The organism is Bacillus sp. FSL R5-0654 (assembly GCF_038008745.1).
Taxonomy (GTDB): Bacteria; Bacillota; Bacilli; order Bacillales; family Bacillaceae; genus Bacillus; species Bacillus safensis.
The window spans coordinates 2642859-3565604 of the sequence record NZ_JBBOZV010000001.1 but is presented as its reverse complement, the minus strand read 5'-3'; the positions used below and the strand labels follow the sequence as shown (position 1 = coordinate 3565604).

Below are 922746 nucleotides of genomic sequence, written 5' to 3'. Positions count from 1 at the left end.
TATTTGTGAAACATTGAACAAATAGTGAACATTTTGTGAAATGGTGAGCATGAATCGTTCGGCATGTAAAAGTAAGGGAGGATGTAAGGCTGTGAGTGAGCTGTTTTTAGCAAGATTTCAATTTGCTTCAACGACATTATTTCATTTTATTTTTGTTCCTATGTCAATAGGTTTGGTGTTTATCGTCGCATTGATGCAGACCCTTTATGTCGTCAAGAAAAAAGACATCTATAAAAAGATGGCGAAGTTTTGGGGTCACCTGTTCTTACTTAACTTTGCAGTAGGTGTGGTGACAGGGATTCTACAGGAATTCCAGTTTGGGATGAACTGGTCAGATTATTCAAGGTTTGTCGGTGATGTCTTTGGTGCACCGCTTGCCATTGAAGCACTTTTGGCCTTTTTCCTTGAATCTACATTTATTGGACTTTGGATATTCGGCTGGGATCGTCTGCCGAAGAAGATTCATTTATTGTGCATTTGGCTTGTTTCCCTTGGTACGATCTTTTCGGCGTTTTGGATTTTACTCGCTAACTCATTTATGCAGGAGCCAGTTGGATTTGCCATTAAAAATGGCCGTGCAGAAATGAATGATTTTGGCGCTCTTGTGACGAACCCGCAGCTTTGGGTTGAGTTCCCGCACGTTCTGTTTGGTGCGCTGGCAACAGGAGCTTTCTTTATTGCAGGAGTTAGTGCCTATAAAATGATCAAAAAACAAGAAATTGCCTTTTTCGAAAAATCATTCCAGATTGCGATGGTTCTTGCTTTAATTTCTGGCTTAGGTGTAGCGTTTTCTGGACATGATCAAGCGAAGCATTTAATGAAATCACAGCCAATGAAGATGGCAGCAAGTGAAGCCCTTTGGAAGGATAGTGGAGATCCAGCGGCTTGGACACTTTTTGCCAACATTGACACAGATAAAAAAGAAAACTCTGCGGAGATCAATATTCCGTTTGCCTTAAGTTATTTGGCTTATCAGAAGTTCAGTGGAGATGTTCCGGGCATGCTGACACTTCAAAAAGAATATGAAGCCAAGTTTGGCCCTGGAGACTACATTCCACCAGTGAAAACAACATTCTGGAGCTTTAGGATCATGGTCGGTGCCGGCATGCTGATGATTTTTGCTAGTATGATTGGCTTGTACTTAAGCTTTAGAAAGAAACTTGAAACAAACAAATGGTATTTACGCTTCATGGTATGGATGATTGCGTTCCCGTTTATTGCGAACTCAGCCGGCTGGATCATGACTGAGATCGGGCGTCAGCCGTGGACCGTCTTTGGTATGATGACGACGGCTCAATCGATTTCACCGAACGTATCGTATGGCATGCTGTTATTCTCAGTCATTAGCTTTACGGCGATGTATCTGATTCTTGCTATTGTGCTCGCCTACTTATTCATTAGAGAAATTAAAAAAGGTGCACATTCTGAAGAGGATACAGATCAAAAGGATGAAACGGACCTGTCTACGGATCCATTTGATGGAGGGGCATATCATGGCATATCTTAACGAGATTTGGTTTATTCTTGTCGCAGTATTGTTTGTTGGATTTTTCTTCTTAGAAGGATTTGATTTTGGTGTCGGGATGTCCATGCAGCTGCTTGGAAAGGATGCGCACGAGCGCCGCATTTTAATCAATACGATTGGTCCTTTCTGGGATGCGAATGAGGTCTGGCTGATTACAGCTGGCGGTGCTATTTTCGCTGCATTTCCTCACTGGTATGCCACGATGTTCAGCGGATACTATATTCCGTTTGCGGTTCTTCTCTTAGCGCTCATTGGGCGAGGAGTTGCCTTTGAATTCCGAGGGAAGGTTGAGAAAGCCTCTTGGATTAAGGCGTGGGACTGGGTGATCTTCTTTGGCAGTCTGCTTCCGCCGTTTTTGCTCGGTGTGTTATTCACGAGTATTTTACGCGGGATGCCAATTGATCAAGACATGAACATGTACGCTGGATTTACGGACTTTGTGAATCTTTACTCTGTGATCGGCGGGTTAGCTGTGACGGTTCTTTGCCTGCTGCATGGCTTGATTTTTGTCACACTTCGTACAGAAGGTGATCTAAGAGATCGTGCAAGGAAACTAGGCCAGCGTGTCCTGCTCATTGCCCTTCCTGTTCTTGTTATATTTGTCGGTGTTTCCCTCATTGAAACAGACATTTATACCGTACGCCCGATCATCACCATTCCGTTAACTGTGCTGATTGTGGTTTGTTATATAGCTGCCCTTGTTTTGATGAGAAAAGAACGTGATGGCTGGACATTCTTATTCACAGGCGCAGGCATCATGGTGACGGTGGCCATGCTGTTCACTGCATTGTTCCCGCGCGTCATGATTAGTTCAATCAGCCATTCGTTTGATCTCACAATTCAAAACGCTGCATCTGGATCTTATTCACTGACGGTCATGACGATTGTTGCCGTTTCTTTGCTGCCCTTTGTGCTTGGGTATCAAATTTGGAGCTATTATGTCTTCCGTAAACGTGTAAGCGGTAAGGAGCCAATGACCTACTAATGGATAAACGTTTGCTTCAATTAAAAGGAATGAGAGGGCTTCTTGCCCTCTTAGGTATTGTGTCACTCATCCAAGGAGCAAGTATTATTTTCCAAGCACAGTGGCTGGCACATGCCATTACAACGCTGTTTGACGGGAAAAGCCTCTCGCAGGCAACGCCTTATGTCCTGCTGTTTCTTGCTGCCTTTGTTGTGCGGCACGGTCTCACCTTGATTCGGGAGAAGGTCATGTTTACCTACTCTTCCCGAATTGGAGCAGACGTCAGAAAGCAGCTGCTAGACCAACTCTTTCGATTAGGGCCTGCCTTTGCAAAGAAAAAAGGGACAGGAAAGCTTGTCACATTAGCAATGGAAGGAATTGCTCAATACCGTCAGTATTTACAGCTGTTTTTGCCGAAAATGGTGAACATGGCAGTGATTCCGGCGATGGTCCTTATCTACGTGTGGACATTAGATGAAACATCAGCCGTCATTTTAATTGTGACGCTGCCAATTTTAATTATTTTTATGATTTTGCTAGGCCTTGTTGCTCAGCGTAAAGCGGCCAAACAATGGAGATCGTATGAGAAATTATCCAATCATTTTACTGACTCTCTCCGGGGCCTTGAGACGCTTCGTTACTTAGGTATCAGCAAAAAACACTCCCGTAATATTGCGGAGGTGTCAAAGCGATATCGAAAAGCGACCATGAGTACACTGAAGGTCGCCTTTCTGTCATCGTTTGCCCTCGATTTCTTTTCCATGCTATCAATTGCAACCGTCGCTGTTTTTCTTGGCTTACGTTTAATTGAAGGAGAGCTTCTGTTATTGCCGGCTTTGACGGCGCTTATGCTGGCGCCGGAGTATTTCCTGCCGGTACGTGAAGTGGGAAATGATTATCATGCAACGTTAAATGGAAAAGAAGCGAATGAAGCCATGCAGGTCATTTTAGAAGAAAAAGGCTTCCGCGCCCAGGAGACACAATCTGTGCAGCTGAATAAGTGGGATGAACAATCCGTGCTCACCCTGCAGGATGTTTGTGTCCAGCATGACGAACATGCCCCTTATTCCATTCAGGATGTAGATCTCACTGTCAAAGGGAAGAAAAAAATCGGCATCATTGGTGCCAGTGGTTCAGGGAAATCGACGTTAACCGATGTTCTCGGCGGCTTTGTTGAACCGTCTTCAGGTCAAATTACGCTAAACGGCCAGCCGCTTGTTCATTTACAGATGAACGAATGGCAAAAGGAAGTTGTCTATATGCCGCAGCATCCCTATTTATTTCACATGACATTAAGAGAAAACATTCGTTTTTATGAACCGAATGCTACAGACGAAGAAGTGGAAAGAGCTGTGCATGAGGCTGGCTTATCTCAGCTGGTTACGCAGCTGCCAAATGGACTGGATGAGGTCATTGGAGAACAGGGAAGAGAGCTAAGCGGCGGACAGGCGCAAAGAATTGCGCTTGCTCGAACTGTGCTGGGCCAGCGGTCCATTATGCTGTTAGATGAACCAACGGCGCATCTCGATATTGAAACAGAGTATGAACTGAAGAAAACAATGCTTCCACTGTTTGAACATAAACTTTTGTTCTTAGCGACACACAGACTCCATTGGATGCCGGACATGGATGAAATCATTGTCATGGATCAAGGAACCGTCGCAGAAATGGGGACACATGAATCATTAATGCAAAGAAAAGGCGTTTATTATCAATTGGTACAGGAGCAAATGGGGGCGGTCGCACATGGTCAGTAAAGGCTGGTTTATACCTTATATCAAGGAGAATCAAAAGCTGTTTGCCTTGGTTTTATTTTTAGGAGCCATTGCGGTATTCTCTGCTTCTATGCTGATGTACACGTCTGGATTTCTCATTTCAAAAGCTGCGACAAGACCTGAGAATATACTCATGGTCTACGTCCCAATCGTGGCTGTACGTACCTTTGGTATTTCGCGCTCTGCTGCCCGCTACGCAGAAAGGCTGGCAAGCCATCAGCTCATTTTGACAATGATTGAAAAAATGCGTGTACGCCTCTATGACATGGCTGAACGAAGTGCCAAACAGACAAAGCTGGGGACAGGTGAAATGCTTGGTCTCTTGTCAGATGATGTGGAGAGACTGCAGGACGCCTATTTAAAAACCATCTTTCCTTCCATCGGTGCACTGCTTTTATATGCCGCATCCATTGGAGCACTTGGCCTTTTTTCATGGCCTTTTGCTGGACTGATGCTGCTTTATATGGCACTTCTCGTATTCGTTTTCCCATACGTCACAGTGCTTGTGAACCGGGCAAGACAAATTCAAATGAAAAAAGGCAGAAATGAACTGTACAGCCATTTAACAGATGCAGTCATGGGCGTTAGTGACTGGCTGTTCAGCGGCAGGCAGAAAGATTTTGTGGATGGATATGAGCAGAAAGAAGCACAGCTGTTAGCACTTGAAGCAGCGAAACACCGATTTATCCGCGTGCGTCAATTTTTGGCACAGCTCTTGATTGGAGGAGCTGTCGTGCTTGTTGTGTATTGGAGCGGCTCGGTCGTTCAGTCAGGATCCATGTCACACACACTGATTGCAGCCTTTGTGCTTGTGCTGTTTCCGTTAACAGAAGCCTTTCTTCCGCTGTCAGATGCAGCAGGTGATATTCCCGTCTATCAGCATGCCGTCAGCAGATTACATCATTATGAAAAGCAGTCATATGAAGGAGTAACTGAGAACGAGGCAGTGGAACAGTCAGCCATTTCTCACGATGAAGCTGTCTGTTTTGATCAAGTGTCCTTTCGGTATGACACGCATCGATATGTCCTTCAAGACCTGTCCTTTTCTCTGAAGCAAGGGGAATCACTCGCGCTTTTAGGAAAAAGCGGTGCAGGCAAATCGACCATTTTAAAATTGTTAGAAGGGGCAGTCGTTCCAAATCAAGGAGCGGTCAGCATTCAAGGGAAATCGGTTCAAAGCATTCAAGAGAAGGTGTCTGCCTATGTGTCTGTGCTCAATCAACAGCCTTATTTATTTGATACGTCTGTTTTAAACAATATTCGTTTAGGATCTCCAGAGGCGACAGAAGAACAGGTAAAAGAAGCAGCAAGACAAGTGCAGCTGCATGATTACATTGAGTCTTTGCCAGAAGGTTATCATACTGGTGTTCAGGAGACAGGGGTTCGATTTTCAGGTGGAGAAAGACAGCGTATGGCGTTAGCTCGGATATTGCTGCAGGACACGCCGGTTGTTGTTTTAGATGAACCGACCGTCGGGCTTGATCCACGGACAGAGCGTAAATTGCTTGAAACCATCTTCCGTGTGTTAAAAGGGAAAACAGTTATTTGGATTACCCATCACCTGACTGGCTGTGAGGCATGTGACCGCATCATGTTTATTGAAGATGGGCGCATTGAGATGCAGGGTCAGCATCAGGATTTACTAAAAGAAAACACGCGTTATCAAAAGCTGTATAAAATGGATCGTCCATTTTATACAATATAAATGAATGAAATGACAAGAACGTTCGGACAGGAAATCTCTGCCCGAACGTTTTGTGATTTAAGGGTTTACTTTCCCAACACCTGCATTTGATATCACTTCTGATTTCACATTGTTCACGTTAAGCAAAGAGTAGTTATAAGGAGGGTTATACGTACCTGTTGAAGACGTTGGCAGACTGCCTGTGCTGTTAATATACGAGTTGTTGATGACATGCCATGTACCAACTTGACGGCTGTCCCAGCTTCCGATCGCATTTTTGGTGTTTTCAAATACGTTGTGTTCAATTCTCATCTTCGCGCCCATACGCGAGTTAATCGCTGTTGTGAGGATGTCTTTGTAATAGTTGTTATAGACATGTCCTTCCCCGAAGCGCATAGACGGTACACGAGAGTTCAGGTTTTCAAAGCGGTTGTTATGGAATGTAATTTTTCGATTGTAGTTATCGTTATCTGAGCTGCCCATGAGCATTGTTTTCCAGCTGTCATGTACATAGTTCCACGAGAAGGTAATGTAGTCAGAGTCATTTTTTACATCAAATAAACCATCGTAGTCATCCTTCCCGGAATTCAATGTATTGTACAGTTCATTATGATCAACCCATATGTTTTTAGCACCGCCTTCAATCCCGATGGCATCTTTGTCACCGATTTTGCTGTGGTGGATTTTCAAGTTGCGGATGATGATATTATTGGCACGCCATACTTTAATGCCAATCCCATTCAATTCGCCGTTCGTCCCTTTACCGACGATCGAGACATTATTCGTATCTTTCACATCGATTTTATTGGCTGATGTGTTAGAGGGGGTAATCGTCCCGTCTACAACAATTTTTAATTTTTCGTTTGTTCCTTTATTTTTGAGGGCAGCCAATAGTTCATTTCCAGTTTTGACTGTGACGGTTTTACCGCCTTCACCGCCTGTTGTGCCGCCATTTAATGTGGAGAAGCCTTGTTGATTAAAGTTGGCCATAATAGAAGGGCTTTCTGGATATTTGGCTGCTGCCTTTGCCTCCCCGTTTGGTGCAAATAATGAAGTGACGAGACCGACAGCTAATACACTGGCTAACATTGGAACTTTTCTCTTCAAAGTCAACATCTCCATTCTATTTTATTTTAATGAAAACGTTTCCAAAATAAGCTGTGATTCAACCAATCCTCCTTCCTTCACAAGCATTGCTTCTTTCGGAATGTAGGATGAGCATAGCATGCAAAAAGGTATCATCGGCTAAGGATAGGCGCAGCGTATTCCATGATTTTCTAGGAAGCTAAGCCAATGATTATTTCATTTTCATCTTCATGAGATAAGGACCATTGTCGATAGGTATGAGGATGACATCTTGATTATGGAGAGGAGGCTCTCCATTTCGTAGAAAATCAAGATGATTACGAACGCATCATTTTGTTAGAGAAGAAGGAATGCCATAATCATTACATAAGAAAAAATTGGATATAAAACGAGAATCATAGAGGATATGCTAAAAAATAAGGTTCATTTTAAACGATATTGTCATCCGTGTCGTCTCATGAGTAAGAGAAGAAAAGGAAGGAGGGGCGTGTTTGGAGCAGACAGAAGAGACATTATTGATTCAGCGGGCAAAACAGGGAGATGATGCCGCGTTTACAGCCCTTTATCGGCATCATTATTCCTTTCTTTACCGATATATGTTGAAGCTCACCCTTCAACAAGAGCTCGCAGAGGAAATCATGCAAGAAACGATGCTGAAAGCGTATATGAAACTTTCTTCATTTAGAGGAGATGCCTTATTTTCAACCTGGCTCATTTCGATTGCATCTAGGCAATTTTTAGATCACCAGAAGAAAAGAAAACGTGAACAAATGAGAGAAGGTAAAGCGAATCAGGAAGCCATACGCCGCTTTAAATGGGACGTTCAGCAAAAGGGGAACACATGGCATGACATGTGGGATGCTTTAAATGAATTAAATGCTCAGGAGCGAGCACCAATTATTCTGCACTATTATTATGGCTTTACCTACCCAGAAATGGCTTCAATGCTCGGAATGAGAGAAGGTACTGTGAAATCGAGGGTTCATCATGGATTAAAGAAAATTCGAAAGGAGTGGGATTTATGAAGGAAGATCGTATGACCGAACGTTTAAAAGAAGAGCTTAAGCAGCTAGACGAACAAATTGAAGTGGAAAAGCCAAGTGAGCAGGCTGTCATGATGATGCTGAAACAGGCGAAGGAACAAGAGAAAAGGCGTTTAAAACAAGAAGTGCTGGCATACATTCTGATCAGTTTGACCATTCTGGCACTCTTTGCAGCTGCCATTACCCATCTGCCTATCATCTTCATTGTTCTCCAAATAGTGAGCGTCCCCATCTGCTTTGTTGTTGGCTACAAGGAATATCAACATATCAAAGGAGGGTCTTCCTTATGAGTCAGATGGAAATGATCATCTTATTGTGCGTCTTGCCGTTATTGTTTGCACAGGGCTTTCTTTTATTTATGGATGCAAAGAAAAGAGGGCGTTACAAGTGGTTCTGGGGCATTGTCGGTCTCATTAACTTTCCATCGTCTTCTATTTTATATTGGCTTTGTGTCGTGTTACCTGATCGAAAAAGAGGCGGGAAGCCCCGAAAAGATTGAGTGCATCCGATCAAACTTTTGACCCTTTTTTCGTTGGAAAACGAGCTAGAAATTCATCATGATTCATGTATTTGTCAAAGAAAACGGGACGAGAAACATTCGCTTGTTCGTTTCTAGCACATTAGTCATTCCTTGAGCGCTTATTTTTAATGACAATCGCTGCGACTGCTTGATCTATCTCAATTCGGCATCATTTTCATCTGTTATCAATATTGATCAGATTTTACAATTGGTGTTAAATTAGTCTCAATATGCGTTAGAAAATCTAACAATTAAATGTGTGAAGATATCTACAAGGAGGCAGATGCGACATGTTGACCTTAGATCGAGCAGCACAAACAGCACAAAGCTACATCCACCGTGTGTTAGAAGAGGTGGAAAAACGAAATCCCGGAGAAGAGGAATTCCAGCAAGCCGTAAAAGAAATTCTGGAATCACTCGTCCCAGTTTTTGCAAAGCATCCAGAGTATGAAAAACAAGGCATTTTAGAACGGCTCATTGAGCCTGAGCGGCTTGTGGTATTTCGAGTGCCATGGGTAGACGATGAGGGCAAAGTACAAGTCAATCGTGGGTTTAGGGTTCAATTCAATAGTGCCATCGGTCCTTATAAAGGAGGCATTCGTTTTCATCCAACCGTCAATGCAAGCATTATCAAATTTTTAGGGTTTGAACAAATCTTTAAAAACGCACTGACTGGTATGCCGATTGGCGGAGGGAAAGGCGGATCGGATTTTGATCCTAAAGGGAAGACCGATGGAGAAATCATGCGTTTCGTTCAAAGCTTTATGAGTGAACTCGGCCGATATATTGGACCTGATCAAGATGTACCAGCAGGTGATATTGGTGTAGGAGCACGCGAAATTGGCTATATGTTCGGACAGTACAAGAAAATGCGTGGTGCTTATGAAGCGGGTGTACTCACGGGGAAAAGCCCTGGATTCGGAGGCAGCTTAGCGAGAAAAGAGGCAACAGGCTACGGACTGGTGTACTTCATGGAGGAAATGCTGAAAGCACATGGGCTCCAATTTGAAGGGCGTTCAGTTGTTGTGTCGGGCTCAGGAAATGTGTCTATCTATGCAATGGAAAAGGTAATCGAATTAGGCGGTAAGGTTGTGGCTTGCAGTGATTCAAGCGGAGCGATTTATGATCCTCAAGGAATTTCACTTGAGACCATCAAGCAGCTCAAGGAAGTCGAGAATCAGCGGATTGGGGCATACATAGACATTCACCCGCATGCTGAATTAATTGAAGATTGCGAACAAATTTGGTCCGTTCCTTGTGATATTGCGCTGCCATGTGCCACACAAAATGAAATATCAGAGGCGCATGCACAGCAGCTTGTAGAAAATGGTGTCATCGCTGTAGGAGAGGGAGCCAATATGCCATCCACTCTTAAGGCGGTCAAAGTATTTGAAGAGAATCGTATTTTATTTGCGCCAGCAAAAGCGGCCAATGCTGGCGGAGTAGGTGTATCAGCACTGGAAATGGCACAAAACAGTGCAAGAATATCTTGGACATTTGAAGAAGTAGATGCTCAGCTGAAACAAATGATGCAGTCTATTTATCGTCAGTGTACAGAGACAGCAGACGAATATGGACACTCAGGGAACATCATGGTTGGAGCAAATATTGCAGGATTTCGTAAAGTGGCAGATGCCATGATCGCACAAGGCGTGATTTAACTCCTGCTCTCCCGCACCTGTTTATTTCATGACAAGATGGGGAATCGTCTTTTAAGGATGACAATAAGGAGGCGCGGGAGAAATGAAAAAATGGCTGAAACAAATTGTCAAATGGGCACCTGTAATTTATCCATTGGTGAGAAAAATATATAAAGAGCGAAAAGCATCTAAACGTCGTAACGTATCAGCCGGATAATCCGGCTTTTTTTTATGCAAACATACAGAGCCTGTGTTGTAAGAAAAAAATAATAGAATCGAATGATCTATTTTCTCCCTCTCTTCGTTAAGTACATAACAAACGGAAAGAGGAGGAAATAAAAGATGAACATGAAGAAAGCAATGTTAACCATTCCACTGAACGCAGCGTTATTATTCCCAGCGGCTCATATAGCAAGTGCACATGAAGGACATATGCATGGGGGGCGAAGAAGACGTCTTCGTCACAAGAGGTGTCAAATAAAGCAACAGATTTTCGAGCAGCACTAGATCAGCTGTTTTCAGAGCATGCCTATTTAGCAGTGATCACGATGCAAAAAGGAATTGACGGCAGTAAAGACTTCAATCAAGCAGCGGCGGCTTTAAATGAAAACACGAATGACTTATCAGATGCAATTGCCTCTGTGTATGGAAAAAAAGCAGGCAAACAATTCAAGGACATTTGGTCAAGTCATATCGGCTACTTTGTTGACTATGTACAAGCCACAGCGAAAAAAGACGATGCAGGTAAAAAGAAAGCGATGAAGCAGCTTGATCAATATCGAATGAAACAAGCCGATATGCTCGATCAAGCAACAGACGGCAGACTGAAAGCAAGTGAGCTTGAAGAAGGCTTGAAGATGCATGTGAATGAACTGTTAAAAGCGTTTGACAGCTATACTGAAAAGGATTTTGATACGACCTATGAAACGGTTAGAAAATCCATTCATCATATGTTTGAGGTAGGAAAAGGCGTGTCATGGGCCATCACAGATCAATTTCCTGGGAAATTTGATCAAAAGTCAGTGGATACACCAGCAGCGGATCTTCGTGAAGATTTAAACTACTTGTTTTCAGAGCATTTGGCACTCGCGGTAGTTGCCATGCAAAAAGGAAATGATGGCAGCAAGGACTTTGAGCAGGCTGCAGCAGCTTTAAATGAAAACACAAATGATTTATCTGCTGCGATTGCATCTGTTTATGGTAAGGATGCAGGCAAACAATTCAAAGACATTTGGTCAAGCCATATCGGCTATTTAGTTGATTATGTCAAAGCGGATGCATCAGGGGATCAACAAGCAGAAGAAAAGGCTGTCAAAGATTTAGATGCGTATCGAATGAAGCAAGCGAAATTCCTAGATCAAGCGACAGATGGACGTTTAAAGGCAGCTGATCTTGAGGCTGGTTTGAAAACACATATTGATGAGCTGATCAAAACATATACGTCTTACCATAATGGCGAATATGATCAGCTTTATCCGACAGTGAGAGAGGCTTATGGTCATATGTTCATGGTTGGTCAGGATGTCGCAGCAGCGATTGTTGATCAGCATCCTGAGCTGTTCAAATCCAACATGCCTAATGAAATGCCGAAAACAGGCATGGGAGGCACAGCAGGTCCTTTAGGCATGTCCTATGAAGCATTTGCGGGAATGATCGCAAGTTTAATCCTAGCAGGCGGTGCAGCCGGTGCATTTTTCCTCATTCGCCGTAAGGCATCAAATTCTAACTCATAAAGACAGGTGGGAACGTGCATAATCGTGCCGTTCCTTTCTTCAAAAGGAGGCCGGCTTAGATGAAGAATTGGCTGCTCAGTATTCTTTCGCTTCTCATCATCACAGGCTGTTCATCACAGTCAATGAATGAATCGTCATCCTCAAAAAACATATCAGCTTCTAAGGAAATGACCACACATCAAGCTGAGAAAAAGAACCACTCACACGATACATTAAAAGACGAGCCGTCTGGTATTGTACCAGCAGAAATCGCCATTCCCGCGATTGATGTCAAAGCAAAAGTGGAGAAAACAGCTTTATCAAAGGATGGCAGTATGGGTGTCCCTCAGGAAACAGACAACACGGCTTGGTTTGAAGATGGTCCAAAGCCGGGAGATAAAGGGAATGCCGTCATGAACGGCCATGTAGATAATAAATGGGGTCCATCGGTTTTTTATCGATTAAAGGAGCTAAAAAAGGGAGACAAGGTGATCGTCACGTCTTCATCAGGAAAAAAGCGAACCTTTGAAGTCATAAAAGTAAGAGGCTATCCGCGTGAAGAGAAGCCTAATGCGTTTTTTGGATATGCCTTTACACGGAATCTCAATTTAATCACTTGTACAGGGACATTTGATCATGCAGCAGGTACGCATGAAAAAAGATTGGTTGTCTTTACCCAGCTGATTTCTTCATAAAGAAGGCGGGTACACGATGGTGTACGCCTTTTTTTCGTGGTTTTCGCAAGTATCTTTCAAAAAGATTCATAGGACATTAGATATGGTTAGTTGTATAAATAGGGGCATTTGTCATATATATGAGTTGGCAATTTTTATTTCTTTTCAGTAGAATATGAGTAATGAAGAGAACTGCAAGCGTATACAACCTGTCCAGACAAGGCAGATTCTCCACCCCTACATAAGGAGGCCGATCTGATGCTGAGTAAAAGACTGGCGCACATCTTAAGTCAGCTCATGGCAGCTGAGACCCCGCTCACAAGCGCTGCACTTTCTGCCAGTTTACAAGTGACAAGCCGCACCATTCGTACAGACATCAAAGAACTGAACGACCGCCTTGCCCCTTATCAAGCAGCTGTAACAGCTGTTAGAGGAGCCGGCTATGAGCTGTTGATCAACGATGAGAATGCCTTTCGCCGTTTTATGAAGGAGGAGGTCGAGCAGGAAGAGCCGCTTGCTGTGCTGCCAGAGGAGCGTGTTCGGTTTATTTTAAAAAGGCTTCTTTTGGCAGAATCCTATGTGAAGCTGGAGGATTTACAGGAGCAGCTGTTTATTAGTAAATCAACGATGAGCAACGATGTGAAATCGGTCAAACGTAAGCTGGAGCCCTTTGGTCTGAAGCTGGAAGCGAAGCCGGGCAAAGGCTGCCGAATCAAGGGATCAGAGATGAAAATCCGTTATTGTATGTCAGAATATTTATTCAATGAATGTCGTTCTTATCAAACGATGCTGAACACAGCTGTTACCATTTTGCCAAAGCATGAACTCGAATTGATTCAGAAAACAATGATCAATTATATCAATGAGGAAGGTATGAATCTATCAGACATTTGCATGAATAATTTAATCGTTCATGTCGCCATTGCCTGCAAACGAATTAGACACGGAAACTATGTATCTGTTCTTCCAGAGGAAATCAGCGAAATTCCCCGGGCAAAGGAATATAAGGTCGCTAAAAAAATGGTGGAGCGTCTTGAAGGGCTGCTGGATGTCTCATTTCCACAAGAGGAAATTGTCTATATCACCATTCATTTGCTAGGAACAGCCAAAATGGTACAGTCCTTTTCCTCGAGCGGTCAAAAACAAATAGTAGATGATGACACGAGCCGGCTTGTACAGCTCATGCTGAAGGCTATTGATCAAAAACTGCAGCTTGATTTAGCCGGTGATACGGAACTAATGATTGGATTGAGTCTGCACTTAAAGCCTGCCATCAACCGATGTAAATATGGAATGAACTTAAGAAATCCGATGCTTGATGAAATAAAAGCGGGGTATCCCCTTGCTTTTGAAGCGGGGATTATCGCCAGCAGGGTCCTTGAAGAAGAGGAAGGGCTGAGTATTCATGAGAATGAAATCGGATATATGGCGCTTCATTTTGGTGCGGCTTTAGAGCGGAGGAAAATGGAGATCCCGCCGAAGCGGTGTCTCATTGTCTGTGCGTCTGGTGCAGGGAGTGCAAGGCTGCTGCAGGATCGTTTGCGGTCACAATTTGGATCAAAGCTGACCATTTTAGGAACAGCAGAGCTATATTCGCTTCCGCATGTCTCTTTGCATGCCTTGGATTTGATTATTACAACGATCCCAATTCATATGGATTTACCGGTTCCAGTCATTCAAGTGAACACCATTTTGGGAGGCGGTGATTTTTTAAAAATTGAAGAAGCCCTGACGAGTGAAACAAGGGTGACATTGGCCTCTCAATATATGAAAAAGGAATTGGTTTTTACAAAACGCGCCTTTCAAACAAAGGAAGAGGTCATCACCTTTTTAACGCAAAAAGTCATCGATATGGGCTTAGCGCCAGCTGAACTCACACCATCTGTCATGGAAAGAGAAGAGGCTGCCCCTACCTCTTTCGGACATTATACAGCGATTCCGCACCCGATGACGCCGCTGACAGATGAGACGTTTTGGGCGATATGTACATTAGAAAAACCAATCATTTGGGGAGAGAAAAAGGTTCAATTTGTCTGCCTGCTTTGTGTCGAAAAAGAGAATGCCAAAGATTTAAAAGGCATGTACCGCCTGCTGGGGGAGCTTGTGCATAATGTGAAATTCATTCAGCATCTGATCGCCTGTGATACATTTGAAGACATGCTTGATATCATGTATAAAAAGGCTCCATCGTACAAGAACTAACTGTGTGATACTAACTTTTTCCGCTTCCTAAAGGAAAAAGTATGGGTGTTTATGAAAGCGGTTTCATAATATGATGAATGTGTAAAGAATAGCTTCACACTTTGAAAAGGGGGCGTTTACACATGAACATCTTATTGGTTTGCGCAGCAGGTATGTCTACAAGCTTACTTGTCACAAAAATGGAGAAAAGCGCACAAGAACAAGGAAAAGAATATCGTATTTGGGCAGTATCAGGAGATTCTGCGAAAAATCATATTGATCAAGCCGATGTGCTTTTATTAGGACCTCAGGTTCGATATTTATTACCGCAAATGAAAAAGCTCGGAGAAGAAAAAGGAATCCCAGTAGACGTGATTAATACTGTGCATTATGGCGTATGTAATGGCGCTGAGGTTTTAAAATCTGCTGAACAGTTAGTGAACGGATAAAGGGGGCGGAGGGGATGAATGGATTCAACCGATTTCTAGAAGAGAAGGTCATGCCGTTTGCAGGGAAGATTGCCGCTCAAAGACATTTACAAGCATTGCGTGACGGAATTGTTTTAACCATGCCTCTCATTATTGTCGGTTCACTGTTTCTCATTTTAGCCAACCTTCCGATCCCAGGATACAGCGATTTTATGGCAAGTATCTTCGGAGCAGAATGGGCCACGAAACTATCCTATCCTGTGAATGCAACCTTTGACATTATGGCACTTGTTGCGACCTTCGGGATTGCTTACAGGCTTGCTGAAAAGTATGCCGTTGATGCGCTATCATCAGGTGCGATCGCTGTTGCGGCTTTCCTTTTGGCTACACCATATCAAGTACCTTTCACACCTGAAGGCTCAACAGAAGCTATCCTAGTAGGCGGGGGAATTCCTGTCACACTGATGGGCAGTAAAGGTTTATTCGTTGCCATGATTATTGCCATGCTTTCAACCGAAATTTACCGCTTCATTGTACAGCGGAACATTGTGATCAAAATGCCTGATGGTGTACCGCCAGCAGTCAGTAAATCGTTTATTGCACTTATTCCAGGTTTTGTGGTCATCACCCTGATCTGGGTCGCTAGACTTGTGATTGAGATGACACCTTTTGAGAGTATTCATAATATCATCACGGTCTTAATTGGCACACCGCTATCGATTCTTGGTGGCAGCTTAGGCGGCAGTATCGTTGCGATGGGTGTGCAAATGCTCCTCTGGGCATGTGGTATTCACGGAGCAACCATTGTCGGCGGCGTCATGGGGCCAATTTGGCTTGGTGCAATGGATGAAAACCGTCTTGCATTCCAAGCAGGAGAAGTACTGCCGAATATTTTCACAGCGCAGTTCTTTGAAATCTTCATCAACGTCGGCGGAAGCGGCGCAACGCTTGCTTTGGTGCTGACCATGATCTTACGCGCCAGAAGTAAACAAATGAAACAGCTGGGCCGCCTTGCCATTGGGCCAGCCATCTTTAACATCAACGAACCGATCATTTTTGGAATGCCGATTGTCATGAACCCAATGCTCCTCATTCCGTTTATCCTTACGCCAATCATGATGATCATCACCACATATATCGGAATGAGCACAGGGCTTGTGGCAAAACCAGCCGGGATCGCTGTCCCATGGACCATGCCGCCAATCATTTCAGGCTATCTCGCCACAGGAGGCAAAATCTCTGGTGCTGTCATGCAGCTGATTAACCTTGCGCTGTCATTTGCTCTATACTACCCATTCTTTAGAATGTGGGATAAGCAGAAATTGAAAGAAGAAAGTGAGCTAGAAACAAAAGCATCAACTGATGAAAATGTCGTCAGCATGTAATAGAGGGAACAAGGGGGATGCGGCCGATGGAAATGGAACAAATTGTGTTTCAACTCATCCTGCACGGCGGAAATGGCAGAAGCTCCGCGATGGAGGCCATTACATGTGCAAAACAAGGAAACTTTGATGAGGCGAAGCAAAAATTGCAGGACGCACAAGACGCGTTAAATGAGGCGCATCACGCACAGACAGAGCTGATCCAAGGAGAAATCAGGGGCGAAAAGACGGAAATTAGCCTCTTAATGATTCATGCGCAGGATCATCTCATGAACGCAATGACCGTCAAGGAGCTAGCAGCGGAAATCATCGAACTCCATGAAAAAATGAAGCAACTCGGAGGTGTCAATTCATGAAAGAAGGAATCAAAATTGTCACAATAGGCGGTGGATCGAGCTATACGCCTGAGCTCGTCGAAGGGTTTATTAAACGATATCATGAATTACCTGTAAAGGAATTATGGCTTGTGGATATTGAAGCAGGTCAGGAAAAGTTAAACATCGTAGGCGCTCTGGCGAAACGTATGGTTGAAAAAGCGGGTCTGCCGATTGAGGTACACCTGACTCTTGACCGCCGGGAAGCCTTGAAGGATGCAGATTTTGTGACGACACAATTTCGTGTAGGACTGCTGGAAGCACGGGCAAAGGATGAGAGAATACCGCTTAAATACGGCGTCATCGGTCAGGAAACGAACGGACCAGGCGGTTTATTTAAAGGCCTTCGGACCATCCCAGTCATTCTAGACATTGTGAAGGATATGGAAGAGCTTTGCCCAGACGCATGGCTTGTGAACTTTACAAATCCAGCGGGCATGGTCACTGAAGCTGTTTTACGCTACACGAATCTAAAAAAAGTGGTCGGTCTATGCAATGTACCGATTGGGATCAAAATGGGGATTGCCAAAGCGCTTGATGCAGACGTTGAACGCATCGAGGTACAGTTTGCCGGTCTCAACCACATGGTCTATGGATTAGACGTATATTTAGACGGAGTCAGCATTATGGATCAAGTGCTTGATGAACTAGGAAATCCGAACAGCCAGTGGTCCATGAGAAACATTGAAGCGAAAAACTGGGAGCCTTCTTTTGTGAAAGGATTAGGGGTCATCCCATGTCCGTATCACCGCTATTACTATAAAACGAAAGATATGCTGGAAGAAGAGCAAAAGGCGGCTCAAGAGAAAGGAACACGAGCAGAGGTTGTACAGCAGGTCGAGCAGGAATTATTTGAGCTTTATAAAGATCCTGATTTGTCGATTAAACCACCGCAGCTCGAAAAAAGAGGCGGGGCCTATTACAGCGATGCGGCCTGTAACTTAATCAGCTCCATCTATAATGATAAGCACGACGTTCAACCAGTCAATACAGTGAACAGAGGGGCGATTGCCAGCATTCCGGCTGAATCAGCGGTTGAAGTAAACTGTATCATTACGAAGGATGGACCAAAACCAATCGCGATAGGTGATCTGCCTGTAGCTGTAAGAGGACTCGTTCAACAAATCAAATCATTCGAGCGTGTGGCAGCAGAAGCGGCTGTGACAGGAGATTACGAGACAGCTCTTGTGGCGATGACCATCAACCCGCTCGTCCCATCTGACGACATTGCAAAGCAAATTTTAGACGAAATGCTCGAAGCGCATCGTGAACATTTACCGCAATTCTTCAAATCCGTCAATGCTTAACACATAATGGCCCCTTCATGGGGTCATTTTTTATGATTGCCCCATATGGAAACTGGAGAAAGAAGTGTATGATTAGAAAAAACAGCATGTATGGCTTCAAAGAAAGGACTGTTGGAATATGGTTGCAATTGGTTTAATGTTTTACGGGTTTGTCGTACAGCCTGTCATGAGTTATGGTACAGTAATCTTGTTTTTGTATGGTCTTATTGCTTCATTTGTTGGCCTCATTCGGCATAAGGAATATGTGTGGATCTATGTTCTCCGCCTGCTCGTTTGTTTTACCATTCCGGTGACCAATCTGTTGATGTATTTTGCAACGATTGGAGGAGATGCAAGAAAATTTGATTTCCAGCCAATGCCGCTTGTTTATTATCTTGTCTTTATCCTGGAAATCATGATCATCTTTTTGCCAGAGATCTTTTTACTGATCGAAAAAAAGCGGAGCATCAAAAAGAAACAGTGGATATACACAGGGGCGATTGTTGGGGTGTCGGTCTTGTTTTGGTGCACGATTTGATGGGAAGCGGACGGGTCAACTAAGTCTATTCCGCCTTTTTTTCTGAAACTTCTTTCGTCTGACCTTCACAAAAGTAATGGAAAGAGCAAGGATAGAAATCCCAAGCGCCTTAAATAGAAACCGAGTGAGGAACGGTGAATCGTCGAAACCAGTGGCGACGATCATCGATCCGATGCAGATTCCAAAGAACGCTAGTAGATAAGTAAAAAACATACCATCACTCTCCTTATGTATGTGCATTTACCATTATAAGGGATAAAGGAGAGGTGAATAAACAAAAAAGAACCCTTCATGATTGAAAGGTTCTTTTATATGCTTATGCTTGCTTGACGACTGAGTCAACTTCAACTGTCCAGCCGAAGATGTCTGGCTGTGTCCCTTTTTGGATGCCAGTAATGGCTTCGTACAATTTCTTCGATACTTCGCCTGTTTGACCATTTTGGATCACATATGGCTGATCATGATAAATTAATTCTCCTACAGGAGAGATGACAGCTGCCGTTCCAGTCCCGAAAATTTCTTCAAGCTCGCCAGATTGATGTGCTTCAATTAACTCATCAATTGAAATTTTGCGCTCTGTTACTGGAATTCCCCAATGCTTTAACAGCTCAAGTACAGAGTTACGTGTGATGCCTTCTAAAATGCTGCCGTTCAATTCAGGCGTCACGATTTCTCCGTTGATTTTAAAGAAGATATTCATGCTGCCGACTTCTTCAATGTACTTTTTCTCGACCCCATCAAGCCAAAGAACTTGTGAAAATCCTTTCGTTTCAGCAACTTGCTGTGCCTTAAGGCTTGAGGCGTAGTTTCCAGCTGTTTTGGCATTTCCTGTTCCACCCTTAACGGCACGGACAAACTCATTTTCAACGGCAATTTTGACCGGATGAATGCCTTCTTTATAGTATGATCCCACTGGAGATAAGATAATGAGCAGCTTATACGTGCTAGACGGTGCAACGCCTAAATATGGCTCAGTGGAAATAATGAATGGACGAATATACAAGGAAGTGCCCTCTGCATCAGGTACCCAATCCTTATCAATACGGATGAGTTCATTTAAGCCCTCTAATACTGTTTCTGTATCAATTTGCGGAATACACAGGCGGTCATTGGATCTGTTTAAGCGCTCCATGTTTTTTTCCGGACGGAATAAGAGAATTTTTTGATCCTCAGAAACATAAGCCTTCAAGCCTTCAAAAACAGATTGACCATAATGGTAGACCATCGAAGCTGGGTCCATTGGAATGGCCTGATAAGGGATAATTCTTGGATCGTACCAGCCTTTATCAACTGAATAATCCATCACAAACATGTGATCAGTGAAGATTTTTCCGAATTCAAGTTGATCAGATTGAGGTTTTGGTTTTTTTGTTGAACTAAGTTCAACGCGGATGGGTTGTTTTGGCATTGTAAATCTCCTTGCTGTTTGGTTATTTGAAAATTCTAATAATATGAAATAATTATGATTCTATTCTATACCTTCACAAAATATTAGCAATAGGTTTTCTGGAATTCAGACAAGAAAAATCTGTTAAAGCGCTTTCCTTCTCTCTGCTGTCAGTATGACTCCTATCACCCCTTTTTAAAAAAGAAATAAAATCCAAATGCATTATTAACTGATTAATCTGACAATTTAAAAACGAATGGTTTTTCTGTAAGATATTCTTTCAACCATACACCTTTTGACTAGTACATTGCAAGGGACATCGTCATATTTTAATCCTCTTTTTTTTAACCGATAAAGGAAGAAGAGAAGAGAAAGGAGCAATAACAAGATGAAACGAGCGATACCAGGCATTTTACTCATTTTATTCATGACCGTGATCAGCTTTGGCTGTCAGGCGATGACAGATGAGGCTGGCGCTAAGCAAAGCACAGCCTATTACGTAGCGGTAAACGGAAGCGACAAAAACCCGGGCACAAAGCAAAAACCTTTCCGCACGTTGAAAAAAGCAGCAAGTATGGCGAAGGCTGGGGCAACCATTTACATGAGAGGCGGTACATACAAAGAAAAATTGGTTGTCCGCCATTCAGGAACAAAGAAAGCACCTGTTGTCTTTCAAGCTTACGGAAAAGAAAAACCTGTAATTAGCGGGGCTTCCCTTAAAGGAAATCAAGCCGATGGAGGACTTGTCACGATCGATCAAAAAAGCTACATCACCCTCAAAGGCCTGACTGTAGGACATCTTAAGACGAATCAAGAAGATTTGACACCAGTTGGTATTTTCATCAAAGGAAGCGGTAAAGGCGTCAAACTGCTTAATAACCGAGTGTATGACATTCAGACGAAACATAAAAATGGAAATGCACATGGAATTGCTGTCTATGGGACAAAAGCTCCTGCAGCGATTGAAGACATTGAAATCAAAGGAAATACCGTTGAAAAATTAAAGCTGGGCTTCAGTGAAGCGCTTGTGCTAAATGGAAACGTCAAAAAGTTCCGTGTGACACATAACACGGTCCGGCACACTGATAATATTGGCATTGATTTAATTGGTTTTGAGAACGTAGCACCCTCCAAAAAGTATGATCAAGTGAGAAATGGGGTTGTCTCTAGAAACAAAGTATATGAGATTACGAGTGCAGGAAACCCAGCCTATGGCAGCGACATCTCCGCTGGCGGAATTTATGTTGATGGCGGAAAAGACATTGTGATCGATCATAACATCTCACATCACAATGATCTGGGGATTGAAGTCACAAGCGAACATAAAGGAAAAATGGCAGACCGCATCCGCATCGAACACAATCAAGTATATTTAAACCGTTATACAGGCATTTCTATTGGCGGCTATGATAAGAAGCGGGGCGGTACAACCAATACGACGATTTCACATAATATTTTGTACAAAAATGACACAGCCGGCTTAGAAGGCGGTCAATTGCTAATGCAGTATCAAGCAGTGAACAATCGAATCACGAATAATATCATGTCAGCTAGTGCCTCGCATTACTTGGTCGTGAATCTTTATCAAGTGAACCAAAAGAATACCTTCCAGAAGAACGTTTATGATGACCGAAAAGGTGCGAAAGCATCACAGTGGATTTGGCGCGGGAAATGGATGGAAGGCTACAAAACGTATCTCTCTAAAAGCGGTCAAGATAAAGGATCAGCACATCTCAACCCACAATTTGTGAATGAGAAAAAATATGATTTCCGTCTGAAGAAATCATCACCTGCGAAGAAAATCATCGGAAGTTGATGATATTTTAGAAATTTTCAAAAAAGTCATTGACATTGATGTGACATCACATTAAAGTAAAGAAGACATTTCAACGAAAACAAATTTCATAACGGATCTCTTATCAAGAGAGGCAGAGGGACTGGCCCTATGACGCCCAGCAACCGTTTCTATTTTAGAAATTGGTGCTAATTCCTGCAAAGCTGTTACAGCTTTGACAGATAAGAGAGGAAGACTTCCCGATACATGTTTCATGCAACGGTGATCAAGCCTCTCTTTCAAAGAGAGGCTTTTTTTCGTCTCTTTTTCGAATCAAATGCCTGTTTTACAGGCGTATTTCCACTTTTTTACCTAGTTTTCCGATGTGAAAAATAAAAACAACTTGAGGAGGAACAGCAATGAAGCGTAAGCATTTTACATCATTTCTTGTTTTATTAACGGCATTGACCGTCCTATTAACAGGCTGCGGCACCGGATCAAGTGCAGGCTCAAAGGCAAATACGAACGAAAAGGTTTCCTTTGACAATGTACCGAAGCGATTTGCAAAGGGACAGGGGGCAAAAATTAAAGTCATCCGCAAAATTGGAGGAGACGATCATACAGCTCAATTTTTAGCGGGGACCAAGGCAGAAGGTGAGGCACTTGGCTTTAAGGTAGATGTCTACACAGCAAATGGAGATACAGCGAAGTTCCATGATGCCATCTCTCAGGCGCTTGAAGAAAATTATGATGGCTTTATCATCTCTCACGGGGACGACGAGGCAACAGTCGCTGATGTGAAAAAGATCACAGCGAAAGGCATTCCAGTTGTAGCATTTGATTCGAATCCTAAGCTGAAGGACATCAAAGGGGTCACAGTGACGTCTCAAGATGACGAACAATTAGCGAAAAAATCATTAGACGCGCTCGTGTCTGATTTTAAAGGAAAAGCAAATATTGCATACCTGTGGGTAGATGGATTCCCGCCAATGGTGAGACGAAATAAGGTCTATCAAGAAACGCTTAAACAACATTCAGGGATCAAGGAGCTTGACCGCTTTGGTATTGCCTCCTCTGATACGTCTGTTCAAACGCAAAATGCAGTAGCAGCCATGCTGAATAAGTATCCAAAGGGCAAGCTGGACGCTATTTTTGCCACATGGGATGCCTTTGCCATTGGGGCAGCAAGAGCGTTAAAGGAAGCAGGAAGAACAGAAGTAAAGATTTATGGGATTGATGTGTCAAATGCGGATCTTCAAGAAATGACGGCGAAGGACAGTCCGTGGAAGTATACAGCAGCGGTTGATCCGAAGCTCATCGGTGCAGTCGACGTGAGGATTCTTGCGAAGAAAATAGCTGGTGAGAAAACACCATCTTCCTATGACCTTGAGGCCTCTCTCATCTCGCAAAAGCAACTTCAGCAAGCAGGAAAAGCCATTAACATGGTCAATCTTGCAGACGAAGTGAAGGGATTCGGTTCATCGACTGCTTTTGAGGAAGATTGGATGAAGACTTTGAAGAAGCATTATACAAAATAAGCGACGTGCACTCTCTTTTCATAGAGGGTGTTTCGTTTTTCAGATGATATCAAGAGAAGGAGGACACCTATGACAGCGCCGCTTGTTCGTATGAAAAATATTTCAATTGAATTCCCAGGGGTCAAAGCGTTAGATCAAGTGAATTTCACATTAAAAAAAGGGACGGTCCATGCACTGATTGGAGCAAATGGTGCTGGGAAGTCAACGTTAATGAAGGTTCTTTCTGGCGCTCATTCCCACTTCGACGGGACCATCTACATCAATGGCCAGGCGGCATTCATTCAAACCCCAAAGGATGCATCCTCATATGGTGTGCAGACGGTCCACCAAGAAGTGGATACGGCGCTTGTTTCCTACTTAAGTGTTGGTGAGAATATGATGATGCATGAGATTGAGAAAAAAACACTTGTCAGCTGGAAAGAGCTGCATCGCAAGGCGGCTCAGCTATTAAAAGAAATGGACATCGACATTTCCACAAAACGACTTGTCAGCGATCTGACCCTTGCTGAAAAACAGATGGTGCTCATTGCCAAGGCTGTTTCCATTAAATGCAGCATTTTAATCTTAGATGAACCAACGGCTCCGCTTAGTCATGCAGAAACAAGCAAATTATTCTCAATGATTGATCGGTTGAAACAGAATGGGACGGGGATCGTGTTTATTTCTCACCGCATGCCTGAAATTTTCACCATCTGTGATGAACTGACTGTGATGCGAAATGGAACGGATGTCGCAGCTCACCTTGTCAAAGACACAAATCCGCAGCAGGTCATTGAAGAAATGCTAGGCGCACCATTAGAGGAGCAATTCCCGTCTCGCAGGCCACTGAAAGATGCACCTATTGTGCTTGAAGTGAAAGAGCTAAACGATCAACATAAATTAAACAACATTCACTTTTATGTCAAAAAAGGAGAAATTCTCGGGATCGCAGGACTTGTCGGTGCTGGAAAAACAGAATTGTGCAAAGCCCTTTTCGGTGCCTCAGAAAAAAAGACGGGAACCGTGCAGCTTCATGGTCAAACCATTCGCATCACATCGCCTCATCAAGCGGTGAGAGCGGGAATGGCTCTTGTGCCGGAAGAGCGGAGAAAGGAAGGAATTCTGACCGAAGAGAGTGTGGGGTGGAACTTAACGGCTGCAAGTCTTCACTCATTTTCACGGATATTCAGCTTCTTACATCGTTCGAAGGAAAAGCGGGAAGCAGGTGATATCGTCAAACGGCTTGGTGTCAAAACGCCGTCTCTTGAAGCAAAGGTGAAGCATCTATCTGGTGGAAATCAGCAGAAGGTTGCTATCGGAAAATGGCTGCTGGCTGAGGCAGATGTGTATCTCTTTGACGAACCAACCAAAGGTGTAGACGTTGGAGCGAAAAAAGATATTTTCACTTTGATTGCAGAGCTTGCCGCCCGCGGAAAATCTGTCATTTATGCGTCGAGTGAGCTGTCAGAGATTGCAGGTATCGCTGACCGAGTATACGTGCTATATGATGGCAGCATTGCCCGGGAAATGACCGCACCGACGACTGAAGAGGAGCTTTTATATCATTCAACAGGAGGACAATCATGAGCGAACAACAAATTCCGGCCCCTGTGCAGCAAATCAAAAAACAGCGGCCATCCTTTCATCTGTTTGATTTCTTTTATCGATATGGCACAATCTTAACCATTGTCGTGTTGATTGTGGTATTTGCGGCATCGAATCCAGCGTTTTTGCAATCAGGAAATATCATCAATATTCTACGATCTATTTCGATAGTGACCATCATTGCGGTGGGCTTAACTATCTCATTGGCAGTAAACGGCTTTGATTTATCAGTAGGATCAGTCGCTACGCTATCAAATGCGATTGTCATTTCTATGTTCGTATGGTTCTCGCAAAACCCACTAATTGCAATCCTCTCTGCACTAGCGGCATCTATCATTGTTGGTTTGCTAAATGCATGGATGATCGTCAAAATGAAAATTCCAGATATGCTCATGACATTAGCCATGATGTTTATCATTCAAGGGCTGGCTCAAACGTATACGAAAGGGGCGACTATTTCTGAAAATATGGTGCTTCCTGATGGCACGTTCTCAACGGGGACGATTCCTGCCTTTTTCAGCAAAATTGGACAGGTGCCATATATCATTCTGATTATGGCTGCCATTGTACTATTTGCGCATGTTTTCATGTCCTACACAAAGCACGGCCGATTCATGTACATCATCGGTGGGAATAAGGAAGCGGCTCGATTGTCTGGCATACATGTGAACAAATACAAAATTGCGGCCTATCTGCTTTCTGCTTTATTTGCAGCGATCGGCGGTATCGTACTGGCTTCAAGGGTCATGACAGCAGAAATTAATGCGGGTGCACCATATTTAATGGATGGAGTAGCGGCTGCTTTTATCGGATTTTCCGTCATGGGAGCAGGTAAGCCAAACGCATTTGGCACTTTTATCGGAGCTGTACTCATCGGTATTTTACAAAATGGGCTTGTGATGATGTCTGTCCCTTATTATGCAATGGATATTGTGAAAGGTTCTGTGCTTGCCCTTGCACTGGCGCTGACATATTACAAACAACGAGGCTAACTGCGTATTTTTTAAAACCATTCGAGTTCTCTCTCCGTCTAGTAAACGGAAAGCGGTGCAGCTGCCGTTTCCAAAAGGAGATGACAAAAAGAAAATGAATATGTCAGCAACTCATGTAGAAGATTTGAAAAATGTCATGGAAGACTGGAAAAATGAACTATTAGTATATAAATTTGCGTTAGATGAAATGGATACAAAGTTTTCAATTATCAGCCAGGAGTATAATTTAATCCATGGACACAACCCAATAGAGCATACAAAATCACGAATTAAATCCTTTGAAAGCATAGTGAATAAACTAGCAAGAAAAGGATGCGACATCACGACACAATGTGCCAAGGAGCATATCCATGATATCGCAGGTGTCCGCATCATCTGTTCTTTTATTCAAGATATCTATAACATTATGGATGTATTGAGGCAAAGAGAGGATTTAAAGATCCTTGAAGTGAAGGACTATATTCAACATCCGAAACCAAATGGCTACAGAAGCCTTCATTTAATTGTTGAGATACCTGTCTACTTAACAAATCGTGTGGAGCATGTGAAGGTTGAGATTCAGGTGCGGACCATTGCGATGGATTTTTGGGCGAGTCTAGAGCATAAAATCTATTATAAACTGCAAAACGATGTTCCTCATCAGCTGACTGATGAACTGAAGGAAGCCGCAGATATTGCCCATTACTTAGATGAAAAAATGCAGAATATTAAACGAGAAATTGATTAGCACATCAAAAAGCAGCTGTTTTGATCACAGCTGCTTTTTTTCATATTAAGGGTTGGTTCCACGGTCTCTCTTTTGAATAATATCTTGAGATTGTGCTGATTGACTGTCTTTTTGAATGGAAGTACCAACAGAAACATCTGTTATCAAGAGGGTTAAAATCGCACTTGTGATGAGCCATTTCTTCATCATACATCACTCCATTTTCTTAACAAGTTTTCAAGGACAACGCCTTGTTTCTAAAATAAGAGGATTCTTCATGAAGCCCAAGATCCGTTAAGTAAGCTGCTGCATCCTGACAAATAGCTTCAAGGTCAACAAGGAAATTCATTGATTCTAATTGATCGCAATAAGCCTTGATTTGCTCAATCATGTTGTCTGGCTGAATCATAAGTGTTTCTAAAATGGATAATTTAAGTGAAATGTTTCGTTGTTTTAAATTTTCTGCTTTTTGAAGTGAAAGCTGTACATAATAGTGGAACAAACCTGGCTTTTTCAGCTTAAATAGTGCTTTTGTGTAGGCGTACATGGCAAGTAAATAGCCGCCTGGAGAAGAAGTTTCGAATGATTCTATCATTAAAGCCTTTTCTAGGAGTGGCACAGCTTCACTGTATTCATTTCTTAGACTTTTAATAAAGGCTGCATTGCAATAGGCATGTCCAAGTAAATCTGGATCATCCATCTGTTCTAGTGAATGAATGACTTCTTTGAACAGCGATTCTGCCTCATCATATTTCGACTGATCCGCATAATTCAAAGCAAGCATCATTTGACAGCTGATTGATTTTTTCACATAACATGGATCTGCGTCATAAATAGATGAAGCCATCTTTAAGTGGTGGATGGAGAGAAGCGTGGACCTAATATTATAGTAAAGACACCCTGTTTTATAATGAAATTCGGCTTTTTCAATGTCATCGTGCACGAGATCTAATTTATCCTCGGCCAATTTTAAATGGTGAAATGCCGTATCCTGATTGCCTCTGCGCATTTCATACATCCCTTTAAAGAAATAGAAATAATAGCTGAGCATATCATCCGTACGGATGGCATTTTCATCAACAAAAAGACTATGATCTAACGAAGCTGTATCTTCTATTAGATCTTTAAAACGGTACTCTAGCAGTTGATAGTAAAGTAAGACGTCTTGATTTTCTTCCATTCGATCAAACGCTTGAAGAATGTCTTCTTTTAACTGGATAGCACCTTGTATCTCTCTTTTTTTCATCATGACATACCAATCATTGAGCATATTCGCTACATCAACGGACGACAAAACACCTGCTTCTGCCAATTCATATCCTCCTTTCTTCATCTATCAGTAACCGTTCTTCTGAATCAACTTCCCATATTCCAGTATCTTCTTATATTTTAAGCTCTCTCGTGCAGTTTGTAAAACATGTTTTTTGATGTAAATTCAACCAGTAGTGAAAGAAATAGGGAGCCGACGCTCTTTTTGTATACGCTTACATATTTTTAGGTAAAAAGAGGGTTTTGAAAAAAATATATTACAATATCAATAAAGAGAGGAAGCAAGTATTTGAGTTTGCCTTCGTATGCAAGGGAGAAACATCATTTATCAAGGCACTGCCTCGTTTTTTGTGAGATTATCTTACATCATAATTGTGAATGACTCTTCTTTTAGAATAAAATGAGTTATTCGCAAAAAAGTAAAATTTAAAGAGACTATTGATCTAGAATTGTATGGATCTTTGGTATTGATAAAAAATATCACACACTATAGCTTTAGCGTGGTATAGTATTATTGTTATTGCGAATATTTAGACAAAACTGACAATGGGGGTCGTGTTTTATGAAGAAATCGATGTTATTGATCATGGGACTAATTGTTGTGCTTGTCATGGCAGCCTGTGGATCAAAATCAGACAGTGGTTCGGGAGAAGGCAAAGGCACATATAAAATTGGGATAGATACAACTTATCCGCCATTTGAATTTGAAAAGGGCGGTAAATATGAAGGGATAGACGTTGATTTAATTAATGCAATCGCGAAAGACCAAGGTTTCAAAGTGAAGCTTGAAGCTATGGACTTCTCAGGCATCATTCCAGCGATGCAGGCAGGACAGCTTGATGTTGGAATGGGCGGAATGAGTATTACAGATGAGCGTAAGAAGAAAGTAGATTTTTCAGATCCTTACTTCGACGCTGGACTGACAGTTGTTGTGAAAAAGGACAGCAGCATCAAATCTATTAATGATTTAAAGGGGAAAAAGCTAGCTGTTAAAAACGGGACGACTGGTGCAAAATTCGCATCTGATAACGCTGATAAATATGGGTATGAAGTCGTTCAATTTAATGACAGCCCATCTATGTTCCAGGAAGTATCAAACGGAAATGCAGATGCCTTAATTGAGGATTATCCTGTCATTACGTATGCGATCGCACAACAAGATTTAAAATTGAAAACAGTTGGAGACCGCTTGAATGGAGACCAGTATGGTATCTCTGTCATGAAGGGGAAAAACCAAGACCTATTGAAGAAGATCAATAAAGGCCTTGAGAACCTAAAGAAAAACGGTGAATATGACAAAATTATTGATAAATATTTGAAGTCATAACACAAGCGAGGCGCGCTCCGAGCGCGCTTTCTTTATGTGTCAGCCGTATGTGAATTAGGGAGGGAGAAACATGGATACTATTATTAATGCATTTCCGTATTTAATGGATGGTTTGCAAACCACTTTATATATCTTTGTTGTTGCCATCATTTTAGGGTTTATCATCGGTTTAATTGTGGCATTATTCCGTCTGTCACCATTTAAAATCTTAAATTTCATCGCACTCGTTTTTGTGAATGCCATTCGAGGTACACCATTTATCGTACAGCTATTCTTCATTTATTTTGGTTTAAATACACTTGAATTCATTTCACTTGATCGAGTGCCTGCAGGAATTATTACAGTAGCGATTAATGCAGGAGCTTATTTCTCAGAAATTATTCGTGCAGGGATTCAGTCTATTGATAAAGGACAAACAGAAGCTGCGCGCTCTTTAGGCTTTACAGGGGGGCAAAACATGCGCTTTATCGTCCTTCCGCAGGCATTCCGCCGCATGCTTCCAGCGATTACAAACCAAGCCATCATCAGCTTGAAGGATACATCTCTCTTATCTATTATCGGGATTGCCGATATTATGCAGCGAGGACAAGTTCAAGCATCGGCTACATTTGATCCATTGAATGTCTGGCTCATTGTCGGTGTCATTTATTTCGTGATCATTTATTTACTTTCTCTACTGGCTAGCTACGCAGAAAGGAGATTTGATATCAAATGAGTATGATTACGGTGAAAAACTTAAAGAAATCCTTTGGCGATCACGAAGTGTTAAAGGATATTAATGCAGTCATCGAGGAAAAGGAAGTAGTGTGTGTCATTGGTCCTTCTGGATCAGGGAAAAGCACGTTTCTAAGATGCCTCAATAAATTAGAAGATATCACGGCTGGAGAAGTCGTTGTCCACGGACACACGATTACAGACCCAAAAGTGAATATCAATAAAGTACGACAAGAAGTAGGCATGGTGTTTCAGCATTTTAATTTATTCCCTCATAAAACCGTTTTAGAAAATATCACGATTGCACCGATCAAGGTAAAAGGCATCGAGAAGAAGGCAGCAGTCGAAAAAGCGTTAGACTTGCTTGAAAAAGTCGGCTTAAAAGACAAAGCTCAAAGCTTTCCTAATCAATTATCTGGTGGACAAAAACAGCGTGTCGCCATTGCAAGAGCCTTGGCAATGGACCCGAAAGTACTATTATTCGATGAGCCAACATCGGCTCTTGATCCTGAGGTTGTGGGGGATGTATTAGCTGTAATGAAACAATTAGCTGTCGAAGGCATGACAATGATTGTGGTCACACATGAAATGGGCTTTGCAAGAGAAGTAGGAGATCGTGTCATCTTTATGGATGGCGGATATATTGTCGAGGAAGACAAACCGGAAGCTCTCTTTGGGAACCCGCAGCATGAGCGTACAAAATCATTTCTTAGTAAGGTGTTATAAAAAAGAGTAAGGGCATGTATATGGGACTGACCCCATAAGATGAGACAAATAAAAAACACCTTCAAGTTTGAAAACGGATCGTTGTAATCCGAAATAAAACATGGAGGTGTTTTTTCTATGGGGACAAGAGTGAGTTATCCGGTTGAAGTCAAGCAGAAGGCTGTAGACATGAGATTGGCAGGCGTATCTATGAAAGAGATCATGCAGGAATTGAATATCAAAAATAAAACGCAGGTTCAGACATGGGTGAGGTGGCATAAGGCTGGGGATACACACCGGTTCGAACAGCCTGTTGGAAAACAATATACCTATGGAAAGGGTCCCGAGTACTCTTCCGAATTAGAGAGACTGCAGGCAGAAAATCGCTATCTGAGTCAACAGAATGAAGTTTTAAAAAAGTACAACGAATTGGAAAGGAAGTTGATAAGGAAACGTCAATCAAACTAGTAGAAGAATTGTGCAAAATGATGACAGTACAGGACATTTGTGTCCATTTAAGCATCTCTCGCGCTTCGTACTATAGATGGAAAAAAGATCTGACTCAGAATCATTCTAAAAAACAACTAGAGAAGCAAATCGGCACGTTGTGCCGAGAGCACAAGTATCGATATGGATACCGAAAAATCACAGCCTTACTAAAAGTGAGAATGCGTATTAACCATAAAACTGTTCAACGTATCATGCAGAAAAACCAGTGGCAGTGCCGGGTTAAAATGAAAAAGCGTAAGAAGAATGGGCAGCCCTATGCCGTGGCCGGTAATATACTGGATCGGAACTTTCAGTCTGATCGTCCTCTTGAAAAACTAGTAACGGACATCACGTATTTGCCTTATGGACAGAAACAATTGTACCTTTCCAGTATATTGGATTTATATAATGGAGAAGTGATTGCGTTTACGATTGGTGATAAGCAGGACACAGACTTTATTTTAAACACACTTGATCAGCTCCCAGCACTGCCTGAAAACTGTGTGTTACATAGCGACCAAGGTTCTGTGTATACATCTTACGAGTATCAGAAAGCTGTTCATATAAAAGGCATTACCATGAGCATGTCCCGTAAAGGGACGCCCGCTGATAATGCCTCCATCGAATCGTTTCATTCCTCGCTAAAGTCTGAAACGTTCTATCTTAACAGCATTGATCGAACTACGACCACCATCGTAGAACGCACTGTCAAAGAATACATTTATTATTATAACAACATTCGTATTCAAACAAAACTAAACAACCAATCACCGATCAACTATCGGCAATTGGCTGTATAAAGGTGTTTTGATCCCTGTCTCAAAAACGGGGGTCAGTCCCATATGCTCTTACTCTTTTCTTTATGAATAAGTGGAAGATAGATTTAGCGGCCCCATTTCCTAGGAAATATTAGCGCTGGAAGAATTCGATCCATTCTTGGTCTGGACCTCTGAAAAAGAAGTAGCAATATCCATTTGGTAATGTCGTGATTTCTTCATCAATTAATTCAATTTGCAGCTTTTGAATACGATTGAATTCAGCATGAATATTGTCTGTTGTGAAAGCGAGATGATGGACCTTCCCTTCAGATGGCAGGTCACTGCTGTAGCCTTGGATGAGTTCAATTTCCGTTTCGGTTTCATCTTTAAAACCGAGAAAGGCAAGCTCAATCACTCCATTTGTATGAGTGATGCGGTCCTTTAATTTCATGCCCACCACTTTTTCATAAAAATCAATCGACTGATCAATATTTGAAACCATAATACCTGTATGATCTAAGCGTAATGTCGTCAAACGAAGTGCCTCCTCTATGTCATGTTGATATTTTTCTCCTCATCTTATCATAATAGAAGTAACGTATACATTCATATGGTAGGATAGAGAGAGTCAATTTAGGATAAGGATGACACAAATGAAAAAAATCTCATTAAAACAAACATTTGCGGAACAAGTGAAAAAAGGATATCCGCTCATTTCCAAAGATGCAGTATCGCATGTGAACGGTGTACGGGAAGGCGAGCTCATTGAATGGGTAGATGAGCGGGGCGCTTTTTTAGGAAAAGGGTATTATGGTGTACAAAATAAAGGAATCGGCTGGGTACTAACCTTTGATGCGAACGAAAAAATAGATCAAGCTTTCTTTGTCTCTAGGCTTGAGCAGGCAGCGAAAAGCAGAACGCATTTATTTCGTGATGCACAGACGACTGCTTTCCGCGTCTTCAACGGAGAAGGTGATGGAATTGGCGGCGTCACAATTGATCATTATGACGGATTCTATCTCATCCAATGGTATAGCGAAGGAGTCTATACATTAAAGGAAGATGTATTGGCTGCACTTGAGCACGTATATCCAGACTATAAAGGCATTTATGAAAAGAAACGATTTGATACATCTGGACAGTACATAGAAGATGATGATTTTGTGAAGGGAGAGAAAGGTGAATTTCCTCTCATCGTGAAAGAAAACGGCATGAACGTGGCGGTTTACTTAAATGATGGCGCGATGACGGGTATTTTCCTTGATCAGCGTCATGTGAGAAAAGCGATCCGAGACCGTTATGCAAAAGGAAAGACTGTGCTCAATACGTTTTCTTACACAGGCGCTTTCTCAGTAGCAGCTGCGCTTGGCGGAGCGAGCCGTACGACAAGTGTGGATGTTGCAAACCGCAGCTTGAAAAAAACATCTGAGCAGTTTGAAGTCAATGGTATTGATGTGGACGGGCAGGATATCAAAGTCATGGATGTCTTTAAATATTTTCCGTTTGCAGCGAAAAAAGGCTGGACCTATGATCTCGTCATCTTAGACCCGCCTTCCTTTGCACGAACGAAAAAGCACACATTCAGTGCGGTGAAGGATTATAAGAAGCTATTAAAAGAAGCCATCCAAATTACAGCTGAGAACGGCGTCATTGTGGCATCAACGAATAGCAGTGCATTTGGCATGAAGAAATTTAAAGGGTTTATTGCTCAGGCTTTTAAAGAATCAGGGCAAACCTATCGGATACTTGAAGAATATACACTTCCTGAGGATTTCCGTACAACGAAGAATTATCCCGAAGGAAACTATTTAAAGGTTGTCTTCATACAAGCATAAGAAAAAGCCATTTCCGATAAGGAATGGCTTTTTTTATAAGGCAAACGACATAAGGATAGGTGCTGCACATAATGTAATAATGGCTGAAATAATCATCGATACACTTGAGATCGTCCCTGAGACGGAGCTCATTTCAAAGGCCTTCGATGTTCCTGCACCGTGTGCACCTGTTCCAAGCAGGACGCCCATGGCAATGTCATTATCGATGCGGAAGTAACGGATCACCATTGGACCGATAATCGATCCAAACAGTGCGGTTAAAATGACAAACACGGCCGTAACGGACGGCATGCCGCCGATCATTTCTGACACACTCATTGCTACAGGTGTTGTAACCGATCTTGGGACAAGGCTCTCAATAAGGCCTGTATCCAGATGAAACAACTTGGCGATAAATGCCGTTGATAAGATCGCAATGACAGAGCCGCAAGCCACATTCAAAATAATTTCTACTGCATGCTTCTTCAGGATATGAAAATACTTATATAAAGGAATGGCAAAAGCAACAGTCGCAGGCTGCAGCATATTCGTGAGCCATTTCCCGCCTTGATTATAAGCATCGTAAGGAATGTTGACGATTAACAGCAAGACGACAAGGACAAGCGGAGTCACAAGTAATGGGGAGACATAGACCTTCGGATGCCGTTTGTACACCGCTTTTGATCCGAGATATAAAAGAACTGTTAAAATCAGAAATAGTCCGCCAACTAACATAGTTTTTTCCGCTCCTTTCGTTTCGCAATCATTTGCGTCATGATACCAGTTGAGAGCATGACCACAAACGTACTAATTAAGACGACAAGGACAATACTTGTGCCAGATTGAGAAAGCAGTTTTCCATAATCAATGACACCAACTGCTGATGGAATAAAGAAAAGCAGCAGTTCTCCGAGCAGCCATACGGCGCCAAGTTCTATCCATTTTAATTGAATGATCTTAAAATGAAGTAATAAGAAAATGACAAGAATGCCTATGATCGTGCCTGGAATTCTTAAATGCAAAAAGGCCGCCAGCACATTCATGAATTTCGCAAAAATAAACAAGGCCATAATCTGAAGGGCAGCAATCAGCGGCTTTTTGAGCAATTTCATTTTCTGTTCACTCCTTTTTCTATATAAATTGTTCACTATTTCACAAAAACATGACAACGTTCCAAGTGATGAGCTTACTTTAAAGTGTACAGCACGTTCAGTTATAGGTAAAATACATATATCGAATAGTAATTATTCCTTTTGTCTATAGGAAGGATGAATCAGGTGGACATCAGACATTTAACATATTTCTTAGAAGTGGCAAGGTTAAAGAGCTTCACGAAAGCATCGCAGTCCCTTTACGTATCGCAGCCGACCATTTCCAAGATGGTCAAAAACCTGGAGGATGAGCTGGGGGTGCAGTTATTTTACCGCAATGGCCGGCAGGTTGAAATGACAGATGCTGGCCAAACCATGTATACACAAGCGAGTGAAATCGCACAGTCATTTCAGAATTTAACGAACGAATTAAATGATTTAATGAATGTGAAAAAAGGGCATATTCGAATCGGACTGCCGCCGATGATTGGGTCAAGTTTCTTCCCGAATGTCATGGGGGAATTCCGCCAGCAATATCCAGATGTCACATTTCAATTGGTTGAGCACGGCTCCATTAAAGTAGAGGAAGGGGTCGAGGATGGGTCGCTTGATATTGGTGTCATTGTTCTGCCTGCAAATGATAAAATTTTTCATACGTACACCATTATTAAAGAGAACATGAAGCTCGTGACGCATCCATCCCATCCGATGGCTGGTCGTGAGGAGGTACATTTAGCTGATTTAAGGGAAGAGTCTTTTATTTTCTTTAGAGAAGATTTTGTTCTGCACAGCCGGATTTTGAATGAATGTATGAATGCGGGATTCCGGCCAAATGTCATTTATGAAACGTCTCAGTGGGATTTCATTAGTGAAATGGTAGCTGAAAACTTAGGGATTGGACTCCTGCCAGAACGAATCTGCCGTGATCTTGATCCTGAAAAGGTAAAGGTCATTTCCCTAAACCCGTCGATCCCGTGGCATTTAGGTGTCATTTGGCGTAAAGACCGCTATTTGTCGTTTGCGGCAAGAGAATGGTTAAAGCATACGAAGTCCTATGTGTGGGATGCAGAGTAAAAGGGAGGACGATACGGATGAAAACAAGCTGCGCGTCTCATTTATTGGAGAAGGTTCGAGAAAAAAATCCACTCGTTCATAATATCACCAATCAAGTCGTGACGAATTTTACAGCGAATGGACTGCTTGCTTTAGGTGCTTCGCCAGTCATGGCAAACGCCAAAGAAGAAGTGGCTGAAATGGCGCAATTAGCGGATGCACTTGTGCTTAATATTGGCACACTGACTAGAGAGACGGTGGAAGCTATGATACTCGCTGGACAAGCCGCCAATGAAAAAGGTGTACCTGTTTTGTTAGATCCTGTCGGCGTCGGTGCGACAACGTTTCGAGCGAATGCCGCTAAACAGCTGATAGAGAAAGTGAAAATGACCGTTGTCAGAGGAAATGCTGCTGAAGTGGCTCATTTACTTGGAGTGGATGGCTGGGAGTCAAAAGGCGTTGATGCGAAAGCGGCGAATGGAGATGTATCGGCATTAGCCAAACAAGCGTCCATTGCACTTCAGACAATAGTGGCAATCACAGGAAAAGTCGATGTGGTGTCAGATGGAAATGAGGTGCTGTCCATTCATAATGGACATGAATGGCTCACCAAGGTGACGGGAACCGGCTGTTTGCTGACGTCTGTCATCGGGGCATTTTGTGCAGTAGGTGAACAGGCGCTTCATGCGTCGGCCGCTGCATTGCTGTTTTATGGTGTCGCCGCTGAAAGGGCAGCTCTGAGCGCAAAGGATAAAGGACCGGGAACTTTTCAAATGGAATTGTTAAATGCATTATCACACACAACCGGCGAAGATGTGCTGACAATAGGGAAAATAGGGGGAGTTTCACATGACAAAGGCTGAGCACCAGCAAATCAAACAGCAATTATCGGTTTATTTTATTATGGGCACAACGAATACAACGAGGCAGCCGCTTGATGTTGTGAAAGAGGCCATTCAAGGCGGAATCACCATGTTTCAATTTCGTGAAAAGGGTGAAAAAGCCTTGCAGGGTGAAGAGAAGAAACAATTGGCTCGTCAAATTCAAGCGCTTTGCCAAGAAGCAAATGTTCCTTTTATTGTGAATGATGATGTACAACTAGCGATTGATCTTGATGCAGATGGCGTTCATGTTGGACAGGAAGACACAAACGCAAAAGACGTCAGAGAAAGGATCGGGAATAAAATATTAGGCGTGTCGACGCATAACCTAGACGAAGTAAAACAAGCCATGAAGGACGGAGCAGATTATGTCGGTATGGGCCCAGTCTATCCAACGGAAACGAAAAAGGATACACGCAGTGTCCAGGGGGTGTCTTTGATCACTGAAGTCCGGCGTCATGCCCTTCAAATTCCGATTGTAGGTATCGGAGGGATCACATACGAAAACGCTGCACCAGTGATACAAGCTGGGGCAGACGGTATAAGCATCATTAGTGCTATTAGCCAGAGCGCCGATCCAAAAAAAGCAGCAGAAGAGCTGAAATCACTTGTTGAAACAGAAAAAGTATCTCTTTAATCTCAAGGAGACATGGATTGAATCAATTCATGTCTTTTCTTATGTCTGGAAAATTAGACAGGAGAGAAACAATTGTGTACAATCACATTAGTTCGATGATTATCGAAACGACAGGTAAATAAAGGAGAATGAACATAGAAGTGCTCGATACGTATTTTCGCCGGTATGATGAAGCAGGAAAAGGGCAGGAGCAACTGGATGAATTGCTGGCATTGTTTTCTGACGATGTCATGATTGTCTTAAATGGCGCCCAAAAGCCTGGAATCCAAGCATTCACACAGTTTTTGAACACATTTTTCCGCGTGCATGAAGACATTAAGCATATGTGGGATGGGTGGATGAAAAGAGAAGACGGAAAGTATGAAACAAACTGGGTCGTTTGCGGAAAGCTTTCGGATGGCCGTGTCTATACAGCAGAAGGAATTGATATCGCAGAGCTGGACGACCAAGGGAAGATCGTTTATTTAGAAAACGTTCCGAAAAACCCAGAGTTATTCCAGCGCTACTAAAAAGCCGGCTGAGCAGCCGGCTTTTCCTTATGAATCAGTATCCATATGCATGCCTGTATGTGCCTTTACTTGAATTTCTGTAAAGGTGTCTTCATCTGCTTTTTCAGAAGAGAATATCGTGCCTAAGTAGGCGGCAAGGAATCCGAGTGGAATCGAGATAATCCCAGGGTTCGACAGCGGGATGAGCGGCTCTCCTGTGAAGATGGCTGCTCCTGACGGGTCCCAGACGCTTGGGCTTAGCGAGACAATGATCAGTGCGCTCAGAAGGCCTGTTAAGCTTCCTGCGATGGCACCCGTAGAGTTAAATCGTTTCCAAAAAACAGTGAAGATAATCAAAGGTAAGTTCGCACTTGCCGCCACTGCGAAGGCAAGAGACACAAGAAAAGCGACGTTTAAGGACTGGGCAAATAATGCAAGAATGATAGAGAGGATCGCCACGCCGATTGAAGCAAAGCGCGCCGCCTTCACTTGCTCCCGCTCACTCGCTTTTCCTTTGCGGATAATCTGACTATAAAAGTCATGGGCAAAAGCAGATGCGGCGGATAAAACAAGCCCAGTCACCACTGCCAATATGGTCGCAAAGGCGATAGCGGAAACAAAGGCAAATAATAAATCTCCTCCAAGGGCTTGTGCCAGAAGAGGTGCGGCCATATTGCCTGCTGCATCTGCTGCCGTGATCGCTTCTGTTCCAACAAAGGCAGCAGCGCCAAAGCCAAGGAAAACCGTCATTAAATAAAAGATCCCGATGATCCAAGTAGCAGAAAGAACCGATTTTCGCGCAGAAATCGCATCCTTTACTGTATAAAAACGGATCAAAATATGTGGCAAACCTGCTGTCCCAAGCACTAAGGCGAGGTTAAGAGACAAGGTTTCTAAAGGCACATCATATTTATTTCCCGGGTGAAGAAACGATTCACCAAGCGGGGTTGCAGTTTTCATCTGTTCAAACATCTTCAGCAGACTAAAATCAAACTTTGCAAACACAAGCAGAGAAATAATGAGCGTCCCAAGCATGAGAAGCACAGCCTTTGTGATCTGTACCCAGCTGGTCGCAATCATGCCGCCAAACACGACATAAATGGTCATCAGGACACCCACGATCAGCACCGCGATCCAGTAATCAATGCCAAGAAGCAGCTTGATTAATGCACCTGCTCCAACGAGCTGTGCAATCATATAAAAAGTGGAAACTGTAATGGTATTAAAGGCGGCAACCCCTCGGATGGCAGGGCGCTTAAAACGTGCAGCGATCATATCGGCCATCGTATATTTCCCCAGATTTCGAAGCGGTTCAGCCACAACGTAAAGAACGACAAGATACGCTACTAGAAAACCAATGCTATAGAAAAAGCCGTCAAATCCGTTTAACGCGATCATTCCAGCAATCCCTAAAAATGATGCAGCAGACATATAGTCTCCAGCAATGGCAAGGCCGTTTTGAAACCCAGTCAGACCCCCGCCTGCTGTGTAAAAATCACTCGCATTGCTTGTTTTTTTCGCAGCAAAATATGTGATGACCAATGTGAGCCCTACGATCGCTACGAACAAAATAAAAGCGGTCATGCTCATTCGTCATCACCTCTTGATTCAGTTTTTAAAGCGCTTACATAATTGTCGAACTTAGCTGCTTTTTTCGCATAAAGTCCACATAAAACCCAGGTCATGACAAATTGTGTGAGGGCGAATAACCAAGCCCATGAGATCGCGCCAATTGCCGGCGTGTTCAAAAAGGTGAAGTAGGATGTAGCAACCGGAAGTGAAAAGTAAAAGAGAAAAAAGAAAATCGTCATCGGTACGATAAATCTGCGTTTTTCCTCAAGAAGTTTTCGAAAATCCTCTGAAGCGGCAACCTTCTTATAATGAACTTTTTTGTCTGCCATTGTTTCCTCCTTTGTACGAATTAGGGACAAGGTACTCCAATGCATATGAGACGATCTGGCTGTTTATGACAGTATATCATAAAAAAGGCACCCGAAAAGGGTGCTTTCTATCGATAATTTGCAAGAAATGTTTGTCTCGCTTTTTCATATGCTTCTGCGTCAAAATGATCTCCGCATTTATGAATACACCAAGGCTCTTCTTGTCTTGCAATCCCAACTTCATAGCCCTTCTGAGTGAATTCAAAGGACTGCGAGACATCATAAAAATGAAAGCCGTCAAAGAGGTCCTCACGCCACCTCACATCGTATTGTGTTGCCATGAATAGACCATCAATGGCCGCAGCTTTGATATAATCTTGCGCTTTGGGATGCTGACGGTCTCTTTCAAACGAAAGCAGCTGATAGGTGTCGTGACGATATTCAATGACTTTTCCCCTGCAATCAGAACTCTCCCACCAAATTCCATTGTCAGGCATGCTTTCTGCTCCAATCACGCCAACCATGCCAAGTGATGGATGTTGTAAAAAAAGCGGGATGAGCTCAAGCAGCATATGCTGTTTGACAATCAAGGTATCCTGATGGAGATAAATTTTAAACTGAGCTGGATGAGTGATGGCTTCATTGTATGCAGAGGTCATACTTGATGCATGTCTAATTGGTAAGACCTCCACATGGTATCCATGGGGAGCCGGAAGTGAAGCGAGCTGCCGGAAGCAAGCTTGAAACATCGATTCATCATTCACACATAATACAAACAGAATCGTCGGATTACTCATGAAATGGAACCGCCTCGACCACATATTGATAGGCTGTAGCAGACTCGTGAAAATCAGAACGAATGCCGTGTTTCATGAGTAATTCATGTAGATCATTCAACACGCTTGCATAGGAAGGATGCTTTACGCGAATGGCCTCGAATTCACGAATGCGAAAACCCGCTGAATGAAAGAGTGCATGTATTTCGTGAAGGGTGAAGAAACGTAAATGTGTTTGATCCATTAACCCTGCATCTGTATAAGTAAATCTGCCGGCTAGTAATTCTAAAACCGTTGAAATGTGGCCGATATTTGGAATAGATGACAGGATGGCACCCTCTTTTTTAAGGAAGGGCTTCACCTTTTTTAAAACGGCCCAAGGGTCCAATAAATGCTCGAGGACGTCTCCGAAAATAATGCAGTCAAATTGTTCATGTTGATAAGGGAGAGCCATCTGTTCAATATTACCGCAGAGAACATGATCCAGCTCTTGCTTAGCCTCTTTTGCTGCATCTTCAAATGACTCAATACCATAAATGGTCCGGCCCTTTTGTTTCAGGACTTTTCCAAGCTTGCCTGTGCCGCATCCGATATCCAATAAAGACGTCCATTCCGCGCGGATACGGCTGACGATGACCGGGTTTACCCCATGATAATACTGATCCTTTTTTTGGTGATAATACGAAAGGGAATCTGAACTCACGCTCTACCCACCTTTCTGCTTTCTCGTTGTTTTCATGCTTAATATATGGGTGAGCAGCTTGGTTTTATAACGTGAGAAGGACAATTTTCATGAATGGCGGTTAAAAAGGGATCATATAAAGAACAGGAAATGGACTGTCCTCCTAATATAGAAAGACAGAACCCCATTGAGTGAAGGGATTGGTATGGAGAGGTGTTCAATTATTGTAGCGTATCGTCATGAAAGGATTTTCAAAAGGTCAATTGACAGGTCAGAACTTATAGCCAAAGCAGTCTGAAAGACAAAGGATAACGGCGTTGATTTACGGTTTGTTTATCATCTTCTGATCACCGTTGGATGTTAAAAAAGCTTGTATTTCTTCGATGCCTAGTCCAATTTTTTTCGCTTCCTGAATCAAATAAACCCACTCTTCGTCAACTCTTCTTTTCACTTGCGTATCCATAATATCCTCCAGTTCAATAAGACATATTCACTGCAACCAATGACTTGAACAAACCGTCTAGTAACTGTACGTGTGGTTGAAAACAGCGCAAAATAAATTTTTGTCGAAAAATGATGACATTTAACCTATTTTGTAAAATCTATCACCTACCACGTCCCTAAAAAAATGACTAAAAAACCCATAAATATTGAAATCTTACTTCTAATAATAAACAATTGTAAAGTCAGTTGAAAGATTATAAATTAAAATAATGATAAAGACCTAAAACATTTGACTCATATAAACCAATTGCGTTGACATTTGCCATCGAGTAGAACAAATTTCATCTTTACAGGACATACATATTGTTCGTTTGGGAAGTTCTTCTCAAGATGGTATTCTAAAAGAAACAGAAACCACCAAGAAGGAATGAAGAAAGACATGTATAGCCTTTTTCAAAAGTATCAAGAAGTTGTCATGTATCTTGTGATGGGTGTGTGTACAACCATTGTCAATATCGTCAGCTTCTATTTATTCGTTGAGATGTTTTCCATGGATTACAAAACAGCTACGGTTGTTTCATGGGTATTTGCTGTTCTCTTTGCTTATATCACCAATAAGAAGTATGTCTTCAAGCAAAAGGCTCGTGACACAAAAAGCCTCATGCGTGAGCTTTCTTCATTTTTTAGTGTCCGTCTCATGTCTCTAGGTGTAGATCTGGGGCTGATGATTTTATTTGTGAGCCAAATGGCGCTCAATGAAACCGTCGCAAAAATTCTCGTCAACTTTGTGATTGTGGTGGTCAATTATGTCGCCAGTAAGTGGTTCGTCTTCAAAAAAACAAAAGAAGATGCGATTTAACACATAAAAAAAGATAGGTGATGTGAAATGAGCAGCAGGCCAGACGACTTATATGATGCCATATATCAACAAACAGAAAAGCAGCATGAACAAGTGCTGAGGCTAGTCAAAGAAATGACCGCACATCCAGAAGCGTTTTCGGAACAAGAAAAGGAAAAGATCAACCGAATGGACATTGCGCTTCAAACGGCAACGGACATTTTAGAAAATTTAATGACCCCTGATACGCAAATGACCATTGTTTTAAGACAAGGGAGAATTCATGTTGACCTGTCAAAAGCGTAAAAGAAGCAGCCTATGATGCAGCGGCTGCTTTTTATTATGCATCGCTTGTTTCCCGCAGTTGCTTTGGAGACATGCCGATTTTCTTTCGAAAGACTTTATTCAAGTAATTCGCATTTCGGTAGCCGCACTGTATGGCGATTTCTTCAATCGAGTATTTCGTTGTTTTTAGTAATGTTTCCGCCTTTTCTAACCGGATATTGGTTAAGTAGTGAATAGGTGTGAAGCCAGTGGCCTTTTTGAATTCTCTCGTAAAATGACTTTTGGATAAACGTGCCGCAGCTGCCATATCGTCTGGGCCAATTTCCTCGTGAAAATGATGGCTGGCAAACAAGGCCGCTTGGACGATGGGCTCAGGCCATTTCTCCATTTGTCCCTCAAGCTTTGGCAAATATGAATACAGTTCCATGACAAATTGATAAGCAAGGCTAGACCCCTCAAATGGATTGGTAATCCGTCTTTCACTGGCTTCATCATAAATTTTCTTCAGCAGGCGGATCGGTTTGGAATGAGGATGAAAACGCATGACCTGCTTTCCTTGATCTATAAATTGGTCAAAGCAAAGATCACAGGCTTCCCCATAAAGCGTCAAATAGAGAAATTCCCAATGCTCACTGTCCTCTGGAAAATAATATTGATAGGCACTAGGGCTTTTCACAAGAAAGGCCTGCCCCGGCAAGACTTTAAACCGCTTCTGTCCGATTTCAATCATGCCATGTCCAGACAGTGTGAGCTGAAAGATGCACTTGCCCTGATCCTTCCGCTCCACGCCATTCCAGCTGTATAACGAAGATGATTGAACCTCCCAGCCAACAGACCATATTTGTGCCGGCAATGTAACATCAGAATGGTGAAAACGAAATGCAAATGCTTCCTTCTTCAAATTGGAAAACCTCCCTCACAGCAAAAAACAACCTTTTTCTATTTTGAATCATGGTACACCTCATATCACATCGTACCATTCACAGCAAAAAAAGGGTATTTTTTAACGATTTTTTTACCATTGAACTTACGCAGTTCAGGCAACTAAAATAAGAGTATCAGAAGAGAAAAGGGGAATGGATATGATCGATATGTTACGCACGGCATTTCACCAACAATTTGGGGATAGAGAAGAAGAACTTCGCTATTTTTTTGCCCCGGGAAGAGTGAACTTGATTGGTGAACATACAGATTACAATGGAGGTCATGTATTCCCTTGTGCGCTCACTCTCGGTACATATGCAGCATGTGCAAAGCGGACAGATGGCCGCGTGAGAATGTATTCCTTGAACTTTGATGGCGATGGTGTGAAAGAATTCGACCTTTTTGAAATCGCTTACTTAGAATCGGATGGCTGGGCGAATTATCCGAAGGGTGTGTTCCATCAGTTTATCGAAGCAGGGATGAAGATAGAAGAAGGCTTTGACATTGTATACGGCGGCAATATTCCCAATGGTGCAGGCCTGTCTTCCTCTGCCTCGATTGAGCTTGTCACCGCCGTCTTCATCAATGAATGGCATTCATTCGGCGTTTCAAATGCCCGTCTTGCCCTCCTTTCGCAGCGTGCAGAAAATGAATTTATTGGCGTCAATTGCGGCATCATGGATCAGTTTTCAATCGCTCTTGGAAAAGAAGATCACGCCATTTTGCTCAATTGCGATACCCTTGATTTTCAATACAGTCCGTTTCGGCAAGAGGGTCTGGCGCTTGTCATTGCCAATACAAACAAAAAGCGGACACTGGCAGACTCCAAATACAATGAACGCCGGGCAGAGTGTCAATCAGCTTTAAACGATTTACGAAAAGAAATTGATCTTGCCCACTTATGTGAGCTCACGGCAGATGAATTTGCCGAACATGCCCATTTGATTCAGGATGAAACATGCCGCAAACGTGCAAGACACGTAGTGACAGAAAACGAGCGGACCATAAAAGCAGTCAAATTTCTGAAAGATGATAAAATGGATGAAATAGGTGCGCTTATGAAGTCTTCTCATCTTTCTTTAAAGAATGATTATGAAGTGACTGGATTTGAACTAGATACACTTGCAGAAGCCGCTTGGCTCCATCCTGGAACGATTGGCTCTCGTATGACGGGCGCGGGTTTTGGCGGCTGCACGATCAGTATTGTGAAAGAAAAGCAGCTGGCATCATTTATAAAAGAAACGGGTGCGATTTATCAAGAGAAGACAGGCATTCAAGCCTCTTTTTACACAGCTGGAATTGGAGGCGGCGCAAGAGAACTCACGAAGGAGGAAGTGTAATGACAATTTTAGTGTGCGGGGGAGCAGGGTACATTGGCAGCCATGCAGTAGCGGCTCTTTTAGCGAAAGGTGAACAAGTGGTGGTAGTGGATAATTTGCAGACAGGCCACAAAGAAGCTGTTTTGAAGGGAGCTGTTTTAGAAAAGGGAGATTTACGAGATCAAGATTTTTTAAGACAGGTTTTCAAAACACATCAAATAGAAGCGGTGATGCACTTTGCCGCAGATTCACTTGTCGGCGAGAGTGTAACAGACCCGCTAAAGTACTATGACAACAACGTTGGAGGAGCGACAGCCTTACTTCAGGTGATGAATGAATTTGATGTGAAACACATCGTTTTCTCTTCAACCGCTGCCACATATGGTGAACCAAAGCGAGTGCCGATCGTTGAAACGGATGAGACGAATCCAACCAATCCTTATGGAGAAACGAAACTAGCCATTGAAAAAATGCTGAAGTGGTCTGAGCAGGCATATGGAATGAAATACGTTGTGCTTCGCTACTTTAATGTAGCTGGCGCTCATACAGAAGGACTTGCCGGAGAGGATCATCAGCCTGAGACACATCTCATTCCGATTATTCTGCAAGTGGCTTTAGGAAAACGAGATCAGATCATGATTTACGGTGATGATTATGAGACAGAGGATGGCACGTGTATTAGGGATTACATTCATGTCATGGATTTAGTAGACGCGCACATCTTAGCTGTTGATCGTCTGCGCGCTGGAAAAGAAAGTGCAACATATAACTTAGGGAATGGCACTGGTTTCTCCGTGAAGCAGGTAGTAGATGCTGTTAGAAACGTCACGGGGCATGCGATCCCAGCACAGGTGGCTGACAGACGCGCGGGAGATCCAGCAAAGCTGATTGCTTCTTCTGAAAAAGCGCTGCAAGAATTAGGGTGGACACCTCAATATGCTGACCTTCACACCATCATTCAAAGTGCGTGGGATTGGTTTCAGAAGCATCCAGACGGCTACCAGAGTAAATAACGCATAACAGGCAGGCAAGAGAGGGGACAGAGAGAATGGCGGTTGATATTTTTGAAAAACTGGAACAGCTGATTCAATACGGGATCAATCATGAGCTGATCACACGACTAGATATCGATTATACGAGAAATCGGCTGCTAGAGGTGCTTGGGCTGGATGAAGCTGAGCCAAGAACAGTCTCATGGGAGGCGGAGCTTGAAGACATTTTAATGCCGATGCTGGATTGGGCAGTTGAGACTGGCCTTATCCCTGAGGGGACGGATACGTATCGCGATTTACTAGATGCGAAAATCATGGGATGCTTGGTGGCGCCTCCAAGTGTCATCTACGCAAAGTTTGAAGAGAAACGCCAGCATGAAGGGCCAGAGGCGGCTACAAGCTGGTTCTATGAAATGCAGCAGCACGCACACTATATTCATACAGGCAGAATCGCCAAAAATGTGCAGTGGTTTACACCAACAGATGATGGCGTGCTGGAGATCACAATTAATCTATCAAAGCCGGAAAAGGACCCAAAAGCAATCGCTGAAGCCAAAAAGCTTAGTCAAAAGCAATATCCTCTTTGTCTCCTTTGTAAAGAAAACGTTGGGTTTGGGGGGCGGATCAACCATCCAGCGAGACAGAATCACCGGATTATTCCTGTGAAACTCACAGATGAATCTTGGTTTCTACAATTTTCACCTTATGTGTATTACAACGAGCACTGCATTGTGTTCAAAGGCGAACATGAGCCGATGAGCATCACCAAAAAGACCTTTGAACGATTGCTTTCTTTCATATATATATACCCGCACTATTTCATCGGATCGAACGCCGACCTTCCGATTGTCGGGGGCAGTATATTAAGTCATGACCATTTTCAGGGCGGTGCGCATGAATTTCCGATGGCGAAAGCGGAGGTGGAAGATGTCTTTTCTCTGAATGCCTTTCCGAATGTGAGGGCCGGGATTGTGAAATGGCCGATGTCTGTCATCCGGCTTCGAAGCAGCGACCGGCAGACGCTTGCAGACGCCGCAGACTTTATCTTAACCAAGTGGAAAATGTATTCAGATCAAGAAGTGGAGCTGTTAGCTCATACTGGAGAGACGCCGCATAATACCATTACACCCATTGCACGCCGCCATGGCGATGACTATGAATTAGATCTAGTGCTGCGCAATAATCGTACAAACAAGCGGCACCCGGATGGAATTTTCCACCCGCACGAAGAAGTCCATCATATTAAAAAAGAGAATATCGGATTAATTGAAGTGATGGGTCTTGCCGTTCTTCCTGGTAGATTAGCAGAGGAATTAAGCCAATTAAAAGAAGCGCTCTTATCCAAAAACCCCCTTGAAGAAATCAAAGCCCGCCCTGCTATCACGAAACACGAAACATGGGCAAAGCGTCTGCTTGAAGAGAACACCTTTACAGAGGACAATACAGAAGCCATTTTACAAAAAGAAGTCGGTATGATTTTTTCTCGTATTCTCTCACAGGCGGGTGTGTTTAAAAGAACCGAGCAAGGGAAAACAGCTTTTAAACGTTTCATTCATACACTCATATAGGCAGGTGATTAGATGATTGAACAAGTAAGAACATTAATGGAAGAAAAACAGCTCGACGGTGTCTTGATTCAAAAGCGTAATAACTTCTCCTGGCTGACAGGAGGAAGAAGAAATCACATCGTGTTAAATACACCAGAGGGCGTGTGCAAGCTGCTTGTGTTAAAAGACGACATCGTCCTCATTGTAAATCAAATGGAAGAAAAGCGGATCATTGAAGAAGAGATGGCCTATATCGATCACCCATTTCAAGTGGTAACGATGGATTGGTTTGAGGATGATAAGGCACACATTCAAACACTCACAAAAGACAAACGGATCGGGTCAGACATTCAAATGGATGGATTCGAATGGATCGAGCCGGATTTGTCGCAAGTCCGATCCATTCTTTCCGCATCACAGCTCCGCCAATATGAAACGCTTTGTCATGAAACAGCAGTCATTGTAGAGAGTGTCTGTAAAGAAATCGTTCCAGGACAGACGGAGCACGAAATCGCTTCGCTTGCGGCTCAAAAAGCGATCGCGCAGGGAATGACGATAGAAGTACTGCTTGTGGCAACAGATGACCGAATTCATCAATACCGTCATCCAATTCCGACAGATAAAAAACTTCAAAAGCATGCGCTTGTTGTTCTTTGCGCTGAACGGCATGGACTCGTGGCGAATGTCACAAGGTCTGTTTACTTCGGTCAGCTTCCAAAGGAGCTTGAAGAGAACAAAGAGCGGCTTGCACGAATTGACACGGTCATGAATGCCGCCACGCGCCCTGGTAAGACATTGGGAGATGTATTGAAAGCAGGTATTGCTCAGTATGAAAAAGAAGGCTTCCCTGATAGCTGGAAAAAGCTTCATCAAGGGGGAAAAACGGGCTTTGTATCTAGAGAAATCATTGCAGTTCCCTCATCGAAGGGAGAAATTCAGCTGCAACAAGTGTTTACTTGGAATCCTTCATTGCCTGGATTGAAGTCAGAGGATACGATGGTCGTAGAGAAAGAGGGTAACCGCTTTTTAACCTATACAGGCAAGTGGACATACATTGACGTTGAGCATGAAGGGGACATCTATAGACGCCCTGATATTTTAGTGAGAGAAGAATAACTGCAGAATGCCGGCGCTGAGCCGGTTTTTTGCTGGAAGTCATTTAGCGGGATTCCACATATTCATCATGATTGCCAATTCTTACACCGCATAGTCAGCGGATCGATACTTTCTTTTCTTGTCAACTTGCGTTAAAATAAGTAAGGTTTTTGTTAAATGTGGGGATACCTATTTTGAAATTGTTTACCTAGATAAAATTTCATTAAGTTAAATTGAAATTTGACCAAACTTTTTTATTGTGGTAAACCTAAATTTGACAAAGTTCTTGATTGTTTGTCCTTTGCCTTCAACTCTCAACTTTTCAAAATCCTAGAAATTTATTGTTTGTGCAATAATATAAATTTATGTCGAATTTATGACATTTTGAGAGAAATCTGTTGAAAAATAAATGAACTTTTGAAAAAAGGGAAGCTAACTCTAACAGATTTTGATAGCATTACAAAGGGAAGAAAAGTTTTCGAAGGCAGATGGCTTTTCACAATTATTCAGCAATTTATACATTATTTAAGGAAGGATGGTGATCTTCTTGTTCAGAGCCATTAAACCTATGCTTTTATTAGCGATGCTCGTGAGTGTTTTTGTATTAGGAGGTTGCAGCAATATCGCTGTTTTAGATCCTAAAGGACCAGTCGCAGCACAACAAAAAGACTTAATCCTTTTATCTATTGGATTCATGCTCTTTATCGTTGGTGCGGTATTTGTAATGTTTACCATCATTTTGGTTAAATACCGTGAGCGTAAGGACGTTGGAAACGCCTCTTATAACCCAGAAATACACGGGAACACGCTTCTAGAAGTTGTCTGGACAGTGATCCCAATATTAATCGTTGCTGCCCTTTCAGTTCCAACTGTAAAAACAATTTACTCTTTGGAAGAGGCACCTCAAGCAACAAGCCATAAAGATCCACTCGTCGTTTATGCGACAGCTGTTGATTGGAAATGGATCTTTAGTTATCCAGAGGAAAATATTGAGACAGTGAACTACTTAAACATTCCAAAAGATCAGCCGGTTTTATTCAAAATCACTTCCGCTGATACAATGGCATCACTATGGATTCCTCAGCTAGGCGGGGAGAAGTATGCGATGGCTGGAATGGAAATGGAACAATATCTTCAAGCTGATGAAGTAGGCACATACCAAGGAAGAAACGCCAACTTCACAGGCCCGGGCTTTGCTCAGCAAAAATTCAAAGTCAATGCGATGACGCAGTCTGACTATGATAAATGGGTAAACAAAACGAAGAAAGAAGCACCAAAGTTAACGAAGAAAACGTATGACTACTTGATGCTTCCTGATGCTGCAGATGTGCAGACGTTCTCGTCAACACATTTATCCTTTGCGAAGCATGGAGAGGATTCTGAATATGCACTCCAAGCACGCAAACGTTTAGGTTATCAATCAGTTTCTCCGCATTCCAAGACAGATCCTTTCGAGAATGTGAAGAACTATAAAAGTAAACTAGAAAAAGAATAAACTGACTAAGGAAAGGAGGAGGCCGTTATGCATTTAAAATGGGATGAGTTTTTTGTAACTGGAGACCCATTAATTCTTGGTGCGCAAATTTCTATCGCTCTCACTTCCATTGCCATTGTGTTTGTTTTAACCTACTTTAAAAAGTGGAAATGGCTTTGGAAAGAATGGCTGACATCAGTTGATCATAAAAAGCTTGGAATCATGTATATCCTTGCTGCTGTGATTATGTTCTTCCGCGGTGGGGTAGACGGACTGATGATGCGCGCGCAGCTGGCGCTTCCTAATAATACGTTTTTAGATTCAAACCACTATAATGAAATCTTTACAACGCATGGTACGATCATGATTTTGTTCATGGCGATGCCATTTTTAATTGGTTTAATCAACGTCGTTGTTCCTCTTCAAATTGGTGCACGTGACGTTGCATTCCCTTATTTGAACAACCTTAGCTTCTGGACATTCATGGTCGGAGCAATGCTGTTCAACATTTCCTTCGTTATTGGAGGATCACCAAGTGCAGGCTGGACGAGTTACATGCCGCTCGCCGGAAATGATTTCTCACCAGGACCTGGACAGAACTACTACTTGCTCGGGCTCCAAATTGCAGGTATTGGTACACTTATGACAGGTATTAACTTCATGGTGACCATCTTAAAAATGCGTACAAAAGGTATGACACTTATGCGTATGCCAATGTTTACATGGACAACATTGATTACGTCTGTCATCATCGTGTTTGCATTCCCTGTACTAACAGTTGCTTTAGCACTTATGACATTTGATCGTTTATTCGGTTCTGCATTCTTTACACTCGAAGCAGGCGGTATGCCGATGCTTTGGGCGAACCTATTCTGGATTTGGGGACATCCTGAGGTATATATTGTTATCCTGCCGGCTTTCGGTATTTTCTCAGAAATTTTTGCGACGTTCTCAAGAAAGCAGTTGTTTGGTTACAAAGCGATGGTTGTCTCGATTGTGGCAATCTCTGTTCTTAGTTTCCTTGTGTGGGTTCACCACTTCTTTACAATGGGGAACAGTGCAGCGGTTAACTCATTCTTCTCGATTACAACAATGGCGATTTCTGTACCAACAGGTGTAAAAATCTTTAACTGGCTCTTTACGATGTATCGAGGCCGTATCAGCTTTACATCACCAATGCTTTGGGCACTTGGTTTCATCCCGAACTTCGTAATCGGTGGTGTAACTGGGGTTATGCTTGCGATGGCAGCTGCGGATTACCAGTACCATAACACGTACTTCCTTGTATCCCACTTCCACTATGTATTAATCGCAGGTACTGTATTTGCTTGTTTTGCTGGTCTTGTTTTCTGGTATCCAAAAATGTTTGGTTACAAGTTAAACGAAAGAATCGGCAAATGGTTCTTCTGGGTATTCATGATCGGATTTAACATCTGTTTCTTCCCGCAGTACTTCCTAGGACTGCAAGGAATGCCAAGACGTATTTATACGTATGGACCAGAAGATGGCTGGACTGCACTAAACTTTATTTCAACAATTGGTGCATTTATGATGGGTATCGGATTCATCATCCTTTGCTACAACATTTACTACAGCTGGAGACACTCAAAACGTGAAGTGTCTGGAGACAGCTGGGGAGAAGGACGTACACTTGACTGGGCGACATCTTCTGCAATTCCGCCGCATTATAACTTTGCAGCACTTCCAGAAGTGACAACACCAGATGCATTCCATCATTGGAAGCAAAACAATGTGGACGTTCATCCTGAAAAAGAATTTAAGAAAATTCACATGCCGCACAATTCAGGCAGACCGCTGATCATGTCTGCATTCTTTGGACTTGGTGCATTCGGTCTTGTATTTGAATGGTACTGGATTGGCGTTATTGGCTTAATCGGTGTATTCGCAACGATGATTTTACGTTCATTCGAATATGACGATGGCTACTATATTCCTGTTGAAGAAGTAATCGAAACAGAGAAAAAGAATAAGGAGGCGCAGAAGTAATGGGACATAATGATAGCAGCTATGCAAATGCACCGCTTGAATATCGCTCTGAAACCGGACGTTTAAACATCCTTGGTTTCTGGATATTCCTTGGCGCGGAAATCGTGTTATTCTCAACACTTTTTGCGACCTACTTTGTTCTACATGGCAGAACAGCTGGCGGCGTTTTACCAGCTGAGCTGTTTGATATGAAGCTTGTATTGATCATGACATTCCTGCTATTGGTTAGTTCATTTACATGCGGGATTGCCGTTCATGAAATGCGCCGTGGAAGTACAAAAGGGGTTGTCATTTGGACGATTCTCACACTGCTTCTAGGTGCAGGCTTCGTTGGATTTGAGCTTTTCGAGTTCTTCCATTATGTACATGAAGGTGCGAGCATCCATACAAGTGCGTATTGGTCTGCATTCTTTGTACTTTTAGGAACTCACGGACTACACGTATCGATCGGTATCTTCTGGATTACCGGGATCTTGTTCCAAATTAAAAAGCGTGGATTAACTCCACAAACAGCAGCGAAGATTTTCATCTCAAGTCTATACTGGCATTTCCTTGATGTTGTATGGATTTTTATCTTCACAGCTGTTTACTTGATCGGATTAGGGGGGCTTTTGTGATATGGCTGGAAAAACACATTCCTCAGCAGAGCACGAACACTTCCCTTGGAAACACGTAGTTGGCTTTATCCTATCCATTGTGCTGACAGTCTTAGCATTCTGGATTGCGATTGGAGCTGAAATTGGCAGTTCCGCAAAACTATGGATTATCTTTGGTTTTGCGTTCATTCAAGCATTCTTGCAGCTGTTCATGTTTATGCACATGACAGAGAGCGAGAATGGAACTGTTCAAGTCGGAAATACTTTGTTTGGTCTGTTCTGTGCGATTATCTTCGTCATCGGATCTGTTTGGATCTTTGCGGCTCACTACAGCCACGGAGAGAACAGTAAAGACGGGTATTCACCGTCTGCACCAAAGCAGTCTGAGCATTCAGAGAAATAATAAAAAAACCACTCATCTGGGACTGACCCCCGTTTTTGAGACAGGGATCAAAACACCTTTATACAGCCAATTGCCGATAGTTGATCGGTGATTGGTTGTTTAGTTTTGTTTGAATACGAATGTTGTTATAATAATAAATGTATTCTTTGACAGTGCGTTCTACGATGGTGGTCGTAGTTCGATCAATGCTGTTAAGATAGAACGTTTCAGACTTTAGCGAGGAATGAAACGATTCGATGGAGGCATTATCAGCGGGCGTCCCTTTACGGGACATGCTCATGGTAATGCCTTTTATATGAACAGCTTTCTGATACTCGTAAGATGTATACACAGAACCTTGGTCGCTATGTAACACACAGTTTTCAGGCAGTGCTGGGAGCTGATCAAGTGTGTTTAAAATAAAGTCTGTGTCCTGCTTATCACCAATCGTAAACGCAATCACTTCTCCATTATATAAATCCAATATACTGGAAAGGTACAATTGTTTCTGTCCATAAGGCAAATACGTGATGTCCGTTACTAGTTTTTCAAGAGGACGATCAGACTGAAAGTTCCGATCCAGTATATTACCGGCCACGGCATAGGGCTGCCCATTCTTCTTACGCTTTTTCATTTTAACCCGGCACTGCCACTGGTTTTTCTGCATGATACGTTGAACAGTTTTATGGTTAATACGCATTCTCACTTTTAGTAAGGCTGTGATTTTTCGGTATCCATATCGATACTTGTGCTCTCGGCACAACGTGCCGATTTGCTTCTCTAGTTGTTTTTTAGAATGATTCTGAGTCAGATCTTTTTTCCATCTATAGTACGAAGCGCGAGAGATGCTTAAATGGACACAAATGTCCTGTACTGTCATCATTTTGCACAATTCTTCTACTAGTTTGATTGACGTTTCCTTATCAACTTCCTTTCCAATTCGTTGTACTTTTTTAAAACTTCATTCTGTTGACTCAGATAGCGATTTTCTGCCTGCAGTCTCTCTAATTCGGAAGAGTACTCGGGACCCTTTCCATAGGTATATTGTTTTCCAACAGGCTGTTCGAACCGGTGTGTATCCCCAGCCTTATGCCACCTCACCCATGTCTGAACCTGCGTTTTATTTTTGATATTCAATTCCTGCATGATCTCTTTCATAGATACGCCTGCCAATCTCATGTCTACAGCCTTCTGCTTGACTTCAACCGGATAACTCACTCTTGTCCCCATAGAAAAAACACCTCCATGTTTTATTTCGGATTACAACGATCCGTTTTCAAACTTGAAGGTGTTTTTTATTTGTCTCATCTTATGGGGTCAGTCCCTCTCTTGAAGGTGAGTGGTTTTTATCATGATGGTGATAACGCTTCCAATAGTTGGGCGATATCTATCGGCTGCTGAATCTTTTGCGAATGAATGGAAGTCCGTAGATGAGGAACGCTGCAATGTGAGCCAAAATCACGTTAATGGCAAAGAATGCGATCATGAAGGTATGTCCTGCTGGAGATAAACTGCTTGTCATGTAAAGACCGAAGAAAATCCACATAATCATAATGGGTGGAATAGATGCTAATGCAATTTTTCTGTTTTCCAGCCATAAAAACAGGGGTGTAGCCGTTGCAATACATAGGTACGCAAAGAACATATCCATCGTATCCAACTCCTTTGTAAGTTGATATTCAAATCAAATGAGAGGTCAGGATGCAATTGTGTCTGTTTTTAGGATATATTGTGAACATTTTGTTACAAGTATTATACCACAATTGACTTTGAAGTAAACGTAATAATTGGAAAATGGGCCTTATTCCATACAAAATGGTTTTATTCCTCTTTCCTCAGTGCAGCTTATGCTCGTTTGATGTTTACTTGTTATATTGCCACATAGGTCATTGAATTTTCCCCTTAAAATCTGTAAAATAAACTTTTTAAAGGACTTGAGATCGATTGAATGAAAAGTGTATAGAGGGATTTTTTCCTATTGTTAGGATGAAAAGTATTTCATTTTTTGAAAATTGAATGGAACCTTTCGGATGTATCTTCCGTCATATTTAAGGTGAGTTGATTTTGTGAAAATTTCAATCTAATATAAATAAGGGCTTTTATGTTTTGTAATAAGGGTGGTTAGTTCATGAACAAGCAGAATACATCTCCTTACTATCAAGGAGATTTGATTTTTATATTTTTAGCCTTCTTTGCCATCAGTGTCATTGCGATTTATGCTGCGGGTCAATTTGGGCAGTACGGATCTAATGCATGGACCAGACAGATCATATACTATATGGTCGGAGTTATATGTATTGTTGCTATTAATTATTTTGACTTAGAGCAATTAGAGAAACTGAGCTTATATATATTTATAGGCGGCATTATGCTGTTAATTCTTCTAAAAATCGCTCCTGCACAAATCGGAGGTCATGATTTTGCTCCAATCAAAAATGGGGCAAAAAGCTGGTTTGTGTTACCTGGAATAGGGACATTTCAGCCTTCAGAGTTCATGAAAATTGGTTTGATTATGATGCTCGCATCTGTCATTGGAAAGTCTTCACCTAGAGGAAAACGGACATTAGAGGATGATATTTTCCTTCTATTAAAAATTGCCGGCGTGGCAGCTGTACCAGTTGGACTGATCTTCTTGCAGGATGCAGGGACTGCGGCTGTTTGTATGTTTATTGTTGTCGTGATGGTGTTTTTATCAGGGGTCAATTGGAAACTGATCTCTCTCATCGGTTCTGTGGTTGTACTATTGGTTGCCGCTGTGTTAGCCGTCATCATTCTCTTCCCTGATTTTGCGAAAACAATCGGCATTCAGCAGTACCAGATTAACCGGATTACCGCTTGGCTGCCTGATAGTTCTTCGACAGCCAACCAAGCACAGACGCAGGATGCATCTGGATCTGATAAATATCAAGTAGAGCAGGCGATTATGGCCATTGGTGCAGGGCAGATTTTTGGGAATGGCATTAAAAACTTAAAGGTCTATGTCCCTGAAGCACAAACGGATATGATTTTCTCCATTATAGGTGAAGCCTTTGGCTTTATCGGCTGTGCGTTTGTTGTGATCATGTTCTTCTTCTTGATTTACCGGCTTGTCGTACTGATTGACCGTATCCATCCTTATAGCCGATTTGCGTCATTCTTCTGCGTAGGATATACAGCATTGATTGTAATCCATACGTTCCAGAATATTGGGATGAACATAGGCGTGATGCCTGTAACAGGGATTCCACTCTTATTTATCAGCTTTGGAGGAAGCTCTGTCTTGTCCGTTCTCATTGGATTCGGGATCGCCTATAACGCAAGCGTTCAATTAACGAAATATCAAAGTTATTTATTTAAATAAAACGGGTAAGGGCAGTCTAAGTATAGGCTGTCTTTTTTTTATGCGAGTTTTAATTTTTGAAAAGCCCTATGTCTTTGCCTTATGATAGAAGAAGTGAAGGAGGTCTTCGAATTGAACAAAACGATAGAAACCATATTAAATCATCGATCCATCCGTTCGTTTACAGACGAGCGTTTGACAGAAGAAGAGGTGCTGACACTGATCAAAAGTGCACAGGCTGCTTCGACATCAAGCTATGTACAGGCGTATAGTATTATTGGGGTGACAGATCAGGAGAAGAAGGCCAAACTTGCTGAACTGGCTGGGAATCAGCCGTACGTTGAGAAGAACGGGCATTTCTTTGTCTTCTGTGCAGACTTGAAACGCCATGATTATATTGCAAAAAAAGCAGGGAAGAATCATCAGGAGGCGCTTGAGAATACGGAAGCCTTTCTCATTAGCGTCATCGATGCGGCATTGGCTGCACAAAATGTCAGTGTTGCTGCAGAATCAATGGGACTTGGGATCTGCTATATTGGCGGACTGCGTAATCAGCTGAGAGAAGTCTCTGAAGTGCTTGAAACGCCATCTTATGTGCTGCCGTTATTCGGTCTGGCTGTTGGCCATCCAGCTAATCAGTCGTCACAAAAGGAACGGCTGCCAGTTGAACTCATATATCATGAAAATTCATATCAGCAAGATGAAGCGCATGTGGATCGTTATTTAAAAGAATACGACGATCGTATTTCCGCATATTATGAAGCACGAACAAACGGTGAGAGAAAAGATACTTGGTCTGAGCAGATGCTGCGGGGCTTTAGCCAGCCAAAGCGTGCCTTCCTTGGGGAATTTGTGAAAGAGAAGGGCTTTAATCGAAAATAAATAAGAAATCCCCCTTTCCATTAAGAGAGGGGGATTTCTGTAAGAGGTGCAGCATAATGAAATTAAGTATACTGGATCAATCTCCTTTGATAGGAGGCGCTACGCCTGCTGAAGCACTGAGGGAGACGGTTGAACTGGCGAAGCAGGCGGAGAAGTGGGGTTATCACCGTTTTTGGGTATCAGAGCATCATTTTTCAAACCGGCTTGCAGGATCGAGTCCAGAGGTGCTTCTCGGCCATTTATCAGCCGTTACGTCGCACATACGCATTGGCTCTGGCGGCGTTATGCTCCCGCACTACAGTGCCTATAAAGTAGCAGAGAACTTCAGGGTTCTCGAAGCGCTGGCTCCTGGCAGAATTGATCTTGGGATTGGACGTGCCCCTGGTGGTATGCCTATTTCCTCCATTGCCCTTCATCATGGGGAGCGAAAGCGTCTAGGCGACCAGTATCCTGAGCAGGTAGAGGAATTGAAGGTGTATTTACACGATCTAGCGGATGAATTTTACCCGCTGCCTCATTTGACTGCTTCTCCGAAGGTAGAGACCGCGCCAGAAGTATGGATGCTTGGTTCTTCTGGAGGGAGTGCAAGGCTTGCGGCGAAAGCAGGTGCAGGCTACACGTTTGCACTTTTTATTAATGGTGAAGGCGGAGAAGACTCTGTGGAGCAATATATCAACCGATTTGAACCTTCAGTATTCGGTGATCAGCCGCGTGTCAGTCTGGCAGTCTTTGTTTTATGTGCCGAAACAGAGGAGCAGGCAGAAAAACTGGCAGTCAGCTTAGATTTATCTTTACTTGCCAATGAACAGGGGCTGAATCTTGAAGGCTTTCCTTCATATGAAGAGGCACAGTCGTATTCCTACAGTCCTTATGAACAAAAACGAGTGGCTGCCAATCGTCAAAGGATGGTCATTGGAACACCAGCATCTGTGAAAAAGCAGCTGACCACACTCGCGAAGGCTTATCGCACAGATGAATTGATCGCTGTGACCATCACACATCACATGCAAGACAGGCTCACATCGTATCGTTTATTAAAAGAAGCCTTTGATGCATAACGTATGTATATTTATCGCCTGCGGAGCCAGTACAAGGGGAAAAGGAGCATCATGGTGAAGAAGAAGGCGGCTGACACCAGCAGGCTGAGCGGATAGATACAGGAAGCATAAACAGTTAGCTCGCATGCTTGATGAAAAGGACGAGGCTGCTTCGTATGTAAAAAGGTTAGAAGATAAACCAATTGATCGTCAGAAAAAAAGCAGTAAAAAAAGAAACGATCCATAGCCATATCAATTTCTCTTTCCTCCATATATGATCGAAAAGCCTTGATGAGCTTATCCGCTCATACAAGGCTTTTCTTGTGATTCACATTTATTCAGGGTAAATTTCGAAAGGTTCCTTCGTTTGTACGGTATCTGATTTTCCTTTCAAACTTGCATACGCAAGCATTGTATACTCACCAGCTTCAAGCTTCTGGCCTTGATTGATTGTGCCATTCCATTTTACGCGGTGCTCTCCTTTATCAACATGTTGATAAACACCAGCTTCACCTAAAAACTCTCCATCGGTCGAGTAGACAAGGAATGCAAGGTTCTCAGCACCGCCAGGCAGGTAGCTGCTAATGACATAGCTTCCAGCACGATTGTCCGGCTCTACGGAAACAGAAGTGACGCGCGGATAATCAGGCTCTTTCACAATCAATAAAGTAGGGATTTCCGTGACCTTTCTGCCATTTTCGCGAATGGTGATGCTGCCTTGGTACGTCCCTTTTTTGGTTTTTCCGTAATTCACCTGTACTGCGGAAGTAAAGGATCCAGTGGAATTCCCTTTGACGGTGATTTTTTTCGTTCCGTTTGTACTAATGCCGCTGCCATTGAATTTGTAATCAATGGTATACGTTTTCAGTGCTTTTGAAAGGTTTTCTACCTTAAATTTCTTCGTTTTGATTTGAACGCCTTTTTCCTTTAAGAAAGTGCCGTAAGAATAGCTCGCATCAGAAACGATAGAAGACGCTTGAAGTGATTCCATGATTCGAACGCTGCCTGTTCCTTGTGTGTTATGAGGGAATGGGCTGCCATTTGCGTCAAACAGTTTTTCTGCTGTATTCATCAGCAATGCTTTGATTTGTTCAGTTGAGTACGATGGTTTTGCTTGTTTGATGATCGCTGCAACTCCTGCCACATGCGGAGATGCCATACTTGTTCCTTGCTTAGAACCATATCCGTAAGGCTGAGAAGGATCATGCGTTGGGATCGTACTCACAATGCTGACACCGGGTGCTGATAAATCAGGCTTAATCATCCACGTATCCACAACCGGTCCGCGGGATGAGAAGTCAGCGACTTGCTCACTAAGTTCTTTGACAAATTGAATGGAGAAAGCCGTTGTATCGTTTCCAGCCTCAATGGCTTTGATAAGCGCTGTTCCTTCAGCTTTTGACAGCTTAATTGTAGGAAGTGCGAGACCTGGTACGTCGACTGGAATCTCTCCATCGGTATTGTTATACATCACAACGCCGATTGCACCAGCGGCTTTTGCATTGTCGACTTTATCCACAAAAGCAATGGCACCACGTTCAATCACGGTCACCTTTCCTTTAACATCGATGTCTTCAAATGCCTTTTCGTCACCGATTCCTGCTTGGACGAGTGTGACTTGTTTTTGGTCAAGCGCTTTTAAATCACTCTCTTGGTAGTATCCCATGACTTTTGCAGTAGAATAATTCGGGAATTTCACATTGTAAAGGCTGTACGGAAGCTGAGTTGCCCCGACAGAAATGGCCTCTCTTGACGTGCCGGGAGAACCGACAGTCCAGTTATTAGGACCGCTGTTTCCATTCGAAGTAACAGCTACAACGCCTTCAGACATGGCCCAATCAAGTGCAATGCTCGTTGCATAATCAGGGTTATTGACACTGTTTCCAAGAGAGAGGTTCATGACATCTGCTCCGTCAGTAACAGCCCGGTCGATGCCTGCAAGAACGTTCTCAGTTGTTCCAGATCCACCTGGTCCAAGTACACGGTATGCAAGAAGCGTGGCATCCTTTGCGACCCCTTTAATTTGTCCATTTGCCGCAATCGTTCCTGCAACGTGTGTGCCGTGATCTGTGGATTCGCCTCTAGGATCTCCTTTAGGTGTCTCTTGCGGAGAATAATCATTATCAACAAAATCATAGCCTTTGTATAAACCGAAGTTTCCTTTTAAATCAGGGTGGGTATAGTCTACTCCAGTATCAATGACTGCGACTTTGACCCCTTTTCCAGAATAGCCGGCATCCCATGCTTTTGGTGCACCGATAAATGGAGCGCTCTTATCCATAAGCGGGGAGACATCTTCGTTTGGAAGCTGGATGCTTTCCTTTTTCACTTCATCGGTTTTATATGTAACATCCGGATAAACGGCTTTTACTCCATCAACTGCGAGCAGCTTCGGGATTTCGTTTGCAGGAAGTTTCATAGAGAAACCAGAGAAGACTTTTTCATATTCTTGACGAACACTCGCTTTATCTACCTCTTTGAGTGCTGCGTTCTTTACTTTTGTTCGAGATTTTTTGAGGGAGGCTTTTGTTTGTGCTTCGCCTTCTTGCTTGGCTTCAACTAAGGATTTTTCCTTTAATTCAACAATGACAGTGGTTTGTTTTCTCGAGTTGACATTGATTTCACCGAAGATTTCTGCTTTTTCTAGTTCCATCTTTTTGTTAGAGGGAGCAGCCGCCGCCTGTTGACCGGTAAAGAATGTGGATAAAATAAAAATAGTGGAGAACAATAGAACAGAAGAACGAGATATTACTTTTTTCATTAATTTTCCCCTTTCTAGCTGTGTTTTTAGGGAGATAGCCTTTCTTTTTGTGGATAAATAGGAAAGATTCACTGCCCGTTATTAAGTATTCAATACGTTGAAAACAATTCCTTTACTAAAATGGTCTTATTTTACATAGTTACAAAGAACTATTTTGTTTATAAAGTCGCACTTATTCACAAATGTCTGTTGATAACTCGATTATTCAGATGCATATATGGAAAATAAAAAATTTACATACACAAAATCTAGTGAAAGGGTGTTGATATGTGGATAAACCCTGTTGATAAGGTGTGCTTATCTTTGGGATAGCGTGTGTATAAAATTTTCAATGAAACATCCAGGCACATGATGATCTTCTGCACTTTTCAACAAAACTTCTGAAAACTAGTTGGTTTTTTCACCCAGATTGTGACAAACCTCTCTTTTTTCTCGGGATATGATAGGAGCAGTTGTTTTGCTAGAGCTGCTAGATTCTAAGAAAAGCGGAGGGATGTTCAGTGAAGAAATTAAAAAGCTGGTTGAGCGTATGGTTTGGTTTCATGATGAATGTGCTTGTGAACCCTGGTGTGATGATGAAGAATCAAGGGTTTCAGGCGGCCGCGGCGGATGCCGGATTCTTTCAAGTAGTGAAAGAGAGAGAGCTGGAGAAGCTGGCAGAAGAACATAAGAAGAAACGCAGGGCAGAGAAGCGGTTTACACAAAGTCTGATGATGCTTGAAGAGAAGACGATGCGAGAGGCGCGTGCTGGTCCGCTCTTACCTTTACAGAAAAAGTGAAACAGGGTAAAATCCCACTTAAGAAATGTTATCTGCTGGGAGAGGATACCCCTTGAAGATATATAAAATATTGAATAACAACGCAGTGGTTGTGAAGGAGGGCGATCAGGAGAAAATTGTGATGGGACCCGGAATTGCTTTTCAGAAGGGGAAAAATGACGTCGTTCCTCTTCAAAAAATAGAGAAAATCTTTGTTGTGCGTGAAGAAAATGAGAAATTCAAACAAATTCTTGCCACATTGCCAGAAGCGCATATTGAGGTGGCAGAGCATATCATCAGTTATGCAGAGGGGAAACTCATGATGCCGCTCAGTGATCACATTCACATATCACTGACTGATCATTTGTCCTTCGCCATTGAACGCCTTCAAAAAGGCATTGTGCTATATAATAAATTGCTTGGTGAGATCAAAGTCTTATATAAGCAGGAATATGAGATTGGAAAGTATGCCATTCGTTATGTAAAGGAGCGGCTTGGGGTTGAACTGCCGGACGATGAGGCAGGATATGTGGCACTTCATATTCATACGGCCAAAATGAATACGGAGTCCATGAAAAAGACCGTGAAATATACAACGATGATTAAAGAAATGATCGAGCATATTGAAAGCTATTTTCAGCATTCAATTGATGAGGATAGTATTTCCTATCAGCGGCTTGTGACACATTTGAGGTATGCATTAGGCAGGTTGGAATCGAATGAGGCATTTCAAATCATGGACGAAGACATGCTGATTTTTATCCAAACAAAGTATGATACGGCGTACCGGTGTGCACTTGGACTCGCTGATTTGTTAAAAGATGAATATGGACTTCATCTCCCTGAATCGGAGATCGGCTACATCACGCTGCATGTCCAGCGTCTGCAGGAAGCCGAATTGGTTTAAAATGATCGTGCCTGCATGCAGGCTTTTTTTTATGCACACTACTCTTATTAGTGTATATGGGTCATTGGATTTGAAAAAAGAGGTTGACGCATGTCACAGTCTTATACTATGATGAAAGCGTCATCAAAAATTGATATCGCGGGATTGTGACTGTCAGGCAGGCAAGACCTAAAATTTGCGTAACGAGGGGACGTGTATGTCCTTTACTCGTTGGTGAATTTTAGGTCTTTTTTGCTTTAAAAAAGGAGGAGACATCATGGATTATCAAAAAACAGCCAAAGAATTAACGAAACTGTTAGGCGGCAAAGAAAATGTCATTAGTGCTACGCATTGTGCAACAAGACTTAGATTGGTAGTGAAAAATGAGGATTTGATTGACAAAGAGGCCATTGAAGAACTTGAAGGTGTGAAAGGGGCCTTCTCAAGTTCAGGGCAATTTCAAGTCATTTTTGGAACGGGATCTGTCAACAAAGTGTATGAACCATTTGCTCGTGAGACTGGTCTTGAGACAGGCGACGAGAATCAAAAGCCTGTCAGCCATGATGAAGCAGTGAAACAAAAAATGAATCCACTTGCGCGTTTTGCAAAGACGTTATCGAATATTTTTGTACCGATCATTCCAGCAATTGTGGCAAGCGGTTTGTTAATGGGTCTCTTAGGCATGATGAAAGCCTTCAAATGGGCTGATCCAAGCTCAGCGATCTTCCAAATGCTTGATATGTTCTCAAGTGCAGCCTTTATCATTTTACCGATTTTAATTGGGGTCAGTGCAGCGAAAGAGTTTGGCGGAAATCCGTATTTAGGGGCTGTCATTGGGGGAATTATGATTCACCCGAATCTGCTTAATCCGTGGGGATTGACGGAAGCAAAACCAGAGTATATGCATTTATTCAATGTTGATATTGCTCTTCTTGGTTACCAAGGGACGGTCATTCCAGTGTTATTGACCGTATATATCATGTGCCTTGTTGAGAAGAATTTAAGAAAAGTGGTTCCGAACAGTATTGATTTACTTGTGACCCCATTTGTGACCGTGATTGTCACTGGATTTGTGACGTTTATTGCAGTTGGACCGCTTGGAAGAATGCTTGGTACAGGAATTTCGAGTGCACTGACATTTATTTATGACCATGCAGGATTCTTAGCAGGACTCATTTTCGGCGGTGCTTACTCTTTAATTGTGCTCACAGGGGTTCATCATAGCTTCCATGCGATTGAGGCAGGATTGCTGAATGATATTGGGCGTAACTATTTGCTGCCGATCTGGGCAATGTCCAATGTCGCGCAAGGCGGAGCAGGATTGGCTGTCTTTTTCTTAGCCAAGCGTGCAAAGACAAAAGAAATTGCCCTTCCTGCTGCCTTCTCTGCTTTTTTAGGAATTACTGAGCCTGTCATATTTGGTGTAAACCTTCGCTATCGTCAACCATTTATTGCGGCGATGATCGGAGGCGCATTGGGCGGGGCATTTGTCGTTTTCACGAAGGTAGCAGCCAATGCCTATGGTTTAACAGGCATACCGATGATTGCGATTGCAGCACCATTCGGTCTTCAGAATGTGGTCAATTATGTGATTGGTATGTTAATCGCTGTTGCTGTTTCATTTATTCTCACTATCATTTTTAAAGTAAAAGAAGTCGAAAAATAATCAAGGAGTGGTCACAGTCATGACAACAACTGACGCAGCACTTCGTCAAAAGATAGCAGACCGTATTCGAAACTATGAGCATTTGGTCAAAAAGGATGTGTACCGGCAGCATTTTCATTTGATGCCGCCAGTCGGTCTTTTAAATGATCCGAATGGGCTGATTCAGTGGAAAGGAATTTACCACGTTTTTTATCAGTGGCAGCCATTCAAAACGGGGCATGGTGCAAAATTCTGGGGGCATTATACATCGACAGATCTAGTCAATTGGCAGCACGAGGAAGCCGCTCTTGCCCCAAGTGATTGGTTTGATCAAAACGGCTGTTATTCTGGCAGTGCATTTATAGACGATGGGCAGATGCATGTGATGTACACTGGAAACGTTCGGGATGAACAAGGGAACCGTGAGACGTATCAATGTTTAGCTGTTTCGGAAGATGGTATTCACTTTGAGAAAAAAGGTGTCGTGGCAACGCTCCCTGAAGGGTTCACAGCCCATTTTCGAGATCCGAAGGTATGGAAGCGAAATGGCCAGTGGTACATGGTTCTTGGTGCACAAAGCTTAGACCTGAAAGGACACCTTGTCTTATTTACCTCTGATACGTTAGATAATTGGACGTTTCAAGGCACGATTGCAGGCAGCGGAAAGAATGGTTTAGACAATTTCGGCTATATGTGGGAATGTCCAGATCTGTTTGAATTAGACGGCCGGGATGTATTGATCGTGTCACCACAAGGACTAGAGCCAGATGGCTTAAAATATCACAATACACATCAATCAGGCTATTTTGTTGGCACATTGGATGATCACTCGTATCAATATACACACGGAGCGTTTGAGGAACTGGACCGTGGCTTTGACTTCTATGCGCAGCAAACCTTTCTAGACGAATCAGGCAGACGACTTTTAATCGGGTGGATGGGGGTGCCTGATCAAGGAGAAGAGCATCATCCGACAATTTCTTATCAATGGATACACTGCCTCACGATCCCGAGAGAACTCCGTTTAGATGAGGACGGACATCTGATTCAAAAACCAGTAAGTGAACTTCAATCCATGCGGACCAATGAACAAGAGCATGTTTTTCATATTAAACGTTCTGTTCATTCCATCCCTGTAGAGGATATTACGAGCGCAGAGGTATTCATTGATCAAATTGACACACAAAAAGGGTTTGAATGCTGTATCCGTGCAGCTGCACGCATCATCTATGATAAAGAGGAAGGGAAGCTGACATTAGAGCGGGATCGATTTGAAGATCGATCAAAGGAAGTTCGTGAAGCACTTATAGAGGAATTACACGACCTTCATATCTTTATCGACTCATCGTCAATTGAGATTTTTGTAAACGGAGGCCGAGAAGTTTTTACTGCACGTTACTTTCCTTCCCCGGGAAATAAATCGATCTCCATCAGTGGAAGAAATGAAACAAAGCTGAAACTGAAGACTTGGCATTTACAAAGAGAAGCAAATCGTTGATCCTTATCCTACAAGTGATGATCAGTATGACGTGAAATTGAAAGTAACAGAAACAGCAAGGCATATAAAAAAGGGCGCTTCAGCACCGTCTGCACGATTGATAGAGAAGGTGCCGATGTAAAATTACATTTCTCTATCAGATAATCGAGGTGCGGGATATTGGGTACCCCAATACCGCATCCTCGTTTTTTTTGTTAAATACCCCGCCCGTTCCGGCTAAAGTACCTTGTCCAAATTTTTAACTTCAATCATATCAGCCCGTTTAAATAGTTCTGCTTCTGATTGATCAGTTTTAAAAACTAACCCCGCCTTCCTCAAGATTAATCGATGTTTTGACATTATTAGCTGCTTCAGCCAAAGAAAGTCTTGCATCTTATTCCACTGATCATAAGTGGAATTTTTATTTTCATTGGTTTTTTTGCTTTTGGACCAATGGCAACCACGACATCTGCATCCCTCGCCATTAATTCCATTATATTTTCTTGATAACTATCAGTTAAAACGATTTTTTCCATTTGCTTCACTGTTCGTTTTACTTTATCATGCTGTTCTTTATAAAAAAGGTTTACTTTATTAATTATGAGTGATAACATACATTTAAATTATTTGTAATGAATATTACTTTTATATAAAATAAAGTAATTTTTATTACATAGGATAAAACATGTGATGAGGGGTGCTCTGTCTCTAAAATGAAAGTTGTCGTAGATAGGGGTTACGTCATTCATTTCATTTTTGAAAGCGCTGTCTTAATGGTGTATGGCTGGCAGTAAACAGATTAAAAATTCTACTTAGTTGATTGTTTCCACTATCCAAAAAGAAGAGGGATGTATGTTGGTCAGTGATTTAGCAGCAGTGGTTGGATGTTATCAAGGCATGTAAAAAAGTTACTTTTGCAAACAATGATAATCTATTAAATCAATAGTAAGTTAAGGGGTGTATTTGCATGGGAGTATGGAATTTTAAAGGCGGTTCTATTTGGTCAGAAAAGGGGTTCATTCCAAATCAGTCTACAAGCATAACAGTTACTCATGAGGATGATAGGGATATTCATTTATCTGAATCTAGCGTAATTGTACCAGGACTAGTCGATTTTCATTGTCATGTATGGGCACCTGGAGCAGAGATTGGTGTAACAGATAAACAATATCTTTCCTCAGGAGTAACTACAGTTGGGGACGCAGGTACTTTTGGCTATGACGGATGGGAGGAAGCGAATCGTTATTGGGAAAAAAGCCCGTTAACAGTACGTTCTTGGTTATCAGCCTTACCAGAAGGGCTAACCAATCACCCGAACCCTAACCCAACCAAGCCAGAAAGTATTTCGTTGGATCGTATTGTTGAAGTTGCATCTTTAGCTGATGATAGTTTATTAGGAATTAAGATTCGCTTAGGCCAGGTGGACAAAACGACTGACAGGTCTTTATTACGCTTAGCAAGAGAAGCAGCCGATCGAACTGATTTACGAATGATGGTTCATTTAACTGAAACTCAACTAGATATTGAAGAGGTAACACAATATTTTAATAAAGGGGACATTCTCACTCATCCATTTCAAGGAAGGGATGGAAACGTGCTGAATACTGCCGGGAAGGTAAAAAAAGAATTTCTAGCTGCAGTAGAAAGAGGAATAGTATTAGATATCGGTCACGGTAGAAAACACTTTAATTGGAATGTTTTTTATAAATGCTTAGCTGAGGGAATTAAACCAGATACGATCAGTACAGATTTAACAAGCGCGTCATGGAGAAAATACCCTGTTTATAACATGAGCTACATCATTTCTAAAATGATTGTAGGTGGACTGTCTCTTGATGAAGCTTTTAGAGCAGTTCTGGTAACAGCTCCTAAATTGTTAGGAATTGACGATTTTACTTTTACTCCAAATCACCTTGTGGTTCTAAATTCTACTTCTACTGAGACTGCCTTTCCCGATGTAGATGGAGAAACGGTGTTCGGTAACATTCATTATCAACCGAAACATGTAATATTTAACGGTAAACCAGACATTGAGATCAATTTCAGTTAAAAATAAACGTTTTTGACACGATGAAAGAAAGTTTCCATTTTGTTCGCTGTCTTGAGGAAACAACAGAAGAGTAAATGGAGATACTCTTACACATCTTACAGAACCGTAAGAGTATCTCTTTATTTTCAAATGAATGTAAGCGTTATCAAAATTTCTTTTTATTATTTTAAAAGGAGGAATTTGAATGGAGAATTCTCAATTGAATTTCGAAAAGAAGACGATTCGAAAGGTGACACGAAGAATTATCCCGTTACTATTTTTACTCTATATAATTTCTTATCTAGACAGGGCAAATGTGGGATATGCTGCATTGGAAATGAACGAAGCATTAGGACTAACAAGTAAAATGTTTGGTCTTGTGACAGGTATTTTTTTTATTGGTTATTTTCTCTTTGAAGTACCAAGTAATATTTTAATGCAAAAATTTGGGGCAAGAGTTTGGATTACTAGGATTCTCTTTACTTGGGGAATTATTTCTATGGCAACTGGGTTTGCTCAGAATGCTACCCAGCTTTATGTTATTCGATTCCTTCTTGGAATAGCAGAAGCAGGTCTATTTCCTGGCATTATTCTATACCTTACTTATTGGTTCCGAGCTAAAGAAAGAGCAAGTACAATTGCGATGTTTATGACAGCAATCGCAGTTTCTTATATTATTGGAGCTCCCGTTTCTACCTTAATTATTGATCATATTCATTGGATGAATGTACCTGGATGGCGTTGGATGTTTATTATCGAAGGCGCCCCTGCTGTTATTTTAGGGTTTGTTACATATTTCTATTTAACAGATCGGCCAGAACAAGCAAAGTGGTTAACAGCTGAAGAAAAAAATTGGTTGATGTCAGAATTAAGAAAGGACGAGGAGCTAAGAGAAAAGAAAGGCCGACAAGCCTCTAGTCATAAGACGGCCTTGACTGATCCTAAACTGTGGTACCTCGCCTTAATTTACTTTGTATATACTGCAGGTACACTGGGCGTTGGTTATTGGATGCCCCAAATTATTAAAGGATTATCTAGCTATTTATCAAACACCCAGATCGGCTTCATTGCTACAATCCCTTACATTATTGCTTCAATCGTCATGAATTACTGGTCAAGACGCTCAGATCGCACTGGTGAAAGACGTATACACACAGCTTTACCGTTACTCGTAGCTGGTTTAACGTTACTCAGTGTAGGAATGGTGGCCAATCCATTTATTGCAATGATTTTCATCACCATTTCATTGGCAGCCATGTATTGTTTTAAAGGTCCTTTTTGGTCATTACCCACTATGATATTGAGTCCAGCCACAGTAGCTGTTGGAATTGCAGTCATTAATTCAATTGGAAGTCTAGGAGGTTTTGTTGGCCCTTATGCAGTTGGATGGCTAAAAGATGCTACAGGAAAAATGCAGGCCGGTTTGATTTTCTTAAGTATGATTTTAATAATCGCTTTTATTTTAGTATTAGCTATGAAATTTGAGCAAAAAAGAACTATCTTAAAGAGTCAGAAGGAAATAGGGGAAATCCGGCTTGAAAAATAACTTCTCTACAATCTGAGCAGATCAATGATCTGCTTTTTTCTAGTGAGATCAGCCTGTATCTTAAAGCCTATAACGTGTATATACAAGGTTGGCCTAAAGCGGTTTGATGACGTTTTACGCATATGATAACAGGTGGAAATATGGTATCATTTTAAAATATATACAGCTGAGGCTGACGTTTATCCAAATGCGGTAGGACAAAAAAGGGGTTGTTTACTTGAATTCAAAACAGCAGCCGACGACTAGAAAACGCTTGGAGACAATGGCAGATCATGTTGAAGATAAACGTGAAGAATATAAAGAATTGCTCATTCAAGTTCAATCTATTCTCGGTGAACCTTCTTTGGAGCAGGAAGAAGTAAAAGAGAAGCTGTCAGATACGTATAAACAAATGAAAGAATATGCTTTATTTGTTGAATCCATTGAAGCCTTTATTCGAAAAATGGCGAAAGAGTCCGATCAGCAAAAATAGGCATTCATGTATGGATAAAAGAGTGTACCTGCGTGCGGGTACGCTTTTTTATATTCTGACTGATCATTCAGAAATTTAAATGAAAGCGTTGACATTTCTTTTGTCATGATACAAAATAAATAAAAATTCATCTGAGCATATACAGGAGGAACGATATGAACCATACAACCAAGAAATGCTTGATCACCTTTACGATTGTCCTATTTTCTATGAGTTTTCTTTTTCCTTCCGTTTCTTCTGCCCGAAATCATACGTCGTATGCTGCATCAATTGCTTCAGTCCCATCTGGTCAATATTATCGTTCACAAGAGTTAGCTCTGCATTCTCACGTTCAAAAAGCTTCTCTTTATTACACAACAGATGGCAGCCAGCCGACAACTCAAAGTCAGTTATACAAAAAGCCCATTCATATCGAAACTGATACGACTTTAAAAGTAAGCGTTTACAAGAAAAACCGCCGCCTTTCCACGTCTACGTACAATTATCGCTTTGTCACACGAGAAGACATTGCATCATCTTTTTTATCTTTCGAATACCAAGGAATGCCTTATCGGCTGTATATTCCAAAAAACCATAAAAGGGGTAAAGCCTATCCTCTCGTCCTATTCTTACATGGAGGCGGGGAGAGGGGAACAGACAATCAAAAGCAGTTACTTGCGAATGATGGTGCAGCTTTATGGGCTTCCCCTGAAGTCCAAAAGAAACATCCTTCGTACGTACTTGCACCTCAGGCGCGAAATGCTGTCGATGGAGGCTTTGCATTAACAAGAAATTCGCAAAATGAAATCGATCTGACGAACGTGTTTCAATTTTCACCAGATTTACACAAAGCTTATGATGTCCTTCAGCATGTGTTAACTTCTTATCAGATTGATCAGAAAAGAATTTATGCGACGGGTTTATCACAAGGTGGATTTGGCACGTACCAGTTGAACATCACATATCCTCGTTTGTTTGCAGCAATGATTCCTATTGCGGGGGGAGCAGATCCAAGCAAGGCAGGAATTTTAGCAAACAAGCCAATATGGGCATTTCATGCAGAAGATGATTCCATTATCCCTATCAGCTATGCGAGAAATACAATTCAAGCTATTCAAAAAGCTGGCGGCCAGCCGCTTTATACGGAGTATGCAAGTAGGTATGGATATGACCATGCATCATGGACGCCTGCTTATGAGACGCCAGGCTTAACAGATTGGCTGTTTGCACAGAGACGAAGCTTTCGATAAACAAAAACCGATTCACCTCCTAACAAGGCGAATCGGTTTTTTCTGTTTTATTTGTCAAAACGATGAGCAGAATGTTTTGTCGGTCCAATGTATTCGTTTAGCTGGAAAGAGCCTTTAATGGCAGCCGTGATGAATTCTTTTGCTGCATAAATGGCTTCTTTCACGTCTGATCCATTCGCTAGTTCAGCTGTGACTGCTGCTGAGAATGTGCAGCCTGCGCCGTGTGTGTATTCTGTGTCGATTTTATCTGTTTCAAGGCGTTCGAAGGTTTGTCCATCATAAAGTAAATCGATGGCTTTGTCTTCGCTGAGCTTACCGCCTCCAGTGATAACCACATACTTTGCACCAAGTTCGTGAATGCGTTTTGCTGCTTCTTCCATTTGTTCGATCGTTTTGATCTCGCCGATTCCGCTTAATTGACCTGCTTCGAAAAGATTAGGTGTGATAACGGTTGCGAGTGGCGTGAGCTTTTCACGCAGTGCTTCCGCGTGCTCTGGGTAAAGGACTTCGTTTGCACCCTTACAAACCATGACAGGATCAATGACGACATTTTTAAGGTCATATGTTTTGATGGTGTCAGCTGCAAGCTCGATCACGTCGACGGTAGGAAGCATACCCGTTTTCAGTGCATCTACACCAATGCCTTCTACAATAGTAGAGAGCTGCGCGCGAATTGTCGCCGTATCAATTGGAAACACCTGATGATCCCAATGATTATGTGGGTCCATTGCAACGACAACGGTTAAAGCTGTCATCCCGTAGACGTTTTTTTCTTGAAACGTTTTTAAATCTGCTTGGATACCTGCACCGCCGCTTGAATCCGAACCTGCGATGGTGAGTGCTTTATTCATAGACATAGTTGCTGAACCTCCAATGTGATGTGTAACAGTTATTGTTCTATCCCTTATTATAATCAGCTTTTCCATTTATCACAATGAAACGGCATAAAAAAGCGTTCCTCTCTTGGGGAACGCCTCTCTTTCTTACCTTTTACAAATCACCAATTTCCCTTTTTTCAGCTCGTCTAAAAGGGTTAAGGCTAACTCTTGATCGGCCCCAGTTGACATCATTTTGGCCATCAGTTCATCATCCCGGGTGCGAATGACATTGGCGACTTGATCCAAAATTCCTTGATCGACCGCTGTCATGCTTTTGGCGTCTGTATGCTCTGTTACGGTATCAGAGCGTTCTGGGTCGTAGGCAAAAACAAAAACAGCGTCCTTTGATGATCCCGATGAATGAATGTGGTCAATGGTCTGTTTTGCTTCTTTACTATTCTCCACCGTGATATATTCCATCATCATCACTCCTTTTCATCAAAAATTCCCATTTTCCCATCAAATCAAACCGCCTTTTATATCATGAGAAGAAAGTCAATTTATGTTTTAATGGAAAAAGACGAATCTATTAAAGGAGTAAGCTGCATATGAAGATTTCCTTATTAATTGTGACACATAACCGGCTCAGCGCACTGTGTGAGCTGCTTGAATCCATTACAAGACAAACCGTACAGCCTTTTGAAATTGTTGTCGTCAATGATGCAGGAGAGCGAGTCGACATCATTCGGGAACTTTACCCTGAGCTTCCGATCCGCTTGATTCATTTAGATGAGAATGTCCAGCATGTAAATGCCAGAAATGTGGGGGTGCGGGAGCTGACAGGCGACGTCATCATGCTGAGTGACGACGATGATTACTTCACACCCTGTCATATCGAACGCATGAGCAAGGCGCTGGAGGATGCCGATTTTGTCTTTTCTGATGCAGAAATTGTATCGTTTGAAGAAAAAGGCGCGACCCGTTTTCCGCTGTCGAGACGTTTGTTTGCTTATTCAGCAGATATTGAGGATATGCGTGTCTTTTCTACATATGTTCCTTCGGGCAGTATGTACAAACGCTGTATACACGATGAGATTGGCTATTTTGATCCAGCGATGCATCATTATTGGGACTGGGACTTCTTTTTGCGTGTATCACAGCATGCCCGAGTGAAACGAGTGCCAGCTGCGAGCGTGATCTATGCGTTTTTTGACGGCGGTGGAAATCAGTCTAGTGATCTTGGTGAAACAAGGAAAAACTACTTAGATGATTTAAGTGAAAAGCATGAACTGGGCGACCTGCCGACAGCGAACTTTGCGATATTATTAGAAGAACCAGCGATGAAAAAAAGAGAATCAGAGAGTGAGATTGTGTGGGATGGAAAACCGATGATCTCCAGACTAGCGCAGCAAGTAGAAGGAGGAAAACCACAATGAAGCCATTTTTAAATGATAGCTGGTGGGCTGTGATGAAAAGTGAATTTGAACAGCCGTATTATCAGGAATTACGTGAATGGATGAAGGAAGAATATCGCACGCAGACCGTTTTTCCAAAACCAGATGACGTGTATCGTGCTCTTCATTTGACGTCATATGAAAAGGTCAAAGTGGTGATTTTAGGACAAGACCCTTATCATGGCCCAGGGCAGGCACATGGATTAAGCTTTTCTGTTCAGCCGGGCGTCAAACATCCGCCATCTTTGAGAAATATTTTTCAGGAGCTAAAGGATGATCTTGGCTGTCCTGTTCCAAACCACGGCTCACTTGTCAGCTGGGCAGAGCAGGGTGTGCTGCTTTTAAACACTGTGCTGACTGTGAGAAAGGGCGAGGCGAATTCTCATAAAGGCAAGGGCTGGGAACGTGTGACAGACCGCGTGATTGATGTGCTGAATCAGCGTGAACAGCCCGTCGTTTTTGTGTTATGGGGAAGACATGCTCAAAACAAGAAAGAACGCATTGATCAAAACAAGCATTTTATCATTGAGTCACCTCATCCAAGTCCTTTTTCTGCAAGAAACGGCTTTTTTGGCAGCCGGCCGTTTTCAAAGGTAAACGCGTATTTAAAGCAAATGGGGATTGAAGAAATCCATTGGTGTATCAAGGATATTGAATGAAAATAGGACGAGGGGAGAGACCCTTCGTCCTGTTTATTTTAAAAATTTACGAACCAAGTCGAGTCCGTTTTTCGCATTTGGATAACGGAAGGAAAAATCGAAGCGATTGGTTTGCCGCAGGACACTTTTTTCATGCGTAAAAGTAAAGAAGCTGTCCTTCCCGTGATATCGCCCCATGCCGCTTTCGCCGACGCCTCCGAATGGCAGGTAAGGTGTAGCGACATGCATAAGCGTGTCATTGATACATCCTCCGCCAAATGAGAGGTTGTCTAGAATATAGGTTTCTGTTTCTTTATTTGTTGTAAATAAGTAAAGCGCAAGCGGCTTTGGCCTTGCTTTGATCATATGAACTGTCTCATGCAGAGATTCAAAGGTCATGACAGGCAGAATCGGTCCGAAAATTTCCTCCTGCATGACGGGATCTTCCCATGTGATGTGGTCTAAAATGGTCGGAGCGATTTTGAGCTCCTGTTCATTGCGCTGTCCACCTGTGACGATCGTTCCATTTGAGAGAAATTGTGTAAGCCTGTCAAAATGACGCTGGCTGACATTTTTTCCAAAGTGCGGATGCGTTTCGGGATGTTCACCATAAAAGTCACGGATACAGGCCGTCATTTCTCGCAAAAGTTCCTCTTTGATGGATTCATGAACGAGCAAATAGTCTGGTGCAATGCAGGTTTGCCCTGCATTGGTGAATTTTCCAAAGGTGATCCGCTTCGCTGCTAATTTGATGTCGGCATCAGGCATGACGATGCTGGGACTTTTTCCGCCAAGCTCAAGTGTGACAGGGGTCAAATGTTTTGCGGCGGCTTCCATGACGACTTTGCCAACTGCCACACTTCCAGTAAAGAAGATATAATCAAAGGGCAGTTTCAGCAGTTCTGTACTGACTTCAACACCGCCCTCTACGACAGCCGCATGGTCTTCTTGAAATACACGTTTGATGATAGTGCTGATCACTTGTGAGACTGCCGGCGTCAGCTCAGACGGCTTTAAAATCACGGCATTTCCCGCAGAAATCGCACCGACTAATGGAGAAAGGGCCAATTGGAAAGGATAGTTCCAAGGAGCAATGATGAGCACACTTCCATAGGGTTCCTTGATGATCATGCTTTTTGATCCGATATGAGTCAGCGGTGTTTTCACGCGAGTTGGCTTCGCCCATTTGTGAAGGTGCTTGAGGGTATGATTGATTTCTTCATACACTATCCCGACCTCTGTTGTATAGGCTTCCTGTTCGGATTTATGTAAATCATGGGCTAAGGCCTGTAAAATATCCTTTTCATGCTGTTTAATTGCTGCTTTTAAGTCTTGAAGAATGCGGATGCGTTCTTGAACCGCTGGCTTCTGAAAGACTTTTTGTTTCTGAAATAGAGCAGTGAGCTTGTCCATTATTCAATCCTTTCATAGACGATGTTGTTTCTTTTATTATGTGTGAATGAAGATGACGGGTCAAATAAGAGAGTCGTGAGCGCACTGCTTTGAAAAAATGAACCCATTTGGTTTGTTCATTTGGTAAAATAATGTTGAAAAGAGATTTTTTTAGATTGGAGGGTCTACCCTTGAATATTCATATATCAAGCCTGCTTCAAAAAATGGAGGAAGCGGTTCAAAAAGCAAAACAAAGTGGGAATGATGAAGAGGTGAAACGTCAAGTGGCGGCCATTTCTTCACTATGTGATGTCATTCTCGACGCACCATCACAGGTGCAAATGCCGCAGTCGCCGGTCATTTCACCACCTTCATCGATACATACACCATCAGCACCATCTGTGTCTGCAGATCAAGCCATGCTGGAGAAACTCATGGGCACAAGTGGTGCGAAGAAATTTCAGCAAAATGATGAGGGTCAAAAAGAGAAGGACGGGAACGGCGACTCTATTTTTGATTTTTAATGGTCTTGTCACGACAAAGGGAAGGTGATCGGTTTGAAACTATTTTTGGGCGCCATTCAGTGGATGGCATTTTTTATCGCAGCTTCTATTGCCGTACCAATTGCGATTGCACAAGCATTTGAATTGAATCAAGTGCAATCGGCGGAGCTGATTCAAAGTACTTTCTTTTCACTTGGTCTTGTGGCAATGGTGCAGTGTTTATGCGGCCATATGCTGCCGATTAATGAAAGTCCAGCAGGGCTTTGGTGGGGTGTGTATACCCTTTATGCCGGCATGACAGGTACAATCTTTGCGACGTATCCTGAAACCCTGCAAGCATTACAAGGGGCTTTAATTTTTAGTGCTGTTTTCTTTTTTATTTTTAGTCTATTTAAAATCATCAATTGGCTCGCGTCTTTATTTACGCCAGTCGTCACAGGCATTTACCTGCTGCTGCTTGTTGTGCAGCTAAGTCAGCCAATTATGAAAGGGCTGATGGGCATCGGTTATCGGGGAAATCAAGTAGACGGGCTTGTCTTTTGCTTATCGATCTTGATTATTATCCTCACCTTCATGATCAGCCGCTCAAAATGGCATTATTTAAGACAGTTTTCTGTGTTATTCGCACTTGCAGGCGGATGGCTGTTATTCGCTCTACTCGGATTGGCGAAGCCGGTTCGAATTCCAGAACAAATCATCGAGTTTCCGAAGCTGTTTCCATTCGGTATGCCGGTCTTTGACAGTGGATTGCTTGTCACGTCCTTTTTTATAACGATTTTACTCATTGTGAACATGCTGGCAAGTATTCGAATTGTGGAAAGCTCAGTGAAGGCATTTGGTGATCTGCGTGAGCGGAAAAGAGCACGTCCTGCTGGTTTTGTCGCTGCATTTGGTCATTTATTAAGCGGGCTGATCGGGGCGATTGCGCCTGTACCTATTTCGGGGGCAGCCGGATTTATCCAGACAACCAAAATTCCTTCGAGAAAGCCTTTTTTCATAGGAAGTCTGCTTGTTGTTCTCATTAGTTTGTTTCCCCTGCTCATGAGCTTTTTCTCTGCATTGCCATCACCTGTGGGGCTTGCTGTAAACTTTGTGGTCTTCTCTTCTATGATTGGGATTGCGATGTCGGAGTTTGATCAGTATGAGAAAGAAGAAATTCCGCGCATTCGCTTTGTTCTTGGTATTGCTGTTTTAGCAGGCGTAGGGGCGATGTTTGTGCCTCAGGGGGCCTTGAAAGGGATGCATCCTGTGCTCATTTCATTATTAAGCAACGGTCTTGTTCTAGGCACACTCATTGCGATCGTGGTCGACCAAGTCTTGTTACGAAAGAAAAAGAAATCCGACAATCTCGTGTCAACGTAAAGGGAAAGTTGAATGTCGCCCTTCACCCGCGCTATGATAAATATAATTGACGAGATAAGGAGAATGACGAATGAAACTATTTTTCATTTTAGGTGCCATTAACGCCATGCTTGCTGTTGGACTTGGAGCCTTCGGTGCGCACGGTCTAGAAGGGAAAATCCCTGAAAAATATATAGAAATATGGAATAAAGGTGTTCAATATCAGATGTTCCATGCGATAGGACTATTTATTGTCGCCTTTCTTGCAGATAAGCTATCAGGTGTTTCCCTAGTTCCAACCGCTGGCTGGGTGATGCTTGCAGGCATCCTTTTCTTCTCAGGAAGCCTTTATGTGCTGGCATTGACGCAGGTGAAGATTCTAGGTGCCATTACTCCTATTGGGGGAGTAGCATTTATCGCCTCTTGGATCATGCTTGTCATTGCAGCAGCAAAAAATTTATAAGCCAATAAACCGATGCTCTCATAGGGGCATCGGTTTTTTTCTTAACTCCAGTAAGGGGTATAGTTGGGCGGTGCTTGATAATATGGGACGTAGTGAGATGGAGGGACAGGATGCGTTTGAGACTCTTCCTCCCGGTGGCAAAATGGTCCGATAAACACACTTGGTTTCACAGGCTTTATCGCCTGCTTCCACTGTGTTTCGTTCATGCAATAAGTATGGGCCATGATGTGAGAAGGGGTGAGGGTGAGAAGGTCTGAGCCTAGGATCACTTCAGGTGTAGATGCGTTAAAAATAGCTAACAAATGAGTTCTGTCTTGGAGAGCGACTTCATAGTGCCACCAGCCTTGAGGCACGTTTGCCACCTGTCCAGGTGTGATGGTGTAGGTGTGCAGTTTTTTTGTAAATGGATTCAGCATCGATACGGCAGCAGAACCGGCTATACAATAAACAAGCTCTGCGGCATTTTGATGATAATGAGGCTCTACGACTTTGCTTTTACTCAAATATATATCCAGCAGGGACACTTGATCCAACGAGTTTAATTGTTTTTTTCCTAACACATTAATCAGGTTATGCTGATCGAATTTCACAAGGGGGCTTTGATTCAGATCGTATGAAAATTTGACATTTGGTGATGTATAATCCAGCTCAACAGTCATTGATGTCACCTCTAGGCTTTTGATAAAAACTACTAGGCATTTTATGAGCAGCGCCCTAGAGGTGTGACAAAAACCTAGACAAAAGAAAAAAGCAAGGGCACCTGAGCCTTGCTTTTGCCATGCTTGACGTTATCTCGGAGAATATGTTGACATCGAATAAGGATAATCATATTGAATTTCTCCATCAAACGTAATGTAATCAAGATAGATTGTTAATAGTAAGTATCGTGTTCCTGTCTTATTATCACTAATGATAATGTGGTCACGCCCTGCAGCTTCTATGACGCCTCTAAAAATCTTCGAATTCCATTCCTTGCTCGCCTCAAACGTCATATAAATCGTGGCTACCTTGCCGCGGTTCAATCGTAAAATATTTTCAATATAGGACTGCTCAATAGGCAGCTGCCCGGTAACATTCTGCTGATAAACCGGTCCAGAAGGAATTTGATAGGGCTGACCGCCGCCCTGCGTTCCTTGGCCTCCTTGTGAAGTACCGGTAGACGGCATTGGTGAAAACCCCTGCTGCATTTGACCCTGCGTTTGGGGAGGGACTGAATAACCCATCTGCTGCGCAGGATACGGATTTGCTCCAAATTGTTGCTGGCGAAAATCTTGACCTTCGAAACCCGAACCTTGCCCAAATTGATTTTTCAATTTCATAACGTTCCTCCTCTTTCCTCATGGTGTTCTAAACAGAAGGCGCTAAAGCACCTGTTGTTTCCATAGCATTCTTTCTCTCTTTCACACTATGAGACAGGAGGGGAGAATATGTACATTGAACGAAAAAAAGGAACTGCTATGCAATTCCTCAGCGTGAAGACAATCCCTCGTATTCTATCGGTACTCGTCCTGTTTACATGATCCAGTTTATAGCGTGCTGAATATCAAATAAAAGTGTCATGATGAGAAAAAACGCGGCGAGTGGTGTAATCACAATGATGAAGGCTTGCCATAATCTGAGCTTCATCACAGCGACAATGCCTAAAACAGCCATTCCCAATATCCACGTCTTAGCATATGCTTCCGTAAGAGGTAAAAGATCGAGATAATACCATACTTCATAATGCTGATCTAAATATGGTGAGATTTTAACAAACGTATACGGACCTAGCATCCCAACAGTGAAAATCCAAGTAAGTGAAAATAAAGCAGAAGGGAAAAAGACCGTCAGTGTGCAGGCTTTGAGTATATCTCGATACGCCGTTTGACAGCCGAAAAAGAGACGTCCTAACCACTTGATGATGAGGACACCGAAAAATAGAATTATATTGCCTGCCAAAATACCATATCCCGCTCCTTGTAACAGAATAAAAGGGAATGGAATATGATTGCCCATATACTCGCTAAAATACCCTTCATAGATCCAGCCCGTACCGGCGATACTTGCAAGGAGCATCATCAGCCAAATGGGAATATTGGAATGTTGATATGAGCGAATAATCGTTTTTGTCGCGACGAAAATTTTAAAAAATCGAAAAAATCCTTTTACTTCCTCTTCTTGGGAGTGATCATTCTTCATAGCTTCCAATGTTCTTTACCCCTTTAATACACACAAATGATTACTTATATTACCAAAAAGTTCGCATTTTTCAAAGATAGATCAATAAAAAAATACAATTTTATAAAAAATAGGTCACTCTACAGTCTCTTTAAGAGGAGACACATATGATAAACATAGTTTGAAAGAGACCGAGGTGAAAACTTTGACAAAAGTAACTGTCATTATGACGAGCTACAACAAGGCGGCTTACGTCGGCAGATCGATTGAAGCGGTCCTGCAGCAGACGCTGTCAGACTTTGAACTTTTTATCATGGATGATGGATCAAACGAAAAAACCCTTGCTGCTATTGAACCGTTTCGCAAAGATCCCCGCGTTCATTTTATCCAAAGCGGTGTCAAAACGCTGGAAGAGAGAACAGCGAAAACTCGCTACGCCGTGCTGATTAATCAAGCATTAGAACTGGCAAAAGGGGAGTATATTTCCTATGCCACAGATGACAATGTCTACGCCCCGGACCGTTTAGAGAAGCTCACTCATTATCTAGATGCCCATCCAGGTAAGGATATTGTCTATTCTAGTTCTAAAGTGATCTATTTAAATAGCAAAAAAGAGCCAGTGAAGGAAACGATTCGGCCGGCGCAAACAGTGCAATGGAATGCCCCCTGCGCCATAGATCATTGCTCGGTCGTGCATCGTACATCCATTTTATCAAAAATTCATGAGGAATTTGGGTCTTACTGGGACGAGAGTCCGCATTTTTATCGAATAGGGGATGCCCGTTTCTTTTTCCGGTTAAATCATTTTTATCCGTTCTATCCCTTTGATGAAATATTAGATACAAATTACATTACAGAACAGTCCATTCATTATCAGCTGGCAGAAGAAGAGAAAAGTGCCTTTATTCAAGCACTTCCCGAGCAGTCCACCTGCTGGGAGCTTCGCAGTATATTAAAACAAAGACATGGGAGGTGACCTGAAGTGACGCACTATATTCATCATTATTGGCAGGTGTACTTTGAGTATGTGAATCTGATGAAGGATTTGTCCTACAAGCAAATTCCTCTTGGGTTGATCAGTAATTTTTATCAATATATCAGTCCTGAAGTGAGGGAACGCATGGAAGATGAGGCATTCGGTCAAGAACTGACAACCGCTTGTCCATTACCGGAAGAGATTCAGCCATTTTTTGATCAGCATAAACAGCAGATCAAGCGTATTGATTATCGTCCGGCGAATGGAAAGGTATTGCTTCACTTTGAACACCTGCGTTTTACGGAACAAAATTACACGCGGTTCCATCCAAACCAAACGGTGGTGCTCGCTCGCTGGAAGAAGGCGGATTATTACGGATTACCCGTGATCAGTAAGCCGGAATTAGCCGGAGAGGTTAATAAAGAAGCCCACGCTGAATATATTGAAAAAGCAAATGCTCTCCTTAAACCTTACGCTCACCACCCTGTCTTTGGCAATGTCTTTTTTAGAGAAAAACTGCGGAAGGACATTGTGCAATTTATTGATGTCATTGATCAGATAGAAATTCTATTTCAAATGCAGCCGATTGCAGCTGTTATTGTTGGAACGACAGAGGATGTCTACAGCCGCGTACTCGCTTTGCAAACAGTGAAACGCCAGCTTACGAGTATCTGTCTTCAGCATGGCGCGCTTATGGGAGACGAAGCCTTTTTACCTATTTTTACGACTTGCCATGGGGTGTTTGGAAAGTATGAAAAGGATTGGTATGTAGACAAAGGCTGTCAGCCGGAACAGGTGGAAATAACAGGTCATCCGAGGTTTGATTTGGTGAAGGAGCGAACGCCGCTTCAACAGGATCTCATTTTTCGTAAATTGAATTTCAGTCCGGCTAAAAAGACCGTGCTTGTGGCAACGCAGCCGTTTTCTGAAGCCTTTTATGGCGATGTTCTTAAAACGATCGCCAAACGGAAAGACCTTCAGCTGATCATGAAGCCGCATCCTTGGGAAATTGCTCGAAATCGATTAAATGACTATGTGTCTATTGAACGAGCGGGAAATCATGTGAAATTGATTAAAAAAGAAATTGATCTGTATGACCTGCTGCCATATGTGGATATCGTGATTACGCTCACATCCACAGTGGGTCTTGAAGCGATGCTTTTTGAAAAGAGTGTGCTGATCGGGAAAATGACAGAAGGCAGAAGATACCCATATTACGAGTCGCTTGGCAGCTATCATATGGAAAACCCTGTTGAACTAGCTGAGAAAGCCATTCGTATTTTGTCGGATGAACAAGAGATGAAACTGGCAAAGCAGCAAGGAGCACAGTTCATTAAACAACATTATCCGCATGCGCGATCTATCGATGTTCTGCTTTCTCTGCTCAAAACAAAAACTGGTGTGGATTTTCAGAGATGAAGATAGGGGTGTGCAAGCGATATGGGAAAAAAGAGAGCACAATTTCTTCCTTATGCTCTGCCTTTCATTGAGCAGGAGGAAATTGATGAAGTCATTGGAACATTAAAGTCCGGCTGGCTGTCAACTGGACCAAAAGTAAGACAGTTTGAAGAAGAATTTCAGCAGCTGACAGGTGCAAAACATGCGATCGCTGTCAATTCATGTACGGCTGCTTTATTTTTAGCCTTAAAGGCAAGAGGGATTGGGGCTGGGGATGAGGTGATTACAACCCCTCTGACATTCTGCGCTACAGCTAATACGATTATCCATACGGGGGCAGCGCCTGTATTTGTCGATATTGATCCAGCGACCCTCAACATAGATGCAGAGAAAATAGAAGCGGCCATTACACCACATACAAAAGCGATTGTTCCTGTTCACTTTGCCGGTCAATCGTGCGATATGGACCGAATTTTAGCGATTGCCAAAAAGTATGATCTATTTGTACTTGAAGATGCTGCCCACGCTCTTTACACAACGTACCACGGTCAGCCCGTTGGATCCATTGGTGATGCGACTGCTTTTAGCTTTTATGCAACGAAAAACCTAGCGACTGGTGAAGGCGGCATGCTGACAACAAATGATGATGCGCTTGCTGCTCGGATTAGAAGACTAGCGCTCCATGGGATGAGCAAGGGAGCGTGGAATCGTTATGGAGAAAAAGGAACGTGGTATTACGAGGTCGAGGAACCAGGCTATAAAATGAACATGTTTGACGTGCAGGCATCGTTAGGACTTGTTCAGCTAAACCGTCTGGATGACATGCAGGCACGGAGAGAACAGATTGCAAAAGCATACAATCAGGCTTTCCAAAAAGAAGCGGGTCTGATCCTGCCGCCTGTGCATCAAGAAGGAAGACATGCATGGCATTTGTATGTACTGCAAGTGAATCCAAAAGAAGCATTCATCACGCGGGATGAACTGATTGATCAGCTGCAAAAGGAATATAAAATCGGCACGAGTGTTCACTTTATCCCTGTTCACTTGCATCCATACTATCAGGAAACATATCACTATTCACCAGAGGATTTCCCTGAGTCACTCGCATACTACAAGCAGACGCTCTCACTGCCGCTCTATCCAAGTATGACAGATGAAGATGTGCAGGATGTTATCACAGCGGTGTTGTCTATTTTAAAAGAACAGAGGGCATCATCATGAAGGTCGTTCATTCTGTAGATGATCAGGTGCTTGCTACTTGGCTGGAGAAATACGGTCAACAAGCGGAACAAATGAACGGCTTCAAGCAGTTTGCTCTTGTTAATGGCGCCCAGCTCAAAGCAGTCCTGTTATATGAATGGTCTAAATGGGAAAGTGGCATTTTTGATCAGCATATTTTTCATGTGAAGTTTGTAGAAGCGGAGTCAGCGTCTGCTTTTCAAGAATTGATGGAGCGTTTCATCAATTGGATGAGAACTGAAAAATGCGATTTTTTCTTTTTACGTCTTGAAGCGTCTGATCTTGTAAAAAACCGCATCGTTCAAAGACTGTCACATGTGTACTATGTGGGAGGTCTCACTCGTCTTGAGGCGCCGCCTGTTCAAATGGAAATGCCATCAACAGGTGAAGATGTGGTTATCAGTCTGCCAGATGAAAAGGAATACGATGAGGCTGTGTCACTTGCTCATCAGGCATTTGTGAAAAGCCGGTACGCACTTGATCCTTTTTTAGATCAGAATGTCGTCCAGCATTTCTTTCAGGAATGGATGAGAAACAATTTACTCGGACGTGCAGATATCAATCTCGCGGCAAAGGTAAACGATGAAGTCATTGGTTTGATTCAAGGGGTAACAAAGGGCGATGAACTAGTGCTTGATTTATTGTCCATTAGACCGGATGCACAAGGAAAAGGGATCGGAAAAAAGCTCGTGATGGCGATAATAAAAGCCTCTTATGAGAGAGGGCATCGGTTTATGTCTGCCGGAACTCAGATGCATAACACAACCGCAATTCAGCTGTACGAAAAGCTAGGCTTTAGAACAAAAAATGCCTTCTTGTATTACCATGTGTGGCCGAAAAAAGGAGAGAGGTAAGATGGCGCATTTCTATATCGGAGATCGCAAAGTAGGGGATGGTGCGCCTGTCTTTATCATTGCAGAGGCAGGCATTAACCATGATGGAAAGCTGGATCAGGCGCTTGCTTTAATTGATGTGGCTAAAGAAGCAGGTGCCGATGCGGTGAAGTTTCAAATGTTTCAAGCTGATCGGATGTATCAAAAGGAACCGGGTTTGTACGAAACAGCCAAGGGGGAAGAGGTGTCTATTTTTTCTTTAGTGGAACAAATGGAGCTGCCGCCAGAATGGCTCCCGGTGTTATTGTCACGTTGCGCGGAAAAAGGGCTGATATTTTTAAGCACAGTGTGTGACGAAGAATCTGCGAATCTATTGAATCAAACCGATCCGCCGGCTTTCAAGCTGGCATCCTATGAAATCAATCATCTGCCTCTTATGCGTCACACGGCATCTTTTCAAAAGCCCATCATTTTCTCAACAGCTGGGGCAACCATTTCAGATGTCCATGAAGCATATGAGGCGATTACAAGCGCTCAAAATCAACAGGTTGCTATCATGCATTGCGTAGCAAAGTATCCAGCACCTAGAGCTTACACGAATCTGCGCGTGCTTCAAACTTTAGCTGCGGCATTTCCCGACGCAGTCATTGGCTTTTCTGATCATAGTGAGCATCCAACTGAAGCGCCTGTAGCTGCTGTGAAGCTTGGGGCAGCAATCATTGAAAAGCATTTTACAGTCGATAAAACGTTACCTGGGGCTGATCATTCCTTTGCGCTTGATCCTGAAGAATTGAAGGAAATGGTTCAGCATATTCGAGCGGCAGAAAAGCAGCGGAATCAAACAGAAGCTGACACTCATTCAGTGCCAGAGGAGCTACTTGGCAGTTCTTATAAAACGACAACAGCCATTGAAGGCAAGATTCGTGAATTTGCGTATCGAGGCATTTTTACGACAAAAGGCATTGCGAAAGGCGAGACATTGACCGCAGAAAATCTAGCCGTGTTACGTCCAGGACAAAAAAGCCAAGGTCTGCATCCAAGGTATATGGCGGTTTTACTTGGCGCAAAGGCTGTCAGAGATATCCCAGCCCATACAGGGGTTTCGTGGAAAGATGTACTCATGAAGGAGACGCCAAATGATCAATGATGTCCTTTTTGTCATACAGGCGAGAATGGGCTCAACAAGGCTGCCAAAAAAGGTAATGAAACCGATCGGCGGTATGGCGCTGATCGACCTGATTGTTGAACGAGTAAAGCAATCAGATCATTACAATCACAAAACGCAGAATCTCATGATCGCCACAACAGTTGAGGCAGAAGATGATCTGCTGGCTCATTATTGTCTCTCCAAGGGCTATAAAGTATTTCGTGGCAGTGAGACGGATGTACTGCAGCGATTTGCGCAGATTGTCCGTCATTTTGAACCGCAAACCATTGTGCGTTTAACAGGAGATAACCCATTTATAGATCCAGTCCTTTTGTCGAAAATGCTTGAAAAACATAGACAAGAGAAGGCTGATTACACGTATACGGCTGGAACGCCACTGGGTATTTCCGGGGAAATGATCGACGCACAGATTTTAAGTGAAATCGACAATTTTCCCCTTACGCAGCCAGAGCGTGAGCATGTCACGCTCTATATCAGAAAGCATCCTGAGCAATTTCACCTGCAATTATTCACACCGCCCAAAGAACTTGCATATCCTGCTTATCGATTCACGATTGATACAGAAGAAGATTATGTGTTTGCGACCCGTTTACTAGAGAAAGCTGGCGGTTCCATTGCTGTGCCTACGGCTGAACTCATCACCATTTGCGAACAAGACCCTGATATTGTTCGGTTGAATCAATTTGTGAAACAGAAGGATGCTGAATGAACAAGAAAATCATGATTGTTGTGTACGGTGGGTTTTTAAGAGGGATGGGGCATGTCTTCAGAATGAAACGGCTGGCAAATCAACTGCTTCAAGAAGGAAACGACATATCTTTCTATACAAATGAACAGATCTGTTTAGAGATGCTCTCAGGTCCAGATTGGCACGTTCATTTGGTGCAGGAGTCGAAGGCATTCCTTCAGATGAAGCAGGACATAAAAGAGCTGAACCCAGATCTTCTGCTGATTGATGTACTTGATTGTGACCTCCAATTTCTCCGATTGATCAAAGCGTCCTCCGGCTCTGCAAGGCTGGTTTTATTTGAAGAAATAAGAGCAGAAGCCTGTCAGCTTGCCGATGCTGTCGTGAACGGCATTTATGGCGGTCTTGACGAAAAGCACATGCAAGTAGATGGGACAGAATATTTTTATGGAACACCTTATTTATTGTTAGATCAAGAGATAAGTCGATTAAAAGACAAATATGAGGTTCTAAAAGAATGCAAAAAGGTGGTCATCAGCCTTGGGGGCAGTGACCCGCGCGGATTGTTATCAAAGGCTGTATCAGCACTCCTCGAAGCAGACCACTTACACATTTTAGCGGTTACAGGAAAAGCCTCCCGCATTGAAGAACAAATAGAGGCTGAGCATATTCAATTCATTCGTCATACAGATCAATTACTTGCACGCCTTTCGGAAGCTGATCTGGCAATAGTGGCTGGCGGGATGACGTTATACGAGGCAGTTTGTATCGGAGTGCCCAGTATTGTCCTTTCACAAGTCGATCACCAAGCAGTGACAGCCGCTCGTTTTGCACAAAAGGGAGCCTGCCGTCATCTTGGATTAGGTGAACTTGTGGATGAAAAAGATATACGATGTGCTGTGGAAAGGCTGTCCGGCAGCTATTTTCTCCGCAGGAGCATCCATCTCAATGGACGGACACTCATCGATGGAAAAGGAACTGAACGAGTGAAAAACATTCTTATACACCTCATGAATCATCACCAAAAAGAACATAAGGATGTGTAGATGTGAAGGGAGTTATTTTAGCAGGAGGAAAGGGATCACGACTGGCGCCTTTAACGAAGATTTTCAATAAACATTTATTGCCGGTTGGTCCATATCCAATGATTTATTGGTCATTGTTCAAATTGAAGGAAGCAGGGATTTTAGATGTGATGGTCATATCACAAGAAGAACAAATCCCGCTGTTTCAAAAGCTGCTTGAAAGCGATCAGGAACTGGGGATGAACATCGTATATCAGGTACAGCCTGAAGCGTCTGGGATATCAGACGGCTTATCCTATGCAAAGCCCTTTGTTAAAGGGGAGAAGTTTGTGCTGATGCTTGGTGATAATGTATTTGAGGATTCGCTAAACCCTTTTGTTGAAGCCTTTCAGCGGCAAGATAGAGGAGCCAAGGTTTTGTTGAAAGAAGTGGCAGATCCAAACCGGTTTGGCATTGCAGAAATTGATGCCACGCGCCAACGGATTTTATCAATAGAAGAAAAGCCGGAGTATCCGCGCTCATCTTACTGCGTCACGGGCATCTATTTTTATGATCAAGAAGTCTTTCAATATATTGAGAGAATCTTGCCGTCAGATCGAGGCGAATTAGAGATTACAGACGTGAACAATCTCTATATCTCAAATAGCCAGCTGACCTATGATATGTTAAAAGGGTGGTGGATTGATGCAGGAACACATGAATCTCTCCACGAAGCATCTGCGAAAATGTTTGAAACGATGAAGAAAAAAGAGGGATCCGAATGACGAAGTCTTATTTAATTACAGGCGGAGCGGGTTTTATCGGACTGAATTTTGTGAAGCTGCTGCTTCAGGATACAAATATCAGGCTCACCGTTTTTGATAAATTAACATATGCCAGTCATCCAGACGAGATGGATGAATTATTAAAGTTGTCTCATTTTCGGTTTATTCAGGGGGATATTACCCTTCAGCATGAGCTGGATCAAGCATTTGACGAAGTCTATGATGCAATCATTCATTTTGCGGCAGAATCGCATGTTGATCGCAGCATTGAATCGGCAGAGCCTTTTATTCAAACAAATGTCCTCGGAACGTATCGTATGCTTGAAGCAGTCTTAAAAGGAAAGGCGAAAAAGCTCATTCATATTTCAACAGATGAAGTATATGGAGATTTGGAGCCAGATGATCCTGCTTTCACAGAACAAACACCACTTTCACCGAATAATCCTTATTCAGCAAGCAAGGCGAGTTCAGACCTGCTTGTGAAATCCTATATCCACACTCACCAATTACCCGCGATGATTACACGATGCAGCAACAATTACGGACCGTATCAGCATGAGGAAAAATTAATACCGACCATTATTAGAAAAGCAGTCAATGGAGAGAAAATCCCGATTTATGGAGACGGCCGGCAAATTCGCGATTGGCTGTATGTAGAGGACCATGCGAGAGCTGTGAAGAAGGTGCTCGAAAACGGCACAGCCGGGCAGGTATACAATATTGGCGGCGGCAATGAGAAAACAAATCTCGATTTAACCAAAACGATTCTATCGCAGCTCGGAATCAGTCATGATCAAATTGCGTTTATTCAAGACCGAAAAGGACATGACAGACGGTATGCCATTGATGCCAGTAAGCTAAAAGGCGAGCTCGGCTGGACGCAGGAGACGTCATTTGAAGAAGGTATCGAAAAAACGATCAATTGGTATCGAACCAAATACGATCAGAGCGAAGAAGGGTGACGGATGAAAGTTTTAATCACCGGTGCAGGCGGCCAATTAGGGAAAGAATTGAGCAGACAGCTCAAAGAAAAAGACATGACCGTCATTGCCTTAACGAGGAACATGCTCAATATCACAGACCAGCAGGCAGTTAGACATGCGATGAGACACTATCAGCCTGATATTGTTGTCAGTGCAGCAGCCTATACATCTGTTGATCAATGTGAAACAGAAACCGAAAAGGCGTATCTTGTGAATGGCATTGGCGCCTACTATACAGCCCTGGAAGCAAAGCGCGCAGGCGCTGATGTGTTACATGTCAGTACAGATTATGTGTTTGACGGGCAGGCGGACACCCCTTACCAAGTCGATGCACAAGCAGATCCTCAAACCATTTATGGAAAGAGTAAAAAGCTTGGTGAGGAATTGATTCAGCTTGTGTCAGACGAAGTGAAAATCATTCGTACCTCGTGGCTCTACGGACATGAGGGGCATAACTTTGTGAATACCATTCTTCGGCTCGCTGAAACGAAGGATCATTTGCGCATTGTGAACGATCAAATAGGGTCTCCTACTTATACAAAGGATGCAGCCGAGGCCTTGATTCATTTGTTTGATCAGAAGGCAGGCGTGTACCATGTCAGTAATCGAGAAAGCTGTTCCTGGTTTGATTTTGCGTCAGAAATTGTGATGAAAAGCGGCCTGTCCGCTACAATTGAGCCGATTTCCACGGAAGAGTACGGCTTCCAAACGCCACGCCCAGCCTATTCTGTCTTAGATCTTCAAGCGATTGAAGCCACAGGCTGGCAGCCGAGGCATTGGAAGGATGCACTTCACGAATATTTGCAGAAAGAAGGGAGATGGCAACAGTATGATTGATGGTGTTCAAACAAAAAAACTCATGAAACATTGTGATGACCGCGGCTTTTTTGCAGAGCTCATTCGAGATGATGAGCCGATGCTGAAACGCTTTGGTCAGGCGTCATGGTCGAAAAGCTTTCCAGGCGTGATCAAAGCTTTTCATTATCATGAAAAACAAGACGACGTTTGGTTCTTCCCGGCAGGTCATGCACAGGTCGTGTTATACGATTTGCGTGAGGACTCTCCCACAAAGGGGCAAACCGATGTGTATTATATGGGGGAAGACAATCCGATGCTGCTTCTCATCCCAAAGGGTGTCGCGCATGGCTACCGTGTACTAGGTGAGACGCCGCTGCAAATTGTGTATTTCACAACAGAATCGTATGACCCGAAAAACCCAGATGAAAAGAGAATCGCCTGGAATGACGAAACGATCGGGTTTAATTGGGAAACGACATTTAAATAGAGAACGGGGGCCTTTCGCAGGAGAAAGGTCTTTTTTTGTTGAAATACATTCTATATGTGTCATTTTATGTATATGTACGAAGCTGATAAGAAAAGGGATGTGGATGAGTTTGTCTAAAAGAATTGCGTTTGTAACAGGAGCAAGTACAGGGATTGGAAAGGCCATCGCCATAAAGCTTGCCGCTCAAGACAATGTAAAGATCATCATCAATTCTAGAAATCAATCCTCACTAGAAGAAGCGCAGCAGCACATTGGGCGTATGGCAGAAACAAAGGAGCCGGTGGCTCTTTTCTGTGGGGACATGTCAGATGAAGGAGTGAGGGCTGAGGCTTTTACGAAAATAGAAAAAGAGTTTGGCAGACTGGATGTGTTGATTAATAACATTCCAGGGGGGAAGCCAGATACTTTTGATTCATGTGACAGCGAGCAGATGATGGCAGCATTTTCTCAAAAAGCCATTGCGTACATTGATATGATGAAGCGTGCGGCAGCGATGATGAAACGACATGAATATGGCCGGATCATTCAAATTGTCGGGAACCTATGGAAGGAGCCCGGTGACCAAATGTTTACGAACAGTATGATGAATGCAGCGATTATTAATGCTAGTAAAAATGCTGCCACACAGCTTGCACCTTCAGGGATCACAGTGAATTGTTTAAATCCGGGATTTATAGCTACAGATCGGTATGAACAATTTATCGGAAACATGATGCGTAAACAGGCATTATCGAGGGAAGAAGCTGTACAGGCTGTAGCGTCAGGAATTCCAATGAAAAGAGTGGGGTCAGCTAGTGAAATGGCTTCATTGGCCGCTTTTATCGCATCAGAGGAAGCCTCCTATCTTACAGGACAACAAATATCCGTCGATGGTGGTTCGATGAAAAGTATATGACATCAAAAAACCCGCTATATGCGGGTTTTTTGATTAAAGCGAATCGGAAGGATGCGAAGCCGGTCGATAAACAGGGCAAGCTGTTCAATTGGAGCAACCATTGAGATGCGGACATGACGGCTTCCATGTGCTCCAAACACACCCCCAGGCGTGACAACAACATCAGAATGTTCGAGTAAATAGTCTGCAAATGCATGAGAATGTTCAAAATCATCAGGGATGGGAGCCCATAAATAAAAGGCGCCAGCTGGACGTTCGATGGACCATCCTAGCTGCTTTTCGGCCTGACGGATGAAGAAGTGAATTCGTTCAAGGTAGACCTCTTTTAATGATTGTATGTGACAGTCATCACTTTGCAAGGCGACGGTTGCGGCTTGTTGAAATCCGCCATACATACTGACAAACACATGATCTTGGAAGGCGTTAATGGCTTGGATGATGTCCTCATTACCTACAGCAAAAGCGACTCTCCATCCTGCCATATTAAATGTTTTGGATAGAGAATATAATTCCACTCCTACGCTTTTCCCAAGAGGAGCGTTCAGAAAGCTTACTGGTTTTTGCTCATAATGAAATGAACCATAGGCAAAATCATGAATGACATGCAGTCCGTGAGCCGATGCAAAATCAGCAGCCTCTTCAAAAAATGCATCATTTGCCACAGCACCTGTTGGGTTATTCGGATAATTTAAGAAAAGAACCTTTGCCTTTTTAATCACCTCCGGATCAATTGAAGAGAGATTTGGCAAATAGCCATTTTTCGATTCAAGTTTGATGCAGTAGGGCTTAGCGTCTGCCATCAAGATCCCAGAATGATATTCTGGGTATCCTGGATCGGGGATGAGGGCAACGTCCCCAGGGTCAAGCAGACACTGACTCATGACATAAAGGCCTGTTTTCCCTCCATTGAAAAGAGCAACTTCTTTCTGTGGATCTATCTCAGTGCCGAACTCCTTTTTGTAGAAATCTGCAATGGCTTGCTTGAAAAAGTCGAAGCCTCTAAAAGGTGCATATTGCTGAAATTGCAAAGTGGCTGCTGCCTCTTGAAGGGCGCTTACGATATGTGCAGGAGTAGGAAGATCGGGATTTCCCTGACCCAGGTTTATGATGTTCGCTCCGTTTTGTGCTTTTTGCGCAATTTTCTCAAATACGGTTCCAAATTTCTGTTCTGGCAGCCGTTTAATCATGTTAGATGGTAAGATCTCCACCACGTTACCCTCTCTTTCTATCCCTTGACTAATTCATCCATTAAATGAATAGCAGCTTGCTTCTGTAAGTTGCGGATGGATGCAGCAACATCCTGTGAGGATGACCCTTTTAACTCAAGCGACACGATGCCGTTAAAGGCTTCAAATAAAGATAGATCGACAAAGGTGCCTTTGGACGGGACGGATTTATTGACGATCACAGTATCTCCAACTAAAGCATCCTGCGGAATATGGATATGATCAATGGTGATATGTGTGGCCTCTGCCGGTATGTGTCCGCTTTCTTTGAAATGCTGAGGGTATAAATGGCAGTCTGCAATATAATGCGTATGTCCAGAAAGCAGCTCTTTTGGCAGCGCCGCTTTTTTTCCATCGACTAATACATCGATCAGCAGCTTGGCCATATCCACCCCAAACACTTTTTTGATATTCGGAATCATATTCCAGCCAGCAAATCTAGCTGCTGATTCGATCAGTCCCGTTTCTCGATTTTTCATGAGTTTGATCTCTGTATGAGTCGCACAGTTTTCAAGGCCCAGCCCTTCATTTGCCTTCTTTGCTGCCTCAATGATGATTTGCTGGGCTTCATTGTCTAGGATCGAAGGAGTAATATGAGCCGTTTCTGTAAAACCGATTTGAGGGGTCTTGTCATGAATGACAAAAGGGATATATTCCCCCTCCACGACGAACCCTTCTACACTGACATAATCGGAATAGCCATCCTCCTGATACCAATCCTCGTAAGCGCCCTCTAAGTACGTTTCAGCGACAAATGGTGCTTCATATGTCACAGCGTTTGGGACGGGAATTGTTTGCAAGTAGGATTGTACGTTTAAAAAGAGATCATCACTGCCGGTTTTGTCATGAAAAAGGGTCACACCAATGGAGCTTGCTAAATATGTAGGCTTTAAAATAAGTGGTGTCCCGATATGTTCAATAGCTTGCTGGAAATCAGCTAAAGTCGTGACAGGCTGAGTTTTCACCGCTTTGACACCAGCAGCGTTAAATGCAGCCCTCATTTGGCTTTTATCACGTGCCATTTCAGCTGCTTTTACCCCAGCGCCGCGCAGCCCCAGCCGCTCAGCTGCTTTTGCCATTGGTGCAATGAATAATTCATTATTGGTGGTAATGGCATCAGCTTTGAAAAAGGAAGCCACACGGACTAGGTCATCTACCACTTCTTCCTCTGATTTCAAATAATCATCATGTGCCCAGTAAATAGAATCAGGGTGTTCAAAAGAAGGGTGTGTCTCAAAATAATCACGATCTTTGATGACGGCAATGGAGTATTTTTCGATTAGTTCAGCGTGACCCTTTGTAATGGCAAAGGGTCTCGGGATATAAGAAACGATATGATAAGATGCTGCCACGCTTTCATAAAACATATGGGGCGGGCATCCTCCTAAGTCAGCAATGACAAGTACGGTTTTTTTACTCAATGAAAGCACTCCTTTTTATCTAGCGGTGTATCCGCCATCTGCTGTGACAACACTTCCAGTCATATAGCTGGATAGATCAGAGGCGAGAAACAGCATCACGCCCGCAATTTCTTCGGGTTTTCCGAGACGAAGCAAGGGATTCACCTTTGCTTTTTCCTTTTTGACAACCTCAAGACTTTCTGAATGATTGTCTAAAAAGGATTTTTCATTTAATGGCGTATCAATGATGCCTGGGGCGATACAATTCACCCTGATTTGATGAGCGGCATAGTCGATCGCCATCGATTTGGTGAGCTGGATGACGCCGCCCTTCGTTGCGTTGTATGCAGGAATGTCAGGCCAGCCAACGAGGCCTCCGACAGATCCGGTATTAATAATACTTCCGCTTTTCTTCTCAAGCATATGCGGCAATGTATGCTTACTCATGAGAAATACACCAGTCAGGTTGACCTGTAGAATGTGGTTCCAATCCTCCAGAGTCATCTCGTGAATAGGTGAGACAATTTCGATGCCTGCATTGTTAATCAAAACATCAATTGTCCCGAATTGGCTCAGCACGGATTGAACGGTTTTTTGACAGTCAGACTCATTCGTAATATCTGTTTTGAAAAACGCAGCATGTTCATGAGGCAATGATTCAACGAGTTGTTTACCGCTATCTTCATTGATATCAGCCACTGCTACTTTTGCTCCGTGCTCAAGGAAAAGCTTGACGGCGGCAAGCCCAATCCCAGACGCACCTCCTGTAATCAGGACGACTTTTCCGGCAATGTTCATTTCTTCACCTTAGACGCTTTTGGCTTTAAGCGGTTATAGCGTGGAGGGAAGAAGAGATTAATAGACTTTGATGCTTCTGGCTTTGGATTAATGGCGCCGTGATCTTCTTTTGGATCACAGAAGTAAGTCGTGCCAAATTCCATCTTTTCTGTAAAGCCTTCAATCGTCATATCATACCCGCCGCTAATGCAAATCCCGATTTGTTCATTACGGTGCTTATGAAAAGGCATTTCCCCGCCATTTCCCGGAATGTTGGCAATCATAAGCTCCATCCAGTCCTCTACAAAAAAAGTCACTTCCATGCCAGGAAGCAAATCACGCGTTTTGAAAATGTCTAAGAAATAAGTAGGAGGAGCCGTATATTCTTCGCCATCTTTTAATCTCTTAATATCAATGGCGATCACTTCTTCATCTGTCAGATTCGATGCGCCGTGAGGAACGAATGGTGGTGCAATATAGGCTGATTCTAATGGAGTGAGTAATTGGGTCGATTGGCCGACCGTTATTTGAAGCTCGCCTTTTAATACGATGCCGATTTGTGCTTCTGGATGCTCGTGAGGTTCGATGATCGTGTGAGGAGGGACGTATGAAATTAACACTTCCGTATCGCCTCTGACAGTAGAATATTGGATGACACCATTATCCCATTCTCGTTTTTTCGCTTGAGGAAAATATAATTCTTGCACCTTTTGTTCAGTTGTCATGTTACATCTCTCCTTTTCCGAATATAGACCAGCTCATAGGAATGCTTTTAAATGTTCGAATGAAGGTGAGGCCGTATGTAGCTCTAGCCACCTCATTGGTTAAAGCGAAATCAAATTCGCCGTCTCTTACCTTTTGTGCGGCTGTACTTGTAGAATTGACAAGCTCAAATTCAGCATTTTGATGAATAAAATATTGAATCAAATTCACAGGTGCAGGATGAGAAACAATTTTTAAATGGTGAAGCATTTGTTCTTGAAAGGGGAAATCTGGTCTGACAGCCAAACCATACATGGGCGTGTCACATCTGAAAATTTGTAAAAGCTGCAGGTCAGGTCTCATGTAGAAGTGTTTAATTCCTTCGTATGCGTGTGGAACGAGAGTGTATTGGAGTGCGTTAGAGAGAGTATGTTCAATGCAAGTTTCGAATGTGTCATAAAGGGATAGTTTCGTATGAGTGCCGAGTGTAGTGGTGGAATGAGAGATGAAATGTTTTGCTGCATATTCACTGCTTGTCCCCTTAGGGCCTAATGTATTGACTGTAAACATCTTAGGTGAAACGATGGGCTCTTCTTTGAAATGAAAAACATCATTCTTTAAGATCATGTTTACCATCCAATCTTTTTCAAATTTTTACTAGATTATAAAAAATAAAATTGGCAATTGTCAACAAAATTTATAAAAAATGTATTTTATGATGATATTAAAAATTGATCTAAAAAACTGCACATATCAAGATGTGCAGTGAAATGAGCTCACGTTTCAAATGTATTTTTATGTTTCTGCTGTAAAGTTTTTTCGCGTTTATAGCTGACGAAGCTGATGAGAAAACCAACAAGCGTAATGAGTGCACATACAAGCCCTACCGTATGATAGCCGAAATGGACATAAACAGGTCCCATCAGAGCGGAGCCAAGCATAACGGCAAGATTGGAAGCAAGGCTGTAAAAAGCCATCACTTTGCCTCGGTGGGTTTGAGAGCAGTCGCTCAGGACGGTGCTCAAAAGCGTGACGGATAAACTTTGCATGGCACCCCAAATAAATAAAGCGAAAATGAGCAATGTCCATGAGAACGGTGCATAAGGAAGTAAGGCAAGAACGAGCGTAATGCCGCCCAGCACAAAGAAAAGTGAGCGTGTTTTGCCAAACCAATCAGCTAATTTCCCGGTAAATATACTCATGGAAAAACCAACGCCATAAGCCATGATCAGAAGTCCAGCTGTTGATTGACCCCCGGAAAACAGACTTTGCAGGTAAGCCCCTAAAAATGAGTACATGCCATAAAATCCAAGCATGTTACAAAATGTCACGGTCAAATAGGCAGGGACTCGGTCGATTTTTAAAGCCCCCCATATAGAGCCTGATTTCTCCCTAGCTTGAGATGCCTTCGGATCAGCTGCTGCGACTTGTTTACGAGATTCAAGGATGACGAGCAGCAGGACAACGAGACTCATCATGGCGAAAATCCAAAATGTCCAGCGCCAGTTCAAACTTTGACCAATAAAGGCGCCAATGGGCACACCAAGGACAAGAGAAAGAGACCAGCTCGATACAATGAGTCCCATCACTTTGCCGCGATATTCATATGGAACCCGGTCTCCCACAAGAGCATAGGCTGTTGGCACAAATACACCAGTCGCCAGCCCAGAAATAGCACGGCCTGCAAAAAACACGGCCAAATTTGGGGCAGCAGCACACATCACTGTTCCAATCAAAAAGAAAGACAGCCCAATAATCAAACACAGCTCTCTTGAATACCGGTCCCCTAAAGGAACGAGCAGCGGAGCCCCAACCAGCACAGCTAACCCATAAATGCTGATGGAAAGAGCGAGAATATCAAGAGAGTGCTGAAAGGAGTTTGATAAATCAGGCAGCAGTGGTGAAATCACCAGCTCTTCCGATCCCGCCGCAAAAACGCCAAGTGTGAGTGCAATGGCAAGTGTGATGGGAAATGTTTTAGAAGCCTGGCTGTCTAAAGATTCTTTCATCAAGTGATCCCTCCATACTTGCTTTTTCATTCAATTCCGTTAAAATAAATTCTACCATTATTTAGTTTTATTTTACATTTCGCATCATAAGTATTATCATAAAATACTTTTCAAATGGAACGATTTTTGGATAGGAGAGGTACGAATGAAAATCACCGATGTAGATGTGCATATTTTAAATGAATTGAGAGAAGATGCCCGCTTATCCATGAGGGAATTGTCCAAACGAGTGAATTTATCAGCACCTGCGGTAGCAGAAAGAGTACGTAAATTAGAGGATGCAGGGATTATCGAAGGGTATTCTGTTCAGGTCAATTATAAAAAATTAGGGCTTCTGATTGACTGCCTGCTGGAAGTTACGGTGTTAAATGGGGAGTATCAGCGTTTTGTGACTTTTATGAATGAGCATCCACGCGCCTTTTTTGCTTATCGAGTGGCAGGGCAGTCTTGCTTTTTCATTAAGCTGTCAGTTTCTTCTCTTGAAGAAATTGAAGCCTTTATTCAAGAAGTGTCTGGATTTACAAAAACCGTCTCCCATATTGTCTTGTCAGAGCACTCTTTTTCCCATCCAATTCAGGAACGCTTGAAACAAATAGAAGAGCCAGAGATGACCGTGGTGAAATAAAAAGTTTTCAGATTTTTGACAAAGGGCTAAAATGATTTTTATTTTAGCCCTTTGTATTCTTTTCAGCTTTTTATGCTGAAATATTCGTATAGTAATAATTTGAAATTAAAGGAGTTAATTCTTTTGAAGCTTTTAAAAGTAATAGATTACGCAGCATTAATGGATATGCACAGAACAAGAAGCAAAGAAAGTCACTATAAAAATTTGCCTATTGACGTAGGTAACAGGGATTGTTTTTTTAGTGCTCAGCCTATTGATTTACAATTTCACATCAACAACCATACAGTAAACTTAGAAAGTGGAATATTTTCTTTTAATTCAAGCATCAAATCTGGTGAAGATAAGAATGACAAGGTTTCTGGGGAAGTGTTTTTACGAAAAGAGTCAAAGCACAAGCCCAATGTAATCTTTGTACATGGATGGAGAATGGATTCATACGACAGAATCAAGAAGATTTTTCACGATAAAATCGTTAAACATTATGATTGGAATATGTATTACTACACGCTGCCTTATCATTTCGATAGGGAACCACAAAATTCAACATATTCTGGTGAACACATGATTAGCGCCAATATAAGTCGAACAGTGCATTCCTCCCAGCAAGCTATTGTTGAACTTAGAGGGCTGATTAAATGGATCAAGGAAAATGAAGGTGGGGATATAATCGTAGTTGGTATTAGTTTAGGAGGATGGCTAACAAACTTATTAGCAACAGTCGAGAAAGACGTGAATATTGTTGTATCAGCTTTTTATGCGAATAATATTGCGCATTCCATCTGGAACACTCTTCCTGGGAAGTATATACGAAGAGATCTGGAGGAACATGGGACAACGTATGAAGAACTCGACAAAGCTTGGGATATTATGAATCCTAGTAAAGCAAAACTTCTCGTAGACAAAGAAAATGTACTCTTAATATCAGGAAAATATGACATGTATATTGACATAAACGATGCTGATACTCTGTGGAATAGCTGGAATCAACCTAAAAGGTACGTATACAGTTGTGGGCATGCTGGAATTGTACTATCTAGAAATAAAATAGCAGCTGACACACTTCAATTTATTGAAAGCAGGCTAAAGAAATAAAATGATGTTACTCCTCACTGTATTGTTGTGAGCTAGGAGTTTAGTTTTGTTTCTTACTTATCCTGAAAATGAAGATGTGATCACCTTTCTAAACAAATAAATAAAAAAGCTTCGGAGAGATCCGAAGCCTTAAGAGTTTATCATACATGGAAATAAGACGCCAGCTGCTCGTTTGCTAATCGGTTTCCAACAAAGAAGGAACCAAATTCGCCGTAGCGTGCACTGACTTCATCAAAGCGCATTTCATAAACCAATTTTTTAAATTGAAGCACATCATCAGAGAAAAGGGTAACGCCCCACTCATAATCATCAAAACCAACAGAACCTGTAATGATCTGTTTTACTTTCCCAGCATAGCTTCGGCCAATTAAACCGTGGCTTCTCATAAGAGATTTACGCTCATCCATGGAAAGCATGTACCAGTTGTCATTGCCAGAACGTCTTTTATCCATTGGATAGAAGCACACGTATTGAGAAGAAGGAAGCTCTGGATATAAGCGAGCACGTACATGCGGGTTCTCGTAAGGATCTCCGCCATCGCCGCCTCCTGCTAAGTAGTTGCTGAGCTCAACAACTGAAACATACGAATAAGCTGGAATCGTAAACTCTGCTAGTCGTGTCTTGTTGAATTCGAGTTCAATTTCACCAAGTTCTTCCATTGTCGGACGTAAAATCATGAGCATAATATCTGCTTTTTGGCCGACAATACTATAGATTGTTTGGCTTCCAGCTTTATCTTGCTCAGCTGTTTTCCATTTTTCCAATAGACCTGTGAATTCATGAATGATGGCTTGGCGCTCATCACTTGTCAGCAGCTTCCAAGCTGTCCAGTCGATTGTTCTAAAATCATGCAGCGCATACCAGCCATCTAGTGTTTGAGCTGCTTCATTTGTTGTATGTTGTTCGCTCATTTCTTTCACTCCTATTAACAGTTTTCCATCTGTTCCAACTATAACATAGTTTGTCCAAATGGAGATGTGATCAAAACTTGAACGAGGAAAACAGCTTTTTTCAAAATTGATTAAATTAGTTTGAAAAATAAGAATTTAATTTGTAAGCGCTATAATATAAGTTGGTAGTTTGAATTTAGGTAGAAGAAGAGTATGCTTAAAAGAGAACGCTTTTTTTGTAAAATCAAGGAGGGTATTGAAGTGGCAGATATTTTTTCAACAGTTCAGGAAAAGGTTGCAGGTAAAGGAGTAAAGATCGTTTTTCCTGAGGGAATGGACGAACGCATTCTAACAGCCGTTCAAAAACTAGCAGATGGCAAAGTATTGCAGCCAATTGTGGTAGGAAAAAAACAAGAAGTTGAAGCTAAAGCAAAAGAATTAGGTCTTACACTTGATGGTGTTGACGTGTATGATCCTCATACATATGAAGGTTTTGAAGAGCTTGTACAAGCTTTCGTAGAAAGACGTAAAGGCAAAGCAACAGAAGAGCAAGCAAGAAAAGCATTACTGGATGAAAACTACTTCGGTACAATGCTTGTGTATAAAGGTCTTGCAGACGGACTTGTGAGCGGTGCGGCACACTCAACTGCTGACACAGTGCGTCCAGCACTTCAAATCATTAAAACAAAAGAAGGCGTAAAGAAAACATCTGGCGTCTTCATCATGGCTCGCGGCGAAGAGCAATATGTGTTTGCTGATTGCGCAATCAACATTGCACCAGACAGCCAAGATCTAGCTGAAATTGCGATTGAAAGTGCAAACACAGCAAAAATGTTTGATATCGAACCACGTGTGGCAATGCTTAGCTTCTCTACAAAAGGCTCAGCAAAATCAGACGAAACAGAAAAAGTATCTGAAGCAGTTCGCATTGCAAAAGAAAAGGCACCTGAGCTTGTACTTGATGGAGAATTCCAATTCGATGCAGCTTTCGTTCCTTCAGTAGCAGCGAAAAAAGCGCCAGATTCCGTCATCAAAGGCGACGCCAGCGTATTTGTTTTCCCTAGCCTCGAAGCTGGAAACATTGGCTACAAAATTGCACAGCGCTTAGGTAACTTTGAAGCTGTAGGTCCTATCCTTCAAGGTTTAAACCAGCCAGTAAACGATCTATCAAGAGGCTGTAATGCCGAAGACGTTTACAACCTTGCGCTTATCACAGCAGCTCAAGCACTATAATAATCTCAACAAAGGCAGCCAGTACGATAGATTCGTGCTGGCTGTTTTTTTGATGACAAATGTGTACAATATAGGGGGAAAAGAAAAAATTTTGATCGTAGATAAAGCCGATAGAATAGGCAGGTGCTATAATGGACGATTTCATACATAAGCTTCAGCATAAGGTCGCGGGATTAACCGAGGCACAAAGGAGAATTGCAGATTATATCGTGCAAAATCCAATGGAGGTTGCGTTTTTAACTGTAGATAAATTGGCGTCAAAAGTAGGGACGAGTACAGCGACCATCATGAGATTCTCTGCTGCTGTAGGGTATTCCGGTTTCTCCGAGCTTCAAAAAGAGCTTCAATCAAATATGAAGCATAAAGCTGCCCCTCAAACGAGACTTGAAGCGAACCTCAAGCATTCAAATAAAAGTAAGCTTTTGCATAATCATGTCGAGCTGCAATTTCAAAATATCCAGTACGCTTTAGACAATATCACAGAAGAAACCTTTCAGCATATTGTTGAAAAAATAGCCAGCTCCCGCCAGGTTCTGTGTACAAGTGTCCGAAGTGGAAGACCTGTTGGCGAGTATCTGTCACAAGGAATCAATCGCCTACTGGGGAACTGTCAATATATTGATGCAGACAAAAGTGACTGGGTCGACGAACTCGTTCATTTTCAATCTGATGATTTCATTATAGCGGTCAGCTATCCTCGCTATGCAAAGCGTATAAAGGATTTGCTGGAGGCAGCGAAGTCATATGGGGTGGAAGTGCTTTTAATTACAGACAGCTACAGCTCTCCACTAACCAAGTATGCACAATATGTATTACCATGTTCCTCAGCAAGTGCGGGCTCTCATAACTCTGTCGTATCTGCTATCTTTATCGTAGATTACATTTTAAGTGCCTTAGCCATTAATGATCCTGAAAGGACAAAACCTCGTTTAGATCAAATCAATCATATGTTAACGAAAATGAGTTATCACACAACACATTAGTCGTGTGGTGACTCATTTTTTCATTTGATTTTTTTGAAAGCGCTTTACTAAATAAAATCGAGATGGTATGATCGTGTCACAAAAGTAATATATATTACTTTAATAAAATTGAGTGTAACGAATATAACTCAAAGGGGATGATGGAAACAATGGGTACTGTTCAATTCGTGTCAAATGATCTAATAGATCGGGCAAAAAAACTGAACTCGACCTTGCTGGCAGATGTGATGGGAAGCACCGGCGCAATGGATCATCAAATCAAACCAGTTGCAAGAGGCATGGATATAGTAGGTACAGCTTTTACCGTCAGCTTACGGCCAGGGGATAATTTATTTCTTCATCAAGCGATCTATTCTGCGAAAGAAGGAGATGTACTGATTGTTGATGGAAAAGACCATAAGGGTCATGCATATTTAGGGGAATTGATGGCAGGTGTAGCAAAGGCTGTAGGAATAGAAGGAATCGTGATTGACGGGCTTGTTCGTGACAAACTCGCTTTAGAAGAACTGGCTTTTCCGATATACAGTAAGGGGTTTATGCCAAATGGACCTTTTAAAGATGGTCCTGGGGAATTGAATCAAATCATCTCGTGCGGCGGTGTCAAAGTAGCACCAGGTGACTTAGTCATTGCTGACGATGATGGAGTCGTCATCGTTCCAAAGGAAAAGGCGGAACACCTGCTGACACTAGCGGAAGAGAAACAAGCGTATGAAAATCAAAGATTACAAACGATTCAACAGTATATGAACGAAGGAAAGCAAGACATCAGTCTCTTAGCACCGGCATGGCTGGAAGGCAGAATGAAAAAATATCAGGGATAGGGGAATCTGTGATGAAGATAGGCTTTATTGGATATGGAGAAGCTGCATATGAGTTATCAACAGGATTGAAAACAGAAGGATTAGATCAATTTTATGCGTATGATGTACTATTACAAAACGAGAAATTGGCTGGCGCGTTGAAGGAAAAAGCATCGCAGACAGGAGTTCAATTAACCAGCAGTATTAGTGAAGTCATTGAGAAATCTAATATTGTCATTGCTGCTGTGCCAGCGAATAAAACCTTAGAAGTGGCCCAATCCGTATCGGGAAGTTTGAAAGAGAATCAATTATATGTAGATGTATCGGCATCAACACCAGACATCAAAAAACAAGTGGCAAACGAAATTGAAAAGCAAAAAGCTCTATTCGTAGATGCTGCCATGCTAGGGCCTCTTCCAGTTAACAAACACAAGGTTCCGATCACGGCAAGCGGCAGTGGAACTGACCAATTCATGAAAGTAATGAATGCTTATGGCATGAATATTAAAAAAATCAGTGACCAGCCAGGAGATGCTTCGGCCTTGAAGCTGATCAGAAGCGTTTATATGAAGGGGATCGTTGGTCTCTTGGTTGAATTTTTGGAAATTTCAAAAAAGTACAACGTGGAACAACAAGTGATTTCTTCACTAAGCGATACAATGGATAGCAAAAGTTTTGAAGAGACCATGAACCGTCTTGTGACAGGGAGTGCACTTCATGCGAAAAGACGAGCGATCGAGCTTCTTGGCTCTATTGAAATGCTGGATGAAGCAGAGGTTGATGCCAGTATGTCTCGGGCAGCACAACAGAAGCTAGAGAGATTAGCAGACTTTCAATTTGTTGAACGGTTTAATGGGAAAAAGCCGGCCAGCTGGGAAGAAGTCATTGACGTGATGCAGCAGGGGCAATAAATTGTAAGCGTTTTATTGAACAAAGGGGAGGCGAAAAAACGATATGGGTTTTATTGCGTTGATTGTATTCATAGCTGTCATCATTATATGGAATGTCGTCGTGAAGCGGAATATGGGAGAAGCCATGCTATTAGGCTTTATTGCAACCACATTATTTGGCGGATTGGATGCATTGAGACTGTTCTGGGATGGATTAAAATTTGCATCCACATATGAGGTGCTCTATGCAGCTGTTGCATTTGTATTCATGGCCTATTTAATCGAAAAGCTGGAATTAATTCATGCACTCTTGCGAATCTTAAATTCGGTTGTAGGAAAACTTCCCGGTGGAGCGGCTTATATGAGTACGTTAGGTTCAGCAGTCTTAGGTGCTCTTTCAGGTTCAAATTCTGCAAACACAGCGGCCACTGGCTCTATCACAGCCTCTTGGATGATTAAATCAGGCTGGAGCCGAACGCATACAGCGACCATTTTAGCAGGGAATGGCGGACTTGGGGCGGCACTGCCTCCGAACTCTTCCATGTTTATCATGCTGGGGTTTGCACCAATTGCAGCCCTTGTATCTGAGGGAGATTTATATATTGCCCTATTAATAGGAGGACTGTATCAAGTCGTATACCGATTTATTCTTGTGTATATTCTGGTGAAAAAGAATAAAATTCAGGCCATGCCGCCAGATGATATTCTTCCTTTTAGGGAAGCTGTAAAACAAGGGTGGAAGTCGATCTTTATTTTTTTCGGTGCCTTAACTCCTATCATTGTCACGATAGGTCCGCTGGCAAACTACTTGAAAAGTAATCCAAACATTGGACCAGAGGCAATGGATCAAATTTCTTTAATTACGTGGATTCCGATTCTCATGATGTTGATTAGTTTAACAATTGGGAGAAAAAAGGCGTCTGCACTAGATTGGTCTCAGTTTTTCAAGTCGGCTATACCTAAGTTTACAACGATCGGTGCCTTGATGCTGTTTGCTGTTGCTGCTAGTCAGGTGCTTGCTGAATTAGGATTGGCAGAAGATTTGACGCAAATCACATCAGTACTTACCATTCCGAAATGGCTCATGGTGCTCATTGTGGGTATTCTTGTCACACTGGTGGCTGGACCATTATCTTCTACAGCCACATTAACAGCTGTTGGACTTGTCTCATTTTCAGCTTTAGTCTCAGTCGGAGTGGATCCAGTTGTGGCTGTTGTCGCCATTCTTGCTTTTTCATCAACAGAAGGCGCTTCCCCACCGGCATCAGGATCAATTTTCATTGCTTCTGGTCTTGCAGGAGCCAGACCGGAGAAAACGTTTATACCGCTGATTCTCTACTATATGCTGCCGATCGTAGGAATTGGCTGGCTCATCGGAATGGGAATACTTCCAGTATAGAAAGGAGAAACACATGAGAGCATTGATGGAATATTTATTTAAAGTGCTGCTTGTCCTGTTCTTAACGTCAGGAGCCCTGTTGGTATTCGGTCAAATACTAGGGATTCTTTTGCAAAAGGGAGATATGATCATTGCAAGTACAAACCTATTCAAAAACCCAACATTGGTGTTAAGTGCCTTTTTCAGTCTTGTTGGTTTCTCTCTAAATTATATTCCTGAAAAGAAAGACACCTCATTTAGCGATCATCCATCTGCATCAGCAGGTGAATCGCTCAAATAAGCAATAAAAAGCTGGATTCAGTAAATGAATCCAGCTTTTTTGCGCGCGAGAAATAGGTATTAAAACCCAATACGTACGATTCATTTTTTGGTAAATTCACTTTCAATCATATGCCTCTTATGCTAGTAAATGGTAACATAACGGAGGACTATTTAAGGAATAGAGGTGTTTGACCATATCTGGAGCAATCATCGGATATAAAGCAGCCTTGTATTCATTAAAGGCAGATATATCTATCAAAAAAGAACAAATCATCGAACTCAATATGTGCCGAAAAGAAATCAAAGAGGCAAAATGGGCCCTGTCAGATGCCAGCAAAAAAATCACTCATCCAGACCTGACATCACATACATGGTTTGGCCATTTGGCAGACACGTTTGATGACATTCGAGATGAAATGGCTTCCGCCAGTCAGGAAATAAAAGCTGTACAGCTAACCAATCTATTAAATCGAATCAATGAGAAAATCAGTGATTTAACATCGGATATCCATTCGTTAGAACATGAAATTCATTCGGTTGAAAGAAAAATAGAGAAAGAAAAGCAGAAACAACTGGAAGAAAAAAGAGGGTAGTCACATGACGAGAGAAATTAAAATAGATGCCAGTCAGGTCAAACAAGTATTACAGCATGCAAAACAATCAGGCGCTCAAATGAATGCAGCCCTTCCAACCACCATCAAAGGAAGAAATCAGCTCCTGACGGCAGACACATTAGAAAAGATCAATCAGCAGCTGGACGAATTAAGTACATCCTATATAGGTATTCTTCAGAAACAACTTGTACAAACAGAACAAGCGGTGAACACCATGATTGAAACGGACAAGGCGCTTGCTTCCAGCAGTAAAAGGAAATAAAGGAGAACGCAATGAAAACCCTTGACGCCTTTGCGCTAACAAACGGAATAGATCAAACGCTGAATGCGTTAAAGCAGCAGTCACAGCAAATCAGCTCCCTCGAAAAACAAATCAATCACATCATCTCACTCGATGGCGCACTAAAGGGAGAGGCGGGACAAGCCATCCGCGCCTTTTATACAGAATGCCATATTCCCTTTCTGCAATTCTTTCAGGCCGTCATTGAGGAATATAGCGCCGCATTGAAAAACACAAAGCAGGCTCTTAGCGCGCTAGAATCAAATGAGCACGGCTATATATTACAAGCATTTATCGAACATGATCTTGATCAAGGCTTAAAAAAAGCTGAACGAACGATTTCTGAAATTGTATCAGAGGTAAACCATGCCATTGGCAGAGTTGGTCATATTGTTCATTTGCCAAATGTAGACGAATCAGTGTTTCAGCAGAACTATCAAAAGGCATGGCTCGAGACATCAAGAACCATTGGTTTGCTTCATGCATTTGACAGGGAGCAGACAAGTGCTTTACATGAAACCAAAAGCTCTCTTCAAACAATGAAGCAATACATAGATATCTTAAGTACCATGTTCACCAGCCCAAAAATCGACATTACGAGCTATCAAAAGGGATCTATTTTAAAAGATGGAAAAGAAGAAAAAGTAAGCAGCACCATCAGTGGATTGAAGGATAAAATAGACACCCCAAAAGACAATCCATTGATGATCATGCTGAAGAAACTGAAAGAGAAACAACAGGCGAATGTGGAGACGGTTGTTCGGGAAACGCCGTCTAGTAAAATCAATCAAACCACCTTGACCTTAAATGGAAAAGTATACAACATAAATGAGTACAAAAAGATCAACTTCGAACATGCCAAAACGGTTGATGTCATGCGAGACGGAATGCTGTATCGGTTACGAATATCAGAAAAAAACAAAGTAACGATTGAGAGCGTTAAACCGATTTCTGATGTAAAAACAGGCGATCAACCCCAAAATATCTTAAATACAGCGGTTGAATTTACAGGAATAAACGACGCGATTCGGGTTATTACAGGAAGAGATCCGATAACAGGTGATAAAGTCGCGGATATGGATCGTTTGGTATCAGGGGTGTACATGGTTCCAAGCACCAACATTGTTAAAGTGGGGAAATATGTTTTTAAGATTATTAAAGGGGAGAAAGCAGCTAAGAAAGTTGAGAAGAAAGTAAAGGGTATTGGAAGAGGAGAACAATTATTAGATAAAGTTAAAACATATGAGCAAGCTAGAAATAAGACAGTAGACATAGTTGGAGACCTAGGACCCAATTCACAACCATATACAGGTACGCTTAAGTCGAGTGCTGGATATGGTAAAGTCGTTGGTAGACAGTCCGCTGACGGAAAAGTAAGATGGAGATTAGATTATGACCCTAAAAAGGGACCACATATAAATATTGAAGATTTTCGTAATGGTAAAGGGGCGAATGCTCGAAAGATTGCTATTCCATTTGAGGGTAATGAAAGCACTTTTAAATCTTTATTAAAACATTTGAATAGATAAGGAGATTTTAGATGAGTTTATTAGATGAGTGTATTGAGGCACTAGGTGAGGATGTACATATTTTATATGAAGATAATAGAGAGCAAATATTAAATGATTTTGAAAATTCTTTTCCCTTTACTGATTGGGGGCAAATTGAATGGAAGAAGATATCTTCTTATGAGCAAGTGGATACATTCGATGAAATACGATCCTTTTTGAATCAAAAACTGAATGAGTACAGTGATATTGTTTATGTAATTTGGGATGAAGGGGCGTTACCAATTATCCAATCTACTTTAGATAAAGTATTTGAAGCTATAGATGATGTTACAGCTGTCAGTTTTGATACGTGGATTTTTTCACCATCTTCTGGATATGCGATTGAAATTTTTCATGATGGTGAAGTAAAAGTAGGATTGAAATAGAATAGATGAACCATCAAAAAGAATTAATTTGAGTCTCTTTGAGGGTTTTTAAATGTTTATTATTGTTAATAAAAAAGATATTCTTTCTTTTTCTACTTTATTTGATGCAATGTTAAATAATCTTTGAATGTAAGCTTGTGCATTTTTAAAATGTTTCTGTGAAGGTCATTCTAAGTTTGATTGCTATATCTGGTTTTACTTTTTTCTTTGCTATCAATCCGGCCATCACTATTTGACTTACTACAAGCATTTTAACTACTCTGTGCTGAAGAACTTTCTGAAAAGTACCAAGTTTAGGTGTAAAGACAAAGAAGTAAAAAAAGGATGATCGTATTGAAAATAAACTGGATTTCACAAGAAGCTTCAGAAGCTGATGTGATTGTAACAGATGGCGAACTGGAATTAATGTGTTTTGCTCAACCATTAAATTACCTTGAAGAAAGTGAACTATTAGAACCTATTTTTTGTTTAGATGTGTCAGACTTAGTGAAAGCAGAAGTGGCAGAGGTTAGAATTGAAAAATTAGATGATAATTTTAGTTATAGTTTCTTAGGACAATTAATTGATAAGCGTGACGAAAAAGTGAGAGTGGGCGGATTTTTATTAGAATTGGATTACAATATACCAGGAGATATAAATGAAGGCGATTTTATAAGTTTTAATTGTCAACGATTAGATATTTATTAGTAGGAGATTGAAGTCTTAAGGAGCATTAAATGAACAAAAAAGAAGAACTAATAAAACAAATCCAAACAGTCATCAACATCCTAGAAAAAGAATATCCACAAGAAATCAATCAAGGTGTTCTCCAATTAATATACAAAAGATATAAAATTGCTGAAAGGATCATTCAGAACAATGAAGATCTCCAAAAGATTTTGATCATTGGCGGGGTGAGAGCTTATTTGGATAGTTATAATGACTATCTAAACCCCTTACTAGATGAATTACATAAAGCAGAGAGTTTGCTTAAAGAAATGCTGTCATAGATAGGACGGTTGTCTGTAGTACTGGAATCAAGTCTTGTATCGGGCAGCAAAACAGAGAAAGGAATGACTATGGAACATAAACAAAACAAAAAAACATCCAACTGGCTATTAAGTATCAGTGTTCTGATTGTTATAGCAACAGCTTTGCTGAGAGGAGTTTCTTACTCAGATGCTGATTATCGCGGTTTCCCTATTGATTGGCTAGTTCTGCACGGACATCATACTTTTGAATTTCTAGTGTGGGGTTTTATACTTGACGTGGTCATTTTCTATTTTCTTTTAAAAATGCTTCTTCGTTTGTATAAAAGGGTGATGAAAAAATCAGCAACTTAAAATAGAGGAGGCCTTAAAAATGATCAATTTACCCCAAATCCCACATCTGCACGTGAACAAACCAGCAAGTGACATACATATCAAAGAGGCAGAATCCCAGCTAAACATGGTGCTGCCCCATGTTTATAAGGAACTGCTGAAACATACAAATGGATGTTCCATTGGCGGTGAGGTGCTTCTATACGGCACTGAGGACATTGCGGAACGCAATGCAACATGGGAGGTTCAGCAATATGCAAGCGGCTATGTAGCAATTGGCGACGATGGTGGCGGGCGAGTACTTCTCATGCGGCTGGCTGAAGAGGAGAAAAAGGTATGGATCGTGGATGCTGGTGTGATGGACCCTCAGCATGCGGAATTGGTCGCTGAAGACTTGTTGAGCTGGGTAAATGAGGGCTGTTTCATAGAAGTCTAGTCTATTAAGGAGATGATCGATTTGCCGTGGAATACATTGATCGCTGCATGCCTCGTGGTTGGGGTTCCTGGCGTTTTAATTGCAGCTGTTTATTTCATCTCGAAAAGCAAGAACAAGAAAACCAAATCATCCAACTGAAACGCTCTGTGACGCCAAATGTCATAGAGCTTTTTGCATTCTCCCTCCATTCATCACATGTTATAATAAACACAGTTTATGTACGAGAGGATATGCAGGAGATGAAAAATGAACCTATTGAGTTACTGACACAGCCGAAATGGCGGATTATCGATCAGTCGAGTCTTGGTCTTTATGTGGACCCGAAGCAATCCTTTGCGATGGATGATACGCTTTGCGCGTCGGTGGGGAAGGGCCTCTCACCAGCGACAGCCCGTTCTTGGGTGCATCACAATACGATTGTGCTTGGGATTCAGGATACAAGACTTCCATTTCTCCAAGATGGCGTAAAGCTGCTTGAGGAAGAGGGATATCGAGTGATTGTGCGCAACTCAGGCGGTCTTGCTGTGGTGCTGGATGAAGGTGTACTGAATGTGTCTTTAATCTTTGCGGAACAAAAGAAGGGCATTGATATTGACCGCGGATATGATGCGATGGTGGAATTGATTCGCCGGATGCTGTCTATGTATGATGTGGACATTGAAGCCTATGAAATAGTCGGCTCTTATTGTCCAGGCAGCTACGATTTAAGTATCAATGGAAAGAAATTTGCAGGCATTTCTCAGCGTAGATTACGCGGTGGGGTTGCTGTGCAAATTTATTTGTGTGCAGATGGAAGCGGGCGTGAACGTGCCGACTTGATCCGCCGTTTTTATGACGCCGCCTTAAAGGATAAACGGCAAGAAGTGAAGGCAGTATTTCCTGATATACAGCCGGATACGATGGCATCCTTATCAGAATTAATCGGTGAACCAATTGATTGTACGCTTCTCATGCGTTTATTACTAGAGGAGCTTCAAAAGCTTAGTGATCAGCTGACATCCTCGGGCCTGAACGCAGAAGAACAGCTGGAATTTGAGAAAAACATGACGCGGATGATTGAGCGGAATGAAAAGGTGTTTTCATAAATATCAGCCTTTTCATCTTGAAAAGAGTAGAGGTGAAGTGATGGAAACAAAGCTTGAAAAAGCCATTGAACTTCAAAAAAGTGGACATCTTCAAGAATCAAATGAAATGCTGTCTCATCTTGCAGAGGAGTATCCAGACGATGCCTCTATTCATTATCAATGTGCCTGGAGTTATGACCTGTTAGGAGAGGAAAGGCAAGCTGTCTTTTTTTATGAAAGGGCCATTGAGTTAGGATTGTCTTCAGAAGAACTAGAAGACGCTTTACTAGGGTTAGGAAGTACATACAGAAATTTAGGAGAATATGAAAAGTCAAAACAGATATTCCTAAAAGGGATGGAAACTTATCCGGGCAACAAAGCCATTCAAACGTTCTATGCCATGACTTTGTATAATTTAAAGGAACATAGCAAAGCGATGGAAATATTACTGAACTGTTTAACTGAAACGACAAAAGATCCTGCTATTTTAAGTTATCGAAAAGCGATTGATTTTTATTCAAATCAGTTAGATAGGATATGGAAATAATAGTTGATTTGGCTGCTTGAATAGATTTGGAGGGGCAATGTGATGAAAAAATCCCCTCCTTTGTTATGAAATTTTATATGTGATAGTCATTTATGGCGTAAGAAAGAAGGTAAATTTGTTGTCGTTATTCACCACGTATTACCCGCTGTTGATGCTTTGTGTTTTGTCTGTGTTGTATGTGATGTATCGTATTCAGCCGCTGGCCTCTACTGTTAAAAAAATCATCATTGTGCTCTGTGTGTTAACAAATGCTGCCTATATTTGCTGGCGTCTCTTCTTTACACTGCCGCATGAAGGTACATTTAATATGATAATGGGCATCTTGCTTGTAGCCTGTGAATGTATTGGATTTTTACAGCTGCTTGTGTTTTATACACTTGTTTGGAAGCCTTCAAATCGAAAACAAGTCATGATCAGTGATTTGGACAGGCTGCCAACAGTTGATATTTTCATAGCTACATATAATGAACCAATTGAAGTGCTGAAACGCACGGTGGCAGGCTGTTTGAATCTGTCTTATCCAAAAGGCAGCGTCCACATTTATTTATGTGATGATGGCAAGAGGGAGTCTGTGGAGCAGCTTGCATCTGAGTTTGGCGTTCATTATCTGACAAGAACAGATAACAAGTTTGCTAAGGCGGGTAATTTAAACCATGCGATGTCTCAAACGAATGGGGAGCTGATTCTCACACTTGATGCTGATATGGTCCCCCTTTCTGCCTTTTTAGAAAAGACAGTGCCTTACTTTCATGATGGAGCGACTGCGTTTGTTCAAGTTCCACAGGCGTTTTATAACGAAGATCCTTTCCAATATAATATGTTCTCGAAGGATCGAATTCCAAATGAACAGGACTTCTTTATGCAAACCCTCCAAGCTGGTAAGGATCGGTTCAATGCGGTGATGTATGTCGGGAGTAATACTGTATTTAGAAGAACGGCCTTAGAGGAAATTGGCGGATTTGCTACTGGAGTGATTACAGAAGACATGGCGACCGGAATGCTTCTCCAAGGGAAGTTCAAATCTGTGTCTGTCGGAGAAGTATTAGCCGTCGGTCTGGCACCTGAAAGCTGGCTTGATCTGTTAAAGCAGAGAGACCGGTGGTCGAGAGGGAACATTCAGTGCGCCCGTAAGTTTAATCCATTGAAGGTTCGCGGCTTAACGCTTATGCAGCGAGTTCTTTATTTAGATGGCATTGTGTATTGGTTTAACGGTTTGTTTAAAATGATTTACATTCTTACACCAATATTGTTTTTATTATTTGGTATTCAAAGTTTCTGGGCAGATTTCCAGTCCATTTTTATGTTTTGGCTGCCGGCGTTCTTTAGTTCGTATTTAGCGTTTAAACTGGTGTCGAATCAAAAAAGAAGTATGTTTTGGAGTCATATTTACGAAAGCTCTATGGCATTCCATCTGGCTGGTGTAGCTTTAAGTGAGCTGTTTTTGAAGAAGAGGGTTGAATTCCTTGTCACGCCGAAGGGAATTCAAACGGACAAGAGACATTTTCATTTGAAAACGATGATTCCTCATTTGATCTTCTTGCTGCTCTCATTGCTTGTCCTTGTGAAAATAGGATACGATATGAAGGTAAATGGGACGATGAATGCTGATCTCACGTTGATTAATATTTTTTGGGTGCTTTATAACGGTGCAGGTCTATTCATGGCACTGATTGTGGCGTTTGATCGTCCGCGTTATCGAAAATCAGAGCGGTTTGTCATAGAAAAAGAGGGGCAGCTCTGTTCTGATCATCAAGATGAGTCGATTGCTTGTTTTCTACTAGATATGAGTGATTCAGGTGCGCGTCTATCCATTCCATTGGATCAAGCTTCTTCTTTAAATCAAGGACAAATGCAATTGTTCTTTTCAGAGGATCAAAGTGTGGCGTGTGATGTGGTTTGGAGCCATCCAGATGGAGACAAGCTGATGGTTGGTGTTGCTTTTACTGATACAGAAAAATCAGAGTATCTATCACTGATCCGCTTCTTATTCACACGAGAGCATGTATCGATAACGGATCGTGAGAAAAAATCCTATGCTGTTCGGACATTTCTCCGCTTTGTAAGAGAAACGGAGAAAGTACCAAGGGCTATAAGGCGCAAATGGGTGAGAAGACCGTTGCAAAGCGTGACAGGCACGCTGTCCTATGAGGGCCGGTTAGAAGAGAAGGTGCCGGTGAACATACATGATATTAGTTTATCTGGGTGCAAAATCGAGTCTGAAGCTTCAATTGAATTACATGAGAAAGTGCTGATCACCATTGACACAGAATCTCTCACAGATCAGCCGGCGATTGCAGTCTGGACATCACAAAGACGCGGCCGCACAATGGCCGGACTCAAGTTTGTTCAGCCTGAAATCAAGCAGATAGAAGAAAGAGAGGGAGTGGTTTCTTGAAGTCCAAAAACGGCGGTTACCTCTATTTACTATGGCTTCCTGTCATCATGGGAGCCGGCTACGGCATTTCGCTTTTAGTGCCATTTCTTCAGCCTGTCCTGACACTTGGCATTGCAGGTCTTTATATTTTTATGTTTGGTGATTTTCAAGTAAGGCAGGTCAGGTATATTTTTATGTTTGTGTTTTTGATCAATGTCCTTTTTAGTGTGATGCTATTGTTGGGCATTTAAAAAGTGCTTCCCGAGGCGGGGAGCACTTTTTGTTATTCTGCCATTTTTTCAAGGTTGCCGTTCCGGTCCATTTTAAAGGTTGGTGCGGCACTATCGTCCTCTTCAAATAAAACTAGTTTTCTTGCACGGTTCATGATTTTCACGAGTGTTTCATAATCTTCTTGAATCGTGAGCTGATCCTTTTCAAGCTTTTTCACTTCAGCTTCTAGCTGCGAGACTTTATGAGAAAGCTCATTGTTTTCTCGTTTTAAGCGGCTGTTTTCCATACGTAAGGCAGTGGATTGCTGACCATCGCCTTCATAACGGCGTAAGAAATTAATGATATCGTCCATGGTTAATTCTTGATGCTGCCTAAATGGATTTGCTTCCGGCTTTTTCTCTGCCGTATTTGGGGCAGGAGCAGCCTGTGACAATAAATGTGATAAACTAGCTAACTCTTCATTGTAGCTTTGATCCACAAACTGAAGCTGTTCGGCCGTTTCAGCTGCTGGTGCAAATGTTTCTTCCTTTGCTGGCTCCAGTTCCTGTGAGAATTCCTCTTGAGTAACCGTTTCTTCTACTTGCGGCTGATAAAGTAATCGTTTTTTCGCAGGCTGGCCATTGCCAAGTGCGCGCATCCGTTGTTTTCGCTGTTTTTTGGCAAGTGCCAACGCTTTTTCATATTGATGTCTGACGACAGCGTTCCATCTAAATCCGCATGCCGCTGAGGTGCGGTTCAGCTTGTCTCCAACTTCTTCAAACGCATTTAGCTGCGTGCTGCCCTCTCTGACGTGACGTAAGACGGTTTCTGCCAGGAGGAGATCATTTTCCTCTGACCAAGCATCTTGTCTTTGTTTTGACATGTGTTTAAACCCCCATAAGATTTGATGGTATTAGATTAGCCAAGTTCAAGAAGGTTTATACAAGTTTGCTAAAAGGATAGTGGAAAATACTAGCTTTTATGTAAGCTCGGGATTGGGGCGGTAAAGCGTCTTGCAAGTCCAGCCGCTTCGATGTACAATGTTGGGTGGTATATTATTCACGATTGGCTGTCCAACTGTTTCATATAGAATGAAGTATCATCATTGAAAGGAAGCGTAAGACCATGGCTAATGAGTTTCGCGTATGTGACGATTGTGATGCGACGAACCTAAAGACGTTATTGCCTCGACTCAAATCGGTTGACCCTGATGCAAAAATTGAGATCGGCTGTCAATCCTATTGTGGTCCAGGACGAAAAAAGGCTTTTGCGTTTGTGAACAATCGCCCATTATCCGCACCAACAGAAGATGAATTACTTGAAAAGGTTCAAAAAAAAGTCAAATAAATGTCACTGAATGTGTTCAGTCGACCTAAAAAGAGGTCCGTCCCTGTCAGGTCGGGCTTTTTACGTCCGTGCAATCTTTGAGAACACATTCACCAGCAAATTCAAGGATGTTTTCGGGAAAAGTTACCCGATATAATAGAAACACGTCTTAAAAAAAGAGGGACGAAACGATGGCGTATCCAAAAGGGAAATTATCTGAGGAAAAGGTATTTAAAGATCCTGTACACCGTTATGTTCACGTAAGGGATGCATTAATATGGGATTTAATAGGAACAAGAGAGTTTCAGCGCCTGAGACGAATTAAACAGCTAGGAACTACTTATTTGACGTTTCATGGTGCAGAACACAGCCGATTCAATCATTCACTCGGTGTATACGAGATTGTGAGACGAATTGTGGATGATGTGTTTAAAGGGCGGCCTGAATGGGATGAAGGGGAGCGCGAGCTTGTACTTAGTGCAGCCTTGCTTCATGACCTCGGACATGGTCCATTTTCTCATTCCTTTGAAAAGGTCTTCCACTTAGACCATGAATCGTTTACAAGAGATATTATTTTAGGGCAGACGGAAGTCAATGAAGTGCTCTGCCGGGTGAGTGATGATTTCCCGAAGCATGTGGCTGAAGTCATTGCCAAAACGTATCAAAACAAACAGGTGGTCAGTTTGATCTCAAGTCAAATTGATGCCGACCGAATGGACTATTTGCAGCGTGATGCCTACTATACAGGCGTCAGCTACGGTCACTTTGATATGGAACGTATTTTACGTGTGATGCGCCCGAGAGAAGATCAGATTGTGATGAAGCAGAGCGGGATGCATGCGGTTGAAGATTATATTATGAGCCGCTATCAAATGTACTGGCAAGTCTATTTCCACCCAGTGACACGCAGTGCGGAAGTCATTTTAACGAAAATTCTTCACCGTGCAAAAGAGCTGCATGAAACGGGTTATATTTTTACACATGCCCCCGTTCACTTTTATTCAATCTTTGAGGGCAATGTCACCACAGAGGACTATATTAAGCTGGATGAATCCATTGTCTTATTTTATTTTCAGGCGTGGGAAGATGAAGAAGATCACGTGCTGGCTGATTTGTGCCGCCGTTTTATGAACCGCCGATTGTTCCAATATACAGAGTTTAATCCAAATGAAGAAATGACGAAATATTTCAAGCTGACCGCCTTGTTCAAGGAGGCAGGAATTGATCCTGACTATTATTTAGTGGTCGATTCTTCCTCTGACTTGCCCTATGACTTCTACAGACCAGGCGAGGAAGAAGAGAGGCTGCCAATCCACCTTTTGACGCAAAGCGGTCATATTAAAGAACTGTCGAGACAGTCAGATATTGTTGACGCCATTTCCGGTAAACGAAGAACCGATCATAAACTTTATTTCCCGATGGACTTAATTGTAGATATGTCGGAAAAAGCTGAAGAAAAGAAGGCGATCATGAAGCTGCTTGGTTTGGGATAAGGAAGTACTGAAAAAGGAGATGTCGGGAATTTGTTGAAAGAGCATGCAAAGTTGATGAAGGTATTCTCTGAATCAGGGGAAATCGTTGGTCGGAAGAAGCTGCAAAAGATGATTTACATAGCAAAAAAGCTAGATTTGCCTTTTTACGAAAAATACGATTTTCATTTTTATGGCCCCTATTCAGAGGAGTTGACGCTCAGAATTGAAGAGCTGTGCAACCTTGGATTCTTGGACGAAATGAAGGAAAAAAAGGGCGGATACTATCAATATCGCTATTCGCTGACGGACAATGGGAAAGAGTTTCTCGATCAGTGTGAAGTGGACATGCCTGACCTCAAAGCGCTGACGCAGCAGATGAACGAGCAATCATCCCGTTTCCTAGAGCTTGTCTCAACGATTTTATATTTTGATAACCTGCCAGAAGATGAGGTGAAGGAAAAGGTCTTCACCATTAAAAGCAAGCAGCGCTATACGGACGAAGAATTTGAGGCGGCCCTTGCTTATATTGATCAGTTGAAGGAATTGAACTAGTTGAACAAAAGCCCGACTTTTAGGGCTTTTTTTGTTTTGTAAGACCCAGACCAAAAGCGCTATTTTTCGATGAAATGTGTGTCAAAATATCCGAAAAATTAGTGAAAATGACGTAATTCGACTTTCTTCCTGTGCATCTAATTCCCTGTTTTTGACTGAATAGAAGGAAAATGGTGAATTTTCAGTGAATATATAACCTTGTGAAAAACAAAGGAGGGATAGGAATGAAAAAGCGTTCAGTCTTTTTGTCATTTTTATTGGTAGGTAGTTTGTTACCGGGGGTAAGTTCAGCTTCAGCACCAGTAGCGAGTGCAGGTCATGGGCATGATCATGGTCATGCGCCGTTCGAAACCCATATTAGTGATGGGTTGCCAAAAGCAAAAGATTTTAAAGATTTGAAGACAGCACCTCCAATTGAACGAGATGTGACAACAAAGGTATTAGATGAGTCTGGTAAGCAGGTAGGCTCAAGAACCTTTAAGGCCAATACAGGAGATTCAATTTCAACAAAAGCAAGCACAGGCAGTCAGAAGGTCACTGTCTATGCGGTCGCTGATGCGCAGTATCGTGCGAAATATAGTGACTGGCAAACACGGATTGTCAGCATCATCGAGCAAGCAGATGTCACGTTTAACCGTGATCATGATGTGGACTTTGTCGTACAAGCCGTAGGATCATGGACGTCTTCGGGTTCAAATGCAGAGCAAATTTTGTCTAACCTTGCGCGCAGCTTTGATGGCAGAGGATATGACTTTGTCACTGGATTTACAGCAAATCCAAACTTTGATGCTGGCGGAATCGCTTATGTTTACAATAGTGCACCAAGCGGAAGTGCATTCGCCGTTAACCTTGATCAAGGAACAGCGAACACTGCAAAAGCGGCTACGCATGAATACGGTCATAACTTTGGCTTACCTCACGACCCTCAAGGAAGCGGCATTGTCTGCTTAATGAATTATGATTATTCTTACACAGTCGATTTCTTTGATGCGGCTCATAAAAATCAAGTGAACCGTAACAAAGCGTGGTACAGATAAAATAAGAGACAAAAGGACAAACACCTATGTGCTTGTCCTTTTTTTATGCTTACAGGTCGCTGATGCGTTTTCCTGCTACGGCATAGTGTTCTTTTTTCATTTCTTCAATAATAACAGAGACTTTTTCTGCCCCTGCGCCTGTTGTTTCTACAACGGCATCAGTGACTTTCTCCACAAGAGCTCTTTTCTGCTCGTCTGTTCTTCCTTCAAGCATTTGAACGGTGACAATCGGCATGGCGAAAACCTCCTTTTTCCTTTAATGCTACGCTTCCCTTTAGTTTAAGGGACTTCTTATAGTATACTGAATGAAGTAAATCATTGTATAGAAAGAAAGAGGGATTCATGCCTTTGAACCAATTTCTTGTTTATCCATTAGAACTTATTCCATATGTCGCCATTACGCTTGTTGTTGCATTTACGATGCACGAGCTGGCGCATGCATATGTTGCGTACCGATTCGGAGACCCGACGGCTAAGAATCAAGGGAGACTGACGTTAAATCCACTGAAGCATCTCGATGTATTCGGGACGATTTTGATCTTTGTGGCCGGGTTTGGCTGGGCGAGACCTGTACCGGTGAATCGTTACCATTTTAAAAAACCGCGCTTAGCAGGGATTTGTGTCTCCATTGCTGGGCCATTAAGTAACTTGGTGCTGGCGTTTTTGGGCTTTTTTGTGTATGTGCTTCTTCAGAAATTTGGCGGGGAGTGGATCATGCGCTTTGAGCCGGGAGTCGATAATTTCTTTTTAATCTTTATTAACTTAAACGTCATCTTGTTCCTATTTAACTTATTACCACTTCCGCCGCTGGATGGGTATCGAATTATTGAGGACGTCGTCAGCCCCCGTATCCGGGCGAAAATGACGCAATTTGAACAATATGGGATCATTATTTTTCTCATATTCGTGATCACACCGCTGGGACAGTTTGTGTTTGGTCCATTGATCGAAATGCGGAATCAAATCATACAATTGTTTAATCTTATTTTGAAGCCGCTGCTTTAGGAGGTTTAATAAATGGAAGGTAAAAAGAAGAAACCAATTGGTTTTAACATCATTAAAAAAACAGATGCAACCGACGGACATGGAGGCTTTGGGGCAGGTGCACTCAGCCTTGATAATATCTCGCCAGTCATCATTGATGTAGAGGAAAAGGAAGCTGTCATTGATATTGGTGCCATGCATGCAAGAAGTGCCGTCGAAAAAGGAATTAAATTTTTGAAAACAAAAGAAGAGGTGCCGAACGGAAAACCGTATTGGCTTGTATGGGTGACGATTGACCGCAGAGAAGAAGGGCCTTATTATGCAGGTGTGACGGCTTGTGAAATGACCGTTGACCGTTCGATCCGCCGCGGGTATAAGTCACTTCCAGAGCATGTGAATTTAATGGATAAATCGATGAAGCGAAAAATTGTCGTTAGTCATATGGATGACGTTTCCAAAAAGGTGCTGGCTGATTTCTTAAAAGGTCATAATCAAGCGCTATGGGACGCATCAACAGATGAATTAAAAGAAGGATTGGCTGTCCCTGAATAATTGTGAAATTTTTGTGAAGATTGGCGGATGGCTACCAATTCTCTCCGGTTTTTGAGTAAACTGGTGTTAAAGCTAGGACATGGAGAATCCCGAGATGCAGATCTCGGGGTTTTTCATGTCTTTTTTAACGTTTCAGCCACTTTTCCCACCATTTCTTTGGCTTTTGATCTTGAACTGGTTCCTGCTCAGAGGCTTTGTCCTCAGCACCATAGCAGACACCTGTCGGCTCCGTTCCTTCTATAAAATAGGTGAATACCTTTGATTCACATCCTGGACCTGCGAGGTCGCCGGTTTTTGGATTGATATATACCCCTTTGACACCGTCTGGCGGCATGAAGGAGGAGGCTGGCTGCTTCGAGAGAGCTGATTCCATAAAGGAAGCCCATATTTTTTTCGCATAGGCCGTTTCTTCGACTGAGTCAATGGTGCGGCCTTTATCATAGCCAGTCCATACACCTGTGACGAGCTGGGGAGAGAAGCCGATCATCCAGCTGTCGGCGCCTGTAGTCCCAGACTTTCCTCCGTATGTTCTTGTAAGGTCCTTTATAATGGTGCGGCCAGTGACACTTGTATAGCCGTTTAATTGATCATTGAACATGCCTGACATCATATCGGTGGTGACAAATGCTGCTTTTTCATCGAGGATTTGTTCTCGTTTTTGTTTCTCTTCAAAAAGCACATTGCCTTTTGCGTCGGTTACTTTCGTAATAAAGGTTGGTTTGACGCGTTTTCCGCCATTGACCAGCATGGCGTAAGCATTGGTCATTTCAATTGGTTTCACAGGAGACGTGCCCAGGGCAAGAGAGGGTACTTGATCTAGTTTTTCCTTGATTCCAAATGTCTTGCCAGCACGTACAAGCTGCTCCATTCCTAAAAATAGATGGGTCTTTACAGCGTAAATATTATCAGACAATGCTAAAGCTTGAAGCATTGTAATGCCGTCATTGGCGTAATAGCCGTGATAATTGCTTGGTGAATAAGCGGCATCGCTGCCTTGATCATCCAGTTCAAACACCGTTTCCTCACTGCGCATGACAGTTGCGGGTGTAAACCCGTTTTGCAAGGCAATGTAATAAAGAAGGGGTTTCATGGTTGAACCGGGCTGCCTTTTTGCTTGTGTCACCCGATTGAATGGACTTTTCTCATAATCTCTCCCGCCTATGAGGGCAAGTACATGCCCTGTTTGAGGATGGATGGCGGCAAAGCCGATTTGGATTTCTGATTTGGAATTCATCGTATTTTTTAACGTCTTTTCTGCGATTTTCTGTAATTCTGGATTGAGAGTCGTTTGAATATGAAGCCCATAGGTTTCAATCTGTTCCTCTGTTAATCCCAAGCTTTGTTTCAACTCTCGAATCACATCGTCATAAAAATACGGGGCTTGCTTTGCTTGCAGCTGCTTCTTTTGCAAAGGGCGATAGGACAGCTTTTCTTTCGCAGCGTCATCGGCTGCTTTTTTCGTAATCATGCCATCCTCGTGCATTTGTCTCAAAATCATATTCTTTCTTGCGCCGGCTTTCTCCTCATTCACATAAGGGGAATAAAGAGAAGGCCCTTTTGGGATACCGGCAAGAAGGGCAGATTCAGCGAGGGTTAAGTTCTTTGCTTTTTTCCCGAAATACAGACGGGAGGCTGCTTCCACACCGTACGCTCCGTGACCATAATAAATGGTGTTCAAGTATCCTTCTAAAATCTCATCTTTTGTATAGTTTTGTTCTAAACGAATCGTGTAAAAGGCTTCATTCCACTTCCGCTTCCACGTTTTATCATGATCTAAATACAGATTTCGTGCATATTGCTGGGTGATCGTGCTGGCACCTTGCACCTTAGCCATGGCACGAATATCGGCCACCGCAGCACCTGCCATCCGTTTCACATCAAAGCCATGATGCTCATAAAAGGTTTTATCTTCAACAGCGACAACTGCCTGTCTGATATGAGGAGACATCTCCTTTAATGGCACCCAATATCTCTTTTCTCCAAAGCTGGATTCTCCAAGCTTTGAGCCATCGGCTGCATAAATGGTAGTGGATTGGGGAACTTGAACAGAAGGGGCACCTTGCCATTTAGCTATTAATAGAATCGTCAAAAAGACGGTACCTGCAAATAGAAAAGCGAGCAAGCCGATAAAAAAACAGGCTCGAATCGTTTTCACGGTCATGCGGATTTTTTTATTACTCATGATTGTGTCCATGCAAAGCCCCCATTTTGACGGTTTTTTATCAGTATGGAACAAAGAAAACCGTTTTAAACAAGCGATTGCAGGAGCGCTTTAAAAAATGAAGAGAACTCATGCGGTTCTTTACAATTTGATATGAATCCACTATACTTTTTTCTTGGACAATCGATATAGTCAAAGCCGATAAAAGGCGCTAACAATAGATGTTTGTTTATTATTGGATGAGAGGAAGATGAACAATGAGCGAACTTTGGTATACAGAGAAGCAAACGAAGAATTTTGGTATTACATTGAAGGTGAACAAAACCCTTCACACAGAACAAACAGACTTTCAGCATTTAGAAATGGTGGAAACAGAAGAGTTTGGCAATATGCTGTTTTTAGACGGCATGGTGATGACGTCTGAGAAAGATGAGTTTGTATACCACGAAATGGTGGCACATGTTCCTCTTTTCACTCATCCAAACCCGGAAAATGTTCTTGTCGTAGGCGGAGGAGACGGCGGTGTCATTCGTGAGATCCTCAAACACCCAAGTGTGAAAAAAGCGACACTTGTTGATATTGACGGAAAGGTCATCGAATACTCGAAGAAATTCCTTCCTTCTATTGCTGGGAAACTAGACGATCCTCGTGTAGATGTCAAAGTCGGAGACGGTTTTATGCACATTGCTGAAGCTGACAACGAGTATGATGTGATCATGGTTGACTCGACTGAGCCAGTTGGACCAGCTGTGAACCTGTTCTCTAAAGGATTTTACGCAGGAATCGCAAAAGCACTCAAAGAAGACGGTATTTTCGTTGCACAAACGGACAACCCTTGGTTCACACCTGAGCTGATTACAAATGTACAGCGTGATGTAAAAGAAATTTTCCCAATTACAAAGCTTTACACAGCGAATATTCCAACGTATCCAAGCGGTCTTTGGACATTCACCATCGGTTCTAAAAAATATGATCCACTTGCTGTAGAAGACAGCCGTTTCTTTGATATTGAGACGAAATATTACACAAAAGAATTGCACAAAGCGGCATTCGTTCTGCCGAAATTTGTGAGCGACTTAATCAAATAAATCAAGCGAAATGGACATGCGCAAATGACGGTTTGCGCATTTTTTGAAGCGTAAAAGGAGGAATCTTGCATGAGATTCGACGAGGCTTATTCAGGAAAAGTGTTTATTGGAAGTCAACCGACATGGGAAGATGCAAAGGTCATTTTATACGGCATGCCGATGGACTGGACAGTCAGCTACCGCCCAGGTTCACGTTTCGGTCCGAACCGCATTCGTGAAGTATCGATCGGTTTAGAGGAATACAGCCCTTATTTAGATCGTGAACTGCACGAGGTGCCATTCTTCGATGCGGGTGACATCCCACTTCCTTTTGGGAATGCACAAAAGAGCTTAGATTTAATTGAAGAGTATGTCGACAGCATTTTAGAAAAAGGGAAGTTTCCATTAGGAATGGGTGGCGAGCATCTTGTGTCTTGGCCGGTTTTCCGTGCAATGTATAAGAAATACCCTGATTTGGCCATCATCCATATGGACGCACATACAGATCTTCGTGAGGAATATGAGGGTGAGCCGCTCTCACATTCAACACCGATTCGTAAAGTTGCAGGACTGATTGGACCTGAAAATGTATTCTCTTTCGGCATCCGTTCTGGGATGAAAGAAGAATTTGAATGGGCAAAAGAAGCGGGTATGCACATTTCTAAATTTGAAGTACTCGAGCCATTGAAGCAAGTATTGCCAAAGCTAAAAGGGCGTCCAGTATATGTGACGATCGATATTGATGTACTTGACCCAGCACATGCACCTGGTACAGGAACGGTAGATGCTGGCGGTATTACATCAAAAGAGCTGCTTGCATCCATTCATGCGATCGCAGGATCTGACGTCAAAGTCGTTGGGGCAGACCTAGTCGAGGTAGCACCTGTATATGATCACTCTGACCAAACAGCGAATACAGCGAGTAAGCTTTTACGCGAAATGCTGCTTGGATTTGTGAAATAATCAGTTGATAGAGGAGCTTGTCATCTCATGTGGACAAGCTCTTTTTTTTACATTGTCAAAAAATAAAGGAGGCAGCTCATGTTTTCGTCAATATTGATGGTGTTCCTCGCTTTATGTGTGTTAGGGGCAGGCTTTCTCACATTGAAACGAGAGCTCGCAGCTGATCCGCCTGTTTTTGCTTCAAAAAAGGAAGCAAAGGAAGAGATGCTGGGGCTGTTTCACGATCGAGGCTTTTTCTATCTGACGGCCATTGCGTTATTCATGCAGGTGGTTTTTAAAAAGGATCAAATCGCACCATTTGATTTTTTTCAGGCATTTTTGGCAAGTTCAGGCATACAGGCTCTTTTTTACTTAATGAAAAGAAAAGACTTAGGTGTAAAGGCTGGACTTGTCGTAGTGGTCAGTTGTATTTTTCTTTTTTTCTAAAGGGATGGCTGAAGATGAAAAACGAAGTTTAATCGCCATGAAGAAGAGAAATGATGGTATGATAGACGATCGTGATTATGGTATACTATTTTAGTTAAACGGGTCTTAGCAAAGGAAGTGCAAAATGACACAAAACCAAATTTCAATTCATGTAAAGTCAGTGATGAAACCAGAGACGGAGCCGGCTGAAACGATCGAATTCCGCACGACTGGAACGTACCAAGAGAAGAATGACAAAACGTATCTCACTTACCATGAAGAACATGAAATGGGTCAAGTAAAAACCGTTGTGAAAATGAGTGAAAAAGAAATTTTTGTGATGAGATCAGGGGCTATTCAAATGAAGCAGCGCTTTCTTATTGGAGAAACGACCGTCACACATTACACGATGCCATTCGGTACACTTCAGCTAGATGTGCACACACATGGTATTGATCTCGATGTGGACAAGGGGCTGCTGCACATTACGTACGATATGCTGACAGGAGAAGATCAAAAGCATTTACATACATTATCGATTTCGTATAAGGAGGATTTACGTTCATGAATATCGCAGAACAGGTCAAAGATGCGTTAAAAGAAGAAATCATAGCGGCAGTCGTCAAAGCAGGACTTGCCGATGAAAGCCAGGTGCCAGATGTTCTTTTAGAAGTGCCGAAAGACAAAACTCACGGTGATTACTCTACCAACATGGCGATGCAGCTTGCCCGCATTGCAAAAAAAGCACCTCGTCAAATCGCAGAAGACATCGTCAATGCTTTTGATAAAGGGAAAGCTTCCATTGAAAAACTGGATATCGCAGGTCCAGGATTCATTAACTTTTATATGAACAATCAGTATTTAACAAAGCTCATTCCAGCTGTTCTTGAGGCAAAAGAAGCTTATGGCGAAACGAATACAGGCGGCGGTCAAAAGGTGCAAGTCGAATTCGTCTCAGCCAACCCAACAGGTGACCTTCACCTTGGACATGCCCGCGGTGCAGCTGTAGGAGATTCCCTTTGCAACATCCTTGATAAAGCAGGGTTCGATGTGAGTCGTGAATACTATATCAACGATGCAGGGAATCAAATCAATAACCTCGCTTTATCTGTAGAAGTACGTTATTTTGAGGCACTCGGTCTTGAAAAAGAAATGCCTGAAGACGGCTACAGAGGAGAAGACATCAAAGGCATCGGACAAAAGCTTGCGGATGAATTTGGTGACCGTTTCGTTCATGAACCGGAAGAAGAGCGGATGAAGTTCTTCCGTGAATACGGATTGAAATACGAATTAGAGAAATTACGTGTAGATCTTGAGAATTTCCGTGTGCCATTTGATGTATGGTATTCAGAAACCTCTTTATATGAAAACGGAAAAATCGAACCAGCGCTGGAAACACTTCGTGAAAAAGGCTATGTCTTTGAAGAAGACGGCGCAACATGGCTGCGTTCAACTGATTTTGGTGATGACAAGGACCGTGTGCTGATTAAAAAAGACGGCAGCTTCACTTACCTGCTTCCAGATATCGCATATCATAAAGACAAATTGGACAGAGGCTTTGACCAGCTTATTAACATTTGGGGAGCGGACCATCACGGCTATATTCCTCGGATGAAAGCGGCGATCCAAGCACTTGGATATCCAGCTGACAAGCTTGAAGTAGAAATCATTCAGCTTGTGCATCTTTACAAAAACGGCGAAAAGATGAAGATGAGTAAACGTACAGGAAAAGCCGTCACAATGCGTGATCTGATTGAAGAAGTCGGCTTAGATGCGACTCGTTATTTCTTTGCGATGAGAAGTGCGGCGACACATATGGACTTTGACCTAGACTTAGCGATTTCTACGTCTAACGAAAACCCTGTGTACTATGCACAATATGCGCATGCGAGAATTTGCAGCATGCTGCGTCAAGGTGAAGAAAAAGGCTATGAACCGAACCTTGAAAAAGCCGATTTCTCTCACATTCAATCGGAAAAAGAATACGATCTTCTGAAAATCATTGGCAGCTTCCCAGAAGTTGTAGCAGAAGCAGCTGAAAAGCGTATTCCGCACCGCGTGACGAACTATATTTATGACCTGGCATCAGCCCTTCACAGCTTCTACAATGCCGAGAAGGTCATTGACGCAGAAAACGAAACAAAAACAACAGCACGTCTTTCACTCATGAAAGCAACACAAATCACGCTTGCGAATGCATTAAAACTAATTGGTGTATCGGCACCGGAAAAGATGTAATGAAATGAAAGAAAGCCCCACTCTATTGAATGAGTGGGGCTTTTTCGTATAAAAAACCCGCTATCCTCAAGAGACAGCGGGTTTTTTACATTATCCAAGCGTATTAATAATGTTAGAAATAGAATCAAATAATTGGCTAAGTACATCAGAAAACATATTTTTGCCTCCTCTCTTTTCTTTTTACATCTACTTAACGAAGGGAATGAAGGGTTGGATCACTTTTTCTAAAAAAACTTTAAAAAAGATGGTGGCATAGAAAAAAGCACCGCCTATTCGGGTGCTTTTTGGCCTTAAGTTATGAATGAATGTGCAGCTTCACGTCTCCGCCAATTGGGAAGGTGAAGACTGGCTGTGTATGTCCGAAATCGACGTCGTAAATCACTGGGATGTGTTTGAGCATTGGGTGCTTATCTAGGATGAATCTTAAATGTTCCTCTGTCATGTTGGACTTCTTCTGAAAGCGCCCGATGATCAACCCTTTGATTGATTGTGCATGCTGTAAGAGGGAGGTGAGGTCTCTGGCGAACATTTCAGGGAACACCAACTCATCATCCTCCACAAATAAGATCGCATCCTTTACATTCGGCATAAACGATGTCCCTTGCAGTAAGTTCAGTGTACAAAGGTTTCCGCCAAACAAGGTGCCTTCAGCTGTTCCTTCCTGATATATGTTCCATTTCGTCGGATGAAACTGCCTGTTCGCTTGATCGAGATACCACGCGTCATCACTCCATTTTGTTGAAGGAATCACATCAAACGGTTCGCCTCCGTTCATCAAGCAAGCTTGAAACATAGCGGTCTGCTCCTCCTGTCCCTGCTCCATTTGAAAGCTTGAGAAATGGGGGCCAGAATATGTTACCATATCACATTTCGCTGTAATGGCGTTTGCAAGTGCAGTGATATCACTATAACCGCAAAGGACTTTAGGATGCTGTCGGATCAAATCGTAATCAATATAAGGCAAAAGCTCATTGCAGTTGAAGCCTCCGATGGCTGTCAAAATACCATCGACTTCATTATCTCTGAACGCCTCATGCAGATCAGACAAGCGGTGTTCAATAGATGAGGAGGAATGAAGGTCACATTCAAACACATGCTGTCCAAAAGAGACAGTGAAGCCTAAAGACTCTAAACGTTTTTTCGCTTGAGAAATTCCTTCTTTTGATAAAATGCTGGCACTTCGGCTTGGGGCAATAACACGTATATGGCTCCCTTTTTTAAGAGGTGAGGGGGTATGCATAAACAGATCTTCCTTTCCATCACATATTTCTTTATTATATCGGATCAAATAGCGAAAGTCTGTAAAGGCTAGGAGAAAGGATTGGGTCGTGCGTTTCATACAAGCTGTGCAAAGGGTATGGAAGAGAAAAAGACAGAATGAGGGCGGAGAATGTGAAAAAGAGAAGACTGGAATTTTTATTTTTATATTTTATGATATTCGGGGCATATGTGGTGTATTGGTGGACTGTGCCGGCGTGGAGTGTTCAGCTGTACGCAGCGATTTATATCGCCATTATTTTATTTAGTATCATCTCACTCATGCTGGAGAACCGTACATCACAGCACACGTTGTTATGGATATATGTGCTCATTTTTTTCCCAATCATTGGCTATATGTTCTATCTGTTCTCAGGGCAGCTCTATGTAAAGGGTCATTTATTCAAATCAAAGAGAATGTATAACCGCGAGAAATTACGCAGAATCTCTGAGCTTGAGAGTAAGCCGAATGAGTCACGTTTAACCGATAATCAGCGTGCTTTTTTTCATTACACAGAAAAAGCAACAGGTATGCATGTGAACACAAATAGTGATATGGAGATTTTAAAGAATGGGGAGGAGACGTTCCCCAGAATTTTTGAAGAGTTAAAAAAGGCAAAATCGTTCATTCATATTGAATATTACATGTTCAAATCCGATTTCCTCGGCCACCGGATGATGGAGATTTTGATTGAAAAAGTGAAAGAAGGGGTAGAGGTCCGTTTCATATATGATGCGGCAGGCAGCATCCGCTTCTCCCGAAAAGATATTAAACGCTTGAAGCAGGCAGGGGTCAAGGTTGCTCCTTTTCTACCTTTAAAATATGGATTCTTTAATCAAAAATTCAATTTCAGAAATCACCGAAAAATCGTCATTATTGATGGAGAGACAGGGTTTGTCGGGGGGTTAAATGTCGGCAAGGAATACGTAGGACGAGATGAAAAGATCGGCTTTTGGCGTGATACGCATGCCATGTTAAAGGGTGAGGCTGTTCAGACCCTTCACTCCGTTTTTATGCTGGATTGGGAGTATGTATCAGATGAAGTATTAATTGATGATCCAAAGTATCATACGCCGCATTCTGTGACAGGCGATGATGTCATTCAGGTTGTACCAACTGGACCTGATATGAAAGAAAGTATGAGTGATTTATATGATGCTCTTATTTCTAATGCGAAACAATTTGTCTGGATTGCCACACCTTACTTTGTACCAAACGAATCGATTCGCACTGCGCTCAAAATCGCTGCCACAAGAGGAGTGGATGTACGGGTGATGGTACCGGAGATCAATGACGGTTTTCTCACGCAATATGCCACACGATCCTATTTTTCTGAGCTTCTAAAAGAGGGCATCAAGGTGTATCACTATCAAAAAGGGTTTATGCATCAAAAGGTGATGATTGCTGATGGAGAACTCGCCTCCGTCGGTACCGCCAATGTTGATATGAGAAGCTTTCAGCTCAATTTCGAGGTCAATGTCTTTACAGCTGCGAAAAAGCCAATTGAACAATTGATGGCCCACTATGAGGAAGATATGAAGGAATGTGAGCAAATGGGTCCTGTACATTTTTATAAAAGAGGCTTAAAAGAGCGGTTGAAGGAATCATTTGCCCGGTTGTTTTCTGGCGTATTATGAGGATTTCCAGTCAATGAAATCATTTCCTGATCTAGTATTTTGAAGAGGATTCCTCTATAATTGAAAATGATTATCAATTATAGAGGAAATGAGGTTCTTTTACATATGCTAAAACGCTTTTTCGCCTATTACAGGCCCTATCGCGGTCTGTTCTTTTTAGATTTCTTTTGCGCTGTCGCAGTTGGATTGATGGAACTTGGTTTCCCGCTGATTGTGAACTACTTCATTGATACATTATTACCAACAGGGAATTGGACGGTCATTGCCTGGACCGCACTTGCTCTGTTTATCATTTATGCCCTCAGCTCGGTTATGCAATTTATTGTGTCGTACTGGGGGCACATGCTTGGTATCAATATTGAAACAGATATGAGGAAGAAGCTGTTTGATCATTTTCAGCGTCTCTCATTTAAGTTTTTTGATAACAACAAAACGGGTAAGCTTATGTCTCGAATGACAAATGACCTCATGTACATTGGGGAGGTGGCTCATCACGGACCTGAGGATTTGTTTATTGCAATTATGACGATTCTTGGCGCCTTTGCTGTCATGCTGATGATTAACTGGCAGCTTGCTATTTTAACCTTCTTGATCATGCCTGTCATCATCTGGCTTGCCCTTCATTTTAATAAGAAGATGACGCAGGCGATTACACAGCTGAACAATGACATTGGAGACTTTCATGCAAGGGTTGAAAACAATATTGGCGGCATTCGTCTTGTGCAAGCCTTTGCCAACGAACATTTCGAGAAAAAGCGTTTTGCTGAAAACAACAACCGCTTTCGGAAAGCGAAGCTTCTTTCATATAAAATCATGTCGGTCAACGGCTCAATCAGTTACATTCTCACCCGTCTTGTGACACTGTTTGTCCTTCTGGCAGGGACATGGTTTGTTCTGCAGGGTCAATTAACGGCAGGTGGATTTATCGCGTTTGTTCTCATTACAAACGTCTTATTCAGACCGATTGATAAAATCAACACAGTGATTGAAATGTATCCAAAAGGAATTGCGGGCTTTAAAAGCTATGTCGACTTACTTGAAACAGAGCCAGATGTGAAGGATACAGAGGGAGCTCGTGATGTATTCGGGCTGAAAGGTGAAATTGAATATCGAAACGTGACATTCGGCTACGATGAGCACAGCCATGTGTTAAAGGATATCGATTTGAAGATCAAACAAGGAGAAACCGTTGCGTTTGTCGGTCCCTCAGGAGCCGGGAAATCGACGATTTGCAGTTTGCTGCCACGTTTTTATGATGTGGATAAAGGGGAGATTACGATTGATGGTGTAAGTACAAAAGCGATGACCCTGTCTTCTTTAAGACAGCAGATCGGCATTGTGCAGCAGGATGTCTTTTTATTCTCAGGCACCATTCGAGAAAACATCGCGTACGGCAACCTAGAAGCCAGCGATGCAGAGATTTGGGAGGCTGTACGTCGTGCGCATTTAGAGGAACTCGTTCAGCGTTTCCCAGAAGGATTAAATACGGTGATAGGCGAGCGCGGCGTCAAACTGTCAGGCGGTCAAAAGCAGCGCTTGTCAATTGCGCGGATGTTCCTAAAAAATCCTTCGATTCTTATTTTAGATGAAGCCACATCAGCACTTGATACAGAAACAGAAAAAGCTATACAGGATGCACTGAGCGAACTGGCTGTCGGCAGGACAACACTCGTCATTGCCCACCGCCTGGCAACAATTAAACACGCCGACCGTATCATCGTCGTGACAGAGGAAGGCATCCAAGAGCAAGGCCGCCACCAAGAGCTCATCCAAATGGGCGGCGTGTACAGCAGACTGCATGAAGCGCAGTTTGGTCATTGATCAGCGCATAGACAAACCCTCGCATTCGCCCGCAGTTCTGCGTGCCGGTGCTCACGAATGTCAATTCGCTCCGCTCCGGTACTCGTCCTTCCTAGGGCTGCAAAGGTTTTCTATCACGCTGAATAAAAAACAATCTGAGCCCTTTTGATAAAGGGCTTTTTTTGTTAGGATAGAAAAAACGTTTGTAGGAAGGATCTGATGGAATGAAGGGGCTTCGGCGATTACAAAAGGGCGATAAGATCGGTATTTTTTCACCTTCCAGTCCTGCATCAGCGACCTCGCCTCTTAGGTATGAGCGGGCGAAGAAGTGGCTTGAGCAAAAAGGATTCATTGTGGTTCCAGGATCATTAACAGGGAAAGAGGATGACTATCGTTCAGGTACAATTCAAGAACGAGCAGATGAGCTGAATGAGCTGATGGCTAGAGAGGACTTGGCGTGCATCATGTCAATGATTGGCGGGACGAATTCAAATAGTTTGCTGCCTTTTCTTGATTTTGACCTGCTGAAACAACATCCGAAAATCATGATTGGTTATTCAGATGCGACAGCGATTCTTTTAGCGGCGTACGAAAAAACGGGACTGCCTGTTTTCTACGGGCCGGCGCTTGTTCCTTCTTTTGGCGAGTTTGAACCGTTTGTCACTTATACATATCAGTCGTTTGAGGACATCCTGATGTCCCAACAAACCATTCCTTATCAGATTGAAAAACCGCCTTTTTGGACAGATGAACGAATCAATTGGGAAGAAAAGACGCGTGACAAAAAACAGCGTCCGAACGATTGGGTGTGCGTCATAGAGGGACAGGCAGAAGGCAGATTGATCGGCGGGAACTTGAATGCGATGTACGGCATATGGGGAAGTGAGTTCATGCCAGCCATCCAAAACGGAGACATCCTTCTCATTGAAGATTGTATGAAAACCGCGTCAGTTGTAGAAAAGAACTTCTCTTTATTGAAAGTAAATGGAGTGTTTGAACGGGTATCTGGGATTCTCTTAGGAAAACATGAGCTGTTTGATGACGAAGGGACGGGCAAAGAACCTTACGAGATTTTACTTGAGGTGCTCGGGGAGACAAAAAGACCGCTCATCGCTGACTTTGACTGTGCCCATACGCACCCGATGCTTACGATGCCAATCGGGGCACAAGTGAAAATGTATGCATCCTCCAAACAAGTTTGGTTAACAAAAGAGTGGATATAGCAAAAGAGCAGCCCGAGGCTGCTCTCCCAGCATGTAGACAAACCCGCGCATTCGGTGTCAGGTCTGCGTGCCGGTACTCACGAATGTCAAATTCGCTCCGCGCCGGTACTCGTCCTTCCTAGGCTGCAAAGGTTTTCTATCACGCTGAAAAGAAGACAAAGGGCTAAAATCAACATCATTTTAGCCCTTTGTCAACCAATCTGAAAGAGCAGCCCGCTGCTGCTCTTCTTTATGAAACCGTCTCTTTTTCAAACGGCTGAAGGAGGTCTTGCGCTTTTTTCCCCTCTACGACAATTAAGTAGTCAGACTCTAAATGAGTGAGCCTGAAGGTTTCAAGCTCTACGATGTTCTTAATGCTACACATTGTTTTTTTAGAATACACATATATACGATGCTGAGCCTGCTGGCACTTTTCATAAAGAGAAATAAGCTTATGTAAATTCAACGCTTTCGCAGCGATTCGGATTGAATAGATTTGAGACATCTTCATATCCTCCTGTTAATTACTTTCTCACAATAGCTTTGTTACCCCCGTTTGCACAAAGGTAAACCTTTCTTTATGATTTCCACTCAATGGTTCCTCCGCCCGTCCGCCGATTGCCCCTTATCGCAGACAGCTCTTCGACTAGACGGAGCAGAGCCTGATCCTTTAATTTTGCTTCAATCATGAAATCTACATCCCGGCCATACGGTTTTAATGCTTGAAAAAGCGGTAAGACAAAATTCATATCTACTCCATCTGCATGACTGCGTATAGCTTTTTCTGATTTAGGTGAAGACAAATGGATTTTGGGCGGAATGCCAGTGTTTGTCCACGTGACGAACATTCTTGGCAGGATGTCATCGAGTGCGGCATCGTCATCTTTATTTGCCACGTGATGATGGTAATCAAAAACAAACGGAATATCATGCTTTTCACATACACTAAGCGTTTCGAGCGACGTATATGTTTTGTCATCGTTCTCAAGTGTCATTCTCGCTTTGATATGATCTGGAAGCTGTTTGATATTTTCATCAAAGCGTTGAAGAGCCGATTCTTTATCGCCGTACGCCCCGCCTACATGAATGTTCATGTAGCCTTCCTTATCGAGCTTCATCGCCTCAAGCATCTGATAATGGTACGTCATATCGATGACGGCATTTTCTGTAATGGAAGGTTTGGGGCTAGTAAACAAGGTGAATTGATTGGGGTGAAAGCTGACCCGTAAGCCGTGCCGTTTCACCAGCTTGCCGATCTCAAGAAATTCTTCGTGAAAAGGTGTCACAAAGTCCCAGAGCACCTCTGGATGGGTCGCGAGCGGGACGATCGAGCTTGAAAAACGGTAAAGCGGGATATCATGAGCAATGGCGAAATAAAGCGTTCTTAATGTATTCACAAGATTGGCCTTCGTTGTTCGCAATAAAGCCTCTTTTCTTTCTTCCTTAGCGAGCTTGCTGTATCTAGCAAAGGTCAGCGACTTGGCAGGAGAAGCCTCCCACAAGGTGACGGCATTTGATACATAACCAAATCGATAACGCATAGGTCATCTCCTTTATAAAAAATACGAGAACATGGCGGCAACCCACTCAAGCGGCCGAGTGAAAAGCGGACGCTTTGACAATGTTTCTTCTGTCAAGATCTCAGAAACCTCCATATGCTCCCGAATCTTTTCTTCTACGTGTGCAGTAAAAGCGGGATCATCAATGGCCACATCTACTTCTTCGTTTAAAAACAAGCTGCGTTTATCAAAATTTGCAGTACTGATCATACAGCGGCTGTGATCAATCAAAATGGCTTTCGAATGATAAAATCCTTTATAAAAACGATAAACAAGGCATCCAGAGGCAATCAGGTCCTTCAAATAATGAAAGCCAGCCTCTTTGACAAGTGGATGATCCGCTTTCATTGGAATGATGATTTCAACTGTGACGCCCCGCTTTCGTGCATCAAGCAGCGCCTTTAGAAGAGGGGCTGATGGAATAAAATAAGGCGTACAGATGATGATCTGTTTCCTCGCCTGCTGAATATCTTGGAGAAATAGAACTTCTAAAGAAAAACCAGCAGTTGCGCGTGTTGTGCATTGTAATGTTCCCGGTTCCAATGCAGGGAAAACCTCATATTGCAGCTGATGAATGCCAGACGAACGGTACAAATCATTCAGAAACACATGCTGGAGATCTGCGACAACCTGTCCAGTCATCCGCAAATGATAATCCTTCCAAATGCCAAACCGGCCTTTCTTCCCAACATATTCATCACCTATATTAAATCCGCCAATATAGCCAATCTTTCCGTCAATCACTGTGATTTTACGGTGATTTCTCATGTTTAAACGGTAAATCAAAAAAGGAAAACGAGGCTTATTTAAAAAGTAAAATTGAATGCCGCTTCTTTCTAGCATGTCAATCGACTTTTGATCAAACGAGTAGGAGCCTAATCGGTCGGTCAGCAAAAAGACGGAAACTCCTTGCTCCGCTTTGGCTTTCAATGCTTGTAAGACCCTTTGACCAATCTTGTCGTTCTTTACAATAAAGAACATCATATGAATAGAAGAAGAGGCCTGCTGTATATCGGTAAGCAGCTGATCGAAAAATGGTTCCCCATCATGATAAAAGACGGCATCGCCGCTTGTTTGGTCAAAAGACCGTTCAAATGCGTGAGTAGAAAAATATTTCCTTCCCATATAAAGGTCTAACATCACGAGCAAAACGATGGCAATGAGTACGAGTAGGATGATCAATGCGATCATGAAACTTCCTCCTTTTTTGCATATTTCAATAGTGTACCCAAACGCGTAAAAAATATTGACTGAATACTCATTCATTATTTATGATAGAGGTACAACATGGAAACGGAACAAAGAGGGTTTTGGGGAATGAAAGGGGGAGCAAGATGAATAGCCTTTTAATCATCAACTTGATCGCATTTGCGGCGGTGACCGCTTACGCTGTGTATTTGTTTGTTTATCTCATTCGAACACGAGCGGCTTATATTCGTCTTGGTAAAAAAGAAGAGTTTCAACAAGACATGAAGAAACGCTTAGAGCGTGTTTGGGTCAACGTATTTGGGCAAAAGAAGCTGTTAAAGGACAAGAAGAGCGGCATCATTCACGTGCTGTTTTTCTACGGATTTATCCTTGTACAGTTCGGAGCCCTTGATTTTATTCTGAAGGGGCTTATTCCAGACAGCGGGCTTCCTTTAGGTCCGGTGTACGGCGTCTTTACGTTTTTCCAAGAGATTGTCACACTTCTCATTTTAGTGGCCGTTGTATGGGCTTTCCATAGAAGATACGTGGAGAAGCTTGTCCGTTTAAAACGAGGCTTCAAATCGGGTCTAGTGCTTTTATTTATTGGCGGCTTAATGCTGACAGTGTTACTTGGGAACGGCATGAACATCATCTGGCATGGACACTCTCTATCACCAACTGAGCCAATCGCTTCTAGTATTGCTTTCTTGCTGGGCGGAATTTCACCTCTGGCGGCTGCGATTGTTTTTTATGCCGCATGGTGGGTGCATCTTCTTATTTTGCTGACATTCTTAGTATATGTTCCTCAGTCAAAGCACGCTCATCTAATTGCAGGGCCTGTGAACGTATTTGTCAGCAGATTAGACCCGCCAGGCAAGCTGCAAAAAATCGATTTTGAAGATGAGACACAAGAGACCTTCGGTGTGGGAAAAATTGAAGATTTCCGTCAGTCTCAGCTCATCGATCTTTATGCCTGTGTGGAATGCGGGCGCTGCACGAATATGTGCCCGGCAACAGGGACAGGGAAGATGCTGTCTCCGATGGATTTGATTTTAAGGTTAAGAGATCATTTAACCAATAAAGGGGCCGCTATTACATCAAAGACACCTTGGGTCCCGCAGCTTGCCTTCAAGCAGACAACAGGAAACCAGCTGGCACTGCAGGCGAGAGGAGCAGGTGCCGAAGAATCGGCTGCCAGCTCTATATATCATCCTTCTCTTATTGGAGAGGTCATTACAGAAGAAGAAATCTGGGCATGTACGACGTGCCGAAACTGTGAAGACCAATGCCCTGTCATGAATGAACACGTTGATAAGATTATTGATATGCGCAGATATCTTGTCTTGACTGAAGGAAAAATGGACGCAGATGCACAGCGTGCCATGACAAGCATTGAGCGCCAAGGGAACCCGTGGGGGCTGAACCGGAAAGAAAGAGAAAATTGGCGTGAACTGAGAGAAGATGTGCATGTGCCGACAGTGAAAGAGCTGAAAAAAGCAGAGCAAACTTTTGATTATTTATTCTGGGTTGGTTCAATGGGGGCTTATGACAATCGAAGCCAAAAGATTGCGCTTGCCTTTGCGAAGCTACTCAATGAAGCTGGGGTCTCCTTTGCGATCCTAGGCAATAAAGAGAAAAACTCAGGCGATACGCCAAGAAGACTCGGAAACGAATTTTTATTCCAAGAGCTTGCTGCAAAAAACATTGAAGAATTCCAGAAAAACGGCGTTACAAAGATCGTCACGATTGATCCACACGCCTATAACTTATTTAAAAATGAATATCCAGACTTCGGGCTTGAGGCAGAAGTGTATCATCATACAGAATTACTGGCAGAGTTAGTGAAAGAAGGGAAAATAACACCTGTACATGAAGTAAACGAAGTGATTACCTTCCACGACTCTTGCTACTTAGGCAGATATAACGAAGTGTACGACCCGCCAAGAGACATTTTAAAAGCCATTCCAGGTGTGACGCTGAAAGAAATGGAGCGCAACCGTGAAACTGGTATGTGCTGCGGAGCAGGCGGGGGCTTAATGTGGATGGAAGAAGAGACGGGTACCCGGATTAACACTGCACGAACGGAGCAGGCGTTACAGGTCCAGCCGTCCATCATCAGCTCAGGGTGTCCTTATTGCTTAACGATGCTGGGAGATGGGACGAAGGCGAAGGAAGTAGAGGAGCAGGTAGGCACATTTGATGTCGCCGAACTTCTTGAAAAATCAGTGTTTGGTGAGTCTGGAAAGCAGGTGTCGTAAACATGACAGGCCGATGAATAGGATGTTCATCGGCTTATCCATGGCGCTGTTTCATCAGCTGCCTAAATGATATGTAAGCGGTAACAAACGGGGAGGGGCATATATGAGTACGACGGTCATTGTATCTGGAGCAAGAACACCATTTGGAAAACTAGGCGGTGCTCTCAGTGGTTTGACTGCCGCAGAACTAGGCGGTATAGCGATCAAGGCTGCACTGGAAAGAGTTTCGGGTTCTCATGAAATAGATGAGGTCATCATGGGATGTGTTTTACAAGGAGGGCAAGGGCAGATTCCTTCAAGGCAAGCAGCAAGATATGCTGATCTTCCTTGGTCTGTTCCAACACAAACCATCAATAAAGTCTGTGCATCCGGAATGCGCAGTGTGAGCACGGCAGATCAAATCATTCGAGCCGGAGATGCTGAGGTCATCGCAGCGGGCGGTATGGAATCGATGTCTCACGCTCCTTATCTGCTAAAAAAAGCGCGATGGGGCTACAAAATGGGAGATGGTGCAGTACAAGATGCGATGATTTTAGATGGGTTAACCTGTTCGTTTACAGGCGTTCATATGGGTGAGTATGGAAGTACGGCTGCAAAGGAGCTCGGCATTACGCGCGAAGAGCAGGATCTGTGGGCGCTCAGAAGTCATGAACGGGCCATCGAAGCGCAAAAAAACGGCTTTTTTCAACATGAAATCACCCCCGTCACCGTCAAAATAAAAACGGGAGAACGGCTGATCACAGAAGATGAGTCTCCGCGGCGTGATACGTCGTATGAACGGCTGTCAAAGCTCATGCCTGTTTTTGATCAGAAGGGGACCATCACCGCTGGAAATGCACCAGGTGTCAATGATGGTGCAAGTGCGCTCCTTTTAATGAAAGACACGTATGCTGCACGGCATGACGTAAAGCCAATGGCAGTCGTTCTCGGTCATGCTCAGGTTGCTGTAGAGGCGAAGGATTTTCCGAAAACACCAGCCTTTGCTATCGAGAAGCTTTTAAAGAAAACAGGAAAGCGCCTAGAGGATATTGATTTGTTTGAAATCAATGAGGCCTTTTCAGCTGTGGCTTTGGCATGTGAAAAAATAACCGGGATCGACCGGCGGAAAATGAATATTAACGGGGGGGCTGTCGCACTCGGTCATCCGATTGGGGCAAGCGGAACACGCGTGATATTGACATTGATTCATGCATTAAGACAAAGAGGCGGAGGCATTGGCATTGCGGCGATTTGCAGCGGAGGCGGTCAAGGAGACGCCATCATGATAAAGGTAGATGAAAAGGGAGGCGTTTATTGATGAGTATAGAAGAGACCGTTATGGTCGTTGGGGCTGGTCAAATGGGATCAGGCATTGCCCAAGTGTTTGCTCAGTCAGGCTATACAGTCCTGCTCCATGATGTATCAGAAAAGCAGATTCATCGAGCGATTTCCTCCATGACCAAACAACTGACGAAGCGGGCAGAAAAAGGAAAGCTGGCACATCAGGCAGTCCGAGATATTACGCAGCGGCTTGCCGTTTCCACAGATTTAAAAGACATGCAGCAGGCTCATTTAGTCATAGAAGCCGCATCAGAACAAATGAGTGTGAAAAAACAAATCTTTGAAACACTTGATCAATTTGCAGAGGCTGAGGCCATATTTGCGACAAACACGTCTTCCTTGTCGATCACAGAATTAGCAGCTGTGACGAGCAGACCGGAGAAAGTGATTGGCATGCATTTTATGAATCCGGTTCCTGTCATGAAACTGGTTGAAGTCATTCGAGCACTGCAAACGAGTGATGACACATATCAAGTTGTTTATGAAACAGCGAAGACATTAAACAAAACCCCAATTGAAGTGGAAGATTTCCCGGGGTTTGTATCAAATCGCATATTGATGCCAATGATCAATGAAGCCATTTACACCTTGTATGAAGGCGTAGCAGATGCAGAAAGCATTGATGACGTGATGACACTTGGGATGAATCATCCAATGGGGCCGCTTCGTCTAGCTGATTTCATCGGACTGGATACATGTTTATTTATTATGAATACCCTTCACGAGGGACTTGGAGACAGCAAATATCGACCTTGTCCTCTTTTGAAAAAATACGTGAATGCAGGCTGGCTGGGCAAAAAGACAAAGAGAGGTTTTTACACATACCACGACCACTCATAGGGGGAGTCAAGATGGATGTTTTGCTTACGGATAAACAGCGTCTCTGGAGAGAACAGACAGCAGAATTTGCACGCCAGCGTATATTCCCTGAAGTAGAAGCCATGGAACAAGGCCGGTTTCCAAAAAACCTTTTAAGTGAAATGGGACGGCAAGGCTATCTTGGGATTCCAATACCAGCTTCGTATCAAGGCTTAGGAGCAGATTTTACAACGTATATCATCGCAATCCATGAATTATCGAAAGTGAGTGCGACCATCGGTGTCATTGTGTCCGTTCATACATCTGTTGTGACGATGCCTATTTTGACTTTTGGAACGAAGGAACAAAAAGAAACTTATGTGCCGCCGCTTGCATCCGGGAAGAAGCTGGGCGCCTTTTGTTTGACTGAACCAAAGGCTGGATCAGATGCCTCCAGTATTCAGTTAAGAGCAGAGCGTGTGGGCGACGATTATGTATTAAATGGGACGAAAATCTTTATCACAAGCGGCGGAGAAGCAGAGATATATCTTGTCTTTGCGGTGACTGATCCGGCTTCTGCGAGAAAAAATATATCGGCGTTCATTGTCGAGAAAGATACGCCGGGATTTACGATTGGAAAAGATGAGAAAAAGATGGGACTGCACGGTTCAAAAACAGTCACGCTTCATTTTGATGGCGTGCGGATTCCAAAAGATCAGCTGCTCGGTGCAGAAGGAGAGGGCTTTCAAATTGCCATGTCCAGCCTAAATGCAGGGAGAATCGGAATTGCGGCTCAAAGCCTTGGCATTGCAGAAGCCGCTTTAACCGAGGCAGTGACCTATTTAAAGAAGCATCCAGCAGGTCTTGAAACGACCATTCGGCTGGGCGATTTGGCGGCGAAGCTTGAGGCAGCCAAACTGCTCGTCTATCAAGCGGCTTCTTTCAAAGAGGCAAATCGACCGGTCACAAAGGAAGCATCAATGGCAAAGCTATTTGCTTCAAAAACGGCGGTAGAGATCAGTACAGAAGCGATCCATTTGCTAGGCATGGATGGTTATACGAATCGCTATCAAGCAGAACGTTACTTTCGTGATGCGAAAATTTGTGAAATCTATGAAGGAACAAGTGAAATTCAAAGGCTGGTCATCTGTAAACAGCTAATATGAAACGAGGTGGCTCACGATGCAGTTCCAATTAAGTGATGAACATGAAATGATTCAAAAAATGGTGAGAGACTTTGCGAAAAATGAAGTGGAGCCAACAGCAGCAAAGCGAGACGAAACAGAGACATATGATCCATCTATTTTTCGCAAAATGGCGGAGCTCGGTTTGACGGGTATCCCTTGGCCGGAAGACGTGGGCGGAATTGGCAGTGACTATTTAGCCTACGTCATAGCAGTTGAGGAGCTTTCAAGAGTGTGCGCCTCTACAGGCGTCACCCTGTCCGCTCATACATCTCTTGCTTCATGGCCAATCTATACATTTGGAACAAAGGAACAAAAAGAGAACTACTTAAAGCCGCTTGCAGAAGGACAGAAGATAGGAGCATACGCGCTCACTGAGAGCGGTTCTGGTTCAGATGCCGGCGGGATGAAGACAACGGCCGTGAAGGCAGGCAGTGAATATGTCCTGAACGGGGCGAAAATTTTTATTACAAATGGAGGCATTGCAGATTATTATATTGTGTTTGCCGTAACAGACCAAGAAGCTTCATCTCGAAATACAACTGCTTTTATTGTAGAAAAAGAGACACCTGGTTTTTCCGTTGGCAAAAAGGAAAGCAAACTGGGTATACGCTCATCGCCAACAACTGAAATTCGTTTTGAAGATTGCCGAATACATGAAAGGAATCGGCTCGGTCAAGAAGGAGAAGGGTTCAAAATAGCTATGATGACGCTTGATGGCGGCAGAAACGGCATTGCTGCACAGGCGGTTGGGATTGCTCAAGGCGCTCTTGATGCGGCGGTTGATTATGCCAAGGAGCGTAAACAATTTGGCAAACCAATCATTCAGCAGCAAGGGATCGCCTTTAAGCTGGCTGATATGGCAACAGCGATTGAAGCATCAAGGCTGCTTACTTATCAGGCGGCATGGCTTGAAACGAAAGGCCTACCGTATGGAAAGGAATCAGCCATGTCCAAGCTCTTTGCCGGTGATACAGCGATGAAGGTGACGACAGAAGCGGTTCAAATCTTCGGCGGGTACGGCTACACAAAGGATTACCCAGTCGAACGATACATGCGTGATGCGAAAATCACTCAAATTTATGAAGGAACTCAGGAAATCCAGCGTCTGGTCATCTCAAGGAAACTGCTAGATATGTAGAAAACAAGCAAAGACCGCCTGATTGTGAGGTGGTCTGTTTTCGTTCGTCATGCAGTTTTCAAATGTAAGCGCATTGTCAATGTTCATCCATATCATCATCGTGTTATGTTAAAATTAGGGAAAATATCAATATGGAGGTTATGATGATGAACTCAACATTTATGGGCATTTTGGCAATCGTCACGATGGTGATCTGGATCATGGTGTCCGCGGAGCTTTCCAAATCTCCAAAAAAGCAGGAAGAAAAAGAAAACAGCTACAGAAAACTAATCGTACTCATGTCTGCTGGAATGTTATTCACGATTCCTATCGTTGTCTCATTCATTCAGAACATCCCATTTTAAAACAGACGAGAAAAAACTGAACGACAAAAAGCATGCCGTACACACTCTAGGTGCTCCCCGTGAGAAAAATCAAAAATTAACATCAATAAAGGTGGCATAAACTCCCCTAATTTGTTTATAATGAGAGGTATGGTTTGTCGTAAGAATAAGGTATAAATACTTATTATTTCACTGATAAATGGATACATACATGTAATAGAAAGGGAGTGTCTGACCTTGAGTTTGAAAGAATACTCACAGGAACAGCTCAAACAAATGTCTTTAGTTGAACTTGCTTATGAAATTTTCAGAGACAGCAAAACACCAATTACGTTTTCCGAGTTAATAGATGAAATTGTCCGTTTGCAAGGAATACAAAAATCCGATCTTGACGATCGACTTGCTCAATTTTATACAGACTTAAATATAGATGGCCGCTTTATTTCGTTAGGTGATCAGAGATGGGGACTTCGCAGCTGGTATCCAGTTGATCAAATCGAAGAAGAAGTTCAGCCAGCTGTGAAAACAAAAGCGAAAAAGAAAAAATCAAAAGCAGCTGTCGTTGAAGACGACTTCGATGAGATCGAAGAGGAAGAAGAAATCGACGAGCTTGAAGAAGACCTTGATCTTGTTGAAGACGACGATGATCTCGACCTAGACGATGATGAAGAAATTGAAGAAGATCTTGAAGACTTCGACGAAGATGATGATGAAGATGATGACGGCTTAACGGAGATTGATGAAGACGATTTAGACGATGATGAGGAAGACAAATAACCCTCTCAAACCGGTCTTCAAAACAGGACAAAACCGTCTTGACTTTCGAGAGCGAACTATGTAGTATGTATTTTGGGCTCTCTAAAAAAGAGTACGTAAAGATACGTTCATTTACGCTCCCTTTCATTTATTTGAAAGGGAGCTTTCTTATTTTTCAAGAGATTTAGGGATACACTCTAAAAAGGATGAAGCTGTGCATGTGTAGACATGCAAGGGTAAAAAAGAGAGGAGCATACGAAATGACAAAGTATATTTTTGTAACAGGAGGAGTTGTTTCCTCACTTGGAAAAGGAATCACGGCTGCATCGTTAGGCCGCCTTCTGAAAAATAGAGGGATGGATGTTACCATTCAAAAATTCGATCCATACATCAACGTAGACCCAGGGACAATGAGTCCATACCAGCACGGTGAGGTTTTTGTCACAGATGATGGTGCGGAAACAGACCTTGACTTAGGTCACTACGAGCGTTTCATTGATATTAACTTAAACAAGTACAGCAACGTCACAACTGGTAAAATCTATTCTACTGTTCTGAAGAAAGAGCGCCGCGGTGATTACTTAGGTGGAACAGTACAGGTCATTCCCCACATTACAAATGAAATCAAAGACCGCGTGTACCGTGCCGGAAAAGAAACGGGTGCAGATGTGGTCATTACAGAAATCGGCGGAACAGTAGGAGATATCGAATCCCTTCCATTCCTTGAAGCCATTCGTCAAATGAAGAGTGACATCGGCCGTGAAAACGTGATGTACATTCATTGTACCCTTGTTCCTTACATCCGTGCAGCGGGTGAATTGAAAACAAAACCAACACAGCATAGTGTAAAAGAACTTCGCAGTCTTGGTATTCAGCCAAACGTCATCGTGGTCAGAACGGAAATGCCAATGACGCAAGATATGAAGGACAAAATTGCGCTATTCTGTGATATTGATACAAAAGCTGTTATCGAATGTCAGGATGCAGACACGCTATACTCCATTCCGCTTGATTTACAAAAACAAGGGCTGGACAAGCTAGTATGTGAACATATGAAACTTGACTGCCGAGATGCGGACATGACGGAGTGGACAGCGCTTGTTGATAAAGTGCAAAACCTTTCGAAACAAGTCACAATTGGTCTTGTAGGGAAGTATGTTGAGCTGCAAGATGCTTATATTTCAGTCGTTGAATCACTTCGTCATGCTGGTTATGCGTTTGATGCAGATGTTCAAATTAAATGGATCAATGCAGAAGAAGTGACAGCAGAGAATATCGCTGATTTCGTACAAGATGTTGACGGTATTATTGTTCCTGGAGGCTTCGGAGACCGCGGAGTAGAAGGGAAAATCATTGCTACACAATATGCCCGTGAAAACAAAGTGCCATTCTTCGGAATCTGCTTAGGAATGCAAGTGGCATCTATCGAATACGCGAGAAACGTATTAGGCCTTGAGGGAGCTCATTCAGCAGAAATTGATCCTGAAACAGCATTCCCAATCATTGACCTTCTTCCAGAACAGAAGGATGTAGATGATCTAGGCGGAACACTTCGTCTCGGTCTATACCCTTGTAAATTAAATGAAGACTCAAAAGCATTTGCTGCATACAATGACGAAGTGGTCTACGAACGCCACCGTCATCGCTACGAGTTTAATAACGAATACAGACAGCAAATGGAAGCAGCAGGCTTTGTCTTCTCAGGTACAAGTCCAGACGGACGTCTTGTTGAAATTATTGAGCTGAAGGATCACCCTTGGTTCCTTGCTTCTCAGTTCCACCCAGAATTTGTTTCAAGACCGACAAGACCACAGCCGTTATTTAGAGATTTCGTTGGTGCTTCACTTCAAGCATCTGAATCAAAATAAAACAAAAAACTGCCGAGAATATCACTTCTCGGCAGTTTTTTTATTCATATTCCTCAACGATTTCCTTCACAGTAAACGATAGAGCGTGGTAGACGTATAAGCAGGTCATTAAAGCAGGATAACCAAACCTTGTCCCATCTTCAGCGGGCACAAGCGGTTTCTTGAGCTGGAAATCAATGTGGACATCACAATACTCTTCAATCGTGGACGGCTCCTTTTGTGCCGGTCCTACACCAACAACGGGCGTCCCTTGTTCGTGCAGTTCTTTGACAAGAGATTGAATTTCTGGATCTTCTGGGTCTGAATAAAATAGCAGCACCCTGTCACTTGGATGAAGTAAGCTGCGCTCCTTTTGATCGAGGGGCAGTACCTTCGCACCGGGAAATGGCTCCTTGCTTTCAGATGCCTCTAGGGCGACAGCAGCCAGTTCATTCTTTCCATGAAAATAAACGGCATGTCCACTGACCACAGCCTGTGCAAGAAGGCGTGCACCGTCCTCAATCGCTTCACCCTGCTTTTCTCCAATACGTGAAAAAATACCTGATAACTGGGTCGTAAAAATTTTTAACAAGACTCATTTCCTCCTTCGGTCAGATCATTTTATAATAGAATATAAAGAGAATATTAGGAAAAATGCTCAGAAAATGTCGTAAAGTAAACTATTATAATTAAAGGAAATGTGAAAATCAAACAGAATTATTTAACAACAGCTCTTTTTATGGCGAAAAATGAAAGCAATGGGGTGTAACAGATGAATGAGAAAATTTTAATTGTCGATGATCAGTACGGTATTAGAATATTATTGAATGAAGTGTTTCATAAAGAAGGCTATCAAACCTTTCAAGCTGCCAATGGACTTCAGGCATTAGATATTGTGAAAAACCATAGACCGAACCTTGTCCTGCTTGATATGAAAATTCCCGGAATGGATGGTATCGAAATTTTAAAACGAATGAAATTAATTGATGAAGACATTCGTGTCATCATTATGACAGCCTATGGAGAATTAGATATGATCCAAGAATCCAAAGAACTCGGTGCATTGACGCACTTCGCTAAGCCTTTTGATATTGATGAAATCCGAGATGCTGTTAAAGAATACCTGCCGCTTGAAACAAATGGCTAGATGGAAATGATTGAATCGAGTCATTCTGTTGCCGATTTGTCGAATAATTGGTATTCTAGAAAAGAAGAAGAAAGCGATCTGACTTTGAAAGTTTACATATGGCGAGAAATTCTGGTCATGCTAGGGTGGAGAGCTTTTTTTAGCAAGCAAATTAGCTACATAGGGAGGATTTTTCATCATGCCTTTAGTTTCAATGACAGAAATGTTGAAAGACGCAAAGGAAAAAGGTTACGCTGTTGGACAGTTTAACTTAAATAACTTAGAATTCACGCAAGCGATTTTACAAGCTGCTGAAGAAGAGAAATCTCCTGTTATCTTAGGAGTATCTGAAGGAGCAGGACGCTACATGGGCGGCTTCAAAACAGTTGTCGCAATGGTTAAAGCGTTAATCGAAGAATATAATGTAACAGTTCCTGTTGCGATTCATTTAGATCACGGTTCAAGCTTTGAATCTTGTGCAAAAGCGATTCATGCAGGATTTACTTCTGTCATGATCGATGCTTCTCACCATCCATTCGATGAGAATGTGGAAACAACTGCGAAAGTCGTTGAACTTGCACATTTCCATGGTGTGTCTGTAGAAGCTGAACTTGGAACTGTTGGTGGGCAAGAAGATGACGTCATCGCTGAAGGCGTTATTTATGCTGATCCAAAAGAGTGCCAAGAGCTTGTAGAACGCACTGGTATTGACTGCCTTGCACCTGCATTAGGTTCAGTACATGGTCCATACAAAGGTGAACCAAACCTTGGTTTCGCTGAAATGGAAGAAATCGGTAAAACAACTGGTCTTCCACTTGTTCTTCACGGCGGAACAGGTATCCCAACTGCTGACATCAAGCGTGCAATTTCACTTGGTACAGCAAAAATCAATGTAAACACTGAAAACCAAATTGCTTCTGCGAAAGCAGTACGCGAAACACTTGCTGCAAAAACAGAAGAGTATGATCCACGTAAATATCTTGGACCAGCTCGTGACGCAATTAAAGCGACTGTTATCGGCAAAATGCGCGAATTTGGTTCTTCTAACCAAGCATAATTTGATGAGAACCGAAAGCCGCCTGAGTCACAGGCGGTTTTCTCCATATCTTGAGAAAGCGCAATCAAATTTACATTTCAGACAATTTATTGATAGGAGAGTGGCACAGTTATGTTATTTTTCGTAGATACAGCGAATATTGAAGACATCAAAGAGGCGCACGAGCTTGGCATATTAGCAGGCGTCACAACAAACCCTAGTTTAGTAGCGAAAGAAAAGGACGTCTCATTCCACGACCGCCTTCGCGAAATCACTGACGTGGTATCAGGTTCTGTCAGTGCAGAAGTGATTTCCTTAAAAGCAGAGGAAATGATTGAAGAAGGAAAAGAGCTAGCTGCCATCGCACCGAATATCACGGTCAAAATTCCAATGACTACAGATGGCCTTAAAGCTGTCAAAGCATTAACAGACCTTGGAATTAAAACAAACGTCACATTGATTTTTAGTGCAAACCAGGCACTTCTAGCAGCTAGAGCTGGTGCGACGTATGTTTCTCCATTCCTTGGCCGCTTAGATGACATTGGCCAAAATGGTCTTGATCTCATCAGCGAAGTGAAAACTATTTTTGATGTTCATGGATTAGATACACAAATCATTGCTGCATCTATTCGTCATCCGCAGCATGTGACAGAAGCTGCGCTTAGAGGTGCTCATATCGGCACAATGCCGCTGAAAGTCATCAAGCAGCTGACGAAACACCCATTAACGGATGCAGGCATTGAGCAATTTTTAGCAGACTGGAATAAATAAATGATTGTGGCAGGCGGGATCGTCTCTCGTTTGCCGCAGTTTTCCTTATAAACGCTAAGAAATGTTTTGTGCAAAGAAGAGAACATCACAGCCTCGCAAAGCTTCGATTATTTTTCTTCCGACAAATTTCGTTTAACCTGTATTCTTTCTCTTGATATTGGCTAAATTTTGGACAAGACCTTTTAAAGCGCGACATCCACAAACAGTATAACTCCAACAGTGATCTTCTTTAAGAAGGGAGACAAATATGGAAAAGTTAAACATTGCCGGCGGTGATCCCTTGCGCGGGACCGTACATATTAGTGGTGCGAAAAATAGTGCTGTGGCACTGATTCCTGCCACGATTCTTGCTGATTCTCCAGTAACCATTGAAGGCCTTCCGCATATATCAGATATCGACACATTACGAGATCTGTTAGAAGAAATTGGCGGAAAGGTCACTTTTGAAAAAGGTGAAATGGTTGTGAATCCTGTTTCCATGATCAGTATGCCGCTTCCTAATGGAAAAGTGAAGAAACTGCGTGCATCCTATTATTTAATGGGCGCCATGCTGGGCAGATTTAAGCAGGCTGTCATCGGACTGCCAGGAGGATGCCACTTAGGACCTAGGCCGATCGATCAGCATATCAAAGGCTTTGAAGCACTTGGAGCCGAGGTGACAAACGAGCAGGGTGCGATTTATTTGCGTGCTGAAAAATTAGTCGGAGCCCGGATTTATCTTGATGTTGTCAGTGTAGGTGCGACGATCAACATCATGCTGGCAGCCGTACTGGCTGAAGGAAAAACCGTGATTGAAAATGCTGCAAAGGAACCCGAAATTATTGATGTAGCGACACTGCTTGCAAGCATGGGAGCCAAAATCAAAGGTGCGGGTACCGATGTCATTCGAATCGAAGGTGTAGAATCTCTTCATGGCTGTAAGCATTCAATCATCCCTGACCGCATCGAAGCAGGAACATTTTTAATAGCTGGTGCAGCGATGGGAGATGAAGTTGTACTTGATAATGTGATCCCAACTCATTTAGAATCAATTACGGCGAAACTTAGAGAAATGGGGTTCACCATTGAAACGAGCAACGATCAGATGCTGATCGTTGGCAGAAACGAAGGACTCAAGCCTGTCGATATCAAAACCCTTGTGTATCCGGGCTTTCCGACTGACCTTCAGCAGCCGATGACGGCGCTGTTAACAAAAGCGAAAGGTACGAGTGTGGTCACAGATACGATCTACTCAGCCCGCTTTAAGCACATTGACGAATTGCGTCGAATGGGTGCAAACATGAAGGTCGAAGGAAGATCTGCTATTATTACCGGACAAACGCAGCTCCAAGGAGCAAAGGTCAAAGCAAGTGATCTGCGTGCAGGTGCTTGCCTTGTTGTCGCAGGGCTAATGGCAGACGGTGTGACCGAAATCACAGGGCTTGAACATATAGACAGAGGATATAGTTTGCTTGAGAAGAAGCTTGAAGGCTTGGGTGCAACCATCTGGCGTGAAAAGCTGAATGACCAAGAAATAGAAGAACTTCAAAATTCATAAGGCTTTGACTGTGAGAGGAGATTTGGACAAAAATGGAAAGAAGTTTATCGATGGAACTAGTACGGGTGACAGAAGCAGCTGCATTAAAATCTGCCCGTTGGATGGGAAGAGGATTAAAAGACGAAGCGGATGATGCTGCAACAAGTGCAATGCGTGATGTATTTGACACCATTCCGATGAAGGGAACAGTGGTCATTGGCGAAGGAGAAATGGACGAAGCACCAATGCTTTATATTGGGGAAAAGCTTGGGAACGGATATGGACCTCGCGTGGATGTCGCTGTTGATCCATTAGAAGGAACAAACATTGTGGCAAGCGGCGGCTGGAATGCCTTAGCTGTCATTGCAGTTGCAGATCATGGCAACCTGCTGAATGCACCTGATATGTACATGGATAAGATCGCAGTAGGTCCAGAAGCGGTAGGCTGCATCGACATTGAAGCGCCTGTCATTGATAATCTTCGCGCTGTTGCAAAAGCAAAAAACAAAGATATTGAAGATGTGGTTGCAACGATTTTAAACAGAGATCGACATGAGAAAATTATTGCTGAACTGAGAGAAGCAGGAGCAAGAATTAAACTGATCGACGATGGTGACGTTGCAGGAGCCATTAATACAGCATTTGATCACACAGGTGTTGATATTCTATTTGGTTCAGGCGGAGCGCCTGAGGGTGTCCTTTCTGCTGTTGCGTTAAAGGCACTTGGTGGTGAAATTCATGGTAAGCTTCTTCCTCAAAGTGAGGAAGAACTAAGACGCTGTGAGAAAATGGGGCTGGATGTTGGGAAAGTCCTCAGAATGGAAGATCTCGTAAAAGGAGATGACGCCATTTTTGCAGCGACAGGTGTAACGGACGGAGAATTACTTAAAGGTGTTCAATTCAAAGGCTCTGTTGGAACAACACATAGTGTTGTCATGCGTGCGAAATCAGGTACGGTTCGTTTCGTAGACGGCAGACACAGCTTAAAGAAAAAACCGAATCTTGTCATTCGTCCGTAATCTGAAAGCGGGTATTCATTACCCGCTTTTCATATAGGTGTCAAATGTATATCATTTTCTTTTAAAAGTTGAATATTCTCTGCAAATGAGGTAAAACTAAAGAGTGCTGCGAAATTTTCTGCGAATTTACTTCTTTTAAGCTTCAACAAGTTTAAATACTGCCGCATCATGACGATATACTCATTATCCTTCTCTATGTTGACAAAGCTCTATTTCACATTGTTCCTATCTTTCACGATAAAACGAGTGGGAGCGTTACCATCAGAGCGAGGTCATTCCAACAACAACGGAATTAAAAGCTAATCAAATACAATGGTCATGCATTTGTAAAGAAATACATTGACTAGAAAAGTGTGGTGTCCATATTGAAAGATGTATCGATTTCATCTTTGGAAAATATGAAATTAAAAGAGCTGTATGAGTTAGCAAAACGATACAAAATCTCTTATTACAGCAAACTAACAAAAAAAGAATTAATTTTTGCCATCTTAAAGGCGAACGCTGAGCAAGAGGATCTCTTATTTATGGAAGGGGTTCTTGAAATTATTCAGTCTGAGGGATTTGGTTTCTTAAGACCGATTAACTATTCCCCAAGTTCTGAAGACATTTATATTTCAGCTTCACAAATCAGACGCTTTGATTTACGAAATGGAGATAAAGTGTCTGGAAAGGTACGACCTCCAAAAGAGAATGAACGCTACTATGGCCTCCTTCATGTAGAAGCGGTAAATGGGGACGACCCAGAATCAGCAAAGGAACGTGTTCACTTTCCTGCACTCACACCGCTATTTCCTGACCGTCAAATGATTCTTGAAACACAGCCTAATCACCTGTCTACTAGAATTATGGACATGATGGCGCCAGTTGGATTTGGACAGCGTGGTTTAATCGTTGCACCGCCTAAGGCTGGGAAAACCATTTTGCTTAAAGAAATTGCCAACAGCATTTCTGAAAATCACCCAGAGGCAGAGCTGATTGTCCTTTTGATTGACGAACGCCCAGAAGAAGTAACAGATATCGAACGTTCTGTTGCAGGGGATGTTGTTAGTTCAACCTTTGACGAAGTACCGGAAAACCACATTAAAGTAGCAGAGCTTGTCTTAGAGCGTGCGATGCGTCTTGTTGAACATAAAAAGGATGTCATCATCTTAATGGACAGCATCACAAGGCTTGCTCGTGCATACAACCTTGTGATTCCGCCAAGCGGCCGAACGCTTTCAGGCGGTATTGATCCTGCGGCTTTCCATCGCCCAAAACGCTTCTTTGGTGCTGCGCGTAACATTGAAGAAGGCGGAAGCTTGACGATTTTAGCCACTGCACTTGTTGATACAGGATCACGTATGGATGACGTAATTTATGAAGAGTTTAAAGGAACTGGGAACATGGAGCTTCATTTGGACCGTTCTTTGGCCGAAAGAAGAATTTTCCCTGCGATCGACATTCGCCGTTCTGGTACGAGAAAAGAAGAACTGCTTGTGCCAAAAGAGCATCTTGATCGTTTATGGGCGATGAGAAAATCGATGTCAGATACACCTGACTTCGCTGAGAAGTTCATGCGCAAAATGAGAAAAACAAAGACAAACCAAGAATTTTTCGATATTTTAACGCAAGAATGGAAACAAGCCAATATGTCTGCATCAAGAAGATAGCTTCTCTGAAAAAATACATTTGCAATCATAGACTCACACTGTTATAATTTTATCATGTGCGTTTCAGAATTTATTTCTGAGATATTAACTCTGTTTCCGAATTGGATTCAGGGCGGAAGGAGATGACAGTAGATGAAAACAGGAATTCATCCTAACTACAAAAAAGCTACAGTCAAATGCGCTTGTGGAAATGAGTTTGAAACTGGATCAGTAAAAGAAGAGGTACGCATCGAGATTTGCTCTGAGTGCCATCCTTTCTATACAGGCCGTCAAAAATTCGCTTCTGCTGATGGACGTGTTGACCGCTTTAACAAAAAATACGGTCTTAAGTAATAATAGATACAATAAACAGGCAGGAATCCGTTCTTGCCTGTTTTTTTACGTGGATTGATGGAACTTTAAAACGGGGGAGAAGACCTTATGTATGTGATGAAACAAAGCGGTTGGCTTGAAGTCATCTGCGGCAGTATGTTTTCTGGAAAGTCGGAAGAATTGATTCGGAGAGCCAAAAGGGCCACCTTTGCCAAACAAGAAGTAAAAATATTCAAACCAGCGATTGATAACCGATATAGTACAAGCTCAGTTGTGTCACATAACGGTTCATCATTAGATGGGATTGCAGTAGCCTCACCAAAAGACATAATAACGCACATATCAGAAAGAACCGATGTCATTGGCATTGATGAGGTGCAATTTTTTGATGAGACAATCATTGACATTGTCACTCAATTGGCTGACCAAGGCTATCGAGTCATTGTTGCAGGCCTGGATCAAGACTTCAGAGGAGAGCCATTTGGTGTTGTTCCGCATTTAATGGCATGTGCAGAGCTTGTAACAAAACTTCAAGCAGTTTGTTCGGTATGCGGCTCCCCAGCGAGTAGAACACAACGCTTGATCGACGGTAAACCCGCATCCTATGATGATCCTATTATTTTAGTAGGTGCGCAGGAATCATACGAAGCACGATGCAGACATCACCATGAAGTACCAAGACTTGATGTTGGTACAACACTTGACAAATAAAAAAATAGCAAATGCCGCTGTGTTTCGTTTTTCGAGATTTTGGCTGAACACCCATCATTTGTACTTAAATAAATTAAATAACACTACGATTAAATTATCTAATTTTCAACGCTTGCGTTTTGTCATAAGCAGGCATAAAATGACTAACTGTAGTGTAAAGCATTTAAACGAAAAGTTCGATTTCTTGTCATAATTTTTTTGATTAAGGATTTTTCTCCTTAATCGTTCTTTGGATTAATAGTTCACTTTATTTATATTTTAGAAAGAGGGTAGTTTTTGATGAACAACGTGAAGAAAACAAAAGAAGGGTACCTCGAAACCACTTTGACAGGTAAAGATGTATTATCGATTCCAACGTTGAACAAAGGCGTTGCTTTCTCTGAAGAAGAAAGACAAGAGCTTGGACTAGAAGGCTTACTTCCTCCAACGGTTCTAACTTTAGAACAGCAAGCGGAAAGAGCGTACAAGCAGTTTCTAGCTCAGCCGGATCGTCTTCGTCAAAACGTATACTTAAGTGATTTGCAAAACCGTAACGAAGTATTGTTCTACAAGCTTCTAACAGAAAAGCTTCGTGAAATGCTTCCAGTTGTGTACACACCAACTGTTGGTGAAGCGATTCAAGAATACAGCCATGAATACAGAAGACCTCATGGTGTCTATCTTTCAATCGACGACATTGACGGAATCGAGAAAGCATTTGAAAACTTGCACGCAACTGCTGGAGATATTGACCTCATCGTTGCAACTGACTCTGAGAGTATTCTTGGAATTGGTGACTGGGGTGTTGGTGGTATCAACATCGCAATCGGTAAATTAGCTGTTTACACGGCTGCAGCAGGTATTGATCCTAGCCGCGTGATTCCAGTTGTATTAGATGTTGGAACAAACAATGAAAAATTATTGAATGATCCATTATACATTGGGAACCATCATAAACGTGTACAAGGTGAAAAATACGAAGAATTCATTGATGCTTATGTGAAAGCAGCACTTAAATTCTTCCCGAAAGCATTACTTCACTGGGAAGACCTTGGAAACAAAAATGCGCGTAACATCATGAAAAAATACAACGATAACATCTTAACGTTCAACGATGATATTCAAGGTACTGGTGCCATTACTTTAGCGGGTGTTCTTGCAGCTGTCAAGAAAACTGGTACTCAATTGAAAGATCACCGTGTTGTCATCTTCGGAGCTGGATCAGCTGGTATTGGAATCGCAGATCAAATGCGTGACACAATGGTTCTTGAAGGTCTAACAGAAGAAGAAGCAAACAATGCATTCTGGACATTAGACTACAGAGGATTGCTAACAGATCAATTTGAAGATGAAGTGCTTGATTTCCAAAAACCATACCTGCGTACTTCTGATGAAGTAGAAGGTTGGGCACGCGATGAAAAAGGGCAAATCTCATTTGCTGAAACTGTTCGCAGGGTGAAGCCGACCATCCTTATCGGTACATCAGGTCAAGGCGGCGCATTCACTGAAGAAATCATTAAAGAAATGGCAGCTCATACAGAGCGTCCAGTGATCATGCCAATGTCTAACCCAACACCGCTTGCTGAAGCTGTGCCAGAGGATCTATTCAAATGGACTGACGGCCGTGCGCTTGTTGCAACAGGAAGCCCGTTCGAAAACGTTGAGTATAACGGAATTGAACATGAAATCGGACAATCAAACAATGCGTTCGTTTTCCCTGGACTTGGTCTTGGTTCAATCGTAACAGAATCAAAAATCATCACAAAAGGCATGTTCGTTGCTTCTGCGAATGCAATTGCTGAAATGGTTGATCATGAGAAACCAGGTGCTGGTCTTCTTCCAAGTATTGATAAATTGCAAGAAGTGTCAATTCATGTAGCTGTTGAAGTAGCGAAAGCAGCAATTGAAGATGGTGTCGCAAGAAAAACGCCTGACAACATCGAACAAGCTGTGAAAGACGCAATGTGGATTCCTGAATATAAAAAAATTGTAAGAGCATAATAAAATGTGTAACGCGGCATTGCTTCGGGTAATCTAAGCAATGCCGCAATAAATAAGAAACATGTAAAGGATTTAAGGAGGAAGAGTAAGATGGACTTTTTAAATATTTTGATCCTCCTAGCACCGATTTTTTTCGTTATCGCGCTGGGTTGGTTCGCAGGGAACTTCGGCAGCTATGACGCTAAATCTGCAAAAGGTGTAAGTACACTTGTTACAAAGTATGCTTTACCAGCGCACTTTATCGCCAGTATTCTGTCAACACCAAAAGATAAATTCTATAGTCAAATTCCATTTTTCGTTGCATTGATTTTCGGAATCGTTGGTTTTTATATCATTATCCTTTTAGTTACGAAATTTGCTTTTAAATATGATTTAACAGATTCTTCTGTTTTCTCGTTAAACTCAGCACAACCGACCTTTGCATTTATGGGGATTCCGGTCTTGGGCAGTTTATTTGGGGCTCAAGAGGTTGCAATTCCGATTGCGATTACCGGAATAGTTGTAAATGCATTGCTTGATCCAATTGCTATTATTGTGTCAACTGTCGGTGAAAAAACAAAAGGAAAAGCCAAAGAAGGCGAAAGCTTCCTAAAAATGACGACAAAAGCAATTTTGCACGGTTTATCAGAGCCGCTTGCACTTGCACCGTTAGCCAGTATCATTCTTGTTCTTTTAGGATTTAAACTTCCTGCAATCGGACATGAAATGTTAGAGGAAATTGGCAGCGTCACATCAGGGGTTGCGTTATTCGCAGTCGGTGTCACTGTTGGTATCCGCAAAATTAAATTAAGCTTGCCAGCCTTCAGTATTGCATTGCTAAAAGTAGCTGTACAACCATTACTTATGTATTTTATTGCTGTTCTTATGGGTCTTTCGGCTGATGAAATTACAAAAGCTGTATTACTTGTAGCCTTCCCAGGTTCAGCTGTTGCAGCAATGATCGCAACACGATTTGAAAAACAAGAGGCGGAAACTGCATCCGCATTTGTGATCAGTGCCATCATGTCACTCATCACATTACCGATCATTATTGCACTTACCGTATAATATAGTAGAAAGGCTGCCAAACGAGGCAGCCTTTCTTAGCGAAATGAATGAAACAGAGGGAAGAGTACACGCTTTTTTTTGATGTCGGGGTGTGCGGTTTCCTTTTTTTCTTCTACTTGTGACGGTTGTTTCAAGGCTGCGGCGAGGCGGTCAAATTTTGTGGATAAGTCTTCAATTTCTCTGCGGTGCTGAAGCAGCTGATACGATACACCTTCATCTGCCTTTTTAGCCAATTTCCGTTCAAGTTCTTGCAGGCGGTCTTCTACATCAGTGACGTGTAATTGCTGCTGAATAAGCTCTTTCACTTGCTTTTCTAATGCTTCAATCCGCTGTATGGAGACATCAGTTTCGGCAGCAGGTGCTGATTGACGAACGGTTTCCTTATGGATTGGCAGTTGAATGTCTTGGAGGATCACACCTTCACTCATTTGGTGTTTGACCTCTTTGAGCAGCTGTACGATATCTTCATGAAATTCATAATGTCCAAGTTCATTCCGGGCGACAGGGATGTTGAGCTGTTTGACCCAACGCTGAATCGTCTTTGAAGAAACACCAATTTCCTTTGCAACCTCATTTGTATTCAAACCAAATGCCCTCCCTTTTTTCAATTACAAGTACCATTCTCTTTTAAGAGTTCCTGTTCCTTCACGTTAGACAAAACAAGTAACCAATCGCCAAAGATCGTGTTTTCTAGCGAAAAATTGCAGAAAATCAATTGTTTTGGAAATTTTTTTGACTGTCATACCCCGCTATACTATAATTAGACTGTTACGCACAAAACAGAGGTGAAGACCATGTTAGACCGTTTAAAATCAATTGAAGAACGCTATGAAAAGCTAAATGAATATTTAAGTGACCCTGAAGTGGTGAACGACCCTAAGAAGCTTCGTGAATATTCGAAAGAACAATCCGATATTCAAGAAACTGTTGAGGTATATAGACAATATCGTGCGGCATACGATCAGCTGAATGATGCAAAAGCAATGCTCGAAGAGAAGCTGGATGCCGAGATGCGCGACATGGTCAAAGAAGAAATTTCAGAGCTCACAGAAGAAACGGAACGTTTAGAAGACGAGCTGAAAATCTTGCTGATCCCGAAAGATCCGAATGACGATAAGAACGTTATTGTGGAGGTTCGTGGTGCAGCGGGTGGAGAAGAAGCTGCTCTTTTTGCAGGAAACCTTTACCGTATGTACAGCCGTTATGCTGAAATGCAAGGCTGGAAAACGGAAGTGATGGAAGCGAGTGTCACTGGCACAGGCGGTTATAAAGAAATCATCTTTATGATCAGCGGGAAAGGCGCATACTCCAAACTAAAGTTTGAAAATGGTGCACACCGCGTGCAGCGTGTTCCAGAAACAGAATCAGGCGGACGGATCCATACATCTACTGCGACAGTCGCTGTATTACCTGAGGCTGAGGAAGTTGAAATTGATATCCATGAAAAAGATATCCGTGTGGATACATTTGCATCAAGCGGACCTGGCGGACAAAGTGTCAATACGACCATGTCTGCTGTTCGATTAACTCACCTTCCAACAGGTGTTGTTGTGTCCTGTCAGGATGAGAAATCACAAATTAAAAACAAAGAAAAAGCCATGAAAGTACTTCGTGCGAGAATTTATGATAAATTCCAGCGTGAAGCACAGGCTGAATATGATCAAACACGTAAATCTGCGGTTGGAACAGGGGATCGTTCAGAGCGTATCCGTACGTACAACTTCCCGCAAAACCGTGTAACAGACCACCGCATCGGATTGACGATTCAAAAGCTTGATCAAATTTTAGAAGGAAAACTTGACGAGGTCATTGATGCACTAATTATGGAAGACCAAGCAAGAAAGCTTCAAGATGCAAAATAAAGAGCGAACAATCTTCGAAGCCCTTAAATGGGCTTCTTCTTTGTTAACGGAAGCTGGCAGAGACCAAAATGCAGCAGAGCTTCTTTTGATGCATGTGCTCGGCTGGAGCAGAAGTGAGCTTCTTGCACGATTTCATGATGCGCTGCCTGAGGAGCAAGATCAACTGTTCAGCAAATTTGTGACACAGCATAAGTCGGGTGTTCCTGTTCAGCATTTAACGGGTATTGAATTCTTTTACGGACGTCCTTTCGAGGTGAACAAGCATGTTCTTATTCCTCGTCCTGAAACGGAAGAAGTTGTTCTGGCGGCGCTCAATTTGGTAGGTGACGTTTTCCCGCCTGATCAGCCGCTCAAAGCAGTTGACGTTGGCACAGGAAGCGGAGCCATTGCGATTACGCTGGCTCTTGAAAAAAAATCACTATCTGTCACAGCAACTGATATCTCACAAGAAGCGCTTGCGGTAGCAAAACGGAATCAACAAGCGCTCGGTGCAGACGTTCATTTTTTACATGGAGATTTGCTTGAACCGGTTATAGCTCAAGGCATTAAAGTAGATGTATTTATTTCCAATCCACCTTATATTGCGGCGGAAGAAATGGACAGTCTGTCTGAGGTTGTGACGAAGCATGAGCCGGTGAATGCGCTGACGGACGGACGTGATGGCTTGTGGTTTTATCAGCGTCTCGTTCATGATCTTCCCAGCGTGCTGAGTGATCAGGCAGTTGTTGTCTTTGAAATTGGACATACGCAAGGTCAAGATGTCACAGCGCTACTTGAGCAGGTATTTCCTAAAGCGGATGTCTGTATCGTCAAAGATATTAACGGAAAAGATCGAGCTGTTTGCGCACACATTCAAAACGGAAAGTCCGGCTGAAGAAAGCCGGACTATTTTATTATGTAAAGATGAAACTTATGGTAAAAGAGAAACGTATATATAGAAGAATGAACATTCTGATCATGATTTTTTACATAAATTTGTTTTGAAGGAGCGAATGGTGTGAACAAAAGGTATGCGATGGTGTTGGTCATCGTCAGTGTACTATTGATTGTGAGTGCTTGTGGTAAACCGAGCTTTAAAAAAGAGGCAGCAGCATTTGGAGAAAGCTATAAAAAAGCACAATACACAGTGAATCGAACGGATGACCTATCTGACATGAAAGAGAAGCTGAAGGTTTATTTAACCGAACATGAATATCAAGAATATACACAAGACAGCATGTTCCCGAGCATATTAGAAGCGGCGAAGGATCAAGATTGTCAAATTAAGCTGAAGAAAATTATGTTTACGCCTTCAGATGAAAGCGATGACAGAATTGAATTTAACTATGAAATGGTGATCCAATTTATCGATCAAAAAGGGAAAGTCAAAAAAGAAATCGAGAAAAAAGGAGCCATGACTGTCATCAAAACAGAATCTGGTTTAAAAATCAGCCGAGATTGGGATGGGAGACTATACCCTTCTGACTACCAATCCTCACTCAAAAGTCGTTCTTAATGAGAACGGCTTTTTTGTTTTGACTCATAATCTATTAAAAAATTCATATTGACTGTTTATGAAATGAGTTTCCTGGACACAATGTTTGTAGCGAAGAGAAAAAGTGGGGGGAACACACAATGTTGAAAAGTAAAACGATGATTTGTCTTTATATGTTTCTATTATTATGCGGTGCTTTTGCAAACCTTGGCAGAGAGGAGACAGCGGCTGCTTCTGCAAATCAGCCTGTTGTTATACCAGATGAAGCGATTCGATTACGCATTTTAGCAAATAGTGATCGTTCAGCTGATCAGGATGTGAAAAGAAGTATTCGTGACGAGGTCAATGCGAATATGACGGAGTGGGTCAAAGACCTCACATCCATTGAAGAAGCAAGACGTGTCATTCGATCAAAGCTGCCAGAAATCAATCGTATTGCTAAAGCGAAATTGAAGGAACAGCACATAGATCAATCCGTATCGGTCAGTTTTCAAAAAGCTTCATTTCCAACAAAGCTCTATGGAAATTTCGTCTACCCTGCTGGGAAATATGAAGCCATTTTAATTACGCTTGGAGAAGGAGACGGTGCCAACTGGTGGTGTGTGTTATTTCCGCCGCTCTGCTTTATCGATTTTTCAAACGGAGAAGCCATCGCCTCACCAGAAGGGGATGATGATAAACAAGTGACAGCGCAGCAAACGAAAGAGTCTGTTAATGAAGTGGTGAAAGAAGAGGAAGAAGAGACAGGTGAAGTGAAGTTCTTTTTGTTCGAATGGGTCTCTAGTCTTTTCTCTTAAAAAAGGTATAAATCGGTTTTTGCCTCATAGAGTTGAAGTAAGAGATCAAAAAGAGGTGAAAGCATGTATTATCAATTAAGAATAGCTACAGAAGAAGATGTCCCGGCGATCAATGCTTTTCTTGAAAAGGGACAAGCAAAAGGCGGAGTAACGCTTGCAGAGCGAACGGCATTTGTAGTGATGGAAGATGCGGATGGTCAGCTGGCAGGCTGCTTAGGTCTTGAACAGCTCAATGAACAAGAGGGATTGCTGCGGTCTCTTGTCATATCAGATAAGCTCGGTCAGGGACACATTGTCTCTTTGTTCCAAAGTGTTCAAACGCTCGGTGAAAAAATGGGTGTGGATACTTTTTATGTCGTCGCAAACCATTCCTCTTCCCATGATTTTTTGGCATTAATGGGCTTTACGCCTTTAAAGGAAATTCCAGAAAGCATGTGGAGCTCCGCGCATGCAAAAGAGACATTGGGGAAAGAACAGGCTGTGGTCCTGCAAAAAAAAGGCAGTTAATCACAAAATGATGGACTTATACACATACTTATCCACTACAAAACAAGCGTTATCCACAAATTGTGGACAACGCTTGTTTTATTGATCATCATCTTTTATACTTTCAAAAGGATAATTGAGATATATCAACAGTTTTATCTTTTTTAAAAGGAGTTTGTATGATGTTAAATACAAAAAGGTGGTCTGTGGATTTAGAAAAGGATTTATCCACATACTATCCACAAATTAAACAGGCGGCCGATCTGCTGCAGCAAAATGAAGTGGTTGCTTTCCCGACAGAGACCGTTTACGGACTCGGGGCAAATGCGAAAGAGACAGAAGCCGTGATGAAAATTTATGAAGCGAAAGGGCGTCCGAGTGATAATCCGTTGATTGTTCACATTGCGGAGGTTCAGCAGCTTCACGAATTTGCACAAATAGAAAGCGAAAAAGCGAAGGCGCTGATGGATGCCTTTTGGCCGGGCGCCTTAACCATTGTTCTTCCGTGTAAACCGGGCACTTTATCAAAGCAGGTTACAGCAGGTTTATCCACAGTAGGTGTGAGAATGCCTGACCATCCCATTGCGCTTGAGCTCATCCGAGCAGCGGGTCTGCCAATTGCTGCACCAAGTGCCAATCGTTCGGGAAAACCTTCACCAACACAAGCTGACCATGTAGCCAGTGATCTCGAAGGAAGAATCGCTGGGATTGTGGATGGCGGTTCAACAGGTATTGGCGTTGAGTCAACGGTTGTATCCTGTATCGGTGAGACCCCAGTGATTTTAAGACCAGGCGGGATTACAAAAGAAGCATTAGAAGAGGTAGTCGGAACGGTGAGTGTGGACCCAGGGCTGACAAAAAAGGACGAAGCGCCTGTATCGCCGGGAATGAAATACACACATTATGCACCTGAAGCCAAGATGTATATCTTTCATGGAAGTGATGAAGACATGCAGTGTCACATTCAGAAATACAGAGCTGAAGGGCTAAAAGTCGGAGTGCTGACAACAGAAGAAAAGAAATCGCTGTTTGCGGCAGATGTTGTGTACAGCTGTGGATGGAGAGAAAAACCTGAAACGGTTGCTGCAAACCTTTATCGTGTATTGAGACAATTTGATGAAACAGATGTAGACTTGATCATTTCAGAAGCCTTTTCAGAGCAGGGAGTTGGTTCTGCCATTATGAACCGTCTGCAAAAAGCCGCAGGAGGGCGTACACTCCCTTCGTTCCAATAGTTCTAACCTTTCTTGGACAAACATAGGTTAAAGAAGAATGTGTGTCCAAGGGGGATTTACATGAACGAACTAGCTGGCGAATTGCTGACACTCAGCATCATGGCTTTTGCACTTGGGATGGATGCTTTTTCGGTTGGACTTGGTATGGGGATGATTCAGCTGAGGTTCCGCCAGATCATTTATATTGGACTTGTCATTGGGATATTTCATATGTTTATGCCGCTTTTTGGCATGCTGACAGGTCAGCTCTTATCTGGATGGCTCGGTCTTCTTGCCACCTATATCGGCGGGGCGCTGCTTTTGGTGCTGGGACTGCAAATGATCGTTGCTTCTATCCGCAAAGAGGATAAGCCCTTTATCGCACCTGTTGGGGCTGGTCTCGTTCTTTTTGCGACAAGTGTAAGCCTAGACAGCTTCTCCGTAGGTTTAAGTCTCGGGATTTATGGTTCCCAGGTGTGGATGACTATATTATTGTTTGGTTTTTTTAGTATGCTCCTCACATGGCTCGGATTATTACTCGGTAAACAGGTTCGGTCATGGGTTGGTTCATATAGCGGTGCGCTTGGCGGAATCATTTTACTAGCCTTTGGTATCAAATTATTATTTCCGCTCTAGCCAGTCTCCTTACATAACATGTAGAATGAAATGCTATATAATAGAAGAAAAGGAGGGCGAAAGATGAAAATCTTATTTGTTTGTACGGGAAATACATGCAGAAGTCCAATGGCTCAAGCCCTTTTTGCTTCCATTGCAGATGAAAAAGGTTTAGAGGTCACTGTAAAATCAGCGGGCATTTTTGCCTCCGATGAAGGGAAGGCTTCTCCTCAAGCGATCGAAGCATTATTTGAGAAAAGCATTCCGCTGAATCACTCATCATCAAAATTGACAGAGGATCTTCTGCGCGAAGCTCATTACGTCTTCACGATGACGATGCAGCATAAACAGTTGATTGCAGAGCAATATGCGCATGCAAAAGGCAAGGTCTTCACTTTAAAGGAATTTGCGACAGGAACAGAAGGCGATGTATCCGATCCGTTTGGAGGAAGTCTTTCTGTTTATCAGGAAACTCGAGATGAACTAGAAGCCTTGCTGTATCAGCTCGCTGAGAAGCTGAAAAAAGATCATCATAATAGATAACCTGTAAAACCGTTGCCTCAACGGTTTTTCTGCTATTGTTTGCAAATCACTAGGCAGAGGTTAAAATATAACTGTGAATAAAGAATGAATGTAAGACATAACAGATCAACTCACCCTTAGGAGGAATTGCCCGATGAAAGTAGCCATTGCATCCGATCACGGCGGAACGAATATTCGTGAAGAAATCAAACAACTGATGGATGAATTGAAGATTGAATACATTGATATGGGTTGTGAATGCGGATCAGGTTCTGTAGACTACCCAGATTATGCTTTCCCTGTAGCCAATATGGTGGCAAACGGAGAAGTCGACCGCGGCATTTTAATTTGTGGGACAGGCATCGGCATGAGCATCTCAGCAAATAAAGTAAAAGGAATTCGCTGTGCATTGGCTCATGATACATTTAGTGCGAAAGCAACGAGAGAACATAATGATACGAACGTTCTTGCAATGGGAGAGCGAGTGATTGGACCAGGATTAGCACGTGAGATTGCGCACATTTGGCTGACGACAGAGTTTACAGCAGGACGCCATGCTGTGCGGATTGGCAAAATTGCTGATTACGAAGAAAAGCACCTATAAGGAGCGCTTAACATGAACATTGGTCAAGATTGGCTTGAAATGTTAAAAGAGTTTCATCAAACAGTTGAATTGCGTGCCGGGCACATCTTAGTCATTGGCTGCAGTACGTCAGAAGTGGCTGGTGAGCATATTGGTACTGCAGGAAGTGAGCAAATTGCTGCCTCTATCTATCAAGAATTGAATCAGTTAAGACGAGAGACCGGGATTGAACTCGCCTTTCAATGCTGTGAACATCTAAATCGTGCCCTTGTTGTTGAAGAAGAAGTGGCTTTCCGTTTTAACCTGGAGATCGTAGCTGCAGTACCTGTCCGTAAAGCGGGTGGTTCGATGGCGGCTCATGCATATCAGCAAATGGAACATCCTGTATTGGTCGAATGCATTGAGGCACATGCTGGAATTGATATCGGCGATACGTTAATTGGGATGCACTTAAAGAGAGTCGCTGTACCTGTCCGCCTCAGTCGTCATCGATTAGGACATGCACATGTGACTTTTGCGAAAACGCGTCCGAAGCTGATTGGCGGAGAACGAGCCGTTTATACAAGATCATAGCTTCGATATATTTCTAATATAATGTTGAATGATGAAGACGCTTTACCACTTGAATATTCGGGTTTTCATAAAAAAGAAGTCGATTTTCCAAAAAAAACTTTTACATTTTACTCAAAAACCGTGTACAATGAGATGGTGAAAACATCGAATGGAAATAGATTGGAGAGGATTTCGCTGATGAAACATTTACCTGAGCAAGACGCACAAGTATTCAAAGCAATTCAACTAGAGCGGAAACGCCAGCAGGACAAAATCGAATTAATTGCATCAGAAAACTTCGTAAGCGAAGCAGTCATGGAAGCACAGGGCTCTGTATTAACAAACAAATACGCTGAGGGCTATCCTGGTAAACGCTACTATGGCGGCTGTGAACATGTAGACGTTGTGGAAGATATCGCACGTGACCGCGCAAAAGAAATTTTTGGCGCTGAGTATGTGAACGTACAGCCTCACTCAGGTGCTCAAGCGAACATGGCCGTATACTTTACAATTCTTGAGCATGGCGATACAGTACTTGGCATGAACTTATCACATGGCGGGCATTTAACACATGGAAGCCCTGTAAACTTTAGTGGTGTACAGTACAACTTTGTAGAATATGGTGTAGATAAAGAAACTCAGCATATCGACTATCAAGATGTACTTGAAAAAGCACGTGAACATAAGCCGAAACTCATCGTTGCGGGTGCAAGTGCATACCCACGCCAAATTGATTTCAAAAAGTTCCGTGAGATTGCTGATGAAGTCGGTGCTTACTTTATGGTCGACATGGCTCACATTGCTGGTCTTGTTGCAGCAGGTCTTCATCCAAATCCAGTTCCTTACGCAGATTTTGTGACAACAACAACTCACAAAACATTACGCGGACCTCGCGGCGGAATGATCCTATGCCGTGAAGAGTTTGGTAAAAAGATCGACAAATCGATCTTCCCTGGTATTCAAGGTGGACCACTGATGCATGTCATCTCTGCAAAAGCTGTTTCTTTCGGTGAAGTATTGAACGGAGATTTCAAAACATATGCACAAAACGTCATTAATAATGCAAAACAACTAGCTGAAACACTTTTATCTGAAGATATTCAGCTTGTATCTGGCGGAACAGATAACCATCTTGTTCTCATCGACTTGCGTTCTCTTGGCATCACAGGAAAAATTGCAGAAAACGTTCTTGATGAAATCGGTATTACAGTGAACAAAAATGCAATTCCTTATGATCCAGAGAAACCATTTGTCACAAGTGGTGTACGTGTAGGTACAGCAGCAGTAACAAGCCGCGGTTTTGATCAAGAAGCGATGAAAGAAGTCGGTTCCATTATTGCACTTGCGCTAAAACATCATGAAGATGAAGCGAAATTAGAAGAGGCGAAAAAGCGTGTATCTGATCTTACGGCCCGTTTCCCTCTATATAACGAATTAGATTATTAAAAAACAGACCCATTTGCCTATTTTTGGCATGTGGGTTTTTTTTGTAGGATTTGCGAATCATATTGAAAGATGATGTCTTTTTATGTAGAATTGTAGGAAGTGTGCAAAGTTCACCGGAAGATGACAGAAAAGGAGTTGTAGCAAGCAATGGCAAAGGTTTATGTATTTGATCACCCGCTTATTCAGCACAAACTTACATATATTCGTGACGTTCATACAGGAACTAAAGAATTTAGAGAGCTAGTGGATGAAGTCGCAACATTAATGGCATTTGAAATCACAAGAGACTTACCGCTTGAAGAGGTAGATGTAGAAACACCTGTACAAGTAGCGAAATCAAACGTGATCTCAGGGAAGAAACTCGGGGTTGTGCCAATTTTAAGAGCAGGTCTTGGAATGGTAGACGGGATTTTGAAACTCATTCCAGCTGCTAAAGTGGGACATGTCGGTTTATACCGCGATCCGAAAACATTAAAGCCTGTTGAATATTATGTGAAGCTTCCATCAGATGTGGAAGAACGTGAATTTATCGTAGTAGACCCAATGCTTGCAACTGGCGGTTCAGCAGTCGAAGCGTTAAACAGCTTGAAAAAACGCGGTGCGAAAAACATTCGCTTTATGTGTCTGATTGCTGCCCCTGAAGGTGTAGAAGAAATGCAAAAGCATCATCCAGATGTTGATATCTACATTGCAGCATTAGATGAGAAACTAAACGAAAAAGGTTACATCATCCCAGGTCTTGGTGATGCTGGTGACCGTATGTACGGAACGAAATAAGAAAGTCTTAATAAAAGCCCACATGCAAACGTGCATGTGGGCTTTTTGAAATATATGACAAAGGATTGATACCGTTCTTAGAAAAATCAATGTATACTGAACATTGGCTGTTTTTTTCAATGAATGTCACATCTCTCCTAAAGTTTGATGAAATTGTGAACATTTTGTGTGCTCTATCACTATAGAAAAGTTTTTTAACTTTCAACCGATTGACACATCATAGACGCTATTGTATGCTAAACGAGGGTATTATGGTAAGGTTTTCATAGCCTATAGCACTCTACTAATCCTCATTGTGAACCCTTTAATAATCAGGGTTTGTATCAACGAATGAAGCAGCATCCCATAGATCTAAAGATTTCAAGTCTGATTGTGCAATTAGACCGATGGGTGATTGATTTTTTTCGAATAGGACGGCTTATCATCAGCGTCTTCTACGCAGTTTTCATCACCATTTATCACCTTTTTTACAATACTTTTCATCGGGAGTCAGATGAATGAACGATCCAAACGCGATTTTCCGCAGACAGAGTAAATACATGTTCTATCTATTGGCAATTTTTGTGTTTGGCTATGCCATGCCTGGTTTTAAACCATTGTTTCTTGGTTTCATTATCGGCACAATTTTTGCTTTCTTTAATTTATTCCTACTTATACGGAGAATGCACGCTTTTGATCGAGCGGTTAAAAAAGGAAAATCCATTCGTTCAATGGGAAGTACAGCCAGGTGGGCCAACGCGATTCTCGCAGTAGCGATTGCTTGGCGTTACCCTAATGAAGTTCATCTGGCAGGTGTTGTTATAGGATTAATGACAATATATCCTGTCATTATGATAGATTCCTTCATTCAACTTAAACGTTCTACTATGGAAGAGAGGTGAATACTCTTTGGGTCACAGTTCAAAAACTACAGAATTTTTAGGGTTAACGTTCAACTTATCCAATGTTCTCATGATTACGATTGCTAGTATCATCGTTCTTCTCATAGCGGTGCTGACTACTCGTGTTCTGTCTATTCGTCCGACTAAGGCGCAGAACTTCATGGAATGGATCGTTGATTTTGTTCGAAATATCATAGGTAGTTCGATGGACATGAAAACAGGAGCCCCATTTCTAGCGCTTGGCGTTACATTACTCATGTACATATTTGTTTCAAACATGCTTGGACTGCCGTTCTCGATTACGGTCGATCACAACTTGTGGTGGAAATCACCAACTGCTGATCCTGCAATCACAATGACACTAGCAATTATGGTCATGGGACTTACACACTTCTACGGTGTCAAGGCAAAAGGAGTCAAGGAATATACGAAAGACTTCTTCAAGCCAATCCCATATTTAGTGCCGCTGAAAATCATTGAAGAATTTGCAAACACGCTAACACTTGGTTTGCGTCTTTACGGAAATATTTTCGCTGGAGAGATTCTTCTTGGGTTACTTGCAGGACTTGCGACCAATTTCTACACGCAAAATATTGCGCTTGGTATCGTTGGTACATTAGGTGCCATCGTGCCGATGATTGTATGGCAGGCATTCAGTTTGTTTGTCGGAACAATCCAGGCATTTATCTTCACCATGCTGACAATGGTGTACATTTCCCATAAAGTCAGCGACGAACACTAAAAAATTGAGAGTCCAAAAAGGACGTTATTTTAAAGGAGGAGCTTTTTAATGAATTTAATAGCAGCAGCAATTGCAATCGGTTTAGGAGCACTAGGAGCAGGTATTGGTAACGGTCTAATCGTATCTAAAACAGTTGAAGGAATCGCTCGTCAGCCAGAAGCTGGTAGAGAACTAAGAACACTTATGTTCATCGGGGTCGCTTTAGTTGAGGCACTTCCAATTATCGCTGTCGTTATCGCATTCTTGGCATTCTTTGGTTAATATGTGAGAAGCGTTCTAATATGAATTTTAATGGCGAAGATCAGATTAGTTCGAAACTTCGCCATTCCTTTATGTTTTGTTTCTTAACATATTATTTAAAGAAGGGAGTTGCCGTACTAAATGTCTCAGTTACCAGTGGTTTTAGGAGCAGGGGGCTTAAGTTTCAACGCCGGTGATATGTTATTCCAGCTTATCGCTATGCTCATTTTGCTTGCACTTTTAAAGAAATTTGCGCTTAAACCTTTATTAGGTATTATGAAGCAGCGTGAAGATTATATAGGAAATGAAATTTCAAGTGCTGAACAAAAGCACGTTCAAGCTGAAAAGCTTCTTGAAGAACAACGTGTCTTATTGAAAGAAGCACGCGAAGAATCACATACACTCATCGAAAATGCGAAAAAGATTGGTGAGAAACAAAAAGAAGAGATCATTCAAGCAGCACGTCAAGAATCAGAGCGCTTGAAAGAGTCTGCTAGAACTGAAATCGTGAAAGAAAAAGAACAAGCTGTGGCTGCACTGCGTGAGCAGGTTGCATCACTATCTGTGCTGATTGCATCTAAAGTGATTGAAAAAGAACTTGATGAGCAGGCACAAGAGAAATTGATTCAAGAGTACCTTAAAGAGGCAGGCGAAAGCCGATGAGCGTAACTATTGTCTCTAAGCGTTACGCTTCTGCTCTTTTTGACATCGTTCTTGCTTCTTCGGCAGTAGACGAAACTGAAAAAGAGCTGAATGAGATCAAAAAAGTTCTAAAGGCTGATCAAGAGCTAAATGACTTCCTTGTTCATCCAAAGATTACGGCAGACAAAAAGAAACAGTTGATTGCCGAAGCTTTCAAAGGTGTTTCTACTTATGTATTGCACACAATGTATTTACTGATTGACCGCGGACGCACGAATATTTTCTCTGAAATGACGTCTGAGTTTGTGAAACTTGCAAACCGCACGAAACAAATAGACGATGCGGTCGTGTATTCAGTGAAACCGCTGAGCGGTGCTGAAATTCAATCTTTATCTGAAGTATTTGCCAAAAAAGCCGGAGTCACATCACTGCGTGTTGAAAATGTGATTGACAAGGATCTAATAGGCGGAGTGAAAATCCGTATCGGAAACCGCATTTATGACGGCAGTGTCAGCGGAAAGCTTTCCCGCATTGAACGTCAGCTTGCAGGCGAAAATCGTTAGAAGGGGTGAAACCTTAGTGAGTATCAAAGCTGAAGAGATTAGCGCGCTGATAAAGCAGCAAATCCAAAACTATCAATCAGAAATTGAAGTAAAAGATGTCGGTACAGTCATTCAAGTAGGGGACGGTATCGCGCGTGTACATGGCCTTGACAACATTATGGCAGGAGAGCTGGTTGAGTTCTCTAACGGTGTAATGGGTATGGCTCAAAACCTTGAGGAGTCTAACGTAGGTATCGTTATTTTAGGACCTTACAAAGATATCCGCGAAGGTGACGACGTAAAACGTACAGGTCGTATCATGGAGGTTCCAGTAGGTGAAGAGTTAATCGGACGTATTGTGAACCCGCTTGGTCAGCCTGTTGATGGACTAGGTCCAATCTTAACAAGCAAAACACGTCCAATCGAAAGTGAAGCACCTGGCGTTATGGATCGTAAATCTGTACATGAGCCGCTTCAAACAGGAATTAAAGCAATTGATGCCTTGATTCCAATCGGCCGCGGACAGCGTGAATTGATCATTGGTGACCGTCAAACAGGTAAAACATCTGTTGCAATCGATACGATTCTAAACCAAAAAGATCAAGACATGATCTGTATTTATGTAGCTATCGGACAAAAAGAATCTACGGTTCGTGGTGTTGTTGAAACACTTCGTAAGCATGGTGCGCTTGACTACACAATCGTTGTCACAGCTTCTGCATCACAGCCAGCTCCACTTCTTTACCTTGCTCCTTATGCAGGTGTAACGATGGGTGAGGAATTCATGTATAACGGCAAGCACGTACTTGTTGTCTATGATGACCTTTCTAAACAAGCGGCAGCTTACCGTGAGCTTTCATTATTGCTTCGTCGTCCTCCAGGTCGTGAGGCATTCCCTGGTGATGTTTTCTATCTTCACTCTCGTTTATTAGAACGTGCAGCGAAGCTTAGTGACGAAAAGGGTGGCGGTTCTATCACAGCATTGCCTTTCGTAGAAACGCAGGCTGGCGATATCTCTGCATATATCCCAACAAACGTTATTTCCATCACAGATGGACAGATTTTCTTACAATCTGACCTCTTCTTCTCAGGCGTACGTCCAGCGGTAAACGCAGGATTGTCTGTATCCCGTGTAGGTGGTTCTGCACAAATCAAAGCGATGAAAAAGGTAGCAGGTACACTTCGTTTGGATCTTGCTTCTTATCGTGAGCTTGAAGCATTCGCTCAGTTTGGATCTGATCTAGATCAAGCCACTCAAGCGAAATTAAACCGTGGTGCAAGAACAGTTGAAGTCTTAAAACAAGACTTGAACAAACCGCTTAAAGTTGAAAAACAGGTAGCGATTCTTTACGCACTAACAAGAGGATACTTAGACGATGTAGCCATTGCTGATGTTAAACGTTTTGAAGCTGAGTTATTCTTGTACATTGAAGAAAACCATAAAGGCTTGTTTGACACAATCTCTCAAACAGGAAATATGCCTGCTGATGAAGAGTGGAAGACAGCAATCGAAGGCTTTAAACGTACGTTTGCACCAAGCAACTAATTAGTAATCTTTCCGAGAGAAAAAGATTCTCTTTTTCTCTCTTTTCACGTAAATGAACACGGATTCCTGAAAAAAGGTGGTGAAATCTTTGGCCTCATTACGCGATATAAAGTCAAGGATCACGTCAACGAAAAAATCGAGTCAGATCACAAAAGCGATGCAAATGGTATCAGCTGCGAAACTGAATCGTGCTGAAAACAATGCGAAGTCTTTTGTTCCTTACATGGAGAAAATCCAGGAAGTGGTTGCTGCAATCGCAACTGGAACAAGTGCTAAGCACCCAATGCTTCTTTCAAGACCTGTCAAAAAAACAGGGTATCTCGTTATTACATCTGATCGAGGGCTTGCAGGACCTTTTAACAGCTCGATTTTGCGTGCCGCTTACCAAACCATTCAATCTCGTCATCAATCCGCTGATGAATATGCGGTGATTGTCATTGGTAAAATCGGACGCGACTTCTTCAAAAAGCGTGGTATTCCAGTTATTTCTGAAGTAACAGGGCTTGGAGACGAAGTAGCGTTTGCTGATATTAAAGAATTAGCAAGCAGTACAGTTCAAATGTTCTCTGATGAAGCGTTTGACGAACTTTACATGTTCTACAACCACTTTGTCAGTGCGATTTCACAAGAAGTAACAGAGAAGAAATTATTGCCGCTAACGGACCTTTCGGCCGCAGCGACACCAAATAAACGTTCCGCATCTTATGAGTTTGAGCCTTCTGAAGAAGAAATTCTTGAAGTTCTCCTTCCTCAATATGCAGAGAGTTTGATTTTCGGTGCGCTTCTTGACAGCAAAGCAAGTGAACATGCTGCAAGAATGACAGCAATGAAGAGTGCGACAGACAACGCAAAAGAATTGATCGACAGCCTGACACTCTCTTACAACCGTGCTCGTCAAGCAGCGATTACACAAGAGATTACAGAAATTGTCGGCGGAGCAGCTGCCTTAGAATAGAAATAATTGTCAGGAGGGAATGCAATGAAAACAGGACGCATCAGTCAGATCATGGGACCAGTCGTAGACGTTCGTTTTGAAGACGGTCACTTGCCTGAGATTTATAATGCGATCAAAGTTTCGCATAAAGCGGAAAGCGAAAGTGAAGTTGATATCGACTTAACTTTAGAAGTAGCACTACATTTAGGTGACGATACAGTGAGAACCATCGCAATGGCATCAACAGACGGTGTGAAGCGCGGTATGGAAGCTGTAGACCTTGGAAAACCAATTTCAGTACCAGTTGGTAACGTAACACTTGGACGTGTATTCAACGTACTGGGAGATAACATTGACTTAGATGAGCCACTTGGTGTGGAAGCTCAAAGAGATCCAATCCACAGACAAGCGCCTTCTTTTGATCAACTTTCTACAGAAGTTGAAATTCTTGAAACAGGTATCAAAGTTGTTGACCTGCTTGCTCCTTACATCAAAGGTGGAAAGATCGGTCTATTCGGTGGAGCTGGTGTAGGTAAAACCGTTCTGATTCAAGAATTGATCAACAACATCGCACAAGAACACGGCGGTATTTCTGTATTCGCGGGTGTTGGAGAGCGTACACGTGAAGGAAACGACCTTTACTACGAAATGAAAGATTCTGGCGTTATCGAAAAAACAGCCATGGTCTTCGGTCAAATGAACGAGCCGCCAGGTGCACGTATGCGTGTTGCCCTAACTGGTTTGACAATGGCAGAGCATTTCCGTGATGAACAAGGTCAAGACGTATTGTTCTTCATCGATAATATCTATCGCTTTACACAAGCAGGTTCTGAAGTATCAGCCCTTCTTGGACGTATGCCTTCAGCGGTAGGTTATCAGCCGACACTTGCAACAGAAATGGGTCAGCTGCAAGAACGTATCACGTCTACAAACGTAGGATCGGTTACATCGATTCAAGCGATCTATGTACCTGCGGATGACTATACAGATCCAGCTCCAGCAACTACGTTCGCTCACCTTGATGCAACGACAAACCTTGAGCGTAAGCTGACTGAAATGGGTATTTACCCAGCAGTTGATCCTCTTGCTTCAACATCTCGTGCACTTGCACCTGAGATTGTTGGTGAAGAGCATTATGCGATTGCGCGTGAAGTGCAGCAAACATTGCAGCGTTATAAAGAGCTTCAAGATATTATTGCCATTTTAGGTATGGATGAATTATCTGAGGACGATAAGCTTGTGGTACACAGAGCGCGTCGTATTCAATTCTTCCTATCTCAAAACTTCCACGTAGCAGAGCAGTTCACTGGCCAAAAGGGTTCTTATGTGCCATTGAAAGAAACTGTTAAAGGCTTCAAGGAAATCTTGTCTGGTAAATACGATCACCTTCCAGAAGATGCATTCCGCCTAGTTGGACGCATTGAAGAAGTGATTGAAAAAGCCAAAGAGATGGGTGTAGAGGCCTAATCTGGTCCTTAGGAGGGTAAAAGCATGAAGACCGTTCAAGTCAATATCGTTACTCCCGACGGCCCAGTGTATCAAGCGGATGTGGAAATGGTCAGTGTAAGAGCAGAAAGCGGTGAGCTTGGTATTTTAGCTGGCCACGTTCCAATGGTTGCTCCGCTAAAAATCGGTGCAGTTCGCTTAAAACATAGTGGATCAACTGAATTGGTTGCAGTAAGTGGCGGATTTGTTGAAGTCCGCCCTGAACAAGTAACGATTCTGGCTCAGGCCGCTGAAACATCAGACAAAGTTGATGTCGATCGTGCTAAATCAGCGAAACAGCGTGCTGAAGAGCATTTGAACCACCCGAATGAAAGTGATGTACGCCGGGCGGAACTCGCATTAAAACGGGCGTTAAACCGTTTAAATGTAGCAGGGAAATAAAACAGAAAATCCTTCTTATCACAGTGATAAGAAGGATTTTTTTAGGATGACATGAGAGATTGGTACATCGACACATAAGGATGAGATGCTTGCTTTTCTAGATATAAGTGCTCGCAAAATTGCGTACTACAATGCCATGTTTTATTGTTTCTGCGTAAGCCAAGCGTATATTTATGCGGAGAATCCATATAAGGCCGCACCACCCAGTCAGCATCTGAATGATGACGGATGACAACCTCTCCTATATACACACTCATCATCGCTTCTAATGCATCTATTGGCATTTTCCACTCAGCGAACAGCTGCTTGGACAATGCATCAAAGTATAGTGATTCTAACTGATACAGGCTTTCCTCAGAGTAATCCAAAGAAATGTTATGAAAATGACACAATTGTGCTAATTCTTCTAGCTGTGTCTGTCTATAATCAAAGTAGAAAGCAATGGCCTCCCATTCATGATCAAATGAGGGAACCAATTCTCCGTACAAATCAACAAAGTCAGGAAAAGAATCTTTCAATGTGTTCAGCTCCTTCCACACGCAGTATATCATCTCCTTGGCATCAGGATAAGAGGGGATTTACACTAAATGTAGCTCTTTTTTCCAAATGATTCATCTTTCCGATTTTCGAGGATATAATGAAAGGGAGTTTTCCTTTACAGAAATAAATAAAAGGAGGATTCAACTGTATGGAAGACGTAGGACAACAAGCAATCGTGGGCATTGTGATCCACCTATTTTTTATCGCGGTTACATGGTGGGCACTGCTTGCTGTAAATATTGATCCACTCATTAAAAAAGGGAAAATCGTTCAAGCAAGGCTGCTGATGATGCTCATTACCATCGCTATCGCATCTGCGGTCAGCAATTTCTTTCTTGATTACTTAAATTTCTCGAGACAAATTCCTTATATGTTCTAACATAAAAGGTTTGGTCACGGCCTTCTGCGGGAACGTAAAAAGAAGGGTCAAAAGGCTCGCCTTTTGTTGACTTTTCCACGTATGCATTGCCCTCCTTGCGGCAACACTTGTAGCAAGGGGGAATGACAAGTGAGAAAGTATTTGAAAGGTTGGCCATTATTTGCGTTTATTCTTTTTTTTGTTCTGATGATTCAAGGTGTTCGTGCGGAAGAATCTTCTCCGCTCGCTCAAATAGCAGAAGGTCTAAAAAACCAGCAAATCGAAGTCGATGGGTGGACCCTTCATGCCAAAACAAATGTAGATATTTCATCCGAACAATTTTCAAAAAAAGTGAAACGTTTGAAAGACGAACTACGACAGTATGAGTGGACCGAAAAAAAAGAACAACATGTCACCAAAGTCACAGGAATTTACAAAGATGAAAAAAATGATACAGAATCGAAAATTTTACTCGTGAAGACCGACACAAAATCAAATCAAAAGTCGTATTTATTATATGAGCAAAAAGGTGCTCGCCCACTGAATACCTGGGAGCATACATATGATCAGTTCGTACGTCATGCAAAAAGCATATTACAAGAGAAAATTGTAATTTTTACTTGTCTCGATGGTCATGTAAATGGTATGATGGATGTTGTTTTGCAAAAAAAAGCTGAAATGTTAGCAAATGAATTTCAAGCAAAACCAGTTGAGTATCTCGTTGAGTCTAATTTTGTGTCGCTTTCCGCTTACACAGATAAGTGGGAACAGTTCATTATGACTTCAAATGATAAAATGAATGTTCAAATTGCCATCAGAAGTTCGGAAATGAACGAAAATCATACGATTACGGTTGGCACACCAATCGTAACGACTGAATATTAATATAGAGAATTTGGGACGCGGAGGGGAAGACCTTGGAAAAAATCATCGTCCGCGGCGGTCAAAAGTTAAACGGCACAGTTAAAGTAGAAGGCGCAAAAAATGCCGTTTTACCAGTTATCGCTGCATCTTTGTTAGCAAGTACAGAAAAAAGCGTAATTTGTGATGTACCTACGCTCTCCGATGTATATACAATCAATGAAGTGTTACGTCATTTAGGAGCAGAAGTACATTTTGAAAATAACGAAGTATCAGTTGATGCATCTCATGCACTAGAAACTGAGGCTCCGTTTGAGTATGTCCGTAAAATGCGAGCATCCGTGCTTGTCATGGGACCACTTTTAGCAAGAACAGGTCATGCAAGAGTTGCATTACCTGGAGGCTGTGCGATTGGTTCAAGACCAATTGATCAGCATTTAAAAGGCTTTGAAGCAATGGGAGCTAAAATTCAAGTAGGTAATGGTTTCATCGAGGCTGAAGTAAAAGGCCGTTTAAAAGGTGCAAAAATCTATTTGGATTTCCCAAGTGTAGGGGCAACTGAAAACATCATCATGGCAGCAGCATTAGCTGAGGGAACGACGATTTTAGAAAACGTAGCAAAAGAACCTGAAATTGTTGATTTAGCAAACTACATCAATGCCATGGGCGGTAAGGTTCGCGGTGCTGGTACTGGGACAATCAAAATCGAAGGTGTGGAAACACTTCACGGTGCAAAACACAACATCATCCCTGACAGAATTGAAGCAGGTACTTTCATGGTGGCAGCAGCCATTACAGAAGGAAATGTTCTTGTAAAAGGCGCAGTGCCAGAGCACATGACATCACTTGTTGCAAAAATGGAAGAAATGGGTATTCAGATCATTGAAGAAGAAGAAGGTTTAAGAGTCATTGGACCATCTGAGCTCAAGCCAATCGATCTAAAAACAATGCCGCATCCTGGGTTCCCAACGGATATGCAATCTCAGATGATGGCGCTATTGCTTCGTGCGAACGGAACAAGCATGATCACAGAAACGGTGTTTGAAAACCGCTTTATGCATGCTGAAGAATTCCGCCGTATGAATGGCGATATTAAAATTGAGGGTCGCTCTGTCATTATCAATGGGCCGGTTCAACTTCAAGGTGCTGAAGTGGCAGCGACTGATTTAAGAGCAGGAGCAGCACTTGTACTTGCTGGATTAGTGGCAGAAGGTCATACACGTGTCACTGAGTTGAAGCATATTGACCGTGGTTATGTGAACTTCCACCAAAAGCTTGCAGCAATCGGTGCAGATATTGAAAGAGTTAACGATGAATCAGCAGATGTGACACAAGAACAAGTTGTATCAGATCTGAACGCTTAATCATGAAAGAAATCAGTGTGTCCATTGGGGCATGCTGATTTTTTTTTAGAATCATAGAATGCCTCATTTCACGAAGCTTATCATTAGTGTATCCAACCATCTTAAATTTTATTCATACAGACGAACAGTAAAATCCATTCTAAGAACAGGCCCATACCTTTCATAAAAGACTTGTCCACTAAATGAAAGAAGCTGTCATATTAGCTTGTCCCTGCCCATAGGATAAAAGAGATTCAATGACAAATGGGGGCAGCCAAATATGAAACCAATGATATGGACAATCGCAGGAATATGCATCATTATTTTAATGATTCCAACATTACTTGTGTTGCCGACGTTCCAAGGGAAACCGGCGGCAAGCCAGCACGTAGCAGCAGAACCATCAGTTAAAAAAGAAGTGAAAGGTTCAGTCAAATTGAAGCAATCACCCGTCGCTATCCCCGTCTATCGCTCAGCTCATCAGCAGGTAGAAAACATCCCCTTAGAAGAGTATGTGATCGGTGTCGTAGCATCTGAAATGCCAGCTGATTTTGAAATGGAAGCACTCAAGGCACAGGCGCTCGCAGCAAGAACGTATATCGTCAGACAAATGATCAGTGATAAGACTGTCAAATCACCTAAGGGCTCTCTTGTAGATGATACCCAAATGTTCCAAGTTTACAAAAACAAACAGGAACTCAAGAAAATTTGGGGGAAAGCGTACAATTGGAAATTAAAAAAGGTCACGGAAGCTGTCGCCAGCACACAAGGAAAAGTGCTGACTTATGACGAGAAACCAATTGATGCTTCATTCTTTTCAACAAGTAACGGAAAAACGGAAAATGCCGAAGCCTATTGGAAAAACGAAATCCCTTATTTGAAAAGTGTCTCAAGTAAATGGGACGAAAAATCGCCAAAATTTCAAAATAAGAAAACCATCTCGGTCAGTGAATTTCAGCAAAAATTAGGTGTGACACTCACTCAGCAGGCTCAGGTCGGACAGATTGTAGAACGGACACCAGGAAACCAAGTAGCGAAAGCCGTGATCAACGGTAAAACACTGTCAGGCCGAGACATTCGAGAATCACTAGGCCTTCATTCAGCGGACTTTACATGGGAACGCAAGGGCCAGCAGATTGTCATTACAACAAAAGGATATGGTCATGGTGTAGGCATGAGTCAATATGGTGCGCATTATATGGCGCAGGCAGGCAAGAAAGTAGATGCCATCGTGAAACATTATTATAAAGGAATTCAAATCGAATCAGCCGATCGTTTTCTCAACACGTATATGGCTAAAAAATAAATCAAAGGTGTCTCAGAAATGAGGCATTTTTTTGTGTGTTCAAAGAGGTTTGAACAGAATGTGACAAATTGCGACTTAAGACGCACCGTAGGAAAACTTAAACATTTACGTCCCGATAAGAACTGATGGCCGATACAAAGTCCCTCGAAAGACAGAGAAAACGAGAGGATAATGGGTGTGTTAGGTGAAAATATCTAGACATCTGACAGAATTTTAGTGATTTTGATGAAAGAGAAAAAGGGACCGAGTCCTATACCATTCCAAGACAGAATAATTTACGATTAAGGTGTTTCAATTAAATACATAAGGAGGAAGGAAAATTATGTTGAAAAAAGTATTCTCACTCGTAACCTTAGCTGTATTGACATTATCTATGTCAATCTCTTCACCAGTATTTGCAGAAGCATCTACAGTCAAAAAACATAATAAAGATGTAAGAGTCACAATCTTACTTGATGCAAGCGGAAGTATGGCAAGAAAAGTAGAGGGAGAGCGCAAATTTGATCTCGCTAAACAAGAGGTATTTAAATTTGCTCAGTCACTTCCAAAAGACGCTAAAATTCGTATGAGCTTGTTTGGTTCTGAAGGAAACAACAAAAATTCAGGTAAAGCTCAATCATGTGAAGTCATTAGAGGCGTTTACGGCGTACAGCCTTATGAAAAAGACAGTTTTGAGAACTCTTTAAACGGACTTGGGCCGACTGGTTGGACACCGATTGCACGTGCACTTGAAAATGCAAAGCAAGCGGATGAGCAGCTTACTGAAGGAACAAAGCATATTGTGTACTTAATCACTGATGGTGAAGAAACTTGTGGCGGAGATCCAGTAAAAGTAGCAAAAGAATTGCATAACTCAAAAGGATCAACTGTTGTAAATGTGATCGGGTTAGACTTTAACGATGGCTATGAAGGTCAATTGAAGCAAGTAGCCAAAGCTGGTAAAGGCCATTACTACCAAGCAAGTACAGGTAAAGAAATGGGATCTATCTTTTCAGCAGAATCATTAAAACTACACGAATAACTTGCTGAACAAAAGGGAAACGATTGATTCATGCTTTCGTTTCTCTTTTTCTGTACAAAAGTAAAAAAGGGAGGTCTTTATTGATGAAAAGAAATATCGTATTAACCATTTTGGCTAGTCTTGTCCTGCTTCTTTCTTCACCAGCTCATGCTGTAACAAAACAGGAGCCGCCTGCTCATGTGGTGATATTACTCGATTTAAGCGGCAGCATGGCACAGTCAGTTGAAGGTGAAAAGAAAATTGAAATCGCCAAACGGTCTATTCAAAGCTTTGCGAGCATTTTATCAGAAGATACACAAGTTCTGCTTCGTGTGTTTGGTCATGAAGGAACCAATAAAAATGCAGGGAAAGCCGTTTCTTGTTCAAGCTCTGAAGCCGTTTACGGATTTGGATCATATGAGCCATCAACATTTCAACAAGCACTGAATGTGTATAAGCCAACTGGCTGGACACCACTTGCAAAAGCATTAACGGATACGAAACAAGATTTTGAAGATCACCAAGCTGAAGGGAAAAATATTGTCTATGTTGTCAGTGATGGTGAAGAAACTTGTGGTGGAAGCCCTTCACAAGCAGCAAAGGAATTACATGAAGACGGAATAGATACAATCGTCAATATCATTGGCTTCGATGTGAATGAAAAGGAAGCAAAAAGTCTTAAATCTGTTGCAAAAGCGGGTGGAGGACAATATCAACCAGCTGCAAATGCCGAAGAATTGAACCATATTCTTCAACAGGAAGCGAGCGCTTTTGGTCGGTAGAGAGTGAATGGCAGCTGGGGAAAACAACCCCAGCTGTTTTTAAGTTGACGATTAATTCAAAGTCGTTTCTAATTCATCAATTCGTTTCTCTACATAATGCTGATCCTTTCTTGCATGGAAGGTTTCGGCTTTTTCTAATATGGCAGCTGTATTATACTCGGGAATCTGTGAGTAGCTCTCATACACACCTTTAGGAATTAAAACGTTCCCTTCCGGCCAATAAACTGCGATATTGCCGCGTCTCAACTCTCCGAATTGAGCCACTCCTTGATAGGATCCATATTGATTAAAGAGAACAACTGGATCACCTTCTTGGACGTAAAGCTCTTTTGCATCTTCTTCATTCATTAGGATAGAATGACGTTTTCCACCATTAAAGGCATCCTTTTCACTGTAGATCATGGAGTTGAATTGCTTTCCTCTTCTTGTCGTGATATTGAAATGTCCTTCGGTTTTTCGATATTGAGGCAGCTGGGCAGGAAGAAGATGTCCCTTGCCGTCTGGTGTTGGACACACGCCATCTTCACAAAGCCATGCGCCTCCCCATTGAAAAACGTCTCCCTTGTGACGTAAATGCTGGATGCCATCATAATTTCGGTTGGCGACCGCAATCTCACGACGAATGTCTTCAGCTGTTTCAAAATGTATCAGCTCGGCATCTTCTGGCCGGACTCTTTTCGCAAGATCAACATAAATCTCCCATTCCGCTCTGGCTTCCTCAATACGAGGTCCTTCAATTTCTGGACTGAAATATACCATGCGTTCCGTACTGGTTGATGTGCCGCCGCCTGGTTGTTCATACCTTGTCATAGCAGGCAGCACAATCACCGCCTCTTCAGCGTCTACCAGCGTAGAGGTATTCAAAATGATATCTTGGTGAACACGGAGTTCAAGTTCAGATAATGCTTTTTCGATCGCTTCCGGATTTGGCATCGTTTCTAAAAAGTTTCCGCCACTCGTAAACAGCATTTTGAGTTTTTGTGGATGGTCTTTTGGGAGAGCCATCTTCTCAAAGGATTGCCCAATGGTGTCACCATGCCATTTAGGAATGTCAAACCCCCATATACGTTCGATTCTTTCAATATTCTCTTCATCAAAATCACTACCCGGCAAAACGAATGGATCAGCACCCATTTCACCAGAACCTTGGACGCCGCTATGCCCCCGAATTGGCATGACACCACAATGTTTTCTGCCGATAAATCCGCGCAGCATGGCAAGGTTGGCAACCTGTGATATATTATCAGTTGCAAAGCGGTGCTGAGTAAGGCCCATACTCCAAATGAAAACGCCTGAATTAGCATTGGCAAGCAGTGACGCAAATTCCTTCATTCTTTCTTTTGATAAACCTGATGATGCTTCTAGGTCCTCCCACTTCAATTGTGTGACATGCTGCTTTAAATCCTGTATGCCTGTTGTATGTTTTTGAATAAATTCGTGATCAAGAGCCGAATGGGGAGCATGCTGCTCCATGTCAAACCAATGCTTGATGACGCCGTTCATAAACGCAATATCTCCGCCTATATTGACTTGGTAAAAATCATCTGCAATTTTTGTACCGAATAAAGCACTCTCTGGAATAGAAGGAACCCAATACTTTTCCATAGCAGGCTCTTTATACGGATTGATGACGATAATTTTTGTTCCCTTCTTTTTAGCAGCGTACATATATTTAGTGGAAACAGGCTGATTGTTTGCTGCAACAGATCCCCAAAAAATTAATACATCCGTTCCAATCCAATCACTGTAATTACAGCTGGAAGCACCGATGCCAAGGGACCGTTTAAGAGCAGTTTTACTTGGTGAATGGCAAATGCGAGAAGCATTATCAATATGATTCGTCCCTATAAATCGAGCAGCCTTTGCAGCCGTATAATAAACTTCATTTGTAATTCCTCTGGCGGTTAAATAGAAAGCAAGCTGCCGTTTATCAATTGATTGGATTTTAGCTGCGATTTGATCTAGTGCATCATCCCAAGAAATACGTGTAAAGGCATTGTCACCTTTTTTTCGGATCAATGGATAAGGAATCCGCCCAAGCTTGCGAAGAGAGGTGCTGTCCATTTGCTTTAGCTGCTGAATATCTTCAAACCATTTTGGATCAATAGCTGGCATTGTATTAAGACGAAGCACATTTAGTCTTGTGGTGCATATATGAGGTCCTGCGAGCGTTTGATCATACAGTCCTGAGACGCCAAGGGCACAGCCGTCACAAACACCCTGCGTTAAAATACGGTACGCGTAGGGAAGGTTATCTTTGTTCTCCCATGCCACTTTCATCGTATCTCGAATGTGTTTCGGTTTCACTTTGCCAAGCCCCATTGGTACAAAAGAGGCCCATAGCTTTGGTGAGGGTTTTTTATTGAGTTTAACAGGCCCCTTATGTTTTGTTTTCCCCATGAGATCATCACCCTCCTATTACTTTGTAAAGCGTTTTCATATCTAAAAATTACCTTTAGATTGTGATTCTGTCAAATTCAAATTAAGATCGGGCTGAGACAGAGGAAGCAGCAGATAGGTTTCTTTCTCTTAGCTGCTGAATATCCTTTCGAATGAGAAGTGATATGATAAAAGCAATGAAAAATAAGCCAGAGAACACCATAAGGCTTTGTGTGTAATTACCTGTTATATCTCGGATGAAGGATGAAAATAGTGGTCCTGCTAATCCCGCAGCGGCCCAAGCAGTCAAAATATAACCGTGTATGGCACCAAGCTGCTTTGTACCAAACAAATCCCCAATATAGGCTGGAATTGAAGCAAATCCTCCTCCATAGCACGTATAAATGATCGCCATAACGATTGAAAAGATGAGCGGTTCTTTTAAATAGGGGAGTAATGGAAAAGCAATGAGCTGGATACTGAAAAAAATCGTATACGTATTCGGTCTTCCTATATAATCTGAAAACGATGCCCAGCCAATGCGTCCTAAACCATTAAAAGCACCTAAAATGCCCACAAGAGTAGCTGCAGCACCTGCAGTGAACCCAACACTTTCTTGAGCAAGAGGTGACGCTACTGAAATAATAGCGATTCCGCATGTGATATTAATAAAAAGCATAAGCCACAAATAATAAAAACGTCTTGTTTTGATCGCTTCATTTGCTGTAAGCTGTGATAAATCTTGAGGGATTTTTCTTTTCTTTGTTTTGAATACGTCAAATTGTTTGACGTCATCAGGCGTTGGTGGTGATAAATAAAGAGATGAGATCACCATGATGATAAAATAGGAGATTCCAAGAATATAAAAAGTATTTGCGATATTCACTTTTTCAATGAGATATTGAATAATTGGGCTGCAAATAAGAGAAGCAAACCCAAACCCCATAATGGCTAAGCCGGTTGCAAGACCTCTTCGATCCGGAAACCATTTGACTAGAGTTGATACAGGTGCAATGTAGCCTACCCCTAAACCAATTCCAGCGAGTACACCATAAAATAAATAGAGGAGAGGCAGTGAGGACATGTGGACAGCGAATCCTGACCCAGTCATTCCGATGCCGAAGAAAATAGCTGAGAAGAGCCCCGATGCCCTTGGACCATACCTTTCAACGAAATGTCCCATAAAAGCAGCAGATAAACCTAAAAATAAAATAGCAATACTGAAGGTGAGACTTATTTCTGTTAATGACCACTGAAAGGCTTCATGTAAAGGATTCGTAAAAACACTCCAAGCATAAACAGACCCAATAGATAAATGAATTCCTACAGCACTTGCTGCGATGAGCCAGCGATTTTTCGATTTGTTCATTTTGTTCCCCCCATATAAAGCAATCAAGAAGTTTGATAAGATAGAAATATGTTACATTTTTATGACTTTTTAAAATAATATCACAATTTGATTGGATCATATAACTAAATTTGCATTGAAAGGAAGATCATACAATGAATTCTTCTGTTAAAAAGAAACGAGTCATACACCAATACCGTGAAGGCCAGTTTACCTGCAAAACTGATGAAATTGTAGAAGAATATCCTTTAACTGTGATGGTGAATGGGGAAGAATTTGTGACGCTTGTTTGTTCCCCAGAGCATCTGAAAGAATTGGTTATCGGCTTTTTGGCTTCAGAAGGGGTCATTCGATTTGAAAATGAGATTAAAAGGTTTACAATAGATGAAAGTATGGGTTTTGCCTATGTTGATTTAGTTCACTCAAGTGGATTTGATTCATCAGATTTTACAAAACGAGTGATTGGTTCATGCTGCGGGAAAGGAAGACACTTTTATTTCCTTCAAGATGTGAAGACGGCAAAAACGGCCATTGATCGAATCAGTATTTCTGCTGAAACCTGTATGCATCTCATGAAGTGTTTGCAAGAAGAAAGCCAATTATTTCAACATACTGGTGGAGTTCATAATGCTGGACTGTGTGACACAGAGAAGCTATTCATCACTAGAACTGATATAGGAAGACATAATGCTTTAGATAAAATTTATGGATATTGTTTACTTCAGCGAATTCCACTTAGAGATAAAATCCTTGTTTTCAGCGGCCGGATATCGTCAGAAGTTCTATTGAAGGCAGCAAAACTAGGAGTGTCTATCGTCATTTCAAAATCAGCACCTACTGAGCTGGCGCTTAAAATGGCAGAAGAATTAAATATTACGACAGTTGGATTCGTCAGAGGGAAATCCTTTAACATTTACACGCATCCTCAGCGTATTACAGAATAGGAGGCAAAGTATGGTCAGTATTTTAGATAAAAGACATCGACCATTGCGCGATTTAAGAATATCAGTAACTGATCGTTGTAACTTTAGATGTACGTACTGTATGCCTGCTGAAATTTTTGGACCGGATTATCCTTTCTTGAAAAAAGAAGAACTGCTTAGTTTCGAAGAAATAGAACGACTTGCTACCCTTTTTGTAAGGAACCTAGGTGTGGTAAAAATACGCATCACGGGCGGAGAACCTTTAATGCGGAAGGATCTGCCTGTCTTAATAGAAAAGCTCGCAAACATTCCAGGGATTGAAGACATTGCGATGACAACCAATGGAACGCTTTTACCTTTATATGCTGATCAGTTGAAGAGAGCTGGTCTTAATAGAGTCACCATTAGTTTAGATTCATTAAATCCCGACCGTTTTAAGCAAATGAACGGAAGGCATATTTCTATCCAAAAAGTGTTTGATGGTATTGAGGCTGCAAAAAAGGCTGGACTTGCTATCAAGATTAATATGGTTGTTCAAAAAGGTGTGAATGATCAGGATGTCTTACCAATGGCAGCTTACTTCAAAAAAGAAGGACACGTTCTCAGATTTATTGAATTTATGGATGTCGGTAATACGAATAAATGGAATCTAGAACATGTCATGACAAAGAAAGAAATAATTGAATTAATTGATTCAACATATCCTATCAAACCAGAACCTCCTCAATATACAGGTGAAGTAGCCAAACGATTTTTTTACAAAGATGGTTCAGGAGAGATAGGCATTATTTCTTCCGTTTCAGATGCTTTTTGTGGAACATGTAACAGAGCAAGGCTGTCTGCACGGGGGGAATTATTTACATGTCTGTTTGCATCATCGGGTTTTGATCTGAAACAGATGATTCGTACGACAAAAGATAATGAAGAATTAACGAACAGGTTAAAGGAATTATGGTCGAATAGACATGACCAATATTCAGCCGAGAGAGAGCAGAAAAAAGATCAGAAAAAGGTTGAGATGTCATACATCGGTGGGTAATGACAATAAAGTATCATGATCATGTATTTTTGAAAAGAAGAGAAAATGTCATAATCGTGGTTGAAAATCCTTTTTTGAAAACAGGTCTTTTTATCTTATGAACTCAGTAACTATAAAAAACCAGCAGAATCTCTGCTGGTTTTTAAATTGCTATTTTGCACCTCAAAAAGATTGAGATAAGATTGGAAAATAGATTTTCCCTCATTGTGTGCGGCTTTACTTTTACGAGTGCTGTGATAAGATCAAATCATTCTTTACCAGCTCGATTTTTTCACTCCAGGGATATGACCCTTATAGGCAAGCTCACGAAAAGCAATCCTAGACATTTTGAATTTTCGTAAATAACCTCTGGGACGGCCCGTTAATTCACAGCGGTTTTTTAAGCGGGTAGGGGAAGAGTCTCTAGGTAATTTTCGTAAAGCTTCATAGTCACCTTTTTCTTTTAACTCTTTCCTTAATTCTGCATATTTCAATACAAGCTGCTGTCGTTTTTTTTCTTTAGCAATCTTAGATTTCTTTGCCAATTAAAACCCTCCTGGCCTAATTTTGTATTTTCCATTGAAAGGGGTCCTCAAATGTAGTCCAATCTTGATCAAATTCCTCAGGTGTGAGCAAGCATTGATCAAGAGTACGAATGATTTCTGCTTTAGGCAAATCTACACCGATAAACACAAGTTTTGTATGGCGATCACCAAACTCTGCGTCCCACTCATCTAGAAGCTCTGGTTCCTGATTTAATATCCGTGCTTTTTCTTGTTCAGGCAAAGCAGCAATCCAGTATGCAATTGGTTCAATCGCAACAGATTTCCCAGCTTGTGAAATTAAAATGGTTAAATCATGATGTGTGGCAAGCCAAGTAAAACCTTTCGCACGAACGATCTGCTCAGGCATTTGATCTAACCAAGCATTCAGTCTGCCGGTATGAAAAGGGAGTCTTCTTTCGTAAACAAAAGATGAAATTTGGTATTCCTCTGTTTCCGGTGTATGCTGACCATGTCCTGCGTTGATTTCTTTGATCCACCCAGCAGAGGCACTTGATTTTTCAAAGTCGAATAAACCAGTATTCAAAATGTCATCTTGCTGTACTATACCTTTTGAGGTTTTGATGATAGATGCTTCTGGTTGTAGTTTGTTCAGCACATGCTCAAGTCGATCTAATTCAGAGGGAGATACTAGATCACATTTATTGATAATAAGCACGTCACAAAATTCAATTTGATCAATGAGTAAATCGGAAATTTCTCGCTCGTCGTCATCGGAAACCGCTTCTTTACGATCTAATAAACTCTCTCCTGACTGGAAATCAGTCCAGAAACGATTTGCATCTACTACTGTGACCATCGTATCTAGCCGGCAAAAGCGGGTCAAATCTATACCCATTTCTTCATCAATATAAGAAAACGTTTGAGCGACGGGAATTGGTTCACTAATTCCGGTTGATTCAATGACAATATAATCAATATTACCCGCTTTACAAAGGCGTTCTACTTCGATTAACAAGTCTTCTCTCAAAGTGCAGCAAATACAGCCGTTAGATAATTCAACGAGTTTCTCATCTGATCGAGAAAGCTCGCCGCCTTGTTTGACTAGTTCTGCATCAATATTAATTTCGCTCATGTCATTGACGATCACAGCCACTTTTAATCCTTTGCGATTTTGAAGAACATGATTTAATATCGTTGTTTTTCCTGCTCCTAAAAAGCCGCTTAATACTGTAACAGGTATACGCTTATTCATTTGTTTTTGTCCTTTTGAAAACGATCATTTTGTTTTCCGCCTCGCTTAAAAAGTAATCATTACGATTTATAATCTAAAAAATTTATTTTGTTTCTCTATGAAGGGTATATTTCTTTAATCGAGGAGAATATTTTTTTAACTCCAATCGGTCAGGATTCGTTCTTTTATTTTTTGTTGTGATGTAGTTTCTGTCACCTGTTTCAGTACAGGCCAACGTAATTTTCACGCGCGTAAGTAATAGGATCCTCCTTTAATTCGTAATAGTTACGATTTGTATTTTAAAATGATCAAGACTGAATGTCAAGCATAGGAGAATGATCCAAGTCAAATGATAAAAACAAAAGGGGTATCGAATGACTATTGATACCCCTCTCCATTAATAAAAGTCACCGAGTTCTTGTTCGTAATCACCTTCATACTGCTGGACATCATAAGGAATTTCTTGGAGGAAAGCTAACCCGCCTAGTATAAGTATCAAAACGATAGCAATGAATGAAAGAATAACTGCGGCAATACTTGAAATGGCAAACAGTGTTTGCATTTTCATCATCTTAGCGTACTGTTCTAATAATTCTTCGTAAGAAGTATCTGGAGCCTGAATCAAGTGTTCAGCTGCTTTTACAGACTTTTGTACATGAATTCCCATCATAATGAGGAAGACGCCAAGGGCTGCAGGAAGAACAAGCCAAAAACCAATAAGAATAGCCAGACCGCCTGAAATATAGAGAAAGATACTACCAACCTTTCCCCACTTTACGATTGAATGAAGAGATTGAATGATTTTCTCAGTTTGTTGCAATGGTGTTCACTCCTTTATGTATTCACTCTTTATCATACTTGAGTAAGTAGTGCTTTAGGAAGAGTGAATGTTGTTTAATTAAAATGTTTCTATCTTCACTTCATCATTTTCAGATAAATAAATTATTTTCAAATAAGAAAAAAGTAACATTTACTATAAAAATTATCAACAAATTATGTCATAAATAAGATTGGTAGTAAAAAATAATTAGTAAATTTATCAAAATATGTTGTTAGTTGTCTAGTAATTGGTTATTATTGTGTTGTGTTACCATAAAAATTGGAAGGTGGAATTCATATGTTAGATCGTTTCTTAAACAAGATGACCAATGTTCAACCGGCAGCTGCAAGATGTATTTTGCAAAAATTAGTCACTTCATGTAAATCAGCACCGACTTGTTTCCTTCAAGGTGTTGGAACTTTCCGTTACTACGTGGATCGTGACACAGGTGAGATTTGTACTAGTCAAGAACGCGTTAGATGTGGCTGCTAATCTAAGGATCATATTTAATAGGATGTGAACGCATGAGCATATCTTCAATTTCATTCTTAACAAATGCTATGCAGACGTCAAATAGACGTCAAGCGGGTCAAACATCAAATTCTTTTTTAACCCAAGCGGCTCAAATTGTTCAAGGTGACCATTCTCCAGAAGAGAGAAAGGCATTATTTCAACAACTTACTCTAGTTCAGCAAGGAAAAGATTTAGAACTTCATGTTTCTAAATTAAAGGAACTAGAGAAAGAGGCTCAAAAAGAGACGTCTTCTTCGTCTGTTACTGTGAATGAGCATGGTGACCAAGTAGACATTTCAAATGAGGCTCGGAGTGAGTTTGAACAAGCTGAGGAACAGGCTTCAGGTGAAGCGAGTGAAGCTGCTGCAGGAGAAAAAGATCAAGATGTTCAGTCAGATCCACAATAAAAAAATGAGGCATGTGTTTGATAGTCTTCACATGCCTCATTTATCTTTATTTTGCAGATATCCTTGAATAAAGACCATCCGGAAAAGGTGCTGCGTATGAGATGATTTCATCTTCTACCATAATGTAATAAGGAAATTCTTCAATTTGGAATGCGTCTATCATTTGCTCGTCCACAGGGATAATTCGCATGTTGGTTTTATTATCACGATATAATTCTTGATCCTCTTTTTGCCCATTCTTTAGCAAAATACTAAATGAAACGTCCAATTTACGCTGCTTTTTCGTTTCTAGGAATTGTTCAAGTGATGGGATGCAATGCGGACATGATGTATCAGTGAAAATAAGTAGCTGCTGCTTGTTGTTGGTTTGCAGTAAATCATTCACTGGAAAAGGTGATGGTTTTTCAAGCAGCGGATGCACAAGTTTTTGTCCAACATGCTGTATCGGTAAGATGATCAGTTCCATTTGTTGTTTTAAATAGATGATGACTCCGATCGTTAATAATAGGCTGCAAAGAATAAGAGTGAGCTGTAAAAGTAGGATTGAATTCATCGTATATCGTCCTCTCAGAGTAAAGTTACGCAAAGCTATCATAATATAAATATCAAAAATATGTCAATTATACTAAATGGTGTAAGGTGGAGCGTTTGATGAGTACAGTGAACCATTGTTTATATGCAATTTCCTATACTTGGAAAAGAAGCCGATCTTATCTTCTTTTAACCTTGTTGATCCAAGTGATCGTTGGTTTTATGCCTTTGGCTAGTGTCTGGATTATTCAAACTTTGATTAATGAAATTATTTTATTCATGACGTCTTCAGGAGACATTCAAAAGGTTTTGTGGTTATTTGGGCTGCAAATGGTCATTGTGGTTTTAGGATATGGGCTTCAATTCATTCTTCAGCTTAGCCAGCAGAAAGCGACAAATTTGATTGGTCTGCATTTGAAGGGTGAATTGCTTCAAAAGGCGATCAGGCTGCCGTTTATTACATTTGAACACCCGTCTTTTTACAATGAAAGTCAACGTGTGATGAACAGTCATCAGCATGTTCTGAGCATGGTTAGAAGTATCTTTACCATCATGAGCGCATTGATTACTGTTGTATCACTTCTTATCTATATGATCGGTATCCATTGGGGCTTGGCGGTCATTCTGATCGTGTTTACCCTGCCTGTCTTGTGGATTGAGCTTTTCTTTGGAGGAGCGCGTTATCAATTAAACCGTATGTTAACAGCCAATGACAGAAGAGAAATGTATGTGTCCGATCTTGTCGCACAACGGGATTCATTGAAGGAAATCCGTTTATATGGAATCGGGAATTATCTTCTTCAGAAATGGAAAGATCATTATGTAAAAAGTGCAGATGAAAAATATAAACTGCTTAAGCGGCAAGTCCGCTGGGAGATGGCGGGCGGATTGCTTATGACATTTGCCTATGTATGCTGCGGCCTTTTTATTGTTTTTCTTATTTTTCAAAAAAAATTAGCTGCCGGGACATTTGTCGCTGTGCTGCAAGCGGTGCAAAACATCCAAAGTGGTTTTCAAGACTTAACAAGAGAATGTTCTAGTTTATATGAAACAAGTCTTTATGTTGATGAAATGAGAGCTTTTCAAAAGAGAGAAGAAGAAATTCATGAGCAGACAGAAGAAGGAGCATCGCTTCGAAAAATCGAGTGTATTCAGTCCATTACACTTGAAAATCTCTCTTTTACTTATCCGAATATGAAAACACCTGCCATTGAGCATATACATTTTCATATCAATAAAGGTGAACGTATTGCATTGGTGGGGGATAACGGATCAGGTAAAACCACCTTGATCAAATGTTTGACCGGTTTATATGATCCAGATCAGTCGAACATGCAAAAAGTCAACGGTGAGTCCATTTCTACTATTCATAAAAAGTCATATCATGCGAGAATGGCTGTTCTTTTTCAAGATTTTATGAAGTACGAGTTCACTGTGAAAGAAAACATCGGGTTTGGCCGTATTGATCATATGGACGAGGGAGAGCGGATGATCTCAGCTGCCCGGCAAGCAGGCATAGAGAAAAGAATTCATCAAATGGAAGAAATGTATGATGCGCAGCTTGGCCGATTTTTTGAAGAAGGCCATGAACTGTCTGGCGGGCAATGGCAAAAGCTCGCGATGGCTAGAACCTTCTTTAGAGAGAGTGATTTTATCATTTTAGATGAACCAACTTCTGCTCTTGATCCACTATCGGAAATTTCACTTATTCGAAAGCTATTCGATCACACGCAGGATCAGGGTGTCTTGTTTATCACACATCGAATGGGAGCAGCCCGTTTAGCAGACCGTATAATCGTAATGAAAGATGGTGCTTTCGTTGAAGAGGGGAACCATGATGAACTGATGGTGTTAAACGGAGAGTACAAAAGGCTTTACGAGGCACAATCTCAATTATTTCAACAAAAGGAGATGGCGTAAGGTGAGTGTCTTTTATTACATAGGTGTCTATTTATTAGGTATCATTTTTGCTGGTGCTTGGCTTGATAAAGTAAAAAAACAGACGGCACATATGCAGCAGATGAATGCTTATCGGCTGCTGCCTTCTTCTTTCACGGGACCCATGTTTTATTTGTTTTTAACTGCTGAATTGGTTTGTACTGTTTTTTTATTCGTATGGCATATGACTCTTGTACCTGCGATTGGTCTTACTGCACTTTTATGTATTTATACTGGAGCGGTGACCTTCAATTTATTGAGAGGACATCGTGATATTTCTTGCGGTTGTGGTGGACTGCTTGATAATGAACGACTTCACTGGGGAATTGTGATTCGCAATGTGTCGATGCTGGCTCTTGTGATCGGATTGTTTTATGTGCATTCCTATGCAGAAACCATTCCATGGCAATATAACATCATTTGTTTTCTCATTGCCGTGGCTGTCTCTTTCATAATAGCGGTGAGTCAAGAAGTCTTAATGTTTAAAAGAAAATGGATCAATCAATTTGAATTATTTATAGAAGGAGACGATGTGAAATGACAGATATTCTATTGATTATTGTGTTATTCATTGTCATTGCTCAGCTGGCTGTGATATTTTTGCTCGCCCGTTTTATCGGAAAATTTATGAATAAAATCAAAACCCTTGATGGAATTGAATTAAAGGAAGCGGATGTGGGGGATCCTGCACCGTTATTTCGAAGCTATTCCCATTTAGGCGAGAAGGTCATTTTGAAGGAATATTTTCAAAGCGGGAGTGCTGTAATGCTGTTATTTGTGAACTCTACTTGTATGACGTGCAAAAGCATTTTAGCAGACTTGCAGCAGCAAATCGCTGTTGATGATACTCAATTCATTTTTATTAATGGGGATGAACAGGCGGATGATACGCAGATCCTTGAATTGCTGCCGTCCCAGGCTGTGTATACTCGTTCTTCACAAATCATGGAGCTATACGGGGTAACAGTTGTTCCACAAGTGATTCTCATTGATGAACATGGTATCATTCTGCAAAGAAAATCTCTTCAAAATGCGAAACAGTTTGAACAGCTGTTACATGCGTCATAAAAAAGCGTCTCTTTTTCAGGGAGACGCTCGTTTTATAATTCTTTTCCTAGGATATCTAAATCGTATCTGCTGCCGTCCATTTCTGCGATGCGTGGCAGGTGGCCCCATGTCTCAAAGCCGTGCTTTTTAAATAGTCGAATGCTGGCTTCGTTGTGCCCGAAAATAAAGGCAAGTAACGTTCGAATGCCTAATGAGGGTGCTAAATCAATGGCTTCTTGTAAGAAAAGTGATCCTAAGCCTTTTCCTCGATAGTCTTGGTTTAAATAGATACTCATTTCAACGGTCCCGTTGTATGCAGGTCTTCCGTAAAACGTTTCAAAGCTCAGCCAGCCGTAGATATTTCCATCCTCATCTGTTTTCACATAGAGAGGTCTTTTCTCGGAATGATTCAAAAACCATTGCCGGCGGTCCTCGACAGAAACTGGTTCTGTATCTGCGGTCACTTCTCTTGAAGCAATGGTTGAATTGTAGATATCAACGATCGCTTTGAGGTCATCTTCTGTTGCTATACGGTTGAAAGTTTTCACAATTAAGTCTCCCATCTTTTTTTCATTTATCATACATATTATTGATGCGATTGCGCAAAATAAAAAGAAAAATGATTTCGTGTGTATATATTTTTTGAAAAGTGTTCAGAATGTTGCTGAGGTGATGAAAAATGAGAGAGGAAGAAAAGAAACGTACTTCCAAAATCACAAAAGTTCAGCAATTTTTCCGTAAGCGCTGGGTATTCCCTGCTATTTACTTGGTCAGCGCAGCGGTCGTGTTAACAGCCGTTCTTTGGTATCAAGCTGTATCAAAAGATGTGAAAGACCAACTATCTGATGGAAATCAAACAGGGCAAGAACAGCGCGATGATGCCGTTGAAGTTGGAAAGCCAATTGAAAATGTCGCAATGCCGGTCCAGAATTCTGATAATGTTTCTGTCGTGAAAAAGTTCTATGAAGCAGATGCTGACCAAAAAGAAAAAGAAGCAGCACTTGTAAACTATAATAACACCTATACCTTGAGCAAAGGTATTGATCTTGCAGATAAAGATGGCAAAGTGTTTGATGTCACAGCTGCTCTTAGTGGAACAGTGGTTCAAGCGAAAAAAGATCCAGTTCTTGGTCACGTTGTTGAAATTGAACATGAAGATGGATTATCGACTGTTTATCAATCTTTGTCACAAGTGAGTGTCAAAGAAGGCGATGAAGTCAAGCAGAATGATGTCATTGGTGCTTCTGGTAAAAATCTATATGGTGCTGAAAGCGGCAACCATGTGCATTTTGAAATTCGTATGGAAGGTTTAGCGCTTAATCCGCTTAGCTTCATTGACAAGCCTGTTTCTACAATTGAAAAAGCAGCGCAAGAAGTGACGGAACAAGCAAAAGAACCTGCTCAGCCAAAGACTGAGGAAAAAACGAAAGAACCTGCTGCTGAAGATAAAGCCAAAGAGCCAGCTGGAGAAAAATCTGAAGAAAAGTCTGATGATAAGGGGAAATCCTCTGATCAAGAAAAGTCTTCTGATTCCTCTAAAGACAGCAGTCAGTCAGAAGAAACAAAACAATCTTAATGTCTTACAAGGTCCTCTGTGTATATGAATATGCAGAGGTTTTTTCTGCTTAAAAAGATCCTCCGCCACTCGGCGGAGGATACACTATAGGGCGGCAGGTCCTTCTTCACCTGTCCGGATGTTGATTGTATTCGCTACCTCATATATAAAAATTTTCCCATCCCCTGGTTCGCCTGTACGCAGTACCTTTTGAGCTGTTTCAACGACCTGTTCGACAGGTACTTTGCTTAGGACGATTTCGATCTTTAATCGTTCGTACACGTTGCTTTCCTTTTTGACGCCGCGGTATAGCTCTGTATGTCCCTTTTGTAAGCCGCAGCCGTGTACATTTGAAAAGGTAATCGAGGTGACACCAATCTTTCCAAGCTCCACCTTTAATGTTTCAAAATTAGCTGGACGTGTGACAATCTCCACTTTATACATTTTGCTCATAGAGACACCCCTTTTTCTTTAATCTTGATAAGCTTTTTCACCGTGCATGGTTAAATCAAGACCCACTGATTCTTCTTCTTCGGTTGCACGAATTTTGAAGAAGACATTGACCACTTTGATGATCACGTATGTCACAACGGCAACAAAAGCGTACGTGGCGACAATCGCGACCACTTGCTTCCAAAGTAAGCTGGGATCTCCGTAAAATAAACCATTGGCTCCGCCGTCATTGACAGAAGTTGTGGCGAAAAGTCCTGTTGCAATTCCTCCCCAAGTACCGCCAATTCCGTGAAGGCCGAATGCATCTAGTGCGTCATCATAGCCAAATTTGGCTTTGAGTGAAAAGACTCCCCAGAAACAGACGATCCCGCCAATGATTCCTATTATAATAGAAGCAAACGGTGTAACAAAACCTGCGGCAGGTGTAATGGCGACAAGACCTGCGATGGCTCCAGAGATCGCGCCGAGCATGGTCGGTTTTTTGTTGATCATCCACTCTACTAGCAGCCAGCCGATGATTCCTGCAGCAGCAGCTGTATTGGTGTTAATAAAGGCAAACATGGCCACGCTGTCTAATGTAAGAGCACTACCCACGTTAAAACCAAACCAGCCAAACCAGATGACTGCTCCGCCAAGAAGGGTGTAGATCAAGTTATGCGGAGAAGAGCTTGCCGCTTCTTTACGCTTCCCGAGCACAATCGCCACGACAAGACCCGCAACACCGGATGAGATGTGAACCACGTTTCCGCCTGCGAAGTCAAGTGCACCCATCTCGCCAATCCAACCGCCGCCCCATACCCAGTGTGCGACTGGAGCGTATACAAATGTGACCCAAAGGAGTGTAAATACAACGACTGCTGAGTAGCGGATCCGTTCAGCAAAGGCCCCTGAGATGATGGCTGTTGTTAAGACGGCAAAAGTCATTTGAAACATCATGAACAATGAATGTGGAATGGTCTCACTATAGGAACCAGGCTCAAAACCTACGCCTTTCAGGCCTACCCAGTCTAATCCTCCGATCCATGCATTGCCTGGTGCAAAAGCTAAGGAATAACCGAATACGATCCATACGATTGAAACGATCGCTAGTGACGTTAAGCTGTGCATGGTTGTGCTTAACACGTTTTTGCTCCTCACGAGTCCTCCGTAGAATAAAGCTAAACCCGGTGTCATTAACCACACGAGTAGTGCGCAGAAGAACATAAATACTGTATCACCCATTTGCATGCTGCATTCCCCCGAATCATTCAGAATTATTGTTTTCTTAATTCTTCATTATAGAGAGAAAAGTCATATATAACATATACATGTAAGTTTATCTGACATGGTTTTTTGGTTAAGTTCAATATAAATGGATGAAAAGTTCGTAAAAAATGAGCAAAAACGTAAGTTAAGCACTAAAAATGAAGGGCGTTTGACCTATAAAATGGAGCTGAGAAACAGTTTTGTACGTTCCTCCCTAGGAGAATCAAACAATTCCGAAGGGACGCCTTCTTCGACGATGCGGCCTTCGTGCATGTAGACGACACGATCGGCAACTTCTTTCGCAAAGCCCATTTCATGTGTGACAATGACCATGGTCATGCCTTCTTTTGCGAGGCTTTTCATCGTTTGCAGCACTTCGCCTACAAGCTCTGGATCAAGGGCAGACGTAGGTTCGTCAAATAACATGACATCAGGCTTCATGGCGAGAGATCTGGCTATGGCTACACGCTGTTTTTGGCCGCCTGATAGTTTAGAAGGATATACGTTGGCTTTATCCGCAAGTCCGACTTTTTCTAGCAAGGCGCTGGCTTCAGCGATGGCTTGCGCTTTCTTTGTTTTTTTCACCATAACAGGCGCTTCGATGATATTTTCAAGCACAGTTTTGTGCGGGAAAAGATTAAAATGCTGAAACACCATCCCTATTTTTTGTCTCATTTCGTTTAATTGATCGCGCTTTGGATGAACAGGGCTGCCATCAATGATAATATCTCCATCATTTTTTATTTCTAAAAAGTTCATACAGCGGAGCAGGGTGCTTTTTCCAGAACCGCTTGCGCCAATTAAGACGACCACATCATTTTCATAAACAGTGAGATCGATATCTTTTAAAACATGAAGCTCTCCAAAATATTTATTGAGTTTTTCAACACGAATGATTTCCTTTGATTCTGTCATGCTTCTCCTCCTATTGGTCACTGGCTGATAGTTTCTTCTCAAAGGTTTGGACAGCGAATGTTAACAGCAGGACAAGAACTAAGTAATAGACGGCGACAACAAGTAAATACGTCATATTATCAAAACTGTTGGAGCCTTGCGTGGTGGCGACGTTAAATAGTTCATTGACACTGATAAAGGCGGCGAGTGATGAATCTTTTAAGCCGATAATGAACTGGTTGCCAAGAGGGGGGAGGGCGCGCCGCATCGCTTGAGGGAGAATGATGCGTCTCATTGTTAAAAAACGACCCATCCCAAGAGATCGTCCTGCCTCTTTTTGCCCCTGATCGATGGATTGGATGGCACCTCTAAATATTTCCGCTATATAGGCCCCATTATGAAAGGCGAGCGCAATGGAAGCAGCCCAGAAGTCGGGTATATTCAATTCTGTGAGGCCGAAGTATAGGATGAAAATTTGAACAATCAGTGGTGTTCCGCGTACAAGAAAGATATACGCATTGGCGATATAACCGAAAACGGCTATGCGGGATATTTTCAATAAAGCAAAGAAAAGCCCGATGAACATACCGATGAAGATGCTGATCACCGTCAGCTGTAAGGTGATCAGCATTCCTTCTAAGAAAATACCTCTAGAATCAATCAGTGTCTGAAAAAAGTGTGATAGGGTAGGCAAAACAATCATCTCCATTTGAAGAAAGTGCGCCTATAAAAAAGGCGCACAATCGTGGTTTTAATCTTGTTTGACCGTGATGTCTTCATCAAAGTACTTTTCGCTAATTTGTTTTAATGTTCCGTCTTTTTTTAGTGCGTCAATCGCATCGTTGATCTCTTTTATGAGCTGTTCATTTTCTTTTGATACAGCAATTGCCTGCTCACTTTGTCCGAGTCTTTCCTGCGCTGTGATGTTCAATTTTTTCTTCATCGCTTCTGCACCTGTGGCGAAATCTGTTACGACTGCATCGTGTTTTCCTTTGGCCAGTGCTTCTAAGGCGACGACATCACTATCATAATATTTTGGTTCTTGCCCGCTATGTTCCTTAGCAATATCAGCGTAGGACGATCCTTTGGATACAGCAATTTCTTTGTCTTTTAAGTCATCAGCATGCTGAATGTCTGATCCGGGTCTTGTGAAAATTTGCGGACCAGAGTAGTAATAGGGCTTAGAAAAAAGGACGTGTTTTTTTCGTTCCTCATTGATGGTATGACTTGCAACCGCCGCATCAAATTTACCTGCTTTCACGCCTTCGACGATGCCTGCGAATTTATATTTTTTCTGTATAGGTTCGAGACCTAGTTTGTCACTAATCGCATTGCCTACGTCGATATCAAAGCCGGACATCTGATTTCCATCCATGTAACTAAACGGATGAAATTCACCTGATGCTGCAAAAATAAATTTTCCATCCTCCAAAATTGGCGACCCTTTCGCTGTAGAATTACGTTTATCTCCGTTCCCATTTGTTTCATTTGAACCACACGAAGACAGAAGTAATACTGCAACCGAGAAAAGGGCTGGGACCCAAAACCGTCTTTTTTTAATAATAAGCTTCTCCTCCTTTTCAGCCGTTCTCCATATAAGGAGAAAGTAGGCTTTTCAATATGTGTAGCATCTTACCATTTGTTCCTCATATTCTCAATTTTATATGTGTTATTCCAACAACCGTCCTTTTTAGAATGTATGTCTTGCTTTTCTAAGAGAGAACTTGAATTGATTAGGGTAAAAAAGGGAAATGAATCTCATAATAACGAAAGGGTTGCAAAAAGGAGGTCAGTGTATGAACAAGTGGAGAGACAATCGAAAAGTTTTTTTAACCGCTATTGCCTTTGGAACGATGTTGAATCCGCTGAATTCATCAATGATTTCTTTGGCCTTGCATCAAATTCAGCATGAATTCGGTTTGTCGTTTACGACCGTATCTTGGCTTATTTCTTCTTTTTATTTAGCCAGTGCAGTAACACAGCCAGTGAGCGGCCGGATTGGGGATCATGTGATGAGCCGGAGAACCTTATTTTTATTCGGTCTCGTTCTTGTCGCAGTCTCAGCCATTTGCGCGCCGTTTGCCCCAACGTTTGCGGTGCTGATTGTGATCCGTTTGTTACAGGCGATTGGAAGCAGTGCCATTTATCCTTCTGGGGTCGGACTCATTCGGGATCATATTCAAGAAAGACAGGCTTCGGCGTTAGCGGTATTATCCATTTTTGCTTCAGCGATGACGGCGCTTGGACCGACGCTTGGCGGATTTCTGATGACCATTGGCGGCTGGCCGGCTATCTTTTTAGTGAATCTGCCGTTTATTTTGATCAGTTTCTTTCTCGGTTTATTGTTGTTTCCGAAGGAGCAGAAAAAGAGAAAGCTGCGCATAGGCGAAACTGTGCGAACACTCGATTTGCCAGGGATGCTTCTTTTTACCGTCTGCATTGTTCTCCTCCTTTCATTTTTATTATCACTGGGTGATGGCATTCAATATGTTCAAGGCATTCTTTGTCTCCTGAGTGCAGGCGCTTTTATCTGGTGGGAGTATCAGGTGGATGAACCGTTTATTCAAATACGGATGTTCAGAGAAGAGCAGCGGCTGTCACTTGTGTATGTGCAATTTATCATTTTAAATATCTTTTTCTATTGTCTCTTTTTTGGTTTGCCGAGTTATTTTCAGGATGAGTTAGGCTGGCGTGTGGAGATGACGGGTCTTTTTATGCTGTGTATGTCAGGGGTGAGCATTATTGTATCGCCGCTGACAGGAAAGTGGGTGGATCGCGGGGATGAACGCCATCCAGTTTTAGCGAGTGCTGTATTGATGCTGGCTGGAGCGTCTGCTATGACTTTCTTTTTTATTCCTGCGCCATTATGGGGAAAAGGATTGGTTCTGGCGCTGCTTGGGCTCAGTTATGGGATAGGGAATGTTGCGCTTCAAGCTGCGATGCTCAAGGCAAGTCCTCAGCAAATGATTGGCACGTCCTCTGGACTTTTTCAAACATGCCGCTACCTTGGTTCTATTCTGTCGTCTGCTGTGCTTGGTATGCTGTTTGGGGAAGAAATTGCTGGTGCTCATTTTGCGCAATTAGGCTGGACGTTGATCATCATTTCTCTTTTTGGCATTGGCGTCAGTCTTTATTTTTCAAGTATGGTTAGAGGGAGACCGCCAATAAAAAAAGCGGCGCGATAAGTGAGAGAAGAATCTTCATCACGTTATCGCAAGGCCGCTTAAGAGTTGGACAGGTCTGAACCCTGATCCTTTGTCTTCCTTCTGAAAATTTTCCCTACAATTGTCTCGTAAAATGTCACGATACGATCAATAGGAGAGTCAAAGAACTTCCATAATTTATTCATGATAAAGACAACCACAATCGATACGACCAAGCTGCCTAAAACATCAAATGGATAATGATGACCGACCCAGATGCGGGAGAATCCTGTAAGTAATCCAAAGACGAGCAATATGTTGCCGAGCTTTTTATTACGGGATCGAATGGCTAGTGAAAGAGCCAATGCACCTGTTGTATGGTCACTTGGGAAGGAAGCGTCTGCTGAATGCGGGATGAGTGTGTCGACTTTATGCGCCACAAACGGCCGCTCTTCATAATGAAACAATGTAATGGCAAAGTTGACGATAAGTGCTGCAATGCCTGTTACACCGGAAAAGAAGACATGCTTCTTAAATTTGTGATTCCCTAAAAACCAGCAAATCAATAAGACAAGGGCGTACACAAGAATGGCCTTTTTCGTAATAAAGATCATGGCCTGATCTAAAAATTCAGAATGGTGAGCCATCCCGTGTATGACTTTAAACAATTCGTAATTCAAAACATCACCTATACTTTCGCTTAATGCCAACTATTTTTCAAAAAAGCCTGTATGCTCTATATGAAATATCCTATATTTTAGCATGTTTCCGGCGAAGTTTAAAATAGTATCCTTTTATTCTGAAAGGGAGACCTTTTGTGCATTTGCTTCCTTGGGTTTTCGTTCGCTCCAATAAAAGACGCCCATACTCAGCAAGACAACAATGCCTGCAATGAGGTACACATTTGAAAAGTCTGTGAAACTGACAAGGAGTCCAAAGACAAATGAGCCAGCAGCAATACCTGTATCATACAGAGTAAAGAAAGTAGCCGTCGCATACCCCGTACGGTGAGCTGGTGAGTGCTGAATCGCAAGTGTTTGTAAACATGGCACGAGCGAACCGTAGCCAAGTCCAATCACAGCACCTGATAGAAGAAGCATTGTGGCTGAATGTGTCGCTGTCAGCATCCATAAACCAATAGCAAAAAGGGCAATCGAAGGATAGATCACAACGTGAGCTCCAACCCGGTCAAAAAGTCTGCCTGTAAATGGACGTGATCCAAGCATTGCAGCCGCAAACACAATGAAGAAATAACTGCTTGCACCCATCAAATGGAGTGAATTGGCATATACTGAAATAAATGAAATAATCGGCGAATAACAGAAAGAAATAATAATACCGACGGCCGCTGTTTTTAATGCGCCTTTTTCAAAAAGGTGAGAAAACGTGAATCGGAAGACGATGCTTCCGCCGTTTTCAGGCTCTGGCTGTCTAATCAGCATTGTAAAAGCGGCTCCGATCGTCACGATAATGGAAAAGAGAAGAAATAAGGAATGAAATCCTATTTTTCCTACTTGGTTTAGTGCGATAAACGGACCGATGACAACAGCGAGGTTCATGGACATCACAAAGTATCCGAGTCCTTCCCCGCGTTTATGTTTCGGGATCATATCAGCCGCAATGGCACTGGCGACTGTCGTCAAAATACTAAAAAAGATTCCTTGTACGAAACGCAGCACAAGAAGCGTTTGGAATTGATCAATCGGAATGTATAAATAAGTGAGTAAGGCAAAGGCTGTAGAAGAGAAAATCGCCATCCGTTTTTTGCCGAATTTCTCAATAATGGCGCCAGAAAAAGGTCTTGTCACAATAGCAGATAATAAGAAGACCGTCACAAGGAGACCGCCCTGTGATTCTGTTCCATTTAGTTCATCCATTGTGTAAATGGGCAGTAATGTCAAAAGGGCATAAAAAGAGGTGAACGTAAATAAATTCACCAGGACAATCATGATAAAATCTTTTGTCCATATGCGTTCGTTCATGGTGTATGTCACTTCCTATTCAGTAGATAATTTGTGTAAAAGTGTATGGAGGAGTTGTTTTTCTTCGTAGGTAAAATCTGAAAGACATTCTTCTTCAAATTGTTCCATCGTGCGTTTGATTTCTTCAAATCGGGCTTTTGCATCATCTGTCATCACGATCAGATTCTCACGTTTGTCTTTGCCTTGTACACGTTTCACCCAGCCGTTTGCTTCTAAGCGGGTGACGGTTCTGGTGATGGTCGGTGCTTCGACGTTTAAATATGTCCAGATGTCTTTTTGGGTTTTTGGGCCGAATGTATCCAAACAAAAAAGCACAGTCCACTGGGACATGTACAAGTCATAAGCAGCAAGCGCTTCGTTCGCCTTTTTAGACAGCAGCCGCGCGCCTTGATGTATTTGATGTAAACACTCTCTATTTAACGTATCCATATGCTCACCTTTTTTAAATATTTAGCTAGGTAAATAAATTCACCTTTTCTATTTTACGTGCTGAATCCTTTCTTGTAAAGTGGAAATTTTCGCGCCCCGAAATGATTTTTTGTTTTGCCTTTTCTGATAAATCCCTTGTCCCATCTTCATTTTTAGCATATTCCCTATTCAATGCTAATACACTGTTACAAACCTGACAAAGAGAGTGTTTGAGGTGAGGGATCGTGTTTGGCATTTACTACCTAATGGATGAGAAATTACGACGAACAAGCGCCGCTGAAAATGGATAATCTTCATACGGATCTCATTTCACACTTCTCACATCCATTTTAGGGAGGTCGAGTGGTGTGCACGATTACATCAAAGAGCGAACAATCAAGATAGGAAAGTATATCGTGGAGACAAAGAAAACCGTTCGTGTTATTGCGAAAGAATTTGGAGTCTCTAAAAGTACTGTACACAAGGATCTAACAGAAAGGCTGCCAGAAATTAATCCAGATCTGGCTAATGAAGTGAAGGAGATACTGGATTATCATAAATCAATCCGCCACTTGCGAGGAGGAGAAGCCACCAAGTTAAAGTATAAAAAAGAAGAAATTTTAGAAGGCGAACCTGTGAAACAGTAAGCTTAGTTCTTTGTTCATAAACATAATATATATATCTTCCTCATATCGGTAGTTTCTAACCACAAATTTTGTAAAGACTTTTGTAAAGAAATATCTTTTTTTCTGCAAATTATGATAGAATATATAATTAGGGCAGAATGTGGTATTTGCTATGGAAACAGATTTTCAAGGAGGATATATATAGATGTTTGCTAGGGATATTGGAATTGATCTTGGTACTGCAAATGTACTGATTCATGTCAAAGGAAAAGGAATTGTGTTAAATGAACCATCTGTGGTAGCTCTTGACAAAAACAGCGGGAAAGTTTTGGCTGTTGGAGAAGAGGCTAGACGTATGGTTGGACGTACGCCTGGGAATATTGTTGCGATTCGTCCATTAAAAGACGGCGTAATCGCTGATTTTGAAGTAACTGAAGCGATGCTCAAGCATTTTATTAACAAATTAAATGTGAAAGGGCTGTTCTCTAAGCCGCGTATGCTCATCTGCTGCCCGACAAATATTACATCTGTTGAGCAGAAGGCGATCAAAGAAGCTGCTGAAAAAAGCGGTGGTAAGCATGTATTTCTTGAAGAAGAGCCAAAAGTAGCAGCGATTGGTGCTGGTATGGATATTTTTCAGCCAAGTGGAAACATGGTCGTAGATATTGGAGGCGGAACGACAGATATCGCTGTCATCTCAATGGGTGACATTGTAACCGCCTCTTCTATTAAAATGGCTGGAGACAAATTTGATCTGGAAATTCTAAACTACATTAAAAAAGAGTACAAGCTGTTGATCGGTGAGCGCACGGCTGAGGATATTAAGATCCAAGTTGCAACGGTATTCCCAGACGCACGTCACGAAGAGATTTCGATTCGTGGACGAGACATGGTGACAGGATTACCAAGAACGATTACCGTCACAAGCAAAGAAGTAGAAGAAGCATTGCGTGAATCTGTATCTGCGATTGTTCAGGCTGCGAAACAAGTTCTTGAAAGAACACCGCCTGAATTATCAGCTGATATTATCGATCGCGGCGTCATCATTACAGGTGGCGGAGCTCTTCTAAACGGGCTTGATCAATTGCTTGCAGAAGAGCTGAAAGTACCAGTTTTCGTTGCTGAAAATCCAATGGACTGTGTAGCAGTTGGTACGGGCGTGATGCTTGATAATATGGACAAGCTGCCAAAGCGTAAACTCAGCTAATGATTTCCCTCATTCTTTTTAGAAAGAATGGGGGATTTTTATTAAAGAACCCTGCTAATCAGCCGATATATTTCATAGAAGATTGTGTTTAGGTCATGTGAAAGAATTTGAATGAGGTGAGCACGTGTTAAAAGGACTATACACCGCAACATCTGCCATGATCGCTCAAGAGCGGCGGACAGAAATGCTTTCAAATAATATCGCAAATGCGAATACCCCAGGCTATAAAGCGGATGAAGGGGCAATGCGTGCATTTCCAGAAATGCTGCTGAGCCGAATGGAATCAGGACGATTCCAAACATCCTCAGGCAAAGGCTTTAGTGTTCCACTGCAATCGCCGATTGGTGGAATCAATACTGGGACATATATGCAGGAATTAATCCCTCAATTTACACAGGGAACTTTAAAAACAACAGATCAAACAACAGATGTAGCACTAGTTGAAAATAATGTGCCGATCAATCCGGAGACCAATCAGAAATCAGCGCTATTTTATGCGGTCAACACACCAGAAGGCGTTCGTTATACGAAAAGCAGCTCCATTACATTGAACGCACAAAAGCAGCTGACGATTAATGGACGCGCTCTTCTTTCCGTGACGGGTCAGCCGATTACGGTTCAGAGTGAGAACTTCAAAGTGAATGCAGATGGTACTGTGTCTGAAAATGGCCAAAATCTTGGTCAGATCGATGTACGTGTTGCGATGGATACAAGAAACCTAGCGCGTGAAGGAAATGATTTATACCGTACAGCTGATAACCAGCCCCTGCCAAGTGCAGTCAATAACGGTCAAATGTCCTACACGTTAAGCCAAGGCGTATCGGAGCTGTCGAACGTGGATGTGACGAAATCATATACAGATATGACAACGGCTTACCGAGCATTTGAAACAAACCAAAAAGTGGTTCAGGCGTATGATAAAAGCTTAGAAAAAGCAGTGAATGAAATTGGCAGAGTGTACTAATCAAGAAATGAAAAAGAAAGGAGGAAAATTATGCTTAGAACGATGATAAATGCAGCTGTATCGATGAATGAAGTGCAAAAGCAGCTTGACATCATCAGCAACAACATCGCGAACAGTGAAACAACAGGATACCGCGCGAAAAATACCCGTTTCTCAGAGCTGATCAGACAGCAGTTTAATCAGGTAGATGAAAAAAATGAGCAGGTGGCAAACAGTCGTCTGACACCTGCTGGGTTAAGGCTTGGAACGGGTACAATGGTCAATGCGTCCATTAACTCGCTGCAAGGCTCGATTAAAGAAACAGGACGTGATCTTGATGTTGCCTTCGGAGCGCCGTCGCAGTATTTGCAGGTCAACGCCGGCGGTAATATCCGTTATACAAGAGATGGCTCACTTTACTTACAGCCGGGCAATAACCGTAACCAAGTGCAGCTTGTCACGAGCGAAGGCTATCCGATTCTTGATGAAAACGGAAATGCAATCGTCTTAAATGCGAATTTCCGTGATATTTCAATCGATAAAAATGGACGGCTTACGGCGATTTCAAGAGATAATCAACCGAATCAGCAAGTGAATCTAGGCGTTGTACAAGTCAATAATTCGTCAGCACTTGCCTCTGAAGGAGATAATTTGTTCTCAGTCGACGGAACCTATCAAGGTGCATTAACAGCACTAAATGGAGCAAACCGAGAGGCGATTCAGCTTCAGCAAGGTGCACTGGAAACGTCAAATGTGGACATGTCGAAAGAATTAACAGACCTCATGACAACACAGCGTTCCTATCAGATGAATTCTAGAACGATTACGATGGGCGATCAAATGCTGGGATTAATTAATACAATTCGATAATCAGCAGGCTGGTATCAGCCTCTCATGATAAAAAAGGCGGCTCGCTCAAAGTCGCCCTTTTTTTTATAAAAATCTGAGACATCAGCAAGCAGATCCTCAAGATCAATCCAGGCTTCTTTTCGTTCAAGACATGTGACGAGCGTGGTGATCTGCTCATCTGCCTTTGGCGTTTGGCTGTAGAGTAGAGATAAGATTTGAAACTTCATTCTTAATATATCAAACTGGGAAGCAACGGCTTCTTTCAGTCCTTTTTGAATATATTTCATCCCTTCATCGGTTAAATTTTCTTTAAAACAGGAACGCACAGTTTCGTATAGGCACGATACATAGGAGTGTGCTGACTTTCGGTATGCTGGAAGACGAAGTGCTTTTTTGAAGTATTCTAGCGCTTCCTTATGACGGTTTTGTCTTGACTGAATAAAGCCAGCATCATAGTAAACGATACCGAGCAGCTCTTGATCATCAATCTTTTTCACATAATCAATAATTTCAATGAAAATATCTTCCGCTTCCTTATATTTTTTTTGGTCGCTATAGTTAAGAGCGAGCACAATTTTACACCGATAGATGCTATGGATATCTCCGTGCTTTGCAAAAATATCCATGGCTTTTTGAATATGACGAATCGATAACAACGAGTAACGGTTGTTATAATAAACACCGCTTGTACGGAAATGGAACTCTGCTTCCTCCAGCTCATCGTTAAGTAATGGCAGTCGTTCCTCTGCCTTTTCGAGATAATGAATCGCATCATTTTGATCACTTTTTAAAGATTCATATAATCCGAGAAAGAAATAAAAATAATATTGCAGTTCTTCGTTCATATCATCTTTGTGGGGCAGCAGTTCATGTTTGAGTTTTTCTAAGTCCTCTGTCTGATTCATCCAGAGCTGATGACGGAAAAGCATCAGCTGATAATGGAAATAGAGTTCCTGTTTTTTTGATAATTTGCGTTTATATTTTAGCAGTGTTTTTTTGATTTCTTCCGCCTTCGAAAAATGTCGATGCTTTAGCATTGTATACCAGGAATGGAGAAGTTTTTTTATGGATTTATCGCTCATAAAATTCATTTTTACCCTCTTATTCAATCAATGTTGTAATATATATTACCATATTTGTGAAAAAACAATGAGTGTAGTGTGGATTATATTTGATGACAATTGGTAATAGTAGATTCTATTTTTTACCATATGCATAAGGCGAATATTGAAAAATGCCAGCATTCATAATATACTTCTATAGGAATCAAATGAAGATCAGCGATATAGAAAAGAAGGAGAGATCAAGATATGCTTGATGCTCAGCAAATTCAAGACATTATTCCACACCGTTATCCATTCTTATTGGTCGACCGTATTCTAGAGGTTGAGGGAGAAAAAAGAGCGGTTGGAATTAAAAATGTCACAGTGAATGAAGAATTTTTTAACGGCCATTTCCCTGGTTACCCAGTCATGCCTGGTGTGCTTATAGTAGAAGCACTCGCACAGGTTTTTGGTGTGATTATGTTAGGCAAGGAAGAAAACAAAGGAAAGATTGGTTTGTTTGCAGGGATTGACGGATGCCGCTTCAAAAGACAGGTCAAGCCTGGTGACCAGCTTCGTTTAGAGGTTGAAGTGACGCGCCTCCGCGGGCCGGTTGCAAAAGGAAAAGCAGTAGCGACAGTAGATGGCGAAGTTGCATGTGAAGCAGAACTGACATTTTCTATCGGTCCTAAAGTATCATGATTTTCCTGGCGGTTCATTAAGCATGAATCGCTTTTTTATTTAGAAACGTTCAGTTAGAGCGGATAAGGACTTGCAATTTTGACAAAAAAACGTCATATTAGACAAAAAAAGATGAAGGTGATAAAGGATGCTGAAAGAATTTAGAGAGTTTGCCGTCAAGGGCAATGTCATTGACTTGGCTGTAGGTGTCATCATTGGGGGAGCATTTGGCAAAATTGTCACTTCTCTTGTGAATGATTTAATCATGCCGCTTGTCGGTATTATTATTGGAGGGCATGATTTTAGCGGTCTATCCATTAAAATCGGAGCGGCTCAAATTTTATATGGGAACTTTATTCAAACAGTGGTTGATTTCTTAATTATCTCGTTTTCCATTTTTATCTTTATTCGTTATTTGAATAAGTTAAAACGGAAAAAGGTTGAGGAAGAAGAGGTTGTGGAAACGCCGGATCAAACGGAAGTTCTGCTAACTGAAATTAGAGATTTATTGAAAAATCAAGGCCAGTCTAAAGATGTGCAATAGAAAAAGAGCGGCTGATCCCGCTCTTTTTTATGTGTTTTGTTTAAAAGCATCCAGTAGTTTTTCTCCTGACAGCCCCTCTTTGACGAGGTCTTTTAATACTTCTTCAGTTTCTGTTCTGTAACGATTTGTAATCATTTTACCATCGAGTAACACAGAAATGTTTTCTTCTAAGGCAACGATGTTTTTGACTTGGACAGATAGATGAACAGGGCGGTTGTTTTCTTTAGTAATCGTTACAAGAATCTTCACTTCTGTGTGCTGCTGAAAGAGTACCTCAAACACCTGTCTATGTTTCTTTGGAATGAGTGCTTCAATCATCCAGTGATTTTCACCGTCTTCTTTATTAATGATTAAACCGTCACGAAGGGGAATACTGGACATTTTATCTTGCTGTGGATCAAGTTCAATTTTTAAATCAATCAGCCTAAAGGTTTTCATATTTATCACCTCACAAGCGTTCATTATTCGTAAGTATTATTATAGCATACAACATCTGTATAAATGAAACCGCTGCCTGCTTAGAACTAGCTGCACTTGAGTGAAAGGAGATGTTTTATGGAGTCCTATCAATTGAGAAACATTCATATTGGCGACGACAAGGCAAAGAGTGATATACGTGTTTATTCGTGGGGAGACATTCTTTCATTTTGTGATGTGTATATGGAAGAAGGAGAGTCACTCACGTTTCAATATGTCACCGAGGATCAAATGGACTGTTTTGAGTTTCAGCTGTCGGTTCATGATGGCCGGCTTTGTTTTTATTGGTTTGCGTGGGACGGATCTGATTATATTCACATGCCTTCTAGTAATTGGATTCATTCAGATATTTTTTATCAATTTATGAAAAATAAGTATTTCATCAAACAAAACAAGATGATGTTTTATACGCAAGCGGTAAAAAACAGAAATTAATGAGGATATAGAGAATTTGAAGGCCTATTTTGCTATTTTCCTGTTTTGTCACATACGGCCTTTCTCCGTAGACTAGGGGTAGCTGAAAGGAAAGGAGGCAAGTCCCGAATCAAAAGGTAACGTCTATCATCTGACAGCCCCCCTCTAGCTAAAGCTGATAGATGCTGCCTTGTTCATATGTACACTGCGTAATAGAACCAATGCTTCTTTGTATAGGTCATGTGTCCCCTTGTGAATCCCCTTTGTGTGTATCCGGTCATATTTGCGTGGCCGGATACCCTTTTATTCACTGTTTAACCGATCAGCTCTTGCAAATAGTGGATACTCATTTCATAATGATGATGGATTTTGTTAACGGTATGTCGGTTGAAAATAAAGACAAAAAGGAGAGAACGATGACAAACATTCAATTAATCGCAACGGATTTAGATGGAACTTTATTGAACAGTGAACACAAAGTGAGTCAGGAAAACGAGCAGGCATTAAAGGAAGCAGCTGCGAATGGAATTGAGGTTGTCGTGTCAACAGGGAGAGCGTATTTTGATGTGAGGTCTATTTTTGACCAGCTTGGTATGAATACATGGGTGATTAGTGCCAATGGAGCTGTGATTCATGATCCAACTGGACAAGTGTACCATTCAGCTGCTTTACAAGAAGAAAAGGCTAAACACATATTGTCATGGCTTGAAGAACGTGATTATTATTATGAAGTCTTTACAAACGAAGCCATTTTCACACCAAATCGCGGCAGAGAGCTCCTTGTGATTGAAATGGACCGCTTAAAAAGTGCAAATCCAGAAACGGATCAGAATGTCTTAAAGCAAGCGGCAGAAGTTCAATACAGCCAGTCGGGTTTTTCTTATATTGATACATATAAAGAATTGTTTCGTGAGGATCGAAAGCTTTCATTTTACAACATCTTAGGTTTTTCTTTCTTTCAAGACAGATTGAAAGCCGGATGGGATGAGTTTGGTGATGATTCAGATTTAACATTGGTCAGTTCGGCTGATCATAACTTTGAAATTGGTTCAAAGGACGCGTCTAAAGGGCAGGCATTAACAAGGCTGGCAGAAAGACTAGGTATTCCTTTAAGTAGGGCAGCGGCTGTAGGAGACAGTTTAAATGATGAATCAATGCTTCGAGCTGCTGGTGTTGGGGTTGCAATGGGGAATGCGAGACAGGATATAAAAGAAATCGCTGATCACGTGACGTTATCAAATGATGAACACGGAGTCGCGCATATGATCCGGCACCTTTTGAAATAGATGAATCAGATGTCGTGGTATAAATCACATAGGATGAAGCGCATTCTACAAAAGAGGAATTCAGAACCACTTCTATTTACACATGATGTGGAACATCATATAATTTAATTATGAATATAACCCGCTTGTAAGGAAAATAAGGAGAGTAAACGAATGGCGCTGGAATCTTATAAGTCCGAAAATCTGCATTTAATCAAGGAAGCCTTGGACTATACTCAGGTTGGCCTGACGGTGACGGACCCGTCTTTACCTGATAATCCTTTAATATATGTGAACAAGGGCTTTTTAGATATGACAGGCTATCAAGAAACCGAAGTATTGGGGAGGAATTGTCGTTTCCTTCAGGGAGATGAAACTGAACAAATCGCTCTCAAGCAAATTAGAACAGCCATTGAGAACAAAGAGGCTGTCACGGTTCAGCTGAAAAATTATAAAAAATCTGGACAAATGTTTTGGAACGAGTTAAGTGTCGCTCCTCTTTGGATTGACGAAAAGGAAGGAAAACGTCTTTATTTCGTTGGTCTGCAAAAGGATGTCACGAAAGAGAAGGAACAGCAGGAGCTTCTTGAGCAATCAATTGATGAAGTGCTGAATATTTCTGTCCCAATCGTTCCGGTGAAAGATGGTATCTCTGTGTTACCGATCATTGGTACGTTAACAGCGCCTAGATTTGATAAGATCATTTCAACGGTCTCCACCTATATCTCTCAATCCAAGGATGATTATTTTATTGTCGATCTGTCCGGATTATTAGAAGTGGATTCATTTGTGGCAGATGCGATCTTTAAGCTGAACGATTTGATTTTAATGACAGGTACTGAACTCATTGTGACAGGAATTAAACCGAATCTTGCAATGAAAATGGGAGAAATGAGAGAGGACTTCCGTGAATTAAATACGTATATGAATGTGAAATCTGCATTGAAAAAATTAAACATTTAGCATACGTTTATATGAAATGAAAAAAGAGGACTTTTCATTAAGTTTGAGAAAAGTCCTCTTTTTGCTGTGATTAAGATGATTGAGCGGCGGCACTTAAGGTAAATAAATCTTCTAGTTCGTTTGTCGATAGCTCTGTAATCCAGCTTTCACTTTGGATAATTTGATCATTTAATGTTTGTTTTGTTTCGAGCATTTGATCGATTTTTTCCTCGATTGTGCCCGTTGTGATCATCTTATGGACGTGAACAAATCGTTTTTGTCCAATCCGATAAGCTCGGTCTGTCGCTTGATTCTCCACAGCAGGATTCCACCATCTATCGTAGTGAATGACATGATTTGCGGCGGTTAGGTTGAGTCCTGTTCCTCCTGCTTTTAAAGAGAGAATTAAGATGTTGAATTCTTTCTTCTGGAAGCGGTCCACCATTTTGTCCCGCTCCTGTTTTGAGAGGCTGCCATTTAAAAATTGGACCGGTTCTCCAAACATCTTTTCTGCCAGCTGCTTGATCATGTTGCCCATTTCAATATACTGCGTAAATATGAGGCAGCTTTCTCCTTGCTCATGTATCGCTTTTAACAGCTCTGCGAGTTTATCCATTTTTAACGAGCGTTTCAGCAGTTTCACATCTGTTCCGCTCTCTTTTAAATAGAGCGCAGGGTGATCGCAAATCTGTTTGAGTCTGCCAAGCATACTTAAAATAATGGCTTTTCGCTGCATCCCTGTTAATGATGCCATGTGTTCAAATGTATCCTTCACGAGCTGTTCATATAAAGACGCCTGCTCAGCTGAGAGCGGAATGAATTCTTTTTCTTCGAGTTTTTCAGGCAGGTTTAGGGCAACCTCTTCATCTTGTTTTGTTCGTCTTAATAAAAATGGTTTGATCAGCTGCTGGAGCTGTTCAATTCTTTTTTCTTCACGGTCTTTTTCAATCGGAAGGACGAACTTTTTATGGAAGCTGGTCAGGCTGCCGAGATATCCTTTGTTGACGAAGTCGAATATGGACCAAAGCTCTGTCAAACGGTTTTCCATTGGTGTCCCGCTGAGGGCAATGTGATGCTGTCCTTTGAGCTGTCTAATCGCTCTCGATTGTTTCGTATGGGCGTTCTTGATGTTTTGGGCTTCGTCTAAGCAAATGGTATTCCACTTTGCTGCCGTTAATTCATCACGATCAGAATGTGAGAGTCCATAAGACGTTAGAACAATATCTGTTGACTCGTATGCTTTTGTGAAGTCCTCTCCCTGTGGACGCGATGGGCCATAATGCAGGGCAACCTTCAAATGTGGTGCGAATGTTTCGAGCTCTCGCTGCCAGTTTCCTAAAACAGAGGTCGGCGCAATGATGAGAGATGGAGCGGCATTTTGCTCCTGCTCCTTCAAATACGTGAAATACGCGATCATTTGAATCGTTTTTCCAAGTCCCATATCATCTGCTAAACAAGCCCCAAATCCATGAGATCTTAAAAATAAAAGCCAATTCACGCCATGCTGCTGATACGGACGCAGTGTGCCTTTGAAGGACTCACTCATTTCGTAAGAAGGCAGCTCGTGCGAATCATTTAATGAGTGGACAAGCCCTCTTAATTGCGATGAAAGTTCAAATTGAATATGGGCAAATGCTGAACTGTCTAGCAGTTCTGGAATCGATTCAGAGGAAGCTTCTTGATCTGCCAGTTCGCGTGACAAAATATCAGACATGTGAAGCCCTTCATTTTCGGCACGCTCCATCCACTTTTTCATTTGCTGAATGAAGGTCGGGTCTATTTTGATCCATTGTCCTCGAATGTTGACAAGGCGCCGTTTGCTTTGGACAAGCTCGTTGAACTCATCTTCTGTCAGTTCAATGCCGTTTGTAGCAAAGCGCCAATTAAAGTCCATTAATGCGTCCATTCCGACATGCGATTCGCCTCGCGGTGTAGAAGAAATCCTTGCTTTTAACATCATCGTGCTGTCTTTAACAATTTGCCACCATGATGGGAGCAGAATCTCAATGCCCATATTGACAAGTGTTTCACTTGCTTCAGATAGGAAGAGCCATGCTTCTTCTTCTGACATAAGTGTGGTGCCAGATGTGAAAGAAAGCCAAGGGACGATTTGACTGAATCGTTCCAGCTCTCTTGAAATTTTATCTTGATACGGATGCCAAGACCTTTTCAATGAACGAATGCCTTCAAAAAAGTGAAGGTCGCTGTTTTTCTTATCACGTAAAAACAATTCGATTTTCCAATCATCACCGTCAAAATCAGGCTCGTTTAAGCGCAAGCCGACAGTGAACGGCGTCTCGTCATCAATCCAGCCAATCGTCTCCAGGAAATCCTGCTCATCTAAAAAATGTCCTTGGAAGGATGAGAGCGCAGGCGATTGTGCAGTCATACGGTTCCATTTGTGCTGCAAGGCATCATCATACTGAATGTAATCCTGTACAGCAAAGGAGAACCAATCAGCCGTATAGCCATCTAATAGGCCTTCTTTGTCTTTAAATCGAAGTTCGCCTTTTGTCCACGCCTCGTAATCGGGAACGTAATCTTCGTCCTCGATGAATTCGTAAATGGTGGAGGCTGTCTTCATCAGTGGTTCCGTTTCATCCGTTAATGTCACATGACTAAACGTATTAAATGAATTTTTTCCTAGCAATTCAACGGTCATCCAAGGGCTTAACAGAAAGGCAGGAGTGCCAATAAAGCTCACATCTTCTAAAAATGTTCCGTAGAAAGAAGATTCGTGCCATTGGAAAAGCTGCCTCTTCATTTCATTAAGCGGAACAGGGTGTCCGTCCTCTGCTTGCGCTGAAATGGTGAAAGAGAAATCTTCAGTTTGTTCTGCATGAATGACAATTTGTTTATGGCGTGTCATCAATCAATTTTCCTTTCTTCATTTCCTCTTGGAACGCACGCAGCCGTTTTGTTGAATCTTGCAGCTGCTTTACATACCTTTCCCAGATCGCGGTTTTTTTCGTTTTATGATAAAGCGTGCGCAGTTTTTTCAGCATTTTTACAGACTCTCGATAAGCACTTCGATTCTTTTGATCGAGAAGCAGTGAGATTTCACGGTGGTACGATGGAATGAGGGCTTCTGGCTCCTCTTTTGCAATCTGTTTGATCAAATCCCTCTCCAGTTCACTAATGGAGAAACCAACAAGGCTGTGAATCTCAATCCATTCCGCATAACGCTGCTGTGCATACAAGAGCTGACTGTATTCTGTAAACGCATAGGGCATACAGATTTGGAGATAACGTTCATATAAATGATGATCCTTCGTCTGCTTAAAGTATGCATCTAAATAAAAGAAGAAATCACTGACGGCTCCCCGCAGTTCTCTGTAGGAAAGGTCGAGCTGGCAATATTCCTCTAATATATAGGTGATTTCATGATACCAGAGCTTGAGACGCTTCCAGTCCTTTCGGTTTGTGAGATCCTTCAGCCAATTGAGCACATTTGGCAGCATATCCGCATTGAGCAGCTGTAATTGCTGAAAGAGGCTGTCGTCTTCTTTCAGTAAATAATCCATGTGCATCAGCCCGATGGTACGTTCAACCGTTTGTTCTTTCTTCTGGGCGTTCTTTAGTAATTCTGTTTCTTTTTTGACCCATTTCCCTCTATTTAATATGGTGCCCCAAATCTCCATAAAGACCGCTACTCGTTCATGCTGGAATGGTCCATTGATTTGAAGAAGTGTGCGAACGGCAGTTGGTGTGTTTTCAAGAAACGGATCGAGGGAAAAGGAAAGGGCGTATGTCTTCAAATGATCCACTGAATCGAAAATGGTGTTCATGAGCTGTTCTACATAGGGATTCATGGAATAAAAGTCTTTTTCGGCATCAAGCCGGCCGAGGTCGACGAGTTCATGAAGCCTCAGCCATACATCGATCGACGTATGAATCGCATACAAGCTCTTGAATTCAGGTGAAGCAGGTGCGTGTTTTTTTAGGATCGATAAATAGCCGTAATATAAATGCTGCGGTGTTTGCTGGTGCTTCGGTGTCCGTTTCAGCCAGAGGTTAAATTCCTCTTGGAAAAAAGTCAGCCAGCTTTGGAGTGATTGTTCGTCTGGGCGCTTCACTTGGAAGTGCTGGCGAATCAGTTCTTTGCTGCGCTGTAATTCATCCTTTTCTGACCAATGTTCTGTAAATCCGGTCACACTCTCTACTTGAGCGTATAGCGAAAAGAAGACAGCGAGAATGTGTTTACAAAGTCCATCTGCTGGACATGAGCAGCTGCTTCTCACAGGAAACAGCACATGAAGGTGGACTCTTGCTGCCACGACATCATGTACATAAGCTGACCATTCGGCATCAGACTCTTGCTTGAGCCGATATACGCTGTCCTGTCTATAAGTAATCAATGCTTTTTTGATGAGTTGTTTGTTTTCATCTGTTGCAGGAAGAAGTTCTTTGATCTGTTCGGCTGTTTGTTTGATTTCTTCTTCGTTGATGTTGTGCTGAAGCATTTGATCCGCTCCTAACCAAGTAAAAGATTCCAATTCTTTTATTATAGCTCAATGGGGATTTATAAAAAAGTTTTTCATGAAAATGGTCATAAATTTCAAAAGCTGTCGAATGATGTAATAGAGTATTGCATAAACCAACCTTACAGCATATAATAATGAAATTAGTGGAATCGAAAGGATACAGACATGGATAATAAGGGTTTAAATCAAGAAGAGTTTTTAAAGATTTTGATGTACGCTCATGATATTGGTGAAAATTCAAATGATGTCACAACAAAAGAAATGCTTGAAAATCTGATTGCTCATATTCGAAATGGTCTTGTTTCATAAAAGTGACCCCCTGCTAGTGATGGCAGGGGGTTTTTGTATGCTTTTAAGAATGGAATGAAAGCTCCCGGCATACGATGTCATTACAAGCATAAGGAGTATGGGGAGCTGATGGTGTCATGAATATTGCGATTGCAGGCTGTGGGTATGTGGGGCTTGTGACAGGTGTGTGTTTAGCGGAGGCAGGTCATGATGTGGCGTGTATTGATATTGACCGCCGAAAGGTCATGCAGCTGAAACAAGGAAATCCCCCAATGTATGAGCCAGGGTTAAAAGAGCTATTGAAACGCAATCTTGAGCAGGGACGAATTCATTTTCACATAAATGGAGCGGAAGCCTACCCGAGAGCAGATGTGTTAATGATTGCAGTCGGCACCCCGCAGCAGGCAGATGGCCAAGCTGATTTACAGTATGTGTTTCAGGCTGCAAAAGAGATGGGCTTAAAAGCAAAGTCAGGGGCGATTCTTGTGGTGAAAAGTACAGTGCCTGTCGGAACGGGTGATCAAATCGATCAGTTGATCCATCAAGAATTAGGACGGAAGGAGCCACTAGCGATTGCATCTAACCCAGAATTTTTACGGGAAGGCTCTGCCATTTCAGATACATTGAGGGCGGATCGGCTAGTGATTGGAGCTGAAACAAAAGCCGTATTAGACCAGTTAGAGGAGATGTATGCTGATTTCCATCTTCCATTGGTGAAAACAGACCGTAAAAGTGCTGAAATGATCAAGTACGCATCAAATGCATTTCTTGCGACAAAAATCAGCTTTATGAATGAGATTGCCTCCATTTGTGAAAAAACAGGGGCTGATGTTGAATGGGTGGCGCAGGGAATGGGGCTTGATCAGCGGATCGGTTCTTCCTTTCTCAGAGCGGGCATTGGCTACGGAGGTTCTTGTTTTCCAAAGGATACAAATGCACTTGTCCAAATTGCAGGGCATGTGTCCCATGATTTTGAGCTGTTAAAGGCTGTCATAAAAGTAAATAATGAGCAGCGTGCAGGTTTTATCCGCAATATTCAGGAGCGGCTGGGGGCAGCTCTTGAAGGGAAGCGAATTGCGCTTCTTGGTCTGTCCTTTAAACCGAATACAGATGATATGAGGGAGGCGCCATCTATTCCGATCGCTCATGAGCTCCATCAATTAGGTGCGGAGCTTGTGGTATATGATCCTGTTGCTGCCCGGCATGCAGCTCGCGAGCTGCCGGATCAAGTCTTATTTGCTCAAACGATTGAGGAAGCGATCAAGGATGCCGATGCGGTCTGTCTATTAACAGAGTGGGCGGATATTCAGTCGTTTCCACTCGCTTCCTATAAGAAATGGATGAAGCGGCCGCTTATTTTCGATGGACGAAACTGTCATACACTTGAAGCGGCAGAACAAGCGGGGGTCGAGTATCATTCGATTGGGCGCAGATCAGTTTCTCCAATTTATATGTAAAAGAAAACCGATAACAGTGAATGTTATCGGTTTTTATGAATGCGGCAGAATGAATCCGCCATATAAAAATGCAGCAACAATCAGAAAAGCAGGGTGCAGCTTGAATTTGGTCATCAGGAAAAAGGAGATCGCAGCAATGGCGAGCGATTGCGTCCAGCCGATGGCTTTCAAAGCATCTCCGCCGATTTCCCATGTTAATAAAAGCATCATCATCGCAATGACAGGCTGAACGGATAAGGTCATGCCTTTTACGACGGGAGATTGACGAAAGCGGTCAATGAGCTTGAGCAATAAAATCAGCCCAACAGCGGACGGCAGGACAGTTGCAAGCAGTGCCACGATAAAGCCTGGCCAGCCCATGACGTCATAGCCGACATATGCTGCAATCTTCGTAGCGATTGGCCCCGGTAGTGCATTGGCTAAAGCCAGCATATTGGAGAATCCTTCGTTCGTCATCCAATGAAAATGATTGACGATTTCTTCATAATTGAGCGGGATGGATGCAGGACCACCGCCATAACCTAATAGATTGGATAAAAAGAATGCCCAGAATAAAAAGAGAATCAGTATCATGAAGACACTCCTTTCTCTTTATTTAGCCGATTCCAGCGATTTTTCAGTTTAAAATGAAAGGCGCCATAAAGTAAAAAGATCATGACAATAATTCCTGGATGAATGGACAGCACTTGTAGCCCAATAAAGGCAAGAAGGAATAGAGCGATCCCGAAGATCATGCCGAAGCCTTTCAGCGCTTTTTGTCCAAACTCATATGCCATGATCCCGAGAAGCACGGCAATGACAGGGGTCACAGCACCAATCATATTTTGAATGATTTGTGAGGAGCTTAAGACGCTGACAAGTGTGACAAGGGCTACCATGGCGAGACATGTTGGTAAAATATGAGCAGCTGTGGCGACAATTGCGCCAGATACGCCCTTTAATCGATAGCCGAGGTATGCTGACATTTTTGTTGCGATCGGGCCTGGTAATGCATTGGCGATGGCGAGTGTTTCTCCGAATTCGTCATCGTTGATCCATTGGTATTTCACCACCGCTTCATGGCGAATAAGCGGTATCACGGAAGGGCCTCCGCCAAAACCGAGAATACCGGTTCGCACCATAGCGATAATGAGTTCGATATATGATTGCAAGTGGTTCAACTCCTGTCTACAATTTCATGCCCATGCGGCTTTTGTATCGTTTAATGAGCATTTGGCAGTCCACACTGACAACGCCTTCTAGCGGGTATAGCTTTTTTGTCAGGAAAGTCTCCATTTCCTGTTCATGTTGAAAAATGCCATGCATATGCAGCTTGCTTGGTCCTGTCATGTGATAAAGGCTTGTGACAGCCGTTTCCTTTTCAAGCTGAAGGGCAACCGCTTCTAAAAATTTCGGCTCTACCTCTACATTAAAGAAGACAGAGACATGAATGCCGACCTTGGCGGGGTTAATTACAGCGGTGAATCGTTCAATGACCCCTGCTTCAACGAGCTGCTGAATGCGGGCTTGTACGGCAACACGTGACAGACCGACCTGTTTGCCGAGATCTGTATAAGACATGCGCCCGTCCTCGTGTAATAGGGATAAAATTTGTTTATCTCTTTCGTCTAATGTTAGGTTTGGAATGCTATAGTCTTTTGACACCGTATAACCACCTTTCTTCTGTTGATATTCTATCATATTTTATTACGAATAGAATGGACGATTTATCATTTGCTATCGAAACGAAAACATTGCATGTAAGAAATTATCTTTATGCATAAAAAAACACCCCGATCTCGGGACTGACCCCATAAGATGAGACAAATAAAAAACACCTTCAAGTTTGAAAACGGATCGTTGTAATCCGAAATAAAACATGGAGGTGTTTTTTCTATGGGGACAAGAGTGAGTTATCCGGTTGAAGTCAAGCAGAAGGCTGTAGACATGAGATTGGCAGGCGTATCTATGAAAGAGATCATGCAGGAATTGAATATCAAAAATAAAACGCAGGTTCAGACATGGGTGAGGTGGCATAAGGCTGGGGATACACACCGGTTCGAACAGCCTGTTGGAAAACAATATACCTATGGAAAGGGTCCCGAGTACTCTTCCGAATTAGAGAGACTGCAGGCAGAAAATCGCTATCTGAGTCAACAGAATGAAGTTTTAAAAAAGTACAACGAATTGGAAAGGAAGTTGATAAGGAAACGTCAATCAAACTAGTAGAAGAATTGTGCAAAATGATGACAGTACAGGACATTTGTGTCCATTTAAGCATCTCTCGCGCTTCGTACTATAGATGGAAAAAAGATCTGACTCAGAATCATTCTAAAAAACAACTAGAGAAGCAAATCGGCACGTTGTGCCGAGAGCACAAGTATCGATATGGATACCGAAAAATCACAGCCTTACTAAAAGTGAGAATGCGTATTAACCATAAAACTGTTCAACGTATCATGCAGAAAAACCAGTGGCAGTGCCGGGTTAAAATGAAAAAGCGTAAGAAGAATGGGCAGCCCTATGCCGTGGCCGGTAATATACTGGATCGGAACTTTCAGTCTGATCGTCCTCTTGAAAAACTAGTAACGGACATCACGTATTTGCCTTATGGACAGAAACAATTGTACCTTTCCAGTATATTGGATTTATATAATGGAGAAGTGATTGCGTTTACGATTGGTGATAAGCAGGACACAGACTTTATTTTAAACACACTTGATCAGCTCCCAGCACTGCCTGAAAACTGTGTGTTACATAGCGACCAAGGTTCTGTGTATACATCTTACGAGTATCAGAAAGCTGTTCATATAAAAGGCATTACCATGAGCATGTCCCGTAAAGGGACGCCCGCTGATAATGCCTCCATCGAATCGTTTCATTCCTCGCTAAAGTCTGAAACGTTCTATCTTAACAGCATTGATCGAACTACGACCACCATCGTAGAACGCACTGTCAAAGAATACATTTATTATTATAACAACATTCGTATTCAAACAAAACTAAACAACCAATCACCGATCAACTATCGGCAATTGGCTGTATAAAGGTGTTTTGATCCCTGTCTCAAAAACGGGGGTCAGTCCCCTCATCGGGGTGTTTTCATTTATTGATCCGGACTGCTTTCTGCACTGGCAATTTGCTGTGCAAGGTCAGCTCGATCAATGTCTGCTTGGAAGAATTCCTGCGTATTTGGCAGATGTAAATTCATATGGCGTTTTTGAGAAATGCGGATGGTGACTTGATCAACGGTGTAATCAAATACGTGTCCGCCAACACTTCGATCTTCATCAATAAAATGAAGATGATATCCACTCACCGCAATGCCGTGTGCGTACTGCGGTGTACGGAAGCCTGCGATCGTACCTTGAATATCCTCAAAGTCGAAAATAGGCTGAGACTTGACTGCTTCTACCATCGGAACGTAAGGTTTTTCCTGTTTTTCAACCGTACGTGTTTGAACCTTTTTGAATGATCCATCAATGCGGACCGCATAGAAGATATTTTTACTTGGTAAAATGCGATCGATTTCTTCTTCAAGTTCTTTGGACGTCATAGGTGCATCAATTCGATGAACGATATCTGTTTCAAAGAATGCTAAAGAGCAGAATGGTGAATAATCTTGATTGGTGACCGGTGTCGCTGTTCCGTCCGAGCGCAGCCGGTAGAATGCGCCGTCAAAGCCGATCAGCTCTCCATCTAATTGATTGAATGTACCGATGCCAAAATCACCGTGTTCAGGAATATGTGCGAGGGAGAAATCTCCATCATATACGGCTTCCAGCAGGGAGGTCATTGTCGATACTTGATAGACCTCTTGCTGTTTGTCATGCTGTCTTGTGTCATTCTGTTGATTCATTGGGTGCATCATACCCATAACCGCTCACTCCTTTAATGTAATGTATCGAAGTCTTATCTGACATTCATTGCATGTTTTTTGCGAAAGACTTCTGGCCATTTTTGACTGGCGAGGTCAGGGTTGTCTTGATAGTCAATCGGAATATCAATAATCACAGGTCCTTCTATGTTTATACCCTTTTGAAGGACGGTTGAAAGCTCCTCAGGTGAGTTGACCCTTAGTCCAGTCGCTCCAAAGCTTTCCGCATATTTCACTAAATCGATCTGCCCGAATTCAACGCAGGATGTACGCTCATATTTCATTTCCTGCTGGAACGCGACCATGTCGTATGTGCTGTCGTTCCAAACAAGGTGAACGAGGTTTGTTTTCTTGCGGACAGCTGTTTCTAACTCCATTGCGGAGAAGAGAAAACCGCCATCACCTGAGACCGAGATAATCTTTTCATCTGGATTCATGATAGAAGCCGCAATTGCCCATGGTAATGCGACGCCTAATGTTTGCATGCCGTTACTCACCAGGAATGAATTCGGTTCATAAACGCGGAAGTGACGGGACATCCAAATCGCGTGAGATCCGATATCACACGTGACCTTCGTGTCATCAGGAATCAGACGTCTCAATGTATGAATGACATCCAGAGGGTGAGATCGATGACTTTCTCTTTCTGGTGTCTTTTCGATGTCGCTTAATAGTTCCTGTAATTCAGTGACTAATTCTATGTTCTCTTTGCTTAGAGAAAGGGGAACACTGTCATGCGCTAGATGTTTGACGGTTTCAGAAATATTGCCTACAAGCTCAAGCGCTGGCTCATAAAAATGGTCAATATCTGCCTGCATGTCATCAACATGGATGATCTGACGCTGCTGCGGCTGAAGATTCCAAAGCTTCGGATCATATTCGATTGGATCAAAGCCAATGGTCAAAAGGACATCTGCATGTTCAATGAGAAGGTCACCCGGCTGATTACGGAATAAGCCGATTCTGCCTACATATTGAGACTCGAGCTCTCTTGAGAGAACGCCGGCTCCTTGGTACGTTTCAACAAATGGGATACCAAGTGTTTTTAATAATGCTCTTGTGGCATTTGCAGCAGCTGGACGACTAGCTTTCATTCCCACAATCGCAATAGGTAAGTGTGCATTTTGAATTTTGGCGATAGCCGAACTGATGAGAGCATCTGGTGCAGGACCTAATTCTGGAGAAGGGTGAGCAGACACTGGTGTTTGTGTGGTGTGTTCTGTCACGACATCTTGTGGAAAGCTGATAAATGCTGCTCCAGCCTGCCCTTTTTGTGCCGCGCGAAAAGCATTCGTTAACGCTTCTGGTATATTATGAACGTCTTGTACTTCAACGCTATATTTTGTGACTGGTTTGAATAATGCCGCATTGTCGAGTGATTGATGTGTTCGTTTCAGACGATCTGCACGAATGACGTTTCCAGCGATTGCGACAACAGGATCACCTTCTGTATTGGCTGTTAATAGACCTGTTGCTAAATTAGATGCACCAGGACCTGATGTGACAAGACAAACACCTGGTTTGCCGGTTAAACGTCCGACAGCAGCTGCCATAAAGGCTGCATTTTGTTCGTGTCTGCATAGGACAAGCTCTGGACCTCTGTCTTTTAATACATCAAATACAGCGTCAATTTTTGCACCTGGAATCGCAAAAACATGGGTCACACCTTGAGCAATCAGCGTATCAACAATCAACTCTGCTCCTCGTCTTGTTAGGGGTTGTGCTTGAGATTTCATTTACCCCGCACTCCTTTCGGCAAGTAAAATTTTTTATGAAAATATATTTTCATGATATGATTTACTATACATTTCATAAAATAAATTTTCCAATATATGTTTAACGTGGTTTTGATATGTTTCACGAATAAGTGTGTGAGGAGTGAAAGGATGGAACTGAGACATTTGCAGTATTTTGTCACAGTAGCGGAGGAGCTGCATTTTGGCAGAGCAGCCGCGCGGTTGAATATGACACAGCCTCCACTTAGTCAGCAAATTAAGCAGTTTGAGGAAGAATTGGGTTTTCCTTTATTTCACCGGTCGAAGCGGGTGGTGGAGCTAACAGCAGCTGGAAAGGTCTTTTTACATGAGGTTCGGGGAGTGCTGCAGCAGCTTGATAAAGCCGTTGATCATGCCCGTCATACAGCAAGAGGAGAGCTGGGGAAAATCATCATAGGTTTTGTTGGAACGGCGACGTATGATATTCTGCCGCCTGTTGTACGTGAATTCAGGGAGCTGTATCCTTCTGTCAGTATTGAGCTGCAGCAGCTTTCTGTTCCGCAGCAGCTAGAGGCACTTTTAAATGGTGAGATTGATATCGGTTTTTTACATCCTACACCGCCGCATGAAGAATTAGTGAGTCGTTTGATGAAGCAAAGTGAATGTATTTTTGCGATTCCAAAAAATCATCGATTGGCTAATAAAGAGACGGTCGCGATTGAAGATATCCGTCATGAACCGATTATTTCTTTATCACAGGAATCATGGCCGTCTCTTTATCAGCACTTTGTCCTGCTATGTGAAAAGTACGGGTTTTCTCCAAATATCGTGCAGGAAGCGGCGGAATATCAAATGATCATTGGCCTCGTCACAGCAGGGATCGGTATTGCAGTGATTCCAAAATCAGCCCGGCGTTTATTTAATCTGGATGTTGTCTATCGGGCCATTGAGGATGAACAGCTTCTGGCGGAATGGACGATTTCCTATAGACGGGAAAATCATAATCCTGCTTTATTTCATCTTGTTCACCATATCCTGCATCGCACCGAGCTGGAATAAGAGGTATAGGGAACGGGTTATGGTATGATGTCGTTACATTAAAAGGAGGCGTACCTGAATTGATTACATTGCAAATGGATCAGCTGTCACGAAAAGAGGCATATAAATTATTATCTGGTTCTATCGTTCCAAGACCGATAGCGTTTATTACAAGTCTGTCTAAAGAAGATGTTGTCAATGCCGCACCATTTAGTTTCTTTAATGTCATCAGCGGACACCCGCCGCTCATTGCGGTTTCTATCGGACGACGTGATGGTCAGATGAAAGATACTGCGCAGCATATCATTGACAGGGAAGAGTTTGTCGTCCATGTGAGTGATGAAGACATGATAGAAGATATTAATGAAACAGCTGCTACATTGCCTCGGGAAGAGAGTGAGCTGGATCGCACCGGACTTCACCAAGTAGAGAGTCATGTCATTTCAGTGCCGGGAATCAAGGAAGCGCGCATTCGTTTTGAATGTCAGCTGGAAAAACATCTGACCTTTCAAAATGATGAAGGGGAGATCACAGTTGATCATATCATTGGCCGGGTTGTATGTGCACATTTAGATGAGGGTGTTTATGATGCAGAAAAAGGCTATGTTTCTACTAATGAACTGAAACCAGTCGCTCGCCTAGCAGGTAATGATTATGCCCATTTAGGCATGTCATTTGTGCTGAAAAGACCACAGTAATAGGAAAACCCCCGAGGGAAATCGGGGGTTTTCTGTTTATTTCTTCTGTTCTAGTTTGAGTGGAGCTGCGATGTTCTTTTGTACCTTTTTCCCTTTTAATACGTCGTTTGCAGCACCGACTGCCAGTTGACCGATCAGCTCTGGCTGCTGCGCAACCGTTGCAGAGAGCTTTCCTGCTTTGATTGAGCTGAGTGCATCTTCGTTGCCGTCAAAGCCAACGACAAGAATGTCTTTCCCAGAGCTTTGAATCGCTTCTAGTGCGCCAAGTGCCATTTCATCATTGTGGGCAAAAACGGCTTTGATGTCAGGGTTTCCTTGAAGGAGGTTTTCCATGACATTCAGTCCTTTTGTCCGGTCGAAGTCAGCAGCTTGTTTTGCTGTCACTTTTAGATCTTTATCCGCTATTTGATGGAATCCTTTTCCACGCTCACGTGTAGCGGAAGCGCCTGGTACGCCTTCTAATTCAGCGACTTTTGCTCCTTTGCCAACCTTGTCAATGATAAATTTAGCTGCCATTTCTCCGCCTTTGACGTTATCTGAGGCGACAAGTGCTTCTACCTTTCCACTTTCGGCTGAGCGGTCTAATGTGATGACAGGTATATCAGAAGCGTTTGCTGATTCGACAGCGGTTGATATGGCAGATGAATCCGCTGGGTTGATGAGCAATGCGTCGACGCCTTGCTGAATAAGGTCTTCTACATCACTTGTTTGTTTAGCTGAATCATTTTGTGCATCTGCAATCACGACTTCAATGCCTAGCTTTTTCGCTTCTTTTGTCACACCGTTTTTCAGAGAAACGAAGAATGGGTTATTTAACGTCGAGATCGACAGCCCAATTTTGATGTCTTTTTTCTTGCCATCCTTTGATGACTTGGCCCACTCCGGCGGTTCAAGTGAGCAGGCAGAAAGCATGAACAATGAGAGAGTCAGGATGAGAATAAGATATTTTTTCATAGCGGCTGCCTCCTTAAGCAGATTTCTTTCTGTCTAATAGGACTGCAATCAAGATGACAATCCCTTTCACAACAGATTGATAGAATGATGAAACGCCAAGTAAGTTCATACCATTGTTCAGGACACCGATAATGAGCACCCCGATGAGTGTGCCGACAATTCGTCCTCTTCCACCGGACAGGCTTGTCCCGCCAAGTACGACGGCAGCAATGGCATCAAGCTCATAGGACGTACCAGCTGTTGGCTGCGCTGAATTTAGGCGAGATGTTAAGATCGCACCTGCTAAGGCAGACATGAAGCCTGCTAATGAATAGATCATAATTTTCACGCGTGGTACTTTGATTCCTGAGATGAGAGCCGCTTTTTCATTCCCGCCGATGGCATATGTTCTTCTGCCGAAAGGTGTTTTATGAAGCAGTACCCAAAGTACGATAAATGTGAGAAGCATCGTAATCGCTGGAACAGGAATGCCTAAGAAATATCCGCGGCCGAATAACTGAAAGGCATAGTTAGAGCCAAGCCCAGTAATCGGGTTTCCGTCTGTATAAACGAGTGTCAAACCTCTGAAAATTGTCATCGTGGCAAGCGTTGCGATAAATGGAGCCATCTTGCCTTTTGTGATTAAAAGACCGTTGATCATCCCAAGAACGGCACCGATGATACAGCCGACGATAATGGCTAAAATCGGATCCATGCCAGAAACGATAAAGCCGGCAGTCAGGGCACTGGATAGTGCAAGAATAGCACCGACTGATAAATCAATACCTCCAGTTAAAATAACAAACGTCATGCCAAAGGCAATGAGGGCATTAATGGAGATTTGTCTCAGTAAGTTTAAGATGTTTAATGGCTCTAAAAAGGCCGGATTTAAAATAGAAACAATGGCGACAAGGATGATGAGTCCTAAGAATGGCCCAAGCTTTTGCATGATGTGATCAAATCGTCCATTTGAAGTAAGTGGTTTCATGTTACTTCCCTCCTGTAGCTAGTGTCATAATTCGTTCCTGTGTAGCTTCTGTTTTGTCTAATTCCCCGCTGATGGTTCCTTCATGAATGACGAGCACCCGGTCGCTCATCCCGAGTATCTCTGGGAGTTCAGAGGAGACCATTAAAATGGCAACGCCTCGATCAGTCAGTTCATTCATTAACTGATAGATTTCTCGTTTCGCTCCGACGTCAACACCTCGTGTCGGTTCATCTAAAATCAAGACCTTCGGCTGTATGCCGATCCATTTGGCAATGACGACTTTTTGCTGATTTCCCCCAGACAGGCTTCGGGCAGAGATGTCAGAGGAAGCCGTTTTAATCGTCAGTCGTTTGATGAGAAGGTCGACAAAATCCTGTTCTGTTTTCTTATCAATCAATCCCTTTGGAGAGAAGCTTTTTAAGTTTGGCAGACCGATGTTTTCACGGATGGATGCATCAAGCATCAATCCTTCATCCTTGCGATCCTCTGTGATAAAGCCGATGCCGAGCTTGACGGCATCACTTGGTTTTTTAATAACAGCCTTTTTTCCATGAACCCATATTTCTCCTTGATCAAGAGGATCAAGACCAAACAGCGACCGCATCATTTCGGTCCGGCCAGCACCCATTAAGCCTGCAACACCAACGATTTCTCCAGCTTTAACTGAGAAGCTGATATCTTGAAATTGTCCTTTTCTCGTTGCTTGTTTCACCTCAAGGACAATGTCTCCTGTAGAGGGCGTTCGCTCAGGATATCGATCTGTCAATTCACGGCCGACCATTTTTTTGACGACTTCATGGAAATTCGTTTCAGGTATGGCTTTCGTATCGACCGTTTTCCCATCACGCATGATCGTAATCCGGTCACAGATGGCGAAGATTTCCTCCATACGGTGAGAAATATAGACAATGGAAACGCCTTCTTTTTTGAGAGATTCAATGACCTGGAAGAGCTTCTCGATTTCCCGTTCCGTAAGAGCTGCTGTCGGCTCATCCATGATGATGACCTTTGCATCGGTCATTAATGCTTTTGCAATCTCAATCATCTGTTTTTGTCCAACAGAACAGCTGCCTGCCTCTTGTTCAAGTGAGAGATTCACAGACAAACGGTCCAGCTGCGTTTGGGCGAGGGTCTTCATTTTCTTAGTATCTAGCAGTCCGAGTTTCGTATAGATTTCTTTCCCGATGAATAGATTCTCCAAGACGGTCATGTCCGGCCATATGTTGAGCTCCTGATGAATGAAGGCGATGCCGTGCTGCTCCGCTTCCTTCGGATTTTTGAAAGCGGTTTCTTTTCCGTCGATTTGTATCGTTCCTTGATCTAAAGAATAAAGACCTGTAAGCAGATTCATTAAAGTTGATTTTCCCGCACCATTTTCACCCATGAGTGCGTGGACTTCACCTGTGACGAGGTCAAAGGAGACCCCGGAGAGAACGGTGTTTTTTCCAAAAGCCTTATGGATGTTATGCATCTCTATGTTCATATCTGGCTCCTCCTTTTAAAAGATGACACCGGCATGAAGAATGCAGTTTGCGTATGGGGTGGCTTCACCCGTTCGAATGACTGCTTTTGCCTGTTTGGTCATGTCTTTGAACGTCTCGTGGTCTACTTCATGTAACGGTTTTGAGAGCGCTTTCTTAAGAAATAAATGATCTCGTTCATTGGCTTCTTTGATTTCACTAGCTACAGTGATGTTTTCAACGGCCATTTCCTGAAGAAGGAGGGAGGTGACCTCCTGAAAAGATGGTGTGCCGATTGATAACGCCAGGTCGATTTTGACTGGACCTTCTGGGATAGGGAGACCACAGTCTGCGATGACGATTGTATCTGTGTGGCCAAGGTCAGCAAGCACCTTGGCGATATGGCTGTTTAGGATGCCGTTTTTTTTCATTTCTTTTTCTCCAATTCTTCTCTTGTTGGCATGCCGCCTTGTGCGCCAAACTTTGTGACGGACATTGATGCTGCAAGGTTGGCAAAGGCAAGTGCGTCATAGAGGGATTTGCCTTCTGTTAGAGCGACAGCCAAGGCTCCGTTAAAGGTATCGCCAGCTCCTGTTGTATCGACTGCTTTGACAGGAACGCCTGGAACCAACACGTCTTTCGTTCCATCAAAGTATCGAACCCCATTTTTTCCTTCTGTGACTAGTAACTTGTTAGGGTATTGACGCAAGACATCTTCAATTGGCAGACCATCAAACATCAGAACAGCTTCATGTTCATTCGGTGTAATGTAAGCAGCCTGATCTAAAACCTGCTTCGATACTTTACGGGCTGGTGCAGGGTTTAAAATGACAGGGATTTCTTTTTCACTGCAAATGGCGCAGACCGCTTCGACCGTTTCTTCAGGTATTTCCTGCTGGATGAGAACCATCCCAATATCATCAATTGTAGAAAGAGCAGTACTTACATAGTCAGGAGTAACCTCGTCATTTGCCCCTTTGACCACTACAATGCTGTTATCACCTTCTGCTAAAATGATATGAGCTGTGCCGCTCTCCATTTCGGTAACCGGTTTCATATATGAGGTACGGACACCTTGTGCTTGTAAATTGCTGAGAATATCATGGCCATAAGCGTCATCACCAACTCGGCCGACCATATATACATCTGCACCGAGTCTGGCGCTTGCGACTGCCTGATTGGCACCTTTCCCGCCTGGGACCGTTTTAAACGATTCGCCTAAAACCGTTTCACCGGCATTTGGCCGTTTATCTGAAGTGACGACTAAATCCATTGAACAGCTTCCTACTACAACAATATGACTCATTGTGAATCCACCTTTCTTGTGGTCTCTCGTTCAATAAAAGATACGGGCATTTGAATAACTGGTTGATCTATCGGTTGTTTCTGAATCGCTTTGATTAACAGCTGTGCCGCTTCTTTTCCCATCTCATAGGCGGGCTGCCTTATGGTCGATAAGGAAGGGAAGAGCAGCTCACTTTGCGGAATATCATCAAATCCAATGATTTGAACGTCTCCTGGAATCGCTTTTCCGATTCGAAGCGCTTCATGGATGACCGCTGTTGCGACGATATCATTGCTGGCAATGATCCCATCTGTTTCAGGGTACAGCTGGAAAAGGGCCTTGGCACTTTTTCGGGCTTCTTGAAAGGAAAAGGAGGCATTAGACATCACATGAAAGTCGACACCTGTTTCCGTGAGAACATCGAGTGCGCCTTTGAATCGCTGCCGCGCTGTTTGCAGATGGGCAGGTCCTTTTAACAGTGTGATCTGCCGGCTGCCGCGTCTGATTAATTCCATTGCCGCCATTTTCCCGCCAGCTGCAGCATCTGCAAAAACAGAAGGTGCATGTGGAACTGTTCGATCTAAAAACACGACAGGCAGATCATCATCATTGTATATATCTGACTCAGGTTCATTTGTGACCGCGATGACACCGACCACTTGATTTTGTTTAAAGGTTTGCAAGTATGCCATTTCTTTCTCTCGATCTTCATCACTGTTTCCGAATAATAACCGAAAACCGTGCGCATGAATCTCATCCTCAACGCCTCTAGCAAGCTGAGGAAAGAAGGGGTTTGTGATATCAGGCAAGATTAAGCCGATTAAGCGTGATTCTCTTTTGAAAAGGGATCTAGCCACTTCATTGGGAAAGTAGTTCAACTCCTGCATCGCTTGCGTCACGCGGGTTTTCGTATCTGAATGAACATATCCAGTATCATTGAGCACGCGTGAAACAGTGGCAACAGACACTTGTGCAGCTTTTGCGACATCTTTAATTGTAGCCAATGGAGAGCCTCCCTTCATGAATGTGTAACCGTTTACACACATAGATTATCACGAAAGCATCGAAATGACAATCTAAAAAAAATAAAAAAAGAAAAGAAAGAAGGCTTCTTCCTTTTCTTAACTAATAATACCTGTTTGTGTAATGTTCACTTTCACTTTTGGAATGATTTTCACCTTCGGATAATCGGTGACCCAGTTCATTTTCATATATTCATCATAGTGTTTTACCCTATATTTTCTGCCAAGGCTTAGGACGTCAGAATTTGCTTCTTGCAGGGCCGCAATGACTCTTTCGGCATCTTTAGTCAAAATAGCTGACAGCCTTTTATTTAGCATTTTAATTTTCTTGTCTGTATCTAAATTATCTTTCGGATATTCAATAACAGAGGTATTGAATTCAAACTCAAGAGAGAAGGTTACGTTTCGATGATCAGGATTGACGATTTTAATGTCTCTTTTTGTATCGGTAACTTGAATGCTGATGTAATTGTTCTCTTTTGATTTCATATCACTTCTTACTTTTTTTGTGAAGTTTGCATAACTGCCCATTTTTCCATCCATGATGGTGAGCAGAATGGCATCTTGCCCATAAAGTTCTCCTTTCATTTTCTCATTATCAAATAAGGCGACCCCCCTTACACTCGTTAACTTTTTTGATTTATCGTAGTAGAGTAATGGCAGTGTGAAATCCTCGCCGGTTTGCAGCATTTTGGACCGGATATTTTGAATGTTCTTAGGTGCAACTTGTGAGGAGCGTGATGCAGAAGTGATCAGGTTGTTTAAATAGTCGCTCACAATGAGTTTTTCCTTGAGCAGAGAATTGATTAAGTCCACACAACTCCCGCCTTGCACCACTGCCAAGTTTGCGAGCAAAGGGCTTTTGGGATCGCGATAAAACATATCTAAGTAAGGGAGCAGCCGGTTTTGGGCAAATTCATCACCGATCAGCAGGACCCTCATTTTAGACATATCAATTTTTTGGTCTACACTCCGGCTAAAGTTGCTTCTTGCTTTTCTTAAAGTAGGCGCATCGGTTGTGAGAACAGTGGTTAAATAGCTGCCTGAATTCCCTTGCTGCATACTTTGAGACTGCTGCACCTTTCGATAGGTAATCGAATATCTCGCATTGTCATCCTCTCCTTGATCAACAGCTGAAGTTAATACGAGAGAGATGTCTTTTAATAGGTTTTGATCCCAGCAGCCAGGCATGAAAATGAGGGAAACACACATAAGCAGTGTCAATATGTACCTATGATGCATGTGATTTCACCTTCTTTTTGCGGTGTTTGATAAAGATGATAACGGCCATCATGATCGGAAGTGTGTATATAAATGAATATTGTGCAGCGGTAGTAAAGTCATTGAAGCGCTGAATTCTAAAGTTATCAGTTGAAAGAAAACAGCTTGCAGCATAAATCAAAATGGCAAAATAGTAGACATATTTTTTGTGATTTTTTTTCTTCAGCATACTGGACACACCATTTGCACAAAAGTACAGATAATTACTCAGTGTGGCTAAAATGACAAAGACCCAAAAGCTTAGAAAAATTAAATCCGTGCGCTCAATGACACCGAATGTAATGGTTTTTAATAGATACAAAACAGGATTCGGGATAACATCAAGCTCAGCTGGGCTGAAAAACATAAAACAAATTAATGTAATAAATAGGTAGTAAAGCGTCGTACATATATTTGAAATGGTCATCACTTTATATCGTTCCTTAATGGTGCCCTTCATCAGTGGAGAGATGATTAAAATCATCTCAAATCCATTCATTGACAGCACCACGTCCTTCAATCCAAGCTGAAATTGAGAAATATCTGTTTGGAAAAAGGGCAGAAGGTAATCAATATTGGTTCCTTTCAATGAATAGAACATCAATAGAGAGAGCATGAGCAAAAAGGGAGTTAAGATAAAATTAAACCTGACAATGGCTGTAATTTGCTCCTTTGAGATATAGATAATGCATATCATCAGTAATAGGTTAATCACCCAGTTTGGTGTGAGCGGGAGCACCCATATGCCAAGAATCCTTGTGAATATAGAAAGGACTACGATGCAGACCGAGGCAAAGTATACCGTATAGAGCACAACCAAGGTGCGTCCAATCCATTTTCCAAAGACCTCAATCAGCGCTTGGAAAAATGACGTTTCTGGATACTTGTAGATGATATAAAGAAAAATGGTATTGATGATTTGGATAAAAAAACACGCGACAATTATTGCCATCCAGCCATCGTGTCCCATGTCTTTCATTAGCAAATGGGGGAGCGCTAAAATACCAACACCAATTTGAGATTGGATGATAAAAAAAACAGCTTGAGGTGGAGATATTTTATTCTTCATTTTTCTTTTTCCACCCTCTCAGTTGTTCAATTTGTTTGTTCTTTTGCGGATTTAAATAAACAGGGCGGTTTTTGTACATCCACATTGGGAGTCGAACCACCGTATCTTTTAAGTCCTGCCAGTTAAATGGAGCAACAGGTGATAAATATGGCACCCCTAGTGATTCTAGGCGGCATAAATTCATGAGAATAATGGCGAGCCCAAATGAAATGCCAATAAATCCAAACATCGATGCCATAAACATGAGCGGGAAACGAAGCATCCTGATGGTGGACGTCATTTCAAACGACGGAAGTACAAATGAAGCGACAGCCGTCACAGCGACTACTATCACTTGGACATTCGAAATAAGTCCTGCTTGTACAACCGCATCCCCAATAACCAAACCTCCTACGATGCCAATGGTCTGCCCGATGGGTTTAGGCAGACGCACCCCAGCCTCACGTATAAGTTCAATTGTGATCTCCATGAGCATAGCCTCAATCAATGGAGGGAAGGGAATGCCAATAATAGAGTTCTTCATCGTAATAGCTAGTTCATCTGGGACAACCTCATAATGAAACGCAATAACAGCAATATAAAAAGATGGCAATATGACTGCGATGATGCAGGCTAGATAACGAAGAATACGAATAAACGTAGCAGGAATCCAGCGGCTGTTATAATCATCCGGCGACTGAAAAAAACTAAAGAACGTGATAGGCAGAATGATGGCCATTGGACTGCCATCCATGAGTACGACTATTCTGCCTTCAAGAATCGCAGATCTTACCTTGTCCGGACGTTCTGTATCAATCAGCTGCGGGAAAATAGAATATGAATCTTCCTCAATTGCCTCAACGATAGAGCCAGGACTTATCAGTGTGTCTACTTTAATAGAAGAAATCCGTCTGTTGACTTCTTCGACCTTTTCTTGATTGGCAATATCAGATATATAAACCGTTGCAAGCTTTGTTTCCGATTTTGTACCGACCTTATGATATTGAATGGCGAGCTTCCGATCATTTAAATGCGAACGCAGTAAGTAGATATTGGTATCAAGACTTTCAACAAACCCGTCATGTGCACCTGCGATAATACTTTCAGAAGACGGTTCAGTAATAGAGCGCAGCGGCGGCTGTCCGACAGCAAACAGCTTGATTTGCGAGGAGTTTTCATCAAGAAAGGCAATACTTCCCGCAATAATACTGTCTGTGATCAGCGTCAAGTCGCCTGTTTCAAGTGTGCTAAGAGACTTTATATAATTCTGCTTTCCAGGAGAGCCTAATAAGTTACCGATAATGAAATCATTTAATTTGCCTTCATCAATTCTTGTTTTAATAAAGAACAGCACAGATTTTGTTTCATTCACCATTAACTCTCGGTATTCAAAATCGCCGCTTTGCTGAAATGTTTTTTTTAGGATACGGATTTTTTCCTCGAAGCTGCCTGATAAAAAATGCAGGCGTGTCTGCTCATTGGTGTTTGGCATCTTTAGCCTCCTCTCACAGATTTTTTACCCATAGTGTAAGCGGAGAAGCGGATTTTATTCGTCTCCTTTGGGGAAAGCATGACATAAGCTGACAACTTTCAACTAAATTCACATTAAAAATGTTAAGAAATGATGAATCTTGATAAAAACAAATGAATAATGTTTCATTGTTTAGGTCATAAGGTGCGAATATCGTAAAGAGAAGGTACACCGAAATGATCAAATATTTACATCTTATCCCAATTTTTTGTGACCTAAAAATAAGCATATGACTTGATTTTTTTAGAGGTGACCTTTGTCATAGGTCAACACATAGCAATCTGACCAATGAGGATGACTTTCTAACCTGTTCGTTCAAAAATATAAAACATTCCAAAACACGCACTATTCATTTAAAGCGCTGATATGACTGATGTTATAGAGAAGAGCGGGCTTTAAAACATTGATTCAAAATACATCTTAATAATTGTCAAAAAATTTAGGGAGAAAAGGACAAAAGATTTTCGGATCATTGATGGTAACGCTTTCTCATGAATTCAGCAGAAATTCAGATTGATTTTTGTCCGCCTTTTGGCCTTTTCATTTAAAGGATGGGTAGGCAAAAAAGCCTTTTGATTAGAGGAATTTGGCATACGAGGAAGTGAAAGATTATGTTACATAATACCGATTGTGATTTTATGCTGAACAGATATACTGTTGATTGAATTTACATATCACACTCATAAAAAAAGGAGATGTAGATAGCGATGTGGTTAATCGTTATAGCCTGTGTCATCATGTTAGGGATTGGCTTTATTGAAAAGAAGCGTCATCAGAAAAATATCGATGCCCTGCCGGTGCGCGTCAATATTAATGGTATTCGCGGAAAGTCTACCGTCACAAGATTGACAACCGGTATCTTAATGGAGGCAGGTTATAAAACTGTCGGTAAAACAACGGGAACGGATGCAAGAATGATTTATTGGGATACGCCAGAGGAGAAACCGATTAAAAGGAAACCGCAAGGACCGAATATCGGAGAGCAGAAAGAAGTTATGAGAGAAACAGTTGAAAGAGGAGCAAATGCCATCGTCAGTGAATGTATGGCGGTAAATCCAGATTACCAAATTATCTTTCAGGAAGAGCTGCTTCAAGCAAATATTGGCGTGATCGTAAACGTTCTTGAAGACCATATGGACGTTATGGGGCCGACACTTGATGAAATAGCAGAAGCCTTTACAGCGACAATTCCTTACAATGGACACTTGGTTATTACGGATAGTGAATATACAGATTTCTTTAAAGAGATTGCGAAAAAACGCAACACAGAAGTCATTGTTGCGGATAATTCCAAGATTTCTGATGAGTTTTTACGGAAATTTGAGTACATGGTTTTTCCAGATAATGCTTCACTGGCACTTGGTGTTGCCCAAGCATTAGGGATTGATGAAGATACGGCATTCAGAGGAATGTTAAATGCGCCGCCTGATCCAGGAGCGATGAGAATTCTCCCATTAATGGACGCGAAAACACCTGGACACTTTGTAAATGGATTTGCGGCAAATGACGCAGCATCTACATTGAACATTTGGAAGCGTGTGAAAGAAATTGGATATCCAACAGATGAACCGATTATTATTATGAACTGCCGTGCGGATCGGGTAGATAGAACGATCCAGTTTGCGGAGGATGTACTTCCATATATTGAAGCAAGTGATCTTGTCTTAATTGGTGAAACAACTGATCCAATTGTGAAGGCATATGAGGAAGGGAAAATTCCGGCTGACCACTTACACAACCTTGAATATCAATCTACAGAAGAAATTATGAATATGCTTGAGAAAAAGCTTCATAATCGAGTGGTTTATGGAGTCGGCAATATCCATGGTGCCGCTGAACCGTTAATCGAAAAAATTCAAGAATACAAAATTAAGCAGCTTGTCAGCTAGGAGGAAATATAGAAAATGTTCGGATCAGATCTTTATATCTCGTTAATTTTAGGTGTTCTACTTAGTTTAATCTTTGCAGAAAAAACAGGAATCGTACCAGCTGGACTTGTTGTCCCGGGTTATCTGGCGCTCGTATTTAACCAGCCAGTCTTCATTTTAGTCGTCTTATCTGTCAGCTTGCTTACGTATGTGATCGTTCGCTTTGGCTTATCAAAATTCATGATTTTATACGGACGCAGAAAGTTTGCAGCGATGCTGATTACAGGGATTGCCTTAAAGCTGATATTTGATTTCTTCTATCCAGTGGTCCCATTTGAAATAGCAGAATTCCGCGGAATCGGAATCATCGTCCCTGGATTGATTGCAAATACGATTCAAAAGCAAGGTCTTACAATTACCCTTGGAAGCACGTTACTTCTAAGTGGTGCAACATTTGCCATCATGTATGTTTACTATCTATTTTAAGATAAGGTGTGTCCAATGATGAATAAAAAATTGAGCTTTCAGGAAAAGCTGCTGAAAATCACAAAGAATCAAAAGAAAAAGACGAATAAACACGTACTCATTGCTTTACCGATCGTCATTGCTTGTACATTTCTATTTACGTTTATCGGGAAAGCACAAGTGCCAACTGTACAAAAGAATCCAGAAAACATCCTGACCGCTTCGTTTGTCGGTGACATTATGTTTGGAAGAAACGTAGAGAAAGTAACAGACCGCTATGGAAAAGAGCATCTCTTTCGTTATGCCAAGCCATATTTTGATGTGTCAGATTATGTGACAGGTAATTTTGAGCATCCTGTCGCATCAGATAAGGAACAGGCAGCCCAAAAGAATATTCATTTAAAAACAGATGAAGATTCTGTCCAAGCGTTGAAGGATTTAAATTTCTCTGTCTTAAACTTTGCGAATAACCACGCGGCAGACTATGGTGAAAAAGGGCTGAACAACACGATCAATGCCTTTGAACAAAATGGCATGGATTATACAGGTGCAGGCCGTAACCTCCAAGATGCGAAGCAGAACATTTCGTATAAAGAAGTAAATGGTGTCAAAATTGCTACACTTGGTTTTACAGATGTGTATGGGAAAGATTTCAAAGCAACGAATCGCCAGGCGGGTATTCTGCCAGCCGATCCATCTATCTTTATTCCGATGATTTCGCAGGCTGCTGAAAAGGCAGATCTCGTCGTTGTTCATGCTCACTGGGGACAGGAGTACAACAATGAAGTAAACGACAGACAAAGAGAATTGGCAAGAGCGATGTCTAAGGCCGGAGCTGATATCATTATCGGTGCTCATCCGCACGTCCTTGAACCAATGGAAGTCTATAACGGAACAGCGATTTTCTATAGCCTAGGCAACTTTATTTTTGACCAAGGCTGGTCAAGAACACGTGATTCTGCACTTGTTCAGTATCATCTGAATGAAGATGGAAAAGCGACATTTGAAGTTGTCCCAATGTACATCAAAGAAGCAACACCTGCTCCAGTAAAAGCAGGATCTCTAGAATCAAAAGCCATTATCCGTATGCTGACCAATGGAACGAATGCAGATTGGAAAGAAAAAGACGGACACATTTTCTTTGAAGTAGATCACGCTGATAAAGTTAAAAACTTAAAAGAAAACGGAGGGAAAGAGAAGAAATGAAATTCCTAAAAGCAAGCTGGCCGTTTGTTGCGTTAATTTTAGTCTTTGTCTTTATGTCTGCTTTTAAATTTAGTGACAGTCTGACAGATCACGAAAAACAAAAGATTTCGGTTGAAATGCAGAAAATTGAACAGCAAAAGCAGTCAAAAGCGGAAGCAGGTAAATAACCTAAAAAGGATAAAGGGCACGCACATCGCGTGCTCTTTTTTTGTCGAAAAAGGGTGTAAAATGAAAGGTGTCATGCCGAAACTATAGAAGATTGGAGGGAAAAGATCATGAAATGGAAAGGAATATTGATAGGAGGGTGTGCGCTTGTTGGGCTGATGTTCATGTCTCAATCAGCGGTATCTGCTCAAACACCATCTCTTTTGGAGAAAGCGGAAAAGCTGATTGGAACACCTTATCATAAAGGAGGAACCGATCCAAAAACGGGCTTTGATGCATCTGGGTTTATTCAATATGTGTACAAGACATCCGAAACATTTGATTTGCCGCGGAAGGTAATCGACCAATATCAGATTGGAAAAAAGGTATCATGGGATAAAGCGCAGCCCGGTGACCTTGTGTATTTCCGAAGCCTTGAAGAAACAAAGGATATCCCAACACATGTGGCGTTGTACGCTGGGAACAATCAGGTCATCCACATCACGCTTAGTCAAGGTGTGGTGAAAACGGATGTCAGCAAAAGCAAATATTGGACAGACCGATTTTATGCGGTCAAACGCCTGCCCGGCACGCAAGAAATTTCTGATGACCCTCTTGTGAAAGATGCGCTGACCTATTTAGGAATTCCTTATGAATTTGGAGGAGCAGATCCAAAGACTGGATTTGACTGCTCAGGATTTTTACAGTATTTATTTGAAAAATCGCTTGGGATTTATTTACCTCGAAGTGCTGAACAGCAGTGGATCGTTGGAGAAAAAGTATCATTAGACAATATCCGCCCTGGGGATTTTGTCTTTTTTAGCAACACATATAAGCCCGGAATTTCTCATGTAGGTATGTATATTGGAGGCGACCGCTTTATTCATGCGAGCCGTTCTGAAAGTGTGACAATTTCTTATTTGTCTGAATCGTATTGGCGCGAAAAATGGACAGGTGCGAAACGGTTAACAGATCTGGAGCTTGCGAAAGAGGACCCTATCGTATCAAAAGCCGCTACGTATATTGGTGAAGTCCCTTATGTCAAAGGCGGTACGAACCCAAAGGAAGGATTTGATACAGCAGGGTTCACGCAGTACGTGTATCAAAAAGTGCTTGGCATTGAGCTGCCCCGCTATGCATCAGGTCAAGTTAAAGCAGGTACACCTGTGAAACGTTCTGAGCTTCAGCCGGGAGATCTTGTCTTCTTCAGCGGAACATCATTGATGCCGGCGATATATGCAGGATCCAATCAAGTCATTCATGTGACTGTCTCAAACGGTGTTGTCTTAACCAATATGAAAACAAGTACGTACTGGAAGGACAAATATGAAACGGCTGTTAGAATCAAAAAATAAAGAAAAAGCCCGATCAATACTTGTATCGGACTTCTGGACTTCTCTCTAGGCGCTGATCAGACAAGCGTCTTTTTTTCATGGAATTGATTTTGTAAAAGAAGATCAATAAAATAAGCGACACCGTCTTCATGATTTCCTTTTGTGATGAAGGTGCTCTTTTCTTTAATGACATCAACAGCATTCCCCATTGCAATGCGGTGGCCTGCTTCTTCAAACATAGAAAGGTCGTTTGGGCTGTCACCAATTGCATAAATATGTGAGCGGTCTACACCATAATGGGCTGCGAGCTTTTTCAGGGCATGTCCTTTTCCAGACTCTTTTGGCAGCACCTCAATAATATGCTTTCCAGACGAGGTCAATGAAAGCTCGGGCATGTCTGCCAGAAGATTTCGTGCTTCGTTCAGTTTGTTCATATCAAAAGAGAAGCAGAGTAATTTATAGGTCGGTTCGTTCGACTCAAAAATCTCACGGATATCATCTACTGGTTTGATGCCAAATTGTTTAAATTGCGTCATGGCTCCTTCCCATAGATCAGCGCGATCCTCATTTGGGTTTGCGCTTTTGATCAGATCAAATTCTGCTTTCAGCTTCTCTTTTCCATCAAAAGGAGAGAGGAGAGCATCATCTGTATAGACTTCAAAGTAAATGTTTCGTTCCACTAATGCCTTTGCAGCCCGCTTGCCTGCTTCTTGATCCAGTGTGATTCGGCTGAAGAGCTCGTATCCTTCTGTATGGACAGTCCCGCCGTTTGCCGCAATAATGGGGATGTCCAAATCGCCAAGCAGCTCCTTTACATCAAAAGTTGCCCGCCCTGTACAGATCGTCACAATATATTCAGCTTCCTTCGCACGAATCAATGCCTCTCGGTTTTGAGCGGATATTTCACTTTTTGTATTTAAGAGTGTACCGTCTAAATCAATCGCAATCATTTTTTTCATCGCTGTCAAATCCTCCTTCATTCATGCAATAGCCTCTTCAAAGTATGTACGATTTTCTTCATTCTCATAAAAAAGGAAGAAAGGTTGATTCCTCTCTATCAAGGCTAAACAAAAATGAGTGAATGATCAAGGAAATAAGAAAAAGCGCCCCTTAGGGACGCTTCCAGCGTGTAGACAAACCCTCGCACTCCGTGTCAGGTCTGCGCTCCGGTACTCACGAATCTCAAATTCGCTCTGTTCCGGTGCTCGCCCTTCCTAGATTGCAAAGGTTTTCTATCACGCTGAAAAGAAGACAAAGGGCTAAAATCAAGATCATTTTAGCCCTTTGTCAACAATCTAAAAGCGCCCCTTAGGGACGCTTTTATTTATGATAATTCAAGCTGCTTCTTCAATTCTGTTTTTACTTCGTTCAGCTGGTTTTGATCCAATTGGAAATAATAAACGCCGTTTGGCTGGTAATCGGATCCTTTAAGCTGAATGGTATCAACCGATTTCAATGAAGTCAGAAGCGGGAAAAGACCGACTAACTCCTTCATAGAAAGGGTGGTTGACACATTATCACCGAGTGTATCAATGATATTGTCGTATGACGGAATAGACGTTAATGATTTTGATTTATCAAAAATGGCTTTTAATACTTCCATTTGTCGCTGTCCACGCATTAAGTCACTATCTGCTTTTCTCGTTCTCACATATGCGAGCGCTTGATCACCATCTAGTGTATGAGTTCCAGTTTGAAGCACAACCTTGCCTTTTGTATCCTTTTTAATCTGTTTCACAAGATACTCATCCTTGATGTTAATAGGAACACCGTTTAATTCGTTGACGATTTCTTTAAATGCTACGAAATTACTTTGGATGACAAAATCGACCGGAATATCTAGTAAATCTTCAACTGTGCTCACTGTTAAATCTGCACCGCCAAATGCGTGTGCGTGAGTAATTTTATCAAAACCGTGGCCTGGAATATTAACGTATGAGTCCCTAGGAATGCTTAATAATTTAACGGTTTTATTAGTGCGGTTAATGGTTGCCAAAACCATTGCGTCACTTCGTGCTTGTTTCACTGTTTCGCCCGGTCTGCTGTCAATTCCAAGCAGCAAGACAGAAAAGCTGTCTTTTCCTGGATCGAATGCTTCAATCCGTTTCACAGATTGTGCGCCGCGATCAAGAGATACTTGAGCCTTTTTGGCGGCATTTGTTATTTTATAGTAGGCATAGCCTGTGACTGAAGCAGTTGTCAGTAAAAGAATACTAATAATAAAAAGAGTGACTTTCACCCATGGTTTTAAACGCTTTTTTCCTTTGCGTTTACTTCGTGATTGATCCATATATTTTAAACCCTCGCTATGATTTTATAGTAAAGATGTCCTTCTTTCTGCTTACAAACTAAAACAAATATACCTTAAAACGGGATATAGTGCGACATTTTTTTCACTAACGCTTAATTGACGTTTTCTTCTCTTAAAAAGTTTCAAAGATACACAAATGAAATATATTTGTCATAAAACATCGAAATGTTTGAAATGACAGGAAGTGAGGAAAATGACTTTTCATAAGAGTACAGAGACAAAAGTGGGGTTATGTATATGAAAAATCGGAATGGATGGCTTTATTTCTTCGGCGCCCTTGGCGGTGCTTTATATGGCTATGATACAGGTGTCATCTCTGGCGCCATCTTATTTATGAAAGAGGATTTAGGTTTAAATGCGTTTACAGAGGGGCTTGTCGTCAGCTCGATTTTAATCGGGGCGATGCTCGGTTCCTCTCTTTCTGGAAAGCTGACAGACCAATTTGGGCGGAAAAAAGCCATCATCGCCGCAGCTATTTTGTTTATTATCGGCGGATTTGGTACAGCTCTTGCACCGAATACAGAAGTGATGGTCTTATTCCGAATTGTGCTAGGGCTCGCTGTCGGGTGCTCGACAACGATTGTTCCATTATATTTATCTGAACTTGCGCCAAAGGAATCACGAGGGGCACTGTCCTCTTTAAACCAGCTCATGATCACATTTGGTATTCTTCTTGCCTATATTGTGAACTACGCTTTAGCGGATGCAGAGGCATGGCGCTTGATGCTTGGAATTGCGGTTGTTCCTTCTGTTCTATTATTATTCGGGATTTTGTTTATGCCGGAAAGTCCCCGCTGGCTGTTTGTCCACGGACAGGCTGACCGTGCGAAGGAGATATTATCGAAACTCAGAAAAAGCCAGCAAGAAGTGGAAGAAGAAATTTCAGATATTCAAAAGGCGGAAAGTGAAGAGAAAGGCGGTTTTAAGGAATTATTTGAGCCGTGGGTACGCCCAGCATTGATTGCCGGTGTCGGCCTAGCCTTTCTGCAGCAGTTTATCGGTACAAATACGATCATTTACTATGCACCAAAAACATTCACAAGTGTTGGCTTTGGGAATTCAGCAGCGATTTTAGGAACTGTTGGAATTGGTGCAGTGAATGTCATTATGACGTTTGTTGCCATTAAAATCATTGACCGTGTAGGGCGTAAAGCGCTGCTCCTATTTGGGAATGCAGGAATGGTCCTTAGTTTAATTGTCCTGTCAGTGGTCAACCGATTTTTTGAAGGTTCAACAGCTGCAGGATGGACAACCGTTATTTGTTTAGGTCTCTTTATCGTCATCTTTGCTGTCAGCTGGGGGCCAGTCGTTTGGGTGATGCTCCCAGAGCTGTTCCCAGTACATGTCAGGGGAATCGGTACAGGTGTCTCGACCTTCCTTCTTCATACAGGAAATTTAATCATCTCGCTGACATTCCCAGCTTTATTAAGCGCGATTGGTATCAGTAATCTTTTCCTCATCTATGCGGTCATTGGCGTAGGCGCCTTCTTATTTGTGAAATACTTGGTGACCGAAACGAAAGGGAAAAGTCTTGAAGAAATTGAAGAAGATTTAAAAAAGAGAAATCGTGCCGTCGCAAGTGGCGAAGGAAAAACGGTATGAACAATGGCCAGCTGCCGTGTGCAGCTGGTTTTCCTATGTTAAACAAACGTTTAATCAAGAAAGGACATTCCCTCATCTTCTGAACGTGCTGCCTATCACATACATATGGAACAGGCGGGAGAAAGGTGGAAATGAGATGAAAGGGAAAACAAGCATTGTCATGCTGACGTACAATGAACTGCATTTGACGAAAAAATGTATCGATAGCATGAAACAGCATACGGATAGCGACCAATATGAACTCATCATTGTCGATAATGCGTCAACTGACGGCACGAAGGAATATGTAAGAGAGCTGAATGATGTGATATTCATTGATAATGAAGAGAATGAAGGTTTTGCAAAGGGATGTAATCAAGGGGCAAAAAAAGCTTCAGGAGACAGCATTCTCTTTTTAAATAATGACACGATCGTGACGGAAAATTGGCTGCCTCCATTAAAAGAGGCGTTATTTGCATCAGAGCGGATTGGGATGGTGGGGCCCGTCTCTAATTATGTGAGCGGCCCTCAGATGGTCCAGCCATCGTATACAGATGTGAAGGAGCTCCCAGACTTTGCTAAAGAGTATACGTCTAAGAGAAAAGGTCAGAGAACTTATGTGCACCGGCTTGTAGGGTTTTGCTTGCTCGTGAAAAGAAAGCTGATCGAGGATGTGGGATTATTTGATGAGCGGTTCGTATATGGATCATTTGAGGATGACGATCTATGTTTGCGGTCATTACTAAAAGGATATCAGCTGCAAATTGTGCATGATTCCTTTGTGCATCATCATGGTCATGCTACCTTCAATGCCAATCAAGAAACGAACATCTCTACACTGTTTACTGAGAATAGACTTCGGTTTTTAGATAAGTGGGGCATAGATCTAAATTTGATCACCCCTCATCCGTATTTTGCGGAATTACTCCCTGAGGACGCTGCTCGCGTGCTGGATGTTGGGTGCGGCGCAGGGGCTACCGGGCTTGAGCTAATGAATCGTCAGTCTGTATACATGTACGGGGTAGAGGCGGATACGTTAAAAGCAGCGGTCGCAAAGGCGTATTATGAAGAAGTCATCGAGGCAAATGCAGATGAATACCCATGGTCAGAGAAAGAGGCCTCTTTTGATGCGGTCATTTTTTCAGATGTTTTAGAGCATGTGTCAGATCCTTGGCACATCATTGAGCAAGCCCACGCATCTTTAAAGCCAGGCGGTGTTATCATTTGCTGTTTGCCTAACATGATGCATGCAGAGGTACTTCTTCCTTTGATGACAGGGGATTTTACGTATCAAGATGTAGGAATTTTAGACCGAACCCATATACGGTTCTTCACACCAAACACAATGCGTGCACTTTTCCCAGACCAATTGTTTGAACGCGTGATCGAGCAGCGGATCAATGTACAGATTGATCAAAACGTCCAATTGTTTTTTGACGAGGTGGCAAGAATAGGCGCGTCACTTGGATTTCAAACAAACGCGTTGTCTGATCAAGTGACGCTATACCAGCTTCTAATCGTTGTACGTAAAAAAGGCGGTTCCCCTTCGGGATAACCGCCTTTTGGTATTACCATTTGAAGCTTTTTGTTGCGCCTTCTGCGCCAAAGTTCAAGATGTTCACTTTGATATTGTAATCGATGTCTGCTTCTTGGAATAGCCTATCCCACTCGGTACCATGCTTATCCCAATAATCAGGATATTTCATACGAAACTGCTGGTTTAAAAAAATAGGATCAACGCCCACTTCTTTTTGCACATGATTTACTGCTTTTTGAATGCGTTCTTTAATTTTATGAGCAAAGAGCCGCTCAAATCGTTTGATGTACTGCTCATCGTATGAGTTTTCTGGAGGATATTGATCCTCTGATAATTTTCCATTTGTTTGTACGTTAATTTTAAAGGAAACCTTTCCATCTTTCAGATAGGGTTCGACCTTCGTTTTAGCTTTTTTTATTTCATACGTTATCGGATAACCTTTGTAGGTGGCAGGTACAACGCCGCCAGTGATACGGCCCATTACCCAGTTTAAAGATTGGACATCTTTTGCCGGGATAAAACCGATTAGCTTCCGTGTTTTCCCATGAATAATTCCTGCCCCATCATAAATAATTTCACTGTCGATCACATCTACACTTTGCACAAGGAAGCTAACGCCCATCTGAAAGTAATCAGACGCCCGGCCAATACGTGTTGGCAGTGCGATTTTTCCGTTAAAGCTTCGGTTTTTGGATGTTTCGAAGATATGTTCAACCGGAACCTTTTGCTGTGATTTCAATTTTTGATTGATGACTTTTGACGCATCTCCTCGTGACACGAGGAGATAGCTGCTGCGCCGAACCTCATCATCTCGAATAAAATGATTGAGTGTTCCTTGAATATCGTGATGCTCAGCCTGGTTTTTGCCGAACAAAAAGATTTTCAGGTGATCACTATAGATTGGCGGATCCTTCAAGGCGACATTGCTGACAGCCTCCAGTACATTTTTTCCCTTCGAGACGACATTCACATAGCCGGGAGAATCGGCTTCTTGTGTTCCACCCGTTTTCGGTACAAGGTTTTGGTAGGTCAGCTTCACTCCATTCTCTTCTTCCTCATCTATGCCAACACCGCGTACAAACGATAGTTTTTCAATATCCTTTAAGTCCCAGCAGCCTGCTGATAAAAGGATAAGACAGCAGGAAAAAAAGAATAACAGTATACGCCTTCTTTTCATGCAGAACGACCTCCCCATTTTTTGCGTATCATCAGCAGGATAGCAGTAATAAAAGGAATGGCTAAAACCGCGAACAATGCGTAGCCGAGTAAAGTAGAATAGTAAAAGACTTCATTAATATTTTTAGGGAAAAGTGAGAGGGCTGATGTAATCAAAAATAGCAGCCATAACAGTCTCGTTAAATTGGTTGTTTTAAAAACGGTGAAACAGCCTTTAATTGCAAACTGGAAAAAGCCCAGCATACAAATGAACTGCTGACACGTCCAGATCGTCAGTAAGAAAATATCAAATCGTTCGATAAACACCCCTTCAATTTCAAGCGCTTGAATGAGGGACACGGTTGGCCAAGTGAGAGATTTCGTTTCACCCACGGTCATGGAGCCAATCACTATAAAGAGTGTGAGGGAGTACACGAGAGACGTAATGCCAACGCCGATGGCAGCTGCCCATTTTGCCTTCGACCATTTGTCTTTATAAATGAGTGGCACGACAAACAAAATCACTTCAAAGCCTGTAAATTGAATAAAGGTTTGAGAGAACAGCTTACTAAAATCTTTAAAACCATGCGCCATCACAGGACGCAAATAATCAAAATCAAATATTTTCAAACAAAACAGCATGAGCGCTATGTAAATGACCATGGTGATCGGATAAATATAGGTCACCATTTTGACAACTGGAAAGATACCGCTTTTCAAATGATAGATCGCCACAAGTAGAAAAATCATTACAATCACTGCCATGGGAGTCGATTGCAGGAGGAAAAACTGGACCACTTCGCCGAGAACACGTGCCTCAAAGCCGACAATGCCTAGTAAATAGGCGACCAGCATTAAATTAAAGATCGTCCCGAAGAATGCCCCTGCTCCTTTTGTATTTGACTCAAAAATGGTGTCTGGTGCATTTTTTTCGGCAATCCACCCCAACAAAAAAGCAACGAAAGCAAAGATGACGCCCTGTATTAATACAATGATCCAGCCATCAGGGTATCCTGAATTGGCAGAACTGCGTGGAATGGTTAAAATTCCAGCGCCTATCATTGTAGAGCTGCAGAGGATGGTGACTTGTAACAATGATAGCCTTTCAGGTCTGTACATCGTTTAATCTCCTTGTCTTTTGAGATTTTTTATTTTTGCTGTTTTTGGTCTGGATTTAAATAGCCCGATTGGTAAACGAACGTACGTATCCTTTAGATCTGAAAACGGTGAAGACAACACTGGTGTGAAATAGTCAAAACCAAATGTCTTTAATTGCATCAAGTGACAAAGCACAAATAAATAACACATGATTAAGCCGTATAATCCAAACAATGCTGAACTAAATATCGCCATAAACCGCAAAATACGCAGTGGGAAACTAAAGTCATATGACGGTGCCGTGAAGTCAGCCAATGCAGTCAGTGACACAATAATCACCATTAAGGCACTGACAATATTGGCTTGGACAGCTGCCTGACCAATAATTACGCCGCCAATGAGCCCAATTGTCTGTCCGATGGCTCTTGGAAGCCGTAGTCCAGCTTCACGCAGCAGCTCTATCGTAAAAGACATGAGAATGGCTTCGACAACAGGAGGAAAGGGAACATTCTGCCTGCTGCCTGCGATGGTGAGTGCCATTCTTGTCGGTAATAAACCGGGATGATAAGAGACAAGTGCAATGTAAAGCCCGGGTAAAAAAATCGTGAGGAGCACGGCAATATAACGAAGTAAACGCAAAAGAGTCGCGCTTGTCCACCTCTGATAATAATCTTCCGGAGATTGCATCAAAGCTGTAAGTGTCATAGGTAAAATAAGGGCAAAAGGAGTCCCATCGAGCAAAATGGAGACTTTTCCTTCAAGCACAGATGCAATCACCCGGTCAGGACGTTCTGTGTTTTGAATTTGTGGAAAAATGGAGATGTGACTGTCCTCAATCAACTGTTCAATATAGCCGGTTTCAGGGATGTCATCCATTTTGATTTCGGTCATGCGTGATAGAACATCTTCTACTAGTTTAGGATCAGCAATATCGCGAACATACACAAGAGCAGCGGATTTTTTATTGCGAGTACCGATACTCACCTTTTGAATCACAAGATTTGGGTCGTTTGCCCGTTCACGGAGTAAAGCCGTGTTTTTTTCAAGATTCTCAATAAATCCGATTCGTGGTCCTCTCACAAGAACTTCAGATTGCGGCTCTTCTACTTCTCTAAATTGAAAAAGATTTGTATGGAGTGCAAGTGCTTGATCCGCTCCATCTACAAATAAAATAGCCTTGCCGCTATATAACTGCTCGATGGCAAGGTTCATATCATCCAGCACATCATTTTGAATGCCAAAGAACGTTTTTGAAAGGGAGGCAAGTGTAGTAGAACCAACCTCAGTGATGTCGAGTTCCTTTTGCATTGGTGAAATGATTTGCTTAGAAAGCATCTCAAATTCTGTGAGTCCTTCAACGTACACGAGACATGCAGAAATAGTGGAAGGACCAAATGAAAAAGAGTGGAACACGATATCATCACTTCTTCCGGCAAAGCTTTTGACACGCTTAATGACGGACGCTATATCTTGTTCAATACGACTTTTCATAATACCTCACCCTCATCACATGTTTTTTATAGAGTGACTCGGAAGGTGGAGAATTATACAAATAGAAAAAAGAGAATCCCGGATAGGAATTCTCTCGTTTGTTTATCTTGCAAGCCATCCGCCATCAACAGCTAAAATGTGGCCGTTCATATAATCAGAAGCTGGTGAGCTAAGGAAAACAGCAGCACCGGCTAGATCCTCAGGCTTTCCCCAGCGCCCGGCGGGAATTCGTTTCAGAATCTCTTCATTTCGATTTTCATCGTCACGAATGGCTTGTGTGTTATTAGTCGCAATATACCCAGGCGCAATCGCATTCACTTGAATATGCTGGCTTGCCCATTCGTTGGCAAAAGCTTTCGTCAGCCCAGCGACAGCATGCTTACTTGCTGTATAAGCAGGGACAAAGACGCCGCCTTGAAACGATAGAAGGGAGGCGATATTAACGATTTTCCCTTGCCCATTTTTCAGCATCTGCTGTCCAACCTTTTGCGTGAGGAAAAAGAGACTGTTGATATTCACATCCATGACCGTATGCCAATCTTCCTCTGAATAGTGAGCCGCCTGCTCTCTTTTAATGGTTCCAGCATTATTGATTAAAATATCAATCGTATGCTTCTTTAATATGGCATCGACAGCCTGCTTTGCAGACTGAGGATTAGAAAAATCAACCTGAACCGCATGAAATGATCGGCCTGCCTGTTCGACTAGCGCCTTTGTTTCTTCAAGCGGTGTGTGATGGTACGTACCGATGATATCTGCACCTGATTTGGCAAGCGCCACGGCAATGCCTTGCCCAATACCGGTTCCGGGGCCTGTCACAAGGGCTGTTTTTCCTTCAAGGGAAAAGAGGGACGCTGCATATGAAGTTGTCATCATCCTCGTTACCTCAGCTGATCCATTGGGACAAAGTCCATATCTTTGAACGTATAGTTTTCGCCCGCCATTGCCCAAATAAATGAATAATTCGCTGTTCCTGAGCCTGAATGAATGGACCAGGCAGGTGAAATGACTGCTTCCTCATTTGCCACCACAAGATGTCTCGTTTCAGATGGCTCCCCCATAAAATGAAAGACCCGTGCATCCTCTTCGATATCAAGATATAAGTACACTTCCATCCGGCGATCATGAATATGAGCAGGCATCGTATTCCATGTGTTATTGGTTTCAAGCTGAGTGATGCCCATCATGAGCTGACAGCTTTGGATGCCGTCTGCATGGATGACTTGATACAGGTTTCGTACGTTGGAAGCAGCTGCTTCCCCTAAGTGGTTTGGTGTTAATTCAGCGATGGCTGCTTTTTGCGTAGGGTACGCCCTGTGAGCCGTGGCTGATACTAAATAGAACTTGGCCTGCTCGCCTGATGAACTAGTAAACTGTACATCTTCGTGACCAAGGCCAATATATAAGAAATCTTTATGCTCCAGCACAAAGGCCTCACCATCAACAGTGACCGTTCCTTGGCCGCCGACATTCACAATCCCGATTTCTCGTCTTTCAAGAAAATACTCCGTCCGTAAAAAGTCTCCGGCATCTAGTGTGATCGGCTCAGCTGCCGGCATCGCTCCGCCAATCACCACGCGGTCCTCATGCGAGTAATAGAGCTTTAATTCACCACTGACAAACAGCGTAGGAATATGAAAATGACGACGAAGTTCCTCTGTTGTAAAACGTTTGACCTGCTCAGGATGTACAGCATAACGATTTTCCATTTGGATAAGCCTCCCTTTCCATCTGAAACAAATATTGATATTTTATTTGGTATCGGTTTCAAGGAAAATTTTAGAGGAAAAAGAGAGCGCCGTCAACTGTTATTTTGAAATCGCTTTCTTTTACTCTGATTAGACAAATTCTTTCTATCATCATGCAAAAAAACCTTCTGAAATGCGTTCAATTATGATATGCTCTTTTTAAGTTTATTTGAAATCGGTTTCGAACCAAATGAGAAGATCAATTGTGGGAGTTTTTTTGAATGAAAGAGAAAAAGCAAACGAAAGTCACCATAAATGAAGTTGCAGCATATGCAGGGGTCTCAAAATCAACTGTATCCAGATATATCAATGGCAGAACAAATGAAATTTCTTCAGAAAAGGTAAAAAAAATCAAGAAAGCCATTGAAGAACTCCATTATCGTCCGAGTCAGCTTGCTCAAGGATTGAAGGTCAGAAAAAGCAAGGTCATTGGGTTTATTGTAGCCGACATTACGAATCCATTCTCTGTGGCAACACTTCGCGGGGTCGAAGAGATTTGTGATGAAAATGGATACAGCATCATGGTGTGCAACACAGATAATCGTCCAGAAAAAGAACGGGAAATGCTCCTAAAGCTGAATGCACATTATATTGAAGGGCTCATCATCAATACGACAGGACAGAACAATGACATTCTGGAGGATTTTAAGAAAAACGGTGTACCGATTGTTCTTGTGGACCGGAAGCTGCCTGAACTGAAAGTAGACACAGTGACCACGAACAACCGTGATATCACCATCCGGCTGCTTCAAAAAATGTATGAGAAAGGCTATGATCACATCGCTTTCTTTACTGAGCCTGTCGATGGAATCAGCCCTCGTGAAGAACGAAAGGAAGCATATGAACAGACAGCTTTGAGTAAACATAAGAAGCCGATCATTGCAGAAATTGATTTAAAGCAAAAGGAACAAATGCGTGAAGAGATTGTCCGTTTTTTACAATCAAACGAACAGAAAAAAGCGATTTTAGCCGGTAATGGATTACTCATGCTGAAGCTGATTAGTGAACTTGTAGAGCTTGGGGTGAAGATACCTAAAGAGATAGGCATTGCAGGGTTTGATGATACAGAATGGTATAAGCTGATTGGACCTGGAATCACAACGGTTGCCCAGCCATCTCATGAAATGGGGAAAGCAGCCATGCAAAAAATCAAGTCGCGGCTAGAAGGGGATGAAAGTGCGCCCCAAACGATTCAGCTTGATGGAGAAATCATAGTAAGGAAATCTTTATAAATGATAGGCAGAGAAGAGTATACATACGTGCATGCTCTCTCTTTTTCAACTGATTTGAAACCGGTACCAAGAAAGGGGAGAAATGAGTGAAAGCGTTGGATGCGGTCACATTTGGGGAATCAATGGCGATGTTTTATGCAAAAGAAGTTGGAGAGCTTCATCAAGTGCATACATTTCAAAAGGCGCTTGCTGGTGCAGAGAGTAACGTGGCTGTCGGCTTGGCGAGGCTGGGCTTTCATGTGGGATGGATGAGCAAAGTCGGAGCAGATTCACTTGGCACATTCATTTTAGAAGAGCTTCAAAAAGAAGGGGTCGATACAAGTGCAGTGCTCCGTTCAAATGATGGGTCTCAAACAGGAATCTTACTTAAATCAAAAGTGAAGGAAGGAGACCCTGACGTCACGTATTATCGGAAAGGCTCTGCTGCGAGCACAATGAGTCCAAGCGACTTTCCCGCCGCCTATTTTAAACAGGCAGGCCATCTTCATATGACTGGTATTCCGCCTGCCCTATCCAGTGAAATGAGAGCGTTTTCTTTTCATGCCCTTCAAGAAATGAAGGAAGCGGGCAAAACCATTTCATTTGATCCAAACCTAAGGCTTCAGCTATGGAAAGAGGAGAAAGATATGATTCAGACGGTGAATCATATCGCCTCACAATCGGATTGGTTTTTTCCAGGGCTTGCAGAAGGGCAAAGGCTCACAGGTTATCACGAGCCAGAAGAGATTGCAGATGTTTATTTGCAAAAAGGTGTCAAGCTAGTGGTCATTAAGCTAGGGGCAGAAGGTGCCTTTTATAAAAGTGCAGCCGGTCAGGGAATTGTGAATGGGTTTTATGTGCAGGATGTCGTAGACACAGTTGGAGCTGGTGATGGATTTGCAGTGGGGGTCATCAGCGGCTTGCTTGACGGCTTATCACATGAAAAATCCGTGACAAGAGGCAATGCGGTCGGGGCACTTGCAGTGATGTCACCTGGCGATAAGGACGGACTGCCTACCCGGGAGGAGCTTCAGGCTTTTATGAAAGAAGCCAAGCGATTTCAAAGGCGGGAGTATATGAAAGGGGATGAGAGATATGGAAAAGTCAGCAAGTTTGAGAGTTAAAAAGCAGCTAGCGTCTTGTAAATTAATTGCAGTGGTAAGAGCGGGTAGTGAAGCAGAAGGCATTGAAATGATTGAGCGTTTAAAGAAAAAAGGAGTTCGTGCCATTGAAGTGACGTATACCACGCCAAATGCTGAACGCATCATCGCATCCTTTCAGGAGGAACAGGACCTCATAGTAGGAGCGGGAACAATTACGACGCTGGAGCAGGCGCAATCAGCCATTGAGGCAGGTTCGCAGTTTATCGTTAGTCCAGGATACCTTCCTATGATTGGAGAACATCTTTCAATTTACGACACACTCTATGTACCAGGGGTTCTCACCCCGAGTGAAATCATGCAGGCAAAAGCAGATGGCTATTGCTTGCTCAAGCTTTTTCCGAGCGGCTCTTTCGGTTTATCCTATATGAAAAACTTACAAGGTCCATTTCCAGAGATTGAATTTATTCCTACGGGCGGCATTCATCCAGCTGATGTTCCAAAGTGGCTCAAAGCAGGCGCGGTGGCTGTTGGTGTCGGAAGTCAGCTTGAAAGCAGTACAGCAGAGGAATTACAAGCCGTTCTTTCTTCATAAATACTTGTCAAACGAACAAACAACTGGCTCGTTGATGCCGGTTGTTTGTTCGTTTATCTGACATAACAGCAGGTAAACATTTAACTCTTCACGTACAATGATCATGAAGGAGTGATTGAATGTACATTCTACAAGATGAACTCACGGATGGACGAATTGACCAGCTGATTACCGCACATATAGAAGAGATGAAGGAGCATTCGCCGCCAGAAAGCATTCATGCCCTTCCATTAACTGATTTAAAAAAGCAAGATGTCACCGTGTGGAGTGTGCGAGATGGAGAGGAGCTTCTAGGCTGCGGAGCGTTAAAGGAACTGTCAAGTGAACATGGGGAAATCAAATCGATGAGAACCGCAGCCCTCCATATGCGAAAAGGTGTAGCGAGATATATGCTGAATCATCTTCTCCAAGAGGCAAAACGGCGCGGCTACACACGTGTCAGCTTAGAGACAGGGGCAATGGCTTTCTTTGAACCAGCAAGAAAACTATATGAGAGCGCTGGGTTTCAGTATTGTCCGCCTTTTGGTACATATCAAGAAGATCCTAACAGTTTATTTATGACAAAGGAATTATAGAGGTCGAGAGAGTATGCTTATAAGCAGCTCTTTTTTTTATGCGGAAATAGTGGAAAGGAGGAGGATACGGTGAAATTATCTAAGTGGATCGGAATGAGCGCATTCCTCACATTTTGTGCGGTATCTGTCATCTTTTTAACGTTATTAGGTCAAGATTTATTTAAAATTGAAAGCGCTTCCGATAAAGCGGAGTCAACGTATCAATATCATTTTGTCCTTGTACCGGAGGAACTTGATAATGAATATTGGCAGCTTGTACAAAAGGGAGCTGCGGATGCGGCAGACGTTCATCACGTGTATCTAGAATATTTGGGCCCAAAGCAAGCGGATGTAGACGATCATCTGAAAACCATTGATATGGCAATCGCTGGACATGTTGACGGCATTATGACACAGGGACTTGATGCGAAAAAATACAAACCGCTTTTTCAGAAGGCGAGGGAAAAAGGAATTGATGTTGTCACCGTCGATACAGATGCAGAGGGGAGCAAACGTCAAGTGTATGTAGGAACGGACAATTACTATTCAGGCTTTATCGCAGGACAGGCACTCATTGCAGATACAAAAGGTGAACAGTATGTAGGAATTGTCACAGGCAGGCTGGATGCCATTCATCAAAAGCTGCGTGTCAAAGGCTTTCGAGATGCAGTCTCTGCTGAAAAACGCATTCATATTGCTGGGATAGAAGAATCAGCCATTACGAAGTCAGGTGCCTCAGGTGCCGCTTATAAACTATTAAACGATCATGCGAAGCTTACTGCATTTTATGGTACAAGTGCTTTAGATGGTGCAGGCATCATTCAAGCAATCGCACAGTATCGATCAACCACTGATTTTTATGTGCTTGCATTTGACACATTGCCTGATACGATTCAGGCGCTTGATGATGGAACAATTGATGCCGTGGTCGTACAGCATCCTTATGAAATGGGCTATCAAGCGGTTGAATCGCTTGTTCGTTTGCAGAAAGGTGAAAAAGAAGAACCGCTTCAGTACACGGGAACGAGTGTGATCCGGCGCGGGGATCTGCCTCTTCAGCAAACAGACAGAAAGCAGGGGATGCAGCCATGAGAAGGATTCGAAGTAAGCTGTTATTGGCATTTTTAATCCTTGTGCTTCTTGGCAACGTAGCCGCTTTTTTTGTCTACTGGAGCAGTTCAAAAATCACATCAGAATATAGCCGGAGCTTTCGTTCTTTTCTCCTGCTTAATGATATCTCGACAGAGGCGAAAACGATTTATGAAAAGGTCAATGCCTATGCCATTGAAAAGGATCGGAAGTTTGCCAAAGAATATCTTACGTCAAAGCAGAAAATGAAATCATACGATCAAGCGCTGCGAAAGGATGCCGGGCTTCATGCGGCGATTCCTTCTATTGAAAAATATCAATATATGATGCGGACGCTCATCAATGAAAGTGATGCGACCATGACACATGTAAAAGAAGGGAAAATCGAAGAATATGCTGCAAGTGTGAAGGAAGTGAGAACCGTCTCCTCCTATATACAAGAGCAGACGATGACCCTGCTTGATGATGAATTATCTGAGTATCAGATACTCTATCAAACTCTTCAAAAAAGGCATCAAACCTATGCGCTCTTTACCTTATGCCTGTTTACGTTATCAATCGGGGTCGCCTTATGGATGGCGTATATGATTGCTGGCGGGATCTCAAGACCCATCGTTCATCTGTCCCGAAGCGTAAAAGAAGTATCAGAAGGACATTTTGATGGAGCGAATTTGCATGTCACCTCAAAGGATGAAATCTCTGTTTTAAATGAAGCCTTTCAGCGAATGCGGCAAGAGATGAAAATGATGATTGAAGAGATCAAACAAAAGGCAGCATTGGATCAAAAAATCAAAGATATGAAGCTAAAAACGCTGCAAAACCAAATGAACCCGCATTTTTTATTTAACACATTAAACATCGTTTCACGTATGGCTTACTTAGAATCAGCAGAAGCCACATCGAGGTTGATTCAATCCGTTTCCACGCTGATGCGGTATTCGCTGTCTGCTCTTAGTACATCCGTTACATTGGAACAAGAAGTGAAAGTGGTGAAAGAATATTTTCATATACAAGAAACGAGATTTGCCGATCGTATTACGTGCAAAACGTCCATCGATGAATCATGTTTATCTGTGCATATCCCAAGTCTTACCTTACAGCCGCTTGTTGAAAATGCCTTTATTCATGGCGTCGAGCCAAAGGAGGAAGAGGGACTTGTCGAGCTCTCGATTTATCAAGAAGGTGGCTATGTGATGATTCGGATTCGGGACAATGGGATGGGCATCAATGAACAGGAGAAAAGAAGATTGCTGTCAGAAAAAGAAGAGGAAGATCCGAACATACTGAGTAAAGGCCACTCGACAGGAATCGGTCTTCGAAATGTAATGTCAAGACTGCGTTTGTTTTACGGGGTGCAAGATGCCCTTCAAATTGATTCAAAGCCAAATGAAGGCACCACCATACAATTGGCTATTCCGATGAAGGAGGGACCGGCATGCTGAACGTGCTGATTGTCGATGATGAAAAAATAGAACGGCTAGCGATGCGGAAATTCTTAACCGAATGGGTTCCAGAGTGTCATATAGCAGGAGAAGCGGAAAATGGAAAGAAGGCGGTTGAATTCGTGCGATCTGAGTCCATTCATCTTGTGCTCATGGATATTCAGATGCCTGGCATGGATGGACTGACAGCGATCAAACAGATCAAAGCAATCAGTCCTCATACAAAATTCATTATGCTCACAGCCTACGATACATTCGATTATGCCAAGCAAGCGATGCAGGAGGGGGTGAAACAATACCTCGTCAAACCGGCTGACAAAGATGAAACCATCGCAGCCATTCAATTTGTAGCAGCAGAGATTCAGCAGGAGGCGTCTCTGCGGCAGGCGGCAGCGGCCGATCTGCAGTCAAAGTGGCTTGAAGCGCATGTCATGAACGGTCAATCCTATACATCCATGGAGTTTCAACAACTATTCTCCGAATATGAAGCAGGTCTTATCATTGCTGTTCAGCGGACAGAAGGAGACCAGCTATTGATCGATTTACAGAAATCAGCACGATTTCATACGGTGCCGATTCAGAGGGGGGGAGAACTGTTTACATGCCTCATTTATAGTCAGCAGGGACCAGGTCAGCTAAAGGCAGAGGTGCTGCAAGCCATTCGAGCTGCCATGACAAACGGTCAGCCTTCACCTGTCGTTGGCATAGGGCACCCAGTCTCAAACCCGCTTCATCTTCAGAAAAGTGCAGCAGAGGCGAAGCTTTCCTATTATCAGCGAAAAAAGAGTGGCGGCGTTGTTCGTTATGGCTTTTACCAAACAGAGGTGAAGCCCGGTCCATTGATTCATCTGCCGGAGCTTGCAGACAGCATGATGCAGGCGCTCGAGGAAGGGAGAAGAGAGGATGCGCTGGCTTTATTTGATGCCTTTCAATTAGAGGGGGCGACGATTTCGCAGGTAAAAGAACTGCTGATTCTCTTCAAATCACGCCTCCGTACAGACCTATCGATATTGACAATCAGCACCGCAGCTGAATGCCGCCAGTGCTGTGAACACCTATTTGATGTGTATGAAGCGAGAACCCAGACCATCAATGACATCGAGCGGGCAAAACGTTACATCAAAACATATTATTGTGAACAGATCACGCTTGAGCAAACGGCCGCTTATGTTGATTTAAGTCCCACCTATTTCACAAAACGATTTAAAGACGAGACGGGTCTGACATTTAAAGAGTATGTGACAGCCTGCCGGCTGGATAAAATCAAAAAGCTCCTCAAAGACAGCACGCTTAGCTTAAAAGAAATTACCTTTCAGGCAGGATATACAGATCCTAATTACGTCAGCCGTGTGTTTAAGAAGATGGTCGGCTGTTCACCGAAGGAATATCGAAAACAGGCCGTAAAAAAATGAAGAATTTCATAAAAAAGTGAAGAAGTTTGCCTGAAAAAAAGCAAGGATCTGCCATTATACTTATTTTGATAACGCTTACAAAATGGGGATAGGGGGATCAATTATGAAGTTTAAATTAGGCTTTACACTGCTGGCACTCTGTATGCTTATCGTCACTGCCTGCAGCTCATCGACGAACTCAGAGGCAAAAAAAGAAGGCGGAGCGGAAAAACTCGAAATTTTCTCTTGGTGGACAGGGGCAGGTGAGGAAGACGGGCTGAAGGCACTCATCCAATTGTTTGAAGAGAAGAATAAAGACATTCCAATTGAAAATGCAGCCGTCGCAGGTGGTGCTGGTACGAATGCAAAGGCTGTCCTGACTAGCCGTATGCAGGGAAATGATCCGCCTGCTACGTTTCAAGTGCATGGCGGGGCGGAGCTGAATGAGAGCTGGGTCGCGGCAGGCAAAATGGAGCCGCTGGATGATTTATATGAAAAAGAAGGCTGGAAAGACAAATTTCCAGAATCACTGATTGACCTTGTCAGCAAAGATGGGAAAATCTATTCCGTGCCAGTGAACATTCACAGGGGCAATGTGCTTTGGTATAACAAGAAGGTATTTGATGATGCAGGCTTAGAGCCGCCAACGACATTTGATGAATTTTTCAAAACAGCAGATGCATTAAAGAAAAAAGGAATCACACCACTTGCACTTGGAGATAAGGAGCCTTGGGCAGCGACTCATTTGTTTGAAAGTGTTTTGCTGGGTGTATTAGGTGCAGATGGTTATCAAAAACTTTGGGCTGGCGACATGAAAATGGATGACCCGAAAGTGAAGGAAGCGGCAGACATCTTTGGACGTATGCTTGAATACGTCAATGACGATCACAGTTCACGTAACTGGCAGGATGCCTCACAGCTCGTGGCAAAAGGAGAAGCGGCAATGAATGTCATGGGCGACTGGGCGAAGGGGTACTTTGTGAATGATCTTGATTTGAAGGTGAATCAAGACTTTGGATACACGGCGACTCCTGAAACGGAAGGAAGCTTTATGGTGATCACCGATACATTTGGACTGCCAAAGGGTGTGAAACAGCCAGAAAACGTGAAGAAATTCTTATCTGTTTTAGGTTCTGTTGAAGGACAGGATGCGTTTAATCCGCTAAAAGGATCGATTCCAGCACGTGTGGATGCAGATGTATCAAAATATGATGAATACGGAAAATCGGCGATGAAGGCATTTAAAGAGTCAAAACTGGCGCCGTCTCTTGCTCATGGCTCAGCTGCTGAAGAAGGGTTTGTGACAAAAGCGAATCAAGCCGTCAATATCTTCGTGACACAAAAAGACAGCAATCAGTTTGTTTCATCATTAAAAGATGCAATGAAATAAAGACGAAGGAGGCGGCGGCTAGGCACCGCCTCTTTTTTAAAAAGGAGTGTAGCTTCATGCGCATGGACACATCGCCGATGACAAAAACACCTGTGCCCAAAGTTAAACGTATGCGGAAAAAATGGAATGGAGACCAGCTGCTGGCGCTGCTCTTTTTAGCCCCGTCAGCGGTTTTATTATTCATCTTTGTTTACGGTTTTATTGGCTGGACAGGATATGTGTCATTATCAAACTGGACCACGCTTGTTCCTGATTTCTCTTTCGCAGGTCTTCGCAATTATGTCATGCTGTTTCAAGATTTCCGCTTTCAATCAGATCTTCGAAACACGGTCTTTTTCACTTTATTTTTTATTGGAGCGGTCATTGTCTCTGGTCTCACACTTGCGATTTTACTAGACCAGAAGATCAAGGGGGAATCTCTTTTTCGGAATTTATTCTTCTTTCCGATGGCCCTTTCCTTCGTTGTCACAGGAGTCGTATGGCAATGGATTTTAAACCCGTCAACTGGGGTGAATTTATTTTTGAAAACGCTTGGTATCCAGCCTAAGTGGTATACGGATACGAACATATTGGCCGGATTTGTCTGGGGGAAAATTGAGTTTGGTGTACCTGCGGCCATGATTGCTGTTGTCATTGCAGCTGTTTGGCAAATGACAGGCTTCTCTCTGGCGATGTATTTGGCGGGTCTGCGAGGAATTCCAGAGGAAGTAAGAGAGGCTGCTAGAATGGATGGCGCAACGGAGTGGCAGATTTACTGGAAAATCATTTTCCCTCTTTTAAAACCGATTACTGCAAGTGTTGTCATCATCATGGCTCACATTTCTTTAAAGATCTTCGATTTGATTTACTCGATGACAGGGCCGGGTGCGAACTTTGTCACAGATGTTCCGGGCGTGTATATGTTTGAAATGACCTTTAGAGGAAACCATTATGCAGGCGGTGCCGCCATTGCGGTTGTCATGCTGATCTCTGTTGCGGTCTTTATCGTGCCATATCTCCTGTCGAGCCGGAAGGGGGCTTCATCATGACAGCCAGATGGTTTGTCCGTCCAGTTCTTTATGCTTTATTGATTTTGTGCAGTCTCTTTTTTCTGATGCCTGTTTATGTCATGCTCGTCACAAGCTTGAAGCCATTAGGTGAAGTCACCCTTGAGCGAATGTGGTCACTGCCATCTACTATCGATTTTTCAAGCTATCAAATCGCGTTTGAAAAGCTGGAGCCCAATTTAATGAATTCTCTTTATCTTGTCATTCCTGCTACTTTACTGTCAGCTGTATTAGGTGCAATGAATGGCTATGTCCTATCAAAATGGCGTTTCAAAGGATCAGAAGTCGTCTTTACGCTGATGCTGTTTGGGATGTTTATTCCATATCAAAGTATCCTGATCCCACTCATTCAATTTTTGCGTGAAGTCGGATTGTATAATTCAATTCCAGGGCTTGTGCTTGTCCATGTCGTATACGGACTTCCGATCACAACACTCATGTTTCGAAATTTCTATGTGAGCATCCCAGATGAAATGATTGAATCGGCGAAAATGGATGGTGCAGGGTTTATCGGGATTTTCAGACATATGATTCTTCCGCTTTCGATCACAGGATTTGTTGTGGTGGCCATTTGGCAGTTCACAAATGTGTGGAATGAATTCTTATTTGCGGTCACAATGACCACTGCGGAGCATCAGCCGGTGATGGTTGCCTTGCAAAATCTATCAGGCAGTCAAATTGTGCAATGGAACGTCCAAATGGCAGGAGCGATATTGGCTGCGCTGCCGACACTACTCGTCTATATTCTTCTTGGAAAATACTTTGTCAAAGGGCTTCTTGCTGGCTCTGTCAAAGGGTAAAATAATTTTTGTGTTATCGTTTTCATTCGGTGTACTGAAAGGATTGACTTCTCTTTAGATAGCGTCATAATAAAAGTTGAGACTTACTAGTTTTCATCAAGCTAGGTAAGGATTATCAAAGGGTAGCAAAGGGAGGAGTCATCCTGAATGAAGCAGTCACCAATTTTTTTACTGCCTGAATTGAAGGAGAGAATATGGGGAGGTACAGCCTTAAGGGATCAATTTGGCTATGATATTCCTTCTGATCAAACGGGAGAATGCTGGGCAATTTCTGCTCATCCAAACGGACCAAGTGTCGTGCAAGACGGTCCATATAAAGGGAAAACGCTGATCGAACTTTGGGACAATCATAGAGAATTGTTCGGGGGGATAGAAGGCGACCGCTTCCCGCTGTTAACTAAAATATTAGATGCAAACCAAGACTTGTCCGTTCAAGTTCATCCAGATGATGATTATGCGGAAAGACATGAAAATGGCGAGCTTGGAAAAACAGAGTGCTGGTATATCATTGACTGCAAAGAAGGAGCAGAAATGATCTATGGGCACAATGCAAGAACAAGAACTGAGCTAGTCACCATGATGAATAGTGGAGATTGGGAAGGTCTTTTGCGGCGGGTGAAGATTAAGCCTGGTGATTTTTATTATGTGCCAAGCGGTACCATCCATGCGCTTTGCGAAGGAACGCTTGTCCTTGAAACGCAGCAAAGCTCAGATACAACCTATCGCGTATATGATTATGAACGAAAAGACCAGGATGGCAACGAACGTGAACTTCATTTTGCGCAAGCGATTGATGTCACAACAGTTCCTCATGTAGACGGGTATGCAGATGAATCAGTTGAAACACGGCGGGGAGTGACCATTCGTACATTTGTCGAAGCAGAATATTTCTCTGTGTATAAATGGGAAATTGATCAAAAAGTAGAGCTTACGCAGGATTATCCGTTTTTGCTATGCAGTGTGATTCATGGAGAAGGGTCTTTAGAGCATGACGGACACACATATCCACTGCCAAAGGGCGCTCATTTTATTCTGCCGGCTGAAACAGGAAGCTTCTCAATTGAAGGATCTTGTGAACTGATTGTGTCGCATATATAAGGAAAAGAGGACTTCGAGGGGGTCCTCTATTTTTCTATTGCATAAATGACTTGAAAGAGTACTTGTTTTTGTCGATAAAGAGATTAGTAGACTATTATGCAAAGTTAAGAGAGGGACAGGGAACGTGAAAAAAACCATCAAGATTATGTTACTCGCAGCTGCCTTTGGTATGACATTACACACGGGTAAAGAAGCGCAAGCAGCCTCCTATGTCGATCAATCCATTTATACGATGAACACCTCAAAGGTATTTACAACAGAAGCAGAAGTGAAAAAAGCAGTGGAAACACTGAAGAAGGACAAAAAGTGGACAGCCACTTATCAAACCTCAGGAAATACGTCGACCTATCAGCTCACTGCTTCAGGATATGAGTCGCAAGCAGCAGCGAATGCAAGTGCAGCTGCATTAAAAAAAGAAGTGGGCATGAGTGGTACGGTGTCTCCAGTAGGTGACCGCCTTCCTTTACAAAAGGTCGTATCTGACCCAGTCAATGATGAAAGTCAGGCGAAAAAGCTCTCACTTGAGCTAACAAAAACATCAGGGCTCAATAGCTCCTATGAAGTCATCAATCAAAGCAAACCTTCTTATCAGGTCATATCAGGAACCATTGATTCTGAAACGAAAGTGAAAAATATTCAAACTGAGCTGCAAAAGCAGGCAGGTGTCACCAGTACATACCAAACCGAAACGAAAGCTGGCACTGTGTATCAGCTGATTTCAAGCGGTATTGTTGGACAAAGTAAGGCGAATACCATTCTGCAAGGCTTTCAAAAGGCATCCGGCTTAACAGCAGTGCTTCAAACGGTGACAGCGGGTAAGCCGTATTACATCGTCACATCCGCTGCACAAGCGAACCAGTCGAAAGCACAGACGCTCCTTACCCAGCTGCAAAAAGAAGCAAAGATCAGCGGGAAGATTCAAAAGACTGGTGCCTTAAAAAATGTCTACAGCTTGGAATCAGGCTATTTTAAAGACAACAAACAAGCAGCTTCAGCTGCAGCTCAGATTAAGAAACAAACCGGTGCTGCAGGTGCTGTCCAGCGAGTGGGAAAAACAAAAAATTATATCGTGAAGCTCAATCAATTGAACGATACAGCTTACGGCAAAACGGTAGCCTTTTTCAAGAAAAAGAAATGGCGCTACACGTCCAAAAAGATTTCTTCCACACAGCCATATCAAGTCGTGACGGGAAACCTTTTAGGAGATGACGAGGCGAAAAAAGCAGCGGCTTTCTTCCAAAAGAAAAAAGTATCTGCGACAACGAAAAAAACAGGCAAGGTATCAGACAGCACGTATCGACTCGTCGTCAATCAAGCAGTGGACCAAGCGAAAGTGAATAAAGGTGCCGCCTACTTAAAAACGCAGAAGCTGACAAGCAGCATCAAGGCAAGTAACGGACAGGCTGTCAGCAAAACGTATAGTCTCAAGACAACACCTGTATATGAACAAAGTAAAGTGAAGCAGGCTCAAGAGATTATCAAGAAAAATGGCGTTGCCAGCAGTACAAAAACGCTGACAGAAGCGGTCAAGCAATACCGTATCACGACAGAGCCGACAGTGAATCAGACAAAATTGAATCAAGCACTCAGCTATTTGACTAAACAAAAAATGAAGGCCGCTGCTCAAAAAACAGGCGCAGCCGATTATGCTCAATATCAGATCAAAACAGGTGTCATCTCAACAGCTGCACTTCGTGACCAAGGCTTGGCATTTTTCAAAAAACGGAATGAAACCGCTGCGTATACAACAACAACGAAACCAACTTACAAAATTAACATTACGCAGCAATTTACAGGATTACCAACTGTAAATGAAGCCATTGCATTTGTGAAAAGCCAATATGGCTGGACTGCCACAGCCGTAAAAATTAAAAATGGCCCAATGGTCATGCAAACGAACTACAACCTTACTATCAATGAGATGGTCAACAAACAAATGAAGGTATCACCACAGACAGATGGTGCGGCCTATGTTTATGCAGCATATGTAGACCAAGCCACATCGACAGTGAATACGGATGGCTTAAATGTTCGTTCTACACCTGATTCGAGCTCTGCAAGCAACATTGTGGCACAGCTCAATAAAGGAGCAAAAGTGAAACAGCTTGGGAAAGAAGGGAACTGGATCAGGATCAACCTCGGCTGGAGAAATGCAAGTGCAGCAGAGGTGCAAAAATATGTAGATCCAGCTAATATTGCAGAAGGCACGCAATCTTATTTTCAATTTCTGAAACTCTCTGAAGCTGCGAATCTCAATCCAGCAGAGGTCAATTCAAAGATTTTAGCAGGAAAAGGGATTCTTGCGGGTAAAGGACAAGCCTTTATTACAGCAGCAAAAACGTATCATATCAACGAAATTTATCTTATTTCTCATGCGCTGCTTGAAACGGGTAACGGAAGTTCCATTTTAGCGAATGGTACAATGTATAATGGAAAGAAAGTTTATAACATGTATGGCATTGGCGCATATGACAGCAATCCGAATTATCTAGGTGCAAAGTATGCGTATGAACAACAATGGTTCACGCCAGAGGCTGCCATTATTGGCGGAGCAAAATTCATTGGCAACAGCTATATCAATAATGCCACATACAAGCAAGATACAATTTATAAAATGCGCTGGTCGGCTGCAGCGACTCATCAATATGCAACAGATATTGGCTGGGCTTCTAAGCAAGTCACTCGCATGTATAGTTTGTATAACCTGCTTGATGACTATACACTGTATTATGATATCCCGGTGTATAACAAATAAAAAAACGTCCGTGCTTCCTAATGAGAAGCCGGACGTTTTTTGTGTAGGAGCAGCTGCTGTTCAATAAATGAGAGGAGCTGCTGACTGGATTGTCCCTTTGAATATTGGTTCCATTCCTCAGCAAAGGTTTTGATTCGTTCTTTATTGGTTGATCCGTTTAGGTGTAAAAGCTCCTGCAAGAGCATGTCTTGAGTGACGCAAGCCTTACCAGGAATGATGTCTTCATACCGATCGACTAAGCCGCGTTTCTCTCGATAAGTGTCTAAGTCATAAGTGAAGAACAAGACAGGCTTTTCGAGCAGAGCATATTCAAACACAATGGACGAATAATCTGTCACCAGGACATCACAAGCACAAAGCAATGGATAGAGCGGCTGATCGGACACATCAAATATCCATTCACCGTCTGTTTCTGCTTTCGCTAAATGTTTGACCGCAGGATGAAGCTTGACGAGCAGAATGTAATCGCCGTTCAGCTCAGTTTGCAACTGCTCTTTTGAAAAAGGCAGCACAAGACCGTCCATTGCAAAGTCTCGATAGGTCGGTGTATAGAGCAGGATCTTTTTCCCTTTTGGGATATCATTCAGCTTCAAGGAAGGCTGGTGCTGTTCGTAGTACACATCAGTCAGTGGTACACCAGTTGGTAAAAAGCGTTCATCGTTGACCCCAAACGAGGTCTTGAAAATCTCACGCATGTGATCTGAGCCTGTCACAATGTAATCGAAAGACGCATAAACACGTTTGAAGCGTTCGATGTCACGGGGACTTCGTTCAGAATTTGAAGCATCTTCAAGCCCGAACTTTTTCAAAGCCCCATTGGCATGCCATACTTGAATACAGGTGGTAGAAGGCCGTTTTCTTAGCACACTCGTCATGAGAAAGTAATTATCCGTCAAGACAACCTTGCTTTTAAACATCGTATATATACATTGAATGAGATGGAGAGGATTTTTTTCATGAAAATAGCGAAATGACAGATGAGGCTCGTCCTTTTCTATCGCAGAAGCATGCTTCGTATAGAGGACAGTGAGCTTCATTGTCATGTTCGCCTGTTGTTGATAAGTATGAATGAGAGCAGCCGCATTCTCTTGGAATGAAACAAGCAGCGTCACCTGGTTTTCACGAGGCTTCACGCCGCTCATCAGCCATCCAATGAAAGAAATAAAAGCTGCGTAACATGAAATCATCATTGAGCGTATATTCATCATTTTTCAGTCTCTCACAGCTGCTTCGTCTGATCCTTTACCTGCTCAGGATAGTAACGTTTTTTTCCTTTGCTTTCCTTTAAGACGGCAAAAGCGTACTTAGGAATATTGAGCATTCGTTTCCATCTCCATGGATTCACAATCAATCTGTACAGCCATTCTGTATTTGTCTTAATCATCCAGCGTGGTGCACGCTTCACCGTTCCGCTAAATACATCAAAGCTTCCGCCTAAACCGATGCAAACAGCCTGCGGGAATAAATGGCGGTATTCGTAAATAAAGTTCTCTTGGTTTGGATAACCTAATGCAACAAACACCATATCAGGTTTCGAGCGCGCGATTTGCTTCGCTACGAAACGTTTATCGGCTTGATAGCCGTCACAGCTTCCGGCAAGGACCACATTTGGATATTCCGTATCAATTCGCTGTTTCACAGCCTCAAGCACTTCTTTTTTCGCACCATATAAAAAGATTCTTTTAGACTGCTTGTTTGCTAGGTCAAGCATAGACATGAAGACATCAAAGCCGGCAATTCTAGACTTAAGCGGACTTTGGGTCATGCGGGACATCAATACGACGCCTACGCCATCCGGCAGTACATAATCCGCAGATGAGACGACTTGATGGTACGCATGATCCTTCATGACGGCATAGCCTATCTCTGGATTGACAGTCGCAATCATGGCGCCTCTTCTCTGAGAAATATGATGCTGGTTCATATAGCTGATAAATTCATCTAAGTCGCCGTTTACATAAGAAAGATTAGAGACCACTTCTGTTTGCATTGTTTAGACCTCCTTTTTAACTTGTTATCTATGAACGTTCATTGTAAATTCATTCTTCGCCTACTCATCATTTTATCACAGATGCTCCATGAAATATTAACAATAACTTTACAAACCTTTAAATTTCATGACATTTTCATCAATTCAAATGGACGATCCTCTGTGAAACATTGATTCCTCGGACTTTTCCTCCTGCGCCCAATAAATTGGAAATAGTTTGTCTTTACATTTTCTTAACCTTTCATAGGCGTTGTGATATAATGAAGTTCCAAAGAGCGAAAAAATGATCGATGATAATAAGATTACGGATAACATTACTGCTTAAAGCAGACGAATAAGGATGAAAGAAAGGAGTTTATGTTTGCAATGAAGAAAGTTATTACTTACGGTACATTTGATTTATTACACTGGGGGCACATTAAGCTGCTAGAACGTGCAAAGCAGCTTGGAGATTACTTAGTGGTGGCTATTTCTACAGACGAGTTTAATTTACAAAAATCAAAAAAAGCTTATCACAGTTACGAGCATAGAAAGCTGATTCTTGAAACCATTCGTTATGTTGACGAAGTCATTCCAGAAAACAGCTGGGATCAAAAAATTCATGATGTGCAACAGCATGATATTGATGTGTTTGTTATGGGAGATGACTGGGAAGGCAAGTTCGATTTCTTAAAAGAACATTGCGAAGTCGTATACTTGAAGAGAACAGAAGGCATCTCGACAACCCAAATTAAAGAAGAAATTGCTGGACTTTAATAGATCAAAAAAGTACTTCTTATCTTTTGGTAAGAAGTACTTTTTCATGTAAAATACAATGAGTAAGTCAACAATATTATGAAGGAGAGCTTCCTTTGTTTCAAAATTGGATGAAGAAAAAAGTTGAAGACACATTGGATCAACCTGAACAACATGAAACAATGACATCAGTTGACATGCCTGATATGGACTACTATTTTATTATGGGTGATGTACCAAAAGAGGATGAGAGCTTAACTGAGTCTTTAAAAGCAAGAATAAAACCATTAGCTGATCAACACAAACGTACTGCAATTTTAACTTTGAATTATGATGCAAATGTAAAGGAAAGTATTCACCGCATGGAAGAGATCTTTTCTTCTGATGTTGACATCTTGAATGTGTATGAACACTATATTCTACCGGAAAGCGGTAGTAAGAGACGTTACTCGGAATTTATTGTCAGTGAATCATCGCATTCGATCAATGAAGCAGTGATTCCGGCAGATGAACCCACGATTCAGGTGACGAGATATGAACGATCTTCTTCTCCCATTTGTTATATTGAACAATATAATGAAGAGCAGCAATTGGTGAAAAGGGAAGAATATAATTGGCAGGGCGTTTTATGCAGAGTACAAAGCTTTGTTCCCCATACAGGTGCACTATACTTAGAGGAATTGATCAATGACGATGGCAGTATTTATATGGAGTTCATCTACCATGGAGAAGTAAAAAAGAATCCAGTCCGGCATATTAATTGGTATAAAAAAACAGGAATTCAAACATTTACAAAGAAGACGGATATTAAACAATTATGGTTATCCAGCATTCAATCACAAAATAACCGTTTGAAACTGATGATCACAGAGGATCGTGATCAGGACCGCCACCTGTTTAAAATCGATCAGCCTGAAACAACCTATTACGCTGCATTTGTGCATCACGCACATTATGAGGAAGATCTGCATCAAATCAATTCTCAATATGGAGAATTATTTAAACAAATAAGAAAACAGCAAGTGGATGCTGTCTTTTTTGGGGATACTAAACATAAAGAAGATGTCGAAAAACTATTGGGGGAACAAGCCTATTTTTATCTTGTTCCTTCTGACGAAGAGACTGTTTGGAATACGGCGATTCATCATATGCTCGAAAATCGTGAGCATAAAGATGAACTGAGAGGGATCGTTGACAGCATGAAATGGGTCTTGCGTGATCTAAGCTCTGAGCATCATGTTCTTCACCTTCAACTCGAGTTAAAAGGTGAAATGAGTCATGCGGATCATGTGCAAATTGATTTCGCAGGATATGATCGAGTGAATGGAGCTGAAATCATCTCTCAAACAATCGATGAGAACCATCAAGTCAGCTTCCCAATCGGCCATTTTCAAACAAAGAAAAACATTGAAATCAACCAAACGAAATTTGTGGATTTTTACATTCGTTTTAAAACAGAAGAACTTCAAGAGGTTTTGCAGCGTCTAGAAATAGAAGGTGAGCTGCTTACGAATAAACCATCGTCCATCGATGGATGGTCATATCAAACGAAACAAGGCAACTATTCTTGGAAAGTGAAATAGTGATATTACACAACGGTAAGATTTCTGAACAGAGGAGATTAACGATTAATGATTGAAGAGGGAATTCATAAGAAGAGTGTCGTTGAAGGGTTAAAAAATCACCATGAGAAACTAGAAATGCTGATTCGCATCAACGATGACATGCCATTAACAGATAGAGAATTTTATTTGTTTATGAGGGAGAGAGTTTCGAAACAAGAACTTTTCCTTCCGCTTGTCCATCAAGAAGAGAATCTATTCAAATTGGTATTGAATGAAGCATCGCTGCCGCTTGCGTTAGAGCAAGGCCAGACATATAACTTGTATGTCACGGACTATTTGAGCACAAACAAAGAAGAGGATGAGGACGAGCTTGAGGACTCAGCTTATGATTCTGATTCCGAAGAAGAGGAAGAAGAAGTAAAAGAAGAGGGTATCAATACAGATATTGAATCTGAAGAGAAAACGTCAAACTATAAACGCCGTTTAAAAATGGAAATAGAAAAGCCTGAGCTGACCTTTTTAGAAAATAAAGACGCCATGCTGTGTATCATTCCATACCGTACAGACAAAGGGAATGCTTCTTTGAAAATCAAGCGTGAGCTAAAGGTTGTGAAATTCAATCATATCGATCTCAACAAAGGGTGTATGTTATCTCTATCCGGGTATGCAGGCGTATTAAGTGCAGAACATCCGTATGAGATCAAAGAAGCAAAGCTGCTATTGAAGAAAAATGGTGAAGAACCAATTGAGCATCGTTTTCCGGTCAATATCACCCATATAAAAGATGAAGTGATCGAATACCGTGATGATCAACGTGTACCACAGCTTTATCAATTTTTAGCAGAGGTTCCTTTAGAGGAATTGACCTATTCCTTGAACAAACGACTTGTATATCGCTTCTATCTTGAATTTATCTGCGATGTGAACGGAGCAGAGGAAACATTAACAACCACTTCTTTAGTGCTTGGAGACCGCTCGAACAAACTCAAAGGACTTGTTCAAATTCATAAACGAAACGATGTACCGATTCGATATGAAGTGTACCGAAAGAAAAAGAGACAAACACTTGGCATTCGTATTAATGATTACACAATGAAAACACGTGCGAAGTATTACGTCAAAAGCAAATGGAAGAAATTCAAAAAGCAGATCGGCAAAATCAGAAAAGTCCGTAACCGCCTTGTGACAAGAACGTTTAAAACGACCTTTAAGCTGGCGAGTAAGCTGTCTGTGAAAAAGAAAACCGTTGTATTTGAAAGCTTTAATGGAAAACAATTCAGTTGTAACCCGCGTGGGATTTATGAGTATATGAAAGAACATCACCCTGAATATACGCTGATATGGAGCGTTAAAAAGGGTCATGAAGCACCGTTTAAGGAAAAAGGCATCTACTATATCAATCGTCTGTCATTGAAATGGATCTTTGCGATGGCAAGAGCCGAGTATTGGGTCGTAAACAGCCGTTTGCCGCTATGGGTTCCAAAGCCAGATCACACAACATACTTGCAGACTTGGCATGGTACGCCGTTAAAACGGCTGGCAATGGACATGGACGAGGTGCATATGCCTGGAACAAACACGAAGAAATACAAAAAGAATTTCACAAAAGAAGCCTCGAATTGGGATTATCTCATTTCTCCAAATGCCTACTCGACTGAAATCTTTACACGTGCGTTCCAATTCCAAAAGACCATGATTGAGTCAGGATATCCGAGAAATGACTTCCTTCACAATCAAAACAATGAAGAAACGATGAGAGCACTGAAACAAAAAATGAACCTGCCGCTGGATAAAAAGTTGATCTTATACGCACCGACATGGAGAGACGATCAATTTTATAGAAAAGGGCAGTACAAATTTGATTTAGACCTTGATCTGCATGAACTGAGAGCTGCAATCGGAGATGAATATATCATCATTCTGCGTATGCACTATCTAGTTGCTGAAAACTTTGATTTAGGACCATATGAAGGCTTTGCCTATGACTTCTCTCATTACGAAGACATTAGAGACCTTTATATGATTTCTGATCTGCTCATCACAGATTACTCATCTGTGTTCTTTGATTATGCAAACCTCAAACGTCCGATGCTGTTCTATGTGCCAGACATTGAAACATATCGTGACAAGCTTAGAGGCTTCTACTTCGACTTTGAACAAGAAGCACCTGGACCACTTGTGAAAGAGACAGAAAGTGTCATTGACTGGGTGAGAGAAACAGAACAGCCAGACTTTACACTACCAGCTTCATTTGCACCGTTTTATGAGAAATTCTGTTACTTAGAGACTGGAGAATCTTCGAAGCGGGTCGTTGAAGTAGTTTTTAATTCACAACGCTTTTGATTGTTTTCTTATAGATGGAAAAACACCTTTGGAAGGTATCAAGTTCAATACTTGACCATTATCCAAAGGTGTTTTTTAATACATATAATTTTATTCTATATAAGTGGTTAATTAGTTTTTGTACAGACATTTTTGTAGAAGAGATCTAGCGCCTCGCTATTATACTTTTCGTAATCAAAGGATTTTTGTTCCATACTATTCTGGATAAAATCAGACATACCATTAAATAGCGCAGTTTCATTATTATCAACTAATAATCCATATCCACCCTCTAAGACGGAATGTACTCCAGTTACATCGGTAGCTATAATTGGTTTCTTTAAAATCATTGCTTCCATGAGAACCAAGCCTTGCCCTTCATAATCTGAAGATAAGACAAAACAATCACATTCATCTAGTAAAGAAAATGGATTTTCGAGTTGTCCAACAAAAAACACACAATGTTCTAGATGTAACTTTTTTGTGTGATCCTTTAATTCTCTTTTTAAAGGCCCTTCACCCACAATATACAATACAGCTTTTGGATAATGCTTGTGTAATTGTGAGAAAGCAGAAATTAATTTCTTTTGCCCTTTTTCAGGAGATAATCTTCCTATAGTTATAAAGTTGATATACTCCTTATTTGGAAGTGGAATCCCAGATAGATTAAGACCGATGGATTCGTTTTTATCATTTTGATAAGTAATTAAATATTTCTCATTATTAAATTCTATAATCTCTTTATTTTCTTTCATTTGAAGGACTTTGTTAGGCGAGATTACATTATTAACAAAAACCATTTTCTCTAAAGCATTAGGAATATAAGGGCTTAAGTTCAAGTGATTTTCTATGTTAGTCGATTCGGCAACTGAAACAATTCTATCGAAGAACTTGTACAGTGAGAAAATTACTTTTAGGTTACCACGATGTTTATATTTGTGATTCACTTTCTTGTTATACTCTTTCATCATGTCGGCATGCAGGAAAATACTTTTGACTTTAAAATCTCCGAATGCGAAAAGAAGAGTCCAAAATTTGTTATATCCTCCAAAATCTATTCCTACATCAAACTTCGTATTACCAATAATTCTCTTTAATTCTCTCTTGTATGAGTTTACTGGAGTGTATTTTAACATTTTGTTATTGTATAAACCACGACGGAAAATTAGATTCTGTTTATATGTTTCTTTTAATGTTCTATTAACAAAACCTGGTCTATAAATAATATGAACATTAGGATGAAGCTTTTGTATGTTCATCCATTTATCTTTATGATAATTTGAGTTATCAATGACGACAACTTCATATTTGCTGTAATCAATCTGATCAAATAAATTAGTCGCTGAAACGGTTATACCATTATTGTAGAAGCCCCCACAATAAAAAAGTAATTTTTGTTTATTGCTTTCAACCTTGATTAATTCATCTTGATTTTTCCCTTTAAATATTATGTCAATGAGTCGATCAGTAGCATTTCCGTCATCATAAGAGCAGTATTCATCTAAAAACTCTTTGTATTGACTTTCAAACTGTTTATTGAAGTTATTTAAACTGTTTAGTTGGCCTAAGCTGTCAATTAAATCAACTATATTTTCACAGATAGGTCCTGGAAGTTTTGTTATATCTAAATAAAAACCTCTTTCTGATTCATATTCACGTAAGTCAGGCATATAGAAAAAGATAGGTCTTTTTAAAGGTAGGAAATCGAAAAAGATACTTGAATAATCTGTAATCAAAATGTCTATAGCTGATAAAAGTTCATTTGTATCAATCCAGTTTGGAACACAAAGATGTTCAAGACCACTCTGTTTAAAAAATTTATAAGAAAAGTAATGAGATTTTAAAAGTACTAAGTAATCATCACCAAGCGCCTGCTGAATTTTCACCACTTCACTATGCAATGTATAGCAAGTATCCTCTTCGGCACCTATTGTTCCTCTCCATGTTGGAGCATAAAGTACAATTTTTTTATTAAAAGGTAAGTCTAATCTTTCTTTAACACTTTCACTGTTAGTGTTTAATGTTAAATCTACTCTAGGATAACCGATATTTGCAATTTCCCCGGCAAATATCCCAAATACATCATTTGATTTTAGTAATTTTTCATACGTAAAAGTATTCGGGCTAATAAGGTAATCACAATGAAGCAAATTTCTTTGGATATTTTTATGACCAGACATTGATCTTTTATTAATATCCTTCCCTAAAGTTTTTAAAGGAGTTCCATGCCATGTATTGATATATACTTGCTCTTCTCTTTTAATAAAGTAAAAAGGAAATGACGTATCATTAACTAAATATTTTGAAGTTGCTAAATATTTTAGATATTCGTTGCTATCAACTTTAACAAAGGAAATATTAGAAGTTTTCTGCTTTAATTCTGCAATCATTGGATCATTGAAATCATTAATGACCCAAACATGATGTAAATCTTTAAAAGTACTATCTTTCATCAAGCCTAGAAAAATTGCGTAACAATTTCCAGAAATACTTTTGCCATGATAAGCTTCATATAGAATATAATTACTTCTAACCGGATTTTTCTCTAAATAGGAGGTGTATTTACTTCTAATACGAAGTCGTGAATCTCTGGAAAACTCAATTAGTGGATTTAAAATAAATTTAATCTTTCTTGTAACGATTTTTTTGAATTGCTTGATTCTCATTAATGTTAAGCCCCTTCATGTAATATATATAATAGGAAAATGATATTTATTTTGGAAATGCAATTATCCTGATAATTATATTCTAATGACAATTATAAAGCAATGATATAATAAGGTAATTAGTAACCTAGAATAGCTGAATATACCAGTGTTTATTTTGATCAAATTTCCCTACTATTTAATATACTCATTCGCTTTGAAAAGTGAAATATTTCTCAACATCTGTTACAATTATGAGCGGTGATTTTTTTAAAAGAGGCAATCCCAAAAACTTATATCTAAGGAAGATTAGAATGAACGCATTGTTTACAATATTAAGAGAGCAAATCAGCTCACTTCCGCTGATTATGCGACTTGCTGTTTATGAAACAAAATCAAAATATCAGATGAATTATTTGGGTGTTTTATGGCAGTTTTTAAATCCATTAATGCAGATGCTGGCTTACTGGTTTGTTTTTGGTATGGGCATTCGCGGAGGACAGCCAATTGCCATTGGAGACATGGAGGTTCCATTTATCATCTGGATGCTAGCCGGTTTAATCCCTTGGTTCTTCATTAGTCCGACCATTCTTGATGGATCAAACAGTGTGTTTAAACGCATTAATATGGTATCGAAAATGAATTTTCCGATTAGTGCGCTGCCGTCTGTGGTGATTATGTCCAACTTGTTCAGCTACTTTGTTATGATGGGTGTCTATCTAATTGTGCTGATTTCCTATGGCATCTATCCTGACGCACATTGGCTGCAATATATATACTATCTTATTTGTATGATCGCGTTTATGTTTTCGTTTAGTTTGTTTAATTCCACGATTAGTGTACTCGTGAGAGACTATCAATTTCTTTTACAATCTGTGACACGATTACTTTTCTTTTTGCTGCCGATTTTTTGGAATATCTCAGAGAAGCTCACTGGAGACAAAGCGTGGATTGGGGACATATTAAGACTGAATCCTCTTTTCTATATTATTGATGGTTTCAGAAATAGCTTATTAAAGGGAGAATGGTTCTTCCATGATGTCAAATACACACTTTATTTTTGGCTGATCACGCTTCTTCTTTTAACTATCGGTTCATTGCTTCATATGAAATTCAGGGATAAATTTGTCGATTTTCTTTAAAAAGTAAGGAGATTATACGATGAAACTAAAGGTTTCGTTTCGAAACGTATCCAAGCAATACGTCCTATATAAAAAGCAGTCGGATAAGATCAAAGGGCTGTTTTTACCTAATAAAAATGAAAAAGGTTTTTTTGCTGTTCGTGATGTGTCCTTTGATGTATATGAAGGCGAGACAATTGGTTTTGTAGGGATTAATGGATCTGGGAAATCGACAATGTCGAACCTTCTAGCGAAAATCATTCCACCGACAAGTGGTGAAATTGATATGGACGGCCAGCCTTCGTTAATTGCCATTGCAGCAGGGCTGAACAACCAATTAAGCGGGAAAGACAACATTCGCTTAAAGTGCTTAATGATGGGACTGACGAATAAAGAGATAGACGAGCTTTATGAAAAAATCGTTGAGTTTGCGGATATTGGCGACTTTATTGACCAGCCGGTTAAGAGCTATTCAAGCGGAATGAAATCACGTCTTGGCTTTGCCATTTCAGCGCATATCGATCCGGATATCCTCATTATTGATGAAGCGCTGTCTGTTGGAGACCAAACCTTCTATCAAAAATGTGTGGACCGCATTACAGAATTCAAAGAACAAGGAAAGACGATCTTTTTTGTCAGTCACTCTATTAGCCAAATCCAAAAAATCTGTGATCGGGTGGCTTGGATGCATTATGGTGAGCTTCGCATGTTTGATGATACGAATAAGGTCGTAAAGGAATATAAGGAGTTTGTTGACTGGTTTAACAAGCTTTCTAAGAAAGAAAAACAAAAATACCAAATGGAACATAAGGAAGGCAGAAAAGGCATACAAAAGACAGAAAAGGTGTCTCGTTATCAAGAGAACGGAAAACGCCGCTCATTGTTCGGACCCGCATTTCAAGTGACAGTTTTAGCGGTCTTAACGTTATTGCTAGCCTTATCGATGTTTTCAGATCGCCCGCTTCGTACATTGGCGACATTTGGTGCAATCCCATCAGATAAGACAGAAGCGCCTCAGTCGAAGCATCCGCAGACCAAGGGAGCGCCCGATATGAAAAAGGTGGATCAACAGCTGATAGTCACGGCAGATCCACTTACGGTTTACAAAGACCAAGCCATGAAAAAAAAGGCCGATATCACTTGGGTATTTGGACAAGAAGTACAGGCTGTGGCTGAAAATAAACAAAGCGTTCAAATTAAAACTGCGTCAGAAACGTATTTTGTTAAACCTGCTGCGCTTCAAAATGCAGAGGATTTAAAGTCATTATCCATTGGACCAGGACAGTTTAATTCCTATGTATCACCTGCATCGGCAGGTTCGTATGAGTATTTACTGTCTTTCCTTGGAAAAGAAGAATCTGTGCTGAAACAGAGAATGCAAACGCTGAGTTCAGTGAAAAATGATCAAGGAGATACGATTGAGCGATTGACCACAGAGAAAACCGACTATGTCATTCAAAATGGTCAGGCAAACACGATTGTGTTTCGCGATATTATGCCAATCTCTCCTTCCACACTTGGGCTGACAGAACAAAATGTCTGGATGAATGAGAAACGAACAAAGTTCGCAGTGAAGGGCGAAAACAACCTGTTTGTCATTGATAATGAACAGCATACACTGACTATTTCAGTCATTAAATAAAAAAGCTGCCGATGCCGGCAGCTTTTTTTAATTCACTTCTTCTTTTTCAAGAAGCTGTTTCATAAATGGAATGAGTTTCTTTTTCAATTCTTCATCCTGAAGAGCAAACTCAAGCGTCGTTTCAATGAAGCCTTGCTTCTCGCCGACATCATATCGTTTTCCTTCGAAATCATAGGCGAAGACGCGCTGGATGTCATTTAGCTTTTGAATGGCATCTGTCAGTTGTATTTCTCCGCCTGCACCAATCTCTTGCTGATCGAGGTACATAAAGATCTCTGGTGTGAAAATGTAGCGCCCTAAGATGGCTAGGTTCGATGGTGCTGTTCCTTGCGGCGGTTTTTCAACAAAGTTTTTGACTTGATAGCGGCGTCCTTCTTGTGTAAGTGGGTCGATGATCCCGTAGCGATGCGTATCGCTGTCCGCTACTTGCTGAACCCCGATGACAGATGAAAGGGTTTTTTCGTATTCGTCCATTAGCTGACGCAGTCCAGGTGTTTCGGCTTGAACAATGTCATCACCTAATAAAACAGCAAAAGGCTCATCACCGATAAAGTTACGTGCACACCAAACAGCATGTCCGAGTCCTTTCGGCTCTTTTTGACGTATGTAATGGATGTCAGCAATGTTAGAGGATTTTCTCACTTTCTCTAAAAGCTCGCTCTTTCCCTTTTCCTCAAGATTGCGCTCTAACTCTGGTGCAAAATCAAAATGATCCTCAATGGCTCTTTTCCCTTTTCCAGTGACGATAATAATGTCTTCGATTCCTGATTCAACAGCTTCTTCAATAATATATTGAATGGTTGGTTTATCAACGATTGGGAGCATTTCTTTAGGCATTGCTTTTGTTGCAGGGAGGAAACGTGTCCCAAGACCTGCAGCTGGTATAATGGCTTTACGTACTTTTTTCAATGAACTTTGCACCTTCCTTACATATAAAAAAAATGATTTGGCTTCATTTTTCATCTTTCATAAAGTGTAACTTACAAATGATAGAAATGACAAATGATTTACGATAAATGCATGATCTGATTCATTATCTATTGTAAAGAGTTTGTGTAAATTTTTATGTTGAAAAGAGTAAAGGAGATGTAAAAATTGAAAATAGAATGATTAGGATTCGTTCCTATTCTTTTGTATAATACACTTATGATAAATGAGAAGGAAAGAGGCATCGACTATTGAAAACATTACATGTAATGACTGTATTCGGGACGAGGCCTGAAGCGATTAAAATGGCACCCCTTGTCCTTGAACTGAAAAAACATCCGCAAATCAAATCCTCAGTCACTGTGACTGCACAGCATCGGCAAATGCTTGATCAAGTGTTGAAAGCCTTTAACATTCGTCCGGATCATGATTTAAACATCATGAAACAACGCCAGACATTATCCGAAATCACATCAAATGCACTCTTGAAACTAGATCAACTATTCCAAGAGGAAAAACCTGATATTGTCCTTGTTCATGGAGACACAACAACAACCTTTGCAGGAAGCTTGGCCGCATTCTACCACCAAATTTCGGTTGGTCACGTTGAAGCGGGTTTAAGAACACACAATAAATACTCGCCGTTCCCTGAAGAATTGAACCGACAAATGACAGGCACTATTGCTGATATTCATTTTGCTCCTACAAATGAGGCAAAGCAGAATCTTTTAATTGAAAATAAAAAAGAAGAGACGATTTGTGTGACGGGGAATACTGCGATTGATGCGTTGCAAACAACGGTTACAGAGCAGTATCAACACCCTATTTTAGAGAAAATAGGCACAGATAAAATGATTTTGTTAACGGCTCATCGCAGAGAAAATCTTGGCCAGCCGATGAAAAACATGTTTAGAGCGATTCGACGTATTGTAGAAGAGTTTGAAGATGTTCAGGTTGTATATCCTGTACATTTAAACCCTGCTGTTCGTGATGCGGCTCAAACAGAATTCAGTGATCTTGATCGTGTGCACTTAATTGAGCCGCTTGAAGTCGTTGATTTCCATAACTTCGCTGCTACCTCACACTTTATACTAACGGATTCTGGCGGTGTCCAAGAGGAGGCGCCTTCTCTTGGGAAGCCAGTATTAGTTTTGCGAGATACAACAGAACGCCCTGAAGGTGTGAAAGCTGGTACGCTGAAGCTCGCGGGTACAGATGAAGAGACCATTTACAACATGGCAAAACAGCTGTTAGTCGATCAGAAAGAGTACGACAACATGTCGAAGGCGTCTAATCCATATGGTGATGGACAAGCGTCAAAACGAATTGTCGAAGAGCTTCTCCATCGTTTTGGATTAAGTGAAGAAAAACCAGTTCCATTTCAATCATAAAAAAAGAAGACTACATTTCTGTAGTCTTCTTTTTTACTGCTCCAAACTTTCCTTCAATTCCTTCTTCACATTCGCAAGGCTGCTGTCATCAAGCTGGTAGTAATAAATGTTATTGATACGTGTGCCTGATCCTTTCAACTCGTGCTGCTTCACATGCTGTCTTGCATCACGATAATCATTCATCATCGTCCACATATCATCAAATGACATGTTTGTCTTCATATTATTTTCTAAGACTTTGAACATATCGCCGAATTTCGTAATAGATGAAATGTTGGCACCTTTTGCAATGATGCCTTCAATGACCTGACGCTGTCTTTGCTGACGTCCGAAGTCACCTTTTGGATCTTGCTTTCTCATTCTCGTATAGGCAAGGGCTTGATCCCCATTCAGGTTAATTTCTCCTGTACCAAATGAATGGCCGTCATAACTAAATGCAAACGTGCTATTTACTGTAATACCGCCAAGTGTATCAACAATATCTTTGAAGCTTTCCATGTTCACTTTGACAAAGTAATCAACAGGTACATCAAGCAGTTCCTCTACAGTATCTGCTGCCATTTGTGTACCGCCGAATGCATAGGAGTGGTTGATTTTATCCATTGTGCCTTTTCCGACAATCTTCGTATACGTATCACGCGGGATGCTCACCATCTCGGTCGTTTTCGTTTTTGGATTTACTGTCATGTATATTAATGTATCTGCACGGCCTCGATCATTTTTTCGTTCATCGACACCCATGACTAAAATAGAAATCGGGTCTTTCTTACTTAAATCGACATCTTTGTCACGCTTATCTGACTTCTTTAAATTCTCCTGAATGCCTGCAACGGTCGATGCTGCTGTGTTCCAAAGATGATATGCGTATCCGCCAGTTGCTAATACGAATAAGCCAATAATCGATAAAACAATCCAAAGAACCTTTTTCTTCTTTCTATTTCTTTCAGCTCTCATAATGTCCCTCACCTTTTCTATGATTCTTCCATGATTATAGGTTTACGAATCTTGATAAACAAGTTATTTTTTTACTCTGAACCTAGATATAGACGTTGTAACAAAAAAAAGGTTTCAAAAAACCTTAAATTTACCTTAAAATAATAACTTATAAGACGATACAAAGACATGAGGTGAAAAAAATGAAGAAAATCGTCGTTTTACCGTTCTTAATACTGCTACTAGGTATCGTGCTCACGGCATGTGGAACGGCTGAGCAGTCCTCAGGAGAAAACAAGACAAGCAGTTCAACTCCTCAGGTACTGGAAGAGAAAGCTGAATTTATTGGAATGGCTGATGCACATACAGTCGAAGTGAAAAAAGTGAATACGACCCTAAGCTATGAATTTACGGATAATTTTAAAGATGTGTTAAATGAATTTAAACCAGGAGACACAGTAGAAATCTCTTACTTTATTAATGACAGTGGTCAAAAGGAAATCCAGAAGATTGAAAAACAGAAGTAAAAAAGATGGGCGGGATGAACAAAATTGAAGAAAACAGGCGTTACACTAATCGTTCTCATGATACTGACTCTACTAGTTGCACCCTTTCAGTCTGCCATGGCAAGCTCGGCAATTTCAGTGAAATTGTCTAATTATATCGGAAACAAAACAAGCATGGATATCTCAACAACTGGGGAATACAAGCTATCAGGATCAAATGTTGCTGTGACAAAAAGATATGACGGCAAAAATAGATACGAAGTAGCCAACAGCATCGCATCTGCTGGCTGGAAAAATCCATCAACTGTTGTCATTGTCAGTCGTGATGCATTTGATCATGCAATTTCTGTATCACCGTTAGCATACAAACTGGGCGCACCTATTTTGTATACGAATATTGAAAAACTGACGAAAACAACAGAAAACCAGCTGAAGAAAATGAAGCCGGATAATATTCTGATTGTCGGAAATACGAAAAGCATTTCAACAGCTGCTGAGAAGTCTATTAAAAAGTATGGCAAAGTCAGACGTATTAGTGGAAAAGATAAGTTTGAAATCTCCCAAAAAATCGCTAAAGAAATGGGTAACTATAAGCAAGCTGTCGTTGTCGGCGGGAACTCATTTATGAATGGGATTGCCATTGCATCCTACGCATCGAGAAAGGGATACCCTATCCTGTTAACAAAAAAAGATTCCATTCCGTCTTATAGAATGCCAAGTAAAGTGATCATCATCGGCAGTACGAAAAGTACTGGACAAAAAGTTGAAAATCAAATCAAAAAAACCTCACAGGTGACAAGAATCAGCGGTGCCAATCGCTATGAATTATCTGTGAATATTATAAAGAAATTAAATATTAATGCAGATAAAGTTTATTTGGCAAAAGCCTCTAGCTATATTTATGCGATGCCGCTGTCTCAATTGGCTGCAAAATCTAACAGTACGGTTGTGTATGTAAAGCCCGATTCTGTCACAGCGTCTTTAAAAGCACTGCTGAAGGAAAAAGGTACATATGCTTATCATCTTGCTGGCAGCACAAGTGCAATTAAAGATAGCTTGAAAAACTCATTAGCCAAACAAGTCTATCTGAAAAAAAATCAAAACTACCAATTGAATATTTCTAACGGAAAAATTTCATTAAAAGGCATAAAGACGTATAACACAGTAAGAGTTGTTCCTGAGAAATATTCAACAAAAAATGTCCTTCAAATTGCAGGAAAGCCGTATTTAGGCAGCGTAAACTTTGCAATTGAATCAGGGTATATCAGGCCGACTCTCGAAAATATTCCATTTGAAGACTATTTAAAAGGTGTAGTGCCAAATGAAATGCCTGCAAGCTGGAATGTTGAAGCGTTAAAAGCACAGGCGGTTGCTGCTAGAACGTATTCGGTGAAAAGTATTGGAAAAGTCGTCCCTGATACAACAGCCTTCCAAGTATATGGAGGATATAACTGGTATACAAATTCGACAAAAGCGGTCGATGCCACAAAAGGAAAGGTTCTGAAATACAACAATCAGCTCATTTCAGCAACCTATTACTCTAGCAATGGCGGTTATACAGAGGCAAGTGAAGAAGTATGGGGAAATGCACTGCCATACTTAGTGGCCAAAAAGGATCCAAAAGATCCAGTCAATCCATGGACACTGAAACTCTCTAAAAAACAACTAGGCACGACATGGACTGCTAGCACAGCAGCTTCTCAATGGTCTAAAGCAAAAGAGACAAATGCAGCTGACCTTGCCGGCCTGAAATCATGGCTGCTCAAAAACAAAGAAACTGCTGCATCTGATATGAAAATCGCATCGATCTCAAGCCTGACGTTCTCAGGGAAAACAAAAGGGCAGCGTGCGAAGACGGTATCGATCAAACTGACATACCATCTGAAAAACAAAACAGGTACGTATGCAGTAAATAAAAGCACAACGGCAAGTATGAAAATGACCGAGTTTAGATCCGTTATGGGCGCAACAAAGGTGAAAAGCACGTTTGCGTCAGTCAAAAACAACACAAATGACTTCACGATTTCAGGAAAAGGATATGGCCACGGCATTGGTATGAGCCAATACGGAGCCAAAGCGAGAGCTGAATCTGGAAACTCATATTCTTCCATACTCTCGTTCTACTATCCAGGTACAAAACTAACAAACTATTAAAGGGTAAAAGGAGGACATAGAAGATGCGCTCAATGATGAAAACAGCCATCCTCAGCCTCATCGCCATTTTCGTTATCGTTCCAACAGCATTGGCAGACAATTCAGTCTCAAGAATTGATGGCGGGAGCAGATATGCTGTAGCGGCAAACGTAGCGAAAAAAGGATGGGGAACTGCAAGTACAGTCGTTTTAGTAGGGAAAACTGCGTATGCAGATGCAACAGCAGGAATTCCACTTGCACACCAAAAAAATGGACCGGTTCTTTACACTAACAGTAAAAGCCTTTCGGGTGATACAAAAAAAGCCTTAACTTCATTAAAAACAAAGACGGTGATCGTTTTAGGCAGCACATCAAGTGTGTCAAACAACGTGGTCAACCAAGTGAAGAAAATGGGCATCTCCACACAGCGTATTTCAGGAAAAAACCGATATGAGCTATCTGCCAATATCGCGAAAAAAATGAAAAAGCCAGCAGGCGTCGTTGTCGTTGAGGGTTCTTTCTATGCACATGGGATTGCGATTGCACCTGTAGCAGCTCAAAAAGGATTCCCAATTCTATACACAGATAAAAAGGGACTTCGTTCTGAAATCGCTTCTGTTGCAAAAGCAAGCAATGTGAAACAAACCATTGTAGTCGGCGGAGAGAATTACGTCACCAAAGCCGCTTATAACCAATTGAAATCTCCAACACGAATCAAAGGCTCGACTCGTTATGATGTCGCGGCAAATATTGTGAAAAAGTACAATATGAGCGTCAATAATACCTATGTAGGAAGAGGATTTGGTTATGCCACTTCATCTTCTGCTGCAGGAATTGCAGCGAAACAAAACAAAGCTTTGCTTCTAACGAATGAAAAGACGCTGCCAAAAGTAACAAGAGCAACAGTGAGCAGCAAGAAAATCACCAAATTTACTGTCGTAGGCAGTACAAATACAGTGACACCAACTGTTGTGAACCAGCTGAAAAACCCGGCTGTTGGGAAAAAAGTATTCATTGATCCAGGTCATGGTGCGCATGATTCAGGAGCTGTAGGATACGGATTATATGAAAAGAATTTGAATTTAGATGTAGCAAAGCGTTTAAATACGAAATTAAACAACGCTGGTGCACTTGTGACCATGTCAAGAACATCAGACACATTTGATAGTCTTCAAACACGAGTAAGCAAAGGTGCGTCAGCAAATGCAGATATCTTTATCAGTGTCCATGCAAACTCAAACGATAACAGCAGTGCAAATGGAACAGAAACGTATTATGACAAAACCTATGCGGCTGCAAACAGCCTGAAGCTGGCGCAAAACATCCAGCCTAAAATGGTCAGTGCACTAGGCACAAGAGACCGTGGTGTGAAAACAGCTGGCTTCTACGTCATTAAATATTCTAAGATGCCGAGCGTTCTTTTGGAAACTGGTTTTGTTTCCAGTCCAGTTGATTCAAACATCTTGAAATCTGCTACGTATAAAGATCGATTAGCGTCAGGTATTTCAAGCGGTGTGTCAGGTTATTTTAGATAAGAAAACACAAACCTGAGGGGTGCCTCAGATACTCCTCTTAGGCTGCTCGAGAACGTACTCGGCAGCCTTTTTTCAAAAGTTCATGAAGTTCCTGGGTGAAGGGTTCAAACCAAGGAGGTTGACTTCATGCGTGTTGATATCAAATGTATGTTACTGATTGCTATTTCACTATGTTTATATACACCATCCGTTTTTGCTCAGCACACTGTATCGAGGATAGAAGGAAGCAATCGGTATGAGGTGGCTGTAAATGCCGCGAAAAGGGGCTGGCAGGAAGCGCCTGCCGTTGTTCTTGTGGGCGGTGATGCTTATGCAGATGCCCTGAGTGCTGTGCCTTATGCATACCAGCAAGGGGCCCCAGTCCTGTTAACGAATGCTGACAGTCTTTCAGGTGCTGTAAAGACAGGGTTGCAGCAGCTGAAAACGAAGCGGGTAACGATTCTTGGCGGGACTGCAAGTATTTCTGAAAACGTCGTGAAGCAGCTAAAAGCAATGAATCTATCCGTTTCCCGTATTCAAGGAAAGAACCGCTATGAATTGGCGGCAAATGTGGCGAAGCACATGAAGAGTGCTAGTGCGGCAGTCGTCGTGAATGGTTCTGCTTATGCTGATGCTGTTGCGATTGCTCCATACGCTGCCAAACAAGGCTATCCCATTTTATTAACAGATGCGAAAGGACTGCGCGAGGAAACAGCCAATCTATTAAAAAACAAAGCAGTCAAGCGGACCATTGTGATCGGCGGAGAAGCAAGTATCAATAAAATGGCTTTTCAAAAGCTTCCATCACCAGTCAGAATAAGCGGAGCCAATCGGTATGAGGTGGCTGCCCAAATTGCTAAAACGTATCCAATGAAGACAAGCCAAACATTTATGAGTTATGGGTATGCCTATGCAGATGCAGCCGCTGCGGCAAGTATAGCAGCGAAACAGGGCCAAACTCTTCTTCTTACAGACGCTCAAACGGTGCCGGATGCTATCAGAAAAGTCATCGGAGCCAAACAGATGTCAGCTTTTTCTGTGGTAGGCGGAACATCAACCGTTCAAACGAATGTCATCACGCAGTTGAAAAATGCGGTGTTAGGCGAAACAATTTTTATTGATCCAGGTCATGGTGCGCAGGATGCGGGAGCGATAGGGAATGGGCTGCTTGAAAAGAACATCAATTTAGAAGTCGCATTAAAGCTGCGGTCAAGGCTTCACCAAGCAGGTGCCCTTATTGTCATGTCGAGAACTTCTGATACATTTGACTCCTTGCAGACACGTGTCAGTAAAGGAGCCCAGGCAAGTGCTGATATTTTCATCAGTATCCACGCCAACGCAAATGATAACAGCGGTGCAAATGGAACAGAGACGTATTATGATACGACATATGCGGCTGCTCATAGTGTCAAGCTGGCACAACAGGTTCAGCCTCGAATGGTCAGTGCCCTTGGAACAAAAGATCGCGGAGTGAAAACAGCAGGGTTCTACGTCATCAAATATTCTAGAATGCCGAGTATTTTGCTAGAAACCGGCTTTGTAACAAGTCCAATCGATGCGAGTATTTTAAAATCTACCGCTGCAAAGGACCGGCTGGCTTCTGGAATTGCAACTGGTGTGTCCAACTACTTTGACGTAAAATGAATCATGAATGATGTGTCAAGTTAAAAATACATTTCATTTTTGGTTATGTTTGTTATAATTGAAACATAGAAGGTGAATGGTTTACACATAAATCTTCAAATGACAGCAAACCGACAAATCATGAAGAGGTGACGATTTTGAAAAAATTAATCACAATGCCGTTTCTAGTATTGCTTCTAGGTGTATTGCTCACAGCGTGCGGCACAACAAATCAATCAAGCGATAACAAAAAGGATGACAGCAAAAAAGAAACAACCGAAGCAGCCGATCAAAACAAAGATAAGGCTGCAGACGAAAAATCAGAAGATCAATCATCAAAAAATGAAAAATCAGAAGATCAAAGTAAAGAAACAGCTGCTCAAACAGAAGAGCCAGCAAGTCAATCTGATGAAGAGGCAAAAGACAGCTCAAGCAAAGAAATTACAAAAGAAGAACCTGCTAAAGACCAATCAAAAGCTGACTCAAAAGGTGACTCTAAAACAAAGAAAGAATCAACGACTAGTAAGAAAAATGAAGTCACCAAAGAAGGCACATATGTCGGTTTGGCTGATGGACATACAATTGCTGTCAACATTGATGGAAAAGAAGTAGCTATTCAATTCGGAAATACATTTTCTAAACAAGTGAACAGCTTAAAAGAAGAATCAAAAGTAAAAGTAACCTATACAAAAGATGCAAACGGAACACTTCGATTAAAAACGATCGAATCTGTAAAAGCAAAATAAAGAAAAGACCCGGAGACCCGCAGAATTGCGGGTCTTTTTTACGTTCAAAAGGGCATAACTTGATATAAGTGCACATTCTTAACACAGTTTTACAAGACTTAACAGCGCATTTACATTTGCTTAATGTTGCTCTGCTAAACTGACTTTCATAGAACATCTCTTTACACAACAACTACTTTGAATGGTGAGGTGCAGGTCAGTGAGTGCAGAGAAAGCGATGAATCTTTACAGAGAATATGAAGTGAGACGAAATCACTCTTTTGCCTTAACAGAACATATGGTTCGTTATTTATTTGCAAAACGTTTCATAGATTTAATGTTCTCGTTCATCGGATTGATGTTGAGTACGCCAATCATTTTGCTGTTTGCTCTTTTGATTAAGCTGGAAACACCAGGGCCAGCCTTTTATATGCAGGAAAGGGTCGGGAAAGACGGTGTTTACTTTAAGTTATGGAAGCTCAGATCGATGAGAATTGACGCAGAAAGCGGAGGAGCGAAATGGGCGCAAAAAAATGACCCGCGTATCACCAAAGTGGGGGCATTCATCCGTAAAACAAGAATTGATGAACTTCCGCAATTTATCAACGTGTTAAAAGGAGAAATGAGTATCGTAGGTCCTCGTCCAGAAAGACCGATGTTTACCGCAGAATTTAATCGGACGATTCCAGGCTTCACAAAAAGATTGGCGGTAAAGCCGGGGCTGACAGGTCTTGCTCAAGTAAATGGCGGATATGAAATGAGTCCAAGTGAAAAATTAACACATGACTTACAGTATATTCAAAACTTGACATTTTCTCTCGACACGAAGATTATGGTAAAAACGTTAAAAGTCATCATGACTGGTGACGGAGCCAGATAAGTAAAGTAGGGAAGAGAAATGGCAAGTATGAAAAAAAGCATGCTAGGCGGGGCAAAATGGACAAGCTTGTCCGCATTGATCATCACCATCATCCAAATTGCACAGTTCGCCTTTTTAGGGAACGTGATGTCACTCAAGGAGTTTGGACTCGTTGGCATGATCACAACTGTCACAATATTTACGCAGATTTTACTTGATCTAGGAATTGGGGCAGCAATCATTCAAAAGGAACAAACGACAGAACGTCAATTATCTACATTATATTGGATCAACCTGCTCACAGGGATTATCTTGTTTTGTCTGCTCATCCTGTTAAGCCCAATGATAGCCGCTTTTTATAACCGGCCAGAGCTAGAGGGTCTGCTCAAGCTATTATCGATTATGTTTCTGATCGCACCGATTGGCCAGCAGTACCAGTATATGATGCAAAAAGACTTAGCCTTTAAAACATTAAGCACCATTGAAGCCATTGCGACCATCATATCGCTGCTCGTTTTACTCGTTTTCGCCTTCTTCATGAATCCGATTGTCGCCTATGTCATTTCTCAAGTGCTGCTGCAATCAGGAAAAGGTCTCATGTATGCAGCGGCTTATTGGAAGAAGTGGCGTCCAGCACCTGTTTTTGCATTAGGAGAAGTAAAGGAATTTTTCTCATTCGGTGCATTCCAGCTCGCATCCAGACTGGTTAACCGAGCAGGATCAAACATCGACATGATTTTAATCGGCCGGTTTCTTGGAGCGGAAGCGTTAGGTATTTACAGCTTGGCGTATCAAATTGTAACAATACCCGTGCTGAAGATAAATCCGATTGTGACGAGAGTGGCTTTCCCGGTTTTCGCAAAAAGTCAGCGGGATCACTCCATGCTGCGAGAGGGCTTCCTGAGTATGACGAATATGCTTGCATTGGTTAGTTTTCCATTATTAATCGGCCTTGCTGCCGTATCAGACAGCTTTATAGAGGTCGTGTTTGGAGAGAAATGGCTAGTAGCGGTCCCGGTTTTAAATATATTGTGCATTGTTGGCCTTCTGCGTGTGCTGATGAATCCAAATGGTTCAATCCTTCTTGCAAAAGGGAGAGCGGACTTAGCCTTTTATTGGGATACGGGGATGCTTATCGTGTATGGCTGCGCATTATATGCAGGTGTCACGACAGGCAGTCTGCTCACAGTAGCTTGGATCTACTCAGGTGTCAGTCTGCTCAACTTTATTGTCGGCAGATGGCTTATGGCATATGTCATTCAGCTTGATATGAAGGTGTATTTAAAATCACTTGGAAGGCCTGCTGTCATGACGCTGCTCATGGCGGTCTGTGCGGTAGCTTTACATCAAGGGATGAAGCTGACATCAGCAGATATTTCACTTCAATTACTACTGACTGTTTGTGTCAGTGCTGCATTGTATGGCTTGCTGCTCATCAAAATGTATCCGCAGGCTGCAGGCAAATTATTGAGAAGAGGTCGTTCGTCATGAAGGTACTATGGCTGACAAGTGTATATCCTAGTGAAAAACATCCGAGTGAGGGCGTATTTCATGAAACGCAAATACAGGAGCTGCTCAAACAAGGAATGGAAGTGACTGTCATTTGTCCTAATCCAGTGAATCCACCGGTTTTACGGATGCTCAAGGCATCCTATCGGCAGAAAAGGGATCTTCCTGAACAGGAAGTGAGGAACGAAGTGAAGGTTTACAGACCGCCTTATCCAGCGCTCCCTGGACAGCTGAAATGGGCGCAGCCGAGTAAACGAATAGCGGCTTCTGTTCTCAGAGCAATGCAGCGTCATCAGCTGTCACCAGATTTTATCCATGCGCACTTTGCCATGCCGTCTGGCGGAGCGGCGGCTGTTATTCAGAAAGAAACGAAAATCCCTTATCTTCTGACCTTGCACGGCAGTGATGTGAACGTATATCCGAACTATAGCAAAGGGGCGAAGGCAGCCTTTGAAACGGCGGTGAGGCAGGCATCTGCTGTTCTGACAGTGAGTGAGGAGCTGGCTAAAAAGACAAATGAGATGACGAAGGTAGAAGCAAAATGTCTTCCGCTTGGTATTCCGCTCCGATCATTTTCCAGAACGGAAGAAGGTCAAGAAGGCATCAGAAAGCACTTACGTTTACCGCTTCAAGATAAGCTCGTTGTTTTCGTCGGGCGTTTAGTGAAAGAGAAGGGCTTGCTTGAATTAGCTGATGCTGTCAGCAGCATGGATGGAGTGAAAGCAGTTTTTGTTGGAAAAGGCCCCCTTGCAAAGGAACTCAAGGAACGGGCGGGAGCATCTATTATACTCCCAGGACAGGTGCCGAATGAGCAGGTGAGAGACTACTTAATGGCAGCTGATCTGTTTGCACTCCCTTCCTACAGTGAAGGAATGCCAACCGTCGTTCTAGAAGCGCTCGCTTTAAAAGTACCTGTCATTGCAACACGGGTTGGTGGTCTCCCATCCTTATTTTCAACCTATCAACACCTGCTCGTTGAACCGCGTTCGACGCGTCAGCTGAAAGAGGCGATTCACGCCTGCCTTTATGAAAACAGATGGAATGAAGAAGTGAAGAACGATCTTCATGAAATGGTTCATACAGAATATTCATCAGAACATAATGCGAAACATCTCATTCAGCAATATGAGAAGGTGTTCAATCAATCAACATCCATCGTTTAAACAAGATGAAATGTGCAAAGAATGATAGATAGATAAACAGCTTGGAACGGACAATATGCTTTTACTGAGAGGATGAAAAATGTTGAAGAAAATTGCTGTGATTGGAACAGGTTATGTCGGGTTAGTATCGGGTACTTGTTTTGCTGATATCGGAAATCGTGTCATCTGCTGTGACATCGATGAATCAAAAATCAACAGCTTAAAAAGTGGTGTCGTTCCCATATATGAACCAGGTTTAAAAGAATTGATTGAAAAGAATACAGAAGAAGGAAGACTGTTTTTTACAACGAATATTCCTGCCGCTATTAGGGAATCAGAGATTATCTATATTGCCGTAGGGACACCGATGACACCACAGGGGGAAGCAGATTTAACGTATGTGAAGGCTGTCGCTCAAACGATCGGTGAACACATGAATGGCTATAAAATCATCGTCAATAAAAGCACAGTGCCCGTTGGAACAGGCCGTCTCGTTCAAGCCATTGTGGAAAAGGCATCGCGCAGTAAATATCCTTTTGATGTCGTATCCAATCCAGAGTTTCTCCGAGAAGGCTCAGCGATTCAAGATACGATGAATATGGAGCGGGCGGTCATTGGTTCGACCAGCACTCATGCCTCTAGCATCATCAAAAGACTGCATGATCCGTTTCAAACAGAGGTTGTAGAGACCAACTTAGAAAGTGCAGAAATGATTAAGTATGCTGCAAATGCCATGCTTGCCACAAAAATCTCATTTATTAATGACATTGCAAATATTTGCGAAAGGGTAGGCGCTGACGTTGAAAAAGTCAGTGAAGGAGTTGGATTAGACAGCCGAATCGGGCATAAATTTTTAAAAGCAGGCATTGGATTTGGAGGTTCTTGTTTCCCGAAAGACACGATGGCTCTTCTCAAAATTGCCGAAACATCCGGGTACCGGTTCAAGCTGATCGAATCTGTCATTGAAACGAACAACAACCAAAGAGCCCACCTGGTCAGCAAATTGATGAGTGTGTTCGGTGATATTAAAGGAAAAACCATTTCTGTCTTAGGCCTTGCATTTAAACCGAATACGAATGATATGCGTTCAGCGCCTGCACTAGATATTATCCCAATGCTGAGAGAGCTGGGGGCTTTTGTGAAAGCTTATGATCCGATTGCTTATGTAGAAGCTGAACGTGAGCTTGGCCCGCAGGCGGTTTTCAGCAACGATCTGTACGAAACAGTAAAAGATACAGATGCCTGTCTCATCCTAACAGAATGGGATGACGTACAGAAGATGGATAAAGATCAGATCAAGCAGCTGCTTCGTTCGCCGATTGTAATTGATGGAAGGAATTTGTTTGATCCAGCAGAAATGAAAGAGAGAGGATTTATTTACCAGTCTATCGGCCGCCCAAGTGTATGGGAAGCAGAATTGGTATCGAAGGCACAATAACAGGGGGAGCTTGGATGAAGAAAGTATTGGTTACTGGGGGAAGCGGATTTATTGGATCACATACGGTAGAGGCTTTACTAGAAAAAGGCTATGAGCCCATCGTCCTTGATAACTTTTCAACTGGATCACGAGAAAATATTGCTCATCTTTCCGTGCAATGTATGGAGGCAGATGTCACACAGCCAGCGACGATTGATTTGATTAAACAAATCGCACCGGATTATATCATTCATCTTGCAGCACAAGTAAGTGTAGCCGTTTCCGTTCAGGATTTCGTATATGACGAAGAGGTCAATATCAAAGGATCTCTGCACGTCATGAAAGCTGCGGCTGAAGCAGGAGTGGAAAAAGTCATCTTTGCCTCATCGGCAGCTGTCTATGGAGACCCGGTGTATCTGCCAGTAGACACCGCTCACCGGCTGAAGCCTGGTTCACCTTATGGCTTAGCAAAACTGACAGTAGAGCGGTATTTAGAAATGGCAAAATCACTCTATGATGTGGACTATTGTATTCTCAGGTACAGCAATGTATATGGTCCGCGCCAAGATGCACTTGGCGAAGGCGGTGTTGTCTCTATTTTCTCTGATAAGTTTGCAAAGGATGAGGCTCCTTTTATCTTTGGAGATGGGGAACAAACAAGAGACTTTATCTATGTGGGTGATCTAGCGGCAGCAAATGTTGCAGCTTTAACAGCCCAATCAAACGTTTGTTTAAATATATCGTGTGGTGATTCAATCACTGTGAATGAACTGTTTCAAACGATGAAACGGGTAACGAGATCACAGCTTGAACCGATTTACAAGCCGCAGCGTGCAGGAGATATCGTGCATAGTACATTGGCAAATGAGGAAACGAAACAAGTCTTAGCATGGGAGCCTGTTGTGAGTTTACAGGAAGGTTTGGCTCGTACCATTTCCTACTATAAACAGGAAGTCAAGGCTTAATCCCTCAAATCGGATGGGTTGCTTAGGAGGAAAATGGGTATGAGTGTGAAACAAACAGCATGGCAAATCATGATCGGTTGTATATTATTTGCAGCAGGGCTAGGACTTGTACAATTGGCGTCTGCGCAGCCCGCCGGGTTAAAAAAGATCGTCGCCATTCCGGTCCTGCTTTTAGTTCTGACGGCTTTTCTCGTGTTAATGAAGCTATACATGAACGGTGAGCAAGTGTTCATGTCAGCCATATATCTTTTAATTGCATTGACCTTTCTCAACAACGCTTTCTTTTCAATTAGTGCCGGGTTCTTTAGTCTTTTTCTCTACCGTATCATGCTCATTGCCGCCTTTGCTTTATTCATATGGCGGATGAGAGATAAGGGGACGTACATATCGCAGTGGCAGCAGATTCGTGTAAAAGGCATTCTTGGTTTTTTCGCTGCATGGTTTCTTTACGGGCTCATCTCACTGCTGTGGGCTCATTCGGTGACAGATGGTCTTAAATATATGTCCCTGCTTGCTATGGGGATGGGTTTTGTCTTTCTTGTGGTCATGTACATTCAGCGAATCGATCAAGTTGTCACCTTTTATAGCATTTGGCTTGTCATGACTGTATTTGTCATGGGGATAGGGTTTTATAATCACTTTACTCTGAACCATTTACCAAATACTTCATTGTATTTTGGGCCGGCGTATAAACAGCACTATCCTACAGCTGTCTTTTTTAATCAAAATGACTTTGCGACGTTTTTATCGATTAGCTTTTTCTTGTATTTAGCGTGTATGCGGCAAATGAAAAATGGTTATATCAAAGCATTTGGATTATTTGGCGCCATCGCAGCACTGTATCTCATTTTGTTAACAGAATCCCGCGCCAGCCTGCTTGGCATATTTGCAGGAGCGGCCATTTATGTGTGGCTTCTCATGCCGCGCTTTCTCAAAAAGTGGTCACTCATCACAGCAGGCGGACTTGGTGTCATCTGTATCGCTGTTTTTTCAGCCAAGATTTATTCAGTCTTTTATGACTTGTTTCTCGCTTCTCAGGTCGCGCATTCTTTTAGTGAACCACTCCCATCCAACATTGCGAGAGCGAATTTGATCAAAAATGCATGGCATTTCTTTACGGATTCATACGGGTTTGGTGTCGGAGCGGGGAATGTGTCTTACTACTTAGCCCACTTTTCGATCTTTGATACAGATCAAGTCGTTGAAGTGCACAATTGGCTGCTGGAAGTGATGACGAACTTTGGATTTGCGGTCATGCTGGGCTATATCTCCGTCTACGCTTATCTCATGTTCACGCTGTATAAACAATACCAATGGGCTGACACAAGATCAGCAAAAATGATCATTGAAGGTTTGTTTGCTGCCATGCTGAGCTTTCTCGTTTCAAGTATCAGTCCTAGTTCTGTCTCGAATTTATATTTCCACTGGGTCTTTTTAGGACTCGTGATCGCAGCGGTGAATATGTTGAAAAACAAACAGCGCTTGGTAAACCGTGTGTGATGCTGCGCTGGTATGGCTACACTAATGAAAAAGCAAATACGTCAATGTTGGGAGAATGAACATGTCTGGTTTCATATCTAGAATAGGGAAGCGAATCAAAAAGTATATCGTATGGCTTGTGCTGCTGCCTGTCGTATTAGGCGCTTTTGGATTCTTTTTTGCCAAAGGAACAGTGCAGCAGTCTAGTTACACAGCTGCCGTTACGCTTACACTTGGTAAATATGATGACGGAGTGTATAACAATATCGCAGAAGTGACATCTCTATTAAAAAGCGATGCATTTTTGAATGAAGCACTCAGTGATGTGAAAGAAGAAGAGAGGCAGGATGTGAAAAGCCGCCTCATCCTCACCAATCAATCAGATACACAATTACAGCTGTCTTTCACAGATGCTGATAAGGATCATGCTTTAGCTGTCGTGAAGCAGGTGTCGGATACATTTCTGAAGCAAGACAAAGCATTATTTACAAAAAGACAGCAGGTGATTGAAAGTAGATTATCCGCTCTAGAAGACGAATCTGTCAGCAACGATTCCAAAGTAGATAAAGAGCGATTTTTATATGAATTGGAGTCTACAAAGCTTGGAATGAAGCAGGCGAAGATTGTTGATCCTGCTCAAGTTCTTGATGAAGGCAATAAAGGCATGTCAGCGAAAAAGCGGGCACTGCTTGGACTTGTCATTGGCTTTAGTATCTCGCTCATGTTTGTGGTCTTACCCGAAGTGTTCAAAGAATCTTAATGATGAACTGGAGATGAGTCTTAGGTGAACAATCAACCGTTAGTATCAATCATTACACCGGCCTATAATGCGGAACGTTATTTAACGGATACAGTTCATTCCGTCCTTGCCCAAACCTATTCTAATTGGGAACTGATCATCGCAGATGATTGTTCAACAGATGGAACAAGGAAACTGCTTGGGGACTTAAGTGAAGCAGACGACAGAATCAACGTCATTTATTTAGAGCAAAATGGGGGAGCCGCCATCGCTAGAAACGCAGCCATCAAACAGGCAAAAGGCCGCTTTATTGCTTTTTTAGATAGCGATGATAAGTGGAAAGAGACGAAGCTTGAACAGCAGGTAGACTTTATGCTGACAAACGATTATGCCTTTACATTCACGGCGTATGACATCATTGCAGAAAATGGAGAGCCTTTAGAAAAAACTGTCACTGCACCAGCAAGATTAACTTATGATGAAGCTTTGAAAAATACCATTATCGGCTGTTTAACGGTGATGCTTGATGTAGAGAAGATCGGACATGTAGAAATGCCGAACATCCGCACAAGACAGGATTTAGCTACGTGGCTGTCCATATTAAAAAGAGGATTTACAGCCTATGGAATGAGTGAACCGCTCAGTGAATACCGCATCGTTGGAAACTCGATCTCTAGTAACAAGTGGAAAGCAGCGAAAAAAACGTGGTTCGTCTACAGAGAAATTGAGCAGCTTCATTTTGTCAAAGCATCTTGGTGTTTTATGCACTATGCGACAAATGCTGTGAAGAAGCGCTTATAAACAGAAGGGAAAAAAGGTGATAAAGGTGAAAGCAGACTCGATCATACATGTTATCGTAGCGACGGGAGAATGGGGACAGGACGGCTTGAGGTACAGACGGCATCGACTGGCGGAATTTCTAGCATCTGATCCAGAAACGAAAGAGGTCATCTGGGTATGCCCATCTGCATCCCGTCATACAGCTCCCTTTCAGCCCATAACCGATCGAATGAAGCAATTGACCATTCCTGATGTGCTCAAGAGCAAATTTTTCCGCTTTGGCCGATATCAAGACATGTTCTATATTCATAAATTGACCCCTCTTCTTGAGCATTTGCGGCAGGAAGAAAAGAAGGGAATCGCTGTTTGCTTATGGTATACGTTTCCGGGCTTTCCGCTCTTATCTTCTTTATTTGAATGGAAACATATTGTCTATGACTGCAGTGACCTGTGGGGAGAGCCGATAAGCGGCAAAAATAATTTGCTTTCTTATATGAGGCAGCGTGTCATTGTGAAAGCAGAAAATCGAATCATCAAATACGCACACAGCATTACATGCTCTTCTCAATACTTACACGATCAAATCAAAAAGCGTCTTATGGGCGAACCAAAAGATGTGTTTACAGTGGAAAATGGCGTTGAGTACGATGTGTTTGCAAAAAGCAATCTTCCATGTAAGGAGGATGTGCTGCAAGGTAGAGAAGGAACTGTTCTTGGTTTTATTGGAGGCATCAAGCCGAAGCTGGATTTTGACATGATAGCAGAAGCTGCCCGTATGCAGCCTGATTGGACATTTTTATTTGTCGGTCCGGATGGAACAAATGGTGATCCATCTTTTCAGCATGCACTTAAACTGCCGAATGTGATTTGGACAGGTGCTGTTGCACCAGAAGAAGTGCCTGCGTATATGAAGCTGATTGATGTAGGCATGATGCCATACAAACAATCTCCTTACAATCAAGCCGTGTTTCCGCTCAAGCTATATGAATTTTTAGCCGCAGGAATACCGGTTGTTGGTTTAAATCTTCCGTCAACGGAAAGGCTAAAAGAGAATGATGTGTATGAATATTTAGAAGGCGAGGATCCTGTGCTCTTCGTAGAAGCCTGCCAAAAAGTGATCAGCAAAAAAGACGACATGACCTATAGACATCTAAGACAAAGCCGAGCGAAGAAAAAAGATTGGCACGCGCTGTTCACAAATATGGTGGAACTAACGAATATTAAAGAAAACGCATAATTCATCAGGGATTGTGCGTTTTTATTTGTTTCTTCTTCACAGGGGGAGCTTGTGATCATCCTCTATTCAATTGTATAATGGAAAGAGCGGCCAATATACAAAATACAGATTTCAATTTAGAAGGAGACTGACCTATGGATTACGAACGCGCCTTATTAGCGTTTTTTGTCTCTCTGGCTACAGTTTTAATTGTGACACCAATCGTCAAAAAGTTTGCAATTAAGATTGGTGCAGTGGACCAGCCGAATAAACGAAAAGTTCATGATAAAGTAATGCCTCGAATGGGCGGTTTGGCAATTTTTATTGGGGTAGCGGCTGGAGCATTAGCAGGCGGGCTGTTTCTACATAATAAAATTACAGCAATTTCAGTTGGTGCCGTACTTATCGTCATTCTAGGTATATTTGATGATAAATATAATTTAAGTGCAAGATTTAAATTTCTCGTACAAGTTCTTGTTGCTTGTCTGATTGTAAGCACAGGCTTAAAAATGGACTTTTTCTCTGTTCCTTTCTTAACAGATCGAATTGAGTTAGGCTGGATGGCCTATCCCCTAACCGTGTTATGGATTGTCGGAATCACAAATGCCATTAATTTAATTGACGGCCTTGATGGACTGGCTGCCGGTATTTCTGTCATCGGTTTATCAACCATTGCCGTGATGGCATTTTCAGCTGATAAAATTTTGATTCTTTCTTTATCACTTGTTGTCATTGGCAGTACCATCGGCTTTCTCTTTTACAACTTTCATCCGGCGAAGATTTTTATGGGTGACACCGGTTCGCTTTTTTTAGGCTATATGATTTCGGTGTTGTCACTATTAGGGCTGTACAAAAGTGTCACTTTGTTTAGTGTTGTTGTCCCAGTGATCATCTTAGGTGTCCCAATTTTCGATACCACCTTTGCCATCATTAGACGAATATTAAACAAACAGCCGATCTCAGCACCTGACAAGTCTCATATTCATCATAGACTGATGGCCTTTGGCTTGTCTCATCGCATGGCTGTTATCGTGATTTATATGATTGGCTTAGTCTTTAGCTTAAGTGCGATTTTGCTGACAAGCGCCACCATTTGGTTATCACTGATTATTATCTTTTTACTGGTCATGTTCATGCAAGTGATTGCAGAAGTCACAGGCTTGGTGAATGAAGAGTTTAAACCATTTACGAAATTTTATAAACGAATGGTCAAAAGGCAGTAAAAAACAGCCCGTTCCTAGGAACTGGGCTGTTTTTATTATTGTCCAGGTGTGCTGGTCGATGAGTTAGTTGTATCACTTGACCCTGTTTCACCAGAGGACGGATTGGTTTGTGAATCTGTTTCAGTTGAAGATTCAGTAGGAAGCTTTAAATGCGTCCGTAATTCATTTTGTACGTTAGCTAAATTGGTCGGATCTGGCTCAAAGTAATACGTGCGATTTGGCCCTAAATAAAGGTCTGATCCCTTAATAGAAAGAGTTTCTGTGTCGTCTCCTTTAAATCCGCTGTAGATTTGCTGAAGGGCAAGACCTTCTGTGATACGAAAATTGGTCGTAATGTGATCACTGACTTCTTTAGCAATGTTATCGACGTTCGCAATGTTATTTGGCTTCGCCATTTGATCAATCATTGCACGTAAAATTTGTTTCTGACGATCGTTACGTCCAAAATCACCGCGTGGATCTTGTTTTCTCATCCGTGCGTAAGCAAGTGCTTCTTCCCCGTTTAAATGCATATTGCCTTTTTTGAAGTAAATCTTTTTCGATTTTTTAACATCACTTTTTTCATTGAAGTCAAATGGAACATCGATATCAATTCCGCCGACTTCATCAATGACATCCTTGAATCCGTCAAAATCAACGGTTGCATACTTATCAATCGGAATATGCAAGAATTGTTCGACAGTTTCAATCGTTTCATCTTTACCACCTTTTGCAAATGCTGCATTAATCTTTTCTTTACTTCCTGTTGTATCACTTGCAAGCTGTACGCGTGTGTCACGAGGAATACTAACCATTTTCATCGTTTTGTCTTGAGGGTTAATCGTTGCGACAATGAGTGAATCTGAACGGCCATGATCACCCTTTGTGGCATAATCCTCAATTCCGACAAATAATACAGAGAAAGGTTTTTTCTTAATATCAATGACAGCATCACGAAGATTCGATTTCTCTCCACGGTTTAGTTCATCATATGTTTTGTCAGCAGCTTGAAGAGTATTGACGATTTTATATACTGCAAATCCGCCCATGCAGATGATAAGAAGCAAAAATAAGACCAGAATACGTTTGATAATTCTCTTCTTCTTACTCTTTTTCTTTCGTACACGCACTTTTACTCGTTGTGCCATTCATCTGTCTCCTTTATCGGACCAATGTCCTTTTCTAAATAAATCAGTTCGCCTTCTTTTGTAACACTCTTTCCATTTGTCAGCTCAGTCATCCACTCAATGAACTGCTCTGTTTGTGTTTCTTCGACATATGTCTCAAAAATAACATCTTCTGCATAATGGATTTCTTTTAACTGAAAAGATGAGGCTCTAAGCTCATTCTCTACCTTTCCAAGCCATGTATAATCTATTGTTGTGTGCATTGTACGCATTAAACAGCGCTCTACCATTCCAACATGGTTGATAGCTTCTGATACAGATTTTCCGTAGGCACGAATCAATCCACCGGCACCTAGCTTGATACCGCCGAAATAACGAGTGACCACAACGACTGTATCTTTCAGCTTCCGTTTTTTTAGCACTTCAAGCATTGGCACACCTGCTGTACCGCTTGGTTCACCATCATCATTCGCTTTTTGAATCAGGTCATGTTCACCAATGAGATAGGCTGAACAATTATGTGTGGCATTCCAATGTTGTTTTTTAATGGATTGTATAAATGCTTGTGCTTCTTCTTCTGAAACAGCACGCTGTATATGACAAATAAAACGTGATTTTTCAATGACGATCTCATGCTCGCCACGACTTTTTACTGTAAGATAGCGATTCAGCAAAAGACATACCCTCCTGACAAGCAAATTGTAAGACTAGTGAAAATTTGCATTGGTTTTAGAATTTTACAGCGTATTTTGTTATGATGATAGGAGCGGAAAAAGGGTCGTCATAAAAACTTCATGATTATACGCATTCTTTCATTATAATTCGACATAAAATGCAGATCAATGACATTTATAATAAAAAAAGATGACATCACTGTTACGGGAGGGAAAAGCCATGACAACACCCAAAATGGATCCGAAATTATTGGATTCAATCATCATGAAAATGCTAAGTACAGTTGATGGCAGCAAGGACGAAGTATTTAGAATAGGCGAACAGTCCCGTCAACAATATGAAAGCCTAGTAGAAGAGCTGAAGCAAATCAAACAGCAAGTAAACGAAGTAATTGATTTTGGGGATAAGCTGGAAGTCCATACAAGACATGCTAGAAACCGCTTATCTGAGGTCAGCAGAAACTTCAACAAATTCAGCGAAGAAGAAATACGTGAGGCCTACGAAAAAGCACATAACTTGCAAGTGGAACTCACCATGATTCAGCAGCGCGAGAAGCAGCTGAGAGAAAGAAGAGACGATCTGGAAAGACGATTATTAAGCTTACAAGACGTCATTGAACGTTCTGAAACGCTTGTGAGTCAGATTACAGTTGTTCTCAACTATCTCAACCAGGATTTACGCCAGGTTGGCGTTTTACTTGAAGATGCTCAGGCAAAACAAGATTTTGGGCTGAGAATTATTGAAGCCCAAGAAGAAGAACGCAAAAGAGTGTCTCGGGAAATTCATGACGGCCCTGCTCAAATGCTGGCAAACGTGATGATGCGTTCCGAATTAATTGAACGGATTTTTAGAGACCGCGGAACAGAAGAAGGTTTTAAAGAAATTAGAAGTCTCAGACAGAATGTGCGAAATGCACTGTACGAAGTGAGAAGAATCATTTATGATTTAAGACCGATGGCTTTAGATGATTTGGGTCTGATTCCGACACTGAGAAAATACTTAAACACAATTGAAGAATATGATGGGAAAACCAAAATTACGTTCCAATGCCTAGGTGATACAGAAAGCGAAAGAATTGCTTCTCAATTTGAAGTAGCACTGTTTAGACTAGCCCAAGAAGCTGTCACAAATTCATTAAAACATTCTGAAGCTGAAGAAATCTCTGTCAAAGTAGAAGTAACGAAAGACTTTGTGACCTTAATTATTAAAGACGATGGAAAAGGCTTTGATATGAAAGATGTGAAAACAAACAAAAACAAATCCTTCGGTTTACTTGGCATGAAAGAACGCGTAGACTTACTGGAAGGTAAAATGACCATAGACTCAAAAATAGGTCTAGGGACATTCATCATGATTCGCGTGCCACTAACATTGCAAAATAAAATTGTAAAATAGAGTCAAAAGACATATTGACCATAAAGTTCAGGTGTAGAACAATAAACATGGGGAGGCGTAGCTTGTGACTAAAGTAAATATTGTAATTATTGATGACCACCAATTATTCCGTGAAGGTGTCAAACGGATTTTAGATTTTGAACCTACTTTTGAAGTAGTTGCAGAAGGAGACGACGGTGACGAAGCTGCACGTATCGTAGAACACTATCATCCGGATGTTGTCATTATGGACATTAATATGCCGAATGTAAATGGTGTTGAGGCTACAAAGCAGCTTGTTGAGCTTTATCCCGAATCAAAAGTCATTATTCTATCTATTCATGACGATGAAAACTATGTAACACATGCATTGAAAACAGGGGCGAGAGGCTACCTGCTAAAAGAAATGGATGCAGACACACTCATCGAAGCAGTGAAAGTTGTAGCTGACGGAGGCTCTTATTTACATCCGAAAGTCACTCATAATTTAGTAAATGAATTCCGACGCTTGGCAACTAGCGGCGTTTCAGCACATCCACAGCATGAGGTATATCCTGAAATTCGCAGACCACTTCATATCTTAACTAGACGTGAATGTGAAGTTCTTCAAATGTTAGCTGACGGAAAGAGCAACAGAGGAATCGGTGAATCGCTCTTTATTAGTGAGAAAACAGTTAAAAACCACGTGAGTAACATTTTGCAAAAAATGAATGTAAACGACCGTACACAAGCTGTTGTTGTAGCTATTAAAAACGGCTGGGTAGAAATGAGATAATGTTCCGGACAAGTACTCCTTTTTCGCCTGTTTTATTCTCTCACATTTTAGGTGGAGGGAAATGATAGACAGGGTAAGGAGTCTTTTTCGGATATAGCGGGCTTGCCTATTGATTAGGCAGGCTTTTTTGATTACTATTATAAATCTAATGAAAAAATGATCATTCTTTTAAAATAAAAAAGAGTAACTTAACGAATAAGGAAGGTATTTAAGAATGAAAATAGCCGTTGTAACAGACAGTACTGCTTATCTACCACAAGAGCTGCGTGATAAACATAATATTCATATGATCCCCCTTAACGTCATCTTTGGCAGTGAATCATACCGTGAAGAAATAGAAATGGACTGGAAGACATATTATGAAGAAATCAAAAAACACAAAGATCTTCCAACAACCTCTCAGCCTGCTTTCGGTGAATTAATAGCCTTATATGAAAAACTAAGTGAAACATACGACGCCGTGATTAGTATCCACCTTTCAAGTGGAATTAGTGGAACGTATAATAGTGCGGTCTCAGCGAATGATCTAGTTGACGGGATTGATATTTACCCGTTTGATACAGAAACAAGCTGTATGGCACAAGGTTTTTATGTGTTAGAAGCTGCTGAAAAAATCCAAGAAGGTGCTTCTTTAGAAGAAGTGTTAGCACATCTAAATTACCTGAAAGAAAGTCAGCGGGCGTATTTTATGGTAGACGATTTAACTCATTTGCAAAGAGGCGGCAGATTAAATGGTGCTCAGGCTTTTATTGGAAGCCTCTTAAAGGTAAAGCCTATTTTGCATTTTGACAACAAGCTAATTGTTCCTTTTGAGAAGATTCGCACACGTAAAAAAGCCATTTCACGTATTTTTGAATTATTTGATGAAGATGCATCACGTGGTGTTCCGATGAGAGCAACACTGATACATGGTAATAGAGAAGAAGAAGCAGAAGAATTAATTGCGCACTTATCAGAAAAATATCCTCATGTTGAATTTTATAAAAGCTACTTTGGTGCCGTAATCGGCACCCATCTAGGTGAAGGCTCTTTAGCCCTTGGCTGGGTGATTAGATAATTCCTAAAAAACCTCTTTTCTTATGGAAAAGGGGTTTTGTTTTTCTATTTTACCTGTTGGACGAAATGTCATGTCTTTGCGCATAATAGCCAAACATCAATTGAAAGGTGTTTGGTAATGTTGAATATGGACAAAGCAATGGAACTAATGCGGCAGCTGCATTCACGCCATCTGCTCACCGTTGAAACAAAGTGCCCACAGTCCAATTTAGATTGGCTGGAGGAGAAGGGCTTAGTCAATCGGTCTCCAGCCATTGAGAGGAAAGTAAATGGTTTTACATGCTGCCGGTGCGGTGTATCACACAAGCGGTATTTCGCTCATTTTCCATGTGAAGTGTGTCAAAAGGATTGTGTGTACTGTAGATCATGCATCATGATGGGAAAAGTAGCAGAATGTGGGTTTCTTTATGAATGGACAGGTCCACAAATGGTAGAAACATGTCGAGCCGAATTAACATGGCAGGGAGAGCTGTCTAAAGGACAAAAAAGAGCGTCAGAAAGAATGATTGAAGCTATTAAAAACAAATTTGATCTACTTGTTTGGGCGGTTTGCGGAGCAGGGAAAACGGAAGTACTTTTTCACGGAATCGAATATGCGTTAAATCAAGGAATGAATGTCTGTATTGCGACACCTAGAACAGATGTAGTGCTTGAACTCGAACCACGGCTTAGAAAAGCATTTCAAGGGGTGACAATTACCGTACTTTACGGAGGTAGTTCTCAAAGGTTTCAAATAACACCGCTTGTGATCACCACAACCCACCAGCTGATGAGATACAAAAATGCTTTTGATGTGCTCATTGTAGATGAAGTCGATGCCTTCCCTTATTCAATGGATGAGCGTCTCCAATTTGCTGTTCTAAAGGCGATGAGAAAGAACAGAGGGGTTAGGATTTATTTAAGTGCGACACCCTCTAAAAAAATGACGAGAGAGGTTTCTCGTGGAAAACTGGAAGCGATAAAAATTCCTTTGCGTTTTCACGAGCAACCATTACCCGTACCGACCTTTCATTGGATCGGTCATTGGAAAAAGAAATTAAAAAAGAACCAGCTGCCCCCTAAAGTGATGAATTGGATGCAGAGACATATTGCAAATAGGAGAAGAATATTACTTTTTGTTCCTTCAATTGCTACCATGAAGAAGGTAACGAAGATTCTTCGAGAACAATCCTTAAATGTGGAGGGAGTATCTGCCGATGATCCGGATAGGAAACAAAAGGTTCAGCACTTTAGAGATTACGTATACGATGTACTAGTTACAACCACTATTCTAGAAAGAGGCGTAACGATTCCAAATGTTCAAGTGGGGGTACTAGGTTCGGAATCTACTATTTTTACAGAGAGTGCACTTGTTCAGATATCTGGACGGGTAGGCAGACACCCGGATTATTGTACAGGAGATGTTTTCCTTTTTCATTTTGGTTTAACGAGAAGTATGAAACAAGCAAAGAAGCATATCGCAAAAATGAATGATACGGCTGCAAAAGAGTTTTCTGAAAAACAGTGTGGGTTCAACTAAATCATGGTACATTATATTCACAATACACAAATGGCAGGAGAGACAAATATGCTACTCAATGCAAAAGAAATACTACTCAAGGAAATTCTCAATCAATATCTCAACCAATTAAACATGATTTGTCATTGTGAAAAGTGTATGGAAGATGTATTAGCGATTTCACTGAATCAAGTGAAACCACAATATATAACAGATATCGATAAAATATCTTACAGTAAATCTGAGATGGTGGATAAACAGAAGAATACTGCGATGCTGGTCATTCTGACAGAAGCAGCTTCCAAGGTCTCTGCATTTCCAAGATGTGAAAATCGTCTGCTGCTGAACAAGGAAACCAATTGATTTGCCAAATTTGCGAGGGACATTTTGTGCCTGCTTTTACATGGAAATCATTCCTACTATTAAATGATGATCGCCTTTGTGTAGCATGTAAGAATCACTTAGTAAAGATTGAGCGTCCTATTTGTCCAACATGCGGAAGGGCGCAGTCAAATGGCCAATTGTGCCAGGACTGTAACAGATGGAATGAACGCTCTGATTCTATTAAAATCCTTGTAAAAAATAGGTCAGTTTATACTTACAACGAGTTGATGAAAGATGTCCTTGCCCGCTTTAAATTTCGGGGTGATACGGCTTTAGCTGAGCTGTTTCAAAAAGATGTACAAGCAGCATTTAAACATTCCTTCTGCATAAAAGACCCATTGCTGATACCGATTCCTTTAAGTCATGAAAGACTAAAAGAAAGAGGATTTAATCAGTCCGTGATAATCGCTTCTTTGCTAGATAAGCCAATATTGCAGCCACTCGTGAAAATACATCAAAGTAAGCAGTCTAAAAAAAAGAAAAATGAACGCCTAGATCAAAAAGGATTGTTTCAAATAAAGCAAACAGATGCGATTGTTCAAAGGGATATTATATTAGTTGATGATATCTATACAACGGGAGCAACCATCTATGATGCGGCAAGAATTTTGAAAGACGCAGGTGCTAAAAGTGTTTCTTCTTTTACGTTGATACGTAGTTAAAAATCATGATAATTAACCGATAATAAGAAAAGAAAATAACGTAAGGGGTTTTGGTTATGAATCAATTGGCAAACTGTCCACAATGTAATCAGCTATTTTTAAAAACCACCATCCAAACGGTTTGTAACAAATGCTTTGAAGAAGAAGAACGTTCTTTTGATATCGTATATAAATTCTTGAGAAAACAAAGCAATAGACAATCAACCATCGCTGAAATAGTAGAAGCAACAGAAGTTGATGAAGAATTAATCTTGAAATTTATTCGTTTGAAAAGACTGCAAATTAGTCAATTTCCAAATATTAATTATCCTTGTGAAAGATGTGGCAAAGCGATCAGGAAAAACAAGCTATGCAGCCAATGTGAACAGGATATTCATTCGCAAATCAGCCAAATGAACCAAGAAGAGGAGCGTAAAAGGGAGATTGAATCTAGGAAAAAAGACACCTATTATGCCATTAATCCTAAAAACGACTGATTCCCTAAACTAAGTTGCAGTTTGGTCGATAAAATGGATAGAATCAAGACAGACTGTAACGGAAAGCGAGAGGAATCCCGTGAAAATTAATCGATATGGAACACAACCAGTAAATCCTTACAAGAAAACATATGAGAAACAAACGTTGCAATCGAATCAAGCTAAATCAACTGATAAAGTCGAAATTTCTAAAAAGGCAATCGAAATGCAAAAGGTGCCGAATATTATGAGAGAACGCCAAGATAAAATTGACCAAATTAAAAAAAGCATTGAAGCCGGAACATATCAAGTAGATACAAAAGGCATTGCAGATAAAATGCTGAATTTCTATAAACAACAATAACAAAAGGGAGCAGCGTGAATGTCAGTTAAAATAATTATTGAAGAACTGCATCGTCTCTATGGATTGCATGAACAGCTTTTAAAGTTGTCTAAGGATAAAACAGAAATGCTGAAAAGCAATGAGATTGATGCTCTTTCAGAGGTCCTGAATTTAGAGCAAAAGTATATTCAGGCCATTTCTCAATTAGAAGAAAAACGAATTGAAGCGACCGTTCAATTTTTACAAAGTGATCAATCACCAACCATCACTGCATGTATCGAAAAGGCTGAAGGTACAGATCAAGAAGAGCTCATTTCATTATATGAGAAACTAAATGACATCATGGTGGAACTAAAAGATGTAAATGAACTGAACAAGCAGCTTATTCAGCAGTCACTTCAATTTATTTCACTGACATTCGATCTCGTTAACCCTAATAAAGAAAATATGAATTACGGACAAAATGGTCTTGAGAGTTCAAAGCCTAAACAGCAAAGGGCTTTGTTTGATTCAAAGGCGTAAACAAGGAGGATACCAATGGGTTCTACATTCATGGGACTAGAAACGGCAAAAAGAGGAATCACAGCCCAGCGTGCAGGGCTTTATGTCACATCAAACAACGTCTCCAATGCAAATACGGAGGGCTACTCAAGACAAAGAGTGACCTTTAAAGCAGAAAATCCTTATCCAGTCATTTCGGTTTATGACGGCAAGACGTATGGCCAAATGGGGACTGGCGTACAAGTTGGAACGGTTGAAAGAATTCGAGACAGCTTTTTAGATCTACAATACAGAGATCATAATAATAACTTATCTTACTACTCAACGAAGTCAGATGCCCTTTCACAGATGGAAGGGGTTATGAATGATTTGACGGATGAAGGCTTGAACAGAGCTTTTGATAATCTATGGAAATCATTACAGGTCTTATCGGAATCAAAAAATGCTGATACAGCTTCTGCACGTACAGTTGTTAAAACAAGTGCACAGGCTTTAGTTGATCAATTCCGTCTGCTCAATTCTTCTTTAACAACGATACAAAAGAATTTGAAAACCGAACTCGATTCAACGGCCAAAGATGTAAACACTCTTTTATCTCAAATAGATGAAGTGAACAAACAGATTGCAGCAGTTGAGCCAAATGGATATCTTCCAAATGATCTTTATGATACACGTGATACTTTGGTCGATCAATTATCCTCACTTGTTGATATTAAGGTCAGTTACAATCCACCTGGCGGTAATGCGCTCAAAATTGCTGAAGGAACTGTCAACATCGACATTATCGGTGCAAATGGACAATCAGCTGGAAACATTTTGAATGGTATTACGAACGAAAAGTCTGAACTGCAAATCTCTTATGATAATACAACGGGACTTGTTAACTCACTACAATTCGGAACAACAACAATTGCAGCGGATCAATTACAAGTGAACGGTAAAGTAAAAGCACTTGTTGAGGCTTATGGCTACATGTCAAACGGTGCTGAAAAAGGCATGTATCCAGATATGCTTGCAGAGCTGGATGAAGTAGCAAAAGTATTCATGGATACATTTAACGATGTACATAAGCAGGGGTATACGTTAAATGGTGCAAGTGGACAAGACTTTTTTGATATCGAAAATAACAATGAGTTGAATAAAGGTTTGGCAGCTCGTATTAAAGTGAGCGATGTCATTTTAGCATCAACAGATAATATTGCTGCATCTCTCAATCAAACACAAGGTGACGGTTCGAATGCTACGAAATTAGCTAATATACAAGACTTAAAGTTACCAATCGGCGGCAATACAACGACAATTCAGGATTATTACCAAAATGTTATTGCTGAGATGGGGGTACAAGGGAAAAAGAACATGACGCTTGAAAGCAGTTCAGCTGCTCTTGTCAATTCAGCCAATGAACGTAGAATGTCGACTAGCGCTGTCTCCATTGATGAAGAAATGACGAATATGATCCAATTCCAGCATGCATATAATGCGGCTGCGAGAATTATGACATTACAAGATGAAGTATTGGATAAGGTCATAAACGGCATGGGTGTCGTAGGAAGGTAGGGATAACGGATGCGAGTCACACAAGGTATGATTTCTCAAAACTCACTTCGAAATATTAGTAAAAGTTATGAAAAACTTTCTAAAATTAATGAGCAGGCACAAACAGGCAAACGTTTTACAAAAACGTCTGATGATCCTGTTGCAGCAGTAAAAAGCCTTCAATATAGTACTGCCTTGTTTCGAAATGAACAATATAAAAATAACTTAAATGAAGCACAAAACTGGATTGATACATCTGAAACAAGTGTCACTGAAATCATTGATATTATGTCAAATATACGAGATAAAGTGCTTGATGCGGCAAATGGAACAAAGCAGCCCGAAGATTTAGCAGCTATCGGAGTGGAAATTGGCCAGATGAAGAATCAAATCATTGATGCAATGAACACTCAAATGCTAGGTAAGTTCGTATTTAATGGGACAAATACAAATGTTAAACCAGTTGTTGAGAATGCAGACGGAACTTATACATTTAACTTCGAAAATTATACAGATGCGAATGCTGTTCAAGCGAATATTTCTGATGGTATCACTTTAAATGTAAACTCAAATCCAATCTCAGCGTTTGGCGGACAGGCTAACGGTCAAAATGTCATTGAAATGCTGACTGATTTAGAAAACTCATTGAAAAATGGAACGTTTGCGAATTCTGATGATGCACTAGGAAGTATCGATCAGTTCAAAGAAGTGATGAGTGCTGAGCGATCCGACCTAGGAGCGCGTTCGAATCGTGTTGACTTAGTAGGAAGTCGTTTGACTTCACAATACCAAGTACTGAAAAATGCTAAATCAGATAATGAAGATGTTGAAAGTGAAAAGGCAATTCTTGATCTTCTTCAACAAGAGACGGTGAATAGAGCTGCTTTAGCGACAACAGCTAAAGTCATTCAGCCATCCCTTGTAGATTTCTTAAGATAATAAAAAGCATCCGATGGGTGCTTTTTTGCATCATGGAGGTGAACATATGCAAATCCCTAGATTGTTAATGCAGCAAACCTATGCAAAGCTTCAAATGTCGACAACTCCTTCTCGGCAAGAAGTAGAGCAGCCACAAGCTGATCTTGAGATTCAGCAGCCACGAGCTGTCATGAATATCAAAAGGACACCGTCGAAATTAACCATTGATCAAACCGAGGCGTTTGCCGATATGGACATCAAGTCAATTTTTAGGCGTTCTGAGGAATGGGCAGCTGAGGGGAAGCGTGCTGTTGGAGAAGGAATGGGTCGCAGAGCGGAAGAAGGAAGTGAACTCATCAAGATCGAGAATGGTGGGAATGCGATTGCTGAGTTTGCCAAAATCAATGGCAGTCCCCCAGCAAAACAATTCACCATTGGTGTGATACCTTCATTCTTTAGTGTGAAAATTCATTATCAGCCTTCTGAGCTTCAAATTGATGTGGAGCCGCAAAAAGCTATCATAGAGGCCACACCTCATAAACCAATCGTTAACTACCAGCCAGGTAAGGTCAATATTGATATGTTACAATATCCAGAATTAAAAATAGAAGTTGACGAAACGGGCCAAAATGGTGATAAGGTATAGTTAAGAAAAACGAAAAAGGTCGTGAATTATGATCATTCAAACAAAATACCATGGTGAAGTGACAATCAAAGAGGAGCAAATCATTCACTTCTCTAACGGGATACCAGGATTTCTGGATCAAAAACAGTTTGTCATTTTGCCTTTATCAGAAGAGTCTCCATTTTTAGTTCTTCAATCATTAAATAACTCGGCATTAGGTTTTATCGTCAGCAGCCCGTTTTTATTTTTCAATCAATACGAATTTGATTTAGATGAAACGGTTGTAGACATTCTAGAAGTAGAAGATGCCAATGATGTGGAAGTGATGGTTATTTTAACAATGGAATCATCTATTGAAAAAACGACAGCCAATTTAAGAGCGCCTATTATTGTGAACCGAAAAAACATGAAAGCCAAGCAGGTGATTTTGCATGATTCAGCCTATCATACAAAACATTTGTTAGAGGTGGCATCCTCATGTTAGTGCTGTCTCGTAAATTAAACCAGTCGATTCAAATAGGCGATGATATTGAAGTTAAGATTATTTCAATCGAGGGTGATCAAGTGAAAGTCGGGATTGAGGCTCCTAAGCACATTGATATTCACAGGAAAGAAGTGTACCTGTCTATTCAAGAAGAGAACAATCGTGCTGCGAGCTTATCCTTAGATCTCCTCTCTCAATTATCCTCACAAAAAAAGTGAGGATTTTTTTATTCAATTCAGTTGTCCATCTCCGTGTGAAAGCGTTTCGATACAGATGTTCATAATCTATAGGAAACTTTAACAAATCGGTCCATCTATATTTAATTTGCAAATTCAAAGCCGATATAAAAGATAGATTAAAGCACAGGAGCTGAATAACTATGTCTGTTGGTAAGTTGACATCATTAGAGCCAATTATCGATGCATTTCAAACCCGTGTTTCTAATAACCAGAATGACAATGTAAACTCTGACTCACAAGCAAATGGCAGGGCTGTTTCAAAAGAAGAAATTGAAAAAACGCTTCAAGGCGCAAACAAGCTGATTGAACCTACTCAATTTCATCTTCAATTTGAATTACATGAAAAACTCAATGAATATTATGTCAAAGTCGTAGATAACCAAACAGATGAAGTTATTAGAGAAATTCCGTCCAAGGAATGGCTTGATTTCTATGCGGCAATGACAGAAATTGTCGGTCTATTTGTAGATAAAAGAATGTAAATGAAGGGAGAACATAACAATGGTCAATCGTATTACTGGATTTTCAAATGTGTTCGATATTGATGAAATCGTATCAAAGCTGATGAAAACGGAGCAAGCACCTCTTGATACAATGACACGTCAGAAACAAACGCTGGAATGGCAAAGAGACAGCTATCGCGAGGTGAATTCGAAAGTCAAAGAATTAGATGATTTGATTAACAGCTTAAACTTAACGCTTCCAAGTACATATGGCGCCAAAAAAGTGACAAGCTCAAATGAATCTGCTGTCACAGCAACTGGATCAACAAATGCGACCTCTGGCTCTATTCATGTCACTCAACTAGCGACAGCTTCCGTCTTTAAATCTTCTGGTACTTCCGGATATACACCAGCAAACGGCACTTTTACTTTTGAGGTGATGACACCAGATTCGACAAAACCGAAAACGGTGACGATCAATACTTCTGATTCCGATACAATTGATGACATCGTGAAAAGTCTGAACAACTCGCAATTAGGTGTGACGGCTTACAAAGGCCAAATCTTTGATGGAACTAACTACGTGGATACAATCGCACTTACTTCTCGGACAACGGGTGAAGGTGTCAGTATTAAAGCAGCTGATGGCAATTCGGCTTCATTTTTAACGCAATTAGGCTTCCAAGTAGATGGAGATAACAAATTAGTTGCGACCACTCAAGGACAGAAGGCGCAATACGAGATTAATGGTCTGAAAATGGAGAATAACAACAATACCTTTACACAGGCTGGTATTACGTACGAGCTTAAAGGAACCACGGATAAGCCCGTCAGTTTAAACGTTTCAACAGATGTGGATGTAATCTTTGATAAAATTAAACAATTTGTTGATAAATACAATGAGCTCGTTGAACAGATTAATGGTAAAGTCAATGAAAAGAAAAACAGAGACTATCATCCATTAACGGCAGAAGAGAAAAAAGCGATGTCTGACAAAGAAGTGGAGCTATGGGAAACGACCGCAAAGTCTGGCTTGCTGAGAAGTGATTCTATTTTACGATCTGGCGCCTCTAAAATAAGAAATGATTTTTATGCTGATATTACGACAAGTGATGCGAATAAAATTCATATCACGCAAATTGGAATTACGACATCATCAAAATATAAAGATGGCGGAAAACTTGAAATTAATGAAAAGAAACTAAAAGAAGCCATAGAAGCAGATCCGCAGAAGGTCAGTCAAATGTTCATCTCGGGTAGTTTAAATGTGGATTCAAAGGATAAAAACAAAGCACAGCAGCAATATCAAGAACAAGGAATCATCTATCGTGTCAAAAATTCCTTATCTGCCTTCACCAAAAGCATTCAAACAAAGGCTGGCAGCACAACAATGGAATTAAAGGAATATGGACTTGGTAAGGACCTTGACTCTTTGACAAAACGAATGAGTACATTCCAAGATCGTTTAAAAATGGTGGAAGCCCGTTACTATACGAAGTTTAACGCCATGGATAGTGCAATTCAAAAGCTAAACAACCAATCTGGCTACCTTTCTCAACTGCTTGGACAATAATTGGAGGTTTATAACATATGGCAATACAGAACCCTTATGCCGCCTATCAGAAAAATTCTATTGAGACCGCAACACCTGCCGAGTTGACGCTTATGCTTTATGAAGGCTGCTTAAAGTTCATCAGAATAGCGAAGCATGCCATTCAAAAAGAGGATGCAGAAACGAGAAACTTGAACCTAAAAAAGGCTCAAAACATCATTCAAGAATTAAATGTCACCTTAAATCGTTCCTATGACGTATCAAAGAGTATGGCAAGTATGTATGATTACATTTATCGCAGACTGATAGAAGCCAATCTTCAAAATGACGAAGAGATATTGAATGAAGTAGAAGAGTACGTAACTGATTTCCGTGATGCGTGGAAGGAAGTCATTCAAACCGATCGAAAAGGCCGTCACCACTCTATCGGGGGTTCTCTATGAGTATTGTGGACCAGCTGCATGATCAAACATTAAAAATGGCAGCCGAAATAGCGGAAAATCCGCAAAGTGAGACACTTGTTGAAGACTTTGATGCCTTTTTAATTGAGAGAGACGAATTAATGAGAGATATACAGCATGAATTGACGGATCAAGAAAAAGAGAAAATTCGAGAAATCATCCAAACAGATCAACAGATGGCGCAACAATTAACGGTTATCCAAAATGGGATAAAAGCAGATATTCAAGCCATTCAAAAAAAGAAAACAAAACAGCTGAATTATCAAAATCCATACCAGCCCATAACGAGTGACGGCGTATACTACGATAAACGGAAATAAATAGGTGAGACCTGTGGCGTATCGTTCAAATGACTATATTTTATTAACCACATATTATGAACTTCTATACACGATAGAAGAGAGTCTAAACTATTTAGATGAAATTGAGAAGGATTTTGACAAAACAGAAGGGGATCGGATCTTTAATGATCTGATCCATGCCTTCTTTCATTTAGACACAACACATCCTCTTCTGCTTTCAATTATTGAAAATGAACACTTTGCCAAAACGATTCGTTCGTTTGATCAAATATTTTTAAGTTTTGATATACTAGCTTTCTATACATTCCCTTCAAATCACTTCCAATCATTCCTGAAAACATACTTTATACCTGAATATAGAAAGTGGATGGATGAAATACATGCCTGTATGAGGCCGTATGTCATTCATTAATTTTTGTCCAATTCAGACCATTCGGAGGAAATTATGAGACTAAAAAATCAATTTTTAATTGGGCTTATTGTCATATGTGTATTGTTTGTCAGTATGTTAGGCTTCTCAAGCTTTCTCTATTACAAAACAGATCAATCCTATAAAGCGCTATTAAGCAAGGAAGTGAAGCTTTATCAGACCTCGCTGGAATTAGAAGCGCTTCTTCAAAAGCAGGAAGCACAGATTAAAACATATGTCGTCGTACAAGATGCTGAAAATTTGCAGAAAATTGAGCAAACATATGAAGATATTAATAAGAAAACAGCAGAAGCTTCGAAAATGAGTACGGACAAACAAGTAAAAAATCTATTAGATCAAATCTCAGAAAAAAATTATCTCTACTACACCTCAACAAATCGATTATTTAATTCATTAAATATGCAAAATCAAAAAGAATTCAACACCCGCCTCAGTCAAGAATTACAACCTATCGAACAAGAAATACATACCTTTACAAAAGAGTTCGCTCAAAATCAGCTAAAACAACGTGATCAAAAAATCAATCAGCTCAATCAAGATAGTAATCAATTATTGCTTACACTCATTTTGGTCAGTGCAGCGATTATTGTTGGCCTTTTGGTGATTGGGATCAGATTTGTTCATCGCATGACAAAACCAATTGTTTCTGTCACAAATGCCGCAAAAAGGATGGCAGATGGTGATCTAACCCTTGAAGAGATTGAAGTGACCTCTAAAAATGAGATTGGTCAACTCGGCACAGCCTTTAATCAAATGACGGCTCATTTGCGTCAGCTTATTTTGCAGGTGCAAAGCGGATCAAGACAGCTTGCTGATTCTGCTGCTCAATTTGAGGAAACCATCAGTCAAACGTTATCGGCTAGTGAGCAGACATCTAGCTCGATTGAACAGGTCAGTGAAGCTTCACGTGAACAATCAGATGCGGTCGGAAAAGTAGCATCCGCCATTCAGGAAGTGTCGACTGGCATGCAAAATGCAGCTGTACACACATCCGATGTTTCGGGTCACTCAATTTCAGTGACTGAAAAGGCTGAAGAGGGCGCGGCCCTTATTCAACAGTTTGTGAAACAAATGAGTTCTATAAAAGAGTCTGTGAATGAACACCATTCTACAATGACCCATGTGCAAGCGCAGTTTACAGGCATTCAAGATCTGTTAGGTCATATCCATGCCATTGCTGACCAGACGAATTTGCTTGCTTTAAACGCAGCTATAGAAGCAGCAAGGGCAGGAGAGCATGGAAGAGGCTTTGCAGTTGTAGCAGATGAAGTGAGAAAACTGGCAGAAGAATCTAGTCAGCTGACAGATCAAATTAGTCAATTACTCGAAAACGTGAACAAAGATACAGAAAAGTCATCACAATCGATGACGAAGGTCGAGCGGGATGTAGCAAAGGGTGTAAAAGTATCACAATTATCTGAACAGAGCTTCCATGAAATCTTGGAATCTATTCGTGATATTTCAATGAAAGCAGAAGAGCTGTCAGCCACTGCAGAACAAATTTCTGCTAGTACAGAGGAAATTTCTCAAACAGTTGGTGTCATTGAAGAAGGTGCGAAACGAAACTCAGAAGAAACAGAGTACATGTCTGCTGCTGTTGAAGAATCATTAGCCGCCAATGAAGAGATGAAAGCCGCTGCGGAGGATTTAAAATCCTTATCTCAATCGCTGAAAACATCGATTTCATCTTTTACCATTTAATGTGCGCTGGTCTTTTTCAAGAATCAGCCGAATATATATTCATCACCTATCAAGCAACAGTTGAAGCACCGCAAAATTCGACAAATTTCAATAAATATTCACATTTTTTTTACGTTTGAGCAGGAGAAAAGGAGGGAAAAGTAGAAATAGGTTTACATATCCTTAATTTTAAAGGAGGCGTTCTTTACATGAATTACAATGTCAGAGGAGAAAACATCGACGTAACACCTGCACTAAGAGATCATGTCGAGAAAAAAATTGGAAAGCTGGAGCGTTATTTTGAGACAGATGTAGATGCTTCAGTCAACGTGAACTTGAAGTTTTACAACGATCAAGAATCTAAAGTTGAGGTTACCATTCCAATGACTGATCTAGCACTTCGAGCTGAGGTGCATAATGAGGATATGTACAATGCAGTAGACCTAGCAGCCAGTAAATTAGAACGTCAAATTAGAAAGCACAAAACAAAAGTAAACCGTAAATTCCGCGAGCAAGGTGCCAAAAAGCACTTATTTGCTGGAGGAAATGGTACGGCTGAAGTAGCAGTTCAAGATGACGAAGAGATTGATGAAACAGAAATCGTCAGACAAAAACGTTTCAACTTAAAGCCGATGGATAGTGAAGAGGCCATTCTCCAAATGAACATGTTAGGTCATAGTTTCTTCGTTTTCACAAATGCTGAGACAAATTTGACCAATGTGGTTTATCGCCGAAATGACGGTAAATATGGACTCATTGAGCCAAACGCTTAAATATCAGTTGATGCTGATTTAAAAACAACCTAAATAAAGTAAACCCGTTCCCTTCATTAGGGGCGGGTTTTTTGTGCGAAATTATGGCAAATTCTTTGGAAATGAAAGAAGGTATGGTATGATAAATGCAGGTAAATATGGACCTGTCAAACTTTTGGACATGCCGAAAAATTGCATGAAATAGAGGAGCGTTATTATATGCTTGGAATCTTAAACAAAGTGTTTGATCCTACGAAACGTACGATCAGCCGATATGAAAAAAAGGCAAATGAAATCGAAGCTCTCGCTCAAGATTTTGAAAAATTATCTGACGAGGCTTTACGAAATAAAACGATTGAATTTAAAGAAAAACTTGAAAAAGGACAATCCGTGGATGACCTGCTGGTTGAAGCATTTGCAACGGTTCGCGAGGCATCCCGCCGCGTAACAGGAATGTTCCCGTTTAAGGTGCAGCTCATGGGGGGCATCGCGCTTCACGAAGGTAACATCGCTGAAATGAAAACAGGTGAAGGTAAAACATTGACATCAACAATGCCTGTTTATTTAAATGCTCTTTCTGGAAAAGGCGTCCACATCGTGACAGTCAACGAATATTTGGCAAGCCGTGATGCGCAGGAAATGGGCAAAATTTTTGAGTTTCTTGGTTTAACAGTCGGCTTAAACTTAAACAGCTTAGACAAAGATGAAAAAAGAGAAGCGTACGCCGCTGATATCACGTATTCAACAAACAATGAACTCGGCTTTGACTATTTACGAGATAACATGGTGCTTTACAAAGAGCAAATGGTTCAGAGACCGCTTCATTATGCCGTGATCGATGAGGTTGACTCCATTTTAATTGATGAAGCGAGAACACCTCTTATTATTTCAGGACAAGCTGCGAAATCAACAAAGCTTTATGTACAAGCCAATGCATTTGTCCGCACATTAAAAATCGAAGATGATTTCACGTATGATATTAAAACAAAAAGTGTGCAGCTGACTGAAAGCGGAATGACGAAGGCGGAAAAAGCATTCGGCATTGAAAACCTGTTTGATGTCAAACATGTCGCGCTGAACCATCACATCGCTCAGGCGCTGAAGGCACATGTTGCGATGCAAAAAGACGTGGATTATGTGGTAGAAGAAGGCCAAGTAGTCATCGTTGACTCCTTCACAGGACGTTTAATGAAAGGACGCCGTTATAGTGAAGGTCTGCATCAAGCCATCGAGGCAAAAGAAGGTCTTGAAGTGCAGAACGAAAGCATGACACTAGCAACAATTACGTTCCAGAACTACTTCCGTATGTATGAAAAATTATCTGGTATGACTGGTACAGCAAAAACAGAAGAAGAAGAATTCCGTAACATTTACAACATGCAGGTTGTGTCAATCCCGACCAACCAACCAGTGGTTCGTGATGACAGACCTGATTTAATTTACCGCACAATGGATGGTAAATTTAAAGCAGTGGCTGAGGATGTTGCGCAGCGCTATATGACAGGGCAGCCAGTTCTTGTCGGAACAGTAGCAGTTGAGACATCTGAGCTTATTTCTAAGCTGCTTAAAAATAAAGGCATTCCTCATCAAGTGTTAAACGCAAAAAACCATGAGCGTGAAGCACAAATTATTGAAGAGGCTGGTCAAAAAGGTGCTGTGACCATTGCAACAAACATGGCAGGACGTGGTACAGACATCAAGCTTGGCGAAGGTGTAAAAGAACTTGGTGGTCTGGCTGTTATCGGGACAGAGCGTCATGAATCCCGTCGTATTGATAACCAGCTTCGCGGACGTTCTGGACGTCAAGGAGACCCAGGGATTACCCAATTCTATCTCTCCATGGAAGATGAATTGATGCGCCGATTTGGTGCAGAGCGGACGATGGCGATGCTTGACCGCTTTGGCATGGATGACTCTACACCAATCCAAAGTAAAATGGTGTCTAAAGCCGTTGAATCATCTCAAAAACGTGTAGAGGGGAACAACTTTGATTCCCGTAAGCAGCTTCTGCAATACGACGATGTGCTTCGTCAACAGCGTGAAGTAATCTACAAACAGCGTTTTGAAGTCATCGATTCTGACAACTTAAAATCAATTGTCATCAATATGATCCAATCTTCAATTGAGCGTGCTGTGGGATCTTATACACCAAAAGAAGAGCTGCCTGAAGAATGGAAACTAGATGGTCTTGTTGAATTAATCAACACGAACTATTTAGACGAAGGTGCCATTACGGTCAAAGATATCTTCGGTAAAGAAGCAGATGAAATCACAAGCTTCATCATGGATCGTATTAAAGAAAAATACGATGCAAAAGAAGAAACATTTGGCGAAGAACAAATGCGTGAATTTGAAAAAGTCATCGTTCTTCGTGCGGTGGATTCGAAGTGGATGGACCATATCGATGCAATGGATCAGCTGCGTCAAGGTATTCATTTACGTGCGTACGCACAAACGAATCCGCTTCGTGAATACCAAATGGAAGGCTTTGCGATGTTTGAGCATATGGTTGCTTCAATTGAAGATGACGTGGCCAAGTATGTCTTGAAATCAGAAATCCAAAACAACCTAGAACGTGAAGAAGTGGTTCAAGGTCAAACAACGGCTCATCAGCCGCAAGAGGGCGATGAGGAGAAGACAGTGAAGAAGAAGCCGGTACGTAAAGTCGTAGACATTGGACGAAACTCCCCATGTCACTGCGGAAGCGGCAAGAAATATAAAAATTGTCATGGGAAGACAGAATAAGTAATGGAAAGAGGTGAAAACCTCTTTCTATTCATGTCAGCCCCCATACATCTATGAGGTGAAGGATATGGAATTAGTAGAAATTAGACAAGAGCTTGAAAATATGGCTAGCAGGCTAGCTGATTTTAGGGGGTCTCTTTGACTTAGAAACAAAAGAGGCCAAAATCGCAGAGCTTGAAGCGACGATGTCAGAGGCTGATTTTTGGAATGATCAGCAAAAGGCTCAAGGCGTTATTAATGAAGCCAATGCACTGAAGGATTCTGTGAATTCCTACCATGAGCTCAGTGAATCACATGAAGAGCTGCAAATGACGCATGACTTATTAAAGGAAGATTATGACGAGGAGCTTCATGCAGAGCTTGAAAAAGAGCTGAAGAACTTAACGAAGCAGTTTAACGAATTTGAGCTGCAGCTTCTTTTAAGCGAACCTTATGATAAAAACAATGCCATTCTGGAGCTTCACCCAGGTGCAGGCGGTACTGAATCACAGGACTGGGGTTCTATGCTTCTGCGAATGTACACTCGCTGGGCAGAGCGCAGAGGCTTTAAGGTCGAAACGCTTGATTACCTTCCAGGTGATGAGGCAGGAATTAAGTCTGTGACTTTGCTCATCAAAGGGCATAACGCGTACGGTTACTTAAAAGCTGAAAAAGGTGTCCATCGTTTGGTTCGTATTTCTCCTTTTGATTCTTCTGGCCGCAGACATACATCCTTCGTTTCCTGTGATGTCATGCCGGAATTCAATGAAGAAATTGATATTGATATTCGGACAGAGGATATCAAGGTAGATACGTATCGTGCAAGCGGAGCAGGTGGGCAGCACGTGAATACGACGGACTCTGCCGTTCGTATCACACATATTCCAACGAATGTCGTCGTGACGTGCCAAACAGAAAGATCACAAATTAAAAACAGAGAACGTGCGATGAAAATGCTGAAATCGAAACTTTATCAAAAACGGATCGAAGAACAGCAGGCAGAATTGGATGAAATCAGAGGAGAGCAGAAAGAAATTGGCTGGGGAAGCCAAATCCGCTCTTATGTATTCCACCCTTATTCTCTTGTGAAAGACCATCGAACCAATACGGAGATGGGAAATGTTCAAGCGGTGATGGATGGAGATTTAGATTCATTTATCGATGCGTACCTGCGTTCGAAATTATCATAAAAACTCGGCTTCTTGCCGGGTTTTTTTAATTGTGAGAAAATATAATGAATATAAAGGAATACATACGACATACTGATTCTATATCCTTTGTATGATGAAATTAGCAAATAAAGGGGGAAATATTTTGGGATTAACACCATTGCAAGAAACGTGGGATTTAGATGCCTTTTTTAAAGGAGGCAGTTCTTCACCAGAATTTAAGACATACCTGCAACATATTCAGCAGCTATTAGCTGAATTACGACAAAAGGTGAATGCCTTTTCAAAAGAAGATACACACATTGAAAGCAAATTAACGTCTGTCCTTGACACGTATGAAACTACATATAAAAAATTATCTCAAGCAGGTTCATTTGTAACCTGCCTCCAAGCCCAAAATACGAAGGATATGAAAGCAGGCAGCCTTCGAGGTACGATTGCCAAGCTGGAAGCTGATTTAGGAACAATCCTTGCACTGTTTGATCAAGCGCTTGCTGCTATCCCAGCAAACAAGTGGGAAGAACTGATGAATTCAACAGCCTTTTCAGATGTCCGCTACATATTAAATGAGCGGAGAGACCGTGTGAAGGATCAATTACCTGTTGAACAAGAAACGCTGATTCAAAAGCTGGCTGTAGATGGGTACCATGCGTGGGATGAGCTTTATTCCAGCTTAGTGAATAAAATTACAATTCCGTTTGAACAGCATGGAGAAACACAGATGATCTCTGTAGGCCAAGCAGAAAATGCGATGGATGATTCAGATCGTGAAGTCAGAAAGGCCGTTTACCACAACCTAGAGCATGCATGGACGCAGGATGAACATTTATTTGCTAGTACGCTCAATCACCTTGCTGGTTTTCGTTTGCAAGTGTATGAAGCAAGAGGCTGGGAGCACATTTTAAAAGAGCCGCTTGAAATTTGCCGTATGAAACAAGAAACCCTTGATGCCATGTGGTCTGTGATTGATGAACATAAGCAGCCATTCATTGATTATTTACACCGAAAAGCTGACATGCTTGGAGTGTATAAGCTGAGCTGGTTCGATGTTGGGGCTCCTATCGGCAGTGAGACCAAAATCTATCCTTATCAAGAAGCAGCTGCTTTTATTGTGAAACATTTCGCTGGATTTGGAGAAGAGCTCGCTGCTTTTACAGAAAAAGCCTTTAATGAACGCTGGGTAGAAGCTGAGGACCGTCCAAACAAACGGGTAGGCGGCTTTTGTACAAATTTCCCTGACAGCGGAGAATCACGTATTTTTATGACTTTCTCAGGAAGTCCATCCAATGTGGCGACACTAGCGCATGAACTTGGTCATTCGTTCCATCAGGAAGTGATGCAGGATGTTCGCATTCTGAATCGCAAATACGCAATGAATGTAGCTGAAACAGCGTCGACCTTTGCAGAAATGATTGTAGCTGATGCTTCATTAAAAGAAGCGGCAAATGAAGAGGAGCGTCTCAGCCTGTTAGAGGATAAGCTGCAGCGCAGTGTAGCATTCTTCATGAACATTCAATCTCGTTTCTTATTTGAACAGCGCTTTTATGAAGAGCGTAAAAAAGGAGAAGTGCCGGCTGATCGGTTGAATGAATTGATGGTCGAAGCGCAGAAGGAAGCGTTCGGTGACTCATTAGATGAATACCATCCGCATTTCTGGGCGTCTAAGCTGCATTTTCATATCACGAATGTTCCATTTTATAATTTCCCATACACCTTTGGATACATGTTCTCGTTAGGAATTTATGCAAAAGCATTGCAGGCTGGTACATCGTTTGAAGAGAAATACATTGCATTATTAAAGGATACTGCTTCAATGACAGTAGAAGATTTAGCCAAAAAGCATCTAGGCGTTGACCTTACCCAAAAAGCATTTTGGGAAGAAGCCATTCGTTTGGCTGTAGCAGATGCTGAAGAATTTTTAGAAGTGACAAAAAAATAATAATGAAAAGCTCCCATTACGGGAGCTTTCAGACTGTTGACAAAGGGCTAAAATGATCTTTATTTTAGCTCTTTGTCTTCTTTTCAGCGTGATAGAAAACCTTTGAAGTCTAGGAAGGACGAGCATTGGCGCGGAGCGAATTGAACATTCGTGAGCACCAACGCGCAGGACTGACAAAGAATGCGAGGGTTTGTCTACACGCTGAAGCTCCCATTACGGGAGCTTTTTTGCTGGCTTAAGCCAGTCAAGCATTGTCTGAATAAGATCATTTTGCTGCGACAGGGCTGGAATGTCCGCTGGCTGATCCCCTTTTTGTTTGCCGTACATGCCAAACTGCGCATGATTCCCGCCTTTTATTTCATGATAAACAGTTTGAGACGGCAGATTTGTTTTCGATTTCTTGATTTTCTCTTGTGTTGCCAGCCCATCCTTTTCACCTGAAATAGAAAGGATTTTCAATGAAGATTGTTTCAGATCATCTGATGCTGGATAAGATGCTAGGAAAAAGAGTCCATCGAGCTTGCTCTGATTTTTTTCTGCAAACATAGCGGCAGCTGCCCCGCCAAGTGAATGTCCGCCAATATACCAGTGTTTGATTGTTTGGTGATCTTTGATAATGTCCTGCGCTTTGTTTGGATTGAAAATCGCAAAGGAAAATGGCATGTCAGGGATAAAGACAGAGTAGCCTTTTTTCATCAGCGTATCCCCGATATAGGCATACGCAAGTGGTTCCACCTTTGCCCCAGGATAGAGAATGATGCCAGTATCACTTTTTGGTGCTTCAAATGTATAAACATTGTTTTTATGTTCCACTTGCTCAATGTTGACCTGTTTTTTTAATGCTTCTGATGGTCCATATGTAAAGCGGCTCCATGTATAGAAAGCACCAAAAGCTAAGATGATCAGTGCAAGTAATGTCATACCTGTTATCTTCAGTATTTTCTTCATCGCATGCCCCTTCTTTCTCATGTACATATTAAATATACCATCATTTACTCCTATGCCAACCGGCAAGTGCGCTGATCCGTCTGTGTGATAAAGTATTAATCCATTAGCACTGCATTTGGCTGTTATTTACAATCGTTTTAAGAGGGCTTAAAATAGGTGTGCATTCAGAAGTAACGGAGGAAGAAAGACATGAAGCAGGAACATTCACAATTTTGGATCGAAGTGAAAAATTATTTGTTCATTTTAATCGGATCAGCCATCGTGGCGATTGGATTTAATACGTTATTATTACCGAATCAGATCGCAGCAGGCGGTGTGAGCGGCATTAGTACCATTATGCAGTCATTCGGCTTTGAAGCGGCTTATGTGCAATGGGGGCTCAATATTCCCCTGTTTATCGCTGGCTTTTATTTATTAGGCGGTACATTTGGAGTGAAAACACTCGTCGGCTCGATTTTTTTACCTTTCATGGTGTTTGTCACAAGACATATTGCACCTGTCACACATGAAGCACTGCTGGCGGCTATTTTTGGCGGTGTGGTCATTGGGATCGGAATAGGGCTCGTGTTCCTTGGGAATGGATCAACGGGTGGAACGGCACTCGCTGCCAAAATCATCAATAAGTACACAGGACTCACGCTAGGCACCTGTTTAGCGATGATGGATGGCTTGATTGTTCTGGCTGCGATGACGGTCTTTGGAATTGAAGAGGGGCTATACGCTGTCATTGGTGTGTTTATTTCTAGTAAAACGATTGATGTGGTACAGGCTGGCTTCAGTCATTCAAAAATGGCAATGATCATTACAGGGCATGAAGATGAGGTCAGACAGGCGGTTTTTGATCAAATTGACCGCGGTGTGACGAAGATCTCAGCAGTCGGAGGATATACCGATCATGACCGCCCAATTTTGATGTGTGTCGTTGGGCAGTCACAATTCACAAAGTTGAAACAAGTGGTGAAAGCAATCGATGCATCAGCATTTGTCATCGTGATGGATGCAAAAGAGGTGCTTGGTGAGGGTTTTAAAAGGGCATAAACAAGGATATAATAGCGTTGACCAAATGATTGTAAGGGAGGGAAATAGATGAAAAAAAGCGGATTAACGATGCTGTTTGCAGCGATGCTTCTTGTTCTCGCGGCTTGTGGAGGAAATTCAAGCAGCAGTGATAAAGAAGGCAGCAAAAGTGCTTCATCTGTGAGCAGTGGTGAGGAGATCTATCAGCAAAACTGTATTGGCTGTCATGGGAAAGACCTATCTGGCGGAGGCGGACCAAGCCTGAAAGAAGTAGGGAAGAAATATAATGAAAGCCAAATCGCAGATATTGCGCAAAACGGTAAAGGCTCTATGCCAAGCGGTATGGTAGATGAGAAGCAAGCAAAAGAAGTAGCAAAATGGCTTGCAGAGAAAAAATAAAACCTTTGTCTAATCGACAAGGTTTTTTTGTTTTTTTATATGTAGAAAAAGACTTTTAGATAGTATGAAAACGCATTATATTAAATTTTATTTAAAAAATAAGGGTATAAAGGCACGTTTTTCGGTTTTGATTATTCTATTTACCTTTTATTTATAAGTTTTGAAATATAAATGTAATACCATTGCGTCGATTCATGACGTATAATTGGAGTTGTTGAAAATGAGACGATTCAATTTTTTCATCTTTTTGGATGAAAAGGACATAAATTGTTAGTAAGTATCGAAGGGTATGTGCGTGACCATACATAACGTTTTTTGACGAGAAGTGTCAAAACATCATGATAAGCTGTTAGTCAGCGAATAAGAAAAGATTAGGTGATTACATGATTCAAATGAAGGAAGTCTACAAGATCTATCCTAATGGCGTAAAGGCGATCAATGGAATCAATGTCTCTATCCATCCAGGAGAGTTTGTGTATGTTGTTGGTCCCAGTGGTGCTGGTAAATCCACTTTCATCAAAATGATGTATCGTGAAGAGAAGCCAACCAAAGGGCAAATCTTAATTAATAACAAAGATTTAGGATCAATGAAGGAAAAAGAAATTCCTTACGTAAGAAGAGAAATTGGCGTAGTATTCCAAGATTTCAAGCTGCTTCCAACTCTTACTGTGTTTGAGAACGTAGCATTTGCTCTTGAAGTGATTGGTGAACAGCCTCATATCATTAAGAAAAAAGTGCTTGATGTTCTCGATCTGGTTCAGCTAAAGCACAGAGCGCGTCAATTTCCTGACCAGCTGTCCGGCGGTGAACAGCAGCGTGTGTCTATTGCCCGCTCGATTGTCAATAGCCCTGAGGTCGTCATTGCAGATGAGCCGACAGGAAACCTTGATCCAGACACTTCTTGGGAAATCATGAAGACGCTCGAAGAGATTAATAACCGCGGAACAACAGTGGTTATGGCGACACACAACAAAGAAATTGTAAACACCATGAAGAAACGCGTCATCGCAATCGAAGATGGAATGATTGTGCGTGACGAAGCAAGAGGGGAGTACGGAATTTATGATTAAAACTCTCTCGCGGCATTTACGTGAGAGCTTCCGTTCACTTGGAAGAAACACGTGGATGACATTTGCATCAATTAGTGCGGTGACTGTCACATTGATTTTAGTTGGGGTTTTCCTTGTGATTATGCTCAACTTGAATAACATGGCATCGAACGCTGAAAAAGAAGTAGAAGTAAAAGTATTAATCGAATTAACGGCGAATCAAAAGCAGCAGGATGAATTAAAAGCAGAAATTGAAAAGATTCCTGAAATCAGTGATGTGAAGTACTCATCTAAGGATGACGAACTGAAAGCACTGATTAAAAGCTTTGGAGAAAATGGACAATCCATGGGGCTTGTTGATCAAGAAAATCCATTAAACGATGCGTTTATTGTGAAAACAACAGATCCTCACGATACACCAAAAGTAGCGAAGAAATTAGAAAAACTAAAGGGTACATATAAAGTAACCTATGGAAAAGAAGAGGTCAGCCGACTCTTTAATGTAGTCGGAGTGGCGCGTAATGTCGGTATTGTGCTCATTATCGGGCTGTTATTTACAGCTATGTTCTTAATCTCCAATACGATCAAAATTACGATTTTTGCTAGACGTAAAGAAATTGAGATTATGAAGCTGGTAGGTGCAACGAACTGGTTTATCCGCTGGCCATTCTTCATTGAAGGATTATTACTTGGTGTATTTGGCTCCATTATACCTATTGCTCTATTGCTTGGCACGTATCAATATGCAGTGGGCTGGGTCGCACCGAGAGTACAAGGCTCATTTATTTCAATGCTTCCATACAACCCGTTTGTCTATCAAGTATCACTGATCCTGCTAGTGATCGGTGCAATCATTGGGGTATGGGGAAGCTTAACGTCTATCCGTAAATTCTTAAAAGTATAAATATATTTTGATGGCAGCATTCGAGATTTCTATAGAAGATGTGACCGGTTGATCCGATTCATCCGGTCGGCTCTTCATGTCGACAGTTGTCATGGGAGGGGAATATCGTTTTGAAAAGAAAGCTGATGATGGCTGGAATGGCAGCGTTTATTGGAACAACGTGGCTATACATTCCAGGGAACGAGAATCGTGCATTCGCATACGAAGACCTAGATCAAAAACGTCAACAAATCGAAGAGAAAACATCGAAGACTGAATCAAGCTTGAAGAAGAAGAAGTCAGAGCTGGCAAAGCTTGAAAAGAAAGAATCAAAGCTCAAGAAAGAAATTGAACAAATTGACCAAAAGGTAAGTACTGCAACTGAAAAAGTCGCTGAAAAAGAGAAAGAAGTTAAAAAAACGAAGCAAGAGATCAAGAAGCTAAAAAAAGACATTCAAGTCATCAATGAGCGAATTGAAAAAAGAAAAGCCATTTTCAAAGACCGAATTCGTTCAATGCAAAAAAGCGGCGGTACGATCAACTATTTAGATGTGCTGCTAGGTGCTCGCAGCTTTAGTGATTTTGTCGGTCGTGTTGGGGCTGTCACAACGATTGTCGAAGCAGACAAAGACATGATTACAGAACATGAAAATGATTTAAAGCTGGTGGAGCAAAAAGAAGCAGAGCTAAATAATCAGCTAAGCGGACTTGAAACATCTCTAAAAGAGCTAGAAGCACTGAAAAAAGATTTATCTAAGAAACACAAAGAAAAAGAACACATTTTAGGTGATGTGACAGATAAAAAAAATCATGCACATGATGAACTAGGCAAGCTTGAGAATGAACAAGAAATCCTAGCGAATCAAAAAGCGGCAGTGAAATCTGAGGAAGCACACCGACAAAAGGAAGAAGCGGAGAAAGCAAAACAAGCAGCTGAAAAAAATGCACCTGCACCTCACAGCGGCGGCTCAGATCAAGTATCTGATACACCAGCAAGCAGCTCAGGCTTTATTAAACCAGCTGCTGGCCGATTCTCATCTGGTTTTGGCGGACGTTCTGGCGGAAACCACTTCGGATTAGATATTGCAGCAAAGGGCACAGTTCCTGTCTATGCAGCAGCATCTGGAACCGTCACAAACTCAAGCTACTCATCGAGCTATGGAAATGTTGTGTTCATTACGCACAATATCAATGGACAGACGTATCAAACTGTATATGCCCATCTGTCTACAAGAAGTGTGTCAACAGGACAGAGAGTCGAACAAGGACAATTCCTTGGCTATATGGGAAATACCGGCCAATCGCATGGTCAGCATCTTCATTTTGAAATTCATAAAGGATTATGGAATGGCGCAAAATCAAATGCAGTCAATCCAGCGCAATATATCCGCTAATCAAAAAGCCGATAACATGATGTTATCGGCTTTTTTGGTCTAAATAGAATTAAAACAGCAGCAGTAATCCAGCAATAATAGGTGTTAACAGAACAGCTGATTTCAATAAGAACTTCGGTGCAAGGCGTGTAAATTTCGCGCCGATAAATGCGCCTAATACGGTTCCAATTAATATTTGAATCAGCAAGATAAAATCAACATAACCCTCTGAAATATATCCAATTCCACCTCCGATGGAAATAGGAATAATGACAAGCATGGTCGTGCCAACGGCTTGCCTAATCGACAGCTTCAGTAAAATCAAAAGCCCTACTTGAATGAATGGTGCAGACCCGATACCAAACATGCCTGACAGCATCCCAGATACAAGGCCTAAAATAATGCCTCTTGTCATCAGCTGACGTGAAGAAAGCGGCTGCTGTTCAGCCTCTTCATTAAGAACAAATAGTTTGATCATCATAAAAACAGCGGATAAAAAAAGCATTCCTGCTGTTAAATAGTGCAGACTCTCTTCTGGAATAAAAGGAGCAACCTTAGCCCCAGCAAAAGAAGCGATACAAGCAAGAGCCCCGACAATCAAACCAGATTTCAGCTGAATGTTCCCTTCTCGGTAGTGGCTGTATGCACCTGATAGTGTCGTAAATGCCATAGCGGCTAATGACGTCCCGAGTGCGGTATGGATAGGGATATCAAAAATTAATGTAAGCAATGCGATGACAAATCCCGCCCCGCCTGCTCCTACAAAACCTAATAAAATTCCTAATAAAAGCATCGTCAAGATAATATACATAGCGAAGACTCCTTCTCAATCATAACAAAATAAAAATTACACCTAATAAAATGATTCGTCAAGCCTTCACGGGAGAATGTCTTTACATGAAATCCCTTCTTCTGGCATATAATAACTCAGGTCATCAGGAAGAGTTGAAGAAGGAGGCCAAATATGAAAAAACAAATCGCATCTATTATGGCAAGTGTCGTTCTCTTAATAAGTGCAGGTGTGATGACGCATAAAGAGGGAACTCATGCGGAGTCACCGCAAGCAGCCGCTGCAATGGCTGGACAAGCTCAATCAAGTGATAAGGCGAAAGAGAATGGGATGGAAAAGATCGAGAAAGCCTATGACCTTATTTCAAATGAATATGTAGAGGAAGTGGATCGGCAAAAGCTGCTTGAAGGCGCGATCCAAGGAATGCTTTCGACGTTAAACGATCCGTATTCAGTATACATGGACAAGCAGACCGCAAAGCAATTTTCTGATTCGCTTGATTCTTCCTTTGAGGGAATTGGGGCAGAAGTGGGGATGGATGAAGGAAAGATCATTATCGTCTCCGCCTTTAAAAAATCCCCTGCGGCAAAAGCAGGTCTAAAGCCAAAAGATGAGGTCATCAGCATTGACGGTGAGCCGATGAAAGAAAAAAGCTTAAACGATGCTGTACTGAAAATAAGAGGAAAAAAAGGAACGTCTGTCGCCTTAACAATCAAACGAAACGGGATTGAAAAAGAGCTGACGTTCCATATCAAACGAGAAGAAATCCCGCTTGAAACAGTGACTTCCTCTGTAAAAGAGGTCAATGGTCATAAAACAGGCTATATTGCGATCTCCAGCTTCTCTGAAGATACGGCGAAGGATTTCACGTCAAGCCTGAAACAGCTCGAGAAAAAGGGCATAGAAGGTCTTGTACTGGATGTGAGAGGAAACCCTGGCGGCTATCTGCAAAGTGTGGAAGATATTTTGAAACATTTTATTACGAAGGATCAGCCCTATATTCAAATCGCAGAACGGAATGGCGACCGGAAACGATATTTTTCAAAACTAAAAGAACAAAAGCCTTACCCAGTCAACGTCTTAATTGATAAAGGCAGTGCTTCCGCTTCGGAAATACTTGCTGGAGCCATGAAAGAAGCTGGAAAGTATGAAGTTGTCGGTGATGTCTCCTTTGGAAAAGGAACTGTGCAGCAGGCGGTTCCGATGGGAGATGGAAGTAATATTAAATTAACGCTGTATAAATGGCTCACGCCAAAAGGCAATTGGATTCACAAAAAAGGCGTCGTACCGACAATTGCGATTCATCAGCCGGATTACTTTACCGCAGGTCCGCTTCAGCTGAAAGAACCCCTTCAGCTTGATATGAACAATGAAGAAGTGAGACAAGCGCAGACGCTGTTAAAGGGATTGTCATTTGACCCTGGCAGAGTAGATGGATACTTTGATGAAGAAACGAAAAAGGCCGTACTTGCCTTCCAAAGCACATACAATCTCAATAAATCAGGTGTCATTGATTTGAAAACAGCGGAAATGATGAACAAAATGGTGGATGAAGTGAAATCATACGAAAAAAATGACCTTCAATTACAGACTGCACTAAAAGCACTATATCTTAAAAAATAAAGAGGCGAATAATAGCCTCTTTTTTTTGGTTCATAAGTGTCATGAACATGTAATAATTTATGATTAAAAATAAATTATATCGAGAAATATATTCATTTATTTTACAAAAAACATAACATTCCTTCAATTTTACCCGATAACATATGTATATAAGAGACTTTCTGTTGATTTAAACATGTCATGAAAATGAAACTTTTGAAAGTTGTATGTTACATAAATAATTCTTACAATAAAAAGTAGCACTCATTTTAAATATTTTATTTTTTGCGGATATTCAGCTTGAGCATTAAGCTGTACCGAGGTTTGCGCTTTTCTTAAAAGAACTAGTAAATGGGGGTACACAATTGAAAAGGGCAAGTATTGTGAGAGAGAAAAAATATTACGAGTTGGTAGAGGAACTTAAGAGTCGTACGAAAGATGTGACGTTTTCCGCTACAAAGGCATTAAGTCTGCTCATGCTGTTAAGCAGGTACTTGGTCAATTACACAACGGTAGAATCAGTCGATGAAATCGATGAAGACTGTGCTGAGATATACTTCAATTATTTAATGGATAATCATAAGAGACTTGGTATAAACTTAACCGACATCAAGAGGTCGATGCAGCTGCTCGGCGGCATACTAGATGTAGATGTCAATCACTACTTAAAAGATTTTTCACTGTCGAATGTCACACTTTGGATGAATCAGGAGAAATAAACCTGATGTCAAGCATCGATTTATTTGATAGAATAAGAGAAAATGCTTGACTTGGGCGGTGAACGATAATGAGCTCGGAGTGGATGGGAGCCGGATTAAAAGCGGTCGGTCTGTTTTTAATCCATCCTCTTTTTTATTTCATGATATTAATCAGCCTATTGCATGGCTACATCCGCGTAAAGCGGGAGAGAAAAGCGTTTCAAACAAGAATAGAAGATGTATACGATGAACTTAAATTTACATATTCAAAGGGATGGATTCTAGGGATTTGCCTATCCGTTATTTCAGTAGGCTTAGGGATTGCCCTCCCCCCTGGATTCATCGTGCTGATTGCAGCGATGACCATCGTTTTCTCTTTATTCTTTAAGGCGAGTGCGCTTTCGTCTGCATACACACTCGGTTTCAGTTTTATTGCGGCACTTGGACTGATGCATTTCCAAGTGAGTCATTCTTGGCTGCCGCAGCTCTCAATGATGAATGCATCAGCCGTTGTCATTCTGCTAGGACTTCTATTAATGACCGAGGGAATTCTAGCCTATCGAACGGCGCATTTACGTACATCGCCTGCTATGGTGATGAGTGCGAGAGGACTTTTAATTGGTCAGCAGCGGGCAAACCGTCTGTGGCTTTTACCGCTTGTTTTGCTAATGCCGGCAGGTGAATTCACTTCTTCTCTGCCATGGTGGCCGGTGCTTCAAGTGCATGATCAAAGCTTTTCATTTATTTTGATTCCATATATCATCGGATTCGGTCAGAGAATTCAAGGCTCACTGCCAATTGTTAGTATTCAAATTACAGCGCGGCGTATTCTCATGCTCGGACTCGCTGTCGCCTTATTAGGTGCTGCAAGTATTTGGTTTGAACCGATTGCTTGGGGAGCTGTATTGATTGCGGTGATAGGAAGAGCCTTTCTCTCATGGAAGCAGAGGGTCAATGACAATGCTGCCCCGTTCTACTTCTCTAAGCGTAATCAAGGGCTGATGGTGCTGGGGATTATTCCAAATACACCAGCGGCTGATTTAAAGCTTGAGATCGGAGAAGTCATCACAAAAGTGAATGGAATTGAAGTCAAAACCGTTTCGGAATTTTATGAAGCCCTTCAAACCAATCGTGCTCTAACAAAGCTCGAGATCATTGGCTTAAATGGTCAGACAAGATTTGAGAAACGTGCTTCTTACGAAGGGGAGCATCATCAGCTTGGCATCCTGTTTGTGAAGGATGATCCACAGCAAAAACCAACGGCAATTTCATCTTAAAAAAAAGCTGCTAGAGATGGCAGCTTTTTTCTTTTGGGCGCGCTTCTTTCCCGTAGGATTCGCCCCATTCACGCATGGCGAAGATGATAGGCTTTAATGTATTTCCGAGAGAAGTGAGGGAATATTCGACACGAGGGGGGACCTCCTCATAGACTTCTCTATGGACAACGCCGTCTTGTTCAAGCTCACGCAATTGCAGTGTGAGGACACGCTGAGAAATTCTTGGCAGCAGCCGGCGCAATTCATTGTAGCGTTTTGGTCCGCAAGTCAAATGATAAAGGATCACTCCTTTCCATTTCCCTCCTATGACACTTGTCGTCACTGAAACGGGACAGCCATGATTGACAATACTGACTGGGTTGGATGGTGCACTCATCTTAACACGCCTTTCTTAGACAAATTTGGTGATATACGAACAAGATGGTAACTAACGAACAAAAATGTGCGTACTTGAATCACTCGAAGCTTTTCTTATACCATAGAGATATCACATCACACATTCGGGCTGTTGTTTTTTTATCATAACAATTTCTATATGGGAATGGAAAGAAATTGGATTGATGAAACTAACGCCCTAATTGGTTAATAGAAAGGATGAATACAATGCGAGACAAAGAGCAATTAAAAAAAGAAATCATTGAGGCGTATGAGTTCCGCCATGCGACAAAAGAGTTTGATCCAACGAAAAAAATACCAGAGGATGATTTTGCATTTATTTTAGAAACAGGAAGACTTTCCCCAAGCTCTGTAGGGTTTGAGCCTTGGAAGTTCCTCGTTGTTCAAAATGAAGCATTTAGAGAAAAATTAAAAGAGTATACATGGGGAGCGCAAAAGCAGCTTCCTACTGCCAGCCATTTTGTGATCATCTTGGCAAGAACAGACGCCCGTTATGATTCAGCATATGCAGAATATATCAACAAGCAAATCAAAGGAATGTCAGACGAAACGTTCGAGATGGTGAAGGGACGCTACCAAGAATTCCAAGAGAATGATCTTCATTTGTTAGAAAATGAACGCACGCTCTTTGATTGGGCTTCAAAACAAACGTATATTGCTCTTGGAAACATGATGACAGCCGCTGCACAAATTGGCATTGATTCATGCCCGGTCGAGGGATTCAGCTACGATGAGATTCATCGCATTCTAGATGAAGAAGGGCTGCTTGAGGATGGTCAGTATGATATTTCTGTCATGGCAGCCTTTGGTTATCGTGTGACTGAGCCGAAGCGCGGCAAAACGCGCCGTCCGATGGATGAAGTCGCTGTTTGGATTCGTTAAAAGAGAATGTCTGAAAAAGGATGTTGACAATTGCGTGGTTAGTCAGTATATTTAAAAAATAAAATCTTTGATGAATATACAAATTGACTATAAACGCTTTGACTTGAGAATAGTAGATGAACATCCGTTTTTTTAGAGAGCTGCGGGGTGGTGCAACGCAGTAAAACGAATCATTGAACTCGCTCAAAGAGCGGTAAGACTGAATGAATAGTAAGTCTTTACGTGTGACCTCCGTTAACGGGTTTTAAGTTGGATTTAGCTATGGCTGAATCAATTAGAGTGGTAACGCGGTTGCAAGGTCAGTCGTCTCTTCAAGGAGATGACTGGCCTTTTTATATGCTTTTATCCTATATTTGTCTGAAGATTCAAATTTAAAGGAGCTATAGAAAATGGAAAAGGAACATGTGCAGTTAAAACGAACAATGACGTCAAGGCATATTATGATGCTCGCACTTGGCGGAGCAATTGGTGCTGGTCTGTTTAAAGGAAGCAGCTCTGCTATTGATATCGCAGGTCCTGCTGTCATTTTGGCATATATGATTGGTGGTCTTATTTTATTATTTATTATGCAAGGACTTGCCGAAATGACGGTTGCACGACCTGGCGCAAGAACATTCCGTGATTTAATTGAACCGGTGTTAGGCAAATATCCGGCTTATTTCTTAGACTGGATATACTGGAAAATGTGGGTGCTGAACATTGCAGCAGAAGCAATCGTATCTGCAATCTTTATTCAGTACTGGTTCCCACAAGTGCCGATTTGGATACTTGTGTTAATCATTTCACTTGTTGTGACATTGATCAATGTTTGTTCTGTTAAAATGTTTGCTGAGACGGAGTACTGGTTAGCTTCTATTAAAATTGCTGTCATTCTTTTATTTATTATCATTGGGTTAACCATGTTGTTTGTCTCATTTGGTCAGCATGCAGCACCGGGATTATCCAACTTAACCGACCACGGAGGATTTTTCCCGAATGGAACAGGCGGCTTAATTGCGGCCATGCTTGTTGTGGTGTATTCATATGGCGGGACTGAAATGATCGGGGTCACATTAGCAGAAACAAAAAACCCTGAAAAAGTCATCCCAAAGGCCATCCAAAGTACATTTGTACGAATCATCGGCTTCTATGTACTGCCGTTCTTCATCATCGTCAGCTTGATTCCTTGGAATCAAGTAAACAATGAGCAAGTGAGTCCATTCGTCACCGTGTTTGCAACGATTGGCGTGCCATATGCAAGTGACATCATGAACGGTATCATTTTACTAGCGATCTTGTCTTCTATGAACTCTGGGCTGTACGCATCCTCAAGGGTACTTTATACGCAAGCGATGGATGGGCGTGTATGGAAGGGCTTCTCAAAGCTATCAAAACAGCAGGTGCCTGTTAGAGCGATCCTAGTGTGTACATCTACATTGTATGCCGCTGTATTGATTTCTCTTTTTGTAGGAAGTCAAACCTTTAATTATTTAATGGGATCTTTAAGCTATACGGTCTTATTCATCTGGTTTATTATTGCTGTCGGGCATTTAAAATCTCGAAGTGTAACAGAACCAGGAGGATATCGCGTGAAGCTGTATCCTTTCACAACATGGTTTTCTGTGATTGCGATCATTGCCATTTTCATCGGCGTTGTGTCAACAACTCCAATTGTCCAAACGATGGTCACGATGGGCATTTATTTGATAATTACTCTTTCTTTCTTCATCAACAAAAAGCGGTTTGACACAGCCGCTTAATACAAAAAGCGTGCGGGACCTTTAAAGAGGTCTCACACGCTTTTTTTAATGCTGTTTGTATTGCTTGAAATGAACAGGGGGTTGAACAGGCTGGGGCTTTGACTGAAGCCCGTAGCTGTCTCTTACGATGTAAAGTGGTCGATCTTTTGCCTCGTCGTAAATTCGGCCGATGTATTCTCCAATCATTCCCAGCATAAAGAGGATGATGCCGCTAAAGAACAGCTGTATGACAATTAATGAACTCCATCCTGTAATGGTGCTGTTTGTAAAAAGCTTTAAGTAAAGTACAAGAAACATTGAAATGAATCCGATAGCGGAAAGGGCAATTCCTGCTATACTCGCTAGCTTCAAAGGTTTATAGGAAAAGGAAGTGATTCCATCCATCGAGAGCTTGAGCATCTTTTTGAGCGGGTATTTTGTTTCTCCTGCTAGACGTTCATCTCGAACGTACTCTACTGCAATTTGTTTGAAACCTACCCAGCTGACTAGGCCGCGAACAAATGGATTTTTTTCTCGTATTTTTCTCATTTCATGGCACACTCTACGATCCATTAACCTGAAGTCACCGGTGTCGATTGGGATATCTACTTCGGTGATTTGACGTAAAACGCGATAGAAAAGGGAAGCGGTTTGCTTTTTGAAAAAAGTTTCGCCTTTTCGTTTGGTGCGCACGGCGTATACGACTTCATAGCCTTCTTTCCATTTTGCGATCATCTCTAATATCAATTCAGGCGGATCTTGTAGGTCTGCATCTATCACGATGACCGCTTCTCCCTTTGCATAATCCATCCCAGCTGTAATGGCAATTTGGTGTCCGAAGTTACGTGAGAAATCAATGAGTCTTACATTCGGATCGTTTTGGGAATACCCTTTAATTAGTTCAGCTGTTCGATCCATACTACCGTCATTGACGAAGAGAAGCTCGTATGCTTCTCCCGTCGAATCCATGACTGTTTTCAGCCGCTGATAGGATTCATGGATCACAAGTTCTTCATTATAGACTGGGACTACAATAGAATATCGTATGTTGTTTTCCATCAGTCATCCTTCCTCCCTTTTAATAGATGAATTAATCAACGGATAGTTCATAAAGAGTGCCGCTCTCCATTCCGCCCATTCTTCCATTTGACCGATCATTTTGTTCTGATTGTTGGCTGTCTGTTTGCTGGTTCGTTTTGGATGTAGAGCTGTTCTGCCATTTAGAAGCAGATACTTCTTTGCCATTTTTTTGAATCCAAGTGAGAATGTCAGAGCTGCCGCCTCTCATACCAGAAAGATAGAAGTACTTGATTTTGCCGTCTTTGACGAGCTGTTTGAATTCACTAAGCGTGAGAATGTTATCAGATCCACTAAATCCACCTAATGCCATAACAGCTTTTCCTGTTTTAATAATGTAAGGTGAAGCAGTGGTAGCATCTGTTGTTCCGAATAGGAATTCTTCTCCCGTATTGTTTTTCTTAAGATAGCTGATCAGCTTTTCATTGACTTGTGAACTCATGCTGCCACTTGAAGTTGCAAGCTGAGGACCAGCCTCTGGAAGCATACTGTTTCCCCCATAAAGAAGAGGTGTGCTTGCCCAGTATAGTGGTGCAATCAGCATGCCAAGGATGGCGATGAGAGACACGAATCGTTTTAGTTTTTCTTTTCCTTTTATCAAAAGCAGAGAAAGGATTGTTCCAACACCAATGATACCGACTGCAATGCTTAGTCCAAGACCGATCGTGCTTGTAAAAGTAGATAGGATAAAGATTTCAAATGCGGTTGTGACGAATATCGCAATTGGAAGCAGCCATTTTTTAAACCCAGTTCCTGTTTGGAACAATTGTGTCATAGAAACCCATCCGGCTCCTGCTAATACAGCAATTGGCGGTGCCAGCATGATCAAATAATAATGATGGAAAAATCCTGCTACACTGAAAAATGCAGCAACAGGTATAAGCCAAGCTAACCAAAATAGTGTTTCTTTTTGTTTTGTATTGAGACGTCTTCTTTCAAAGGCAGTCGAGAAGAAGATACCAATCGCACCGAAGATCGCAAATGGAAGCAGCCAGCTGATTTGATCGGACAGTTCAGATTGGAACAGACGTAACGGTCCCTTGGTTCCTGTACCAAACATGCCGGAGCCATTTCCCATTTTTCCGCCCCCGCCATTTGGCGGTCCATCACCATTACCGCCTGAAGGCATATCAGGTGGTGTTGTGCCGTTTGCATTGCTTGGTGGTCCTTGCATTGAAGGCTGTTCCTGACTGGATGATTGGTTTGAATTGTCTGAGTTGTTTTGATTTCCATGAGATGGCGGCTGAGGCATGGTGGATGAATCATTGTCATTTTGCTGATCACCCTGCTGTGAAGGCGGCTGTCCCTCACCCTGATTTGTGCCGCCGCCCCCGCCAGACTGTTGACCAGTCAACCGCTGAAGACCGTTGTAACCAAAGGCTAATTCTAGTGCTGAGTTCGATTGACTAGATCCCATATAAGGACGATTGTCTTTGGAAGTGAGATCAACCGCTATAGACCATGAAGCAGATACACCTAAAAGAACGATCATTGAGATTATCAGTGATAACAACTTTTTCTTCCATGTCGTTCGGTAGGCAATGATGTAAAAAAGAATGAGTGCTGGTACGATCATATAGGCTTGCAGCATTTTTGTATTAAAGCCGACGCCAATCATTGCAAACGAAGCAATCGCCCAAAGCACCTTTTGCTGTTTTACAGCCTTGAACATCATTCCTGTTGCTAGTAAAAGTATAAAGACAAGTAAGCTGTCAATATTATTTGTGCGGGATACAGCCACCGCAATAGGTGTACACGCCATGATAAGTGCCGCTAATCTCGCCGCTGCTTGACCAAAAGTTGGTTTGACAAGACGGTAGATTAGATAAACAGATCCAATGCCTGCTAAAGCTTGAGGCAAGATGACGCTCCATCCATGGAGACCAAAAATTTTGGCACTGATCGTTTGCAGCCAGAAGGTGAGCGGAGGTTTATCCACCGTGACATATCCTGCTGGATCAAATGAAGCAAAGAAGAAATTATGCCAGCTTTGCATCATACTTGTGACAGCCGCAGTATAATACGCATTCACCGTGTCATCTTCCCAAATATTATAAATGTTTAAAATGGCAGATAAGATCAATATGAAAAATAAATAAATATCAAATTTCTGAAAACGTCTGATCAAAAGCAAGTCACTCCTTTTTTTCACTTGAAAAAAGTGTAACAAGCAAATATGAATAAAATGTTAATAAAAAAAGACCTTTTTTTTATTTTTTAGAAATAAAAACAGCTCTTGGTGAAAAGAGCTGTTCAAGTTGTAGAAAATCCTATGGATGCTGAATTTATTGATAAAATAGTAATTCCAAATGATATTTTAAAATATGTGAGTAGTTATAGAGTAGGTGAGCTCTCATTGAACGAAGCATTGGGAAGTTGAATGATGGCTGTTGTACCAAAGCCAGGCTCAGATTGAATGTCGAATGTTCCATGATGTTTTTTGATGATTTGATAGACAATGGCTAGCCCAAGGCCAGAGCCGCCATCCTTTCTTGTTCGTGCTTTATTTACACGATAAAATCGCTCAGAAACATGTGGGAGATCTTCTTTTGGAATACCGCTGCCTTCGTCGGTCACTTTCAATTCAGCAACACCTTGGTGAACTTGTAAATCAATCGATATTGATTTTCCAGATGGTGTGTAATGAATGGCATTGTCCAGTAAATTACGTATCACTTGTTGGAGACGGTCGCTATCACCATAAACAATACAATCCTCTTCAAGCGTTCGTTTGAAAGTAATGCTTTTTTTGTCAGCGATGAATGCCATTTGATCAAGAACATCGTGGATCAGCTGTGCAAAAACGATTGGCTCCATCGTAAGTGGATAAGAGTCACCTTCTAACTGTGCAAGATCTAAAAGATCGTGCACTAGCCGGCTTAAACGTGTGGCCTCATCTTGAATGATTTGCATTCCTTTTTTTTGATCAATGATCCCTTCTTCAATTCCTTCTGCATAGCCTTTCATATAACTTAAAGGCGTTCTAAGTTCGTGAGAGACATTCGCAAGAAATTCCTTGCGGTGCTGTTCAACTTTTTCGAGGGTTGAAGACAGTTTATTAAAGGAGCGGCTAAGCTGGTTTAACTCATCTCCTTTTTTGGTTACGGCCATTCGTTTTGAGAAATCACCAGATTCCATTTCCATTGCAATTTCTTTCATTTTATTAATTGTCTGCACTACTTTATTGGAGCTCTTATATCCGATCACGAATATCAGGAGCAGAATCATTAAGATGGATATGCCAAGCGTCAATCTAATTTGGACAAAGGGTTCATATACATCTGATAAGGGCATGGAGAGGAAAATAGTTCCCGATAGATCATCATTGCTTGAGAAAACAGGGATGGCGATGCCAAGAATATCTTGGTGAAACTTTGGGTGTTCTCTAATTAACACGACGGTTTCACCTTGAAGGAGCTTTTGGCGTTCCTTGAACGTAATGAGATTATCATTTGTGTCCATATCAAAAGGAAGTCCACTTGAAAGCTCCATTGGATCATCTGTAAAAATAATGTTTGCCTGACTTGAGTCATTTGCCCATTTCATTCTGTCGGTAAAATACTTGTCTTTCCCATGTGTGTGATAGATTTCTGCCAGCTTCTTACCTTGCAAACTTAAGGAATCGATCTGTTTATCAATATATAAATGCTGGTATAAGTAAAAGGTAAGGGCAAGCGCTGAGGCTGCAACGATTCCGATCACTGCAAGGATTAAGAAGAGTACTTTCTTTTTAATCGATAATGGCTTCATTCTTCCTCCTCAAACTTATAGCCGACACCCCAAACGGTTTTAATATATCGTTCTGCTTCCTTTAATTTCAGTCGCAGCGTTTTAATATGTGTATCGACAGTTCTTAAAGAGCCGCTCGTTGAATGTGATTCCCACAATTTTTGATAAAGGTGTTCTCGTGAAAACACTTGTCCTTGGTTGAGCAAAAGAAATATGAGTAAATCAAATTCTCTTCTTGTTAAATTAACGGGCTGTTGATGGAGGTAAACTTGTCTGCCATCTTGATCAATCTCCATGTCACCAATCTGTATTCGGCTGCGCTTTAGCGAAAGACCTCTAATTCGTCTCAGAGTGGTTTCGATTCTTGCTGCAAGCTCACGCAGACTGAAAGGCTTCATGATGTAGTCATCCGCTCCAATTTCAAGTCCTCTAATTCGGTCCTCTTCATAACTCCTCGCTGTTAAAAATAAAATCGGTATTTGAGATGTTTGTCGAATACGCTGACAGACTTCAAATCCATCCATGTCAGGCATCATGATATCTAATACAACAAGATCAACAGATTCCTTTTCAAGCTGATGCAAGGCATCTTTTCCATTATTCGCAGTGATAATGTGAAAGCCATGTCTCTTTAAAAAAGACCCGATTAACTCAAGCATATCAAGCTCATCATCTACGATTAAAATACGCATTTGTTCCTTCATTTCTTTTCCTCCAACACGATAGCATAAGGTCCTGATGGGACATTCAGTTGATTTTTCATGATAAGTGAGTGTTTATCGATGATGGATACTGAGTTGTCATCCAAGTTACTCACATAAATTGATGTCGTATCAGCGGTGATATAATTCGGATTTTGACCAGTTTCAACAGAAGCAAGCTGTTTATTTGTTTTGGTATCTACTTTGTATAGCGTATGATCTCCATGACATAGTACATATAAAGTAGAAGAATTTTTCTCTGGAAAAAATGCAACAGGCATAACGCCTAGCTTTATTTCTCGCTGTTTTTTTCCAGTTTTAGGGTCATAAGCAAAAATACTCTTATTTAAGGTGCCTGGTTTACCGTGGCCGCCGATCCAAATAGACTGTCCATCAAAATGAATCCCAGAAGGCCGTTCAAGTACAGAAAACGTACGTATATTTTTTTCCTTTTCAATATCTATGACGGAGACAGTATGACTTTCTGCATTTAAAACAAATAAAATACCTGATGAAGAAAGAGTCATAGAAGAAGGTAATGTTCCAGTTTTCACAGTCGATTTTATTTTTTTGCGCTCCGTATCAATAAAATAAACGACATTTTTCTGTGAGTTGGCAGCGATTAATGTATGAGAAGCTGCATCATATGTAAGGGAAGTCAGTCCTTTATCCACATTCATATAATCTGTCGCTGTACCTTGTTTTAGATTAATTTCGATAAGGGATTCTCCCTCTTTACTTGTAGCGATGATGACGTCTTTATTGATTTGAATAAGATCAGTGAGTGGGTGTTTTAAATCCACAGAAGAGAGCATTTTATTTTTTTGTATATCAACTATTGAAAAGGAGGCTTTTTTTAATTGAGAGATGACAGCGATGGATTGAGAGCTGCCTGGCGGCGTAAATTGCTGTTCTTTTCCACAGCCTGTCAGGAATAAAAGTAGAGCTGATAAACAGATCAAAACATATTTCACACGTTCCATTCTTCCGCTCCTTTGCGTTCTCTATTTTCAAAATCATACCACAAAAATTGTGAAAAAAAATTGAAGTTATCCATGCTGAAAGAATGGAAAGAAGCTTTTAGGTAAGTGAGGGAGACCATTTGTACCTGAAGTTCCTTATTTGTCTGGACATATGCCATTTTTTCTTCTTTAAAAGATGATTTTCAGGATTTGATGGATGCACTCGCTATAGTTTACAGTGATACAAATGATGAAAACTCCCCGCTCTAACTAAACATAGAGCAAGGGAGTCATTAGGCGGAATGTTCAGATGATGGGGAGGTTGATTTGGTTTTTACACGTTGAGATAAAAGGAAACCAAGAATGCCTGCACCCATTAATACAATAAATAAAGATTGAAAACCACTCATGATCCCAATCAATGTAGACGAAATGATACTGCCAAAATATCGAAAGGTAGAGAAAATACCAGATGCTGAACCAGATAAGCTTTGATCAACAGACGTTAAAGAAGCCATCTGCATACTGGTCATTCCAATACCTGATGAAATTCCGCCTGCGACAAGTGTCACGATAAGCAGTGGTAAGGTAGGGAACTGACTGAGTGTGATTAACATGATGCCTGATAAAGTGAGACAGAGAAATGAAAAGCCAATCATTTTTTTCGCGCCTTTTTTCGGATGGAGTCTTGCCCCTAACAAGCCGCTAATAGACATGCAAAGAGAAAATACTGATAGAATAATACCGCTTTGTGTATGAGAAAGTGCAAGTTGTTGTTCCATAAACAGCGGCATAATTAGAAGAATGGCATACATCACAAAATTACTTAGCATGATCGACAGGTTTGCGTTTGTAAATGAACTGTTTTTAAAAAGCGACAAATCGATAATCGGATTCTTTACTTTTCGTACATGTTTAAAGAATAAAGGAATGACGATCAATGCTAGAATTCCATAGATCAAGTATTCATTTAGCAATTGGCTTTTAGTGCATAGAATGAGTGTGGCAATCCCGATGGTTAAGTATAGTGAACCAGTGATGTCTACATTTGCTTGTAAGCGTGTATGCTTTGTTTTTGGAATGAGTAATACGCCGGTAACAAGTGTAAGGAACAAGAATGGGATATTGACAAAGAATATAGAATGCCAATCAAAACTCTGAATAAGAATCGAACCAATAAAAGGTCCAAGTGCGGCACCAATACCGGCTCCAAACCCAAAATACCCCATTGTTTTAGACAGTTTTTCGGGGGATACTGTTGCACGAATTAATGCAATGCTATTCGGTGTTAAAATAGCACCGCCAGCTGCTTGAATGGAACGAAAAGTGATGAGAAAAGCTAGATTAGGAGCTAAAGCACATCCAATTGAGCCAATTAAAAAGAGCATGACCCCAATTAAATACATTCGCCTGTGTCCGTATATATCTCCTAACTTACCAGCGATAGGCTGAGTGACTGCCATGACAATAAGATAAATTGTGACAACCCAAGTGATGTTTGCAAGGGATTGATCATAATAAATTGATATGGATGATAGAGCGACAGCGATCATCGTTGAATTGACTGGAACTAGTATAGCTCCAAGTAACAAAGAATAGATGACGAAACTCTCTTTTTTTAACCTCAATGTGTATACCACCTTTTGTAAAAAAGAAGAATTCCACCCTTTAAGCGGGAGAAATTCCTCTCATGAAAATGTGTGTGCATGTTTCAATAAAATCTTCTTTTTGTGTGAGAACGAGTTGAAAATCTTGCTCTAGCTGCTGAATGAAAAATCCGAAATACGTACTAATGAAAATGTCTGCATAAATGTCTTCATTTCCTTTTAATACATGATGCTGGGCACCCATCTTTTTGAAATATTGTATGAGCATTTCTCTCAATTCTTGAGGATAAATCTTTTCGTGACTGGTTAAATCCTTATACATAGCCGGTTCTCGCATACTGATATAAATAAATTCTTTTTTGGAAGTCAAATCTTCAAGGAAATAGGTACCGAGAAACTTCAAATCGGTGTATAAATCGCCTTTGAATTCTGCTTCTAGGGTTTTTGTCGGTGTTGATTTCATTTTCATAATGGCAGCAATCACGCCGCGTTTGTTTTTAAAGTTGCGAAAAATAGTTGCTTCACTCACATTCGCTTTTGTCGCTATTTCTTTGGTTGTTGTTTTTTGATAGCCTTTTTCAGTTAATAAATCCATTGTTGCGCGAATGATTCGTTGATTTGTAGATTTTAACAAGCATACTCACCTCAGGTTATGAATGTGTTTGCAACAAAGTAAGTATACCGATAAAACCTATGACCGCCAATATCATCCAAAATGATAAGTTTATGCACGCGAATGCTGCTTTAAAATCTGAATGCGTCCATTGCTACCATCTACTGTCACAAGGTCACCGGATTGAAGTGTTTCAGTTGCTATTCTAGTACCTAAGACAGCTGGCATCATATACTCTCTTGCGATAATAGCTGAATGAGATAAAATGCCTCCAGCATCGGTGATGACTGCTTTCGCATCTCTAAATAAGCTCGTCCATAAAGGTGTGGTCGTTTTACAAACTAAAATATCATCCTTTTGAAATTGTGAGAATTCGTCAGCACATGTAATGACTTTTACTCTTCCAGAAACAATACCGCTGGATGCGCCAATTCCATGGATCACATCGTGTGTGTTGTTTTCATTTTCTCTTAATGAACCAAGCATTCTTTCTACTTGCTGCAGTTCCGCTTCAGTTGGTGTACCAATGTAAGCCGGTGGTTGAATATCTTCATTTTCCTTCATTTCTATCTTTCTTTGCTGGATAACCGAATCAAATGAGATAGACGTTGTGAGCGCTTTTTGTACCTCTTCATCGTAGAGATACCAAAGATCTTCCTGATGAGGAATAGATCCTTTTTGTACTAGAAGTTCACCAATTTTTAATAGATATATCCGGGCTTTTGCATCTAACATGGCATCAATATAGAAGTGGTGGTCATCTCGGATATTCGCTGCTTGAAGGGCAAATTGATACAGCGTCTCAAATTTCGTTTTAAACGATTCATCCTTCACTTGACTCATAAAATGTTTATATGTCTCTTGTCTTTTGATCACTGCCTTTGCAAATTCTTCATCAAAATCACATTGAGACTGGATGTTATTTCTGATGATATCTAATATAAACTCCGGGTTTTCTGCCCAAGTCTCATCTGTAAGGTCATGACTTTTAACAGATCGCCAGCCGTAAACTTGGAGAAAATCCTCCAATTTCGAAATGAAATGCCTTCCTTTTTCCGAGTGATTGAGTGCATGTAACAGCTCCGAGTTCTTTTCATGTTGAATAAATGCTTGATGAAGTTCTGGATCTTGAAGGACATCCTTTGCGATATCAGATAGCACCTTGTCTGTTTCAAGAGATTTGTTCATCACGCCTATCATCATTTCGTGCAGCAAGACGACTTGGGTTTGATCACCAGTATACGTTACAAGCATGTCTTCAATGATGGCTGATAGAATGACTTGTGGTATGACGATATCAAAATGATCATCATATGCTTGGATATAAAAATTCTTTAATTCTTCAAAACCAATGATGGCTTTTTCAATGGTTATAGGTTCATTCATTTGGCGATCGAGTTTTTCGTAAAATGGAAAGAAATTTTTCTCTAGAATCTCATACATCCGTTCACTTAAATGAGGAAATAACTCAAATATGCTTTCATCAAAAACGGGTGCAGCTCCTTCTTGCGCTTCTGGCAGATCCGGTGCTGAGTATAGGTGGCCTCTGTAAAGCTTAATATCTTTGATGTTCATATCAGGTACTTGATACTTTTCTCCATTTTTCTTCATCCCGCTTTTTAAGGCTGGTATGATCAGGCTTGAGAAAAGAGGGCTCGTTGGACCAGGCATATGATCATCCATTGAAATCCAGAAATCCTGCAGCTCTTCTGGCTTCATTTGAAAAGAAGCACCTGCTGTTTCATTTACTGCTTTTGGAAGAGCTGTAGTAATCGGCCTTGCTTGAAGTAGATAAAACGACCCATCTGCAATTCCAAATTCGATATCGACTCCATGTCCGTAAAGTTCTTCTACTTGTTTCGTGATTTGTGTGATTTCCTTCAATTGATCATCGTTCAGGCAAAACTGACCAGCCATTTCCTCCGATACTGGCTCCTCGATGACACCCTCTTGCAAAGGAACAATTTGTAGCTCTTTCGCCCCAAGTGTTTTTTCAATCGAAAAGTTCTCTTTATCTACAATAAACGTGTCTGGTGTCACAAGGCCGGAGACAATTGCTTCTCCCAATCCGTAGCTTGCGGTCAGCATCATTTCATTTGTTTTCCCCGATACGGGATTCTCACTAAAGATGACACCGGAGACGTCAGAATGGATCAATCCTTGAACGACAACGGCCATGAGCGGCATCTCTTCCTCATTTTCATTCATCTCTTCCTTATATTCTGTGACTCTCGCTGCAAAATAAGAAGACCAGCATTCTTTGACTGCCTGTAAAAACTCTTCATTTGTTTTGATATTTAAATAAGTCTCGTACTGTCCTGCAAATGAGGCGCCTTCGAGATCTTCAGCAACAGAAGAGGACCTGACTGCAACTGAGGGGTAAGTCTTCCGCAAGGATTGAAAGGACGAAAGCAGCTCTGCTTCCATTTGTAAAGGAAACGATGCTTCTTTGATTTTTTGAGAAAGGTTTTGTTCTGCTGGCTGCAGATTGTGATATGAAAGAAAGCTTGCAAAGCTGTTGGTTTTGATAATAAATCCATCTGGGACTGGCAGGCCGTGATTGTTTAATTTGATTAAATTCAGGCCTTTTGCCCCTGCGAGTGATGCGGATTCTTCAGCCGCATGAAATAAAACTGAATACATGGGAATGCCCCCTTATCCAAATAGCCAATGGTTTGTATGTCTCTATTTTTAAAATGATAGTGCGCACTATCATTTTAATCATAGGATTGATTGGATGTTATTGTCAAAGACGGAAAGACCTATCTTTACAAAGGGGACAATCTCACTAATTTCCTGCTATTTCTAAAACAAAAGTCTCCGAACATGGAGAAAAAAGGCGAAATTGAAAACTGTGAATTGTTCAATATGCCAATCTTTACTATAATCAAGGAAGTAGACCATGAAGAGGGAGGGTTTTTGTGATTACAAAAGCCATATTTGCACTAGTTTTTCCTTTCTTGCTCGTTATTTTATTTTCAAAGGTTACTTATAATCATTATGTGGGCATTGCGTTAACAGCAGCGCTTTTATTTGCTTCGTACATGAAAGGCTATACAGAAACCTACTTTATTGTGGGATTAGATATTATTTCTTTAGTAGCTGGGGCTTTGTTTATGGCTAAGAAAGAAATCGAAAAAAGAGAGAAAGCTGAAGAAAATCAATGATGTCATCGCCATCAAGAGCATGATGGCTGAAAATTGACATGTTTTAAACAAGAGCTGTGCTTACGAATTCTAGTAAGCGCAGCTTTCTTTTTCTGCTCATCGAATATCTCACTCCAAAATGTTCCATACTGAAAGGAAGGTTTTCTTAAGAGGGTTATTTGCCATGGGAGAGAGGGTATGACTGTATTGGAAATAAAAATCAAGTAAGAGCCGAACTTTAGTTCGTATTTTTGTGTTCTTTTATGATAATATATTCATTAGATAGATTTCGTATACGAAACGGAGGCTTTGATGTGAGTGACCGCTTTGAATTAGTTTCTAACTATCAGCCCCAAGGAGATCAGCCAAAGGCGATTGAAAAGCTTGTTGAGGGGATCCATCAGGGGAAACAGCATCAAACGCTGTTAGGTGCTACAGGTACGGGAAAGACCTTTACTGTCTCCAACCTGATCAAAAAAGTGAACAAACCGACACTTGTCATTGCGCATAATAAGACACTTGCCGGTCAGTTATACAGCGAATTTAAGGAATTTTTTCCGAATAACGCTGTTGAATATTTTGTGAGTTACTATGATTATTATCAGCCAGAGGCATATGTACCTCAGACCGATACATTTATTGAGAAGGATGCCAGCATCAATGATGAGATTGATAAGCTGAGACACTCGGCTACGTCCTCGTTATTTGAGAGAAGAGATGTCATCATCATTGCCAGTGTGTCCTGTATTTATGGCTTAGGTTCGCCAGAGGAATATAGAGAGCTTGTGCTGTCTTTGCGTACTGAAATGGAGATTGAACGCAATCAGCTTCTTCGTAAGCTGGTGGATATTCAGTATTCTCGTAATGATATAGATTTTCAGCGCGGAACCTTCCGAGTCAGAGGAGACGTTGTTGAGATTTTTCCCGCTTCACGAGATGAGCATTGTATCAGAGTGGAGTTTTTCGGTGATGAAATTGAACGTATTCGTGAAGTGGATGCGCTGACTGGAGAAATACTTGGTGATCGTGATCATGTGGCGATTTTCCCAGCATCTCACTTCGTCACAAGAGAAGAAAAAATGGAAAAAGCCATTATCAATATTGAACAAGAGCTAGAAGAACAGCTTGCAAAGCTTCGTGAAAATGGAAAATTGCTTGAAGCGCAGCGCCTTGAGCAGCGGACAAGATATGACCTTGAGATGATGAGAGAGATGGGCTTTTGTTCAGGAATTGAGAACTATTCAAGACATCTAACCTTGCGTCCGCCTGGTTCAACACCTTACACACTGCTTGATTATTTCCCAGATGATTTTATGATTGTTGTCGATGAGTCGCATGTGACGATTCCGCAAATCCGCGCCATGTACAACGGGGACCAAGCAAGAAAGCAAGTGTTGGTTGATCACGGATTCCGCCTGCCATCAGCACTTGATAACAGACCGCTCACCTTTGATGAGTTTGAAAAGCATATCAATCATATTGTGCATGTATCAGCAACGCCTGGTCCGTATGAGCTTGAGAAAACACCAGAGGTTGTGGAACAAATTATCCGTCCAACGGGATTACTTGATCCAATCATTGAAGTCCGTCCGATTGAAGGACAAATTGATGACTTAATTGGAGAAATTCATGCACGAGTTGAGAAAAATGAGCGTGTGCTCGTGACCACACTGACGAAGAAAATGTCTGAGGATCTCACAGATTACTTAAAAGAAATCGGTATCAAGGTGAATTACCTGCATTCAGAGATTAAGACCCTTGAGCGGATTGAAATTATCCGTGATCTGCGTCTCGGTAAATATGATGTGCTTGTTGGAATCAACCTTCTTCGTGAAGGACTGGATATTCCAGAAGTGTCGCTCGTGGCCATTTTAGATGCGGATAAAGAAGGCTTTTTGCGCTCTGAAAGATCCCTCATCCAGACGATAGGCCGTGCAGCGAGAAATGCAGAAGGCCGGGTCATTATGTATGCAGACAATATGACGAAATCGATGGACATTGCGATTCAAGAAACGAAGCGAAGACGAGAACAACAAGAAGCATACAACGAGAAATTCGGTATTACACCGCAAACGATCCATAAGAAAATTCGAGATGTCATTAAGGCAACAAAGATACATGAGGATTCAGAAGAATACGAAACAAAAGCAGCACCAAAACTTTCGAAAATGAGCAAAAAAGAACGAGAAAAAGTGATCGAAAAAGTCGAGATGGAAATGAAAGATGCAGCAAAAGCGCTTGATTTTGAAAAAGCAGCAGAATTAAGAGATCTATTGCTAGAGCTAAAAGCGGAAGGATGATTGCCTGATGGCTATGGAACGAATAGAGGTGAAAGGTGCTAGAGCCCACAACCTTAAAAATATTGATGTCAATATCCCGCGTGACCAGCTAGTGGTCATTACGGGATTATCTGGTTCAGGAAAATCGTCGCTTGCCTTTGATACGATTTATGCAGAAGGTCAGCGCAGGTACGTTGAATCTCTTTCAGCGTATGCACGCCAATTTCTTGGGCAGATGGATAAACCGGATGTAGATGCCATTGAAGGTCTTTCTCCGGCGATTAGTATTGACCAGAAAACGACGAGCCGAAACCCTAGATCAACAGTTGGTACTGTCACTGAAATTTATGATTACTTGCGTCTCTTGTATGCTCGAGTCGGAAAACCGATTTGTCCTATACATGGAATTGAAATTACGTCACAAACGATTGAGCAGATGACAGATCGTATTTTAGAGTATCCTGAAAGAACGAAATTGCAAGTGCTTGCGCCAGTTGTATCCGGCCGCAAAGGAACACATGTGAAAGTGCTTGATCAAATTCGGAAGCAGGGCTATGTACGAGTGAGAGTCGATGGAGAGATGGAGGATCTTTCAGAAGATATCGAGCTTGAAAAGAACAAGAAGCATTCCATTGAAGTAGTCATTGATCGAATTGTCGTGAAGGAAGGCGTTGCTGCTCGGCTGTCTGACTCCCTTGAAACGGCGCTGCGGCTAGGCGAAGGCCGAGTGATGATTGATGTGATTGGACAAGAAGAGCTGTTATTCAGCGAACATCATGCTTGTCCGCATTGCGGGTTCTCTATTGGTGAACTTGAGCCGAGAATGTTTTCATTTAATAGTCCTTTTGGTGCCTGCCCGAGCTGTGATGGGCTCGGTTCAAAACTGGAAGTCGACCCTGAGCTTGTCATTCCTAATAAGGATCTGACTTTACGGCAGCATGCCATTGCACCATGGGAGCCGCAAAGCTCGCAATACTATCCACAGCTTCTTGAGGCTGTTTGTACACATTATGGCATCGACATGGACATTCCAGTAAAAGATATCCCATCGCATTTATTTGATAAAATTTTATATGGAAGCGGATCTGAACGGATTTATTTTAAATATGAAAATGATTTTGGCCAGGTACGTGAAAATGAAATTGAGTTTGAAGGCGTTCTTCGTAATATTGAACGACGTTATAAGGAAACAAGCTCAGATTATATTCGTGAGCAAATGGAAAAATATATGGCCAATCAGCCATGTCCGACATGTAAAGGATATCGTCTGAAAAAAGAAACGCTGGCGGTTCTCATCAATGGCAAGCATATCGGAGAAATCACCGATTTGTCTGTCTCTGATGCCCTTGATTTCTATGAAAAAATCGAGTTGTCTGAGAAAGATTTGCAGATTGCCCAGCTCATTTTACGTGAAATCAAAGAGCGTTTGTCCTTCTTAAATAATGTGGGCTTAGATTATCTGAATTTGAGCCGGTCCGCTGGCACACTATCAGGCGGAGAGGCGCAGCGGATTCGCCTGGCAACTCAAATCGGGTCAAGGCTGACAGGTGTTCTTTATATATTAGATGAACCATCCATTGGTCTGCATCAGCGTGATAATGACCGATTGATCGGGACATTGAAAAACATGCGCGACATCGGGAACACACTGATTGTTGTGGAGCATGATGAAGATACCATGCTAGCCGCTGATTATTTAATAGATATTGGACCTGGAGCAGGAGTTCATGGAGGAGAAGTGATTTCAGCTGGAACGCCAGAAGAAGTCATGAAGGACCCGAAATCCTTAACAGGCCAATATTTATCAGGTGAGAAATTTATTCCGCTGCCAATTGAGAGAAGAAAGCCTGACGGCCGCTATATTGAGATAAAAGGTGCAAAAGAAAACAACCTGAAAAACGTGAATGCGAAGTTCCCTCTGGGTGTCTTTACAGCTGTGACCGGAGTATCCGGCTCAGGAAAAAGTACGCTTGTGAATGAAATTCTATTAAAATCACTTTCACAAAAATTGCACAGAGCGAAGGCGAAGCCAGGGCAGCACAAAGAAATCAAAGGAATGGATCATTTGGATAAGGTCATTGATATTGATCAATCTCCAATTGGCCGTACACCAAGATCCAACCCTGCCACGTATACAGGTGTCTTTGATGATGTGCGGGATGTGTTTGCACAAACCAACGAAGCAAAGGTACGAGGCTATAAAAAAGGCAGATTCAGCTTTAACGTCAAAGGCGGCCGCTGTGAGGCGTGCCGCGGGGATGGCATCATTAAAATTGAAATGCACTTTTTGCCAGATGTGTATGTGCCTTGTGAAGTGTGTCACGGGAAACGTTATAACCGCGAAACACTCGAGGTCACATATAAAGGAAAAAACATTGCTGATGTGCTTGAAATGACTGTGGAGGACGCACTCCAATTTTTCGAGAATATCCCAAAGATTAAGCGGAAGCTTCAAACGATTTATGATGTGGGGCTTGGATACATTACACTTGGACAGCCTGCAACGACATTGTCCGGAGGAGAGGCACAGCGCGTGAAATTGGCATCTGAGCTTCACCGCCGTTCAAACGGAAGGTCCCTTTATATTTTGGACGAGCCGACAACAGGACTGCATGTGGATGATATTGCCCGTTTATTAAAGGTGCTTCAGCGTTTGGTTGAAAACGGAGATACGGTGTTGGTCATTGAGCACAACCTTGATATTATCAAGGCTGCTGATTATCTCGTTGATCTCGGACCAGAAGGTGGTGCAGGCGGCGGAACGATCATTGCCTCTGGCACTCCTGAGCACATTGCAAAAGAAGAAGCATCTTACACAGGTCAATACTTGAAGCCTATTTTAGAGCGTGACCGTAAACGCATGAAACAACTGGTTAAAGAAACGGAAAGTGTGACTTCTTCATAAAGAAAACCCCTCGATAAGAGGGGTTTTTCTTTTACTGCACATCTTCCTTCGGCATTAAATTACTGAGGTGCGTTAAATCCTTTAAAATATGGGTGCTGCTGCTGTCGAGCAGTACCTTTAAATAACGGATATCACCATACTTTGGATGAGACGGATGAATGGTCTCAAGCTCCTTGATCATATCGCTGTTCATGCTTTTCTGTTTCTGTATAAGGTCTAAAAGCGTTTGAGCCGTATGTTTTGAATTATGATGATCTGTCAAAATAATTACCCCCTATAATGATAATCACCATCTTTTCAACATATTTTAAAGGGTAATCTGTGAAGAATCTACTCTTAGGTGCAAAAAGAAATAATTTGTGTCTAAGGTCATATGTAAATCGAATGATTTTGAAACTTTTTATACGCAATAAACGTATGAGTTAGAAAGGGATTTTCGTTATGAAGGAGCGAATATATATGAATAGAGATCAATCGATTATTGCTTCTATTTGTTATTTTAGTGTATTATTTATGCCGTTTATCGTACCGATCGTGGCGTTTTTTGTAGTAGATCAAAAGGAAACGAAGCGGCACGCATTGCGGGCATTATGGTCACATCTTTTGCCGGTCGCAGCGTGCATTCTGTTGATTTTTGGGTCTATCCCATTTTTATTGACGACACAGGCAGGTGACTCGCTCATTCCAGTCATGATGGTGTTCATCTTGTCTTTTTTAGTAGTCATTGGCTTTTTGATCTCTGTCATTTGGAATATCATTCAAGGTATTAAAGTACTTCAATCCATCAAATCTTAGGAGGGCTTTGTATGAATGAAAAAGAACGAATTTTAAAATTAGTAGAAGACGGAGTATTATCAGCAAAAGAAGCAATTACGCTGCTGGAAAAACTAGAAGAAGGTCAGTCAGTCTCATTAGAAAAGTCTACGGCTGATCACACCTTTCATGAAGAAAAAGCTGGAGCAGAGAGCAAAGGAAACGGCACCGAAAATCTTGGGGCAAAGCTGTTTGGCTGGTTAGACTCTGCGGTGAAAAAGGTAAAAGACGTGGATCTTGATTTGAACTTTGGACAGTCCGTTGATGTTGAGCACATTTTTCAGTTCAAGGACGCATCGCTTTCCCATTTAGATATTCAATTGGCGAACGGCAGCCTCAACGTGATGCCTTGGGACGATCGAGATATTCGAGCAGAGTGTCATGCAAAAATTTACCGTGCAGAGGATGGAGAGCAGGCAAGACAGCAATTTCTCAATCAATTGGACTGCGGGCTTGAAGGAGATAAATTTTTTATTCGAACCGAAAAGAAGACGATGAAAGTCAATGTTACATTATACGTACCGCGTATCCAATACGATAAGATCAAGGTCAAGCTGTTTAATGGACCGATTCGCGGGGAAAAGCTAAAGACAAAAGAACTTGCCGCGAAAACGACAAATGGTGTTGTCTCGTTTGCTTCGTTACAAGCAGAAAAAGTCGGAATAGAAACAGCAAACGGACAAATCAAACTGGCAGATCACGAGTGTGGTATGATTGAAGTAGAAACCATCAATGGGCTCATAGACCTGCGCGGGAAAAGTGAATCAATTGATGCTCAAAGCTTTAATGGAAATATTGCTGTTCAGCTGTCAGATGAAAAGTGCCGTTCCATCTATGCGAAAACGACAACAGGCAGTGTGGACGTTCAGATTCCGCGTGCATGTGCAGTGACCGCTGAGCTGAAAAGCAATCTTGGGTCTATCTCTCACGATTTACTTGATGCAGAGATGATTAAAGAAAAAAATGAAACATTACAAAAAGAGAAAATGATCAAAGCAAATCAACAAGCGGTGCACAGTATATCCATTTTTGCAGAAACAAAAACAGGCTCAATACAAGTAAAGCACCAATCAGACAAGGAGTGATTCTACATGAAGAAGCTTTATCGTTCAGCAACGGATAAAAAAATAGCGGGTGTTGTTGGTGGACTTGCGGAATATTTAAGTGTGGATGCATCCCTGCTTCGCATTTTAACCGTCATCATCGGATTTTTGACAGCATTTATGCCGATCTTCCTGATCTACTTCATCTGGTATTTTGTTGTTCCGGAAGAAGGCACTAAATAAATGCTTAGATGGATCGTCAGTATTTTAGTAAATGCATTACTTTTAATCGTCATTGCTGGATATTTTGATTCGGGCATTCTGCCTGGGCTCGGGAGCGTGTATATTGAAGGTTTTGGCGCAGCCATTGTGGCAAGTATCATTTTGTCCTTGCTCAATATTTTAGTGAAGCCGTTTTTGATCATTTTAACGCTTCCAGTGACCGTTCTTTCACTAGGATTGTTCTTATTTGTCATCAATGCGATTACACTCATGATGACATCGAGCTTTATGGGAGATAGCTTTAACATTGATGGATTCGGAACGGCCATTTGGATGGCTGTCATTTTATCCATTTTCCATCTGTTGATACAAAAAGGAATTGTAGAGCCGTTAGCGAAAAAAAGCTAACGGTTTTTTTGTGCAAATTTGCATCGTTTCTCCGTTCCATCTGACATAAAAACGACCTTCAGGAGACACAATATCCGAAGGGAGGCGGTGCAAGATGGTGAACGTGAGCAGACAAATCATGCTTTTATGTTTTTTTATCATTCTTTTTTGTTTCAGTCAGCCTGCTTCAGCAGGCCCTTTTCTTCAAACAGAAGTGAATGTACCGGACAAGCCTTTTTCGCCTTTTATCTTTGACCAATTTCATGTGGACGTCCGCCCGGTTCTAGGAAAAAGCCATGATCTACAGTTTCGTGCGTCCATTAGTGACCAAGAACAGATTTTGTCTGCGAACTTGTATTATAAACAAAGTGATGAACTGGGGTACCGCTTGATTCCAATGGAACGGCTGCCAGGGATGAAGCCAGAATTCACAGCGAAAATTCCGCCAGATCAATTATGGAATCCAACCGTTCGTTACTATACAGAGTTCCTTACGCAAAAATCAGTAATCAAAACGGCAGAGAAATCGGTTCATTTAAATGGATTTGAAGAAGATCTTTCACATATTCCGGATTTATTCATCACAGAAATTGTCGTCAATTCAAAAAACCGAAAAGGCAAAGATGCTTTTGAGTTTATCGAAGTGTATAACACGACACATGCGCCTATCTCTCTTAAACATTATCAGCTCCGCTACCGCAATCCTGCACAGGGCATTGAAATGGATGATGTATATTCCTTTCACACAAATCCAGTCACCATTTCACCTGGAAAACCTTATGTATTCTGGCTGAGAAAAAAAGGGCAGGAGCATTTAACGACAGCGGACTTTAATGCCATGTACAAAAGCCAATTAAAAGAGGGCGAGCATCTATCTATTATCGAGAGCAAAGGGCTGTCCAACTCTAAATCTCGTCTTGTTTCGATCACAACAAATATAGGTGAAGAAATTTCTTCTGCCGCTTTTCGTTTGAAGCCATCATGGTTTAGCGAGCATAAATCCTTGCTGTTTAAGTATCCAATGGATGGTACGACGCAGACGAAGCTGATTTCGAAAATTGAGGAAGAACCCACTCCAGGTAAAGTACTAAAAGCACAAATTCCATCTGAGAAAAAGGAAATTTCTCAAGATATCCATAAACCTGTGATTGAAGATATGACGGTAAGGAAGCCGGTGAAACCAACTGAAAGTGTAGAGATTAAGGCAGATGTCCAAGATGATCAGGCTGTAAAAACCGTCAAGCTGCGCTATCGAACGAATCGAAAAGATCCGTTCAAGGAAATCCTGCTGCAAAAAGACCATAATGACCGGTTATTTCATCATATTATTTATTCACCTGAGTTGATTGGGAAAGAACAATTGGAATATCAGCTTGAAGCGTCAGACGGCGAAAATGAAGCCAAGACGTTGAAAAAAACGATTGATGTGGAGCAGGTCAGCAAAGCCCACGGTCTACGATTCAATGTAGAAGAGGGAGATACGGTATCAGGTTTATTTTCATTAAAGGCAACGTCTGATCAGAAAAAAAGCATCGAATTGCGGATAGATGGAAAACGGAATCAGCAAGTATCCTCTGCCCTTGAAGCAGATCCATATATCGCATTTGATGTCAAAGGAACAAATTTATATTTTAAAAATGGTGTATCTATAGGTAGGCGTTTACTTTCTATTTTTGATGATTCGACAAAAGTGTACCGTACCTATACAATGCCAATACCCGAAGAAGAGATAAAAAAGGCAGGTCTCCAAACGATCTCTTTTCACGCTGGCACAAAGTCTTCTCCGGTGGACCGGCTGCCTGGAGAGAATCATGATGATTTTGAATTGAAAAACGTCAGGATGATCTTATCAAATGGAACACAAATTCCGCCAATCAATGCAAAGCCGCTAAAAGAATGGAGAATGGGAGACAGCAGGAACGCAAAAAAGGTGAGAACGTTTCAATTTGAAATTCCAAAAGAGGCGTATGTCTCAACCTATATAAAGTGGGACACAAAAAGGCTGAAAGAAGGGCCGCACCTGATTGAGGCCAAAACCTCAGACGAGCACGCTTCAGTACGTGTGAAAGTTGATAACACTGGGCCGAGAATAAAGACGAACGTACAAGCAAAGGATCAATATAAAGGCGCCTTTACATTAAAAGCAAAAGTAACGGATCGCTGGAGTGACATAGAGGAGTTGAAGGCATATGTAGATGGCAAACCAGTTTCTTTGCCATATCAGACGTCCTCTAGTGAATTAAAGCCTGGGAAGCACACGTTTACGATCAAAGCAAAAGACGCAGCTGGCAACATGTCGACGTTAAAAAAAGAGTTCAAGACGGTACATGAGCATCCTGAAACACCAGAGCGGGTGGCAGATAAGACAAAAATGAAATCATCAAAACAAACTGTGCTAACCAAGGATCCAACGAATGATAAGTTAGATTACTCTTTTTATCGTGCCTATCAATATACATCGCTGCATCCTTCAATGAAGATTTTTAAGTATGCAGCAGAGACAGAACCGCCTAAGAGTTATCTCCAAAAAGGAGAAATGATTTTTTCTGATCAAGAAAGGAACCGCATTGCATTTGTTGATGGGAAGTCTGTTGAAACGAAGGATTTACAGCGTTTTCCTTATCATCGTTTTCAAATTAAGGTTCATCATGGTGTACGTGAAAAGGATGTCGTCGAAGCTGTATGGAAAGGGAGTTCATTGTCAGGGAGAAAGGTGACAATGTACGCGTGGAATCACCAGCAGGAAAAGTGGGATAAAATCACTCATCATTTTGCCAAGGATCAAAAGGAATTTTACCTGAAAGGGCTGCTGTCAGTGGGACAGTACATGAAGAATCAAACGTTTGATTTGCTAGTACAGGATGAAATCAGCAAATCGCAAAAGCCATATAAGATGGTATGGATGTCTGACACTCAATATTATGCAAAGAGCTATCCTCATATCTTTAAACAAATGGTTGAATGGATCAGAGATCAAAGAGAAAAATTAAACATTCAATATGTGTTCCATACAGGCGATATTGTAGATGATTCAAAGGATAAGCAATGGCACCGTGCTGATACATTTATGCGTGTATTGGATCAGAATCACATTCCTTATGGGGTTTTAGCAGGAAATCATGATGTTAGACACAAGGACGGTTTATATGCGGAATACGGGAAATATTTCGGGGAAAAACGCTTTGCTGATAAGCCTTACTATGGTGAATCCTATCGTAACAATAAAGGTCATTATGATCTCATCTCTGCCGGTGGCAATGATTATATGATGGTGTACATGGGCTGGGGGATTAAGCAAGATGAAATTGATTGGTTAAACCGTGTAATTTCTGAGCATCCAGATCGTATCGTCATTTTAAATTTCCATGAGTATTTGTTAGTGAGCGGCAACCGAAGCCCGATTGGCGACCTCATCTTCCATCAAGTGGTGAAACGCCATCCTAATATTGTGGCCGTATTTAGCGGCCATTACCATGGAGCAAGCAGGAAAGTAGATGAGCTTGATGATGACCATGATGGAAAAGTCGACAGGAAAGTATATCAAATACTCGCCGATTATCAGTCAGGACCTGAAGGTGGTCAAGGGTTTATGAGGGTCATAACAGCCGATCAAGAAAAAAATCAACTTCATTTTACGACATACTCTCCTTACTTGAATCAAGAGCATTTTTATGATCCTAAAACGTATGGAGATCAGGATGAATTTTCAATCGATGTAGATTTGACACCGAAAATGAAATCTGTCAAAACCAATTATTTTGAACTCAATGTGTATACGAATGTTCTTCTAGGAGAAGCGCGCGGCGTAAAAAGCGGCAAAAAAGCAAGCTTTGAGTGGAAGGGCTTAAAGCCAAATGAAGATTATTATTGGTACACTGTAGCAAAAGATCGTTTTCAAGGAAAAGCCATTTCACCAATATGGAAAATTCATACAAAAGATGATGACGAAACAAAATTTCTTAGGAAATAAAAAAACAGTGCTCCGTGTCAGGGGCACTGTTTATCTTTCCATTGTATGAATGAGCTTATAACGATCCCCTCTATAAACGGAAACAACATACTCAAATGGAATGTCTTGTTGAAAAAAAGTCGTTCTTGTTATGGACAGCACAGGGTCTCCTGCTGAAATAGACAGCAAGTGTGCTTCTTCCTTTGAGGCAACATTGGCTTCAAGCTCCTGTTTGGCATGAGCAATGACATGTCCAGTGTGAGTTTCTATATATTCATATAAAGAGCCAGTTAAATGTTTCTTTGTTAAATCTCCGGCGAATCTTTCAGGTATATAGCTCGTTTCAATCGCCATCGGTTCATCATTTGCAAGGCGTATCCGTTTGAGCTCAAATACAGCATCACTATTAGACAGCTGTAAGACTGGCAGCAAGTGCTCTGGACATGCAGTTTTTTTGAAGTCAATCAGCTGGCTTGATGCTTTGAGTCCACGCTGGCGCATATCCTCTGAAAAGCTTGTTAAGCCTTGAAGCGGCTGTTCAAATTTTTTCCGGCTAACAAAGGTGCCTTTTCCTTTTTGTCGATACAAATATCCTTCGTTCACAAGATTCGATAAGGCTTGTCTGACAGTCATTCGACTAATACCAAAGCGTTCGGCATATTCTCTTTCAGAAGGAATGAGTGTATCAGGTGCTAATGTTCCATCCTCAATCTGTTTTTTCAGGTTCTCCATAATCTGATGGTACATCGGAATAGGTGACTGCTTATCAATAAACATGTGAAAATCCTCTCGTTTTTAGCGTAGTGATCCAGCATCTCGATCAATCAAGACCGTTACATCTTCATGAAGTTTCAGTGCAGACGCTGGGAAGTCCGGATGAATCTCTGCCTGTTCTAAATATTGTATCACTTTCGCTTTTGATTTTCCCGAAGCAAGAAGGAGAATCTTTTTACTTGAAAGAATGCTCGCAATTCCCATTGTGATGGCATGTGTAGGTACCTCATCAATAGAAGAAAAGTATCTTGCGTTAGCCTGTCTCGTGTTTTCATCTAACTGCACAACATGAGTTTTTGAGTTGAAAGGGGTACCTGGTTCATTAAAACCGATATGCCCATTTTGACCGATTCCAAGGAGCTGAAGATCGATGCCGCCTACAGCCTCAATGAGCTGGTCATATCTTAAGCATTCCTTTTCTAAATGAGCTGCATTGCCATTTGGAAGAAAATACTGATCCTGAGGGAGATCAATATGGTCAAATAAATGACGTTTCATGTAGGTCATATAACTATTTTCGTGTTCTGGATTGAGTCCTGCATATTCATCTAAATTGATTGTTTTTGTTTGCTTGAAAGACAATTGACGCGCTTGATGAAGTTGAATTAACTCTTTGTAAGTTTCAATAGGTGTACCGCCTGTTGCTAGGCCGAGTACGGCATCGGGTTTAGCAGCTATTGTCCTTGCAATAATGGCAGCTGCTTCTTTTCCTAATTGATCTTTGCTTTCAAATTCGATGATGTTCATTAGTGGTCGGCCTCCTTTTTTTCAAAGACGATTTGTCCACGGCAGATCGTCATCATCAGTTCACCAGATTCATCCCAAATCACCAGATCTGCTAGTTTTCCAACTTCGATGGAACCGAGCAGTTGATCAAGTCCCAGCTGAGCAGCCGCATTGGTTGAGGTCATCTTCGCAATCTCTGTCCAATCACAATTTGTGAGCTGTTTTATCCTTTTGACGCCGTCTTTCATTCGCAAAATCGATCCTGCAAGTGTACCATCGTTCAGCAATGCTTTTTCGCCGCTGACTGTGACCGTCTGACCGCCAAATTCATACGTTCCATTCCCAAGCCCTTTTGCACGCATCGAGTCTGTGATCATGATTAAACGATCACTTCCTTTTGCCAAATACGCAAGCTTGATGGAAAGAGGATGGGAGTGAATTCCATCTGTGATCAGCTCAGTATGAAGATTCTCGTTCGTAAGAGCAGCACCTACAGCGTTCGGTTCACGGTGCTGAAACGAACTTATTGCGTTATAAAGGTGCGTTACATGGCGTGCACCATGCTTAGCTGCTAAATTGATCATGTCATGATGGGCATTCGTATGTCCAATAGAAGGGATAATGTTCTTTTCCTGTAATAGAGAAAGAAATGCAAAATCTGTGTCTTCCTCAGGTGCAAACGTGACAATTCGAATGAGCTGATCAGAAGCATCCAGCCATTTTTTAAAAAGCGGAATATCAGGCTGTTTAATCCATTGAACAGGCTGTGCCCCTGCCTTATCTTTAGAAATAAATGGACCTTCGAGGTGGATTCCTATACATTGTGCCTGATTTCCTGCTTGTGCTTCATTACTTTGTTTCCACTGAGCGACATTTTTAAGTGCATGCTCAATCTCATGATGGTTTTGTGTGATGGTTGTCGCTAAAAAACTTGTCGTTCCTTCTGACGGAAGGTTGTCAGCGAGCGTATTCATTGCTTCTGCTGTCGCATCCATCATGTCTGCACCATATCCGCCATGGATGTGAATATCAATCATTCCAGGGAGTAAATAAAAGTTTTCCCGGGAAATATATACTTTTTCATAATTTCCTGTCGGTGGTGATGTTGAAATATAGTCAATCTTGCCATCGCGTAAACCGACAAAACCGTTTTCAATGACCTTTGTCTTTGTCACAATATGAATGTTGGAGAGCAATAAAGAACCGCTCATGTTTAAGCCCCCTTATTCGTTATCTTTCATTTAAGTTTACTCTTTTTAAGTATAGTTGTCTATACCAGTTAGGGCGGTGAAACAGGAACAGGATAAAATACTGTTTTGGGTTCATCATTGAAAGTGATAAAATAGAGCTGTATTTCTGAATCGCCTGTGATAAAAGGAGGAAGAAACGTGCCGAAAGTTCGTACGAAGGACATAATGGAACAATTTCATCTTGAACTGGTAAGTGGGGAAGAAGGGATTAATCGTCCCATTACAATCAGTGATCTTTCCAGACCAGGTATTGAAATGGCTGGTTATTTTACATATTACCCAAAAGAAAGAGTTCAACTTTTAGGGAAAACAGAGCTTTCTTTTTTTGAACAGCTCCCAGAACGCGAACGAAAGCAGAGAATGATGTCTCTTTGTACAGATATTACCCCTGCCATTATTTTGTCTCGAGATCGTGATGTGCCGAAGGAATTAATCGAAGCATCAAATGAAAATGGCGTGCCCGTTTTACGATCTAGCCTAAAAACGACAAGACTTTCGAGTCGATTGACCAACTTTTTAGAAAGTAAGCTTGCACCAACGACTGCTATTCATGGTGTGCTCGTAGATGTATATGGTGTAGGTGTGTTGTTAATTGGGAAAAGCGGAGTAGGAAAAAGTGAAACAGCCTTAGAATTAGTGAAGAGGGGACATCGGCTGGTTGCAGACGATTGCGTGGAAATCCGTCAAGAGGATCAGGATACGTTAGTCGGGAGCGCACCTGAGCTGATTGAACATCTTTTAGAAATCCGCGGGTTAGGCATTATTAATGTGATGACCTTATTTGGAGCAGGCGCTGTCAGAAGCTATAAGAGAATTACGATTGTAATGAACCTTGAGCTTTGGGAACAAGGCAAACAGTATGATCGTTTAGGACTTGAAGAAGAGAAAATGCGCATCATCGATACAGATGTGCCGAAGCTGACGATCCCTGTGCGGCCAGGACGAAACTTAGCGGTCATCATTGAGGTGGCTGCGATGAACTTCAGGCTGAAACGTATGGGACATAATGCAGCAGAACAATTTACAAGTAAACTTGCTGATGTCATTGAAGACAATGGCCAGGATGAATAGGAGTTGACTATATGAACGAAGCAATTCAGCCAATTGATCCGATTGCTTTTCACCTCGGACCTATTTCGGTTCATTGGTATGGTGTGATTATTGGGGTCGGGGCCTTGCTTGGACTTTGGCTCGCCTTGAGAGAATGTGAAAAAAGAGGAATCAATAAAGATCTGTTTATTGACTTAATCTTATTTGCCATTCCAATAGCGATTATTTGTGCCCGAATTTATTATGTATCCTTCGAATGGGATTACTATCAGCAGCACCCAAACGAAATCATTAAGATTTGGAATGGTGGAATTGCGATTCACGGCGGGCTGATCGGTGCCGTGCTGACAGCCATCATTTTTACAAAAGTGAGAAAGGTATCCTTTTGGAAAATAGCTGACGTCGCAGCACCTAGTATTTTACTAGGGCAGGCAATTGGACGCTGGGGGAACTTTATTAACCAAGAAGCACACGGTGAGGCGGTTTCAAGAACCTTTTTAGAAAATTTGCATCTGCCTGAGTTTATCATTAATCAAATGTATATTGATGGTACCTATTATCACCCGACGTTCTTATACGAATCATTATGGAATCTTGTTGGTGTTGTCATCTTGATTTTATTACGCAGAACTTCGCTGCGCAGAGGCGAAATCTTCTTGTCTTATTTAATTTGGTATTCAATCGGCCGTTTCTTCATTGAAGGGATGAGAACAGACAGCTTAATGCTGACAGAGCATCTTCGAATCGCACAGATGATTTCGATTGCGATATTCGCAGTGGCTGTTCTACTGATTTTCTTTAGAAGAATGAAAGGATACGCATCGATTCCGTATAAAGAGAACAACTCATCGAATTAAGCAGGGGGGATCAGAAGAAGATGGGAGAGACATGGAAAAACGGCTTGAAAGCAGGGCTGTCGACAACTTGGACACTTGGTAAAGTCATCTTTCCAGTGACCATTCTCGTCAGTATCTTGCAGCATACGCCTGTCATGGATTGGATCATCCGATTCATTCAGCCATTTATGGGACTGTTTGGTCTTTCGGGGGAAGCGGCTATTCCGCTTGTATTAGGAAATATGCTGAATTTGTATGCGGGGATTGCTGCCATTTTGACATTAGAGCTTCCTGTGAAGGAAGTGTTTATTTTGGCAGTGATGCTGTCCTTTTGCCATAACTTGATCATCGAATCAACAGTGGCAGCAAAGGTTGGACTGAGAGTATCTGTGATTTTGCTGGTCAGAATCAGTCTTGCTGTTATTTCTGCTATTGTCATTCATCTCGTTTGGCAGGGAGGCGAGGAGCCGGCGCAATATGGACTTTTGAGTGCAGCTCAGGCGGCTGATGTGCCTTCCAGCTGGTACATGATCGTCCTTCTTGCTTTACAAAAAGCAGTACTCGGTGTGCTGCAGCTTGCCTGTATCGTTATCCCGCTCATGATCATCATTCAATTCATGAGAGATTTAGGGTGGCTCCATACACTGTCTAAGTGGCTGTCACCTTTTACTAGAATGCTTGGAATGAAAGAAAATACGTCTATGACGATGGTGGCTGGATTAACGATTGGTCTCGCTTATGGAGCCGGTGTGATGATGAAGGCAGTGGAAGAGGACGGTGTGAGTAAAAAGGACTTAACCCTTGCTTTTATTTTCCTTGTTGCCTGCCATGCGGTGGTCGAAGATACGCTGGTTTTTATTCCACTTGGTATTCCGGTATGGCCGCTTCTTGTGATCCGCCTGATTTCTGCAATTTTATTGACAGCTGCCATTAGCTATATTTGGCGGAAGCGGGAACATGCAGCTGTTAGAAAGGAAGCCATATGAACGAATCAACGATCAACACAGTGCTATTTGATTTAGATGGCACATTAATCAATACAAATGAATTAATTATTGCTTCATTTCAGCATACGCTGGACCATTATTATCCTGGTCAGTACAGCCGTGAGGATATTCTTCATTTCATTGGTCCGTCCTTGTTTGATACATTTTCTGCGATGGACCCTGATTTGACAGATGACATGATTCAGATGTACCGCACGTTTAATCATAAGCAGCATGATCTGCTTGTGACTGAATATGAGACCGTTATCGACACATTGAAAGTCCTGCAGGATCGAGGATTTAAGCTCGGTATTGTCACAACGAAGATACGGGATACGGTTTTAATGGGATTGAAGCTGACCGGTTTAGAGCCGTTCTTTGAGGTCATTGTGACGCTCGATGATGTCCAAAATGAGAAGCCGCATCCGGAGCCTGTTCAGCTGGCATTATCAAAGCTCGGCAGTGATCCGCATGAAGCGGTGATGGTCGGTGATAATTATCACGACATTTTGTCTGGTCAAGCGGCAGGGACAAAGACGGCAGGTGTTGCTTGGTCGATTAAGGGAGAAGAGGCCCTTTTAAAGCATCGCCCTGATTTCATGCTGAAGAAAATGAGTGATCTCCTGGCGATTGTTGGAGCTGATTAAGTTGAGAAAAACAGATCGTTATCCTGTAAAAGGGGTCAATTCGCTGCGGCAAGTCTATCGGACAGTTCCCTTTTTCAAAGTGGTGAAAAATTTCATTTTTATTCAAATGGCAAGGTACACGCCTTTTATGGGAATGAAAAATTGGATTTACCGAACCTTTCTTCGTATGAAGGTCGGCGAGGATACGGCGTTCGCCTTAATGGTGATGGTTGATCTGATGTTTCCTGAGAAAATCACTGTCGGTCGAAATAGTGTGATCGGCTATAACACAACCATCTTGTCCCATGAGTATTTGATTAAAGAGTACCGACTTGGGGAAGTCTATATTGGTGATGAAGTCTTAATTGGAGCTAATTCAACTATTTTACCTGGTGTGACCATTGGGGATGGAGCGATCGTATCGGCTGGTACACTTGTTCATAAGGATGTCCCAGCAGGCTCATTTGTTGGAGGTAATCCAATGCGCATGATTTATACGAAAGAAGAAATGGAAGCACGTCAATCTACGTCTGCTGAGTAGCTCGGCAGACTTTTTTGTTGACAATGTGACATGGTGTAACTATAATGATTACAACAGAGGTGAGAAAACATGAAAATCAGCAGCAGATTTACTGTCGCTGTCCATATTCTGGCCTTGCTATCACTTGAAAAAGGATCATTACAGACATCGGAGGATATCGCGGGAAGTGTGAATACAAACCCAGTGGTCATCCGCCGCATTATGAGTAAATTAAAAAAAGCAGGTCTAATCTCAACGAGTCTTGGCAAAGGTGGTTCTCAGCTGAACCGCAGTGAAGACGACATCACACTGCTCGATGTGTATAAAGCGGTTGAAGTCGTGGATGAGGGAGAATTGTTTCAAATTCATGAAAGCCCAAATCCTGACTGTCCGATCGGTGCAAATATTCAAGCGGTGCTTGAATTAATTTTATGCCGCGCTCAAAGTGCGATGGAGCAAGTGCTTGCTGAGATCAAATTAAGTGAACTAACGCATGTGCTAATCAAAAAAATTGGATGATCAATTCAATTTTTTTTACCTCTGTTGTAACCGTATTAGTTACACCTTTCTTTATCAACATAAAATCATATTGCAGGAGGAGTTAACATGAAAATTGGAATTATTGGCGCAACAGGTAAAGCAGGACAAGAAATTGTGAAAGAGGCTCGATCAAGAGGACATGAAGTAACGGCAATCGTCCGTGATGCACAAAAGGTGACAGATTCATCTCTATCTGTTCTTGAGAAGGATGTGTTTCACTTGCAAGCAGAAGACATCAAAGGCTTTGATGTGATTGTAAATGCATTTGGCGCACCTGCTGGAAAAGAGCATCTTCACGTAGAAGCTGGGAAAAAGCTGATCGATATTTTAAAAGAGGCACCTGAGACTCGTTTGATCGTTGTGGGCGGAGCAGGAAGTCTATTTGTAGATGAGGCGAAAACAACAAGACTAGTGGACACACCAGAGTTTCCTAAAGAATATGCTGCTACGGCTTCACAGCAAGGAGAAAACCTAAAAGATCTTCAACAGACAGAGGGATTAAAATGGACCTTCCTCAGCCCAGCTGCATTCTTTAATCCAGCTGGCAAACGTACAGGTTCTTACGTGAAAGGGAAAGACCATCTGATTGTCAATTCTAAAGGTGACAGCTATGTGAGCTATGCTGACTACGCCATTGCACTTGTTGATGAAGTGGAGCAGGCAGCCCATGTTGGAGAACGTTTTACCGTTGTATCTGAAGCTGAATAAGCAGTTTCATGGCCGCCTAAAAATGATAAATAGGGAGTCTAACGTATGAATGAGCAAGAATTGTCTTTCATCTATGTATGGGATGCGTATTGTGGCTGGTGTTATGGATTTTCAAACAGTATCCGCACTTTGCATGAAAATCATCCGGAGATATCATTAACACTTGTGTCGGGCGGTTTATTTGTAGGGGAAAGAAGTCTTCCAATAAAGGATTATCCACACATTCCAGAAGCAAATCAGCGTATTAGTCAGCTGACTGGTGTAGAGTTTGGAGAACGTTATCAGGAGCTGTTAGCAAACGGAACGCTTCTTTTAGACTCTGAGGCTGCGGCCATTGGTTTTTCTGCATTAAGATCCATCGAACCTGAGCACGCATTGTACTTGGCTTCATCAATGCAAAAGGCTTTTTATCAAGACGGAAAAAGCCTGAGTGATGAACAAACGTATCGGGAGATCGCTTTGGCGCATCATCTTGATCCTGACGCAGTCATAGAACGCATGAAAACAAAAGAAGCGATGAATGATGCGTATGCCGACTTTGCGAAGGTTTATCAACTTGATGTGAACGGCTATCCTACACTTTTATTAAAAAGAGGGGATGAATCCTTCAGCCTAGGCGGAGGTGCGATGACAGCTGAAAAGCTTGAAGACCGCCTGAAGGAATTACTAGGAAAATGAAGCAATAAAAACAACCTCTACGTGAATAGAGGTTGTTTTTTTACGCTTTAATGATAATCGCCTGACTGCCCATCTGTTCCCAAGAATCTTCAAATTGATCACGGTCGACTTTTTGATTCTTTTCTCCGTATGGGTTATTCAAGTAGACATGCTCCTTGTCATAGCCTGTGATGACTACGCTATGCACATTAAAGCTTACATCTATTTTGCCATTTGGTGTATTCCAAGTTTCGATGTTATCGGTTTTGTCGAAGGTGGATGTCGTAATCACCCAGACAGGATAGCCCTTTTCAAGTGACTGATAGATGGCTTTTTTTACAGGCTTTCCGGTTAAATCGACAACTTGATCGCCCGCGTATTTTTTCGCAAGCTGATAAATCGGTTCGTGGTAAACCCCAAGACCCGGCCCATTCTCCATATCGCCTACAAACCCGTCATGAGGGTTTCCTTTTAAACCATTTTCATAATTGAGCGGAACGCGTTTGATTTCATTTGCCAATGTGTTTTTCGTTACTTGCTCATAGCCGCTGTAATGAAGCAGCATCGCTAAGCTCGTGACTTCACATCCGTTATAAAGCCTTGGCGCATCCATTTGATTGTAGAGGATGACGTCCATGGCTTTTTTGCTTCCTTTTAATGAATGATGTGTGGTTTCTGCTTTTTTCGTTGAACGAGTTTCTTCAGCCGCAAGTGCTGTATCGTTTTCTTTTGCTGCTTTTTGCGGCGAAGCTGTTTTCTTGACTTGATCGATTTGTGAAACGTATATAAAGCCGAAATAAACAAGACATGCGCACAACAAAGTTAAGATGAATGTCTGGATGAACTTCACTGTTAATCTCCTGTGTTATTCAATATTTTTAAGTATTATAGCACGTTCCTTCATCGAACATACAGAAAAGGCACAGGTGTCACTTGAATGTAATAATTCCAGAATATGTTGATGGAAATAGGAAGAAATAAAAATGATTGATTTAATCACTTTATTTTGTTAGCATATTATCATATTAGCGAACTAAAGGATTCGGAATTTTTTGTTTTAATGTGTTGGAGGTGCGGAAGAAACATGTTTATGTTTGAGAAACCATATGGTATGCGGGATTCATTACCTGGATTGTATGAGACGAAAAAAAAAGTGAGGCATTCCTTAACAGAGGTCATGACTGGTTGGGGTTTCCGTTTGATGGAGACACCAACGCTTGAATTTTACGATACAGTCGGTGTTCAATCGGCGATTACTGATACACAGCTTTTTAAGCTTCTTGATCAAAACGGGCAAACTCTAGTGCTGAGACCTGATATGACAGGTCCGATTGCAAGAGTGGCGGCTTCTAAGCTTCATGAACAGGCGTATCCGCTTCGTGTTGGGTATGCAGCCAATGTGTTCCGTGCTCAGGAGAGAGAAGGCGGAAGACCGTCAGAATTTGAGCAGGTCGGAATTGAATTGATTGGTGATGGTTCGATTAGTGCAGATGCTGAAGTCATCGCGCTTGCCGTATTTGCCTTAAAAAATGCCGGGCTAAGGTCCTTCAAAATCGCGATCGGGCATGTCGCTTTAGCAGAAACGTTATTTGTTGATGTACTCGGAAATACAGAGCGTGCAAACGTCCTTCGCCGCTTCTTATATGAAAAGAATTATGTGGGATACCGTCAACATGTGAAACAATTACCGCTTTCCTCCATCGATAAAACGAGGCTGTTACAGCTTTTAGAGTTAAGAGGCGGCCAAGAGGTTACAGAGCGGGCAGAGGAAATCGTCGTTTCACAAGAAGGAAAAGAGGTGCTCGCACAGTTAAAGTCGCTTTGGGAGACACTTGAAGATTACGGCTGTACAGAATATATCCGTTTAGATTTAAGCATGGTGAGTCATATGAGCTATTATACGGGTATTTTGTTTGAAGTATTTGCAGATCATGTTGGGTCGGTCATCGGAAGCGGCGGGAGATATGATCAATTGCTTGCTCATTTTGATGCACCCGCGCCAGCTACAGGGTTCGGACTTCGACTAGACCGTCTTCTTGAAGCGCTCGATGCAAAAGAAATCATTGAGCCGCAGGAGGCTGTGATTTTTAGTAAAGAACAAAGACTTGAAGCCTTTGCTTTTGCAGAAAAGGAGCGGTCAAAAGGGAAAAAGATCGTCCTGCAAGACTTAGCGGGGATTGAAAATATTGACGCGATGACCAAGGCATTTGAACAGGTGACTTATTTTATCGGCGCTAGAAAGGAAGAGCGGAATGGGTAAAGTGTTGACGATGGCGATGCCAAAGGGCCGGATATTTGAAGAAGCAGCAGGGCTGTTAAGACAGGCGGGGTACCAGCTGCCAGAGGAATTCGAGGATTCAAGAAAATTAATCATTGATGTACCAGAAGAAAACCTCCGCTTTATTTTAGCCAAGCCAATGGATGTGACCACCTACGTAGAGCACGGCGTGGCGGATGTTGGCATTGCAGGGAAGGATGTCATGCTCGAAGAAGCTCGTGATGTGTACGAAGTGCTCGATTTAAACATCAGTAAATGTCATTTAGCTGTTGCTGGCTTACCAGGAGCGAGCTGGGGTGGTGTCGCACCGCGTGTGGCAACAAAGTACCCAAATGTCGCATCATCCTATTTTAGAGAGCAAGGGGAGCAGGTGGAGATCATTAAGCTGAATGGTTCCATAGAATTAGCACCGCTCATTGGGCTTGCCGATCGCATTGTAGATATTGTCTCTACAGGTCAAACATTAAAAGAAAATGGACTTGTGGAAACGGAGCATATTTGTGATATCACGTCACGCTTTATTGTTAATCCTGTGAGCTATAGGATGAAGGATACGGTGATCGATGAAATGGCGCAGCGTCTTGCAAAAATCATTGGAGAAGGGGAGGAATCATCATGAACATCACCTATCTACAAGAAGGTGAGACAGATACTCTCTCACTCAAACGGTCTTTAGATACAGGAACAGAAGAGCAGCGTCAGGCTGTTCAGCGCATTATACAAGAAGTAAGAACAAATGGTGATGATGCTGTACGGTCTTTTACAAAGCAATTTGACGGTGTGTTGATTGAAGATCCGCTTGTCACAGAAGATGAAATGGCAAAAGCCTGCGACCGCTTGGACAAAGAGATGGTTCAAATTATTCAAACGGCTATCAAGCATATTCGCACATACCACGAGCGCCAGCTGACGTCCTCTTGGTTTTATCACCAAAAGGACGGCTCAATGCTTGGACAAAAAGTAACACCGCTTGATGCAGTAGGTGTGTATGTCCCTGGTGGAACAGCTGCCTATCCATCATCTGTATTAATGAATGTGATCCCTGCGCTAGTCGCTGGCGTTGAACGAATCGTACTTGTGACACCCCCTGGGAAAGATGGCTGTCTCTCTGACGCAGTCTTGGCTGCGGCGAAGGAGCTTGGTATTTCTGAGATGTATAAAATGGGCGGAGCCCAGGCGGTTGCGGCACTTGCCTATGGAACGGAAAGCATCAAGCCTGTTGATAAAATCACAGGTCCAGGCAACATTTATGTCGCGCTGGCAAAGCGGGAAGTATTTGGTCAGGTAGACATTGATATGATTGCAGGTCCAAGTGAAATTGCAGTGCTAGCAGACGAAACAGCAGTCGCACATGAGGTAGCGGCGGATTTACTTTCGCAGGCAGAGCATGATGCGCTGGCATCTAGTATTTTGGTAACACCGTCTAAGACACTTGCTGAAAGCGTGCAGGCTGAAGTCAGAAAGCAGCTGGATACTTTGCCGAGAAAATCAATCGCAGTACAATCTATACAAGATCATGGCCGTATTTACGTGACAGAATCCATCGATCGTGCAGTAGACGTCATCAATCAATTAGCACCAGAGCACTTAGAGGTGCTGACAGCATACCCAGAATCACTTCTTGGTCAAATCAAGCATGCTGGCGCAATTTTCTTGGGACGCTATAGTCCAGAGCCGGTGGGCGATTATTTTGCAGGGCCGAATCATGTGCTGCCAACAAACGGAACAGCTCGATTCTCCAGCCCGCTTGGTGTGACTGATTTTCAAAAGAAAACGAGCATTATTTCATATAGTCAAGAGGCCTTTGAAACACACCGGGAAAGCATTGCAGCTTTTGCCAGATTAGAAGGGCTTGAAGCACATGCAAGGTCAATTGAAGCGAGAAAGCGGGAGGAATCGTAATGAGACAGGCGGAAACAGCGAGAAAAACAAATGAAACGAACATTTCATTAGCGCTAGAAATTGATGGAGAAGGAAAAGCGGATATTCAAACAGATGTCCCTTTCATGACGCACATGCTTGATTTATTTACGAAGCATGGACACTTTAATTTGACCGTCGATGCGAAAGGAGATACGGATGTTGATGATCACCACACAACAGAAGATATCGGCATTGTACTTGGGCAAATGTTTAAGGAAGCGTTAGGCGATAAAAAAGGGATTAAGCGGTATGGCTCCAGCTTTGTTCCGATGGATGAAACACTTGCCCAGGTCGTGGTCGACTTAAGCAACCGTCCTCATTTGGAAATGAGAGCGGCTTTTCCGAGTCAAAAGGTTGGTACCTTTGATACAGAGCTAGTACATGAGTTTCTGTGGAAATTTGCACTTGAAGCCCGGATCAACCTTCATGTCATTGTTCACTACGGAACCAATACACACCATATGATTGAAGCCATTTTTAAAGCGATGGCACGTGCCTTAGATGAAGCAACAACCATTGATCCACGTGTGAAAGGAATTCCTTCAACAAAGGGGATGCTCTAATGATCGGAGTCATTGATTACGGAATGGGAAATTTGTTCAGCGTATCAAAAGCACTGGAACGAGCAGGTGCCCGCTATATCGTCTCCTCTGATGTGGAGGAGCTGAAAAAAGCAGATGCTTATATTTTGCCCGGGGTCGGTTCGTTTCGTGATGCAATGCAGCTGTTAAAACAGACAGGACTTGAGGCGTTTATTCACCAAGTTGTGCAGGAAGGAAAGCTGTTATTCGGCATTTGCCTTGGCATGCAGCTGTTATTTGAAGAAAGTGAAGAGGCAGGCCGCACAAAAGGATTGGGGCTGTTAAAAGGGCGTGTTGTTCTTTTAAAGGATCGTGATCAGGACGGGCAAAGGCTGAAGGTACCTCATATGGGCTGGAATGAGCTCACATTTCATCAGCCCTCCCCATTGTTTGACGGTGTACCAGAAGGATTTGCGTACTTTGTTCACTCGTATTATGTGAGCGATATGAATCCACATGAGCAATTAGCAAGCGCGGACTATGGTGTTCAAGTACCAGCTGTTGTTGGCAAGGGGAATGTGCTTGGAGCACAGTTTCACCCTGAAAAAAGCAGTACAACGGGAATGGCGCTGCTCAAACAATTTATTCAATTAGCAAACGAACAGAGGGTGAGCAAATGAGTGAGTTTACATTATATCCGGCGATTGATATGAGAAATGGCAAATGTGTACGTCTTGTGCAAGGAGATTATGATCAAGAAACCATTTATGGAGATTCACCGCTCGACATGGCTGCGCAATTTGCGAAGGATGGAGCAGCATGGATTCATCTTGTCGATTTAGATGGTGCAAAAGCAGGGAAACGGGTCAATCATGAGCATGTGCTGGCGATTGCTTCTTCCTTAGATGTGAAGGTACAAATCGGCGGCGGTATTCGGACAGAAGAAGACGTTGCCTTTTATTTAAAGAACGGCGTAGATAGAGTGATTCTCGGCAGCTCAGCTGTTTCGAACCCAGCCTTTGTGAAAAAAATGCTGGCGCAATATGGAGAGAAAATCGCAATTGGGATTGATGCGCGAAATGGCTTTGTATCGACTGAAGGATGGCTTGAAACGTCTAAAGTGAAGGCAGAGGAACTCGGCAGGGAATTGGCAAAGGAAGGCGCAGAGGTCTTTATTTTCACCGATATTCAAATGGATGGCATGCTTTCTGGTCCCAATGTAGAAAGCACGGTTCGCTTAGCAGAAGCAACCGGCAAACAAGTGATTGCTTCAGGTGGTGTCAGCGCAGTAGCTGATCTTCAAAAGCTGTCAGCGCAAAAACAGTCTGGTGTGTCTGGTGCGATCGTTGGAAAGGCACTTTACACAAAGCAGTTTACTTTAGCAGAAGCATTTGAAGGGCTTGACCGCATATGATGACAAAACGAATCATTCCATGTCTTGATGTGAAGGAAGGGCGTGTTGTCAAAGGGGTGCAATTCCTTGGCTTAAAAGATGCTGGTGATCCGGTTGAATTGGCGCAGATCTATGATGAGGAAGGGGCGGATGAACTCGTCTTTCTTGATATTTCTGCTTCTCATGAAGGCCGGAAAACGATGGTGGATGTGGTCAAACAAGTCGCGTCTACGCTTGCGATACCATTTACGGTGGGTGGCGGGATTAACCACCTTGATGACATGAAGCGTATATTAAGAGCGGGTGCAGACAAAGTATCTGTCAACACAGCAGCTGTGTTAAGACCGGAACTGATTTCAGAAGGTGCTGACTTTTTTGGCTCCCAGTGTATCGTTGTTGCGATTGATGCAAAATACGATGAAGAGAAAAAAGCATACATGGTCTATACACACGGAGGACGCCGTCAAACAGATTTAGAGGTCAGCGACTGGGCGAAGGAAGCTGTGCAGAGAGGGGCAGGAGAGATTTTACTGACAAGTATGGATGCTGATGGTGAAAAGACAGGCTTTGATCATCGATTGACAAAGCTTGTATCAGAGGCGGTCAATGTGCCAGTGATCGCTTCTGGCGGCGCTGGCAATGCTCAGCATATGCTCGAGGCCTTTACAAAAGGAGAAGCTGATGCAGCATTAGCAGCCTCCATTTTCCATTATAAAGAAACCTCCATTCATGAGGTGAAGACATATTTGAGAGAACACGGGGTGAAGGTCAGATGAAACAGGCAAATGAATTAACCTTTAATGAAGCGGGCCTGATTCCTGCGATTGTACAGGATGCTCAAAGTAAGGAAGTATTGACGCTTGCATATATGAATCAAGAATCCTATGAAAAAACGCTGGAGACAGGTGAAACATGGTTTTATAGCCGGTCGAGAAACGAGCTTTGGCACAAAGGCGCCACCTCTGGACATACCCAGCAAGTGATTTCTATTCGATATGACTGTGACAAGGACGCTCTGCTTGTCCTTGTCGCGCCAAGCGGCCCAGCCTGCCATACTGGCAGCTATAGCTGTTTTTCGGAAGAAGGCGTGAAACGCCTGAGCGAAGAGCAGGAACGTTTTGCAATATTAAATGAACTTGAACAGGTCATTGCAAAGCGTCAGGCGGAAATGCCAGAAGGGGCTTATACAACCTATCTATTTGAAAAAGGGGTCGATAAAATCCTGAAAAAGGTAGGGGAAGAAGCGTCTGAGGTGATCATTGCAGCGAAAAACCGGGATCAAGAAGAATTGAAATGGGAAACTGCTGACCTCCTCTATCATCTTCTTGTATTATTACGCGAACAGCAATTGCCGCTTGATGATGTATTAAAGGTATTAAAAAAACGTCATCAAGGTGAATGAAAAGCCGGGGGATATCCCAGGCTTTTTATTTTTAAATGAAAAACAAATCCTTCCTTTCCTTTTGTTCTATGTGACGACTGGTGAAGTATGTTATACTACACACGGTACACTGTTCGAAATGGAGGGTATCGGTGAGTAAATACACTTCTCAAAATAATCACACACAAGTCGTCCAGCTATTTCAAGATGGGCATTACTTTTTTCATAAAGGTCTTAAAGCATATAGAGAAAGAAATCTGTCTAGGGCAAGTAAGCTGATACAGCGGGCCATCGTACTTGAGCCTGAAAATGTAGAAATGCTGTCACAGCTTGCCATTATTTATACTGAAATGGGTCATTACCAGCAATCAAATGAACTGCTTGATTTTATCCTTGAACACATCGATGAAAACATGTCTGAGTGCCACTATTTTAAAGCCAATAATTATGCGAATCTCGGACTGTTTCAAGAGGCATATAAATCAGCTACTGCTTATGCCGCGCTGGAAGAGAACGGGGAATTTGCGGATGAAAATGACGACCTTCTTGACCTGCTCGATATGAGCGACGAAGAGGACGAAGATTTTCCTTATGATCAGGATGACCTGATTGTGAAGCAGGATCAAGCAAACCATTTGCTAGAAAGCGGCAGACTCGATGAAGCCATTGAGATGCTGGAACAGATGATTGTTGAGTATCCAGAATTTTGGTCGGCGTATAATAATCTCGCTTTGGCCTATTTTTATTCTGGCCGAATCCATCAGGCGAAAGAAATGTTGAACCGGGTCCTTCATGAAAATCCCGGTAATCTGCATGCCCTTTGCAATCAGCTAGTCTTCTACCATTATGAAAAAGAAGAAGAAAAGGTCAATGTGTTAGCAAAGCAATTAACGCACGTGTATCCAATACTAAGTGAACAGCGTTATAAGCTTGGTGCAACATTTGCCCTTGTGGGAGAATTTGAATGGGCCTTTAAATGGCTTTATTCTTTGTACAAAACAGGTTTTCAAGGAGATAGTACATTTTTATACTGGCTTGCAAGCGCAGCCTATCATACAGGCCACAAGACGCTCGCCCAAACGGTTTGGGATAAGATGGTCGAAGAAGATATCGATGCAGATGAAATCAAGCCGTGGCAGGATAAACCTGAGGTGACTGAGCCAATGGTCTCGATTGAGGAACGGCTGACTGCGTACTATGTCAGTAAACAAAAAGGGGAACGTGACGTTCTGCAGTCTGTCCTTGATGCACGCGCAGCGAAAACGGCCTTTGAACAGCAATTCATAGAACTGCTTTTATATGAAGATGAAATGAAAGAAAAGTCTTTTTCAGAAGATGCAGTTTTTGCAAAACAGGCGGCATCTAGTCTGGAGGAAGCGGTTCAGCCTGACAGCCATATGCCTTATTTTTGGTTATTCCATATTATTCAGCAGGCACGTGCTTCTGGTATTGATAAGAAAAATGCACCTGCCTGGGCAGCAGCATCTTATTATCTATGGATGAATGAACAAGAAGCAGCTGTCAGCAAAAAAGATGTTGCGTCCGCTTTTCAGATCAGTGTTCAAACACTGTCTAAATACGAACGAGAGATCTGTACGTTAATCGATTAAATAGGTAAATAGATTCAGAACATCCGAGCATGGCCGAAAAGGTCATGCTTTTTTCTTGGATAAAAAGGTGGGATTTGCAAGGAATTGGCGAAGTATGACAATCACGACATGTTTTTGAAACATAAATGTAATAAAAATATTAGCTCATTTTGTCGATGTCTCATGTATAATGAAACTCGTGGATTAAAATAAAGATAGATATTTAAATATTTTACTATACATAATGAAACACCTAGTGATAGAAACAATCTGGTCAACAACTGACTGAACAATCAGGAAGAAAGACATAGAGAGCACAGATTGATCGCAGAGAATTTGCTGCTTTCTAATGTCGCTTGGGAAATTGTCAAAGGAGGAACTATTCGTGAAAAAGTTTATTACTTTCGGTTTAGCTTCGGTGATCGGAGCGAGCGGTTTATTTATTCCATTTACGCATGAAGCAAACGCACAGAACTTTGAACAAAAGAAACAAGAACTAGACAGCAAGCAATCTGAGGTAAACAAGAATCTTCAAAAGAAAAAAGAAGAGCTTTCAAAGCTTGAAGCAAAACAAGAGGCACTTGCCCAAAAGCTTAAAGATATTGATGAGAAAGCTTTAAAAACAAGTGATCAAATCGAAGAAAAACAAAAAGAAAATGAAAAAACAAAAAAAGAAATCAAAGCACTGAAAAAAGAAATTGCTGATACAGAAAAACGTATTGAAGAAAGAAACGAGTTCTTGAAAAAGCGTGTACGTGCCCTTCAAGAGAGCGGCGGTTCTACGAAATACATAGATGTATTACTAGGAGCAAAAAGCTTTAGCGATTTCATCAGCCGTGCAGGTGCAGTATCGACACTGATCAACGCAGACAGTGAAATCATTAAAGAGCAGGAAAAAGACAAAGCAGAACTTCAAAAGTCTGAAAACGAATTAAACACAAAGCTTGAAAATGTGCAAAACACACTTGCAAAGCTTGAAACGCTTCAATCAGACTTGAATAAACAGCTTGATGAAAAAGACAAGCTATTCAAGCAAGTGAAAAAGCAAAAAGGAAGTGCTTTTTCTGAAATCAGCGAGTTAAACAGTGAGGCTAACAGCATTGCATCTGAAAAAGACGCAACAATCGCTGCACAAAAACAAGCTGAAAAAGAAGCAAGGGAAGCAGCTCAAAAAGCAAAAGAAGAAAAAGCGCAAAGACAACAGCAGCAGCGTCAAGCTAGTGTCCAAGCGGAAGACAACAGCTCAAATAACGATAGCAGCCCGTCTTCAAGTAACAGTGGATCATCTTCTAATGACAACAATAACAGCAACAGCAGTGCACCAAGCAAGAAGCCATCTTCTGGCGGTGGATCACCTGTCAGCAGTAACGTAGGCGGAATTGAAGGTGCGATCAGCACAGGTTCTACGATTGTTGGACAATCTCCATATAAATGGGGCGGCGGCAGATCACAAGCCGATATTGACGCACGTCGTTTTGACTGTTCTTCATTCGTTCGCTGGGCATTTGCATCAGCAGGCATCAACCTTGGACCAGTTGGCGGTACAACAACAGATACGCTTGTAGGTAAAGGAAGAGCTGTAAGTGCATCTGACATGAAACGCGGAGACCTTGTGTTCTTTGATACGTATAAAGTAAATGGACACGTTGGTATTTACTTAGGAAACGGTTCATTCTTGAACGATAACAGCTCTCGCGGTGTTTCAGTTGACTCAATGAACAACGTATACTGGAAAAAAGCTTTCAATGGCGTTGTAAGAAGAGTCGTTGAATAAATCATTACTTTTTATATAACCGTAAACAGGCTTCCTTAAACAGCAGTTTAAGGAAGCTTTTTCTTTTTTTGAAGATATGAGCAAATGATTCGCTTATTCCCCGCAGATTTAATAGGATATGGGTAAGGAATAAAAGCTAAGAGTGGAAATGATGCTATCTGTCATGAATGGAAGCATCACCCAAGGGCATTCTAATAAGAAATGCGAGCAGCAATTGAAGAGGGAGTGACAGTTGTGTCAGAAGAAAAAATCTACGATACGATCATCATTGGAGCGGGTCCTGCCGGAATGACAGCCGCTGTTTATACATCACGGGGAAATCTTTCAACATTAATGATTGAAAGAGGAATTCCAGGCGGACAAATGGCAAATACGGAAGATGTCGAGAACTATCCTGGCTTTGAAAGTATTTTAGGGCCGGAACTTTCAAATAAAATGTTTGAGCATGCGAAGAAATTCGGTGCAGAGTATGCATATGGCGATATTAAAGAAATCGTGAACGGTGAAGAATATAAAATCGTCAAAGCCGGCTCAAAAGAATACAAAGGACGCTCTGTCATTATCGCGGCAGGGGCTGAATACAAAAAAATCGGTGCACCAGGTGAAAAAGAACTTGGCGGCCGCGGCGTATCATATTGTGCAGTATGTGACGGGGCATTCTTTAAAAACAAAGAGCTTGTCGTCATCGGCGGCGGAGATTCTGCGGTAGAAGAGGGTGTGTATCTCACACGCTTCGCTTCTAAAGTAACGATTATCCATAGACGCGATAAACTTCGTGCACAAAGCATTTTACAAGCACGTGCCTTTGATAATGAAAAAATTGACTTCAAGTGGAACAAAACCGTCAAACAGATCAATGAAGAAAACGGGAAAGTCGGCAGTGTGACATTGGTTGATACGGTGACTGGTGAAGAAGAAGACTTTAAAACAGACGGCGCCTTTATCTATATCGGCATGCTGCCACTGTCTAAACCATTTGAAAATCTCGGCATTACAAATAAAGAAGGCTACATCGAGACAAACGAAAGAATGGAAACAAGAGTGGAAGGTATTTTCGCCGCTGGTGACATTCGAGAAAAAACACTTCGTCAAATTGTGACAGCAACAGGTGACGGAAGTATTGCAGCACAAAGCGCACAGCATTATGTAGAAGAGCTTGCTGAGAAACTCAAAGCAACGAAATAAAAGGCTGTCGTAAATCCTTAATATAGCGTCATGGGCTTTTAACTGGAATGTAACACGGGTGAAATAATTTTCCGTTATGATAAAGCTAGTAATTGACCCCCTTTTATAAGGAATACATGTTTGGCACGGATGTGAATCCGTGTCCTTTTTTTTGCCTAAAATCAGAAATTCACGAGATGTTCACAAATGACGCATGGAGAACCGTTAGATGCTGTAAAATAAAGAGTAGAGAAATGGCCCATTACACTATTCAAACGAAAACCGGTCTGTTTTCGGGGAACAACGGGCATGTTCATTGTGGGAGTCAGGTTGAACCTGTATAATAAGTTAAAGACATAAAAGAGTAGGTGACAGCTGATGCAACGAGTAACCAATTGTGTGCTGCATCACGAAGATCAAGTTCTCTTGCTGCAAAAGCCAAGACGGGGCTGGTGGGTAGCGCCGGGCGGCAAGATGGAAAGCGGAGAATCGGTCAAGGATTCAGTCGTTCGAGAATATAGAGAAGAAACAGGTATTTATATTTTAAATCCGCAGCTAAAAGGTGTTTTTACCTTTATCATAAAAGAAGGCGATCAAATCGTTCAAGAGTGGATGATGTTCACCTTTATGGCAGATTCATTTACCGGAAAAAACGTAACAGAGTCAGAGGAAGGCATTTTAAAGTGGCATGACGTAAAGGATGTGCCTCATTTGCCGATGGCCCCAGGAGATTCCCATATTCTTGATTTCATGCTTAAAGGAAAAGGACTTCTGCACGGCACTTTTACGTATACACCCGATTTTGAGCTGATTGCTTATCGGTTAGATCCTCAGGGAGAATAATACATGAACCGTTTTCATAAAGAAGGAGAGGAAGCAGGCATGAATACACACAAACAAGAAGATATTCAGCTTGTGATTATTACAGGAATGTCAGGTGCGGGGAAAACCGTCGCCATTCAAAGCTTTGAAGATTTAGGCTACTTTTGTGTTGATAACCTGCCGCCATCACTTTTACCGAAGTTCTTAGAGCTCATGAAGGAATCGAATTCCAAGATGAGCAAGGTCGCTCTTGTGATGGATTTACGCGGACGCGAATTTTTTGACAGCTTAATTGCCGCGTTAGATGAAATGAGTGATCTTGACTGGATCACGCCAAGGATTCTATTTTTAGATGCAAATGATAAGGTTCTTGTCTCAAGATACAAAGAAACGAGACGTTCGCATCCCCTTGCGACAACAGGTTTGCCGCTTGAAGGAATTGCAATGGAGCGCGAGCTGTTAGAGGAGTTAAAAGGCCGGTCTCAAATGATTTTTGATACATCGGATTTAAAACCAAAACAGCTGCGAGAAAAAATTGTCACGCACTTTGCCACGAATCAGGGGCAGGTGTTTACAGTAAACGTGATGTCCTTTGGCTTTAAATACGGTCTGCCGATTGATGCTGATCTTGTCTTTGACGTGAGATTCCTGCCGAATCCTTACTATATTGAGAGCATGCGTCCACAGACTGGAAACGATGAAGAAGTGCGCTCCTATGTGATGAAATGGACTGAAACACAAAAATTCACAGAGAAATTAATTGATCTCCTCAGCTTTATGCTTCCGTCCTATAAACGAGAAGGAAAAAGCCAGCTTGTGATTGCCATCGGCTGTACAGGCGGACAGCATCGATCTGTGACACTGGCCAACTATTTATCGGAGTATTTTAAAAACGATTACTATACACATGTCACTCACCGGGACATTGAAAAGAGAAGCAGAAAATAGATGACGACACTACCAAAGGTGGTCATTCTTGGCGGCGGCACTGGCTTATCTGTTTTGCTCAGAGGGCTTAAAACGAAGCCGGTGGACATTACCGCTATAGTAACGGTTGCTGACGACGGAGGCAGCTCAGGCAGACTGCGGCATGATTTGAATATTCCCCCTCCAGGTGATATTCGAAATGTCCTTGCGGCTCTCTCTGATGTTGAACCGCTTGTAGAAGATTTATTTCAGCACCGTTTTAACAAAGGGAATGACTTAACAGGCCACTCACTCGGCAACCTCATTCTTGCGGCCATGACAAATATAACCGGTGATTTTTTTCATGCCGTCACTGAAATGAGCAAGGTTTTAAATGTGAGAGGAAAAGTATTGCCAGCAGCGAACTCAAGTGTTGTTCTTCATGCGGAATTAGAAAATGGGCAAATGGTGACAGGAGAATCGAAAATTCCTACCTATGGTGAGCGAATTAAACGAGTGTTCCTCACACCCGATACGATTGAACCGCTGCCAGAATCCATTCAAGTCATTCGTGAGGCGGATTTAATCGTCATTGGGCCTGGCAGCCTGTATACGAGTATTTTGCCAAACTTGCTTGTCCCGCATATTGGAGAAGAAGTGATTCGCTCTAAGGCGAAAAAAGTGTATATATGCAATGTCATGACGCAGCCGGGGGAAACGCTTTCCTACAGTGCAGCTGATCATGTTCAGGCATTAAATGATCATATGGATCGTCCATTTATCGATACGATTTTTGTGAACAATAAAGAAATTCCAGAAGAAATCAAAGCAAAATATGCAGAAGAACAGGCACAGCCTGTCCAATTCGACACAGATGCACTGAAAGCAATGGGACTAGAAGTGATTCCAGGAGAAATCATTACATATGACCAGCATGTCATTCGTCATGACACGCTGAAAGTAGCCTCGCTGCTTGTCGATCTGCTGCAACAGAAAAAATAGGAATGGGGGTGGCAAGGATGTCATTTGCATCCGAAACAAAAAAAGAGCTGACTAATCTGGACGTGAAGGACTGCTGCACAAAAGCAGAGCTTTCTGCCCTCATCCGTATGAACGGTTCATTATCTTTCTCTAATCGAAAATTGATTTTAGATATACAGACAGAGAACGCAGCCATTGCAAGACGGATTTATACGCTGCTCAAAAAGAAATACGATGTGACAGTCGAACTGCTCGTCCGTAAAAAAATGAGATTGAAAAAGAATAACGTGTATATTGTCAGACTGGTAGAACGAGCGAAAACCATTTTAGAGGATTTGAAAATATTAGGTGAGCAATTTGTATTTGAGCGCAATATTTCAGAAGAACTTGTGAAGAAAAGATGCTGCAAGCGCTCCTATATGAGAGGTGCTTTTTTAGCAGGCGGTTCTGTGAATAACCCAGAAACGTCCTCCTATCACCTTGAGATTTTTTCACTATATAAAGAACATAATGATGCCCTTTGTGAGCTGATGAATCAATTTCATCTCAATAGTAAAACACTTGAGCGCAAAAAAGGGTACATTACGTACATGAAGGAAGCAGAAAAAATCACGGAATTCTTAAGCGTTGTGGGTGCTCATAACTCACTGCTCCGCTTTGAAGATGTGCGGATCGTCCGAGATATGAGGAACTCCGTCAACCGGCTCGTCAATTGTGAAACAGCAAACTTGAATAAAACGATTGGTGCATCACTGCGTCAGGTCGAGAACATTCAATTCATTGATGAAAAAATTGGACTTGACGCCCTGCCGGAAAAGCTTCGTGAAATTGCCAAACTGCGAGTCGACTATCAAGAGGTCACGCTGAAGGAACTTGGAGAAATGGTGGAAAGCGGCAAGATCAGCAAGTCAGGGATTAACCACCGTTTAAGAAAGCTAGATCAAATCGCAGAACAATTACGAAACGGACAAGCTGTTACACTCAAATAGGAGAATGAAAAAGGGAGGCAGATCATATGGTGGAAAAAACGGTCACCATCCAGCTGAAAACAGGCTTGCAGGCACGTCCAGCTGCTTTGTTCGTACAAGAAGCCAATCGCTTTGGTGCTGATATTTTTCTAGAGAAAGATGGGAAAAAAGTCAATGCGAAAAGCATTATGGGTCTCATGAGTCTTGCGATCAGCTCTGGGGTTACTGTCACACTGATTGCAGATGGTGCAGATGAACAAGAAGCCATTGAGGCGTTAACAGATTTTATCAATCAAGAAAACTGAGTCTCTTCAAAGGCTCAGTTTTTTTAGGAGGGAATGTCATGATTCAATCAGCTTTTTTACAGAAGGTCGGATATGAAGGCCAGTCCATCACCTTTAAAGACTTGCCTGTATTATTAAAAAAAATGGCCTATACCTTTCCATTCGAAAATAGATCTGTTTTGAACAAACAATCCTACGCTTTGAATCAAGAAGGATTGAAGCAGCATCTTCTTGAAGAAAACAGAGGAGGTCTTTGTTATGATCTCAATCCTCTCTTATACTATGTGTTAAAAGAGGCAGGGCTCTCTGTACAGCTTCTTCAAGGCACAGTGTATAACAAAGAAGCGGATACGTGGGCAATTGATGGCACGCACGTAGCCATCATGCTGAAGCATCACAACGAACGCTTCCTCATTGATGCGGGATTTGGTGTGAATTTACCTCTTCAGCCTGTGCCTTTTACAGGAGATTGGGTGGAAGGAGCGTCAATGAGGTTTCGCGTCAAAGCTGAGGAAACCGAAAAAGGGACACATCTGCTCCAATTAGATAAGGGAGATGGCGCTGAAACAGGCTATGCTTTCACATTGAACGAGGTGGACGAGTCTGTATTAGCCCAAATGAGACACGAGATTTATGAAAATGAATCCTCTCCATTTAACAAAAGACCGCTTGCGTCAAAGCTCACGCCAACAGGACGTGTGATCGTTACTGAGGATCATGTCACCACACATGAACACGAAGAAGTGTCGAAAAAGCCGCTGCCGATTCCTTTTGAGGATTACGTAAAAAAGCTTATACCGTAAACCACCATATGAAAAGACAGCCCCAGATCAAATAGGGCTGTCTTTTTTATTGATTATCGAATACGTGTGAAAGTCGCATAATGGTCTGTTGTTTTGTAAATGAGCCAGTCGCTTGAATACACAAGACGGTCTGCATTGCGGAAGCCTGAAACGTAGTTGATGTCTGCCTCACGCCATGTTCGGCCGCTTGCTGAAGGAAGACGTCCCTCCCGGTTTGAGAAAATATCTCCACCAATGCTTTTACCTGGCGCCACTTCTGCTAGATTTCCCTTTGATGCCACCCATCCGAGAGCACTTGCTTGTGATTTTGTAATGTAGTTATCAGGCAGTCGTTTGTAGCGAATTAAATAATCTGCTACACCATCAAACGTATTAATGACGGCAAGGGTACGCACATCTGGCGTGAGCTGAATAGAAGCAGTTTCAGTTGTGGCTGTTGGTGTAAGAGGTGTTTCTGCATGAGCTTGCTGCGGGACAAATCCAGAAAACAGAATAGCAGCGATCAGAGCGAACATAGTAAAAACCGAACTCAATCTTTTCATCTTCATCCTCCTATTAAGGAAATCGGATGCCGTCCTCTTGATGCTTGTCTAGCTCATATTATAGCACCCGAACATGAAGGAAATGTAAAGAATCAGGATCTTTGCTAAAATGAGTCTTTTCTCCTGATGTCTCCTAAAGAAATAAATAAAAAGACGCAGTCTCTGCGTCTTTTCAGTTCAAGATGAAGCAAGCTCCTTCACAACATCAACAGGCGCCTTCCCATCTATTCCATGAATCACATTATGAATGGCTCGTTTCAGCATGAGATCCCTTGTTGTTTCAGTAGCGGAACCGATGTGAGGAGCTAGGGTGACATTGTTCATCTCTTTGAAAGGATGATCCTCTTGAAGCGGTTCCTGCTCATACACATCAAGACCAGCGCCTTTGATCCATCCTTCCTGAAGTGCTTGAATGAGGCTTTTTTCATCCACTGTTTTCCCGCGGGAAATGTTTACAAATAAAGCCGTTTGCTTCATTAACTTCAATTCTCGTTCCCCAATCATATGATATGTTTCCTCGGTCAGCGGTGTAATCAACACGATGATATCAGCTTGTTTTAAAAGATCATCAAGTGCACAATAGACAGCGCCATACGCCGATTCAGCCTTTTCATTCCGGCTTCGGTTATGATAAAGAACGTTCATATCAAAACCATGTGCTGCCCGTTTGGCCACTTGTTCTCCGATACGTCCCATGCCAATAATACCGAGCGTTTGGTGATGGACGTCGATGCCAAAGATCTCTTCTTCCTGTACGAATTTCGTCCATTTTCCTTCACGGATAAAACGGTCAAGCTCGGCGATTCTTCGTGCAGAGGAGAGAATGAGCGAAAAGGCAAGGTCAGCCACGGTATGATCGAGCGTATAAGGAGTATGCGTACCAATCACGCCTCTTTGCCTCATCGCTTCTATATCAAAATTGTCATAGCCGACAGAGTTATTGCTCACCACCTTGAGTTTTGGTGCGTGATCTAACAGCTCTTGATCGATTTTTGTTCCAGACGTTAAAAGACCATCAGCGTGCTGCAGCTTCTCAAACAACATGTCTCTTGGAATAGGGTCTTTGGATTGCCAAACCTCGTATGTACAATGTTCCTTTAGCATTTCCTCAAAAGAGGCAGGCAAGGGTTTGGCGACAAAAATGTGTGGTGTCACAGTCAATTCGCTCCTTTCACTTGGTCATCTTACTCCTTTTATTATAAAGCAACGATTTCGGCAGAACACGTTTGAATGTTAGCAGCTCAATATTTAATATACTGAAATAACGGTAAAGAAAGACGTTTTCTTAGTGAAAAAGTAGATTCTTATGCCATCTGATGCATTTTTTATCTATATAAAAATAAGCTGATAGTAGATGAGACATGTGAAATTGCAAAAATTTACGAGAGATTATCTGACAAACTGGAAAATAGATCGAGACTTTTTGATAGAAAATTTATTATATTTGAAATGTATTAAACGGGATGATCATTTTCTACTAAACCATTTTATTGTCTTTTGGTGTGATGAGAACAATAGATTGAAAACAAACCCGCGAAGCCGTTGGGATGCAGCGTAAAATAGAGAAAATGATGATATTTCTTCTCATCGTTTTCTCATTTTTTTCTTTTTTTTCTATCATTTTTCTTCTCTATTCTTGAGAACACAAGAAAGAAAAGGAGGACAGACACGAGCTTACGTTACTTAAAAAAAGATGGGAGATGGCAAAATGGAGTCAAAATTAGAACAGATTCTTCAGCACAATTCAGAGTTTGTGAATGAGAGACATTATGAGGCTTACAAAGCGGGTAAATTTCCTGAGAAAAAACTGGTTATTTTAACGTGCATGGATACCCGTCTTTTGGAATTATTGCCGCAATCTATGGGTCTGCGCAATGGGGATGCAAAAATCATTAAGAATGCAGGCGCCATCGTGACACATCCGTTCGGCAGTGTGATGCGGAGTATCCTGCTAGCTATCTATGAACTAAAGGCAGAGGAAGTATGCATTGTAGGGCATCATGAATGCGGAATGGCAGGTCTTGCGGCGGACCCTTTACTTGAAAAGGCGAAAGCACGCGGAATCGAAGAGAAATGCTTAAGCATTGTGAAAAACTCAGGAGTTGATTTAAAGGGCTGGCTGACGGGCTTTGATTCAGTTGAAGAAAGCGTGGCCCAAAGTGTGAAATTAGTGAAAGAGCATCCACTGATGCCAAGTGATGTGGCAATTCATGGACTGGTGATTCACCCAGCGACAGGAAAGCTGGATATCGTAGTAAAAGACAAACAAATTGACCCACAGTATACCTAAATCATCTACACATACTTGAAGGAGGCCAACACATACCATGCGTTTTTATGGAAGATTTGAAGGGTACAATTCATCAAAGTTTAGACGCGATTTAATCGCTGGGCTTGTCGTGGGCGTTGTGGCAATTCCTTTAGGCATGGCATTTGCCATTGCATCTGGTGTCGGACCAGAATATGGATTATACACAGTCATCGTTGCCGGCATTTTGATTTCATTGTTTGGTGGTTCAAAGTATCAGATCGGCGGGCCGACCGGGGCGTTTGTTCCAATTTTATTCGGGATCGTCAGCCAGTACGGTATTGAAAACTTGCTCATTGCCGGTTTTATGGCAGGCTGTATGCTTGTATTATTCGGAATATTCAAACTAGGAAAGCTCATGAAATTTATTCCTCGTCCGGTTATCATCGGTTTTACTGCTGGCATTGCTGTCATTATTTTTTCAGGACAGATTGCCAACTTCCTCGGATTAAAGGGTGTTGAAAAACATGAAAGCTTTTTCCTCAATATGAGAGAAATTGTGGTCCATCTTGGTACCACAAACAGTCTGGCCATTATCACAGCCGTCATCGGGCTCATCGTGATTTTGGCGGCACAAAAATACATTCCCAAAATACCTGGTGCTCTATTAGGTTTATTGGCTTCTACGTTTCTAGCTGTTCTCTTTTTTCAAGGACAAGTTGAAACGATTGGCTCTGCATATGGTGAAATCCCTCGTCAGCTGCCAACCTTCGCTTTTCCTGAATTGACGATTGAAAAAATGATATACCTCCTGCCTCCAGCAATTGTCATTGCGCTTTTAGGCGGCGTGGAATCGATTTTGTCCGCAATGGTCGCTGATAATATGAAAGGCTCTAAGCATGACAGCAATAAAGAGCTTGTGGGGCAAGGAATTGCCAATATGGCGGCACCGCTTTTCGGAGGAATTCCAGCGACGGGAGCTATTGCCCGAACGGCAACGAACATAAAAAATGGCGGGGCAAGTCCGATTTCTGGTGTGGTGCATGGCGTTGTCGTCTTGCTGATCTTAATGGTATTTGCGCCGTATGCGTCGATGATTCCACTTGCTGCAATGGCACCGATTTTAATGTTTGTTGCTTGGAATATGAGTGAGAGAAAAGAGTTTGTCAATATTTTGAAAGTGAAAAATGCTGATTCGCTTGTACTGGTCGTGACCTTCCTGCTCACAGTGATCGGTGATTTGATTATTGGCGTCACTGCTGGTCTCATTTTAGCGTTTATCGCCTTTATCAAAAAAATGAGCCAGACGACCAATATTCATACAAATGTCGCCGTTCCTCAAATGGAAACAGCAGCTGCTTTAGAAAAACAGACAGAGGAGAAAGGGATCAGTATGTATTCCATTGAAGGGCCGCTCTTTTTCGGAACAACAGATTCATTAGAAAATTCGATATTGGATCATGTTCAAACAAAACCGAAAACGCTCATTCTGCTTATGAATAAAGTCAATTATATGGACACATCGGCAGAAGCGGTTCTAATGAATATCTCCAATCGGTTAAAGCATCATAATGGAAAGCTGATGATCGTTGGACTTCAATCACAGCCTAAGGAGCTTTTGCATCGAACAGGTCTATTCCATCATATTGGAAAACAGCATTTCTTTGAACGAACGGATGACATCTCACCACAGCATCTTTAAGGCGTAAAAAACACGTGACAGCTTGGTCACGTGTTTTTTACTGGCTCTTTTTCTCCAGAAAAACGCTTTGTGAGTTTTTGTTGATGAGCGCTGAAGATCTCTTCTACTGTGACATCATATTGATCCGCTAAAATGAGGAGATTTGCTAAAACATCTCCCATTTCTTCAATGAGTTCTTTCTTCAGCTCAGGTGATTCCTGTCTCTGCTCATCAGGCCGGTCTCGTCCGATTTCTATTGCTCTAACAGCACGAGCGAGTTCTCCCGTTTCCTCCATTAAGAAGCCTAACCGGATAAACGATCCGTATTCTGTCCAATTTCTCGTTTGATAAAAATTTTTGATCCACTTCTCCATCTCGATTGTTTGCATACTCTATCTACAGCTCCTTATATGGTATTCACTCTTTTGATTTTACACTATATATAGAAGAAACGGCTGTTTCTTTACAAATCATTATAGTAGAATGAGTGGGTGAAGAAATCATAGAGAGAGATGGAGCTGTTTTGATGAAAACGATTTGTGTGTTTGCTGGTTCGAATCCAGGTGTAAGTGATGTCTACAAACAAAAGGCTGTGGAGCTGGGTGCTTATATGGCGAAGCAGGGCATTCGTCTTGTTTACGGAGGATCGCGTATTGGGTTAATGGGCGCGATTGCCGATGAGGTCATGAGACATGGCGGGCAAGTGATCGGTGTCATGCCTAAGGGGCTTTTTAGAGGAGAAGTCGTGCATCAAGAGCTGACAGAGCTAATTGAGGTAACAGGCATGCATGAACGAAAAGCAAAAATGAGCGAGCTGGCCGATGGGTTTATTGCGATGCCAGGCGGCTTTGGTACATATGAAGAATTATTTGAGGTGCTGTGCTGGGCACAAATCGGCATCCATCAAAAGCCAATTGGATTGTATCAAGTAAATGACTACTTCAATCCACTCATAGACATGGTGAAATTCAGTGTACAAGAAGGTTTTTCGAATGAATCACACCTTCAATTGTTACATGCTTCGAGTGAACCGGAGGAATTAATCACGCAGATGGCTTCTTATCAAACACCGTCTCTTCAGCAGAAATGGACGGAGCTGTCTTAAAGTATATGTCAATCACAAAAAACCGTCTGTTCAAGGAACAGACGGTTTGGTGTTGTGATCATTATTTTTGGTCTTCTGTATTACGGGTCAAGACTTTGTCAATGAGTCCGTATTGAAGTGCTTCTTCCGCTGTTTTGAAGTTGTCACGATCTGTATCGCGCTCAATGACTTCAATTGGCTGACCAGTACGTTCAGCAAGTACTTGGTTCAGTTTATCGCGTAAAGAAAGGATTCGTTTTGCCGCAATTTCAATTTCTGTTGCTTGACCTTGGGCACCGCCGAGTGGTTGGTGAATCATGACTTCACTGTTTGGAAGAGCATAACGCTTACCTTTTTCTCCAGCAGCAAGCAGGAACGCACCCATAGATGCAGCCATACCAATACAAATAGTTGATACCTTTGGTTTAATAAATTGCATCGTATCGTAAATGGCCATACCAGCTGTGATTGAACCGCCAGGGCTGTTAATGTAGATAGAAATATCTTTTTCTGGATCTTCAGCTTCTAAGAAAAGCAGCTGTGACACGATGGAGTTGGCAACATTGTCATCGATCGCAGAACCAAGCATGATAATACGGTCTTTTAAAAGACGAGAATAAATGTCGTAAGCTCTTTCCCCACGATTTGTTTGCTCAATGACTGTAGGTATTAAATTCATAATGTTCCTCCTTCACCTTTTAGGTAAGTATGTAATTCAATGATACATTTTTGGTCAATAAAGGTCAAACAAAACGCTGACCTAAATTCAAATACCCCTATCCATTTTCCCCAAAATCATTCCACTTCAAACCATCATATTAGTGTATGAATACAAAGTAAGAAAATACATCATCAAGGCGAATGATTAATCATTGCTTTCTCGCAGCATTTCCCTTATAATTTGATATGCTGACGTTCAAAAAACATATCGTGCGCTCGTAGCTCAGTTGGATAGAGCGGTGGTTTCCGGTACCACGTCTGCCGGGGGTTCGAATCCCTCCGAGCGCGTATCTGACCTTGCTTACGATGTTAAGGGTCTTTCATGAACCCCTCTTCATATGGAGAGGGTTTTTGTGTTCATTCGGGTTTATCGTTCACTAGGGTGAGGGAAGTGAAACAGCAACATCTATCCGAATATAATAAAGTAACCCCCATTCTTAACATCAGAGAGGGGGTTATTGCTATAAAGGAGTTATTTGCTTTTCTCGCCTTTCCTGTAAATAGCCGCAGGTATAATTGTAAGGAGAACAATGATAAATCCAATCACGGATACAGTATTTTTTATTGTATTGTCATTCACGGTAAAGTTTGTCACGATCATTGCCGCTAGACAAAGAATGATAATTAAATAACTGTATTTCTCCAAGACTTTCACAAAATATCCCTCCAATATGAAGCAGAAAATAATATTATGACTAATTATACAAAAATATTGGATGTTTGCTCGTGAGAAGGCGTTATGTTCATGTCCCCCCATGAAATACTGGACGTAAGACTCATTTCTTCCCTTTTCAGGCGTATTTGTTGAGCCTGCTTGCTGTATATGATTAACATGGAAGGGAATTGACAATGAGGAGGGATTTCTTGTGGCGAAGATTTTATTGATTACGTTTCCAGCTGAAGGACATGTGAACCCTATGTTAGGAATGATCAAAGCATGGGCGGATCGGGGCGATGAAGTGCATGCGGTCACAACTGTACATTATGAGGAACGGATTAAACGCTTAGGCGCTCACGTACATATACATCCAGACTATATTCGGACATTACATGTGGAAGAAGGCGATTTAGATTCTATGCAGCCGTTCTTTCATGCCATGCTGCAAACATCATATGATATTTTAGAGGTGGTGGAAACACTTTCCGAGAAGCATTCATTTGATTTGGTTTACTTTGATATGTTTGGGGCAGGGGAGCTTGTTCGAGATTACTTGCACATTCCGAGCATTGGGTCCAACCCATCTTTTGTGCTGCAAGAGGCGCATTTTGATACACCGCTATACAGAAAGGATGAGAAAGCCGATCATCTGTTAGAAAAAATACAAGAGCGTTTTGGCGTTCAGCCAACACGTTTGATGCAATTTATGAAAAACCGTGGAGAACTGAATATCGTCTATACAAGTGAATATTTCCAGCCTTCTGTTGATTCATTAAACGATTCGTTTGTTTTCATTGGACCGAGCTTTCTAAAAAGAGCCGACCAGCATGATTTCCCGCTGGAAGCACTTGAGCAAGAAAAAGTCGTTTTTATTTCCATGGGCACCGTTCTTGGGGATACAGAAGCATTTTTTAATATGTGTATAGATGCTTTCGAAGACTTTGACGGAAAAGTGATTATCGCAACAGGTGAAAAAGTAGATCGTTCTCTCTTAAAAGAGGCGCCTGCTCATTTTCTGATCGAGCCTTATGTGCCGCAGCTTGAAGTGCTCGAACTGACAGATGTGTTTATAACGCATGGCGGGATGAATAGCGTCAATGAAGGGATTCATTACCACGTTCCGATGGTCGTCATTCCAGTCGATAAAGATCAGCCGATGGTGGCACAAAGACTGATCGAATTAACTGCTGCCTGTGCACTTGATAAAGATCAGCTGACACCAAAGCAGCTAAGAGAAACTGTTGAGAAGGTTTTAGGCAGTGACACGTACCGTGCGGGGATTGAGAAAATTGAAGAAAGCTTCCAAGCAGCAGGTGGAACAGAAAAAGCATTAAAGGTGATCGACCAATTCATACAAGCGAAACAGACTCAATCATGAGTCTGTTTTTTTTATGAAAAGACGTTGTATTTCCCATTTCTGTATGCTAATATTCAATTCGTAATCATTTCGATTAATAATCGTAATGATTACGAAAATGTTGAATTGGGGGAAGTACATATGAGTGATCAACCTGTTTACATAAAGAAGAAATATGAGAAAAGGCATCCCTACGTGACATACACCTTGATGCTGTTTTCAGTGATGGCTTGTTTTTTATTGGTCTCATGCTCTGAAAACAAAGCATCCTCCAGCAATGATAGAGAAGAAGATGAGCTCGTGTATGCAAGTACAAAAGATATCAGGGACATCAATCCTCATCTATACGGTGGAGAGATGGCTGCTCAAAATATGGTGTTTGAATCGCTTGTCGTCAATACAGAGAAGGGCGTTCAGCCTGCCTTAGCGAAAAGCTGGGACATATCAAAGGATGGAAGGACCTATACCTTTCATCTTCGAAAAGGTGTGACTTTTTCAGATGGTGAGCCTTTTAATGCAAAGGCAGTGAAATTGAATATTGATGCTGTCGTCAAAAATATTGAAAAGAACGCTTGGCTTAATCTCGTATCTGAAATCAAATCCACAAAGGCGGTAGATGACGATACATTTGTTCTCACGTTGAAAGAGCCTTATTATCCTACGTTAGAAGAGCTGGGCTTAACACGCCCCTTCCGTTTTATTTCTCCAAAAAGCTTCATTGATGGAACGACTGCAAAAGGAGTTAAAAGCTATGCAGGTACAGGTCCTTATGTGTTAAAGGAACATAAGAAAAATCAATATGCCGTTTTTGAAATGAATGACCACTATTGGGGGCAAAAGCCGAAAATTTCAACTGTGAAATGGAAAGTCATGCCGGATCACCAAACCATCTTACTTGCGCTTCAAAAAGGAGAGATTGATCTTTTATTTGGAGCAGATGGTGACATGATTGATGGAGACTCATTCCAGGCTTTAAAAGAAGCAGGGCAATATGGTGTCACCGTGAGCCCTCCTGTTGGTTCAAGATCGATTGTGATTAATTCAAACCAGCCAATCACAAAAGATCCGAAAATAAGAGAAGCTTTTCAATACGCCATTCAAAAGGACATGATCACTGAAGGCATTTTAAATGGAACGGAAAAGGTGGCACACACATTGCTTGCTCCTTCTGTCCCTTACGCAGATATTCCACTGAAAAAGAAAACTTATCAAAAGAAGAAAGCAGAGGCAATATTGGATGAGGCAGGCTGGAGGATGAAAGAAGACGGGTATCGCTATCAAAATGGCAAACTGCTGAGTGTGGCTATTTACTATAATTCCGATAATGCAGGGGAAAGAACGATCAGTGAATCGATTCAACAAGATTTCAAGCAGGTGGGGATCAAGCTGGATATTAGAGGAGAAGAAAAACAGGCATTCTTAGATCGCCAAAAAACAGGAAAGTTCGATCTGATGTACTCGCTGTCTTGGGGGCTTCCTTATGATCCACAAACTTATGTCTCTTCATTCCGTGTAGCATCCCATGCTGATTATCAAGCTCAATTAGGACTGAAAAAGAAAAAGTGGCTGGACGAGACGATTACGGAAGTATTAGTAGAACCAGATGAGCAAAAGCGGAAACAAATGTATCAAGAAATATTGACGTATATCCATGATGAAAATGTCTACCTCCCAATCTCTTATTCTGTGACAAAGGCTGTTTATAATAAGCGCCTGAAAGGCGTAGGTTTTCATGTGTCTCAGTATGAAATCCCATTTGACCGTATGTATTTTGCGTCATGAAACGGAGGCAGAGACATGACTCGCTATCTCTTAAAACGAATACTGATGCTTTTTCCGCTTATGATCTTCATCACCTTCTTTGCTTTTGTACTGCTGACGATGCGGGCAAGTGATCCAGCAGAGGTCGCTTTGCGGGTGAATCAAGTCACTCCAACAGAAGAAATGATTGAATCGATGCGGCAGGAGTTAGGCTTAGACCAGCCATTTTTCATCCGCTATGCCACATGGCTTAAAAATGGATTAACAGGTGATTTTGGCAGGAGCTATGTCACTCAGGAGCCCGTTTTTGATCTTATCATGGAGGCGCTGCCTGCGACATTGCAGCTTGCAGGAGCAGCGCTCTTTTTTATCATAGTGCTCAGTTTATTGTTCGGGGTGATCTGTGCATATGCTGCTCACACTTGGGTGGACCGTTTATTGAGAGCCTTTGTGTTTATCGCCGCTTCAATGCCTAGTTTTTGGCTGGGGATTTTGTTGATTTGGCTTTTTTCTGTCAAATTCAATTGGGTTAATACGAGTGGAATGGAAGGATTCAAATCGATTCTTCTTCCAGCTGTCACATTATCATTTGGCTACTTATCGACTTATGTGAGACTCATACGTAATCAAATTCTAAAATTTCAGCACGAGCCCTTTGTTTTTTATGCAAGAGCACGTGGTTTAAAAGAACGAACCGTTCAACTGAAGGTCATGAGGCATGCCCTGCAATTAGCGGTGACAGCACTTGGCATGTCTATTCCAAAGCTCATTGCGGGAACTGTTATTATTGAGAACCTTTTTGCTTGGCCAGGGGTTGGCCGGTTGTGTGTAACAGCTATTTTCCATGCTGATTTCCCCATTATTCAAGCCTATTTGTTTGTGATGGGGTTCCTGTTTGTTATGTGCAACCTCATTGCTGATGTGATGCAAATGACCATGAATCCGCAGTTGCGAAAGGAGGTCTGACAACGATGATAGGGTGGCATCAATTAAGAAAAGACCGTATGGCGATTCTTTCAATCTGGCTGTTAGTACTTGTCGCATTAGCTGGACTGTTTGCGCCAGTGTTAGCACCACATGACCCAACAAATACGAACATTCTTCAAAAATATGCCGGTATCAGTCTTACTTATCCACTCGGAACGGATCATCTAGGGAGATGTGTATTGTCTCGGCTTTTATATGGAATTCGGACAACAATGCTTGCGGCCATGCTGACGATGTGTATCACGATGCTCATTGGCAGTGCACTTGGACTCATGGCAGGGTTTTTTCGAGGAAAGGTGGATGGAGTTTTGATGAGGCTGTGTGATGTTATGCTTTCCTTTCCAGCAGAGGTGATGATTCTTGCGGTTGTGGGAATCCTCGGACCTGGACTATTCAATATTATTTTGGCGAATGTCCTAGCGAAATGGGCTTGGTATACAAGGATGATTCGTTCATCTGTCCTTCAATATGCGAATGAACCTTCTGTTCAGTTTGCAAAGGTGTCTGGCGGCACACCCTTTTACATATTGAGGAGACATCTATTTCCTCGGATTTCAGGAGAAATTGCTGTTTTTGCGACACTTGATGCGGGCTGGGTAATCTTAAATATATCAGCACTGTCTTTTCTTGGGTTAGGTGTGAGTGCACCTACACCAGAGTGGGGTATGATGCTCAACGAGGCGAAGAATGTCATGGTGACACATCCAGCCCATATGCTTGCGCCTGGACTTGCCATCTTGTTTGTGGTCATGGCGTTGAGCTTTTTAGGAGACAGCCTTCAGCATGCCGCGAATCCTGCCATGCATCATACCAGAAAGAAAGGGGTGATGCCATTTGCCTTTAATCGACGTAAAAAATCTGTCCGTACATGATCCACAGCAGCAAAAGAATATAGTGGCGAATATCACATTTTCTTTACATCAACAACGCTGTTTAGCCGTCATTGGAGAAAGTGGCAGTGGAAAATCAACTGTCGCCAAAGCGTTAATTGATCTTGTCGCCCCTTCGCTAGAAGTGGAAGGAACGATCATTTTTGACGGCAAAACATTAACAAATCAAGAAGCGCATCAATGGCGGGGTAAACGAATAGGTTTCATCTCACAGGATGTCATGAATGCATTCAATCCTATCGAAACGATAGGTCATCAAATGGTGGAAACATTTCAGCAGCATTTGGGCTTACGAGGGAAAGAAGGGAAAGCACATGCTATGGCTGGGCTTACACGTGTCCATTTAAAAAATCCATATGATTTGATGAAAAAATATCCGTATGAACTGTCTGGAGGAATGCTTCAGCGTGTGATGATTGGCATCACGATGATGCTTTCTCCAGACATGATCATTGCAGACGAGCCAACTGCATCACTTGATGCCTTTAATCGGCGTGAAGTCATCAGACAATTACACAGTCTAAAGGAAGAAACGGGTGTTACCTTAATCGTCATAACGCATGATCTAGGCATCGTTCAGGAAATTGCTGATGAATTGATGGTTATGCACCAAGGAGTAATGCTTGAGCATGGGTCAGCCAAGGAAGTGTTCACATCACCGGGGCATCCCCAAACAAAGCATTTACTTGAGACGAGGCTTCGATTATCTGCCCCTGCTGAAGCACTGCGGCAGCAGAAGAGAGTGGAGGCGTTTCTATGTTGATCACAGCTATCGATCTAGTCAAACACGGTGAGAAGAAAGGTCTTTTTTCAAAACAAAAGAAACCAAAAGACCGCATATCAAATGTTTCGTTTCAAATCGAAAAAGGACAATGTGCCGGATTAGTCGGTGAGAGCGGCAGTGGCAAAAGTACATTGGCACGTATCCTGCTCGGTTTAGAAAAAATAGATGGAGGCGAGGTACAGATTGATGGTATGACAGCTGACAAATGGCGGAGGGTGAATCGGGGGAAAATGAGTGTTGTCTTTCAAGATTATCTATCTTCTGTTCATCCCTCCTTTACGGTGAAAGAGATCATAGCAGAACCGATGCGTTTGTTAAAGCAGAATCAGAATATGGATCAGAAGGTTTTGTCATTACTTGAGCAAGTCAGGCTGCCCTCGTCTGTGCTGAATCAATATGCTCATCAGCTAAGCGGTGGTCAGCTCCAGCGAGTGTGCATCGCACGAGCTATATCAACGCATCCAGCCATTCTTATACTAGATGAAGTCTTGAGCTCACTGGATGTCTCTGTTCAAGTACAAATATTGGAGCTGCTTGAGACATTAAAACAAGAGCTAGACATGACCATGCTTCTCATTACTCATGATGTAGAAGCAGCGGTGTATCTATGTGACCGCCTTCTATTTTTACATGAAGGAAGCCTAGTGGAAGAATGCAAAAAGGACGAACTGTTTGAAGTGTCCCATCCATTTACACTCCAATTAATCGACTCACTTATGCCATTTCAGCTTGACAAAAAATAACCAATCTTTTATCGTATACGTAACAAACGACGGAAGGGTGACCCAATGCAATGAAGTACTAATCCTATGACCTGTAAGCAAAATGAACGAACGAAGGCAGTGAGCAAACGATCAGTTTGCCATGTTTGCTGCGTTTTCATTTTTTAGCTTCGGAATAGGATGGTACAGCTTGGGAATCAAAGAATGAGGTGCTTGATACGTGGGATGTGTGCGTTCAAATTGGAACGGCACACCATACTGGATCAATCCGCTTATTTTTGTACACCATTTTGCCTCCTATTCTGAGAATGGGAGGCTTTTTCATGTCTCCTGATACGAAAGGAGAGGATTGGATGTTATTAAAAGCCAATCAGTTAAAGGTATTTCGAAAAGATCGCTTGTTATTTGATATTGAGGAGCTCGCCATCCATCAAGGTGATCGCATTGGTCTTGTAGGGACAAATGGCAGCGGAAAAACGACTTTATTGCATGTGCTGGCAGGACAGGAAACACCAGACAGCGGCACGGTTGTAGCCACAGCGGTCTGTACGCTGCTTCCTCAATTGAAACAAGGAGACGGCAGACAGAGTGGCGGTGAAATGACCCAGACTTATATTGAAAGAGCATTAAGCCGGCCGTCTGCCCTTTTATTAGCAGATGAACCGACCACTCATTTGGATACAGAGCATATTGAGTGGCTGGAAGATAAGCTGCGTCATTATCAAGGAGCTCTCATTGTTGTTTCACATGATCGTGCTTTTTTAGATGCAATATGTACGGAGATTTGGGAGCTGGATCATGGGAAGCTTCATCATTACAAAGGCAATTACACATATTTTGCACAGCAAAAAGAGCTGGCACATCGTCAGCAGGTGGAAGCGTATGAAGCCTATACACAAAAGAAAAAACAGTTAGAGCATGCACTGGAAAAGAAAAAGAAAAAGGCGGACAAAGCGACAAAGCCCTCCCAAAAGGTGAAATCCTCAGGACCTAAAATTGCAAAGCCCTACTATGCAAATAAGCAAAAAAAACTGCAAAAAACAGCCAAATCCATTGAAACAAGGATGGAGAAATTAGAAAAGGTTGAGAAGGTAAAGGACATTCAGCCCATTCACATGACTCAGCATACGATGAAGGAAACAGCAAGCCGTACCATTTTGAGAGTAGAAAATGTAGATGGCAAGGCGGGAGATAAAGTGCTTTGGAGGCAGGCGAATGTGGAAGTGAGGGGCGGAGACAAGGTTGCCATTATCGGAAAGAACGGGAGCGGCAAAACGACATTTCTCCGTATGTTAGTGAATGGACATCCCGGCGTTACTCGCTCAGAGGCTGTCAAGCTAGCCTATTTTCGTCAGGATCTGTCAGGACTGAAGGTAGATGAATCGATTTTACAAAATGCGCTGAAAGAGGCGGTTCAAGATGAGACAGTGGTTCGAACGGTTTTGGCGAGACTAGGATTTAGAGGGGATGATGTGCACAAGCCTGTTGAGGTATTAAGCGGGGGAGAACGGGTGAAGACGATGCTTGCGTCCTTACTCGTCAGTGATGCCAATGTTCTCATGCTGGATGAACCGACGAACTTTTTAGATCTGGCGGCAGTTGAAGCACTTGAAGGTCTATTGAAGGATTACCCAGGTACCGTTGTGTTTGTTTCCCACGATCGCAGGCTGATTGAAGAGGTTGCCACTCGTATTTTCCATATTCATGAGGAACGTATTGAAGGATTTGACGGCACATATGAAGCCTATAAACAAAAGGAAGAAAAACCAGCTGTGACAAATAGAGAAGAGGAGCTTCTGTTAATTGATATGCAGCTGTCTGAAGTGCTCAGCCGTTTAAGTATTGAGCCCTCGCAAGAGCTTGAAGAGACATTTCAAGCATTATTGAAACAAAAAAAGTCTTTGGAGTCATAAAAGAAAACCCCTGTTTACTCTACAGGGGTTTCAGCGTGTAGACAAACCCTCGCATTCGTTGTCAGTCCTGCGTGCCGGTGCTCACGAATGTACAATTCGCTCCGCTCCGGTACTCGTCCTTCCTAGGGCTGCAAAGGTTTTCCATCACGCTGAAAAGAAGACAAAGAGCTAAAATCAAGATCATTTTAGCCCTTTGTCAACAATCTAAAACCCCTGTTTATTCTACAGGGGTTTGTTCATGTCGTTCTTTTTTTAATTGTTCAAGTTCACTCACTGTGACGAGCTGGTAGCCTTGTTTGGTGAGTTCGTGGATGATCTTTACGGCTGCTTGGGCTGAGCTTTCATAAATATCGTGCATTAACACTGTTCTGCCATCGGCTGCATGTGAGAGAACGCGGTTTGTGATTTGCTGGCTGTTGCGGATTTTCCAATCCTCTGGATCAACATCCCACAAAGTGACCTTCATCCCAATTGCATGATTGATATCTTGATTTGTACCGCCATATGGCGGTCTAAAGTGCGTAGGTGTATATCCGCTCGCTTTCTCAATCAGCTGCTGGGTGTCCTTCACTTGTATCACCGCTTCATCTAAAGGCAGTCTTGTTAATAAAGGGTGATTGTAGGAATGGTTTCCGATCTCATTCCCGCCTTTTAAAATATCGGCAAGCATTCCAGGGTAATATTGCACCCTGCTGCCTAATACGAAAAAGGTAGCATGTCCTTTATTTGCCTTCAGCGCATCTAAAATTTTTGAGGTTGTCGCTGGATTCGGTCCATCATCAAATGTGAGTGCGATGGCTTTTTTATTCGGGTCAAGCTTTGATTTTTGCGGCAGCTTAACGGCTTTTCTTTTTGGATTCGGTTCTTTCATTTCATTTTTATTTTTCAGTTTATCCATATATTCTGGCTTTAATATGTCCTTCAGCAATGTCTTTTTGATCGCGAGTGTTTGCGGACCAAGATCCTCTGCGGCTACTTGAGATGCAGGGAAATAAAATTCTACATATTTGTCTTTCAAGGCAAATTGACTGAAGTTTTGAGCATCAGGGGCTGTTCCTTTCTGAAGGAGAGGCTGATCCTTAGATAAGGTTTTATCCTTTCGAAGTTCCGTATATGTAATATAGGATAATTTCTTTAAATAATTGGTTTTAGGCAGAAATAGATCTTTTGTGTCAAGAAAGGTTTTTTTCTGAAAATCAAAGTTAATCGTGAGATGATTGGTGGTTCCATTTTGCTGGCCAGTATACGTATAGGTCGTAAAACGAATGGCAGCAGACTGCTTTGCATAATGCACCATTTCATAATCAATATTCAGTTCATAGCGTTTATGTTCATCGATATCCTTTGCTTCACTGAATGTTTTTTTGAAATGCTCTAATGCCGAATTGGCATAGCTTTGAATCTTGTCATCTAGCTCTTTTTGATGAAAAAGAGGATAGTTGACTGCATATCTCATAAATTTCCCGTCATTTACGAGAGTGACAATTTCTACGTTTTTATAGTTCGTATCCTGCTTTACATTTTTCTTCTCTGTACCGCTTGCTTGTTGATTTTGAAAGAAAGCAACTGCTCCAATGACGACTGCAAGCGCAAATAGGACGATACTCCATTTTCCCTTTACTGACACAACTTTCAAATCTCCTCTCATGACGGGTCATTCTTTATTAGTTTGACATCTGTTTGTAATATTTTTATAACATTTGACTTACTTTTGTAATTTTAGGGGATGTTCATGCGAAATGTCAACTATTTTCCTATTAAACTATGAGAAAAAATGATAGGCCGTTCTGAGCGGCAAAAAGAAATCTCCCCTCTCTGCCCTGCACATACCTTCATTAATTAAAAAATAGGGTGTACATTGATTTTTTAGAGGCTGGCGGCTATAATTTTGTTGATTATGATTCTCATTTTCAAACTGACTTTTAATGAAGAAAAGGATGACACCGATTTTGCAGGATAAGCGAAAACCTCAACAAAAACGATCATCACATATTCTGTTCTTTTTGATATTTTTTCTCGCCGTTATTGGATTAGCGGCTGCCATGTTTTTTGCTGTGTCATACGGTGCAAAAACATTGTCTCTGCAAACGGTGTGGACAGCTGTATTTGACTACCAGTCAAATGTTACAGAGCAGCAGATCATCCATGAATTAAGACTCCCTCGTGTTTTAGGGGCAGCTCTAGTGGGAGCGGCGTTTGCCGTAGCGGGTGCTCTTATGCAGGGCATCACAAGAAATCCACTGGCAGATGCGGGGATTTTGGGTATTAATGGCGGTGCGATGTTTGTGGTCGCTCTCTGTTTTGCTTTTTTCCCAGGAATGCCTTATTCGGCACTGATGTTTTTTTCCTTTATTGGTGCTGTGCTCAGTACGCTGCTGATCTTTGCGATTGGGGCGGCTGGCGGCGTATTGACACCGCTGCGTCTCACTGTAGCAGGAGCGGTTGTAGCCGCATTACTTCATGCGCTCAGCTCTGGGATCGCGATTTATTTTGACCTGAGTCAGGATTTGGCTTTTTGGTATGCAGGCGGGGTAGCTGGTGTGAAATGGCCGCAGCTGACGATTCTCGCTCCGGTTATTCTAATTGTGATCGTATGGGCAATGCTATTAGGTCGGTCACTTTCCTTACTATCGCTCGGTGAAGATACAGCGGCAAATTTAGGGGTGAAAACACGGCAAGTGCGAATACTAGGAATGACTGCTGCTGTGTTATTAGCAGGGGTTTCTGTTTCAGCAGTCGGATCGATTGGGTTTGTCGGTCTTGTCATCCCTCATATTGCACGAAAGCTTGTTGGTGTAGACTATCGTTTCGTCATTCCAATGTCAGCGATACTAGGCGCAATGCTGCTTGTCTTTGCAGACCTTGCCAGCCGTACAGTCAATCCGCCAAGAGAGCTTGCCATTGGCGTGATGGTGGCACTTGTTGGTGTTCCTTTCTTCTTATACATTGCCAGAAAAGAAGGGAGGAACCTGTCATGAGAGAGAGACAGCGTGCTCTTGTCGTGACACTCGTTTTGCTTTGCCTGAGTGCGGCTGTTGTGCTGTATAGTTTAAATACCGGTACGCTGAAACTAAGCCCTGTCATGGTCATCAAGACGTTATTTGGCTTTGGAGATTTCCAAAGTGAAACGGTGCTGTTTGACTATCGTCTGCCTCGAATTGTGGTGACGATGTTAGCTGGTATTGGTCTTGGCATTGCTGGCGGCATTTTGCAGAGCTTATCCCGTAACCCGCTGGCCGATCCTGGGATTATTGGATTGAATGCAGGGGCAGCCTTTGGCTTAATTGTGTTTGTGACATATTTTCACGCACTTGAAGGCAATCCGTCTCTTCTTATTCCGCTCTTTACGTTTGGCGGCGGACTGCTTGCGGCAGCTGTCATCGTGCTTCTTGCATATGACCGGCATGAAGGGCTTGTTCCTATCCGGCTGATCTTAGTTGGCATTGCGGTTGCTGCGGGATTTAGTGCACTCACCTTATATTTGTCATTGAAGCTGGATGAAGATACATACACGTTTGCTTCAAGGTGGCTTGTGGGCAATGTATGGGGGAGAGACTGGATTCATGTGCTGGCGCTTCTGCCTTGGATTGTATGCCTTGTACCGCTTACGCTGATGCAGACAAACACGCTTAATGCATTGACATTAGGAGATGCTGTCGCCTCAAGTGTAGGTGTACGTGTCCAGCGTAAACGTCTTCTCCTCTTGACCTTAGCGGTAGGCCTCGCGAGTGCAAGTGTTTCAATGACAGGTGGTATTGGCTTTATTGGTCTCGTCGCCCCGCATTTGGCTAGGAGGCTTGTCGGTTCACTGCATCAGTATTTTTTACCAGTTAGTGCGCTGCTTGGCTTGTTGATTTTAGTCAGTGCCGATACAATCGGACGTTCCATCTTTGCTCCAAATGCCATACCGGCGGGTGTGGTCGTGGCCTTTATCGGTGCCCCGTATTTTCTCTATTTATTAACTAAAACGAAATAAATATGAAAGAGGAACTCATCATGAAAAAACTACTAGTATTTGGATTAACGCTCTGTTTCTTGCTGCTTGCCGCTTGCGGACAACAGGAAACAAAGAATACAACAAATGAAAAGACCAATGGCACACCAAAGATTGCTTCCTTGTCTATTCATTTAACAAATGACTTGTTAGCACTCGGTATCAAACCGGCGGGCTCTGTTGTAGGAGGAGACTTAAAAGATTTCCTTCCACATGCGAAAAAGCAGCTGAGTCAGACGAAGAAGCTCGGCATTGCATCTGATCCAGATATGGAATCACTGCTTGCGTTACAACCAGATGTCATTTATGTTGATGAAGAATTAGCCGGACAAGACTTATCGAAATATAAGAAGATCGCCAAAACAGAAGTGTTTAATTTAAATGATGGCACATGGCGGGATCATTTGAAAAAAATCGCCAAACACGTCAATAAAGAAAAAGAAGCGGATCAATATATTAAGAATTACAATCAAGAAGCAAAAGAGGTCAAATCGCTCATCAAGAAAAAGATTGGAAACGGAAAAGTCATGGCGATCCGTGTGACAGCAAAGGAGCTTCGCGTATTTAGCATGAAGCGCCCAATGGGTCCTATTTTATACGAGGATTTAGGCCTGACACCTGTCGATGGTGTGAAAAAGCTGGACAGCAAGCGCCCATTTGAAGTGATTTCTCAAGAGGTTCTTCCTGATTATGATGCTGATGCGATCTTTGTCGTTGTCAACCGTGATGATAAAGCGCAGCAGGCATTCAAGCAATTAGAAAAGACTCCGATTTGGAAGGGTCTAAAAGCAGTCAAGAAAAACCAAGTCTATCCGATTGCCGATCAGCCTTGGCTCGATTACTCAGCTCTAGGCAATAAAATGGCATTGGATGAAGCAAAAGAGATGTTTTCTAAATAAATAGCTAATGAAATCAGGCATCATTCCGCATATAGGAATGATGTCTCTTTTTTTGATTCGTTCTTCTATTCATTCGGCTGATGCATACATATGAGAGAGAACGAGCAATACCGCCCGTGAGAAGAAGAAAGGGAGGGGTTACAGTTGGAGGTTCAAAAAATTAGTGCAGGTACGATTGCAAGGCTTGTGCTGCTTTTACTGGCGCTTGTTAACAGTGCGCTAACTGCTGCGGGAAAAAGCCCAATTCCTATTGATGAAGAAGGCGTTCAACAATTCATCACACTGGCCTTTCTGGGAATTACATCACTATGGGCCTATTGGAAAAACAATGATATAACGAAAAAAGCACGAACAAAAAAAGAAGAATAACAGAAAAAAGAGCCTTTCATGAATCAAAGGCTCTTTCAGCGTGCAGACAAACCCTCGCATTCGCCCGCAGGTCTGCGCTCCGGTGCTCACGAATGTTTCAATTCGCTCCGCTCCGGTACTCGCCCTTCCTAGACTGCAAAGGTTTTCTATCACGCTGAAAAGAAGACAAAGGGCTAAAATAAAAATCATTTTAGCCCTTTGTCAACAGTCTGAAAGAGCCTTTCATGAATCAAAGGCTCTTTTTCATCGAAGCGTCAAACGCCTCTCCCCGCAATCATTCTTCCTGAAAGGCTTACGCCCGGCGTTCTCCCATGTTGTTGAGGAAAGCTTTTACTTCCTCAATGCTTAAACCAATTGCCTTTGCTTCACTCATTAGACGCTTCCACTCTGCGATATTTGAATCGGTCAGCTTTCTATGGGTGACATGTAACGACTTTTCTTCCTGCTCCTTTCGGTACGTTTGGAGCAGCTGATAGAGCTCTTCTTTAGGCATGCCTGATTGGACGGCACTTACGATATGCTCCCGCCATTCGTGTTCACCACCCTCAGCGTAATGAAACATCATCGTCTCTGCATCAAACAGCTCTTGTAAATCAATCTCTAGTGAAGAGGATACCTTTTTTAAGAACTGGACAGATGGATTTCTGTGGACACCACGCTCAATTTTGCTCAAATATGACTTAGAGACATGAGCATCCTCAGCCAGCTGCTGAATCGAGTATCCTTTTCTCTTTCGGTAAATGCGTATCACCTTGCCTATCATTCGATCAATGATCTCCCTTCTCACCGGCGAATAGTTCTGCGACCTTTTCGTTCATTATAAGAAATAAATTGTTCTTTATAAAATTCAAAAACGTAAGAATCAGGAAGTAAACAAAAGAAAACGAACGATTTCGTTCTTTAAAAAGAACTATAAGACCTATTATGACATTTTTCTTTGCGGGTATTATCTTTTATAATCCAATCATTAACAAAAAGAAACCATATATAACCTTTTTATGATGAAATCGGGAGGTATCTATGAATGAGAATATAGGTTTTAAGCAGCTGTTTTCTGTCATTAAAGAGAAAATGGCCCTTCTGATCCTGATTGTCCTGATCGTAACGGGCATTTCAGCCTATTATCAGTTCTATGTCTCGACTCCTGTATATCAGGCAACCACTCAAATTCTTGTTCATAAACGCAGCAATGACGCACAAGCAGATTTAAACGATATTCAGATGAACCTTCAATATACACGTACCTTTCAAGTTTTATTAAAAAGCCCAATCGTCATTGAAAAAGTAAAAGAAACACTCCATCTCACAGAATCAGCAGAAGGACTAAAACACAAAATTGCCACAAGTACAGAAAATGAGTCTGAGGTCATTAATATTTCTGTACAAGATGAGGATCGCGCGAAGGCAGTCGCCATTGCGAATACCGCAACAGAGGTGCTGCAAGAAGAAATCAAAAAAACAATGAATATGGATCGCATTAATGTTTTGTCTGAAGCCAAGCTGTCCAACACGGTTCTGATGAATTCAAGGAAGTTCGTTCATATCGTTCTGGCACTAGGCGCCTCTTTATTAGGAGGCATGACACTCATTTTCTTAATGAATTTACTCGATGATACTGTAAAACGAACACATCAAATAAGAGAAGAGATCGGATTGCCGTCGCTTGGCAGTGTCTATCAGATGCAGGCAGACAGGAGGGCCAAAAAAGACAAGCAGTCCGTCATAACGGGAGGACAGAACATTGATCTTTAAGAGGAAGAAAAGAGAAAAGAGAGATTTATCCTGTATTTCTGTATTAAATCCTCACTCTGTCATTGCGGAACAATTCCGTACGATCCGAACAAACATCGAATTCACATCGATCCAAACAAGGCTGAAATCGATATTAGTGACCTCCTCCTTACCGAAGGAAGGGAAATCATTTACGGCTGCAAACTTAGCAGCTGTTTTTGCACAGCAGAACAAGCGGGTGCTGCTCATGGATGCTGATTTGCGAAAGCCGGCCGTCCATGAATATTTTGACTTGAGTCATCATACCGGTTTGACGAATGTGCTATTAAATAATTGCAGCTTGGAAGAAGCCATTTTACCGACACCGATTGAGCATTTAGAGCTGCTTCCGAGCGGAACCATTCCGCCGAATCCAGCTGAGCTGCTCTCCTCTTCTGTAATGAAGCAGTTATTTTATGAGATTGAACAGCAATATGACATGGTGATTGTTGATTCCACGCCGCTTCTGCCAGTTGCAGATGCAAAGATCTTGGCGAACCGGACGGATGGGAGCATTCTCGTTGTCTTAAGCGGCAAAACAAAGATTGCTGCTGTGAAGAAATCAAAAGAAGTATTAGAAGGAACAACAAGTAAACTGCTTGGAGCTATGCTAAATGGCAAGAAAGAGAAAAAGGGAAGGCTGTATATGTATTAAAAAGATTGATAGGTGATGTCTCCTAATCTTTAACAATGGAGGCACTCGATCCTGCTGTGGGCATAACCGTGCCTTAGATGCTCGTCATCAGTAGTGGGATGTGAGGACGGGTTTGATGCCCATGTTACGTAAGAATAGTGATGCTTTAAAAAGGGGGAGGAGCGTTGACTTACGCCCAAAGATTATCAATCATCGTAGCACTAGATTCATATCTCATCTTAGTTGCCGTCTTTTTTGGTTTTCAATTTGTCCAAGAGGCGGCTTTAACCGTTTATACATTTGAAATGCTCGCCATTTCTTCACTCAGTCTGCTCATTGGGCACCATATATTTGCCTGCATGTTTCATGTGTACAAGCAAGTATGGGCTTATACAGGAGTAAGAGAGTTATTTTCTTTAATGAAGACCTTTGTGTGTTCTTTTTTATTTTCGATGACGATGCTGTACCTTTTCGTGCAGACATGGCCATTTCGGTTTTTATTCATCGTGTGGCTTTTTCATATCTTATTCATCGGTGCCTCTCGTATGGCTTCCAGGCTATTTCATGACGGGGCAAAGCGGCTTCAGGCAGAAAAGGAGCGGGCGTTAATTATTGGCGCCGGATCAGCGGGAACCATGCTCGTTCGTCAGCTTCAGCAATCGAGTGATGTACATATTGAGCCAGTCGCCTTCATCGATGATGACAAGACGAAACATCGGCTTGAAATTATGGGTCTGCCTGTTATAGGAGGAAAAGAACAAATTCAAACAGCTGTCGTGATGATGGATATTCAGAAGATCATCATCGCCATTCCGTCCAAAAGCAGCCACACCTTAAAAGGGCTGTATAAGGAATGTGTCGCGACCGGAGTCAAAACACAGATTATGCCGGAAATGGAGCAGATTTTAAAAGGAACCCATGCGCTGAATCAATTACGGGATGTACAGCCAGAGGATTTACTAGGGAGAGAACCGATTCAATTAGATACGAGCCGTCTATCTGCTCATTTAAAGGGAAAAACAATCATGGTCACAGGGGCAGGCGGATCAATTGGATCAGAAATCTGCCGTCAAATTTGTGTGTTTGCTCCTCAAGCGATTGTACTTGTGGGACATGGAGAATTTAGCATTCATTCTATTTTACTAGAGCTGAAAGAATTATATGGAGGCAGCATCAGACTCTATCCACAAATTGCGGATATTCAAGATAAACAGAAAATGAGTGAAATCGTTGGTCAATTTCAGCCGGATATGATTTATCATGCTGCGGCACATAAGCATGTCCCGCTCATGGAGATCAGTCCGAAAGAAGCTGTGAAAAACAATATTATCGGGACAAAAAATGTCGCAGAAGCCGCACACGAGCACGGCATTGAAACATTCGTCCTCATCTCATCTGACAAAGCGGTCAACCCTGCCAATGTGATGGGAGCCACAAAGCGGTTTGCTGAAATGCTGATCATGCAAATGGGGGCAAGCAGCGAAACAAAATTTGTCGCCGTTCGATTTGGAAATGTACTCGGAAGCAGAGGGAGCGTCATCCCTATTTTTAAGAAACAAATCGAGCAAGGCGGGCCGGTGACGGTCACGCACCCAGCCATGACAAGATATTTTATGACCATCCCAGAAGCATCAAGGCTTGTGATTCAGGCAGGTGCACTGGCAGAAGGAAGACAGATTTTTGTTTTAGATATGGGGGAGCCAGTGAAAATCGTGGACCTCGCAGAAAACCTCATTCACCTCTCAGGCTACACCACAGACCAGATTCCAATCACTTTCACAGGCATTCGTCCTGGAGAGAAAATGTACGAGGAATTACTCAACCAGCATGAAAAAGCACAGGAGCAAATCTTCCCGAAAATTCACATCGGCCATGCGCTGGATGGTGACCCATATGTGCTGAACCGTTTTATCCATGAATTTGACATGATGAGTGAAGAGCAGATGAGACAAGCATTATTTGCTGCCATTGAGTCGCATGATATGTTGTCCGATCAGATGGCACGAGAGGAGGAAGCGCTTGCCAATGAAGAAAAAAGTCTTGTTTTGCGCAACGGTTGATTATCACTTTAAGGCCTTTCATCTTCCGTATTTCCGGTGGTTTCAGGAACAAGGATGGGAAGTGCATACAGCGGCAAACGGCCAGCTGGAGCTGCCCTATGTGAATCAAGCTCACTTGATTCCGATTCAGCGGTCTCCTTTTCATGTACGCAACCGGCTTGCGTATGTAGAACTGAAGAAGCTGTTAGCGAAAGAGCACTATGATTTCATCCATTGCCACACACCAATGGGAAGTGTCATTGGCAGGCTCGCAGCCAAAGGTACGCGCAAAAAAGGAACGAAGGTTCTTTACACGGCACATGGCTTTCACTTTTGGCAGGGGGCGCCGCTTCAAAACTGGCTGCTCTATTATCCAATAGAGAGATTTCTCGCCCGCTATACAGACGCTCTGATCACCATTAATGGAGAAGATTTTAAAAGAGCCGACCGTCTATCAAAAGAGCGGACATCTGTTTATTATGTGCCCGGTATGGGTGTGGATATGAAGCGGTTCGCACCTGTCGATGAAAAAGAGAAGCAGAGCCTTCGCGCAGCCTATGGCTTTTCCTCGGAAGATTTTATCGTGCTGTGTGCTGGTGAATTAAATACGAATAAAAATCAAGGGATGCTCATCAAAGCATGTGCACAGCTGTCTAGGAAAATACCAAATATAAAGATCGTGTTTGCTGGGGAAGGGACAATGAGGCCGAACTATGAAAAGCTTACCCGCCAGCTCCATCTTGAAAATCATGTCCACTTTGCTGGGTTTTGCAAACAAATGGAGGAATGGATGCATATGAGCGATGTATGTGTTTCCACCAGCTTGAGAGAAGGGCTCGGCATGAACCTGCTTGAAGCGATGTCGGCAGAAAAACCTGTGGTTGCAACGGAGAATAGAGGACATTGTGAGCTTGTCAAACATGGCGTCAATGGTTTTTTAGTTAAACCGCAAGATGTGAATAGTTTAGCTGATTACTTGCAGCAGCTCTACGACAAAAAAGATCAGCTGCCCCTCATGGGAAAAGCGGGACGCTCTATGGCTCATGCATTTGCACAAGAGCAGACGGTCAGTGCAATGGAAGAAATTTATACAATCTATATGGATCAAGCAGAGAAGGTGATACAGCATGCATAAACCAAAGGTGTCTATGATCATGGGCGTCTACAATTGCCAAGAGACAGTAGAAGAAAGCATTGAATCTATTCTTCATCAAACATATGAAAACTGGGAGCTCATCATATGTGATGACGCATCAACAGATGGCACTTATGAGAAAGTGCTGTCTTATACAAAACGACATCCTGAAAGAATTCGCCTGATCCGCAATCAACAAAATCAAAGACTCGCTGCCAGTCTCAATCGCTGCCTGGCTGAAGCGAGGGGAGAGTTGATTGCAAGGCAGGATGGCGACGATCTATCAGTGCCTGTTCGTTTAGAAAAACAGGTTCATTTCCTCGATACATATCCTGAATATGATGTAGTCGGTACGGCAATGACGGTTTTTGATGAAACGGGAACAAAGGGTGTGCGGGCACTTGTTTCAGAGCCTGATCGGAAGGTGTTGGCAAGAGGGACTCCTTTTTGTCATGGGACCATTATGATGAGGGCTTCTGCTTACAAGGCTTTACAAGGCTATCGTTCTGTAAAAACAACAAGGCGGATGGAAGATATCGATCTTTGGATCCGCTTTTTTGCTGCTGGGAGGAAAGGTTTTAATTTACAAGAGCCGTTATATCTGGTGAGAGAGGATGAAGCGGCCTTTCAGCGGCGGAAGTTTCGATATTCGATGGATAATGCCTGGCTCGTTTTGAAAGCATGCTGGCTATTAAAACTGTCGCCGCTTGACTATTTATTTGCTCTAAAGCCGGTGGTCCGTGCCTGCTTGTCACCGAAGATCATGAAGCTTTATCATCGCCGGAAGCTGGCGGCGTCTATGCTGAAGAGGAGGGCGGTTCAAGATGAGTGAGCCAAAGCGCGTGCTTCATATTGTGGGCGGGATGAACCGCGGCGGAGCTGAAACGATGATTATGAATATCTATCGTGCACTCGACAGGAATGTCCTTCAATTTGATTTCATTACTCACCGGCAGGACGTCTGTGATTATGATGAGGAAATTCGCCGGCTTGGGGGACGCATCTTTTACGTCCCAAGTATTGGGGCGTCCTCTCCGGTTGCTTTTGTGAAAACATTGACCAAGACAATTAGGCAAACAGGGCCCTATCAGGCAGTGCATGCACATACGGATTTTCAGACGGGTTTTTCCGCACTTGCTGCCAAACTAGCGGGTGTAAAGGTGCGCATTTGCCATTCACATAATACAGCGTGGAAGCAGTCGCCAAACTGGCTGGATCATATGATGCTCAAAGGATTTCGCCAGCTGATCTTTGCATTCTCTACACAGCTTGTTGCATGCGGCGAGGATGCCGGTGTCTTTTTATTTGGACAGAAAAAAATGCAGAACGGGCAAGTTGAGGTGCTGCCAAATGGGATAGATTTATCCCTTTTTTTTCAGCCTGATCCAGACGAAAAGGCAGAGATGAAAAAGCAGCTCCATCTTCGCGGAAAAAACATGGTCATTGGTCATATTGGGCGGTTCCATGAGCAAAAAAATCATGTTTTTTTTATAGAGCTGGCACAGACCTTAAAGAAGCAAGGGGTTTCATTTCAGCTTGTCCTCGTAGGAGATGGACCACTGAAGCAAGTAGTCGAATCGTATGCAGAGAAGGCAGGCTTGATGGAGGACATTGTCTTTACAGGCGTCGTATCAGACGTTCCACAATATATGAAAGCATTTGATGTATTTGTGATGCCTTCCTTGTTTGAAGGTCTTCCGCTTGTATTAGTGGAAGCACAGGCGTCTGGTCTGCCTTGTGTGATTTCAGATCATATTACAGAGGAAGTAGATTTAGGCTGCGGGCTTGTGAAAAGGATGTCCCTGCGAGATTCCGCGCATGAATGGATGAAGGCGGTGCTTGAAGCATATCATGCAGAACCTCCTCTTCAAGAGACCATTACCTCTCAGCTTGAACAAAGAGGATTTGATGTGAAACAGAATATTACACGTGTGATGAATCTATATGGACTGTAAGGAAGGAAGGGCAGATGGCGGTTTATTTGGTGAACATGATCATGGTCTATTTATGGTCGAGCTTTGCCGCATTTTACGGCAGGCGTGATGATACCATTCAAAGCGGATGGCGGCCTAATCAGCTTCTGGTGTTTTTTCCGTTTCTGTTTCTTTGTATCGTAGCTGGTATTCGGTATAAAGTAGGAACCGATTTTGTCACATATGGCCAGATGTATGAGTTCTCCATCAACTACGAAAAGCCTTGGCATATATTCGGCTTCGGTGTGGATAAGGCCGCAACGGATCCGGGGTTTACGTTTATTTTATGGATGCTTAATCAACTGTCTCATGATCCGCAAATCATGTATATCTCAGTCGGAGCCATTACTTATTTTTTTATCATCAAGACGCTTATTCAATATGGCCGTCCATTTGAGCTGAGTATGCTGCTTTTTCTTGGGACCTTTCATTATTATGCGTCATTTAATGGGATGCGCCAGTATATGGTGGCAGCGATTCTTTTTTATGCCATCCGGTTGGTGATCAATGGACAGTGGAAATTGTATTTTCCGCTCGTCCTTGTATGTTCATTGTTTCATTCATCCGCTCTCATCATGATTCCTGTGTATTTTATTGTGAGAACAAAGGCTTGGTCTTGGATGATGCTAGTCTTATGCCTGGTGTTCTTAGGCTTAACCGCTCTTTATGACCGTTTTGTCTCAGTGTTTGTCGTGATGCTGCAAGGCAGTTCATATGGTCATTACGAGGAATGGCTCACAACGAATACGAATGGAATGAATGTGACAAAAATTGGTGTCTTGATTTTGCCGCTTCTGCTTGCTTTCTTTTATCGAAAACGACTTCGTGAACTGACGCCTGAGAGTGATTACATTGTGAATTTTTGTTTGCTTGGTTTCTTGTTTGGCATCCTTGCAACGAAGGATGTCATTTATGCAAGATTTCATATTTATTTTGGCTTGTATCAGCTCATTTTACTGCCATATTTCACACGCATTTTTGATCAGCGGTCTAATGTGTTTATGTATGTAGGGATTGCTGTTTGCTATATTCTGTACAGCATCATGCTGATGCCGTTCGATTCTTCGGTTTTGCCGTATAGAACGATTTTTACAAAGTAGATTTGAAGAAAGGTGGGGCATGCTGTAATGCCAGCTATCAGTCTATTGGTCGCAGTTTACAATACGAGTCAATATGTGGAGCAATGTCTTCAATCAATTGCAGATCAAAGTTTTTCCGATATAGAAGTCATTCTTATCAATGATGGATCGACCGACCGCAGCGGTGAATGGCTTGAAGCATTTGCTGAGCGTGATGAGCGTTTCCGGGTAATCCATCAATCCAATCAAGGGTTAGGCGCTGTGAGAAACCGGGGGATCGAGGAAGCGAAAGGGACGTATCTCGCCTTTGTGGATTCAGATGATATTCTCGCTCCTCATTACTGTGAAGCTATGTATGAAAAAGCCGAAATGACCGGGGCAGATCTTGTTGTGAGCGAGTATTGGATTCAATTTGAACAGTCAAAGCGAACGATAGCAACGACGCTGTTAGACAAGCGCTCAGCCGAAAAAACGGATGTAATCAAAGCGTTATTACACGGAGACTTGACTGGATTCTCATGGAATAAGCTGTATCGGCGTGCCTTTATGGAAAAACACCACATTCGATTTCCGCTGCGGGGTGAGCTTGAAAACATTGAAGATCAATATGTGACGCTGCGCTGTTTTTCTTTAGCACGCAGCATCGCCTTTGTTCATGAGCCTCTTTATTATTACAGGGTTCATCTGTCATCTATTGTACAGCGATATCAGAAGCAGTATTTTCATCATGGACTGACCTTTTATCATGCACAGCGCTCTTTTTTAAAAGAGCATGATGACATCTCTCTGTATGAGAAAGCATTAGACTTTTTTATCGTCAATCATACGCTTCATTGTATGCTCAACGAATGGAAGAGCCAAAATGATCTCTCTCTTCAGGAAAAGCTTGATCACATGCGTGAAATGGTCACACATGATGCTTTTCAGCATGCCGTCAAACAAGTGGAACCATCGAAGCTCACAGTACGAAAGCGAATGATTTTATTTCTTGCTAAGTGCCGATTGGTTTATCCGCTTTCTGCCGCGGCTTCTAGCTATCAAAAATGGATCGAATATCAGACAAGGAAATAGGGGTGATGGGATTGACAGTGCAGCAATTGAAGGCAAAAACCGCAGAGTGGCTGCTCTTAAAGGTCAAATATCCGCTTGAGTATAGACTGAGCCGCCAAAGGCTGCCAGAGCTGAGTCATCAGAAGAAAATCATTCTCACGCTGCTGCCGGGCCATGATAATTTAGGGGATCATGCGATTGCCTATGCGAGTTATTGTTTTTTAAAGAAACACTTTCCAGCCTATGACATCATAGAAGTGGACATGAAAGAGATCTATCGCCTTGCCCGTCCACTAAAGCGCAGCCGGCATCCAGAAGACATCGTCTGTATGATCGGTGGGGGCAATATGGGGGATTTATACCGGTACGAAGAATGGACGAGACAATTTATCATCAAGACCTTCAAGTCCTATCCCATGATCCAGCTGCCTGCTACTGTACATTTTACAGAAACAAAGAGAGGGAAACGAGAGGAACGCCGCGCCATTCACACGTATAGTCAGCATCCAAGACTGCTCCTCATGGCAAGAGATCAAACAACCTATGAATGGATGAAGCAGCATTTTCCTGATCAAGATGTGTGGAAACAGCCTGATATGGTGCTGTCATTAGACGAATCATCAAAGGATGAAACACGTAAAGGGGTTCTGCTTTGTCTGCGTGAGGATCAAGAAGCATATCTCACAAAGGAGGAGCGCCAGCAGCTGCAGCAGCATATCCAAGAGACATATGATCAAGTCGGTTTGATCACAACGACAATTGGCAAACGAGTCGATCGAACAACTCGCTTAGAGGAGTTAACGTCTTTGTGGACGGAGTTAAAACAAGCGCAAGTCGTCGTGACAGATCGTCTGCATGGTATGATCTTTTGTGCGATCACTCATACACCGTGTGTTGTCCTTAGATCTTTTGATCATAAGGTGATGGAGGGTTTTGAGTGGGTGGCTCATCTTCCGTTTATGACCCTTTTAAAAGAACCAAATGAGGCCGCTGTGAAAGAGGCCGTTCATCAGCTGATGAAAACAAGCGGTCAAAAGGGAGAGGAAGCTGGATGAGGGCTCTTAAACGCTGCGTGAAAGCACAATGAATCGAGCGTTTCTTTATAATGCCAGTGCGAACTTAATCACGTTTGTCCTGATGATGCTTATGTCTGTTTGTTTAACACCTTATATTGTTCATACGCTTGGAGTGGAAGCATTCGGCTTAATCCATCTGACGCAAAATATGATCAACTATTTATCGGTCATTACGGCTTCGTTAAGTGCGGTTGTTGTGCGATTTTTTTCTGTGGCGGCTCATAAAGGAGAGATGGAGAAGGCGCAGCGCTATCTCGCTTCCTATTTCGTCAGTTCGTTTTTACTATCTATTAGTCTCTTTTTGCTTTGTCTTTTCGTGTCTCATCAGCTGGTTGAATGGCTTCATGTACCTGTTCATCTCGCAAAAGACACACAGACCGCCTTTATTTTAGGGGGTCTTTTATTTATGCTCAATTTCGTCATGTCTGGCATTGGGGCTGCACCGTTTTATGCGAATAAGCTCTATGTATCAAGTATTGGACAGGCGATTCAAATGTTTTTGAGGGCGCTGATGATTGTCATCCTGTTTACATGGACGACACCAGCCATTTGGCATATCCCGCTTGCGGCCGTCATAGGAAGCTTAGCGGCTATGGGAATCGGTATCTATTATTTTAAGAAACTCATCCCTTGGTTTTCATTTAAGTGGCTGCACGTCTCATTATCGTCTAGTCTCACACTTGTTCGATCAGGGGTCTGGCATTCATTTGAGCAAATGGGGATATTGTTGTTTTTACAAATTGATTTATTGATGACCAACTTACTCATTGGAGCGGAAGCGACGGGCCAATATGCGGCAATTTTACAGTTTCCATTATTATTACGCACACTGGCAGGGACATTGGCCGTTGTGTTTGCACCAACGATCACGAAATTTTATTCGAATCAGGACAAAGAGGGACTCATTCAATATGCTGCAAACGCCATTAAGTGGAGCGGCTTATTTGTTGCGTTTCCAGCCGCACTTCTAGGAGGTCTCGCTGGTCCGCTCATGCTTTTATGGCTTGGGCCTGCTTTTGAGGAGCTGAAATGGCTTCTCATGATTCATGCGGCTTATTTATGTTTGACCTTGATGTTTTTACCGCTCACATATGTGCCGACCGTGTTTAATCGATTGAAAGTTCCTGCAGTTGTCACCCTTATATTAGGTGTATCTAATGTGCTTTTTGCCTATGGATTGACTCATCTGCTGCAGTTTGGTCTATATGGCATTGCATCAGCGGGGGCAATGGTTTTATTGATTAAAAATATTGTGTTTCTGCCATTTTATACGGCCAGGATCACGAATCAGAAACGCACTATCTTTTACAAGCATACACTGGTTCCACTTGCTGGAGGGCTATTTATTTGGGGCATCTGTGCGGGGATTCAGGCGGTATATAACGTGACTTCATGGTGGGAGCTGTTTTGTATTGGAGGGCTTTGTTTCATTCTCTATATGGGCTACTTGTATGTGTTTGCAGGAACGAAACGAGAGCGGATTCAGCTGATGCGTAAGGTAAAACATGCGGTCTCCCGCTAATATGAAAAGGAGATGCAATGATGAAAAGAATGATAGATGTGATGGTGGCATTGACGCTGCTCATCGCAGGCAGTCTTCTTTTTCTTCTCATCTATGGACTGATTAGATGGAAAATTGGAACGCCTGTGGTGTTTCGGCAGAAGCGGCCTGGTCTGTATGGCCGGCCTTTTATGCTATATAAATTTCGGACGATGACAGATGAACGCGATGAACATGGGGTGCTGCTGCCAGATCATTTGCGATTAACAAAAACCGGTGCCTTGATTCGAAAGCTTAGTCTTGATGAATTGCCGCAGCTAGTCAATGTACTCAAAGGAGAGCTTAGTCTTGTCGGGCCAAGACCGCTTTTAATGGAGTATTTGCCTATGTATACAGAAGAACAAGCAAGGCGTCATCTTGTGAAGCCCGGCATAACAGGATGGGCACAGGTGAACGGACGGAACACGCTTTCATGGGAGGAGAAATTCACCTATGACCTTTGGTATGTCGAGCATCAATCGTTTTGGCTCGATATGAAAATTTTATGGATGACCTTGCTGAAAGTCATGAAAACAGAGGGGGTGCAGCAGCCGGATCATGCCACAGCTGAAAAATTTAAAGGAACCAATATGTAAGAAGCAAACCATTGGTTTAATTGGGGCCGGAGGACATAGCAAAGTCATTCAAGATCTCATTTTTGCACATGCCGATTACTCATTATGTGCGGTGTTAGATGATCAATTTGAAGAGACGGTCACTCAAAGCGGGATTTTGTATGGACCGATCTCCATGAGTGAGCAGCTGAAAGAGACAATGCCTCATATGAAATGGCTGATTGCGATCGGACAAAATGAGATCAGACAGCTCATGAAGGAACGCCTTTCATTTGAAGACACAGCATATGCCACATTGATTCACCCAGAGGCGGTCATGAGTCCGTCAGCTGTCATTGGAGGGGGGACTGTTGTGATGGCAAGGGCAGTTATTCAAGCAGATGCAGCCATCGGTGAGCATACGATTGTAAATACAGGGTCTATCGCCGAGCATGACTGTATACTCGAATCGTTTGTGCACCTGTCACCAGGCGCGGTGCTGACTGGCGGTGTATCCGTGCGGGAAGGTGCCCATGTTGGGGCTGGTGCCGTGGTGACACCGGGTATAACGATTGGAAGCTGGTCCGTCATTGGTGCTGGAGCAGCAGTGACAAGAGATATACATGATCAGAAGGTCGCTGTAGGAATTCCTGCAATAGAAATCAAAGATCGGAGAGAAGGTGGGAAGTGATGAAAGAAAGGAAGCGAATTTACTTATCTCCTCCGCATATGAGCGGAAAAGAGTCTTTCAAAATAGAGGAAGCTTTTAAGAGCAACTGGATTGCGCCGCTTGGACCGCTTGTGAATGAATTTGAACAGGCGGTGGCGGACTATGCAGGAGTGAAGACAGGAGCGGCTTTATCCTCAGGAACAGCAGCGATTCACCTTGCTTTAAAGCTGATAGGTTTGCAAAAAGGAGACATTGTCTTTTGTTCCACCCTCACGTTTGTTGCAACGGCAAATCCGATTTTATATGAACAAGCGGAGCCCGTTTTTATTGATTCTGAAAGGGAGACATGGAATATGTGCCCGCTTGCTTTAGAGAAAGCCTTGCTTGAATCAAAACGTCTTGGGAAAAAACCTCGCGCGGTCATCGTTGTCCATTTATATGGGCAAAGCGCAAAAATGGACGAGATCATGGCTCTGTGTGAAGCATATGATGTACCAGTCATTGAGGATGCGGCTGAATCGTTAGGTGCGCTTTATAAAGGAAGAAAAAGCGGCTCAATGGGCAGGTTCGGTATCTATTCTTTTAATGGAAATAAAATCATTACAACATCAGGGGGCGGAATGCTTGTGAGTGATGATGAAGCTGCGATTGAACGATGCCGCTTTCTTGCTTCACAGGCCAGAGAAAAAGCGATGCACTATGAGCATCAAGAGATGGGATACAACTATCGCATGAGCAACCTCTTAGCAGGAGTCGGGATTGCTCAAATGGAAGTGCTGGACGAGCGTGTTGAACAAAAGCGCCGCATTTTTCAGCGTTATCAGGACGCTTTATCAGAAGCAGAGGGACTTCATTTGATGCCAGAATATCAAGAAACGAAATCCAACCGCTGGCTGACGGCATTGACCATTGATCGTGACACACAATTGTCTCCAGTAGATATCATTGGTGCTTTAGAAAAAGAACAAATCGAAGCAAGGCATGTATGGAAGCCGCTGCACCAGCAGCCGCTCTTTCGTCATTGCCCTTTTTATACTGCGGAAAAAGGCACTCCTGTATCTGAGCTGTTATTTGAGCGGGGGCTTTGTCTTCCGTCTGGAACGAGCATGACAGATGCAGATCAGGAACGTATCATCCATATACTCCATGACATGCTGCGAGAAAAAACATTTACCTCTTCACAGGCTGCTCATTCGTAAGCAGCCTGTCTCTCTTTCTATCAAATTCCTCAATTTATGGAATAAATCGGAATAAGTATTGTCATTTCGTTTCAAATATGATATTGACAACGGCTTCCTTCCTCCTTAAAATGAAAATGATTATCAGCATCAATTAGGAGGAGCAACTTATGTCTATTTGGAGGAATTTTCCGAAAATTAAAATAAATTCAGTATTACCATTCCTGCTTATTTTCTTTTTACTAGTAGGATGCTCTCAAACAAACAATGGAGCAGAAGGCAATAATGATCATCCTGATATGATCACAATGGCGTGGCCAAGAGATATTGGTGAAATGAATCCACACGTATACAACCCATCACAATTATTTGCGCAATCAATGATTTATGAGCCATTGGTCAGCTATCAAAAGAATGGTAAGCTGAAACCTGAATTAGCGAAATCATGGGATGTTTCAAAGGATGGCAAGGTGTATACGTTCCATTTAAGAGACGGAGTGACTTTCTCAGACGGCTCTGAATTTAATGCGGACATTGTCAAAAAGAACTTCGATACAATTTTAAAAAATAAAGATTTACATAGCTGGTTAGGTGTCATTAAGAAAATCAAAAAGACAGAAGCCGTTGATAAAAAGACATTTAAACTCACTTTAACAGCACCATACTATCCAACTGTGCAAGAATTAGCCGTTGTTCGTCCAGTTCGTTTCTTAGGTGAAGCAGGTTTCCCTAAAAACGGAGATACGTCAAAAGGAATTGAAAAACCAGTGGGGACAGGCCCTTGGGTTTTAAAAACATATAAGAAAGATGATTATGCCATTTTCGAACGAAACGATCATTATTGGGGAGAAAAACCAAAGGTAAAAGAAATCAAGGTAAAGGTCATCCCAGATGCGGAAACGAGAGTCATGGCATTTGAAAAAGGTGATGTGGATTTACTTTACGGAGAAGGAACGATTAGCCTTGATTCCTACAAACAGCTGGAAGCAAGCGGTAAGTATGAAACGAAAATGTCAGAGCCTGTTGCAACGAGACAGCTTGTTATGAACACAAAAGTGGATCAGCTGTCAGATGAGAAAGTGCGTCATGCCCTTCAATATGCCTTCAATAAAAAATCAATGGTAGAAGGAGTCACCTCAGGTTTAGAGGATGAAGCAGATCACATCCTGCCGACTAACATGCCGTATACGTCACACATTCAAGTGAAGTCTTTCAAATATGATGTGGACAAAGCCAAAGCATTGCTGGATGAAGCGGGCTGGACACTTCCAAAAGGAAAATCCGTTCGTGAAAAAGATGGGAAAAAGCTTGAGTTTAGTATGATGTATGACTCAGCAGAATCGATTCAAAAAGCGATGGCGGAAACGCTGCAAGCAGAATGGGCAGCCGTTGGTGTCGGCGTCAAGCTTGAGGGTGTGGATTTGGCCACACAGGTTCAACGCTTTAAAGCCAATAAGTTTGATATGAACTTCTTTAGCAACTACGGAGCGCCGTATGATCCGCATACATTTATGAACGTTCTTTCATCAGATGGTTTTGGATTCAAAGAAGCCATTTCAGCCTATCCAAATAAGGAAAAGCTGATCAAAGAAATGACGGAAATTCCATCCACAACAAATGAAAAGAAACGCAAAGCACTGTATTCGTCTGTCTTATCCTCTTTACAGGATCAAGGGGCAATTGTGTCAATCTCTTATTTTAAAAAGACAGCCGTTTATCAAAAAGCTGTGAAGGACTTTGAATTCCCTGCAAATCGTGATGAACATCCTTTCACAGGCATTAAGCTGAAGTAACAGAAGGAAGGTAAGGAAATGGGCCGCTATATCGTCAAACGAGTGCTATCAATTATTCCTGTATTTTTATTAGCCACACTGCTCACAACTGGTATGATTCACCTCTCGCCAGTTGACCCGGCTGAGGCATATTTAGCAGCGGCTCATATCCAGCCTACAGATGAAATATTAGCGCAAAAACGAAGTGAATTCGGCTTAGACGAGCCGTTTTATATGCAGTATCTTCATACTATTGAAAAAGTCATTCACCTTGATTTCGGCCGGTCGTATATGTCCAATCAGCCTGTCGTTGATGAGGTGATTTATCGAATACCGGCGACAATTCAATTGGCGCTTACCAGTCTGCTGATCGCTATTTGTGTCAGCATTCCGCTCGGCTTTTTCAGCGGCATGAGGAAAAATGGTGCCGTTGATCATGTGAGCCGGCTCATTTCTTTCTTAGGAGCATCTATCCCGACGTTTGTCTTGGGGTATTTGCTCATCTTCTTTTTTTCAGTGAAACTTGACCTCTTACCAGTTGAAGGGATTGGAACATGGGAGCATCTCATTCTGCCCTCGATCACACTTGCAGTCCCTTTAATTGCTACGTATACAAGGCTGTTACGGTCAAGTGTGAGTGAGGCGCTTCAAGAGCCTTTCGTTCAATATGCGAGAATCAGAGGTTTGAAGGAACAATCGATCATGTTCAAGCATGTGTTCAGAATTGCGATATCGCCGATGCTGACCGGACTAGGGGTGAACCTTGGCAAGCTGTTAACCGGAACCATTATTGTAGAGGCCGTTTTCTCATGGCCAGGGTTTGGCCGCTTTTTTATTGAAGCGATCTTTAACCGTGATTTGCCAGTGATTCAATTTTATGTCCTCATGTCGGCCTGTATTTTTATCTTGAGCAGCTTGATCGTTGACTTAGTTCAGCTGATCATAGACCCCCGTATTTCTAGAAAGGAAGGCCGCCAGCAATGATGACAAAAGTAAAACACCTCTTCGTTCATCAAAAGATGATCTCGATCTGCGCCCTGCTGCTCGGTCTCTTGCTCATTGTCACAATATGTGCACCATGGATCGCTCCGCATGATCCGGCTGCTGTCAATCTAGCAATGAAGCTAAAGGGATCTTCATGGGAGTATCCTCTTGGAACGGATCAATTAGGACGATGCAATTTATCTCGTATTTTATATGGTGCGCGTGTTTCGCTCGGCTGTGCGTTATTAATCTTTCTTTCTTCGTTATTCATTGGTTTAATTGTCGGCCTCTTTTCAGGATACAAAGGCGGCTGGATCGATCATGTTTTGATGAGAATCTGTGACGGCGTCATGGCATTCCCCAACCTGGTGCTGATCCTTGGATTAGTCGGCATCTTCGGTCCGGGACTTCCTCAAGTCGTACTTGCCTTGATGCTTGTGCAATGGGTATATTATGCCCGCGTCTTCCGAGGAATGGTGCTCAGTTTAAAAGAACAGAACTTTATTGCAGCTGCAAAAATCAGTGGGACCTCGCATTGGAACATTATGAGAAAGCATATGATTCCCAATGTCCTGCCGCCATTAGCAGTCATTGGAACACTTGAAATGGGCTGGGCGATTATGGACATTTCTGCGATGTCTTTCCTCGGATTAGGGGTTCAGCCTCCTATGCCTGAATGGGGAGCGATGATTCATGAAGGGAAATCTTACATTCAAACGAATCCTCAGTTAATGCTGTACCCAGGTCTTGTGATCATGGCTGTGGTGGTTCTGTTTAATTTACTAGGAGAAGCCCTTTCAGAGAAATATGGCATCAAACGCCGTGTGTAAAGGAATGATCAATGTGCAAGAGTCCATTTTACAAGTAGAGAACCTGCATGTGCAGACGAAAACACCTCAAGGGACAACCCCTCTTATTCAAGAAGTCTCGTTTGAAGTAGGGCGCGGACAAATCCTTGGATTAATTGGTGAGAGCGGCTGCGGGAAAACAGTGACAAGTATGTCGATCTTGCGTATGCTTGATCGAAAAACAACGGAAGTCACTGGCAGTATCACATTACAGGGACGAGAATTGATCGGTATAAGTGAAAAGGATATGCGTTCCATTCGGGGCAAAGACATCTCGTATATTAGGCAAAATCCAATGAACAGCTTTACGCCGGTATGGACAATCGGCCATCAGCTGGTTGAAACGATCCGCCGGCATACGGCTGTCAGTAAAAGGCACGCACGATCACAGGCAATAGATGCGTTAGCGCAAATGAATCTGCCGCAGCCAGACCAGCTGTTCAATAAGTATCCTTTTGAATTAAGCGGAGGGATGCTGCAGCGTGTCATGATCGCCATGGCTGCCTGTATGCACCCGCCCCTCATCATTGCAGATGAGCCGACAACCGCATTAGATGTACACAATCAGAAACGGGTGCTTCAGCATCTGAACCAAATTCGTCATGACTATGGAACGGCCATTTTACTGATTACCCACGATCTTGGTGTCATTGCTGAAATGGCAGATCAAGTTGTCGTCATGAAACAAGGAGAAATTGTTGAAAAGGCAGGAGTTCTTGAGATTTTTGAACAACCAAAACATGATTATACAAAAAAACTATTAGCAGCTCGTCCATCGATTCCAGCTGTTTGCCCGATTTGAGGTGAGAAGGCCCTTGCATTTATTAGAAGTGAAAGCAGTCAGTCATGCATACACGAACCGGTCGTTTCTAATGAGAAAAAAAGGAGCAGCCCCTGTCCTGAAAAGCGTCGATTTAACTATTGAAGAAGGCACCTGCCTTGGGCTGCTAGGGCAAAGCGGCGCAGGGAAAAGTACACTTGGCCGCATCATACTTGGTCTAGAGAAGCCAAGAGCTGGACAGGTTCTTTTTGAAGGTCAGGATGTCTATCGTGCAGATCAGCAAACACGTAAGCATTTTCGCCGGCATGTGCAAGCGGTGTTTCAGGATTCCTATTCCGCGGTAAATCCAAGGTGGACAGTCGAACAAATTTTATCTGAGCCGCTTGAAAACTATGAATCCATAAGCCGAAAGGAACGTAAAAACGTACTGATTCACTGGCTGGAAAGAGTCGGGCTCGGTGAAAAGGATTTGTGTAAATATCCGCACCAATTCAGCGGCGGCCAGCTGCAAAGGATCAACATCGCTAGAGCTTTATTGCTTCAGCCAAAGCTCATTGTGCTTGATGAATCTGTCAGCAGCTTAGACATGGTGACGCAGGCTGTCATTTTAGATTTATTAGTAGAATTAAAGAAGGAGCTGGGTGTGGCTTACTTATTTATTACACATGATATAACAGCAGCCTATCACTTATGTGATCAATTGGCGATTCTTGATCAAGGAGAGCTTGCTGCCCAATTTCAATCAAAGGATGACTTCTTTTCATCAGAAGAGGAAGCGGTGCGGAAAATGAGAGATGCAATGCTCGCAGACCATCCTTTGTCACGAACGATTGGCAGACCGGTTCGGTAATTCTTCATTTTATCAATGCCTCAGCGTGCAGCCAAAGCGTCGCATTCGGTAAAAAGCATAGGGCGAAAATAAAGCCCCAGTTTAGTCCCTTTGCGGGCAATCTGCGCCTCTTTTAGAAAAGAGGCTATTTTTCATGAAAGGCAGGTGGCATCGTGAACCATCGAGCGTATTTAGCTTTGGCCATTCCTTTAACAATTTCTACGATGACCACTCCATTACTGGGAGCTGTTGATACAGCGGTTGTCGGTCAGCTCGCAAATCCCGCTTATATTGGAGGCGTTGCGGTCGGCAGTCTCATTTTCAGTACATTATATTGGCTGTTTGGTTTTTTGCGGGTAAGTACATCTGCTTTTGCCGCCCAGGCAAACGGTGCGCAGAATGAGGAACAGGGCGTTCTTGCTTTTCTAAGACCTTTTTTCGTCGCCATCATCGTCGGACTTTGTTTTATTGCCATGCAATGGCCGATCATTCAATCTGCTTTTCTAGTGATCTCTCCCGATGCTGATGTCCGTCAATTTGCCGCAGACTATTTTCATATTCGCATTTGGGGAGCGCCATTTACTTTAATGAATTATGTTATATTGGGCTGGCTGATGGGGATGGCTAAAATGAAAGAAGCTCTTTCATTGCAAATCTTGATCAATGTTATGAATATGGCGCTCGCATTTCTGCTTGTTCATGTGTTTTCGTTTGCGGTCAAAGGAGTTGCGGCGGCGACATTGATATCTGAACTAACCGCTTTTGTGTTGGGGGCATGGATTATTCTGAAGCATTCGTCAAACGGATTCCAGATGCCTTCCATCAAGAAAATCATGGATACTCAGGCAGTGAAGAAAATGTTTCATGTGAATAAAGATTTGTTTATCAGGACGATCTGTCTGCTAGTGGTCATCAACATGTTTACGGCAAAAGGTGCTTCTTTTGGTACAGAGCTGCTGGCAGCCAATGCCATCTTATTTCAAATTCACTACATCATGGCTTATTTGTTCGATGGTTTTGCCAATGCGTCCAGCATCCTTGTTGGCAGGTCAGTTGGTGCAAATGATCGCACCCTCTATGAAAGAACCTTAACCCTTTCGAGGCAGTGGGCACTTGTCATGGCATGTGTCATTGCGGCGGTTTATTTTCTATTAAAAGAGCCGATATTGAGCTTGTTTACAAATCTCCCTCAGCTGCTAGATGTGACATTACGCTATGCAGACTGGCTTGTTCTTTATCCGTTTGCGGCTTGCTTCGGTTTGGTCATTTACGGCGTATTTACAGGTGCGACAGAAATTGCCCCTGTTAGAAATTCGATGCTGTTTGCGATGATTTTGTTTATCGTCGTTCAAACCGCGGTCACGCCTATTTGGCACAATCATGGCCTATGGTTTGCCTTTATCATCTATACTGTAGGACGGTCTGGCTTTTTGATGATGTACAAATCGAGGCTGGATCAGAAGCTGTTCGCAAATGATCAACACCCTTTGCCCTCTTGACAAAGGGTGTTCTTTTTCGTTCATTCGCTTTCTTTTTTCACCTTTTGATAGGCTTCATCAAGATGCTGAATTCGCTTCAATACAACCGCATTTTTGGTCAGCTGGTCTTGAACAAGCGTTGACACTACTGAGCGGTAATAGGCATTCATGGCATGAACCTTGTCTTCATTTTGGTTCATGGCGATGTGCTGCTTCAAGTTGTCGACAAAGTATGGAACGGAAAAAAGTTCAGACATAGAAATCACTCCTATTTCGTATATACGGTCCGTCAATCTTCATGTAAAATGATGAGAGGGAGGGGAGACAATGAGCCTTAAACTGCAACAAGAACAGGTATTAAAGCAGGTGCTCACACAAGAACTTAGGCAGGCCATTACGCTGCTGCAGCTGAATTGCGCAGAGCTCGGCGAGTATCTTGACCAGTTAGCGCTTGAGAACCCTCTGATTGAGCGGAAAGACACGGACAGCTACCAACCAGTTTATCATAAAAAATCACAAGATCGAATGACAGAGCCGTATCGAACGTATCAAAAAGAAAGCCTGCAAATGTTTTTAAAAAGACAGGCGATTGATTTGAATTTAAGTGAAAAGAATCAAAGAATCTTTCACTTTATGATTGAGTCCATTGATTCCAATGGCTATCTAAATGAACCGATTGACGCAATGGCAGCTGTCTTAGAGGTGCCAGCTGAAGAAGTAGAAGCTGTCCTTCATCAGCTGCAATCGCTGGAGCCTGCCGGGATTGGCGCAAGATCATTGCAGGAATGCATCCTCCTTCAGCTGAGAAGGAAAAAGAAGCGCTGGTATGAAGCCGAGCTGATCATCGAAGAGCATTTCTTTCTTTTTGCGAGAAAGGCTTGGAAGGAAATTGCGGCCAAAACAGGTGTTTCAATGAAAACACTCCAGGCGGTACAAGATGAAGTGTCTCAGCTTGAACCAAGACCAGGTTTTCATTTCTCATATGATGAAGAGCATGTGTATATAGAGCCTGATGTAACAATTACTGTGGTGCAGGATCACATCACTTTTGAGCTGAATCAGCGTGCTTTTCCAGACGTAGAAATGAATGAAGGCTACTTCGCCATGATTCAAGACCAAAAGCGGCATGAAGCATATGCGTATTTAAAGGAAAAAGAGCAGCAGTACAATTGGCTTGTCCAAGCGCTGAAGCAAAGAAAGCAAACGATGACTCATGTCGTTCGTGAGATTATCTCACATCAGACCGATTTTTTTCTAACAGGGAAACATAAAATGAAACCGCTTACGATGAAGCGGATCGCAGATATACTGCAAGTCCATGAGTCAACAGTCAGCCGGACTGTAAAAGGGAAAATGGTGCAAACCCCTTATGGTCTTATGGAAATGAAACAATTTTTCCAAGCCAAATTAGAAGGGCATTCGCTAGAAGAGGCGTCCAGCTACACAGTCAAAACGCACATTGCAGAGCTCATCCAAACGGAAAATAAGAAAAAACCGTATTCAGATCAGCAAATCATGACACTGCTTCAGCAAACCTTTGGTATCCGCGCGTCGCGCAGAACCATTGCAAAATATCGCGAACAAATGAATCTTCCGTCCTCTACGCTTCGGAAGCGATACGATTAAAAAGAAGTACTTGCCAGAACATGGCACGTGCTTCTTTTTTGTTGAAAGCAAGGCTGCTCGAAGATTTCTTGAAAATTAAAGAGGGGAGACGTGTGATCGGAAATTTTGGGGTAAAGTATAAGATAGGGCATGAGCCGATAGGGGTAGACAACAGTGATGAGGTGAGACCAATTGAAATATAAACAAATCAAAACGAAAAAAATATATGAAGAAATTGCGGATGCATTAATTGAATCCATTCGTACAGGTGAGCTTCTTCCAGGGGAAAAATTAGATTCGGTTCAAGCGCTTTCAGAAAGCTTTCAAGTCAGCCGTTCCGCTGTAAGAGAGGCACTGTCTGCTCTCAAAGCGATCGGATTAATAGAGATGAAGCAAGGGGAAGGCACGTATGTGAAGCAGTTTGATCCTGAGCAGCTCACATTTAGTCTGTCTCCTGCATTTTTGATGAAGCAGCATGATGTCACACAGCTCCTTGAATTAAGAACCATAATTGAGACGGGTGCTGTCAAAAAGGCAGCGCTCTTGCGAACGGACGATGACCTTCATCAGCTGCGTGAGGCACTTGAACAAATGAAACTCGCAGAAGCACATAAAGAAACTGGTGAAGAAGCAGACTTCTCCTTCCATCTCGCTTTAGCCAAAGCCTCAAAGAATGATTTATTAAAAGCGTTAATGAATCAGGTCTCCACCTTGCTGGTAGAAACAATGCGGGAAACGAGAAAAGTCGTCTTATTTTCAAGGAAAGCCTCCATTCGGCAGCTTTACAAAGAACATGAACACATTTACAAAGCCGTCATGGCAAGACAGCCAGAAGAAGCAGAAAGAGCCATGCTCACGCATTTAAAAAATGTAGAAAAACTGCTGAGTGATGTGAGTCAAGAACCGGCAGGACAGTCATAACCACAGTAAGCTGTGCCGAATGAGGGCACAGCTCTATTATTAACGAGTAATATGCAGTTTTTTCATGCGATATTGCAGACTTTGCCTGCTCATGCCCAATAACTTTGCAGTCTGTGAAATATTATCGTCCATTTTTTCTAAGTAATGGACGATGTATTGTTTTTCGAATCGTTCCATTTGGGTTTGAAAATCAGTCGTATGTTCTGGGCTTGTATAAATAAACGTGTCAGCTGCGGTATGCTGCAAAGGGTTCGTCTGTAATTGCGCTGCAGGACGGCCTTCCCTATGTTTAAATCTAAAATGATATGGAAGGTGATGCATGCATAAGTAATCCTCATCCATCATCATGTTCATCCCCGCTTCAATCACATGCTCCAGTTCTCGTACATTACCCGGCCAATCATACGCTTGAAAAAGGGCTAGCACCTCTTCGTCAGCCGCCTTCACCTTCATTTGAAACAGTTCATTATATTTTTGAATAAAATGACTGACAAATGTAGGAATGTCTTCTTTTCGCTCAGAAAGCGGCGGGATAAACAAGGTGACAATACCAAGCCGATAAAATAAATCCTTGCGCATGCGTCCGCCTGCGATTGCATCTACAGGGTCCTCATTCATATTGGCAATCACTCTTACATCAACAGCGATTTCTTTTGTGCTGCCCAACCTTCTCACACGCTTCTCTTGTAATACGCGCAGCAGTTTTGCTTGAAGACTAGGATTTAATGAGTTGATCTCATCTAGAAGCAGTGTACCTCCCTGCGCCTGTTCAAATAAGCCGGGCTGATCAGTAGCGCCTGTAAAAGCCCCTTTTTGCGTACCAAAGAGCAGACTTTCAATGAGATTATCAGGCAGTGCCGCACAATTCTGGGTAATAAATGGTCCAGATGACCGGCTGCTGCCGTTATGAATACTTTGCGCAAATAGTTCTTTTCCTGTCCCTGTTTCTCCAACAATGAGCACATAGGAAGAGGTGCGTGTCGCTCGTTTTGCATGCTCAATCACCTCTAAAAACGCAGGGCTTTGTCCAATAATGGAATCAAAGGTAAAGCGCGTGCTTCCTTTTTTCTTCATATTGTGGTGAATCAGCCGTTCCAGCTTGGTCACATCATTCGAAATTTCAACCGCTCCTTGGATGAGGCCGTCTCGAACGAGCGGGTATGTATGATTAATCGTTGTGATTTCTTTTCCATTGTAATTATGATACGTCTGCTTTGCATGAACGGTTTGTTTCCCAGTACGCAGCGCTTGGACAAGCGTACTGTGCATTTCGTCTTGGAAGACGAAGAGATCTAATACATTTTTATGGAGAACATCAGAGCGTTTCAAAGACTCAATCTCCATCATTTTTTTATTATAAACAACAGTATTGCCATTCTCGTCAATTGCATGAACCCCGACATCTATTAAATCAAGCATTTGTTTATACAGATCAATCTCATTTTCCAGCTTTGCAGTATACTGATCTTCTTTCATTGAAGCACCTCCAGACGTTACCTCTATTTTACATGAAAAATTTTGCGGTTTCCTCTAAATAATTTGGCATATGCAAAGATATTTTGCATGAAGAACCAGATCAATCACCGCCACAATGCGGGCAGAAAGTTGGCACGATCCTTGCATATCATATATGTGTAGATAAAAGAGGCTAGCTTATAGAAGGAGGAATAGACGATGACACAGACAAATGAATTGATTCAACAAACCGAACAATACGGTGCGGCAAACTATCATCCGCTGCCAATTGTGATTTCAGAGGCTGAAGGAGTTTGGGTGACAGACCCTGAAGGCAATCGATATATGGATATGCTGAGTGCGTATTCTGCAGTGAACCAAGGCCATCGCCATCCCCGCATTATTGAGGCGCTCAAAAAACAGGCAGACCGTGTGACACTGACTTCAAGAGCTTTTCACAATGATCAGCTTGGCCCTTGGTATGAGAAAATTTGTCAACTGACGAATAAAGAGATGGCACTCCCGATGAATACTGGCGCTGAGGCTGTAGAAACAGCTGTAAAAGCAGCAAGACGCTGGGGCTATGACGTCAAGGGAATCGAAGACAATCGCGCAGAAATCATTGCGTGCGTTGGAAACTTCCATGGCAGAACGATGACAGCTGTTTCCCTTTCTTCTGAAGCAGAATATCAAAGAGGTTTCGGTCCAATGCTTCCAGGCATTAAACTGATTCCTTACGGAGATATTGAAGCGTTACGTGAAGCCATTACACCACAAACAGCGGCTTTTCTGATCGAACCTATTCAAGGAGAAGCGGGAATTGTCATGCCGCCAGAAGGCTTCTTGAAGGAAGCGAAAGCGCTTTGTGAAAAAGAACATGTGCTGTTCATTGCGGATGAAATTCAGGTCGGATTAGCGCGAACAGGCAAGATGTTTGCATGTGACTGGGAAGACATTGAGCCAGATATGCTGATTCTTGGGAAAGCTTTAGGCGGCGGTGTATTCCCAATCTCGTGTGTGGTCGCAAACCGCGATATATTAGGTGTGTTTAACCCTGGATCTCACGGCTCTACCTTCGGCGGAAATCCTCTTGCGTGTGCGGTGTCGCTGGCTGCACTGGATGTCTTAATCGACGAAAACCTTGCAGCGCGTTCTAAGGAGCTTGGCGAATACTTAAAAGACAAACTCACGCGCATTCAAAGTCCTGTCATCAAGGAAGTGCGCGGCCGCGGATTATTTATCGGCATGGAGCTGACAGAGGCAGCGAGACCTTATTGTGAGAAGCTGAAACAAGCAGGGCTGTTATGTAAGGAAACCCATGAGACCGTCATCCGCTTTGCACCGCCTCTCACGATATCTAAAGAAGATTTAGACTGGGCGATTGGTCATATTGAAGCATTATTTCAAGCATAAATGTCAAAGGGGGAGAAACCTTCACTTTCTCCCTTTCTCTTTCAACGAACAGCGAATTTTGTCAAAGGATGATGAATAGAAGAGTGAAAGTGGGGAAACGGATTTGAACCAAGAACAGCATAATGAACTAGAACGTTCCATGAAAAGCAGGCATCTCTTTATGATTGCCTTAGGCGGCGTCATTGGTACTGGTCTTTTCCTTGGGTCAGGACTCATTATCCATCAGGCTGGACCCGGGGGAGCCATTCTATCCTTTATCATTGGCGGATTGTTAATGTATTTGGTGATGCTCTGTCTTGGAGAATTAGCGGTGGCGATGCCTACAGCGGGTTCCTTTCAGGAGTATGCAACCAAATATATAGGTCCGTCCACAGGCTTTATGATCGGCTGGCTTTATTGGTTTAGCTGGGCATGTACAATAGGACTGGAGTTTACGTCAGCAGGAATTTTGCTCCAAAGGTGGTTCCCAGATATCCCTGTTTGGCTTTGGTGTCTTGCATTTAGCGTGATTTTATTTGCCGTGAATGCCATCTCAGCTCGCAGCTTTGCTGAAACCGAGTTTTGGTTTTCAGCCATTAAGGTCGCTGCCATCCTATTATTTATTATCATTGGAATTGGCGCAATTTTCGGAATGATTCATCTGAAAGATGGAGAACCAGCCCCTCTATTTCGTCATTTGACGGATCATGGCGGACTATTTCCTAACGGCGTTTTTGCTATTTTATTAACCATGGTCACGGTCAATTTCTCCTTCCAAGGAACAGAACTTGTAGGGATTGCAGCAGGAGAGAGTGAAAGCCCTGAAAAAACATTGCCTCGTTCTATACGAAATATTATTTGGAGAACGATGGTCTTTTTCGTTTTATCCATTGCGGTTCTGGCCGCGCTTCTTCCGTGGCAGACAGCAGGCACTGTCGACAGCCCGTTTGTCGTCGTGCTGGACAAGGTCGGTATACCATATGCGGCAGATATCATGAATTTTATCATCATCACAGCCGTCTTATCTGTAGCAAACTCTGGATTATATGCATCATCACGTATGCTTTGGTCGCTTTCGAAAGACGGGAAAGGACCTGAATTTACGAAAAAGCTGTCCAAGCGTAAAATTCCGATCAATGCACTATTGGTGACAATGGGTGTATCTGCCCTATCTCTGCTGACAAGTGTTGTGGCACCAAAAACGGTGTATGTGTGGCTCATTTCTATTTCTGGTATGGTTCTTGTTGTGGTGTGGATGTCTATTTGCTTGTCTCAGTATTTCTTTAGAAAACAATTCATAAAGGCGGGCGGAGATGTAAAGGATCTCGTCTTCCGAACACCGCTCTATCCATTTGTTCCATTAGCAGGCTTTATCGCATTTGTCATCGTCCTCATCAGCTTATTTTTAATCGAGGATCAGCGGATCGGCCTTTATTGCGGAATCCCGTTCATGGCTGCCTGCTACATTATTTATTATCTCAAAATCAAACCGAAGGAAGAGGCAAAACAGTTTGGAACCATCACAAAAACATAAGCAGGTCCTGAAAAAAATGTGCATGCTCATATCACCAGCATGCACATTTTCCATCGTGAATACATTCTATATAAAAGAAAATAAATATTTTGAAAAGAAATATCATCGCAAGAACCTTGATGACAAGCAGGCTATCGGTGAAAATGTGTCTATTTTTTGTCTAAATGTGTTTGTAAGAGTTGAAAATGCAAGATTATCCTGTTAAAATAATTAAAGAAAGCAGGGATTGATTTTTTTTGGCTGTGGCGGGACGTTTTTTGTCACAGTGGGACGTTTTTAGTCCAACGTGAAAAGGAAGGGTCGTTAGCCATGAATCGTTTATTGGAAGCTCAAAAAAAATTATTGCCAGATCTTCTCATTGTTATGCAAAAACGCTACGACATTTTGCAGTACATCAGATTAGCTGAACCGATTGGCCGCAGAAGTCTTGCGACAAGTCTTGGTCTCAGTGAGCGCATCTTACGTGCTGAAGTTCAGTTTTTAAAAGAACAAAATCTGCTGGATGTGAAAACGAGCGGTATGATGCTGACGAGTGAGGGTCACGCTTTGCTTGAAATGCTTGAAGGAATGATGAAGGACGTTTTAGGTTTAACCTTTTTGGAAAATACATTAAAGAGAAAGTTAGGCCTGGAAGAAGTCATGATCGTTTCTGGAGACAGTGACGAATCCCCGTGGGTGAAGCAAGAAATGGGAAGAGCTGCTGTCCAATGCATGAAAAAAAGGTTTACTGGAAATAATATCGTCGCCGTCACTGGCGGAACGACGATGGAAGCCGTTGCCGAAATGATGACCCCTGATGCCAAAAACCGCGATACGATGTTTGTCCCTGCGAGAGGCGGTCTTGGGGAGAATGTAAAAAATCAGGCAAACACCATTTGTGCCCACATGGCTGAAAAAGCTTCCGGTACTTACAAACTGCTGTTTGTTCCAGGGCAGCTGTCAGAAGGTGCTTACTCTTCCATTATTGAAGAGCCGTCCGTCAAAGAAGTGCTTCAAACGATTAAATCGTCCACGATGCTTATTCATGGTATTGGTGAAGCAAAGACAATGGCGATGAGACGAAATACACCAGCTGAAGATTTAAAAAAGATTGATGAGCATGACGCAGTGACAGAGGCCTTTGGCTATTACTTTAATCGTGATGGTGAGGTCGTACACAAAGTGCACTCCGTCGGCATGCAGCTAGATGATCTAGAAAGCATTCCACACATCATTGCTGTTGCAGGTGGATCATCAAAGGCGGGGGCGATTGAAGCTTATTTCAAAAAACCGCGCCGAACGGTTCTCGTCACAGACGAAGGAGCCGCAAAAGAGTTATTAAGGGAGTCAATTGATCCCTCAATATAAAACATTGTGACCTATAAAAGGAGGAAACATCATGGCAGTAAAAGTCGGTATTAACGGATTTGGACGTATTGGACGTAACGTATTTCGTGCAGCATTAAATAATCCTGAAGTTGAGGTAGTAGCGGTTAACGATCTAACAGATGCTAACATGCTTGCACACCTTTTACAATATGACTCTGTTCACGGAAAACTAGATGCAGAGGTTTCTGTAGACGGTACAAACTTAGTAGTGAACGGTAAAACAATCGAAGTATCAGCTGAGCGTGACCCTGCGAAATTAAGCTGGGGTAAACAAGGCGTAGAAATCGTTGTTGAATCTACTGGATTCTTCACAAAACGTGCAGACGCTGCGAAACACTTAGAAGCTGGCGCTAAAAAAGTCATCATCTCTGCTCCTGCTAACGAAGAAGATATCACAATCGTTATGGGTGTAAACGAAGACAAATACGATGCAGCTAGCCACGATGTCATCTCTAATGCATCTTGTACGACAAACTGCTTAGCTCCATTTGCAAAAGTACTTAACGATAAATTTGGTATCAAACGCGGTATGATGACAACTGTTCACTCATACACAAATGACCAGCAAATTCTTGATCTTCCGCACAAAGACTACCGTCGTGCTCGTGCAGCTGCGGAAAACATCATCCCAACTTCTACAGGTGCTGCGAAAGCTGTTTCACTTGTATTGCCTGAACTTAAAGGTAAATTAAACGGTGGCGCTATGCGTGTTCCAACACCTAACGTTTCTTTAGTTGACCTTGTTGCTGAATTAAACCAAGATGTAACAGCTGAAGACGTAAATGCAGCACTTAAAGAAGCAGCTGAAGGAGAACTTAAAGGAATCCTTGGCTACAGCGAAGAGCCATTAGTATCTGGTGACTACAATGGTAATCCAAACTCTTCAACAATCGATGCTCTTTCTACAATGGTAATGGAAGGCAGCATGGTGAAAGTAATCTCTTGGTACGATAACGAGAGCGGATATTCTCACCGCGTTGTTGACCTTGCAGCTTACATTGCAAAACAAGGTCTTTAATTTCTCACACTGAAGGAACTCACTTGGTTCTTTCCTAGAGACACGATATAATGAAGACGGACAAGGGAAGGGGAAGCATCCCTTTCCCTTTTTCTCTGTTTTTATCCGTTCTGCACGATTTCTCGTTTTGATGAGGGCAAAATGGGAAAAGGATAAAGAGAGTCTTGTCCAATGCGTAAGGAAACCAGAATAAAGGAGGATCTCCTGACGAGCATGAATAAGAAATCAGTAAAAGACATTGACGTAAAAGGTAAAGTTGTGTTCTGCCGCGTAGATTTTAACGTTCCGATGAAGGACGGAGAAGTGACGGATGATACTCGTATCCGCGCAGCATTACCAACAATTGAGTATTTAACAGGACAAGGCGCAAAGGTACTGCTAGCTAGTCATTTGGGTCGTCCGAAGGGTCAAGTTACTGAAGAACTGCGTCTGACACCTGTGGCAAAACGTCTGCAAGAGCTTCTTGGAAAAGAAGTGAAAAAGGCAGATGAAGCTTACGGCGACAACGTGAAAAAGCAAATCTCTGACTTAAAAGATGGAGATGTGCTAGTGCTTGAAAACGTTCGTTTCTATCCTGGTGAAGAAAAGAACGATCCTGAATTATCAAAAGCATTTGCTGATTTAGCCGATGTGTATGTCAATGATGCGTTCGGTGCTGCACACCGTGCACATGCATCGACAGCTGGTATTGCAGCTTATCTTCCGGCTGTTTCAGGCTTCCTCATGCAAAAAGAGCTTGAGGTTCTAGGGAAAGCCATTTCAAATCCTGATCGCCCATTTACAGCGATTATCGGCGGCGCAAAGGTAAAGGATAAAATCGGTGTAATTGAAAGTCTTCTTGATAAAGTGGACAACCTCATCATCGGCGGCGGACTTGCTTACACATTTGTGAAAGCACTTGGCCACGAGGTAGGGAAATCTCTATTAGAAGAAGACAAAGTCGATTTAGCGAAATCCTTTATGGACCGTGCAAAAGAAAAAGGCGTGAACTTCCTGATTCCAACAGATGTTCTGGTAGCCGACGACTTTTCAAATGATGCGAATACAAGCATTGTGCCAATCTCTGAAATTCCAAGTGATCTAGAAGCACTTGATATTGGAACAGAGACAAGAGAAAAGTATGCTGACGTTATTAAAAACAGCAAACTTGTTGTCTGGAACGGACCAATGGGTGTATTTGAAATCGATGCATTCGCTAAAGGAACAAAAGCTATCGCAGAAGCACTGGCAGAAGCAAAAGATACATATTCTGTCATTGGTGGTGGAGATTCAGCAGCAGCTGTTGAGAAATTTGGTCTTGCCGATCAGATGAGCCATATTTCTACAGGCGGCGGCGCTTCACTTGAATTTATGGAAGGCAAAGAACTTCCTGGTGTTACTGCATTAAACGATAAATAAGACCAAAACTGCTATAAGGAAGTGTCAATCATGAGAAAACCAATTATAGCTGGGAACTGGAAAATGAACAAAACACTTGGCGAAGCAGTCAGCTTCGTTGAAGAAGTCAAGTCATCTATTCCATCTCCTGACAAAGTGGAATCCATTGTCTGTGCGCCAGCTCTTTTCCTTGAAAAGCTAAACAGCCTATCAAATGGAACAGACCTTAAAATTGGTGCACAAAACATGCACTTTGAAGAAAATGGTGCATTCACTGGTGAAATCAGCCCTGCTGCTCTAAAAGATTTAGGCATCGGCTATTCAGTGATTGGGCATTCAGAGCGCCGTGAATTCTTTGCTGAAACAGATGAAACAGTGAACAAAAAAGCACATGCTGCATTCAAGCATGGCATCGTTCCAATCATTTGTGTAGGTGAAACGCTTGAAGAGCGTGAAGCTGGCAAAACAAATGAACTTGTCGCTGATCAAGTGAAGAAAGCACTAGCTGGTTTAACGAAGCAGCAAGTTGCTGAATCTGTGATTGCATATGAGCCAATCTGGGCGATCGGTACAGGAAAATCTTCTACAGCGAAAGATGCAAACGACGTTTGCGCACACATCCGCCAAACCGTTGCAAGCGAATTTGGTCAAGAAGCGGCAGACAGCCTTCGCATTCAATATGGCGGAAGCGTGAAGCCGGCAAATATTAAAGAATATATGGCAGAATCCGATATTGACGGTGCTTTGGTAGGCGGCGCAAGCTTAGAACCTCAGTCTTTCGTTCAATTATTGGAGGAAGGTCAATATGAGTAAGAAACCAGCTGCATTAATCATCTTAGACGGGTTCGGTTTAAGAGGCGAAACAGTCGGTAACGCTGTCGCACAAGCAAAAAAGCCGAACTTTGACCGCTACTGGAACGAATTTCCGCATCAAACCTTAACGGCTTCAGGTGAGGCAGTAGGTCTACCGGAAGGTCAAATGGGGAACTCTGAAGTTGGGCATTTGAACATCGGTGCAGGACGCATTGTGTATCAAAGCTTAACAAGGGTGAATGTTGCCATTCGTGAAGGGGAATTTGAGAAAAACGAAACGTTCCTAGATGCAATGACGTATGCAAAAGAGAATGACAAGGCGCTTCATTTATTTGGGCTCTTGTCAGACGGCGGTGTGCACAGTCACATCCAGCATCTTTTTGCCCTGCTGAAGCTGGCGAAAAAAGAAGGCTTAACAAAGGTATACATTCATGGCTTCTTGGACGGACGTGATGTTGGTCAGAAGACAGCCAAAGTGTACTTGAAACAGCTGGAAGAACAAATCAAAGAAATCGGTGTCGGTGAAGTGGCAACACTTTCTGGACGCTATTACTCAATGGACCGTGACAAACGCTGGGATCGTGTGGAGAAAGCGTACCGCGCGATGGCGTATGGTGAAGGCCCAAGTTATCAAAACATCTATGATGTCGTTGATGACTCCTATGAAAATGGAATCTATGATGAATTCGTTATTCCATCTGTCATTACGAGAGAAAATGGTGAGCCGGTTGCCAAAGTAAACGACGGCGACTCTGTGATTTTCTATAACTTCCGTCCAGACCGTGCCATCCAAATCTCGAACACTTTCACAAATGCAGATTTCCGCTCGTTTGACCGCGGAGAAGCTCATCCGAAGAATTTACACTTCGTCTGCTTCACACACTTCAGTGAAACGGTTGATGGCTATGTTGCCTTCAAACCAGTGAATTTGGATAACACAGTAGGAGAAGTGCTTTCTCAAAACGGATTGAAACAGCTGCGGATTGCTGAAACAGAGAAATATCCTCATGTCACGTTCTTTATGAGCGGTGGACGTGAAGAAGAATTTCCTGGTGAAGACCGCATCTTAATCAATTCACCAGATGTTGCAACCTATGACCTCAAGCCGGAAATGAGCGCTTACGAGGTAAAGGATGCACTTGTTGCAGACATCAATGCTGACAAGCATGATGCGATCATTCTGAACTTTGCTAACCCGGATATGGTTGGTCATTCAGGTATGCTTGAGCCAACAATCAAAGCCATTGAAGCAGTAGATGAGTGCTTAGGAGCTGTAGTCGACGCAATCCTGGCAAAAGGCGGACATGCCATCATCACGGCAGACCACGGTAACGCAGACGTGCTCATTACCGAAGAAGGAAAGCCGCATACTGCACATACAACGAATCCTGTACCAGTCATCGTGACGAAAAAAGGTGCGACACTTAGAGAAGGCGGCATTTTAGCTGATCTATCTCCAACGCTTTTAGACTTACTTGGTCTTGAAAAACCAAAAGAGATGACAGGAACATCATTAATTCAGAAATAAAAAAATTGATTCAAAAGGAGAGAAATAACGATGCCATACATTGTTGACGTATATGCACGCGAAGTATTAGACTCTCGCGGTAACCCAACAGTTGAAGTAGAAGTTTACACAGAATCTGGCGGCTTTGGCCGTGCCCTTGTTCCAAGTGGTGCTTCTACTGGTGAATATGAAGCAGTAGAACTACGTGACGGAGACAAAGACCGTTACCTTGGAAAAGGTGTTCTGACAGCTGTAAACAACGTAAACGAAATCATTGCACCAGAGCTTTTAGGCTTTGATGTAACAGAACAAGTAGCGATTGACAAAATGTTAATCGAACTTGACGGAACAGAAAACAAAGGGAAATTAGGCGCAAACGCAATCCTTGGCGTATCTATCGCTGTAGCACGTGCGGCTGCTGATTTCTTACAAATTCCACTTTATCAATACCTTGGTGGATTCAACTCCAAAACGCTTCCAGTACCAATGATGAACATCGTCAACGGCGGAGAGCATGCGGATAATAACGTAGACATTCAAGAATTCATGATTATGCCTGTAGGTGCTCCAAACTTCCGTGAAGCACTTCGCATGGGCGCTCAAATCTTCCATAGCCTGAAATCTGTATTAAGCGCAAAAGGCTTAAACACAGCTGTAGGTGATGAAGGTGGATTCGCTCCAAACCTTGGTTCTAACGAAGAAGCACTTCAAACAATCGTTGAAGCGATCGAAAAAGCTGGCTTCAAACCAGGTGAAGAAGTGAAACTTGCAATGGATGCTGCATCTTCTGAGTTCTACAACAAAGAAGACGGTAAATATCATTTATCAGGCGAAGGTGTTGTGAAAACATCTGCTGAAATGGTTGACTGGTATGAAGATATGGTATCGAAATACCCGATCATCTCTATCGAAGACGGCCTTGATGAAAACGACTGGGAAGGTCACAAACTATTAACTGAGCGCCTTGGCAGCAAGGTTCAGCTAGTAGGAGATGACTTGTTCGTTACAAATACGAAGAAGCTATCTGAAGGAATCAAAAACGGCGTTGGTAACTCAATCCTGATCAAAGTAAACCAAATCGGTACATTAACTGAAACATTTGATGCAATCGAAATGGCAAAACGCGCAGGATACACAGCTGTTATCTCTCACCGTTCTGGTGAAACTGAAGACAGCACGATTGCAGACATCGCTGTTGCAACAAACGCTGGACAAATCAAAACAGGTGCTCCGTCTCGTACGGACCGTGTGGCGAAATACAACCAATTACTTCGCATCGAAGATCAATTGGCTGAAACAGCACAATATCACGGCATTGCAACATTCTATAACTTGAATAAATAATGTCAGCTATGCGCTGCGTTCCGCTCTTTCATGAGAGCGGGGCGCAGCGTTTTTTTGTGTTAAGCGAAATCTGCTGGCTGATTCATTTGACTTATCCTATTTCTGTAAAAAATCCTCCTTCAGTTAGAGAAGAAAGCAAAATCCCCTCCATTTATAAGCACTAAATCATGAAAAATCGACTAAAAATATGATCTGAAATGAACTTATGCTTTCTGTAAGGGGGTGGTATCATTTTACATATATTAGGGGGTGATGAGATGCTGAATCCTTTTAGCCTTCGTTTTCCAGTAGGTGTATATATGTATGTTCTTCACCTATTGGCGGCATATGATGAAAGGAAGCAACGAATTCTAACTTCTAAGAATGTACAGAAAAACGCATTTTGGATTTATGTCCTTGCCGCTATATTGGGCATTATTTCACTTGGAGCATTGATTTGGGCATGCAAGACCTTTGGACGAGGCTCCAAATTTTTAGGAGAGTTCAAATTATTAGGCATGTACGTTAAAATCCAGTGCGGTTTTTAACAGGGATGAGAACAGATGCAAGGGCATCTGTTCTATCTGAAACAAACGGAGGGATATGATGCTGACATTACGATTAAAAGAAAAAACATATAGCCGCACCTTCTCTCTCCGCAATATTCAAATGAATGTCGAGAAAGGGCAGATGCTGCTGCTTTTGGGGCATAATGGTGCGGGAAAGACGACGATAATCCAATCCATGTTTGGGCTGACGCCATTTAAAGGATGCGTCACTTTACATGGTAAACAGCTGAACCTTCAATCCTCAGAACATATCTCCTTGTTGAAAAAACATGTGTCCTATATTCCTGACGAGCATTCGTTGTTCGATTATTTATCACCGAGGGAATACTTTCAATTACTTCAGCTGCCAAATGAGCAAGATGTCACACGGGAAGAGACGTTCATCGATCTGTTTGAGCTGGGTTCTTATATGGATCAGCCTATCGCTCAGCTGTCTCATGGCAATCAAAAGAAAACGCAGATCATTTCACAGCTCCTCAGGCCATGTGATTATTATGTGTTTGATGAGCCAACGAACGGTCTTGATCCAGATATGATGATCATCTTAAATAAGGTGCTCATGAAGCTGAGAGATCAAGGCGCTGGCATTCTCATTTCAACCCATCATTTGAGCTTTGGTGATACGCTTTATGACCATCTCATGATCTTAAGAAATGGGGACGTCAAGCTGGATATGTCCCGCCAAGAAACGACTCAGACATTTCCTCATCAGGCACTTGAAGAGATTTATAAAGAAGTAAATCGAGATTACTATATGCAGGTGGAGAGGTTGCTCAATGATCTGGACACGACACGTTCTTCATAAAATAGAATGGGGAATGCTGACAACGAAAGGAAAGCAGCTCGCAAAAAAGTACCCTATACAGCTTCTCGCAGCCGTGGTTTTTTTCTTGCTCATGTATGCGATATATGTCGTCATCAGCCTTCGCTTTTTCATGCAGGCAGGAGAAAGTGAGCCGGCTGCTTTATACCTCCAATTGATGAAAATGACGCTTTTACTTCTAGGTGCAGGTATTGTGTTATCCCGCAATAAATTAAAGCGCCAGGAATATCAATTCTACTTTTTGAATAGTGCGATACAAAGTGTGCCATTTGTCCTTTGTGTGTATTTCTATCCGATGCTCTTTTGTTTTCTCATGGTAGGGCTGCTTTTTTTACCGATTGTCTTAGGCCTTTTGATCAGCGGTGTTACGCCATCTTTGTATTGGATAACGGCTGTATGCATGACTTGCTGTGTACTGGCGCTGCTTGCACTTGCTTCTTGGATGATGATGCGGATTGCTGTGAGCCATTTCGTATCAAAAACAAAAGAGCATTTGCTGCTGCAAACGCTCGGCTTTGCGGTGCTGAATCTATTGGTGTTTCTCCTTTTGAAAAAAGCAATGGAGATGATCCGAGTATGGCCATCAGTCTATCTCATATTTCTCGTGATCCTTCTAAGCGCTGGCTGGCTCTGGCTGAAGGGGTTAGCGGCTTCTTATGTCCATCAGATGTTTTTGCAGCTGAAAACAGAGGTAAAGTCGTTTTCTTACAAGAAAATCAGAACGCAATCTTCCTTTCTGTCGCACCTGCGGCAGGAATTGGTGTATTTCAGCCGGTCAGCTGTTTTTAAAGAACAGGGCATTTTGTTTCTATTTCTCATTTGTTTGACGGCAGGGCTGCCATTTGTTTTTACGCCGGTAGAAACCGGCTGGCTGTATGCCTTTATTGTGCAGTATGCGTTAAAGGAAATATTGATCATGCTTCCGCTGATGATTGGCAGAGAATATCATATGAATCAAAGGGCCATCTTTATGTTAAATACATCAAAGAGTGCTTACTTATTGTCGAGAATTTTATTTTATTACGCTATTAATTTGTTGATATATTTTTTGTTTATTGGGCTTGCATCTATGGTGATAGGCATTGAAAGTGAAGGTCATGGCCTCGCAAGTTTGTCCATTTTGTTGATCACTGTCATGGCGGCCTGTACAGGGTTTATCGTAAAGATCAGTGAGTTTAATAAACTGTTTGTCATCGTGATGATGATTGCTGTATTCAGCTTCATCGATATGCTTTTGTTGAAGTGGCTTTCATCAGATGTGTATCTTCTCGCCACTGCTTATCTGCTAGGTTCACTTGCATTTTATAGCTGCATATATACGGTCATGTTAAAGAGGCCTGTCTTGCGATGATAGAGCTTGTGTGTAGTTTCCTAGCGGTTGTGGTGATACATGAACTCGGTCATATGCTGATGATCATGTTGTGTAACAAAATCGAAAAAAGGCCGCTCTTTGATTTTGTGATAACGATTGATTGGAAGCATGTGGCGGTCGTCCATGAGAAATTTGTCCGGCCGAGCTTCAATATGATGGTGGCACTTGCAGGCCCGCTCTTTCCGGTGCTTTGTTCGCTTGTGCTTTTTATGATATGGAAGTATCCGGTCAGTCATCAGCTGCTGTTTTTTTCTTTACTGAATACGGTGATGCTGCATCCAGCTTGCCCTGACGGAAAAAATATCACAGCCAGTTTAAAAGAGATGAAGGAGAGAAAGAGATGATCAAAGTATTTCATTCGTTTTCCAGCGGTATAACACTTGCGATGCTGTATGTATTTGCTGTGTTTATGACCCCTGTTTTTTTACTGCTGCTAGAGGTCAATCATGTTGAATCAAGCCCAACATTGTTTGGCATGCCATTTTATATCATGAAAATTGAAGAGTATCAATTCAGCTCAGAGGCGACGCTCTTTGGGTGTGTGGTCTGCTTTTTAGCTGGCGCCGTGCTTTATTTCTTCATTCAATATGTGAAGCATGTGGTAAACAAACGCAGAACATAAAAAAGCAGACGGACGGAACAAAACATCAGTCTGCTTGCAAAGTGAGTGACAGCCGTACCATATCCATACACTGAATGCCATTTTCAAAAATCGGTTCATCATAATGCTTAAGAAAGAAATCGTGGTCAATAGATGTCATGCGGAAGCCGCATTTCTGATAAAGTGCGAGCTGCTGAATGCTCGAGTTGCCTGTGCCAATTTCAACCGTGTGAAAACCTGCGGCTTTCGCTTCAGCAATGGCATGGCGGATCAGCTGCTTCCCAATTCCTTTCCCTTGCCATGATTCCTTCACGGCGACATTGATGATTTCAACTGTCTGCTGAGACAGAGATAAAAGCACATAGACACCAATCACGTCCTGATCATGATACGCGGCATAACAAGAGCCGGATTGCACATAAGTAAGAACCTTTTCCTTTGAAGGATCAGCTAAGAGTAAAAGATCCATAGGGACGGATTGATCACCTGACAATGGCCGAATGTGTATCATATTTTTTCATCCTTTCTATTCTTTAATATATCCTTGTTTCACACCCCAATCATATTGATCCTGTACCCATTGTGAGGGCGGATTGTGAGTGACATTTGGGTCTTTTTTAACAGTTGGTTGCCTTGCAGCCTGTGCGCTCTGTTTATTCGCTTGAGCAGTGGCTTTCGCTGCTGTCAGCTCTTTTTGAAGCTGGTCAATTTTTGACTCAAGTATTTTACGCTGCTTGACTTCTTTTTGATAGGCTTTCTTTTCGTTTTTGAGCTTTTTGGTGATGGTAGACAGTTTCTTTTTTTGATCTTCGTTTTCATGCTTCATATCCGCTTGATCTGATTTTAACTTCGAAAGCTTCTCGTCGTTCGTTTTGCTTTCTTGCTGATGTTTTTCCTCAGCTGCTTTGATGGTCTGCTGCTGCCAAACCATCCAGCCGGCTGCTCCTAAAACCGCAACAGATAGAAGGATGATGGTGATCGTTTTCTTCATGTGTCATTCCCCTTTCTTTAAACCTTTATTATCATCGGTTAAATATATACAGGTTTTAACATCACAAGGGAATATTCACATCAGATTGGCAGACACTATGAAAAAAGGAGGGTGTCTGTTGATTTCCTTTATGATTCATGTTGTGGTCTCATTATTTGCTGTATCAAACCCTATTGGAAACGTGCCTCTTTTCATCACTTTAACAGAGGGATATACAGAGAAAGAACGTTCCCAGACAGCCAAAAAAGCCATTGTGGTCTCTTTCATTATTCTGGTTGCCTTTCTATTGGCAGGGAGGCTCATTTTCAAATTGTTTGGGATCGATATTCATGCACTCCGTATCGCCGGAGGTATTTTTATTTTTGGTATCGCTTACAATTTGCTGAATGCAAAGGAGTCACATGTCCAAAATCCTCATTCTGAGGAAAAGGCAGAAAGCAAAGAAAAGGCGGATGTCTCCGTTACGCCGCTGGCGATTCCGATCATCGCTGGTCCCGGTACAATCGCTACAGTGATGAGTTTAACCCCGGGAAGTCAAGGGATGCTTCACATGTTTGCGATTTTAATCGGCATTGTCATCGTTCTGGCAATGACCTTTTATGCCTTTCATTATTCAAGTTTCATTATGCGGAAAATGGGGAAAACAGAGATGAATGTCGTGACGCGGTTAATGGGATTAATTCTTGCTGTAGTGGCAGTTGAGATGATCGGCGCAGGCTTAAAAGGGATGTTTCCAATGTTTATGCAATAAGTGTATATAAAAAAGCTGTTTTTTTCTACAATGATGTAAAATAAAACAGCTTTTTTTAAGGTTTCGGCACATGCTTAAACACTTCTTCACTTTCAAAGAATTCAATTAAGCGGCTAATCCAATCATAGTAATCAAGACTTTCCTTGATTTCTGAAAGAAGCAGATTGATTTTATTCTCTGTCTCTTCTGGCAGGTCGTCCTGTTCAAGCAGCTCCAGCAATTCCTTGCACGTTTTCTTATGTGCCTTGCGGTTTTTGCTGACAACTCGGGACCAATTGGCTGCAAACAAGGAAATAAACGTTTGGTATTGATCTTGCTCAACGTCATATAGATCTTTACGTATTCCTTTTTCATAAACCTTTTCCGCAATATTCAAATCAAGCATTTCTCGAACGACTTGACTCATTCTCGTTTTGCTCATGCCTGTCGCCTCTGATAGCTCTCCAAGCGTCATTGGTTTACGGTTCATGTGAATGATACCAAGCACTCTACCCACTGTAGAAGAAAGACCAAAGGCATTCATGTTCTCGGCAGCTTTTTCAATATAATGATCCTGTGCTTTTTGAATGGCACCTAACGCTTGCTTGTCCACTCCCCGATTCATCCCTTCACGACTGACAATTTGTAACACAATATATCATATACCTGTTTGTTGATGAAAACAATAAATATTGAGTATTTGCTCGTAATTTGGAGGAAAAAGGAGAGATCTCTATCTAGCAGGCCGTTAACTGAAAATTTTAAATAAATGTTATGCAATACAAACACATCATAAACTTTTTATTTTATAAAGTTTGCACTATAATAAATAAGGTGTAAATTTTCTGAAAATATTGATCCGACTAATGGAGGTGTCTCATTTGCTGAAACTAGAGAATGTATCTAAGACGTATAAAGGCGGAAAAAAAGCTGTCAAAAATATTGATTTAGAAATAGCAAAAGGAGAATTTATTTGTTTTATTGGACCGAGTGGCTGTGGTAAGACAACAACCATGAAGATGATTAACCGACTCATCGAACCTTCCTCAGGAAAAATCTTCATCGAGGGAGAAAACATTATGAAAAAAGATCCAGTTCAATTAAGAAGAGAAATTGGCTACGTGATTCAGCAAATTGGACTGTTCCCCCATATGACCATCGCACAAAACATTTCACTTGTTCCGAAGCTGTTAAAATGGCCGGAAGAAAAACGAAAAGAACGGGCACGTGAACTGCTGAAGCTTGTCGACATGGGACCGGAATATTTAGAGCGCTACCCTCATGAACTCAGCGGAGGACAGCAGCAGCGCATCGGTGTTCTTCGCGCACTAGCAGCGGAACCCCCTCTGATCCTCATGGATGAACCGTTTGGCGCACTTGATCCAATCACACGAGATTCATTGCAGGAAGAATTTAAGAAACTGCAAAAAACGTTAAATAAAACCATCGTATTCGTCACACATGACATGGATGAAGCCATTAAACTAGCTGATCGAATTGTGATTTTAAAAGATGGAGAGATTGTCCAAGTAGGTACGCCTGACGATATTCTGCGGAACCCAGCCAACGAATTCGTAGAAGAATTCATCGGGAAAGAACGTCTGCTTCAATCGAATCCGAATATGGAACGTGTAGAACAAATGATGAACACGTCACCAGTCACCATTACAGTTGAAAAAACATTAACAGATGCCATCTACATCATGAGAGAAAAGCGGGTCGATTCCTTGCTTGTAGTAGATGAACATCATGTGCTAAAAGGCTATATCGATATTGAAACAATCGATGCGAACCGCAGAAAAGCAGCTTTCGTCGGTGATATTTTAAATACAGAGTTCTATACCGTACAAGAAGGGGCACTTCTAAGAGACACTGTCCGGAAAATCTTAATACGCGGCATTAAATATGTACCGGTTGTGGATGCAGAAGGACACTTAAAAGGCATTGTGACACGAGCAAGTCTTGTAGATGTTGTGTACGACTCCATTTGGGGAGACGATACGCCGGCGGCTGTCACTGAAATGAAGTAAGGGAGGTGTACACATGGATCAAATCATCGACTTTCTAGAGAAAAATGGTGGGGAACTCCTCACAAAAATGTGGGAGCATTTATATATTTCCTTAATTGCTGTTGTGCTTGGTATTATCGTTGCCGTTCCTTTAGGTGTGGTACTCACCCGAATGAAGCGAGGCGCAGGTTTTATCATCGGTATCGTGAATATCTTTCAAACACTCCCTAGTTTAGCGATTCTTGCCTTTTTTATTCCTATTTTGGGGGTTGGGAAAATACCTGCAATTGTTGCTCTCTTTTTCTATTCGGTTTTACCTATTTTAAGAAATACGTATGCCGGGGTCCAAGGTGTGAACAAAAACTTGCTTGAATCCGGTAAAGGAATCGGGATGACAACATGGGAACAAATTCGTCTTGTTGAACTCCCGCTTGCTGTACCGGTCATTATGGCAGGTGTCAGAACGTCAACGATTTATTTGATTGGCTGGACAACACTTGCAGCCTTTATCGGTGGAGGCGGTCTAGGTGACTACATTTTGATTGGACTTCAGCTGTATCAGCCGGAATTTATTATTGCGGGTGCGATACCAGTCACAATTTTAGCAGTCATCATCGACCTTTCATTAATGAAGCTGGAGAAAAAAGTAACACCAGAAGGCTTAAAAGGATTGAAGGAAGTTTCATAAGGAGTTGGCTTATGTGAAGAATCGAAAAACAAAATGGATCAGTGCACTGCTTGCAGGATGTTTGCTATTGATAAGCGGCTGTTCACTTCCTGGACTAGCCGGCTCCTCAGGGGGCACGCTACGAATTGGAGCACAAAACTTTACCGAATCAGAAATTATGGCCTATATGGTTGGCGATATGATCGAACATTACACAGATAAAAAGACGACCATTGTGAAAAACCTAGGCTCCAACACTGTGCAGCAGAAAGCAATGGAAAACGGAGATGTCGACATTTCTGCGACAAGATATTCAGGCACGGATTTAACAAGTACGCTTGGAATGGATGCGGAAAAAGACCCAGAGCGTGCGATGGAGATCGTCCAAAAAGAATTTAAAAAACGCTACGATTACAAATGGTTTGATTCTTATGGATTTGATAATACGTATGCCTTTGCTGTGACGCAGAAGATGGCGAAGGAAAACAAGTTAGAAACGGTATCTGATTTAAAAAAGAATGCGAACAATTACCGATTTGGTGTCGATAATATTTGGCTCAAAAAGAAAGGCGACGGCTATGACGGGTTCGTGAAAACATACGGAATCAAATTTGGCAGCACGTATCCGATGCAGATTGGTTTAGTCTATGATGCTCTAAAGAATGAAAAAATGGATATTGTGCTTGCCTATTCAACAGATGGACGAATCAAGGCCTATAACCTTAAAATCTTAAAAGATGATAAACGGTTCTTCCCGCCGTATGATGCATCACCAGTAGTCCCGGAGAAAGTCTTAAAAGAAAATCCAGGGCTTGATAAGGTGATCAACAGGCTGATCGGAAAAATTGATACAGAACAAATGCAAGAGCTGAACTATCAAGTCGACGGGGAGCTTCAAGAACCAGCAACCGTTGCGAAGAATTTCCTGAAAAAACACAATTACTTTGAGTAAGATGGGGAGGTGTCACGGCTGATGGACACACTGCAGCAATTATGGACGTATTATCAGCAGAACGGGTCATATGTGTTAGAAGAATTTTATCGCCATTTTCTCATGTCGGCGTATGGGGTGTTATTTGCGGCGATTGTCGGGATTCCAGTAGGCATCTTTGTCGCGCATTACCGCAAACTGAGCAATTGGATCTTCGCCGTTACCAACGTCATTCAAACGATACCGGCATTAGCGATGCTTTCCGTATTGATGCTTGTATTAGGACTTGGCGCAAATACAGTCATCCTATCACTCTTTCTGTATTCGCTTCTGCCGATCATCAGAAACACGTATACGGGCATTGTGAGCATTGAACATGCTTATTTAGAATCAGGTAAAGCGATGGGCATGACGAAATGGCAAGTGCTGAGAATGGTTGAATTACCGCTTGCTTTATCAGTCATTATGGCTGGTTTAAGAACCGCACTGGTCATTGCCATCGGTATTACAGCGATTGGAACATTTGTGGGCGCGGGAGGACTTGGTGATATCATCATCAGAGGATCAAACGCCACAAACGGAACAGCTATCATTTTAGCAGGTGCGATTCCAACTGCACTCATGGCTATTATGGCTGACCTTGTCATGGGCTGGCTCGAACGCTATTTAAGCCCGACAAACAAGAAAAAGGAAAGAAAAGCGTTAGCTGAAAAAAACATCACATCTGCTTAAGCAAACCTCCCTTACATCTGTAAGGGAGGTTGTTTTATGATGATCAGGCGGTTCGCATGCTGGTATTTTATGATTCAAGCGTGATCCAGTCAGAGGACCACTTCGCAATTTCCTCAAAAACGGGTGCAAGTGAACGCCCCATATCTGTTAAAGAATACTCAATGCGCACGGGTGTTTCAGCAAAAACCTCCCGTTTTACAATACCTGCTGCCTCCAGCTCTTTTAATCTCTCAGATAAAACTCTTCCGCTTAAATTTGTCAGAGCCGCCTCAATTTCACTAAAGCGCTGCTGACCTGAGAGAAGCTGAAAAACAATCAGTGCCACCCAGCGTTTACTCAATAACTCAACTGCTTTTTCAAACCGCGGGCACATGTCAGATTGATTCATCTTTCTTCACTCCAATCTGAACCCATTATACCGTAAATCTGTCATAAATCGGCGCAAAAAGCTTGTCAATGATGAAAACATTTATGAGGACGACCGGCTGTTTAACATAAATAACAAATAGCGGTTGAGGTCCTCTATTTCTTTTTTCGAAAGGGTTGACCATATGTCACCATCAAATATTTCGAGATCATCAAGTTCATATTGCGCTGCGGCTTCCTTTATTTTGGATAAAGCAAGATCATCTTCATCGTGCAGATGGACAGAAGAGGCCTCCTCAATATAGCCCGCAGCCTGCATCATGTCTTCATAAGGTACCTTTAACGCACCAGCTAGCTTTTTAATCGTAGGAGGTTTCGGAATGCCGCGTTTCCCGTTTTCAATACGAGATATACCGGCAGCGCTGACCTCAGAATACATCGCTAATTGGTTCACCGACAGCTTCTTTTCCTCACGTAATGCTCTTAAATATGCACCAAAGTTCATCAACGCAAAACCTCACATGGTTATAGATTCGATATGTCTATTTTACTTGATTTGTTGACTATTGGCAATAAGCACACCATGAAAATATTGACATTAGTTAATGGTGGATGTACATTAGGTTTATGCCCCGCTATTTGTTCGCCTTTTTTTGGTCGATGAGCGTGAGAAAGTATTCATTCAGCTGGCTGATGTCTTGTGCGGAGAGCCTTTCCCATTTGTCTCCGTCAAAAATGGGGAGATGTTCTACATCCTTTTGAAGCGCCGTTTGATAGATTTTTAACATGGACTCATATTTCGGTTTCATTTCATGAACTTGTTCCTGTTCAATATGACCGGCAAGCAGCATTAAATCCTCATAAGGCACCTTCAAGGCGTGTGCTAATTTTTTTATGGTTAAAGGCTTTGGCACACCGCGCTTTCCATTTTCAATACGAGAAATACCAGCAGCGCTTACACCTGAATACATGGCAAGCTGATTGACCGACATTTTTCTATTTTCTCTTAAAATGCGTAATTGTTCACCAAAGTGATTCATGACATCGAACCTCACATTTCAGTATATGACTTATTTTAGTATGATCATTGACCAAAGGAAATAGCAGAGGGGTAAAAGTGTTGACATAAGTTAATGAATCTGCTTGATGTGAGAGCCTTACATGTTGTACATAATGATTCCATAGGAGGTTGTAATGATGGTCGAAAAGATTCAGATCAGGCGGGCTTTTGTCATGCAGTATATGATCGAGAACGATATGTCGTTAAATCAGCTCGCTGATGAAATTGGCATCTCTCCTGCCACACTTAGCAGGGTATTAAATGGTCACCGAAAACCAGGACAGCTTGTCATTGGCAAAATGATTCATTACTTTGATAAAAAATTTGAAGATCTATTTTACTATGAAGATATTGACAAAAGTCAATAAATGATATCATCATCAAGGAGGAAATGTCATTGAAAAGGACTGGGATGGTCAGACACATTGATTCTCTCGGCAGAATTGTTCTGCCCTCAGAAATGCGCAAGGTACTCAATATTAAAGAAGAGCAGCTGTTAGAAATTTTCATTGAAGATCAAACCATTATGCTGAAAAAATATGATGCAGATAAGAGCTGCCTGTTAACGGGACAAGTGACGAAGTACAACAAAAGCTATGGAAATGGGAGCGTGATGCTGAGTCCTGAAGGAGCTGAACGTTTGTTAGTAGAATTAAAACAGCTATTGAAGGAAGAAGCAACTCATTAAAATGTGATTTTAACCGAAAAATTGCATATAAAAATGCTGCAGCCAGCACTTTGGAACGAAATTGTATCAAAATAACGAATCAAGTCGACAATATATAGGAAATCTTTATTTTGATGTTTCGTGACATGCACCTTGTTTTCATGTAAAATAAAGTTATGTGTACCAGTTTGTCTGGAGGTGTTTTCATGCACGCATTTGTTATCACATTACTCGTAATTGTCAGTATCGCACTTATCATCGTTGTATTACTACAATCAAGTAAAAGTGCTGGACTGTCAGGCGCTATTTCAGGTGGAGCCGAGCAGCTTTTCGGTAAGCAAAAAGCGAGAGGCCTTGACTTGATTCTTCACCGATTAACGGTTATTTTGTCAGTGCTTTTCTTCATCTTAACACTTGCATTGGCATATTTAGGCGTGTAAAGCGCGAGTAACAGAAGGTCTGATCTTTTTTCAGACCTTTTTTTATTATCAGCACTCTTTTGTGTTTGTTTCATACATACAAGTGGAAAATATAAACCATATCAGAAGGAAAGGAAGTCACATCATGAAAGTTGTTACACCAAAACCATTTACGTTTAAAGGTGGAGAAAAGGCGGTGCTTCTTCTTCACGGTTTTACTGGGAATACAGCCGATGTTCGAATGCTTGGCCGTTATTTGAACGAAAGAGGATATACATGCCATGCACCTCAATATAAAGGACACGGTGTGCCGCCAGAAGAGCTTGTCCATACAGGCCCGGCTGACTGGTGGAAAGATGTAGAAGAAGGCTATCAATTCTTAAAAGATGAGGGCTATGAGGAGATTGCAGTTTGCGGACTATCCCTCGGAGGAGTTTTTTCATTGAAATTAGGTTACACTGTACCTGTAAAGGGAATTGTACCTATGTGTGCACCTATGTACATAAAAAGTGAAGAAGTCATGTACCAGGGTGTACTAGATTATGCCCGTAACTATAAGAAATTTGAGGGTAAGTCAGAGGACCAAATTGAACAAGAAATGGAAGCGTTCAAGAAAACACCAATGGATACACTGAGGAGCCTGCAAGAACTGATTGCAGATGTCAGAAACAATGTCGACATGATCTATTCACCTACTTTTGTTGTGCAGGCACGTCACGATCATATGATTAATACAGACAGTGCGAATATCATTTATAACGAAGTAGAGACAGATGATAAGCATTTGAAATGGTATGAAGAATCAGGCCATGTCATCACGCTTGATAAAGAGCGGGAGAAGGTTCATCAGGATGTCTATGCATTCTTAGAATCACTTGATTGGTCAATTTAAATATATAGGGGGTTAGAGTGTGCAAAAAGAAGAATTTATGGATGAATTACTCGCTTTTATGAAAGAAGAAGCATATAAACCGTTAACTGTTCAAGAGCTGGAAGTCATGATGGAGATTACCAATCCTGATGATTATAAAGAGCTCGTCAAAGCACTTGTGACGCTGGAGGATCAAGGACTCATCGTTCGCACGCGCAGCGACCGTTACGGTGTACCAGAAAAAATGAATTTGGTAAAAGGAAAGCTGTCTGCTCATGCAAAAGGATTTGCATTTGTAACGCCTGAAGAGTTTGGACAGGATGATATTTTCATTCCGCCAAATGAATTAGGTACAGCGATGAATGGCGATACCGTCATGGTTCGTGTCAGCCACAAATCAAACGGCACGAAAAAAGAAGGAACGGTCATCCGTATTCTCGAGCGTAATACTCAGACGGTTGTCGGTACCTATACAGAAACGAAAAGCTTTGGCTTTGTCATTCCTGATGATAAAAAAATCACAAACGATATCTTCATTCCGAAATCCGCTAAAAACGGTGCGGTCGAAGGTCATAAAGTCGTTGTGACGCTGACAAGCTACCCTGAAGGAAGAATGAGTGCAGAGGGTGAAGTGACTGAAATCCTCGGTCATAAAAATGACCCTGGCATTGACATTTTGTCGATCATTCATAAACACGGTCTGCCAGGTGAGTTCCCAGAAGAAGCACTTCAGCAGGCAGTAGACACACCGGAAACGATTGATGAAAAAGACCTTGAAGGAAGACGCGACTTGCGCAATGAAACGATTGTGACGATTGACGGTGCAGATGCAAAGGACTTAGATGATGCCGTAACTGTGCAAAAGCTGGATGATGGCAAATATAAGCTTGGCGTGCACATTGCAGACGTTTCTCATTATGTTACAGAGAATTCTCCGATTGATCAGGAAGCTTATGAACGTGGAACGAGTGTCTATCTCGTCGACCGCGTCATTCCGATGATTCCGCATCGTTTGTCAAACGGTATTTGTTCATTAAATCCAAAGGTTGATCGTCTCACCCTGTCTTGTGAAATGGTTATTGATCGTAACGGGAAAGTCGTCAAACATGAGATTTTCCAAAGTGTGATCAAAACGACGGAGAGAATGACCTATTCCGATGTGAATAAGATTTTAGTCGACCAAGATGAAGAGCTTCTAAATAAATATGAGCCGCTAGTGCCGATGTTCCAAGAGATGGAGAAGCTTGCAGAGATTCTTCGTGACAAACGAATGGAGCGTGGAGCTGTAGACTTTGACTTCAAGGAAGCAAAAGTACTTGTAGATGATGAAGGCGCTGCGAAAGACGTTGTCATTCGTGAGCGTTCCGTTGCAGAGAAATTAATTGAAGAATTCATGCTTGTTGCAAACGAAACGGTTGCCGAGCATTTCCACTGGATGAATGTTCCGTTCATTTACCGAATTCACGAAGAACCAAATCCTGAGAAACTTCAGCGCTTTTTAGAGTTCGTGACGACGTTTGGTTACATTGTGAAAGGGACGTCAACGAACATTCACCCGCGTGCACTTCAAAGTGTCCTCGATGCTGTCAGGGATCAACCAGAAGAAGTCGTCATTCAAACTGTGATGCTTCGCTCTATGAAACAGGCGAAGTATGATCCAGAAAGCATTGGCCATTTTGGATTATCAACGGAATTCTATACACACTTCACATCACCGATCCGCCGTTACCCGGATTTAATCGTGCATAGATTGATTAGAACCTATTTGATTCAGAAAAAGACAGATGAAGCGACCTTAGAAAAGTGGGGCCAGCTGCTGCCTGAAATCGCAGATCATGCATCTACAATGGAGCGCCGCTCAGTCGATGCAGAGCGTGAAACAGATGACCTGAAAAAGGCAGAGTTTATGCTAGATAAAATCGGTGAAGAGTTTGATGGCATGATTAGTTCCGTGACGAACTTTGGACTATTCGTTGAACTGCCGAATACGATAGAAGGTCTTGTCCATGTCAGCTACATGACTGACGACTACTATCGCTTTGATGAACAGCACTTTGCCATGATCGGTGAACGTACAGGGAATGTCTACCGTATCGGTGACGAAATCACTGTCAAAGTCGTGAATGTCAATAAAGATGAGCACTCAATTGATTTTGAAATCGTAGGTATGAAGGGCACTCGCCGTAAATCACCAAAAGATTTCAAGTTCAAAAAACGAACAGATCCACCAGCGAAAAAAGGCCGTGGAGGTCAAAAAGCCTCTGGGGAAAAAGGCAAAGAGGATAAAAGCGGAAGTGACTGGTTCACAAGCCGTAAAAAGAAGAAAAAGAAAAAACGCGTATTTGAAAACGCACCGAAACAAAAACGCAAAAAGAAAAAGTAACGTGCCAAAAAGCAAATAGGGCATCACGCTCTATTTGCTTTTTGACCACATGGCGTCAGCATTGTCGAAAGCTGGATTGTTTGATAAAATAATCCGTACGATTTGGACCGTGTTTGTGTCAAAAGGAGGGTGTACGCCAATGCCAAAGGGAGAGGGAAAGGTTGTTTCCCAAAACAAAAAAGCAAATCATGATTACTTTATAGAAGAAACGTATGAAGCTGGTCTTGTGTTGCAAGGAACTGAAATCAAATCGATTCGTGCTGGAAAAGTGAATTTAAAAGATTCCTTTGCCAAAATCGAGCGAGGAGAAGTGTTCCTTCACAACATGCATGTGAGCCCATACGAGCAGGGGAACCGTTATAACCATGATCCACTGAGAACGAGAAAGCTGCTTCTTCATCGCAAGCAAATCAGCAAATTGATTGGTGCGACGAAGGAAGAAGGCTATTCACTTGTGCCTCTGAAACTCTATTTGAAAAATGGCTTTGCCAAAGTGCTGATCGGAATCGGAAAAGGGAAGAAGAAATACGATAAGCGTGAAGATCTGAAGAAAAAAGATGCAAAACGTGAAATCGAACGTGCCTTCCGCGATCGTCAAAAGCAATTCTAGCCTGATGCTGATGGCTTGCTGAGAGCGGAAGCATTATGCTACAATATGTTATGCAGTAAACAATCATCGCTGTTTTGACAGAAACCACCAGTTGTTTCGAGCAGTGAGATTGTTATAATAGTTATATACGGAAGCAGTGAAGCTGAACTTCCATCCCGTATATCCCTTTTACAAGGGGACGTTACGGATTCGACAGGGATGGTTCGAGCTTAGGCTGCGAGCCGAGAGGCGATCTCGTTAACACGCACTTAAATGTAACTGGCAAAACTAAAAGTTTTAACCAAAACTTAGCACTAGCTGCCTAATAAGCGCAGCGAGCTCTTCCTGACATCGCCTATGTGTCTGTGAGGAGCCCAATGAAGTAGGCTACGCTTACGTTTCCGTCTGAGGACGTAAGAAGAGATCCATCAGACTAGCTCTCCAAGCGCCCGTCAGCAGGCATGAGGATGAGTGAACACAAAATATGTTGACTACGCTCGTAGACGCTTAAGTAATCGATGTCTCTGGACGTGGGTTCGACTCCCACCGTCTCCATACATATGATTTCGAAGGAAATCAATGAGGTCAAAGTCCTTTCATATTAAGGGTTTTGGCTTTTTTCTATTGTCGGTGATTTATAAAATTTACAATGTAGAGAGCAATCAAATAATAAGTGTTCTTTATATCAGGTTGGCCTGAAGAGTTACCAGTTCCAATGTCTTTGGTTAAAGTTTCTATTTTTTGCAGTTACGTTTTGTTGTTGGAACATTTATAATTGAATGTAATATTGCATTATTTTTACAAGAATTATTATCGAGAAAATAAATTTAGAATGAGGTACATAACATGATCAACTTCCAAGATAAAGTAAGCTTCATTTGGTCAATTGCAGAGATTTTACGTGGGCCATATAAGCCAGAAGACTATGGTGAAATTATTTTGCCATTAGCTGTATTACGCCGTTTTGACTGCGTATTAGAAAGCACAAAAGAAGAAGTGTTAGTGAAAGCAGAGCAGTATCCAAATATGACAGATGAAGCACGTGAGCAGATTTTAAATCGTGTTTCTAAGCAAAACTTTCACAACATAAGTAAGTATGATTTTAACAAGCTATTAACAGACGCTGATAATATCGCTGATAACTTACGTGACTATATAAATGGTTTCTCAAAAGTGGCTCGTGATATCATGGAGCACTTTGACTTCGATCGCCAAATCGATAAACTTAATCAAAATGACTTATTATACTTAACGATTAAACGTTTTAGTGAAATTGATTTACATCCAGAAACAGTTTCAAACATTGAGATGGGTTATGTATTTGAGGAACTAATTCGTCGTTTTAACGAGTATGCAGAAGCAGGAGATCATTACACGCCACGTGAAGTTATTCGTTTAATGACACATTTGTTATTTTTACATGATGATGCGAGTATTTTAACGAAACCAGGTTTAACACAAACGTTGTATGACTGTGCAGCTGGTACAGGTGGCATGGGTTCAGTTGCGCAAGAATATTTACTTAATCAAAATCCAACAGCACATTTAGAATTCTTCGGCCAAGAGATTAACCCTGAATCCTATGCAATTTGTAAAGCAGACCTACTTATTAAAGGTGAAGATGCACGTAACATTCGTTTAGGAAACACGTTATCAAACGATCAATTCCCACATGATACATTTGATTACTTAATTTCAAATCCACCGTACGGAGTGGACTGGAAATCGTATGAAAAGGCGATTAAAAACGAACATGAGAAACAAGGTTTTGATGGTCGTTTCGGACCTGGTACACCTCGTACAAGTGACGGGCAGCTATTATTCCTCATGCACTTAATATCAAAAATGAAACCAGTCACAGCAGAAAATCCACAAGGCTCCCGTTTAGCCATTATTATGAATGGTTCGCCGTTATTTACAGGTGATGCAGGTTCTGGTGAAAGTGAAATTCGAAGGTATGTGCTTGAAAACGATTTAGTAGAAGGTATTGTAGCATTACCGAACGATCTTTTCTACAACACAGGCATTGCAACGTACATTTGGATTTTAACAAACAATAAAGCACCTCTTTATAAAGGGAAAGTACGGTTAGTCAATGCCGTAGACTTCTCGAAAAAAATGAAAAAGTCGATGGGGAGCAAACGGAACGAAATTACAGAAGAGCAAATTAACGAGATTGTTCGTTTATACGGCGATGCACAGCCAAACGAGTACGTGAAGATTTTTGAGAATGAAGACTTTGGTTATTCGAAAATTACAGTAGAACGTCCATTACGTTTAAACTTCCAAGTCAAAGAAGAGCGCTTGGCACGTGTTGTAGAGCAAAAAGGCTTTGAGAACTTAGCAATAACGAAGAAAAAAGGCGATGCAGGTCACTTTGAAATTGAAGAAGGTAAGAAGCTGCAAACGCAAATTTTATATGTTTTACGCACGTTAGAAAGCGATACAGTATATAAAAATCGTGACGAGTTCACGAAAGTACTAAAAGATGCATTGAAGCAAGCAGGTGTTACTATTGGAGCACCTGTATTAAAAGCAATTTTAGCTGGTCTATCCGAAAAAGATGAAACAGCCGATATGTGTATGAAAAATAAAACAGACATCGAACCAGATACGGATTTACGTGATACAGAAAACGTCCCGTTAAAAGAAAACATTCATGACTATTTTGCACGTGAAGTATTACCACATGTACCAGATGCATGGATTGATGAAACAAAAACAAAAATCGGCTATGAAATTCCATTCACTCGCCAATTCTACAAATACACAGCATTACGCAGCTCAGCAGAAATTATGGACGAGATTCGTACATTAGAAGTGGAGATTGCTGAGCAGTTGAAGAAGGTGATGGGATGAGAATCAAGTTAAAGTATATTTCTCGTATTAACATGGGACAATCACCAGAACAAGAGAGTGTGAATCAAGAAGGCGTAGGGACACCTTTTTTACAGGGGAAGGCAGAGTTTGGTGAATCACACCCCATTCCTGTAAATTATTGTGTTAAAGCAAATAAATTTTCTATGCCTAATGATATTTTAATGTCTGTTCGTGCTCCAGTTGGGTCATTGAATTTGTCAGACCAAAAGTATGTTATAGGGCGAGGTCTTTGTTCGATAACTCCTAAGGATGATGTAGATAGGGACTATTTATGGTATGGATTAATAGAGGCTAATTCTAGATTATTAACATTAGTTAAGGGAAGTACATTTGAGGCAGTCACAACTGAAGATGTAAAAAACTTAGAAATAAAAATCCCCTCAAATTTAGAAGAGCAGCGAATAATATCAAAATTTTTGTCCAAAAAAGATAAAAAAATCAATGATTTAATAATATCTAAAAATAAATTAATAGATTTATTAGAACAACAACGTCAATCAATTATCACAGAAGCTGTTACAAAAGGTTTAAATTCGAATGTGAAAATGAAAAATTCAGGTGTTGAGTGGATTGGTGATATTCCTGAGCATTGGGATCTTAGCAAGGTTGGGTATTTAGGACGTTTGCAAAATGGTATCAGTAAATCTTCTGATGAATTTGGTTTTGGTTCGCCATTTATTAGTTATGGTGATGTATATAAAAATGAAGTTTTACCTAAAGTGGCTAGCGGATTAGTTAATGCTACTGAAAAAGATAAGAAACTTTATTCAGTTGAGTATGGTGACGTATTTTTCACACGTACTTCAGAAACTATCGATGAAATTGGAATAGCTTCAACATGTTTTGAAACAATTAATGAAGCAACATTTGCAGGTTTTTTAATCCGTTTTAGACCGATTACAAATCGTTTAAGTCCAAGATTTGCAAGATTTTATTTTAGAAGTGCATTAGGTAAGCGCTACTTTGTTAAGGAAATGAATCTTGTAACAAGAGCATCATTATCACAGGGCTTATTAAGAAATTTTACTGTTTTACTACCTTCATTAGAGGAACAAGAAGAAATAGCATCTTATTTAAAGAAAAAAACTGTAGCGATTGAAGAAAGTATAACTCTTATTAAAAATCAAATCGAAAAACTAAAAGAATACCGCCAATCCCTGATCTACGAAGCAGTAACAGGCAAAATCGACGTACGTGATATGGAACTTGATGAAGTGAGGTGAATGGTAATGGCGATCGATACTACAGAGACAGGTTTTGAGACAAATATCGAATTAGCATTAATCGCGAATGGCTATAAAAAACGTGTGTTAGAAGGTGAGGCAAGTAGCTCTTTCAAACAGCATGCGATTGATGTTGAAGAGCTATTTGCATTTTTAGAAGATACGCAAGAAAAGCGGATGCGTACGTTAGAAAAATCGTATGGTCCTACTTATCAAGAACAAGTATTAAAGCGCATTAAAGATCAGCTACATAAACAAGGTTTGATTGAATGTTTACGTAAAGGGATTAAAGACCGTGGTGTCACATTACAACTTGCGTATAATCAGCCTCCCACCGATATGAATAAAACATTAAATGAGCAGTATAGGAAAAACCGTTTTAATGTTGCTCGCCAAGTGTTTTACAGTGATAAGCATAAAAATAGCTTAGATATGGTGCTGTTTTTAAACGGTTTACCACTTGTAGTGATGGAACTGAAAAATCCATTAACAAACCAAACAGTTGAAGATGCGATGAAACAATTAAAGAATGATCGTGATCCACGTGAGCAGCTATTTAAATTTAATGAGCGTGTTGCTGTCTACTTTGCAGTTGACCCAGATGAAGTATTTATGACAACAAAGCTTGATAAAGGCAAAACCTACTTCCTACCATTTAACAAAGGCAATAATGGTGGTAAAGGTAATCCATTAACTTATGGTGACAATTATCGTACTCATTATTTATGGGAAGAAATTTTAGCTCCAGATAGCTTGCTCGATATTTTATATCGCTTTATCTTTATTAAGAAAGACGACATTAAAGATTCAAACGGTGAAACGATTGGTGAGCGTCAAATGCTCATTTTCCCCCGTTTCCATCAGCTTGATGTTGTACGTAAGTTAGAAGCAGATGTTGCACAAAAGCTTGTCGGTCATAATTATTTAATTCAGCACTCTGCGGGATCGGGCAAGACGAACTCGATCTCATGGCTTGCACACCGTTTAGCTAAGCTACATAACGAGGAAAATGAATCGATCTTTAGTAGTGTGATTGTGATTACCGATCGCCGAGTGTTAGATAAGCAATTGCAAGACGCAGTGTATCAGTTAGAGCATAAAGCAGGAATGGTCGAACCAGTCGATAAAAACTCAGAGCAATTAGCACGTGCTATTAATAGTGAAACACGCATTATTATTACAACACTCCAAAAGTTCCCATTTATTTTGGAGAAAGTAGCAGGTTTAGAGCGAAAAAAATATGCAGTTATTATCGACGAAGCGCATTCATCTCAAGGTGGTAAAGCATCTACTGCGTTAACAAATGTTCTATCAGATAAGACGTTAGAAGCAGCATATGAGGAAGACCGGATTGCCGAAGAAAACTTAGTTGATGTAGACGAGAAAATTGTAGAAGCCATTTTGAAAAGTGGGAAACAGGATAACGTATCGTTTTTTGCATTTACAGCGACTCCAAAGCCCAAGACGTTAGAGAAGTTTGGTACAGTTGGTATTGATGGTAAGCCAGAGGCCTTTCATCAATACACAATGCGTCAAGCAATTGAAGAAGGGTTTATTTTAGATGTACTTGAAAATTACACAACGTATAAAACGTTCTGGAAAATTGCCAAGACTGTCGATGATGATCCGGAGGTATCGAAGAAGCAAGCCACCAAAAAGCTTGCTCAATACGTTTCATTGCATCCGCACAGCATTGAACAAAAAACAGAAATTATCATTGAACATTATCGGAATTTTGTACAGCGGAAAATTGGTGGACGTGCCAAGGCAATGGTCGTGACAGCAAGCCGTTTACATGCAGTACGTTATAAAATTGCTTTTGATAAATATATTCATGAAAAGGGATATCACGATTTAAAAACAGTTGTGGCATTCTCAGGTACTGTAAAAGACGGTGGAATAGATTATACGGAGCCGGACATGAACAGTTTCTCTGAAAAAGAGCTACCTGATAAATTCAATTCTGATGAATTCAAAGTATTGCTTGTAGCTGAGAAATATCAAACGGGATTTGATGAACCACTGTTGCATACGATGTATGTAGACAAGCCATTAAGTGGTATTAAAGCGGTGCAAACCCTATCTCGTTTAAATCGTACTTGCCCAGGTAAAGAGGACACATTCGTACTCGATTTTGTAAATGAACCAGAGGTTATGAAAGCTTCGTTCCAACCATATTACGAATCAACAAGCCTATCTGAAATTACGGACCCAAATATCCTTTATGATATGCAGGCTGACATCGAGCCTCATCAAGTATTTAAAGAAGATGAGGTGCAAAGGGTTAATGAACTTGAAGTAACAGACGGCGTGAAAAAGTCAACTAGGGCGCAAACAGAGTTAAATGCAATTCTTGACAAAGGTGTAGAGCGATATAAAAAGCTTTCAGAAGAAGAACAGGTTGATTTTAAACAAGCTGCAACAAAATTTATTCGTACGTATAGTTTCGTGCTACAAGTTGTAACATTTATTGATCTATGCTTACACAAACAATATATTTATTTAACATACTTGTTGCGCAAACTACCTCGTACAACTGGTGATAAGGACGTTTATTTAGCTGATGATATCGCACTTGAATACTATCGCAATCAAAAGGTATTCGAAGGAAGCATCGAGCTGGAAAAAACGGGAGGCATTGAACTTGATCCACAGAAGCATGGCGCTGGTGGTGTAACTGAAGATGAGAAGGTGCGATTATCAAGCGTATTAGAAAAGTTAAATGAGCGCTTTGGTACACAATTTACAGAAACAGATTTTCTTTCTCGTGAACAAGTGAAAGAGGACATGTTGAATGATGATGATCTCCGTCAGAAAGCGAAAAACAATACAAAAGAAAACTTCAAATTTGCTTTCGAAAAAACATTTATGAATTTTGTTATCGACCGAATGAGTAGCAATCAGGAGTTCTTTATGAAGATTTTAGAGAACGATGAATTTAAGTCGTACATTATGGAGGACATGTTGAATGAGGTATATGGAGAAGTGAATCGATGATGATTCTATCGCAATATCTGTCTAAGTCCTATAAGAAAAAAGATGACGGTCCGTCATCTTTTTTTGTAGTAATCACTGTTCAGTTTTTTGAGAAGGTTTAAGGAATTGAATAAACAAAGGGCTAACTACGAAAATAGCTATAATGAGTAGAAGTTTATTTGATATAAATTTCATAAACGTTGTATTAATGATATACAATGAAATGAGTAATAAATAACATACTAAGAATAATAAACCAGACTTTCTTTTTTGAAACGGTTTATCTAAAAGAATGAGCATAAATAAACCTGCCATGATAATGATGAAGGTCATTTTTTTACCTCCCTATATTTATTGTGGGAATACACCAGATGGAACTGCTGCATAACCTAATCCAGTAAATCTTATTCTTACGCCATGTCCTTCATGTTCATCTTGAATCATTTGACCAAATCCCACAAGCCCTCCACCAATTACTCCAGCAATAGCACTAGCTAGTTGAGTAGGAGGAACGGGTATGAATCTAGAAATGGCTGCGATTCCACTAGTAGCTCCCCCTCCAGCTTTGAAAGACTGATATAAAGATCTGGTCTCATTGCAATCAAAGTATAAGTTATATCCCCACCAATAAACATTGTGACCGTTCTTACCGCATCCTTTAGATAATGTTGATGCCTTATGATCAAGTGAATTAGTGTTAGATTCGTCTAGCATTTTAATACTAAAATCAGGTTGAATAACAGCTTTTTTTTCAAGTACTAATTGGTTGCTATACTTCAGCCATGTCTTTACTTCTTTAATTATTGTATGATCTAGATTCAAATCAGTATAATCTGGTTTTAAAATAAGTGTTCCTTTTTTAGATAAATATAAATATGACTCTATTTTCTTTATGTCCTTCATACTGACTTTTGCCTTTTTAACATCTTTTTGTTCTGATTGATTTTTTTCAGAGTTGCTATCATCTGATTTTTTCACTTCCGCATAGCTTACATTGGAAAAAAACGTTGTGGATATGATAATTGTTAACAAGCCTATAAATAGTTTAGAAATCTTACTACGATTGTTTTTATTCATTAAGTTTTCCCCTTCCATTTAATGTTGTCATCATTGTACTGTAAAAAAAATCTGGTGTGGTGAATATGATAAAAAAGGGTAAAAAAGTAGGTTTTATATTGAGCTGGAAGTTAATTTTCGGCGAATTTTTAATTAGTTAAAAAGGTGTCTTAAGACCCTTGTGGGGCGTTTTGTAAAAAAAGAAGAATAAACAAATGTCATAAAGATTTTAAAAAACCTCCAACCAATTCAAAATCACATCTTCCCATTTGAGACGTCCTCATATATAGTAAGATTAGACTAGTTCTAAATAACTGAAATTGGGGCGTTTACATGGATTCGATTGTTTTACATTTTATTGTGATCATGAGTGTTTCTGGCATTCTGTCCGTGATATTATCAATCATTGCTCATGCAAACCGCCATCGATATATTGGCTGTCAATTGTTTATGTACATGTCTGGAGCAACTGCGATTTATATCTTTGGGCATACGTTTGAATTATTGGCTCGTACTCCTGGAGAAATCATGTTTTGGGTTTGTTTTCAATACATAGGTCTTCCGTTTATCGCACCGCTCAGTCTGCTGATTGTGCTGCAATTTACGGGGTTCCATCAATATTTCACAAAGCGCCGCGTGCTTCTCATCTTATTGATTCCAACTCTCACAACCATTATGGTGTTCACCAACTCTTTACATTCACTCTTTTATCGAAGCATCACGATGAATCCAGTAGATGGGTTTTTATTGGCTGATTTTACGATTGGCTATTGGTATGTCATTCATGGCGTTTATACGTTTGGCTGTTCGATGCTTGCTATCTTTATGCTGCTTTGGTTTTTACGTGTCACAAAAAAAGAATATTTAAAGCAGATTCTGATACTGTTAGTGGGAATGTCATTACCAATTTTGACTTCTTTTATTTATTTATTAGGTGTTACACCCCTACATATTGATCCAGTCCCAGTGGTGATGTTTTTAACCAATGCACTCTATTTATGGGCGATTATGTCGTTCCAGCTCTTTAAAATCTCTCCCATTGCAATGGAGCGTGTGTTTGAGCATATGTCTGAAGGGGTTCTAATTTTAGATCGATATCGGACACTCATTGACTACAATCCCGCTGCTGCATCGATCATTCCAGCACTTGCGAATAAAAAGGGAATTGGCCATAAAATCGACGATATTTTCTCAGCAATCATCAAAGATTCAGCGTTCATTCAATGGCTGCGCTCTCCGCAGGATCATTCGCAATATGATTTAATGTGGAAAAAGGAAAAAGACCAGTCCTGCTATTATCATTTGACCGCTTCGTCTCTATTTAATAGAAGAGGAGAGATCGAGGGCAGGCAAATAGTGATCAGTGATGTAACAGAGCAGCGTTTGCTGCAGGAAGAGCTGGAGCGTCGTGCGTATATTGATGGTTTGACGAATATCTTCAATCGTTCTTCTTTCATCGAACGAACGCAGATGATCCTGGAAGAGGATGCACAGGATACGGCTGTTATGCTGTTTGATATTGATTTCTTTAAACAAATCAATGACACACACGGACATCATATTGGGGATGAAGCGCTGCGTCATGTTGTCTCTATTTGTCAGGAGCATTTACAAATGGATGATTTATTTGGACGATATGGGGGAGAAGAGTTTGCTATTTGTCTGCCGCATCAGTCGTTTAAAGAGGCATGTCATATCGCGGAACAAATAAGACATTCGTTTGAAGTGAGCTTCTTTCAGAATGATGAGGAAAAAGTGCGAGTGACAGCGAGCTTTGGAATTGCTCATACAGCCAATGATCCTTGTGTATTAGAAACACTTCTATTTGAAGCGGATCAGGCCTTGTATATGTCAAAACGCCAAGGACGGAACCGGATTTATGCATCCACTGGTAAGGGCCATGTGCTGTATCAAGAGCAGGATCTTTCGAATTGACTGTTGTCCTGACATTCGATATGATAAACATAACATTTGAACGGTTTCCTAAAGGGGAGTAGCTTTTACGGTTTGGTCGTCACTACAGAAACATTCGTTGTTTCTCGGCCATTCCGGCATGAACAATGTTAGCCAGACCTTTGCTTATCACACATGAGGCAAAGTTCTGGCTATTTTTAAGGTCTTTTTGCATCTGTGTGATAGAGAAGCGGAACAAATGATGCTTTTAATCCTACAGATGAAAGGATGATCGATCTTGAAAAAATATGTGATGGCTTTCCTATTTTCTGGAACGCTTGTATTAAGCGGGTGCTCCGGTTTGCTTGATCAGGTCAACGATACAACGACATATGTCACTGAGGCAAATGACTATGTGACAGACATTCAGCAATTTACAGAGGATTTTCCAAAACTCGCTGAAGAAGCTGTGCAAAATGCCGCCAAAAAAGCAGAATTAACGCAGCAGCTTGAATCATTGAAGGCAGACATTCAAGAGTTTAATGACGTCACAGCGCCAAAAATGGCAGAAGACCTGCATGCGCAAATCATTGAAAAAAATAAAGTGCTGTCAGAGGAAATCCAAACGTATTTACAGCAATTGAAAGCAGGCGATATCGATGTTGCCTCCATATTGGAGGATCAGCAGGGATTGATGAAACAACTTCAGCAATCCGTCAATCTTTTGCAGGATATCGAACAATTAACAAATTAGGACAAACACAGCTTTATATGCGGTACTCAGCATATCTTTGCCTTTTCCGGTGGAGATATGCTTTAATTTAGGTAATGACAAGTCATAATAGAAAAAAGGTGATCACATGACAGAACATGAAGAACGACATATGGCTTCGCCAAGAGCCGAGAAGGAAAAAGATCAATTGATCAATCGCTTGAAACGAGTGGAAGGACAAGTTCGCGGGATTCAGCAAATGATTGAAAACGATCGTTACTGTATAGATGTTGTGAATCAAATCTCCGCAGTCAATGCGGCTTTGAAAAAAGTCAGTCTTCATTTGATGGAAAAGCATACACACCATTGTGTTGCAGATGCTATCAAGAGCGGCAATGGGGATGAAGCCATTGAAGAGTTAATGACGGTCTTTACGAAACTGACAAAATCGTAGCATTTATGTTTACATTGATACCCTACTAGGGTATAGTAAATTGTAGAAAATGATTGATGGAGGCGATGAGAAGTGGAACAAGCAACACTTCAAGTGCAGGGCATGTCTTGCGGACATTGCGTGAAAGCAGTCGAAGGAAATGTAGGAGAATTAGCAGGTGTTGAATCTGTAAAAGTCCATTTAGACAAAGGACAGGTGGAGGTTTCATTTCACCCAGATCAAGTCACGTTACACCGTATCTCCGATGTGATTGAGGAACAGGGATATGATGTTGTATAAATGAACATACGTGCTGCATAACAGCACGTCTCAGCGTGTAGACAAACCCTCGCATTCTTTGTCAGTCCTGCGTGCCGGTGCTCACGAATGTCAAATTCGCTCCGCGCCGGTACTCGTCCTTTCTAGACTGCAAAGGTTTTCTATCACGCTGAAAAGAAGACAAAGGGTTAAAATAAAGAACATTTTAACCCTTTGTCACAATCTGATACGTGCTGCATGACAGCACGTATTTTTTCAAATATTATACCCCCATGGAGTATGTGGAGAGGTGAGATCAATGAAAAAGGAAATTGATTTTCAAATTACGGGGATGACCTGTGCTGCCTGTGCAGGCCGCATCGAAAAGGGATTGAACAGGCTGGAAGGTGTGGAGGATGCCAGTGTGAATTTGGCGCTTGAAACTTCTCATATCATTTATGAAACAGAGCAGCTAACACCAGATGATTTGAAGCGAAAAGTTCAATCTCTTGGCTATGATGTGGTGATGGAGCAAGCAGAATTTGATATTGAGGGAATGACCTGTGCAGCTTGTGCAAACCGAATCGAGAAAAAAATTAACCGAATGGACGGTGTCGATCACGGGTCTGTAAACTTTGCCCTTGAGACACTTCAGGTCACATATCATCCGGGCCAAACGTCTGCAAATGACATAAAAGATGCGGTGCAGTCTATTGGGTATTCTTTAATAGAACCAGCTGCAGATCAAGCGGAGGAAGGAAAAAAAGATCACCGGCAAGCTGCAATAGAAAAGCAAACGGCACGCTTTTTATTCTCGATGATTTTATCACTGCCGCTTCTTTGGGCAATGGTCAGCCATTTTTCTTTTACGTCCTTTATTTGGCTGCCAGAAGCGTTTATGAATCCATGGGTACAGCTGGCGTTAGCAGCGCCGGTGCAGTTCATTGTCGGCTGGCCCTTTTATGTAGGTGCGTATAAGGCTTTAAGAAATAAAAGTGCCAATATGGATGTTCTTGTCGCACTTGGGACATCTGCCGCGTTTTTCTATAGTTTATATGAAAGCATTCAGTCAGCGATTAGAGGCACACGTGAGGCAGCCCTCTATTATGAAACAAGTGCTGTCCTCATTACGTTGATCGTGCTCGGAAAATTAATGGAAGCAAGAGCAAAAGGAAGATCATCAGAAGCGATTCAAAAGCTGATGGGCTTACAGGCGAAAGAAGCGGTTATCGAGCGAGATGGCAAACAGATGACTGTGCCTATTTCTGACGTGAAAGTGAATGATCTTGTGTTTGTCAAACCCGGGGAAAAAGTGCCGGTAGATGGAGAAATCATAGAGGGGACAACCGCAATAGATGAGTCCATGATTACAGGAGAAAGTCTGCCGGTTGATAAAACAGCAGGAGATATGGTCATCGGGGCAACGATGAATAAAAATGGATTTATCAAAATAAAAGCGACTAAAGTCGGGAAAGAGACGGCTCTTTCACAGATTATCCGAGTCGTAGAGCAAGCACAGGGCTCAAAAGCACCGATTCAAAGAATGGCAGATCAAATATCAGGGATATTTGTTCCCATTGTTGTAGGAATTGCTGTGCTCACATTCCTCATATGGTTTTTCTTTGTTGACCCAGGAAATATGGCGTCAGCACTTGAAACTTTTATAGCTGTCATTGTCATCGCATGTCCGTGTGCGCTCGGCCTTGCGACACCAACCTCTATTATGGCTGGCAGCGGCCGTGCGGCTGAATCAGGCATTCTGTTTAAAGGCGGAGAGCATTTAGAAGTGACTCAATCACTCGACACGGTAGTGTTAGATAAAACAGGGACTGTGACAAAAGGAGAGCCTAGTCTGACAGATGTACTGGCATATGCCAACTGGACAGAAGATACGCTGCTGCAGCTAGCAGGCTCGGCAGAACAGCAGTCGGAACACCCGCTTGCCCGGGCGATCACAGACGGTATGAAGGAACGAGGTCTTGAAGCGGTCGAGGTTGAAGCGTTCCAAGCAGATCCAGGTCATGGAATTGAAGCAAAGGCAGCAGGACACAAGCTTTTGATTGGAACGCGTAAGCTATTACAGAAACATCATATCCGATATGAGCAAATTGAAGCATCTGTCACAATGCTGGAGGAGCAAGGGAAAACGGCTATGCTTGTTGCGATTGACGGCGAAGTCGCCGGCATTGTCGCGGTCGCAGATACAATCAAATCATCCTCTCCACAAGCCATCGCTCGTCTAAAAGAGCAGGGGATTCACGTTGTGATGATGACAGGTGATAATAAACTAACAGCAGAGGCGATTGCGAAACAGGCGGGCATTGATCATGTCATTGCTGAAGTGCTGCCTGAAGAAAAAGCGGCTCACATTGCAGCGCTTCAGGAACAGGGAAAGAAAGTCGCCATGGTCGGAGACGGTATCAATGATGCCCCAGCTCTTGCAACAGCGAATATTGGGATGGCTGTGGGAACAGGGACAGACGTTGCCATGGAAGCAGCAGATATTACGCTCATGACGGGAGATCTCCATGCCATTGCAGATGCGCTGGAATTTAGTAAAAAAACAATGAGAAACATTAAACAAAACCTATTTTGGGCGCTTGCCTATAACTGTATCGGGATACCGATTGCTGCATTTGGTTTCCTTGCGCCATGGCTTGCAGGAGCAGCAATGGCCTTTAGTTCCGTGTCCGTTGTGCTGAATGCGCTCAGATTGCAGCGATTGAAGCCAGTTAGAGAGGGAGTGGCAGAATGAAGTTGAATGTCAAATGGATTTGGACCGTTAGTGCATTGTTCTACGTTGCTCTTGTGCTCATTGGATATACGATTTATGATGAATTTTTTCCAAATCAACATACACCAAGTGAACAGATGCAAAATCATTAAGACTTCGCCAAAAGCGAAGTCCCAGCATGTAGACAAACTCTCGCATTCTTTGTCAGGTCTGTGCGCCAGTGCTCACGAATGTCTATTCGCTCCGCGCTGGTGCTCGACCTTCCTAGACTTCAAAGGTTTTCTCTCACGCTGAAAAGAAGACAACGTGTGAAAACAAAATCATTTTAACACGTTGTCTATATATTCTAAGACTTCGCCAAAAGCGAAGTCTTTTTTTTACAATATTGTGGAAAAACCCACCTTTTTAAAGATTTTTCATAAAAAATTCACTTCTTTTTGTTCCTTTTTGTCGTTTTTTGTAGGTTCGTCGTTAAGATGCGATTAAGCAACAAAGAAAGCGTTATCAAAAAAAGGGGGTTCACGTATGAAAAAGTTAGGGTTAGCTTCTCAAATACTCATTGCACTTGTTCTGGGTGTTGTCGTGGGAGCGCTGTTTTATCAAAATGAAACCGTTATTAATGTGTTAACGCCGATTGGCGATATATTCATCCATTTAATTAAAATGATCGTTCTTCCAATTGTTATTGCTGCATTGATTGTAGCAGTTGCAGGTGTTGGAGATATGAAAACGATCGGAAGACTCGGCGGAAAAACCATTCTTTATTTCGAGATTGTGACAACGATTGCATTAGCAGTTGGACTGCTTGCAGCAAACTTGTTCCATCCTGGTACAGGAATTGATATGAGCAACATGGAGAAAGGTGATATCTCTAAATATGAAGAGACATCTAAGGCTTCTTCTGAAAAAGCGACTTTCTCTGAAACGTTGGTGCATCTTGTACCGACAAACGTTTTCCAATCCATTGCAGAAGGTGATCTATTACCAACCATCTTCTTTACAGTCTTATTCGGATTAGGAATTGCCGCAGTTGGAGACAAAGGAAAACCAGTATTAGGATTCTTTGAAGGTATACTCGAAGCCATGTTCTGGGTGACCAATAAAGTGATGAAGTTTGCACCATTTGGTGTATTCGCGCTCATCAGTGTGACGGTGATCAAATTCGGGGTCGGAGCGCTTCTCCCGCTAGGCAAACTGGTACTTGTCGTTTACGGTACAATGGCATTCTTCGTCATTGTTGTACTTGGCATTATTGCGAAAATGGCTGGAACAAGCGTCTTTACACTATTTAAAGTATTAAAAGAAGAAATCATTCTTGCTTTCTCAACAGCAAGTTCAGAAGCTGTACTGCCTAGATTAATGGACAAAATGGAGAAGTTCGGCTGCCCGAAAGCGATCACGTCGTTCGTTATTCCAACAGGCTACACCTTTAACTTAGATGGAAGTGCCATCTATCAATCCATTGCTGCGATATTTGTTGCACAAATGTACGGCATGCCGCTTTCCATCTATGAGCAAATTACGTTACTATTAATTTTAATGCTGACATCTAAAGGAATGGCTGGTGTACCAGGTGCATCGATCGTTGTTGTCATCACAACTCTTGGTGCTATGGGACTGCCGCTTGAAGGACTTGCCTTCATCGTTGGGATCGACCGACTTCTTGACATGGTTCGTACAACAGTGAACGTATTTGGTAACTCACTTGCAGCCATTGTCATGTCTAAATGGGAAAAAGTATTTGATCAAGAGAAATCGAAGAAGTATATTGAGGAATTAAAACAACAAACAAAAGCAGCGTAAAAAAGGAGATCTTTTCAAATGACGAAGCTACAGGACAAGCAAGTTCGAATCGAACGTGACTTTCTAGGTGAAAAGGAAGTAGACACTCAAGCATATTATGGAATTCAAACATTACGTGCAGTGGAGAACTTTCCAATTACAGGCTACCGTATTCATGAGGAACTCATCAAAGCATTAGGGATTGTCAAAAAGGCAGCCGCACTTGCAAATATGGATACTCAGCGACTATATTCTGGTCTTGGAGAAAAAATTGTTCAAGCCGCAGATGAGGTCATCGAAGGAAAATGGAACAATCAATTTATTGTCGATCCAATTCAAGGCGGGGCTGGCACTTCAATGAATATGAATGCCAATGAAGTCATTGCAAACAGAGCGCTTGAACTACTAGGAAAGGAAAAAGGCGCTTATACTGAGCTAAGTCCAAACACGCATGTGAACATGTCGCAGTCAACAAACGACGTTTTCCCAACAGCGATTCATATTTCAACATTGAATATGATTGAAAAACTACTTTATACGATGGAAAACATGCATCAAGTCATGACCGAAAAAGCGCAGGAATTCGATCATGTCATCAAAATGGGACGCACGCATCTTCAGGACGCTGTTCCAATCAGACTTGGACAAGAGTTTAGTGCGTATGCAAAAGTTCTTGCTCGTGATATTAAACGTATCAAACAGTCTAGACAGCATTTATATGAAGTCAATATGGGTGCAACAGCAGTCGGAACTGGATTAAATGCAGATCCTAAATATATTCGCCAAGTGGTTGGCTACCTATCTGACATTAGCGGATTACCGTTAGTTGGCGCTGAAGACTTAGTCGATGCAACGCAAAATACGGATGCTTATACAGAAGTATCGGCTGCACTTAAAGTATGTATGATGAACATGTCCAAAATGGCGAACGATATTCGTCTGATGGCTTCAGGTCCAAGAGCAGGCTTTGGTGAGCTGCACCTGCCGCCGAGACAGCCAGGTTCATCCATCATGCCAGGGAAAGTCAACCCAGTTATGCCTGAGGTCATGAACCAAGTGGCATTCCAAGTCATTGGGAACGATCACACAATCTGTCTTGCATCAGAGGCTGGCCAGCTTGAACTAAACGTTATGGAACCAGTGTTAGTGTTCAACCTGCTTCAATCTCTCAGCATGATGAAAAATGTATTCGAGTCCTTCGTGGACAACTGCTTGCGTGACCTAAAAGCAGATGAATCTAGATTAAAAGAATATGTAGAAAAGAGTGCCGGTGTCATGACGGCGGTGAACCCGCATATTGGTTATGAAGCGGCTGCACGAATTGCAAGAGAAGCCATCCTTACAGGCGCATCTGTACGTGAGCTTTGTCTGCAAAATGATGTGTTAACAGAGGAAGAGCTTGATGTCATCTTAAATCCTTTTGAAATGACAAAACCAGGTATTGCTGGTGCATCACTTTTAGAAAAGGATCGTTTAGAAGATTAAGCGGCATCATGAGAAGCGCACACCGGCAAAGTTCCGGTGTGCGCTTTTTCATGGAGGTTTGTTTTTCTTTAGCTCACATAGTATACTATCGTCAATTATTAGGGATGTGACTGCGTTTGAATCTACTGAAAAAATGGCTGAATACAGAGCCTTATTTAATTGTGCTGCTCATTGTACTGACGCCGATTGGCGGAGAGTTTAAATTTTATCCGTTTGAGGACAGTTTTCGGGTCAGCTTTGGAACCGTTGTCTTTTTCTTTATCCTGCTTCAAATGAAAAGATTTCCGGCATGGGCAAGCGGCATCATCGCTGGGATATCTGTTTTTGTGTTTCGCGTGCTGCTTGATACAGCTGTGACAGGGCATCTTCCGCTTGAAGAGGCAGTTTCATTAAGATTTCCTTCCCTGCTTTATTATGTTGTCTATGGCACACTCTTTTATTTATTGAAGGTCAGACGTTTCCGCGATCAGCCATGGCTGATTGGAGCAACAGGCATCGTCATGGAGCTGTGCGCAAGCGTTGTTGAAATCATCGCACTTCGAGGCACGATGGATGAAATTTTAACGGTGAGGACGCTGTTCCAATTATTTGTTTTGGCGATATTCAGAAGCTTTTTCGTGTTGGCTTGTTATACAATGATTCGCTTATATGAAGAGCAGGCGAGAGAGCGTCAGATGAAAAAGGAAAAGGAACATCTGCTGATGCTTCTGTCTAATCTTTACACAGAATCTACATATTTTCATAAAACACTCGCACATGCTGAGCATATTACGGCCACATCCTATCAATTGTATCAATCCCTTCACCACGCAAAGGATGCGGAATCATTGGATTTGAAAAAGCTCGGTAAAACCGCCTTGCAGATTGCAGGAGAGGTGCATGAAATCAAAAAGGATAACCAGCGGATTTTTTCTGCCTTATCAAAGCTGATTCATGAGGAAAACTTCCAGGCTTATGAGAGCCCTTCTCATATCGCTGGGCTTGTTATTCGCATTCATGAAAATTATGCAGAATCTCTTAAAAAAAACATCGTCTTTCATTATGATGAAGATGGAAAGCATCCCGCCTATCACGTGTATACCATTCTATCTTTGTTAAATAACATCGTATCCAACGCTGTTGAAGCCATTCCTGTAGAAGGAGAGGTGTCACTTTCTATTTCACAGAAAGAAAACCACGTGATTTTTCAAATCAGCGACAACGGGCCTGGCATAAAAGAACGTAATCATCATGTGATTTTTAAACCGGGCTTCACTTTAAAATACGATCAGGCTGGGAATCCATCGAGCGGTATCGGGCTTGCCTATGTAAAGGATACAGCGGAGAAGCTTGGCGGAAGTGTTGAGATGAAAAGTATCCCAAATGAACAAACGATTTTCACATTAACGATACCAGTAGATCAAGTCAGTAGAAAAGAGGGGATTGGGAGATGAGATTTTTTATTGTTGATGATGATGAAGCCGTTCGTTCTTCACTGGCTCAGCTCATTGAAGATGAAGAGCTTGGCATTGTGGCCGGGGAAGCAGAGGATGGCGCAGAGTTAACAGCCAGCTACTTAAATGATTTGCACATTGATATCTTATGTATTGATCTATTGATGCCGGAAAGGGACGGGCTTGAAACGATTCGAGCGATCAAGGATGAGTTTCATGGGAAATATTTAATGCTGTCACAGGTTGAAACAAAGGAATTAATCGGACAGGCGTATACGCTTGGCGTCGAATATTATGTGACAAAGCCGATCAATCGTGTAGAGGTCTTAAGTGTTCTCCATCTCATGATTGAACGTCTTCATTTAGAGCATTCAATTGAAAATATTCAGCACTCACTCAAATCGGTCATGCAATTTCAGCAGCGCGGTCAGACGAAAACGAAGCAGCGGGGGAAAAGTCTTGCAGAGGCGGGGCAGTTTTTGCTGGCGGAGCTTGGTATTGTGGGGGAGAAGGGGTCCAAAGATTTATTAGATATGATTCTTTTTACAGACCAGTATTTAGCGCTGCATGCTGATCATCATGATTCCTTTCCTTCTTTAAAGATCATTTTCACTGGGATTACAGAGGATAAGTTAAGTGAGCCCTACACATCGGCAGACATCGCAAGAGAAGCAAAGGCAGCCGAACAGCGGGTAAGACGTGCGATCAACCAATCATTAAAACACATCGCATCACTTGGGCTAACCGATTTTTCTCATCCAACGTTTGAAAATTACGCATCTAAATTTTTCGATTTCACCATCGTCCGAAAGAAAATGAGTGAATTGACGAAAGAGATGAGCGGAAGAGAAGAACACACCCGTATCAATGTGAAGAAATTTGTGCAGGTGCTTTACTACGAAGCGAAACGTATTTTTATGGAAGATTAAAAAAAGACATGCTCTCCAATTAAGGAGACATGTCTTTTTTTGTGATGGATTGCAGGTGCATCTGCAGTACGGAGCGTATGAGCTGAGGCGGTATACGTTCGGGCTGCACGATTCCATTCAATGCAAGCCCATTGATGACCGCATAAAGCCGCTCAGTTTCTAATAAAAGATCGATATCAGTTAGCAGCAGCCCATCCTCTTTCAATTTCATTAAACAATATTGGACCGTTTGGAAAAGCTCGTCATACATCTTTGCATTGAGCGGCTGTAGATCTGGTTCAGTCAGCGCCTTGACTGTAAAAGCCTGCCACACCTCCATTTCAAATTTTCGTTCTTCATCAAGTGGAAGAAGCTGCTCCAATAAAGTGAGAACATTTTCCTCCGTTGAACCGTTTAATGAAAGCCCTGTAATCCGCTCCTTGACTCTTTCCTGAATTAAATTCATAGAGAAGAGAAATAACTCTTGCTGTGTGGAAAAATAATGACGCATAGAGCCGGCTGAAATTCCAGCTTCGACTGCTATTTTTCGTACAGAAGCGTTTTCCAATCCCTCTTGTTTAATCACTCTCATTGCAGCTTGAGCGACCTTTTGTTTTTGTTTATGGTGATCGACGATTTTTGGCATACATTGATTTTAGCATAGCTGTTGTTTTTTTAACACAGATGTGTTATTTTTTATTTAATACAATCGTATTAAAAAGGATGTGGAGAAATTGGTCGGGTTATTGATTGTGGCATGTGAAATTGGTTTTTGGCTGTTTATTCTAATGGGCTTAACGCTTCGTTATGTGTTTAAACAGAAAAAGTGGGGTGCTTTTTTTCTTGTCTGTACGCCAGTTTTAGATCTCATCCTTCTTGCGGCTACTTATATAGATTTAAGGCAAGGGGCTGTGGCGAGTGTCATCCACGGGCTTGCGGCTGTTTATATTGGTGTGAGCCTTGCCTTCGGACATCAAATGGTGAAATGGGCAGATGCTAGGTTTGCTTATCGATTTGCAGGAGGCCCTAAGCCAAAGGGAAAACCAAAGTACGGGAAAGAGCGGTCTGTGTATGAAATGGTCGGCTGGGCGCGGCATTTCATTTCTTATGTTATTGGAGCGGGGCTGTTATATGGATTAACCTATCTCATCCAAGCACCAGAGCGGACGGAAGCGCTGATGCAGCTTGTCAATACATGGGGGATGATCTTAACGATTGATTTCATCATTAGCATCAGCTACGTCATTTGGCCGAAAAAACATCCAGAAAATATAACAGGCTGACAAAAAAGACAGGCGGATTCACTCCACCTGTCTTTTCTTATGATGACAGCCCTTTGTAAATGGTGTCGATATTCCATTTCATCATCTTATAGTAGCTGTCTCCATCTTCCCCTTCTTTTCCAATAGAGTCCGTGAAGACTTTTCCTTTGATCGGAACCCCGGTTTCCTCAGAGAGGCTTTCAAGGCTGCGTTTATCAACACTTGTTTCAAGAAAGAGCGCAGGAACTTGATGATCTTTGACAAAATGAATAATGCGCTTCATTTGTCCTGGTGTTCCTTCACTTTCTGTGTTGATCTCCCAAATATAGCCGGCTTTCAATCCATACGCCTCTGCAAAATATTTGAATGCCCCTTCACTTGTGACAAGGAGTTTTTTATCTTTTGGCAGCTGATCAAACTTGTCTTTTGCTTCATCGTGAAGAGCTTGAAGCTTTTTGATATAGGCTTCTGCATTTTTTTCGTAATCCTCTTTATGTTCAGGGTCCGCCTGAATAAGCGCATCTCGGGCATTTTGGGCATAAAGGATCCCATTCTCAACATTCAGCCATGCGTGAGGGTCCTGCTGGCTTTCAAGGCCTTTTGAGGACAAATGCTTCACTTTCACGCCTTTACTCATCTCGGCTACAGGTGCATCATCCCCGTCCTTGCCGCTCGATTCAAGCAGCTTTTGAAACCAGCCGTTCCCTGTTTCAAGGTTCAAGCCATTATATAGAACAAGGTCTGCATCCGTCGTATACTGAACATCCTTTGGCAGTGGGTCAAATTCGTGCGGATCTGTACCAATGGGAACAATGCTGTGAATAGAGACATGCTGCCCGCCTACTTCCTTCACAATGTCATAAAGAATGGAGTAGGTCGTGACAACTTTTAATGTGCCGTCATCTTTACCGGAATTACTTTGCTTGGTCGAACAGCCTGCGATGATCATAAGGGCAATGAATACTGCGGTCAAACGGATAGCAAATACCTTCTTCATATATGTCCTCCTTTTACATAGACGCTTCCTTTTTTAAGTGCGTTCGTTTTCGTTTAGATTTTAATGATCTCCATAGAATGCCTTGCTTTGGTGAAAAGATAAAGGCACTGCCGAATAAAATAGTCGCGACCAGCACGATGGAAGCGCCAGATGACAAGTTATACGTAAAACTAAGCCCAAGACCTACGACAGCAGAAACAGCACCGAAAAAAGCAGATAAATAAATCATGATCCATAGCCGGTCCGTTAAGAGATAGGCGGTGGCTGCCGGCGTAATCAGCATGGCAACGACAAGAATAATCCCAACGGTTTGCAGTGATGCAACGGTCACAAGGGTCAATAAGGTCATGAGAAAATAATGAATCATACGATTCGGCAAACCGTAAACCGAAGAAATCACCGGATCAAATGAACTAATAAGCAGTTCCTTGTAGAAAACAATGACGGCTAGCAAAATAAAAATACCGATTCCCAGTGTAATCCACATATCAGCTGATCGAACAGCTAGAACGTTTCCAAATAGAATATGATATAGATCACTTGAACTTTTCAAAAATGTGATCAAAATAATTCCGATTGAGAAAAAGGCTGTAAAGACAATGCCGATGGCAGAATCATTTTTTATGCGGCTGTTTTGACTCACATAACCGATCCCAATCGCTGTTAACACGCCAGTTAAAACGGCCCCGAAGAAAAAGTTAATTCCAAGCATATAAGAGATGGCGACCCCTGGCAGTACGGCGTGAGAAATGGCGTCTCCCATCAGGGCCATGCCGCGTAAAATGATAAAGCAGCCGATAACGCCGCAAATGATGCCTACCATGACGGATGTAAATAGCGCTTTTTGTAAAAAAGCATATTCAAAGAGTCCGGTTAAAAATTCCATTACACGTCTCCTCCTGCTGATTTTAAGAATGGCAGCTGTGTTTCATATGCTTCCAGCATGATCTCTGGGCGAAGGATGTCGTGTACAGGCCCTGCTTTGATGAGCTTTTTATTTAACAGAACAAGATGGCTGAAATAATCATCTGCCTTACTCAAATCATGATGGACAACCAAAATGGTTTTCCCTTCATCTCGTAATTCCTTCAAAATGCGAACCATTGTTTCTTCACTTGCCATATCAATCCCGACAAATGGTTCATCCAAACAGAAGAGCTGTGCGTTTTGAGCGAGTGCCCTTGCAAGGAAGACACGCTGCTGCTGTCCGCCGGATAACTCACCGATTTGTCTTTTGGCAAAGTCCTGCATCCCGACTTTTTCTAAACAGTGATACGCATATGCCCGGTCTTCTTTTTTTGGACGTTTGATTAGTCCGAGCTTCGGATATGTTCCAAGTAGTACGGTATCCAGTACATGAATCGGAAACGTCCAATCTAAATCATTTCTCTGCGGTACATAGGCGATCTGTTTTCTGACGTGTTTAAAGGGCTGTTCAAAAAAACGAATATCCCCTTGGTCTTTTTCAATGAGATCCAAACATGCCTTGAGTAACGTCGATTTACCAGCACCATTTGGACCGATGATTCCTGTCATTGTCCCTTCCTGTATGGAAAGAGAGACATTCTCTAATGCATCCTGTCCGTGATATGAGACATGAAGACGGTCGATTGTTAAAGCATTTGACATCTCTTGCGGCCCCTTTCAATCATCATTGCACTTCCTAAAGATATATGCATACATTAAATAATTTTGACTAAAGGATGAAATGATTCTCTAACGCTAATTTGTTTCCTTAAGGAAACTTTTATTTTATTCTAAGCGTCTGTCCTTCTTTTGTAAAGAGAAAAACTGCAAACGATCGTTTTTATGTTATGCGGAGGGCGGGGGACATGAGCTTGGTTTATTGAAAATCCGTGTGACAGAATTGAACACAAAAAACCAATGATTTCTTCAGAAATGATTGACAGAAGACAAGAACTCCTCATATAATAAAGGTAATCCAATATATGAATATATGCTCATATATAAAGTTTTTGATTTTTAATAGGTTTCATCGATCCAGGGAACGTTACTTATCATATAGAAAAAAGGTGAGAACATGAAAAAAATGAAGGATGAATACGTATTAAGCGGTCTTGATTGTGGAAACTGTGCACGTAAAATTGAAACAGGTGTCAGCAAAATGGATGGCGTTGAAGCTTGTTCCGTTAATTTTGCGACAGGGACATTGACTGTCACACATGCAGATAAGCAAGAAACGATGTCAAAGCGTATTGAAAAAACGGTTCAGTCCATCGAACCTCATGTGAGTGTATCACCAAAAGAAGAAGGACATCACCACGATCATGATCATGGGACAAAAAACTTAAAAGCGATTGTGCTCAAATTAATTGGCGGTGCAGTCATTGGAACAGCAGCTTATTTTATACCAGAAGATGGCTTACTGAAATTTATCATGTTTTTCGCAGCGTATTTACTAGTCGGGGGCGATGTGGTTTTTAAAGCGCTGAAAAATATCGTGCGCGGCCAAGTATTTGATGAAAACTTCTTAATGACCATTGCAACAGCTGGCGCTTTTGTCATTCAGCAATATCCAGAGGCACTGGCAGTGATGCTGTTTTACCAAATTGGAGAGCTGTTCCAAGGAGCAGCAGTGAATCGTTCAAGACGATCCATTAGTGAACTAATGAATATTCGCCCTGAATATGCGAATCTCAAAGTAGGAAATGAAACGAAAAAAGTGAAGCCGGAAGAAGTAAAAGTCGGTGACCGTATCGTCGTAAAACCAGGCGAAAAAATTCCACTTGATGGTCTCGTCATTGAAGGCTTTTCACTCGTGGATACCTCTGCATTAACAGGTGAGTCTGTGCCGCGGGATGTAGAAGCAGGGAAAGAAGTTCTTGCAGGATTTGTGAATCAAAACGGTATTCTTGAAATTGAAGTGCAAAAAGGGCTAAGCGAATCGGCAGTGACGAAAATTTTAGATTTGGTTGAAAATGCGAGCAGCCGAAAAGCACAGACAGAAAACTTTATCACAAAGTTTGCAAAATACTATACACCGGCTGTCGTTGTATTGGCATTGCTGCTTGCCTTTGTGCCGCCGCTTCTCATTCCATCAGCTCAATTGTCTGACTGGGTTTACCGGGCACTCGTTTTCCTAGTGATTTCTTGTCCTTGTGCGCTTGTCGTGTCCATCCCATTAGGCTTCTTCGGGGGAATTGGGGCGGCTTCTAAACGAGGCATCCTTGTAAAAGGCAGTAACTATCTAGAAGCACTAAACTCTGTGAGCTATGCTGTATTTGATAAGACGGGCACACTCACAAAAGGGAACTTTACGGTAACCAATATCGTGACAACGAGCGACAAGTGGTCAGAAGAAGAGCTGCTTTCTTTTGCAGCTTTAGCAGAAGCCCACTCCTCACATCCGATTGCTGAATCAATTAAAGCGGCATATGGTTCGCCGCTTGATGAAAGCAAGATCGAAGCATATGAAGATATTGCGGGACATGGAATTAAAGCAACCATCAGTGGATCCCAAGTGTTAGCGGGTAATCATCGCTTGATGGAACGAGAAGGCATTTCATATGAAAAAGAAAAACGAAGCGGAACGGTTGTGTACATGGCCATTAACCGTGAGTTTGCCGGATCGATCTTGATTGCAGATGAATTAAAGGATGATGCAATTGAAGCCGTCTCAGCTCTAAAAGCATCTGGCATTCAAACAGTCATGCTGACTGGTGATGCCAAGCAAGTCGGAACAGCGGTCGCCCAGCAAATTGGCATTGATGAAGTACATGCCGAATTATTACCGCAGGATAAAGTAACGAAATTAGAAGAAATTGATCAGAAAAAAGCGCCTCAAGAAAAATTATTATTTGTTGGGGACGGCATTAATGATACACCGGTATTAGCAAGAGCAGACATAGGAATTGCGATGGGCGGACTTGGTTCAGATGCAGCGGTAGAAGCGGCTGATATCGTCATTATGACAGACCAGCCGTCAAAAGTAGCAGAAGCCATCGCTGTCGCTAAACGAACAAGAAGAATTGTATGGCAGAATATTGCATTTGCTCTTGGAGTTAAAGGGGTTTTCCTATTACTCGGAGCATTTGGTATTGCGACCATGTGGGAAGCCGTCTTCTCGGATGTCGGTGTGACTGTACTCGCTGTTTTAAATGCCATGAGGGTAATGAAATAAAATTGTTAGGAAAAATTCATGAATACCATCTTTCATAATGAATCCCCTCTTGTTAAAATAGAAGAAGTTGGATAATGGCATTATTCTAAGCTATTATCCTTTTTCTTTTCAAGGAATGAAAAAGATAAGGTAGGTGCTTATGTGAGTAAAAAAAATAATCAATCATCATCCATTAAATTTGCTGTCATTTTAACCATTATCGCAGCTCTTCTCATCGGATTATTCGTCGTCATTGGAAATAACAACAGCAAAGAAGCACAAACGGTTGACAGTAAGCCTTCTATTAAAGGACAGCCTGTCATGGGAGATAAAAACGCAGCCGTACAAATCGTCGAGTTTGGGGATTATAAATGTCCATCATGTAAATCATTTGAAACAGACATTTTCCCAAAGCTGAAAGCGGACTACATAGATAAAGGCGATGTATCATTTTCGTTTATTAACTTGCCACTTCCTGTTCATGGAGATGGCGCAGTGCTGGCAGCACTAGCTTCTGAAGAAGTGTGGAAAGAAGATCCGAAAAACTTTTGGGCATTTCATGAAGCTGTCTATCAAGCACAGCCAGATAGTGAAGCAGAATGGGTCACGCCTGCTAAGCTGACGGAGCTAGCGAAAAAGACAACAAAAATAGATACGGACAAGCTTAAAGATAACCTATCAAAGAAAACATATCAGCCGCAGCTGAACACAGACGATCAGCTTGTGAACCAATATAAAGTGAATGCAACACCAACTCTTTTCATTAACAATAAACAAGTCGAAAACTTTTATGACTATGATGAAATCAAAGAATTAATTGATCAAGAGCTCAAAGGGAAAAAATCATGAAGAATAAGCTTGTTTACTTATACAGTGCTTGGATCGTTTCTATCGTTGCGACGATGAGCAGCCTGTATTTAAGTGAAGTAAAGAAGTTTATCCCATGCGATATGTGCTGGTTTCAGCGCATTTTCATGTACCCGCTCGTGCTTTTACTTGGAATTGCGACATTCAGAGGCGATGTGAAAGTGAAATATTACGTTCTGCCTTTGGCTGTGATTGGCGCTTGTTTTTCTATCTATCATTATATGGAACAAAAGATACCTGGCTTTGCATCGATTCGCCCTTGCCTGAGCGGTGTTCCTTGTTCCGTTGATTATTTAAACTGGTTTGGTTTTATCACCATTCCACTACTAGCCCTTATTGCATTTATTCTCATCATCATTAGTATGCTGCTGTTAAATGCAAAAGAAGATTGAAAGAGATAGCCTGCTTATAAGCGGGCTATTTTTTATTTTTGCAAAAAGATAAAATTTAAAGAAAATTTGTATTGCTTTTCACCTGTGTCAGATATACATTAAGGGAGTAGTGTTAGATGATCAGATAAAGGTAAGGAGATAAGCGGAAAATGGCATGGGAAGTCTTAAGTATCATTGGCATTGTCGCATTCGCTATTAGTGGTGCGATTGTGGCAATGGAGGAAGAGTACGATATTCTTGGTGTGTACATTTTAGGGATTGTGACAGCATTTGGCGGTGGAGCGATTCGGAATCTATTAATTGGTCTGCCGGTGTCTGCTTTATGGTCACAGGGCAAAATGTTTACGATTGCCCTTGTATCCATTACGATTGTGTTTCTTTTTCCAAAGCTTTTGCTCAAGCATTGGAGCACATGGGGGAATTTCTCGGATGCGATCGGTTTAGCAGCGTTTGCGATTCAAGGCGCATTATTTGCTGTGCAAAGAGAACTCCCGCTCAGTGCAGTTATTGTGGCAGCCATTTTGACTGGAAGCGGCGGCGGAATTGTGCGTGATTTATTAGCAGGGCGAAAGCCGCTTGTGCTAAAAGCAGAGATTTACGCCGTATGGGCAGCCCTTGGCGGCTTATTCGTCGGACTCGGCTTAGCACAAGGAGAGCTTGCTTTATATCTGCTGTTTGTCATCCTCGTCGTATGCAGAGTTTGTTCCTACTTATTCAAATGGCGTCTTCCCGCCAGGTCTTATTTTTTAAATAAAGGGTAAAACGAAAAAAGGGCGATTCCGCTCTTTTTTTTGTGTTTAATAAGAGCTGAATATCAGCAGATGATGGAGTTTTCGTGTAAAATAAAAGCAGGGTCTTTTGTTCATCATTTGAACAATACATATGATGAAAATTTTGTCAGCTGGCTGAATATCTAGATTCAGCCTTTTTTTGCCTAGATGGATTGTTATGTGTTGGTTTCACTTTTTGCGGAATACTAAAGAAGCACTTCTGAGCGGACGGATGGATGAAATGAACACATCTTTGCATGTAAGCAAAACTTGACGAAAAATATACATAGGAGGGACATGTACTAGTGGAGATTTTTTTGGCAGTGCTCGTACTACTGGCACTCATTGCAGTATCTAATATTATCAATCGTTTTGTCCCCTTTATTCCCGTTCCGTTAATTCAAGTGGGCTTAGGAATATTGGTGGCAGCTTTTCCTTCAGGTTTACATATTTCTTTAAATCCTGAACTCTTCTTCGTGCTATTTATTGCGCCGCTGTTATTTAATGACGGGAAGCGTACCCCAAGGGATGAGCTATGGAAATTAAGAGCACCGATTCTTCTTTTAGCGCTTGGTCTAGTGTTTGCGACCGTCATTGTAGCGGGATATACCATTCATTGGATGATTCCAAGCATACCGCTTCCAGCCGCATTTGCGCTTGCTGCAATTTTATCACCGACAGATGTGGTGGCAGTAAGTGCTTTATCCAGCCGTGTGAATATGCCAAAGGGCATCATGAGACTGCTGGAAGGCGAAGGGCTGATGAACGATGCATCAGGACTTGTCGCCTTTAAATTTGCCATTGCCGCAACGGTGACGGGAGCATTTTCAATTGCTCAGGCATCCTTTAGTTTTGTACTGATTGCAGCAGGCGGGTTATTGACTGGATTTATTCTATCCTTTTTTATCATTCGTTTTCGCTATTTTCTCCGCCGTTTAGGAATGGACGATGTCACAATGCATATCATCCTGCAAATCCTTACACCATTTGTGATTTATTTAGCAGCGGAAGAAATCGGTGTATCCGGAATTTTAGCCGTTGTGGCTGGCGGTGTGACACATGCTATTGAGCAAGACCGAATGGAAGCGAATTTAGCCAAACTGCAAATTGCTTCATCAAACACATGGAATATTATTTTATTTATTTTAAACGGACTTGTTTTCGTCATACTTGGATTGCAGATTCCAGATGTATCTACAGTTATTTTCCAAGATGAATCCTTTAACAACATGCAGGTCATTAGCTACATCTTAATTATTACGCTATGTCTCATGGTGCTGCGGTTCTTATGGGTATGGCTGTTCTGGGCAGGAAAATGGAGTGCAACTAAAAAGCAGAATGTGAAAAAGCCGAAGTTTCGCGCCTCGATGCTCATGACATTCTCTGGTGTCCGCGGGGCTGTGACATTAGCCGGTGCCTTCTCTATCCCATTTACGCTCGCGGACGGATCACCATTTCCAGAGCGGCATTTGATTATCTTCCTCGCAGCAGGCGTCATCTTATGTACACTCATTTTAGCCAGTGTGTTACTGCCTCTTTTATCTGAGAAAAAAGACAAACAAGTCGACGTGGACTTGGATACAAAGATTCAGCATGCGAAACGGAAGCTGCTGAGAAGCGCTATTAAAACGTTAAAAGAAGGGATGAATGAGGACAATAGGGAAGTATCCCTTGCACTCATCAATGATTACCGAATGAAGCTGAGAAATATCCAGCGTGAACCATACCAATTCGGGATGAGAAAACAAGAGCGAAAAATCAGACTGCACGGCATCAAAGCAGAACAGATGAAACTTCAACAATTAATTGATGAAGAGAAAATTGACAAGGAAGAAGCCTATGAGCTACAAGAGAGATTTCATGAGCTGGAAATGCTGTACTCAAACTCCTTCAAAATTCGTTTTTCAAAGGTGAAGTTTCTCCGCTTGCTTCAATGGCTACAATTATGGCGGCCGAATCAGCACATTTCAAGCGGTATTTTAGAAAAAGAGGACGCGTACAAACAAATCCGTAAGAAAACGGCTGAGGCTGCGGTAGACTCGATCAAACAGCATATGACAGATGAAAACCAGCAAACGTGCCACCAAGTGATTGGTTTTTACAATCAAGTGATTTACCGCTGTGAACACGGTCCAAGCTTCTTCCAGCAAAAAGACCGTTCATTTGATCGGAAGAAAAAAGAGCTTAACTTCCAAGCTGTACAGTCGATTCGAAATGAAATTCAAACCTTATATGAAGATGGTGAGATCAACCGTGATATTGCCCATCATTTAAGGGAGTATATCAATGACATGGAAGCTGTTCTGCTCACCAATACGTGATGTTGTCATCTTCTCCCTCGTGTTTTATGATGAAGAAAGAGAACGAACAGAGGGGAGATCAATGATGGCCTATTATGGAGCAATTGAAGCTGGAGGTACAAAATTTTGTTGTGCAATCGGCAATGAGCGTGGAGACATCTTAGAGGAAATGACGATTCCAACAGAGCACCCAGAGAAAACAATACAGCAGCTTATTCCATTTTTTAAGCAGCATGACATTTTAGCATTAGGGGTTGGCTCCTTTGGACCCATTTGTGTTCAAAAGGATGATCCTTCATACGGTTATATCATGAACACGCCGAAAGTGGAGTGGAAGCATTATCCGTTCATTCCTGAGCTTGAGAAGCAATTAGGTGTCCCAGTATCCTTTACAACAGATGTCAATGCCGCAGCACTAGGTGAATTAACAAAAGGGGCAGCCAAAGGGCTAAGCAGCTGTTTGTATATCACGGTCGGTACAGGCATTGGTGCGGGAGCTGTCGTGAAAAATGAGCTTCTACACGGCCATTCACATCCTGAGATGGGACATATCCTTATCAGACAGGATGAATCAGATCCGTTTGCAGGTGTCTGTCCGGCACATGGAAATTGCTTAGAAGGGCTGGCAGCTGGACCAGCGATTGAGAAAAGGTGGGGAAAACCCGCCAAAGAGCTTACGCAGGAAGAAGCGGTTTGGGCACTTGAAGCGGATTATTTAGCGCAGGCGCTTATGCAGTACTCACTCATTTTAAGCCCAGAGCGCATCATCATGGGCGGAGGCGTCATGAAGCAAAAGCAGCTATTCCCACTCATTCGAGAGAAGCTGGCTGCTTATGTCAATGATTATGTGGATCTGCCGCCGCTTGATACATACATTGTCTCCCCCGGGCTTGAGGACAAGGCTGGCATGACAGGTGCACTGCTCTTAGCCGTCGAAGCGAAGAGAAACGCCTGATAATAGAGTTTTGAAACACAACATGAGATAATGAAAGAGATGGAATCTATAAAAAAGGTGGTTGTTAAAATGGTCAAAAGCTTGAATGATACCGTAACATTGAATAACGGAGTCGAAATGCCTTGGTTTGGTTTAGGTGTATTCAAAGTGGAGGACGGCAATCAAGTGGTAGATGCCGTAAAAGCAGCCATACTAAACGGATATCGCAGCATTGATACGGCAGCTGTTTATAAAAATGAGACAGGCGTAGGAAAAGCGATTAAAGAATCTGGCGTGAAACGAGAAGACTTATTTATCACATCTAAAGTATGGAACACAGATCAAGGCTATGAAAAAGCGCTTGAAGCGTTTGACGCAAGCTTAAACCGATTAGGTCTTGATTACTTAGACCTCTATTTGATTCATTGGCCTGGACCAAATGCAGATACATTTAAAGACACATGGCGTGCACTTGAGAAGCTTTATAAAGATGGGAAAGTCAGAGCCATTGGAGTCAGCAACTTCTACATTCAGCATTTAGAAGAGCTGTTAAAAGATGCTGAGGTTGTTCCAGCTGTGAACCAAGTTGAATTTCATCCGAAACTGACACTTGTTGAACTGCGTCAATATGCAAAGGAAAAAGGCATTCAGATTGAGGCATGGTCTCCGCTGATGCAAGGGAAGCTATTAGATCATGACGTATTGAAAGACATTGCTGCACGCTACAACAAATCTGTTGCTCAAGTCATCTTGCGCTGGGATCTGCAAAGCGGTGTCGTGACAATTCCAAAATCAATCAATGAAGAACGCATTAAACAAAATGCAGACATCTTTGACTTCGAGCTTTCCAAAGAAGACATGGAAAAAATCGATGCATTAAACAATAACGAACGCGTCGGCTCAAATCCAGAGACGATGACGGTTGGGTTTGAATAAATAATAAAATCCTCTTTCTTATATGAGAAAGAGGATTTTTTACGTACTGCTTCGGCGCACAGCCAAGAGCATGATAAAAGATAGGATCACAATACAAATCGTCCAAGCCCAAGCAAGCTCCATTCGTCCAGAATCAATTGCCACATAGATAGCGGTTGGGAGTGTTTGCGTTTTTCCTGGGATGTTGCCGGCAAACATTAAGGTCGCCCCGAATTCTCCAAGGGCTCTAGCAAAGCTGAGGATGCTGCCTGACAAGAGGGAAGGCAGGGCAAGTGGTACAGTAATATAAGCAAAGACTTGGAATGAATGAGCACCATCTACTTTTGCAGCCCCTTCAATATCTGACTCAATGGTTGAAAATCCGGCTTTTGCTGATTGATACATAAGCGGGAATGCCACAACCGTTGATGCAATTACCGCCGCCCACCATGTAAAAATGACAGGTTGGTGGAAGATCCATTCAATCACGTCTCCTATCATGCTATGCCTTCCGAATATGACGAGCAATAAAAACCCTACAACCGTTGGCGGAAGGACAAGCGGCATCATCAAGAACGTTTCTACGATCATTTTCCCTTTAAATGATGTTCGCGCCATCCAATAACCAATCAATGTACCAAAAACAGTTGCCAGCAGTCCGCTCACAACGGCAACTTGCACAGACAGCCAAATGGGAGATAGGAATTCTTCAGTGAGCATGGGCATTATGTTACTTGAAAGCCGTATTTTTTAAAAATGGATTTGGCTGCTTTTGATTGAAGAAATTCAAAAAAGGACTTGGCTTCCTCTAAATGTTCTGTCCCTTTTATGATCCCTACTGGGTAAATGATCGGGGAGTGCATGTCCTGATTGGCTTCAGCTGCAATCTTTACTTTTTTGGAAACGAGGGCATCTGTTTTATACACAACACCTGCTTCCACATTTCCTGTTTCTACGTAGCTTAAAACCTGCCGCACATCCTTGCCGTACACAGCGTTCTTTTTCACTTGATCCCAGATGTTCAGCTTTGTGAAAATCTCTTTGCCGTATGTACCAGCAGGAACGGATTCAGGTGTGCCAAGAGCAACCTTTCCTTTTATGTGCTGGGCGTCTTGAAAGCTTTTAATAGAGGAAGAGTGATCTTTTGGCACAATGAGTACAAGCTCATTTTGGATAGCATCCTTGATAAAATGTTGATCGATGTCTCCAGATTTCACAAGTTCATCAAAGGGCGCTTCAGCTGCAGAGAAAAAGAGATCGGCCTTTGCCCCTTGCGCAATTTGCTGCTTCAATGCGCCGGATGACCCGAAATTATTTGTTAATGTCACATTCGGATGCTCATCATTATAGGTGGATTCAATTTCCTTTAGTGCATCCTGAAGACTTGCCGCAGCTGAAATGACAAGCTCAGTTTTTTTGGTTGTATCCGATGACTTCATCTCTGTTTGACACCCGCTCAGGAGTAAACAGATGGCGATGAAGGCGAAGAACGCATACTTCATGTTTACACCTCTTATTATTCAATATCATCTGTATCCTTTATTATAAGCAAACTTATTTGACCATTCATAGGCTTTAAGTAAAAAGAGAAAAGAAAAAGCCGCCAGAAGGCGACTTTTAATGCTGATAAAAACGGAGCAAATTCCCATTGATCACTTTGTCTGATAAGGAAAGCTCTTTATTGGCTTTTTCGATATAAGGCTGACACACCTCATCCTGTTCAACAGGTTCTTTTGTTTTTTGGTCATAGCAGGTGTTCTTTGTATAGAGATAATCATCTGTAATAAAGTTCCCGTTTCTCAAAACAGCAAAAGGCGTCCGTTCGTTTGAAAATAAGTCATTGCCAAATTGAATGGCATCCTTCGTTTCAATACCGAGTAAGTGCAGGAGGGTCGGCTTCACGTCGATTTGCCCAGCTGTTTCAGAAATTGTCTGCGGTGCTTGATCTGTGACTCCCGGAATGTAAATCAAAAAGGGAACCCGCTGCAATTTCACAGCATCAAACGGTGTGATTTCATCTTTATTGAGCAGCTCTGCCATTGCCTGATGATGTGCCTCGGAGATGCCATAGTGATCCCCCATGAGAACAAACATTGTATTGTCATACAGTCCTTCTTCTTTCATACGGTCAAAAAATGTCTTAATGGCTTCATCCTGATAGCGGACAGTCGTCACATAGCGGTTTAAAATGGCGCTGGACGAATCATATTCATCAATCAATTGATCCTTTGGATCGATTTCAAATGGAAAGTGATTGGTCAAGGTAATAAATGTGCTGTAATAAGGCGCCTTCAACTTTTTTAAATAATCAATGGATTGGTCAAAGAAGTCGATATCCTTTAAGCCCCAGCCAGTTGAATTCTGTTCATTGACTTGATATGAATCGACATCATAAAAGCGGTCAATTCCAAACGATTCATACATCACATCACGATTCCAAAACGTTTTATTATTCGCATGAAATTGGACGGATTGATAGTTCTCTTTTTTCAGCTGCTTGTATAACGTGTCATATTCGTTGTCACTCGCTGTAAAAAAGACAGCGCCACTGCTAGATGGGTAGAGGGAATTTGCGACAATAAACTCTGAATCCGACGTCTTTCCTTGCTCAGTCTGCTGATAAAATTCATCAAAATAAAAACTCTTTTTAGCGAGTTGATTTAAAAAGGGCGTGATGTATTGTCCATTCACCTTTTGATCAACGACAAATTGCTGGGTTGATTCGAGTGAAATGAACACAACGTTCTTGCCTTTAGCAAGTCCAAAGTACTCTTCGTTTGGTGCACTGTAATCAGCCTTTGTGTAGTTAGCTACGGTTGAAAGTGTATCTTCATCTGCAAAGGCTTTTTGTCCAATTCGCGCTGTTTGGGCAGCGCCGTCATACAGGTGGAACTGGAACAGCCCAAGGTTTCGTACAATCACTTCTCGATCATAAGAGCTTGTCAGAAAACGAGGGTGATCCATCATGGCTGAACTGACATGAAACAATAGAAAGCTGCAGCACACGGCATAATATGTTTTGATCGTCTTGAAGGAGGCTTTTGGTGCTAAAGGTTTACGCTTTAACAGCCATGCCAGTACCACGAAATCAATGAGCATCAGCAAAAACAGCGGGTGGAACAATTCTGTCATACTGCTGCCCATATCCCCCATGTTTTTCGCTTGGAATAATACAGGGATCGTAATGAAATCAATATAAAATCCATAAAAGATCGTATTCGCTATGAGAATCGCCGTCAAAATAAAATTTGCGGTCAATAAAAAAATCTTTTGCTTCTTTTCATTTAAAAAAAGAGCAATCCCAAACAACGGGAGCAAAAAGCTAAGTGGATTGATCAAAAGCAGCCATTCATGAAACAGATTGGCCGTTCTTATGTGAAATCCGAATTGATATATGATGTATGTTTTCATCCACATGAAGAGGATGGAATACACTAAAAACCAGTGATTTTTGAAGAACGCTTTCATTTATGTAGCTCCTCATCATTCTGTATTCAGCTGCAAGGCAAAAACACTTATCTTAAACCTACTAAAAAAATGAGGAATGATCAATTCATATCCTGTGTTTTTCGGAAAAACTCTTTTTAATTCATGAGAATGGGATGGATATGCCGCAGATGACGGCGATGTAATAGCAGGTAACGACGGTAAGAGCAGCTAGTACGACTTGTTCTCCTGTGCTGCCTGTTTTGACATAGAAGGGAAGACGCACTTTAATGGAAGCTGGAAATAAAAATTTAATCCCGTTCACTGTTCCTGCATCCAGGATGAGATGACTTGCCATCCCGACTAGTAAACCGATACTTAGGCTGTCATTTGGAATGTATGTTGTCGCTAGAAAATAAATGATCAGCAAAAATAATAAACTGTGTGTAAACGTGCGATGACCGAATACACTGCTGATCAGTGCCGAGAGCAGCGGGAATTTTCTGCCGATTTTACTTTTTGTATGGCAAAGATCAGGGATCAGGGCACCAACTGATCCAGCAACAGCCATCGTCACTGGGTCTAATCCATAATAGTAGGCAACGGCTGTAGAGGCGGCAACTCCGCCCATGATGTGTGTTTTTCCTGTCATGATGCGTACTCCTGTTCTATCTTTAGTTCAAGTACTCACTATATCAAGGGTGGATTTATTCAGCAAGGCTTATTTCTAAAGAAAAAGAGACCAAAATGGTTGGCTGAATGGAAAAACATTCTATAATAAGGGAGAAGTCATGTTGATACTAACGATAAGGATGCGATTCGGATGGGTAATGCAGACATTTTAAAAGAAATTGTTCTTGTACATTATGAAGTCAGCCGTAAATTAAACCGCAAGTTACTTGAGTTAGAGAAAGACATCACGCCCCCGCAGATATATGCTCTTTCTATTTTGATACAAGGCAAAGTATCACATGCCGAAGAGCTGAAGCAAAGACTCTCATTAAACCCTGGTGCAGCCTCTATTGCACTCAATAAATTATGTGAGCAGGGTTATATTCAAAGAGAACGGGACAAGGACGATTCATCACTTGTTCGTTTAGAAGTCACGGAAAAAGGGATGGCGATTTATGAAAAGCATACACGTCTTTTCGGAAAAGTGATTCAGCATATGATGTCAGACTTCACAAAGGATGATTTAAAAACCTTTCTGTCGTACTTGCAAAAAATGAGACAGACCTTTCATGATGATTGAGCCTCTTCCCTTGTATAATGCTGAGCGCTGTAGCGCAAATTAAACAGGCAACCGCATTTTATGAAAAGGGAGGAAACAGCGATGTCATTTTTCCAAAAGGATAAAAAGGCGAAAAGTGAGAAAAACCATCAGCAGGTAGATCAGCTGTTAGAAGAAGCAAGTAAAGAGCTAGCAGGCGATCCGCTTCAGGAAGCTGTACAAAAGAAGAAAAACAACCAACAATAAGCAGGTAAAGGGCAGAGAAATCGTTCTCTGCCTTTTTTCTATGTTTTTCCCTTTGACAGATGTGAGAATGTTTGATAACCTTCGTGTAGTAAAAATGAATAGAAATCCTCACGCTATGTCTCAGTGAGGTAGAGGTTGCGCGGATGATGAGTCACTCATAGGAGAGATGGAATCGTAGATCATGAGAAAAAAGGCATCAGCGCCGAAGTGTAAAGAGAGCTCCAACTTTCTTTATGCTGGGTCTGCATTGAATAAATGCAGGACTGCCACGTCTTTGAAGCGTGGAGGGCTATCCGGAGATCAAGGTGTATGTTTTGAAAAGCATGGACTTTTGTTCAGGCTTTTTTTTATGTTCTGAGTAACAAAAATAAGGGTATGCTGTGAATAAGTAATCCATGATGAACATAAAGAATGCAAGTCATTGCTTCACAAATATATCAATGAAGATACTGCCGGGTCTGGTCCAAAGTGAATAAAACGGAGGTACGGAAATGGAACAGACAAAAAAATGGGGTTTTTGGTTATTGACGGCTTTTGTCGTCGGAAATATGGTAGGTTCAGGCATCTTTATGCTGCCAAGTACGCTTGCCCAGCACGCCAGTCCTTTAGGTGTGACGATGGCATGGCTTGTCACAGGCGGCGGTGTGCTGATGATTGCGCTTGTATTTGGGCATTTGTCCATTCATAAGCCGCAGCTGACGGCTGGACCACAAAGTTATGCAAGGGCGCTTTTTAAAGATCCGAAAAAAGGGAAAGCGGCCGGTTTTACAATGGTTTGGGGATATTGGGTGGCAAGCTGGATTAGTAATGTCGCAATTATTACAAGCCTTGCTGGTTATTTAACGACTTTTTTCCCTATTCTCACCGTGAAGACTGAAGTTTTTACCTTTGGAAAAGAAGCGGTCACACTTGGCCAGCTCATGACGTTTATCGTATGTACCCTTCTTCTATGGGGAACACATACCATTTTAATCACTAGCTTAAGTGCTGCAAGTAAATTGAATTTTATTACGACCTTTTCGAAGGTGCTTGGATTCGTCCTTTTTATTGTGGCGGGATTATTTGCATTTCAAACGGCATTATTTGAACATTATTACTTCCCAGTTGAAACAGGCGGAGAAGGAGTGCTCGGACTTGGCGGCCAAATTCATCATGCGGCTATTTCCACACTATGGGCATTTATTGGGATTGAATCAGCTGTCATTTTATCAGGAAGAGCATCCTCACAGCGTGATGTGAAACGTGCGACGATTACAGGTCTTTTAATCGCACTTTCGATCTACATGATTATCACATTGATTACAATGGGCGTTCTGCCGCATGATCAATTGCAAGGCTCTGACAAACCATTCGTGGATGTGCTTCAGCTTATTATTGGGCCAGCTGGCGGAATTGTCATGGCGCTGCTGGCGATTATTTGTTTGTTTGGTTCGATGCTTGGCTGGATCTTACTTGGTTCAGAAGTACCGTATCAAGCAGCAAAGGCTGGTGATTTTCCAGCAGTATTTGCAAAAACAAACAAAAAAGGAAGCCCTGCTTTCGCTTTGACTGTTACAAATATTATGTCACAGCTGTTTATCTTCTCTGTGATGTCACGTACGATTAATGAAGCTTTTACCTTTTTAACCACATCAGCGACACTTGCGTATCTTATTCCGTATATTGTGTCTTCCATCTACAGCTTTAAGGTCATCATGCAAGGTGACACATATGAGCTTCAAAAAGGAAATCGAACAAGAGACGGTATCATTGCACTTGTTGCGATGGGATATTCAGCTTGGGTCATTATTTCAGGAACAGCCGACTTGAAAACTTTTGGTCTTGGAATCGGTCTATTCTTAGTGGGGATTTTGCTTTATCCACTTATGTCAAAAGGATTTGCCAAAGAAACGGTATAAGATAAGGAAGACGTTTCTCCATCTCTGGAGAAACGTTCAGCGTGTAGACAAACCCTCGCATTCGTTGTCAGGTCTGCGCTCCGGTGCTCACGAATGTTTCAATTCGCTCCGCTCCGGTACTCGCCCTTCCTAGACTGCAAAGGTTTTCTATCACGCTGAAAAGAAGACAAAGGGCTAAAATAAAGCTCATTTTATCCCTTTGTCAATAATTTGGACGTTTCTCCATCTCTGGAGAAACGTTTTTTTATGATGCAGATGTCAATCGGTCCACAATGAACTCTAGCTGACCTTCTAGTGACACTGGGTCATTAAAGAAGTAACCGACGGGATCTATTTCAAATACACGTTTATTTTTGACGGCAGGAAGTGATGTCCAAATGCTGCTTTGATACACTTGGTCACCATTACTTTTTGAGCCGCTCCATGGACCTGTGAAAATATAGTCGCCTGCGAATTCTGGCAGCTTCTCAAGAGAAATGTTTGCATAGCCGACACCGCTGTCGATCGCTTCTTTTTTGACGGCCTTCGGTGCTTTTAATTTCAGCTCGTCATAAATGATTTCGCCCCCGCGGCCAAAGGTGTTTCCAAAAATATAAATACCTTTATCAAATGGCGATACGATCGAAACCGTTTTGCTGCCGACCGCTTTTGTTACCTTTGGTTTCACCTCAGCAATTTTGGTATCCCATTTCGTGATCCATTCTGTTGCTTTTTTTGGTGTACCTGTCATTTTACCGAATTCTTTTAGCTGGTCTTTGAAGGAATATTGGTTGTATTTAACCGCTACAGTTGGGGCGATTTTTTTGTATTGATCAAACTTCTCGTCTTCTCCCCATGCAATAATCATATCTGGCTTCAAAGCGGCTACTTTTTCGACTGATGGGGTCCTTCCGAGATTTTCCACTCCATCTGTTTTTCCTTTATAAAAAGGGTTTTTAAAGATGGGTGATGTTGTAGCAACCGGCGTCTTGCCGAGCGTGACGAGGTCCCCGTAATAGCTTTCTGCAAGAAGCACTATTCGTTTCGGATTTTTCGGTAGCTTCACTTCACCTTTGGCATCCTGATAGGTGATCATGTCATTCTTTTTTGCTGCAGATTGTTTATTTGAAGTGCTGCCGCAGGCGGCTGTAAAGATCATAAGGATGGATAAAGAAATCAAAAGAAATCCAGTTCGTTTTTTCACAAAAGTTCTCTCCTATTCACTTTCCTTTGATAATGATTCTCATTTTCAATTTTATCGTAACATGATAGGAACAAAAATGCATCGGCTAATTTAGAACCAAAAGAAAAATGATGAAATTCTCACAGTTTTTTGCCGAAAATAAAGAAATTTATCAGAACAGTGATTTCAAAAAGAAAAGAAAGTGATATACTAGACTTCGAGATTGATAATCATTATCACTAATAGAGAATAGACATGAACGGAAAGGAAGAGACTGGTTTTGGGCTCACAATCGAATAAACAGCTGCCAGCCAGCGATGATACGATCGATATTGTCACGAAGCCTTTTGGAACAGCAGCTGTTATCATCATAGGAATGATCGCTTTAGCATTTGGTCTTTTTTTATCAGTATCATTAGGAGCGGCAAACATTCATCTACAGACTGTATGGGAAGCCGTTTTTCATTTTGATCCACATCAAACTTCACATCAAATCATTCGGGAATTGAGGCTGCCGCGTACAGTTGGAGCTGCCCTCGTCGGTGCCTTTTTAGCCGTATCAGGTGCCATTATGCAAGGAATGACAAGAAACGCGCTTGCGTCACCTGAGATTATGGGTGTGACAAATGGCTCCGCATTTGCGATTGCCATTGCATTAGCATTTTTCCCTGGCCAATCTTCTTTTACATTAATTCTTTGGTCATTTGTTGGAGCCGCACTCGGTGCCTCTATTGTATTTGGTGTCGGTACTATGTCAAAAGGGGGGCTGACTCCTGTAAAGCTCGCACTAGCTGGTACAGCGGTTGGAGCACTTTTGAGCTCCATCTCCTCAGCCATTGCCATCCGTTTTGATGTCGCTCAAGATATGAGCTTTTGGTATGCTGGCGGAGTGGCAGGTGTGAATTGGAGTAACATTCATATCATCATTCCAGTTGCCATTGCAGGACTAATCATTGCAATGATCCTTGCCCGTTCGATCACGGTTTTGAGCTTAGGTGAAGAACTGGCGAAAGGACTTGGACAATATACAAAAACGGTCAAGATGCTTGGTATATTGGTTGTTATTCTTTTAACGGGTGCTGCCGTGTCGGTAGCAGGCTCTATTGGTTTTATTGGGCTTGTGATCCCTCATGTCACTCGATTTTTGGTTGGAGTGGACTATCGCTGGATTATCCCATGCTCCGCTATTTTAGGGGCCACTTTGTTAATTTATGCAGACATTGCTGCAAGACTGGTCAACGCTCCGTTTGAAACGCCAGTCGGTGCCATTACTGCGATTATAGGCGTTCCTTTCTTCTTATACTTAGCTAGACGTGAAAGGAGCGGGATTTAAATGGAAATGGTGCAGCAAGCAAAGAAAAAGAAATATCAACGAACGATGCTCATGATCTTTTTCACGATCGTAGCTGTGTTTCTCATTAGTTTAAATACCGGAGAAATTCGAATCTCTCCGATGGATACATTGAAAACACTTTTTGGATTCGGAAGTGAAATGGATGAACTCGTATTATTCGAGTTCAGGCTTCCAAGAATGGTCATCGCTTTACTTGTCGGCGCTTCTATCGCTGTATCAGGAGCGATTTGGCAAGGTGTTTCTCAAAATGGTTTAGCTGACCCGGGTATTCTCGGTGTCAATGCCGGTGCTGGTTTTGCCGTTGTGCTATTTATCTTTGCATTTCAAGGCACGATGACAAATTTAGGTGATTTTACGATTTTTGTACTGCCGCTTTTCGCGTTCGTAGGTGCAGGCTTTGCTGCATTTCTCATCTATGTGCTAGCGTGGAAAAAAGGCATCACACCTGTTCGATTGATTTTAACTGGTATTGGTGTGAATGCTGCGTTTTCAGCAGCAATTGTGGTCATCCAGTTAAAAATGAGCCCAAATGATTTTAACCAAGCCATCGTGTGGTTATCTGGAAGCATTTATGGCTCGAGCTGGACGTACGTCTTATCTGTTCTGCCATGGATGCTGATTTTCCTTATATTAGCGCTTGTCAGATCACGCTACTTAAACATTATGAATTTAGGTGATCAGCTGTCCTATGGATTGGGCATTGCTGTTCATAAAGAAAGAAGCCTTCTCATGCTGATTGCCGTTGCATTAGCAGGTGCGAGTGTTGCTGTTGCAGGAAGTATCTCTTTCCTAGGATTAGCCGCACCGCACTTAGCTAGAAAGCTTGTTGGGCCAAAGCATCAAGGAATGATACCGGCCTCCGCGCTGATTGGCGCGCTGTTATTATTACTGGCAGATACAATTGGCCGCGTCATCCTTGCACCATCAGAAGTGCCAGTTGGCCTTGTCGTTTCTGCTTTAGGCGCACCTTACTTCATTTACTTATTGATGAAATCGAACTAATGAGGAAGGAGAGACAACATATGAAATCACTCGAAACAGAAAAGCTTTGTATCGGTTATCAAGACCGTTTGATTGTAGAAGATTTGAATGTCAGTATCCCAAAAGGCAAGGTGACAACACTGATTGGACCGAATGGCTGCGGGAAATCAACCATTTTAAAAACGATGTCTCGTATAATGAAATCCAATCGAGGAGCTGTTTACTTAAATGGCAAGGCTATCCACGAGACGCCGACAAAAGAAATTTCAAAACAAATGGCGATCTTACCGCAAACACCCGAAGCACCAAGTGGATTGACAGTGTATGAGCTCGTGTCATATGGACGTTTCCCGCATCAAAATGGGTTTGGCCGCTTATCAAATGAAGATAAACGAATCATTAGGTGGGCACTTGAGGAAACGGGAATGATTGCTTTTCATGATCGGCCAATTGAAGCACTTTCCGGCGGACAGCGTCAGCGTGTATGGATTGCGATGGCACTTGCCCAGGAAACAGAGCTGCTCCTATTAGATGAACCTACGACGTATTTGGATCTTGCACATCAGCTCGAGATTCTTCAGCTGTTAGAACGCTTAAATAGGGAGCAGGGCCGAACTGTGTTGATGGTCATCCATGATTTGAATCATGCGGCGCGTTTTTCACATTACATGATTGCCCTCAATCAAGGGAAAGTCATAAAAGATGGTACGCCTCATGAGGTCATGACCAAAGATGTACTCAGTCGGGTATTCCATATTGATGCAGAAATTGTGCTTGATCCTAGAACGAATAAGCCGATCTGTTTAACATATGACTTAATGAATCATGAACGAAAGCTAGAAGCTGTGAATGGATAATAGATGTATAGGAACCCGGTGCAGCTACCGGGTTTTTTTGCATGTTTGAAACTTTCTATTCCTGCCATTTTCTCCAGTTGATATTTTTTCGCTTTTATGCAGAAAAGAGGTACTTTTTTACTTTAGACAATGGTAATATACGGTTAGAGATCATGCTAGAAAGGAAAGAGATGCGTGGAAACAGCAAAAATATTGATTGCAGATGACGAAGAAGCAATTGTGAAAATGGTTGAACGCGTATTAAAAAAAGAAGGATTCAAGCATATTTATCAAGCCTACCATGCAGATGAAGCATTAGATATTGTCAAAAACGAGGACATCCACCTCTTACTTCTAGATGTAATGATGCCCGGTAAGTCTGGCTTTGACGTTCTGCCTGAAATCAGAAAGTTAACGAAAGTGCCTATTTTCTATTTAACTGCAAGAACGTCTGATGTCGATAAACTGACGGGCTTTGCACAGGGGGCAGATGATTACATCACGAAGCCATTTAACCCGCTTGAGCTAGTGGCTAGAATTAAAGCTCACCTAAATCGAACATATATCTCCTTACAGGAGGAGCAAGAAGACACTCAAAGCCAATATCATTATGCCCATTTCTCCTATCATCCTCATGCAGCCGAATTGAAAGTAAGAGGAGAGGTGACGGCATGTTCTGCTCAGCTTCTTTCTTTGCTGAAGTACTTTTGTGACCATCCGAATGTGGTACTCTCAAAAGATCAAATCTATGAGAAAGTATGGGGCGTCCCATCATATGGTGATAACAACACTGTCATGGTTCATATTCGAAAGCTGAGAGAAAAGATTGAATTAGATCCGAGTCAGCCAGAATATATTGTGACGATCCGTGGTATGGGATATAAATTTATACCGCACCCTGCAAAGGTCCTTCAATAATTTATGAATTTACGAGCAAAACTTTTCTTTCACTTTGTCGGACAAATGTTTATTGTGATTGCCATTCTGACGATCGGCAATACGTTCTCTGAGAACTTATATTTAAATAAATACTATGAGAACATGACCGAAACTGGTTTAACAAAAGCTGATGGAGATACACTCATGAGCTGGCTTTATTTTAACGAGGATGGAAAAATGGAAGCCGACGATCAGCTCAAGCAAGCAGTGGAAAAAAGAGACGGCTGGCTGCAAGTGATTGATTCAAAGAAGAATACCGTTTATAGCTATCACCGCCCTAAATCCATTCCAACGTCTTATCAAAAGGATGAAATGATCAAGATCTTTGAAAAAAGAGAATTTAAAGATTACAAGATGTACTTCTGGCCAATTGAGATTGATCAAGAAAGTTTTACTGTGTTATATGGGTTCAAAACGAACAGCACAAAGGTAGCCAATTATCTGAAACAGCACGAGAAAAATTTGGCTGCATTATCTCAATATTCGGTTGAAACGAAAGAATTCTTGAAGAGAATGAACGGATCAGTTCATTTGTTCAATGACGAAGGAAAATATTTAAAAGGCATTCGAGCCAACACCGATTTGAAACATAACGTAACAGATGTTGAACTGCTCAAGTATCAATCGAAGCCTTGGGAGTTTAGAAGTGATCTGTCTTATATGAAAGTGAATAAAAACCTGTATATTATTGTTTCGGTACCAAATAAAGTATACAGCCCGGACGAGCTTTACGATAAAGAGAGAGACGCTTTAAATCAATATACAACCATTTTAATTGCAGGTCTTGCACTCACTATTATTATTGTCATGACATTATGGTATTCGTATCGTTATGGGCTGCCAATTTATCACATTATTCGCTGGCTGATTTTCTTATCAAAAAATAAATTGCAGGAACCAACAAATAGAAAGGGAATTCCAGTCAGTAAAAATAAAAAAGGCCGTATTAAGCGGGAATACCGATTATTTGAGGATATCCTAAAAACAATGGATCAGCTCACGCTTACATTAAAAGAGAATGAAGCAAACCGAAGAAAAATTCAAACCACAAGGGAAGAATGGATTGCAGGATTGTCTCATGATTTGAAAACGCCTCTAAGTACGATTTATGGCTATGGACTCATGCTTGAATCCGATCAATATCAATGGTCCAAGGAAGAAGTCATGGAAATGGGACAGGTGATTCGTGAGAAATCAGAATACATGTCAACACTGATTGAGGATTTAAACCTCACGTACCGATTGAAGAATGGTGCCCTGCCTATTAATCGGAAACCGGTTGAACTCAGTGAATTTTTAGCTTCCATTATGGACGAGTTTTCAAGAAGCTCTTCATCTGAGGATTATCCATCCTCCTTTGAAGATCAAACAGATGGTGTCATATTTGAGATCGATAAAGCATGGTTCAGACGAGTGATTGAGAACCTGCTGGCGAATGCAGTGAAGCATAACGAAAAAGGCACACATATTACAGCTGTTTTATCTGAAACAAATGAAGAAGTTCGAATCGAAATGAAAGACAATGGCCGCGGAATGGCACAGGAAACGGTGGATCACCTATTTAACCGCTATTACAGAGGGACAAATACAAACGATCCAACGAACGGAACAGGTCTCGGGCTTGCGATAGCAAAAGAACTCGTCTTGCTGCATGACGGTGACATTCAAGTTGAAAGTGAACTAGGCATTGGAACAACTATTGCGATTATCCTAAAAAAATCATCACCTGTAAAATAGCCAAAAAACGATTTTCTTTTCTAAAGGAGATCGTTTTTTCCTGTTTTAGGATTGAAATCAATTTTGTAAACGATTACAATAAAATTGTTAACGTGAACAAATTATTTTTATCTATAAGAGAGATGGGGGAGTTTGATGAAAGCCTTTTTAGATGAGCATTTTTTACTCAACAGTCAAACGGCGGAAAAGCTATACCATGAGTTTGCAAAGGACCTTCCAATTATAGATTACCATTGTCATTTAAGCCCCAAAGAAATCTATGAGAATAAAACCTTTCATAATATCACCGAAGCATGGCTTTACGGAGATCATTACAAATGGCGTGCCATGAGAGCAAATGGCATACCCGAATCGCACGTCACAGGGGATGCCTCAGACTATGAGAAATTTCTGGCGTGGGCGAAGACCGTTCCCATGACCATTGGAAACCCGCTCTATCACTGGACTCATTTAGAGCTGAGACGATATTTTGGAGTTGAAGAACTTTTAAACGAAAAAACCGCACACATCATCTGGCAAAAAGTAAATGAAAAGCTGCAAGGAGAGGGTTTTGGTGCAAGAGACTTTATTGTGAAATCGAACGTTGAAACAGTCGTGACAACAGATGATCCAGTCGATTCGCTTTGCTATCATCAAAAACTGCGGGAAGAAGGATTCATTGTGCAAGTACTGCCCGGATTTCGGCCTGACAAGGCACTAGATATAACGAATCACCTATTTACAGTGTATGTTCACGAACTGGCAGAGGCTTCATCTACTTCAATACAATCCTATCAAGACTTTTTGACAGCACTCCTTTCAAGAATTGATTTTTTCCATGAACAAGGCTGCTTGATCTCAGATCATGCTATTAACGAAATGACGTTTGAAGAAACGACGGAAGAAGAAGTGGAAGCCATCTTTCATAAAAGAATGTCTGGGCATTCATTGACGGAAAAAGAGAAGATCAAATTTAAAACACAAACTTTCATTCAGCTAGGTCAGGCTTACTATGAGCGGGGCTGGGCAATGCAGCTTCATATCAATGCGCTTAGGAACAACAATACGAAAATGTTTGAGCGGCTTGGGCCAGATACAGGGTATGATGCGATGAATGATGAAGACATTGCCAAGCCGCTTTGCAGAATATTAGACCGTTTAGAACAAGAACAGGCACTGCCAAAAACCATTCTCTATTCCTTGAATCCTCGGGACAATGTTGTGATTTCAACATTGGCTGGAAGCTTTCAAGATGGGACGACACCTGGGAAGATCCAGCACGGCACAGCTTGGTGGTTTAATGATACGAAACAAGGGATGACAGAGCAGATGATGGCTCTATCCAGTATTGGACTGATCAGCCGTTTCATTGGGATGCTGACAGATTCACGAAGCTTTTTGTCGTATACAAGGCATGAATATTTTCGAAGACTGCTATGCGATATCATCGGAGATTGGGTAGAAAAAGGAGAAGCCCCTTATGATCTTGAACTGTTAGGGGGAATCGTGAAAGGAATCAGCTATGAAAATGCCAGGCAGTATTTCCAATTTGATCGGGCAAAGCAGCTCCAGCATCCAAACAGAATGACATGAAGAAAATGAAAGCGGTTTTATGATAAGATGGTAAAAAATCATAAAAGGCGGAATAGCATGACAGTCACAATTAAAGACATAGCAAAATTGGCAAACGTCTCTCATACCACGGTATCAAGGGCTTTGAATAACAGTCCTTTTATTAAAGAGAAGACAAAACAAAAGATTTTGTCGATTGCAAAACAGCTGAATTATTCACCGAATGTCCATGCGAGAGGCCTAGTATCACAAAAATCATTCACAATTGGTCTGTTTTTTACGAGTTTAACAGAAGGCACATCTTCAAGCTTCTTTGTGGATGCGTTAAAAGGTGTCAATAGCGTCATGACAGAGCATTATAATCTCTTTGTAAGAGGAATTGACGACTTTCACGATTACACAACCATTCATAAACAACGCTACGATGGCATTTTGCTCATGAGTCAAAGCGAGCACGATGAAGCATTTATCCATCATGTGAAAAAACAGGGCATTCCCATCATTGTGCTGAATCGCCGTGTAGAAAGTCATGAGGTCATGAATATATTAGCAGATGATAGTCAAGGAGCTTACCAGGCTGCACACCATTTCATTCAGCAAGGTCATGAACAAATCGCCATCATTGAAGGGAAAGAAGGCTTTAAATCAACTCAAGAAAGAAAAGCTGGTTTCCTGCAAGCGTTAATTGATCACCAAATACCTATGAAGAAAGAATATATGATGAAAGGCGATTATCATATGAAAAGCGGCTATGAATCAATGGAGTCGCTGCTGGCCCTTGATGAACCGCCAACAGCGCTCTTTTGCTCAAACGATGACATGGCGATTGGTGCAATGAATGCATTATTTGCAAAAGGCAAAACGTGTCCAGGTGATATTTCTATTATTGGTTTTGATGATATTGCTTTTTCGTCCTATACTACACCTGCATTGACAACGGTGAAAAAACCGATTGAAAAAATGTGTGCACTTGGAGCAGAAGCTATCCTTTCAGTAATAAACGGTGAAGAGCAAGAAGAGGATCATATGGAAAAAGTGTATGTCCACACAGAGCTGATGATCAGAGATTCAGTTAAAAAGGTGCAGTAATCAGCACCTTCTTAGAAAAATGTTCACGTGTGCATATTTCTTGGAGAGGGGAATCCATTTGAAACGATTATCAAAAGCCATATACCCGGCGGCTGAGTATCCGGAAACGATTTTGCAGATTGGCGAAGGAAATTTTATGCGAGGATTTATCAATTGGCACATCCAGAAGCTGAACGACTGCACAGATTTTAAAGGAAGAGCGGTTGTTGTTCCTCCACGAAAAGGATCGGTAGCAGCCTTAAATGAACAAGATGGCTTGTACACATTATGTATTCAGGGATATCATGACCAGCAAGAAATGAATGAACGTATGATCATCCAATCGATTAGCAGAGGAATTAGTACGTATACGGATTACGAGGAGTTTTTACACGTAGCGGAAAACCCGAATCTTCGCTTTGTCTTCTCAAACACGACAGAGGCAGGACTTGTGTTTAGAAAAGAAGATCGTTTGGAGGATCGGCCGCAAGCCAGTTTTCCAGGAAAGCTGACAGCGTTCTTGTATAACCGGTTTAAAACATTTGCTGGAGATGAGCAGAAAGGACTGATCATTCTGCCTTGTGAATTGGTTGAACAAAATGGTGATCGATTGAAGGAATATGTGATCAGTATGGCAGCTGAGTGGGAACTGCCGCCTGCGTTTATTACATGGATTAAGGAAGCCAACACGTTTTGTAATACACTTGTGGACCGGATTGTCCCTGGATTCTCTAAGGAAGCGGCTGAAATTGTACAAAAGGAGGAAGGGTATATCGACGAATTGCTTGTCACGGCAGAATATTATCATCTTTTTGTCATTGAAGCGCCTGCCTTTGTGCAAAAGGAGCTCCCCTTTCAAGCAGCAGGATTAAATGTACTTTTTGTAGAGGATATTGCGCCTTATCGTATGAGCAAGGTACGAATTTTAAATGGTGCACATACAGCGATGGTGCCGATTGCCTATTCATGCGGTTTAGAAACTGTAAAAGAAGCTGTGGATGATGAGCATGTTGGTCCGTTCGTCCGGCGTATGCTGGAGGAGGAAGTACTTCCAGGGCTTGAACTCCCTGAAGATGAGCTTCTTCTTTATACACAATCCGTTTGGGATCGTTTTTGCAATCCATTTGTAAAGCATCAATTGCTGGATATTGCACTGAATGGGGTATCCAAATTCCGAACCCGTAATCTTCCGTCATTGCTTGATTATGTTGAACGAAAGAAACAGCTGCCAATGAAACTTGTGTTTTCACTTAGCAGTCTCATTTATTTCTACAGAGCACATGCAGGAAGGATAAAGGATGATGAAACTGTGCTAACGCTCATGAAGGAAGCATGGGAAGAGGAAAACCATTCTAATGAAGGAGTTGCAGCGAAAATTCTTTCATGCGAGTCATTATGGGGCAGAGATTTAACAGATATAAATGGATTGAGTCAAGCTGTAGCTGATCAGCTTACCCTCATACAGACGCATGGGATGAGAGCAGCTGTTCATCGAATGATGCTTCATCAATATGAAAGTCAGGGGGAGAAAGCATGAAAGACTTTATTGTCATCCACCCTTCAGATAATGTCGGTATTGCTTTAAAAGAGCTTGAGCAAGGGGAGGAGCTGCAGCATCAAGGGCATACGATTATCTTAAAAGAGGCCGTCGCCAAAGGTCATAAGTTTGCATTGGCTGAAATCAAGCAAAGAGAGAATATTATCAAATATGGCTATCCCATTGGTCATGCAGTGACTGCCATTTCTGCTGGAGAATGGGTGCATACGCATAATATCAAAACCAATCTATCTGGCAAGCTAGAATACGAATACCAGCCTTCATTATCAGAAAACCCCTATGAAAAAACGAATCTAACATTTAAAGGATATAAACGAAAAAATGGCGGAAGCGGAATCCGCAATGAGCTTTGGATTGTTCCTACCGTTGGATGCGTGAATGGCATCGCCGATCAAATGATCCAAATATTCACCGCTGAAATGGGTGGAAACATCCATCCTTTTGAAACAGCCCTTGTATTAAAGCACAATTATGGCTGCTCACAGCTTGGGGACGATCATGAAAATACCAAAACCATTTTACAAAATGCGGTGAAGCACCCTAACGCTGGAGGAGTACTCGTTCTTGGACTTGGCTGTGAAAACAATGACATTGAGGATTTTCAGTCCACATTAGGTGAATATGACCGTACGAGAGTGAAATTTTTAAGAAGCCAAGAAGTAGGAGATGAGATAGAAACGGGAGTCGCTTTACTTAAGGAAATTTATGATGTGGCGAAAGAAGATCATCGTGAAGACATTTCGTTATCTGAGCTGAAAATTGGCTTGAAGTGCGGAGGATCAGATGGATTCTCTGGTATTACCGCAAATCCGCTTTTAGGCAGACTGTCCGATTTTATTGTTGCTCAAGGCGGCACGACAGTGTTAACAGAAGTGCCCGAAATGTTTGGAGCAGAAACGATTTTAATGGAGAGAGCGGAATCAGAAGCGACTTTCGACAATATTGTGCAAATGATCAATGACTTTAAACAATACTTCATGGATCATCGACAGCCGGTATATGAAAATCCTTCCCCGGGAAATAAAGCAGGTGGAATTTCGACATTAGAGGATAAATCTCTTGGCTGTACACAAAAAGCAGGTACTTCTGATATTAAAGATGTATTGAAATATGGAGAGCTGCTGAAACAAAAGGGATTGAACCTATTAAGTGCACCTGGTAATGATTTGGTTGCTTCATCTGCACTGGCTGCTTCTGGTTGTCAAATGGTCTTGTTTACAACAGGCCGGGGGACACCATTTGGTACGTTTGTGCCAACAATGAAGATCTCAACCAACACAGCCTTATATGAAACAAAAAAGCACTGGATTGACTTTAATGCTGGAGAACTGCTTGAAGATGTACCGGAAGATGTTGTATTTGAAAAATTCATTTCAACTGTCATTGATGTGGCGAGCGGGAAGCTGTTAAATCATGAAAAAAACAATTTTAGAGAGCTGGCTATTTTCAAAACAGGTGTCACACTTTAAGTCGACTGGGGGATGAGTACGTGTCTAAAAAACGGGATTTGATGTATATCACAGCAGGAACGGTACTAACTGGAGTTGGAATTGCTCGTTTAGCAAAGCAAGCGAAGAAAGATAAAAAAGTAAACGGAATTGATCAAGTGCTAAAGCAGATAAAAGCACCGCAGTTCCCAGATCGTGAATTGAATGTGGTGCATTATGGAGCAGATGCGGAAGGGCAAGAGCTTTCAACAAATGCTATTCAGTCTGCCATTGATGATGCGCACCGGTTGAAAGGGGGAAGGGTGCTGATCCCAGCAGGGACATTTATGACAGGTGCTTTAGAATTGAAAAGCAATGTAGAACTTCATCTGCATGAGAAAGCCTATGTGACATTCAGCCAAGACCCAAAGGATTACTTGCCTCTTGTGCTGACAAGATATGAAGGGGTTGAGCTTTATAATTATTCACCTCTCATTTATGCACACCATGCAGAAAACATCGCTATAACCGGAGCCGGAACGCTTGATGGCAGAGGGGATGAGCATCATTGGTGGCCTTGGAAGTATGGGACAAATGGCCAGCCCTCTCAGGATCGGGATCGCCAGCTTTTGTTTGAAATGGCGGAAAAGAGAATACCGGTAGAAGAAAGGGTATTTGGAGAAGGTCATTATTTAAGGTCGAGCTTTATTCAGCCATACCAATGTCAGCATGTGCTAATCGAAGGAGTGACAGTGAAGGATTCACCGATGTGGCAAATTCATCCTGTGTTAAGTGATAACGTCATCGTCCGCGGCGTTAAAATCATTGGGCATGGACCAAACACAGATGGTGTCAATCCGGAATCATGCCGGAATGTACTCATTGAAGATTGTTATTTTGATAACGGAGATGATTGTATTGCCATCAAATCGGGCAGAAACGAGGATGGACGGAGAATCGGGATTCCATCTGAAAACATTGTCATTCGTAGAAATGAGATGCGGGATGGACACGGCGGTGTGACGATCGGGAGCGAGATCTCTGGCGGGGTAAAGTATGTTTATGCAGAAGATAATGTCATGGACAGTCCGAACCTTGACCGGGCACTGCGTATTAAAACCAACTCTGTCAGAGGCGGCACCATTGAACATATTTATTTTAAAAACAATACAGTGAAAAGTCTAAAGCATGAAGTGATCTGTATCGACATGATGTATGAGGAAGGCGATGCTGGTCCGCACCGTCCTGTTGTACGTCATATTGAAGTAGAAGGACTCAAAAGCAGCGGCGGGCGATATGGTGTGAAAATAGCCGCATACGCACATTCTCCTGTGACACATTTTAAAATGAAAGATTGTGTCATAGATGATGTGGCGTATCCCTTATCTTTAGAGCATGCCGTTTCTCCTGCTTTTCAGAAAGTCGTCATCAATGGAGAACAAATCAATTCATTGAAGAGTGAAAAACAGTCTTTTTAGAGGCTGTTTTTTTGTTTTAGGAACAGAAAAGACGCTTTTAGAAATCACATATACAACCTATCTGCACTGTAGTATAATATTCCCGAAATTAGAAAAGAATTGACGAAAGAGATTTCGTTAAGCAGTACATAAACAGGGGGTTCACTCATGAAAAAGTTAACAGCTATTTGGCTATCGTTATTGCTTGTGATGGGTGTTTTAGCAGGATGTGCAGGCGCTGAGACAGATCACAAAGCAAAAGGGTCACAAAATAAAGAAACAGCCACTGCGGCATTTCCAGTATCGATAAAAGATGCAGCTGGCAAAACAGTTGAAATCAAAGAACAGCCTAAACGAATTGTTTCGTTAATTCCAAGTAATACGGAGGTTGCTTATGCACTCGGCCTTGGAGATAAAATGGTTGGACGATCAGACTTTGACAATTATCCAAAGGAAGTCGAAAAGGTAGAGAAGATTGGCGGACTTGAATTCAATGTCGAGAAGGTCATTTCCTTAAAACCAGATCTTGTCTTAGCACATGCATCTCAGATGGGATCAAAAGATGGATTTAAACAGCTTGAAGATGCAGGGATCCAAGTGCTGACTGTAAATGATGCAACGTCCTTTAAGGATGTGTACAAATCAATCAATATGATCGGTGAAGCAGCTGGCGTGAAAGAAGCATCAACAAAGCTTGTAGACGAAATGAAAACAAAGCTGAATGACATCAAGAAACAAGCAGAGGGGATTTCGAAAGACAAGCAAAAAACAGTCTTTGTCGAAGTGTCAGGTGCACCTGAAATCTATACAACTGGTAAAAATACATTTATGGATGAAATGCTTTCTGTTATCCATGCCAAAAATGCTGCAGGCGATCAAACTGGGTGGGTGCAAATGACGGAAGAATCGATCATCAAGCGAAATCCTGATGTTATTGTGACAATTGATGGTTCCAGCTTAGCTGACTTGAAGAAAAGAGACGGCTGGAATGCAATGAAAGCAGTGAAAGAAAAACAAGTCTTTCAATTGAATACGGATCTCGCATCAAGACCGGGACCGCGATTGGTTGAAGGAGTCGAGGCTCTTGCGAAAAACGTCTATCCTGATACGTTCAAATAAATTGACCATCGCATATACACTAAGTGTTTTACTTCTTGTGATGAGCATTGGAATGGGAATCTCCTTTGGAAGCTTAGGGATTCCCATTCCTTCTATTCTTCGTATATTTGTTCATGAACTATTCGGCGTGCAGTTTGGAACCATTGATTCTATCGATCGCAATATTATGATGAACATTCGGCTGCCAAGGGTCATATTAGCGGCATTAGTCGGAGCAGCACTTGCGTTATCTGGTTCAGCTTTTCAAGGTTTATTAAAAAATCCTCTTGCTGACCCTTATACGCTGGGGGTATCTCAAGGGGCATCAGTTGGAGCCGTAGCGACCCTGTTTTTCAGCTTGCAGCTCCCGCTTTTTGGCAGTTTCACACTGCCATTATTCAGTATGACAACAGCGCTTGTGACCCTCTGTCTCGTTCTCTTTTTTGCGCGTCTTGTTCATCGGGGGATGAGCATCTCTTCTTTAATTTTAACAGGAGTAATTTTCAGCTCTTTTTTGGGTGCGCTCATTTCATTGATGATTGCTTTAACAGGTGATGATCTAAAAGAGATCATTCATTGGCTACTTGGCAGTGTGTCCATGAGGGGCTGGCGTTATATTGTGCTTTTTCTTCCTTTCTTTCTTATTGGGACCTTTGCGTTAATGTTGATGGGGCGAGATTTGAATGTGATGACGTATGGCGAGGAGAAGGCAAAGTTATTAGGTGTACATGTGAAAAGGAGCAAATATATTGTGCTGCTGGCGGGATCGATCCTGACTGGAAGTGCAGTTGCGGTATCAGGGACGATCGGTTTTGTAGGACTTGTGATTCCACATTTTATCCGCCTCTTAACTATCACGGATCACCGGCATCTGCTGCCTTTGTCTATGCTGAACGGTGCTTCCTTTCTTGTATTAGCAGATGTGTTATCCCGTACCATCATCGAGCCGACTGAATTACCGATTGGCATCATTACTGCGTTAATTGGTGCACCTGTATTTGGCATCATCCTCATTCGTAAATATAGAGGGGGGACGCACATATGATTCAAGTGAAGGAAATCAGAGGTGGATATGGAGAGAAAGAGGTCATTCGTGGCATTAATCTTGAAGTAAAGCAAGGAGAATTTCTCGGTATACTCGGCCCAAACGGGAGCGGTAAGACGACCCTGCTTAAAATGATGGCAGGAATTTTATCACCTAAGAGCGGTGAAGTACGCCTTGACGGTCACCTTGTTCAATCCTATCAGCCAAAGGCGCTTGCGCAAAAGATGGCAGTTCTGCCGCAGAAAACGGACCAAGCTTTTTCATTTACTGTGGAAGAAACCGTCCAATTCGGTCGTTATCCATATCAAAAAGGGTGGCTGCAATCTGTCACGCAAGAAGATGTGCAGGTCGTCAGCAAAGTCATGGAACAAACGGGTGTTGCACAGTTTAAGAATCAATCCATCCATGAGTTAAGCGGAGGAGAACAGCAGCGTGTGTATTTGGCACAGGCATTGGCGCAGCAGCCTGAATATTTATTGCTGGATGAACCAACCAGCTTTCTTGATTTAGCCTATCAAAAAGATTTGCTTGATTTAATTAAAGAAGAAACTGCTTCCTCTAGGTTAACAGTCATTGGCGTATTCCATGATGTGAACATCGCCAGTTTATATTGTGATCGGCTGCTGCTGCTTCATGAAGGAAAGACTGACATGTTAGGAATGCCGCATCACGTCTTGACCACTGAACGAATCAACCGTGTGTATGAAACAAATGTGACACCGCTCCAGCATCCATTTAGGGCAAACCCTCAGCTGATGGTTGAGCCTGCAGCCTCTTCTAAAGCATCAATTGTAAACATAGCGGATGGCTGGAGGACATATGGCTCAGAAGGAATGACGTTTTCCATTAATCAGCCTCTTCGCATCCTTTCCTCACATAAGAAAAACGGCGGGTTCTTTTGGAAAAGGTCTATTGGAACGGGGACGAAGACGCTTCATGAGCAGCTAGAGTCAGCTGAAGATATGCTGTTTTTTGAGCAAGCTAACAGATTAGCACAATTTGCCGCAGAAGACGCCGAAGACGATATGATCCTTTACGGCATGCTTCAGCAGGAAGCGTTGACCATTTGGCTTATCCTAAAACGATCTTTAGCAGATGGCGCAGCTGTTCAGCTCATGGGGCAGCTTATGCACATCATCAAGCAAGAAACAAGTTATCCGATCCATCATCTGTGCATCGCTGCACCCAATACGCAAGAAACGGAAGATGCTGACCATTTACACGAAAGATTAGGACAAAAGGTGCAAGGGCTTCTTCATACGTTGAAAGACATTCAAAAGTGAATGTACAATTATATTTAGGTTAGTTGAGTAAAACAGTTGAAATAAAAGGACTATACATATCTAAAATGTGTAGTCCTGACAATAGTTCTTAATCTTTGCTTTAAATAAAAAAAAAGCTACCACAATGACAGCCAGCTCTAATTTTATATCTAAGACGGTCGAATTCTAATTAGATGAAATGCCCTTTCCGCCTTGTGGTATTAAAGTATTGATTCTTTCCATACCAGTAATAATTGGTTTCGCACGACTTATTAATGTTTGGGTAGCTTCGAGACCTAGAGACGCTTGATGGGCATCTTCATTTGCCCACACTTTATAAACATAAACAGAACTTGGTTCATTCTCGGGAATATTCACAAGATATATTTCACATTCATCCAAATTCTTCATTGATTCTGCTGCTTCTAACAGAATATCAACCATTTTTTCTTTTTCGCCTTCTTTTACCAAAAACTTGTTAAATAAACTAAATTTACTCATACCATCCTCCTTCATTTTGTCTTAATCATATTTTAGGCATTAAAAACTATATCTTCAATCACTATTTTATAATGAAATAAAAAGGATGGTACGTTGAAAGACATTCAAAAGTGAACCAAAATGGTTCGCTTTTTTTGTTGAAAACATCAACAGCTGTATAAGAAATGGACGGATTGTAGTGAAAAATCAAAAAAAGTGTTGCTAATTTAATCGAAATCCTTTTATAATAAATAACATGAAAGCGCTTAATTTATAATATGTTTAAAAATGCAACATATAAGAAAGGGAGGATCATTTGAACATTCAAGGAATTATACCAGCTATTTTGACACCGCTTACTGAGAAAGAACATTTTCATCCCGAAGTGGCAACGCAATTAGTGAATCGTTTGATCGACTCAGGTGTACACGGCATCTTTGCTTTAGGTACAAATGGAGAGTTTCATTTGTTTTCAGAGCAAGAAAAGCTTCAAATTGCTGAAACTGTCGTGAATGCTGTTGGCAGACGAGTGCCGGTATTTATTGGAGCAGGTGAAAATAGTACGAAGGCAACCATCAGGCTGTCAAATAAACTGGCAGATCTAGGGGTAGATGTTCTGTCTATCATTACACCTTATTTTGTTGCACCAACCCAAGAAGAGCTGTATGAGCACTTTCGCCACATATCTGAGAATGTGAATATTCCGATTCTGCTTTATAACATTCCATCTAGAACAGGAGTGTCGCTAGCACCAGAGACGGTTGCGCGGCTCAGTGCACTGCCGAATGTGCTAGGTATTAAAGACAGCAGTGGAAACATTGAAAATATCAAGGCATATTTGGATGTCACAAAAGATGAAGATTTTGTTGTCCTTGCAGGTACGGACTCACTCATTTTAGATACCTTGAAACTCGGCGGAGCAGGGGCGGTCGCAGCAACTGCAAATGTACTGCCTGAAACTGTCGTTGGACTCTATGAATCTTTTCAAAAAGGGAAGCTTGACGAAAGTGAGCACTTCCAGAAGCAGCTGCAGCCATTAAGAGCAACATTCGGTTTAGGGACATTACCAGCACCTTTGAAAAAGGCAGCAGAGCTTTATGGAATTCCGGTTGGCCCGCCCAGAAGCCCTGTAAAAGAGCTGTCAGGTGAGGCATTGGAAGCTGTGGCACAAATGGTTGAAGACTATCGCAAACAAGGAAAAGCGGCAAAGGAGTAGTGAAGAGATGACGATCACGCATTATCACTTTCAGACGGCATCACACATTGTATCTGGCGCAGGTTCTTTAGACCTTCTTGGGGAGAAATTAGATAGTTTAGGGCTTAGCGGACTCACATCCATTTTTATATTAACGCAGCCATCTATCGTATCACTTGGTTATGCAGATCACATCAAAAGAGAACTTGCGAAAAAGGGGATAGCAAGTGAGATAAGTACAGAAATCAAACCTGAACCAACAGAAGAAAATATCGAGGGCGTATTCAACACCTTTTTAAAAGGAGAGCATGACGCCATTATTGGCATTGGTGGCGGGAGTGTCCTTGATGCTGCAAAAATTCTAGCTGTTCTTAAGACAAACAATCAGCCGATTTCTGCTCTCGTTGGCACAAACCTTGTGGAAAAAAGGGGAGTGCCGACGATTCTAATTCCGACAACCTCTGGTACGGGATCTGAGGTGACACCAAATGCAATTGTGACTTTTCCAGAAAAGGAACTGAAAATTGGAATGGTTAGTCCGCATCTTTTGCCAGACCTTGTCATCTTAGATCCTGCACTTACACTCAACTTGCCGAAATCTATTACCGCAGCTACAGGTATGGATGCTTTTACGCATGCGCTTGAATCTTATATTTCAAATAAAGCCAATCCATTCAGTGACATGTTTGCCTTGGAATCGATGCGGCTGATTTCAGGAAGTATTCAGGAAGCGTATCATCACGGGGATCATATGAAGGCAAGAGAAAATATGCTTGTTGGTGCAATGTATGGGGGAATGGCGCTCACAAGTGCAGGAACTGCGGCTGTTCACGCCATGGCTTATCCATTAGGGGGGAAATACAAGATTTCTCATGGTGTTGCTAATTCCATGCTGCTTCCGCATGTCACTGCTTTTAATGCAGATCATATCATTGATCGGCTTGAACATGTGGCAAGAGCAATAGGACTAGCGAGAGCTCACACAAAGCAGGAGCTTGCAGATCGTGTGATTCATCAAATTGAAGAATGGACAGCGGATTTACACATTCCACAGCAGCTCAAAGCTTTTGGCGTGTCCAAGGAGGATGTACCGGCACTTGCTCAAGCAGCTTCAGAGGTGAAGAGATTAATGGACAACAATCCAAAGCCAATGTCTGTTTCCGAAATTGAACAGGTATACATGAAACTGCTTGACGCTTAATGCTTCATTGGGATGGGACATGAGAAGTTGCTTCACACGGCTTGCACACAAAGGGGGATTTTAAATGAATGTCTTAAGCAGTTCTGTCATCACATTTATTTTGATCGTCATTATTCTCTATATACTATTTACGACTTGGCTGACGATGCGTTTCCGCAGTAAATCCAATTCAGAATTTAACAATGCTGCTAAGTCACTTCCAGCCATTGTAGTCGGTATTTTGCTCATGAGTGAATTCATTGGAACGAAATCCACTGTTGGAACAGCAGAATCTGCCTTTACGCATGGGCTTTCTGCTTCATGGTCTATTGTGACCGTCGCTATCGCCTTTTTTATCTTTTCATTTTTCTTAGTAGGCAAGTTTTATCGAACAGGACAGTACACCATTTCAGGTATTATCGATCAGAAGTTTGGGAAATCAACGAAGCTAGTTGTTTCTGTTATTATGATTGCTGCATTACTGCTTGTGAATCTAGGAAACTATTTAAGTGGGTCAGCTGCTATTGCATCCATTTTAGGGCTTCCTTTAATGACCTGTGCGATCATTACGGCCGTTGTGAGTACATTTTATTTTACATTCGGAGGAATGAAAGGGGTAGCATGGGTCACGATCCTTCATTCGATCGTGAAGTATGCGGGGATTTTAATTACACTAGGGGTAGCCCTTTATTTAACAAAAGGCTTTGAACCGATGAAACAAACGATGCCTGATCATTTCTTTACATGGGACGGGACAATTGGATGGGGGACAATTGGAGCTTGGTTTATAGGAAACATGGGGGCCATCTTTGCTACGCAGTTTATTATTCAAGCAATCACCTCGTCGAAAAGTGAGCGTGAGGCAAAGAAATCGACACTTTATGCAGCTCTGCTTTGTTTGCCGCTCGCCATTGCGATTGGTGTGATCGGTGTAGCTGCACATTATTTGTATCCAGACATTGATCCTATTTATGCCTTCCCTGTCTTTTTACAGCATATGAATCCAATTTTGAGTGCCATTGTGGCAACATCGCTTGTGGCATCCATCTTTGTCGGTGTGTCGACGGTCGCGCTTGCGACGACAACCTTAATTATGGATGATTTTTATGTACCGAAAATGAATCCAACACCAGAGCAGAGAATGAAAATCACGAGGTATGTGGCTGTACTCGTTGGAATTGTGCCTCTTGTCGGAGTGGCACTTGCGCCGGAGCTGCTGTCCCTTTCCTTTTTTACAAGGGCGCTTCGAACATCGATCGCCGTTGTAGCAGCAATGGGCTTTTACTTGCCATACTTTAATTCAAATAGAGGGGCGACCATTGGCCTTGCTGCTTCAGGTGTTACCACGACGGTTTGGTATTTACTCGATAATCCGTTCGGAATCGATAATATGTATATTGCCATTATCATTCCTTTCCTTGTGCTGGTAATCGATCGACTTATCAGTCCGCCTGCTAAAAAGGATCAATCATTGAAAGGAGAATTGTCATGACAAATGAAGAGACTGTGATGAAAATAGATGGAATTTTGCGACAAAATGAACAAGATACAGAGAGAAAAGAAGCCTTTCTGCCAACAGACTGCGTGCAAAATCATGCGGCCAATCTACTTGAGCTGGATAATGGAGATGTATTATGTGTTTGGTTTGGCGGAACGCAGGAGGGAATACCTGATATCTCAATCTATATGTCGAGACTCAAACGGGGAAGTAACAAGTGGACAGAGGCAGTGAAGTTATCTAACGATCCTGCACGCTCTGAACAAAATCCAGTTCTGTTTCAAGAGGAAAATGGCAGGCTATGGCTGCTGTATACCGCGCAGCTATCTGGGAATCAAGATACCGCCATCGTGAGATACCGGCTATCAGAGGATAGAGGTGAGACATGGGGTGAGATTGATACTTTGTTTGAACAGCCGGGTACGTTTATACGGCAGCCGATTGTTGTACTGGATAATCAAGATTGGTTGCTGCCCGTCTTCTATTGTAAGACCATTCCAGGCGTCAAATGGACAGGGAACCGGGATGTCAGTGCTGTGAAAATTTCATCCGACCAAGGAAAGACATGGGGTGAGGTCATTGTACCAAACAGCACGGGCTGTGTTCATATGAATATTGGAAAGTGTGCAGACGGGTCCCTCATAGCCCTCTTTAGAAGCCGGTTTGCTGATTCGATTTATATCAGCCGTTCCGACGATCATGGACGGACATGGTCTGAGCCAAAGGCGACGGAGCTGCCCAATAATAATTCATCCATTCAATTCACAGTGCTTCAAAATGGGCATCTTGCCCTTGTCTATAATCATATCAATGCGGATGAGCAAACAGAAAGAAGAGCTTCTTTATACGATGAAATTGAGGATGAAGGCGATACGCGTACGGCGGTTGATACAGAAGCACGTCCAGCGTTTTGGGGAACACCGCGTGCACCAATGACTTTGGCACTCTCTGAGGATAATGGTAATACATGGCCTATCAGACGTAACCTTGAAGTGGGTGATGGATATGCGATGACAAACAATTCAAAGGATAAACTAAATCGAGAGTATTCTTATCCATCCATCACGGAAGGAAAAGACGGGAAGCTGCATATTGCGTTTACGTATTATCGGCAGGCGATCAAATATGTGTGTGTGACAGAAGAATGGGTCAATCGCACTTCTTAACTGCAAGAGGGCCCTGCTTCTGGTGAATTGTAACCCTCATTTGCTTCATTTATAATTGATGTTTGGAGGGTTGTCCCCATTTTCTATCGGCTGGACTCCCTCAAGGTATGTCTCATGATGAAGAGATAAAAAATGGGGGTCCTTTTCATGAATATCAAAGTGTTAGGTGTTGCGCCGTATAAAGGGTTGGGAGATGTGTTAATCGACCTTGCCAAAGAAGAAAAAAATATCACATTCCAGCTTGTAGTCGGAGATCTTAGGTCTGGGGTTGCTCTCGCAGAACAAGCAGAAGCTCAAGGGATGGATATCATTATGAGCCGGGGCGGAACAGCTGCGCTCATTCAAAAACATGTGAACATCCCAGTAGTGGATATCCCTGTGTCAGGGTACGACTTGCTTCGTGCCTTAACGCTGATAAAAGATTATCAAGGTAAAAAAGCGGTCGTGGGTTTTGAAAATATCACTCAAGGTGTCCGCACCATTGGGGAATTATACGGGATTAAAATTGATATTTACACAGTGCAGCAAGAGGAAGAGGTATGGGATCTCTTAAAACAATTACAAGATCAAGGGACACAGGTTGTGCTTGGAGATGTCATTACAGATAAAGCGGCTAAAGAGCTGGGAATGCAGAGTATGCTCATTACATCAGGTCGTGAATCGGTTAAAGAAGCATTTCATCAAGCAAAACAAATGTATCGTTTATATAAAGAGGCGACAGCTGAACAGCGTCTTTTTCGTGAAATGATTGATCAAGAGCCAAAAGGCATGCTGATCGTCGATCCACACAACAAACTTCATTTTATGAATCAACAAATGAAACAATGGACAGAAAAAGGATTATTTGCACCGTCTACTTCTCATGCCGATGTGATTACATGGTGTCCAGCACTTGAACCGGCACTAAAGGCGATTCGAGAAGGGAAACAAAATGGTTATTCTCAAATATCTCATCAGCAGCAAGTGTGGCATGTCAAAGGAAGCATGCTATCGAAAGGCGAGTTGCTTGTCACGATTGAAAGGCCTTCGGCTGTGATGAATCAAGAAGGTCTTCGTATTTGGACGCTTGCGTCGCCTATTCATTCAGAACATCCATTTGCTCTTTTTACAGAACAAAGCCCAAAAATGAAAGATGTGATCAAAAGGGCAAAAGCGTTTAGCCAAACGGAGCGCTCGATTTGCCTTTATGGTGAACAAGGAACTGGTAAATCAAGCCTTGCATTTGCCATCCATCAAATGAGCGAGAGGAAAGATGAGAGCTTTACGACGGTACATTGCAGACGTTTGATAGAACCGGAAGATTTAAAATCAATCCCTCTGCATCAAAAAGGGACGATGTTTCTAAAGGATATTGAGAGCGTTCCAATGGATATACAGCAGCTCATTGCCGAGCAGATGCATCATCATCAGAATATTCGCTGGATGGCTGCGTCTCAAGTGGATTTGTTCAAATTGATGCAATCTGGAGCGTTTTGTGAGGAATTATATACAGGCTTACAGGAGCTCACGATTCATGTCCCTCCGTTGTCTGAACGGCCAGAAGATATTGAGGACATGAGCAGGTTATTTATTGCGGAACTAAATTCTCTTTACGGGACGCAGGTGGTTGGGCTGTCAGCAGATGTGATTGAAGCCTTTCAACACCAGAAATTCAGAGAAAATGTCAGGCAGTTCAAGCGGATCATTGAGGAGCTTGTGCTGACGACAAAAAGTGGATATATCACGTTGAATAAGGCAAAGGCAGCAATTGATCAGCTTGCTTTTGAAAATGAAGAAAAACAGCTGTCCAGCTATTTGAATGGAACGCTTGATGAAATTGAAAGACGGATTATCAAAACGGTGCTGGAAGAAGAAAATATGAATCAATCAAAGGCGGCAAAGCGGTTGAATATCAACCGTACGACGCTATGGAGAAAGCTAAAGGAATAATATGTAATGAGGCCGAGGTGTCTAAATGACAAACGATCTATTAAAAAAAGGAGCGAAATTAGAGCAAAAGGTAATCATTGTGGCGGATGATTTGACAGGTGCCAACGATACAGGTGTTCAATTTGTCAAAGCGGGCTTCACAGCCTCTGTACTGTTTCAGCCGTCATTTGAAGGCATTGACAGGTATAAAGAGGATGTGCTGATTGTGGATACCGATTCACGAAGTATGTCTTCAGAGAACGCCTACCATGAGGTCAGCCAAATGGTGCAGCCATTTCTCCAAGATGAATCGCACCTTTTCTTAAAAAAAATAGATTCAACATTGAGAGGCAATATAGGAATTGAACTGCAAGCACTAATGGATATTGGCCCATTTGATGCGGCGGTTATCGCACCTGCCTACCCAGATGCACAAAGAGCAACCAATAATGGCATACATTATGTGGAAGGAGTGCCTGTTCATCTGTCAGAGGCAGCAAAGGATCCGAAAACACCAGTTTTGACATCCAGCATATCAGGTTTAATTGAGGAGCAGACGAACGTCAGACCAAAAAACCTTTCTCAACAAACAATCGGCGAAGAGCTCAAAGGAATGAATGATGAGGTATCATCGTTATTGAAGCATGGTCACCAATGGTTTGTGTGTGATGCAGAAACAAGTGATGATTTAGGGCGGATTGTGGAAGTGTTTATGAAGATGGATAAAAGAATACTATGGGTCGGTTCAGCGGGACTAGCTGGTGCATTATCGGCATATATCGCTAAACATAGAAATACTTCTCGCCTTAAAAAACAGAGACCTGTCCTCATCGTATCTGGAAGTGCCTCTCAAAAAACAAATGAGCAGTTTGCTTATTTAAGAGAAACTCACGATTGTTTTGAGATAAAAGTGAACCCGCTGAATGTATTAAACGGCCGTGAAGCATGGGAACGAAAATCAGTTCTCGATCAACTGCGTAAGCGTCAGAACGAAGATATTCTCCTTTACACAGATGCACGGCCAGAGATGGTTGAAAAGATGCTGGTTTACGGAGAAAAGAAAGGGCTGTCAAGACAAGAGGTTGGAAGTGCTTTGTCCGTCTTTCTTGGAATGATCACAAAAGACATTGTCACATTATCAGGAATGAGACGACTTTTCCTAACTGGCGGAGATACAGCGCGGGCGATTTGCCAAGAGCTTGGAGCAGGAGGTATTCGGCTGCTGAAAGAAATTGAACCTGGCATCCCGCTCGGCCAGCTTGTTGATACGAATTTATATGCGGTTACGAAAGCAGGAGCTTACGGACAAAAAAATTCAGTACTCCACGCGGTAGAAGTGCTGAAAAAGATAGAGGGGGAAGTCGAATGTCAAAACCAATCATTGCTGTAACGATGGGAGATGCGGCTGGTGTTGGTCCTGAAATTATTTTAAAAGCTTTTCAGCAAACGCGTTTACATGAAGAAGCCGTTCTATTTGTGATCGGAGATACCAGTATATTAAATAGGGCGAAAGACTTTGTGAATACAGATGTGGAGATTGTAAGTATCAAAGAACCAGAGGAAGCGGAGCAGGTGAAAGCCGGAGCAGTTCCGTGCTTAGACCTTAAGCTCTTAACGAACGAGATTCCAATTGGGGACATATCAAAAGAAGCAGGAAATGCTGCTTTCCGATATCTTGAAAAAGCCATTAGTCTTGCAAATGACCGTAGAATTGACGGCATTTGCACAGCGCCGCTAAACAAAGAAGCACTTCATAAGGCAGGTCATATGTATCCAGGACATACAGAAATTTTAGCTGACCTGACAGGTACAGAAGATTATGCGATGATGCTGGCGGCCCCTAACTTAAAGGTAGTTCATGTCACCACACATATTGGATTAATGGATGCCATTTTAAAGATTAATCCTGAGCGTGTATACACGACGATTAAGCTGGCACATGATACACTCGTCCGTTCTGGGATCTCTGCTCCTAAAATCGCTGTATGCGGGATTAACCCGCATGCTGGGGAGAATGGATTGTTTGGGAACGGAGAAGAAGAGGAGAAGATCATCCCAGCGGTTGAACTAGCGCAGGAAGAAGGGATTCAAGTATTTGGGCCGCTGCCTGCTGATACCTTGTTCTTTAGGGCAGTAAGAGGTGACTTTGATATCGTTGTGGCGATGTATCATGATCAAGGGCACGGACCGATTAAGGTGCTTGGCTTAGAGTCGGGTGTAAACATTACAGTTGGGTTGCCGATTATCCGTACAAGTGTGGATCATGGGACAGCATTTGATATCGCAGGAACAGGAAAAGCTGATGCTGCGAGCATGGAAGAAGCTATTAGACAGGCCATCATGCTTTCTGGTACGAGAGAAAATCAATATGAAAAGAAAAAGAGCCTTTAAGAGAGGCTCTTTTTTTCTAGTTCATATACGTTCCGCCATTCATATTGATGGTTTCTCCTGTGATAAAATCCGACTGGTCAGAAGCTAAAAATGTCACAACATTTGCGACTTGTTCTGGTGTTCCAATCGTTTTCAAAGGAATTCTATCTAAAACCGAACGCCGGTATTCATCGCTCCACTGTTTGCTCATGTCTGTTTCAATTGGACCAGGGCAGACAGCATTCACATGAATGTGGTGTTCTGCTAATTCTTTGGCAAGATGCATGGTTAAATAATTGATGCCTGCCTTTGATGCACCGTATGCAGGTGATGCATTGTGATGAGGGGTTTTGCCAGTTGTAGAACTCATATTAATAATCTTTCCGCCTTGTTGTTTGATCATGTCAGGAATGACCGCTTGGCACATGAGGAACGTGCCGGTCAAATTAATATCAATCAATCGTTTCCACTCATCAAGGGATGTCTCGACTGTGGATTTTCGTAAATTGATCCCAGCATTGTTGACCAGCAGATCAATCTGTCCAAAATGTGTTTTCGCTTGCTCCACGAGTGAAGAGGCTGTCTCTGGTAAACTAGCATCACCAGCTACATAAACGGCTCGTTTCTCTTTTTTATTCAGTGAGGAGCAAACCTCTTGCAGCAGCATGTCGTTCGTTCCATTGAGAACGACGCGCACTCCTTCGCAGGCAAGTGCCTCCGCAATGGCGCGGCCAATTCCTCTGCTTGCACCTGTAATGATTGCTACTTTATTTTGTAAACTCACGTACATCCCACCCCATCTCTCATAATTAAAAAGCGCTTTCATTCATTATAAAACGGGATGTTTCATCATTCAACATATATAAGAGGGTTGGAGTGATTTTCAGTAAAAGTGTTTCATAATAAAACAAATACATCTTTTTAACTTCAGGTTATACTAAAGAGACAAAGCAGTAGAAAAGGGGGCAAACCGTTGAAACTTTATACGAAAACCGGGGATCAGGGCCAAACAGGCTTGATTGGCGGAAGAGCCGATAAAGATGATGTGAGAGTAGAGGCGTATGGTACGTTAGATGAGGCGAATAGCTTTATTGGACTCGCGCATGCAAAATTACGGCAGCATGGCGAATTGTTTCCGGACCTTTTGTCAGAGCTGATCGTTATACAGCATGAGCTGTTTGACTGCGGTGGTGATTTGGCAGCAGTCAAACCACGTAAAGAAGGCAAATTAACAGAAGCCTCTGTGACAGTCCTTGAGGAAAGAATGGATGTCTATGTAGAAGAGGCTGAGCCGCTTACTAAGTTTATTTTACCGGGTGGTCAGGAAGGCGCTGCTCTCTTACATGTAGCGCGGACAGTCGTCAGAAGAGCCGAGAGGCATATTGTGACGCTTGCAAAACAGGAGGAGATTCCAGCCGTTGCGCTCTCATACGTAAACCGTCTATCCGATTATTTATTTGCAGCCGCTCGAATCGTGAATTATCGGCTTGGTGAAGCTGATGTTGAATATGAACGAAGTGCCGATGTGTTTCGTTCTAAATAAGGAAAGCACTCTTCATAGAAGAGTGCTTTTTTATTAGGTTCTGCCGCTTAGTCTGAGCATTGTTACGACTCTAGTCGCAAACAAAGATCAATCTGTGACACGTTTTGCCGGCTTTCTTTTTTGACTATAGTTAAAGCAAGGAGCAAGAAAGGAGGCATGAAGATGAAAATAACAAGTAAAACCATTATCGGTTCAATTTTATTGTTTGTCGGTTTATCCATCTTCTTTGGTGGTTCATTTGGTGGTCTGATCCCGGTTTTGATTGGTGCAGGGCTCATCTATGTAGGTGTTAAAAAATACGAAAAAGGCAGTAAAACCTTAGGTGTCATTCTAGCAGTCATTGGTGTATTGATCGTCGTTCAATTTCTGCCGTTTATACTCGGCATCGCATTTGCAGGGGTACTTCTTTATTTTGGCTGGTCGATGATCAATGGTGAATCTACCGAAAAATCATCAAGCAGAGCCTATATGGAGCCAAACACGGCACCTAATACGGAAGAACCGATTCATACGTCTTTTGATCAAGAGTGGGAAGACTTTTTAAAGAAAAAATAAAGGGAGGAATATCAAATGGTATTAAGAAGAGTAAGAGATATGTTTGTTGCAACTGTCAATGAAGGTTTAGATAAATTGGAGAATCCGCGTGTCATGCTGAATCAATACGTTCGTGATATGGAGGATGATGTTGCGAAAGCGAAACATGCCATCATCAAACAGCAAACGATTCAGCAAGGTTTCCTGCGAAAAGCAGAAGAGACGGAAGCATTTGCTGAAAAGCGAAAGAAACAGGCCGAGCTGGCATATCATGCTGGAGAAGAGGAGCTTGCACGAAAAGCGCTCACAGAAATGAAGTATTTTGAAGAAAAGCACAACGAATATCAGGAAGCCTACCAGCAATCTGTGAAACAATTGAAAGAGCTGAAGGAGCAATTGCAGCACTTAGAAACGAAGCTGCGTGATATAAAAGACAAGAAGCAGGCACTGATTGCAAGAGCCAATGCCGCACAGGCAAAGCAGCATATGAATAATTCCATCAATAAAGTAGACAGTGAAAGTGCATATAAAGAGTTTCTTCGAATGGAGAACCGTATTGAAGAAATGGAAACAAAAGCAGGCAGCTATGCACAATTTGCAGATCAAGGGGCATATGCTCATTTAGACTACGCCGATGAGGTTGAAAAAGAATGGCAGAAGCTGAAGCTTGAGAAAAAGCCTGAACAGCAGCAAGCAAACGTATAGAGGTCAAATCGGAAGAAAAGCAGGCTTTTTCTTCCGATATTTGATTTCTTTCTGTTTCGCTTTTCCTTATAATGAAAAGGTCAGAAGATAAAGGGATGGTATAAATGAAGCGATTAATCGGTCTAATTTGTATACTTGTAGGTATCTTTTTAATGATTGGCATGCTTTTCAAAAATGAAAATCTCTTTCATTTAAGTTTTTCCCGTGAAAAACCAGTGACAACAGCTTCAGCGAAAAAAGAGGAGATTGATCAATTAGATATTTCTCTTTCTGGGTTTCGCGTGAAGGTAAAACCTGAAAATCGTTCCGATATCTCGGTGACTGCTGTCAATGGAAAAGGGAAAATGTATGCGGAGCAAACAGGCGGTACGTTCAAAATTCGTGCTGAAAATAAAAGCTTCTTGTTTTTTACTCAATTTGAAAAAGGAGAGCTTTTAGTTAAAATTCCAACAGATTATCATAAAAATGTGAAGATTACGGGTGGAAGCGGCGTCAGTGAGATTGATGGAGAAGGAAAGCTGTCCCTTCAAGATGTGATACTCAAATCAACGAGCGGAAACCTCACAGCTGAGAATTTCTCAGCAAAAAATGTAGAAATCAAAGCAACCTCTGGCAGACTGGCAGTGTCGCACATTGATGCGAAGGATAGTGATATTGGAGCAACTTCAGGGCGAGCTGATATTAATGATGTCAAAGGCGAGCTGCAATTGGGCATGACAAGCGGCCGATTGACAGCAAGTTTTGATACAATTGAGTCACCTGTCTCCTTTCATATGACATCAGGGAGCGCGAAATTTAATTTGCCAGATGACGGAGATTTCAACGTTCAGGTGAAAAAAACAAGTGGAAGCGTTGATCACTCGTATGACTTTGATCAAGTGGATAATGAAGGTCGAGGCTTTACAGGTACGCGGGGAAAAGGGACACATTTAGTCGATATTGAAATGACAAGTGGTAACCTCAAGCTGCGGTAATGAATGAAAGAAAGGAAGGAGGCGAGTCAACTGCGTTTTACAAGGAATCAAATTTTAGGCATCATTGTTGTGATATTTGGTATTAATTTATTTCTCAAAATTATTGGGATCGGAGCAGATTTGTTTTGGCCTGTGTTTTTTGCGCTGGCGGGTTATTGGCTGCACTCACGATCCAAACGTTGGCTCGGTTCAGTTTCCTATATTTTTGCCGGCTTTCTCTTCTTAAAATTTCTGCTCAATATTACATTTAGTTTAACAGGTTACCTATTTGCGGCCTTTTTGATTTATGCCGGCTACCGCTTATTGAAAAATAAACCTGTTTTTGATGTCGATAAAAAGGAAACATCAGACGACGGGAAGCCTTCACTGAAAGTCAATCTTGAAAAAAAGAGCGATCAGAAGAAAACAAAAAGCCAGACAAAGCCGCGCAAAGAGCATGACTTTTTTATTGGTGAAGTCAGGCTGATGAAAAAGCCGTTTCAATTAAGTGATTTGACGATTTCAGGTTTTATTGGCGATGTTAAAATCGATTTATCAAAGGCGATCATCGCAGAAGAAGAGAGTACGATCGTGATTAGCGGGCTGATTGGAGATGTGGATATTTATGTACCGCAGGATATTGAAGTATGTGTGAGTGCTTCCGCCGCGATTGGTGATATGAAAATCATAGATGAAAAAAGAAGCGGGTTCGGCAGTAAAGTGTACGTGATGACCAACGATTACGATGAGAGCAAACGAAAAGTGAAAATCTCCATCTCTCTGCTGATCGGAGATGTGGATGTGAGATACTTATGAGGAAATTGCATTTAGGTCTCCAGTGGCAATCTGTTCGTCTTGGCGTCGGTATCTCGCTCGGTGTTGTGACAATGACGACACTGCCGATGTTTTTTTATTATCAGCTTGATCCGATGATCCTGCTTTCTACCCGCTGGTTTGGCATACCGTTTTTTTGTATTTTACTCATCGTTAGTCTTGCGATTGGGATTTCTGCCGGGAGTGTATTTGGCTATCAGCATAAGAAACGCCTCGATCAGCTTGTTGAGTCGATTTTGAAATTTGAAAATGGAAACTTTGCATACAGACTGCCGTCTCTTGGCGACGATGAAATTGGCTTAGCTGCCGATCAATTAAATGAAATGGCGAAGCGGGTCGAAGGGCAAGTAGCCTCTTTGCAAAAGCTTTCAAATGAACGGGCTGAATGGCAGGTTCAAATGAAGAAATCGGTCGTCTCAGAAGAGCGGCAGCGGCTTGCACGAGAGCTCCATGATGCGGTCAGTCAGCAGTTATTTGCAATTTCAATGATGACTTCAGCTATTCTTGAAGGCATGAAGGAAAAGGACGAAAAGATATTAAAGCAAATGCAGCTTGTCGAACGAATGGCTGGCGATGCACAAAATGAGATGCGTGCTCTTCTGCTTCACCTAAGACCGATCACGCTAGAAGGAAAAGACCTGAAAAAAGGCTTAATTGAGCTGCTAAATGAATTCCAAGCAAAGCAGCCGATTGATATTGATTGGGAAATCGAAGATGATGTTCCGCTATCTAAAGGAGTAGAGGACCACCTCTTCCGAATTGTGCAAGAAGCCCTGTCTAATGTATTTAGGCATGCAAAGGCGACAAAGGTAACTGTGCGCCTGCTCATAAGAAACCGGCAAGTGCAGCTAAAGATTATTGATAATGGTATCGGCTTTCAAACAGATCATGTGAAGACAGCCTCCTACGGACTTGAATCGATTCGAGAGAGAACAAGTGAAGTAGGCGGTGTCGCAGAGATTATGTCATTTGAGGGAAAAGGCACACAAATTGATGTGAAGGTTCCCATTTTTGATGAAGGAAAAGGAGAGAACGTTCGATGATTCGAGTGCTTTTAATCGACGATCACGAAATGGTGAGAATGGGTCTTGCGGCCTTTTTAGAGGCGCAGGCTGATATTGAAGTCATTGGTGAAGCGTCAGATGGACAAAAAGGTGTAGAGCTAGCCGTTGAATTAAGGCCAGATGTCATTTTAATGGATCTTGTCATGGAAGGGATGGATGGCATCGAAGCAACGAAAAGAATTTGTCAGGAAATTGAAGATGCCAAAATCATCGTTCTGACGAGCTTTATTGACGATGATAAAGTCTATCCAGTGATTGAGGCGGGTGCTTTAAGCTATTTATTAAAAACATCCAAGGCAGGAGAAATTGCTGATGCCATCAGATCAGCAAGTATCGGCGAACCAAGACTTGAATCAAAAGTGGCTGGAAAGGTCATGAATAAACTCCGTCATTCATCAAATGGGTCCATCCTTCACGATTCATTAACAGCAAGAGAAATGGAGATCTTGAAGCTGATTGCGGATGGGAAATCGAATAAGGTCATTGCCGAGGAATTATTTATTACAATTAAAACGGTGAAGACCCATATTACCAACATTCTTTCCAAGCTTGATGTGGAAGATCGAACGCAAGCGGCTGTGTATGCGCACCGTCATAAGCTGATTCAATAAAAAAACAGCTTTCAGGTGAAAGCTGCTAGAACATGCGTAAAATTAGTCCTTCTGTCCTGTGATCGGACGTTCGGATAGTTGATGGAGCTCAGGAACTGGAAAAGCCTCCTGCTCCTTGGCCGATTTTTCTTCCAGGGTTTTCTTCATTTCGGATAAAAGCTTTACGCTCTCCGTTGCTGCTGCCGCTTTTTTTTCCTGCAAATCAATGATCTGTGAAAGTCCGACGAATAATCCGCCTCCCAACAGAAGGAGCGCAGGGGTTTGTCCATAATAAACCACGATCAAAAATGTGCTTGAAAAGCTGTCGGCTTCAATGAAGAAATCTTCTTTTGATTGCGTGAATACAACGATTAACATAAGTATCCCTAGAATCAAAAATAGAATGCCGGCCGAAAGTAAAGCTCGTTTCATGATTGACACCCTTTTTTTCTTACCATTTTAACATACTCTATAAAGATTGTGTTGCGCCCTTAGTCCCGAAGTCACGGATTTTCACATTTGCCTTGTAACGAATGTCTGATTCACTAAAAATTTCATCCCAATGCTTCGCTTCTTTTCGAAAGTCCTTCGGATACGCAATACTCGCTTTTTGAGAAAACCCGCAAATATCTGCTTTGATCTCATGCTGTAATTCCCCAATGAAATCTTTTACGTTTTTCTCTATTCGACGCTCCACGACACCTTCAATCTCTTGGAGATACTTTTCATTAAATGCATTTTCCCGCTCATTCCAATCCTCAGACAACCTTCCTTCAAGCTCCACTGACACATTAAATTGATATTTTCCGCTCGCTGTTTTGTTCGTTTCAATGTTGTGTTTCAGTTTAAAAATCTCAAACGAATAGATGCTGTGATCATATTCAAATTCAATTACTCCGCCTTTTCCGTCCCCAGTCAACAGGTTGTATGACTGCACGGCTAACGGAGAGATGCTGGTGAGAAATCGTCTGTTCTTAATAATAGAGGCTCCGTCGAGTATTAATTTCCCTTGATTCACACCGACTTTCGGAACAGCAAAAGATACGTTGTTTTGCATAGCAGAAGAAATATCTCCTAATGAAACGGGCTTGAACATACGTATGGTCGATTTTGTATTCGCAGAAAGGTCATATAATGTAGAAGAAGCTGGCTGACCAGCGTCATTGATTTTCAGCAAGTCCCCAGGCTTTTCTGAGGTCATAAAGACGAGGCTTCCTCTCCTCGTTTCATTGTCGCGAATGAATTGATTAATGACGAGGTCGAAATTATTCTCATTGATGAGTTCCTCAGAAAATAAATACACCCTCAGCTGCTGGGCGAAAATGCGGTGACTTTTGAGCGTCGTTGTTCGAAATATTTGATGTACCGAATCACCACTAGTTTCTATAATCTTTGTTGGGTCTTTTACGCTGGATTCTTGTTCAATTTTTTGAGGAACAAGGACTTGCATTGATATTTTAAGCTTATGACCGTCATCTCCTTTATCTAAGCCATAACCAATCGCCATGTTGAGTTCCTCAATATTGGTACTATCCCAGCATCCACTTAATAGAAAAAGGGTCATTAATGCAAAAACCGCTTTCTTTTTCATGCCGCTTTCCGCCTCCTTTTAAAAAACACGATGATAAATAAGAGAAACGGGAGAATGCCGAATAAAAGGAAAAATAAATTGTTCACATAGGTTAAATAATCACGTACCGTATCAACATCCTTTGGGAAAACGGCGGCAAAGTAGATGACAATTCCCATCAACGTGAGTACGACTTTTTTGGGTAATTTTGTTAGTTTGGATACCCCCATTGCAGCAAAAAACGTATATCCTACAAAGCTCGTATAAAGCTGAACAAGCCAAACGATAAGCAAAAAAGATTCAATCCGCTCAATAAAGATCCCCTGTATATCGAACGATTGAAATAAAGCAATTGTCGGCCAAGTCAACGTCGCAGTTTCTTTCACAGTGAACGCACCAACGACAAGAATATAGGTGAATATATAAATGATCGCAGGAATCAAAAAGCCGATTGCGCCATAAGCAAAGGTGTGTTTTTGCGTGTTCATATAGACAGGCATAAACAGCATCATTTCAATGCCGACAAACGAAATAGCTGATGCATTAAAGGATTTGAAGACAGGGGAGAAGCCCTCGCCTAAAACAGGCCGGAGGTTATCTAACTTAAACTCTTGAACACTGAGTCCGTAAGCAATAAATAAGATAATCAGGGTGACAATGAGGAAAAAAGGGCACAGTCTGGCAAAATCGCCAATCCCGCCGACGACAAGATAAAGACCGACCAAAATAAAGCTGATCATTGTCACCGCTACAGGAGTGTTTTGAAGCAAAAAGAACTTCACCATTTCCGACATAGCCCGCACTTCATAGCTGGCAACGCCGAGAAAATAAATAATAATGAGCAGGTTAGCAAGGGCACCGATCCACTTGCCAAGCCCCTCGTTCGTATAATCATAGTAAGAGGAGAAGGGGACTTTTTTCATCATAAGGACATTCGCAAAAATAAATACAATGTAAATGCCACTCATGAGTAAGAGCGCAATCCAGCCGTCAGGTGTAGCTGCAGCCTGAGCCATTGCTCTTGGCAGAATCATCATACTTGCACCTAATGTTGTATTGGCAATGATGGCACTTGCCTGATAGCTGGTGATCGACTCTTTATGATTGACCATATCGTTCTCCTTTCTTTTGATTTTTTAAAGGCAATCGAATGATGGAATTGTCTTCGTTTTTATAGCTGAACACAAAATCTGGTGAGAAATAAGGTGTCCCAAAACTTTTTTGCCGTGTTAAATGAGTAAGGAGAACGAGCATGAACAGCACAATCCCATATAAACCAAAGGTAGCTGCTGTAAACATGGACACAAACCGGAGCACGCGGAACGACATGCCCATCCCATATTGCGGGACAGTGAATGATGCGAGGGCAATCACACTGACGATAATCACCATGATCGAGCTCACAATATGAGCCTGAACGGCCGCCTGCCCGATGACAACTCCGCCTACAAGTCCAATCGTTTGCCCGAGCGGATTTGGCAGCCTTAAACCGGCTTCCCGCAGCAGTTCAATCGTTATCTCCATGATCAGTGCCTCCACAATAGGCGGAAAGGGGACGTTTTCTCTAGTGCTTGAGATTGAAATAGCAAGAGTTGTTGGTAAAAGCCCTTGATGGAAGGACACAAGCGCAATATAAATGGCTGATAAAAATAATGTCAGAAAAATAGAGGTAAACCGCAGCATCCGAATGAGAGAGGCAGCGATCCACCTTTCATAATAATCATCAGGTGATTGCATAATCGTCGCGAGAGAAGCAGGTACAATTAACACAAAAGGTGAATGGTCAACAAAAATGGCGACACGTCCATTATTTAAAGCAGATGCCACTTTATCCGGCCGTTCTGTGTTTTGTATTTGCGGGAAAGGAGAGTACACATTGTCCTCAATCAGTTCCTCAAGAACACCGGAATCTTGTATATCATCAATAGTGACTTGCTTGAGCCGTTTTTTCACTTCTTTTAAAACAGATGATTGAGCCATACCGTCAATGTACATGATGGTCACTTTGGTGTACTTTTTTTGACCAATCTTCATGTCGACGGTTTTAAGATCGGGGTTTTTCAAGCGCTGTCTTACAAGAGCTAAGTTCGTATCTAAATCTTCAATAAAGCCAATTTTCGGTCCTCTCACAACTGTTTCAGAGGTAGCATCCCCTATACTGCGTTTCTTCGTTCCATGAGTTTCTAAAATATACGCATGCTGAAATCCGTTAATCAGAACAACACAATGCCCATCAAAAATCGCATCGACCAATTCCTCAGAGGTTTTCACCGAACGGGTGGTCATCATCGATAAATTGGATTCCAGCTTCTCTTTTGTGAGAGACGTATGATCTTGGAGAAGCAGCTTTAAAAAGGTTTGAATCTCCATCTTTTCGTTCATTTCTTTTATGTATAAATAGTAAACCACCTGTCCGTGAGGCAGCGTTTTTTTCTCATGGACCAAATCGTCCATTTCCTTTAATTGTGGAAGGATGACGGAGAGATTATCGTATAAGTGCTCTTTTAATGGAGTTTGATTCATTCGGATCACCCGCCTCAAATCTTTTTCTTAGCATTACCTGCTTGAAAAAACAATATTCTGTGTTACATTATTTTGTGGTAAAAGAAAGAATGAGGGTTTTGGAGGAAACAAGATGGCACAAATTCGTTTAGCAGGAACAAAAGAGGAGATCGACCGTATTCTACAGTCGTTTGACAAGCATTATGAGGTGACATATACATCAAAGGATTACGGAAAAACGAACCCAAAATACAAATATTCGAAGGATGTTCGCGTTTATATTGAACTAAAATTAAAATAAAGATAAAATTTTAATTGAAAACGCTTAAAGGATTTTCGTTTTTTGTATAGAATAGAGTTGAGTGATGAGAAGCTATGGAGGGATACATAATGACGGAATTTAGAATCGAAAAAGACACAATGGGCGAAATCAAAGTGCCGAAGGACAAGTTCTGGGGTGCACAAACACAACGAAGCAAAGAAAATTTCAAAATCGGTTCTGAGAAAATGCCAAAGGAAGTTGTGAATGCGTTTGCAATTTTGAAACGTAGCACAGCGATTGCGAACGAACGTCTTGGCAACCTTGAAAGCGAAAAAGCAGAAGCTATTGCTGCTGTATGTGATGACATCATCAGCGGAAAGTATGACGAGCATTTCCCGCTTGTTGTTTGGCAGACAGGCAGTGGAACACAAAGTAACATGAACATGAACGAAGTCGTTGCAAACAGAGCAACTGCTTACTTGAAAGATAAAAATAGCGAGTTCAGCATTCATCCGAATGATGACGTTAACCGCAGCCAAAGCTCAAATGATACATTCCCAACGGCTATGCACGTGGCAGCTGTTTTAGCTGTGTACAAAAAATTGCTGCCTGCAATTGACCAGTTAAGAACAACTCTTGATGAGAAAGCAAAAGCGTATCAAGAGATTGTGAAAATCGGCCGTACGCACTTGCAGGATGCAACACCGCTGACAGTTGGTCAAGAGATTAGCGGCTGGGTATACATGCTGGACCGTTCAAAAGAAATGATTCTAGAATCAACTGAAAAAATGAGAGAATTGGCCATTGGTGGAACGGCTGTTGGTACAGGCATTAACGCACATCCTGAGTTCGGTCAATATGTTGCTGAGGAAATCAGCCAGCTGACAGGTCAAACATTCAATTCTTCACCAAACAAATTCCATGCGCTGACAAGCCATGATGAAATTACGTATGCACACGGAGCCTTAAAAGCACTTGCAGCTGATTTAATGAAAATTGCCAATGATGTGAGATGGCTTGCAAGTGGTCCTCGCTGCGGAATTGGTGAATTGATCATTCCTGAAAATGAGCCGGGAAGCTCCATTATGCCAGGAAAAGTCAACCCAACTCAAAGTGAAGCTTTAACCATGATTGCAGCACAAATCATGGGGAATGATGCCACAATCGGTTTTGCGGCAAGCCAAGGAAACTTTGAGCTGAACGTATTTAAGCCAGTCATCATTTATAACTTCTTGCAATCAGTTGAACTGCTTGCTGACGGCATGAACTCATTCCATGACAAGTGTGCAGTTGGAATCGAACCAAACCTTGAAACGATTGAGAAAAACTTGAACAATTCATTGATGCTTGTGACGGCACTAAACCCGCACATCGGATATGAAAATGCAGCGAAAATTGCGAAGCTTGCGCACAAAGAAGGATTAACACTAAAAGAAGCAGCACTTCAATTAGAGCTGTTAACAGAAGAGCAGTTCGAGCAATTTGTGAAACCAGAGGAAATGGTGACACCGAAAGCAAAATAAGAAACCAGGGGCGGCTGCCCCTGGTTTTTTTCATTGAAAATATGTGTTTACAAATGATCCTCTTTCAAAATGCGCAAAAGAGATTCGGAGTTGGTTTGAAGCGGTGCGTATAATTTCAATTGGTACAGCATGCCTTTCACGATGACTTGTCTTGGTTTTTGTTTGTTTAATTCATTTTCCAGAATGCCAAGTGCTTCAAATAATTCAGGCTCGTCTTTCACTTCATAGTGTGCTTCAGCCATCTCTCTTAATTCCTGTAAAAGAGATTCTGTGAGAGGATCGAATGACCGTTCATAAATCGGACCAAACCAATCGCTCGCTTGATCTACAGAAATGAGAGGAAGATCATTTCGCTTCATCATACCGCCCATTAAATCATCGATACGGTGAATCATGGTTGTGGCAAGCTCTTCTGCTTCCAGCTGAAAATCATATAAAATCGCAAGCTCGAAATAAACGTGGCTCATGCCCTCAATCGTCAAACATAAATCAGCCATATAAGGAATGGCAGCGTCTCCATACACTTGTTTAATATTATCGATATGAAGCTGAATCGTCGCAAGCCTAATTTGTTTTGCGAGCTGCTGCGTTTCTTGAGTCATAGGAAGCGCTCGATCGCTCAGCTGCATTTTAATAAAATCCTTTTGCTGCAAAATATTATCGTAATAGACAGTGAGCTGTTTGCGGTAGGCTTCTTTTGGTGTGCCGCCCTCTGTTTGAACCTCATGAATCCGGGTAAATACCTTATCGTAATAGTAATGAAGGATCGAAATGAGCAATGCTTCCTTTGATTTAAAATAAAGATAAAAAGCACCCTTTGACATGTGGCATTCATCCGCAATTTCCTGAACAGACGTTGTGTTGTAGCCTTTGCTGGCAAATAATTTCATGCCAGCCTCAATGATCATTTTTTCTTTCTTTTTCAATATGAATGTCATCCTTTCTTACCGAGAGACAAATGTCTTAGGAAACGTGCGCAAAGAGATGTGACTTATTGGTCATAAACGACGAAAGTTTTCAAAAATTAATCAGATTGTAACTTGTTTTTTACAGTGTAATTCTTTATATTATAAAGTAAGGTGACCAACTGGTCAAAATATGTGAAAGGATGATGTTCCATGAGAGAAATCGATGATATGATTAGACGCTTGCGAACAAAAGGGATTCAAGTAGAAAAAGTCAAAATGCCGAAAGAGACAACCATTGAAAAGAAATGGATGTATCAAGCTGGCAAAAAGATCAAAGCCACATACCGTGATTTCAATGGGTATTCATTCATTTAAAAAAGACTGCGGTCAAAAACCTACAGTCTCTTCTTTGGAACCATGATTGTATAACGTACACCTAGATCATCATTTTCAATAGATATGGACGCTTGATGCATTGAAAGGATTCTTTTGACAATGCTTAATCCAATACCGAATTCGCCCTTTTTTCCCTTACTAAAAGGTTCGTATAGGTTGGACAGCATATGTTCTTCAATTGGAGGGCCGTCATTACGAATGACAATGCGGATTTGATCCTCTTCTTGTTTCATCTGAATATCAATCTTACTTTTTGCGTAGCGAAGTTGATTTTCTAGTACATTCTCAAATAATTTGCTCCATTGTTCTGGATCGCCTTCAAGAGCAGCCTCATCATCTAAGTCCACGTTCCACTGCAATTCATTTTTCGACCAGCGTATTCGGTCGACCACTTCCAGCATCGTATTACTGAGTAGGAAGGAAGAATGTGCGGGATGTTGTTTAGATAAATAATCAAGCTTTGTTAAATACAGCAGATCCTTGATTTTCTTCTCAAGCTTTTCCGCTTCACCTTCAATGACTTCCACCGTTTGTTCAAGATCTCCCTTAGGAAAAATACCATCTTTAATGGACTGCGTGTAGCCGCGGATGACCATGACAGGTGTTTTTAAGTCATGTGAAATATTCTGCAAAAGTGTCCGTTCTGTTTCATCTTTTTGAATGAGTTTTTGTCTCATTTCTTCAATGGTATGACCAAGTTTGCCAATTTCATCTTGCCGGTCAACGATGACAGGATCGTCCCAGTCCTCTTGGGCAATCCGTTTGACGTGCTTTTCAAACGCAACGATTGGTCGGGATAGATAGCGGGCAAGCCAAATCGATGGAATCCAGCTTAGTAAAATAACAGTGCCTAAAATAAAGATCAGCTGTTTAAACAGCGTAAAGGATAGGTCATCTCGATAAGAATCTGGTGCATAGGACAGAAGAATATATTGTGTATTGCCTGATGATACTTTTTTGATGACAAAAAAGATATGCTGGCCGTTCACCTCTTCAGAATACCGTTTCGTTGCGCTTTTTTGTTTTTTCACAAACGATTGGATTTTCTCAATAAAAGCATGCGGAAAAAACTGCGCCATTTGATCTAATTCATCTGACGGGATCAAAATGTGCTGCACGGAGCGGTTTTCCGGTGTCGATTTTGGCGAGCCGTCTCGGTTCAATGGATATTCTGTCAGCACTTGCTGTTCATTTTCGATATTTTTATAAATTTCATTTGTGAAAAAGTCACGTAATGTATTGGAAAATAGAATAATCAGGACAATGGAAATGGTGAGCAAAATGCCAGAGATCACAGCCCAAATTTGAAAAGCGAGCGGTTTGTTCTTCATCCTTTCAGCATCCTATAGCCAAATCCATAGATGGTCTCGACCTTTAAGTCGGGCATTTTTTTGCGCAGCCGTCTGACAAGGTCATCCACCACACGATCTGTCCCGAAGTAATCGTGTCCCCAAATCTTGACGAGGATATCTTCACGAGAAAAAGCATGTCCCTGGTGATGTGTAAATAAAAGCAGCAAGTCAAATTCCTTAGACGTTAAGTTAATGAGCTGCCCCTCTTCATAGACCTCTCTTACATCCTCATGAATGACATAAGAAGAAACTGAAGTGACGCTTTGCTGCTGCGGGCTATCGCTGTTTTTATACACAAGCTCCAGCAGCTTTTGAACCCGAATGATCAGCTCACGAGGAAGAAACGGCTTCGCAATATAATCACTGCTTCCCAGCTCTAAACCGAGGACACGGTCGATATCTGCATCACGTGCTGAAATGAAAATGACCGGTACGTCAGGCGATGCGGCTTTAATTTCTTTTATGAGGGTATAGCCGTCTGTATCAGGCAGCATGATATCTAAAATCCATAGATGCGGCGGCTTGTTTATGGCCTCGCGTGCCGCTTCTCCGGTTAAAAAAGAGGAGACATTCCAATCCTCACTCTCTAAATATTTGGTTAACAGTTCATTTAAATTTTGTTCATCTTCAACTAAATAAATGGTGTACGACAAAGTCTTCCACATCCTCTCAACGTCATTATAACGGGATACGAAGGCGGCATGTCAACAATCACACGCTTTTTTCACAATTTCACATATTCTTCTCATCATTATCCCATAATGTTTGATTATGATAAGGTCAAGGGAAAAAAGGGCATAGACAAAAGGCGGATGAATAGGTGCTTTTCATCAATGTGCGCACCTTGCTTTTTTTCTATGAATAAGTATTATATAATTTGACATATTGCCATAAAGTATTTTTCAATGATCTTTCCATTAAGAGGACCTGAGTCCTATCTAGACATATGAATGAAACATGAAGTAAAGGAGTGCAAGCGATGGATTTCCGAAGAGAAGATGAAGAGAATAAGATGAATCATCCAGAAAATCAAGACAATGAAATGAATCATCAAAAAGATACCCATCAAGAGAATGAGAAACAAATAGACGCACCAGAAAAAGAGAAGGAACTTGTTTTTCACCAGCATGAAAATGAAGCATCTGCCTCGCAGGAGAGTGTGACAAATCATTCTCCTCAAATGGTGGATGACCGTGCGTCGAAAAAAGAGAAAAAGCGGAAGGCGGCATGGCTCAGCCCAATTCTTGGAGGGATTATTGGCGGGGGTCTTGTACTTGGCATTACACCGCTTTTGCCGCAGTCACAGGATACAGCTGCCAACACGCAAACGCAGACCGCATCAAGCGAGCCGGCAGCCTCAGATAATTTCTCGACAAAACAAATCACCAATGCCACAAATGTGGCTGATATGGTAGAAGATTTAGAGCCCACTATTGTAGGGGTCTCAAACTATCAATCTACACAAAATTCGTTTGGCTTGAGCGGTGATCAAACAGAAGCTGAAGCTGGAACAGGCTCTGGTGTCATCTTCAAAAAAGATGGCAAAAAAGCGTACATTATTACAAATAACCACGTTGTCGAAGGGGCCAATAAAATCAAGGTCACCCTTTATGATGGAAAAACAAAAGACGCAAAGCTTGTCGGCAGTGATGTCATGACCGACTTAGCCGTTGTTGAAATGAACGCAGACGGCATTGATAAAGTGGCGAGCTTTGGTGATTCTTCTAAGCTTCGTGCTGGAGATAAAGTCATTGCCATTGGGAATCCGCTCGGTGCACAGTTCTCAGGTACTGTGACAGAAGGAATCATTAGTGGTCTTGATCGTACTGTAGAAGCAAATACGTCATCTGGTACGGTGGAGATGAATGTGCTGCAAACAGATGCAGCGATTAACCCAGGAAACAGCGGGGGGCCACTGATCAATACAGATGGTCAAGTCATTGGCATTAACAGCTTGAAAATCAGCGAAAGCGGTGTGGAATCACTTGGATTCGCGATCCCAAGTAACGATGTCAAACCGATTGTAGATGAGCTGTTGAAAAATGGAAAAGTTGAACGTCCATATCTTGGCGTTCAAATGATTGATCTTGAGCAAGTGCCTGAGACGTATCAGGAAAATACGCTCGGCTTATTTGATAAACAAATCGGCAAAGGCATTTATGTAAAGGATGTTTCAAAAGGTTCACCTGCACAAAAAGCAGGCTTGAAATCTGGAGATGTCATCATCAAGTTCAAAGGGAAAGACGTAGTGAACAGCTCTCAGCTGAAAGAAATTCTTTACAAAGAAACAAAAGTCGGCGATAAAACCACAATGACTGTCATTCGTGAAGGAAAGAACAAAAATCTAGATATTACCCTTGGACAGTCAGATAGCGAATAAATGAAAAAAACAGGTGGATGTCAACGTATCCACCTGTTTTTTTGTGCTTATTTTTTTGAAGAGAGTGTACGTAGTATGATGTGTTCCCACATGTTCCATGGCAGAAGCTGCTTTGCTGTGAATGAAAGTCGTACACCTTTTCCAACAAGATATCTCAGCCGTTTCAGCCGCTTCTTTTCTGCTAATCGTACAACAAGCTCTGCCACTTCACGAGGATCTCCATAGTTGGATTTCTGGGCATCAATATGGGCCATCATCTTTTGATAGAGTTTTGTGTATTTCGAACCTTCTGCTGGCTGAATCATTTGCTCGTTCATGGAAGTGTTCCAAATATTCGTCTGGAAAGAGCCTGGCTCGATCAAGGCCGCCTGTATACCGAACGAAGCCAGTTCAATCCGCAAGCTTTCTGTATAGCCTTCCAACGCAAACTTAGACGATACATATGGAGAAAGTGCAGGCATTCCCATTAATCCACTGATACTGCTCATATTGAAAATTTTTGCGCCACTCGTCATAAACGGCAGCACTGCTTGGGTCATTTCCATCACACCGAAGACATTCACTTCAAATTGTTGGCGGTATGTATCGACAGGAACCTCCTCCGCAAAACCAGCAAAGGCTGTTCCCGCATTGTTCACAAGCAGGGTAATGGGTGCATAGGTATGAAGCTTCTTCTGAAATGCTTGAATCGACTGCGTATCGGTCACATCTAACGCTTCAATATGTATCATGCCAGATAAAGAGGCTTCCTCGATTTCTTCAGCGAGCTTTTTGGCATTGGTTTCCTGTCTGACGCCGGCAATCACTGTATAGCCCCGCTTTGCGAGACACATCGTGATGAGCTTGCCAAAGCCGCTATTGGCACCAGTTACAATGGCTGTTCTTTTCATCATCCGGTCCTCCTTTTTGTTTCAATTTATCATAGTGGGCTGTTTTATTGAATAACAAAAAGGAGCCTGGAGAAGAATAAAAAGCGATGCTGTGAAATAGGAGGAAACACATGATGTGTTGGAAGAAGGCGGGACGAATAGGAGTGCTGCTCTTTATGCTGTCCGGCTGTCAATCAGTTGAACCGTTACAACAAACACATGAAGCAGAAGCAGAAAGTCTATCAGCTGTTCAAATGAAGGAACTGCCATTTCAGCATGTGCATCTGCTTGTCCAATATGGACAGAAAAACGAATTATACGAAGCGACCTACCGTCAGGCAAGAGGCAAAGAGGAAGCAATCATTCGTGATCATATGAATGGAGCCCGCTATGAAGGAGAAGAAGCCTTGCGCGAGATGAAGATGAAGCTGAATGATATATCGATTCCTAGTGCAAAGATCAATGAAGCGTATGTAAATGAACTATTAACTGCTTTTAATTTAGATGATGATTATCAGCGGATTCAGATCGATTTAAAGCTCGAGGATGGGACCAAACGTACATTCCAAAGGAAGAAATAAACGAGACTTTCTCATTTTTTAATTGAAAATGATTTTCAAGATCACTTAAATCTGATACACTAAATTGAGATAAGTGATCTTTTACGTCTGTACATAGACGATATTTCATATAAAAATTTGGATGAGAAAAGGAGCGTTTGAGCGGAATGAGTGCCATTTCTACTGAAGGTTTAAGCTTAGGCTACGGAGAAACAATGATCATCGATGAACTAAATGTATCAATCCCTAAGGGTGAAATCACAGTATTTATTGGCAGTAATGGATGTGGTAAATCCACGCTACTTCGCTCTTTGGCCCGACTCATGAAGCCAATGGGTGGTTCTGTCCTGCTTGAAGGTCATTCCATTGCAAAATTACCAACAAAAGAAGTAGCGAAACAGCTCGCCATTCTTCCACAAGGACCAGAAGCGCCAGAAGGATTAACCGTGCATCAGTTAGTGAAGCAAGGAAGATATCCTTATCAAAATTGGCTGAAGCAGTGGTCGAAGCAAGATGAAGAAGCTGTGAACCGCGCATTGAAGTCAACAAAGATGGAAGATCTTGCTGATCGGACCGTTGATTCATTATCAGGTGGACAAAGGCAGCGTGCATGGATTGCGATGACGCTGGCCCAAGAGACCGATATTATTTTGTTAGATGAGCCGACGACATATTTAGACATGACGCATCAAATCGAAATTTTGGATCTTCTGTTTGATTTAAATGAGAAAGAGCAGCGCACGATTGTGATGGTTCTTCATGACCTCAATCTTGCATGCAGATATGCTCATCATCTTGTCGCGATTAAAGACAAGTCAATCTATGCAGAAGGCAGACCAGAAACAGTGATTAATTGTGATCTTGTGAAAAATGTCTTTGATATGAATTGCCAAGTGACAACAGATCCTTTATTTGGAACACCATTATGTATTCCGCACGGTAGAGGACGCTGTATTGTGCAGCAAGCGCAAGCTGAAACGTTTCTTGCTGCAAGATAATCGTATGTCAAAAGCCTGACATCTGTGTCTCACAGAGTCAGGCTTTTTTCTGAAAAAGGAGCGGAATATCAATGGGAAATGAATTAGATGAAAAGCTGGAAGGCTTGCTTGATAAATATACAGAGCTGCTGCTCGGTGAATCAACAGACGAGCTGAAACAAGATGTGAAACAATGGGTGATCTACTCCCATATCGCAAAAAGCATGCCGCCGCTAGCAAAGCATTTCAATGAAACGTATCCAGAAGCAAAAGAAGAAATCAAACACACGATTCAACGAATCAAACAGTTGAACGAAGCTCATCGCGCCAATAAAGACCGTTAAAAAACTGCCAGCAGCGTGTAGACAAAGCCTCGCATTCTTTGTCAGTCCTGTGCGCTGGTGCTCACGAATGTTCAATTCGCTCCGCGCCAGTGCTCGTCCCTTTCTAGACTGCAAAGGTTTTCTATCACGCTGAAAAGAAGATAAAGGGCTAAAATAAAAATCATTTTAGCCCTTTATCAACAATTGACTGCCAGCTCCAACTGGCAGTTTTTTTCTTATGACATTTGTGATGAACCGTACGGAGATTGATCTGTCAGTGTTTGCTGGAATTTCTGGTGTGCCTGCTGGAGCTTTTGCTGATCAGCGGCTTCAACAGAATACCAGCCATATCGGAACATGACATCATATAAATGTCTTTGTGTTTTCTGTGTTTCCAGTGCAATTCGCTGAATATCCTGATAAAGAGATTCATGACTGAATTCATTGAGCGCTGTGTTGTATCCACTTGTCATATATTTTTCAGTCGACAAGAGGTCTGTGACAAAATCACGATCGTTCATGTTGGTTGTTGTGGGAACCGGAGTTTGTGGATTCCCGATTTTTTGTTGGTTTTGCTGTTCCATGTTTTTTCCTCCTATTGCATAAAGCCAGTAGACTGGCCTTGCCCTGAGCTGCCTAAATGCTGAAGAATTTGTGTGTAATGCTGATGATGCATTTGCCCAACTTGATTTAATTCTTGTTTCAATGTTTGGTCCTGGCAATGCTCGGCCATAAAATGAGCCTTTTTCATGGCGATCAAATTCCAGTTGAGCATATCCTCTAAGTACAAGGAATCCTTCACTGAAATGACTTCTGGGGGCATATTCATTTGCTGATTGTTCAACTTGTGTTCCTCCTTACGAATTTGTTTCCTTACTGTTTCTTTTTATATTGCTGATTTTGACTGGTTTTTTTCCCGCCTAGGTCTGCTTCCTGTGATGGACCTGCGTTTCCTTTTACACTTGCAGCACTAACGCCTGCTTTCGATGGGTTTTTCTTCAAACGAGACATGTGGACATCACCTCCATTCTTACAATTCCCTCTCATCTTTAATTCATACGCCGCAAAATAAGGCACACGAGAATGTGTAAATTTTTGAAATCTGCTATTGAACTGTTTCGGAAAATCTTTTAAGATAAAGAAAGAGGCATTGCTTTTTTTTGGACAAAAAATGAATGACTGTTCATTCAAAATGTTTAGGGGGATATTTATGGGCAAACATATTCGCAAGGCGGCTGTCATTGGTTCAGGTGTCATGGGCTCAGGCATTGCTGCACATTTAGCCAATATTGGGATACCAGTTACACTGCTAGATATTGTGCCAAATGAACTGACAAAGGAAGAAACGGCGAAAAAGCGGACGCTTGATCACCCTAGTGTTCGGAATCGATTAAGTCAAGAAGCGATGAAAAAATTGTTAAAGCAAAAGCCAGCACCTCTTACTTCAGCAAAAAACCTATCATACATCACACCGGGAAATCTCACAGACCACCTTTCCTTATTACACGATGCTGACTGGATCATTGAAGTCGTCACTGAAAAGCTCAGCATCAAAAAGCACGTATTCTCTCTCATCGACGAACACCGCAAAGAAGGAAGCATCGTATCAAGCAATACATCCGGTATTTCAGTTGAAAAAATGGCAGAAGGCCGATCAGATGATTTTAAACGCCATTTTTTAGGCACACATTTTTTTAACCCAGCTCGTTATTTAAAGCTCTTAGAAATCATTCCTATTCAAGAAACCGATCCAGAAGTACTGTCATTTATGAAAACATTTGGCGAGGATGTACTCGGCAAAGGTGTGGTTGAAGCAAAGGACACACCGAACTTTATTGCAAACCGCATTGGCACTTATGGACTTCTTGTCACAGTGCGTGAAATGCTTGAAAACAAATACACTATCGGAGAAGTGGATTCTGTCACAGGACCTCTCATTGGAAGACCGAAAAGTGCGACCTTCCGTACACTGGATGTAGTGGGACTCGACACGTTTTCACATGTGGCACGAAACGTATATGAGCAGGTAGAAGGAAAGGAAAAAGAGATTTTCCAGCTGCCTGAGTTTATTGAAAGAATGCTCGAAAAAGGATGGATTGGCAGCAAGGCAGGCCAAGGTTTTTATCAAAAAAATGGGAAGGTCATTTTAGAGCTTGACCCAGTGACGCTCACATATGGTGAACGCACAAAGCTAAAAGATCCAGGCATTGAAATGGCGAAACAGCAAAAGGGTGCAAAAGCAAAGTTGAAAGCGCTTATTTATCAGGATGGCCGTGCAGGGCAACTACTTTGGAATATGACAGCGCCCGTACTTCTTTATTCAGCTCATCTAAAAGGTGAAATTGCGGATGATATTCAGTCTATCGATAACGCCATGAAATGGGGATTCGGCTGGCAGCACGGCCCATTTGAGCTGTGGGATGCAATAGGTGTCAAAAAAGCCGCTGAACGCATGGAAGCAGAAGGCCACAGTATTCCAGCATGGGTGCAAGACATGCTGTCAAAAGGACATGAGACATTCTATCAAGAGAATGCTGATGGAGAGCGTGCGTTTTATCATAACGGGGCTTATGAACAGGAAAAAGGAAACGACAAACATATATCTTTAGCTAGATTGAAAAAGAAACACGACGTCATCTTCAAAAATTCTGGTGCGAGCCTGATCGATATTGGTGATGATGTCGCCTTGCTCGAATTTCACTCTAAAAGCAATGCCATTGGACTAGATGTCATTGATATGATTAATCGCGCTGTTGATGAGACGGAAAAGAATTATAAAGGGCTTGTCATCGGAAACCAAGGGAAGAACTTCTGTGTTGGCGCAAACCTTGCCCTGATTTTAATGGAGGCACAGGACGACAATTTCTTTGAAATTGACTTTGTGATCAGACGCTTCCAGCAGGCAATGATGAAGGTGAAATATAGCAATCGCCCAGTCGTGGCCGCCCCATTTGGGATGACATTAGGAGGCGGAACAGAAGTTTGTCTGCCGGCAGCAGCTATTCAGGCGTCCAGCGAAACATACATGGGACTTGTGGAAGCGGGAGTTGGACTGATTCCAGGAGGCGGCGGAAACAAAGAGTTATATCTTCGTCACCTGCAAGGATCAGCGAAGCCGTCGCAGACGGCTATACAGGATGCCACGCTGAAAACATTTGAAACAATTGCAATGGCAAAAGTATCAACTTCAGCTGAGGATGCGCGGGATATGAACATGCTCCGCGTGAGTGACCGGATCAGTATGAACGGGGATCACCTGATCTATGATGCAAAACAACTGGTGCTCTCTCTTGATGAAGCCGGTTATCATGCGCCGCTCAAGCAAAAGGTGCCGGTCATGGGAGAAACAGGCTATGCAGCGATGATTTTGGCTGCTGAAAATATGAGACTGTCAGGATACATTTCAGAGCATGACATGACCATTGTAAAAAAATTAGCTCATGTCATTTCCGGCGGGAAACTGCCATTTGGAACAGAGGTAGAGGAGCAATACTTATTAGAGCTTGAAAGAGAAGCCTTTTTAAGTCTTGTAGGAGAAGTGAAATCACAGGCACGTATGCAGCACATGCTCGTCAAAGGAAAACCTTTACGTAACTAAGGGGGAGTCAAAATGAGAGAAGCAGTCATTGTCGCTGGCGCAAGAACACCAGTAGGGAAGGCGAAAAAAGGATCGTTAAAACATGTCCGGCCTGATGATATGGGCGCATTATGTGTAAAAGAAACGTTAAAGCGTGCCGGTGAATACGACGGTCAAATAGATGATTTGATCATTGGCTGTGCAACGCCGGAAGCAGAACAGGGGTTAAATGTGGCCCGGAATATTGGGGCATTAGCGGGACTGCCTTATACGGTACCTGCCATCACCATAAACCGTTACTGCTCGTCTGGACTTCAATCTATCGCTTATGCGGGTGAACGTATTATGCTCGGGCAGGCAGACACGATTTTAGCCGGAGGAGTCGAATCGATGTCACAGGTGCCGATGATGGGGCATTCCATTCGTCCAAATGCTCTCTTGGCAGAGCAAGCACCTGAATACTACATGAGCATGGGGCACACGGCAGAGCAAGTGGCGCAAAAGTATCAGGTCACACGTCAAGATCAGGACGCTTTTGCGGTGAGGAGTCATCAAAAGGCAGCAAAGGCACTTCAAGAAGGAAAATTTTCAGATGAAATTGTGCCTGTTGATGTAACAGAGCGACGGGTAGGTGAGCAATATCAATTAGAAGAGCATCAATTCACGTTCTCACAGGATGAAGGTGTGAGAGCAGGCACAACGGAGGAGATTCTTTCCACATTGCGTCCAGCCTTCTCAACAAAAGGCACGGTGACCGCAGGGAATTCGTCTCAAACAAGTGACGGGGCTGCGTGTGTGATGATGATGGACCGCGAGAAAGCATCCTCACTTTCTCTTCAGCCGCTCGCTAAATTCAGAGCATTTGCGGTTGGCGGTGTACCGCCTGAAGTGATGGGGATCGGTCCGGTTGAAGCCATTCCGCGTGCGCTGAAAATCGCTGGACTTGAGCTGAAGGATATTGGCCTGTTTGAATTAAACGAAGCGTTTGCTTCTCAGGCAATTCAAGTCATTCGTCATTTAGGAATTGATGAGGAAAAGGTGAATGTCAATGGCGGGGCAATTGCGCTCGGACATCCGCTCGGCTGTACAGGAACGAAACTAACGCTGTCACTGATTCATGAAATGAAACGGCGAAACGAACAATTTGGCATTGTCACAATGTGTATCGGCGGGGGCATGGGAGCAGCAGGCATTTTTGAATTGATCTAAAGGGGGAAATCAGAATGAAAGCATTGGAAGATGTAAAAAAGGGTGGAAGCTTTTTAATTGATGAGACGAATTATGAGCATATTTTTACACCGGAGGATTTCTCTGATGAACATCAAATGATTGGAAAAACAACAGAGGATTATATTTTACAAGATGTGGTTCCGCATATTGATCAAATTGAAAACCATGAGTTCGAGCATTCGGTCAGGCTTCTCAAAAAGGCTGGTGAGCTTGGGCTGCTTGGAGCTGATGTGCCTGAGGAATTCGGCGGGCTTGGATTAGATAAAATCAGTTCCGCTATCATTACTGAAAAATTCGCTAGAGCAGGAAGCTTCTCACTTTCCTATGGTGCTCATGTCGGTATTGGTTCTCTGCCGATCGTGCTCTTCGGGAATCAAGCGCAAAAGGAAGCGTACCTGCCTGGACTCGCCTCTGGTGAAACCATTGCGGCGTACGCACTTACTGAGCCTGGATCAGGTTCTGACGCTCTTGGAGCAAAAACAACGGCAGTTCTGAATGAAGCAGGTACCCATTATGTCCTCAATGGAGAAAAGCAGTGGATCACAAACTCCGCATTTGCCGATGTCTTTGTTGTGTATGCGAAGATTGATGGTGAACACTTCTCTGCTTTTATCGTCGAAAAGGATTTTCCAGGTGTCAAAACGGGGCCTGAAGAGAAAAAGATGGGTATTAAAGGATCATCGACAAGAACATTGATTCTTGAAGATGCCCAAGTACCGAAGGAGAATTTGCTCGGTGAAGCTGGCAGAGGTCATGTGATTGCGTTTAACATTTTGAATATTGGGCGCTATAAGCTGGCAGTCGGCACAATCGGTGCATCAAAGCGCGTCATTCAATTGTCGGCAGAATATGCGAACCAGCGTAAGCAGTTCCAAACACCAATTTCTCGATTCAGCTTAATTGGTGAAAAAGCAGCCAATATGTCAGCAAAGCTCTATGCGATGGAAAGTGCTGTTTACCGTACGGTTGGATTATTTGAACAGCGGATGGGGCTCTTAAGTGATGAAGAGCAAAAAGACGGCAAACAAACTGCCCAATCCATTGCGGAATATGCGATTGAATGTTCTCTCTGTAAAGTGCTTGGCTCTGAAACGTTAGATTATATTGTGGATGAAGGCGTGCAGATTCACGGCGGATATGGATTCATGCAAGAATACGAGGTCGAAAGAGCCTATCGCGACTCGCGAATTAACCGGATTTTTGAAGGGACAAACGAAATCAACCGTTTGCTTGTACCAGGTACATTCTTGAAGAAAGCGATGAAAGGAGAGCTTCCGCTGCTTCAAAAAGCGCAAACCTTACAGGAAGAGCTAATGATGATGATGCCGGAAGAGCCAGGCGATCAGCCGCTCGATCAAGAAAAATATTTGCTCGCCCATGCGAAAAAGATCGCCTTAATGGTGGCTGGTATGGCAGCTATGAAATACGGGAAAGCCTTAGACAAAGAGCAAGAAATTCTTGTGAACATAGCCGATATCGTCAATGAAATTTTTGCTGCTGAATCAGCGATTCTGCGTACAGAAAAGGCAATCGCTGCAACAGGGGCAGAAAAGAATGAACAAAAGCTTGCTTACACACAAATTTTCACGCAGGAGGCTTTCTTAAAGATTGAAGCCCATGCAAAAGAATCTTTGATTGCGATGGAGGAAGGAGATTCACTCCGCATGAGCCTGTCAGCCCTTCGCAAGCTGACAAGATTTACGCCGATCAATGTCATCGCCAAAAAGCGCGAAGTGGCAAAACGAATCTTTGAAGCAGAGAAATATATCGTATAAGGACGGCTTAAAAGGTGCGGATATCACTCCGCACCTTTCAGCGTGTAGACAAACCCTCGCATTCGGTGTCAGTTCTGCGCTCCGGTGCTCACGAATGTCAAATTCGCTCCGCTCCGGTACTCGCCCTTCCTAGGGCTGCAAAGGTTTTCTATCAAGCTGAAAAGAAGACAAAGGGCTAAAATCAAGATCATTTTAGCCCTTTGTCAACAATCTGAAAGGTGCGGATATCACTCCGCACCTTTTTGTAAGCATACATTTAGGTTTTTAAAATATTTTGTGATAAAATGTTGTCACAATTTGCAGGAGGTGAAAATGGTGGCTTTAGATTTTTACGAATACCCATCTTGCGGTACATGCCGAAAAGCAAAAAAGTGGCTGGAAGCACACAATAAAGACATCAACAGCATACATATCGTCGAAGAGACGCCTGATAAAGAAACATTAAAAGCCCTTTACGAAAAAAGCGGTTTAGAGCTGAAGAAATTCTTTAATACAAGCGGACAAAAATACCGGGAGCTGCAGCTGAAAGATCAACTTCCTGCAATGTCAGAGGACGAGCAGCTAGAATTACTCGCGTCTAACGGAATGCTGATTAAGCGCCCGATTACAACAGACGGAAAACGAGTCACGGTAGGATTTAATGAAGATACATTTAAAAGCGTCTGGAAATGATGTAACTTTCATTCAGATTGTGGTATCTTCAATATAGATTGTAAGAAAAGACTGGAGGGGTATTGAATGAGCACACCAAAAGATTTACGTTATTCAGAAGAACATGAATGGGTCAAAGTAGAAGGAGATAAGGTGCGTATCGGTATTACGCATTTTGCTCAATCTGAGCTGGGCGATATCGTGTTCGTTGAGCTTCCTGAAGTAGGAGACAAAATCACAGCGGACGAGCCTTTCGGAAGTGTAGAATCAGTGAAAACCGTTTCTGAACTTTATGCACCGATCAATGGCACAATCGTTGAAGTGAACGATGAGCTGGATGACAGCCCAGAATTCGTCAACGACTCTCCATACGAAAAAGCATGGATGATCGTGGTAGAACCAGCTGATGCTTCTGAAATTGAGAACTTAATGACGGCTGAGCAATATGAAGAAATGACAAAAGAAGACTAAATCATGAGAAATTGGACACTCTACCTTTATGGGGGGTGTCCAATTTGTCTTTTCAAAAAGAACACGTGGATATAACAGAGCATGTCACTGGACGATTCAAAGAAAGCGGCATGGTACTTTATCATCAAAATGAAGAGATTGGCACGATGATTAGTGAAAACCAATATGAGCTGAAATCGGGATATTCCTATGATCAAAACCGTTTTTATCGTTTAACGGATACATTGACCGATGGGACAGAAAAATATGTTGACTGTGACGATGAAAATGGCTGGTGCTAATCACAGATGAGACTGCAGTGAACAGAAGCTGCAGTCTTTTTGATGACGAGGCGCTCAATCTTTACAACCTGAATGAAAGATTGTAATCTAAGGAAGAAGTGAATCAACGTCAAAAGGGCCGGGTGATCGTGATGAATGTCGAGATAGAAAAGGTCATCATTGTAGAAGGTAAAACAGACAAACAAAAGCTAAAAGAAGTCATAAGTGAACCTGTTACCATCATTTGCACCAATGGCACGATCAGTACATCGAAGCTGGATCAGCTTGTGGACGATTTAGTGGGGAAAGACGTTTACATATTAGCTGACAGTGACGATGCAGGCGACAAACTGCGGAAGCAATTTCGAAAAGAATTCCCTGAAGCACTTCATCTTTTTGTCGACAGAACGTACCGCGAAGTGGCCGCTTCACCGTCAGCCCACATTGCATCTATCCTATTAGCTGCAAACATTGATGTTCATTCGAAATATTTATGAGGGTGGACGTATATGAAAGAGATTGAAGAACACGAATTCAAGGAGATAGAGGACGATTTATTTCTTTTATACTTATATACACCGTTTTGCGGAACATGCCAGTTGGCAAAGAAAATGCTGGCAGTCGTAGACGCCATGCAGCCGGATGTACCATTTTACGAAAACAATTTAAACTATTCACCAGGCTTTGCGAAAGCATTTGGAATCGAGAGTGTTCCTTGCTTTCTCCTGTTTAAAAAAGGTGAATTGGTGCAAAAAGGCTATGCCTTTCACTCAGTTCCATATCTTCATGAAATGATCGAAACCGCTAAATAAAGCGGTTTTTTGTCATATTTCAAGAAATTCATTTGAAAATTTGTCGAGTTATTTATAAAGGACAAGAAGATGTTTGTAGAGAAATGTTATGTATAACCAAATGACAGGGAGGTTATACATGTGGAAAATGTGAAAGCCCATGGTAACACAGGGCAGCGTTTATTATTAAAGCCGCTGCTCTCATCATCATCCTTGAAGATTACATTTGAGGCGGAAACTGACTCTTGTACATTGATTGTGGATGAACGTGGTGAAGTGAAGAAACTACCTGCAATTGAGTTATCGGATCTCATCTTTTATGGTGAGAGAAAAGAAATTCTTCAATTATTAGATGGAGATATGTCCTTACAGCAGTTAATCAGCAGAGGACAAGTCAAAGTGAAAGGGTCATTCCGTGCGCTCCTTAGACTAGAGGCAGTGCTTTGGCTGACGAACGGTTTTTTTCGAAAAATGATAACGTAGTTGTTTACTTGGAAATTAGCGATTTACAGCGTTGACATATCTCGGGTAGCATGATATCCTACGTTAGTAAAAACATGAACATCACATAAAACAACATATTTTCTCTTATTAAGAGAGGTGGAGGGACGTGCCCTATGAAACCCGGCAACCGTCAGCATAGCTGAAATTGGTGCCAATTCACTCAAAGCCGCAGCGCTTTGAAAGATGAGAGAAAGGCGTAATTGACATAAAAGGCCTTTCTGCTTGCGTTGCAGTTAGGTCTTTTTTACTGACCTGGCGCCAGGCTAGAGTCATGACAGAAAGAAGAATAAATAACGTATGTGATGGAAACCTATAGATTCAGCAAGAAAGCAGGTGATCAGACTGTGATCCATTTACAGAATGTATCAAAAACGTACCATTCAAAAAGCGGAAATGTTGATGCCGTGAAAGACGTCAACTTGGATATTGATAAAGGTGAAATATTCGGAATTATCGGGTATAGCGGTGCAGGGAAAAGCTCGCTTATTCGCCTATTAAACGGTCTGGAGCTGCCAACAGAAGGAATTGTTGAAGTGGCAGGCAACCGGATCAATGAAGTATCGAATGCGAAACTTCGGAAAGCAAGACAAGAAATCAGCATGATCTTCCAGCACTTTAATTTACTTTGGTCAAGAACGGTGAGACAAAACATTATGTTCCCGCTTGAGATCGCAGGTGTACCGACATCTAAACGGAGAGAGCGTGCGAATGAACTGATTAAATTGGTCGGTTTAGAAGGAAAAGAAAATGCATACCCGTCTCAGCTAAGCGGCGGGCAAAAACAGCGTGTCGGCATTGCGAGAGCATTAGCGAATGATCCAAAGGTTCTTCTATGTGACGAAGCGACATCTGCGCTAGATCCGCAAACGACTGATTCGATCCTTGAGCTTTTGGCGGATATCAATAAACGGTTAGGGCTCACGATTGTGCTCATTACACACGAAATGCACGTCATTCGCAAAATTTGTCATCGCGTTGCGGTCATGGAAAATGGACGCATTGTCGAAGAAGGCGAAGTATTACGCGTCTTCAGACAACCGAAGGAAGAAATGACGAAACGATTTGTGAAACAGCTTGCAGAACCAGAGGAAGCGAAAGAAACAATCGAGCACGTCTTAGAACGAGTAAAAGAAGGTCAGGTCGTACGGTTGTCCTTTATTGGAGACTCTGCCGAGCAGCCGCTGATCACTGAAATCATTCGATCCTTCAATGTCGATGTGAATATCCTTCAAGGGAAGATTTCTCAAACGCAGGAAGGCGCGTTTGGAACACTCTTTATCCACATTAATGGGGAAGAGACTGAGGTAGAAAAAGCCATCGCCTATATCCAAAGCAAACAGGTTGAAATCGAGGTGATGACACATGTTTGAGAAATGGTTTCCGAACGTTGATTTAGACGTCATCTGGAGTGCAACAGGTGAAACGGTGTATATGACACTGATTTCATTGGCATTTGCCTTTGCAATCGGGATTATCCTAGGACTCCTGCTCTTCCTTACAGGAAAAGGCGGTCTTTGGGAAAATAAACCGATCAATGCTGTCATCGGCGCTGTCGTCAACATTTTCAGATCGATTCCTTTTATCATTTTAATTATTCTATTACTAGGGTTCACGAAATTCTTAATGCATACGATTCTTGGCCCAAATGCAGCACTCCCTGCCCTTGTCATAGGATCAGCTCCATTCTATGCACGTCTTGTCGAAATTGCACTGCGTGAGGTAGACAAAGGGGTCATTGAAGCAGCACGATCAATGGGAGCAAAAACGTCAACAATCATTTTCAAAGTATTGCTGCCAGAATCATTGCCAGCCCTTATTTCAGGTATTACCGTAACAGCAATTGCTCTGATTGGCTCTACTGCGATTGCAGGTGCAATTGGAGCAGGCGGACTTGGTGACCTCGCCTATGTGGAAGGATACCAATCTGGTAATACAGATGTCACACTTGTAGCTACTGTGTTTATTCTCATCATCGTCTTTATTATTCAAATAATCGGTGATTTGATTACAAATAAAATTGATAAACGTTAAGGGAGGATTTATTCATGAAGAAATTGATTTTAAGTGCACTATTTCTAGCATTTGCAGGTATTTTAGCTGCGTGCGGTTCATCTAATAACGCAAGTGAAAGCAAAACCATTACGGTTGCCGCTTCAAAAACGCCGCATGCCGAAATTCTTGAAGAAGCAAAACCACTTCTAAAAGAAAAAGGCTACGATTTAAAAGTGAAAGTGCTTAGCGATTATAAAATGTACAACAAAGCGTTAGCTGAAAAAGAAGTGGATGCAAACTTTTTCCAACATATCCCTTACTTAAACGAAGAAAATAAATCAAACAAAGATTATAACCTAGTGAGTGCTGGTGCGGTTCACCTTGAGCCTTTCGGTATCTACTCTAAGAAATACAAATCCGTAAAGGATATTCCAAACGGCGGCACAATCATCATGACAAACAACGTAGCTGAACAAGGCCGTATGCTTGCCCTGCTGCAAAATGCTGGTGTCATCAAGCTTGATCCAAAGGTTGATACAATCAACGCAACAGTAAAGAACATTAAAGAAAATCCAAAGAACCTAAAATTCAAAAAAATCGCACCTGAATTAACTGCGAAAGCTTATGAAAACAGTGAAGGCGATGCTGTATTTATCAATGTCAACTATGCGATTCAAAATAAATTGAATCCGAAAAAAGATTCAATCGAACTTGAGCAAACAAAGAACAACCCATATGCAAACATCGTTGCGGTTCGCAAAGGTGACGAAAAATCAGATAAGATCAAGGCATTAATGGAAGTTCTTCACTCTGATAAAATCAAAGAATTCATCGACAAAAAATATGACGGTGCAGTATTGCCTGTATCTGAGTAACAACATTTCAACCTCGCTTCTACCAAAGCGAGGTTTCAGCATGTAGACAAACCCTCGCATTCTTTGTCAGTTCTGCGCTCCGGTGCTCACGAATGTCAAATTCGCTCCGCTCCGGTGCTCGTCCTTCCTAGACTGCAAAGGTTTTCTATCACGCTGAAAGGAAGACAAAGGGCTAAAATAAAGATCATTTTAGCCCTTTATCAACAATCTGCAACCTCGCTTCTACCAAAGCGAGGTTTTTTGTGTATTTTTTCAAATCTCGCTCATAATAAAAACGTACAAATGACCTGAAGGGATGGAATCAAAATGAATGAACAGCATATGAGCGGATCCATGCAGCAATCACTGACTGATTATAAAACCGCAATGGGTGAATTCCAGAAGAAAATGCCGGTGTTTGGAAAGAAATTCAATGAATTTACGGAGCAGTGCTTCCAAAGCGATTCATTAACGCAAAAGGAAAAACAAATGATTGCCCTCGGTATCAGTATTCATGCGCAGGATGAATACTGCATGATTTATCATACAAAAGGAGCGCTCGATCAAGGGGCGACAGAAGAGAATTTGCTGGAGGTTGTCAGCGTGGCGGCAGCTTTTGGCGGCGGGGCAGCACTAAGCCAAGGAATCACTGTCGTTCAGCAATGTATTGATGAATTTGGAGGACAGACGCATTAAGGGAAGCAAAACACGGTATTTTTCCATCTCAGGGAGTTGAGCGCTTCTCATCCGATTGTGTGAGAAAATATGCCAGCATAAGGTGTCATATCCCTTTTGAGTGAAGCCGCATACGTTTGCTACAATAAAGCTACACTCAAGGAAGGGAATGGTTTATTATTTGTTCGGACCATAGTACACTGGGATTGGATTATACCGCCGAGATGGAAAAGGCCATGCATCAAGCTCATGGCATGAGCTATGCAGAGTACGAAAGAGACCATGACTTAAGGATGAAAGTGGAATATAAACGAGAGCAGTCCTATCGAGATGAGAAAAGACAGCTCGCAAAAATGAATATAAGAGGCTAATAATAGCTGAGGGGCGGGGAGAACAGTTTCCCGCCCTTTCTTTATGAAAACAGTCTTTTCGACATAAATCCTTTTATCTACCTGCTTTTTTTGTTAGAATTTTGAGAGCATCCTCTCACGCTTATCGTGAATGTGTTGTATTCAGTTTTAATTTGTTATAAAATTAGAATGAGAATAAATTGAGAATAATGATTATTTTGGAGGTATCGATATATGACTGCTTCGACATTAACAATTAAGGACTTGCACGTTGAGATTGAAGGGAAAGAAATCTTAAAGGGTGTAAACCTCGAGATAAAAGGTGGAGAATTCCACGCAGTAATGGGACCAAACGGAACAGGTAAATCTACTTTATCTGCTGCCATTATGGGTCACCCAAAATATGAAGTAACAAAAGGCAGCATCTTGCTTGATGGCGAAGATGTCCTTGAAATGGAAGTAGATGAGCGCGCTCAAGCTGGTCTTTTCCTTGCGATGCAATACCCATCTGAAATCAGCGGTGTTACAAATGCTGACTTCCTTCGTTCTGCAATTAACGCACGCAGAGAAGAAGGCGATGAAATCTCTCTTATGAAATTCATCCGCAAAATGGACGAAAACATGGAGTTCCTTGAAATGGACCCAGATATGGCACAGCGCTACCTAAACGAAGGTTTCTCAGGCGGGGAGAAAAAACGCAACGAAATTCTTCAATTAATGATGATTGAACCAAAGATCGCCATCCTTGACGAAATCGATTCTGGTCTTGATATCGATGCCTTGAAAGTTGTTTCTAAAGGAATTAACAAAATGCGCGGCGAAAGCTTCGGCTGTTTAATGATCACTCACTATCAGCGTCTACTGAACTACATCACACCAGATCACGTTCATGTCATGATGCAAGGTCGTATCGTGAAATCTGGCGGACCAGAACTCGCGCAGCGTCTAGAAGCAGAAGGCTATGACTGGATTAAAAAAGAGTTAGGAATTGAAGACGAAACTGTTGGTCAAGAAGCGTAAGCGTTAGGAGGATTATTGATGACATTAGAAACGAAATTATCAGTAGATCAAGATTATGTCAAAAGCTTCTCCGAGAAGCATCAGGAACCGGCATGGATGAGCTCCCTTCGCTTACAGGCTCTTGAAAAAGCAGAAGACCTCCCAATGCCAAAGCCTGACAAAACGAATATTTCAAAATGGAATTTAACGAATTTCAAACAGCATACAGTCGAAAGTGCGCCATTTGGATCATTAGAAGAGCTTCCAGAAGAAGTGAAATCTCTGATTGATTTAGAGGACACAGATAAGACAGTTTACATTCAGCGTGATCAAACGCCGGCCTATTTGTCTCTTTCAGCTGAAGCAAAAGACAAAGGTGTGATCTTCACTGATCTTCATACAGCGATTCGTGAGCATGGAGATTTAGTGAAACAATACTTCATGACAGATGCAGTGAAAGTGGATGAGCATAAACTAACAGCTTTACATGCTGCTTTAGTGAATGGCGGAGCTTTCCTCTATGTACCGAAAAACGTAGAGCTTGAAGCACCAATTCAAGCTGTTTATCTTCATGAAAATGATGAAACGACTTTGTTCAACCATGTCATCGTCGTAGCAGACGATCATAGTGCTGTGACATATGTAGAAAACTACATCAGTACAGCAAAACCGGAAGAAGCGATCTTCAATATCGTTTCTGAAGTGTTCACAGGCGCTAACGCCCGCGTCACATACGGTGCTGTAGATAACCTTGCAGAAGGAGTCACAGTATATGTAAACAGACGCGGTATGGCAAATGGCCGTGACAGTAAAATCGAATGGGCGCTTGGCTTGATGAATGATGGAGACGTCGTATCTGAAAACATCACAAAACTGATGGGCGACGGTACATTCGGTGATACGAAATCAGTTGTTGTCGGCCGAGGAAACCAAACAGAAAACTTCACAACAAGCATCATCCACTTCGGTAAAAACTCTGAAGGATATATTTTGAAGCATGGTGTGATGAAGGATCAAGCATCCTCTATCTTTAACGGAATTGGCAAAATCGAGCATGGCGCAACAAAGTCAAATGCAGAGCAGGAATCACGTGTCCTCATGCTGAGTGAGAAAGCACGCGGTGACGCAAACCCAATTCTATTAATTGATGAAGATGATGTGACAGCAGGGCACGCTGCTTCTGTTGGACGTGTTGATCCAATTCAATTGTACTACCTCATGAGCCGCGGTATTTCCAAAGAAGATGCAGAAAGACTTGTGATTTATGGCTTCTTAAATCCAGTTGTGAAAGAACTGCCGATTGAAGGAGTTAAAAAGCAGCTAATTTCTGTAATTGAAAGGAAAGTAAAATAATGAATATCAAAGACGTTCGTGAGCAATTTCCAATCCTTCATCAGCAAGTGAACGGACATGATTTGGTGTATTTGGACAGTGCAGCGACTTCTCAAAAACCAAGAGTGGTCATTGATGCAATGAATGAGTATTACCGGTCTTACAACTCGAACGTCCACCGGGGTGTTCATACCCTTGGCACAAGAGCAACGGACGCATACGAGGGTGCGAGAGAGAAAGTTCGTGCATTCATCCGTGCTTCATCTGTCCAGGAGATTATTTTTACTAGAGGTACAACGACTGCACTAAACACAGTGGCGATCAGCTATGCTAGAGCCAACCTCAAAGAAGGCGATGAGATTGTCATTACGCATATGGAGCATCATGCGAATATCATCCCTTGGCAGCAAGCAGCAAAAGCAACTGGCGCCACATTGAAATACATTCCGTTACAGGAAGACGGCACGCTATCGCTTGAAGATGTGAAGCAAACGATCACACATCAAACGAAAATCGTCGCTGTCACACATGTCTCAAATGTATTAGGAACCATCAACCCGATTAAAGAAATCGCCAAAATTGCCCACGATCATGGGGCAATCATTGTCGTCGACGGTGCGCAAAGCACCCCGCACATGCAAATTGATGTTCAGGATCTAGATTGTGACTTTTTCGCATTCTCGGGGCATAAAATGTGTGGACCGACTGGCATCGGTGTGCTTTACGGGAAGAAGGACCTTTTGAATAATATGGAGCCTGCTGAGTTTGGCGGTGAAATGATCGACTTTGTGGATCTGTATGATTCCACATGGAAAGAGCTGCCGTGGAAATTTGAAGCGGGAACACCGATTATTGCTGGAGCAGTTGGACTAGGAAAAGCAATTGACTTCTTAAATGACATTGGTATGGAGGAAGTCAGCCGTTACGAGCATCAGCTTGCCACTTATGCGCTTGAGCGCTTTAAGGAGCTTGACGGTGCGACTGTTTATGGACCGCAGCACCGAGCTGGGCTTGTGACGTTTAACTTAGATGACGTCCATCCGCATGATGCGTCTACTGTTCTGGATACGGAAGGTGTCGCCATTCGTGCTGGACACCACTGTGCACAGCCGCTTATGAAATGGCTTGGTGTATCAGCGACTGCAAGAGCAAGCTTCTATCTGTATAATACAGAAGAAGAGATTGACCAACTTATTGCAGCGCTCCGTAAGACAAAGGAGTATTTTACGAATGTCTTTTAATGTAAACTTAGACACACTGTACAGACAAGTGATTATGGATCATTATAAAAATCCGAGAAACAAAGGTGTGTTAAACGACAGCATTGTCGTCGATATGAACAACCCAACGTGTGGTGACCGTATTCGTCTTACGATGAAAATCGAAGACGATAAAGTCACTGATGCGAAATTTGAAGGAGAAGGATGCTCGATTTCGATGGCATCTGCCTCTATGATGACGCAGGCGATTAAAGGGAAAGATATTGAAACAGCTTTGAAAATGTCTCAGATTTTCTCCGATATGATGCTAGGAAAAGAATACGACGATTCCATTGATCTTGGTGACATTGAGGCACTGCAGGGAGTGGCAAAATTCCCTGCCCGCATCAAATGTGCAACATTATCCTGGAAGGCGCTTGAAAAAGGCGCATCTGCCGAAGATAACGGCAAATCATAAGATTGGAGTGAAAATGGATGGCTAAAAAAATGCCAGATGTTGGTGAATATAAATACGGCTTTTCTGATAAAGACGTTTCCATTTTCCGTTCAGAGCGCGGACTGACAAAAGAGATCGTTGAAGAAATTTCTCGTATGAAAGAAGAGCCTCAGTGGATGCTCGACTTCCGTTTGAAATCTCTTGAGCACTTTTACAACATGCCGATGCCACAATGGGGCGGAGATTTAAATGCATTAAACTTTGATGAAATTACGTACTACGTAAAGCCATCAGAGCGCTCTGAGCGTTCTTGGGATGAAGTACCAGAAGAAATCAAACAAACCTTTGATAAGCTTGGTATCCCAGAAGCAGAGCAAAAATATTTAGCTGGTGTATCTGCTCAGTATGAATCTGAAGTTGTGTATCACAACATGAAGCAAGACCTTGAAGATCTAGGAATTGTGTTTAAAGATACAGACAGCGCATTAAAAGAGAACGAAGACATCTTCCGTGAGCACTGGGCAAAAGTCATTCCTCCGACTGACAACAAATTTGCTGCGCTTAACTCGGCTGTATGGTCTGGTGGTTCATTTATCTACGTACCAAAAGGCGTAAAAGTAGATACTCCACTTCAAGCGTACTTCCGTATCAACTCTGAAAACATGGGTCAGTTCGAACGTACACTGATCATCGTTGACGAAGGCGCACATGTGCATTACGTAGAAGGCTGTACAGCACCAGTTTACACAACAAACTCACTTCACAGTGCGGTTGTTGAAATCATCGTTAAAAAAGGCGGCTACTGCCGTTATACAACGATTCAAAACTGGGCAAACAACGTCTTCAACCTTGTGACAAAACGTACAGTATGTGAAGAGAATGCAACAATGGAATGGATTGATGGAAACATCGGTTCTAAGCTGACAATGAAATACCCAGCGGTCATCTTAAAAGGTGAAGGCGCTCGTGGTATGACATTAAGTATTGCCCTAGCAGGTAAAGGTCAGCACCAAGATGCAGGTGCGAAAATGATTCACCTTGCACCAAACACATCTTCAACGATTGTATCGAAATCGATTTCGAAACAAGGCGGTAAAGTAACATACCGCGGAATCGTTCACTTCGGACGAAAAGCAGAGGGTGCACGCTCAAACATCGAGTGTGATACACTCATCATGGATAACAAATCAACATCTGATACGATCCCTTACAATGAAATCTTAAACGACAACATTTCATTAGAGCACGAAGCAAAGGTATCAAAAGTATCAGAAGAACAGCTCTTCTACTTGATGAGCCGCGGAATTTCTGAAGAAGAAGCAACAGAAATGATCGTCATGGGCTTCATCGAGCCATTCACAAAAGAACTGCCAATGGAATACGCAGTTGAAATGAACCGTTTGATTAAGTTTGAAATGGAAGGTTCTATTGGTTAATAAAAAACATTGATACACAACGCTTTTTGAAGGCATTTAATTTCGAGTGATACCACTTGTTAATTAAGCCTTCATGGCGTTGTGTTTTTTTATGGATAGGGAGTAGTATACAGTGTGAATCCTTAACAAATGGCTTTAGTTCGAGAAACCAGGAACATAAATACTTGCAACATTCAAATTAGTACTGTATAGTTCTAATTATGACAAAGTTAAAATTAATGAATCAAAAACGTGTACTTGAAGTAGCTGCAACATTATTTTTGGAAAAAGGGTTTGCTTATACAAGTATGGATGAATTGGTACGTGTAAGCAAAGTATCAAAGTCTAATGTGTATTATCACTTTTCTAATAAGGAGGAATTATTAGAAGGGGTCGTTGATTATTGGATTGATATGTATCAAGCTGCAATAGACGACGTAATGTCTCAGACCCAATTTTCAGTTGAAGATCGTATCCAAATGTTTTTAAAGCAATTATCACAAGGCGTTCAGTCGAGAGAGTATCAGGGAGGCTGTCCATTTATTACTCTTTATATTCAAAGTCCTGCACAGGCCACGCAAATAAAAGAAAAAATAGGTCTTTTTTTTACAGGATTACAAAAGAAAGTTTCTCTATTACTGAAACAAGGGGTAGAGAATGGGGAATTCAGAAATACGATTCATATTGATGAGGTGGCATCACTCTTTATTACAAATCTTGAAGGAGCGTTATTTATTTCAGAAACATTGAAGGATGCAACTGTCATCACAAAAACAGCAGATCATTTATTTCACTTGCTTCGATAATAGAAGCATTTTTTTTACATCAAATTAGTACTAAAAAGTACTAAAAAGGAGACTTCATATGAAAACAGTATTTTTAATTGGTGGTACAGGCTTTATCGGAAAGCAATTAGTCGAAGAGTTAGCCAAAGAGGATGTGAACATTCTTCTTTTAGTGAGATCGAAAAGTAAAGCGACACGCATTTTTCAAGAAAGAGGTATTTTAAAAGAGTCAGTGATGCACTTTATTGAAGGTGATTTGACGAAAATAGATTTAGGTCTAAGTCCTGAAGATAAAGAGAGCGTATTGAAGACTGATGTGATGATTCACGCAGGAGGCCCTATGGATATTCAAGCGACAAGTAAAGAGGCAGCTTCCGTCTTTTTAAATGGCGCCAAATATATTGGTGAATTAGCTAAAAATATTCATCAATTGAAGGGCTTGCAGCATTTTATTCATGTTGTCGGTTATATGAGCCCCTTTGATGATGAAAATAGCAAGATTGCAATTGATGTGTTTAAAGAAGGAAACGATTATTTGAAAATCAAAAATCCATATGAGAGAACAAAATTTTTAGCAGATCTTTATATCCGTCAACAAGCATCAGCTGTCGGTTATCCGCTGTCTGTCATTAATCCGCCAACTGTGGTCGGCAGTAGTAAAACAGGGAGTACAGAGCAGATAGCAGGATTAGGATTGCTTGTGACAAGTATGCGAAGAGGGCTTATGCCAGTGATTCCTGGAGGTAAAGGATATAGGCTGCCACTGATTTCAAACGATGAGTTTGCGAAGTTTATTGTGCAGGTTTTCAAGATGGAGCAGCCGGCTATTCAAACATATACACTTGTTGAAGACAAAGAGCAAGATCAGAACATTGCTGAATTATTAAGTATGATGTCGGAAAGTATGAATATGAGAGCACCAAAAATCTCTGTCCCAATGCCGTTTATGAAAGCAATAATGAAAAGTGGAGTAAGTAAAATAACAAACATTCCTTCTGATGGACTCAATTTTATGACTAAACGAACATTTTCAAATGCTTCAGTGAAAAAAATGATGGGGGGAGATTGGTTTAAGAGGACGAGTGTCATGAACTTTTTCCCTGCCGTAGTAGCTGATCTGGATTATCGCATGATGGATCAACATGGTGAGCATCATCATGTATTTGAGCGAACATTATGCGATAACAATACCCTTTACCAATTACAAGGAGAGGGGAAGCCGTTTATTTTATTACATGGTTTATTGAGTGATGGAGAGGATTTATTTCCTTTAGCACAAGAGCTTCATGAAAAAACGGGTCAGCCTGTATGGATCTTGGATCTTCCAGGTTTGGGGCGTTCTCCTTTTAAACGAGAGAAACATCTTCTAGATATCTATTTGAATGTAGTGAAAAAGGTATTAGAGAAAGCGGCTCATGGTGCACATCTAATCGGCCATTCATTCGGTGCGTTTATTCTACTGAAAGCGCTAGGACAAGGGTACATAGATAAGAAGTATTCAATCACTTTACTTCAGCCGCCAGTTGTCAAAAGAAATGCTAAATCGCTAAATGTTCCACAATGGATGAACAAATGGTCATTAAAATTAGCAACTCCTAAAATGATAGAGCGTTATTTATTAAGTAATGGTTTGTTTGAAAGGACGGAGAACATCCCTGAACATTATATTGAAAAAATCAGACACAGTTTTACGTCTCCTAGGATTTTAAATACGACGGTTCAGCTTAATCATTTACTATTGAAAAACGATCAAGGTGAATTCAATGAATTAACAAAGGATAATCTTCATATTATCTGGGGGGAGTTTGACAGAGGCTATTCTGCTCCAGCGCATCTTGGTAAAATTGATTTTGTTCCATATGGCCATCATTTCCCTCTTAGCCATCCGAGTGAAACGGCAGCATTGGTTATAAAAAATAGTATACTAGCAGATGAGAGTGTGGGATAAATAAAGTATGTCGTAATTGAAATGAAATCGCAGTGCTTGTGATCCAGTCGATGCACACCAACTGAAAGATTTTATAGCACCCTAAAACGAAAAAGGTGATTTTTATTAAAAAAAGCACGATTTTTCGTTTTGTGTCTTTTTGATTAAATAGAAATTAATTAGGTGCATAAAACTCCTCTAAGGTTTTCGTCATATCATCAGATGCAGATTGTAAGATCGCATCTTGCTCTAAAATCGCTGTTCCTTGTGCTCGGACAATATGAAATTGATGAAACCCCATCAAGTTTTGAAATATTTCTTTTAGGTAATGATGTGAAAATTCTAGAGGTGTATATCGATCGTTATTTGTGAAAATTGAGCCGCTTGCTTGAAGTAAAAGTACACGATAATCGTCAGTCATCAGACCAACAGAACCATTTTCTGTATATTTGAACGTTTCTCGCGCAATAAAGATATTATCTATATAATCTTTCATTCGTGAAGTCACATTGAAATTATGAACAGGTGACACGATCACAATTCGATGATGTGCTTTGAATTGAGCCAATAAAGCAGATGAAGCAGCGGCGATTTTTTCCTCGGCAGCCGTTAATGCTTGTTTTGATGCTTGCTTATCCCAAATTCCTAGCAGCTGTTCTTTTTCGATACGAGGGATTTCAGTTCCATATAAATGTAAAATGGTTGGTTCTTCATGAGGGAATCTTTCTTTAAACTGTTTTAAAAATAGTGTTTGCAGTTTGTTTGAATAACTTTCTTGTTGAGTAAAATCTGGGTGTGCGTTAATGATTAATGTTTGCATATACATGCTCCTTTTCTTTTGATAAGCTGAGTATAAATGATAAAGGTGACAAAAGAAGTCACCTTTTTAAGAGGGAAAACAAAATGAAAAAATCAGAACGATTAAACCTAGAACTTATTTTTTTAAGCGATAAACACTCTTTTCAGTTAAAGGACTTACAGTCCGAATTTGGCATTTCTAAAAGGACGGCTTTAAGAGATATAGAAGAGTTAGAGTCCATGGGCTTAGCTTTTTACGTTGAAAATGGCAGACACGGAGGATATCGACTGGTGAATCAATCTCCATTGGTTCCTATTTATTTCAATATAGAAGAAGTCCAAGCTATTTTTTTCGCTCTTAAAGCTCTTGACCTGGTGTCAGCCACACCATTTAAAAAATCCTACTCACAAATTCGGCAAAAGTTGTTTGCCACAATGTCCGATGAGAAAAAGCAAATGATTACGGAGACTTTGGATGTGATTCATTACTATAATGTCGCACCAGTTAGTGAACAAAATCATTTGGAATTGATTTTACAGGCGATGATGAAAGATCAAATCGTGAAGATGACGTACACTCAATATGAAAATAAATGGATCAGGTTGCAATTTCTTGAGTTGTTTTATCGAAATGGCATTTGGTTTTCTCAAGCATATGATGTTCAAAATAAAAAGTGGGGCATCTATAGATGTGACTTTATGAAGGACATGGTGATTGAAGAAGAAATCAGAGACACATTTACAAAGGAAGAATTAAAAGAACTGCAGCTCGAATATGAAAAAACTTATCATGATATCTCATTTAAATGTCGATTAACGGAACAAGGAAAAGAAAAGTTTTTAAAGCATCATTACCCAAATATGAGATTGGAGATCATTGATCAGATCCCTTATATTGTGGGTGGATACAACCAAGAAGAATTATCGTATATGACTCATTATTTGATGTCATTTGGGAAACATGTGAAAATTGAATACCCAGATGAATTGAAAGAAAGTTATTTGAATCAATTACGAGAAGTGATTGACAAGTATTGAATCAAAAAAATGAATATACTACAGAAAAGGCGAACGATTAAAGTTCGCCTTTTCCCACTCTTTTTAACTACTATTATTTCAGTTACTTCGCCACATCCATTGTATTTGTTTTCGGTTGATCATCAACCTTCCCATATGTCAGCTGACGCCAAATAAACTCCATCGGGCCATATTTGAACCGCTTTAACCATAATGTACTAAAGAGCACGAGGAAGACATAAACCCCGAGTCCAATCATAAACGTGCCAGCAGGCTGAAGATAATCAGCAAGTCCGGCTCCGTATTTCAGAAATAGCATTGTGCCAATGATGGAGTGAAGCAAATAACAGGTCAGTGACATGCGTCCGACTTTGGTAAAGACCATCAAAGCACCTCGCAGCTGAGGGACGTGAAGAAACAGCATCGCAAGTGTACTCATATAAAACATACTGCCTGTTAATCCGCCGTTTTGTTCAAGGGCAGAGGCTATGTTCATCCACAGTGTATTTTCAAAAGGATTGACCGCTGTTATGATCGTACTGCCTTGGGTGATGAGAAAAGCGATGGCAAAAATGACCCAAATGCGATTCCAAATCGCTTTTTTCGCCTCCATGTTTTTGAAAAACTCCATTTTCACAAAATACACACCGAGTAAAAACATGAAAAACATAGAATAGACAGTAGAAAAAGAGCCGGAAGCCATTGTCACCATATCTGTCCACCGATCACTAATTGATGCTAAATAAGTCAGACTGTTGTGGCTGGTCAAATCAAAATCTGCAAAATCCGGCTTGCCTGATGATCCTGTACTGATAGTACTTAGCAGCATCGTGAAAAAAGGTGTGAGCAATTGAATCACAAAGAGTGTGATCAACCAGTATCCGATAGTTTTGGCTGTGCGTTTGTAAAAGAAAAGCAATAAAAAGCCAGCGACTGCATAATAGGCCAAAATGTCACCAATCCAAACAAAAGTTAAATGCAGAAGGCCAAATCCTAAGAGAATGGTTAATCTGCGGGCAAACAGCTTGTTCGGACTGTCCACTTTCTGAGCAGCTCGATCCATAAAAATCATAAAACCAACCCCGAATAGAAAGGAGAACAACGTAATGAATTTCCCTGAGGCGAACCAATTCACCACATTGTGAAAGACATCATTTGACAGCATGTCAAATCCCTTGGCCGAATCCACGATCAAAAAGTAATTGACTAGAATAATCCCCATTAAGGCGAACCCTCGTACAATGTCCAAGAAATGAACCCGTTCCCGCAGACTCATCGGTTGTCCGTGTGCTACTTTGTTTGCATTCATATCCATGCTCCTTTTCTTGTTATGATAATGTGATTCGGATCAATTCATCGATCCTTACAATGAATCAATATACGGTCCAATTCTTAACAATTTATGAAGATCCAATTTTTTGAAAATAAATGTGACAAATTGATGGCGTATGATCAAATTCATAAACTGTTAAGGTTTATGCTGTATCTTTTCACATAGCTAGATGATATATAGTAAAGACATAAAAGAAAGAGCAACACATTACATGAGGTGAGAGACATGACCCATCGAATATTAGTCGTAGAAGATGATCAGGATATTGGTGACCTTCTGCAGGAATCCCTTTCACGTGCAGGATATGAGGTGCTAAGAGCGATGAATGGCGAGCAAGCATTGAAGTTTGTGGACGATTCGCTCGATTTGGTGATTTTGGATGTGATGATGCCGGGGCTCTCAGGCATCGAAACGTGCCAGCAGATAAGAGCCTCTTCTAATGTCCCGATTCTATTTCTAACAGCCAAATCAAGTACATTCGATAAAACCGAAGGCTTACTTGCCGGCGGGGATGATTATATGACAAAACCTTTTTCACAAGAGGAGCTTCATGCTAGAGTGATTGCACAATTACGCAGGTATACTGTCTATCAGGAAAAGAAGGAACAGGAAGAGACCTTTCTTGTTGGGGGCAAACTGAAGGTAAGTGAAGAATTTAATGAAGTATGGAAAGAAAACCAGCAAATAAAGCTGTCTGATCTAGAATATCGGATGTTAAAACTGCTTATGAGCAGGCGAAACAAAATCTTTTCAGCCCAAAATATTTATGAAAGCGTGTGGGGACAGCCTTATTTCTATTGTTCCAACAATACGGTGATGGTGCATATTCGAAAGCTGCGTGCCAAAATTGAGGATGATCCTGCGCGTCCTGTATATATCAAAACTGAATGGGGAAGAGGATATCGATTTGGCACATCCACATCGTAAATATACACTGGCCAAAAAGCTTGCACTGCTGATTTTGGTGGCTGCAATTGTGAGTGGTATTGTCTTTTTGACGCTGCAAAAGATCACCAATGATTTGATCGATGGATATTTGAGTTCGGACGAGTATTACGATCAGGAATCAGCCAAGTACATTCAAAAATTCAGCCGCTATGTGTCTGAGAATGAGCTGTCTTCAACGGATCGAAAAGCGTTTGGCGAGTGGGTGAAAAAAGAGAATTACATTAATTTGACCATCTTCAAGGATCAAGTGCTGCAATATGACTCTATTTATTCCGCTGCCGATGAATCGGCGTACGGAAAAGAAAAGGTGACCCAGTACGCTGAGCAACATTCGTTTCCTGTTCAGTTTAGCGACGGTGAAGGTCGGGTCATGGTGGATGGTTTCTATTCGTCTCGTTACCACGATCTTGCGTTTACACTCGAGCTGCTCGGAGCAACGCTTATTTTTCTCCTCATGGTTCTTCTCGGTATTCGCAAAAGTCTGCGCTACCTGCAAACGATTCACCAAGAGATACATATTCTTGAAGGCGGAGAGCTGGACTATGAGATGACGGTGAAAGGGCATGACGAATTAGCGATGATTGCCAAAAGTATTGAGGACCTTCGTAAAGCTTTTTTGGACAAGCTTCAAGCCATTGATGAGCTGCAAGATGAGAGCCGCAGCTTGGTCACCGAAATGTCCCATGATATGAGGACACCGCTGACGTCGCTGATGATGAATTTGGAGTTTGCGAAAAAAGAGGAGGCTGGAGCGGATACCCGTAAGGATCAATATATAGCAAGTGCTTATGAAAAAGCACTGCAATTGAAAAATCTATCTGATAATCTGTTCGCCTATTTTCTACTTGATAAAGAACATGAACCTGAGCTTGAGACAGTTGCAGTCAAAGAGGTCATTTACGATCTCTTATCAGATCAGGTGGCGATTTTGCAGCAAGAGACATTTAAGGTTCATCTTTTAGGAGAGCTGCCAAACAGCTATATCAATGTGAATGTTGAGGAGCTTGGCCGAGTGTTTGATAATCTGATGTCGAACATACTGAAATACGCTGACCCGAAAAAAGATATCAATCTCACGTTTCTATCCGACCAAGTAATTTTTGAGATCCATATCAGCAATGCGATAAACGAGACAAATGACACGCAGGAAAGCACTGGACTTGGTGAACGAAGCATAAAACGAATGATGTCCCGCATGCACGGGCAGTTTGAAAGGATGGAAAAGAACGGCGTTTACTACATCGTGCTGCGTTTCTGGCATATTAAAATATAGCTGACAAATGAATAACAAGGAATGGAGAGACAATCTAATGAAACGATTCAACAACTTCCAAAAGGTACCGGATCTCTTGCAAGGCCTTCTGAATATTTGTCTATTCTTTCTGGCCATTGCTTTAAGCGTCCTCTTAATTAGTGAAACTTGGTATATTGTCCAATTCGTCTACAAGAATTTGCTCAGCAAAGAAGACAGTTATTATGAAATGCTTGGAGAGTTGCTGATCTTCTTTATGTATTTTGAGTTTATTGCCTTAATTATTAAGTACTTTAAATCAAACTTTCATTTTCCACTTCGCTATTTTATTTATATTGGCATCACAGCCGTTATTCGTTTGATTATCATCGATCATAAGGAGGCTGTATCGACCTTCTGGTGGGCGCTGACCATTTTAGCCATGACCGTTGCTCTCTTTATCGCTAGTAAACGACATGCGGTTCAGGAGCATGAAGAAGTGAAGTGAGGGAAAAAGACGAACGATGACCGTTCGTCTATTTTTTTATATGTTGATTCATGAAACGCCTTGTGACGTACCTGTAACAAGTGCCTTTATGTGTGATGACAAACAACATGTTCCTGGCTTATTTACTTTCTGGCACGTACACATATACAATTTTCATAGTGTTTGTTCAGCTAAGGAATTGGAGGAAGAACATGATTAAATTAATTATTACGGATTTAGACGGCACTTTTTTAAATCGCCAAGGATCATTTGATCAAGCTTTATTTCAGAAAATAAAAGCATTAATGGAAGAGAAAAATGTAGCGTTCGCTCCTTGTACGGGAAAGCAGTGTGAACGAGTGGAGGCATTGTTTGGTGAGCATGCAAAGGATTTTTGGATTTTAGGGGATAGCGCAACGCGGATTAAAAAGAATGGACAATTTGTTTATGAATCTTTAATAAAAAATGGTCTGGGTTTATCGATCATCCATAAGCTGGAGGAGATAAGTAAAGTGCAGACGATCATTGCATGTACGAAAGATGGTGCAGTGGTCAATGAGCATTTATCTGAGAGTGAAATGAGATTTGTGACGGGCTCTTATACAAATGTCCTCAAGGTTTCAAACTTTGCAGACATACAAGATGACTTTGTGAAAATCACCGTTCATGATCCTGAGGCAAATTGCGTACAGACGAGAGAAATGTTAAGTGAATTCTTTGAACAAGTATATGTTGTCGCTTCAGAAGATACGTGGATTGATATTTCCAATATTGGTGTTCATAAAGGAACCACCGTGAAGCAGCTGCAGAACATTTTGGGGGTAACAGAAGAGGAAACGATGGTATTTGGTGATGGACGTAATGATCTAGAACTGATGGAATCCGCTCAATACAGCTTTGCTGTAAGAAATGCCGTCCAAGAGGTAAAAGATGCTGCGCATTTTATTACGCTCTCAAATGAAGAGAGCGGGGTCATGCATACGATTCAAAAAATCCTAAGCTTGCAGCCTTAACCGCTCTCTGCCAAGAAGACGAACTTGCCCAGTTCGCGAGATGAACACTCAGTAGTTATCTGTTTATTAATGAACGGTTTAGGATCAGAAAGACAATGGATTGGCGTGCAACTAAAAAGGAGTATATGAGTAGCAATAAAGAAACAGTTGTTTATTCATGAATAACTGTTTTTTTTTATTGAGTGACCTATCTTGGTCCAAAAAAAGAGAAGTTGATGGCTACTTTTTTATTGCACCTGAATTCGGCTATCAATCAGACACTGCAAAGGCCAGATTAAATTCCTTTTACGACCGTTCAAGTATGGAAAATTCGTTCTGTCTGCCATGACAAAAGGAAAGCTGATGGGGCATTCTGAAGCCGTACGTTTTCATTATTCAGCATGGGCAGTCGAGCAGGATCCACTTTTATTGACAGCCATCACCGTCAATTTATTACTTGCCTTGACCCCGTCTGCACCTAAAAAACAACTTGCAAAGATAGATCAGCCATATGCGATGTTAGTAGGCAACGAGGATGAACTATTTGATATTGAAAAATTCCCTGCCTATCAAGCTGCCGCATGAAGAGATCAAGCAGCAATCAGTCTATCAAGTGCTGGGTGGCCATACCCATTTGTCAGTTTTACTAGAAGCAGGAAAACAGATTGGCAGGACCATCCAGATGTGGAATCCTTCTATTTAGTATGAACAATTAGTCAATACTCTCCCATTTAATTAAAAATTTACATTGACACCATCCTTTTCTATGATAAAATCATAATGTGATAATGAGAATCGTTATCAAACGATATGACTACATATAGAATGGATAGGTGAGGTACATGTTCAAGAAATCTTTTTGGTCGCTATTAGTTGTGCTCTCCATCGTTTTACTTGCAGCTTGCGGCAGCAATAGCAGTAACGGCAAGTCAGATAGTAAAGAGAAAACAAGAACCGTTGAAAGCGCTATCGGTTCAACTGAAATTAAAGGATCGCCTAAACGTGTGGTGACACTGTACCAAGGAGCAACGGATGCAGCAGTCGCTATGGGCATTAAACCAGTAGGTGTTGTTGAATCATGGCTTGAAGCACCTACGTATAAATATTTAAGAAATGACTTAAAGGATGTTAAAATTGTTGGGCAGGAAACACAGCCAAACTTAGAGGAAATTGAAAAGCTCAAGCCTGATTTGATCATTGCATCGAAAATCCGTCACGAGCAAATTTTTGATCAGCTGAAAGAAATCGCTCCAACTGTTGCAACTGAAACTGTGTTCACATTTAAAGATACAGTGAAGTTGATGGGTGAAGCGTTAAACCAGGAAGACAAATCAAAAGAATTGCTGACAAAGTGGGATGACCGCGTCGCTGATTTCAAAGAAAAAGCGAAAAAAGACATCAAAAACTGGCCGATGAGTGTATCTGTGGTGAACTTCCGTGCAGATCATGCTAGAATCTATCAAACTGGTTTCGCAGGATCCATTTTAACAGAGCTAGGCTTTGAAGGACCTAAGAATGTCAAAGATAAAAAGCAAGACATCATTACACTGACAGACAAAGAGAGCATTCCGCAAATGGATGCAGATGTGATCTATTACTTTATGGATGAAAAGGATAAAGCAGTTGAAAAAGCATATAAAGAGTGGACGAGTCATCCTTTATGGAAGCAGCTTGACGCAGTGAAAGCGAAACAGGTGCATAAAGTAGATGAAATCACTTGGAACATGGGCGGCGGTATTATCGCTGCAAACATGATGCTTGATGATATTTACGATCGTTTAGGAATTGATAAATAAGTCGTAACAGAGGAGAAAATGTGAATATACCATTTTCTCCTTTTTTCCATAACAGATTGAAAGCGGGAATCAGATGAGAAGTTTAATAAAAAAGGATTCAAGCAAGGCACTGCTTTTTGCTGGATTCATTGTGTTGATGTTGGTCTTTTTTATGCTCAGTATTTCCCTTGGGCAAACCTCAATTTCCCTCAAAGCCACCATCCATGCTTTTCTTCAATTTGATGAATCGGATCCAAACAGTGTCATTGTCATGACATCCAGATTATCAAGAGCTTTAATTGCAACAGTCGTTGGCTCAAGCCTGGCGATTTCAGGTGCACTCATGCAGGCATTGACGAGAAATCCGCTTGCGGCGCCTGATTTATTAGGAATTAATGCAGGTGGACTATTTTTTATCGTGATTTCGATTGTTTTCTTTTCAACAGAGTCGTTAACAAGCTATATGTGGACAGCCTTTCTAGGCGCAGCGATTGCAGGGATGCTCGTTTTTCTATTAGGTTCTATTGGAAGAGATGGATTGACACCGGTCAAAATAGTCCTTGCAGGTGCGGCGATATCTGCACTGTTTGCGTCTTTTACACAAGGTCTTTTAATCGTGAATGAACAGTCGATTCAAAGCATTTTGTTCTGGATGGCTGGGTCAGTGTCTGGAAGAAGCATTGATATGTTAATCCCTGTTTTGCCTTATATTTTAGGTGCGACTGTAGTGGCGCTGCTTCTTGGACGTTCTATTAATGTTCTTTTGTCGGGAGATGATATTGCCAAAGGACTTGGCCAGCGTACACTGCTGCTGAAAATCACGATGGGTGTACTCGTTGTCTTTTTAGCAGGTGGTTCCGTCGCTGTTGCTGGTTCAATTGGTTTTGTTGGTTTTCTTGTGCCGCATATTGTGAAAAAGCTCGTCGGGCCTGACCACCGCTGGGTACTGCCGTATTGTGCCGTTGTGGGGGCGTCGCTTTTACTTGCCGCGGATCTGGCGGCTCGTTTTCTGATCATGCCGCAGGAAGTGCCGATTGGTGTCATGACGGCGGTAGCAGGAGCGCCTCTATTTGTTTATCTAGTGCGCAAGGGGTTGAAGACAGGTGGCTAAAACATATACAGTGCGTTCTAAAGGCGGGCGCATTTCATTTCAATTTTCAAAGCGGACGTTTTTGATTTTACTTTTATTGACGGCCATTGCCTTTGGCTTATTTATTCTCAGTCTCAGTATGGGAAGCCGGTTCATTCAGCCGGTCGATGTGCTGCTTCATTTAATCGGTCAGGGAGAGGGGAATTCCTTTGTGTTAAATACACTGAGGATTCCACGAACACTGCTGGCTGTCTTAGTTGGATCCGCACTTGCGGTATCAGGGCTTATTTTGCAAGGGTTGATCCGCAACCCGCTGGCATCACCTGATATCATTGGAATTACAAGTGGTGCTTCGTTTGGTGCGATTATGTTCATCGTCTTTTGGATGGGCACTGTGCCTATTGCTTATCAATCCTTATGGGCGATTGCAGGTGCTTTTGCGGTATCGAGTCTGATCTATTTGCTTTCATGGAAAAAAGGGGTCAAGCCGATTACCCTTGTCCTAATGGGAATTGGGATTTCTGCCATTATGAAGGCTTGTGTGACGTTTACGCTTGTTCTTAGTGATACGATGACAACGACAAAGTCTTACATCTGGCTGACGGGGAGCTTATATGGTTCGACGATGAAAGACGTCACTGCGATGCTTCCTTGGGTGATGATCATTTTACCGATTGTCATGGTGTTAGCAAGAACGATGAATGTAAAAGAACTTGGCGATGATCTTGCAACAGGTCTCGGGGTAAAAGTGCAGGCGAAACGATTATTCTTTCTCCTGATGAGTGTGACATTGGCTGGTGTTGCAGTCGCATTTGCAGGCGGCATTGAATTTGTTGGACTCATGGCGCCGCACGTTGCACGGATGATTATTGGACGTTCATTCATAGCGCTTGTTCCAGCATCTGCGCTAGTTGGAAGTATTCTCGTGATGCTGGCTGATCTTGTGGCTAGAACCGCATTTCTACCGTTAGATGTTCCAGCAGGTGTATTTACGGCAGCTATTGGTGCACCGTTCTTTATTTATTTGTTATATCAACAGCGCAATCGATAAACAGAAGATGGGGGTTTTGATATGAGGCCAGAGTGGGTTGAGAGAGAATTACTTGATTTTGGGGTACACATCACAAATGGACCTATGACATCTGATCGCACACTTGCTGCGCTTTTTTCAGAAGCAGCCGTCATACGTTTATTAGAAGCTGAAAAGGAAGCGATGCATGCACCGAATCTGGCGGTAGCAGCTTCTATGTTTTCAAAGCGGTACGCCTACTTAGCCGTCAGTTCCTATTTATACTTGATGACGCTGTATGACGGTGTCTATCAGTTTCCACCAGCAGCATGTGCATTTAGAGAGGATCGAAAAATTGAAATGGATGAGGCGGCGTGTTCGTTTGTTCCACTAGAAGGAGACAGGCATGAGTGGAGAGAGAAGGTCGTGCGTGCGCTGTTTACGGAGTGTGTCACGCCTCTTTTAGACGTGCTGAACCGCACATCAAAACTCTCTTATCGTATTTTATGGGAAAATGTAGCGGTTCGAATCAACTCTCTTTATCGAAGCATGATGCGGGAAGCGGAAGAGCCTGCGGTGAAGCAGCGCGTGCGGGAGGATTATCTGTATCTGAAGCAGGCGGCTGGAGATGTTTTTGGAGCTCAGCAAAATCCATTTCAGCACAGCCTAAACCTAGACGACAGTTTACTTGAAACATCCAACCGGAAGACCTGCTGTATGTATTATAAGCTAGAGAAAAAATCGGAGAGTCTCGATTATTGTCTTGTTTGTCCGCTTGAAAAAAAGAAAGGCACTGCTTGCTCGTAGCAGTGCCCTTTTTTTATTCCCAAATCTCACTTGCCCATTCAGGATGATCAATAAAAGGGTTGCGGTTGTGCTGATACGTTTGATATATGATCTCGTTGCGGTTCCGTTCGATTTGATCAACTGGATCTTGCTTGTGCCATTTGAGAAGTACAGACATTTTGCCGTGAAGAGGAGAGCTTCCATTATTTACTTTGTCATTCAATTCTAAATCTGGAAATCGGTCATCACCCTCGTAGCGAACCGCCATATAAAAGAGCATTCTCGCAACATCTCCTTTGACCCGGCTGTGCGGTTCGAATGAGTCGCTGTCGTAGAAGTTGCCCGGCGCTCCTTTGTATTCATTACCACCCGTGTCAAAATCTAAATTTCCACGTGTGCTGTTCGTTTGCACATCTGCCGCACGAAGGTGGTGGAGATCCGTCCCAGGCCCTTGACTTGTCCCAAAATTGCCGTGAGACTTGGCCCAGACATGCTCCCGATTCCACTGGCCCACATTTCCGCCATTCGACTGCTTTGAACGGGAGGCACCACTATAAAGCAGCAGCACATTGTTTTGGTTATTGGGGTCTTCATCTGTTTTCTTTAAGGCATCCCAAACCTGGCTGTAGGATAACTGCGTATGGTCATCAATGATATCGTGTAAGGCTTTCTTAAGAGCGGGTCCTGATTTGCCAGCAGCAGATTGGTAATAGGAATCGATTTGACTTGTGGCGGCAGTTTGCGTTTGTTGTGCAGATGTTTCGTTTTGAAGCTGTAACGGGGAAAAGGTGATCGTTTGACTAGGTTCACTCAGATTGAAACCTTGAGCATTTGCAGCTGGAGGCAGCGGGGCGGCGAATGTGCCGAATATCATGATTCCGGCGGCCACAGTTCCAAATAAAGTTCTTTTCATTCGATTTCCTCCTTGATAGGGAATGTATTCTCTTTATTTCTATCATAATGCCATGAAGAAATAAATGGATTTCTCGTAAATTTTATGTAATAAGTTTATAGGAAAAGAGATTGCTATTTTAGGCGCATTCCTGTATAAGTGGGCTTATAAGGATGGACAGCAAGGGAGAGGATGGATCACGTGAAAGAACTGCAAACACCTTCAAGAACGATTATGACACCGGGACCCGTTGAAGTAGACCCGAGAGTGCTCCGTGTGATGACTACGCCAATTCTCGGTCAATTTGATCCAGCATTTACACACATTATGAATGAAACAATGACCTTATTGCGATCACTTTTTCAAACAGAAAACAAATGGGCTTATCCAATTGACGGTACGTCCCGTTCAGGGCTTGAAGCTGTGCTCGCCAGTGTGATTGAGCCGGGAGATTCAATGCTTGTGCCTGTCTTTGGCCGCTTCGGTCACCTGCTCATTGAAATAGGGCAGCGCTACGGTGCTGAGGTACATACAATGGAATGTGAATGGGGGACGGTTTTTGATCCTGACGACATCATTCAAGAAATAAAACAGGTCAAGCCTAAAATCGTTGCCATGGTTCATGGTGAAACATCCACCGGACGATTACAGCCGCTCAAGCAAATCGGGCAAGCATGCCGGGCTCTTGATGTGCTGTTTATTGTAGACGCTGTGGCGACCATTGGCGGTGTCGAGGTAAATGTGGACGAATGGAAAATAGATGCGGCGATTGGCGGCACGCAGAAATGTTTATCTGTTCCATCAGGTATGTCACCTATTACGTATAATGACCGAGTCGCAGCTGTCATTGAATCGAGAAAGAAAGTAGAAAAAGGCATTGCGACACAGGATGAATTACAAAAACAGATCGATATTTCTCCAATCAAAAGCAATTATTTTGATTTAAGCCAGCTTCAGGATTATTGGAGCCCAAGACGATTAAATCATCATACAGAAGCGACAACGATGCTTTATGCACTGCGAGAAGGGGTTCGGCTTGTGCTGGAAGAAGGGCTGTCTGAACGTTTTCAAAGGCACGCATTTCATGAGAAAGCCTTGATGAAAGGTCTTGAAGCAATGGGACTTGAATTGTTTGGTGATCCAGATTGTAAAATGCCGGTTGTGACCTGTATTGTCATTCCAAGTGGTATTGACGGAGAAGCGGTCCGTGCCGATCTGCTCCATCATTTTGGGGTTGAGATTGCAAGCTCCTTTGGACCGCTTGCCGGCCGTATATGGAGAATTGGGACAATGGGCTACAGCTGCCGAAAGGAAAATGTGCTGTTTGTGTTAGCAGGGCTGGAAGCGATTCTCATCAAACACGGTGCGTCTATCCATTGCGGAGCAGGGCTTCAGGCGGCTCTTTCTATCTATGAACAAGCTGAATAACGAGCTCCAACATACTCGCCATTGGCGGGTATTTTTTATTTGGAAAAGAACACTAATTTTTGAAAAACTAGACTTATAGATGAGGTTATCGCTATACTGGAGAAGTTCTTATCATTTTTGTCATCATTTTCATTTATTTGCAGAAAGAGGTTTTTTGTATGAAGAAGATGGGCAGATTATACATTTTGATGCTCAATATTTTTATTGCCATGCTTGGCTTTGGCCTCATTGTACCTGTTATGCCGAGTTACATCGAAGCCTTTGGTGCAACAGGAAAAACACTCGGTTTTCTTGTCGCTGCAACAGGTTTTACACAATTTGCGTTATCGCCGGTTGCCGGGGCACTGACCGATCGATTTGGACGAAGAAAATTGATCATTGCCGGGATTGCGGGTTTTACGATTGCTCAGTTTATTTTTGCTTTTGCTGATCAGCTTTGGATGCTGTTCGTGTCTCGATTTTTAGGCGGTGCTGCCGGGGCTTTGCTTATGCCGGCTATGTTTGCATACATCGCTGATATCACAAGTGAAAAGGACCGAGGGAAAGGAATGGGTCTATTCAGTGCAGCGATGACACTAGGTTTTGTCATTGGGCCGGGCGTAGGCGGCTATTTGGTTGAGTACGGGATCGCATTTCCATTTCTGATTGCCGGTTCCTTTGCTGCTCTTTCTACTTTGTTATCCATCCTCTTCTTACCTGAAACTTTAACAAAGGAAAAACAGGAAGAGGCGCGGCTTAACAAGGATATTCATTTCAATCCTTTTGTACAAATGATCGAGGCTCTAAGGACATCGTACGGCTTTTTGTTTATATTGGCCTTTGTCCTCAATTTCGGAATCATTCATTTTGAATCGATTTTCGGCTTATATGTAGACCAAAAACACGGATTTTCACCGAAGGATATTGCGTTTGTGATTACGGTTGCGGGTCTTGCCGGGGTGCTTGTTCAAGGGGTGTTAGTGAATGCCTGTGTGAAACGATTTGGAGAGATGAGAGTCGTCCGTTATGCGCTATTAGGTGCGGCTTTCATGCTAATCGCCTGCCGTTTTGCGCCGTCCTTTTGGTTGATTTTTACGGGTTCGATTTTATTTTTATCGGCTACGTCATTTGTCCGACCAGCCCTCAATACATTGCTGTCCAAGATGGCAGGCAATCAGCAAGGGGTAGCAGGCGGTCTCAATACATCCTTTATGAGCCTTGCCAATATCGTCGGACCGAGTCTTGCGGGTATATTATTTGATGTGAATATTGAGTATCCTTTTATGTTTGGAACACTGGTGCTTTGCGTAAGCTTCGCTGCATCCATCGTGTGGGGGAAAAAAGTGCAGCATGCTTCGGCAGCTTCTTAAATTTTGCTGATAAAAAACCGATCAGGACGAATTGATCGGTTTTTTATGATGGGCATCATCTCTCATATTTCACGACAGGTGATTTTTCTTTATGAAGCGCACGAATCATCGCTTCATCTACGTGTAAATGCTCTTTCACTAATTGAGGCGGGGTTAAGGCCATCCACTGATTCAACGAAATATCTGCAAACCGGTCACTTTTAAAAATCTCTAAAAACCAAAGGCTCGTTTGGCCGATATTTTGGATGTAATGTCCCATACCAAAAGGAACATATCCAACATCACCTGCTCTGTAATTAAAGGTGCGGGCAGTACCTCCTGCTCCAAAGACCGTCATTTTAGCTGTACCTGTTAAATAGTATTGCCACTCATCGTTATTAGGGTGCCAGTGCATTTCTCTCATGCCGCCAGGTTTTACTTCAACAAGTGCAGCCGCAATCGTTTTTGAAATCGGGAAATTCCGTGAATCGACAATTCGGACGGTTCCGCCAGAGGTCGTTATCGGGTTTTGACGAAGGAGCTGGTACGTAAATGGCGGCTTAATGCTCCCGTATGGATCAGATACCATTTGGCTTTCTAAGGATGACGGCGGCGAGCCTTGAAACATATAGCGCTGCTTATTCGGAATATGGTCAAACAATTTCTTAGGAACACCAAAATTGGCGGAGAGAATCTCTTTCGGTGTATGGGCAAACCAGTCTGTGATCGTGAATGTATCAAATTCAGAAAAATCGCCATCATCAAATACAAGAAGAAACTCACAACCATCCTTAAGTCCTTGAATGGAGTGCGGGATACCAGGCGGGAAATACCACAAATCGCCTTCTTCTAGATCAGCAATCATATTTCGCCCTTCTGCATCTACAGATGTGATGCGGGCTTTGCCTAAAATCATATACGCCCATTCCGCCTGCTTATGCCAATGAAGCTCACGAACACCTCCGCGTGTGAGCCGCATGTTGACACCTGCAATCGTTGTTGAAACAGGCAGCTCCCGCTTTGTAATTTCCCTCGACCAGCCGCCGTGATTCAAATGCATGTGTGTATCAGAAAATGAAAATTTTAAATTTGGGATTGTCCCGGCATCGGTTTTAGGGGGAACGAGCATATCTGGGTTCTCTATATCTCGAAGGACATCGCGCGGGCCTAAGTCGGTGGCACCCGCGCCATCCTTTCGAATGGGCTGCGGGATGTGACGGAGCTCATCATCCATTTATCATCCCTCCTCAAGTCTCATTTTTCTCCTCCAAACTATATGAGGTTTCAGAAGAAAAAATTCAATCAGGATGGGATGAGAGAAACATTTGAATACGGAAGGCTAAGCGCAGCCGCAATGTTGCGTCAGAATCTTTTAAGCTGATTCGAAGCAATTCTTCACACTTCTCGAGGCGATAAATGACCGTGTTGCGATGAATGGACAATCGTTTGGCTGTTTCTGAAATGTGGCAATGGGTTTCTAAATAAACAGATAAGGTGTGAAGAAGGCTTGGATCGACTTGTGCTGGTTCAGATAACGGGTGAAGGTGCAGCTGGTGAAACGTGATCATATCCTTTCTTGGAATGAGCCTTAGTAAATCTGGCACATCCTTGGCTTGATAAAATTGAATATATTCAGTCCGCGATGAGAGATGTCCGGTTTGAAGAGCCTCTAATGCTTCATTGTAGCCTTCAGACAGATGGGAGATGTGGCAGCCCGTCAAGCTCACCCCAAAAGAAATAGTATGATTCACTTGCAGTTTAACAAGCATCTGCAACTGTTTTAAAAAAGAGCTGAGCCTGTCGCTAACCTCTGGCCAACTGCCAGTCTCCTCCATCAATACAACACCCATATCACCCTTTAAAAACAGAAAGGCAGGAAATGGGCAGCTTGGAAGTGCACTTTCGAGCAGATCAACCACCTGATCCAAAACCATTTGCTGCTTCATAAAACATGTGGTATCACTGCGCTCGTCAAGCTGATAGATCATACATAGATAGCGGCATTCGGCGTTTAATCCAAACGCCTGAACGAAATGTAAGGGATCTTGCTGGGAAGACGATGCCCTCTCTATCCATTTGCGAAAGCCCTCATTTCTAGCACGCTTGGCCGTTTGCAGGGCGGCATATTGTCTCATACGTGCAATCGACATTTCGTTTACTGCTTTTGCAATGATCCCATGTAAATTTTTATTCTGCGGGTGAATGAAAGCAAGGATGACCAGATAATCACATGTTTGTTCGTTTAGATCAATTGGAAAGATGGAAAAGGTTTGTTTTGCATGTATCATTGAAAAAGAATGAGTTGTCCTGCTTTGAAAAAAGGGGAGAATGTGCATCCATTCTGAGCTTGTGATCATGGGGTGCGAGGTATAGAGAATACGTCCATGCTGGTTAAACAAATAGATGGGCTTGTGAATCTTTTTGGCCATTTTTTGTAAAATTTCAAACTGGTTATCGTCTATGTTCATATCCACTCAATCTCCTTTATTGGTGAAGATGAATAAAAAAATGGACAATCACTGTCTACATCTCTGATATGCATTTTATGTTATCAGCTAAAATCATTTTAGATAGAAAGTTGTCAATTAATATAACAAACAAACAGAGCGCCAGGACAAAATCACGTGCCGCCAGTCATCTTCATTCAGAATTACGAGCAAATATGATATGTTGTAGACAGAAGAATTTCTTTCAGAAAATATGGGTATCACAAGAAACAAAGGCTTCGAATGAGGAAGCCGTCTATACATGAGAGTGGCAAGAGGTGAGAAACATGATTTATATCGGATTAACTGGCTGGGGAGATCATGACAGTCTTTATCCGCCGAGAATCGGCAGCGCGCAAAAGCTGTTTCACTACGCGTCAACGTTTCCGATTGTGGAACTGGATGCCAGCTTTTATGCGGTTCAGCCTGAGCGTAATCATGAAAAGTGGATAAAGGATACGCCAGATGACTTTCAATTTGTTGTGAAAGCATACCAAGGAATGACTGGACATCAAAGGGGCGAGATTCCGTTTGCTTCAAAGGAAGACATGTTTGATGCATTTATTCTTTCGCTGACTCCGCTTATTCGTGAAGGGAAACTAGCCATGGTGCTCTTTCAATTTCCCCCATGGTTTGATTGCAAAAAAGAGCACGTCCACTATTTAAGATGGTGTAAGGAGAAGATGGGGGACATTCCATGTGCTCTCGAATTCCGAAATCGTACATGGTTTTCAGATGAATTTTATGAGCAGACTTTGTCCTTTATGGAAAAGGAAGGATGGATTCATTCCGTCTGTGATGAACCACAAGTCGGAGAAGGCTCCATTCCGCCGGTCATACAAGCTACACACCGTGATAAAACATTGGTCCGATTTCATGGAAGGAATAAACAGGGCTGGCTTCACCCGGCAGACCATGAGAATTGGCGTGAAGTGAGATACTTATATTTATATAATGAAGCTGAATTAAAAGAGTGGAAAAAGAATCTCGACATCCTGCATCAGCAATCGAAAGATGTCTATGTCGTGTTTAATAATAACTCCGGCGGAGATGCAGCGGCAAATGGCCAGCAGATGATTGATTTGCTGGATATCACCTATTCAAACCTGTCTCCGAAGCAGTTAGATTTATTTAGTTAACCGAGAGCTGACTGAAGCTTTCAACCTGAATGAGACGGTCAGTGACAACTTGAGGGAGAGATCAACATGCTGCAGAAGCTATGGTTATATCATACAAACGACTTGCACAGCCACTTTGAGAACTGGCCAAAAATTGCAGCTTATATTGAAGAAAAGCGTCAAGTTCACGATCAGATGCTCTTGTTTGATATTGGCGACCATATGGATCGAGTGAACCTCGTATCCGAAGCGGATTATGGAAAGGTAAACGTCAAGCTCCTCAATCAGCTTGGCTATGATGGAGTCACGATCGGGAATAATGAAGGCATTACGCTGCCCCATGATCAGCTGGATCACTTGTATGAGAATGCACAATTTCCAGTGGTCCTGTCTAATTTATTTGAGAAAGGCAAAAGGCCATCATGGGCAAAGCCCTATCATATGATCACAGTGGAAAACGGACTGAAGCTCTGTCTCTTAGGCGTGACCATTGCGTATACACCTGTATATGAAAAGCTGGGCTGGAACATTACTGATCCGTTTGACAGCATACGGGACATGCTGCAGGAAGTGAAGGGACAGGCAGATGTCATTGTGCTTTTATCTCATCTCGGTATCATCCATGATCGAGAGGTCGCCCGTGATTTCCCTGAAATCGACATCATCCTAGGTTCACACACGCATCATCTGTTAGAACAAGGTGAAATGGACAATGGTGTGCTGCTTGCATGCGCTGAAAAGTACGGGCATTATATTGGCTGCGTTGAGCTGACGATCGATACAGCGCGCAAAGAGCTGATAGAGAAAAAAGCGACAGTACAGTCAGTGGATCAGCTCATCAGTGAATCAGATGAAGCCATCACCACCTTGCAGCAGGCAGAAAGAAGAGCGAAAGCACTCATGCAGGAAAAAGTGACAACGATTGAGTCGAAGCTAGAAACGAAGTGGTTCGACGATTCTCCGCTTCCGCAGCTCTTAACAGATGCCATTAAAGATTGGTGCGGAGCAGATATTGGCATGATGAATGCAGGTATGGTGCTTGATTCATTAGAGGCAGGGATCGTCACAAGAGAAGAAATCCACCGGATATGTCCGCATCCCATTAATCCCATTCGGGTGACGCTTACCGGTCAACAGCTCATCGAAACAGTTCAGCGAGGCTGTGAAGAAAAAATGGAACAGCTGCGCATCAAGGGCTTCGGCTTTAGAGGTGAGCTGATGGGGAAAATGCTATATAGCGACCTCAGCTATACATTAGAAGAAGGCGAGGCCAAACGGGTGAAGGATGTCTTTGTACATGGTCAATTGATCAAAAAAGACGCCTCCTATACTGTTGGCACAGTCGATATGTATACATTAGGCTCTCTTTTTCCCCATATCCGTGATCACGAACACATTGAATATTTTATGCCTGAATTTTTACGTGATGTTCTGACATGGCGCTTGAAGGAAGCAACATGAATTCCGCTTCAGCCTAACAACACGCGCCCTCTTTTCACATAGATTGTGATGAGAGGAGTGAAGGGATTTGGTGAATTTAACACCTATTACAATTGATGGCCATTCCTTTACAGCGGTCACCGTCAAGCTGCCGAAGACAAATTTCATGGCAGTAACAAATGAACATGGGTATATCATGTGCGGTGCACTGGATGTCGGGCTCTTGAATGAAAAGCTTGCAGATAGAGGAATTATTGCAGGAAGAGCAGTTGGTGTAAGAACCATTGAGCAATTGCTCGATGCTCCTTTAGAATCTGTGACATACGCCGCAGAAGCGCTGGGCATCTCAGTTGGAACAATTGGAAGAGATGCATTATTAAAAATGGTGAAATAAAATAGAGAGATGATTCCTATCCCCCCGCCTGTCTGCATACACATGTAATGGAGAAGGGGGGATTTTTTATTGAGAATGAACCGCCGTTATCGCCCCTACAAGAAGGGCCCTTTGCCATTTCGTTACGTTATGCTACTTGCGATTTTATTCTTTGTGCTCTCAACCGTAATTAGTTTATTTTTTATCAACCGATCCATTAAACCTACCCTTATTCATATTGCTGAACTAGAAACAGAGCGCATCGCCAATCACCTCATACAATATTCAGTTCAAGACTTTGCAGACGATCAGGAGAATATGAAGGATATGGTGGTCATGAATACAAGTGAGAACGGAAAAGTGACGACCATCGATTTTAATGCGCAAGCAACATCGAAAGCAATGGCTGACCTCTCGCGTCATCTTCAAAAAAATTTAGAGGACATTGAAAAGGGGAACTTTCAAAAAGAGGCAAAAGAAGCATTAAAGGATCAAACAGATGGACATGACGGCATTATATATAACATTCCGCTTGGGCAAGCATCCGGAAATGCACTCATTGCCAACCTCGGACCCAAAGTGCCTGTACGCTTTAGTGTGATTGGTGATCCGCATACGGACGTTGAAAAAAATATTAAGCCTTATGGCATCAACAATGCCTTGATTGATATTAGTGTTCTGATCGAGGTCAAGGTAAGAGTCATTATCCCATTTGCTTCTGAAACAATCGTAGTGAAAAACTCTGTTCCTGTCTCCATACAAGCCGTTCAAGGAGACGTGCCAGATTATTATAATGGCAGCGGAACAAACTCAGGTGCTCCATCAATTGTTCTTCCAGAAAAAAAGAAGAAAAAGGAATAACAGCCCAACAATGATTGGGCTGTTATTTACTTTCGTTTCCGTTCAGCTCTTTCCCACGCCCTCAAATGAGGATATGGATCAAATGACCATTCCGTTCTGCCGTTGTCTTTGTACATGCCATAGTGAAGATGCGGCGGAAACTTTCCTGCGGTGCCTGGAGGACCGTAACCGGAGCTTCCGACAGATCCAATCACCTGGCCAGGTTCAACAATTTGACCTGTCTTGAGTCCTTTCGCAAAGCCATTTAAGTGAGCAAAGTAATGATAATGATTATGAATATCTCGAATGCCTATCCGCCAGCCGCCAAAGCGGTTCCAGCCTTTCATTTCAATCACGCCATACGATGTCGCACGAACGGGAAGTCCATAATGGGCAAATAAATCGGTTCCCTCATGAATTCTCCTTCCTCCAAACCCTCTTGCATCTCCCCATGTACTTCGGTAGCTGTAGTCAGCTCCAACCGGAAGAGGAAAAGCATGCTTTCCAAGATCAAGATGGCCGTAGTGCTTATATAGCTTCATAAAAGATGAAATGATTCCAACGGTTTGATCACGTCCATAATAGTCCCATAAGCCAATTTTTAATTGATCAATATTGCTGCCGTAGTGAAGCAAGTATTGTGCAAAAGTGAATAATACATCCTCATCGTCATTGCTGCTTGCTTTGCCATCCCCATTCCCATCAAGACCAATTCCATCAAACACTTTAATGCTTAAAGGAGAGGTATCCTGTTTATTCGGGTTTTCTGGTCCAATCCACATTTCCCGGGGAATGTAGATGCCAATGACGCCTTTTTGTTTCGGTAAATCTCTTCTGCTTTTTCGAATATTGTGTTCATACTGATCAACTGCAGCAAGTACATACCATGGAACCTGTGTTGTGATGGAGACTTTTTCATATAGGGCCATTCTTTGCTTCAATTCATCTGGCTGTTTGCCCGTCCCTTTTGCATGAACAGGTAAAGGGAGCATTGAAAGAGCAATCATGATGGCTAAAACCACTTTCACAAACGTCCATCTCCTTTCATCGAGCATCATCTTCTACCGTTTAGTGTGGTTAGAACACTCTATTTCATAAGAAGAAAATGTTAGTAATTTTCTTCTGTTTTTTTAGGAGGCTTTTGGGTATTTTTGCAGCTCATTCCCTTGTTGTTCAATCTGTACTATGTTAAAGTGTCTAAAGAAAAGGCTTTAGGCCGAAGATTCAATTTTTTGCAGCTTCTTAGCTGCATCCATCGTATATAGCAGGAAGATTTTTGTAGATGCACCTTTAACGAATTCATATGGAGATGATGGAATTGGCAAAGAAGGAAGAGCACGTAAGAAAACCGGACTGGCTTAAAATTAAGCTGAATACGAATGAAAACTATACCGGTTTGAAGAAAATGATGCGGGAAAACAACCTGCATACCGTTTGTGAGGAAGCAAAATGTCCGAATATTCATGAATGCTGGGCAGTGAGAAGAACCGCTACATTTATGATCCTTGGATCTGTTTGTACGCGCGCATGCCGTTTCTGTGCGGTGAAAACTGGACTTCCAACTGAGCTTGACCTGCAAGAGCCAGAACGCGTGGCAGATTCAGTAGCCTTAATGAACTTAAAGCACGCTGTTATAACAGCGGTTGCAAGGGATGACCAAAAGGATGGCGGCGCAGGTGTGTTCGCTGAAACCGTTCGTGCGATTAGAAGAAAAAGCCCATTCACGACCATTGAAGTTCTCCCTTCAGACATGGGCGGCAATTATGATAACTTGAAGACGTTAATGGACACTCGTCCTGACATTTTAAATCACAACATTGAAACAGTTCGCAGATTAACGCCAAGAGTTCGTGCGCGTGCTACATATGATCGTTCATTAGAATTCTTGCGTCGTGCAAAAGAAATGCAGCCCGATATTCCAACAAAATCAAGCATTATGATTGGACTTGGTGAAACGAAGGAAGAAATCATTGAAGTCATGGATGATCTTCTTGCCAATAACGTGGATATTATGGCGATTGGCCAGTACTTACAGCCTTCGAAAAAGCATTTGAAAGTTCAAAAATACTACCATCCGGATGAGTTTGCAGAGCTGAAGGAAATTGCGATGTCAAAAGGCTTTAGCCACTGTGAAGCTGGGCCGCTTGTGCGCTCTTCCTACCATGCAGATGAACAAGTAAACGAAGCGTCTAAAAAGCGTCAGGCGCAAGCGTAACAAAGAAAACGCCAGAGCTCTCTGGCGTTTTTTCTCGTATTAATTTTGGCCGTAAGGGGCGTTTCTTCTCATCGTACGGTCGGAATTCGTCATGCCATTTGCATCTTCTTGATTCGATATGTTACCGCCTTGAGGGGAATACTTCATTTGCTGAATCGTTTTGGTTAAAATTTGGTCAAAATCACGTGAATTGGTTTGAAGACGTGAAAAATTGGCAATGGATTGAAAGTGCTCTGGATTATCAGAGACGTATACATGATAATAACGAGGGAGAACAGAAACCGCCGTTTTCTTTACTTGATCGGCAGATTCATCACGGTTTTTGTTTCCTGTTCGATACACGATGAGTGCATCCTCATCTGTTACAAGTGTGGCTGCATCTTTGATGTTTGGCAGCTGCACCGTTAGACTTGTAATCACGTGGGCAAGATGCTCACGATTTAAAGCAGGGGTTCTTTCTTTCTGATCCGTTACTTGCTGGCGCTGATAACGAACATATCCTGCTTTGTTTGTATCTGCTTCTGGCATATTGGAATTATTTCCTTCATGACGATCCGACAGACGGATGGTTTTACTTGAAGAATCTTCATCCACTTGCCGGTTCATACCTGATTGAAAGCCGCACCCGCCTAAAACCATGCTGAGGAGAATCGCGGCAGTCAGTTGTTTCTTCATAAATGTGACCTCCTTTTTCCTTTAGCTTCGGCTAAATCGGAAAAAACATGCTTTAGCAATTGATGGAGTTCTTCCAATGAATTATCATTAAAGATGGATCGTTTAAAAAGAGGTGAGAAGATGATCGTCGTTCAGAATGCTACCTTTGATCTTGTAAGAGATATCAAAGACGGCTTTAATGAAGAAGCGTTTAAAGCAAGGTACTCAGATATTTTAAATAAGTATGATTATATTGTGGGGGACTGGGGCTACAATCAGCTCAGGCTGAAAGGGTTCTTTGATGACCAAAACCAAAAGGCCACATTTGATACTAAAATCAGCACACTCGATGAATACATTTATGAATACTGTAATTTTGGCTGTGCCTATTTTGTCTTAAAACGAATCAGAAAATAACGCAAAGGGGAGCGTCATGATGTATTTCGTAGACAGAAAAAAGATTGAAGAGACATTACGTTTTTTCGAGGAGCAATATGAGTTGTTGCAGAGTCATCAAACATGGACAAGTCCTCTAGAGAAAAAAGCGCTGGAACGAATTGTTCATTTGCTCGTCGAATGTATTCTTGATACCGGAAATGACATGATTGATGGCTTTATTATGCGTGACCCAGGAAGCTATGATGACATCATGGATATACTTGTTGATGAAAAGGTTGTACCAGAAGGAGAAGGAAGTCAGCTGAAAAAGCTTGTCTCATCCCGCAAAACACTTGTACAGCAATATCAGGAAGTAAATCATCATGACTTATTGCAGGTGATCAGCGAAGTAGAGCAGGCGCTAGAGGTCTTTCCAAGCCGCATCCGTACCTACCTGGAACAGGAGCTTGGCCCAGTATCAGCGTTTAAATAAACCATTGGAGTTGTGAGCATCATGAAATACAAAGGCTATTTAATTGATTTAGACGGGACAATGTATAAAGGAACAGAAAAGATCGAAGAAGCAGGTCAATTTGTTCAAAAGTTAAATGAGTTGAACATCCCTTACTTGTTTGTCACGAATAACTCATCACGTACGCCAAAGCAGGTAGCGGAAAAACTCGTTTCATTTGATATCCCAGCAACAGAAGAACAAGTTTTTACAACAAGTATGGCGACGGCCAATTATATTGCTGAGCAAAAGAAAGATGCATCAGTTTACGTGATCGGTGAAGAAGGAATCAAGCAGGCCATTGAAGAAAAAGGGCTGACGTTTGGTCAGGAAGATGCAGATTTCGTTGTTGTTGGAATTGATCGGGGCATTACATATGAAAAATTAGCAGTAGGTGCGATTGCCATCCGTCAAGGCGCACAATTTGTCTCAACAAATGGAGATATTGCCATTCCAACAGAAAGAGGGCTTTTGCCAGGGAACGGCTCGTTAACATCTGTACTGACCGTAACGACAACGGTTCAGCCGACATTTATTGGAAAGCCGGAATCCATTATTATGGAACAAGCGATGCGTGTACTTGGGACAGATGTGTCTGAGACGCTCATGGTGGGGGATAACTATGATACGGATATTATGGCAGGAATGAATGCAGGAATGGACACATTACTCGTCCATACAGGTGTGACAACAAAAGAGCTGCTTCAGAAGTACGAAAAGCAGCCAACCTATGTCATTGATTCATTATCCGAGTGGATTGAGCGATTATCATAAAAAAAGAGGACAAGCGTTACGCGCGCGTCCTCTTTTTCTTTATTCCGCATTTCTTGCACTATGTGCCAGCCTGCTTGATGCGGCGGCAGCAATAGCGCCGACAATGTCATCTAAAAAGGTGTGGCATTCGCCCGTGGATTTATCGTTGAGTTTCCCAAGAATTCCTGGTTTTTCTTTATCGATATATCCGTAATTCGTAAAGCCGATCGAACCATAAATATTGACGATAGCAAAGGATAAAATTTCATCAACGCCATACAGGCTCTCGTCCGTTTCAAGTATTGATTGAAGCGGCTCAGTCAGCTTTTTTTGTTCGGCGAGTACGTCTAGTTCGACGCCCGTTAATATCGCATTTTGGACTTCACGTTTTGCGATGACACGCTCCACATTGTGGATGCACTCTGTCATGTCTAAGCCAGGATGATATTTTTCCTGTAAAAAGTAGACAAGGTCTGCTATATCTTGAATGGTTACGCCTCGTTCTTGTAAACGGCGTCTTGCTGTTTTTTCTACTTCGTTCATCTCATGATGATGCGGCATGTATTCCTCACCCAATCCTCGTAATTTGTCCACAACGTGTAAAAAGCTTCGGATAGTAAATAGTATTCATAAATCCCTCAACCTGCGACTACGATATGATAAGAGATTGATCATAGGAACGCAGGTGAAAACATGAAAGAAACCATTTATCACACATTTGGTATTGATGTTCGTCAATTTACGCCATATGGCAGTTATCAGAGCTTTCAAACGGCGGAGGCTCTCTTCCTCATTGTTCCTGTGTCTCATTTGCGAGAAGAAGAACTCTCGGAGTTGTATCATATCAGTCAGTATTTACTGAATGCTGGAGACCCATACGTCGCTGTGTTTGAATTAACAAATGAAGAGAAACCCACCTTTACTCATGGGAAGGAGCAGTATGCTTTATTAAAAGCATCGCCTCCGATCTCAAGCCGCTCGTTTCAGCAAGCGTCAGAGCTGGCAGCCTTCCATGTCAGGGGAAGAGGCTTTCCATATGAAGTATCCGAAACAAAACGTGTCGGTGCCTGGAAGGAATTATGGGCAAAACGATTAGATCAGCTCGAAGGCTTTTGGATGCAGCAAATGCATCAAAAACCGCTGCAACGGTTTGAACAAAAATTCATTGAATCGTTTCCGTATTATCTTGGATTAACGGAGAATGCCATTCAATATTTAGTTGATACTGAACTTGATGATGAACCAAAAGAAGGTGACTCAGGCACTGTCTGTCATCAGCGCTTTTCACGTATGACATGGCCGCATGAGCAGCCGCTTCGTTTACCTGTGGATTGGGTCTTTGATCATCCAACTCGTGATATTGCCGAATACTTAAGAGAGACCTTTGTACAGCATAAGGAGGATTTAATTGAAGAGGGTTTTTCCTTTCTACAGCAATATGAACAGGTGACACCTCTTTCCTCCTTTTCAAAGCGTTTGTTATACAGCCGCCTGCTGTTCCCGCTTCATTACTTTGAAATTGTAGAAGGCTACTATATGTCGGGAGAAAATGAAAAGTCATATTATGAAGAGCGGTTAGATTACGTCTTAAATGATGCCAATCGTTATGAATACTTTCTGAAGGTCTTTCAAGAAATGAGTGCCATGCGAAGCGGCGGCAGCCCCATTCCGGCTGTTGGCTGGATTCAGCCTGCAGCTGATTTGAAGTTTCAGTGAACAGACAAAACGTCTCTTTTCTCTTGAGGCGTTTTTCGTTATGCTTAAAGAAATCGATTAAAGGAGTGTTCTTCTTGCCGAAACCTTACGTCTATATCACAAGAAAGCTGGATGAAGCATCACTTACACCATTAAAAGAAGTCGCTCATGTTGAGATGTGGCCAAGCGAGGATGAGCCGTGTCCAAGAGAAGAGTTAGAAACACAAGCTGCTAAAGCGGATGCGCTTCTCACCATGCTGTCAGATCAAATAGATGAGCCGCTTTTATCAAAGGCTCCGAATATCAAGGTGGTTGCAAACCTTGCTGTTGGCTATGACAATATTGATCTTGAAGCAGCCAAAAAGCATGGAATCACCGTATGTCATACACCAGACGTCTTGACAGAATCGACGGCTGATTTAGCCTTTGCTCTTCTGATGGCGTCAGCTAGACGCATTGTCGAGGCGAGTGATTGGATTAAGGATGGAAACTGGACAGGCTGGGGGCCGCTTCTTCTTGCCGGTGCTGATGTTCATCACAAAACACTCGGGATTGTCGGAATGGGCAGCATTGGAACAGCACTAGCCAAGCGGGCCAAAGGCTTTAATATGAATGTCCTTTATCATAATCGTTCAAGAAAACCCGAGGCAGAAGCGCAGCTTGGCGTGACCTATGCGGCTTTTGAGGAACTGCTCAAGCAGTCTGATTTCATCGTCTGTCTGACGCCGTTAACCCCGGAAACGAAAGACATGTTTAATGAAAAAGCATTTGATCTGATGAAGAACTCTGCTTATTTCATTAACGTATCAAGAGGACAGACTGTGGATGAGGATGCTTTATACGAGGCGGTCACAACAGGAAAAATTGCCGGCGCTGGTCTGGATGTATTTAGAGAGGAACCTGTCAGCCCGTCTCATCCGTTAACGACATTACCTAACGTCACAGTCCTTCCTCATATTGGAAGTGCTAGTGTCGAAACAAGAAAAACGATGATGCGTTTATGTGCTGAAAATATTGCGCTTGTCTTACAAGACGAGCCAGCCAAAACGCCGGTTCGTTTATAATATAAGGCTTCCCGGTGTTCGGGAGCTTTTCTAACAAAAATATTTTGAAAATATAGAATCTTGATATAAATAGCTGTTAAGCGGTTTCATTCTGACAATCTCTTATTTTATTACCTTGTCAAAATGAGGATACCCCTTTATAATGTGTGTACATTGAATGTCTGTGTAAGGTTAACAAATGTCTTTTTAGAGAGGACATTTACGGAGAAAGGTGGAATTTCAGGTGAAGGCAATTCGAGTTGGGCTATTAGGATTAGGAACAGTGGGAAGCGGTGTCGTAAAAATTATCCAAGACCATCAGGATAAATTAATGCACCAAATCGGCTGTCCGGTATTAATACAAAAAGTGCTTGTGAGCAATCCCGATAAAAAAAGAGATGTGGATGTCGCAAGAGAGGTCTTCACAACTGAAGTATACGATGTGATTAGAGATCCAGAGGTCGATGTCATCATTGAAGTGATGGGCGGCATTGAAGAGACAAAACAATATTTAATAGATGCGTTAAATGAGAAGAAGCATGTCATTACAGCCAATAAAGATTTAATGGCGCTTTACGGTACGGAGCTTTTACATGTAGCGAAAGAAAATGGCTGTGATCTTTATTATGAAGCAAGTGTCGCCGGAGGAATTCCGATTTTGCGTACGCTGGAGGAAGGATTGGCCTCAGACCGAATCACCAAGATGATGGGGATTGTGAACGGTACAACGAATTTTATTTTAACGAAAATGAATGTCGATAAAAGCGCATATGAGGATGTCTTAAAAGAAGCACAGGATCTAGGCTTTGCAGAAGCAGATCCGACAGCTGATGTAGAAGGACTGGATGCAGCAAGGAAAATGGCGATTCTTGCAAGACTCGGCTTTTCTATGAATGTAGATTTAGAGGACGTCAAGGTGAAAGGTATTTCTGATATTTCTGATGAGGATATTAATTTCAGTAAGCGGTTTGGCTATACAATGAAGCTGATCGGCATTGCTCAGAGGGATGGAGAGAAAGTGGAGGTCAGCGTTCAGCCAACTTTACTTCCTGATCATCATCCTTTATCATCCGTCAACAATGAATTTAATGCGGTGTATGTCTACGGAAGTGCTGTAGGAGAAACGATGTTTTACGGACCTGGAGCAGGAAGTCTGCCGACAGCAACAGCTGTTGTATCAGACTTAGTGGCAGTAATGAAAAACATGCGCCTTGGCGTGAACGGAAGCGGATTTATCGCACCGCAGTTTGAGAAGAAGATCAAATCGTCATCAGAAATATTTGCTCAGCAATTTTTAAGAATCCATGTTAGAGATCAAGTCGGGGCATTCTCCCGCATTACATCTATTTTTTCTGAAAGAGGGATCAGTTTTGAAAAGATCCTTCAGCTTCCTGTGAAAGGACATGATGAGCTGGCTGAAATTGTGATTATTACACATCAGACCTCAGAAGAAGATTTCTCAAATATCCTGCAAAAATTAAACGACCTCGACGTGGTGGTTCAAGTGAAGAGCACGTACCGAGTAGAAGGGAACGGTTTAAGCTGATGAAATGGAATGGACTCATTGAAGAATTTCAAGAATTCTTACCAGTAAACGAATCTACACCTAAACTAACATTAAATGAAGGGAATACACCGCTGATCCATCTCGCCAAGCTCTCAGAAAAGCTGGGAATCGAGCTTCATGTGAAAACAGAAGGCGTTAATCCAACAGGTTCTTTCAAGGATCGAGGAATGGTCATGGCTGTTGCAAAGGCAAAAGAAGAAGGCAATGATACAATCATGTGCGCTTCAACAGGGAATACCTCTGCAGCAGCAGCGGCTTATGCAGCCCGTGCGGATATGAAATGTATTGTCATCATTCCAGACGGGAAAATTGCCTTCGGTAAGCTTGCACAGGCCGTCATGTACGGAGCAGAGATCATTGCCATTGATGGCAACTTTGATGATGCACTGAAAATCGTCCGCAGCATCTGTGAAAAAGCACCGATTGCCCTTGTTAACTCGGTCAATCCTTATCGAATTGAAGGACAAAAGACAGCAGCATTTGAAATCTGTGAGCAGCTAGGCTCTGCCCCGGACGTACTGGCGATTCCTGTTGGTAATGCAGGGAACATCACGGCCTACTGGAAAGGCTTCAAGGAATATCACGAGAAAAAAGGAACTGGACTGCCTGTCATGCGTGGTTTTGAAGCAGAAGGTGCAGCGGCAATCGTTCGAAATGAAGTGATTGAGCAGCCAGAAACAGTGGCAACGGCTATCCGTATCGGAAATCCAGCGAGCTGGAAACAAGCTGTGGCAGCCGCAGAGGAATCAAATGGAAAGATTGATGAAGTAACAGATGAGGAAATTCTTCATGCGTATCAATTGATTGCACGTGAAGAAGGCGTGTTTGCAGAACCAGGCTCATGTGCGTCGATTGCGGGCGTGTTAAAGCAGGTGAAATCTGGAGAAATCAAGCCAGGCAGTAAAGTTGTTGCGGTACTAACAGGCAACGGACTGAAAGATCCAAATACGGCTATCGATATTTCAAAAATCAAGCCGGTCACACTCGATGCAGATGAAGATCAAATTCTTGAACACTTAGAAAAGGCCGCACGCGTATGAGTGAAGCCTCCATGCTTTTTTCAATCACAGTACCGGGAAGCACTGCCAATTTAGGACCAGGCTTTGATTCAGTTGGAATGGCGCTCAGCCGCTATTTAAAGCTATCGGTCTATGACCATGATAGCTGGCTGTTTGAAGCAGAAACAGATGTCGTGTCTGGGATTCCATCAGGCACCGACAACCTGATTTATCAAACAGCCAAAAAGGTCGCAGATGACTTTGGAAAAACACTCCCGCCTGTTCATGTCAAAGTGTGGAGTGATATTCCATTGGCACGGGGGCTTGGCAGCAGTGCTGCTGCCATCGTGGCCGCCATTGAACTTGCCAATCAGCTTCTTGAATTAAACATGACAGATGATCAGAAGCTCTTTTATGCAAGTGAGGTAGAAGGTCATCCAGATAATGCGGGAGCCTCTTTATTTGGTGGTTTACTGATTGGTCTCCATGAAGAAGACAAAACACATGCCGTTAAAGTGCAGCATGTGGATGTAGATGTCGTCGTGGTGATTCCTTTTTATGAAGTGCTCACAAAGGATGCCCGTGATGTCCTGCCAGAGGATTTCTCCTATAAACATGCTGTCAGTGCGAGTGCTGTGAGCAACGTCCTTGTAGCCGCCTTAATGACGCAGAACTGGCCGCTTGTTGGAGAAATGATGAATAAGGATTTATTTCATCAGCCTTACCGCACAATGCTCGTGCCAGAGCTGTCGAAGGTAGAGCATGTCGCTTCGCTTAAAGGAGCGTATGGAACGGCTTTGAGCGGTGCTGGACCGACGATCCTCACCTTAGTGGAAAAAGGGAAGGGAGAAGCGCTGAAAGAGCAGCTAGCCCAAAATTTCCCGCATTGCGAAGTTGATCTGCTGACGGTGCCAGTAGAAGGGGTTGTCGTGCAGCATCATCCTGTTAATCAAGTAAAGAACGTGCTGTGAATCTGCACGTTCTTTTTTTATGCTTGTTTTTATGGGAAGAAGCAGGGATTATTATTTAGAGGATCGAACTATTTTTTAAGCATAAAAGGGGGAGATACGTTCATGAAGAAATTGATGACGGCAGAAGATTTAACAAAGATTGTTTCTGTTTCCCATCCGGTTTATTCACCAGATGGACAAAAGGCAGTCTTTACAAAAGTCACTGTGAATGAGAAAAAAGACGATTACAACATCCACTTATGGGTTCGAGATGAAGAGACAGAGGAGCTGGCACAATGGACATTTGAGGATGGAAAGCATCATCAGCCAGTTTGGTCAAAAGACGGCAGGCAGCTTGCTTTTATTTTACAAAAGCCAAAGGAAGTCCCTCAGCTGGCGCTCATGAAGAGCGAAGGAGGCGGCGTGCGAACCTTAACGACGATTCCTTACGGAGTATCTCATCCTGTTTTTTCTCCAGATGGTGCTTTTCTTTATGCGGCTGTGTCATTGAAACAATCAGAATCTGTTCATGATGAAAAAAAGGAAGAGCAAGATGACTTTGCTCCAGCGGTATATGATGATTTGACCTATAAAGCAGATGGAAGAGGCTTTTTAGATGGGCGTGTCACGCAGATCGTGAAGGTAGATATCGATTCAGGAGAGATAGAGCCTGTCACGAGCGAGCAGGTTCATCATATGAATCATACGATTTCTCCTTGCGGCAAATGGCTTGCCTTTATTCAATTAAATCCACAGATACCTTACATAAGTGACGTGTGTCTTCTGTCATTAGAAGATGGTCAGACAAAAAAGATCACACAAGCAAACGGCGCTTATTCCACCGTATCTTTTTCTCCAAATGGAGAGAGTCTTTTGTATATTGGACATGAGCGCGAATTTCAAAATGCTACCTTCCCATCACTATGGCTGTATGATCTGAAGGAAGAAAAGACGGTTCAACTGTCAGAAATGCTGGATATGTATGTTGGGAACTGTATGGCAGGAGATAGCGTGATGGGAGAGGTCTATCAGCTTCCGCAGTGGACAAAGGACAGCCAAGGGTTTTATGCGCTTGTTTCTGATCAAGGCAGTACAGGAATTTATTATTTCTCTATTGAAGGTTTAGCCTATCCTGTTCGACTAGAGGCGGAACATATCACCAATTTCAGCCTTCATCCAAATGAATCCAAATTGCTGCTCAGCCGGCTTTCACCTGTCTCACCAAGTGAGCTGTATGAGATGACATTAGGGGAGACAGAACTAAAGCAAATCACATTCGAGCATCATGATTTTCTAAAGGAGCATATCGTATCGGAACCTGAACCATTTTCTTTTCAGTCAAAAGATGGAGACGAGGTGCATGGCTGGTTTATGAAGCCTTCCAAGATGGAAGAGGGAAAGAAATATCCGCTCATTCTAGAGGTTCATGGCGGACCGCATGCCATGTATGGTTATACGTATTTTCATGAATTTCAAATGCTCGCTTCTGAAGGCTACGCCATCGTGTATATCAACCCGCATGGCAGTCATGGGTATGGACAGATGTTTACTGACCGTGTGAGAGGAAACTATGGTGACGTTGATTATGACGATGTCATGCAGGCTGTTGATCATGTGCTCAAAGCCTATGATTTCCTTGATGAAACAAGGCTTGGCGTGACAGGCGGCAGCTATGGCGGTTTTATGACCAACTGGATTGTTGGTCAAACCGACCGCTTCCGTGCAGCTGTCACACAGCGTTCCATTTCAAACTGGATTAGCTTTTATGGCATCAGTGATATCGGTTATTTCTTTACAAGGTGGCAGATTGATGGGGATATTTATGATTCTGTCGATAAGCTATGGGATCGTTCGCCACTAAAATATGTGAAGCAGGTGAACACGCCGCTCCTCATCTTGCACAGTGATGAAGATTATCGCTGCCCAGTTGATCAAGCAGAGCAGCTTTTTGTGGCCTTGAAGGAGCTTGGGAAAGACACAAGATTGGTCAAATTCCCGAAGGCATCTCATGATTTATCCAGAAGCGGCCACCCGGGGCAGCGTATTCAAAGACTGACTTTTATAAAGGAATGGTTTAGAGAAAAGCTAGCCTAATAAAAAACGACCCTTCAGCGTGCTGACAAACCCTCGCATTCGGTGTCAGTTCAGCGTGCTGGTGCTCACGAATAGAAAATTCGCTCCGCGCCAGTACTCGTCCTTCCTAGACTTCAAGGGTTTTCATATCACGCTGAAAAGAAGACAAAGGGCTAAAGCCTCTGTCAATCATGAAAAAAACGACCCTAATTGGGTCGTTTTCATGTCATATATGAATTAGAAAACCTGTTCAACTTCTACAACGCCAGGCACTTCTTCTAATAATGCGCGCTCAATACCGGCTTTCAATGTAATGGTTGAACTTGGGCAGCTGCCGCATGCACCAAGAAGACGTAATTTCACAATGCCATCTTCAATGTCTACAAGCTCACAGTCTCCACCATCACGTAATAGAAATGGACGAAGTTTGTCCAGTACTTCCTGTACTTGGTCTTTCATTTCGACTTCAGTCATTAGATATAATCGCTCCTTTCACAACATATCACCATTATATTCATCTAGACGATAAAAATCTATTGATTGGTTTCAAAGTTTCCTTCTCATTATAGCACAATCTCATCTTGAAACAAAAAGTGATTTTGACTTTTTTCATCCAGAAAATTCAGCTAAAATGAAGAAAGAATAGGGGGCTTGTCAAATGAACAAAACCGTCGATCTTTATGTATATGGAAGAGATGTCTTGTGCGCTAGCTGCGTGAATCTGCCTTCTTCAAAAGATACGTTTGAATGGTTAGATGCAGCATTAAAACGAAAATATCCGAATCAGCCATTTCGCATCACATATATTGATATTGAGCACCCGCCAGAAAACGAACAACAAAAGGAATTGTCTGAACGAATTCTTGATGATGAATTCTTTTATCCGCTTGTCTTAGTAGAGGATCAAATCGTTGGGGAAGGCAATCCAAAATTAAAAGACATTTATCAAGAAATGGAGAAATACGGGTACAAGGAGAGCAGTGAATAAGCTGTTCTTTTTTTTGAGAAATAAAACGAACAAACGTTCTTTTTTGTATTGAAAAGGAACGTTTGTTCGTTTATAATGAAATGAAAGGAGCGTGAGCATCATGAATTATTTACTGAAACAATCTCTTCAACAGCAAATACCTATTGAGATGATTTATATGAAGAAAAACGGAGAGTGCACGAAGAGAAAAATCACTGTCTACCGTGAGACGGATCAGTTTATCCAAGCGTATTGTTTATCGAAGAAAACGATGAGAACCTTTCGTAAAGACTGCATTCTTGCCCTTGCTCCGATCAAATGGACCAACTCATCGGCACATGCCGTTTCATAGAAAAAAGCTCCCTCGTCACGAAGGAGCTTTGAGAAAAAATTCACATAATTTTAGCCGTTGTGATGCTTGTACATCCAAAGCAGTCCAGATTTCAGAAGTCTTGGCACCCTGCCAACAAGTGGACGATCTGCCACTAAGCCAAATCCGGCTTTTTTCCCTAAAGAACCTAAAACACCTTTTAGCTTAAACTGTGGATAAGCCTCAGGAAGCGGCTCATTTTTCCAGCGTTTTTGCAGAGATTGGACAATTTGTTCTGCCTGCGCCTCAGCAAGCTGTGCACTTGGGGCATGCGGCAGACTTGCGCAGTCACCTACGACATATACATGCTCATCCCCTGGGAGATTGTGATGAGGAGTTAATACGACGCGGCCTTGTGCGTCTTTTTCAACATCCATCTCTCGTACCACTTTACTTGGCTGTATTCCTGCTGTCCACACGATGACATCAGCTTCAATCGCGTCATCATGGTTATAAACAAGACCTTCTTCAACCTTTGTAATATTGGCACAGTTAATGATCTTTACGTCATTTTCTTCAAACCACTTTTGCACATACAAACTTAATCTTTTTGGGAAGCTTGATAGAATAAGCTCTCCGCGGTCAAAAAGAATAATGTTTAAATCAGCACGGCTTTCTCTTAATTCACTGGCCAGCTCTACCCCGCTAAGTCCAGCACCGACGATGCCAACCGTTGCACCTGCGCTCAAATTGTTTAATTTGTTATACGCATGTCTTGACTGATCAATGGTTTGAATGCTGTATGTATGTTCTTTCGCACCAGGGACATTATGATACTTGTCCTCACAGCCGAGTCCTATCACCGTATCATCATACGGAATCGGTTCACGGTCGCTGAATAAGATCTGTTTGTTTTCAATATCAATTTTTTCTACTTCCCCGTATTGAATATCCAGCTTCGGATGCTCTGGAAAAGATACTCGAATGTGATGATCAGAGATCGTTCCAGCAGCAAGTGCATAATATTCTGTTTTTAAACAGTGGTAAGGATTTCGATCAATTAATGTGATAGTGACATCATCAGGTAATTGATTTGGCAATAAGCGGTGGAGAACCCGCATATTCCCGTAACCTCCGCCGATCAAGACTAAATTTTTCATGACGATTCTCCTTTTCCCCGTAGACATTGAAAAACACTTATACTAAAAAACTTTAAGTTAAAATACCAAATAAAATTATATCGAATTTACTGTGAAACCACAATAATTGTTTCAAAATAACCTACATATTCATCAGTTAGTCCTAAATAGTAAAACATTTTACGAGGAATAGGCGTAACGATACAGATGGAGCGCATATTTTGACTAATACAAGGAATTTCGGTAGGATGGTAAGGCAATGTGAGGTGAAGCACAGTGTTTCCACTGATCGAATTTTGTGTAAGTAATCTTGCACAAGGGTCTCAAGAAGCAAAAGAGAAGCTTGAAAAAGACCCAAACCTAGACGTAATGGAATACGGCTGTTTAAGCTATTGCGGCAAATGTATGGACTCCCCATTTGCACTTGTGAATGGAGAATTTGTTTCAGGAGAAAATGCAGAGCAGCTAGTCGAGCGTATTTATGCTTTTATAGAGGAAAACGACATGTTTTAAATGCACCACATGGGTCATGAGGTGCATTTTTTTCACATTTTCAGCTTCCATTTTTAAGGAGAATCAATAGAAAGCGCATCCAATATGTTATGCTAATAAAATATCATCAATATGAAATATCACACGAGAGAAAAAGAGGCATATGCATAATAAAAGCCCTTTGCCATGGCAGCAAAGAGCTTCTATGTATGAAAAACGGGGGATGATAAGATTGTCTCCTGAATCGACTCCTTTTATACTATAAAGAAACAACATTTTTGGAGGAAGCTCATGACATCATTTCAATTCACGAAAATGCACGGATTAGGAAATAATTATATTTACGTCAATCAGATGAAGGAACAGCTTCCAGAAGAGCAGCTATCAGAGATAGCGATTCGCGTTTCTTCTGTTTATACAGGAATCGGTTCTGACGGGATGATCCTGATTTGCCCATCAGATGTTGCACCTGTGAAGATGCGCATTTTCAACAATGATGGATCAGAGGGCAAAAACTGCGGTAATGGGCTGCGCTGCGTTGCAAAGTATGTGTATGAGCATCAAATTGTGACGGACACAACGTTCCAGATTGAGACATTGTCAGGACTTGTTGAAGCGACCGTTCATGCTCAGGATGGTCACGTTCAGTTAGTTACAGTAGATATGGGAAAACCACGTTTTGAAAAAGAAGCAATGCCGATGCTTGGTGAACCGGCTAGCACAACGATTAATGAGCTGCTTGATTTTGGCACTGCGAAATTAAATGGAACGGCCGTTTCAATGGGAAACCCGCACATCGTTTTTTATTTAGAGGATATTGAAAAAGCGCCGCTTCATACACTTGGACCAATCATCGAAAAACACGACATGTTCCCAGAAGGCGTCAATGTAGAATTTGTAGAAGTTGTCAGTGAAACAGAACTTCATTTTCGCGTATGGGAAAGAGGTTCAGGAATTACCCAGGCTTGCGGAACTGGGGCCTGTGCTGCGGCTGTATCCACAATTGTGAATGGTCAGGCAAAAAAAGAAACAGACATGACCGTTCATTTAGCAGGCGGAGACCTCATCATTCGTTGGAAAGACAATGACCACGTGCTCATGACAGGACCTGCTGAAACGATTTGTGACGGCACATTTTATCTCTAAACCATTTATTTGAGAAAAGGCATCATCACGTTTATAATTGAAAAGAAACATCCAGTCAAAAGGAGGGATGATCATGAGTACACCAGTAACCATTACAGAAGCTGCTGCACTGCAGATTAAAGATATGATGAAAGAACATGAAGAAGAAAATGCGTTCCTTCGAGTGGGCGTAAAAGGCGGCGGCTGCAGCGGTCTCTCATACGGCATGGGCTTTGACCATGAAGTCTCAGAGAAAGACACGCAGTTCGAGCAGCACGGCATCAATGTCCTTGTCGATTCCGAAAGCCTTGATATCATGAACGGAACTATCATTGATTTCAAACAATCACTAATGGGCGGCGGTTTCACCATCGACAATCCGAACGCCATCGCGTCATGCGGATGCGGTTCTTCTTTCAGAACAGCGACGAATACCGGTACGCCGGAAGAGTGTTAAGGGTTAAAACGATTCATTCTGTAAAAGCATTTGTATAATGAAGACCTCCTCATATTAATCATTTTCTTGAGGAGGTTTTTTGTGTTGTTTTTAAAGATGCAAAAAAAGGACATGACTTCAATCACTCAGCACGTCCTCTTTATAAAGATATTTAATTAGAAAAAAGCTCGCAGTTTCTTAGTATTTCCTCTGTTCATCTTCCACATCTTTTCAAAAAGGTTCATCATGGTGTCGGAAAAAATGTTCTTTGTTGTGTTTCGTTGAGAATAACGTTTCGTATTAATCGATTGTATTCTCAATCATCATTTTCAAAGCTGTTCCCTCTTTTATGAAGAGTAGTAAAGACTTTCATCGCTTCGCTCATAAATGATGCCAAGCCCTCACCATAACGATCTATATTTTTTGTGAAACGTTCATCTTGAATATAGAGTTGGCCTAAACCGTAAAAAGCATCAAGAGAGTAATAACGAAAGTTTTCGTTTAAAAAGTCGTACCATTGTTTGATGACGATTTGCACCTCTTTGGATTTAGGGGATTGGCTGCGAAGAGAGGCTAGTTTATTCAATATGCTATCCCAGCTATCAGATAATTCAATTTGTTCATCTTTAGACAAATGATTTAGTTTTGAGCTGACTTCATCAACAGCTTGATTTCCCCAACGGTGACGAGCTTCTTCTTCATATTGGCTAAAATTCATATTCATATTCTCAAACCTTTCTTTATAGGTGTATTGAGTTTCTCCCGTTAAATGCTGTAGCGTCTTATCAATATTTCCGATCATTTTATCGAAATTATTTCGTTTCTCTACTAACATTTTTCTTTGTAGCATAAATGCTTCTTTCTTATTAAATGAAGGATTGTGCATCATCTTTTGGATTTCCTTCAATGGAAAACCAAGTTCCCTGAAAAATAATATTTGCTGCAATGTTTCAAGGTTTTCTTCCGAATAGAGTCGATAACGATTATCTGTGACTTCACTTGGGGTCAATAAACCAATCTTGTCGTAATGATGAAGTGTACGAATGCTAATACCAAATAATTCAGCTACTTCTTTCACTTTCATTTCAATTCACCTCTCTTGATATCCACTATAAAATATGACGTTGCGTTAGGGTCAACCATCTTTTTAAAAATTTATATCATTGTTGATCTTGTTTGAAGCAGCGAATTCAAGGAGTTATGTTTTTTTCGCAAATCGCTCAATTTTGTTACAGCTGGCCCGAACAACTGGCTATTTCCACTCGAAAAGAGTATCATGAAAACCAAACATAAACTGTAGTCAGAAAAGAGGTTGCTGAGGTTTGAGTGAACAAATCAATTGCAGGAACTGTCATGAGCTGATTCCATATCGTTCCAAAACGTGTCCATCTTGCGGGATTGAGAAGCCGCTTCCGAAAAAGGAACGTGTGAAGGATCGGGTGATTTTGGTTGTGGCAGGGATTGTTGTGGTGCTGCTTGCTGCAATGGTGCTTGGAATGGCAAATGCCTATATTGGGGTTTTTAAATAAACGAAAAAGGAGTTCCGCGAGTGGGAACTCCTTTTTTGATCCGATCTTATTTGTTTTCAAATAAGCTTGTGGAATGGAGAGGCTGCACACGGGCTTTCGGGTCCATGTAGGCTTTCGCATTGTTGACAGCAGTTGGTGCTTCACCAAATCCGCTTGCAATCAATTTGACTTTTCCTTCATACGTACAGATGTCTCCTGCCGCATAGAAGCCTTCAATGTTTGTTTCCATTGTAGATTTCACCACGATGGAGTTCTTTTCGATTTCAAGGCCCCATTGTTTGATTGGTCCAAGGGAGGAAACAAAACCGAAGTTGACGATCACGTCGTCCACATCAAGCACTTGTTTTTTGTCGCCTTTGACTTCTTCGAGCACGATTTGTTCAATGCGGTCTTCACCAATGAGCTCAGTTGGTACAAATGGTGTCAGTACATTGACTTTCGAGTTGTGCAGGTTTTCTACACTGTGCTCATGTGCGCGGAATTTATCGCGGCGGTGAATAATGGATACTTCTTTTGCGATTGGTTCAAGCATAAGTGCCCAGTCCACTGCAGAGTCCCCGCCCCCAAGAACGGCAACACGTCTGCCGGCAAATTGGTTCAAGTCATTAATGAAGTAATGCAGGTTGCTTCCTTCAAATGATTCTGCTGAATCAAGTTCAAGCTTTCTCGGTTGGAATGCACCGTTACCAGCTGTGATGATGATTGTTTTAGAATAATGAATCTCTTGATTTGTCACAAGTTTAAAGATCCCATCTGCTTGCTTTTCAACCGTTTCAACTGCCTGCTCTAAGCAAATGGTTTGATCAAATTTATCCATTTGTTCCTTTAAGTTATCAACTAATTCTTGTGCGCGGATTTTTGGAAATCCAGCCACATCATAAATATATTTTTCAGGGTAAAGAGCGGATAGTTGACCGCCGAGCTGAGGAAGGCTTTCAATGATTTTCACACTTGCCTGTCTCATGCCTCCGTAAAACGCAGTAAACAATCCAACTGGGCCGCCCCCGATAACGGTAATGTCATATACCTTAGAATCTTCTTGCATTCCTTTAATCCTCCCAAATGAAAATTGTTATCACTATATCATATCATACCACATATCGCCCTTTGACTTGTTTTGAAAAACTTGTCGTTTTTTGATGCCGAAGCTTTGAAAAGGAGGAAAAAGTGAGAAAGACCGTTTATCATAAGGATTTTCAGTTTAAAGCCTTGAAAATTGGAGCAGAACTCGCTATTATTGTTAAGGGAACTAAATATTAATTTTTTATGAATTTTTGTCGGATACGGTCAAATGCTTTCGTTTTATGTAGGTGAAAGTTCAGATTTTCACATACTTATTTTTTTGTTTAAATTTCATAAAATGCCGCAAAGCGGTTGAGAATAACGATATGTAATTCTTTATCCGTTTTACAGCAAATTTAAAAAAGGTGGATGTGATTCCAGTGAATAAACCGAAAATCGTTGTATTAGGTGCAGGTTATGGCGGATTAATGACTGTAACAAGATTAACAAAACAGCTTGGCACAAATGATGCGGACATTACTCTTGTGAACAAGCATAATTATCATTACGAAACAACATGGCTTCATGAAGCAAGTGCAGGTACTCTTCATCATGACCGCTGTCGTTATCAAATCAAAGATGTGATTAACAGTTCCCGTGTCAACTTTGTACAAGCAACAGTTGAAAGCATTGATAAGGAAGCGAAGAAAGTTGTGACATCAGATGGCGAACTTTCTTATGACTACCTTGTTGTTGCACTTGGTGCTGTTCCTGAAACATTTGGTATTGCAGGACTGAAAGAATACGCATTCTCAATCTCTAACATCAACTCTGCTCGTCAGCTTCGTGAGCACATTGAGCTTCAATTTGCGACGTATAATACGGATGCTGAAAAACGTCCAGAGCGTTTGACAATCGTTGTCGGCGGCGCAGGATTCACAGGTATTGAGTTCCTTGGTGAGCTTGGAAACCGTGTGCCTGAGCTTTGCAAAGAGTATGACATTGATCAAAAAGACGTGCGTATCATCTGTGTAGAAGCTGCGCCAACAGCTCTTCCTGGATTCGATCCAGAATTGATCGACTATGCGATGAACTACCTTCAAGGTAAAGGTGTTGAGTTCAAAATTGGTACAGCGATCAAAGAATGTACGCCTGAGGGGATCATTGTTGGAAAAGACGATGATACAGAAGAAATCAAAGCTGCAACTGTTGTTTGGGCAGCAGGTGTACGCGGTAACCCAATCGTTGAAGAAGCTGGTTTTGAAAACATGCGCGGCCGCGTAAAAGTTTCTCCAGATCTTCGTGTACCAGAAAATGATGATGTCTTCATCATTGGTGACTGTTCATTGATTATCAATGAAGAAATCAACCGTCCATACCCACCAACTGCACAAATCGCTATGCAGCAAGGTGAAACAGTAGCGAAAAACCTTGCAGCACTAGTAAAAGGCGGTTCTCTTGAAAGCTTTAAGCCAGACATCAAAGGAACAGTTGCTTCTCTTGGTGAACACGACGCTGTAGGTGTTGCGTTTGGTAAAAAACTTCAAGGAACAAAAGCTTCTGCAATGAAGAAAATCATCGACAACCGTTCTTTATTCATGGTTGGCGGACCAGGACTTGTTCTGAAAAAAGGAAAATTCAAGTTCTTCTAAACCATCATAGACAAAAACGTGTATCCTCGTGATACACGTTTTTTTATAAGTTGTGGTATATTTTCTCACTTGGTCATTGACGGCAAAATATGTTATGATGAATTATCAGAAAATTTAGATTAAGGAGTGAGCAATATGAATGCACAAACAAAGGAAAAAACATCAACCTGTCAATATTGTTCAGGAAAAGGGTATTTTCAGCTATTGCTCGGCGGATCTGAAACGTGTGAGGAATGTAAAGGGACAGGAAAGAAGCGTTAATCGATCTGCTTTTTCCATTGATTGACTTCATCTCTATTTCCAAGTTAAACTAATGATGGGATATTTGGGGGTGGAGATGAAGTGATCAGTTTACCAGTCGTTATCATTTCAGTTATTTTATTTTTCGTGTTATTCTTCGGCATTGGCTTTTTGCTCAATATGTTGCTGAGAATGTCATGGATTATGGCTATTTTATATCCAATTGTATGCCTTTTCATTATCAACAATCAAAAGATGATCGCTTATGTAAGAGAGCCTGGCACTGCTTTTTCAGGAATAGGAGACCGGATTGTCTCACTCGCTGCGGCAGATATCATCATCTTATTAAGCGGCCTGATCGGTGCAATCACATCAGGTTTTGTCATTAATGCACTTCGAAAAAGAGGGTATCAAATGTTTTAACTCACTTGTGGACACGCAAGTGGGTTTTTTTGTTTCTCCTTTGCATAGTTTCCATTTTGTTTGGAAACAAATAGATGGGTAGAGGAGTGACAAATAGAGATGAAACGATTGTTCATGACCGCCCTATTCATGCTTGCACTTTTGACAAGCTTTACGGGCATATCTGGAGTCGAACCAAGTGATTTAGCTGTATGGGTGAAAAAAACCGATGCGGGCAAGCAAGTATCTTCTTTTTTTCAGCAGCCAAAAAGGGAAACGATCGCACTTAAAAGTGAAGATTCGCGGGCTGTTTCTCTCGAAGAAGCCTTTAATTGGAACGATTACCCGAAACAGAAAGTTGTGGCAACCGGCTATACAGCAGGTGTGGAATCAACAGGCAAAACGAAGGAACATCATGCATATGGCATTACATATTCAGGCGTCAAAGTGAAACGTGATTTATACTCAACAGTGGCAGCCGACCCATCTGTTTTTCCGATTGGAACGGTGCTGTTTATCCCGAACTATGGCTACGGTGTGGTTGCAGATACCGGGAAAGCCATTAAAGGCCATAAGCTTGATTTATACTATGAAACCGTTGATGATGTGTATAGAGAATGGGGTAAAAAAGTGCTCGATGTGTATATCATCAAAAAGGGTGAAGGGACGTTAACGGAAAAAGACTTAAATCAGCTTAATGAAGCAGAATCGATGCAGGTATTCCGTCAGCAGTTTCAAGCCAATAAAGAATAAAAAAGCTTTGGGCCGTTTAAGGTCCAAAGCTTTTTCGCTTCTACATGAAGTAATAATCTAAGATGAGTGTCAGCAAGATCCCTGTTAAACCGCCGAAGAAGACTTCAATCGGCTTATGACCAAGAAGCTCTTTTAATTTCTTTTGCTTTTCTTTTTCTTCCGCATTCGGGAAATTCTTTGCTTCGGAAACAAATCGGTTAAAATCTGTTACGAGCTTGTTGAGAACAGTCGCCTGTTCTCCTGCCTGTCTGCGAACGCCTGTCGCATCAAACATCGTAATAATGGCAAAGATGGCGGAAATGGCAAAGATAGATGTATCTAGCCCGTGCTCTAAAGCCACTGCTGTTGAGAGTGCTGTTACTGCTGCGGAGTGTGAACTTGGCATTCCGCCTGTGCTTGTAATGAGCGACCAATCTAGTCGTCTAGAAATGATAAATTGAATCGGTACTTTTACAAATTGAGCAAAAAAGATGGCTGCAAGGCTGGCAAGCAGCGGAAAATTCGTCAGTACGCTCATGAACAAGAAACATCCTCTCTTTAAGAAAAAATATTGTGCGAAATGATGGACTAAAAATCCTAGTATGATGAAAAAATGATAGCAGTAAAAAAAGCTGCCAAGTCCATGTTCATTATAACATTAAAGAAAGTAGATGTGGAACGAGGAGAACAAAGACAGGCTGCTCGAGTTTTCGCCGCTTTTTCATGATGCCCTTCCGCGTGTGAAAATATAAATGTTCATCAAGGAAAGACAGACTGGCAATGATCGTATAGGCACGCAAATTTTGATATAATAGAAGTTCCAATGTGAAAAATGGAGTTCATTAAGGAGCGTGTGATAAATATGTTTTTCTCGACAAATGAATTGCAGCATAAAGATACACTGGCGATCGGACTTTTTCAAAAGAGCCAATTATCAGGAAAAGCAAAAGAAATGGATGAATTACTTGAAGGAAGAATCACTGAATTATTAAAAGAAGGCGACATTTCATCCAAACGAAATCAGCTTTCGAAATTTTTCCCATCCCCTGAAACAGGCATCAAACGCATTTATTTTGTCGGGCTTGGGAAGGAATCAGATTACACGTTTGAAGAGGCAAAAGAAGTGTTTGCCCATTTATTCAAAAAGCTTCATCAAGATAAAAAGCAAGCGGTTTCTGTCTTGCTGGATACGTTTATTGGAAAGGATCTGCCTGCTCAAGATGCAGCCCATGCCCTTTCTGAAAGCTGCCTTTTAGCTACATATGAATTACAGGATTTTAAACATAAAACAAATGAACCGGATCGTTTTATCGAGTTTGTTTATGCAACGACAGAGCATGATCAAGCTGAAATTCAGGCGAGTTTGAAAGTCGGCGAAGTGTACGGACAGTCAGTTAATTCGGCTCGTACCCTTGTGAATATGCCACCGAACATGCTCACATCCTCTGATCTGGCTTCGTATGCGGCAGAGCTTGCATATAAATATGAATTTGAGATTGAAATTTTAGATAAAGAACAAATGGAAGAGCTCGGAATGGGCGGTATTTTAGCCGTCAATAGAGGCTCAACAGAACCTCCAAAACTCATCGTATTGAAATATCAAGGCAAGGAAGAATGGATAGACGTCATCGGCCTTGTCGGTAAAGGCATCACGTATGATACTGGCGGCTATTCTTTAAAGCCAAGAGCGAGTATGGTTGGCATGAAAACAGATATGGGCGGCTCAGCCTCTGTTCTAGGCGCAATGGAAATCATCGGCGAACTTCGCCCAGAGCAAAATGTCATTGCGGTCATCGCCTCAACCGATAATATGATCTCGGCAGACGCTATGAAGCCGGACGACGTGATTGTGTCACTAAGCGGTAAAACAATCGAAGTGCTCAATACGGATGCAGAAGGCCGTCTTGTTTTAGCAGATGGGGTGACATATGCGAAGCAGCACGGTGCCTCTGTCCTTGTAGATGTGGCCACATTAACAGGCGGTGTCATTGTGGCGCTTGGAAATGAGACAACAGGAGCGATGACCAATAACGATGAGCTGTACGCTCAGTTTAAAGAAGCATCAGAAGAATGCGGTGAAATGATCTGGCAGCTGCCAATCACGGAAAAAGATAAGAAACGAGTACGAAACAGCAAAATGGCGGATCTCAATAACTCACCAGGCCGTGATGGTCATGCGATCATGGCAGGTGCTTTCATTGGCGAATTCGCAGAGGAGACGCCTTGGGTTCACTTAGATATTGCAGGAACTGCAACAACAGAAAAACCTTCATGCTTTGGACCAACAGGGGCAACAGGTGTGATGGTGAGATCACTCGCAACATTTGTGGAACGATTTGAAGGAACAAAATAAAGGAGAAGGCTCTGCCGAGTGGCAGGGCTTCAGATTGTTGACAAAGAGCTAAAATGAACTTTATTTTAGCTCTTTGTCTTTTTCTTTTCAGCGTGATAGAAAACCTTTGAAGTCTAGGAAGGACGAGTACTGGAGCGGAGCGAATTTGACATTCGTGAGCACCAGCACGCAGGACTGACAAAGAATGCGAGGGTTTGTCTACACGCTGGGCTCTGCCAAGTGGCAGAGCTTTTTTATGTAGGACATACGCCATTTGACGAAGTTTTTTTTCTATGGTAACATACGTTGGTACTTTAATTATCTACTACATTAGTAAACTAAAGGATTTCGGGGGTTTCACCATGAATGCAGTTGTTTTAGCGGTTGTTTTAATGTTGATATTAAGCTTGCTGCGGGTCAATGTCGTGATTGCGCTGGCAATAGGTGCTTTAGCTGGCGGACTTGCAGGTGGATTAGGCTTGGGAGGAACAGTGGACGCCTTTACGGACGGACTCGGAGGAAATGCAACAGTGGCGATTAGTTATGCGTTACTAGGAGCATTTGCTGCGGCACTGACGAAAACAGGTCTTCCAGATGCCATGGTTGAAGGAGCAGTGAAGCTTCTAGGAAAAGAAGGCGATTCAAGACGGAAAACACTATCAAAAGTGCTCATCGTTCTTGTCATTTTGATCGTGTCTTGTTTTTCACAGAACGTCGTTCCTGTTCATATTGCCTTTATCCCAGTCTTAATTCCGCCGTTATTAAAGGTGTTTAACGAGCTTCAGATTGACCGCAGACTGCTAGCGTGTGTCATGACCTTCGGACTCACTGCACCATATATATTACTTCCAGTCGGTTTTGGACAGATTTTCCACGGAATGCTTCGTGACAATATGAAGGAAGCGGGTCTGACCGTAGACCTTGCAGATATTCCGTATGCGATGCTGATTCCTGTAGCAGGAATGGTTCTTGGCTTGATCGTTTCCATTTTTGTGTATCGAAAGCCGAGAGTATATGAGGATCGTGAAATTACAGATGTAGAAAAATCGGCTTATACGAAAAAAAGCTTATTCTTTGCCGGTCTTGCTATTCTCGTTTCGTTGATTGTCCAGCTTTATTTATCGCAAAGCCTTGGTGTGGAAGGAATGATCTTCGGTGCACTCTCAGGACTGCTTATCTTGTTTGTGACTGGAATGATGAAACGCGATGAAGCAGATGAACTGATTACATCTGGAATGAATATGATGGCCTTTATCGGTTTTGTCATGCTTGTTGCCGCTGGATTTGCCAATGTTTTAACAAAAACAGGAGACATTGAATCTCTTGTCAAAGCATCTTCCCAATATATTGGCAACAGCCACAGCCTTGCAGCAATTTTAATGCTGCTCGTTGGCCTGGTTGTGACAATGGGGATCGGATCATCATTTGCTACGATTCCAATTATTACAACCATTTTTGTTCCACTTTGCTTACACTTAGGATTTAGTCCAATGGCTACTATTGCCATTATTGGCTCTGCTGCGGCTGTTGGAGATGCAGGTTCACCTGCAAGTGACAGTACGCTTGGACCAACATCTGGATTGAATATGGATGGACAGCATCACCACATTTGGGGAACTTGTGTCCCGACTTTTATCTATTATAATATTCCGCTTGTTCTGTTCGGCTGGCTGGCGGCGATTATTCTGTAAAATGAAAAGCTTGTAGAGAAAACCATGATGTTTTTTCTATAAGCTTTTTTGTTGTTCGTAGATGAAAAAATAATTAGGACAAAAGTATGAATTAAATGAATCTTTCTTCCTCTATCTTACGTATATATGCTGATAAAAATGAAAAGGGGAAGATGGGACATGTCATTTTTTAAAAAGCTAGCGGCAAGTGCAGGAATTGGTGCGGCAAAAGTAGATACCATTTTAGAGAAAAACGCTTATTATCCAGGACAAGAAGTAACGGGAACTGTTCATGTAAAGGGCGGGAAAGTCGCTCAGGACATCCGCTATATCAATGTCAAGATTGAAACACAGTATGTGATTGTGAAAGATGATGAAGAGCATAGAAAATATGCGAACATCTATACTTTAAGGGTGACGGATTCTTTTACCATCCAGCCTGGAGAAAAGCATGAATTTCCGTTTTCATTTATTCTTCCTATCGATACCCCGATGACGATCGGAAAAGTAGAAATTGCAGTAATGACAGACCTTGATATCCAAGGTGGAATCGATAAATCTGACTATGACCGTATTTTCGTTGAAGCACATCCTTGGGTGAAAAATGTGCTGGAAGCCACTAGAAATCTAGGTTTTCACCTGAACGAAGCAGACTGTGAGCAAGCACCTTACTTTCAGCGGCGCCTGCCATTCGTCCAAGAATTCGAGTTCATTCCGACATCAGACTACTATCGCTATATGCTTGATGAGTTAGAGCTGATTTTTCTGATAGATGAAGGCGGATTAGACATTGTTTTCGAAGTCGACCGTAGAGCAAGAGGCCTGAGAGGCTGGCTTGAGGAGATGTATAATGATGGAGAACAGCTTGTACGCTACCGCTTCAGTCCATCAGATCTTGAAGATGTAGAAGTGCTTGAAGGAATGCTAGAAGAAATCATAGATCAATACGCTGAGTAATGATGAAAAAAGAGCCTGAATGAAGACAGGCTCTTTTTTCTATGATACAGCTTCTTGTTTTCGAAAGGATGTGGCTTTGGAAACAGAGCGATAAATTTTAGGTGCCAGCATCGCAAGTAATATAGTCAATGCGTAGTCTTTTACCATAAACCAGATCATAAAGAACCATGTGGTTTGATAGGAAATCGGTGCATTGAGCCATACATTTAATGCGAGGTATGTATAGGTGGTTCCGATCACATACATCACGGTCGTACCAGCAATGGCTGCAAGCAAAAAGCGACCAAAGCCAGGATTTTTTCTTTTCTCTAGAATGAATCCAGCAAGCCAGGCAGCAGGGATGTACGATAGTACAAAGCCGCCGCTTTTCCCTAAAATGACCCCAAAGCCCGCAGAGAACTGGGCGAATACAGGTGCACCAGCAATTCCAACCAAGGCATAGACAATCATAGCTAATGCGCCAAGCCGTCTGCCGAGTAAGAGACCAGCAAGCACACAAAAAAACGGCTGCATCGTAAGTGGAATTCCGCTGACCTGTAAAAATGGCACAATGGATGTGATATTGGCTCCGATAGCCATGAGTGCAGCAAACATTCCCACTAGCACAAAGTCAGCAGTTCTTGTCTTCTTTTGCATGATGTTTCCCCCTGTCTTATCTGTACAAATAGATTAAGGGGAAGAAGGATTTTTGTCAACTTGTTTTTATTTTAGGTTAACAATAAAACCCGCCCATCAATAGGGCGGGTAGCTGATTAAGCTTCGGTCATAAAAGAGGCATCGCTGGCTTTGCTGACAGGTACGTAATCATAGCCGAGATCACGAGCGACCGCTTCGTACGTGATATGTCCGTTCATCACATTGACACCTTCTGCGATGGCATTGTTTTCTCTAATAGCTTTTGCAGCACCTTTATTCGCAATTTGCAGCGCATATGGAACAGTGACGTTCGTTAACGCAACAGTTGATGTCCGCGGAACGGCACCTGGCATGTTGGCGACAGCATAATGTAAAATGCCGTGTTTTTCATAAGTAGGCTGATCATGGGTTGTGATATGATCAATGGTTTCGACAATGCCGCCTTGATCAATCGCTACATCCACAATGACAGAACCAGGCTTCATTTGTTTCACCATTTCTTCTGTCACAAGCGTTGGTGCTTTGGCACCAGGAATCAGCACAGCACAAATAAGAAGGTCTGCCTCACTGACTGAATCTGCAATGTTGACAGGATTGGACATTAACGTTTTCATTTGATGGCCAAATTGGTCGTCCAGCTGACGCAGGCGTTCTGCGTTTACATCAATCAGGGTGACATCTGCGCCAAGTCCGATCGCCATTTTCGCTGCGTTTGTTCCAACAACACCGCCCCCAATAATGGTGACCTTTCCTCTTGATACCCCTGGTACACCTGCAAGTAAAATACCCTTTCCGCCTTTTGGCTTTTCTAAAAATTGAGCCCCAATTTGAGCGGCCATTCTGCCTGCTACTTCAGACATTGGTGTGAGAAGAGGGAGTGTTTTTCCGTCCGTTACTGTTTCGTAAGCAATGGCTGTAACGCCTTTTTGTTTTAATGCTTCAGCCAAGGAGGGCTCTGCGGCTAGATGCAGGTACGTAAATAAGATGAGTCCTTCTCTGAAATAAGGATATTCCTCAGGTAATGGTTCTTTTACTTTCATGATCATATCAGAAGATGCCCATACATCTTTCGCCTGATCAAGAATCTCTGCACCAACAGATACATAATCGTCATCAGTGAATCCGCTTCCAAAACCAGCGTTTGTTTCAATTAAAATCTGATGTCCAGCTGAAAGCAATTGAGAAGCTGCTCCTGGTGTTAAAGCCACTCGGTTTTCATTGTTCTTAATTTCTTTCGGAATGCCGATGATCATGTTTATTCCTCCTATGCTTATCTATTGATATTGTATGTCTAGTGTATCCGGAAAGTTTAGAAAATTCTTCGGTTGAAATAAAAAATAAAAAAACGCCTCTTTGTGAAATTTCACAAATGGACGTTTTTTAGTTTCATATCAAGGTAGATGGTCATTTTCTCATTCATGTTTTTTAAATCAATTTCTGCGATGTCTGTAATCCGTTTTAATCGATAATTTAAGGTATTGATGTGGATGTTTAATTGCTTTGCGGCAATATTGGCATTGCTGTCACAGTCAATAAACCGCTCAAGGGTTTCGACAAGGTTGGAATGATGCCTCAGGTCGTAATCCTCCAGCTTTGATAAAGAGTAACTGGAGTAAGAAGAGCCCTTTCGCTTCTCAGCAAGCACATCAAGATATTGATAAATGCCTAGTTCAGAAAAGCTGTTTAAACGTTCTGTTTCAACTGGAAAGCGTTCTTTCGTCTTTAATACAGCCAGTGCTTCTTTATAGGAAGGCTGAATTTGAGAGATGTTATCGTAAATTCCTCCAATTGCTGCCTGAACATGCTGAATATGATACCGGTCCGCAAGCTGCTGCAGCATGCCGCTTGTGAATTGCTTAATATCTTGAAGCGGATGTTCTGTTTTTGGTGAGACAAGAATAATGAATTCGTGAAAATCAACAGTCGTTAACAGTACCTGTACTTGCTGTGTTGTTTCAAGCAGATAGGACAGCTTTTTTTCTGTTTCCTCTGTGAGTTCGTCACGAAGACGGAAGATGATGATGGCATATGTGTCTGGACATCTGATGCCAAGCCTTAAAAATAGGTCAAGCATCTCATCCTTTTCATGAATATGACCTGTGAGCATCTTCCAGAAAAGCTCCTGATTACGTTCTTCTGTTTTCGTTTTTCGAATTTGTAAATTGAGTAATTTGTTTTTCACGGCATGCGCTGCCATTTTGAGAAGGTCCATTTCTTCTTCTGAAAAAGGCTGTGCGGATTCAATCGCCCAAATAAATCCGAGCACTTCTTTGTCCTTCCAGATCGAAATGGCGACCCTGCTAGATAAACCCACCTCTGCAATTTGAGGGACACGAAGCGGTTCGTCTGTTTTAAGGAGTGTAGGAATGATGCCGTCCTTCCAAAGCCGATTAATGACTTTTTCCGGTACCCGGCGGGAGATAATGGTTGAAGTTCTGGCGGGATCAGTAAAATCATTGTGTGTGCTATATGCCAATAATCGATGATGAGTATCTTCTATAGTAATAGGGCAATTGAGCACATCACTAATTTGGTCTGCCACATCCTCTAAACGATCAAGACTATACTTAAACGGATCTGTCTTTTTTGTCATAAAAAACCCCTGCTTTTTCGAATATTTCACGTACTTACATTATGAAGAGAATGAGGTACGTAAATCAACAAAAAACTGCCATAAACTTAAAAAAACAAAAAGTGTGAGAAGCAAGCAAATGGATGTTGAAGCATGTTGAAAAAGAAATAGTACAATAATAACGTAGTAAAAAATCAATAGGCGGAAAGATCCACCGAAGCAGGTGGATACTTATTATGAATATATGACCAAAAAACTGTTAAATACTAGATAAAAAGCGAAAAAACAGTAATTCTATAGACTCATTTTGTAAAATAAAAACAGATTTGTTTGACTGTGTATCATTTCTGTTTTTATAATAATAACGTCAAAAAATAAGTGGATTAGCCCATTATATGGCGGCTATGCACGGGAGGTAATGAGGAATATGTCAGGAATTATTCGCGTAACCCCAGAAGAACTAAGAGCGACCGCTAAGCAATATGGTGTTGAAAGTCAAGAAGTGTTAAACCAAGTTGATCGTCTAAATAGAATGATCTCTGATTTAAAAGGAATGTGGGAAGGTGCTTCTAGTGAAGCATTTGCTGATCAATACGAACAGCTTAAGCCTTCATTTATCAAAATGTCTGATCTATTAACAGATGTCAGCAATCAGCTTGATCAAACGGCAAATACACTTGAAAGCACTGACCAAGACATCGCAAGCCAAATCCGCGGCTAATCAAAGGGATTTCCTTTCTAAGTGTGAAAAGCAGAAACAGCGCCGAGTCTGTCAATGGATGCCGGCGCTCTTTCTATTTTGTGAGGTGGAAATTTGTGTATATCGATATTACCATCGACTTAAAAAATTATGATGGCAGTGTGTTTGATTTGAGACTATCAAATTATTTACATATTAAACAAGTCATCCATATCGCCTGGCAGGCAAAACAAATCTCACTTCCAAAGCGAGAAGGCGGATGGGTGCGGGTAGTCAATAAGAAAGCTGTGTTTTCAGGCGAATATAAGCTGTCAGACTGTGGAATTACCACAGGAGACAGGCTGGAAATACTATGAAAGGACTTTTGTAAATGGCAGATAAAAAGAGTTCCTATTTAGAAGAACAATTAGAAGCAGTCATGAAAAAAGAGGGAGGCACCTATACCTTTATTTTTCAAAAAGAGACGATTAAACTCTTAGACGGTTTAGAAGCGGCACCGATCAAAGACATCAATCCTTCATTTCAGAAAGAGATTCAATTAACTGAAGATGAGGTCATCATTTCTATACAACCGCCTCCTGCCTATCAGGAATTTCGTTTCATCCATGCAAAGGATGAAAAAAGCAAATGGATTTTTTCATACCAGCTTGTCGATGCAGTTCTTACACACGACGTGAAGCGGCTGCATCCTATTGTTTCTCCTGAAAACATTGTTTTTCATCAAGGCTTAGCTCCTGCATTTTTGCATTATGGAGTCAAAGAAAGCATCCCGCCATATGAAACCGATGAGCATCGCCTGTTAAAAGAGGTCAAGGCTGTCGTTCTTCGAGTGGTTGACCATGAATATCAATTTCAAGAATATGTGGCTTACAATGAAACGTTGAAATTATCTGAGCTGGCAAAAGAAATTAGTGAAACGAAGTCGCTGGAAGAATTGTCAGCTTTGATTGAGCAAAAGATCAAAGCAATCGATGCGAAAGAAAAAACGCTCTTAACCATTCCTAAAAAGAAATGGAAGATCGAGCGATACATTGGACTAGGTCTGCTTGTCCTGTTAATCCCTGCATTGGTGTACACCATTTACACCTTCTTTTTTGCCATGCCAAAACAAGAAGCATACGTCGAGGCAAACAAATATTATCTCAACAAGCAGTACAGTCAAGTGGTGGATACGTTAGAGAAGTATCCAGCCAATCAAATGCCAGTCTCTCTTCAATATGAACTGGCCATTTCGTATGTACAAACGAACCAAGGCAGTTTGTTGCTTGATCAGCATAAAAAAGAAATCACAGAAACGTACACATTACAGACAGATCCGCAATACTTCCTATTCTGGATTCATATTGGACAAGGCAATAGCAAGGAAGCACTTGATATTGCACGGGTGCTTGGAGACGACAGGTACATATTTACGGCACTCGTCGCCTATCGCAATGAAATTCAAAACGATGACAGCCTTTCTGCTGAAGAAAAACAAAAACAGCTAGATCCGATCATTAAGGAAATGGCGAAATATGAAGAAAAAGAAACAACCGAGACAAGCACAAGTGACTCCTCAGACGCAAGCCAAACAGATGAAACAGCTGAACAAAAAGAGCAGTCAAAAGCCGATCAAGAGAAAAAAGAGAAAGAATCTGAAGCGAAAAAGAAAACCTCTCAGACGAAAAAAGATGAGAAAAAATAATTCTTTCGATACAACTGACAGTTGGTGCTGTCCCATGAGGAGGTGGAGCGTTTGAGTCTTCTTTGGGTTTTTTATGAGGAGGATTATCAAACTGTCCGTTTAGATGAACAGTTCAATCGAGAAGCTCTGATTGGACCTGAAATAGAGCATACAGTGACAATCCCTTCACTTTCGTTTGATGAAGGGGTCATTCGTTTATCTCCTGATGAACCGAATGATGGTTTTACTATTTATCAGGGAGATGAGAAGAAAGGCAAATTACTTCCACATGAACCATATCAGCTTGGTTCACTCACACTTATTTTAATGGATGCACATCATGATCAACATATTTATTACCTAGGAAATAGAGTGGAGCTGTCTTTTTCACGTGAAGAGAAAGATGAGATTGATGTGTGGAAAGAACAAGCTCATTCCATGTTTCAAGATGCCAGCCAGTTCACTTTAGAGAAAATCGAAGGAACATGGTATGTCATGCCTCAGGACGAGACGATTTACGTGAACGGAAAGAAAATCCACGGTCCAGAGAAGATTTATGCAGGAGATGAGCTGTTCTGGAACTTTCTGACGGTGACATTTAAAGATGATGATTTATTACAGGTGACAGCATACGAACCCTTTCATACACGTTTGGAAAAAACAAGACCGCCAAGTACAGAAACAAAACAAAAATACCCTTCATACAGACGTACACCGCGTTTGATTTATGATTTGCCAGATGACCGGGTATCCTTTAGCTTTCCTTCGCAGGAGAGTGAAAATAATAGCAGAGGGCTTTGGCTTGTTGTCCTTCCGCCGCTTGTGATGCTCCTTGTGATGGGGATTGTTGCCCTTATCCAGCCGCGTGGAATCTTTATTATCGTGTCAATGGCGATGTTTATCATGACGTTAATTACATCGTCCGTTCAATACTTTAAGGAAAAATCACAGCGCAAAAGACGAGAAGAGAAGCGGCAGCGTGTCTATTCTCTTTATTTAGAAAATAAACGAAAAGAGCTGCAGGAGCTGTATGACCGCCAGCAATATATTTTGACGTATCATTATCCGTCATTTGAAAAAATGAAGTATTTAACATCAGAAATCAGCGGACGCATTTGGGAAAAGACGCTTGTGAGTGACGACTTCTTGCACCTGCGTCTTGGAACAGGCGCAGTCCCATCAAGCTATGAATTATCGATGAGCGGCGGCGATATGGCCAATCGAGATGTTGATGACTTAATGGAACAAACGCAGCACATGCAAAAAGTATATCGTGAAGTGAAGAATGTCCCGATTACATTCGGTCTTGCGGATGGTCCAACAGGATTAATAGGGAAGCCTGCGATTGTGAAAAATGAGCTTCATCAGCTAGTTGGACAGCTTGCTTTCTCGCACAGCTATCACGATTTGAGATTTGTCTTTATCTTTCATGAGCAGGAGTATGAGAATTGGGAATGGATGAAATGGCTTCCGCACTTCCAGCTGCCTCATACATATGGCAAAGGGTTTATTTACAACGAACAAACACGCGATCAGCTGTTGTCCTCTATTTATGAAATTTTACGCGAGCGTGATTTAGAAGAAGAAAAAGAGAAGAAAAATTTTACGCCTCATTTTGTGTTCATCGTGACAAATCATGAGCTCATTGCCGAGCATGTGATTTTAGAATACCTAGAAGGCAGCCGGACAGATCTTGGTATCTCCATCATCTTTGCAGCAGAAACAAAGGAAAGCTTAGCTGAAAATATTTCGACGCTTGTCCGTTATATTAACGAAGAAGAAGGAGATATTCTCATTCAGCACAAGAAGGCAGTACGAATTCCGTTTCAGCTTGATACACATCAGCGCGGGGACAATGAACTGTTTGCCAGAACACTGAGAACATTAGATCATCAAGTCGGTATGACCAATTCGATTCCTGAGACGGTCTCATTCCTTGATCTTTTCCATGCCAAACAGGTAGATGACATTGGCATTCGTGAAAAATGGCTGACTTCAGAAACGGCCAAATCATTATCAGTTCCAATTGGTTATAAAGGGAAAAACGACATTGTCGATCTGAACCTGCATGAAAAAGCACATGGCCCGCACGGACTGTTGGCGGGAACAACGGGATCAGGGAAAAGTGAATTTTTACAGACGTATATTTTATCGCTCGCTGTACATTTTCACCCGCATGAAGTTGCTTTTCTGTTGATTGACTATAAAGGCGGCGGAATGGCGCAGCCGTTTCGAAATATTCCTCATTTACTTGGAACGATCACCAATATTGAAGGCAGCAAGAACTTTAGTGAAAGAGCGCTTGCCTCAATTAAAAGTGAATTGAAGAAAAGACAGCGGCTGTTTGATCAGTATCATGTGAATCACATCAATGATTATACGAAGCTTTACAAGGAGAAAAAGGCTGAGCAGGCAATGCCTCACTTGTTCTTAATCTCTGATGAGTTTGCTGAATTAAAAAGTGAAGAGCCAGACTTTATTAGGGAGCTTGTCAGCGCTGCACGTATTGGCCGAAGCCTCGGGGTCCATCTCATTTTGGCTACCCAAAAGCCAGGCGGGGTCATTGATGATCAGATTTGGAGTAACTCCCGTTTTAAGGTCGCACTAAAAGTACAAGATGCGTCAGACAGTAAGGAAATTTTGAAAAATAGTGATGCAGCGTCCATTACCGTCACAGGCCGCGGTTATTTACAAGTGGGCAACAATGAAATTTATGAATTGTTCCAATCGGCTTGGAGCGGTGCACCATATATGGAAGATGGCTACGGCTCAGAAGATGACATTGCCATTGTGACAGATACTGGTCTTATTCCGTTATCAGGGGTAAGCACAGAGCCAGCAGTGAAAAAAGAGACAGTGACGGAGATTTCCGCTGTTGTGGATGAAATTGAACGTATGCAGCAAGAGCTTGGAATTGAGAAGCTGCCAAGTCCATGGCTTCCACCGCTTGAGGAACGTATTCCAAAAACACGTTATGCGTCGAGTGAAGAGCATGTCTTCCATTTTGCGCTTGTCGATGAACCAGATCAGCAAAGCCAGCATCCACTTTCTTATCAAATGATGGAAGATGGGAACATTGGCATCTTCGGTTCCTCCGGCTACGGCAAATCACTTGCTGCCACAACACTGCTGATGAGCTTTGCGGAGAGGTATTCACCTGAAGAATGGCACGCATATATTTATGATTTCGGAAACGGAACATTGCTTCCGTTAGCTAAACTGCCGCATACGGCGGATTATTTCTTAATGGATCAGATGAGAAAGATTCAAAAATCAATGAAGCGTCTGCGGGAAGAGGTTGAATATCGCAAGCGCTTATTCAGACAGCAAGAAATGAGTCATATCAAAATGTACAACGCCTTAAATGAGAAAAAGCTTCCGTTCATTTTTATCGTGATTGACAACTTTGACATTGTCAAAGACGAAATGCATGAGCTCGAATCTGAATTTATTCAGCTGAGCCGTGACGGACAATCACTAGGTATATACTTCTTGATTACAGCAACCCGGGTAAATGCAGTGCGTCAATCGCTGATGAACAATCTGAAAACAAAGATTGTCCATTACTTAATGGATCAAGGAGAGGCGTACTCGATTATTGGCAGACCGAAATTCAGCTTAGAGCCGATCCCAGGACGAGTCATTATTAACAAAGAAGAGCTTTATTTTGCGCAAATGTTTCTGCCAGTTGAAGGAGAGAACGATCTCGAATTGTTTGAGCATTTGAAACAAGAGATACAGATTCTTCATGACCGCTTTGAACCATCCGAAAAACCAAAGCCTGTGCCAATGCTTCCTGATAAGCTGACAGTTTGGGAGCTTGAGAGTCGTTTAGATGAACAAAAACCGCCTTATGACATTCCAGTCGGATTAGATGAGGAATCTGTGGCACCTGTTTATTTTGACTTGAAAAAGAATAAACATTGCCTCATTATCGGTCAAACGCAGCGCGGGAAAACAAATGTGACAAAACTGATGCTCGATCAGCTTTTAGTGGCAAAGCCTGAAAAGCTGGCTGTCTTTGATTCAATTGATCGAGGTCTATCCCATTATGCAAAAGAAGAGAACATTGATTACCTTGAAACAAAAGATGATATCACCGAATGGGCAGAAGAAATGGACCGCATATTCAAGGTGCGGGAAGAAATGTATGTCGAAGCTGTGCGCCAAGGGGAGACCGATCAGCTGTCATTTCCTCAAATTGTGCTTGTGATTGATGGCATTACGCGTTTTCAGCAGACGATCGATCCGCGTCTTCAAGATCAATTGGCTGATTTCATGAAGTCATATGCACACTTAGGCTTCAGCCTGATTGCATCAGGGAATCATACCGAGTTTAGTAAGGGCTATGATGCACTCACAAACGAAATCAAACAAGTTCGTCATGCTATGTTACTCATGAAAAAATCAGAGCAAAACATCATACCGCTTCCGTATGCAAGACAAGAACCAGAGATTCAGCCAGGCTTCGGGTATTTGGTTGAAAACGGAAAAGAGAAGAAAATCCAGGTTCCTTTATGTGCGGTAGAAAGGAAGAGTGTTCAATGACAGAGCAGCAAAAAAGCTCCATCAAAATCGTATCCACCATGATATTGATTCTTGTGCTGCCGGTTTTATTTTTCCACCTGATTGGAGATGACCCGGCAAAACAGAAGAAGAATGCCACGCGAAATATTGCAGTGGTCAATGAGGATATGGGAGCGAGCGAAAGTGAAAACACGGCTCGTTTCGGACAGGATGTTGTGGCAGCATTGTCAGAACGTCCTGATTATACATGGACTGTAGTGAATCGCAGTGCGGCGGAAAATGGACTGAAAAACAGAAAATATGACGCTGTCCTTTATATTCCGTCTGATTTCTCTAAAAATGTGCTGAGCTATGATAAAGACCATCCTGAAAAGGCGTCCATCCAATTTTCGATTCAAGATCAGCTCAATGCAGTCAATAAAGAGAAAGTGCAGAGAGAGCTGGAAAATGCGCAAAAGAAAATGAATGAACAGATGTCGACGCTATACTGGAGTTTTGTATCACAGGAAATTGGCAATGTGAGAGAAGAATTTGAGCATATTGTCGGCAAAGAAGTTGAATTCCAAAACACGATGTACAACTTCTATAAACCGAACTCAAACAAACTATCAGATGCCGTCCAGCAGCAGAAGAAACAAATAGAAGAATTAAAAAATGCGATGGCCGATTCACAGAAACAATATAAAGACGGCTTGAGTACAACAGAAGAAGCAAAGAACCGATTAAAGGACTTTGTGAAAGTAGTCGATCAATACCAGCAGTATCAAGATAAACAAAAGGATCTCTTGATCAAAGCACAATCAGCAAGCCAAAAGCAAATCCAGCAAGGGCTCAAACAGCTCGCTGACATTCAAAACCAAAATGCCCGCAGCTTTAGTGATCAAATGGGCGGACTCAAAACAGACATCAACGGGGTACAAAGTCAGCTGAAAACAACGGACAGCGCCATCCAATCTGTTCAAAAGTCGAGAGAAGACGTTATTCCTGATCAATCAAAGGGATTAGCTAAACTTGTGCAGGACTCTCAGGAAGAACTAATTAAAACCTATGAAAAGCGGTACTTGGACTATTATAAAAATAAGATTATCGTCTTGCAGAATAAGTTAGATACAAAAAGGCAAGAGTTAATAAACGCATCTAAGCCGCCAGAAGACGATAATGATGACGATTCATCAGATCAAGATAATGAAAACCCAGAAGAGATTGGGATTAACCTAGATGAAGAAACAAATGAGCTCTCACAAATTTCAACAGAAATGAACGATCTTGCGGATCAATTAGCAGATCAGGAGACACCGCCTACTGGAGATAACAATGATGATAATACAGGTGATGATCCTGCTCAGCCAGATACCGGCAGCACGAATTCATCGAAGGATGATCTAAAAGCACTCGCTACTCGTCTAGATGAAGTGAAAAAGAAAATTCAAGAAAAAGCGGCCGCTCATAATGACGAATTGAAAGATAAAGTGAGTCAGATAAATGAAGAGCTTAAAGACCTTTCTGACAAAATAGATAAACTTGAAAAGAAGTTTTTACAGTTACAAGATCGATATAATGTGATTCCAAATGAAATCAAAAATCAGGAATCCTCTATTTTAAGCAAAGTAAAAGAGCTGAAACAAGAAAACTCACCTATTGCAAATGCCTTTAACATTAAGATATTTGATCAAGAGTTTGAAACAAATACAAGAAACACTAAGAAATTAATGGAGTATTCCAATCAACTCTCCCAACTAGAAATGATGCTTAATGATTTATACGAACCATCTAATAACTCTTCTCTATATGATGCAAAAGAAGAGAATATCCAGTCCATCCTCTCCATCAAAAAAGAAGAAACAGAAAACTGGGATAAGCTCAAAAACCAGATGCTGACATCAAACGATGATGTGTCTACTTTTATTGATGAGATGCAGAAGTTTTCAGATGGTTATGCGGAGTACATTACGACTCAGCAGGCAAGCATGGAACAGGAATTACAGACAATTTCTGAAAGTGCGGACAATGTAGCTGAGCAAATGGCTGATCAAGGAGATGCGGTGTATACAGCAGACCTTGCAGGCAGTTCAATTGTTGTCAGTGCACAGGATTCAATTGGTCAGGAAGTGCTTCGTCTTTCTGAAAATATGAGTTCGTTAACCGACCGCCAAAAAGGGGTGGCGGATTATACGAATAACATTGAAGAGAGTGTCACAACAGTTCAAGAAAAAGCAGATACGCTGAATGAAAACTGGAGCAAGAATGTCGACTCTACAAAGCTTGTTCAGCAAGATTTAAAGGGTATTTTAGGAAATACATTAAGTGATCAAGGCAACAGCAACTATGTGTATAACCATTTAGCCAATCCGCTGAAAATCAGCGGCGATGTGCCGGAAGAAAAAACGCAGACTGTACCGCCGGTCGTCATTTTGGTCATTGTGATGATCAGCAGTTTGTTAATTGGCTTTTTCAGCTCGTATTATGCGTCAGCTCCGATGCTGGTCAAAGGTGCACTGTTTGGCATCTTGAATCTATTAGTCGGACTCATGATCAGTTTGTTTGGACTGAACATTTACAAACTTGCCGATGATCAAGCCATTCAATGGTCGATCTTCACCATTTTGTTATTAGTGGCGTGCTCTGCCTTTATTCGCACGGCCTTCCTATTCGGTTCTATTGCCGGGTGGATGGCAGCAACAGCGCTGATTTTCTTCTTTGTCGCACCGTTAATTGATTTGGTGATGCCGAATTTCCACTTTACCAATCCAGTGACAGACGTGTACCTGTCGATTCAATATGGAAATGGAGACACCTTTGGAATGGGCGTCACAGGGTTAGTGATTTTAACTGTTCTTTTCATGGTCGTACCGCTTGTGAAAAAGCTATGGAAAGATAAAACAGAGGAACGTGATGTGACTCATGAAGCTTAGTCTATTCGTGAAAGGGACGGCACTCGTTGCCGTTTCCCTTTTTCTTCTCATCCCTGCTGCTTTCGCTGCTGGTGAAGATACGGATACGAATGTCAAGCCGAATGAATATCAGGAAAAGGAACTCAATATTAACTCGAGTATATTGAGGGATCAAACGAAATACGAACAAAGCAAAACGACATCAAAAATCAAAACAGACATTCATTTTGCTAAACCGCCTAAAGCCCCAGGGGGATCTCTTTCTCCGCAGTTATTTAGTGATCTAAAGGAGAACCCGCCCAAAACACCAGCTCGTATGATGAAAGAGATGAATATCTCTTTTAGTGATTCGGCTGTATCAGCACCTTCTGAGGATGAACATGAGAAGCAGACATCGGCACTGCTTCCGATGATCTTTGGTTTCTTGATAGCCCTTGGTCTCGTTGTGATGATCATCCTGATTCCAAAGGTGAATGTGAAGGCTGAAAAGAAATAGTCTGTCTCTTTTAATAGAGGCAGGCTTTTCTTTATGCAGATTGCTTGATGTCATACCGTTTCACTACGTAAAATAGTGATATCAAGGGAGGAGATTGTCATTCGAATTTCAATCGTTACAGGCGGATCAAAAGGTTTTGGCTTAGCACTTGTGAACAGGCTGCTTGCACGCGGGGATCATGTGTACACGGCAGCAAGAAGTGCATCGCCAATATCCCATCCGAAGCTTACACATACCCAGGTTGATCTGACCGATGAAGAAGCAGCGGCCAAATGGCTTCAACATAGTCTTACGCCGCAAACTCTGGCAGATGCTGATGACATCTTACTTGTCAACAATGCAGGAATGGTCACACCGATCAAGCGCGTTGGACAAGGCGGACAGGATACACTTCATCAGCATTACAAGCTGAATCTTGTCATTCCTGTTTTGCTGAGCCATGTGTTTGCCAAGCAGACTCAATCATTTAACGGAAAGAAAACGATCGTTCATCTCTCTTCTGGAGCGGCGAAAAACCCATACAAAGGCTGGAGTGCGTATTGCAGTTCAAAGGCAGGACTCGATATGTTTATGAGGACTTTTCATGAGGAACAACAGGACGAGGCGCATCCGATCAACACGTTTTCCTTTTCACCCGGCACGATCGATACAGATATGCAGGGGGAAATTCGGAAATCATCAAAACAAGACTTTGAACAAATAGACCGTTTTCAGCAATTATATGAAACAGGCACACTGAAGAGTCCAGATGAAGTCGCAGGTATTTTGCTCGATCTTTTAGCTGGTGATCCAGCTGGCGGATGTGTCTACGATGCACGTGAGTATGGGAAAAAGCAGTCATAACGACGGCTGCAGCGTGAAGACAAACCCTCGCATTCGGTGTCAGGCCTGCGTGCCGGTGCTCACGAATCTCAAATTCGCTCCGCACCAGTACTCGGCCTTCCTAGACTTCAAGGGTTTTCATAACACGCTGAAAAGAGGAAAAAAAGCAGTCATAGCGACTGCTTTTTTCGTATTGTACAAGCAAAAACAGCTCATTTGACATAAGCTATTCTTGAGATTCATAGAAAATATAACAGAACATTTGAGTTTCTTTTCAGAATATGTTAGGATGCTAAAAATATAGATAAGGAGGGGTTTCCATGAGAAAGGTTACATTAATGGATGTTTACACCCATCCAGTCGCTCAAAAATATTTAAATCGTTCAGGAAAAGCCCATGCGATTGCTTGTGCTTATCACGCATTCAAACTGGCGATGCAGGCTGGGATTAATCCAGATCTCGCTGTGAAAGCAGCCCTCTTGCATGACATCGGCCACTATGAATGGTATACAGCTGGCGGAGAATGGGATTACGAGACATATAGACGGAATGATATTCATGCCATTAAAGGCGCAGAGCGGGCTCACAAACTGCTCATACGCCTCGGTGAGGAACCAAAGGCAGCCAAAGATATTGCGCTTGCGATTCTGCTTCATACAGATTCATATTTGCCAGAGGGCGACCTTCATAAGGACACACTTCAGCAAATTGTTAAGAAAGCAGACGAAATGGATGAAGAGCCTGGCGGACATCACCATTACAGACAAATAGACGAATCACTTGCAATGAAAAAAATCACGGAATTGGATCAGAAAGTGGAGCAGGCACTTCAGCCAATGAAACGTTCTGTTTAGTATGGAATGTCTCCATGAATATTTCCATCCTGATCGACATACAATGTGCGAATAACGGTACGGTTAAATGCAGATGTACCTGATGCAGTGAGTCCGGTGTAATGAACCGTGACAGAATAAGCACCTTCTTTTTTCAATTGAACAGCTGATGAAGCAGTTGTTTTAAGAGGATGATCTTTTTGGGCATCCTTAAAGTAAAAGGTTTCTACTTTCTTGCTTAATCGTTTAATCAGACCGCTTGAATGGGTCGATGCATCATCCCCTGATTTCGCTGCCTCTGCTTTGATTTCGTCATTTAATGGTGAATCAAAGGATACGAGCAGCAAATAAGGAGCCTTTTTTCCTGAATTTGATCGAATCGTCCATTTTCCAGGAACGGGTTTATTGATTTGTACATGGTGCGAAAATGCGCCTTCATATGGGAAAGATGCTTTCGATGTCTTCAGATTTGTTAAGACGTCTCCATTTGGGGCGATGATTTCCGGCCGCGCCTCATGACTTTCATTTAACCACTGAATCGATAAGCCATTCGTTCCTTCCTCTACATAGAACGTTTCTGTTTTCTCCTTTTCACTTTCACCGCCTTTCACATAAACATCTGTATTCAGCTCAGTAGAGTTCGGGCTCTCTATATTTTCTTTTTCAGCGCTTGCGGCATTTGCCAGCAGCTGATGCTGAAACACAGGGAACATGCTTGTGCCGTTTTTAATTGAGTTGTGATCCCATTTCCCTGTTAAAATATTGTTTGCATATGATAGTCTTGTGCTGCTTACCGTGACGGCGCCATCGTTTGCGCCAAAGCTCTTTAAATACATGCCTCCTAAGTACAGCACCCCGCCAAATGTTCCCCATTCCGATCCCGAATACGTGATGTATTTATGAGGAAACTTCTCCAGCTTGTCGGTTTCACTTCGAAAAGCCGCCATGAGCCCCGTTTGCAAAGAATAGAGCGCGTCGCTTTTTTGTCCAAGAATTTCCGCGAGCCAGCTTCCGCCCTTGCTATACGCTAAATCTGCCAGCGGCGTCCCGTAATGAGGGGAGCCGAGTGTGATGACCTTCTCTACATATGGATGGGCATTGTGATACACGAGTGCGGACTGTGTATCCACCCCGCCTTTACTATGACCAATCACAATGAGTTTTCGACCGAACACATCATAGATTTCTTTTAACTTTTCTGCTAATAGTTTGCCATTCTTTTTCGTATCCTGATCTGGATACAAATCTATGAATGCGCTTTCGTATCCGTTCAGAACAGCTTGCTTTGCCATGTCGTTTCGGTCGAACCATGTGGAGGAGGAGCTGTTAATGCCGTGAACAAAAACAAGCGGCGGTTTTGACTCGTCTTTTTGAACCGGCTCTTCTCCTTTAAACCACTTCCCTGGTGTCCCAGGCTCATCCCCAATTGATCCTGCATACGCATAACTTGCAAAGGAAAAAAAGAGCATGACAGCAGCGAGACAGATGAGTTTTTTCAAGATCATTCACCTCTTCAAATGTTTTAAATTGTTGGCAGCACCAATCTATTATACTTCCAAAAGATGTAAAATTACATAAAATGTTAAAATATGGTATTTAGGTTGTGGGTTTGCCCTGAGTGACATTCACATGGGTCATTGCATACGCTGTGGGTAAATACACAAGTAAAGGGGCAGGTAGGATGGCACAACAAGGAAGTCCGCAGCTTGTTTCATTAGTTGATCCATATGTTTATCAAACATTGCAGAAAGTGATCGGTATGAGATTAATTGTTCAAACAGTGAAAGATACAGTGCGCGGAAAATTGAAGGAAGTCATGCCGGATCATATTGTGATTGAGGCGGGGGCAAAATCAGTTTTTTATGTGCGGATCCAGCAAATTGTATCGGTGATGCCTGATCACAGTGAAAGAGTGTAACAAGCAGACGCAAAGGTGTCTGCTTTTTTCACGCTTATAGAATGTATATCTGGAAAAAGTGCATGATATACCAATTGTTCTTTTTTTTACAAAAAATGAGGTTCTAAAACAAGAAGCAGTTGACAGAAGGTGGGTTGAATAGTAGTTTTTTAATAAGATCAATACGTAACAGGAGGAGCATCTTTGTTAAAATCTAAAGTTCATTTTTGGACATTCCAAATATTACTTGTTTTACTCATTGTTTATGTATCAACAAAGGTTTCGTTTTTATTTCAGCCGATTATTTTATTTGCATCCACCTTGTTTGTTCCCATCTTGCTGGCTGGGATTCTCTTTTTCATCTTTAATCCAATTGTTCGATTTTTGTCCAAGAAAATTCCTAGGACACTTGCTATCCTGATCATTTATCTTTTGTTCATCGGACTCATCACGTTCATTGTGAATGCTGCGGGACCGGTTATTGTCACGCAGGTCGGTGGACTTGTCAAAAGCTTCCCTGGTTATGTGACGGATATGCAGAAATTTATCAACGATTTCTCACATTCTAAAACATTCACTTGGATGATGAACCAAGATTATGTCTCCGTCTCGAAGTTTGAACAGACAATTGTTTCGACATTAAAAGGTTTGCCGGAAAATATTGCTTCAAGCATGTCTGCAGTGTTTGGCGTGATTGCCAATATTGCTTTAGCTGTGATCACAGTTCCGTTCATTTTGTTTTATATGTTGAAAGACGGACATAAGTTTCCGGACAAGCTCGTTCAATTTTTGCCAATGCCTTACCGTAAGGAAGGATTGAAAATCTTTAAAGAATTAAACGATACACTTGCGGCTTACATACAAGGGCAGATTGTTGTCTGTTTATTTGTTGGAGTGGCTTGTTTTATCGGATACTTATTAATCGGTGTGAAATATGCGCTCATTCTCGGCATTATCATTGCGGTCACAAATGTGATTCCGTACCTTGGGCCATATCTTGGCGCGGCACCAGCTGTGCTTATTGCGTTTCTTGATTCGCCTGGAAAAGCGGTGGTGACAGTCATTGTCATTCTTGTCGTTCAGCAAATTGACGGAAATGTCATTTCTCCATTGATCATTGGAAAACGCCTCAACACACATCCTTTGACCATCATCCTGCTATTAATTGGGGCAGGAAGCTTTGGCGGAATCCTTGGCATGATCTTTGCGGTCCCTGTCTATGCACTGCTGAAAGCCATCACCTTGAATATTGTCAGATTGGTGCAGCTGCGTCAGCGTTCTCGCAAAGAACAGCATTTAAACGTCTAGGACAAATGCACACCTTTTCCCTTCTTGCATAAGATGATTGAGATAAGCAGATAGGGGGAGATTCTGATGCCTGCAATCGTTGGACCTATTCATATCGAGTCGTTAGGAGGAAACGGTGCAGCTACTTTCGGTGATGTCCTGGCCATTGCCCCTTTGGCTGTAGACCACTCTACTGGCGGTGCGGGAGCCTTTAATTCAGGTGATTATATGTCACTTACAAGTAATCCGAATGCCACGATGCTTTGGGACTTTACATTGTTTGGCCAGCCTCAATCATTTAATGCATAGGAAGGCAGCTGATACTCACAGGTCAGCTGTCTTTTTTATTTTTCATACACGTATTTTTAAGCTGGGCATATGATGTGGGGAGAAAAGGTGGTGGAAAGATGCCAGCGATTGTTGGGCCTATTCATATTGACCGTGTGATTGGAAATGGTTCTGCACATTTCGGTGATGTTTTTGCCATTTCGCCAAAAAGTGTCGATCACTCCGCCGGTGGATCAGGTACCTATAATGCAGGGGACTTTGTCCAATTTTTTAGCAGTCCAAACGTTACGTTTATGTGGGATATAAACCTGATCAGCCAGCAAAAGAGCTTTAATGCATAGCCAGCTTTGAAAGGGAATTCCTTTTCAGAAGCTGTCTTTTTTTATGGTACAATAGATATGGATGTAAGAAGAAAAAAGAGGTGTGAACTGAGTCAAATGAAAATTAGAAAAGCACACATCACAAGCGGACAACCAAAGACCTACAATGTATATTTACATGAAAATAAAAAAGAATATAAAACGCTTGTAGCCGTACCTGACATTGAATGGAGTATTTCCATTGCGTATGAGGACGAAAAGGAGCAGCTCATCCATACGCTTGAACAATCTTTAATGGAAAGAGTAGAAACAGACGAAGCCCGTGACCTCGCACTCAAAATTGTGCACTGGGTCACAGAAATGTAAATTTAGAAACCAGGAGTGAAAACAGCGATGAAAGAAGAATCCGTAGACTTTTATTTGCAGCAAGGGATATTTGGACATGCTGAAACAAAACCCGATGAACGAAGGATGTTTCTTGGTTCATTAAGGGAACGAGCGCTTCTCGCCCTGACAAAGGGACAGGTATCAAGAAATAAACCGTATCAAGAGGTGGAACAAGTATTGAAGGCCAATCGACAGGCCTCCCTTCTTTTAAATGGTGAACTGTCTTATGCTTCTTATTCTCAATATGTGAAAATGGCAAATGCTGCTGGATGTTCCTTTAAAGTGGTGAATCATCACGAAGCACACTCTCCTTTTGGTCTTATCATCGAGATGCCTGGTGCGGTCAATCAGGAGCATATCTATATAGAGGATGAGCTGTTTCAAAAAGCTTTTTCTCATGAATCTGTTGAATAGGTTTCCCTAGTGAAATGAATAAGCTATAATGATTCAAAAGAGCATATGGGAGAGATGCGGATGGGCAAAGCGTTGATTTGTATTGATTATACAGTTGATTTTGTTGCAGACGATGGAAAACTGACATGCGGAAAGCCTGGACAGGCGATTGAGTCTAAGATCACAGAGATCACTTCTTCATTTATTGATGAAGGCCACTTTGTCGTCTTTGCTGTCGATCATCATGAAGAAGAGGACCCTTATCATCCAGAGACAAAGTTATTTCCGCCCCATAATATTCGCGGAACAGAGGGTATTGAACTTTATGGAAAACTAAGTTCACTATTTCACACGTCAAAACATTTAAAACATGTCTACTATATGGAAAAAACAAGATACTCTGCTTTTGCAGGCACTCAATTAGAAATGAAACTGCGCGAGCGCGGCATCACGGAACTTCACTTAGCCGGCGTATGTACCGATATTTGTGTACTTCATACAGCTGTTGATGCGTACAATAAAGGCTTCGAACTTGTGATTCACCAAAATGCTGTGGCGAGTTTTAATGAAGCGGGGCACGAGTGGGCACTTTCTCACTTTGAGCAGTCGCTTGGTGCGAAAGTGGTTAAGTAAGGGAAGGAGAATGGAAGTTGGAGCATCGGTTTAATGACGACAGTTTATCACTACATACAGATCTTTATCAAATTAACATGGCAGAAACGTATTGGAGAGACGGCATTCATGAGAAGAAGGCAGTCTTTGAACTCTTCTTTAGAAAGCTTCCATTTGACAATGGCTTCGCTGTATTTGCTGGCTTAGAGAAAGCGATTGAATATTTATCGGACTTTTCCTTCACCGAAAGCGATCTGGCGTATTTAAAAGATGAACTCGGTTATAAAAGCGATTTCATTGACTATTTAAGCGGATTGTCCTTTACAGGTACACTTCATTCAATGCGAGAAGGGGAAATTGTCTTTGCGAATGAACCGATTATGCGCATCGAGGCAACGCTTGTTGAAGCTCAGTTAATTGAAACGGCATTGCTCAATATCGTGAATTTCCAGACGCTGATTGCAACAAAAGCGGCCCGGATTAAAGGAATTATTGAAGATGAGACAGCATTAGAATTCGGAACAAGACGTGCGCATGAAATGGATGCGGCGATGTGGGGAGCAAGAGCGGCACTCATCGGCGGCTTTCAGGCGACAAGTAATGTTCGTGCTGGGAAACGCTTCAACATTCCAGTATCAGGAACACATGCCCACGCTCTTGTACAAGCATACCGCGATGAATATACAGCATTTAAAAAATATGCTGAAACACATACAGACTGTGTCTTTTTAGTCGATACGTATGATACTGTCAGATCAGGTATTCCGAATGCGATTAAGGTAGCGAAAGAATTTGGAGACAAAATCAACTTCATTGGTGTCAGACTTGATAGCGGAGACCTTGCATACTTGTCTAAAAAAGCTAGAACAATGCTGGATGAAGCAGGATTCCATGATGCCAAAGTCATTGCATCAAGCGATCTTGATGAACACACCATTATGAACTTAAAGGCACAGGGCGCCAAAATTGATGTGTGGGGTGTTGGAACAAAACTGATCACAGCATTCGATCAGCCAGCCCTCGGTGCAGTGTATAAACTGGTGTCCATTGAAGAAAACGGCAAAATGAATGATACCATCAAAATTTCATCCAACCCAGAGAAAGTGACAACACCAGGCCGTAAACGTGTGTACCGCATTATCAATCAATTGAATCATCATTCTGAGGGTGACTACATTGCGCTTGAAGAGGAAGATGTTCATAGTGAGGATAAACTAAAAATGTTCCATCCTGTGCATACATTTATTAGTAAATTCGTGACAAACTTTGTGGCGAAAGATCTTCACGTCCCGATTTTTGAGCAAGGAAAACTTGTCTATGACAATCCAGATATTCAAACGATTCAAGCCTACGTGCAGGACAGTCTTGGACTCTTCTGGGAGGAATACAAACGAATCAGCAAACCAGAAGAATATCCAGTCGATTTGAGTCAAAAATGCTGGGATAATAAAATGCAGTTTATCCATGATGTGAAAAATAAAATCAAAAAAGAGCTTTATGAAAGCGAATGATTTGAAGAAAGGGAGACCATCAAGCCAGGTGGTCTCTTTTTTTTATTTTGACCGATTGAAATTGAACTAAAAGCGCAATCATTTGGTATACTGAAAGCACATCTTGTTTGTCATGGCATAAAGGAGGATTGGAGCAGTTGAGGGTGTTTGTTGCGAGACAGCCTATTTTTAACAGAAAAGAACAAGTCGTATCATATGAGCTGCTTTATAGAGATAGTGAAACCAATACATATAGCGCTGAAGACGGTGATCAAGCGACAACGGACCTCATTATCAATAGTTTTCTAAATATCGGCATCGAAACACTGACAGAAGGAAAACGATGCTATATTAATTTCACCGAAAGCTTACTTTCATCTGATCTGCTCACCTATTTTGATCCGCATCAGCTTGTGATCGAGATATTAGAAAATGTACCGATTACCCCGGCACTTATTATGAGATGTAAGCAGTTAAAAAAATGGGGATATACGATTGCACTCGATGATTTCTTCCTAAACGGAACACATTATAGTGACAAGCTGCTTGAGGAACTCCTCTATTGCATAGATATTTTAAAAATTGACTTTCTGAAAACCACAACGCAAGAACGAAGAGATATTCTGCATTCGTATAAAAAGTATCGCCTTCGATTCCTAGCAGAAAAGGTAGAAACGAGAAGAGAATATGAAGAGGCACTAGAAGCGGGCTTCCACTTGTTTCAAGGGTATTTCTTTAGTGAGCCGCATGTGATATCGGGAAGAGCATTATCGACCAGCTTCCATGCGTACCATCAGCTTTTAAATGAGTTAAGCAAGGACCAGCCGAATATCCAGACCGTCACCCATTTTATTGAAAGTGACCTTTCGCTATCATATCAATTATTAAAAATGCTGAATTCAGGCGGCATGAGACGTCTTTATCAAATTAAAAGTATCCGGCAGGCGATTATCCTGCTTGGGTTTAATGAAATTCGGCGCTGGATCTTTATCCTTTCATTTAAAGAACTGAATGTCCAAGCTAACTCAAGCCAAAAAGAAATTATCAAAATGTCATTCATTCGTGCCAAAACGTGTGAACTGATTGCTTCTCGTACTGAACGAGAGCACCCCGCCTCTTATATGCTGACAGGTATGTTTTCTCTCATTGATACGCTTGTCAGGGCAGATATCACAGAACTTGTGAAGGAACTGCCGCTTTCTGATGAAGTTGGCGAGGCACTGCTTGGCTATGAAAATGATTATTCTTTTGTGCTAGGTGTGGCCAAACGTATTGAACGAAATGAATGGGATGATGAAATGTTAGATGGAAATCTCCCGAAACAGGAAGCCTATGGGTGTTATATAGAAGCCATTGAATGGTGCCATAAAATGTTTGAATCTTAAGAAAAGCCGCTCGCGTGAGAGCGGCTTTTTCTTTGTCATGCCCATTTTAAAAGAAGAAAAAGTCTGCTGGAGGCAAGAGACAAGTAGATTCGAATCCCTTCTGGACTAAAGCGGATATCTATGCCGCTTTTCACACCGATTTGCTTCAGCATTCGGATCACACTTGTGGAATCAGAGCGTTCAGCAGCCTCCATGATGCGCTGCGCAAACGGAAGGGAGCTTGAAATTTGCTGCGTGATGAGTGAAGCATCAGCAACGAGACGGGCCGATTCCTTTGCGGCTCGTTGAAATGAGTGGGCATCTACTGGAGGAAAAGTCATTGGCGTGCGCGGCGGGTATGCGTGGCTCATTGCGGGAACCTGCAAAGCAGGATAAGGAACATAGTAAAACACATGGTCACCTCTTCTCTCATTGACGTGAAATTGGACGGATATCTGTTCTAAATGTATGTAGAAAATCAGAATAAAGAATCAAAATGATCTTTCTATCTTTGTAATTCCAGCATAAAAATAGGTACTTTTGCGGTCAATTTCGGTGAATGTCGCCAAAAAATTGCGGTGTCCACAATAGCGTCTGTCGTCTGACCTATGACACGCAAAACCGAAGATACAGAGGGGATCGTACGTTCTATCGGGAGAGAAGTGTGACGAATGATGCCTATTCCTGTCGCAAAAATGACGCAATTCCTTTGAAATTGAGATAAAAGTATGATTTGAAAAGTCAGAAAATGATGAAAAAAGACCTATTGAATTTTGCGGTATCACGCACACGTTTTGTGCATACTTTTCGGTGAAAAAATACTCAATTACATTTACACTGTTAGTAACAGATCAAATACTTATGACCCAATCACCATACACAAATACATTGATCTTCCAAAAAAGGAGAGTGGAATCGATGGAAAAGTATGAAATCGAAGAACTTAAACAATTATTATGGAAACTTGAAAACGAAATCAGAGAAACAACGGCTTCTCTTCATAACATTAACAAAAGCATTGATCAATACGACAAATATGAATATGTGAAAATTTCTTAAAGACTTGATAATCATCAAGTCTTTTTTTTATCCAAATACATACAAAAAAAGGATATATTATTATATAATTGTTAAATAGTGATGTCAGTGGACATTTGCTCATGTCTTTTTAGTAAAATAAAAGACGAAAGGGTGAGGTACAAGATCGAGTATGCTAAACTATCTAGAGAATACAAAAATCAAGCAGAATATGTCTGATTTTATTCAACATGCAGTCAGGCAGAATGATTTACAAAAGCTGCTTCTGGAATTTACAGATAGAAAAAAAGAATTTCCTCTTGGTCAATTGGCTTACCAGCATTATGAGGCATTTGGCGGACAAGACAAGCAAGCGATTACAAAACTGGCAGCAGGGATTGAACTTCTCATTTTATCTGCCGATATATTAGATGATATTGAAGATCAGGACAATGATTCGTATCCTTGGATGAACGTCGATCAAGGAGTGGCCATCAATGCTTCTACGTATTTGTATACGGTGAGTATCCAATTCATCACATCAATATGTGAAAATAATTCTCAACTATTAGAGAAACTGTTCCATTTCATTAAAATGTCAATGGAAGGGCAGCACGAGGATTTGCGTCATTTGCATGGAACAGAAGAAGAGTGTGTAGAGGTTTTAAAGAAAAAATCAGGATCTTTAACAGCTATTTCTAGCGTATTGGGTGTTTATTTAGCGACAGGAAAAATAAACGCCACTGTGGAATCTTATTCGATATATTATGGTGTTGCTGAACAGATCAGTAACGATTTTTTTGCGTTATTTTCAAAATCAAACGGAGATTTTCAAAAAAAACAAACGCTGGCATTCAGTTATTTACAAAGACGTTTTAACGACGCCAGTCAAGAGCTTCTTTCCTTCTTTTCTAACCGGCTGGTTGAGTCAGAGCAAAAGCCGTTTCAACTGAAGCAGAAGTTACTTGAAGCTGGTTTGACTCAGTACATGGTATCGATGAGAGAGATTATGCTGTTAAAAATGAAGCAAGGAATTGAACAACTTGATTTACCGGGGAAGAAGAAGGAACAATTATGTGCATTTATGACAAAGGAGGGCAATGATTGAACATTCAAAATGTTATTGCATATTTAGTGAAAAATCCTGGTGTTGTGAATGAATTAGACTTAGGGAATGCAAGTTTAATTCACACAGATGAGCAAACCATGAAAGCAATCATTCAGGGGATTAAAAAAGGGCAAATGTCTGCAGAGTATATATGGTACTATAAATGATACTATTCATTTAAAAATGATTTAAAAGTTCTCCAGTTAAGGATGTTTTATACATGAAGATAACTTATACGAAACTATCTGCTTTTTTGGTTTTTCTTTCTTTTTTATTTGTGATCTATGTTTCATATATTTATGTATTTGATATTTTTAATGGAGCACGTGTAGCGGAGAACAAGAACGGTCAAGCAGAAGTTGTCAAAGTTGAATATCTTTCTTTAGCCTACACATCAGGATTAGAAGAAGGAGATATTATACTTAAAATCAATGGGGAACCTGCTAACAACAAAGATCATTTGATCAATGGTGAGCTTAGGAATGTGCAAAGAATTGATATTCAAAGAGGCAACCAAATGATCACCCTAAAAAATAAGACATTGATTGGTCAAGAAAGTTTATTTGTCTATATAATTCCTCTCATCCTGTATTCAATTTGTTTATTTTGTATCTTCTTTATCATTCGAATTAACAAAGAGGCCCAACGAAAATCAGCATTTCTTTTAGTTGTATTTTTATTAACAATTTGTATCGGATATCTTAGTGCAGGTACTTCAGGTATTGGTGAGAGATTTAGCCATTATGTGATCGTATTTTGTTTATCAAGTGTATTTGTCTTTTATATTCATTTCATTTATCAATATTTCAAAGAGTTTGACCTGCATATAACGACTCAAAAAACGATTCGCTTTTTATATAGTCTTCCTATAATTAATCTAGTAATAGAGTTATTTGTTCCAATTGATTCGGCGTTAGCCAGATACATGCCAAGTTTAAATCTTTTATTCTTTTTTGCTTCTATTATCATGTCATTCAAAGTGATTATCAATGGAATGCGGAAATATAAAGAGACAGAGCAGGGGTCTGTTTTAAAGTTTTTTGTGATGATAAATATCATAGCATTTTGTCCATTTATCTTTTTATTTGCAATCCCATATGTTTTGTTTCGTATTTATGTGATAGATCCCTTTTTCTTAACTTCTTTTGTCTTGCTCATTCCTTTTTCACTTGTGTATCAATTCATGACGAACAAGCTTTACAATATGGATTTTTTGTTAAGCAGACTGAAATACTACGGATTTCTTGCAATTACACCGACCGTTTTTGTTGTTGTCACGTTTTACATTCTGCAAAAACCAGAAGATTTGAAATACACACTGAAGCTCGCAATAATTACTTATACACTCATGCTGGCTGTATTCTATTTCAAAGAAATTCTAGATTTCCGCTTCCGTCTGAAGCGTTTTTCAGAAAAGCATAATTACCAGGACAGTGTGTTTAAATTCACGCAGCTCATTCGTGAGGCGTCCTCACTTCATCAAGTGCTGTATCATTTGAAATACACCATTTTAGAAGTGCTTGTTGTGAATAAAGCCTTTGTGCTTGAGGTGAAAGCTGACGGACAAATTATTGAAATTGATGAATCCACAAATGATAGTCAGCTATGGAAAGAATACGTGGATCAATTTCAAGATATTTTAGGTGAAGTCGGGAAAATTATTGAGCTTGATAAAGGGTTTATGATGAAAATTGGCGAACGGGGCGGTCACTCGTTTATCATTTGCTGCTTATCCAATATACAGACACCGAAATTAACGCGTGATGAGATTTCTTGGCTAAAAACATTGGCCTTTTATACAAGTGTCAGTTTGGAAAATGTCGTTAAAATCGAAGAATTGATGGAGCATCTTGACGATTTGAAACAGCGCGAGGCCAATCCTGCATGGCTGAAGAAAATCATGTTTGCTATGGAAGAAAAGCAGCGTTCAGATTTAGCGAGAGATCTTCATGATTCCGTGCTGCAGGACTTAATATCACTAAAAAGGCAGTCGGAGATGTTTTTAACGAATTTCCAAAACAACCAATGCCCGACATCTATTGAAAATTCGCTTATCTCATGGAATGATCAAATGTCCAAAGTGATTCAAACGACGAGAGAAACGTGTCATGAGCTTCGCCCGCAGCTGCTGTATGATTTAGGTTTAGTAAAGGCGATATCGAAGCTGACTTCTCAAATTCAGGAGGAAGCGCCGTTTCATATTAGGCTGAATACGACACGCTTTGATAAAGAATTGGACATTGATATTGATTCACAGCTGAATATTTACCGAATTGTTCAGGAGCTGTTATCCAACGCCCTGAAGCACTCAAAAGCCACTCAAGTGTTAGTGATGCTGATTTGTATTAAAGATCAGGTTGTTCTTCACTATGAGGATGATGGAGTCGGTTTTGATGCCAGTCATCTTGATCAGCACACAATGAGCATGGGGCTATCGGGAATTAGAGAACGAGTGAAAGCGTTAAATGGAAAGCTTCAAATTCACACAGCCCCGGAAAAAGGGCTTAAGGTGAAAATTGAAATGGAATTGTAACGATTTATTAAGGATTAAGACTTGGCATCAGCCAAGTCTTTTATATAAAATGGAAGTGAGTGATTTAAAGGGAGGAAGACATGAAGAAGATATTGGTCATTGATGATCATCCGGCTGTCATGGAAGGGACAAAAAGCATATTAGAATCAGACCAGCAGCTATCAGTCGATTGTTTAAGTCCTGATGCAGAAGCCGCCTTTTTAAAGACGCATGACTTTTCCATCTATGATGTGATTTTAATGGATTTAAATCTCGGGGATATCAATGGAATGGACATTGCGAAACAAATTTTAGAAACCAACCATCAAGTGAAAATTATCATTTATACAGGGTATGAAGTAGATGATTATTTTGAAGAGGCTATTCGGGCTGGATTACACGGTGCAATTAGCAAAACAGAGACGAAAGACAAAATTATTGAATACATACACCGGACATTGCAAGGGGAAGTTGTCATTCAGCTGTCCTATTTAAAGAAATTAATTTCACAGCAGCAAGAAAAGCCAGAACAGGCGCAGCAGACTGATCACGATCTCTTAACCGAACGGGAGTGTTTGATCCTTAGAGAAGTAGAAAAAGGATACACGAACCAGGAGATTGCCGATGTGCTTCATTTGAGCAAACGGTCAATTGAGTACAGTTTGACATCCATCTTTAATAAGCTGAATGTTGGATCTCGTACAGAAGCGGTGTTAATTGCCAAGTCTGAAAGTGTGCTGTAAACGTGTGAAGGGAGAGGGCCTTAATGGATGTGAGCGGATCAAATACACTGCTTGAGGCACTAGGCATTGAAATTGTAGAGTGCAATAAATCACGATGCGTTGCAACAATGCCAGTCGATCACAGAACAAAACAGCCATTTGGACTGCTGCACGGAGGAGCATCTGCTGCTCTAGCAGAAACAGTGGCGAGCATGGGGGCTGCGGCTCATTTAGACTTAACGCAGCAAGTTTGCTCAGGTATTGAAATCAATGCCAATCATTTAAAATCTGTACGCGATGGAGTTGTGACAGCGACAGCTGTTCCTGTACATGTAGGACGGCGTACAATGGTATTTCAAATCGATATAAAAGATGATCGAGACCGGCACATCTGTACGTCAAGATGCACACTTGCTGTCATTGATCGCATATAAAAAAGCTCCCGGTGCAGCGGAAGCTTTTTTTATATGCGCGTTGAGCGATAAAAAAAGAATGGCCTAACATGTCAGGCCATTTTTTTCGCTGCTTATAAATAAGAATCTTCTTTTCGCTTAATCACAAAGTTACGGAAACCGCCATAATCATCTTGGACACTGCGTTTGTCGAGCTTCACACCAGTATTGTAGGCGGCTCTTCCGATTAAGTGTGCGCCGACTGGTGCTGTCAGGAAGATAAATACGATGCCGAGAAGGATTTTTGCAGAAATAACGCCTGCAAGAAACCATTCGTGAAAAAACACACCTACTAAAATCAGAACAACGCCAAGGGTCGATGCTTTTGATGCAGCATGCATACGTGTGTAAACATCCGGCAGGCGAAGGACACCAATGGCTGAAATCAAACAAAGGATAGCGCCTAGCAGGATAAAGAAAATCACGATGGCTTTAGCGATGACGATCATTTTCAATCACTTCCCCTTTCTCAAGGAATTTGGAAAAAGCGACAGTACCGATAAAGGCAAGGATGCCGAGCAGTAAAATAATTTCAAAGAATGCAGTGGTTTTCAGTAAAATTGAAACGATGGCTGTCATCCCAATTAAATTGATTCCTATCGCATCAAGTGCACTTACACGATCAGGAATAGAGGGACCTTTGATCACTCGTATCACAAAAAGCAAAGTAGACAGTGCAAGAATGCCAAGTGACATTTGCAAAATGAGTTCCATTACTTACCGCTCACCTCCTGAATCGCTTTTTCAAATGAAACCCGGATATCGTGAATGGCTTTTTCAGCATCTTCAATATCCATCGCATGAATGTATAAAATGGACCGATCATCGGAAATATCAATTACTAATGTACCTGGTGTCAATGTAATCATATTTGACAGTATGGTGATTTCCCAATCTGTTTTCAAGTCCGTACGAAAGGCGAAAATACCGGGCTTAATCTTGAGCTTTGGAGATAATACAGTCTTTAATACACTTAAATTGGCAAGAAGCAGCTCGCGAATGAAAATGATGATCAACTTGAAAATTGCATAAAGGGCATAGCCGTAAAAACGCTGCGGGAAAAATCGACGCAGCATAAAAATGGCAATCATCCCTAATGCAAAACCTGATACAAAGTCTGCGGCTCTGTATGTATCATTCATAAACATCCATGTAAAGGCGAGGAGTGCGTTTAGTAATATTTGAAAGGCCATGTTCATCTACTCCTTCAGCACAGCTTGAATATATTTTTCTGGTGTAGAGAGCATTTCTGCTGCTTGATTGATATAAGGGGCAATGAACTCAGTTCCTAACCCAATGGCAAGCGATAAGACGACAAGCAGTACGCCAGGATACACCATTCCTTTAATTGACGGCTTTCTTCTTCGCATATCCTGTTCCTCGCCCCAAAATGCGGACATGAAAATCTTCATAATAGAGTAGAGGACAAGGAGGCTGGACAGTAAGACCAAGATAGAAAACGTCATATATCCAGCAGAAAATCCACCTTCCACAATTTTTAGTTTACCAACAAAGCCACTCAGCGGCGGAATTCCTGCAAGCGATAAAGCCGATATGAAAAACATCCATCCTAATAGAGGCTGGGATTGAATTAGTCCGCCCATTTTTTTCAGTTGATTTGTACCAGCATACACAAAGAGGGCACCTGCCAGCATAAATAAAGCCCCTTTGATCACCATGTCGTGAATGAGATAATAAATGGCACCTTGGAGTGATGCAGGTGTGTTGGCTGCAAATCCAAACAAAATGACCCCAACAGCTGTGACAATGTTATAAATCACGATCTTTTGCACATCAGAATAGGCGATCGAGCCTATCACACCGAATATCACCGTCAGTGCGGCAAGCCACGCCATGAGTGTATGGGTGAAGCCTGTATCGTGTATAAAAATTAATGTAAAGACTCTTGCGATCGCATATAAGCCAACCTTAGTGAGCAAAGCCCCAAATAGAGCTGAAATCGCTGCTGGAGGCGCGTGATACGATCCTGGCAGCCAGAAATAAAGCGGGAAAATCCCAGCTTTTAAGCCGAATACAATGAGGAACAGGATGGAAATAACAGTGATTAGCCCTGTTTGTCCTGATTCAGCTATTTTCACACTTAAATCAGCCATATTGAGCGTACCCGTCACTGCATATAAACAGGCGACTCCGACAATAAATAAGGCCGACGAGATGATATTAAACACAATATATTTGAGTGATTCACGAAGCTGAGGCTTTGATCCGCCTAATACAATAAGCATATAAGATGCCATCAGCAGTAACTCAAAGAATACAAACAGGTTGAAAATATCTCCCGTTAAAAAGGCTCCGCTCACGCCAGCTAACAAAAACTGTACGCCAGAATAATAGAAGAGCCGCTCTCTTTCTTTCCCAATCGTTTGAAAGGAGAAGAGGACTGTCACAAGCCCGACAACGGAAGCGGTCAGCACAAGGAGTGCAGCAAATTGATCGGCCACAAGGGCAATCCCAAATGGCGCTTTCCAGCCGCCCAAATAAAGGGTTTGTATCCCATTTGTGAAAATCGTTTGAACCAAATATGCATTACATATAATGGCTGAAAGAGATGCCAAGACACTAAAGACTCTTGACAGCATGATGTTTTTATTCATAAAGATCAATAGTGTAGCAGCTAGTAATGGAATTAATATAGGCAGGATCACGAGATTATTCATGCTGATCATTTCCTCTCATTTGATCCATGTCATCTGTTCGCAGCTCTTGGAAGGCACGGAAGGCCATGACAAGTAATAAGGATGTCACACCAAAAGCAATGACAATGGCTGTTAAAATTAATGCTTGTGGCAATGGATCCACATAGGATGTGATTCCCTCTTTTAGAACGGGAGGCGCTCCTTTTTTTAAACCGCCCATTGTTAAAAGAAGCAAGTGGACGCCGTGACTCAAAACAGCAGTACCGACGATGACCCGCAGAAGGCTCTTTGACAGCATCAAATAGGTCGCCGCCATAAAAATAATTCCGACGATAATAGACATTAGAAATTCCATTATTCCTTCTCTCCAATCATTTGAATAATGGTCATGGTGACACCGACAACAACCAAATACACACCGATATCAAACAGGACGGCTGTCGCCAGTTCTGTTTTCCCTAAAAACGGTAATTGGAAATAATCAAATGCATGGGATAGAAAAGGTGCACCGAATAGAAAGGATCCCATACCGGTCAGGATTGCAACAAGCAAACCGGCTCCAGTTACATAAATAAAATCAAATGGCAAAATGCGTCTTACTGTCTTCAGATCATAGGCTAAAAGCAGAAGAACGACAGCCGCAGCACTCATCAGCCCGCCAATGAATCCGCCGCCAGGATTGTTATGCCCCGCAAGAAATAGGTGAAGGGAGAAAAGCAAGATGATGAATGCTGTGATTTTTGTTGTGACTTGCAAAAGCATATCATTCGTATCAATCTTTCTCATCGCCGCGCACCTCTCTTCCGTTTTGTTTGCGTTTTTAATAACCCATAAATACCAAGTGCCGCAATGGCGAGCACGGTAATTTCAAAAAGGGTATCAAAACCCCTGAAATCTACAAGAATGACATTGACAATATTGTCACCGCCAGCAAGTTTGTAGCTGTTTTCAATAAAGTAAGTTGAAATGGTGTCAAGGGACTGCTGACTTGTGGAAGCGAAAGCTAGACAAGTGACAACAACCCCAACACCTAATGAAATGATGAAATTGGTCATTTTGAATCTTCTTGTTTTTTGCTTTAAGCTCAGCTTCGGCAAATGATAGAAGCAAAGCAAAAACAGTGCAACAGAAATCGTTTCAATAATCAGCTGCGTCAGCGCAAGGTCAGGTGCTCTGAAAATCACGAAGAATAATGACAGCGTGTAGCCCATGACACCTAGTGCAATAATAGCTGTTAATCGTGAACTTGCGAATACTGTGGCAATCGTCGCCGCCACCATCACAAGTGAAAGAATCACCTCATACGTGCCAATTGAGGCAGCCTGATCAGTTTGAAATGAAAAGGCCTGCTGATAAAACATCACGCCGCCAATGACGATAATCATGAACCCAAACACATAGACAAGATAGTCACGAAGAAAACCAGTCATATAACTGTTTGTCAGGCGGTATGAACCTTTTTCTAAACCGATAAGAGAGCGGTCGTATAAAGCGTTAAATGACCACTTTTCCTTAAAGATGTTGTACATTGGACGCCATTTTGAAAGCGTCAAGTAGCCGATTGTGCCGAGTACAACAACACCTATTGTCATATAGAGTTCTGGCTGGAAGCCATGCCATGCTTCAATTTTCACAGAAAAACGGCTTCCTGTTTCAATCGCTTCAGGAATGATCGCCGCCATTGCAGGTTCGATGACAGAATAGGCAAGAATATTAGGGAAAAAGAAGAAGGTGACCACAAGTGCAGCTAGAATGATGGGCGGAATGAGCATGCCGATCGGTGCTTCATGCGGTTTTTTCTCCAATTGGTCTATATTCAGACGGCCTCTAAACGTTTTAAAGAGGAGCATCATACTATAAATGAACGTAAAGACACTAGCGAGCCAAGCGAGTGCTGGGAAGATGGCACCCCATGTTGAAACGTCTGTAAAGCTGATATCAGAAATCCGTATCATACTTGTGAAAAATAGCTCTTTACTTAAGAAACCGTTAAATGGCGGTAATCCGGCCATTGAAAATGTACCGATTAACGTAATTGTGAAGGTAATCGGCATGATCGTCATTAATCCGCCTAATTTCCGAATGTCACGAGTCCCTGTTTCATGATCGATAATACCAGCTGCCATAAAGAGACTGCCTTTAAACGTAGCATGGTTAATGAGGTGAAAAATAGCTGCAAGAACGGCTGCACCAAAAAAGGCAGGATTGTTTTCATGAATTGCAGCTGCACCGACGCCAAGCATGAGCATAATCATGCCGAGCTGGCTCACTGTCGAATAGGCCAGAATGGCTTTCAAATCGTTTTGCCGGACGGCGTGGAATGATCCCCAGAATAATGTGACAAGCCCAACGATGGAAATGGTCCAGAACCATACCTCTGATATAGCAAAGATTGGACTGAAGCGCGCAACAAGATAAATACCGGCTTTCACCATCGTAGCAGAATGCAGATAACTGCTCACAGGGGTCGGTGCTTCCATTGCATCAGGCAGCCAGATATAGAATGGGAACTGCGCTGATTTCGTAAAGGCACCTAGTATGATTAGGATCATGGCAGGGATAAAGTAAGGTGATGCCATAATGAGCTGAAGCTGATTGACTGCTTCACGAATACTGAATGAATCAGTAATCAGGTAAATGAGGATGAAGCCACCAAGCATAGCTAATCCGCCAAAAACAGTAATAAGCAGTGATTTCGTTGCTCCATATCTAGAGCGCTCCCGCTTATACCAATACCCAATTAAGAGGAAGGAAGAGATACTCGTTAACTCCCAAAACAAGTATAAAACCACCATGTTGTCAGAAAGAACGACACCCAGCATCGCGGTCATAAACATGAGCAAATACGTGTAGAAAGAGCCAAGCTGTTCTTTTTCCTTTGATAAGTAGAAAATACTGTACAGCACCACTAGTGAGCCGATACCTGTAATTAATAAAGCAAATAACAGGCTGAGACCATCGACATACACAGTGAAATTCATCCCTAAAGATGGAATCCATTCAGCCTGTGAGAAAAGCGTTCGTCCATTCGAAGTGATGTGTAACATTTGGATGAAATAGGTAAATAAAAGAATCGGCAAGATGAGAACAAACCATCCTGTATGTATACGCCTCACATATTTGTAAAGGAAAGGTACAACAAAAGCGAGTAAAAAAGGTGATAGGATGGCGAAGTGAATAAGCTGCAAGAAAATGAACCTCCTTTGATCAATATAAATTCACGTTCTAAAGAACTGGTAATTAAAATTATAGCGTAAATACAGCCATAGTGCATTGGTTTGAAACGATTTCAAGCAAACTGTATTTGTTTTAGGTTCTTTTGACCACAAAAATAATTTTATCAAAAATGATACTCATTGTATATTGTTTTGTTTTTCGTACATGCTTTTCTTAAAGGAGCTGATCAAATGAAACGAAAGATCGCCATCAGCTTAAGCCTATTCTGCACGATTTTAGGAGGAGCATTCTTGATTGACCGAAATGATCAAAAAAGGTGGCAGGCCGGGAGTGAATGGCCGCTGTTTTCTGAGCATCTTCTTCACATGAGCTATCAAGAAACCAAGCTGTATCCTTTTCAGCCCAGGGAATATTTACGAATTGTATTAGCTGATGAATAAGATCCTATAGGAGAAAAGAAATATAAAAAAAGCATGGGCCCATGTGAGAGCCCATGCTTTTTATGTGTGGTAGTTTAACTAAACACTCTGAGTAAGATCGTTGCACAGATAACAGTTGCTGCTCCGCCAAGTCGTGTAGATACTTGTGCGAAAGGCATAAGACCCATTCTTCCAGAAGCTGAAAGAATTGCAACGTCACCAGTACCGCCAAGTCCGCTGTGACAGCCAGTGACAATAGCAGATTCTACTGGATACATGTTCATTAGTTTTCCAACGAAGTAACCAGAACCAACCATTGCGAGTACAACAGCGATACATACGCATACGAATGGAATCGAGATGACAGTTGCTACATCATCAAGTGGAATGTATAGAATACCAAGACCAACCATCAGCGGCCATGTAAAGCTTTTTGATACAAACTTGTAGAACTGTTGTGAGCCGTTTTGAAGATGTTGAGGCATCACGTTTAAGTATTTGATTAAAGCGGCAAGAACAATCATTAAGATTGGACCTGGAATATGAACAAAGCTTTCTAACAAACCACCAAAGATGAAGGTTGTACAAGCAACAAGTACACCAGCACCCATTAACCCGAAATCAACTTTTGCATCCAAATCTGGCTGCTCGAAAATTTCGTTTGCTTCTTTAGATTTCACAAGACGGCCATTTCCGTTTAGTTCAGGACGTTTTTCACCAAGCTTCTTCAATGCGCCAGCACAGATAATGGCAATGACGTTCCCAATGACAGCCGCAGGAATTAATTGAGAAATTAATGACTCTGCTGATACATCAAGAATTTGTGAATAAGCGATAGATAATGGCAAAATCCCTTCTCCAACACCACCGGCAATAATCGGTACAATAATAAAGAAGAATGAATGATGCGGTGTGTAACCAACTAAAAGGCCAACAAGGATACCAGCACTCACAGCTGCAATTGTACCTGCAACGAGAGGAACAAACATACGAATAAGGCCTTGTACTAAAATAGTTCGCTGCATCCCAAGAATACTACCTACTACAAGAGCAGAGATATAGAAGTAAAGGAAGTTCGACGTTTTCATAAGAGACGTAACCGCTTCCAATGAGTTCGGATTCAGAACATTAAAAAAGACCAGGAACGATGGTACGAATAAAGAAAGAATCGCCGGTCCACCAATATCTTTTAAGATTGGAATACGTTGTCCTACATCTCCAAGGAAAATCCCCAAAATCATAATAACAGCGAAACCACCAAGCATATTTGCTGGAATTTTATTAAAATAAGCGGCAGTTAAAATAATCGCTGCAAGTACTAAATACACAGGTAGATCAATAACACCAATTTTCCAAGACATGATCTTACGGAAAACGCTTTTATTATTGTCAGAATCGTCTGTAATCGATTTCAATTGTTGTGCATTAGCCACATAAACACCCCCAAATGCTATTTGTCTCAATTGTAGAAGATTCTGTGACACTCATCTATTTATTAAACTAAAATAAGTGTAATAAAAGTAAAATAAACAGGAGTTTTTGAGTTTTTTATCATACAAAAATCCCCTGAAGGTAGTTTGTCCTTCAGGGGATTGATCATACATCGTATTTATCGTTTTCCTTTTAGATAAGGCGTACCAAGTGCTTTCGGTGCATCGGCACGTCCGATGAAGCCAGTAAGTGCTAAAATGGTGAGCACATATGGTGCTATGAGCATATACACATTCGGTATATCTTGGAACAGCGGCAGGAGAGAGCCAATGATGCTTAAACTTTGAGCAAATCCAAAGAATAAAGCAGCGCCCATTGCGCCAAATGGATGCCATTTACCAAATACAAGCGCAGCTAGTGCGATGAAGCCTTGTCCAGTAATGGTGGCATGTGAGAAATCTAGCGCGATCGTTGAGGCATAAACAGCTCCGCCAAGACCGCCAAACAGTCCACTAATGAAAACAGCGATGTAACGCATCCGATACACTTTGATACCCATTGTATCAGCTGCCATTGGATGCTCTCCGACTGCACGAAGACGAAGACCAAACGGCATTTTAAATAAAACAAACCAAGCAACAACCGCAAGAGCTAAGGCGAGTATAGACGTATAATAAACATCTTTAAAGAAAATATCACCAATGATCGGAATGTCACTTAAAAGGGGGATATCTCCTTTATAGAAAGGCTCTGTAATTTTATCAGTTTGTGCTTTCCCATAAATCAGTTTGACGACAAACAATGTAGCGCCAAGTGCCAGCATGTTAATCGCCACACCACTGACCGTTTGATCAGCTCGGAAGGTAATGGTCGCCACTGCATGAATCAGTGAGAACAATCCGCCAACGGCCATTCCGACGAGAAGCCCAAGCCACGGGGTCAAGGCTCCAAACGTATCAGCAAAAAATAAGTTAAAGATAATACTGGAAAATGCTCCGACGACCATCAACCCTTCAAGACCGATATTGACAACACCTGATCTTTCTGAAAAGACGCCTCCAAGAGCGGTTAAAATAAGTGGTGCAGCATAAACAAGTGTAGCTGGGACGATGATTTCAAGTATTTGCAGAAATCCCACTTATTTTCCCCCCTTTTTCTTCATTTGTTGAATCACAAGACGGATAATATAGCTTGAGGCGACGAAAAGAATGATGATCGCAATGACAATATCAACAACCTCAGTCGGTACGCCTGATTCAAGCGGCATATTTAATGCACCGACCTTCAATCCACCAAGCAATAATGCAGCAAGGACAACACCAACAGCCGTATTTCCACCTAATAAAGCGACGGCAATTCCATCAAAACCTACGCCTGTAAATGAGCCTTTAATAGAGGCATATTCAAATGTACCAAGACCTTCCATAGCGCCTGCAAGACCTGCAAAAGCACCTGAAATAAGCATCGCATAAATGATATTGCGGCGAACGTTCATGCCAGCATACTGTGATGCCTGCTGGTTCATTCCAACTGCTCGTAATTCAAACCCTTTAGACGTTTTTTGAATAATGATCCACATCACGACCGCAGCAATAATGGCAACAAAAATACCGTTATGCATTCGGGAAAAATCAGTGATCTGCTCAAAAAATCCAGAGCGGAGCGAGGCAGTGGCATCGATTTTATCTGTTTTATCTTTATTATCTGTTAAGACATTTGAGATTAAATAGTTTGTGACATGAAGGGCAATGTAGTTCATCATGATAGTAACGATGACCTCATGCACATAAAAACGAGCTTTTAAAAAACCAGGAATAAAGCCCCATAAAGCACCTGCAGCAGCAGCGGTGATGAGTGCAAGCAGCAGATGAATATACATAGGTGCATGGACAGTTGTTCCAATCCATACAGCAGCTACCCAGCCAACAAGCATTTGACCTTCTACACCGATATTAAACAGGCCTGTCCGAAATGCAAAGGCAACAGCAAGACCTGATAATATATAAGGTGTCACTTGCCTGATGGTTTCTCCCATATAATAGGTTTCACCGAAAACGCCATTCCAAAGGGCGCTATAGCCTTCGATGACACTATAACCGCTTGCCAGCATAATAATGGCCCCAACCAAAAGACCAAGTACAATGGCTATAAGCGGAATCAGCAGATTTGTTAAGCGATTAGACATTTGCTTCTTTCCCCACTTCCTGTTGCGTACTTCCAGCCATTAATAGACCAAGCTCTTGCTCTGTTGTTTCTTTTGGATCAACAATGGCGACAATGCTGCCTTCGAAAATAACAGCGATCTTATCACTGACATTGATAATTTCATCAAGCTCAAAGGAGATGAGCAAAACAGCTTTGCCTGCGTCTCTTTGCTCGATTAGACGTTTATGAACAAATTCAATCGCACCAACATCAAGTCCTCGTGTCGGCTGAGCGGCAATTAATAAATCAGGATTGCGGTCAACTTCACGGCCGATAATGGCTTTTTGCTGGTTACCGCCTGACAGCGCGCGCGCTTCTGTATATTCACTCGGTGTTCTGACGTCATATTCCGCAATGATTCGTTTTGCTTTTTGATAAATATTTTTCATATTCAATAAGCCGAATTTTGAATAAGGACGCTGATAATACGATTGTAAGGAAATGTTTTCTCCAATTGAAAAATCGAGTACAAGTCCATGTTTATGACGATCCTGAGGAATATGTCCAATCCCAGATTCGGTCACTTTGCGAGGCGGGAGATTTTGAATGGCTTTCCCGTTTAGCATGATTGTGCCAGATTCTGATTTTTTTAGACCGGTAATGGCTTCAATTAATTCAGACTGGCCATTGCCATCTACCCCAGCAATTCCGACAATTTCGCCAGCCTTCACTGAGAGGTTCAACTGTTGGACCGCTTCAATTCCTCTGGCGTCTTTTACTGTGAGGTCTTGAATTTGAAGAACCTCCTCAGCAGGAGAAGCAGCTTTTTTGTCTGTTTTAAATGACACTTCACGGCCAACCATGAGGCTTGCAAGTTCGTCTTTATTTGTGCTTTCCACATCAAGTGTACGAATGCCTTGGCCTTTTCGGATAATGGTCACGCGATGACAGGCATCCATAATTTCTTTCAGCTTATGGGTGATTAAAATAATGGATTTGCCTTCATTGATTAAGTTTTTCATAATTTGTATGAGTTCTTTGATTTCTTGAGGTGTTAAAACGGCCGTTGGTTCGTCGAAGATCAAAATGTCAGCGCCGCGGTAAAGTGTTTTTAAGATTTCTGCACGCTGCTGCATGCCGACAGAGATGTCAGATACTTTTGCGGCAGGATCTATTTTCAAACCATAGCGGTCAGAAAGCTCTTGTACTTGCTGTATGGCTTGTTCTTTGTCAATCTTTCCAAACTTCTTGGGCTCTTTACCTAAAATGATGTTTTCAGCGACAGTGAAGGTATCGACAAGCATAAAGTGCTGATGCACCATTCCGATGCCTAAATCACTAGCATCATTTGGACTAGAGATGGTCACAGGTTTTCCGTGTACCTTGATTTCACCTTTTTCAGGCTGGTACAGTCCGAAAAGCACGTTCATGAGCGTTGATTTTCCAGCGCCGTTTTCACCAAGCAGCGCATGAATTTCGCCCTTTTTTAGCTGCAGCGTAATGTTGTCGTTTGCTACAATGCCAGGGAATTCTTTGCGTATATTCAACATTTCAATGACATAATCCACAGGTTTAACCGCTCCTTTTTTAGGGTGCTGATGAAGATAAAAACTAGCAAAAGAAAAGCTGCAAAACGAGGCTGCAGCTTTTCTTTTACCACCTTTTACGAATAAAGAGGAGGTAAAGGAGAGGCAAGGGGATAAGGCGCGCTTATCCCGCTGCTCAAATTAAGCTTTAAAATCTTTTAGTTCATCACGTGTTGCAGGGATTTTCACTTCACCCTTGATGATTTTTTGTTTCCATTCTTCAACTTTCTTTAATACATCTTTATCAAGGTTTTCCTTAGATGGAGAAATGTCAAGAGCGCCTTCTTTCAGACCGTATGTGATCACTTCGCCGCCAGGGAACTTACCATCTTTTGCTTTCGTTGTTAAGTCTTGTACCGCTGTGTCTACTTTCTTAACCATAGAAGTAAGGGTGACACTTTGTTTTGTTCCAGGTACTTTTCCTTCGTCATACTGGTCTTTATCTACACCGATAACCCAAACTTTACGGTTAGGATCCGCTTTTTTCAGGTTTTTCGCTTCTGTGAAGACACCAGTTCCAGTGCCGCCAGCAGCATGATAGATGATGTCGACGCCAGATTTGTACATGCTTTCAGCTGTTGCTTTCCCGATGTCAGCCTTATCGAATGCACCGGCATATTTCACTTCAACTTTTGCTTTCGGGTTAGCTGCTTCAACACCTGCGCGGAAGCCAACTTCGAATTTTCTGACTAATTCAGAATCAACGCCGCCGACGAATCCAATTTTGTTTGATTTTGTAGAAAGAGCAGCCGCAACACCCACAAGGAATGATCCTTCGTTTTCGTTAAATACAATGCTGGCTACGTTGTCTTTTTTCACGACTGCATCAACGATCGCAAAGTGGTTTTTCTTACGTTGATCCGCAATTTCAGAAATTGCATCTTCCATTAAGAAACCAATTCCGTAAATCAGGTCGAATTTCTCACGAGCAAGTGTATTTAAGTTTGTTGTATAGTCAGCATCTGATTTAGATTGTAAGTAATCAAAGCCGTTTTTACCTTTTTTTAGATTGTTGTCTTTCCCAAATGCTTGTAAACCTTCCCAAGCTGATTGGTTAAACGATTTGTCATCGACACCACCGACATCAGTTACCATTGCAACAGTGAATTGATCTTTATCTTTTTTGCTTTCACCGCTGTTTGAGCCAGAGTTGCCGCATGCTCCAAGGATGGTTCCTGCTGCTACGACTAAGGACAATGCTAGTCCAATTTTGCGCTTCTTCAAAACATAACCCCCTATAAAATTTAAAAGTTTCAGAAAAGTCTCGCGAAAAAAGACCGATCTATCTCTTCTCACCCTTCTGAAGAGGGTATTTTATCCTGCTTTCTCATGAAACTTATGGAGGGCAGGAGAGAAGATGTAAGACATCAGACTTATATCTCGTTGAACTAATCAATCATAATTTATCATTTCCGATCGAATAAATAAATAGAAATTTGTTTTATTTTTAAAAAAATGTTAAATGGCTTTATTTGATGTCTTTTTATCTGCTGAAATATGATATAATGCCGCTTTTGTGATGTGCTCCGCTACAGCAGAACCACTGATATCAAGGGGTTTGTTACATCGTATGCCATAAAAAAACATCTGGCCTTTGTGAAAGGTCAGATGTAGTATTTTAAAGATATTGCTGAATCAAATTCATATTGCTCGTGTTCAGTTTATATTGGAAAACAGGACGTCCTATTGTCCCATATGCCATTTCAACATCCACCACTTCGATATCCTCAAGGAATTTCAAGTATTTTCTAATGGAGACTTGAGAGATTTCTGTATGATTGGCTAGGTCTTCGGTTGTGAAAGCCTGCTGGCCAAATGATTGAATGCTTGTCCAGATGAGTTTAAGTGTGCTTTTGGTCAGTCCTTTTGGCAGGAGGACTTTTTCCGCCTCTGCTTTTTTATGAAAAAGCTTCGCATCTAAATCATTTTGCGAAATGCTGTTCATGGATTGATACAGGGCGTGTTTCCGTTTATACTCTGCCAGTGCTGATTGGAATCGTTCGAACTCAAACGGCTTAATTAAATAATCAACTGCTCCGTTTCGCATCGTTTGCTGTACAACATCGACTTCATTTGCAGCCGAAATGACAATGACATCAACGGCATGATTCTGCTGGCGAATTTCTGTTAGTAATGCCAGTCCATTTTGTCCAGGCATATAAATATCGAGCAGTACGAGGTGAATGACTTCTGTTTTTAACACTTCAAGTGCCTGCTGAAAGGAGGTGGCAATCCCCTTTAACTCAAAGCCGTCGATTTGGGTCAGGTAGCGTTTGTTCAGCTCCCCAACCATTGGATCATCTTCTACTATTAACACATTAATCATGTGAATCCTCCTTTTGTTTATACGGAATGCGGAGACTAAAGGTCGTTCCTTCTCCTTTTTCACTCGTGACAATCATATGTCCGTTCAATTTCTTGATGCTTTGGTCAACGAAGTAGAGTCCGAACCCTCGGTCTTCTCCTTTAGTTGAAAAGCCTTGATCAAACATGATGTCTTGTTCTTCTTTCGTGAGACCAACACCTGTGTCCGTGATTTCAATGTGGAGCTGCTCATGGACGTATCTGAAGGAGATCGAGATGTTTTTCGTATCAGTATGTGAAACAGCATCGAGTGCGTTATTTAACAAGTTGCCAATCACGGTAATGAGATCATGCGTCACTGCCGGGTCCTCCGTATTTGGCACTTGTGTGCTGCAAATAACCTCTAAGGCAGCGCCTTGTTCCCTGATATAGCTTTGTTTTCCTAGTAAAAATCCTGCTAAAACAGAGTTTTTCACATGGTTGATGATTTCATTTGTTTCCGTTTGCTGATAAATTGCAATATCTTTGATGTAGGTGCCAAGATCATCGTAGTTTTTGAGCTGGACCAAACCTAAAATGACATGAAGCTTGTTCATAAATTCATGGGACTGGGCACGGAGCGCATTCGCATACATTTTGACCCCGCTAAGCTGCTCAGCCAGATGTTTCACTTCTGTTTTGTCACGGAAGGTGGCGATGGCTCCGACAATTTCACCTTTTACCGTAATTGGCACTTCATTAAAGACGAGCTCCAGTCCATTCATTCTCACGTCACGATCAAGCAGCGGCTTGCGTGTTTCAATGACCTGTTTTAAGCCGCTTGAAGGGAGGAGAGTTTGAACATCTTGTTCTCTAGGATCAACCATAATGCCCATATTATGAAAGAGCCGTTTGGCCTCTGCATTGGCCAGTTTGATTTTACCGTGCTGATCGACGGCCAGAATCCCTTCTTTTGTTGATTCTAGCATGGCACTTCGTTCTTTTAACAATGTGGCGATCTCATCCGGCTCAAGTCCAAACATAATCTTCTTCACTTTTCTTGCCACAATGAGTGCTCCGATGATGCCAGATAGAAGGCTGAGTGATGTGACGAAGTAGAGTGGAAGTAAGCTTTGATGAATAATCAAGTCAATTTCCTTTAACGTAATTCCTACGGCTACAGCCCCGAGCTGCTTACCATTTTGATCATAAACAGGAACAAAAGCACGCATGGATCTGCCGAGTGTACCAGAAGCCGTACTAATATGTTCTTTTCCCTGTAATGCTGCTTTTTCATCACCGCCGGCAAACCGCTTTCCAATTTTCTGCGGATTCGGGTGTGTTTTGCGGATACCGTTCATATCCATGACGACAACGAATTCGGTTTTGGTGATTTGCTGAACACTTGTTGTATATTTTCGTAATGCGGAATATGAATGATCTTCTAATGATTGTGCTGTAATCGGTGCCTCTGCGACCATTTTGGCAGTAGAGAGAGCAATGTCACGCTCCTGCTGATGGATGTTCTTGGCTGTTTCCGACCATATCGTAAAGAATGTGATACAAAGGGAGATCAGGACAACGATACACACAAAGATCGTCAGCCGTGTTTGCAGTCTTAAAGTTTTTTTCACGAGTATACCCCTAACGCACGATTTTTTCGTAACAGTAATACTTTAACGGGAAAATGTAAGTTTGTGAAGGAATGTACGTGCAAAATCATAAATTTGATTTTGCTGTCAGTTTACTTTGAAAGCATCTTGTCAATCTGTTTTAAGTGAGCCATAATAAATGTGAGCTTATGAGAAAGGATCTATTTATGAAAAATACATATTTGACTGGATATTTTCCGCTGATTTCAATTTTACTATTCAGCTCTGCTTTTTCGATTTTCACAGTAGGTATCACGACTGATTTCTTGACTCAAGCAGGCATTTTAAAAGGAATGCTGGAATTTTTCTCAGAACAGGGCATTCGTCTTGCTCTCTTTGCTGCTTTTGCACTTGTTTATTTTATGATCTTATCTGCCTTAAAACTGATTGCAGATACGGTATTAGAGCTGGCGTTACTCTTTTTCGCTAAGGACCCTGAAGGGGAGAACTTAAAGAAAATTCGGATTGCATCCGTTGTTTATTTATTTGCCAGCTTGCTAGCATTTCTGTTGACGCAGCAGCTCATTCTGCTAGTCGGACTTTTTGCATTAGCAAGTCTTGTCTATTTTATCTGGGTTGTGGTTCGCATTTATCAATCGCTTTCTATGCTGAATTTGATTGGATTTATGATGTTTATTCTGCTGTTTTGGGCGACGTTTTTGATCGGTATTTTGTACTTATTTATTAAGCTTTATAACAGTGTGATGGCAAGTCTGCCTTCATAAGCAGACAAAGAAAGCATCCTCCGATGATGGAGGATGCTTTCAGCGTTTAGACAAACCCTTGCATTCGTTGTCAGTTCTGCGCGCCGATGCTCACGAATGTTAAATTCGCTCCGCTTCGGTGCTCGTCCTTCCTAGACTGCAAAGGTTTTCAGGTCACGCTGAAAAGAAGAAAAAGAGCTAAAATAAAGATCATTTTAGCTCTTTTTCAACAATCTGAGCATCCTCCGATGATGGAGGATGCTTTTTTTTATGAAAGAAACCGTTTTTGAATATCGGGTGTAGGCATCATACAAGATGTTTTTTGACCAAACCATTTGTAGCGATTTTTTGCTATCAACTGATAAAACCAATCACGGATTGGGCGAGGTATGGCAAGGAGTAAAAAGCTCCATCTGTATATCCCTTTTAAATGCCGCGCGGCTTTTAAGATGCCTGTTGATTTCGTATAAAGGGTCCCTTTTTCGATATAAATGAATGAATTGAACTCATCTAAAGGCAAACCGTTTTCCTTTAAAATACGCTGTCCTGTATCTGATTGTAAGGAAGCGAACATCATCCGTTCATTCGGATCGCGCTTAATCACAAATTGAACAGCGCCGCTGCACACGTTGCAGACACCGTCAAATAAGATTAAATGGGGTGGATGTGTTGAATGCATCGCAATCAAACCTCCTGTTTATCTGGCGTATTGCATCGTATTTTTCCAAATACGTAAGTGCGGGCTTGAATGATAAATCGATTCCACCGTTCCTCTATCTCTTCCAACCCATACACCCATTGTGTACTGATCTGTCAGTCCCACAAACCAAATATCTTTGTAGTCATTGGATGTCCCTGTTTTCCCACCGATGTAAGGGGCGTTGAAATTCGCTTTTTTCCCTGTCCCACTCTTCACAACAGAGGTAAGCAGCTTACGCATCGTTTCATTTGTACGCTGAGAATATACTTGCTTTGGCGACTCTTTCCACTTGTAAAGGGTCTTACCGTTTAAGTCTGTCACTTTTGTGATCGAATGACTTTGTGTGTAGGCTCCTTGGTTGCCAAAGACGGTATATGCATCTGTTATTTCTAGCGGTGAGAAGCCTTTCGTAAATCCGCCAAGTGCAGAAGGAAGGCGGTAATCATCCGCTACGATATGCTGGAATGAGAACTTCTCTAAATAGCTGAAGCCTTTTTTGACACCCACTGTATCCAGCATTCGGATCGCAGGGGTATTGTAAGAATTTTTAAAGGCTGTTTCAAGTGTGACTGTTCCATACGTTTTATGATTATAGTTCTGCGGACAGTATCCACTGCTGCAAAACTTGCCGGCACTGATGGTGCTTGAAGCCGTTGCACCGGTTTGATCAATATAAGGCGCATAGTCTAAAAGCGGCTTAATCGCAGAACCAGGCTGTCTTTGCGCTTGATAAGCGTAGTTAAAATCAAATTTCTTATAGTTTTTCCCGCCAGCAAGTGCAACAATTTGATGCGTTTCATGATTAATGACGGCTGATCCGCCTTCCACACCTTGATAAGGCAATTGAGCATTGAGCTGATAGACGGCTCTTTGCTGTAAGGAAGGATCAAGCGCCGTATAAATTTTCACACCATCCTGGAGCAGGGCACTGACCTTTTCAGATAATTCCTTTTGAATCGCCTTTTTCGCTTCAGCTGTTTTGGCTTTCTTCAATCGTTTTGTAAAGCCCTCCTGATCAGACACAAGATCTGTAAACTCTTCATTGGCATATGTCACATAGTCAGGGTATAGGTTTTTCTTTTCACTTAAAGAAAGGCTGATTTTTTCTTTGACGGCTTTTTTGTATTGTTTTTTGGTGATGACGCCATCTTTCTTCAAAATACCAAGCAGTCGTTCTTGGCGTTTCTTTGTGTGCTTGAACTGTTTTAATGGGTCATACAGTGTTGGGTTGTTTGGAATAGCAGAGATAAATGCCATTTGGGCAAGTGTTAAAGAACTAAGCGGCTTATCAAAATAGTAATTAGCCGCAGAACCGACACCGTAAACACCATTACTGAAATAAATCGTATTTAAATAGCTTTCGAGAATTTCATCCTTCGAGAATTTTCGCTCAAGTTCATAGGAATAGAGCAGCTCCGTAAACTTTCGGCTGAACGAACGTTCATGGCTTAAATATAAGTTGCGGGACAGCTGCTGTGTGATCGTACTCGCTCCTTGGCTGATGCCATGGTTTTTGACATTTGCAGCAAGGGCACGAACAACTCCCATAAAGTCAATTCCCTTATGGTCATAGAAGTTGCGGTCCTCTGAACGAAGGAACAGCTCCTTCACAGGTTCAGGAATGTTATCGTATTTCACGAACACTCGGTTCTCATCGTTTGAGACGATCTCGGAGATAAGAGAACCATCCCGGTCATACATATAACTGTTTTGGGAAAAATCTATCTTTTCCAGCTTGATTTTTTGATCAAGCACTTCGTTAACAGGCTTTACACTTGCAGCTTCTTCCTTTGATAGATAAAAAGTCAGAGCAAATAATGGGATGAGGGCAGCAAGTAATAACCAACCAATGATTGCACGAAACATGAGGTCACTCACTTTCTTCAATTTTCTAGCCATATCGTACCATTCTTTTGCGGATACGAGAAGGTTATTTTTAGAAAAGAAAGGGCGTGAAGTCTAGTGAATCAGGCTTTTCCGCAAGAAAAAAGAGTATCTGAAGATGATCAGACACTCCTTTCCTTTGTTTTCGCATGTGAGCGGACCGCCCATAAAAATAACGCGCCAAACAGAAAAATGCCGGCAGTGACATAAAAGACAGCTGGAATCCCGTAATGACTCGCCACAATGCCGCCGATTACCGGACCGACGACATTCCCAAGAAAGCGGAAGCTGACATTGTATCCGAGCACTTCTCCTTGCATAGAAGCAGGTGCTTTAATCCGGATATACGCCGTCGTACACGGAATAATTCCGCCAAGTGCCATCCCGTATAGGAAACGGAAAATGACTAACATGACGTACGAATCCGCCATCGCTTGCGGGATGAATAAAATAGAGGAGAGGATGAGAAGGGCAAGCAGCACCTTGTCATGACCAATTCGATCTCCGAGATCTCCCCATTTTCGCGTAAACAGCAAATTGCCAAGTCCAGTTGCAGAAAAAGCAAGCCCCGCATAAAAAGCGAGATTGACAGGACCATGTAAATCATGAATGTATAAAGCCAAAAGCGGCTGAATGCTAAAGTTCCCTACTTGTGTAATAAATGTTAAAAGCATCGTGACGACAAGCAAAGGCTGTTTGAAAATGTGAAAGAGTACATCCTTCCGTGAGTAAGAAACACGCTTTGCTTCTTTTGACCGGATCGGCTGTTCTTTCACTCCGAAGATAATCACAATAGCTGACACATAAATGACAGCCGCTGTCAGGAAAAACGTATAAATAAATCCGACGCTGTCTGCCATGAATCCACCCATTAATGGACCAAACAATCCTCCGGCAACATTACTCATCTGCATCGTTCCAAGGGTTTTACCGGCAGTTGCCTTTTCGGTCTGTGCAGAAATCAGTGCCATTGAAGTCGAGATAAAGCCTGTGACAAGCCCCATGAAGAGCCTTAGTGCGAATAGCTGATACACAGTGTGCACAAGCCCCATTAGTAGAATACTTGTGGCGATGCCAATTCCGTTAATTAATAAAATCTTTTTATAGCCATGCCGGTCGCCAATCCGCCCCCAAATCGGAGAGATCAGGAAGGCCGTTAAAAACGTGACCCCAAAGACATAGCCGCTCCATCTTTGAACAAATTCATTTGAATAGCTGCTATCAAGAGATTCTATGTAAAGTGATAAAAAAGGGACGATCATTGTAATGCTCGCAGATACAAAAAAGTTCACAAACCACATGATGTACAAGTTTTTCTTCCTGTTTGTGATAGAGATCACCTTCTTTATTTATTTCGTGTTCCTTAATAATTATAAAGGAAAATAAACGATCTTTCATCAGATGAATAGGTTGGGCATAGTGAATCTGCATTATTTTCACGAAAATGAAGTGATTTCAAGGTCCGTCTTAATATAATGGTATGAGAATGAAAAGCTGACGAAAAAGTGAGGTGAAACTGGTGGAACAGAAGACGGTGCTTGTGGTCGATTTTGAATTTACGATGCCTGATGGAAAATATCATCCGCAAAATTTTTTTCCTGAAATTATTGAAGCTGGGGTAGTGAAAGCAGCAGATGAAACGATCATAGACTCATTCTCTAGCTACGTCAAACCGAAAAAGTTCCCGAAGCTGACGAAGCGCTGTAAATCTTTCCTCGGAATTACGCAGGAGGATGTAGAGAGCGGAATTTCATTTGAGGAATTTATCGAGAAGCTCGTGTCACTTGATGGGGGAGAGAATTGTGAAATTATTACGTGGGGCAACATGGACATGAAGGTATTGAAGCAAAATTGTATGCTCAATCACATTGCCTTTCCTTTTAAGGGGAAGCTGAGGGACCTGGCCTTTGAATATAAAACCTTTTTTGGTGACCGCACACTGACAGGGCTTCGAAAAGCAGCAAAGGAATACGGCAGTGAAGGAGCTGGTAAGCATCATAAAGCACTCGATGATGCCATGACGACTTATCAGCTGTTCACCCTTTTTGAAAAAGACAGAGCCTATGTGGAAAATCCGCAAACAACCAAAATTGGTGAGCTGATCGATTTCTCACATTTTTTTGATTCGGCTGATTAGCGGCCGTCTTCTGGAAAATAATCTTTCTCAAGAGAAGATAGGCATGCTCTTGATTTTTCAGCCCATTTGGAATCATCCGCACGGAGTGCTTGTTTCAATTTATCTACAGCTTCTTTCAGTGACTCTTCATAATCAGGGATATCGCCATCATAAGGCTTCACCATATGATGAGGGATATTTGTCTGTTCTTTATAGGCCAAAGCCCGCCTTTCTTGGAAAAAAGGCACGTCTGCTTCTTTCGGATGATGCAGGTCGCCTTGAGTGGGATGTGTCAGAACGGCTTTTACTTGAACGAGATAGGTCGATGGTTTCACTGCTGTCACTTCCCCAACGTATACACCTGTTTTATAAAAACCTTTCACAACTTGTCCAATTTGAATGTCTGTCATGTGAAATTCCTCCATTTCCTTCTCAAAGGAAGGTATTTCATTTCTTTTAGCCAATATAGTGAAGTAAACGAGCAAAAGGGGGAATGGCGAGATGTCATTCATCGTACTTTTTCTACTATATTTTCCTGAAGATAAAAGGGAGTACATCCCAGCGGCTATCACCACGGTGATTTTCTTTATTGCTGCGTTTATTTGTTTTCGTCTCATCGTTCGTGCGTCTAAGAAGCAGGAGCGGATAGAAGAAAAAAGAACAAAAAAAATGGATTAATCATTTTCTTCTTGTATCTTCAGGAAATTTCACGGTGACGGTTGTTCCAGACTGCAGCGAGCTTTTGAAACGAATCGTTCCATGGTGATTTTCAATAATTGAAAAAGTCACTGTCAGCCCAAGTCCAGTCCCTTTATTTTTCAAGGTGTAATAGGGTTCGCCGAGTTTTTTCATCTGACTTTCTGTCATACCTACACCGTTATCAACAAAATAAAGGCAGATTTTATGATTTTCTTTTGAAGCAAAAAGTTCAATTTTCCCTTCATGTTCAGGAGCTGCTTCAATTGCATTTTTGATTAAATTAATCATGACTTGCTTGATCTTCGTTACGTCACCTTGAATGTATAAGTCAGGTTCAATGGATTGATGAATCGTGACCGATTTAAAATTCGCATAGGATGTCATCAGTGATGCACATTCCTCAAGTAATTTAGAGAGATTAAGAGATTCAATTTGATAATAGTTTTGTTTTGCAATGTCAAGATAACTCGTGATAATGTCCTGCGCCCGGTCTAACTCGGACAGAACGAGATTTTTATAATCTTTATTGGCAGGTGGCTCTTTTGTATGATCACTCGAAAAGAGCAATTGAATAAAGCCTCTCACAACTGTCAGCGGATTGCGTACTTCATGGGCAACGCTTGCAGCAAGTTCACTTACAATGGTCAGTTTTTCTGACTGGACAAGCTGCGATCTCATTTCCGCATTTTCCTTAACGAATTCAATGGAATAGATACTGAGCACAAGAAAGAATATGTAGTAAAGAGTTGAGAAAAATAACTCAAGGAGCTTTTGCTGCATAATAAAAGCTGGGCTGTATGCCATTAAGCTGACCGCAAGCAGTCCAATGTAAATAAAGAATCCTTTGGATAAACCGATAAGCACTCCGTAAAACAGCTTATTTGGCTTCGAATATTGATGCCATTTTCGGTAGAACAGGAATGGGATAAAAAAGTAAATTGGGACAACGATGAGTCCAATCCATAAGAAAGAGCCGTACATCACGAATTTGACAATGATGCTTATCAAGATGGCAACGATCCCCGCCATGTATCCTCCGTATAAAATAGCAAGCACAAGGGGAATGGATTGAAGCCCAGTCTGCAAATCTAAAATCGAACCAACTGGATACATAATACATAGTGCTGAAGAGATGGATGCGAATACTGTGATGAGCAGTTTATTCGTTTTTGGGAAATGAGCAGGGGTCCGGCTTAACCATAGCGCATGATATAAAAAGATTGGAAATAGAATAAAAGATACATGGAGCAGAAAATCCTTGAACATTTCCATTTAAATGCTCTCCTCGTAAATAATTGTAATTCCTCTCATTATATCATTTCATGTACAAAGTAGATATGATAAAAGGAGGGTTTTTTTCTTTAAAAAGAACACCCGTTAGGATGTTCTCAGATTGTTGACAAAGGGCTAAAATGATCTTGATTTTAGCCCTTTGTCTTCTTTTTTTCAGCGTGTTAGAAAACCTTTGAAATCTAGGAAGGACAGTTACTTTTGCAGAGCGAATTTGACATTCGTGAGCACCAGCACGCAGGACTGACAAAGAATGCGAGGGTTTGTCTACACGCTGAGAACACCCGTTAGGATGTTCTTTCTATCGTATAGGTCTTATTCAGCTGATAGCGTGAACGCTTGGTGGAGACGTTGCAGTCCATCTCTGACTGTTGCAGCAGGACAGCCGAGATTCATCCGAATAAAGCCGTCTCCTTCGTGTCCGTACACGTGGCCAAGCTCTAGGATCACTTTCCCTTTTTTCAGCAGATTCCGTTTCAATTCCGCTTGACTGAATTGATAATCCCGAATGTCCAGCCACAATAAATAAGAAGCATCTGGTTTCATATAACGCATATTTGGAAGATTTTCGTCGATATAGTCCATCGCCGTCTTCATATTGCCTTCGAGATAAAGAACAAGGGCATCAAGCCACTCATCCCCGTGTCGGTATGCAGCTTCCATCGCTGGAATCGCAAAGGCATTCAGTTTGGACAGTCCGTTTCTTTGCACTTCATTGTTGAAAAGGGTTCTTTTTTCTTCATCTGAAATGATAATAGCAGAGGCCTGGAGCCCCGCTAGATTAAAGGTTTTACTCGGCGCAATACACGTTACCGTGATATGTGCAATGTCGTCAGAAAGGCTGGCGAAGGGCACATGCTGCTTTCCGTAAAGCATCAAATCCGAGTGAATCTCATCTGAAACGACTGTGACTCCATGTTTTACACATAGGTCTCCGACTCGCTTTAATTCTTCTTTTGACCATGCTCTTCCGGACGGATTATGCGGATGGCAAAGGAACATGAGCTTTGCTTGTGGTCTGCTCAGTTTTTTCTCTAAATCATCAAAATCCATCATATAGCGGTTGTTTTCTATTTTTAAAGGATTGGTTGAGACTGTACGTCCATTTCGCTCAATCATTTGATAAAAAGGTGTATACACTGGTGACTGTATAACTACTTCGTCGTGCGGTGCTGTAAAGGCTTGAACAGCAAAACTAAGTGCCGTTACGATTCCTGGTGTGAAGGTGACGGCATCTGTCTGGATTGTCCATCCATGTCTTCTTTTGAGCCAGCCAGCGACTGCCTGCTGCGTATCCTGATCCTGAAATGCATAGCCAAACACACCGTGATCTAATCGCTCTTTCAATGCATCAAGGACGACCTGCGGTGCTTTAAAATCCATATCGGCCACCCACATCGGAAGGGCATCTGTTGTCAGGAACAAAGACTCTGCCTGATCCCATTTCACTGATTTTGAACCTTTACGTATGATCTGTTCGTCGAAATTCATGAAACCCACCTCTAGCTGTTTTTCAACCATTCTTGGTTGTGCTAAAATAAACATCACAAAATTTATTATAAGCGGTGATACCGATGAAAGATAGTCAAGCTGTAGAAGAGATGATTCAATTCATTAAGGCATGGGACCCTTTTCATTATGGAGAGGATTTTTATGAAACGGAGCCTGCTGACGTCATCAGTGCATTATACGACGCAGAAGACCCGTTATCTTTAGCAAAAGAGATTCAAGCCATCTACCATCACTCATTTGAACAGCTTCTTCCGATAGAGAGCTGTCAGCATATAGCAAATCAGCTTTTTGTCATACGAGACAGCAGCTCCTGTTCACGCTAAGACAGGCTGAAATGTCCGATTTGATCAGACACAAAGACCGGATTTTCCTCAGGAATGAGGTGCCCGGTTTTTTTTAATGCATGTAAGGTCGAATTTGGCAGATCTTTGTGCAGTCTTTCGCCTATTTGAATGGGAACGATTCGATCTTCCTCGCCCCAAATGAGCAGCACGGGTGTTTCCATTTTCTTTAAAACGTCCGAGGTTAAATCTCCTTCCCGGTGCCGAATCAAACGAAATATCCCCCGAAAGATTTGATCATCTGAAAATGGCTTTAAATATCCGTCGACCATCTCTTGATCAATGATGGAATGATCATGCACAACAGCCGTTAAATTTTTCATAATGCCCTGCTTTAAAAGCTTTCTTTTTAGATACAGATAAAAATAAGGAATATATGTGCTGTAAACAAGTGATCTTTTTGACTTATTCAAATAGCCTGAGCTGCACAATAGAACCGCCTTTTCAAATAGATCCGGCCGTTCAGTAGCAGCGTATAAGGCGATTTGTCCGCCCATTGAATGGCCCACTAGAATTGCATGCTGAATCTGTAAATAACCAGCTAGCTCTATAATAATTTTCCCCATGTTGCGATAGCTGTAAATAAACGTATTCGACTTCTCGGACTGTCCAAATGGCGGCAGATCAATCGCAATTAAATTGAAGTCCTGTTTCAGAAGCGGGATGAGCTTTCGATAGCTGAAGGTAGAAGAGAAGAGACCGTGAATTAAGATCAATGTCTTCTTGCCTTCATTTGGATAGTGCTCGTAATAGATATCTAAACCGAATGCACTTTTCATATAAGCTGGCTGAACAATGTCCACATTCTTCACTCCGATACTTGATACTCTCTCTGTTAGGTGACTGTATTGTACCCTAAAAAGTGGATTTTAAGCTATCATTAGAATCTTTTCCCTGCTTAGCATAATGGGAAAAACGTGCTATAATGTTCAGAAGATTTTTTAAAACTAGCTTTTATAATCTGAGGTGTGAAATCAAATGAAACTAACAGAAAAAGAAACTGAAATATTAGAGATTTTAGATGAAAACAGCCGCGCCGATTTAAATACAATTGCAAAAATGGCAGGCGTGACAACAGAAGAAGCCGAAGCCATCATTCAAAAACTTGAAGATCAAAAAGTTATTATTGATTATTCAACCATGATTGACTGGCGAAAAGTGGATGGTCATGAAGGCGTTACAGCAATGATTGATGTAAAAGTGACACCAAAAAGAGGCGTCGGATTTGATGAAATTGCTGAACGGATTTATCGGTTTCAGGAAGTGGAGTCTGTCTATCTCATGTCAGGTGTTTACGATCTTTCCGTTGTGATCCGCGGAAGATCAATGTCTGATATTGCCCGCTTCGTATCTGAAAAATTATCGACACTTGATTCCGTTGTTTCAACAACTACCCACTTTATTTTGAAAAGATATAAACATGATGGGAAAGTGTTTGAAACAGGAGACGATGACAAAAGAATCGTGGTGTCTCCTTAAATGAAAAAGTCTTATTTATCTGAAACGGTACAAAGCATTCAGCCGTCAGGTATTCGGAAATTCTTTGATTTGGCTGCCACAATGGAAGGGGTTATCTCCCTTGGTGTCGGCGAGCCGGATTTCGTGACAGCTTGGAATGTCAGAGAAGCAAGTATTATGTCATTAGAACAAGGGCTGACCTCTTATACGGCGAATGCAGGCTTAATTTCTTTGCGAAAAGAACTGAGCCACTATTTATATAAGCGGTTTCACATTGATTACAGTCCAGAAGAAGAACTCATTATTACAGTTGGCGGAAGCCAGGCACTTGATTTGGCCTTTCGTGCGATTTTAAACAGCGGGGATGAAGTGATCATTCCAGAGCCTTGTTTCGTAGCATACGGGGCACTTACGACACTAGCAGGCGGAGTGCCTGTCTATTTAAGTACAACCGCTGAAAAAGATTTCAAAGCAGATTCTGCTGATCTTCGCACAAAGCTGACGCCGAAGACAAAAGCCATTTTGCTTTGCTCGCCATCAAATCCGACTGGGTCTGTTTATTTAAAGGAAGAGCTTGAAGATATTGCTCAATTTGCGAAAGAGCATGACCTGCTCATTATTACGGATGAGATTTATGCAGAGCTGACGTACGATGAAGCTTTTACAAGCGTCGCAGCTATTCAAGATATGAAGGAAAGAACGATCTTGATTTCAGGCTTTTCCAAAGGGTTTGCCATGACGGGCTGGCGTTTAGGATATGTGGCCGCACCACCTGTACTGCGGGATGCCATGCTGAAAATACATCAATATTCTATGATGTGCGCACCGGCGATGGCACAATATGCGGCAGAAGAAGCATTAAAAAATGGGCTTGAAGATGTAGAGAAAATGAAGAAAAGCTACAGAAGACGCCGTAATTTGTTTGTCGGGTCCCTGAATGAACTAGGACTCACATGCCATCAGCCAAACGGAGCGTTTTACGCGTTCCCATCGATTAAAAGCACAGGCATGACATCAGAACAATTTGCTGAGGAGCTGCTCCTAAGTGAAAAAGTCGCTGTTGTTCCTGGGAATGTATTCGGACCGAGCGGTGAGGGTCATATCCGCTGTTCATATGCTTCGTCACTTGATCATCTTCAGGAATCACTTTCAAGAATTCAGCGCTTTTTGCAGGCTCGACAAGTGAAGGAAGAAGCATCAGCCATATTAAAATAAAAAAAGGCATCAATCCAAATGGACTCATGCCTCACAAATTAGGGGGGAATACTAGAAAGCATTCTTGTTTTCAGGTATTCCCCCTTTTGTTCTCATCTAAACCCATTTAAAAAATATTTTGCGTAACTGCCCGTTCTGTGATATAGTTTTTAATTGCGTATAAACGAATATTAAAACATTTATTTAGGAGTTGTTATCATGGCGACAAAGTTTGAAGTAGGCAGTGTTTACACTGGTAAAGTAACAGGATTACAAGCGTATGGTGCGTTTGTTGCATTAGATGAAGAAACTCAAGGACTTGTGCATATTTCTGAAGTAACACATGGCTTTGTAAAAGACATCAACGAGCACCTTTCAATTGGTGACGAAGTACAAGTAAAAGTTCTTTCTGTTGATGAAAATGCAGGTAAAATCAGCCTTTCTATCCGTGCGACACAAGAAGCACCTGAAAGAAAAGAAAGCAAACCAAAGAAACAAAGACCACAGCAAGTGAAAGAAGAAGCTGCTGCACCACAAGGTTTCAATACGCTTAAAGATAAACTTGAAGAGTGGATTGAGCAATCAAACCGTAAAGACCTTATCAAGAAATAATAAAAAAGCACCGCTTCAAACGGTGCCTTAGATTGTAGACAAAGGGCTAAAATGATCTTGATTTTAGCCCTTTGTCTTTTTTTTCAGCGTGATAGAAAACCTTTGAAGTCTAGGAATGGCGGGCACTGGAGCGAATTTAGAATTCGTGAGCACCAGCGCGCAGACCTGACAAAGAATGCGAGGGTTTGTCTACACGCTGAGGCTGCCTCATGTAGGCAGCCTTTTTTATGTCCTTTTATTTAACGAACTTCTGGGTTCGGCTCGTCACGGCGAACAGCTTCTTCGCTTGGTTTGAACAACAGACCAAGGTTGACAAGACCTGCAATTCCAACAAGACCATAAATAATACGTGATAATGCAGAACCTTGTCCGCCAAAGATCGCTGCTACTAAGTCAAATTGAAAAAAGCCGATTAGTCCCCAGTTAATAGCACCGATAATCGTGAGCACGAGGGCAATACGCTGAATAGCACTCATCGTGATTCCTCCTTTCGCTACAGCATCAATACATTTATATTTTGCAGATTTTTAGCCAAACTATGCGTAAGAAAATGGATGAAAGCAAATTACTTTACTTTTGGAATGAATGAGGCGCATAATGTAGCGCGAGGAGGAGATCACATGGATCGATTTACTTATTGGAACCCAACGAAATTAATTTTTGGAAAGGGAGAAGTATCAGCCCTTTCAGATGAACTCAAACACTACGGAAAAAACGTATTACTTGTATATGGTGGAGGCAGTATTAAACGAAACGGCCTTTATGACCAAGTTGTCAGCATCCTAAAAGAATCAGGAGCTGCAATCACTGAACTTGCTGGTGTAGAGCCTAACCCGCGCTTAACAACAGTAAGAAAAGGGGTAGAGCTTTGCAAAGAGAACAACATTGATTTTATTTTGGCAGTTGGCGGCGGCAGTGTCATTGATGCCACAAAAGCAATCGCAGCTGGTGCGAAGTACGATGGAGATGCTTGGGATATCGTGACACGCAAACACGTCCCAATGGAAGCTATTCCGTTCGGTACAGTGTTAACACTTGCGGCAACAGGCTCTGAAATGAACTCAGGATCAGTTATCACAAACTGGGAAACAAATGAGAAGTATGGCTGGGGAAGTCCAGCAGTTTTCCCGAAATTCTCTATTCTTGATCCAGTTAACACATTCACTGTGCCTAAAAACCATACGATTTATGGCATGGTTGACATGATGTCACATGTGTTCGAACAATATTTCCATCACACAGAAAATACACCTTATCAAGATCGTATGTGTGAAGGACTTCTTCGCACTGTCATTGAAACGGCACCGAAGTTGATCAACGATCTAGAGAACTACGAGCTGCGTGAAACGATTTTATTCACTGGCACAATTGCACTTAATGGCATGCTTTCAATGGGGGCACGTGGTGACTGGGCATCTCATAACATTGAGCATGCAGTATCTGCTGTCTATGATATTCCTCATGCAGGCGGTCTTGCGATCTTGTTCCCGAACTGGATGAAACATGTGATTCAAGAAAACCCAGGCCGTTTTAAACAATTAGCGGTGCGTGTATTCGATGTAGATCCTGCGGGCAAAACAGACGAAGAAGTTGGCTTAGAAGGAATCGACAAGCTGTCAGCTTTCTGGACAAGTCTTGGTGCACCAAGCCGTTTGGCGGATTATGACATCAACGATGAGAAAATTGATTTAATTGCAGACCGTGCAATGGCACGCGGTGAATTTGGTCAATTTAAAAAGCTGAACAAAGAAGATGTTTTAGCCATTTTGAACGCTTCTTTATAATTGAACAACAAAGGGATAGCTGCTTGCGGGCAGTTATCTTTTTTTGAGTTCATCGTGTACATATGTTACAGTAGTCTTTCATGTTTTTGGATATATTCGTTGTAAGGAGATGTTTCAACAGATGGAGAATTTTATTTACTATAATCCAACAAAATTGATGTTTGGAAAAGGACAGTTAGAAGGACTCAAAAGCGAACTCGCTCGTTATGGAAAACGAGTGTTACTTGTATATGGTGGCGGCAGCATTAAGAAAAATGGTCTTTATGACAAAGTCATCAGTGCGTTAAAAGAAGCAGATGCTGAAGTATTTGAGCTGTCTGGCGTTGAACCAAACCCGCGCCTCACAACAGTGAAAAAGGGAATTGATATCTGCCAAAAGGAGAACATTGATTTCTTATTAGCCGTTGGCGGCGGCAGTGTGATCGACTGTACAAAAGCGATAGCAGCCGGAGCAGAGTATGACGGTGATGTGTGGGATATTATTTCAAAGAAAACAACCGCTCAAAAAGCGCTGCCGTTTGGCACAGTGCTGACACTTGCAGCAACTGGTTCAGAAATGAACCCGGATTCAGTCATCACAAACTGGGAAACGAATGAAAAATATGTGTGGGGCAGCTCTGTCACTCACCCTGCTTTTTCAATTCTAGACCCTGAGCATACGTATTCTGTGCCAGAAAACCAGACGGTGTATGGTATGGTCGATATGATGAGCCACGTTTTTGAGCAATACTTCCATAATGTGAAAAACACGCCTTTACAGGACCGGATGTGTTTTGCTGTTCTTCAAACGGTCATCGAGACAGCACCAAAACTGCTGGAAGACTTACAAAACTATGAGCATCGTGAAACGATTCTCTATGCAGGAACGATTGCTTTAAATGGCACGCTGCAAATGGGTTACTTTGGCGACTGGGCGTCCCATACGATTGAGCATGCTGTATCGGCTGTCTATGACATTCCGCATGCAGGTGGGCTTGCTATTCTCTTCCCAAACTGGATGCGCCACACGCTCGATCATAATGTGGAACGCTTTAAAAACCTTATGCTGAACATGTTTGACATCGAAACAGAAGGAAAATCAGATCGTGACATCGCATTAGAAGGAATCGACAAACTGTCAGCTTTCTGGACTAGCCTTGGTGCACCAAGCCGTTTAGCTGATTATGACATTGGTGAGGATCAGCTGGACAAAATTGCCGACATTGCAGCAAAAGAAATGGTATACGGTGGTTTTGGAAACTTTATGAAACTTAACCGTGATGATATTCTAGCGATTTTGAAAGCTTCTTTATAATCCAGATTGCCGCTTTTCATCCAGAGAAGCGGCTTTTTGCTATGCCAGTGACGATCACTTGATTTCAATAGCTAGTTCCGCTAAAGTGAAAGGGACAGAACTAACGTAATGGAGGGCTTACAAGCGATGACACATATTCAATTTGACTACTCGAAAGCGTTACCTTTCTTTCAAGAACATGAGCTTACATATTTAAAAGATTTTGTGAAGGTAGCCCATCATAATATTCATGAACAAACGGGTGCAGGCAGTGACTATTTAGGCTGGGTGGACTTGCCGAAGCAATATGACCGCGAAGAGTTTGCCCGCATTAAAAAAAGTGCAGACAAAATTAAGTCTGACTCTGACGTCCTGCTCGTCGTGGGAATCGGCGGGTCATATCTAGGTGCACGTGCGGCGATTGAATTTTTGAACCATTCTTTCTATAACACTTTGCCAAAAGGCAAGCGCAAGACACCGCAAATCATTTTTATTGGAAACAACATCAGTTCTTCTTATTTAACAGATGTGATGGATCTATTGGAAGATGCAGATTTCTCCATTAATGTGATTTCAAAATCTGGTACAACAACAGAGCCAGCCATTGCGTTCCGCATCTTTAAAAAGCTCCTCATTGAAAAATACGGTGCTGAAGAAGCGAAAAAACGTATTTATGCGACAACTGACAAGGCACGCGGTGCATTAAAAACATTAGCAACTGAAGAAGGCTACGAATCATTTATCATCCCTGATGATGTTGGTGGACGCTATTCTGTATTAACAGCAGTCGGTCTTTTGCCAATCGCTGTGAGCGGTGCAGACATTGATCAGATGATGGAAGGTGCGGCAAAAGCAAGCGAAGACTTCGCTTCATCTGAGCTTTCTGAAAATGCGGCTTATCAATATGCTGTCGTCCGCAATGTCCTTTACAATAAAGGCAGAACGATTGAAATGCTGATTAACTATGAGCCAGGCCTGCAATATTTCGCAGAATGGTGGAAGCAATTATTTGGTGAAAGTGAAGGGAAAGATGAAAAAGGAATCTATCCTTCATCTGCTAACTTCTCAACAGATCTTCATTCACTTGGTCAATATGTTCAAGAAGGAAGAAGAGACTTGTTTGAAACAATCGTGAATGTAGACAAGCCTCGACATGAGCTTGTGATTGAAGCAGAAGAACAAGACCTTGATGGCTTGAACTACCTAGCAGGAAAAACGGTTGATTTCGTCAATAAAAAAGCATTTGAAGGAACGATGCTTGCCCATACAGATGGAAAAGTACCGAATCTCATCGTGACAATTCCTGAGATGGATGCTTATACATTCGGATACCTTGTTTACTTCTTTGAGAAAGCATGTGCGATGTCTGGATATTTACTAGGCGTCAACCCATTCGATCAGCCTGGAGTAGAAGCTTATAAAGTAAATATGTTTGCTTTACTAGGAAAACCAGGCTTCGAAGAGAAAAAAGCAGAGCTTGAAAGCCGCCTGAAACAATCATAAGAATGAAAAAGCACACCTTTTCATAAGGGTGTGCCTTTTTTATTTTCTTCATGTTCCTGTGCAAGCTTTCCTATGTTCTGTACATAGAATAATGAATGGAGGAGGGTGAAAAATGAGGACGAATCATATTTATATTCATGATATTTCTGGCCAGGCAATCGTGAACTTTGGCAATGTCGGACGCATTTGTTCTAAAAGTGCTACGAAGGAAACAGCAGGTTCCGGCAGTGATAACGAGACGAATCAATCAACCAATCAAAGCTTATTTGATGCCGCGTTTACAAACAATGTACAAATCACGAGAGGCAAATGTATGAATTCCTCTCTTTAACGAACCCTAATAAAAAAAGGAGGGGTTCGTATGATTCATGTACCATCTAGGCTGCCTGGTGAAAGCTTTTCACTTTACCATTTAGAAGAAACGATGAAGCCGCTCGGTTATGTCATTAATGGGAACTGGGATTATGATCACGGGTATTTTGATTATAAAATTGATAACCGTGATGGCTATACCTTTCTCAGAGTTCCTTTTACAGCCGAGAAAGGCCAGCTCGATCAGCCTGGTGTTGTGGTGAAAATGGGACATCCATTTCTCTTAAAGCATGTATATCAAGACAAGTTAGATGATCATGCGATGGTTGGAAATGTGGGCGCATCCTTTAACCAATTCCAAGAACCAAAAGAGAAAGATGGGGATGTATCAAAGGCTTATGCTGAGATTGGCTTTTCGCTCGTCAAGGAATTAGAAGACGCACTGCTTTAAAGGCTGATCAGTTCATCCTCTGGATGAAGCTCATAGCCAAAGGGAGGATTCATCATGGGTCCTTCTTTTTTTTGTACGCCGACGATGATCACATGATGCTCTAAAAAATGATGCAGCGCTGTTAAAAAGGTTTCTCCAGCCAATGAAGCCGGTACAGGTATGATGGTAACGTTTTTATGCAAGGTCATTTGTCGTTTTTTTGTTAATGCTGTGAGTTGTTCCTTTATCAGAAAATGTTCAACCATTAAATGATTGACAGCATCAGAGGTATGAATGACTTGATTGGCACCAGCACGCTCGGCATTTTTCACGTAACGATCTGTTAAAATTTCAATTAAACAATATAGCGAAGGGTTTAATCCTTTTGCTGCAAGTAAGGTTAAAACACTCTGCATATCGGCTGTCACTTCATTTTCATGCTGATCTGCGGTAATCATCAGTGCATCTGCACCTGTAATGTTGGCTTTGCGCAGTGTGACGTCTTCGGTCCCGTGTCCTTTAATAAAATGAACATTCTCTAAAAGAGGCCCCTCTTTCAAGGAGTCATCAATCAGCACAATCGGCATAGCTGGATCAATCGTTTGAAATGACTGAAGCAGTTTGTTCGTTTTCTCATTCCAGCCGACGATAATGAGATGTCCTTTTCCCTTAAAGGCTACCTTGCCCTCCACATAATGGTGCTGCTTACTGAACACAGCGGCGGCAAGTGTGGCAAAATAAGCGGTGACAAAGCTGGCTCCGATAAAAATGAGCGCCATACCTGCCACCTGCCCTGGCGTGGTTTGCGGCACAAAATCACCGTAACCAACCGTAGAGACTGTAATAAGCGCCCACCAGATCCCATCAAAGATCGTATGATACTGCTTCGGTTCAAGTAAAACGATTAATTGTCCAAAAAAGAGAAGCAAGAAACAGATGATGATGGCAATTCGAAGATAAAGCGGCCACCTTAGCCAAGCAATAAAGATACGGTTTGATTTCATCGGACTCTTCCTTTCAGGAGACTGCTAATGTCAGTATGCCCGATTGGGAACACATTTTTTCATCTTTGTCATGTATTGAAATAGAACCCATATCTTAAAATAAGGGAGAAGAAGGAGGGAATTCGAATGTCGTTTGTTCAAAAGACCGTACTTCTTTTTATTGGTGTGCACTTTTTATCATCAGCTGTCATCTTACTCGTGTTTGATTTAAATGCTGTGAATCATTTTATGAATGATTTTTCATGGCTGCATTTTTTTCAAGACCTTTATGGTACGGGAACCTTTTATACAGCTTGCTTAGGTGTGTTCTTCTTTTTCATTGGTGCGGTTATCCCCCTGAAAAAGACCTAGTGCTTTTTGCTGTACATGATACATAAAAGTCATTAAAATTGTAAATAAATATATAAAATAAAAGGAAGCTGATGAGCATGCTGTTTTTTTATTTTTTAACATTTGCCGCATTGGGATTATCATTTTGGGCACAATTTAAAGTAAAGAATAATTTTGAAAAGTATTCAAAGGTTGAAGCATCCAGTATGAAAACAGGTGCTGAAACCGCTCGATATATTTTAGATCGCAACGGGTTATACGACGTGCCTGTTGAACCGGTAAGAGGAACTTTGACTGATCATTACGACCCGACACAGCGTGTGGTTCGTTTATCTGAACCTGTGTACTACGGCCATTCCATTTCGGCCATTTCAGTCGCATCACACGAGGTTGGACATGCCTTGCAGCATCAGGAATCCTATGGTGCGCTTGTTTTGAGACATAAGATCTTTCCTGTCGTGAATTTTGCATCTGGTGTTGCTCCGCTTCTTTTCCTTGGTGGAATTTTGCTCAGCAGCCTTAACTTAATCGGGCTTGGGATCATTTTGTTCTCAGCAGCTGTATTCTTTCAGCTTGTGACATTGCCTGTCGAGTTTAATGCAAGTTCTCGTGCAAAAGATATCATTGTTTCAGAAGGAATCATTAGAAGCAGTGAAGAAAGAGGCGTGAACAAGGTGTTAAATGCTGCAGCTCTGACGTACGTAGCAGCGGCCCTTGTCTCCCTGTTTGAATTGCTCCGTTTTGTAATGATCTTCCTAAATGGCCGTAATGATTAATTGATGCCAGAGGAGGTGAGCCCTTACCAGTGTTAGGTAAGGGTTTTTTTGTATATTTTAAACGTATTTTTAGTCATATTACTCATTGCTGCGACAGCATTTTTTGTTGTCACTGAATTTGCGATTGTGAAAATTAGAGGCTCTAAAATCAACCAGCTGATCGAAAGCGGTGATAAGAGAGCCATCCATGTTCAAAAGCTGATATCAAATCTCGACGAATATTTATCCGCCTGCCAACTTGGCATTACCATCACGGCCTTAGGTCTAGGGTGGCTGGGTGAACCGACGGTGGAGCATTTTCTGCATCCGCTGTTTGAAAAAATCGGGCTTCATTCTGCATTGACTGACATCCTTTCGTTTATCATCGCATTTGTGATCATTACGTTTTTACATGTCGTGGTGGGAGAACTCGCGCCTAAAACAATTGCCATTCAAAAGGCAGAGGCCGTCAGCCTTGTGACAGCAAAACCACTCATCTTTTTCTATAAAGTCATGTACCCGTTTATTAAAGCATTAAATGGGGCTGCACGAAGCATCGTGAAATTATTTGGTTATCATTCTGTCAAAGAACATGAAGTGGCGATCAGTGAGGAAGAATTGCGACTCATTTTATCTGAAAGCTATGAGAAGGGTGAGATTAACCAATCTGAGTACAAATATGTGAATAAAATCTTTGAATTTGATAACCGAGTGGCGAGAGAGATCATGATCCCGCGTACAGAAATTTCAGCCATAGAGATTGAACAGACCTTAGAAGACGTGACCCATTATATGCTGAACGAAAGGTACACACGCTACCCTGTTATTAAAGAAGACAAAGATCATGTGATTGGTGTTATCAATAGCAAAGATGTATTTAAGGCGAGTTTCCTAAATCAAGATGTATCGATTGAAGACTTAATGCGTCCGGTGATCCGGGTCATTGAAAGCACCCCTGTTCAAGAATTGCTCATTTTGATGCAAAAGGAACGGATTCATATGTCAGTGCTTGTAGACGAATACGGAGGTACAGCGGGACTTGTCACAGTAGAGGACATATTAGAAGAAATTGTCGGAGAGATTCGAGACGAATATGATCAGGATGAAACACCTCATATCGTTAAAAAAGGTGATTTTCATTATGTGATGGATGGGAAAGCATTGATTGATGAAGTAAATGATTTATTGGATTTAGCCATTGAGAATGATGATGTTGATACAATTGCAGGCTGGATGATGACGCATAAATTTGATTTTGACATTGGAGATACGATTGAAGCAGAAGGCTGTGAATTTACGATCATTGATGCTGAAGACCACCATATTCGAACCATTGAAGTCAAAAAGGTTCACTTTTCTTAAAAACCTCGCATTGCTTGACGAGGTTTTTTTGCTTGGTAAACTTTAGATAAGAAGATTTGTTTCACATAAAAAGGGTATGGTTTTTATAGAAACGTCAAAAAGGAGCAGCTCATATGAAAAAAATCAATGTACAAACAGACAGACGCGATGACATGCTCGACGTCACACACGAGGTTCTCCAATATGTCAGGGAAACAGGCATACAAAACGGAACTGTCATCGTCTATTGTCCACATACGACAGCTGGGATCACCATTAATGAAAATGCGGATCCAGATGTGAAACGGGATATGCTTCGCCGGCTGGATGAAGTCTTTCCGTGGAAACATCCAAAGGATCGCCATATGGAAGGAAATACGGCAGCACATATGAAAGCGAGTTATATGGGGGCGTCTCAGCATGTTCTCATTCATGATGGAGATCTTGTGCTAGGCACGTGGCAGGGAATCTATTTCTGTGAGTTTGACGGGCCGAGGCATCGTCATTTTTATGTACAAGTGATGTCAAACGAGTAAGAGATGGGGGAAATAAATGGGGGATATCAAAAAGTTGCAAATCGAACATGGAATCATCCAAGCGCCAATGGCAGGAGGAGCTGTGACACCGCAGCTGGCAGCCGCTGTTTCAAATTACGGAGGGCTTGGCAGCCTGGCAAGTGGATATGTGCAGCCTGACGATTTGAGACAGCAGATTAGACAGGTCAAACAGCTGACATCTCGCCTGTTTCAGGTCAATGTGTTTGTACCAGAGCCAATTCCTGATGTGAAAAAAGAGGATGTGGCATTTTGGGAGAGGAAACTGCCTGTATGGCCCGAAGCTCATAGGATGCCAAGCGAAGAAGAATTGTGGGATGATTTTGAACAGAAAATCAACATTCTTCTGGAAGAAGACGTTCCGATTGTTTCCTTTACATTTGCCTGTCCAAAAGAACAAACGATTCACCGCCTAAAACAAAAGGGGATCTTTTTAATCGGAACGGCCACAACAAAAGAAGAAGCACTGCTTTTAGAGGAAAAGGGAATGGATGCCATTGTTCTGCAAGGATGTGAAGCAGGAGGGCACCGCGGCACATTTTTACGTGCAAAAGGAGACGCTCTGCTGGGACTCATCAGCCTGATCTCAGATGTCAAACGGGTCTGCCGCTTGCCTTTGATTGCCGCAGGAGGCATCACGGACCGATCAGGTGTCAAAGCAGCGCTGGCGCTTGGAGCAGATGCGGTTCAAATCGGTACACGGTTTTTAGCCAGCAAGGAAAGTGCTGCGGCAGAAGTATATAAGAAGGCTATTTTACAGGCAGAAGGCAGTGAAACAAAGGTGACCAGACTTTTTTCTGGGAAAAGAGCGAGAGGTATTGTGAATCAGTGGATGGAGGATGAAAGCCTGCATGAAGATCGGGTTCTTCCTTATCCAGTTCAGCATGTATGCACAACACCGATGCGAAAAGCAGCTGCTGCCGGCGGTAACCCTGATCAAATGGCTTTGTGGGCAGGACAGGGGGTTGGACGTATTCACTCGATTTTAAGCGTTGAAGACATCATGCACGAACTGACGCAGACATAAAATCATGATGGGTGGTGTGACAGGATGGACATCTTAAAACATTCCTACCGAAAAAAAGGCCAGATTGAATTTTGGTTTGATGATTTCCCTCATTCTCCTGCTGTCCTTACGCCCATTCGTCATTACTATTTTGTTCGCTACGTGAAATGGAGCCGGCACGACTCGCCGGTTACAAGAAAAGATTTAGAAGAAATGGAGGTCCTTGCGAACACGATGCTTGGCACACTCCAAAATTATCGTAAACGCAAGGCATACAAAAGCCCCTTGTCATAACCAAGAGACAAGAGGCTTTTTTTAGCTGCCAAACATTTGCCTGAGATAAATGACATCCATCCGGGTAGTCTGCGGTAATAAATAAGCGGATTGAACCGCACCTGGCCGTCTTCTCTTATTTAGTTTGTCGATAATTTCTGCCGCTGTTAAAATTCCAAGCCCATGACCGTAATATTGATCTTCTCCTAAGTAAATCACATTTTCTCCGCGCCATTGCGACTGCTGATAGCTAAACTCTGGATTTTCGAAATATAGACAATCCCCATAGATAAAATCATTCCCGCGTTCTGTATAAATCGACAAAGTATCATAGTGCCAGTCATACAATGTTAAACTGCGAAGTCTTCGATTAAACTTCTCCTCTCCTACTGTTTGCAAGACCCCCATATAAAACACAATGACAATTGCGGTTGCACATTCAAATGCATATTTTGAACCATTTTCAAAAATGTCTTTAATGCCTCTAGATGGCTCCACTTGATAGCGCAGCTCTAGTGCTCCTGCTTCCGATACTCGCCAAAACGCATCATTTGCACGCGATCTTTGAAAGATGGCAAATGAGGCACCGCTTTTATTCAAATCTCTTGCAGCATTCATAATGTTTGATCTTAAAGTGACCTCAAATAGCAAATCAGATGCTTGCCTATAGCGGAACGTATCATTCGAGGCCTGTAACTGCATCAAAATGCTCCGCTTTTGTCCCTCTAGCTGAAACGATGCCAGCTGTTCATTTGTCACTGGCTGTCCTGAAAGGATAATCATATGAAAAGCGCCCCCTTTTGTATTAGCGTATGCAGGGTGCTTGGGCAAGGAATCAATTTGTGAAAATAAACAAAATAGCATCCTTTTTATTTGAAAAACATGAAAATACTATGAAGATGTCCGATATAAAACATATCGTTTAAAAGGAGGAAAAACATGAAAAGTGCAATAAAATGGTTGAAAAAACCATCGATTTCCAAAAGACTGATTATTTCATTCACACTTGTTCTTGTCTTGCCAATCATTACACTTAGTACGATTTCATATCAGATTGCCAAAGAAGAATTAGATCATGAAATCATGTACGGAGCAAAAGCAAGAGTCAATGATATGAATGACATGATCGAGCAAAAGCTTTTGAATAAAGAAAACGCGGTGAAACTTTTTACTCAAACAACTACTGCTGCAGACTTTAAAAAGAAAAACCAGGACGAACTGTATGAGCATTTTGAAATATACAGCAAAATCAACGAAGATGATGTGGTTGGATTTTATGCAGCAAGTAAAAATCGTGATTTCATTCAGTTTCCTAAAGTAGACATGCCAAAAGGCTATGACCCAACAACACGCGATTGGTATCAGCAAGCGATGCAGGATGAAAAAGGTGAGCCAGTTGTCACCAATCCATACATTTCTGCTACAACAAACGGCATGGTGGTTACGATTGCCCAGCGCCTGAAGGACGGGTCGGGAGCAATCGGAATCGACATTGATGTGCAAGACATTGTTGATAAAATCAAAGAAATTAAAATTGGACGAGAAGGATATCCAATTATTGCAAATAAAAGCAAGCAAATTGTTGCCCATCCAGAAGAAAAATCAGGATCTGAAGTCACAGGAAATATTTCATCAATCCTTTACAGCGGCAAAGAAGGAACATCAACTTATGAGAATAAAGGAGAACAAAAACGTATCGTTTTTGTCACAAATGATTTAACAGGTTGGAAAATTGCTGGAACGATGTTTGTATCAGAAACAGAAGAAGCAGCACAGCCAGTTTGGAATTCTGCCATTATTCTTTTAATTACTTCATTTATCCTTGGCGGTGTCGCTATCTTCTTCATCGTTCGCTCGATCACGATTGGATTGAGAAGGCTTGTTGATTTCTCAGAAAAGGTGAGTGAAGGGGATTTAACAGAAACCCTTGAAACCAAATCGAAGGATGAAATAGGAGATCTCACAAGAAGCTTCAGCAAGATGAGTGAATCTCTTCGTGACGTCATTCGCGCTGTACAGCAATCTGTCGACAACGTCGCTTCGGCTTCAGAGGAGCTGACGGCAAGTGCCAGCCAAACGAGTCAAGCAACAGAGCATATCACGATGTCAATTGAACAATTTTCAAATGGAAATGAAGCACAAAACGAGAAAGTCGAATCCAGTACGAATCAGCTTGTGGCAATGAACGAAGGATTACAAGATATGTCACAAACCTCATCTGAAGTGGCTGCTGTCTCACTTCAATCAACAGAGGCGGCTGGTCAAGGCGGCCGAATTGTTGAAAGCACAGCGAACCAAATGAAACATATTGATACATCTGTACAAGAAGCAGAACAGGTCATGAAAGAATTAGAATACAAGTCTAAAGATATTACGAGTATTTTAAATGTCATTAACGGCATCGCGGATCAAACAAACTTACTTGCGCTTAATGCAGCAATTGAAGCAGCAAGAGCAGGTGAATCAGGACGCGGCTTCTCCGTCGTTGCAGAAGAAGTGAGAAAACTAGCTGTCCAATCCGCAGATTCAGCGAAAGAAATTGAGAAGCTTATCCAAGAAATTGTGTTAGAAATTGCTAAATCTCAAGATATGTTCAAAGCAGTCAATCGAGAAGTAAACGCAGGGCTTGGTATGACAGAAGAAGCAAAAGAAAGCTTCCAGCACATTTATGAGGCGGCAGAAGGAATGTCGAAAAAACTGTCGCAATTAAACGATACAGCCATTGACCTATCAAGCGGTTCAAAGCTAGTTTCACAAGCGATGCAGGAGATGCGCCAAGTCTCGAGAGAAAGCGCAGCAAACATTCAGGACATTGCGGCTTCTGCAGAAGAGCAGCTAGCATCTATGGAAGAAATCACATCTTCTTCTGTGACACTTGCCAACATGGCAGAGGAATTAAAAGAGCTTACAAGTCAATTTAAAATTAATTAAATAATAATGAAAAAGTATCCAGAATTGTCTGGGTATTTTTTTTATTTTTAAACCTCATTTCCAGTCTCTAAAAATACACCTTTCATCCGATATTAACTTTAGAGAAGTAAAGGGGGAAAGTTAAAATGGGAAAAATGATCCAATGGTTCAAAAAACCATCCATTTCAAAAAAATTAATCATTGCCTTCTTGGTAGTCCTAATCCTGCCAACTGTGGCACTGACAATTAGTGCGTTTTTTACATCAAAGACAGAGTTAGACAAACAGATTATGGGCAGTGCGATGAGTCAGGTCAATGCATTTGATACCTTAATCAATGAGAATATTGGCAACAAATCGGATGCTGTGACACTGTTTTCAGACTCGCTCAAAGCGTCTAATCTTCAAGAAAAAAATAGAAATGCGACCATTAAAGAATTACAGCAATTTGGAAAAATTAATGAAAAGGATGTATCCGCGATCTATGCAGGCTCTGAAAAGGGATTGTTTATGCAATACCCAGTTCAAAAGATGCCAGATGGCTACGATCCAAGAGAACGTCCATGGTATCAAGAGGCATTGAAAGCAGAAAATGGCAAACAAGTCATCACAAAACCATATGTAGCAGCATCTACAGGCAAAATGGTGATCACAATTGCCCAAAAAACGAAAGATGGTTCAGGTGTCATTGGTCTTGATATGGAAATTGACAGCCTGCTTCAAAAACTAAAAGAAATCAAAATTGGGCAAAAAGGCTATGCTTTCATGATGGAGAAAGATAAAACGGTTTTAGCAGATCCAACCCAAAAGTCAGGAAGTCAGGTCAATGAAAATCTGGCCAGTATTATTTATAAAAACAAAGAAGGAAGCGGCAGCTATACCCTCAAAGGAACAGATAAAAAGGTTGCATATGTCACCAATGAATTAACCGGCTGGAAAATTGGTGGAACGATGCTCGTATCTGAAGTAGAAGAAGCGGCAAAGCCCGTTTTCAATACTGCCATTATCGTATTCAGTGTCACACTCATTGTAGCAGGAACCCTCATTTTCTTTATCGTCCGCTCTATTTCAAAAAGATTATCCAATCTTGCCCGCTTCTCGAAAAAAGTCAGCGAAGGAGATTTACGCGATAAGCTTCAGATCCAGTCAGATGACGAAATTGGACAAGTTGGTAAAGGCTTTAATACGATGATTGATTCATTGCGATCCCTCATTGGAGCCGTTCAAACTTCAGTTGAAAATGTCGCATCTTCATCAGAAGAACTGACTGCCAGCGCAGGACAGACAAGTAAAGCAACAGAGCATATTACACTAGCCATTGAACAATTCTCCAGCGGAAATGAAAGCCAAAATGATAAAGTCGAATTGAGCTCAGTCGAGTTAGAAGAAATGAACCGTGGTCTTCAACATATGAATGAATCGGCTGAATCTATTACGGCTTCATCGATCAAATCAACAGATATCGCAGGAGAAGGCGGCCAGCTTGTTGAAAAAACCGCTTCTCAAATGAATGTCATTGATCAGTCCGTGAAAAAAGCAGAGAATGTCATCAGTGCACTTGAAAGTAAATCTAAAGACATTACCCAAATTCTCGGTGTCATCAATGGAATTGCCGATCAAACGAATTTACTTGCGCTAAATGCAGCGATTGAAGCAGCAAGAGCTGGTGAATCTGGCAGAGGCTTCTCCGTTGTAGCAGAAGAAGTAAGAAAACTGGCGGTTCAATCTGCCAACTCGGCAAAAGAAATTGAGAATTTGATCAAAGAAATCGTGCAAGACATCGACGTATCCCAGGAAGTATTCACTGCGGTGAATCGAGAAGTTCAATCAGGCCTAAGCTTCACTGAACAAACGAAAGTAAGCTTCCACAATATTTTCGACATGACAAAAGAAATTTCTAACCAGCTCCAAACAATGAATCAAACCGTTGTCCAGCTTTCAAAAGGCTCTGCACATGTGTCAGAGGCTGTTCGTGAGATTGCAGACGTATCACGTGAAAGCTCGGCAAATATTCAAGACATTGCTGCTTCAGCTGAAGAACAGCTGGCATCAATGGAAGAAATCAGCTCTTCCTCTGCCACACTCTCTTCGATGGCAGAAGAATTACGCGATTTAATTAGCAAATTTAAAGTTGAGTAGACAGGAAGAAAAGAGCCTCCAGCTAGAGGCTCTTTTTTATTGGGTAAACCAAAAGAAATGGGTAATTATACTTATTTTTTGTTTTTATTGAACATTATTCCTTGAAAAATAATTCATATTACCTAAGAATAGAAGAGAAAGACCACAAATCATAAATCAAAAGGAGTAGAGTCATGAAAAAATTCAACTTTTTTAAGCACTTTACGATGTCGAAGAAATTAATTACTGCATTCTTAGCGATTCTCCTAGTGCCAATTCTCGTATTGGCCGCATTTTCTTATGAAGTGGCATCAAAGTCTCTCAATGATGAGATTATGTCTAGTGCTGCAAATGGTGTTCAACAATTAAACGAACTCATTAATAAAGATATACAGCCTAAAATTGACATTGTTTCATATTTATCCAGATCGGTCAAAAAGGAAGAATTGACTGCTAAAAACAAAGATTTACTCAAAGTGAAATTAGAGCAATTATCGGAAACAGATGACGATGTAGTAGAAGTATTTGTTGCAGATCAAAATGGTAAACTAACTGAATATTCCGAGATTCACAAAGGTAATGCAAAGAGCGCAAAAAATGAACCATGGTTTCAGCAATCGATGGGAGAGAAGAAACTCATCATTTCAGATCCTTTCACCGACAAGTCATCAGATGACCTGCTCATCACAATATCAGAACAGTTAGCAGATGGATCTGGTGTGATTGGGGTGAATGTTCGATTAAATACGGTTGTAAAAGATACAAACAGCATCAAAATTGGCCAAGAAGGCTATGCGTTTATCGCCACATCAGATCAGCGTTATGTGGCCCATAAAACCGAAAAGGCTGGGACAAAGCTGACTGGTGACTTCATCTCAAAACTATATGATAAAAAAGAAGGCAGCTTTGAATATGAATACAATGGCCAGCCGAAGCAAATGTTTTTTGACACAAATGAAGCAACCGGCTGGAAGCTAGCTGGAACGATGTATGTGAATGAAGTAAAAGAAGCCGCACAGCCAGTGCTCGACTTAACAATGATCATCCTTGCGGCTGCGATTGCCATTGGTGGAATCGCGATTTATTTTATTATTAAATCGATTCGGAAGCCACTGATAGAGCTCTCAGAATCGGCTGAGAAAATCAGTCAAGGTGATTTGACCCAGCATATTGAAGTTCGTACACACGATGAAATCGGTAAACTTGCGCAAAGCTTTAACGACATGTCAGCTAAGCTGAAACAAGTCATTCAAGCTGTCCAAAATTCCATTGAAAATGTGGCTGCCTCGTCTGAAGAGTTAACGGCAAGTGCAGGACAGACAGCTCAAGCGACTGAGCATATCACATCATCTATTGAACAGTTCTCAAACAGCACTGAACATCAAAATGATATGATCGAAAAAAGCTCAGTCCAGTTAAACGAAATGGATCGGAGCTTATCGCATATGGTTGACACAACCTCTCATATGATGGAATCGTCGATCGAATCGAGCAAAACCGCTCAGGCTGGAGGAGAACTCGTTCAAAAAACAGCAGGTCAAATGCAAACGATTGAGCAGGCAGTAAAAGAAGCAGAGCTTGTCATTGCAGGCTTGGAGCAGAAATCAAAGGATATTACAAACATTCTTGGGGTCATCAACGGTATTGCGGATCAAACGAATCTCCTTGCTTTAAACGCTGCGATCGAAGCCGCACGAGCAGGTGAAGCAGGCAGAGGCTTCTCTGTTGTCGCAGAAGAAGTTCGCAAATTGGCAGAGCAGTCAGGAAGCTCTTCAAAAGAAATTGAAAGCCTGACGAACGAAATTGTGGAGGAAATAGAAAAATCGCAGAAAATGTTTAAACAAGTAGCAGGTGAAGTACAATCTGGATTAAACATTACAGATGAAACGAAAGTGAGTTTTGAGAAAATCACTGATAAAACATCAGAAATGACAGAACAAATGAAACAAATGAACGGATCAGCCAAAGAGCTATCGCATGGCTCAAATGATATTTCTCATGCGGTGAATCAAATCAAAGAGCTCTCAAGAGAAAGCTCAGCAGGCTTCCAAGATATCGCGGCATCAGCAGAAGAACAGCTTGCATCTATGGAAGAGATCAGTTCATCCTCTGCCACTTTATCTCAGATGGCAGAAGAACTAAGGGAGCTCATTAAACAATTTAAAATGTAAGAGAGTAGCGAAACACCTGACGCCAAAACGTCAGGTGTTTTTCCATTCGATGCATATAAATTGGGTAATTTGGACTTATTTAGACTTTAATAAGTTAAAAAAGTAAAGAACCTAGTAGTACTTCCGATATATATACTATCTTACTAAAAGGAGTTTTCTTTTTTATGAAATTCATACAGTATTTCAGAAAGCCATCTATTTCAAAAAAGCTCGTATTCTCTTTCTTATTTATTCTTTTATGTCCAATCATCGTATTGGCATTCTCTTCATACCATACGGCAAGCACTTCCTTAAATGATCAAATTATGCAAAGTGCTAAGGAAAACGTAGAGCAGCTAGATAAAAATATAACGAAGGTTGTAAAAGTGAAAACAGACGCAGCCGATTTCTTTAGCAAATGGATCACGGAGAAAAAGCTCAAGCAAAAAGGAACGACCGATATTCAAGGACGCTTTGAGCAGTTCATGAGTATGAATGATGACACAGAAGGCATTTTTGTCGCTTCAAGTGACGGCAAAGTGTTTTCAAGATATCCTAATCAAAAAATGCCTGCCGATTATGTCGCAACTGAGCGGGATTGGTATAAAGACGGCTGGGCGAAAAACGGTGAGCTGTCTGTTTCAGCACCATATCCAACGGCATCAACTGGTACGCTTGTAATCACAATCTCTAAAAAACTAGAGGATGGATCAGGCGTTATTGCGATGAACCTAGACATTGCGAATCTAGTTAAAGAGTCCAATAGCATTAACATTGGGAAACAAGGCTACGCCTTTATTGGAAGTCCAGATCGTACATATGTGGCACATCCAAAGAAAAAAGCAGGAACAAAATTATCTGGTGAATGGTTAGAAAAAATGTATTCACAAGATAACGGATCGATGAGCTATATGTTTGAAGGAAAAGAAAAGCAAATGGAGTTCACCACAAACAAGGCGACTGGCTGGAAGATTGTCGGGACGATGTTTGTCAGTGAAGTAGAAGAAGCAGCACAGCCAGTCTTTAACATGGCCGCTATTATTTTAACAGGCGCGCTTATCATTGGCGGGATTCTAATCTTCTTTATCATCCGTTCCATTACAAAACCACTTTCCACTCTTGTCTCTTCTTCGAAGAAGATCAGTCAGGGAGATTTGACAGAAAAAATTGATGTCCGCTCAAAAGATGAAATTGGACAGCTTGGCACAAGCTTTAATGAAATGAGTGAGTCCCTAAGAGATGTCATTCAAGCTGTACAAACATCTGTTGAGAATGTCGCTTCATCATCTGAAGAACTGACGGCAAGCGCAGGTCAAACAACAAAAGCAACCGAACATATTACATCATCTATTGAAACATTCTCAAACGGCAACGAAAATCAAAGCGAAATGGTGGAGCAAAGCGCGGCTCATTTAAAACAAATGAATGAGGGTCTGAACGAAGTTGCCGAAACGTCTGATGTCATCACAGCGTCATCTATTCAATCAAAAACAGTTGCGGAAACAGGCGGACAGCTTGTGGAGCAAACTGTTGGCCAAATGAAGACGATTGACCATTCAGTGAAAGAAGCTGAAGGCGTGATCAACGGGCTAGAGCATAAATCAAAAGATATCACAAACATCTTAGGCGTGATTAACGGTATTGCGGATCAAACGAATTTACTTGCACTAAATGCCGCCATTGAAGCAGCACGCGCAGGCGAGTCAGGCAGAGGATTCTCTGTTGTTGCCGAAGAAGTGCGTAAACTAGCGGTTCAATCATCGGATTCAGCAAAAGAGATTGAAAAGCTTGTAAATGAAATCGTCACTGAAATTGAAACATCTCAAAATATGTTCAAAGCAGTGAATGAAGAAGTGAAGAATGGTCTTACAATTACAGATCAAACGAAAGAAAGCTTCTCACAAATAAATGAACAAACAGCGGAAATCGCAGCAAGAATTAACGAAATGAATACAACGGTGCGCGAGCTGTCGAAAGGCTCTGAGCAAATTTCTAAAGCAGTGAATGAAATTGCAGATGTATCAAGAGAGAGTTCAGCAAGTATCCAAGATATCGCAGCATCTGCTGAAGAGCAGCTTGCTTCTATGGAAGAGATTAGTTCTTCATCCACAACTCTTTCCCAAATGGCGGAAGAATTACGTGATTTAATTAAAAAATTCAAGATTAGTGAATAAGGTTAAGTGGTTCTCCTCAAGGGGAACCGCTTTTCTTTTTAACAGGACATCTCGTACAATAGAGGAAATCGAAAGAAGAGGAGAGATAGTATGCGTTTATCAGATAAGAAGGTCATTGCGTTTGTCAGCGATGATTTTGAAGATTTAGAGCTGTGGTATCCGGTTCTGCGATTAAGAGAAGAGGGAGCAACTGTCCATCTTGTAGGTGAAAAAGCAAATCATGAGTACATTGGGAAGTATGGTGTGCCGGCGGTATCCGATGCAGATTTTTATTCCATTCAAGCTGATGATTATGATGCTGTGCTTGTCCCTGGTGGATGGGCGCCTGATAAACTGCGCCGTTATCCAGAAGTATTAGACATCGTTCGTACATTTGATGCGAAGGCAAAACCAATCGGTCAGATTTGTCATGCCGGCTGGGTGCTGATATCAGCAGGAATCCTGAAAGGCAGACAAGTGACAAGTACACCAGGTATTAAAGATGATATGACAAATGCTGGTGCGGACTGGTTCGATGAGGCAGTCGTCACAGATGGCCACCTCATCTCCAGCAGACGCCCGCCTGACCTTCCGCCGTATGTGAAAGCATTTGCGGATGTGTTAGCGGCAAAATAAATGACCGACACGAAACGTAAAAAACAAAGGGCGAACAAATCAATCATTCGCCCTTTGTTCCTCATTTCATGCCCTATACATTTTGTCTGTCGGCAGGATACATCACGCCCATTTGTCTTCTCGCTTCGTCCATGACGGACATGGTTTGAACAGATAAGGCAAATGTATTGACCGGAGACTGCCCCATTCCCTGCTGAATACACTCAATAAAATGATTAATCTCATAAGACATAGCTGGCTGATCATCTTTGAGAGAGATGTCAGTTTGATGTCCGTCAAGGTCATGTATCGTAATTTGTGAAGGACGGTGGAATTGATCAATCACCATCGTGGCATCCTCGCCTTGAATTTCAGCCGATAAATGAGACGTTGAAATTTTAGAATGAAAAAGAAGTGCTTGATGCCCGTCATACTGTAAAAGGACTGAACCGTTCCCATCCACACCAGAAGAAAGCTTATAGCCTCTCGCGGTGATTTGATTCGGCAGACCAAATAAGGATATGACTGGGTAAACGAGGTACACCCCGATATCCATTAAAGAACCATTGGATAGCTCAGGCTTAAAGGCATTTGGAAGCACGCCGCTTCGATAGGCATCGTATCTTGAAGAATATTTACAGTAATGTGCGACCACTTGCCTGATAGGTCCAAGCTGATCAAGATGCTGTTTGATTTGAAGGAAATTAGGCAGAAATGTCGTTTTCATCGCTTCCATCAAACAAACGTGATGTTTTTTCGCTGCGGCAATCATTTCTTCCACTTCTTTTCGATGAGAGGCGAATGGTTTTTCGCATAAAACATGCTTTTGATGCTCCATCATCAACATGGCTTGCTCTTTATGAAGGGCATTTGGACTCGCAATATACACGGCATCAAACGTATCACTTTCCGCCATTTGTTGTAAGTTCGTAAAAACCGTATCAATCCCATATTTTTCGGCAAAGGCCTGTCCTTTTTCAGCGGACCGTGAATAGACGGCTGTACATGTAAAATCAGCTAGTTTTTCACCAGCTTGTAAGAACCGATCTGTAATCCAGTTCGTTCCGATGACAGCAAATCGAATCATGTGATTCCCTCCTTCTGCTTTTCTCTGATTATACATGCTTTGAAAGCGTTTGTATGAAAGAATATTCTTTTTATTGATAAGCGGATGAAACCTTTATATAGGCTGATGCGTCTTACATAAAGGATATAAATGTACGAAAAGTGGGTAGTTTCTTCCTTCTTCGGGTAATACTCAGGATAGAAGGGAGAGGAGGAAACATGAAGCGCGTCCTGCATATAGGAAGTACATACACCTTTGCGCTTTTATTCATAGCGGCTGGTATTTTTCATGTGATAGAGCCGAGCGGCTTTGCCCGCATGATGCCAGGCTGGCCATTTCCATATGTAATGGTCTATGCGACTGCATGTTTTGAATGGCTGCTGGCCGTGCTGCTGCTTTTGCCAAATGTCAGGATTACAGCGGCAAAATCCATTGCTGTCTATCTTGTACTCATTTTCCCTGCAAACTTATTTGCTGCTCGTGAGGGAATACCATTTCCAGGTCAAGAAATAACAGAACAAGCCTTGCTATGGATAAGGCTTATTGGACAGCCGATTCTCATTGTATGGGTGATGTCTATTGCAAAATGGGAAAAAAAGCTGAAACAATGACCACCATATCATGATCAAGTAGTGTACAATTTACTCATAAAATAGCCCGTGTTTGGAGGAACGATATGAACTCTATGCAAATGTGGAGCAGTCGATTTAGAAAATTTTTTCTTGATAACAAGTTTGTTCTCTTTTTACTCGTCCTGTTATTAATTGGATTGAATATCCTTGTTTTCATGAAAACATCATTTATTTTCACACCGCTCATTGTACTCGTCAAAACCATTGCCTTACCGATTATTTTAACGGGGGTCGTGTATTATTTATTAAATCCAATTGTCAACTTGTTAGAGAAAGCAAGAATCAAGCGGATCTATTCCATTTTGCTTTTATATATTGTCATTATTGGGATTATTACAGTGACCATCGTGTCCATTATTCCTTTTTTACAAGCTCAAACCATGAGTCTATTTCATAATCTTCCGAAATACGTCGATACGGTAGAAGATCAAATTAGACAATTAACAGGAAGTAACTTTATTAATCAAGTGCAAAACTCGATGAACTTTAACGTGTCTGAATTGGTAAGTAAAGCATCTAGTCAAGCGACGAAGATTTTGGAAAGCACCTTTACCGGTGTAGGAACATTCTTAGGGGCGCTCACAGAAGTCATCATCTCGATCGTGACTGTGCCGTTTATTCTGTTTTATCTCTTAAAAGACGGCAAAAAGCTGCCTGACTATCTATTGAAATTTTTCCCAAGTAAAATGAGGGAACATACACATATCATGCTTCACGAAATGAACCACCGTCTGAGCTCGTATATTCGCGGACAGATCATTGTCAGCTTCTGTATCGGTGTTCTTCTGTTAATCGGTTATATGATCATTGGACTTGACTATGCGCTGCTGCTCGCTATCATTGCTGCATGTACAAGCATAGTGCCTTATCTTGGTCCAACAATTGCGATTACACCAGCGATTGTGATTGCACTTGTGACGTCACCAGTAATGCTGTTAAAACTCATTATAGTCTGGACAGTGGTTCAGCTAGTTGAAGGGAAATTCATTTCTCCTCAGGTGATGGGGAAAAACCTTCATATTCATCCCATTACGATTATTTTTGTTATATTAACAGCTGGGAAATTGTTCAACGTGGTCGGCATCATTGTCGCTATTCCAACGTATGCCGTTCTGAAGGTCATCACCACCCACTTGTTTGATTGGTTCAAAATGCGGTCCAATTTGTATAAAGAAGAAAAGGTTTGATGTCATAATCTTTTTTTGAAAAAAATATAGTATCATAAAGACGAGCTTTCGATGTAGGAAGCTTGTCTTTATGTGGACATAGATGTTTGGCGTGTTCAAAAGATCAGAATTGAAAGGAAAGAAAATCATGAATCTATGGGATTTATTCGTGGCACTGGTTTTAGGAATTGTCGAAGGATTAACAGAGTACGCACCTGTTTCATCTACAGGTCACATGATCATTGTCGATGATCTTTGGTTAAAATCAAAGGAAATTATTACGCCAGAAGCGGCCAACACATTTAAAGTCGTGATTCAGTTAGGCTCAATTTTAGCTGTTATGATCGTGTTTAAAGATCGTATTTTAAACTTATTGGGCTTAAAGAAAAATATCACCGAAGAGCAAAAGCGCAGCGGGCATAAACTGACCATCGCCCAAATTGCAGTTGGACTTGTTCCAGCCGTCATTTTAGGATTCTTATTTGAAGATTATATTGATAAATACTTATTTGACGTCAGAACGGTCGCTGTCGGTTTAATTTTAGGGGCAGTGCTGATGCTTGTCGCTGACTGGCTCAATAAACGAAAAACAGAAACAAGCTCTGTCGATAACATGACGTACAGACAAGCGCTTTATATTGGACTGTTTCAATGTTTAGCATTATGGCCAGGCTTTTCGCGCTCAGGTTCGACGATCGCAGGCGGGGTTATTCTTGGTTTGAATCACCGTGCTGCGGCAGACTTTACATTTATCATGGCGATGCCGATTATGGCAGGAGCAAGCTTGTTAACCCTTGTGAAAAATGCCGAATATTTAACACCAGACATGCTGCCATTCTTTATCGTCGGCTTTGTGAGTGCGTTCGTTGTGGCTCTCTTTGTGGTTCGATTCTTCCTAAAACTGATCAATAAAATCAAACTGGTGCCTTTTGCGATATACCGAATTATCCTAGGTGTGATTTTATTTATCCTGTTCATGTAATACTGTAAACTACTCTTTTATAAGAGTAGTTTTTTTGTTATTTCGCCTAATTAAACAGTAAAAACACCCTCTTAATTGGTAGAATAAGAATTTTTTTCATAAATTAGTGTTTAAGAGACAGATAAAGGGGTAGTACATAAACATACCAATTAAAGGAGGAGTTAGAAATAATGAGAAAAACAAGCAAAATGTTTGTTGGTTCTGTCATCGCTACGTCAATGATTGCTGCCCCTCTATCTCTTACGACTTTTGGTCAAACGGCTGAAGCTGCTACAACAACAGGTGTTGATGGAAGTGTCTCAATTGATCCAGTAGCCATTGCCGATAAAATTGAACAAGCAGTAAAGTCATCTCAAAATCGTGATGGATTCGTAAAAAATGCAGCATACAGTGCGTTCTATGAAGCAGGTCAAAACTACAACGTAGTTGTCCAAAACTTAAGCCAAGACCACGACTTTAGCGGTCTGAACAATGTTGTTTACTATGATAGTGTTGAATATGACGGTATTACGTTTGGTATTTGGGTATTTGAAGATGGTACGTTTGTCAATAATGGCGACGGTGGATATATTAACTGGACGTTTGTTGGCAGCTTTGACCGAGAAGATGGAAGCGGAACTGTCGATTTTCATAAAAGATTCTAATCTTAAAAGTCTGCCGGAGAATCGGCAGACTTTTTTTATAACGCACATCCTTCTATTTCAAACCCTAAATCTTCAATGATGTGATGATCCGTTTGGACTTGCTGGCCTTTAGTTGTTAAATAATCACCAACAAAAATGGAATTTGCGGCATAAAGTGCGAGCGGCTGGAGTGTCCGTAAATTAAACTCTCTGCCTCCGGATACCCGAATTTCTTTTGTTGGGTTGACAAATCTCATCATTGCCAGCACTTTCAATGCTTTGATTGGGTGTGTTCGTTTTTGATGCTCAAGCGGTGTTCCTTCGATGGCATGAAGAAAGTTGACTGGAATTGAATCCGCATCAAGTGCTCTGAGCGCAAAAGCCATTTCAACAATTTGCTGATTGGTTTCACCCATTCCAATAATGACCCCTGAGCAAGGTGACATGCCAGACTGTTTGACCTGCTCAATGGTCGATACACGGTCATCGTATGTATGAGTTGTCGTAATGTGAGCATGATGATCATGATGTGTATTGATATTGTGATTATACCGATGAACACCCGCTTCCTTCAGCCGCTTCGCTTTTTCTTCATTTAATAACCCAAGACAGGCACACACCTTCAAAGGCATCGTTTCAGTGATCTCCTTGACTGCTGCTGTGACTTCATCTAATTCCCTATGAGAAGGCGCTCTCCCGCTTGCCACAATACAATAAGTCCCGGCTTTTCTTTTAAGAGCTTCACGCGCACCAGCTACAATGGTCTTTTGATCAAGCATTGTATATCTTTCAACTGGTGCTTTTGAAATCATCGACTGTGAACAATATCCACAGTTCTCAGGGCAATATCCACTTTTCGCGTTAAAAATCATATTTAATTTCACCTTTTTTTGAAAAAAATGATATCGCACTTGATAGGCTGCATGCATAATAGGTAACAATTCTCTATCGTCAGCTTCAAGAATGTCTAGACCCTCTTGCGCCGTGATCGGTTCATTTTTCATCGCCTTCTCCGCTATTGCTTCCCAAGACAAAGACAGCTGCTCTCTCATCATGAATACCCCCTTAATATGTTAACTTATTCATATTAAAAGTTAACATATTGGGCGGATGTTGGCAATCATGTTTCAGATGAAACCAACTCTAAACACCAAAAGGCGATGACTTCATGTCATCGCCTTTAGATATGTAAAGCTAGATTATTTATCGAACAGTAATATAGTTAATCACAAGCTCGCCTAGTGAATTATAGTAGGAAACTGTTACAGAACCGCGTTGTACAGCGCGAATCCAAGTGAAGTTTGGAGCTGTTTGATCTAATTGAATCGCATACGTTGCACCCGACACAGAAATTTGGCTTGCTGGAAGAGAGACGGCGATTGAAGAACCTACAGAAAGTGTACGGTTCACCGTAATTACTTTATTCATAATAGGAGCTTTTGCTATGACTGGTTCTTTTGGCTGTGCAGCTGCATGAGCACCTTCAGTTTGAGAGAACGTAAGAGCACCTACAGCAGCTAAAGACAATGTACAGATTTTCATGAATTTTTTCATCGGTAACACTCCTTTTTTTTGGTATATACATATATTAATAATAATAGAATTATTTGTCAATTAAAATATATGAAAAAAAGAGTAATTATGGCGAAAATTGTCACATATTTGTTGGAAAAAATATGATTTTTTATTCATATGCTATTTCTTTTTTAAGGGAAAAAGAGGTATAAAAAAAAGCTGGGTGCGTCCCAGCGTAAAGCAGATGAAAAGAGATGATCAATGGTCGTCACGCTTTTTTGGCTGACGACCTTTTTGCTTCTCTTTCTCTCTAATGTAGTTAATAAAATCGATGGTTTGTCTTCGTGCTTCTTCGGAAAAATCTGAGGCTGCTTTAAACGCAATTTGCAAATCAGGATCGTCTGCAAGATCGTCATCGGGCCTGCCTTTGTCCTTACCTGTGAGAAGATAATCGGTTGAGACCCCATATAACTCAGCAATTTTCACAATCATTTCACCGTCGGGTTTTCTCAAGCCGTATTCCCAGTTTGCATAAGTGGACATTGCCTTTAATCCGAGTTTTTTAGCAACTGTTGACTTGCTCCATCCATGCTTCTCTCTTAATTCAGTTAGAATCTTCCCAGTCAAATTATCCATCAGAAACACCTTTTTTCATGTTATGAGTAAATTTTATCATGAATTACACGGAAAAGATAAATAAATACACAAAAAGAATAAAAATGTGATTGACTTACTCGTTACGTGTATATTATCATAATGAATATAACTTACACATATTGAGTAAGAGGTGGACAGATGAAACTTGAAAATTTACGAGAAGAGCGCATATTGCAAGGTAAAACACAAACCTATATGGCGAAAAAATTGGGATATAAGTACACAAGCGGCTATGCGAATATCGAAATGGGCAGAACGAAGCCTAGCTTAGAAATAGCAAAGCATATTGCAGATCTGCTGAATACCGGGGTTCAAGAGCTTTTTTTTGGCCAAAAGTTACACGAAAAGAGTAATTTTTTAAGAGAAGATCGGTTCTTAGAAAAGGGGAGACGAGCAGAATGAATATTGAACATCCAATGGTGACTCAGATGAGTGACTTTGGTTATCCAAAAAGCTATTGGTTATATGACATGAAACGATATGGATACCAAACAGAAATTGAGGACAGCTTGGAGGGAGCTGAAGAAGATGAGACATCAGCTGACGTTTGATGCTAGAAAAGAAGCGCAGCTTTGTTTAGACCAAGCTGGCGGCTGGATCGCCTTTCATCGTCAGAAACCGATGTTTGTTTTTGCCACAGCAGAAGAGAAAGAGACATATATGACCCTCCTGGAGGCTAAGGTCGATGATACAAAAAAGGAGGAATCAGGGCAACGTGAAACGATGGAAGCAAATCATGACATTTTTGAAATGCTTGCTCAAAGCGAGTAAAAACGAACAAGACATCCGCCAGTGGTCAAAGGATGACGGGAGATCATAACATGGTCATCCATTTAATGATTGAACATGAGCATTTGTTAACAAAAGAGACATTGATGAAAAGAATACGATCAGCTGCAAAAGGGCAATGCCCGCAAAAATTAAAAGACGCACTATCACTTGAAATTCGTTTATTTGATCACATGCCGTTTGACATAGCTGACTGCCAAAAAAAGCGTACATACGCAGAAAAAGGGTTGATACGCCCGGTACACGTCAGCATCTTTCAGCCAAATCTACAGCATATTCAAGAAGCACTTCATTCTATAGCCGATGAAGTCCCTCTGCAGATGGTCGATTTAAGAGTTTCCCAGTTTTATAGTATGTGTCCAAGAGTTGAAATCATTATCAATACGGTAGGTGGTGGCAGGAGGCCATCACCAAAAAAGGAGACAAGCATATGAACGAGCCAAAACAACTATTCATTCAAGAAAACCAAACATTTGTCGGTGAGATGGAAAAAGGAAAAATTCAAGTCATCGTGTTAGATGGGAATGTAGGAACGGCTTATAAAATGGATGTACCTGAACATGGAAAAACCATTATTCAAACGGCAAAAGGTCATTTTGCAAGAGTAGATCACGAGATTGGTTTTAAAATCAGCTAACTGACTGACCACATCAAAGCACAATATTATGTCCAAGACGGAAAGCCTGCGGACACTGATCAAGACCCTGCTAAAAGGGGGCTTGATTGGTGTCCGTTTTTTATTTTCTTAAAAAAAGGGAGAGAGCCAATATGCAAGATTTACTCATTGAATATAAAAGAGCTTTAAAGAATGCTAGAAAACAATATGAACCATTTAATGAAAAAGAAGAACATCAGCTGTCCGTTCAAGACAAGCATGATAAAAAAATGATCGCCAGTATGGTAAGCGATCTGGAATACGTAGTAGAATGGCTTCAAATCGGAAGAGAGCCAGGTGCGCGCAGAGGATTAGACAGACGTTCAGTCTATCAGCGTACCATTCTCGCAAATCCAGAAGTGTTAGAGGCTTTATCACATGAATATACCCTTATTCAAGAGAAAGAAAGAGAAGTCAGTGAGAGAGACAAAAGACGAATTGATGAAGCTCTGTCTGTTTTAACAGATCGAGAAAAGGACGTATTCTTTATGCACACAACACAAGGGTTATCGTTTAGCGAGATTGCGGTTATGCTGGATGTCAAAAAAGGAACTGTCCAAAAACATATGGAAAGAGCGCGGACGAAGATGTCCAAAAAAGTACAAGAACGCCTATTCAGAGCTGCTGAATAGGCGTTTTTTCTATCCGAAAATAAATCAGTGAAAGCTTGTCTTACAGTTGCCACCTATAGTTAGAAAGACCAAACGAATGTTTGCTAGCCCTACACAAATGATTCCTTCAGAGGGAATCATTCGAATTAAAAGGAGGCGGCAGGTGAATGTAAATGAAAGATAAACGGATAGAGGCCAAGCAGGATTATATGAAGGGGATGACGTACCAGCAAATTGCTGATCATTACAATGTCTCGATCCATACCGTCAAATCGTGGAAAAGGCGATACGGATGGCAAAGACAAAAAACTTCGTCAAAGCAAGCACACTCGATTTTCAATCAATTTCTTTCAGATGAAACGATTGAAATCATGGAGAAAATGGATGGACGCACATCGCTTGATTTAATCTGGGATCAAATTCAAATTCAATATGCAGCCATTATTCGGGCGCAGCGAATTATGTATGTAGCGGATCAAGAGGACATGATCAAAGAGCTGAAAAAGGCGGCATACATGCCTTCTTCATTAGAAGAAACAGGAGAAGGCATTCAGACAGAACTAGACATCACCTCAGAAGAATATTCGTTTCAATTTTCATGGGATCGGCATGCGACGTTTTTAAATGCACAATCCCGTGCAATGGGTGAACTCAGGCGTTTAATAAAACAGTTTGAAGAGCTCGCACATGCGAAGGATGAACGAAGATTAAGGCTGAAACAAATTGAACTGACGATCGAAAAAACGAAAAAAGCAGTGCGTGAAGAAAAAGAGGAAGATCTTCAAATCATGATCAAGCGAAAAGAGGACGACTCATGACGCCATTGATTGAAAAAGAAGTCAATCCTCATTTTGAACACTTTCTATTCGATTGGAATCAAAAGTTTCAATTTTTAGTAGGGGGCTACGGCTCCTCTAAAAGCTATCACATTGCTTTAAAGCTCGTTTTAAAGCTGCTGGAAGAAAAACGGACAGCACTTGTCATTCGGGAGGTGTATGATACGCACCGCGAATCAACCTTTTCTTTATTACAAGAGATCGTCAGCGACCTCGGCATCGACCACGTGGTAAAGTGCCGAAGTTCGCCGCTTGCACTAACATTTCGAAACGGCAGCAGCATCTTATTTAAAGGACTGGACAAGCCTGAAAAATTGAAATCGATCAACAACATTTCGATCATTTGGATTGAGGAATGTTCAGAGGTTTCTTATGAAGGCTTTAAAGAGCTGCTTGGAAGGCTGAGGCATCCATCCTTACCGCTTTATATGATGTTATCGACGAATCCTGTTGGTCAGGATAATTGGACGTACAGACATTTTTTTCGAGATGAACAGCTGAAGCGATTTGTTTTAGATGACGAAACATTATACAAAAAGCGAACCGTTGTCATCAAGGATACGTATTACCATCACTCCACGGCGGAAGATAACCTATTCCTTCCTAAAAGCTACGTGAAGCAGCTGGATGAGCTGAAAGAGTATGATCCAGATCTCTATCGCATTGCGAGGAAGGGGTATTTCGGCATTAATGGCACAAAGGTTTTTCCTCAATTTGAGGTGAGAAGCCATTCTGATGTATTAGAAGCCATTCAGCAGATTGACAGACCGCTGAAATTAGCAGGCATGGATTTTGGATTTGTTGAATCATACAATGCGCTCATTCGGTTAGCTGTCGATCATGAAAAAAAGTACTTATATATTTATTGGGAATATTACGACCGCGGGAAAACAGATGATGAAACAGCCACTGACTTGAAAGAGTTCATTGAATCAAAGGAACTGATTAAAGCCGACGCAGCCGAACCTAAAACCATTCACTATTTTCGGCAGCGCGGCTTTCAAATGGTAGCGGCACATAAGTTCCAAGGCTCACGTTTGCAGTATACAAAAAAAATCAAACGGTTTAAGAAAATTATTTGTTCTGATGCTTGTCCATATACCATCTATGAACTTCAATCACTAACCTATAAGGCAGATAAGGATGGACGTCTAGAGGAAGATGAATTTCAAATCGATCCGCACACTTTATCAGCCATCTGGTATGCGCTGGATGATTATGAAGTGACAGATTTGAAGCAGACCGCCTCAGAGCGTGTCCGTCCACACAGAGAGAGGAGGTCCATACAATGAAACAATTGAAAGCAACCATTATGAAGGCAAACATGTCTGATCATACAAAACAAATGTATGCAGATGAATTTTCCTACGAAAAAGATGACATTGTTCCCCCGCCTTACAATATCAATGAATTAAAAAGCATGGCAGAATATTCAACCATTCTTCAGCAATGTATTGATGCGTATAAGACCAATATTTTAGGCTTTGGTTTTGGTGTAGAATATGCCTTTGACTTTAATGCAGAAGGTGTGAAACCGGCAAAAAAGAAAGCAGCAGAGAAGGAATGGACAAGGCTTGAAGAGTTTACGAAATACATGAACTATGATGAGTCTGCTGATGTGGTGCTTGGCTATGTCATCGAAGACCGGGAGAAAACGGGGAATGGTTTTTTAGAGGTTCTCCGAGATGGTCAGGGAAAGCCGGCAGGAATCGAGTATTTAGATGCGCTCCATATCCGTATTTGCAAGCTTAGTGAGCCAGTTGACGTTGAATTCCGGTATACAGAAAACGGCGAATTGAAAACAATGAATCGAAAGAAACGATTCCGTAAATATGTGCAGGTGATCAATGAAAAGAAAGTCTTCTTCAAGGAGTATGGTGATCCGCGCATTTTACATTGTGAAACAGGCAAATACGATGACACCACCCCAGAGCCGCTGCGCGCAACAGAAGTGATTCATTTTAAAATAGGCAGTGGAACGTATGGGATTCCCCGCTGGATTGGCAACATCGTCAATATGTATGGGGCACGCAAGGCAGAAGAATTGAACTATCTTTATTTTAAACAAGGGCGGCATGTACCTGGTGCCATCATTGTCGAAAATGGAATGCTGTCTGAGTCTTCCTATCAGCAGCTTCAGGATTATATGGACGATATTGAAGGCTCTGATCATGCACATAAATTTCTATTGCTTGAAGTCGAAGGTCTCCCGACGGAAAAAGGGTTAACTGGAGAAGAAGATGTCTCAAATGTCAAAGTGAACTTCAAATCCCTAGCAGAGATCTTGCAAGAAGATGCACTCTTTTTAGAATACGATGAAAAAACAAGAAACAAAATCCGATCTGCTTTTCGCCTGCCGCCTATTTACACAGGTGAGTCTCAAGACTATAACAAAGCGACAGCCGATACGGCGCGAAAAACAACAGAAGAACAGGTATTTCAGCCTGAACGGCATCTCATCACAGGAAAGCTCAATACCCTTTTCCTGCCGGATCTTGATATTTGGCATGTTCGTTTCCTATTAAATGGTCCTGACTTTAGAGATCCATTAGAGATTGCCAAGGTTCTGACACCGTTTATTCAGGCTGGGGCAGTGTCACCAAACGATTTGCGAGATCTAGCAGGACGTATCCTTGGGAAAACGTTAGAGGAATGGCCGGAGGATCTCTATCACAGACCTTTAGAAAGCCGCATGACATCAGCCGAACAAGAGCCTCAACGAGAGGCGAATCAGCTGAAGAAATAAACCGAAGCGCATGCGCTTTTTTGAAAGGGGGTGAACATATGCCAAGAGAATTAAAAAACGCAAAAATTACGCATGTTTCCTATGTGGACAGAGCCGCAAACAAAAAGAAATTCTTTTTGATGAAGGCAAAGAAAAGCCAGCCTGACTTTCAAAAGGAGGTTAGTGTGCTGACAAAGGCAGAAGATGCTCATCGCCTTGTGTATGGTGTCGTGTATGAACCGAATACACCTGATGCACATCAAGACTTTATGTCTGCCAAAGAAATTGAAAGAGCGGCACATGGTTTTATGAAGGATGCCCGCCACATTGACAAGCAGCATGATTTTCAACATGGTGTGGGCGAGGTTGTTGAATCATACATTGCTCCCGCTGATTTTGAGGTAGGCGGTGAGCTGATTCGAAAAGGATCTTGGGTACTTGTAACAAAGGCTTCCCAAGAGATTTGGGATCAAATTCAGAAAGGCCACATTACAGGGTATTCAATGGCTGGAACGGCGGACATCGTAGCAATAGAAGAACAAGATCAGCTCTTATCTCAAAGCACAAATGAGAGAGGGCTTTTTTCTTTGCTGAAAAATTTCTTTTTGAAAGAGGAAGGTGCAAACATGTCACAACAATTTTGGAGCGTTATAGACCATCTGCTGGAAGCCTTACAGTCAAGTGATGGTGATGAGGCGGGTGTAAGATCAGCGCTTGAGCAATTGCTGCCAATCGTGCAGGACATTTTGAAGACAGAGGATGTGCTTCAAACGATTGGTGAAAGGCCAGCCTCTGTACAAAAACAAGATGCCGCTCTTACAACGGAGCAAGTACAAGAGCTTAAAAAAGCAAAAATGGCCATTGAACACGTCTTACAGCAGGCAGAACAGCAGGAAACAGATCAAACAGAGGAAGAACCTGTCCAAAAGGTGCTTGAGCAAGTCGTTGCACCGATTCGTCATCAGCTTTCTTCCTTAGAGAAATCAGCCAGCAGAGAAAAAGCAGCGCTTGAGCAAGTGCTTCAGCAGCAGCTTTTGCCTATTTCAGAGCGGATTCACATGCTTGAAAAAGCGCGCGGTATGTCAAAACAAACAATCCACGATACACAAAACGACAGTACAAAGCCCATATGGGATGGCTTACTATAAGCCTAAATAAGGAGGAAACAGTGTGAGAAATCAAGAGTTGATTCGCAAGGCCGAAATGACACTTGCCAGCTTAAAAACCGGCGGTCTCATGAACGCAACCCAATCCAACACATTCATTAGAATGATGCAAAATACACCAACCGTTTTAAATGATGCACGTATCATTCCAATGGAAAGTGATTCACAAAAAATCGAAAAAATCGGCTTTGGCCAGCGTATTTTGCGCCCAGCAGAAGAAGGCAAAGCACTTGATGCGAAAGACCGTGTTGTCCCAGCGACAAGCACTGTCCAGCTAAATGCGAAAGAGGTCATCGCAGAGATTCATATGACCTATGACAGCATTGAAAACAATATTGAGAAAGACGGAATTCAGCAGACGATTATGCAAATGCTCGCTGAACGAGCAGCAGTTGACATTGAAGAGCTCATCGTCAATGGCGATACGACTTCAGCAGATCCATTTTTAGCTCAAATGGATGGCGTGAGAAAACAAGCAGTCTCTCATATCGTAGATGCAAACGGAGCGGAAATCAGCCGCCAAATGTTTAAGCAAGCCTATAAAGCGATGCCGTCAAAATATTTACGTGTACCTCAGGATTTCCGTTTCTACACATCCCCAAGCTTAGAAGTTGAATGGAAGGATCAAGTAGCAAACCGTCAGACAGGCCTTGGAGATGCGGCCATTCAAGGCGGACTTTCTTCTGCATTTGGTGTGCCGGTCAAAGGTCTTGCCAATATGCAGCCATATGACGAAGCGGGAACAGACGTATCAGATATTTTGCTGACACACCCTAAAAATATTATCGTAGGTTTCTCTCGTCATATTCGAATTGAAGTAGAAAAAGATATTCGCAGCCGTAAATTTATTATTGTCCTCACAGCGAAGCTAGACAGCAAATTTGAGGAAGAGGATGCTGTAGCAAAAGTGATGAAAGTGAAAGAGTAGGTGACGGCAGGCCATGATCATTTCTGCTGAAGAACTGCAAGCCTATTCTGTCTTTGATCGGGTGAAAAATCGATCTGTGGAAAGACTGACAGCAGATATTATCGAAGCAGAAGCTGCGGTATTTCAGATCGTAGGTCACGATTTCTCAAGTGAAAAATATCAGCCCCTCCCTGAAAAAGCAAGAATCGCATTATTAAAAATGGCCCAATATTTTGCCATGCTGAATGATGACGAATCTATGATGAAAGGCTTTACGTCAGAAAAAATGGGCGATTATTCATATGCGAAGGCAGCTGATCAAGTCAAAGGCAGACCCTATGTATATGCCCTGCTTGTAGATTATATTGAACCAACATTGACCGGCGGCAGTGCCAAGTTAAAGGTGAGGTCATTATGAGCTATCAATCTCTATTAACAGATCGCTGTGATCTTTTTCACCTTGAACAGCAGGAGTCTGCCCGCGGGAAATTTGGAATTCCAGCTGATGATTTACAAATAACACTTTCCTATCCCGATGCTCCCAGCATAGCCGATCTATCTTGTTATGTCATAGAAAAAAACCAGTCACTTGTGCAAGAAGAGCCAAATACAGTCATTTATCAATCCTATCTTGTCCATTTTCCTTTAGCAAGTGATATTCGCTTGCATGACAAAATGGTGTGGAATGGCGTGTCACTCAAATTACAGCAGCCTAAAAAAGTGAAAAATCATCACATCGAAGTGATAGCAGTCAGGAAGGAAAATCTATGAAAATTGATGGACTTGACCGGCTGATTTCACAGCTGCAGACAGCGGGTAATGGCGGCTTAAAGGCAGAATATCAAGATTGGCTGGAGGACATGGGCCTGCAGTTTTTAGACATCATTCAGGATGAATTAATCAAGGAGAATGCTGTCGATACAGGCCGGCTTCTTAGATCCTTTACACAAGGCGATAAGGAGAATCATTTTCTCATGTCAAAAGGCGGTCTCACACTTGAAGTGGGAACGCAGCTTGAATATGCCTCCTATGTCAATGACGGACATGCCACTTCTTCAAGTGGAGAGCGAAGATGGGTGCCTGGCAGATGGACTGGCAGCCGCTTTGAATATGATCCGAATGCAAGTACAGGAATGATGCTTGCCTCTCAATGGATTGATGGAAATGGCTACTGGGATCATGCTGTCATGCTCTATGAGCAAATGTTTGAACAGTCGCTGGATCGAAAGCTGCAAAGCTGGTTCGATCGACATTTTGGGAGGTGATGGAATGAATCAAGAAGTCGGGGCAATCATGCATTATATCTACACACACTTTCCTGTGACAATGTATGATCGTCTTTTGCCAGAACGCTTTCAAGTGCCATCCGTTTATGTGCCGCCTGTGACAGTAATCAGTGGTCCAGATACGGTCTCTACCTTTATGAAATCTTATTCGCTGCAAGTGAAAGTCTTTCATATTGATACAGAAAAAGCACATGATGCGGCAGAAACAATCGTTGATGCATTGCTTGCTGATCGTCAAATCATTCAGATGATGAGTGAAGACGGAGAGGTGCTTGATGATTATGTCCGCATAAAAAGAGTGGAAACAAGAATGATAGATCAAGGCGTAGCAGCGATTGTCCTGACGTGGGATAGCAGCTATTGGTACAACCGTGACAAACAGGCAAGCCTTGAAGATATCAACTTTTCAGATGGGGTGATCAAACGTGAGCAAGACTAAAAAAGCAGAGCCCGCTCAAACAGCCGGCGAAGAAAAAGAATTTGGCTTTTCATTTGAAGCCTTAAAGGAGCACAGTAAGGATCTTTTTGGGGTCAAACCAGAAATCCTTGAAGGGGCTCTTTTTTATATCAAACATCAACCAATTACAAAAACAGAAGCGAAAAAGCACATTGATGCTTTTTTGTCCAAGGAGGTTTAAAGGATGAACGGAGGCACTTTTACACCAGGTACAGAGAAAAAGCGTCCTGGTATTTACTTTAATTTTAAAACAACAGCAGAGCAGCGAATTACTTTAGGCGATCGAGGTACGGTGGCACTTCCTCTTGTGATGAGCTGGGGAGAACCAAAAACCTTTATTTCCGTTTCAAATATGGAAGATTTAAATAAAAAGGTTGGACTCAACATTGATGATAAGTCACTTCTTCTTTTCCGTGAAGCAAAGAAAAAAGCGCAAACAGTCTTGCTTTACCGCCTAAATGAAGGAGAGCCGGCCAAAGCCGAAATTGCTGAAAATTTTGTCGTCACAGCAAATTATGGCGGCCAAAAAGGAAATGAGATCACAGTACAAGTCGCAGAAAATGTACTTGATAGCGCAAAACGCGATGTGATCACTTATCTTGGAACAGACATTGTGGATAAACAGGTTGTCACTGATGTCAAAGATCTTGTGAAAAACAAATACGTTCAATTTTCTGGTGAAGGTGAAGCTGTCATCACAGCTGGTGTGGCACTAAGCGGCGGGAAAAACGGGGTGGCAAGTGTCGCAGATTATACAGCTTTCCTAGAAGCGGCAGAAACAGAATACTTCGATGTCATTGCCCTTCCAGTCGATAATAGTGAGCAATTAAAAGCAACCTTCGCTTCATTTATCGAGCGTTTGCGTGATAAGCAAGGACGTAAGGTGCAAGGGGTTGTGGCGAATTATGCAGCTGACCAAGAAGGAATCATCAATGTGACAAGCGGTGTTGTACTCGAAGATGGAACCGAACTAACACCTGCTCAAACAACAGCATGGGTCGCAGGTGCAAGTGCCGGAGCAAATTTCAATCAGTCACTGACCTTTGTTGAATACGAAGGAGCGGTCGATACATTAGAACGCCTTGACAATGATCAAGTAGAATACCGATTATCTCAAGGGGAGTTCCTTTTCACCTTTGATGCGCGAGATCGTACCGTGAGTGTTGAAAAAGATATTAACTCCTTGACAAGCTTCACAGCTGAAAAGAACCAGCAAATGGCGAAAAACAAAATCATTCGTGTGCTTGATGCGATCAACAATGATTTAACATTCGAATTAAAAAATCTGATTAAATTACGTAAAGCCAATGGCAATGACATTCCAGCATCAGATGATGGAGTGCAGCTTGTGAAAACACTGATTACCCAGTATCTCACACAGCTTCAAGATGGCAGCGGCATTACAGGCTTTAATTCAGAAACAGATATCGTAATTGGCCTCAATGAAGATCGTGATGGATTTATCATCGATTTAGCGGTTCAACCAGTAGATGCAGCAGAAAAATTCTATTTCAATGTGGAGGTGAAGTAAGATGGCTTTTAAAGCACAAAATACAATTTCAGGTAAAGAAGGTCGTCTTTTCTTAGAAGGTGAGGAACTTGCATTTATCAAAACCTTCGAAGCAAACGTGGAGAAAAACAAATCAGAAGTCAACGTCATGGGCCGCCGAATGACTGGCCATAAAACAACGGGAGCAAACGGAACAGGAACGGCAACATTCTATAAAGTTACGTCCCGTTTCGTTCAATTAATGCTCAATTATGTGAAAAAAGGAGAAGATCCATATTTCACTCTACAAGCGGTAATTGACGATAAATCATCAGGCCGTGGCACAGAGCGTGTGACATTATTTGATGTCAACTTTGATTCTGCTAAAATCGCTGGATTAGATGTTGATTCAGAGGCGCTTGAAGAAGAAGTTCCTTTCACATTCGAGGACTTTGATCTGCCTGAAAAGCTGAAGAATACATTCTAAGAAAAGTGGAGGAAATTAGCTAATTAATTAGCTAAATAACAGCTGAATATGCTATAATGCAGTTGTAATACAACCGTCTTGATGCCGTCTTCATTTCGTCTGGTAACGTCTTGTATTCGATTCATTAAAATATGTTTACTTGCAAAGCAATTTGCATAAAATAAAAAGAAGCCAGGATGCTCTAACATCCCGGCAATGTACAATGAGGCCCTTCAAGGGGCTGGCTTATCGAATAGGTTCTTTAGGTAGACTTCCCTTTAACCTTCCACAGCTCAAGGGGAGTCTATTTTTTGTCTATATACGTCAACAAAGTAAAGATAAACATCCCGAATAAAAGCATAAGGGAAATCGCTTCAAATGTTGACATATGCATCACCCCCTTCCTATCGGGGATGAGCCAGACGCCCTTGAGCAAGCCGTTCACTTGTACAATTTAAATGATACATGAAAAGATTGGAAAGCACATTCAAAAATGGATGTGCTTTTTTGCATTCAAAAAAACATAACAAAGGGAGTTTTTAAACATGAGTGAAAAACAAACATTTGATCTTTCATTTTTTATGCCAGGACAAACAGTAGAAGCGGAAGAAGTCAAAGTACCGATTTCTAAGCGTTTTGTTGATAAAAAAGGAAATGTCATTCCTTTTGTCTTTAAAGCTATTACAACTGAACGTATTGATGAATTGGAAAAAGAAAACACAACCTTCAAAAATGTCAAAGGCAGAGGACGCGTGAAAGACTTAGACAGCCAGCGCTTCTACGCACGTATTGCGATTGAATCGACGATTTATCCAGATTTCCGCTCAAAGGAATTAAGAGAAGCCTACAGCACACAAGATCCAGTTGAAGTAGCAAAACGTGTCCTGTCAGTAGGCGGTGAATATGCGAACTGGTTAAACAAAGCGATCGAAATCAACGGATTCGAAGATGAAATTGAAGATTTAGAAGAAGCAGCAAAAAACTAATAAAAGATGGGGATAAAGAAGCGGTGTTTTTATATTACGCGATGCACGAGCTTCACTACTCCCCATCTGAACTCCTGGAATTATACGAATCACCAAGACCGTTCAAAGCATTCCTTTTCGGACTCATCAGCTACAAGCTAGACATGCTAGAAAAAGAAGCAAAGAAAGGAGGTAAATAATTGGCGAAACTTACAGCACGATTTGAATTAGAAGACCGGGTGTCGAAGAAGTTATTACGCATTCAAAAACGATTTCAAACGTTTGAGAAGCAGCTCAAACCATTTAGAAAACCAGTGAAAATAAGTCTGGAAATGGATGAAAAGAAATTAAGAAACCTCACTTTATCACTGCGGAAAGTTTCAGTATTTTCTATGAGGCTGGATCAAGGAATCTATCGGGATCTAAAAGCATTGAACAATCAGTTAAATATGATTCCAAATCATCTGGTCATATCCTTTCAAGCGAAGGGGCTGAATGTCATTAAATCCAACATAGATCGTTTGAAACAAATGGGGACAAGTCCCATTATGCTGACGTTTAAACTGAACGATCAATTGTCAGGTAAAATATCATCAATCAAAAAATCAATCCTTCAGCTCATCAACAGAACGTACTATATGAGATTAAACATGGTTGACCAAGCCACCGCAGCAATTCAACGAATCAAAAAGACACTCAAAAGCTTGACAATGTCCAAACACGAAATCAGAGTGTCAGTTCAAGACAATGCAAAAAGTAAGCTGAAAAAACGAGATCAGGCAGAGTCTGTTGTGAAAGAAAAAACCATAAAAAAAGAGCCTGAGACTGCTAGTCCGTCAGTTAAAACGGATGAACCTAAACAGAGTTGGCTCCAAAACTTTGCCAATAAAGGATTAAATGAAATTCAAAAATATGCAGGTGACGTTGCAGACAAAGTGAAGGAAAAATTGAGTCCTAGAAAGTTTTGGGATGAAAAAGCACTTCCTTGGGTTGAAAATAAAATAGAAGAGTACAAACAAGATGTGATCGGAAGAATTAAAGAGAAGATTAAATTTAATCCTGAAGAAAAACTAGATCAATGGGTGAAGACTGGATTAGATCGCCTCTTTGGTACAAGTGATCCATCAAGTGAAAACAATAGTACCACTCCGGCACCAACAACAGCTCCGACAACTGCACCAACATCAACACCATCTAATTCGGCTCCTAAAACGCAGCCTAAGCCGCGAGGTGGAAAAGGTTTGTTTCGCAGTAGTTGTTGCCCTTGTTGTGCAAGAGGTATAAGCAGCCGAGGATCTACTAAAGCGAAAAATGGCCGTTCACCGAGACGATCAACAAATCCAAATGCCACATCAAGAACCGAAATGAATAGAAGGCCTCCAAGTAAATTAGGGAAACTGAAATCAAATGCAGGTAAATTATTTGGAAAAATCCCTAGTGGTCTAAAGAAAGGTGCGGGTATCGCAGCTTCAGTTGGCGGACTTACGGGTCTAATGAAAGGTGGCAAGGGGTTAAGTGGACTAGGAGATGCGGTGAAAAATATCGGTAAAGGGAGCGGTAAATTATTAAAGAAAGTACCTATTCTAGGTGGTTTACTTAGCGCAACAAATTTAATCGGTATGAAAAAAGAGAATGCTGGTGAAAAGATCGGTACGACTGGAGGCGGTATTGCCGGCGGAATGGCAGGTGCAGCAGCAGGTGCAGCTATTGGAAGCGTAGTTCCAGGAGTAGGTACAGCCATCGGTGGTCTAGTAGGCGGCATCGCTGGAAGTATGGGCGGCGAATCTATCGGTGAAACGATCGGAAAATGGTTTGATGGCGGCGGATTTGAAAAGATTGGTCAAAAAGCCATTGAAATCAAAGACCAAATTGTTGAAGTTTGGTCAACAGTTGCGACTTGGTTCACAGAAAATGTCTGGACACCATTAAGCAGTACGGTTGTCACAGTAGCATCATCCATCTGGTCAAATCTAGTCAATGCCTGGACATGGATCCAAGAAACATTCAGTACAGTTGCAGGCTGGTTTATCGAAAACGTCTGGACACCGTTAAGCGGTACAGTCGTTACGGTAGCCACGACCATCTGGTCAAGCCTAGTCAACGCCTGGACATGGATCCAAGAAACATTCAGTACAGTCGCAGGCTGGTTTATCGAGAACGTCTGGACGCCGTTAAGCGGTACAGTCGTTACAGTAGCCACGACCATTTGGTCAAGTCTAGTCAATGCATGGACATGGATTCAAGAAACGTTCAGTGCAGTCGCAGGCTGGTTTATCGAGAACGTCTGGACGCCACTAAGCAGCACAGTTGTTACAGTCGCTACAGGAATTTGGACAGCATTATCAAATGCATGGAAAAAGATACAATCAATCTTTGGAGTTGTATCGACATGGTTTATGGAAAATGTGTGGAATCCACTTGTAGATACGGTAGGAACCATTAAAGACAGTTTCGGTAAAAAGTTTGAAGAAGCGTATAAAGTCGTGACAGATATATGGGATGGATTATCCAAATGGTTTGAGGACAACATTCAAAAGCCAATTGTAAAAGTAGCAGAAGCTATTGGTGATGGGTTTTCTAAAGCGTTTGGCTGGGTCAAAAAGATTTTTGATAAGGCTGGCGGTGGGGTTGATTTTGTATTGAAACATGTCTTTGGAGGTGCTGATAATAACGCCACAGGCGGTTATATCACCCAGCCAACCTTATCATGGGTCGGTGAAGCAGGTAACGAATTTGTTATTCCAACTCAAAATAACCGAGGACGCGGAAAGATGCTTCTTGCACAGGCCGCTTCTCAACTTGGAATGTCTGTTGTACCGAGCGGAGCGGCAGGAACTCAAGTGTCAAGCTCCCCAGCTCCTACAACTCCATCATCTTCTGTAGGTTCAATGAGCGGAGGCGGATCAGTCTCATTGAATGCGAACATTCAAGCCTCTAGCATTGGCGAGCAATTTAATAGCGATTTTGAACAAGGATTAAATCGTAAAGTCATCTCTCTTGATCAATGGAAACAAAAGAATATTCAGCAGCCTTTTGGTCAATTGACATCAGACTCAGGAAAGTATGGTCAGCAAACGGTTTCTGCCTTTGCAAATGGCCAGCAGATGACACCAACAGGAACAGATAGCTTTTTACAAAGTCGTGTAAAAGCACCCTACCAACAAGTCATGACAGCATCACCCACTTGGGGTTCTGGAACGGTTAGTGGTTTTGCAGCAGGTCAAAATGCTACATCAATTGGCACGAGCCAATACGTAGATCAAAACATTAAACAACCATTCCTGCAAGCGAAACAAGAATCACCAGGCTGGGGTTCAGGAATGATTGACGCCTTTAACAGCGGCATGCGTTCCAAAGGAAGCGAAGTTACTCAAGCGGCCAAAGAAATGGCGAAGAAAGTAGAACAGGCGTTTAGAGAGGAATTAGACATTCATTCCCCTTCACGCGTCATGATGAGTCTTGGGAAATTTGCGTCAATCGGTGTTGTCAAAGGGCTTGACTCAGTTGATGTGAAAAAATTTGCTGAAAATCAGGCTGGTTCATTAATCGGTGCCTTCAGCGGTATGGGAGCTTCAGGTCTTAGTGTTCAGCAATGGCTCATGGCAGCTCTCATGGCAACTGGCACATCTATGAGCTGGCTACCTGGTTTGATGACCATCGCGCAGCATGAATCAAATGGAAACCCGAGAGCGATCAACTTATGGGATTCCAACGCCAAAAAGGGAACACCTTCTAAAGGCTTAATGCAAACCATTGGACCGACTTTTAATTCCAATAAAGGCAAAGGCATGAATGACATTTGGAACCCAATTCATAATGCCGTAGCAGCCATTAACTACATTAAGGGAAGATATGGAACAGTCTTCAACACGCCGGGATTGCGAAGTATGAGAAGAGGCGGCCCTTATAAAGGCTATGCAAATGGCGGATTGATTACTCAAGAGCAGGTTGCTAGAGTCGGTGAAGGAAATAAACGCGAATGGATTATTCCTGAGGAAAGAGGCATTCGCGGAAGGTATTTATTGACGCAGGCAGCTAAAGCACTTGGGATGCAAGTATATGATCCATCAAATGCATCTGCTCCTTTACCAGAAGCACAGATGCAGCAAGTTACCTCAGTTCAGTCTACTGGCAGTACAACATCGCCAGGTAATAAACAAATCACGATTCAATTCAATGGAGATCAGCATTTCCATAATGGACAAGATCAGCAATCGCTAGTCGAAAAAATTAAACAAATGCTTGTAGATGAACTAGAAGTAGAGATTCATACAGGAACGAAGGGGGTCGTAATTGATGGGTAAATCAGTGTATCAATTGTGGATTTCCCAAGGAAAGGACAAGTTGCGATTCCCTGTCCTTCCATCCGAACTCGAAATCACAAATAACGTACAAAATGAAACGGTAAAGGTCGCCTCTTTTGGAGAACTGACCTTTATTGACGTACCATCGGCTAAACAAGTATCATTCACCTCATTATTTCCTAAGAAATATTCGCCGATTGCTGAATATAAAAACATTCCATCACCAGAGAATGCGATCGCGAAAATTGAACGAATGATGCGTTCAAAGAAATCTGTTCGGTTGATTGTAACTGGAACAAAAATCAATATGACGTGCAGCATTGAAAGCTTCACCCACAAGGAAGGGGCATATGATATTGGAGATCGTGAATTTACGATCGAGTTAAAGGAATATAAAACCGCATCGCCTAGGAAAATCAAACGAAAGAAAAAAGCAAAACAAACGAAAAAGAAGCGGCCTTCAAAAACACCACCAAAAATGTACACCGTCAAAAAAGGGGATACGCTATGGGCCATTTCTGGCAGGTTTTATGGCGACAGTACAAAATGGCGGCGTATTTGGAATGCCAATAAATTAGCGATGATTAAACGTAGCAGACGCAATATTAAGCAGCCGGGGCATTGGATTTTCCCTGGACAAAGGTTAAAAATACCACAATAGGGGGGCTGGCATTGATCGAGCTTTTTGCCATCAGAAGCGGCACCATGTATGAGCTTGTCACAGAGAGTGTGACACTTCAGGGGCAAAGGTATCAAGCCCCTCGCTCAATTCAGGCAAATATTATCACAAAGCAAGGCAGTCAAACATATTACCGTGTCTCGGAAGGGGACACGGTTCTTTTTAAATGGAAAGGAAAAGAGCTGTTTAGAGGCATTGTTTTTTCCCGTACACCTGTTGAAGGGAAGATGACCTTTACCGCATACGATATGCTCCAATATTTGGTGAAAAACCAAGATGTCTATGTTTTTTCAAATCAAAGAGCAGATCAAATCTTAAGGCGGATTGGAGCTGACTTTCAAATTCCAATGACCTCCATCTCCAATACAGGACATGTCATAAAATCACTAGTGTTTAAAAATGATACAAGCTTGTATGACATGATATTGAAAGCATTGAAAGAAACGAAGCGGCAAACAGGAAGAAACTATCAAATCTATTCTGCTAAAGGCAAGATGGGACTGAGAGCCTGGCCTGATCCAGAGGACGTCTGGGTCATTGAATCAGGCGTCAATCTCATTAGCTATCAATACAGCACCTCGATCGAAGAGACAGCCACTCGTGTCAAGATGCGTACGTCAGCTGATGAACAGGGGAAGAATAAGAAAAAAGGCAGTAAATCCGAGATTGTGGTGATTGAACAGGATAAAGCCGGTCAGAATAAATACGGTATTTTACAGCATGTTGAGACAGTCACTGGGCAAATCAACCAGCCGCAGCTGCAAAAGAGAGCCAAAGTACGGCTGGCAGAGAAAAAAGGCGTCAAACAAGAAGTCAAAAGTATACAAGCCCTAGGAATTCCTGAGCTGCAAAGCGGTCTCCCAATCTATTTGAAAATTCCTGAAATCAACGTAAAAAAAACTTACTGGATCGATCAAGACAAACATGAATTCAGTGGGGTGAAACACACCATGACCATTGATGTTGTTGAGAAAAATTCCATGCCAAAGGGTGATCAAGCGTGAGATTAAGTGAAGCGATTAAACGATTAGCAGTAAATGCAGTAGACGCAGAATCGCCAATTGATCTTGTTATCGGAGAAGTCACGGCAGTTTCCCCTCTGAGCATCCGATTAAATGAAAATCATAAGCTGATCATTCCAGAAGAATTACTGATTTGGCCGAAGCGCTTAAATAAGGGTGAGGATGATGAGCTGAAAAGGGGAGACAGTATTATGGTGCTTGCAATGGCAGGAGGCCAGTCCTTTTACATCATCGACAAATTGTAAGGGAGGTGATGAACGTGGCACTTTCACCAGAGGAAGAAATCGAGGAAATAGAAGAAGATGAAGAGGTCGAAACCTCAACGACGTATCGAATAGATTTTGAAACTGGCAGACTGACAGGCGAAACCATTTCAGGTATTGAGGCAATCCGGCAATTTATTTATATGACACTTAGGACAGAGCGGTATGCACATCCTATCTACAGCCACGACATTGGCACTGAAATTCAGGAGCTGTTGACGGATACAGAAGCTACGGATGAATACAAAGAAATGGAGATTCCAAGGCTGCTAGAGGAAGCACTGCTCGTTGACGAACGGATTGATCATATTGAAGAGTTAGAGGTCACAAAACAAAATGACTCGTTTCATGTCAAACTAGCGATTGTCACAGATGAGGGCACATTAGAAATAGAGGAGGTGATGGAGGGCGATGTTTGAGGAACAGACGTACGAAGCATTAATGGAAAGAATGCTGGATAGACTGCCAGATGATATAGATAAAAGAGAAAACAGCGTCATTTGGAATGCCTTGGCACCTGCTGCCGCTGAACTGGCCCAGTCCTATATTTGGCTTGATCAAGTGTTTGAGCTGGTCTTTGCAGACACAGCACAAGGAGAGTTTCTAGATCGGCGGGCTGCTGAAGTAGGGATCGAAAGAAAACCAGCCACTAAAGCGGTTTGGTCAGCGGTCATTCAGCCAAACAATATCAACATTCCAGCTGGCTCACGTTTTTTTATTGAAGACGTTTATTTCCAGTATTCGAAGGATGGTACGCTAGAATGCGAGACACCTGGTAAAGCCGGCAATGTTCAATTAACAGATCAGCCGCTGCTGTCACTTGATACAATTCCAGGACTTGAATCGATTAAGATGAAAGAACTGGTGATACCAGGTCAAGAGGAGGAAGATGACGCTTCTTTATATGATCGATATTTAATACGTGCGAGGCGGGAGGCTGTCAGTGCCAACAGGGCGCATTATAAAAAATGGGCTGAGGAAGTGCCCGGTGTTGGCAGAGCGAAAGTGTTCCCGCTTTGGAACGGAGAAGGGACAGTCAAAATTGTCATCACAGATGGCAATCTAGATGTTGCATCAGACCTTCTTGTCAAAAGAGTACAGGAATATATCGACCCAGTGCCAGGTGAAGGAGAAGGACAAGCGCCTATAGGCTCGAAAGCAACCGTTGAAAGCGCCAAATGGCTGGATATCGACATAGAAGTGGCTGTCGAACTTCAAATGGACTGGACCCTTGAAGGCGCTCAGAAAGAAATAGAAGAAAAGGTCAAGACACTGTTGAAATCAATCGCATTTGAAAAGAGTACCATTCGAATGTCCGCCTTAAATGATATTCTGTACCATTCAGAAAGTGTGTCAGATTATGCAGATGTGTTATTGAATGGAGAGTCGAAAAACTTAGTATTACAGGACATTGAGATTCCGCGTCTTAGGCAGGTGAAGGTTATTGAGCAAACAGGATGAAATGAAAAACTACCTGCCGCCATATTTTACAGAGATTTATGAAGTTGATCACCTGCTCAAGACAGAGGCACCGGAATTTGAGGGATTGGACGAATCTATTTTCGACTTAACGGATCAGTTCTTTCCTCTAACAGCGACATGGGGATTGAATAGATGGGAAAGAATGCTGAAGGTGCAGCGGGAATCAGATGATTCAATTGAACTGCGCAGGGCACGCTTACTCAATATGATGTCAAATATTCCCCCAATCACGTACCTTTCATTAGAAAAATCAGTCAATCGCTTTCTCAAGAATCCAAGTGCTGTCATCCGTCTCACAACCAATCGCTATCACTTCGCTTTACGTGTGAACCTAGATGATTTGCAAAACACGAGATATATTGTAGAAATACTTGAAACGTTAAAACCCGCACACTTGGCTTATACGTTCACGGCTTTTCATCATACTGATGTACAAGAAAAAAATGATCATCACGGGAGGCTCACACTGCGCAGCAGAGTGGGTTTTTTCGATCATATCCCAATTTTACTCAATGGTGAATTTGTCTTAAATGGTACGTTTTATCTCAGCGGAACAAGAGGGACAACGGATGTGCCTGCTCGTTTTCGGCACTCATTAAACATGAGAATGCCGCTTCAACATCAGTCAGAAACAGCATATCGCATGAACTATGTCATGAATGGAGCGGTACATGAAACGAAGCAAAAAGAGGCACTGACTTTACGCACAAAAAATCAGCTCCAGCATCAAACAAAGAAGAAGATGACGTTCCGTCTGCCAGTACATGTCCAAACTGAGCAGGGTGGAAGCTTACTGATCAAGGATCATTACTGGATTCTCGATGGATCTGTTCCGCTGGACGGATCAAAAATGCTAGCAGCAACTTCTAAAAAAATAGATTTATAAGGAGGATCACAATGGCTGATCAATTAACTGTAACAACACTGTATGCACGTCAACAAATGGCAAAGGCAAGAGCCGAAGGAACAAAACTTACAAAAGTCGTCAAAATGGCCTTTGGAAATGGGGGAACGAAGGATGGAAAACCGATCTCACTAGACGGCACTGAACAAAAACTCAAAAAAGAACTAGTTCAAAAAAATATTGATTCGTTTACTTTTATGGAACCAGCAAAAATCCGCTACACCTGCACGATCGCGGAAGGAGAACTGGCAGGAGAAGTGATCAACGAACTAGCACTTGTCGACGAAGACGGTAAATTCACCGCCATCCGCACCATGACAGACAAACAAAAAGATGGCGACATCGAATTTGTTTTTGAGATTGATGATATTTATTAATGGAGGGATTTAAATGGAAATAAATTCACCGAAAACATTTGAAACTAGTGACAAAGCTCATGCTGATTTATTCAATGAAATGGTTCAAACCTTGCTTGAAAACGACAATGGACTGTTAGAACTGCTTACAAGTCACACTCAGGATATGAACTTCCATGCATCGGATGAAGAAAAGAAAAAATGGAATGACTCGCAAATCTATAAAATAACTGCAGATAATGGTATGCAGCTTATCAATGTCTCAGCAGACTCAAAAATATTTGATGCAATTAAGGATAAAGGAACATGTACATTTTACGCAGCTCCTGGAGTTGAAGATTCTCCATCATCGTCAAATATATCACTAAGAGGTATGCAAATAGTAGGCCAAAATAACATAGGGGCAGGCTTTGCGGTAGATATAGCAGGGAAGGCATACAGCTTTTATTACAATCATGGGCATACGACTATTACTTGGACACCTCTTCCGAGTATAAACGATTTAAATAAATGGAATGAAGGGCAACTATCTAAGATTACTGCGGATAATGGAGGGGTGATTCTATCTGTTTCTGATGGTGAAGATTTACTTGAAAAGGTAGTTTCTTTAGGTCCAAGGCATGGAACATTTTATGTTACAGGTAAAGCATTAAACAGCCCAACAACAAGATCGTGTCGTGGTATGTATCATTTTACTTCTCAAGATAGTAATGGAAAAGGTACATTTGGATGGGTCATAGCAATAGATTATAACAATTACATGTATACAAACTATCTCGATTTAAATTTGGGGTGGCAAGGCTGGAAACGTGTTTTAACAAAGGAGGATATGGATAATACTTCTTTTGTTGATACGTATGATCTCGATAATTCTTCTGTATCAGCCGTTGAAAACGTTCCAACAAAACTGAATTTTGGTGATACAAGATCAGACGATCTAGGAGAGTATAATCGTTCGCGCGCTGAAATTACACTGAAAAACAATGGTCTGTATTTAATTAGGCTTTATCTTAATAGCAATAACATTCCTGTTGGATCAGATAGCATTTTGTCATGTTATGTGAATGGTACAGAATTTCAACGATTAGGTAACTGGAATCCTGTGGTCTCATCAAGTGTATGTGTATTATACCTTCAACAAAAGTTTAAAGCAGGAGACAAATTAACATTTTATATTACACCCAAAAACACTGGGAAAACCATTACGGTAAATAGAGCTTATGTTACCTTGTCACAGCTAAGATAGGATTATTTGAAATTTGAAAAAGAAAGTGTGTGAACAAATCGGAGGTAGCTGTCGTCCAAAATTTAGTGACACAAGGCCTATTTGCCGTTCACTTTTGCTGGATTCTGTTTTATGTGCATAATACAACAAAGGAACGAGAACATAAGTTCAATGCATAACATCCTCTAAATAATAATAGTTTTTTGAAAGGAGAAAAAGATCATAAAAACACCTCAACCTTTTAGTACGAGCGATAAGGCTCATGCAGATCTCTTTAACAATCTAGTGAAGATTTTGATTGAAAATGACCAGGAACTATTAGAACAATTCAATCTTCATACAGGAGATACAAACCCTCACGTCTCTGATTCAGAAAAGAAGAAATGGAATGAATCACAGCTATATAAACTGACAAATGATACCGGGTCCCATTTGATCAATATCCCTGCCGGCGGCAGTATTTATGAAGGAATTAAAGCGCTAGGTGCCTGCTCATTCTATGCCCCAGGAGGTTCTGGAGTAGTTGATTCTCCTGCTATTGGGAACGCTGCATTAAGAGGCTTCCAGCTTGTAGGCCAAAACAATATTGGTGTAGGAATCGCAATTGACACATTAGGCAATGCATTTTATTTTTCCTATTATGTAAAAGACATTGGAATCAACTGGGTGCAGATGTCGACTCAAAATGAAAAAAATAAATGGGATGCAGGACAATTGTCTAAAATCACTGCTGATGATGGAAAAGCTTTTGAAAGAATTAATGCAGATGATCCTAGCATTTTAGATAAGCTGATAAAATTGCCAGGAGTTCACTCATGGTACATCCATGAAGCACATCCAGATCTTCCGACAAGAAGTTCCATGAGGGCTTTGTCTGTTTTTAGTGAAAATACCTACGGCTGGGTCATCGGTGCAAACAATACAGGAGATGTCTATATTAACCGTTCAACAACTGATGTAACAGGTACCCAACAAGAGTGGAGCGGTTGGAAACGTCTCAATGACCATAACCTATTAAACTCAAAGGGATTAAGACTTTCAATGCCAATAGGTACTGATATTTTAACGCTGCCATCCGGATTTTACTTTGCTGTTGGATCTAATGTTTTAAATATGCCTGTCGATAATGATTCTTCTTGGTTTAATATCGATATTTTAGAAACTGTAAATGGTAGAAAGAGCATTCATGTCATCAGAAGTTTCGACAACACTCATTGGTTCGGGACTGTTCATACTGATGGTGTCTTTAAAGAGTGGAAAAAATTAGTAACTGATGCTGATTTTGAAAATGTCAAGTGGCTAAATGTTACCTTAGGCAGCGGTTCTTCTATTGGAGATAGACCAGTTGAATATACTAGATGGGGAAATTTATTATTGTTGAGAGGTCACCTAAAAGCAAATAGAGAAGTTATCTGTGGAAGTATTCCAAGTACGGACTTACCAGATAAAGGCCTAGTAGTATCAGTTCCCGTATCAGGTACAACCGGTCATAGTAAATTACTTATATATAAGACAGGAGAGCTAAAGCTAACTGGTTTACTGGCAGCGAATGAAAGTGCAGTAACTGGCTACTATTTAGACACAGTCGTCCCATTAAATTAAGGAAGTGATAGTATGATACAAGTTTATGAGTACAATCATCAAAATGAATTGGTCAGACCTATAATAGTGTTTGAGAGGGATGATGAAGGAAATTATATCATTCCAGATCAATGCACAACAATTGCTCCACCCAATAATCCCTCTTTTTATAAAGCAGCTTTTGATGTGGAAAAACAACAATGGTATGAATCAGCGACACAGGAGTATATAGATAGCTTAAAACCAGCCCCTCTCCCGCCAAGTGATATAGAACTTTTAAAGAAACAAAATGCTTTATTATCTAAACAATTAACGCAGCTATTGGCTATGCAGACAGGGGGGACTTCAGAATGATGTTTCCAACTGTAGCAGATATCAAACAATTTTGGGACTGGCAATGTTACGGCCCAGAGGACATTGCATTTTATGTAAGCATCGGCTGGATCTCGGCAGACGACTATCAAGACATAACAGGAGACAAATACGAAGCCTAATGGCTTTATTTTTTTGTCGGAAAGAAGGTGATTCCAATGGAAGTAGATGTTGTTCAAAACTTAATGACCCAAGGCCCATTTGCCGTTCTCTTTTGCTGGATTCTGTTCTATGTTCTCAACACCACAAAGGAACGAGAAAACAAACTCAATGAGCAAATCGAGGCGCAAAATGATGTGCTAGCCAAGTTTAGTGAAAAGTATGACGTCGTGATCGACAAACTCGACAAAATAGAACGAAATTTAAAATAGGAGGAAAACTCATGAAAACATTCGACAAAGGCACTGTGATTCGCACAGTGCTTCTTTTTATTGCTCTGATCAATCAAACGCTTGTCATGGTTGGACAGACGGTGCTGCCGATTAGTGAGGAGCAAGTACAAACCGCAGGTGAAGCACTTTATGTGGCAGGTTCTACGATTTTTACTATGGTCACAGCGGTTATCGCTTGGTTTAAAAACAATTATGTGACCTACAAAGGCCAATTACAAAAAGATGCTCTGAAACAAAGAGGGCTAACAAAATAATACTTGAAGGAGAAACAACATGGTAAAAATCATTCAAGCATTGATTCCAAAACAACATCGCAACAGACCAGGAAACACGATGAAGCCGCTCTATATTACAGTGCATAATACATCTAACAGTGCAAAAGGTGCTAATGCGGCCAGTCATGCAGCATTTGTTGCACGTTCAAGTACCGGGGTGAGCTGGCATTACACCGTTGATGATCAGGTGATTTATCAGCATTTACCGTTAAACGAAAACGGCTGGCACGCAGGGGATGGCAGAGGCACCGGCAATATGAAATCAATTGGAATTGAAATTTGTGAAAATGCAGACGGCAGCTTTGAACAAGCAGTTGAAAATGCCCAATGGCTCATTCGAAAGCTGATGGGAGATTTCGGAATTCCTTTATCAAATGTAGTGCCTCATAAACATTGGAGCGGGAAAGAGTGTCCAAGGAAACTTCTTGGACGATGGGATCAGTTTAAAGCTGGAATAGCCACAGCACATACCGGCAGCAAAAGCACAAGAAAACCAGTTCAGACAGAAAGCTTGAGCCACAAAGCACCCGTTTCCAAACAGAAATCGTCAAATCTGCCATCAGGCATTTTAAAAGTCACCAAGCCCTTAACAAAAGGCCCTCAAGTCACTGCCGTGCAAAAAGCCTTATCATCCCTCTATTATTACCCAGACAAAGGGGCAAAAAACAACGGGATTGACGGCTATTATGGACCGAAAACGGCGAATGCGGTCAAGCGGTTCCAGCTCATGAACGGCTTAGCTGCAGACGGAATTTACGGACCGAAGACGAAGAACAAAATCGAACAACTACAGAAGAAGTGATGATCTATAAAAAAAGCTATCAGCAAGTGAGGAAATGCTTCCTTGCTGATAGCTAACTAAAATTGACTTCATTTGTGATATAATCGGCCAAATCCCTATCATGAGAGGAGAGAAAATGAAAAAAGAACTGTTCCAGATCATCATGCTGTCAGTGCTGCTCATCTATTTCATTTATCACGGAATGACGAGCGATTTCCCTGTGTCCTACACAATCATTCTCATCCTAACTTATCTTTCTGTGATTACATACCGCATCATAAAGTTATGAAGAAAAAACAAAAAACAAACAGAACTGTAACAGATATGTACATAAAAAAACCATCCTTGATTTTTCAAGAATGGTTTTTCGTATGGAGCATAGCGGGATCGAACCGCTGACCTCTACGCTGCCAGCGTAGCGCTCTCCCAGCTGAGCTAATGCCCCGAAGTATGACGACATAATTTATTATAATCAATCGTCCTCTGAAATTCAAGCTGTAAAACGTAAACACATCGTCTATTTTTCTTTCTGTTCAATCGGAATATAGTCAAAAATTTCACCAGAATGAACAGAATGGGCTAATCGTCTCAGCCAGTCATAATAGGCTTTTGAGCTTTCAAGCTGCTCAATGAGCTGCTGCGCTTCTTCTTTTACATGTTCCTCCAGCTGATCATCACGCGACACCTCTTGAAGCCGCTCTTGTGCTTCTTCAATTGCCGCTAAATTGACCTCGACCTCACGTTCCCATTTTTGTGGAAAGAAGTTCGTGAAAAACTTAAAAAAGTCTTTTTCCGCAACAAAGCTGTGTTTTCTTCGGCCCCGGTGAAACGTCTTTTTGACAATATTCATGTCTTGCAGCTTTTTCACACCCGTGCTCATACTCGGCTTACTCATTTGCAGCTCTTCACGCATTTCATCCAGTGTCATTTCCTCATTTAAATACATCGTTCCATATAGAATACCTGCACTTCTTGTAATGCCGTAGAGATCCATCGTTTCAGCTATGGAATCAATGACTAGATCTTTAGCAGCTAAAATACGATCTTCTGCTTGCGGTTTTTCCTGCTTTTTCATTTTGTCCCTGCTTTCTATTAAGAAAATTCAATCCGTTCAAAAAAATCTTTATGGACTATATGTTAACGAAAGAATACAAAATGTCAAAATAAATGAAGCATATCTCCCTTTGACAGAAAAATTTGAACATGATAAGTTAATTATGTTCAAAATGTTAAATTTTTATTTAACAAACTTACCAAAGAGAATCAGAGGAGGTTCCTTCTATGAGTCAAACGCTATTTATAGACGGACAATGGGTTGGCGCTAAAAGTAGCGACACACGGGATATCATCAATCCGTTCAATCAAGAAGTGATCGCGACAGTCAGCGAAGGATCTAGAAATGACGCGCAGCTAGCCATTAAAGCAGCGAGAAAAGCCTTCGATCAAGGGGACTGGGCAAACCTGCCTGGACTTGAAAGAGGAAATATTGTGTTTAAGATAGCTGAATTGATTAGACGTGATCTTGATGAACTAGCCAAATTGGAATCGCTTGATACAGGCAAAACATTAGAGGAAAGCAAGGCAGATATGGACGATATTGCGAACGTGTTCCAATATTACGCAGGTCTGGCTGATAAAGATGGCGGGGAAATCATTGCATCGCCAATTCCAAACTCGAAAAGTGAATTAGTTAGAGAGCCTGTCGGTGTATGCGGACAAATCACTCCTTGGAACTATCCATTGCTTCAAGCAAGCTGGAAAATCGCTCCTGCACTTGCGGCGGGAAATACAATCGTTCTAAAGCCAAGTGAAATCACACCACTCACCACAATAAAAATATTTAAACTCATGGAAGAAGCGGGCGTTCCAGCAGGCGTTGCAAACCTAGTGCTTGGACCTGGGGCAACCGTTGGTGATGAGCTTGCTGTAAATGATCAAGTAGATCTGATTTCATTTACAGGCGGTATTGAAACAGGAAAGAAAATTATGCAGGGAGCCAGCGGGAATGTGAAAAAAATAGCCCTTGAGCTTGGCGGAAAGAATCCAAATATTGTGTTTCAAGATGCTGATTTAGACGTAGCGGTTGACCAGGCAATGAATGCTGTATTTTTCCATGCAGGGCAAGTGTGTTCAGCAGGTTCACGTTTGCTGGTGGAAGAATCTATTCATGATGAATTTTTAGAAGAACTGGTGAAGCGTACGAAAAAAATCAAGCTAGGCAACGGCTTTGATGAAGACACCCAGAGCGGGCCGCTCATCTCAGCTGAGCATCGAGAAAAAGTAGAAAAATACGTCAGCATCGGTTTAGAAGAAGGCGCTAAGTTAGAGACAGGCGGAAAAAGACCTGACGCAGAGGAGCTGCAAAATGGGTTCTTCTACTTGCCGACCATATTCTCAGGCTGCACGTCAGATATGCGGATTGTGCAGGAAGAAGTCTTTGGACCTGTCCTGACAGTCGAAACCTTCCGTACAGAGGAAGAAGTCATCAAGCTGGCAAATGATACGATTTATGGATTAGCAGGAGCTGTGTGGTCTTCTAATATCAGCAAGGCCGAAAGAGTGGCTCGACAATTAAGATTGGGCACGGTTTGGATCAATGACTTCCATCCTTATTTTGCTCAAGCACCTTGGGGTGGCTACAAGCAATCAGGCATTGGGCGCGAATTAGGACGCACGGGACTTGAAGAATATACCGAGCTGAAGCATTTATATCGAAATACAAAACCTGAAGCAGTTCATTGGTTTAAATAAAAATTACGCATTTGGAGGAGATTCTATATGACACTAAATATGAAAATTGAAAGCATGCAGAAATTCCATACATTTGAAATTCCGACTGTCATCAAACATGGCATTGGTGCAGTGAAACATGTTGGGGAAGAAGTAAAAGCATACGGCGTTTCAAAAGTATTGCTTGTAACAGACCCTGGTATTTATCAAGCCGGCGTGGTGGACCCAGTAATTGCTTCATTAAAAGAAGCACAAATCGATGTCGTTCTATTTGATAAAGTAGAGCCAAATCCGCCAGTCCGTCTAGTGAACGAAGGATCTGCTTTATATGAAAAAGAAGGCTGTAATGGATTAGTCGCAGTAGGCGGCGGCAGTTCAATGGATACAGCAAAGGCAATCGGAGTAGAGGCGACTCATGAAGGCTCAGTCCTTGATTACGAAGCGGCAGAGGGAAAAAAACCGCTAGAAAACAGAATCCCTCCTTTAACCACTATTCCGACAACAGCTGGTACAGGTTCAGAGGTAACGCAGTGGGCGGTCATTACTGATGAAGAAAGAGAATTCAAATTCAATACTGGTGGACCTCTCATTGCAGCTCATCTAACAGTAATTGATCCAGAGCTTCATGTATCCATGCCGCCTCATGTGACAGCAATGACTGGAATTGACGCGCTTGCTCACGCGATTGAATGCTATACGATGAAATTTGCTCAGCCGATTACAGATGCGGTAGCGCTCATGGCAATTGAATATGCTGCTCATTATATTCGCCGTGCCTTTGCTGATGGCGAGGACTTAGAAGCCAGATATGGAATGGCACAAGCTGCGATGCTTGCCGGGCTTTCTTATGGAAGTGAATCAGCTGGAGCTGCACATGCGATGAGTCAAACACTCGGAGGTATTATTCCTGTAGCGCACGGTCAGTGTGTTGCAGCGATGATGGGACCAGTGATGGAGTATAACTGGAAAGGGTATCCGGAAAAATTCGCTCGAATTGCGCAAGCGTTTGGGATTGATACAAGCAGAATGACAACAGAGGAAGCAGCCAAAGCAGCTGTGAACTGGATGTATGATTTAGTGGAGGATTTAGAAGTTCCTTCATTAGAAGAACAAGGTGTATCAAAAGATATGATTGATCGTTTATCTAAAGAAGCGATGAAAGATCCGCAAACAGTTGGAAACCCAAGAGATTTAAACGAAAAAGCGTACAAATGGATTTATGCTCGCTGCTTTGAGTTAACACCTAAAACGGTGTAACAATGAAAAAAGGCTCCCAAAAGGGAGTCTTTTTTATGTCTATAGTTGTTCTTTAATTTCTTTGATTTGATGAATATGGCGTTTTTCGTGTGCACCGATAAAATCAAGGTATTGCTTAAGGGATAGCTCTTTAAACACAGGGTGTGCAATGACACGTTTGAAATCTTCCTCAGTAAATGTTGATAAAATTTGATTGAGCTGCTCACGTGCAGTATCGAGCTCATCCTTTAAATGTGTAGGTGTGACATGCTTGCGCTCAGGCGCAACAATACTAGGCGCAGTGGCTTTTTTCGAACGGTCCTCTGCCATTTCTACCGGCTTTGGTTCATATTCTTTAATTGGTGCTTTTTTACCCTCAGCAGCTAGATGTTTTGCTGCAACTAGGTCCATTTTCTTTAAATGATCTGCTACCTCTTGAATACTCCAAGTATCATCAGATAATTTTTGGTTCAATTGTTCTTCGCTCAAACCTTGCAGCTCGTGCCACAATTCTTGTCTTGCTTCATGTAATAAACTCATTTTCTTCATCACCTCAAGATCAAATTTTAACATAATGGTACATGACAATCATTCTTGAGCTATCCGAAAATCCCTTTGAAGAATTGTGATGAAATATGAAACCTTTACAAAAGTGGTTCGTATTACCTGTTAGAAGGAATACATTGGAGGTGGGTGAGGTCTAAATGAAACAAAAGATGTTCATTTCATGAAGAAAGGATGAGGAAGATGGATGTGTTCGGGCTGCCTCTTCAGACGCTGTATTTATACATATTAATGATATCAGGAATCCTGACACTTGTTTTCGTCTTTTTCGGCGATGTATTTGATGGATTATTTGAAGCGATCCCTGTTCCATTCCTTCAACCAACATTGATCCTCGCATTTCTTACCTTTTTCTCGGCTGGAGGGTTTATCTCTGAAAAAACGGCAATTGTAGGAAGTGGACTTGGCGCAGTATTATCTGCCATCCTCGCAGTGATCCTTGTGACCTGTTTGAATGTATTTGTATTAGTCCCGCTTTCCTCTGCTGAAGAATCCCTCTCTTATACGGAGGCCGATTTAAAAGGAAGAACTGGGGAGATCATTGTATCTGTTCCAAAAGACGGATTTGGAGAAGTGCTGTTAATCAGTAATAGCGGGAAAATCTCAAAGCCAGCTGTCAGTTTCGATCAAGAGGAGATTCCATATGGAACCCGTGTGCTAGTTGTCGAAGTGAACAAAGGCGTCTTATCTGTTATACCAAATGAAGAAATCTAGGAGGGAATGCTATGCCAGGAACAACGATTTTAGTGATCATTGGAATTGTGCTTGTGATTCTTATTGCACTTATTGGTGTATTTGTTTCTAAATACCGGACAGCAGGTCCAGATGAAGCATTAATCGTCACAGGAAGTTACCTAGGAAGTAAAAATGTCCACGTGGATGAAGGTGGAAACAAGATTAAGATTGTGAGAGGCGGCGGTACCTTTGTACTTCCAGTCTTTCAACAAGCAGAGCCGCTCAGCTTACTATCTAGCAAGCTAGACGTTTCAACACCTGAAGTCTATACCGAACAAGGTGTACCGGTCATGGCGGATGGAACAGCCATCATTAAAATTGGCGGATCGATTGAAGAAATCGCGACTGCTGCAGAGCAATTTTTAGGGAAAACAAAAGAAGACCGCGAAAACGAAGCAAGAGAAGTATTAGAAGGCCATCTTCGTTCCATCTTAGGATCAATGACAGTTGAAGAGATTTATAAAAATAGAGAGAAATTCTCTCAAGAAGTACAACGTGTCGCTTCTCAAGATTTAGCGAAAATGGGTCTTGTCATTGTATCGTTTACGATCAAAGATGTTCGTGATAAAAATGGCTATTTAGAATCTCTAGGTAAACCAAGAATTGCCCAAGTAAAACGCGATGCAGATATTGCAACAGCTGAAGCAGATAAAGAAACACGTATCAAACGTGCCGAAGCAGATAAAGATGCGAAGAAATCTGAGCTTGAGCGTGCTACTGAAATCGCTGAAGCAGAAAAGATCAATGAGCTGAAAAGAGCAGAATTCAGACGTGAACAGGATACGGCAAAAGCAAGTGCTGACCAAGCGTACGATCTAGAAACAGCTCGTAACCGACAGCACGTAACTGAACAAGAAATGCAAGTCAAAATCATTGAGCGTCAGAAACAAATTGAATTAGAAGAAAAAGAGATTCAGCGTCGTGAACGTCAATACGATTCTGAAGTGAAAAAGAAAGCAGATGCGGACCGTTATGCTGTTGAGCAGTCGGCTGCCGCGGAAAAAGCGAAACGCCTCGCTGAAGCAGATGCGAAGAAATACAGCATTGAAGCAATGGCCAAAGCAGAAGCTGAGAAAGTCCGTATTGACGGGCTTGCCAAAGCGGAAGCGGATCGTGCAAAAGGGGAAACAGAAGCGGAAGTCATTAGACTAAAAGGACTTGCAGAAGCCGAAGCGAAAGAGAAAATCGCTGAAGCATTCGAACAGTATGGTCAAGCAGCAATCCTTGATATGATTGTGAAAATGCTACCTGAATATGCGAAGCAAGTATCTGCGCCACTTTCTAACATTGATAAAATTACTGTTGTGGATACGGGCGGTAACGGGGAAGGCAGCGGTGCTAATAAAGTCACTGGCTATGCCACAAACCTCATGTCCAGTCTGCAAGAAAGCCTGAAAGCATCCTCTGGAATAGATGTGAAAGAAATTATTGAGAACTTTTCTGGCAAAGGCAATGTGAAGCAAAGCATTCAAGAGCTGACAAACGAGATCAAACAACCAAGAAAAAGCGAAAAAGCGAATCATCAAATAGAAGAATAAAATCAATAGACACCTTTCATCAGAAGGTGTCTATTTGGCATGCGCCCGATATGGATTCTTTTTTACATATGAAGAAAGATTCACGAGAATACCAGCCGATATCATCATAAACATTAAGGAGGAGCCGCCATAGCTAATAAAGGGAAGAGGTATGCCTGTAATGGGGAGAAGCCCGAAGACAGCTCCTAGATTAAATGCTGCTTGGAGCATGATTTGAAACGTGAGCCCGATCGTTAACAGTTTTCCAAATGGGTCGTGTAAAGCTTGCACAATTCGCATGGCTCGATACATGATGAGGAGATATGCACCAATCACAAGCAAAATCCCCATGATTCCCAGTTCTTCACTGATGATGGCCATGATAAAATCCGTATGGGCTTCAGGAAGAAAGCCCAGTTTTTGAATGCTTCCGCCTAAGCCATTTCCCGTCAGCCCGCTTGAATTCATCGCGAAATACGAATGAATCAGCTGATATCCATCCCCATTTTCATACTGAAAAGGATTACGAAAAGAAGTCAGCCGTTTTAAACGGTAAGGAGCTGTCACAGCAAAAAAAGTGATTCCCGCTGCGGCAGTCCATCCCAGCAAAATAAGATGGCGCATTTTCAGTCCAGCGCATAATAAAATAATGCCGCAGCTTAATAAAATAGACACAGCTGTGCCTAAATCCGGCTGCTTTAAGATCAATAAAAAAACAATCCCTAAAAGAATGAGTGGCGGCATTACACCTTTTTTAAAAGATGTAATGTACGCTTGTTTTTTCGCATACACATAGGCAAAATAGATCACCATCACTAGTTTCACAGCTTCTGAAGGCTGGAGCATGAGAGAACCTAGATGAATCCACCGCTGTGAATTATTTTTGACAACACCAATTCCAGGAAGCAGGACAAGGATGAGACATAGCAATGACAGTAAGACAAGCCACTTCATCCATTTGCGATAAATCTGATAAGGGAGAAGAGCGGCAATGAAGAAAAAGAATCCCCCCATCACGAGCCATTGCCATTGTTTGATAAAGAAATAGCTGCCCTGTTCATACTTCACTTCTCCTAAAGGATAACTTGCACTGTAGACCATCAGTAAACCAAATAAGCAGAGAAACACAATCGTACCAACAAGAATGCGGTCGATTCTTTTGAGATGGGATAAAAGGAATGGCATCATCTTCAACCCCAATTGCGACCAAACATATAGGATGATGATCTAAGATTGACACTAAACACGAGACCAATGGCGATCATGTTGGTCAATAGCGCACTGCCTCCATAGCTGATAAAAGGAAGTGCAAGTCCCGTCACAGGCATTAAACCGATTGTCATCCCTACGTTTTGGAAAACTTGAAACATGATCAGCCCAACGACACCTGCACATATGTATAATCCATAGAGTGTATTAGCGTGCATAGCCACGTGAATGATTCGGTAAATCATCATTAAGTACAGACACATCAAAAGAGAGGCGCCAATAAAACCAAACTCCTCACCAATGACGGCAAATATAAAATCCGTATGGGCTTCAGGGATATTGCCACCTTGTACTTGTTGCCCCTTTGTAAAACCGCTTCCTGATAATTGACCTGATCCAATGCCGAGTATCGATTGTTTCAGCTGATACCCGTATGTTGAATCAAATTCATCAGGAGAGAGCCACCCATAAATGCGATCAAGCTGATGAGGCTTAATGATTTTCGTAAAATGCTCAAAATGATGATTGTGCAGATAGATCAAAAAGGCAAGAAGTGCAAGAAAAGCAGCCATTAATGCAGCCGTCATCTTGCTCGAAATCCCTGATACAAGCATCAGTGTAAAGGCAATGGATAAGATCACGAGCGCTGTTCCTAAATCAGGCTGAATTAAGATGAGGAAAAAAGGGACGATCGTCCAGCAAATGACTTTAGTTGTAGGAATGATGCTTTCTTGAAAAGAAAATCGCTGATGCTTGTATTGGTTCAAGACAGCCGCAAGCAGCAGGATCACAAAAATTTTCATGAACTCTGATGGCTGAATTTTGATTGAACCGAAGCTGATCCACCTTTGGGAACCATTTTGACTCGTTCCGAAAAAATGCACAAGAATAATGAGAAAAATACCACCTGCAAATAACCGAAAAGATAAACGCTCAAGCAGCTCATAATCAAAGTAGGCAACTGCTACCATGAGACCGAAACCGACGATATACCAGAAAATTTGCCTTTTGACGAAATAAAGCATATCTTGCGTTTCATACTGTCCCGATCCGCTATAAACAGCTAGTAGGCTGATGACAAATAAACAAATAACAGTGAGTAAAAGTGCGAAGTCAATGCTGTACTGTTTTTTCATGGCTTCTTTTCCTGCTATGCCCTATTTGTCAGTTGGTTTAATATGACTTGCACCGCGGCAGCGTCATCAATATAGCCGATCGGAAAAATATAATCTGGTATTAAATCAACAGGCATAATGAAATAAAGGAGTGCGCCTCCCATCAGCATCAATTCTCGAGGAGTCCCCCGTCCATTGATGAATAAACTGTACATGTTTTTCAACTGCTCAAGAAATGGTCCGACGCCGCTTAGCGTCTTCATCTTTTTTTCAAACTTTGCCGTAATCGTTTCTTTTCCTTCAGCTGTTTGGCTGTAGACTTCGTATTCGTTTAACTTTTGTTCCAATTTGGTCTGACTAAACGTACCGTCGTAGAACTCTTGATCTTTTAGGGTTTTTTCAATCTCTTCTACCGCTTGAATGAACGTATCACCGTGCGCCTTTTCGTTTTTAATTGGATACCCTGAAGCAGTCAATAGTTGATCTAATGATATGTTCAGAGATTCTGAAAGCCGCTGCAGATGATTCAAAGTGGGTTTTCTTTTTCCATTCATGATTCTGGACAGTGTCGCTTTATCGATTCCTGTGTATGTGCTGAGCTCTCTTAAAGATAAAGAGCGTTGCTGCAATTTTCCCTTTAAAATTTGCCCAAGCTCTGTTGTCTTAATATCCATTTTCTACACCGTCCTTTTCATTATGTATCAACTCTTCTATAGAAGAAGTTGTCCCCAATATAAAGGCGTGTTGACAAAATGTCAACGGATATCCTTTATTGATTGAATTTTAAAAAATAAGAATTTATCATAATATAAATAGGATAAAAACAGTGAGTAGGAGTGGCGCGGATGAAGGTGAGACATGCGGTACATCAAGATATTCCAAAAATCGCTGAGATTCATGTGAAAAGCTGGCAGACGACTTATCAGGGGATTATTTCGCAGGAGTATTTAGATGGTTTAAACATTGAAGATCGGAAAGAGAGCTGGAGAAGAAGGTCACTTGAAGGGACGTTTGTCGCAGAAGATGCGGATGGCGTATTTGGTTTTGCTTCTTTCGGAAAACAACGTGACGAACGTTATTCTACATATGATGGAGAGCTATATGCCATCTATTTATTACAACAGAAACAGAAATCAGGTGCGGGTATTGCTCTAATAGCAAAAGGAGTGGAATATTTAATAGAAAAAGGTTATCAGAATATGCTGCTATGGGTGTTTGAACAAAATTCGGCAAAACAATTTTATCAAAAACTTCAACCTAGTTTTGTCGTTACCAGCCAGTTCGAGCTGGCTGGCGAGAACCATAATGAAATAGGGTATGGATGGGAGCTGTCTATATTGAATAACCATGTACAGCGAATTAAATCGTCAGCTTCCAGTAATAATGAGAGAAAAAAGTGAAGAGCACAGCAAGCAACATGTAAGAAATAAACGGTGAAGCTTCTACTTTTCCTTTCACGCCTGCTATTTTTAAAGCTTCATAGAAACTTGCCAAAAAATAAGCAAGACTGAGAATATAACAGCACAGCATAATGGAGTAAGGGCTCATTGTCGTACCTCCAGCATGAAATCTTCTATTATTAATAGATTCCATAGAGCGGTAAATTATGCATAAAAAAATAACCAGCTGTAATCAGCTGGTTATTTTTGACGAGGAAAAACCAAACGGGATGCACTTGGGATGAGTATACAAAGAACGATACTGCAAATAATAAATGAAGGAACCATATATGTGCTGTTATAAACTAAAGAATAAACCCATCCTGGTGTTCCCTTTGGTGCATATTGAGAAAAGAAAACAACGCCAGAAATAAAGAACGTCAGCAGCCTGAAGAAACTAGCAATAAAAACAGCTAGGGTAATATAGAAGAATTGCTGTTTTCGCTTTTGATCCTGAATGGCTTTTTTAATCAGTCCAGAAAACAGGCCGCTTAAAGAAATGACAACAGATGCAACGAAGTAATCGAGGAATCCTTGAACAGGTGTAGCGATGATCGGGCTATTTATCAGCTGAAGACCTGCGATTAACACACCGATGATAAATCCGGTAGATATTCCCCATCTAATAGACATGAGAATGACGGGAATCATAATCAGCGCAAGAGAACCGCCATTAGGCATTCTTAAAAAGAGACCTGATAAGTAATCTAATACAAGTGCAAGTGAAGTCATAATTGCGATTTCCATCAGTCGTACCAATTGATTTGATTGCTGCATAAAAAAATCTCCTTTTTCATGAATTGAGCAAGGAGAGACCGTGTAAGGATGAGTATGTTATTCATAGAAAAACATATCGATTTGAATACACCGTATGTATTCAAGTGATTCCACATTCCTACTTCAGTATTAACTGACAGGTTCAAAGGGTCAGAACAACGAATGTTCACTCTCAGCACAAAGCTCCCCCTGCGGTTATTTAGTTTCAATCTATTATAAATATACTAAAGACCTGCAGGATCAACAATAGATAATTCCCGAGATAAGCAGCATTTGTATCAATATATAGGAAGAGATAAGGAAAAATAAATTATTTAGAAAAAATACTTGTTTCTTCTTTCAAAAGGTGTTATATTTGTATTCGCCGCTGAAACAGCGCGGTTGATAAATAACATTAAGAAAAAAGTTGTTGACTTTATCTTGATAGAATGTTATATTAATAAAGTCGCCTCTGAGAGACGACGAAGATGATCTTTGAAAACTAAACAAGACAAAACGTACCTGTTAATTCGAGTTTTTATAAAAAAATCCTATGATACTTCATAGGTAGTCAGTCAAACGCTGACGAGGCAGGAAATGATTACATGCTAAGTTCGCTACATCGTGTAGCAACGCATGTGTGATATGCATCCTGCATACCTCGGAGAGTTTGATCCTGGCTCAGGACGAACGCTGGCGGCGTGCCTAATACATGCAAGTCGAGCGGACAGAAGGGAGCTTGCTCCCGGATGTTAGCGGCGGACGGGTGAGTAACACGTGGGTAACCTGCCTGTAAGACTGGGATAACTCCGGGAAACCGGAGCTAATACCGGATAGTTCCTTGAACCGCATGGTTCAAGGATGAAAGACGGTTTCGGCTGTCACTTACAGATGGACCCGCGGCGCATTAGCTAGTTGGTGGGGTAATGGCTCACCAAGGCGACGATGCGTAGCCGACCTGAGAGGGTGATCGGCCACACTGGGACTGAGACACGGCCCAGACTCCTACGGGAGGCAGCAGTAGGGAATCTTCCGCAATGGACGAAAGTCTGACGGAGCAACGCCGCGTGAGTGATGAAGGTTTTCGGATCGTAAAGCTCTGTTGTTAGGGAAGAACAAGTGCGAGAGTAACTGCTCGCACCTTGACGGTACCTAACCAGAAAGCCACGGCTAACTACGTGCCAGCAGCCGCGGTAATACGTAGGTGGCAAGCGTTGTCCGGAATTATTGGGCGTAAAGGGCTCGCAGGCGGTTTCTTAAGTCTGATGTGAAAGCCCCCGGCTCAACCGGGGAGGGTCATTGGAAACTGGGAAACTTGAGTGCAGAAGAGGAGAGTGGAATTCCACGTGTAGCGGTGAAATGCGTAGAGATGTGGAGGAACACCAGTGGCGAAGGCGACTCTCTGGTCTGTAACTGACGCTGAGGAGCGAAAGCGTGGGGAGCGAACAGGATTAGATACCCTGGTAGTCCACGCCGTAAACGATGAGTGCTAAGTGTTAGGGGGTTTCCGCCCCTTAGTGCTGCAGCTAACGCATTAAGCACTCCGCCTGGGGAGTACGGTCGCAAGACTGAAACTCAAAGGAATTGACGGGGGCCCGCACAAGCGGTGGAGCATGTGGTTTAATTCGAAGCAACGCGAAGAACCTTACCAGGTCTTGACATCCTCTGACAACCCTAGAGATAGGGCTTTCCCTTCGGGGACAGAGTGACAGGTGGTGCATGGTTGTCGTCAGCTCGTGTCGTGAGATGTTGGGTTAAGTCCCGCAACGAGCGCAACCCTTGATCTTAGTTGCCAGCATTCAGTTGGGCACTCTAAGGTGACTGCCGGTGACAAACCGGAGGAAGGTGGGGATGACGTCAAATCATCATGCCCCTTATGACCTGGGCTACACACGTGCTACAATGGACAGAACAAAGGGCTGCAAGACCGCAAGGTTTAGCCAATCCCATAAATCTGTTCTCAGTTCGGATCGCAGTCTGCAACTCGACTGCGTGAAGCTGGAATCGCTAGTAATCGCGGATCAGCATGCCGCGGTGAATACGTTCCCGGGCCTTGTACACACCGCCCGTCACACCACGAGAGTTTGCAACACCCGAAGTCGGTGAGGTAACCTTTATGGAGCCAGCCGCCGAAGGTGGGGCAGATGATTGGGGTGAAGTCGTAACAAGGTAGCCGTATCGGAAGGTGCGGCTGGATCACCTCCTTTCTAAGGATATATGGAGCAGCGTACGTTTTCGTCTTGTTTAGTTTTGAAGGATCATTCCTTCAAAACATGTCTCTAGCGAGACAGGATTGTTCTTTGAAAACTAGATAACAATAAGTAATACATTCACATTGAATGCAATGCAAAGTTCATCACACATAGTGATTCTTTCTAAAGTAAGAAATGGTTAAGTTAGAAAGGGCGCACGGTGGATGCCTTGGCACTAGGAGCCGATGAAGGACGGGACGAACACCGATATGCTTCGGGGAGCTGTAAGCAAGCTTTGATCCGGAGATTTCCGAATGGGGAAACCCACTGCTCGTAATGGAGTAGTATCCATACTTGAATACATAGAGTATGAGAAGGCATACCCGGGGAACTGAAACATCTAAGTACCCGGAGGAAGAGAAAGCAAATGCGATTCCCTGAGTAGCGGCGAGCGAAACGGGAACAGCCCAAACCAAGAGGCTTGCCTCTTGGGGTTGTAGGACACTCTATACGGAGTTACAAAGGAATGATATAAGCGAAGAGGTCTGGAAAGGCCCGCCAAAGAAGGTAACAGCCCTGTAACTGAAATGTCGTTCTCTCCAGAGTGGATCCTGAGTACGGCGGAACACGTGAAATTCCGTCGGAATCCGGGAGGACCATCTCCCAAGGCTAAATACTCCCTAGTGACCGATAGTGAACCAGTACCGTGAGGGAAAGGTGAAAAGCACCCCGGAAGGGGAGTGAAATAGATCCTGAAACCGTGTGCCTACAAGTAGTCAGAGCCCGTTAACGGGTGATGGCGTGCCTTTTGTAGAATGAACCGGCGAGTTACGATCCCGTGCAAGGTTAAGCAGAAGATGCGGAGCCGCAGCGAAAGCGAGTCTGAATAGGGCGCATGAGTACGTGGTCGTAGACCCGAAACCAGGTGATCTACCCATGTCCAGGGTGAAGTTCAGGTAACACTGAATGGAGGCCCGAACCCACGCACGTTGAAAAGTGCGGGGATGAGGTGTGGGTAGGGGTGAAATGCCAATCGAACCTGGAGATAGCTGGTTCTCTCCGAAATAGCTTTAGGGCTAGCCTCAAGGTAAGAGTCTCGGAGGTAGAGCACTGATTGGACTAGGGGCCCCTACCGGGTTACCGAATTCAGTCAAACTCCGAATGCCGATGACTTATCCTTGGGAGTCAGACTGCGAGTGATAAGATCCGTAGTCGAAAGGGAAACAGCCCAGACCGCCAGCTAAGGTCCCAAAGTATACGTTAAGTGGAAAAGGATGTGGAGTTGCTTAGACAACCAGGATGTTGGCTTAGAAGCAGCCACCATTTAAAGAGTGCGTAATAGCTCACTGGTCGAGTGACTCTGCGCCGAAAATGTACCGGGGCTAAACGTATCACCGAAGCTGCGGACTGTTCTTACGAACAGTGGTAGGAGAGCGTTCTAAGGGCTGTGAAGCCAGACCGGAAGGACTGGTGGAGCGCTTAGAAGTGAGAATGCCGGTATGAGTAGCGAAAGACGGGTGAGAATCCCGTCCACCGAATGCCTAAGGTTTCCTGAGGAAGGCTCGTCCGCTCAGGGTTAGTCGGGACCTAAGCCGAGGCCGAAAGGCGTAGGCGATGGACAACAGGTTGATATTCCTGTACCACCTCCTCACCATTTGAGCAATGGGGGGACGCAGGAGGATAGGGTAAGCGCGGTATTGGATATCCGCGTCCAAGCAGTTAGGCTGGGAAATAGGCAAATCCGTTTCCCGTAAAGGCTGAGCTGTGATGGCGAGCGAAATTTAGTAGCGAAGTTCCTGATTCCACACTGCCAAGAAAAGCCTCTAGCGAGGTGAGAGGTGCCCGTACCGCAAACCGACACAGGTAGGCGAGGAGAGAATCCTAAGGTGATCGAGAGAACTCTCGTTAAGGAACTCGGCAAAATGACCCCGTAACTTCGGGAGAAGGGGTGCTTCTTAGGGTGTTAAAGCCCCGAGAAGCCGCAGTGAATAGGCCCAGGCGACTGTTTAGCAAAAACACAGGTCTCTGCGAAGCCGTAAGGCGAAGTATAGGGGCTGACGCCTGCCCGGTGCTGGAAGGTTAAGAGGAGCGCTTAGCGTAAGCGAAGGTGCGAATTGAAGCCCCAGTAAACGGCGGCCGTAACTATAACGGTCCTAAGGTAGCGAAATTCCTTGTCGGGTAAGTTCCGACCCGCACGAAAGGCGCAACGATCTGGGCACTGTCTCAACGAGAGACTCGGTGAAATTATAGTACCTGTGAAGATGCAGGTTACCCGCGACAGGACGGAAAGACCCCGTGGAGCTTTACTGCAGCCTGATATTGAATGTTGGTACAGCTTGTACAGGATAGGTAGGAGCCTTGGAAACCGGAGCGCTAGCTTCGGTGGAGGCATCGGTGGGATACTACCCTGGCTGTATTGACCTTCTAACCCGCTGCCCTTATCGGGCAGGGAGACAGTGTCAGGTGGGCAGTTTGACTGGGGCGGTCGCCTCCTAAAATGTAACGGAGGCGCCCAAAGGTTCCCTCAGAATGGTTGGAAATCATTCGCAGAGTGTAAAGGCACAAGGGAGCTTGACTGCGAGACCTACAAGTCGAGCAGGGACGAAAGTCGGGCTTAGTGATCCGGTGGTTCCGCATGGAAGGGCCATCGCTCAACGGATAAAAGCTACCCCGGGGATAACAGGCTTATCTCCCCCAAGAGTCCACATCGACGGGGAGGTTTGGCACCTCGATGTCGGCTCATCGCATCCTGGGGCTGTAGTCGGTCCCAAGGGTTGGGCTGTTCGCCCATTAAAGCGGTACGCGAGCTGGGTTCAGAACGTCGTGAGACAGTTCGGTCCCTATCCGTCGCGGGCGCAGGAAATTTGAGAGGAGCTGTCCTTAGTACGAGAGGACCGGGATGGACGCACCGCTGGTGTACCAGTTGTTCTGCCAAGGGCATCGCTGGGTAGCTATGTGCGGACGGGATAAGTGCTGAAAGCATCTAAGCATGAAGCCCCCCTCAAGATGAGATTTCCCATTCCGCAAGGAAGTAAGATCCCTGAAAGATGATCAGGTTGATAGGTCTGAGGTGGAAGCGTGGTGACACGTGGAGCTGACAGATACTAATAGATCGAGGACTTAACCTATATTCTATTGTGAAGCATGAACATTGTTATCTAGTTTTGAGAGAACATTCTCTCCATCAGGTTTGGTGGCGATAGCGAAGAGGTCACACCCGTTCCCATACCGAACACGGAAGTTAAGCTCTTCAGCGCCGATGGTAGTTGGGGGTTTCCCCCTGTGAGAGTAGGACGCCGCCAAGCTTCTAAAAGGACCAGTTCCAGTCGGAACTGGTCTTTTTTGTGCAAGTTGAGGGTACATACATTCACTTGTTTGATAAAAGATCGTGGCTTCATTTTATGTCCAGAAGCACCGTGTGAAATACTTGGATATAAAGAGAAAATGAGCCTATCGCTAAAACATTAGTTATAAAAACAATAGAGAGACAGAGTATCAGCTTATATAGGGAAATTAAAGATGTGTAAGCCTATATGATTTTTATAAATGCTTACGGCTAAAGAGATTACATATATCATTAAAGTATAAAAATGAGGGACTGCTAATATTTCTGAAGGAATCGAACGTTTTAAAAGAGAATATAGGAGAGAGAAGTTCAGCTGCTGAACGTGGAACAGCAGCTGTTTGAATAGGTGAAATGACGATCATTTGTTAAAAGAAATACGCAATGAAAATTGAAATAAAATTTTTTTAATATAGCCTTTACAAATGATTAAAACCTGTATATAATAATCTTTGTCGGATCGAGAGATTCCTACATAGTGGAGGATTAGCTCAGCTGGGAGAGCATCTGCCTTACAAGCAGAGGGTCGGCGGTTCGAGCCCGTCATCCTCCACCATATTTATTCTTACATAATGTTAGGATAGATAAAGCCGGTGTAGCTCAACTGGTAGAGCAACTGACTTGTAATCAGTAGGTTGGGGGTTCAAGTCCTCTTGCCGGCACCACTTTCATATGGTAAGATAGACAAGTCGCTTTTAAAGCGAGCCATTAGCTCAGTTGGTAGAGCATCTGACTTTTAATCAGAGGGTCGAAGGTTCGAGTCCTTCATGGCTCACCATGTTTCATGCGGGTGTGGCGGAATTGGCAGACGCGCTAGACTTAGGATCTAGTGTCTTTATGACGTGGGGGTTCAAGTCCCTTCACCCGCATTGCCAAATAAAATAAAGAAATCCTGTAATGCGGAAGTAGTTCAGTGGTAGAACACCACCTTGCCAAGGTGGGGGTCGCGGGTTCGAATCCCGTCTTCCGCTTATACCATCCACGCCGGGGTGGTGGAATTGGCAGACACACAGGACTTAAAATCCTGCGGTAGGTGACTACCGTGCCGGTTCAAGTCCGGCCCTCGGCATTATAAATAAGCGCCCGTAGCTCAATTGGATAGAGCGTTTGACTACGGATCAAAAGGTTAGGGGTTCGACTCCTCTCGGGCGCGCCATTAAGATCGGGAAGTAGCTCAGCTTGGTAGAGCACTTGGTTTGGGACCAAGGGGTCGCAGGTTCGAATCCTGTCTTCCCGACCATCTTTTATGGGGCCTTAGCTCAGCTGGGAGAGCGCCTGCCTTGCACGCAGGAGGTCAGCGGTTCGATCCCGCTAGGCTCCACTTTTTAAAAGATTATTTTGATCATGGCGGTGTAGCTCAGCTGGCTAGAGCGTACGGTTCATACCCGTGAGGTCGGGGGTTCGATCCCCTCCGCCGCTATAAAGGACCTTTAGCTCAGTTGGTTAGAGCAGACGGCTCATAACCGTCCGGTCGTAGGTTCGAGTCCTACAAGGTCCACCATCTATACGGAGGAATACCCAAGTCCGGCTGAAGGGATCGGTCTTGAAAACCGACAGGGGTGTCAAAGCCCGCGGGGGTTCGAATCCCTCTTCCTCCGCCATATTTTTTAAAACCCATATCATCGCGGGGTGGAGCAGTTCGGTAGCTCGTCGGGCTCATAACCCGAAGGTCGCAGGTTCAAATCCTGCCCCCGCAACCAAAATGGTCCGGTAGTTCAGTTGGTTAGAATGCCTGCCTGTCACGCAGGAGGTCGCGGGTTCGAGTCCCGTCCGGACCGCCATTTTTCAAAAAAATACTTGGCTCGGTAGCTCAGTTGGTAGAGCAACGGACTGAAAATCCGTGTGTCGGCGGTTCGATTCCGTCCCGAGCCACTTTTATAAAAATATTCATAGTATGGCGGTTGTGGCGAAGTGGTTAACGCACCAGATTGTGGCTCTGGCACTCGTGGGTTCGATTCCCATCAATCGCCCCATACATATTTTTGCGGGTGTAGTTTAGTGGTAAAACCTCAGCCTTCCAAGCTGATGTCGTGGGTTCGATTCCCATCACCCGCTCCATTTGTATATCTATTCATGGGCCTGTAGCTCAGCTGGTTAGAGCGCACGCCTGATAAGCGTGAGGTCGGTGGTTCGAGTCCACTCAGGCCCACCATGATCTTCCGCAGTAGCTCAGTGGTAGAGCTATCGGCTGTTAACCGATCGGTCGTAGGTTCGAATCCTACCTGCGGAGCCAAATGGAGAAGTACTCAAGTGGCTGAAGAGGCGCCCCTGCTAAGGGTGTAGGTCGCGTAAGCGGCGCGAGGGTTCAAATCCCTCCTTCTCCGCCATTGATATGGCCCGTTGGTCAAGCGGTTAAGACACCGCCCTTTCACGGCGGTAACACGGTTTCGAATCCCGTACGGGTCATTTTTAAAAGAGATCTTGTCAAAGATCTCTTTTTTATTTTCTCCAAAACGAAAGACCGCATCATGGCGGTCTTTTTTTACATATTCATGGAATAGATCGTATAAGACAAGTATGTGGCAAAGAAGCCCCATAAGACATAAGGAATCAGTAAAATTGGAACGACTTTGCTTAGTTTACGTGAGACGATGACAAGTGCAAGTGCTGTCAGTGCGACGAGAAGGCAGTCGATTGTAGCTACAAACAAATCCTTTTGTGTAAATTGAAAAAAGCTAAAGGCTTGATTGAAAACATAATTTAAAAGGAAAAGAATCCAAAATGGTAAAGTAATTTTTTGGAATCCATATTTTCCATAAATGATCGCTGCGGACAATGAGATGAGTGCGAATAAGACAGCCCACACAGCACCAATCACACCGCCACCAGGCGTCCATTCTGGTTTATTCAATGCATCATACCATTCTCTGTCGATGGGGAACAAGAATCCGGCAATAGAGAATAGTGCGTATGTAATAAAGAAGACGACAATCGCCCAAATGATACTTTTTCTAGCCATCAAGAATCTCCTCCAATCAAATTCACTCTTAAAATGATTTCCCAATAATTACATGATATAAACATAAAGCCCCCAATATGAGGGGACTAATGATTTTCTTCTGTATAAGGTTCTTCCTCGTACGGTTTCAAGTCACCAAATACCGTCATGACACCTTCTTCGTCTAGTGCTTCTTCATAGGCCTCGTGTGCTTTGTTCGGATACACCTTGCTTGCTTTTCCTTCAATATCAGCAGCTGCGAATCCTTCGTAGTCCTCCACATAATCTTCATCTTCTGATTGTGTATATACATCATCGTATGTCAGAGGAGGGAATTCCATATCAGATGGGGTCTCAGAGTTTCCGTAACGTTCTACGTCTTGGTAGGCATCCTCTCCATCGTACGCAGCACTTTCTTCATTTTCGAATTGTCCCGCGGGAGGACTTAATAAATCCTCTTCAATCGGACGGTTTTGTGAAACGGTCTGTTCTTTTGAATGCTCTGTGCATGTGACGGCAGTAGGCAAGGCTTCTAAGCGTTCCTTTGGAATAGGGGCTTTACAGACCTTGCACAGACCATAAGAGCCGTCTGCAATGGCTTGGAGTGCTTCATTGATGTCTAACATATGTTCATGTTCCAAGCTGTTTAAAGCAATATCTTTCCCCCGCTCGAACAGCTCTGTCCCTTGATCACCAGGGTGGTTATCATAGGCAGACAATTCACCGATTGAATCGTAAGGAAAGGATACTTTCTGTTCATCGTCATGGCTTTTGGCTTCAAGTTCTTTCTTTTCATCGAGAAGGCGCTGCTTCAAATGATGTAATTCGTCTTTAGACAACAAATCGATCATCCTTTCATATCAAACATATTGTTAGTATGAGCAATTTTGTATGTAAGACTAGTTCCAATTTGAAGCAATTCCTTATTAAAAAAACGCCTGCGGCTGCAGGCGTTCTTTGTTACGCGATATAGTATTGTAAGATCAAAGCGATCGTCAGCAGAAAACCAAAAAATGTATTGGTTTGAGCTGTAGATTTCATGGCATTCATTAATTCAATCGGCTTTTCTTTTTGTTTAAACTCTTTAATGGCTGTATAGGCTTTTGGCACACTCAGTAAAACAAGAAGACTCCAAAGACCGACGATATCTGTGAAGATATAAACAAAAATGAGTACATATGATACCAAAAACATGGAAAGTAAAATGTTCACTGCAGCTTTGCGTCCAGCAAGAATGGCAAGTGTTCTTCGTCCATTTTCCTTATCCCCGTCTAAATCACGGATATTGTTCGATAGTAAGATGGCACCAACTAAAATAGAAATTGGTAGTGAGATGAGAACCGCTTTAGACGTCAGTGTGCCTGTTTGGATATAGAAACTAATCAGGATGATTCCTAATCCCATAAAAGCACCTGAAACAAGTTCTCCAAACGGTGTATATGCAATTGGTACAGGGCCGCCAGTATAGAAATAGCCTGCTGCCATACAAATAAGTCCTATTAGTGCAATCCACCAGCTAGACATCATGCAAATATATACCCCAAGTAATAAAGAAAGCGCAAATAGTGCATAAGCGAGGCTGAGGACTGTCTTTGGCTTCACACCGTTTCTTACAATGGCTCCGCCGATGCCGACAGATTTCTCGTTGTCAAGCCCGCGAACATAATCAAAGTACTCATTAAACATGTTTGTTGCGATTTGGATAAACATAGATGCAAACAGCATGGCTAAAAATAGCCCAACATGTATTTGACCACTTGGAAGTGCTAAAACAGTTCCTAAAGTAACGGGAATAAATGCCGCTGTTAGTGTATGCGGTCGTAGTAAATTCCACCAAATTCGCCAGTTTTTATCAGGCTTTATTGGTGAAAGCTGATCTGATATCGATTGATGCTGCATAAAATATACTCCTTTAAATAAAAAAATACGTACACGTCCAAATTCCAGTTTAGCAAAGTTCAAAAAGGTGTCAATATATTGATGCGATGAATCGGGAAAAAGATGTTTGCTAATCGTTGCCATATCGAAGGAAAGCTTGATTTTAGAACAGGACCTGCCATTTTACCTTTGATGCTCTCGTTTCAATAAGCAGGAGCGAAAAAATCTTGAAAGCGTGATATAATAAGGATTCGAGGTTTTAAAAGCTGTTTTCTTTACTAAGTTCATCTGTTAAGGTTTATAATAGAAAAGCAGGTCATTCGACATATTCGAATGTTCATGTATTTTTTTGTTATGGTTTTATTTTTTATGTTATTTCATGGATTTTGGAGGAATGTATCATGGTGACAACAGTGCAAAGTACTTTCCGGCAGGAAGCGCTCGCGACATTAGAAGAAGCGAATAACGTCAACCATGCTGTTTTGATAAGCTACTCCAGAAGAGTTGACGATCTGGATCCTCTTGCCTTTTTCCAAAGCGGCGAAGCGGATTTTTTAGGCGAGCGGTTTTTTTGGTCTGATCCAGAAAGCCAAATGATATTTTCTGGACTTGGCAGAGCGGCCGTCATTAAATCATCTGAGCAAGGCAAGGAACGATTCGATATAGTCCATCAAGAATGGGAACAGCTAAAACAGCACATGTTCCATTTTCATGATGAGAAGGAGTTAAAGCAAGCGGCTGTTGGTCCGCTTTTATTTGGAGGATTCTCGTTTGATCCGCAGGAAGAGAAGGCGCGTCATTGGGAAGCATTTGGCGAGGCTCATTTTTTTGTGCCATCGATCATGCTGACTGTCTCAAAAGAAGGCAGTTTTCTTACGATCAATGAGTGGAAGCAGGTGGACGGGAATGTTCATCAGCTTATTCAAGAATTAGAACAAAAAGCCTCTCGTTTCGAGACATTGCCAGTACGGACTGGTGGACAAGCTGAACTTGTTCATATGGAAGAGCTGGATGTGAACGAATGGATGAAGGCGATCCAAGAAGCGACAGACCACATTCGTGCAAACGAATATGAAAAGGTTGTTTTAGCAAGAGAAGTCTTGCTTCACTATAAAAATCAAATTGAACTTGCTCCACTATTAGCAGAATTATTAAAGCACCAAACAACGAGTTATGTATTTGCGGTTGAACAGGGAAGACAAGCATTTGTCGGAGCCACGCCGGAACGCTTAGTGAAAAAAAGCGGCGGAGAGGTCTTTTCATCCTGTTTAGCAGGTTCCATTGTTCGCGGAAAAGATGAAGCGGAGGATTACGCATTAGGCGAGGAACTGCTGCATGATGAGAAGAATTTGATTGAACATCAAATTGTCGTCAATATGATTGAGCAAGCATTTAAAGCGAATTGCCTTCATGTGCATAAACCAAATCAACCAAGTCTTTATAAAACAAAAAACATTCAGCATTTGTTTACACCGATTGTGGGAGAAATCAAAAGCAGCTGTTCCCTCTTTTCATTAATTGAGCAGCTTCATCCGACGCCGGCATTAGGCGGATATCCTAAGGAAAAGGCGGTTGAAGTGATTCGTGAAATCGAACCGCTTAAGCGCGGCTGGTATGCAGCGCCGGTAGGCTGGATTGATTCTCAGGATAATGGAGAATTTGCTGTAGCCATTCGGTCAGGTCTTATTGAGGAAGATCGTGTTCGTTTGTTCGCCGGCTGTGGAATTGTAGAGGATTCCCTTGCAAAGCAGGAGTATGAGGAAACACAAGTGAAGTTAAGACCAATGCTGTCTGCTCTTGGAGGTCATCCTATTGAATAATCACATCATGACAACATATATAGGCAGATTGATGGATGAATTCGTCCAAGGTGGTGTGAAAGAGGCAGTTGTCTGTCCTGGTTCTCGTTCAACTCCGCTTGCGATGCTGGCCCTTGCTCATCAAGACATCCATGTCCATGTTTTAGTGGACGAACGGTCTGCTGCTTTTTATGCGCTTGGTCTTGCAAAAGCAAGTCAATCACCAGTGCTGCTTATTTGTACATCAGGTACAGCAGCTGCTAACTTTTATCCAGCCATTGTAGAGGCGCATTATTCTCGTGTACCTCTTATTGTGTTAACTGCTGATCGGCCGCACGAATTGAGGGAAGTTGGGGCACCTCAAGCGATTGATCAGCAATTCTTATTCGGTAAGTTTGTTAAATGGTTCACAGACTTAGCATTGCCAGAGGAAAGTCAAACGATGCTGCGTTATGTTCAGACAGCAGCTGCGAGAGCAAATCACATGTCGATGCAGGAGCCAAAGGGGCCTGTTCAGATCAATGTACCTCTGAGAGAACCATTGCTTCCTGATCTGTCTATTGACCCTTTCGCGCGAGAAGAATCAGACACGAAAAAGGTATTAGCATCAGGTCAGGCTTTCCCAAATGATCGAGTGATGTCTGAAATCGTAACCGTCATGAACCAATCCAAAAAGGGACTGATTGTGGCTGGTGAACTTCATACACAGGAAGAAAAAGAGGCGGTTTTACGCCTTTCGAAAGCTCTGCATTTACCTATTTTAGCTGACCCGCTTTCTCTTTTGCGCAACGGGCATGAAAATGAAGATCTGATCATCGATGCGTATGATTCTTTATTAAAAGATGAAGCATTGCAGCAGCATCTATTACCGGATATGGTCATTCGCTTTGGACCGATGCCTGTATCTAAGCCCTTATTCAAGTGGCTGGAAAAACATGCGGAAGTAAAGCAGATTGTTGTTGATGCTGCCGGAGGCTTCCGTGATCCTGGGTTAAGTGCTTCATACGTCATTGAAAGTACTGTCTCTGCTTTTGTAGAAGCAGCATTAAATCAAGCAGTACAACGTAAAGAGACAAGTTTCTTAAACTGCTGGCAGAATGCTAATTCTTCATTCAGAACGCATGCAGCCCGCTATTCAGATGAGGATTTGTCCTTTGAAGGGAATGTGTACCGTCAGCTTCAGCACCTCTTGCCAAAGGAGAGTGTCCTTTTTATCGGTAATAGTATGCCGATTCGTGATGTAGATACATTTTTTGAGACTCAGTCCAAGCCTTTTCGAATGATGGCGAATCGCGGAGCAAATGGCATTGACGGCGTTGTGTCCACAGCACTTGGCACGTATGCAGCATTGAAGCAGCCAGTCACTTTAGTCATTGGAGATTTATCATTTTACCATGATATGAACGGTCTGCTTGCAGCTAAGCTGATGGACATTCCGCTGACAGTTGTTTTGATAAACAATGATGGGGGAGGTATCTTTTCTTTCCTTCCGCAGGCGTCTGATAAACCTTATTATGAAAAGCTCTTCGGTACGCCGACAGGACTGAATTTTGAGTATGCATCGAAGTTATATGGGGGAACCTATTCGAAACCGTCAACGAAACAAGAGTTACATGATGTGTACATGGCGCATATCGATGAACCAGGGCTTCATTTAATTGAAATTGAAACAGATCGTCATTCCCGTGTAGACAAGCATCGTCAAATGATGGATGACATATTGGAAGAAGTGAAAAAAGAATGCTTTCTCTCATCATAAGAATGCGTGATGGGGTAGCGTACGAAGTGGTGGACCAGAACCCTTCGGCAGCAAATGCCACATTATGCTTACACGGCTTCACTGGAAGTGCAGCGTCTTGGACGTTCTTGAATGCTTATTTGGAGAATACAAGACTGATTCAGATCAGCTTGCTTGGACATGGGCGTACGGACTCGCCAGAAAGTGTGAGAAGATATGCCATGTCTCAGCAGCTGGCAGATCTTGTAGAGATTTTAAACCAATTAAAGCTTCACAAAGTGAATATTCTCGGATATTCTATGGGAGGACGTATTGCTTTATCATTTGCCGCTCGTTATCCAGATCGTGTCAATAAATTGATTCTTGAGAGTACATCTCCTGGGCTTCGCACTTTTAAAGAGCGGATGTCAAGACTAAAGCATGATCATCAGCTTGCTCAAAAGATTAGACATGAAGGCTTAGTGAAGTTTGTGGATTTTTGGGAAAGCATTCCTTTGTTTGCTTCGCAGAAAACTTTATCAGCCGAAAGGCAGACTGAGCTGAGAGAGGGAAGACTGAAGGCCAATCCTCTTGGGCTGGCTCGCAGCTTAGAAGGAATTGGAACAGGTTCACAGCCATCTGTTTGGAAGGCATTAAAGCATATTCATTTGCCTGTATTGTTCATTTGCGGAACGCTTGATGAAAAGTTCTGCCATATCGGGAAACGTATGCAGCAGGAGCTGAAAGGAAGTCAATTTATATTGGCTGAGCATGCTGGGCATACAGTTCATGTGGAACAACCACATTTTTTTGGTAAAATAGTAAGTGAGTTTATTTTAGCGTAAGATTAGAGGAGGAAATATTGATGGCTATTGAATGGCAAACTGAGCGTCAGTATGACGAAATTTTATATGAAACGTACAATGGGATCGCAAAGATTACGATTAATCGTCCGCACGTACATAACGCGTTTACCCCGAAGACTGTTAGTGAATTAATTGATGCATTTTCACGGGCTCGTGATAATTCAGAAGTTGGTGTGATCGTACTTGCAGGTGCTGGCGGAAAAGCATTCTGTTCTGGTGGAGACCAAAAAGTTCGCGGCCATGGCGGTTATGTAGGAGACGATCAAATTCCACGTCTAAATGTATTAGACTTGCAGCGTTTGATTCGTGTCATTCCAAAACCAGTTATCGCAATGGTAGCAGGTTACGCGATTGGCGGAGGCCACGTTCTTCACGTTGTGTGTGACCTGACGATTGCAGCAGATAATGCGATTTTTGGACAAACAGGTCCAAAAGTAGGCAGCTTTGATGCTGGTTATGGTTCAGGTTACCTTGCACGTATTGTTGGTCATAAGAAAGCAAGAGAAATCTGGTACTTATGCCGTCAATACAATGCACAAGAAGCGCTTGATATGGGACTTGTTAACACAGTTGTCCCATTAGATCAGCTTGAAGAGGAAACGGTGAAGTGGTGTGAGGAGATGCTAGAAAAGAGCCCGACTGCTTTACGATTCTTGAAGGCTGCATTTAACGCAGATACGGATGGATTAGCTGGAATTCAGCAATTTGCAGGAGATGCGACACTTCTTTATTACACAACAGATGAAGCAAAAGAAGGACGCGATTCCTTTAAGGAAAAACGCAAGCCGGACTTCGGCCAGTTCCCGCGTTTCCCTTGATTCAATGATATCAATGAACAACAGCTTAGTGCATCAGACTAAGCTGTTTTCTTTTACGAAAAGGAGGTGTCATGATGAAGCAACCTAATTGGCTGCTGCACCGTGCCTATTTAACGCCAGATCGAGTCGCACTCATTTATCAAGAGAAAGAGTGGACATTTCACGAATTAGCTCAAGAAGCGGAAGAGCTTTCAAATAGACTTGCTCAGACATCATTGAAAAAAGGGGAAACGGTTGCGCTTTTGATGAACAATCATCCTCATATGGTGATGCTTGTACATGCCTGTTTTTTATTAGGGTTAAAAATTGTGCTATTGAATAATAAGCTGACAAAAGCTGAAAGGCGCTATCAGCTAGAAGATGCAAAAGCCGCGGCGTTATTAACAGAATCTAGTTATGCAAGCGACCATGAGGGTGATTTACACGTTTATACAATGGAAACTTTACCTAAACCAGGGGAAGGTCATGTCAACAAGATCGAGAGTGAATTTGATTTGAATGAAACAGCGACCATCATGTATACATCTGGGACAACAGGACGTCCAAAAGGGGTAGAGCAAACGTTTGGCAATCATTTTCATAGTGCTGTTTCCTCTGCACTGAATCTGGGTCTCAGAGAGGATGACCGCTGGCTCATTGCCCTGCCTCTTTTTCATATTAGCGGCTTATCTGCTTTATTTAAGTCTGTGATATATGGAATGACAGTCGTGCTTCATCAGAAGTTTGACGTCGATGAAGTAAAGCATTCTATTGAACGGCATCGTGTAACGATGATTTCTGTTGTGCAGACGATGTTATCTCGTTTGTTAAGCAGATTGGCAGAATGTCCGTCTTCTTTGCGCTGTCTTTTATTAGGCGGAGGACCTGCGCCTTATGCGATGCTTCAAGAAAGCAAAGAGAAGGGCTTTCCTGTCTTTCAATCGTACGGGATGACGGAAACCTGTTCACAAATTGTGACCCTTGCGCCCGAATTTAGTGTAGAGAAGCTTGGGTCAGCGGGAAAACCTCTTTTTGGGTGTGAGCTGAAAATTCAAGACGGTGATCGCATTTGCCGTCCTTTTGAGCATGGCGAAATTATGGTGAAAGGTGCAAATGTGATGAAAGGATACCTTTACCGTGAAGAAGCGACCGCGGCTGCCTTTGATGAGGGCTGGCTGAAAACGGGCGATATTGGCTATGTGGATGAGGAAGGGTTCTTATTTGTGCTTGACCGCCGTTCAGATTTAATTATTTCTGGCGGAGAAAATATTTATCCTGCGGAAATTGAAGCGGTTCTGCTAACACATCCGCATGTCAAGGAAGCCGGAGTAACGGGTATGTATGATGATAGATGGGGAGAGGTACCTGCTGCTTTCCTTGTAACAGATGATAAGATACCGGAGAATGAGCTCTATGCTTTATGTGGTTCGCATTTAGCCAAATATAAATGGCCCGCCGCTTTTCACTTTGTGGACGAGCTGCCAAGAAATGCGTCGAATAAATTGCAAAGGCACAGACTCAGATCAAAGGGGTTTTCAAATGATTCAAATTGAACGAGTAATTTTATATCATGTCACGATGAAGCTTAAACAGCCATTTACAACAAGTCTTGGAACCATTTCAGAGCGTGAGTTTATTATTGTTGAAGTCAAAGATCAGACAGGATTGACTGGATGGGGAGAGGTCTCTGCTTTTTCTTCTCCGTGGTATACAGAAGAAACAATTGAGACTTGCTATCATATGCTGAGAGCTTTCTTTATCCCGAACGTGCTGACGCGCACCTTTACACATCCTTCAGAAATCCCGGACAGTCTGTATCATTTTAAAGGCAATAGGATGGCGAAAGCAGGCATTGAAGCGGCTGTTTGGGATATTTATGCGAAGCGTGAGAATAAGTCTTTACGCGATGTATTAGGCGGTACAAAAGATAGAATACCATCTGGTGTTGTGGCGGGGTTAGGCCCTATTGACGATATGCTTGAGCAAATTCAGCAATTTGTTGACCAAGGATATCAGCGGGTGAAGGTGAAAATTAAACCAGGACAAGATATTGGACTTCTTCAAAAGATCAGAGAGTCTTTTCCTGATCTGCCATTAATGGCAGATGCAAACTCTGCTTATGAATTAAAAGATATCAGCAAGCTTAAGCAGCTCGACGATATTCGTTTATTAATGATTGAACAGCCTTTAGCAGCAGATGATATTGTGGACCACCGCCATTTGCAAAAGCATTTAAAAACGCCGATTTGTTTAGATGAAAGTATTTGTTCTTTAGATGATGCTAGAAAAGCTGTAGAGCTTGGCAGTTGTCAAATTATTAATGTGAAGCCTTCACGAGTTGGCGGATTGACAGAGGCTCTTAAAATTCATACGTTCAGTAAGGAGCATCAAATTCCGTTATGGTGCGGAGGGATGATTGAAACAGGTATTTCCCGAGCGCAGAACGTAGCACTTGCTTCGCTTCCTCAATTTACGATTCCCGGTGATATTTCAGCTTCGTCAAAATTTTGGGAGCAGGATATCATTTTTCCTGAAATTAAGGTTGAAAATGGGTTTATTGAGGTGCCTCGCTCCCCAGGAATGGGCGTGGAGGTTGATTACCAAGCGCTCCGTTCGTTTTCAGATAAAATCGACGTGTTTACAAAACATGATTTTGTGAGATAAAAACGAAGGAATCATCTTTTGCATCCCTAATAGAATCTAGGTATGGTGAGAGAAAGTTTTTCCTTCCTGTCTGAACAAAAAAGAAAGAGCGGTGATCCGCTCTTTCTTACTCTTCAACCAGCTCGCTGTCATAAGCAAGCTGTCCGATATACTGATGAATTTCACTTGGCATGTTTGATGCATGTCCATATTCATAATCCCAAAGATTTAAAAAGGAGTGAGCGGCTTGGTGGAATGCGGCTTCATCCGCGTCATGAATTTCGTCAAAAAACGTTTGAAGCAGCCGATCGTGTTTCAAATTGAAGCGCCTCCTTTAATGAGACTTAAAGGTCTTGTGGTTTAAACGTTTTACAATCCGTTTCTTCACTTTTCTCAGCCGTATTTCCTGTGTGGCTGACGACATAGATTGCATCTGCACCACAGCGGTTTCCAGCATTCCAATAGGAACAGTTATTGACTTCACAAAGGATTTTTTGACTCATACAGATGACCTCCTTTTGAGTATGTCTTTCATCTATAATGTAACCGAAATGAAGCTCGTCCATTCATGTTAATCTTCCTGACGAATATAGCGCTTATCTTTCATAAATAATTTCCAGAAGAAATAAAATCCGGGAAACAAGATGATAAACCCTACAATATAGGTGATAAATAATGCCCTAAATGTGACAGGGTCTGTAAATCCAGACATGATTGTAATATCTGGATAAGCCATATAAGGCAAATGGGCACGCCCATACACATAGCTTGCTAAGAAATATTGAATGGTAATCGCAATGACGGCAAGGCGCGGTCTCCCTTTCCGATGCTTAAACCGGCTGTTTGGTAAAAATAGAGCCAGTCCTGCGAGCAGAAACATTAAGAGAGATATAAGAAGAATAGGAATGTTCTGCATCATTTTTGTGAACAGCCAATTGGCCTCGCTTCGTAATGTCAGCATGATAAAAAAGGCCATCATGAGTGAAAGTGGACCCGTAATGAGCGCCCCTCTTCTATAAATGCTGTAAGCTTCATCTTCATCAGCAACATTAGAGAAATCAGCTAAAAGCAAGGACGAAAGAAAAAGGGTGCTGAAAATGGCAAAGCCGATAAAAGAATAGACATTTGCACTTGTAAAGACCAGTCCAAGATCTAATGAGTAGACGTTGTTCTCCTGAAAGATAAAGCCACCATGGGTGATTGGGAGAACCATGATCAGGATGGACGGAATGATAAAGCCACTGATTCCTGAAATGTAAGTCACCGCTTTTCGGTATTTCTTAGGCAGTGAATGAGAAAACACGAGAAACCCGCTTCGCAGTGCAAGAAGCAATAATATGATGCTGCCGGGTATTAATAAAACGGTACCAAGTACAAAGGTCGCACCTGGAAACAAGCTGAACAATGCGACAACGATAGCCACAATAAAGACGTTTGTCACTTCCCATGTTGGAGAAAGGTACTTATTTGCGATATTAGCTGCCTTTGTTTGTTCTCTATTCATATAAATCATCGACCAAAATCCTGCGCCGAAATCCATTGATGCCATCACTGCATAGATAAAAACGAATCCCCATAAGATGGTGATTGCAATGAGCGCATCAGTTGTAACATCCATTTGCATCAAGATCGCTCCCTTTTTAAGATTCTGTTAACCGTAAGTCTTCTTCAATCGTATGTTTCCTAAAGTAGTACGTCAGCACAATAACGGTTGCTATGCCTAAGATGAGATAGACAATGGCAAAAAGGATAAAAAGTGTCCCGATCGAGCCTGATGATGTGACAACCTCTGAGGTTTTGAGCATTCGATAAATAACCCATGGCTGGCGGCCTGTACAAGCAAAGATCCAGCCAAATTCAATAGCCAAAAGACTAAGAGGCCCGCCGAATAAGTAAAGAAAAAGAAGCCACTTCGGAAATTTGTCCCGTTTTAAAATTTTACGGTAAAGTAGCGCTAATACCGCAAATAGAATGAGCACCGATCCAATAATGACCATGCCGTTAAATAATGTGTGTATAAATAAAGGCGGCCACTCGTCACGAGGAAAATCATTTAAGCCTTTGACCACTGTATCAAAGCTATTTCCAGCCAGAAAACTGAGCGCCCAAGGTATTTCGATCGCACCTTTAATTTCCTGCGAATCAGCATCCGTAAAACCACCTATTGCAAGAGGCGCATGTGATTGCGTTTCAAATAAACCTTCAGCTCCAGCAAGCTTTTCAGGCTGATATTCATACAGAAGCTGAGCGGATTCGTGGCCATTTAAGGCTGTTAGAAAAGAGAAAAGTCCTCCTACAATGAGTCCAAGAAAAAGGGCTTTTCGATGAAATGTATATAGCTTTTCATTTTTTCTCGTTTTGAGCATTTTAAAAGCTGCAACTGAAGCAATCACAAAAGCACCTGTTGTAAAAGCAGACAGCACAACATGTGTAGCAGTTACAGCAAAGCTTGGATTGAAAAAGGCCTTCCAAGGCTCGATATTTGTGATTTCTCCATTCACCATCTGAAAGCCAGCAGGTGTCCCTTCAAAAGCATGTACGTTTGTAATTAGAATCGCTGATGCAGCTGCACCAATGACGATAAAAATAACCGTAATGATGCGCATTGCATTTGATAGGCGATCCGCTGCGTACACATAAATAGACATAAATAATGCTTCTATAAAGAACGCATAGATTTCAATCTGGAATGGCAGTGACATGACCTTTCCGATGACCTCCATAAAACCTGGCCATAAAAGGGCAAGCTGCGTACCAGCAATAGTACCTGTTGGAATGGCGACCCCTAACAGAACAGCCTGTGCTTTTGTCCACCGCTTGGCCATGATGGCATAATGCGGGTCCTTCGTTTTTTGATAGATGAGTTCAGCTAACAAAATCATTAGCGGTATGCCAACGCCGAGCGAGGCATAAATAATATGAAAGCCCATGGTTGTGCCGAACAGGCTTCTAGCTAAAACGAGATCAGTCAATTTTTTCTCCGCCTTTCTTATCGCTTCTCTTTTTCATGATGCTTATTATTCTCCACCATTTTTAGATTATTCTTCCTGACTAAGAAAGCTTGTTTTTTGACAAGTTGTAAAAGAGGGAGTAGAATATAAATATAAAACGTAACAATTACGTTTTATTAATGAAAGGAGTTTTGACATTGAAAAGAGATATTCATCCAACCTCACATGAAGTTGTATTTATGGACGTAAACAGCGGTTACCGCTTCTTGAGTAGATCAACAAAGACATCAAACGAGACAGTAGAGTGGGAAGATGGGAAAACGTATCCTGTCATTAAAGTAGAAACAAGCTCTGATACGCATCCTTTTTATACAGGACGTCAAAAATTCGGAGAAAAAGGCGGAAGAGCTGAGCAGTTTAAGAAAAAATATCAAATGTAATCAAAAAAGCACGCCTGATAACGGTGTGCTTTTTTTACAGCAAAAAACCCCGGTTGATTAGCCGGGGTTCAAAGCATTAATCATTTAATGCAGTTTTTAAGGTCTTTAAGTTTTGTTTCATTAAGCTGACGTAGCTTTCGCCATTTTTGACATCATCCTCAGTAATGGATTCTAGATTTTTAAGGGTCAAGCTTTTTGCCCCAATTTCACTGCGGATTGTATCTGATACTTTGCTGCTGACGTTGTTTTCAAAAATAACGTATTGAATGTGATGCTTTTCTGCTTTTTGTACAATGTTTTCGAGCTGTTTTTGTGATGGCTCCTCAGAAGCGGATAACCCTAAAACACTGATTTGCTCAATGCCATAGCGCTTTTCCCAATAACCATAAGCTGCGTGAGAAACAAGAATTTCTTTATGTTTCGCTTTAGATAACGTTGTTTTAAATTCTTGATCTAACGATTGCAAATCTTTTTTTAGATGTTCATAGTTTTTTGTGTATTCGTCTTTATGATCTGGATCTAAAGAGACGAGTGTGTTTTTAATGTTTTTCGCCATTTGCTGTGCATAAACCGGGTCTAACCATGCATGAGGGTCTTTATCTCCGTGATCGTGCCCGTCATGATCATGGTCTTCACCTTCATGGTCATGATCTTCGCCTTCTTCATGTGCATGTTCTTCATTTGTCGATAACAATTTGATGCCTTCGGCTGCTTTGACTGTTTTCACACCTTGGTCTTTTAAAGTGGCAGCAGTTTTGTCTGCGAATGCTTCAGCCCCTGTGCCGCTGTAGATAAAGGCATCACCTTCAGCCATTTCAACCATTGTTTTTGAACTTGGTTCAAAGCTGTGTGCATCTGCATTTGCAGGATACACGCTTTGAGCATGAACGTGAGAGCCGCCAATTTTTTCAGTGAAATCTTGAATTGGGAAGATCGTGGTGTAAATGATTAGTTTCCCGTCTGCCTTTCCTTTTGAAGCATTAGTGCCCGCACTGCTTGAGCAAGCGGCAAGACCGATCGCGAATAAAGCAGCTGTTAAAATAAAAAAGATTTTTTTCATGTAGAAAATGTCTCCTCTCAATCTAATAGATAGAAATGATTACGATTTAATGTCCTGAGTTATTGTATCGTAATAATTACGATTTGAAAAGAGGAAAATAAAAAATTTTCGTCAGCAGATGTTTCCTCTAAAAAAATAAGCAGCAACACGTGACGAAATTTCTTACATTGTGCTATATTTATTTTTAAAAAAAGATAAAGGAATGGACAAACGTATGAAACTTTTAGATGAAATCATCGAATATAATCAACAATTTATTGAAGAAAAGAAATACGAAGAATTTACAACAACAAAGTTTCCACAGAAAAAAGCTGTCATTCTATCGTGTATGGATACAAGACTTGTTGAACTGCTTCCGCGTGCCATGAACATGAAAAATGGTGATATTAAGATTGTCAAAAGTGCTGGGGCGCTTGTTTCTCATCCATTTGGAAGTATTATGCGAAGTATTTTAGTTGCTGTTTACGAATTAAATGCTGACGAGGTATATGTCATTGGGCACCATGATTGCGGGATGAGTAAAATAGACAGCCAGACACTTTTAAATAAAGCCGTTGAGCGCGGTATTCCAGAAAAACGTATTGAAGTACTGGAATACTCAGGAATTGATTTTAAACAGTGGCTCAAAAGCTTTAGTTCAGTTGAAGAGAGCGTGAAGGACAGTGTGTCTGTAGTAAAAAATCACCCGCTTCTTCCATCAGATGTACCTGTACACGGGCTTGTCATTGACCCTGGAACAGGGAAGCTTGACTTAGTTGTCAACGGATATGAAGAAAAGTAAGTTACTTTTCCTTTTTAGGCGGGACAGGATCGATGCCGCCAGGGTGAAGCGGATGACATTTCAAAATCCGTTTTATGGTGAGCCAGCCGCCCTTGACCGCTCCATGCGTTTTGATTGCCTCTAGTCCATAGTTTGAGCATGTTGGATAAAACCGGCAGCTTGGCGGTGTCAGAGGGGAAATACATTTTTGATAAAAGCGTATCATGCCGATAAAAATTTGTTTCATAGAGGTTCCTCCTTGTCTGTCTTCCACAGTATAAGAAAAAAGAACAAGGAAGGAAAGTTTTATAAACTAAACTGGTCGGAGAAATATGTTATAATATAGGAAATTGCAATTATAGGAGTGGTGATTATGCCTTCAGTCGAAAGCTTTGAACTTGATCATAATGCTGTAAAAGCGCCATATGTTCGTCATTGCGGCGTTCATAAAGTGGGATCAGATGGGGAAGTAAATAAATTCGATATTCGTTTTTGTCAGCCCAACAAGCAGGCGATGAAACCTGATACGATTCATACATTAGAGCATTTGCTTGCGTTTAATATTAGAACACACTCAGAGAAATATGATCATTTTGATATCATCGATATTTCTCCAATGGGCTGCCAGACGGGCTACTATTTAGTTGTCAGTGGTGCACCAACTCCAAAAGAGATCGTAGAACTTCTTGATGCAACATTCAAGGATGCGGTTGAAGTAACAGAAATTCCTGCTGCAAATGAAGAGCAATGCGGCCAAGCGAAGCTTCATGATCTTGAAGGGGCAAAACGTTTAATGCGTTTCTGGCTTTCCCAGGATCAAGAAGAGCTTTTAAAAGTATTTGGTTAATAGAATGATGAACCGGACATTTAGATGTCCGGTTTTTTATTTGAATTTAAACAGAGATGTCAAAATAGGGGATATTTGTTAAAATGGACATGTCAGTAAAAGAAGGGGGAAACGCAGGATGCGAAAAATGTTGGGAATGATTCTGATGCTTACGTTATTGAGTGCATGTGGAAACTCTGCAGCAAATAGCGGCAAAGGGGAAGTACCTGAGCTATTAGAAGTAAAGCTCACAGGACCTGAGCAAGTGGATAAAAATGAAAGCGTTATAGTAAAAGCAGCTGTCACATACGGTGATACGCCTGTTGATGATGCAGATGATGTTCAATTTGAAGTGTGGAAAGATGGCGACAAGGATAACAGCAAGATGATTCAGCCAAAGAAAGAAAACAAAGGTGTATACGAATTGCACACAGCCTTCAAAAAAGATGGCCTTTATATCATACAAGTCCATGTGACAGCTAAACAGCAGCATAATATGCCGAAAACGAACATCCACGTAGGTGAGGTGAAAAAAGAGAGTTCAACTACTGCAGAAGAAGAAACCTCACATCATTAAAAGCGGATTTATTTTGGATTAGGACGTTGATTTGGTTCTGCATCCTGTGGTGAATCGACTTTATGCTTATATTCATAAGCTTTCGATGTCGTCCACAATGATAAAAAGACAACGATTGAGATAATGATAAAACTGATAATCCCAAGTAACAGCATCTAACTCCCTCCTTATTTCCATATTAACATATATTTCATGCAGTCAAAATAGAAGAAATTGACGGCAGGTTTCAGTATAATAAGAAAAGGGTATTCTCATACTAAACGCAATTACATAAGGAGGAATAAATATGTCTGAACAATTATTAAACGTCGTCAATAAACAAGTAGCTGATTGGACTGTGCTTTACGTGAAATTACATAACTATCATTGGTATGTAAAGGGGAAAGATTTCTTTACACTCCATGAGAAATTTGAGGAACTATATACAGAAACAGCTACATATATTGATGATTTGGCTGAGCGTATGCTTGCTTTAAATGGACAGCCTGTTGCGACAATGAAAGAGTGCTTAGAAATTTCCAGCATTCAAGAAGCAGAAGGCAAAGAATCAGCGGAGCAAATGGTGAAAAATCTATATGATGATTTCTCCAATATCGCTGAGGAATTAAAGCAAGGAATGGAGCTGGCTGCAGAGGTTGGCGATGAAACTACAGGTGATATGCTGCTTGCGATTCATCAATCCATTGAAAAACACAACTGGATGCTTAAAGCATATTTAGGATAATACACGTATGTGAAAAGAATGTCGGTCATCAATAGACCGACATTCTTTTTTTATTGGAATCGGGACAGACAGCCCATTGAAATCATAGGGCTTTCAGCCGAAGAGAAAAGAGAAGGGAGGGAAGAAGATGTCTTCTATTGCAGGAATGATGAGTCAGCAAGTAGCGAGCATTCAAAAGACACTCAATATTAGTTTGTTGAATTCACAGCTTGCTACGAATACAGCACAAGCTATGGTGATGCTGGATCAAGTGCAGCAGCAGCCTCAAGCTGTTCAGCCAAAGGATTCAGATGCTTCATTTATTGATGTCAGAGTCTAAAAAGAGAAGCCGCCTCATGGGCGGCTTTTTTGGTCTCATTCGTCTACTTGAATACATAACAGCGCCTTTATTTTTTGTCGTCCAAGCTATTGCGAGAATTCGGCATATACTATTGAGGTAAGGAGTTCCACTTTGAAAGGATGTTGATGCCAAGTGAGCAAGGATTTAGGCATCTTTTCGTTGGTTACAGTGAGTTTGTCGGCGATGGGCTTTCTGTTTGGTGGAGCAGGATATTTACTGATGATTTTAGTGACGTTGATGGCTATTGAATTAATTTGTTCAAGCCTAAGAGAATCTTTGACTGGGCAGCTCACAATGAAGCGGTTTTTAACGCGGCTTGTTCGAAAGGTCGTGACCGTCTCCTTAATATCTATGGCACATTTCTTCGATGTCATGCTGAAGACAAATGGGACGATTAAGGATTTAGCGATCATCTTTTATATTATTTATGAATCTTACCAAATCGTCTCGACAGCCAGAGCCCTTGGAGTTCCCATTCCACAGTTGTTTATTGATGTATTGGACATGTTGAAAAATAAATTGCGCAAAAAGCCGTAATTTCCTCATATCTGGTCATACTAAAGGAAAAAGGATGATTCGGATGGCGAGACACACATACTATGTATCCGTACAAGATGGATCGATATCGCAGCATAGAGATGCAGCGGCTTGGCAATTTCAAATAGAAGCAGATGATGATCAAATTTTGCAGCTGAGAGACTACTTCGATGAACAGTATATGACAGATTGGAAAGGCTTCTTTCGGGCGCATGTTCCGTTTCTTGAATATCATTATGATAGTCCAAATGATGAAATGGATAGAAAAAGAAAAGAGATTTACACAATGATTTATGAGCTCGGCAATGAAGAAACAAGGAGCTTTATTGAGACAAATGGTTTGATGAATTGAAAAAGCATGTAGAGAATCTCTACATGCTTTATTTTCGCGGTTGTAAAATGCCTCCGATCAAATCACTGATCCCGCCGCCTCTATTTTCTTGCTGTGAATTGGTGAATTCATGAGAGGAGCTCTGGCTCTGAGGTTTGTAGCGATTATCATCTAAGCCCACCCGTAAGCCAGATGTGCGCTCAGATGGCTGGATAATGACGATTTGATCTTGTTCCTGGAACTCAAATAAGTAGGATTCGCCAGATGTTTGTCCAATGAAAGTTTTCCAGTTCACATCGAGTTTGACCTTCGGTGCTTTGCCTGTCCAAGCAACAATTGCGTCAGGGTCTACACGGCAGGGGGCTTTTAAAATGAGCGGATTTCCATTCGTTTTAATAGCGACTTGCGCTCCGTGCCCTTGATAAGAGAGTTTTGATGTAAACAGTCCTTTCTGTGATAAAATACCAACGCCTACTGGTGTGACGCCGTAATGGCATTCCTCAGTAAAGGCAAGTAAATCTTCACTTTCTACACTTACATGCTGCCAAGGACCGCTTGGCTCAAGATTAATTACTGTTACATGCTCGCTTGCATCCGCCAAGTAGCAAGTACCTTGTCCACTCACTTCCATCATCTCAAGGTTTTCACCTGTGAATTTCCTGCTGATATGGTTAAATACTTGGCTGACCATATTTCCTTTATTCGTTCCAAGTAATCGCTTGCGGTATTGGAAACTTCCTTGATCAGCAATCATGGCGCCTTTTTTGGCAAAAAAGATTCCGCTGCCTTCTGCTTGTAAGGTAAGTTCTTCTATCGTGTTGAAATGAAATCCCATAGGTGCCGGCTCCTTTCCTGCGTCATGATGTAAATCCGTAGATGCGGCATAAATCATTTAAATCTAGAGTAGTCCCTTGCCCGGTCGCCGTGATTTTCCATTCCTCCTGATCTCTCGTGAGTTCAGCGCATATAATGGATGTACAATACGAATAATCCTCTGTTAACTGAAAGGTACAAATCTCTTGCTGCGAGATTTGATCCGTCAGTCGCACGTAGGCATTGGTGACTTGTCCAAAATGATGCTGGCGTTCGTGTGCATCATGTATCGTGGCTGTGACGACAATTTTATGAATATCAGGTGAGACTCTGCTTAATTGCATAATAATCATTTCATTGTCTCGATACCCTCCGCCAAATTGATGATCACCAAGATGACGAACAGCTCCATCTAAGCTTTGCTGCTGGTGATAATAGATCAGATGCTTAGGAGACAACAGCTTGTCCTCTTCATTTAAAAGAAAGACTTGCGTATCTAAATCAATTGGCTGACCAGCCAGGTCCCAGCCAAGCCCGATATGAATTTGGTCGACCGCTGGATTGTCTTTTGTTAAATCTAACTTTTGCCCTTTCATGAGGTGTTTCTTGATCACCTCATGGGGTGCGTTTTGTTTTGACCCATTTTTTATACTCATGCTGATTTCCTCCTCGTTGTCATAGGACAAACACTGATTCATTTACGTCATATAGGGATAAAAGGTTTCATGATTAAAATTGGGTGAAGTTGGAGATAATAAAAAGGTTTTAGCAACAATACCTCATTTTAGATACAGACGAGTTGGAACCACTCGTTTGTTTCACTTTTGATAAAAATTCTTCAGATAAATGTGATCTGTGGTATGATGTTTTACAAGAAGCAAGGACAGGATATGAGGGATTTCACATGCATGTATTTAAAGACTATTATCATAATACGGTCAAGCTCTCTTTTGAGGAGAAGCCTTTTTCAAGTCATCCTAAGCATGTTTGGGCCATCTGCCGCTACCAAGGGAAATGGCTGCTCACTGAACATGAGGATCGGGGCTATGAGTTTCCAGGAGGGAAAGTTGAGCCGGATGAAGAAGCAGACCAAGCCGCTATACGGGAGATTCAAGAAGAGACGGGTGCTGTTGTTCGTGAATTAACGTATATTGGTCAATATCAGGTGCTGGGCAGAGAAAAGGTCATTGTCAAGAATATTTATTTCGCTGATATTGAAAAGCTAGTGAAGCAAGACACGTATTTTGAAACGAAAGGACCCGTTCTTTTCGCAGACTTGCCAAGATCCATCGCCAAAAATAAGAATTTCAGTTTTATTATGAAAGATGATGTGTTAAGACAAAGTCTTGCTTATTTAGAAAAGAACGGTTTGATTCGTTAAAAAAAGCGCAGGGGTGACAATCCCTGTGCCTTTTTATTTTTGAAGAAAACGGCGTTCGAGCCATTCCACAAGCTGGTACATGATGGTCGCAAACACGGCAATAATGAAAAGACTTAAGAACACGAGTGTAAAGTTGAAGACTTGAAAGCCGTAAATGATCATGTAGCCGAGCCCTTTTGAGGAAACAAGAAATTCCCCTACAATAACCCCAACCCAAGAAAGGCCGACATTGACCTTGATGGCAGAAATCATCGTTGGAATACTAGCTGGCAAAATGACCTCGCGAAAGACGACGCTTTTTTTCGCACCAAAGGTTTTCATCACCTTTAAATAATTCTCATCGACCTCTTGAAAGGCTGTATATATGACGATCGTCGTAATGATCACACTAATGATTGCGCCCATGGCAACGATGCTGATCATGCCAGGCCCAAGGGCAACAATTAAAATCGGAGCGAGGGCAACTTTTGGCATGGCATTTAAAATGACTAAATAAGGATCAAGAACGTTTGCCAGGCGGGTAGACCACCATAAGGCGGCAGCGAGCAAAATACCGCAAAAGGTACCAAGTAGAAATCCGAGCACCGTTTCAAATAATGTAATACTCATATGATTCATTAAAGACCCATCGGATATTTTTTGTACAAATAATTGGCAGACTGCTGATGGTGAACTAAATATCAGTGGATCGATAAGACGAAAATGACTGGCAAGCTCCCAAAGCGAAAAGAAGCTGGCGAAAATAATGAACTGATAGATTCGGGTCATGCGTTTTTCCATTCGGTATTTTTTGCGATAGGCTTCATGTAAAAGGTCACTGTGTTTCAACTGTTTTCAGCTCCTTCCAAATCGTTTGAAAGAGCTCTTGGAAACTCTGGGTCTGTCTTGCATCGAAAGGAGAAAGAGTCCTCAGTTCATCTGGAACGGTAAAAATTCTCTTGATTGAGCCAGGATGCTTAGAGAATAAGAAAATGCGGTCACTCATCGCAATGGCTTCGCCAATGTCATGTGTCACAAGGACCGCTGTTTTTTGATAGTTTTTGAGTGTATGAAAGACGAGATCCTCTAAAGTGAGTTTGGTTTGATAGTCTAGAGCTGAAAAGGGTTCATCTAGTAAAAGCAGACCGGGATTCACTGCAAGCGTTCGGGCGAGAGCCGCACGCTGCCTCATACCGCCTGACAGCTCCTTCGGGTATTTTTCCTCTACATCATGAAGGCCAAGCTTAGGCAGTAAGCCAAGAGCGGCGGAGGTGGCTTCATGTGAATCTTGCTTGGTGATTTTTAACCCGAGAATGATATTTTCCTTGATGGTTTTCCAAGGAAACAAATAATCTTGCTGGAGCATGTATCCGATTTGATGCTCTTTTTGATTCGGTTCTTTTCCTTCGATTAAAATTCGGCCTTCAGAGGGCGGCGTTATTCCTGCAATGATAGACAGCAGGGTGGTTTTTCCGCAGCCGCTGGGACCAATAAATGAGATAAATTCTCCTTGGTCTATCTCCATATTGATATGCTGTATGGCCGTTGTTTTTTCTTTTAAAGAGAAGTACGTGTGGGTCACATGGTCAATTTGAAGGAAAGACATGTGCTACCTCCTATTCTATTTATGTTCTGTGACCTTCTTTGCAATGGATGAATTGACAAGTTGTTTGTACGGGATAAATTTCGGCAATTCATCGCTCTCCTTCATGATTTCCTGCAATTTGTTCCATTCCTCTTCATTCAGAAGGGGATCTGTTGCATAGGAGTCCTGCTGTTTGTAGCGTTTAATGGCAGTTGATAAAACATCAAGTTCTGTGTCAGGAAAATGAGATTGAATGGTTTTGGCAATCTCCTCCGGCTGCTTGGCTTCTACCCATTTCTGCGCTTTGTAAATGGCGCGAGTGAAGGCTTCAGCTGTTTCTTTGTTTTCCTCTAAGTAACTCTTCTTTGCCATGAAGGTGGTATACGGCACCTTTCCGGAAGCCTCTCCAAAGGAGGCGGTAATGTACCCTTTGCCTTCTTTTTCAATTAAGGATGCTGTCGGTTCGAATAACTGCACAAAATCGCCAGTTCCAGAGGAGAAAGCACCTGAAATGTTGGCAAAATCAATATTTTGAATCATGCGGAGATCCTTTTTTACATCAATGCCTTCCTTTTTCAGGACATATTCACCGACCATTTGCGGCATGCCGCCTTTCCGCTGTCCAAGAAAGTCTTTTCCTTTTAATTGATCCCAAGAGAATTCGCTCACTTTCTCCCTTGAAACAAGAAATGTACCGTCTGTTTGTGTCAGCTGTGCAAAGTTGATGACAGAGTCTTTTGTGTCTTGAGCCTCTACATAGATAGAGGATTCAGATCCGGTCAGGGCGATATCTGCACCGCCGGATAAGAGAGCTGTCATCGTTTTATCACCGCCCCAAGTCGTTTTTAATTCAACCTCTAGCCCTTCTTCTTTGAAGAAATCCTCAGATAAGGCAACATATAGCGGAGCATAAAAAACCGAATGGGTCACCTCGGCTACTTGTACGGTCTGCTCTTGTTCTTTTTTACAGGCGACAAATGGAATAAAGAGCAGGACAACGACGATGAATGCCAGTCTGACTTTGATGGAACGATTCAAGAGTAATTCGCCTCCTTTGTTCTAGATCACTAATTAAAGTATGTCAAAAGGGATTTTTGGTGAGTGCCTAGATGAAAATAAGAAGCGCATTGTTTATTTATAGAACGTGTCTTTTTTTCTATACTAGAAGCATGAATACTTTCTTGAATTTGGCAGAAACAAAGGGGCGGTTTCGTGTATAGAGTGAGTTGGGTATTTCTTGGATGGTATTTAGTAGGACTCATATTAATGGTCTCTTTTGAAGTGCCAGCATGGCTTCAGTTTGCAAATGGCATTTTCCTTGTGCTGTATGCCTGCTGTGTGATAGAAATTGGGCGAAATATTTATGGTTCATGGGGGTTTGTGATCAAAAGGGCAGCTATTGTCGGGGTGCTGACATTTACGGTTGAATGGATAGGGATCACAACCGGTTTTCCTTTCGGGGCCTATGACTATTATCCGACGTTAGGTTTTCTAGTGGCAGGGGTGCCTTTAACCATTGCTTTTGCATGGGTTGGTGTGTTTTTAAACAGCCTTTTTTTATCCAATCAGCAGTCAAAATGGAAACGAGCTGTCGAAACGGGGATATGGATTGTCTTGCTTGACCTCATATTAGACCCAGTAGCGGCTGAACGGAAATTTTGGGTGTGGTATGACGGCGGTGGTTTTTATGGTATTCCTTTTGAGAATTTTGTGAGCTGGGGTATGATTGGAGCAGGACTTTCCTTTCTCTTCCCGCTTGTTCAGATTGATCAAAAGGCTCTGAGCTGGACGAGCCGTATTTATCAGGCAATGGTGTTCTTTTTTGGTGTGCTGGCATTAAAGGGCGGGCTCGATGTCATTTTTTATTTAGCACTGATCATTGTTATTTTGTGTGAAGGAAGGGTTCAATTTGAAAGAAAGCGACAAAAGCCGATCGTTTAGACGTATATTTTCTCTTTATCTTGAGCGGTATTTACTTCATAAACATTTCCGCTCTGTGATGATGAAAGGCGCTGTGGACCCAAACGAGAAGCTGCCTGTTCTTTATCTCGCCAATCATAGCTCATGGTGGGATGGACTGATCATCTTTCTTTTAACAGAAAAAGCGTCCGAACTCGATCATTATATGATGATGGAGGAGAAACAGCTGAAGCAATATGCCTTTTTCCGAAAGCTTGGTGCCTTTCCGGTTCAGAAAAAGAATCTGAAAAGTGTGAAGCAAGCATTAATGACGGCAAAAGAGAACATGCAGGCTGGCGGGGCTATATGGCTTTTCCCGCAGGGGAAAATCATGCATCAGGATATGCGGCCGCTTGAATTGGAGGGCGGGGCATCATTTTTAGTGAGACAATTTGAGCAAGTTGTCGTGAAGCCTGTGACCTTGCATTATACATTTAATCAATTTCAAAAACCGACAGTATCTGCTGTGTTTGGTGAAGATACCTTAGTATCTGGCGGAGAGCTTCGAAGCAAGGACGTGACGCATCTGCTTAGAGATCTGCTTGAAACGCAGCTAAATGCACATCAAGCACAGGTCATCGCAGATCCTGATTTTTCAACTAATCAAGAATTTAGACAGATGACGAGGACAAGTCAATCAACAAGTGATGCGTTTGATTCCTTTAAAAAGTGGGTGAAAACATGGCGGTCTTCTTAACCGTAATCAGTGTACTCTTGCTCTGTCAGTTTATTTTCACCATATGGAATATGAAGCAGCTTCCTGTTTTAAAGCCAGCACCCTTTTCGCCGGGTGAACCTATTTCATTATCAATTCTGATTCCAGCGAGAAATGAGGAAAAACGAATAGAAGCCTGTCTTCAGTCGATCGTTGATCAACGCTTTTATCCGAAAGAGCTCATCATCCTTGATGACCATTCGACAGATCAGACAAGAGCGATGGTGGAGCGGTTCGCAGAAAAATACCAGTGGATCCGTGTCCAGTCAGGTCAGCCATTAAAGCGGGGCTGGCTTGGTAAATCATATGCCTGCTCTCAGCTCGCTGAGGCAGCAGCTTCTGACTGGCTGCTATTTTTAGATGCGGATGTCCGGTTAAAAAGAGGGGCAGTTGAATCAGTATACAAGCAGTTATGTATGCAAAAAACGGGCATGCTGTCAGGTTTTCCAGAACAAAAAACAGGTACATTTTTTGAGCATCTTGTCGTTCCTATGATGATGTTTACCATTGGCTGTCATCTGCCAGTGAAATGGGTAAGAAAATCTAAGAACCCCGCTTTTGCCGCAGCACATGGTGGTTTTATTGCCATTGAAAAGAATTGTTATCACGACATCGGCGGGCATGAAGCGATCAAGGATTCACTCGTTGATGATATGGCCTTGGCTAGAAGGGTGAAGGAAAAAGGCTTTCCGTTCACACTTGCAAGCATTCATCCATTTGTGTATATGAGAATGTATGAAAGTGGACAAGAGGTTTGGGAAGGTTACCGCAAAAATTTGTTCCCGGGCGTGAATCGAAGCATTGCTTTGTTAAGCAGTGTCTTTTGTTTATACACCCTCCTTTATTTGGTTCCTGTCATTTGTTTCATGATCGCATTGTTTCAGCTGGATGTTTTGAGCATATGCTTAGCCATTCTTTGCTATGGGCTGGGTGTATCGATTAAAGCAGCAATTGATACTGAAAATGGGCGGACATCTGCGATGGCTTTTTTATTGCCGGTCAGTATTTTAAGCCTGATCGCCATTGGCTTTGCTTCTATGAAAATCGGTCTCAAAAAAGAAGGGTATGAATGGAAAGGGAGAAGGTACGAATGAAAAAAGTGATCATCATCGGCGGCGGACTTGGCGGATTATCAGCCGCGATCCGTCTACAGTCACGCGGGGTTCAGGTCACCATTTTAGAAAAAGAAGCGGCTTTAGGGGGGAAATTGCAACGCCATCACGAGGCAGGCTACTCTTTTGATTTAGGACCGAGCACCATTACAATGAAGGCCTATTTTGAAGAAGTGTTTACATCCTGTCATAGACGGATGGAGGATTATGTGACCTTTTATCCGATTTCTCCGCTGACCAAAAATATTTTTCCAGATGGACATACGGTCGAGTTTACGCCGAATATTGAGCAAATGGAATCACAAATTGCTGCATTCAGTCCTGAAGATGCGAAGCAATACCGCGCATTTTTACAGGAATCAAAGACGCTTTTTCAAAAGGCAGAGGAGCAGTTTTTAAATCGTTTGTTATTGAGCTGGAAGGATAAGGCGGATGTAAAGCTGATGAAAGCACTTCTTGCTGTCAAACCATTCACATCGGTTCAGCGCCTGCTGCGTCAATATTTCCGTCATCCCCATACATTGGCGATGTTTGGACGGTATGCCACTTATATTGGCTCTTCTCCCTACGAGGCGCCGGCTATTTTTAATATGATGGCATATTTAGAAGGAGAGAAAGGGATTTATGGAATACAGGGCGGTACATATCGTTTAGTTGAGGCATTTGAGACGCTGGCAAAAGAATTAGGCGTTCAGATTTATCTCAATGAACAAGTGAACAAGATTCATGTGAAGGATCGGCGGATCAAAGGAGTGGAGACGGATCAGCAGATGTATGAGGCAGATCAAGTCATTGCAGGAGCAGATGCGCTGACTGTATACCGTCATCTCATAGATGAAAAAGACCGTCCTCGTTTTTTAAATCAAAAATTGTCTGGCATTGAACCGTCGTTGTCGGGCTTTGTTCTCTTATTAGGAGTACCTAAAGTCTATGAACAGCTGGCTCATCACAATGTGTTTTTCCCTGAGGATTATGAGCAAGAATTCAAGGATATTTTTCAGAAAAAACAACTGCCTCAAGATCCGACGCTTTACATATGCTATTCAGGTCATTCAGAACCAGCTTTAAGCGGAGGACCGGGAAGAAGCAATCTGTTTGTACTGGCCAATGCACCTTATGTGACAAATGAGCAAGATTGGGACATGCTAAAGGAGACATATCGTCAGCATGTAAAAAACAAATTAATGGAAAAAGGTCTTTTTGATTTGGATGAGCTTATTGAATATGAAGCGGTTCAAACCCCGCTCGATCTGCAGCAGAAAACGGGGGCATATCGCGGAGCCATTTATGGCATGTCTTCAAACTCGTTCAAACAGGCGTTCTTTCGCATCAATAATCAGTCAAAAGATATTGAAGGACTTTGGTTTGTTGGAGGAACAAGTCATCCAGGCGGCGGCACGCCGATGGTGACAAAATCAGGCCAGCTTGTCGCAGAAGCGATGCTGAAGCAATGGACGTATTCAAAGATGAAAAGGAGAGAAATCGAGTGATTGTGGAAAAAAGAAGGTTTCCGTCGCCCCATCCGCATATTCACTTATATACAGTGACCTATGAGGCAGATGGACTTCGGATGAAAGGGCTGCTCGCTGAACCGGCCGGAGAAGGTCTCTACGACGGCTTTTTGTATTTACGAGGCGGCATTAAAAATGTGGGGATGGTCAGACCAGGCCGGATTGTGCAATTTGCCGCGCAGGGCTTTGTCGTCTTTGCTCCCTTTTACCGAGGAAACCAAGGAGGCGAAGGGAACGAAGATTTTGCCGGAGAAGATCGAAAAGATGCGTTCGCTGCCTTTCAGCTGTTAAAACAGCACAAAAAAGTGAAGAAGGACCGCATTCATATCTTTGGTTTTTCGCGAGGCGGTATTATGGGCATTTGGACCGCTGTTGAAATGAAACAGGATGCGGCTTCCTTTGTCACATGGGGAGGCGTCAGTGACATGAAACTGACTTATGAAGAGCGTGTGGATATGAGACGGATGATGAAGCGTGTGATTGGCGGACCGCCGCATAAGGTGCCAGAGGCATATGAGAACAGAACCCCTTTAAATGATGTGGACAAAATTGAAGCACCTGTCCTTATCATCCACGGAGAAGAAGATCAAAATGTATCGATTGAGCATGCGTATTTGTTAGAAGATGCGCTGCGCCAGCACGGAAAGTCCGTGGAGACATGGTATTTCCACGGATACAACCACTATTTCCCGCCGCAGCATAATCGAGAAATTGTGAGAAGGCTGACCACATGGATGCACAGCCGAAAAAGCGGAAATGTGGTAAAATAAGCAGTATAACGAAATATAGAAAGTAGGGGGATTTTCATTATGGGAATGCCTGTTGAATTTAATACAATGATTGTCACAAAGGGAAAAGAGACAAGAATTGAAGAAAATGTATTTGAACTCATGAAGGATGGATACCGCATTTATCCATTAAATATTCCACTTGAGGTGCGCAAAACGAAAGACGGAGAAAAAACTGGGACAGCACATGTTGAAAAGCTGGAGCTGACAGACAATGTCACGAAGGTGACGTACCGTCTTGTGTCATTGCATTCAACCAACTAAAAAAGCTGAGGGATTGAATCTCCTCAGCTTTTTTCATTTGGTTATACGAGTGGTCCGCCTTTGGCTTCAATGTCACTTGCCGCGTGGCTGAATTTTTGGAAGTTCTTTTTAAATTCATTGGCAAGGAAGTGTGCTTTTTCTTGATAAGCCTCTTGGTCATCCCATGTCTTAGCAGGTTGAAGCACTTCATCTGGTACACCAGGAATATGAAGCGGGATGTGTAATCCAAAGATGTCATCAGTGATCATCTCGGCATTGTCAAGGTCACCTTCGATTGCTGCCTGCACCATTGCTCTTGTATGAGCGAGATTCATTCGTTTGCCTGTACCATAGCCACCGCCAGTCCAGCCTGTATTCACAAGGAATACTTTTGCACCGTGCTCATCAATCTTTTTGCCAAGCATTTCAGCATAGACGTGAGCTGGAAGCGGAAGGAATGGTGAACCGAAGCAAGTAGAGAATGTCGTTTCTGGTGATGTGACACCTCGCTCAGTTCCAGCTAATTTACTTGTGTACCCGCTCAAGAAATGGTACATTGCCTGCTCTTTTGTTAAACGGCTGATTGGAGGTAAGACGCCAAACGCATCAGCTGTTAAGAAGACAATAGCAGATGGATGTCCTGCGATACTTGGTTTCACGATGTTATCAATCATTTCGATTGGGTAAGCAGCGCGTGTATTTTCAGTAAAGAAGGTATCATCATAATCCGCTTCACGTGTTTCTTCATCAAGCACAACGTTCTCAAGAACTGATCCGAAGCTGATCGCTTTGTAGATCTGCGGTTCTTTTTCTTCACTTAAGTTCACACATTTCGCATAGCATCCGCCCTCGATATTGAAGACCCCTGTGCCAGACCAGCCGTGTTCATCGTCTCCGATCAGCTTGCGGCTTGCGCTTGCAGAAAGCGTCGTTTTCCCCGTACCTGAAAGTCCGAAGAATAGGGCCACATCGCCTTCTTGACCTACGTTTGCTGAGCAGTGCATGGATAAAATGTCTTGCTCAGGAAGCAGGTAGTTCATCACAGAGAAAATGGACTTTTTCATTTCTCCTGCATATTCTGTTCCACCGATAAGTATCGTGCGTTTTTCAAAAGAAACGATGATAAACGTTTCAGAGTTTGTGCCATCTGTTGCAGGATCTGCTTTAAAGTGCGGTGCAGATAAGATGGTGAAAGGTTTTTCGTTTGAAGAAGGTGTTGACCCGTCAGGTCTGATAAATAGCTGCTTGGCAAAAAGATTGTGCCATGCGAATTCGTTTACAACTGTAATCGGCATACGATATCTTTCATCAGCGCCTGCAAACCCTTCAAAGACGAATAGTTCATCACGTTCTTTTAAGTATGACACAACCTTTGTATATAAACGGTCAAATGCTTCTTTGGAGATCGGCTGGTTTACTTGACCCCAATCGATTTTATGTTCAGAGCTTTCTTCTTTGACGATAAATTTATCTTTAGGCGAACGTCCTGTATAGGCTCCAGTTGTAGCGCGGACAGCTCCAGTTGATGTTAAAACGCCTTCATTACGTGCCAAAATCTTTTCAACAAGTTTCGGAACAGATAAATTTTGGTGCGTATTTTCTAATGAGAGCAATGACTGCAAATCTTCTTTTAAATCCACTGAGTTCATAAAAAAACCCTTCCTTTACCGTTGAATTTGTTTGTTTCGATTAGTATAACACATTAATAATAATAGTCTATACTATTTAAAAATTTTTGTGTGTGTTTTTTCATTTCTGCTATGAAAATATGCTTTTTGGTGATGCTAATGGTGAGGAGAAAAAAGAGGGAGATAATTCTTATGAAGCATTGACATGACGCAAGGGTTTAAGATAAGATATCTTATTGAACGGATACTCTTATCCCGAGTTGGTGGAGGGACAGGCCCGATGAAGCCCAGCAACCGGTTTCTTATGAAAAAGGCATGAAAATGCTGAGAAACCAAGGTGCTAACCTGATGCAAGGTACAAGAACACCTTGAGCGATAAGAGTGAAAGGCATGCGATCTCAGACCCTTTCCTCGCAATGAAGGAAATGGTTTTTTTATTTTTGGGATATCATATGAACAAATTGCCAATAACATCTCTAATATAAACGTTTTCAAATATAAGAGGGAACGAGTTCCGTATCATATTGGAGGCCTCATCTTGGGATGATGTGGTCTTGTACAGGAGGAAATAGCCATTATGAGTCAAAATCGTCGTTTATTTACTTCAGAATCAGTGACAGAAGGACATCCAGATAAAATCTGTGACCAAATTTCAGACAGCATTTTGGATGAAATTTTAAAGAAAGATCCAAATGCACGTGTTGCCTGTGAAACTTCTGTTACAACCGGTCTCGTATTAGTAAGCGGTGAAATTACAACGTCTACTTATGTCGATATTCCAAAGACGGTGCGTGACACAATTAAGGAAATTGGCTACACACGTGCGAAATATGGTTTTGATGCGGAAACATGTGCGGTACTTACATCAATTGATGAACAGTCTGCTGATATTGCGCAAGGTGTAGACAAAGCGCTTGAAGCACGTGAAGGAACAATGACTGAAGAAGAAATTGATGCGATTGGTGCAGGTGACCAAGGATTGATGTTTGGTTTTGCCAATAATGAAACCGAAGAGCTCATGCCGCTGCCAATTTCACTAGCACATAAATTATCTCGCCGTTTAACAGAAGTACGCAAGAATGAAACACTTGCATACCTTCGTCCAGACGGAAAAACACAAGTCACAGTTGAATATGATGAGCAAAACAAACCAGTTCGTATTGATACAGTGGTTATTTCTACGCAGCATGCACCAGAAGTGACGCTTGAACAAATTCAAAGTGACTTAAAAGAGCATGTCATCAGTCCTGTCGTTCCAAGTGAACTGATTGATGAACAGACAAAATACTTTATTAACCCAACTGGCCGTTTCGTGATCGGTGGACCTCAAGGGGATGCTGGTTTAACTGGACGTAAAATCATCGTTGATACGTATGGCGGATACGCTCGTCATGGCGGCGGTGCTTTCTCAGGTAAGGATGCAACGAAGGTTGACCGTTCTGCGGCATACGCTGCACGTTACGTAGCGAAAAACATCGTAGCTGCCGGCCTTGCAGATTCTTGTGAAGTACAGCTTGCTTATGCAATTGGTGTTGCACAGCCTGTATCGATTTCAATTGATACATTCGGAACAGGAAAAGCTTCTGAAGAAAAATTAATTGAAGTGGTGCGTGCAAACTTTGATCTTCGTCCAGCTGGCATTATTAAAATGCTTGACCTGCGCCGTCCGATCTACAAACAAACAGCTGCATACGGGCATTTCGGCCGTCACGACTTAGATCTTCCGTGGGAAAAAACGGATAAAGCCGATACACTCCGCAAAGAAGCATTGGGACAATAACAACATAAAAAACCGCTTATTTTAAGCGGTTTTCCTTTTGATTAAAAAAAAATCTGCAAAATGTGAAACAAAATCGGACAAAATACTGTCTAATTATAGGTCTACTTTTAAGAAATAACATAACGTGGAGGCAATAATATGTGTGGGTTTGTTGGTGTATTTAATCACCGTCCATTGTCCGAAACTACTGAACAGGAAGAGCTAATTAAACAAATGAATCGTCTCATCGTTCATCGTGGTCCGGATGATGAGGGTTACTTTCATGATGAGCATGTAGGATTTGGATTTAGACGTTTAAGTATTATAGATGTTGAGCACGGAAAGCAGCCGCTTTCTTATGAAGATGAAAAGTATTGGATTATTTTCAACGGAGAAATTTATAACTATGTGGAGCTGAAGGAAGAGCTTGTGAAAAAAGGCTATACGTTCAGCACAGATTCTGATACGGAAGTACTTCTTGCCACATACCGTCATTATAAAGAAGAAGCGGCTTCAAAGCTTCGCGGCATGTTTGCATTTTTAATTTGGGATAAAGAAGCGCAATTATTATATGGCGCAAGAGATCCTTTTGGCATCAAACCGCTTTATTTTACACAAATGGATGAGCAAGTGTACTTTGCATCTGAACGCAAAAGCTTGATGGCAGTAAGCGAGAACATTTTATTTGATGAGACATCCTTACAGCAATATATGTCATTCCAGTTCGTACCTGAGCCAAATACACTTGATCAAAAGGTGCACAAAGTAGAGCCAGGTCATCAGTTTACTTTACGCCCAGGACAGGAGATTGAATTTAAGACTTACTGGAAGGTTCAATTCAAGCCTGAGCAAACACAAGAACAAAAGCTGATTGAAGAAGTCCGCGATGCAATCTATGATTCTGTGAAAATTCATATGAGAAGTGATGTACCTGTTGGTTCCTTCCTATCAGGTGGTATCGATTCTTCTTTCATCGTATCTGTCGCAAAGGAATTTCATCCTGAGCTGAAGACGTTTTCTGTTGGCTTCCAGCAGGATGGCTTTAGTGAAGTTGATGTAGCGAAGGAAACGGCTGATAAGCTTGGCTTACAAAACTTCAGCGCGGTGATTTCTCCTGAGGAATATATGAATGAGCTTCCGAAAATTGTTTGGCATTTAGATGATCCTTTAGCTGATCCGGCGGCGATTCCATTGTACTTCGTGGCAAAGGAAGCGAAGAAACAAGTGACGGTTGTTCTTTCTGGTGAGGGAGCAGACGAGCTGTTCGGTGGATATAATATTTACCGTGAGCCGCTTTCTCTTAAACCATTTGAATCTGTACCATCTATGCTGAAAAAGCTTCTTCTTCGTCTGGCGCGCTTAATGCCAGAAGGAATGAAAGGAAAAAGCTTTATCGTCCGCGGCTGTACACCATTAGAGGAACGTTATATCGGTAATGCGAAAATCTTTGAAGAGCCAGTAAAGAAAAACCTCTTAAAGCAGTATGATCCGAACATTACGTATCGTGATGTGACGAAGACATACTTCGAGGAAAGTGCAGGCTACAGTGATATTAACAAAATGCAATATGTTGATATTCATACGTGGATGCGCGGGGACATCTTACTAAAAGCAGATAAGATGACAATGGCGAATTCTCTTGAGCTTCGTGTTCCTTTCCTTGATAAGGTCGTATTTGAAGCGGCTTCTAAAATTCCAGAAGAGCTGAAAACAAAAGATGGCACAACGAAATATTTATTGCGTAAAGCAGCAGAAGGCATTGTGCCTGACCATGTGTTAAACCGCAAGAAGCTGGGCTTCCCTGTTCCAATTCGTCATTGGCTGAAAAATGAGATGAACGCTTGGGCGAAAGACATCATTAAAAACAGTCAAACTGACGAATATATTAATAAAGCGTATGTGCTTGATTTATTAAATGAACATTGTGCTGGTAAAGCAGATCATAGCCGTAAGATTTGGACTGTCCTGATCTTTATGATTTGGCACAGCATTTATGTCGAGCGCAGTATTGATCCAGAGCAATTGAATCATCAACCGAAAGAAGTCATCTTCAGTTAATGAAAAAAGGTTTTCAGCTTTGTGCTGAAAACCTTTTTTGTCATGATAGAAAGGGGTGGAAAAGGGTAAAATAACTAGCGGTTCATAGTTATTGCTTAATATCCTGAAAAAAACATGATAAAGTGAAGATACACGTATGATGTTAACGAGATAAAAGGGAACGATAGTATTGTCCTTTTTCTACATATTCTCTGCGGATTCGGTCCATGTCTTGGATATCTTCATCTGTTAACAGCCGAACGACTTTGGCTGGACGGCCAAAAGCGAGTGATCCTTTTGGGATGACCTTTCCTTGAGGGACAAGACTTCCTGCACCGATAAAGGCGCCTTCGCCAATCTCCGCACCATCGAGAATGATAGACCCCATGCCAATGAGGGCATTTTTTCGAATGATTGAGCTATGTAATGTGACTTGGTGTCCAATGGTAGCACCATCTTCAATAAGAAGTGTTTTTCCAGGACTTTGATGCAGGCACGATAAATCTTGAATATTGACGTTCTTTCCAATTCTCACAGGTGCAACATCGCCTCTGATGACGGTTTGAAACCACACGCTCGAATATTCTCCAATTGTGACATCACCGGTAATGGTGGCGTTATCTGCGACAAAGACCGATTCATGAATCTCAGGTGTAAACTGATGATATGGATAAATCACTTTTTCGACTTCCTTTCTTAATACAACATTTGTGAGGTGTTTACTTTGTGGACTTGGCATGCTGAAAGACCAGTTGGTACAATTGTCATTGTACATGGTGCGAGTGAATATCACGGCCGATATAAATGGCTGATTGAAATGTGGCGGAATGCAGGCTATCACGTCGTCATGGGTGACTTGCCTGGACAAGGCACATCGACACGTGCGCGAGGCCACATTCGTTCGTTTCAAGAATACATTGATACAGTCGATGAATGGATCGAACATGCGAAATCATTCAGACTTCCTACTTTTTTACTTGGACACAGTATGGGTGGACTCATTTCAATTGAGTGGATGAAGCAGTATACCCATACGAAGTTGAATGGCCTTATTTTATCATCACCTTGTTTAGGTCTGCAATTTAAACCGAAGAAGCTGATGGATTTTGCGTCAAAAGGTCTAAATGTGCTGGCACCGTCTTTTAAAGTGGAGTCAGGTCTGTCGATTGAACTAGCGACACGAAATCAGGCGGTCATTGAGGCAGACTCAAATGACTCTCTATACGTGACAAAGGTGTCGGTTCGCTGGTATAGAGAGCTAATCAAAAATATCGATGCGGCGATGCAGCCGACGAATGTCTTTAAATCGATCCCGCTCCTTTTAATGCAGGCGGGAGATGATAAGATCGTCGATAAAACGAGGGTGATTAAATGGTTCAATGGCATAGAATCAACCAATAAATCATACCGTGAATGGGAAGAGCTGTATCACGAAATTTTTAATGAACCAGAAAGAGAAGATGTGTTTAAGGCGGCAAGAGCCTTTACAGATCAATATATTTGATTGTGAGCTTTAAGTTGGGGGTGGAGTGATTTGTCAGTACCAGAGCGTCCTTTTGCACTGATGACAAAGGTGTATAAAGATATTTTTCCGCTTGTTCATCAGGAGCTGAAAAAGTGGCGGGCTCATGCCGAAATGATTGAAAATGAAGAACTGAGAACGCAGGCACTAGCGAGCATATCGAGTAAAACGTTTCACTGTGAAGGCGGAGGCATTTTATCTCTTCTAGCAGGTGAAGAGAAAGAAACGTGCATTGAATTCATTGTGGCGTATCAAACCATCAGTGACTACTTAGATAACCTATGTGACCGCAGCACGTCGCTTGATCCTAAGGATTTTCATATGCTGCATCAAGCGATGAGAGATGCGCTTGATATTCATGCTGAGCTCAAGCCATACTATCAATTCCGTGATGATCAAGAGGATCATGGATATTTACATGCGCTTGTCCGCACATGTCAAGACGTGCTTACGCGCGTTCGGCATTATCCGATCATTCAGCCATATTTACACACGCTGTGTGATTACTATAGTGACCTGCAAGTACATAAGCACGTCGTTCCCCATGAGCGTGTACCACGGCTAGAGTCATGGTTTCGCCAATATGAAAAAGATTTGCCGAAGATGGAATGGTATGAGTTTTCAGCTTGTGCGGGATCAACGTTAGGAATATTCTGTCTTGTGGCGTATGCGCTGCAGCCTGATTTTACAGAAAAGCAGGCGAAGCAAATTTACGAAAGCTATTTCCCTTATATTCAAGGTCTGCACATTTTACTCGATTATTTAATAGACCAAGAAGAGGACCGACTTGGGGGAGATCTGAACTTTTGCTCATACTATGATTCTCATCATGAGATGATGGATAGACTTCAGCATTTTATCGAAAAAGCGGATGAGCAGCTGAAAGGTATTCCGCATGAAAACTTTCACAAATTGATTAACAGAGGATTACTGGCGGTCTATTTGTCTGATGAAAAAGTGACAGCCCAAAAAGAGATGAACAAGCTGGCAAAGCGGCTGATCAAATCAAGCGGGAAAACATCGTTCTTTTTCTATATTAACGGAAGAGCCTATCGGACCTATCAGAAAATGCCTTGGATGAAATCATCATAAAAAAGCTCAAATCCATTAGGATTTGAGCTTTTTTTCAATGGCGACCACAAACGGCGGGTCGTTTTGAATATTCATGTATTGATATGATAAAACTTGTACTTCTTCATGAGGCAGTGATCTGCAATAGTCGAGAAGCACTTCTTTTTCTCTTTTTCCTTCGGGATGTCCGTGGTAGATCACAAGGACGATCAGACCTCCGGGTTTGAGCCATTCGAGGAGCTGCTTGATGGCTTCAATGGTTGTATGAGCCTGAGTGGTGACGGCTTTATCGCCTCCGGGCAGATACCCAAGATTAAACACTGCACCGGATATTTGTCCATAAGCATCCTTCGGAAGATGATCCGCCAGTTTTTCATGTCCATCATGGATGAGGTGAACGTAAGGATATTGACCGCCAAGCCTTTTGCTTGTCTGCTGCAAGGCTTCCTCTTGCACGTCGAATGCAAACACTTGTCCATCAGTTCCTACAAGGTCAGCTAAATAGAGTGTATCGTGGCCGTTGCCCATTGTTGCATCTATAACGATGTCGCCTTTTTGACAAGCGCGTTCTAACAGCTCTTTACTAAAAGGAAGCATGCGTTTCAAAATCATTTGGCTGCTTCTTCCAATCTGACGAAACGTTTCCCTTGGTAGCTGTTACGTCTTTCGAGCTCAGCATTAATGGCATTGAGTACTTCCCACTTGTTTACACTCCACATTGGACCAACCATTAATTCAATTGGGCCGTCACCTGTAATACGGTGAATAATCATTTCTGGCGGCAGAATCTCCAGCTGATCACAAACAAGCTGAACATATTCCTCCTGGCTTAAAAACTCAAGCTTTCCTTTTTCATATTGCTTGACCATTGGAGTCCCTTTTAAAAGGTGAAGCAAATGAATTTTAATTCCCTGCACATCTAAATCCGCAACAGCTTTTGCTGTTTCCATCATCATGTCCCGATTTTCAAGAGGCAATCCATTGATGATATGTGAGCAGACACGAATTCCGTGTTTTCTCAGTTTTTCTACACCTTCAACGTAGCATTCATAATCATGAGCACGGTTGATGAGCATAGCTGTCCGTTCGTGTACCGTTTGAAGACCAAGCTCTACCCATAGGTAAGTGCGTTCGTTTAATTCGGCTAAATACTCCACTACGTCATCCGGCAGACAGTCAGGTCTTGTTGCAATGGATAGACCTACGACACCATCCAGATTCATGACGGTTTCATATTTTTCTTTTAGGACAGGAAGCGGCGCGTGTGTGTTTGTATACGCCTGAAAATACGCCATGTATTTTCCGTCTTTCCATTTTGTATGCATCCGGTCTTTGATTTCGTTAAATTGAGTGATGAGATCATCAGCCCTGTTTCCTGCAAAATCACCAGATCCAGCGGCACTGCAAAATGTACAGCCGCCGTGGGCTACGGTACCATCCCGGTTTGGGCAGTCAAAGCCGCCGTCTAAGGCTACTTTAAATACTTTATGACCAAAGTGTTCACGTAAATGGTAGTTCCACGTGTGATAACGTTTTTCGCTGTTTGAATATAAAAAAGGGTTATGCTGATCCAAGTCAGTAACCTCCTTGCATAATAATAGGCATCCTTAAAGTTTAACAAAAATTACGAAGGAGGACAATTGAATCTGTCCAACATTTTCTTTAGTGAAAAAGCTTTACATGGGCAAAATAGGCGGGAGCGATGATGAAATGGAGGGAATGTAAGATGGCAACAAGGCAGTCGATCGATGAATTTATCCAAAAAAGTACGGAAACCCTTGAGTTTGCAAATGAACAATTTGATTTGAGCTCACGTCAGGAACATTATAATGAGGAAGAGTTTTCAAAAGCACAGCTCATGCTTGAGAATACGGTCAACGAATTAGAAAAATTAAAAGATGTCGCCAATGACCAGCAAAGAGAACGGTTAGACAGGGCGCGTGTTCAAATTCAGAGCTTGCAAAATCAAATGATTTTAGGGATTTCCTACGATAATGAATGATGAACAGATCCTTCTTTTAAGGGTCTGTTTTTTATTTTTTAATAAGCTATTGACTTTTATACTGGGTGTCTATATTGTATTAAGTGTACTACATCAACTAATACACTACAGACACTTAAAAAGTGGAGAAAGGTGTTCGACCATGAAAAAAGAAAAAAAGCCAATCAATTTGAAGTGGATGGTGCTGGCTGTTGCGTTAGCATGTACATTTTTTTTCGTTCTTGTTTTCATTGGTTTTGAAGTTCAAAAAGATTTGATACCCAATTCAGTTCCTTTAATGCAAGGACATGATCAAGCGATAGGACTGCAAAAGCATGAATGAGGAAAGAGGGAGTCATCATGATTCAAATAGATCCAAGAAGCGCTGCGCCAATATATGAACAAATCATTGAGCAGCTCAAAATTTTATGTTTAAAAGGCGTGATGAAGCCAGGTGACAAACTGCCCTCTGTCAGAGAGCTCGCCACCATTATTATTGCCAACCCAAACACCGTCAGCAAAGCGTATAAAGAGCTGGAGCGGGAAGGGATTATTGAAACTCTGCGGGGCCGCGGTACGTATGTAACAGAAGGTGCTCAGTTAAAGCTGAATGAAGGGAAGGTGCTCGAGATGAAAGAACAGTTAAGACAACTCATCATAGAAGCTCATCATGCTGGTATTGATATTCATCAGCTCAAGGAATGGCTGGAAGAGATCGGCTCAAGTCTAAAAGGAGGAAAACAAGTTGATTGAGGTCAGAAATGTATCGAAGAAATTAAATGGACGCGAAGTACTCAGCGACGTTTCCTTCAAAATAGGCGAAGGTGAGATCTTCGGTCTGCTTGGCCGGAATGGCTCTGGGAAAACAACACTTCTCAGATTGATTCAGCAAATTCTTCTTCCGGATGAAGGAGAGATTTATTTTAAAGACGTACTGGTGAAAGACCACCCTTTAGTAAAGCAAAATATTGTATTCATGCCAGTCGTGAATCCTTACTTTGACAGATACAATTACGGACAACTTGTCCAGCTGTTAAAGCATATATATCCAAAGTTTGACGTGACCTATGCCAATGAGCTTGTGAACCGCTATGAAATTCCGGAAAAAGTGAAGTATCGTGAATTGTCGACAGGGTTAAAGAAACAGCTGTCATTAATTTTAAGCTTTGCCATCAAACCAGCGGTCATTTTATTAGATGAGCCGACTGATGGTATTGATGCCGTCACAAGAAATGACGTTCTTCAGCTGATGATTGACGAGGTGGCAGAACGACAAACAACGATTTTAATTACATCTCACCGCTTAGAGGACATTGAGCGTATGTGTAATCGAATTGGATTTTTAGAAGGAAATGAACTCACAAGTGTCATGGATTTAGATGAATTAAAGAATGACTATGTCAAAATCCAAATGGCCTTTGAAGAAGATATGAACTTAAGTATTCGAAAAAATGGCGTTGCGATTTTGGATCAAGCGGGCGTTTTCTATACAGCGCTTGTTCTAAAAACCGACGAAGAAGCTAAAGAGTACTTGAAGTCACTGAAGCCAAAAGTATGGCATGAACTGCCTGTGAATTTAGAAGAAGTATTCATTGCGAAGTTTGGAGGGAAACGCAGATGGTAAAGCGGCAATTATTATATAAGGAGTGGAAGCAATCTGAGCTGACATTCATTTTAGTGATGCTTGTTGCGGTCTTTGCGACGCCATTATCCCTCTTAATGGATTACTCAACCTTTCAAGATTGTTTGAAAAATCCAGACTGTATACTGGATTCAACAACATTCACTTATCTGTTTAAGAAGGATGCATTTCTCTCACTATCATGGTTAATGGGAATATTTTTTGCTGTGGTTCAGCTAGGATTTGAGAGAAATAAAGGGCAGATGGACTTTACATTATCCTTGCCATTTAGCAGAAGTGCTATCTTTCATACCAAGTTTTTCTTAGGTGCTGGCATCATCGCAGGCGTTCATGTTGTCTCATATCTTATCATTTATTTACTCAAATTAGGCCTTCATCCAATAGAAACACCTGAGTTCAACAGTCGTTATTTTTATGCACTGTTGTCAGCTTTGATGATCTACAGTTTATTTTTTGCAGCAGGTACATTAACAGGAAGTGCTATATCCCAAACAATCGTTGGATTCAGTACGTCCATTCTACCATTTTTGTTAATTGGACTTCCGATCGTTCATTTAGATTTTATCTTTAGAACAAGTGAGAGGTGGATAGATACGAGCCTCAATTATTTGATATCGCCTATTTCACCAATTACTTATATTACAAATGACATTTTTCAACAAGAATATCAGCATTGGTTTAATGGTGAAGCATTCATCATTCCACTTGTCATGATGGTCATATTTTACCTGATTGGTTTGTTTAGCTTTATAAAACATCCAATTGAAAGAAATGGCCGCTTCTTCCTTTACTCAAGTATGGATAGACCTATTCAGATTATGGTCATTGTCTTCGGTGTTCTAGGGTTTGGATGGTTTGGTTTTTCTTCAGATAATTCCATATTTGGTTATATCGTTGGCATGCTCATCGGTGGAGTCGTAGGCGCCTTAACGAGTTATTTCTTAATCTATAGAAAAAGATAAACAGAGAGCAGGGGAGTAGAGATGATTCAGATTCAAGCATTAGATCATGTATTTAAAATTGGTAAAAAGGGCAGGGAAAATGAAATTCCTGTGCTGAAAGGGATTGACCTGTCCATCAAAAGAGGCGATATTGCTTGTATTGTTGGACGAAGTGGTTCGGGAAAATCGACTTTATTGAACTTAATATCAGGCTATATTACGCCAACGAGCGGAAAAATTGTCATTGATGGCACCGATGTGACCGGCTTTAATGAAAAAGAATGGGCAGACTTTCGCTTAGATCACTTTGGCTTTATCTTTCAAAGCTTTCAGTTGATCGGGAGCTTAACAACGTATGAGAATGTTGAACTTCCGCTCACTTTAAAAGGGGTGAAGCCGTCTGAACGAAAAGTGAAAGTAAAAGAAATGCTGAAACGAGTAGGACTTGAACATCACGCAGGACATTACCCAAATGAGCTGTCAGGCGGACAGCAGCAGCGTGTGAGTATTGCAAGAGCCTTGATTTTAAATCCATCTATTATTTTAGCGGATGAACCAACAGGTAGTCTGGATTCAGAAACTGAAGGAGAAATTTTAGCCTTTATCCAGCAGCTCAATCGCGAAAAAGGGATTACATTTGTCATCATTACACATGACGATGAAGTCGCTTCAATCGCAGACACAACGTTCCAGCTTCACGACGGTGTATTAAAGAAAGGGGAACAATCCATTGAAATTTAGAGATCAGGTCAAATTCATTAGAAGAAATATGAAGAAAAATAGATTGCGTGTGTTTATGACCATTCTTGCGACGACAATGGCATGCTCTTTCTTAATCGTTCTAGCGTCTGTCGGTTTTGGTTTGCAAAAATCAGCTCAAGATGAAATTATGAAACAGCAAATCATCACAGAAATTAAAGTGTTAGGAAAAGAAAAAGGAGACGTTAAGATTGATGATTTAAAGAAATATGATCATGTGAAATCTGTCGTCTCAAGAACGGCGATCAATCCATCGGTTAACGTCGAGCTCGATAATCGTTCAAGTGAAACGCAGGCTGCTTTGACTGATATGAAAGAAGAAAAAGAAGCAGGGCTTGAGCTAGACCGAGGAAAAGTCCCAACATCAGCGAACGAAATTGTGGTTGGATATCATATGGCGCAGCAACTGTGGACAAAAAAAGAACGCGAAGCCTATGAAAAAGAATTAAACCAGACGTCAAATGGGGAAGAAACACCGAAGGAGCCAAAAGGCTACACGAAGGATATTTTAAATAAAGTGATTCAAATCAAAGTGCCAAAACTAAATGAAGAAGGGGAAGTCGTTAAAGAAAAAACATTTGATTTCCGTGTAGTAGGTGTTTTGAAAAAGCCGAATTTGGAGTGGCAGGAGGATCATAAAATTCTGATTCCGAATGCTTATGAAAAAGAATTTGGTCAAATACTCGACCTGTCTCCTGAAGCTGGAAATGTCGAAAAAATGACTTCTGTTTATGCAGATAAATTCGACAATGTCGGTACGCTCACGAATAAACTGACAGATGAGGGTTATCAAGTCATCTCTGTGACGAACCAGCTTGAAGGAATGGATATGTTCTTTACGGTCTTCAAAATTGGACTCATTTTTGTCGGATGTATTGCAGTCATTATTTCTGCCATCGGAATTTTCAATACGATGACTATGGCGGTAACAGAGCGAACACAAGAGATTGGTATTATGAAAGCCATTGGCGCGAATCCATCCATTATCAAGCGGATGTTCCTAATGGAAAGTGCTTATATTGGAGTCATCGGATCAATCATCGGTATTATCATCTCATATTTGATTAGTTTCGCCGTTAATTTAATCATCCCAGCCATTTTGTCGTCCATGTCTGAGGGAGGATCAAGCGATCAATTCTCGATTACTTTTTCCTATATTCCACTCAGCCTTGTCATTACAGCGACAGTGATCAGCGCAGGGGTAGCGATCATTTCAGGGCTTAACCCGGCACGTAAGGCAACAAAAACGAATGTATTAGCAGCTTTAAGAAGAGAAATCTAAAAAAGAACCTCCTGTAAACCCGATTGGGCGCTCAGGAGGTTCTTTTTTATCTTAATTAAACATTGCTATTGCTTAGGTGCCCTGTATCCGGCACGCTCTGCTTCTTCTACTGAGCAGAACATTTTGGTTACATTCTTTGTTCTAGAGTAGTATCTGCTGCTTGGTGTGTGGTAAATACGGTTGACACTCCCTTTAATGTTACAGGCAGCCGATTCTTTTTTTGTTTCCTTTTGTGATTCATGACCGCCTGTGCTTTTTCCTTCATCTTTAGGTGCGGAGCGCTGGACAGTGGAAGACTTCGTATCGCTGCTGCTATTCTTGATTTCTTGTTTGAGTGTTTCATTGCTGGAGGTGAGCTTGTCTATTTTCTCTTCAAGCGATTGAATGGTCTTCTCTTGCTGTTTGACCGTTTCTTTTTCTGAGGTGATGGTTTCTAGCTTTTTTTCCAGCTTTTCTTTTTCCTTCTCCGCATCTTCTAAAGAGGAGGTAAGCGACTCTTTATCAGCTTTTAAGCGCGAAATGTCAGATGAGAGTTCCTTTTGATCCTTTAACAGCTGTTCGGAAGATAGATCGGCTTGTGCCTTTGGCGCATTTCCAGCAGTAAGCGGTAATGACATAATGGAAAAGAAGAGACCAATGATCAAAAAAGGATAAAAAAGTTTCTTTGAAAAAATCAGCTCGTTCTTGCGTTTGAGTAAGAAGAAATTGACAGCATACCCGATGGCAAAACAAACACATAAAAGACCTAATATGAGTAAAAACATATCTAACAGCCCCCCTAAATTGCTATTTACACCTATCATACCTCATTTTTCCATTTTGGGGAGCGGTTCAATTAAAAAAAACCTGTTTACACAGGGTTTTCCAGCGTGTAGACAAACCCTCGCATTGGTTGTCAGGTCTGCGCTCCGGTGCTCACGAATGTCGAATTCGCTCCGCTCCGGTGCTCGCCCTTCCTAGACTGCAAAGGTTTTCTATCACGCTGAATAGAAGACAAAGGGCTAAAATAAAGATTATTTTAGCCCTTTGTCAACAATCTGAAAAACCCTGTTTACACAGGGTTTTCAGCTAATGGTAATCCTTTTATGGCTTCTTTTACTGTCAAATAAGTGATCGTATTCTGGAAATCTGTATCGAGGTCTTTCATTTTCATCGCAAGCTGCGGCTTAATCCCAGTGATGATCAGTTCGGTTCCAGTTAGATTGAGAAGATGATGCAGTTTGAAAATACGTGCTGCGACGGAATCATCGACATCGATTAAACCAGAAAGGTCGACAATTAAATAATCATCCTTTGAATCATCTAATATACAGGTTAACTTAGCGACAATGGCATCAAAGCGTTCTTCAGATAATTTTCCGATAAGCGGAAGAGCAGATACACCATTTTTGATTGGGACGATTGGCGTCGAAAGAGAGGTGACTTCCTGTAAGGAATCTTCTAGGAGCTGTTCATATTCTTTCTGTTTCGTAATATCCTTTTGAAAACCAATGAAAAATGTTTTGTCATCTTGTTCAATGTATAGAGGATCTATATTGAGTTCATTCCAAAAAAAAGTACCGTCTTTTTTATAATTTTTTAGCTGTGTGGTAATAGGTGTTTTGTTTTGAATTCCATGACGAATTAAAGCAAGCTGGTTTTGATCCGTGTCTTTTCCTTGAAGGAATCGACAATTACGACCAAGAATCTCATCTGGTTTGTATCCAGTCATTTGTGTAAAGCCGTGATTCACATAAACGATAGGGTTATCCTCTAAGGAAGGGTCTGTAATGACAACACCGATCCGCGCATGATCCAGCGCTTTTTTGATGAGTTCAAGCTGTTTTTGAAAGCCGAAAATGTTCGAGCTGACCATATTACCCTCCTTTGCTGCTATAAGACATATCAAATGGTTGTCTTTTCAACCAAATGAATCCTTTTAAACGTAACATAACATATGTTCTGTTTCAACGATTGCAAACGCTTTGTTAAATTTGTCATCATAGTTTGTCCTCCATTAGAATAGAGTAAGTAAGGAGACTTTTCATTAGAAAAAGAAGGAATCAATTACTCATCATTCATAAAATGACAAAAATAGTTAATATGGATTAGGTGAAAATGATTCCAATGCATCAAGATTGTTTTTAGGTCATTCACATATAATGGAAGAAACAAGCTTTTTTTCTTCGTTAGAGAGAATAGACCTTTTACATGGATTATGACGGAACAGCAGAATGGCATTACAGGGGGCTGGACAGCCTGAAGTCGCTTTACTATTCTAAGGGCTTTAGGAAGGTGATGAAAATGCTGCAACAAGTCATTATTGCTTGCGCCATTGGAGGGGTCATGGGCATTCTCGGTCACGTAAAGAAAAAAGGCAGGCTAGAGAAGCCCAGAATGACAAAAAAGTTTATTTACTTAGGGTTTATTGAAGATTGGCTCGTTGGGATGATTGCCGCTACACTGCTTGTCTTATCCTCAAATCCCGAATCTAGTCTGCACTTGATCATCTTATCCATTATTTCAGGTTACGGAGGAGAAGCAGTTCTGCGAAGCTTCGATTTTGTGAGAGAAGAACGTTCACAGGATGCAGGCTCCAACCGTCATAACCGATCTCCACACGAATAATATCCTCTACTTTACCCTAGTCTAGGGTACATTCCCATTGTATACAAACCTGCTTGCACTTATGATCATAATTCTATAAAATACTACTTAGATGACGGTTACGATAAGAACAGTGAAGAGGAGTAGTAGGAAAGCAGTATTTGTCTTTAGAGAATTGACGGCTGGTGAAAGTCAATCAAATCTGCTTCTGAACTCGCCTCAGAGTTGCAGTTGCGTTAAAGCTTCTGTCGCATGTCTGCGTTAAAGATATTAAGTGAGCGTATGAACAGCATGTTACGCTAACAAGGGTGGTACCGCGGGAACCAAAAAATCTCTCGTCCCTTTCCAGGGATGAGGGTTTTTTGTTGATTTTAGAAAAATCTGAATTCTTGCAGTGGTCATCTAAGCAGATAAGGCCGTACATATTAAAGGAGGTTTTCACATTGAGTTTTCAGCATCGGGAAATTGAAAAGAAGTGGCAGGATTATTGGCTGACACATAAAACATTCGCCACATCTGACTCGGAAGATAAACCGAAGTTTTATGCACTTGATATGTTTCCATATCCATCAGGAGCAGGGCTTCATGTCGGGCACCCTGAGGGCTATACAGCAACGGATATTCTATCACGCATGAAACGTATGCAGGGATATGATGTTCTTCATCCAATGGGATGGGACGCATTTGGTCTCCCGGCAGAACAGTATGCACTTGATACAGGAAATGACCCGGCGGCCTTTACAGAAGAGAACATCAATAACTTCCGCCGCCAAATTCAATCACTAGGGTTCTCGTATGATTGGGATCGAGAAATCAACACAACAGATCCGAATTACTACAAATGGACACAATGGATTTTCTTAAAATTGTACGAAAAAGGATTGGCCTATATCGATGAAGTACCAGTGAACTGGTGCCCAGCGCTTGGCACAGTGCTTGCAAATGAAGAAGTCATTGATGGAAAAAGTGAACGCGGAGGCCATCCTGTTGAAAGACGTCCTATGAAGCAGTGGATGCTAAAGATTACAGCATATGCGGACAGGCTGTTAGAAGATTTAGAGGACATTGATTGGCCTGAAAGCATCAAAGATATGCAGCGTAACTGGATCGGACGCTCTGAAGGTGCGCACGTTCATTTTGAAGTAGAAGGACATGACGAACAGTTTACGGTTTTCACAACGCGTCCTGATACACTATTTGGCGCAACATATGCAGTGCTTGCACCAGAGCATGCACTTGTTGAAAAAATTACATCAGATGCTCAAAAAGAAGCTGTTAAAGCGTATATCAAAGAGATTCAATCAAAGAGTGACTTAGAGCGGACAGATCTTGCTAAAACGAAGACAGGTATTTTCACAGGAGCGTATGCCATCAATCCTTTAAATGGTGAAAAGATGCCGATCTGGATTGCCGATTACGTGCTGGCGACTTATGGAACTGGAGCCATTATGGCGGTTCCTGCCCATGATGAACGTGACTATGAATTCGCCAAAACCTTTGATCTTCCAATTAAAGAAGTTGTAGAAGGCGGAGACATTGAAAAAGAAGCCTACACAGGTGATGGAAAGCACATTAACTCTGATTTCCTAAATGGCTTAGGAAAAGAAGAAGCGATTGAAAAAGCGATTGCATGGCTTGAAGAACATCAAAAAGGTGAAAAGAAAGTCACATATCGTTTAAGAGACTGGCTGTTCAGCCGTCAGCGCTACTGGGGTGAGCCGATTCCAATCATTCATTGGGAGGATGGAACATCTTCAGCTGTTTCAGAAGAAGAACTTCCACTGATCTTGCCTAAGACGACAGAGATTAAGCCAAGTGGGACAGGTGAATCACCATTAGCCAATATTAAAGACTGGGTTGAGGTTGTAGATCCTGTTACAGGTAAAAAAGGCCGCCGCGAAACGAATACAATGCCGCAATGGGCAGGCAGCTGCTGGTATTTCTTACGTTATATTGATCCTCATAACACAGAAGAGCTTGCCTCTCCTGAAAAGCTGAAGAAATGGCTTCCAGTTGATGTGTATATCGGCGGAGCAGAACACGCTGTACTGCATCTTCTATATGCACGCTTCTGGCATAAGTTCTTGTATGATATCGGTGTTGTTCCAACAAAAGAACCTTTCATGAAATTGTTCAACCAAGGTATGATTCTTGGGGAAAACAATGAAAAAATGAGTAAGTCAAAAGGAAATGTGGTCAACCCAGATGATATCGTAGAATCTCATGGTGCGGATACATTACGACTTTATGAAATGTTCATGGGACCTTTAGATGCATCAATTGCTTGGTCTGAAACAGGACTTGATGGCGCTCGTCGTTTCCTTGATCGTGTATGGCGTCTCTTTACAAATGAAGATGGTTCACTCAGTGATAAAGTGACAGAGCAATCTGGCGGCGCATTGGAACGCAGCTATCATGAAACAGTTATGAAGGTAACGGATCATTATGAAGGCTTGCGTTTCAATACAGGAATTTCACAATTAATGGTGTTTATCAACGATGCCTATAAGGCGGATACACTGCCGAAAGAATATGCAGAAGGCTTTGTAAAGCTTCTTTCTCCAATTGCACCGCATTTAGCAGAAGAGCTTTGGAATAAACTTGGTCATGAAGGATCTATTTCTTATGAAGCATGGCCTCAATATGATGAGTCAAAGCTTGTCGACGATGAAGTAGAAATTGTCGTACAGCTTAACGGTAAAGTAAAAGCAAAATTAACCGTTCCTGCTGATGCAACAAGAGAGCAGTTAGAAGAGCTTGCGAAAAATGATGCACGTGTAAAAGAACAGCTTGAAGGGAAAAACATTCGTAAAGTGATTGCAGTTCCTGGGAAGCTTGTCAATATTGTTGCGAACTAATGATGACACCCATCGGTATGAACCGGTGGGTGTTCTTTATTTCCCGGGACATAATTTTGTCGAAAACAAGGTGATTCCCGCATCGGTCTCGTATTTTAACAGGTGATCAAGAAAATGAGGAGTGACGTCAATGGAAAAGGAAAGCAAACGTGAACAACTGCTCAGTCTGTTAGGAGAGATGCCAGAACGTCATCGCGTGGAGGCTTATACGTTAAAAATGGAAGAACGTGAATCATATGTGGTTGAAACTCTCATTCTCTCTATGAATGGTGTAGAGGAAGTCCCTGCTTATTTCGTGAAACCGAAGGATACGGTGAAAAAAAGACCCGTTGTGCTGTTCCAGCATTCTCATGGAGGGAATTACGTGAATGGGAAGGAAGAGCTGTTAAAAGGTGCTCATTATTTGCAAGCGCCTTCATATGCAAAAGAGTTTACGTCTAAAGGATATGGTGTACTGGCCATTGATCATGCAGGGTTTGGTGAGAGAAGAGGAAGAACAGAAAGTGAAATTTTTAAGGAAATGCTTTTAACAGGAAAAGTGATGTGGGGCATGATGCTGTATGAAAGTATGTGTGCGATTGATTATTTGCTGTCTCGATCTGATGTGCTGGCGGACAGGTTAGCTGTCTTTGGGATGTCAATGGGCGGTCTTCTTTCCTGGTGGACGGCTGCACTTGATGAGAGGATCAGTGTGTGTATTGATCTTTGTGCACAGGTGGACCATCATACATTAATTGAAACGAACAATTTGGACAGACATGGCTTTTATTACTATGTACCGGGCTTGGCGAAGCATTTTACAGCAGCGGACATTCAAGAAATGATTTTTCCGAGACCGCATTTAAGCTTAGTTGGAAAGCTTGATCAGCTCACGCCTGCTGAAGGCGTTGGAAGGATTCAAAAGGTATTGAGTCAAACCTATGAAGCTGCTTCATTGAAAGAACGATATCAGCTTACCCGTCTTCATGCAGGTCATTTTGAAACAGCCGCTATGCGTCACGAGGCGACACGATTTTTGAAAAAGTGGCTGTAATCAAGAAACGCTTGGACATACTACGTCAAAAGAAAGGAGGAGACAGATGAAAAAAATCACCATCATTGGCGGATGCGGTGTGATTGGACGTCTTTTAACAAAAGCGCTCTCTGCTGAGTACAGCGTCACGATTATTGATCTAACAAGCTGTGTAGAAGGAGTCATTTTAGCCGATGCAGCGAATGAACAGAATGTATATGAGGCAATTCCGCGGGATACAGATGTGATCTTGCATCTTCTAAACATGGACATGACGCATGATGTGATGGATCATGAAGAATTTGCAAAAATGACTGATATTTTTTGGAGGAGTACCTATTATATGTTTCGTTCAGCCGCGCGGCTTGGTATACGAAAAGTCATTTTTGCAAGCAGCAACCATGTGACGGATCGTTATGAAGAGGATGGACGCTCCTTACTTGGACGGCAGATTACAACTGACGATGTGCCCGCGACTAAAAATGTCTATGGCATTTTAAAGTTTGCTTCCGAACAGCTGGGACGTTTGTTCCACGATCAATCGGGAATGTCTGTCATCAATTTAAGAATTGGAACAGTTGTAACAGATGAGATGAAGGCATTGCACAAAAAGCAAAGAACAAAAAGAACTCTGCTGTCACATGAGGATCTTACAGGTATGATAAAGGCAGCGGTTGAATCAGATATTCCCTTTGGGACCTATTATGCAGTATCAGAGAATGAAGAAAAGCCGTGGTCTACTGAGAAAACGAAGCTGGAGTTAGGCTATGAACCAGATGTCAATACGACGGAAATCCTCGAAGAAAATGATCGAGTATAAGGCATAATCATGTCATGAGCTAATGATCTTATTCTTTTGTTTCATGAGCATAAAAGCACGGCTGACATGATCTATCCAGTTGGTCTGTCAAAATGATTATAGACGCTTTCTTCCCCCGTTTGTTACATTTTAATCACGATATCGTCACAGGCTGCAGCTTACTTTCAGATGAAATGATAACGCTTTCAAAGAAAGGGCGTGATGAACATAGATCGTTCTATTAAAGGCCGATTGTTCAATTTATTTAATTACTCTTTTCTACTCATGTTCGCATTAATATGTGTGCTTCCGTTCATCCATGTCATTGCCGCCTCTTTTGCAACAGTAGAAGAGGTCATCACGAAGAAATTTATCTTGTTCCCGACGACGTTTTCTCTAGAGGCATATCGATACATTTTCTCTACAGATATTGTGTATCGCAGCCTCATTGTGTCCATTCTTGTGACGCTCGTTGGAACAGCTGTCAGCATGTTTTTGTCCTCGCTTATGGCATATGGGCTGTCTCGTCAGGAGCTAAAAGGCCGAAGAACACTGATGTTTCTCGTTGTTTTCACGATGCTGTTTAGCGGAGGTATGATTCCGACGTTTATTGTGGTGAAAACACTTGGTCTGCTTGATACGTATTGGTCACTTATTCTCCCGGTTGCAATCAATGCGTTCAACTTAATCATTTTGAAAAACTTCTTTCAAAACATACCGGCGAGCCTTGAGGAATCAGCGAAGATGGACGGCTGTAACGATTTAGGGATTTTCTTTAAAATTGTGCTCCCACTTTCTTTGCCAGCCATTGCTACTATTTCACTTTTTTATGCCGTGACGTATTGGAATACGTATATGACTGCCATTCTGTATTTAAATGATTCAGTGAAGTGGCCGATTCAAGTGCTGCTGAGACAGATTGTCATTGTCTCAAGCGGAATGCAGGGAGATATGTCGGATATGGGCTCATCCACCCCACCGCCAGACCAGACGATTAAAATGGCTGTAATTGTTGTGGCAACCATTCCGGTTCTGCTTGTCTATCCATTTATTCAAAAGCATTTCAACAAAGGGGCATTACTAGGTTCTGTAAAGGGTTAAAAAGATGGAACAACGGAGGGATCTTATGGGGAGAAAGAAATTATGGCTGATTGCGTTTGTTCTGTTATTTGCAGCAAGCGGTATTCTGTCAGCATGTTCAAGTAAAGGGGCAAACTCATCAGATGAGAAGGTTGATCTAGACAAAAAGGTAAAGCTGACATGGATGGCGATTTTATATCATCAGCAGCCGCCGAAGGATTCCGTTTTAAAAGAGATTGAGAAGCTCACAAATACAGAGCTTGATATTACATGGGTACCTGATGCTGTGAAGGAAGATCGTTTAAATTCCGCACTTGCAGCAGGGAATTTGCCGCAAATTGTGACGATTCAAGACATTAAAAATTCGTCTGCGATTAATGCGTTCAGATCTGGAATGTTCTGGGAAGTCGGTCCGTATTTAAAGGATTATCCAAATTTAAGTAAGATGAACGAACTGATTAATAAAAACGCTTCTATAGACGGCAAGCTTTATGGCATCTATAGAGAAAGACCACTTTCAAGACAAGGGATTGTCATTCGAAAGGATTGGCTTGAAAATTTAAATTTGGATACTCCAAAAACATTGGATGATCTGTATGAAGTAGCCAAAGCCTTTACGGAAAAAGACCCGAATCAAAACGGAAAAGCCGATACAATTGGTTTTACGGATCGGAACGATTTAATTTATGGCGCATTTAAAACACTTGGTTCATATGAAGGAATGCCAACAGACTGGAAAGAAGAGAACGGGAAATTCACGCCGGACTTTATGACAGATGAGTACATGAATACAATGAAATACATGAAAAAGCTGCGCGATAATGGCTATATCAACAAAGACTTCCCAGTGACAAGCAAAACACAGCAGCAGGAATTATTCTCACAAGGAAAAGCAGGTATCTATGTTGGAAATATGGTAGATGCCGTGAACCTGAGAGATGATGCGACAGATAAAAACATGAAAGTAGATATTATCAACCGAATCAAAGGCCCAGATGGCAAAGAACGTGTGTGGGCATCAGGGGGGCATAATGGCATCTTCGCATTCCCTAAAACAAGCGTGAAATCAGAGGCGGAATTAAAGCGGATTTTGGCCTTCTTTGACCGTATTGCCGAAGAAGATGTATATGGTCTCATGACGTACGGTATAGATGGCAAGCATTATAAGAAAGAAGAAGGAAATACATTTGTCAGGGAAGAAAGCCAAGTGAAAGGCTGGCAGACAGATGTACAGCCGCTTGTCAGTCTTGTAGGAATTGATAAACGTTACTTAAAAAATAAAGGGGATGCAGTTCGTTCTAAATATGAAGAGCTAGAAGAAGACAATCAAAACATCATCGTTGCCAATCCTGCTGAAAGCCTGTATTCAGAAACAGCATCAGAGCGTGGAAACGAATTGAAGAAAATCATCGATGATGCGACGTATAAGTTCATCCTTGGTGACATCAGTGAAGATCAATTTCAGAAGGATGTAGAGAAGTGGAAATCCAATGGTGGGAATAAAATCATAGAAGAATATGAAGCTTCCTTTAAAAAATCAAAATGACCAATAGGAACACCCCCGCAAAGTAAAAAAGCGGGGGTGTTTTCATTAAAAGTCGAAGTTATCTGGATCTGGACCGATACGTTTGTTTTCATTTAAGTCAGAAAGACGTTTCATATCTTCATCAGATAAGACAAAATCAAATATATCAGCGTTTTCCTTTAAACGATGTGCTTTCGTTGATTTTGGGATGGTGATGACACCTTTTTGTACATCCCAGCGCAAAATAATTTGAGCAGGTGTTTTACCGTATGTGTCTGCGAGCTCTGTGATCAGCGGGTGATGCAGTAGTTCACCCTGCATCAGCGGTGACCAAGCTTCCATTTGAATGCCATGAGAGTTCAAATACGTAGAGAGTGTTTCCTGCGTTAGCTTTGGATGAAATTCTACTTGGTTGATCGCTGGTTTGATGTCTGCATCTTTTAATAGCTCGTCTAGGTGATGCGGCTGGAAGTTGCTCACTCCGATGGCTCTGACCTTTCCTTCACGATACAAGGTTTCCAGTGCACGCCAAGCTTCTTTGTATTTTTCTTCAACCGGCCAATGGATTAAATACAGATCAAGGTAGTCAAGCTGAAGCTTTTTTAAGCTTTCTTCGTATGCATTTAGAGTAGATTCATATCCTAAATCGGCATTCCACACTTTTGAGGTGACAAAGATGTCCTCACGGCGCAGTCCTGTTTCTGCTAAACCAAGCTGTATGCCTCGTCCAACACCTTCTTCATTTCCGTAAATAGCCGCTGTATCAATACTGCGATAGCCTAATTGAATGGCTGTTTTGACAGCATCAACTAATTCAGCTCCATCTTCCACCTTGAATACACCAAGGCCAAAGCCTGGCATGAGGACCCCATTGTTTAATGTTTTTGTACTTTGTAAATGTTCCATCATAAAAACTCCTTTAAATGGTTTGTGTTTGTTCTTTTTGTTCTATTTGATAACTGATCATCGTAAGAATGGCTGCGATGAGGACCATGATGCCGCCGACCCAGCCTGTATGCACAAGCCCAAGTGTATCTGTCACGATGCCTCCTAAAAATGAGCCAATGGCAATACCGGCATTAAAGGCAGCGATATTCATGGCAGATGCGACGTCGACCGCTCCAGGTGTGTATCTTTCTGCAAAATCAACGACGGCTACTTGCAGCCCAGGCACATTCATGAATGCAAACAGCCCCATCAGCATGACGGTTCCAATGCCTAACACTGTGAATCCTGCAGTGAAGCTAAGGATAAACAAGATGATGCTTTGGATAATAAACATATAGATCAGTGCTTTCATTGGCTGTTCATTAGCAGCTTTTCCGCCAATGACATTTCCGGCTGCGATCGTGATTCCGTATAAAAGCAGGATCAAGGCCACAGCCCCAGGCGCAAGCCCTGTCACATGCTGCAAGAGAGGAGATAGATACGTGAAGACGACAAAGGTTCCTCCATACCCTGTGGCTGTAATGACAAATAAAAGCAAAATTCTTTTTGTTTTTAATAGGACAGCTTGATCTTTAAAAGATGTTTTCACACCCTGCTTTAATTGAGACGGCACAAGAAAATAGTTGGATATCAGTGCGATCAGACCAATGATCACAATCACACCAAATGATGTCCGCCAGCCGAACTCGTGACCAAGAAATGTCCCGAATGGCACACCTGTCACAGTCGCTACTGTTAAACCAGTGAACATAAAGGCAATCGCGCTTGCCCGTTTTTCTTTCACGACAAGGCTTGCAGCAATCGTAGAACCGATGGACATGAAGATTCCATGGGACAAGGCTGAAATCACCCGGCCGATTAACAGCACTGAAAAAGTCGGGGCAATGGTGGCAAGTGTATTACCAATCAAAAAGACGAGCATAATGAGCAAAAGCAATGTCTTTCTTTTCATCGTGGAAGTAAGAGAAGTCAATATAGGCGCGCCAAATGTCACACCAAGTGCATATAAAGAGACAGTCCAGCCCGCCTGACTGACGCTCACTCCAAAGTCTTCTGAGATCATTGGCAAAAGACCGACACTAATGAACTCAGTTGTTCCTATAGCAAAAGCACTAATCGCTAGTGCGAGAAGAGCAAAATGGTTTTGCTTTTTTTTCATAAGTAAGTTCACATCCTTCTGTGATGACATTTTGATAGACGAAGCCGATCGGCAAGAGTTATTATCTAACATAGATGACGAAAAAAAAAGTACGTACTTTTTTGTAATATAGGTACTAAAAAGTGCCTGTTCGTACAAAGAGGAGTGAACATTCGATGGAAAAGAAAAAATATAATATCTCTGTGGAAGCAACGCTTGAGGTCATAGGCGGGAAGTGGAAGTGTGTGATTTTATGTCATTTGACACACGGGAAAAAACGGACGAGCGAATTGAAGCGGCTCATGCCAAACATCACACAAAAAATGCTGACGCAGCAGCTGAGAGAGCTTGAAAGTGACGGGGTCATTAATCGGATTGTCTATGAACAGGTGCCGCCTAAAGTGGAATATGAATTAAGTGAATACGGACAGTCGCTCGAAAGAATTCTCAATGCGCTATGCGATTGGGGAGCAGCTCATATTGAACGTGTGTATGGAGAGCCGCTTTCCGTGCTGGAAGACAGCATCTTAAATGAACAGTTTAAATAAAAGAGTCCCGCTTTCTTGTGAGAGCGGGACTCTTTGTCTTACATGCCTTTTTTCTGGTCGCGGTATTTCCCAGGAGTAGTACCTTCCAGCTTTTTAAAGGACCGGATGAAATTTTGCGGGTTTTTATATTTCAGTTTTTCCGAAATTTCTTTGACGGACATATCGGTTTCTACTAGCCAGTTTTTAGCGACATGGTGTCTGTAGGAAGAGAGATATTCACTAAAGGAGATATCCATTTCCTTTCTGAAAATGCTGCTTAAATAATTGGGATTGTAATGCAGGCGTGTGGCGATTTCATCCAATGTGAGATCTGAGTCGAATTCTTGATGAATAATATGAATGATTTTTTCTGAGATGTTTTTGTATTGTGAGTCTTCACGTGCAGCAAGTTGGTCAATAATTGGCCGAATGATTTCATGTTTCAGCCATGCTTCTGTATCTTCAAAGGTTTTAAATTCAAAAATCGTATCATAGAGCATTTTGTTATCTTCAACCTCAAATAATTCAATGCCCAGCAAATGCATTAGCTCAATTAAATTGTTTAAAAAACGAGCGAGGGCGATATGGTATTCGTGCGGTCCTGCATTTTTAGAAAAAATGGATTGCAGGAGCACATGTAAATAGTGATCCGCCTTGCCTTGATCGCCAGCTTTCATCGCATCAAATAAATCATGTTGCAGCTGCTTTGGAAAATGGGTTTTGAACGTCTTTCCTTGCTGAATATGCTCATATAAGATAATGGACTTTTTCTCTGCTTTGAGTCTGTATTTTAAGGCTTCTTTTCCTTCAATGTAAGCATGTTTTGCCATCGTGAGTTCTTTAAACTGGCGGCTGATTCCAATGCTGATCGATAAACCAAGCTCTTCTTCAATACGCTGCTGAATGGTTTCTGCTAACTGGTTTAAATATTCAGTAAACTCTTCATCTGACTTTGAGTGGTTGAGGATAATCGTCGTTTGATGCTGATTGACAACGGTTGGCTGAAGGTGCTCCTCTTGCGGAATAATCTGCTCGATCAGTCCATTGATCGCAAATAAAAGCAAGTCAGCATCTTTTTTTTCATAAGGTGTTCCTTTTAATGTATCGATTTGGGTCACAAGCATGGACAAATGAGACCAGCCCTGAGGAAAGCCTAAGCTTTGGAACCGGTTGTTAACTTCTTCATCTGTCAGCTTTCCAAGCAGCAGCCGTACCATAAAGTATTGCTGTAAGTGTGTCACTTGCTGCTCAATCCGTTCCTCTAAATCATTGTTTTGATCTTTCATTTGTTTAATACTCGATTCAATCAACTCAAATTCATTTTGAAAAGGCTGTTTTTGCAAAAATGATTCATTGCGTGCAAATGACTCGTATAATAAGCGGATTGGTTTATAAAAGTGTCTAGAACCGAACCATGAAAATAGCAATGAAAGCGCTAACAAAATAGTGCAGATAATAAAGGTAATCCACCCGATTGATTTCGTTTGCTGCTTAAGTTCTGGAATAGAAACAAAGGATAGGTATGTCCATTCATTATAATCTGATTTTTGAAATGTGATTTGATAGTTGAGTTCGTCGATCTTCATATCAAATTGGCCTGATCGTTTTTCAAGTGAGAGCACATGTTTGACGATATCTTGATGTTTCAGCGATTCACCAATTTGTTCTTTGCGATTATGTAGCAGCACTTTTCCGTTTGTATCGATGACAAACATGCTATCCGATTGAGAGAAGTCAGGCATGTTATCAGCAATGACGCAGCTTGGAATGCTGGCGACAGCGATTCCCTTTTTTTGAACGCTGTTCATAGGCAGTTGTTTGATTAAATTCACATTGTACTTGCAAAAGGATGCTTTTCCTTCTTTTGTCGCAACAAGTGGATTATTCTCTTCAAGTGCCCAGCTGGAGTGACTTGGTATATTGAGGTAAGAGGTCAGCGCTTTTTCTTGGTCTTCGCTTGTGACATGATAAAGCCCCGAATTGTTCATGTACCAGTCTTCCATTTTACTGACGAGTGTAATATTGGAAAGATCGGTGTCAAAGGTTTGCAGGTAGTTCAGTTCCTGCTGTACTTGATTATAAAGCTGGAATTGGTCTGGATTTAAAGGTTCTGCCAGTGTTTGAAGGAGAGGCGGCGAACTGACATAGTGAGTGAGAGAATGATCAACAGTTTTTAAAATATGCTCAATATTGGATTGCGTTTGTTTGACGCTGTCGAGCTTTTCATTTGAGATATTTTCAAGTGCTGTTTTTTGCGAATGCTGATAAGAAAAAATGCCGACAATGATAACAGGAATTGTACTAAGTATGAAAAAAAACGTCACTAGCTTGTAATAAAATTTGTACTGCTTTCTTTTCATAAAACCCCCCATTTCAAACAAAACAATCTTTTCCCCTTAATTTATTAATCCAAAAATCTGGTAGGTTTGTCAATAATCATTTTCTGAGATTAGGATCATTTTCTTATGTTTTATGTAACGTTTTGAGTAGCATCACCTATGAAAATATGATCTGTTGATATGATTGTAGACGGATTTTTCATCCTTAAGATACAGTTAACACATGCATGAGCATGAGGGGAGGCTTTATTAATGAAAACAGAGGATGTCACTGCCAAGGGTGTGCCTGCGGCAGCTTTGAAAAGTGAAAAAAGAAAGCGCTTACTTAATCAATTGCTAAGTCAAAAATTTTTGTATTTAATGATTTTGCCGGGGCTCATTTATTTTATTGTTTTTAAATATGTGCCAATGTGGGGGCTCATCATTGCCTTTCAAGATTACCAGCCGTTTCTCGGCATTCTTGGCAGTGAGTGGGTTGGCTTCAAACACTTTATTCGATTGTTTACAGAACCAACATTCTTCATCTTATTAAAAAATACACTGATTTTATTTGCCATGAATGTCGTGATTTTCTTTCCAATTCCGATCTTATTAGCCCTTCTTTTAAATGAAGTGAGATTGGCATTGTTTAAGAAATTTGTACAGACGATGATTTATATCCCTCACTTCATGTCATGGGTGATTGTCGTGTCCTTATCTTTTGTTTTGTTAACAGTAGATGGCGGGTTAATGAATGAATTGATTGCTTTCTTTGGAGGAGAAAAGATTAACTTCCTTCTTAGTCAGGAATGGTTTAGACCGATGTACATTTTACAGGTAATCTGGCGGGAAGCAGGATGGTCAACAATCATTTACCTTGCGGCGATTACAGCGGTAGATCCGCAGCTATATGAAGCAGCAAAAATGGATGGGGCCGGGAGACTGAGACAAATGTGGCACATCACACTTCCTGCCATTAAAAGTGTCATTGTGGTTCTGCTTATTTTAAAAATCGGTGATACGCTTGAGCTTGGCTTTGAGCATGTCTATCTATTACTGAACGCAACGAACCGGGAAGTAGCAGAGATTTTTGATACGTACGTTTATACAGCAGGTCTTAAGCAAGGACAATTCAGCTATAGTACCGCTGTTGGTTTATTTAAAGCAGCCGTTGGACTTATTTTGGTCATGCTGGCAAACCGTTTAGCGAAGAAATTCGGGGAAGAAGGTATTTATTAAAAAGGGAGATGAGGAAGAATGACTTTATCGATTGAAAAGGGATCACCGCTTGAGCATGCAGAGAAATTAGCACAAACCATTATGAAAGCGTATACACCGATTGAGCTGCCGCCAGCTGGAAGATGGCATTATCATCAAGGGGTTTTCCTTTGCGGCGTCATGAAGCTATATGAGGCAACTGGGAACGAGGCGTATTTCGATTATGTGAAAAACTATGCGGACTCACTCATTGATGAGTACGGAAATCTATTATTTCGCAGGGATGAGCTTGATGCGATTCAAGCAGGACTCATTTTATTCCCTCTTTACGAACGAACGAAAGAGAAGCGGTATGTGCTGGCGGCGGAGAAGCTGCGCGGACTTTATCGTACGCTAAACCGCACGTCTGAGGGCGGATTTTGGCATAAAGACAATTATGCTTATCAAATGTGGCTCGATGGTCTCTACATGGGCGGTCCTTTTGCCTTAAAGTATGCTCAGCTTAAAGCTGAAGAGTCACTAGTGGATATGGTCATTCATCAAGAGCATCTCATGAGAAAACATACGAAAGATGAACAAACAGGTCTGTATTATCACGCGTGGGATGAACGAAAAACGATGCCATGGGCTGATCAAAAGACCGGCTGTTCCCCAGAATTTTGGGCAAGATCGTTTGGCTGGTATGTCCTTGCATTAGCAGATATGATCGAGGATCTGCCCGAGCATCATGAAAGGCGGAAGGTGTGGAAGGAAACGCTGACAGACATGCTGGAAAGTGTGGCAAAGTACCAGGATCAAAAGACAGGTCTCTGGCATCAAATCATTGATAAAGGAAATCACAGTGACAATTGGCTTGAAAGCTCGGGGTCGTGTTTATTCATGTACGCCATGGCAAAGGCCATGAATGAAGGGTATGTGAGCCTCCGTTATGTTGATCATGTGGTCAGAGCATATCAAGGCTTGATTCAGCATAAGACGGCTGAGAAAGAAAATGGTGATTTTAACATCCATGATATTTGTATCGGAACATCTGCGGGATTTTATGATTACTACGTTGGAAGAGAGCGGAGCACAAATGACTTGCACGGGGCAGGCGCTTTTATTATGGCGTTAACTGAGCTAGAAAAGCTGTCTGTTTTTCAAAAGGCATGAGGAGGCGAAAAAGAGCCGCTGTATGGCTCATCAGTTTTATCGCTGCCATTTGTTTATCTGCCTGTCAGGGGAAAACAAACGGGATCGATGTCCTGATTTTTTCTGATATGTCAAAGGGAATGAAGGATCAATTAGTGGAGAAGGCTTTTCAGCCGGAACAAGAGACTTATAGCGTCCACATCTTTCCGGCAATTCCTGAAAAGCTTCTTATTGAAATTACCTCAAAAGAGGGGGACGTGATGCTTGTTCCAGAAGAAATGTTTAGAACGTATGATGATCCTGAAAGCTTTCAGCTGCTGGAAGAGATGAAAATAGGCGATCAAGCAGCAGGACCATATACGGTCGAGGACAAAAAGACAGGGAAAACGGTCGATTATGCAGTTCAAATTAATAAAGGAAAGAAAAAACTCAACGGCTATACCTTTCAATTACACCGAGATATGGTCGCCTTCATTCCCGTGTATGCTGATAAGTCGGAAGAGGCGCTGTCTCTTATGAAACAGCTTCGTGAAAACCAATAGAAAATGGGGTGGGGAATGTGAAACGGGTCGTGATTTGCGGGCTGAGCCATCGTGCGTTCAATATGTTTATTCAACCGCTCACAGAGGATTTCAATGAGCATTATCGGATTACAGGGCTCCTCGATATAGATCATCAGCGGTATATACTTTGTCAGGAGCGTTTTCCGTCACTCCGGGGCGTTTCGTTTTTTCATGAAGATGCATTTGATCAGATGGTCAAAGAAACAAAACCAGATATCGTCATTGTGGCAGGCAGGGATGACACACATGTCACATATATCATGCAGGCACTTGACCATGATCTAGATGTCATCACCGAAAAGCCGATGGTGACAACAGCAAAAGACGCCAAAAAAGTGATGGAAAAAGAGGCAGAAAGTAAAGGGAAGGTCACGGTCACCTTTAATTATCGCTACAATCCTTTCCATCGAAAGGTAAAAGAACTGATTCTAGACGGGAAAATTGGAAGGGTCACATCTGTTGAACTGAGCTGGCTTATTGATACGTATCATGGTGCTAGTTATTTCAAAAGGTGGAACCGTACACGTCAATTCTCTGGCGGACTGTCCATTCATAAGTCGACGCATCATTTTGATCTGGTCAACTGGTGGATTGATCAAAAGCCGAAACAAGTATTTGCCTACGGGGCGCTGAACTATTACGGCAGCGAAAGCCCTTGGAATCCCTTGCAGGGGGAGGAAAATAGGTTTTGTGGAACATGTCATGTGAAGGATATATGTCACTATGAAGCAAGGTGGAATCCGCGGGTTGAGCGCTCGAAGGTGGAGGACGACCATATTGAATCCGGTCAGGAGCAAACGCAGCAGTACTCAAACTATCGCCCGGATGCCTGCATTTTTGATCAGGAAATAGATATTGAGGATACATATGTGGCGTCAGTCGCTTATGATCAAGGGGCTCTGCTCAGCTATTCGATTCAATTCTCAGCCCCATATGAAGGCTATCGCCTGGCCATTAATGGGACGAAGGGGCGTATTGAAACAAATGAGTTTCATGTGCCATCAAGAATTCCATTTCAATTCCCAGAACAAACAATTTCTTATTACCCGATGTTTGGATCAAAGGAGACGATTGAAGTCGTGAAGCAGCCAGGCGGACATGGCGGCGGAGATCCTCTGCTATTGGCTGATTTATTTATAGGAAAAGATCCCTTGATTCACTATGACATCTTAGCAGGAGCAGAGGCTGGTGCTTATTCGATTGCTCTTGGGGAAGGCATGTGGCGCTCTGTCACAGAAAAGCGCCCAATTGAAATCGATGAATTGTTTCATAAAGAGACGGTGTAAAGAGAGAGGAGGGGAAAGAGATGGATCATGATGGTTCAATGAGCAGAATGCTGAGGATGTGTGAGTGGGTGATGAGACTCGCCTATACGAATTTGTTATGGCTTTTGTTTACCATTCTAGGGCTTGGCGTTTTTGGCTTGATGCCGGCGACCACTGCGTTATTTTCCGTGATGAGAAAGTGGATTCAAGGTCATGAGCAAGTCAATATATTCCGCACTTTTTGGAAGGTATTCAGGGAGGAGTTTGTACGCTCTAACATCATTGGAATGGTGCTGTTCATCATTGGAACGATTATTTATGTCGACCTTGCTTATATTTATCCGACGAGCTGGCTTTTACATGTGCTTCGCTTTGCTATATATATTTTCGGTTTTCTGTTTATTGTTAGCTTATTTTATATTTTTCCGCTGCTTGCTCATTATGATTGGAAAAAACGTCTCTATCTGAAATTCTCTCTTCTGCTCGGTATCTCATACTTGCAATATACACTCTCTATGCTTGTTTTCTCGGCTGTGCTGTTTGTTCTGTTTGCTTATTTACCGGGAATCGTGCCGTTTTTTAGTGTGAGCATACTCGCCTACGGTCATATGTGGCTAGCCTATCAAGTCTTTAAAAAGGTAGAGTTTGAAATTGAGCACGAGACAGCCGAAGTGAAGAAGCGGCTGCCGTCTTTCCTTCAATCGAAGCGGGTGAATACGCAGTGAAGTGAATCATTTGCTATAATGGTGTCACCGTAATGAAAAGGAGAGATGAGAGCCGTGTCAGTGAAAGAAATTTCAATAGAAGAATTAAAACAAAAGCTGCAGCAGGAAGATGCCATTCAGCTTGTCGATGTACGTGAGGATGAAGAGGTAGCAGAAGGGATGATCCCGGAAGCCATCCACATTCGAATGGGCGATATCCCTGAGAAGCTGGATGCATTCGATCAAACGCAGGAATATTATATTATTTGCCGCTCTGGTAAACGTAGTGAAAATGTCTGCTATTACCTAGAAGATCAAGGCTACCAAGCGACAAATGTCGTTGGCGGGATGCTGGCTTGGACAGGAGAAACAAAACCGAAGCTGTAATTAGAAGGCCTTTCATCTTAACGATGAAAGGTTTTTTTGTTCATATGCCTCTCTCTATGTGCATAAAGATAGAGTAGCGAGAGAAGGGAGAGTGGCATAGGTGCTAAAGGTAGCTGTATTTGATGAAGAGCATGAGAAAGATTTGCAGAGCGAAATCAATCATTTTTTAAAAGGAATGGATGACGACCAAATCATTGACATCAAGTACAATGTAGCGGTGATCTGTGAGCAGGGAGGGGAACAGCTCTACTGTTTTTCTGCACTCATTTTATATAAAAAATAGACGGCATCAAAAAAGGACCTGCTTGAAGGGTCCTATTTCTTTGGTTAGCTGGCGTCAATATATAAACGATGCTTGTTGCAGTGAACACATTGAAAAAGGTAGCCTTGTAAGTCTCCTCCGTTGACGAGCCATTGCTTTAGGTTCTCTTTTGTTAATCCTTCGCCGCTGCAAATGTCTTCGATATCCTCGGCGAGTTCTTCCTCTAGATGTTCAATCTCTTTCCAGCCGACATACTGGACGATTGCGCAAAAATCTCCGCAATGACTTAACCAATATTCCTGCTGCCATCCGCGATAGCCTGGCGTTCTGAAGATCAGCTCATCGATATATTCCTCTTGATCGACGTCATCACAGCTCGCATCGTCTTGAAAGGTTCCATTGTATTTTTTCGCCGCTGATCCATCTTTAATGCACCAAGGACAAATTCCCTCCACATCTTCAACAGTATAAAAAGGGCCTTGGTACACATAATCTTTTTCTTTCTCACAAACAGGACATGTCGTATGCTCTTTTTTGATCACGTTTAACGAAACTGGATCTCGGTTGTACTTGAACGTAGGTAACGTCATATAAACCTCCATTATGTAGAAAGTGATGATTTATCACTATTTTAAAGGAATCCTCAAGCTCGCGACAATCTTAAATTGCATATATAGAAAAAAGCCGTTCGGATGAGGAACGGCTTTTTCTCGCTTGCGATTATGCTTTTTTTACTCTTGGACTTCTTGGTTTATTGACTTTATTGGCTTGTTTGATAATTCTTCGTTCATCATTTAGTGATTTATACAGCGAAACAATCATCAATATGATGACAACGGAGAACGGCAAGGCTGCGAGCTTGGCTGTATTTTGCAGGGCTTCAAGTCCCCCTGAAAATAAAAGCACAGCAGCAACAGCCGATTGGATAATGCCCCAGCTGACTTTGACACTGCCAGAAGGGTTCAATGATCCGTAGGTTGTCTGCATTCCAAGCACAAATGTAGCTGAATCAGCCGATGTAATAAAGAATACGGCGATTAAAATGAGTGCCAGTATCGATGTAATCATCGCCAGCGGATATTCATTCAGTACTCCGAAGAGCATCGTTTCAGTTGAAAGACCTGCAACATCGACAATATTCTTTTGCTGTAAGTCCATTGCAGATACACCGAAAATCGAGAACCATAAGAAGACTAGGATGGAAGGAGCGACTAAGACACCCACTAAAAATTCGCGAATTGTTCGCCCGCGTGACACTCTAGCGATAAAGATCCCGACAAATGGTGCCCAAGAAATCCACCATGCCCAATAAAAGATTGTCCATCCATTAATCCATTCTCTCTTTTCAGGATCATTTGGAGATAGACGGAAGCTCATTTGAACGATATTGGATAAGTATTGTCCAATCGAGTCAGTAAATGAATTTAAGATAAAAACAGTTGGACCTACCAAAAGTAAGAAAAACATCAGAACAGCTGCTAATACCATATTGATATTACTTAAGTATTTAATGCCTTTTCCAATCCCGCTTAAAGCAGATGCAAGGAAAAGCACCGTCACAATGATAATAATGATCAATTGTGTGCTAAAGGCAATTGGAATATGAAAAAGATAATTCAATCCACCATTTATTTGTGCCGCACCTAATCCTAGGCTTGTTGCAACACCAACCACAGTTGCAAATACCGCAATACAATCAATGGTTTTACCGATCCATCCGTGAATTTTATTTCCTAAAACGGGCTGCAGCGTTGCACTGATTAAACCAGGTGCATCTTTTCTAAATTTAAAGTAAGCAATGCAAAGTGCAACAATGGCATAAATAGCCCATGCATGAAGCCCCCAGTGGAAAAATGTATAGCGAAGGGAATCGCGGAAGGCCTGCGCAGTTTCAGTCTCCCCTGTTGGTGACTGAATAGCATAGTGGCTGATCGGTTCAGCTGCTCCGTAAAAAACAAGACCAATTCCCATACCGGCACTAAATAGCATAGCAAACCAAGAAAATAAACCAAATTCAGGCTCTTCCCCCGGTTTTCCTAGCGTAATCTTACCGATTGGGCTGAAGATAAAGAATAGACAAAAGCCGACAAGCAGTGATACCACTAACAAGTAATACCAGCCAAAGTCATTTGTAATGTATGTTTGAATTTGATCTGTGACATTTTGCAATGACTCTGGAGAAAACGCTCCCCACATCACGGCAACAAATGTGATCGCAATCACAATCCAAAATACACTTGATACGTTTTTCACACCATCTCACTCTCCTGTTGTTCTACACGTTTAAGCAGAGGACTTTTGCTTAATATCCCCTAACTCAACTTATTTCAAACAAAAAGAGGCGAGCTTCTCACTCGACCTCTACTTTACCGTAACATGTTTTGCTTCCATTTATCAACTATCGATATGGGAAGACGATTTTTCCTCAATCCGTTTGCGAAGACGGTGGACATATTCTTTTAAACATACTGCGAAAATAGTAAACGCCAAAACAATGGCGACTTTTAACGGGGTAATGGACAGCTTCAAGAAAACAGCGGCTGTCAAACTGATAACGACCGCAAGAACAATCGGTAATGCACGTCTGATCATTGATCTCTCTCCTTTGCTTCTAGTGCAGCATTCAAGCCGGCAAGCCTGCCTGTCACAAGTGCTGATGTGATATTATAGCCGCCTGTGTAGCCATGGATGTCTAAAATTTCTCCACAGAAATAAAGACCGGGCATTTTTTTAGACACCATTTTCTTCGGTTCAATTTCCTTCACAGAAACGCCGCCTCCTGTCACAAACGCTTTGTCCAAGGATAGCGTACCATTTGCATGCACAATAAAATGTTTACAATCATGGGCAAATGCACGCAGTTTATCCTTGGCTAGACCAGAGAATGTGTCTTGTGGATCAATCCCGTTCCGTTCTAACAGAAACAATAAATAGCGTTCTTGCATCCAAGACTTGAGGACATTTTTAATGGCTTTCTTCGGTTCATCTTTAAGGTCACGATGAAGCTTCTGGAACAGCTCCTCGTCATTCAGCTTCGGATATAAGTCTATTTGCAGGCGGACAGTCGGCTGTTTTTTCAATTCCTTCACAACAAATCCGCTGCATCTAAGAACAGCTGGACCTGATAAACCAAAGTGAGTAAATATCATATCCATGACATGTGTGACGACGGGTTTTCCTTTTTTATTTAAAACACTGACAGCCACACTTCTTAAAGAAAGACCTTGAAGCACTTTTTCTTTAATAAATCGTTCATCGGATGTGACCGGTACCTCTGTTGGGAAGAGCTCTGTAATGGTATGACCGGCTGCTTCTGCCCATGCATAGCCGTCACCAGTAGAGCCGGTATGCGGCACACTTTTTCCGCCGACAGCAATGACGACAGACTTACTTGAAATTTTTTCATCATTATTTGTAACAATTCCAGCTGCTTGTCCGTCTTGATACAGAACTGTTTTAATTTTTTCGTTCGTTCGAATGGTGACATTGAGGGCTCGGAGCCTGTCTAGAAGGGCATCCACAACAGATTGTGCTTTGTTTGAGACAGGGAACATACGTCCATGGTCTTCTTCTTTTAGTTCAATGCCAAGGTTTTCAAAAAACGAAATAATATCCTCGTTGTTGAACTCAGAAAATGCACTATATAGAAAACGGCCGTTTCCGGGAATATGTTTGATGATTTCTTCTACTGGAAGGCGATTGGTGACGTTACAGCGTCCGCCGCCAGAAATGGCCAGCTTTCTGCCAAGTTTGTTTCCTTTGTCAATTAACAGAACAGTCGCACCGTGCTCTGCTGATGCAATCGCGGCCATCAGCCCAGAAGGTCCGCCGCCAATGACAATGACATCATAATGTTTCATGTTACATTCCTCTTTCTACTTTCAGTCATTTTTCTATTATAACGAAGATTAGGGAAGGCTGAAATATGAATTGATTGGTTTTGTGACTTCCGTATTGGATTTGTTACCTGTGTATTGAATTGATGTGGTAAAATAGTTAAGTTGAATATTCATTAGAAAAATGGTGGTTAAGCGCATGTCTAATAAACTGCTTCGTGGTACGTTGGTTTTAACGATAGGGACGTATCTCTCTCGTATTCTTGGTATGATTTATTTAATTCCATTTAGCGCAATGGTTGGAGCTACTGGTGGTGCGCTATTCCAATATGGATACAATCAGTATACGATCTTTTTAAGTATCGCTACGCTTGGTTTTCCAACAGCGGTATCAAAATTTGTTTCCAAATATAATGCGATCGGCGATTATGAGACAACAAGAAAAATGTTCAGGGCGGGTATGTCGGTCATGCTTGTCACCGGGATGATCGCCTTTTCTATTTTATATTTGTCCGCACCGATTTTTGCCAAGATTCAGCTTGGCGGATCAAATGAAACAGGCGGTTTGACTGTCGATCAAGTAGTATATGTGATTCGAATGGTCAGCTTAGGTCTTTTGGTTGTACCGATCATGAGTCTTGTACGCGGGTTCTTCCAAGGACACTCCATGATGGGACCGACAGCTGTTTCCCAAGTGATTGAACAGCTTGTCAGAATCATCTTCCTATTAACGGCGACGTTTATTATTTTAAAGGTGCTTGACGGCGGGCTTGTCATTGCTGTCGGATATGCAACATTTGCGGCTCTGATCGGTGCATTTGGCGGTTTATTCACGCTTTATTTATATTGGCTGAAGCGGAAGGACCGGCTCTTAGCCATGCAGCCGAATACAGGCGCTCACTCTGATTTATCTTATAAGCAAATGTTTACAGAGCTGTTTAGCTATGCGGCGCCGTATGTGTTTGTTGGACTTGCGATTCCAATTTATTCTTATATCGATACAAACACAATTAACAGAGCCATGATTGCATCCGGACATCAGGATATTAGTACAGCGGTATTGTCCATTGTGACGTTATATTTACCGAAGGTCGTGATGATTCCTGTGTCACTTGCCACAGCGTTTGGCTTAACATTGATTCCGACGATTACGGAATTATTTACAGCACGTAATTACAAGCTGCTCAATAGACAAATTGATCAGACGATGCAAGTCATTTTATTTTTCGTGCTGCCTGCTTCATTTGGTATCTCGGCATTGGCTGGACCGGCTTATTGGTTTTTCTATCCGTCTGTTCATCCTGAGATTGGGATTTCCATTTTGTTCTGGTATGCACCTGTTGCATTATTGTTTTCTTTATTCACCATTAATGCAGCGATTCTGCAAGGGATCAACAAACAAAAATTTGCGATCGTCAGTCTTTTGTTAGGGATCATTATTAAAACGGTTCTAAACATCCCGCTGATCAGCTGGCTGCAAGGAAATGGTTCTGTATTGGCAACAGCATTAGGCTACAGTGCGTCCATCTTGTATATGTTTATCATGATTAAACGCCATGCCGGCTATTCGTTCCGCAGAATTTTCAAACGTTTTATTCTCATTGGTATTTTAACGGCGATCATGGCTGTCGTGGCATATTTGACAAGTCAGCTTGTGAACCAAGTAATTTCTTATGAAGACGGAATTTTACAAGCGGGTATCGTCATTTTGATTTCCATGATCACTGGCGGCGGTGTGTATATGTACTTGTCTTATAAGGTGGGATTACTAGAGCGTGTACTGGGCAGCCGTATGCCGAAATTTTTAAGAAAAAAGAGTTAAGAAGAGGTAGATATTCATGAGGCTTGATAAATTACTTGCTAACAGCGGCTTTGGTTCAAGAAAAGATGTGAAAAAGCTTGTCAAAGCCCGGGCGGTCACAGTGAATGGAGAAGTGGCAAAGCAGGTGAAAGATCATGTTGATCCATCAAATGATGAAGTACTCGTACACGGAGAGCGTGTAGAATATAAAGAATTCATTTACTTAATGATGAACAAGCCAGACGGGGTGATCTCGGCGACTGAAGATCTGCGGGATGAAACGGTTGTCGATTTACTTGAGCCGGAGGATATCGCAAGGGAGCCATTCCCTGTGGGGAGACTGGATAAGGATACGGTCGGTCTCCTTCTCCTCACAAATGATGGACAGCTTGCTCATCAATTACTTTCTCCAAAAAAGCATGTGCCAAAAACGTATGAGGTTCATTTGAAATATCCTTTAGGAGATCAAGACATTAAGCGTCTTGAAGACGGCGTTGTCATCTTAGATGATTATCATACGAAGCCGGCGAAGGTGGAAGTAGATGCAAATGAAGAGGAAGATACACGCATCCGTTTGACGATTACTGAAGGGAAGTACCATCAAGTGAAGCTGATGGCCCAAGCGGTGGGAAATGAAGTGATCTTTTTAAAAAGGCTCTCGATGGGGGCAGTCTCTTTAGATGAAGATTTAGCACCCGGAGAGTACCGTGAATTGACGGATGAAGAATTAGACAGCTTAATGAATCGTGAATAACATAAGAATAAAAGAAAAGAACCGGCATATCGCCGGTTCTTCAGCGTGTAGACAAACCCTCGCATTCTTTGTCAGTCCTGTGCGCTGGTGCTCACGAATGTTAAATTCGCTCCGCGCCAGTGCTCGTTCTTCCTAGACTTCAAAGGTTTTCTATCACGCTGTAAAGAAGACAAAGGGCTAAAATAAAAATCATTTTAGCCCTTCGTCAACAATTTGCAAAAGAAAAGAACCGGCATATCGCCGGTTCTTTTTGTTATATGGACAATTCATTATACGCTTAAGATGATATTTTTACTTTTTTTCTCGTTGTTTCCCATTTGCCTCTGCTTGGACTATGAACAAGATCGTTATAGGCAAGCACGTTTAAGTCTCTTTGAATGGTTCTAGGTGTGATCCCGAATTCATCAACCAGCTCTTGTGTCGTCACAAGACCTTTCTCTTGAATGAACATATAGACTGATTTGATTCGAGTCATCATACGGTTTGTTGAAGGTTTCAAAAAACCACTCCCTATCAATAAGATCGGATGGACTTGACTAACCACAACTTACTACACTAAAACTGCGAAATAAGGACAAGCAACAATGGTAAATGTTCGTGTTTCTTAATGTTTTATTCTATTATACACGTTATTATGCATCTAGTTCCACCAAAAAGTCAACTTTACGTGTTTTTAAACTTGTCTTCATGAAATAAAATATGGTATATATCATGATTTGAATCCGGTTACAACCCAATAATGATAAGGGATACGATTGGAGCTGACATTTTCAAATTCTGAAAAATAAACACAGAAAATTTACAAAATAAAAAATTCAGTGAAGGCAAAAAGGCACATTCCATGTGAGGATGTGCCTTTTTTGTTTCTGTTATCCTTCTAAGAAAAAGAGCTGAATGAAAAATAAGACCGCAAAGATGAGAACAAGCACATGTACTTCTCTCCATTTCCCTTTTGCCAATTTCACAAGCGGATATGAAATAAATCCAAGTGAAATTCCTGTAGAGATACTAGAAGTCAGCGGCATCGAAAGAATAACAAGGAAAGCAGGGAATGCCTCGTCTAGTTCGTTCCAGCGAATGCGTGACACCGAGTTCATCATCAAGCAGCCAACAATGATTAAAACAGGTGATGTGATCGATGGTAAAGAAGAAATAGCTTGAACGAGCGGGCCAAAAAATAATGCCACAATAAACAGTGCAGCGACCGTTAAAGACGTCAGCCCAGTTCTTCCGCCAGCAGCTACTCCTGATGATGATTCAATATAAGCAGTGGTTGGGCTTGTACCAAACATAGAACCAACCGTCGTTGCAGCAGAGTCAGCGAGCAGGGCTCTGCGCACTTTTGGCAGCTGGCCATTTTTCATTAATCCCGCTTGTTCGGCAACGCCGATCATCGTGCCTGTTGTATCAAAAATCGTCACCAGTAAGAAGGAGAAGACGACAGCATACAAATGATGAGAGAACACGTCACCAAAGGCAGCGATTGGATTTGTAATCAGCATGCCTTCAGGCAGTGCAGGGATGTCCATCAGTGTTTTAGGGAAATGAAGCTGGCCGGTTGCGAGTGCAATCAATGTGGTCGCTAACATGCCGATAAACAGTGCACCATTTATTTGAAGAACCATTAAAATAACCGAAATCATTAAGCCGACAAGCGTTAAAATGACAACAGGCGAGCTTAAATTGCCAAGCTTCACAAGGTTTTCTGGATCAGCAGCGATGATCCCAGACTGACGGAGGCCGATAAATGCAATGAAAAGCCCGATTCCTGCTGTAATACCGTACTTTAAATTATCTGGAATGGCTTGAATCAGTTGTTTTCTAAGGGATGTTAACGATAAAATAATAAAGAGTATACCAGCAACAAATACCGCACTAAACGCTGTTTGATAGCTGATGCCGCCACCGCCGACAACGGTAAAGGTGAAATAGACATTCAGCCCCATGCCTGGTGCAATGGCAATCGGATAATTTGCAAATAGTGCCATCCAGAGCGTACCGACAACAGCAGCGATGATTGTTGCAGTAAAGACTTGGTCAAAAGGAATACCTGCTTTTGAAAGAATTCCCGGGTTGACGGCAACAATATAGACCATAGTAAAGAATGTCGTCATACCAGCGATTATTTCTTTCTTTATGTTGGTTTGATTTTCTTTTAACTGAAACATAAAATCCTCCATTTACGAACATTATTACAAAACAATTAATATAATATTCGTTTTAAGGGTGGATTGCAACCTTTTTTCAAGGAGGAATGGAAAAATGAATTGGGAAGCTGAAGTAATACGAAAAAAAGACGACTTAATTCAGGACACACAATCTTTTTTACAAATTGAAAGTGTCCTTGATGAAGAAGGCGGCAAAGAAGGAAAGCCATTTGGTGAAAAAGTCGATGATGCCCTGCAGTATATGCTGAAAAAAGGGGAAGACGAAGGCTTCACAGTCAAGAATGTCGACGGCTATGCAGGTCATATTGAATACGGGGAAGGCGAAGACATTGTAGGTGTGCTGTGTCACGTGGACGTCGTTCCTGCTGGCGACGGCTGGACAACCCCGCCATTTTCAGCTGACATCAGAGAAAATAAAATCTTTGCACGCGGAGCTATTGATGACAAAGGCCCAACCATGGCGGCATTTTATGCGCTGAAGATCTTAAAAGATACTGGTCTGCAACTGTCGAAAAAAATTCGAATGATCATTGGAACAGATGAAGAAAGCGATTGGCGCTGTGTGGACCATTATTTCAAGCATGAGGCGATGCCGCAAATCGGATTTGCACCAGACGCCGATTTTCCGATTATTCATGCGGAAAAAGGGATTATTGATGCCACCCTGTCATTTACATATCAACAAACAGCGAATCATCAGCGCTATACGCTAAAGCAATTTACATCGGGTATGAGGCTCAATATGGTGCCAGATGAGGCAGCTGCTACTGTGACTTGTGCACAGGAACACGATGCTGAATTAATAAAGACAGCTTTCGAAGCCTATCTTGCTGATCATCAATTATCTGGTGAGGTAAAAAGCGCAGCGGATGGACTGCATTTTACATTAAAAGGGGTATCTGTTCATGCTATGGAGCCGGCGCATGGGACAAATGCGGGCATTCATATGGCGAATTTCTTATGCGGACACGAATTAGATGAGCAGGGACTTGCCTTTACCTCCCAAATCAACGCTTTATTTGATCAGGATACAAGAGGGCAAAAGCTGGGAATTGCTTGCAAAGATGAGATTAGTGGAGATTTGACGTTGAATGTTGGGATAATCCGCTATAAACAGAATGAGGAAGCAAAGCTAGGGTTAAATGTCCGCTATCCAGTGACAGCAGACGGCAAGGACGTCAAAAAAGGAATTGAAAGCATCAAAGGGGCGGCTCTTCTAAAATTCGAAGACAGTCCTCCGCATCACGTCTCAAAAGATCATCCGCTTGTGAAAACCTTGCAGCGGGTATATGAGGAACAAACGGGAGATCCTGCAACCCTTATTGCCATTGGGGGAGGAACGTATGCGAGATCTTTAGAAGCAGGCGTTGCCTTCGGACCTTTATTTCCTGGCAGACCAGACTGCGCCCATCAAAAGGATGAATATATTGAAATTGATGACTTACTGAGAGCAACAGCTCTTTATGCACAAGCCATGTATGAATTAGCAAAATAGAAATTGGAAAAGAGAAGAGGGGATTCACAGTGAAAAAAATGTTCTTATGCTCTTCATTCAAAGACAGCTATTCTCTCTTATCTGACTTTGCGGGTGAATCTTTAAAAGGGAAGCGCGTGACTTTCATTCCAACGGCAAGTGCTGTAGAAGAAGTCACGCACTATGTGGAGGCAGCGAAGGAAGCCTTTCAGCAATTAGGGATGCAAATTGAGACTGTGCAGATAGATGAACAGTCCGCTGAAGAGATCGCGCAGATGATCAAACAAAATGATGTGATCTACGTTTCAGGAGGCAACACTTTTTATTTATTGCAGGAATTAAGAAAGCATCGTCTCGATAACGTGTTGAAAGAAGAAGTCAATAACGGCAAGCTGTACATCGGAGAATCTGCGGGGAGTATCATTATGGCGCCAAGCATTGAATATATCTCTCTGATGGATGATCAAAAGAAGGCACAGGAGCTTTCATCATTTCAAGGTTTCAATGAAATAAGCCGCTATCCAGTACCGCATATGCACAATACCTATTTAGGCGAGGCTGCGCAGCTAATTATGGAGAAGTATCAGCAGACGCTTGATTTATGCCCGCTTACTGATGAACAGGCTTTACTCGTCACAGGGGAGCAGGCTGAGGTGCAATCTGTCAAAGCACCTTAACCATGAAACGAAGAAAAAGGAACAGGGATTCATCGCCCTGTTCCTTTTTTAATCTTGAAAAACATCACTTGATAAGTAACGTTCGCCCGTATCTGCTGTCATACAGATCACGATTTGATCTGCCGGCAATTGCTTGGCTGTTTCAATGGCTGCATAGCAAGCCGCCCCAGAGGATGGGCCTACTAAAATTCCTTCAAGCTTAGCGAGCTGCCGTGTGATGTGATAAGCGTCTTCGTCACTTACTTGCACGATGTCATCATAGACGTGCTCGTTTAAAATATGGGGGATAAATCCTGGGCTTGTGCCAACGAGCTTATGTTTCCCGGGTTTCCCGCCAGATAAGACAGGAGATCCCTTCGGCTCTGCCACACGGATGGTCAAATGAGGAAAGGCCTTCTTTAATTCCTCTCCAGTTCCAGTAATAGTACCTCCAGTCCCAGCTGTTGCGACAAAGGCTCCAAGAGGCTGTCCAAGTTGTTTCACAGCTTCCATGATTTCGACTGCTGTTGTTCCTCTATGTGCATCTGGGTTCGCCCTGTTGTCAAATTGCATAGGAATAAAGCTATGAGGAATTTGAGCAGCCAGTTCCTCAGCCTTTCGGATGCAGCCTGGCATTTTTTCTTCTCCTGGGGTTAAGACGACCTGCGCCCCGTATGCCTTCAAAATATTGATTCTTTCCTTTGTCATCGTATCAGGCATGACAAGGATGGCTTTGTAGCCTCTTGCGGCAGCATTCATGGCTAAACCAATCCCTGTATTCCCGCTCGTAGGCTCAATAATGGTTGCTCCTTTTGTGAGTTTCCCTTGTTTTTCTGCTTCGGTGAGCATATTGTAAGCCGCGCGGTCTTTTACACTTCCGCTGGGATTAAATGATTCCAGCTTTAAGTAAACAGCCGCCGCATTTTCTGGCTGAAGCCGCTGTAATTTAACAAGCGGTGTATCGCCAATCAGCTCCGCTATATTTTGTGCAACTTTCATCAGATGACACCCTTTCTTCTCATTCCGCATTTCTTTAGTTATACTATCATCAATGGGGATTCGTAAAGTTTGTTAAAAAAGGACAGGTGATATTGTGTCAGAAAACCGTCATTATTTTATAGGGATTCACATCCCTGAACAACTTGCGCATCAAATCAAACAAGACATTGATCAAAGGAGCGGACTGTTCTTTCAAAAATGGACAGCACCACATGATTATCATGTGACCCTTATCTTTTTAGGCGCCATTCCAGAAGAGCGTTTAAAAAAGATCATCCACCTGCTTGACATCCTTTCAAATGAAGCGTCTGCATTTCCACTAGAGCTGAATGAGGTAGGGCAGTTTGGTGCGAAAGAACGCCCAAGAGTCTTTTTTGCAAAGCCTCATGAAAGTGAGCCGCTCATGCATTTAAGAGAAAAGGTAAAGGAAGCCGTCTTGTCAGCCGGACACCCTGTTGAAAAGAGACCGTTTCATCCGCATATGACGATTGCGCGCAAATGGAATGCGGATGACCCTTATGAAAAGCAAGCACCTTTACGCAAAGAGCCATATGTGATGGAGGTTTCTCGTATCACTTTATTTGAAATACGTCCGAAGGAAACCCCTCGTTATCACGCAATCAAACAATTTACACTACATAAATGATTCTAGAAGTTGGAGTGAGCAGCAGATGGCGCAAATTATCAAAATTCAAGATTATATATCACGATATGAACAAGACCCGCATCACTATATCAATCAATTCAATCGGTTGAAAAAACAAAGATGGGACGAGTTAAAAAAGGCTTCAAAAGAGGAGGCGCAGCAACCGTTTGATCAAATTCCTCAACAAGCGCCAGAACAAGAGGAAGAAAAGAGAAAGAAATTCTCCTTAAAGAGAAAGCAAAAAGAAGCCGATATGAAAAAGGAACGGGACCTGAGTCTTTTTAACGAGCCGACAGATATAGAGCAAGGGGTTTTCAGAAACGTTCCTACCGATGAAACGAAGCTGATTCACTTTTTTAAGGATCATCTCTTTGAAGTGCAATTAAAATGGGCGAGTTCGACGATTTCACATATTTCAACCGTTTCCCATCATATTCGGTATGATGAAAAGCTGCGGATGCTTGCAAGGCAGCTTCCGGATTCTTATTTTGTGATGTACAAGCCGGTGCTGCTCATTCAAAAAGCTGAGATGGAATTATGTCCGATACTCATCACGCCGCTCGAAGTGATCTGTTTATCCTTCTTAGAGGCCGAGCCAGACAGCGTCTATATTGGAACGAAGGAACGTTTTTGGGAAAAACGGGCGACTGGGAAAGCTGTTCAGTCCGTCTTGAATCCTTGTGCAAGCCTTTTGCGCTCTGGCACCGTCGTGTCAAAGATCTTACAGCAGAGTGGTGTAGACCTTCCTGTGAAAAAAATCCTCATCAGCCGAACCTCTTATATTGATTTACCTGAAGTTCCATATGGGATGGAGGTTATCGATAAGAAGAAGGCAGAAGAGTGGTTTGAAAAGCAGCGGAAAAATACGGCGCCGACAAAGCATCAGCAATTTAAGGCGACAAAGGCATTGCTTGCTTATGGTGAATCAGACAGCAAAAGAAGACAGGAATGGCTCGATTAAAGGCATGATGGAAGGTCACGAAAAATGAGACCTGAGTGGAGCTAATATATGAATGAATGGTACTTTATCGTTAATCCAGAAGCAGGACATGGAAAAGGACTCCGCACATGGAGGAGCATAGAGAAAGAATTACAAAAGGTGGAGGTCTCTTATCGATCATTTCTCACCCAGCATGAAGGCCATGCCGAAGTTTTGGCAAGACAAATCAGTGCCATGCAGGATGACAGGCTGAAGCGCTTGATTGTTATTGGCGGTGACGGCACCATTCATGAAGTACTGAATGGCTTAAAGGAAGTCGATCATGTGCAGCTTAGTTTTGTCCCTGCTGGTCATTGGAATGATGCTGCGAAGGGTCTCGGTATCCATCGTCATGATGTCCTAAAAGAAGTGAGAAAGCAAAAGAGAATGCTCACCAAAACATTTTCTCTCGGCTCCTTTCAAGATCATGCCGAAAGTCCGCAATCTGTTCTCTTTCTCAATCATATCGGTGTGGGGTTTGACGCACATGTACTGAGGAAAACGGTGCATTTTAGAGGGGAGAAGTGGCTGAAACAGCTGGGGCTTGGCTTTATCATCTATCCTCTGTCATTTCTCCATTCTTTATGGTCGTTTAAGCCCTTTGATCTTGCGCTATTTATTGAAAATGAGAGGAAAGTCTTTCGCCAAGTGTGGTTTGTGATCGTATGTAATCACCCGTATTATGGGGGAGGGCTGGAAGCAGCGCCGGAAGTGAGTGCAAGGCAGCCAGGTTTTCAAACGATGGTTGTCACAGATTTGAATCCATTCAAAGTCCTCTTGTTTCTAAGTGCAATGGTGTTTCGAAAGCACCTTGGGATGAAGGGGGTTACCCTGTTTCAGCATGAGGAAGCGTTTTTAGAAGCAGATGAAAAAATCTTATTTCACGCAGATGGAGAAGTGATCGGCGCAACGCCTGTCTTTGTAAAGGCCAGTGAACGATCCTTAAAATTACGTGCTTAAATAACTTGCGGTATATCCGCAGGCAAAGAACCGTGAAAAAAGCCTTCTTTTTCATAAGGTTCTTGTCCTGATTTTTTAGTTTTGCTTGACGAGTATAAGAAGGTAACGATAAAATCTATAGGACGGCTATTGTTTAGCATCTCATTCTCAATAGCTGTCCTTTTTGTTTTTATGATCATATAAATAAAAAAAGAAACAGCCAATTGATCCTCAATCGGCTGAATTTTGTCGACTAAAAAAGCAAGATTTAAAATATTTTAAGAAATGATGGGTTGAAAATTGATATGAACTGGTTGGGACAAATATTAGGTAGCGAATGGCACATCTCTCCGGCTGGAGGCGCTACGGGAGATGCGTACTTCGCAACACACAATGACCAAAAGCTATTTTTAAAACGCAATACGTCACCGTTTCTTGCGGTTTTGTCAGCTGAAGGCATTGTGCCGAAGCTTGTCTGGACAAAACGGATGGAAAATGGAGATGTGATTACTGCACAGCATTGGCTGAGCGGCAGAGAGCTGAAGCCAAAGGACATGAATGATCGTCCTGTAGCAGAGCAGCTAAGAAAAATTCATACATCAAAAGAATTGCTCGATATGCTGAAACGATTAGAGAAGCACTCTCTAGACCCAGAATCCATTCTGATGCATTTGAAACAGTCCATATTAAACGAGCAAATTGATTCACAAGACATTTCGCGTGCCATCCAGTATTTAGAGAAGCATGTGGAGGCTGTCCATTTTGAGGACAAGGTCGTCTGTCATTGCGATCTCAATCATAATAATTGGCTGCTGACAGATGAAAACCAGCTCTATTTGATCGATTGGGATGGGGCGATGATTGCAGACCCAGCGATTGATCTTGGACCGCTTTTATACCATTATGTTGAGGAAGAGAACTGGGAAAGCTGGCTCTCTATGTACGGCGCCCCGCTGACGGACAATTTGCGAAAGCGCATGGCGTGGTACGTGCTCGCTGAAACCGTATCGTTTGTCGTTTGGCATAAACGAAAAGGGAATGAAAAGGCGCAAAAAGAAGTGCAAGCGGAGCTAAATGCACTCTTAAAACGGTTAAACATCCATTAAGACAGTGGAATGTTCTCGACCCACTCAGACAGATGTGATTGATGCTCCTCAATATGTGCATCAATTGAACTGACAGAGGTGCCCTTTTGGCTGTAATCATAAATATCTGTTAACAGCTGACGAATGTCGGGATCCAGATCTTCTTTTGCCAGCATTAATTGAATCACGCGTCCCACCTGTTCATATTCTGCAACAGTCCCGCAGCAATCCAGCTGGTGATCGGTTAAAATATCTTTGATTAATTGAAGCTGATGTTGACGGTTTAAACCCATACAAATGCTCCTTTCCTGCGTGTCATTTATGAGGTTAAACTGTGCATTCAGCGCCCAATTTATACATGCGGCAGACCAGCTCAAGCGAAGGGCTGGTCTTTTTATATGGACATAGAAGATGCTTTCTTGCGGGTCTTTATGTTTCATGGTATCTTGATAAAATGTAAAGAAAATAGAGGTGTATCAAATTGAGAATGCGACATAAACCATGGGCTGATGATTACTTAGCTGAGAATGCTCATATTGCTTTAGCGAGTCCCGAGCAATATAGAGGGAAATGGCATGAGCTGTTTGGAAATGATCATCCAATCCATATCGAAGTTGGGACAGGAAAAGGGAGCTTTATTGCTGGAATGGGCAAGCTTCATCCTGATATCAACTATATTGGCATTGAATTATTTAAAAGTGTCATTGTGACAGCAGTAGATAAAATCAAAGAGACAGATGTTGAAAATGTAAAGCTTTTGAACATCAATGCTGAGACGCTGACAGATGTGTTTGCGGAAAATGAGATTGACCGGGTGTATTTGAATTTCTCTGATCCGTGGCCAAAAGCAAGACACGAAAAGCGCAGATTGACGTTTAAAACCTTTTTAGAGCGATATGAACATATTCTTCGTCCAGGCGGTGAATTACATTTCAAAACAGATAACCGCGGGTTATTTGAATATTCCTTAAAAAGTTTTTCTGCCTACGGTCTTCTTTTAACGTATGTCAGCCTAGATTTACATGAGGACGGCTTAGAAGGAAACGTGATGACTGAATATGAAGAGAAATTCTCGTCTATGGGACAACCGATCTATCGATCAGAAGTCAAATTCCCAGAATAACAAGTGACATCAAGCTGGCTGCAAAGAAAAATGGCAGCCAGCTTTTTTTATGAAAAGATTGGTGCATGCGATTTTTGGCTGTATTTGCTACGATAGAAAAAGGAGGGATGACAGCAATGGAGACAATGAAAATAGGTGAAATGGAACTGTTTTGGTTAAACGGGGGAGATACGCACATGGACGGCGGTGCGATGTTCGGTGTCGTGCCAAAGCCATTATGGTCAAAAAAGTACCCGGTAAATGACCGCAATCAAATTGAATTACGATGTGATCCAATTCTTATTCGGTGGAAGGGTCTTCATCTGTTAGTGGATTCCGGCATCGGATCAGGGAAGCTGACAGATAAACAAAAACGCAATTACGGCGTGACAGAGGAAACCAAATTGGAAGAATCTCTAGCGGCGCTTGGCCTGCGCCCATCAGATATTGATTACGTATTAATGACACATCTGCACTTCGATCATGCCAGCGGATTAACAAAACGTGAAGGCGATAAGCTTGTGTCTGTTTTTCAGCAGGCAAAAATCATCACCTCGAAAATCGAATGGGATGAAATGAGAGCGCCGAACATTCGCTCAAGAAATACATATTGGAAAGAAAACTGGGAGCCTGTAGCAGACCAAGTGGTCACATTTGAAGAAAGCATCGAAGTGACAGAAGGCATCGAGCTGCATCATACAGGCGGCCACAGTAATGGTCATAGCATTTTAACGTTCACAAGTGAGGGTGAAACAGCGATTCATTTAGCTGATATCATGCCAACACATGCTCATAAAAATCCACTTTGGGTTTTGGCATATGATGATTACCCAATGACCTCGATTCCAGCCAAGCAAAAGTGGCAGGCATTTGCAGAAGAAAAAAATGCGTGGTACTTGTTTTATCATGATGCCATTTATCGTGCTGTAAAATGGGACGAAGACGGGCAGATCACACACGAAATCAAAAGAGAAACAGGAAGATAAAAGATCATCTGTATGTTTTTTTCGCCTTTCACACAAAATAACGACAAAATGAACTTGTGAAAGGAAGAGTGCAGGTGAACCAATTTTATCGTGTACATGGTGATGTGATCGAAACACCATTAAGAGGGATGGAAGTCATGTCAGTCCCTTATTTAAATAAAGGGGTTGCATTTACAAAGGAAGAGCGGGAGGAGCTCGGGTTAAAGGGATTTCTTCCGCCTAAGGTCTTAACCTTAGAGGATCAGGCAAAGCGTGCATATGAGCAGTTCAAGGCACAGCCGGATGATCTAGGGAAAAATGTGTATTTAACATCACTTCATGATAGAAATGAAGTGCTTTTTTACAAATTACTTAATGAGCACTTGGCGGAAATGCTTCCGATTGTCTACACGCCGACTGTAGGAACGGCTATTCAGCGTTATAGCCATGAGTATCGAAAGCCAAGAGGGCTCTATTTATCGATTGATGATCTGGAAGGCATGGAGGAGATTTTTGCCTCTTATGGTGTCGATGAATCAATCGACTTAATCGTTGCAACTGATGCAGAAGGCATTTTAGGTATTGGAGACTGGGGCGTTGGCGGGATTGCCATTTCAGTTGGGAAACTTGCTGTTTATACAGCTGCAGCAGGCATTGATCCCAGCCGCGTGCTGGCAGTAGTGCTTGATGCCGGAACGAACCAGGAAAGTCTATTGAATGATCCGCTTTATGTTGGAAATCAGCACTCCCGCGTTCGAGGAGAGCGCTATGATCAGTTCATTGATCAATATGTCGAGCTTGCCCGCGCTACTTTCCCAAACGCCCTCCTTCACTGGGAAGACTTTGGGACAAAGAATGCCCGTGCGATATTGGAAAAATATAAGGATCGTATTTGTACATTTAACGATGACATTCAAGGGACTGGCGCCGTTTCACTTGCTGCAGTGCTAGCATGTGCAAAAGCTTCGAAAGTTCCGCTGAAAGATCACCGTATTGTCATTTTTGGAGCGGGTACGGCAGGTATTGGCATAGCCGAGCAAATCCGTGATGCGATCGTCAGAGACGGAGTCAAAGAAGAGGAGTCCTACGATCATTTCTGGTGTATTGATAAAACGGGGCTGCTCACAGATGATTCACCTGACATTCAGCCATTTCAAAAGCCGTATGCAAGACGTTCTGACGAAGTAAAGGATTATGCCCGTAATGGTCCAAAGCATTCGATTGATCTATTAGAGGTCGTCAAGCAGGCGAAACCAACGATCTTAATTGGCACCTCGACTGTCGGAGGCGCTTTTACAGAGGAAATTGTAAAAGAAATGGCGTCACACGTGGAGCGCCCTGCGATTTTACCGATGTCGAATCCGACCCCTCTTTCAGAAGCAAAGCCGCAAGATCTGATCGAGTGGACTGAAGGACGCGCTCTTGTGACAACGGGAAGTCCATTTGCTCCTGTCGAGTATGGCGGTGTCACATATGAAATTGGACAAGCGAATAATGCCCTTGTCTTCCCAGGACTTGGTCTAGGCACAATTGTGTCAAAAGCCAGGTTGATGACAGACAGTATGTTTGTTGCGAGTGCTGAAGCCATTGCAAGCATGGTCAATGTTGGGAAGCCGGGTGCAGCGATGCTGCCAAGTGTCGATCAGCTTCGAACCGTTTCAGCGACAGTGGCCGTCCGTGTGGCGCAGGCAGCAATTGATGAAGGAATAGCAGAAGAAACGCCTGATGATCTTATTCAGGCTGTGCAGGACGCTATGTGGCATCCTGTGTACAAAAAAATCAAAGCCATATAAAAAAAGCTTCGCAAGGACACGTCTTTGCGAAGCTTTCTTGATCAAGCAACAGAATCAATGACATCCACGATCATGCCAGTTTTGGCATCAATCATTACTTCATACTGTTCAAGCTCGCCAAAGGCAGAGCGGGTAATGCCAGATTTGTACACATCAATCGTTTCACCATTTACGGTATACGGTTCTGGTACAGTATAAATCCAAGAGCCATCAATAGGGCCGCGCTGTTTAAAAGCAGATTTCACAATTTTTAATGCTTTTTCAGATGAGATATACGTAGGGAAAAATACTTTCTTTGCAACAATTGCAGCGGCTACGCCAATACTCGCACCAATTAGAACATGTTTTAACTTCAACGTGCTGCACCTCCGTATTGCTGTTTTTTCCATTATACAAAACTTGTCCATTGATGTTAAGGAATCCGAATACTTGAAAGCATATTCAAAATTTCTGGAGAGATACTTGGAAAACCGAAAGAATTCTTATAGTATAAAGTGAGTGTTATTTTTATAGGAATATATATGGTCATTACATAGAAACGAGGTAAACTGTAGAATGAACGAAGAAACATTGTCGCTTTTCCGAAATTTAACAGAATTACAGGGAACTCCAGGAAATGAGCACCATGTGCGTGCTTTTATGAAAAAGGAACTTGAGAAATATTCTGATGAACTCATTCAAGACCGTCTTGGCGGAGTGTTTGGCGTACGCAAGGGGCAGGAAAACGCACCGAAAATTATGGTAGCGGGTCATATGGATGAAGTCGGATTCATGGTCTCATCGATTACGAAAAACGGGATGATTCGTTTTCAAACACTTGGCGGCTGGTGGAGTCAAGTCATGCTGGCGCAGCGTGTGGACGTCCATACCGATCACGGGCCAATTCCTGGTGTCGTCTCTAGTACACCTCCTCACCTTCTGACGCCAGAACAAAAAAGCAAACCTGTGAAGCCGTCAGATATGCTCATTGATATTGGTGCAGACAGTGAAGAAGAGGCAAAAGAGCTTGGCGTTCGTCCAGGACAGCAAATCGTTCCTGCAACGGTTTTTACCCCAATGGCGAATCCAAAAAAGATTTTAGCGAAGGCTTGGGATAACCGCTATGGCTGCGGCCTTGCAATTGAATTATTAAAAGAATTAAAAGACGAAACACTTTCATGTCAGCTGTACTCAGGAGCAACTGTTCAAGAGGAAGTTGGGCTTAGAGGGGCTGAGGTAGCTGCGAATATGATTCAGCCAGATCTTTTCTTCGCTTTAGATGCGAGTCCTGCAAACGATGTGACAGGTGACAAAACACAGTTCGGCCAGCTTGGAAAAGGTGCACTTCTGCGTATTTTTGATCGGACAATGATTACGCACCGCGGAATGAGAGACTTTGTGCTTGATACTGCTGAGACAAACAACATTCCATATCAATATTTCGTATCACCGGGTGGTACGGACGCTGGACGTGTTCATATTTCAAACCAAGGTGTGCCTTCTGCCGTCATTGGGGTTTGCGCACGCTACATTCATACAAGTCATTCTGTTTTGCATGTGGATGATTACGCAGCGGCTAAAGAGTTAATTGTCCGCCTTGTCAAAAATTGTGATCAAAGTACAGTGGATTCTATTTATCAACAAGTATAAATAGAATAGAAAAAGGCTGCTTCTTCAATGAGAGCAGCTTCAGCGTGTAGACAAACCCTCGCATTCTTTGTCAGTCCTGCGTGCCGGTGCTCACGAATGTACAATTCGCTCCGCTCCGGTACTCGTCCTTCTTAGACTGCAAAGGTTTTCTATCACGCTGAAAAGAAGACAAAGGGCTAAAATAAACATCATTTTAGCCCTTTGTCAACTATCTGAAAGGCTGCCTCTTCAATGAGAGCAGCCTTCTTTATTATTGCTGTTCAAACACATAAGATAACGCCTTGATCGCTTGGTTTACGGTTTCCACAGTGATATTTGCTTTGTTTGAGAGTTCTTTTAACGGATGGTGCAGCTCTTTTGGACGGATTAAAATAAGAGGTTTCCCTTTTGCAATCGCAGCAGATGCATCCATGGCTGTGTTCCACTGTTTATATTTCTCACCAAAGCGTGCAATGACGACATCTGCTTTGTTTAATAAAATTTCAGTACGAAAATTGTTCAAATCAGAAGCTGCATCATCTTTGAAAATGGCATTCGGCTGCTCACCTAAAATATCCTCACCGATGTTATCTGAGCGGTCATGATTCTCCATTGGACCGACAAATGTCACTGGCAGCTTCAAAGATTGGCTTTTCTCCTTGATTTCATCACGCCACTGGCTATGAATTTCTCCAGCTAAATAGACAGTTAATTGCATAACGATCTCCTCCTTTTGTACAAACTTAGTAAAGGTTTGTCCTGTTTCTTTTCATGTTACACAAGAAGTGCTTGATAAAGCAAAAAAAATATGATTATGATATTCATGGTAGAGACTATTTTTCATCGTAAGAATACTACATATAATGGGAAGGACAGGCCTCTTCGTCTTTCCTATGAGAAAGCAGGAAGACGACGTTGATGACTTATTTGAAAAGAAAGGGGATCTCCCTTTCACTAAAGGTGTATTTCATTGATGCACTTTCTTATATGGCTTTAGGTCTATTTGCTACATTAGTGGTAGGTCTGATTTTAAAAACAGCAGGCGGTCTGTTATCACTTTCTCTCATTGTGAAAATGGGAACGCTTGCTATGGGACTGATGGGACCGGCAATTGGCGTAGCAGTTGCTTATCGCTTAAATGCTTCTCCATTAATCATTTTTGCAAGTGTTGTCTCAGGTGCTGCTGGAGCAGAGCTTGGGGGTCCTGCTGGAAGCTTTGCCGCAGCATTAATTGGTGTGGAACTCGGCAAGCTGGTCAGTGGTGAGACAAGAATTGATATTATTTTAACGCCGCTTGTCACCATTATCACTGGCTTTTTCACCGCTGCTTTCATCGGACCTGGGATTGAAGCCATGATGACAGGGCTCGGCAGGCTCATTATGTGGGGGACAGACCAAAGCCCGCTGATCATGGGCATGCTGGTAGCGACCATTGTTGGACTTGCCCTCAGTTCTCCGATCTCAAGTGCTGCACTTGCGCTTATGCTTGACTTAAGCGGAACCGCTGCTGGTGCTGCAACGATTGGCTGCTGTGCTCAAATGGTTGGCTTTGCTGCTGCAGGCTTTAGAGAAAATCGCTTTGGCGGTCTTGCGGCTGTCGGCATTGGAACGTCAAAATTGCAGCTTTCGAACATTGTGAAAAATCCCCTCATCCTGATTCCGCCGACGATTGCTGGTCTGATTCTCGCGCCAATTGGTATTATTGGCTTTGGGATGGTCAATAATGCGGCAGGAGCGGGAATGGGAACGAGCGGCCTTGTTGGACAGCTCATGACCCTGACCGTCATGGGGTTTCATCCATCTGTGTTTCTGGCGATAGCTCTCTTGCATATCGTTGGCCCGGCAGTGATTAGTTTGGTAGTATCAGAATGGATGAGAAAGAAAGGCTATATACAATACGGAGATTTAACCATACAAACTGGAGGAATGAAACATGAAAAAAATTGAATCAAACGAAGAATTACAAAAAGTGATTCAAGAAGACTTAACGGTATTGCTATTTTCAGCTGACTGGTGCCCGGACTGCACATTTATTGAGCCATTCTTGCCAGAGCTTGAAGCAAACTACCCAGAATTTGAGTACTTCTATGTTGATAGAGACAAGTTCATTGACACTTGTGCAGAGTGGGAAATTTACGGCATTCCAAGCTTTTTAGTCTTTAAAAACGGACAAGAGATTAACCGCTTTGTCAGCAAAGATCGTAAGACAAAGGAAGAGATTGAAGCATTTTTAACAGATTCTCTTTCTAAATAACGAAAGGAGAGTCTAAAACGATGGCAAAAATGACATCAAGACAGCTTGCGAATGAACTCAAAAGCCGTCTAACGAACGACAGCTGGTCACACCAGTTTGACCGGGAAAAAGATACGCTTCGTATTGAAGATAAACAAACAGGCAAAGGCATCACACTAGAGCTCCCGCCAATTATTGCAAAATGGGAAGTAAAGCCTGATGAAACCATCGATGAGATCGTTTATTATGTGAAAGAAGCGCTGAGTGCGATGAAAGGCGAAGCGCAGCACATTTCAGGAAAAGAAAAGCAGATCTATCCAGTCATTCGTTCCACTTCCTTTCCTGAGGCATCAAGTGATGGAATTCCCCTCGTGTTTGATGAACATACAGCAGAAACGAGAATCTACTATGCACTTGATCTTGGAAGCACCTATCGATTAATTGATGAAAAGATGCTTCAAAAGGAAAACTGGACAAAAGAGCGAATTAGAGAAACCGCCAGCTTCAATGTCCGTTCGCTAGAAACTGTAGTGAAAATGGATGAAGTGGCAGGCAACCGGTTTTATTTCTTCCGTGCAAATGACGGATATGACGCCAGCAGACTTTTAAATGAATCGTTATTACAAGAATACGCGCAAAAAATAGAAGGACAAATGGCGATTTCTGTTCCCCATCAAGATGTATTCATCATTGCTGATGTTCGCAATGATTCAGGCTATGATATTTTAGGACAGATGTCGATGAGCTTCTTCGCCAGCGGTACGGTTCCGATTACCGCATTATCATTTTTATATGATGAGGGGAAGCTTGAACCGATCTTTATACTTGCAAAAAGCAGACCAAAACAGCAGTAGAAGGGAATTTTGAAGAATGAACGTTTTTTATAATGCAGAAGGTGTAGGCGACACACTCCTTATTTCATTGAAAGATGTGACGAGAGAAGAAGTAGGTCATGAGACGTTTGGAGATGTTGTACGAATCTTCAATCAAGAAACAAAAGAAACAACAGGCTTTAATATCTTCAATGCATCCACTTACATGAAAATTGAAGAAAACGGATCTGTCCCGCTTTCTGAAACCATTGTTCAAGATATCAATGAAATTTTAAACCGCAACGGTGTCAGTGAAACGTTGACTGTGGATCTATCACCAAAATTTGTTGTCGGCTATGTGAAGGAAAAAGAAAAGCATCCGAACGCGGATAAATTAAACATTTGCCAAGTTGATGTAGGCGATGAAACCTTACAAATCGTATGCGGTGCACCAAACGTTGACCAAGGCCAATATGTCGTGGTGGCGAAGGTCGGTGCAGTGATGCCAAACGGTATGGTCATCAAAGATGCTGAGCTTAGAGGTGTTCCATCAAGCGGCATGATCTGTTCAGCGAAAGAGTTAGATCTTCCAGACGCACCTGCTGAAAAAGGGATTCTTGTTTTAGATGGAAGCCATCAAGCTGGCGAACCCTTTAAAGCGTAACCTCCCATAAACGGACACATAGGAGCGAAGAATGTGTTATACCAAAAGTCACTAAGTACGTACTTAGTGACTTTTTTTCATCTACAGACAGCATGAACAGCAAAAAGCGGCACTTTTCTCGCTTTTCTGCATGAAAAAGCAATGGTATACTAAAAATCGCCCAAGAAAACGTAAGGGGAGTTAAAGTGAGTGATAAATGATGAGTTGGTTAGATAAATTTTTTAGTGTATTTTTAGGAGAAGAAAAGAAAGAAGAAAAAGCTGCAAGACCTGAAGAAGATCTAGCTGCACCAAAGCAGCCAGCTTTTGAACCGCATAAAGAATATAAAAAAATCGAAGATACGAAAGTGTATTATGAATATCCAAAAGGGAACTTTCGCTTTCCGCTCGTTCCAGATGAACCTCAGCGCGATGGAGTGAAGCCGGAGAGAAGACGCGCCAAACCAAGCCAGTCAAAGACCAGACAGACAACCTATCAGCCTAAACAAACGCTTCAGCCTGATATGAATAAAAAGCCATTCAAACCAGAGCAAATTCCATCACCGATCTATGGCTATCATCAGGATATGCGTCCAAAACGGGCAGATGCAAAAGAAGAAACAGCTTCAGTTCAAAGGAAAGCAGCAGAAGAAACGGCGCAGCGTGTCACACTGTTATCAGAAGAGGCAGAGCGTGAACGGAATGTCAGACAGCAAATGAACATCCCGTCAATACAGAAAGAAAAACGTATCGAGGAAATGGTTTCAGCGTCAGCAGAAGAGAGAGCAGATAAGGAGCCAGCAGTAACCCCGCATACATTACAAGAGGAACTCGCTTATCAAGATCATGTTCAATCGACGATGGAACGTTTAACTGACGAGCCTTTCATCGAGCCAGAAGATCATCATGAAGCTGATTTACATAAGCAGCAAGCCGAAGTCTATCAGAAGCAGCCGGTAGAGCCTGAGACAGAACAGGCTGCCTCAAGCAATGACGAAGAAATAAAAGACGAGCCTGTCCATCAGTTTGAAGAGCATACTGAGGAAATAGAGATGTTGACCTTTGAAACACCGGAACCTTCGCAGCCGGCAATTGAAATGGAAGTAGACATTCCAGCAGAAGAAGCGGCGTTAACAGAAAACATTTCAGCAGAACCGGTGGAAGAAGTAGAAGCTGATCCAATGGAAGACAAACAAGAAGAAGCGCCAGCGGCAGCATTTGAAGAAGCTGAGCCAGTCAAACATGACCTGCCGGAAGATCAGCTGGTTCAAGAAGCTGAAATTGAAGAAGATCAAGCGGTGCCAGTAGAGCAAGTAAGAGAGGAACAAACTGCATCTGAACCGGCAGAAACGGTCATAGAACTGACAGAGCAGCAAGAACAAACGCAGGAAGTCAAGAAAGAAGAACCAAAACAGACATCTCCGCAGCCACAACGCACAAGCGGTCAAACCTCCACGGTTCCTTTTAATGTCATGATGTTAAAAAGCGACCAGCGCGTGCAAGGGCAAAAGAAAGCAGCCGATACACAAGGATATGTTTTTCCAAGTCTCGCCCTTTTAGACGTACCGCCAGCTCAAAAAGAAGAGGACGGGACATGGGTGAAAGAGCGGGCTGAGCTGCTCAATGCGACACTTAAAAATTTCAACGTAAGAGCAAGTGTGGTTCATGTCACACAGGGCCCTTCTGTGACAAGGTTTGAAGTACATCCAGAACCAGGTGTCAAAGTGAACAAAATCACGAACCTGTCAGATGATATTAAACTTAGTTTGTCCGCAAAGGATATTCGAATTGAAGCCCCGATTCCAGGAAAGAACACAATCGGGATCGAAGTGCCAAACCTGCACAGTAAAATGGTGTTCTTAAGAGAAATGATCAGAAGCAGTGCGTTTAGAGACAATCCATCTCCTTTAACAGCGGCACTCGGATTAGATATTTCAGGCCAGCCTGTCGTGGTTGATCTGCAAAAAATGCCCCATGGCTTAATTGCCGGAGCCACTGGTTCAGGAAAAAGCGTCTGCATTAATACGATTTTAGTGAGCTTAATGTTTAAAGCATCACCAGATGAAGTGAAAATGCTCTTAATTGACCCTAAAATGGTTGAATTAGCGCCGTATAATCACATTCCGCATCTTGTGAGTCCCGTCATTACCGATGCCAAGACAGCAACAGCTGCTCTGAAATGGGTAGTGGATGAAATGGAAAGACGCTATGAACTATTTGCACACTCTGGCGTGAGAGAAATTAAACGATTCAATGAGCTTGTGAAAGAAAAACAAATGGGTGAAAAACTGCCTTATCTCGTCGTGGTGATTGATGAGCTGGCTGATTTAATGATGGTTGCACCAAATGAAGTCGAAGAAAGCATCTGCCGAATTGCACAGAAAGCAAGAGCATGCGGCATTCACTTATTGATTGCGACACAAAGACCTTCTGTTGATGTCATTACAGGTCTCATTAAAGCCAATATCCCAACAAGAATTGCGTTTTCTGTTTCAAGTCAGGTGGATTCAAGAACGATTATTGACATGGCAGGTGCAGAAAAGCTTCTCGGAAAAGGGGACATGCTCTTCTTAGAAAATGGCTCTGGCAAGCCGACAAGGCTTCAAGGGAACTTTGTATCAGACCGTGAGATTGATCAAGTGGTAGCACATGTGAGAAAGCAGCGCAAGCCCGTGTTCCTTTTTGAACAGGAGGAACTAATGCTGCAAGGCTCTGCGATTACAGACGAAGATGAATTGTTTATGGATGCCTGCCGTTTTGCCATCGAGCAGAATAGCGCTAGTACATCAAGTTTGCAGCGAAGATTTAGAATTGGCTACAATCGTGCAGCCAGGTTGATAGACATGATGGAGCGCGAGGGCATGATCTCTGGTGCGAAAGGCAGTAAGCCAAGAGAAGTGCTCATGACACTTAGTGACTTAGAACAGTTGATCTAAACAAACCACTTCATTTTTTTCGTAAACATGGTATGATAGCACATAGGTGCAATTTTGTAATTGGACGCTTTTCGCATGTCTGCCAGAACGCTTTTTTATGTAAAATAAGCGGAAACAGGTGTTAGAAATGGGAAAGTTGTCGGATACTAATCATAGTTAATATTGATTAGAATAGGAAGATCGGAAAAAAATCTTTATTTGGAGCTGCGATCTGTGATCAGCTAGAGGCAAAAATCACAAGTTGCAAATTGAAATGAGCGTCATATACTGTAAGTCAGATAGACGTTTGTTGGAGGTACAATTATGACTGTTTATCATTTTGTTGGAATAAAAGGGACAGGTATGAGTCCACTGGCCCAAATTCTTCATGATACTGGGTATACTGTCCAAGGATCGGATATCGAAAAACATATCTTTACACAAAAAGCATTAGAAGAACGAAATATTAAAATTCTACCATTTGACCCTGATAATATTCAGCCAGGGATGACGGTCATCGCAGGAAATGCATTCCCTGATACACACCCTGAGATTGAACGTGCCCTTTCTGAAGGGATTCCTGTCATTCGTTACCATAAATTCCTTGGAGAATACATGGATTCATTCACAAACGTTGCGATTACTGGTGCTCATGGAAAAACATCGACAACAGGACTGCTTGCTCACGTCATGCAGGCAGCCAAACCTACTTCGTACTTAATCGGTGATGGATCTGGAATGGGGAAAGAAAACAGCGAGTATTTTGTCTTTGAAGCATGCGAATACCGCAGACACTTCCTCAGCTATCATCCAGATTATGCGATCATGACCAATATTGATTTTGATCACCCTGATTATTTCTCGGATATTGATGACGTGTTTGATGCATTTCAAAACATGGCGCTTCAAGTGAAAAAAGCCATTATTGCCTGTGGTGATGATGAGCATCTGCCAAAGATTCAAGCGAAGGTACCTGTTGTGTACTACGGTTTCAACGAAGAAAATGATTTCCAAGCTCGCAATGTTGTGAAAAATACGGAAGGCACTACATTTGATGTATTTGTACGCAATACGTTTTATGATACCTTCTACATTCCTGCCTACGGAAATCATAATGTCCTCAACTCGTTAGCTGTCATTGCATTATGTCACTATGAGTCCATTGATGTAGAGCTTATCAAAGGCGCATTAACGACATTTGGCGGTGTGAAACGACGCTTTAATGAAAAAGTGGTCGGTGAGCAGGTCTTAATTGACGATTATGCACATCATCCAACTGAAATTGAAGTCACGATTGAAGCAGCTCGCCAAAAATATCCGGACCGTGATATTGTAGCTGTCTTCCAGCCGCATACGTTCACACGTACACAGCAATTCTTAAGTGAATTTGCTGACAGTCTAAAGAAAGCCGACTATGTCTACCTTTGTGATATTTTCGGTTCAGCCCGTGAAAACATTGGGAAGCTGAGCATTGAAGATTTACAAGAAAAAATCCCGCAGGCCCAATTAATTGAGGAAGAAGATACATCTGTGCTGAAAACGCACGAAGATGCGATTCTGATCTTTATGGGAGCAGGAGACATTCAGAAATATTTGCGTGCTTATGAAAAAGTTGCTGTATAAATGCTTAAAAAAGTGCCGTTTCACACGGCACTTTTTTTATTTTGAATAAAATGTGACAAAAGGGCTAAATGTGGCAACATGCGGCGCTTTTTTTCGTTCGCTGTGGACAGGAATTAGCGAATAAGTGTAGAATTATTATTCAATCGGTCATTCTAGGCGATGTTTGAATGATACAACGAGAGGGTAATGAATTGAATATGCCCGCAGCAAAGGAGGTATCAGATGATTATTATTCTATATCTAAGCGTTGCACTGATCGCAATTGCTTTCCTCATTCTTGTCATCTATTTGTCCAAAACATTAAAATCCTTACAGCTGACATTAAAGAATGTTGCATCAACTTTAGAAGGTCTTGAAGGTCAGATGCAAGGCATCACCACAGAGACAGCACAGTTGCTACATAAGACGAATCAGCTTGCTGAAGATATTCAAGACAAATCAGCAAAACTCAATACAGTTGTGGATGCGGTGCAGGGAATTGGCGGCTCGATCAACCAATTTAATACAAGCATAAAGCAGGCAGCTGGTGCGGTTTCTTCATCCGTTGAAAGAAATCAAGAAAAAGTGACGGATGTGGTTAGCTGGAGTAACGCAGCACTTGAAATTTATAAAAAATGGAAACAGCGTAAACACCAAAAATAAACCATATTCGCATAGGAGGAATAATCATGAGCAAAGACGGAATCAATAGCAAAGACTTTTTGATCGGAACACTTATTGGTGGAATTGTTGGTGCAACAACAGCATTATTTTTAGCACCGAAGTCAGGGAAAGAGCTTCGCGATGATTTGAACACCCAAGCGAATGCGTTAAAAGAAAAAACAGACCGGCTCACAACAGATGCAAAAGAAAGAGGCACTGAATATGTGACGATTGCGAAAGATAAAACGTCTGAATTGTCTCAGCTTGTAGCAGAGCAGTCAAACCAGATTTTAGACAAAGTGAAAGACATAAAAGACCGTGCTGCTGGTAAAGCTAATCATGTGAAAAGTGAAGCAGAAGATGCGGCAGCTGATTTAGCAAGCGAAGCATCAGATGTAGCTGATGAAGCAAAAGTACGAGCACAAGAAGCAAAATCAGAAATTGAAGACGGCATCAAGGATGTCAAAGAAAAAGTAGAACAATCTACTAAAGGCTAACGCTCACTGCTCGAAGTGAAGAAGGAGAACATCATGTCAAAACAACTCATTGAAACAGAAGAACAGTTTGATCAACTAACGAATCAAGATGGGACCTTTGTCTTTTTTAAGCACAGTTTGACATGTCCGATCAGCCAAGCGGCTTTTCAAGAGTTTGAAGCATTTGCGTCTGCACATGAAGACGTACCTGCGTATTTCTTACAAATTCAAAACACGAGAGAGCTTTCATCCTATGTGACGGAAAAGTCTGGAGTAAAGCATGAAAGTCCGCAGGCACTCATCTTTAGCGGTGGAAAAGTAAAATGGCATGCTTCTCACTCAAGCATTACAAAAGAAGCGCTTGAACATAATCTGTAAAAGAAAGAAACGTCAGCAGCGGCTGACGTTTTTTTTATAAAAAAGGTTTACTTGAACAAAAAGTATGCTATAATCTTACATACGATACTTTACCGCTTAAAAGCGTTTGGGTAATAAAGAAAATTTTCGTGACAATTCCGAAATCTTTGTTTATAATAAACCCTATCATGCTAGAATGAAAAAATAAAAAGCGAGAGCAGGCAGAGGAAAGGATGACAAAAATGAGCAACAATGAATTAGAAAAATTGAGGCAGCAAGCAGATGAACTAAATCTTCAAATCTTAAAACTGATCAATGAAAGAGGAAACATTGTAAAAGAAATTGGAAAAGCGAAAGAAGCGCAAGGTGTCAACCGTTATGATCCTGTCAGAGAGCGCACAATGCTGAACCAAATTCTTGAAGAAAATGATGGGCCATTTGAAAATTCAACGATTCAACATATTTTCAAAGAGATTTTCAAAGCAGGTCTAGAGCTTCAAGAAGATGACCACAGCAAAGCACTTCTTGTTTCTCGTAAGAAAAAACCAGAAAACACAATCGTGAACATCAATGGGGAAGCGATCGGTGATGGAAAACAGCGTTTCATCGTTGGACCATGTGCCGTTGAAAGCTACGAGCAAGTCGCAGAAGTAGCGGCAGCAGCGAAACAGCAAGGATTAAAACTACTTCGCGGTGGCGCATTTAAACCTCGCACAAGTCCATATGACTTCCAAGGACTTGGTGTAGATGGTCTAAAGATTCTAAAGCGTGTAGCGGATGAATACGGTCTTGCTGTCATTAGTGAAATTGTTAATCCTGCTCATATTGAAGAAGCGATTGAGCATATCGATGTCATCCAAATTGGGGCACGTAACATGCAAAACTTCGAACTATTAAAAGAAGCCGGTTCCGTGAAGAAACCAGTTCTTTTAAAACGCGGTCTTGCAGCGACCATTTCTGAATTCATCAATGCAGCTGAATACATCATCGCCCAAGGAAATGATCAAATCATCCTTTGCGAGCGCGGTATCCGCACATACGAAACAGCGACAAGAAATACACTAGATATCTCGGCAGTGCCAATCTTGAAACAAGAGACACATTTACCAGTCTTCGTTGATGTGACGCATTCAACTGGACGTAGAGATCTTCTCCTTCCAACAGCAAAAGCAGCTCTTGCGATTGGAGCAGACGGTGTCATGGCAGAAGTACATCCAGATCCATCTGTTGCTCTATCTGATTCAGCGCAGCAAATGGACATTCCACAATTCGAAAAATGGTTAGATGCGTTAAGACCACTTGTCAACATTCACGCGTAATCATAGATAGAAATAGCCGCCGGATGACTGCCCGGCGGTTTTTTTATGGAAAAAATACCATGAGGTTTGGGAATGAAAGGAAGAAAGCACATTGCAAGCCCAAAAAGTGCTTGTTCACAATGTTTTCATTTTTAAAATTCGATAGAATCTGCTAAGATCATTGTCATAGCTGGCGTTCTCGATGATTTTTTATGAAATATGATTCAAATTACAGGTAACAAGCTGATTAAAGTTTGTTTAATTTAGTTATAAAAAGAAAGGGAACGTTTTCATATGACAAAAAAACGTGTATAATTTCATAAAAGAATGTCATTTTGATGTAGATTGAAAAATTATGTGTCTCTTTTCATCGTTTTAATGACAAATAGGATATTATTTTCCTCGTATCTGACATGTCTCTATCCAATTGGTGAATGCTATAGATATGAAGTGTATTTGAAGGAGTGATTTATGTGAATAATGTTACAATATATGATGTAGCAAGAGAAGCAAATGTAAGTATGGCAACGGTATCACGCGTAGTAAATGGTAATCCAAACGTAAAACCAACAACAAGAAAAAAGGTGCTTGAAGCGATTGATCGCCTTGGCTATCGTCCGAATGCAGTGGCACGAGGCCTTGCAAGTAAAAAAACAACGACAGTTGGGGTCATCATCCCTGATATTTCTAGTATCTTCTATTCAGAATTAGCACGCGGTATTGAAGATATCGCCACGATGTATAAATACAACATCATTTTAAGCAACTCAGATCAAAATACGGATAAAGAGCTTCATTTGTTAAATACGATGCTTGGCAAACAAGTAGACGGAATTGTCTTTATGGGCGGAAACATCACAGATGTGCATGTGGAAGAATTTAAGCGCTCTCCTGTACCGATTGTGCTTGCAGCATCTGTTGAAGAACAGGCTCAAACACCATCTGTTAACATCAACTATGAGCAGGCGATTTATGATTCCGTTCAGCTGTTAGTTGAAAAAGGACATAAACGAATTGCGTTTGTTTCTGGTCCAATGTCAGAGCCAATTAATTCCGTGAGAAAGCTTGCAGGTTATAAGCGTGCGCTTGAAGAAGCGGGTATCGCGTTTGACGATGCACTCGTCGCTGAAGGCGATTACTCTTATGATTCTGGAATTGAAGCACTTGCTCATCTGCTTGAGCAGTCTGACAAACCGACAGCTGTTATCGCAGCTACAGATGAAATGGCGCTAGGTGTCATTCACGGAGCACAAGACAGAGGAGTCTCCATTCCTGGAGATTTAGAAGTGATTGGCTTTGATAATACAAGACTTTCTCTCATGGTGCGTCCTCAGCTGACAACAGTCGTTCAGCCGACATATGATATTGGTGCTGTTGCCATGAGACTGCTCACAAAGCTGATGAACAAAGAACAAGTGGACGATCAAATTGTTGAGCTTCCGCACAGAATTGAAGAAAGACAATCAACAAAATAAAACAAAAAAAGCAGGCTTACCTTGTGAGGGAAAGCCTGCTTTTCTTATGCCTTTTTCTTTTCTCTTCTAACAGGCATGAGTGCTTTTTCTACTGTTTGAGCATTCTTTTCTGTGATTTCAGCTTTTCTTGGGATCGGTGGATATAAATCGTCAGGGTCTCTCCACGTAGGTGGAAGGGTAACAGGCGATTGCTTATTCCAGGCTTGAATCCAATCCCGAGGGAGTTCATCTGGCGGTATAATGCCTTTCATCTCAAGCCAAATACGGCTCCACGCTCTTGGGACGACGCGCCAAATATCATATCCCCCTCCGCCAACAGCGATCCATTTGCCATCACAATATTGATGCGCAAGCTCATGGGCAATTCTAGGAATTTCCTCATATATTTTCATGGTGGCAGATAAATGAGTTAACGGATCATAGTAGTGTGCATCGGCCCCGTTTTGCGTCAAAATCACATCTGGTTTAAAAAAAGCAGCAATCTCAGTCACTGCTGTTCGGTATGCTTCGAGGAACGATTCATCTTCCGTAAATGCATCTAGCGGAATATTATAGGCGTAGCCATAGCCTTTATCGTGGCCTCTTTCCTGTACTTGTCCGGTTCCAGGGAACAAGTAGCGTCCCGTTTCATGAATGGAGACTGTACATACCTCTGGGTCGTCATAGAAGCTGAACTGGACACCATCGCCGTGATGAGCATCCGTATCAATATATAAAATTCTAGCGCCATACGTCTTTTGAATATATTGAATCGCCACCGAGCTGTCATTATAAATACAAAAGCCAGATGCACGCCCTTTGAACCCGTGGTGAAGCCCGCCGCCAAGATTGAGTGCATGCTGGGAATGACCGAGCATCACTTGATCAACTGCTGTTAACGTTCCGCCAACAAGGAGAGATGCCGCCTCATGCATGCCTGCGAACATTGGTGTATCCTCTGTGCCAAGACCGTAGCGTTCCCCCTCTGCTGTAGACAGCTTTCCTTCACTTGCCCGCTGCACGGCCTGGATATAATCTGCTGTATGGACGAGCTTTAATTCCTCCAGAGTAGCCATACGCGGTGCGACAATTTCATCCTCTGTTAACGCCTTCATTTTTTGAAGAAGATCATAAGTTAAGTAGACACGAAGCTGATTGAAGGGATGATCTTGGTTAAATTGGTACGTTTGAAAAGATGGTGAAAAAACAAAGGTCGCTTCCTTCATTTGATCGTCTGCTCCATAGGCCAGAGCACCTTATAGCCTTTTGCGCGAATCAGCTTCATCACATGATCTGCATGAATGGTTTGAAGGCGGAATACGAGCACTTTAGAAGCCTCATTGGCATGAGGATACACAAGCACACTCAGCAATTGAATATGCTGCTCCTTTAAAATGGCTGTAATGTCTGCGAGGCCTTCAGTCATCTGCTCCACTTCAACCTCTAAGTGCGATCCAGGCTGATCTGCACCTGTCAGTCTTACAAACGTACGAAGCAGATCTGTTTTTGTGATAATGCCTACAAGTTTGCCACGTCTCACCACCGGAAGACAGCCAATTCCGTGCTCAAAAAAGACACTTGATATCTCCTCAACGAAATCAAGCGGGTGAGCAGTGATCGTCTCTAATACCATGATCTCTTCGACTGGCCGCTGAATAAAGAGCTTTCTTTTCTCTGTCTCAAAAATACTTGGACTGGCATTTTTAATATCCCGATCTGTCACCATCCCAATGACAGATCCTTGATCAGATACGATCGGAATATGCCGGATGTGGTGTGCACTCATTTTTTGAATGGCTTCTTCAATCGTATCGGTTTTTCGCAGCGTGATCACATCACGCTCCATAATTTGTTCAATCATCATTGTTTACCAATCCCCTTTGCCAAAAAAACGAATTGAACGTTAATACATAAAGCGCTGATGGAAGCGAAGACGATCGAAACGCTCGATCGAATCAGGACTCACATGTTTCCCAATTCTGGCCATTAAACAATTGGCTGGATGTGAGCTAATCTCTGGCTCGTCTGTTGCAAACCAGACAAGACCGCCTGCGTTCATCATTTTCTCCATCATTTTGCGGTACTCCCAAACGTTTTTCTTTGTCCCCTTTAAATCCCAATGCCAGTAATATTCAGTTGTAATGATGATGTAATTCTCCATTTGCTCATCCATCATGCTCACATCAAGCAAATGCTTGCCAAGTGAGCATCCTCTAAATGGAGGAGCGACCTCAATTGCGCCAAGCTCAATTAAATTGTCCATTTTGCCCTCTGACCAGCGCTCAAGTGGATCAGGATACAAATACGTGACATAGCCTACGACAAGCTCATTCACTCTTGCAATGATAATACGTCCTTCTGGAAGATCTGCTATTTCAACAAGTGCTTGTTTCTGTTCCTCAGGCGTGCGAAATGCCGTTAGTCCTTCATGAAACGTATAGTTCGCAAGCGCTGATGCAGGTACCGGTCCTTCAATCAGGATGGAACCTGTTTCTCGCTCAATGGTTTTTGAATAATAAGTTTTAGGATGCTCCACGTATCCACCGCCCCTAATTCTAGTGAGTCGTCTCTATTCTATCTTAAATCTTGCAATAATTAAAACGGTTTCATCAGAAGTTTTTTAAAAATTGAGAAAAAAAGTCATCTATACTATAATGGTCATTGTAAACGTATGCAAAGGGGGACTGTTTGATGAAATTGGAAACGCTACCATCAGTAAAAGGGGATTATCATTTAAATGATTATGAGCAGGCATACAAAGATTTTTCATGGGAGGAAGCTAGAAAAAACTTCTCCTGGTATGAAACAGGAAAAATAAATGCAGCCTATGAAGCGATTGACAGACATGCGGACTCGTTTCGTCAGAACAAGGTGGCGCTTCACTACAAAGATTCACAGCGGGATGAAAAGTATACGTTCAGGGATATGAAAATCAACACAAATAAAGCGGGAAATCTATTCAGAGAAAAGGCACATGTAGAAAAAGGGGATCGCGTGTTTATCTTTATGCCAAGATCACCTGAGCTCTATTTTCTTCTGCTTGGTGCAGTTAAAATTGGAGCGATCGTTGGCCCGTTATTTGAGGCATTTATGGAAGGTGCTGTCAAAGATCGTTTAGAGAATAGCGAGGCAAAGGTGATCGTGACAACACCTGATCTGCTCGAGCGAATTCCATTTGCAGAGCTTCCGAAGCTTGAATCTGTCGTCATTGTCGGCGGTGAAAACGAAGACGTCGATGGTGTGCGGACAATTCACTATGAAAAGGCGTTTGAGGAGGCAGCAAAGGAGCTTGAGATTGAATGGATGGATGAAAAAGACGGCTTCCTGCTTCATTACACATCAGGATCTACTGGTACGCCAAAAGGTGTGCTTCATGTCCATGGTGCAATGGTCCAGCAAGGCCAGACTGGTAAATGGGTGCTTGACTTGAAAGAGGATGACGTTTACTGGTGTACAGCTGATCCAGGCTGGGTTACAGGCACAGTGTACGGTATTTTTTCACCGTGGTTAAATGGGGCGACGAATGTGATTTTAGGCGGCCGGTTTAATCCTGATACGTGGTATGAAACCATTGAATCACTCGGTGTAACCGTTTGGTACAGTGCCCCGACCGCCTTTAGAATGCTCATGGGGGCAGGGGATGATCTCATTCAAAAATATGACCTCAGCTCGCTCCGTCATGTTTTAAGTGTGGGAGAGCCGCTTAATCCAGAAGTCATCCGCTGGGGAGATGCTGTTTTTGGCAAGCGAATTCACGACACTTGGTGGATGACAGAAACCGGTGCTCAGCTGATTTGTAATTATCCATGCATGGACATCAAGCCAGGCTCGATGGGAAAACCAATTCCAGGCGTAGAAGCGGCAATTGTCGATAATGCAGGAAATGAACTTCCGCCATACCGGATGGGCAACCTTGCGATTAAAAAAGGCTGGCCTTCTATGATGCATACGATCTGGAACAATCCTGAAAAATATGAATCTTACTTTATGCCGGGAGATTGGTATGTTTCAGGAGATTCAGCTTATATGGACGAAGACGGATACTTTTGGTTCCAGGGACGTGTCGATGATGTCATCATGACGTCAGGAGAGCGGGTCGGTCCATTTGAGGTGGAAAGTAAACTGGTCGAACATCCAGCTATTGCGGAGGCTGGTGTCATTGGAAAGCCAGATCCGGTCCGCGGTGAAATTATTAAAGCATTTATAGCGCTTAGAAGCGGATATGAGCCGACAGATGAGCTGAAAGAAGAGATTCGTACATTTGTGAAAAAAGGACTCGCAGCACATGCGGCACCGCGAGAAATTGAGTTCAAAGACAAACTGCCGAAAACGAGAAGCGGAAAAATTATGAGACGTGTGCTAAAGGCGTGGGAGCTGAATTTACCTGCTGGCGACCTTTCGACAATGGAAGATTAAATTTTTTCATCAGTTGACTTGATATCAAAAGTGTGTTAAAAATGACATTAGTTGAATATGAAAAGGTTTTGACTGAGATTCAGTAGAATGATCTTTCCCTGTTGAAGAGAGCTGACGGCTGGTGCGAGTCAGTACAAAGAGATATTCGAATTACCCTCACGAACCGCTTTTACGAAAAGGAGCATGCCCTGATTAGTGAAAGAACGGATCTGTCCGTTATCAGTGTAAGTGAAAAGACGAGATTTTTTGTCTTTTAAGCAGGGTGGTACCGCGATATATATCGTCCCTTCGTTCATTCGAAGGGGCGTTTTTTTGTTGAATTGTAAAAAAAGGAGATTTGAAAATGAGTCAATTGATGGAAGAGCTATCGTTCAGAGGATTAATTCAGCAGCAAACAGATGAAGAAGGTTTAACAAAATTATTAGCAGAAGAAAAAATCAAACTATACTCCGGCTTTGATCCGACAGCTGACAGCTTACACATTGGTCATCTATTGCCAATTTTAACATTACGCAGATTCCAAGAAGCAGGTCATCATCCGATTGCTCTTGTTGGCGGCGCAACTGGACTAATCGGCGACCCTAGCTTCAAAAAAGCAGAACGTTCACTCAACCCAGCAGAAATCGTCGAACAGTGGTCAGAAAAAATCAAAGGACAGCTGTCTCAATTTCTTGATTTTGAAGCAGAGGAGAATCCAGCCGTTATCGTGAATAACTACGACTGGATCAGCCAAATGAATGTCATCACGTTCCTTCGTGATGTTGGAAAGAACTTTGGTGTAAACTTCATGCTGGCAAAAGATATCGTGAGCTCACGTATCGAAACAGGAATTTCTTACACAGAATTCAGCTACGTTATCCTTCAGTCTTTAGACTTCTTAAATCTTTACAGAAATGAAAATTGTAAGCTTCAAATCGGCGGAAGTGACCAGTGGGGAAATATCACATCTGGACTTGAGCTGATCCGTAAGTCTGAAGCAGAAGGGGCAAAAGCATTTGGTCTGACGATGCCGCTTGTCACAAAAGCAGACGGCACAAAGTTTGGTAAAACAGAAGGCGGCGCCATCTGGTTAGATAAAGAAAAAACGTCTCCATACGAGTTCTACCAATTCTGGATCAACACAGATGACCGTGATGTCGTGAAATACTTAAAATACTTTACGTTCTTATCAAAAGAAGAGATCGCATCGTACGAAGAAAAAGTGCAAACAGCACCTGAAAAGCGTGAAGCGCAGCGCCGTCTAGCAGAGGAAGTGACAACACTTGTACATGGCCGTGAATCACTAGAACAGGCTGTTAACATCTCAAATGCGCTATTTAAAGGTGAGATCAAATCTCTTACAGCTGAAGAAGTGAAAGTAGGCTTTAAGGATGTTCCATCAATGGAGAAAAGCAGCACAGAAGAATTAACACTAGTCGATATCCTTGTGGAATCAAAGCTGTCTCCATCAAAGCGTCAAGCGCGTGAAGATATCACAAATGGTGCTGTCTCCATCAACGGAGAGAGACAAACAGATAAAGATTATGTTCTTTCCGCTGACGACCGAATTGAAAATCAATTTACTGTTTTAAGAAGAGGGAAAAAGAAATACTTCCTCGTGACGTATAAATAAAGTATGAAACAGTAAGCATCATGGAAAAGCACCTCAAATGTTCGTATACATTGAGGTGTTTTTCTTTTTTATGTAGAAGTAGCTCATTCGTCTGCTTCTTGTTCAAGGTGTGAATCTTTGTTTGTATAAGCATGTTCTACCTTACAAATTCGGGTTGTATAGGATTCATACCAATCTTTTTCCCCCTTTTTTTGAACACGCTGATGTGCTGTATGTGCTTTCCATTCTTTGATGGCTTCTAATGAATCCCAGTAAGAGACAGTGATTCCAACACCATGTTCATCTCGTACACTTTCTATTCCAAGAAATCCATCTAGATCTTTCGCTAATTCTTCCATTTTTTGAGCAGCCGCATCGTATTGTTTCTGTTCGACATTTGTTCGTTTTGATGTGAAAATCACGGCATAATAGGGTGGTGCAGGTGTTTGAGTAAATAGCATCTAGTAGAACCTCCTTAGTCTATTGATATTATATATGAAAGAAAGAAGGTCTCGTAGTCTTTTTGTTTGAATTTAAAAAAGTCCAAGGTGCTTTTTGATTATTTATATTTTTGTAAAATCATCTCATAAACATTACCTTGTTCACTTTTCTGACATATTTTTCTTGTATAAAATAGAGTCGTATAAGATGAATAAGGGGGAATGAAAGTGATGTTTGTTAAGAAAAGGAGTTTGCAAATTCTCATTGCGCTTGCATTGGTGATTGGTTCAATGGCTTTTATCCAGCCGAAAGAGGTGAAGGCGGCTGAGCATAATCCGGTTGTGATGGTACACGGCATTGGCGGTGCCTCTTATAACTTTTTTTCTATTAAAAGTTATTTGGCCACACAAGGCTGGGATCGAAACCAATTATATGCTATCGATTTCATAGACAAAACAGGAAATAACCGCAACAATGGTCCGCGTCTATCCAGATTCGTCAAAGATGTGTTAGACAAAACGGGTGCCAAAAAAGTAGATATTGTGGCTCATAGTATGGGCGGAGCGAACACATTATACTATATTAAGAATCTAGATGGCGGCGATAAAATTGAAAACGTTGTCACAATTGGTGGAGCAAACGGACTCGTTTCAAGCAGAGCATTACCAGGCACAGATCCAAATCAAAAAATTCTTTACACATCTGTCTACAGCTCAGCTGATCTCATTGTCGTCAACAGCCTCTCTCGTTTAATTGGCGCAAGAAACATTCTGATCCATGGCGTTGGCCATATCGGTCTATTAACCTCAAGCCAAGTGAAAGGGTATATTAAAGAAGGACTGAACGGCGGAGGACAGAATACGAATTAAAAAAACGAAAAGACAGCGGCATATGCTGTCTTTTTTGATGTCAACTGGCATATGGCAGCTAGAGATATTGAAAAGGGTGGCAAAACGATGATACAGAAACAGACCATCGTACATAGCCGAATAAAAACATGTACAAAACGTCCACCATTCCTTACACTACATGTAGTGAACGGGAATTTTTTCGGAGGTGGGCGTTTGTGAAAACGAATCAAAAGGCTTTCATCATTGTAGATGTACAAAAAGCGTTCGAGCATGAAAAGTGGGGAGAACGCAATAACCTAGAGGCAGAGGAAAATATCAGCCGGCTATTGACGTTTTGGCGAGAGAAAGGCTGGAAAGTGATTCATATTCAGCATACATCCGACAAACCGAACTCTGTATTTCATCCGGCAAATGAAGGGCACCTTTTCAAAGATATTGCTAACCCGCTAGAGGGAGAAACAGTAATACAAAAGAAAGTCAACAGCAGCTTTATTGGTACTAACTTAGAGGAACATCTAAGATCAAACCAGATTGACACGGTCGTAATTGCAGGACTCACAACACCTCACTGCGTATCAACGACCACAAGAATGAGCGGAAATCTTGGCTTTGATACGTACTTGATCTCAGATGCAACAGCCGCCTTTGGACTAACAGATCAAAACAGTACATATTTTGACCCAGAAACGATCCACCGGCTTTCACTTGCAACCCTGCATGATGAATTTGCGACTGTTATGACAACAGAGCAGCTTATCACAAAATGGACAAGTCAAGAATGAACGATTGAAAGCTCCTAGAAAGATATCTAGGAGCTTTTTTGCGTATTAAGCGATTGTTTTCGTTGTTTCATACGTGAGTAAACGAGATCAATCTCAATAAATAAAAAACTGAGAAAGAATGATAAAATCAATAGGCCGTCATCCTCTATCGATACATTCATTAAGTTTAAGTAAAGGACATACTTGATAGAGAGATGTGAAACGATCCAAGAACTCACCCATTCCAAAGTATAAATGAGCCATAAAGGAAGTTTAAGGAGATAAGCCAGTCCTTTGCCTATGAATAGAAGGAAAGGTGACCAAAAAACGATGATAATACTCACGAACAAAGAGAAAGAGATCAAAGAAAAAAACGAATCATACGTGATGGTTTCTCCAAAAAGAAAATTCACGCCTAAAACGGCGATGTATAGCAATACACATGGAACCGCGATCACAAAGCAGATAGAAAAAAAGAGCAGGAAGATAAACAGACATGCAGCAAATCTATTGGGCGGCTCATCGATAACCTGTTTTTTTCTTAAAAGAGAATAGGCGATCACTGATAAGATTAAAAGTAAGAATAGAATGATTATGATACTAAACATGGAACTCCTCCATCTAAGTACTATAGAAGACCATACGACTGATATGTCATTCATCATTATTGTACCAATAGAAAATAGGCAATTCAATGAATTATTTCCTATATTTGTATTTAAAAATCAAGACAGGTTTGATCGAAGTAAGAATGGAGCAGGCAGCCGGGGAAAATAAGTGTTGAAAATGGAAGATGACTTCAAATGATTTCATGTATAATTGAGAACATACAAAAAAACCCTAGAAATCCTTGAACAATCAAGGGATCTAGGGTTTGTTTGCTCTCTCTTAGAGAAGTAATGAAATTAACGAGAGTAGAACTCAACGATTAGTTGTTCGCTGATTTCAGGCGCTAATTCAGAACGCTCTGGAAGACGAGTGAAAGTTCCTTCAAGCTTTTCAGCATCGAAAGAAAGGTATTCAGGAACGAAGTTGTTTACTTCAACTGATTCTTTCACTACTGCAAGGTTTTGAGATTTCTCACGAAGAGCAATCGTTTGACCTGGTTTCACAGAGAAAGATGGGATGTCTACACGGCTTCCATCAACAAGGATGTGACCATGGTTTACTAGCTGACGCGCTTGGCGGCGAGTACGAGCAAGGCCAAGACGGTATACTAGGTTGTCAAGGCGAGTTTCAAGAAGGATCATGAAGTTTTCACCTTGTTTACCAGGAAGTTTAGCAGCTTTGTCATATAGTGTACGGAATTGACGTTCGTTGACACCGTACATGTGACGAAGCTTTTGCTTCTCTTGTAATTGTAAACCGTATTCAGATAGTTTTTTGCGTTGTCCTGGACCATGTGGGCCTGGAGCGTAAGGGCGTTTTTCAAGTTCCTTACCTGTTCCGCTTAATGAAATGCCTAAACGGCGGGAAATCTTCCAACTTGGACCTGTATAGCGAGCCATAATGTGACTCCTCCTTATTGTTTTTATTTGTGAAAAATAAAAACCGTCTGTTCTTCCTCTTTTTCGTCATTATGTTTTCATGCATCCTCGCTCCAGCAGCAGGGAGTTACAAGATGCACCTTCATAATATAGAAGGAACAAAATGATACAAAAAAGCCGAACAAAAAGGCTGCCATATTTCACACAAACTCTATTATATGACGCTGGGTAGGAGAAGTCAACCTATTTAGAGGCAAAGGTGACGTTCTCCATTATACAAAGAAACATAAAAAAGCAGACAATGTGCCTGCTTTTTCAAAATGATTACGCATCCGTAGAGACGGATAACGCCTGTTGGAGAATGTCTGTAAATTGAATAAGGTAGGTCTCATCTACTTCACTGAAGCGGTCTTTCACAGGGCTGTCAATATCGAGTACCCCAATGATCTGTCCATTGACCTTGAGTGGAATGACTATTTCAGATTGCGATGCGGCATCACAGGCAATATGTCCAGGGAATGCATGGACATCAGCGATACGCTGCACTTCACCTGTCGCAAAGGCTGTACCGCAAACGCCTTTTCCTGAAGGGATGCGCACACATGCAGGCAGTCCGTTAAATGGTCCAAGCACAAGCTCGCCGCCCTTTGCTAAATAAAACCCTGCCCAATTGACTTCAGGAAGTGAGTGATAGAGTAGCGCAGCTGCATTTGCCAAGTTGGCAATCAGATCAGGTTCACCATCTGTAATGGCTTCTACCTGTTTGACAAGCAATTGATAGTCTTTTGAAGGATCGCCAGACTGTTTTTCGACATGAAACATGAAAATCTCCTACTTTCTATCTTAAAAATACATAACTTGCGTCTCGCATGTGGGATTTGTCGAGCAATTGTAAAAGGAACTTCCGCCTTCATCTTGAAGTATGTACACATGAAGAGGGGTGAGCGGATGAAAACATCAACAACTGTGCAGACAAAAGACCGTATTATGGATGCTGCCATCAGACTTTTTAACCAAAAAGGATTTTCTGGAACCTCTGTCCGTGAGATTGCGAAGGAAGCAAGCGTCAACGTTGCCCACATTTCTTATTACTTTCAAGGAAAAGGAGGGCTGCTTGAGCAGCTCGTATCCGATTTTTATGAAGGCTACATTCACATGATTGAATCACATCTCCATCACATGGAAACCCGTCATGCAAAAGAATGCTTACTACATGTGGTTTTTGATATTTTATCTTATCAGCACAAGCACCGTCAATTAACCCGTTTCGTTTATCGGGAGGTGACGATTGATTCGACACTCATCAGAGAAATCATGTCGACATATTTAACAAAAGAAAAGTATTTGTTTCAGCTTATCATTGAAAAAGGAAAAAGCACCCATGTTATTTGTGAGCAGCTTTCACTTGCATCCTTTATGATTCAGCTAAAATCACTTCTCATGATGCCATATTTACAGCCGCAATATTTAACAGAGGTGCTTTATTTGAACCCAAGTGAGCCGTATTTCTATCAAATGTACTTTAAGGAGCTGAGCCGCTCGCTTCATCATCTGTTAGAACCAAAAGAGCCGTCACTAGATTCTCATCTGAACCTCATGATGTCCTCGAATTGATGATACGCATATCCGAGATCTTCCGCTTGATGGGCATCAGAGCCGAATATGAGCGGAATTTTTTTCTTTTTTGCAAACTCAATCATCCATTGATCTAAATAGATACTTCTGGCATATGTTTTACGAAGACCTGATGTATTAAAATCTAAGGACATGCCCTTTTTTGCCGTTTCTTCAAGGCAAAGGGTGACCTTTTGACAAAGTTCAGGTGACATTTCATATGGAAAAAGCTGTTTGAATTTCTGGACAAGGGTGATATGACCGATTCTCTTTGGCTTATATTGGCCTAAAGATGATAGAATAGAAGAATGAATTTGGTCATAGTAGCTTTGATAGACCTGTTCGATGCTGCCATAGATGCTTATTAGCTGCTGGAAGGCATGCTCGTCAAAATCAAGGCAAATATAATCATCGCCAGCAGGAAGAAAGTGAACAGATAAAATGGCGTCGTCTAGTTCTGGACCGTAGCAGTCTAAAAAGGTTCTTGTTTCCTCTTCATACTCTTTGATAAAGTCAACCTCAAGCCCAGTTTTTACTATTAATTGTCCTTTGTATTCTTGTTTCAGCTGAGCCAGTTTCGTTATATACGCTTCAAGGTCTTGGAGCTTCATGGCACTATCCTGCTCAGGTGTTGGATCTTGAAACGATGGAGGCAGCGGGGCATGCTCGGTAAAGGTTATGGAATCAAATCCCTTTTTGATGGCTTTTTCAATATAAGAATGAAAAGAATCAAGCGAACCGTGCGGGCAAAACGGTGTATGTAGATGTGCATCTTGTTTCAGCATGTCGTCACCTCTTGTCGATATTTTGAAAAACGTGATGTTTATCAGCGAAAATAATGAAAAATCATGACCAAAAATGCTGGTTACATGGTATCATAATAACAATGAAAACGACAGCTTCCGCATACATAAAAGCAGGTCACATTGATACGTGTGATCAAATGATAGAAAGCGCACAAATACTTTCTTGAAAAAACATACATAAAACCGTGAATGGATGGTATTGGAAAACATACGATCCTGCTTATAAAAAAACAAATGCAAAGCGGACACGAAAGGGTTCTCAGGTCTACTCGGGACACTTTTACCCTGACATCACTTAGATCACAACAAGGGGGCTCATTATGGAGTTAATCATCGGTTTAATTGTCATTTTGCTTGCTTTGTTTTCAGTCGGTTATTTCCTGCGAAAAAATATATATAAAGAGATTGACCGATTGGAAGCATGGAAAATTGAAATTTTAAACAGATCAATTGTAGAAGAAATTTCAAAGATCAAACATTTAAAAATGACCGGAGAAACAGAGCAATTTTTTGAAAGATGGCGTGCAGAGTGGGACGATATCGTCACAGCCCATCTTCCAAAGGTAGAGGAGCTATTATATGATGCAGAAGAGTATTCTGATAAATATCGATTCTCCAAAGCCAAGCAGGTTCTTACGCACATTGAGGACTTGCTGAGTGCTGCTGATTCGAACATTGAAGACATTTTAAAAGAGATTGCAGACCTTGTCACAAGCGAGGAGCAGAATCGCAAGGACATTGAAAAGGTCAAAGAACAATATCAAACAGTTCGAAAAAATCTGCTTGCGTACAGCCATTTATACGGCACCCTTTATGACAAAATGGAGCAGGATTTAGATGAAGCCTGGGAAGGGATCAAGCAGTACGAGGAAGAGACAGAAAACGGCAACTATATGAAAGCAAGAAAGATTTTGCTTGAGCAAGACCGCAGACTCGATCAGCTTCAGCTGTATATCAATGATGTACCGAAGCTCATTGCAGACTGCAAACAAACCGTACCAGGCCAGCTGACGAAGCTGAAAGACGGATATAAAGAAATGACAGACAAAGGCTACAAGCTCGAGCACATCCAGATCACTAAAGAGCTTGAGAATTTAAACAAACAGCTGACCCGTGCGGAAAAACTGCTGATTGATGAACTCAATCTGGATGAGGCATCAAGCATTCTCCAAATGATTGATGATGCCATTCAGACGCTGTATGATCAGCTGGAAGCGGAAGTAGAAGCAGGTCAGGAAATCAAAAGCAAAATGCCTGAGCTGACGGAAGCGTTTGAAAAGCTCGAGCAGGATCACACCCAAACAAAGGCAGAAACAGCTCTTGTAAAAGAAAGCTACAAACTGACAGCCGGAGAGCTTGATCAACAGAAGGCGTTCGAAAAACGCTTAGAAGAAATTGAAAAGCTCATGAAACAAATTCGCGAGAAGCTTGATCGTGATCATGTCGCATATTCACTATTAATGAATGAAATCAATCAGCTTGAGACCTTTATCGATGATGCAAAAGCATTGCATGATACATTTAAGGATCATCTTCAATCATTAAGAAAAGAAGAGCTGCAAGCGAGAGAAACACTGGCTGAGCTCAAAACGATGCTGACAGATACAGTGCGTCAGCTGCAAAAAAGCAATATTCCAGGTGTACCTGCTGACATGAAAGAGCAGGCTGAAAAGGCGCAGGAGATGATTCAGCAAGTGCACGAGCAGCTGGAGAACCTGCCGCTCAACATGCCAGCCGTGAATGAGCAATTAAAAGAAGCCTCTGACACAGTGAGACATGTTGTGGATGAGACGGAAGAAATGCTCACTAAAGTGGATCAAATTGAACGAATCATTCAATACGGCAATCGTTTTAGAAGCCAAAATCATATTCTTTCAGAACAATTAAAAGAGGCAGAGCGAAGATTTTATGCGTACGATTATAGCGGTTCATTTGATGTAGCAGCAGCTGCTGTGGAAAAAGCATCACCTGGAGCCGTTCAGAAGCTATTAGCTCAGCAAGAAAAAGAATATCAACATCAATAAAAAAGCTGAAGTCCATTGATAGGACTTCAGCTTTTTTGTATTATGACGCCTGTTTCTGGCGTTCTTCTGAAGCAGAAGAAGTGAAAAGGGAGATCACGAACCCAATGGCGACTCCAAGTATCGCAGGGACAAGCCAGCCAATGCCATGGTCATAAAAAGGGAGCACTGTTTGGAAGAAGTCTTTTACTGGACCGATTGGAAGTTTTGCTGCTGCTAAGCCGTCAAATAAGCTGATGCACCCTGTCAAAATTAATGAGAGGACATATACAGGTCTTCTATGTCCAAGCCATTTATCAGCAAGTGATAGAACGATGATCACAATCGCAAGCGGATAAATCGCTGTTAAGACTGGTACAGAGAAAGCAACAATATGAGCAAGTCCAAAGTTAGAAATGATGAAACTAAATAATGTAACAAGTGTCACGACCATTTTATAAGAAAGCTTAGGAAGTAACTTTGAGAAATACTCTCCGCATGATGTGACAAGACCGATACTTGTTGTTAAACAAGCGACTGTGATGGCAGCACCTAACACAATATTTCCTAGACTGCCGAAAAGGAACTGAGAAGACTGTGCTAAAATTTTGCTTCCATCTCCAACGAATCCAATGGCATGTGTACTAGAAGCACCTAGATACGCAAGTGACAGGTAAACGAAGGCTAATCCAGCAGCTGCAATCAAACCTGCTTTGATACAAGCAGAAGCCAGTGCCTTTTTACTTGTCACACCGCGTCCTTTAATGGCGTTGATGACAACGACCCCAAACACAATAGAAGCAAGAGCGTCCATCGTTTTATAGCCCTCTAGAAATCCTTTGAAAAATGACCCGTTGCTGTAAGAGACATCAGGTGTGCCAATGACGCCCATCGGCGTTAGAATGGCTTTGACAATAATAATGAAAATAATTGTAAATTTAATCGGTGTTAACACTTTCCCTACACGATCCACAATCTTCGTTGGATTTAGAGCAAGATAATAAGTAATACCAAAAAAGACAAGTGTGAATACAAGAAGTGAGAGCCAAGCTGGTACACCTGCTAAAAAGGGTAATGCACCAATTTCATATGAAACCGTTCCTGTACGAGGAATAGCGAAAAGCGGCCCGATAGATAAATATAAAATGACGGTAAACGCTGTTCCAAAAGCCGGGTGGGCTTTATCAGCTAATCCTTTCGCATCTCGACCTGTTAAAGCGATCGCAATAATCCCTAGAAGAGGTAAACCGACGCCTGTTAATAAAAATCCGCCCATTGCTTTCCACACATTTTGCCCAGCATATTGTCCAAGTTCTGGTGGATAAATCATGTTACCGGCGCCGAAGAATAGAGCAAACAGCATAAAACCTATGATAATCGTATCTTTCGTCGACAAAGTTGCCTTCATTGCATTTAAAGCCTCCATTGTTATGTTGAAATATTCTGTTAATTACTTGCTAAGTAACCGTTCATCATTAACATTCACTAATTATAAAGGATGTACGCCTGATGTCAACATGTGTTTTCGTACAAAAGTCATGAATTTTTCTATTTTAGTATATGAAGAACAATAAAAAAACATCCCCTTCCACAGAAGAAGAGGATGTTTTGGTTCACGATAACTAGGAGGCGAGCTGTTTCGGCGGATTGGTAAACATCGAAATAAGTAAACCAATCACAGCTCCGAGAATAGCTGGTACGATCCAGCCAATCCCTAAATCGTAAAACGGAACGATTGAACCTAAAATCTTAGGGAAGCCCCCTAGATTGACTTCGGCTGCTAATAATCCATCAATGATGGCGAAGAAACCAGTAAAGATGAGAGATACGATATAAATGAGTCTTCTACCGTTAATCCAGCGGTCAAGGAATGACAATAAAATAATGACAATGGCCAATGGATAGATGGTCACAAGAACTGGAACAGATAGAGAAATAATTTGTGCCAATCCAAGGTTTGCAACCAGTGTACTAAATAAAGAAACAATTAGAACGACTGTACGGTACGAAAAGCTAGGGAAAAGCTTTGAAAAATATTCCCCGCAAGATGAAATAAGTCCAACACTCGTCGTTAAACAAGCAAATAAAATGGCTGCGCCAAGAACAATGTTACCAGCAGAACCGAATAAAAAGTTGGCAGAAAGTGAAAGAAGCTTGCCACCTTCATTGGCTCCAACCATGCCCGTCGCATCAGGGCTTGAAGCACCGACATAAGCAAGTGAAATGTACACGAGTGCCAGTCCAATAGCAGCCACGAATCCTGCTTTAATACAAGCTGCTGCAAGAGATTTACGCTCCGTAATGCCTCTGTCTTTAACAGCTGTTACCACGACGATCCCAAAAACGATAGAAGCAAGAGCATCCATTGTTTTATAGCCTTCTAAAAAGCCAGTGAAGAGCGGGTTTGCTTTATAAGTTGCATCAGGAGCACCGATCATTCCCATTGGCGTAGCAATGGCTTTAATGACAATAATGGCAATAACCGTTAATAAGATCGGTGTTAAAATTTTACCAATTCGATCAACCAGCTTTGAAGGATTTAACGCGAGCAGATATGAAATGGCGAAAAACACAACGGTAAAGATGAATAGCGGTACCCATGAAGTAGATTGGGCACTTGACAGGAAAGGAGCTAATCCTATCTCATACGAAACCGTACCTGTTCTCGGAATAGCGAAAAATGGTCCAATGGACAAATACAGAATGACGGTGAAAATGGTGCCAAATTTAGGATGAGCTTTATCAGCAAGGCCTTTTGCACCGGTACCTGTCAGTGCGACTGCAATTACCCCTAGAAGCGGAAGACCTACTCCTGTGAGTAAAAATCCACCAATGGCGAGCCATACATTCTCACCAGCATATTGTCCAAGAACAGGTGGGAAAATCATATTTCCTGCGCCAAAGAATAATGCAAAAAGCATTAGACCAATGGCTAGTGTCTCTTTTATGCTTAAACTATTTTTCAAAATAGTCCCTCCTCAATCTCAATCAGTGTAGTGTGTCAAATTAAAATATTCTGACAATTTAAATGTTTATGTGACAATTGCACTATGGATGATATAGTGAAAATGAAAAGTTGTCAACTGCCATTTTCAGAAAATTCTCTGTCTGACTTCATTATGGTAACATATAAATGCATTTATTTTTTAAGCTTTTTGTAAGGAGTTACAATATGATCTATCTTGATAATAGTGCAACAACTAAACCTTATCCAGATGTTTTACAAGTATATCAGCAAGTGAGTGAGCGTTATTTTGGAAATCCATCTTCACTTCATCAGCTTGGGATAGATGCAAGCCGGCTGTTAAATGAAACGAGGAAACAAATGCTTCACTACACGGGCTTGAAACAATATGAGATTATTTTTACTTCTGGTGCAACAGAAGCGAATAACATTGCCATTAAAGGAGCAGCACTTGCCAAAATGAACCGGGGCAAGCATATTGTGACCACAGAAATAGAGCATCCTTCTGTTATTGAATCGTTTGAACAGCTGAAGGCGTTATTTGGCTTTGACATCTCCTATATTCAAGTAAATGAGCATGGCCATGCAGATATGACTCATTTAAAAGAAGTGCTTCGCCCTGATACAGTGCTTGTCAGCATGATGCACGTCAATAACGAAACCGGTGCCATCCAGCCGATTAAAGAAGCCGCTGGCATCATTCGTGAGCATGCCGAAAACGCACTTTTTCATGTCGACGGGGTGCAGGGAATGTGCAAGGTCGCACTCAATAAACAGCTGGATGTAGACCTTTTGACGATGTCAGGCCATAAAATTCATGGATTAAAAGGCACAGGAGCACTCTTTTTAAAGAAAGATGTCACTCTCGCCCCTTTCATTACTGGAGGAGAGCAGGAATTAGGGCTTCGTTCAGGTACTGAAAACCCTGCTGGAGCTGTCAGCTTAGCAAAAGCCATGAAACAATCATTTGAACAGCTTGACAAGTATCATAATGAGATGCTGAACTTAAAAACGCAGCTGCAAAAACAGCTTGGAGAGATAGAAGGTATTGTGATGAATACACCGAGGGCGCAAAGTGCGCCGCACATTGTGAATTTTTCAGTACCGGGTATTCAAATTGAAGTCCTCCTCCATATGCTTGAAAAAGAAGGCATATATGTTTCTACAACCTCTGCCTGCTCAGCCAAGAAAAAAGAGCCAAGCCGTGTACTGCTGGCAATGGGAAAACCAGAGGAAGTAGCCAAAAGCAGTATGAGAATCAGCTTGACGTATGGACAAGGACCAGAGCTAACGCCGCAAATCATCACATCGATCGCACAAAGTGTGAAAAAATTAAAAGGAATGAGATAACAGCATGAAATATGATCATATTTTAGTCCGTTTTGGTGAGATCTCAACAAAAGGGAAGAATAGAAAGAAATTTATTGAAAAACTAAGAAAGCACATTCGGTTCGTCTTAAAGGATTTTGAAGCATTAAAGGTTGCATCCGATAGAGACCGCATCACGATTATGCTAAACGGAGAAAACCCTGAGCCGATTTCTGAACAGCTCAAAAGTGTATTTGGCATTCAGAGCTTTAGTCTTGCGGTTAAATGTGAGACGAATTTAGATGCAATTAAAGAAGCAGCAATAACAGCGGTACAGGAAGTATATGAACAAGGAAATACATTTAAAGTCTCAACGAAACGCTCTTATAAACAATTTGAACTTGATTCAAATGAAATGAACCGCGAAATTGGCGGACATGTTCTAAAGAATACGGAAAACTTAACGGTCAATGTGAAACAGCCGGATGTGCATTTACGCATTGAAATCAGAGAGCAAGCAACGTACATTACATTTAAAGATGTCAAAGGTGCAGGCGGCCTGCCGGTTGGTTCTAGCGGAAGAGCGATGCTCATGCTTTCAGGCGGCTTTGACAGCCCAGTTGCCGGCTATCAAGCGATGAAACGCGGAATTGAAATTGAAGCTGTGCATTTCTTTAGCCCGCCGTATACAAGTGAACGTGCCAAACAAAAGGTCATTGATCTTGCAGAATGCCTGGCAGCTTATGGAGGCGAAGTGAAGCTTCACATCGTACCTTTTACAAAAATTCAAGAGCTGATCCATAAACAAGTACCTGAAAACTATACGATGACATCAACAAGAAGAATGATGCTGAAAATAGCTGACAAAATAAGAGAAAAGCGCGATGCCCTTGCGATTATTACCGGAGAAAGCCTTGGTCAAGTGGCAAGCCAGACACTTGAAAGCATGTATGCTATTAACCATGTGACCAATACACCAATCATCCGCCCGCTCATTGCTGTCGATAAAAATGACATTATTGATGAAGCGAGACGAATTGGCACATACGATACAAGCATTCAGCCTTTCGAGGATTGCTGTACGATTTTTACGCCGCCGTCTCCTAAAACAAAACCAAAGCTTGAGAAGGTAGAACGCTACGAAAGCTTTGCTGATTTTGAGCCGATGCTGAACGAGGCAGTAGAGCAAATTGAAACAATTATTGTGACAAATGAAAAGAAAGCAGCAGACGAATTCGCTGATTTATTCTAAAACGAAAATTTCATAATAATTACCATAAAATCAATCGCATGAAGTCATGTGTTTCTACACATTCTATATTCACAAGGAGGTGAGAACACATGGCTCAACAAAACAGACAAAGCAGTTCTAACCAATTACTAGTACCAGGCGCTGCACAAGCTATCGACCAAATGAAGTACGAAATCGCTTCTGAATTTGGTGTAAACCTTGGTGCAGAAACTACATCTCGCGCTAACGGATCAGTTGGTGGAGAAATCACTAAGCGTCTTGTATCTTACGCTCAACAACATATGGGTGGCGGATCTTTCTAAGACACACAATTTAAAAGCTATGGCTTATGAGCGGGATCCTTCCCGCTCTTTTCTTTTTGTACATATAAATAGTTAGAATATTTTTAAAAAAGAAGACGGATGAAAAAAATTATGGCATAATACTAGGAGTAGGTCCTAATTCAAGCATTTTTCAGTTATGAGTGTTAGAATAGGTAAATTGAAACATGTTTCGTTTCATAAGAAAGAGGCTAAAAGGAGCTGTACCATGAAAAGAGAAGACTTAATTGCACCAGAACAATATAACTTAGTCAGTGAGATTGAAGCGTTCAGTCATGACAAGGAGAAAATGGCCCTGCACTGGCAGGACGGCAATGGCTACGAAGCACATGTGACGTATGCAGCATTAGTGGAAGAGGCAAATAAAATTGGATATGTTTTATTAAAAGCAGGCTTCAAAAAAGGCGATAAAATTATTGTGATGGTGCCGCGCATGCTCGAGGCATACAGCATTTATTTAGCAATTTTGAAAACAGGAATGGTTGTGATTCCTTGTTCTGAAATGCTGCGTGCGAAAGATTTAGATTACCGAATTGAACACGCAGAAGCAAAAGGAGCGATCGTCTACTCTTCATTCATTCAATCGTTCGACGGAACCAAAAAACCAAACGATTTTAAAACATTCTCAATCGGCGAAAATGATCATGGCTGGACAAACATTCTAGCGCAAAAGGAAGAGCAATCAAACGAGCTTGAATTGGCAGAGACAAAGCGCACAGACATGGCGTTTTTATCCTATACATCAGGTACAACAGGGAACCCTAAAGGGGTTGTTCATACACACGGATGGGCGTATGCACATTTACGCACAGCTGCCAAAGCATGGCTCTCCATTAATGAAGGAGATAAAGTATGGGCGACAGCAGGACCAGGCTGGCAAAAATGGGTGTGGAGCCCCCTCTTATCTGTGTTAGGAAGTGGAGCAGAAGGCTTTGTATATGGAGGGAAATTCAATCCAAATACATACTTAGAGCTGCTTCAAAATAATGAAATCAATGTCCTATGCTGTACACCGACAGAATACCGCTTTATGGCAAAAGTAGATGATTTAAGTCAGTACGAGCTGCCGAAGCTGCATAGTGCTGTTTCTGCGGGAGAGCCGCTGAACCGTGAAGTCATTGATACATTCAAAAAGCATTTCGATATAGAAGTACGAGACGGCTATGGCCAAACTGAAAGCACACTGCTCGTAGGAGTGTTAAAAGGAATGGACATCAAGCCAGGCAGTATGGGAAAACCAACCCCTGGCAACGAAGTAGATATCATTGATGAGGATGGAAACGTCTGCGCACCTGGAGAAATTGGTGACATTGCGGTGCATCTTGAAACGCCGGCTTTATTTAAGGAATACTATAAAGACGAAGAGCGTACAAAAGCGCAGCGCCGTGGCAATTACTTTATTACGGGTGACCGCGCGAAAAAAGACGAAGATGGGTACTTCTGGTTTGAAAGCCGCAGAGATGACATCATTGTCAGCTCAGGCTATACAATTGGACCGTTTGAAGTAGAAGATGCGCTGATTAAGCATCCAGCAGTGAAGGAATGTGCAGTTGTGGCGAGCCCAGATGAAATCAGAGGATCAATCGTCAAAGCTTACGTTGTCCTTCGTGATGGAACTGATCAAAGTGATGAACTGATCAAAGAGCTGCAAACACATGTGAAAAACACAACAGCACCGTACAAATACCCAAGAGAAATCGAATTCATTGACGAACTGCCAAAAACACCGTCAGCGAAAATTCGCCGTGTAGAGCTGAGAGAAAGAGAGCTTGCACGAAAAGGTCAATAATAAAGAAGCGAGAAGCGTTCGGATGGAAGCATCCGGCGCTTTTTTTGTACGGAAATTGAAATTCATTGAAAGCAGGCAGGGTGCTTTATGTTAAAATATGTAGGAATTTCTGAAAAAGGAGAATGTTAGTAAATGTCCATTGCGATCATTCATGGAATTGTGCTTGCCTTTGGTCTCATTTTACCTTTGGGTGCACAAAATGTATTTGTATTTCAACAAGGAGCGCTGCAGCCTCGATTATATCGAGCAATGCCTGTCGTCATCACGGCTGCTCTTTGTGACACACTTTTAATTGCTTTAGCTGTCATAGGTGTTTCTGTTGTGGTGTTTACCATTCCAGTGCTGCAAATCGGTCTTTATATCATTGGTTTTTGTTTTTTAGTATATATGGGATGGTCTGTATGGAACACAAGCTCATCATCAGGTGATCAAGAGAAGCAGAAATTAATGCCTGCAAGAAAACAAATTGTATTTGCCTGTTCAGTTTCTCTTTTAAATCCCCATGCGATTCTCGATACGATTGGTGTCATTGGTACGAATTCGCTGCAATATAGTGGGGCAGAAAAGCTGGCGTTCACACTTGCCTGTATCATCGTGTCCTGGTTATGGTTTATGGGGCTCGCCCTTTTAGGGAAGATGTTAGGAAAGTTAGATACAAACGGCAAATGGATGAACCGTATTAATAAGGCTTCGGCGGTCATGATCTGGCTGGTTGCGTTATACATTGCGTATCAATTGATTGTGTAAAGGTACATAGAGAATGAAACAAAGAAGCGTTTGGACGTAATGATCCAGCGCTTTTTTTGTGTATTGGACAGGCTTTCCAGCCAGTGTCAGTACGATCTTAAGAGGTAAATCAGATGCAATTGCCTGGAGGAAATGATAAAGAGTAGGCTTTATGCTACATTATCACTAGTGGGTTTTATTGGTAATTTAGTCTATTACATTATTTCCCTTGAAAGATTATAATCTTTATTAAATTTACTAAAGGAGTCTATTGATGAAGATAAGAAAAATGTTTTGTGTGTTATTGTTCATATCACTTTTATTAGGACAATATCCGGTTGGAAACGCTGTTACCGTAAAGGAGGACGAGCCTTTTAAAAAGATACAAAATGATAAAGCAGCAGAAAAACTCATAAAAAAGGCAAAAAAAAGCTCTCAATTTTTAGAGGCAAAAGAATTAGCCCAAAAGAAAGGATATCTATTAAATGGAGAAAGTGCAGCTGTTCATTTGAAAGCTGCTAAAATGGATGTTGTTTATTTTTATCTGAAAAAAAAGAAGTCAGATAATCAGCTGCTTAACAATGTTTCCTTCATTTCAGTTTCACTGAGCCAAATAAAAGCTCACTATATTCAACTTGCGGAATACGATGAGAAAGGGAATTTGCACTCATATTTCTTTCAAAATGGAAAATTGAAAAATAAGTTCCATATCAACCAAAAAGGGGAGTTTTTAAAAGGATCTTTTACCTATGGTGAAAATGCTGTAAAGCAAGATATGATGGAATTAAATAAAAAAATTGTCCAAATAGATGATTCGGAAATTCAAACGAGTTTTAACTGGAACAAGTTTTGGGACTGCTTAAAAAAGAAAAGCGGTCCGAATGAATCTCTTCCATTACGTTCAATGGTTCTAGGAGCGTGTTATTATATTTGTTTTACGGGACCTGCTAGCTGTATTGCATGCGCAGTGATTAATGGAGGTATATCAGCGGGATTGGCCGGTTATTGTGTGAAAAAAGTTTGGTGAATAGGGGGGATTTAGAATGGCTCATAAAGAACAGCGTAAAGGAGTAGTTCTTGCTGTTTTAGATACGTTAACATTTGGAATACCAGTGTTGCTATGGAATTTATATAAGAATACGAATAAAACATTGAAATTAATGATCCCGATCATTCCGATTGTTGGTTTCATAACGTATCTTTTAGCATCCCTTCACTAATAAGATAAAAAATCCTTAGTATGAGCGTAACGCTCATGCTTTTTTCATTTATTTCAGAAACGCCAGCTCTTCATATATTGAGATAAGTCACTTTCCTTCTAATTTGATCCTGTTCTGTTTTAAAATGACATTGAGGCGGGGGCACTCATCCTCGTCATTTGAAAAGGGGGATATGGATGAAGAAAACATTGTTTAAAGATGCAGCTCTCTTAACACTGGATCCATCTTTAGGTTTTCTTGAAAGGGGAGATTTATTAATTGAAGGGAAATACATTTTAGAAGTAGGACCTTCAATTGAAGTAAGTGATGCTGACATCGTTGATGCATCTGATATGGTTATCATGCCAGGTCTTGTAGATACACATCGGCATGTGTGGCAGTCTGTCATCCGGGGGATAGGAACAGATTGGTCTTTGCAGACATATTTGAGCAAAATCTATTATGGCAACTATGGAGCGATGAGACGCCCATCCGACGATCGAATCGCCAATTATTTAGGGGCATTAGAAGCTTTAGATGCAGGTGTGACCACGTTTTTAGACTGGACGATGATCAATTCATTGGATCATACAGAAGAGCTTATTGGAGGATTAAAAGATGCGGGCATACGAGCTGTTTTTGCTTTTGGTTCTTCTGGAGATGCTGAGTATTGGGATAGAGAGAGTACGCTCACTAATATGGAGGACGCAGCACGTGTGAAAAAAGCGCATTTTCAATCATCAGATCAGCTTTTAACAATGGGACTTGCGATTCGTGGTCCAGAGTTTTCTTCATGGGAGACGTCGCTATTTGAAATTGAAACAGCCCGGTCTCTAGATGCTCTATGTAGTATGCACATCGGCTTTGGGAATTGGGGAGCGGAGGATCGATCGATTGAGCGGCTTCATAAAGCAGGGTTACTCGGACCGGATTTGAACATGGTGCATATTAATGCAATTGATGCGGATCAAATGAAGATGCTGGCAGACAGCGGAAGCTCTATATCCATTACCCCTGAAATTGAAATGATGATGGGTCACGGTTATCCTGTCACAGGACTTGCGATTGAACAAGGTGTTCTTCCAACGCTCGGTGTAGACGTAGTGACAGCGACAGGAGGAGATTTGTTTGCCCAAATGAAATTCGGGCTTCAAGCAGAGCGCGCGATCCAAAATCAATCGTTGTTAATGGATGGGATCATGCCGGGGCCTGAACTTGGGCTGTCTGCTCATCAAATGCTTGAGGCTGCGACGATCAATGGGGCTCGTGCATTACAGCTCGATCATAAAATTGGGTCGCTTACACCTGGGAAAGAAGCTGATTTCATCCTAATCGACCGGACAAGCATGAATCTTCTGCCGATGACAGATCCGGCTGGCGCGGTTGTCCAAACGGCACACCCTTCAAATGTTGATTCTGTTTATGTGGCTGGAAAAGCAGTGAAACGAAACGGAAAGCTTGTTGATGTGAACCTAGAAGAGGTCAAACGAAAAGCTTATGCAGCAAGAGACCATATTTTATCACACAAGTTTGAATCGACACCTTCGTAAATAAAATAACCCCATAGGCGATGCCTATGGGGAATTGTTTACAAGGATTCTTTGATGACCTTTTTATAATATTGGACAGACAGGAATCCGAAGACAGAATAGAGGGCAGTGTAAATCGCCATGACGATAAGCATTGGAGTCCACAATTCTCCGCCGAACAAAAACCAGCCTGATTGTACAGCAAAGTAGCTGTGCAGCAATCCGATGATGAGCGGAATCCCAAAGTTAAACAGCTGTTTAAGCCGGATGCCTTTTAATAGATCCTTCTCAGTAAAACCAAGCTTACGCAAGATCGTGTAGGAGCTTTGTTCCTCTTCACTTTCATTCATTTGTTTAAAGTATAAAATACAGCCTGATGTGACAAGGAAGCTGAGACCTAAAAATCCGACCACAAACATCATTAGTCCTATTGTTTGTTTTTGCTGCTGAGCTGAAGCTAATTGAGACATGCTGTTGTCACTTAGTTTTAAAGATGTAAACACGCGATTTGCTTGTTCAAGATTTTGATCATCTTTTATATTGACTGCGTTATATTGGCTATTCTCAAGCTGCAGCTTTGGATTTTTCTGTTTGTCGAGCTGCTCAAAAACATGTTGACTCACGACGGCAACAGGCAGACCGCCAAAAGTGAAGTTGTATGAAATGAGATAATCTTTCTTCATATCCATGACTTTCAAATCAATAGGCTCCTTGATGAGAAGCTTCACATCGCCTGAGCTTTGAATCGGCATGAATTTTTTTAATAGATCACTGTAGCCGCTTAAAATAACTTCGTTGTTCTCTACATGAATATTTGGTGCGTTTTTCTCACTGATCACAGGCAGTGTCAATACGCTTGGATCATTATTCATATTTTTCAACTCTGAATCCATGATTTTTTTCGCATCAAATTTCGCTTGAATCACTTTGACCTGCTTTTGATCATAAGCAATATGTTTGTCAGAAAGTGCACGAGTGAAGGTGGCTGCTTCTTTTTCTGAGCCCATGACGAAATGAGCTGGAATTTGCTGCTCAGCGGTTTTTTCTGCTGAGTAATAGGAAATGTAGCTAAGAGCCAGCAAACCGATGGCCAGTGCAGATACGGTTGTAATAATTGTTAAAAGCAGTGCATTTGATTTTAGCCTGAACATAATGGATGACAAAGATAACACTTCATGAATGGCGAGATAGCCATTTTTTCTTTTACGTACGATATTGGCAATGAAAGAAACAGAGCCTTTGTAAAAAAGAAAGGTACCGATGATGACAGAGGCTAGAATATAAATCATGGCTAAAAGTAATTCAAGCATCGACGTATATGAGCCGGTAAAAAGCTTAGAAGAAATATAATAGCCTGAGCTGATCAAGACAATACCGAAAACCCCAATGATGATTTCAAACACAGAGATCTTTTTCACACGCTGTTCTGTCGAAGATGTCGTTCTAAACAAAGATAAAATCGTCTGTTTTTTAATAAAACGCCTATTTCTCAGCATAATCAATCCATAGATAATGAAAAAGACAATAAGTGTTTGCAGAAGGGCCATGCCTGAAAAATGCAGATTGGCGATGGCGTTAACACCAGTCACTTTAAATAACACCATCAGCATCAGCTTTGAACCGATAAAGCCGGCAAAGATGCCGATAACCATGGCTGTCACGTATAGGATAAAGTTTTCTGCATTGAGCAGCCTGGCAATTTTTTGTTTCGTCATGCCAATGAGCTGCAGGAGACCTATTTCTTTTCCTCTGCGTTTAATAAAAATGCTATTCGCATATAGCAGGAAAATACCGACGATCGCAATGAGCAGAACCGAAGCGGCTTTAATTGAAGCGCCGCCTTTAATGGAGCCTTTTACATCATCAAGTGCTGGTGAGTACTGCAAGGTGACAAAGGAAAAATAAAGCGCCACACTAAACACGAGAGCAAACACATATAAATAGTAATTCTTCAAATTTTTCTTCAGGTTACGAAAGATGAGCTGATTAATGTTCATGCTTCACACCGCCTAAGACACCTTGCGTTTTCATAATATCCTCGAAAAACATTTTTCTTTCTAAAGCACCTTTATTCAACTGGGTATAAATCTGTCCATCCTTGATAAAAATGACGCGGCTTGAATAGCTGGCTGCGACAGGATCATGTGTTACCATGACAATGGTCGCTTTTCGTTTGCGATTGAAATCTTGCAGTTTGTTGAGCAGATCAGATGCCGATTTGGAATCAAGTGCCCCTGTAGGTTCATCAGCGAAAATAAGACTTGGTTCATGAATAAAGGCACGAACCGCCGATGTCCGCTGCTTTTGTCCGCCAGAGAGTTCGTTCGGGTATTTGTCTCTTAGTTCATAAATCCCCATGTCTTCTGCAAGCTGTTGAAAACGTTCAAAAGCTTCTTTTTTTGGTGTTTTGGAGATGGATAAAGGCAAAAGGATGTTTTCTTTGACTGTGAGTGTATCAAGTAAATTATAATCTTGAAATACAAAGCCAAGCTGCTTTTTTCTAAATTCTGCAAGCTGCTGATCCTTCATTTGCGTCATCTCAGCATCTGCAATACGAATGGATCCGCTGGACACACGATCGATAGAGGACAATACGTTCAGAAGGGTTGTTTTCCCCGAGCCTGATGGCCCCATGATACTAACAAATTCCCCGGCTTCAATGGTCAAATCAATGCCGCTGAGCACCTCTTGTTTGTTGAATTTATTTCCATAGCTTTTATAAATTTTGCGAGCTTCTAAAATGTTCATTTGCTGAACCCCTTTTTCTTTTAATTGATATCTCTAGTATAAAAAGAAGGCTGCCAAACGTCCTTCGATTTGGCGAACAAAACAGACGAGCATGTGACATTGTTGTCACATGCTCGCAATATGAACAAAATCATTCTTTTTCGGAAAGATGAAGGTGAAGGTTGTCCCTTGATCTATCGTGGAGTTGACCTCGATCGTCATATGAAGAGCGTCTGCTCCTTTTTTCGTTAAATAGAGCCCCATTCCTGTTGAGGCGGTGTCATTGTGATGTCTAGTTGAGGTAAAGCCTTTTTCAAAAATACGAGAGATGTCTCTTGGATCAATTCCTCTGCCTTGATCTGTGATCGTCAGCATGACTTGGTCATTTATTTGCTTGCTTTCAATGACAATATCGGAAGAATGGCTGTATTTGACTGCATTTGTGAGTACCTGCCTGATCATAAAGGATAACCATTTTATATCACTTAATACGGTGCGTTCCTCCAGCGCCAGCTCAAAGCCGATTCCTTTTTGCATACACCAGGATTGGAGCGCTTTGATTTCTTTCGCTATGATGCTTTGCAGGTCCAGCTTTTCAATGAATAAATCATTTTCGATATGACGTACTCTGCTTTGGTGCAGCTGGGCATCAAGTAATAAATGTATTCTGAGCCACTCGTATGTCATATTGGATTTCAGCTGCTGATCTGTTAAACGGTCAATCATTAAGCGCATCGCTGTAAGGGGGGTTTTGACCTCATGTATCCAAGAGAGCAATTCATCTTTTTCTTCTTCGAGAGCGATTTTCTGCTCTGCTGCCATCTGTCGGTAGCGTGCGATTTGCTCTGACGTTGCATCATGGATGAGCTGCTCAAATGGGGAAGAGGGGGTTAGCCGTATTTGATGTTCAATGTCATCATCCCATTCTTTCAACTTCTCATAATAAGCCGTTTCTTTTCGGTATCGGAAAAAGAGAAAGACAATCATGAGAAACGTAGACAATAGCACAATATAAAAAAGAGAAGCGATTGGAATGGTCGTATCCAAATAAGCAACAAACAGAATGAGGAGCTGCAAACTAAGAAAGAAAAGAATCCAGCTTCTTCGTTCTTTTAAAAATGCTTGCAGCATCATTGATCATCCTTTTCCTTTGCAAGATAGCCCTGACCCACTTTTGTCTCAATGAAGGCGCCAAGGGAGATCTCGTCTAGTTTTTTTCTGAGGCGGTTGACGTTTACAGTCAGTGTGTTGTCACTGACAAACCGTTCATCCTCCCACAATGCTTGAATGAGTGATTCACGGCTTACGATATGATTTTTATGCTGAATCAATTCCTTGAGAATAAATAACTCATTTTTTGTTAATTCAACCTCACCATGATCATTTGTTACGGTATTTTTTTCTAGGTCAATCGCAGCGCCGCACCATACCTTTAGGCTGGCCGGTTCTGCACTATAATCATGCACGCGGCGAAGAACAGCACTTATTTTGGCAATGAGCACGTCAAAATGGAAGGGCTTTTGCACAAAATCATCGGCACCGAGCTGCATTGACATGACCATATCAGCTGGATGGTCTCTTGAGGAGAGGAAGATGATTGGAACATTTGAATGATGCCGAATCATCCGGCACCAGTGAAAGCCATCGTATTTTGGCAGCTGTATATCTATAATGACGAGATCAGGCTGGACAGACGTGAATTCCTGAAGCACCTGATGAAAATTTTGAATCCCATAGACATCATAGGACCAGTTAACTAGACGTTCTTTGATTTCCTGGAAGAGGGTTGTATCATCTTCAATTAGTAAAATCTTAAACAAAATCAGCACCACACTTTTTGTATTCGCTTGTTGTCATTGTAGCGGAAAAAAGGACCTGCCGCTAGAACCAGACAAGAAAAAAGCAAGGGAAGAGGTCCCTTGCTTCAGCTTATTTACCTAAAAAGTGCTTTTTAAAGAATGATAGTTGGAATTCAAGTGTGAGTGGGTCATTAAAATAGAATTCCTCTGCATTGGCTTCATACACACGATGTTTTTTGACAGCTGGGATGGACTTGTAAATTTCACTGTTTTGATAGGAATTGTCCATTTCGCTGTTTTTACTAATGATCATATAGTCTCCAGCAAATTCAGGAATGACTTCCTGTGAAACCGCGTAGTAGCCGGCTTTTAATGCTTTTTCTTTCACTTTCTCAGGCATTTTCAGTTTCATTGCTTGATAGAGAATTTCTGTTCCGCGGCCCCATGCATCTCCAAAAACGTAAAGATCTTTTGTGCCGCTTTCAAAGACAGACACTGTTGCATCTTTACCGATTTTTGCTTTGATTTCTTTTCCAGCTTCAGCTGCGCGTTTTTTGAAATCTTTTACCCAAGCTTTTGCTTCTTTTTCTTTGTTTAAAACTTTTCCAATTTCAATGTGCTGCTGAAGGTAATCAACTTTGTTATACGTAAACAAAACGGTTGGTGCGATTTTTTTGAGTTTTTCTACATTTTTAGTATTGCTTAAGCCAATGATGACATCAGGCTTTAGCTTCATGATTTTCTCTACATTTGCATCAGATACTTCTTCCACATTTTTTAATTTCTTTTGGAAGCGCGGATTCTTTTTGGACCAAGAGTCAACGCCGACAAGGTTCACACCAAGTGACATGACATTCCCTGTGTAAGAACCGAGCACAACAACACGTTTTGGATGCGCTGGCAGCTTCACAGGCCCATTTTCAGATTGATATGTAATTTTGTCTGATGATGCTGATTGATTTCCTTTATTTGAGGAAGAGCTGCTGCTATTGCCACATGCGCTCAATGCAAGTACAAAGATGAGCATCAGAGGGAACAATATTTTCTTCATGAATGTAGACTCCTTTGAAATCGGCGCATAAGCCGGATATTGGTTGTATTAGTGATAATGATAATTATTATCACTTGGATATCATATCATAGGACTGTAGGCTGTTGTCAATGACATTTTGATAGCTGGTAATAAAAAATAAAAGGGGATTTTCAATAAAAAAAGATCAAGGCAGCATGTGTCCTGATCTTTTTTCTTATTTAAACCAGCCTTTTTCTTTTGAGCGTGTAATGGCCTCGATGCGGTTTTTCACTTCCAGCTTATCTAAAATAATGGAAATGTAGTTCCGGACAGTGCCGCTTTTGATGCTGAGTTCTTTTGCAATTTCTTTTGTGTTTTTACCGTCTGCGACGAGTTCAAGGACCGATTTCTCTCGCTCCGTTAAAGGATTTTCATCACTATATAAGTCTTCCATCAATTCAGGGGCATACACCTTTTTCCCTTTCATCACACTGCGAATCGCACTTGCCAGCTCCTCGCTTGGACTGTCTTTCAGCATGTAGCCGCTGACGCCCGCTTTTAGCGCCCTTTGGAAATAACCGGAGCGGGCAAAGGTCGTTAAAATAATGATTTTCACATCTGATCCTTTGAGCTCTTCCGCTGCATCAAGTCCGGATTTTCCCGGCATTTCAATATCCATTAAGCAAATATCAACAGGATGTGTTTTGGCAAAATCGATGGAATCTTGGCCATTTGTACCTTTTCCAACAACCGTCATATCGTCTTCTAAATCGAGAAGTGAACCGAGTGCACCAAGCAGCATTTGCTGATCTTCTGCGATAAAGATGTTGATCATTTCATACCCTCCTTTTCTTTTGCTGCTGAATCATTTGGAATGCTCATAATGAGCTTTGTCCCGTCTTTTGTTTCAATCCGCAGGCGGCCATTTGCAAATTCCAATCTTTCTCTTATTCCTAAAAGGCCGTGACCCTTCGTTTGAGAGGATGGATAGTCGCCTTTAAATGTTCCGTCGTCCTCAACGGTGATGATGGCTTCCTTTGACTTTTGGTGAATGGTAATTTTACAAACCGTTGCATCACTATGTTTGACGACATTCGTCACCGCCTCTTTTATGCACATGCTCACAATGTTTTCGTTCAGAAGTGAGATGTGTTTCGGTGCTTCCTTTTCATCATAAATCAATTCAATTCCAGCTGCTTCGAGAATTTGCTCGATGTTCGACATTTCATCTTTGATTCGGATGCCTTTCATGGAGGAAACAATCTTCCGCACTTCATTGAGAGACGTTCTGGCGGTCTGCTGGACGCTTTTGAGTTCGGCACGAGCCTGTTCAGGGTCTTTATACACGAGTTTACGGGCAAGATCACTTTTTAAACCGATCAAAGAAAGCTTTTGTCCAAGGGTGTCATGCAGGTCGCGTGCAATGCGCTGCCTTTCTTCAAGCTTCACAAGATCTGCAATCCGTTCATTGGCATATTCTAATTTCTCCTCAAGCCGTTCACGTTCCTTCCTGCTCCGAATGCTGAGAGGAAGAAGAATGGCACTAATCAGGGTGATGACGACAAAAGGAATTTGTGTGAGAAACCAGCCCTTTTTTAAGATCAAACTAAAGTTCACTGCCACGGCGGCGCTCGCCAGATGGATATAGTACAAGATATAAAAGGGAACTTTTCGTTTAATATGTCCGTTAAAATAGGCGATGCAAAAAGCGAAATAAATATAGCTGTAGAGCATCACATAACCAGTTGAAATACCGATCAATAATAGGCCAAAGACATATAATGACCAGCCTTTTGCAACAAAGGCAAAACGATACACAGCGAAAAAGACGACGTTCAAAATAATGCCGATCACAATACCTAAAGTCGAAGGTGTCTTAAGGATAAAATAGAAGGGCAGGATGAAAAAAATGGCCCATATATAGGGGGAAATCCCATGCAATTTTTGAAGTTTAAACTGTTTTTTCATCCGTGTGCCACCTTTTTTCGTTTTTCATTGTTTTTCCTTACTTTATCAAATTCAGCCTATTGGTGCATCCTGTAAATGACAACAAGCCCCTTCTCGTGTAAGAAAGAGCCTGCGCCGATTATGCATTTTTCTTGAGAATGTCTCCTTTGATAACTGGAACGTTCATCTTCTTAGATTGCCGTGCTTCTCTAAACGTCACAAATGCTTTCGTTTCCTCATCCCACAGTCTAAATTTCATCGACTCAAGGCTTGTTTTCAACGTGATGGTCGGGACATTTTGCAGCGGTTCACTTTGGTCATGGGCATGCTCTAAAAGATAATTCGGTACTCTTGGGCTTAAATGATGGACATGATGGTAGCCGATATTACCAGTTAACCATTGAAGAAGCTTTGGCAATTTGTAAAAGGAGCTTCCTTCAACAGCTGCCTGCACATAGTTCCAATGTTCATCTGCTTCAAAATAAGAGTCCTCAAACGTATGCTGTACATAAAACAACCATACACCGATAGATCCTGAGATCAGGAAGATCGGACCTTGAACAAGCAGGAATTCCTGCCAGCCAAAAAGAAGACATGTTGCGGCTGCTAACGCAATGATGCTCACGTTTGTGAAATACGTGTTCCAACGCTCTTTTTTACGAGCATTTTTGACGTTGAAACGGTTTTTTAAGAGAAAGACAAAGATCGGTCCTAAAATAAACATCACAAAAGGGTTACGATAAAATCTGTAGCGAAATTTCGTCCATGCTGATGCTTCTTGATATTCTTTGACTGTTAGGAGCCAAATGTCGCCAGTACCTCGTTTGTCTAAATTACTGCTTGTGGCATGGTGAATGGAATGATCTCGTTGCCATTGAAGATAAGGGAAAAGGGTGAGTACGCCCGTTAAAAAACCGAACAGGTGATTTAGCGGCTTCTGTTTAAAAAAGGATTGATGGCAGCAGTCGTGAAAAATAATAAAGACACGTACTAAAAACCCAGCTGCAATAACCGCAAAAAAGAGGGTTAAAAGGTAGGAGATATTCAGGCTATAATAGGCAAGAAACCAAAGCCCTAAAAATGGAATGAATGTATTAAAGAGTTGAATGATACTTTTTTTCGAATCAGCACCAGAGAATTGACCCACTTGTTTTCTTAAAGTAGCTTGCTGCTGTGTGTTTGTTGAAGTCGTCATGAACGTTCAAGTCCTTTCCGTTTCTTTCTACTTCAAAGTATAGAAGGAAAGGTGTCATGCTCATAGTAGCACCCATCATGTATTCAATATGACATTTGTCATGTTTGTCATCAAAAAGGCTGATGGAATACGGTTTTGAGCTTATTTCAATATAAATAAAAAAAGTAAAGGCGCTGGGCCTTCACTTTTTTTATGAACGTGCTTCATGTACTTTTAACTGCTTGCCTTTAATGGTTGTGTGGCGCATGGCATTCAGCACAAGAGGGCCTTTGCCGTTTAAAATATCTACATATGTTTTTGTGTCTTGAATCGTAATAATCCCAATGTCATCGAATGCAACGCCTTCTATTTTGGCAATGGTCCCAACGAAATCAACAGCCCGCAGCTTCTTTTTCTTTCCGCCGTTAAAATAAAGCTTCATAATATCCTTCTCAACGCCTGCCTGTTTATTTTCCTTTTGAATAGGCGTTTCAATTTTCTCTTCGAAGCTTTCTACATGCTCCTCTGCTTCTTCCTTTGTCGGATAAGGCTGAGTTTGAAAGTCTATGCCAGCATCCTGCTTTAATTCATCAATAAGCGGTTTTGCATTCTTTGTCATAAACGCAATCGTTTTCCCGCTTTTTCCCGCTCTGCCTGTTCTGCCAGTCCGGTGAATATAGCGCTCTTTTTCATAAGGGAGATCATAATGAATGACATGTGTCATATCACTGACATCAATTCCCCGGGCTGCTATATCTGTTGCGATCAGATAACGGAATTCACCTTTTTTAAATTCATCCATCACATCAAAGCGGTCTTCCTGTCTCATGCCGCCATGAATTTTGTCACAGGGCACATCCCATTCGTCCAGCTTCAGTGTGAGTTCATTCACTCTGTCTTGTGTATTACAGAAAATAATGCAGCTATCTGGATTTTCAATGACGATCGTACGCTGAAGAAGGGAGAATTTCGATTCTTCTTCCGTTTCAATGACGGTGTGGGTGATTTGCTGTACAGACGTTTCTTCACGTGCAATCTCAATGACTTTTGGTGATTGTAAAAACTGTTCGCTCAATTTTTTCATATCATCAGACATTGTCGCTGAAAACAGCATCGACATGCGCTTTGGCGGCAGATACTGAATAATAGAAGAGACTTGATCGATAAATCCCATGTTCAGCATCTCATCCGCTTCATCTAACACGAAAAATTTGAGATTTTCTAAAGAAAGGGTGCCTTTCTCAAGGTGATCCAAAATGCGGCCTGGTGTCCCGCACACAATATGGTTTTTCTGTGAAAGCTCTACTTTCTGCGCTTGAAAAGAGGCTTTTCCATAAATGGCTGCGGCTTTGATTCGTTTGAACCGCCCAAGGCTTGTGAGGTCTTGTTTGACCTGCATGGCGAGTTCTCGTGTCGGAACGAGGATGAGGGCTTGAGGTTTATTTTCAGCCCAATCAACCATTTCACAAATCGGCAGACCATAGGCTGCAGTCTTGCCGCTGCCAGTCTGAGATTTGACGATTAAATCCTGCTTTGAAAAAGCAACGGATAATGTCTCGTGCTGAACGGGTGTAGGTGTATGGAAGTGAAGCGCTTCTAACGCTTGTTTCAATTCATCACTTAATGGATATTGATCAAAATGTTGTAATGTCATCGTGTTCTCCTTTTCGTACATTCATACTTGTGACATCATACCATAACCATGGCCGTGAATGAAAAGACATAAAAAAAGCCCCGTAAAGGAGCTTTCAGCGTGCAGACAAATTCTCAAAGGAATCTGCGTTTTACTTTTTCCCAGTAAGAGTTGTCTTTTAATTTCACCGTTTTAATGACTTTTCCTGAAAGGCCAATGTCAATTTGTTTGACGTGTTTTGTGCCGAGCGCTTCGTTATCAAGCCCGATAATTGGATGATCGTTTCCATCCTGCACTACCTTCAGCGTCAGCTTGCGGTCACTGCTCAAGATGAAAGGAGCGCCTAATGTACGGTACGAGTTGTTATTCAGCGATGCAAGCTCTGTGACTTGCATACAAGGAAGCATCGGATCAACCACGGCGCCGCTCACCGATTTATTGTAAGCCGTTGAACCAGTCGGAGTGGAAATAATCATGCCGTCGCCTCTAAATGTTTCAAAGTGGAAATCATCTATATACACATCGATCACAAATGTTTTAATAATGCTGGAGCGGATCGACAGTTCATTTAAGCAATGGAACTGGTTTGTGCTGTCAACGCTTACATCGATGATCGGATATTTTCTCACTTCAAGCTGTTCAGTGTTCATGGCATCAATCATTTTATCAAAATGCTCTAATGAGAAATCGCAGTATAAGTGCGTATTTTCTGATTTTGATACCCCTACATACAAGCAGTCATCCCGGAAGTTTGTTTTACGTACTGCTTGAAGAAATGTGCCATCCCCGCCAATTGAAGCAATAATATGGGCATCCTCTGCACGCTTGACGACGTGAAAGCCCTGATCGGTAGCGAGCTTCTCGAGAGAAGAAATGTGTCCATCCAATTCATGATCTTTTTTGTAAAAGAAAAATACATTGCGACGATTGTCTGTCATTGACGTTCTCCCCTTTGCTGTCAAAAATAATTTTCAATGATAAAGGGCTTACATGAAAACCCTTGCTCACATTTTACACTTTTTTCATATGAAAGTAAAAACTTTAGAAAGAACCACCTGATGATCGGATTGCCTTTATGAGAAATGAGTCGATGTGAGTGATTTGAAATGGCTGAATCCTGAGCATAATTGAATAGCCGTTTTCTCATGAAAGAATGGTTTAGGTGTTTCGTTGCGGTGATGATCTAGCCTATTAGGTGCAGGGAGAGGATAAAAAAGCCAATTTTTCGTCATGCGCATATCTACGTAGACGATGTAAAGTTGATCGTTATTTAAGAGAGGTGCTATCATATGCCTACATGAAATGTAAAAAAACCACAATTCCTGTGAAACATTTCATGTGGGCATTCGTATGAATGAAGTGAGAAAAAAAGGAGGAGAAAAAGATGAATGCGAAAAGATGGGTAGCGCTAATTATTGCACTTGGTGTTTTCGGATTTTCAATTGTGATTAGTGTCACGATGGCCTTGTTCGATAGCTTCAATGACAATAAAATGAGCTATCAATTCGGGGATGAAATAGAAGAGAAGGTACTAGAGAATGGCAGCGGTGCAGGCAAGATTGCTGTTCTTGAGATTAATGGAACCATTCAAGATAATGGCGGTGCATCGAGCCTATTAGGCGGAGAAGGTTATGATCATCGTGCATTCCTCAAGGAACTAGATAAAGCGAAAGAGGATGCTTCTGTAAAAGGTGTACTTCTGCGCGTAAACTCTCCTGGCGGCGGTGTCTATGAAAGTGCTGAAATACATAAAAAATTAGAAGAAGTGAAAAAAGCGAAGAAGCCGATTTACGTATCTATGGGTTCAATGGCAGCTTCTGGCGGCTACTACGTGTCAACTCCAGCGAAGAAAATCTTTGCTTCACCTGAAACATTAACAGGGTCGTTAGGGGTCATCATGCAAAGCTTGAATTATTCTAAGCTCGCAGATAATCTAGGTATTAAATATGAAACGATTAAGAGCGGGAAATTCAAAGATATCATGTCTCCGAACCGTGATATGACAAAAGATGAGCGCAACATCATGCAAAGCATGGTCGATAACTCTTATGAAGGATTTGTCAAAGTGATCTCTGAAGGACGCGGCATGTCAAAACAGGAAGTCAAGAAAATTGCCGACGGCCGGGTATATGACGGGACACAGGCAAAATCGAACGGATTAGTCGATGAGCTTGGGTATTATGAAGATGCATTAAAAGCGATGAAGAAAAATGAAAAAGGCTTAAAAGGAGCAACAGTGGTCAGCTATTCTCAAAGCTTTGGCTGGAACTCTCTCTTCAACATGAGTGCAAGCAAGCTCTTTAAAAGCGAAATTGATTTTCTGAATTTAAAAGAAACACTGGCTGGCTCAAATGGGTCTAAACCGATGTATCTCTATTCAAAATAAAGGAGGGATCATAGATGGATTCTACATTCGATGAAGTAAGCGAAAGCCGCAGCCAAGAGGAAGAATCGAAGCCGGCCTTTGTGAAGCGCGCTTCAATTGAAGCACAGGCGTTTGCAGGTTTTTGGATTAGATTTTGGGCATTTATTCTTGATTGGCTCGTCGTCTGGGGTGTAAACCATTTGACGGTTTCTCCAATCTTTAGTCTGTTTGGCTGGTCCAAAGGAGGGGGATGGTTTTCTCCATTTTCCGTCACAACGACGATTGTATTCCTCCTTTATTTCGCCATCATGACGAAAATCTTTCAACAAACACTTGGCAAGATGGTGTTTGGAATTAAAGTGGTCTCACTTCAGCCTGAGAAGAAGCTGGCATGGGATGTTATTTTCTTTAGAGAGATTGTGGGGCGCTACATTAATACGATCTTTATTCTCTATGCTATCGTTGGGTTCTCACCGAAAAAGCAAGGGGTTCATGATTACTTTGCCGATACGGTGGTCGTCCATGAACATTTATATGAAAAAACAGAATCAAACGTATAATCAGAGGAGTTTGGCCGGGTACCGGTCAAACTCTTTTTTGTTGATTGGGTATAAAATCCAGAATGAGAGCCATAATCGTAGGGGAAGCATCATTTGTTATGGAGGAAGTGAGCACAGTGCTTTACGTTTGGATCGCAGCGTTTTTGCTTCTTGTGATCTTGTTGATTTTCATGAAAGTAACCATTTTGCTGGACTATTCGCATACAAACGACAATGACCACATTGCACTGAAGGTCATCACCTTATATGGATTGGTCAGACTCAAAAAAGATATTCCGATGGTGAGGGTCAATCCAGAAGACCAAACGATTGATATTCGTGAAAAGAAAATGGAAAGCGCTAAAAACCCTGATCACGAAAAAGAATCGATGCATAAAAAAGTAGGAAAGCGTGATATGAAGCAAATCCTTCATCAAATGGAGCGCATCACAAAAGAGATTGTCGATTTAAACCGGATCATGCGCAAATTCTTCATTCACATAAGGGTTGTCTCATTTCACTGGTCGACATGGATCGGCTTTCATGACGCCGCTTTAACAGGTGTAGCAGCCGGCGGTGTGTGGTCAGTGAAAGGAGCACTGCTTGCCTTTATGCAGGAGCATCTCACCTTTAAGCATAAACCGGTGTATGAAGTCATTCCGGCCTTTCAGCACAATGTGTCACAGACTCAGTTTACATGTATAGCATATTTTCGTATTGGACATGCTATGCTTGCAGCCATTCGTTTACTTGTCCATTGGTTAAAAGGAAGAAAGGCGAGAAAAAGTGCCTCTCTTCAAGCAACGAAGAATGAATCATCTGTTTAAGGAGGAACCCGAAAATGGCAGATCATCCAATCCAAGGTCTCATGAAGACAGCGATGGAAAACTTAAAAGAAATGATAGATGTGAATACAATCATCGGCGATCCAGTCGAAACCCCTGACGGCAGTGTCATTCTCACTGTGTCAAAGGTTGGTTTTGGATTTGCAGCCGGCGGCAGTGAATTTAACGGGAACCAAAAGAAAGAAAAACGTTCTGATGAACAGGAACGAAAAGAGCCGAGACTCCCATTTGGCGGCGGAAGCGGCGGCGGGGTGTCGATTACACCAATCGCCTTCTTAATTGTAGGAACAAACGGAGTTCGAATGCTTCATTTGGATGAACACACACATCTGCTCGATAAAATATTGGATTCTGCTCCTCAAGCAATTGAACGTCTTCAGCACATGTTTAAGAAGGATGAGCGGGAGCACCGTCACAAAGAACGAAAACTAGATGACATAGACCTTTAAAAAGTTAGCTGCGCTGCAGTTAACTTTTTTTGCAAAAGGGACGATTAGGCTTTGCAGTTTTTTGCTTTCTCTACTATGATAGAACCATACATTTGAAAAGGGAGGAATTGTTTTGGCATCGATCACATTTAAAGGAAGTCCTGTCACGCTTGTAGGAAATGAAGTAAAAGTAGGCGAGCAGGCTCCTGATTTTACGGTATTAACGAACTCACTTGGAGAAGTTTCACTTTCTGATTTAGCAGGAAAAGTGACGATCATCTCAGTGATTCCTTCTATTGATACAGGTGTGTGTGACGCACAAACAAGACGTTTCAATGAAGAGGCAGCGGGTTTAGGTCCGGTCAATATTTATACGATTAGTGCAGACCTTCCATTTGCACAAGCACGCTGGTGCGGAGCAAACGGAATTGAAAATGTCGAAACATTATCTGATCACAGAGATATGTCATTTGGTGAAGCATTCGGAGTGTATATGAAAGAATTGCGTTTATTGGCGCGCGCAGTCTTTGTATTAGACCCTAACGGAAAAGTGGTTTACACTGAATACGTAAGTGAAGCAACGAATCACCCAAATTATGAAAAAGCCATTGAAGCTGCAAAATCACTGTTATAAAAGCAGCATCGACAAGAGCTCCGGCTTCATCCTGGGGCTCTTTTCAATGAGAACATATAGCTTTTAACAAAGCGAGGAGAGAAAAGCATTGCAGAAAGATCAAGTAAGTACTATTTTTGAACTGCTCGATACAGCTTCTATTCGATTAAAAAAGGAACAGGGCATTTCCTATATTGAAGCATTGGCAGAAGCAGGAGAAGCCTTTTTCCAAGCAAATGATCGAAACGGTTTATTAAAGGATTTAATAGAAAAAGCAGATTTTGCTTCTTATGATCATGAGCAGATTCGTAAAGCGTTTCAGCTCGCCGTATTGAAAGGTCAAAAGGATATTTCTCACCCAAATCGCCAGATGACACCAGATACGATTGGACTGTTTGTCAGCTATTTGGTGAATAAATTTTTAGACGGTCAAAAAGAGCTCGTAGTCTTTGATCCAGCAGCGGGAACAGGAAACTTACTTCTTGCTGTTTTAAATAATCTCACTGCAGAAACAAAACGCGGCTTTGCGTCTGAAATTGATGATGTGCTCATTAAAATTGCTTGGGCCCAGGCGAATTTAGAGGAGAAAGAAGTTGAGCTTTTCCACCAGGACAGTCTTGAGCCGCTTCTGATCTCACCGGCAGATGTCACTGTATGCAGTCTCCCAGTGGGCTATTATCCAAATGATGAGCGTGCAGCAGACTTTGAACTAAAGGCAAAAGAAGGACATGCCTTTGCCCATTATTTATTCATTGAACAAAGCCTTCGCTACACAAAAGAAGGCGGCTTCTTATTCTTCATCATTCCAAATGATTTATTTGAAGGAAAAGAGAGCGTACAATTAAAGGATTTCATCAAAGATCATGCGTATATGAATGCGTTAATTCAGCTGCCAGTGTCCATGTTTAAGGATAAAAAACACGCCAAAAGCTTATTTGTGATGCAAAAGAAAAAAGAAGGGCTGGAAGCCCCAAAACGAATGCTGTTTGCCAATCTTCCATCTTTCTCACAGAAGGAAGCAATGGTCGGTGTGATGAGAAAATTAGACCAGTGGTTTATAGAAGAAAAAGAAACGAAAGAATAGCCAGAGTGATTTCTGGCTATTTCAGCGTGTAGACAAACCCTCGCATTCGCCCGCAGGTCTGCGCTCCGGTGCTCACGAATCCCAAATTCGCTCTGCTCCGATGCTCGCCCTTCCTAGAGCTGCAAAGGTTTTCTATTACGCTGAAAAGAAAACAAAGAGCTAAAATAAAAATCATTTTATCTCTTTGTCAATAATCTGGATATTTTACTATTCAGAAAATAACGACTTATTGATGTAAGCGATAACAGTTTGAAGGTGCACTTGAAATGCAAAGTTTTCAATGTTTAAATGAAAAAGTCAGATATTTTTCGGACTTATCGTTAAACTATAAAAGACCCGTCAAACAGGTTGAATATAGCACCGGAAAAAACGTGAAACCTTATATAACAACTGAGTAAAAGGAGCGACAGTAATGTCCAAAATTATTGCAATCAACGCAGGAAGCTCATCTCTTAAATTCCAATTGTTCGACATGCCAGAAGAAACCGTTTTAACAAAAGGGCTTGTTGAAAGAATCGGAATGGACAACAGTATCTTCACGATTTCTGTAGATGGAGAAAAGAAAACAGAAGTGACAGATATTCCAGATCACGCAGTAGCGGTCAAAATGCTGCTTGAAAAACTAACTGAATTTCACATCATCAAAGACTTTAATGAAATTGATGGCGTAGGACACCGCGTTGTTCACGGCGGAGAGAAATTCAGCGATTCTGTTCTTTTAACTGATGAAGTGATCAATGACATTGATCAGCTTTCAGAGCTTGCACCACTTCACAATCCTGCAAACGTTGTAGGAATCAAAGCATTCAAACAAATTCTGCCTGACGTACCAGCGGTTGCTGTGTTCGATACAGCATTCCACCAAACTATGCCAGAGCAGTCTTACCTATACAGCCTTCCGTACGACTACTACAAAAACTTTGGTATTCGTAAATATGGATTCCACGGGACAAGCCACAAGTTCGTTACAGAGCGTGCAGCAGAGCTATTAGGCCGTCCGCTTGAAGAGCTTCGTCTGATTTCTTGCCACCTTGGAAATGGTGCGAGTATTGCAGCAGTTGAAGGCGGAAAATCAATCGATACATCTATGGGCTTTACACCACTTGCTGGTGTTGCAATGGGTACACGTTCTGGTAACATTGACCCTGCCCTTATTCCATTTATTATGGAAAAAACAGGACATACTGCTGAAGAAGTGCTTTCTACTTTGAATAAGAAGAGTGGTCTTTTAGGTGTGTCTGGTCTGTCAAGTGACCTTCGTGATATCGAAGAAGCAACAGAAGAAGGAAACGACCGTGCAGAAGTTGCTCTTGATATTTTTGCGAGCCGTATTCATAAATATATCGGTTCTTATGCAGCAAGAATGAATGGCGTAGATGCGATCATCTTCACAGCTGGAATCGGTGAAAACAGTTCAGAAGTAAGAGCACGTGTACTTCGTGGTCTAGAATTCATGGGCGTTTACTGGGATCCTTCTTTAAACAACATGAGAGGCGAAGAAGCATTCATCAGCTACCCGCACTCTCCTGTAAAAGTGATTGTCATCCCTACAAACGAAGAAGTAATGATTGCAAGAGACGTAATGCGTTTAGCGTAATCAAGTTTGAAAAGCTCTTTTCCAATAAGGAAAAGAGCTTTTTTCTGTTGAAAGCAGCATGCTATAATGTTGTCCAATATGAAGCAAAAGGGAGCGGTGCGAAAGATGAGCGTGACAGAACATAAACGTGAGGCGAAAGAAAGGCTTTATGTGAAAGTCATTACGGTCAGTGATACAAGAACGAAAGATACAGATAAAAGCGGCCGTCTGATGATTGATTTGCTCAAAGAACAGGGACATCTTGTTCTTGCATACGATATTGTAAAAGATGATATAGGATCGATTCAAGACGCTGTGCTGGAAGGAACAAGCGAACCGAAAATAGATGCCGTCTTGTTAAATGGCGGAACAGGGATTGCCGCAAGGGATGTGACCATTGAAGCGATCACTCCTCTTTTTTCCAAGGAACTGCCTGGCTTTGGTGAAATCTTCCGCATGCTCAGTTATACAGAAGACATAGGTTCAGCTGCTATTTTATCCAGGGCAACGGCAGGGGTCGTCAATCAAAAGGCTGTCTTTGCCACGCCGGGATCTACCGGAGCCGTTCGTTTAGCCATGACCAAACTCGTGATTCCAGAGCTTCCTCATGTCTTACGAGAGCTTGAAAAGGATCAAAAATAGCCCAAAATGACTCTGCCAAGAAAATTTGGCAGAGTTTTTTTCATAAAGGGGTTGAAAAAACAATTTTTCCTTGTTACAGTGTATACATACTAAATGCATGTTTATAAATTAAAACTTATTTTTATGCAAAAACATTCACAGAATCAAAACAAGCGAGAGGAGCTTTTCAATCATGTCACAAAATAAAAAAGTCGTATTAGCATATTCCGGAGGTCTTGATACCTCTGTTGCAGTTAAATGGTTACAAGAGCAAGGATACGAAGTCGTTGCTTGCTGCCTGGACGTAGGTGAAGGAAAAGATTTAGCATTCGTTCAACAAAAAGCACTTCAAGTCGGAGCTGTTCAATCATACATGATTGACGCAAAAGAAGAATTTGCTGAAGAGTTTGCACTCACTGCATTACAAGCACACACAATGTATGAAGGAAAATATCCACTAGTATCTGCACTATCCCGTCCGCTTATTGCAAAAAAATTAGTGGAAGTAGCAGAAAAAGAAAATGCAGTAGCAGTTGCTCATGGATGTACTGGAAAAGGGAACGACCAAGTTCGTTTTGAAGTATCCATTAAAGCATTGAATCCAGACCTAGAAGTTCTTGCACCAGTGCGTGAATGGAAATGGTCTCGTGATGAAGAAATCGATTATGCACAAAAACACGGTATTCCAATTCCGATTAATTTAGACAGCCCATATTCAATCGACCAAAACCTTTGGGGCAGAAGTAACGAATGTGGCATTTTAGAAGATCCTTGGGCTGCGCCGCCAGAAGGTGCATACGATCTGACAAATCCACTTGAAAAAACGCCTGACACACCTGAAATCATTGAAATCACGTTTGAAAAAGGAAAACCGACAGCCATTGACGGTATCCAGTATTCATTATCTGATCTCATCCTTCATTTAAATGAAGTCGCTGGACAGCATGGTGTTGGCAGAATCGATCACGTTGAAAACCGTCTTGTCGGCATCAAATCTCGTGAAGTGTACGAATGCCCAGGTGCTGTCACACTTCTAAAAGCGCATAAAGAGCTTGAAGACTTAACGCTAGTCAAAGAAGTCGCTCACTTTAAACCAATCGTTGAACAAAAAATGGCTGAATTAATATACAACGGCTTATGGTTCTCACCGCTTAAAGAAGCACTAGATGCATTCTTACAAGAAACACAGCAGAACGTAACAGGTGTTGTACGTGTGAAACTATTTAAAGGTCATGCCATTGTAGAAGGACGTAAATCACCATATTCACTTTATGATGAAAATCTAGCCACTTATACAAAAGCAGATGAATTCGATCATGATGCAGCTGTAGGATTTATTAATCTTTGGGGCTTACCGACAAAAGTAAACAGCATCGTGAATAAAAAGGAGCAGGTTAAAGCATGAAAAAGCTTTGGGGAGGCCGATTTCAAAAAACACCAGAAAAATGGGTCGATGAGTTTGGCGCGTCCATTCATTTCGACAAACAATTAGTCAAAGAAGATCTGACCGGCTCCCTTGCTCATGCAAGTATGCTGAATAAATGCGGTATCCTCGGTGATGAGGAGGCCGCTGCCATCAAAGACGGACTAAATACGCTCATGAAAAAGGCAGAGGCGGATGAACTGGAATTCTCAGTCGATTATGAGGACATTCATTTAAACCTTGAGAAAATGCTCATTGATGAGATTGGTCCGCTTGGCGGCAAATTGCACACAGCGAGAAGCCGGAATGATCAGGTCGCAACTGATATGCACTTGTATTTGAATAACCAAGTAGAGCATATCATTGAACTGATCTCTTCCTTTCAAACGGTGCTTGTAGAAAAGGCAGAACAGCACGTTGAAACGATTTTTCCAGGATATACGCACCTGCAGCGTGCACAGCCTATTTCGTTTGCCCATCATATGCTCGCCTATTTCTGGATGCTTGAGCGTGACAAAGCGCGTTTCCAAGATTCATTAAAGCGAATTAACGTGTCTCCACTTGGATGCGGAGCGTTAGCAGGAACGACATTCCCGATTGATCGTGAATATACAGCAGAGCAGCTTGGCTTTGACCACATTTACGAAAACAGCCTCGATGGTGTGAGTGACCGGGACTTCATTTTAGAGTTTTTGTCTAATAGCAGTCTTGTGATGATGCACCTCTCACGTTTTTGTGAGGAAATCATTTTATGGTGCTCGCAAGAATTCAAATTCATTGAACTTGATGATACGTATGCAACAGGCAGCAGCATGATGCCGCAGAAGAAAAACCCGGATATGGCTGAATTAATCCGCGGGAAAACAGGCCGTGTGTATGGCAACCTGATGGGGCTTCTCACGATTATGAAAGGCTTGCCGCTTACGTATAACAAAGATCTGCAAGAAGATAAAGAAGGTATGTTTGATACAGTGAAAACCATCGCTGGCAGCCTGCAAATCTTCACAGGCATGATTCAAACGATGACAGTGAACGAAGATGTCATGAAAAAGGCAACAAAAGAAGATTTCTCAAATGCGACAGAAGTGGCTGACTACCTTGCGAAAAAAGGCATGCCATTCCGTGAAGCACACGAAATCGTTGGAAAGCTTGTGTATACATGTATTCAAAAAGGCATCTATCTAAGTGATCTTTCTTTTGAAACATTCACAGAAGCAAGCGATCTTTTTGAACAAGACATTTACACTGTTCTTGATCCATATGTTGCGGTTGAAAAAAGAACAAGTGCAGGCGGAACTGGATTCAAACAAATTCAGCTCGCTTTAGAAAAAGCAAAAGCCTGCCTGGCATAACTTATCATAACCATTCGTTTATACGGATGGTTTTTTTGTCATGGAAAAAGGAGATTGATGATCATTGGAGAAATGAAAGCATACCTGCGTCAAGCAGAAGAGGGAGTGACAGCAGATCATGAAGAAAACGCTTGAGGCTTTGTTTCATCAACCAATCGTATCAGTGAAAACGTTAGGAGAACAATATGACGGACGGGCTAATGATGTGTGGCTGATCTCCTTACAAGATAAAACGGAATATGTAGTCAAATCTCCTAAAACTGCAAGAGAAGAAAGTGAATTTGTTTCTGGGATCAAATTGATCTATGGAGTAGATGACCGTACTGTAGAAGAGCATATCGATCAAATCAATCAAAAGCTGTCTCATACGAATTCCTTTCATATTCCAAAAGTTGTTCGTAAAGTGAAGAAGGCAGGGAGACATTTTTATGTAATGGAAAAAGTAGAAGGAACACCTTGTACATCTTTTGAGGGACGTTCATCAGACTTTTATAAGGATTATGGGAGGAAACTAGCACATCTTCATTCATATCGTACTGACTTTTTTGGTGCAGTCTACGGAGCTGAAAAGAAGCATTTGAGAGAATTCCATGCTGTGTTAAAAAAGGCTGTATTCAAACTCATAGGCCGCTATTACGCTGATCAGCATGAATTTCACTGTTATGCAGAAATTGTGCTGCAAAAGATGGAAAAGCTAAAGCCCCCTGATTCAGCAAGTCTCATTTTAATTGATTTAGATCCGTCTCAATATATTGAAAAAGATGATCAAGTGACGAGTTTAGTTGATACAGAATATGTCGTATATGGACCAGCTGCGTTTGATTTTATTGCATTGGAATACCTTTTGACGAAAGAAGCTGCCCGCAATGTTCAATTGGGCTATGAAGAGATTTGCCCGCTTCCTCGTGATCTTCATGAGGTGAGAGAGTGCTATCGTTTTGTTTCTCTGCTGCTCGATATCCATGGCTCATGGGATTTGAAAAAGTGGATAAATCACCCTATATTGTTTGACTCATATCGATAAAGGGTTCATAAGTGCGCCAGATGCCGGTTTATAGTAAAGTAAAGATAACAAAAGAAACACATGAACTTGCAACCTTTGCTTTAGGAGGAGATTGTGTGCGACACGCATTAATAACAGCGGGTTCTAAAGGACTTGGCCGGAAAGTTACCGAGTCTTTACTGAATATGGGGTATTCTGTGACAGTGAATTATCGAAGTGATGATGAAGCTGTCCGACAGATGAAAGAAGAATTACACCAGTACGAAGATAAGCTTCAATTTGTCCAAGGTGATGTGACAAAAAAAGAAGATTTAAAAAACATGGTAGAGCTGGCAGCAGAGCGATTTGGACGGATTGATGCCTTGATTAACAATGCCGGTCCTTATATTTTTGAACGAAAAAAACTGGCGGATTACTCTGAAGATGAATGGTATCAAATGATAGAAGGCAACCTATCAGCAGTATTCCATTTGTTCCGAATGGTCATCCCAACGATGAGAAAACAAGGCTTTGGCCGCATTATCACTTATGGCTTCCAAGGTGCAGACCATGCGCCAGGCTGGATGCACAGATCAGCCTTTGGAGCGGCAAAAGTGGGCCTTGCGTCATTGACGAAAACCATTGCGATTGAAGAAGCCGAAAATGGCATCACTGCTAATATGGTTTGTCCAGGCAAAATCGTTGGAGACATGAAAGAATCGACAATAGAGAAAGCCCGTCAAATCAAAGACGATGAAACGCCGATAGGCAGGTCTGGCACTGGTGAGGATATAGGACGCATCATTTCATTTCTATGCGATGACCGTTCAGATCTCATTACAGGGACCGTCATTGAAGCAACAGGTGGTCTTAACGTCATTCACAGGCATTAAGTTTTTCAGCTTTTTATAGAGGGAATAAATGATATGAGATCAAAATTGAAAGGTGGATATACTACATGAAAGCTACATATCATGGACATTCAGTTGTACACATTGAAACAAACGGATATCATATTTGGATTGACCCATTTTTAAATGGAAATAAGCATACAGAGATCAAACCGCAAGATGTGAAAGCGGATGTCATTTTACTGACACATGGACATGGAGATCACCTTGGTGACACCATTGAAATTGCTAAAAATAATGACGCTCTCGTCGTTGCGCCAAATGAGCTTGCCGTTTATTTAAGCTGGCAAGGGGTGAAAACGCACCCGCTTCATATCGGCGGCGGACGTGAGTTTGAATTTGGTAAAGTGAAGCTCACGCAAGCGTTTCATGGTTCAGCTGTCATTGATGAAGAGGCACAGACAATTACGTATACAGGGATGCCATCAGGTATTTTATTTACCGCAGAGGGTAAAACAATTTATCATGCAGGAGACACTGCACTCTTTTCAGATATGAAACTGATCGGTGAACTGAATCATATTGAGCTCGCATTCCTTCCAATTGGTGATAACTTCACAATGGGACCAGAGGATGCAAGAATCGCAGCAGAATGGCTGCGTGCAAAACAGGTTGTTCCGATTCACTACAGCACATTTCCGCCAATTGAACAGGATCCACATGCATTTGCAGACAGCCTGCATGGCGGCGTCGGTCATGTGTTAAACAGCGGGGAATCAATCGAAATTTAATCCTCATATGAAAAAAGCTGGCACACAAATGCCGGCTTTTTTTATTTGCCTTCATCTGCCGAAAGAAAAGACAAATTGCTATTAAAAGCCTCCTGCCCTTATAATGAAACATAGATGAAAACGCTGAAAACAAAAAGGGTGAACGGGATTGGCGACAAAGCATGAGCAAATTTTATCGTATATTGATTCATTAGATGTCGGAGAGAAAATTTCTGTCCGGCGCATAGCGAAAGAAATGAAAGTGAGTGAAGGTACCGCTTACCGGGCCATCAAAGATGCTGAAAATAAAGGATTCGTCAGTACCATTGAACGCGTCGGCACCATTCGAATTGAGCAAAAGAAAAAAGAAAATATTGAAAAACTCACATATGCAGAAGTGGTCAATGTTATTGATGGTCAGGTCCTTGGAGGACGCGCCGGCTTACATAAAACGTTAAATAAATTTGTTATCGGAGCGATGGAGCTGGACGCAATGATGCGCTATACGGCTGCTGGCAACCTGCTCATCGTCGGAAACCGGATCAATGCCCATAGGCAGGCATTAGAGGCAGGGGCGGCTGTGCTGGTCACAGGCGGATTCTCAACTGATGATGAAATCATTCAGCTCGCAGATGAGCTGGAGCTGCCGATTTTATCGACAAGCTACGATACATTTACCGTAGCGGCTCTCATTAACAGAGCCATTTATGACCAATTAATTAAAAAAGAAATTGTGCTTGTAGAAGATATTTTAACGCCGATTGAACGCACCGTGTATTTATCACCAGAGGATAAGCTTGAAAAATGGTATGAAAAGAATTATGAAACTGGCCACGGCCGTTTCCCGGTCGCAGATGATCAAATGAAGATTCACGGAATCCTCACCTCAAAGGATATTGCGGGGCATGACCGCTCCACACCGATTGAAAAAGTGATGACGAAAAATCCGCTGACGGTCATTGGCAAGACATCTGTCGCCTCAGCTGCACAAATGATGGTGTGGGAAGGCATTGAGGTGCTGCCAGTTGTGGATGATCATGCGAAGTTGATCGGTATGATCAGCCGTCAGGATGTGCTCAAGGCGCTCCAAATGATTCAAAAGCAGCCGCAGGTCGGAGAAAAGCTGGATGATGTTGTCTCAAGAGGATTTAAAGAAGCCGATACAGAGAAACCAAAAGCGGATGCGGTTTATCAATACGAGGTTACCCCGCAAATGACGAACCAGCTTGGAAACATTTCATATGGGGTGTTCACACAAATTTTAATCGAATCTGCCAACCGCTTCTTAAAATCTCATAAAAAGGGCGAACTGATCGTCGAGAGTCTCTCTGTCTATTTCTTAAAACCGGTCCAAATGGAATCCACAATCCAGATTAAGCCGAATATTTTAGAAGTAGGACGCAAGTTTGGAAAGCTGGAAGTGGAGGTTTATCACCAATCGAATATCGTAGGCAAAGCGATGCTGATGGTGCAGCTGATGGAAAGAGGATAATGATAAAAAGGGCGAACTCATGTCGCCCCTTTCCTTATTACGCGTGATCTTTTTCGCCTTCCTTTAAAAAGAGCGGAAGATAATGCTTGTAGGCTTTATACCCAGCCCATGTACTGCCGATACCAACGGCAACAAAAATAAATCCGATGACAAATGCGAGTGACGAGCGGTTTAAAAATAATTGATTCACACCGAAGAGCAGGACAAAGCAGCCAAGGGCCATACTGGATTTCGCCGACCAGAATTTTTTCTCGACTGGCCGGTTCGTACGGACATTTTTTGCTTTGTAGTATAAATAAAACATGGCAGAACAAATAATAAACACAATCAAAACAAGCATGTGCCAAGCCTCCATTGTAAGTGGTTACAACCCTATTTTAAACGTAAATAGGCTTGCTTACTAGAATAAATTGTCTATTCCTCACTTTTCCGTCACGATAGATTATGATTTAATAATAAAAAGAGTATCGCATGAGAAGGAGTTTTTATGAAAAAAGAACTGATTAGAACCATATCATTATATGACACCATCATCATCCATAGACATGTAAGACCAGATCCTGATGCGTATGGATCGCAGTGCGGCCTTACGGAAATCTTGCGTGCCACCTATCCAGAAAAAAATATTTATGCGACAGGAACGCCTGAGCCATCCCTTTCATTTTTATATGAACTCGATGAGGTACCAGATGACGTGTATAAAGGGGCCCTTGTCATTGTCTGTGATACAGCCAATCAAGCAAGAATCGATGATCAGCGCTATTTAATGGGCGATAAGCTGATGAAAATCGACCATCACCCGAATGAAGATCCTTATGGTGATTTGCTTTGGGTGGATACAGAGGCAAGCTCTGTGAGCGAGATGATTTATGAATTGTACTTAGAGGGGAAAGAAGAAGGATATCAGCTGAATACAAAGGCAGCTGAATTGATCTATGCCGGCATTGTAGGAGACACAGGCCGCTTCCTTTTCCCAAACACAACGAAAAAGACACTCAAATATGCAGGGGAACTTATCGAATATCCATTTTCATCTTCAGATCTTTTCAATCAATTGTATGAGACAGATTTGAATGTCGTGAAATTAAATGGCTATATTTTTCAACATATTACTTTGTCAGAGAACGGGGTTGCATCTGTTTTCATTAAGCGCGAAATTTTGGAATCGTTCCAAACAACAGCGCAGCAGGCCTCACAGCTTGTTGGGACACTAGGAAATATTGCAGGCATTAAGGCATGGGTCTTTTTTGTGGAAGAAAACGATCAGATTCGTGTGAGATTCCGCTCTAAAGGCGTCGTCATTAACACCATTGCGAAAAAATATCATGGAGGCGGCCACCCGCTTGCAGCCGGTGCGTCCATTTATGATTGGGCCGTAGCAGATGAGATTTTGCGTGATTTAGAGGAAGTATGTAAAGCATCATCATAAGAGAGGAGGGATATAAAGTCCCTTCTCTCTTTTTTGTCATGGAGAAAAGGGTTACTTGCATACAGGGATAAACCAGCAGCCGATGTCTGTTGAATCTTCATAGGCTTGGAGATTTTGATGCTTTAATTCTTTTTTAATTAAATGAGCCATCATTTCTGTCTCAGCATAAGCACACATGCCGTCTTTGATCCGGCTTGCTTTGTCTCGTGCCATTTGACGATAGCTGTAAACCTCCATTGTCCTCACCTCTTTCTATTTAAGATCTCGTTCTACTTTTAGTGTATAAAAATGAAGCGTGAAAAGAAATCATTGAGGGCAGAAATTCATAAAAATTCCACAACCTCTTTATTCAGCAAATGAAATACGTACTTCAAGTGAAAGCTTCGTATAAATTGTCAGCTCTGTCACTTTCGCGCGATATGCCTTTTCCCGAATGGTATATTCTTTATTTTCCACTGTCCGTTTTAGTAATTCCTTTGTTTTATAGACACTTTCAATATCTTTTGTAATGACTTCTGAGATATCCTCCTTGACCTGATCTTCAAACTTTAGTGTATCTGGCTCTGGGATTTTATATTGCTCACGATTCACGAGATGAACATCTACGCTTTGGATCAGCAGCCGCTTCTTATTATCCTCATTTAACTTATGCAAATCTTCCCGATAGAGTGTGATTTGTTCTTTCAGACTGTCCATATGATGCTGCTGGCTTCTCAGCAGTGTCACTTGCTTTTCCTGAAAGGTTCCGTATGTAAAGAGAAAAATAAGCCAGCTTACAATCGCACCAAACATCATTCCTGCAAAAAAACGCTGCCAGCCTGGGCGTTTATACAGCTCCGGCACCCTCATGATGACACATGCTCCTGGGTGAGCCACGTAATAATGAGATACCCCGTTTGTGCACCGCCCATGGCAGAGATAATTAATAAAATCTGCTTGAAAATATCACGCGTGTTTCCTTCAAAAATGCCTCGTTCAAAGCTATAAACAGCATCAAATGTTCCGCCAATAGCGGCGACAAGCGCCCAAATCTTTAAACGGTTGGCAAGACTAGTAATAATGGATAAAGGCGGCTGACCAGATAAATACGCACCAACACCGCCTATGATAGCACCACCCAAGATGACCCCTAGGGCGATAAAATAACAGCTGATAAAATTCGGAATAAAAGCTTCCTTCACATCCATTTTGTCCACCTCACTCTATTCAATATATGGCGTGTTCTGGACAAGTATGAACGGACAGAAAAGAAAGAACATTTGTTTCTCATCGCATCGCGTTTTATAATGAAAGAATGACTTTAGACGAAAGGAGTGGATTAAGCATGTCTTATGTTCATCTTCAGGTCCACAGTGGATACAGCTTGTTAAGCAGTGCAGCTAAAGTAAAGGAGCTTGTGCTGAAAGCAAAAGAACTTGGCTGCAAGGCGCTCGCTCTTACCGATGACCATGTGATGTATGGCACGGTTGAATTTTATAAGGAATGTAAAAAACATGGCATCAAGCCGGTTATCGGTTTAACAGCTTCTGTCTTCATAGATGAACAAGAGACAGAGGCTTATCCCTTGGTACTCCTTGCAAAAAACAATGAAGGCTATCAAAACCTAATCAAAATCAGCAGTGTGCTGAAATCAAAATCAAAAGCTGGATTGAAAGAGAAATGGCTCAAAAGCTATCACCGCGGGCTCATTGCCATCACACCAGGCGCATCTGGGTATATTGAAACGCTTTTGCAGCATGATCAGTTAGAAGAAGCGCGTGAAGCCGCTAAACAATTGAAGCATATATTCGGCGAGGGACATGTGTATATCTCACTTCAGCCATTTCAGCAGGACGAATCGCTCGCCGGCAAACTGCGGGACGTCTCACAAAGTACAGACATTCCTCTTGTTGCGACGGGTGATGTTCACTATATCAATCGAGAAGACAAAATGGCTTATACGTGCTTAAAAGCGATCAAAGCAGGTAAGCAGCTTTCAGAGATAGAGGAAGACCGAGGAGAAAAGCATTTCAGATCCTTTGAAGAAATGTTGGAATGGTATAGAGATGATCAAGAGCTGCTGACAAGAACGGTGGAGATTGCAAACCGCTGTGAAGTTGATTTAAATCTTGGGCAGACAAAACTCCCATCTTACCCGACTCCTGATCAATCAACAGCAGATCAGTTTTTACGCAGAGTGTGCGCAGAAGGGATGAAGCAAAGAAAGCTTGCTTCAAATGACATGTATGTCAAAAGGCTTGAATATGAGCTGAGCATTATCCAAAAAATGAATTTCAGTGATTATTTTCTCATTGTGTGGGATTTTATGAAATATGCGCATGACAAAGGAATTGTCACAGGCCCTGGGCGGGGATCAGCAGCGGGTTCACTTGTTGCATATGTTCTGTTTATTACGGATGTCGATCCGATCCGTCACGGTCTTTTATTTGAGCGCTTCTTAAATCCAGAGCGGATCAGCATGCCAGATATTGATATTGATTTCCCCGACACGAGAAGAGATGAAATCATTTCTTATGTAAAAGACAAATACGGAGATATGCATGTGGCGCAAATTGTCACGTTTGGAACACTGGCAGCAAAAGCTGCTTTAAGGGATGTTGGTCGTGTGATGGGAATTGATTCAAAGGCAGCGGACCGTCTTGCCAAGCTGATTCCATCAAAGCCAGGAACGACGCTGAAAGAAGCGGTGACTGCATCTTCTGAATTAAAAACGATGCTTCAGCAATCCGATGAGCTTCGAAAGGTCTTCCAAACTGCTTTAAAAGTAGAAGGCTTGCCAAGACACACCTCGACACATGCAGCTGGCGTTGTGCTGAGCGAGGAACCGCTGACAGAGGTCGTTCCCATTCAAGACGGCCATGAAGGTGTGTATTTAACGCAGTATGCGATGAATTATTTAGAAGATCTCGGACTGTTAAAGATGGATTTCTTAGGACTAAGAAACTTAACATTAATTGAATCCATTAAAAACCAGATTGAAAGACAGGAAAACGTCCACATTAACTTTAGTGACATTTCATATGAGGATCAGAAAACGTTTGAATTGTTATCCGCAGGAGATACAACTGGAATATTCCAGCTTGAATCACAGGGGATGCGTCAGGTGCTAAGGCGCCTGAAGCCGTCTAGTTTAGAAGATATCGTGGCGGTCAATGCTCTCTATCGTCCAGGTCCAATGGAAAATATCCCGCTTTTTATCGACCGAAAGCATGGCAGAGTCAAAGTCTCTTATCCTCATCCTGATTTGTATGACATATTAAAGGATACATATGGGGTCATCGTCTATCAGGAGCAGATCATGCTGATTGCAGCGAAAATGGCTGGATTTCAGCTGGGCGAGGCAGATCTATTAAGAAGAGCTGTTTCAAAGAAGGATAAAAAGGTCCTGGATGAAGAGCGAAGCCATTTTGTTGAAGGATGCCTAAAAAAGGAGTATCCTGTTAACATTGCAAATGACGTTTATGACTTAATCGTCAAATTTGCAAACTATGGTTTTAATAGAAGCCATGCTGTTGCATATAGCATGATTGGCTTTCAGCTTGCTTATTTAAAAGCGCATTATCCGTTATATTTTATGTGCGGTCTTTTAACGAGTGTAATTGGAAATGAAGACAAAATTGCTCAATATTTCTATGAGGCGAAGGAAAAAGGGATATCTGTGTTGAAGCCTTCTATTAATAAGAGTGAGTTTCCATTTACGGTTGAAAAAGGGGAGATCCGCTACAGCTTAAGAGCGATTAAAAATGTCGGAGTGTCAGCTGTAAAGGATATATACAGAGCAAGACAGGAAAAGCCGTTTGAAGATTTATTTGATTTTTGCGCAAGAGTATCACCAAAGAGTGTCAACCGAAAAACGATTGAAGCGCTCATTTTTTCAGGGGCGATGGATGAATTTTATCCCAATCGTGCTTCGTTATTAGCATCGATAGATATTGCGTTAGACCACGTGTCATTTTTAAATCCAGAGGATCAGCTGGACTTTCTTGGGGATACAACCTTCTCCATTAAGCCAAAATATGCGGAGATAGAAGAAATGCCGCTTGTTGATCTCCTGCAATTTGAAAAAGAGGCACTCGGGTTATATTTATCAAATCATCCAGTACAAGCGTACCGAGACCGCTTAAGAGAGAATGGTGCAGTGGAAATCATCAGACTTTCTTCCTATATTAAGCGTAAAATCTCAATGGGTGGTCTTTTGACAAAAGTGAAATCGATTCGGACAAAAAATGGACAATCGATGGCATTTGTTACATTTGGGGATGAAACGGGAGAAATGGAAGGCGTCGTCTTTCCAGAGCAATTTAGAAAGCTGTCCCCCTTACTTGAGGAGGGCAACATGCTTTATGTTGAAGGCAGAGTAGAGGTCAGAAATGACAGCAGTCAAATCATCGTGCAAGAAGCTGCTTTGCTGGAAGAGATGGATGCAAAAAGAAAAGAGTCTGTCTACATTCGTGTGAAAGAAGAGAATCATACGCAGGAGCTGCTAGAGCAAGTAAAACGAATCCTTTCGATGCACAGCGGAGAAGCAGATGTCTATTTGTATTATGAGAAGCAAAAAAAGACGATGAGACTTCCAGATGCATACAAAGTTCATGCAGATCATGCTGTGATTTTCCAGTTAAAAGAGCTGCTCGGTGAACAAAATGTTGTGATTAAATGATGACAAATCGCCTGAATATGTTTTACAAATTCACCTATTGTGTTATCATTTTAAAGATTCTGTGTATTTAAAACTGCCAGTATGTGCTTATCAATTTAGCAAATCATTAAATCATTTTCCACTTGAAGGAGTGTTCATCACATGTCATTAAGAGAAGAAGCATTACATATGCACAAAGAGAATCAAGGCAAACTCGAATCAAAATCAAAAGTACAAGTGAAAAATGCGAAAGACTTGAGCTTGGCTTATTCACCTGGTGTTGCAGAACCATGTAAAGATATTTATGACGACACAAGCAAAGTGTATGATTATACAATGAAAGGCAATATGGTCGCTGTTGTCACAGACGGAAGCGCTGTTTTAGGACTTGGAAATATCGGTGCAGAAGCATCTCTTCCAGTAATGGAAGGGAAAGCTGTATTATTCAAAAGTTTTGCAGGCGTAGATGCCTTCCCAATCGCGCTTGCAACGAACGATGTAGACAAAATCGTTGAAACAGTGAAGCTTCTTGAGCCGACTTTTGGCGGTGTGAACCTTGAAGATATTGCAGCGCCTAACTGCTTTATCATCGAAGAGCGCTTGAAAAAAGAGACAAACATTCCAGTTTTCCACGATGATCAGCACGGAACAGCGATTGTGACAGTAGCAGGACTTGTGAATGCACTGAAGCTATCTGGAAAATCCATGTCTTCAATTAAAGTAGTGGCAAACGGCGCCGGAGCAGCAGGAATTGCGATTATCAAGCTTCTTTATCATTTCGGTGTACGTGATATCATTATGTGTGATACGAAAGGTGCTATTTACGAAGGCCGCCCGAACGGTATGAATGCAGTGAAAAACGAAGTAGCTAAATTCACGAACCAAGACCGTAAAGAAGGTTCATTAGAAGAGGTCATTGAAGGCGCAGATGTCTTTATCGGGGTTTCTGTGGCAGGCGCTTTAACAAAAGAAATGGTTGGAAAAATGGCAAAAGATCCTGTCATCTTTGCTATGGCTAATCCAAATCCAGAGATCATGCCAGAAGATGCACATGCAGCAGGAGCAAGTGTTGTAGGAACTGGCCGTTCTGACTTCCCGAACCAAGTGAACAACGTACTGGCATTCCCAGGAATTTTCCGCGGAGCATTAGATGTACGTGCAACTCACATTAACGAAGAAATGAAAATCGCAGCTGTTGAAGCGATTGCGTCTCTTGTTTCAGATGAAGAATTGTCAGCTGAATATGTCATTCCTGCACCATTTGATGCACGCGTAGCACCAGCGGTAGCAAAAGCGGTGGCAAAAGCAGCAATGGAAACTGGCGTTGCAAGAATCAAGGTCGACCCAGAAGCTGTCGCTGAAAAAACAAGAAAATTAACGATTATCGGCGAATAATCAACTGGAAAAGTGTGCACGTTCTTTCTGAAACTGGAGAAAAACGTGCACCATTTCCTCTCTTACGCGAAAATTTTTTCATCCGGAATGAGATTTTTTTGTAGACGTTCACAATTCAAACACATCAACTGCTCAGCGCCCCAAACACATACTCATTTCTCATCAATTCCCCACTGAAAAAATTGAATGAAGGATGACAGCGTTTGACAAAAAAAGTACAATAGTTTCGGTACAGTTATGACATGTCCTATAATAGTGGATGTGCGTGTAAAGAAAAAACCCTTCAAAAAGGGAGGTAGTCATTTGTCAATCAAGAATATTTTCAGTAAAAAGAAAAAATATGCATCTGTACCCTCTGAACAGGCAAGTCAAGATGTGCCTGAAGGCATCATGACCAAATGTCCGCAATGTAAAAAAATAATGCTCACCAAAGAACTAGATAAAAATTTACGTGTTTGTATGAATTGCGGCAGACATTTGCAAATGAATGCAAAACAGCGTATTGAAAGCCTTGTAGATGAAGGCACATTTGAAGAATTTAACGGGCACCTCATTTCATCAAACCCGCTCGGTTTCCCAGGCTACGAAGAAAAGCTTGAGAAAGACAGAGAAAAAACATCTTTGAATGAAGCCATTGTCACTGGTAAAGGTGAAATTGAAGGCCAAAGTGCTGTGATTGCTGTCATGGATGCCACGTTCCGTATGGGCAGCATGGGATCCGTTGTTGGTGAAAAGATCACGCTGGCGATCGAGAAAGCAAAAGCGGACAAGGTGCCATTTATTATCTTTACTGCTTCTGGCGGAGCGAGAATGCAAGAGGGAATTCTCAGTCTCATGCAGATGGCAAAAACAAGTTCAGCATTAAAACTGTTCAGCGAGGATCAAGGTTTGATTATCTCTGTGATGACGAACCCAACAACTGGCGGTGTATCAGCTAGTTTTGCGTCTCTCGGTGATTACAATTTTGCAGAACCTGGTGCTTTAATTGGTTTTGCAGGCCGCAGAATCATTGAACAAACGATTCGTGAAGACCTGCCAGAGGACTTCCAGACGGCTGAATTTTTAATGAAGCATGGACAGCTTGATGCTGTGATCCATCGTGCAGAAATGAAAGAAACACTAGGCCGAATCTTAGCGCTACACAGCACAGGAGGTGAACGAGAGTGGCTGGAGAACTAGAATTTGAAAAACCTGTCATTGAACTTCGAGCGAAAATTGATGAACTGAAAAAGTTCACACAAAACTCAGAAATGGATTTAAGTGCAGAAATTGAGCGCCTTGAAACACGTCTGAGCAAGCTTGAAGCAGACATTTATACAAATTTAAAGCCGTGGGACAGAGTGCAGATTGCTCGGCATGCGATGCGCCCAACAACTCTCGATTACATTCAAGAGCTGTTTGACAACTTTTTCGAATGTCACGGTGACCGTTTTTATGGTGATGATGAAGCGATCGTTGGAGGAATTGCCACGTTTAAAGGGCTTCCTGTCACGGTTATTGGCCATCAGCGCGGTAAAGATACAAAAGAAAACTTGCGCCGTAATTTCGGAATGCCTCATCCAGAAGGCTACCGTAAAGCGCTGCGCTTGATGAAACAAGCAGATAAATTTAATCGCCCGATCATTTGCTTTATTGATACAAAAGGAGCTTATCCTGGTAAAGCAGCTGAAGAGCGCGGACAAAGTGAAGCAATTGCGAAAAACCTATTCGAAATGGCAGGACTTCGTGTACCGGTTGTCTGTATTGTCATTGGAGAAGGCGGAAGCGGCGGTGCACTAGGCTTAGGCGTAGGGAACCACCTATTCATGCTAGAAAACTCAACATATTCAGTGATTTCACCTGAAGGTGCAGCAGCACTGCTCTGGAAGGACTCATCACTTGCGAAAAAAGCTGCAGAATCAATGAAAATTACCGCTCCAGACCTAAAAGAATTAGATATTATAGATGATGTTATTAAAGAAGTGCAAGGTGGAGCACATCGAGACGTGAAACAACAAGCAGCTTACATGGAAAAAACATTAAAACAGTCACTTACATCTTTGCTCAAACTAACGCCTGAAGAACTAGTCGAACAAAGATATGAAAAATACAAAGCAATCGGGAAAGTCTCGATTGAAAATCAATATATTGGGGTAAACTAAATAAACGTACAGCCTTTTTGGCTGGCGTTTATTTTTTTCATCTTTTTTCATGAAAACCGTCTTCATGTAAGCGCTATTTGAAAATAATTTTCTTTTGTTTTCATAAAATTTGAAACGTCTTAAAACCTTGATATGACAAGGTTTATAGCACCTGCCTTTACAGATTTCAGAGAGATTTGCTTTCATGACGTTCTTAACTTTTGTTTAAAAACGGTTTATTTAATTGTATAATAAGTACGGTTTTAGAAATTCGTATTGAAAACATCCAAATTTGCTCATGATTGTTTTCAAGCAGTGGAAATGGTATGTTTAATTCATATATGGTCTCTGAGGTGAAAAAGATGAAGCGTATAGGAGTTTTAACAAGCGGTGGGGATTCCCCAGGAATGAATGCAGCTGTGCGCGCAGTTGTAAGGAAAGCAATTTACCATAATGTTGAAGTTTACGGTATTTATAATGGATACTCAGGTCTAATTAACGGTAAAATTGAGAAACTCGAAATAGGTTCAGTAGGCGATATCATTCATCGTGGAGGAACAAAACTTTACACGGCAAGATGTCCTGAATTCAAGACAGTTGAAGGTCGTGAAAAGGGAATTGAAAACTTAAAAAAATTCGGTATTGAAGGACTTGTAGTCATTGGTGGAGACGGGTCATTTATGGGAGCGAAGAAATTAACAGAGCTCGGTTTTCCATGTGTAGGTGTTCCAGGCACGATTGACAACGATATTCCAGGTACTGATTTCACTATTGGCTTTGATACAGCACTGAATACTGTCATTGATGCCATTGATAAAATTCGTGATACAGCTACATCTCATGAACGTACATACGTAGTGGAAGTAATGGGAAGACATGCTGGTGATATTGCTCTTTGGTCAGGTCTTGCGGGCGGAGCCGAATCTATTTTGATTCCTGAAGCAGACTATGACATGGACGAAATTATTGCTAGGTTAAGAAGAGGTCACGAACGCGGCAAGAAGCATAGTATCATCATCGTTGCAGAAGGCGTAGGCAGCGGTGTTGAATTTGGTAAGCGGATTGAAGAGGAGACAAGCCTTGAAACACGTGTATCTGTCTTAGGGCATATTCAGCGCGGAGGTTCTCCGAGTGCGTTTGACCGTGTACTGGCAAGCCGTTTAGGAGCATATGCAGTCGAGCTTCTTCTTGAAGGACAAGGCGGACGCTGTGTAGGCATTCAAAGCAATGAACTCGTTCATCACGATATTTTAGAAATCTTAGATAAAAAACATACAGTCGATAAAAATATGTACCGACTTTCACAAGAGCTCTCTATATAAAACGAGAAGACCTTAGGAGGAACAGTAATGAGAAAGACAAAAATCGTTTGTACAATCGGTCCAGCAAGTGAAAGCATTGAAAAGCTGACTGAATTGATTGAAGCAGGAATGAATGTAGCCAGACTAAACTTCTCCCATGGAGATTTTGAAGAGCATGGTGCACGCATTGAAAACATACGTAAAGCAGGTAAAACATTAGGCAAGGACATTGCGATCCTTCTAGATACAAAAGGTCCAGAGATCCGTACACGTACAGTTGAAAACGGCTCAATTGAGCTAGTCGCTGGTGCTGATCTTATCGTGAGTATGGAAGACATTGTTGGAAATACGGAAAAAATTAGTGTGACATACGAAGATTTAATTCATGATGTAGAAGTAGGTTCAACGATTCTATTAGATGATGGTCTGATTGGTTTAGAAGTAAAAGAAATTAACAAGGACCGCAAAGAAATCGTCACTAAAGTCATGAATACAGGCACGCTCAAAAACAAAAAAGGCGTCAACATACCTGGCGTCAGTGTGAACCTGCCAGGTATTACAGAAAAGGATGCCAATGATATTCTGTTTGGAATTGAACAAGGCGTCGATTTCATCGCAGCTTCTTTTGTGAGACGAGCTTCTGATGTTCTTGAAATTCGTGAGCTTCTTGAAAAGAACAATGCGACTGATATTCAAATCATCCCTAAGATTGAAAACCAAGAGGGTGTTGATAACATCGACGAGATCCTTGAGGTATCTGACGGTTTAATGGTTGCGCGTGGAGATCTTGGTGTAGAGATCCCGGCAGAAGAAGTACCGCTTGTTCAAAAAATGCTGATCAAAAAATGCAATCGCTTAGGCAAGCCTGTCATCACAGCGACTCAAATGCTGGACAGCATGCAGCGTAACCCTCGTCCAACTCGTGCGGAAGCAAGTGACGTGGCAAATGCTATTTTTGACGGTACAGATGCGATTATGCTTTCTGGTGAAACAGCAGCAGGAACATATCCAGTAGAAGCCGTACAAACAATGCATAACATTGCATCACGTTCAGAAGAAGCACTAAACTATAAAGCCATTCTTTCTCGCAGAAGCGAAGAAGTAGAAGTCAGCATTACAGACGCGATCGGTCAATCTGTTGCACATACAGCAATGAAGCTTGATGTAGCAGCGATTGTGACACCGACGGAAAGCGGACATACAGCAAGAATGATTTCAAAATATAGACCAAAAGCACCAATCGTAGCAGTTACTGCAAACGAATCAGTGGCGAGAAAGCTTTCACTCGTATTCGGTGTATTTGCAAAGAGCGGATCAAAAACGACGTCTACTGATGAAATGCTTGAGAATGCAGTAGAAAAGTCAATTGAAACAGGCTATGTAAGACACGGCGATTTAATTGTCATTACAGCAGGTGTGCCAGTTGGTGAAACAGGTACGACGAACTTAATGAAAGTATATGTTGTCGGTGACATCATTGCGAAAGGTCAAGGGATTGGCCGTAAATCTGCATTTGGACCGGTTGTCATTGCACAAAGCGGAAAAGAAGCAGAAGAAAAAATGTACGATGGTGCGATCCTAGTTGCAAACTGCACAGATCGTGATATGATGGGAGCTTTAGAAAAAGCATCTGCCCTTATCACAGAAGAGGGCGGTTTAACAAGCCATGCAGCAGTTGTTGGACTAAGCCTCGGCATTCCAGTGATTGTTGGTCTTGACAGCGCAACAACATTATTAAAAGAAGGCGAAGAGATTACAGTAGATCCAGCACGCGGAGCGATCTACAAAGGCCGTGCGAGCGTCCTTTAATTCATCCAAGAGGGGAGTTGTCTGACTCCTCTCTTTTTTTATGTTACACTAAAAAAAGTAAACAGCTTTCGATGAAAGATACCCCATGAGGTGATATGGTTGAAGAAATATTTTCTACTATTATTAATTCTGTTCCCTGCGGTGGAAATTAGTTTATTTTTAATCTCAAGTAAAATCATTGGCATTTTGCCAACGATGCTGCTCATCGTGCTGACAAGTGCCTTAGGTGCTTATTTTGCAAGAAAACAAGGGATAGAAGCCTTCCAAAAAGTGCAGCGAGATTTGCAATATGGCAAGATGCCAGGGGGAGCGATTGTCGATGGTTTTTGTATTCTAATCGGCGGTCTGCTGCTGCTCATTCCAGGCTTCTTATCGGATATCATTGGGGCTTTGCTGCTCATTCCGGTGACGAGAAAGGGAATCAAGCCGCTCTTTGAACGCTGGCTTAGAAACATGTCTAATCGTAACCGCTACACGATCATTCGTTAAAGAGACCTTCAGGCTGAAGGTCTCTTTTATTTTTGCATGCCATACCGAATGTACTCATAAATATCTCTGAAAACTCCTGCATTACGGAACGCCTGCCACACGACAAGTGAGGCAGGGCCAATCACAAGTCCTAAGAAACCAAACCATTTTAACCCGACAAATAGCGCTACAAGCGTTGCTAAAGGATTAAGTCCGATGGATTTGCTTAAGACTTTTGGCTCTGATATTTGTCTTTGAATGAGGACGACAATATACAAAATGCCCAGTCCAATGGCGAGGGAAAGATTTCCTGTCATAGCAGAATAAATGATCCACGGTAGAAAAACAGTGCCGCTCCCGATATATGGAAGTAAATCGACGAGCCCAATACATAAAGCAATCACAAGGGCGTGCTCAACTTTTAAAATGATGAGTCCAATCAATACAATACCAATCGTCATGGCCACAAGCAGGAGCTGGGCTTTCATAAAGCCGGTAATGGCTTTTTTGATTTCAGATAAAATGGCACGTGTATGCTGCATCCATTTTGCGGGAAAGATACGTGAGCCATATGTTTTTAACGTAAACCAATCTTTCGTGATAAAAAAAGTTGCGAGAGCAGAAAATAACAGAGTGGCTGCTGCATCAGGCAAAAGACCCAAAAAAGCCGGAATAAGCTCGAGTGTTTTCGAAAGAAAAGTCCCGATTTTTGCGGCCGCTTCATCACCGAGTGCTTGAATTTGTCCCAAAATCGATTCCTTTTGACCTGCTTGAAGCGTATTAAATTGGGCCGTCATATCATGATATAAAGGCAGAATCTTGTCTGTGAAAAATTGCTCTACAATACCAATCATTTGATCAAGATGGCCAGGCAGCACTTTTGCCAAATAAGCACTTCCTGAAATGATTTCCGCAACTAAAAGCGTCATTAAGCCGGCAGCTGCAACTAAAAAGAGCAAGAGCACAATGACCACAACAAATCCTCTCGGCATTCCGGTGATCTCTTCGATTTTGCATACGGCAGGATGAATCAAACAAGACACAATAAGGGCGATCCAAAAAGGATATAAAAACGGAAAAGACTGATATAAAAAGACAACCGCAAAAACAGCAATGCTGATCATCATCAAACTTCGCAGAAAAATGGCCACATAGGCGTGATTCACACAATCCCCTCCAAAAAACAAGCATGTCCGATACTTCATTTTATTCAAAAAGATTAGTAATATGAAAAGGTCGCAATAAAAAGAAAGAAAGGAGCGGCGTATGTTTACTCAAGCAAATTTATTTTTGGTACTTTTACTCGTTATTGCACTTATTGCAAAAAACAATTCGTTAATTGTAGCGGTCTCTGTGCTGATCGCGATTAAGCTGATTGGCCTGGATCAAAAAATTTTCCCGGTTCTCCAATCTAAAGGCATTAATTGGGGAGTCACTGTCATTACCATTGCTGTGCTGGTCCCGATTGCAACAGGTGACATTGGATTTAAGCAGCTTGGAGAAGCGATGAAATCTTCCTATGCTTGGATAGCTCTTGGAGCGGGTATATTAGTAGCATTAATTGCAAAAAACGGGATTGTGCTACTCGAAAATGATCCGCATATTACGGCAGCGCTTGTGTTTGGTACCATTTTGGCAGTCAGCTTATTTAAAGGTGTGGCTGTTGGGCCGCTCATCGGGGCAGGAATCGCTTATTTGGCGATGCAGGCTGTGAAATTTTTCAGCGGGTGAAAAGAGAGTGGTTCCTGCCACTTTCTTTTTTAAATTTTTTCTTGCGTGAGCTTTTGCAAAAAAACATAATTAAATATATTAAAAGAAGCAAAATCCCTTTATTCCATGCCTGATATGGGAGACTGGAAAAAAAAATATCAAAAAAAATTATAGTTAAACATTTAACAAATGTCTGATTATTGTTTATAATGGGAATAGGCTTAATTTTGAACTCATTGATCATACAAGAGATATGAGGCTTAAAGCGCTCTAACCGTATAGGTAAATGTAAGCATTTTCTTTTCTGAGCCTGTTATCTTATTCGGATTGGATAGCGCTTTCAAAAAGTGAGAATTCTGCAACGAAGGGGAATCTTTTTAAAAAGGGGAGATTGAACATGACAGCAACAAGAGGTCTTGAAGGTATCGTGGCAACAACTTCATCCGTAAGCTCAATTATTGATGATACTCTTACTTATGTAGGGTACAATATCGATGATTTAACTGAAAAAGCTACATTCGAAGAAATTGTCTACCTGTTATGGCACTTAAAGCTGCCGAATGAGCAGGAGCTGAGTGAATTAAAACAGCAGCTCAATGAAAATGCTCAGATTCCGCAAGAAATCATTGAGCATTTTAAATCTTATTCGCTCGATGGGGTTCATCCAATGTCTGCGATTCGTACAGCAGTATCCTTACTAGGTTTACTCGATGACGAATCAGAGATTATGGACAAAGAAGCGAATTACAGAAAGGCGATTCGCTTACAGGCGAAAATTTCTGGACTAGTCGCTGCATTTTCACGTATTCGCAAGGGACTTGAGCCTGTACAGCCAAAAGAAGAATACAGCTATGCTGCAAACTTCTTGTATATGCTAAATGGCGAAGAGCCGTCACCAGTAGAAATTGAAGCCATTGATAAGGCACTTATTCTACATGCGGATCATGAATTAAACGCATCGACATTTACAGCACGTGTATGTGTTGCTACACTATCAGATATCTACTCTGGTGTAACAGCGGCTATCGGTGCGCTAAAAGGACCGCTTCATGGCGGCGCTAATGAAGGCGTGATGAAAATGCTTTCAGAAATTGGCGAAGTTGAAAACGTAGATTCCTATATTCATGGTAAGCTAGAGAAGAAAGAAAAAATTATGGGCTTTGGCCACCGCGTATACCGTCAAGGTGACCCGCGTGCAAAGCATCTAAAAGAAATGAGCCAGCGTTTAACAAACCTCACTGGCGAGCCGAAATGGTATGAAATGTCTGTTCGCGCAGAGGAAATCGTGACATCAGAGAAAAATCTTCCACCAAATGTTGATTTTTATTCTGCATCTGTATATCACAGTCTTGGGATTGATCATGACTTGTTTACACCAATTTTCGTGATCAGCCGATTCTCTGGATGGATTGCTCACATTCTAGAGCAATATGACAACAACCGTCTCATCCGTCCAAGAGCTGACTACATTGGACCTGATCTTCAAACCTTTGTTCCGATCAGTGAAAGAGACTAATGTTTATAGAATAAGCGGGGGCTGATTTCAAAAGGCCAATCAGCCTCCATATCAACAAAAAAACGAATCACGTGAAAAACTTTTTTGCTTGCAGACATCAAGCCAAGAAGTTTCAAATATTCACTACATAACCTGGGAGGTAATATCATTGTCACAAGGCGAAAAAATTACAGTTACTGGCGGCGTATTGAATGTACCAAATAATCCAATTATCCCGTTTATCGAAGGGGACGGAATCGGTCCTGACATTTGGAAAGCAGCATCAAGAGTACTTGAAGCAGCTGTAGAAAAAGCATATAAAGGTGAAAAGCAAATCACTTGGAAAGAAGTATATGCAGGTGAGAAAGCTTACAATAAAACTGGAGAGTGGCTTCCTGAGCAAACGCTTGAAGACATTCGTGAATACTTAATCGCGATTAAAGGACCACTAACAACACCAATTGGCGGAGGAATCCGTTCATTAAACGTGGCACTTAGACAAGAGCTTGATTTATTCACATGCTTACGTCCAGTTCGATGGTTCAAAGGCGTACCTTCTCCTGTGAAACGTCCAGAAGACACAGATATGGTGATCTTCCGTGAGAACACAGAAGATATCTATGCAGGTATCGAGTATGCAAAAGGTTCAGACGAAGTGAAGAAGTTAATTGACTTCTTGAAAAACGAATTAGGTGTGAACAAAATCCGTTTCCCAGAAACGTCAGGTATCGGAATCAAGCCAGTTTCTGAAGAGGGTACATCCCGTCTTGTCAGAGCGGCTATCCAATATGCAATTGACCAAGGCCGTAAATCTGTGACGCTTGTTCACAAAGGAAACATCATGAAATTTACAGAAGGTGCCTTCAAAAACTGGGGCTACGAAGTGGCTGAAAAAGAGTTTGGCGACAAGGTCTTTACATGGGCACAATATGATCGTATTGTAGAACAAGATGGAAAAGATGCGGCAAACAAAGCGCAAAGTGAAGCAGAAGCTGCTGGCAAAATCATTGTCAAAGACAGCATTGCAGATATTTTCCTTCAACAAATCCTAACTCGTCCAGCTGAGTTCGATGTTGTGGCTACAATGAACTTAAATGGAGATTACATCTCTGATGCACTTGCAGCACAAGTTGGTGGAATTGGTATCGCACCTGGTGCGAACATCAACTACGAAACAGGACACGCTATTTTTGAAGCGACTCACGGAACAGCACCAAAATATGCTGGTCTTGATAAAGTGAATCCATCTTCTGTTCTTCTATCAGGTGTGCTTTTACTTGAGCACCTTGGCTGGCAGGAAGCAGCTGATCTAGTGATTCAATCTGTTGAAAAAACAATTGCATCTAAAGTTGTCACGTACGATTTTGCTAGATTAATGGATGGCGCAACAGAAGTAAAATGTTCTGAGTTTGCTGACGAGCTCATCAAAAACTTGTCTTGATTCTTAAACTTTAAAGTTAAAGGGGAAAAAGGAAATGGCAAACAAGCGTAAAAAAGTATCTGTCATCGGAGCAGGTTTTACTGGAGCAACTACAGCATTTCTAACAGCTCAAAAAGAATTAGCGGATGTCGTATTAGTTGATATCCCGCAGCTTGAAAACCCAACAAAAGGGAAAGCACTTGATATGCTGGAAGCAAGCCCTGTTCAAGGCTTCGATGCGAACATTACAGGCACTTCTAACTACGAAGATACAGCCGGTTCTGATGTCGTGGTCATTACGGCAGGAATTGCAAGAAAGCCGGGAATGAGCCGTGACGATCTCGTGTCCACAAATGAAAAAATCATGCGCAGCGTGACACGCGAAATCGTTAAATATTCTCCAGAAGCCATTATTGTTGTGTTAACAAACCCTGTTGATGCAATGACATATGCAGTTTATAAAGAATCAGGATTACCAAAAGAAAAAGTCATTGGACAATCGGGCATTCTTGATACAGCACGTTTCCGTACATTTGTTGCTCAAGAATTAAACCTATCTGTCAAAGATGTGACGGGCTTTGTCCTTGGTGGACATGGCGATGACATGGTTCCGCTTGTTCGTTACTCTTATGCTGGCGGTATCCCGCTTGAAACATTGATTCCAAAAGATCGAATTGATGCGATTGTTGAAAGAACAAGAAAAGGCGGCGGCGAAATCGTAAACCTATTAGGTAACGGTAGTGCCTATTATGCACCTGCTGCTTCACTAGTAGAAATGGTTGAGGCGATTCTAAAAGATCAGCGCCGCGTCATCCCAACGATTGCATACCTTGAAGGTGAATATGGCTACGAAGGCATTTACCTTGGAGTACCAACAATCGTAGGTGGAAACGGCCTTGAGCAGATCATTGAGCTTGAGTTGACAGAAGAAGAAAGAAGTCAGCTTGACCGTTCGGTTGAATCTGTTAAGAACGTCATGAAAGTATTGTCTTAATATGAAAAAAAGAAGGCTTCTCTTATGAGGGGCCTTCTTTTTGTTTACAAAACAAATCTTGTCGAAATTTTAAATTGTCCTCTTGTTAAGCTTTCGTTAAAATGAAAGAGAAAGCATGACTTCTCGCTTTTCACATAAGATACAAAAAAACGGATGCAGGGGAAATCACTAATTGGAGGCACAACATGAATAAAAAAATATTAGTTGTGGATGATGAAGAATCGATTGTAACACTTCTAAGCTATAACCTTGAAAGGGCGGGCTATGATGTCGTCACAGCAAGAGATGGGGAAGAAGCGCTTGAAAAAGCAGCAAGTGAACAGCCTGATCTCATTGTATTAGATTTAATGCTTCCGAAGATGGACGGCATTGAAGTGTGTAAACAACTGAGAATTCAAAAAATGATGTTCCCTATTTTAATGCTGACAGCAAAGGACGATGAATTTGATAAGGTGCTCGGTCTTGAGCTTGGAGCCGATGATTACATGACAAAGCCATTTAGTCCTAGAGAAGTGGGTGCTCGGGTAAAAGCCATCTTGAGAAGAGCGCAGCAATCTCAGCCTGTCCCCGCGCAAGAGGAGAAGGAAGAGGTCATTGCAGACCAAATCAAAATTGGTGAACTGCGCATTTTACCAGAACACTACGAAGTCTACTTCCAAGAAGAACGCCTAGAGCTTACGCCGAAGGAATTTGAACTGCTGCTTTATTTGGCCAAGCATAAAGGACGTGTCCTCACACGTGATCTGCTGCTAAGTGCCGTTTGGAATTATGACTTTGCAGGTGACACTCGTATTGTGGATGTACATATCAGCCACTTGCGGGACAAAATTGAAAAGAATACGAAAAAACCAACATACATTAAAACCATTCGCGGCTTAGGCTACAAATTGGAGGAGCCAAAGCCAAATGAGTAAAATTCGAACCCGCCTGTTTTCGGGCCTTATTTTTCTCCTTTTTATTGTGTTTGTTGCACTTGGCCTTTTTTTGGATCACATGTTCCATGTTTTTTATGAAACAAAATTAACGGAACGAATGGAAAATGAATCGAGCTTTCTTCTTTCTTCCATGGATGGTGATGATCTGCAGGCGAAGCAAAACAAGGAGATCCTCAATCAGGCAAAGCAGCATCTCGATATGAATGCGTCAATTGTGGACCTGAAGGGGAATATCATACATACAACGGGTCAAGCGGAGCAAAGGGGCATCATTCAAAACACACTGAACAATGAACGCCTTCAAACAAAAGGCGTCGTCATTGAGGATGAGAAGGATGCGCTGTTTCATTACGCAGTCCCTATCCTGAAACAAAACAAACCGGTGGGCTATTTATTTCTCCATGCGTCATTCCAGCCTTTAAATGAAATTGACGGCCAGCTTTGGCTCGCATTAGCCGTTTGTCTTGGCTCGGCGATTATTATTATCATTTTCTTTGGATACCGCATGTCGATGAAATATGTAAAACCGATAGATTATGCCACAAAGGTAGCCAAACAGCTGGAACGCGGGAACTATGATACCAATCATTATGAAGAGCTCATCATCGAAACAAGTGAGCTTAATACATCAATGAAGCGCCTGGCAGAAAGCCTTCAAGAAATGACTAGCACTGGGGAAATGCAGCGGGACCGTCTGCAAACAGTCATTGAAAACATCGGTGCAGGAATTATTTTGATTGATAAGATGGGGTATATCAACCTAGTCAATCGAACCTTCCGCAAGCAGTTTAAAGTGCAAAAGCACATTTACATGCACAAGCTGTACCATGAAGCATTTACTCATGAAGAAATTATTGAGCTGATTGACGAAATTTTCATGACAGAAACGAAGGTGCGGAAGTTTTTACGCCTGGCCGTTGACATTGAACGGCGCTACTTCCAGGTGGATGGTGTTCCCATTTTAAGTACAGACGATGAATGGAAAGGAATTGTCCTTGTATTTCATGACGTGACAGAAACAAAGCAGCTGGAGCAGATGCGAAAAGATTTTGTCGCCAATGTGTCTCACGAATTAAAGACACCGATTACGTCGATTAAAGGATTCTCTGAAACTCTTCTTGATGGAGCGATTGATGACAAAGAAGCGCTGACACAATTCCTTTCCATCATTCTAAAAGAGAGTGTCCGTCTCGAAACTCTCATTCAAGATTTACTCGATCTTTCCAAAATCGAGCAGCAGCATTTCAAACTGAATATTCAAGACGCCAATGCGACAGAAATCATTCAAGAGATTGAAGTCCTTTTAAAACAAAAGGCCGCAGAAAAAGGCATTCAATTACAAGTGCGAATCCCGAAAGAGCCTGTCTATGTGATGGCAGATCCGCTGAGGTTAAAGCAAATCTTCCTCAATCTCGTGAACAATGCCCTTACCTATACACCAGAGGGAGGGAGTGTCACCATTTCGGCAAGACCGCGGAAAGGTGCCTATGAATTTGATGTAGCAGATACAGGAATCGGCATGAAGAAAAGCGAGATTCCAAGAATATTTGAGAGATTTTATCGAATTGATAAAGATAGAAGTAGAAATTCAGGCGGTACAGGACTTGGTCTTGCCATTGTCAAACACCTTGTGGAGGCGCATGAAGGAACGATCTCGGTCCATAGTAAACAAGGCAAAGGAACAACTTTTACAGTGAGCCTGAAATCAAAATAGGGGAAAAAGGAAAGTCACGTTAAAATTTACATGATCTTTACAATGGATTCATGTTTAGTTAAACAATCATTGGTAGGATGAATAGGAACCCCTTCATCCAAGGAGCCAATTTTGTAAGGACGAAAACACTTGTTGTTTTCGTCCCTTTTTTTATGCAGGTTCGACTATTTTCTTTTCAAAATAAACTTTGATAAAATGATGATACAATGTGTGAAAGAGACGGCTGAAATGGCTCAGCCGATGGAGGATTAAAACATGACAGACAAAAAGAAATTAGTACTAGTGGATGGAAACAGTCTCGCATATCGAGCCTTTTTTGCTTTGCCGCTATTATCAAATGATAAAGGCGTCCATACAAATGCCATTTATGGCTTTGCGATGATCTTAATGAAGATGCTCGAGGACGAGAAGCCAACCCATATGCTTGTCGCATTTGATGCGGGAAAAACAACGTTCCGCCACGAGACATTTAAAGAATATAAAGGCGGAAGACAAAAAACGCCGCCAGAGCTATCAGAACAAATGCCGTTTATCCGTGAACTATTAGATGCCTATCAGGTGAAAAGGTACGAGCTTCCTCAATACGAGGCAGACGATATTATCGGGACATTGGCTGTGGAGGCAGAAAAAGACGGCTTTGAAGTCAAAATTTTCTCAGGAGATAAGGACTTAACGCAGCTCTCAACAGATCATACGACGGTAGCAATTACGAAAAAAGGCATTACAGAAGTAGAATATTACACACCGGCTCATATTGAAGAGAAATATGGCCTGCGCCCAGATCAAATCATCGATATGAAAGGTTTGATGGGAGATTCCTCAGATAATATCCCAGGGGTGCCAGGTGTAGGTGAAAAAACAGCGATTAAATTGTTAAAGCAGTTTGAAACGCTTGAAAACCTGCTTGAACATATTGACGAAGTCAGCGGGAAAAAACTCAAAGAAAAGCTTGAAGAATATAAAGAGCAGGCAGTGATGAGTAAAAAACTCGCAACGATTCTTGTAGAAGCGCCAATTGATGTATCAAGCAAGGATCTCGCATATGAAGGTCCTCATATGGATCAAGTGATCTCTCTGTATAAAGAACTAGGCTTTCAAACGCTGCTAGAACGTCTAGGAGAAGCACCAGAAACAGGTGAACAGGTCGAAGTAGAAGCATTAGAAGTGAAAAAAATGACCGAAGTAACGGATGAGATGCTGACAGATCATGCTGCTCTTGTGGTAGAACAGCTTGGAGATAATTATCATGAAGCAGATTTGATTGGTTTTGCGATCCATAATGAAAATGGTGCGTTTTTTATCACGAAAGAAGATGCGCTTCAATCAGATGCATTTAAACAATGGGTACAGGATGAAACGAAGAAGAAATGGGTCTTTGATTCAAAAAGAGCCGTTGTCGCCCTCAGATGGCATGATGTCGATCTAAAAGGTGTCGATAACGATGTTCTGCTCGCTTCCTATGTCGTCAACCCTCAGAAATCGTATGAGGACGTCGCAAGTGTGGCGAAGGAATACGGTCTTAACATCGCTCTTTCTGATGAAAAAGTGTACGGAAAAGGAGCAAAGCAGGCGATTCCACCTGAAGACGAACTGAAGGAACATCTTGGGCGAAAAGCAGCGGCGATCTCTGCTCTGCATGATTTAACACTTGAAGCGCTAGAAAAAAATGATCAGCATGAACTATATGAAGACTTAGAGCTGCCGCTTGCCCTCATCTTAGGTGAAATGGAATCACTTGGCGTAAAGGTAGATATTGAGCGCCTAGAGAAGATGGGTGAAGAGTTAACGAAAAAGCTGAAAGAATATGAAGAAACCATTCACCGCTTAGCAGGTGAAACGTTTAACATCAATTCTCCTAAACAGCTTGGCGTGATTCTTTTTGAAAAATTAGGCCTGCCGATTATTAAAAAGACAAAGACGGGCTACTCGACATCTGCGGATGTTCTTGAAAAGCTTGAAGATAAGCACGAGATCATTCGGTCCATTCTGCATTACCGCCAAATTGGAAAGCTGCAATCGACCTATGTGGAAGGCTTAATGAAAGTAACGCGCAAGGATACCCATAAAGTGCATACACGATTTAATCAAGCGCTCACGCAAACAGGAAGACTAAGCTCAACAGATCCCAACCTGCAAAATATCCCGATTCGTTTAGAGGAAGGACGAAAGATTCGTCAAGCATTCGTCCCTTCAAAAGAAGGCTGGCTCATGTTTGCTGCTGACTATTCTCAAATTGAGCTGCGTGTACTCGCTCATATTTCTCAGGATGAGAATTTGATCGAAGCGTTTACGCAAGATATGGATATTCACACAAAAACAGCGATGGACGTGTTCCATGTCTCAGAAGAAGAAGTGACTTCCTCTATGAGAAGACAAGCCAAGGCTGTCAACTTCGGAATTGTATATGGAATCAGTGACTATGGATTATCTCAAAACCTTGGGATCACAAGAAAAGAAGCAGCTGCCTTTATCGAACGCTATTTAACAAGCTTTAAAGGCGTGAAAACCTATATGGAAGAGATCGTGCAGGAAGCGAAACAAAAAGGATATGTCACGACGCTTCTCAAACGCAGAAGGTATATCCCGGATATCACAAGCCGTAATTTTAATATCAAAAGCTTTGCCGAACGAACAGCCATGAACACACCGATCCAAGGAAGTGCAGCTGATATTATTAAAAAAGCCATGATTGATATGGCGCGAAAGTTAAAAGAAGAAAACTTGCAGGCAAATCTTTTATTACAGGTGCACGATGAATTGATCTTTGAAGCACCGAAAGAAGAAATTGCCATACTTGAAAAAATTGTCCCTGAAGTCATGGAAAATGCACTTCAGCTAGATGTGCCGCTAAAAGTTGATTTTGCTTCAGGCCCATCTTGGTACGACGCAAAATAATAGAGAGAGAAAAAGGAGCGAGGAGCATGCCGGAATTACCAGAAGTTGAAACCGTCCGGCGCACACTCAAGCGGTTAGTCGAAGGAAAAACGATTGAAACGGTCGATATTAAATGGCCAAATATCATCAAACGTCCTGGGGAGCCGGAAGAGTTCGCAAGAAGGATGGTAGGAGAAACGATACAAACCATTGAAAGAAGAGGAAAGTTCCTGCTCTTTCATTTAGACCATTACGTGATGGTCTCCCATTTAAGGATGGAAGGGAAATACCGTGTACATGAAGCGCATGAACCATACGATAAACATGTCCACGTCGTCTTTACGTTTACAGACGGTACTGAGCTTCGGTATCATGATGTGCGTAAATTTGGCACGATGCATTTATTTCAGCCGGGTGAAGAAGAAAAGGAACTCCCGCTCTCACAGCTGGGATATGAGCCTTTTGATGTTCAATTCACTCCGGAATATTTATGGGAGCAATTGAAAAAAACATCCCGTGTGGTCAAAACAGCGCTGCTTGATCAAAAGATTGTCGTGGGACTAGGTAATATTTATGTAGATGAGGTTTTGTTTAAAGCAGGCATTCATCCAGAAACAAAAGCGAATCAGCTCAGCCTTGAATCGTGTAAAGTGCTTCACAGGCATATTATCGATACACTACAAGTGGCGGTAGATGCAGGAGGCAGCACGATTCGCTCATATATCAATTCACAAGGTGATATTGGTACATTTCAGCTGCAGCTTCTTGTGTATGACCGGCGGGGAGAGCCTTGTCAAACATGCGGAAGCATCATTGAGAAAACAGTAGTCGGAGGGCGCGGCACACATTTTTGTGTGACCTGCCAAAAACGTCCTCAATAAAAATCAGCCATCAGCATGCTTCCTTTTTGCTGTGCATACGATAAAAAACATTCATTTTTCAGCAAGGTGTAGACTGACACACAGCCCACCTGCTCTTCATATAGTGAAGAAGAGTCTAAGGACGCCTAGAGACTCTTGATCATCGTTGCATGAACAGAAAGGAAGAGTTCAGGTATGATTTCGATTTCGCTCCTGTTTTTAGCTATTGCAGTCAGTATTGACAGCTTTTCTGTAGGCTTTACGTATGGCCTTCGTAAAATGAAGATTCCATTTAAAGCGATTGTCATTATTGCATGCTGTTCAGGGATTGTGCTGCTCATTTCCATGCTGATTGGCAGCCTGCTGACGACATTCCTCCCTGTCTCAGTGACGGATAAACTTGGTGGAGGCATTTTGATCGCCATTGGACTTTGGGTCCTTTATCAATTTTACAAACCAGCGAAAGAGCGCGATTTGCTTCTTCATGAAAAGACATTGCTCAATGTGGAAGTGCAATCGCTTGGTCTTGTTATTCAAATTTTGCGAAAGCCGACAAGTGCTGATATTGACCGTTCTGGGACGATCAATGGAATAGAAGCGGTGCTTCTTGGGATTGCTTTATCCATTGATGCATTTGGCGCAGGGATTGGCGCTGCGATTCTAGGCTTTTCTCCAATTGTCATGAGTATCACTGTGGCCGTGATGAGCTCACTCTTTGTGTGTATCGGGCTCCGTGCCGGGCATTACTTGGCCAATTGGCGCTGGATCGATAAACTTGCATGCTTACCAGGGCTTCTGCTCATTTTAATTGGGGTGTGGAAGCTGTAAAGGAGGAAATCAATTGACGCTTGTCATTGGATTAACAGGCGGGATTGCTAGTGGAAAAAGCACCGTCTCGCAAATGATAAAAGAGCAGGGCATCCGGGTCGTGGACGCAGATGTCATTGCAAAAGAAGCGGTTGCCAAAGGTACACCAGCTCTTCAACAAATCGTTCAAACCTTTGGCGAGGATGTTCTCCTGCCAAATGGGGAGCTGAACCGGCAGCAGCTTGGAGCCATCATTTTTTCTGATGAAGAGAAAAGAAAGCAGCTGAATGCGATTGTTCATCCTGAAGTGAGAAAAGAAATGCTCAAACAGCGAGATGAAGGGGTTAGTCAGAAGGAAACCTTCGTTGTCCTCGATATCCCGCTTTTATTTGAAAGTCAGCTGGAAAGTCTCGTCGACCGCATCATTGTGGTGTATACAACGCCTGAATTGCAGCTGTCGCGGCTCATGAATCGAAATGACCTCGACGAGGAAGAAGCGCTGAATCGAATACACTCTCAGCAGCCTCTTGAGGAGAAATGTAAAAAAGCAGACCGCGTGATAGAGAACACACAAGATCTCGCGTTTATTAGAAAGCAATTGCAGAACATATTAAATGAATGGGAACATACAGATAAGTAAGAGTACATACACGTACTCTTCTTTTTTTATGCTTTATTCTGATTTCCTTTGAAAAGAACAGCCCTTTTTAGAAAATATACGTTTATATACTGGCAATTACATTCTAATGTGATATACTAATTTCATAAATAAATTTATTGAGTATAACACATAATAGAGGAGTGACCTGTTCATGAAGGTAAAAGCAGCGATCAATGGGTTTGGCAGAATTGGACGCATGGTCTTCAGAAAAGCAATGCTTGATGATCAAATTCAAATTGTAGCGGTGAACGCAAGCTATCCTGCCGAAACGCTAGCACATTTAATTAAATATGATACAAATCATGGACGTTACGAATGTGATGTGACAGCAGAAGATGACGCCTTGATTGTGAATGGCAAAAGAGTTCTTTTGCTTAATAATAGAGATCCAAAGCAGCTTCCATGGGGAGAGCTTGGGATTGATATCGTCATTGAAGCAACAGGTAAATTTAATTCAAAAGATCAAGCGATGGGCCATATAGATGCCGGAGCGAAAAAAGTCGTTCTAACAGCTCCAGGTAAAAATGAAGACATTACGATTGTGATGGGTGTCAATGAGGATGATCTTGATCCTGAAAAGCACGTCATTATTTCAAACGCATCTTGTACAACAAACTGTTTAGCACCAGTTGTGAAACTGTTAGATGATGAATTTGGCATCGACAATGGTTTAATGACAACGGTTCATGCTTATACAAATGATCAAAAAAATATCGATAATCCGCATAAGGATCTGCGCCGGGCGAGAGCATGTGCTCAGTCCATTATTCCAACTACGACGGGTGCCGCTAAAGCGCTTTCTTTAGTGCTTCCGCACATGAAAGGGAAATTACATGGACTTGCACTTCGCGTACCGGTTTCCAATGTGTCGATGGTTGATCTTGTCGTTGACTTGAAAAAAGATGTGACAGCAGAAGAAGTCAATGCAGCCTTCTCGAATGCATCTAAAACATCTCTTGCCGGTATTTTAGATTACACAGATGAGCCGCTTGTTTCTACGGACTTTAACACAAATCCTTATTCAGCAGTCGTTGATGGACTGACAACGATGGTAATGGAAGGGAGAAAAGTGAAAGTTCTTGCATGGTATGACAATGAATGGGGTTATTCATGCCGAGTGGTTGACCTTGTAAAGTTTGTCGGCGCACAGATGAAAGAGCTGTCTGCTGTTTGAAATGAAGAAGACGATCGTCCCTTTTCAAGAAATGAGAGAAAATCCCACTAAAAACACAGCTTGCAAAATGGGTCTAAACAAAGTATACTATTTTTCGTGAACTTCTTGTTCGCAGACTCATTCGGGTATACTTAAAGGGTTAGGACCTCTTAGGACTAACTTTCCCCCGTGGTATATGTCCGGTCCGGCTGCTTAGAACTTCACTCTTTCATTCTTGTTTAAAGGGGGGTCCATGATGGAAACAATCGGACGTCACGTTATCTCCGAGCTATGGGGATGCGACTGTGATAAACTGAACGACATGGATTTTATTGAAAAAACGTTTGTAAATGCAGCTTTGAAATCAGGAGCTGAGGTAAGAGAGGTTGCTTTTCACAAATTTGCACCTCAAGGAGTAAGTGGAGTTGTCATTATTTCTGAATCTCATCTGACAATTCACAGCTTTCCTGAACATGGTTATGCGAGCATAGATGTTTATACTTGCGGTGACCTAGATCCGAATATTGCAGCAGATCATATCGGAGATGAATTAGGTGCTGAAACAAGAGAAAACATCGAAATTCCTCGAGGCATGGGACCTGTACAAGTAAAACAGGCACAAGCCAAAGCACTGTAAACATAAAAAAGATTGCAATGGGAGCTGGCCAAAAGCATTGAATGCCTTTGTGTTATGCTCCTTTTTATATTTTTTTTTGATAAAAAATCCAACATTCCCCAGCTTGTCTATACTTTTGTTCTAGGAAAACAAAGGTTTTTTTTATAAAATAAAGAAAGAGGCATTATGGCAAAGGGGATACGTGTATGACTTTAAGACAAAAGTTTAAACGATTCATGTCAAACCATACAGAAACATCTGACGAACATCCAGTGTCAGAACTGAAAAGCCATTACTACAAATCGACGAATGCACAAGTTTTTCAAGCGGTGGAAACCATTCTTTCCCGAAGCGATTCTTATCAAGTGACATCTGTTTCAGCAGAACGAGGTGAAATCAGCGCAAACATACGATTGCCGAAAAAAGCCTTTCTCGTGGCGACTGTCATTTCAATTCGTCCTTTTGAAACAGCTGTCGATTTTAATGTGACAACAGAAACGGCCCTGCCAACAGATTTCGGCTATAGTCAGAAGACCGTTCTGTCCCTTTATGATGAACTAGACAAACAACTTCCAAGAATAGATCGGAGCTGATGAAATGAAATGTCCCACATGTCAGCACCTTGGCACAAGGGTGCTTGATTCAAGACCAGTAGATGAAGGGAAATCCATCCGTCGTAGAAGAGAGTGCGAAAGCTGCCAATATCGCTTTACGACGTTTGAAAAATTAGAAGAATTACCGCTGATTGTGGTGAAAAAAGAAGGGATTCGAGAAGAATTCAGCCGGGAAAAAATGCTGAGAGGACTCATCAAAGCGTGTGAAAAGCGTCCTGTTGCTTTAAAGCAGCTGGAGGATGTCTGCTTTAATATCGAAAAAGAACTGCGCAATCAAGGCATGTCAGAGGTGAAAAGCGAGCTTGTAGGTGAAATGGTCATGGACGAGCTGGCGAAAATTGATGAAGTGTCTTACGTCAGGTTTGCCTCGGTTTACCGGCAGTTTAAAGACATCAATGTCTTTATTGATGAATTAAAAGATCTATTAAAGAAAGAACGCTAAAAAGAGCTGGAGATTCTTCATGCTCTTTTTCCTGCGTAAAGCGTAAAACGTAAAAAGAGTGTACAATGGAAACAATCGCAATTCATGGGGAGGATCAGCATATGACAGAGCATTGGAAGGAAGTGCTAGCCGTCGATCCGTATGTCGTCAAAAGCGCTTCATTGCTCGGTGACATCGATAGACAGCTCATCACTCTTTTATATCAGCCGCTTATTGGCATGTCCGCTTTCAGCTTATACATGACGCTGTGGGGTGAGCTGGAACAACATCGTATGTGGGGGAAACCTGCACCTCATCGGCAGCTCATGGTCATGCTGCAGACGAATTTAAATGATATTTTTGAGGAACGTTTAAAGCTTGAAGCGATCGGCTTACTCCGCACATATGAACAGGAAACGGAAGAAGGCAGACTGTTTACATATGAGCTTGTACCGCCGCTAAGACCAGATGAATTTTTCCAAGATGGTATGCTGAATGTTTTACTGTACCATCGTGTAGAGAAAGCAAAATATATGCAGCTTCGCGATTATTTCTCCTATCCGGGTGTTCCTGCAGAAGCAAAGAACATATCACGGTCGTTTGAAGAAGTCTTTCACGTATTGCAGCCAGGCGAGCGCAAGATGACAGAAGAAATTCATCAGGCGTCATCGCTTGAGCACGGCTATGAATATGTGACCGTTGGATCGAGTCAGCCGGCACCGCTCTCAGACGAATCCTTTGATTTCGATCTATTATTAGCCGGTATGTCTGACATGATGATTCCAAGGAAGGCTTTGACAAAGCAGGTAAAAGAAACAATTAAGAAGTTAGCTATTGTATACGGCATCACCCCGCTTCAAATGCAAAATATTGTAGCAGGTGCATGCGGTTCGGATCAAATGATCTCAACAGAAGAGCTGAGAAAAGCAGCAAGAGACTGGTACCAAATTGAATACAGAGGCGAACAGCCAAAGCTGATTGATCAAAAACAGCCAAGACACTTACGACAAGATGCTTCAAAGACGCCGGCAGCGGATACTCCAGATGCAAAATTGATTGAAAAGCTGGATCATATTTCGCCTAGAGAGCTGCTAAAAGACATGGCAGATGGTATTGAGCCAACTTATGCCGACTTAAGAATTGTTGAAGATATCATGCTCGAGCAGCAGCTAGAGCCAGGTGTCATGAATGTTCTCATCTACTATACATTACTCAAAACAGATATGAAGCTGTCAAAAACATATATGCAAAAAATCGCCGCTCATTGGGTGAGAAAGAAAATCAAAACCGTAGCAGCGGCCATGAAAATTGCCAAAGAAGAGAACAGACAAATGACAGAGTGGGCGCAGCAGAAAAAGCAGCGCAGCCCTTATGGTTCAGGAAAAGTTGTCCGGGAAGAGAAATTGCCTGACTGGATGAAAGAAACTGAAACAAAAGAACAGCCGTCAAAAGAGCAAACGGACAATCTGTCTACAGAAGACCTCGAACGAGAAAAAGAAAAACTGTTAGATCAGTTTAAAAATATGAAAAAGTACAATGCACATTAAGGTGAGGTGAGATGGGATGAAACCGATCGGTCGTTCATTTGAACAGCTAAAAGGACGAGTAGATTTTCGCGTGAGATACAATCAGATTAAAGAAAGTGTGTTATCTGATGAAGATGTGAAGGCCTTTTTACAGAAGCATCAAGAAGAGATACATGAAGACATGATCAATCGCAGCTTGAACCGGCTCTTTGAATATGTGCAGCAGTCGAAGGGCTGCTCTTACTGCTTAGATGACGAAAACGTTAATGCGATTTTAGATGGGTATCACCCGAAGCTTGTGATCAAAGGTCAGAGTATTGATATTGAATATTCCCCTTGTCCAGTCAAGCTGCGGCTCGATAGACAGAAGAAACAGCAAGAGCTGATGAAAAGCATGTATATTCCGCAAAATGTCCTTCAAGCGACGTTCGCTGATCTGAACGTTGTGGGAAGACAAGAGGTCATTCAAAAAGTAGGTCAATTCCTCCAAAGCTATGATGAGACTGGAAAAGGAAAAGGCTTGTATTTACACGGAAAGTTTGGGGTAGGAAAAACGTATATACTAGCAGCTATTGCGCAGCAGCTAGCGGAGAAAGAATACCCATCTCTCCTTGTTTACGTGCCTGAATTTGTAAGAGAGTTAAAAAATTCATTAGCCGATCATACGCTAGAAGAAAAGCTGAATATGGTCAAGTCCACTCCTATTTTAATGCTTGATGATATTGGGGCAGAATCGATGACAAGCTGGGTGCGGGATGAACTGCTCGGTACGATCTTACAATACCGTATGGCAGAGCAGCTGCCGACATTTTTCTCTTCTAATTTCTCACCAAACGAGCTGAAGCATCACTTTACGTACTCACAGCGGGGAGAAAAAGAAGAGGTCAAAGCCGCTCGTTTAATGGAACGGATTCTCTATTTAGCAGAGCCAGTGTTGCTCGAAGGAGAAAACCGCCGTCATTTATAAAAGCGTATGTCACCTGAAGGAGGAGCAAATGAAATGAACAAAAGAAAATGGCTGCTTTTTCTTGGGATTGGCATTCTTGCTGCTGCGCTGTGGTGGCTGAATAAACAGCATCTTCAGCTGGCGCCGAAAGATGTGAAGAATTGGGTGCTTCAATTTGGGATGCTGGCTCCCTTTGTTTTTCTTTTCTTATCTCTTTTCCGCCCGTTTGTTCTCGTCCCGATTACGGTCTTTTCTTTGGCGGCAGGTTTGGCATTCGGCAGTGTCCTTGGGACGATTTATGCCCTCATTGGAGCGACAGCCGGGGCAACAGGCTCTTTCATGATTGCTTCAACCTTTCGTGCAAAAAAGAAGGAAACGGAATCAAACAGCCGAAAGCTGAAAGCGGTGACGTCCCGCATTCAGGAGCATGGATTTCTTTATATTTTGTTATTGCGTATTGCACCGATTCATTTTGATTTTGTCAGCTATGCGGCAGCTGCTTCACGTGCAAATTATCGTGCATTTGTGACAGCCACCTTTTTAGGCTTAATACCGGGTACAATTGCGTTAAATGTTCTCGGCTCAAGCTTTGTCAGCGGCAATTATGCCGCCTTAGTGGTTGTTTGTTTGATTTATTTGATCTTTATCTCTGTTCCACTCATTTTAAAAAGAAAGATGCCTGATTTATTTTAGGCGTCTATTTTTTATGTTCCCCCCATATATATGTAACAGATGTCGTTAGGGGGGACAAACATGCTTGAAATAATCTTTGAAGATGAATATGATACCGCCGCTTTTTTACATCTTGCTGAACACTTGGACAGTCGGCATCACATGTCAATTCAACAAGGGAAAGACCGGCTTCTCATAGAGGCGAAGGAATCCGAAGAAGCACTTGAGCACATTGTGCGGCCATTACTGGTTCACTTTTTTTTGGAATGCAAAGAAAATGAGCGCATGCGCAGCATCCTTGAAAACACCTATTTGTTTAAAGATCCTGAAGAGCAGCACCAAATTCTTTCCATCGCACACAGTATCATGAACGGGGATTTAGATGATATTCCCGGCAT

The 922746-nt window shown here is 41.9% G+C and carries 922 protein-coding genes, 23 tRNA genes, 3 rRNA genes, 1 other RNA gene, 5 pseudogenes, 5 riboswitches and 3 other annotated features (1 of these 962 cut by a window edge); of the genes and pseudogenes, 700 read left to right on the top strand and 254 right to left on the bottom strand.

All coding sequences use genetic code 11. From position 1 onward, the window contains the following. Positions 1-91 precede the first annotated feature (91 nt). The 4 genes from NSS76_RS18230 to cydC are packed head-to-tail and all read left to right on the top strand — an operon-like array spanning position 92 to position 5969. Positions 92-1507, top strand: a complete 1416-nt coding sequence (locus NSS76_RS18230) for a cytochrome ubiquinol oxidase subunit I (protein WP_341082587.1) — start codon at positions 92-94, stop codon at positions 1505-1507. Next, entirely contained in the window at positions 1494-2510 is a 1017-nt protein-coding gene (gene cydB / locus NSS76_RS18225; protein ID WP_341082586.1) for a cytochrome d ubiquinol oxidase subunit II, read from the top strand. The genes NSS76_RS18230 and cydB overlap by 14 nt, the downstream gene beginning before the upstream one ends. Continuing rightward, positions 2510-4246 carry a thiol reductant ABC exporter subunit CydD gene (gene cydD, locus NSS76_RS18220; protein ID WP_133744397.1) on the top strand — a complete coding sequence of 579 codons (1737 nt, stop codon included), beginning with the start codon at positions 2510-2512 and terminating at the stop codon, positions 4244-4246. The genes cydB and cydD overlap by 1 nt, the downstream gene beginning before the upstream one ends. Further along, positions 4236-5969, top strand: a complete 1734-nt coding sequence (gene cydC, locus NSS76_RS18215; protein WP_341082584.1) for a thiol reductant ABC exporter subunit CydC — start codon at positions 4236-4238, stop codon at positions 5967-5969. The genes cydD and cydC overlap by 11 nt, the downstream gene beginning before the upstream one ends. Before the next feature lie 57 nt (positions 5970-6026). Here cydC and NSS76_RS18210 read toward each other — a convergent pair whose 3' ends face one another. Continuing rightward, a complete protein-coding gene (locus NSS76_RS18210; RefSeq protein ID WP_034667886.1) occupies positions 6027-7064 on the bottom strand; it encodes a pectate lyase family protein in 1038 nt (345 codons plus the stop codon). Positions 7065-7525: 461 nt separating this feature from the next. Between NSS76_RS18210 and sigY the strand changes: the two genes are divergently transcribed. The 13 genes and pseudogenes from sigY to NSS76_RS18145 all read left to right on the top strand — a co-directional run bounded on the left by sigY (position 7526) and on the right by NSS76_RS18145 (position 18812). Then, entirely contained in the window at positions 7526-8059 is a 534-nt protein-coding gene (sigY, locus tag NSS76_RS18205) for an RNA polymerase sigma factor SigY (protein WP_341082583.1), read from the top strand. Next, positions 8056-8367, top strand: a complete 312-nt coding sequence (locus tag NSS76_RS18200; RefSeq protein WP_257802334.1) for a YxlC family protein — start codon at positions 8056-8058, stop codon at positions 8365-8367. Before sigY ends, NSS76_RS18200 begins: the two co-directional genes overlap by 4 nt. After that, complete coding sequence (locus NSS76_RS18195) at positions 8364-8576, top strand: transcriptional regulator (protein WP_257802335.1); 213 nt, start codon at positions 8364-8366, stop codon at positions 8574-8576. The genes NSS76_RS18200 and NSS76_RS18195 overlap by 4 nt, the downstream gene beginning before the upstream one ends. Positions 8577-8887: 311 nt before the next feature. Further along, on the top strand, positions 8888-10258 hold the full coding sequence (gene gdhA / locus NSS76_RS18190; protein ID WP_257802336.1) for an NADP-specific glutamate dehydrogenase: 1371 nt from the start codon (positions 8888-8890) through the stop codon (positions 10256-10258). An 82-nt stretch (positions 10259-10340) separates the two neighbouring features. Further along, on the top strand, positions 10341-10454 hold the full coding sequence (locus NSS76_RS18185; protein WP_223251037.1) for a hypothetical protein: 114 nt from the start codon (positions 10341-10343) through the stop codon (positions 10452-10454). 125 nt (positions 10455-10579) lie between these two features. After that, a pseudogene (locus tag NSS76_RS18180) lies at positions 10580-11970 on the top strand (copper amine oxidase). A 59-nt stretch (positions 11971-12029) separates the two neighbouring features. Beyond that, a complete protein-coding gene (locus tag NSS76_RS18175) occupies positions 12030-12644 on the top strand; it encodes a class F sortase (protein WP_341082582.1) in 615 nt (204 codons plus the stop codon). A gap of 237 nt (positions 12645-12881) precedes the next feature. Beyond that, positions 12882-14825, top strand: coding sequence for a BglG family transcription antiterminator (locus NSS76_RS18170; protein ID WP_135031494.1), 1944 nt, complete (start codon positions 12882-12884; stop codon positions 14823-14825). 122 nt (positions 14826-14947) lie between these two features. After that, complete coding sequence (locus NSS76_RS18165) at positions 14948-15253, top strand: PTS sugar transporter subunit IIB (RefSeq protein ID WP_024423869.1); 306 nt, start codon at positions 14948-14950, stop codon at positions 15251-15253. A gap of 14 nt (positions 15254-15267) precedes the next feature. Then, positions 15268-16617: a PTS cellobiose transporter subunit IIC gene (celB, locus tag NSS76_RS18160; protein ID WP_024423868.1), complete on the top strand. Its 1350-nt coding sequence runs from the start codon at positions 15268-15270 to the stop codon at positions 16615-16617. Between the two features lie 26 nt (positions 16618-16643). Continuing rightward, the gene (locus NSS76_RS18155; protein WP_025093804.1) at positions 16644-16970 is read left to right on the top strand and encodes a PTS lactose/cellobiose transporter subunit IIA; all 327 of its coding nucleotides are present in this window, start codon (positions 16644-16646) and stop codon (positions 16968-16970) included. Then, positions 16967-18295, top strand: a complete 1329-nt coding sequence (locus NSS76_RS18150) for a 6-phospho-beta-glucosidase (protein WP_234107446.1) — start codon at positions 16967-16969, stop codon at positions 18293-18295. The genes NSS76_RS18155 and NSS76_RS18150 overlap by 4 nt, the downstream gene beginning before the upstream one ends. A 118-nt stretch (positions 18296-18413) precedes the next feature. Next, positions 18414-18812, top strand: a complete 399-nt coding sequence (locus tag NSS76_RS18145; RefSeq protein WP_024423865.1) for a hypothetical protein — start codon at positions 18414-18416, stop codon at positions 18810-18812. 316 nt (positions 18813-19128) lie between these two features. Here NSS76_RS18145 and NSS76_RS18140 read toward each other — a convergent pair whose 3' ends face one another. Next, positions 19129-20220 (bottom strand): branched-chain amino acid aminotransferase, encoded by a 1092-nt coding sequence (locus NSS76_RS18140; protein ID WP_024426445.1) that lies wholly within the window; start codon positions 20218-20220, stop codon positions 19129-19131. Between the two features lie 367 nt (positions 20221-20587). On the opposite strand from NSS76_RS18140, the gene NSS76_RS18135 reads away from it, so the two are divergent. The 5 genes from NSS76_RS18135 (at position 20588) to NSS76_RS18115 (ending at position 26814) form a co-directional block, all read left to right on the top strand. Further along, the gene (locus tag NSS76_RS18135; protein ID WP_208946259.1) at positions 20588-22015 is read left to right on the top strand and encodes a DUF1565 domain-containing protein; all 1428 of its coding nucleotides are present in this window, start codon (positions 20588-20590) and stop codon (positions 22013-22015) included. A gap of 97 nt (positions 22016-22112) precedes the next feature. Beyond that, positions 22113-22222, top strand: a riboswitch (SAM riboswitch). Between the two features lie 170 nt (positions 22223-22392). Continuing rightward, on the top strand, positions 22393-23511 hold the full coding sequence (locus tag NSS76_RS18130) for a sugar ABC transporter substrate-binding protein (RefSeq protein WP_041108337.1): 1119 nt from the start codon (positions 22393-22395) through the stop codon (positions 23509-23511). Between the two features lie 69 nt (positions 23512-23580). Beyond that, positions 23581-25077, top strand: a complete 1497-nt coding sequence (locus NSS76_RS18125) for a sugar ABC transporter ATP-binding protein (RefSeq protein WP_341082579.1) — start codon at positions 23581-23583, stop codon at positions 25075-25077. Next, complete coding sequence (locus tag NSS76_RS18120; protein WP_034621914.1) at positions 25074-26087, top strand: ABC transporter permease; 1014 nt, start codon at positions 25074-25076, stop codon at positions 26085-26087. The genes NSS76_RS18125 and NSS76_RS18120 overlap by 4 nt, the downstream gene beginning before the upstream one ends. A 94-nt stretch (positions 26088-26181) precedes the next feature. Continuing rightward, positions 26182-26814, top strand: coding sequence for a GTP pyrophosphokinase (locus tag NSS76_RS18115; protein WP_025093809.1), 633 nt, complete (start codon positions 26182-26184; stop codon positions 26812-26814). 45 nt (positions 26815-26859) lie between these two features. Here the strand turns inward: NSS76_RS18115 and NSS76_RS18110 are convergent, their stop codons facing one another. Further along, a complete protein-coding gene (locus NSS76_RS18110; protein ID WP_181950635.1) occupies positions 26860-27000 on the bottom strand; it encodes a hypothetical protein in 141 nt (46 codons plus the stop codon). Positions 27001-27019: 19 nt separating this feature from the next. Further along, positions 27020-28105: a Rap family tetratricopeptide repeat protein gene (locus NSS76_RS18105; protein ID WP_149126151.1), complete on the bottom strand. Its 1086-nt coding sequence runs from the start codon at positions 28103-28105 to the stop codon at positions 27020-27022. 519 nt (positions 28106-28624) lie between these two features. Between NSS76_RS18105 and NSS76_RS18100 the strand changes: the two genes are divergently transcribed. The 4 genes from NSS76_RS18100 (at position 28625) to NSS76_RS18085 (ending at position 32097) form a co-directional block, all read left to right on the top strand. Next, positions 28625-29389 (top strand): transporter substrate-binding domain-containing protein, encoded by a 765-nt coding sequence (locus tag NSS76_RS18100; protein WP_024423857.1) that lies wholly within the window; start codon positions 28625-28627, stop codon positions 29387-29389. A 70-nt stretch (positions 29390-29459) separates the two neighbouring features. Then, positions 29460-30104, top strand: coding sequence for an amino acid ABC transporter permease (locus NSS76_RS18095; RefSeq protein ID WP_024423856.1), 645 nt, complete (start codon positions 29460-29462; stop codon positions 30102-30104). Further along, the gene (locus NSS76_RS18090; protein WP_024423855.1) at positions 30101-30829 is read left to right on the top strand and encodes an amino acid ABC transporter ATP-binding protein; all 729 of its coding nucleotides are present in this window, start codon (positions 30101-30103) and stop codon (positions 30827-30829) included. Before NSS76_RS18095 ends, NSS76_RS18090 begins: the two co-directional genes overlap by 4 nt. A 117-nt stretch (positions 30830-30946) precedes the next feature. Further along, a protein-coding gene (locus NSS76_RS18085; protein ID WP_206534229.1) for an IS3 family transposase occupies positions 30947-32097 on the top strand; the annotation gives its coding sequence in 2 pieces (ribosomal slippage) (positions 30947-31220 and positions 31220-32097; 1152 coding nt in all). A 109-nt stretch (positions 32098-32206) separates the two neighbouring features. Here the strand turns inward: NSS76_RS18085 and NSS76_RS18080 are convergent. Next, the gene (locus NSS76_RS18080) at positions 32207-32590 is read right to left on the bottom strand and encodes a VOC family protein (RefSeq protein WP_024423854.1); all 384 of its coding nucleotides are present in this window, start codon (positions 32588-32590) and stop codon (positions 32207-32209) included. A gap of 118 nt (positions 32591-32708) precedes the next feature. On the opposite strand from NSS76_RS18080, the gene NSS76_RS18075 reads away from it, so the two are divergent. Then, complete coding sequence (locus tag NSS76_RS18075) at positions 32709-33890, top strand: class I SAM-dependent rRNA methyltransferase (RefSeq protein WP_171464781.1); 1182 nt, start codon at positions 32709-32711, stop codon at positions 33888-33890. Positions 33891-33923: 33 nt separating this feature from the next. On the opposite strand, the gene NSS76_RS18070 is transcribed toward NSS76_RS18075, so the two are convergent. Continuing rightward, positions 33924-34604, bottom strand: a complete 681-nt coding sequence (locus tag NSS76_RS18070) for a CidB/LrgB family autolysis modulator (RefSeq protein WP_024423852.1) — start codon at positions 34602-34604, stop codon at positions 33924-33926. Next, the gene (locus NSS76_RS18065; RefSeq protein WP_034621912.1) at positions 34598-34981 is read right to left on the bottom strand and encodes a CidA/LrgA family holin-like protein; all 384 of its coding nucleotides are present in this window, start codon (positions 34979-34981) and stop codon (positions 34598-34600) included. The genes NSS76_RS18070 and NSS76_RS18065 overlap by 7 nt, the downstream gene beginning before the upstream one ends. Before the next feature lie 165 nt (positions 34982-35146). Between NSS76_RS18065 and cidR the strand changes: the two genes are divergently transcribed. From cidR to NSS76_RS18045, 4 genes are all read left to right on the top strand, one after another. Continuing rightward, complete coding sequence (cidR, locus tag NSS76_RS18060) at positions 35147-36034, top strand: cidABC operon transcriptional activator CidR (protein WP_024426436.1); 888 nt, start codon at positions 35147-35149, stop codon at positions 36032-36034. A gap of 17 nt (positions 36035-36051) precedes the next feature. Then, the gene (gene thiM, locus NSS76_RS18055) at positions 36052-36876 is read left to right on the top strand and encodes a hydroxyethylthiazole kinase (RefSeq protein ID WP_341082577.1); all 825 of its coding nucleotides are present in this window, start codon (positions 36052-36054) and stop codon (positions 36874-36876) included. After that, complete coding sequence (gene thiE / locus NSS76_RS18050) at positions 36863-37531, top strand: thiamine phosphate synthase (RefSeq protein WP_268415014.1); 669 nt, start codon at positions 36863-36865, stop codon at positions 37529-37531. Before thiM ends, thiE begins: the two co-directional genes overlap by 14 nt. A 128-nt stretch (positions 37532-37659) precedes the next feature. Further along, positions 37660-38040 carry a nuclear transport factor 2 family protein gene (locus tag NSS76_RS18045; RefSeq protein WP_341082576.1) on the top strand — a complete coding sequence of 127 codons (381 nt, stop codon included), beginning with the start codon at positions 37660-37662 and terminating at the stop codon, positions 38038-38040. A gap of 27 nt (positions 38041-38067) precedes the next feature. Here NSS76_RS18045 and NSS76_RS18040 read toward each other — a convergent pair whose 3' ends face one another. The 5 genes from NSS76_RS18040 to NSS76_RS18020 form a co-directional block, all read right to left on the bottom strand. After that, positions 38068-39609 (bottom strand): solute symporter family protein, encoded by a 1542-nt coding sequence (locus NSS76_RS18040; protein WP_024423846.1) that lies wholly within the window; start codon positions 39607-39609, stop codon positions 38068-38070. Beyond that, complete coding sequence (locus tag NSS76_RS18035; RefSeq protein WP_024423845.1) at positions 39606-39920, bottom strand: DUF485 domain-containing protein; 315 nt, start codon at positions 39918-39920, stop codon at positions 39606-39608. The genes NSS76_RS18040 and NSS76_RS18035 overlap by 4 nt, the downstream gene beginning before the upstream one ends. Positions 39921-40027: 107 nt before the next feature. Beyond that, positions 40028-40696: a glycosyltransferase family protein gene (locus NSS76_RS18030; RefSeq protein ID WP_212047983.1), complete on the bottom strand. Its 669-nt coding sequence runs from the start codon at positions 40694-40696 to the stop codon at positions 40028-40030. Continuing rightward, entirely contained in the window at positions 40689-41378 is a 690-nt protein-coding gene (locus NSS76_RS18025) for a class I SAM-dependent methyltransferase (protein WP_341082574.1), read from the bottom strand. The genes NSS76_RS18030 and NSS76_RS18025 overlap by 8 nt, the downstream gene beginning before the upstream one ends. 301 nt (positions 41379-41679) lie before the next feature. Beyond that, positions 41680-41820 carry an anti-repressor SinI family protein gene (locus NSS76_RS18020; RefSeq protein ID WP_008345506.1) on the bottom strand — a complete coding sequence of 47 codons (141 nt, stop codon included), beginning with the start codon at positions 41818-41820 and terminating at the stop codon, positions 41680-41682. A 456-nt stretch (positions 41821-42276) separates the two neighbouring features. Between NSS76_RS18020 and NSS76_RS18015 the strand changes: the two genes are divergently transcribed. Together NSS76_RS18015 and NSS76_RS18010 are read left to right on the top strand one after the other, a co-directional pair. Further along, positions 42277-42660, top strand: a complete 384-nt coding sequence (locus NSS76_RS18015) for a GtrA family protein (protein WP_012011676.1) — start codon at positions 42277-42279, stop codon at positions 42658-42660. 27 nt (positions 42661-42687) lie between these two features. Then, the gene (locus NSS76_RS18010) at positions 42688-42945 is read left to right on the top strand and encodes a hypothetical protein (protein WP_024423842.1); all 258 of its coding nucleotides are present in this window, start codon (positions 42688-42690) and stop codon (positions 42943-42945) included. 34 nt (positions 42946-42979) lie between these two features. Here NSS76_RS18010 and NSS76_RS18005 read toward each other — a convergent pair whose 3' ends face one another. Next, positions 42980-43825 (bottom strand): AraC family transcriptional regulator, encoded by an 846-nt coding sequence (locus tag NSS76_RS18005; RefSeq protein ID WP_024423841.1) that lies wholly within the window; start codon positions 43823-43825, stop codon positions 42980-42982. 181 nt (positions 43826-44006) lie between these two features. On the opposite strand from NSS76_RS18005, the gene NSS76_RS18000 reads away from it, so the two are divergent. From NSS76_RS18000 to qoxD, 8 genes are all read left to right on the top strand, one after another. Continuing rightward, on the top strand, positions 44007-45188 hold the full coding sequence (locus NSS76_RS18000; RefSeq protein ID WP_445662187.1) for a galactokinase: 1182 nt from the start codon (positions 44007-44009) through the stop codon (positions 45186-45188). Further along, positions 45188-46180 carry a UDP-glucose 4-epimerase GalE gene (galE, locus tag NSS76_RS17995; RefSeq protein WP_341082571.1) on the top strand — a complete coding sequence of 331 codons (993 nt, stop codon included), beginning with the start codon at positions 45188-45190 and terminating at the stop codon, positions 46178-46180. Before NSS76_RS18000 ends, galE begins: the two co-directional genes overlap by 1 nt. 35 nt (positions 46181-46215) lie before the next feature. After that, positions 46216-47727, top strand: coding sequence for a UDP-glucose--hexose-1-phosphate uridylyltransferase (gene galT / locus NSS76_RS17990; protein ID WP_206534233.1), 1512 nt, complete (start codon positions 46216-46218; stop codon positions 47725-47727). Positions 47728-47739: 12 nt separating this feature from the next. Then, complete coding sequence (locus NSS76_RS17985; RefSeq protein ID WP_341082568.1) at positions 47740-48822, top strand: M24 family metallopeptidase; 1083 nt, start codon at positions 47740-47742, stop codon at positions 48820-48822. A gap of 517 nt (positions 48823-49339) precedes the next feature. After that, entirely contained in the window at positions 49340-50296 is a 957-nt protein-coding gene (gene qoxA, locus NSS76_RS17980; RefSeq protein WP_341082734.1) for a cytochrome aa3 quinol oxidase subunit II, read from the top strand. Between the two features lie 27 nt (positions 50297-50323). Next, the gene (gene qoxB, locus NSS76_RS17975; protein WP_024423835.1) at positions 50324-52282 is read left to right on the top strand and encodes a cytochrome aa3 quinol oxidase subunit I; all 1959 of its coding nucleotides are present in this window, start codon (positions 50324-50326) and stop codon (positions 52280-52282) included. Next, positions 52282-52899 carry a cytochrome aa3 quinol oxidase subunit III gene (qoxC, locus tag NSS76_RS17970; RefSeq protein ID WP_041115415.1) on the top strand — a complete coding sequence of 206 codons (618 nt, stop codon included), beginning with the start codon at positions 52282-52284 and terminating at the stop codon, positions 52897-52899. Before qoxB ends, qoxC begins: the two co-directional genes overlap by 1 nt. 1 nt (position 52900) lies before the next feature. Next, positions 52901-53281, top strand: coding sequence for a cytochrome aa3 quinol oxidase subunit IV (qoxD, locus tag NSS76_RS17965; protein WP_012011667.1), 381 nt, complete (start codon positions 52901-52903; stop codon positions 53279-53281). A 58-nt stretch (positions 53282-53339) separates the two neighbouring features. On the opposite strand, the gene NSS76_RS17960 is transcribed toward qoxD, so the two are convergent. Next, positions 53340-54490, bottom strand: a protein-coding gene (locus NSS76_RS17960) for an IS3 family transposase (RefSeq protein ID WP_206534229.1) whose coding sequence is annotated in 2 segments (ribosomal slippage) — positions 53340-54217 and positions 54217-54490 — 1152 coding nt in all. Because the reading frame shifts where the segments join, the coding sequence is not laid out codon by codon here. A 157-nt stretch (positions 54491-54647) separates the two neighbouring features. Then, complete coding sequence (locus tag NSS76_RS17955; RefSeq protein WP_008345491.1) at positions 54648-54911, bottom strand: spore morphogenesis/germination protein YwcE; 264 nt, start codon at positions 54909-54911, stop codon at positions 54648-54650. A 477-nt stretch (positions 54912-55388) separates the two neighbouring features. Between NSS76_RS17955 and NSS76_RS17950 the strand changes: the two genes are divergently transcribed. The 3 genes from NSS76_RS17950 (at position 55389) to NSS76_RS17940 (ending at position 58519) form a co-directional block, all read left to right on the top strand. Further along, a complete protein-coding gene (locus NSS76_RS17950) occupies positions 55389-56600 on the top strand; it encodes an FtsW/RodA/SpoVE family cell cycle protein (RefSeq protein WP_073207846.1) in 1212 nt (403 codons plus the stop codon). Positions 56601-56711: 111 nt separating this feature from the next. Then, entirely contained in the window at positions 56712-57461 is a 750-nt protein-coding gene (gene nfsA / locus NSS76_RS17945; RefSeq protein ID WP_024423832.1) for an oxygen-insensitive NADPH nitroreductase, read from the top strand. Positions 57462-57514: 53 nt separating this feature from the next. After that, the gene (locus NSS76_RS17940; protein WP_024423831.1) at positions 57515-58519 is read left to right on the top strand and encodes an LLM class flavin-dependent oxidoreductase; all 1005 of its coding nucleotides are present in this window, start codon (positions 57515-57517) and stop codon (positions 58517-58519) included. Between the two features lie 11 nt (positions 58520-58530). On the opposite strand, the gene NSS76_RS17935 is transcribed toward NSS76_RS17940, so the two are convergent. Both NSS76_RS17935 and NSS76_RS17930 read right to left on the bottom strand, forming a co-directional pair. After that, complete coding sequence (locus tag NSS76_RS17935) at positions 58531-58749, bottom strand: hypothetical protein (RefSeq protein WP_238550004.1); 219 nt, start codon at positions 58747-58749, stop codon at positions 58531-58533. An 83-nt stretch (positions 58750-58832) separates the two neighbouring features. Beyond that, a complete protein-coding gene (locus tag NSS76_RS17930; protein ID WP_341082567.1) occupies positions 58833-61259 on the bottom strand; it encodes a S8 family peptidase in 2427 nt (808 codons plus the stop codon). Between the two features lie 500 nt (positions 61260-61759). Here NSS76_RS17930 and NSS76_RS17925 point away from each other — a divergent pair, with 500 nt between their 5' ends. The 4 genes from NSS76_RS17925 to NSS76_RS17910 all read left to right on the top strand — a co-directional run bounded on the left by NSS76_RS17925 (position 61760) and on the right by NSS76_RS17910 (position 66046). Then, positions 61760-62038: a hypothetical protein gene (locus tag NSS76_RS17925; protein WP_024423829.1), complete on the top strand. Its 279-nt coding sequence runs from the start codon at positions 61760-61762 to the stop codon at positions 62036-62038. A 52-nt stretch (positions 62039-62090) separates the two neighbouring features. Continuing rightward, positions 62091-62924 (top strand): PRD domain-containing protein, encoded by an 834-nt coding sequence (locus NSS76_RS17920; RefSeq protein WP_024423828.1) that lies wholly within the window; start codon positions 62091-62093, stop codon positions 62922-62924. A 256-nt stretch (positions 62925-63180) separates the two neighbouring features. Then, positions 63181-64569 carry a sucrose-specific PTS transporter subunit IIBC gene (locus NSS76_RS17915; RefSeq protein WP_133744423.1) on the top strand — a complete coding sequence of 463 codons (1389 nt, stop codon included), beginning with the start codon at positions 63181-63183 and terminating at the stop codon, positions 64567-64569. 19 nt (positions 64570-64588) lie between these two features. Then, positions 64589-66046 (top strand): sucrose-6-phosphate hydrolase, encoded by a 1458-nt coding sequence (locus tag NSS76_RS17910; RefSeq protein WP_171464775.1) that lies wholly within the window; start codon positions 64589-64591, stop codon positions 66044-66046. Between the two features lie 350 nt (positions 66047-66396). On the opposite strand, the gene NSS76_RS17905 is transcribed toward NSS76_RS17910, so the two are convergent. Next, entirely contained in the window at positions 66397-66561 is a 165-nt protein-coding gene (locus tag NSS76_RS17905; protein WP_341082566.1) for a hypothetical protein, read from the bottom strand. Positions 66562-66992: 431 nt separating this feature from the next. Between NSS76_RS17905 and NSS76_RS17900 the strand changes: the two genes are divergently transcribed. From NSS76_RS17900 to NSS76_RS17885, 4 genes are all read left to right on the top strand, one after another. Further along, positions 66993-68075, top strand: coding sequence for an amidohydrolase family protein (locus NSS76_RS17900; RefSeq protein WP_341082565.1), 1083 nt, complete (start codon positions 66993-66995; stop codon positions 68073-68075). Positions 68076-68259: 184 nt separating this feature from the next. After that, entirely contained in the window at positions 68260-69600 is a 1341-nt protein-coding gene (locus NSS76_RS17895) for an MFS transporter (RefSeq protein ID WP_341082564.1), read from the top strand. A 217-nt stretch (positions 69601-69817) separates the two neighbouring features. Next, on the top strand, positions 69818-70072 hold the full coding sequence (locus tag NSS76_RS17890; protein ID WP_024423823.1) for a hypothetical protein: 255 nt from the start codon (positions 69818-69820) through the stop codon (positions 70070-70072). A gap of 155 nt (positions 70073-70227) precedes the next feature. Further along, positions 70228-71301, top strand: a complete 1074-nt coding sequence (locus NSS76_RS17885; RefSeq protein ID WP_341082562.1) for a chitobiase/beta-hexosaminidase C-terminal domain-containing protein — start codon at positions 70228-70230, stop codon at positions 71299-71301. Positions 71302-71348: 47 nt separating this feature from the next. Here the strand turns inward: NSS76_RS17885 and NSS76_RS17880 are convergent, their stop codons facing one another. Beyond that, positions 71349-72158, bottom strand: a complete 810-nt coding sequence (locus NSS76_RS17880) for a bifunctional hydroxymethylpyrimidine kinase/phosphomethylpyrimidine kinase (protein ID WP_024426411.1) — start codon at positions 72156-72158, stop codon at positions 71349-71351. Between the two features lie 126 nt (positions 72159-72284). Next, a complete protein-coding gene (locus NSS76_RS17875; RefSeq protein ID WP_024423820.1) occupies positions 72285-72599 on the bottom strand; it encodes a general stress protein in 315 nt (104 codons plus the stop codon). 128 nt (positions 72600-72727) lie between these two features. Here NSS76_RS17875 and NSS76_RS17870 point away from each other — a divergent pair, with 128 nt between their 5' ends. Then, positions 72728-73555, top strand: coding sequence for a glycosyltransferase family 2 protein (locus NSS76_RS17870; RefSeq protein WP_257802352.1), 828 nt, complete (start codon positions 72728-72730; stop codon positions 73553-73555). Continuing rightward, entirely contained in the window at positions 73552-74232 is a 681-nt protein-coding gene (locus tag NSS76_RS17865; RefSeq protein WP_024423818.1) for a uracil-DNA glycosylase, read from the top strand. Before NSS76_RS17870 ends, NSS76_RS17865 begins: the two co-directional genes overlap by 4 nt. 33 nt (positions 74233-74265) lie before the next feature. Here the strand turns inward: NSS76_RS17865 and NSS76_RS17860 are convergent, their stop codons facing one another. After that, positions 74266-75624, bottom strand: coding sequence for an aldehyde dehydrogenase (locus NSS76_RS17860; RefSeq protein WP_024423817.1), 1359 nt, complete (start codon positions 75622-75624; stop codon positions 74266-74268). A 170-nt stretch (positions 75625-75794) separates the two neighbouring features. Here NSS76_RS17860 and NSS76_RS17855 point away from each other — a divergent pair, with 170 nt between their 5' ends. The 3 genes from NSS76_RS17855 to NSS76_RS17845 all read left to right on the top strand — a co-directional run bounded on the left by NSS76_RS17855 (position 75795) and on the right by NSS76_RS17845 (position 77910). Continuing rightward, positions 75795-76127, top strand: coding sequence for a YwdI family protein (locus tag NSS76_RS17855; protein ID WP_024423816.1), 333 nt, complete (start codon positions 75795-75797; stop codon positions 76125-76127). A 33-nt stretch (positions 76128-76160) separates the two neighbouring features. Beyond that, positions 76161-77468, top strand: coding sequence for a purine/pyrimidine permease (locus NSS76_RS17850; RefSeq protein WP_024423815.1), 1308 nt, complete (start codon positions 76161-76163; stop codon positions 77466-77468). Between the two features lie 70 nt (positions 77469-77538). Further along, positions 77539-77910: a DUF423 domain-containing protein gene (locus NSS76_RS17845; protein ID WP_003215282.1), complete on the top strand. Its 372-nt coding sequence runs from the start codon at positions 77539-77541 to the stop codon at positions 77908-77910. 41 nt (positions 77911-77951) lie between these two features. On the opposite strand, the gene NSS76_RS17840 is transcribed toward NSS76_RS17845, so the two are convergent. From NSS76_RS17840 to NSS76_RS17830, 3 genes are all read right to left on the bottom strand, one after another. Further along, entirely contained in the window at positions 77952-78569 is a 618-nt protein-coding gene (locus tag NSS76_RS17840; RefSeq protein WP_024423814.1) for a cupin domain-containing protein, read from the bottom strand. Between the two features lie 129 nt (positions 78570-78698). After that, positions 78699-79229 (bottom strand): spore coat protein GerQ, encoded by a 531-nt coding sequence (gerQ, locus tag NSS76_RS17835; RefSeq protein ID WP_044331032.1) that lies wholly within the window; start codon positions 79227-79229, stop codon positions 78699-78701. 193 nt (positions 79230-79422) lie between these two features. After that, entirely contained in the window at positions 79423-80097 is a 675-nt protein-coding gene (locus NSS76_RS17830; protein WP_335343539.1) for a YIP1 family protein, read from the bottom strand. 175 nt (positions 80098-80272) lie between these two features. Between NSS76_RS17830 and NSS76_RS17825 the strand changes: the two genes are divergently transcribed. The 12 genes from NSS76_RS17825 to NSS76_RS17770 all read left to right on the top strand — a co-directional run bounded on the left by NSS76_RS17825 (position 80273) and on the right by NSS76_RS17770 (position 91321). Beyond that, on the top strand, positions 80273-81043 hold the full coding sequence (locus NSS76_RS17825) for a glycosyltransferase family 2 protein (protein WP_024423812.1): 771 nt from the start codon (positions 80273-80275) through the stop codon (positions 81041-81043). Between the two features lie 6 nt (positions 81044-81049). Next, positions 81050-82462 (top strand): capsular polysaccharide export protein, LipB/KpsS family, encoded by a 1413-nt coding sequence (locus NSS76_RS17820; RefSeq protein ID WP_341082553.1) that lies wholly within the window; start codon positions 81050-81052, stop codon positions 82460-82462. A gap of 21 nt (positions 82463-82483) precedes the next feature. Then, positions 82484-83662, top strand: a complete 1179-nt coding sequence (locus tag NSS76_RS17815) for a DegT/DnrJ/EryC1/StrS family aminotransferase (RefSeq protein WP_151862799.1) — start codon at positions 82484-82486, stop codon at positions 83660-83662. After that, a complete protein-coding gene (locus NSS76_RS17810) occupies positions 83659-84534 on the top strand; it encodes a GNAT family N-acetyltransferase (protein WP_151862800.1) in 876 nt (291 codons plus the stop codon). Before NSS76_RS17815 ends, NSS76_RS17810 begins: the two co-directional genes overlap by 4 nt. A gap of 1 nt (position 84535) precedes the next feature. Next, positions 84536-85660, top strand: coding sequence for an N-acetylneuraminate synthase family protein (locus NSS76_RS17805; RefSeq protein ID WP_151862801.1), 1125 nt, complete (start codon positions 84536-84538; stop codon positions 85658-85660). Continuing rightward, complete coding sequence (locus NSS76_RS17800) at positions 85650-86390, top strand: cytidylyltransferase domain-containing protein (RefSeq protein WP_029707507.1); 741 nt, start codon at positions 85650-85652, stop codon at positions 86388-86390. The genes NSS76_RS17805 and NSS76_RS17800 overlap by 11 nt, the downstream gene beginning before the upstream one ends. Beyond that, positions 86387-87415, top strand: a complete 1029-nt coding sequence (locus NSS76_RS17795) for a PseG/SpsG family protein (protein WP_341082551.1) — start codon at positions 86387-86389, stop codon at positions 87413-87415. The genes NSS76_RS17800 and NSS76_RS17795 overlap by 4 nt, the downstream gene beginning before the upstream one ends. A 2-nt stretch (positions 87416-87417) precedes the next feature. Continuing rightward, positions 87418-88158: a sugar phosphate nucleotidyltransferase gene (locus NSS76_RS17790; protein WP_125585818.1), complete on the top strand. Its 741-nt coding sequence runs from the start codon at positions 87418-87420 to the stop codon at positions 88156-88158. Then, a complete protein-coding gene (gene rfbB / locus NSS76_RS17785) occupies positions 88155-89120 on the top strand; it encodes a dTDP-glucose 4,6-dehydratase (RefSeq protein ID WP_024426396.1) in 966 nt (321 codons plus the stop codon). The genes NSS76_RS17790 and rfbB overlap by 4 nt, the downstream gene beginning before the upstream one ends. Before the next feature lie 3 nt (positions 89121-89123). After that, positions 89124-89978 (top strand): dTDP-4-dehydrorhamnose reductase, encoded by an 855-nt coding sequence (gene rfbD, locus NSS76_RS17780; RefSeq protein WP_149126167.1) that lies wholly within the window; start codon positions 89124-89126, stop codon positions 89976-89978. Next, positions 89971-90426, top strand: coding sequence for a dTDP-4-dehydrorhamnose 3,5-epimerase family protein (locus NSS76_RS17775; protein ID WP_024423802.1), 456 nt, complete (start codon positions 89971-89973; stop codon positions 90424-90426). The genes rfbD and NSS76_RS17775 overlap by 8 nt, the downstream gene beginning before the upstream one ends. 103 nt (positions 90427-90529) lie before the next feature. Beyond that, the gene (locus NSS76_RS17770) at positions 90530-91321 is read left to right on the top strand and encodes an SDR family oxidoreductase (protein ID WP_269780168.1); all 792 of its coding nucleotides are present in this window, start codon (positions 90530-90532) and stop codon (positions 91319-91321) included. 14 nt (positions 91322-91335) lie between these two features. On the opposite strand, the gene NSS76_RS17765 is transcribed toward NSS76_RS17770, so the two are convergent. The 6 genes from NSS76_RS17765 to NSS76_RS17740 form a co-directional block, all read right to left on the bottom strand. After that, positions 91336-92529, bottom strand: coding sequence for a pyridoxal phosphate-dependent aminotransferase (locus NSS76_RS17765; protein WP_341082548.1), 1194 nt, complete (start codon positions 92527-92529; stop codon positions 91336-91338). 17 nt (positions 92530-92546) lie between these two features. Beyond that, positions 92547-93968: an ATP-grasp domain-containing protein gene (locus NSS76_RS17760; protein ID WP_341082547.1), complete on the bottom strand. Its 1422-nt coding sequence runs from the start codon at positions 93966-93968 to the stop codon at positions 92547-92549. 15 nt (positions 93969-93983) lie between these two features. Next, entirely contained in the window at positions 93984-94745 is a 762-nt protein-coding gene (locus NSS76_RS17755; protein WP_034621859.1) for a glucose 1-dehydrogenase, read from the bottom strand. Continuing rightward, positions 94742-95449: a cupin domain-containing protein gene (locus tag NSS76_RS17750; protein ID WP_341082545.1), complete on the bottom strand. Its 708-nt coding sequence runs from the start codon at positions 95447-95449 to the stop codon at positions 94742-94744. Before NSS76_RS17750 ends, NSS76_RS17755 begins: the two co-directional genes overlap by 4 nt. A gap of 1 nt (position 95450) precedes the next feature. Then, entirely contained in the window at positions 95451-96053 is a 603-nt protein-coding gene (locus NSS76_RS17745; RefSeq protein WP_024423797.1) for a bacilysin biosynthesis protein BacA, read from the bottom strand. A 149-nt stretch (positions 96054-96202) separates the two neighbouring features. After that, the gene (locus tag NSS76_RS17740; protein ID WP_103131746.1) at positions 96203-97435 is read right to left on the bottom strand and encodes an MFS transporter; all 1233 of its coding nucleotides are present in this window, start codon (positions 97433-97435) and stop codon (positions 96203-96205) included. Between the two features lie 145 nt (positions 97436-97580). On the opposite strand from NSS76_RS17740, the gene NSS76_RS17735 reads away from it, so the two are divergent. Next, positions 97581-98060: an Lrp/AsnC family transcriptional regulator gene (locus NSS76_RS17735; protein ID WP_025093842.1), complete on the top strand. Its 480-nt coding sequence runs from the start codon at positions 97581-97583 to the stop codon at positions 98058-98060. A 123-nt stretch (positions 98061-98183) separates the two neighbouring features. Further along, entirely contained in the window at positions 98184-99152 is a 969-nt protein-coding gene (locus NSS76_RS17730) for an alpha/beta hydrolase (RefSeq protein ID WP_341082543.1), read from the top strand. Between the two features lie 140 nt (positions 99153-99292). On the opposite strand, the gene hemQ is transcribed toward NSS76_RS17730, so the two are convergent. Further along, positions 99293-100063 carry a hydrogen peroxide-dependent heme synthase gene (gene hemQ, locus NSS76_RS17725; RefSeq protein WP_024423793.1) on the bottom strand — a complete coding sequence of 257 codons (771 nt, stop codon included), beginning with the start codon at positions 100061-100063 and terminating at the stop codon, positions 99293-99295. 240 nt (positions 100064-100303) lie between these two features. Between hemQ and pta the strand changes: the two genes are divergently transcribed. From pta to NSS76_RS17635, 18 genes are all read left to right on the top strand, one after another. Then, complete coding sequence (pta, locus tag NSS76_RS17720; RefSeq protein WP_024423792.1) at positions 100304-101275, top strand: phosphate acetyltransferase; 972 nt, start codon at positions 100304-100306, stop codon at positions 101273-101275. A 131-nt stretch (positions 101276-101406) separates the two neighbouring features. After that, a complete protein-coding gene (locus NSS76_RS17715; RefSeq protein WP_073207786.1) occupies positions 101407-102258 on the top strand; it encodes a MurR/RpiR family transcriptional regulator in 852 nt (283 codons plus the stop codon). A gap of 149 nt (positions 102259-102407) precedes the next feature. Then, positions 102408-103079 (top strand): RraA family protein, encoded by a 672-nt coding sequence (locus tag NSS76_RS17710; protein ID WP_341082541.1) that lies wholly within the window; start codon positions 102408-102410, stop codon positions 103077-103079. Between the two features lie 11 nt (positions 103080-103090). Beyond that, entirely contained in the window at positions 103091-103969 is an 879-nt protein-coding gene (locus NSS76_RS17705) for an NAD(P)-dependent oxidoreductase (RefSeq protein WP_341082540.1), read from the top strand. Positions 103970-104012: 43 nt separating this feature from the next. Continuing rightward, positions 104013-105347, top strand: coding sequence for a TRAP transporter large permease subunit (locus NSS76_RS17700; RefSeq protein ID WP_172881237.1), 1335 nt, complete (start codon positions 104013-104015; stop codon positions 105345-105347). Positions 105348-105360: 13 nt separating this feature from the next. Then, positions 105361-105627 carry a hypothetical protein gene (locus NSS76_RS17695; RefSeq protein WP_172881236.1) on the top strand — a complete coding sequence of 89 codons (267 nt, stop codon included), beginning with the start codon at positions 105361-105363 and terminating at the stop codon, positions 105625-105627. Between the two features lie 175 nt (positions 105628-105802). Beyond that, positions 105803-106201 carry a YwqH-like family protein gene (locus NSS76_RS17690; RefSeq protein WP_044331120.1) on the top strand — a complete coding sequence of 133 codons (399 nt, stop codon included), beginning with the start codon at positions 105803-105805 and terminating at the stop codon, positions 106199-106201. Between the two features lie 4 nt (positions 106202-106205). Continuing rightward, positions 106206-106484, top strand: a complete 279-nt coding sequence (locus NSS76_RS17685; RefSeq protein WP_044330992.1) for a YwqI/YxiC family protein — start codon at positions 106206-106208, stop codon at positions 106482-106484. Positions 106485-106495: 11 nt separating this feature from the next. Continuing rightward, on the top strand, positions 106496-108031 hold the full coding sequence (locus NSS76_RS17680; protein ID WP_341082536.1) for a T7SS effector LXG polymorphic toxin: 1536 nt from the start codon (positions 106496-106498) through the stop codon (positions 108029-108031). A gap of 11 nt (positions 108032-108042) precedes the next feature. Then, entirely contained in the window at positions 108043-108438 is a 396-nt protein-coding gene (locus NSS76_RS17675) for a CDI toxin immunity protein (protein ID WP_122631622.1), read from the top strand. Between the two features lie 324 nt (positions 108439-108762). Next, the gene (locus tag NSS76_RS17670; RefSeq protein ID WP_270126764.1) at positions 108763-109125 is read left to right on the top strand and encodes a hypothetical protein; all 363 of its coding nucleotides are present in this window, start codon (positions 108763-108765) and stop codon (positions 109123-109125) included. Positions 109126-109154: 29 nt separating this feature from the next. Then, positions 109155-109427: a hypothetical protein gene (locus NSS76_RS17665; protein WP_270126765.1), complete on the top strand. Its 273-nt coding sequence runs from the start codon at positions 109155-109157 to the stop codon at positions 109425-109427. Positions 109428-109496: 69 nt separating this feature from the next. Then, positions 109497-109760 (top strand): hypothetical protein, encoded by a 264-nt coding sequence (locus NSS76_RS17660; RefSeq protein ID WP_185853916.1) that lies wholly within the window; start codon positions 109497-109499, stop codon positions 109758-109760. Position 109761: 1 nt separating this feature from the next. Beyond that, entirely contained in the window at positions 109762-110175 is a 414-nt protein-coding gene (locus tag NSS76_RS17655) for an SMI1/KNR4 family protein (protein ID WP_341082730.1), read from the top strand. Positions 110176-110414: 239 nt separating this feature from the next. Then, entirely contained in the window at positions 110415-111260 is an 846-nt protein-coding gene (locus NSS76_RS17650; RefSeq protein ID WP_151862813.1) for a lipoate--protein ligase family protein, read from the top strand. A 40-nt stretch (positions 111261-111300) separates the two neighbouring features. Continuing rightward, positions 111301-111786, top strand: coding sequence for a tetratricopeptide repeat protein (locus NSS76_RS17645; RefSeq protein ID WP_341082533.1), 486 nt, complete (start codon positions 111301-111303; stop codon positions 111784-111786). Positions 111787-111904: 118 nt separating this feature from the next. Further along, positions 111905-114181 (top strand): glycosyltransferase, encoded by a 2277-nt coding sequence (locus NSS76_RS17640; RefSeq protein WP_341082531.1) that lies wholly within the window; start codon positions 111905-111907, stop codon positions 114179-114181. Beyond that, the gene (locus tag NSS76_RS17635) at positions 114178-114411 is read left to right on the top strand and encodes a DUF5970 family protein (protein ID WP_034621844.1); all 234 of its coding nucleotides are present in this window, start codon (positions 114178-114180) and stop codon (positions 114409-114411) included. The genes NSS76_RS17640 and NSS76_RS17635 overlap by 4 nt, the downstream gene beginning before the upstream one ends. A gap of 32 nt (positions 114412-114443) precedes the next feature. On the opposite strand, the gene NSS76_RS17630 is transcribed toward NSS76_RS17635, so the two are convergent. Next, the gene (locus tag NSS76_RS17630; protein WP_073207760.1) at positions 114444-115253 is read right to left on the bottom strand and encodes an RsfA family transcriptional regulator; all 810 of its coding nucleotides are present in this window, start codon (positions 115251-115253) and stop codon (positions 114444-114446) included. Positions 115254-115495: 242 nt separating this feature from the next. On the opposite strand from NSS76_RS17630, the gene NSS76_RS17625 reads away from it, so the two are divergent. From NSS76_RS17625 to NSS76_RS17610, 4 genes are all read left to right on the top strand, one after another. Then, positions 115496-115717: a DUF1450 domain-containing protein gene (locus NSS76_RS17625; protein WP_003215259.1), complete on the top strand. Its 222-nt coding sequence runs from the start codon at positions 115496-115498 to the stop codon at positions 115715-115717. A 170-nt stretch (positions 115718-115887) separates the two neighbouring features. Continuing rightward, entirely contained in the window at positions 115888-117189 is a 1302-nt protein-coding gene (locus tag NSS76_RS17620; RefSeq protein WP_044330970.1) for an HD domain-containing protein, read from the top strand. A gap of 30 nt (positions 117190-117219) precedes the next feature. After that, entirely contained in the window at positions 117220-117720 is a 501-nt protein-coding gene (locus tag NSS76_RS17615; protein WP_024426378.1) for a YwgA family protein, read from the top strand. Positions 117721-117944: 224 nt separating this feature from the next. Continuing rightward, positions 117945-118757 (top strand): zinc-dependent metalloprotease, encoded by an 813-nt coding sequence (locus NSS76_RS17610; protein ID WP_044330968.1) that lies wholly within the window; start codon positions 117945-117947, stop codon positions 118755-118757. A 49-nt stretch (positions 118758-118806) separates the two neighbouring features. Here NSS76_RS17610 and NSS76_RS17605 read toward each other — a convergent pair whose 3' ends face one another. Then, entirely contained in the window at positions 118807-118992 is a 186-nt protein-coding gene (locus NSS76_RS17605; protein ID WP_012011601.1) for a 2-hydroxymuconate tautomerase, read from the bottom strand. A gap of 113 nt (positions 118993-119105) precedes the next feature. Between NSS76_RS17605 and NSS76_RS17600 the strand changes: the two genes are divergently transcribed. After that, positions 119106-119762 (top strand): site-2 protease family protein, encoded by a 657-nt coding sequence (locus NSS76_RS17600; RefSeq protein WP_225315513.1) that lies wholly within the window; start codon positions 119106-119108, stop codon positions 119760-119762. 12 nt (positions 119763-119774) lie between these two features. Continuing rightward, positions 119775-120293 carry a YwhD family protein gene (locus NSS76_RS17595; protein ID WP_024423769.1) on the top strand — a complete coding sequence of 173 codons (519 nt, stop codon included), beginning with the start codon at positions 119775-119777 and terminating at the stop codon, positions 120291-120293. A gap of 124 nt (positions 120294-120417) precedes the next feature. Here the strand turns inward: NSS76_RS17595 and NSS76_RS17590 are convergent, their stop codons facing one another. Next, entirely contained in the window at positions 120418-122487 is a 2070-nt protein-coding gene (locus NSS76_RS17590; protein ID WP_341082526.1) for a transglycosylase domain-containing protein, read from the bottom strand. A 224-nt stretch (positions 122488-122711) separates the two neighbouring features. On the opposite strand from NSS76_RS17590, the gene speE reads away from it, so the two are divergent. The 5 genes from speE (at position 122712) to argS (ending at position 127127) form a co-directional block, all read left to right on the top strand. Next, the gene (gene speE, locus NSS76_RS17585) at positions 122712-123542 is read left to right on the top strand and encodes a spermidine synthase (protein ID WP_025093862.1); all 831 of its coding nucleotides are present in this window, start codon (positions 122712-122714) and stop codon (positions 123540-123542) included. 69 nt (positions 123543-123611) lie between these two features. Further along, positions 123612-124484, top strand: coding sequence for an agmatinase (speB, locus tag NSS76_RS17580; protein ID WP_151039748.1), 873 nt, complete (start codon positions 123612-123614; stop codon positions 124482-124484). Positions 124485-124562: 78 nt separating this feature from the next. Beyond that, positions 124563-124910: a hypothetical protein gene (locus tag NSS76_RS17575; RefSeq protein ID WP_034621833.1), complete on the top strand. Its 348-nt coding sequence runs from the start codon at positions 124563-124565 to the stop codon at positions 124908-124910. Positions 124911-125034: 124 nt separating this feature from the next. Further along, positions 125035-125457 carry a DUF1934 domain-containing protein gene (locus NSS76_RS17570; RefSeq protein WP_003215400.1) on the top strand — a complete coding sequence of 141 codons (423 nt, stop codon included), beginning with the start codon at positions 125035-125037 and terminating at the stop codon, positions 125455-125457. Next, positions 125454-127127: an arginine--tRNA ligase gene (gene argS, locus NSS76_RS17565; protein ID WP_024426363.1), complete on the top strand. Its 1674-nt coding sequence runs from the start codon at positions 125454-125456 to the stop codon at positions 127125-127127. Before NSS76_RS17570 ends, argS begins: the two co-directional genes overlap by 4 nt. Before the next feature lie 295 nt (positions 127128-127422). On the opposite strand, the gene NSS76_RS17560 is transcribed toward argS, so the two are convergent. Then, on the bottom strand, positions 127423-128367 hold the full coding sequence (locus tag NSS76_RS17560; protein WP_341082523.1) for a S66 family peptidase: 945 nt from the start codon (positions 128365-128367) through the stop codon (positions 127423-127425). A 137-nt stretch (positions 128368-128504) separates the two neighbouring features. On the opposite strand from NSS76_RS17560, the gene cls (NSS76_RS17555) reads away from it, so the two are divergent. The 3 genes from cls (NSS76_RS17555) (at position 128505) to NSS76_RS17545 (ending at position 133045) form a co-directional block, all read left to right on the top strand. After that, positions 128505-130022 carry a cardiolipin synthase gene (gene cls, locus NSS76_RS17555; protein ID WP_263479664.1) on the top strand — a complete coding sequence of 506 codons (1518 nt, stop codon included), beginning with the start codon at positions 128505-128507 and terminating at the stop codon, positions 130020-130022. Positions 130023-130127: 105 nt separating this feature from the next. Further along, complete coding sequence (locus tag NSS76_RS17550; protein ID WP_341082522.1) at positions 130128-131843, top strand: ABC transporter ATP-binding protein; 1716 nt, start codon at positions 130128-130130, stop codon at positions 131841-131843. 203 nt (positions 131844-132046) lie between these two features. Further along, positions 132047-133045 carry a S66 family peptidase gene (locus tag NSS76_RS17545; RefSeq protein ID WP_341082521.1) on the top strand — a complete coding sequence of 333 codons (999 nt, stop codon included), beginning with the start codon at positions 132047-132049 and terminating at the stop codon, positions 133043-133045. 229 nt (positions 133046-133274) lie between these two features. Here NSS76_RS17545 and NSS76_RS17540 read toward each other — a convergent pair whose 3' ends face one another. The 3 genes from NSS76_RS17540 to cls (NSS76_RS17530) form a co-directional block, all read right to left on the bottom strand. Further along, positions 133275-133529, bottom strand: a complete 255-nt coding sequence (locus NSS76_RS17540) for a hypothetical protein (RefSeq protein WP_024423759.1) — start codon at positions 133527-133529, stop codon at positions 133275-133277. A 73-nt stretch (positions 133530-133602) separates the two neighbouring features. Beyond that, positions 133603-134565: a UV DNA damage repair endonuclease UvsE gene (gene uvsE / locus NSS76_RS17535; RefSeq protein WP_341082520.1), complete on the bottom strand. Its 963-nt coding sequence runs from the start codon at positions 134563-134565 to the stop codon at positions 133603-133605. A gap of 12 nt (positions 134566-134577) precedes the next feature. Next, positions 134578-135774, bottom strand: a complete 1197-nt coding sequence (gene cls / locus NSS76_RS17530; protein WP_171464757.1) for a cardiolipin synthase — start codon at positions 135772-135774, stop codon at positions 134578-134580. Positions 135775-135917: 143 nt separating this feature from the next. Here cls (NSS76_RS17530) and NSS76_RS17525 point away from each other — a divergent pair, with 143 nt between their 5' ends. The 8 genes from NSS76_RS17525 (at position 135918) to pyrG (ending at position 145419) form a co-directional block, all read left to right on the top strand. Continuing rightward, positions 135918-138029 carry a heterodisulfide reductase-related iron-sulfur binding cluster gene (locus NSS76_RS17525; protein ID WP_341082519.1) on the top strand — a complete coding sequence of 704 codons (2112 nt, stop codon included), beginning with the start codon at positions 135918-135920 and terminating at the stop codon, positions 138027-138029. Positions 138030-138132: 103 nt separating this feature from the next. Beyond that, a complete protein-coding gene (locus tag NSS76_RS17520; RefSeq protein WP_122631631.1) occupies positions 138133-139326 on the top strand; it encodes an acetyl-CoA C-acetyltransferase in 1194 nt (397 codons plus the stop codon). Beyond that, entirely contained in the window at positions 139326-140189 is an 864-nt protein-coding gene (locus NSS76_RS17515) for a 3-hydroxybutyryl-CoA dehydrogenase (RefSeq protein ID WP_024423755.1), read from the top strand. The genes NSS76_RS17520 and NSS76_RS17515 overlap by 1 nt, the downstream gene beginning before the upstream one ends. Positions 140190-140200: 11 nt before the next feature. Then, a complete protein-coding gene (locus tag NSS76_RS17510) occupies positions 140201-141313 on the top strand; it encodes an acyl-CoA dehydrogenase family protein (protein ID WP_044330936.1) in 1113 nt (370 codons plus the stop codon). A gap of 16 nt (positions 141314-141329) precedes the next feature. Further along, on the top strand, positions 141330-142472 hold the full coding sequence (locus tag NSS76_RS17505) for an acyl-CoA dehydrogenase (RefSeq protein ID WP_087977765.1): 1143 nt from the start codon (positions 141330-141332) through the stop codon (positions 142470-142472). A 146-nt stretch (positions 142473-142618) separates the two neighbouring features. Beyond that, positions 142619-142816: a hypothetical protein gene (locus tag NSS76_RS17500; protein ID WP_073207731.1), complete on the top strand. Its 198-nt coding sequence runs from the start codon at positions 142619-142621 to the stop codon at positions 142814-142816. 216 nt (positions 142817-143032) lie between these two features. Then, a complete protein-coding gene (rpoE, locus tag NSS76_RS17495) occupies positions 143033-143572 on the top strand; it encodes a DNA-directed RNA polymerase subunit delta (RefSeq protein WP_024423751.1) in 540 nt (179 codons plus the stop codon). A 239-nt stretch (positions 143573-143811) separates the two neighbouring features. After that, a complete protein-coding gene (gene pyrG, locus NSS76_RS17490; RefSeq protein ID WP_341082517.1) occupies positions 143812-145419 on the top strand; it encodes a glutamine hydrolyzing CTP synthase in 1608 nt (535 codons plus the stop codon). 40 nt (positions 145420-145459) lie between these two features. Here the strand turns inward: pyrG and NSS76_RS17485 are convergent, their stop codons facing one another. After that, complete coding sequence (locus NSS76_RS17485) at positions 145460-145990, bottom strand: DUF2529 domain-containing protein (protein ID WP_149126191.1); 531 nt, start codon at positions 145988-145990, stop codon at positions 145460-145462. A gap of 180 nt (positions 145991-146170) precedes the next feature. Between NSS76_RS17485 and NSS76_RS17480 the strand changes: the two genes are divergently transcribed. From NSS76_RS17480 to NSS76_RS17435, 10 genes are all read left to right on the top strand, one after another. Further along, entirely contained in the window at positions 146171-146545 is a 375-nt protein-coding gene (locus NSS76_RS17480; RefSeq protein WP_003214681.1) for a response regulator, read from the top strand. A gap of 178 nt (positions 146546-146723) precedes the next feature. After that, complete coding sequence (locus tag NSS76_RS17475) at positions 146724-147581, top strand: class II fructose-bisphosphate aldolase (protein WP_024423748.1); 858 nt, start codon at positions 146724-146726, stop codon at positions 147579-147581. 111 nt (positions 147582-147692) lie between these two features. After that, entirely contained in the window at positions 147693-148331 is a 639-nt protein-coding gene (gene fsa / locus NSS76_RS17470) for a fructose-6-phosphate aldolase (protein ID WP_024426351.1), read from the top strand. A 247-nt stretch (positions 148332-148578) separates the two neighbouring features. Further along, on the top strand, positions 148579-149868 hold the full coding sequence (locus tag NSS76_RS17465) for a UDP-N-acetylglucosamine 1-carboxyvinyltransferase (protein ID WP_024423746.1): 1290 nt from the start codon (positions 148579-148581) through the stop codon (positions 149866-149868). A gap of 32 nt (positions 149869-149900) precedes the next feature. Further along, positions 149901-150866 carry a class II fructose-bisphosphatase gene (gene glpX, locus NSS76_RS17460; RefSeq protein ID WP_012011567.1) on the top strand — a complete coding sequence of 322 codons (966 nt, stop codon included), beginning with the start codon at positions 149901-149903 and terminating at the stop codon, positions 150864-150866. Between the two features lie 365 nt (positions 150867-151231). Continuing rightward, positions 151232-152515: a transcription termination factor Rho gene (gene rho, locus NSS76_RS17455; RefSeq protein WP_008354975.1), complete on the top strand. Its 1284-nt coding sequence runs from the start codon at positions 151232-151234 to the stop codon at positions 152513-152515. A 132-nt stretch (positions 152516-152647) separates the two neighbouring features. Further along, on the top strand, positions 152648-152848 hold the full coding sequence (gene rpmE / locus NSS76_RS17450; RefSeq protein WP_003215407.1) for a 50S ribosomal protein L31: 201 nt from the start codon (positions 152648-152650) through the stop codon (positions 152846-152848). A gap of 87 nt (positions 152849-152935) precedes the next feature. Continuing rightward, positions 152936-153538: a thymidine kinase gene (locus NSS76_RS17445; protein ID WP_024423745.1), complete on the top strand. Its 603-nt coding sequence runs from the start codon at positions 152936-152938 to the stop codon at positions 153536-153538. A 279-nt stretch (positions 153539-153817) separates the two neighbouring features. Beyond that, on the top strand, positions 153818-155518 hold the full coding sequence (gene malS / locus NSS76_RS17440; RefSeq protein WP_024423744.1) for an oxaloacetate-decarboxylating malate dehydrogenase: 1701 nt from the start codon (positions 153818-153820) through the stop codon (positions 155516-155518). A gap of 90 nt (positions 155519-155608) precedes the next feature. Further along, a complete protein-coding gene (locus NSS76_RS17435; RefSeq protein WP_024423743.1) occupies positions 155609-156565 on the top strand; it encodes an AEC family transporter in 957 nt (318 codons plus the stop codon). A 35-nt stretch (positions 156566-156600) separates the two neighbouring features. Here the strand turns inward: NSS76_RS17435 and racA are convergent, their stop codons facing one another. Further along, on the bottom strand, positions 156601-157149 hold the full coding sequence (gene racA, locus NSS76_RS17430) for a chromosome-anchoring protein RacA (protein ID WP_073207730.1): 549 nt from the start codon (positions 157147-157149) through the stop codon (positions 156601-156603). A gap of 210 nt (positions 157150-157359) precedes the next feature. Here racA and prfA point away from each other — a divergent pair, with 210 nt between their 5' ends. The 21 genes from prfA to NSS76_RS17325 all read left to right on the top strand — a co-directional run bounded on the left by prfA (position 157360) and on the right by NSS76_RS17325 (position 174307). Then, complete coding sequence (gene prfA / locus NSS76_RS17425; protein WP_024423741.1) at positions 157360-158427, top strand: peptide chain release factor 1; 1068 nt, start codon at positions 157360-157362, stop codon at positions 158425-158427. Next, the gene (gene prmC, locus NSS76_RS17420; protein WP_073207727.1) at positions 158417-159301 is read left to right on the top strand and encodes a peptide chain release factor N(5)-glutamine methyltransferase; all 885 of its coding nucleotides are present in this window, start codon (positions 158417-158419) and stop codon (positions 159299-159301) included. Before prfA ends, prmC begins: the two co-directional genes overlap by 11 nt. Before the next feature lie 141 nt (positions 159302-159442). Then, entirely contained in the window at positions 159443-159922 is a 480-nt protein-coding gene (locus NSS76_RS17415) for a hypothetical protein (RefSeq protein ID WP_024423739.1), read from the top strand. Positions 159923-160044: 122 nt separating this feature from the next. Next, positions 160045-160698 carry a stage II sporulation protein R gene (spoIIR, locus tag NSS76_RS17410; RefSeq protein ID WP_024423738.1) on the top strand — a complete coding sequence of 218 codons (654 nt, stop codon included), beginning with the start codon at positions 160045-160047 and terminating at the stop codon, positions 160696-160698. Positions 160699-160761: 63 nt separating this feature from the next. Further along, positions 160762-161205 (top strand): GNAT family N-acetyltransferase, encoded by a 444-nt coding sequence (locus NSS76_RS17405; RefSeq protein WP_270126821.1) that lies wholly within the window; start codon positions 160762-160764, stop codon positions 161203-161205. Between the two features lie 161 nt (positions 161206-161366). Continuing rightward, complete coding sequence (locus tag NSS76_RS17400) at positions 161367-162419, top strand: L-threonylcarbamoyladenylate synthase (RefSeq protein ID WP_341082514.1); 1053 nt, start codon at positions 161367-161369, stop codon at positions 162417-162419. 60 nt (positions 162420-162479) lie between these two features. After that, positions 162480-163034, top strand: coding sequence for a manganese efflux pump MntP (locus NSS76_RS17395; protein ID WP_024423735.1), 555 nt, complete (start codon positions 162480-162482; stop codon positions 163032-163034). Between the two features lie 63 nt (positions 163035-163097). Beyond that, positions 163098-163556, top strand: coding sequence for a low molecular weight protein arginine phosphatase (locus tag NSS76_RS17390; protein WP_024423734.1), 459 nt, complete (start codon positions 163098-163100; stop codon positions 163554-163556). Between the two features lie 133 nt (positions 163557-163689). After that, positions 163690-164139: a ribose 5-phosphate isomerase B gene (rpiB, locus tag NSS76_RS17385; RefSeq protein WP_003214714.1), complete on the top strand. Its 450-nt coding sequence runs from the start codon at positions 163690-163692 to the stop codon at positions 164137-164139. Positions 164140-164151: 12 nt separating this feature from the next. Beyond that, a complete protein-coding gene (locus tag NSS76_RS17380) occupies positions 164152-164691 on the top strand; it encodes a TIGR01440 family protein (protein ID WP_341082513.1) in 540 nt (179 codons plus the stop codon). A gap of 177 nt (positions 164692-164868) precedes the next feature. Further along, the gene (gene glyA, locus NSS76_RS17375; RefSeq protein ID WP_024423732.1) at positions 164869-166116 is read left to right on the top strand and encodes a serine hydroxymethyltransferase; all 1248 of its coding nucleotides are present in this window, start codon (positions 164869-164871) and stop codon (positions 166114-166116) included. 147 nt (positions 166117-166263) lie between these two features. After that, a complete protein-coding gene (upp, locus tag NSS76_RS17370; protein ID WP_003214553.1) occupies positions 166264-166893 on the top strand; it encodes a uracil phosphoribosyltransferase in 630 nt (209 codons plus the stop codon). Between the two features lie 497 nt (positions 166894-167390). Continuing rightward, positions 167391-167774 carry an ATP synthase subunit I gene (locus NSS76_RS17365; protein WP_024423731.1) on the top strand — a complete coding sequence of 128 codons (384 nt, stop codon included), beginning with the start codon at positions 167391-167393 and terminating at the stop codon, positions 167772-167774. A gap of 7 nt (positions 167775-167781) precedes the next feature. After that, a complete protein-coding gene (gene atpB / locus NSS76_RS17360; RefSeq protein ID WP_024423730.1) occupies positions 167782-168516 on the top strand; it encodes a F0F1 ATP synthase subunit A in 735 nt (244 codons plus the stop codon). Between the two features lie 48 nt (positions 168517-168564). Continuing rightward, complete coding sequence (gene atpE / locus NSS76_RS17355; RefSeq protein WP_003214968.1) at positions 168565-168777, top strand: F0F1 ATP synthase subunit C; 213 nt, start codon at positions 168565-168567, stop codon at positions 168775-168777. Positions 168778-168897: 120 nt separating this feature from the next. Then, positions 168898-169419 (top strand): F0F1 ATP synthase subunit B, encoded by a 522-nt coding sequence (atpF, locus tag NSS76_RS17350; protein ID WP_008354935.1) that lies wholly within the window; start codon positions 168898-168900, stop codon positions 169417-169419. Continuing rightward, complete coding sequence (locus NSS76_RS17345; RefSeq protein WP_024426340.1) at positions 169416-169961, top strand: F0F1 ATP synthase subunit delta; 546 nt, start codon at positions 169416-169418, stop codon at positions 169959-169961. The genes atpF and NSS76_RS17345 overlap by 4 nt, the downstream gene beginning before the upstream one ends. A gap of 16 nt (positions 169962-169977) precedes the next feature. Beyond that, the gene (atpA, locus tag NSS76_RS17340) at positions 169978-171486 is read left to right on the top strand and encodes a F0F1 ATP synthase subunit alpha (protein ID WP_024423728.1); all 1509 of its coding nucleotides are present in this window, start codon (positions 169978-169980) and stop codon (positions 171484-171486) included. Positions 171487-171574: 88 nt separating this feature from the next. After that, positions 171575-172441: a F0F1 ATP synthase subunit gamma gene (locus tag NSS76_RS17335; RefSeq protein ID WP_024423727.1), complete on the top strand. Its 867-nt coding sequence runs from the start codon at positions 171575-171577 to the stop codon at positions 172439-172441. Positions 172442-172465: 24 nt separating this feature from the next. Continuing rightward, positions 172466-173887 carry a F0F1 ATP synthase subunit beta gene (atpD, locus tag NSS76_RS17330; protein ID WP_024423726.1) on the top strand — a complete coding sequence of 474 codons (1422 nt, stop codon included), beginning with the start codon at positions 172466-172468 and terminating at the stop codon, positions 173885-173887. A 24-nt stretch (positions 173888-173911) separates the two neighbouring features. Beyond that, positions 173912-174307, top strand: coding sequence for a F0F1 ATP synthase subunit epsilon (locus NSS76_RS17325; protein WP_003214592.1), 396 nt, complete (start codon positions 173912-173914; stop codon positions 174305-174307). Positions 174308-174348: 41 nt separating this feature from the next. On the opposite strand, the gene NSS76_RS17320 is transcribed toward NSS76_RS17325, so the two are convergent. Further along, a complete protein-coding gene (locus tag NSS76_RS17320) occupies positions 174349-174825 on the bottom strand; it encodes a hypothetical protein (protein ID WP_151039767.1) in 477 nt (158 codons plus the stop codon). 170 nt (positions 174826-174995) lie between these two features. Between NSS76_RS17320 and NSS76_RS17315 the strand changes: the two genes are divergently transcribed. From NSS76_RS17315 to NSS76_RS17290, 6 genes are all read left to right on the top strand, one after another. After that, on the top strand, positions 174996-175226 hold the full coding sequence (locus tag NSS76_RS17315) for a DUF1146 family protein (RefSeq protein WP_024423724.1): 231 nt from the start codon (positions 174996-174998) through the stop codon (positions 175224-175226). Between the two features lie 129 nt (positions 175227-175355). Next, a complete protein-coding gene (locus tag NSS76_RS17310) occupies positions 175356-176090 on the top strand; it encodes a YwmB family TATA-box binding protein (RefSeq protein ID WP_024423723.1) in 735 nt (244 codons plus the stop codon). 32 nt (positions 176091-176122) lie between these two features. Next, on the top strand, positions 176123-177430 hold the full coding sequence (gene murA / locus NSS76_RS17305) for a UDP-N-acetylglucosamine 1-carboxyvinyltransferase (protein WP_024423722.1): 1308 nt from the start codon (positions 176123-176125) through the stop codon (positions 177428-177430). Between the two features lie 259 nt (positions 177431-177689). Further along, complete coding sequence (gene spoIID / locus NSS76_RS17300) at positions 177690-178715, top strand: stage II sporulation protein D (protein ID WP_024426338.1); 1026 nt, start codon at positions 177690-177692, stop codon at positions 178713-178715. A 322-nt stretch (positions 178716-179037) separates the two neighbouring features. Then, positions 179038-179736, top strand: coding sequence for a VWA domain-containing protein (locus NSS76_RS17295; RefSeq protein ID WP_034622539.1), 699 nt, complete (start codon positions 179038-179040; stop codon positions 179734-179736). Between the two features lie 83 nt (positions 179737-179819). Beyond that, positions 179820-180497, top strand: a complete 678-nt coding sequence (locus NSS76_RS17290) for a VWA domain-containing protein (protein ID WP_024423719.1) — start codon at positions 179820-179822, stop codon at positions 180495-180497. Between the two features lie 51 nt (positions 180498-180548). Here the strand turns inward: NSS76_RS17290 and NSS76_RS17285 are convergent, their stop codons facing one another. Next, a complete protein-coding gene (locus NSS76_RS17285; RefSeq protein ID WP_024426336.1) occupies positions 180549-182897 on the bottom strand; it encodes an FdhF/YdeP family oxidoreductase in 2349 nt (782 codons plus the stop codon). An 82-nt stretch (positions 182898-182979) separates the two neighbouring features. Beyond that, positions 182980-184245 carry an L-lactate MFS transporter gene (locus tag NSS76_RS17280; protein WP_024426335.1) on the bottom strand — a complete coding sequence of 422 codons (1266 nt, stop codon included), beginning with the start codon at positions 184243-184245 and terminating at the stop codon, positions 182980-182982. Between the two features lie 134 nt (positions 184246-184379). Here NSS76_RS17280 and fdhD point away from each other — a divergent pair, with 134 nt between their 5' ends. Continuing rightward, on the top strand, positions 184380-185168 hold the full coding sequence (gene fdhD, locus NSS76_RS17275) for a formate dehydrogenase accessory sulfurtransferase FdhD (protein WP_044330874.1): 789 nt from the start codon (positions 184380-184382) through the stop codon (positions 185166-185168). A gap of 10 nt (positions 185169-185178) precedes the next feature. Beyond that, entirely contained in the window at positions 185179-186186 is a 1008-nt protein-coding gene (moaA, locus tag NSS76_RS17270; protein ID WP_044330872.1) for a GTP 3',8-cyclase MoaA, read from the top strand. 254 nt (positions 186187-186440) lie between these two features. Here moaA and rpsN read toward each other — a convergent pair whose 3' ends face one another. The 4 genes from rpsN to NSS76_RS17250 all read right to left on the bottom strand — a co-directional run bounded on the left by rpsN (position 186441) and on the right by NSS76_RS17250 (position 188722). Continuing rightward, the gene (gene rpsN / locus NSS76_RS17265) at positions 186441-186710 is read right to left on the bottom strand and encodes a 30S ribosomal protein S14 (protein WP_025093900.1); all 270 of its coding nucleotides are present in this window, start codon (positions 186708-186710) and stop codon (positions 186441-186443) included. A gap of 16 nt (positions 186711-186726) precedes the next feature. Beyond that, positions 186727-187923: a GTP-binding protein gene (locus NSS76_RS17260; RefSeq protein WP_044330870.1), complete on the bottom strand. Its 1197-nt coding sequence runs from the start codon at positions 187921-187923 to the stop codon at positions 186727-186729. Positions 187924-188005: 82 nt separating this feature from the next. Beyond that, positions 188006-188167, bottom strand: coding sequence for a 50S ribosomal protein L33 (gene rpmG, locus NSS76_RS17255; protein WP_341082725.1), 162 nt, complete (start codon positions 188165-188167; stop codon positions 188006-188008). Between the two features lie 132 nt (positions 188168-188299). Next, complete coding sequence (locus NSS76_RS17250; protein ID WP_024426331.1) at positions 188300-188722, bottom strand: DUF5362 family protein; 423 nt, start codon at positions 188720-188722, stop codon at positions 188300-188302. 524 nt (positions 188723-189246) lie between these two features. Between NSS76_RS17250 and NSS76_RS17245 the strand changes: the two genes are divergently transcribed. After that, positions 189247-189642, top strand: a complete 396-nt coding sequence (locus NSS76_RS17245) for a hypothetical protein (RefSeq protein ID WP_024423711.1) — start codon at positions 189247-189249, stop codon at positions 189640-189642. 46 nt (positions 189643-189688) lie between these two features. Here NSS76_RS17245 and NSS76_RS17240 read toward each other — a convergent pair whose 3' ends face one another. Next, complete coding sequence (locus NSS76_RS17240; protein ID WP_332285041.1) at positions 189689-190195, bottom strand: thiol:disulfide interchange protein; 507 nt, start codon at positions 190193-190195, stop codon at positions 189689-189691. Between the two features lie 98 nt (positions 190196-190293). Here NSS76_RS17240 and NSS76_RS17235 point away from each other — a divergent pair, with 98 nt between their 5' ends. From NSS76_RS17235 to NSS76_RS17225, 3 genes are read left to right on the top strand one after another with little or no spacing between them, the layout of a single operon-like run. Beyond that, the gene (locus NSS76_RS17235; RefSeq protein ID WP_135031387.1) at positions 190294-192093 is read left to right on the top strand and encodes an ABC transporter ATP-binding protein; all 1800 of its coding nucleotides are present in this window, start codon (positions 190294-190296) and stop codon (positions 192091-192093) included. 1 nt (position 192094) lies between these two features. Next, positions 192095-192652: a MauE/DoxX family redox-associated membrane protein gene (locus NSS76_RS17230; protein WP_341082509.1), complete on the top strand. Its 558-nt coding sequence runs from the start codon at positions 192095-192097 to the stop codon at positions 192650-192652. Further along, positions 192649-193179 carry a TlpA family protein disulfide reductase gene (locus NSS76_RS17225; protein WP_332285037.1) on the top strand — a complete coding sequence of 177 codons (531 nt, stop codon included), beginning with the start codon at positions 192649-192651 and terminating at the stop codon, positions 193177-193179. Before NSS76_RS17230 ends, NSS76_RS17225 begins: the two co-directional genes overlap by 4 nt. 32 nt (positions 193180-193211) lie before the next feature. On the opposite strand, the gene NSS76_RS17220 is transcribed toward NSS76_RS17225, so the two are convergent. Then, on the bottom strand, positions 193212-193721 hold the full coding sequence (locus NSS76_RS17220; RefSeq protein ID WP_029706351.1) for a GNAT family N-acetyltransferase: 510 nt from the start codon (positions 193719-193721) through the stop codon (positions 193212-193214). Between the two features lie 116 nt (positions 193722-193837). Between NSS76_RS17220 and NSS76_RS17215 the strand changes: the two genes are divergently transcribed. Further along, entirely contained in the window at positions 193838-194734 is an 897-nt protein-coding gene (locus NSS76_RS17215) for a peptidoglycan DD-metalloendopeptidase family protein (protein WP_332285035.1), read from the top strand. 84 nt (positions 194735-194818) lie between these two features. Here NSS76_RS17215 and NSS76_RS17210 read toward each other — a convergent pair whose 3' ends face one another. The 5 genes from NSS76_RS17210 to NSS76_RS17190 all read right to left on the bottom strand — a co-directional run bounded on the left by NSS76_RS17210 (position 194819) and on the right by NSS76_RS17190 (position 198902). Then, a complete protein-coding gene (locus NSS76_RS17210) occupies positions 194819-195166 on the bottom strand; it encodes a P-II family nitrogen regulator (RefSeq protein WP_024423704.1) in 348 nt (115 codons plus the stop codon). A gap of 18 nt (positions 195167-195184) precedes the next feature. Continuing rightward, positions 195185-196393: an ammonium transporter gene (locus tag NSS76_RS17205; protein ID WP_024426325.1), complete on the bottom strand. Its 1209-nt coding sequence runs from the start codon at positions 196391-196393 to the stop codon at positions 195185-195187. Between the two features lie 192 nt (positions 196394-196585). Next, the gene (locus NSS76_RS17200) at positions 196586-197326 is read right to left on the bottom strand and encodes an amino acid ABC transporter ATP-binding protein (protein ID WP_034622553.1); all 741 of its coding nucleotides are present in this window, start codon (positions 197324-197326) and stop codon (positions 196586-196588) included. A gap of 10 nt (positions 197327-197336) precedes the next feature. Then, complete coding sequence (locus NSS76_RS17195; protein WP_080652918.1) at positions 197337-198014, bottom strand: amino acid ABC transporter permease; 678 nt, start codon at positions 198012-198014, stop codon at positions 197337-197339. Positions 198015-198056: 42 nt separating this feature from the next. After that, complete coding sequence (locus tag NSS76_RS17190) at positions 198057-198902, bottom strand: transporter substrate-binding domain-containing protein (protein WP_243837421.1); 846 nt, start codon at positions 198900-198902, stop codon at positions 198057-198059. Between the two features lie 199 nt (positions 198903-199101). Between NSS76_RS17190 and NSS76_RS17185 the strand changes: the two genes are divergently transcribed. Next, the gene (locus tag NSS76_RS17185) at positions 199102-200490 is read left to right on the top strand and encodes an MFS transporter (protein WP_151039773.1); all 1389 of its coding nucleotides are present in this window, start codon (positions 199102-199104) and stop codon (positions 200488-200490) included. A gap of 38 nt (positions 200491-200528) precedes the next feature. Here NSS76_RS17185 and NSS76_RS17180 read toward each other — a convergent pair whose 3' ends face one another. The 3 genes from NSS76_RS17180 to NSS76_RS17170 form a co-directional block, all read right to left on the bottom strand. Next, positions 200529-201128: an undecaprenyl-diphosphatase gene (locus NSS76_RS17180; protein ID WP_024423699.1), complete on the bottom strand. Its 600-nt coding sequence runs from the start codon at positions 201126-201128 to the stop codon at positions 200529-200531. Between the two features lie 114 nt (positions 201129-201242). Beyond that, positions 201243-202430, bottom strand: coding sequence for an MFS transporter (locus NSS76_RS17175; RefSeq protein ID WP_151039775.1), 1188 nt, complete (start codon positions 202428-202430; stop codon positions 201243-201245). Positions 202431-202445: 15 nt separating this feature from the next. Continuing rightward, positions 202446-202859, bottom strand: a complete 414-nt coding sequence (locus NSS76_RS17170) for a MarR family winged helix-turn-helix transcriptional regulator (protein ID WP_024423697.1) — start codon at positions 202857-202859, stop codon at positions 202446-202448. A 347-nt stretch (positions 202860-203206) separates the two neighbouring features. On the opposite strand from NSS76_RS17170, the gene spoIIID reads away from it, so the two are divergent. The 4 genes from spoIIID (at position 203207) to NSS76_RS17150 (ending at position 206484) form a co-directional block, all read left to right on the top strand. Further along, positions 203207-203485, top strand: coding sequence for a sporulation transcriptional regulator SpoIIID (spoIIID, locus tag NSS76_RS17165; protein ID WP_008343327.1), 279 nt, complete (start codon positions 203207-203209; stop codon positions 203483-203485). 184 nt (positions 203486-203669) lie between these two features. After that, positions 203670-204671, top strand: coding sequence for a cell shape-determining protein Mbl (gene mbl, locus NSS76_RS17160; protein WP_007497573.1), 1002 nt, complete (start codon positions 203670-203672; stop codon positions 204669-204671). 124 nt (positions 204672-204795) lie between these two features. Further along, positions 204796-205635, top strand: coding sequence for a flagellar hook-basal body protein (locus NSS76_RS17155; RefSeq protein WP_024426320.1), 840 nt, complete (start codon positions 204796-204798; stop codon positions 205633-205635). Positions 205636-205665: 30 nt separating this feature from the next. Beyond that, positions 205666-206484 (top strand): flagellar hook-basal body protein, encoded by an 819-nt coding sequence (locus NSS76_RS17150; RefSeq protein ID WP_024426319.1) that lies wholly within the window; start codon positions 205666-205668, stop codon positions 206482-206484. A 14-nt stretch (positions 206485-206498) separates the two neighbouring features. Here NSS76_RS17150 and NSS76_RS17145 read toward each other — a convergent pair whose 3' ends face one another. Then, entirely contained in the window at positions 206499-207554 is a 1056-nt protein-coding gene (locus NSS76_RS17145; protein WP_341082505.1) for a tetratricopeptide repeat protein, read from the bottom strand. 219 nt (positions 207555-207773) lie between these two features. Here NSS76_RS17145 and fabZ point away from each other — a divergent pair, with 219 nt between their 5' ends. Both fabZ and mscL read left to right on the top strand, forming a co-directional pair. After that, the gene (fabZ, locus tag NSS76_RS17140) at positions 207774-208208 is read left to right on the top strand and encodes a 3-hydroxyacyl-ACP dehydratase FabZ (RefSeq protein ID WP_012011512.1); all 435 of its coding nucleotides are present in this window, start codon (positions 207774-207776) and stop codon (positions 208206-208208) included. Positions 208209-208335: 127 nt separating this feature from the next. Next, positions 208336-208731 (top strand): large conductance mechanosensitive channel protein MscL, encoded by a 396-nt coding sequence (gene mscL / locus NSS76_RS17135; protein WP_073207695.1) that lies wholly within the window; start codon positions 208336-208338, stop codon positions 208729-208731. Positions 208732-208758: 27 nt separating this feature from the next. On the opposite strand, the gene NSS76_RS17130 is transcribed toward mscL, so the two are convergent. Then, positions 208759-209169, bottom strand: coding sequence for a YwpF-like family protein (locus NSS76_RS17130; RefSeq protein ID WP_024423692.1), 411 nt, complete (start codon positions 209167-209169; stop codon positions 208759-208761). A 117-nt stretch (positions 209170-209286) separates the two neighbouring features. Between NSS76_RS17130 and NSS76_RS17125 the strand changes: the two genes are divergently transcribed. The 3 genes from NSS76_RS17125 to NSS76_RS17115 all read left to right on the top strand — a co-directional run bounded on the left by NSS76_RS17125 (position 209287) and on the right by NSS76_RS17115 (position 211850). Continuing rightward, a complete protein-coding gene (locus NSS76_RS17125; RefSeq protein WP_034281192.1) occupies positions 209287-209643 on the top strand; it encodes a hypothetical protein in 357 nt (118 codons plus the stop codon). Between the two features lie 404 nt (positions 209644-210047). Next, positions 210048-210908: a Cof-type HAD-IIB family hydrolase gene (locus tag NSS76_RS17120; RefSeq protein ID WP_341082721.1), complete on the top strand. Its 861-nt coding sequence runs from the start codon at positions 210048-210050 to the stop codon at positions 210906-210908. 153 nt (positions 210909-211061) lie between these two features. Further along, positions 211062-211850, top strand: coding sequence for a PAS domain-containing protein (locus NSS76_RS17115; RefSeq protein WP_029706346.1), 789 nt, complete (start codon positions 211062-211064; stop codon positions 211848-211850). Between the two features lie 70 nt (positions 211851-211920). Here NSS76_RS17115 and NSS76_RS17110 read toward each other — a convergent pair whose 3' ends face one another. Together NSS76_RS17110 and NSS76_RS17105 are read right to left on the bottom strand one after the other, a co-directional pair. Further along, positions 211921-214698 carry a DEAD/DEAH box helicase gene (locus NSS76_RS17110; RefSeq protein WP_024423688.1) on the bottom strand — a complete coding sequence of 926 codons (2778 nt, stop codon included), beginning with the start codon at positions 214696-214698 and terminating at the stop codon, positions 211921-211923. Then, on the bottom strand, positions 214685-216292 hold the full coding sequence (locus tag NSS76_RS17105) for an SWIM zinc finger family protein (protein WP_270126856.1): 1608 nt from the start codon (positions 216290-216292) through the stop codon (positions 214685-214687). Before NSS76_RS17105 ends, NSS76_RS17110 begins: the two co-directional genes overlap by 14 nt. Positions 216293-216478: 186 nt before the next feature. On the opposite strand from NSS76_RS17105, the gene NSS76_RS17100 reads away from it, so the two are divergent. Further along, the gene (locus NSS76_RS17100) at positions 216479-216622 is read left to right on the top strand and encodes a hypothetical protein (protein WP_003214884.1); all 144 of its coding nucleotides are present in this window, start codon (positions 216479-216481) and stop codon (positions 216620-216622) included. Between the two features lie 116 nt (positions 216623-216738). Beyond that, positions 216739-218058, top strand: coding sequence for a UDP-glucose dehydrogenase family protein (locus tag NSS76_RS17095; protein WP_341082504.1), 1320 nt, complete (start codon positions 216739-216741; stop codon positions 218056-218058). 33 nt (positions 218059-218091) lie between these two features. On the opposite strand, the gene NSS76_RS17090 is transcribed toward NSS76_RS17095, so the two are convergent. The 3 genes from NSS76_RS17090 to NSS76_RS17080 are packed head-to-tail and all read right to left on the bottom strand — an operon-like array spanning position 218092 to position 219702. Continuing rightward, positions 218092-218631, bottom strand: a complete 540-nt coding sequence (locus NSS76_RS17090) for a chromate transporter (protein WP_445662186.1) — start codon at positions 218629-218631, stop codon at positions 218092-218094. Continuing rightward, on the bottom strand, positions 218628-219209 hold the full coding sequence (locus NSS76_RS17085) for a chromate transporter (RefSeq protein WP_080780819.1): 582 nt from the start codon (positions 219207-219209) through the stop codon (positions 218628-218630). Before NSS76_RS17085 ends, NSS76_RS17090 begins: the two co-directional genes overlap by 4 nt. A 16-nt stretch (positions 219210-219225) precedes the next feature. Further along, positions 219226-219702, bottom strand: a complete 477-nt coding sequence (locus tag NSS76_RS17080) for an Lrp/AsnC family transcriptional regulator (protein WP_024423684.1) — start codon at positions 219700-219702, stop codon at positions 219226-219228. 231 nt (positions 219703-219933) lie between these two features. On the opposite strand from NSS76_RS17080, the gene NSS76_RS17075 reads away from it, so the two are divergent. Beyond that, a protein-coding gene (locus NSS76_RS17075) for an IS3 family transposase (RefSeq protein WP_206534229.1) occupies positions 219934-221084 on the top strand; the annotation gives its coding sequence in 2 pieces (ribosomal slippage) (positions 219934-220207 and positions 220207-221084; 1152 coding nt in all). A gap of 59 nt (positions 221085-221143) precedes the next feature. On the opposite strand, the gene budA is transcribed toward NSS76_RS17075, so the two are convergent. After that, the gene (gene budA / locus NSS76_RS17070) at positions 221144-221914 is read right to left on the bottom strand and encodes an acetolactate decarboxylase (protein ID WP_024423683.1); all 771 of its coding nucleotides are present in this window, start codon (positions 221912-221914) and stop codon (positions 221144-221146) included. A 35-nt stretch (positions 221915-221949) separates the two neighbouring features. Beyond that, a complete protein-coding gene (alsS, locus tag NSS76_RS17065) occupies positions 221950-223650 on the bottom strand; it encodes an acetolactate synthase AlsS (RefSeq protein WP_341082503.1) in 1701 nt (566 codons plus the stop codon). A gap of 150 nt (positions 223651-223800) precedes the next feature. Here alsS and alsR point away from each other — a divergent pair, with 150 nt between their 5' ends. Together alsR and NSS76_RS17055 are read left to right on the top strand one after the other, a co-directional pair. After that, on the top strand, positions 223801-224688 hold the full coding sequence (alsR, locus tag NSS76_RS17060) for an acetoin biosynthesis transcriptional regulator AlsR (RefSeq protein WP_024423681.1): 888 nt from the start codon (positions 223801-223803) through the stop codon (positions 224686-224688). 59 nt (positions 224689-224747) lie between these two features. After that, entirely contained in the window at positions 224748-225365 is a 618-nt protein-coding gene (locus tag NSS76_RS17055; RefSeq protein WP_081372103.1) for a flavin reductase family protein, read from the top strand. Between the two features lie 36 nt (positions 225366-225401). Here the strand turns inward: NSS76_RS17055 and rbsB are convergent, their stop codons facing one another. From rbsB to NSS76_RS17010, 9 genes are all read right to left on the bottom strand, one after another. Further along, positions 225402-226319 carry a ribose ABC transporter substrate-binding protein RbsB gene (rbsB, locus tag NSS76_RS17050; RefSeq protein ID WP_024423679.1) on the bottom strand — a complete coding sequence of 306 codons (918 nt, stop codon included), beginning with the start codon at positions 226317-226319 and terminating at the stop codon, positions 225402-225404. A 13-nt stretch (positions 226320-226332) separates the two neighbouring features. Continuing rightward, positions 226333-227286, bottom strand: a complete 954-nt coding sequence (rbsC, locus tag NSS76_RS17045; RefSeq protein WP_024423678.1) for a ribose ABC transporter permease RbsC — start codon at positions 227284-227286, stop codon at positions 226333-226335. A gap of 1 nt (position 227287) precedes the next feature. Continuing rightward, a complete protein-coding gene (locus NSS76_RS17040) occupies positions 227288-228769 on the bottom strand; it encodes a sugar ABC transporter ATP-binding protein (RefSeq protein WP_073207674.1) in 1482 nt (493 codons plus the stop codon). A gap of 15 nt (positions 228770-228784) precedes the next feature. Continuing rightward, positions 228785-229177 carry a D-ribose pyranase gene (gene rbsD / locus NSS76_RS17035; protein ID WP_025093920.1) on the bottom strand — a complete coding sequence of 131 codons (393 nt, stop codon included), beginning with the start codon at positions 229175-229177 and terminating at the stop codon, positions 228785-228787. Beyond that, a complete protein-coding gene (rbsK, locus tag NSS76_RS17030) occupies positions 229174-230052 on the bottom strand; it encodes a ribokinase (protein ID WP_172880586.1) in 879 nt (292 codons plus the stop codon). The genes rbsD and rbsK overlap by 4 nt, the downstream gene beginning before the upstream one ends. Further along, positions 230049-231035 carry a LacI family DNA-binding transcriptional regulator gene (locus NSS76_RS17025; RefSeq protein ID WP_024423674.1) on the bottom strand — a complete coding sequence of 329 codons (987 nt, stop codon included), beginning with the start codon at positions 231033-231035 and terminating at the stop codon, positions 230049-230051. The genes rbsK and NSS76_RS17025 overlap by 4 nt, the downstream gene beginning before the upstream one ends. A 117-nt stretch (positions 231036-231152) precedes the next feature. Further along, on the bottom strand, positions 231153-232295 hold the full coding sequence (locus tag NSS76_RS17020) for a Ger(x)C family spore germination protein (protein ID WP_341082501.1): 1143 nt from the start codon (positions 232293-232295) through the stop codon (positions 231153-231155). Next, positions 232285-233382 carry a GerAB/ArcD/ProY family transporter gene (locus NSS76_RS17015; RefSeq protein WP_056765612.1) on the bottom strand — a complete coding sequence of 366 codons (1098 nt, stop codon included), beginning with the start codon at positions 233380-233382 and terminating at the stop codon, positions 232285-232287. Before NSS76_RS17015 ends, NSS76_RS17020 begins: the two co-directional genes overlap by 11 nt. Beyond that, entirely contained in the window at positions 233372-234853 is a 1482-nt protein-coding gene (locus NSS76_RS17010; protein ID WP_122631656.1) for a spore germination protein, read from the bottom strand. Before NSS76_RS17010 ends, NSS76_RS17015 begins: the two co-directional genes overlap by 11 nt. Before the next feature lie 746 nt (positions 234854-235599). Between NSS76_RS17010 and pgsB the strand changes: the two genes are divergently transcribed. The 5 genes from pgsB (at position 235600) to NSS76_RS16985 (ending at position 239930) form a co-directional block, all read left to right on the top strand. Further along, positions 235600-236781, top strand: coding sequence for a poly-gamma-glutamate synthase PgsB (gene pgsB, locus NSS76_RS17005; RefSeq protein WP_024423670.1), 1182 nt, complete (start codon positions 235600-235602; stop codon positions 236779-236781). Positions 236782-236796: 15 nt separating this feature from the next. Beyond that, positions 236797-237246, top strand: a complete 450-nt coding sequence (gene pgsC / locus NSS76_RS17000) for a poly-gamma-glutamate biosynthesis protein PgsC (RefSeq protein WP_007497520.1) — start codon at positions 236797-236799, stop codon at positions 237244-237246. An 18-nt stretch (positions 237247-237264) separates the two neighbouring features. Further along, entirely contained in the window at positions 237265-238431 is a 1167-nt protein-coding gene (locus NSS76_RS16995; RefSeq protein ID WP_024423669.1) for a CapA family protein, read from the top strand. Next, a complete protein-coding gene (locus NSS76_RS16990; RefSeq protein WP_087976066.1) occupies positions 238428-238598 on the top strand; it encodes a hypothetical protein in 171 nt (56 codons plus the stop codon). Before NSS76_RS16995 ends, NSS76_RS16990 begins: the two co-directional genes overlap by 4 nt. A 108-nt stretch (positions 238599-238706) precedes the next feature. Then, positions 238707-239930, top strand: a complete 1224-nt coding sequence (locus tag NSS76_RS16985; RefSeq protein WP_044333344.1) for a C40 family peptidase — start codon at positions 238707-238709, stop codon at positions 239928-239930. 56 nt (positions 239931-239986) lie between these two features. On the opposite strand, the gene NSS76_RS16980 is transcribed toward NSS76_RS16985, so the two are convergent. Both NSS76_RS16980 and NSS76_RS16975 read right to left on the bottom strand, forming a co-directional pair. Further along, positions 239987-240868: a Cof-type HAD-IIB family hydrolase gene (locus NSS76_RS16980; protein ID WP_200891448.1), complete on the bottom strand. Its 882-nt coding sequence runs from the start codon at positions 240866-240868 to the stop codon at positions 239987-239989. A gap of 365 nt (positions 240869-241233) precedes the next feature. Then, positions 241234-242199, bottom strand: coding sequence for an LCP family protein (locus tag NSS76_RS16975; RefSeq protein WP_025093927.1), 966 nt, complete (start codon positions 242197-242199; stop codon positions 241234-241236). A gap of 258 nt (positions 242200-242457) precedes the next feature. On the opposite strand from NSS76_RS16975, the gene NSS76_RS16970 reads away from it, so the two are divergent. Together NSS76_RS16970 and NSS76_RS16965 are read left to right on the top strand one after the other, a co-directional pair. Next, positions 242458-243822: a sugar porter family MFS transporter gene (locus NSS76_RS16970; protein ID WP_116344276.1), complete on the top strand. Its 1365-nt coding sequence runs from the start codon at positions 242458-242460 to the stop codon at positions 243820-243822. 136 nt (positions 243823-243958) lie between these two features. Then, entirely contained in the window at positions 243959-245356 is a 1398-nt protein-coding gene (locus NSS76_RS16965) for a bifunctional glycosyltransferase family 2 protein/class I SAM-dependent methyltransferase (RefSeq protein WP_224426769.1), read from the top strand. 13 nt (positions 245357-245369) lie between these two features. On the opposite strand, the gene NSS76_RS16960 is transcribed toward NSS76_RS16965, so the two are convergent. The 5 genes from NSS76_RS16960 to kduI form a co-directional block, all read right to left on the bottom strand. Further along, positions 245370-246515 (bottom strand): Ger(x)C family spore germination protein, encoded by a 1146-nt coding sequence (locus tag NSS76_RS16960; protein ID WP_341082497.1) that lies wholly within the window; start codon positions 246513-246515, stop codon positions 245370-245372. Then, entirely contained in the window at positions 246512-247612 is a 1101-nt protein-coding gene (locus NSS76_RS16955) for a GerAB/ArcD/ProY family transporter (protein ID WP_024426294.1), read from the bottom strand. The genes NSS76_RS16960 and NSS76_RS16955 overlap by 4 nt, the downstream gene beginning before the upstream one ends. A gap of 3 nt (positions 247613-247615) precedes the next feature. Further along, complete coding sequence (locus tag NSS76_RS16950) at positions 247616-249082, bottom strand: spore germination protein (RefSeq protein WP_133744486.1); 1467 nt, start codon at positions 249080-249082, stop codon at positions 247616-247618. A 102-nt stretch (positions 249083-249184) separates the two neighbouring features. Then, a complete protein-coding gene (gene kduD / locus NSS76_RS16945; RefSeq protein WP_024426292.1) occupies positions 249185-249958 on the bottom strand; it encodes a 2-dehydro-3-deoxy-D-gluconate 5-dehydrogenase KduD in 774 nt (257 codons plus the stop codon). 5 nt (positions 249959-249963) lie between these two features. Further along, positions 249964-250791, bottom strand: a complete 828-nt coding sequence (gene kduI, locus NSS76_RS16940) for a 5-dehydro-4-deoxy-D-glucuronate isomerase (protein ID WP_024423659.1) — start codon at positions 250789-250791, stop codon at positions 249964-249966. Positions 250792-251051: 260 nt separating this feature from the next. On the opposite strand from kduI, the gene NSS76_RS16935 reads away from it, so the two are divergent. The 12 genes from NSS76_RS16935 (at position 251052) to NSS76_RS16880 (ending at position 265301) form a co-directional block, all read left to right on the top strand. Next, positions 251052-252062, top strand: coding sequence for a LacI family DNA-binding transcriptional regulator (locus NSS76_RS16935; RefSeq protein WP_024423658.1), 1011 nt, complete (start codon positions 251052-251054; stop codon positions 252060-252062). A gap of 86 nt (positions 252063-252148) precedes the next feature. Next, positions 252149-253165: a sugar kinase gene (locus NSS76_RS16930; RefSeq protein ID WP_341082496.1), complete on the top strand. Its 1017-nt coding sequence runs from the start codon at positions 252149-252151 to the stop codon at positions 253163-253165. Continuing rightward, complete coding sequence (locus NSS76_RS16925) at positions 253137-253736, top strand: bifunctional 4-hydroxy-2-oxoglutarate aldolase/2-dehydro-3-deoxy-phosphogluconate aldolase (RefSeq protein ID WP_341082494.1); 600 nt, start codon at positions 253137-253139, stop codon at positions 253734-253736. The genes NSS76_RS16930 and NSS76_RS16925 overlap by 29 nt, the downstream gene beginning before the upstream one ends. A gap of 119 nt (positions 253737-253855) precedes the next feature. Further along, a complete protein-coding gene (locus NSS76_RS16920; RefSeq protein WP_024423655.1) occupies positions 253856-254311 on the top strand; it encodes a GNAT family N-acetyltransferase in 456 nt (151 codons plus the stop codon). Positions 254312-254380: 69 nt separating this feature from the next. Continuing rightward, entirely contained in the window at positions 254381-255382 is a 1002-nt protein-coding gene (locus NSS76_RS16915; RefSeq protein WP_213404739.1) for a sugar-binding protein, read from the top strand. Beyond that, entirely contained in the window at positions 255379-256821 is a 1443-nt protein-coding gene (locus NSS76_RS16910) for a sensor histidine kinase (protein ID WP_213404740.1), read from the top strand. The genes NSS76_RS16915 and NSS76_RS16910 overlap by 4 nt, the downstream gene beginning before the upstream one ends. Beyond that, positions 256815-258233 carry a response regulator gene (locus NSS76_RS16905; protein ID WP_341082491.1) on the top strand — a complete coding sequence of 473 codons (1419 nt, stop codon included), beginning with the start codon at positions 256815-256817 and terminating at the stop codon, positions 258231-258233. The genes NSS76_RS16910 and NSS76_RS16905 overlap by 7 nt, the downstream gene beginning before the upstream one ends. Before the next feature lie 103 nt (positions 258234-258336). Next, complete coding sequence (locus tag NSS76_RS16900; RefSeq protein ID WP_044333318.1) at positions 258337-259602, top strand: ABC transporter substrate-binding protein; 1266 nt, start codon at positions 258337-258339, stop codon at positions 259600-259602. Positions 259603-259658: 56 nt separating this feature from the next. Next, positions 259659-260630 carry a carbohydrate ABC transporter permease gene (locus tag NSS76_RS16895; protein ID WP_134817526.1) on the top strand — a complete coding sequence of 324 codons (972 nt, stop codon included), beginning with the start codon at positions 259659-259661 and terminating at the stop codon, positions 260628-260630. After that, on the top strand, positions 260627-261448 hold the full coding sequence (locus NSS76_RS16890; protein ID WP_341082490.1) for a carbohydrate ABC transporter permease: 822 nt from the start codon (positions 260627-260629) through the stop codon (positions 261446-261448). The genes NSS76_RS16895 and NSS76_RS16890 overlap by 4 nt, the downstream gene beginning before the upstream one ends. A gap of 147 nt (positions 261449-261595) precedes the next feature. Next, positions 261596-262546, top strand: a complete 951-nt coding sequence (gene manA / locus NSS76_RS16885) for a mannose-6-phosphate isomerase, class I (RefSeq protein WP_044333314.1) — start codon at positions 261596-261598, stop codon at positions 262544-262546. Positions 262547-262670: 124 nt separating this feature from the next. Then, positions 262671-265301 carry a glucosaminidase domain-containing protein gene (locus NSS76_RS16880; RefSeq protein ID WP_341082489.1) on the top strand — a complete coding sequence of 877 codons (2631 nt, stop codon included), beginning with the start codon at positions 262671-262673 and terminating at the stop codon, positions 265299-265301. A gap of 17 nt (positions 265302-265318) precedes the next feature. Here NSS76_RS16880 and NSS76_RS16875 read toward each other — a convergent pair whose 3' ends face one another. Continuing rightward, positions 265319-266509 (bottom strand): CDP-glycerol glycerophosphotransferase family protein, encoded by a 1191-nt coding sequence (locus tag NSS76_RS16875; protein ID WP_341082488.1) that lies wholly within the window; start codon positions 266507-266509, stop codon positions 265319-265321. An 11-nt stretch (positions 266510-266520) separates the two neighbouring features. After that, positions 266521-267291, bottom strand: a complete 771-nt coding sequence (locus NSS76_RS16870) for a WecB/TagA/CpsF family glycosyltransferase (protein ID WP_024426277.1) — start codon at positions 267289-267291, stop codon at positions 266521-266523. 366 nt (positions 267292-267657) lie between these two features. Here NSS76_RS16870 and tagD point away from each other — a divergent pair, with 366 nt between their 5' ends. The 3 genes from tagD (at position 267658) to NSS76_RS16855 (ending at position 271934) form a co-directional block, all read left to right on the top strand. Further along, the gene (gene tagD / locus NSS76_RS16865) at positions 267658-268047 is read left to right on the top strand and encodes a glycerol-3-phosphate cytidylyltransferase (RefSeq protein WP_034624575.1); all 390 of its coding nucleotides are present in this window, start codon (positions 267658-267660) and stop codon (positions 268045-268047) included. A 95-nt stretch (positions 268048-268142) separates the two neighbouring features. Further along, entirely contained in the window at positions 268143-269609 is a 1467-nt protein-coding gene (locus NSS76_RS16860) for an alpha-glucosyltransferase N-terminal domain-containing protein (protein WP_206534270.1), read from the top strand. 48 nt (positions 269610-269657) lie between these two features. Next, positions 269658-271934, top strand: coding sequence for a CDP-glycerol glycerophosphotransferase family protein (locus NSS76_RS16855; protein ID WP_206534271.1), 2277 nt, complete (start codon positions 269658-269660; stop codon positions 271932-271934). 107 nt (positions 271935-272041) lie between these two features. Here NSS76_RS16855 and NSS76_RS16850 read toward each other — a convergent pair whose 3' ends face one another. After that, positions 272042-274579 carry a glycosyltransferase gene (locus NSS76_RS16850; protein ID WP_341082486.1) on the bottom strand — a complete coding sequence of 846 codons (2538 nt, stop codon included), beginning with the start codon at positions 274577-274579 and terminating at the stop codon, positions 272042-272044. A 293-nt stretch (positions 274580-274872) separates the two neighbouring features. Between NSS76_RS16850 and NSS76_RS16845 the strand changes: the two genes are divergently transcribed. Together NSS76_RS16845 and tagH are read left to right on the top strand one after the other, a co-directional pair. After that, positions 274873-275700, top strand: a complete 828-nt coding sequence (locus NSS76_RS16845; protein WP_044335380.1) for an ABC transporter permease — start codon at positions 274873-274875, stop codon at positions 275698-275700. A gap of 19 nt (positions 275701-275719) precedes the next feature. Then, positions 275720-277321, top strand: a complete 1602-nt coding sequence (gene tagH / locus NSS76_RS16840; protein WP_341082485.1) for a teichoic acids export ABC transporter ATP-binding subunit TagH — start codon at positions 275720-275722, stop codon at positions 277319-277321. A gap of 27 nt (positions 277322-277348) precedes the next feature. Here tagH and galU read toward each other — a convergent pair whose 3' ends face one another. Next, positions 277349-278230 (bottom strand): UTP--glucose-1-phosphate uridylyltransferase GalU, encoded by an 882-nt coding sequence (gene galU / locus NSS76_RS16835; protein ID WP_008343198.1) that lies wholly within the window; start codon positions 278228-278230, stop codon positions 277349-277351. A 269-nt stretch (positions 278231-278499) separates the two neighbouring features. On the opposite strand from galU, the gene wecB reads away from it, so the two are divergent. After that, a complete protein-coding gene (gene wecB / locus NSS76_RS16830) occupies positions 278500-279639 on the top strand; it encodes a non-hydrolyzing UDP-N-acetylglucosamine 2-epimerase (protein WP_341082484.1) in 1140 nt (379 codons plus the stop codon). 33 nt (positions 279640-279672) lie between these two features. Here wecB and tagU read toward each other — a convergent pair whose 3' ends face one another. Next, positions 279673-280593, bottom strand: coding sequence for a polyisoprenyl-teichoic acid--peptidoglycan teichoic acid transferase TagU (gene tagU, locus NSS76_RS16825; RefSeq protein WP_341082483.1), 921 nt, complete (start codon positions 280591-280593; stop codon positions 279673-279675). Positions 280594-280775: 182 nt separating this feature from the next. On the opposite strand from tagU, the gene NSS76_RS16820 reads away from it, so the two are divergent. From NSS76_RS16820 to NSS76_RS16750, 15 genes are all read left to right on the top strand, one after another. Further along, a complete protein-coding gene (locus NSS76_RS16820; RefSeq protein WP_024423640.1) occupies positions 280776-281099 on the top strand; it encodes a hypothetical protein in 324 nt (107 codons plus the stop codon). Positions 281100-281123: 24 nt separating this feature from the next. Then, entirely contained in the window at positions 281124-283232 is a 2109-nt protein-coding gene (locus NSS76_RS16815; RefSeq protein ID WP_103131686.1) for a SpoIID/LytB domain-containing protein, read from the top strand. 23 nt (positions 283233-283255) lie between these two features. Continuing rightward, entirely contained in the window at positions 283256-284746 is a 1491-nt protein-coding gene (locus NSS76_RS16810) for an N-acetylmuramoyl-L-alanine amidase (protein WP_044335387.1), read from the top strand. Positions 284747-284872: 126 nt separating this feature from the next. Beyond that, complete coding sequence (locus tag NSS76_RS16805; protein WP_341082482.1) at positions 284873-286369, top strand: cell wall-binding repeat-containing protein; 1497 nt, start codon at positions 284873-284875, stop codon at positions 286367-286369. Positions 286370-286506: 137 nt separating this feature from the next. After that, positions 286507-287094, top strand: a complete 588-nt coding sequence (locus NSS76_RS16800) for a hypothetical protein (RefSeq protein ID WP_024423637.1) — start codon at positions 286507-286509, stop codon at positions 287092-287094. A gap of 199 nt (positions 287095-287293) precedes the next feature. Next, positions 287294-287953, top strand: coding sequence for a sugar transferase (locus tag NSS76_RS16795; protein ID WP_024423636.1), 660 nt, complete (start codon positions 287294-287296; stop codon positions 287951-287953). 18 nt (positions 287954-287971) lie between these two features. Beyond that, positions 287972-289423 (top strand): teichuronic acid biosynthesis protein TuaB, encoded by a 1452-nt coding sequence (tuaB, locus tag NSS76_RS16790; RefSeq protein WP_044335392.1) that lies wholly within the window; start codon positions 287972-287974, stop codon positions 289421-289423. Continuing rightward, positions 289420-290604, top strand: coding sequence for a teichuronic acid biosynthesis protein TuaC (tuaC, locus tag NSS76_RS16785; protein WP_122631678.1), 1185 nt, complete (start codon positions 289420-289422; stop codon positions 290602-290604). Before tuaB ends, tuaC begins: the two co-directional genes overlap by 4 nt. Before the next feature lie 79 nt (positions 290605-290683). Continuing rightward, positions 290684-292021 (top strand): UDP-glucose 6-dehydrogenase TuaD, encoded by a 1338-nt coding sequence (gene tuaD / locus NSS76_RS16780; protein ID WP_044335396.1) that lies wholly within the window; start codon positions 290684-290686, stop codon positions 292019-292021. Positions 292022-292035: 14 nt separating this feature from the next. Further along, positions 292036-292965, top strand: a complete 930-nt coding sequence (locus tag NSS76_RS16775; protein WP_044335398.1) for an NAD-dependent epimerase/dehydratase family protein — start codon at positions 292036-292038, stop codon at positions 292963-292965. Between the two features lie 39 nt (positions 292966-293004). Beyond that, entirely contained in the window at positions 293005-294465 is a 1461-nt protein-coding gene (tuaE, locus tag NSS76_RS16770) for a teichuronic acid biosynthesis protein TuaE (RefSeq protein ID WP_044335400.1), read from the top strand. 61 nt (positions 294466-294526) lie between these two features. Continuing rightward, complete coding sequence (gene tuaF / locus NSS76_RS16765) at positions 294527-295204, top strand: teichuronic acid biosynthesis protein TuaF (protein WP_024426261.1); 678 nt, start codon at positions 294527-294529, stop codon at positions 295202-295204. A gap of 24 nt (positions 295205-295228) precedes the next feature. After that, positions 295229-295984, top strand: a complete 756-nt coding sequence (gene tuaG / locus NSS76_RS16760) for a teichuronic acid biosynthesis protein TuaG (protein ID WP_044335403.1) — start codon at positions 295229-295231, stop codon at positions 295982-295984. A 19-nt stretch (positions 295985-296003) separates the two neighbouring features. Then, the gene (tuaH, locus tag NSS76_RS16755; protein ID WP_044335409.1) at positions 296004-297200 is read left to right on the top strand and encodes a teichuronic acid biosynthesis protein TuaH; all 1197 of its coding nucleotides are present in this window, start codon (positions 296004-296006) and stop codon (positions 297198-297200) included. A gap of 134 nt (positions 297201-297334) precedes the next feature. Then, entirely contained in the window at positions 297335-298402 is a 1068-nt protein-coding gene (locus NSS76_RS16750) for a glycosyltransferase family 4 protein (protein ID WP_024423627.1), read from the top strand. Positions 298403-298437: 35 nt separating this feature from the next. Here the strand turns inward: NSS76_RS16750 and NSS76_RS16745 are convergent, their stop codons facing one another. Continuing rightward, positions 298438-299529 (bottom strand): LCP family protein, encoded by a 1092-nt coding sequence (locus tag NSS76_RS16745; protein ID WP_034623744.1) that lies wholly within the window; start codon positions 299527-299529, stop codon positions 298438-298440. After that, positions 299514-300182 (bottom strand): YigZ family protein, encoded by a 669-nt coding sequence (locus NSS76_RS16740; RefSeq protein WP_012011434.1) that lies wholly within the window; start codon positions 300180-300182, stop codon positions 299514-299516. Before NSS76_RS16740 ends, NSS76_RS16745 begins: the two co-directional genes overlap by 16 nt. Before the next feature lie 220 nt (positions 300183-300402). Between NSS76_RS16740 and NSS76_RS16735 the strand changes: the two genes are divergently transcribed. The 24 genes from NSS76_RS16735 (at position 300403) to NSS76_RS16620 (ending at position 322485) form a co-directional block, all read left to right on the top strand. Beyond that, a complete protein-coding gene (locus NSS76_RS16735; RefSeq protein WP_003213166.1) occupies positions 300403-301578 on the top strand; it encodes a sensor histidine kinase in 1176 nt (391 codons plus the stop codon). 64 nt (positions 301579-301642) lie between these two features. Further along, complete coding sequence (gene degU, locus NSS76_RS16730) at positions 301643-302332, top strand: two-component system response regulator DegU (protein WP_008348273.1); 690 nt, start codon at positions 301643-301645, stop codon at positions 302330-302332. Between the two features lie 214 nt (positions 302333-302546). Further along, positions 302547-303389: a DegV family protein gene (locus tag NSS76_RS16725; protein ID WP_024423625.1), complete on the top strand. Its 843-nt coding sequence runs from the start codon at positions 302547-302549 to the stop codon at positions 303387-303389. Positions 303390-303509: 120 nt separating this feature from the next. Beyond that, entirely contained in the window at positions 303510-304907 is a 1398-nt protein-coding gene (locus NSS76_RS16720; protein WP_318842607.1) for a DEAD/DEAH box helicase, read from the top strand. Between the two features lie 48 nt (positions 304908-304955). Further along, entirely contained in the window at positions 304956-305249 is a 294-nt protein-coding gene (locus NSS76_RS16715) for a late competence development ComFB family protein (protein ID WP_024423623.1), read from the top strand. A gap of 26 nt (positions 305250-305275) precedes the next feature. After that, complete coding sequence (locus tag NSS76_RS16710) at positions 305276-305932, top strand: ComF family protein (protein ID WP_235356888.1); 657 nt, start codon at positions 305276-305278, stop codon at positions 305930-305932. Positions 305933-305988: 56 nt separating this feature from the next. Next, complete coding sequence (locus tag NSS76_RS16705; protein WP_024423621.1) at positions 305989-306408, top strand: TIGR03826 family flagellar region protein; 420 nt, start codon at positions 305989-305991, stop codon at positions 306406-306408. A gap of 79 nt (positions 306409-306487) precedes the next feature. Beyond that, positions 306488-306751 carry a flagellar biosynthesis anti-sigma factor FlgM gene (gene flgM / locus NSS76_RS16700; protein WP_024423620.1) on the top strand — a complete coding sequence of 88 codons (264 nt, stop codon included), beginning with the start codon at positions 306488-306490 and terminating at the stop codon, positions 306749-306751. An 18-nt stretch (positions 306752-306769) separates the two neighbouring features. Beyond that, positions 306770-307252 carry a flagellar protein FlgN gene (locus NSS76_RS16695; RefSeq protein ID WP_024423619.1) on the top strand — a complete coding sequence of 161 codons (483 nt, stop codon included), beginning with the start codon at positions 306770-306772 and terminating at the stop codon, positions 307250-307252. Between the two features lie 15 nt (positions 307253-307267). Beyond that, positions 307268-308788, top strand: a complete 1521-nt coding sequence (gene flgK / locus NSS76_RS16690) for a flagellar hook-associated protein FlgK (protein ID WP_024423618.1) — start codon at positions 307268-307270, stop codon at positions 308786-308788. Positions 308789-308797: 9 nt separating this feature from the next. Further along, a complete protein-coding gene (gene flgL / locus NSS76_RS16685) occupies positions 308798-309706 on the top strand; it encodes a flagellar hook-associated protein FlgL (protein WP_024423617.1) in 909 nt (302 codons plus the stop codon). A 46-nt stretch (positions 309707-309752) separates the two neighbouring features. Beyond that, complete coding sequence (locus NSS76_RS16680; protein WP_024426253.1) at positions 309753-310331, top strand: DUF6470 family protein; 579 nt, start codon at positions 309753-309755, stop codon at positions 310329-310331. A 28-nt stretch (positions 310332-310359) separates the two neighbouring features. Further along, positions 310360-310794 (top strand): flagellar assembly protein FliW, encoded by a 435-nt coding sequence (gene fliW, locus NSS76_RS16675; protein WP_024423615.1) that lies wholly within the window; start codon positions 310360-310362, stop codon positions 310792-310794. Next, positions 310788-311012, top strand: a complete 225-nt coding sequence (csrA, locus tag NSS76_RS16670; RefSeq protein WP_008360181.1) for a carbon storage regulator CsrA — start codon at positions 310788-310790, stop codon at positions 311010-311012. The genes fliW and csrA overlap by 7 nt, the downstream gene beginning before the upstream one ends. Before the next feature lie 161 nt (positions 311013-311173). Further along, positions 311174-311515 carry a flagellar protein FlaG gene (flaG, locus tag NSS76_RS16665; RefSeq protein ID WP_034281093.1) on the top strand — a complete coding sequence of 114 codons (342 nt, stop codon included), beginning with the start codon at positions 311174-311176 and terminating at the stop codon, positions 311513-311515. Between the two features lie 19 nt (positions 311516-311534). After that, positions 311535-313049, top strand: a complete 1515-nt coding sequence (locus NSS76_RS16660) for a flagellar hook-associated protein 2 (RefSeq protein WP_044335546.1) — start codon at positions 311535-311537, stop codon at positions 313047-313049. Positions 313050-313066: 17 nt separating this feature from the next. Then, entirely contained in the window at positions 313067-313471 is a 405-nt protein-coding gene (fliS, locus tag NSS76_RS16655) for a flagellar export chaperone FliS (protein ID WP_024423612.1), read from the top strand. Beyond that, on the top strand, positions 313468-313809 hold the full coding sequence (fliT, locus tag NSS76_RS16650; RefSeq protein WP_024423611.1) for a flagella biosynthesis regulatory protein FliT: 342 nt from the start codon (positions 313468-313470) through the stop codon (positions 313807-313809). The genes fliS and fliT overlap by 4 nt, the downstream gene beginning before the upstream one ends. A gap of 13 nt (positions 313810-313822) precedes the next feature. Further along, positions 313823-314203 carry a hypothetical protein gene (locus tag NSS76_RS16645; RefSeq protein WP_024426250.1) on the top strand — a complete coding sequence of 127 codons (381 nt, stop codon included), beginning with the start codon at positions 313823-313825 and terminating at the stop codon, positions 314201-314203. 33 nt (positions 314204-314236) lie between these two features. Continuing rightward, positions 314237-315922 (top strand): methyl-accepting chemotaxis protein, encoded by a 1686-nt coding sequence (locus NSS76_RS16640; RefSeq protein ID WP_341082475.1) that lies wholly within the window; start codon positions 314237-314239, stop codon positions 315920-315922. A 188-nt stretch (positions 315923-316110) separates the two neighbouring features. Beyond that, the gene (hpf, locus tag NSS76_RS16635; protein WP_024423608.1) at positions 316111-316674 is read left to right on the top strand and encodes a ribosome hibernation-promoting factor, HPF/YfiA family; all 564 of its coding nucleotides are present in this window, start codon (positions 316111-316113) and stop codon (positions 316672-316674) included. Between the two features lie 198 nt (positions 316675-316872). After that, positions 316873-319398 carry a preprotein translocase subunit SecA gene (gene secA, locus NSS76_RS16630; protein WP_024423607.1) on the top strand — a complete coding sequence of 842 codons (2526 nt, stop codon included), beginning with the start codon at positions 316873-316875 and terminating at the stop codon, positions 319396-319398. Between the two features lie 67 nt (positions 319399-319465). Next, positions 319466-320567 (top strand): peptide chain release factor 2 gene (gene prfB / locus NSS76_RS16625; RefSeq protein ID WP_098677688.1). Its coding sequence is split into 2 segments (ribosomal slippage): positions 319466-319537 and positions 319539-320567, totalling 1101 coding nucleotides; the frame shifts between segments, so codons are not numbered across the junction. Between the two features lie 124 nt (positions 320568-320691). After that, a complete protein-coding gene (locus NSS76_RS16620; protein ID WP_341082474.1) occupies positions 320692-322485 on the top strand; it encodes a M3 family oligoendopeptidase in 1794 nt (597 codons plus the stop codon). 213 nt (positions 322486-322698) lie between these two features. Here the strand turns inward: NSS76_RS16620 and NSS76_RS16615 are convergent, their stop codons facing one another. Beyond that, on the bottom strand, positions 322699-323433 hold the full coding sequence (locus NSS76_RS16615) for an alpha/beta family hydrolase (RefSeq protein WP_024423604.1): 735 nt from the start codon (positions 323431-323433) through the stop codon (positions 322699-322701). Between the two features lie 189 nt (positions 323434-323622). Here NSS76_RS16615 and NSS76_RS16610 point away from each other — a divergent pair, with 189 nt between their 5' ends. From NSS76_RS16610 to NSS76_RS16590, 5 genes are all read left to right on the top strand, one after another. Further along, positions 323623-324471, top strand: coding sequence for a YitT family protein (locus NSS76_RS16610; RefSeq protein WP_024423603.1), 849 nt, complete (start codon positions 323623-323625; stop codon positions 324469-324471). A 48-nt stretch (positions 324472-324519) separates the two neighbouring features. Further along, positions 324520-324849, top strand: a complete 330-nt coding sequence (gene cccB, locus NSS76_RS16605; RefSeq protein WP_024423602.1) for a cytochrome c551 — start codon at positions 324520-324522, stop codon at positions 324847-324849. A gap of 383 nt (positions 324850-325232) precedes the next feature. Further along, complete coding sequence (ftsE, locus tag NSS76_RS16600; RefSeq protein ID WP_024423601.1) at positions 325233-325919, top strand: cell division ATP-binding protein FtsE; 687 nt, start codon at positions 325233-325235, stop codon at positions 325917-325919. Beyond that, positions 325912-326802 carry a permease-like cell division protein FtsX gene (gene ftsX, locus NSS76_RS16595; RefSeq protein ID WP_024423600.1) on the top strand — a complete coding sequence of 297 codons (891 nt, stop codon included), beginning with the start codon at positions 325912-325914 and terminating at the stop codon, positions 326800-326802. The genes ftsE and ftsX overlap by 8 nt, the downstream gene beginning before the upstream one ends. A gap of 110 nt (positions 326803-326912) precedes the next feature. Beyond that, positions 326913-328175 (top strand): murein hydrolase activator EnvC family protein, encoded by a 1263-nt coding sequence (locus NSS76_RS16590; RefSeq protein ID WP_034623763.1) that lies wholly within the window; start codon positions 326913-326915, stop codon positions 328173-328175. A gap of 49 nt (positions 328176-328224) precedes the next feature. Here NSS76_RS16590 and NSS76_RS16585 read toward each other — a convergent pair whose 3' ends face one another. Continuing rightward, positions 328225-328965 (bottom strand): sulfite exporter TauE/SafE family protein, encoded by a 741-nt coding sequence (locus tag NSS76_RS16585; RefSeq protein WP_341082472.1) that lies wholly within the window; start codon positions 328963-328965, stop codon positions 328225-328227. Positions 328966-329118: 153 nt separating this feature from the next. Here NSS76_RS16585 and ctpB point away from each other — a divergent pair, with 153 nt between their 5' ends. From ctpB to NSS76_RS16570, 3 genes are all read left to right on the top strand, one after another. After that, positions 329119-330567 (top strand): carboxy-terminal processing protease CtpB, encoded by a 1449-nt coding sequence (gene ctpB / locus NSS76_RS16580; protein ID WP_172881366.1) that lies wholly within the window; start codon positions 329119-329121, stop codon positions 330565-330567. A 344-nt stretch (positions 330568-330911) separates the two neighbouring features. After that, positions 330912-331265 (top strand): swarming motility protein SwrAA, encoded by a 354-nt coding sequence (locus NSS76_RS16575; protein WP_007500014.1) that lies wholly within the window; start codon positions 330912-330914, stop codon positions 331263-331265. A gap of 68 nt (positions 331266-331333) precedes the next feature. Beyond that, the gene (locus NSS76_RS16570) at positions 331334-332521 is read left to right on the top strand and encodes a PDZ domain-containing protein (RefSeq protein ID WP_024423596.1); all 1188 of its coding nucleotides are present in this window, start codon (positions 331334-331336) and stop codon (positions 332519-332521) included. Between the two features lie 10 nt (positions 332522-332531). On the opposite strand, the gene NSS76_RS16565 is transcribed toward NSS76_RS16570, so the two are convergent. Then, the gene (locus NSS76_RS16565) at positions 332532-332897 is read right to left on the bottom strand and encodes a winged helix-turn-helix transcriptional regulator (RefSeq protein WP_024423595.1); all 366 of its coding nucleotides are present in this window, start codon (positions 332895-332897) and stop codon (positions 332532-332534) included. A gap of 227 nt (positions 332898-333124) precedes the next feature. Here NSS76_RS16565 and NSS76_RS16560 point away from each other — a divergent pair, with 227 nt between their 5' ends. Further along, a complete protein-coding gene (locus NSS76_RS16560; protein WP_024423594.1) occupies positions 333125-333799 on the top strand; it encodes an NAD(P)H-dependent oxidoreductase in 675 nt (224 codons plus the stop codon). Positions 333800-333888: 89 nt separating this feature from the next. Beyond that, positions 333889-334113, top strand: a binding site (T-box leader). Positions 334114-334188: 75 nt separating this feature from the next. Beyond that, on the top strand, positions 334189-335538 hold the full coding sequence (locus NSS76_RS16555) for an amino acid permease (RefSeq protein ID WP_024423593.1): 1350 nt from the start codon (positions 334189-334191) through the stop codon (positions 335536-335538). A gap of 45 nt (positions 335539-335583) precedes the next feature. On the opposite strand, the gene NSS76_RS16550 is transcribed toward NSS76_RS16555, so the two are convergent. From NSS76_RS16550 to NSS76_RS16515, 8 genes are all read right to left on the bottom strand, one after another. Further along, positions 335584-336576: a glycosyltransferase family 2 protein gene (locus NSS76_RS16550; protein WP_024423592.1), complete on the bottom strand. Its 993-nt coding sequence runs from the start codon at positions 336574-336576 to the stop codon at positions 335584-335586. A 31-nt stretch (positions 336577-336607) separates the two neighbouring features. After that, entirely contained in the window at positions 336608-338722 is a 2115-nt protein-coding gene (locus tag NSS76_RS16545) for an ArnT family glycosyltransferase (protein WP_247721642.1), read from the bottom strand. 206 nt (positions 338723-338928) lie between these two features. Beyond that, on the bottom strand, positions 338929-340344 hold the full coding sequence (locus tag NSS76_RS16540) for a HAMP domain-containing sensor histidine kinase (protein ID WP_247721641.1): 1416 nt from the start codon (positions 340342-340344) through the stop codon (positions 338929-338931). Further along, complete coding sequence (locus NSS76_RS16535; protein ID WP_247721640.1) at positions 340341-341027, bottom strand: response regulator transcription factor; 687 nt, start codon at positions 341025-341027, stop codon at positions 340341-340343. The genes NSS76_RS16540 and NSS76_RS16535 overlap by 4 nt, the downstream gene beginning before the upstream one ends. Beyond that, entirely contained in the window at positions 341024-342007 is a 984-nt protein-coding gene (locus NSS76_RS16530; protein WP_247721639.1) for a YncE family protein, read from the bottom strand. Before NSS76_RS16530 ends, NSS76_RS16535 begins: the two co-directional genes overlap by 4 nt. 272 nt (positions 342008-342279) lie before the next feature. Beyond that, on the bottom strand, positions 342280-343614 hold the full coding sequence (locus tag NSS76_RS16525) for an MFS transporter (RefSeq protein WP_151039853.1): 1335 nt from the start codon (positions 343612-343614) through the stop codon (positions 342280-342282). 40 nt (positions 343615-343654) lie between these two features. Further along, complete coding sequence (locus tag NSS76_RS16520; protein WP_151039854.1) at positions 343655-344227, bottom strand: TetR/AcrR family transcriptional regulator; 573 nt, start codon at positions 344225-344227, stop codon at positions 343655-343657. A gap of 90 nt (positions 344228-344317) precedes the next feature. Then, on the bottom strand, positions 344318-346849 hold the full coding sequence (locus tag NSS76_RS16515) for a PEP/pyruvate-binding domain-containing protein (RefSeq protein ID WP_247721638.1): 2532 nt from the start codon (positions 346847-346849) through the stop codon (positions 344318-344320). A 278-nt stretch (positions 346850-347127) separates the two neighbouring features. Here NSS76_RS16515 and NSS76_RS16510 point away from each other — a divergent pair, with 278 nt between their 5' ends. The 3 genes from NSS76_RS16510 to uvrA all read left to right on the top strand — a co-directional run bounded on the left by NSS76_RS16510 (position 347128) and on the right by uvrA (position 352536). Then, the gene (locus NSS76_RS16510) at positions 347128-347373 is read left to right on the top strand and encodes a CsbA family protein (protein ID WP_024426229.1); all 246 of its coding nucleotides are present in this window, start codon (positions 347128-347130) and stop codon (positions 347371-347373) included. 293 nt (positions 347374-347666) lie between these two features. Next, entirely contained in the window at positions 347667-349652 is a 1986-nt protein-coding gene (gene uvrB / locus NSS76_RS16505; protein WP_247721637.1) for an excinuclease ABC subunit UvrB, read from the top strand. A gap of 7 nt (positions 349653-349659) precedes the next feature. Further along, the gene (gene uvrA, locus NSS76_RS16500; protein WP_034623782.1) at positions 349660-352536 is read left to right on the top strand and encodes an excinuclease ABC subunit UvrA; all 2877 of its coding nucleotides are present in this window, start codon (positions 349660-349662) and stop codon (positions 352534-352536) included. Positions 352537-352567: 31 nt separating this feature from the next. Here the strand turns inward: uvrA and NSS76_RS16495 are convergent, their stop codons facing one another. Next, on the bottom strand, positions 352568-352798 hold the full coding sequence (locus NSS76_RS16495; RefSeq protein WP_024427654.1) for a hypothetical protein: 231 nt from the start codon (positions 352796-352798) through the stop codon (positions 352568-352570). A 197-nt stretch (positions 352799-352995) separates the two neighbouring features. Here NSS76_RS16495 and NSS76_RS16490 point away from each other — a divergent pair, with 197 nt between their 5' ends. The 5 genes from NSS76_RS16490 to NSS76_RS16470 all read left to right on the top strand — a co-directional run bounded on the left by NSS76_RS16490 (position 352996) and on the right by NSS76_RS16470 (position 358971). Further along, positions 352996-353331, top strand: coding sequence for a hypothetical protein (locus NSS76_RS16490; protein WP_024423580.1), 336 nt, complete (start codon positions 352996-352998; stop codon positions 353329-353331). Positions 353332-353342: 11 nt separating this feature from the next. Then, a complete protein-coding gene (locus NSS76_RS16485; RefSeq protein WP_024423579.1) occupies positions 353343-354434 on the top strand; it encodes a DUF4097 family beta strand repeat-containing protein in 1092 nt (363 codons plus the stop codon). Between the two features lie 6 nt (positions 354435-354440). Continuing rightward, positions 354441-354635: a PspC domain-containing protein gene (locus NSS76_RS16480; RefSeq protein WP_024423578.1), complete on the top strand. Its 195-nt coding sequence runs from the start codon at positions 354441-354443 to the stop codon at positions 354633-354635. Continuing rightward, positions 354636-355022: a phage holin family protein gene (locus NSS76_RS16475; RefSeq protein WP_024423577.1), complete on the top strand. Its 387-nt coding sequence runs from the start codon at positions 354636-354638 to the stop codon at positions 355020-355022. A 94-nt stretch (positions 355023-355116) separates the two neighbouring features. Further along, positions 355117-358971 carry a metallophosphoesterase gene (locus NSS76_RS16470; protein ID WP_257802415.1) on the top strand — a complete coding sequence of 1285 codons (3855 nt, stop codon included), beginning with the start codon at positions 355117-355119 and terminating at the stop codon, positions 358969-358971. Positions 358972-359001: 30 nt separating this feature from the next. Here the strand turns inward: NSS76_RS16470 and NSS76_RS16465 are convergent, their stop codons facing one another. The 3 genes from NSS76_RS16465 to nagA are packed head-to-tail and all read right to left on the bottom strand — an operon-like array spanning position 359002 to position 361661. Further along, positions 359002-359727 carry a GntR family transcriptional regulator gene (locus tag NSS76_RS16465; RefSeq protein ID WP_044334239.1) on the bottom strand — a complete coding sequence of 242 codons (726 nt, stop codon included), beginning with the start codon at positions 359725-359727 and terminating at the stop codon, positions 359002-359004. Between the two features lie 18 nt (positions 359728-359745). Further along, positions 359746-360471, bottom strand: a complete 726-nt coding sequence (gene nagB / locus NSS76_RS16460) for a glucosamine-6-phosphate deaminase (protein ID WP_024423574.1) — start codon at positions 360469-360471, stop codon at positions 359746-359748. Then, entirely contained in the window at positions 360471-361661 is a 1191-nt protein-coding gene (gene nagA, locus NSS76_RS16455) for an N-acetylglucosamine-6-phosphate deacetylase (RefSeq protein WP_024423573.1), read from the bottom strand. Before nagA ends, nagB begins: the two co-directional genes overlap by 1 nt. A 177-nt stretch (positions 361662-361838) precedes the next feature. Here nagA and hprK point away from each other — a divergent pair, with 177 nt between their 5' ends. From hprK to NSS76_RS16415, 8 genes are all read left to right on the top strand, one after another. Continuing rightward, complete coding sequence (gene hprK / locus NSS76_RS16450; RefSeq protein ID WP_024423572.1) at positions 361839-362771, top strand: HPr(Ser) kinase/phosphatase; 933 nt, start codon at positions 361839-361841, stop codon at positions 362769-362771. Positions 362772-362782: 11 nt separating this feature from the next. Beyond that, positions 362783-363607, top strand: a complete 825-nt coding sequence (gene lgt, locus NSS76_RS16445; protein WP_103131662.1) for a prolipoprotein diacylglyceryl transferase — start codon at positions 362783-362785, stop codon at positions 363605-363607. 20 nt (positions 363608-363627) lie between these two features. After that, the gene (locus tag NSS76_RS16440) at positions 363628-364572 is read left to right on the top strand and encodes a nucleoside recognition domain-containing protein (RefSeq protein WP_024423570.1); all 945 of its coding nucleotides are present in this window, start codon (positions 363628-363630) and stop codon (positions 364570-364572) included. Further along, a complete protein-coding gene (gene ppaX, locus NSS76_RS16435; protein WP_024423569.1) occupies positions 364569-365219 on the top strand; it encodes a pyrophosphatase PpaX in 651 nt (216 codons plus the stop codon). Before NSS76_RS16440 ends, ppaX begins: the two co-directional genes overlap by 4 nt. Position 365220: 1 nt before the next feature. After that, the gene (locus NSS76_RS16430; RefSeq protein WP_024423568.1) at positions 365221-365739 is read left to right on the top strand and encodes an acyltransferase; all 519 of its coding nucleotides are present in this window, start codon (positions 365221-365223) and stop codon (positions 365737-365739) included. 69 nt (positions 365740-365808) lie between these two features. Further along, positions 365809-366237, top strand: coding sequence for an Rrf2 family transcriptional regulator (locus tag NSS76_RS16425; RefSeq protein ID WP_024423567.1), 429 nt, complete (start codon positions 365809-365811; stop codon positions 366235-366237). A gap of 87 nt (positions 366238-366324) precedes the next feature. Beyond that, positions 366325-366966, top strand: coding sequence for an NAD(P)-dependent oxidoreductase (locus NSS76_RS16420; RefSeq protein WP_206534292.1), 642 nt, complete (start codon positions 366325-366327; stop codon positions 366964-366966). A gap of 45 nt (positions 366967-367011) precedes the next feature. Continuing rightward, positions 367012-367644, top strand: coding sequence for a DsbA family protein (locus NSS76_RS16415; RefSeq protein ID WP_341082464.1), 633 nt, complete (start codon positions 367012-367014; stop codon positions 367642-367644). Between the two features lie 40 nt (positions 367645-367684). Here NSS76_RS16415 and NSS76_RS16410 read toward each other — a convergent pair whose 3' ends face one another. Next, positions 367685-368473: a C39 family peptidase gene (locus NSS76_RS16410; RefSeq protein WP_103131658.1), complete on the bottom strand. Its 789-nt coding sequence runs from the start codon at positions 368471-368473 to the stop codon at positions 367685-367687. Between the two features lie 234 nt (positions 368474-368707). Between NSS76_RS16410 and NSS76_RS16405 the strand changes: the two genes are divergently transcribed. The 17 genes from NSS76_RS16405 to NSS76_RS16325 all read left to right on the top strand — a co-directional run bounded on the left by NSS76_RS16405 (position 368708) and on the right by NSS76_RS16325 (position 384410). After that, positions 368708-369883 (top strand): ATP phosphoribosyltransferase regulatory subunit, encoded by a 1176-nt coding sequence (locus NSS76_RS16405; RefSeq protein ID WP_341082463.1) that lies wholly within the window; start codon positions 368708-368710, stop codon positions 369881-369883. Further along, positions 369876-370520 carry an ATP phosphoribosyltransferase gene (hisG, locus tag NSS76_RS16400; RefSeq protein ID WP_095409635.1) on the top strand — a complete coding sequence of 215 codons (645 nt, stop codon included), beginning with the start codon at positions 369876-369878 and terminating at the stop codon, positions 370518-370520. The genes NSS76_RS16405 and hisG overlap by 8 nt, the downstream gene beginning before the upstream one ends. Beyond that, complete coding sequence (gene hisD / locus NSS76_RS16395; RefSeq protein WP_341082462.1) at positions 370517-371803, top strand: histidinol dehydrogenase; 1287 nt, start codon at positions 370517-370519, stop codon at positions 371801-371803. The genes hisG and hisD overlap by 4 nt, the downstream gene beginning before the upstream one ends. Continuing rightward, on the top strand, positions 371803-372387 hold the full coding sequence (gene hisB / locus NSS76_RS16390; RefSeq protein ID WP_088001131.1) for an imidazoleglycerol-phosphate dehydratase HisB: 585 nt from the start codon (positions 371803-371805) through the stop codon (positions 372385-372387). Before hisD ends, hisB begins: the two co-directional genes overlap by 1 nt. Continuing rightward, the gene (hisH, locus tag NSS76_RS16385) at positions 372387-373025 is read left to right on the top strand and encodes an imidazole glycerol phosphate synthase subunit HisH (RefSeq protein ID WP_122631965.1); all 639 of its coding nucleotides are present in this window, start codon (positions 372387-372389) and stop codon (positions 373023-373025) included. Before hisB ends, hisH begins: the two co-directional genes overlap by 1 nt. Continuing rightward, entirely contained in the window at positions 373022-373759 is a 738-nt protein-coding gene (gene hisA / locus NSS76_RS16380) for a 1-(5-phosphoribosyl)-5-[(5-phosphoribosylamino)methylideneamino]imidazole-4-carboxamide isomerase (protein WP_044334255.1), read from the top strand. Before hisH ends, hisA begins: the two co-directional genes overlap by 4 nt. Continuing rightward, positions 373756-374514, top strand: a complete 759-nt coding sequence (gene hisF / locus NSS76_RS16375) for an imidazole glycerol phosphate synthase subunit HisF (protein ID WP_034281034.1) — start codon at positions 373756-373758, stop codon at positions 374512-374514. The genes hisA and hisF overlap by 4 nt, the downstream gene beginning before the upstream one ends. Further along, positions 374511-375140 carry a bifunctional phosphoribosyl-AMP cyclohydrolase/phosphoribosyl-ATP diphosphatase HisIE gene (gene hisIE, locus NSS76_RS16370; protein ID WP_024423556.1) on the top strand — a complete coding sequence of 210 codons (630 nt, stop codon included), beginning with the start codon at positions 374511-374513 and terminating at the stop codon, positions 375138-375140. The genes hisF and hisIE overlap by 4 nt, the downstream gene beginning before the upstream one ends. Positions 375141-375271: 131 nt before the next feature. Further along, entirely contained in the window at positions 375272-376729 is a 1458-nt protein-coding gene (locus tag NSS76_RS16365; protein ID WP_024423555.1) for a tetratricopeptide repeat protein, read from the top strand. 364 nt (positions 376730-377093) lie between these two features. After that, positions 377094-378482: a C40 family peptidase gene (locus tag NSS76_RS16360; protein ID WP_024423554.1), complete on the top strand. Its 1389-nt coding sequence runs from the start codon at positions 377094-377096 to the stop codon at positions 378480-378482. Between the two features lie 234 nt (positions 378483-378716). Beyond that, the gene (gene trxB, locus NSS76_RS16355) at positions 378717-379667 is read left to right on the top strand and encodes a thioredoxin-disulfide reductase (protein ID WP_024427675.1); all 951 of its coding nucleotides are present in this window, start codon (positions 378717-378719) and stop codon (positions 379665-379667) included. A 357-nt stretch (positions 379668-380024) separates the two neighbouring features. Further along, positions 380025-380489 (top strand): 8-oxo-dGTP diphosphatase, encoded by a 465-nt coding sequence (locus NSS76_RS16350; protein WP_024423553.1) that lies wholly within the window; start codon positions 380025-380027, stop codon positions 380487-380489. Positions 380490-380528: 39 nt separating this feature from the next. Beyond that, positions 380529-381416, top strand: a complete 888-nt coding sequence (rapZ, locus tag NSS76_RS16345) for an RNase adapter RapZ (RefSeq protein ID WP_024423552.1) — start codon at positions 380529-380531, stop codon at positions 381414-381416. Next, on the top strand, positions 381417-382376 hold the full coding sequence (locus NSS76_RS16340; protein WP_024423551.1) for a gluconeogenesis factor YvcK family protein: 960 nt from the start codon (positions 381417-381419) through the stop codon (positions 382374-382376). Between the two features lie 17 nt (positions 382377-382393). Then, positions 382394-383344, top strand: coding sequence for a DNA-binding protein WhiA (gene whiA / locus NSS76_RS16335; protein ID WP_024423550.1), 951 nt, complete (start codon positions 382394-382396; stop codon positions 383342-383344). Positions 383345-383370: 26 nt separating this feature from the next. Continuing rightward, entirely contained in the window at positions 383371-383628 is a 258-nt protein-coding gene (locus NSS76_RS16330; protein ID WP_024423549.1) for an HPr family phosphocarrier protein, read from the top strand. A 38-nt stretch (positions 383629-383666) separates the two neighbouring features. Beyond that, positions 383667-384410, top strand: a complete 744-nt coding sequence (locus NSS76_RS16325; protein WP_198456577.1) for an arylamine N-acetyltransferase family protein — start codon at positions 383667-383669, stop codon at positions 384408-384410. Positions 384411-384463: 53 nt separating this feature from the next. On the opposite strand, the gene NSS76_RS16320 is transcribed toward NSS76_RS16325, so the two are convergent. Together NSS76_RS16320 and NSS76_RS16315 are read right to left on the bottom strand one after the other, a co-directional pair. Next, positions 384464-384952: a ribonuclease gene (locus NSS76_RS16320; RefSeq protein WP_024423547.1), complete on the bottom strand. Its 489-nt coding sequence runs from the start codon at positions 384950-384952 to the stop codon at positions 384464-384466. Positions 384953-385129: 177 nt separating this feature from the next. Then, positions 385130-386107 (bottom strand): 2-hydroxyacid dehydrogenase, encoded by a 978-nt coding sequence (locus NSS76_RS16315; protein WP_151862869.1) that lies wholly within the window; start codon positions 386105-386107, stop codon positions 385130-385132. 553 nt (positions 386108-386660) lie between these two features. Here NSS76_RS16315 and NSS76_RS16310 point away from each other — a divergent pair. Next, the gene (locus NSS76_RS16310; protein ID WP_341082461.1) at positions 386661-387242 is read left to right on the top strand and encodes a beta-class carbonic anhydrase; all 582 of its coding nucleotides are present in this window, start codon (positions 386661-386663) and stop codon (positions 387240-387242) included. Positions 387243-387279: 37 nt separating this feature from the next. After that, the gene (locus tag NSS76_RS16305; protein WP_216099894.1) at positions 387280-388902 is read left to right on the top strand and encodes a SulP family inorganic anion transporter; all 1623 of its coding nucleotides are present in this window, start codon (positions 387280-387282) and stop codon (positions 388900-388902) included. A 26-nt stretch (positions 388903-388928) separates the two neighbouring features. On the opposite strand, the gene NSS76_RS16300 is transcribed toward NSS76_RS16305, so the two are convergent. Beyond that, the gene (locus NSS76_RS16300) at positions 388929-389270 is read right to left on the bottom strand and encodes a MazG-like family protein (protein ID WP_341082460.1); all 342 of its coding nucleotides are present in this window, start codon (positions 389268-389270) and stop codon (positions 388929-388931) included. A gap of 137 nt (positions 389271-389407) precedes the next feature. Between NSS76_RS16300 and NSS76_RS16295 the strand changes: the two genes are divergently transcribed. After that, positions 389408-389986: an LOG family protein gene (locus NSS76_RS16295; protein ID WP_341082459.1), complete on the top strand. Its 579-nt coding sequence runs from the start codon at positions 389408-389410 to the stop codon at positions 389984-389986. Between the two features lie 61 nt (positions 389987-390047). On the opposite strand, the gene clpP is transcribed toward NSS76_RS16295, so the two are convergent. Next, on the bottom strand, positions 390048-390644 hold the full coding sequence (clpP, locus tag NSS76_RS16290) for an ATP-dependent Clp endopeptidase proteolytic subunit ClpP (RefSeq protein ID WP_024427684.1): 597 nt from the start codon (positions 390642-390644) through the stop codon (positions 390048-390050). 253 nt (positions 390645-390897) lie between these two features. Here clpP and NSS76_RS16285 point away from each other — a divergent pair. From NSS76_RS16285 to abc-f, 8 genes are all read left to right on the top strand, one after another. Beyond that, positions 390898-390973: transfer RNA gene (locus NSS76_RS16285), tRNA-Arg, on the top strand. 578 nt (positions 390974-391551) lie between these two features. Then, complete coding sequence (locus NSS76_RS16280; RefSeq protein WP_341082458.1) at positions 391552-392721, top strand: macrolide family glycosyltransferase; 1170 nt, start codon at positions 391552-391554, stop codon at positions 392719-392721. Positions 392722-392841: 120 nt separating this feature from the next. Further along, entirely contained in the window at positions 392842-394482 is a 1641-nt protein-coding gene (gene nikA / locus NSS76_RS16275; RefSeq protein WP_341082457.1) for a nickel ABC transporter substrate-binding protein, read from the top strand. Positions 394483-394497: 15 nt separating this feature from the next. After that, positions 394498-395427, top strand: coding sequence for a nickel/cobalt ABC transporter permease (gene opp1B, locus NSS76_RS16270; protein ID WP_341082456.1), 930 nt, complete (start codon positions 394498-394500; stop codon positions 395425-395427). 5 nt (positions 395428-395432) lie between these two features. Beyond that, positions 395433-396320, top strand: a complete 888-nt coding sequence (opp1C, locus tag NSS76_RS16265) for a nickel/cobalt ABC transporter permease (RefSeq protein WP_341082455.1) — start codon at positions 395433-395435, stop codon at positions 396318-396320. Beyond that, the gene (locus tag NSS76_RS16260; protein WP_341082454.1) at positions 396283-397101 is read left to right on the top strand and encodes an ABC transporter ATP-binding protein; all 819 of its coding nucleotides are present in this window, start codon (positions 396283-396285) and stop codon (positions 397099-397101) included. The genes opp1C and NSS76_RS16260 overlap by 38 nt, the downstream gene beginning before the upstream one ends. Continuing rightward, positions 397095-397865, top strand: a complete 771-nt coding sequence (locus NSS76_RS16255) for an ABC transporter ATP-binding protein (protein WP_073207507.1) — start codon at positions 397095-397097, stop codon at positions 397863-397865. Before NSS76_RS16260 ends, NSS76_RS16255 begins: the two co-directional genes overlap by 7 nt. Before the next feature lie 332 nt (positions 397866-398197). Next, complete coding sequence (abc-f, locus tag NSS76_RS16250) at positions 398198-399757, top strand: ribosomal protection-like ABC-F family protein (protein ID WP_341082714.1); 1560 nt, start codon at positions 398198-398200, stop codon at positions 399755-399757. A 217-nt stretch (positions 399758-399974) separates the two neighbouring features. Here the strand turns inward: abc-f and NSS76_RS16245 are convergent, their stop codons facing one another. After that, entirely contained in the window at positions 399975-401384 is a 1410-nt protein-coding gene (locus NSS76_RS16245; RefSeq protein ID WP_149126266.1) for a polysaccharide deacetylase family protein, read from the bottom strand. A gap of 322 nt (positions 401385-401706) precedes the next feature. On the opposite strand from NSS76_RS16245, the gene NSS76_RS16240 reads away from it, so the two are divergent. The 4 genes from NSS76_RS16240 to NSS76_RS16225 all read left to right on the top strand — a co-directional run bounded on the left by NSS76_RS16240 (position 401707) and on the right by NSS76_RS16225 (position 405019). Next, on the top strand, positions 401707-402735 hold the full coding sequence (locus tag NSS76_RS16240) for a FecCD family ABC transporter permease (RefSeq protein WP_024426099.1): 1029 nt from the start codon (positions 401707-401709) through the stop codon (positions 402733-402735). Beyond that, a complete protein-coding gene (locus NSS76_RS16235; RefSeq protein WP_270127022.1) occupies positions 402732-403733 on the top strand; it encodes a FecCD family ABC transporter permease in 1002 nt (333 codons plus the stop codon). The genes NSS76_RS16240 and NSS76_RS16235 overlap by 4 nt, the downstream gene beginning before the upstream one ends. 17 nt (positions 403734-403750) lie before the next feature. After that, entirely contained in the window at positions 403751-404650 is a 900-nt protein-coding gene (locus NSS76_RS16230) for an iron-hydroxamate ABC transporter substrate-binding protein (protein WP_370880892.1), read from the top strand. Positions 404651-404794: 144 nt separating this feature from the next. Beyond that, positions 404795-405019 carry a phage holin gene (locus tag NSS76_RS16225; RefSeq protein WP_024423530.1) on the top strand — a complete coding sequence of 75 codons (225 nt, stop codon included), beginning with the start codon at positions 404795-404797 and terminating at the stop codon, positions 405017-405019. Between the two features lie 292 nt (positions 405020-405311). Here the strand turns inward: NSS76_RS16225 and slrR are convergent, their stop codons facing one another. Beyond that, positions 405312-405782 (bottom strand): HTH-type transcriptional regulator SlrR, encoded by a 471-nt coding sequence (gene slrR, locus NSS76_RS16220; RefSeq protein WP_024426096.1) that lies wholly within the window; start codon positions 405780-405782, stop codon positions 405312-405314. A gap of 257 nt (positions 405783-406039) precedes the next feature. Between slrR and NSS76_RS16215 the strand changes: the two genes are divergently transcribed. The 19 genes from NSS76_RS16215 (at position 406040) to NSS76_RS16125 (ending at position 426430) form a co-directional block, all read left to right on the top strand. Beyond that, positions 406040-406771 carry a YveK family protein gene (locus NSS76_RS16215; RefSeq protein WP_073207501.1) on the top strand — a complete coding sequence of 244 codons (732 nt, stop codon included), beginning with the start codon at positions 406040-406042 and terminating at the stop codon, positions 406769-406771. Next, positions 406761-407444, top strand: a complete 684-nt coding sequence (locus NSS76_RS16210) for a CpsD/CapB family tyrosine-protein kinase (RefSeq protein ID WP_024423527.1) — start codon at positions 406761-406763, stop codon at positions 407442-407444. Before NSS76_RS16215 ends, NSS76_RS16210 begins: the two co-directional genes overlap by 11 nt. 164 nt (positions 407445-407608) lie before the next feature. Beyond that, complete coding sequence (locus NSS76_RS16205; RefSeq protein WP_122631941.1) at positions 407609-409483, top strand: polysaccharide biosynthesis protein; 1875 nt, start codon at positions 407609-407611, stop codon at positions 409481-409483. Next, positions 409449-410597: a glycosyltransferase family 4 protein gene (locus NSS76_RS16200; RefSeq protein WP_103131642.1), complete on the top strand. Its 1149-nt coding sequence runs from the start codon at positions 409449-409451 to the stop codon at positions 410595-410597. Before NSS76_RS16205 ends, NSS76_RS16200 begins: the two co-directional genes overlap by 35 nt. Next, positions 410590-411429, top strand: a complete 840-nt coding sequence (locus tag NSS76_RS16195; protein WP_024423524.1) for a glycosyltransferase family 2 protein — start codon at positions 410590-410592, stop codon at positions 411427-411429. The genes NSS76_RS16200 and NSS76_RS16195 overlap by 8 nt, the downstream gene beginning before the upstream one ends. Next, positions 411422-412552 carry a glycosyltransferase family 1 protein gene (locus NSS76_RS16190; RefSeq protein ID WP_341082452.1) on the top strand — a complete coding sequence of 377 codons (1131 nt, stop codon included), beginning with the start codon at positions 411422-411424 and terminating at the stop codon, positions 412550-412552. Before NSS76_RS16195 ends, NSS76_RS16190 begins: the two co-directional genes overlap by 8 nt. 14 nt (positions 412553-412566) lie before the next feature. Beyond that, complete coding sequence (locus tag NSS76_RS16185; RefSeq protein ID WP_151039878.1) at positions 412567-413670, top strand: EpsG family protein; 1104 nt, start codon at positions 412567-412569, stop codon at positions 413668-413670. 27 nt (positions 413671-413697) lie between these two features. Beyond that, positions 413698-414720, top strand: coding sequence for a glycosyltransferase family 2 protein (locus tag NSS76_RS16180; RefSeq protein ID WP_151039879.1), 1023 nt, complete (start codon positions 413698-413700; stop codon positions 414718-414720). A 5-nt stretch (positions 414721-414725) separates the two neighbouring features. Beyond that, on the top strand, positions 414726-415754 hold the full coding sequence (locus NSS76_RS16175; protein ID WP_133744545.1) for a polysaccharide pyruvyl transferase family protein: 1029 nt from the start codon (positions 414726-414728) through the stop codon (positions 415752-415754). Positions 415755-415782: 28 nt separating this feature from the next. Continuing rightward, positions 415783-417297, top strand: a complete 1515-nt coding sequence (locus tag NSS76_RS16170) for an MATE family efflux transporter (protein WP_341082451.1) — start codon at positions 415783-415785, stop codon at positions 417295-417297. A gap of 20 nt (positions 417298-417317) precedes the next feature. Further along, the gene (locus NSS76_RS16165; protein ID WP_080780828.1) at positions 417318-417911 is read left to right on the top strand and encodes a sugar transferase; all 594 of its coding nucleotides are present in this window, start codon (positions 417318-417320) and stop codon (positions 417909-417911) included. Next, on the top strand, positions 417874-418560 hold the full coding sequence (locus NSS76_RS16160) for an acetyltransferase (protein ID WP_024423517.1): 687 nt from the start codon (positions 417874-417876) through the stop codon (positions 418558-418560). Before NSS76_RS16165 ends, NSS76_RS16160 begins: the two co-directional genes overlap by 38 nt. Next, complete coding sequence (locus NSS76_RS16155; RefSeq protein WP_151862880.1) at positions 418560-419738, top strand: DegT/DnrJ/EryC1/StrS family aminotransferase; 1179 nt, start codon at positions 418560-418562, stop codon at positions 419736-419738. Before NSS76_RS16160 ends, NSS76_RS16155 begins: the two co-directional genes overlap by 1 nt. A gap of 149 nt (positions 419739-419887) precedes the next feature. Then, positions 419888-421510, top strand: a complete 1623-nt coding sequence (nikA, locus tag NSS76_RS16150; RefSeq protein WP_341082449.1) for a nickel ABC transporter substrate-binding protein — start codon at positions 419888-419890, stop codon at positions 421508-421510. A gap of 18 nt (positions 421511-421528) precedes the next feature. After that, positions 421529-422473, top strand: a complete 945-nt coding sequence (nikB, locus tag NSS76_RS16145) for a nickel ABC transporter permease subunit NikB (RefSeq protein ID WP_024423514.1) — start codon at positions 421529-421531, stop codon at positions 422471-422473. Continuing rightward, complete coding sequence (gene nikC, locus NSS76_RS16140; protein WP_024423513.1) at positions 422470-423303, top strand: nickel ABC transporter permease subunit NikC; 834 nt, start codon at positions 422470-422472, stop codon at positions 423301-423303. Before nikB ends, nikC begins: the two co-directional genes overlap by 4 nt. Positions 423304-423307: 4 nt before the next feature. Continuing rightward, complete coding sequence (locus NSS76_RS16135; RefSeq protein WP_180992569.1) at positions 423308-424123, top strand: ABC transporter ATP-binding protein; 816 nt, start codon at positions 423308-423310, stop codon at positions 424121-424123. Between the two features lie 13 nt (positions 424124-424136). After that, the gene (gene nikE / locus NSS76_RS16130) at positions 424137-424952 is read left to right on the top strand and encodes a nickel import ATP-binding protein NikE (protein WP_103131635.1); all 816 of its coding nucleotides are present in this window, start codon (positions 424137-424139) and stop codon (positions 424950-424952) included. Positions 424953-425104: 152 nt separating this feature from the next. Beyond that, the gene (locus tag NSS76_RS16125; RefSeq protein WP_206534307.1) at positions 425105-426430 is read left to right on the top strand and encodes an MATE family efflux transporter; all 1326 of its coding nucleotides are present in this window, start codon (positions 425105-425107) and stop codon (positions 426428-426430) included. A 20-nt stretch (positions 426431-426450) separates the two neighbouring features. On the opposite strand, the gene yvfG is transcribed toward NSS76_RS16125, so the two are convergent. Further along, positions 426451-426666: a protein YvfG gene (yvfG, locus tag NSS76_RS16120; protein WP_024423509.1), complete on the bottom strand. Its 216-nt coding sequence runs from the start codon at positions 426664-426666 to the stop codon at positions 426451-426453. A gap of 70 nt (positions 426667-426736) precedes the next feature. Between yvfG and rpoN the strand changes: the two genes are divergently transcribed. Both rpoN and NSS76_RS16110 read left to right on the top strand, forming a co-directional pair. After that, positions 426737-428035, top strand: coding sequence for an RNA polymerase factor sigma-54 (gene rpoN / locus NSS76_RS16115; RefSeq protein WP_341082448.1), 1299 nt, complete (start codon positions 426737-426739; stop codon positions 428033-428035). 171 nt (positions 428036-428206) lie between these two features. Beyond that, entirely contained in the window at positions 428207-428935 is a 729-nt protein-coding gene (locus NSS76_RS16110; RefSeq protein WP_341082447.1) for a FadR/GntR family transcriptional regulator, read from the top strand. Between the two features lie 39 nt (positions 428936-428974). Here NSS76_RS16110 and NSS76_RS16105 read toward each other — a convergent pair whose 3' ends face one another. Next, entirely contained in the window at positions 428975-430411 is a 1437-nt protein-coding gene (locus NSS76_RS16105) for a sigma-54 interaction domain-containing protein (RefSeq protein WP_341082446.1), read from the bottom strand. 198 nt (positions 430412-430609) lie between these two features. On the opposite strand from NSS76_RS16105, the gene NSS76_RS16100 reads away from it, so the two are divergent. The 13 genes from NSS76_RS16100 to NSS76_RS16040 all read left to right on the top strand — a co-directional run bounded on the left by NSS76_RS16100 (position 430610) and on the right by NSS76_RS16040 (position 444108). After that, positions 430610-431803: an ornithine--oxo-acid transaminase gene (locus tag NSS76_RS16100; RefSeq protein ID WP_151862881.1), complete on the top strand. Its 1194-nt coding sequence runs from the start codon at positions 430610-430612 to the stop codon at positions 431801-431803. A gap of 139 nt (positions 431804-431942) precedes the next feature. Then, positions 431943-433316, top strand: a complete 1374-nt coding sequence (locus tag NSS76_RS16095; RefSeq protein ID WP_341082711.1) for an amino acid permease — start codon at positions 431943-431945, stop codon at positions 433314-433316. Between the two features lie 309 nt (positions 433317-433625). Then, complete coding sequence (locus NSS76_RS16090; RefSeq protein ID WP_024423502.1) at positions 433626-434663, top strand: sugar-binding transcriptional regulator; 1038 nt, start codon at positions 433626-433628, stop codon at positions 434661-434663. Positions 434664-434694: 31 nt separating this feature from the next. Continuing rightward, positions 434695-435702, top strand: coding sequence for a type I glyceraldehyde-3-phosphate dehydrogenase (gene gap, locus NSS76_RS16085; protein WP_024423501.1), 1008 nt, complete (start codon positions 434695-434697; stop codon positions 435700-435702). Between the two features lie 213 nt (positions 435703-435915). Beyond that, the gene (locus tag NSS76_RS16080; RefSeq protein WP_024423500.1) at positions 435916-437100 is read left to right on the top strand and encodes a phosphoglycerate kinase; all 1185 of its coding nucleotides are present in this window, start codon (positions 435916-435918) and stop codon (positions 437098-437100) included. A gap of 30 nt (positions 437101-437130) precedes the next feature. Next, on the top strand, positions 437131-437892 hold the full coding sequence (gene tpiA / locus NSS76_RS16075; RefSeq protein ID WP_017359213.1) for a triose-phosphate isomerase: 762 nt from the start codon (positions 437131-437133) through the stop codon (positions 437890-437892). Then, entirely contained in the window at positions 437885-439420 is a 1536-nt protein-coding gene (gene gpmI, locus NSS76_RS16070; RefSeq protein ID WP_024423499.1) for a 2,3-bisphosphoglycerate-independent phosphoglycerate mutase, read from the top strand. The genes tpiA and gpmI overlap by 8 nt, the downstream gene beginning before the upstream one ends. Positions 439421-439450: 30 nt before the next feature. After that, entirely contained in the window at positions 439451-440743 is a 1293-nt protein-coding gene (gene eno, locus NSS76_RS16065; protein WP_003212752.1) for a phosphopyruvate hydratase, read from the top strand. Between the two features lie 257 nt (positions 440744-441000). Beyond that, entirely contained in the window at positions 441001-441270 is a 270-nt protein-coding gene (locus tag NSS76_RS16060; protein WP_024423498.1) for a hypothetical protein, read from the top strand. A gap of 58 nt (positions 441271-441328) precedes the next feature. Further along, positions 441329-442096: an ATP-binding cassette domain-containing protein gene (locus NSS76_RS16055; protein ID WP_122631929.1), complete on the top strand. Its 768-nt coding sequence runs from the start codon at positions 441329-441331 to the stop codon at positions 442094-442096. Further along, positions 442068-443465: a hypothetical protein gene (locus NSS76_RS16050; protein WP_341082445.1), complete on the top strand. Its 1398-nt coding sequence runs from the start codon at positions 442068-442070 to the stop codon at positions 443463-443465. Before NSS76_RS16055 ends, NSS76_RS16050 begins: the two co-directional genes overlap by 29 nt. Beyond that, positions 443462-443830, top strand: coding sequence for a metalloprotease family protein (locus NSS76_RS16045; RefSeq protein WP_044333909.1), 369 nt, complete (start codon positions 443462-443464; stop codon positions 443828-443830). The genes NSS76_RS16050 and NSS76_RS16045 overlap by 4 nt, the downstream gene beginning before the upstream one ends. Then, complete coding sequence (locus tag NSS76_RS16040; protein WP_151039888.1) at positions 443827-444108, top strand: hypothetical protein; 282 nt, start codon at positions 443827-443829, stop codon at positions 444106-444108. The genes NSS76_RS16045 and NSS76_RS16040 overlap by 4 nt, the downstream gene beginning before the upstream one ends. Before the next feature lie 25 nt (positions 444109-444133). Here the strand turns inward: NSS76_RS16040 and NSS76_RS16035 are convergent, their stop codons facing one another. Next, positions 444134-444598 (bottom strand): GNAT family N-acetyltransferase, encoded by a 465-nt coding sequence (locus NSS76_RS16035; RefSeq protein WP_133744559.1) that lies wholly within the window; start codon positions 444596-444598, stop codon positions 444134-444136. Between the two features lie 15 nt (positions 444599-444613). Further along, a complete protein-coding gene (locus tag NSS76_RS16030) occupies positions 444614-445078 on the bottom strand; it encodes a hypothetical protein (protein WP_341082444.1) in 465 nt (154 codons plus the stop codon). A 118-nt stretch (positions 445079-445196) separates the two neighbouring features. Between NSS76_RS16030 and NSS76_RS16025 the strand changes: the two genes are divergently transcribed. Continuing rightward, the gene (locus NSS76_RS16025; RefSeq protein WP_041107823.1) at positions 445197-445829 is read left to right on the top strand and encodes a MarC family protein; all 633 of its coding nucleotides are present in this window, start codon (positions 445197-445199) and stop codon (positions 445827-445829) included. Between the two features lie 55 nt (positions 445830-445884). Here NSS76_RS16025 and NSS76_RS16020 read toward each other — a convergent pair whose 3' ends face one another. Continuing rightward, complete coding sequence (locus NSS76_RS16020) at positions 445885-446421, bottom strand: GbsR/MarR family transcriptional regulator (protein ID WP_024423490.1); 537 nt, start codon at positions 446419-446421, stop codon at positions 445885-445887. Between the two features lie 268 nt (positions 446422-446689). Between NSS76_RS16020 and NSS76_RS16015 the strand changes: the two genes are divergently transcribed. From NSS76_RS16015 to NSS76_RS16000, 4 genes are read left to right on the top strand one after another with little or no spacing between them, the layout of a single operon-like run. After that, entirely contained in the window at positions 446690-447838 is a 1149-nt protein-coding gene (locus NSS76_RS16015; RefSeq protein ID WP_041115647.1) for a betaine/proline/choline family ABC transporter ATP-binding protein, read from the top strand. Positions 447839-447851: 13 nt separating this feature from the next. Then, complete coding sequence (locus NSS76_RS16010; protein ID WP_025094045.1) at positions 447852-448505, top strand: ABC transporter permease; 654 nt, start codon at positions 447852-447854, stop codon at positions 448503-448505. 13 nt (positions 448506-448518) lie between these two features. Next, the gene (locus NSS76_RS16005; protein ID WP_041107821.1) at positions 448519-449436 is read left to right on the top strand and encodes an osmoprotectant ABC transporter substrate-binding protein; all 918 of its coding nucleotides are present in this window, start codon (positions 448519-448521) and stop codon (positions 449434-449436) included. A gap of 21 nt (positions 449437-449457) precedes the next feature. Continuing rightward, positions 449458-450147 (top strand): ABC transporter permease, encoded by a 690-nt coding sequence (locus tag NSS76_RS16000; protein ID WP_024423486.1) that lies wholly within the window; start codon positions 449458-449460, stop codon positions 450145-450147. Positions 450148-450214: 67 nt separating this feature from the next. Here the strand turns inward: NSS76_RS16000 and NSS76_RS15995 are convergent, their stop codons facing one another. The 3 genes from NSS76_RS15995 to NSS76_RS15985 form a co-directional block, all read right to left on the bottom strand. Beyond that, positions 450215-450535 (bottom strand): winged helix-turn-helix transcriptional regulator, encoded by a 321-nt coding sequence (locus NSS76_RS15995; protein ID WP_073207472.1) that lies wholly within the window; start codon positions 450533-450535, stop codon positions 450215-450217. A gap of 81 nt (positions 450536-450616) precedes the next feature. Then, a complete protein-coding gene (locus NSS76_RS15990) occupies positions 450617-451018 on the bottom strand; it encodes a helix-turn-helix domain-containing protein (RefSeq protein ID WP_308280978.1) in 402 nt (133 codons plus the stop codon). Between the two features lie 130 nt (positions 451019-451148). Beyond that, complete coding sequence (locus tag NSS76_RS15985) at positions 451149-451553, bottom strand: helix-turn-helix domain-containing protein (protein WP_024426060.1); 405 nt, start codon at positions 451551-451553, stop codon at positions 451149-451151. A 154-nt stretch (positions 451554-451707) separates the two neighbouring features. Between NSS76_RS15985 and NSS76_RS15980 the strand changes: the two genes are divergently transcribed. The 10 genes from NSS76_RS15980 to NSS76_RS15935 all read left to right on the top strand — a co-directional run bounded on the left by NSS76_RS15980 (position 451708) and on the right by NSS76_RS15935 (position 463602). Beyond that, a complete protein-coding gene (locus NSS76_RS15980; RefSeq protein ID WP_024426059.1) occupies positions 451708-451941 on the top strand; it encodes a helix-turn-helix domain-containing protein in 234 nt (77 codons plus the stop codon). Between the two features lie 29 nt (positions 451942-451970). Next, positions 451971-452261: an AbrB/MazE/SpoVT family DNA-binding domain-containing protein gene (locus tag NSS76_RS15975; protein ID WP_024426058.1), complete on the top strand. Its 291-nt coding sequence runs from the start codon at positions 451971-451973 to the stop codon at positions 452259-452261. A gap of 185 nt (positions 452262-452446) precedes the next feature. After that, the gene (secG, locus tag NSS76_RS15970; protein WP_003212746.1) at positions 452447-452680 is read left to right on the top strand and encodes a preprotein translocase subunit SecG; all 234 of its coding nucleotides are present in this window, start codon (positions 452447-452449) and stop codon (positions 452678-452680) included. 124 nt (positions 452681-452804) lie between these two features. Then, a complete protein-coding gene (locus NSS76_RS15965) occupies positions 452805-453551 on the top strand; it encodes an alpha/beta hydrolase (RefSeq protein WP_024423480.1) in 747 nt (248 codons plus the stop codon). Between the two features lie 19 nt (positions 453552-453570). Continuing rightward, the gene (gene rnr, locus NSS76_RS15960) at positions 453571-455913 is read left to right on the top strand and encodes a ribonuclease R (protein WP_024426057.1); all 2343 of its coding nucleotides are present in this window, start codon (positions 453571-453573) and stop codon (positions 455911-455913) included. A 139-nt stretch (positions 455914-456052) separates the two neighbouring features. Further along, the gene (gene smpB / locus NSS76_RS15955; protein ID WP_012011279.1) at positions 456053-456523 is read left to right on the top strand and encodes an SsrA-binding protein SmpB; all 471 of its coding nucleotides are present in this window, start codon (positions 456053-456055) and stop codon (positions 456521-456523) included. A 174-nt stretch (positions 456524-456697) separates the two neighbouring features. After that, positions 456698-457060: a transfer-messenger RNA gene (gene ssrA, locus NSS76_RS15950) on the top strand. Between the two features lie 288 nt (positions 457061-457348). After that, positions 457349-459361 (top strand): type I restriction-modification system subunit M, encoded by a 2013-nt coding sequence (locus tag NSS76_RS15945; protein WP_341082443.1) that lies wholly within the window; start codon positions 457349-457351, stop codon positions 459359-459361. After that, positions 459358-460605, top strand: coding sequence for a restriction endonuclease subunit S (locus tag NSS76_RS15940; RefSeq protein WP_341082442.1), 1248 nt, complete (start codon positions 459358-459360; stop codon positions 460603-460605). Before NSS76_RS15945 ends, NSS76_RS15940 begins: the two co-directional genes overlap by 4 nt. A gap of 6 nt (positions 460606-460611) precedes the next feature. Further along, positions 460612-463602, top strand: a complete 2991-nt coding sequence (locus tag NSS76_RS15935) for a type I restriction endonuclease subunit R (RefSeq protein WP_341082441.1) — start codon at positions 460612-460614, stop codon at positions 463600-463602. Between the two features lie 330 nt (positions 463603-463932). Here NSS76_RS15935 and NSS76_RS15930 read toward each other — a convergent pair whose 3' ends face one another. Beyond that, positions 463933-464658, bottom strand: coding sequence for a hypothetical protein (locus NSS76_RS15930; protein ID WP_341082440.1), 726 nt, complete (start codon positions 464656-464658; stop codon positions 463933-463935). 312 nt (positions 464659-464970) lie between these two features. On the opposite strand from NSS76_RS15930, the gene NSS76_RS15925 reads away from it, so the two are divergent. From NSS76_RS15925 to NSS76_RS15880, 10 genes are all read left to right on the top strand, one after another. Next, on the top strand, positions 464971-466572 hold the full coding sequence (locus NSS76_RS15925; protein ID WP_341082439.1) for a histidine kinase N-terminal 7TM domain-containing diguanylate cyclase: 1602 nt from the start codon (positions 464971-464973) through the stop codon (positions 466570-466572). A 256-nt stretch (positions 466573-466828) separates the two neighbouring features. Beyond that, the gene (locus tag NSS76_RS15920) at positions 466829-467284 is read left to right on the top strand and encodes a DUF6376 family protein (RefSeq protein WP_341082438.1); all 456 of its coding nucleotides are present in this window, start codon (positions 466829-466831) and stop codon (positions 467282-467284) included. Positions 467285-467390: 106 nt separating this feature from the next. After that, positions 467391-467696 carry a metal-sensing transcriptional repressor gene (locus NSS76_RS15915; RefSeq protein WP_012011272.1) on the top strand — a complete coding sequence of 102 codons (306 nt, stop codon included), beginning with the start codon at positions 467391-467393 and terminating at the stop codon, positions 467694-467696. A 72-nt stretch (positions 467697-467768) separates the two neighbouring features. Further along, a complete protein-coding gene (gene copZ, locus NSS76_RS15910; RefSeq protein WP_024423475.1) occupies positions 467769-467975 on the top strand; it encodes a copper chaperone CopZ in 207 nt (68 codons plus the stop codon). Positions 467976-468252: 277 nt separating this feature from the next. Beyond that, entirely contained in the window at positions 468253-470688 is a 2436-nt protein-coding gene (locus NSS76_RS15905) for a heavy metal translocating P-type ATPase (protein ID WP_341082437.1), read from the top strand. Continuing rightward, positions 470685-470819 carry a hypothetical protein gene (locus NSS76_RS15900; RefSeq protein ID WP_258011093.1) on the top strand — a complete coding sequence of 45 codons (135 nt, stop codon included), beginning with the start codon at positions 470685-470687 and terminating at the stop codon, positions 470817-470819. The genes NSS76_RS15905 and NSS76_RS15900 overlap by 4 nt, the downstream gene beginning before the upstream one ends. Positions 470820-471192: 373 nt before the next feature. Further along, positions 471193-472470, top strand: a complete 1278-nt coding sequence (locus tag NSS76_RS15895) for a cation:dicarboxylate symporter family transporter (RefSeq protein ID WP_024426051.1) — start codon at positions 471193-471195, stop codon at positions 472468-472470. Positions 472471-472488: 18 nt separating this feature from the next. Next, positions 472489-473934 carry an aspartate ammonia-lyase gene (gene aspA / locus NSS76_RS15890; RefSeq protein WP_024426050.1) on the top strand — a complete coding sequence of 482 codons (1446 nt, stop codon included), beginning with the start codon at positions 472489-472491 and terminating at the stop codon, positions 473932-473934. A 116-nt stretch (positions 473935-474050) separates the two neighbouring features. Continuing rightward, complete coding sequence (locus tag NSS76_RS15885) at positions 474051-475367, top strand: ATP-binding protein (RefSeq protein WP_034623877.1); 1317 nt, start codon at positions 474051-474053, stop codon at positions 475365-475367. Continuing rightward, positions 475364-476296, top strand: a complete 933-nt coding sequence (locus NSS76_RS15880) for a response regulator (RefSeq protein ID WP_034280916.1) — start codon at positions 475364-475366, stop codon at positions 476294-476296. The genes NSS76_RS15885 and NSS76_RS15880 overlap by 4 nt, the downstream gene beginning before the upstream one ends. 19 nt (positions 476297-476315) lie before the next feature. On the opposite strand, the gene NSS76_RS15875 is transcribed toward NSS76_RS15880, so the two are convergent. Next, the gene (locus NSS76_RS15875; RefSeq protein WP_024426047.1) at positions 476316-476921 is read right to left on the bottom strand and encodes a TetR/AcrR family transcriptional regulator; all 606 of its coding nucleotides are present in this window, start codon (positions 476919-476921) and stop codon (positions 476316-476318) included. Positions 476922-477009: 88 nt separating this feature from the next. Between NSS76_RS15875 and NSS76_RS15870 the strand changes: the two genes are divergently transcribed. Further along, on the top strand, positions 477010-477558 hold the full coding sequence (locus NSS76_RS15870; protein WP_041108485.1) for a hypothetical protein: 549 nt from the start codon (positions 477010-477012) through the stop codon (positions 477556-477558). Between the two features lie 37 nt (positions 477559-477595). Here NSS76_RS15870 and NSS76_RS15865 read toward each other — a convergent pair whose 3' ends face one another. From NSS76_RS15865 to NSS76_RS15855, 3 genes are read right to left on the bottom strand one after another with little or no spacing between them, the layout of a single operon-like run. After that, positions 477596-478534: a metal ABC transporter substrate-binding protein gene (locus tag NSS76_RS15865; RefSeq protein ID WP_341082436.1), complete on the bottom strand. Its 939-nt coding sequence runs from the start codon at positions 478532-478534 to the stop codon at positions 477596-477598. A 13-nt stretch (positions 478535-478547) separates the two neighbouring features. Next, the gene (locus NSS76_RS15860; RefSeq protein WP_058838167.1) at positions 478548-479420 is read right to left on the bottom strand and encodes a metal ABC transporter permease; all 873 of its coding nucleotides are present in this window, start codon (positions 479418-479420) and stop codon (positions 478548-478550) included. Beyond that, complete coding sequence (locus tag NSS76_RS15855; protein WP_024426045.1) at positions 479420-480163, bottom strand: metal ABC transporter ATP-binding protein; 744 nt, start codon at positions 480161-480163, stop codon at positions 479420-479422. The genes NSS76_RS15860 and NSS76_RS15855 overlap by 1 nt, the downstream gene beginning before the upstream one ends. A 412-nt stretch (positions 480164-480575) precedes the next feature. Between NSS76_RS15855 and NSS76_RS15850 the strand changes: the two genes are divergently transcribed. From NSS76_RS15850 to NSS76_RS15820, 7 genes are all read left to right on the top strand, one after another. Continuing rightward, positions 480576-482675 (top strand): heavy metal translocating P-type ATPase, encoded by a 2100-nt coding sequence (locus NSS76_RS15850; RefSeq protein ID WP_308280970.1) that lies wholly within the window; start codon positions 480576-480578, stop codon positions 482673-482675. A gap of 141 nt (positions 482676-482816) precedes the next feature. Then, entirely contained in the window at positions 482817-483503 is a 687-nt protein-coding gene (locus tag NSS76_RS15845; protein WP_044331353.1) for a DsbA family protein, read from the top strand. Continuing rightward, positions 483500-483913 carry a disulfide oxidoreductase gene (locus NSS76_RS15840; protein WP_133744569.1) on the top strand — a complete coding sequence of 138 codons (414 nt, stop codon included), beginning with the start codon at positions 483500-483502 and terminating at the stop codon, positions 483911-483913. The genes NSS76_RS15845 and NSS76_RS15840 overlap by 4 nt, the downstream gene beginning before the upstream one ends. A 149-nt stretch (positions 483914-484062) precedes the next feature. Beyond that, complete coding sequence (locus NSS76_RS15835) at positions 484063-484674, top strand: trimeric intracellular cation channel family protein (protein ID WP_024423463.1); 612 nt, start codon at positions 484063-484065, stop codon at positions 484672-484674. A gap of 314 nt (positions 484675-484988) precedes the next feature. Further along, a complete protein-coding gene (locus NSS76_RS15830; RefSeq protein ID WP_133744570.1) occupies positions 484989-487004 on the top strand; it encodes a Na+/H+ antiporter in 2016 nt (671 codons plus the stop codon). A gap of 64 nt (positions 487005-487068) precedes the next feature. Further along, positions 487069-487938: an ROK family protein gene (locus NSS76_RS15825; protein WP_073208404.1), complete on the top strand. Its 870-nt coding sequence runs from the start codon at positions 487069-487071 to the stop codon at positions 487936-487938. Between the two features lie 69 nt (positions 487939-488007). Then, positions 488008-488853 (top strand): aldo/keto reductase, encoded by an 846-nt coding sequence (locus NSS76_RS15820; protein WP_073207440.1) that lies wholly within the window; start codon positions 488008-488010, stop codon positions 488851-488853. A 39-nt stretch (positions 488854-488892) separates the two neighbouring features. Here the strand turns inward: NSS76_RS15820 and modB are convergent, their stop codons facing one another. The 4 genes from modB to NSS76_RS15800 form a co-directional block, all read right to left on the bottom strand. Further along, positions 488893-489558, bottom strand: coding sequence for a molybdate ABC transporter permease subunit (gene modB, locus NSS76_RS15815; RefSeq protein ID WP_073207437.1), 666 nt, complete (start codon positions 489556-489558; stop codon positions 488893-488895). Next, a complete protein-coding gene (modA, locus tag NSS76_RS15810; protein ID WP_133744572.1) occupies positions 489558-490334 on the bottom strand; it encodes a molybdate ABC transporter substrate-binding protein in 777 nt (258 codons plus the stop codon). Before modA ends, modB begins: the two co-directional genes overlap by 1 nt. 115 nt (positions 490335-490449) lie before the next feature. Continuing rightward, on the bottom strand, positions 490450-492300 hold the full coding sequence (locus tag NSS76_RS15805; RefSeq protein ID WP_341082435.1) for an LTA synthase family protein: 1851 nt from the start codon (positions 492298-492300) through the stop codon (positions 490450-490452). A gap of 121 nt (positions 492301-492421) precedes the next feature. Next, positions 492422-492910 (bottom strand): metal-dependent hydrolase, encoded by a 489-nt coding sequence (locus tag NSS76_RS15800; protein ID WP_341082434.1) that lies wholly within the window; start codon positions 492908-492910, stop codon positions 492422-492424. Between the two features lie 171 nt (positions 492911-493081). On the opposite strand from NSS76_RS15800, the gene NSS76_RS15795 reads away from it, so the two are divergent. From NSS76_RS15795 to NSS76_RS15785, 3 genes are all read left to right on the top strand, one after another. Then, on the top strand, positions 493082-493510 hold the full coding sequence (locus NSS76_RS15795) for a MarR family winged helix-turn-helix transcriptional regulator (RefSeq protein WP_024423455.1): 429 nt from the start codon (positions 493082-493084) through the stop codon (positions 493508-493510). An 81-nt stretch (positions 493511-493591) separates the two neighbouring features. Next, complete coding sequence (gene sspJ, locus NSS76_RS15790; protein WP_024423454.1) at positions 493592-493735, top strand: small acid-soluble spore protein SspJ; 144 nt, start codon at positions 493592-493594, stop codon at positions 493733-493735. Between the two features lie 121 nt (positions 493736-493856). Next, a riboswitch (Lysine riboswitch) is annotated at positions 493857-494035 on the top strand. A gap of 191 nt (positions 494036-494226) precedes the next feature. Further along, positions 494227-495633, top strand: coding sequence for an amino acid permease (locus NSS76_RS15785; protein WP_041107769.1), 1407 nt, complete (start codon positions 494227-494229; stop codon positions 495631-495633). A gap of 244 nt (positions 495634-495877) precedes the next feature. Here NSS76_RS15785 and NSS76_RS15780 read toward each other — a convergent pair whose 3' ends face one another. Continuing rightward, entirely contained in the window at positions 495878-496816 is a 939-nt protein-coding gene (locus NSS76_RS15780; RefSeq protein ID WP_125586089.1) for an iron-hydroxamate ABC transporter substrate-binding protein, read from the bottom strand. Positions 496817-497075: 259 nt separating this feature from the next. Here NSS76_RS15780 and NSS76_RS15775 point away from each other — a divergent pair, with 259 nt between their 5' ends. The 13 genes from NSS76_RS15775 (at position 497076) to NSS76_RS15715 (ending at position 513129) form a co-directional block, all read left to right on the top strand. Further along, positions 497076-498128 (top strand): FecCD family ABC transporter permease, encoded by a 1053-nt coding sequence (locus tag NSS76_RS15775; RefSeq protein ID WP_268479094.1) that lies wholly within the window; start codon positions 497076-497078, stop codon positions 498126-498128. Further along, positions 498129-499151 carry a FecCD family ABC transporter permease gene (locus tag NSS76_RS15770; protein ID WP_341082433.1) on the top strand — a complete coding sequence of 341 codons (1023 nt, stop codon included), beginning with the start codon at positions 498129-498131 and terminating at the stop codon, positions 499149-499151. It abuts the gene before it with no gap. Between the two features lie 20 nt (positions 499152-499171). Then, positions 499172-499987, top strand: coding sequence for an ABC transporter ATP-binding protein (locus NSS76_RS15765; RefSeq protein ID WP_024423449.1), 816 nt, complete (start codon positions 499172-499174; stop codon positions 499985-499987). Positions 499988-500161: 174 nt separating this feature from the next. Next, complete coding sequence (locus NSS76_RS15760; RefSeq protein WP_341082432.1) at positions 500162-500884, top strand: response regulator transcription factor; 723 nt, start codon at positions 500162-500164, stop codon at positions 500882-500884. A gap of 3 nt (positions 500885-500887) precedes the next feature. Further along, entirely contained in the window at positions 500888-502642 is a 1755-nt protein-coding gene (locus NSS76_RS15755) for a sensor histidine kinase (protein ID WP_341082431.1), read from the top strand. A 135-nt stretch (positions 502643-502777) separates the two neighbouring features. Next, positions 502778-504214 (top strand): glucuronate isomerase, encoded by a 1437-nt coding sequence (gene uxaC, locus NSS76_RS15750; protein WP_073207417.1) that lies wholly within the window; start codon positions 502778-502780, stop codon positions 504212-504214. 57 nt (positions 504215-504271) lie between these two features. Next, positions 504272-505282 carry a LacI family DNA-binding transcriptional regulator gene (locus tag NSS76_RS15745; protein WP_073207414.1) on the top strand — a complete coding sequence of 337 codons (1011 nt, stop codon included), beginning with the start codon at positions 504272-504274 and terminating at the stop codon, positions 505280-505282. A gap of 58 nt (positions 505283-505340) precedes the next feature. After that, positions 505341-506798 (top strand): tagaturonate reductase, encoded by a 1458-nt coding sequence (locus tag NSS76_RS15740; RefSeq protein ID WP_081372097.1) that lies wholly within the window; start codon positions 505341-505343, stop codon positions 506796-506798. Further along, positions 506795-508288 (top strand): UxaA family hydrolase, encoded by a 1494-nt coding sequence (locus NSS76_RS15735; protein ID WP_073207409.1) that lies wholly within the window; start codon positions 506795-506797, stop codon positions 508286-508288. Before NSS76_RS15740 ends, NSS76_RS15735 begins: the two co-directional genes overlap by 4 nt. 20 nt (positions 508289-508308) lie before the next feature. After that, a complete protein-coding gene (locus tag NSS76_RS15730) occupies positions 508309-509724 on the top strand; it encodes a glycoside hydrolase family 28 protein (RefSeq protein WP_073207408.1) in 1416 nt (471 codons plus the stop codon). A gap of 147 nt (positions 509725-509871) precedes the next feature. Further along, positions 509872-510822, top strand: coding sequence for an ABC transporter substrate-binding protein (locus tag NSS76_RS15725; RefSeq protein WP_024426031.1), 951 nt, complete (start codon positions 509872-509874; stop codon positions 510820-510822). Further along, positions 510788-511846 carry a FecCD family ABC transporter permease gene (locus NSS76_RS15720; RefSeq protein WP_073207405.1) on the top strand — a complete coding sequence of 353 codons (1059 nt, stop codon included), beginning with the start codon at positions 510788-510790 and terminating at the stop codon, positions 511844-511846. The genes NSS76_RS15725 and NSS76_RS15720 overlap by 35 nt, the downstream gene beginning before the upstream one ends. Continuing rightward, on the top strand, positions 511843-513129 hold the full coding sequence (locus NSS76_RS15715) for a heme ABC transporter ATP-binding protein (protein ID WP_281236963.1): 1287 nt from the start codon (positions 511843-511845) through the stop codon (positions 513127-513129). The genes NSS76_RS15720 and NSS76_RS15715 overlap by 4 nt, the downstream gene beginning before the upstream one ends. A 165-nt stretch (positions 513130-513294) precedes the next feature. Here the strand turns inward: NSS76_RS15715 and NSS76_RS15710 are convergent, their stop codons facing one another. Beyond that, positions 513295-513609, bottom strand: a complete 315-nt coding sequence (locus NSS76_RS15710) for a putative quinol monooxygenase (RefSeq protein ID WP_281236964.1) — start codon at positions 513607-513609, stop codon at positions 513295-513297. A gap of 295 nt (positions 513610-513904) precedes the next feature. Between NSS76_RS15710 and dapA the strand changes: the two genes are divergently transcribed. The 7 genes from dapA (at position 513905) to pdxA (ending at position 522926) form a co-directional block, all read left to right on the top strand. Then, positions 513905-514804: a 4-hydroxy-tetrahydrodipicolinate synthase gene (gene dapA / locus NSS76_RS15705; protein ID WP_073207400.1), complete on the top strand. Its 900-nt coding sequence runs from the start codon at positions 513905-513907 to the stop codon at positions 514802-514804. 7 nt (positions 514805-514811) lie between these two features. Continuing rightward, a complete protein-coding gene (locus tag NSS76_RS15700) occupies positions 514812-515984 on the top strand; it encodes an iron-containing alcohol dehydrogenase (protein ID WP_073207397.1) in 1173 nt (390 codons plus the stop codon). Between the two features lie 64 nt (positions 515985-516048). After that, positions 516049-517455: a sodium:solute symporter family protein gene (locus NSS76_RS15695; RefSeq protein WP_120207663.1), complete on the top strand. Its 1407-nt coding sequence runs from the start codon at positions 516049-516051 to the stop codon at positions 517453-517455. After that, entirely contained in the window at positions 517452-518627 is a 1176-nt protein-coding gene (locus NSS76_RS15690; RefSeq protein WP_341082429.1) for a sialidase family protein, read from the top strand. The genes NSS76_RS15695 and NSS76_RS15690 overlap by 4 nt, the downstream gene beginning before the upstream one ends. Positions 518628-518774: 147 nt before the next feature. After that, a complete protein-coding gene (locus tag NSS76_RS15685) occupies positions 518775-520556 on the top strand; it encodes a sigma-54-dependent Fis family transcriptional regulator (protein WP_185853825.1) in 1782 nt (593 codons plus the stop codon). Positions 520557-520581: 25 nt separating this feature from the next. Next, positions 520582-521925, top strand: coding sequence for a four-carbon acid sugar kinase family protein (locus NSS76_RS15680; RefSeq protein ID WP_122631899.1), 1344 nt, complete (start codon positions 520582-520584; stop codon positions 521923-521925). After that, positions 521901-522926: a 4-hydroxythreonine-4-phosphate dehydrogenase PdxA gene (gene pdxA, locus NSS76_RS15675; RefSeq protein WP_024423431.1), complete on the top strand. Its 1026-nt coding sequence runs from the start codon at positions 521901-521903 to the stop codon at positions 522924-522926. Before NSS76_RS15680 ends, pdxA begins: the two co-directional genes overlap by 25 nt. 16 nt (positions 522927-522942) lie before the next feature. Here the strand turns inward: pdxA and NSS76_RS15670 are convergent, their stop codons facing one another. Beyond that, positions 522943-523689, bottom strand: coding sequence for an SDR family NAD(P)-dependent oxidoreductase (locus NSS76_RS15670; protein ID WP_024423430.1), 747 nt, complete (start codon positions 523687-523689; stop codon positions 522943-522945). Between the two features lie 189 nt (positions 523690-523878). On the opposite strand from NSS76_RS15670, the gene NSS76_RS15665 reads away from it, so the two are divergent. The 7 genes from NSS76_RS15665 (at position 523879) to NSS76_RS15635 (ending at position 529149) form a co-directional block, all read left to right on the top strand. Continuing rightward, a complete protein-coding gene (locus NSS76_RS15665) occupies positions 523879-524448 on the top strand; it encodes a cob(I)yrinic acid a,c-diamide adenosyltransferase (RefSeq protein ID WP_024426020.1) in 570 nt (189 codons plus the stop codon). 162 nt (positions 524449-524610) lie between these two features. Further along, positions 524611-525003 carry a membrane protein gene (locus NSS76_RS15660; protein WP_024426019.1) on the top strand — a complete coding sequence of 131 codons (393 nt, stop codon included), beginning with the start codon at positions 524611-524613 and terminating at the stop codon, positions 525001-525003. A 15-nt stretch (positions 525004-525018) separates the two neighbouring features. Next, complete coding sequence (gene liaH, locus NSS76_RS15655) at positions 525019-525687, top strand: stress responsive protein LiaH (RefSeq protein WP_151862905.1); 669 nt, start codon at positions 525019-525021, stop codon at positions 525685-525687. 104 nt (positions 525688-525791) lie between these two features. Beyond that, positions 525792-526661, top strand: coding sequence for a LiaG family protein (liaG, locus tag NSS76_RS15650; RefSeq protein WP_024426018.1), 870 nt, complete (start codon positions 525792-525794; stop codon positions 526659-526661). 3 nt (positions 526662-526664) lie between these two features. Then, positions 526665-527456, top strand: coding sequence for a cell wall-active antibiotics response protein LiaF (liaF, locus tag NSS76_RS15645; protein WP_185853824.1), 792 nt, complete (start codon positions 526665-526667; stop codon positions 527454-527456). Then, a complete protein-coding gene (liaS, locus tag NSS76_RS15640; protein ID WP_024426016.1) occupies positions 527453-528517 on the top strand; it encodes a two-component system sensor histidine kinase LiaS in 1065 nt (354 codons plus the stop codon). The genes liaF and liaS overlap by 4 nt, the downstream gene beginning before the upstream one ends. Beyond that, entirely contained in the window at positions 528514-529149 is a 636-nt protein-coding gene (locus NSS76_RS15635; protein WP_024426015.1) for a response regulator, read from the top strand. Before liaS ends, NSS76_RS15635 begins: the two co-directional genes overlap by 4 nt. Before the next feature lie 42 nt (positions 529150-529191). Here the strand turns inward: NSS76_RS15635 and NSS76_RS15630 are convergent, their stop codons facing one another. The 4 genes from NSS76_RS15630 to NSS76_RS15615 are packed head-to-tail and all read right to left on the bottom strand — an operon-like array spanning position 529192 to position 533221. Beyond that, positions 529192-529560, bottom strand: coding sequence for a hypothetical protein (locus NSS76_RS15630; protein ID WP_341082428.1), 369 nt, complete (start codon positions 529558-529560; stop codon positions 529192-529194). Positions 529561-529597: 37 nt separating this feature from the next. Then, on the bottom strand, positions 529598-530719 hold the full coding sequence (locus tag NSS76_RS15625) for a Ger(x)C family spore germination protein (protein WP_341082427.1): 1122 nt from the start codon (positions 530717-530719) through the stop codon (positions 529598-529600). Further along, positions 530716-531810, bottom strand: coding sequence for a GerAB/ArcD/ProY family transporter (locus tag NSS76_RS15620; RefSeq protein ID WP_024423420.1), 1095 nt, complete (start codon positions 531808-531810; stop codon positions 530716-530718). The genes NSS76_RS15625 and NSS76_RS15620 overlap by 4 nt, the downstream gene beginning before the upstream one ends. After that, positions 531797-533221: a spore germination protein gene (locus tag NSS76_RS15615; protein WP_025094130.1), complete on the bottom strand. Its 1425-nt coding sequence runs from the start codon at positions 533219-533221 to the stop codon at positions 531797-531799. Before NSS76_RS15615 ends, NSS76_RS15620 begins: the two co-directional genes overlap by 14 nt. A 112-nt stretch (positions 533222-533333) precedes the next feature. On the opposite strand from NSS76_RS15615, the gene NSS76_RS15610 reads away from it, so the two are divergent. Together NSS76_RS15610 and fumC are read left to right on the top strand one after the other, a co-directional pair. Further along, positions 533334-533501, top strand: a complete 168-nt coding sequence (locus NSS76_RS15610) for a YvzF family protein (RefSeq protein WP_003213147.1) — start codon at positions 533334-533336, stop codon at positions 533499-533501. A gap of 89 nt (positions 533502-533590) precedes the next feature. Next, complete coding sequence (gene fumC / locus NSS76_RS15605; protein ID WP_024423418.1) at positions 533591-534985, top strand: class II fumarate hydratase; 1395 nt, start codon at positions 533591-533593, stop codon at positions 534983-534985. Between the two features lie 47 nt (positions 534986-535032). Here the strand turns inward: fumC and NSS76_RS15600 are convergent, their stop codons facing one another. Continuing rightward, positions 535033-535911, bottom strand: a complete 879-nt coding sequence (locus tag NSS76_RS15600) for a TetR/AcrR family transcriptional regulator (RefSeq protein WP_024423417.1) — start codon at positions 535909-535911, stop codon at positions 535033-535035. 192 nt (positions 535912-536103) lie between these two features. Between NSS76_RS15600 and spxO the strand changes: the two genes are divergently transcribed. Beyond that, positions 536104-536268, top strand: a complete 165-nt coding sequence (spxO, locus tag NSS76_RS15595) for an anti-adapter protein SpxO (RefSeq protein ID WP_003212782.1) — start codon at positions 536104-536106, stop codon at positions 536266-536268. A 20-nt stretch (positions 536269-536288) separates the two neighbouring features. Here the strand turns inward: spxO and NSS76_RS15590 are convergent, their stop codons facing one another. Beyond that, on the bottom strand, positions 536289-537620 hold the full coding sequence (locus NSS76_RS15590) for a HAMP domain-containing sensor histidine kinase (RefSeq protein ID WP_024423416.1): 1332 nt from the start codon (positions 537618-537620) through the stop codon (positions 536289-536291). Then, the gene (locus tag NSS76_RS15585; protein ID WP_122632048.1) at positions 537617-538294 is read right to left on the bottom strand and encodes a response regulator transcription factor; all 678 of its coding nucleotides are present in this window, start codon (positions 538292-538294) and stop codon (positions 537617-537619) included. Before NSS76_RS15585 ends, NSS76_RS15590 begins: the two co-directional genes overlap by 4 nt. Before the next feature lie 326 nt (positions 538295-538620). On the opposite strand from NSS76_RS15585, the gene NSS76_RS15580 reads away from it, so the two are divergent. Beyond that, positions 538621-540021: a S1C family serine protease gene (locus NSS76_RS15580; protein ID WP_122632049.1), complete on the top strand. Its 1401-nt coding sequence runs from the start codon at positions 538621-538623 to the stop codon at positions 540019-540021. A 47-nt stretch (positions 540022-540068) separates the two neighbouring features. Here the strand turns inward: NSS76_RS15580 and NSS76_RS15575 are convergent, their stop codons facing one another. Then, positions 540069-540911, bottom strand: coding sequence for an oxidoreductase (locus NSS76_RS15575; RefSeq protein WP_270128170.1), 843 nt, complete (start codon positions 540909-540911; stop codon positions 540069-540071). Positions 540912-541024: 113 nt separating this feature from the next. Here NSS76_RS15575 and NSS76_RS15570 point away from each other — a divergent pair, with 113 nt between their 5' ends. The 3 genes from NSS76_RS15570 to NSS76_RS15560 all read left to right on the top strand — a co-directional run bounded on the left by NSS76_RS15570 (position 541025) and on the right by NSS76_RS15560 (position 542771). Further along, positions 541025-541471 (top strand): YusW family protein, encoded by a 447-nt coding sequence (locus NSS76_RS15570; protein ID WP_326161188.1) that lies wholly within the window; start codon positions 541025-541027, stop codon positions 541469-541471. Between the two features lie 146 nt (positions 541472-541617). Continuing rightward, complete coding sequence (locus NSS76_RS15565) at positions 541618-542448, top strand: ABC transporter ATP-binding protein (RefSeq protein WP_008347057.1); 831 nt, start codon at positions 541618-541620, stop codon at positions 542446-542448. Between the two features lie 71 nt (positions 542449-542519). Then, positions 542520-542771, top strand: a complete 252-nt coding sequence (locus NSS76_RS15560; RefSeq protein ID WP_024423411.1) for a YusU family protein — start codon at positions 542520-542522, stop codon at positions 542769-542771. Positions 542772-542986: 215 nt separating this feature from the next. Here NSS76_RS15560 and NSS76_RS15555 read toward each other — a convergent pair whose 3' ends face one another. Genes NSS76_RS15555 through NSS76_RS15545 form a run of 3 tightly spaced genes read right to left on the bottom strand, consistent with a single transcriptional unit; the run spans position 542987 to position 543761 of the window. Further along, complete coding sequence (locus NSS76_RS15555; protein WP_024423410.1) at positions 542987-543334, bottom strand: spore coat protein; 348 nt, start codon at positions 543332-543334, stop codon at positions 542987-542989. Positions 543335-543345: 11 nt separating this feature from the next. Beyond that, the gene (locus NSS76_RS15550; RefSeq protein WP_224426662.1) at positions 543346-543579 is read right to left on the bottom strand and encodes a hypothetical protein; all 234 of its coding nucleotides are present in this window, start codon (positions 543577-543579) and stop codon (positions 543346-543348) included. Between the two features lie 44 nt (positions 543580-543623). Then, positions 543624-543761: a YuzL family protein gene (locus tag NSS76_RS15545; RefSeq protein ID WP_103131593.1), complete on the bottom strand. Its 138-nt coding sequence runs from the start codon at positions 543759-543761 to the stop codon at positions 543624-543626. Positions 543762-543960: 199 nt separating this feature from the next. Between NSS76_RS15545 and NSS76_RS15540 the strand changes: the two genes are divergently transcribed. The 21 genes from NSS76_RS15540 (at position 543961) to NSS76_RS15440 (ending at position 564015) form a co-directional block, all read left to right on the top strand. After that, a complete protein-coding gene (locus tag NSS76_RS15540) occupies positions 543961-546348 on the top strand; it encodes a 3-hydroxyacyl-CoA dehydrogenase/enoyl-CoA hydratase family protein (protein WP_103131592.1) in 2388 nt (795 codons plus the stop codon). Positions 546349-546360: 12 nt separating this feature from the next. Continuing rightward, positions 546361-547536, top strand: a complete 1176-nt coding sequence (locus NSS76_RS15535; RefSeq protein ID WP_024426007.1) for an acetyl-CoA C-acetyltransferase — start codon at positions 546361-546363, stop codon at positions 547534-547536. Between the two features lie 14 nt (positions 547537-547550). After that, a complete protein-coding gene (locus tag NSS76_RS15530; protein ID WP_341082426.1) occupies positions 547551-549332 on the top strand; it encodes an acyl-CoA dehydrogenase family protein in 1782 nt (593 codons plus the stop codon). Between the two features lie 315 nt (positions 549333-549647). Continuing rightward, complete coding sequence (locus NSS76_RS15525) at positions 549648-550004, top strand: arsenate reductase family protein (protein WP_024423406.1); 357 nt, start codon at positions 549648-549650, stop codon at positions 550002-550004. Positions 550005-550070: 66 nt separating this feature from the next. Next, the gene (gene gcvH / locus NSS76_RS15520; RefSeq protein ID WP_008347039.1) at positions 550071-550454 is read left to right on the top strand and encodes a glycine cleavage system protein GcvH; all 384 of its coding nucleotides are present in this window, start codon (positions 550071-550073) and stop codon (positions 550452-550454) included. Positions 550455-550498: 44 nt separating this feature from the next. Further along, on the top strand, positions 550499-550735 hold the full coding sequence (locus tag NSS76_RS15515; protein ID WP_024423405.1) for a YusG family protein: 237 nt from the start codon (positions 550499-550501) through the stop codon (positions 550733-550735). A 131-nt stretch (positions 550736-550866) separates the two neighbouring features. After that, positions 550867-551211: a toprim domain-containing protein gene (locus tag NSS76_RS15510; RefSeq protein WP_024423404.1), complete on the top strand. Its 345-nt coding sequence runs from the start codon at positions 550867-550869 to the stop codon at positions 551209-551211. A gap of 12 nt (positions 551212-551223) precedes the next feature. Further along, a complete protein-coding gene (locus NSS76_RS15505; RefSeq protein WP_254805938.1) occupies positions 551224-551526 on the top strand; it encodes a thioredoxin family protein in 303 nt (100 codons plus the stop codon). A gap of 120 nt (positions 551527-551646) precedes the next feature. Then, positions 551647-551988: an SCP2 sterol-binding domain-containing protein gene (locus NSS76_RS15500; protein WP_024423403.1), complete on the top strand. Its 342-nt coding sequence runs from the start codon at positions 551647-551649 to the stop codon at positions 551986-551988. A 102-nt stretch (positions 551989-552090) separates the two neighbouring features. Further along, positions 552091-552199: riboswitch (SAM riboswitch) on the top strand. 154 nt (positions 552200-552353) lie between these two features. After that, positions 552354-553379: a methionine ABC transporter ATP-binding protein gene (locus NSS76_RS15495; RefSeq protein ID WP_024423402.1), complete on the top strand. Its 1026-nt coding sequence runs from the start codon at positions 552354-552356 to the stop codon at positions 553377-553379. Next, positions 553372-554040: a methionine ABC transporter permease gene (locus NSS76_RS15490; protein ID WP_024423401.1), complete on the top strand. Its 669-nt coding sequence runs from the start codon at positions 553372-553374 to the stop codon at positions 554038-554040. Before NSS76_RS15495 ends, NSS76_RS15490 begins: the two co-directional genes overlap by 8 nt. Before the next feature lie 14 nt (positions 554041-554054). Next, the gene (metQ, locus tag NSS76_RS15485; protein ID WP_024423400.1) at positions 554055-554876 is read left to right on the top strand and encodes a methionine ABC transporter substrate-binding lipoprotein MetQ; all 822 of its coding nucleotides are present in this window, start codon (positions 554055-554057) and stop codon (positions 554874-554876) included. Positions 554877-555182: 306 nt separating this feature from the next. Next, complete coding sequence (locus NSS76_RS15480; protein WP_003212803.1) at positions 555183-555551, top strand: carboxymuconolactone decarboxylase family protein; 369 nt, start codon at positions 555183-555185, stop codon at positions 555549-555551. Between the two features lie 215 nt (positions 555552-555766). Beyond that, the gene (locus NSS76_RS15475; protein ID WP_254965641.1) at positions 555767-555901 is read left to right on the top strand and encodes a hypothetical protein; all 135 of its coding nucleotides are present in this window, start codon (positions 555767-555769) and stop codon (positions 555899-555901) included. Between the two features lie 213 nt (positions 555902-556114). Then, positions 556115-556900 (top strand): Fe-S cluster assembly ATPase SufC, encoded by a 786-nt coding sequence (gene sufC, locus NSS76_RS15470; protein ID WP_007500355.1) that lies wholly within the window; start codon positions 556115-556117, stop codon positions 556898-556900. Between the two features lie 18 nt (positions 556901-556918). Continuing rightward, the gene (gene sufD / locus NSS76_RS15465; protein ID WP_024423399.1) at positions 556919-558232 is read left to right on the top strand and encodes a Fe-S cluster assembly protein SufD; all 1314 of its coding nucleotides are present in this window, start codon (positions 556919-556921) and stop codon (positions 558230-558232) included. Continuing rightward, on the top strand, positions 558232-559452 hold the full coding sequence (locus NSS76_RS15460) for a cysteine desulfurase (RefSeq protein WP_169055662.1): 1221 nt from the start codon (positions 558232-558234) through the stop codon (positions 559450-559452). Before sufD ends, NSS76_RS15460 begins: the two co-directional genes overlap by 1 nt. Continuing rightward, the gene (gene sufU / locus NSS76_RS15455; protein WP_041115744.1) at positions 559442-559888 is read left to right on the top strand and encodes a Fe-S cluster assembly sulfur transfer protein SufU; all 447 of its coding nucleotides are present in this window, start codon (positions 559442-559444) and stop codon (positions 559886-559888) included. Before NSS76_RS15460 ends, sufU begins: the two co-directional genes overlap by 11 nt. Positions 559889-559905: 17 nt before the next feature. After that, positions 559906-561303 (top strand): Fe-S cluster assembly protein SufB, encoded by a 1398-nt coding sequence (sufB, locus tag NSS76_RS15450; RefSeq protein WP_007500362.1) that lies wholly within the window; start codon positions 559906-559908, stop codon positions 561301-561303. Positions 561304-561521: 218 nt separating this feature from the next. Beyond that, a complete protein-coding gene (locus NSS76_RS15445; protein WP_281237571.1) occupies positions 561522-562088 on the top strand; it encodes a TetR/AcrR family transcriptional regulator in 567 nt (188 codons plus the stop codon). A 58-nt stretch (positions 562089-562146) separates the two neighbouring features. After that, positions 562147-564015, top strand: coding sequence for an alpha/beta fold hydrolase (locus tag NSS76_RS15440; protein WP_341082425.1), 1869 nt, complete (start codon positions 562147-562149; stop codon positions 564013-564015). A 154-nt stretch (positions 564016-564169) separates the two neighbouring features. Here the strand turns inward: NSS76_RS15440 and NSS76_RS15435 are convergent, their stop codons facing one another. Beyond that, entirely contained in the window at positions 564170-564814 is a 645-nt protein-coding gene (locus NSS76_RS15435) for an FMN-dependent NADH-azoreductase (protein ID WP_341082424.1), read from the bottom strand. A gap of 83 nt (positions 564815-564897) precedes the next feature. On the opposite strand from NSS76_RS15435, the gene NSS76_RS15430 reads away from it, so the two are divergent. Further along, entirely contained in the window at positions 564898-565830 is a 933-nt protein-coding gene (locus NSS76_RS15430; protein ID WP_341082423.1) for a helix-turn-helix transcriptional regulator, read from the top strand. An 82-nt stretch (positions 565831-565912) separates the two neighbouring features. Here the strand turns inward: NSS76_RS15430 and NSS76_RS15425 are convergent, their stop codons facing one another. Then, entirely contained in the window at positions 565913-567118 is a 1206-nt protein-coding gene (locus tag NSS76_RS15425; protein ID WP_206534332.1) for a DUF418 domain-containing protein, read from the bottom strand. A 249-nt stretch (positions 567119-567367) separates the two neighbouring features. On the opposite strand from NSS76_RS15425, the gene NSS76_RS15420 reads away from it, so the two are divergent. The 10 genes from NSS76_RS15420 (at position 567368) to NSS76_RS15375 (ending at position 575481) form a co-directional block, all read left to right on the top strand. Then, positions 567368-568069, top strand: coding sequence for a response regulator transcription factor (locus NSS76_RS15420; RefSeq protein WP_025094146.1), 702 nt, complete (start codon positions 567368-567370; stop codon positions 568067-568069). Then, complete coding sequence (locus tag NSS76_RS15415; protein WP_206534333.1) at positions 568050-569363, top strand: HAMP domain-containing sensor histidine kinase; 1314 nt, start codon at positions 568050-568052, stop codon at positions 569361-569363. Before NSS76_RS15420 ends, NSS76_RS15415 begins: the two co-directional genes overlap by 20 nt. Positions 569364-569400: 37 nt before the next feature. Beyond that, positions 569401-569829, top strand: a complete 429-nt coding sequence (psiE, locus tag NSS76_RS15410) for a phosphate-starvation-inducible protein PsiE (RefSeq protein ID WP_024423385.1) — start codon at positions 569401-569403, stop codon at positions 569827-569829. Between the two features lie 191 nt (positions 569830-570020). Continuing rightward, complete coding sequence (locus tag NSS76_RS15405) at positions 570021-570821, top strand: HAD family hydrolase (RefSeq protein ID WP_024423384.1); 801 nt, start codon at positions 570021-570023, stop codon at positions 570819-570821. Between the two features lie 342 nt (positions 570822-571163). Next, a complete protein-coding gene (locus NSS76_RS15400) occupies positions 571164-571385 on the top strand; it encodes a hypothetical protein (protein WP_226340794.1) in 222 nt (73 codons plus the stop codon). Continuing rightward, the gene (locus NSS76_RS15395; RefSeq protein WP_225315508.1) at positions 571345-571503 is read left to right on the top strand and encodes a hypothetical protein; all 159 of its coding nucleotides are present in this window, start codon (positions 571345-571347) and stop codon (positions 571501-571503) included. The genes NSS76_RS15400 and NSS76_RS15395 overlap by 41 nt, the downstream gene beginning before the upstream one ends. 139 nt (positions 571504-571642) lie before the next feature. Continuing rightward, positions 571643-572596, top strand: a complete 954-nt coding sequence (locus NSS76_RS15390; protein ID WP_024423382.1) for an ABC transporter substrate-binding protein — start codon at positions 571643-571645, stop codon at positions 572594-572596. A 73-nt stretch (positions 572597-572669) separates the two neighbouring features. Beyond that, positions 572670-573686, top strand: coding sequence for a FecCD family ABC transporter permease (locus tag NSS76_RS15385; RefSeq protein WP_024423381.1), 1017 nt, complete (start codon positions 572670-572672; stop codon positions 573684-573686). Further along, on the top strand, positions 573679-574716 hold the full coding sequence (locus NSS76_RS15380) for a FecCD family ABC transporter permease (protein ID WP_024425988.1): 1038 nt from the start codon (positions 573679-573681) through the stop codon (positions 574714-574716). The genes NSS76_RS15385 and NSS76_RS15380 overlap by 8 nt, the downstream gene beginning before the upstream one ends. Positions 574717-574737: 21 nt before the next feature. Then, a complete protein-coding gene (locus NSS76_RS15375) occupies positions 574738-575481 on the top strand; it encodes an IucA/IucC family C-terminal-domain containing protein (protein WP_103131580.1) in 744 nt (247 codons plus the stop codon). 13 nt (positions 575482-575494) lie between these two features. Here the strand turns inward: NSS76_RS15375 and NSS76_RS15370 are convergent, their stop codons facing one another. Continuing rightward, positions 575495-576373 carry an endonuclease I family protein gene (locus tag NSS76_RS15370; RefSeq protein ID WP_206534336.1) on the bottom strand — a complete coding sequence of 293 codons (879 nt, stop codon included), beginning with the start codon at positions 576371-576373 and terminating at the stop codon, positions 575495-575497. Between the two features lie 171 nt (positions 576374-576544). Between NSS76_RS15370 and NSS76_RS15365 the strand changes: the two genes are divergently transcribed. Together NSS76_RS15365 and NSS76_RS15360 are read left to right on the top strand one after the other, a co-directional pair. Beyond that, on the top strand, positions 576545-577780 hold the full coding sequence (locus NSS76_RS15365; RefSeq protein WP_341082422.1) for a pyridoxal-phosphate-dependent aminotransferase family protein: 1236 nt from the start codon (positions 576545-576547) through the stop codon (positions 577778-577780). A 158-nt stretch (positions 577781-577938) separates the two neighbouring features. Continuing rightward, a complete protein-coding gene (locus NSS76_RS15360; protein ID WP_206534338.1) occupies positions 577939-579129 on the top strand; it encodes an MFS transporter in 1191 nt (396 codons plus the stop codon). Positions 579130-579184: 55 nt separating this feature from the next. On the opposite strand, the gene NSS76_RS15355 is transcribed toward NSS76_RS15360, so the two are convergent. Together NSS76_RS15355 and NSS76_RS15350 are read right to left on the bottom strand one after the other, a co-directional pair. After that, positions 579185-580342, bottom strand: coding sequence for an oxalate decarboxylase family bicupin (locus tag NSS76_RS15355; protein ID WP_341082421.1), 1158 nt, complete (start codon positions 580340-580342; stop codon positions 579185-579187). Positions 580343-580406: 64 nt separating this feature from the next. Then, positions 580407-581576, bottom strand: a complete 1170-nt coding sequence (locus tag NSS76_RS15350; protein ID WP_341082420.1) for a PucR family transcriptional regulator — start codon at positions 581574-581576, stop codon at positions 580407-580409. A gap of 305 nt (positions 581577-581881) precedes the next feature. On the opposite strand from NSS76_RS15350, the gene NSS76_RS15345 reads away from it, so the two are divergent. The 4 genes from NSS76_RS15345 (at position 581882) to yunB (ending at position 585386) form a co-directional block, all read left to right on the top strand. Continuing rightward, on the top strand, positions 581882-582733 hold the full coding sequence (locus tag NSS76_RS15345) for a DUF72 domain-containing protein (protein WP_044331225.1): 852 nt from the start codon (positions 581882-581884) through the stop codon (positions 582731-582733). A gap of 66 nt (positions 582734-582799) precedes the next feature. Continuing rightward, on the top strand, positions 582800-584173 hold the full coding sequence (locus tag NSS76_RS15340; protein WP_044331223.1) for a bifunctional metallophosphatase/5'-nucleotidase: 1374 nt from the start codon (positions 582800-582802) through the stop codon (positions 584171-584173). A gap of 67 nt (positions 584174-584240) precedes the next feature. After that, entirely contained in the window at positions 584241-584546 is a 306-nt protein-coding gene (locus NSS76_RS15335) for a YunC family protein (RefSeq protein WP_024423372.1), read from the top strand. 69 nt (positions 584547-584615) lie between these two features. Continuing rightward, positions 584616-585386, top strand: a complete 771-nt coding sequence (gene yunB, locus NSS76_RS15330; protein WP_024423371.1) for a sporulation protein YunB — start codon at positions 584616-584618, stop codon at positions 585384-585386. 26 nt (positions 585387-585412) lie between these two features. Here yunB and NSS76_RS15325 read toward each other — a convergent pair whose 3' ends face one another. Further along, positions 585413-586357 carry a M23 family metallopeptidase gene (locus tag NSS76_RS15325; protein ID WP_226340801.1) on the bottom strand — a complete coding sequence of 315 codons (945 nt, stop codon included), beginning with the start codon at positions 586355-586357 and terminating at the stop codon, positions 585413-585415. A 326-nt stretch (positions 586358-586683) separates the two neighbouring features. On the opposite strand from NSS76_RS15325, the gene lipA reads away from it, so the two are divergent. Next, the gene (gene lipA / locus NSS76_RS15320; protein WP_008360456.1) at positions 586684-587580 is read left to right on the top strand and encodes a lipoyl synthase; all 897 of its coding nucleotides are present in this window, start codon (positions 586684-586686) and stop codon (positions 587578-587580) included. Between the two features lie 39 nt (positions 587581-587619). Here the strand turns inward: lipA and NSS76_RS15315 are convergent, their stop codons facing one another. Then, positions 587620-588255: a YhcN/YlaJ family sporulation lipoprotein gene (locus NSS76_RS15315; protein ID WP_133744612.1), complete on the bottom strand. Its 636-nt coding sequence runs from the start codon at positions 588253-588255 to the stop codon at positions 587620-587622. A gap of 120 nt (positions 588256-588375) precedes the next feature. Here NSS76_RS15315 and NSS76_RS15310 point away from each other — a divergent pair, with 120 nt between their 5' ends. From NSS76_RS15310 to NSS76_RS15300, 3 genes are read left to right on the top strand one after another with little or no spacing between them, the layout of a single operon-like run. Continuing rightward, on the top strand, positions 588376-588651 hold the full coding sequence (locus NSS76_RS15310; protein ID WP_024423368.1) for a YutD family protein: 276 nt from the start codon (positions 588376-588378) through the stop codon (positions 588649-588651). A gap of 19 nt (positions 588652-588670) precedes the next feature. Beyond that, entirely contained in the window at positions 588671-589105 is a 435-nt protein-coding gene (locus NSS76_RS15305; protein ID WP_073207287.1) for a DUF86 domain-containing protein, read from the top strand. Between the two features lie 18 nt (positions 589106-589123). After that, complete coding sequence (locus NSS76_RS15300; protein ID WP_087978090.1) at positions 589124-589897, top strand: TIGR01457 family HAD-type hydrolase; 774 nt, start codon at positions 589124-589126, stop codon at positions 589895-589897. A gap of 39 nt (positions 589898-589936) precedes the next feature. On the opposite strand, the gene NSS76_RS15295 is transcribed toward NSS76_RS15300, so the two are convergent. Next, the gene (locus tag NSS76_RS15295) at positions 589937-590437 is read right to left on the bottom strand and encodes a phosphatidylglycerophosphatase A family protein (RefSeq protein ID WP_025094161.1); all 501 of its coding nucleotides are present in this window, start codon (positions 590435-590437) and stop codon (positions 589937-589939) included. Between the two features lie 132 nt (positions 590438-590569). Between NSS76_RS15295 and yutH the strand changes: the two genes are divergently transcribed. The 6 genes from yutH to NSS76_RS15265 all read left to right on the top strand — a co-directional run bounded on the left by yutH (position 590570) and on the right by NSS76_RS15265 (position 598223). Continuing rightward, positions 590570-591592, top strand: a complete 1023-nt coding sequence (gene yutH / locus NSS76_RS15290; protein ID WP_024423364.1) for a spore coat putative kinase YutH — start codon at positions 590570-590572, stop codon at positions 591590-591592. Positions 591593-591666: 74 nt separating this feature from the next. Beyond that, positions 591667-592635: a 2-hydroxyacid dehydrogenase gene (locus tag NSS76_RS15285; RefSeq protein ID WP_073207280.1), complete on the top strand. Its 969-nt coding sequence runs from the start codon at positions 591667-591669 to the stop codon at positions 592633-592635. A gap of 223 nt (positions 592636-592858) precedes the next feature. Further along, positions 592859-594160, top strand: a complete 1302-nt coding sequence (locus NSS76_RS15280) for a homoserine dehydrogenase (RefSeq protein WP_041107666.1) — start codon at positions 592859-592861, stop codon at positions 594158-594160. After that, on the top strand, positions 594160-595221 hold the full coding sequence (thrC, locus tag NSS76_RS15275) for a threonine synthase (protein ID WP_044331189.1): 1062 nt from the start codon (positions 594160-594162) through the stop codon (positions 595219-595221). The genes NSS76_RS15280 and thrC overlap by 1 nt, the downstream gene beginning before the upstream one ends. Continuing rightward, on the top strand, positions 595218-596150 hold the full coding sequence (thrB, locus tag NSS76_RS15270; RefSeq protein WP_024423360.1) for a homoserine kinase: 933 nt from the start codon (positions 595218-595220) through the stop codon (positions 596148-596150). The genes thrC and thrB overlap by 4 nt, the downstream gene beginning before the upstream one ends. Positions 596151-596252: 102 nt before the next feature. Then, on the top strand, positions 596253-598223 hold the full coding sequence (locus NSS76_RS15265; protein ID WP_044331186.1) for a S9 family peptidase: 1971 nt from the start codon (positions 596253-596255) through the stop codon (positions 598221-598223). Positions 598224-598439: 216 nt separating this feature from the next. Here NSS76_RS15265 and NSS76_RS15260 read toward each other — a convergent pair. Then, positions 598440-598739 (bottom strand): annotated as a pseudogene (locus NSS76_RS15260) (NifU family protein). Between the two features lie 121 nt (positions 598740-598860). Between NSS76_RS15260 and NSS76_RS15255 the strand changes: the two are divergent. Both NSS76_RS15255 and NSS76_RS15250 read left to right on the top strand, forming a co-directional pair. After that, positions 598861-599190, top strand: coding sequence for a YuzD family protein (locus NSS76_RS15255; protein WP_034282615.1), 330 nt, complete (start codon positions 598861-598863; stop codon positions 599188-599190). 100 nt (positions 599191-599290) lie between these two features. Then, positions 599291-599521 (top strand): hypothetical protein, encoded by a 231-nt coding sequence (locus NSS76_RS15250; protein ID WP_044331179.1) that lies wholly within the window; start codon positions 599291-599293, stop codon positions 599519-599521. A gap of 50 nt (positions 599522-599571) precedes the next feature. Here NSS76_RS15250 and NSS76_RS15245 read toward each other — a convergent pair whose 3' ends face one another. Beyond that, positions 599572-600639, bottom strand: a complete 1068-nt coding sequence (locus tag NSS76_RS15245; RefSeq protein WP_024423356.1) for an NAD(P)/FAD-dependent oxidoreductase — start codon at positions 600637-600639, stop codon at positions 599572-599574. Positions 600640-600894: 255 nt separating this feature from the next. Between NSS76_RS15245 and NSS76_RS15240 the strand changes: the two genes are divergently transcribed. The 3 genes from NSS76_RS15240 to NSS76_RS15230 all read left to right on the top strand — a co-directional run bounded on the left by NSS76_RS15240 (position 600895) and on the right by NSS76_RS15230 (position 602692). Next, positions 600895-601131, top strand: a complete 237-nt coding sequence (locus tag NSS76_RS15240) for a YuzB family protein (protein WP_008346813.1) — start codon at positions 600895-600897, stop codon at positions 601129-601131. Positions 601132-601401: 270 nt separating this feature from the next. Continuing rightward, the gene (gene dapF / locus NSS76_RS15235) at positions 601402-602256 is read left to right on the top strand and encodes a diaminopimelate epimerase (protein ID WP_044331168.1); all 855 of its coding nucleotides are present in this window, start codon (positions 601402-601404) and stop codon (positions 602254-602256) included. A gap of 73 nt (positions 602257-602329) precedes the next feature. Beyond that, positions 602330-602692, top strand: a complete 363-nt coding sequence (locus NSS76_RS15230; RefSeq protein WP_024423354.1) for a HesB/IscA family protein — start codon at positions 602330-602332, stop codon at positions 602690-602692. 295 nt (positions 602693-602987) lie between these two features. Here the strand turns inward: NSS76_RS15230 and NSS76_RS15225 are convergent, their stop codons facing one another. Continuing rightward, positions 602988-603755 carry a MerR family transcriptional regulator gene (locus NSS76_RS15225; RefSeq protein ID WP_281236973.1) on the bottom strand — a complete coding sequence of 256 codons (768 nt, stop codon included), beginning with the start codon at positions 603753-603755 and terminating at the stop codon, positions 602988-602990. Positions 603756-603993: 238 nt separating this feature from the next. Here NSS76_RS15225 and NSS76_RS15220 point away from each other — a divergent pair, with 238 nt between their 5' ends. Continuing rightward, a complete protein-coding gene (locus NSS76_RS15220) occupies positions 603994-604200 on the top strand; it encodes a hypothetical protein (protein ID WP_024423352.1) in 207 nt (68 codons plus the stop codon). A gap of 46 nt (positions 604201-604246) precedes the next feature. Here the strand turns inward: NSS76_RS15220 and yumC are convergent, their stop codons facing one another. Further along, the gene (yumC, locus tag NSS76_RS15215; RefSeq protein ID WP_024423351.1) at positions 604247-605245 is read right to left on the bottom strand and encodes a ferredoxin--NADP reductase 2; all 999 of its coding nucleotides are present in this window, start codon (positions 605243-605245) and stop codon (positions 604247-604249) included. A 391-nt stretch (positions 605246-605636) separates the two neighbouring features. Here yumC and NSS76_RS15210 point away from each other — a divergent pair, with 391 nt between their 5' ends. From NSS76_RS15210 to NSS76_RS15195, 4 genes are all read left to right on the top strand, one after another. After that, positions 605637-606854 (top strand): NAD(P)/FAD-dependent oxidoreductase, encoded by a 1218-nt coding sequence (locus NSS76_RS15210; protein WP_024423350.1) that lies wholly within the window; start codon positions 605637-605639, stop codon positions 606852-606854. A gap of 135 nt (positions 606855-606989) precedes the next feature. After that, positions 606990-607115, top strand: coding sequence for a YuiA family protein (locus tag NSS76_RS15205; RefSeq protein WP_157840088.1), 126 nt, complete (start codon positions 606990-606992; stop codon positions 607113-607115). 81 nt (positions 607116-607196) lie between these two features. Continuing rightward, the gene (locus NSS76_RS15200) at positions 607197-607517 is read left to right on the top strand and encodes a YuiB family protein (RefSeq protein ID WP_024423349.1); all 321 of its coding nucleotides are present in this window, start codon (positions 607197-607199) and stop codon (positions 607515-607517) included. A gap of 99 nt (positions 607518-607616) precedes the next feature. Further along, positions 607617-608249, top strand: a complete 633-nt coding sequence (locus tag NSS76_RS15195) for a 3D domain-containing protein (protein WP_133744619.1) — start codon at positions 607617-607619, stop codon at positions 608247-608249. Positions 608250-608289: 40 nt separating this feature from the next. On the opposite strand, the gene NSS76_RS15190 is transcribed toward NSS76_RS15195, so the two are convergent. Then, positions 608290-608766 carry a divergent PAP2 family protein gene (locus NSS76_RS15190; protein WP_024423347.1) on the bottom strand — a complete coding sequence of 159 codons (477 nt, stop codon included), beginning with the start codon at positions 608764-608766 and terminating at the stop codon, positions 608290-608292. A 324-nt stretch (positions 608767-609090) separates the two neighbouring features. On the opposite strand from NSS76_RS15190, the gene NSS76_RS15185 reads away from it, so the two are divergent. The 3 genes from NSS76_RS15185 to NSS76_RS15175 all read left to right on the top strand — a co-directional run bounded on the left by NSS76_RS15185 (position 609091) and on the right by NSS76_RS15175 (position 613187). Further along, complete coding sequence (locus tag NSS76_RS15185; RefSeq protein WP_133744620.1) at positions 609091-610581, top strand: leucyl aminopeptidase; 1491 nt, start codon at positions 609091-609093, stop codon at positions 610579-610581. A 341-nt stretch (positions 610582-610922) separates the two neighbouring features. Continuing rightward, positions 610923-612251: a Na+/H+ antiporter family protein gene (locus tag NSS76_RS15180; RefSeq protein ID WP_103131563.1), complete on the top strand. Its 1329-nt coding sequence runs from the start codon at positions 610923-610925 to the stop codon at positions 612249-612251. A 159-nt stretch (positions 612252-612410) separates the two neighbouring features. Continuing rightward, positions 612411-613187: a sporulation protein gene (locus NSS76_RS15175; RefSeq protein ID WP_103131562.1), complete on the top strand. Its 777-nt coding sequence runs from the start codon at positions 612411-612413 to the stop codon at positions 613185-613187. Between the two features lie 39 nt (positions 613188-613226). On the opposite strand, the gene NSS76_RS15170 is transcribed toward NSS76_RS15175, so the two are convergent. From NSS76_RS15170 to NSS76_RS15160, 3 genes are all read right to left on the bottom strand, one after another. Continuing rightward, positions 613227-613823: a biotin transporter BioY gene (locus NSS76_RS15170; protein WP_044335653.1), complete on the bottom strand. Its 597-nt coding sequence runs from the start codon at positions 613821-613823 to the stop codon at positions 613227-613229. Positions 613824-613939: 116 nt separating this feature from the next. Next, complete coding sequence (gene ald, locus NSS76_RS15165; protein ID WP_044335655.1) at positions 613940-615076, bottom strand: alanine dehydrogenase; 1137 nt, start codon at positions 615074-615076, stop codon at positions 613940-613942. A 110-nt stretch (positions 615077-615186) separates the two neighbouring features. Next, positions 615187-616416, bottom strand: a complete 1230-nt coding sequence (locus NSS76_RS15160; protein ID WP_024423341.1) for a PucR family transcriptional regulator — start codon at positions 616414-616416, stop codon at positions 615187-615189. A gap of 406 nt (positions 616417-616822) precedes the next feature. Between NSS76_RS15160 and NSS76_RS15155 the strand changes: the two genes are divergently transcribed. From NSS76_RS15155 to NSS76_RS15120, 8 genes are all read left to right on the top strand, one after another. Beyond that, the gene (locus tag NSS76_RS15155) at positions 616823-617116 is read left to right on the top strand and encodes a WXG100 family type VII secretion target (RefSeq protein WP_003213769.1); all 294 of its coding nucleotides are present in this window, start codon (positions 616823-616825) and stop codon (positions 617114-617116) included. A 95-nt stretch (positions 617117-617211) separates the two neighbouring features. Then, positions 617212-617451, top strand: coding sequence for an EsaB/YukD family protein (locus NSS76_RS15150; protein WP_003213579.1), 240 nt, complete (start codon positions 617212-617214; stop codon positions 617449-617451). 14 nt (positions 617452-617465) lie between these two features. Continuing rightward, positions 617466-618779, top strand: a complete 1314-nt coding sequence (essB, locus tag NSS76_RS15145) for a type VII secretion protein EssB (protein ID WP_341082417.1) — start codon at positions 617466-617468, stop codon at positions 618777-618779. 51 nt (positions 618780-618830) lie between these two features. Next, positions 618831-623306, top strand: a complete 4476-nt coding sequence (essC, locus tag NSS76_RS15140; RefSeq protein ID WP_341082416.1) for a type VII secretion protein EssC — start codon at positions 618831-618833, stop codon at positions 623304-623306. Beyond that, positions 623303-626197 (top strand): type VII secretion protein EsaA, encoded by a 2895-nt coding sequence (gene esaA, locus NSS76_RS15135; protein WP_185853807.1) that lies wholly within the window; start codon positions 623303-623305, stop codon positions 626195-626197. The genes essC and esaA overlap by 4 nt, the downstream gene beginning before the upstream one ends. Then, positions 626187-626672, top strand: a complete 486-nt coding sequence (gene essA, locus NSS76_RS15130) for a type VII secretion protein EssA (RefSeq protein WP_341082415.1) — start codon at positions 626187-626189, stop codon at positions 626670-626672. The genes esaA and essA overlap by 11 nt, the downstream gene beginning before the upstream one ends. A 99-nt stretch (positions 626673-626771) precedes the next feature. After that, on the top strand, positions 626772-627515 hold the full coding sequence (locus NSS76_RS15125; protein WP_311978522.1) for a (S)-benzoin forming benzil reductase: 744 nt from the start codon (positions 626772-626774) through the stop codon (positions 627513-627515). A gap of 299 nt (positions 627516-627814) precedes the next feature. Then, complete coding sequence (locus NSS76_RS15120) at positions 627815-628348, top strand: HD domain-containing protein (RefSeq protein ID WP_044335785.1); 534 nt, start codon at positions 627815-627817, stop codon at positions 628346-628348. Here the strand turns inward: NSS76_RS15120 and NSS76_RS15115 are convergent. After that, positions 628345-629832: an esterase/lipase family protein gene (locus NSS76_RS15115; RefSeq protein ID WP_247721604.1), complete on the bottom strand. Its 1488-nt coding sequence runs from the start codon at positions 629830-629832 to the stop codon at positions 628345-628347. The genes NSS76_RS15120 and NSS76_RS15115 overlap by 4 nt on opposite strands. 176 nt (positions 629833-630008) lie before the next feature. Between NSS76_RS15115 and NSS76_RS15110 the strand changes: the two genes are divergently transcribed. The 9 genes from NSS76_RS15110 (at position 630009) to NSS76_RS15070 (ending at position 636386) form a co-directional block, all read left to right on the top strand. Continuing rightward, positions 630009-630245, top strand: a complete 237-nt coding sequence (locus tag NSS76_RS15110) for a YuzF family protein (protein ID WP_024423334.1) — start codon at positions 630009-630011, stop codon at positions 630243-630245. A 183-nt stretch (positions 630246-630428) separates the two neighbouring features. After that, the gene (locus NSS76_RS15105; RefSeq protein ID WP_024423333.1) at positions 630429-631532 is read left to right on the top strand and encodes an AI-2E family transporter; all 1104 of its coding nucleotides are present in this window, start codon (positions 630429-630431) and stop codon (positions 631530-631532) included. A gap of 66 nt (positions 631533-631598) precedes the next feature. After that, positions 631599-631820, top strand: a complete 222-nt coding sequence (locus NSS76_RS15100; protein ID WP_024423332.1) for a spore germination protein — start codon at positions 631599-631601, stop codon at positions 631818-631820. Between the two features lie 98 nt (positions 631821-631918). Beyond that, positions 631919-632140, top strand: coding sequence for a spore germination protein (locus tag NSS76_RS15095; RefSeq protein ID WP_024423331.1), 222 nt, complete (start codon positions 631919-631921; stop codon positions 632138-632140). Between the two features lie 96 nt (positions 632141-632236). Continuing rightward, entirely contained in the window at positions 632237-632485 is a 249-nt protein-coding gene (locus tag NSS76_RS15090; protein ID WP_024423330.1) for a YueH family protein, read from the top strand. Positions 632486-632512: 27 nt separating this feature from the next. Continuing rightward, positions 632513-632920 (top strand): YueI family protein, encoded by a 408-nt coding sequence (locus NSS76_RS15085; RefSeq protein WP_103131554.1) that lies wholly within the window; start codon positions 632513-632515, stop codon positions 632918-632920. 60 nt (positions 632921-632980) lie between these two features. Beyond that, on the top strand, positions 632981-633532 hold the full coding sequence (locus tag NSS76_RS15080) for a cysteine hydrolase family protein (RefSeq protein WP_024423328.1): 552 nt from the start codon (positions 632981-632983) through the stop codon (positions 633530-633532). Between the two features lie 17 nt (positions 633533-633549). Continuing rightward, a complete protein-coding gene (locus tag NSS76_RS15075) occupies positions 633550-635022 on the top strand; it encodes a nicotinate phosphoribosyltransferase (RefSeq protein ID WP_024423327.1) in 1473 nt (490 codons plus the stop codon). A gap of 137 nt (positions 635023-635159) precedes the next feature. Continuing rightward, positions 635160-636386: an EAL and HDOD domain-containing protein gene (locus tag NSS76_RS15070; RefSeq protein WP_024423326.1), complete on the top strand. Its 1227-nt coding sequence runs from the start codon at positions 635160-635162 to the stop codon at positions 636384-636386. A 35-nt stretch (positions 636387-636421) separates the two neighbouring features. Here the strand turns inward: NSS76_RS15070 and NSS76_RS15065 are convergent, their stop codons facing one another. Next, a complete protein-coding gene (locus NSS76_RS15065) occupies positions 636422-636778 on the bottom strand; it encodes a hypothetical protein (protein WP_052503035.1) in 357 nt (118 codons plus the stop codon). A gap of 505 nt (positions 636779-637283) precedes the next feature. On the opposite strand from NSS76_RS15065, the gene degQ reads away from it, so the two are divergent. The 6 genes from degQ to NSS76_RS15035 all read left to right on the top strand — a co-directional run bounded on the left by degQ (position 637284) and on the right by NSS76_RS15035 (position 642158). Beyond that, a complete protein-coding gene (degQ, locus tag NSS76_RS15060; protein WP_003213123.1) occupies positions 637284-637424 on the top strand; it encodes a degradation enzyme regulation protein DegQ in 141 nt (46 codons plus the stop codon). 151 nt (positions 637425-637575) lie between these two features. Beyond that, entirely contained in the window at positions 637576-638490 is a 915-nt protein-coding gene (locus NSS76_RS15055) for a polyprenyl synthetase family protein (RefSeq protein ID WP_206534350.1), read from the top strand. Continuing rightward, positions 638487-638657, top strand: coding sequence for a competence pheromone ComX (comX, locus tag NSS76_RS15050; protein WP_098677614.1), 171 nt, complete (start codon positions 638487-638489; stop codon positions 638655-638657). Before NSS76_RS15055 ends, comX begins: the two co-directional genes overlap by 4 nt. A gap of 53 nt (positions 638658-638710) precedes the next feature. Continuing rightward, positions 638711-641023, top strand: coding sequence for an ATP-binding protein (locus tag NSS76_RS15045; protein ID WP_206534351.1), 2313 nt, complete (start codon positions 638711-638713; stop codon positions 641021-641023). Positions 641024-641103: 80 nt separating this feature from the next. Continuing rightward, positions 641104-641745 (top strand): response regulator transcription factor, encoded by a 642-nt coding sequence (locus NSS76_RS15040; RefSeq protein WP_024423322.1) that lies wholly within the window; start codon positions 641104-641106, stop codon positions 641743-641745. Positions 641746-641768: 23 nt separating this feature from the next. Further along, positions 641769-642158 (top strand): hotdog fold thioesterase, encoded by a 390-nt coding sequence (locus NSS76_RS15035; RefSeq protein ID WP_024423321.1) that lies wholly within the window; start codon positions 641769-641771, stop codon positions 642156-642158. A 92-nt stretch (positions 642159-642250) separates the two neighbouring features. Here NSS76_RS15035 and mnhG read toward each other — a convergent pair whose 3' ends face one another. The 7 genes from mnhG to NSS76_RS15000 are packed head-to-tail and all read right to left on the bottom strand — an operon-like array spanning position 642251 to position 648021. Beyond that, on the bottom strand, positions 642251-642625 hold the full coding sequence (gene mnhG / locus NSS76_RS15030; protein WP_024423320.1) for a monovalent cation/H(+) antiporter subunit G: 375 nt from the start codon (positions 642623-642625) through the stop codon (positions 642251-642253). After that, positions 642609-642890: a Na(+)/H(+) antiporter subunit F1 gene (locus NSS76_RS15025; protein WP_024425942.1), complete on the bottom strand. Its 282-nt coding sequence runs from the start codon at positions 642888-642890 to the stop codon at positions 642609-642611. Before NSS76_RS15025 ends, mnhG begins: the two co-directional genes overlap by 17 nt. Beyond that, positions 642890-643369, bottom strand: a complete 480-nt coding sequence (locus NSS76_RS15020) for a Na+/H+ antiporter subunit E (RefSeq protein WP_024423318.1) — start codon at positions 643367-643369, stop codon at positions 642890-642892. Before NSS76_RS15020 ends, NSS76_RS15025 begins: the two co-directional genes overlap by 1 nt. 6 nt (positions 643370-643375) lie before the next feature. Next, on the bottom strand, positions 643376-644854 hold the full coding sequence (locus tag NSS76_RS15015; RefSeq protein WP_044332445.1) for a Na+/H+ antiporter subunit D: 1479 nt from the start codon (positions 644852-644854) through the stop codon (positions 643376-643378). After that, positions 644847-645188 carry a Na(+)/H(+) antiporter subunit C gene (locus NSS76_RS15010; RefSeq protein WP_048237322.1) on the bottom strand — a complete coding sequence of 114 codons (342 nt, stop codon included), beginning with the start codon at positions 645186-645188 and terminating at the stop codon, positions 644847-644849. The genes NSS76_RS15015 and NSS76_RS15010 overlap by 8 nt, the downstream gene beginning before the upstream one ends. Next, entirely contained in the window at positions 645188-645619 is a 432-nt protein-coding gene (locus NSS76_RS15005; RefSeq protein ID WP_024423315.1) for a Na(+)/H(+) antiporter subunit B, read from the bottom strand. The genes NSS76_RS15010 and NSS76_RS15005 overlap by 1 nt, the downstream gene beginning before the upstream one ends. Further along, on the bottom strand, positions 645616-648021 hold the full coding sequence (locus NSS76_RS15000) for a Na+/H+ antiporter subunit A (protein ID WP_341082412.1): 2406 nt from the start codon (positions 648019-648021) through the stop codon (positions 645616-645618). The genes NSS76_RS15005 and NSS76_RS15000 overlap by 4 nt, the downstream gene beginning before the upstream one ends. Positions 648022-648240: 219 nt before the next feature. Between NSS76_RS15000 and NSS76_RS14995 the strand changes: the two genes are divergently transcribed. Continuing rightward, on the top strand, positions 648241-648450 hold the full coding sequence (locus tag NSS76_RS14995) for a hypothetical protein (protein WP_024423313.1): 210 nt from the start codon (positions 648241-648243) through the stop codon (positions 648448-648450). A gap of 74 nt (positions 648451-648524) precedes the next feature. Here the strand turns inward: NSS76_RS14995 and NSS76_RS14990 are convergent, their stop codons facing one another. From NSS76_RS14990 to malK, 7 genes are all read right to left on the bottom strand, one after another. Continuing rightward, positions 648525-649862: a 2-hydroxycarboxylate transporter family protein gene (locus NSS76_RS14990; RefSeq protein ID WP_206534354.1), complete on the bottom strand. Its 1338-nt coding sequence runs from the start codon at positions 649860-649862 to the stop codon at positions 648525-648527. A gap of 176 nt (positions 649863-650038) precedes the next feature. After that, entirely contained in the window at positions 650039-650998 is a 960-nt protein-coding gene (locus tag NSS76_RS14985; protein ID WP_024423311.1) for an ABC transporter permease, read from the bottom strand. Beyond that, complete coding sequence (locus tag NSS76_RS14980; protein WP_341082411.1) at positions 650999-652045, bottom strand: ABC transporter permease; 1047 nt, start codon at positions 652043-652045, stop codon at positions 650999-651001. Beyond that, positions 652038-653573: an ABC transporter ATP-binding protein gene (locus NSS76_RS14975; RefSeq protein ID WP_133744633.1), complete on the bottom strand. Its 1536-nt coding sequence runs from the start codon at positions 653571-653573 to the stop codon at positions 652038-652040. The genes NSS76_RS14980 and NSS76_RS14975 overlap by 8 nt, the downstream gene beginning before the upstream one ends. Positions 653574-653732: 159 nt before the next feature. Further along, positions 653733-654815, bottom strand: coding sequence for a BMP family lipoprotein (locus tag NSS76_RS14970; RefSeq protein WP_024423308.1), 1083 nt, complete (start codon positions 654813-654815; stop codon positions 653733-653735). Positions 654816-655209: 394 nt separating this feature from the next. Next, on the bottom strand, positions 655210-655917 hold the full coding sequence (locus NSS76_RS14965; protein WP_024423307.1) for a response regulator: 708 nt from the start codon (positions 655915-655917) through the stop codon (positions 655210-655212). After that, the gene (malK, locus tag NSS76_RS14960) at positions 655910-657508 is read right to left on the bottom strand and encodes a malate sensor histidine kinase MalK (protein ID WP_024423306.1); all 1599 of its coding nucleotides are present in this window, start codon (positions 657506-657508) and stop codon (positions 655910-655912) included. Before malK ends, NSS76_RS14965 begins: the two co-directional genes overlap by 8 nt. A gap of 185 nt (positions 657509-657693) precedes the next feature. On the opposite strand from malK, the gene NSS76_RS14955 reads away from it, so the two are divergent. After that, positions 657694-658251, top strand: coding sequence for a YufK family protein (locus tag NSS76_RS14955; RefSeq protein WP_024423305.1), 558 nt, complete (start codon positions 657694-657696; stop codon positions 658249-658251). A 247-nt stretch (positions 658252-658498) separates the two neighbouring features. On the opposite strand, the gene NSS76_RS14950 is transcribed toward NSS76_RS14955, so the two are convergent. The 3 genes from NSS76_RS14950 to NSS76_RS14940 form a co-directional block, all read right to left on the bottom strand. Then, positions 658499-658909, bottom strand: coding sequence for a thiol-disulfide oxidoreductase DCC family protein (locus NSS76_RS14950; protein ID WP_024423304.1), 411 nt, complete (start codon positions 658907-658909; stop codon positions 658499-658501). 18 nt (positions 658910-658927) lie between these two features. Next, positions 658928-660829, bottom strand: a complete 1902-nt coding sequence (locus NSS76_RS14945; RefSeq protein ID WP_051170126.1) for a transglycosylase domain-containing protein — start codon at positions 660827-660829, stop codon at positions 658928-658930. A gap of 107 nt (positions 660830-660936) precedes the next feature. Further along, entirely contained in the window at positions 660937-662115 is a 1179-nt protein-coding gene (locus NSS76_RS14940) for an MFS transporter (RefSeq protein ID WP_220396324.1), read from the bottom strand. Positions 662116-662333: 218 nt separating this feature from the next. On the opposite strand from NSS76_RS14940, the gene kapD reads away from it, so the two are divergent. Then, positions 662334-662951 carry a 3'-5' exonuclease KapD gene (gene kapD / locus NSS76_RS14935; RefSeq protein WP_133744635.1) on the top strand — a complete coding sequence of 206 codons (618 nt, stop codon included), beginning with the start codon at positions 662334-662336 and terminating at the stop codon, positions 662949-662951. On the opposite strand, the gene NSS76_RS14930 is transcribed toward kapD, so the two are convergent. Further along, positions 662948-663340 carry a kinase-associated lipoprotein B gene (locus tag NSS76_RS14930; RefSeq protein WP_151039934.1) on the bottom strand — a complete coding sequence of 131 codons (393 nt, stop codon included), beginning with the start codon at positions 663338-663340 and terminating at the stop codon, positions 662948-662950. The two genes, kapD and NSS76_RS14930, sit on opposite strands and share 4 nt — an antisense overlap. A 91-nt stretch (positions 663341-663431) precedes the next feature. Between NSS76_RS14930 and NSS76_RS14925 the strand changes: the two genes are divergently transcribed. After that, positions 663432-663608, top strand: a complete 177-nt coding sequence (locus tag NSS76_RS14925; protein WP_167364633.1) for a hypothetical protein — start codon at positions 663432-663434, stop codon at positions 663606-663608. Here the strand turns inward: NSS76_RS14925 and NSS76_RS14920 are convergent, their stop codons facing one another. Beyond that, positions 663609-664901 (bottom strand): sensor histidine kinase, encoded by a 1293-nt coding sequence (locus tag NSS76_RS14920; RefSeq protein ID WP_075621907.1) that lies wholly within the window; start codon positions 664899-664901, stop codon positions 663609-663611. 333 nt (positions 664902-665234) lie between these two features. Beyond that, positions 665235-666410 (bottom strand): MalY/PatB family protein, encoded by a 1176-nt coding sequence (locus NSS76_RS14915; RefSeq protein WP_122632096.1) that lies wholly within the window; start codon positions 666408-666410, stop codon positions 665235-665237. An 83-nt stretch (positions 666411-666493) separates the two neighbouring features. Between NSS76_RS14915 and NSS76_RS14910 the strand changes: the two genes are divergently transcribed. Continuing rightward, positions 666494-666754 carry a YugE family protein gene (locus NSS76_RS14910; RefSeq protein WP_024423298.1) on the top strand — a complete coding sequence of 87 codons (261 nt, stop codon included), beginning with the start codon at positions 666494-666496 and terminating at the stop codon, positions 666752-666754. On the opposite strand, the gene NSS76_RS14905 is transcribed toward NSS76_RS14910, so the two are convergent. Then, the gene (locus NSS76_RS14905; protein ID WP_044332465.1) at positions 666751-667575 is read right to left on the bottom strand and encodes an alpha/beta fold hydrolase; all 825 of its coding nucleotides are present in this window, start codon (positions 667573-667575) and stop codon (positions 666751-666753) included. The genes NSS76_RS14910 and NSS76_RS14905 overlap by 4 nt on opposite strands. 175 nt (positions 667576-667750) lie before the next feature. On the opposite strand from NSS76_RS14905, the gene NSS76_RS14900 reads away from it, so the two are divergent. The 3 genes from NSS76_RS14900 to yugI all read left to right on the top strand — a co-directional run bounded on the left by NSS76_RS14900 (position 667751) and on the right by yugI (position 670036). Then, complete coding sequence (locus NSS76_RS14900) at positions 667751-668251, top strand: Lrp/AsnC family transcriptional regulator (protein WP_003213765.1); 501 nt, start codon at positions 667751-667753, stop codon at positions 668249-668251. Beyond that, positions 668252-669445 (top strand): aminotransferase, encoded by a 1194-nt coding sequence (locus NSS76_RS14895; RefSeq protein ID WP_341082410.1) that lies wholly within the window; start codon positions 668252-668254, stop codon positions 669443-669445. Positions 669446-669643: 198 nt separating this feature from the next. Beyond that, positions 669644-670036 (top strand): S1 domain-containing post-transcriptional regulator GSP13, encoded by a 393-nt coding sequence (gene yugI / locus NSS76_RS14890; protein WP_008345795.1) that lies wholly within the window; start codon positions 669644-669646, stop codon positions 670034-670036. Positions 670037-670275: 239 nt separating this feature from the next. On the opposite strand, the gene NSS76_RS14885 is transcribed toward yugI, so the two are convergent. Continuing rightward, the gene (locus NSS76_RS14885) at positions 670276-670512 is read right to left on the bottom strand and encodes a DUF378 domain-containing protein (RefSeq protein WP_003212952.1); all 237 of its coding nucleotides are present in this window, start codon (positions 670510-670512) and stop codon (positions 670276-670278) included. Positions 670513-670656: 144 nt separating this feature from the next. Here NSS76_RS14885 and NSS76_RS14880 point away from each other — a divergent pair, with 144 nt between their 5' ends. The 5 genes from NSS76_RS14880 to NSS76_RS14860 all read left to right on the top strand — a co-directional run bounded on the left by NSS76_RS14880 (position 670657) and on the right by NSS76_RS14860 (position 675359). Next, positions 670657-671820: an iron-containing alcohol dehydrogenase gene (locus NSS76_RS14880; RefSeq protein WP_024423295.1), complete on the top strand. Its 1164-nt coding sequence runs from the start codon at positions 670657-670659 to the stop codon at positions 671818-671820. A gap of 121 nt (positions 671821-671941) precedes the next feature. Further along, a complete protein-coding gene (locus NSS76_RS14875) occupies positions 671942-673114 on the top strand; it encodes an iron-containing alcohol dehydrogenase (protein WP_044332477.1) in 1173 nt (390 codons plus the stop codon). A gap of 126 nt (positions 673115-673240) precedes the next feature. After that, the gene (locus NSS76_RS14870) at positions 673241-674596 is read left to right on the top strand and encodes a glucose-6-phosphate isomerase (RefSeq protein ID WP_024423293.1); all 1356 of its coding nucleotides are present in this window, start codon (positions 673241-673243) and stop codon (positions 674594-674596) included. 112 nt (positions 674597-674708) lie between these two features. Next, positions 674709-674927, top strand: coding sequence for a spore germination protein (locus NSS76_RS14865; protein ID WP_024423292.1), 219 nt, complete (start codon positions 674709-674711; stop codon positions 674925-674927). A gap of 30 nt (positions 674928-674957) precedes the next feature. After that, positions 674958-675359, top strand: a complete 402-nt coding sequence (locus NSS76_RS14860; RefSeq protein ID WP_024423291.1) for a YugN-like family protein — start codon at positions 674958-674960, stop codon at positions 675357-675359. Here the strand turns inward: NSS76_RS14860 and NSS76_RS14855 are convergent. Further along, positions 675356-676342 (bottom strand): potassium channel family protein, encoded by a 987-nt coding sequence (locus tag NSS76_RS14855; protein WP_073207222.1) that lies wholly within the window; start codon positions 676340-676342, stop codon positions 675356-675358. The two genes, NSS76_RS14860 and NSS76_RS14855, sit on opposite strands and share 4 nt — an antisense overlap. A gap of 126 nt (positions 676343-676468) precedes the next feature. Here NSS76_RS14855 and NSS76_RS14850 point away from each other — a divergent pair, with 126 nt between their 5' ends. From NSS76_RS14850 to NSS76_RS14825, 6 genes are all read left to right on the top strand, one after another. Then, positions 676469-676693, top strand: coding sequence for a hypothetical protein (locus NSS76_RS14850; RefSeq protein WP_024423289.1), 225 nt, complete (start codon positions 676469-676471; stop codon positions 676691-676693). An 80-nt stretch (positions 676694-676773) separates the two neighbouring features. Beyond that, positions 676774-677448, top strand: a complete 675-nt coding sequence (locus NSS76_RS14845) for a zinc metallopeptidase (RefSeq protein ID WP_024423288.1) — start codon at positions 676774-676776, stop codon at positions 677446-677448. Between the two features lie 48 nt (positions 677449-677496). Beyond that, on the top strand, positions 677497-678789 hold the full coding sequence (locus tag NSS76_RS14840) for a hemolysin family protein (protein WP_024423287.1): 1293 nt from the start codon (positions 677497-677499) through the stop codon (positions 678787-678789). A gap of 113 nt (positions 678790-678902) precedes the next feature. Beyond that, the gene (locus NSS76_RS14835) at positions 678903-679304 is read left to right on the top strand and encodes a secondary thiamine-phosphate synthase enzyme YjbQ (protein WP_103131543.1); all 402 of its coding nucleotides are present in this window, start codon (positions 678903-678905) and stop codon (positions 679302-679304) included. A 16-nt stretch (positions 679305-679320) separates the two neighbouring features. Beyond that, a complete protein-coding gene (locus NSS76_RS14830; RefSeq protein ID WP_341082409.1) occupies positions 679321-680349 on the top strand; it encodes a nitronate monooxygenase in 1029 nt (342 codons plus the stop codon). Positions 680350-680373: 24 nt separating this feature from the next. Beyond that, positions 680374-680622 (top strand): hypothetical protein, encoded by a 249-nt coding sequence (locus NSS76_RS14825; protein WP_024423284.1) that lies wholly within the window; start codon positions 680374-680376, stop codon positions 680620-680622. Between the two features lie 21 nt (positions 680623-680643). Here the strand turns inward: NSS76_RS14825 and NSS76_RS14820 are convergent, their stop codons facing one another. Continuing rightward, complete coding sequence (locus NSS76_RS14820) at positions 680644-681384, bottom strand: protein-glutamine gamma-glutamyltransferase (RefSeq protein ID WP_024423283.1); 741 nt, start codon at positions 681382-681384, stop codon at positions 680644-680646. 156 nt (positions 681385-681540) lie between these two features. On the opposite strand from NSS76_RS14820, the pseudogene NSS76_RS19685 reads away from it, so the two are divergent. From NSS76_RS19685 to NSS76_RS14795, 8 genes and pseudogenes are all read left to right on the top strand, one after another. After that, positions 681541-682590: pseudogene (locus tag NSS76_RS19685) on the top strand (cache domain-containing protein); the annotation flags it as partial. Next, entirely contained in the window at positions 682582-683532 is a 951-nt protein-coding gene (locus NSS76_RS19680; RefSeq protein ID WP_370880891.1) for a methyl-accepting chemotaxis protein, read from the top strand. The pseudogene NSS76_RS19685 and the gene NSS76_RS19680, both read left to right, overlap by 9 nt. A gap of 125 nt (positions 683533-683657) precedes the next feature. Further along, positions 683658-684704, top strand: a pseudogene (locus NSS76_RS19675) (HAMP domain-containing protein); the annotation flags it as partial. Further along, positions 684699-685649 carry a methyl-accepting chemotaxis protein gene (locus NSS76_RS19670; RefSeq protein ID WP_370880890.1) on the top strand — a complete coding sequence of 317 codons (951 nt, stop codon included), beginning with the start codon at positions 684699-684701 and terminating at the stop codon, positions 685647-685649. The pseudogene NSS76_RS19675 and the gene NSS76_RS19670, both read left to right, overlap by 6 nt. Positions 685650-685822: 173 nt before the next feature. Beyond that, a pseudogene (locus NSS76_RS19665) lies at positions 685823-686860 on the top strand (HAMP domain-containing protein); the annotation flags it as partial. Continuing rightward, complete coding sequence (locus NSS76_RS19660) at positions 686852-687799, top strand: methyl-accepting chemotaxis protein (protein WP_369880186.1); 948 nt, start codon at positions 686852-686854, stop codon at positions 687797-687799. The pseudogene NSS76_RS19665 and the gene NSS76_RS19660, both read left to right, overlap by 9 nt. Positions 687800-687963: 164 nt before the next feature. Continuing rightward, positions 687964-689952 carry a methyl-accepting chemotaxis protein TlpB gene (gene tlpB / locus NSS76_RS14800; protein WP_044332499.1) on the top strand — a complete coding sequence of 663 codons (1989 nt, stop codon included), beginning with the start codon at positions 687964-687966 and terminating at the stop codon, positions 689950-689952. A gap of 90 nt (positions 689953-690042) precedes the next feature. Beyond that, positions 690043-690567, top strand: coding sequence for a type 1 glutamine amidotransferase domain-containing protein (locus NSS76_RS14795; protein WP_024423278.1), 525 nt, complete (start codon positions 690043-690045; stop codon positions 690565-690567). Positions 690568-690640: 73 nt separating this feature from the next. Here NSS76_RS14795 and NSS76_RS14790 read toward each other — a convergent pair whose 3' ends face one another. Then, positions 690641-691633, bottom strand: coding sequence for a Gfo/Idh/MocA family protein (locus NSS76_RS14790; RefSeq protein WP_151863261.1), 993 nt, complete (start codon positions 691631-691633; stop codon positions 690641-690643). Positions 691634-691830: 197 nt separating this feature from the next. Here NSS76_RS14790 and NSS76_RS14785 point away from each other — a divergent pair, with 197 nt between their 5' ends. From NSS76_RS14785 to NSS76_RS14770, 4 genes are all read left to right on the top strand, one after another. Next, positions 691831-692223: a DoxX family protein gene (locus NSS76_RS14785; RefSeq protein WP_073207206.1), complete on the top strand. Its 393-nt coding sequence runs from the start codon at positions 691831-691833 to the stop codon at positions 692221-692223. 65 nt (positions 692224-692288) lie between these two features. Continuing rightward, positions 692289-693431 carry an AI-2E family transporter gene (locus NSS76_RS14780; RefSeq protein ID WP_024423275.1) on the top strand — a complete coding sequence of 381 codons (1143 nt, stop codon included), beginning with the start codon at positions 692289-692291 and terminating at the stop codon, positions 693429-693431. A 127-nt stretch (positions 693432-693558) separates the two neighbouring features. Further along, complete coding sequence (locus NSS76_RS14775) at positions 693559-694392, top strand: undecaprenyl-diphosphate phosphatase (RefSeq protein ID WP_171464637.1); 834 nt, start codon at positions 693559-693561, stop codon at positions 694390-694392. A gap of 170 nt (positions 694393-694562) precedes the next feature. Then, positions 694563-695036, top strand: coding sequence for a hypothetical protein (locus NSS76_RS14770; RefSeq protein ID WP_024423274.1), 474 nt, complete (start codon positions 694563-694565; stop codon positions 695034-695036). Positions 695037-695071: 35 nt separating this feature from the next. Here the strand turns inward: NSS76_RS14770 and bioB are convergent, their stop codons facing one another. From bioB to NSS76_RS14755, 3 genes are all read right to left on the bottom strand, one after another. After that, on the bottom strand, positions 695072-696067 hold the full coding sequence (gene bioB / locus NSS76_RS14765; protein ID WP_206534361.1) for a biotin synthase BioB: 996 nt from the start codon (positions 696065-696067) through the stop codon (positions 695072-695074). A 151-nt stretch (positions 696068-696218) separates the two neighbouring features. After that, positions 696219-696569 (bottom strand): hypothetical protein, encoded by a 351-nt coding sequence (locus tag NSS76_RS14760; RefSeq protein ID WP_024425911.1) that lies wholly within the window; start codon positions 696567-696569, stop codon positions 696219-696221. 219 nt (positions 696570-696788) lie between these two features. Next, entirely contained in the window at positions 696789-697166 is a 378-nt protein-coding gene (locus NSS76_RS14755) for a helix-turn-helix domain-containing protein (protein WP_024423272.1), read from the bottom strand. Positions 697167-697325: 159 nt separating this feature from the next. Between NSS76_RS14755 and NSS76_RS14750 the strand changes: the two genes are divergently transcribed. The 18 genes from NSS76_RS14750 to NSS76_RS14665 all read left to right on the top strand — a co-directional run bounded on the left by NSS76_RS14750 (position 697326) and on the right by NSS76_RS14665 (position 708595). Then, on the top strand, positions 697326-697589 hold the full coding sequence (locus NSS76_RS14750; protein WP_206534362.1) for a helix-turn-helix transcriptional regulator: 264 nt from the start codon (positions 697326-697328) through the stop codon (positions 697587-697589). After that, positions 697586-697738, top strand: a complete 153-nt coding sequence (locus NSS76_RS14745; RefSeq protein ID WP_162860191.1) for a hypothetical protein — start codon at positions 697586-697588, stop codon at positions 697736-697738. Before NSS76_RS14750 ends, NSS76_RS14745 begins: the two co-directional genes overlap by 4 nt. Next, entirely contained in the window at positions 697716-697958 is a 243-nt protein-coding gene (locus NSS76_RS14740; RefSeq protein ID WP_029706250.1) for a hypothetical protein, read from the top strand. Before NSS76_RS14745 ends, NSS76_RS14740 begins: the two co-directional genes overlap by 23 nt. 50 nt (positions 697959-698008) lie before the next feature. Next, complete coding sequence (locus tag NSS76_RS14735) at positions 698009-698410, top strand: holliday junction resolvase (RefSeq protein ID WP_206534363.1); 402 nt, start codon at positions 698009-698011, stop codon at positions 698408-698410. Beyond that, a complete protein-coding gene (locus NSS76_RS14730; RefSeq protein WP_024423268.1) occupies positions 698407-698613 on the top strand; it encodes an XtrA/YqaO family protein in 207 nt (68 codons plus the stop codon). The genes NSS76_RS14735 and NSS76_RS14730 overlap by 4 nt, the downstream gene beginning before the upstream one ends. A 131-nt stretch (positions 698614-698744) precedes the next feature. Beyond that, a complete protein-coding gene (locus NSS76_RS14725) occupies positions 698745-699263 on the top strand; it encodes a sigma-70 family RNA polymerase sigma factor (protein ID WP_206534364.1) in 519 nt (172 codons plus the stop codon). A gap of 152 nt (positions 699264-699415) precedes the next feature. After that, positions 699416-700060, top strand: a complete 645-nt coding sequence (terS, locus tag NSS76_RS14720) for a phage terminase small subunit (RefSeq protein ID WP_024425907.1) — start codon at positions 699416-699418, stop codon at positions 700058-700060. Next, complete coding sequence (locus NSS76_RS14715; RefSeq protein WP_445662185.1) at positions 700057-701370, top strand: PBSX family phage terminase large subunit; 1314 nt, start codon at positions 700057-700059, stop codon at positions 701368-701370. Before terS ends, NSS76_RS14715 begins: the two co-directional genes overlap by 4 nt. Then, positions 701367-702824, top strand: a complete 1458-nt coding sequence (locus tag NSS76_RS14710; protein ID WP_024425905.1) for a phage portal protein — start codon at positions 701367-701369, stop codon at positions 702822-702824. The genes NSS76_RS14715 and NSS76_RS14710 overlap by 4 nt, the downstream gene beginning before the upstream one ends. A 38-nt stretch (positions 702825-702862) precedes the next feature. Beyond that, entirely contained in the window at positions 702863-703951 is a 1089-nt protein-coding gene (locus NSS76_RS14705) for an XkdF-like putative serine protease domain-containing protein (RefSeq protein ID WP_206534365.1), read from the top strand. 22 nt (positions 703952-703973) lie between these two features. Next, entirely contained in the window at positions 703974-704897 is a 924-nt protein-coding gene (locus NSS76_RS14700; protein WP_024423262.1) for a phage major capsid protein, read from the top strand. A 13-nt stretch (positions 704898-704910) separates the two neighbouring features. Beyond that, the gene (gene yqbG, locus NSS76_RS14695) at positions 704911-705294 is read left to right on the top strand and encodes a protein YqbG (RefSeq protein WP_024423261.1); all 384 of its coding nucleotides are present in this window, start codon (positions 704911-704913) and stop codon (positions 705292-705294) included. Beyond that, entirely contained in the window at positions 705291-705647 is a 357-nt protein-coding gene (locus tag NSS76_RS14690) for a YqbH/XkdH family protein (RefSeq protein ID WP_149126338.1), read from the top strand. The genes yqbG and NSS76_RS14690 overlap by 4 nt, the downstream gene beginning before the upstream one ends. Further along, positions 705644-706141, top strand: a complete 498-nt coding sequence (locus NSS76_RS14685; RefSeq protein WP_206534366.1) for an HK97 gp10 family phage protein — start codon at positions 705644-705646, stop codon at positions 706139-706141. Before NSS76_RS14690 ends, NSS76_RS14685 begins: the two co-directional genes overlap by 4 nt. A gap of 4 nt (positions 706142-706145) precedes the next feature. Continuing rightward, on the top strand, positions 706146-706601 hold the full coding sequence (locus NSS76_RS14680; protein ID WP_039180991.1) for a phage tail terminator family protein: 456 nt from the start codon (positions 706146-706148) through the stop codon (positions 706599-706601). Further along, positions 706588-706800: a hypothetical protein gene (locus tag NSS76_RS14675; RefSeq protein ID WP_003212736.1), complete on the top strand. Its 213-nt coding sequence runs from the start codon at positions 706588-706590 to the stop codon at positions 706798-706800. Before NSS76_RS14680 ends, NSS76_RS14675 begins: the two co-directional genes overlap by 14 nt. A 3-nt stretch (positions 706801-706803) precedes the next feature. Next, the gene (locus NSS76_RS14670; RefSeq protein ID WP_044332541.1) at positions 706804-708150 is read left to right on the top strand and encodes a phage tail sheath family protein; all 1347 of its coding nucleotides are present in this window, start codon (positions 706804-706806) and stop codon (positions 708148-708150) included. A 1-nt stretch (position 708151) separates the two neighbouring features. Beyond that, positions 708152-708595, top strand: a complete 444-nt coding sequence (locus NSS76_RS14665) for a phage tail tube protein (protein WP_024423257.1) — start codon at positions 708152-708154, stop codon at positions 708593-708595. A gap of 283 nt (positions 708596-708878) precedes the next feature. Here NSS76_RS14665 and NSS76_RS19655 read toward each other — a convergent pair whose 3' ends face one another. Further along, positions 708879-708935: a putative holin-like toxin gene (locus NSS76_RS19655; protein ID WP_350223447.1), complete on the bottom strand. Its 57-nt coding sequence runs from the start codon at positions 708933-708935 to the stop codon at positions 708879-708881. A gap of 184 nt (positions 708936-709119) precedes the next feature. Between NSS76_RS19655 and NSS76_RS14660 the strand changes: the two genes are divergently transcribed. The 19 genes from NSS76_RS14660 to NSS76_RS14570 all read left to right on the top strand — a co-directional run bounded on the left by NSS76_RS14660 (position 709120) and on the right by NSS76_RS14570 (position 723464). Continuing rightward, positions 709120-709560, top strand: coding sequence for a phage tail assembly chaperone (locus NSS76_RS14660; protein WP_012011040.1), 441 nt, complete (start codon positions 709120-709122; stop codon positions 709558-709560). A 41-nt stretch (positions 709561-709601) separates the two neighbouring features. Next, positions 709602-709739: a hypothetical protein gene (locus NSS76_RS14655; RefSeq protein WP_095357030.1), complete on the top strand. Its 138-nt coding sequence runs from the start codon at positions 709602-709604 to the stop codon at positions 709737-709739. Then, positions 709740-713843, top strand: a complete 4104-nt coding sequence (locus tag NSS76_RS14650; RefSeq protein ID WP_341082408.1) for a transglycosylase SLT domain-containing protein — start codon at positions 709740-709742, stop codon at positions 713841-713843. Then, a complete protein-coding gene (locus NSS76_RS14645; protein WP_206534369.1) occupies positions 713836-714504 on the top strand; it encodes a LysM peptidoglycan-binding domain-containing protein in 669 nt (222 codons plus the stop codon). Before NSS76_RS14650 ends, NSS76_RS14645 begins: the two co-directional genes overlap by 8 nt. A gap of 11 nt (positions 714505-714515) precedes the next feature. Beyond that, on the top strand, positions 714516-715526 hold the full coding sequence (locus tag NSS76_RS14640) for an XkdQ/YqbQ family protein (protein WP_024423254.1): 1011 nt from the start codon (positions 714516-714518) through the stop codon (positions 715524-715526). Continuing rightward, positions 715523-715789 carry a DUF2577 family protein gene (locus NSS76_RS14635; RefSeq protein WP_024423253.1) on the top strand — a complete coding sequence of 89 codons (267 nt, stop codon included), beginning with the start codon at positions 715523-715525 and terminating at the stop codon, positions 715787-715789. The genes NSS76_RS14640 and NSS76_RS14635 overlap by 4 nt, the downstream gene beginning before the upstream one ends. 14 nt (positions 715790-715803) lie before the next feature. Continuing rightward, complete coding sequence (locus NSS76_RS14630; protein ID WP_024423252.1) at positions 715804-716226, top strand: DUF2634 domain-containing protein; 423 nt, start codon at positions 715804-715806, stop codon at positions 716224-716226. Beyond that, a complete protein-coding gene (locus NSS76_RS14625) occupies positions 716219-717268 on the top strand; it encodes a baseplate J/gp47 family protein (protein ID WP_025094224.1) in 1050 nt (349 codons plus the stop codon). Before NSS76_RS14630 ends, NSS76_RS14625 begins: the two co-directional genes overlap by 8 nt. After that, complete coding sequence (locus tag NSS76_RS14620) at positions 717252-718175, top strand: YmfQ family protein (protein ID WP_122632086.1); 924 nt, start codon at positions 717252-717254, stop codon at positions 718173-718175. The genes NSS76_RS14625 and NSS76_RS14620 overlap by 17 nt, the downstream gene beginning before the upstream one ends. A gap of 11 nt (positions 718176-718186) precedes the next feature. Continuing rightward, complete coding sequence (locus tag NSS76_RS14615) at positions 718187-718570, top strand: phage tail-collar fiber domain-containing protein (RefSeq protein WP_024423249.1); 384 nt, start codon at positions 718187-718189, stop codon at positions 718568-718570. A gap of 13 nt (positions 718571-718583) precedes the next feature. Beyond that, a complete protein-coding gene (locus NSS76_RS14610; protein ID WP_044332549.1) occupies positions 718584-719795 on the top strand; it encodes a hypothetical protein in 1212 nt (403 codons plus the stop codon). Between the two features lie 29 nt (positions 719796-719824). Continuing rightward, complete coding sequence (locus tag NSS76_RS14605; RefSeq protein WP_080780804.1) at positions 719825-719953, top strand: BhlA/UviB family holin-like peptide; 129 nt, start codon at positions 719825-719827, stop codon at positions 719951-719953. Positions 719954-720059: 106 nt separating this feature from the next. After that, positions 720060-721376, top strand: coding sequence for a hypothetical protein (locus NSS76_RS14600; RefSeq protein WP_341082407.1), 1317 nt, complete (start codon positions 720060-720062; stop codon positions 721374-721376). Positions 721377-721388: 12 nt separating this feature from the next. Beyond that, positions 721389-721709, top strand: coding sequence for a hypothetical protein (locus tag NSS76_RS14595; RefSeq protein ID WP_133744657.1), 321 nt, complete (start codon positions 721389-721391; stop codon positions 721707-721709). Then, complete coding sequence (locus NSS76_RS14590) at positions 721706-721849, top strand: XkdX family protein (protein WP_034624530.1); 144 nt, start codon at positions 721706-721708, stop codon at positions 721847-721849. The genes NSS76_RS14595 and NSS76_RS14590 overlap by 4 nt, the downstream gene beginning before the upstream one ends. Positions 721850-721885: 36 nt before the next feature. Beyond that, positions 721886-722098, top strand: a complete 213-nt coding sequence (locus NSS76_RS14585; protein ID WP_017367922.1) for a BhlA/UviB family holin-like peptide — start codon at positions 721886-721888, stop codon at positions 722096-722098. Between the two features lie 11 nt (positions 722099-722109). Next, positions 722110-722373, top strand: coding sequence for a phage holin (locus tag NSS76_RS14580; protein WP_044332564.1), 264 nt, complete (start codon positions 722110-722112; stop codon positions 722371-722373). A gap of 19 nt (positions 722374-722392) precedes the next feature. Next, positions 722393-723196, top strand: coding sequence for a peptidoglycan recognition protein family protein (locus NSS76_RS14575; protein ID WP_122632081.1), 804 nt, complete (start codon positions 722393-722395; stop codon positions 723194-723196). A gap of 115 nt (positions 723197-723311) precedes the next feature. After that, a complete protein-coding gene (locus NSS76_RS14570; protein WP_200891443.1) occupies positions 723312-723464 on the top strand; it encodes a hypothetical protein in 153 nt (50 codons plus the stop codon). Between the two features lie 83 nt (positions 723465-723547). Here the strand turns inward: NSS76_RS14570 and NSS76_RS14565 are convergent. Both NSS76_RS14565 and cudC read right to left on the bottom strand, forming a co-directional pair. Further along, a tRNA-Ala gene (locus tag NSS76_RS14565) sits at positions 723548-723620 on the bottom strand. Between the two features lie 72 nt (positions 723621-723692). Then, entirely contained in the window at positions 723693-724250 is a 558-nt protein-coding gene (gene cudC, locus NSS76_RS14560) for a choline uptake/conversion transcriptional regulator CudC (RefSeq protein ID WP_024425886.1), read from the bottom strand. Between the two features lie 206 nt (positions 724251-724456). Here cudC and betB point away from each other — a divergent pair, with 206 nt between their 5' ends. Beyond that, positions 724457-725926, top strand: a complete 1470-nt coding sequence (betB, locus tag NSS76_RS14555; RefSeq protein WP_197202645.1) for a betaine-aldehyde dehydrogenase — start codon at positions 724457-724459, stop codon at positions 725924-725926. Between the two features lie 27 nt (positions 725927-725953). Continuing rightward, the gene (locus tag NSS76_RS14550; RefSeq protein WP_025094230.1) at positions 725954-727162 is read left to right on the top strand and encodes an iron-containing alcohol dehydrogenase; all 1209 of its coding nucleotides are present in this window, start codon (positions 725954-725956) and stop codon (positions 727160-727162) included. 39 nt (positions 727163-727201) lie between these two features. On the opposite strand, the gene NSS76_RS14545 is transcribed toward NSS76_RS14550, so the two are convergent. Then, a complete protein-coding gene (locus tag NSS76_RS14545) occupies positions 727202-727681 on the bottom strand; it encodes a DinB family protein (protein ID WP_041085250.1) in 480 nt (159 codons plus the stop codon). A gap of 207 nt (positions 727682-727888) precedes the next feature. Between NSS76_RS14545 and NSS76_RS14540 the strand changes: the two genes are divergently transcribed. Together NSS76_RS14540 and NSS76_RS14535 are read left to right on the top strand one after the other, a co-directional pair. Then, on the top strand, positions 727889-728419 hold the full coding sequence (locus NSS76_RS14540) for a hypothetical protein (RefSeq protein WP_034284306.1): 531 nt from the start codon (positions 727889-727891) through the stop codon (positions 728417-728419). 11 nt (positions 728420-728430) lie between these two features. Further along, positions 728431-729978, top strand: a complete 1548-nt coding sequence (locus tag NSS76_RS14535; protein ID WP_024425881.1) for a flotillin family protein — start codon at positions 728431-728433, stop codon at positions 729976-729978. Positions 729979-730008: 30 nt separating this feature from the next. On the opposite strand, the gene ftsW is transcribed toward NSS76_RS14535, so the two are convergent. The 3 genes from ftsW to NSS76_RS14520 are packed head-to-tail and all read right to left on the bottom strand — an operon-like array spanning position 730009 to position 732955. Further along, on the bottom strand, positions 730009-731142 hold the full coding sequence (gene ftsW / locus NSS76_RS14530; protein WP_445662184.1) for a putative lipid II flippase FtsW: 1134 nt from the start codon (positions 731140-731142) through the stop codon (positions 730009-730011). Positions 731143-731147: 5 nt separating this feature from the next. Continuing rightward, entirely contained in the window at positions 731148-732302 is a 1155-nt protein-coding gene (rodA, locus tag NSS76_RS14525; protein WP_044332584.1) for a rod shape-determining protein RodA, read from the bottom strand. A 14-nt stretch (positions 732303-732316) separates the two neighbouring features. Then, entirely contained in the window at positions 732317-732955 is a 639-nt protein-coding gene (locus tag NSS76_RS14520) for a DUF1232 domain-containing protein (protein ID WP_044332585.1), read from the bottom strand. Positions 732956-733126: 171 nt separating this feature from the next. Here NSS76_RS14520 and NSS76_RS14515 point away from each other — a divergent pair, with 171 nt between their 5' ends. Then, positions 733127-733681: a GNAT family N-acetyltransferase gene (locus tag NSS76_RS14515; protein WP_044332586.1), complete on the top strand. Its 555-nt coding sequence runs from the start codon at positions 733127-733129 to the stop codon at positions 733679-733681. Positions 733682-733921: 240 nt separating this feature from the next. Here the strand turns inward: NSS76_RS14515 and thiT are convergent, their stop codons facing one another. Further along, positions 733922-734497 carry an energy-coupled thiamine transporter ThiT gene (gene thiT, locus NSS76_RS14510; RefSeq protein WP_044332589.1) on the bottom strand — a complete coding sequence of 192 codons (576 nt, stop codon included), beginning with the start codon at positions 734495-734497 and terminating at the stop codon, positions 733922-733924. Between the two features lie 98 nt (positions 734498-734595). Then, positions 734596-734697, bottom strand: a riboswitch (TPP riboswitch). A gap of 437 nt (positions 734698-735134) precedes the next feature. On the opposite strand from thiT, the gene NSS76_RS14505 reads away from it, so the two are divergent. The 24 genes from NSS76_RS14505 (at position 735135) to NSS76_RS14390 (ending at position 742417) form a co-directional block, all read left to right on the top strand. Continuing rightward, a 16S ribosomal RNA gene (locus NSS76_RS14505) occupies positions 735135-736683 on the top strand. 182 nt (positions 736684-736865) lie between these two features. Continuing rightward, a 23S ribosomal RNA gene (locus tag NSS76_RS14500) occupies positions 736866-739796 on the top strand. Positions 739797-739857: 61 nt separating this feature from the next. Beyond that, positions 739858-739973, top strand: a 5S ribosomal RNA gene (gene rrf, locus NSS76_RS14495). Together the 16S, 23S and 5S rRNA genes form the textbook arrangement of a ribosomal RNA operon. Before the next feature lie 518 nt (positions 739974-740491). Further along, positions 740492-740567, top strand: a tRNA-Val gene (locus NSS76_RS14490). A gap of 33 nt (positions 740568-740600) precedes the next feature. Beyond that, a tRNA-Thr gene (locus tag NSS76_RS14485) sits at positions 740601-740676 on the top strand. Between the two features lie 37 nt (positions 740677-740713). Then, a tRNA-Lys gene (locus NSS76_RS14480) sits at positions 740714-740789 on the top strand. Between the two features lie 8 nt (positions 740790-740797). Next, positions 740798-740880: transfer RNA gene (locus NSS76_RS14475), tRNA-Leu, on the top strand. A gap of 30 nt (positions 740881-740910) precedes the next feature. Then, a tRNA-Gly gene (locus NSS76_RS14470) sits at positions 740911-740982 on the top strand. A 12-nt stretch (positions 740983-740994) separates the two neighbouring features. Next, a tRNA-Leu gene (locus NSS76_RS14465) sits at positions 740995-741080 on the top strand. A 10-nt stretch (positions 741081-741090) separates the two neighbouring features. Continuing rightward, positions 741091-741167: transfer RNA gene (locus NSS76_RS14460), tRNA-Arg, on the top strand. A 7-nt stretch (positions 741168-741174) separates the two neighbouring features. Continuing rightward, a tRNA-Pro gene (locus NSS76_RS14455) sits at positions 741175-741251 on the top strand. 8 nt (positions 741252-741259) lie between these two features. Then, a tRNA-Ala gene (locus NSS76_RS14450) sits at positions 741260-741332 on the top strand. Between the two features lie 25 nt (positions 741333-741357). Beyond that, a tRNA-Met gene (locus NSS76_RS14445) sits at positions 741358-741431 on the top strand. A gap of 4 nt (positions 741432-741435) precedes the next feature. Continuing rightward, a tRNA-Ile gene (locus NSS76_RS14440) sits at positions 741436-741512 on the top strand. 7 nt (positions 741513-741519) lie between these two features. Continuing rightward, positions 741520-741612 (top strand) — tRNA-Ser (locus NSS76_RS14435). A gap of 22 nt (positions 741613-741634) precedes the next feature. Further along, positions 741635-741711 (top strand) — tRNA-Met (locus NSS76_RS14430). 4 nt (positions 741712-741715) lie between these two features. Further along, positions 741716-741792, top strand: a tRNA-Asp gene (locus tag NSS76_RS14425). An 18-nt stretch (positions 741793-741810) separates the two neighbouring features. After that, a tRNA-Phe gene (locus NSS76_RS14420) sits at positions 741811-741883 on the top strand. A gap of 25 nt (positions 741884-741908) precedes the next feature. Continuing rightward, a tRNA-His gene (locus tag NSS76_RS14415) sits at positions 741909-741984 on the top strand. Between the two features lie 11 nt (positions 741985-741995). Beyond that, positions 741996-742069, top strand: a tRNA-Gly gene (locus NSS76_RS14410). A 17-nt stretch (positions 742070-742086) separates the two neighbouring features. Beyond that, positions 742087-742163, top strand: a tRNA-Ile gene (locus NSS76_RS14405). Positions 742164-742169: 6 nt separating this feature from the next. After that, positions 742170-742244: transfer RNA gene (locus tag NSS76_RS14400), tRNA-Asn, on the top strand. Between the two features lie 3 nt (positions 742245-742247). After that, a tRNA-Ser gene (locus NSS76_RS14395) sits at positions 742248-742338 on the top strand. Between the two features lie 7 nt (positions 742339-742345). Continuing rightward, a tRNA-Glu gene (locus tag NSS76_RS14390) sits at positions 742346-742417 on the top strand. Positions 742418-742493: 76 nt separating this feature from the next. Here NSS76_RS14390 and NSS76_RS14385 read toward each other — a convergent pair. The 3 genes from NSS76_RS14385 to NSS76_RS14375 form a co-directional block, all read right to left on the bottom strand. Then, entirely contained in the window at positions 742494-742970 is a 477-nt protein-coding gene (locus NSS76_RS14385; protein WP_024424942.1) for a TspO/MBR family protein, read from the bottom strand. Between the two features lie 86 nt (positions 742971-743056). Next, complete coding sequence (locus NSS76_RS14380; protein WP_041107397.1) at positions 743057-743791, bottom strand: TraR/DksA C4-type zinc finger protein; 735 nt, start codon at positions 743789-743791, stop codon at positions 743057-743059. Between the two features lie 118 nt (positions 743792-743909). Further along, positions 743910-744848: a 1,4-dihydroxy-2-naphthoate polyprenyltransferase gene (locus tag NSS76_RS14375; RefSeq protein WP_024424940.1), complete on the bottom strand. Its 939-nt coding sequence runs from the start codon at positions 744846-744848 to the stop codon at positions 743910-743912. 380 nt (positions 744849-745228) lie between these two features. Between NSS76_RS14375 and NSS76_RS14370 the strand changes: the two genes are divergently transcribed. The 6 genes from NSS76_RS14370 to menC all read left to right on the top strand — a co-directional run bounded on the left by NSS76_RS14370 (position 745229) and on the right by menC (position 752670). Next, entirely contained in the window at positions 745229-746647 is a 1419-nt protein-coding gene (locus tag NSS76_RS14370; protein WP_103132316.1) for an isochorismate synthase, read from the top strand. Next, positions 746640-748385 carry a 2-succinyl-5-enolpyruvyl-6-hydroxy-3-cyclohexene-1-carboxylic-acid synthase gene (gene menD, locus NSS76_RS14365; protein ID WP_234107318.1) on the top strand — a complete coding sequence of 582 codons (1746 nt, stop codon included), beginning with the start codon at positions 746640-746642 and terminating at the stop codon, positions 748383-748385. The genes NSS76_RS14370 and menD overlap by 8 nt, the downstream gene beginning before the upstream one ends. Continuing rightward, positions 748367-749188 (top strand): 2-succinyl-6-hydroxy-2,4-cyclohexadiene-1-carboxylate synthase, encoded by an 822-nt coding sequence (menH, locus tag NSS76_RS14360; RefSeq protein ID WP_133744340.1) that lies wholly within the window; start codon positions 748367-748369, stop codon positions 749186-749188. The genes menD and menH overlap by 19 nt, the downstream gene beginning before the upstream one ends. A 20-nt stretch (positions 749189-749208) precedes the next feature. Further along, positions 749209-750027, top strand: coding sequence for a 1,4-dihydroxy-2-naphthoyl-CoA synthase (gene menB, locus NSS76_RS14355; RefSeq protein WP_024424937.1), 819 nt, complete (start codon positions 749209-749211; stop codon positions 750025-750027). Positions 750028-750098: 71 nt separating this feature from the next. After that, on the top strand, positions 750099-751559 hold the full coding sequence (locus NSS76_RS14350) for an o-succinylbenzoate--CoA ligase (protein ID WP_341082405.1): 1461 nt from the start codon (positions 750099-750101) through the stop codon (positions 751557-751559). Next, entirely contained in the window at positions 751546-752670 is a 1125-nt protein-coding gene (menC, locus tag NSS76_RS14345) for an o-succinylbenzoate synthase (RefSeq protein WP_024424935.1), read from the top strand. Before NSS76_RS14350 ends, menC begins: the two co-directional genes overlap by 14 nt. A gap of 106 nt (positions 752671-752776) precedes the next feature. Here menC and NSS76_RS14340 read toward each other — a convergent pair whose 3' ends face one another. From NSS76_RS14340 to NSS76_RS14325, 4 genes are all read right to left on the bottom strand, one after another. Continuing rightward, positions 752777-752968, bottom strand: coding sequence for a hypothetical protein (locus NSS76_RS14340; RefSeq protein WP_024424934.1), 192 nt, complete (start codon positions 752966-752968; stop codon positions 752777-752779). Positions 752969-752993: 25 nt separating this feature from the next. Continuing rightward, entirely contained in the window at positions 752994-753152 is a 159-nt protein-coding gene (locus NSS76_RS14335) for a DUF1540 domain-containing protein (protein ID WP_008360682.1), read from the bottom strand. A 68-nt stretch (positions 753153-753220) separates the two neighbouring features. Next, positions 753221-754267 (bottom strand): cytochrome d ubiquinol oxidase subunit II, encoded by a 1047-nt coding sequence (locus tag NSS76_RS14330; RefSeq protein ID WP_192929571.1) that lies wholly within the window; start codon positions 754265-754267, stop codon positions 753221-753223. Positions 754268-754289: 22 nt separating this feature from the next. Further along, entirely contained in the window at positions 754290-755621 is a 1332-nt protein-coding gene (locus NSS76_RS14325) for a cytochrome ubiquinol oxidase subunit I (protein ID WP_133744338.1), read from the bottom strand. A 176-nt stretch (positions 755622-755797) separates the two neighbouring features. Between NSS76_RS14325 and NSS76_RS14320 the strand changes: the two genes are divergently transcribed. After that, a complete protein-coding gene (locus tag NSS76_RS14320; RefSeq protein WP_024424931.1) occupies positions 755798-756040 on the top strand; it encodes a type B 50S ribosomal protein L31 in 243 nt (80 codons plus the stop codon). Between the two features lie 76 nt (positions 756041-756116). On the opposite strand, the gene NSS76_RS14315 is transcribed toward NSS76_RS14320, so the two are convergent. Beyond that, positions 756117-757100, bottom strand: coding sequence for a metal ABC transporter solute-binding protein, Zn/Mn family (locus NSS76_RS14315; RefSeq protein WP_103132322.1), 984 nt, complete (start codon positions 757098-757100; stop codon positions 756117-756119). Between the two features lie 214 nt (positions 757101-757314). Between NSS76_RS14315 and NSS76_RS14310 the strand changes: the two genes are divergently transcribed. Further along, complete coding sequence (locus NSS76_RS14310; protein ID WP_024424929.1) at positions 757315-757881, top strand: beta-class carbonic anhydrase; 567 nt, start codon at positions 757315-757317, stop codon at positions 757879-757881. 1 nt (position 757882) lies between these two features. Here NSS76_RS14310 and yidD read toward each other — a convergent pair whose 3' ends face one another. Continuing rightward, a complete protein-coding gene (gene yidD, locus NSS76_RS14305) occupies positions 757883-758107 on the bottom strand; it encodes a membrane protein insertion efficiency factor YidD (protein WP_024424928.1) in 225 nt (74 codons plus the stop codon). 126 nt (positions 758108-758233) lie between these two features. On the opposite strand from yidD, the gene NSS76_RS14300 reads away from it, so the two are divergent. Beyond that, positions 758234-758707 carry an S-ribosylhomocysteine lyase gene (locus NSS76_RS14300; protein WP_003217624.1) on the top strand — a complete coding sequence of 158 codons (474 nt, stop codon included), beginning with the start codon at positions 758234-758236 and terminating at the stop codon, positions 758705-758707. Between the two features lie 118 nt (positions 758708-758825). Beyond that, entirely contained in the window at positions 758826-759263 is a 438-nt protein-coding gene (locus tag NSS76_RS14295; RefSeq protein ID WP_332285503.1) for a FixH family protein, read from the top strand. A gap of 8 nt (positions 759264-759271) precedes the next feature. Here NSS76_RS14295 and ytzI read toward each other — a convergent pair whose 3' ends face one another. Continuing rightward, positions 759272-759418, bottom strand: coding sequence for a YtzI protein (gene ytzI / locus NSS76_RS14290; protein ID WP_003217544.1), 147 nt, complete (start codon positions 759416-759418; stop codon positions 759272-759274). A gap of 131 nt (positions 759419-759549) precedes the next feature. Between ytzI and NSS76_RS14285 the strand changes: the two genes are divergently transcribed. The 4 genes from NSS76_RS14285 to NSS76_RS14270 all read left to right on the top strand — a co-directional run bounded on the left by NSS76_RS14285 (position 759550) and on the right by NSS76_RS14270 (position 761216). Further along, positions 759550-759987 (top strand): Dps family protein, encoded by a 438-nt coding sequence (locus NSS76_RS14285; RefSeq protein ID WP_024424926.1) that lies wholly within the window; start codon positions 759550-759552, stop codon positions 759985-759987. 127 nt (positions 759988-760114) lie between these two features. After that, on the top strand, positions 760115-760306 hold the full coding sequence (locus tag NSS76_RS14280) for a hypothetical protein (protein WP_024424925.1): 192 nt from the start codon (positions 760115-760117) through the stop codon (positions 760304-760306). A 153-nt stretch (positions 760307-760459) separates the two neighbouring features. Then, positions 760460-760864, top strand: a complete 405-nt coding sequence (locus tag NSS76_RS14275) for a phage holin family protein (protein WP_024424924.1) — start codon at positions 760460-760462, stop codon at positions 760862-760864. Positions 760865-760907: 43 nt separating this feature from the next. Then, a complete protein-coding gene (locus tag NSS76_RS14270; RefSeq protein ID WP_024425787.1) occupies positions 760908-761216 on the top strand; it encodes a hypothetical protein in 309 nt (102 codons plus the stop codon). Between the two features lie 28 nt (positions 761217-761244). On the opposite strand, the gene NSS76_RS14265 is transcribed toward NSS76_RS14270, so the two are convergent. Together NSS76_RS14265 and NSS76_RS14260 are read right to left on the bottom strand one after the other, a co-directional pair. Then, positions 761245-762030: an AIM24 family protein gene (locus NSS76_RS14265; RefSeq protein ID WP_024424922.1), complete on the bottom strand. Its 786-nt coding sequence runs from the start codon at positions 762028-762030 to the stop codon at positions 761245-761247. Positions 762031-762052: 22 nt separating this feature from the next. Beyond that, on the bottom strand, positions 762053-762664 hold the full coding sequence (locus tag NSS76_RS14260; protein WP_232624226.1) for a TerD family protein: 612 nt from the start codon (positions 762662-762664) through the stop codon (positions 762053-762055). A 248-nt stretch (positions 762665-762912) separates the two neighbouring features. Between NSS76_RS14260 and ytkD the strand changes: the two genes are divergently transcribed. Beyond that, positions 762913-763389, top strand: coding sequence for an RNA deprotection pyrophosphohydrolase (gene ytkD / locus NSS76_RS14255; protein ID WP_025093666.1), 477 nt, complete (start codon positions 762913-762915; stop codon positions 763387-763389). A gap of 33 nt (positions 763390-763422) precedes the next feature. Here the strand turns inward: ytkD and NSS76_RS14250 are convergent, their stop codons facing one another. From NSS76_RS14250 to NSS76_RS14240, 3 genes are read right to left on the bottom strand one after another with little or no spacing between them, the layout of a single operon-like run. Next, positions 763423-764169, bottom strand: coding sequence for an ABC transporter permease (locus tag NSS76_RS14250; RefSeq protein WP_370880888.1), 747 nt, complete (start codon positions 764167-764169; stop codon positions 763423-763425). Positions 764170-764203: 34 nt separating this feature from the next. Further along, the gene (locus tag NSS76_RS14245; protein ID WP_024426225.1) at positions 764204-764974 is read right to left on the bottom strand and encodes an ABC transporter ATP-binding protein; all 771 of its coding nucleotides are present in this window, start codon (positions 764972-764974) and stop codon (positions 764204-764206) included. 15 nt (positions 764975-764989) lie between these two features. Further along, positions 764990-765991 (bottom strand): ABC transporter substrate-binding protein, encoded by a 1002-nt coding sequence (locus NSS76_RS14240; RefSeq protein ID WP_024426224.1) that lies wholly within the window; start codon positions 765989-765991, stop codon positions 764990-764992. A 174-nt stretch (positions 765992-766165) separates the two neighbouring features. Between NSS76_RS14240 and NSS76_RS14235 the strand changes: the two genes are divergently transcribed. The 6 genes from NSS76_RS14235 to NSS76_RS14210 are packed head-to-tail and all read left to right on the top strand — an operon-like array spanning position 766166 to position 771302. Next, positions 766166-766894, top strand: coding sequence for a carotenoid biosynthesis protein (locus NSS76_RS14235; protein ID WP_212051420.1), 729 nt, complete (start codon positions 766166-766168; stop codon positions 766892-766894). Continuing rightward, complete coding sequence (locus NSS76_RS14230) at positions 766863-767609, top strand: lysophospholipid acyltransferase family protein (RefSeq protein ID WP_332285496.1); 747 nt, start codon at positions 766863-766865, stop codon at positions 767607-767609. The genes NSS76_RS14235 and NSS76_RS14230 overlap by 32 nt, the downstream gene beginning before the upstream one ends. Continuing rightward, positions 767594-768721, top strand: coding sequence for a glycosyltransferase (locus NSS76_RS14225; protein WP_332285495.1), 1128 nt, complete (start codon positions 767594-767596; stop codon positions 768719-768721). The genes NSS76_RS14230 and NSS76_RS14225 overlap by 16 nt, the downstream gene beginning before the upstream one ends. Continuing rightward, on the top strand, positions 768718-770229 hold the full coding sequence (locus tag NSS76_RS14220) for a phytoene desaturase family protein (protein ID WP_185853786.1): 1512 nt from the start codon (positions 768718-768720) through the stop codon (positions 770227-770229). Before NSS76_RS14225 ends, NSS76_RS14220 begins: the two co-directional genes overlap by 4 nt. Beyond that, complete coding sequence (locus NSS76_RS14215; RefSeq protein ID WP_332285493.1) at positions 770226-771020, top strand: alpha/beta hydrolase family protein; 795 nt, start codon at positions 770226-770228, stop codon at positions 771018-771020. The genes NSS76_RS14220 and NSS76_RS14215 overlap by 4 nt, the downstream gene beginning before the upstream one ends. 39 nt (positions 771021-771059) lie before the next feature. After that, entirely contained in the window at positions 771060-771302 is a 243-nt protein-coding gene (locus NSS76_RS14210; RefSeq protein ID WP_025092385.1) for a DUF2584 domain-containing protein, read from the top strand. A 41-nt stretch (positions 771303-771343) separates the two neighbouring features. Here the strand turns inward: NSS76_RS14210 and pckA are convergent, their stop codons facing one another. Continuing rightward, the gene (pckA, locus tag NSS76_RS14205) at positions 771344-772930 is read right to left on the bottom strand and encodes a phosphoenolpyruvate carboxykinase (ATP) (protein WP_024424910.1); all 1587 of its coding nucleotides are present in this window, start codon (positions 772928-772930) and stop codon (positions 771344-771346) included. A gap of 226 nt (positions 772931-773156) precedes the next feature. Beyond that, positions 773157-773291: riboswitch (SAM riboswitch) on the top strand. Between the two features lie 195 nt (positions 773292-773486). Between pckA and metK the strand changes: the two genes are divergently transcribed. Both metK and asnB read left to right on the top strand, forming a co-directional pair. After that, complete coding sequence (gene metK / locus NSS76_RS14200; RefSeq protein ID WP_024424909.1) at positions 773487-774689, top strand: methionine adenosyltransferase; 1203 nt, start codon at positions 773487-773489, stop codon at positions 774687-774689. Positions 774690-774827: 138 nt separating this feature from the next. Further along, positions 774828-776726, top strand: coding sequence for an asparagine synthase (glutamine-hydrolyzing) (gene asnB / locus NSS76_RS14195; protein ID WP_024424908.1), 1899 nt, complete (start codon positions 774828-774830; stop codon positions 776724-776726). 142 nt (positions 776727-776868) lie between these two features. On the opposite strand, the gene NSS76_RS14190 is transcribed toward asnB, so the two are convergent. After that, positions 776869-777384, bottom strand: coding sequence for a gamma carbonic anhydrase (locus NSS76_RS14190; RefSeq protein ID WP_024426216.1), 516 nt, complete (start codon positions 777382-777384; stop codon positions 776869-776871). Between the two features lie 45 nt (positions 777385-777429). Here NSS76_RS14190 and NSS76_RS14185 point away from each other — a divergent pair, with 45 nt between their 5' ends. Both NSS76_RS14185 and NSS76_RS14180 read left to right on the top strand, forming a co-directional pair. After that, entirely contained in the window at positions 777430-778209 is a 780-nt protein-coding gene (locus NSS76_RS14185) for an alpha/beta hydrolase (protein WP_024424906.1), read from the top strand. 30 nt (positions 778210-778239) lie between these two features. Then, complete coding sequence (locus NSS76_RS14180) at positions 778240-779319, top strand: tetraprenyl-beta-curcumene synthase family protein (protein WP_024424905.1); 1080 nt, start codon at positions 778240-778242, stop codon at positions 779317-779319. Between the two features lie 15 nt (positions 779320-779334). Here NSS76_RS14180 and NSS76_RS14175 read toward each other — a convergent pair whose 3' ends face one another. Together NSS76_RS14175 and NSS76_RS14170 are read right to left on the bottom strand one after the other, a co-directional pair. Further along, entirely contained in the window at positions 779335-779910 is a 576-nt protein-coding gene (locus tag NSS76_RS14175) for a tRNA (mnm(5)s(2)U34)-methyltransferase (RefSeq protein WP_087977693.1), read from the bottom strand. Next, positions 779907-780872, bottom strand: coding sequence for a TIGR01212 family radical SAM protein (locus tag NSS76_RS14170; RefSeq protein WP_017358356.1), 966 nt, complete (start codon positions 780870-780872; stop codon positions 779907-779909). Before NSS76_RS14170 ends, NSS76_RS14175 begins: the two co-directional genes overlap by 4 nt. 152 nt (positions 780873-781024) lie before the next feature. Here NSS76_RS14170 and NSS76_RS14165 point away from each other — a divergent pair, with 152 nt between their 5' ends. The 7 genes from NSS76_RS14165 (at position 781025) to NSS76_RS14135 (ending at position 785903) form a co-directional block, all read left to right on the top strand. Continuing rightward, entirely contained in the window at positions 781025-781300 is a 276-nt protein-coding gene (locus NSS76_RS14165; protein WP_024424902.1) for a YtzC family protein, read from the top strand. 142 nt (positions 781301-781442) lie between these two features. Continuing rightward, entirely contained in the window at positions 781443-781622 is a 180-nt protein-coding gene (locus NSS76_RS14160; protein ID WP_024424901.1) for a hypothetical protein, read from the top strand. Between the two features lie 17 nt (positions 781623-781639). Beyond that, positions 781640-782032: a GntR family transcriptional regulator gene (locus NSS76_RS14155; RefSeq protein WP_024424900.1), complete on the top strand. Its 393-nt coding sequence runs from the start codon at positions 781640-781642 to the stop codon at positions 782030-782032. Further along, positions 782025-782903, top strand: a complete 879-nt coding sequence (locus tag NSS76_RS14150) for an ATP-binding cassette domain-containing protein (RefSeq protein WP_024424899.1) — start codon at positions 782025-782027, stop codon at positions 782901-782903. Before NSS76_RS14155 ends, NSS76_RS14150 begins: the two co-directional genes overlap by 8 nt. Continuing rightward, complete coding sequence (locus tag NSS76_RS14145) at positions 782897-783883, top strand: ABC transporter permease subunit (RefSeq protein ID WP_044332338.1); 987 nt, start codon at positions 782897-782899, stop codon at positions 783881-783883. Before NSS76_RS14150 ends, NSS76_RS14145 begins: the two co-directional genes overlap by 7 nt. Positions 783884-783904: 21 nt before the next feature. After that, positions 783905-784603, top strand: a complete 699-nt coding sequence (locus NSS76_RS14140) for an ABC transporter ATP-binding protein (RefSeq protein ID WP_044332340.1) — start codon at positions 783905-783907, stop codon at positions 784601-784603. Next, entirely contained in the window at positions 784593-785903 is a 1311-nt protein-coding gene (locus NSS76_RS14135; protein WP_024424896.1) for an ABC transporter permease, read from the top strand. Before NSS76_RS14140 ends, NSS76_RS14135 begins: the two co-directional genes overlap by 11 nt. A gap of 65 nt (positions 785904-785968) precedes the next feature. Here NSS76_RS14135 and NSS76_RS14130 read toward each other — a convergent pair whose 3' ends face one another. Both NSS76_RS14130 and NSS76_RS14125 read right to left on the bottom strand, forming a co-directional pair. Then, entirely contained in the window at positions 785969-786667 is a 699-nt protein-coding gene (locus tag NSS76_RS14130; protein ID WP_341082404.1) for a sunset domain-containing protein, read from the bottom strand. Between the two features lie 287 nt (positions 786668-786954). Continuing rightward, entirely contained in the window at positions 786955-787758 is an 804-nt protein-coding gene (locus tag NSS76_RS14125; RefSeq protein WP_073207088.1) for a PAS domain-containing protein, read from the bottom strand. A 422-nt stretch (positions 787759-788180) separates the two neighbouring features. Between NSS76_RS14125 and NSS76_RS14120 the strand changes: the two genes are divergently transcribed. From NSS76_RS14120 to NSS76_RS14095, 6 genes are all read left to right on the top strand, one after another. Then, complete coding sequence (locus NSS76_RS14120) at positions 788181-788510, top strand: DUF4257 domain-containing protein (protein ID WP_008343006.1); 330 nt, start codon at positions 788181-788183, stop codon at positions 788508-788510. A gap of 103 nt (positions 788511-788613) precedes the next feature. Next, positions 788614-788835: a binding site (T-box leader), on the top strand. Positions 788836-788932: 97 nt separating this feature from the next. Then, the gene (gene leuS, locus NSS76_RS14115; RefSeq protein WP_206534375.1) at positions 788933-791347 is read left to right on the top strand and encodes a leucine--tRNA ligase; all 2415 of its coding nucleotides are present in this window, start codon (positions 788933-788935) and stop codon (positions 791345-791347) included. A 130-nt stretch (positions 791348-791477) separates the two neighbouring features. Continuing rightward, a complete protein-coding gene (locus NSS76_RS14110; protein WP_206534376.1) occupies positions 791478-792380 on the top strand; it encodes an alpha/beta hydrolase family protein in 903 nt (300 codons plus the stop codon). Between the two features lie 46 nt (positions 792381-792426). Next, on the top strand, positions 792427-793179 hold the full coding sequence (locus NSS76_RS14105) for an NAD-dependent epimerase/dehydratase family protein (protein WP_185853784.1): 753 nt from the start codon (positions 792427-792429) through the stop codon (positions 793177-793179). Between the two features lie 219 nt (positions 793180-793398). Beyond that, entirely contained in the window at positions 793399-794259 is an 861-nt protein-coding gene (locus tag NSS76_RS14100; protein WP_087976618.1) for a carbohydrate ABC transporter permease, read from the top strand. Positions 794260-794284: 25 nt separating this feature from the next. Continuing rightward, positions 794285-795784: an extracellular solute-binding protein gene (locus tag NSS76_RS14095; RefSeq protein ID WP_073207075.1), complete on the top strand. Its 1500-nt coding sequence runs from the start codon at positions 794285-794287 to the stop codon at positions 795782-795784. 45 nt (positions 795785-795829) lie between these two features. Here the strand turns inward: NSS76_RS14095 and NSS76_RS14090 are convergent, their stop codons facing one another. Further along, positions 795830-796672 (bottom strand): aldo/keto reductase, encoded by an 843-nt coding sequence (locus tag NSS76_RS14090; RefSeq protein ID WP_206534377.1) that lies wholly within the window; start codon positions 796670-796672, stop codon positions 795830-795832. A 10-nt stretch (positions 796673-796682) separates the two neighbouring features. Further along, on the bottom strand, positions 796683-797870 hold the full coding sequence (locus tag NSS76_RS14085) for an MFS transporter (RefSeq protein WP_333482112.1): 1188 nt from the start codon (positions 797868-797870) through the stop codon (positions 796683-796685). A gap of 155 nt (positions 797871-798025) precedes the next feature. Between NSS76_RS14085 and NSS76_RS14080 the strand changes: the two genes are divergently transcribed. After that, the gene (locus NSS76_RS14080) at positions 798026-798397 is read left to right on the top strand and encodes a winged helix-turn-helix transcriptional regulator (RefSeq protein WP_003217763.1); all 372 of its coding nucleotides are present in this window, start codon (positions 798026-798028) and stop codon (positions 798395-798397) included. Between the two features lie 38 nt (positions 798398-798435). Here the strand turns inward: NSS76_RS14080 and NSS76_RS14075 are convergent, their stop codons facing one another. After that, a complete protein-coding gene (locus tag NSS76_RS14075) occupies positions 798436-800736 on the bottom strand; it encodes a helix-turn-helix domain-containing protein (RefSeq protein WP_247721588.1) in 2301 nt (766 codons plus the stop codon). A gap of 231 nt (positions 800737-800967) precedes the next feature. Here NSS76_RS14075 and NSS76_RS14070 point away from each other — a divergent pair, with 231 nt between their 5' ends. From NSS76_RS14070 to NSS76_RS14040, 7 genes are all read left to right on the top strand, one after another. After that, positions 800968-801933: an ABC transporter permease gene (locus NSS76_RS14070; RefSeq protein WP_024424886.1), complete on the top strand. Its 966-nt coding sequence runs from the start codon at positions 800968-800970 to the stop codon at positions 801931-801933. Between the two features lie 18 nt (positions 801934-801951). Then, the gene (locus tag NSS76_RS14065) at positions 801952-803064 is read left to right on the top strand and encodes a glycoside hydrolase family 88/105 protein (RefSeq protein WP_270127384.1); all 1113 of its coding nucleotides are present in this window, start codon (positions 801952-801954) and stop codon (positions 803062-803064) included. Beyond that, complete coding sequence (locus NSS76_RS14060; RefSeq protein ID WP_247721586.1) at positions 803061-803585, top strand: lipoprotein YteS; 525 nt, start codon at positions 803061-803063, stop codon at positions 803583-803585. The genes NSS76_RS14065 and NSS76_RS14060 overlap by 4 nt, the downstream gene beginning before the upstream one ends. A 17-nt stretch (positions 803586-803602) precedes the next feature. Then, on the top strand, positions 803603-804892 hold the full coding sequence (locus tag NSS76_RS14055; RefSeq protein WP_341082403.1) for a Gfo/Idh/MocA family protein: 1290 nt from the start codon (positions 803603-803605) through the stop codon (positions 804890-804892). A gap of 20 nt (positions 804893-804912) precedes the next feature. After that, complete coding sequence (locus NSS76_RS14050) at positions 804913-805596, top strand: YesL family protein (RefSeq protein ID WP_341082402.1); 684 nt, start codon at positions 804913-804915, stop codon at positions 805594-805596. A gap of 54 nt (positions 805597-805650) precedes the next feature. Then, positions 805651-805962, top strand: a complete 312-nt coding sequence (locus NSS76_RS14045) for a rhodanese-like domain-containing protein (RefSeq protein ID WP_044332369.1) — start codon at positions 805651-805653, stop codon at positions 805960-805962. Positions 805963-806062: 100 nt separating this feature from the next. Beyond that, positions 806063-806245 carry a sporulation protein Cse60 gene (locus tag NSS76_RS14040; protein WP_024424881.1) on the top strand — a complete coding sequence of 61 codons (183 nt, stop codon included), beginning with the start codon at positions 806063-806065 and terminating at the stop codon, positions 806243-806245. Positions 806246-806289: 44 nt separating this feature from the next. Here the strand turns inward: NSS76_RS14040 and NSS76_RS14035 are convergent, their stop codons facing one another. The 4 genes from NSS76_RS14035 to NSS76_RS14020 form a co-directional block, all read right to left on the bottom strand. After that, positions 806290-806814: a CbrC family protein gene (locus tag NSS76_RS14035; RefSeq protein ID WP_341082401.1), complete on the bottom strand. Its 525-nt coding sequence runs from the start codon at positions 806812-806814 to the stop codon at positions 806290-806292. Between the two features lie 130 nt (positions 806815-806944). Next, positions 806945-808477: a glycine betaine transporter OpuD gene (gene opuD / locus NSS76_RS14030; protein WP_044332375.1), complete on the bottom strand. Its 1533-nt coding sequence runs from the start codon at positions 808475-808477 to the stop codon at positions 806945-806947. A 141-nt stretch (positions 808478-808618) separates the two neighbouring features. Further along, on the bottom strand, positions 808619-808816 hold the full coding sequence (locus tag NSS76_RS14025; RefSeq protein ID WP_254966515.1) for a hypothetical protein: 198 nt from the start codon (positions 808814-808816) through the stop codon (positions 808619-808621). Next, on the bottom strand, positions 808813-810084 hold the full coding sequence (locus NSS76_RS14020; protein WP_341082400.1) for a BaiN/RdsA family NAD(P)/FAD-dependent oxidoreductase: 1272 nt from the start codon (positions 810082-810084) through the stop codon (positions 808813-808815). Before NSS76_RS14020 ends, NSS76_RS14025 begins: the two co-directional genes overlap by 4 nt. Positions 810085-810259: 175 nt before the next feature. Here NSS76_RS14020 and NSS76_RS14015 point away from each other — a divergent pair, with 175 nt between their 5' ends. Together NSS76_RS14015 and NSS76_RS14010 are read left to right on the top strand one after the other, a co-directional pair. Beyond that, positions 810260-811882 carry a putative polysaccharide biosynthesis protein gene (locus NSS76_RS14015; protein WP_025092401.1) on the top strand — a complete coding sequence of 541 codons (1623 nt, stop codon included), beginning with the start codon at positions 810260-810262 and terminating at the stop codon, positions 811880-811882. A gap of 16 nt (positions 811883-811898) precedes the next feature. Continuing rightward, positions 811899-812615 carry a pseudouridine synthase gene (locus NSS76_RS14010; protein WP_025092402.1) on the top strand — a complete coding sequence of 239 codons (717 nt, stop codon included), beginning with the start codon at positions 811899-811901 and terminating at the stop codon, positions 812613-812615. Positions 812616-812892: 277 nt separating this feature from the next. On the opposite strand, the gene NSS76_RS14005 is transcribed toward NSS76_RS14010, so the two are convergent. Together NSS76_RS14005 and NSS76_RS14000 are read right to left on the bottom strand one after the other, a co-directional pair. Continuing rightward, entirely contained in the window at positions 812893-813114 is a 222-nt protein-coding gene (locus NSS76_RS14005) for a DeoR family transcriptional regulator (RefSeq protein ID WP_008356419.1), read from the bottom strand. A gap of 370 nt (positions 813115-813484) precedes the next feature. After that, complete coding sequence (locus tag NSS76_RS14000) at positions 813485-814783, bottom strand: NCS2 family permease (RefSeq protein WP_024424875.1); 1299 nt, start codon at positions 814781-814783, stop codon at positions 813485-813487. A 94-nt stretch (positions 814784-814877) separates the two neighbouring features. Here NSS76_RS14000 and pepV point away from each other — a divergent pair, with 94 nt between their 5' ends. Further along, on the top strand, positions 814878-816278 hold the full coding sequence (pepV, locus tag NSS76_RS13995) for a dipeptidase PepV (protein ID WP_341082399.1): 1401 nt from the start codon (positions 814878-814880) through the stop codon (positions 816276-816278). A 29-nt stretch (positions 816279-816307) separates the two neighbouring features. Beyond that, on the top strand, positions 816308-816934 hold the full coding sequence (locus tag NSS76_RS13990) for a Type 1 glutamine amidotransferase-like domain-containing protein (protein WP_341082398.1): 627 nt from the start codon (positions 816308-816310) through the stop codon (positions 816932-816934). Positions 816935-816982: 48 nt separating this feature from the next. Here NSS76_RS13990 and cysK read toward each other — a convergent pair whose 3' ends face one another. Continuing rightward, on the bottom strand, positions 816983-817912 hold the full coding sequence (gene cysK, locus NSS76_RS13985; protein ID WP_415475616.1) for a cysteine synthase A: 930 nt from the start codon (positions 817910-817912) through the stop codon (positions 816983-816985). Between the two features lie 94 nt (positions 817913-818006). Here cysK and thpR point away from each other — a divergent pair, with 94 nt between their 5' ends. The 4 genes from thpR (at position 818007) to NSS76_RS13965 (ending at position 821582) form a co-directional block, all read left to right on the top strand. Beyond that, on the top strand, positions 818007-818558 hold the full coding sequence (thpR, locus tag NSS76_RS13980) for an RNA 2',3'-cyclic phosphodiesterase (protein ID WP_270127398.1): 552 nt from the start codon (positions 818007-818009) through the stop codon (positions 818556-818558). Between the two features lie 25 nt (positions 818559-818583). Beyond that, positions 818584-819519: a hypothetical protein gene (locus NSS76_RS13975; protein ID WP_024424870.1), complete on the top strand. Its 936-nt coding sequence runs from the start codon at positions 818584-818586 to the stop codon at positions 819517-819519. Positions 819520-819567: 48 nt separating this feature from the next. After that, entirely contained in the window at positions 819568-820497 is a 930-nt protein-coding gene (locus tag NSS76_RS13970; RefSeq protein ID WP_332285464.1) for a YegS/Rv2252/BmrU family lipid kinase, read from the top strand. 284 nt (positions 820498-820781) lie between these two features. Continuing rightward, positions 820782-821582 (top strand): phosphotransferase family protein, encoded by an 801-nt coding sequence (locus NSS76_RS13965; RefSeq protein ID WP_024424868.1) that lies wholly within the window; start codon positions 820782-820784, stop codon positions 821580-821582. Here NSS76_RS13965 and NSS76_RS13960 read toward each other — a convergent pair. After that, on the bottom strand, positions 821579-821854 hold the full coding sequence (locus NSS76_RS13960) for a YtzH-like family protein (protein ID WP_025092409.1): 276 nt from the start codon (positions 821852-821854) through the stop codon (positions 821579-821581). The genes NSS76_RS13965 and NSS76_RS13960 overlap by 4 nt on opposite strands. Positions 821855-822042: 188 nt before the next feature. On the opposite strand from NSS76_RS13960, the gene trmB reads away from it, so the two are divergent. From trmB to NSS76_RS13945, 3 genes are all read left to right on the top strand, one after another. Further along, the gene (gene trmB, locus NSS76_RS13955; RefSeq protein ID WP_025092410.1) at positions 822043-822684 is read left to right on the top strand and encodes a tRNA (guanosine(46)-N7)-methyltransferase TrmB; all 642 of its coding nucleotides are present in this window, start codon (positions 822043-822045) and stop codon (positions 822682-822684) included. 116 nt (positions 822685-822800) lie between these two features. Next, on the top strand, positions 822801-823649 hold the full coding sequence (locus NSS76_RS13950) for a YtnP family quorum-quenching lactonase (protein ID WP_073207031.1): 849 nt from the start codon (positions 822801-822803) through the stop codon (positions 823647-823649). 74 nt (positions 823650-823723) lie between these two features. After that, a complete protein-coding gene (locus NSS76_RS13945) occupies positions 823724-825421 on the top strand; it encodes an NAD-dependent malic enzyme (protein WP_073207028.1) in 1698 nt (565 codons plus the stop codon). Between the two features lie 41 nt (positions 825422-825462). Here NSS76_RS13945 and NSS76_RS13940 read toward each other — a convergent pair whose 3' ends face one another. Beyond that, positions 825463-825777 carry a PepSY domain-containing protein gene (locus NSS76_RS13940; protein WP_003217759.1) on the bottom strand — a complete coding sequence of 105 codons (315 nt, stop codon included), beginning with the start codon at positions 825775-825777 and terminating at the stop codon, positions 825463-825465. 199 nt (positions 825778-825976) lie between these two features. Here NSS76_RS13940 and NSS76_RS13935 point away from each other — a divergent pair, with 199 nt between their 5' ends. Beyond that, positions 825977-827050 carry a M42 family metallopeptidase gene (locus NSS76_RS13935; protein ID WP_024424863.1) on the top strand — a complete coding sequence of 358 codons (1074 nt, stop codon included), beginning with the start codon at positions 825977-825979 and terminating at the stop codon, positions 827048-827050. Between the two features lie 250 nt (positions 827051-827300). On the opposite strand, the gene NSS76_RS13930 is transcribed toward NSS76_RS13935, so the two are convergent. After that, the gene (locus NSS76_RS13930) at positions 827301-827747 is read right to left on the bottom strand and encodes a YtoQ family protein (protein ID WP_024426182.1); all 447 of its coding nucleotides are present in this window, start codon (positions 827745-827747) and stop codon (positions 827301-827303) included. Between the two features lie 200 nt (positions 827748-827947). Here NSS76_RS13930 and NSS76_RS13925 point away from each other — a divergent pair, with 200 nt between their 5' ends. The 11 genes from NSS76_RS13925 to ccpA all read left to right on the top strand — a co-directional run bounded on the left by NSS76_RS13925 (position 827948) and on the right by ccpA (position 839502). Beyond that, positions 827948-828976, top strand: a complete 1029-nt coding sequence (locus NSS76_RS13925) for a PTS transporter subunit IIC (RefSeq protein WP_044332407.1) — start codon at positions 827948-827950, stop codon at positions 828974-828976. Further along, positions 828963-829283, top strand: coding sequence for a thioredoxin family protein (locus NSS76_RS13920; RefSeq protein ID WP_024424860.1), 321 nt, complete (start codon positions 828963-828965; stop codon positions 829281-829283). The genes NSS76_RS13925 and NSS76_RS13920 overlap by 14 nt, the downstream gene beginning before the upstream one ends. 20 nt (positions 829284-829303) lie before the next feature. Continuing rightward, positions 829304-830116, top strand: a complete 813-nt coding sequence (locus NSS76_RS13915) for a DUF1444 domain-containing protein (RefSeq protein WP_024426180.1) — start codon at positions 829304-829306, stop codon at positions 830114-830116. Positions 830117-830132: 16 nt separating this feature from the next. Beyond that, complete coding sequence (gene ytpR / locus NSS76_RS13910) at positions 830133-830738, top strand: YtpR family tRNA-binding protein (protein ID WP_206534380.1); 606 nt, start codon at positions 830133-830135, stop codon at positions 830736-830738. Positions 830739-830934: 196 nt separating this feature from the next. Beyond that, a complete protein-coding gene (locus tag NSS76_RS13905) occupies positions 830935-833652 on the top strand; it encodes a DNA translocase FtsK (protein WP_341082397.1) in 2718 nt (905 codons plus the stop codon). 303 nt (positions 833653-833955) lie between these two features. Next, the gene (gene murC / locus NSS76_RS13900) at positions 833956-835254 is read left to right on the top strand and encodes a UDP-N-acetylmuramate--L-alanine ligase (protein WP_024424856.1); all 1299 of its coding nucleotides are present in this window, start codon (positions 833956-833958) and stop codon (positions 835252-835254) included. Between the two features lie 222 nt (positions 835255-835476). Continuing rightward, positions 835477-835896 carry a DUF948 domain-containing protein gene (locus tag NSS76_RS13895; RefSeq protein ID WP_024424855.1) on the top strand — a complete coding sequence of 140 codons (420 nt, stop codon included), beginning with the start codon at positions 835477-835479 and terminating at the stop codon, positions 835894-835896. A gap of 26 nt (positions 835897-835922) precedes the next feature. Continuing rightward, a complete protein-coding gene (locus tag NSS76_RS13890; protein ID WP_024424854.1) occupies positions 835923-836393 on the top strand; it encodes a YtxH domain-containing protein in 471 nt (156 codons plus the stop codon). A 33-nt stretch (positions 836394-836426) separates the two neighbouring features. Then, positions 836427-836750, top strand: coding sequence for a bacillithiol system redox-active protein YtxJ (gene ytxJ, locus NSS76_RS13885; RefSeq protein WP_024426177.1), 324 nt, complete (start codon positions 836427-836429; stop codon positions 836748-836750). 221 nt (positions 836751-836971) lie between these two features. Beyond that, positions 836972-838048: a bifunctional 3-deoxy-7-phosphoheptulonate synthase/chorismate mutase gene (locus NSS76_RS13880; RefSeq protein WP_034279528.1), complete on the top strand. Its 1077-nt coding sequence runs from the start codon at positions 836972-836974 to the stop codon at positions 838046-838048. A 452-nt stretch (positions 838049-838500) separates the two neighbouring features. Further along, positions 838501-839502: a catabolite control protein A gene (ccpA, locus tag NSS76_RS13875; RefSeq protein ID WP_248351531.1), complete on the top strand. Its 1002-nt coding sequence runs from the start codon at positions 838501-838503 to the stop codon at positions 839500-839502. A gap of 44 nt (positions 839503-839546) precedes the next feature. On the opposite strand, the gene NSS76_RS13870 is transcribed toward ccpA, so the two are convergent. Genes NSS76_RS13870 through NSS76_RS13860 form a run of 3 tightly spaced genes read right to left on the bottom strand, consistent with a single transcriptional unit; the run spans position 839547 to position 842017 of the window. Next, positions 839547-840707 carry an acetoin utilization protein AcuC gene (locus NSS76_RS13870; RefSeq protein ID WP_144516126.1) on the bottom strand — a complete coding sequence of 387 codons (1161 nt, stop codon included), beginning with the start codon at positions 840705-840707 and terminating at the stop codon, positions 839547-839549. After that, positions 840704-841345 (bottom strand): CBS and ACT domain-containing protein, encoded by a 642-nt coding sequence (locus NSS76_RS13865; RefSeq protein ID WP_039180676.1) that lies wholly within the window; start codon positions 841343-841345, stop codon positions 840704-840706. Before NSS76_RS13865 ends, NSS76_RS13870 begins: the two co-directional genes overlap by 4 nt. A gap of 39 nt (positions 841346-841384) precedes the next feature. Then, complete coding sequence (locus tag NSS76_RS13860; RefSeq protein ID WP_039180674.1) at positions 841385-842017, bottom strand: GNAT family N-acetyltransferase; 633 nt, start codon at positions 842015-842017, stop codon at positions 841385-841387. A 155-nt stretch (positions 842018-842172) separates the two neighbouring features. On the opposite strand from NSS76_RS13860, the gene acsA reads away from it, so the two are divergent. Further along, positions 842173-843897, top strand: coding sequence for an acetate--CoA ligase (acsA, locus tag NSS76_RS13855; protein WP_024426174.1), 1725 nt, complete (start codon positions 842173-842175; stop codon positions 843895-843897). Between the two features lie 59 nt (positions 843898-843956). Then, positions 843957-844188: a binding site (T-box leader), on the top strand. Between the two features lie 52 nt (positions 844189-844240). Continuing rightward, entirely contained in the window at positions 844241-845509 is a 1269-nt protein-coding gene (gene tyrS / locus NSS76_RS13850; protein WP_224426958.1) for a tyrosine--tRNA ligase, read from the top strand. 83 nt (positions 845510-845592) lie between these two features. Here the strand turns inward: tyrS and NSS76_RS13845 are convergent, their stop codons facing one another. Beyond that, positions 845593-845949 (bottom strand): antibiotic biosynthesis monooxygenase family protein, encoded by a 357-nt coding sequence (locus tag NSS76_RS13845; RefSeq protein ID WP_341082396.1) that lies wholly within the window; start codon positions 845947-845949, stop codon positions 845593-845595. 207 nt (positions 845950-846156) lie between these two features. Between NSS76_RS13845 and NSS76_RS13840 the strand changes: the two genes are divergently transcribed. After that, on the top strand, positions 846157-846798 hold the full coding sequence (locus tag NSS76_RS13840; protein WP_248351535.1) for an esterase/lipase family protein: 642 nt from the start codon (positions 846157-846159) through the stop codon (positions 846796-846798). A 197-nt stretch (positions 846799-846995) separates the two neighbouring features. Then, positions 846996-847562, top strand: a complete 567-nt coding sequence (locus NSS76_RS13835) for a cysteine hydrolase family protein (protein WP_151862612.1) — start codon at positions 846996-846998, stop codon at positions 847560-847562. Between the two features lie 884 nt (positions 847563-848446). Here NSS76_RS13835 and rpsD read toward each other — a convergent pair. Both rpsD and NSS76_RS13825 read right to left on the bottom strand, forming a co-directional pair. Next, entirely contained in the window at positions 848447-849049 is a 603-nt protein-coding gene (gene rpsD / locus NSS76_RS13830) for a 30S ribosomal protein S4 (RefSeq protein WP_024424838.1), read from the bottom strand. A gap of 303 nt (positions 849050-849352) precedes the next feature. After that, a complete protein-coding gene (locus tag NSS76_RS13825) occupies positions 849353-849850 on the bottom strand; it encodes a GAF domain-containing protein (protein WP_024424837.1) in 498 nt (165 codons plus the stop codon). A 126-nt stretch (positions 849851-849976) separates the two neighbouring features. On the opposite strand from NSS76_RS13825, the gene refZ reads away from it, so the two are divergent. Beyond that, a complete protein-coding gene (gene refZ / locus NSS76_RS13820) occupies positions 849977-850642 on the top strand; it encodes a forespore capture DNA-binding protein RefZ (RefSeq protein ID WP_103132357.1) in 666 nt (221 codons plus the stop codon). On the opposite strand, the gene hisJ is transcribed toward refZ, so the two are convergent. Next, positions 850612-851427 carry a histidinol-phosphatase HisJ gene (hisJ, locus tag NSS76_RS13815; RefSeq protein ID WP_341082395.1) on the bottom strand — a complete coding sequence of 272 codons (816 nt, stop codon included), beginning with the start codon at positions 851425-851427 and terminating at the stop codon, positions 850612-850614. The two genes, refZ and hisJ, sit on opposite strands and share 31 nt — an antisense overlap. A gap of 341 nt (positions 851428-851768) precedes the next feature. On the opposite strand from hisJ, the gene ezrA reads away from it, so the two are divergent. Next, positions 851769-853472, top strand: a complete 1704-nt coding sequence (gene ezrA / locus NSS76_RS13810; RefSeq protein WP_024424834.1) for a septation ring formation regulator EzrA — start codon at positions 851769-851771, stop codon at positions 853470-853472. Positions 853473-853512: 40 nt separating this feature from the next. On the opposite strand, the gene brnQ (NSS76_RS13805) is transcribed toward ezrA, so the two are convergent. Continuing rightward, the gene (gene brnQ / locus NSS76_RS13805; RefSeq protein ID WP_073206996.1) at positions 853513-854856 is read right to left on the bottom strand and encodes a branched-chain amino acid transport system II carrier protein; all 1344 of its coding nucleotides are present in this window, start codon (positions 854854-854856) and stop codon (positions 853513-853515) included. A 214-nt stretch (positions 854857-855070) separates the two neighbouring features. Further along, complete coding sequence (brnQ, locus tag NSS76_RS13800; protein WP_024424832.1) at positions 855071-856414, bottom strand: branched-chain amino acid transport system II carrier protein; 1344 nt, start codon at positions 856412-856414, stop codon at positions 855071-855073. Positions 856415-856620: 206 nt separating this feature from the next. On the opposite strand from brnQ (NSS76_RS13800), the gene NSS76_RS13795 reads away from it, so the two are divergent. The 8 genes from NSS76_RS13795 (at position 856621) to NSS76_RS13760 (ending at position 864557) form a co-directional block, all read left to right on the top strand. Further along, on the top strand, positions 856621-857763 hold the full coding sequence (locus tag NSS76_RS13795) for a cysteine desulfurase family protein (RefSeq protein ID WP_341082394.1): 1143 nt from the start codon (positions 856621-856623) through the stop codon (positions 857761-857763). A 4-nt stretch (positions 857764-857767) separates the two neighbouring features. Then, positions 857768-858973, top strand: a complete 1206-nt coding sequence (gene thiI / locus NSS76_RS13790; protein ID WP_341082393.1) for a tRNA uracil 4-sulfurtransferase ThiI — start codon at positions 857768-857770, stop codon at positions 858971-858973. Between the two features lie 89 nt (positions 858974-859062). Next, positions 859063-859275, top strand: a complete 213-nt coding sequence (locus NSS76_RS13785; protein WP_024424829.1) for an alpha/beta-type small acid-soluble spore protein — start codon at positions 859063-859065, stop codon at positions 859273-859275. A gap of 226 nt (positions 859276-859501) precedes the next feature. Then, positions 859502-861082: an acyl-CoA synthetase MbcS gene (mbcS, locus tag NSS76_RS13780; protein ID WP_341082392.1), complete on the top strand. Its 1581-nt coding sequence runs from the start codon at positions 859502-859504 to the stop codon at positions 861080-861082. Between the two features lie 132 nt (positions 861083-861214). Then, the gene (locus NSS76_RS13775) at positions 861215-861829 is read left to right on the top strand and encodes a LysE/ArgO family amino acid transporter (protein ID WP_034624225.1); all 615 of its coding nucleotides are present in this window, start codon (positions 861215-861217) and stop codon (positions 861827-861829) included. A gap of 253 nt (positions 861830-862082) precedes the next feature. After that, positions 862083-862835: a hypothetical protein gene (locus tag NSS76_RS13770; RefSeq protein WP_044334904.1), complete on the top strand. Its 753-nt coding sequence runs from the start codon at positions 862083-862085 to the stop codon at positions 862833-862835. Between the two features lie 16 nt (positions 862836-862851). Next, a complete protein-coding gene (locus NSS76_RS13765; RefSeq protein WP_166644691.1) occupies positions 862852-863028 on the top strand; it encodes a hypothetical protein in 177 nt (58 codons plus the stop codon). 176 nt (positions 863029-863204) lie between these two features. Further along, complete coding sequence (locus NSS76_RS13760) at positions 863205-864557, top strand: amidohydrolase family protein (RefSeq protein WP_151040407.1); 1353 nt, start codon at positions 863205-863207, stop codon at positions 864555-864557. Between the two features lie 38 nt (positions 864558-864595). On the opposite strand, the gene NSS76_RS13755 is transcribed toward NSS76_RS13760, so the two are convergent. The 10 genes from NSS76_RS13755 to NSS76_RS13710 form a co-directional block, all read right to left on the bottom strand. Continuing rightward, positions 864596-866533, bottom strand: coding sequence for an ABC transporter permease (locus tag NSS76_RS13755; protein ID WP_341082391.1), 1938 nt, complete (start codon positions 866531-866533; stop codon positions 864596-864598). Then, on the bottom strand, positions 866523-867284 hold the full coding sequence (locus NSS76_RS13750) for an ABC transporter ATP-binding protein (protein WP_044334910.1): 762 nt from the start codon (positions 867282-867284) through the stop codon (positions 866523-866525). The genes NSS76_RS13755 and NSS76_RS13750 overlap by 11 nt, the downstream gene beginning before the upstream one ends. A 105-nt stretch (positions 867285-867389) precedes the next feature. Further along, a complete protein-coding gene (locus tag NSS76_RS13745) occupies positions 867390-868394 on the bottom strand; it encodes a sensor histidine kinase (RefSeq protein WP_044334912.1) in 1005 nt (334 codons plus the stop codon). Beyond that, positions 868394-869083, bottom strand: coding sequence for a response regulator transcription factor (locus NSS76_RS13740; RefSeq protein WP_056768201.1), 690 nt, complete (start codon positions 869081-869083; stop codon positions 868394-868396). The genes NSS76_RS13745 and NSS76_RS13740 overlap by 1 nt, the downstream gene beginning before the upstream one ends. 109 nt (positions 869084-869192) lie before the next feature. Further along, positions 869193-870113, bottom strand: a complete 921-nt coding sequence (locus NSS76_RS13735) for an iron-hydroxamate ABC transporter substrate-binding protein (protein ID WP_024424819.1) — start codon at positions 870111-870113, stop codon at positions 869193-869195. A 196-nt stretch (positions 870114-870309) separates the two neighbouring features. Continuing rightward, a complete protein-coding gene (locus tag NSS76_RS13730) occupies positions 870310-870909 on the bottom strand; it encodes a response regulator transcription factor (protein ID WP_341082390.1) in 600 nt (199 codons plus the stop codon). Continuing rightward, positions 870906-872042: a sensor histidine kinase gene (locus NSS76_RS13725; protein ID WP_024424817.1), complete on the bottom strand. Its 1137-nt coding sequence runs from the start codon at positions 872040-872042 to the stop codon at positions 870906-870908. The genes NSS76_RS13730 and NSS76_RS13725 overlap by 4 nt, the downstream gene beginning before the upstream one ends. Before the next feature lie 118 nt (positions 872043-872160). Next, positions 872161-873216, bottom strand: a complete 1056-nt coding sequence (locus NSS76_RS13720; RefSeq protein ID WP_024424816.1) for a fatty acid desaturase — start codon at positions 873214-873216, stop codon at positions 872161-872163. 190 nt (positions 873217-873406) lie between these two features. Further along, positions 873407-874849, bottom strand: coding sequence for a DEAD/DEAH box helicase (locus NSS76_RS13715; protein ID WP_185853761.1), 1443 nt, complete (start codon positions 874847-874849; stop codon positions 873407-873409). A 113-nt stretch (positions 874850-874962) separates the two neighbouring features. Then, positions 874963-875766 (bottom strand): NAD kinase, encoded by an 804-nt coding sequence (locus NSS76_RS13710; RefSeq protein WP_024424814.1) that lies wholly within the window; start codon positions 875764-875766, stop codon positions 874963-874965. A gap of 446 nt (positions 875767-876212) precedes the next feature. Here NSS76_RS13710 and sppA point away from each other — a divergent pair, with 446 nt between their 5' ends. The 14 genes from sppA (at position 876213) to NSS76_RS13640 (ending at position 889769) form a co-directional block, all read left to right on the top strand. Continuing rightward, the gene (gene sppA, locus NSS76_RS13705; RefSeq protein ID WP_024424813.1) at positions 876213-877214 is read left to right on the top strand and encodes a signal peptide peptidase SppA; all 1002 of its coding nucleotides are present in this window, start codon (positions 876213-876215) and stop codon (positions 877212-877214) included. Positions 877215-877228: 14 nt separating this feature from the next. Then, positions 877229-877753, top strand: coding sequence for an RDD family protein (locus NSS76_RS13700; protein WP_024424812.1), 525 nt, complete (start codon positions 877229-877231; stop codon positions 877751-877753). A 98-nt stretch (positions 877754-877851) separates the two neighbouring features. Next, positions 877852-878559 (top strand): DUF2953 domain-containing protein, encoded by a 708-nt coding sequence (locus NSS76_RS13695; protein ID WP_206534388.1) that lies wholly within the window; start codon positions 877852-877854, stop codon positions 878557-878559. A 14-nt stretch (positions 878560-878573) separates the two neighbouring features. After that, entirely contained in the window at positions 878574-879026 is a 453-nt protein-coding gene (gene ytfJ, locus NSS76_RS13690) for a GerW family sporulation protein (RefSeq protein ID WP_007501733.1), read from the top strand. 112 nt (positions 879027-879138) lie between these two features. Beyond that, the gene (gene tpx / locus NSS76_RS13685; protein ID WP_024424810.1) at positions 879139-879639 is read left to right on the top strand and encodes a thiol peroxidase; all 501 of its coding nucleotides are present in this window, start codon (positions 879139-879141) and stop codon (positions 879637-879639) included. Between the two features lie 88 nt (positions 879640-879727). Continuing rightward, positions 879728-880702: a class I SAM-dependent methyltransferase gene (locus tag NSS76_RS13680; RefSeq protein WP_034624206.1), complete on the top strand. Its 975-nt coding sequence runs from the start codon at positions 879728-879730 to the stop codon at positions 880700-880702. Between the two features lie 412 nt (positions 880703-881114). After that, on the top strand, positions 881115-882299 hold the full coding sequence (locus NSS76_RS13675; protein WP_024424808.1) for an acetate kinase: 1185 nt from the start codon (positions 881115-881117) through the stop codon (positions 882297-882299). 105 nt (positions 882300-882404) lie between these two features. Beyond that, positions 882405-882920, top strand: a complete 516-nt coding sequence (locus tag NSS76_RS13670) for a MogA/MoaB family molybdenum cofactor biosynthesis protein (RefSeq protein WP_024426150.1) — start codon at positions 882405-882407, stop codon at positions 882918-882920. A gap of 172 nt (positions 882921-883092) precedes the next feature. Further along, positions 883093-884304 carry an argininosuccinate synthase gene (locus tag NSS76_RS13665; protein WP_024424806.1) on the top strand — a complete coding sequence of 404 codons (1212 nt, stop codon included), beginning with the start codon at positions 883093-883095 and terminating at the stop codon, positions 884302-884304. Further along, on the top strand, positions 884301-885674 hold the full coding sequence (gene argH, locus NSS76_RS13660; protein WP_034624205.1) for an argininosuccinate lyase: 1374 nt from the start codon (positions 884301-884303) through the stop codon (positions 885672-885674). The genes NSS76_RS13665 and argH overlap by 4 nt, the downstream gene beginning before the upstream one ends. 118 nt (positions 885675-885792) lie before the next feature. After that, complete coding sequence (locus tag NSS76_RS13655) at positions 885793-886698, top strand: aminoglycoside phosphotransferase family protein (RefSeq protein ID WP_073206957.1); 906 nt, start codon at positions 885793-885795, stop codon at positions 886696-886698. 95 nt (positions 886699-886793) lie between these two features. Next, positions 886794-887549, top strand: coding sequence for an SDR family oxidoreductase (locus NSS76_RS13650; protein ID WP_034624202.1), 756 nt, complete (start codon positions 886794-886796; stop codon positions 887547-887549). A 65-nt stretch (positions 887550-887614) separates the two neighbouring features. Further along, complete coding sequence (locus NSS76_RS13645; RefSeq protein WP_044334924.1) at positions 887615-888298, top strand: metal-dependent hydrolase; 684 nt, start codon at positions 887615-887617, stop codon at positions 888296-888298. 148 nt (positions 888299-888446) lie between these two features. Beyond that, positions 888447-889769: a CBS domain-containing protein gene (locus tag NSS76_RS13640; RefSeq protein ID WP_024424801.1), complete on the top strand. Its 1323-nt coding sequence runs from the start codon at positions 888447-888449 to the stop codon at positions 889767-889769. 37 nt (positions 889770-889806) lie between these two features. Here the strand turns inward: NSS76_RS13640 and NSS76_RS13635 are convergent, their stop codons facing one another. Next, positions 889807-890109, bottom strand: a complete 303-nt coding sequence (locus NSS76_RS13635; RefSeq protein WP_003216665.1) for a YtpI family protein — start codon at positions 890107-890109, stop codon at positions 889807-889809. A 147-nt stretch (positions 890110-890256) separates the two neighbouring features. Between NSS76_RS13635 and NSS76_RS13630 the strand changes: the two genes are divergently transcribed. Beyond that, positions 890257-891198: a DHH family phosphoesterase gene (locus tag NSS76_RS13630; protein ID WP_341082389.1), complete on the top strand. Its 942-nt coding sequence runs from the start codon at positions 890257-890259 to the stop codon at positions 891196-891198. 51 nt (positions 891199-891249) lie between these two features. On the opposite strand, the gene NSS76_RS13625 is transcribed toward NSS76_RS13630, so the two are convergent. From NSS76_RS13625 to NSS76_RS13615, 3 genes are all read right to left on the bottom strand, one after another. Continuing rightward, positions 891250-891435 carry a hypothetical protein gene (locus NSS76_RS13625; protein WP_003216400.1) on the bottom strand — a complete coding sequence of 62 codons (186 nt, stop codon included), beginning with the start codon at positions 891433-891435 and terminating at the stop codon, positions 891250-891252. Between the two features lie 108 nt (positions 891436-891543). Further along, the gene (gene ytrI, locus NSS76_RS13620; protein ID WP_003216226.1) at positions 891544-892047 is read right to left on the bottom strand and encodes a sporulation membrane protein YtrI; all 504 of its coding nucleotides are present in this window, start codon (positions 892045-892047) and stop codon (positions 891544-891546) included. Next, positions 892044-892385, bottom strand: coding sequence for a YtrH family sporulation protein (locus tag NSS76_RS13615; RefSeq protein WP_024424798.1), 342 nt, complete (start codon positions 892383-892385; stop codon positions 892044-892046). The genes ytrI and NSS76_RS13615 overlap by 4 nt, the downstream gene beginning before the upstream one ends. Positions 892386-892522: 137 nt before the next feature. Here NSS76_RS13615 and dnaE point away from each other — a divergent pair, with 137 nt between their 5' ends. The 7 genes from dnaE to NSS76_RS13580 all read left to right on the top strand — a co-directional run bounded on the left by dnaE (position 892523) and on the right by NSS76_RS13580 (position 902951). Next, entirely contained in the window at positions 892523-895858 is a 3336-nt protein-coding gene (gene dnaE, locus NSS76_RS13610) for a DNA polymerase III subunit alpha (protein ID WP_341082388.1), read from the top strand. A gap of 141 nt (positions 895859-895999) precedes the next feature. After that, positions 896000-897232, top strand: a complete 1233-nt coding sequence (locus NSS76_RS13605) for an NAD(P)-dependent malic enzyme (protein ID WP_025092260.1) — start codon at positions 896000-896002, stop codon at positions 897230-897232. Positions 897233-897535: 303 nt separating this feature from the next. Then, positions 897536-898411, top strand: a complete 876-nt coding sequence (accD, locus tag NSS76_RS13600; protein WP_024424796.1) for an acetyl-CoA carboxylase, carboxyltransferase subunit beta — start codon at positions 897536-897538, stop codon at positions 898409-898411. After that, positions 898396-899373, top strand: a complete 978-nt coding sequence (gene accA / locus NSS76_RS13595; RefSeq protein ID WP_024424795.1) for an acetyl-CoA carboxylase carboxyl transferase subunit alpha — start codon at positions 898396-898398, stop codon at positions 899371-899373. Before accD ends, accA begins: the two co-directional genes overlap by 16 nt. Before the next feature lie 341 nt (positions 899374-899714). Continuing rightward, positions 899715-900674, top strand: a complete 960-nt coding sequence (gene pfkA / locus NSS76_RS13590) for a 6-phosphofructokinase (RefSeq protein WP_024424794.1) — start codon at positions 899715-899717, stop codon at positions 900672-900674. Between the two features lie 27 nt (positions 900675-900701). After that, positions 900702-902462, top strand: a complete 1761-nt coding sequence (gene pyk, locus NSS76_RS13585) for a pyruvate kinase (protein WP_024426143.1) — start codon at positions 900702-900704, stop codon at positions 902460-902462. A 99-nt stretch (positions 902463-902561) separates the two neighbouring features. Beyond that, complete coding sequence (locus NSS76_RS13580; RefSeq protein WP_025092259.1) at positions 902562-902951, top strand: FxsA family protein; 390 nt, start codon at positions 902562-902564, stop codon at positions 902949-902951. Positions 902952-902977: 26 nt separating this feature from the next. Here NSS76_RS13580 and ytvI read toward each other — a convergent pair whose 3' ends face one another. Beyond that, positions 902978-904096, bottom strand: a complete 1119-nt coding sequence (gene ytvI, locus NSS76_RS13575; RefSeq protein WP_024424792.1) for a sporulation integral membrane protein YtvI — start codon at positions 904094-904096, stop codon at positions 902978-902980. 100 nt (positions 904097-904196) lie between these two features. Here ytvI and NSS76_RS13570 point away from each other — a divergent pair, with 100 nt between their 5' ends. From NSS76_RS13570 to ytxC, 18 genes are all read left to right on the top strand, one after another. Then, complete coding sequence (locus NSS76_RS13570) at positions 904197-904661, top strand: DUF441 domain-containing protein (RefSeq protein WP_024424791.1); 465 nt, start codon at positions 904197-904199, stop codon at positions 904659-904661. Between the two features lie 376 nt (positions 904662-905037). Next, positions 905038-906156, top strand: a complete 1119-nt coding sequence (gene citZ / locus NSS76_RS13565; RefSeq protein ID WP_024424790.1) for a citrate synthase — start codon at positions 905038-905040, stop codon at positions 906154-906156. 148 nt (positions 906157-906304) lie between these two features. Further along, on the top strand, positions 906305-907576 hold the full coding sequence (gene icd / locus NSS76_RS13560; protein ID WP_024424789.1) for an NADP-dependent isocitrate dehydrogenase: 1272 nt from the start codon (positions 906305-906307) through the stop codon (positions 907574-907576). A gap of 34 nt (positions 907577-907610) precedes the next feature. Then, positions 907611-908549 carry a malate dehydrogenase gene (mdh, locus tag NSS76_RS13555; protein ID WP_008356047.1) on the top strand — a complete coding sequence of 313 codons (939 nt, stop codon included), beginning with the start codon at positions 907611-907613 and terminating at the stop codon, positions 908547-908549. A 185-nt stretch (positions 908550-908734) separates the two neighbouring features. Next, a complete protein-coding gene (locus tag NSS76_RS13550) occupies positions 908735-909463 on the top strand; it encodes a response regulator transcription factor (protein ID WP_024426141.1) in 729 nt (242 codons plus the stop codon). Beyond that, positions 909456-911198, top strand: a complete 1743-nt coding sequence (pnpS, locus tag NSS76_RS13545; protein ID WP_151862623.1) for a two-component system histidine kinase PnpS — start codon at positions 909456-909458, stop codon at positions 911196-911198. Before NSS76_RS13550 ends, pnpS begins: the two co-directional genes overlap by 8 nt. 255 nt (positions 911199-911453) lie before the next feature. Continuing rightward, the gene (gene polA, locus NSS76_RS13540) at positions 911454-914093 is read left to right on the top strand and encodes a DNA polymerase I (protein ID WP_341082387.1); all 2640 of its coding nucleotides are present in this window, start codon (positions 911454-911456) and stop codon (positions 914091-914093) included. Positions 914094-914119: 26 nt separating this feature from the next. After that, the gene (gene mutM / locus NSS76_RS13535) at positions 914120-914953 is read left to right on the top strand and encodes a DNA-formamidopyrimidine glycosylase (protein ID WP_212048599.1); all 834 of its coding nucleotides are present in this window, start codon (positions 914120-914122) and stop codon (positions 914951-914953) included. A gap of 174 nt (positions 914954-915127) precedes the next feature. Beyond that, the gene (ytaF, locus tag NSS76_RS13530; RefSeq protein ID WP_024425705.1) at positions 915128-915760 is read left to right on the top strand and encodes a sporulation membrane protein YtaF; all 633 of its coding nucleotides are present in this window, start codon (positions 915128-915130) and stop codon (positions 915758-915760) included. A 13-nt stretch (positions 915761-915773) separates the two neighbouring features. Then, positions 915774-916379, top strand: coding sequence for a dephospho-CoA kinase (coaE, locus tag NSS76_RS13525; protein ID WP_024425706.1), 606 nt, complete (start codon positions 915774-915776; stop codon positions 916377-916379). A gap of 172 nt (positions 916380-916551) precedes the next feature. Next, on the top strand, positions 916552-917574 hold the full coding sequence (locus NSS76_RS13520) for a glyceraldehyde-3-phosphate dehydrogenase (protein WP_024425707.1): 1023 nt from the start codon (positions 916552-916554) through the stop codon (positions 917572-917574). A 235-nt stretch (positions 917575-917809) separates the two neighbouring features. Continuing rightward, on the top strand, positions 917810-918190 hold the full coding sequence (speD, locus tag NSS76_RS13515) for an adenosylmethionine decarboxylase (RefSeq protein WP_003216492.1): 381 nt from the start codon (positions 917810-917812) through the stop codon (positions 918188-918190). 185 nt (positions 918191-918375) lie between these two features. Beyond that, entirely contained in the window at positions 918376-918762 is a 387-nt protein-coding gene (locus NSS76_RS13510) for a hypothetical protein (RefSeq protein ID WP_024425708.1), read from the top strand. Positions 918763-918766: 4 nt separating this feature from the next. Beyond that, positions 918767-919225, top strand: coding sequence for a transcriptional regulator NrdR (gene nrdR, locus NSS76_RS13505; RefSeq protein WP_003216720.1), 459 nt, complete (start codon positions 918767-918769; stop codon positions 919223-919225). Positions 919226-919326: 101 nt separating this feature from the next. Next, positions 919327-920751, top strand: coding sequence for a replication initiation and membrane attachment family protein (locus NSS76_RS13500; protein ID WP_073208397.1), 1425 nt, complete (start codon positions 919327-919329; stop codon positions 920749-920751). A gap of 16 nt (positions 920752-920767) precedes the next feature. Next, entirely contained in the window at positions 920768-921697 is a 930-nt protein-coding gene (gene dnaI, locus NSS76_RS13495; protein ID WP_024425710.1) for a primosomal protein DnaI, read from the top strand. Between the two features lie 33 nt (positions 921698-921730). Next, positions 921731-922369, top strand: coding sequence for a TVP38/TMEM64 family protein (locus NSS76_RS13490; protein ID WP_025092250.1), 639 nt, complete (start codon positions 921731-921733; stop codon positions 922367-922369). A 60-nt stretch (positions 922370-922429) separates the two neighbouring features. Further along, a protein-coding gene (gene ytxC / locus NSS76_RS13485; RefSeq protein ID WP_024425712.1) for a putative sporulation protein YtxC crosses the window boundary here: on the top strand, positions 922430-922746 show its 5' portion. The gene runs 553 nt beyond the window's last position; the window shows 317 of its 870 coding nt (coding positions 1-317); it begins with the start codon at positions 922430-922432; its stop codon lies beyond the right edge, outside the window.

Bases quoted from the DNA above. Each gene is read 5' to 3' on its own strand.
- fdhD (WP_044330874.1), top strand. From the start codon at position 184,380: ATGAATTCTTCTGTTAAAAAGAAACGAGTCATACACCAATACCGTGAA.
- hisF (WP_034281034.1), top strand. From the start codon at position 373,756: ATGATGACAAAACGAATCATTCCATGTCTTGATGTGAAGGAAGGGCGT.
- NSS76_RS13570 (WP_024424791.1), top strand. From the start codon at position 904,197: ATGTTTACTCAAGCAAATTTATTTTTGGTACTTTTACTCGTTATTGCA.
- NSS76_RS14375 (WP_024424940.1), bottom strand. From the start codon at position 744,848: ATGCAGCATCAATCGATATCAGATCAGCTTTCACCAATAAAGCCTGAT.
- NSS76_RS16560 (WP_024423594.1), top strand. From the start codon at position 333,125: ATGCGAGACAAAGAGCAATTAAAAAAAGAAATCATTGAGGCGTATGAG.
- NSS76_RS19670 (WP_370880890.1), top strand. From the start codon at position 684,699: ATGATTGATTCATTGCGATCCCTCATTGGAGCCGTTCAAACTTCAGTT.
- NSS76_RS17900 (WP_341082565.1), top strand. From the start codon at position 66,993: ATGGGAGTATGGAATTTTAAAGGCGGTTCTATTTGGTCAGAAAAGGGG.
- rbsK (WP_172880586.1), bottom strand. From the start codon at position 230,052: ATGAGTCATATTGTTGTAGTAGGAAGCTGTTCAATGGATTTAGTCGTC.
- NSS76_RS14105 (WP_185853784.1), top strand. From the start codon at position 792,427: ATGAAAAAAATCACCATCATTGGCGGATGCGGTGTGATTGGACGTCTT.
- NSS76_RS14725 (WP_206534364.1), top strand. From the start codon at position 698,745: ATGCAAGATTTACTCATTGAATATAAAAGAGCTTTAAAGAATGCTAGA.
- NSS76_RS16735 (WP_003213166.1), top strand. From the start codon at position 300,403: ATGACAACACCCAAAATGGATCCGAAATTATTGGATTCAATCATCATG.
- pyk (WP_024426143.1), top strand. From the start codon at position 900,702: ATGAGAAAGACAAAAATCGTTTGTACAATCGGTCCAGCAAGTGAAAGC.
- NSS76_RS18070 (WP_024423852.1), bottom strand. From the start codon at position 34,604: ATGTTAGTTGGCGGACTATTTCTGATTTTAACAGTTCTTTTATATCTC.
- NSS76_RS16900 (WP_044333318.1), top strand. From the start codon at position 258,337: ATGAAGTTTAAATTAGGCTTTACACTGCTGGCACTCTGTATGCTTATC.
- ytxJ (WP_024426177.1), top strand. From the start codon at position 836,427: ATGTCAAAACAACTCATTGAAACAGAAGAACAGTTTGATCAACTAACG.
- NSS76_RS14685 (WP_206534366.1), top strand. From the start codon at position 705,644: ATGAAAATTGATGGACTTGACCGGCTGATTTCACAGCTGCAGACAGCG.
- NSS76_RS15990 (WP_308280978.1), bottom strand. From the start codon at position 451,018: ATGAACTTTGGTGCATATTTAAGAGCATTACGTGAGGAAAAGAAGCTG.
- mscL (WP_073207695.1), top strand. From the start codon at position 208,336: ATGCTGAAAGAATTTAGAGAGTTTGCCGTCAAGGGCAATGTCATTGAC.
- NSS76_RS14595 (WP_133744657.1), top strand. From the start codon at position 721,389: ATGATACAAGTTTATGAGTACAATCATCAAAATGAATTGGTCAGACCT.
- NSS76_RS16875 (WP_341082488.1), bottom strand. From the start codon at position 266,509: ATGATGAATATACGCTCAATGATGATTTCATGTTACGCAGCTTTTATT.
- NSS76_RS16055 (WP_122631929.1), top strand. From the start codon at position 441,329: ATGCTGACATTACGATTAAAAGAAAAAACATATAGCCGCACCTTCTCT.
- NSS76_RS16090 (WP_024423502.1), top strand. From the start codon at position 433,626: ATGAATCGTTTATTGGAAGCTCAAAAAAAATTATTGCCAGATCTTCTC.
- NSS76_RS14965 (WP_024423307.1), bottom strand. From the start codon at position 655,917: ATGATTAATGTGTTAATAGTAGAAGATGATCCAATGGTTGGGGAGCTG.
- NSS76_RS17015 (WP_056765612.1), bottom strand. From the start codon at position 233,382: ATGAAGAATAAAATATCTCCACCTCAAGCTGTTTTTTTTATCATCCAA.
- NSS76_RS14995 (WP_024423313.1), top strand. From the start codon at position 648,241: ATGAAACGAAAGATCGCCATCAGCTTAAGCCTATTCTGCACGATTTTA.
- NSS76_RS15010 (WP_048237322.1), bottom strand. From the start codon at position 645,188: ATGGAATTTCTAATGTCTATTATCGTCGGAATTATTTTTATGGCGGCG.
- tuaB (WP_044335392.1), top strand. From the start codon at position 287,972: ATGGCAAGTATGAAAAAAAGCATGCTAGGCGGGGCAAAATGGACAAGC.
- NSS76_RS15875 (WP_024426047.1), bottom strand. From the start codon at position 476,921: ATGCCAAAAATCGTCGATCACCATAAACAAAAACAAAAGGTCGCTCAA.
- NSS76_RS13890 (WP_024424854.1), top strand. From the start codon at position 835,923: ATGAGCAAAGACGGAATCAATAGCAAAGACTTTTTGATCGGAACACTT.
- NSS76_RS14130 (WP_341082404.1), bottom strand. From the start codon at position 786,667: ATGTTTTTACTCATATTAGGTCTTTTATGTGTTTGTTTTGCCATCGGG.
- NSS76_RS15040 (WP_024423322.1), top strand. From the start codon at position 641,104: ATGAAGAAGATATTGGTCATTGATGATCATCCGGCTGTCATGGAAGGG.
- pgsC (WP_007497520.1), top strand. From the start codon at position 236,797: ATGTTCGGATCAGATCTTTATATCTCGTTAATTTTAGGTGTTCTACTT.
- NSS76_RS15315 (WP_133744612.1), bottom strand. From the start codon at position 588,255: ATGAAGAAACAACTGACTGCCGCGATTCTCCTCAGCATGGTTTTAGGC.
- secG (WP_003212746.1), top strand. From the start codon at position 452,447: ATGCACGCATTTGTTATCACATTACTCGTAATTGTCAGTATCGCACTT.
- NSS76_RS17395 (WP_024423735.1), top strand. From the start codon at position 162,480: ATGAACGAACTAGCTGGCGAATTGCTGACACTCAGCATCATGGCTTTT.
- NSS76_RS16995 (WP_024423669.1), top strand. From the start codon at position 237,265: ATGAATAAAAAATTGAGCTTTCAGGAAAAGCTGCTGAAAATCACAAAG.
- NSS76_RS16105 (WP_341082446.1), bottom strand. From the start codon at position 430,411: ATGAAAGAAGATCAGTATACTGCAAAGCTGGAAAATGAGATTGATCTG.
- refZ (WP_103132357.1), top strand. From the start codon at position 849,977: ATGAAAACATCAACAACTGTGCAGACAAAAGACCGTATTATGGATGCT.
- galT (WP_206534233.1), top strand. From the start codon at position 46,216: ATGGCGGTTGATATTTTTGAAAAACTGGAACAGCTGATTCAATACGGG.
- NSS76_RS16030 (WP_341082444.1), bottom strand. From the start codon at position 445,078: ATGAAGAAAACGATCACCATCATCCTTCTATCTGTTGCGGTTTTAGGA.
- flgL (WP_024423617.1), top strand. From the start codon at position 308,798: ATGCGAGTCACACAAGGTATGATTTCTCAAAACTCACTTCGAAATATT.
- NSS76_RS15660 (WP_024426019.1), top strand. From the start codon at position 524,611: ATGAAAATAACAAGTAAAACCATTATCGGTTCAATTTTATTGTTTGTC.
- NSS76_RS15630 (WP_341082428.1), bottom strand. From the start codon at position 529,560: ATGAAACGAGCTTTACTTTCGGCCGGCATTCTATTTTTGATTCTAGGG.
- NSS76_RS17365 (WP_024423731.1), top strand. From the start codon at position 167,391: ATGAACGATCCAAACGCGATTTTCCGCAGACAGAGTAAATACATGTTC.
- fliS (WP_024423612.1), top strand. From the start codon at position 313,067: ATGGCAATACAGAACCCTTATGCCGCCTATCAGAAAAATTCTATTGAG.
- NSS76_RS15035 (WP_024423321.1), top strand. From the start codon at position 641,769: ATGGATGTGAGCGGATCAAATACACTGCTTGAGGCACTAGGCATTGAA.
- NSS76_RS18065 (WP_034621912.1), bottom strand. From the start codon at position 34,981: ATGAAATTGCTCAAAAAGCCGCTGATTGCTGCCCTTCAGATTATGGCC.
- NSS76_RS13675 (WP_024424808.1), top strand. From the start codon at position 881,115: ATGTCCAAAATTATTGCAATCAACGCAGGAAGCTCATCTCTTAAATTC.
- thrB (WP_024423360.1), top strand. From the start codon at position 595,218: ATGAGTGAAGCCTCCATGCTTTTTTCAATCACAGTACCGGGAAGCACT.
- NSS76_RS14250 (WP_370880888.1), bottom strand. From the start codon at position 764,169: ATGGAAAAACGCATGACCCGAATCTATCAGTTCATTATTTTCGCCAGC.
- opp1C (WP_341082455.1), top strand. From the start codon at position 395,433: ATGATAGGGTGGCATCAATTAAGAAAAGACCGTATGGCGATTCTTTCA.
- NSS76_RS17575 (WP_034621833.1), top strand. From the start codon at position 124,563: ATGTTTTCGTCAATATTGATGGTGTTCCTCGCTTTATGTGTGTTAGGG.
- NSS76_RS15725 (WP_024426031.1), top strand. From the start codon at position 509,872: ATGAAAAAGTTAACAGCTATTTGGCTATCGTTATTGCTTGTGATGGGT.
- NSS76_RS16970 (WP_116344276.1), top strand. From the start codon at position 242,458: ATGAAAAATCGGAATGGATGGCTTTATTTCTTCGGCGCCCTTGGCGGT.
- NSS76_RS16045 (WP_044333909.1), top strand. From the start codon at position 443,462: ATGATAGAGCTTGTGTGTAGTTTCCTAGCGGTTGTGGTGATACATGAA.
- atpF (WP_008354935.1), top strand. From the start codon at position 168,898: ATGTCTCAGTTACCAGTGGTTTTAGGAGCAGGGGGCTTAAGTTTCAAC.
- NSS76_RS15475 (WP_254965641.1), top strand. From the start codon at position 555,767: ATGCATCAAGCTCATGGCATGAGCTATGCAGAGTACGAAAGAGACCAT.
- NSS76_RS14315 (WP_103132322.1), bottom strand. From the start codon at position 757,100: ATGAAAAAAATCTTTTTTATTTTAACAGCTGCTTTATTCGCGATCGGT.
- NSS76_RS16585 (WP_341082472.1), bottom strand. From the start codon at position 328,965: ATGTATATTATCTTGACGATGCTTTTATTAGGAATTTTATTAGGTTTT.
- NSS76_RS19660 (WP_369880186.1), top strand. From the start codon at position 686,852: ATGTCAGCTAAGCTGAAACAAGTCATTCAAGCTGTCCAAAATTCCATT.
- rbsB (WP_024423679.1), bottom strand. From the start codon at position 226,319: ATGAAAAAATATCTTATTCTCATCCTGACTCTCTCATTGTTCATGCTT.
- NSS76_RS16550 (WP_024423592.1), bottom strand. From the start codon at position 336,576: ATGGAAAACAACATACGATATTCTATTGTAGTCCCAGTCTATAATGAA.
- kduI (WP_024423659.1), bottom strand. From the start codon at position 250,791: ATGGAAAATCGTTATGCTGTACATCCTGAGCAGGTCAAACGTTTTACA.
- NSS76_RS15545 (WP_103131593.1), bottom strand. From the start codon at position 543,761: ATGTCTCGTTTGAAGAAAAACCCATCGAAAGCAGGCGTTAGTGCTGCA.
- pnpS (WP_151862623.1), top strand. From the start codon at position 909,456: ATGAGTAAAATTCGAACCCGCCTGTTTTCGGGCCTTATTTTTCTCCTT.
- NSS76_RS16805 (WP_341082482.1), top strand. From the start codon at position 284,873: ATGCGTGTTGATATCAAATGTATGTTACTGATTGCTATTTCACTATGT.
- hisH (WP_122631965.1), top strand. From the start codon at position 372,387: ATGATCGGAGTCATTGATTACGGAATGGGAAATTTGTTCAGCGTATCA.
- NSS76_RS14710 (WP_024425905.1), top strand. From the start codon at position 701,367: ATGAAACAATTGAAAGCAACCATTATGAAGGCAAACATGTCTGATCAT.
- NSS76_RS16920 (WP_024423655.1), top strand. From the start codon at position 253,856: ATGTACATTCTACAAGATGAACTCACGGATGGACGAATTGACCAGCTG.
- NSS76_RS14690 (WP_149126338.1), top strand. From the start codon at position 705,291: ATGAGCTATCAATCTCTATTAACAGATCGCTGTGATCTTTTTCACCTT.
- NSS76_RS16660 (WP_044335546.1), top strand. From the start codon at position 311,535: ATGGTCAATCGTATTACTGGATTTTCAAATGTGTTCGATATTGATGAA.
- NSS76_RS16960 (WP_341082497.1), bottom strand. From the start codon at position 246,515: ATGAAAAGAAGGCGTATACTGTTATTCTTTTTTTCCTGCTGTCTTATC.
- NSS76_RS13550 (WP_024426141.1), top strand. From the start codon at position 908,735: ATGAATAAAAAAATATTAGTTGTGGATGATGAAGAATCGATTGTAACA.
- NSS76_RS16935 (WP_024423658.1), top strand. From the start codon at position 251,052: ATGAAAGAGAAAAAGCAAACGAAAGTCACCATAAATGAAGTTGCAGCA.
- NSS76_RS14870 (WP_024423293.1), top strand. From the start codon at position 673,241: ATGACACATATTCAATTTGACTACTCGAAAGCGTTACCTTTCTTTCAA.
- NSS76_RS14590 (WP_034624530.1), top strand. From the start codon at position 721,706: ATGATGTTTCCAACTGTAGCAGATATCAAACAATTTTGGGACTGGCAA.
- rpsD (WP_024424838.1), bottom strand. From the start codon at position 849,049: ATGGCTCGCTATACAGGTCCAAGTTGGAAGATTTCCCGCCGTTTAGGC.
- NSS76_RS13490 (WP_025092250.1), top strand. From the start codon at position 921,731: ATGAACAAAAGAAAATGGCTGCTTTTTCTTGGGATTGGCATTCTTGCT.
- NSS76_RS14165 (WP_024424902.1), top strand. From the start codon at position 781,025: ATGGCAACAAGGCAGTCGATCGATGAATTTATCCAAAAAAGTACGGAA.
- citZ (WP_024424790.1), top strand. From the start codon at position 905,038: ATGACAGCAACAAGAGGTCTTGAAGGTATCGTGGCAACAACTTCATCC.
- NSS76_RS17260 (WP_044330870.1), bottom strand. From the start codon at position 187,923: ATGAATAAGCGTATACCTGTTACAGTATTAAGCGGCTTTTTAGGAGCA.
- NSS76_RS15800 (WP_341082434.1), bottom strand. From the start codon at position 492,910: ATGACAGGAAAAACACACATCATGGGCGGAGTTGCCGCCTCTACAGCC.
- NSS76_RS16640 (WP_341082475.1), top strand. From the start codon at position 314,237: ATGAGACTAAAAAATCAATTTTTAATTGGGCTTATTGTCATATGTGTA.
- NSS76_RS16175 (WP_133744545.1), top strand. From the start codon at position 414,726: ATGGGATTGACAGTGCAGCAATTGAAGGCAAAAACCGCAGAGTGGCTG.
- NSS76_RS16095 (WP_341082711.1), top strand. From the start codon at position 431,943: ATGAAAAGCAGGCATCTCTTTATGATTGCCTTAGGCGGCGTCATTGGT.
- NSS76_RS14245 (WP_024426225.1), bottom strand. From the start codon at position 764,974: ATGTCTTTCCTTCAAATTGACCATGTGACCCACACGTACTTCTCTTTA.
- alsR (WP_024423681.1), top strand. From the start codon at position 223,801: ATGGAACTGAGACATTTGCAGTATTTTGTCACAGTAGCGGAGGAGCTG.
- NSS76_RS16100 (WP_151862881.1), top strand. From the start codon at position 430,610: ATGACACAGACAAATGAATTGATTCAACAAACCGAACAATACGGTGCG.
- NSS76_RS16850 (WP_341082486.1), bottom strand. From the start codon at position 274,579: ATGAGAATCAAGCAATTCAAAAAAATCGTTACAAGAAAGATTAAATTT.
- NSS76_RS15190 (WP_024423347.1), bottom strand. From the start codon at position 608,766: ATGAGCGTACTGACGAATTTTCCGCTGCTTGCCAGCCTTGCAGCCATC.
- NSS76_RS14950 (WP_024423304.1), bottom strand. From the start codon at position 658,909: ATGCATTCAACACATCCACCCCATTTAATCTTATTTGACGGTGTCTGC.
- NSS76_RS14515 (WP_044332586.1), top strand. From the start codon at position 733,127: ATGAAGGTGAGACATGCGGTACATCAAGATATTCCAAAAATCGCTGAG.
- NSS76_RS17220 (WP_029706351.1), bottom strand. From the start codon at position 193,721: ATGGGAGACTTAATTGTGAAAACTTTCAACCGTATAGCAACAGAAGAT.
- NSS76_RS14820 (WP_024423283.1), bottom strand. From the start codon at position 681,384: ATGATTATCCTTTCAGGACAGCCAGTGACAAATGAACAGCTGGCATCG.
- NSS76_RS15360 (WP_206534338.1), top strand. From the start codon at position 577,939: ATGAAGAAGATGGGCAGATTATACATTTTGATGCTCAATATTTTTATT.
- NSS76_RS15710 (WP_281236964.1), bottom strand. From the start codon at position 513,609: ATGAGTAAATTTAGTTTATTTAACAAGTTTTTGGTAAAAGAAGGCGAA.
- NSS76_RS13710 (WP_024424814.1), bottom strand. From the start codon at position 875,766: ATGACAGACAATCGTCGCAATGTATTTTTCTTTTACAAAAAAGATCAT.
- NSS76_RS15170 (WP_044335653.1), bottom strand. From the start codon at position 613,823: ATGCAAAAGAAGACAAGAACTGCTGACTTTGTGCTAGTGGGAATGTTT.
- NSS76_RS16610 (WP_024423603.1), top strand. From the start codon at position 323,623: ATGAAGCAGGAACATTCACAATTTTGGATCGAAGTGAAAAATTATTTG.
- NSS76_RS15795 (WP_024423455.1), top strand. From the start codon at position 493,082: ATGGGTAATGCAGACATTTTAAAAGAAATTGTTCTTGTACATTATGAA.
- NSS76_RS16165 (WP_080780828.1), top strand. From the start codon at position 417,318: ATGAAAAGAATGATAGATGTGATGGTGGCATTGACGCTGCTCATCGCA.
- ytrI (WP_003216226.1), bottom strand. From the start codon at position 892,047: ATGAGGGTGCCGGAGCTGTATAAACGCCCAGGCTGGCAGCGTTTTTTT.
- NSS76_RS14095 (WP_073207075.1), top strand. From the start codon at position 794,285: ATGGGGAGAAAGAAATTATGGCTGATTGCGTTTGTTCTGTTATTTGCA.
- argS (WP_024426363.1), top strand. From the start codon at position 125,454: ATGAATATCGCAGAACAGGTCAAAGATGCGTTAAAAGAAGAAATCATA.
- NSS76_RS17705 (WP_341082540.1), top strand. From the start codon at position 103,091: ATGAAGATAGGCTTTATTGGATATGGAGAAGCTGCATATGAGTTATCA.
- NSS76_RS17290 (WP_024423719.1), top strand. From the start codon at position 179,820: ATGAAAAGAAATATCGTATTAACCATTTTGGCTAGTCTTGTCCTGCTT.
- NSS76_RS16820 (WP_024423640.1), top strand. From the start codon at position 280,776: ATGAAGAAAATCGTCGTTTTACCGTTCTTAATACTGCTACTAGGTATC.
- NSS76_RS13700 (WP_024424812.1), top strand. From the start codon at position 877,229: ATGGATTCTACATTCGATGAAGTAAGCGAAAGCCGCAGCCAAGAGGAA.
- NSS76_RS15195 (WP_133744619.1), top strand. From the start codon at position 607,617: ATGAAACGATTGTTCATGACCGCCCTATTCATGCTTGCACTTTTGACA.
- NSS76_RS18095 (WP_024423856.1), top strand. From the start codon at position 29,460: ATGGATACTATTATTAATGCATTTCCGTATTTAATGGATGGTTTGCAA.
- NSS76_RS14145 (WP_044332338.1), top strand. From the start codon at position 782,897: ATGGTAAAGCGGCAATTATTATATAAGGAGTGGAAGCAATCTGAGCTG.
- NSS76_RS17245 (WP_024423711.1), top strand. From the start codon at position 189,247: ATGAGCATATCTTCAATTTCATTCTTAACAAATGCTATGCAGACGTCA.
- nagA (WP_024423573.1), bottom strand. From the start codon at position 361,661: ATGAGCGGTTCTTTATTGCTCTCCAACATTCATATTGTGACAAAGACA.
- menH (WP_133744340.1), top strand. From the start codon at position 748,367: ATGCTTTCTCTCATCATAAGAATGCGTGATGGGGTAGCGTACGAAGTG.
- NSS76_RS15080 (WP_024423328.1), top strand. From the start codon at position 632,981: ATGGGCAAAGCGTTGATTTGTATTGATTATACAGTTGATTTTGTTGCA.
- NSS76_RS14310 (WP_024424929.1), top strand. From the start codon at position 757,315: ATGAAACTTTTAGATGAAATCATCGAATATAATCAACAATTTATTGAA.
- NSS76_RS14545 (WP_041085250.1), bottom strand. From the start codon at position 727,681: ATGAGTTTATTACATGAAGCAAGACAAGAATTGTGGCACGAGCTGCAA.
- NSS76_RS16555 (WP_024423593.1), top strand. From the start codon at position 334,189: ATGGAAAAGGAACATGTGCAGTTAAAACGAACAATGACGTCAAGGCAT.
- NSS76_RS16330 (WP_024423549.1), top strand. From the start codon at position 383,371: ATGGTGGAAAAAACGGTCACCATCCAGCTGAAAACAGGCTTGCAGGCA.
- NSS76_RS15250 (WP_044331179.1), top strand. From the start codon at position 599,291: ATGAATTATTTACTGAAACAATCTCTTCAACAGCAAATACCTATTGAG.
- betB (WP_197202645.1), top strand. From the start codon at position 724,457: ATGAGTCAAACGCTATTTATAGACGGACAATGGGTTGGCGCTAAAAGT.
- NSS76_RS15345 (WP_044331225.1), top strand. From the start codon at position 581,882: ATGATTTATATCGGATTAACTGGCTGGGGAGATCATGACAGTCTTTAT.
- tagD (WP_034624575.1), top strand. From the start codon at position 267,658: ATGAAGAAAGTTATTACTTACGGTACATTTGATTTATTACACTGGGGG.
- NSS76_RS15925 (WP_341082439.1), top strand. From the start codon at position 464,971: ATGGATTCGATTGTTTTACATTTTATTGTGATCATGAGTGTTTCTGGC.
- NSS76_RS15865 (WP_341082436.1), bottom strand. From the start codon at position 478,534: ATGAAGAAGGTATTTGCTATCCGTTTGACCGCAGTATTCATTGCCCTT.
- NSS76_RS15995 (WP_073207472.1), bottom strand. From the start codon at position 450,535: ATGAATCAATCTGACATGTGCCCGCGGTTTGAAAAAGCAGTTGAGTTA.
- NSS76_RS14915 (WP_122632096.1), bottom strand. From the start codon at position 666,410: ATGAATTTCGACGAACAGATCATACGTAAAGGTTCAAAATCAGTGAAA.
- NSS76_RS15090 (WP_024423330.1), top strand. From the start codon at position 632,237: ATGAAAATTAGAAAAGCACACATCACAAGCGGACAACCAAAGACCTAC.
- NSS76_RS16965 (WP_224426769.1), top strand. From the start codon at position 243,959: ATGAAAGGGAAAACAAGCATTGTCATGCTGACGTACAATGAACTGCAT.
- NSS76_RS18075 (WP_171464781.1), top strand. From the start codon at position 32,709: ATGAAAAAAATCTCATTAAAACAAACATTTGCGGAACAAGTGAAAAAA.
- NSS76_RS15370 (WP_206534336.1), bottom strand. From the start codon at position 576,373: ATGAAAAGAACTTTATTTGGAACTGTGGCCGCCGGAATCATGATATTC.
- glpX (WP_012011567.1), top strand. From the start codon at position 149,901: ATGGAAAGAAGTTTATCGATGGAACTAGTACGGGTGACAGAAGCAGCT.
- hisJ (WP_341082395.1), bottom strand. From the start codon at position 851,427: ATGCTGAAACAAGATGCACATCTACATACACCGTTTTGCCCGCACGGT.
- NSS76_RS14610 (WP_044332549.1), top strand. From the start codon at position 718,584: ATGGAAATAAATTCACCGAAAACATTTGAAACTAGTGACAAAGCTCAT.
- eno (WP_003212752.1), top strand. From the start codon at position 439,451: ATGCCATACATTGTTGACGTATATGCACGCGAAGTATTAGACTCTCGC.
- clpP (WP_024427684.1), bottom strand. From the start codon at position 390,644: ATGAATTTAATACCTACAGTCATTGAGCAAACAAATCGTGGGGAAAGA.
- NSS76_RS15735 (WP_073207409.1), top strand. From the start codon at position 506,795: ATGAAAGACTTTATTGTCATCCACCCTTCAGATAATGTCGGTATTGCT.
- NSS76_RS16465 (WP_044334239.1), bottom strand. From the start codon at position 359,727: ATGTTTATTGATAAGCAGTCACCTATTCCGATGTACCATCAGATTATG.
- NSS76_RS17550 (WP_341082522.1), top strand. From the start codon at position 130,128: ATGCTAAAACGCTTTTTCGCCTATTACAGGCCCTATCGCGGTCTGTTC.
- rbsD (WP_025093920.1), bottom strand. From the start codon at position 229,177: ATGAAAAAAAACGGCATCCTAAACAGCCATATCGCCAAGGTGCTTGCT.
- NSS76_RS18170 (WP_135031494.1), top strand. From the start codon at position 12,882: ATGCTGAGTAAAAGACTGGCGCACATCTTAAGTCAGCTCATGGCAGCT.
- NSS76_RS17040 (WP_073207674.1), bottom strand. From the start codon at position 228,769: ATGAACATAGAGATGCATAACATCCATAAGGCTTTTGGAAAAAACACC.
- budA (WP_024423683.1), bottom strand. From the start codon at position 221,914: ATGGGTATGATGCACCCAATGAATCAACAGAATGACACAAGACAGCAT.
- cysK (WP_415475616.1), bottom strand. From the start codon at position 817,912: ATGAAAGTTGCACAAAATATAGCGGAGCTGATTGGCGATACACCGCTT.
- rpmE (WP_003215407.1), top strand. From the start codon at position 152,648: ATGAAAACAGGAATTCATCCTAACTACAAAAAAGCTACAGTCAAATGC.
- NSS76_RS13870 (WP_144516126.1), bottom strand. From the start codon at position 840,707: ATGAAGGAAGCGACCTTTGTTTTTTCACCATCTTTTCAAACGTACCAA.
- NSS76_RS19680 (WP_370880891.1), top strand. From the start codon at position 682,582: ATGAGTGAATCTCTTCGTGACGTCATTCGCGCTGTACAGCAATCTGTC.
- NSS76_RS18150 (WP_234107446.1), top strand. From the start codon at position 16,967: ATGAAAGAAGGAATCAAAATTGTCACAATAGGCGGTGGATCGAGCTAT.
- NSS76_RS15685 (WP_185853825.1), top strand. From the start codon at position 518,775: ATGAATATCAAAGTGTTAGGTGTTGCGCCGTATAAAGGGTTGGGAGAT.
- NSS76_RS15560 (WP_024423411.1), top strand. From the start codon at position 542,520: ATGGGAAATGAATTAGATGAAAAGCTGGAAGGCTTGCTTGATAAATAT.
- NSS76_RS16170 (WP_341082451.1), top strand. From the start codon at position 415,783: ATGAATCGAGCGTTTCTTTATAATGCCAGTGCGAACTTAATCACGTTT.
- NSS76_RS17700 (WP_172881237.1), top strand. From the start codon at position 104,013: ATGGGTTTTATTGCGTTGATTGTATTCATAGCTGTCATCATTATATGG.
- NSS76_RS13925 (WP_044332407.1), top strand. From the start codon at position 827,948: ATGACTTATTTGAAAAGAAAGGGGATCTCCCTTTCACTAAAGGTGTAT.
- NSS76_RS17745 (WP_024423797.1), bottom strand. From the start codon at position 96,053: ATGATCTTAAAGAATGATGTTTTTCATTTCAAAGAAGAGCCCATCGTT.
- NSS76_RS16985 (WP_044333344.1), top strand. From the start codon at position 238,707: ATGAAATGGAAAGGAATATTGATAGGAGGGTGTGCGCTTGTTGGGCTG.
- NSS76_RS17390 (WP_024423734.1), top strand. From the start codon at position 163,098: ATGAAAATCTTATTTGTTTGTACGGGAAATACATGCAGAAGTCCAATG.
- gap (WP_024423501.1), top strand. From the start codon at position 434,695: ATGGCAGTAAAAGTCGGTATTAACGGATTTGGACGTATTGGACGTAAC.
- ytzI (WP_003217544.1), bottom strand. From the start codon at position 759,418: ATGCTGTTACTTGGGATTATCAGTTTTATCATTATCTCAATCGTTGTC.
- NSS76_RS13845 (WP_341082396.1), bottom strand. From the start codon at position 845,949: ATGCTATTTACTCAAACACCTGCACCACCCTATTATGCCGTGATTTTC.
- NSS76_RS15245 (WP_024423356.1), bottom strand. From the start codon at position 600,639: ATGAAAAATTTAGTCTTGATCGGCGGAGGTTACGGGAATATGCGGGTT.
- NSS76_RS16905 (WP_341082491.1), top strand. From the start codon at position 256,815: ATGCTGAACGTGCTGATTGTCGATGATGAAAAAATAGAACGGCTAGCG.
- NSS76_RS17505 (WP_087977765.1), top strand. From the start codon at position 141,330: ATGCAGTTCCAATTAAGTGATGAACATGAAATGATTCAAAAAATGGTG.
- psiE (WP_024423385.1), top strand. From the start codon at position 569,401: ATGAAACGATTCAACAACTTCCAAAAGGTACCGGATCTCTTGCAAGGC.
- NSS76_RS16705 (WP_024423621.1), top strand. From the start codon at position 305,989: ATGAATCAATTGGCAAACTGTCCACAATGTAATCAGCTATTTTTAAAA.
- NSS76_RS18185 (WP_223251037.1), top strand. From the start codon at position 10,341: ATGAAAAAATGGCTGAAACAAATTGTCAAATGGGCACCTGTAATTTAT.
- fabZ (WP_012011512.1), top strand. From the start codon at position 207,774: ATGCTTGATGCTCAGCAAATTCAAGACATTATTCCACACCGTTATCCA.
- NSS76_RS14875 (WP_044332477.1), top strand. From the start codon at position 671,942: ATGGAGAATTTTATTTACTATAATCCAACAAAATTGATGTTTGGAAAA.
- NSS76_RS17735 (WP_025093842.1), top strand. From the start codon at position 97,581: ATGAAAATCACCGATGTAGATGTGCATATTTTAAATGAATTGAGAGAA.
- NSS76_RS16320 (WP_024423547.1), bottom strand. From the start codon at position 384,952: ATGAAAAGATTGAGTTCGGTTTTTACTATGTTCGCTCTGATCGCTGCT.
- ftsW (WP_445662184.1), bottom strand. From the start codon at position 731,142: ATGCCATTCCTTTTATCCCATCTCAAAAGAATCGACCGCATTCTTGTT.
- NSS76_RS16695 (WP_024423619.1), top strand. From the start codon at position 306,770: ATGTCAGTTAAAATAATTATTGAAGAACTGCATCGTCTCTATGGATTG.
- NSS76_RS14900 (WP_003213765.1), top strand. From the start codon at position 667,751: ATGAAACTAACAGAAAAAGAAACTGAAATATTAGAGATTTTAGATGAA.
- NSS76_RS14210 (WP_025092385.1), top strand. From the start codon at position 771,060: ATGGGAATGCCTGTTGAATTTAATACAATGATTGTCACAAAGGGAAAA.
- NSS76_RS16975 (WP_025093927.1), bottom strand. From the start codon at position 242,199: ATGGATCAATCACGAAGTAAACGCAAAGGAAAAAAGCGTTTAAAACCA.
- NSS76_RS17605 (WP_012011601.1), bottom strand. From the start codon at position 118,992: ATGCCGATTGTCACCGTTCAAATGCTTGAAGGAAGAACAGACGAGCAG.
- NSS76_RS16890 (WP_341082490.1), top strand. From the start codon at position 260,627: ATGACAGCCAGATGGTTTGTCCGTCCAGTTCTTTATGCTTTATTGATT.
- tlpB (WP_044332499.1), top strand. From the start codon at position 687,964: ATGAAATTCATACAGTATTTCAGAAAGCCATCTATTTCAAAAAAGCTC.
- hpf (WP_024423608.1), top strand. From the start codon at position 316,111: ATGAATTACAATGTCAGAGGAGAAAACATCGACGTAACACCTGCACTA.
- NSS76_RS16570 (WP_024423596.1), top strand. From the start codon at position 331,334: ATGAGCTCGGAGTGGATGGGAGCCGGATTAAAAGCGGTCGGTCTGTTT.
- uvsE (WP_341082520.1), bottom strand. From the start codon at position 134,565: ATGCGTTATCGATTTGGTTATGTATCAAATGCCGTCACCTTGTGGGAG.
- NSS76_RS14285 (WP_024424926.1), top strand. From the start codon at position 759,550: ATGTCTGAACAATTATTAAACGTCGTCAATAAACAAGTAGCTGATTGG.
- NSS76_RS15590 (WP_024423416.1), bottom strand. From the start codon at position 537,620: ATGAAGAACAAACCGCTCGCTTTTCAAATTTGGGCTGTGATCTCTGGC.
- NSS76_RS15980 (WP_024426059.1), top strand. From the start codon at position 451,708: ATGATGGTCGAAAAGATTCAGATCAGGCGGGCTTTTGTCATGCAGTAT.
- yqbG (WP_024423261.1), top strand. From the start codon at position 704,911: ATGATCATTTCTGCTGAAGAACTGCAAGCCTATTCTGTCTTTGATCGG.
- NSS76_RS15895 (WP_024426051.1), top strand. From the start codon at position 471,193: ATGAAAAAGTTAGGGTTAGCTTCTCAAATACTCATTGCACTTGTTCTG.
- NSS76_RS16160 (WP_024423517.1), top strand. From the start codon at position 417,874: ATGCCACAGCTGAAAAATTTAAAGGAACCAATATGTAAGAAGCAAACC.
- NSS76_RS14080 (WP_003217763.1), top strand. From the start codon at position 798,026: ATGGAAAAGAAAAAATATAATATCTCTGTGGAAGCAACGCTTGAGGTC.
- nikB (WP_024423514.1), top strand. From the start codon at position 421,529: ATGGGCCGCTATATCGTCAAACGAGTGCTATCAATTATTCCTGTATTT.
- NSS76_RS14955 (WP_024423305.1), top strand. From the start codon at position 657,694: ATGAAAAATACATATTTGACTGGATATTTTCCGCTGATTTCAATTTTA.
- NSS76_RS15785 (WP_041107769.1), top strand. From the start codon at position 494,227: ATGGAACAGACAAAAAAATGGGGTTTTTGGTTATTGACGGCTTTTGTC.
- NSS76_RS15940 (WP_341082442.1), top strand. From the start codon at position 459,358: ATGAGAATCAAGTTAAAGTATATTTCTCGTATTAACATGGGACAATCA.
- NSS76_RS15905 (WP_341082437.1), top strand. From the start codon at position 468,253: ATGAAAAAGGAAATTGATTTTCAAATTACGGGGATGACCTGTGCTGCC.
- NSS76_RS14760 (WP_024425911.1), bottom strand. From the start codon at position 696,569: ATGAAAAAATTCATGAAAATCTGTACATTGTCTTTAGCTGCTGTAGGT.
- rfbD (WP_149126167.1), top strand. From the start codon at position 89,124: ATGAAAGTTTTAATCACCGGTGCAGGCGGCCAATTAGGGAAAGAATTG.
- nikA (WP_341082449.1), top strand. From the start codon at position 419,888: ATGTCTATTTGGAGGAATTTTCCGAAAATTAAAATAAATTCAGTATTA.
- uvrA (WP_034623782.1), top strand. From the start codon at position 349,660: ATGGCTATGGAACGAATAGAGGTGAAAGGTGCTAGAGCCCACAACCTT.
- NSS76_RS14280 (WP_024424925.1), top strand. From the start codon at position 760,115: ATGTCTTCTATTGCAGGAATGATGAGTCAGCAAGTAGCGAGCATTCAA.
- NSS76_RS15915 (WP_012011272.1), top strand. From the start codon at position 467,391: ATGACAGAACATGAAGAACGACATATGGCTTCGCCAAGAGCCGAGAAG.
- NSS76_RS15510 (WP_024423404.1), top strand. From the start codon at position 550,867: ATGAATGTCGAGATAGAAAAGGTCATCATTGTAGAAGGTAAAACAGAC.
- asnB (WP_024424908.1), top strand. From the start codon at position 774,828: ATGTGTGGGTTTGTTGGTGTATTTAATCACCGTCCATTGTCCGAAACT.
- NSS76_RS14860 (WP_024423291.1), top strand. From the start codon at position 674,958: ATGATTCATGTACCATCTAGGCTGCCTGGTGAAAGCTTTTCACTTTAC.
- rfbB (WP_024426396.1), top strand. From the start codon at position 88,155: ATGACGAAGTCTTATTTAATTACAGGCGGAGCGGGTTTTATCGGACTG.
- NSS76_RS14385 (WP_024424942.1), bottom strand. From the start codon at position 742,970: ATGGCTAGAAAAAGTATCATTTGGGCGATTGTCGTCTTCTTTATTACA.
- NSS76_RS16305 (WP_216099894.1), top strand. From the start codon at position 387,280: ATGCGTTTTTATGGAAGATTTGAAGGGTACAATTCATCAAAGTTTAGA.
- NSS76_RS15715 (WP_281236963.1), top strand. From the start codon at position 511,843: ATGATTCAAGTGAAGGAAATCAGAGGTGGATATGGAGAGAAAGAGGTC.
- NSS76_RS14550 (WP_025094230.1), top strand. From the start codon at position 725,954: ATGACACTAAATATGAAAATTGAAAGCATGCAGAAATTCCATACATTT.
- NSS76_RS18165 (WP_024423869.1), top strand. From the start codon at position 14,948: ATGAACATCTTATTGGTTTGCGCAGCAGGTATGTCTACAAGCTTACTT.
- NSS76_RS15900 (WP_258011093.1), top strand. From the start codon at position 470,685: ATGAAGTTGAATGTCAAATGGATTTGGACCGTTAGTGCATTGTTCTAC.
- NSS76_RS15835 (WP_024423463.1), top strand. From the start codon at position 484,063: ATGGCATGGGAAGTCTTAAGTATCATTGGCATTGTCGCATTCGCTATT.
- NSS76_RS14335 (WP_008360682.1), bottom strand. From the start codon at position 753,152: ATGAGTCAAAAAATCCTTTGTGAAGTCAATAACTGTTCCTATTGGAAT.
- NSS76_RS17680 (WP_341082536.1), top strand. From the start codon at position 106,496: ATGAAAACCCTTGACGCCTTTGCGCTAACAAACGGAATAGATCAAACG.
- thiE (WP_268415014.1), top strand. From the start codon at position 36,863: ATGACAAAGGCTGAGCACCAGCAAATCAAACAGCAATTATCGGTTTAT.
- polA (WP_341082387.1), top strand. From the start codon at position 911,454: ATGACAGACAAAAAGAAATTAGTACTAGTGGATGGAAACAGTCTCGCA.
- NSS76_RS17415 (WP_024423739.1), top strand. From the start codon at position 159,443: ATGGTGTTGGTCATCGTCAGTGTACTATTGATTGTGAGTGCTTGTGGT.
- NSS76_RS13770 (WP_044334904.1), top strand. From the start codon at position 862,083: ATGAAGATAAGAAAAATGTTTTGTGTGTTATTGTTCATATCACTTTTA.
- speE (WP_025093862.1), top strand. From the start codon at position 122,712: ATGAGCGAACTTTGGTATACAGAGAAGCAAACGAAGAATTTTGGTATT.
- qoxB (WP_024423835.1), top strand. From the start codon at position 50,324: ATGCATTTAAAATGGGATGAGTTTTTTGTAACTGGAGACCCATTAATT.
- tuaE (WP_044335400.1), top strand. From the start codon at position 293,005: ATGAGTGTGAAACAAACAGCATGGCAAATCATGATCGGTTGTATATTA.
- alsS (WP_341082503.1), bottom strand. From the start codon at position 223,650: ATGAAATCTCAAGCACAACCCCTAACAAGACGAGGAGCAGAGTTGATT.
- qoxC (WP_041115415.1), top strand. From the start codon at position 52,282: ATGGGACATAATGATAGCAGCTATGCAAATGCACCGCTTGAATATCGC.
- NSS76_RS16565 (WP_024423595.1), bottom strand. From the start codon at position 332,897: ATGAGTGCACCATCCAACCCAGTCAGTATTGTCAATCATGGCTGTCCC.
- tagU (WP_341082483.1), bottom strand. From the start codon at position 280,593: ATGAGAGCTGAAAGAAATAGAAAGAAGAAAAAGGTTCTTTGGATTGTT.
- NSS76_RS17630 (WP_073207760.1), bottom strand. From the start codon at position 115,253: ATGTCAAAACAAAGACAAGATGCTTGGTCAGAGGAAAATGATCTCCTC.
- NSS76_RS14120 (WP_008343006.1), top strand. From the start codon at position 788,181: ATGAAAATGCTGCAACAAGTCATTATTGCTTGCGCCATTGGAGGGGTC.
- modA (WP_133744572.1), bottom strand. From the start codon at position 490,334: ATGAAGTATGCGTTCTTCGCCTTCATCGCCATCTGTTTACTCCTGAGC.
- NSS76_RS15535 (WP_024426007.1), top strand. From the start codon at position 546,361: ATGAGAGAAGCAGTCATTGTCGCTGGCGCAAGAACACCAGTAGGGAAG.
- thiI (WP_341082393.1), top strand. From the start codon at position 857,768: ATGAAATATGATCATATTTTAGTCCGTTTTGGTGAGATCTCAACAAAA.
- NSS76_RS17515 (WP_024423755.1), top strand. From the start codon at position 139,326: ATGAGTATAGAAGAGACCGTTATGGTCGTTGGGGCTGGTCAAATGGGA.
- NSS76_RS15985 (WP_024426060.1), bottom strand. From the start codon at position 451,553: ATGAATCACTTTGGTGAACAATTACGCATTTTAAGAGAAAATAGAAAA.
- hisG (WP_095409635.1), top strand. From the start codon at position 369,876: ATGGGTAAAGTGTTGACGATGGCGATGCCAAAGGGCCGGATATTTGAA.
- NSS76_RS17895 (WP_341082564.1), top strand. From the start codon at position 68,260: ATGGAGAATTCTCAATTGAATTTCGAAAAGAAGACGATTCGAAAGGTG.
- sufD (WP_024423399.1), top strand. From the start codon at position 556,919: ATGACATTAGAAACGAAATTATCAGTAGATCAAGATTATGTCAAAAGC.
- NSS76_RS13750 (WP_044334910.1), bottom strand. From the start codon at position 867,284: ATGAACATTTTAGAAGCTCGCAAAATTTATAAAAGCTATGGAAATAAA.
- NSS76_RS14730 (WP_024423268.1), top strand. From the start codon at position 698,407: ATGAACGAGCCAAAACAACTATTCATTCAAGAAAACCAAACATTTGTC.
- NSS76_RS17625 (WP_003215259.1), top strand. From the start codon at position 115,496: ATGGCTAATGAGTTTCGCGTATGTGACGATTGTGATGCGACGAACCTA.
- NSS76_RS15100 (WP_024423332.1), top strand. From the start codon at position 631,599: ATGCCTGCAATCGTTGGACCTATTCATATCGAGTCGTTAGGAGGAAAC.
- NSS76_RS14000 (WP_024424875.1), bottom strand. From the start codon at position 814,783: ATGTTTCAGTTAAAAGAAAATCAAACCAACATAAAGAAAGAAATAATC.
- thrC (WP_044331189.1), top strand. From the start codon at position 594,160: ATGAAATGGAATGGACTCATTGAAGAATTTCAAGAATTCTTACCAGTA.
- gdhA (WP_257802336.1), top strand. From the start codon at position 8,888: ATGTTGACCTTAGATCGAGCAGCACAAACAGCACAAAGCTACATCCAC.
- NSS76_RS14920 (WP_075621907.1), bottom strand. From the start codon at position 664,901: ATGGAAATGTTCAAGGATTTTCTGCTCCATGTATCTTTTATTCTATTT.
- NSS76_RS17095 (WP_341082504.1), top strand. From the start codon at position 216,739: ATGAATATTGCGATTGCAGGCTGTGGGTATGTGGGGCTTGTGACAGGT.
- NSS76_RS18040 (WP_024423846.1), bottom strand. From the start codon at position 39,609: ATGAGCATGACCGCTTTTATTTTGTTCGTAGCGATCGTAGGGCTCACA.
- NSS76_RS15540 (WP_103131592.1), top strand. From the start codon at position 543,961: ATGGGCAAACATATTCGCAAGGCGGCTGTCATTGGTTCAGGTGTCATG.
- nrdR (WP_003216720.1), top strand. From the start codon at position 918,767: ATGAAATGTCCCACATGTCAGCACCTTGGCACAAGGGTGCTTGATTCA.
- NSS76_RS13665 (WP_024424806.1), top strand. From the start codon at position 883,093: ATGTCACAAAATAAAAAAGTCGTATTAGCATATTCCGGAGGTCTTGAT.
- NSS76_RS15965 (WP_024423480.1), top strand. From the start codon at position 452,805: ATGAAAGTTGTTACACCAAAACCATTTACGTTTAAAGGTGGAGAAAAG.
- NSS76_RS18000 (WP_445662187.1), top strand. From the start codon at position 44,007: ATGATCGATATGTTACGCACGGCATTTCACCAACAATTTGGGGATAGA.
- NSS76_RS17800 (WP_029707507.1), top strand. From the start codon at position 85,650: ATGATCAATGATGTCCTTTTTGTCATACAGGCGAGAATGGGCTCAACA.
- NSS76_RS18015 (WP_012011676.1), top strand. From the start codon at position 42,277: ATGTATCTTGTGATGGGTGTGTGTACAACCATTGTCAATATCGTCAGC.
- NSS76_RS14680 (WP_039180991.1), top strand. From the start codon at position 706,146: ATGAATCAAGAAGTCGGGGCAATCATGCATTATATCTACACACACTTT.
- NSS76_RS17090 (WP_445662186.1), bottom strand. From the start codon at position 218,631: ATGATACTGATTCTCTTTTTATTCTGGGCATTCTTTTTATCCAATCTA.
- NSS76_RS14645 (WP_206534369.1), top strand. From the start codon at position 713,836: ATGGGTAAATCAGTGTATCAATTGTGGATTTCCCAAGGAAAGGACAAG.
- NSS76_RS15375 (WP_103131580.1), top strand. From the start codon at position 574,738: ATGAGGCCAGAGTGGGTTGAGAGAGAATTACTTGATTTTGGGGTACAC.
- NSS76_RS15425 (WP_206534332.1), bottom strand. From the start codon at position 567,118: ATGAATGCAAACAAAGTAGCACACGGACAACCGATGAGTCTGCGGGAA.
- glyA (WP_024423732.1), top strand. From the start codon at position 164,869: ATGAAACATTTACCTGAGCAAGACGCACAAGTATTCAAAGCAATTCAA.
- NSS76_RS14790 (WP_151863261.1), bottom strand. From the start codon at position 691,633: ATGATTCGATTTGCTGTCATCGGAACGAACTGGATTACAGATCGGTTC.
- NSS76_RS15230 (WP_024423354.1), top strand. From the start codon at position 602,330: ATGAGTACACCAGTAACCATTACAGAAGCTGCTGCACTGCAGATTAAA.
- NSS76_RS15505 (WP_254805938.1), top strand. From the start codon at position 551,224: ATGAAAGAGATTGAAGAACACGAATTCAAGGAGATAGAGGACGATTTA.
- NSS76_RS14175 (WP_087977693.1), bottom strand. From the start codon at position 779,910: ATGATTTTGAAACGCATGCTTCCTTTTAGTAAAGAGCTGTTAGAACGC.
- NSS76_RS17860 (WP_024423817.1), bottom strand. From the start codon at position 75,624: ATGGACAAGCTCACTGCTCTATTTCAGAAACAAAAAGTCTTTCAGAAG.
- NSS76_RS14885 (WP_003212952.1), bottom strand. From the start codon at position 670,512: ATGAGTGCTATTCAGCGTATTGCCCTCGTGCTCACGATTATCGGTGCT.
- NSS76_RS15175 (WP_103131562.1), top strand. From the start codon at position 612,411: ATGTCATTTTTTAAAAAGCTAGCGGCAAGTGCAGGAATTGGTGCGGCA.
- prfA (WP_024423741.1), top strand. From the start codon at position 157,360: ATGTTAGACCGTTTAAAATCAATTGAAGAACGCTATGAAAAGCTAAAT.
- NSS76_RS14625 (WP_025094224.1), top strand. From the start codon at position 716,219: ATGTTTGAGGAACAGACGTACGAAGCATTAATGGAAAGAATGCTGGAT.
- liaS (WP_024426016.1), top strand. From the start codon at position 527,453: ATGAGGAAATTGCATTTAGGTCTCCAGTGGCAATCTGTTCGTCTTGGC.
- NSS76_RS16980 (WP_200891448.1), bottom strand. From the start codon at position 240,868: ATGAAAAAAATGATTGCGATTGATTTAGACGGTACACTCTTAAATACA.
- NSS76_RS17435 (WP_024423743.1), top strand. From the start codon at position 155,609: ATGGACTTTTTAAATATTTTGATCCTCCTAGCACCGATTTTTTTCGTT.
- NSS76_RS17110 (WP_024423688.1), bottom strand. From the start codon at position 214,698: ATGACACGCCATAAACAAATTGTCATTCATGCAGAACAAACTGAAGAT.
- NSS76_RS16195 (WP_024423524.1), top strand. From the start codon at position 410,590: ATGCATAAACCAAAGGTGTCTATGATCATGGGCGTCTACAATTGCCAA.
- NSS76_RS18020 (WP_008345506.1), bottom strand. From the start codon at position 41,820: ATGGATACGCAAGTGAAAAGAAGAGTTGACGAAGAGTGGGTTTATTTG.
- aspA (WP_024426050.1), top strand. From the start codon at position 472,489: ATGACGAAGCTACAGGACAAGCAAGTTCGAATCGAACGTGACTTTCTA.
- NSS76_RS16215 (WP_073207501.1), top strand. From the start codon at position 406,040: ATGAATGAGAATATAGGTTTTAAGCAGCTGTTTTCTGTCATTAAAGAG.
- NSS76_RS13725 (WP_024424817.1), bottom strand. From the start codon at position 872,042: ATGAAAAAACAGTTTAAACTTCAAAAATTGCATGGGATTTCCCCCTAT.
- NSS76_RS17525 (WP_341082519.1), top strand. From the start codon at position 135,918: ATGAATAGCCTTTTAATCATCAACTTGATCGCATTTGCGGCGGTGACC.
- NSS76_RS15825 (WP_073208404.1), top strand. From the start codon at position 487,069: ATGGCCTATTATGGAGCAATTGAAGCTGGAGGTACAAAATTTTGTTGT.
- NSS76_RS14570 (WP_200891443.1), top strand. From the start codon at position 723,312: ATGAAAAAAGAACTGTTCCAGATCATCATGCTGTCAGTGCTGCTCATC.
- NSS76_RS13635 (WP_003216665.1), bottom strand. From the start codon at position 890,109: ATGCTTGTTTTGATTGTGTTTATTATTTGTTCTGCCATGTTTTATTTA.
- NSS76_RS15155 (WP_003213769.1), top strand. From the start codon at position 616,823: ATGTCAGGAATTATTCGCGTAACCCCAGAAGAACTAAGAGCGACCGCT.
- NSS76_RS13760 (WP_151040407.1), top strand. From the start codon at position 863,205: ATGAAGAAAACATTGTTTAAAGATGCAGCTCTCTTAACACTGGATCCA.
- thiM (WP_341082577.1), top strand. From the start codon at position 36,052: ATGAAAACAAGCTGCGCGTCTCATTTATTGGAGAAGGTTCGAGAAAAA.
- NSS76_RS14160 (WP_024424901.1), top strand. From the start codon at position 781,443: ATGAAAAAAGAAAAAAAGCCAATCAATTTGAAGTGGATGGTGCTGGCT.
- NSS76_RS16925 (WP_341082494.1), top strand. From the start codon at position 253,137: ATGGAAAAGTCAGCAAGTTTGAGAGTTAAAAAGCAGCTAGCGTCTTGT.
- NSS76_RS14295 (WP_332285503.1), top strand. From the start codon at position 758,826: ATGCGAAAAATGTTGGGAATGATTCTGATGCTTACGTTATTGAGTGCA.
- esaA (WP_185853807.1), top strand. From the start codon at position 623,303: ATGACAGAGCAGCAAAAAAGCTCCATCAAAATCGTATCCACCATGATA.
- NSS76_RS15690 (WP_341082429.1), top strand. From the start codon at position 517,452: ATGACAAATGAAGAGACTGTGATGAAAATAGATGGAATTTTGCGACAA.
- NSS76_RS14745 (WP_162860191.1), top strand. From the start codon at position 697,586: ATGAATATTGAACATCCAATGGTGACTCAGATGAGTGACTTTGGTTAT.
- hisB (WP_088001131.1), top strand. From the start codon at position 371,803: ATGAGACAGGCGGAAACAGCGAGAAAAACAAATGAAACGAACATTTCA.
- rpiB (WP_003214714.1), top strand. From the start codon at position 163,690: ATGAAAGTAGCCATTGCATCCGATCACGGCGGAACGAATATTCGTGAA.
- NSS76_RS15435 (WP_341082424.1), bottom strand. From the start codon at position 564,814: ATGCAAACATTAATCATTAACGCACACCCAGATTTTACTCAACAAGAA.
- gcvH (WP_008347039.1), top strand. From the start codon at position 550,071: ATGAGCACACCAAAAGATTTACGTTATTCAGAAGAACATGAATGGGTC.
- NSS76_RS13625 (WP_003216400.1), bottom strand. From the start codon at position 891,435: ATGGAGGTTTACAGCTATCGTCAAATGGCACGAGACAAAGCAAGCCGG.
- NSS76_RS15095 (WP_024423331.1), top strand. From the start codon at position 631,919: ATGCCAGCGATTGTTGGGCCTATTCATATTGACCGTGTGATTGGAAAT.
- NSS76_RS17115 (WP_029706346.1), top strand. From the start codon at position 211,062: ATGGCGCTGGAATCTTATAAGTCCGAAAATCTGCATTTAATCAAGGAA.
- ytaF (WP_024425705.1), top strand. From the start codon at position 915,128: ATGATTTCGATTTCGCTCCTGTTTTTAGCTATTGCAGTCAGTATTGAC.
- NSS76_RS14025 (WP_254966515.1), bottom strand. From the start codon at position 808,816: ATGATCAGACGTGCATTACCGATTGTTCTTGCGGTCGTTATCAGTTTG.
- NSS76_RS16135 (WP_180992569.1), top strand. From the start codon at position 423,308: ATGATCAATGTGCAAGAGTCCATTTTACAAGTAGAGAACCTGCATGTG.
- NSS76_RS14930 (WP_151039934.1), bottom strand. From the start codon at position 663,340: ATGACAGACATTCAAATTGGACAAGTTGTGAAAGGTTTTTATAAAACA.
- NSS76_RS16310 (WP_341082461.1), top strand. From the start codon at position 386,661: ATGGAGTCAAAATTAGAACAGATTCTTCAGCACAATTCAGAGTTTGTG.
- cydD (WP_133744397.1), top strand. From the start codon at position 2,510: ATGGATAAACGTTTGCTTCAATTAAAAGGAATGAGAGGGCTTCTTGCC.
- NSS76_RS16000 (WP_024423486.1), top strand. From the start codon at position 449,458: ATGGACACACTGCAGCAATTATGGACGTATTATCAGCAGAACGGGTCA.
- NSS76_RS14265 (WP_024424922.1), bottom strand. From the start codon at position 762,030: ATGGGATTTCATTTCAACACGATAGAAGAACTTACCTTACAAGCAGAA.
- NSS76_RS15430 (WP_341082423.1), top strand. From the start codon at position 564,898: ATGAAAAAATCAGAACGATTAAACCTAGAACTTATTTTTTTAAGCGAT.
- NSS76_RS13510 (WP_024425708.1), top strand. From the start codon at position 918,376: ATGACTTTAAGACAAAAGTTTAAACGATTCATGTCAAACCATACAGAA.
- NSS76_RS16340 (WP_024423551.1), top strand. From the start codon at position 381,417: ATGACGACACTACCAAAGGTGGTCATTCTTGGCGGCGGCACTGGCTTA.
- NSS76_RS15015 (WP_044332445.1), bottom strand. From the start codon at position 644,854: ATGAATAATCTCGTGATCCTGCCTATATTAATTCCATTACTAGCTGCT.
- NSS76_RS17465 (WP_024423746.1), top strand. From the start codon at position 148,579: ATGGAAAAGTTAAACATTGCCGGCGGTGATCCCTTGCGCGGGACCGTA.
- NSS76_RS15765 (WP_024423449.1), top strand. From the start codon at position 499,172: ATGAAATCACTCGAAACAGAAAAGCTTTGTATCGGTTATCAAGACCGT.
- NSS76_RS16155 (WP_151862880.1), top strand. From the start codon at position 418,560: ATGAAAGAAAGGAAGCGAATTTACTTATCTCCTCCGCATATGAGCGGA.
- NSS76_RS15420 (WP_025094146.1), top strand. From the start codon at position 567,368: ATGACCCATCGAATATTAGTCGTAGAAGATGATCAGGATATTGGTGAC.
- NSS76_RS16040 (WP_151039888.1), top strand. From the start codon at position 443,827: ATGATCAAAGTATTTCATTCGTTTTCCAGCGGTATAACACTTGCGATG.
- fliW (WP_024423615.1), top strand. From the start codon at position 310,360: ATGATCATTCAAACAAAATACCATGGTGAAGTGACAATCAAAGAGGAG.
- fliT (WP_024423611.1), top strand. From the start codon at position 313,468: ATGAGTATTGTGGACCAGCTGCATGATCAAACATTAAAAATGGCAGCC.
- NSS76_RS18100 (WP_024423857.1), top strand. From the start codon at position 28,625: ATGAAGAAATCGATGTTATTGATCATGGGACTAATTGTTGTGCTTGTC.
- NSS76_RS17380 (WP_341082513.1), top strand. From the start codon at position 164,152: ATGAACATTGGTCAAGATTGGCTTGAAATGTTAAAAGAGTTTCATCAA.
- brnQ (WP_073206996.1), bottom strand. From the start codon at position 854,856: ATGAAGGCAACTTTGTCGACGAAAGATACGATTATCATAGGTTTTATG.
- NSS76_RS17200 (WP_034622553.1), bottom strand. From the start codon at position 197,326: ATGACAGAATCAAAGGAAATCATTCGTGTTGAAAAACTCAATAAATAT.
- NSS76_RS13880 (WP_034279528.1), top strand. From the start codon at position 836,972: ATGAGCAACAATGAATTAGAAAAATTGAGGCAGCAAGCAGATGAACTA.
- NSS76_RS16420 (WP_206534292.1), top strand. From the start codon at position 366,325: ATGAAAATTGGAATTATTGGCGCAACAGGTAAAGCAGGACAAGAAATT.
- NSS76_RS17950 (WP_073207846.1), top strand. From the start codon at position 55,389: ATGAACAAGCAGAATACATCTCCTTACTATCAAGGAGATTTGATTTTT.
- mutM (WP_212048599.1), top strand. From the start codon at position 914,120: ATGCCGGAATTACCAGAAGTTGAAACCGTCCGGCGCACACTCAAGCGG.
- NSS76_RS15850 (WP_308280970.1), top strand. From the start codon at position 480,576: ATGAAAAAAATGAAGGATGAATACGTATTAAGCGGTCTTGATTGTGGA.
- NSS76_RS15390 (WP_024423382.1), top strand. From the start codon at position 571,643: ATGTTCAAGAAATCTTTTTGGTCGCTATTAGTTGTGCTCTCCATCGTT.
- NSS76_RS17645 (WP_341082533.1), top strand. From the start codon at position 111,301: ATGGAAACAAAGCTTGAAAAAGCCATTGAACTTCAAAAAAGTGGACAT.
- slrR (WP_024426096.1), bottom strand. From the start codon at position 405,782: ATGATAGGCAAGGTGATACGCATTTACCGAAAGAGAAAAGGATACTCG.
- NSS76_RS16540 (WP_247721641.1), bottom strand. From the start codon at position 340,344: ATGAAGCCATTATCGATTAAAAAGAAAGTACTCTTCTTAATCCTTGCA.
- NSS76_RS17885 (WP_341082562.1), top strand. From the start codon at position 70,228: ATGAACCATACAACCAAGAAATGCTTGATCACCTTTACGATTGTCCTA.
- sufB (WP_007500362.1), top strand. From the start codon at position 559,906: ATGGCTAAAAAAATGCCAGATGTTGGTGAATATAAATACGGCTTTTCT.
- metQ (WP_024423400.1), top strand. From the start codon at position 554,055: ATGAAGAAATTGATTTTAAGTGCACTATTTCTAGCATTTGCAGGTATT.
- NSS76_RS17675 (WP_122631622.1), top strand. From the start codon at position 108,043: ATGAGTTTATTAGATGAGTGTATTGAGGCACTAGGTGAGGATGTACAT.
- NSS76_RS17915 (WP_133744423.1), top strand. From the start codon at position 63,181: ATGGATTATCAAAAAACAGCCAAAGAATTAACGAAACTGTTAGGCGGC.
- NSS76_RS14085 (WP_333482112.1), bottom strand. From the start codon at position 797,870: ATGAAAAAAAAGCAAAACCATTTTGCTCTTCTCGCACTAGCGATTAGT.
- NSS76_RS17520 (WP_122631631.1), top strand. From the start codon at position 138,133: ATGAGTACGACGGTCATTGTATCTGGAGCAAGAACACCATTTGGAAAA.
- sspJ (WP_024423454.1), top strand. From the start codon at position 493,592: ATGTCATTTTTCCAAAAGGATAAAAAGGCGAAAAGTGAGAAAAACCAT.
- NSS76_RS15805 (WP_341082435.1), bottom strand. From the start codon at position 492,300: ATGAAAGCGTTCTTCAAAAATCACTGGTTTTTAGTGTATTCCATCCTC.
- fumC (WP_024423418.1), top strand. From the start codon at position 533,591: ATGACGGAATTTAGAATCGAAAAAGACACAATGGGCGAAATCAAAGTG.
- NSS76_RS14535 (WP_024425881.1), top strand. From the start codon at position 728,431: ATGCCAGGAACAACGATTTTAGTGATCATTGGAATTGTGCTTGTGATT.
- NSS76_RS16200 (WP_103131642.1), top strand. From the start codon at position 409,449: ATGAAGAAAAAAGTCTTGTTTTGCGCAACGGTTGATTATCACTTTAAG.
- NSS76_RS13615 (WP_024424798.1), bottom strand. From the start codon at position 892,385: ATGGATGTGAAGGAAGCTTTTATTCCGAATTTTATCAGCTGTTATTTT.
- argH (WP_034624205.1), top strand. From the start codon at position 884,301: ATGAAAAAGCTTTGGGGAGGCCGATTTCAAAAAACACCAGAAAAATGG.
- NSS76_RS16010 (WP_025094045.1), top strand. From the start codon at position 447,852: ATGGATCAAATCATCGACTTTCTAGAGAAAAATGGTGGGGAACTCCTC.
- NSS76_RS17875 (WP_024423820.1), bottom strand. From the start codon at position 72,599: ATGGAATATATCACGGTGGAGAATAGTAAAGAAGCAAAACAGACCATT.
- speD (WP_003216492.1), top strand. From the start codon at position 917,810: ATGGAAACAATCGGACGTCACGTTATCTCCGAGCTATGGGGATGCGAC.
- pepV (WP_341082399.1), top strand. From the start codon at position 814,878: ATGAATTGGGAAGCTGAAGTAATACGAAAAAAAGACGACTTAATTCAG.
- NSS76_RS15440 (WP_341082425.1), top strand. From the start codon at position 562,147: ATGAAAACAGTATTTTTAATTGGTGGTACAGGCTTTATCGGAAAGCAA.
- NSS76_RS18010 (WP_024423842.1), top strand. From the start codon at position 42,688: ATGAGCAGCAGGCCAGACGACTTATATGATGCCATATATCAACAAACA.
- NSS76_RS17445 (WP_024423745.1), top strand. From the start codon at position 152,936: ATGTATGTGATGAAACAAAGCGGTTGGCTTGAAGTCATCTGCGGCAGT.
- yidD (WP_024424928.1), bottom strand. From the start codon at position 758,107: ATGAAACAAATTTTTATCGGCATGATACGCTTTTATCAAAAATGTATT.
- NSS76_RS14825 (WP_024423284.1), top strand. From the start codon at position 680,374: ATGGACATCTTAAAACATTCCTACCGAAAAAAAGGCCAGATTGAATTT.
- galE (WP_341082571.1), top strand. From the start codon at position 45,188: ATGACAATTTTAGTGTGCGGGGGAGCAGGGTACATTGGCAGCCATGCA.
- NSS76_RS13905 (WP_341082397.1), top strand. From the start codon at position 830,935: ATGATGAGTTGGTTAGATAAATTTTTTAGTGTATTTTTAGGAGAAGAA.
- NSS76_RS17710 (WP_341082541.1), top strand. From the start codon at position 102,408: ATGGGTACTGTTCAATTCGTGTCAAATGATCTAATAGATCGGGCAAAA.
- NSS76_RS17010 (WP_122631656.1), bottom strand. From the start codon at position 234,853: ATGCCAAACACCAATGAGCAGACACGCCTGCATTTTTTATCAGGCAGC.
- NSS76_RS14070 (WP_024424886.1), top strand. From the start codon at position 800,968: ATGAAAACAGAGGATGTCACTGCCAAGGGTGTGCCTGCGGCAGCTTTG.
- NSS76_RS15930 (WP_341082440.1), bottom strand. From the start codon at position 464,658: ATGAATAAAAACAATCGTAGTAAGATTTCTAAACTATTTATAGGCTTG.
- liaG (WP_024426018.1), top strand. From the start codon at position 525,792: ATGAAGCGATTAATCGGTCTAATTTGTATACTTGTAGGTATCTTTTTA.
- dnaI (WP_024425710.1), top strand. From the start codon at position 920,768: ATGAAACCGATCGGTCGTTCATTTGAACAGCTAAAAGGACGAGTAGAT.
- NSS76_RS17905 (WP_341082566.1), bottom strand. From the start codon at position 66,561: ATGGAAAAAATCGTTTTAACTGATAGTTATCAAGAAAATATAATGGAA.
- NSS76_RS15120 (WP_044335785.1), top strand. From the start codon at position 627,815: ATGAGAAAGGTTACATTAATGGATGTTTACACCCATCCAGTCGCTCAA.
- NSS76_RS15400 (WP_226340794.1), top strand. From the start codon at position 571,164: ATGGGGCATTCTGAAGCCGTACGTTTTCATTATTCAGCATGGGCAGTC.
- NSS76_RS18195 (WP_257802335.1), top strand. From the start codon at position 8,364: ATGAGTCAGATGGAAATGATCATCTTATTGTGCGTCTTGCCGTTATTG.
- NSS76_RS13935 (WP_024424863.1), top strand. From the start codon at position 825,977: ATGAACGAAGAAACATTGTCGCTTTTCCGAAATTTAACAGAATTACAG.
- hisA (WP_044334255.1), top strand. From the start codon at position 373,022: ATGAGTGAGTTTACATTATATCCGGCGATTGATATGAGAAATGGCAAA.
- tuaF (WP_024426261.1), top strand. From the start codon at position 294,527: ATGTCTGGTTTCATATCTAGAATAGGGAAGCGAATCAAAAAGTATATC.
- NSS76_RS15745 (WP_073207414.1), top strand. From the start codon at position 504,272: ATGACAGTCACAATTAAAGACATAGCAAAATTGGCAAACGTCTCTCAT.
- NSS76_RS17750 (WP_341082545.1), bottom strand. From the start codon at position 95,449: ATGACAACTGAACAAAAGGTGCAAGAATTATATTTTCCTCAAGCGAAA.
- NSS76_RS14770 (WP_024423274.1), top strand. From the start codon at position 694,563: ATGAGAAAAACAAGCAAAATGTTTGTTGGTTCTGTCATCGCTACGTCA.
- NSS76_RS13865 (WP_039180676.1), bottom strand. From the start codon at position 841,345: ATGATGATTGAACAAATTATGGAGCGTGATGTGATCACGCTGCGAAAA.
- NSS76_RS16990 (WP_087976066.1), top strand. From the start codon at position 238,428: ATGAAATTCCTAAAAGCAAGCTGGCCGTTTGTTGCGTTAATTTTAGTC.
- cudC (WP_024425886.1), bottom strand. From the start codon at position 724,250: ATGAAAAAGCAGGAAAAACCGCAAGCAGAAGATCGTATTTTAGCTGCT.
- NSS76_RS15045 (WP_206534351.1), top strand. From the start codon at position 638,711: ATGAAGATAACTTATACGAAACTATCTGCTTTTTTGGTTTTTCTTTCT.
- mnhG (WP_024423320.1), bottom strand. From the start codon at position 642,625: ATGATCGTCATCGCTAAAGCCATCGTGATTTTCTTTATCCTGCTAGGC.
- NSS76_RS15365 (WP_341082422.1), top strand. From the start codon at position 576,545: ATGGATCACGTGAAAGAACTGCAAACACCTTCAAGAACGATTATGACA.
- liaH (WP_151862905.1), top strand. From the start codon at position 525,019: ATGGTATTAAGAAGAGTAAGAGATATGTTTGTTGCAACTGTCAATGAA.
- NSS76_RS17225 (WP_332285037.1), top strand. From the start codon at position 192,649: ATGACAGATATTCTATTGATTATTGTGTTATTCATTGTCATTGCTCAG.
- NSS76_RS15355 (WP_341082421.1), bottom strand. From the start codon at position 580,342: ATGGATGATGAGCTCCGTCACATCCCGCAGCCCATTCGAAAGGATGGC.
- NSS76_RS17695 (WP_172881236.1), top strand. From the start codon at position 105,361: ATGAGAGCATTGATGGAATATTTATTTAAAGTGCTGCTTGTCCTGTTC.
- ytfJ (WP_007501733.1), top strand. From the start codon at position 878,574: ATGGCAGATCATCCAATCCAAGGTCTCATGAAGACAGCGATGGAAAAC.
- NSS76_RS18125 (WP_341082579.1), top strand. From the start codon at position 23,581: ATGACAGCGCCGCTTGTTCGTATGAAAAATATTTCAATTGAATTCCCA.
- NSS76_RS13755 (WP_341082391.1), bottom strand. From the start codon at position 866,533: ATGAACATTAATCAGCTCATCTTTCGTAACCTGAAGAAAAATTTGAAG.
- NSS76_RS13745 (WP_044334912.1), bottom strand. From the start codon at position 868,394: ATGCTGCAAGCATTTTTAAAAGAACGAAGAAGCTGGATTCTTTTCTTT.
- NSS76_RS14925 (WP_167364633.1), top strand. From the start codon at position 663,432: ATGTCATTCATCGTACTTTTTCTACTATATTTTCCTGAAGATAAAAGG.
- pfkA (WP_024424794.1), top strand. From the start codon at position 899,715: ATGAAGCGTATAGGAGTTTTAACAAGCGGTGGGGATTCCCCAGGAATG.
- NSS76_RS18120 (WP_034621914.1), top strand. From the start codon at position 25,074: ATGAGCGAACAACAAATTCCGGCCCCTGTGCAGCAAATCAAAAAACAG.
- NSS76_RS16060 (WP_024423498.1), top strand. From the start codon at position 441,001: ATGCTGAATCCTTTTAGCCTTCGTTTTCCAGTAGGTGTATATATGTAT.
- NSS76_RS13965 (WP_024424868.1), top strand. From the start codon at position 820,782: ATGAACTGGTTGGGACAAATATTAGGTAGCGAATGGCACATCTCTCCG.
- NSS76_RS18115 (WP_025093809.1), top strand. From the start codon at position 26,182: ATGAATATGTCAGCAACTCATGTAGAAGATTTGAAAAATGTCATGGAA.
- ppaX (WP_024423569.1), top strand. From the start codon at position 364,569: ATGAACGAATCAACGATCAACACAGTGCTATTTGATTTAGATGGCACA.
- NSS76_RS15570 (WP_326161188.1), top strand. From the start codon at position 541,025: ATGTGTTGGAAGAAGGCGGGACGAATAGGAGTGCTGCTCTTTATGCTG.
- NSS76_RS15295 (WP_025094161.1), bottom strand. From the start codon at position 590,437: ATGCCGCATCATCATGAGATGAACGAAGTAGAAAAAACAGCAAGACGC.
- upp (WP_003214553.1), top strand. From the start codon at position 166,264: ATGGCAAAGGTTTATGTATTTGATCACCCGCTTATTCAGCACAAACTT.
- NSS76_RS17100 (WP_003214884.1), top strand. From the start codon at position 216,479: ATGGATAATAAGGGTTTAAATCAAGAAGAGTTTTTAAAGATTTTGATG.
- moaA (WP_044330872.1), top strand. From the start codon at position 185,179: ATGGTCAGTATTTTAGATAAAAGACATCGACCATTGCGCGATTTAAGA.
- rpoN (WP_341082448.1), top strand. From the start codon at position 426,737: ATGAGCCTTAAACTGCAACAAGAACAGGTATTAAAGCAGGTGCTCACA.
- NSS76_RS14140 (WP_044332340.1), top strand. From the start codon at position 783,905: ATGATTCAGATTCAAGCATTAGATCATGTATTTAAAATTGGTAAAAAG.
- NSS76_RS16235 (WP_270127022.1), top strand. From the start codon at position 402,732: ATGAGAGAGAGACAGCGTGCTCTTGTCGTGACACTCGTTTTGCTTTGC.
- NSS76_RS14850 (WP_024423289.1), top strand. From the start codon at position 676,469: ATGTCGTTTGTTCAAAAGACCGTACTTCTTTTTATTGGTGTGCACTTT.
- NSS76_RS17665 (WP_270126765.1), top strand. From the start codon at position 109,155: ATGAACAAAAAAGAAGAACTAATAAAACAAATCCAAACAGTCATCAAC.
- smpB (WP_012011279.1), top strand. From the start codon at position 456,053: ATGCCAAAGGGAGAGGGAAAGGTTGTTTCCCAAAACAAAAAAGCAAAT.
- gpmI (WP_024423499.1), top strand. From the start codon at position 437,885: ATGAGTAAGAAACCAGCTGCATTAATCATCTTAGACGGGTTCGGTTTA.
- NSS76_RS15580 (WP_122632049.1), top strand. From the start codon at position 538,621: ATGGATTTCCGAAGAGAAGATGAAGAGAATAAGATGAATCATCCAGAA.
- NSS76_RS17240 (WP_332285041.1), bottom strand. From the start codon at position 190,195: ATGAATTCAATCCTACTTTTACAGCTCACTCTTATTCTTTGCAGCCTA.
- NSS76_RS13670 (WP_024426150.1), top strand. From the start codon at position 882,405: ATGAGCGTGACAGAACATAAACGTGAGGCGAAAGAAAGGCTTTATGTG.
- NSS76_RS17405 (WP_270126821.1), top strand. From the start codon at position 160,762: ATGTATTATCAATTAAGAATAGCTACAGAAGAAGATGTCCCGGCGATC.
- tyrS (WP_224426958.1), top strand. From the start codon at position 844,241: ATGAGTCAATTGATGGAAGAGCTATCGTTCAGAGGATTAATTCAGCAG.
- manA (WP_044333314.1), top strand. From the start codon at position 261,596: ATGAAGCAGTCACCAATTTTTTTACTGCCTGAATTGAAGGAGAGAATA.
- NSS76_RS17815 (WP_151862799.1), top strand. From the start codon at position 82,484: ATGGGAAAAAAGAGAGCACAATTTCTTCCTTATGCTCTGCCTTTCATT.
- NSS76_RS14980 (WP_341082411.1), bottom strand. From the start codon at position 652,045: ATGTCTAATCGCTTAACAAATCTGCTGATTCCGCTTATAGCCATTGTA.
- NSS76_RS15555 (WP_024423410.1), bottom strand. From the start codon at position 543,334: ATGGAACAGCAAAACCAACAAAAAATCGGGAATCCACAAACTCCGGTT.
- NSS76_RS17910 (WP_171464775.1), top strand. From the start codon at position 64,589: ATGACAACAACTGACGCAGCACTTCGTCAAAAGATAGCAGACCGTATT.
- NSS76_RS15880 (WP_034280916.1), top strand. From the start codon at position 475,364: ATGAGATTTTTTATTGTTGATGATGATGAAGCCGTTCGTTCTTCACTG.
- NSS76_RS14155 (WP_024424900.1), top strand. From the start codon at position 781,640: ATGATTCAAATAGATCCAAGAAGCGCTGCGCCAATATATGAACAAATC.
- NSS76_RS14665 (WP_024423257.1), top strand. From the start codon at position 708,152: ATGGCTTTTAAAGCACAAAATACAATTTCAGGTAAAGAAGGTCGTCTT.
- NSS76_RS16475 (WP_024423577.1), top strand. From the start codon at position 354,636: ATGCTTAGATGGATCGTCAGTATTTTAGTAAATGCATTACTTTTAATC.
- NSS76_RS18090 (WP_024423855.1), top strand. From the start codon at position 30,101: ATGAGTATGATTACGGTGAAAAACTTAAAGAAATCCTTTGGCGATCAC.
- NSS76_RS16855 (WP_206534271.1), top strand. From the start codon at position 269,658: ATGATTGAAGAGGGAATTCATAAGAAGAGTGTCGTTGAAGGGTTAAAA.
- NSS76_RS17185 (WP_151039773.1), top strand. From the start codon at position 199,102: ATGAACAAGTGGAGAGACAATCGAAAAGTTTTTTTAACCGCTATTGCC.
- hisD (WP_341082462.1), top strand. From the start codon at position 370,517: ATGAACATCACCTATCTACAAGAAGGTGAGACAGATACTCTCTCACTC.
- tagH (WP_341082485.1), top strand. From the start codon at position 275,720: ATGAAACTAAAGGTTTCGTTTCGAAACGTATCCAAGCAATACGTCCTA.
- terS (WP_024425907.1), top strand. From the start codon at position 699,416: ATGAAAGATAAACGGATAGAGGCCAAGCAGGATTATATGAAGGGGATG.
- NSS76_RS15770 (WP_341082433.1), top strand. From the start codon at position 498,129: ATGGAAATGGTGCAGCAAGCAAAGAAAAAGAAATATCAACGAACGATG.
- gerQ (WP_044331032.1), bottom strand. From the start codon at position 79,229: ATGAAATTGAAAAATCAATTTGGGCAAGGTTCGGGTTTCGAAGGTCAA.
- atpE (WP_003214968.1), top strand. From the start codon at position 168,565: ATGAATTTAATAGCAGCAGCAATTGCAATCGGTTTAGGAGCACTAGGA.
- NSS76_RS13970 (WP_332285464.1), top strand. From the start codon at position 819,568: ATGAATGAATGGTACTTTATCGTTAATCCAGAAGCAGGACATGGAAAA.
- NSS76_RS15700 (WP_073207397.1), top strand. From the start codon at position 514,812: ATGACGATCACGCATTATCACTTTCAGACGGCATCACACATTGTATCT.
- NSS76_RS17170 (WP_024423697.1), bottom strand. From the start codon at position 202,859: ATGGATACGTTAAATAGAGAGTGTTTACATCAAATACATCAAGGCGCG.
- ald (WP_044335655.1), bottom strand. From the start codon at position 615,076: ATGATCATCGGCATTCCGAAAGAAATTAAGAACAATGAAAACCGAGTG.
- ytkD (WP_025093666.1), top strand. From the start codon at position 762,913: ATGCATGTATTTAAAGACTATTATCATAATACGGTCAAGCTCTCTTTT.
- menB (WP_024424937.1), top strand. From the start codon at position 749,209: ATGGCTATTGAATGGCAAACTGAGCGTCAGTATGACGAAATTTTATAT.
- NSS76_RS16295 (WP_341082459.1), top strand. From the start codon at position 389,408: ATGAAAACGATTTGTGTGTTTGCTGGTTCGAATCCAGGTGTAAGTGAT.
- cydB (WP_341082586.1), top strand. From the start codon at position 1,494: ATGGCATATCTTAACGAGATTTGGTTTATTCTTGTCGCAGTATTGTTT.
- NSS76_RS16750 (WP_024423627.1), top strand. From the start codon at position 297,335: ATGGATTACGAACGCGCCTTATTAGCGTTTTTTGTCTCTCTGGCTACA.
- qoxD (WP_012011667.1), top strand. From the start codon at position 52,901: ATGGCTGGAAAAACACATTCCTCAGCAGAGCACGAACACTTCCCTTGG.
- NSS76_RS17215 (WP_332285035.1), top strand. From the start codon at position 193,838: ATGAGAGAGGAAGAAAAGAAACGTACTTCCAAAATCACAAAAGTTCAG.
- NSS76_RS14075 (WP_247721588.1), bottom strand. From the start codon at position 800,736: ATGAAAAGAAAGCAGTACAAATTTTATTACAAGCTAGTGACGTTTTTT.
- NSS76_RS17540 (WP_024423759.1), bottom strand. From the start codon at position 133,529: ATGTCTCAAATCTATTCAATCCGAATCGCTGCGAAAGCGTTGAATTTA.
- pgsB (WP_024423670.1), top strand. From the start codon at position 235,600: ATGTGGTTAATCGTTATAGCCTGTGTCATCATGTTAGGGATTGGCTTT.
- NSS76_RS16350 (WP_024423553.1), top strand. From the start codon at position 380,025: ATGCAACGAGTAACCAATTGTGTGCTGCATCACGAAGATCAAGTTCTC.
- NSS76_RS17560 (WP_341082523.1), bottom strand. From the start codon at position 128,367: ATGCATACCCCCTCACCTCTTAAAAAAGGGAGCCATATACGTGTTATT.
- NSS76_RS17770 (WP_269780168.1), top strand. From the start codon at position 90,530: ATGAGTTTGTCTAAAAGAATTGCGTTTGTAACAGGAGCAAGTACAGGG.
- NSS76_RS18175 (WP_341082582.1), top strand. From the start codon at position 12,030: ATGAAGAATTGGCTGCTCAGTATTCTTTCGCTTCTCATCATCACAGGC.
- NSS76_RS14270 (WP_024425787.1), top strand. From the start codon at position 760,908: ATGGCGAGACACACATACTATGTATCCGTACAAGATGGATCGATATCG.
- NSS76_RS15445 (WP_281237571.1), top strand. From the start codon at position 561,522: ATGAATCAAAAACGTGTACTTGAAGTAGCTGCAACATTATTTTTGGAA.
- cydC (WP_341082584.1), top strand. From the start codon at position 4,236: ATGGTCAGTAAAGGCTGGTTTATACCTTATATCAAGGAGAATCAAAAG.
- ctpB (WP_172881366.1), top strand. From the start codon at position 329,119: ATGAAAAAACAAATCGCATCTATTATGGCAAGTGTCGTTCTCTTAATA.
- NSS76_RS14615 (WP_024423249.1), top strand. From the start codon at position 718,187: ATGGCTGATCAATTAACTGTAACAACACTGTATGCACGTCAACAAATG.
- dnaE (WP_341082388.1), top strand. From the start codon at position 892,523: ATGTCTTATGTTCATCTTCAGGTCCACAGTGGATACAGCTTGTTAAGC.
- NSS76_RS17805 (WP_151862801.1), top strand. From the start codon at position 84,536: ATGGCGCATTTCTATATCGGAGATCGCAAAGTAGGGGATGGTGCGCCT.
- NSS76_RS17210 (WP_024423704.1), bottom strand. From the start codon at position 195,166: ATGAGCAAAATGTATAAAGTGGAGATTGTCACACGTCCAGCTAATTTT.
- NSS76_RS14220 (WP_185853786.1), top strand. From the start codon at position 768,718: ATGAAAAAAGTGATCATCATCGGCGGCGGACTTGGCGGATTATCAGCC.
- NSS76_RS15305 (WP_073207287.1), top strand. From the start codon at position 588,671: ATGTATTTCGTAGACAGAAAAAAGATTGAAGAGACATTACGTTTTTTC.
- thiT (WP_044332589.1), bottom strand. From the start codon at position 734,497: ATGCAGCAATCAAATCAATTGGTACGACTGATGGAAATCGCAATTATG.
- NSS76_RS14945 (WP_051170126.1), bottom strand. From the start codon at position 660,829: ATGGCTAGAAAATTGAAGAAAGTGAGTGACCTCATGTTTCGTGCAATC.
- NSS76_RS16950 (WP_133744486.1), bottom strand. From the start codon at position 249,082: ATGAAAAGTCGTATTGAACAAGATATAGCGTCCGTCATTAAGCGTGTC.
- degQ (WP_003213123.1), top strand. From the start codon at position 637,284: ATGGAAAAGTATGAAATCGAAGAACTTAAACAATTATTATGGAAACTT.
- essB (WP_341082417.1), top strand. From the start codon at position 617,466: ATGGCAGATAAAAAGAGTTCCTATTTAGAAGAACAATTAGAAGCAGTC.
- NSS76_RS15020 (WP_024423318.1), bottom strand. From the start codon at position 643,369: ATGGCCTTTCAAATATTACTAAACGCACTCCTCGCCTTTACATGGATG.
- NSS76_RS16845 (WP_044335380.1), top strand. From the start codon at position 274,873: ATGAACGCATTGTTTACAATATTAAGAGAGCAAATCAGCTCACTTCCG.
- NSS76_RS15055 (WP_206534350.1), top strand. From the start codon at position 637,576: ATGCTAAACTATCTAGAGAATACAAAAATCAAGCAGAATATGTCTGAT.
- murC (WP_024424856.1), top strand. From the start codon at position 833,956: ATGACTGTTTATCATTTTGTTGGAATAAAAGGGACAGGTATGAGTCCA.
- NSS76_RS13715 (WP_185853761.1), bottom strand. From the start codon at position 874,849: ATGACATTACAACATTTTGATCAATATCCATTAAGTGATGAATTGAAA.
- NSS76_RS17795 (WP_341082551.1), top strand. From the start codon at position 86,387: ATGAACAAGAAAATCATGATTGTTGTGTACGGTGGGTTTTTAAGAGGG.
- NSS76_RS14655 (WP_095357030.1), top strand. From the start codon at position 709,602: ATGCACGAGCTTCACTACTCCCCATCTGAACTCCTGGAATTATACGAA.
- NSS76_RS15480 (WP_003212803.1), top strand. From the start codon at position 555,183: ATGAATGAACAGCATATGAGCGGATCCATGCAGCAATCACTGACTGAT.
- NSS76_RS14670 (WP_044332541.1), top strand. From the start codon at position 706,804: ATGAACGGAGGCACTTTTACACCAGGTACAGAGAAAAAGCGTCCTGGT.
- spxO (WP_003212782.1), top strand. From the start codon at position 536,104: ATGAGAGAAATCGATGATATGATTAGACGCTTGCGAACAAAAGGGATT.
- NSS76_RS14795 (WP_024423278.1), top strand. From the start codon at position 690,043: ATGCGTTTATCAGATAAGAAGGTCATTGCGTTTGTCAGCGATGATTTT.
- NSS76_RS14010 (WP_025092402.1), top strand. From the start codon at position 811,899: ATGAGGCTTGATAAATTACTTGCTAACAGCGGCTTTGGTTCAAGAAAA.
- NSS76_RS17670 (WP_270126764.1), top strand. From the start codon at position 108,763: ATGATCGTATTGAAAATAAACTGGATTTCACAAGAAGCTTCAGAAGCT.
- NSS76_RS18110 (WP_181950635.1), bottom strand. From the start codon at position 27,000: ATGAAGAAATGGCTCATCACAAGTGCGATTTTAACCCTCTTGATAACA.
- NSS76_RS14910 (WP_024423298.1), top strand. From the start codon at position 666,494: ATGAAAGATAGTCAAGCTGTAGAAGAGATGATTCAATTCATTAAGGCA.
- NSS76_RS17985 (WP_341082568.1), top strand. From the start codon at position 47,740: ATGATTGAACAAGTAAGAACATTAATGGAAGAAAAACAGCTCGACGGT.
- pdxA (WP_024423431.1), top strand. From the start codon at position 521,901: ATGTCAAAACCAATCATTGCTGTAACGATGGGAGATGCGGCTGGTGTT.
- NSS76_RS13930 (WP_024426182.1), bottom strand. From the start codon at position 827,747: ATGCAATTAACTGTCTATTTAGCTGGAGAAATTCATAGCCAGTGGCGT.
- yvfG (WP_024423509.1), bottom strand. From the start codon at position 426,666: ATGTCTGAACTTTTTTCCGTTCCATACTTTGTCGACAACTTGAAGCAG.
- NSS76_RS17685 (WP_044330992.1), top strand. From the start codon at position 106,206: ATGACGAGAGAAATTAAAATAGATGCCAGTCAGGTCAAACAAGTATTA.
- NSS76_RS17235 (WP_135031387.1), top strand. From the start codon at position 190,294: ATGAGTACAGTGAACCATTGTTTATATGCAATTTCCTATACTTGGAAA.
- NSS76_RS16870 (WP_024426277.1), bottom strand. From the start codon at position 267,291: ATGCAAACAGAAGTGGTCTCTAATCTTTCTTATGTAAACGGCGACTTA.
- NSS76_RS16515 (WP_247721638.1), bottom strand. From the start codon at position 346,849: ATGTATTCAGTTTTATTTCATGCGGCTGAAGAATCCGCATCACTCGCA.
- NSS76_RS15860 (WP_058838167.1), bottom strand. From the start codon at position 479,420: ATGGAATTTTTAACCGGACTCTTTGAATATGCTTTTTTACAAAAAGCG.
- NSS76_RS13655 (WP_073206957.1), top strand. From the start codon at position 885,793: ATGAAGAAAACGCTTGAGGCTTTGTTTCATCAACCAATCGTATCAGTG.
- NSS76_RS17105 (WP_270126856.1), bottom strand. From the start codon at position 216,292: ATGCTTCAGCACAACATCAACGAAGAAGAAATCAAACAAACAGCCGAA.
- NSS76_RS17660 (WP_185853916.1), top strand. From the start codon at position 109,497: ATGGAACATAAACAAAACAAAAAAACATCCAACTGGCTATTAAGTATC.
- NSS76_RS16810 (WP_044335387.1), top strand. From the start codon at position 283,256: ATGCGCTCAATGATGAAAACAGCCATCCTCAGCCTCATCGCCATTTTC.
- NSS76_RS14520 (WP_044332585.1), bottom strand. From the start codon at position 732,955: ATGGATATTAAGACAACAGAGCTTGGGCAAATTTTAAAGGGAAAATTG.
- NSS76_RS15085 (WP_103131554.1), top strand. From the start codon at position 632,513: ATGAAAGAAGAATCCGTAGACTTTTATTTGCAGCAAGGGATATTTGGA.
- NSS76_RS15530 (WP_341082426.1), top strand. From the start codon at position 547,551: ATGAAAGCATTGGAAGATGTAAAAAAGGGTGGAAGCTTTTTAATTGAT.
- NSS76_RS16715 (WP_024423623.1), top strand. From the start codon at position 304,956: ATGCTACTCAATGCAAAAGAAATACTACTCAAGGAAATTCTCAATCAA.
- rodA (WP_044332584.1), bottom strand. From the start codon at position 732,302: ATGAAAAAACAGTACAGCATTGACTTCGCACTTTTACTCACTGTTATT.
- nikC (WP_024423513.1), top strand. From the start codon at position 422,470: ATGATGACAAAAGTAAAACACCTCTTCGTTCATCAAAAGATGATCTCG.
- NSS76_RS15205 (WP_157840088.1), top strand. From the start codon at position 606,990: ATGAATGCACAAACAAAGGAAAAAACATCAACCTGTCAATATTGTTCA.
- NSS76_RS15255 (WP_034282615.1), top strand. From the start codon at position 598,861: ATGAACAAAACCGTCGATCTTTATGTATATGGAAGAGATGTCTTGTGC.
- NSS76_RS17020 (WP_341082501.1), bottom strand. From the start codon at position 232,295: ATGCATCATAGGTACATATTGACACTGCTTATGTGTGTTTCCCTCATT.
- NSS76_RS15935 (WP_341082441.1), top strand. From the start codon at position 460,612: ATGGCGATCGATACTACAGAGACAGGTTTTGAGACAAATATCGAATTA.
- NSS76_RS13630 (WP_341082389.1), top strand. From the start codon at position 890,257: ATGAAAAAAGAACTGATTAGAACCATATCATTATATGACACCATCATC.
- NSS76_RS17930 (WP_341082567.1), bottom strand. From the start codon at position 61,259: ATGAAAAAAGTAATATCTCGTTCTTCTGTTCTATTGTTCTCCACTATT.
- NSS76_RS17935 (WP_238550004.1), bottom strand. From the start codon at position 58,749: ATGGCTATGGATCGTTTCTTTTTTTACTGCTTTTTTTCTGACGATCAA.
- NSS76_RS16035 (WP_133744559.1), bottom strand. From the start codon at position 444,598: ATGATACACATTCGGCCATTGTCAGGTGATCAATCCGTCCCTATGGAT.
- secA (WP_024423607.1), top strand. From the start codon at position 316,873: ATGCTTGGAATCTTAAACAAAGTGTTTGATCCTACGAAACGTACGATC.
- nagB (WP_024423574.1), bottom strand. From the start codon at position 360,471: ATGAACATCATCGAATTTGAAAGCAAAGATCAATTAGGAAAAGAAGCA.
- NSS76_RS16405 (WP_341082463.1), top strand. From the start codon at position 368,708: ATGTTTATGTTTGAGAAACCATATGGTATGCGGGATTCATTACCTGGA.
- NSS76_RS16955 (WP_024426294.1), bottom strand. From the start codon at position 247,612: ATGTACAGACCTGAAAGGCTATCATTGTTACAAGTCACCATCCTCTGC.
- NSS76_RS15340 (WP_044331223.1), top strand. From the start codon at position 582,800: ATGCTGCAGAAGCTATGGTTATATCATACAAACGACTTGCACAGCCAC.
- dapF (WP_044331168.1), top strand. From the start codon at position 601,402: ATGACATCATTTCAATTCACGAAAATGCACGGATTAGGAAATAATTAT.
- NSS76_RS14880 (WP_024423295.1), top strand. From the start codon at position 670,657: ATGGATCGATTTACTTATTGGAACCCAACGAAATTAATTTTTGGAAAG.
- NSS76_RS15615 (WP_025094130.1), bottom strand. From the start codon at position 533,221: ATGAATCAAACTCCATTAAAAGAGCACTTATACGATAATCTCTCCGTC.
- NSS76_RS17175 (WP_151039775.1), bottom strand. From the start codon at position 202,430: ATGAACGAACGCATATGGACAAAAGATTTTATCATGATTGTCCTGGTG.
- NSS76_RS16490 (WP_024423580.1), top strand. From the start codon at position 352,996: ATGAATAGAGATCAATCGATTATTGCTTCTATTTGTTATTTTAGTGTA.
- NSS76_RS17510 (WP_044330936.1), top strand. From the start codon at position 140,201: ATGGATGTTTTGCTTACGGATAAACAGCGTCTCTGGAGAGAACAGACA.
- pckA (WP_024424910.1), bottom strand. From the start codon at position 772,930: ATGAACTCAGTGGATTTAAAAGAAGATTTGCAGTCATTGCTCTCATTA.
- NSS76_RS16300 (WP_341082460.1), bottom strand. From the start codon at position 389,270: ATGCAAACAATCGAGATGGAGAAGTGGATCAAAAATTTTTATCAAACG.
- yutH (WP_024423364.1), top strand. From the start codon at position 590,570: ATGAAAGAAACCATTTATCACACATTTGGTATTGATGTTCGTCAATTT.
- NSS76_RS16910 (WP_213404740.1), top strand. From the start codon at position 255,379: ATGAGAAGGATTCGAAGTAAGCTGTTATTGGCATTTTTAATCCTTGTG.
- NSS76_RS18210 (WP_034667886.1), bottom strand. From the start codon at position 7,064: ATGTTGACTTTGAAGAGAAAAGTTCCAATGTTAGCCAGTGTATTAGCT.
- NSS76_RS14060 (WP_247721586.1), top strand. From the start codon at position 803,061: ATGAGGAGGCGAAAAAGAGCCGCTGTATGGCTCATCAGTTTTATCGCT.
- NSS76_RS13785 (WP_024424829.1), top strand. From the start codon at position 859,063: ATGGCTCAACAAAACAGACAAAGCAGTTCTAACCAATTACTAGTACCA.
- NSS76_RS14260 (WP_232624226.1), bottom strand. From the start codon at position 762,664: ATGAGTATAAAAAATGGGTCAAAACAAAACGCACCCCATGAGGTGATC.
- NSS76_RS15350 (WP_341082420.1), bottom strand. From the start codon at position 581,576: ATGAACATAGACGATAACCAGTTTGAAATTTTACAAAAAATGGCCAAA.
- NSS76_RS16485 (WP_024423579.1), top strand. From the start codon at position 353,343: ATGAATGAAAAAGAACGAATTTTAAAATTAGTAGAAGACGGAGTATTA.
- NSS76_RS17755 (WP_034621859.1), bottom strand. From the start codon at position 94,745: ATGAACATTGCCGGAAAAGTCGTCCTGATTACAGGAGGTGCGTCTGGG.
- NSS76_RS14780 (WP_024423275.1), top strand. From the start codon at position 692,289: ATGAACTCTATGCAAATGTGGAGCAGTCGATTTAGAAAATTTTTTCTT.
- NSS76_RS15945 (WP_341082443.1), top strand. From the start codon at position 457,349: ATGATCAACTTCCAAGATAAAGTAAGCTTCATTTGGTCAATTGCAGAG.
- malS (WP_024423744.1), top strand. From the start codon at position 153,818: ATGAACAACGTGAAGAAAACAAAAGAAGGGTACCTCGAAACCACTTTG.
- NSS76_RS13825 (WP_024424837.1), bottom strand. From the start codon at position 849,850: ATGTTTCATGTCGAAAAACAGTCTGGCGATCCTTCAAAAGACTATCAA.
- NSS76_RS18155 (WP_025093804.1), top strand. From the start codon at position 16,644: ATGGAAATGGAACAAATTGTGTTTCAACTCATCCTGCACGGCGGAAAT.
- hisIE (WP_024423556.1), top strand. From the start codon at position 374,511: ATGAAACAGGCAAATGAATTAACCTTTAATGAAGCGGGCCTGATTCCT.
- NSS76_RS16680 (WP_024426253.1), top strand. From the start codon at position 309,753: ATGCAAATCCCTAGATTGTTAATGCAGCAAACCTATGCAAAGCTTCAA.
- NSS76_RS17845 (WP_003215282.1), top strand. From the start codon at position 77,539: ATGAAACTATTTTTCATTTTAGGTGCCATTAACGCCATGCTTGCTGTT.
- NSS76_RS14785 (WP_073207206.1), top strand. From the start codon at position 691,831: ATGAAGCGCGTCCTGCATATAGGAAGTACATACACCTTTGCGCTTTTA.
- NSS76_RS14370 (WP_103132316.1), top strand. From the start codon at position 745,229: ATGGTGACAACAGTGCAAAGTACTTTCCGGCAGGAAGCGCTCGCGACA.
- NSS76_RS14895 (WP_341082410.1), top strand. From the start codon at position 668,252: ATGAAAAAGTCTTATTTATCTGAAACGGTACAAAGCATTCAGCCGTCA.
- NSS76_RS17345 (WP_024426340.1), top strand. From the start codon at position 169,416: ATGAGCGTAACTATTGTCTCTAAGCGTTACGCTTCTGCTCTTTTTGAC.
- NSS76_RS14750 (WP_206534362.1), top strand. From the start codon at position 697,326: ATGAAACTTGAAAATTTACGAGAAGAGCGCATATTGCAAGGTAAAACA.
- kduD (WP_024426292.1), bottom strand. From the start codon at position 249,958: ATGATGACAACTTCATATGCAGCGTCCCTCTTTTCCCTTGAAGGAAAA.
- yumC (WP_024423351.1), bottom strand. From the start codon at position 605,245: ATGCAAGAAGATTCTAAGGTATATGACATTACCGTTATCGGGGGCGGC.
- NSS76_RS18140 (WP_024426445.1), bottom strand. From the start codon at position 20,220: ATGCCAAAACAACCCATCCGCGTTGAACTTAGTTCAACAAAAAAACCA.
- opp1B (WP_341082456.1), top strand. From the start codon at position 394,498: ATGACTCGCTATCTCTTAAAACGAATACTGATGCTTTTTCCGCTTATG.
- NSS76_RS15820 (WP_073207440.1), top strand. From the start codon at position 488,008: ATGGTCAAAAGCTTGAATGATACCGTAACATTGAATAACGGAGTCGAA.
- NSS76_RS17500 (WP_073207731.1), top strand. From the start codon at position 142,619: ATGAACTCAACATTTATGGGCATTTTGGCAATCGTCACGATGGTGATC.
- NSS76_RS17280 (WP_024426335.1), bottom strand. From the start codon at position 184,245: ATGAACAAATCGAAAAATCGCTGGCTCATCGCAGCAAGTGCTGTAGGA.
- abc-f (WP_341082714.1), top strand. From the start codon at position 398,198: ATGTTATTAAAAGCCAATCAGTTAAAGGTATTTCGAAAAGATCGCTTG.
- NSS76_RS17285 (WP_024426336.1), bottom strand. From the start codon at position 182,897: ATGGGGAAAACAAAACATAAGGGGCCTGTTAAACTCAATAAAAAACCC.
- NSS76_RS14585 (WP_017367922.1), top strand. From the start codon at position 721,886: ATGGAAGTAGATGTTGTTCAAAACTTAATGACCCAAGGCCCATTTGCC.
- NSS76_RS13915 (WP_024426180.1), top strand. From the start codon at position 829,304: ATGGCAAAAATGACATCAAGACAGCTTGCGAATGAACTCAAAAGCCGT.
- sppA (WP_024424813.1), top strand. From the start codon at position 876,213: ATGAATGCGAAAAGATGGGTAGCGCTAATTATTGCACTTGGTGTTTTC.
- NSS76_RS17590 (WP_341082526.1), bottom strand. From the start codon at position 122,487: ATGGACACAATCATGAGTAATAAAAAAATCCGCATGACCGTGAAAACG.
- NSS76_RS13735 (WP_024424819.1), bottom strand. From the start codon at position 870,113: ATGAAGAAAATATTGTTCCCTCTGATGCTCATCTTTGTACTTGCATTG.
- NSS76_RS15755 (WP_341082431.1), top strand. From the start codon at position 500,888: ATGAATTTACGAGCAAAACTTTTCTTTCACTTTGTCGGACAAATGTTT.
- NSS76_RS16530 (WP_247721639.1), bottom strand. From the start codon at position 342,007: ATGGAACGTGTGAAATATGTTTTGATCTGTTTATCAGCTCTACTTTTA.
- NSS76_RS15185 (WP_133744620.1), top strand. From the start codon at position 609,091: ATGTTTTTCTCGACAAATGAATTGCAGCATAAAGATACACTGGCGATC.
- NSS76_RS14110 (WP_206534376.1), top strand. From the start codon at position 791,478: ATGGAAAAGGAAAGCAAACGTGAACAACTGCTCAGTCTGTTAGGAGAG.
- NSS76_RS14065 (WP_270127384.1), top strand. From the start codon at position 801,952: ATGACTTTATCGATTGAAAAGGGATCACCGCTTGAGCATGCAGAGAAA.
- NSS76_RS14090 (WP_206534377.1), bottom strand. From the start codon at position 796,672: ATGATGGAACATTTACAAAGTACAAAAACATTAAACAATGGGGTCCTC.
- mdh (WP_008356047.1), top strand. From the start codon at position 907,611: ATGGCAAACAAGCGTAAAAAAGTATCTGTCATCGGAGCAGGTTTTACT.
- NSS76_RS14125 (WP_073207088.1), bottom strand. From the start codon at position 787,758: ATGGTCAGCTCGAACATTTTCGGCTTTCAAAAACAGCTTGAACTCATC.
- NSS76_RS13960 (WP_025092409.1), bottom strand. From the start codon at position 821,854: ATGGGTTTAAACCGTCAACATCAGCTTCAATTAATCAAAGATATTTTA.
- NSS76_RS14050 (WP_341082402.1), top strand. From the start codon at position 804,913: ATGGATCATGATGGTTCAATGAGCAGAATGCTGAGGATGTGTGAGTGG.
- NSS76_RS15005 (WP_024423315.1), bottom strand. From the start codon at position 645,619: ATGAGAAAGATTGATACGAATGATATGCTTTTGCAAGTCACAACAAAA.
- cls (WP_263479664.1), top strand. From the start codon at position 128,505: ATGAGGGCGGAGAATGTGAAAAAGAGAAGACTGGAATTTTTATTTTTA.
- NSS76_RS14300 (WP_003217624.1), top strand. From the start codon at position 758,234: ATGCCTTCAGTCGAAAGCTTTGAACTTGATCATAATGCTGTAAAAGCG.
- NSS76_RS18030 (WP_212047983.1), bottom strand. From the start codon at position 40,696: ATGAGTAATCCGACGATTCTGTTTGTATTATGTGTGAATGATGAATCG.
- NSS76_RS16190 (WP_341082452.1), top strand. From the start codon at position 411,422: ATGAGTGAGCCAAAGCGCGTGCTTCATATTGTGGGCGGGATGAACCGC.
- NSS76_RS17620 (WP_044330970.1), top strand. From the start codon at position 115,888: ATGGCGTATCCAAAAGGGAAATTATCTGAGGAAAAGGTATTTAAAGAT.
- rbsC (WP_024423678.1), bottom strand. From the start codon at position 227,286: ATGAAACCACTTACTTCAAATGGACGATTTGATCACATCATGCAAAAG.
- NSS76_RS13500 (WP_073208397.1), top strand. From the start codon at position 919,327: ATGACAGAGCATTGGAAGGAAGTGCTAGCCGTCGATCCGTATGTCGTC.
- essA (WP_341082415.1), top strand. From the start codon at position 626,187: ATGAAGCTTAGTCTATTCGTGAAAGGGACGGCACTCGTTGCCGTTTCC.
- hemQ (WP_024423793.1), bottom strand. From the start codon at position 100,063: ATGAGCGAACAACATACAACAAATGAAGCAGCTCAAACACTAGATGGC.
- NSS76_RS16080 (WP_024423500.1), top strand. From the start codon at position 435,916: ATGAATAAGAAATCAGTAAAAGACATTGACGTAAAAGGTAAAGTTGTG.
- NSS76_RS13605 (WP_025092260.1), top strand. From the start codon at position 896,000: ATGTCATTAAGAGAAGAAGCATTACATATGCACAAAGAGAATCAAGGC.
- NSS76_RS16725 (WP_024423625.1), top strand. From the start codon at position 302,547: ATGAAAATAGCCGTTGTAACAGACAGTACTGCTTATCTACCACAAGAG.
- NSS76_RS18130 (WP_041108337.1), top strand. From the start codon at position 22,393: ATGAAGCGTAAGCATTTTACATCATTTCTTGTTTTATTAACGGCATTG.
- NSS76_RS13695 (WP_206534388.1), top strand. From the start codon at position 877,852: ATGGAGGAAGTGAGCACAGTGCTTTACGTTTGGATCGCAGCGTTTTTG.
- ezrA (WP_024424834.1), top strand. From the start codon at position 851,769: ATGGAGTTAATCATCGGTTTAATTGTCATTTTGCTTGCTTTGTTTTCA.
- NSS76_RS17865 (WP_024423818.1), top strand. From the start codon at position 73,552: ATGAAGCCATTTTTAAATGATAGCTGGTGGGCTGTGATGAAAAGTGAA.
- NSS76_RS15565 (WP_008347057.1), top strand. From the start codon at position 541,618: ATGAGTGCCATTTCTACTGAAGGTTTAAGCTTAGGCTACGGAGAAACA.
- NSS76_RS16440 (WP_024423570.1), top strand. From the start codon at position 363,628: ATGGGAGAGACATGGAAAAACGGCTTGAAAGCAGGGCTGTCGACAACT.
- NSS76_RS17295 (WP_034622539.1), top strand. From the start codon at position 179,038: ATGTTGAAAAAAGTATTCTCACTCGTAACCTTAGCTGTATTGACATTA.
- NSS76_RS17545 (WP_341082521.1), top strand. From the start codon at position 132,047: ATGAAGGGGCTTCGGCGATTACAAAAGGGCGATAAGATCGGTATTTTT.
- tuaD (WP_044335396.1), top strand. From the start codon at position 290,684: ATGTTGAAGAAAATTGCTGTGATTGGAACAGGTTATGTCGGGTTAGTA.
- pyrG (WP_341082517.1), top strand. From the start codon at position 143,812: ATGACAAAGTATATTTTTGTAACAGGAGGAGTTGTTTCCTCACTTGGA.
- cls (WP_171464757.1), bottom strand. From the start codon at position 135,774: ATGATCGCATTGATCATCCTACTCGTACTCATTGCCATCGTTTTGCTC.
- NSS76_RS17595 (WP_024423769.1), top strand. From the start codon at position 119,775: ATGGAAGGTAAAAAGAAGAAACCAATTGGTTTTAACATCATTAAAAAA.
- NSS76_RS13795 (WP_341082394.1), top strand. From the start codon at position 856,621: ATGATCTATCTTGATAATAGTGCAACAACTAAACCTTATCCAGATGTT.
- whiA (WP_024423550.1), top strand. From the start codon at position 382,394: ATGTCATTTGCATCCGAAACAAAAAAAGAGCTGACTAATCTGGACGTG.
- NSS76_RS14705 (WP_206534365.1), top strand. From the start codon at position 702,863: ATGCCAAGAGAATTAAAAAACGCAAAAATTACGCATGTTTCCTATGTG.
- liaF (WP_185853824.1), top strand. From the start codon at position 526,665: ATGAAAGAAAGGAAGGAGGCGAGTCAACTGCGTTTTACAAGGAATCAA.
- NSS76_RS16415 (WP_341082464.1), top strand. From the start codon at position 367,012: ATGAATGAGCAAGAATTGTCTTTCATCTATGTATGGGATGCGTATTGT.
- NSS76_RS17840 (WP_024423814.1), bottom strand. From the start codon at position 78,569: ATGACTGTTGAGCTGGATTATACATCACCAAATGTCAAATTTTCATAC.
- NSS76_RS16425 (WP_024423567.1), top strand. From the start codon at position 365,809: ATGAAAATCAGCAGCAGATTTACTGTCGCTGTCCATATTCTGGCCTTG.
- NSS76_RS17715 (WP_073207786.1), top strand. From the start codon at position 101,407: ATGGACGATTTCATACATAAGCTTCAGCATAAGGTCGCGGGATTAACC.
- NSS76_RS14580 (WP_044332564.1), top strand. From the start codon at position 722,110: ATGAAAACATTCGACAAAGGCACTGTGATTCGCACAGTGCTTCTTTTT.
- NSS76_RS16775 (WP_044335398.1), top strand. From the start codon at position 292,036: ATGAAGAAAGTATTGGTTACTGGGGGAAGCGGATTTATTGGATCACAT.
- NSS76_RS16470 (WP_257802415.1), top strand. From the start codon at position 355,117: ATGGTGAACGTGAGCAGACAAATCATGCTTTTATGTTTTTTTATCATT.
- NSS76_RS14865 (WP_024423292.1), top strand. From the start codon at position 674,709: ATGAGGACGAATCATATTTATATTCATGATATTTCTGGCCAGGCAATC.
- acsA (WP_024426174.1), top strand. From the start codon at position 842,173: ATGAAATTGGAAACGCTACCATCAGTAAAAGGGGATTATCATTTAAAT.
- NSS76_RS17570 (WP_003215400.1), top strand. From the start codon at position 125,035: ATGACACAAAACCAAATTTCAATTCATGTAAAGTCAGTGATGAAACCA.
- celB (WP_024423868.1), top strand. From the start codon at position 15,268: ATGAATGGATTCAACCGATTTCTAGAAGAGAAGGTCATGCCGTTTGCA.
- NSS76_RS15115 (WP_247721604.1), bottom strand. From the start codon at position 629,832: ATGATCTTGAAAAAACTCATCTGTCTCGCTGCTGTCATGCTCTTTTTT.
- NSS76_RS13775 (WP_034624225.1), top strand. From the start codon at position 861,215: ATGTCCATTGCGATCATTCATGGAATTGTGCTTGCCTTTGGTCTCATT.
- NSS76_RS17955 (WP_008345491.1), bottom strand. From the start codon at position 54,911: ATGGATATGTTCTTTGCGTACCTATGTATTGCAACGGCTACACCCCTG.
- NSS76_RS15575 (WP_270128170.1), bottom strand. From the start codon at position 540,911: ATGAAAAGAACAGCCATTGTAACTGGTGCCAATAGCGGCTTTGGCAAG.
- NSS76_RS15180 (WP_103131563.1), top strand. From the start codon at position 610,923: ATGAATGCAGTTGTTTTAGCGGTTGTTTTAATGTTGATATTAAGCTTG.
- flaG (WP_034281093.1), top strand. From the start codon at position 311,174: ATGTCTGTTGGTAAGTTGACATCATTAGAGCCAATTATCGATGCATTT.
- NSS76_RS14020 (WP_341082400.1), bottom strand. From the start codon at position 810,084: ATGAAACATTATGATGTCATTGTCATTGGCGGCGGACCTTCTGGGCTG.
- atpD (WP_024423726.1), top strand. From the start codon at position 172,466: ATGAAAACAGGACGCATCAGTCAGATCATGGGACCAGTCGTAGACGTT.
- NSS76_RS15610 (WP_003213147.1), top strand. From the start codon at position 533,334: ATGGCACAAATTCGTTTAGCAGGAACAAAAGAGGAGATCGACCGTATT.
- NSS76_RS18035 (WP_024423845.1), bottom strand. From the start codon at position 39,920: ATGGCAGACAAAAAAGTTCATTATAAGAAGGTTGCCGCTTCAGAGGAT.
- NSS76_RS16745 (WP_034623744.1), bottom strand. From the start codon at position 299,529: ATGGCACAACGAGTAAAAGTGCGTGTACGAAAGAAAAAGAGTAAGAAG.
- NSS76_RS17480 (WP_003214681.1), top strand. From the start codon at position 146,171: ATGAATGAGAAAATTTTAATTGTCGATGATCAGTACGGTATTAGAATA.
- NSS76_RS16480 (WP_024423578.1), top strand. From the start codon at position 354,441: ATGAAGAAGCTTTATCGTTCAGCAACGGATAAAAAAATAGCGGGTGTT.
- NSS76_RS14715 (WP_445662185.1), top strand. From the start codon at position 700,057: ATGACGCCATTGATTGAAAAAGAAGTCAATCCTCATTTTGAACACTTT.
- NSS76_RS15550 (WP_224426662.1), bottom strand. From the start codon at position 543,579: ATGAATATGCCCCCAGAAGTCATTTCAGTGAAGGATTCCTTGTACTTA.
- NSS76_RS15695 (WP_120207663.1), top strand. From the start codon at position 516,049: ATGAATGTCTTAAGCAGTTCTGTCATCACATTTATTTTGATCGTCATT.
- NSS76_RS17650 (WP_151862813.1), top strand. From the start codon at position 110,415: ATGAAAAATGAACCTATTGAGTTACTGACACAGCCGAAATGGCGGATT.
- NSS76_RS15620 (WP_024423420.1), bottom strand. From the start codon at position 531,810: ATGGTCAATCATAAAGAGTCGATCACCAGCTATCAGGCAAGTGCCATC.
- spoIID (WP_024426338.1), top strand. From the start codon at position 177,690: ATGAAACCAATGATATGGACAATCGCAGGAATATGCATCATTATTTTA.
- NSS76_RS15625 (WP_341082427.1), bottom strand. From the start codon at position 530,719: ATGAAAAAGAAAGCGGTTTTTGCATTAATGACCCTTTTTCTATTAAGT.
- NSS76_RS14575 (WP_122632081.1), top strand. From the start codon at position 722,393: ATGGTAAAAATCATTCAAGCATTGATTCCAAAACAACATCGCAACAGA.
- NSS76_RS14775 (WP_171464637.1), top strand. From the start codon at position 693,559: ATGAATCTATGGGATTTATTCGTGGCACTGGTTTTAGGAATTGTCGAA.
- NSS76_RS13975 (WP_024424870.1), top strand. From the start codon at position 818,584: ATGGCGCAAATTATCAAAATTCAAGATTATATATCACGATATGAACAA.
- NSS76_RS18200 (WP_257802334.1), top strand. From the start codon at position 8,056: ATGAAGGAAGATCGTATGACCGAACGTTTAAAAGAAGAGCTTAAGCAG.
- NSS76_RS14755 (WP_024423272.1), bottom strand. From the start codon at position 697,166: ATGGATAATTTGACTGGGAAGATTCTAACTGAATTAAGAGAGAAGCAT.
- NSS76_RS17125 (WP_034281192.1), top strand. From the start codon at position 209,287: ATGGAGTCCTATCAATTGAGAAACATTCATATTGGCGACGACAAGGCA.
- NSS76_RS17400 (WP_341082514.1), top strand. From the start codon at position 161,367: ATGTTAAATACAAAAAGGTGGTCTGTGGATTTAGAAAAGGATTTATCC.
- NSS76_RS17195 (WP_080652918.1), bottom strand. From the start codon at position 198,014: ATGGAGATGATTGTTTTGCCTACCCTATCACACTTTTTTCAGACACTG.
- NSS76_RS14740 (WP_029706250.1), top strand. From the start codon at position 697,716: ATGAGACATCAGCTGACGTTTGATGCTAGAAAAGAAGCGCAGCTTTGT.
- NSS76_RS14735 (WP_206534363.1), top strand. From the start codon at position 698,009: ATGGTCATCCATTTAATGATTGAACATGAGCATTTGTTAACAAAAGAG.
- NSS76_RS13720 (WP_024424816.1), bottom strand. From the start codon at position 873,216: ATGACGACTTCAACAAACACACAGCAGCAAGCTACTTTAAGAAAACAA.
- speB (WP_151039748.1), top strand. From the start codon at position 123,612: ATGAGATTCGACGAGGCTTATTCAGGAAAAGTGTTTATTGGAAGTCAA.
- NSS76_RS18145 (WP_024423865.1), top strand. From the start codon at position 18,414: ATGGTTGCAATTGGTTTAATGTTTTACGGGTTTGTCGTACAGCCTGTC.
- NSS76_RS17315 (WP_024423724.1), top strand. From the start codon at position 174,996: ATGGAAGACGTAGGACAACAAGCAATCGTGGGCATTGTGATCCACCTA.
- ytpR (WP_206534380.1), top strand. From the start codon at position 830,133: ATGAACGTTTTTTATAATGCAGAAGGTGTAGGCGACACACTCCTTATT.
- NSS76_RS17205 (WP_024426325.1), bottom strand. From the start codon at position 196,393: ATGCAAATGGGTGATACAGTATTTATGTTCTTCTGCGCACTACTCGTG.
- NSS76_RS13920 (WP_024424860.1), top strand. From the start codon at position 828,963: ATGAAAAAAATTGAATCAAACGAAGAATTACAAAAAGTGATTCAAGAA.
- lgt (WP_103131662.1), top strand. From the start codon at position 362,783: ATGAACGAAGCAATTCAGCCAATTGATCCGATTGCTTTTCACCTCGGA.
- NSS76_RS16895 (WP_134817526.1), top strand. From the start codon at position 259,659: ATGCGCATGGACACATCGCCGATGACAAAAACACCTGTGCCCAAAGTT.
- modB (WP_073207437.1), bottom strand. From the start codon at position 489,558: ATGCCCATGCTCACTGAAGAATTCCTATCTCCCATTTGGCTGTCTGTG.
- NSS76_RS17475 (WP_024423748.1), top strand. From the start codon at position 146,724: ATGCCTTTAGTTTCAATGACAGAAATGTTGAAAGACGCAAAGGAAAAA.
- NSS76_RS14015 (WP_025092401.1), top strand. From the start codon at position 810,260: ATGTCTAATAAACTGCTTCGTGGTACGTTGGTTTTAACGATAGGGACG.
- NSS76_RS14835 (WP_103131543.1), top strand. From the start codon at position 678,903: ATGAAAAAAATCAATGTACAAACAGACAGACGCGATGACATGCTCGAC.
- NSS76_RS13645 (WP_044334924.1), top strand. From the start codon at position 887,615: ATGAAAGCTACATATCATGGACATTCAGTTGTACACATTGAAACAAAC.
- NSS76_RS15325 (WP_226340801.1), bottom strand. From the start codon at position 586,357: ATGCTCCCTTTACCTGTTCATGCAAAAGGGACGGGCAAACAGCCAGAT.
- NSS76_RS15025 (WP_024425942.1), bottom strand. From the start codon at position 642,890: ATGGAACTCATTTTGCAAATGTCACTTGGCATTCTTGCACTGTCTACT.
- NSS76_RS15160 (WP_024423341.1), bottom strand. From the start codon at position 616,416: ATGACAAAAAAGACAGATCCGTTTAAGTATAGTCTTGATCGTTTAGAG.
- nikA (WP_341082457.1), top strand. From the start codon at position 392,842: ATGAGTGATCAACCTGTTTACATAAAGAAGAAATATGAGAAAAGGCAT.
- csrA (WP_008360181.1), top strand. From the start codon at position 310,788: ATGTTAGTGCTGTCTCGTAAATTAAACCAGTCGATTCAAATAGGCGAT.
- NSS76_RS16255 (WP_073207507.1), top strand. From the start codon at position 397,095: ATGTTGATCACAGCTATCGATCTAGTCAAACACGGTGAGAAGAAAGGT.
- NSS76_RS17870 (WP_257802352.1), top strand. From the start codon at position 72,728: ATGAAGATTTCCTTATTAATTGTGACACATAACCGGCTCAGCGCACTG.
- NSS76_RS15490 (WP_024423401.1), top strand. From the start codon at position 553,372: ATGTTTGAGAAATGGTTTCCGAACGTTGATTTAGACGTCATCTGGAGT.
- NSS76_RS14350 (WP_341082405.1), top strand. From the start codon at position 750,099: ATGATGAAGCAACCTAATTGGCTGCTGCACCGTGCCTATTTAACGCCA.
- NSS76_RS18045 (WP_341082576.1), top strand. From the start codon at position 37,660: ATGAACATAGAAGTGCTCGATACGTATTTTCGCCGGTATGATGAAGCA.
- NSS76_RS16180 (WP_151039879.1), top strand. From the start codon at position 413,698: ATGCCAGCTATCAGTCTATTGGTCGCAGTTTACAATACGAGTCAATAT.
- NSS76_RS13730 (WP_341082390.1), bottom strand. From the start codon at position 870,909: ATGATCAACATCTTTATCGCAGAAGATCAGCAAATGCTGCTTGGTGCA.
- NSS76_RS14855 (WP_073207222.1), bottom strand. From the start codon at position 676,342: ATGAAATCAAACCGTATCTTTATTGCTTGGCTAAGGTGGCCGCTTTAT.
- NSS76_RS14035 (WP_341082401.1), bottom strand. From the start codon at position 806,814: ATGACGTTACCTACGTTCAAGTACAACCGAGATCCAGTTTCGTTAAAC.
- prmC (WP_073207727.1), top strand. From the start codon at position 158,417: ATGCAAAATAAAGAGCGAACAATCTTCGAAGCCCTTAAATGGGCTTCT.
- NSS76_RS17325 (WP_003214592.1), top strand. From the start codon at position 173,912: ATGAAGACCGTTCAAGTCAATATCGTTACTCCCGACGGCCCAGTGTAT.
- NSS76_RS15680 (WP_122631899.1), top strand. From the start codon at position 520,582: ATGACAAACGATCTATTAAAAAAAGGAGCGAAATTAGAGCAAAAGGTA.
- metK (WP_024424909.1), top strand. From the start codon at position 773,487: ATGAGTCAAAATCGTCGTTTATTTACTTCAGAATCAGTGACAGAAGGA.
- NSS76_RS15265 (WP_044331186.1), top strand. From the start codon at position 596,253: ATGAAGAAATTGATGACGGCAGAAGATTTAACAAAGATTGTTTCTGTT.
- NSS76_RS14830 (WP_341082409.1), top strand. From the start codon at position 679,321: ATGGGGGATATCAAAAAGTTGCAAATCGAACATGGAATCATCCAAGCG.
- NSS76_RS14330 (WP_192929571.1), bottom strand. From the start codon at position 754,267: ATGGATGTTACAACTGATGCGCTCATTGCAATCACCATCTTATGGGGA.
- mbl (WP_007497573.1), top strand. From the start codon at position 203,670: ATGTTTGCTAGGGATATTGGAATTGATCTTGGTACTGCAAATGTACTG.
- NSS76_RS17740 (WP_103131746.1), bottom strand. From the start codon at position 97,435: ATGAAAGAATCTTTAGACAGCCAGGCTTCTAAAACATTTCCCATCACA.
- NSS76_RS13895 (WP_024424855.1), top strand. From the start codon at position 835,477: ATGATTATTATTCTATATCTAAGCGTTGCACTGATCGCAATTGCTTTC.
- uxaC (WP_073207417.1), top strand. From the start codon at position 502,778: ATGAAAGCCTTTTTAGATGAGCATTTTTTACTCAACAGTCAAACGGCG.
- NSS76_RS16535 (WP_247721640.1), bottom strand. From the start codon at position 341,027: ATGAAGGAACAAATGCGTATTTTAATCGTAGATGATGAGCTTGATATG.
- NSS76_RS14225 (WP_332285495.1), top strand. From the start codon at position 767,594: ATGGCGGTCTTCTTAACCGTAATCAGTGTACTCTTGCTCTGTCAGTTT.
- NSS76_RS17150 (WP_024426319.1), top strand. From the start codon at position 205,666: ATGCTTAGAACGATGATAAATGCAGCTGTATCGATGAATGAAGTGCAA.
- bioB (WP_206534361.1), bottom strand. From the start codon at position 696,067: ATGAGAGAGCAGCTGTCTTTGTCTTGGGAAGCAATAGCGGAGAAGGCG.
- NSS76_RS16185 (WP_151039878.1), top strand. From the start codon at position 412,567: ATGGCGGTTTATTTGGTGAACATGATCATGGTCTATTTATGGTCGAGC.
- NSS76_RS17145 (WP_341082505.1), bottom strand. From the start codon at position 207,554: ATGAATTTTATGAGCGATAAATCCATAAAAAAACTTCTCCATTCCTGG.
- NSS76_RS15225 (WP_281236973.1), bottom strand. From the start codon at position 603,755: ATGAAAGTGAAAGAAGTAGCTGAATTATTTGGTATTAGCATTCGTACA.
- NSS76_RS15855 (WP_024426045.1), bottom strand. From the start codon at position 480,163: ATGTCAAATGCTTTAACAATCGACCGTCTTCATGTCTCATATCACGGA.
- NSS76_RS14940 (WP_220396324.1), bottom strand. From the start codon at position 662,115: ATGTGGTTTGTGAACTTTTTTGTATCTGCGAGCATTACAATGATCGTC.
- NSS76_RS15385 (WP_024423381.1), top strand. From the start codon at position 572,670: ATGAGAAGTTTAATAAAAAAGGATTCAAGCAAGGCACTGCTTTTTGCT.
- flgK (WP_024423618.1), top strand. From the start codon at position 307,268: ATGGGTTCTACATTCATGGGACTAGAAACGGCAAAAAGAGGAATCACA.
- cccB (WP_024423602.1), top strand. From the start codon at position 324,520: ATGAAAAAAAGCGGATTAACGATGCTGTTTGCAGCGATGCTTCTTGTT.
- NSS76_RS16615 (WP_024423604.1), bottom strand. From the start codon at position 323,433: ATGAAGAAAATACTGAAGATAACAGGTATGACATTACTTGCACTGATC.
- mbcS (WP_341082392.1), top strand. From the start codon at position 859,502: ATGAAAAGAGAAGACTTAATTGCACCAGAACAATATAACTTAGTCAGT.
- ftsE (WP_024423601.1), top strand. From the start codon at position 325,233: ATGATTCAAATGAAGGAAGTCTACAAGATCTATCCTAATGGCGTAAAG.
- NSS76_RS18135 (WP_208946259.1), top strand. From the start codon at position 20,588: ATGAAACGAGCGATACCAGGCATTTTACTCATTTTATTCATGACCGTG.
- NSS76_RS15840 (WP_133744569.1), top strand. From the start codon at position 483,500: ATGAAGAATAAGCTTGTTTACTTATACAGTGCTTGGATCGTTTCTATC.
- NSS76_RS16325 (WP_198456577.1), top strand. From the start codon at position 383,667: ATGATTCAATCAGCTTTTTTACAGAAGGTCGGATATGAAGGCCAGTCC.
- rapZ (WP_024423552.1), top strand. From the start codon at position 380,529: ATGAATACACACAAACAAGAAGATATTCAGCTTGTGATTATTACAGGA.
- NSS76_RS17775 (WP_024423802.1), top strand. From the start codon at position 89,971: ATGATTGATGGTGTTCAAACAAAAAAACTCATGAAACATTGTGATGAC.
- NSS76_RS15635 (WP_024426015.1), top strand. From the start codon at position 528,514: ATGATTCGAGTGCTTTTAATCGACGATCACGAAATGGTGAGAATGGGT.
- tuaC (WP_122631678.1), top strand. From the start codon at position 289,420: ATGAAGGTACTATGGCTGACAAGTGTATATCCTAGTGAAAAACATCCG.
- NSS76_RS15405 (WP_024423384.1), top strand. From the start codon at position 570,021: ATGATTAAATTAATTATTACGGATTTAGACGGCACTTTTTTAAATCGC.
- NSS76_RS14540 (WP_034284306.1), top strand. From the start codon at position 727,889: ATGGATGTGTTCGGGCTGCCTCTTCAGACGCTGTATTTATACATATTA.
- NSS76_RS14660 (WP_012011040.1), top strand. From the start codon at position 709,120: ATGAGTGAAAAACAAACATTTGATCTTTCATTTTTTATGCCAGGACAA.
- NSS76_RS15460 (WP_169055662.1), top strand. From the start codon at position 558,232: ATGAATATCAAAGACGTTCGTGAGCAATTTCCAATCCTTCATCAGCAA.
- NSS76_RS13520 (WP_024425707.1), top strand. From the start codon at position 916,552: ATGAAGGTAAAAGCAGCGATCAATGGGTTTGGCAGAATTGGACGCATG.
- NSS76_RS13765 (WP_166644691.1), top strand. From the start codon at position 862,852: ATGGCTCATAAAGAACAGCGTAAAGGAGTAGTTCTTGCTGTTTTAGAT.
- menC (WP_024424935.1), top strand. From the start codon at position 751,546: ATGATTCAAATTGAACGAGTAATTTTATATCATGTCACGATGAAGCTT.
- NSS76_RS17130 (WP_024423692.1), bottom strand. From the start codon at position 209,169: ATGAAAACCTTTAGGCTGATTGATTTAAAAATTGAACTTGATCCACAG.
- NSS76_RS13950 (WP_073207031.1), top strand. From the start codon at position 822,801: ATGGAGACAATGAAAATAGGTGAAATGGAACTGTTTTGGTTAAACGGG.
- fsa (WP_024426351.1), top strand. From the start codon at position 147,693: ATGTTATTTTTCGTAGATACAGCGAATATTGAAGACATCAAAGAGGCG.
- NSS76_RS17880 (WP_024426411.1), bottom strand. From the start codon at position 72,158: ATGTCTATGAATAAAGCACTCACCATCGCAGGTTCGGATTCAAGCGGC.
- sufC (WP_007500355.1), top strand. From the start codon at position 556,115: ATGACTGCTTCGACATTAACAATTAAGGACTTGCACGTTGAGATTGAA.
- NSS76_RS15310 (WP_024423368.1), top strand. From the start codon at position 588,376: ATGATCGTCGTTCAGAATGCTACCTTTGATCTTGTAAGAGATATCAAA.
- ftsX (WP_024423600.1), top strand. From the start codon at position 325,912: ATGATTAAAACTCTCTCGCGGCATTTACGTGAGAGCTTCCGTTCACTT.
- NSS76_RS15110 (WP_024423334.1), top strand. From the start codon at position 630,009: ATGGCACAACAAGGAAGTCCGCAGCTTGTTTCATTAGTTGATCCATAT.
- NSS76_RS17810 (WP_151862800.1), top strand. From the start codon at position 83,659: ATGAAGGTCGTTCATTCTGTAGATGATCAGGTGCTTGCTACTTGGCTG.
- NSS76_RS17610 (WP_044330968.1), top strand. From the start codon at position 117,945: ATGAAAAAGCGTTCAGTCTTTTTGTCATTTTTATTGGTAGGTAGTTTG.
- NSS76_RS16050 (WP_341082445.1), top strand. From the start codon at position 442,068: ATGATCTGGACACGACACGTTCTTCATAAAATAGAATGGGGAATGCTG.
- yugI (WP_008345795.1), top strand. From the start codon at position 669,644: ATGGCGACAAAGTTTGAAGTAGGCAGTGTTTACACTGGTAAAGTAACA.
- sufU (WP_041115744.1), top strand. From the start codon at position 559,442: ATGTCTTTTAATGTAAACTTAGACACACTGTACAGACAAGTGATTATG.
- tpiA (WP_017359213.1), top strand. From the start codon at position 437,131: ATGAGAAAACCAATTATAGCTGGGAACTGGAAAATGAACAAAACACTT.